This window comes from Microbacterium sp. Se63.02b (assembly GCF_014171575.1).
Taxonomy (GTDB): Bacteria; Actinomycetota; Actinomycetes; order Actinomycetales; family Microbacteriaceae; genus Microbacterium.
Genome location: NZ_CP050453.1, coordinates 1,244,039 through 2,158,070 on the forward strand (window position 1 = coordinate 1,244,039; position 914,032 = coordinate 2,158,070).

The following is a 914,032-nucleotide window of genomic DNA, read 5'->3' on the forward strand; positions in this document are numbered from 1 at the left end:
CGAGGTCGCGCGCATCCATGCGTCGAGCGGAACCACCGGGCGTCCGACCGTCGTCGGATACACCAAGGGCGACCTCGACCGGTGGGGCTCGCTCGTCGCGCGTTCGCTGCGAGCCAGCGGCATCCGACGTGGGATGAAGGTGCACAACGCCTACGGCTACGGACTGTTCACCGGCGGGCTCGGAGCCCATGCGGGGATCGAAGCCCTCGGCGCCACCGTGATCCCCATGTCGGGCGGGCAGACCGCGAGGCAGGTGCAGCTCATCCGCGACTTCGCGCCGGAGGCGATCCTGTGCACCCCGAGCTATCTGCTCACGATCGCGGATGCGATGGCCGCACAGGGGATCGATCCGCGCTCCACCTCGCTGAAGGTGGCCGTGCTCGGCGCCGAGCCCTGGTCGAACGAGATGCGGTACGAGCTCGAGAAGCGCCTCGGCATCGATGCTCTCGACATCTACGGCCTCAGCGAGGTGATGGGACCCGGAGTGGGCAACGAATGCCTCGAGACCAAGGACGGTCCGCATCTGTGGGAAGACCACTTCCTCCCGGAGGTCATCGACTCGGAGACCCGAGCGGCGCTGCCGGACGGCGAACTCGGGGAGCTCGTGTTCACGTCGCTCACCAAAGAGGCGTTCCCCGTCATCCGCTACCGCACCCGCGACCTCACCCGCCTTCTGCCCGGCACCGCGCGGCCGGGGATGCGGCGCATGGAGAAGATCACCGGCCGCAACGACGACATGATCATCCTGCGTGGCGTGAATCTCTTCCCGACCCAGATCGAAGAGCTCGTCCTCGGCATCGAGCAGCTGACCCCGCACTTCGTCCTCGAACTGTCCAAGGACGGGCGGATGGACGCGATGACCGTGCGCATCGAGCGTCATCCCGACCTGTCGGTCGAGACCTGTGCGAGTGCCGCCGAGGTGCTGGCGCAGCGGATCAAGGTGTTCATCGGGACCACGGTCGCCGTCCGTCTGGAAGAACCCGGCGCACTCCCGCGCAGCGAGGGGAAGTACCAGCGCGTCTACGATCTGCGGTGATCGCGGGCGGAGACCCCGGAGGTCTCACGGCCGTGGTTCCCTGGGCCGGCATGATCGCGTGCGAGACTGGGTGGTGATGACGCAGACGACGCGACGAGGCCGCCCGGGGTATGACCAGCAGGGCATCCTCGCCGTCGCCGTCGCCGCGTTCAACGAGCACGGGTACGACGCCACGTCGATCGGGATGCTGGCCGAGCGGCTCGGGCTCTCAAATCGGCCATCTATCATCACTTCGGCTCGAAGGACGAGATGCTCGACCTCGCCCTCGATGCCGCACTGAGCGGACTCGAGGCCGTGGTGGAGGATCCGCTTCCGGACGCGGACTCCGCGCCGGGGACCGACGCCGTGATGCGCCTGGAGCACGTGCTGCGTGGTGCGGTCCACGTGCTGGTCGACCAGCTCCCGGCGGTGACCCTGCTCCTGCGCGTTCGCGGCAACACCGATGTGGAGCGCCGCGCGCTCACCCGACGCCGCGCGTTCGACCGCAGGATCACCGCGCTGGTGACCGAGGCCCAGGCCGAGGGCTCGCTGCGCGCCGACATCGATGCCAGCGTCGTCGCACGTCTGTCTTTCGGCATGATCAACTCGATCGTCGAGTGGTATCGCCCCGGCGGTCGCGAGGGTGCCGATCGTCTCGCAGACGACGTCGTCGCGATCGCGCTGGACGGCCTGCGTCGTCGCGAGGACGCCTCGACGGACTGACCGACGCCCTCGTCGACGCGTCTATGCCGCCGACTGCTCCTTCGCGACCAGCGTCAGCACGTCGTAGGTGGCCACGATCTCATCCCTCTGGTTCTTCAGCACCGCGTCCCAGCGCACCTCGCCGTACTCGTCGGTCTCGCGCGGGGTGATCTGCTTCGCGGTGAGCTCGACGCGGATCTCGTCTCCGGGGACACGGGCGTCACGAATCGCAGGTTCTCCAGGCCGGAGTTCGCGAGCACGGGGCCGGGCGCCGGGTCGACGAAGAGGCCGGCCGCCCACGACACGAGCAGGTATCCGTGCGCGACACGGCCGGGGAAGAACGGGTTGGCGGCCGCCGAGGCCTCGTCCATGTGGGCGTAGAAGGTATCGCCCGTGAACGCCGCGAACGTCTCGATGTCTTCGAGCGCGACCGTGCGCGAACCGCTCGCGACCTGATCGCCGATGTGCAGCTCGGCCAGCGACTTGCGGAACGGATGCACGCCGTCGGTCTCCGCGAACGGACGCGCCTCTGCGCCCTGATGCCACACGCCGGTCAGAGCCGTCATCATCGCGGGAGAGCCCTGGACGGCGGTGCGCTGCATGTGGTGCAGCACCGCACGGATCCTCCGAGCTCCTCGCCTCCACCCGCGCGACCCGGCCCCCGTGCACGAGGTTCGGGAGGGGAGAGCCGTGGCCCGTCGAGCTTCGCGCGTCGTCGCGGTCGAGGAAGAGCACACGCCCGTTGTACGCAGCCATCCCGGTGGTGAGCGCGACGGCGACCTCGGGGTCGTGCGTCGCCACGCTCGTGACCAGCGATCCACCGCCGCGAGCCACCAGGGCGCTCGCCTCATCGAGCGTGCGATAGCCGACGATGCTCGAGACCGGACCGAACGCCTCGATCTCGTTGACGGCCGGGCTCTCGGGGTCGGCGAAGCGCAGCAGCATCGGTGAGAGGAACGCGCCGTCGGGTGCGGGACCTTCGCCGCCGTCACGGTGGCGCACTTCGGGCGCCTCGGTCGACCCGATCACGAGTTCGCCGCCGCCGTCCTGCAGTCGCGCGACCTGGCGCAGCACCTCGTCGCGCTGCGCGGTCGAGGCCAGCGGTCCCATGGTCACGCCCTCCGCCCTCGGGTCGCCGAGCACGACACGCTCCGAGAGGCGTGCCTGTACCGCGGCGATCACGTCGTCGACCACGGAAGTCGGCACGATCGCGCGTCGGATCGCCGTGCACTTCTGCCCGGCCTTGGATGTCATCTCGGCGACGAGCTGCTTCACATAGGCGTCGAACTCCGGTGTGCCGGCGATCGCGTCGGTTCCCAGGATCGACGCGTTGATGGAGTCGGTCTCGCTCGTGAAGCGCACGCCGCCGGTCTGCACGGCGTCATGCGACCGCAGGCGCTCCGCCGTCGACGCCGAGCCCGTGAAAGCCACCAGGTCGCCCAGCTGCAGTTCCTCGAAGAGCCCGGGGACGCTGCCGGACACGAGCTGCAGCGAGCCGTCGGGCAGCAGTCCTGACTCGACCATGATGCGCACCATCGCCTCGGCGAGGTACCCGGTCGGGGTCGCGGGCTTCACGACGGTGGGCACGCCGGCGAGGAACGCGGGGGCGAACTTCTCCAGCGAGCCCCACACGGGGAAGTTGAAGGCGTTGATCTGCACCGCGGCACCGGGCAGGCGCGTGTAGATGTGGCGGCCGAGGAACGACCCGTCCCTGGAGAGGTTCTCGACGGCGCCGTCGACGTACACCTTCGCGTTCGGCAGCTCGCGTCGACCCTTGCTCGAGTATGCGAACAGGACGCCGGTGCCGCCGTCGATGTCGACCCAGGAGTCCTGCGTCGTGGCGCCCGTGCGGCTCGACATGTCGTAGAGCTCCGCCTTGCGCTCCGTGAGGGCCAGAGCAAGCTGCTTCAACCGCACGGCGCGCTGATGGAAGGTGAGCTCGCCGAGCGAGGCCTGTCCGGCCTGCCGCGCGTGGGCGAGAACCGCGCCGAGGTCGATGCCCTCGGTCGACACGCGTGCGACCACCTCGCCGGTCGACGCGTCGCGCACCTCGGTCACGTCGGCATCGGCGTCGGGCCTCCACCACGCGTCCTGCACGTAGCTGGGCAGGATCTCGGTCATGTGTTTCCCTTCATGAGGCGTCCCATTCGTAGAAGCCGCGGCCCGTCTTCCGCCCGAGGTGGCCCTCGGCGACGAGACGACGCAGCAGGGCCGGGGGTCGAAGCGCTCGCCGAGGTGCGCTGCGAGGTACTCGGCGATGCCGAGGCGCACATCGAGCCCCACGATGTCTGTGAGGCGGAGCGGCCCCACCGGGTGCTTGTAGCCCAGCGTCATGGCGGTGTCGATGTCTTCGGCCGAGGCGATGCCCTCCTCGAGCATGCGGATCGCCTCGAGGCCGAGCGCGACCCCGAGCCGCGACGACGCGAAGCCGGGAGCATCCGCCACCACGATGGGCGTCTTGCCGAGCGCCTGCACCCACCCGCGCACCGACTCGACGACCGGGGAGCGGTCGCCGCCCCGCGCACGATCTCGACGAGGGTGGACGCCGGCACGGGGTTGAAGAAGTGCATCCCCACGAAGCGCGACGGCCGCTCCAGCACCGCGGCGAGCTCATCGATCGAGATGGACGAGGTGTTCGAGGCGAGAACCGCGTCCGGTCCGAGCTGCGCCTCGACGCGGGTGAGCGCCTCGGTCTTGAGCGCGATGTCCTCGGGGACCGCCTCGACCACGAGATCGCATCGTGCGAGCAGCGCCATATCCGTGCCGGTGTCGAAGCGGGCGAGGTAGGCGTCGATCGGCTCGCCCGCCGTGCCGCGGAGGATAGAGGCGTCGAGGGACTCCCGTACCCGCGCGGCGGCGGTATCGGCGGAATCCGCGTCGCGCTCGACGACGCTGACGCGGGATCCTGCCAACAGGAACGCATGGGCGATGCCGGTTCCCATGCGCCCGCCGCCGAGTACCCCGACGCGTGCGGGGCCGGGGGGACTGCTCGCGGTCATCGGTCTCTCCGCTCCAGGAAATCGGTCATCCGCCGGAACTTCTCCGGGCTCTCGAAGAGCACGGCCTGTGCCTCGAGGTCGGCGGCGGTGGTGGTCGCGCGGGGCGCGGAAGACGCTCTTGGTGGCGATGGTCGCGGCGGGATCGTTGCGGGCGATCCGGGCGGCGATGGCCTCGGCCGCGGCGAGGAGGTCGCCGCTGTCGTGGATCGCCGAGACGAGGCCGATGCGCAGGGCCTCCTCGGCCCGCACCGTGCGTCCGGTGAGGAGCAGCTCGATCGCCCTGGCATCGCCGACGATCTCCTTCAGACGCCAGCTCGCACCGGCGGCGGCGATGATCCCGAGGCCCGTCTCCGGGTTGCCGATCGCGAGCGTGGGTGTCGCGATGCGGATGTCTGCGGCGTAGGCGAGTTCGGCGCCGCCGCCGAGCGCATAGCCGTCGACCGCGGCGATCACGGGCATCGGCAGCTCGGAGAGTCGCACGAAGGCGTTCGTGTTGATGCCGCGCAGCGCATCGGGCGCTCGTCGTTCGCGGAGTTCGGCGATGTCGGCCCCGGCGGCGAACACCCCGTCCGCACCGGCGAGGACCAGCGTCTTCGGGGCTTCCTCGAGTTCGGCGCAGAGGATGTGGAGCGCGTCGATGGTCGCCTGATCGATCGCGTTGCGTCTGTGCGGGCGGTTGAGCGTGGCGATCACATGGTGAGTGTGCCGCTCGACGAGCAGGGGAGCATCGGCATCCGGTTGCGTGTGCATCACACCCGCTCCAGGATCATGGCTGCACCCTGGCCGACGCCGACGCACATCGTGGCGAGTCCGTGACGGGAGCCCTCGCGCTCCATGCGACCGAGCAGAGTGATGAGGAGTCGGGATCCGGACGAACCGAGCGGATGTCCGAGCGCGATCGCCCCGCCGTCGGCGTTGACACGCTCCTCGTCGAGGCCGAGCCGCCGGATGCACGCGATCGACTGCGTGGCGAAGGCCTCGTTGAGCTCGACCGAACCCAGATCGTCGACCGAGAGTCCGGAGCGGCGGAGGGCCTTCTGCGTGGCGGGGACGGGGCCGAGGCCCATGACCTCCGGCGCGAGACCCACGCTGGTGCCGACGACGATGCGGGCGCGGGGCACGAGGCCGTGGCGCTCGACCGCGGCGGCGCTCGCCACCACGATCGCCGACGCGCCGTCGTTGAGCGCGCTCGAGTTGCCGGCCGTCACGACCCGACCACCGGCCACCACGGGTCGCAGACGCGCGAGCGCCTCGGGCGTCGTCGCGGGTCGCGGACCCTCGTCGACCCGCACCTCGTCGGCGCCGACCTGGACGCCGACGATCTCGGCGTCGAAGCGTCCGGCTGCGATCGCCGCGGCCGCGCGCTGTTGCGACCGGAGCGCGAAGGCATCGGCCTCCTCGCGGGTGATCCCGTCGATCCTGGCGACCTCTTCCGCCGTCTCCGGCATCGAGAAGGTCGCCTTGTCGCGGGCGACGAGACGGGGATTCGGGAAGCGCCATCCGATCGACGTGTCGAACGCCGCGCCGGGCTTGGCCCAGGCCTTCTCGGGTTTGGCCTGCACCCAGGGCGCACGGGTCATGGACTCGACGCCCCCGGCGACGATGAGGTCGGCATCGCCGGCGCGGATCGCCTGCGCCGCCATGGCAACGGCCGACATCCCGGAGGCGCACAGCCGGTTCACCGTGATGCCGGGCACGCTGTCGGGGAGCCCGGCGAGCAGCACGGCCATCCTGGCGACGTTGCGGTTGTCTTCGCCTGCCTGGTTGGCCGCACCGAGGATCACCTCGTCGATCTCGACGTCTCCGGCATCGATGCCCGCCCGCCGCACGGCCTCGGCGACGACGACCGCCGCGAGGTCGTCGGGACGGATGGACGCGAGGGCGCCTCCGTAGCGCCCGACCGGGGTGCGCGCTCCTCCGACGAGGTATGCCTCGGTCATGCGGATCTCCTGACTGCGTCGTCTCGGTGGGGGCCCGTCCGGCGTCCGTCCGGTCCCGATTTACTGACCGATCGTATAGTAATCATCCCATGGTCGCGCACGGCGCTGCGATGCGGCACCCGCGTCATACCTTGACGAAGGCGCGCAGCGGATGCTCGATGAGCGCGGTCACGCGCCGCAGGAATCCCGCCGCGTACCCGCCGTCGCACACCCGGTGGTCGAACGCGAGCGACAACTGGGCGATGCGCCGGGGACGATCGCGCCGTCGACGACCCACGGCCGCTCGATGATCCGGCCGATGCCGAGGATCGCGACGTCGGGATGATTGATGATCGCGGCCGACCCGTCGACACCCAGACCGCCGTAGTTGTTCAGGGTGAACGTCGATCCCCGCAGACGCTCCGGTGGCATCGTGCCCGCCCTGGCGGTCGCGGCGACCTCGCGCAGCGCGGCATCGAGCTGCTCGATGGTCAAGGTGTGTGCGTCGGGGATGACGGGAACCAGCAACCCGCGCTCGGTGTCGGCGGCGATGCCCAGGTTCACCCCGTCGAAGGAGATCAGCTCCTCGGCTGTCTCGCTGAGGCGAGAGGCGAGGACGGGGTATTCGGCGAGGGCGAGCAGAACGAACCGCGCGAGGAGAGCCGTCACGGACGGGGCCTTTCCTCCTCCGGGGCCATCTGCGCGCGCAGCTCCCAGAACGCCGTGGCATCGACGTCGACCCAGACCGTCGCCTCCGGGATCTCGGAGCGGCTGCGGAGAGCTTCGCGCTCACGGCACGCCGCAGCGGCGACAGGCGTTCGCGGGAGGTCACCGTGAGGCCGTCGACGTTCTCCCTCGAGCCGGTCGCCGCGTCGGTGTCGGTGTGCACGCCTGCGGGGCCGTCGACCCGCTGGTGCGCGGCGACGCCGTCGACCGCGTTCTCGACCGCGGCGCGCAGCACGTCGGCGCGCGTGATCGCTCCATCGGCGCCGGTCGCACTGATCGAGTGGACGTCGAGGCCCAGATCCCGAGCGAGGCGCCGCACGAGCGGAGAGCGCACGGCGATCGGGCGGCGATCGGGAGTCACGGCCGGAGCGGCTTCCGCGGGCGTGACAGCCGCGGGTGCGGGTGCAGCTGCCGCAGCGGTCGCGCGTGCGGGCGGGCGGCGACGCCCCTTCGTCGTGCGTGCGGTGGTGCCGTAACCGATCAGCACGTTGCCGGAGCCCGCGCGTTCCTCCTGGCGGTAGGCCTCGTGCTCGGTGCCGTCGGGCGTCCCGGCATCGGTGCTCGCGGCGTCCGGATCCGGCATGACCGCAGCGGCTTCGTCGTCTGGGCCGTCAGAGGCGTCGGGGTCGGCGACTTCGAGCACGGGTGCTCCGACGTCGATCGTGTCGCCGGCTGTGCCATGCAGAGCGGTGACGACGCCGGCGAAGGGCGATGGCAGCTCCACGACGCTCTTCGCGGTCTCGACCTCGGCGATGGGCTGGTCGGTGGTGATCGTGTCGCCGACGGCGACGAGCCACTGCACGAGACCTGCCTCGGTCAGTCCCTCGCCGAGGTCGGGGAGCCGGAACACCTGCGTGCGGGTGCGTGGTTTCAGGGGCGTGCTCATGCGTCCTCATCCCAGTGCAGCGTGTCGATCGCGTCGAGCACACGGTCGACGTCGGGCAGGTACCAGTGCTCGAACTTCGGAGGGGCGTAGGGCGTGTCGAACCCGGTGACCCTGCGCACGGGGGCCGCGAGGTATTCGAAGCACCGCTCGAACACGCGCGCCTGGATCTCGGAGGCGACGCTCACATAGCCCGGTGCTTCGGCGACCACCACGGCGCGACCGGTCGACTTCACCGCCGCCGTCACGGTCGCGTCGTCGAACGGCGAGAGCGAGCGGACATCGACGACCTGGACGCTGCGCCCTCCGCGGCGGCGACCTCAGCGACCTCGAGAGCGAGGGGTACCGAGGCGCCGTACGCGAGGAGAGTCACGTCGGTGCCCGCCCGGGCGACGCGTGCGGTGCCGAGTTCGGCGGTGATCGACGTGTCGACCTCGCCCTTCATCCAATACAGCTTCTTCGGTTCGAGGAAGATCACGGGGTCGGGGGAGGCGATCGCGGCACGCAGCAGGGAGTACGCATCCTGCGGGGTGGACGGGCTGACCACCGTCAGGCCAGGGGTGTGCGCGTAGTACGCCTCGGAGGAGTCGCAGTGGTGCTCGACTCCGCCGATGCCGCCGCCGAAGGGGATGCGGATCACCAGCGGCATCCGCATGCCCCCGCGGGTCCGGTTGCCGAGTTTGGCGACGTGGCTGACGACCTGCTCGAAGGCGGGCAGGGCGAAAGCGTCGAACTGCATCTCGATCACGGGTCGCATGCCGTTCATGGCCATGCCGACGGCGGTGCCGACGATGCCGGACTCCGCGAGAGGGGTGTCGAAGCAGCGTTCCTCGCCGAAGCGCGCCGTGAGGCCGTCGGTGATGCGGAAGACTCCACCGAGCGCCCCGACGTCCTCGCCGAAGACGATCACATCCGGGTCCGACTCGATCGCGTCCGCGAGCGCCGTGTTCAGCGCTCCGGCCATGGTCATCGTCGTCACTGTGCCGGCATGGTCCACGGCGCCGCCGTCGGTGGTGGCGTCGTGCGTGGTGCCGGCGGCGTTCTGTGCGATGGTCATCGGTGTCCTCCGTTCGGAGCCGTCGCCGCGTCGTCGAGTCGCGACCGCTCGATCTCCTCGCGCAGCAGGTGCCACTGCTCCTCGAGCTGGGGTGAGCGGTGCGTCGTCACGAATCGGAACAGGTCTTCGGGGTCGAGGTCGGCATCGGTGTTGAGCGCGGTGCGCATCGCGGCGGCGATCTCCTCCGCGCCGTTCGCGAAGCGCTCTTCGGCGTCGGCGTCGAGAGCTCCCGTCGAGGAGAGATGCGCTCGCAGGCGGCGCAGCGGATCGCGCGCGATCCACGCCTGCACCTCCTCGCGCTCGCGGTAACGCGTGTCGTCGTCGGCATTCGTGTGCGCCTGCATCCGGTACGTGTGCGCCTCGACGAGAGACGGGCCGCCGCCGGTGCGGGCGCGCTCGACCGCTCCGCCGAGGACCGCGAGCACGGCGGCCACATCGTTGCCGTCGACGCGCTCGCCCGGCATCCTGTAACCGATCGCCTTGTGGGCGAGGGACGGAGCGGCGCTCTGGCGGGACAGCGGCACGGAGATCGCGAACTCGTTGTTCTGCACGAAGAACACGACGGGGACGTGGAAGACGGCGGCGAAGTTCAACGCTTCGTGGAAGTCGCCTTCGCTGGTGGCGCCGTCGCCGCAGAGGGCGAGCACGACGGTGTCTTCGCCGCGGCGCTTCGCGGCGTGCGCGAAACCGACCGCGTGGAGCAGCTGGGTGGCGAGCGGGGTCGCCTGCGGAGCGACCCGGTGCGCACGGACGTCGTACCCCGAGTGCCAGTCGCCCTTGAGGAGCACCATCGCGTCTGCGGGCTCGACTCCGCGGGCGATCACGGCGACCGAGTCGCGGTAGGTCGGGAACAGCCAGTCGCCAGCGCCCAGGACCATCGCAGCCCCGACCTGGCATGCTTCCTGCCCGTGCGACGAGGGGTACACGGCCAGTCGGCCCTGGCGGACGAGAGCGCCGGCCTGATCGTTGATCCGCCTGCCCTCGACGAGACCGCGATAGGCGGCCAGGAGGGTGTCGGCGTCGGGAAGCGCGTATCGGTCATCCGCGACCGTCGCCCCGTTCTCGTCGATCAGTCGCACCGCGGTGTCTCGCGGAAGCATGTCGGTGTGCAGCATGCGTTCGTCCTCCTTGCCGAACTCGATGGGGAAAGCATGCCCCGAGGCGCGACAGTCATCCAAGATCAATTGCCGAATCGTGGATGAAAGGGCGAGGATTGAGGCATTCTTGATCGAAGTGTCAGTAATTCTTCCCGAGCAGAGAGGTCGACATGGTCGCCATCGATGAGACGGATCGTGCGATTCTCGAGGAGCTGCGTCGCGACGCCCGTTCGTCGATGACGGCGATCGCCGATGCCGTGCACATCTCGAGGGCCGGTGCACACGCGCGCATCAAGCGCCTCACCGAGGCCGGCGTGATCACGGGCTACACGGTCAGGACCGATCCCGTGCTGCTCGGACACCACGCGAGCGCACACGTCACCCTCGCCATCGAGCAGGCGACGTGGCAGGAGGTGAGCGCACGACTGCGGGCGATCCCCGAGATCGAGCACATGGCGCTCGTCGGCGGCGACTTCGACGTGATCCTGCTGGTGCGCGCCAACGACGCGCGAGATCTGCGGCGCATCGTGCTGGAGGACATCCAGGCGATCCCGTCGATCCGCTCGACGCGGACCACCCTGATCTTCGAGGACTACGCGAAGGGCTGAACGTGTCGCAGGCATACCAGGGCCGCCTAGAGGGGGCATGTTGTGTTGCGAGGTGCGGGAGGCGATCCGCCGCGGCATTTACGGGTGTTCCCTTCGTAAAGGGCCGGGTCTTCGGCGTCCTCGATGAGGTGGCCGTAGGTGTCTGCTCGGCTGTGGGTAGGGACAGGCTGAAGGGGGCGACCGACGTTCGCGCATATCCGGATGCGGGATCGCCGAGGGCTGTGGAGATGGTGATTCCTCCCGGCCTGCGGAGGCCAGCTTGGCCCATTCGCGCATTCCGAAATTATGCCTCGACCTGTGTTTTTCAGCCCACGAATGTCGGATGTCCCGAGTTGACTCGGAGTATGAAAAAACCACGGATGTGCTCAGTCGGGTCGTCGCCGACCTGGAGGCGATGCTGCGCTCCGAAGCGATCGCGGAGCCTAATGACGATGTGAAGATGGCGGTCCCGCGAAAGGCGGGCGCCGTCCGCCGACGGCTGGATGCGGTGATCGTCGAGACGGTCGCGTCGGTGGATGCCCGTCCGGCGAGGGGGGGGGGGGAGAGAGATCGGGCGTTCTGCGTGCGATTCGGATGCCGGAGGATGAACGAGTTGCTGCAGCGGATGCTGCGGACGAACGCGGCCGGGGCGTCACGGGTGGTGAAGGCCGAGAAGGCTGTGCGGCGAGACGACGCGCTGATGACCAGCGCCCGGTTTCCGGCGCGATGGCCCGCCCTGCGCACGGCTCTGGTGGACGGTGCGGTAGGCATCGGAGGATTGCTCGCAGCGGTGGACCTCTCGAACAGGGCGGTCCCCGCATAGGAACTGCGGATCGACTTTAAGCCGATGTGGAGTTAGCGGCGTATGCGCGCGGACTGTCGTTCGGGGAATAGCCACCGGACCGGGACCTCGAGCGGGGTGTGTATACCGCGGGTGCGGCGGACCGTGATGCGGCAGCGACGTCGGAGGGCCTGCGGATCCTCGCCTAGGCGGTCGTGCGATACCTCGCCCCGGATGGGCGGAACCGTCGGAGGACATCGCGATGCGTGCCAGAGGAGTCGTGATCGGCCGGGCGAGGGACGGCGTGATTCCGATCCGCGGTCGACTTCTGCCGCCGTCCTGGGGATCGCCGCCCGACACGATGACGCGCCGCGCCTCGGCGGTGCCGCCCCGACCCTGGTCGTCTCGGTGACGGCCGACGACTACGCTTACGGCCGCGGATAGGCACGTCGAGGGGATCGATGCTCTCGTCTCGACCCGCACCGGGGTGCACACCGCATGCGCCTGCGGCGTGCAGTGGGTACTGTTCGACCGGGTGGGGCGGATCGTCGACATCAGCACGAGCGAGCGCATCTTCACGGTGCTCCAACGCCGGGCGATCGCCGTCCGCCACCGGGAGTGCCTCACCCCGGGACGCTACGTTCCCGCGGCGTGGTGCGAGATCCACCACGTCGCCGAGCACGCTCGCGGTGGCCCCACCCGCACCGACAACAGGGGAAGTTATTGATACACCCTCAGGTCGCCGGGGATGAATCGGGCGGATGCGATACATTCAGCGGATGGTCACTACCGGCAACCGACTTTCCACGAATACGCCCTACATTCGCGATCTGAACGCGAAGATTCGGGCTGGAGAGATGAAGGTCCCCAAGTTCCAGCGCCCTTTCGTTTGGACTGAGGACCAAGCCCTCGCCCTCCTGGACAGCCTGCGCCGCAATTATCCAATCGGGAGTCTTTTGCTGTGGCGGACGCCTGACAGGCTGAAGACCGAACGCGACCTTGGTCTCTTTCAACTGCCTTCAGTTGATGACCTGAGCCCTACTGAGTACGTGCTCGACGGGCAGCAGCGTGTGACAGTGCTATATTCAGTTTTCGGTGCGGAAGATGCCGATCCTGGGTTTAAGGCTGCATTCGACTTGCGGTCGCAAGAGTTCGTTGTGTTGTCCGAGACTGAAACGGCGGCGCACCAGTTCCCTCTCCGTTGGCTGTACCAGACCACGCCGCTGCTGAACTTCAGAACTCGCATTCAGGATCTGGCTGACGCCTCAGAGCTCCAAACGCGATTCGATGCGCTCGTTAACGTCCTTACTGGCTACCAGATCCCGGTTGTAACCCTTCGCGATCTCAGCCTGGAAGAAGTGGGTCCGATATTCGAGCGGATCAACAGCTCGGGAACTCCACTCTCGATCTTCGACTTGATGGTTGCTGCTACATGGTCAGACGGATTCGACCTGAACGATAAAGTTGACGAGATCACGGTGGCCCTGCAGCCCAAGAACTACGGCGATATCCGCGGAAACACTGTCCTCAAGTGCCTGGCGGCTGTTCAATACGACTCGGTCAGCCGGGAACGCGTAATTGGACTTCGGAAGCTGAGCCCCGATCCAAAGCAGATCAACAAGCTTGTCCAGAAGACCACCAAAGCGATACTGCGTGCGGTCGATCAGCTGTTGACAGAGTTCCGTATCTACAGCCTGGACTTCTTGCCGTACGAAGCTCACTTGCTGATCCTGACACATGTGTTTGCGAAGCACCGCACTCTCAACGCGAACCAGATGAAGCGACTCCGCCAGTGGTTCTGGAGAACTTCATTCTCTGAGCGATATAGGGGTACGAATGATGCCTTCGTAACAAAGGACCTCAGTGTTGTCGAGCAATTTGTCGCCCGAGGAGTCGGCGCGGTGGCGTCTGACTTCGGAAACCCTCCATCTGGGACAGAGCTACGGAACGCCGTATTCAGAAAGAACAACTCGCGGTCTCGCGCGTTCACGCTGGCGCTGGCGAAGCAGCATCCGAAGAACCTCACAAATGCGAGTCCGATCGATACAGCGGACGCCCTATCCGTATATAACAAGAAGCAGTTCCATCATATTTTCCCGGAGGCCTTCTTGCGGAAGCTCGACCCCAAGATCGAGCGAAGTCGACTGCTCAACTTTGCGATGCTGTCGGCGTCGGAAAACAACCTGGTGTCTGACGCGGACCCATCGGTCTACCTGCCGAAGTTGATCGCAGACCTCGGGAACGAGGCCGACGCGGTGTTCGCCAGCAACTTGATCCCGCTGCCTGGCGATTACGACTATGCGAACGCCAAGCTTGAGACGTTTATCGCAGCGAGGCTTCCAATATTCGAGGCTCGACTCGTCCAGCTCTGCGACGGCGCGGCGTAGTCGCGCCGCTTTACTTTAATATGCAACATAACTCGCTGGCACTTTGGGGGATTGATGCCGAATCAGAGAGACTGAGTGATCGCTGTTGACTGATAAGTGTCGACCAGTAGTCGTTCAGCAGGCCATGCCATCTAGTCGTTGCCCGAGTGGTGAAAACTAAGTGCTATCGATTCTTTGGATGAGGTCGAGGAATCCGCTTCGAAGATCGTCGGCGGCGACTTCGACGTGATCCTGCTGGTGCGCGCCAACGACGCGCGGGATCTGCGGCGCATCGTGCTGGAGGACATCCAGGCGATCCCGTCGATCCGCTCGACGCGGACCACCCTGATCTTCGAGGACTACGCGAAGGGCTGACCGGGTCGCAGCGCCCGCAGGCCGGGGCATCCTTCGCACTCGGACATCTGCGGCGCGCTCCGCGACAAGTGCGGCGGCGATCGGGGTCCGAGAATGAGAGGACGACCAGCTTCTGCACCGTCGCTGGCCCGCGCCACGCTCGAAGGAGAGTCCCTGATGTCCGATTCCGCCGCTTCTGCAGCCGCCGCGCTGCTCGACCGCATCCAGGCCCCGGAAGGCGCAGGCCGGGACATTCCGGATGCGGCGACACGCGAGGTCATCGGCCGTGCGCCCGTGGCCGCTGTCGAGGACCTCGACGACGCGATCGCCCGGGCGAAGGCCGCACAGCCGGCCTGGGAAGCGCTCGGTCACGAGAAGCGGAGCGCGGTGCTCCTCGCCGCCGCCGACGCCATCGACGCGAACGCCGAAGGCCTCGCGTATCTGCTCTCGCGCGAGCAGGGGAAGCCGCTGAACGGTCCGAACGCCCGCTTCGAGCTCGGGGCCTGCTCCGCGTGGCTGCGCACCAACGCCACGACCGTGCTCGAGCCGCAGGTGCTGGTCGACGACGAGACGCTGCATGCGGAGCTCGTGTACAAGGCGGCGGGCGTCGTCGGGGCGATCGGTCCGTGGAACTGGCCCCTCATGATCAGCATCTGGCAGATCGGGCCCTCGCTGCGCATGGGCAACACCGTCGTCGCGAAGCCGAGCGAATACACCCCGCTGAGCGTGCTCGCGATGATCGCCGTGATGAACGAGGTCCTGCCCCCCGACGTCCTGATCGGCGTCTCCGGCGACCGTGAGGTCGGCGCTCGACTCGCGTCGCACCCCGACATCGACAAGATCATGTTCACGGGTTCCACAGCGACGGGGCGCCGCATCATCGAGAGCTCGGCCGGCAATCTCGCCCGGCTGACGCTCGAGCTCGGCGGCAACGACGCCGGGATCGTGCTTCCGGGCACCGATCCCTCCGTGATCGCGGAAGACCTCTTCTGGGGCGCGTTCATCAACACCGGCCAGACCTGTGCGGCGATGAAGCGGCTGTACGTGCACGACTCCGTGTACGACGAGGTCGTCGATGCGCTGGCGGCGATCGCCGCGTCGGTCCCGATGGGCAACGGCCTCGACGAGAACAACGTCCTGGGACCGCTGCAGAACCGCGCCCAGTTCGACATCGTCAGCCGCCTTGTCGACGACGCGAAGGCTCGTGGTGCACGCGTCGTCACGGGTGGCGAGTCGGCGCCCGAACTCGGGGAGCTCTTCTACCGTCCGACCATCGTCGCCGACATCGACAACGACGCGGCGCTGGTCCAGGAGGAGCAGTTCGGCCCCGCGCTGCCGGTGATCCGTTACAGCGACGTCGACGAGGCCTTCGACTGGGCCAACGGGTTGGATGTCGGCCTCGGCGCCTCGGTCTGGTCGAGCGACCCCGAGGCGGCACGTGACGCCGCCGGGCGGATGCAGTCGGGAACCGTATATGGATCAACTCGCACGGCGGACTGCACCCGATGGTGCCGTTCGGCGGGGTGAAGAGTTCGGGCTACGGGCTGGAGTTCGGCGTCGAGGGCCTCAAGTCCGTCGCCGTCTCGCAGGTCGTCTCCGGCCCCGGCCGGAAGGGCTGACCCGTGCGCTCTGCCATCGTCGTCGGAGCAGGAACCTCGGGAGCGATCGTCGCGCGACGGCTGGCCGACGCCGGGGTCGCGGTGACCCTCATCGAAGCAGGCGGTCACGACACGAACCCCGCGATCCATGACCCCTCCCGCGCCGGCGAGCTCTGGCACTCCGCGGAGGACTGGGACTACTTCACCGTTCCGCAGAAGCACGCAGGCGACCGTCGTCTGCACCTGCCCCGAGGGAAGGTCACCGGCGGGTCGCACGCGCTGAACGCCATGATCTGGGTGCGCGGTGCGGCGTCCGACTACGACGCCTGGGCGCGCGACGGGGCGCCGGGCTGGGGCTGGGCCGATGTCGAGCCCGTGTACGACGCGATCGAGAACGATCTGCTCCCGGTGACCGACGACTACGCGCTCTCGCCCATCCAGGCGTCCATCATCGATGCCGCCGTGCAGGAGGGCCTGCCGCACAACCCGAACTACAACGGGGGCACCCTCGACGGAGTCTCGCAGGAGCAGGTGACCATGCGCGACGGCCGACGGGTCAACACCTGGACCGCGTATGCGAAGCCGGTCGCGGAGGCGCTGACGATCGTCACCGCACGCGAGGTGCACTCGGTCATCGTCCGCGACGGTGCGGCGGTCGGTGTGCGGTTGGGGGAGGGCGCGGCGGAGGAGGTCTTCGCCGACGAGGTGATCCTCTCGGCCGGTGCCATCGGTTCGCCCGTGATCCTCCTCCGTTCCGGTATCGGCCCCGCAGCCGACCTCGACGCCCTCGGGATCCCGGTGGTGCACGATTCCCCCCCCGGGGTCGGGCAGAACCTCCACGACCACCTCCTGTCTCCGGTGATCTTCGCCACGCGGCGCCCGGTCGGACCCCCGCAGCCGGGAGTCTCGGTGACGCAGACGCACCTCTTCTGGCGCAGTCGCGACGACCTCTCCGAGCCCGACACGCAGCCGATCCATTTCTCCGTGCCGATGTGGGGCGAATTGGAACCGCGCGGCGACGACGGGTTCACGCTCATGGCCGGTCTCGTCACACCGCGCAGCCGGGGTGCGCTCCGACTCACCGGGCCGGGGCTCGCCGACCTTCCCGCCATCGACCTGGCAGCTCTCGAAGACGACCGCGACGTGGCTTCGCTCGCCGCGTCGGTGCGGCAGTGCCGGCGGATCGGTGCGCGTCCTGCCCTCGCCGAGGAATGGGGCGCCGTCGAGGTCTATCCCGGCCCTGAGGTGTCGGATGCCGGGGTCGAGGACTGGGTCCGCCGCACGGCCATCACCTACCACCACCAGGTCGGCACCTGCCGGATGGGGACGGACGCCGCGGCCGTGGTCGATCCCGAGCTGCGCGTCAACGGGGTGAAGAACCTCCGTGTGATCGACGCATCGATCATGCCGACCGTGCCCACCGGCAACACCAACGCGCCGGCCGCGATGATCGGCGAACGCGGCGCACGGTTCGTGCTCGACAGCTGAGGCGCGGACGAGATGCGGTCAGCGGTGCGGCGAGGGGGCAGGGCGACGGAGCGTCGACAGCAGGGCGTCCAGTGCGTCGTCGAGTCGCCCGTCGCCGGCCGAGTCCGGCATCAGCACCGAGATCATCTGCCAGCCGGCGTTGCGGGACGCGATCTCGTTGACCGCGGTGTCGATCTGGATGTGATCGGCGAGTTCGCCGTCATCCCGCGCCTCGATCAGGCACTGCCGGAACAGATCCCGCCAGTGCAGGTTGTTGACGCGGTGGATCCTGGTGACCTCGTCGTCTTGGGAGGCGTGGTCCCAGAACGCGATCACGACCTTGGCGTAGAGGGGGCCGTTCGGGCTGTAGGGGAGGATCTCCCGGCAGATCCGCTCCAGGGCCTCCAAGCCGCGCACTCCTTCGATGCGGGCATGGATGCGATCGTTGGCCAGCGTGTACAGGCGAAGGAAGGCTGCCGTGAGGACGCTCCGCTTGTCGGGGAAATACCGGGCGATCGCGCCGTGTGCATAGCCCGCCTCCGTGGCGATCTCGCGCATGGTGAGGTTGTCGAACCCCACCCGGATGATCACCTGCGTCGCCGCATCGGCGATGTGGGTGCGGCGCTCGTCATGGTCGACGATCTTCGGCATCGGGTCCCTCCCTCGCAGTCACGACTCTCGTCTCCACGATTGTCCATTTGCTGTTTTTAGTCACCAACCGGTGACTAATGTAACGCGATCGTAATCAATGCTGCATTAGGCACGAGTACGATCTTTAAAATCACCAGCCGGTGACTATCTCGAAGAGGAGTTCTCATGAACGTCAAAAGACTCGCACGTCGGGCAACCGGGGTCGTCGTGACGGCGGGCGTGCTCGCGCTCGCGGCCTGCACCGCGGCTCCCGGTTCGTCCTCGACCGGTGACGCCGGCGAGATGACGACGCTCAAGGTCGCGACGATCGGGCTCATCTCCGACGGCGCTCTGCTGGTGGGACAGGAGCAGGGCTTCTTCGAAGACGAGGGGATCGTCCTCGAGACGTCGGTGGTCGCGAACCCGCCCGCGGGCCTCGCCGCAGCGCAGAGCGGCCAGGTCGACGTCGCCTACGCCCCGAGCATCCCCCTGCTCAACGCGCTCTCGAGCGGGGTTCCCCTCACCGTCATCGCACCGGCCGACGGCTACGTCGACGGCGCCGCCGAAGCCGAGGACCCCGCCGCGGTCGACGACACCGGGCTCTATGCATCCGCCGCCAGCGGCATCACCTCGGTCGCCGACCTGGAGGGCGCCACCATCGCCATCCCCGCCCGCAAGGCGCAGCTGGAGGTCGTCATCTCCGACGCCCTCGACCGCGAGGGGATCGACCCCGGTTCGGTCGAGTGGGTCGTGCTCGACTTCACCTCGGCCGTGGCCGCGCTCACGAGCGGAACAGTCGACGCGGCCGGTCTGGTCAGCCCGTTCACGGGCGAGGCGGATGCCGCAGGCGCCGTGTTCGTCTCAGCGCCGTCTGTCGACTTCTTCGAGGAGGGTGCGGTCGGCCTCTGGACCGCCGGAGACGGCACGATCAGCGCGAAGGGCGACGCGATCGCGGCCTTCCAGCGCGCCGTCGCCAAGAGCAACGCCTACGCCAACGAGCACCCGGAAGAGGCCATCCAGGCCGGGATCGACGCCACGGGATCGACCCTCGGCGTCGACGACGTGAAGCTGCCGTTCTGGCCGGCGGAGGTCGCCCCCGTGGATCTCGAGCGCGTCGATGACAAGCTCGTCGCCCTCGGGTTCCTCCCCACACCCGTCGACCTCGAGGGCGTCGTCCTCGCCGCCGAGTGATCGCCATGACACGGTCCACGCTCCTTCCGCCGCTCATCGGCGCCGCCGGTGTCGTATCAGCGCTGGCGCTGTGGGAGTGGTCGGCCACCACCGGGCCGCTCGCCGCATCGCCGTTGCCCGCGGCCACCGCAGCGCTCGGCGAGGCCGTGAACCTGCTCGGCACCGCGACCACCTGGACCGCGATCGGCGACACCCTCACGATGGCGGTGATCGGACTCGTGCTCGCGGTCGTGATCGGGGTCGCGCTCGGCGTCGCGATCGGGACCTCACCGCTCGCGATGCATGCGACCCGCGTGCCCCTGGAGTTCCTCAAGCCCATCCCGCCGATCGTCATCCTGCCCATCGTGGTGCTCGTGATGGGGCCGACGCAGGGCATGGGGATCTTCCTCGTGTTCTTCGGGTGCTTCATCGCGATCGCCGTGCAGGCCTCGGCCGGAGTGTTCGACACCGACCCCGTCGCACGGGCGACGGGTCGCTCCTACGGAATGGGGCGCACCGAGATCCTCGGACGCATCGTGCTGCCCAGCGCCCTGCCCTACATCGGCACCGCCATCCGCGTCGCCGCACCCACCTCGCTCGTCGTCGCGGTGGTCGCCGGACTCCTCGGTGGCGGACCGGGGCTCGGTCAGAGCCTCCTGCTGTCGCAGATCTCGGGCAACCAGGCCCAGCTCTTCGCGTACGTCCTCATCCTCGGCACGCTCGGGCTGCTCGTCCAAGGACTCAGCCAGTGGGGCGAGCGCCGACTGCTGCACTGGCATCCGCAATACCGGAAGCAGGTGGTCTGATGACCCTCACCTCCTCGATCCAGACCCGTACGCGCCTCGCCCGCAGGGGAGGCAGGGTGCGCCCCTCGCGGTGTGCTCGTCGGCGCCGAGATCGCGGTGCCCGCGCTGCTGCTCGCGCTGTGGTGGTACGCCTCCGCGGCCTCCACGAACGCCTTCTTCCCGCCGCTCCAGGTCATCCTGCAGCGGCTGTGGCAGCTGCTGCAGACCCCCGCGTTCCTGCTCGACATCGCGTCCTCGGTGGGAAACCTCGTCGTGTCCTTCCTCCTGGCGACCGTGATCGGCGTGCTGCTGGGGCTGGTGCTAGGCCTCATCCGTCCGCTGAGCTGGTTCGTCGAGCCGACCGTGCACTTCTTCCGTGCGATCCCTCCCGTCGCGCTCGTGCCGATCTTCGTGTCGCTGATCGGCTTCGGCACCGAGACGCGCATCCTCTCGATCACCCTCGCCGCCGTCTTCCCGATCCTGATCTCGACCATCGACGGGGTGCGCGCGGGCGAGCCGACCCTCGAGATGGTGAGTCGCGTCTACCGGCTGAACGGGCCCGAACGGCTGTTCTCGGTGATGCTGCCCGCCGCGAGTCCACGCATCCTCTCCGGGATGCAGGTCAGCCTGATCACCGCGTTCGTCGTGATGATCGCGAGCGAGATGCTCGGCTCCTCCACCGGCCTCGGAGCGGCGACCCTGCTCGCCCAGCAGTCCTTCGCGATCCCCGACATGTGGGCGGGCATCCTCGTCCTCGGGATCATCGGCTACGCGGCCACCGCCGTGTTCACCCTCGTCCGGCGCCGTGTGCTGCGCTGGTACATCGCCTCCCAGCAACAGGAGAAGAACGCATGACCACCATCACCGGACACGCCCCCGTGCGCTTGAGCGTGCAGGGGCTCGCGAAGTCGTACCAGACGAAGGCGGGACTCATCCCCGTGATCGCCGACCTCACGTTCGACGTGCACGTCGGAGAGGTCTGCTGCATCGTCGGCCCCTCCGGCATCGGCAAGACCACGCTGTTGAAGTGCCTCACCGGCCTGCAGAGCACGACCGCCGGCACCGCGGCGATCGACGGCGCCGTGATCGACGGACCACCCGAGGAGATGGCACTGGTCTTCCAGGAGTACACGCGTTCGCTGATGCCGTGGCTCACGGTCGAGAAGAACGTGCGACTGCCCCTCAAGCACCTGCACCTGCCCGCAGCCGAGCGCGAGGAGCGGATCACCGCTGCGCTCGTCGCGGTCGGCCTCTCCGGAGCGGAGTCGAAGTTCCCGTGGCAGCTCTCCGGAGGCATGCAGCAGCGCGTCGCGATCGCACGCGCCATCGCCTACCGGCCGGAGGTGCTGGTGATGGACGAACCCTTCGCCTCGGTCGACGCGCAGACCCGCTTCGAGCTCGAAGACCTGTGCCTGCGCATCCGCGAGCAGTTCGGGATGACGATCGTGATCGTGACGCACGACATCGACGAGGCCGTGTATCTCTCCGACCGCGTCGTGGTGCTGGGGGAGCGCCCGGCGAAGGTCACCGAGATCATCGAGATCGACTTCGGCGCACCGCGCGACCAGCTCACCACCAGGGCATTGCCCGTGTTCGCCGAGCTGCGCACCCGCATCTTCGAGCTGATCAGGAAGGCCGGCTGATGTCGGGGTCGACCGGCGCCCGCGGCTACGAGCGGTTCGAGGGGGTGGCGGGGGAGTTCACCTCGGAGTCCGAGCCGTGGTGGCCCGAGCCGCGACGCGCGCGTTCCGGGGCGCCCAACGTGATCGTGATGCTCATCGACGACCTGGGGTTCAGCGATCTCGGTCCGTTCGGCAGCGAGATCGACACACCGCACATCGACGGCCTCGCGGACGACGGCTGGGTGTTCACCAACTACCGCACCGCGCCCATGTGCTCCCCGGCCAGGGCGGCGCTGCTCACGGGCCTCAACCCGCACCGGGCGGGCTTCGGCTTCGTCGCGCACATCGATCCCGGCTACCCCGGGTTCAGCTGCGAGCTCCCCGAGGCGGCGCCCACCCTCGCCGAGTCGCTGCGGGCAGGGGGCTATGCGACCTTCATGGTCGGCAAGTGGCACCTCACCCTGGAGTCGCGGCTGCACGACGGCGCCGACCGCAGCACCTGGCCCCTGCAGCGCGGATTCGACAGGTACTTCGGCAGCATGGACGGCTTCACCTCGCTGCACCACCCGCATCGGCTCGTGCAGGACAACTCCGTCGTCGACGTGCGCGAGTACCCGGACGGGTTCTTCCTGACGGACGAGCTCACCGATCGCGCGATCGGCATGATCGACGACCTCCGCGTGAACGAGCCGGACAAGCCGTTCTTCCTCTACTACGCCCACACGTCGGTGCACGGCCCGATCCAGGCGAAGGACGTCGACATCGAGAAGTACCGCGGCCGCTACGAGGCGGGGTGGAACCGGATGCGGGAGGAGCGCTTCGCCCGACAGCAGGAGCGTGGCATCGTCCCGCCCCACGCGGAGCTGCCAGCCGAGGCGCTCGCCGACGGTGACGCCATCCCCGCCTGGGACGACCTCCCCGAGGAGGATCGACGCCTGTTCGCGCGACACATGGAGGTCTACGCGGCCGCCGTGGACGAGATCGACCAGAGCGTCGGGCGCCTGCTCGAGCGCCTCGACCGCAGCGGGGAGCGCGACAACACGATCGTGATCATCGCGAGCGACAACGGCGGCACGGCCGAGGGCGGCCCGACCGGGACGCGCAGCTACTTCGCGCAGTTCGGCAGTCACGGCGGCATGCCGGCCGGCTGGGTCACGGACGTGCCCCGCGACGTGGACGACATCGGCGGCCCGCGACTGTTCGGCCAGTATCCGACCGGCTGGGCGCGGGTCTCGAACACGCCGTTCCGCTCCTTCAAGGCCACGACCTACGAGGGAGGGGTGCATGCGCCCCTGGTCATCTCCTGGCCGGACGCCCCGATGCCCGGCGGGCTGCGGGAGCAGTTCGTGTTCGTGTCCGACCTCGCGCCCACCGTGCTGGAGCTGTGCGGGGTGCCCGCGCTCGAGGAACGGCACGGACGGTCGGCGCTCGACATGGACGGCGGCAGCATCGTCGAGGTGCTGGCCGACGCCGCAGCGGACGGCCGCGAAGCGCAGTACTTCGAATGCGTGGGCCGGCGCGCGCTCGTGGACGGCCCGTGGAAGGCGCTCTCGACCGTGCCGCCGACGCGGGACGACGGCCCGGAAGGCGGGGTGTGGGAGCTGTACAACCTCGCCGCGGACCCGACCGAGACGGTGGACCTCGCACATGCGCACCCGGAGGTGGTCACCGCGCTGGCCGCCCGCTGGCACGAGGAGGCCTGGCGGAACACCGTGTTCCCCCTCGACGATCAGGGAGCGCTGTTCCGCCTGCGCCCCGACACCGAGGAGCCGCTGTCCGCTCCGGTCGACCTCGTCCCGTTCCGACCGCCGCTGGAGAGGTTCCGCTCTGCCAAGCTCACCGTGCTGCGCTCCTTCGCGATCGAGGTCGACATCGAGACCGCTGCGGACTCCGCGGGTGTGATCGTCGCGCACGGCGACCAGGGCGGGGGCTATCTGCTCGCGATCGACCACGGCGCGCCGCTGCTCGTCTACAACGCCTACGGGCGGATGCACCGCGCCCGCGGCGAGGCGCTGACGGTCGGCGCGCATCGCATCGTGGTCAGCGTGGACGAGCTGCCCGATCTGCGGTGGAACCTGACCGTCGACGTCGACGGCGTCCAGGGCGCCCGGATCGACGGCGTGCCGATGCTGATCGGGATGTCGCCGTTCACCGGCATCAGCGTCGGCTACGACTTCGGCGGTCCCGTCGACTGGGAGCTGCACGCCCAGCACCGCTCGTATCCGTTCCGGGGCGGCGAGCTGCGGCGCGTCCGCTACCTCCCCGGCGCGCGCTCACCGCACGATGCGACCGTGCTGCGGGAGGTGGGTCGAGCGGTGCTGGCCGTCGCCGACTGACCGGCGCCGACCGAGCGCGGCCGACGCCGGCGTCCTCGGGGGCGCCGTCGTCGGCCGTTGCGGCGCGTGCCCGCCTCGTCATCGGGACAGCTGCGTCACCGCGACGAGCAGCAGGGCGACGGCTCCGAAGCCCGTTCCGAACACCGTGAGCACGAGCAGCAGCGCACCGCCGGGCAGCACGCCGGACACCCGGCTCGTCAACACCGCTGTCGTGCGCCGCTGCCGTCGCCGTGCCACGATCCAGAGCAGGCAGGCCGTGCCGACGCCGATCACCCCGGGGACGACGCCCCAGGCAGCGAGCCCGTCCGGCAGCAAGAGCGGGAAGACCCGCAGCGACAACAGGGAGCCGATCGCGATCGCGAGCGCCGTGCGTCGCCAGGCCAGTTCGGTGCGCTCCGGCTGCAGCCCTGGGTCGTACAGCCGATCGGGTTCTGCCGCGCGCCGCATCATGCCCTTTGCCCGGTCAGCGCCACAGCACGCCGGCGAGGACGAGCAGCCCGACGGTCACCACGACGAGTGCCAGCACCACCGCGGAGAAGGCGCCGGGAAGAGGACGCGAGCGGCGGAGGGCACGCTCCGCACGCATCCACTCCCACCAGGCCAGCGGTGCCACCACCGTGCCGGTGACCATGAGCAGCAGAGAGGCCGCGAGTCGGAACCCGGGATGCAGATCGAGGCCGAGGACCTCGAGCGCGACGCCGCCCGCGATCAGCGCGAGGGCCGTGCGTGTCCAGGCCAGGAACGTCCGTTCGTTCGCGAGCGAGAATCGGGGGTCCGGCTCCTCGCCGATGCCGTAGACGGAGGCGGGGAAGCGGCTCATCGCCTCATCGTATCGGCGGGAGCGCCGCATCCGGGATCAGTTCCCGTGCACGCGGCGACCCGCGAACCAGGTCGACACGACCGGAGTGCGCACGATGTCCTCCGCGGGTCCGGCGATCGCATCGCGCGCGAGCACGACGAAGTCGGCGGACTTGCCTGGCGTGAGCGAACCGGTCTCCGTGCCGAGCCCCATCGCTGTCGCGGCGTTGATCGTGAAGACCTCGAGCGCCTCCTCGGCCGTGATCGCCTGCGCGGGCCAGAGCGTGCCCGATGCCCTGCCGAGCGGGTCGGCCCTGGTGACGAGACCCTGGAGCCCCTCGAGGGTGTTCGGCGAGTCGCTCACGGGCCAGTCCGAGCCCCGGCGACGAGCGCCCCCGCATCCAGCAGCGCGCGGTTCGGCTGGGAGTGCTCCGCGCGTTCGCCCAGCACCTCGGCCAGAGCCTGCGGGATAACGCCCGGATACCAGATGAAGGGGAGATGTCGGCCGCGACGTCGAGTGCCGCCAACCGCGGGATGTCGGACTCGGCGAGGAACTGCCCGTGGGCGATCTGCACCGGCGTGGTGACACCGTCGGACCGCAACCGCTCGGCGGCGTCGAGGACCAGACGGGCGGAGCCGTCTCCCGTGCAGTGCACCTTCGCACCGAGACCGCGGTCGGCGACCGCGCGCAACCAGCCCGTGAGCTCGTCCAGGGTCATGGTCGTCTCGCCGTGGAAATGCGAACCGTGCACGGGATCCGCGGGGTAGGGCTCCAGGAACGAGGCCGTGCGCGCCGGCGGCACTCCATCGAGGAAGATCTTCACGAAGTCGGGGCGGTGATGGTCCGTGCGGAACTCCTCGCCGCGATCGAGCAGCGGGGCGCCGATCGGGTCGAAGCCGAAGATCTCGTCGTTGATCAGCAGCGAGGAGACGACCCAGGCGTTCAGCTCGTCGGCATGGTCGAGGTCGGCGAGGGCTGCGAGGATGTCGACCGAGACCCCCGCGTCCTGGAACGCGGTGACGCCGTAGGAGTTGAGGATCTCGATGCCCCGCCGCGATGCGGCCGCGTGCTGGGCGGGGGTGAGACCTCCCGTGCGGTCATATGCCTCCTGTACCGGGATGCCCGCGGCCTCCAGCAGGACGCCCGAGGGGGTCCCGTCGTCCGGGTCGAGCAGTGTCACCCCGGAAGCGGGGATGCTCTCCGCCGTGATGCCCGCGAGCTCGAGAGCCCGCGTGTTCGCCCAGCGGTTGTGCCGAGAGTCCTCCATCAGCATCACCGGACGCCCGCCGGCCGCCTCGTCGAGAAGACGGCGACTCGCGGTGTTCGCGAGCGCCGGCAGCAGCGTGGTCGCGACTGCTCCGCCGACGATCCAGGCGTCTTCGGGGAGCCCCGCGGCGTGTTCGCGCACGCGGTCGAGGACCCCTCCAACGGCAACGACGGTGCCAGCGACAGCTCGAACAGGTCGGTGCGTCCCGCGAGCGCGTGGTGGTTGTGCACGTCGACGAAGCCCGGATACACCGCCGCGTCGCCGACCTCGAGCAGCTGCGTCCTGCGGCCGCGGTACGACTCCATGTCGGACCGTGATCCCACGGCGAGGATCCGGCCGTCGCGGACGGCGAACGCCTCGACGACGGGGTTCGCGCGGTCGGCCGTCCGGATCACGGAGCCGCTCACGATGAGGTCGGCGACGTCGGTCATGTCAGGCCTCTCCGAACGATGCGGGCTCGAGCTCGGGCGTGTGCACCGTGGTGGAGAGCAGGCGGCCGTGCGCCCCGAAGGTGAAGTGCGTCGGCACCTCGCCGCTCTCGTCGAGGCCGAACAGCACGCCGTGCGAGCGGATCGCGTTCACGTCACGGTGGTCGGCGATCGTCACGGAGGCGCAGGGGATGACCTTCTCGCGCCACGCGAACACGTAGATGCCGGGACGGATCTCCCACACGCTGTTCTCGTCGGTGTCGGCCAGGCCGCGCTCGGGGCCCGCGAGACACTGCCACGAGTACCACCGCGACGACAGGTACACGTGCTCGTACGCGTGCTCCTCGCTGTACACCCATTCGACGCGGCGTCCGATGAGGGTCGTGGTCGGGGCGGCCTCGGTGCCCGTGACCTCGGCGCCCTCGATCGTGCCGGGCCCGAAGTGGTGCTGCACCCGCGTGCGGCCCTGCTCCGGCGCCGGAAGGATCTCCGACAGCACGGCCAGTGAGCGGCCGTGACGAAGGTCGAGGATCAGCGAGACGGCCTCGTTCGGCAGGTACCGGTGGTGGAACTGCACGAAGAACAGGTCGGCGTCGACCTCGAACGCCTCGTAGTCGTCGGTGTCCGACGCCGCGGCGGTGTCGTCGTCGGCTCCCGGTCGGTAGTCCCAGGTGACGGTGGTGTCGGCGAAGCGGTGCACGATGCGGGTGCCTCGGCCGTCGACGACCGTGATCTCGCGGCCGCTCAGCGCGGTGCTGTGCGGGGCCTTGTTGGCGTCGAAGCCGGGGGCGAGGCCCTCCAGCGGCAACCAGGTCGAGGTGTCGGCGGGGTTGAGCGTCGTCATGTCTTTCCTTCGGTCGGAGTGGGTGCGGGGTGCGGGGGAACGGCTCAGCGGTCGCTGAACCGCTCCAGGTCGGTGGCGAGGCCCTCGTACACGGCGGGCTTCGAACGCTGGAGATAGGCGCCGTACACGAGCCCGCCGATCAGGGCGAGCACGAGCAGCAGAGGCATCAGACGGATCGCGAGTTCCTGCGACCCGGCCACGATGTCGAAGTTCACGACAGCGAGGATCGAGATCGCGGCGATGCCGAGGAAGCCGATGCCAGGGGCGATGAACGTGCTCCACCACCGCGGGTCGTTCCTCCTGCGGAAGTACACCACGATCGAGATCGCGGCCAGTCCCTGCAGGATCAGCACGCTGAGCGTGCCGAAGCCGAGCATGGCGGGCACGAGGGTCACGATGGGGTCGGCGCCGGCGATCGCGAAGATGATCGCGACGATCGCGGCGAAGCCCGCCTGGACGACGCCCGCCAGCTGTGGTGCGCCGTTCGCGCGGGTGCGGGCGAGAGCCTGCGGGAGGATCCTCGCCCGACCCAGGGGTAGAGGTAGCGCGTCGCCGAGTTGTGGAACGCGAGCATCGCGGCGAACAGGCTCACCAGGAGCAGCACCATCATCACGGTCGTCAGGGGTCCGCCCAGGTACTGCTGCGAGAGCGAGAAGATCAGATCGCCCGTCGGCAGGTGCTCGAGCGCGGTGGCCTGCGCCTGCGCCACCCCGGTCGCGCTCACCACGGCCCAGGTCGTCACACCGAGGATGACGCCGATCGCGATGATCGAGGTGTAGGTGGCGCGCGGGATCGTGCGCAGCGGCTGCTTGGCCTCCTCGCTGAACAGCGCGGTCGCCTCGAAACCGAGGAACCCGGTGGCCGCGAGCAGCAGACCGATCGGCAGCGAGCCGGAGAACACGGCCTCGGGGCTGAACGCCGCGACGTCGTACCCGGTCTGCACGAGCACGGAGACGTCGAACACGACCAGCATCAGCACCTCGAGCAGGAGGCACACGCCGAGGATCTTCGAGCTGAAGTCGACCCCGACCCTGGCCAGGATGAAGCACACGACGATCGACAGCAGCCCCCACACGAGCCAGTGCACGTCGAGTCCGGTGAGGTCGCGGATGATCGTCTGCATGAAGAAGCCGCTCGTGCCGATCGTGCCGACCACGAAGAAGTTGTAGCCGAGTGTGGCGATGAGTCCGGCGACGAGTCCACCCGTGCGGCCGAGCCCCTTCACGACGAACGCGTAGAAGCCGCCCGCATTCACGAGCTGCTTCGACATCTGCGCGTAGCCGACCGCGAACAGCAGCAGGATCGCCGCGACCAGGAAGAACGACATCGGGGTGCCGCCGCCGTTGCCCAGGGCGATCGCGAGCGAGGCCACGACCACGATGCCCGTCAACGGCGCGACCGCGGCGAGGACCAGGAAGACGATGCCGGCGACGCCGAGAGCGCCGGGGCGGAGGGAGGTGTGGTGCTGCGTCGTCGTGGACGCAGAAGTCTGTTCTGCCACGTCGGCTCCTTTGCTGGGTGACGGCCGTGCGGACACGGCATCGACGACGAGGGGAATCGCCGATAGAGCGAGTCTGCTCGCGCGGCCTCGGCCGTGCTTGACCCTGAGCGAAGGACGATGGTGTCACCGTGCACACCCCGACGGGCGGCGTCGCCTCGGTGTCACCCGGGGGAGCAGGATGACCGTGAGACGCCGCCGTCCCCTGCCGCACCACCGCGTGCCGGACGGCGCGGGGAGGATGCGATGGACCTGCAGCTGCACGGCACGGCAGCCCTGATCACGGGCGCCGGAAGCGGCATCGGTCGTGCGACGGCGGTCGCGCTCGCCGCGGAGGGTGTTCGCGTCGCCCTGCTGGACAGGGATCGCGCCGCGGTGGAAGTCACCGCCGCCGCCGTGCGGGCGAGCGAGACCGCGACGGGGGACGCGGTCGTCGTTGTCGCCGATGTGACGGACGAGGATCAGGTGCGCACGGCGGTCGAGGATGCCGTCGAGATGCTCGGCCGCCTCGATGCCGTGGTGTGCTGCGCGGGGGGTCTCGGGGCCCGTCGGAGCGTCGATCGAGGAGATCGACCTCGCCGCGTGGAACGCGGTGCTCGCGGTCAACGTCACGGGTCCCTTCCTGGTGCTGAAGCACGCGCTGCCGGCGCTGCGGGCGGCCGGTGCCGCATCCGTGGTGCTGCTCGCGAGCGACTCGGCCTTCGTCGCCTCACCCGGGATGGTGCCGTACTGCACGTCCAAGGCCGCCCTGGTCCAGTTCGGCCGCGCCCTCGCAGTCGACCTCGCCGACACGGGGATCCGTGTGAACGCGGTCGCTCCCTCGATCGTCGACACCCCGATGAGTCGGGGGACCTCGGGGCGGAGGCGTTCGACGCGCCGCCGTTCCCGGTGCAGACGGCGGAGGAGGTCGCCGCCCACGTGACCTACCTGGTGTCGCCGCGGACGAGGGCGGTCAACGGTGCCAGCCTCCTCAGCGATTTCGGTTACACCGCCCGTTCCGGGTTCCCCGCCTAGCGCGGTCGAGCCGGGCCGACCGCCCCCGTGTCGAGCACCAGGGTGCCGCACGCAGAACACCGCATACAGAACACAACACCGAGGAGCACACATGGGAATCGTGGTCGGATCGACGGTCTCCGGACGCGTCGTCGTCATCACAGGAGGCGGCACGGGCATCGGCGCCGCCATCGCGGAGAGATATGCAGCCGAGGGGGCGCACGTCGTCGTCGTCGGGCGTCGTCCTGAGCCGTTGCACGAGGTCGAGCGCGCAGTCGGCGCGGTGCCGATCATCGCCGATGCGGCAGACACGGCATCGGCGAAGGCCGCGGTGGCCGAGGTGCTGGCGCGGTTCGGGCGCATCGACGTGCTGGTGGCGAACGCCGGAGGACACGGGTTCTCCCCGGTCGGCGAGACCGACGACGAGAGCTGGGACGCCGCGATCCGCGCCAACCTCACGACGGCGTTCACGATGGCGCGCGAGGCGCTTCCCGCCCTGATCGAGGCCAAGGGGCAGATCGTGATCGTGTCGTCGCTGGCCGGTCTCTTCGCGGGCCCATCGGTGGCCGGATACACGGTCGGCAAGCATGCCCTGGTCGGACTCACCCGCACCCTCGCCCGCGACTACGGCCGACACGGCGTGCGCGTGAACGCGATCTGCCCCGGCTGGGTGCAGACGCCGATGGCCGACGAGGAGATGGACGAGTTCGCCGCGCACGCCGGACTCGCCTCCCGGGAGGAGGGCTACGCCAAGGTCACGGCCGACGTTCCGCTGCGGCGCCCTGCGCGTCCCGCCGAGATCGCCTCAGTCGTGCGGTTCCTCGGCTCCGGCGAGTCGTCGTACATCACGGGGGCCGTGATCGTGGCGGATGGCGGATCGCACGTCGTCGACGTTCCGACGATCGCGTTCGACCACGCCGGGATGTAGCCGGACGGGGACGTCAGGCGCGGACCCCGCTGCGGCGCGGTAGCGGAGGCCGTCCACCAGCAGACCGACCAGGGTCTGGCTCTGCTCCTCCGATCCGGCGGAGTGGCAGAGGTTCGCCGCGGCATACAGGAGCTGTCTCGCGTCGACGTCGGGGCGGATCGTCCCGGCGTCGGCGGCGGCGTCGAGGAGACGTTCGAGGGCTCCGCCGAGTTCGGCGGTGAAGTACGACGGGAGCGCCTCGAACGCGGGGTCTCCGGAGTGCAGGGCAGCAGCGAGGCCGCGTTTCGTGGCGATGAACTGCGTGAAGCGCTGCAGCCACAGGGCGAGCGCTTCGTCAGGAGCGTGCGCTGCGGCGAGTTCGTCGGCAGCCACTGCGGTGGCATCGACGGCGTGTCGGAAGACGGCGACCACGAGGTCCGAACGCGTCGGGAACCGCCGATACAGGGTGCCGACTCCGACACCCGCGCGCTCGGCGATCAGTCTCGCGGGCGCGTCGACCCCCTCCGTCGCGAAGACCTCGCGCGCGGCGTCGGTGAGAGCGTCAGCATTGCGGCGGGCGTCGGCGCGCATGGATCCTCCAGGGGTTGCATAAACGGAACGTCGTTCCGTATGCTTCCGGAAAGGCGTTCCACTTCGGTCAACGATAGAGCACCGGACAGCAGCACGCCATCGACGGAAGGAACAGGACATGCAGTACCGCACCCTCGGCAGGACAGGCATCCAGGTCAGCCCCTTCGCCCTCGGCGCCATGATGCTCGGCACCGACGGCAGCATCGGAAACGGCGACGAGCGGGATTCCATCCGCATCGTGCACCGTGCCATCGACGCGGGCATCAACATCATCGACACGGCTGATCGCTACTCGCAGGGCGGCTCCGAGGAGCTCATCGGCAAGGCGCTCGCCGGCCGCCGTGACGACGTCGTCCTCGCCACGAAGTTCAACGGGCCGATGGGCGATGACCCCAACAGCCGCGGCAACTCGCGCCGGTGGATCATGCGCGCCGTCGAGGGCTCGCTCCGTCGGCTGGGAACCGACCACATCGATCTGTACCAGGCGCACCGTCCGGACGACACCGTCGACCTCGAGGAGACGCTCTCCGCGCTCACCGATCTCGTTCGCAGCGGCAAGGTGCGTGCGATCGGCAGCTCGGACTTCCCTGCATCGATGCAGGTCGAGGCGCAGTGGACCTCGGAGCGTCGGGGACTCGAGCGGTTCCGCACGGAGCAGCCGACGTACTCGATCCTGAACCGTGGCATCGAACGGGAGGTCCTGCCTGTCGCACAGCGCTACGGCATGGGCACCCTCGTGTGGAGCCCTCTCGCCGGCGGCATGCTGACCGGACGATTCCGGAGGGGACAGCAGAGCGACCTCGCACGCGCGACCATGTTCCGGCACAACCAGGACGAGCGGCGGATCGACGCCGTGGAGCAGGTCGTCGCCCTCTCCGAGGAGACCGGCATCCGGATGACCCATCTCGCGATGGCGTTCGCGATCGCGCACCCCGGCGTCACGAGTGCGCTCATCGGCCCGCGGTCGATGGAGCAGCTGGACGACCTGCTCGCCGGTGTCGACGTCGCGCTCACGGATGAGGTGCTCGACCGCATCGACGCGATCGTCGCGCCGGGCACCGACGTCGGGCGCCTCGACCAGCAGTACAACCCGCCCGCCGTGCTCGAGACCGCTCTGCGACGGCGACCTGTGGCGCACCGCTCCGCCGCATAGTCGACGTGACGGGCGCGGTCGCGGGGCGGGTCAGCCGATCCGGAGCTCGAAGCCGCCGTCCGCTGCGACGATCGACACGTGCGTGAGGTCGTCGACGTGCGCGGTCGGGGCGTGGGCGGCGGCGTGCGGTCCGACGCCGATCACGCGCATGCCCGCGGCGTGGGCGGCCTGGATCCCGGCTCCGGAGTCCTCGAACACCACGCAGTCCTCGGGGTCGATGCCGAGGGTGCGCGCGGCGAGGAGGAAGCCCTCCGGGTCCGGTTTCGAGGCCGAGACATCCTCGGCCGTCACGGCGAGGGCGGGCACGGTCAGTCCGGCCTGCCGCATCCGCGCCGTCATGAGGGCGACGTTGGCCGAGGTCACCACGGCGTGGGGAAAGGGCTCCAGGGCGTCGAGCAGACCGTCGGCGCCCGCGATCATGACGACGCCGTCCACGTCCCCGGCCTCGGTCGCGAGCATGAGGTCGTTCTCGCGGAGGTTGATGGCATGGTCGCGCTCGGGGAGCATGATCGCCATGCTCTGGTGGCCCTGACGGCCGTGCACGACGCTGAGCACCGTCTCGGGCGCGATCCCGTGCGGCTCCGCCCAGGCCAACCACAGTCGCTCCACCACCGCGGTCGAGTCGACGAGGGTGCCGTCCATATCGAGGAGGGCGGCGCGGGCGTGGATGGTCTGGGTCACCCCTTCAGGCTAGCCGCACCCGCCGCTGCGGGAGCGGATCGCGTGTGCGAGCTGAGCGAGACGTGGCGGGCGGCGGGATGAGGTGCGTAGTCAGCCGCCGAGGTAGGCGCGGTGCAGGAGCGCGGGGTCGGCCTGCAGCGCCTCGGCCGTGCCCTGGAACGACACGCGACCGCCGGCGACGACCACAGCCTCCGCGGCGAGTCCCAGCGCGAGCTGTGTGAACTGCTCGACCAGCAGCACCCCCACTCCGGACTCGGCGATCGACTTCACGATCGGCATCAGCCGCATGAACACCACCGGGGCGAGCCCCAGCGACATCTCGTCGATCAGCAGGATCCGCGGCTTCGCGGCGAACGCCCGCGCGAGCACCACCATCTGCTGCTCGCCGCCGGAGAGCAGGGCGGTCGGCGCGTCGATGCGTTTCTCGAGCTCGGGGAACTGCGCCAGCACGGCGTCCTGCTCCGCGGAGGTGCGCGCGGTGAGGGAGATGTTCTCCCGCACGGTCAGCGAGGGGAAGACCGCGCGCCCCTGCTCGATGTGCACGATGCCGCGGCGGGCCCGTGCGACGCGGGACAGCTTGTCGATCGGCTCCCCGTCGAGGGTGATGGTTCCCGCCGAATGGGGGTCACGCCGGACACCGATTCGATCAGGCTGGTCTTGCCTGCCCCGTTCGGGCCGACGAGCGCCAGCACCTCTCCGCCGGCGACCCGCAGGGAGACGTCCGAGATCACCGGACCTGCGCCGCGCCGTACGGTCACGGCGTCGAGGACGAGTTCGCTCATGTCAGCAGCTCCGTCTCTCCCATGTACGCCTTGACGACGTCGGGGTTCGCGAGGACCTCGGCCTGGGGCCCGGTGGCCAGCACCCGACCGAAGTCGAGCACGGTCAGGGTCGGGCACACGGAGCGGACGAGATCGAGGTCGTGTTCGATGATGATGAGCGCGACGCCGTAGCGCGCCGGCAGCTCGCGCAGCCGGGCGGCGAGGGCGAGGTGCTCCTCGTGCGAGAGTCCGGCTGCGGGTTCGTCGAGGATCAGCAGGCGAGGACGTGCCGCGACGTTGGCGGCCACCTCGACCAGACGGCGCGTCCCGACATCGACGCTCGACAGTCGCGCCCGGGCGGGCGGGCAGCCGAAGAACGCCAGCACCTCCTCGATGTCCGCGGTGGCGAGGCGACGCCGTGCCACGAAGCGCACGTACGCACCCACGGTGAGGGCCGGGGGACGCGATCCTGTTGGAACGTGCGACGCAGTCCGAGTCGGGCGCGCCGCGTCGGGGAGAGGCCGGCGAGGTCGTGGTCGCCCAAGAGCACCCTGCCGCCGTGCTGGGGAAGGAATCCGCTGATCGCATCGACGAAGGTCGACTTGCCGGCGCCGTTCGGGCCGATGAGTCCCATGATCGAAGCGGCCGGCACCGAGAACGACACGTCGTCCAGCGCCTTGAGGGCTCCGAACTGCACCGTGAGCCCCTCGACGGTGAGCACGGGAGCGCCGTCGAGGGCGGCCTCGTCCACGGTCGCCGTCGTCGTGGTGGTGATCGCTGCGGCATCCGTCCCGGCGTCGGGTGGCAGTGCGGAGAGCGCGGCGTTCGCGGTCCGTCGGTCGGCGCGGCGGTAGATGAGGTTGCGGATGCCCTGGCCGAGGTTGGTGCCGCTGGTGAGCGCCTGCACGCCGAGCACGCCGAACACGACGAAGCCCCAGTCCTGCGGGACGCCCCAGCGCTTGAGGAGTTCGGGTACCAGGACCCAGAGCAGGCCGCCGAAGATCGCCATGTCGATCAGGTGCGCCCCCGACATGATCGCCAGCACGTAGAGCGCGAGCGATTGCAGCGGGTGTGAAGCTCGACGCGAACGGCAGCTGCACCTGGCCCGCGAGCAGGCCGCCCGAGATGCCTCCGAGCGCCGCAGACACCGCGAAGGCGGTGAGCTTGGCCGTCTGCACGCTCTGCCCCGCCGCGGCCGTTCCGCGCTCGGAGAATGCCACGGCTTTCCAGCTCGAGCCCCAGCGGCCGCGCTGCAGGAAGAACACCCCGAGCGCGCAGACCGCGAGGACGACGATGGAGAGGAAGAAGAACTGCCGGTCGTTCGAGAACATCTCCGGTCGCTCGATCGCGGTGCCGTCGGCCGAGCCGGGGAACTGGATCTGCACGAGGGTCACATCGGCGGCCGCCGCGAACCCCAGCGTGACGACGGCGAGGTTCACGCCGCGCAGACGCAGCGCGGGGAGTCCGACGAGGATGCCGACCAGGCCGGCGGCGACCCCGCCGAGGACGAGCCACACGAGGAACCCGCCCGGGGCCTGCATGACGTTCAGCAGCGAGACGATCCACGCGCCGACGGCGGCGAAGGTGAGTTGGCACAGCGCGATCATCCCGGCGGAACCGGTGACGATGCCCAGCCCGAGGATCGCGATCGCCGCGGTGACCGCGCTGATCGCGAGGAACACGAAGTACCCCGGAAGGGCGGCACTGAGGATCGCGCCGACGCCGATGCCGACGACGGCCACCGCGAACGGCCAGGTGATCCGGAACCAGGGACGGTCAGCGAGCGGCATCCCACACCTCCTTGCGCTGCGTCCAGAGCAGCAGGACGACGATGAACAGGAACGGGAGGAAGTTGCGCACGAGCGCCACCTCGTCGATCTGCGCGACGAGACCGCCGAGCACGCCCAGCACGATCCCGCCGACGACGGCGAGGTCGAGCCGGCGGAAGCCGCCGAGCAGCGCGGCCGCGGCGGCGGGCACGATCAGCATCGACAGGCTCGTCGCGTCGTTCGACTGCGACGGCGCCACGATGATGATCGCGATCGCGCTGATCACCCCCGTGACGAACCAGACCGCGATCGAGAGCGGGCGCGAGCGGATGCCGAGGAGCTCGGCGGTGGTCGGGCGCTCCGAGCGCCCGCAGCTGTGTGCCGACCCTGGTGCGTCGCAGCACGATCCGCACGGCGATCGCGGTGACGATCGCCATGGCGACCGTCGCGACGGTGACCTGGCTGATCACGACGCCGCCGATCGAGAAGGCGGGGCCCGCGATGATCGGCGTGAAGGGCTGCGGTTTGTTGCCGAACAGGATGAACGACATCGAGATGAGCAGCAACAGCGGCCCGACGGTCATCGCGGACCGGGTGGTGGTGGACGCCTCGGAGAGCCAAGTCGCGGCGATGAAGCCGATCGCCGCGGCGAGGAGCCCTGCCACCAGCACGCCGAGCACGGATCCGAGCCAGATCGGCAGGCCGAGCTCGCGGACGAACCACACGGCGGTGAACGCGCCGAACATCCCGGTCGCGGCCTGTGCGAAGTTCACCACCCTGACGAGCCGGGACATCAGAGTCAGGCAGACTCCGAGAACGGCGTAGAGACCGCCGGCGGCGAGGCCGGCGATGGCGCCTTGCAGCATGAGGCGTCCTTTCGGTTCCGAGGGGAGGGGCCTGCCGCCGGTAATGCGCCCGGCGGCAGGCGGTCAGGGGGTCATTCGCCGATGCGGAGCCAGTCGTCGGCGACCTTCTCCCAGGCGTTCGTGCCGGATTCGAGGATGATCGGCCAGCCGGCGGTGTTCTGCGTGCCGAACGCGTAGGGCGTCCCCACCATCGGGTTCTCGATCGGGTCCATGCTCTTCAACGCCTCGGAGACCGACTCGCGGGTGATGTCGCCGTCGATGCCCTCGAGCACCTCGATGAAGTACTTCGCGGCGAGATAGCCGCCCTGGCTGAACGAGGTGAGCGGGATGTCGTTGGCTTCCATCAGCTCGCGCCAGTCGGCGTTGATCTCATCGTCGTCCGTGAACGGGTAGAACTCGGCGGGCACGTAGATGCCGGCGCCCGCGTTGTCGATCGCGTCGGCGAAGTTCTCGCTGTAGACGCTCGTCAGGTACAGCCAGGTCACGTCGTCCCAGCCCTGGGCGTTCGCGGCCTTCACCTGTCCGATCGCATCGGGCTCGACCGGGTTGATCGCCAGTGCCTTGCAGCCCTGGTCGCGGGCCTTGACGATGTACGGCGTGTAGTCGGAGGCGCCGTACGGGACGGTGTCGTCGACGTACTTCGGCTCCTTGCCGGTGTTCTCGGTCCACTTGTCGATCGCAGCCTGATAGGTCGGCCGGGTGGAGCCGGCGATCTCCAGGAGGATGCAGATGTCGTCGAGGCCCAGCACCTCGGAGCCGTACTGCAGCGTGAGGGTCATGTCGTTGAACGGCCCGACGTTCGCCGGCGAGATGTTGTCGCTGGCGAAGCACCCGGTGTCCACTCCGATGCCCGGCAGGGAGAGGATCCCCTCCTGCTCGTAGTACTTGGCGTTGATCTCGCACTCGATGAGGCTCGCGGAGCCGACGAGCGCGACCGCACCGTCGCTGCCCACGAGCTCCCTGGCCGACGCGGTGGCCGTTGCCGGGTCGCCCTTGTCGTCGAGCATCTTGTAGTCGATCGTGCGTCCGTCGAGTCCGCCGTCTTCGTTGAAGGCGTCGAACACCGCGGCGGCGGCCTGCGACGCCTCGGGGAACGTCGCGGGGCCGCTGATGGTGTTGACGGAGCCGACCACGATCGGGGCGCCTTCGCCTCCGCCGGATCCGCCGTCTCCACCGGCGCAGCCGGCCAGGGCGAGGGCTGCCACGGCGATGAGCGCCGCAGTGCCGGATACTCGCTTGTTCATGTGATTCCTGCCTCTCGTTTTCGGGTCGTACCTGGGTGGTGCCGTGGTGCGGTGGTGCTGTGCGTGTGCGGCTGCAGGCCGCGTTCAGGGCCGCAGGGCGCGGTTGACGAGCTCGGTGTCGGTGAACTGCTCGAACGCGACGACCTCGCCGTTTGCGACCCGCCACACGTGGGCGACGCGGGCGGCGAAGAAGCGTCCGGTCTGCGTGTAGGTGCCGGAGTAGGTGCCGATCCCCACGATCACGTCGCCGCCGTCGACGACCTCGTCGATCGCGACGGTGTAGTCGTCCCATTCCTCCTGGATGCGACCGAACACGTTCTCGGCGACGGCGTCTGGGCCGATGTACGTCCCCGCGTAGGGGAACCCCGCCGCCTCGGTCCAGCGGATGTCGGCGGCGAACGGCGCCAGCATGCCGTCGAGGTCGCCGCGATCGTTGGCGGCGTAGTGCTCGCGGATCAGGTCTGCGTTGCTCATGCGGTTCTCCTTCGGGGCCGTGCGGAGCGGAGGTCAGACGGGTTGGGCGTCGGGGTAGGCGACCGAGCCCAGGGGATAGATGTGGCCGCCGCCGCGGGAGTGCTCCGCCTCGCCGTCCCCGTTGAGCCCGAGGAAGATCCCCGTCGTCATCAGCGGGTAGCCCAGGTCGTGCAGCCACACGCTGGCGACCGCGATGCGGAACTCACGGAAGCAGAAAAGGTACAGGCCGTCGGCGAACTTCCACACGGTCGACAGGTCCATGTCGCCGTGACCGCGCTGCACGCCCTCCAGGCACTGCCACGCGTAGCGCCGGCTCGAGATGTACACGTGCTCGTACAGGTGGTGCGGGCTGTACCGGTAGACGTTGCGCTTGCCGATGAGGTCGCGGCTCGGTCCGGGGACCTCGCCCGTCGCAGGGCCGGCGTCGGTCGTCGCCGCCCAGAAGTCCTGCCCGACCTGCGGAGTGCCTTCCACGGCCTCTGCGGCGATGCGCGAGCGGACCACCGTGGCACGGTTCGTCGTCGTGGAGAACACCACCGTGACGGCTTCGCGAGGGCGGCTGTGCATCGGGATGTTGACGAAGACGACGTCGTCGCGCACCCGCACCGCGTCATACGGGTCGGTGCCGGAGGCGCCGAGTCCGTCCCAGGCGACCGTGTCGTCGGAGAAGCGCAGGGCCAGCGATGTGCCGTCGTCCAGCGCGAGCGTGAGGGCCGTTCCGGTGAGCGCGCTGTTCGGCAGACGGAACGTGTCGATGCCGGCGGCGAACTCGTCGTACGTGCGCCACTGGTCGAGTGCCGGGTCGGTGGAGATGTCGGTCATGGGGGTCCTGACGTCGCACGCGGCGGAGCATCGATGCTCCGGGCACCGCGTCGTCGCGGTGCGCTTGCCTCATGCTCGGTCCGGGCCCGTCATCCGCTCAAGGCCGCGGCGGCCATCGCGCGCCGAGAGTCAACCGGCGTGCCCTCCCGGGCAGGGTCGACGGCCGGCGTGACGTGTGCGGCGACGTCAGTGCCCTGCGCGGTACTCGCTGGGGAGACGCCGAAGGTCGACTTGAACGCGCGGCTGAAGTGCGCGGCGTCGACGAACCCCAGCGGGCCGCGATCGCGGCGACCGGACGGTCGGCGAGCATGGGGTCGAGCAGGTCGCGGCGGCACTGCTCCAGGCGTCGGGTGCGGATCCAGGTCGAGACCGTGACGCCCTGCTCCTGGAACAGCCCGTGCAGGTGGCGGGTCGAGATGTAGTGAGCTGCGGCGATCGTGGCGGGGCCGAGGTCCGTCGAGGCGAGGTTGCGGTCGATGTACGAGCGGATGCGCTGCACCAGAGCCCGATGCGGGTCGGCCGACACCTCGTCGAGGCCGAGCTCACGGGTGAAGACCGTCGTGACGAGGTCGAGGGCGCTGTGTGCGAGTCGCGCTCCGGTGGTTCCGGCGAGCTGGTCGAGATTGCCCGCGAGCTGCGTCAGATACGGCACCACCATGCTGCCGAGGCCCTCATGACCGGAGATGCGCACGGCGGTCAGCTGTCCGACCATGTCGGCGGGAAGGCTGATGAGGTGCTTGGGGAACATCACGACCATGGTGCGGAAGTCCTGGTCGAACACGAGGGAGTAGGGGCGATCGGTGTCGTACACGGCGAGGTCGCCCGCCTGCAGCACGGCTTCGCGGTCGTCCTGGATCAACAGGCCGGTACCGGCGAGCATCAGGCTGACCTTGAAGTAGGAGCGGTCGGAGCGCGCGATCAGCTCCGGGGTGCGCTCGACGACGTGCGAGGTGGCGCGCAGATCGTTCACGTGCACCTCGTCGACCGAGGCGCCGCGGATCACGCCGCGGAAGTGATCGGGGCCGGCGGTCGTCACCTGCAACGGGACGAAGGACTCGGAGACGGCGGCGCGGAAGTCGCTGATGTTGCGCGCGACAAGAGTGGACACCGATTCGGCGGCGGGTGCACCGTTCATGACTGATCACCTCGGGATGGTGGAACGACGACGTTGTATACGATCCGTTCCGCGATGGTATCACCGGCATCCGGTCGACGGGACGACTTCTATGATGTGGACCGTGACGGATGGATCGCTCAAGACGCTCGCCGGTCGGGTGCGGCAGGTGCTGAGGCAGGTGCGCGGACCGGCGACCGATGCCGCCGTGTTCGAGGCGACGGCCCTGATCGTGGGCAGCGGCTTCCTCCTCGCGGGTTTCCTGATCGCGCTGCCGGTGTTCTGGGGGCGCGAGCTGGCGATCAGCGGCGCCGGGTCGATCGGCCTCTTCGCGGCATACGGCGGGGCCGTCGCCGCCGTGATCGCGTTCACGTTCGGACGCCTGGCCGTGCGGCCCGAGAAGGGGGATCCCGGTGCCGCTCGCGACGGGTTCAGCGTCCCCGGCGATCGACTGCGCTGGTACGACCTCGCGGCCATCGCCTTCGCGCACGCGGCCATCGCGTTCCTGGGGTGGCTCGGTGTCGCGGAGCTGCTGGAGCGCAGCTTCACGGATGCGCCGGTGTTCCCTTTCCCCGGTGCGGTGCTGGTCGCTGTGGCGTTCGCCTTGACCGGCTACGTGTCGTTCCTGAGCGCCGTCGCCCTCACCCCCATGGTGCTGTCACTGGTGCTGGCGGTGTTCCTGGTGGTCGGCGCCTTCGCCAGCATGCTCGCCTCGAGCGACGTGCACTGGTGGCGTGACAACCTCTCCGCCCTCGGCATGAGCAGCAACAGCGCCTCGGTCGCGTTCAACACGACGCTGATCATCGCCGGAATCATGGTGACCACGATCTCGCGGTACGCGACGGCGGGACTGCCTGCGGAGGACCCCCTCGACCGCCGAGGACGATTCGTGGTGCGCGGCGGGCTGATCCTGCTCGGGATCCTCCTCGCGTGCGTCGGGCTCTTCCCGGTCGACGAGTTCTTCCTCGTGCACAACACGGTGGCGACCGGCATGTGCGTCGTGTTCGCGGTGATCGTGATCGGTCTGCCGTGGTTCCTGCGGAGCATCCCGCGTGTGTTCGTCGGCCTCGGCTGGGCGTACGTGCTGGTGATCATCCTGCTCGCGGCGTTCTTCGCCGTCGGGTACTACAACCTCACGGCCGTCGAGCTCATCGCTGCCGTGCTCATCTTCAGCTGGATCATCGTGTTCCTGCGCACAGCCGGGTCGATCGGGGCGCACGCCGACGCGTGAGCGGGGCGCGCCCGCCTCAGTCCCGGAGCGCGTTGGTCGCCTGGCGGGTGCGCTGCAGGGCGTCGACCGTCTCGGCGAACCGCCGCTTCGCGACGCCGATGAACAGGCAGTCCACGAGGGCGAGCTGTGCGATGCGGCTGACCATGGCGCCGGCGCGGAACGCCGATTCGCGCACTTCGGTGAACAGGGCGTGGTCGGCGACGCGGGCGAGGGGAGTCCTTCGCCGAGGTCACGGCGACGGTGGCGGAGCCGTTGGCCCGCGCGGTCTCGAGGAAGCGCACCGTCTCGATCGTCGAACCCGCATGCGAGAAGCCGATCGCGACGGTCGGCGCGGACTGCAGCACGCTCGCTGCGACCGCTTCGTGCGAGTCGGAGAGCACGTGGGCGTTGCGGCCGACGCGCAGGAGCTTGTGGGCCAGGTCCTCGGCGACGAACTGGCTCGCGCCGATGCCGTAGAGGAGGATCCGGTCGGCGCCGTCGATCGCGTCGATGGCCGCTTCGAGCACGTCGAAGTCGAGTCGGGCGACGGTCTCCTCGATCGCGAGCAGCTCCAGCGCGGCGAGCTTCGACACCGCTTCCTGGAGCGAGTCCTCGTCGGAGATCTCCGACCCGTAGGCCCCGCGGGCGGAGAACTGTGCGGCCTCTTTGCCGAGCTCGGTCGCCAGTGCCATGCGCAGCGGGGCGTAGCCGCTGAACCCGATCGCCCGGCAGAACCGCACGACGGAGGCGACCGAGGTGTGGCATTCCTCTGCGAGCTCGTTGATCGTCTTGTCGATCACGATCGAGGGGTTCTCGCGCACCACGGCGGCGATGCGCGCGAGCGACGGCGGCAGGGTCGATGCGGCGGCTTCGATCGTCGATTGGATGCTCAATCGGTCCTCCGGGGATAGGGGATTCTCAGTATGTCGTGACGGCGGTCGTGACAAGAATGGTAAATTCTTTTCAGTGAGTCTACTTCGCATGTAGTCTCTTTTCGTTGCATCTTGACCGAGTCCCTGAGGAGAGCCGATGAGCGCGCAGTCGACCGCATCCGTCGATCTCGGCAAGTCGCGGTGCCGTGTCGTCATCCACGACGCTACGCGCATCGAGCGCTCCGGCGGGGGAGCGCCGGGCCTTGCTGCGGCAGGCGGTGTCGCCGCTGCGGTGGACGCCATCGTGTCGCTGCTCGACGATGCGAAGGGTCTCGACCTCATCGGGGTCGGCGCCGCCGGCGCCTGGCTCGCACCGGATGCCGCGCAGGATCTGGCGCGTCGTCTGGCCGCGGCCACCGGGGCTCGTATCGCCGTGGCCTCCGATGTCGTCACCGCGCACGCCGGCGCTCTGCACGGCGGTTCCGGAGTGCTGCTCATCGCCGGCACTGGGGCCGCGGCGCTCGGCATCGACGACGACGGAGCCCGGCTCGTCGACGGCTGGGGCCCGGAACTCGGCGATTTCGGCAGCGGGTCGTGGCTCGGTCGTGAGGCGCTGCGCGCACTGCTGCGCGCCGATGACGGTCTCGCGCCCCGCACCGCCCTCGCCGACGCGCTCGCCGCCCCCGTGGGCACGGCGTCCGACGTGCAGGCCTGGCTCGCGCAGAGCGGCCCCTCCCTCGGCGACTCGCGACGCTCGCCCCGCTCGTCCTCGACGCCGCGGAAGCCGGAGACCCGATCGCGGACGCGATCGTCGCCGAGGGCGTCCGCCTGCTCACGGCGACAGCCGTCGCCGCCTCGACCCTGACCGCCGATGTGGTGGTCCATGGAGGGCTCGCAGACCACGTCTGGTTCCGCGGCGTTCTCCACTCCTCCCTGAGCGCCGCCGGCCGCCGCGTCGTGCCGGCGTCGGGCGACGCCCTCGACGGCGCGCTGCTGCTCGCGCGACGCCTCGATCTCCCTCACGAAAGGTTCGTGCACCGTGCCGAATGACGACTCCCGACTCGCCGCCCTCCTCTCCGTGCTCGAGAACCTCGATACGGAGGCGTCGACGACGGAACGCGGCGACCTGGACCTGCTCGGCACCGATGAGCTCGTGCGCAGGATGAACGCCGAGGATCGCCGGGTGCCCGAAGCCGTCGCGGAGCGCATCCCCGAGATCGCCGCTGCCGTCGACGGCATCACCGAGCGGTTCCGCCGCGGCGGGAGGCTCATCTACATCGGCGCCGGCACGGCGGGGCGCATCGGCGTGCTCGACGCGAGCGAATGCCCGCCCACGTTCGGGACCGACCCCTCGATGGTGGTGGGCCTGATCGCCGGTGGCGAGACCGCCATCCGCGCGGCGGTCGAGAACGCCGAAGACGATGCGGAGGCGGCGGGCGTCTCGCTGCGGGACCTCGAGCTGTCGGCCCTGGACACGGTGGTCGGCATCTCCGCGTCGGGGCGCACCCCTACGTCGTCGGCGGGTTGAACCACGCCAGAGCCGTCGGAGCCCTCACCGTCGCGATCGCGTCGAACGCCTCCTCCGAGATCGGGGCGGTCGCCGAGATCGCGATCGAGGTCGTCACCGGACCCGAGTTCATCTCCGGATCGACGCGCCTGAAGTCCGGGACCGCTCAGAAGCTCGTCGTGAACATGCTCACGACGCTGTCGATGATCAAGCTCGGCAAGACCTATCGCGGCGTCATGGTCGACCTGCTCGCCACGAACGAGAAGCTGCACGCCCGGTCGATCCGCACCGTGTCGCAGCTCGCCGGCGTGGGGATCGACGAAGCCTCCGCGGCGCTGAAGGGCGCGGAGGGCTCGGTCAAGCTCGCGTTGCTGATGCTGGCGACCGATGCCTCGCCGCAGACCGCGGCATCCGCGCTCGACGGCGCCGACGGCATCCTGCGCGACGCGATCTCCGCGCTCGCCTGATCCGCCGCCGGGCCGACCCGGCTCAGTGTCCGCAGGTGCAGGCGCCTCCGCCGCAGCATCCCTCCGTGGCGGCGCCGTGAGCCTGGGACGACTCCGGCACGTCCATCGCCGGGTTCTGGTCGAGGAACCCGTTCGGCTTGAACCAGAATCCCGCGTAGTCGACGGGCATGATGGGCCAGTCCTCCGGCCGCGGGAAGTGCGTCAGCCCGAACGTGTGCCACAGCACGATGTCCTCGCCGTCGATCGACCGGTCGCCCGCCGTGTACTCCGGCAGTCCAGCGCCGCCCTGATGCGCGTTGGGATAGCGGCCGGCGGGCCAGACCTGCCCCGGTTCGTGACGTGTGGCCCACAGGTGCTTCGTGGCGAAGGCGGCGCGCGCGGCGACCGACGACTGCGGGTCGGCCATCAGCAGGGCGGTCGGCTCCGGGATCAGATGGTAGGCGGTGGGGCGCCCGACGCGATTGGTGCGCGACGCGCTCTGCACCTCCCACACGCGGGCGACCGAGGAGTCCGCCTCGCGCTGTGCTTCGTGCTCGGTACGCAGCGGCGTCTCGGACCACGTGAACGCGTTCCCGAACGGATTCTCCGGGCCCATGGGAACGCGCTGCGCGTCGATCTCGAGGAGCCTGTTGTCCTCACCGTCGATCGCGACATCGAGGCGAGCGCAGAACAGATGCTGGTGCACGGGTGCGAAGACCCCGGGGGCGAGTTCGGTCGCGTGCTTCTGCCGCACGCCCGGTTCGCCCGCCGCCGCGAAGACGATGCCGGTGGCCTTCGCGGTGACCTCGATCGAGCCGTCGAGCGAGAAGTTCCAGTAGAACCCGTAGTCGTAGTTGCCGATCGTCGAGAAGTACGACACCACGAAGCGGCGCGAGCGGCGCACGTCGGCGCGTCCGGCGAGGTCGGTGTGCTTCCAGAGGATGCCGTAGTCCTCCTCGTGCATGCAGACCACGTTGGGGATGCGCACCGGGTGGCCGTGATCGTCGGCGACGTATCCGTCGAGGTAGCGGATCACGCCGAGGCAGTCGCAGCCGAGCTCGAGGTGGTTCGCGTTCTTGCCGAGCAGGTACTCTCCGGCGTCGAAGTAGCTGATCCAGAAGCGGCCGGGGGCCGTGTCGCCGTACGGCACGACCATCTCGGGCACGCTGGCTCTGCTGAGCACCGAGCGGCCCTGGAAGCTCACATCGTGGAGCACGAGGCCTTCGCGCGCGTTGAAGTCGACGCGCATCGACCAGCCCTCCCACTCCACCAGGGAGCCGGACACCGTGAAGCTCGTGCCCTCGGGCTGCGTGATCTCGATGGGCTTGAGCGACGTGCGGGCGGCGCCCTGCGTCTCGGGGTAGTAGTTGCCGTGACCGGCGGGGACCGGGACGTCGCCGTGGTCCTCGACGCGGATCACGCTGTTCGACGTGAGGTCGATGTGCACGATGAGACCCTCGACCGGATGCGCCCAGGGGGAGTCCTGCTCGTCGTACTTGAGGAAGGTCAGCGAGCGGATGACGCGGCGACCCACCTCATCGGCGCGACCGGTGTATCCCGGCGCGAGAGGGCCGCAGAACGCGAGCGCCATGTGCTCCTCCAACCCGCGGCGTCGCATGGCCGCCTGCCATTCGGGAGAAGCCTTGGCGATGATCTCGGCGCGCTCGTACTCCTCGAACAGGTACTGCGGCTGACCGTACGGCGGGGCGTCGTTCGGCACGCGCTCGGTGCGCAGGACCTCGCCGCGCGTGATCGACACGACGGCCTCGGTCGCGACGCCCGTCGCGACGTCGAGCAGGGTGATGTCGACGCGGCGGTCGATGGGGACCCCGGCCGCCAGGCCGCGAGCTCCTCCTTGGTCGGCTCGTCGGGGAGCAGCATGGGCACGCGCGTGGTCTCGGTCATGAGGCCGGCCGTCTCGAGCACCGCCCTCGCCGCGGCGATCTCGGCGCCGGTCAAGGGGTCGTGCGGGTGCGGGGCGGCGATCTTCTCGATCGACACGGGCTGCGGGGCGTGGTGGGACATCGTCGACCTCACTATTTTCGAGCGACTGCTCAATAAACGGGTTGGCACGATGATACGACGGCGCGCCCGACGACCACAACCATCGATCGGGGGCGGGGTGCGTGGGTGCGGGCGCGGCTCAGGCGAGCCAGGGGAGAGGATGCCGTCGAGCACGGCGAGATGGGCCGCGGCGGGCTGCGGCTCGGTGACCTCGACGATCTGCTGCCCGTAGGTGATCGAGCGCAGCAGCGCCATCACGGACTCGGTGGGGGTGTCCTGGCGCAGCTCGCCGTCGTCGACGGCCTCGTCCAGGGCGAGGCGGATGCTGTGCTGCCAGGTCGCGAGCGTCGGCGCCCCGGCGTCCGGGGTGGGCGCGAGTGCGGCAAGGCGCCCCCAGAAGCCGACGACCACGTGCGCCTCGGTGCGGGTGTGCTCGTCGATCGGGAGCACCTCGCGCATCAGGGCCTGCAGCCGCGCCAGCCCGCGCAGTCCGGCCGTCGCGTCCGAGATGCGGGCGTCGGTGCGGCGGGTGACCTCGGCGGCCGCGGCGCGCGACCTCGTCGAAGCCGTCGAAGTAGTGCCATAGCGACCCGGTCGCGACGCCGAGCTCCGCGGCGACCGCGCGCGAGGAGACGCTCTCGTGTCCGTCGCGCGCGGCGACGGCGAGCAGCGCCTCGGCGATCTGCCGGCGGCGCTCATCGTGATCGACGATGCGGGGCACGTGCCCATCTTGTCGCATCGAGACCGGGTCTAGCGATATTGAGCGAGTGATCAATATACTGCCCGAGTGGAGCACCTCCTTCCCGCAGCACCGTGGCTGATGGCCGCCGCGGCGACCGTCTCGGCGGTCGCCTGCCTCGCCGCGTGGCGCGCAGTGCCCTGGCAGGGGCGGCAGACCGCGCTCGTGATGGCGGCGGCGATGCTGATCCTCGCCGCGACGGACGGCGAACCGCTGATCGGACTCGTGCTCGGCGTCGTGCTGCTGCTCTCCGCCATGGTCGGCACGATGGGAGTCCGCGGAACCGCGGCTGCCGCCACGTGCTGCCACCGCGCCCTGGTCTCGCTGGTGATGGCGATCTGCGCCTTCGAGGGCGCATCGGCTGCGGTCGCGGTGTCGCCGGCGACGGCGGTCGTGAGCGCAGGCCACGGCGGGCACGGCATGTCCGGTGTGCTGTCGGTGCTCGTGCTGATCGGCGTCGTCGGCGTGGTGCTGTGGACCGTGGTCGGCGAGTGGGTCATCACCCCCGTGCACCACGGCCGCACGGCACGACTGCTCACGACCGAGTCGTGGGCCATGGCCGCGGGGGTCGCTGTCATGTGCCTCGGGTTCTGACCCACGCGCTGCACCTCTCGTCCGCTAGCGTGGCCGGATGCCCCTCGCCCTGATCACCGGCGCCGCCCGCGCGAACAGCATCGCCGCCGGCATCGTCCCTCGACTCCGGGCCGCCGGCTGGACGGTCGTCACCAGCGACATCCACGACGCCGACCACCCCGCCGACCTCGCGACCCCCGAGGGGCCAGAGGCGCTCGTCGCGGAGGTGAACGCCGTGCACGGACCGATCACCGCGCTCATCCTCAGCCATGCCCACGACGTCGAGTCCGGCATCCTCGACACGACGGCCGAGAGCTTCGACCGGCACGTCGCCGTGAACGCGCGCGCGAGCCTGCTGCTGATCGCGGCGTTCGCCCGCCAGGTGGACGACGACGGGGAGTGATCCTCGCCCTCACGAGCGACCACGTCACGGGCAACCTCCCCTACGGGGCGTCGAAGGGGCGCTCGACCGGCTCGTGATCTCCGCCGCGCGAGAGCTCGGTCCGCGCGGGATCTCGGCGAACGTGCTCAACCCCGGACCGATCGACACCGGATGGATGGACGCCGACACGCGGGAGTCGCTCGCGGCGATGACACCCCTGGGTCGTCTGGGTCGCCCCGCCGACGTGGCCGCGGTCGTGGAGTTCCTCGTCTCGACCGAAGGCCGGTGGATCTCCGGCCAGCTGCTCCAGTCGGACGGGGCGTTCTCGGCGCGCTACTGAGACGCCGCAGCGCGGCGCACGAACGCCCATGCCGCGACGGCGGCGACCGCCGAGGCCACCGTCATCGTGACGGCCATCGTCACCGCGTTCGTGCCGCCGAGGCCCGCGGCGAGAGGGGCGAGCACGGGGCCGAACAGGAACGTCGCCATGCCGAGCAGCGCCGAGGCGGTGCCGGCGCGACTGCCGTGGTGCGCGAGCGCCAGTGTCTGACCGTTGGGGCCGCCGAGACCCGAGCACAGCATGAAGCCGACGAGAGCCGCGATCACCCCTTGCACCCCGGTGCCCGTCAACGCGAGCACGAGGAACACCGTCGTGGCGAGCAGCGTGGCCGTGATCCCGCCGAGATACACGCGCAGCGTTCCCAGCGCCGCACCACGAGTCGGCTGGTCTGGCTGCCGACGATGCTCGCCAGCGCTCCGGCCGCGAACGCGATGCTGAAGGCCTGCGGGGTGAGACCGAACTGCTCCTGCAGCACGAACGACGACATCGACAGATAGGTGAAGAACGCGACGCCGCCGCCCGCCGCGGCGCACAGCACCGCCACGAAGAGCCGATCGCGGACGACCGCGCCGGCGTGCGCCCCGTGTGCGGAGCCCTCCGCCGTGTCGTGCCGCCGGAGGGAGGGTCTCCGGCAGGGCGAACACCACGACGAGGAGGAGGACGACCCCGACCGCGCCGAGCACCCCGAAGATGCCGCGCCAGTCCATGATGCGGGCGAGCTGACCTCCGACGACGGGCGCGATGATCGGCGCCGTGCCGGAGACGAGGAACAACAGTGACAGCATGCGCGACAGCTCGACGCCCTCGAACTGGTCCCTGGCGATGGCGAGGCAGATCACGATGCCCGCCGAGCCCGCGAGTCCCTGCAGGAAGCGCGCGACCAGCAGCAGCTCGATGTTCGGCGCGACCGCGCACACGACGGAGAGCACGGTGAACGCCACGACACCGACCAGCAGCGGCAGGCGTCGACCGAGCCGGTCGCTGAGCGGCCCCGCGACGAGCTGCCCGAGCCCCAGCCCGATCATGCACGCCGACATCGTGACCTGAGCCAGAGCCTCGGTGGTGCCGAGAGACGCGGCGAGCTGCGGCAGCTGCGGCAGGTAGAGGTCCATGGACAGGGGTCCGAAGGCCTCCAGCATCCCGAGCACCAGCATGGCCCGCAGCGTGCTCATGCGCGGACGGCCCTGTTCCGCCGACCCCGGGAGAGTCATCCGTCCAGGCGCAGGGTGCGCCGCAGCCAGCTCTCGCGCGCGGCGACGGCGGCCCGCGACACCTCGGCCTCCGGCGAGAATCCCGCGAACCCGTGGTATCCGCCCGCCCACACGTGCAGCTCGGCCTGTCCGCCGGTCGCCCAGATGCGCAGGGCGTACTCGACCGCCTCGTCGCGGAACGTCTCGGCGGCGCCCACCTCGATGAACGCCGGGGCGAGCCCAGACAGATCCTCGGCACGGGCGGGAGCCGTGGAGGGAGACACCCGGTCGCTGAACCGGTCGTCGCCGGCGATGGCGTCCCACGCGGTGTCGTTGTTGTTGCGGTCCCACGCGCCGAACCCGTCGTACTGCCGGCTGGAGGGGTGTCGTTGCGGTCGTCGAGCATCGGGCACCCGAGCAGCTGGCCGGCCAGGCGCGGCCCATTCCGGTCGCGCGACAGAAGGGCGACCGCCGCGGAGAGACCTCCGCCCGCGCTCATCCCCGAGGCGATGATGCGGTCGGGGTCGATGCCGAGGTCGTCGGCGTGGGCGGCCATCCACTCCAGGGCGGCATAGCAGTCCTCGGCCTGCGCCGGGCCCGGGTGCTCGGGCGCGAGGCGGTATTCGACCGCGACTCCGACCACCCCGTGACGCTCGGCGAGGTCGATGAGTTCCGCCGTGCCGAAGAACCGTGTTCCCAGGACCATGCCGCCGCCGTGGATCGACAGCACGGCGGGTGCCGGCGCGGAAGCCGGGCGCATCGGCCGCACGATCGTGATCTCGATGTCGGGCGCGCCTGCCGGACCAGGGATCACACGGTCCTCCCACGTGATCGCCCGCCCCTCCGCCTGCACGGCCATGGGCGGGATGATCGTGGCGAAGTGGGTGCGGTTCGCGAGGATCGTGTCGGCGCGCAGCGGGATGATCTCGACCATCCGCACGAAGGCGTCGAGTCCGGCGACCAGCTCGGGGTCGTACGGGACGGGCAGCGGCACGGTCATCGGGCCGCCCGCCAGATCCGCCGCAGCCACGAGGCACGAGCGGCCAGAGCGGCGCGGGAGATCTCGGCTTCGGGCATGTACATGTCGAAGCCGTGTGCGCCGCCGCCCCAGACATGCAGCTCGGCCTGTCCGCCGGTCGCCCAGATGCGCAGGGCGTATTCGGTGTCCTCATCGCGGAAGGCCTCGGCCTCGCCGACCTCGATGTACGCCGGAGGGAGTCCGGAGAGGTCGGCTGCGCGACTCGGTGCGGCGTAGGCCGGGGCCTCGTCGCTGAACGCGAGGTCGTCGCCGAGCACGCACGACCAGGCCAGCAGGTTCAGCTCGCGCTGCCACGTGCCGATGCCGTCGTACTGACGACTCGCGACCGTGGTGTTGGTGTTGTCGATCATGGGGCACAGCAAGCAGTTGTCCGGCCATGACGGGGCCCTGCCGATCGCGGGCGAGGAGTGCGACCGCGGCGGTGAGGCCCTCCTCCGGCGCTGCCGCCCCCGACGACGATGCGCTCGGGGTCGATGCCGAGCTCCGCGGCGTGTGCGTGCACCCAGACGAAGGCCGCGTAGCAGTCCTCGACGCCCGCGGGATAGGGATCCTCCGGGGCGAGGCGGTACTCCACGTTCACCGCGACGACCCCGTGTTCGGCCACGATGTCGACGACACGGCCGGTCTCCCACGAGCGGTGGCCGACGATCATGCCGCCGCCGTGGATGTTCACGAACGCGGGAAGCGTCCGGCCGCTCGATCCTGTGGGGCGGAACACCGTGATCTCGATGTCGGGCGCTCCGGCGGGACCGGGGATGACACGGTCCTCCCCATCGATGGCGCGGCCCGCGATGACCGTGTCGTTGTCGGGGAACATCCGGTCCGCGCCCTCCCGCGGCAGGGTCTCGCGGGTGAGCGGCGGCTGCGGGTTCGCGGCGAGCTCATCGAGCACGGCCTGCACCTCGGGGTCGAAGGGCACGGGGGCGACGGTCGGGTGTCCGGCGGCGATGGCGGTCATGGTTCTCCTTGCGGGCGTGGCGGGCGACGGGGGTCAGGGGCCTTCGGGGTCGACGACCCCGCGGTCGGCCCAGAACGGCTCGACGAGGCGGCGCAGTTCCTCGACCCCGAGGCGGTCGACCAGGGCGAGGGCGTCGAGGTTGGCGCGCAGCTGCTCGATGCTCGAGGCGCCGAACAGCGTCGTGGTGAGCGCGGGGTGGGTGAGCGTGAACGCGATGCCGAGCTGCGCCGGGGACACGCCCAGCGACGACGCGACCTCCGCGAAAGCCGGCACGTCGGCGATGATCCGCTCCCGGATGTCGCCGGGGTCGCGGCCGATCTGCCGGTCGCTGTTCACCTTCCCAGCCAGCACGCCGCCCTCGAGGCAGTCGGAGGCCTGCAGGGTCAGCCCCTGGTCCCACAGTCGTGCGAAGGGCTCGCCGTCGGGGATCGAGCGCCGCGCGACGCTGTACTTCAGCTGCGCGATCTGCGGCCCCGCGACGCCCTCGGCCGCGGCGATGTCGATCAGGGTCTGGATGCTCGACGCCGACCAGTTGTTCACACCCCAGGCGCGGATCAGGCCGGCGTCCTGGAGCCGGGCGAGGTCGAGGACGAGCTCGCGCAGGTCGAGGTCGTCGCGGCGCAGGTCGCCCAGGATCACGAGGTCGGCGTGCTCGACGCCGACGCGCATCAGGGCGTTCTCGAGCTGCGGGCGGAACCCGTCGTCGCCGAAGGCCTCGAGCCACAGCTTCGACGACAGCAACCACTCGTCGCGGCGGAGGCCTGCCGCGCGCACCATGGCCGAGAAGATCACGTCGGTGAACACGGGAGGGGCGCCCGGCGCGGAGTAGACACCGACGTCGAAGAGGTTCACGCCGCGGTCGGTGGCCTCGCGCAGCATGGCGACCGCGTCGGCGAAGTCCATCCGGTCGTAGGTGTGCCAGGAGCCGAGTGAGAACAGCCCGGCGTCGATGCCGCTGCGGCCGATCTCGCGGCGGGGCAGGAGGGGAGCGGTCATGGTCGTCCTCACCGTCTCGGGTCGATGACGGCCTTGACCTCATCGAGGTGGTGCATGTGGGCGATCTTCGTCGAGGCGTCGGCGAGGCCGACCGGGGTGCTGAAGAGCTCGTCCCACGGGAAGCGGTCGGCGAAGGCGGTGAAGAAGTCGATCGCGCGGGAGTAGTCCGAGATGTCGCCGTTGAGCGAGCCGACCACGGTGAGCTCCTTCCCCATGATGGTGCTGAGGGGGAAGCCGTCGCCGGCGGGGCCCGTGGAGCCCACGATCGCGATGGTCCCGCGCTGTGCCGCCATCGATCGCGTCAGGACCGACACCCGGGGCGCCGGCGAAGTCGAACACGTGGTCGGCGCCGCGACCGCCGGTGAGCGCCATGACCTGGTCGACCACCGGTCCGTCGCGGAAGTCGACGACGGCGTCGGCGCCGAAACGTCCGGCGAGTGCGAGGCGGGATGCGGGTGCGCCGACCGTGATCACCTGGCCGGCGCCGGAGATCTTCGCGACGGCGGTGGCGAAGATCCCGAGGGCGCCGGCACCCTGCACGACCACGCTCGACCCGGTCCGGAGGCGTCCGGCGCGTTCGAACGCCCGCAGCACCGTCTTGGCCGCGCAGCCCGCCATCGAGGCCCAGGTGTCCTTCACGGATGCCGGGAGCAGCAGCTTGGCCGCTCCCGGGGTGACGTAGGCGTACTCCGAGAGGCCGGCGGTGGCGAACGGGGGCACGTCGGCGCGTTGCAGGAAGCCGTACCCGCGGCGTGTGCACGCGACGGGTTCGCGCAGCACCACGCACCCGTGACACTCGCCGCACGTCGACTCGGACCAGCCGATGCGGTCGCCGGGCGCGAGCGGGCGACCGAGGGCGTCTCTGGTGTCCGGCCCGGTGGCGACGATCTCGCCGACCATCTCGTGACCGAGCACCATCGGGAGCATGCCGGGGAACGTCATCCGCCCCTCCCAGATCTCGATGTCGGTGCCGCACAGCGTGGTGCAGGCGATGCGCACGAGGGCCGCGCCCGGTTCGATCTCGGAAGGGAGCGGGAGGTCCTGCAGGGTGAGGGGCTCGCCGTGCGCGGTGAGCACGGCGGCGCGAGTCGTGCGCGGCAGGTCGGCGATGCGCGGCAGGTCGGTGGTGGGGACGGACATGGTTCTCCAGACGGCGGTGTTCAGACCAGGAGCTGTCCGCCGTCGACGGCGACGGAGACTCCGGTGATGTGGCTGGCGGCGTCGCTCGCGAGGAAGACGACGAGGGGAGCGACCTGCTCGACGGCGGCGATCGTGCCGAGCGGGATGCGCGACTCCCAGGCCGCGCGCGCAGCGGGTTCGATGCGAAGTCGGCGGTCAGCGGGGTGAGCACGGGGCCGGGGGCGACGGCGTTGACTCGTACACCGGAGGGCGCGAGCTCGATCGCGGCCGTGCGGGTCAGAGCATCGACAGCGGCTTTCGTGGCCTCGTAGTGGCCGAGCCCGGGGTGGGCTGTCTGGCGCCGATCGACGAGATGTTCACGATCGCGCCGCGCCCCGCCTCGGCGAACAGGGCGCCGAACGTGCGCAGCATCAGGAAGGTGCCGCGCACGTTCACATGGAGGGCCGTGTCGAACACGTCGACCGGGACCTCCTGCAGCGTGCCGCCGCCCGCGACGACGCCCGCGTTGTTGACGAGCACGTCGATGCCGCCGTCTGCTGCGAGCAGCTCCGCAGCGGCGAGGACCGACGACTCGTCGGCGATGTCGAGGGCGAGGGCCGTCGCGCCGATCTCGGCGGCGACCCTGGCGGCGGCATCCGCATCCACGTCGCCGATGAAGACGACGTCGCCGCTCTCGCGGAAGGCGGCGGCGATTCCGCGGCCGAGTCCGGATGCGCCTCCGGTGACGAGGATGCGGCGGGGAGATGCGGTCATGTTCGTCCTCACTGACGGCTGGTCTGACGGAGTGTCTCCGTTATATTCTACAAACATAGAAAAACACAACCCCGTGCGAAGAGATGGCGAAGGAGCCTTCATGCCCGAATCGACATATCCCCGGAAGTCCCTCCGCGCCGGTGGGAGTCCTGTGCCGCCGCTCGCCCTCGGGTCGTGGAACACCTGGGACCGGATGGGGCCGGACGAGGCCGTCGCCCTGATCCGTCGAGCGGTCGACCTCGACGCCGGGTTCTTCGACGTGGCTTACTACAACATGGGTCCGCATGCCGAGAACTCGAAGACCGACATCCTCTTCGGCCAGGCGCTGCGGGCGAGCGGTGTCGACCGGGCCGACATCGTGCTGTGCGGCAAGCTCTGGCTGTGGGACTGGCCGAACCAGGGGTTCCGCGCGCAACTCGTCGAGTCGCTGCAGCGCGCAGGGCTCGACCGCTTCGACACGCTCGTCGTGGGGGACTATCTCGACGCCCCCGACATGCCGCGACTCGTCACGGAGGTGAACGACCTGATCGCCGAGGGCTCGTCGACTCCTGGGGCATCAACAACTGGCGGATCGAGCACACGCGGCAGGCCATCGCCGAAGCAGAGGCGCAGCGCGTCGCCGGGCCGGTGTTCGCGCAGCTGAAGTACGGCATCGCCCGTCGATCGATGGCCGAGGGCGACGCCTACGGTCCGTTGTTCGCCGACGGGACGCTCACGCTCCAGGCGTCGGACGTGTTCGAGGGCGGCATCCTCGCCACCGGGCGGGTGCCCGAGCGCAAGATCGGCGCCGACGTGGGGGCATCCGCGAGCAGATCGCCGCGGTGTTCCCCACTGTCGCGCGCATCGCGGGGAGTTCGGGGTGACACCGGCCGCGCTCGGCATCGCCTTCTGCCTCACCAACCCCGCGACGGCGAACGTGCTGTTCGGCGCCTCTCGACTCTCGCAGCTGGAGCAGAACCACGCGGCTCTCGCCCTCGCCCGCGATCACGGAGCCGAGGTGCGCGATGCGCTCGCCGCATGCCGGGTCGATCGGGAGGTGCGCGCCGACGGCGTCTGGTGAGGAGCGCGGGCCGAGACCCGATCCTGCGCATCGGTTCGACGTGCGCGACTAGTGCGCGCCGCCGAACTCGATCATCGCCACGCCGGCCGCGATGAGCGCGACGCCGATCGCCATCATGAGGGAGAAGTGGTCCTTGAAGATCACGCGGCCCAGGACCGCAGTCAGCGCGACGCCCGCGGCTGCCCAGATGCCGTAGGCGACACCCACCGGCATCCCCAGCGCGAGAATCGTGCCGAGCAGCGTGAAGGCCGCGAGGTATCCGACGACGATCACGGGGATCCAGCGTTTGCGCCGGAGTCCTTCGGACGCGCGCAGGCTCAGGGTCGCGGTGACCTCGCTGCCGATCGCGAGGGCCAGCAGCAGCCAGATCATGACGCGGCCTCCGTCGACTCGCGCGCATGCGACCCGAGCTCGACCAGCAGCACGCCGACCACGATGACGCCGACGCCGATCAGCTGCACGGGGCCGAGGACCTCGCCGAACAGCATGGTGCCGAACACCGCCGTGAGCACGACGCCGACCGCCGACCAGATCCCGTAGGCCACGCCGACGGCCATGCCGCGGTCGAGCACGACCGACAGCAGCCACAGCGAGCCCGTGTAGCCGACCGCGACGACGATCAACCACAGCGGATGCGTGAACCCCTCGGCCGCGCGCAACGAGAGCGTCGCCGTGACCTCCAGCGCGATCGCGATCAAGAGGGGCGGCCAGGCGGAGGGGCGCGGGTGGTCGGTCATCACGGGCCTTTCGTGGAGGGGTCCGAGGAGGGAGAACGTGGAGCGGAGGTGGGGGATTCCCTCATCGGCGAGTGGGTGTGCGGGCGAGTGGGCGAGGAGGGCGTGTTGGCGTGTGGGCGAGGTGGGCGTGTGGGCGAGGAGGTGAGTGGGCGTGTGGGCGTGTAGGCGTGTGGGCGAGGAAGGCGGGCATGTGCGAGGCGGGCGTTCGATCGTCTCTGTTGCCGGTGAACGGGCCGTGTCGTCGAGGTTGGACAGTCCGTTTCGGTTCGAGGTTCGAGGCATGGCGGCATGCCGGAATGACTCGAACAGATCTTCGAAAGTGTGCGGGATTCCCGGTAGAATCGAGTCATGTCGAAGTTGGCCGCGTTGCATGAGGCGATGTCCCGCCTCGATGAGGCGTGGGCAGACGCCGATGCGTCCGGCGAGCTGTCCCGGCAGCAGCTGATCGCCGTGAGCGCATCCATCGGGGTGTTGCAGAGGCGGCTGGATGCGGTGCACATCGAGGTGGCCGCGTGTATCTCTCGCGAGTCCCGTCCGGAGCTGGGCGCCGAGAGCCTCGCGAAGCAGCAGGGGTTCCGCAATCCGGCGACGATGATCGCGGCGACGGTCGGCGTGTCACGCGGTGATGCGACTCGGCTCGTGAAGGTGGGAGAAGCGGTCGCACCGCGGGCCGATCTCCTCGGTGCGCCCCTCCCGGCGAGGTATCCGGCCGTGCGGGAGGCGCTCGGCGCCGGCATGCTGAGCGCGCAGGTGGCGGCCTTGATCGTCGCTCTTCTGGACCGGTGTCGGGTGGCGGCCGGGGCGGTGCGTGTCGCCGAGGCGGAGCGGCTGCTGGTCGAGGAGGCAATCGGACTCGCGCTCGACGACGTGCGGAAGCTGATCGTGCGGGCGGAGGCATGGTTGGACCCGGACGGGGTGGAGCCGCGCCTCGAGGAGCAGCGCTCCCGTCGATCATTGACCGTCCACGAGCGCGACGGGATGGTGCATCTGAACGCGGTCCTCGACGTCGAGACCGCGGCTCCCGTGGTGACCGCGATCCGCGGGTACGTGACCGCCGCGTTCGCTGCGCGGAAGGATGCTGCCGCGCCCGATTCGTGCGATGCCGACCGTCGCACGGTGCCGATGATCCAGGCCGACGCGCTCGCCGTGTTCGCCGCGCACGTGCTCGGATGTGAAGCCAAGGTGCCGCTGGCGGGTGCGACCGTCGTGGTGCGGATGAGCCTCGAAGACCTCGAGTCCGGGTCGGGGTCGGCAGCCCTCGACGGTCTGGACCATCCGGTCAGTATCGGCGCTGCGCGGCGGATGGCCGCGGGTGGGGGAGTCATCCCGTGCGTGCTCGGCGCTGCGAGCGAAGTGCTCGACTGGGGGCGTGAGAAGCGCCTGTTCACGCGGTCGCAGCGGTTGGCGTTGGTGGAGCGGGATGGTGGGTGCGCGATGTGCGGGTTGCCGCCGGAGATGACGAAGGCGCATCACATCCGGTGGTGGAAGCGCGACCGCGGGCCGACCGACCTGTCGAACGGGGTGCTGCTGTGCGAGACGTGTCACCACCGCATCCATGACAACGGATGGGAGATCCGGGTCGACGGCGGTGGCGGGTGCGGGAGGGTGTGGTTCGTGCCGCCCGCTGCGGTCGACTCTGCGCGCGTCCCGCGCCTGGGCGGCAGAGCGCGCTTCGACATCGCCGCGTGAGTGCGCCGCGTGGCTGCGCTGCGCTGTGTGAGTGCGCCGCTTGAGCGCGTCGGCTGAGCGCTGACGTCCGCTGGCGCCGCTATGCCTGCGCGCTCGGACAAGCCCGGTGCACCCCGAGGCATGAGTCGGCGCCTCGCGGACGAGAAACGCTCTTGCGCTCTTTTTCCACGCATGTAGACTAACCACCACGACACATCGAAGTGACGTCGATCCGGCCTCCGGTCAAGCGGCACGTCGAACCTTCTTCACCACCCCCTGCACCCGAGAGAAGGAACCATGAAACGAATGCCCCTCGCGCTCGCCGCGGCCGTCGCCGCGACGCTCGCGCTCACCAGCTGCAGCGGCGGCGCCACACCCTCGCCGTCCGACGGCAGCGGTGTCGAGAGCCCCGACGCCCTCAACATCGGCAACTTCCTCGACGTCACGTCGTGGGACCCGTCGCTGGCCGACATCGGCTTCGACGGGCCGTACCTGTCGGCCGTGTACGACGCGTTGATCGCCCTCGACGAAGACGGCGATCCGATCCCGTCGCTCGCCACCGAGTGGACCGTCGCCGACGACGACCTCAGCATCGACCTCGACATCCGCACCGACGCCGTGTTCAGCGACGGCACCCCGGTCGATGTCGACGCCGTGATCGCGAGCCTCGAATACCTCAAGGCCGGCGCCCGCTCGGGTGAGGCCTACGTCAACGTCTCCGCCTTCGACAAGGTCGACGACGACACGGTCCGCATCGTCCTCACGCAGCGCGACGACACGATCCTCTACTTCATGGGCCTCGGCCGCAGCTACGTCGCCTCCCCGGCCGCCATCGAAGCCGGCACACTCGGGAGTGAGCCGATCGGCTCCGGACCCTACGTCCTCGACAGCACGACGAGCGTCGCCGGCGCCGAGTACCACTTCACCAAGGCAGCCGACCACTGGGACGCCGAGGCCTATCCGTTCTCCGAACTGGCGATCTTCCCGATCACCGACGCCACCGCGCGCCACAACGCCATGTTGAGCGGTCAGATCAACGTGCAGTACGGCGATGTCGCCAACCTGGAGCAGGCGAAGCAGCAGGGCTGGAACACGGCCGAGCGCGTGTCCGGCTGGGCGGGCCTGGTCATCACCGACCACACCGGCGTCAAGAGCGAGCCGCTCGGCAAGCTCGAGGTGCGCCAGGCGCTGAACTACGCCTTCGACGGAGCGGCCATCCTCGCCGCCGTCGGCAGCGGAGCCGGCGTCGCGACCAACCAGGTGTTCCCCGACGGCGGGCCGATCAACGACCCGGCGCTCAACGAGACCTACGCCTACAACATGGACAAGGCCAAGCAACTGCTGGCCGACGCCGGATACCCCGACGGGTTCGCCATCTCGATGCCCATGTCGCCCATCTTCGAGATGTGGAAGCCCTCGGCCGAGCAGGCGCTCACCGAGCTCGGCGTGAAGGTCACCTGGGACAACATGCAGATGCCCGACTACCAGCTGAACGCACCGAACTACCCCATGTTCATCTCGTTCCTCGCGATGGACGGCAACGACGTCGCCACGGTCGCCCGCCAGGTGACCAGCGTGCAGTGGTTCAACCCGGAGCCCGACTACGCGAAGAACGAGGTCATCGCCCCTCTCGTCGAGAAGGTCCAGACCGAGCGCGGCGACGCCCAGACCGCGGCCGTCAAGGAGCTCAACGAGGCCCTCGTCGACCAGGCATGGTGGTCGGTCTGGTACCAGGCGAACAACATCTACTACACGGCACCCGGCATCCAGCTGCAGCCGGTGGTGGGCATGATGTTCCCGACGCTCCGCTACATCACCCAGGGCTGACGCCCCCGCCGGGGCGGCCGCGACGACGGCCGCCCCGGCACTTCCTTCCCCCTCCGACCCCGCCACCTCCCGAGAGGCTCCCATGCTCCTGTTCACGGCGAAGCGGGTGCTGTCCGGCATCCTCCTGCTCGTCGCGGTCTCGATCGGCACGTTCTTCCTCGCCCACCTGGCGATCAGCGATCCGACGGCCTCGCTCCTCGGCACCACGGCGAGCCCTGCGCAGCAGGCCGCGCTCGCCGAGAAGATCGGCATCGACCGCCCGCTCCTCGTACAGTTCTGGGACTGGCTCTCGCATGCGGCACTGCTCGACTTCGGCGTCTCCTGGCGCAACTTCCAGCCCGTGAGCGCACAGCTCGCGATCAAGGTCCCCGTGACCCTCTCGGTCGTGACATTCGCCACGCTCATCACCGCGGTCATCGGCGTCGCATTCGGGATGATCACCGGTCTCCGCCCCGGCACCTGGTTCGACCGGATCATCAAGGGCATCTCGGTCGTGCTCTTCGCCCTTCCCGGCTTCTGGGTCAGCCTCGTGCTCGTGATGTGGCTCGCCGTGCAGCTGAAATGGTTCCCCGCGGTCGGCTACGTGCCGCCCACCCAGTCGGTCGAGGGCTGGCTGCGCTCGATCACCCTGCCCGCCATATCGCTCGCCCTCGGCGGCATCGTCGCGGTCTCCGAGCAGCTGCGCAACGCCGTCATCGCGCAGAGCCGCCAGGACTGGGTGCGCACGCTCCGCAGCCGCGGACTCTCCGCGACCAGGGTGAACCTGCACATCCTCCGCAACGCCTCACCCGCGGCCCTGACCGTGATCGCCCTCATGTTCGTCGGGCTGCTCTCGGGCGCCATCGTGGTCGAGCAGATCTTCAGCCTTCCCGGCCTCGGGCAACTCACCAACCAGTCGTCGCAGAACGGCGACATCCCGATGCTCCTCGGCATCACCGTCATCTCCATCGTGTTCGTCGTCCTGATCAACCTCCTGCTCGACCTCGTGCTCGGCTGGATCAACCCGAAGGTGCGCGTCGCATGACCACGACAGACATCCGCGTCGCCTTCGACAAGGCCGCCCAGAAGCGCCGCTCCGGCCTGTTCCGACGCTTCCTGCGCCACCCCGGCGGCTACATCCCGCTGGCGATCTTCGTCCTCATCGTCCTGGTCGGCGTCCTCGCCCCGCTCCTCGCACGATGGACCCGAACTTCGTCGACCTCGCCGCGGCCAAGGCGCCCCCAGGGCCAGAGCACCTCCTCGGCGGCGACTCCACGGGGCGCGACATCCTCAGCCGACTCATCTACGGCACGCGCACGACCCTGTGGGGCGCGCTCATCACGATCGTCACCGCGCTCGTCATCGGTGTTCCGGCGGGTGTCGCCGCCGGCTACTTCGGCGGGGTCTTCGACCGCGTCGCCACCTGGGTCAGCGACGCGCTGCAGTCCATCCCCGGCATGATCATCCTGCTCGTCGTCGCTGCGGGCAGCCGCAACAACTTCGAGCTGCTGATGGCCACGGTGGGCGTGTTCATGGTGCCGGGGTACTTCCGCATCGCGCGGTCGCAGACCCTCGCCGTCCGCAGCGAGCCGTACATCGATGCGGCCCGCGTCTCGGGTCTCTCCGACGGGCGCATCATCTTCCGTCACGTGATCAAGGCGGTGTACCCGCCGGTCATCATTCAGACCGCGCTCACCGCCGGCATGGCGATGGGCATGCAGGCCGGGCTCCAGTTCCTCGGCATCGGCGACTCCAACGTCCCCAGCTGGGGCGCCATGATGCTCGAGGGCTTCCGCCTCATGCTCACCTACCCGCTCATGCTGCTGTGGCCCTCGGCCGCACTGGGGCTCACGATCGCGGTGCTCGCCATCATGGGGTCCACACTCGCCGAGCTCGTGCAGGTACGGACGCCTCGGGCGTCCCGTCGGAAGGCGGCGCAGGTCGCCGCGGCGGCGACCACCGCACCGACCGGCACCGCGCAGCACGCGGCCGAGGCCTCCGCCCTCCGAGTGGAGAACCTCCGCGTCGTGCACGCCACCCCGAACGGCGAGACCGAGGTGGTGCACGGCGTCACCCTCGATGTGGCCCCCGGCGAAGTCGTCGGCATCGTGGGGAGTCGGGATCGGGGAAGTCGCAGACGGTCTTCTCGGTGCTCGACCTGCTGCCCTCAACGGGCCGGGCGATCGCCGACGCCATCTGGGTGGGCGGCACCGACGTCACGAAGGCGACGCCGAAGCAGCGCCATGCCCTGCTCGGACGCGCGATCGGCTACGTGCCGCAGGAGCCGATGAGCAACCTCGACCCCTCGTACACGATCGGCCACCAGCTGATCGAGCCGCTACGTCACACGCAGGGTCTCAGCGCTGCGGCGGCGAAGGAGCGGGCTCGCGCGATGCTCATCCGCGTCGGCCTCACCGATCCCGACCGGGTGATGCGCAGCTACCCGCACCAGGTGTCCGGCGGCATGGCGCAGCGGGTACTGATCGCGGGTGCGATCGCAGGCAAGCCCTCGCTGCTCGTCGCCGATGAGCCCACCACGGCGCTCGACGTCACGGTGCAGGCCGAGGTGCTCGAACTCCTCCGCGAGCTGCAGGCCGAGTACGGCATGGCGCTGCTGATCGTGACCCACAACTTCGGCGTCGTCGCCGACATCTGCGACCGCGTGATCGTGATGCGCGGCGGCGACGTCGTCGAGTCGGGACCGGTCGACGACCTGTTCGCCGCCCCCGCCGAGGACTACACGCGCGAACTGATCGCCGCCTCCCTCGACGATGTCGAGAGCCGCGTCGAACTGGACCGCGCGAGAATCGAGGTGACCGCATGAGCGCCCTGCTCTCCGTCGAAGACCTGGTCGTGGAATACGGCCGTGGCCGCCACGCCTTCCGCGCGCTGCACGGGGTCTCCCTCGACATCGCCCCGGCGAATGCCTCGGCCTGGTGGGCGAGTCCGGATCCGGCAAGTCGACACTCGGCAAGGCGATCCTCGGCCTCGCGCCCGTGACCGCGGGGAGCATCCGCTTCGACGGTCAGGAGATCAGCCGACTCGGCGGTCGCGCCCGCAGAGCGCTCGCCGACGACGTGCAGGTCGTGTTCCAAGACCCGTACGGTTCGCTGAACCCCGCCATGACGATCGGCGACATCCTCGCCGAGCCGCTGTTGACCACGGGGATCGGCGCGAAGGCGGCGGAGGCGAAGGTGCGCGAGATGCTCGATCGCGTGCGCCTTCCGAGCACCGCGATGGACCGCTACCCGAGCGAGTTCTCGGGCGGTCAGCGCCAACGCGTCGCGATCGCGCGCGCACTCGTCCGGGGACCGCGACTCGTCGTGTGCGACGAGCCGGTCAGCGCCCTCGACCTCACGACGCAGGCGACGATCCTCGACCTGTTCATCGAGCTCCAGCGCGACACCGGGGTGGCATACCTGTTCGTCTCGCACGACCTCGGCGTCGTCCGGCGCGTCTGCCACCGGGTGGCCGTGATGTACCGCGGCGAGCTCGTGGAGGTCGGCGAGGGGAGCAGGTCACCCGTGCCCCCGGCATCCTTACTCCGAGCGGCTGCGTCTGGCCTCGCCCGTCGCCGACCCGATCGCGCAACGCGAGCGACGTGCGCAGTGGCTCGCTCTGCGGGAGGTGCGCGATGCGGCGGTACGGTAGCTCCAGGCCGGATCGCTCCCCGCATCGCAATCGGCCGGAAGGACCCCATGCCGAAGATCATCGATCACGACCAGCGTCGACGGGATATCGTCGAGGTGGCCAAGAGCATCATCCTCAAGGGCGGCTTCGAGGCCGCGACCATGCGGAGCATCGCGGCGGAGGCCGGCTTCGCGAACGGCGCCCTGAAGCACTATTTCCCGGGCAAGGAGAGCATCGTCGCGGCGACCTTCGAGACCGTGCTGCACGAGCACGACACCTGGTTGCAGGAGTCGATGTCGGAGGGTGCGACCCCCGAGCGGATGCTGCGGCAGGTGCTCGAGGGGACTCTGCCCAGCGGTGTGGAAGAGATCGCCAGCGGACGCGTGCTGCTCGCGCTGTGGGAGTACGCGATGTCGAACGACTCGCTCACGGAGCTGTATCGCACGCACCTCGGACGCTGGCGCGACATGCTCGTCGAGCGGATGGAAGCGGCTCGCGATGCCGGCGTCATCCGGGATCAGGACTATGCGTCCCTCGCGAACGAGTTCATCTCCGTCGCAGTCGGTGCGACCGTGATCAACCTCATGTACCCCGACGGCGAGCGGATCGCCGACTACGAGAACTACATCGACCAGTTCCTGGCACGCCTGCGCTGAGCACGGTGCGCCGGATCCGAGAGGACGGCGCCTCATGACCACACCCCTGTTCGTCGAGCGGCACCCGGGCACCGGGCGGCCTGTCGCGTTCCTGCACGGCCTCGCCTCGCGCGGTTCGCAGGACTGGCCCGAGAGCGAGTGGGCGGGTGTCTTCGGCGACCGCCCCCGCGTCGTGGTCGACCTTCCCGCGCACGGTGCGAGTCCGTCGCTCGGCACCGCGCCCACATCGACGGTGCTCGACGCACTCGCGACGGCGGTGGGTCCCGACGAGATCGACCTCGTCGGCTACTCCCTCGGAGCGCGACTCGCGTGGGATCTGGCGCGGCATCCGCGGGTGTCGGTGCGGCGTCTCGTGCTCGGCGGCCTCAGCGCGGGGGGAGCCGTTCGCGCTCGTCGACCTCGCCGCCGCGCGCGCGCGAGCGTGTCGGGCGGCGCTGCACCGGCCGATCCGCTCACCGGCATGATCGTGCACCTGGCATCGCAGGAGGGCAACCGGCCGGCGGAGCTCGTCGACCTGGTCGAGGGGCTGGCCTCCGAGCCGTTCGTCGCCGGGTCGGACGGGCCGGCGCAGCCGACGCTGCTGCTCGGCGGCATGGACGACGCGATGGCGGCAGGGATCGACGATCTCGCCCGGCTGCTCCCCGATGCGCACACGCAGCGTGTTCCCGGTGACCACGTCGCTGCGGTGCACACGGCCGAGTTCCGTGCCGCGACGCGCGCCTTCCTGTCGGACTGAGCGCGTCTCGTTCAGTCGGCCCCTCCCTGCCCTTTAATTCCCACAGTTGTAGATAAATAACGAAAGGCCATCACCATGACCGACACCCCCACCGCCGACGCCGCGCGGATCCTCGACATCGCCACGGGCTACATGGCGTCGAAGCAGCTCTTCCATGCCAGCCGCATCGGCCTGTTCGCCGCTGTCGCCGACGGTTCGGACACGGTCTCGGCGATCGCCGTCGCGTGCGGAGTGAGCGAGCGCATCGCCCGTCTGCTCGCCGACGCCATGGCGGCCAAGGGGCTCCTGCTCCGTGCCGACGGCCGCTACGCCGTCGCCCCGGATGCCGCCGCCTACCTCACGGGCGACGACGCGGCGATCGACCTCGCCCCCTTCCTCACCTTCCTCGACGAGATCAGCTACCCGCACTGGCTCCAGTTCGCACACACCGTCGACACGACGCAGCCCGGCGACCTCCAGATGGACGACGCCCGGTGGGCGACGTTCATGGCCGGCGTCATGACGTACAACCGGCTGCACGCTCAGGAGTTCGGGCGTCACCTCGACCTTTCCGGCGCCACCAGGGCGCTCGACTTCGGTGGGCTCTCCGCCGACTTCGCGCTGTCGGTCATGGCGCAGAACCCGGCGCTGCACACGACCTTCGTCTACGCGCCCGGCTTCGAGGACGGCATCGTCGAGGCGGTCGCGGCGGCGGGGCTCGCAGACCGCACGGCCGTGGAGGTCGCGGACACGGCGACCGCGACGCCGCAGGGGAGTACGACGCCGTGTTCGCGAACCACGTGATCCACCGGTTCTCGGCGGAGGAGAACGCGCAGATCTTCCGCAATCTGCGGGCGGCCGCGGCTCCGGACGCGACCCTGACCGTGCTCGACTTCTTCCTCGACGACGACGCAGAGCAGCGGGGGATCGACGCGCTGCACGCGGGGGAGTACCTCGTGATCGACGGGACGGTCGTGTATCCCGAGTCCGAGGTTCGGGGCTGGCTGACCGATGCCGGCTGGGTGGTGCGCGACAAGGTCGCCCTGCCCGGCAGCCCGCGGGTGCTGGTCGCGACCGCGGTGTGAGACCTGCCCCGACGTCGGGAGCCCGGCGTCGGGGCCGCAGACTGGTCCGAGGGGATCAGAGGCGGGCGGCATGCGTGAACATGCCGCCCGCCGTTTTCGTGCGTGCGTGCGTCGGTCCGGGTCGCCGGGCCGCGGCGCCGCCGGACGCCCGGCTCAGTCGCGGGAGAAGACCGTGCGGCCGTCGACGATGGTCCTGTCGACCCCGAGCGACGAGAACGCGCGTCCCGGCGTCAGGGGATCCTCGTCGAGGACCGTGAGATCGGCGACCTTGCCGAGGGCGAGCGATCCCTTCCAGGCCGACGCGCCGTCCTGACGGGCGGCATCCACGGTCATCGTGCGCAACAGCCGTCGCCGTGTCTCGGCGTCGTCCACGACCCCGGCGTCGGTGAGCAGGGCGAGCGCGGCGTCGAGGCCGCGTCGCCAGTCGGGGCTCGCGATCGGGGCGTCGCTCGTCACGGTCGTCAGCGTCCCCGACGTGAGCATCTCGGCCAGGGGCCACGCGGTGGCGAGGCGGGCCTCACCGAGCTGCACGGCGGCCCACGAGTGGGTGTGCGCCGCGATGAGGGGCTGCACGGCGAAACCGGCATCCACCTCGCGCATGCGTGCGATCTGCTCGGGCGTGGCCAGGTCGCCGTGCACCACGTAGTGCGGCCGGCGGGGGCGGGGGCGTCGCGGAGGTGCTCCAGGACGGCGAGGAACTCCGCGATCGACCGGTCGCCCGTCGCGTGGACGGCGATCTGCATGCCACGGGTGGCGGCGAGCTCCACCATCCGCTGGAACGCGGACAGGGGATCGGCGCCACCGCGGGTGAGGAGGGCGCCCGTTGTGCCGTCGGCGTAGGGTTCCTCGACCCACGCGGTCGCCAGGGGTGGAATGCCGTCGGCGAAGATCTTCACGCCGGGGATCGCGAGCCACCGTCGGTCGGTCGCCGGGGAGGGGTGAGGATGCCCCGCTCGAAGTCGTCGAGTGTGCTCTCGCCGTCGATCGTCCCGAACAGTCGCAGGAGGGTGACGCGCGAGGTCTGCGCGCCCTCGCGGTGCAGCTCGCAGTATGTGTCGAGCATGTCGGTGCCGAAGCAGCCCGTCTCGCCGGCGTCCTCGCCGGGACCGATGCCGGGTTCGGTGTAGCTCGTGATGCCGAGTTCGGCGAGCAGGCGCCAGGCCCGGCGCAGGGCGGATCGCCGTTCGCCCGCAGTCGTCACGAGGGGGCCCGACGGCTGGTCCTCGGGCGCGGTGTCGGAGAAGAAGAGGTGCGGCCAGCGGGCTCCGAGCCACGCGCCGTGCAGGTGGGCGTCGTTGATGCCGGGGATCGCGGTGCGCCCGTCGAGCTCGACGACCTCGCAGGCGTCGAGCGCTTCGGCGTCGGCGTCGTGCGCGACGATCACTCCGTCGCGCACGGCGAGAGCGGTGGTGGTGCGGCCCGCGGGATCGAGGGTGTGGATGCGACCGCCGCGGATGATCAGGTCGGCGTCGTCGCCGGGAAGTGTCTCGCTCATTATTCCACCAGTGTAGACGGAAAATGCCGGGTGCCGCGAGCGGAGCGCCGCCGATTCGGCGCGCGGTTCTCAGGCTTGTACGCTGGACGCATCCCCGATTCACCCGGCAACTCGCGCGCCGGCGATCTCGGCGCGCGCTCACACATGCAAGGACGCAGATGAACGCTTCCGCGGCACACCGCGAAGGATGGACAGAGCGCGAAGAGCTGGCGGAGCGGATGATCCCGCTCATCGGCGCGCTCCGCCGCGAGCACGACGTGGTCACCTCGCTCCACGGCCACCGCCTGCTCGGGCTCTCGGCGACGGGCCTCGTCGAGGTACACGAGCGGGTCGCCCAGCTCGGCCACGAACGGCTGCCGATCGAAGACACCCTGGCGGTGCTCGAGGCGATCAGCGCCCTCGCCCCCGGTGCGTCCTCCCTCGACGTCGCGCGGCTGGTCGCCGAGCACGCCGAGAGCGACCAGCCCCTCGAGGCGTACCTCGCCGAGGTGCTCGCGCCGGCGATGGGCGCCGTCGCCGCCGAGCCGACCGACGTCGTGCTCTACGGCTTCGGGCGTATCGGCCGTCTGCTCGCGCGCATCCTGATCGCGCACACCGGCGGCGGCAGCGGGCTCCGACTGCGCGCGATCGTCGTCCGCCGCGGCGCGGAGAACGACCTCGTCAAGCGGGCGTCCCTGCTGCTGCGCGACTCCGTGCACGGCCGATTCGCCGGCTCCGTCACGGTCGACGAAGACGCCGAGCAGATCATCGCGAACGGCACGCGCATCCAGGTCATCTACTCCGACGACCCCGCGACCATCGACTACACCGCCCACGGCATCCACGACGCGATCGTCGTGGACAACACCGGGCGCTGGCGCGACGAGGCCGGCCTCTCGCAGCACCTGCGCTCGCAGGGCGTCGCCCGGGTGCTGCTCACCGCGCCGGGCAAGGGCCCCCTCAAGAACATCGTGCACGGCATCAACGACGACACCATCGTCGACTCCGACCGCATCCTGTCGGCCGCCTCGTGCACCACGAACGCCATCACGCCGGTGCTCGCGGCGATCGACGAGGCGTACGGCGTCGTCAAGGGGCACGTCGAGACGGTGCACTCGTTCACGAACGACCAGAACCTGATCGACAACTTCCACAAGGGCGACCGGCGCGGGCGCTCTGCCGTGCTCAACATGGTCATCACCGAGACCGGCGCGGCGAAGGCCGTGGCGAAAGCCCTCCCGCAGCTCGAGGGCAAGCTCACGGGGAGCTCGATCCGTGTACCCACCCCCGACGTGTCGCTCGCGGTGCTGCACCTGACGATCGAGCGCCCAGCGACCACGGAGCAGGTCAACGACTATCTGCGCCGCGTCTCGCTGCACTCGAAGCTGCGCCAGCAGATCGACTACGTCGAGAGCCCCGACGTCGTCTCCACCGACTTCGTCGGCTCGCACCGTGCCGGCATCGTCGACGGGCTCGCCACGATCGCCGACGAGGACACCCTGATCCTGTACGTCTGGTATGACAACGAGTTCGGCTACTCGTGCCAGGTCATCCGGGTGCTCGAGGTCATGGCCGGTTCGCACCCGATCGTGCTCCCGGAGCGCCGCGAGGTCACCCTGCAGGGCTGACCGCCCTGCGCCGCGTCGGAGGCGCCCGGCATGATGGGGTCATGAAGACCGCGACCCTTCGCGCCGAGCGCCTCCGATCGCACCGTCTGACCGCGCCGACGCGCACCGTGACGGATGCCGCGCACCACATGCTCGCCGTGCAGAGCCAGGACTTCACGGCCGGACGGTGGGCGCTCGCCGTGCGCACCCGCGGCGATGTGCGGCTGCGCGACGTGGATCGGGCGTTCGACCGCGGCGACCTCGTACGGGCATGGACCATGCGTGGCACGCTGCACACCGTGCCGGCTCGTGACCTCGGCTGGATGCTGGAGGTCACGGCGGGGCGGCAGCGGCAGCAGGCGGCCTCTCGGCATCGCGACCTCGGCATCGACGACGACATGATCGCCGCGGCCGTGCGTGCGTTGACCCCGCAGCTGCGAGACGGCGGGCGCACGCGGGCCGAGGTGTTCGAGATCCTGCAGAGCGTCGGCATCGACCCTACGGGGCAGCGCGGCATCCATCTGCTGTTCACCCTGACGATCGACGGCCTCATCTGCCAGGGACCCGTGGTCGCGAGGGCCGGCATCACCAGGGAGCAGCGCTTCGTGCTGGTCGACGAGCACATCCGGGAGCACGCGCGGCCGGACGACCCTCTCGCCGAGCTCTTCGTGCGCTACATCGACGGGCACGGACCCGCCGGCGTCGCCGACTTCGCATGGTGGTCGGGTCTCACTCTCGGGCAGTCCCGCGAGGCCGTGGTGCACGCCGCCGCCCGTGTGACCGAGGTCGAAGACGGGCTGTTCGTCGCGCGCGCACATCCGCGTCGTCCGGCCGGTGCGTCGAGTGTGCTCGCCCTCGGCGCGTTCGACGAGTACTACATCTCGTACGCCGACCGCACGGCTGTCGCGGCGCCCGAGCACCTGTCCGCCATCGGCCCCGGCAAGAACGGCATGGTGCGCGCCACGCTCGTCGAGGACGGTCGCGTGATCGGCTGCTGGACGCACGCGACGGCCGCCAGAGACACCCCGCCCGAGCTGTTCGACACCCCGGCGGACGCGGCGGCGGTCGAGGCCGCCCTCACCCGGTTCTCGGTGTTCCTCGGGAGTGACGCCGTCCGAGGAACACCGTGCTCTCAGCTTCTCGCGAGCGCGGGGGCGACTTCCGGCGAGGCGGCGACGAAGGCGGCGATCTCCGGCGCGAGCGCGATCAGGATGTCGTTGGCCTCGGTCTCGGCGACCGTGGCGCGCAGTCCCTCTCCGGCGAACGGGCGCACGAGCAGGCCGTGACGCTCCAGCAGTTCGGCGACGGCCGTTGTCGCCTCGCCGAGCGGCAGCCAGACGAAGTTGCCCTTGCTCTCCGGAAGCGGGAAGCCGGCTGCGGCGAAGGCGGCGATCACGCGCTCGCGCTCCGCGACGAGCGACGCGACGCGCGCACCGAGTTCCTCTTCGGCCGCGAGCGAGGCCACGGCGGCGGTCTGTGCGAGGTTCGTGACGCCGAACGGGATGGCGACCTTGCGCAGCGCGATGCCCAGCGGTGCCGGTGCGATCGCGTAGCCGACGCGCATCCCGGCGAGTCCGTACGCCTTCGAGAACGTGTGCGCGACGGCGACGTTGGCGTGGCGGCGGAAATGCTCGATCCCGACCGGGGAGTCCGTGCGGTCGTTGAACTGCACGTACGCCTCGTCGATCACGACGACGATGTCGGAGGGCACGCTAGCGAGGAATCGGTCGAGCTCGGCTTCGCCGATGGTCGTCCCCGTCGGGTTGTTCGGGTTGCAGACGAGGATGAGGCGGGTGCGCTCGGTGATGGCTGCGAGCATGCCGTCGAGGTCGTGCCGGTGATCGGCGGTGAGGGGCACGGGAACAGGCACGGCGCCGGCCGCCCTGACCAGCATCGGATACGCCTCGAAGGAGCGCCAGGCGAAGAGCACCTCGTCGCCCTCGCCGGCGGTCGCGCGGATGAGCTGCGAGACGACCTCGACCGAGCCGCTGCCGAGCACGATGTTGACGGGGTCGACCCCGAACCGCTCGCACAGCACGGAGGTGAGGGCGGTCGCCGCGGTCTCGGGGTAGCGGTTGATGTGGGCGAGCTGGTCGGCGATCGCCGCCGTCACGGAGGGGAGCGGAGGATAGGGGTTCTCGTTCGAGGAGATCTTGTGCACCGCGTCTGCCGTCTCGGACTGCGGTGCAGCCTTTCCCGGCTTGTAGCCCGGGATCGCGTCCAGGTCTCCGCGCAGTCTCAGCTCCGACATCCGATCGCCCTTCTCTCGTGCCCGCTCCGGCCGTGTCCGTTTGACAGGCCCAGGGCGGACTTCATACTATCGTAATTGAATATAACGAATGTTGTCAATTGATCTCCCGGTCGGGACGACGGAAGGAGCGGAGCGACGGTGCCCCACACAGCGGTCGAAACCCCGGAGCAGCGCTTCACCCTGCGCGTGCGCGCCATGCGCCAGGAGGCGCGTGACGTGCTGTCCCTCGAGCTCGATGCCCCCGACGGCGCCGAGCTGCCGGCGTGGGAACCGGGCGCGCACATCGATCTCCGGTTCGCGAACGGCGTCGAACGCCAGTACTCCCTGTGCTCCGATCCCGACGACCGCACGATGTGGCGGGTCGCGGTCCTCGCCGAGAGCCCCAGCCGTGGTGGTTCGCGCCACGTGCACCAGAGCCTGCGCGTCGGCGACCTCGTCACCGTCTCGGCACCCATCAACCACTTCGCGCTCGCACCGGACGCGGAGTACGTCTTCATCGCCGGCGGCATCGGCATCACACCGATCCTGCCGATGCTGGCCGACGCCACCAGGCGTGGCGTCCCGTGGCGACTCGCCTACCTCGGCTCGGCGGGGGAGCGCATGGCGTTCCTCTCGGCGCCGCAGCTCGCCGGCGGGGAGACCCTGCTCGTGCGCGGCGACACCGACGACCGCCTCGATCTGGCGGCATGGATCGGCGCCCCTGCGGCCGACACCGGCGTGTACGCCTGCGGCCCCGAGCGGATGCTCGACGCGCTCGAACAGCTCAGCGCGGACTGGCCGCGTGGCGTGCTGCACGTCGAGAGGTTCCAGGCCAAGACCTTCGGTGAATCGCAGGGGGCCGACTCCTTCGAGGTCGTCGCCCGCCGCTCCGACCTCGTGGTGACGGTCGACCGGGGCTGCAGCATCCTCGAGATGCTCGAGAACGCCGGCATCGGCGTGCCCAGCTCGTGCCTCGAGGGCGTGTGCGGCACCTGCGAGACCGCCGTCATCGATGGCGCCCCCGAGCACCGGGACTCGGTCCTCACCCCTGACGAGCGGGAGAGCAACGAGACGATGATGATCTGCGTCTCCCGCTCTCTCGGCGACCGGCTCGTCCTCGACATCTGACCAACGAACGGAGCGACCAATGGACACCGGAACCGCATACGGGCTGCGCCTCGGGCAGCCACTCGACGAACTCGCGCAGGTCGGGCCAGGCACGCCCTACGGCGAGGTGCTGCGTCGCTACTGGCACCCGGTCGCGAAGGTCGAGGATGCGACGACGCGCCCGATCTCGCTGCGGGTGCTGGGGGAGGAACTCGTGCTGTTCCGCACCAGGAAGGGCAAGGCGGGTCTCCTGCATCCGCGTTGCATCCACCGCGGCGCCTCGCTGTTCTACGGCGGTGTCGAAGATGAGGGCATCCGCTGCTGCTATCACGGCTGGGTGTTCGACACCGAGGGTCACTGCCTGGAGCAGCCGTGCGAACCCGAACTCGGGCTGCACCGCGACCGTGTGCGGCAGCCGTGGTATCCCGTCGAAGAGCAGTACGGCCTGATCTGGGCCTACATGGGACCGCCGGAGAAGAAGCCGGTCCTTCCGCGCTACGACACGCTCGAGGAGCTCGGCGACGGCGAGCAGCTCATCGTGAACGACCAGGGAGTGGGCGGCGGCGGCCCTGCCGAGCTCGACTTCAACTGGCTGCAGCACTGGGAGAACGTCATGGATCCGTTCCACGTGCCGATCCTGCACGCGCGCTTCAGCGGCAACCAGTTCACACCCGAGATGGCGCTGATCCCCGAGGTCAGCTACGAGTACACGCCGCTGGGGGTGCGGAGCATCCAGATGCGCGAACTGGGCGACGGGCGCCAGCTGCGCCGCGTCACCGAGGTCATCTTCCCGAACCTGCGCGTGGTCGCCAGCCCCAAGCTCGCCTCCGGCCAGACGAACATGATCGGCTGGGTCGTGCCGATGGACGACACGCACTTCCGCATCTTCACGGTCGCGCGCGACAGCGACCCCGACTTCCTCGCGAAGCTCCGCTCCACGCACGAGGGCAAGCCGTGGAAGGAGCTCACCGACCTGGAGCACCAGCGGCTTCCCGGCGACTACGAGGCCCAGAAGTCGCAGGGCGCCATCTCGCTGCATTCCGAGGACCACCTCACCACGACCGACCAGGGCATCGCGATGATCCGCCGCATGATGGCCAAGCAGCATCGTGCCGTCGCCGGGGGCGGCGATCCGGTTGGCGTGTTCTTCGACGACTCGGAGCGCCTGGTGCGCATCGAGGGCGGCAACTACTTCGAGGGAGCCCCCGACGCGCCGCTGCTCGCCGACGCGGTGGACGACTGACATGGCCAAGTACACGGCGCGACCGCCGCGGGGCGACCGGCCGGTGCTCGTCCTCGGCATCAGCGACGTGGTGGTGATCGAGGGCGAGCCGACCGTGCCCGTCACGATGCACCACCTGTCGGCGTGGGGGCGCTGGGTGCGCGACGTCGCGATCCCGGACGCCGCGGCGCAGCGCCTGCACGACCTCGCCGCGCATTTCGACATCGTGTGGGCATCGGAGTGGGGGCACAACGCCCACACCGCGTTCCGCGAGCCGCTCGAGCTGCCGGAGGAGCCGTGGCCGTTCCTTCCGGTGCAGTTCGACAAGCTCGCCCACATCCGCCGGTACGCCGACGGTCTGCCGTGGGTCTGGGTCGACGACCCGCTCGTCGACCTGAGCGGCGAGCCCCCGGAGTGCGAGGACGGCATCGTGGTGCGGGTCGACCCCGCTGCCGGCATCCTCAGCCTGGATGTCGATGATCTGCTGACGAGGACGCGGGAGCTCGTCGAGCGCCGCACGAAGGAGGAGGACGCATGACGGATGCCGTCGCGATCGTGGGAGGACGGGTCGTCACGGGACTCGGCGAGGAGTTCGATGGCGGCGCGGTGCTGCTGATCGACGGCCTCATCGAGGCCGTCGGCGCGGACGTCGTCGTGCCAGCGGGCGCGCGCGTGATCGACGCCGCGGGATGCTGGGTGCTGCCGGGGCTCATCGACCCGCACAGCCACATCGGTGCCCACGAGGAGGCCAACGGACCCGCCGGCTTCGACGGCAGCGAGGTCTCGTCGCCCGTCACCGCGGGAGTGCGCGCTCTCGATGCGATCAACATCGAGGACATCGCCTTCCGCGACGCGCTCGCCGGCGGCATCACGGCCGTCGTGGTCAAACCCGGATCGGGCAACCCGATCGGCGGACAGAGCGTGGCCATCAAGACCGCCGGCGGCCGCTCGGTCGATGAGCAGGTGATCCGCGCGGCCCTCGGCATGAAGTCGGCGCTCGGCGAGAACCCCAAGCAGGCGTACGGGGAGCGCAAGCAGCTGCCGTCGACCCGTCTCGGCATCGCGCTCGTCATCCGGCAGGCGCTCATGGACGCGCGGGACTACGGCGCGCGGCGGGACAAGGCCAGGGCCGAAGGGCGCCGTTCGCCGTGAACCTCGGCATGCAGGCGCTCACCGAGGCGCTCGACGGCACCCTGACCTGGGAGCAGCACGCGCACCGCCACGACGACATCGCCACCTCGTTGCGCATCGCGGAGGAGTTCGGTCTGCGCCTCGTGCTCAACCACGGCACCGAGGCGCACAAGCTCGCCGACGTCCTCGCCGCCCGCGACATCCCGGTCATCTACGGTCCGATCCTCTCGACCAGGTCGAAGGTCGAGGTGCGGGAGGCCGACCCCGCGAACCTCGCCGCGCTCGCCGCCGCCGGCGTGCGCGTCGCGCTCACGACCGACCATCCCGTCGTGCCGATCGGCCTGCTCGCGATGCAGGCGGCCGTCGCCGTGCGGGCGGGACTGCCGAGGCAGACCGCGCTCGCCGCGATGACCTCGACCGCAGCGTCCATCGCCGGCATCGACGACAGGGTCGGCGCGCTGGAGCCGGGGAGGGACGGCGATGTGGTTCTGTGGAGCGGAGACCCCCTCGACGTCGCCTCGACCGTCCGGGAGGTCCTCATCGACGGCCGCACCGTGTACGTGTCGGGCGGGGCATCGCAGAAGGAGAAGGCATGACGCTGCGTGATGACGCCGCCCGGTTGCTGCCGGAGCTGGTGACACTGCGGCGGGAGCTGCACCGCATCCCCGAGCCGGGCTTCGACCTGCCGCAGACCCAGCGCGCCGTGCTCGACGCACTGGAGGGTCTCGGACTGGAGATCACCTCCGGCACCGACCTGAGCTCGGTCACCGCGGTCCTTCGCGGGGCCGTCGACGGTCCCTCCGTGCTGCTGCGCGGCGACATGGATGCGCTCGCGATCGTCGAGGAGACCGGTCTCGACTATGCCGCGACCAACGGGGCGATGCACGCGTGCGGACACGACCTGCACGTCGCAGGGCTCGTGGGTGCCGCGCGGTTGCTCGCCGCGCGCCGCGACCGCATCGCGGGGTCCGTGGTGTTCATGTTCCAGCCCGGCGAGGAGGCAGGGGGCGGGGCTCCGCTCATGATCCGCGACGGTGTGCTCGAGGCCTCGGGGCGCAGGGTCGAGGCCGCGTACGGCATCCATGTCGGCCCGGGGGAGCGCGGACGGTTCCAGCTCAAGCCGGGCACGATCATGGCCGGTGCGAACGTGTTGAAGGTTCGCGTGCACGGGCGAGGCGGGCACGGCTCCCGTCCGCAGCAGGCCGTGGATCCGGTGCCCGTGGTGGCAGAGCTCGTGCTCGCCCTGCAGGCATGGGTGACGCGCCGCGTCGATGTGTTCGACCCCGTGGTGCTGTCCGTCACGACGCTCTACGCGGGCGAGATCACGAACGTGATCCCCGAGGAGGCCGGGTTCGCGGCGACCCTGCGAACCCTGTCCGAGGCCTCGATCGCCCAGGCGCAGGCAGAGCTGCCTCCGCTCATCGAGAGGATCGCCGCGGCGCACGGCTGCACGGTCGACGTCGAGGTCATCGTCGGCTACCCCGTCACGGTCAACACGGCGCCGGAGACGGCCGCGGCGACGGAGGTGCTGCGCACCACGTTCGGCGACGACCGCGTGGAAGAGCTCGACGTCCCCTGGATGGCATCCGAGGACTTCTCATTCGTGCTCAGGGAGGTACCGGGCACGTTCCTCTTCCTGTGCGCGACCCCGCCGCACGTCGACCCCGACGACATCCCGATGAACCACTCGCCGCATGCGCAGTTCGACGACGCCGTGCTGGGCGACCAGGCGGCCGCACTCGCCGCGCTGGCCTGGCGGCACGTGGGGGTCGGGGACGCGTAGTCCCGCTGCGGCGCCCGTCGGACGGCGCCGCGGCGTCCGCGTCAGCGGCCGAGGGTGCGGTGGTCGAGCACGGCCTTGCGGCCCACCTCCGGGTCGCCGGAGCGGATCGCGGCGATGAGGGCCTCGTGGATGCGCAGACGCTCGTCCGTGTCCTGGCGGAATCCGGGCACGGCCAGGGCGTCCTCGCTCGCGGCGCCGGCCGTCTCGCCCTCGATGTAGTCGACGAGGTTGAGGTAGAACGTGCGCAGCACGGCGTTGGGCGAGATCTCGGCGATCCTTCGGTGGAGTCGCCAGTTGCCGTGCAGACCCTCGATCGGGTCGTGCCAGTGCTCCGTGAGCTCCGCCATCACGGCGTCGAGGTCGGCGATGTCGGCATCCGTGCGGTTGTGCACCGCGTCCTGCATGACCGCCTCGTCGAGCGCATCCAGCACCTTGATGACGTCGTTCACGGGCGCCCCCGTCTGCCGCAGACGCAGCACGCTGTGCGCCAGGCGGATCAGCGGCGACTGGTCGGCGACGAAGATGCCACCGCCGGGTCCAGGGCGCAGATCGACGGAGCCGCGGGCGCGCAGCACGCGCAGTGCTTCGCCCAGCGTCGCCGGCGCCACGCCGAACTGCTCGCACAGCTCCTGCCGCGTACCGATCCGGTGTCCCGGCTCGAGTCCTTCGGACTTGATCATCGCCTCGACCTCGGTGACCACGCGGTCGGCGACGGACTGCGCGGGGGCGACGCGCTGGAAGGTGCGCGCTTCATCCTGGGTGGTTGCCACGGGGGTCCTTCGGTTGGAGGGGGCGGGGCGGATCTCTCACATCCTAAGGAGCGAGCGGCGAGCAGGGGCGGTGTCCCCGGGCGATTCTCCCATTTGCCATAATTGAATGTATCTAATACAGTCAATCACGCAATGCCGCTCACGAGAGGAAACAGATGACCGACCACACCGGTGGCGATCTGCTCGCAGACTCCCTCATCAACCAGGGAGTCTCACGGATCTTCGGTATTCCGGGCGTTCAGCTCGATGCCGCCGCAGACGCCCTCCACGCCCGCGCCGACAAGGTCGACTTCCTCTGCGCCCGCAACGAGCAGGCCACGACCTACATGGCCGACGGCTACGCACGGAGCACCGGAGACGTCGGTGTCGCGATGGTCGTGCCAGGACCGGGAGTCCTCAACGCCCTCTCCGGCGTCGCCACCGGATACTCCGCGAACTCGCCCATGCTCCTCATCGCCGGGCAGATCGACTCGCAGGCCATCGGCCGTGGTCTCGGCGCCCTGCACGAGATCCCCGACCAGACCGGCATCCTGCAGCGGCTCACGAAGTGGACGGGCACCGCCCGGTCCGCCGATGAGATCCCCGGCCTCGTCCACGAGGCCTTCACCCAGCTGCGCACCGGGCGACCGCGCCCCGTCGCGATCGAGGTGCCGCCGGACGTGCTGGCTGCCACGTCGCGCGCCGCGGCCGCCGAGCGCGTCGCCGCCGCGCCCCTGACGCCCGACGAGCAGCAGATCCGCGCGGCCGCCGCGCGCCTCGTCGCCGCGAAGCGCCCGATGATCGTCGTCGGCGGCGGAGTGCTCGCGGCGAACGCGTCGGTCGCGCTCCAGGCGCTCGCCGAGGCGCTGGAGGCCCCGGTGCTGATGACCGAGAACGGCCGCGGTGCGATCGACGCCAGGCACCGCCTCGCCTTCGACGCCCTCGCGCTCCGGGCCTTCCGCGAAGACGCCGACCTGGTGCTCGCGGTCGGCACGCGCTTCGTCTCGACGTTCGGCACGCAGGTCGACACGAACGGCGCCCCCGTCATCCTCGTCAACGCCGAGGCGGCCGACCTCGAAGGACCGAGGGCCGCGGTGCAGACCCTGCACGCGGACGCCCGCCTCGCCCTGGCTGCGCTCGCGGCGGAGGTCGGGTCGCCGGCGCGCGAATCGCGCGAGAGCGAGTTCGCTCGGGTGCGCACGTGGATCGCCGAGCAGTTCGCCGACATCGCCCCCAGCGCGAGTACCTCGCCGCCATCCGCGGAGCGCTCCCCGAAGACGGCGTCTTCGTCAGCGAGTTCACCCAGGTCGGCTACGCGGCCAGTGCGTCGTACCCCGCATACCAGCCGCGTACCTACATCGGGCCCGGCTACCAGGGCACCCTCGGGTACGGCTTCGCCACCGCGCTCGGCGTCAAGGCGGCCGACCCCTCGCGGGCGGTGGTCTCGGTGAACGGCGACGGCGGGTTCTCGTGGACGCTTCAGGAGCTGTCCACGGCCAAGCGGTACGGTCTCGGGCTCGTGACGATCGTCTTCCACGACGGCTTCTACGGCAACGTGCGCCGCATCCAGAAGAACCGCTACGGCGCGCGGTACTTCGCGAGCGATCTCACCAACCCCGACTACGGCAAGCTCGCCGACGCGTTCGGGATCCGCTCCGCGCGGGCGTACACCCCGCAGGAGCTGGCCGGGGTGCTCGCGGATGCCGTGCCGGCCAACGAGCCGATCCTGATCGACGTCCCGGTGGGGGAGTTCCCCTCGCCGTGGCACCTCATCCACGAGGGTGTGCCGCGTCCGGCGCCTCTCGCACCCGACGCGCACCTGGTGCAGAGGGCCGGGGTCTGACATGGTCATCGGGCACGACATCGCCGGCATCAGGGAGGACGCCGCAGGGCAGGCCTCCATCGATGTCGTCAGCCCGGCCGACGGCACCGTGATCGGCGCCGTCGTCGCAGGAGGTCCCGCCGACGTCGATCGGGCGGTGGCCGCGGCCGCGGAGGCGTTCGGCAGCTGGTCCACGACGCCGATGTCGCAGCGCATCGCTCACGTCCAGGCGCTCGCCGAGGGGTTGGCGCGCCACCGGGAGCTGCTCGCTGAGACGTTGAGCGCCGAGATGGGCTCGCCGATCGCGTTCGCGCGTTCCGCCCAGGTGGGGGTGGCGATCGCCGATCTCTCCTCCTGATCGAGGCCGCCCGCGCTCATGTCGAGCGTGCGGCGGTCTCGAACTCCCTCGTCGTGTCGGAGCCGGTGGGCGTGGTCGCTGCGATCACCCCGTGGAACTTCCCGCTGCACCAGATCATGCTCAAGGTCGGCGCGGCCGTCCTCGCCGGATGCACCGTGGTGCTCAAGCCGAGCGAGGCCGCGCCGCTCAACGCCGCGATCGTCGGCGACATCCTCCGCGAGATCGGACTCCCGGCCGGCGTCGTCAACATCGTGCACGGCGACGGCGCCGGTGTCGGCGCACCGCTGGTGGCGCACCCCGGCGTCGACATGGTGACCTTCACCGGTTCGCGGCAGGTGGGCGAGCATGTGGCGCGCGCGGCCGCCGCGACCATCAAGAAGGTCGCCCTCGAGCTCGGCGGCAAGTCCGCGGCGATCGTCCTCGACGACGCGCCCCTCGAGGAGTCGGTGCGCGGTGTGCTGGCCTCGTGCTTCGCGAATGCCGGGCAGACCTGCGCCGCGCAGACCAGGGTTCTGGTGCCGGCGGGTATGCAGGAGGCGTGGCAGCGGGCCGTCGTCGAGGTCGCGGCCGGCTGGGCGCCCGGTGACCCGCGCGTCGAGGTCACCGCGACGGGTCCCCTCGCCTCGGAGCTGCAGCGCGAGCGCGTGCGCGCGCACATCGCCACCGCGATCGACGAGGGCGCGCGCGTGCTCACCGGCGGCCTCGATATCGTCGAACCGACGGCCGGTGGCGCGTACGTGCAGCCCACGATCTTCACCGATGTGACGCCCGACATGCGGATCTTCCACGAGGAGGTCTTCGGTCCGGTGCTCACGATCACTCCCTACGCCACGGTCGATGAGGCTGTCGACCTGGCGAACGACAGCGTGTACGGACTGTCGGGCGGTGTGTGGTCGAGCGATCCTCGACGCGCGCTCGGCATCGCGCTGCGCATGCGGACGGGGACCGTCGGCATCAACGGCGCCGGGCTCGATGTGGGTGCTCCCTTCGGGGGGTACAAGCAGTCGGGTGTCGGCCGGGAGTGCGGGGTGCACGGGTTCGAGGAGTTCCTCGAGCTCAAGTCGGTGATGGGCGCCGCCGCCCTCGTCGACGACCATTCGTGACCGGTAACAATCTCGAAACACCGCCGACACGAGGCAATAAAGAGCAATTCATAACATTCAATTAGGTGGAACCCGCCCGAGGGTTCCGTGAAGAGAGGACACCCATGAGACGCAGCATCGTAGCCGCGGTCGTCGGCGTGACGGCACTCGCCCTGACCGGCTGCGCCGGCGGGGGAGACGGAGGAGGCGAAGGCACGGTCGAGAAGGCCACCATCGCCATCGCCGCGGATCCCGGTTCGCTCAACCCGATCACGAACGCCACCCAGGCAGGGCAGGAGGTCTCGGCGTACCTGTACGAGACGCTCATGTCCTTCGCCCACGGCAAGGACGCCGAGGGGCTGCTCGCCGAGAGCTGGACCGAGTCGACGACCGAGGTCTCGTTCGTTCTGAAGGACGGCATCGTCTGCACGGACGGCTCCGATCTCACGGCGTCCGACGTGAAGGCCTCGTTCGACTACGCCGCCGATCCTGAGACGGCCTCACCGTACGCGGGCGTCTACTTCCCCGGCGAGGGCCTGACGGTCGAGGCCGACGACGCCTCGCGCACCGTGACGTTCACCAGCGCGCAGCCGCAGAGCTTCCTGCTCAGCAACATCGGCCAGATGCCTGTCGTGTGCGCGGCCGGCGTCGACGACCCCGCGTCGCTCGACGCCACCCCGTCGGCACGGGCATCTACACGCTCGAGGACTCCTCGCCCGGTCAGACCTACACGCTCGCCCTGCGCGACGACTACACCTGGGGTCCCGGCGACGTGACCAGCGAGACGGAAGGCCTGCCGAAGACGGTCGAGCTCGAAGTCGTCGACACCGAGCCGACCCGCGCCAACATGCTCCTGTCGTCCGAGATCAACGTCGCCGAGGTCGGCGGCACCGATCGCGACCGGCTCGAGAGCGGCGACCTGTTCACGATCGACGTGCCGGCGCGACCCGGTCTGATGTTCTTCAACCAGGCAGAGGGGCGTCCCACCAACGACCTGCTCGTGCGGGAGGGCATCGCCGGCGGAATCGACCGCGATGAGGTCGCCTCGGTCTCCACGGGTGGCCGCGGCGAACTGATGACCTCGCTCGTCTCCTCGTTCACCGCGGTGTGCGTCGGGGCCGATGCCACGACCTCGCTCATCGGCTTCGACGCCGATGCCGCGGCCGCATCGCTCGACGAGGCCGGCTGGACGGTCGGCGCCGACGGCGTGCGCGAGAAGGACGGTGCGAAGCTCGCCCTGAGCTTCGTCTATCCCTCCACCGAGGCGCAGTCGGTCGTCGCCGGCATCGAGCTCATCCAGCAGCAGCTGGCCGAGATCGGCGTCGAGGTCACGCCCAGCCCGTCGTCGTCGTACACCGACGTCATCTTCCAGGGCGGCGACTGGGACCTCATCTGGGCCCCGATCTCCACCACGCTGCCCTCGACCTGGGCCGGCATCCTCGCCGGGGACTTCCCCCCGAACGGCGGCAACTGGACGTACAACACGAACCAGGAGTTCTTCGACCTCACGGCCGAGGCGCAGCAGCTTGCCGGCGAAGAGAGCTGCGACGCCTGGACGGCGGCACAGGCCTCGGCGATCGGTAACCTCGAGGTGATGCCGTTCGCGGAGTCCACCAGCACCCTGTACGGCGCCGGCGTGGAGTTCGAGGTCACCACCAACGGACTGCTCATCCCGACGAGCCTCCGAGGCTAGGAGCCGCATGCTGGACCACGCGTCCGCCAGAACGGATACCGTGGCGGTGTTTCTCCGGAAGCGCCGCCACGGCAACCCCTGGCTGAGATTCCTCCTGCGCCGCACCCTGCGGATGCTGGTGGCGATGTTCGTGATCATCGCGGTCGCGTTCTTCGTCCTCCGCGCATCCGGCGGCGACCCCGTCCGCGCCGCACTCGGCGCGACGGCCGACGAGGCCGTGGTCCAGGCGCGGCGCGATCAGCTCGGTCTCAACGACCCTCTGATCGTGCAGTTCTGGAACTATCTCACCGGCATCCTCCACGGGGATCTGGGTTCGTCCCTGATCACCGGCCGGTCGGTGTCCGAGCTCGTGCAGAACCGGCTGCCGGCGACGCTGGAGCTCGCCGGCATCTCCTTCCTGATCGTGCTGCTCGTGGCGATCCCGGTCGGCCTCGGGGTCGCGATCCTCACGCAGGGCAGCAGACGCCGGGGCGTCGAGGTGTCGTTCACAGGGATCACCGGCCTCATCGCCGCGATCCCCGAGTATCTCCTCGGCGTCGCGCTCGTCGTGGTCTTCGCGGTGGGACTGCACTGGTTCCCCGTCGCCGGACGCTCGGGCCCCGCCTCGTACGTGCTGCCGGTGCTGGCGATGACGGTCGCCTCGTGGGCGTCGCTGTCGCGCATCGCCCGCGTCGAGGCGCTGAACACGCTCTCCGACGACTACGTGCGCACGGCCCGCTCCAAGCGCATCCCCGCATCGTGGGTCTACTTCCGTCACGCGCTGCCGAACATGCTCACCGCGACTCTCACGATCGGCGGCACCCTGCTGTCGACCATGGTGGCGTCGAGCGTGCTCGTGGAGAAGGTGTTCAACTGGCCCGGCCTCGGCTCGGCCTTCGTCGACGCCATCGCCACGAAGGACTACGGCATCGTGCAGGGCCTGGCGCTCGTGTACGCCGCGATCATCCTCGTCATCACGCTCGCCGTCGACATCGTGCTGTCGCTCCTCGACCGGCGAACCACCCTCCTGGAGACGACCTGATGCGCTCGATCCTCACCTTCCTGCGCAACCCCCTCGGCGCGATCAGCGCCGTGATGGTGCTCGTGCTCGTGTTCCTGGCGCTGTTCGCCCCGGAGATCTGGGGTCCGCAGGCGACGCAGACCGACACATCCGCACTCCTGCAGGGGCCGAGCGACGCGCACCCGCTCGGCACCGACGGACTGGGCAGGGACCTGCTGCTGCGCACCCTCGTCGCGACACGACTGTCGCTCGGCATGGCACTGATCGCCACCGTGATCGGACTCGTGTTCGGTCTGCTGCTCGGCGCCCTGCCCTCCGTGCTCGGACCCCGCGTGCAGCGGCTGTTCAGCTCGATCATCAGCACCTGGCTGGCCTTTCCCGTGCTGCTGGTCGCGATGCTGACCGTGATCCTCCTCGGGCCGAGCTCGACGTCGGCGGTGATCGCTCTCGGCCTCACGATGGTGCCCTCGTTCGCCCGCCTCGCGCAGACCCTGTCGTCGCGCGTCGGCGGCTCCGAATATCTCGCGGCGGCGCGGATGATGGGCGTCTCGCGCGGGCGGCAGTTCACCCGCTACGTGCTCCCGAACATCGCGGAGCCCATCATCGTCAACGTCACGCTCTCGATCGGAGGAGGGCTCCTCGCGCTGTCGAGCCTGAGCTTCCTCGGTGTCGGCGTGCAGCCGCCGGACTACGACTGGGGGCGGATGCTGAGCGAGGCGTTCGATCAGGCGTACACGAACCCGACCGCGGTCGTGGGCCCAGGTGTCGCCGTGGTCTTCGCGGGCGTCGCCTTCGGGACGCTCGGCGAGTCGCTCGCCGCCCACCTGCGCAGCCACGGCAGAGGGAGCGTGCTGTCGCGCCGCAAGCTCGGACCGGCGCCGCGTGTGCCGCAGCGCGAGAGCGTGCCGGACGAGGGTGCGCTGCTCGTCGTCGACGGACTCTCGGTGTCGTTCCCCTCGCCGTCCGGATGGGTGCGCCCGGTGCAGGACGTGACCTTCTCGGTGGCGCCGGGGAGATCGTCGGCGTGGTCGGCGAATCCGGCAGCGGCAAGTCGGTCGCGCTGATGGCGATCGCCCAGCTCTCCGCCGCGGGTGCCGCCGTGACCGCGCAGCGACTGCGCTTCGACGGCGACGATCTGCTCGACCTCCCGCCCGCCGTGATGAAGAAGCGGCTCGGCACCAAGATCGGCGTCGTCTTCCAGGACTCGCTCACGGCCCTCAACCCTGCACTGCGCGTGGGCACGCAACTCGCCGAGATCCCGCGCTTCCACGCGAAGAGCGGGCGGGCGGCCGCGCAGGCTGCGGCGGTCGCCGCGTTGGACGATGTCGCGATCGACGAGCCGCAGCGGCGGGCGCGACAGTTCCCGCACGAGTACTCGGGCGGGATGCGGCAGCGTGCGCTCATCGCGATGTCGCAGATCGGCAAGCCACGCCTCATCATCGCCGACGAGCCGACCACGGCGCTCGACGTCACGGTGCAGCAGCGCGTGCTCGCGCTGCTGCGTCGGGAGTGCGAGGAGACCGGTGCGGCGGCGATCGTGGTGTCGCACGACATCGCGGTCCTCGCCGAACTCTGCCAGCGGATCCTCGTGATGTACGCGGGGCGCATCGTGGAGGACGTGGATGTGCGCCTGCTCGCGACGCCGGAGAAGCTCGCGCACCCCTACACGCGGGCGCTCGCGGAGTCGCTGCCCGACCTCGACACCGACCGCGTCCAGCCGCTCGCGACCATTCCGGGCGAGCCGCCCGACCTGTCGCTGCCGCTCGTCGGCTGCGGTTTCGCCCCGCGATGCCCGTTCGCGACGGCGCAGTGCCGCGCGGTGACGCCGGAGCCGGTGGCGCACGGCCACGGCGGACGCGTCGCCTGCTGGCATCCCCAGGACGGGGTGCCGATCGAGGGCATCCTCGGAGAGCCGGTCGTCCTGACGGGCACCCAGAACACGCAGGAGGTGCGCTGATGGCCGCACTCGTCGTCGAAGATCTGGTCGTGACCTTCGGGCACGGCGACTCCTCGTTCAACGCCGTGGACGGCGTCTCGCTCACGGTGCCGCACGGCAGCATCGTCGGCCTGGTGGGGGAGTCCGGGTCGGGGAAGTCGACGATCGCGCGGGTGATCGCCGGTCTCCAGCCGGCGACGGCCGGCCGGCTGCTGCTCGACGGCGAAGAGCTGCGTCCGGCGACCGGTCGACAGCGCCTCACACGCGCCCGCGACGTGCAGATGATCTTCCAGGATCCGTACTCCTCGCTCAATCCGCGCATGACCATCGGCGCCACGCTCGACGAGGCCCTCTCCCTCCACGGCACCGGGAACGCCAAGGAGCGCGCGGCCGGTGTGAAGGAGTTGCTGCGCCTGGTGCGGCTCAAGCCGGGCACGGCCGACCAGTACCCCTCGCAGCTGTCCGGCGGCATGCGGCAGCGCGTCGCTATCGCACGGTGCCTCGCCGTGAAGCCCCGGCTCATCATCGCCGACGAGATCACCTCCGCCCTCGACGCCTCCGTGCAGGGTGCGGTGCTCAACCTGGTGCGCGAGCTGCAGCGTGAGCTCGAGCTGTCGGTGCTCTTCATCACCCACAACCTCGCCGCGGTGCGCTACATCGCCGACACGACGGCCGTGATGCGCAAGGGCAGGATCGTGGAGCACGGCGACGCCGACGAGATCGTGTCGAACCCCCAGCACACCTACACGCAGTCCCTCGTGGCCGCCATCCCGCGCATCCAGAACGCGGGGACCGACCACCTCCTGCACGCGATCGGATCCTGAATGCCCCTGCTCGACGACGCCCGCGACCTGCTCCCCGGACTCGTGGCCCTCCGCCGCGCGATCCACGCCGACCCCGAGCTCGGGCTCGAGCTGCCCCGCACGCAGCGCCGGGTGCTCGACGCCCTGGAGCCGCTCGGCGTCGAGGTCACGCTCGGGAACGGCCTGAGCTCGATCGCCGCCGTGATCCGCGGGGCCCACCCCGGTCCCACCGTGCTGCTGCGCGCCGACATGGACGCGCTTCCGCTCACCGAAGACACCGGGCTCGACTATGCCGCGTCCGGCGAACGCATGCATGCGTGCGGGCACGACCTGCACGTGGCCGGTCTCGTCGGAGCGGCGCAGCTGCTCGCGGCCCGGCGTCAGGAGCTGCATGGCGACGTGCTGCTGATGTTCCAGCCGGGTGAGGAGCTCGGCGACGGGGCGTCGCGGATGCTCGGGGAGGGCCTGCTCGACGTGACCGGTTCCCGTCCGGTCGCCGCCTTCGGCATCCACGTGGTGCCGGGCGAGTTCGGGGTGTTCTCGACGAGGGCTGGTGCTCTGATGGCGGGAGCGATCGAGGTGGAGGTCACGATCACCGGATCGGGCGGGCACGCCTCGGCACCGCACCTCACACGCGACCCGGTGCCGGTGGCGGCCGAGCTCGTCACGGCACTGCAGTCGTTCGTCACGCGGCGCTTCGACGTGTTCGACCCGGTGGTGCTGAGCGTCACACAGCTGCACGCCGGTGGGCCTGCACGCAACATCATCTCCGACACCGCGTCGCTCGTCGCCTCTGTGCGCGTGCTGTCGCACGAGAACAGCGCCCGCGTCCAGGCGGAGATCCCCGCCCTGGTGCAGGAGCTGGCTGCGGCGCACGGCTGCACCGCGACGGTCGACGTGACGCTGCTGTGCGCCCCCACCGTGAACGATGTGCAGGCGGTCGAGCACGTGCGCACCACCCTGCAGGGACTGTTCGGCGAGGAGCGGGTGTGGGAGACCGCGCACCCGGTCATGGGGTCGGAGGACTTCTCGTTCGTATTGGAACAGGTCCCCGGTGCGTTCCTGTTCCTGCGCGCGACCCCGGAGGACGTCGACCTCGAGACGGCCGCACCGAACCATTCGCCGACGGTCGTGTTCGACGACGCGGTGCTCGCCGATCAGGCGGCCGCGCTCGCCGCGTTCGCCCTCGGTCGGCTCACGGCCTGAACGGGGCGGGCATGCGCCGTGCCGCGGTCGCCGCAGTCGCCGCGATGCTCACCGCGTGAGGAATGCCCGCAGGTCGCCGTTCAGTCGCGCCGCCACGTCGGGGTCGCTGTACATCATGTGACCGGCCCGATACCAGTGCGATTCGGTGCGCTCGCGGGGCAGCCCGAAGTGCCGCAGCAGATGGTCGGCGGCCCCCACAGTGGTCAGTGCGTCGTACACCCCGGTGCCGATGAAGAGTCGCGCATGCGGGTTCTGCTTCATCCATCGCGACAGCCGCGCGGGGTAGGGGTAGGTGTGGAACGGCGACGGTCGGCCGTAGGTGGGGAACGCGGCGCCGCCCTGCTCCTGCCAGTCCCAGTGGCGGCCGGCCTCCGTGTCGACGACCCGGTACGGACGTGCGGAGTCGTCGCCGAACACGTCGTGCCGCAGGCGCGACAGCCCGGTGACGTAGCGCGGGGAGAGCGCGGTGTCGGCGGGATCGTGGTCGAGCTCCCCGAAGCGGCGGTCGGCGGCGGGGGCGCGGTATCGACTGTCCGTCACGCCCAGCACCTGGCCCGCGAGCAGCCGTTCGCGGAAGTCGGTCTTGCTGATCCACAGTCGGTCGCGCACGAGCTCCTCGGCCGGGATGCCGATCATCGCGGACAGCCGTTCGGCGACGGCATCCCGGTCGGCCGCGGGCAGCTCATCGCCCTGCAGCATGGCCGCGGCCAGATCGCCGCGCGCGAAGTCGAGGGCGTCCTCGGTGGCGTCCTCGACCGTCGCATGCCGGCGCGATCCGATGCCGTGGTACCAGGCGGTGGCGGCCTTGTAAGGCAGGTTGGCGAGGGCGCCGACGATGCTGCCGGGGCGATCCTGCGTCTCCTGGATGTTCACGGCTTGACCGAGCAGGGCGATCCCGGCCAGCGGTGCGGTGTCCATGCCGTGCGGGTTCGTCGCCAGGAACGCCGCGCGCAGCGTGCCGTAGCTCTCGCCGAGGAAGTACGTCGGCGCGTCCCAGCGGCCGTGCCGGTCGCGCCAGTCGCCGATCGCGGCCGCGATCGCGTCGGCGTCGCCCTCCACGGTGCGCAAGAGCGCGTGGTCGGCGTCGTCTGCGAAGGTGCCGAAGCCCGTGCCCGGTGCGTCGAGGAACACCAGGTCGGCGACGTCGAGGATGCTCGACGGGCTCTCCTCGATGCCGTACGGCGGCTGACCGGCGTCGTCCGGGTCCACGGGGATGCGCGCCCGCCACGGCCCGATTCCGCTCAGGTGCAGGTAGATCGACGAGACACCGGGCCCGCCGTTGGTGAGGAACACGACCGGCCGGCCGGGGGCATTCACCGTGTAGCTGAACGCCGACAGCGTGCCCTGGCGCGTGCCGTCGGAGCGCCGCAGCGGCAGCTCCTCCACCCGTGCGACGTACTCCAGCTCGCCGAGCCGGCCCGTCGTCTCGCGCGCGCTCATCAGCGCGCTGTGGCGTCGCGGTAGAACGCGTCGAGGTCGCTCTTCATCTTCTGCACCGCGTCCTCGTCGACGAATGTCATGTGTCCGGATTCGTAGAACGTGAAGCGGATGTTCTCTCGCAGCGACGGCGCGAGGTACAGGTGCGCCACGTCGATCTCGGGTCCGAAGAACGGCGTCGCGAGGTCGTAGTAGCCGCCCATCACGAACACCCGGAGGTTCGGGTTGCGCCGAACGGCGGCGGAGAGGTCGAGCGACACATCCGGCACGAGCTGGGGTGCGTCGACGCCCGGCGCCTTGTGCTTCCAGTCCCACGCGCGGGAGATGGGCATGTTGTGCAGGTGCCGGTAGTGCAGGTCGCTCGTGAAGCCGATGTCCTCGACGAGATGCGCACGGTAGGTCGACAGGTGTGCGCTGTTGACCCCGGCGGTCGCCGCGTCGTCCGTCGCGGGGTCGTGCGAGCCGCCGCCGACCACGTACTGGTGTTCGGCCGTGAACCGGGTGTCGAAGCGGCCGATCACACGTCCTTCGTCGGCCAGCAGCGCGTAGCGGAAGGGCTCCATGCCGATGCGGAAGTGGTTCTTCTTCAGGAGCGCGGCGTCGAGGCCGATCAGGGCGCTCATCCGTTCGGCGACCTCGTCCTCGACCTCGGGCGAGATCAGGTCGCCCTGCAGCAGCGCCGCCGCGAACGGTCCCTGGGCGAAGGCCCTCGCCTCCTCCAGGAACGGCTCGAGCTCCTCGTGGGCCGTGCGCGCCCTGCCGTGGTACCAGGCCGTGGCGGCGAACGAGGGGAGCAGGTTGATGTACTCGCGGGGGCCGCCGAGGTTGCTCTCTCCCCAGTTGAGCACGGTCGACAGCAGCACGACGCCGTTGAAGTCGAGGCCCTGGTTCTGCAGACGGTGCACGAGGGACGCGGCGCGCGTGGTGCCGTAGGACTCGCCGAACAGGAAGCGCGGGGCGTTCCACCGGTCGGTGATCGTCAGCCAGCGGGTGATCGCTCGGGCGAACGCGTCGACGTCCTGGTCGACGCCCCACACGTCGGACGCTGTCGCATCGCCGCTCAGTCGGGAGTATCCGGTGCCGGGTGCGTCGATGAACACGAGGTCGGACTCGGTGAGCAGCGTGTGCGGGTTGTCGCCCGTGACGTAGGGCGCGGGCGGGGTCGCCCGCGGCGTGTTGGTGGGCGTGCGTCGCGGACCGAAGCCGCCGATGTTGAGCCAGAGACTCGCCGAACCGGGCCCGCCGTTGAAGAGGAAGGTGACGGGCCGCACGGGCGCCCCCTCCTCTCGATCCGCGACGTACGAGGTGTAGAACACGCTGGCGAGCGGCCGGTGCTCGTCGTCGCGCACGATCACCGTGCCGGCGCCCGCGGCGTAGTCGATCGAGCGTCCTCCTGCGGTGATGCGGTGGCGGCGCGAGGTGAACGTCTCGATGTCGGCGTCTGCGGCGGCGGGGGTCTGCTCGGTCACGGGGCTCCCTCGGGATCAATGAGTGAATTGAATATATCTTAATCACTCACTGGCGTGACGTCCGAGGAAGTTGTAGACCTCGTTGTCGTCCACGCCGGGGAACGCCCCGCGCGGCAGCGGCGAGAACATGTGGGTGTGCACGCGCGCGCTCGGCCAGGCCTTCCCGTTCCAGCGTTCCGTCAGCTCGGTGGAGGGGCGACGGCAGCAGGATTCGTCGGGGCAGGTCGACACGGCGCGATCGTTCGTCTCGCGTCCACGCCACCAGCGCGCGTCGTCGAACGGCACTCCGACGGTGACCGAGAACTCGCCGTCGGTCGAGGAGCCGGTCTGCGTCGAGCACCAGAACGTGCCGGAGGGCGTATCGGTGTACTGGTGGTGCTCGACCGTGCGGTTCTGCTGCGTGAACGCCGCGCGGGCCTGGAACTTGCGGCACACGCGCTGCCCCTCGACGGCGCCCGTGACGTCCATCGGCAGCGGCAGGTCGTCGTTCTCGTACACGCGGGTGATCGCGCCGGTGGAGTCGACGCGCAGGAAGTGCAGCGACATGCCGAGGTGCTGCGTGAGCAGATTGGTCATCCGCATGCCCGCGGCTTCGTGCGTGACCCCGAATCCGTCGCGGAAGTCCTCGACCGCGAGGTTGCGGTCCTTCTTCGCCTGCTGCAGGAAGGCGACGGCCGCGGTCTCCGGCATGAGGCAGCACGCGGCGAAGTAGTTGATCTCCAGGCGCTGCTGCAGGAAGTCGGCGTAGTCGGTGGGCGGGGTGTGTCCGAGCAGCCGGTGCGCCATGGCCTGCAACGCCATGGATCGCAGTCCGTGTCCGCCGGGGATCGATGCGGGCGGCAGGTAGATGCGTCCGTTCTCGAGGTCGGTCACCGACCGGGTGGAGTGGGGGAGGTCGTTGACGTAGATCAGCTCGAAGCCGAGCTTCTCGGCCATGATGCTCACGGTGCGGTGCGTGAGTGCGCCCTGCGTGTGGCCCGCTGCCTTGAGCTGCTTCTCGGCGAGCCGCTCGATGTCGGGGAGGTAGTTGTTCTGGGCGCGCATGCGCAGTCGCAGCTCGGTGTTGGCGCGTCGCGCCTCCTCTGGCGTCGCGATGGCTTCGCGCTCGCGGCGCTCCAGCTCGTGGTGCAGGCCGAGGATCGATTCGATCGTCTCGTCGCTCATGCCCTTCGTGACGCGCACGGGCGCGATGCCGAGCTGCCGGAACAGCGGACTCTCCTGCGCCCGCTCGAGGGCGATCTCGAGTGCGGCACGTCGATTCGGGGTTCGCCCGAGATGAGGTCGGTCACCTCGGTCTTCGTGGCCTGGGCGATCGCCTGCAGGAGCGACAGCTTGGGCTCGCGCTTGCCGTTCTCGATGAGGCTCAGCTGCGAACCGGCGACGCCGACGAGGGCGCCGAGCTCGTCGAGCGTGTACCCGTTGTCCAGCCGGTGGTGCCGGATGCGATGACCGAGAGTCGTGAGGTGGATGCCGGAGGACGCCATTGTTTGAGTCTAGCGAAAGAATCGTGATTCTTATCGCCCGGATTGGCGAAAACTTCCCCAGGAGTGCGAAGAAGATGGATGCAACGCCCCACACATCTAAGGAGCAGTCATGGCCATGGCCGAAGTCTTCACGCCCCGCACGTCTCCCGTCTCCGCGACGCGCACGTTCGGCACGGCGCCGACGTATGACACTCCCGCGATGGCGGAGCTGGCCGCGTGGGTCGAGGAGATCCGCGAGCTCACCCAGCCCGACGCCGTGCACTGGGTCGACGGCTCGCGCGCCGAGAACGACTGGCTGCTGCGCGGACTCGTCGACGAGGGCAAGCTCATCAAACTGAACCCCGAATGGCGTCCCGGTTCCTTCCTGGCTCGCTCGCACCCCAGCGACGTCGCCCGCACCGAGGGTCGCACGTTCATCGCCTCGGAGCGCGAGGAAGACGCCGGCCCCACGAACAACTGGGCCGCTCCCGCCGAGATGCACGCGAAGATGGACGAGATCTTCGAGGGCTCGATGCGCGGTCGCACCATGTACGTCGTGCCCTTCTCCATGGGTCGCGTCGGCGGTCCCCTCTCGCACATCGGCGTGCAGATCACCGACAGCGCATACGCGGTGGCCTCGATCGGCATCATGACGCGCGTCGGCGACGAGGTCACTCGTCAGATCGCCGAGGGTGCGCCCTGGGTCAAGACCGTGCATTCGGTCGGTGCGCCGCTCGCCGCCGGTGAGCCCGACGTCGAGTGGCCATGCAACGACGACAAGTACATCGTGCACTTCCCGGAGACGCTCGAGGTCTACTCCTACGGCTCGGGCTACGGCGGCAACGCGATCCTCGCGAAGAAGTGCTTCGCGTTGCGCATCGCCTCCGTGATCGCCCGCGACGAGGGCTGGCTCGCCGAGCACATGCTCCTCATCCGCGTGATCGACCCGCAGGGCAAGGCCTACCACGTGGCCGCCGCGTTCCCCTCGGCGTGCGGCAAGACGAACCTCGCGATGCTGCGCCCGACGATCCCCGGCTGGAAGGTCGAGACCCTCGGTGACGACATCGCCTGGATCCGACCGGGGAGGACGGTCGCCTCTGGGCCATCAACCCCGAGGCCGGCTTCTTCGGCGTCGCGCCGGGCACCGGCGAGTCGACCAACGTCACCGCGGTCGAGACCCTGTGGGGCAACACCATCTTCACGAACGTCGCGCTCCGACCCGACGGCGACGTCTGGTGGGAAGGCCTGACCGACGAGGCGCCCGCGAACCTGATCGACTGGGAGGGCAACGAGTGGACGCCCGACTCCGGTCGCCCGGCCGCACACCCCAACTCGCGCTTCACGGTGTCGGCGGCACAGTGCCCGCAGATCTCCGAGGACTGGGAAGAGGCCGTGCCGCTCGACGTCATCCTCTTCGGCGGACGCCGCGCCAGCAACGTGCCGCTCGTGGTCGAGGCGACCGACTGGACGCACGGCGTCTTCCTGGGCTCGAACATCTCGTCCGAGCGCACCGCCGCGGCCGAGGGCACCGTGGGCGAGCTGCGCCGCGACCCGTTCGCGATGCTCCCGTTCTGCGGCTACAACATGGCGGACTACTTCGGGCACTGGCTCTCGGTGGGCCGGGGGCTCCGCTTCGACCGCGCGCCGCGCATCTTCCAGGTGAACTGGTTCCGCCGCGGTGCGGACGGCCGCTTCCTGTGGCCCGGCTTCGGCGACAACTCGCGCGTCGTGGACTGGATCATCCGTCGCGTCGCCGGCGACGTGCCCGCGGTCGACAGCCCGATCGGACGCCTGCCGCGCGTGGACGACCTCAACCTCGACGGACTCGATCTCCCCGCCGCCGACCTCGACGAGCTGTTCTCGGTCGACGCGGAGGCCTGGAAGACCGAGGCCGACCTGACCGAGGAGTTCTACGACACGTTCGGCGACAAGGTCCCCGCGGCGCTGCGCGCCGAGCTGGCTTCGCTGCGCTACCGCCTCGCGAAGGCGTAGCCCACAGACCGGTGCCGGTTCGGGGGAGCCGGCACCTTGGGGCCCCACGCCCCGCAGATCCGCGAAGGCGGGACATCCGAGACGAACCCATGGCTGAGTGGTCTCAGACGTCCCGCCTTCGTGTTGTCGGGAACACCCGCGTCGCGACGATAGGGTCGTGACATCCGCGCGTCTGCGGATTCGTGCGGGGGGAATGCGATGCGGCGAGGTCTGATCGGTGGAGCGGTGCTCGCCGTCCTGTGGTTCGTGTGCGGATGGGTCCCGTACTTCCTGTCGGCGGCAGGCGGGAGCCTGGCGACGCTGGCGCAGCTGATCCCGTCACCGATGGGCAGAGGCGTCTTCGGCAGTCCGCTCCTGTGGGCCGTCATCGTGCAGCTGCTCATGGCGACGGTGCTCGTCACGGGTTTCGCCGTGCTCTCCACGAGGCTCTCCGCAGGTCGCGCGTCGTTCGCCGGTGGCTGGCTCGCGGCGGTCCTGAGCGCCTTCGCCATCGGAGCCGCCCTCGATCTGGGCAGCTTCTTCACGTGGGTGGGCAGTTTCGGGATCGGAGGAGCCGTCGGCACCATGGGCGCCGCATCCGAGTCGACCTGGTGGGCCGTGGTCGTTGGGTGGCTCCCGGCTCTCGTGAGCATGCGGCGGCGTCCGATGCCCGACACCGAACCGGTGCCCCCTCGCGCGTCTCGCGCGACCGGGTCGCTCGTCGTGTCGCTGGTGGCGGTGCTCGCGCTGATCCTGCTCCCCATCGCGGCCGAAGCCGGCGCCGCCGCCACGCAGGAGCGACTGCGCGAGGAACAGGCCACAGCGCAGGGGAGGCCGATCCGAGCGGCGCAGCGGCCCCTGACCCGTCCGCAGCGGGAGAACCGGTCCCGACGGCGGCACCCGCGGAAGGCTCGGCCGCGGAGGGGGCGCACCGCCGAGAGCACGACGATCCTCGCTCCCGCGCCCGACGGCGCGACGGGCCATAGGGGACAGTCGCTGTCGCTCGTGAACGTCTCGGACGAGACGTGCGTCATCGAGGGGTATCCCGACGTCGCGTACGGCGACCAGAACGGGCACCTCCTCGACGTGTCGGTCGAACACGGCCGCTCATTCATGGCGGAGGATCCGGGGGCCGCGCCGATCACCCTCCAGCCCGGGGAGTCGGCCTCGGCGGTGCTCGGATGGGACGCGAACTCGGAGCAGGGGCAGCTCGCCGCCCGCAGCCTGTGGATCGCCGTGGCCCCAGGGCAGGAGAGACTCTCCTGGGAGATGCCGCTCGACATCATCCAGGGCGCGACCGTTCATGTCACGGCATGGCAGGCCGCAGCGCCCCCGGAAGGCTGACTCCTCAGGCGAGCAGCTGGTGCCTGGCGAGATCGCGGTACAGGGGCGTCGACTCCACGAGTTCGGCGTGCGTGCCCTGACCGACCACGGCGCCGTCCTGCAGCACCACGATCAGGTCGCTGTCCACGACGGTCGAGAGGCGGTGCGCGATGACGACGAGCGTCCGGTCGGTGGACACCGCGTCGATGGCCTCGCGCATGCGCTGCTCGTTCACCCCGTCGAGTGACGACGTCGACTCGTCGAGCAGCAGGATGGGGGCATCCGTGAGCAGGGCGCGCGCGATCGCGAGACGCTGACGCTCGCCGCCCGACAGCATCACGCCGTCTTCTCCGACGGGTGCGTCGACGCCGAGGGGGTTGCGCTCGAGCACGTCCGCGAGGTTCACCGCGCGCAGCACGCGCTCGCAGTCCGCGTCGGAGGCGTCGGGGGATGCGAGCTGGAGGTTCTCCGCCAGCGTGCCGGCGAGAGTGGGGGCATCCTGCTCGACGTACCCGAAGTGGGCGCGGAGCTCGTCACGAGGGTAGGTGCGCGCGTCGTGGCCGGCGACGCGGATCGACCCTCCGGTCGGGTCGTAGAAGCGCTCGATGAGCGAGAGGATCGTGCTCTTGCCCGCACCGCTCGGACCGACCAGGGCGACGCGGGCGCCCCTCGGAACGGCGAAGGAGACCCCGCGCAGCACCTCATGGTCCTCGACGGCAGGGGCGGCATCCTCCGCGGACTCCAGGTGGGCGTCGGCGAGCAGGGTCCTGGCCTCCTTCGCCGCAGCCTGGCGGGCGGCCACGACGTTGGCGGGGTAGTGGAAGCGCACGTCGCGGAACTCGATAGCCGGTGCATCCGGAGCGGGTTCCTCCCGAGGGACGGTGGCGGCGATGGCGGCGTCGTCCTGCGACTCGGTCGGCAGGTCGAGCACCTCCTGGATGCGGCCGAGGGCGCCGAGCGCCTGATTCACGGAGGTGATCGCGCCGAAGGTCGTCGCGAGGGGCATCACGAGCAGGAACAGGAACATGATGAACGAGATCAGCGAGGCGATGGTGATCGCCCCTGCGGCGACCCGGAACCCGCCGACACCCAGGACCACGAGCAGTGACAGCTGCAGCGCGATACCCGAGACGGGCACGACGAGGGAGGAGATCTTGGCGATGCGCACGCCGATGCCGTAGGTCTCCGACGCGAGGTCCGTCACCGCGGCGGCCTCTCGCTCTGTCGCCCCGGAGGCGCGGATGGTGCGGATCGAGCCGATCGCGCGCTCCACGCCGGACGCCAGCTCGCCGACCTTCATCTGCTGCGCCGTCGACGCGGTGCGGATGCGTCCGCTGAGCAGTACGACCACGGTGACCGAGATGCCGATCACGACCACGATGAGCAGCAGCAGCACGGGGTCGATCACCAGCATCGCGATGAGCGCACCGAGGAAGAGCACGGCGCTGCCGACGGCATCCGCGAGGCCTTGGGTGAGCACGGCGTACAGCAGCGTCGTGTCGGTGCCGACGCGCGAGACGAGGTCACCGGTGCGGCGGGCATCGAACTCCGAGGTGGGAAGGTGCAGGATCCGTGCGATGAGCTTGCGACGGCTCGAGTACACGACCGCGGTCCCGGTGCGCTGCAGCAGATAGTGCTGGAAGCCGGAGATGACCGACGACACGATCACGAAGCCGACCAGGAGCCACACCAGGATGCCGATCCCGGTGTCGGACTGCACGGCTTCGATCACCTGACCGACGAGCAGCGGCTGCACGAGCGAGGTCGCGGCGCCGACGACGCTGAGCACGGCGACCACGATGAGGGTGCGCTTGTGCTCGAACAGGAAGGGGAGGAGCTGGCGGAAGGTGGCGCGGGGCCTTCGGGCTGTGCGCCACGGCCGCGGCGGCGTGCGGTCGCGGAACCGGACATGGGTGACCTCGATCTGGAGATGGTACTTCGACCGTACTTCGTGCGCGCTCGAATCCTATGGGCGGGCTGTATGCGGTTCAGGAACGGCCGAATCGGCGATGCGCCGCCTGCTTGCTCACGCCCAGTGCGCTCGCGATCGCCTGCCACGAGTATCCGAGGTTGCGGGCGCGGCGCACGTTCGCCTCCTCGGCGCGGGCGATCTCTTTGCGGGTCTCGGCGAGCCGGTGCAGGGTGGCGAGCGGCTCGCCCCCGTCATCCTGACTCCTCAGTGTCGGCAGTGTCATCGGAACCTCCTGCGTCAATACTCATTGACGCACGGCCGCTTTGTCAACACGCATTGACCCCTCCCGTGCCCTCGTGCCCTCGTGCTCTCGTGCTCTCGTGCCCTCGTGCTCTCGTGCCCCGTGCCCCGTGCCCCGTGCTCCCGTGCCCCGTGCTCCGGTCCTCGCTTCGGAGGAGATCCGCGCTTCGGAGGGTGCTTGAGCGCATTCGGCCCTCCCTTGCGCAGATCTCCTCCGTTGCGCAGATCTCCTCCGTTGCGCAGATCTCCTCCGTTGCGCAGATCTCCTCCGGTGCGCAGATCTCCTCCGATGTGAAGGCATCCGAGGGCCAGCGCTCCCCCTGCACATCCTGGTGTGCCCACGAGTTCTCCGCCGCCGCCGCCGCAGCCTCGCCGGCGCCCGCATGCGCGCCCCGCCGCGCTGACACGGTGAGGGGATGCGGAGACGACTTCCGACACCGGAGCACGTGGGGTCATGACCGTACGCTCACTCATCGAGGCCGGAATAACGCGGGATGCCGTCATGAGGGGAATCGCGCGTGGGGAGCTGATCCGCGTGCGACGCGGATGGGTGAGCACACCGGAAGCGGATCCGATGCTCGTCGCGGCGGCGAGGGCGGGAGTGATGGTGAGCTGCATCACCCAGGCACAGCGGCTCGGCCTCTGGGTGATCGACGACGGTCGCACTCACGTGGCTGCGCGTCCTCATGCCGGCAGGGTGCACGTACAGGCGCACGTCCACTGGGAACGACCGGTCGTCCCACGAGAGCCCGCACTCCTCGAAGACCCGATCGAGAACGTCCTGGGGATCGTCGCGCGATGTCAGCCGAGAGACGCGGCCCTCGCGGTGTGGAACTCCGCCCTCCGCGCGGGCCTCGTCGACCTGCAGCTGCTGCGCAGTCTCCCTCTTCCCCTACGGGCGCGGGAGCTTCTCGACGAGGCGACGCCCTTCGCGGATTCCGGCTTGGAGAGCATCGTGGTTCCTCGTCTGCGGTGGCTCCAGCTGCCGCTCCGTCGTCAGGTCTGGATCCTCGGCCATCGGGTCGATCTGCTCATCGGCGACCGCCTCGTGCTGCAGATCGACGGCGGACACCACGTCGGCCCGCAGCGCTCGGAGGACATCGACCACGACGCGCGGCTGATGCTCCGCGGCTATCACGTCATCCGGGTGGGGTACGAGCAGGTGATGAACCACTGGCCCCAGGTGCAGGAGCTCATCATGCGGGCGGTGGCGCAAGGGCTGCACCGCGCTTCGTGACGTCCATGCCGCACCGCCCGTGGCGTGCTCCCGTGCGTGACCTCGTGGCGTCGCGCATGCGGATGGCCCCCGCAGTTCGGAGGGGATCCGCGCAGGGGAGGGTGGATACGAGGGAACTGTCCTCCCGAGTGCGGATACCCTCCGAACTGCGCTCCGAACTGCGCTCCGAACTGCGCTCCGAACTGCGCTCCGAACTGCGAGCCGCGCCACATGCCGCCACATGGCCGCGGGCGAACCACACGCCGCGGGCGCGGCCCGCGGCGGCCTAGAGTTCGACGGCTGCCGCGAGGCCGAGGTCGTCCTCGTAGTCGTGATCCTTCGTCTCGGGGGTGAAGACCAGCGCGATGAAGGTCAGCACGCCCATCGCCGACAGGTACAGGCCCACCAGCCACGGCGCGCCGCCCGCTGCTTCCCACAGCTTCAACGCGATCAGGGGAGCCACCGCCGCACCGAGGATCGACGACACGTTGTACGCGATGGCCGAACCGGTGTAACGGACGTTCGTCGGGAACAGTTCGGGCAGCAGCGCCCCCATGGGCCCGAAGGTCGCTCCCATCAGCATGAAGCCGAACACCAGGAACGCCTGCACCAGTGCACCCGTGAACTTCGGGTCGACGGCCGGCAGCAGGAAGGTGTTGAACGAGAGGCCGAAGACGACGATCAGCCCGGTGACCCAGAGCAGGAGCTTGCGTCGGCCGATGGCGTCGGCGATCGGGCCGGAGAGCAGCGTGAAGAGGCCGAAGAACACGACGCCGATGATCTGCATCAGGACGAAGTCCGTGTAGCCGAAGCCGAGACCGGGGTAGAACTGTGCGGCGAAGGCGTCGGGGTCGAAGGCCTTGCCCGTCGCTTCCGCGGCAGCCCTGGCCGCAGCGGACGCGGTCTCGAGATCCGCGGCTTTGGTGCCGTAGGTGAGCGTGAAGTTCGTCATCAGGTAGAACAGCACGTACGTCGCGAGCATGATGAAGGTGCCGAGGATCAGCTGCTTCCAGTGGTGGCGGAAGACCGTCGCGAGGGGCAGCTTGCGGATCGTGCCCTTGGTCTCGGCCTTCTTGAAGGTCTCGGACTCCACGAGCTTGAGCCGGACCCACAGGCCGATGATGACCATGACGGCGGAGAACAGGAACGGGATGCGCCATCCCCAGGCGAGGAACGCCTCGGACTTCAGGATCGGGCTCTCGGGGTGCGGCAGCAGCCAGTTGATCGCGAGGAACAGTCCGTTCGCGATGATGAAGCCGAGCGGCGCACCGAGCTGCGGGAAGGAGCCGTACCAGGCGCGCTTGCCCTTGGGGGCGTTCTCTGTGGCCACCAGGGCCGCACCCGACCATTCGCCACCCAGCGCGAAGCCCTGTGCGAGCCGCAGCAGCAGCAGGAGCAGCGGTGCCACCCAGTTGATCTGCTGGAACGTGGGAAGCAGGCCGATCAGGAATGTGGCGATGCCCATCGTGAGCAGCGAGGCGACAAGCGTGGCCTTGCGGCCGAACTTGTCGCCGAAGTGCCCGAACACGACGGCGCCGATCGGTCGCGCGACCATCGCGGCGCCGAACACCGCGAAGGAGGAGAGGAGCGAGGCGGTGTCATTGTCGCTGGGGAAGAACAGCGTCGGGAACACGAGCACGGCCGCCGTCGCGTAGACGTAGAAGTCGTAGAACTCGATCGTCGTGCCGACGAGGCTCGCAGTGATGACGCGCGAACGGGGGTTCGCTGGCGCAGTGGCAGTACTCATCTCTCATCTCCGTTCAGCCCTGGTATACCAAGGCACCCGGGTGAGTTTACGCCTTCCTGAGTGTTTGCTGTGCGCAGCCACCGACTCCGCCCGCGCGTAGAGTCGGGTGCGACCGGGAGGGGACGTGCGATGACGACACGGATGCTGCTGTTGGCCGACACTCACGTTCCTGCGCGGGCGCGACGGCTTCCCGACGCGGTGCTGCGCGCCGTGGACGAGGCGGATCTGGTCGTGCACGCCGGGGACTGGATCGACGAGGCGACGCTCGACCTGCTCGAGGCGCGCTCACGGCGGCTGTGCGCCGTCTACGGCAACAACGACGGGGAGGGCCTCCGCGCACGACTGTCGGAGGTCGCGATGCTGCGGGTCGAAGACGTCGAGATGGCGGTGATCCACGAGACCGGTCAGGCCTCAGGACGCGAGACGCGCATGGACGCGAGGTTCCCCGACACCGATCTGCTCGTGTTCGGGCACTCGCACATCCCGTGGGACTCGGTCTCACCAGCGGGGATGCGCCTGGTGAACCCCGGGTCGCCGACCGATCGGCGCCGGCAGCCGGTGTGCACCATGATGACGGTCCTGATCGACGGCGACCGCGTGGATGCGGCGCTCGTTCCGGTGCTGTGATGGTGCGAGGAGAGCTCGCCGCAGAGGATGCCCCCGTCTTCCGGGCTCCGATGCGCTCGCGAGACGACGGGGTCGCCGCGGGGGCAGCGGTCGAACGGGCGCTCACGCTCGGCGTGTGCGGAGTGGGCGGTCGCCTGGAGCGCGTTCCCTCATCGATCAGGGAGGCCCTCGCCGCGGTGGATGCGCGTCACGGCGAACGCCTGGCCCGACGGCTCGAGAGGTTCGCCGCCGCACCGGATGGCGCATTCGTGTGGACGCGTGACGCCGAGGGGCTGCTGTGGCTCGGTCGCCTGGCCGGCGCATGGCGTTACGATCCCTCGGCGGCCGCGCAGGCGGTCGATCTCGTCCATGTGCGCCCGTGTGCGTGGGGCGAGGCGCCGATCGACGCGTCGGAGGTTCCTGCCGCGGTGCGCGCGACCTTCGCCCGCGGCGGCCGAAACTGGCAGCGCGTCCACGACTCGGAGGTCTCCACCCGGTCAGCCGCGCTCTGGAAGGAGTGCGCCGGCGGTTAGCGCGCCACCGTCATCCGGCGCAGGCGACCGGCGGCGACGGGCTCAGCGCCAGATCGCGGCGATGCCCGCGTTGACTGCGGTGAGGATGCCGACCAGCCAGAACATCGCGGGCGGGATCGTGCCGGTCTTGCGCTGGCGTCCCGCTCCGATGCCGAGCAGGGCACCGATCACGAGCAGGATCACGAGCTTCGTGCCGATCTTGGCGTAGTTCATCTCCACGCCTTCGGGCAGACCCCACGGTGCAGCCAGAGCGAGACCGGCGATCGCGGCGATCGTCATGCCGATGCTCATCAGCCGGGTGAACTCCCGCTTGCCCCCGAAGGCCTGCACGGCCCACGCGCCGAAGAGCACGGCGAAGCCGATCAGGTGGACGAACAGCACGATGTGGCGGAGGGTCTCCATGCCCTCACCGTACGAGGATCGAGCAGCTCTGCGCTAGCAAGGGCAGGCTGACCTCAACCGCGCAGCTGCCTGATCACGAGCGCCGTGCGAAGCGCCGCGTCCGCGGCTTCGGCTCCCTTGTCCTCCTTGGACCCCTCGAGCCCGGCGCGGTCGAGTCCCTGCTGCTCGTCGTCGAGGGTGAGCAGGCCGAAACCGACCGGCCTGCCTGCGTCGAGCGAGACGCGGGTCAGCCCGTCCGTCGCCGCGGCGGACACGTACTCGAAGTGCGGGGTGCCGCCGCGGATGATCACGCCGAGGGCGACGACGGCGTCGGCTCCGCCGGCGAAGGCGGCCTGCGCGGCGACAGCGAGTTCGAACGATCCCGGCACACGCACGAGCCGATGCGTGGCCTGTGCCGCGTCCAGGACGCGTTCTGCGCCGGCGATGAGCCCGTTCGAGATCGTCTCGTGCCAGGTGCCGGCGATGATCACGACGTTCAGCCCGCGTCCGTCGATGTCGCCCGTCTGGGGTGCTCCTGCGCCGCTCATCTCTCGTCCTTTCCGTGGGCGAGCGCCTGTGCGAGCTCCGCTTCGCCGATGATGTGACCCATCCGGTCACGCTTGGTCTCCAGGTACTGGTGGTTGTTGGGCCCCACACCGACGATCAGCGGCACCTGCTCGATGACGTCGAGGCCGAGTTCGCGGAGCTGCTGCACCTTGTCGGTGTTGTTGGTCAGCAGCCGCACGCTCGACACGCCAAGGTCGGCGAGGATCCCCGCCGCGGCGGCGTAGTCGCGGGCGTCCGCAGGGAGGCCGAGTGCGAGGTTGGCGTCGACCGTGTCGAGGCCCTCCTCCTGCAGGCTGTAGGCGCGGAGCTTGTTGATGAGCCCGATCCCTCGCCCTTCGTGTCCGCGCATGTAGATGACCACGCCGCCCTCCTGCTCGATCGCGTCGAGGGCCGAGTCCAGCTGCGGGCCGCACTCGCACTTCAGCGAGCCGAATGCCTCGCCCGTCAGGCATTCGGAGTGCACGCGCACGAGCGCGGTCTCGCCGAGCTCACCCGAGACCACGGCGATGTGATCGGTGCCCGTGACGCGGTCCTTGTAGGCGAGGAAGCGGAACACCCCGTGCGTCGTCGGCACGGTGGCATCGGCGCGCAGGCTCACTCGACGCCCGCGGTGTGCGGTCGGTGTCGCGTCTTCGGGGTCGATCTCGTTCAGGTGAGCGATCAACTGCTCGATCGTGATCACCGGAACGCCATCGCGGGCTCCCAGCTCCTGCAGACCGGGAAGACGCATCATGCTGCCGTCCTCGGCCACGACCTCCGCGATCGCGCCGACCGGGCGCAGGCCGGCCAGCTTCATGAGTTCGACGGCCGCCTCGGTATGACCGCTGCGCTCGCGTACACCGCCGTCGACCGCACGCAGGGGCAGCACATGCCCAGGGCGGATGATGCTGGTCGCGGTCGATTCCGCGTTCGCCAGCACGTTGAGCGTGTGCGCGCGGTCGCCGGCGCTGATGCCGGTGGTGACGCCCTCAGCGGCATCGACGCTCACGGTGTACGCGGTCGAACGGGCATCCTCGCTCGCGGCCACCATGGGCGGCAGGTTCAGATGGTCGGCGAGGTCGGCCGGCATGGGAGCGCAGATGAAACCCGAAGACCAGCGCACCGTCCAGGCCACCCACTCGGGGGTCGCCAATTCGGCCGAGAGCACGACGTCGCCCTCGTTCTCGCGGTTCTCGTCGTCGGCGACGAGCACGGGGCGCCCGGCGCGCAGTGCGTCGAGGGCCTCGGGGATGGTGGAAAGGCTCATCGCGAGCCTCCTTCCGGTGCGGTGCGGAACGCGAGCAGACGCTCGACGTGCCGCGCGAGGATGTCGGTCTCCAGGTTCACGCGATCTCCGACGGCGCGGATGCCGAGGGTCGTCGCGGCGAGCGTCTCCGGGATCAGCGAGATCTCGAACCAGGGGAGGGGTCTGCGGGCGCGCTGACGGCGCTCACGGTCAGCGAGGTGCCGTCGACCGAGATCGAGCCCTTGTCGACGACGAGCGGGGCGAGGTCGCCGGGCAGACTGATGCGCAGCACGCTCCACTGCGCGCCGGGGCGCACCTCGAGCACCTCGCCGACGCCGTCGACGTGGCCCTGGACGATGTGCCCGCCCAGTCGCGCCCCGACCGGCATCGCCTTCTCGATGTTCACACGGGTGCCGACCGTTGCGGAGCCGATCGCGGCGACGTCGAGAGTCTGCTTCATCACATCGGCGTCGAACGTGTCAGCGGTCGAGTCGACCACCGTGAGGCACACGCCGGAGACCGCGATGGATTCGCCGTGCACGGCATCCGCCGCCGCACGCGGTGCGCGCACGGTCAGGCGCCAGCCGTCGCCCGCGGGCGCGATGGCGGTGATCTCGCCCATCTCCTCGATGATTCCGGTGAACATCAGGCGGCTCCTTCGTCCGTGGGGGTGTCGTGGGGTTGTGCGGGCCGCGCGATCGCCAGCAGGTCGGGTCCGAGGGGGACCCACTCCTCGATCGTCAGGCGACGTGCGTCGGTGATGGATGCCACCCCGATGTCGGTGAGCGCCAGGCGGTCGCCGCCGAGGAGCACCGGAGCGAGGTACGCGAGCACACGGTCGGCGAGTCCCGCTTCGATGAAGGCGCTCGCGAGGGTCGGGCCGCCTTCGACGAAGAGGCTCTGGATGCCGCGGGCGTGCAGGTCGGCCATGACGGCGTGCAGGTCGTGCGTGTCGAAGAACAGCGGGGAGTGCGGGTGCCGGCGCACCGCGGCGTCGGTCGGAGCCGGACGTGAACCGATGACCACGGGGATCGGCTGGTGCTGGTGCAGCGCGTCGCCGTCGCGGGCGGTGAGAGCCGGGTCGTCGGCGAGCACGGTGCCGGTTCCGACGGCGATCGCGTCGGCCTCTGCCCGGCGGCGGTGCACGTCTGCGCGGGCGGCTGGTCCGGTGATCCACTGACTCGAACCGTCGGCCGCCGCGGCGCGGCCGTCGAGGCTCTGCGCCCACTTGACCGTCACCTGCGGGCGTCCGAGTCGCTGCGCTGTGAGCCAGCCGTCGATCAGAGCGTGCGCGGCGGATGCCTGCTCACCGGCCTCCACCTCGACGCCCGCGGCGCGAAGACGCTCGGCGCCCCCGCCCGAAGCGGCCCCCGGATCGTCGAGGGCGTACACGACGCGGGCGATGCCTGCTTCGATCAGCGCGACGGCGCACGGTCCGGTGCGCCCGGTGTGGTTGCACGGCTCAAGGGTCACGACCGCCGTGGCTCCTCGTGCGTCGCCGGGAGCGAGCTTCGACAGGGCGTCGACCTCGGCGTGTGGGGTGCCGGCGCCGTGGTGCCAGCCCTCGGCGAGCACCGTGCCGTCGGGGGAGAGGAGGACCGCGCCGACCTGCGGGTTCGCCCCGCGTGGTCCTCGGACGGCGAGCTGGAGCGCGCGATCCATCGCGTCACGCTCTGCCGCGTTCACTGCCATCCGTCGTCCTCCTCTGAGGCTCCGGAGCGGACAGGGGTGGCGGAACGGACGCATGCATGCGCCTCGTGCTGCCTCCCTTCCGGACTAGCGAGGTCTCCCTCGCATCACCGTCGGTCCCGGAATTCCACCGGATCGGCATCCCGATCTCTCGAGACGCTCGCGGACTGTCACCGCCGGTTCGGATTCTCACCGACCCCGGAGCACGTGTTGCTCTGAGTGTACTCAACGCGTCCGTGCACATTTCATTCCGCGACGGTGACGATCGTCACTTCAGCAGACGCGAGAGCCGCCGATCGGCGAGCACCTTGCCGCCCGTCTGGCAGGTGGGGCAGTACTCGAGAGAGCGATCGGCGAAGAACACGCTGCGGATCGTGTCTCCGCACACGGGACAGGTCTCGCCGCGGCGCGCGTGCACCTGCATCCCTCGGCGCTTGGCATCTTTGAGATCGGCGGGGGGCTTGCCCGACGCCTCGGCGACCGCTTCGGTCAGGGTCTCGCGCATGGCCTCGAAGAGGCGATCGACCTCGGCGTCGTCGAGCTTCCCGGCGATCGCGTACGGCGACATCCGCGCCGCGTGCAGGATCTCGTCGGAGTAGGCGTTGCCGATCCCGGCGATGACCCCCTGGTCGCGCAGCAGGCCCTTGATCTGCATCCGCCGATCGTCCAGCAGGGCGGAGAAGGCGTCGCGGGTGAAGGCGGGGTCGAGCGGGTCGGGGCCGAGCCGTGCGATTCCCGGAACCTCCTGCGGATCCCGCACCACGTACACGGCCAGCGACTTCTTGGTGCCGGCCTCCGTGAGGTCGAACCCGCTGTCGTCGTCGAGTGCGATGCGCAGTGCTATCGGCGACTTGCCTGGTTTGATCAGGGTCGTCGGCAGATTCTCGTACCAGCGCAGCCATCCGGCTTTCGCGAGGTGGAACACGAGGTGCAGATCGTCGCCGCAGGAGAGGACCACGAACTTGCCGAGACGCGCGGATGCGGTGATCGTGGCGCCCTGCAGCGCGCTGATCGGCGGATCGTAGGTCTTGAGCGCGGCGATGGCCGCGACGCTCGCGCGGGTGATCGTGCGCCCGACGGCGCGCTCGGCGAGGAAGGCGGTCAGCCCCTGGACTTCCGGCATCTCCGGCATGCCCTCATCCTGTCATCGGCGTCGGACACTGTCACGCGGTGCCCGCACACCGATCGACCGGACCTCGTCAGAGCACGGGCCAGTCGACCGGCGTGCGGTCGTCGTCGGGCAGCAGCCCCGCGATCCAGCCGTCATCCCGGCCGCGCGGACTCGTGAGGGCCTGACGCTGCAGACCCTCGTAGCAGAAGCCGAGGGCACGGGCGGCCCGCGCGGAGGGGACGTTCCCCGCCACGGCCTGCCAGCGGATGCGGACGAGGCCGAACTCGGCGAAGCCCCAGTCGATGACCGCCCTGGCCGCCTCCCCGAGGTAGCCCTTGCCTCGAGCGCTCGGCGTGATCCAGAAGCCGAGTTCGGCGTCGGGACCGGTGAAGTGCTCGCCCACGTTGTGCAGGCCGATCATGCCGACCAGTTCGTCGTCCGCGCGAATGCCCCACACGGTCTCGGAGCCTTCCGCCCACTGATGAGCGACCAGGCGCACGAACGTCTCGGCGTCTCCGCGGCCGTACGGCCTCGGCACCGTCGTCCAGCGCTGGATCTCCGGATCCTGGCACGCATCCGTGATCGCGTCGACGTCGGCTGCCGTCGGCGCGCGCAGCACGAGTCGTCCGGTGGTGAGGGTGACGGAATCCATCAGATCAGCCTAAAGGCGCGCGGCCGGAGTGTCGGTGGGCGCGACTAGTCTTGTCCGGTGACTGTTCCGGGGATTCTGCGCGCCTTGGAAGAGGCGTCTCTGTACCGTGACGCCCTCCAGTGGGCGCACACCGACGCCGACCTGGGCCTGGTCGACGGCCTCGATGCGCCGGCCCTCGCCGGTCTCCTCGAGAAGAGGGCGAACGGCGGCCATCCTGCGGCGCTCCTCGCCGTCGTCCCCACGGGGCGCCGGGCCGAGAGCCTCGCCGTGGCGATGGAGTCGTACCTGCCCGAGGCCGAGGTCCTCACCTTCCCCGCGTGGGAGACGCTGCCGCACGAGCGGCTCAGCCCGAGCCCCGACACGGTGGGGCACCGTCTGCAGACGCTGCGCCGGATCGCCGAGTGGTCGGGCGAGCATCCGCTCGTGGTGGTCGCCTCCGTGCGGGCCGCGCTGCAGCCGATCGCGGGCAACCTCGGCGAGATCGCGCCGCTCGAACTCGCCGCGGGCAGCCGGGGCCATGAGCTCGACCGGGTCGTCGAACAGCTGGTAGAGCGCGCGTACTCCCGTGTCGACATGGTCTCGCGCCGCGGTGAGTTCGCGGTGCGCGGCGGCATCCTCGACGTCTTCCCCGCGGTATCGGAGCATCCGTTCCGCGTCGAGTTCTTCGGCGACGAGATCGACCAGATCCGCGCGTTCTCCGTCGCCGATCAGCGGTCGCTTCCCGGCGATGTCCCCGGTGTCGATCTCCTCCGAGCCGCGAGCTGCTCCTCACACCGGACGTCCGCGAGCGTGCGCGTGCGCTCGTCGGCGGTTTCCCGGCCATCGCCGGCATGCTCGAGAAGATGGCCGAGGGCATCCCGGTCGAGGGTATGGAGTCGCTGCTGCCCGCCGTGGCAGGACCGCTGAAGTCGCTCGCCGAGTACCTGCCGGCGGGGAGCGCGACGGCCGTGGTCGATCCCGATCGCTCCACCGCCAGGGCGATCACGCTCGGCGACACCAACCGGGAGTTCCTCGATGCCGCGTGGAGCGCAGCCACGTCGGGTGCCTCGGCTCCCATCGACCTGGGCGCCGGCGACTTCCTGACCATCGACGCGCTCCGCGACGTCGTGCGCGAGCGCGGCGGCGTGTGGTGGCGGGTGAGCCCGTTCGGCATCAGCCTCGGCGACGGCGACGCAGCCTCGGATGAAGACGCCGCGAACGCCGCCGCGTCGGTGATCCCGTCTTTCCACGGCAACGTCGACGGGGCGATCTCCTTCGTCGAGGCCAAGACGACCGCCGGATGGCGGGTCGTCGTGATCGCCGCCGGCCACGGGCTCGTCGACCGGGCGCGCGACGTGCTCTCCGACCGCGGCCTCGCGGCCCGCGTGGTCGATGCGGTGACCGATGCGCCGGACGCCGGGGTCGTCACCCTCGTCACCGGCTCGGTCGAGGCCGGCTTCCAGGTGCCGGAGGCGAAGCTCGCGGTCCTCACCGACAACGAGTTCTACGGGCGGACGATCGGCGGCGATCAGCGCGTCGTCAAGAAGCTGGCGTCGCGACGCAAGAACGTCGTCGACCCGCTGCAGCTCAAGCAGGGCGACTTCGTCGTGCACGCGACCCACGGCATCGGGCGATTCGTGGAGATGACGCAGCGCGAGGTGTCGACGGGCGGCCGGAACGCCACGAAGTCGGTGCGCGACTACCTGGTGCTCGAGTACGCACCCTCCAAGCGCGGGTACCCGGGCGACAAGCTGTTCGTGCCGACGGATCAGCTCGATTCCCTGTCGAAGTACGTCGGAGGGGAAGCGCCGACACTGTCGAAGATGGGCGGCAGCGATTGGGCGCAGGCCAAGGGCAAGGCCCGCAAGGCCGTCCGCGACATCGCCGTCGAACTCGTCAAGCTGTACTCGGCGCGGATGAGTGCGAAGGGGCACGCGTTCGGTCCCGACACCCCGTGGCAGCGCGAGTTGGAAGAGGCGTTCCCGTTCGCCGAGACGCACGATCAGCTGCAGACGATCGACGAGATCAAGGCGGATATGGAGCGTCCCATCCCGATGGACCGCCTCCTCTCCGGTGACGTCGGCTTCGGCAAGACCGAGGTCGCCGTCCGTGCGGCGTTCAAGGCGATCCAAGACGGCAAGCAGGTCGCGATGCTGGTGCCGACGACGCTGCTCGTCAAACAGCACCTCGAGACGTTCACGGAGCGTTTCGCGGGATTCCCCGTGAAGGTGCGCCCCCTCTCGCGCTTCCAGACCGACAAGGAGGCGCGCCTCACGCTGCAGGGACTCCTCGACGGCACGGTCGACATGGTGATCGGAACCCACCGCATCCTCACGGATCAGGTCCTCTTCAAAGACCTGGGACTCATGATCATCGACGAGGAGCAGCGGTTCGGCGTCGAGCACAAGGACGCGCTCAAGAAGATGAAGACCAATGTCGACATCCTCGCCATGAGCGCCACCCCGATCCCGCGCACGCTCGAGATGGCGGTGACCGGCATCCGCGAGATGTCGACCCTCGCGACGCCGCCCGAGGACCGGCATCCGATCCTCTCGTTCGTCGGACCCCGCAGCGACAAGCAGATCGCCGCCGCGATCCGCCGGGAGATCCTCCGAGAGGGGCAGGTCTTCTTCGTGCACAACCGGGTGCAGTCGATCCAGCGTGTCGCCGCGCAGCTCGCCGAACTGGTGCCGGAGGCGCGCATCGCCGTGGCGCACGGGCAGATGGGCGAGCACTCCCTCGAGCAGGTCGTCGATGATTTCTGGGAGCGCAAGTTCGACGTCCTCGTCTCGACGACGATCATCGAGACCGGCCTCGACATCTCGAACGCCAACACGATCATCATCGACCGCGCCGACAAGTACGGCCTGAGTCAGCTGCACCAGCTCCGAGGCCGGGTCGGCCGTGGCCGCGAGCGTGCCTACGCGTATTTCCTGTACGACGAGATGAAGCCCCTGTCGGAGACGGCCGCCGACCGTCTGCAGACGATCGCGGTGAACAACGAGCTCGGATCGGGCATGCAGGTGGCGCTCAAGGACCTCGAGCTGCGTGGTGCGGGGAACATGCTCGGCGCGGAGCAGGCAGGGCACATCGCGGGCGTGGGCTTCGACCTGTACCTGCGCATGATCGGTGAGGCCGTGGCGACGTTCCGCGGAGAGGAGGTCGAGACCGGTCAGGAGCTGCGGCTCGAACTCCCGCTCGACGCTCGCATCCCGGAGGACTACATCGACAGCGAGCGGTTGCGTCTCGAGGCGTATCAGAAGCTGTCGGCCGCTTCCGCGGCGACCGCCAAGGACGGGGCGATCGACCTGGTCGTCGACGAGCTCGTCGACCGTTACGGCGCACCGCCGGCGGAGGTCGAGGGCTGCTCGCGATCGCGCGGCTGCGACGGCGCGCCGCACGGGCGGGCCTCACCGACGTGGTCGCCATGGGGTCGAACCTCCGCATCGCCCCGGCGCATCTCGAGGACTCGATCAAGGTGCGGCTGCAGCGGCTCTACCCGAAGGCGAAGCTCGTCTCCGGGGGCGAGGCGCTCGTCGTGCCGATGCCGACCGTCGCCTCAGCCGTCGGCGTGGGGGTCGAGCCGCTCCCTGACGCCGAGCTGCTGGAGTGGGTCGCGCAGCTGTTCACCGCGATCTTCCCCGAACCCGTCAAGGTCGAGTAGCGCACCGCGGCAGCGGCGGGACTAGTCTGGCCGCATGTTGTACGAGCACCTCGGGGCTCGCCCCCGCATCCATGACACCGCCGTCATCGCCCCCACCGCCGTCATCTCCGGCGACGTGGAGGTGGGGCCGGGGTGCCAGGTGCTGCACGGTGCCGTGATCACGGCCGAGGGCGGCCCGATCACTCTCGGGGCGCATGTGATCGTGATGGAGAACGCGCTGATCCGTGCGACCGCCGCGAATGCCGTGCACATCGGCGCTCACACCCTGGTCGGGACCCTCGCGAGCATCGCCGGGGCGACCGTGGGCGAGGAGGTGTTCTTCGCGTCCGGTGCCCGCGTCTTCAACGGAGCTCTGGTGGGCGACCGCTGCGAGGTGCGCGTCAACGCGATCGTGCATCGCCGCGCCGTGCTGCCGGAGGGCACCGTCGTGCCGATCGGATGGGTCGCGGTCGGCGACCCCGTGCAGCTGCTCTCACCCGACCGCGACGACGAGATCGCGGCCGCACAACCGGAACTCGATTTCCCCGGGCACGTGTTCGGCGTCGACCGCGACACACCCGACCTGATGGTGCAGCTCACCGAGCGCTATGGCAGCTCCCTCGCCCGTCACGCCCACGATCGCCCGCTCCCCGACCGCCCCGCCCGCTGAGACCTCTCGCCGTCCCTTCCCGCGAGGGGTCGAGACACGCTCTGTCCTCGTGCGGACGCGCGGCGTGTCATGCCCCTCACGCGAGGAGCGCGCGCGAGCGATGGCGAGTCCGGGTCAGATGACGCCCTGGGCGAGCATCGCGGCGGCGACGCGCTCGAAGCCGGCGATGTTGGCGCCGGCGACGTAGTCTCCGCCGACGCCGTGACGCTCTGCCGCATCGAAGGCGGCGTCGTGGATGTCGGCCATGATCTCGCGCAGCTTGTTCTCGCTGTCGGCGAAGGTCCAGCGCTGGCGGGAGGCGTTCTGGCTCATCTCCAGCGCGGAGGTCGCGACGCCGCCGGCGTTGGCGGCCTTGCCGGGGGCGAACAGCACGCCGGCCTTCTGGAAGGCCTCGACGGCCTCGGGCACGCAGGGCATGTTCGCGCCCTCCGACACGGCACGGACACCGTTCGCGATCAACGCCTCGGCGTCGGCGAGGGCGACCTCGTTCTGCGTCGCCGACGGCACGGCGATGTCGACCGGGACCTCCCAGACGCTGCCGCCTTCGACGAAGCGGGCGCCCGGACGGCGGTTCGCGTACTCGACGATGCGGGCGCGCTCGACCTCCTTGAGCTGGCGGAGCAGATCCACGTCGATGCCGGCGTCGTCGACGACGTAGCCGGAGGAGTCGGATGCCGTCACCGCGGTCGCACCGAGCTGGGTGGCCTTCTGGATCGCGTAGATCGCCACGTTGCCCGAGCCGGAGATGCCGACGCGCTTGCCGGTGAGGGAGTCGTTGTGCACTGCGAGCATCTCCTGCGCGAAGAACACCGCACCGTACCCGGTGGCCTCTGTGCGCACCTCCGCACCGCCCCAACCGGTGCCCTTGCCGGTGAACATGCCCGACTCGTGACGGTTGGTGACCTTGCGGTACTGGCCGAAGAGGTAGCCGATCTCGCGGCCGCCGACGCCGATGTCGCCCGCGGGGACGTCGGTGTGCTCGCCGAGGTGGCGGTAGAGCTCGTTCATGAACGACTGGCAGAAGCGCATGACCTCGGCGTCGGACTTGCCGTGCGGATCGAAGTCGGAGCCGCCCTTGCCGCCGCCGATGCCCTGACCGGTCAGTGCGTTCTTGAAGATCTGCTCGAAGCCGAGGAACTTGATGATCGACAGGTTCACCGAGGGGTGGAACCGCAGCCCGCCCTTGTAGGGTCCGAGCACGGAGGAGAACTGGATGCGGTAGCCGCGGTTGACCTGCAGCTTTCCGGAGTCGTCGATCCACGGCACCCGGAAGAGGATCTGGCGCTCGGGCTCGACGAGGCGTTCGAGGATGCCGCCGTCGACGTACTCTGGCCGCTGCTCCAGGACGGGCGCGATGGAGTGCAGCACCTCGTGGACGGCCTGGTGGAACTCCGGCTCGTACGGGCTGCGGGTCAGCACCGTGTCGAAGACGGGCTGCACGGAGGCGGCGAGCGGGTGGAAGTCAGCAGTCGTAGCGGTCACGCGGGAGTGGCTTTCTGGTGGGGGATGGTGGTGCAGGCGATCGTGTCGCGTGAGGCTTCGCCGGAGTCGGCGCGAGATTTCACTCTAGCGGCGGCCGAATGCGGGTCACGCACGCGGCCGCACGGTATGCCGGTCATCCGGTGTTCTGGAGCCCCGCCGCGACGCCGCTGACCGAGAGCAGGAGCAGCCGCTGCTGCTCGCCGTCGGCGCCCGAACCCGTCGGTCCGTCTGTCGCGGAGCGCAGCGCCCGGAGCGCACGGAGCTGCAGGAGCGACAGCGCGTCGACATAGGGGCTTCGCAACTGCACGGCGCGCTGGAGGACGGGCTTGTTCTCCAACAGGCCCTCGCCGCCGGTGAGGCGGATCACCCAGCGCCGCGTGACCGCGAGCTCGTCCAGCACGAGCTGAGCCAGATCGTCGCGGTCGCCGAGAGCCAGGTACTGGCGGGCGATGCGCTCGTCGGTCTTGGCGAGGCTCATGGCCACGTTGTCGATCATGGTGCGCAGCAGCGGCCACTCGCGATACGCCTCGGTGAGAAGCTCCGCGTCGCCGACGGCGTCGAGCGCTGTACCGAGCCCGAACCATCCGGCGAGGTTGATCCGCGCCTGCGTCCACGCGAACACCCAGGGGATCGCGCGCAGATCTTCGAGCGACTCCACTGAGAGCCCGCGGCGGGCCGGACGCGAGCCGAGCGCGAGCAGCCCGATCTCCTCCAGCGGCGTCACGGTGGCGAACCAGGGCGCGAACCCCTCCGCCTTGACCAGCGAGAAGAAGCGCTCGCGGGAGGCGGCGTCCATGATCGAGGCGACCTCGGCGTAGCGCTCGGCCGCGCGGCTGGTGCGTGCCTCCTCGGTGGGCGACGACGCGAGCAGGGTCGCCGCGGCGACCTGATCGATGTGCCGCATCGCGATCGCGGGCTCGCCGTAACGGGCGAAGATGACCTCACCCTGCTCGGTGAGCTTGAAGCGGCCGTCGACCGAGTGCGGCGGCTGCGCGAGGATCGCGGAGTTCGCGGGGCCGCCACCGCGGCCGAGAGCACCGCCCCGACCGTGGAAGAGGGTCAGTTCGATGCGGGACTCCTGCGCCCAGCGTGCGATCTTCTCCTGCGCCTCGTACAGGGCCAGGTTCGCCGCGACAGGGCCGACGTCCTTCGACGAGTCCGAGTAGCCGAGCATGACCTCGAGGCGGTTGCCGGTCGCGGCCATGCGCTCGCGGAACTCCGGGAACGTCACCGCCTCCGCGAGGATGCCGGGAGCGGCCTGCAGGTCGGCGAAGGTCTCGAACAGCGGGACCACGTCGAGCACGGGCGCATCGTCGCCGAGCGCATAGCGGGCCAGGCGATGGACGTTGGCGAGATCGGATGCGGCCTGGGTGAACGACACCACGTACCGCCCGGCCGCGCGTGAACCACGGTCGCGCTGGATCTCCGCGATCGCGCGGAACACCTCCAGCACCTCCTCGGTCTGCGCGCTGATGGCCTCGCCCGCGTCGAGCTCGGCCAGTGCCTTCGCATGCACCTGCGAGTGCTGACGCACCTCGAGCTCGGTGAGGTGGAAGCCGTACGTCTCGACCTGCCAGATCAGATGCTGCACGCCGCCGAACGCGTGACGCGTGGCTCCGGCATCCGCGAGCGACGACTGCACGGCACGCAGATCGGCGAGCAGCTCTTCCGGGCGTGTGTATCCCCGTTCGGCGTCACCGCGTCGAGTGGCGGCGACCCGACGCGCCAGCACGAGGAGCACGCGGCGATGCGGCTCGTCGGGGGAGCGGGTGGCGAGGTCCGCTGCCAGGTCGGACTCGGTGGCGGCGAACCGCTCCCACAGGGAGACGACCGCGGCACTGGGCGGTGTGTCGTCGGCGGCGAGCGTCAGCGTACGGCCGATGCGGTCGATGGCACGTTCGAGACCTCGCAGCACATGGTCGGCCGCGATCTGCGACGCCTCCCTGGTCACGGACGCCGTGACGAACGGGTTGCCGTCCCGGTCGCCGCCCACCCAGGAGCCGATGCGGACGAACGCGGGGACGATCGGGGCACTGGCGCCCGAGTCCTCGCCACGCAGGGCATCGTCGATGCGGCGGTACACGTGCGGCACCGTCGTGAAGAGCGTCTCGTCGAACACTCCCATCACGGTGCGCACCTCGTCGGTCGGGGAGGGCTTCTGCGACCGCAGCGGCGCCGTGCGCCAGAGCGTGTCGATCTCCTCCAGCATCCGTCGGCGCGCGCGGTGCTCCTCGGCACCGCCGGTGCTCGCCGCGTCGTGCTGGGTCAGGAGTTCGGAGAGACGGCGGATGCTGGACGAGACCGCGCGGCGCCGGGCCTCGGTCGGATGCGCGGTGAACACGGGGTGGAAGCGCAGACCGTCCAGGCGACGGCGCGCCTCTTCCGGGCCGACCTCGGTGCGCAGACGCGCGTAGGCGGTGGCGACCGTGTCCGCGGCGTCCTCCCGCCCCGGCTGTCCCGCTCGCTCGCGGAGCACGCGCACGCGCTGATGCTCCTCGGCGAGGTTCACCAGGTGGAAGTAGCAGGTGAAGGCGCGAGCGACCTCGTCGGCCCGAGCGACCGTGAACGATTCGGCGATCGCCGCTGCGCGCTCGAACGCGTCGGACGTCTCGTCCTCGTAGGCCTGGATGGTCGCGAGGCGCAGGCGCTCGACATCGTCGAAGAGGTCTTCGCCGCCGGCCTCGCGCAGCACCTGGCCGAGCAGCTGGCCGAGCATGCGGACGTCGGTGCGCATGGCATCGGGGATGCCCTGGCCTGCTTCGAAGCGGCCGATCACACGGATCGCCTCGGTGTTCGTCGGCTCGGAAAAAGAATGTGCGGGGGTCACTCCTCGAGAGTATCCCGCGTCGCGGGGGAGTCCTGCACGCATGACGCACGAGGGCGTCCCGCGCGGATCGATGGCGACCGCGGCGACGAGTCCCGACCTACGATGGAAGGGATGCGCATCTCAGCGAACCCTCCGCGGGCAGCAGTTCCCCGCTGTCCTCCTCCTCGTCGCCGCAGGGCTCGGTCTCCTGTTCGCGAACCTGCCGACGCACGACGGCCTCGCGGCGTTCCTCGACTTCCACATCGCGGTACCCGGCACCGATCTCGACCTGTCGATCGCGCACTGGGTGTCGGACGGGCTCCTCGCGGTCTTCTTCCTCGTCGTCGCCATCGAGCTGCGCCACGAGCTGACCCACGGTGAACTCGACTCGCCGCGCAAGGCCGTGCAGCCCGCGATCGCTGCGAGCGGGGGCGTGCTCGTGCCGATCGCGGTGTACCTGCTGATCGCCGGCGGCGACCCGTCGACGGCCTCCGGGTGGCCGATCCCCACAGCCACCGACATCGCCTTCGCCCTCGGCGTGCTGGCGATGTTCGGCCGGGGCCTGCCCTCGCGTGTCCGGGTGTTCCTGCTCGCCCTCGCCATCCTCGACGACATCATCGGCATCATCTTCATCGCGGTCCTCTTCGCCGGCGACGTGCAGTGGTTGCAGCTCGGTCTCGCCATCGTCGGCGTCGCGGCGTTCTGGGCGCTCAGCCGCCTCCTGCACGCGAAGGGGCACCGCTGATCGCGGTCGCGATGGCCGTGGTCGGTGTCGTCACCTGGGGTCTGGTCGCCTCGTCGGGTATCCACGCCACGATCGCCGGGGTGATGCTGGGGCTCGTGATGTCCCCGGTGCCGGCCGGACGCACCCGTCATGCGCTCGAACCCACCGTGAACGGCGCGATCCTGCCGATCTTCGCCTTCGTCGCGGCTTTCGTCGTGATCCCCGCGCTCTCGCCCACGCAGTTGTCGCCCGCGTTCTGGGCCATCGTCGTCGCGCTTCCGGTGGGCAAGATCATCGGCATCTCGCTGTTCGGCTGGCTCGCGATGCGGATCCGTCCGAAAGGTGCGGAGCCCGCCCTGCCGTTCGCCGACATCCTCGCGGCCGGCACGCTCGGCGGCATCGGCTTCACGGTGTCCCTGCTGCTGGCGAACCTGGCCTTCGCGAGCGACGGCGGGATCCGCGACCAGGCGATCCTCGGCGTCCTGGTCGGCTCGTTGATCGCGCTCGTCCTCTCCGCTTTCGTCGTGTCGCTGCGGGCGCGCTGGTACCGTCGGGTGGCATCCGCCTCCTCGTGAGCGCGTGACCCGGATCCCGATCACCGAGGAGGACGCGTGAGCTCGCAGCCCGAGAATCGTGCGGATGCGGATGATCCGCTCCGCATCGCCGCCGACACCATGCACGCGGTCCGAGAGCGCTGCGTCTGGTCGCAGCGGATCACGCACCGCGACCTCGTGCCGTATCTGATCGAGGAGTCGCACGAGGTGATCGACGCCGTCGAGGCCGGCACCCGCGACGACCTTCGCGAGGAACTCGGCGATCTGCTCTGGCAGGTGCTGTTCCATGCGGCGATCGCGGCGCAGGACCCGGACGACCCGTTCGACATCGACGATGTGGCCCGCACGCTGACCGAGAAGATGGTGCGTCGGCATCCGCACGTCTTCGCCGGCGAGGTCGCCGAGACCCCGGAGCAGGTGCTGGTGCACTGGAACGCGGCGAAGGCAGCCGAGAAGCGGACCCGCAGCAGCGTCCTCGACGGCGTGCCGCGGGGATGCCCGCCCTCGCGCTCGCACAGAAGCTCGCCGGGCGCGCGGCGGGAGCCGGTGTGGCGGTGGCTCCGGTTCCGTCGTCGGCGGCGCCGGAGTCCGAGGCCGAGCTGGGAGAGGCGCTGCTGGCTCTGGTCTCGACCGCGCGGGCTCGGGGCTGGGATGCGGAGCGTGCTCTGCGCGAGCGGCTGCGCGTGCTGGAAGACGACGTGCGCGCCGCCGAAGCCGCATCCTGACGCTCGGCGCGACGGCACCGGCCGACCTGGGAAGATGGACGGGTGGCTACTGTGAACCCGCCGCGCGGCATGCGCGACATCCTCCCCCGCCGACAAGGCTCGCCGTGAGCGCGTGCTCTCCGTCATCCGTGAGCGCTACCTCGCGCACGGCTTCGACGAGATCGAGACGCCTGTCGTCGAGGAGTACAGCCGCCTGCACGCCGGCATCGGCGGCGACAACGAGAAGCTGTCGTACAACATCCTGCGCCGGGGCCTCGACGCCGATGCGATCCGTGCCGCCGCCGACGATCCCGCCGCGCTCTCCGATCTCGGGCTGCGCTACGACCTGACGGTGCCGCTCGCGCGTTTCTACGCCAGCAACCGGGCCCAGCTCCCCGCCGTCTTCCGCTCGATCCAGATCGGACCGGTCTGGCGCGCGGAGCGGCCGCAGAAGGGACGCTACCGGCAGTTCGTGCAGTGCGACATCGACATCATGGGCGACGACTCCGCGCGGGCCGAAGCGGAGCTGATGGTCGCCTCGCTCGACGCCGTCGACGCGCTGGGTCTCGAGGGTGCGACGGTGCGCATCAACGACCGGCGGGTGCTCGACTGGATGCTCGACAGCTTCGGATTCAGCGAGGCCGAGCGCCCCGGCGTTCTCATCACGATCGACAAGCTCGACAAGATCGGGCCCGAGGGGGTCGCCGCCGAGCTCCGCGAGCGCAGTGCCTCGACCGCGGCCGCCGATGCGTTCGACGCCTTCCTCCGACGTCCCCAGACCATGGAGTACCACCCGTTCGGCGAGCGGCAGATCCGCAAGGCGCTGCCCGACGGTGCGCCCGCCGAACTCGTCGAGCACCTCGTGGGCATCGGCGAGGCCGTCGCGGCAGGCCGAGGCCAGAGCGACATCCCCCTCGTCTTCGACCCGTTCCTCGTGCGGGGCATGGGCTACTACACGGGCACCATCTTCGAGCTGGCGCACCCCTCGGTCGGATACTCGCTCGGGGGCGGCGGACGCTACGACGGCATGATCGGCCGCTTCCTCGGGCAGCAGGTCCCGGCTGTCGGCTTCTCCCTCGGCTTCGAGCGTCTGGTCGACCTGATCGCCGAGGAGGCCGACGCGGGTGCGCGGGCGGTCGTGCTCATCCACGATGCCGATGTGCCGGTCGCGGAGCTCGTCCGGCACAAGGCCACGCTCATCGCGGGCGGTGCCAGGGTGCGGCTCGAGCGACGCACCAAGAACGTCAAGGCGCTGCTCGAGCGGTCGGCCGCCGACGGCTACACGGCGTTCGCGACCGTCTCCGCCGGAACAGGCGACCTCGAGGTCAAGCCGCTCTCCTGACCCGGCCGGACCGGGCATCTTCCGGACACCCGTCGGGAGGATGCGCGGTTGTCGGGGGACTCGTCGCCGTTCCGTCCGACATGTGTGCGCGCTCCCGACGTGTGCGCGCTCCCGGCGGGGCACCCCGCGAACGCGACCTCGGGCGGGCGTTCACGTCGCGTTCACGGTGGCGGGGTGGAATCGGGGCGTGAGTCGTATCCGCATCCCGGTCGTCGTGGCGCTCGCCGCCGCAGCGGTGCTCGGCGGCATCCGTCTCGTCCTCGTGCAGCAGGCGGCCCTCGCCCGCCGGCGGATCGGGAAGCCGCTGGGGGAGAGTCCCTGGATGCCGATCGTGTCTGGCGGCGCGCCCTCGACGGCGAGCCGCTCGAGCTGCTGCTGCTCGGGGATTCGATAGCCGCGGGCCTCGGCGCCGAACACCGCAAGGAGACACTCGGGGGCCGTCTGGCCAAGGCGGCAGGACGCCGGATGCATCGGCCGGTACGACTGCGCACGGCGGCCGTCGTCGGCGCGGAGTCGCCCGATCTGCCGGGACAGCTCGACACCCTCCCCGGGGAGTACCGCCCGCACGTGGCCGTGATCGTCGTCGGGGGCAACGACGTGACGCATCGGCTGCCGGTGGCACTGTCGGCACAGCATCTGCACGAGACGATCCGGAGGCTCCGAGCGATGGGGGCAGAGGTCGTCGTGGGGACGTGCCCGGACCTCGGTGCGCTGCGTGCGGTGCCGCAGCCGCTCCGTCGGATCGCGTCCAGCCTGTCCCGCCGTCTCTCCGAGATCCAGGACGAGACGGCGCGACGGGCCGACGCCGAGCCGGTCGACCTGCGCCGCGCGGTCGGGCCGATGTTCTTCGACGAGCCGGAGGCCATGTTCAGTCTCGACCGCTTCCACCCGAGCGCGCTGGGCTACCGCCGCACGGCCGAAGCGCTGCTGCCCGCCGTGTGCCGGGCGGCCGAGAGGTCTCTCAGCTCGAGCCGTCTGCCGGTGCCGCGCTGAACGACGCCGCCCACTCCGTCACCCGGCGGCTGCTCTCCTCCTCGGAGATGTCCTCGACGCGGGTCATGACCGACCAGCGCACCCCGAACGGATCACGGATGCTCGCGAAGCGGTCACCCGAGACGAAGGGGGCCGGTGCCTCGCGCACGGTGGCTCCTGCCGCGACGGCCCTCTCCACGACGGCATCGACATCGGAGACGTACAGGCCCATCGAGTAGCAGTCGTCCTCTCCTCCGGGTGCGCGGACGAGGTGGTAATCGGGGTTCGGCTCTCCGAGCTGGAGCAGCCCGAGTCCGAAGTCGAGGTCGGCGTGCGCGACGACGCCGCCGAACTCGGTCACGTCGATGACTCGGGCGCCGAAGACGTCGCGGTAGAAATCGATCGCCTGCTTCGCGTCCGCGATGGCGAGGAAGGGCGTGAGCGAGGTGGCTCCGTTCGGACGGCCGTCGGTCGTGTAACGCCCGTTCGCGCCGGTCGTGGAGGTGGGGTCGTCGTGCTGTCGTCGGTCATGTCGCCACGCTAGGTCGCACGGCATGGCGGCGACTTGAAGATCCGCGACAACCTTCCGATGTCGGTGCGGGCGCCTACGCTGGGCGCATGGTGGACCCCACACGCGGCGTGCTCTATCCGGCGCGGCTTCCGGAGTTCCATCGGCTGCCCGCGCCGGTCGAGGTCGCGGAACTCGTCGCGTGGTTCTGGATCCCGGAGTGGGACATCGATCCTGGCCGCTCCTCGCGGCAGGAGATCGTCGCGTATCCGGCCCTCAACCTCGTCGTCGACGCCGAGACGGTGACCCTGTCGGGAGCGACCACCCGTGCGTCCCACCGCGATCTGCGAGGGAAGGGGTGGGCCGTCGGCGCACTGCTGCGCCCCGCCGCGGTCGCCGCGCTGAGCGACGATCCTTCCTCCCTGGTCGACGGCGAGCGCGTGCTCGTCACCGCCGGGGTGTCCGGCCTGCGAGACGCCGTCGCCGGGGCCATGGCGACCGGTGACGGGCGCCGTGAGCGTGCGGTCGCCGCCTTCGCCCGCTGGCTGGTGGAGCGGGCGGGGCAGGTGGATGCGCCGGCGCGACAGGCGAACGCGCTCATGGAGGTCTTGATGGGAGACGACGCGGCCCTGACTCCGGAGGAGGCCGCGACGCGGCTGGCCGTCTCGGTGCGGACCCTGCAGCGGATGACGCACCGCCATGTCGGTCTCTCGCCGGCCGCGATGATCCGGCGTCGGCGTCTGCAGGAGGCGGCGCAGCGGGTGCGCGACGAGCCGGGGATCGATCTCGCCTCGATCGCCGCCGAACTCGGATATGCCGATCACGCGCATCTCACGCGTGACTTCCGCACGGTGCTCGGCATCGCGCCTCGCGTGTATCGCGCGGAGTCGAACCGCTGACCTCAGGCGTGGGTGAGCCGGAGTCGCAGCATCCGATAGCCCACGCCGAGCAGGACGACGCCGGCGCCGATGCTGGAGGCGAGGATCGGAAGGGTGCTCACCAGCACGAGGCACCCGAGCGCTCCGAGCACCTGGAGAGCGCGGGGGTAGCGGCGCGCAGGCCCTGTCTGCCGGAAAGCTGCCGCGTTCGCGATCAGGTAGTACAGCAGCACGCCGAACGACGAGAATCCGATCGCCCCTCGCAGATCGGCGAGGAGGACGATCGCGATCACGATGACGGCGATCATGATCTCGGCGCGCTGCGGCACGTGGTGGCGCTCGTCGATCGTGGCGAGGAACCTCGGGACGTCGCTCTCCCGTGCCATGGCGAGAGTCGTCCGACCGATCCCGGTCAGCAGGGCCAGCAGCGCGCCCAGCGAGGCGGCGGCGGCGGCCACGCGGACGACCGGAGCCCATGCCGAGGCATCTGCCGCGTCGAGCAGGTCGACCAGCGGCGCTGTCGAGCCGATCGCGTCCCCGCCGAGGACCAGGATGACCGCGATGCCGACGAGCGTGTAGACGACGACCGCGCCAGCGAGGGCGAGGCCGATCGCGCGCGGAATGGTCTTCGCGGGGTCGACCACCTCCTCGCCCATGGTCGCGATGCGCGCGTACCCGGCGAAGGCGAAGAACAGCAGGCCGGCCCCCTGCAGCACACCGTATGCCGTGGCATCGGGCAGCGGCGTCGGTGTCGATGCAGACGCCGCGCCGAACCCGAATCCGACGGCGATCGCGAGGCCGAGCAGCGAGCAGACGACCAGGATGCGGGTGAGCAGCGCCGTGCGAGTGACACCGAAGCAGTTCACCGTGGCGAGCGCGGCGACGGCTGCCACGGCGACCGGCACCTGCCACCCGGCGGGGGCCGCATAGGCGGCGAAGGTCATGGCCATCGCGGCGCAGCTGGCGATCTTGCCGATCACGAAGCTCCACCCGGCCACGAACCCCCACCACGGTCCGATCTCGGCGCGGGCGTATGCGTACGTCCCCCGGCGACGGGATGCACGGCGGCGAGCTGCGCCGATGCGGCGGCGTTGCAGTACGCGACGACGGCGGCGATCGCGAGGGCGATGAGGATGCCGCTTCCGGCGACACCGACCGCCGGTGCCCATACGGCGAACACGCCGGCGCCGATCATGGAGCCGAGACCGATGGCGACGGCATCCCCGAGTGTCAGTCGTCGCGCGAGAGGCATTCCGTCATCGTGGCACGCGGCGGTGAACGGCGGGTGACGCGAGGGCTCGCTCCCCGAGACCGTCCCTTGTGCCGGCAGAGCGAGGAGCGCCGGGGTCGAGCCGCCCACGTGCAGGATCTGATCGCTGGGGATCAGTCGCGAATGGTCCCTGACCGGATCGTCCGTCCCGGAATTGCGCAGATGCAGAGGATGCGCACCGGAGGACACCTGCACGCGCATGCGCGACCCGGCGGCGAAGCGGTGGGCGAGCGGGGCGAGTTCGAGCGTCACCCGACCAGCGTCGTGGGAGCGTGTGTCGTCGGCGTCGTTTCCGGCCGCTTCCGGGGAGAGCCGTCGATATCCGTCGGTGAGTGCCCGCGAGACGCCTCGAGAATCGACTTCGCACAGCCGCACGAACAGGTCCGCCCGGGGGTTCGTCGATGCGAAGGACAGTGTGATCTCCGGTGCTCCGATGACCACGAGGTCGTCCGGGAGGGGGGCGCCGGTGAAGACGAGCACGTCCCGGCGGCGTTCGCGGGCGCGCTGTCTGCGACGTCCTGCAGAGAACGGATTGAGGGTTCTACCGCCGGCATCCGGTGTCGGATCCGCGGGGTCATAGCGATAGGTGGCGGCGGCGGCGGGGCTTTCGGCGCCGCTGAGGTCGAGTCTGCCGTCTGCCGTGAGCGCGGCGGTGACCGTGGCGTGCGGCGGGGGCCAGCTGTTCAGCTCCTGCCACCCGCCTCCGCCGGTCACCTCGAGGTGCACGCCTTCCGTGCGAGCGTCCGGTGTGAACGACCGCAGCGCCTCGCGGACGCCGATCACGGTGATCTCCGGTGCTCCGTGGACCCAGTCGCCGATGATCAGGCGCACCGGGCGTCCGGCATCGCGGAGTGCGGCATGATCGGCGAGCTGACCGACCAGGAACAGGTCCTGCCACCCGGCGACCAGGGTGACGGGCGGGACGGTGTCGATGTCCTGCGCGAAGTGCATCGGGTTCCACCAGGGGTCGCCCTGGTCGCTGTGCTCGACCCAGTCGCGGAAGAACTGCGGGTCGGCGCCGCGCGCCACCCGCACTGCGTCCGCGGGTGGTATCGCGAGCGCGCCGCGTCGAAACCCGCGGCGGGCACGCAGCAGCGCCCGGGCCTTCGCCGGCAGGGACCGTTCCTGCATGTCGAGGACGTAGGCCCACGTGAGCGGAGTGTCGATCGAGAATCCGCCGCCCGGGTACAGGATCGCGTCGTCGAAGCAGCGTGCCGAGATCGCGATGCCCATCGCGTCGGGGCGGTCGGCGCCGTCGCAGTATGCCCACTGGGTCACGCCGAAGTAGCTGCCGCCCCAGGAGTGCACGCGCCCGGCCGCCCACGACTGTGCGCGCAGCCACCGCATCGTCGCCTGTCCGTCGTCGACCTCGTCGTGGAGCGGATCGAAGCTCCCGCCCGACCCGAACGTCCCGCGACAGCTCTGCACCACCACGTGGTGTCCGCGTTCTGCGAGGAACAGGGCGACCCCGGCGATGCCGTCTCGCCCATAGGGGTGCGGATCAGCACCGTGTGCTCGCCGGCACCCTCGGCATGCCAGTGGTCGGTGAGAAGCGAGGTGCCGTCGTCCGCGGCGACCGGGATGTCGGGTGTCCTGATGACGCTCCGGTGCGTCGGCTCAGGCATGTCCGCGGCTCGGGTCAGGCGCCGGTACTCGCGGCGGGCCGCGCCGCTGAGGCGGGGAGCATCGGTCATCGCACACCTTTCACTCTGGTGACCGCGAATGCGGCGATCACCGCCATCGCGACGGCGCCGACGTAGAGCGCCCCGAAGTTCTCACCTGTCGGTGAGCCTATGCGCGTCGCGAAGAATCCGAAGGCGGGCACGAGGATGCCGGGCAGCAGATAGGCGAGGGCCACGATCCCGAGGTCCTTGCCCGCGTCTTCGACGGAGGGGAGGCACTCCGTCATCAAGGCGACATCAGCCGCGATGTAGGCGCCCTGTCCGGCCCCGACGACAGCGATCCCGACGAGGAAGAACGCGATGTCGCCGAACGAGATCGCCAGGACCAGTCCGCCCGCGCTCGCGAGAGCGCCGATGATGACACTCGGTTTGCGACGCCCCGTCCGATCAGAGATCACGCCGAAGACGAAAGCCATTACGAGGTTCATCAGGGTGAACGCCGCCGTCGCCTGCGTCTGCACCGCGGCGATCGCCGTCGGGTCGTCGATGCCGAAGCGTCCGGAGATCGTGAGGTAGAGGTAGCTCGTGACCGACACGATCGATGCCGTCATGAAGAAGCGGCATACCCACGCCCAGGCGAAGTCGGGGTAGCGGCGCGGGCTCAGCCAGAAGGTCGCCAGCACGCCGCTCCAGTCCATCGGTTCGGCGGGCCCCAGCCGACGGATGTCCTTCAGCGTGAAGAACAACGTGATCGCCAGGAGGACGGAGAGGGCCCCGGGGATCAGGAACATGCCGATCTGGCCCGCCGGGGCGACGATGCCCGCGAGGGAGACACCTCCCAGGATTCCGATCGCGGTGGCGGCGCCGGTGACGGCCGACATGATGGCACGGATGCTTCGACGGATCTGGTCGGCGAACAGCGTGTGGACGGTCATCGACACCGCTCCCCAGCCCACGAGGACGAGGATCGTGCCGACACCGAGCAGGAGGAGCGAGGGGGCGGTGGCCTGTACCGCGTATCCCGCGAGGGCGATCAGCGATCCGGAGAGGATCCAGGGGCGGCGGATGCCGAGCCGCGACATCGAGCGGTCGCTGAGGCGCCCGAAGATGGGTGTCGTGACGAGGATGGCGGCGCCGCCGAATGTCAGGATGATGCTGAGGTTGCCTGTCGCCTGACCAGGGTCCCACTCCTTGAGCAGCTGGGGGACCGCCACGCTGGCGACGCCTTGGGCGATGCCGGATCCGAGCCATCCCAGGACGAAGCAGATCCAGAACCATCGGCTCTGGCGTCGGCCGGGAATCGCGTCCGCAGTGGGCGGCGGCGTGGGGTCCGCGGGGAAGACAGGGTCGACTGCGTGGGTGGACATCATCGTCTCCTGGTCTCGGTCGGGGTGGGGCTGGTCATGCGCGAACTCCGACGATGCTCGTCGGGTTCGGCGCTCGCGCGGCGCGTCCGGTAGGCGTCGGCGAGCTCGGCGACGAAGACGTCACGCCACCGCCGCGCACTATCCCAGCGGGCGGTGAGACCGGGGGGACGCGTGATCGTGGCCGCGACCGATGCGCAGCACGACGGGGACGCCCGCTCGCCGCAGGGTGTCGGCGTAGGCGGTGGCGCCGTCCCTGAGGGGATCGAACTCGGCGGCGAGGATGAGTGCGGGAGCGAGCCCTCGGTGTTCGGGGGCGTCCAACGGCGACGCCTCGGCGAGCGGAGCCCCGGCGCGATAGGTGTCGGCGAGCCGTTCGACGCTCTCCTTCTCCGCGGGAAGCAGAAGGCGACCCATCGACGCGCCGACGATCCGCAGTGCCGCCGGCAGCACCTCGAGGGTCTGATGATGCAGCGGTGCGCCGATGTCGCGCTGGCGCAGCGCCGTCGTCGCGGCGATCGTCGCCCCGGCGGAATTGCCGCCGATGCCGAGTCGCTCCGCATCGACCCCGAGACCGTCGGCGCGCTCGCGCAGGTCGGCCAGCGCCGCGACGGCGTCGTCGACCGGAGCCGGGAACGGGTGCTCGGGCGCGAGCCGGTACTCGAGCGCGATGATCTGGACACCGGAGCGCAGTGCGCGGTCTGCGCAGAGGCGGTCGTTGAGGAGCTCGTCGATCGTGCCGCCCGTCCAGCCGCCGCCGTGCAGCCAGACGATCGTGGGAAGCGCGCCGATCACGGATGCGGGGCGGAAACGACGGGCTCGCAGCGGACCCCCTCCGCCGGCGATCGTGAGGTCGTCGATCTCCACGCCCGCGGGGACCGGTTCGGTGAACTCGACGGCGAGGAGATCGCTCAGCTCGCGCTGCGCCCGACGGCGCGCACCCATCTCGGGGAGTCCAGGTCGGGGAGAGTCGCGGAGTGTTCGCGGATGCGCTGGATCCACTCCTGGATCTCCGGACTCATCGGCGGTCGGCCCTGGTCATGGTCGCTCATGCCCTGGAACCTTCGTGCAGGGTGCGCAGTTCGGAGACGACGATGCGGTGCGCGGCGTCCGCGGCGGGCACGAACCCGGTCGAGCCCAGAGATCCGTGGGTCTGACCGATGAAGCGCATCGCGGTCACCGGTACACCCGCGGCGGAGAGCGCCCGCGCATAGGCCTCCCCGTCGCCGCGCAGGGGGTCGAGCTCGGAGGTGAGGATCACTGCGGGCGGGAGACCCTCGTGCGATGCGGCCAGCAGCGGCGAGGCGTACGGTCGGCGGGCGGTCGCGGAGTCGTCGCCGAGGTACTGCCGCACCAGCGTGCGGCCGGCGGCGCGCACGATGACCCCGGGCATCCTCGCGTCGATGCCGCTCATGTCCGCGTGTCCCATCGTGAGATCGAGGGCGGGGTTCTCCAGCAGCTGCAGTGCGATCGGGTGGGCGGAGCGATCCCTGTTCATGAGCGTCACGGCGGCGGCGAGGTCGCCCCCGAGGACGCTCCGCCCACGGCGATCCGGTTGCGCGAGGCTCCGAGCTGCTCCGCATGGGCGCGAGTCCATTCGAACGCCGACCAGCACTGCTCCGGCTGAGTGGGGAATCTCCGCTCCGGCGCGTGCGCATAGTCGGCCGCGACGATCACGATGCCCGCATCCCGTGCTCTGCTCCGGAGGCGGGCATCCCAGGAGACCCAGTCGATCCCGGCGATCGTGAATCCGCCGCCGTAGAAGTACACCAGCACGGGCAGGCCGCTCCCCGACGGTGTGCGCTCCGCACCGGGCCAGTACACCCGGACGCGCGCACATCGGGGTGCCCGTCGACCGCGACGATGTGCTCCTCGGACGCCGTGGGCAGAGGCGTGATCCCGAGTGCCGCGCTGACGGCGTCGTCGTTCCTCGCGGCGACCCGACGTCGCCCCGCCGGGTCACCGGGTTCCTCGTCGAGCAGCGGAGCGACCCGCTCCTCCCACGCCGCCACCGCGTTGTCGAGCGCGGGGCGCCGGAATCGGGTTCGTGCTGTCGGCATCGCATCTCCTTCGATGTGTTCCTCGCCGGCGGGTACCCCGCCTCCGACTTCCGCCCTAGTCTTGGCAATCGAAGAACTTCGATGAAGAAGGAAGTCAGAGCATGCGCGCACGACCGGGACGGGTCACCATCTACGACGTCGCTCAGCGGGCGGGAGTGAGCATCTCCACCGTGTCGCTGGCGGTGAGTGCTCCGCATCGGGTGCGACCGGAGACCCGCGAGCGCATCGTCGCCGCGGCCACAGCGCTCGGGTATCGCATGACGCAGGGGCGGCGCGTGGGAGCGGCCCGTGTCGCGGTCGCCGCCCCGTTCACCACGTATCCGTCGTATCTGCGCCGCCTGTCCGGAATGCTCCGTCGGGCCAGGGATGCCGCGGTCGACATCATCCCGTACGACCTCGATTCGGCCGCGGCGGCGGATGAGCCGCTGCTCGACGTGCTGCCGACGCGCACGGATGTCACCGGTCTCGTGGTGATGGGTGTTCCGCTCGGCGGAGCTGCGCGGCGGGCGAGCAGAGCGGCACGCATCCCGGTCGTCTACGTCGACGTCGTGCCGACGCGTTCCGACGTCGGTGGCCCCGTCGTCCTCGTCGACGACCGCGACGGCGGGGCTCAGATCGGCCGCCACCTCGTCGGGCTGGGGCATCGCCGTGTCCTCTTCGTACACGAGCCGCAGCGCTCGCCGGCGTACGTGTCGGCGGGGATGCTCAGGGTCGAGGGGCTGACGCAGCACCTGGCCATGACCGATCTGGCGGTCGCCGATCCGTCCGCGGTCGACGGGCGGGTGATCGCCGCGGCCAGGGCGGCCGGAGCGACGGCGATCGTTGCGAACCACGACCAGTTCGCCGTCGCGGTGCTGGCAGCACTGCGCGCCGACCACGGAACCGCCCCGCTCGCCGTGGTCGGCTACGACGACGGCGAGGTCGCAGCAGCACTCGATCTCACGACCGTCAGGCAGCCGTTCGAGGAGAGCGGACGCGCGGCACTCGAGCTCGTTCTCGGCCTGGTGTCGGGAGCGACGACCGCGCACGGGACGATGCGGCTCGCCCCTGCTCTGGTCGCGAGGGCGTCCACGCTCGCGCCCGTGGTCAGCTCCGGGCTGCGGTGACCCGCTTCTTCTCGCGGATGTACACCTCGCGACGCACCTTCGCGACCACGTCGCCCTCGCGGTCGGTGATGACCGTCTCGAACCACTCCAGCACCTTCGCTCCGCCGCGCGCGCGCTCGCGGATCTCGTCCGCCTTCTCCTTCGACACCTCGAACTCCGCCGTCAGCACGCCGCGCCCCGGCTTGAGGAACTCGATCTCGCCGCGGGTGTCCCACACGACGTGATCTCGCCCGAGCTGATGCATCACGAGCATGAAGAAGTACGGGTCGGTCATGGCCGACATCGATCCGCCGAACGCGGTCTTGACGTAGTTGCGGGTGAACACGTTGACGTGCAGTTCGACCGCGGCGTGTGTCCAGTCCTCACTGAAGCGGCGCACCCGGATGCCGCTGAAGAGGTTGGGAATCCACAGGCTCATGCCGATCGCGAGACGACGGGGAGTGATGCGCATGAGGTCAGTGTGGACGATCGGGCCGAGGGAGACGAAGACGTGTGGAGGGTTGCCACAGTTGTTCTAGTTCATATAGAATAAGTAGCGATTCCCTGAGAGGAGGATCGGATGCTCATCCGCGTCGACCCCGACAGCCCGCGCGCACTCTTCGACCAAGTCGCGGCGTCCGTCCGCTCCGATATCCTCGCCGGCATCCTCGCGCCGGGCGATCGACTGCCGGCCGCGCGCGACGTCGCGGAAGCGCTGGACATCAACCAGCACACGGTGCTCCACGCCTATCAGCGACTGCGCGACGAGGGCCTCGTGGACCTGCGCAGAGGCAGGGGAGCAGTCATCGCCGCGACCGCCGCACCCCTCGCTGAACTCGCGCACGAGATCGATCTCCTGGTGCGACGTGCGGCAGCCCTCGGCGTCTCCGCAGACACGCTCGCCGGCATCGTTCACGCGCACCGCGATGTGTCCGCACCCCGACCCGCCCCCATGAAGCCCGAGAGCCGCGAGGAGGACTCGCCATGACTACGCACGACCTCACCCGAACCCCGCCTCGGCTCCTGCGACGCGCACGTCTGACCTTCCTGATCGTGGCGGTCGTCGTCCCGGTCGTGATCACCGCGGTCGCGCTCCTGGTGCTGATCTCGTGGCTGCCGGGACTGCCGGAGCAGGTCGCGACGCACTGGGGCGTGAACGGGGCCGACGGCTTCGGCCCGCCGTCGACCTATGTCTGGCTCCTGATCGGCGTCGGACTCGTGCTGCCGCTGCTGATGGCCGTCACCACTCGCGTCGGTCGGCGCCCACTGGGGCGGCGCGGCCCGACTGATGGGTGCGCTTGCGGCCGGGATGGCCGTCTTCGCGGCGGTCATGTGCCTCGGATCCCTCGCCATGCAGCGCGACCTGACAGACCCCTCTGACGTGCCGGGCATCGGCGGGATCATGGCGCTCTGCTTCGCGGCGCTGGTCGTGGTGAGCGCCGTCGCGTGGATCGTCCAACCGCGCGTCCGCGCAGAACAGGGGCGCACCCTCGAGCCCCGGCACAGCGTCGCGGTCGCGCAGGGCGAGCGCGTCGTCTGGGTGGGGACCACATCCATGCCCCGCGGACCACTGGTCTTCCTCGTCCTCGTGCAGCTGGGCCTCGTGGCGCTCGCCGCCTTCATGTTGATCGCCGGGGTCGAGGGGGCCTGGATCGTCGTCCTGGTCGTGATCTTCGTGGCTTTCGCGCTCCTGGCGACCTCGTCGTTCCGTGTGCGCGTCACCCCGGAGGGCTTCGCGGCGCGGTCGCTGCTGGGATGGCCGCGGATCCGCATCCCGCTCGCCGAGGTCGAATCCGCCCGTGCGGTCGAGATCTCGCCGTTCGGGGAGTTCGGCGGTTGGGGTTGGCGCATCTCGGTCGACGGCAGGAACGGGATCGTCATGCGACGCGGGTCCGCGATCGAGGTGTCGCGTCGTGACCGTCGGCCGTTTATCGCCACGATCGACGGCGCGGAGGAGGCGGCCGCGCTGCTGCAGGCCTATGTGGACGGCACGAGAACCCCGGGCACGAAGCCCGACCAGACGAGAGAGGCGAAGCAGTGAACGACTCGACCCCCAGACCAGACGCGTGCCGTGGCCCGCGGTGATCGTCTTCGTGATCGTGGCCTGCGCCCTGGCGTGGGTCGTGGCTCTGCCGCTGTGGCTCGGTGACGGTCTCGCCGAGCCGGCCGCCGTCGTGCTGCTGCCGGTCATCATGTTCACCCCGGCGGTCGCGGTGCTCGTCGTCACCTTCCTGATGAGGGTTCCCGCCCGCGGGGAGCGCGCACGGTTCCTCGGAGTGTGGCCGCTGCGCCCGGCCAAGCGCGTCATCTGGCTGATGGTGGCGGGCTGGCTCGTGCCGCCGGTGATCGTCGTCGCGAGCGTGCTCGTCGCCGCCGGCCTCGGCTTCGTGCAGCTGGACTTCGCGTTCTCCGCGTTCGCGGCCGAGATCGAGAAGGCCCTCCCCGCCGGTGCGCCGCTGCCTCCGATGGGCCTGCTCGTGTTCGCGCAGTTCGCGATGATCCCTCTCGGGGCGTTGTTCAACAGCGTCTTCGCCTTCGGTGAGGAGATCGGCTGGCGCGGATGGCTGGTGCCGGCGCTCCGACCGCTCGGCACCTGGCCGGCCCTGATCCTGAGCGGCGTCATCTGGGGGTTCTGGCACAGCCCGATCATCCTGCTCGGGTACAACTTCGGTCGCACCGACATCTCGGGAGTGCTGTTCATGATCGGCGGATGCGTGGCGTGGGGCATCCTGCTCGGTTGGCTGCGCCTGCGGTCGGCGTCAGTGTGGCCCGCCGTGCTGGCGCATGGAGCGCTCAACGCCGCTGCCGGCCTCGTCGTGGTCGTCGCGGCCACGCAACCCGACATGGCGCTGGCCGGGCCTCTCGGCGTCGCGGCATGGATCGTGATCGCCGTGGTCACGCTCGTCCTGGTGCTGACCGGACAGTTCCGCACGCAGCCCGAGCTCGCCGACGCGCAGGGGCGTCTGCTCTCGCCGCCGCGGTCTTGACGGGCCGGGGCGGCGGGGGTTGGCTGAGGTCATGGATTCCTCTCCTGCAGCCTGGTCCCTGACCGACTCGTTCCTCGCCGACACGCTCGTCGGTCCTGATGCCCCACTCGAGGCGGCGCTCGCCGCACAGCGTGCTGCCGGTCTGCCCGCGATCGAAGTCGCGCCCGTGGCGGGAAAGCTCCTCAACCTGCTGGTGCGCATCAGCGGCGCGCGCCGCGTGCTCGAGATCGGCACGCTCGGCGGCTACTCCACGATCTGGCTCGCGCGTGCTGTCGGTCCGGAAGGGCGGGTGGTGACGGTCGAGGCAGAGTCCGACAATGCGATGCTCGCGCGCGCGAGCATCGATGCCGCGGGTGTGGGCGACCGCGTGGACATCCGGATCGGGCGCGGCGCGGAGGTGCTGCCCACACTCGTCGGCGGCTTCGATCTGGTGTTCATCGACGCCGACAAGGAATCCAACACCATCTACCTCGACTGGGCGGCGAAGCTCGGCCACCCCGGCACCGTGATCGTGCTGGACAACATCGGGCGCGACGGTGAGATCGTCCGTGACGACACCGCCGACTCCAAGGTGATCGGCACGCGGGAGGGACTCCGGATGCTGGGGGAGGACCCGCGGTTCGACGCCACGGCGTTGCAGACCGTGGGTGCGAAGGGGTGGGACGGCTTCGCGATAGCTGTCGTCGTCTGACCGACGTCGTCCCGTCCGGCGCCTCTCTGAAGCCGTCGGACGGCGGGCTAGACTGGGCGCGGATCGACGACGCTCCACACCACGTTTTCCCCCTGAGCAAGGAGCACATCAGTGGCACTGATCGAGGCTGTAGGCGCACGCGAGATTCTCGACTCGCGCGGTAACCCGACCGTCGAGGTGGAGGTCCTCCTCGACGACGGCATCGTGCAGCGGGCCGCCGTCCCGTCCGGGGCATCCACCGGCGCGTTCGAGGCGTACGAGCTCCGCGACGGCGACAAGAGCCGCTACGGAGGAAAGGGTGTGCTCAAGGCCGTCGAGGCCATCATCGACGAGCTGGGCCCGGCGATCGAGGGCGTCGAGGCGAGCGAGCAGCGCATCGTCGACGAGATCCTGATCGAGGTCGACGGCACCGACAACAAGAAGCGCGTCGGCGCCAACGCCATCCTCGGCGTCAGCCTCGCGGTCGCCAAGGCCGCCGCCGACTCGGCCGACCTGCCGCTGTTCCGCTACCTGGGCGGCCCGAACGCGCACGTGCTGCCCGTTCCGCTGTTCAACGTCATCAACGGCGGCGAGCACGCCGACAACGGCATCGACATGCAGGAGTTCTTCCTGGCTCCGATCGGCGCCGAGACGTACTCCGAGGCCCTGCGCTGGGGCGTCGAGACCTACCACGTGCTGCGTGCCGAGCTGAAGGCCGCCGGCTACGCGACCGGTCTCGGCGACGAGGGCGGCTTCGCCCCCGACCTGCCCAGCAACCGCGAGGGTCTGGACTTCCTGGTGAAGGCGATCGAGAAGGCCGGCTTCACGCCGGGCACCGACATCGCCCTCGGCCTCGACGTCGCGGCGACCGAGTTCTTCACGGACGGCGTGTACCGCCTCGACAACAAGGACTGGGACGCCGCCGCGCTCACCGAGTACTACGTCGGCCTGGTCAACGACTTCCCGATCGTCACGATCGAAGACGCGCTCGCCGAGGACGACTGGGACAACTGGAAGCACCTCACCGACGCTCTGGGCTCCAAGGTCCAGCTGGTCGGCGACGACCTGTTCGTCACCAACCCGCAGCGCCTCGCCGACGGGATCGAGCGCGGCGTCGCCAACTCGCTGCTCGTGAAGGTCAACCAGATCGGCACGCTCACCGAGACGTTCGACGCGGTCAGCCTCGCGCAGCGCTCCGGCTACACGGCGATGCTCTCGCACCGCTCGGGCGAGACCGAGGACACCACGATCGCCGACCTGGTGGTCGCCACGAACGCGGGTCAGATCAAGGCGGGTGCGCCTGCGCGCAGCGAGCGCGTCGCGAAGTACAATCAGCTTCTGCGCATCGAGGAGGAGCTGGGTGATGCCGCGGTCTTCGCGGGTCGTTCGGCGTTCCCGCGCTACCGGGCCTGAGCGCCGCTGAGACACACGATGAACCGCCGGCGCGGATGCGGGAAACCCCGCCGCGCAGCGGTCTGACGAAGGAGGAGCCGTGGCACGACGACCGGCTCCTCCTTCGCCGTCTCCGGCGCCGAAGGGGCAGCGGCCCGTGGGGTCGACGACCCCGAAGGCGTCTTCGACGACCAGATCTGCCGCGAAGCCGTCCCGCGCGCGTGGCGGCGCGAGTGCCAGGGTCGATGTACGGGAATGGACAGCGGGCATCCGCCTGTCCGCGTTCTCCGTGATCATGCTCTCCCTGGTGGTCCTCGGCGCCTGGGTGCTGGTCCCGACGCTCGGCACCTTCATCGATCAGCGACAGAAGATCGCGGCGCTCGAGGCCTCGGTGCAGGTGAGCGAAGCGGAGATCGCGGCGCTCGTCTCCGAACGAGAGCGCTGGAACGACCCGGCGTACATCACGACCCAGGCCCGCGAGCGTCTCTACTACGTCAAACCCGGCGAGGTCGTCTACCTGATCGACAACGACCTCGATCCCTCGGCTCTGCCGCGCGAGCAGGAGCCCGTCAGCGACACACTCGAGGAGAAGCCCTCCGACTGGATGCCGCAGCTGCTGAAGACCCTCGTCTCGACGGGGCTGAGCGGCACGGCTGCCGTCGCTCCCTGACGACCGGCTCGGAGCATCCTCCCGGGCGGCTCCCCTACGCTGGAGGGGTGACCACGCCGCCGTTCCCCGCCCCCACGCCCGCCGAGCTCGCTGTCGTATCGGCCCAGCTCGGTCGTCCCGCTCGCGGCGTCGTCGGCATCGCGGCCCGGTGCACCTGCGGCAACCCGACAGTGGTCGCGACGACTCCGCGCCTTCCGGACGGCACGCCGTTCCCGACGTTCTATTACCTGACGCATCCTGCGGCCACGGCTGCGATGTCGACTCTGGAAGCCACGCAGGTGATGCCGGAGCTCGCGGCGCTCCTCACCGACGACGAGGACGTGGCTGCGGCCTACCTCGCCGCCCATGAGGCGTATCTCGCCGACCGGGCGCAGTTCGGTGACGTCTCCGAGATCGACGGCATCTCGGCAGGAGGCATGCCCACGCGCGTGAAGTGCCTGCATGCGCTGGCAGGACATGCGCTCGCCGCGGGGCCCGGCGTGAACCCGATCGGCGACGCTGCCCTGGCGCGGTCGTCCTGGTCGCCGATGGTCTGCCGGTGCGAAGACCCCGGTGCGGCGACGCGTGATGAGTCGGCGCCCTCGGCATGACCGCGCGTCGGACGCTGCGCAGCGCTGCCGCCATGGTGGTGGTGGCAGCGTCCGTCGCGCTCCTCGGCGCGTCGGCGACGCCGCCGCCGATCCCGGATGATCCGGCGGATCCGACGCGCGCGGCGGAGTACTGGCTCGACGGCGCGAGGATCCGGGAGGCGTGGCAGACCACGCGCGGAGAAGGCGTCACGATCGCGGTGATCGACACGGGTATCGGCAAGGTGCCCGGGGTGTTCGGCGATGCGGTGGTCGGCGGCACCGATGTGTCCGGAGCCGGCACACCGGACGGCCGCACGCCGCTCGGCGCGATCGACGGGAACCACGGATCGTGGGTGGCCTCGCTCGCCGCAGGCCGTGGCGCAGCGGACGGCACCGGCATGATCGGGGTGGCTCCGGAGGCCGATCTGCTGTCGATCTCGGTCGGATTCGGCGCCGCCGCAGCCGTACCCTTCACGGAGCAGGTCGCCAAGGGCATGCGCTGGGCCGTCGACAACGGCGCCGACATCATCAATCTCTCGTTCACGACGAACACGCTCGACTGGGACGAGAGCTGGGACGACGCGTTCCTCTATGCGTTCGAGCACGACGTCGTGGTGGTGGTCGCGGCGGGGAACCGCGGGAGCGGCACGAACATCATCGGCGCGCCCGCGACGATCCCCGGGGTGCTCACGGTGGGCGGCGTCGACCAGACGGGCACCGCGAGCGTCGAGGCGTCCACCCAGGGCATCACGATCGGGATCTCGGCACCCAGCGAGGGACTGCTCGGCGTCTCCGCCGACGGCGAGGTCGCGAGATGGCGCGGCACCAGCGGAGCTGCTCCGATCGTCGCGGGCGTCGCGGCTCTGATCCGCTCCGCCCACCCCGACATCAAGGCGATCGACGTCATCAACCGCATCATCAAGACGGCGATCCCGGTGCCGGACGCGATCAAGCCCCAGGACCCGCTCTACGGGTACGGACTCGTCGACGCGGCAGCCGCGATCTCCGCCGACGTCGCACCCGTGAGCGTCAACCCGATGGGGGACCTGGCCGAGTGGATCCGATTCTTCCGTCGAGCGGATGCGGAGCCCGAGCCGGAGCCGGTGCCCACGACGACGCCGGTCGCCGTGCCGCCTCTTCCGGCGGCCGACGCGCCGAGCGAGCCCGGTTCCCCGTTGCTTCCCAGCGCGGATTCACTGCGCTACGGTACCCTGCCGCTCATCGCGCTCACTCTGCCTGGTATCCTGATAGCGCTTGGCGTCACCGCAGCTGCCCGGCGCATCCGATCGGCGCGCGTTCCCGTACGCCAAATTCCCGACTCCGAGGAGTAGTTCTTCTGTGCCTCAGAACAGCACTGTGCCCAAGATCCTGATCGTCGGCGGAGGGTACGCAGGTTTCTACACCGCGTGGAAGCTCGAGAAGCACCTGCGCAAGGGCGAGGCCGACGTCACCATGGTCGACCCGCTGCCCTACATGACGTACCAGCCGTTCCTCCCCGAGGTCGCCGCCGGTTCCATCGAGGCCAGGCACTCGGTGGTCGCGCACCGCCGTCACCTCAAGCGCACCAACGTCATCACCGCCAAGGTGACGAACATCAACCATGCGCAGAAGGTCGCCACGATCACACCCCCGGTGGGTGACTCGTATGAGTTCGCGTACGACCAGATCGTCGTCACCGCCGGCGCCGTCTCCCGCACCTTCCCCATCCCGGGCATCGCCGACAACGCGATCGGGCTGAAGACGATCGAGGAGGCCGTCGCGATCCGCGACAAGGTCATGTCGAACTTCGACAAGGCGGCGTCGCTGCCTGCCGGCCCCGAGCGCGACCGTCTGCTCTCCGTCGTCGTCGTCGGCGGCGGATTCGCGGGTATCGAGGTGTTCGCCGAGTTGCGCTCGCTCGCCTCCTCCCTCGTCGGCAAGTACCCGCAGCTGAGCTTCGAGGACACGCACTTCCACCTCATCGAGGCGATGGGCCGCATCATGCCCGAGGTGTCGCTGAAGACCAGCGAGTGGGTCCTCAAGGACCTGGCGAAGCGCGGCGCCAACGTGCACCTCGACACCCAGGTCACGGGTGCCATCGACGGCAACGTCGAGCTCTCCACCGGCGAGGTCATCCCGACCGACGTCATCGTCTGGACGGCCGGGGTCATGGCCAACCCGACCGTCGTGCGCGGCGGTGACCTCCCCGTCGAGGAGCGCGGCCGCATCCAGACCCGTGCAGACCTCCGCGTCGGCACCCCGAGGAGTTCGTCGAAGGCGCCTGGGCGGCCGGTGACGTCTCGGCTGTCCCCGACCTCTCGGGTGGTGGCGTCGGCGGCTTCTGCGTGCCGAACGCCCAGCACGCCGTTCGTCAGGCGAAACTCCTCGCGAAGAACCTCGTGGCCGTCCTCCGTGGCGAGAACCCCAAGGAGTACTTCCACAAGAACCTCGGCGCCGTCGCGGGTCTCGGCCTGTACAACGGCGTCTTCCAGTCCGGCAAGATCGCCCTCAAGGGCTTCGTCGCCTGGGTCGCGCACCGCGGCTACCACGGTCTCGCGATGCCGACGTGGGAGCGCAAGTTCCGCGTCATCTGGGGCTGGTGGAACAACCTGTGGCTCGGTCGCGACCTGGTGAACCTCGAGACGGTGCAGAACCCGCGCTACGTCTTCGAGGAGTTCGCCGCTCGTCCCCGTCCGGCCGCGCCGGCGACGCCCGCTGCGGATGCTGCTCCGGCCACGAAGGCAGAGCCTGTCGCGAAGAAGCCTGCGGCGAAGGCTGCGCCTGCGGCTGCGGCCGAGGACGTCGCGAAGAAGCCCGTCGCGAAGAAGCCTGCGGCGAAGAAGGCTTCCGCCTCGAAGGCCGCTGAGCCCGCGGAGGCTGCTGCCAAGTAGTCGTCCACGACGCACCTCGAGATCGGCCCCGGAGCGCACTGCGCCCGGGGCCGATCGTCGTTCCGGCGGCGCGTCTCCGAGGCGACGCACAGGTGGGATCGGTAACGTCACCGGTGCAAGGGGAGTATTCCCGTCTGCAGCGTCGTCGTCATTACGAGCATGAGAACGTGCTCCGGCCCGCTGGCCCGCGAGGGTGGAAGAGACCTGGCACCCGCACTGCGGGTCGCCGAGAAACCCCTGCCGTCGTCCTGGCGCCATGGATCCCGGTGGCTCGCCCCACGAAAGGGACACCATGGGAAAGCTCTCCCGCCTGATGGGCATCGCCTCCGACGCACTCGAGAAGAGCTCCGGGCGCGGCTCGCACTCGTCGGACGGAGCCCGGTCGACGGACTGGAGCGGGATGCTCCGCGGCGCCGTCGATGCCGTCCGTGGGCAGGGCGAGCCGTCCGATCGGCGACCTCCGGCGTCAAGCGACCCGTATGCGCCACCCGCCGCACCGGGGGAGCGGTCGCGCTCCACGTACACGGCAGCGCCTGTCGCCGACGGGTATGCGCCTCCGGCACCAGGGACGTCACGGAACGCGCAGACCGCGACCGACGTCGACCGGGCGGCGATCGCCCGCTACGACTACCTGCTTCGGACGGCGGATCCGCAGCGCGTCGAGCAGATCCACCGCGAGGCGTTCGCGCGCCTGACTCCGGAACAGCGCGCGCTCGTCGAAGCCCGCATGCGGCAGGAGTTCGAGCCGGGCGAGCGTCCGCGGTCCTCGTCGCCGGATGACCTGGCCCGTGCCGCCGGGCGCGCAGAGGCCATGAAGCCCGGCCGGATGCGTGGTCTGCTGTCGCGGGCACGGGGCGCAGGTGCCGGGGGTGCTGCGGTCGCCGCCGGTGGCGCGGCCGTCGGAATGCTCGGAGTCGTGGCCGGGGAGCAGTCCTCAGCAGCGTCGCAGGACCTCTGCTGGAGCAGGCGGCGAACATCGGCGTCGACTTCGGCGCGCTGGCGGAGGGCGTCGACGTCGAGTCGTTGGCCGCCGGCATCGATGTCGAGTCGCTCGCGGGCGGGGCCGGGGATCTGATGGGATCAGCCGGGAAGCGGTGTCGGGAATCGGCGATGCGGCGAGCGGGTGGGGTGAGCGGCTCGGCGACCTCGGGATACCCGGGCTCGGCGACATCTTCGGGCGCTGATCGATGAGCCTCGCCAGCACCGCCGACCACGGGTTCACGGGCCTCACCGGCTTCGCCGCCGACGTCCTGACCGCCCTCGGCGATGTCGGGGTCGGCGTCCTCGTGTTCCTCGAGGTTCTGATCCCACCCATCCCGAGCGAGGTCGTCCTGCCGTTCGCGGGGTACCTGAGCCAGAGCGGAGATCTGCACCTCGGCTGGCTGATCTTCTGGAGCACCCTTGCCTCCTGGCTCGGGGCCCTGCTGCTCTACGGCCTCGGAGCGGCGATCGGTATGAAGAGGGCGGTGCGGCTGCTGGCCGCGACACGACTGGTGAGTCGGTCCGACTTGGAGCGGGGGTCCGACTGGTTCGTCCGCAGCGGCGGCTGGACGGTGCTCGTCGGGCGCATGGTGCCAGGGGTGCGCAGCCTCATCTCGATCCCGGCCGGCGCATCCCGCATGAACCTGATCACCTTCAGCGTGTATACGGTCATCGGCAGCGGTGCGTGGAACACGCTGCTCATCGGCGTCGGGGCGGCTCTGGGCACACAGCACGAACAGCTGGAGCACTACCTCGGCTATCTCGACTACGTCGTGTACACGGCGATCGCCGTCGCACTCGTGGTCCTGGTCGTGCGACGCGTGCGGGAGGCGGCGGGCGCGAAGAAGGCTCTCACCGAGCAGGAGGACTGAGGGACCGGGGCGACTTGGCGCCGTGTCTCGCCGCCTCCACCGGGTGCCCCCGCTGGGACTCGAACCCAGACTGAAGCGATTTTAAGTCGCCTGCCTCTGCCATTGGGCTACGGGGGCCGCGCCGCCAGCCTATCGCCGCGCTGCAGGTGCGACCCGGTGCCGCGGGACGTGATCCGGAATACGAGGAGGCCTTAGGGTGGGGGAGTGCTCGACCTCATCGATGAACTGAGCCCCGTCCACGGTGCGTCCTCTGTTGCTCCCGAGTGGGAGGACCCGGCTCGCTACTGGCCGCGCCTCTCGGCCGCCACCGGGCACCTGCCTGCGCCCGTCGCGGTGATCGACCGCGACGCCCTCCGTTACAACGCCATGGACCTCCTGGTCCGTGCAGGCGGTCTCCCCATCCGCGTGGCATCGAAGTCGGTGCGTGTCCGTGCCGTGCTCGATGCGGTGCTGAAGCTCCCGGGATTCCGCGGGATCCTCGCGTTCACGCTCGAAGAGGCACTCTGGCTCGCAGAGACGCACGACGACATCGTGATCGGGTACCCGACCGTGGACCGGGCGAGCCTCGAGCGGTTGTTCGCCGACGAACAGGCGGCGCAGCGCATCACCCTGATGGTCGACGACCTCGTGCACCTCGACCTGATCGACAGCGTCGCCGGTCCGTCGGCACGCCCCGAGATCCGTGTCGCGATCGACGTGGACGCCTCGTGGCGCTCGTCCCTCCTCGGGCACATCGGCGTGCGTCGATCAGCGCTCTTCAGCCCGGGGAGGTCGCGGCCTTCGCCAGGAAGGTCGTCGCGCGACCGGGATTCCGCCTCGTCGGTCTGCAGATGTACGACGCGCAGATCGCGGGGCAGGGCGACGATGCCGGCGCGGACGCCCCGCTGATCCGCATGGTGCAGGCGCGATCGCGGAACGAGTTGCGCGATCGGCGGGCGCACATCGTCGGGGCGGTCACCGCGATCGCGCCGATGGAGTTCCTCAACGGCGGCGGCACGGGGTCGCTCGAGTTCACGGGCAGCGACGAGTCGCTCACCGAGGCGAGCGCCGGCAGCGGTCTTCTGGGCGGGCACCTCTTCGACGGATACCGTTCGTTCCGCCCGGCTCCGGCCTCCGCTTTCGCCTTCGATGTCGTGCGACGCCCGGCGGTCGACATCGCCACGGTGCTCGGTGGAGGGTGGATCGCGTCCGGCCCCCGGTCGCTTCCCGTCAGCCCCTGCCGGTCTGGCCCGCGGGGCTGCGGACGCTCCCGCGCGAAGCGGCGGGCGAGGTGCAGACCCCGCTGCAGGGTCCCGCGGCCACGTCGCTCGGCGTGGGGATCGTGTCTGGTTCCGACACGCCAAGAGCGGCGAGCCCGCGGAGCGGATCGACCGGTATCACCTGGTATCGGGGGAGCAGGTCATCGACGAACTCCCGACGTATCGCGGCGAGGGAAAGGCGTTCCTGTGACGAGAATCGGCGGCTCCTGGCAGAACTGGGGCCGATCCGCCTCGGTTCGTCCGGTGCGTGTGGAGCGTCCGCGGAGTCCCGAGGGGGTGCAGCGGGCCGTGATCGCAGCGGTCAAGCACGGCCTCACCGTGAAGGCCGTCGGCGCGGGGCACAGCTTCACGGGAATCGCGGTCGCGCCCGGGGTCCTGCTCGAGCTCGACGACCTGCAGGGCCTCGTCTCGGCGGATGCCGCCACAGGGCGTGTGACACTGCTCGCCGGTACGCGGCTGCATCGCATCCCGGGGCTGCTGGCGCCCTACGGACTCGCGATGGAGAACCTCGGCGACATCGACCGGCAGTCCATCTCCGGCGCGATCTCGACCGGTACCCACGGCACCGGGGCGGCGTTCGGCGGCCTGGCGACCCAGGTGGTCGGGGTGACGATGGTCACGGCCGCCGGGGAGTTCCTCCGCATCGACGACGAACACGAGAGCGGGCTGCTTCCGGCAGTGGCTCTCGGACTCGGCGCACTCGGCATCATCGTCGAGGTGACTCTGCAGTGCGTACCCGCCTTCGTGATGCACGCGATCGACGAACCGGCGCCGTTGGACGACGTGCTCGAGACGCTCGACGAGCGCGTCGCCGGAGCCGACCATTTCGAGTTCTACTGGTTCCCGCACACCGACGTCGCTCTGACGAAGCGTCAGACGCGTCTGCCGGAGTCGACCGTGCGTCGGCCGCTTCCGGTCATCGGGCGCTGGATCGATGAGACGTTGCTGTCCAACGGCGTGTACCGCGCGGTGTGCGCTGCCGGGCAGGTCGCTCCGGCGATCACACCGCCCTTCAGCCGTCTCGCGGTGAAGCTCACCGGGGATCGCGAGTACACCGAGCGTTCGCACCGCGTGCTCATCCAGAGCAGGACGGTGCGCTTCCGTGAGATGGAGTATGCGCTCCCGGTCGAGAACGTCGTGCCCGCCTTCCAGGCGGTCCGCGCCCTCATCGCCCGCCGCGGATGGCGGATCGAGTTCCCGATCGAGGTGCGTTTCGCGGCCGAAGACGACCGTTGGTTGTCGACCGCCTACGGGCGCGCGAGCGCGTACATCGCCGTGCACCGCTATTGGCGCGCGGACCCGACCGAGTACTTCGGCGCCGTGGAGGAGATCATGCTCGAGTTCGGCGGACGCCCGCACTGGGGCAAACTCCACACGCTGACGGAGGAGACGCTGCGCGATCGCTATCCGCGGTTCGGGGACTTCGTCGCATTGCGCGACCGCCTCGATCCCGACCGGCGATTCGCGAACCGCTATCTCGAGCGGGTCCTCGGCTCGTGATCCGAGAGGGCACGATACCCGTCGCGCGCGCCCAGTCCACGTGCAGGGTGCGCGTCTAGGATGAGAGAAACACGAGGAAGGGTGGGCCTCTGATGGAATGGCTCGTGCCGGTACTGATCGTTGTCGGAGTGATCCTGCTCGCCGGCATCTATCTGTGGGCCACGTACAACTCGCTGGTGCAGCTGAAGGTGCGCGTCGACGAGGCGTGGAGCGGCATCACCGTGCAGCTCAAGCGACGGGCCGACCTCATCCCGAACCTCATCGAGACGGTCAAGGGCTACGCCTCCCATGAGAAGGCCGTGTTCGAGAACGTGACCCGTGCACGGGCCGAGACGCTGTCGGCAGGCGGTCCGGGGGAGGCGGGCATCGCGGAAGGGCACCTCCAGCAGGCCCTGCGCAGTCTTTTCGCGGTCGCCGAGGCGTACCCGCAGCTTCAGGCGAGCACGAACTTCCTCCAGGTGCAGCAGGCTCTGGTCGACACGGAAGACAAGATCCAGGCCGCGCGCCGGTTCTACAACGGTGGTGTGCGCGAGCTCAACACAAAGATCAAGGTCTTTCCGAACAACCTCTTCGCCAAGGGCCTCGGCTTCACTGAGCGCGAGTTCTTCGAGGTCGCCGACAGCAGCGCGATCTCCGAGCCTCCGCGGGTGCAGTTCTGACGCGACGCGCTCTCACCACGAGGTGAGGACCAGGTCGTCATCCGTGAAGGACACGTCTCCGCGCACGCTCCACGACGTCGTCCGATACGTCGTGCTTCGTTCCGCGTCGTCCTGACCGGTCCCGCTCACCGTGGCGACCAGCACACCCCCGACCGCATCGAAGCCGTCGTCTGACAGTGTGAGCACGGGTAGCTGCTCCACGCGATAACGGATCTCGGAGACCGACCGGAACTCCGTCCCCCAGGGGATCCGTATGCCGCAGCCCTCCGGCATCGTCTCGGCCGGCTCCGTGCAGGCGGCGAGCTGTGCGTCGAGCGTCTTCTGCGCCGCCGTCGTGGCCTCGAGACGCAGCGTGCTCTCGACGTCGACCTCCGCGGATCCGCCGGGCAGCGCGACCACCGTCCCCCGTCCATCGAGCAGTCGTGATGGTGCAGCCGCGACCTCATAGGCCGCGGGCAGGAGAAGCGTTTCTTCGCCCACCGGAACCGTCTGGTCGCCGATGGTCACGAACGAGCCGATCCTCGCCGTGGCCGTCACGGCGCCCATTCCGGAGGCGTCCACAATCCAACGTCCGCTCGCGGGCACGAGGGTCAGCGCGGCGGCGTGCTCGTCTCCACCCAGTCGGAACGTGATCTCGGCGGTCACGCGCTGTCCGGGCGCGCCGTCGGCCTCGCTGACCGACGTCACCGCGGCATCCTCGATGTGAGCGCTCGCGTGAGCGAACGCATCGAGCGCCGTCGGGGATGCGTCGACGCCCGTGTCCTCCACGGCGGAGGGATCCCCTGATTCGAGAGCGTGCAGATAGCCCAGGGCGGCTTCCTGCGGCGTCGGTGAGCGCGTGGCCGCGAACCAGATCCCCGCACCGGCCGCGATCGCCGCGACACCCGCCGCAGCCCCGATCAGCGCCCACCGACGTCGACTCATGGGGCGGTCTCCCGCGCGTGCAGGTGTCGGTGCACGGAGGTGGTGGCGTGTGCCGTCAGAGCCGCATGCAGCGCCGCCGTCGCATCGCCCCAGCCGGAGACCGACACATGTTCGAGGCCCTGCCATGCCGCAGCGAGGGCGAGCTCGCTCGCGATGGCCTCGGCGTCGCCGGGACGCGCCTGCGGCTCCCACCATGCGGACTGCACCTGCAACGTCGCGGTCGCGCGGTCGGCCTTGAGATCGACGCGTGCCGCGATCCTGTCTCCCACCAGCACCGGGAGCGAGTAATAGCCGTACTTGCGCTTCTCGGCGGGCACGTAGATCTCGATGCGATAGTCGAGGTCGAACACCCGGAGTGCGCGGTCGCGGAACCAGACCACCGGATCGAACGGGGTCAGGACGGCGGCCGTCCCGACCCTCCGGGGAAGGACCGCTTCGTGGTGCCGCCAGGCGGCGAGCGGACGGCCGCCACGCTCCCAGCCACGCACGTGCACGGGGTGGAGCTCGCCTGCATCGACGAGATCGGCGATCGACCGGGCGACCGCCGCTCTGTCGCGGATCCGGTAGTAGTCGGCCAGGTCGGCTTGCGTTGCGACGCCGCTCGAGCGGGCCGCGCGGCGGGTCAACTCCCGGATCGCATCCGCGCGGGAGATCTCCTTCGAGCGGATGCCCTCGGGGATGACCTGCTCGGCGAGCGCATACGTCCGTTCGAAACCCTTGCGTCCGCTGACGGCGACATCGCCGGTCCGCCAGAGGTGCTCGAGTGCGAGCTTGACCTCGTCCCAGTCCCACCAGGTTCCGCGCTCTCGGGGACATCGACGCGGAGGTCAGCCGGCCGCAGCGGACCCCGGGCGCGCAGTTCGTCCTGCACCCACTGCACCGTCCGAGCGTTGGTGCTCATCCACGAGTCCGCGTCGGTCCACTTCCGCCGGAAGTCGTCCATGCGGAACCGCCACAGCGGCCAGTCGGCGACCGGGATGAACGTCGCTTCGTGAGCGAGGTACTCGACGTAGTGCGTGGTGCGGGAGAGGAAGACCCGGTCGAGGAGCGCCGGCTCGTACGCGCCCAACCGCGAGAAGAGCGGCAGGTAGTGCGAACGGGCGAACACGTTGACGGAATCGATCTGGAGCACCCCGAGGCGGTCCATCACCCGGTGGACGTGACGTGCGGTGACAGTCGAGGGGCGGGCGCGCGTGAAACCCTGAGCGGCCAGCGCGATGCGGCGCGCCTGAGTCGAGCTGAGGGTGTCGGTCACGTCGCCAGGGTATCTCCGGCCGCCGACATCGTCATGTTCGATGAAGGATGCGTCGAACGGCATACGGCTTGACCGTAGACTTGGGCGATGAGCGAGGACCAGCGACCCCGGCTGCGAGATCTCTTCCGTCCGCGCCCGGTCTCCACCGACCGCACCGTGACGACCGAGGCCGACGAGGCAGTGCCTCTGCCGCTGCGGATAACGGCGGGCTATGCCTGGCGCCTGCTCCTGATAGCGGCGGCGATCGGCGTCTTCATCTGGCTGGTCATGCTGCTGAAGCTCCTGGTCATCCCGCTGATGGTCGGCATCCTGATCACCGCCCTCCTGTGGCCCGCGTTCTCCTGGATGCTGCGGCGCGGGTTCCCGCGTTGGCTGGCGATCGCGATCTCCTGATCGGCACGGCGGCGATCGTCACCGGGCTGATGTGGCTCGTGGTCTGGCAGGTGCGCGCGCAGCTGCCCGATGTCCAGGCGCGCTCGACCGAGGCCTTCGACCAGTTCCAGGTGTGGTTGCACGAGGGGCCGCTGAGCCTCTCCGACACGCAGATCGCCGATTACGTGCAACAGGGGCTCGACTTCCTCACCGAGCAGACGCAGGCGCTCTGGACCGGCGCTCTGGCCATCGGGACGACCGTCGGCCACGTCGCCACCGGCGCGCTGCTGTCGCTGTTCATCCTCATCTGCCTCCTGGCCGACGGCGCCGGCATCTGGCGCTGGACCGTCAAGATCTTCCCGCGCAAGGCGCGGCCGGCTGTCGACGGCGCCGCCCGCAACGGGTGGACCACGATCGTGAACTACGCGCGGACACAGCTCTTCGTCGCGACCATCGACGCGATCGGCATCGGGCTCGGGGCCTTCCTCCTGCAGGTGCCCCTCGCGCTCCCGGTCGCCGTCTTGGTCTTCCTCGGCTCCTTCATCCCGATCGTGGGTGCCGTGGTCACCGGAGCCGTGGCGGTGTTCCTCGCGCTCGTCTACAACGGTCCCTGGATCGCCCTGTGGATGCTCGTCGTCGTGCTGGCGGTCCAGCAGATCGAGGGGCACATCCTGCAGCCGATCATGATGGGCTCCGCCGTCAAGGTCCATCCTCTCGCCGTCGTCCTCGTGGTCGCCGGTGGAGCGATGATCGCCGGCATCCCCGGCGCCCTCTTCGCCGTTCCGTTGGCGGCCTTCGTCAACGTCGCGGCCGTGACCATCAGCTCGGGGTCGTGGCGCACGGGCGCCGGTCCGAGCGGCGACCTTATCTGGAGCACAGTTCCGCGCGAGCGGAGACGGAGGAATCGATGAGCGCAGTCCCCAGCCTGACCGAGTTCGAGCACGCTGCTCAGAGTCTGGCTGAGGTGATCTCGCACACGCCGACGCTGCCGTCGCGAGCCCTCTCCGACATCCACGGCGGACCCGTCGTGTTGAAGATGGAGAACCTTCAGCGCACAGGCTCCTTCAAGATCCGCGGCGCGGCCTACCGGCTCTCGCGTCTGAGCGCCGAGGAGCGGTCGCGGGGTGTGGTCGCGGCGTCGGCAGGAAACCACGCTCAGGGAGTCGCCCTCGCGGCACAGGCGCTCGGCATCCCCGCCACGATCTTCATGCCGCTCGGCGTCCCGGTCCCCAAGCTCCCTCGCCACCCGCGGGTACGGGGCCGAGGTGGTGCTGGAGGGGAGACGGTCGCGACCTCGCTCCGTCTCGCCGCCGAGTTCGCCGACCGCACGGGCGCGGTGCTGATCCACCCGTTCGACCACCGCGATGTCGTGATCGGTCAGGGAACCCTCGGACTCGAACTGCTGGAGGACGCCCCCGACGTCGACACGGTGGTGTTGGGTATCGGCGGTGGCGGGCTCATCGCCGGTGTCGCCGCAGCGGTCAAGGCGCGAGCCGCCGAACTCGGGCGCACGGTCCGGATCATCGGAGTCCAGGCCGAGAACGCCGCGGCGGTGCCTCCGTCGCTGGCGGCCGGTGAGCCTGTCGACATCGTCACGCGTCCGACGATCGCCGACGGCATCCTGGTCGCGCGCCCCGGCGACATCCCGTTCGACATCATCAAGGATCTCGTCGACGAGGTCGTCACGGTCTCCGACGACGATCTGGCGCGCGCGATCCTCATCCTGCTGGAGCAGGCGAAGGTCGTGGTGGAGCCGGCGGGCGCGGCAGGGGTCGCGGCGATCCTCGCCGGCAAGGTGTCGGGGCCGGGGACCACGATGGCCGTCCTGTCGGGCGGGAACATCGATCCGCTGCTGCTGCAGCGCGTGGTCTCGCACGGCCTCGCGGCCTCGGGCAGATATCTCACCATCCGGATCCCGCTGCCCGACCGCCCCGGGCAGCTCGCCCGCGTCTCCGAACTCATCGCCGAGGCCGGCGCGAACGTGATCGAGGCCATGCACACGCGGCACGGCCACGGGCTCCAGATCAGTGACGTCATCCTCGAACTCAGCGTCGAGACACGTGGTCCCGAGCACTCCGAGCACACGCTCGACACGCTGCGTCGGGCCGGTTTCGAGCCCATCCTCGTCCCGGACTGAATCTCAGCGCCGCACGTGAAAGCGCCCCCTCGTCCGCGCGGATGAGGGGGCGCTTTCGCATGCGTCTCAGCCCGTGTAGGTCTCGACCTTCACGATCTCGACGCTGATGTCGCGTCCGTTCGGCGCCTCGTACGACGACTTCTCGCCGACCTTCAGGCCGAGGATCGCCTGGCCGAGCGGGCTGGCCTCGCTGTAGACGTCGAGGTCGCTGCCGACGGCGATCTCGCGGCTGCCGAGGAGGAAGACCTCTTCTCCGCCCGCGACGACGGCGGTGACGACCGTGCCGGGCTCGACGATCCCACGGCTCGCGGGAGCTTCACCGACCTTGGCGGTCTTCAGCAGACCCTCGAGCGTGCGGATGCGGGCTTCCTGCTTGCCCTGCTCGTCCTTCGCGGCGTGGTACCCGCCGTTCTCCTTGAGGTCGCCTTCTTCGCGGGCCGCCTCGATGCGCTTGGCGATCTCGTCGCGGCCGACGGTCGACAGGTGCTCCAGCTCGGCGACGAGCCGGTCATACGCTTCCTGCGTGAGGAAGGGAACCTGAGCATCGGTGGACATGACGAAGCTCCTTCTTTCCGGATCCCTCCGACGTGCTGCGGGGGATATGCCAAGACGCCCCGGCACGGTGCCGGGGCGTCGTCTGTCTGGCACGAGTCTAGGCGACCCAGCAGGCGTTCACCAAACCTGTCGTCGCCTCCGACACGGTCGGGATGGTCACGGAACGTGCCTGCGAGTGGCTGTCTCCGGCCTCGATCTCGACGATCTTCCAGCCGACGACGCCGAACTCCTCATCGAGCGCCTCGAGGGCGCAGACGACGGCCTTGCCCTGCACGCCGGTGACCTGGAAGCTCACATCGACGGAGTGCTCGTCGACGAGCGTGAAGCCCAGGTCGTCGGCATCGACGGAGCTCATCGACTGGGCGACGGTCATCCAGCCGAACGCGCCGACCAGGAGCAGGGCCACGGCGCCGCCGATGATCCAGGGCGTCCGCCGCCGTCGGGTTCGGCCATAGCGTTCATCGAGCTCTTGCGCGGTCGTCACAGGGGGGGGTCTTCCGGTCGTTAGGCTGGTGGTTACCAGGTTATGCGACCTGAGTACGAAAGGCCGATTCATGCTCTCTCTGACCGAGACTCCGATGCCGACGCCCAGCATGACGGTGGATCCGGTTTCCGTCACTCCGGGGTTCGTCGGCTTCGCCGCGATCGTCCTGGTCGTGATCGCGGTGATCCTGCTGATCTGGGACATGAACCGACGCATCCGCCGGGTCCGTTATCGCGACGAGGTCCGCGAGGAGCTCGACGCGGAGGAAGCGGCCCGCGCCGCAGGCGAGTCCGAGGCCGGGACAGGCGCGACGGACGATCCTCGAGGGGCGACGCCGGACGACGGAGACGAAGAACCGCCCGCTCGCTGAGTTCCTCGCGCACCGGGACATCGTCGGTCGAGGAGCGCCCTCTACGGGGCGCCGAGCGATGGTGAGAGCGGAGCAAGGGCGATCAGCAGGCACGCCGTCCAGTGGCACAGGAAGGCGAGAACCGTGCACACGTGGAAGATCTCGTGGAAACCGAAATGCCCCGGCCAGGGATTCGGCTTCTTGAGCGCGTAGACGATCGCGCCGCCGGTGTAGAGGAGTCCGCCGACGATCACCAGCACCATCATCGCGACATTGGCGTCGAGCAGATCCACGATGTACATCACCGCAGCCCACCCGAGCAGCAGATACAGCGCGACGTAGAGCCAACGTGGCGCGTTGATCCAGAACACGCGGAACAGGATTCCGACCAGTGTGCCGCCCCACACCAGGCTCAGCAGCAGCACGCCCTTCGCGGGCGGCAGTGCCAGGACCGCGAGGGGTGTATAGGTGCCGGCGATCAGCAGCAGGATGTTGGCGTGATCGATCCGCTTCAGCAGCACCTTCATCTTGGGTGACCAGTCGATGCGGTGGTAGAGCGCCGAATTGCCGAACAGCAGCATGGAGGTGAGCATGAACACCGCTGCGGCCCATTTCGCCGCCGCACCCTCGGCGACGACGATCAGGATGATGCCCGCGACGACGGCGACGGGGAAGGTGGCGGCGTGGATCCAGCCGCGCCAGGTGGGTTTGATCTCGACCGCGGCGTCCACGGCCGCGGCGTCGAGCAGCGGCAGCTCGGGGATTTCGGGACCGGGGGACTCGGGTGTGCTCACGTGCTCACTCTAAGCGGATGCGCATTCCTCGCCGAGCACATATACCCAGCATCCGCACACCGTGACAAAAGTCTCGGCACGGTAGCGTAGGGAGGTGATATCACGCGAGAACCCGGTGCGAGGGCCGCTGTATCGGCTCTACACCAGTCGCCTGCGTCGCCACCTCGATCCGGCCTCGGTGCCGCACCACGTCGCGATGATGATCGACGGAAACCGACGATGGGCTCGTCAGCTCGGGTTCGCCACCCCGGCAGACGGGCATCGCGCCGGCGCGGCGAAGATGCGCGAATTCCTCGGATGGTGCGACGAACTGGGCGTACGCGTCGTCTCGCTGTATCTGCTGTCCAGCGACAACCTGCGAAAGCGCGATTCGGCGGAACTCGCCGATCTGATCGAGATCATCGCGGAACTCGCCGAAGCGCTGTCGCAGGAGGGAAACTGGCGGGTGAAACATGTGGGGCGCTCCGACATCCTGCCGCCTGAACTCGCACGGGTCCTCGCAGACGCCGAGGAACGCACGAAAGACCACAGCGGGCTGCATGTGAACCTCGCGGTCGGCTATGGCGGACGCAACGAGATCGTCGACGCCGTGCGGAGCATCATCACCAAGCACGAAGCATCCGGCGGGACCATGGAGGACCTCGCAGCCCACCTCACGCCCGAGATGATCGGCGAGCACCTGTACACGGGAGGGCAGCCGGATCCCGACCTCGTGATCCGGACGAGCGGAGAGCAGCGTCTCAGCGACTTCCTGCTGTGGCAGAGCGCGCACAGCGAGTTCTACTTCGTCGAGGCTCTGGGGCCCGATCTGCGGCAGGTCGACTTCCTCCGCGCGATACGCGACTACACGGATCGCGACCGTCGCTTCGGACGCTGAGCGGCGCACGGGGGCCACGTCAGCGTGCCACAATGACGAAATGAGCACGTTTCAGGACTATGTCGACACGTTCGACAACGAGCCCGGCTACCTGAATTGGGCGGCCTTCGGCCCATTGTCACCCTCCGTGCGCGCGGAGGTGTTCGCCGACGCCGACCTGCTCGGAAGCGGACGACCCTCGTCGCTGTCCCTTGTCGCGGAGCGGGTCGGGCAAGCACAGCAGATCATCGCCGAGCTGCTCGGCGGGGAAGCTGACGACGTCACCGTGCAGCCGTCTTCCACCCAGGGTCTCATGCATGCTCTGTACGGTCTCACCGGAACCGTCATCGCCAGCACGGCGGAATTCCCCAGCGTGAGTCTGACCGTCGAGCGGGCCGCGACAGCGACCGACCATGCGGTGAGACCCCGCTGGATCACCCCGGACGACGGGCATGTGACCGCCGACGCCGTCGTCGACGCGCTCGACGATGAGGTGGTCGCGATCGCCGTGAGCCATGTCGACTTCCGCACCGGGTACCGTGCCGATCTCGCCGCACTGCGCGATGCCATCGGTCCGGACCGGCTGTTGATCGTCGACGCCGTGCAGTCTTTCGGCGTGATCGACGTCGACTACACGCCGGCGGACGTGGTGGTCGGCCACGGATACAAGTGGCTGCGCGCCGGTCGGGGGAGCGCTTTCGCCTGGTTCGCGCCACGCGCCAGAGAGCGGATCAGTCCTCTGCTCTCGGGGATCACGGGGACGACCGCCTCCGGCCTCTTCGTCGACGAGCTTCCCGCACCCGCGGCGTCCGCGCGCGCGTACACGGTCAGCCAGCCCGACACCCTCGCGGCTGGACGCCTCGCGATCGGGGCGCGCGACGTGCGCGATGCGGGAATCGCAGCGATCGAGGATCGCCTCGCCGACAAGGTCGACGCCGTGATCGAGATCGCCGACCGTCACGGCATCGCCGTCCGTTCACCGCGCGAACGCTCGCAGCGAGCCGGCATCGTCGCGCTCGCCCCGGAGGAACCGGCACGCCTGGCCGCAGCGCTCGCCAACGCCGGGTTGGTGGTCACGGCGCGCGGTGCGTCTGTGCGCATCGCTCCGCACGCGGGGACGGACACCGAGACCTTGCAGCTCCTGGACGACACCCTGCACGCGTTCGGCAACGAGACGTTCATCAGCGCGTAACGAATCGCTGGCGTGTCTTGATCGGGTTAAGTCCCCGGGCGGTCGTACGTTCTAGGCATCGGGCAAGGCGCCCGACCGAGTCGACCTTGAGGCCTCCGACTCGTGACCCCCTGGTCGACTCGTTCGAATAGCCGGGATTCCCCCGGGTCGGGAGTGGGTCGTGACCACACGTACAGCGCAGCAGGCCGCCAGCACCGCGCAGCAGTCCACCCGTAAGACGTCGAGGCGCGCATCGTCCGCCGATCCAGACCAGGATCTGCGCACGTATGTCCTCGACACCTCGGTGCTGCTGAGCGATCCGCAGGCGTTCTTCCGGTTCGCCGAGCACTCGGTGGTCATCCCCGTCGTCGTGATCACGGAGCTCGAGGGCAAACGCCACGATCCGGAGATCGGCTACTTCGCGAGGCAGGCGCTCCGCCATCTCGACGACCTGCGCATCGAGCACGGACGTCTGGACTTCCCCGTCGAGGTGGGAGAGGGCGGCACCCTCCGTGTCGAGCTCGCGAACACCGACTCCTCGGTGCTCCCCGCCGGCATCCGGCTCAGCGACAACGACACGCGCATCCTCTCGGTCGCCATGCACCTCGCGCAGGACGGCCAGGACGTCACGATCGTGTCGAAAGACCTTCCCATGCGCGTCAAGGCCGCATCTCTCGGTCTTCGCGCCGAGGAGTACCTCGCAGAGCAGGCCGTGGACTCGGGGTGGACCGGGATATCCACCCTCGACCTCTCCGGCGACGACATCAGCGACCTGTACGAGAGCGAGGTGGGGATCAGCGAGCAGGCGCGGGGCCTGCCCGTGAACACGGGCCTGATCATCCACTCCGAGCGGGGATCCGCGCTCGGCCGGGTCACCGGCGACGGCGAGTATCGGCTGGTTCGAGGCGACCGCGACATCTTCGGGATGCACGGACGCTCCGCGGAACAGCGCATCGCGATCGACCTGCTGCTCGACCAGGAGGTCGGCATCGTCTCCCTCGGCGGTCGCGCCGGAACCGGCAAGTCGGCGCTGGCCCTGTGCGCCGGACTCGAGGCCGTGCTGGAGCGTCAGCAGCAGAAGAAGATCATCGTGTTCCGCCCGCTGTTCGCCGTGGGAGGCCAGGAGCTCGGGTATCTTCCCGGCGACCAGGGCGAGAAGATGGGGCCGTGGGGCCAGGCGGTATACGACACCCTGGGATCGGTCGTGTCCGGCAACGTGATCGAAGAGGTCATCGAGCGGGGACTGCTCGAGGTGCTTCCGCTCACGCACATCCGCGGCCGGTCCCTGCACGACGCGTTCGTGATCGTCGATGAGGCGCAGTCGCTCGAGCGCAACGTGCTGCTCACGGTGTTGAGCCGCATGGGACAGAACTCGCGGGTGATCCTCACGCACGACGTCGGGCAGCGCGACAACCTCCGCGTCGGACGCCACGACGGCATCGCGAGCGTGATCGAGACGCTGAAGGGACACGACCTGTTCGGCCACGTGACCTTGATGCGCTCCGAGCGTTCGGCGATCGCGGCCCTCGTCACCGAGCTCCTGGAGGGTGGAGAGCTCAGCTGACGACGGATGGCAGCGGATGCCCCGGGGGTCTGACCTCGCGGCATCCGCTGTTTCCTGTGTGCGACCCGATCACGAAGACGACGGACGCCGCGGGGAACGAGTCCGCGCGGCGTCCGGTCGTGCTCCGGGGTCAGCCCGGGTGGGTCATGGACAGCAGGTCGAGCTTCTCGTCGAGCTGTTCGAGGGTGAGGTCGCCGCGCTCGACGTAGCCGAGGTCGATCACGGCGTCGCGCACCGTGATGCCCTTCGCGACGGCGTGCTTGGCGATCTTCGCCGCGGCCTCGTACCCGATGAGCTTGTTCAGCGGCGTCACGATCGACGGGCTCATGCCGGCGAACGCCGCGGCCCGCTCGACGTTGGCCTGCAGACCGTCGATCGTCTTGTCGGCGAGCACGCGCGAGGCGTTGGAGAGCAGGCGGATCGATTCGAGCACCGCGGTGCCCATCACCGGGATCGCGACGTTGAGCTCGAAGGAACCGGATGCTCCTGCCCAGGCGACCGTCGCGTCGTTGCCGATCACGCGGGCGCACACCATGAGCACCGCCTCGGGGACGACCGGATTGACCTTGCCCGGCATGATCGAGGAGCCGGGCTGCAGGTCGGGGATGTGCAGCTCGCCGAGGCCCGTGTTGGGGCCGGAGCCCATCCAACGGAGGTCGTTGTTGATCTTGGTCAGCGACACCGCGATGGTGCGCAGCGCGCCGGACGCCTCGACCAGACCGTCGCGGTTGGCCTGCGCCTCGAAGTGGTCCTTCGCCTCGGTGATGGGCAGCTCGGTCTCGGCCGCGAGCAGCGCGATGACCTTCTGCGGGAAGCCGAGCGGCGTGTTGATCCCGGTGCCGGTGGCGGTGCCGCCCAGCGGAACCTCGGCGACGCGGGGGAGGGCCGACTGCACGCGCTCGATGCCCAGGCGGATCTGACGGGCGTAACCGCCGAACTCCTGGCCGAGCGTGACCGGGGTCGCGTCCATCAGGTGGGTGCGACCGGACTTGACGGCGTCCTTCCAGAGCTCCGCCTTCGCCTCGAGGGCGACCGCGAGATGGTCCAGAGCGGGGATGAGCGTGTCGATGAGCGCCTGGGTGACTGCGATGTGCACGGAGGTGGGGAACACGTCGTTCGACGACTGCGAGGCATTCACGTGATCGTTGGGATGCACGGTCGCGCCGAGGATGCGCGTCGCGAGCGTCGCCAGCACCTCGTTCATGTTCATGTTCGAGGAGGTGCCGGAACCGGTCTGATAGGTGTCGACCGGGAACTCGCCGTCGTGCGCCCCGGAAGCCACCTGGTCGGCGGCCTGCGCGATGGCGTCGGCGATGGCGGCGTCGAGTGTGCCGAGCTCCTTGTTCGCGAGTGCGGCGGCCTTCTTGATGCGAGCGAGCGCAGCGATCTGTGTCGACTCGAGGCCCTTGCCCGAGATCGGGAAGTTCTCCACGGCGCGCTGCGTCTGCGCCCCGTAGAGCGCGTTCACGGGGACCCGCACCTCGCCCATGGTGTCGTGCTCGATGCGGTAGCGCAGCGAGTCGTCGCCGCTGCGCTGGTCGGTGTCGGTCATTCCGAACCCTCCTTGGTTACGTCGGTTCCCTCGTTGTTGACGCCGTCGGCGTCGATTCCGACCGTGATCACGGGCACGGCAGCACCCTCGGCCAGACGGTAGTTCGCTCCGACGATGCCGAGGCGACCCTCGGCGACGGCGTTGCTGATGATCTCGGACGACTGCAGCAGGTCGCGAACGGTGTTGCGCAGATGCTCGATGCCGACCAGCTCCGCGTCGATGTCGGCGACGGTCGTGCCGCCGTTCTCGGCCAGCACCTTGCGCGCGGCAGGGACGATCGGCGCGATCAGCTTCCAGATGTGCGGCGGGAGAGGGGCAGCGTCGATCGCCGTGCCGTCGATGGCGGCGCGGACCGCACCGCAGGAGTCGTGAGCGAGCACGACGATCAGCGGCACCTCCAGGACGGCGACCGCGTACTCCAGGCTCGCGACGATCGACTCGCCCATGACCTGACCCGCGTTGCGGACGACGAACAGATCGCCGAGTCCGAGGTCGAAGATGATCTCGGCGGCGAGGCGCGAGTCGGCGCACCCGAAGAGCGTGGCCACCGGATGCTGGGCGGCGGTGAGGTCCTTGCGTCTGGCGACGTTCTGGTTCGGGTGCTGCGGCTCGTCCGCGACGAAGCGGCGGTTCCCGTCCTGCATCTGCTGCCAGGCCGCGGAGGGGGTCAGGGGATGGGTCATGAGGCCTCCGAGATGGCACGGATCTGCGGGATGAGGGACTCGGCGAGCTCGGCCGTGGAGTCGGCGGAGCGGGAGCCGTAGAGCAGGACGTAGTCGTCGCCCGCCTGAGTGCCGATGGCGTAGGAGACGTTCGCGTTCGAGTCGGCGTTGCTCGGCTCGAAGACGTCCCAATCGAGTCCGCCGATGCGCACGGTGTCGGTGGGGGCGATGCCGTTCAGGCGCTGCGGTGCCCAGGACACGTCGGCGTCGAACGCCTGGGCGACCTTGATGAAGCCGCGTTCGTCCTGAGCGGCGGGCGCGAGGGTGACCTCCCAGACCACCGTGGCGCCGCTGAGCAGCTTCGCGGAGTTCGCGCGCCAGAAGTCACCCAGCTCGGGGACGAGGACGGGGCCGTCCATCGTGGATTCGACGCCTTCGGCGATGCCGGCCACGTCGATCGGTTCGGCTTCGACCGGTTCCCCACGCGGCACGGCGAAGATGATGACGGCGACCACGGCGACGGTGACCAGCAGGGCGGCGATGAGGTTCCGGAAGGTCTGACTCGAGCGGTACGCCTTGCTGGACGCAGCCTTGCGCGCGGCGGTCTCATCCGGCGTCTCGGGGCGACCGAGTTCGGCGACGATGGGCGCCCCGGTGGTCTGCTTGCTCATGACTGTCCGCCTGGCGTCTCGGTGTCGGATGCCGCGGCTCTGGCGGCATCGAGTCGGCGCTTCGCCCCGAGGAGCCACTCCTCGCATCGTGCGGCCAGTGCTTCGCCCCGCTCCCAGAGCGCGAGCGAATGCTCGAGGGTGGGGGAGCCCTGTTCGAGCTCGGCGACGACCTTGACGAGTTCGTCTCGGGCTGCCTCGAACGACAGCGTGTCCACGGGGGTGTCGTTCAGGGCGCTCACTCCTCCATCTTACGTCGTGCGTCGTGGCGGTCCTGCTCAGGTGGACTCGGGGATCTCGCCTTCGGAACGGACCGCCACCGAGCCGCGATCGACGGTGATGGTGAGGGCACTGCCGGCAGGGGCGTCCGCGGCGTCGCGGAGGATCACGCCCCCTCGAGATGGGCGATCGCGTACCCGCGGGCGAGCGTCGCGGCAGGCGAGAGGGCGCGCAACGACGCGCGCAATTCGCTCGTGCGGCGACCGGCCGCGTCGAGCTGCCTGGTCACGGCATCCCGTCCGCGCGAGAGCTGCAGCCACAGCTCCTGAGCGCGACCGTCGATGAGGGGATCGGGTGAGCGCAGGACCGGACGCGAGCGCAGTTGTTCGAGCTGCGCGATGTCGTGCGTCAGGCGCTGGGTGAGGCGCGTCGTCGCGCGGGAGCGCAGTTGCGCGATGAGTGCGCGCTGTTCTCCCACATCGGGCACGACGCGCTTCGCCGCATCGGTCGGTGTCGAGGCTCGCAGGTCGGCGACGTCGTCGAGCAGGGGTGATCGTTCTCGTGTCCGATCGCGCTGACGATGGGGGTGGAGGCCCGCGGCCACCGCCCGCACGAGACGTTCGTCGCTGAACCCGAGGAGTGTCTGCGGGTCGCCGCCGCCCCTGGCGATGATGATGACGTCGACATCAGGGTCCGCATCGAGCTTGGCGAGGGCCGCGAGAGTGTCGGGTACGCACCGATCGCCCTGCACGGCCGCGTACTCGGTCCGGAAGCGGACCTGCGGCCACCGCAGCTCGGCGTTGCGGTGCACGTCTTTCTCGGCGTCCGACCGCTCGCCGGTGATGAGTCCGATGACGTGCGGGAGGAACGGGAGACGTGACTTGCGGGCCGGGTTGAAGAGTCCCTCCTGGCGCAGCTGCACCCGGAGTCTCTCGAGACGCTCGAGCTGATCGCCGAGCCCCACGTGCTTCATGGCGGAGACGGCGAAGCTGAAGTCACCGGCCTTGACGAAGTAGTCGGCTTTGACGGCGACGACGACATGGTCGCCGATGCCGATGTCGGACGGGATGCGCCCGCGCACGCTCGACCACACGCGGATCGAGATCTGCGCGTCGGAGCGGGTGTCTTTCAGCCGCGCGAACACGTTGCCGGCGCGCACGTTCCATGACGTGATCTCGCCCTCGACCCAGACGGTGTTCCAACGCGCGATGAAGTCGCGGATGGTCGCGTTGAGCCGGGTGACCGAGGTCGGGGCGTCGGCGGTGGAGTCGCGCGGGGCGACCGAATCGGCCGGCGGCGTCTCGCCGTGTCCCGTCGTCGCTTCGAAGACTGTCATCCGCTCCCGTTCCTGCCGGAGTCTCCCCGGCCTCGCACAGCCGTGCGGCGGTAGAATTCAGGGGTGACTTCGACTGCTGTTCATCTCCCCATCCCGCGGCTCCCACGTGTACGTGCGGCGGCCGGACGGCTTCAGGATAACCCGGTGGTCGGACGCAAGCGGGTTCTGCTCGCCGCACCGCGCGGCTACTGCGCCGGTGTCGACCGCGCTGTCGTCGCCGTCGAGAAGGCGCTCGAGCGCTACGGAGCGCCCGTGTACGTGCGCAAGCAGATCGTGCACAACATCCACGTGGTGACCGAGCTCGAGGCGAAGGGGGCGATCTTCGTCGAGGAGGTCGACGAGGTGCCGGAGGGTGCGCATGTCGTTTTCAGTGCACACGGTGTCTCGCCCGCCGTCGTGAACGCGGCGTCCGACCGCGGACTGCATGCGATCGACGCCACATGCCCGCTGGTGACCAAGGTTCATCGCGAAGCCGTGCGTTTCGCGCGGGACGACTTCGAGATCCTGCTCATCGGCCATGACGGGCATGAGGAGGTCGAAGGCACCGCAGGCGAGGCCCCCGACCATGTGACGGTCGTGAACTCTCCGGCCGAGGCCGACACGGTGGTCGTGAAGGACCCCAGCAAGGTCGTGTGGCTCTCGCAGACCACCCTCTCCGTCGACGAGACGATGGAGACGGTCAACCGCCTGCGCACGCGCTTCCCCGACCTGCACAACCCGCCGTCCGACGACATCTGCTACGCCACGCAGAACCGTCAGGTCGCGATCAAGAAGGTCGCAGCCGGCGCCGACCTCGTGATCGTCGTCGGCTCGTCGAACTCCTCCAACAGCGTGCGCCTGGTCGAGGTCGCTCTCGAGTACGGCGCGAAGGCCGCATACCGCGTCGACTACGCGGAGGAGATCCAGCAGGCGTGGCTCGACGGTGTCGAGACCATCGGCATCACCAGCGGGGCGTCGGTGCCGGAGGTCCTCGTGCGCGAAGTGCTCGATGCGATCGGCGACGCCGGGTACCGCGACGTCGAAGAGGTGAAGACGGCGGAAGAGGACCTCATGTTCTCGCTCCCGAAGGAACTTCGTCATGACGCCTCCGGCCAGCGCGACGATCGTGCACTCGGCGGTCGTGCCACTGGAGGAGGCGCGTAGCGTTGAGCGCCGCGGAAGCGGAGCCGACCCTCATCGGGTCGGTGCAGCGCGCGCTGCGGCTGGTCGACATCGTCGCCAATTCGCCTCGTCCGCTTCCGGCCAAGATGCTGGCGGCGATCACGGGGCTCACGCCGGGCACGACGTACAACCTCGTGCGCACCCTCATCCACGAGGGGTATCTGAGTGCCGAACCGGACGGGCTGGTGCTCGGCTCCCGGTTCCCCTCGTTCCAGACCCAGTTGGACTCGCGGGGAGTGTTCCTGGCGCGTGTGCGCTCGGCTCTGCGCGACGTCACGGAGGATCTCGGCGCGACCGCGTATCTCTCCCGCTTCGACGACGGCGAGATGCACCTGGTGGACATCGTCGACGCGGTCCGCAACCCCCGGGTCGAACTGTGGGTCGGTCTGCAGTCCAGCGCCCATGCGACGGCCCTGGGAAAGCAGATCCTCGCGGATCTACCGGACGATCAGCGCCTCGACTACCTCTCCCGGCACCGTCTGGAGGAGCTCACACCGCGCACCATCAGCGATCGCAGGACCCTGTTGACGCAGCTCGAGCATTCGCCGGGGTGGGCCGTCGATCACGAGGAGTACGTCGTCGGTGCGACGTGCGTCGCGGTCCCCGTGATCGCCCCGGGGGTCACGGCTTCGCTCGCGATCTCATTGCCTGCCGATCTCGCGGTCGTCGACCGTCGCCTCGTGTCGACGCTGCAGCGTGCAGCGCAGCGGCTCTCGCTGCAATTGGGCGCCGACTCCTTCGATGCCGGCTCCGACGGCGCGGAGTTCACTATCTGAAGATACGGCCCTGGTGCTCGGGCATGCGTTTTCCTATGATCAGGAGAGTAGCGGCATACATGAACGCTACTGATCACCCCCAGGCGTCCCCAGCGCCGGTGGTCAATCTGGATGAGAAGCGTCCCCAGCGCTTCACGTCCGCGGCCCCGAGGAGTCCCCACTTCTCCGGGGCCGCTATCGTTTTCCGCACGCTTCTCACCTGATCGCCGCTGTGAGCCACCCTGAGCCGGTGCGATTAGCATGGCGGGATGACCGATCAGCGGCCCCAGTACGGTGAACTCGCGACTCCCGAGGAACAGCGACGGGCCGCGAGCCTGCCGCCGCTCGAGGAGGTCGCCGTCGCGCCGGCAGCGCCTCCTGTCGCCCCAGCCGTCATCACAGCGCAGGATGCGACGGCCTCATCTGCGCGTCCGCACCCGGTCGACCGTCTCGTGACGCTCGCGTTGCTCGCCTACGGCCTGGTGAACATCGTCATCACCGGTCTGTCGTATCTGGACCTGCCGACGGTGCTGAACCAGACGATGACGATCCTGGGCATCGAGGGGGAGTTCACGAACTTCGCACAGGGAAGGGTCTGGGGACCGTCGCCGCGGTGGTGCTCGCGGTCGGCTGGTCGATCACCGCTGCGCTGTCGATCCGGCGGCTGCGCCGCGGTCGCATCACGTGGTGGCTGCCGATCGTCGGCGCGTTCGCGACCATGATCATCGTGACGATCTGCATCTCCGTGCCGATGATGGGCGATCCGGCGTTCATCGCCTACATCGAACAGATGACCACGCGCTGATCTGAGGCGAGGCCGCCGGTCGGTGCGGACCCTCGGAGAACGTAGAAGGGGCCCGGCAGGCAGCCGAACCCCTTCTGGTGTGTCCTGTCGGTCAGCTCTTCGACTGGCCGTAGGAGCCGAGCTGACGGGTCGACTCGACGACGCGGGCGGCCATCGCGGTCTCGGCGATCTTGCCCCAGGCGCGCGGGTCGTACTGCTTCTTGTTGCCGACCTCGCCGTCGACCTTCAGCACGCCGTCGTAGTTCTTGAACATGTAGTCGGCGATCGCACGCGTGTAGGCGTACTGCGTGTCGGTGTCGATGTTCATCTTGATCACGCCGTTCGCGACCGCGAGGGCGATCTCCTCGTCGGTCGAGCCGGAGCCGCCGTGGAAGACGAGGTCGAGCGGCTTCGGGCCCGTGTTGTACTTCGCGGCGACCTCCGCCTGGATCTCGCCGAGGAGCTCCGGGCGGAGCTTCACACCGCCGGGCTTGTACACGCCGTGCACGTTGCCGAAGGTGAGCGCGGCGATGTAGCGGCCCTGCTCTCCGAGACCGAGGGCCTGCACGGCCTGGTCGACATCGGCGAACGTCGTGTAGAGCGCTTCGTTCGAGCCCTCGTGCTGGACGCCGTCCTCCTCGCCGCCGACGACGCCGATCTCGACCTCGAGGATGGCGTTGATGTTCTTCATGCGGGGGAGCAGATCCTTGGCGATCTCGATGTTCTCCGCGAGGGGAACGGCCGAGCCGTCCCACATGTGAGACTGGAAGATCGGGTTGCGACCGGCCTTGACCTCTTCCTCGGAAGCGGCGATCAGCGGCTCGACGAAGCCGGCGAGGGCGTCCTTCGGGCAGTGGTCGGTGTGCAGCGCGACGGTGATCGGGTAGTTCTTGGCGACCTCGGTCGCGAAGCGTGCGAACGCGAGCGCACCCGTGGCGCGTGCCTTGACGGTGTGACCGGCGAAGTAGTCCGCGCCACCCGTGGTGACCTGGATGATGCCGTCGGAGCCGGCCTCGGTGAGGCCCTGCAGGACGGAGTTGATCGTCTGCGAACTCGAGACGTTGAAAGCGGGATACGCGAAGCCGCCGGCCTTCGCGCGGTCGAGCATTTCGGCGTACTGATCCGGGGTGGCGACGGGCATGAGAACTCCTGCGATAGGGAAGCCGGGACAGGAGCCACTCTATCGGGGCGCGCGCGGTGATACCGCGGGATGGACGACGTCGACGCGCTGGTGCTTCTGCGTTGGTGTTAAGAATCGCGATTCCTTCGTCTTGCCGAGGCCGAAAACGGGATGGTTCGCGCGCGCCGATCGGTAGGCTGACCGCATGGTGAGTCTGACTGCTGATCTGAGCCCGCTTCGTCCCGACCGCAACCTCGCGATGGAGTTGGTGCGGTCGACAGAGGCGGCGGCGATCCGTGCGGTCCCCTTCATCGGGCGCGGTGCGAAGGAAGCTGCGGATGGCGCGGCCGTTGACGCGATGCGTGCGTTCCTCGGCACGGTCGACTTCCAGGGACGCGTCGTGATCGGCGAGGGCGAGAAGGACAACGCCCCGATGCTCTTCAACGGCGAGATCGTCGGCACGGGGCGCGGACCCCTGTGCGATATCGCGGTCGACCCGATCGACGGCACCTCCCTCACCGCTGCCGGTCGACAGAACGCTCTCTCGGTGATCGCGGTCTCGGACCGCGGCACCATGCTCGACGCCTCGAGTGTCTTCTACATGGACAAGCTCGTGACGGGCCCTGCCGGTGTCGGCGTCGTCGACATCCGCCTTCCCATCGGCGAGAACATCCGCAAGCTCGCGGGTGCTCTCGACAAGCCGGTCGATGAGATCGTCGTGTCCGTGTTGAACAGGCCGCGTCACGAGCAGCTGATCCAGGAGATCCGCGACGCGGGCGCCGGCACCCGACTCATGAGCGACGGCGACGTCGCCGGCGGGATCAACGCCGCACGTCACGATGCGCGCACCGACATGTGCGTCGGCGTCGGCGGCAGTCCCGAGGGTATCGTCACGGCCTGCGCCATCAAGGCGCTCGGCGGACACATCCAGGGACGCCTCTGGCCGCGTGACGACGATGAGCGTCAGCGTGGCATCGACGCCGGGCTCGACATGGACAAGGTCTATGAGGCCGACGATCTCGTGCAGGGGAACAACACGATCTTCGTCGCGACCGGCGTGACCGACGGTCAGCTCGTCGCGGGTGTCCGCCGTGAGCGCGGCTACGTGTACACCGAGAGCGTCGTCCTCCGCGGAGCTTCAGGCACCCTGCGTCGCATCGCATCGGAGCACCTCGTCTCGAAGTGGCTCTGAGCACTCCGGCGCGTTCTGCATCGCGCTGATCGCAGCGGTGCGGTGTGCCATCGTTATCGAGCCGGTACCCGCGCGGAGTGGCGTGATCCACGCTTTCCGGAGCATCGTGTCACAATTGTCACTGGGTTTGTCGCCGTCGACGGAGCCGTCAGGCACCGCAGGCACAGGAGGGCGAACGGATGACAACGCAGCACACGAGCGGCTCGAAGGCCGCCGCGACGAAGATCATCACGACGAACACGGGACGTATTCTCCGGGTGAGCGCCGACACCGAGGCCGGCGCAGCGAGCACTCCGCCGGTGACGACTCCGCCTGCCGCGATCGCTGACCCGGCACGTCGTGCAGACGTGCTGTTCCGCGTCCGCCGCGACGAGGGCCACGAGATCAGCGCCTGGTGGATGATCGGAGCGTTCCTCGCCACCAGCGGTCTGGTGATCCTGTTGCTCAGCGGCGTGCCCGGAATCGCCTGATCATCGGGCTCTAGACCTCGTCGAGGCGCCTGCGCACCTCGCCCACGTCTGCGCGTACCGGTTCCGGGGTCGTGACGGCCGCTTCGTCGATCGTGTCTTCGTGTGGCCGCTCATCGCCGATCAGCTCGGGCGCGGTGAATCGCCGTCCGGTTCCCGCTGTGGCAGGCGACGCACTCGACAGTGCCGAGGCATCGATGCCGGGGAACTGCCGGGCGGTCACGAGCACCCGCGTCTCCAACGAACCGGCGAACCGGTTGTAGCTGTCGACCGTGCGCTCCAGTGCACGCCGCAGATCGTCGGCGTGGCCGGCGAGGGTGCCCAGCCGGTCGTACAGCTGCGTGCCGAGGGCGAGCAGCGTGCGGGCTTCGGTCGACACCTCCTGCTGCGTCCAGGTGAAGGCGACCGTCTTCAGCACGGCCCACAGATTCACGGGTGAAGCGAGGGCGACGCGCTTGCTGAACGCGTAGTCGAGAAGTGTCGGGTCTTCGTCGATCGCGGCGGCGAGCAGCGATTCACTCGGCAGGAAGCAGATCACGAACTCGGGGCTCGCCTCCAGTCCCGCCCAATACGCCTTCTTCCCCAACGCGTCGACGTGCGCTCGGACCGCTTTGACGTGCTTCTGCAGGAGGGTGCGTCGCTGCGGCTCGTGCGAATCGGCCGCGGGGAGTGCAGATGCCTCGAGATAGGCGTCGAGCGGGACCTTCGCGTCGACCGCGATCGAGCTGCCGCCCGCGAGGCGCACGACCATGTCGGGGCGCCCCTGGCCGCGATCCGACGAGATCGTCGACTGCAGGTCGAAGTCGACGTGTCGGGTCAGACCGGCAGCCTCGACCACGCGCCGCAGCTGCGTCTCGCCCCACACGCCGCGGGTCGCTGTCGAGCGCAGCGCCCCCGCGAGCGACTCCGTGGTCGCGCGAAGCGCCTCGTCCGATTCCTGGGCACGCCGCAGCTGTTCTTCGAGGGTGCCGAACTGCGCATGCCGCTCGCGCTCGATCGCGGTGACCTTGCTCTGCATCTCCTGCAGGCTCTCCCGCACGGGAGCGAGGGCCGTCAGCACCGCGTTCTGCTGCTGTACTCGTTGCGCTTCGGCGCGCTGCTCGTTGCGTGCGTGCTCGACCGCATCGCGATAGAGGTCGTACTGACGGTCGCGGTCGTCGCGCGCCGCCGCCAACTCGGCCTCGCTGCGAGCGAGCTCTGCTGCACCGCGCCCCGCGCGCAGGAACCACCCCAGGGCGACGCCCGACGCGAGCGCGACGAGTGCGAGAACGAGAACGAGTGCATCCATGTGTTCATGATGCGACCGGCGTCCGACATTCGGAGGTCGGCGCGCTGCGAGGGGCGGGGCGTCAGGCGACCGCGCGTTCCAAGGCGGGTGCGACCGCGGCCGGCGCGACCGGGGCGGTCACGCGCAGGCTCAGAGCGTCGGCGAGGGCGAACACGTCGGCGGCTCCGGCTCTGGACGCCGCGTCGATCACGATCTGTGCGCAGGCGCGCGCGTCGGCCAGAGCATCGTGGTGGGAGAACTCGGCGAATCCGGCCGCGGCCGCGGCGCTGGGCAGACGGTAGGAGTCGAGTTCGTAGGTCTTGCGGGCGACCTGGAGGCTGCACAGCGAGCGATACGGCGGGCATATCTGTCCCGTGGCCTCGGAGGCGCGGCGCAGGACGTTGAGGTCGAAGCCGGCGTTGTGGGCGACGAGGACGTCGGCTCCTGCGAAGGCACAGAGACGGTCGAACTGCTCGACCCACGTGGCGGCCGTCGACACATCCTCCGGCTGGATCCCGTGGATGCGCACGTTCCACTCCTGGAACTCGTCGTGTCCGGGCGGAGGCTGGATAAGCCATCCGGTCATCGCGACGACCTCGCCGCCGCGCACCCGGACGAGTCCCACAGAACAAGCGGAGGCGGGGCTGGAGTTCGCGGTCTCGAAGTCGATCGCAGTGAAGTCCAGTGGCACGTCTCCACTCTCCCTCCGTCGTCCGCGAGCGGGCGGCAGACTCGCCGTAGGCTGGCGGCATGGCTGAAGACATGGCGACGTCGTTCGGCGCGCAGGCGGGAGACTACGAGGTCGGCAGACCCGAGTATCCGTTCGACGCGGTGGCATGGATGCTGGAGCGGATGCCGCCCGACTCGCGCCGTATCGCCGATGTCGGAGCAGGGACGGGCAAGCTCACGCGAGTCCTCGCCGCGGCGCCGGAAGCCGAGGTCGTCGCTATCGACCCGGATCCGCAGATGCTCGCGATGCACCGCTCCACTGTGCCCGGCGTGCCGACGTTCACCGGGACGGCGGAATCGCTCCCGCTTCCCGCTGCGAGCCTCGACGCCGTCGTGCTCGGACAGGCCTGGCACTGGGTCGAGCCGGTCGCCGGCTCCCGTGAGGTGGGTCGCGTGGTGCGCAGCGGGGGAGTGCTGGGGTTGATCTGGAACATCAGGGACGACCGCATCGAGTGGGTGCGTCGCCTGACCGAGATCATGCACGGCAGCAACGCCGAGATCATGCTCGCGGATGGCGGCCCCGAGGTCGCTGCCCCGTTCGGCGCGCTCGAGGAACGCTCGTGGGAGTGGGCGCGCCCCATCACCAGGGAGCACCTCCACCGCATGGCCTCATCGCGCAGCTACGTGATCACGGCATCCGACGCGGAGAAGGCGCGGATCCGGCGGGAGATGGATGAGCTGTTCGACGAGATCGGCCTGGACGACGACAGTACGGTCGACCTGCCCTACATGACTCGGGCGTTCCGCGCCGTGCGCGACTGACGCGGGCCGCGGGACGCACAGCGTTCCGCAGGGCCGCGCAGCTCCGGCCAGGTAGACTCGTGCCCCGTGGCTCTCACTATCGGCATCGTCGGCCTGCCCAACGTCGGCAAGTCCACCCTCTTCAACGCTCTCACCAAGAACGACGTGCTCGCGGCGAACTATCCGTTCGCGACGATCGAGCCCAACGTCGGCGTGGTGAACCTCCCCGACCCGCGGCTCGAGAAGCTGGCCGAGATCTTCGGCAGTGAGCGGATCCTCCCCGCAGCGGTGTCGTTCGTCGACATCGCCGGCATCGTGCGCGGCGCCAGCGAGGGCGAGGGGCTCGGCAACAAGTTCCTCGCGAACATCCGCGAGGCCGACGCCATCGCGCAGGTCGTGCGGGGCTTCGCCGACGACGACGTGGTCCACGTGGACGGTGCGGTCAATCCCGCATCCGACATGGAGACGATCAACGCGGAGCTCATGCTCGCCGACCTGGAGACCGTCGACAAGGCGATCGCCCGGTACGAGAAGGAAGTGCGCGGGAAGAAGATCGAGCCTGTCGTGCTCGAGACCGCGAACGCGGCGAAGGATGCTCTGGAGCGCGGCGTGCTGCTCTCGGTTGCGGGCATCGATCTGACACCCATCCGCGAGCTCGGACTCCTGACGGCCAAGCCCGTGATCTTCGTGTTCAACGTCGATGAGGCCGTGCTGACCGACGACTCCCGCAAGGCGGAGTTGGCCGCGCTCGTCGCGCCGGCGAAGGCCATCTTCCTCGACGCGAAGATCGAGTCGGAGCTCATCGACCTCGACCCCGAGGATGCGGCGGAGCTCCTCGCATCGACCGGGCAGGACGAGTCGGGTCTCGACCAGCTCGCGCGTATCGGCTTCGACACACTCGGTCTGCAGACATACCTCACCGCCGGGCCGAAGGAAGCGCGTGCGTGGACGATCCCCCAAGGGGCCAAGGCTCCCCAGGCGGCGGGTGTGATCCACACCGACTTCGAGAAGGGCTTCATCAAGGCCGAGATCGTCTCGTTCGACGACCTCGTCGCGACGGGATCCGTCGTCGAGGCCCGCGCCAAGGGCAAGGCCCGTCTCGAGGGCAAGGACTACATCATGCAGGACGGCGACGTGGTGGAGTTCCGCTTCAACAACTGAGGTCTGGACGACATGATCCGAGTGGCGCGCGGACAACATGATCCGAGGGCGGACGCCTGAGATTAGTTCCGACGCAAGATATTGGCGATGTCCAGCTCCGGCAACTTGGCCATCGACCGCCGTGCCCACTCGGGGTCAACCATGGCTTGCGCGTACGTGATCTGCAGTTGGGCTTCTTTCATTGTGTAATGGAGCAACTCCGTCCAGTAGACAATTTCTACGTGCCGCCTCGAGCTCATGACGGCCCTGAGGAAGGCCGTGGCGCTCTGATTCAAGCTATCCATGCACTCGTACGCCGGCATGTAGAAGCCCACAGGTCTTGGGCCATGGAGGAAGACACCCGAGGAGTCCGCGACTGCTGACTTCACCGATCCACTGTGCGAGGCGTGGACGTGGTGACTGGCGTTCGAAAAGCGGGAGCTTGCATCGTCGTTTCCGTACGCTCTGCTTATGTCTGCGTAGGTCACGCGACGGTCGTCGAAGGCGGGCGATGCCCAGCCGTATGGTTTGGACATTGAGACGCCATGCTGCCGGATCACGCGCTGATACTGCCTGTCTATTGTTTGAGAAGCCTCGTCAGAAAGGCCCCGAATATGACCGTCCTCCTTGCGGCGCCACATCTCCACATGGTGACTTGCCTCGAATCGTCGTGCAATCTCCGTGCTGCTTCGTTCGATGAACGTCGCGATCACACCGAGCTCCACGACGGTCCGCATGCGGGCTTCGGCTCCGTCGGGAAATCCGCGTTCGAGCAGTGCGAAGGTTTCGTTAGTTGCGGTCATGGCCCGTTGGAGCAGTCCTGCCAAAGCCTCCGCCTTCCGACGCGGGCGTCCCTGCTGAAGCCAGCGAGTGCCGGCGGATGCCAGCACATGACCGCAGATCGACAGATAGGCCGCGACGAAGTCTATTGACTCGTCTAGAAGCCCAGCTACCGAGTCGCTCACCAGGTCTGGGATTGCGCGAGCCGCCGAGCCAAGCTCCGCGAGGTCCTCTGGAAGGTGCCAGTCGAGATTCTCAAGGAAGTCGCGCGCCTTCTCGCGTGGGTCAGCGTTCGGAGTTCGACGTCTGTAGGACGTGACACTCCCTGTTACTCTCTGCGAGAGTTTTCTCAAGAGTTCTCTCTCGAGTTCGGCCAGGTCCATTACCTGATCTGCTTTGGCTGACCGTCCGGCGCCTGGAGATGTGCTCATGCCTGAAGTATGCCGGTCCCATACGTGTGTGTTCGTGGTCGACGAGGCTCCCGCTCGGGGCCGCAACTTCGAAGTTCGTGTTCTGCGAATCGAACAGGATTAGAGCACCAGAGGTTGTTTCACTATGTCGTGGAGTCCCGCTTCAACAACTAGTCGCTCGAAAGCGGATGTGCGTCGGCGCGGGCGCTGAGTCGCCGACGGATCTCATCGAGCATCCGATCGGTCTCGGCTCGCTGGAGGGCCACTGTGGTCGCTGTCGAGGGATCGACCGGCTCGAACGTGTCGACGAGATCCTCGACGTGCTCGGCCGTGATGCGGTAGACCTTCAACCCGCCGCCCTGGTCACGCGCCATGCCGCTCGGCCAGACATCGACCTGTGCGCCCGCGACGCCGATCCGCCAACCATAGGGTTCGAGCTGCTCACGGACGATGCAGAGCGCCTCGAAGGCGTCGTCGGCGACGGCCTCAGCCGTGCCGAACGCCCGACCGGAGATCGTCACGGCCCAGCGGTGGTCGTCGGTCAGTCGCCACGCGACCGTGGCCTCGTGGACCAGGCCGTCCCGAGAGGCGCGGATCGACTGGGGGCTCGCCAGACGTCGTGCCATGGTGCGGGCTGTCCTCTCATGGGTGGGTGATGAGATGGGTGTCATTCTTGCAGTCCGCCCTGCGGAAGTGGGCGACGTCGTCCATCAGGATCGCAGCGCTGACATACTGGCCCCGTGGAAGATGCTCACGTTCCTCGCCGCGGGTACCGGGAGATCCTTCCCGCGCTCGCGATCCTGCTCGTCACCTGGCTGCTCCTGTGGATGGCTCAGGGAATCCCCACGCTGTGCGCCCTGGCGAACCCGTGCCCTGCCCCCGATGTCCGAGTCGCTCCAGCTCTCCTGTTCGGAGGCCTGATGCTGATCCCCGCCGTCGTCCTGATCGCCTTCCCCGCCATCGGGCGCCCGACCGCTGCCGGTGTGCGTGTCGTCGCCTACGTGCTTCTGGTCGGTCTCGCGGTCGTCGGTCTCGGGGCCGTGCTGTTCTCGGGCGGATTCAGCATCGGGACGTTCTGATGCCCTGCGGCTGAGAGGATTGACGGATGACCGCAACTCTCGTGGCCCAAGGGCTGGCCGGCGGGTACGGCCACCGCACACTGTTCGACTCTCTCGACCTGACGGTCACGGCCGGCGACGTCGTCGGCCTCGTCGGTGCGAACGGCGCGGGGAAGTCGACGCTGCTGAGACTGCTGGCCGGCGTCGACGAGCCACAGGCAGGCACGGTCAGGCTCGCTCCCGCTGACGCGTTCGTCGGCTGGCTGCCTCAGGAGCACGAGCGCATCGCCGGCGAAAGCGTCGTCGACTACATCGCGCGCCGCACCGGCTGCGCGGCAGCGACCAGAGACATGGACTCCGCAGCCGCCGCTCTCGGCGACCCTTCGCTCGCGGCCCCGGGCACGGATCCGGCCGACACCTATTCGGCCGCGCTCGAGCGGTGGCTGGCCAGCGGTGCCGCCGACCTCGACGAACGGCTCCCCGTCGTGCTGGCCGATCTCGGACTCGACCTCGGTGAAGATCCTGCTGCGGCCATGATGACCTCGCTGTCCGGCGGACAGGCGGCACGCGTCGGCCTCGCGGCGCTGCTGCTCTCGCGGTTCGACATCGCGCTGCTGGATGAGCCCACCAACGACCTCGACCTCGACGGCATTGAGCGGCTCGAGGCCTTCGTCCGCGGGCTCCGGGGCGGCGTTGTCGTCGTGAGCCATGATCGGGAGTTCCTCGCGCGGTGCGTGACCAGGGTGCTGGAGCTCGACCTCGCCCAGGGCAGCAACCGCGTGTTCGGAGGGGGCTACGACGCCTACCTGGAGGAACGGGCCACGGTTCGCCGGCATCAGCGCGAGAAGTACGAGGAGTTCGCCGACAAGAAGGCCGACCTCGTGGCGCGAGCGCGCACGCAGCGCGAATGGTCGAGCCAGGGTGTGCGCAACGCCATGAGGAAGTCGCCGGACAACGACAAGATCAAGCGCAAGGCATCTGCCGAGTCCAGCGAGAAGCAGGCGCAGAAGGTACGTCAGATGGAGAGCAGGATCGCGCGGCTCGACGAGGTGGAGGAGCCGCGCAAGGAGTGGCAGCTCGAGTTCACGATCGGCTCTGCGCCGCGGTCCAGCTCGGTCGTCTCGACCCTGAGGTCGGCGGTCTTCCGTCAGGGCTCGTTCCAGCTCGGGCCCGTGTCGCTCCAGGTGAACGCGGGGGAGCGGATCGGCATCACCGGCCCGAACGGCGCCGGCAAGTCGACGCTGCTTCGAGGGTTGCTGGGTCGGCAGGATCCCAGTGAGGGGACGGCGAGCCTCGGCGCCAGCGTGCAGATCGGCGAGATCGATCAGGCCAGGGCGCTGCTTGCGGGTTCGCAGCCGCTCGCGGTGACCTTCGAGGATCTCGTGCCGGAGATGGCCTCGGCCGAGATCCGCACCCTCCTCGCGAAGTTCGGGCTCAAGGCCGATCACGTGACCCGCGCCGTCGACGAGCTCTCGCCGGGCGAGCGCACGAGGGCAGGACTGGCGCTGCTCCAGGCGCGCGGCATCAACCTCCTCGTGCTCGACGAGCCGACCAACCACCTCGACCTGCCCGCGATCGAACAGCTCGAGCAGGCCCTCGAATCCTACGAGGGCACCCTGCTGCTCGTGACGCACGACCGGCGGATGCTCGCGACCGTGAAGACCGACCGACACTGGCGCGTCGAGGCGGGGCAGGTCGCAGAGCTCTGACCACGCGTCCGTGCAGGTGACACCGGGGTCGAGCGGCCGGCCTGCGCGCGGGATACGCTGGAACATGGCGGTTCGCGCCGCGGTCGGTCGCTGACGCCCGCCGTGAACGTCCGCCTGCGTACCTGACACCGACGGCACGAGGAGATTGACGCCGATGACCGAGACCCAGATCTTCGAGCCCGACGGCCGCGCGATCCCCTTCGTCGACGAGGGTGACGGGCCCGTGAAGCTCGTGCTGATCCAGGAGCGCGATGTGGCAGCCGATGTCCTCGGTGTCGTGGCGCACTACCTCGCCGAAGAGGCCGGTTTCCACGTCGTGCGGATCGGCCACCGTGCCGACGGCGCCGACGCGTCGATCGATGAACGCGTCGAAGATGCGCTCGCGGTGATCGACCACGTCGGCCTCGGCGACACCTGGATCGGCGGCCACGGCTTCGGGGGCACGATCGCACGGGCATTCGCTGTCGCCCACACCGACCGCGTGAACGGTCTGGCGCTGCTCGGCGTCGAAGACGACGACACCCCTCTCGCCCCCGTGATGCCAGTCCTGATCATCCAGGGCACCGAAGACGCGGACACCCCGTTCGTCAACGGCGAGCGTCTGCAGGCGACGGCCCCGGAGCGGGCGAGCGTGAAGAGCATCGACGGGGGAGCGCACCTGTTCCCGATGACGCACCCGATCGAGACGGCGGTCGTGATCGAGGAGTACCTCGACTGGGACTGAGCTGCTAGCGGCCCTGCCGCTTCTTGTACGGCTTCGGTTGTCCCTTCACCGCCGGCGCGCGGCCCTTGCCCTTCGATGCCTTCGCCTTGCCACCGCGAGGGGCAGGAGCGCTCTTCACGGGTTCGGGAGCTGTGGCGACCTCGGCCCTCGCCTCCTCGAGGAAGAGTTCGCCGACGTGGGTCAGACGCGTCTGACCGTCTCTGTGCACGAGCGGATGCCCCACCTCCGCCTCGAGCTTGTCGATCGAGGTGTACAACGACGCCAGGGGGATGCCGAGCTTCTCCGCCGCCCGAGGAAAATGCCGTTCGTCGGCGAGGACGACGAAACGGCGGAGCAGAGAGATCTTCACGGTGACCCTTCGACGGTGTGCCCTGGAGTGTAGGCACGCTCCAGGTTACGCGGTGCGCTGTCGGCTCAGAGGTCGCTGAAGTCGTTGGACGGGACGAGGATGCGCGTCACCGTATCGCCCTCGAGGACGAACAGCGTGAAGAGGATGCCGACGGACCCGGGGTGCGTCAGCGACTGTGTGCCCGGCACCTCTTGCCCTCCCAGGCCGAGGTCGGTCGCCGTCGCCGCATCCTGGTCGTCGGTCAGCGCCCAGGCGCCGGTGTCGACGAGCTCCGCCCTGGTCGAGCCGACGCGGAGACCCTCAGCCGTGCTCACCGGAATTCCGCTGATGTCCGCGGCAGTGATGGTGAGGGAGGCGGGACTATCGCGCTTGCTGTCCGCGAGAACCGAGAGACCATCCCAGTCGAAGCGCTGCAGAGTCGACGGCTCTCCGGGGAAGATCTCGACGGTCTCCGGTTCGGGAAGCTCTCCGGTCGACTTCTCGAGGAGCGCGAGGAGCGCCGTGGGGTCGTCGTAGTCGGCGCTGCTCGTGCCGGACGCATCGGTGGCGGTGATCCCGTCGAGCGACACCACCATCTGCGGGTCGACCTCAGGCGTCGGAGCGGGCGAGGACGACGTGGTCATCGGGGTCGGCTCTGCTGTCGGGGTCGGAGCTGCGGGCGCGGCCGGAGCGCAACCCAGGAGAAGGAGCGCCGAGGTGGCAAGCACCAGCGTCGGTGTGAGAGGACGTCGCATGGTCAGATGCTAGGGGCCCTGTCGCGGCATCCGAGACGCGACGCGACGTCGTCCCTGAATCGTGATGTGCAGACGCGACGGATGCCGCGGCCGAAGCGGCCGCGGCATCCGGAATCCTTCGGTCAGGCGACCTGCGGCAGGACCGCGAAGGACACGGACCCTTCGTCGTCCACACCCGCGTCGAGGATCTTGTCGTCGAGCGCGGCGACGGCCGACTCGTCGAGGAAGAGACGGGTGCCGGAGATCTCGACGACCTGGTCCTGGGGCTCCGGATCCGCGGTGACGAGCACGGCGAGGCGCGCACCGCCCTCCGCGTCCTGAGGTGCGGTCGAGTGGATGCGCAGGCCGGCGTCCGGCGCATCGGTCTGACGACTCACGAGGGTCGTCACGATGGCGGAGGCGTTGTCGGTGAGGGTGAGCACGAGACTCTCCTTCCGGTTGGGGCATGCCGCGGTCGCGACATGTCCGGGCTACGATGCCCGACACCGGCGACCCGCTCAACCCCCTTGCGCGGATTCGGAGGAGGCTCTTACCCTGCTCGCAGCTTCTTGCGGAGAAACACCTGCGCGGTGCCGTCGCCATCCGGGACGCGCTCGTGCTCCTCGTACCCGCATCTCTCGTACAGACGGATGTTCGCCTCGCTCAGGCTCCCCGTGAACAGCTCGGCGATCCCTGCACTGGAGGACCTCTCCGCGCTCTCCAGCAGCATGCGCCCGACGCCCTCGCCCTGGACGTCCGGGGCGATCGCGATCCGTCCGATGAGGAGCATGTCCTCCTTCTCGACGAACCTGATCGCGCCCACCAGGCGCCCGTCGATCCGCGCCGCCAAACCCGACTCCGAGCGGAGTTCCGCTTCGAGTTCGGCGAGTGTCTGTGTCAACGGCGGCATGTCCACGCTTCCGTAGATCTTCGCCTCCGAGACGAAGGCCGCGCGCTGAACGGTCAGCACTTCGCCGGCGTCGGCCTCGCTGAGGGGGGAGATCACGATCTCCGAGGAGTCTCTGCTCTGGTCGTCCGTCACTTCTGCGCCTTTCTGATCCTGTGCCACATTCGGGGCTGGCGCGTGCGGTGTCAACCCCCTCGATCCGTCGGAGGGCGCGGGCTAGCGTCGTGCGCAGGAGGACACACCATGGCTGAGAGCAAGACCACCAAGAAGAGCGGCAGCGCGTCGAAGGGCGCGGTCAAGACGACCAGGCAGCAGAACGCGGAGAAGGGCTTCACCGCCTCTTCCACTCTCGCGAGCAACCTGCAGTCGGTCCTCGTCGACCTGCTGGATCTCGCGATCCAGGGCAAGCAGGCGCACTGGAACGTCGTCGGCCGCAACTTCCGCGACACGCACCGTCAGCTCGACGAGATCATCGACGACGCTCGAGCGTTCAGCGACACGATCGCGGAACGCATGCGGGCGCTGCACGCCGTGCCCGACGGTCGCAGCGCGACGATCGCGAAGACGAGCTCTCTTCCGGAGTTCCCCGCCGGCGAGGTGTCGACCACGGAGACCATCGACCTGGTCACGGCGCGTCTGGAGGCGGCTGTGGCGACCGTGCGAGACGTGCACGACGCCGTCGACGAGGAAGACCCGACCTCGGCGGATCTCCTGCACGCCATCATCGAGCGGCTCGAGCAGTTCGCCTGGATGGTGAGCGCCGAGAACCGGAGCCCCGCCGGACGCTGAGCGTTCTCATCCGCGGGGGCGTGATCCGCCCCCGCGGGAGAGAGGCCTCCCCCGCATCACGCGGGGCAGCGCCACCCACAGCGACACCACGAGGATCAGTGCCGCGATGAGCGCGATGATCCCCGCGATGCGGCCGACCGTGAAGTCGACGATCAGAGTGGTCACGCCGATGGTCAGAGCACCGATCACCACGAGGTCGATCCTGACGATCCGGGCCGCGATGCGCACGAGATCGGGCTTGCGACGGTGTCCGAACAGCGCACGGTGCATCCCGACGGGTGCGAGAGCGAGGATGGTGGCCACGGCCGCCAGGGCGACCAGCACGACGTACACGTCGCGCTGGAGGGCGTCCATGTCGGTGAACCGCGGTTGGAAGGCGACGGCCAGGAGGAAGCCCGTGAGGATCTGGGTTCCGGTCTGCATGACCCGCAGCTCCTGCAGGAGCTCGTCCCAGTTCCGGTCCGCCCGTTCGTTAGCCGTCTCGTCGCGACCGTCGACGCGGTCGTCCATGTCGCGTTCTTCGCGCGGTCCTTCCGAAGTCATGAACACAGTGTCGTGCCGTTTCTCGGACGATGTCCAGACTCTTGCGACGACGGATCGAAAGGAGCTACCCCATGACGCTTCCACCGCTCAGGGAATGGTGGTCCGAGCTGTCGGATGACGCACGCGAGGACGTGCTCGACAGTGATTCACCCCACCTCGGCGAGGCCGTGCGGGAGGAGATCCGGGTCATCACGGGCGCGGTCGTCGGGATGGTCGAGTCCCTCACCGAAGACGACCTCGCATACGCGCGATCGCATGCGGGGGAGTCGGGCTGATCGCTCGTCGGTCGCGACGGACTCAGGCTCCCTCTGGCGGCGTCGCTGCAGAGGTCTCCTCGCGCAGGCGCGGCTCGGTGCGGCGCTCGGGGCGTACCCCGGCCTTGTCGGCATAGAAGGCGCGGATGCGGTCCATATCCGCCGCGACATCACCCGTCAGATCGAGGGTGGGGCCGAGACCGCTCGTCATCGTCGTCCGGTCGACGAACCCCAGAGTCACCGGCATGCCCGTCTCGCGCGCGATCCGGTAGAAGCCCGACTTCCAGTACTCGTTGCCGCCACGGGTTCCGTCCGGCGTGACGACCAGCCCGAAGACCGTACCCGCATGCACCTGTCCGACGACGTCTTTCACCACGCGAGCGGGATCCGCGCGATCCACCGGGATTCCGCCGAGCCTGCGCATGATCGGACCTCGCCATCCGTGGAAGAGACTCTTCTTGCCGAGCCAATGCACGTCGATGTCGAGCCGCCAGGCGATGGCGAGCATCAAGACGAAGTCCCAGTTCGACGTGTGCGGGGCGCCGACCAGCACGGTGGGTCGCGTCGGTGCCGCCTCACTCGCGAGCGTCCATCTGCTGAACGCCCAGAACACGCGGGCGAGGGTTCGTTTGAGCATGGATCAACCGTAGAGGAGAACGGCTGTCGATCCGCTGGCGGCCGGTGCGGCGCCACCGCCTCTCCGCAGGCGTACGATCGAGGGATGAAGAAGACGCAGCAGGACTCCGTGCAGCAGGATGCGCCCTCCGGGCTGCAGCCGCTGCCCGATGCTCTGAACCTGCTCGAAGGCGACGCCGCAGGCTACTGCAGCAACGGCGTCTGCCACTTCCCCGCCCCGAAGGCCGAGTAAGCGGCAGACGCCGTCTTCTGCGAGCTCTGCGCGGTCAGTGACCTCCGTGGAAGCCTTCGCCGGCGTCGTCGGCGGGCTTACGGACGAACGGGCTCAGCGCCACCGCTGCAAGCGAGATGATCGCCGCGATCAGGAACGCCATGCGCGCCCCCGGGGCGCCGGCGACGGCCTGCGACAGTCCTTCGTCTTCGCCCGCGTGCAGGATCGCCGAGTAGGTGACCGTGAGCAGGGCCACACCGGCTGCCCCGCCGACCTGCTGCAGCGTGTTCAGCACGGCGGAACCGTGTGAGTACAACGAGCGCTGCAGCGAACCGAGCGATGCGGAGAACAGGGGAGTGAACGACATCGCGAGTCCGACCGACATGGCCGCCTGCACGATGATCAGCACCCACCAGACCGTGTGCTCGCCGACCGTCGAGTAGAAGAACAGCGCGGCCGACACCAGGATCGTGCCGGGGATCAGCAGCGGGCGTGTGCCGCGAGCGTCGTACAGCCGCCCCATCACCGGACCGAGCAGACCCATCAACACGGAGCCGGGGAGAAGGATCAGACCCGACTCCAGCGGATTGAGCCCCGCGACGTTCTGGAGGTACTGCGGGAGCAGCGTCAGCGTGCCGAACATCGACAGCGCCAGGATGGTCATGATGACCACCGAGAACGTGAAGTTGATCGAGCGGAACACACGCAGGTCGAGCAGGGCGTCGTCGACGCGCTGCAGGGCGAGCTGACGCCAGACGAACAGCGCGAGGGAGATGGCGCCGACGACCAGAGCGATGATGCCGGTGGTCTCGCCCGACCCTCCCTCGCCGCCGAACTGGCTGAGGCCGAACACGATGCCGCCGAAGCCGAGCGCTGCGAGAGGGATGGAGAGGACGTCGAGGGGAGCGACGCGCGTCTCGCCGAGGTTCGTCATCCACTTCACGCCCATGAACAGGGAGATGAGCGCGATGGGGAGGATGATCGCGAACAACGCCCGCCAGTTGAGCGTCTCGAGCACCGCGCCGGCGATGGTCGGGCCGAGGGCAGGGGCCAGCGAGATGACGAGGCCGACGCGGCCCATCATGCGTCCGCGGGACTGCGGCGGGACGACGTTCATGATCGTGGTCATCAGCAGCGGCATCATGATGCCGGTACCGGCGGCCTGGATCACGCGGCCGACCAGCAGCACACCGAAGCCGGGCGCGACGAGGGCGACGAGAGTACCCAGCGAGAACGCGATCATCGCGGCGATGAAGACCTGTCGCGTCGTGAAGCGCTGCAGGATGAACCCGGTGGTGGGGATCACGACGGCCATGGTGAGCATGAACGCGCTGGTCAGCCACTGCCCGAGCTCCGGCGGGATGCCGAGGTCGGCGTTCAGATGCGGGATCGCGATCCCCATCGTGGTCTCGTTGAGGATGGCGACGAAGGCGGCGACGAGCAGCAGCCAGATCACGCGCATGTCCTTGCGGGGGATCTCGCCCCCTGCCGGTGCGGGGGTCGTCGAGAGCGAGCCGGTATCGACGGCAGACATGGGCGGCCTCCTGGGCGAAGATGAAACGGAAGTATCGCGAGAGTTCGCAAGAGTCCTTCAGCGTAACGGCGACCGACGACATTTCATTCCGAACTCACAGAAATCCGCTGAGGGCGGATGCGCACCGCCTCGATGTCGCCGAGGCTGAGTACGCTGGCGCCATGAGCATGGGCGGTGGACAACGGGGCGGTGGCTTCCGCGGGGTCGATGAAGACGCGCAGCGGAAGCTGAACGCAGAGGCACCGCGCATCAGCGGTCTCGGCGCACGCGTGGTCTCCCTGTTCCGTCCGTACCGTTGGCGCATCCTGTTCACGGGCATCCTCGTGGTCGCGGGAGCCGCGATCGCCGTCATCCCGCCGCTGATCGTGCAGCGCATCTTCGACGATGCGCTGTTCCCCGTCGCGGGGGGAGGTCCGCACCTGGAACTGCTGGCGTGGCTCGTGGGCGCGATGATCGGCCTCTTCCTGCTCTCCGCGGTCCTCGGCGTCGCGCAGACCTGGCTGACGTCGACGGTCGGCAACAGCGTCACCGGCGATCTCCGCGTGAAGCTGTTCGAGCACCTTCAGGCGATGGAGCTCGGATTCTTCACCCGCACGAAGACGGGCGTCATCCAGTCGCGGCTGCAGAACGACGTCGGCGGGGTGTCCGGCGTGCTCACCAATACCGTCACCAGCATCCTCGGCAACGTCGTGACCGTCGTCGCCTCGCTCGTCGCGATGATCCTGATCGACTGGCGGCTCACGCTCATCGCGGTCGTCATGATGCCGTTCCTGATCTTCGTGCAGCGCAAGGTCGGTCAGGTGCGCGCACGGATCGCCGGCGAGACGCAGGAGTCGCTGTCGGAGCTCACCTCCATCACGCAGGAGACGCTGAGCGTGTCGGGGATGCTGCTGTCCAAGGCGTTCAACCGTCAGCGCACGGAGTCGGAGCGCTACCAGGCCGAGAACCGCAACCAGGTGGTGCTCCAGGTGCGCAGGGCGATGAGCGGGCAAGGGTTCTTCGCCGTCGTCCAGGTGCTCATGGCCAGCGTCCCCGCAGTGATCTACCTGGTGTCGGGCTATCTGATCGCCGGGGGGAGCGGGGCCATCACGGCGGGAACCGTGGTCGCGTTCACCACCGTGCAGGCGCGCCTGTTGATGCCGCTCATGGGGCTGATGCGCGTCTCGCTCGATCTGCAGACCTCGTCCGCGCTCTTCGCCCGCATCTTCGAGTACCTCGACCTGGTTCCCGAGATCGAAGACGCGGCCGACGCGATCTCCGTCGACGAGGCGCCGGGCCCCCGGGGGCGCATCGAGTTCGCCGACGTCGTCTTCCGCTACTCCGACGCGTCGCCCGACGCGCGGCCGACACTCGACGGTGTCTCGTTCATCGCGGAGCCTGGCACGCACGTCGCCTTCGTGGGTCCCTCCGGTGCGGGGAAGACCACCATCCTCTACCTCGCCCCACGGCTCTACGAGGCGAAGGGCGGGGCCGTGCTGTTCGCGGGCGCCGACGTGCGGACGCTCACCCAGGAGTCGATCATCGACCACGTGGGGATCGTCTCGCAGGAGACCTATCTTTTCCACGCGACGATCCGCGACAACCTGCGGTACGCCAAGCCCGACGCGACCGAGGACGAGCTCATCGCGGCGTGCACGGCCGCCAACATCCACCACATCATCGCCGGGTTCGAGCACGGATACGACACCGTGGTCGGTGAACGCGGCTATCGCCTCTCCGGGGGCGAGAAGCAGCGCATCGCGATCGCCAGGGTCCTGCTCAAGGACCCACCCGTCCTGCTGCTCGACGAGGCGACGTCGGCGCTCGACACCGTGTCGGAGCGGGTCGTGCAGGAGGCGCTCGACGAAGCGGCGAAGGGGCGCACGACACTGTCCATCGCACACCGGCTCTCCACGGTCATGGGCGCCGACGTGATCCACGTGCTCGAGGCCGGACGCATCGTCGAGTCGGGCACACACGCCGAACTCCTGGCGCACGGGGGCTGTATGCGGAACTCGCGGCCGAACAGGTCGCGGCCTCGCGGGTGCTCGACACCGAGGCCTCCGTCGAGCAGGCGCTGGTCGGAGACGGTCGTGCAGCGTTCACCGACCGGCGGGCGGACAGGGCCCCTGTCGACTCCGCCGGCGCCGACGCCGTCGCCGCGATCACCGCCGCCGTGCCGCTGCTCGCCGAGCCGCGCCCGGACGAGAGGATCTACCCGCCGGAGCCGTGAGCGCCGTCCGGCGCGCTCAATGCACCGACAGCCCGCCATCGACGAAGAGCGAGTGCCCGGTGACGTAGGCCGAACCGGCGCCGGCGAGGAACACCGCAGCGCCGGCGAAGTCCTCCGGGAGGCCGTTGCGCCCGATCATGGTGCGTGCCGCGAGCTCGGCGATCTTCTCCGGGTCCTGCTGGAGGCGGGCGTTCAGCGGGGTGAGCACGAATCCGGGCACCAGGGTGTTGCTCGTCACGCCCGTGCCGCCCCACGCCTCGGCCTCGGAACGCATGAGCGATTCCACCGCGCCCTTGGAAGCGCCGTACACGCCGCTGCCGACGAACGCGCGGTGCGCCTGCTGCGAACTGATGTGGATCAGCCTGCCGTACCCGCGCTCGGCCATCCCGGGCGCATAGCGCTGCCCGAGCAGGAAAGGTGCGAGGGCGTTCACCGTCATCGTCGCGTCCCAGTCGTCTTCGGTGATCTCCGCGAACGGTGGACGGATGTTGATGCCCGCCGAGTTCACCAGGATGTCCGGCTCGCCGAAGGTCACGGCGGCGGCTTCGGCGAGGGCGCGGATCCCTGCTCTGCTGCCGAGATCGCCCACGACGCCGGCGACACGGCAGCCGTGCGCGCGGAGTTCGTCGACGGTCTCCTCGATGCGGGCCTCGCCGCGGGCGACCACGACCGTCGCGGCCCCGGCACGTGCGAGCGCGGTGGCGATCCCCCTGCCGATGCCGGAGCTGCCGCCGGTCACGACCGCGGTGCGTCCTTCGAGCGAGAAGAGAGAAGCGAGGTAATCGTTCATGGGAGATCCAGGTGTGTCGGGGCGGTAGGGGTCACCACGCCAGCGCGGCGGCGATGTCGGGGTCGGGCGAGGCGTCGGCGAATTCGGGGAGGGCGTGGAGCTCGCGGATGAAGGCGTCGACCTCCGCGGCATACGACGGATCGGCGTGCGTGTCCGCGATCTCGCGCAGCGGGGCGATGTCCATCGCCAGGATCAGTTCGAGGCGGGCGATGACCGCGTCGCGCGCCCCGTCTTCCTGGAGCACGCGGATGCCCCCTCGCAGCGCCGCGAGGTAGTCGCGCAGCACCGTCAGCTGTGCCTTGCTCTGCGTGATCGAGGTCCCGTCGGCGCGGAGCCGCCAGTGCACGACGACGTCCGGGATCACATCGAAGGCGCGCGCCCGCGTGTACATCGACTGCGCGATCACCTGGTCTTCGTACGCGACGCCCTCGGGGAAACGGAGATCCTGCCAGAAGTCGGTGCGGCTCACCTTCGACCACGCGACGATGTTCGACACCGCGTGCGGGTGTGCGGCGAGCGTGGTGCCCAGACGCTCCGGCGAGGTCGCAGCCGCCACCCACGGCTGCACACGTCCGGCGACGTAGGCATCGCCTCGAGGTCGTGAGCGCACATAGGCGGCGGCGACGAAATCGCTTCCTGTCCGTTCGAGGGTGCCCGTCATCCGCGCGAGCGCGTCGGGGAGCAGCACATCGTCGCCGTCGAGGAACCCGAGGTACGGGGTGTCGACGTGCTCGATGCCCACGTTGCGGGCGGCGCCGAGTCCCCGCGAAGCCTCGTGGTGGATCATCCGGAACCGTCCGTCGGCAGCGGCCGCATCCGCGAAGACGGCCCCCGTGTCGTCGGTCGAGCCGTCGTCGATGAGGATCGCCCGCCAGCGCTGCTCGGTCTGCGCGCGGAGGGAGTCGAGAGCGGCAGGGGCGAAGGCGGCGATATCGCGACCGGGGACGATCAGCGTCACGATCGGGGAGGGGCGGTCACCAGCCGAGTCTATGGCCGTGCATCATCCTCGGGCCGCGCGCACAGACTCCGCGACGAGGGCAGCGAGACGCTCAGGGGCGTCGGTGGGCAGCGCCTCCCGCCCGAAGCTGAAACGGACGGCGGTCTGTGCGACCTCCGCCGGCACGCCACAGGCGAGGAGCACATGCGAGGGGTCGTCGCTGCCGGCGGCGCAGGCCGAACCGCTCGACGAGATGACTCCGCGGCGCTCGAGTTCGAGCAGGACCGACTCGCCACTCGTCCCGGCGAAGGTGAAACTCGCCGTCGCCGGGAGACGGTGATCGCGGTCCCCGGTCAGCGCGGCATCGGGGACGCCATCGAGCACCAGCGTGATGAACCGCGCCGTGGTCGAACCCACGAGCGACGACACCGTCTCGCGTTCCCGGTCTGCAAGCTCCAGGGCGGTCGCGAGCGCCACGGCCCCCGCGACGTTCTCGGTACCGGAGCGTCGCCCCCGTTCCTGACCTCCGCCGTGCAGCACCGGTTCCACGGGCACACGCCCACGCACCGCCAGCGCTCCGATGCCCTTGGGTGCGCCGAGCTTGTGCCCGGCGATCGACACGGCATCCGCGCCGAGGGCGTTCAACGCGAGCCAGCCGGCGGACTGCACGGCATCCAGGTGCAGCGGCACCCGAGCCGCACGGGTGACGGCTGCCAGCGCTGCCGCATCCTGCACCGTGCCGATCTCGTTGTTGGCATGACCGATCGAGACCAGAGCGGTGTCTTCTCTGATCGCGGCGGACAGCGCGTCCGGTGCGATCCGGCCGCGCGGATCCACGGGCAGGGTCGTCACCTCGACGGCGTGGAAGCGGCGCAGGTACTCGGCGGACTCGAGGATCGACTCGTGTTCGATGGGCGAGATCACGAGGTGTCGTCGGCCGCTGTCCAGTGCGGCGAGCACGATGCCCTTGACGGCGAGGTTGTTCGCCTCGGTGCCGCCCGCCGTGAACACGATGTCGCCCGCCCGCATCCCCAGCACGCGAGCGACCCGTGCGCGCGCGTCGTCGAGCGCGCTCGCTGCCGCTTCACCCGCCGTGTGATGGCTAGACGGGTTTCCGAACACTCCGGTGAGGGAGGGCTGCATCGCCTCGAGCACCTCCGGGCGGACCGGGGATGTCGCGGCATGGTCGAGGTAGAGCACGGTGCTCAGTCGATCCGGAGGTCGAGGCCCAGATCGAGGGCGCGCGCGGAGTGGGTGAGCGCCCCGACCGAGATGACGTCGACGCCGGTGCGGGCGATCTCGCCGACGGTCTCGAGAGTCACCCCGCCTGACGCCTCGACCGTGGCACGAGCGTCGATCAGCGCGACGCCCTCCCGCAGTTCGGAGGGGGAGAAGTTGTCGAGCAGGACGGTGTGTGCGCCGCCCTCGAGGACGGCCGGGATCTGGTCGAGCCTGTCCACCTCGACCACGACGTGCGTGGTGTGCGGCAGCCGCGACAGCGCATCGCGCAGGGCCGTCGCGAGGTCGAGTCCCGACCGTGTGAGGACGGCCAGGTGGTTGTCCTTCGCCATCACGGCATCCGAGAGCGAGTGACGGTGGTTGCGTCCGCCGCCGGACTCGACCGCATGCCGCTCGAACGCCCGCAGTCCCGGCGTCGTCTTGCGGGTGTCGGCGATGCGGGCGCCGGTGCCCTCGACCGCGGCGACATAGGCCGCGGTGAGCGTCGCGATCCCGCTCATCCGCTGGGTGAAGTTCAGGGCCACGCGCTCCGCCGTGAGGATGCTGCGTGCCGAACCGGCGACCGAGGCGAGGACGTCGCCCGGCGCGAACTCGTCTCCGTCCCCGACGTGCATGTCCACGGTGAGCTGCGGGTCGGTCAGGGTGAACGCGGCGGCGAAGACCTGGCCGCCGCTGAAGACGCCCGCTTCTCGCGCGACGAGGTCGGCGGTGGCCGTCGCCTCGACAGGGATCAGGGTGGTGCTGGTGAGGTCGCCCCACGGGGCATCTTCGTCCAGGGCGGCTTCGACGGCGCGGTTCAGGGTTGCGCGGGTGAGCATCAGACGGTCTCCAAGATCGAGGGGAGGGTGCCGGTGGACGCGAGATCCGTTTCGGCGGCGGCATCGACGCGATGGTGGGCACCCACCGAGGCCGTGCGGGCCAGGGCGGCCGAGGCGGTCGCTCGCGCGAGGAGCAGCAGATTCGCGTCCTCGTGCTCGGCGGTCGTGATCGGAGCGGGGGTGGCGGCCGCCCACCCCTGCAGGGTGCGGAGGGCGCGCGCGAGTCCGTCGCCGGTGCGCAGCAGTCCGACCTCGGCCCACATCAGCTCCTGCAGCGCGCTGCGGTCGAAGGCGGAACGCGCGTCGCCGACGTCCTCCGGTGCGCGATCGGCCGGAGCGGGCGTCTCGCGGAGGATCGCCCGCCAGGGCTGGTCCAGGCGGACGCGGCGCGCGCGCCGAAGACAGCACCTTCCAACAGCGAGTTCGAGGCGAGCCGGTTCGCGCCGTGCACCCCGGTGCGTGCCACCTCGCCGACCGCGAAGAGCCCAGGGATGGTCGTGCGGGCGTCGAGGTCGGTGACGATGCCTCCCATCAGGTAGTGCGCAGCGGGAGTCACGGGGATCGGATCACGCGACCAGTCGAATCCCCGCTCCCGCGTCACCCTGTCGATGGTCGGGAACCGGGTGGCGAGTCGTTCGGCCCCCAGCATCGTGGCGTCGAGTCGCACCGGTGCGCCCTGTGACGCCGCCTGCCTCGCTATCGCGCGGGACACGACGTCGCGCGGAGCGAGTTCGCCGTCGGGGTGGCTGTCGAACGCGAATCGACGACCGGTGTGGTCGAGGAGCGTCGCTCCCTCGCCGCGCACCGCCTCCGAGATCAGGAACGCCGGACCGGTCGCCAGGATCGTCGGGTGGAACTGGACGAACTCCAGATCCGCGACAGCCGCTCCGGCCCGGAGAGCGGCCGCGATGCCGTCTCCGGTGGTGCCGGCGGGGTTCGTCGTGTGCGCGTACAGGTGGCCGGCGCCACCGGTGGCGAGGATCACGGCGTCGGCGGGGAGTGCGGTATGGGCCGTGCCGATCAGCAGGCGGACGCCACGCGCGGTGCCGTCCGTCAGGACGAGATCCGTCAGCAGGGCGCGCTCCACGATGGCGATGGACGTGCCCCGGACTGCGGCGACGAGGGCCGCCGCGATCGCCGCCCCTGTGGCGTCCCCTCCGGCGTGGACGATACGTGCGTGGCTGTGCGCGGCCTCCCGCCCGAGCTGCAGCCTGCCGGACGGCGTCCGGTCGAATGCGACGCCGCGGGCGATCAGCTCGGCGATCCTGGACGCCCCGTCTTCGACCAGGACGCGCACGGCCTCAGGGTCGGAGAGACCCGCGCCGGCCTCGATCGTGTCGTCGGCGTGCTGCTGCATCGAATCCTCGGGGCCGTATACCCCGGCGACGCCGCCCTGGGCGAGACCCGTGCATCCGTCTCCGAGCCGCCCCTTGGTGACGATGGTCACGGCGTGTCCGCGCTCGTGGGCGTGGAGCGCCGCGGTGAGCCCGGCGATGCCGGAGCCCACGACGACGACCTTCATCGCACGCCGGCGGGCACCGGCGGCTTCGCCGCGAGCATCCGCTCCAGAGCGACCCGCGCCGGGTCGGCGACGTCGCCGGTCACCGTGATCCGGTTCGGGGTGCGGCCGGCGACCAGCTCCTCGAGCACCCAGGCGAGGTAGCCGGGATGGATCCGATACATCGTCGAGCACGGGCACACCACCGGGTCCAGACAGAAGATCTCGTGTTGCGGGTACTGTGCCGCGAGCCGGCGCACGAGGTTGATCTCGGTGCCGATCGCGAAGGTCGTCGGTTCGGCAGCCTCATCGATCGCGCGACGGATGTACTCGGTGGAGCCGGATTCATCGGCGGCGTCGACGACCTCCATCGGGCACTCCGGGTGCACGATCACCCGGACGCCGGGGTGCTCGGCGCGTGCCTGATCGATCTGATCGACGGTGAAGCGCCGATGCACCGAGCAGAAGCCGTGCCAGAGGATCACGCGGGAGTCGACGAGATCGGTGGCCGTCGAACCGCCGAGCGCTCGCCGCGGGTTCCACATCGGCATCTGCTCGAGCGGCACGCCCATCGCCTTGGCGGTGTTGCGCCCGAGGTGCTGGTCGGGGAAGAACAGCACGCGCCGTCCGCGCTGGAACGCCCACTCCAGCACGGTCTGCGCGTTGGACGAGGTGCACACGATCCCGCCGTGTCGCCCGACGAAGCCCTTGATCGCTGCCGAGGAGTTCATGTAGGTCACGGGGATCACGGGGACGCGCCCCTCTTCGTCGGGGGCGTCGAGGTCGCCGAAGACGTCCTCGAGCTGTTCCCAGCAGTCCTCGACCTGATCGATGTCGGCCATGTCGGCCATCGAGCACCCGGCCGCGAGATTCGGCAGGATCACCGCCTGCTCCGGCTTCGACAGCAGGTCGGCCGTCTCGGCCATGAAGTGCACTCCGCAGAAGACGATGGCCTCGGCGTCCGCTCTGCCCTTGGCTGCCGTAGCGAGTTGGAAGGAGTCGCCCACGTAGTCCGCGTGCTGCACGACCTCCTCGCGCTGGTAGAAGTGCCCGAGGATCACGACCCGGTCTCCGAGGGTGGCTTTCGCCGCACGGATGCGTCGGTCGAGGTCCTCTTCCGACGCCTCGCGGTACTCGACGGGGAGCTCGCCCTGTCGGGGGCGCCGGTGGGGATGACGTCGCCCATCGACGAGCCGGGGCCGTAGCCGGGGCGGCTGTCGAAGTCCCAGGGCCCGGCGGCGAGGTCGGTGGCGCAGGTGGCGTCGGTCGAGGCCCCGGTGACGATCGCCTGGATCGCGTGATCCACGGAGGGGTCCAGCGGCGGGACGGCGGGAGCGGGTACGAAAGTGATGCTCATCGGGTGCTCGTTTCTTCGGGGCCGAGGGGGCCGCGATCGGCCAGCTCGACATCGGTGTTGTCGCGGTACAGACGTGCAGGACGGTGGCTTCCGGTGCGGAACCGCTCGGTGGGGAGCAGGTTGCCCGCCGCCTCGACCTGGCGTCGGAAGTTCGCGGGGTCAAGGTTCCGTCCGAGGATGGCCTCGTAGGCCTCTCGGAGTTCGGCGAGTGTGAACTCCGCGGGGAGGAACCCTTGCGCGACGCGGCTGTAGCCGACCTTGTTGCGCAGTCGCCAGAGGGCGTAGTCGACGATCTTCGAGTGATCGAACGCGAGGTGCGGCAGCTGGTCGACGTCGAACCACTGCACATTCTCCGGTGCTCTTCCGGTCGCGCGGTGTGCGGCGATCTGCGCGGTCACGTCGTCCTGACGGAGAAGAGCCCAGTACACGATCGAGACGACCCGGGTGGGGGAGCGGTCCACGGCGCCGAAGGCGTAGAGCTGCTCGAGGTAGCTGGGGGCGAGTCCGGTCGTCTCGGCGAGCGTGCGTGCGGCCGCGTCGACGGGTGATTCGGCAGGCGTCAGCCAACCTCCGGGGAGTGCCCACTGCTGAGCGAAGGGTTCGCGGGTGCGCAGCACGAGGGGGAGTGCGAGCACCGCGCCGCCGTCATCGGTACGCCGCAGCGTGAGGATGACCGTCGAGACGGCGACCCTGATGTCACTGCTTCGAGTCATAGACACCTTAACCTCCGTTCTCGATCTTAGTGTCATTCGGACCCTTAGGGGTTCCTTGTGACGCATTTCGGCGTCGAGTCCGAAACGTTATCTCCGGGGCGCGGGAACGCTTGTCTCCCCGTGGAGGGGTTTGTTAGGTTACTGTCCTAACAAACCCCTTCGGGAGTGGCCAGCGGTCGCCTCGCAGGGCCCACGAACCCCGCTTCCGGGGTTCTGCTCCATCCGGAGCGATCCCTCCTGCAGTGCAGCACCGAGAGGAAACAAGAGAAAATGATCCGAAACGGAAGGCGCAAGATTGCGCTCACCGCGATTGCCGGAGCATCCGTCCTCGCCCTGGGCCTCACCGCCTGTGGTGGCGGAAGCGACAGCGGCGACGCCGACGGCGATCGGGCCCTGCGTGTCTGGGCCGGCAGCCAGACGCCGATCGCCGCGAACTACAACCCGTTCGCCCCGACCGTGCTCCACGGCGCGCTCGGGCCGATCTACGAACCGCTGTTCTTCTACAACAAGACGGCGGACTCCGAGCCGGTCGGCCTCATCGGCGACTCGTTCGAGTACAACGAAGACGGCACGGTGATCACGGTCACCATCAAGCCCGACCTCAAGTGGAGCGACGGCGAGCCTCTCACCGCGAAAGACGTCGCCTTCTCCTTCAACTACGAGGCCAACAACCCCGAGGGCAACGGCCTGGTCTCGGCGGAGGCCACCGACGACACGACCGTGGTGCTCACCTACGCCTCGGCGCAGTACACCACCGAGTTCCAGCGCATGGGCTCGAGCTACATCCTCCCCGAGCACATCTGGAAGGACGTGAAGGACTTCGCCGACTTCACGAACGAGGAGCCCGTCGGCTCCGGCCCCTACGTCGTCGACAAGACCACGAGCGAGTCGTACACCCTCGTCGCGAACGAGAACTACCGCGACGCGGATGAGCTCGGCGTCAAGAAGGTGCAGTACATCGCGGTCGACAACAACCAGACCGCTCAGGACCTGCTCGCCGCCGGCAAGCTCGACTGGACCGGCATGTTCATCCCGAACCCGGACGACGTGACCGGCAACGGCAAGATCGAGTGGATCAACACACCGCAGGACCCGACGGTGCTGTACACCTGCTCCAACGCCGAGCTCGGCTGCACCGGACCGCAGACCGACGTCGCCGTCCGTCAGGCGGTCAACGTCGCGATCGACCGCGCGACGATCAAGGACAAGGCGTTCGTCGGACTCACCGGTGACATCTCGCCCGCCTTCACGCTGCTCCCTCGCGATGAGAAGTGGCTCGCCGACCCCGCGAACGAGGTCAGCCCCCAGGAGGCCGACGCCGCCGAGGCGGGAGCGATCCTCGAAGCCGCCGGCTACACGAAGGGCTCCAGCGGCATCTATGAGAAGGACGGTGTCCCGCTCGAGATCACGCTCACCTCGGTCGACGGCTGGACCGACTACAACGACGCAGCGAAGCTGATCGCCGAGCAGGCGGAGGCCGCCGGCATCAAGATCACGGCGTCGACCGTGCAGTGGCAGGAGTTCTCCGACTCGCGTCAGGGCGGCGAGTTCCAGCTGATCGTCGGCGGCGTGATCGGCACATCCGTCGCGGACCCGTTCCAGATCTACCGTGACTGGTTCGGCGGAACGGCCGTCGAGTCGACCAGCCCGGTGGGCACCGAGGTGCCGGCAGGCCGCTGGAACTTCAGCCGCTACAGCAACCCGACGGTCGACGCGGCCATCCAGTCGGCCATCAGCACGAACGACGAGGCGACGAAGAAGGAGCTCTACGCGACGATCCAGACCGAGATCGCGCGCGACCTGCCGTACATCCCGCTCGTCATCAACGCCACGCAGACCTTCTACAACACGAAGGACTACACGGGCTGGCCGACCGAGGAGGACCTGTACGCCTTCCCGCCGTCCTGGGGTGCGATCGCGGCAGGTTACGTCCTGACGCAGTTGCAGCCGGTCAAGTAGCGAGAGGAGCCGGGGAAGAGGGAAGTCAGGAAACAGTGACATGAAGTTCTATGCACGAAGAATCGGGTTCTACGCGTTCACGCTCTGGGCCGCGATCTCCATCAACTTCCTTCTTCCCCGGCTCATGCCGGGGAACCCGGCGGATATCATGATCGCCAAGATGCAGCGGGCCGGCGGCGACGTCTCCGAGACCACGATCCGCAACATCAAGCTCCTGCTGGGGGGAGACGACTCCTCCCTCTGGGACCAGTACCTGGCGTACTGGGGCCGGATGTTCCAGGGCGACCTCGGCGTTTCCGTCACGAAGTTCCCCACCCCGGTGGCCGAGCTCATCGCAGGGGCGCTGCCGTGGACGCTCGTCCTCGTCGGCACCGCCACCGTCATCTCGTTCGTCCTCGGCGTCGTCCTCGGCGCCTGGGCCGGATGGAAGCGCGGCACCTGGGTCGATCACCTGATCCCCGCGACCACCGTCCTGCAGTCGATCCCGTACTTCTGGATGGCTCTGATCCTCGTGGCCGTGTTCGCGGTCGGTCTGGGGTGGTTCCCCATCTTCGGGGGCTACGACGTGTTCGACTTCCCGGACGGCCCCGAGCCGACCTGGGCGTTCTTCTCCGATGCCGTCGCGCATTCGCTCCTCCCCGCGATCACGATCGTGATCAGCTCGGTCGGCGGCTGGATGTTCGGGATGCGCAACATGATGGTCTCCACGCTGGCCGAGGACTACGTGCTCACGGCCGAGGCCAAGGGCCTGCGACCGCGGCGCATCATGACCACGTACGCCGCCCGCAACGCCGCGATCCCCTCGATCGCCGGCTTCTCCATCACGCTCGGCTTCGTCGTCGCCGGCTCCATCGTCATGGAGCAGGTGTTCACCTATCCCGGCGTCGGCAAGCTGATGTTCCAGGCCGTCACCAACAACGACTACGCACTCATGCAGGGGCTGTTCCTCGTGATCACGATCACGGTGCTGGTCGCCAACTTCTTCATGGACCTCGTCTATGGCTTCATCGACCCGAGGGCGCGCCAGAATGTCTGACACGAAGAATCCGCTCCTGACCCAGGAGCCTCCGACCACCGCCCCCGCGAGCACGATCTCGCTGGCCACGCAGCGGCTGGACCGCAAGCGCCGCCGCATCCTCCCGAGCACCTCCCCGAAGTTCATCGTCGGCGCGATCCTGGTCCTCGCCATCGTGCTCTTCGCGATCGTCGCGCCGTTCTTCACGCAGAACCCGCGCAGCACCGACAACCCCGCCCTCGCCGCCCCGTCGGTGGAGCACTGGCTCGGCACGACCAAACTCGGCAACGACGTGCTCGCCCAGCTCGCGGTCGGCGCGCAGGGCTCGCTCCTGATCGGCGTCACCGCCGGCGGCATCGCCATCGTGCTGTCGCTCCTGTTCGGTGTCCTCGCGGGATACCTGGGCGGCTGGCGCGAAGACATCCTGGCGTTGCTCACGAACGTGATGATCGTGATCCCCGGTCTTCCGCTCGTGATGGTCATCGCCTCGTTCGTCCCGCAGCGCAGCTGGCAGCTCGTCGCGTTCGTGCTCGGTATCACTTCCTGGGCCGGCGCCGCGTACGTGCTGCGCCTGCAGACCCGGTCGCTGCGCACCCGCGATTACGTGTACGCCTCGAAGGTCGCCGGCGAGAAGTCGCTGCGGGTGATCCTCGTCGAGATCATGCCCAACCTGCTTCCGCTGCTGACGGCGCAGTTCCTGTTCGCGATCATCTTCGCGATCCTCGGAGAGGCAGGACTCTCGTATCTGGGCCTCGGTCCGAACTCGTCGATCACGTGGGGTTCGATCCTCAACGACGCACAGTCGGGGCAGGCTCTCGGACGCGGTGCGTGGTGGTGGTTCGTCCCACCGGGCATCATGATCGCGATCCTCGGAGCCGGGCTCGCACTCATCAACTTCGCGATCGACGAGGTCATCAACCCGAAGCTGCGCAATGCGCCCGATGCGGCCCGTCGTGTGCGCAAGGCCGCCAAGACCAAGGGGGTCACCGCATGAGCGAGCCGGTGCTGACGGCCAGGAACGTGTCGATCGAATACGAGGTGGACCCGCCGGTGAAAGCCGTGCGGAACGTGTCGTTGACGCTGCACCGCGGCGAGATCCTCGGGCTCGCGGGGAGTCCGGCTGCGGCAAGACGACGCTCGCGTACGGGATGAACCGCCTGCTCAAGGCCCCGGCGCTGATGACCGAGGGCGAGATCGTCTTCCACGACCGCGACGGGCACGACGTCGACATCGTCGGCCTCGACGGCGAAGGGCTCCGTGCCTTCCGTTGGGACAAGATCTCGATGGTGTTCCAGGGGGCGATGAACTCCCTCAACCCGGTGATCAGCGTCAAGGCGCAGATCTTCGACATCTTCGACACGCATCGTCCGGGGATGAGCAGGAAGGCGAAGACGGCGCGCGCCGAGGAGCTGCTCTCGCTCGTGGGCGTCGATCCGAACCGGCTCACGAGCTTCCCGCACGAGCTGTCCGGCGGTATGCGTCAGCGCATGATGATCGCGATGGCCCTGGCGCTCGATCCGCAGGTGATGATCATGGACGAGCCGACCACCGCGCTCGATGTCGTCGTCCAGCGGGGCATCATCCGCGAGATCATGCGGTTGCGGGAGAAGCTCGGCTTCGCGGTGATCTTCATCACCCACGACCTGCCCATGCTGATCGAGATCAGCGACCGGATCGCGGTCATGCTGCAGGGGCGGATCGTGGAGGAGGGGACGGCGGAGGAGATCTACCGCACCCCGCAGCACGAGTACACGAAGCGGCTGTTGTCGAGTTTCCCGTCGCTGACGGGTGAGCGGGGCGACTTCGTTCGCACCGGAGTGAGCCAGGAGGGCGTCCGATGAGCGTTGCCATGCCGACCGCGACCCTGGAGGCGCGGAATCTGGTCAAGGACTTCTCCCTGCGCTCCGGGTTCCGCACGAGCATCCTGCACGCGGTGAAGGATGTGTCGTTCACGATCGAGGCCGGGAAGACCGTCGCGCTGGTGGGCGAATCGGGGTCGGGGAAGTCCACGATCGCACGCATGCTGATGAAGCTGGAGACGCCGACGGGAGGGGAGATCCTGCTCGACGGCAAGCCGTCGGGGACGCGGGGGCACGCACTGGAGCGGTACCGGTCGGACGTGCAGATGGTGTTCCAGGACCCGTTCGCGTCCTTGAACCCGTTCCACACGATCGTGCATCACCTGGAGCGTCCGATCCGCCTCCACCAGCCGGAGCTCTCCCGAGCACAGGTCAGGGAACGCGCCGTCGAACTGCTCGAGCGTGTACGGCTGACCCCGGCGAGAGCTTCGCGGAACGCCGCCCGCACGAGCTGTCGGGAGGGCAGCGGCAGCGTGTGGCGATCGCACGTGCGCTCGCTCCCGGCGCCCGGTTCATCGTGGCCGACGAGCCGGTGTCCATGCTCGACGTGTCCATCCGCCTCGGCGTGCTGAACCTGCTGGCCGATCTGCAGCGTGAGGAGAACCTCGGCGTGCTGTACATCACGCACGACCTGGCGACGGCCCGGCACTTCTCCGACGAGATCATGGTGCTGTACAAGGGCGACGTCGTCGAGCGGGGGCCGGCCGACGAGGTCATCCTCAACCCGCAGCACGAGTACACCAAGACGCTTCTCGGCGCCGCGCCGGAGCCGGAGAACCTCGGCCGCCTCCGCGACGAGGTCCGCGCCGAGCTCGCCCTCGACGTCTGACCTCGGGTCCCGCGTCGGTCGCGCGTCGAAGAGTATGTCGAGGCGGACGCGGATACGAGGGAGCGACCGGCTAGACTGAGCGCACAACTGAAGACAGGCCGAATGACCCCCGCGGGAGAGCCCCGGCGAACGCAGCCGGGCACCGAAGGAGCAAGCCTCCCCGCCAATCTCTCAGGTATGCGTACCGCGCGGTTCCGGCCACTCTGAAAAGCGATCCCGAGCGAAGCGACGGATCCGCCGACGGTGAAAGCCCCGCATCTGTGCACGGGCGAAACTCTCAGGCCCATGACAGAGGGGGAGTTCCGAGGTATGGCGATGCCGTCATGCCGCCCGCATGCACCCGGGAGAACTCCATGTCCGATCCTCGTTACACCCCGCTCCGAGAACGCCACGAGTCCCTCGGCGCATCGTTCACAGACTTCGGCGGCTGGCAGATGCCGGTCCGGTACACCTCCGACCTCGCCGAGCACCACGCCGTGCGCCGGAGCGCCGGGATCTTCGACATCTCGCACATGGCCGAGTTCACGGTCCGCGGCGGTGCGGCCGGCGAGTTCCTCGACTACGCGCTCGCGGGGCGCCTGTCGGCGCTGCCCGTCGGCAAGGCGAAGTACTCGCTCCTGCTCGCCGAGTCCGGCGGGATCATCGACGACGTCATCGTCTACCGCCTCGCCGACGACGACTTCCTCATCATCTCCAACGCCGGCAACAGGGAGGCCGTGTCGGCAGCGCTCACCGCCCGCGCCGAAGGTGCCGATGTCGTGGTCGAGGACGTGTCGGACGCCTACGCCCTCATCGCCGTGCAGGGGCCGCAGGCCGAGGCGGTCCTCGCAGCGACCGACGAGATCACCGACGTGAGCACGCCGTGGTCGGAGCAGAAGTACTACGCCTGGGCGTCCGCGCGATTCGCGGGCGAGCCGCTCCTGCTCGCCCGCACGGGCTACACGGGGGAGGACGGCTTCGAGCTCCTCGTCCCCGCCGCGCGCGCCGAGGCGTTGTGGGACGCCCTCCTCGCCGCGGGAGAGCCGCGCGGGCTGGTCCCGGCGGGCCTCGCCGCCCGCGACACTCTGCGCCTCGAGGCCGGAATGCCGCTGTACGGACACGAGCTCACCCTCGAGACCGTACCGGCCCAGGCCGGACTCGGACGCGTCGTGGTGACCGCGAAGGAGCGGTTCGTCGGCAAGGATGCGATCGAACCGGCACCCGATGCGCCGGTGCTGGTCGGACTCGTCGCCGAGGGCAAGCGTGCCGGGCGAGCCGGATACGCCGTGGTCGATGCCGGTGGTGCGACGCTCGGAGAGATCACCAGCGGTGCGCTCAGTCCGACGCTCGGCCATCCGATCGCGATGGCCTATGTGCATCCGTCTTCCGCTGCGGACGGAACCGCAGTATTCCTTGATGTGCGGGGGACCAGCATCCCCGCGACCGTGACCGCCCTGCCTTTCTACCGGAGGACCAAATGACCGACCTCAACGCACTCCACTACACCGATGAGCACGAGTGGATCGCCGCGGACGGCGGCACCGTGACCATCGGCATCACCGACTACGCCGCGGAGAAGCTGGGCGACGTCGTGTTCGTCGAACTGCCCGCCGTCGGTACCGAGGTCACCGCAGGATCGGTGGTCGGCGAGATCGAGTCGACCAAGTCGGTGGGCGAGCTGTACGCTCCGGTGTCCGGCACGGTCGTCGAGATCAACGACGCGGTCGTGGACGACCCGTCTCTGGTGAACTCCGCCCCGTTCGAGGGCGGCTGGCTCCTCAAGGTCGAGGTCGCCGACGGCGCACTCGACGGACTGCTCGACCGCGACGCCTACGTCGCTCTCACGGAGGGCTGATCTCCCCGTGGTAGCTTTCGCCGATCGTCATATCGGACCTACAGACGCCGCGCAGCGCACGATGCTCGACGCGCTCGGCATCGACACCTCGGGAACGGATGAGGCGCTGACCCCGGTCGAAGAGCTCATGCGCCAGGCCGTGCCCGCGTCGATCTACACGGGCCCGTCGGATGCCACGTCGCTGATTCCGGTGGCGGCGAGTGAGACCGAGGCTCTCGCCGAGCTGCGCAGCCTCGCGTCGCGCAACACCGTGAACCGCCCGATGATCGGTATCGGCTACTACGGAACCATCACGCCGCAGGTGATCCAGCGCAACGTGCTGGAGAACCCGTCCTGGTACACCGCGTACACCCCGTACCAGCCGGAGATCTCGCAGGGGCGCCTGGAGGCGCTCATCAACTTCCAGACCATGGTCGCCGAGCTCGCGGGGCTCACCACGGCCAATGCGTCGATGCTCGACGAGTCGACGGCGGTGGTCGAGGCCATGCTGCTCGCTCGGCGCGCCTCGAAGTCCTCCTCGAACGTGTTCGCGGTCGACGCCGATGCGCTCCCGCAGACCGCGGCGATGCTGGCCACGCGCGCGCAGGCGCTCGGGATCGAGCTCGTCACAGTCGACTTCTCGGCGGGCGAGGAGCTGCCGGAGAGCCTGTTCGGCGTCTTCGTGCAGTATCCCGGTGCATCCGGTCGGGTCTGGGACCCGTCGGCGGTGTTCGACGCCGCGCATCTCGCCGGTGGTCTCGCGGTCGCGGCGGCCGACCTGCTCGCCCTCACGCTGATCGCCTCACCGGGTTCGCTCGGCGCCGACGTCGCCGTGGGCACGACCCAGCGCTTCGGCGTGCCGATGGGCTTCGGCGGTCCGCATGCCGGCTACATGGCGGTGCGTTCCGGGCTCGAGCGTCAGCTCCCCGGGCGCCTCGTGGGTGTCTCGGTCGATGCCGGCGGCAAGCCGGCGTATCGGCTGTCGCTGCAGACACGCGAGCAGCACATCCGGCGTGAGAAGGCGACATCGAACATCTGCACCGCCCAGGTGCTGCTCGCCGTGATGGCGTCGATGTACGCCGTGTATCACGGACCTGACGGGCTGCGGGCGATCGCCTCCGCAGCGGCGACCAAGGCGGCCCTCCTGCGCGACTGGCTGACCGAGGCCGGTGCCGAGGTGGTGCACGAGTCCTTCTTCGACACGCTCACGGTGCGGGTTCCCGGTCGGGCGGCCGAGCATGCCGCGCAGGCCCGTGACGGCTACGGCATCCTGCTCAGGGTGGCCGACGCCGACACGATCGGCATCTCGGTCGACGAGACCACGACGGTGGCGGAGCTGCACCAGGTGTCGATGGTCTTCGGCGGCGCGCAGGAGCGCGTTTTCGGGTTCTCCGACGGTGCGGACGCCCTGCCTGCGGAGCTGCGCCGGCAGGATGAGTTCCTCACGCACCCGGTGTTCCACGCGCATCGGAGCGAGACCGCAATGATGCGGTACCTAAAGAGCCTCTCCGATCGGGACTACGCCCTCGACCGCGGCATGATCCCGCTGGGTTCGTGCACCATGAAGCTCAACGCCGCCACCGAGATGGCCGCCATCACGTGGCCGGAGTTCGCCGGCATCCACCCGTTCGCCCCGGCGGCCGATGTGCAGGGATACCTCGAGCTCATCGACCAGCTCGAGGGCTGGCTCGCCGAGGTGACCGGGTACGACGCCGTCTCCCTGCAGCCGAACGCGGGTTCGCAGGGGGAGCTGGCAGGGCTTCTCGCGATCCGGGGCTACCATCACGCGAACGGCGACCAGCACCGCACGGTGTGCCTGATCCCGTCGTCGGCGCATGGCACGAACGCCGCATCCGCTGTCCTGGCAGGCATGAAGGTCGTCGTCGTGGCGACCGACGAGCTCGGCAACGTCGACCTCGACGACCTGCGCGCCAAGATCGCGCTGCATGCCGATGACCTGTCGGCCCTCATGATCACGTACCCCTCGACGCATGGCGTCTACGAGGAGCAGGTCGTCGAGATCACGAGCGCTGTCCATGACGCGGGAGGGCAGGTCTACGTCGACGGCGCCAACTTGAACGCGCTGCTCGGCTACGCGCGTTTCGGCGACCTCGGCGGCGACGTCTCGCACCTGAACCTCCACAAGACGTTCGCCATCCCGCACGGTGGCGGCGGCCCCGGCATCGGTCCGGTGGCGGCGAAGGCCCACCTCGCACCGTTCCTGCCGTCGCACCCGCTGGCGCAGCGCGCGGAGCATTTCGGCGGCTTCACGTTCGACGGCGGGGTCATCTCGGCAGCGCCGTACGGTTCCGCGGGAATCCTGCCCATCTCGTGGGCGTACGTGCGCATGATGGGGGCTGACGGACTGCGTCGTGCCACGGCAGCAGCCGTCCTCTCCGCGAACTACATCGCCGAACGCCTCGGCTCGCATTTCCCCGTGCTGTACACGGGCGAGAACGCGCGTGTCGCGCACGAGTGCATCCTCGATCTCCGCCCGCTCAAGGAAGCAACCGGGATCACCGTCGACGACGTCGCCAAGCGCCTGATCGACTACGGGTTCCATGCGCCGACGATGTCGTTCCCGGTCGCGGGCACCCTCATGGTGGAGCCGACGGAGTCGGAGGATCTCGACGAGATCGAGCGGTTCATCGAGGCCATGATCATGATCAAGGCTGAGGCGGATGCCGTGGCGGCCGGGCGCTGGCCCGCCGACGACAACCCGCTCGTGCATGCTCCCCACACGGCGGTCTCGCTGATCGCGGGGGAGTGGAATCACGCCTACACGCGGGAGGACGCCGCATATCCGGTTCGTGCACTCGTCGCGGGCAAGTATTGGCCTCCGGTACGCCGCATCGATCAGGCGTATGGCGACCGCAACCTCGTGTGCGCATGCCCTCCCATTGAGGCATTCGCCTGAGTTCGTGCTCGTCTGAGCAGACGGCGCCGCGCTTCCGTGCAGGAGGCGCGGCGCCGCGCGTATTTCCGCCTGTTTCGGGGAAATTACGGATGGTCACCACTCAGTAACAGTTCGTTAGCTGAGGACGGCGGCGGCGATACCCCGGGTTACGCTCAGGTATCCCTGCGTGCTCGATGGTGAGCGTGCAGACTCAGCACTGTCCACAGGAGGACGAAAAGTGAAAAGAAACAGGACTGCCCTCGCGGGTATCGGTCTGCTCTCCGTCGGCGCTATCGCCCTGGCGGGGTGCGCATCCGGCGACGACAACGGCAGCGGTGAAGGCGGCGGCGAGGCTTCGACCGGCATCGTCACGGTGCAGAGCAACGAGCCCCAGAACCCGCTCCTGCCCGCAGTGACTAACGAGGTCGGCGGCGGACTCGTTCTGCAGAACATCTTCGCCGGTCTCGTCTACTACGAAGCCGATGGTGCTCTCGCCAACGACCTCGCCGAGTCGATCGAGTCGGACGACAACCAGACCTGGACGATCAAGATCAAGGAGGGTGAGGAGTTCAGCGACGGCACCCCCGTGACCGCGGAGTCCTTCACCGAGGCGTGGCAGTACGCCGCGTCCGACCCCGCCTTCGAGAACCAGTGGTGGTTCGCGAACTTCTCCGGCTACAGCGCCGACGCCGTGAAGGAAGACTCCCTCGCGCTCGATGTCGTCGACGACACGACCTTCACGGTCGAGCTCGCCGCCCCGCAGTCGGACTTCCCGACCACGCTCGGCTACCAGGTGTTCGCGCCGCTGCCCGAGTCGTTCTTCGACGACCCCGAGGCGTTCGGTCAGGCACCGGTCGGCAACGGCCCGTACGTGCTCGACAAGTGGGAGCACGACTCCGTGATCTCGCTGCTTCCGAACGAGAGCTACGACGGTCCGCGCAAGGCGATGAACGGCGGGGTCGACCTCGTCAGCTACGCCACCGCCGAGGCCGCGTACACCGATCTGCTCTCGGACAACCTCGACGTGCTCAACCCCGGCGTGCCGCCGACGGCTCTGGCCACGTACAAGGACGACCTGGGCGACCGTGCCGTCGACCAGCCGGCCGCGATCTGGGAGGGTCTGACCATCCCCTCGCGTCTCGCGCACTTCGGCAACGACGAAGAGGGCAACCTGCGTCGTCAGGCCATCTCCTACGCGATCGACCGCGACGAGGTCACCGATGTGATCTTCGAGGGCACCCGTACTCCGGCCGTCGACTACACCTCCCCGGTCATCGCGGGCTGGAACGATGAGATCGCCGGCTCCGAGGTCACGCACGCCGACGCCACCAAGGCGAAGGACCTGTGGGCTCAGGCCGACGCCATCTCGCCGTGGAGCGGCACGTTCACGATCGCGTACAACGCCGATGGTGGACACCAGGCGTGGGTCGACGCCGTGTCGAACCAGATCAAGAACACGCTCGGCATCGACGCTGCGGGTCAGTCGTTCCCTGACCTCGCGACGCTCCGCGAGGAGATCAAGAACCGTTCGCTGAACGCCGCGACGCGTTCGGGCTGGCAGTTCGACTACCCGGGTGCGTACAACATCCTGGGTGCGCTGTTCATCACCGGCGCCGGCTCCAACGACGGCGACTACTCGAACCCCGAGTACGACAAGCTCGTCCAGGAGGGCGCGACGGCACCGTCGGTCGAAGAGGGCAACAAGCTCTTCGAGCAGGCGCAGGAGGTCCTATTTAAGGACCTGCCCGTGCTGCCCCTCTGGTACCGCTCGACGAATGCCGGGTTCTCGACGCTGGTTGACAACGTCGAGTACGGCTGGGATAGCTGGCCGATCATCTTCGAGATCACCAAGGCCGGCGAGTAACACTCCCGCTCTGATCTGAACCCGCCGTGCGGGGCGATGCGCAAAGCGTCGCCCCGCACGGCGCGGTTCGGTTCACGCTATGACTGCTTACATCATTCGTCGCCTGCTCCAGGCGATACCCGTCTTCCTCGGGGCGACCTTCCTGATCTTCTCGATGGTCTTCCTGCTTCCGGGCGACCCGATCCTCGCTCTGTTCGGCGACAAGACGCCGACCGACGCGCAGTACGCCGCCTTGCAGGCGCAGTACCACCTGGACCAGCCGTTCTTCACGCGCTACCTGATCTACCTCGGCGACCTGTTCCGCGGTGACCTGGGAACGACCTTCCGCGGTCAGAGCGTCAACGAGATCCTCGCCGCGAAGTTCCCGGTGACGCTCCGCCTCGCGCTGCTGGCGATCGTCATCCAGCTCCTCTTCGGGGTCGTCGTCGGCCTCATCTCGGGCCTGCGCAAGAACAGCCTGTTCGACCACGCCTCGATGCTGCTGAGCCTCGTGCTGATCTCGATCCCGGTGTTCGTGCTCGCGTTCATCGCGCAGTACTTCCTCGCGATCGAGTTGCATCTGTTCCGGCCGACCGTCGGCAGAGGCGCGCCATGGGCCGACCTGATATTGCCGGCGATCGTCCTGGCCGCTCTCAACTTCGCCTACGTCGTCCGCCTCACCCGCAACTCGGTCATCGAGACGCGTCAGCAGGACTTCGTGCGGATGGCCTTCGGCAAGGGGCTCCCCACGCGGCGCGTCATCCCGGTGCACGTGCTGCGCAACTCGCTCATCCCCGTGACGACGAACCTCGCTGCCGACTTCGGCATCCTGATCGTCGGCGCCACCGTCACCGAGGGCGTGTTCAACGTGCCGGGCATCGGAAACGAGCTGTTCAAGGCCATCAACCAGCACGACGGGCCGGAGATCGTCTCGATCGTGACCGTGCTCGTCGTGATCTACGTCCTGGTCAACCTGTTCATCGACCTGCTCTACGGTGTGCTCGACCCGAGGATCCGCTATGTCCGATAACCGTCCCACCCGCCGTATGGCGCACTACGTGGCCGAGGCCGACGAGGGCGGCCTCGGCGCCGTCGACGCCGTCCGCGTCAGCGAGCGCAAGAGCAACCTGTGGCTCGACGCCTGGCGCGACCTCCGTGGTCGCTGGATGTTCTGGACCGCCGGCGTCTTCGTCGTGATCCTGGTCATCATCGCGTCGTTCCCCGACCTGTTCGCTCCGGTCGACCCGTTCCAGTGCGATTTGAAATTCTCGAACGACCCGCCATCCGCAGGACATCCGTTCGGTTACACCTTCCAGGGCTGCGACGTGTATTCGCGCGTCGTCCACGGCGCCGGCACCTCGCTGTCGGTCGGCATCCTGGTGACCATCATCATCGCCGCCATGGGAATCGTGATCGGCGCGTTCGCCGGCTTCTTCGGAGGCTGGATCGACTCGCTGCTCATGCGCATCGGCGACATGTTCTTCGCGATCCCCTACGTGCTGGCCGCTGTCGTCATCATGTCGATGTTCCTGGACAACCGGAACATCCTCGTGGTCTCGCTCGCGATCGGCTTCTTCGGGTGGCCCGCCGTGGCGCGCATCCTCCGCGCCGAGATCCTGCGGGTGCGCTCCGCCGACTACGTGATGGCATCCGAGGCGCTCGGGGTCTCCCGGGTGCGCACGATGTTCTCGCACGTCATGCCCAACTCGATCGCTCCGGTGATCGTGCTCAGCACGGTCGGTCTGGCCGCAGCCATCACGGCCGAGGCCACGCTGTCCTTCCTGGGAGTCGGCCTGCCGCCGGAGTTCATCTCCTGGGGCAACGACATCGCCATGGCGCAGCAGCGTCTGCGTACCGATCCGATGCCGCTGATCTATCCGTCGATCGCCCTCTCGCTCACCGTGCTGTCGTTCATCATGCTCGGCGAGACGGTGCGTGACGCGCTCGACCCGAAGGCGAGGGCACTGCGATGACCGCCGACCACAACACCGACGTCCCTCTGCTCTCGATCGAGAACCTGGAGGTCGCGTTCAAGACGCAGGACGGCTTCGTGCCGGCCGTGCGCGGCGTGAGCTTCGACATCTATCCGGGCGAGACCATGGCGATCGTGGGCGAGTCCGGTTCGGGCAAGTCGACCACTGCGCACGCGATCATCAACCTGCTGCCCGGCAGTGGCAAGGTCACGGGTGGCGCCGTCAAGTTCGAAGGGCGCGACCTCACGAAGCTCGGGCGCTCCGAGATCGAGCACGTGCGGGGCAACCTCATCGGCCTGGTTCCCCAGGACCCGATGAACAGCCTCAACCCGGTGCACCGCATCGGGTTCCAGGTCGAGGAGACGATCCTCGCGAACGGGCAGGCCGATGGCCGCAAGGCCGCGCGCAAGCGTGCGATCCAGGTGTTGCAGGAGGCAGGGCTCGCCGACGCCGATCGGCGTCTGCGTCAGTTCCCGCACGAGTTCTCGGGCGGCATGCGCCAGCGCGTCCTCATCGGCATCGGGCTCTCCTCCGATCCGAAGCTGCTGATCGCCGACGAGCCCACCAGTGCGCTCGACGTCACGGTGCAGAAGCGCATCCTCGATCACCTCGACACCCTCACGAAGGAGCGCAACACCGCGGTCCTGTTCATCACACACGACCTCGGCCTCGCTGCCGAGCGTGCCGAGAACCTCGTCGTGATGCACCGTGGTCGCATCGTGGAGTCGGGCCCCGCTCTGGAGATCCTGCAGAATCCGCAGCACCCGTACACGCAGCGCCTGGTCGCCGCGGCGCCGAGCCTGGCGTCGAAGCGCATCCAGACCGCCGTGTCCGGTGATGTGGATCCTCTCGCCGAGGTGCTCACGGAGGCCACGGGCACGGTCGATCTCGCATCGCTCGCGCACACCGAGGTGGTGCCGGCCGAACCGGTCATCGAGTTCCGCGACGTCACGAAGGTCTACAAGATCCGGGGGAGCGGCTTCCGCTCCACCGACTTCACGGCCGTCGACAAGATGTCGTTCCAGGTGCCGAAGGGCTCCACGATGGCGATCGTCGGCGAGTCGGGGTCCGGCAAGTCCACGGCTGCCAAGATGCTGTTGCGCCTGGAGACCAAGACGTCGGGCTCGATCCTGGTGAACGGGCGCGACACCGACACGCTCTCGCGGCCCGAACTCCAGGCCCTCCGTCGCCAGATGCAGCCGGTGTTCCAGGACCCCTACGGATCCTTGGACCCGCTGCACAACATCGGCAACACCGTGGCGGAGCCGCTGCGCGTGCACGGTGTGGGCGACAGCGCGTCGCGGCGCAAGCGCGTGCTCGAGGTGCTCGATCAGGTGGCGCTCCCTTCGAGCGTCGCCGACCGGTATCCGAACGAGTTGTCCGGCGGTCAGCGACAGCGCGTCGCGATCGCCAGGGCGCTGGCCCTCAAGCCGGAGATCGTGGTGCTGGACGAGGCCGTGTCGGCGCTGGACGTCCTGGTGCAGGCACAGGTGCTGAACCTGCTCGCCGAGCTCCAGTCCGAGCTGGACCTGACCTATCTGTTCATCACCCACGACCTCGCTGTCGTGCGCGTGATCGCAGACCGGGTCTGCGTCATGGAGCAGGGCCGCGTCGTCGAGCACGGCACCGTGGATGACATCTTCGCGAACCCGCAGCAGGAGTACACCGAGCGTCTGCTCCAGGCGATCCCCGGTGCGGCTATCACGCTCGGCGGCCACTGACCGTGAGTGGGAGCGAGCAGTCGGAGGGTGTGCGGACATTCCGCGCACCCTCCGGTCCCGCCGCGGTGGTCATCGGATCGCTGCTTGCCGTGTTCCTGCTCGGCGATGCCGTCCTGCGGGCAGGCTGGGGGCAGATGCTGCTGCTGGCGCCGTGGGTCCTCCTCGTGCTGTGGATCGTGTACGTGAACTCCTATGCATCGTCGGTGCGCATCGACGATGAGGGCGTCGCGGTGCAGAACCTGCTCCGCCGCATCGAGTTCGGCTGGCGGCGGGTGCGCGATGTGGAGCTGCGCTGGCAGCTGGTGTTCTCTCTCGACGACGGCAGCGATGTGTCGTGCTACGGCGGTCCCGCGAAGGCGGGTTCGTTTCGGATGCCGACGCGCGGCGACAGCGAGGAGCGGGTGCCGGCGGGGCTCCGTGCGCTGGCCGAGATCGAACAGCGCCGTGACGCGGCCTCGCTCGCCGCGGATGCGCCGATCCGTCGGAGCTGGGACCGCCCGGCGTTGGTCGCGCTCGCGGTGATCGTCGTGTGGGCGATCCTCGCGATCCTCATCGCGAACGCCGGCTGACCGGCCCCCGCTCAGCCGGACCGACTGCCGCTCAACCAGGGAGGCCGAACAGGTCGGGCCACATCGACGCAGCCCAGGGGTAGCCGACGAACGCTGCGGCGTCGATCAGGAAGTGGGCGACCAGGAACGGCATCAGCCGTCCGCTGCGCTGGTAGAGCCAGCCGAACAGCAGACCCATCGCGAGGTTCCCGATGAACGCGGGGTACCCCTGGTAGAGGTGATAGCTCGCACGCAGGACCGCGGTGCCGACGATGATCCACCAAGGTCCCCAGCCGAGCTGTCTGAGCCGGGTGAAGAGGTAGCCGAGGAGGACGACCTCTTCCTGCAGGGCGGCGCGCGCCGCGGACAGCAGCAGCACGGGCACAGTCCACCAGTAGGCGTCGATCCCCGCGGGGTCGATCGCCACCGTGAGACCGAGTGCGCGTCCGGCGAAGTAGAGCCCGAGCCCGGGGATGCCGATCGCGAGCACGAGGACGACGCCTCGTCCGACATCCGCGCCGGTCTTCGTGCCGTCGAGGCCGAGACGGCCCAGGTGCGGTCGTCGGGACTGCCAGAGCAGGAAGCACACCAACAGCACAGGGATGAGCGAGAATCCGATCGCGAGCACCTGATAGACGAGGTCGAAGGCCTCCCTGTCGCTGCGGGAGGGGTTGAGCTTCGCGACCTGATCGGCGATCGGTATCTCGTCGGTGAGACGGTAGACGAACTGCACGACCGCGTACACCGCCGACTGGCCGAGGCCCAGGGCCAGGACGATCGAGATCTCCCACCACAGTCGCGTACGGGACGGAGCGGGGGAGAGGTCGGGGAGGTCCCACGGAGCCTGCGGTCGGGTCACGATCTCGATGCTACGACCTGCTTTTCAGGAACACGCCCTGAGCTTGCGTTATCCTGAAACGTCGGCTTCCCGGCGAAACCCCACATCTTTTAGGACACCTGCATGGCGCACGCCCTTCGCTCTGACCTCCGCAACGTCGCAATCGTCGCCCACGTCGACCACGGCAAGACGACCCTCGTCGACGCCATGCTGCGTCAGACGGGCTCCTTCGGTGAACACGCCCACGTCGATGAGCGCGCCATGGACTCGAACGACCTGGAACGTGAGAAGGGCATCACGATCCTCGCCAAGAACACGGCGATCACCTACAAGGGCAAGCACGCCCAGGGCAAGGAGATCACGATCAACGTGATCGACACCCCGGGTCACGCCGACTTCGGCGGAGAGGTCGAGCGCGGCCTGTCCATGGTCGACGGCGTCGTGCTGCTTGTCGACGCGAGCGAGGGACCGCTGCCGCAGACCCGCTTCGTGCTGCGCAAGGCGCTCGAGGCCAAGCTCCCCGTCATCCTCCTGGTCAACAAGACCGACCGCCCCGACGCCCGCATCGCGGAGGTCGAGGAAGAGGCGCACGACCTGCTGCTCGGTCTCGCCTCCGACCTGGTCGACGATGTGCCCGACCTCGACGTCGACGCCCTGCTCGACGTGCCGGTGGTGTACGCGTCCGGTCGTGCCGGCGCCGCATCGCAGAACCGCCCCGCCGACGGATCGCTGCCGGACAACGACGACCTCGAGCCGCTGTTCGAGGCGATCCTCGAGCACGTCCCCGCTCCGGAGTACGACGACGAGCACCCGCTGCAGGCCTGGGTCACGAACCTCGACTCCAGCCCGTTCCTCGGCCGCCTCGCGCTGCTCCGCGTCTTCAACGGCACGCTGAAGAAGGGCCAGACCGTGGCCTGGGTCCGCGCAGACGGCACGCACCAGAACGCGCGCATCACCGAGCTCCTGAAGACCCGCGCGCTCGAGCGCTACCCGGCCGAGTCCGCCGGCCCCGGTGACATCGTCGCCATCGCCGGCTTCGAGAACATCACGATCGGTGAGACGATCGCCGACCCTGAAGACGTGCGTCCGCTGCCGGCCATCACGGTCGACGACCCCGCCATCTCGATGACGATCGGCACCAACACCTCGCCGCTCATGGGCAAGGTCAAGGGGCACAAGCTCACCGCCCGGATGGTCAAGGACCGTCTCGACAAGGAGCTCATCGGAAACGTGTCGCTCAAGGTCGTCGACATCGGACGGCCCGACGCGTGGGAGGTGCAGGGGCGTGGAGAGCTCGCCCTCGCCATCCTCGTCGAGAACATGCGCCGTGAGGGCTTCGAGCTCACCGTCGGCAAGCCGCAGGTGGTCACGAAGAAGATCGACGGCAAGACCTACGAGCCGTTCGAGCACCTCACGATCGACACTCCGGAGGAGCACCTCGGCGCGATCACGCAGCTCCTCGCGAACCGCAAGGGGCGCATGGAGAACATGACCAACCACGGCACCGGCTGGGTGCGCATGGAGTTCATCGTGCCCTCGCGCGGCCTGATCGGCTTCCGCAGCGAGTTCCTCACCACGACCCGCGGCACCGGCATCGCGAACGCGATCTCGCACGGCTACGAGCCCTGGGCGGGTTCGATCACCACGCGTCAGAACGGCTCGATCGTCGCCGACCGCCAGGGTGTCGTCACCCCGTTCGCGATGATCGCCCTGCAGGAGCGCATGTCGTTCTTCGTGCAGCCCACGCAGGAGGTCTACGAGGGCATGGTCATCGGCGAGAACTCCCGCGCCGACGACATGGACGTGAACATCACCAAGGAGAAGAAGCTCACCAACATGCGTGCGGCGAGCTCCGACACCTTCGAGTCGATGACACCGCCCCGCGTGCTGACGCTCGAGGAGAGCCTCGAGTTCGCGCGCGACGACGAATGCGTCGAGGTCACACCCGAGGTCGTCCGCATCCGCAAGGTCAACCTCGACGCGAACACCCGCGCACGGGAGACCGCGCGTCTGAAGCGTCAGGACGCGAACGCCTGAGACATCGCCGGACACAGCTCCGTGGAAGAGGGTCTCGCACCGCCGAAAGGCCGTGCGAGGCCCTCTTCTCATGTAAATCCCAGGTGAGGGCTAGTTTTCGCTCAGGTTGATCATGCAGACTCGGTCACTTGCGCCCGGGACGATCACCCGATGAGTCTCCTGAATGGGCGTGCGACCATCCGAAAGTCGACCACCCGAAAGTCGAACCCATGCTTCAGAAGACCCGTGCGCTTCGGCGCGCCTCCGCCGCGGCATCCGCTCGCGCAGCCGTCACCGCCCGACGCCCGATGACCATCCTCGGCGTGACCGCCGCGACACTCGTGGGCATCACGCTCAGCGTGGGGCTCGCGTCCACGCCCGCCGCCGGCGCCGTGAACGCCGCCGCGTCGGCAGCCGTCCCTCGCACCGTCGTCGGTGCGGAGCCCCTGGCTCAGATCGGCGAGGAGGCCAGGGTCACCCTGGTCGAGGCGAAGAGCGCCGTGCTGGCCGCCGAGGATCTCGGCGACGCGGTCGTCGCCTCGGGGCTCGACGTCGGCGGCTCGACGACCGTCGACACGGCCGCACTCGAGCAGGACATCGAGAAGCTCGCCGAGCGCGAGGTGATGCCGGTGCTGCTGATGGACATCCTCGCCGATGAGACGGCGTCCGAGACGGCTCGGGTGGTCTCCGGTACCGAAGCTCTCCAGCAGGCGCTCACCGCGGCTCAGGAGAAGAAGGCCGCGGAGGAGGCGGCACGGATCGCCGCCGAGAAGGCAGCCGCCGCCGAGAAGGCCGCAGCCGACCTGGCCGCCGCGAACACCGTCGAGGGTGCGAAGGCGACCGCGCGACAGCTGATGTCGAGCCAGTACGGGTGGGGAGCCGATCAGTTCTCGTGCCTGGAGTCGTTGTGGACCAAGGAGTCGGGCTGGAACTACCAGGCGTACAACGCCGACGGAGGAGCCACCGGCATCCCCCAGGCGCTCCCCGGCAGCAAGATGGCCGCCGCGGGGGCGGACTGGCAGACGAGCGCCGCGACCCAGGTCGCCTGGGGGCTCGGCTATATCTCGAGCGCGTACGGCAGCCCCTGCAGCGCCTGGTCGCATTCGCAGGCCATGAACTGGTACTGATCCGAAATACTCCTGTGCGGAGAGGCCGGCTGCCGCTACGGTGGCACTGACGCCTGGGGACGTCGCGGACCCCAGGAGGACACATGCTCGACCCCGTCGCATGGCAAGGCGTCGCGCAGGAGGTGTCGACCGGCGCGCTCCCGGGCTGGGACCGGGTCGAGGAGATCGTGCGCGAGGCGCATCTGCGGTACTCCTCGGAGCACGGCGGCCGTGTCGCTGACTACATCCCGGTCCTCGCGGAGGCCGACCCCGAGCTGTTCGGCCTCGCCGTCATCGAGGTCGCAGGCGGGTTGCACGACGCCGGCGATGCGATGCACGCCTTCTCGATCCAGTCGATCTCGAAGATGTTCGTCTACGCGCTGGCTATCCAGGAGCACGGGCATGAGCGGGTGCGCGAGATCGTCGGCGTGAACAACACGGGCCTGGCATTCAACTCGGTCGTCGCGTTGGAGCTCAACGACGGGCATCCGATGAATCCCATGGTCAATGCGGGCGCCATCGCGACGACCGGGCTGATACCGGGGGCGACGCCGGACGAGCAGTGGGTGCGCATCAGGGATGGACTCTCCGCCTTCGCGGGGCGGCCGCTCGCCCTCGACGATGTCGTCTACTCGTCGGAGGCGGCGACGAACGACCGCAACCGGGCGTTCGGACGTCTCCTTCGCAGTTACGGTCGGCTGGACGGCGACCCGGACGCGGTGGTCGACGTGTACACGCGCCAGTGCGCGCTCAGCGTCACCGCGCACGACCTCGCGGTCATGGGGGCGACGTTGGCGGACGGCGGCGTGAATCCCGTCACGGGGGAGCGGGTGGTCTCGGAGGAGGTCTGCCGGGACACCCTCGCCGTGGTCGCATCGACCGGGCTCTACGAGCGCTCAGGCGACTGGCTGTTCGAGATCGGTCTCCCCGCGAAGTCCGGGGTCGCCGGAGGCATCGTCGCGATCGCTCCCGGCAAGGGGGCCGTCGCGGGGTTCTCGCCGCGTCTCGACGAAGCGGGCAACTCGGTGAGGTCGCAGATGGCGATCGGCTACCTCTCGCGGGCGCTCGGGCTCAACCTCTTCGCATCCGTCCCCGCTCGTGACACGACCGGGGTCCTCTCTGCACCCCTGGAGGAGAAATGACGACCACAGAACAGACCCCGACGAAGACCTCCTGGCTGCCCATGGTCAGCCTGTTCCTCGCGCAGGTGCTGATGTCGTTCAACGTCGCTGCGCTGCCGATCTCCCTCGGCGGCATGGTGGGCGAGTTCGGCGTGCCGCCGACGGTCGCCAGCACCACCATCGTCATGTACGGGCTCGCGGTCGCGGCGCTCGTCATGACGGGAGCGAAGCTCGGACAGCGCATCGGATGGGTGCTCATCTTCCGCGTGGTCATCGCGCTGTTCGCCGGCTCGGCGGTCATGATGCTCGTCGCGCCCACGATCGCCTGGGCCATCGCCGGTCAGGCTGTCGCCGGGGCGGCGGCCGCCATCATCGTGCCGTCGATCGTGGCGCTCATCGCGGAGAACTACCGAGGACCGCAGCAGGCGACGGCGATCGGCGCGATCGGGTCCGCCCGCGCGATCTCCGGCGTCAGCGCCTTCCTCATCGGAGGCACCCTCGGGACGCTCGTGGGATGGCGCCCCATGTTCTTCATCGTGCTCGGGATCGCGGTGCTGGTCTTCGCATTGAGCTTCACGCTGCGCGGAGACAGGGGGACGCCTCGATCCGCATCGACCTGGTCGCCTCGCTGCTCATCGGCGCCGCGATCGTGCTGCTGACGTTGGGCTTCAACAACCTGAACGGCTGGGGCGCGCTCGCGGCGACGGAGGCCGCGCCGTTCAGCATCCTCGGCCTGTCGCCTGCGCCCGTGTTCATCATCGTCGGTGTGGTGCTGGGGCAGGGGTTCTTCCTGTGGACCAGGAAGCGGATGGCCGAGGGCAAGGTCCCGCTGATCGATCTGAGCGTCCTCGGCTCCGGTCGGGAACGTGCGGCGGTGTACGCGATGTTCATCGTGGTCGCGTTGGAGGCGTGCGTCAACTTCACCATCCCGCTGTACATCCAGATCGTGCAGGGGCGCACGCCGTTCGACACCTCCATCGCCATGATGCCGTTCAACCTCACCGTCTTCATCACGGCGACGCTCGTGGTGCGCTTCTACCGGCGCTTTCCGCCGCGCACGATCGGGGTGTTCGGGTTCATCCTGACCACTGCGGCGCTCGTCTGGCTGTCGTTCGTCGTGAACAACAACTGGGAGACGATCCCGACGATCGCGGGACTCATCGTGTTCGGCATCGGACAGGGCGCCCTCGTCACCCTGGTGTTCAACGTCCTCGTCACGGCTGCCCCCGCAGAACTGGCAGGGGATGTCGGTTCGTTGCGCGGGACGACCCAGAACCTCGCGTCGGCGGTGGGCACCGCGTTGGCCGGAGCCCTGCTCGTGTCGCTGCTGGCGCTGAGCGTGGGCAGGGCCGTCGTCGAGCATCCTGAGCTGCCGCCGTCGCTCGTGGCGCAGGTCGACATGGACAATCTGAACTTCATCAGCAACGACGATCTGCGGGTGGCTCTGGAATCGACGGACGCGACTCCTGCCCAGGTGGATGCGGCTGTCGCGGTGAACGAGGAGTCCCGTCTGGGCACTCTCAAGCTCGGGCTGCTGATCCTCGCCGGCATCAGCGCACTCGCGATCCTCCCCGCGTCGCGGCTGCCGCAGTACCGTCCGCACGAGATCCCCGACCCCTCGCCTGCGGGCGGGCCGGAGTGACGCTCAGCGCAGTTCGGAGATGAGCACGGCGCTGGTGCCCGGCACCGTCGCCTCGAAGATGTGCGGCGCGTCGCCGGCGTACGTGAGGTAGTCGCCGGGGTTCAGCAGCACGGGATCGCCGACGGGGCCGATCTGCGCCTGGCCCGCGATGAGGATCACGTGTTCGATGGTGCCGGCATGGTGGGGGTCGGAGCGACGCGGGTCGCCCGGCTCGGCCTGGATCAGGTAGACGTCTCGTCGCGCGCCGGGAGGACTTGCCGACAGCAGTGTCGCGCTGTAGGCCGCGGCGGAGGAGGGGACACCCGCGAGGTCGTCGGCGCGGATCAGCGTGGGAGCGTTCGCCTGCTGGTCGACCAGCACGGCGAACGGCACCCCGAGTGCCACCCCGAGGGCCCAGAGCGTCTCGACGCTGGGGTTGCCGGCGCCGCTTTCGAGCTGTGACACCGTCGCCTTCGACACACCTGCCCGTCGGGCGAGCTCGGAGACCGAGAGGCTCACAGCCTCCCGTTCACGGCGCAGCGTGCGGGCGATGCGTGTGCGGAGATCCTCCATACGTTCATCATGTCAAACGTTCGTTCGCTTGACTATCCACGCGGGACTGTTCAGAATGATAGTCATGTGTTCACTGAAGCGAACAAAGGAGTTGGGGCGGCAGGATGACCGCTGAGCGCGAGGTCTGGCGCGAGGCGCTCGGCGTCGTGCTCGCGACCAGTGCGTACGGCATCTCCTTCGGCGCGCTGGCAGTGGCATCCGGACTCGACGTGTGGCAGACGTGCGTCCTCAGCCTGCTGATGTTCACCGGGGATCGCAGTTCGCCTTCGTCGGAGTGTTCACGGCCGGCGGCCTCGCCGCGCTGCCCTCGGCGATCGCGTCGGCCGCTCTCCTCGGCGTGCGCAACGTCGCATACGGGATGCGGATGTCACCGATCGTGGCGGGCGGACCGGTCCGCAAGGCGGCAGCCGCGCACTTCACGATCGACGAGTCGACAGCGGTCGCGATCTCGCAGAGCCAGCCCCGGCTGCGGCAGCTGGGATTCTGGATCACCGGCATCGGCATCTTCGTCGGGTGGAACATCACGACTCTCGTCGGAGCCCTCGTCGGCGACGTGCTCGGCGATCCGAAGACCTGGGGGTTGGATGCGGCCGCCGCCGCCGCGTTCCTCGCGCTGCTCTGGCCGCGGCTCAAGCAACGGCAGGCGGTGGCCGTCGGCGCCGCGGCAGCCGTCGTCGCCGCGGCCTTCACGCCGCTGCTCATGCCAGGGCTCCCGGTGCTCGTCGCCGCGGTCGTCGCGATCGCGGTCGGCTGGTTCAACTGGCTCGGTCGGGCGTCGCCGCCGCGGACGGAGCAGGCGGACACCCCATCGGGAGGAGAAGCATGAGCCTCTGGAGCGCGATCCTGCTCGCCGCACTGATCTGCTTGGCGCTCAAGGCCGCCGGTTACCTCGTTCCGCCCAAAGTGCTCGAGGCACCGCGCACGGCGCGGATCTCCGACCTGTTGACAGTGGCCCTCCTCGCCGCGCTCGTCGCCGTGCAGACGCTCGGCGACGGTCAGGCGATCACGGTGGATGCCCGGGTGCCCGCTCTCCTCGTCGCCGGAGGGCTCCTCTGGCTCCGGCAGTCGTTTCTCGTGGTGGTGGTCGCGGCGGCGCTGGTCGCGGCGGTCCTGCGTCTTCTGGGCCTCGGGCAGGTTGACGACTCCTCCGCGGCCCCGCAGCCGTCGCCGGTAGGATCGACGGGTGCGCGTGAGCTGGGTGTCGAGAGTCCTGTCCTGGGTGGCGGCGGCCGTGGTGGGCGGCGTCTACGGCATCGCCGGCACGATCGCGCACAGCGTGGCGTGGGGGCCGATCCCCGTCGGCCTGATCGTCGCCGCGATCGCGTGCGCGTCGATCCTCATCGCGGTGCGCGCACTCACGCACGACAGGGGAGCAGCGGTGGCTGCGGGTCTCGGCATGATCGGGATGCTGGTGCTGATCTCGGGTGTCGGCCCCGGGGCTCCGTCGTCGTGCCCGACTCGCTCAGCGGACAGGTCTGGACCTATCTCGTCGCCGGGATCGTGCTGCTCGTGATCGCGTGGCCGTCGTTCTCACGGCCTCCCGTGCGCACCGAGGCGCCCGCCGCGCAGGAACCCGAGCCGCACGAGTCGTAGACTGGAGCGGTGACGTATGTGATCGCCCTCCCGTGCGTCGATGTCAAGGATCGCGCCTGCATCGACGAGTGCCCCGTTGACTGCATCTACGAGGGGGAACGCTCGCTGTACATCCACCCCGACGAATGCGTAGACTGCGGCGCCTGCGAACCCGTGTGCCCCGTCGAGGCGATCTACTACGAAGACGACCTGCCCGACGAGTGGCAGGACTACTACAAGGCCAACGTCGAGTTCTTCGACGAGATCGGCTCGCCCGGCGGAGCCGCCAAGGTCGGCGTCTACGCGTTCGACCACCCGATCATCGCCGCGCTCCCGCCCCAGGGCGAGTAGGCGCGTCCTGTGAGCGTCCGCGACCTCGCCGACTACCCGTGGGATGCCGTCGTCCCGTTCCGCGAGCGCGCAGCGCAGCATCCCGACGGCCTCGTCGACCTGTCCGTCGGTTCGCCGGTGGACCCGACGCCGGAGATCATCCGGCAGGCCCTCGCCGACGCGACCGACGCGCACGCCTACCCTCAGACCGTCGGGACGCCGAGTCTTCGCGAGGCGATCGTCGACTGGTACGCGCGGCGCAGGGGGTGCTCGACCTCACGGTCGACAACGTGCTGCCCACGATCGGCTCCAAGGAACTCGTCGCGCTGCTGCCGACGCTGCTCGGACTCGGCGACGGCGATATCGTCGTGCACCCGAGCGTGGCGTACCCGACCTACGAGGTCGGCGCCCGCGTCGTGGGAGCGACCACGTTCCCGTCCGACGATCCGGCGGAGTGGCCGGAGGGCACGGCGCTGATCTGGATCAACACCCCGGGAACCCGGACGGGCGCACCTGGACGGTCGAGGAACTCGCCGCAGCTGTGCGCCGCGCCCGTGAGCTCGGCGCCGTGCTCGCCAGCGATGAGTGTTACGCGGAGCTGGGCTGGGACGGCCCCTGGGCGACCGAGCCGATCCCCTCCATCCTCGACCCGCGGGTCACCGGGGCAGCCGCGCGAACCTGCTCAGCGTCTACTCCCTGAGCAAGCAGTCGAACCTCGCGGGGTATCGCGCCGCGTTCGTCGCGGGCTGCGCCCGCATCGCCGGTGACCTCCTCACGGCTCGCAAACATCTCGGGCTCATGCCGCCCGCACCGGTGCAGCACGCCATGGCCGTCGCGCTCGGAGACGACGACCACGTCGCCGTGCAGAAGGAGCTCTACCGCGCGCGGCGTGACGCGCTGCGTCCCGCACTGGAATCCGCCGGCTTCCGCATCGACGGATCGGAAGCGGGGCTGTACCTCTGGGCGACCGAAGGCCGCGACGCCTGGGAGTCGATGGGTCGGCTCGCCGATCTCGGCATCCTCGCCGGGCCGGGACCTTTCTACGGGGCGAGTTCCGCCCAGCACGTGCGCCTGGCTCTCACGGCCCCGACGGATCGGGTCATCGAGGCTGCGCGCCGACTCGCGAGCGCGTCTCTGTAGGTTCTCACCTCACACCCGGCATCTGTTTGGCGGATGTCACAGTAGGCCTGTGTGCCTACTAGGCTGTAAAGGCGATTCGGTCGTGACCCGACCTGGTGCACAGCGCCGTGAGATCGCCAGTTCCGACTTGATCACGATCTTGTCCGATGTCGCCGCGACGAGCGGGGCCCGGACACCAGGAGGAGGTCCGCGTGAGCGCTGCGGCAGACCAGACGGCGAAGCTGACGATCGGCGACACGACCGCCGAATTCCCGCTACTGCGCGGCACGGCCGGGCACGACAGCATCGACTTCTCGACGTTGACGCGGCAGACGGGGTACACCGGCCTCGACTACGGGTTCGTGAACACCGCCTCCACCAAGTCGGAGATCACGTTCATCGACGGCGACAAGGGCATCCTGCGCTATCGCGGATATCCGATCGAGCAGCTGGCGGGTTCCACGAGCTACCTCGAAGTCGCCTGGCTCCTGATCTACGGCGAACTGCCGTCGGCCTCCGAGCTCGCCGAGTTCGACGAGAAGATCCGCCGCCACACGCTGCTGCACGAAGACCTCAAGCGGTTCTTCTCGGCGTTGCCGCACACGGCGCACCCCATGTCGGTGCTGTCGTCCGCTGTCGCGGCGCTCTCGACCTACTACGAGGGCCAGACCGACCCGCACAACCCCGAGCACGTCGAGCTCAACATGGTGCGCATGCTCGCCAAGCTGCCTGTGATCGCGGCCTACGCGCACAAGAAGAGCGTCGGCCAGGCCTTCCTCTACCCCGACAACTCGCTGAGCTTCGTGGACAACTTCCTGAAGCTCAACTTCGGCGTGCACAGCGAGGAGTACGAGGTCAACCCGGTGATGTCGAAGGCTCTCGAGCTGCTGCTGATCCTCCACGAGGACCACGAGCAGAACGCCTCGACCTCGACCGTCCGCCTGGTGGGTTCGACCGGAGCGAACCAGTTCGCGTCGATCTCGGCCGGCATCCAGGCCCTCTCCGGCCCGTTGCACGGTGGCGCGAACGAGGCCGTGCTCACCATGCTCGGTCAGATCCGCGACTCCGGCCAGAGCGTCTCGCGCTTCGTCGAGCGGGTGAAGAACAAGGAAGAGGGCGTGAAGCTGATGGGCTTCGGGCACCGGGTCTACAAGAACTACGACCCGCGCGCCAAGCTCGTCAAGGATGCCGCCGACGAGGTGCTCTCCTCGCTCGGCGTGACCGATCCGCTCCTCGACCTCGCGAAGGAGCTCGAGGAGCTCGCGCTCGCAGACGACTATTTCCGCGAGCGTCGCCTGTACCCGAACGTCGACTTCTACACGGGCGTCATCTACAAGGCGATGGGCTTCCCGACCCGCATGTTCACCGTGCTGTTCGCGATCGGCCGTCTGCCCGGCTGGCTCGCACAGTGGCGCGAACTGCAGCTCGACCCGCAGACCAAGATCGGTCGCCCTCAGCAGCTCTACACGGGATCGCCCGAGCGGTCGTTCCCCGCTCGCTGAGCGCAGAACCGAAAGCGCCCCCTCCGCCGAAGTGGAGGGGGCGCTTTCGATGTGGTGGGGTCAGCGACCCTGTGAGCCGCGGCCGCCGCCCTGACGGGACTGGCCGCCCTGGCGGGACTGGCCGCTCTGCGTGGAGTAGCTGCCGCCCTGACCTGCGCCGTTGGAGCGGGGACGGCGACGACGACGCGACGGCGGGTTGGCCGCACCGTTCTTCTCGCCACCGGCAGGACGCTGCTTCGACGACTGCCGCTGCTGCTGCTGCGGCGCCTGCACGGGGGCCGGGCGCACGTGCGGTGCGCGCTCCGGCACCAGAGCCGTGATCGTCGCCGAGGTCACGTCCTCCAGGGGAGCGGTGATCGCGGCCTTGCGGAGAAGGTCCTTGACGTCGCGGCGCTGCTCGGGCAGCACGACGGTCACGACCGTACCGGCGGCACCGGCGCGCGCCGTGCGTCCGGAGCGGTGCAGGTACGCCTTGTGCTCGACGGGCGGATCGACGTGGACGACGAGGTCGACGTTGTCGACGTGCACACCGCGAGCGGCGACATCCGTCGCGACCAGCACGCGCACGCCGCCGTCTTCCGGGGCAGCGGAGAAGGCGCCGAGGTTGCGCTCACGAGCGTTCTGCGACAGGTTGCCGTGCAGGTCGACGGCGGGGATGCCGGCGGCGGTCAGCTGCTTCGCGAGCTTCTTGGCCTGGTGCTTGGTGCGGGTGAAGAGGATGCGACGACCGGTTCCCGACGCGAGGTCGCGCACGAGGGCGGTCTTGTTGTCGGTGGAGTCGACGACCAGCACTCGGTGCGTCATCTCGCCGACGGGCACGCTCTCCTCGTCGACCTCGTGGCTGACGGCGTTCGAGAGGAAGCGGCGGGCGAGGGTGTCGATGCCGCGGTCGAGTGTGGCGCTGAACAGCAGGCGCTGGCCACCGGCCGGAGTGGCCGTGAGGATGCGCGTGACACCGGGGAGGAAGCCGAGGTCGGCCATGTGATCGGCCTCGTCGAGCACGGTGACCTCGATCGCGCTGAGACGCACGACCTGCTGCTTCATGAGGTCTTCGAGACGACCGGGGCAGGCCACGACGATGTCGACGCCGCCGCGCAGCGCCTGCTCCTGCGGACGCTGGCTGACACCGCCGAAGACGGTCGTGACGCGCAGGCCGGCGGCTTCGGCGAGGGAGCGATGGTCGCGGCGATCTGCGTCGCGAGCTCACGGGTCGGCGCGAGGACGAGCCCGCGCGGGAGGCCGGCGCGGCGCTGACCGCCGGAGGCGGCGAGACGTGCCACGAGGGGGAGGGCGAAGGCGATGGTCTTGCCGCTGCCGGTGCGGCCGCGACCGAGGAGGTCACGACCGGCGAGGGAGTCGGGAAGGGTGTCGCGCTGGATGGCGAACGCCTCGGTCTTGCCGGAGGCGGCGAGAACAGCGGCGAGCTCGGCGGGAACGCCGAGTTCAAGGAAAGTAGACATGCAGAAACTCCGTCAGCGCACGAATGAACGGCGCGAGATAAGGGGTGAGGTGGGCGACGGCGCAGGAGGTGCGCATCGGTTCGCCGTTCGAAAGGCCAGCTCATGCTGGTTATGGGAGCAGTTCCGCTCGCTTCGGTCCTCGGAGACCCCGTGACGACGACGATATTGCGAGACCGGCGGTCTGTGCAACGACAACAGTCTACCAGTGCGGACGGGTCGGAGCCTGCATGCGCCCATGCAGCGCGAGTCGACCGATCCGCCGCGAGGGTGTCGACGACTCCCTCACCTGCTCCGCTCAGGCGTGCAGAGCCTCGTTCAGCGTCACTCCGACGCCGGCCCGGCGCACGGCCTCGACGGCACCGCTGAGGGAGTTGCGGCGGAACAGCAGCCCATCCTGGCCGGAGAGCTCAGCGCCCTTCACCGTCCGCCGTCCGCCGTCCGCTGTCACAGGGCCGTCGACCAGCACGATCTTCGTCCCCGCCGTCACGTAGAGGCCCGCTTCGACGACGCAGTCGTCGCCCAGGGAGATGCCGATACCCGCGTTCGCGCCCAGCAGGGTGCGCGCGCCGATCGAGACACGGTGGGTGCCCCCGCCGGAGAGCGTGCCCATGATCGAGGAACCACCGCCGATGTCGCTGCCGTCGCCGACGACCACCCCTGCGAGATGCGACCTTCGACCATGGAGGCCCCCAGCGTCCCGGCGTTGAAGTTCACGAAACCTTCGTGCATCACCGTCGTCCCGGGGGAGAGGTGGGCCCCGAGGCGCACACGGGAGGCATCCGCGATCCGGACACCGCTCGGCTGCACGTAGTCGGTCAGCCGGGGGAACTTGTCGAGTCCCTGCACCTGGATGCCGGCGCGCTGGAGGTGTGCGCGCAGACGCGCCGCGTCCGCAGGGAGCACAGGGCCCGCATTCGTCCAGGCGACGTTCGGCAGGTGTCCGAAGATGCCGTCGAGGTTGAGGTCGTTGGGGCGCACCACGAGGTGCGAGAGCGCATGAAGGCGGAGATACGCGTCGGCTGTCGAGGTCGGGGCGGCGTCGAGGTCGATCTCGAGCTGAACGAGCTCGACGCTGACGTTGCGGCGGTCATCACGTCCGACGAGGGGTTCCAGTGCGGCGACGGCGGCGTCGTCGGCGGCCGCGCGGCCGGTGCGCACCTCCGGATACCAGGCGTCGAGAACCGTGCCGTCTCCGGCGATCGTGGTCAGTCCGATACCCCATACCGTGCGCGCGTCGCTCATCCCTCAACGCTAGCGCGCTCCGCTCCGTGCGACGTCACTCATGACGAGGTAAGTAGGCTTGACGCATGGTGCTCGATCTGACCGCGTCCTCCGTCGACCTCACCCGTGCGATCTGCGACATCCCGAGCGTCTCCGGCGAGGAGAAGACGCTGGCCGACGCGATCGAGCAGGCGGTCGCCCCCCTCGCGCATCTCGAGGTGATCCGGCACGGCAACACGATCGTCGCCCGCACGAACCTCGGACGCGCACAGCGTGTCGCCATCGCCGGACATATCGACACCGTGCCGATCAACGAGAACCTGCCGACGCGAGACGTCGAGATCGAGGGCGTCCCCCACCTCTGGGGACGCGGCACCGTCGACATGAAGGCCGGCACCGCGGTGCAGCTCAAGCTCGCGGCGGAGCTCGTCGACCCGGCCGTCGACATCACCTGGATGTGGTACGACAACGAGGAGGTCGAAGCCACCAAGAACGGGCTCGGACTCCTCGCAGCCGTCCGGCCCGACCTGTTCCAGGCGGACTTCGCCATCCTCGGGGAGCCCTCCAACGGCGAAGTCGAAGGCGGATGCAACGGCACGATGCGAGCCATCGTGCGCACGACAGGGGTGCGCGCGCACAGCGCCCGCGCGTGGATCGGGGAGAACGCCATCCATCGCGCCGCGCCGATCCTGACCCGTCTCGCGGAGTACCGGGCCAGGGAGGTGCTCGTCGAAGGGTTGCTGTATCGCGAGAGCCTGAGCGCGGTGCGCATCGCGGGTGGCGTCGCCGGCAATGTCATCCCCGACGCCTGCGAGGTCGAGGTCAACTATCGCTTCGCTCCGAGCAAGTCCGCTGCCGACGCGGAAGCGCACCTGCGCGGGGTGCTGGCGGGCTTCGACGTCGAGATCACGGATGCCGCAGAAGGTGCCCGCCCCGGACTCGATGCGGAGATCGCGAAGCAGTTCGTCGCCGCCGTCGGCGCGGAGCCGCGTCCGAAGTACGGCTGGACCGATGTCGCCCGGTTCTCCGCGCTCGGCATCCCCGCAGTGAACTACGGCCCCGGTGACCCGCATCTCGCTCACCACGACGAGGAGCGGGTGCCGCTCGCGCAGATCGACGCCGTGGAGCGGGGCCTGCGCGCATGGCTCACCTCGCACTGAGCGCAGCCCGCCGCTGGGCGCAGTCACCCCTGGCTCTGCGCATCGCCGTCGTGTACCTCGCGGCGCGCGTCGTGACGACGCTGTTCCTCGTGCTCGCCGCATCGCTGTCGACCTCGTTCTCGCGGTTCGGGGCAGACCCGGGACTCGCGGACTTCGTGCTCGGCTGGGACGCGCAGTGGTACTGGCTCGTCGCCGAGAACGGGTACCCGAGCGAGCTCCCGCTGACCGATTCCGGCGAGGTCGCCGAGAACGCCTGGGCCTTCATGCCGGTGTTCGCATACGCCGCGAAGGCCGTCGGGTTCGTGTTCGGCTCGTGGGGAGCGGGTGCGCTCCTGATCTCGCTCGTGGCCGGGTACTTCGCCTGCCTCGCCCTGCACCGGCTGCTGCGGGATCGCGTCGGCGCTTCCGCGGCGCTGTGGGCGGTGGTCTTCTTCGCGGCGGGACCCCTCGGGGCGATGTTCCAGGTCGGCTACGCGGAGACCCTGTTCCTGCTGCTGCTGTTCCTCGCGCTCGATGCGACGACCAGACGCCACTACGCCCGGTTGTACCTCTTCATTCCGGTGATGGCATTCACGCGCCCCGGCATCCTGGCGTTCGCGCTCTTCCTCGGGCTGCACGGGATCACCCGCTGGATCCGCCGCAGGGAGGATCCGCTGTCCGGCCGTGAGATCGCACACATCATCGCGCTGGGTGCGCTGGCGACGACGGCCGGTTTCGCCTGGCAGGTCATCGCGGGCGTCGTGACCGGCGATCCCGGCGCCTACCTCGCGACCGAACTCGCCTGGCGTCGACACTGGATCGTCGGCGGCGTCGACGGGTTCGTGCCGTTCGAGGGCTGGGTGCAGGCCTCGCAGTTCTGGTTCGGACTCTGGGGTCTGCCCTCATGGTGGGGGCCGATCGCGCTCGCGCTCTCGGTCGTCGCTGCCGGAGCGGCACTCCTGTACTCGCCGCAGGTGCGGGCTCTCGGAAGCGATCTGCGCCTCTGGAGCGCCAGCTACCTGCTGTACCTGCTGGCCGTGTTCTTCCCGCAGTCGAGCACGTTCCGGCTGCTGCTGCCTCTCAGCCCGCTCTGGGGCGCCGTCGCGGTACCTCGATCACGTGCGTGGAGGATCGGGGTCCTGGCGCTCTGTCTCCTCGGCCAGTGGTTCTGGATCTCTCACGTGTATGCGCACGGGAGCACGTTCTGGCAGGTGCCGTGACACCGTTCTGCGACCCCAATGTTGCTCGGTGACCTCCAGGTCCCGATGACACCCGATAAACTCGTTCCATACCACCGGAGGAAAGGGAGCCACGATGGCAGCGATGAAGCCGAGGACCGGAGACGGACCTATGGAGGCCGTGAAAGAAGGACGACTCATCATCGTGCGCGTTCCACTCGAAGGCGGCGGCCGTCTGGTCGTCTCCGTGAACGACGCCGAGGCCAAGGAACTCCACGACGTGCTCGCCGCCGTCGTGGCGCCGGCCTGATCGACCAGGGGTCCGCATCCGCGGATCCGAAAGGGCGGGGGATCCTCGGATCCCCCGCCCTTCGTCGATTCCCGGAACCCGGGGGCGCTCGGGTCAGTCCCGATCGGCCAGACGGATCAGTTGAAGGAGTCCCTCGCCGGCAGGCGACACGGTCGCGAGCACCGCAGACGACTCCTGCGTCTCCTGCACGAGCGACCGGTATGCGGACGTGACCTCGTCGCGTTGCACCGGGTCGGCGACGCGTCCTCCGGCGAGGATGCGCGGGACGAGGACCATTCCGCCCGCGCGGGCGAGACGCAGCCCGTGCTCGACGTACTCGATGATGTGCTCGGGGTCGGCGTCCACCAGCACGATGTCGTACGACGCCTCGTTCATGCGCGGGAGCACGTCCATGGCGCGACCCGTGATGAAGCGCACGCGTGTGGACGGCACCTTCGCATCGGAGAACGCCTGACGTGCGGCGGCGAGATGCTCCGGTTCGTTGTCGATCGACGTCAGAACGGCCTGCGGGGCGCCTCGCATCAGCCAGAGCCCTGAGACGCCGGCGCCGGTGCCGATCTCGACGACGGATCGAGCGCCCGTGGCTGCGGCGAGCACCGCGATCTGCGAGCCGACCACCGCGCTGACGGGTGCTGCTCCCAGTTCGACCGCGTGCGCTCTGGCGCGGGCGATCGAGTCCGGTTCCACGATGGATTCGCGAAGGAAACGCGCGTTCGCGTCGTGCTCGCTCATGGCCTGTTCTCCCTGCCTGCCCTGATGATTCCTCCCAGCGTATTCGCTCGGCGCGCGCGGGGAACGCAGGCGCGGCGGTAGCCTGTAGAGATGACGTTCGGGCTCACCTTCGAGAAGCTGCTGCTGATCGGCCTCATCGCGGTCCTCATCATCGGCCCTGAGCGTCTCCCGCGGGCCGCGGAGAGCTTCTCCCGCATGGTCCGCAAGGCCGGCGAGTACCTCCGCGACACCAAGAGCCGGATGCGTCAGGAGATGGGCCCGGAGATCGACGACGTCGATTGGCGCAAGCTCGACCCTCGTCAGTACGACCCGCGCCGGATCATCCGCGATGCGCTGTTCGAGGAACCGCAGACGCCGACACCGACGCAGGCGCGCCAGACCATCGCGGAGCCGGTCGCTCCCCGCGCGATTCCTCAGGAGTTCAGCGCGACCAATCGTCCGCCGTTCGACCCCGAAGCCACGTGAGGGGAGCGCGGCTCGCGCATCGCGATGCCGTGGCGTTCGGATTCTCCGCCTTCTGCGGATGCGTCGGCGCGCTGATCTGGGTGCTGTGGGTGCTGCCGGTGGCCGCATCCGTCGGCGATGCGCACCCCGAGCCCCTCGGGTCGGCCGTCTCGGTCGACCTCGATGCCGGTGAACGCGTCGGCATCTGGGGCAGCGGGATCTCCGCGATGCTGGGTACGATGCAGTGCACGGCGACGGGACCCGATGCCGCGGAGGCGCCGCAGTACGGCGGACCGTCCCTGTCGTGGGACGACACGCTCTGGTGGATGACGCCGAAGCCCGGCTTCGAGCAGAGCACGCAGTTCACCTCCGCTGAGGCGGGTACGTACACGGTGATCTGCGATGATTCCCTCGACACGTACGACGGCGAATTCCTGGTCGCCGGTGACGCCTTCGGGCGCGGCTCCATCGGCCTCGGACGCACCGGCGGGAGCGACTTCGCCGTCGGCACGCTGCTCGCTTTCGGCGCCGTCTTCTGCCCGCTGATCGTCGTGCTGCTCCCCGCAGTCATCCTCATCCGGCGACTGGTCACGCGTGCCAGGGTGTCGCGCACGCAGGGAGGCGATCCGGGCGCGGCCGCTGTTCGCTGACCGCTGCCTAGGAGATCCGGGAGCGCAGCGCGGCGATGTCTTCGTCCGTGAGCAGAGCACGGGGATCGCCGTGGCCACGGAGGCCCCGCGTACCTTGAGCAGCACGGCATCCTTGCCCACCCGCATGTTCTGGAACGTGGCATACGCGATGTCCGAGCGGCGGTCTCCGCTGCCCAGCTTCAGCGCGTCGTCGTCCACCGTGACCCACACGACCGTCTCGACGGGCATGGCGGTGCGGACGGCACGTCGCGCGGTGGCTACCGACATCACGACCGCGTAGGCGGCGAGGCCGAGGACGATCGTCGGCATCCAGCCCGCACCGAATGGCGGCTCCTGTCCGGGAGCGCGCGGCGTGCTCTGATTCAGGATGCTGAGCGTCAACGCGCCGGCGAGGGCGACCCACATGACGATGGCGACGGGGCGGGTGAGCGAGTAGATCGCCGCGTCGCGCGCCATCCGACGCAGCAGGCTCTCGTCGACCGTCAGGGAACGGGGAGGCATCGTCTCATCCTTCCACGCGCGCTCAGCCGATCGACATCGGCAGCGAGCGGCCGGAGAGGCCACGACCCTGCCGGGCGAGGGAGCGGGCGAGATCGCGGATCGTCGTGGCCGCCGCGTCGGATGTCTCGGCCGCGACGATCGGGATCCCGGCATCGCCGCCTTCACGGAGCGCGGGACTCAGCGGGATGGATGCGAGCAACGGCACCGGGGCTCCCGGTTCGGAGAGCGCGTCGGCGACGGCGGCACCTCCACCGGAGCCGAACAGATCGATCACCGTGCCGTCGGGGAGCGTGTACGCCCCATGTTCTCGATGACCCCGATCACACGTTGACCCGTCTGCCGGGCGACGAGACCGCTGCGGATCGCGACCTCGGCGGCCGCCGTCTGCGGCGTGGTGACCACGAGCACCTCCGCGTGCGGCAGCAGCTGGCCGATCGAGATCGCGATGTCACCCGTGCCGGGCGGCATGTCGATGAGGAGGACGTCGAGGTCGCCGAAGAAGACATCGGTGAGGAACTGCTGCACGGTGCGGTGGAGCATCGGTCCGCGCCATGCCACGACCGACTCGCCGTCGCGCAGGAACATCCCGATCGAGATCGTCTTGACGCCGTGCGCGACCGGCGACAGCATCAGGTCGTCGATGCGCGTCGGCTGCGTACCGGCCGGGATTCCCAGCAGACCGGGGATCGAGAACCCGTGCACGTCGGCATCCACGAGACCGACGGCGAGACCCTGATCGGCCAGGGCGACGGCCAGGTTTGCGGTGACGGTCGACTTGCCGACGCCGCCCTTGCCGCTCGAGACGAGGATCACCCGCGTGAGCGAGTCGGGGCCGAAGGGCATCTGCCGAGGCGGCCTGCCGTCGCGGAGCTTCTCGGTGAGCGCCTTGCGTTCGGCCGGGGTCATCACACCCACCTCGACATCGACGGCGGCGATACCGGGGACGGACGCCGCCGCCTGCCGCACATCCGACTCGATGCGCGCCGCAGCGGGGCAGCCGACGATCGTGAGGACGATGCCGACGTGGGCTCTGTCGCCGTCGACGGAGATCTCCCGCACCATGTCGAGGTCGCCGATGGGGCGCCGCAGCTCGGGATCCGTCACGGCGGAGACGGCTGCACGGACGCGGTCGGACTCCGTCACGAGTCCGCGTCCGGCCGAGGAGTGTCCGACGTCTCCTCGAGTTCCGCGAGAAGGGCCTTCAACTCCTGCCGCAGCACGTCGCGGGTGACGATCTGCGAATTGCGCTCCTCGAGCGACATCCGCAGAGCGACGATCTCGCGAGCGAGGTACTCGGTGTCGGCCAGGTTGCGCTCTGCGCGCTGGCGGTCCTGCTCGATCTGCACGCGGTCGCGGTCGTCCTGCCGGTTCTGCGCGAGCAGGATCAACGGTGCGGCATAGGACGCCTGCAGAGACAGCATGAGCGTCAACGCCGTGAACCCGAGGGCGGCGTCGTCGAAGCGCACGCTCTCCGGCATGAGCGTGTTCCACACGATCCAGACCACGCAGAACAGGCTGAGGATGAGCAGGAAAGCAGGTGTGCCCATCGCCCGAGCGACCCACTCCGTGAACCTGCCGAACCGGTCTCGTGAGGTCGTGCGAGGACGGGTGGTGCTGCGGCCCGGTGCATCGAGACGGGGAGAGCGAGCCATCAGCGTGTCTCTTTCGCCGTCGACGGAGCGTCATCGCTGTCGTGGGATCGCCAGTCGTCGGGGAGCAGGTAGTCGAGCACATCGTCGATGCTGATGGCCCCGACGAGGCGGTGCGCCGCGTCGATCACGGGCAGCGAGACGAGGTCGTAGCTGGCCAGCATTCGCGCGACCTCGGCGGCGGATGCCGTCACCGGCACGGGTTCCAGGCTGTCGTCGAGGATGGCCCCGAGACGCTCGTGCGGCGGATAGCGCAGCATCCGCTGGAAGTGTACCAGCCCGAGCAGGCGTCCGGTCGGGGTCTCGAACGGGGAAGGGTCACGAAGACCGCGGCGGCCAGCGCGGGATGCAGCTCGTGCCGCCGGATCAGTGCCAGAGCCTCGGCGACCGTGGCGTCGGCGGACAGGATGATCGGCTCTGGAGTCATCAGACCGCCCGCGGTGTCGGGCCCGTAGCGCAGCAGCATCCTGACGTCTTCGGCCTCCTCCGGCTCCATGAGCTCCAGAAGCTGCTCCAGACGGTCCGGTGCCAGCTGAGCGAGCAGGTCGGCCGCGTCGTCGGGCTCCATCTGATCGAGGATGTCGGCGGCGCGCTCATCTCCCAGACGATCGAGGATGTGCACCTGCTCGTCTTCCGGCATCTCTTCGAGGGCATCGGCGAGGCGGTCGTCCGAGAGCTCTTCGGCGACCTCGATCATGCGCTGCTGGGGGAGATCGAGGAGCGTGTTGGCGAGGTCGGCCGCGTGCAGCTCCGAGTAGGACGCGATGAGCTGCTCGGCCGACTGGGACTCGCCGGGCGCACGCTCCTCGGCGACCTCGCTCCAGGCCGCGAAGGTCGTGGGGCCCTTCGCGAACGGCGAGGCGCTGGTCTTCGGACGGCGGAGGAAGAGCTGGCTGATCGCCCACTCGCCGAGGCGGTTCGGCTCGATCGCGATGTCTTCGATGACGGCGGTTCCGCTGCCGTCGGCGAAGCTGACCCGCCGTCCCAGCATCTCTGCGAGCACACGCACCTCACCGGCGCGGGGAGAGAAGCGCCGCACGTTGATCAGCCCCGTCGTGATGACCTGTCCGGAGCGGATCGAGGTGACCCGGCCGATCGAGAGGAACACATGTCGTCGCCCGGGGATCTCGACGACGAGGCCGATCACACGGGGCGCCGCGGTACTTCGATACACGACGACGACATCCCGGACCTTGCCGAGCCGGTCGCCGACGGGGTCGAAGACGGCGCACCCGGCCAGGCGCGCGGCGAAAACCCGTTGTGTGCTCACTTCTCCAGAGTAGTCGGCGGCTTCGTCCTGCGGCGGATGGCCGCGCTTCGGGCCGTCCATCGGCACGCGTGGAAGAATAGCCGGATGAGCATGCTGAACCGCCCCGCGAGCGGCACGGAGACTGGCGAGATCGTCGCCTCGATGCGCGACTACGAGAGCGCGCAGAAGACGGTGTCGAAGCTGATCGCGGGGGAGGTGCCTGCACGGGACATCGCGATCGTCGGGCAGAGCGTGCGGACGGTCGAGCGGGTCACCGGCAAGTTGGGCTATGCGGCGGCCGCGCGCTCCGGTGCGATCAACGGCGTCCTGATCGGCCTGTTCCTCTCGGCGATCCTCGTGCTCGGCAATCCCGAGGTGCCGATCCAGCTCTTCGTCGGCTTCGTCTTCATCGGCGTCGCCGTCGGCATGATCCTCAGCCTCGTGACGTACGCGATCGTCCGACGCCGGCGCGATTTCGCGAGCGTCACGCAGTTCGCGGCCGACCACTATGAGGTCACCGTGCTGGCAGCCTCGCTCGCCAAGGCGCGTCAGGTGCTGGGGGCAGCCAGGGTCGCCCCCGTGCGTCCGCCGGTGAACCTCGACGAGCCGCCCAAGTACGGCGAGCGGATCGCTCCGGGCGCCACGGCGCCTGCTCCGGCACCGGAGGAGCCCGTGATCCCGCCGCGCCCAGCGGACCCGGTGGCCGAGCCCGTCGCCGAGCCGGGTACGGAGCCGACGCCGGAAGCGGGCGATGCCGCAGAGTCGACCGACTCGATTCCACCCCGGCGCGCCTGGCGTCGAGGGCGGCAGGGCATGACGGTGACGCTGTCCCCGCGCGTGCGATGACCGACATCCGCGTCGAGCTCCCCACCGGGACCACGACGGTCTCGGCGGACTGGAGTCCCGGGGACGGCCGCGCGATCGTCGCTGTGGCCCACGGTGCAGGAACCGGCAAGGACCACCCGTTCCTCACCGGCTTCACGGATGCGCTCGGCGAGCGCGGTTTCTCGACGCTGCGGTTCAACTTCCCGTACGTGGAGCAGGGCCGGAGGATGCCGGGGCCCGCCGCACATGCGATCGCGACCTGGAACGCGGTCGTGGCTTTCGCCCGCGCGCACGATGCGGAGGCACCCGTGTGGGCGGCCGGCAAGTCCTACGGCGGACGTATGGCCTCGATGGCGGTGGCCGACGGCCTCGAGGTCGACGGCCTGGTCTACCTCGGCTATCCGCTGCATCCACCGGGTCGCCCGGAGAAGCCCCGTGTGGAGCATCTGCCCGCGATCGACGTGCCCCAGCTCTTCGTGGAGGGGACGAACGATCCCTTCATCCAACCGATCCCGCAGTTCCAGGAAGCTGTCGCTTCGTGTCGAGATGCCCGCGTGGAGTGGATCGAGGGGGCAGGTCACACCTTCGAGGTGAAGGGGCGCAAGCGTCCCGCCGCAGAGATCGGGGCATCGCTCGCGCCGGTCGTCGCCGCGTTCATCGGCCTCTAGACGAGCGAGGACAGCTCAGGGTCGGCCAGGATCCTCCGGAGTGTCGAAAGCCCGAGCGCGCTCATCTCCGGGTTCGACTCCTCGTAGTACCAGCCGAGCCCGATCGCCTGCTGGAAGGCCCACGCAGCGCCGCGCCGCCATTCGATCTCCCCGGCGCCGACCTCGTCGCGCAGCACCTGCCGCGCCGGCGCGTCGAAGACGTGCCATGCCGCGACGAGGTCGAGCGCCCGGTCGGCGGGGCCGAATCCGCCGCCGTCGAGGACCCCGAGAGACGCGTCTCGCCGCCGCGTTCGTCGACGAGCAGGTTGAACGGCGTCAGGTCGCGATGGCTCATGACGTCCGGCCCCGATACGGGGAGCTCGCGGAGCGTCGACCACAGCGCCGTCGCGCGCCCAACGTCGATCAGGTGACGACTGCGCACCAGACACTGCGTCACCCACTCATCGTGGTCGGCGAGGTCGCCGCCGCGTCCGTGACCGTCGAAGACCCGGCCGCCGGGGTCGACTGACCGCAGCGCCAGGATCAGGATGGCCAGGTCGTGCGCCAAGGAGACGGACGTCGCATGGGCGCCGGAGTGCGCGGTGTCGCCGGGGACCCAGGTCTGCACAGACCAGGCGGACGGGTACGCATCGCTTCCGCCCCCGGCCCCGTGCGGCAGGGGGCCGGGAACGGCGACGACGCCGCGAAGGCCGTCAGCGCCCGCCCTCGGCCTCCACCTCCGCGCGTGTGGCTGGGAGGAGAGGAAAACGCGCCACGAGGTCGTCTCCGAGACGGATGATCGTGTTGACTGTGCCGGTGGTGTGCACCCGGCGAAGTTCCCGATCAGCGAGGTCGGGGAACGTTGCGCCGATCAGGCTCCTGGCGAGCGCGTCGTCGACCGCGAGCTCGGAGTCGTGCATCCGCGGCCGTCAACCCTGCAGTCGTGCGATCCACGCCTCGACCTCGTCGGCCGTGCGCGGGATGTCCGCCGACAGGTTCACGGGACCGTCCTCGGTCATCAGGATGTCGTCCTCGATGCGGACGCCGATGCCGCGGAGCTCTGCGGGCACCGTGAGGTCGTCGATCTGGAAGTAGAGACCGGGCTCGATCGTGAACACCATGCCGGGCGTCAGGATGCCGTCGTAGTACATCTCCCGCCGGGCCTGCGCGCAGTCGTGCACGTCGATGCCGAGGTGGTGCGAGGTGCCGTGCACCATGTACCGACGGTGCTGGCCGCCCTTGTCGGCATCGATCGCCTCGTCGGCCGACACGGGGAGCAGGCCCCACTCGGCGGTGCGCTGGGCGATGACCTTCATGGCGGCGCCGTGCACGTCGCGGAAACGCACTCCCACCTGGGCGGCGGCGAATGCGGCGTCCGCGGCCTCGCGCACCGTCTCGTACACCCGACGCTGCACCTCCGTGAACGTGCCGGAGACCGGCAGGGTGCGGGTGATGTCGGCGGTGTACAGGCTGTCGGCCTCGACGCCGGCGTCTACGAGGATCAGGTCGCCGGGAACCACCGTGCCGTCGTTGCGGGTCCAGTGCAGATAGCACGCGTGCGGACCGGACGCGGCGATCGTGTCATATCCCTCGCCGTTGCCGTCTTCGCGGGCGCGACGGTGGAAGACGCCCTCCACGACCCGCTCGCCGCGCGCGTGAGCCACGGCGGAGGGCAGCTCGCGGATGATGTCGTCGAAGCCCTTCGCCGTGATCTCCACGGCACGCCGCATCTCGGCGATCTCGAACTCGTCCTTGATGAGGCGCAGCTCCGAGACGAAGCGGGTGAGGGCTTCGTCCTCGTCGAGCACGAGCTCGCCGTCGACGGGCTCGAGCTCGTGCAGGTGCGCCGTCGCGATGTCGAGGTCGGCCGCGACGCCGGCGAGGGACGGACGCGGTCCGATCCAGAACTCGCCGATCGTCGCATCGGCGTAGAACTCGGTGGTCGTGCGGTCGGCGCGCTCGCGGAAGTACAGGGTGACGTCGTGCCCGTCGTCGGTGGGGGCGAACACGAGGACGGAGTCCGGTTCGGCGTCGGACGCCCACCCGGTCAGATGCGCGAAGGCGGAGTGCGCACGGAACACGTAGTCGGTGTCGTTGCTGCGCTGCTTGAGCGCGCCGGCCGGGAGCACCAGTCGTCGCCCGGGGAACGCCGCAGAGACCGCGGCACGGCGCACGGCCGCGTACGCCGCCTGTGCGCGCGGGGCAGGGAGCGTCTCAGGGCGCTCGGCCCAGCCGGTGGAGATCGTGTCGAGGAAGCCCTGGGGGAACGGCTGCTTGCGGTTCGTGGTGCTGTTCTCGGCGGACGCTTCGACGGGGGTTTCTGCGATCGTGTCGCGCTCTCCGGTGCTCATCCCTCCAGTCTGTCATCTGCAGGGCGGCAGGGGGACATCAGCCCGCGGGCTCCAGCTGTACGACGAGGGCGCGATGGTCGCTGCCGCCGGCGTCGTCGAGAACGACCGAACCGGTCGGCGTCCAGTTCTGGGAGGCCATCACGTGGTCGATCGGTGCGCCGGCGAGGGCGGGGAGCGAGCTCGGCCAGGTGCCGGCGAGACCGCTGCCCGTGCGAGAGGCGACGTCGCGGCAATAGCCCATGTCGCCGCCTTCCACCCCAGAGAAGCCATGTGATCGATCGTCGCGTTGAAGTCGCCGGCGAGGATGAAGTCGCCGGCGGGGCACTGGTCGGCGATCCATTGCAGGTCGCTCTGCCACTGCCGCATCTCCTCCATGCGAGGGGCGACGGCATGCACGGCGACGATGGTGGGGCCGGAGCCGTCGACAGGCATCAGGACCACGCTCGGCACGGAACCCGTGTTGCTCGAGCCGTCCTTCGACGACTCGATCACGGAGTACTCACCCAGGTCGGGGGCGACCAGCACGGTGGTCTGCCAGGACTGGGGCCCGTCCGGGATGTCGGGGCGGAACTGCACGTGGTGCACCCACATCGGGTGCCCCTGTTCCCGCAGCATGATGGCGATGCGCTCGCCGACGGCCTCGGTCGTCTCGGGGAGAGCGACGATGTCGGCACCCTGATCGAGGATCTGCCGGGCGATCTCCTCCGCGGCGACGGCCTCGCCCGCCGTGTTCCAGGTGAGCACGCGGACGCTGCTCTCGGTCTTCGCGGGGAGGTCGGCAGCGCCGAACCCGCGGGTGACGCCGATCAGACCCGTCGCTCCGGCGCCGAGGAGGGCGACGATCAGCACCGAGGCGGCGAATCCGCGCAGCGGGCGGGCGAACAGCAGGAGCAGGGCGAGCACCGCCACCACCAGGAAGCCGCCGAGGACCAGCCCCTGTGCCGAGACGAGCTGAGCGAACGGGTAGGTCTGCTCGAGGCGGAAGAACTGCGGCCACACCACGACCGCCGTCGCGATCGCGAGCAGCACGGTGAAGAGGATCCCCAGTAGTCGAAACATCCCTTCCAGCCTAGGAGCGCACCCTGTGAAGTCCCTGCCTCGACATCCCGTTTCCGAGCGCCTGCGCGTCTCGGCCGTGCGGCTCTCGGTACGCTCGGAGGATGGCCACTCCGTCCTCCGGGTTCGCCGGTCCCGCCGACCTGCACCTGCACTCCAACCACTCCGACGGCACGGAGTCGCCGGCCGAGGTGATGCGACAGGCGCACGCACACGGGATCCGGACGGCCGCCCTCACCGACCACGACCGTTCGACGGGATGGGGAGAGGCCGCCGAGACCGCCGCAGGACTCGGGATGACCTTCATCCCCGGCATGGAGCTGTCGGCGAAGCACGAGTGGCGCAGCGTGCACGTCCTGGGCTATCTGTTCGACCCCGACGACGAGGCCCTGCGCGCCGAGACCGACCGGATCCGCGGCGACCGCATCGGCCGCGCCGAGCGCATCGTGCGCAGCATCGGCCGCGACTACGACCTGCACTGGGACGATGTCGTCGCGCAGACGACCATGGATGCCACGGTGGGGAGGCCGCACATCGCCGACGCGCTCGTCGCGCGGGGTATCGTGCGGGACCGGACAGAGGCGTTCGACGGCATCCTGCACCCCCGCGAGGGGTACTACGAGCCGCACTACGCGCCGGACCCGCTGACCGCCGTCCGTTTGATCACCGAGGCCGGGGGCGTGGCGATCATCGCGCATCCCGTCACCACCGGCCGCGATCGGATGATGCCAGTGCCGTTCATCGAGCGCCTGATCGCTGCGGGACTCGGCGGATTCGAGATCGACCACCGGGAGAACACGGCAGCGGGCAAGCGGGTGCTGCGCGAGCTCGCCGCGAAGCACGACCTCATCGTCACCGGCTCGAGCGACTACCACGGCAGCGGGAAGCCGAACCGCCCCGGCGAGAACACCACGTCCGACGAGATGGTCGCCCGGCTCATAGCACGCGCGACGGGCACAGCCCCGCGGTTTCCCTGATCCTCGGCACTCTGTCGGCCATCTCCCGGCGACCTGTCGACCGGGACCGCTAGGTTTCCTGGCATGCAGCGAGCGACCTCTCTGGAGCGCCGCGTCGACGGGATCGCTCACCGCCTTCTCCGCGACGCCCCGGCGGACGGCATCCGCGCCGGCCTGATCGAATTCACGGTCTTCGTCCTCAAGCAGGCATGGGCGTGCATCTTCGGCGCGGCGCTGCTGGTCGTGATCGTCGCAGCCCGGCTGTGGTACCCCGACGACGCGGCCCTCGCGCGCAATGACGCGCTGACGATCGCGGCCGTCCTCATCCAGATCGCGATGCTCGTCTTCCGGCTGGAGAGCGGCCGCGAGCTGTGGGTCATCGTGCTCTTCCACATCACCGGCACCGTGATGGAACTCTTCAAGACCGATGTCGGCTCGTGGGCGTATGCCGCAGACGGGTTCCTCCGCATCGGCGGGGTTCCCCTGTTCAGCGGCTTCATGTATGCGGCCGTCGGCTCGTACATGGTGCGCGTCTACCGCCTGTTCGACCTCGGCTTCACCCGGTACCCCCGCCGCTGGATCACGGCCGTCCTCGCGGCGGCGATCTACGTCAACTTCTTCGCGCATCACTGGTGGTGGGATGCACGCTGGGTGCTGCTGGCCGGTGTCGTCGTGCTGTGGCTGCCGACCGTGATGCACGCACGCATCTGGCGTCGGACGATCAGGCTCCCGCTGCTCGTGGTGTTCGCCGGCGTGGCCCTGTTCATCTACCTCGCGGAGAACATCGGAACGTGGGCGGGTGCATGGGCATATCCCGATCAGGCCGAGGGATGGCAGCCCGTGTCCCTGAGCAAGCTGAGCTCGTGGTTCCTGCTGATGATCATCTCGGTCGTGCTGGTCGCCTGGGTGTATCCGCCGCAGGTGCCTGCGGCGCTGCTCCGGGAGGACGAGGCGAGGGCTCGACTCTGACGCGTCGCCGACCTCGGCGTGACGCGGACGACGAAGGGCGCGTGCCGCGGATGACCCTCCGCTGCACGCGCCCTTCGTGAGGCGATCGTGTCTCAGGCCCCCGTGACGGGTGCGGCGCCCGCGCCGGAGCCGCCGCGACGACGGCGGCGGCGGCGCGCCGGAGCCGGCTTGCCGTCGTGGTGCTCCTTGCCTGCACCGTCGTGGGTGCCTGCCCCTCGGCGCCGCGGGGCGCGGGGGAGGACTCTCCCTCGCCGGAAGACGTCTCGGCGGCGCCCTCGACGAAGGTCGAGCCGACCGGGGTGGTGCTGTTGCGGCGACGACGCCGGCGACGCGTGCCGCCCTCGTCGGTACCTTCGGCGGCTGCGTCGGCAGCGCGCTCCGGACGGCGGGTGCGCTCCGTCTTCACCGACTCCGTCTTCGGAGCGGAGACGAGGCGGCCCTTCGTTCCGGCGGGGATGTCGAGGTCTTCGTAGAGGTGCGGGCTCGACGAGTACGTCTCGATGGGCTCCGGCTGGCCGAACTCGAGGGCGCGGTTGATGAGGGCCCACTTGTGCAGGTCCTCCCAGTCGACGAAGGTGACCGCGATGCCCGTCTTGCCCGCGCGTCCTGTGCGGCCGGCGCGGTGCAGGTACGTCTTGTCCTCATCGGGGATGGTGTGGTTGATCACGTGGGTGACGTCGTCGACGTCGATGCCTCGGGCGGCCACGTCGGTCGCGACGAGCACGTCCTTCTTGCCGGCCTTGAACGCGGCCATCGAGCGCTCGCGCTGGTCTTGGCCCATGTCGCCGTGCACGCCGCCGACGTTGAAGCCGCGATCGCTCAACTCGTCGACGAGGCGCTGCGCCGCACGCTTGGTGCGGGTGAAGATCACGGTCTTGCCCCGGCCTTCGGCCTGCAGGATGCGGGCGATGACCTCGTCCTTGTCCATGGAGTGCGCACGGTAGACGAGGTGCTTGATGTTGGCCTGCGTGAGGCCCTCGTCGGGGTCGTTCGCGCGGATGTGGATCGGGTTCGTCATGAAACGACGGGCCAGCGCCACGATCGGGCCGGGCATCGTCGCCGAGAATAGCTGGGTGTGCCTGACCGCCGGGACCTTCTGGAAGATCTTCTCGATGTCGGCGAGGAAGCCGAGGTCGAGCATCTTGTCCGCTTCGTCGAGCACGACCTCGGTCGCGTTCGAGAGGTCGAGCAGCCGCTGTCCGGCGAGGTCGATCAGACGCCCGGGAGTTCCGACGACGATCTGCGCGCCGGCCTTGAGCTGATCGATCTGACCCTCGTAGGCCTTGCCGCCGTAGATGGCGACGACGCTCGTCGAGCGGTTGCTGGTGAGCAGATCGATGTCTTCGTACACCTGGACCGCGAGCTCGCGGGTCGGCACCACGATGAGCGCCTTGACACCGTGCTCCGGGTCCTTTCCGAGCCGCTGGACGACGGGGATGCCGAAGCCGAAGGTCTTTCCCGTTCCGGTCTTCGCCTGGCCGATGATGTCCTGGCCGGGAAGACCGAGGGGGATCGTCTGCTCCTGGATGGGGAACGCGTCGACGATGCCCTTCGCGGCGAGTGCGTCGACGATGTCCTGATCGATGCCGAGATCGGCGAAAGTTGTCACTTTATTCAGATTGCCTGTCCGGCGACCCTGCGGGATCGCCACGTAAACGGAGCCACGCCGTCTCTTGTGCCACAGGCGCGGGGCCCCGCTCCGACGGCGGGGACACGCCCAGCCTACCCGAGGGGTGGTGCGGACCAGGAAGGAGGCGACGGCGCGGGTATTGTGAACGTCGTGGTGGACTCGGGAGGAAGACCTCGTGGTTAAGTGGTTCTGGCAGCGCGAAGACGCGCCCCGACGTACCCTCGCTCTGCGCAGCCGAGGGGAGCAGAGCGACGCGACGCGCATCGACTTCGCCGAGCTCGCCCCCGAGCTCGACCGTTTCCTCGGTCAGGCCGCGTATCTGCAGCTCGGCTACTTCGAGACCCTCACCCGGCTGATCCGCGCGACACCCGAACTGTCGGAGAAGGAGTCCCTGTCCCGTGCGGCCGGTGCGGCGTTGACCAAGCACCGCGGCATCGTCGACCTCATCGCCGAGCGCGGCGACGACCCGACGCAGGTGATGCTCCCGTTCCGGGAGAACCTCGACGCGTTCCGACGCAAGACGATCGGCGCGCGACCGCGCGAGACGCTGCTGGCGGTCTACATCACCGCCGGCATGCTCGACGACTTCTACCTCGCACTCGCTTCGAGCTACGGCGAGATCGGGCGGCGGGCAGCCGAGGTCCTCCGCGAGGACGACGCGCGCCATGAGATCGTCGCGATCATCCAGGAGACGATCGAGAGCGACGAGGAGTGGCGCTCGCTCCTGTCGATGTGGGCGCGGCGTCTCGTCGGCGACACGATCCTCGTCTGCCGTTCGGCGCTGCGGCCGGAACTGCTCGAAGTGTCGGATGACCGCATCGAGCCGGTCTACACCGAGCTCATGGGTGCACACGCACGCCGTATGGATGCGATGGGGCTCGCCTCCTGAGCGGACGACGCCGACGTCAGATGCCGAGCGCGGCGCGGGCCGCCGCATCGGACCGGCGGCGCAGACGAGTGGTCGCCCATGTCGCCAGCGCCGCGATCGCGACAGCGCCCAGAACGCTCGCGAGCCACAGCCAGATGCTGTCTTCGCCGACGCCCGCCCACTGCAGACCCGTGTAGAGGAGCGCCGACGCGGCCGTCGCGATGGCCGGGGCGAGCGCCACTCCGCGCAGCTCTCGGTCGGCGATCATGAAGTGCACCGCGATCCCGAGCGCGCACGCTCCGATGAGTGCGAGGAGGATGTACATCGTCGGATCAGGCGACGAAGCCGACGCGGCGGGACTCCTCGGTTCCCAGCTCGATGTAGGCGAGATTCGCGGTCGGCACGATGTAGGAGTTGCCCTTGACGTCGGCGAAGCTCACGTGCGTGGCGTTCTGCTCCAGCGCGGTCGAGACCTGCGTGCGGACCTCGTCCGCGCTCGAGGCGGTGTCGAAGCTGAGTTCGCGGCCGGTGTTGATGATGCCGATGCGGATTTCCACGCGTGCTCCTTGAAGTTCGGGGACTGGGGCAACTCTACCCCGCACGCCGCGGCGGGGATCGGCCGCAGGGGCGGTTTCGCCGTGAGCGCACAGGCGCGCGCAGGGCCGCCGGGTCCCTGCGACGGGCGCGACCGCACTACGATGTCGGCTCGTCCGGATAGCGTGGACAGCATGACATCGGATGCCGCGCAGCGAGCCGTGATCGCCGCACAGCCCTCCGCATCCGGCGTGATCATCGGAGCGCCGGGGACGGGCAAGACGCGCACGCTGGTCGACCGCATCGTCCACCTGCTCGACGAGCAGGGCATGCGCCCGGAGCAGGTGCTCGCGCTCACCCCGAGTCGCCAGGCTGCGACGGCGCTGCGCGATCGGGTCGGCGTGCGGATCGGCCAGGCGACACCGGGACCCCTCGCGCGGTCGCTCGGGTCCTTCGCCTTCCAGCTGGTGCGCGGAGCGACGGTGCAGGAAGGAGCGGAGCCGCCTGCTCTGCTCACCGGCGCGGACCAGGACCGGATCATCGCGGAACTCCTCGCCGGCGACGCCGAAGACGGTCGCATCGCCTGGCCCGAGGCGCTCAGCCCGTCGGTGCGCGCATCGAAGGGCTTCCGTTCCGAGCTCCGCGCCTTCCTCGCCGAGTGCACCGAGAGCGGCATCCACCCCGAAGAGCTCCGCGAGTCCGGCGACGACGTGTGGGTGGCGGCGGCCGAGTTCCTCGTCGAGTATCGGGCGGTGCTCGACGCCTCACGCGCGGCGCACCGCGATGCCGCCGACCTCTTGGCCGAGGCGAGCACGGTCCTCCAGCGGGCGCAGCCCTCGACATTGGGTCCGCTCGCGCCCCTGCAGGTCGTGCTGATCGACGACGCGCAGGAGCTCACACGCGGCGGGGTCGCCATGGTCCGTGCGCTGCGCGGCCGCGGGATCGCCGTCCTGGCGTTCGGCGATCCCGACATCTCGTCCGGGTCCTTCCGCGGCGCCAGCCCGGAGCTCTTCGCCCAGCTCGTCGGTGCCCTGGGCGAGGTGCACGTGCTCGACGGCGCGCACCGGCAGCGGCCGGCGCTGACCGCGCTCACACGTACAGTGACCCAGGCGATCGGCGTCTCCGGGCGGGTCGAGCATCGCCGTGCTCCCGCGGCCGTTGGCGCCGAAGAGATCGAGTCCACCGTGTCGACGTTCATCGCGCCGTCGCCGTATGAAGAGTTCGACCGCATCGCGGGAGTCATGCGGCACTGGCATCTCTCCGAAGGGGTCCGTTGGGATCGGATGGCGGTCATCGCCCACGACACCCGACAGGTCACGACACTGGAGACGGAGCTGGCTGCGCGCGAGATACCCACACGTGCCGCGGGAGTCCAGCGCCCTCTGGGCAGCGAGGGGATCGTGCGAGACATCGTCGGGATCGTGCGGCTGGCGCTGACGCCGATCGAGGAGCGCACTTCGGAGGCACTCGAGGAGGCGTTGCGGACGCCTTTCGGCGGGATGGACGCGATCGGTCTCCGGCGACTCCGCGGGCGGCTCCGGCACATCGAGCTCGAACAGGGTGGGTCGACGCCGGCACGCGAACTGCTGCGCCAGGCGATGGCGAACCCGGCCCATCTGACGCTCATCGACGCGCCGGAGTCGCGCACGGCCGAGCGTTTCGCGGAGACCATCGCGGCCACCTCCAGGGCTGCGCTCGAGGGAGAGACCATCCACGACCTGCTCTGGCGGGTATGGGATCAGGCGCGCGCCGTCGACGGGCGGCGGCTGCAGGTCGCGTGGCGCGAGATCTCTCAGCTGCCCACCGGAGCGGAGACCGCGCGATCGCTCGACGCCCTGGTCTCGCTCTTCGATGCGGCGAAGCGCTTCGTCGAGCGCACGCCCCACGAGAACGCGGAGAGGTTCGTGCGTGACATCCTCGACAGCGAGGTGCCGGAGGACTCGCTGTCCACTCCCGACCGGCCGGGGAAGGTGACGTTGCTGACTCCGGCCACGGCCCTGGGCACCGAGTTCGATGCGGTCGTCGTCGCCGGCGTGCAGGACGGCGTCTGGCCGAACGTCCGACTGCGAGGCGGGCTGCTGCAGACCTGGCGCCTGGCCGACACGATCCAGGCGGCACGCACCGGCACGAGCGTCGAGCCCCCGGCGTCCTCGACCGACGACGTGCGGCATTGCACGACGAACTGCGGCTCTTCGTCCGAGCGGTGTCGAGGGCGCGGGATCGGCTCTTCATCACCGCGGTCGATGACGACGATCTGACGCCGAGTCCGTTCTTCGGCTTCCTGCCTGCTCCGGAGCCTCCGGGACGCCACGCTTCCGCCGAGCATCCGCTCACACTGCGCGGACTCGTGGCCAGACATCGCCGCACGCTCACCTCGGCGCACGCGGAGTCGACGCGAGCGGACGCCGCAGAGCAACTGGCCGTCCTCGCGCGCGAGGGCGTGCCCGGTGCGGCTCCCGCCGAGTGGTACGGGGTGGTGCCGGCGTCGACCGACGCTCCGCTGCGCGACCTCGCCGTCGCGGGTGCACGGGTCTCGCCGTCGAAGATGGAGTCGTACGAGGAGTGCGGCCTCAACTGGGTCGTGTCGGCGCTCGGTGGCGATACCGTGATGCCGCCGACGGCCGGCATCGGCACGATCGTGCACGAGGCGATGGAGCGCGTCCCCGACGGTGACCTGGAGCGGATGCGCGCGATCGTCGCGGAGCACTGGCCGGAGCTCGACTTCGAGACCGAGTGGATCGGCCGTAAAGAGAGACGCCGCGCAGACGTGCTCGTCGATCGACTGCACACCTACATCGGGGACGTGCGCCGAGAGGGCGGCCGCGTGATCGGCAGCGAGTCGGAGTTCCGGTTCGCCGTCGACGTCGCCGGAGAGACGGCAGGCGGAGACGTTCCCACAGTGCGTCCGGTGGGAGAGGATCGCGCGAACCAGGCGGTCATCCACGGCTACATCGACCGGGTCGAGGCATATCCGCCCGGTGCCGGAGAGCACGCCCATGCACGCGGCCGCGGTTGGGAGCGGATGTCCGGCGGCCCGGAAGGTTCCACCGTCGTGGTCGACCTCAAGACGGGGAAGAACGACCCGGAGTCCGACTCCGGGGTGCTCGAACACGCGCAGCTCTCCGCCTACCAGATCGCCGTCCAGCAGGGGCTGATCGAGGGCGCATCGCCCGCGTCGCTCGCGGGTGCGCGACTGGTCGTCGTCTCCAAGACCCTCGCCAAGAGCGACTACCGCATCGCGCACCAGCACACGCTGGACGACGAATCCCGCTCCGCGTTCCTGCGGCGGGTCTCCGACGCCGCCCGCGGTATGTCGGCGTCGAGCTTCACCGCCCAGGTCGAGTCGCATTGCGCGGATACACAGCGCCGTGTGCACCCGTGCCGCATCCACACGGTGCCGGCGGTCAGCTCGTGACGGCGTGGACGACGGGAGAGGGGATATCCGCCACCGACATCGCCGCGGCTCTGGGGCAGCCTTCGCCGACCCCGGCGCAGCAGCGCGTGATCGAGGCCCCGCCGGCGCCGGCGCTGGTCGTCGCGGGAGCAGGGAGCGGCAAGACCGAGACGATGTCTGGGCGAGTGGTGTGGCTGGTCGCGAACGGGCACGTGCGGCGGGACGAGATCCTCGGCCTCACATTCACCCGCAAAGCGGCGGGCGAGCTCGCGGAACGGATCGGGCATCGGCTCGCGGTCATCGACGAGTACGGGCGCCGCGGTCTTCTCCCGCACCTTGCGGAGATCGTGGCATCGGGCGCGTTGCGCCGTGTCGACGAGGCCGCGCAGGGCAGGCAGCGCGAACTCGTCCGCGCGCACGTGCTCGACGAACTGGCGGCGCATCACGGCACGGGCTGGACTCCCGCGACGCCTCGGGCGGCGGAAGACCTGATGATCCGACCGCGCGTCTCCACGTACAACGCCTTCGCCGACGGCATCGTCCGCGAGCACGCTGCGAGGATCGGGCGCGATCCCGACGTGGCGATGCTCAGCCAGGCCGCGTCGTGGATGCTCGCGCGGGAGGTCGTGCTCCGCAGCGACATCCCCGAGCTGGAGAACATCGAGTTCGCGCTCGGCACCGTCATCGACGCGGTGCAGCGGCTCGCCGGAGAAGCGCTGGACCATCGCGTGGACCTCGATCTCGCCGAGCGCATCGCCAGGGAGCAGGCCGTCGCGTTCGAGCCCTATCGGGGCAATGCCGACGTCGACAAGGCCGCGGTGAATCTGCTGAGCCTGTCGACGCTCACGCGCCTCGTCCGCGACTACATCTCCGAGAAGGAGCGCCGCGGCGTGCTCGACTTCGCGGATCAGGTCGGGGGAGCCTACGACATCGTCGAGTCCGCGCCCGATGTGCGGGCCGAACTGCGCGAGCAGCACCGCGTCGTGCTGCTCGACGAATACCAGGACACCTCGGTGATCCAGACGCGCTTCCTGGCGGAGCTGTTCCGCGATTCGGCGGTGATGGCCGTCGGCGACCCGCACCAGTCCATCTACGGCTGGCGAGGTGCGAGCGCCGACAACCTCTACGCGTTCTCGGGGACGTTCTCGAGCACGGGCACGGCACAGACGTACAGTCTCATGACGAGCTGGCGCAACGATCGGGGCATCCTCGGGATCGCGAACCGTGTGCTCGAACCACTGCAGCGCCCCGGCCTGGATGTCCCGCCGCTCGAACCGCGTCCAGGAGCAGGGGAGGGCAGCGTGAGCGTCGCGTATCCGCTCACGGTCGACGAAGAGGCGGCAGCGGCGGCCGAGTGGTTCGCCGCACGCAGAGCCGAGCACGATGCGCGCGGGTCCGGGCCAGGATCGCGCCCCCACACGGGTGCGATCCTGTTCCGGTCGAAGCGTCACATGCAGACCTTCGCGGCGGCGCTCGCGGCACGGGGCATACCGCACCGCATCCTCGGCCTCGGCGGGCTGCTCGCGACGCCGGAGGTGGTCGACGTCGTCTCGACGCTGAGAGTCGTGCACGATCCGACGGCGGGGTCCGCGCTGATCCGTCTCCTCACGGGGCCGCGGTTCGGTGTCGGCGTCGCCGACATGGCGGCTCTCTACGATCTCGGTCGTACGCTCTCCGAGCGTGACACGGCGATGGCGCCGCTGCCGGAGGAGGTGCGCGCACGGTTGCGATCCTCGCGTGGTGCCGATGAAGCGGTGTCGATCGTCGATGCGGTCGACGTGGTGCGAGCGGTGCGCGACGACTATCGACTGCTCGAGGCGATCACGCCCGAGGGTCGCGCGCGGATCCGGGCGGCGGGGGAGATGCTGGAGCGGCTGCGGCGGGCCTCCTCGCAGCCGATCCCCGAACTGATCCGGCTGATCGAGCTCGAGCTGCGCCTCGACATCGAACTCGCCGCGAACGAGACCAGGGGCCCTGCACGCATCGCGGCAACGCAGCTGCGTGCCTTCGCCGACGAGGTGCGCGCATTCCTCGCCGCCGACGACCGGGGAGCATCGGCAGTCTGCTCGCCTGGCTCGACAAGGCGGAGAGCACGGACGAGCTGATGCCGCGTCCGGAACCTCCGGAGGCCGGCGTCGTGCAGCTGCTCACGATCCACGGATCCAAGGGACTGGAGTGGGACGCGGTCGCTGTGGTCCGGCTGGTCGTCGACGAGCTTCCCAGCCGCGTGTCCAACACCTCGGGCTGGTTCGGGTTCGGCGTCGTGCCGTTCGAGCTGCGCGGCGACAGCGGTGCGCTCCCGCGCTTCGAGTGGGACCCCCTCGAGGCCGTGGGCGGTGAGACCGACCCCGGCAAGCGGCAGAAGCTCGCCCAGGCGTCCTTGTCCGGCGGCGCGACGAAGGCGAACCCTCAGGGTGGTGCGCTCAAACGCTTCAAAGACGCCTATCGCGCCTACCAGCAGCAGGAGGAGCGGCGTCTCGCCTATGTCGCCGTCACGCGTGCACGGACCGACCTCCTGCTCAGCGGTGCGCACTGGGCAGGGCAGAAGGCCCCTCGCACCCCGAGTCCCTTCCTCGCGGAGGCGATCGAGGTGCGGGGGCTCGATCCGATCGAGTCCGTGGATCCCGAAGACAACCCGTACGACGGCCCCGGTGCGACACTCCGGTGGCCGCTCGACCCGCTGGGGGCACGGAGGGAGGCCGTGACCGCGGCGGCGTCCACGGTGGAGGCCGCTGTGCGAGCGGGTGCCGCGGAGCCGACGATCGAGCTGTCACGGCTGCTCGCCGAACGCGCCGCCCGGCAGCGCGGCACCGACGCCGAGGCGCCGACGCGTGTGCCGGCATCGCGGTTCAAGGACTACGTGACCGACTTCGCCGGGACGTTGTCGTCGATCGTCCGACCGATGCCGGAACGCCCGTATCGGCAGACGCGCCTCGGCACGCTGTTCCATGCCTGGGTGGAGCAGCGTTCCGAACTCGTGGGCGTCGGGAGCCGCATCGACGAGGCGCTGTGGGAGGTCGATGAAGACGTGTCGCCGGATCCGGCCCCGCGGGCCGACGCTCCGGGGACATCGGCCGATGCCGCAGATCTCGCGGTCCTGCAGGCGACGTTCGAGCGCAGCGAGTGGGGCGGACTGAAACCGATCGCGGTCGAGATCGAGATCGACTTCGCGCTCCGCGCCGACGCCGACAAGACCGACGACGAGGGGCGGGCGCACATCGTGATCTGCAAGCTCGACGCCGTCTACCGGCGCGCCGACCGCATCGAGATCGTCGACTGGAAGACGGGGCGGGCTCCGCGCACCGAGAAGGAACGGGATGAGCGGATGCTGCAACTCGCCCTGTACCGGCTCGCCTACCACCGTCGCTTCGGTGTGCCGCTCGACGAGATCGACGTGGCGTTGTACTACGTGGCGGACGACCTGATCATCCGCGGCGACCGCGTCTACTCGGAGGAGGAGCTCTTCCAGCGCTGGAGTGCTGCACGCGCGGCACGCTGAGCTTCGTCCGAGTCGTCGTCGTCGGGTGCGGCTGCGGTGGCGGGCGGTGCGAGCGGATGGGAGTCCTCGCGCGCGCCGGCGACGCCGCTGGTCCCCGCGAACAGGCTCGCGACGCCGGAGAGGTCCTCGGTCGGGATGTCGAGCATCGCGGCGCGGCGCTCCTCCTCGTCGGTGCGTCGACCGGATGAGACGCCGGGCAGCATGTCTGGCGTGGATTCGGGTCCTCCGTCGGAATCCGTGTCGGAGCGGGCGTCCGACTCGTCCGCCGATTCCGACCACAGCTCCTCGGGGTTGTAGGCGTCGGTGTGCATCGACGTGTCGACGTCGGCGACCGCGGTCTTCGGCACACGATCGAGAGCGTCGAGGGCGGAGTCGACGCCGACGTTCCTGGCGTGGATCACGCTGAGGTCGTCGGCGCGCAGTCCATCAGCGAGCGCTGTGAGAAGCGCGGCCGCATCGTCGACGATGTCCGCTCGACGCATCGAGTCCCCATGCACGAGCCAGCGTGCGAACTCCAGCTCGGCGAGCAGACGCGCACGCACCTCCAGTCCGCTGTCGGTCGCCCGATCGATCGATCGGGCGTAGGCACGATGCACGTCGTCCGCGGCGTCCGGCGCCGCAGACAACCAGGAGAGATCGACCGCGGGGTCTCCGACGGAGAGTCCATGCCACCCGACCAGGCCGATGACCTCCGGGCCGCGCTCGGGGTCGTCGTCGAAGAGGAAGGACGTGGCCTGCACGCCGCCCAGGACGACGGTCGATTCGAACCGCCACAGGTCGTCGTCGGCGACGGCTTCGCGCCAGCGGACGGTGAGACGGGCGGGCACGCGTCCTGTGGCCGCAGCGGTGTCGACGAGGCGCTCCAGGTCGGCGCGACTCTCCTCGGCGCTACGCGTCGCGAGTCCCGCGCTGCGCACGACGGAGGTGGGCAGTTCATGGACGGCCGCGATCGACGCGCCCATCGACTCGGCGGCGCCACGCCCCGGCGGCACCATGGCCGCCTCGATCTGGAACCCGGGCAGCAGCTCGGTGACGAGCGCGCTCGCGTCACCGATGCGCGTCTCGCCGATGTATGCGGGGGCGCGGAACGGGAGCATGGCACGCGCTCCGTCCGTCAGTGCGCGCAGGGCGAGAGCCTCGGCGGCGAGTTCGCGCCCGGCGTCGTCGTCATCGGCGACGCGGATCGCGAGCTCGCGTCCATCGGCGAGCGAAGCGACCGCGGAGTCGAACCGTCCGTCGCCGTCTGCGCTCAGGCTGCGGGCGCCCGTGACCTCCGCCCCGGGCAGTGCAGCGGTCACGGCCGCGGCTAGAGTGAAAGGAGAGCGTCCCATGCCCCCAGGGTAGGTCGGCTCAGGGGCGGTCCCGCCTCCGCCACGCCCGTGAGAGAGGGAGTCGATGACCATTCAGCGCCCGTCGTTCGACCGTGCAGCCGAACTCCGTGAGGAACCGGGCGTCCTGGACCGTCTTCGCGGCGACGCCGCCACGCGGGTCGTCGTCGTCCGTGAGGGGCGTCTGCGGGTCGTGGATTCCGCGCTCCTGCGCGTTCCGGCCTCCGCGGTCGGCGATGCGACGTGGGCCCTGCTCGGACGCGACGCCGACGGCTCCGCTCTGCCCTCGCCGCCGCCCCGCCGGAGACCGACGCGCTCGACTCCGCGCCGGATGAGGTCTGGCTCGGGCTGCGCGATCTCGGAGGACGGATCGACGAACAGGAGTCCGAGGTGCTCGTCGGCGCCGTCGCGCTCGCGGGCTGGCTCCGTGATGCGCCGTTCTGCCCCACGTGCGGTGGCGGCACCGAACTGCGGCAGGCCGGGTGGTCGCGACGGTGCCTCGTGTGCGCCCGTGAGCACTTCCCCGCACCGACCCGGCGGTGATCGTGGCGGTCGAGAGTCGCGACGGCGAACGTCTGCTGCTCGGCGCGAACGCGAACTGGGGCGGACGCATGTACTCGTGCTTCGCCGGTTTCACCGAGGCGGGGAGTCGCTCGAGTCGACGGTGCACCGCGAGATCGAGGAGGAATCCGGCGTGCGGCTGTCGTCGCTGCGCTACATCTCCTCGCAGGCCTGGCCGTTCCCTCGTTCGCTCATGGTCGGCTTCCGTGCCGTGGTCGACGACGAGGATGCGGCGCTCGCCGACGGGGAGGAGATCATCGACGTGCGGTGGTTCACTCGGGCAGAGATCGCGTCCGCGCTCGAAGGGCGCGGACCGGTCGGGCTTCCCGGCCCCGCGTCGATCGCCCGCGCCCTGATCGTCGACTGGTACGAGGGCCGCACGTGAGCGCACTCGATGCCCTCGATGAGCGGCAGCGGGCAGCAGCATCCGTCCTCCGGGGACCGGTCGCCGTGCTCGCCGGCGCCGGCACGGGGAAGACCCGCGTCATCACGCACCGCATCGCGCACGGCGTCGACACCGGTGCCTATTCGCCGTCGAGGGTGATGGCCGTCACCTTCACGGCCAAGGCCGCCGGCGAGCTGCGCGGACGGCTGCGCGCCCTCGGTGGAGAGGGCGTCGCCGCCCGCACGTTCCACGCGACCGCGCTCGCGCAGCTGAACTTCTTCTGGCCGACGCTGGCCGGCTCTCCCGCCCCGTCGATCATCGACAACAAGGTGCGGATGCTGGGGCAGGCCGCCGATGCGATGCGACTGCGTCCCCGCACGGCGACACTCCGAGACATCGCCTCCGAGATCGAGTGGCGCAAGGTGTCCATGCTCTCGATCGATCAGTACGCCGCGCTCGGGCGTCCGATCAGCGGCGTCGATGCGGGGCAGCTCGTCGAACTCATGCGCGGGTACGAGGCGCTCAAGGACGACCGGCGTCAACTCGACTTCGAGGACGTGCTCCTCGCCTGTGCGGGCATGCTCGAGGCGGAGCCCCGCGTCGCGGCATCCGTCCACGAGCAGTACCGTCACTTCACGGTCGACGAGTTCCAGGACGTCTCTCCGCTGCAGAACCGGCTGCTGGAGCTCTGGCTGGGCGATCGGCACGACATCTGCGTCGTGGGCGACGCGAGTCAGACGATCTACTCCTTCGCGGGTGCGCAGCAGCGGTTCCTGCTCGAGTTCGAACGCCGCCATCCCGACGCGACGGTCGTGCGACTGGAGACGAACTACCGGTCGCAGCCGCCGATCCTCACGGTCGCGAACGCGTTGATGCACGGCCGCCCCGGTGCACTCGAGCTCGTTCCGGCGCGAGAGCAGTTCTCGGCCGATGCTCCGACCGTCACCGCGTACGACACCGAGGGGAGGAGGCGGCCGGCATCGCGGCGGGGATCTCCGCGCGCCTCCGGACGGCGCGTCACCGTCGGAGATCGCGGTGCTCTATCGCGCGCATGCGCAGTCCGCCGTGCTCCAGCAGGCGCTCGCCGCGGAGGGGATCGCGACGTCGGTCCTGGGCGGGACCAGGTTCTTCGCGATGCCGGAGGTGCGCCAGGCGATCCTGGCGCTCCGGGCGGCAGCCGTGGCCCCCACCGAGCACGGGTTCCTGCCCGGTGTCCAGCGTGTGCTGCGCGAGCTCGGCCTGACGGAGGAGCCTCCTGTGGCCGGCGGCGCTCAGCGTGACGGATGGGAGGCGCGACGCGCGATTCTGCGGCTGGCCGAGGAGGCCGGACCGGACGCCGACCTCCGCAGCTTCAGCGATGCGCTCATGGCGCGGGCGAAGGATCAGCATGAACCGACCATGCGGACGGTGACGCTCTCGACCCTGCATGCTGCGAAGGGCCTGGAGTGGCCGCATGTGTACCTGGCGGGCTGGGCCGAGGGGTCGCTGCCCATCTCGTACGCGACGAGCTTCGAGTCCATCGACGAGGAGCGGCGTCTGGCGTACGTGGGCGTCACGCGGGCCGCGCGAACGTTGTCGTTGTCGTGGTCGAGGTCGGCTGGTCGCGGGGAGCGGGCACCGTCGAGGTTCCTCGCCGAGATGGGGACCACGGCTCGCGGCACCGGCATTCTTCGTGAAACGACACCGAACGCCACTCGCGCGAGCCATCGGCGCTGACCCGCACGAGTCGACCGGTGTCCTCGTGCTCGGCGAGGAGCTGGGCGGCGAGTCGGCCGGCTTCGGCGACCTGGACGGCGCGGAGAGGTCCGGGGTCGCGGTCGATCATCTGCGTGTGCAGCAACGGCCACGCCGGGTCGAGGGCGGTTGAGTGGGCGTCACGGCAGGCGAGGCAGGCGGATGCTCCGGGGATCACCAGCGGCCCGACGATCACGCGTCCCGGTTCGAACGCCACCGGGAGGTGAGGCGTGTCGTCTCGCAGGAAGCGTGCGAACTGCAGCGCGGCTGCGGCTCCCCGGACCAGGACGACCGCCACCGCGTCGGCTGTGCTGTGGTCGACCAGCGGGACCCCTCGTCGGCGAGAGCCTCCCGCATGCGGTACTCGCTGCGGCCGTCGGCGAGTCCGATGCTCTCGATCCACGCCGGGCGCGGTGTGGGCGGGTCGTCGAGGAGCAGCGGGGCGATGCGGGCGAGAAGCGCCCGAGCCGCGTCCCGTGGTGCGCCGGTGGCGTGCGCGATCACGTCGAACGACGCGCGGCGGAAGCCGGAGCGCAGGCGGCTGAGCAGGAGCTCGACCCACGGATCGTCCGCGTCGAAGCGCATGTCGCCGTCGTCGCCGAGCTGGAGTGTGCGCTCGTCGCGCCAGAGGAGCGGCGCGGTCGGAGTCAGGCGGGTGAGGATCGGGGGAGTGAGCGGCATCCCTCCGATTCTGGAGCTGTTCCCGGTCGACCGGGACGACGACTTCGCATCCGTGGACAACTTCGGCTCGCCCCGCGTTAGGGGGAGGAGAAGTCGGCTCCCGGATCCCCTCGTGACGGAGCGCGCAGGTCAGACCGGTCGGTCGCCTTCGGGAGTGTCGTCGCCCTCGAGAGCGTCGTCGTGGTTCTCCGCCTCGGACGCGGCGTCCGTTTCCTCCGCAGAGAAGTCGTCACCGTCCAGCAGCCGCGCGAGCGCTTCGTCGAACTCGTCGGCGACCGGACGTTCTCCGCGCTCGGCGGCCTGCAGCCGCGCGACGAGGGCGCTCGGGTCGTCGATGTCCTCGGCGGTGGGCATGAGGTCGGGGTAGTCCCAGAGGGAGTCGCGGGCGCCGATGCCGACGGCCTCTGTCACCGCGTGCCACATCGCGGATGCCTCGCGCATCCGTCGGGGGCGCAGCTTCAGGCCCACCAGTGCTCCGAGCGCATCCTCTGCCGGTCCGCCGACGGCGCGTCGACGACGGGCTGCTTCGGCGATGCGGGCTCCGTCCGGCAGACGCGAGGTGGCCTGCGCTGTGACCACGTCCACCCACCCGTCGATCGTCGCGATGAGGTTCTCGAGCCGGGTGAGGGCCTCGCGCTGAGCCTCGCTCTGCACCGGAAGGAGCGCCCCGCCCTCGATGGCCGCGCGCAGCTCCTCCGGGTCGGAGGGGTCGAGGCGGCTGGCGACGTCTTCGAGTGCATCGACATCCACAGTGACACCACGGGCGAAGTCCGTGATCTGCGCCATCACGTGCAGGTGCAGCCACTTCGCGTGCCGGTAGAGACGGGCATACGCCAGCTCCCGGGTGGCGAGGTAGAGCGCGATCTGATCCTCGGGGATCTCGAGTCCTTCTCCGAACGCCATGAGGTTCTGCGGAATGACGGCAGCCGTGCCTGCGGGCAGCACGGGGATGCCGACGTCGCCGCCGGAGACGACCTCGAGCGAGAGGTTGCCGAGCACCTGTCCGAACTGCGCCGCGAACACCGAGCCGCCGAGCCCGCGCATGAGTCGGCCTGCGCCCTGCACGACGCCCCGCATCTCTTCGGGGACCTGGGTGTCGAGCGCGGAGGTCAGGGCGTCGGCGATGCTCGTCGACACCGGGTCGGCGATCTCCTTCCACACCGGCAGGGTCTTCTCGACCCACTCGCCACGCGTCATCGCCGTCGGGTTCTCCGAGAGCTCGGAGATCGTGGTCGCCTCGCCGAGCCACAGGTTCGCGAGGGCGAAGGAATCCGCGAGCGAGGTGCGCGACCCGTCGGTGATCCCCTGGCCGTCGCGATTGGCGATGAACAGCGCCTGTCGCAGCGCGTTCTCCCACGGGTCGCCGCCGAACGCGCCCTGGAGCTGCGACATGATCGTCTGCATCATGGCGGGGTCGAGCGTGAAGCCGTCCATCCCCTCGAAGGCGCCCTGGAGCGCCGCGGGGTCGATGTCGCCACCGCCTTGATTCGCGAGCATCCTTCGCAGGAACTCCTGGAAATCCTCGGGTGTCGGGTCGTTGTCTGCCATGTCGATCGCCCTCTCAGCACTTCGCTTGCCGTGGCATCTACGCTAGTCACAGGTTTCTGCGCGCGACCCCGATGCGGGCAGATCGGTGTACGCCGCTCGCGAACGACGGAGGAATGCTGTGGATCGAACGCGGTCTGGAAAGCTCGGACTCGGTGTCTGGGCGCTGATCGTCGCGCTCATCGCTCTGGTCGTGCTGACCTTCCTGCCGTCGCCGTACGTGATCCAGAGGCCGGGGCCGGTGTACGACACGCTCGGCACCGCGACCGACAAGGAGGGCGACGAGGTTCCCCTCATCAAGGTCGAGGGCGCCGAGACCTTCGAGACGGCAGGGACCCTCGACCTCACCACCGTGCAGGTCATCGGCAACCGCGAGCGCACGCCGAGCTGGTTCGAGCTGGCGCTCGCCTGGATGGACTCCTCGCGGGCGGTGGTCCCGCTGGATTCCGTCTTCCCCGAGGGCGTCACGACCGAGCAGCGCGATGAGCGCAATGCCACTCTGATGGTGGATTCGCAGCACGAGGCCACGGCGGCCGCTCTGAACGAGCTCGGCTACGACACCGGCGCCCAGGTCGTCGTCGTGGATGCCGTGGCCGACTCGCCCGCTGACGGCACCCTCTCGAGGCCGACGATGTGATCACCGCGATCGGCGGCACCCATCTCACGTCCGCCACGCAGCTGCGGGAGGCGATCCAGGATGCGGGTGGGGACCCGGTGGAACTCACCGTGCTGCGCGACGGGGACGAGCAGCAGGTCGAGGTGACGCCGGAGGAGCACACCGAGGCCGGGAACACGACGTGGCTCATCGGGGTCACCCTGCGCACCGACTACGACTTCGAGGTCGACGTCACGATCCAGCTGGACAATGTCGGCGGACCCAGCGCCGGGATGATGTTCGCACTGGGCATCATCGACACGCTGACCGAAGGCGAACTCAACGGCGGCGAGAACGTCGCAGGAACAGGCACGATCGATGCCGCGGGCACGGTCGGTCCGATCGGCGGGATCCGGCAGAAGCTCTACGGTGCACGGGACGCGGGGGCGGAGTTCTTCCTCGCCCCTGAGGCCAACTGCGACGAGGTCGTCGGGCACATCCCGGACGGATTGCAGGTGATCCGCACCGCGACGCTGGACGAGTCGCTCGCCGCGCTCGAGGTCATCGCGGACGGCGGGGATGTGGCGGCGCTGCCGAGCTGCGAGCGCACCGGTTCCTGACCCGCGGGGCGTCGCCGTGACCTCGCCGTGATCGGGATGACAGCCTGCGCACAGTGAGCGGTGCCTAGGATGGGAGGGTGACCTCGACCTCAGCTCCGAATCCGGCCACGCCTCGAACCTCCCGACGCATCCTCGGCATCTCCCTGGTGATCATCGCCGCGTTGATCGCGGTGTTCTTCGTGTTCGCCTCCCTCTACACCGAGTTCCTCTGGTTCGACCAGGTGGGCTTCACCGGTGTCCTCACCACGCAGTGGATAGCCACGGCGGTGATGTTCGTGGTCGGCTTCCTCGGTATGGCCGTGCCGCTGTTCGTGGTGATCCAGCTCGCCTACCGGCTGCGTCCGGTGTACGTGCGCCTCAGCTCGCAGCTCGACCGGTACCAGGAGGTCATCGAGCCCCTGCGTCGACTGGCCATGTGGGGCATGCCGATCTTCTTCGGCCTGTTCGCCGGCTTCGCCGCGGCCGGGCAGTGGAAGACCGTCTGGCTCTGGGCCAACGGCGTCGCCACCTCCGACGTCGACCCGCAGTTCGGAATCGACACCGGCTTCTACATGTTCGCGATGCCGTTCTACTCGATCCTGCTCGCGTTCGTGTCCGCGGTGCTGCTGCTCTCGCTCCTGGTCACCGCTCTGGTGTCGTACCTGTACGGCTCCGTGCGCATCGGTCAGGGTGAGCTGCGCATCTCGAAGCCGGCGCGCATCCAGCTCGCGGTCATCGCCGGGCTCTACCTGCTCGTCCAGGCGGCGAGCCTGTGGCTCGACCAGTACAAGACCCTCGTCCAGCCCGATGACCGCATCACCGGTGCGGCGTACACGGGCGTGAATGCGACGATCCCCGGTCTTGCGATCCTCGCGATCATCGCGGCCGTCGTCGCGATCCTGTTCTTCGTCACCGCGGTCATCGGCCGCTGGCGCTTCCCGCTCGCGGCTACCGCGCTCCTGATCGTCGCCGCGCTGGTGGTCGGCGTCGGGTACCCGTGGGTCGTCACCACCTTCCAGGTGAAGCCGAACCAGAACGCCTATCAGGCCGAGTTCTACCAGCGGAACATCGACGGGACCAAGGAGGCGTACGGGGTCGCGAACCTCGAGACGACGCCGTTCGAGGCCGAGACCGACGCCGAGGCCGGCCAGCTGCGTGCCGACGCCGAGACGACGGCGTCCACCCGCATCATGGACCCGAAGGTCATCCCGCCGACGGTGCGCCAGCTCGAGCAGTACCGCGGGTACTACCAGTTCCAGAAGACGATGGACGTCGACCGCTACGAGATCGACGGCGAGATGCAGGACACCGTGGTGTCCGTGCGCGACCTCGACATGTCGGGGCTCGGCGACGGCGACAACTGGAACAACCGGGTCGCGGTCTACACGCACGGCTACGGCCTCGTCGCCGCTGCGGGCAACCAGCGCACGACCGACGGCGAGCCCGTCTTCCTCGAGCGCGGCATCCCCTCGTCCGGGTTCCTGACGGATCGGGAGAACTTCGAGCCCCGCGTCTACTTCGGCGAGAACTCGCCCGAGTACTCCATCGTCGGCGCCCCCGAGGGGTCGGAGCCCGCGGAGATCGACTATCCGCGCGGCAAGGACGGCTCCAGCGAGACCAAGACCACGTTCTCCGGGAACGGCGGTCCGAAGATCGGCGACACGTTCACGAAGCTCCTCTACGCGCTGAAGTTCCAGTCGGAGCAGATCCTGTTCTCGAACCTCGTGAACGACGACTCGCAGATCCTCTACGACCGCGATCCGAAGACGCGTGTCCAGAAGGTCGCGCCGTACCTCGAACTCGACAGCGACCCGTATCCGAGCGTGGTCGACGGCCGCATCGTCTGGATCGTCGACGGCTACACGACCAGCCAGACGTACCCGTACTCGACGAGCGTGAGCCTGTCCGACGCGATCGCCGACTCGAACGTGCCGTCGCCGACTCTCGCCATCGACGACATCAACTACATCCGCAACTCGGTCAAGGCGACGGTCGACGCCTACGACGGTTCCGTCACCCTCTACGCGTGGGACGACGAGGACCCGGTGCTCAAGACGTGGCAGAAGATCTACCCGTCGACCCTGAAGCCGGTCAGCGAGATGTCGGGCGAGCTCATGAGCCACGTGCGCTACCCGACCGACCTGTTCAAGGTGCAGCGCGACATCCTCGGCGTCTACCACGTCGACAAGGCCGGTTCGTTCGCTCAGCAGGACAACCGCTGGCAGACGCCGAACGACCCGCGCAGTGACGCGATGCTGCAGCCGCCGTACTACCTCACGATGCAGATGCCCGGCCAGGAGTCGCCGCGGTTCTCGATGTTCTCGACCTTCATCCCGAACTCGCAGGGTGCCGGCGGGAGCCGTGACGTGCTCATGGGCTACCTCGCGGTCGATTCGGATGCCGGATCGGAGAAGGGCGTGAAGGCGGAGGGCTACGGTCAGCTGCGCATGCTCGAGATCGACACCGACACCACTGTTCCGGGTCCCGGCCAGGTGCAGAACACCTACAACTCGGATACCTCGGTGGTCCCGCAGCTGAACCTGCTGCAACAGGGTGAGTCCGAGGTGATCTACGGCAACCTGCTGACGCTGCCCGTGGGTGGCGGTCTGCTCTACGTGCAGCCCGTGTACGTGCAGTCTTCCGAAGGTACGCAGCTGCCGCGCCTGCAGAAGGTGCTCGTCGCGTTCGGCGACCGGGTCGCCTTCGAGAACACTCTCACCGAGGCACTCGACACTCTCTTCGGCGGCGACTCCGGGGCGACGGGCGGCGACAACACGGTCGAACCGAGCGATCCGGAGACGGAGAACCCGGAGACCGGTGAGACGCCGACAGAGCCGACGCAGCCGACGGACGCGCAGGCCACTGCCCTGGCGTCGGCGCAGCAGGCGCTGATCGACCGCGAGACCGCCTTGAAGTCGGGCGACCTCACCAAGTTCGCGGAGGCCGATGAGCGCCTCACCGCGGCTGTCGAGAAGCTACTGGAGCTGGAGTCCGCTGCGGGGCAGTGATCGCTTCCTCACGGTGAAAGGGCGTCCCTCACGGGGCGCCCTTTCGTCGTCAGGAACGCGGCACCGCCGGGCGCTGTGCGCGTGTCATCGGCGTCGGACCCAAAAGGTGAAGGCCCTGAGATCGTGATGATCTCAGGGCCTTCATTTGTTGCGGGGACAGGATTTGAACCTGCGACCTCCGGGTTATGAGCCCGGCGAGCTACCGAACTGCTCCACCCCGCGGCACAAGAAGTAACTTATCACGGAATCGGGAGGCGGGCGAATCGAGGCCCCGCCCGCGTGCGGCCCGGGCGCGTCGTCGATGCGAGAGGATGAAGACATGTCTGAGACCGCCGCCGTCCCCGTCGCCGTCTGCCAGTTCGCGCCGACGGCATCCCGCGCCGACAACCGCGAACGCATCGCGGAGCTGACGGCGGATGCCGCTGCACGAGGAGCGAAGCTGGTGGTCTTCCCGGAGTACGCGAGCTACTTCGTCGACCCGATGGATGAGAGCCTCTCCGCCAACGCGGAAGAGCTCGACGGCGAGTTCGTCGCGACTCTCACCGCCCTCGCGGCCGAGTACGCGCTGGTCATCGTGGCCGGACTGGCAGAGCGGGCCGAGGGGCATCGGGTGCGGAACACCGTCGTCGCGGTGCGCGGAGACGGCATCCTCGCGGTCTACCGCAAGCAGCACCTCTACGACGCATTCGGGCAGACCGAGTCCGACTGGATCGAGCCCGGCGCTGTGGGGGAGGCCGCGACCTTCGAGCTCGGCGGTCTGCGCTTCGGGCTGATGACCTGTTACGACCTGCGGTTCCCCGAGGTCGCACGCACCCTCGTCGACGCGGAATCGGATGTGCTCGTCGTCCCCGCCGAGTGGGTCAGGGGACCGCTCAAGGAACACCACTGGACGACGCTGCTCGCCGCTCGGGCGATCGAGAACACGGTGTACGTCGTGGCGGCGGACCACCCGGCACCGATCGGCGTCGGACACTCGCAGATCGTCGATCCGGAGGGTGTCGTGCTGGCGGGCGTGGGTACGGCACCGGGAATCGCTGTGGCGGTCGTCGAACGCTCCTCTCTCGCACGGGTGCGAGAGAGGAATCCGTCGCTGCGCGTGCGACGGTACTCGGTCGCTCCCCGCTGACGAGAACGCCGACCGGTCTCCGCCGAGATCAGACGGTGAGCGCAGCGAGTCGCGCGGCGGCCGTCTCGAGCACGTCGACGCGCTTGCACGCCGCGAACCTGACCAGACCGGAGAACTCGCTCCGTCGCTCTTCTGAGACGAAAGCGGTCAGCGGGATCGCCACGACGCCGGCACGCTCCGGAAGAGTGCGGCAGAACGCTGCCGCGTCTTCGCCGCCGAGCGCCGTCGCATCCGCCACCGTGAAGTAGCCGCCCTGCGGGGTATGCACCGTGAAGCCGGCGGCCCGCAGACCGTCGCCGAGGATCTCGTGCTTTCGAGCGAGCACGGCAGCCGCGTCGGAGAAGTAGGAATCGTCCATCCGCAGCCCGACGGCGACGGCGGGTTGGAAGGCCGACCCGTTCACGTAGGTGAGGTACTGCTTGACCGTGAGCACCGCCGTGATGAGGGCGGCAGGGCCGTGCACCCAGCCGATCTTCCAGCCCGTCGTCGAGAACGTCTTGCCGGCGGAGGAGATGGTCAGGGTGCGCTCGGCGGCTCCGGGGAGCGTGGCGATGGGCGTGTGGGCCGCATGGAACGTCAGATGCTCGTACACCTCATCGGTGACGATGACGGCGTCATGGCGCGTCGCCAGCCGGACGACCTCCTCGAGCACCTCGCGACCGAACACGGCACCCGTGGGATTGTGCGGGTCGTTGACGAGGATGAGGCGCGTGCGGTCGGTGACCGTGGCTGCGAGCTCGTCGAGATCGGGCTGGAAGTCCGGGGCGCGGAGCGGGACCGTGCGGAGTCTGGCGCCGGCGAGAGCGACGGCGGCGGCGTAGGAGTCGTAGTACGGCTCGAAGACCACGACCTCGTCGTCGGGGCCGTCGATGAGCGCGAGCAACGTCGCGGTGAGCGCCTCGGTCGCGCCGGCGGTGACGATGACCTCGCTGCCCGGATCGACCTCCAAGCCGTAGAACCTGTGCTGATGTGCGGATATCGCAGCGAGCAGATCGGGGAAGCCCCGCCCGGGCGGGTACTGATTCACGCCGTCGGCGATGGCGTGACGGGCGGCCTCGAGCACCACGGCCGGACCGTCTTCATCGGGGAAACCCTGACCGAGATTGATCGCTCCGGTTCGGGCCGCGGCGGCGGACATCTCTGCGAAGATGGTGGGCGCGACGGTTCCGTCCGCAGCGAGCAGACCGGCTCCGGCGGCTGTGCGACGCCATGCGCCGGGGATGACACTCATGAAGAACAGGCTAAGGCCATAGCTGAAACTCATCCTCGACATAAGGAACGCACAGATACACGCGTCATTCTGAAATGGTCGTTGAAGGAGCACACACCATGAACGAAGACAACACCCAGGACCACTCGGTACCCGCGTCGAACGACGCCGTACCGTCCACCGAGGCCGCAGAGGTCGCCGCCCAGCCGGCGACGGACGCCGCCGCCGACCCCACAGCTCCGGCCGCCGCAGCGCCCGCGGCTCCTGCGCAGGGACACGAGGTTCCGTCGACGTTCACGTCGCACACCCCGCCGGCTCCGGTGATCGAGTCCGTCCCTCGCGGATACGACGCGTCGGCGGCACCCACAGCGGCCACGGCATCGGGGGCGGCTTTCGGCATCCCGACGGCCGCCTCGTACACGCAGCCGACACAGCCGTTCGGCACGGAGCCCGCCGCGGGCGACGGCACGAAGACGAAAGACGCGAAGCCGCGGGGCGGGGCGAAGTTCGCCGCGTTCATCGTGGCCGCGGCGCTCGTCGGCGGCGTCGCCGGTTTCGGCGGCGGGGCACTGCTCAACGGGATCCAGGATCGCCCGTCCTCCGGCACGGCGACAGGACCGCAGACGGTCACGGTCAACAACCCGGGCTCGGTCAACGAGACCACCGCCGTGGCGACCTCGGCGCTGCCGTCGGTGGTCACGATCGAGGTCGCGGGATCCAGCGAAGCCGGCAGCGGGTCCGGTGTGATCATCAGCGACGACGGATACGTGCTCACCAACACGCACGTGGTGACGCTCGGAGGTGCGGTCGCCGATCCGACCATCCGCGTGACCACGTCGGACGGGCGCCTCTACGAGGCCACCGTGGTCGGCACCGACCCCATCTACGATCTCGCCGTCATCAAGCTGAAGGATGCGAAGGGGCTCACGCCCATGAAGTTCGCGGACTCGTCCAAGCTCAACGTCGGCGACACCACGGTCGCCCTCGGCGCGCCGTTGGGGCTCGCGAACTCGGTCACGACCGGCATCGTCAGCGCCCTCAACCGAAGCATCCAGATCGCATCGTCGGCCCTGCCCGACTCGTCTTCGGAAGATGCTCCGCAGGAGCAGGCGCCGGAGGAGGGGCAGCAGGGACCGTTCCAGTTCGACATTCCGGGAAGCTCGGGTCAGCAGGCCACCGACTCCATCTCGATCGCCGTGATCCAGACGGACGCCGCGATCAACCACGGCAATTCGGGTGGCGCCCTGGTGGACAGCAAGGGCGAGCTGATCGGCATCAACGTGGCGATCGCGAGCTCGGGCAGCTCCGAGGAGTCCGGCTCGATCGGCATCGGCTTCGCGATCCCGTCGAACATCGCCAAGCGCGTGTCCGAGGAGATCATCGCCGATGGCCAGGCCACGCACGGCCTCCTCGGCGCATCGGTGCAGGACGCATCCAGTATCGAGGGCGCGACCGTGGCCGGCGCATACATCGCCAAGGCGAGCGCCGGTGGCGCGGCCGCAGACGCGGGCATCGAGGAGGGCGACATCGTCACCTCGTTCAACGGGGTGCCGATCACCAGCGCGACCGACCTCACCGCTCAGGTACGGGCAGCGGCCGCCGGCAGCAAGGCGGAGCTCACATACGTCCGTGGCGGCAAGGAGTACGACGTCGAGGTGACGCTCGGCGAACTCGCCGGCTGACCCGCGACTCTCAGAGAAGGACGCCACCTCCGCGATAGGCTCGCGGGGTGGCGTCCTTCTCTTTCGGCACCGGCAATGCGGCCAAGCTGCTCCGGATCCCGTTGTATGCCGTCGGACGCATCGGTACGCTCCTCGTCCCGCGCGGGCGACGATGGGTCTTCGGCTGCGGCGCGGGGATCGGCGACGGCGCGCTCGCTCTGCAGCGGCACGCCTCGGCACTCGGACACGACACCCTGTGGCTCACGGCCTCCGAACGAGAAGACGGTGATGCGACCGCTCTCGGCATCCCTTTCGTGCGCAAGAGCGGCGTGCGCGGGTGGTGGGCGACGGCCAGAGCAGGCGTGATCGTCGTCACGCACGGCCTCGGCGACGTCAATCGCTATGCCGATGGCGGTGCGTTCGTGGTGCAGCTCTGGCACGGTATCCCGTTGAAGCGCATCGGGCTGGACTCGCCGGCGACGACGCAGGTCCCCGATATCCCCGGCGCACGCGTGCTGCGTGGAATCGTCGCCGTCCTGTACCGGGCCGCTGCGCAGCGGATCCGTGTGCTCCCCGCCGCCTCGCACCGGGCACGTGGGCGGCTGGAGTCGGCGTTCGGTCTCGGCGACGACCGTGTGGTGGTGACGGGCGAACCTCGCGTCGACGTCCTCTCGGCACGTACCGACGCGGAACGTCGCACGCACGCGTCCGACGTCCTGCGGGACGCGGTCGGCGAGATCGACGAGGCCGCCCGCACGATCCTGTACGCGCCGACCTGGCGGGACGGGGCCCCGGATCCCGCGGTGCCGACGGCGGCGGAGTGGATCCTGATCCTCCGCCTGCTCGAGGAGCAGAACGCGATCCTGCTGGTGCGCTCCCACCCCCTGGGAGCCGGCGGCTACGCACCCCCGCTGCCCAGCAGACGAGTGCGGCCGCTGGGCGCCGCCGTCCTCTCCGATGTGACGCCGGCACTCGCCGCGGTGGACGTCCTGATCACCGACTACTCATCGCTCGCGTACGACGTGGGGCTGCTGGGCATGCCGGTCCTGTTCCTCGCACCGGACGCGCGAGAGTACGCGCGCACGCGCGGTTTCTACGGGCGGTTCGAAGATGTCGCTGGTACCGATGCGGCCGCCGATTGGGCAGCAGTGCTCGCACAGCTCGAGCCACTGCTCTCCGACCGCCACGCGTATGAAGGAGCGTCCCGCAGATCCGCTACGCTCAGCGCGACGATGCACGCGCATCGGGACGGACGCAACACGGATCGCGTGTACCAGGCGATCCGCGCTCGGGGATCCCCGCGCCGAAGGGAGCAGCATGACAACGGCCCGCATCGATGACGCAGCGGAGGCGCTGGTCATCGCAGGGACCGGCCAGCGACCTGCTGATGCCGCATTGATCGGCCCGCGTGCGCGTGTCGAAGCCCGCATCAGCGGAGGCGGCAAGACGTGGAAGGCGACGTTCCCGCTCCAGGCGTCGCGCTGGGGCGGACCCTCGCTTCCGCTGCCGGCGGGGAGTACGAACTGCGGATCGCGGATGCCGACATCGAGGGGATCCGCATCGACCCCGTGGTGCTCACCGGGGTGCGCATCGCCGTCCACGGCGGCAGCGTCCGCATCGCGCCTCCGATCGACCCGGTGTACGAGACCGCAGAAGGACGCTCGACCCTGGAGGAGAGGTACGTCGCGCAGGCGGGCGGAACCGAGAACGCGGTGTTCTTCGAGAGCTTCTACGGACGCAGCGTGGGGTGCAACCCCCGTGCGATCGACCGTGAGCTCGCGGTCAGAGCACCCGACGTGCGCCGCTACTGGAGCGTCGTCGACCTGTCGGTCGAGGTGCCGGAGGGTGCCATCGCCGTCGTCGAGGGCACCCCGCAGTGGTGGCATGCCAGGGGAGCGGCGCGCCTTCTCGTGGTCAACGACTGGCTCCGTCGTCGCTTCGCCCGCAAGCCGGGACAGAAGGTCTTGCAGACCTGGCACGGCACCCCGCTCAAGAGGCTCGCCCTGCACCGCCCGGGGTTCGATCCTCGGCGGATGGCCGCGGTCGTGAAGGAGTCTCGGCGCTGGGATGTCCTCCTCGCTCAGAACACATACTCCGAGCGCATTCTTCGGAAGGCATACGCCTTCTTCGGGCGGCCGATCTGGGTGGAGGGCTACCCGAGGAACGACGTGCTCGCCACCGAGGACCGCACAGCGGTCCGCACCGCCCTGGGCATCCGCGCCGATGAGCGGGTGCTGCTGTATGCGCCGACCTGGCGGGACGACCGGTCGGAGATGGTCGACTTCGTCGATCCCGAGCTTCTGGCGCAGCAGGCCGACGCCGTCGTCCTCGTGCGCGGACACTCCCGGACCCTCGAGCAGGGACGAGATCGCTCCGGCGCGCGCGTCATCGACGTGACCGGGTACCCCGAGACCGCCAGGCTCCTGCTCGCGGCCGATGCTCTGATCACCGACTACTCCTCGGTGATGTTCGACTTCAGCGTCACGGGCAAGCCGATGTACTTCCTCGTACCGGACCTCGATCACTACCGCGGGCAGCTGCGTGGCTTCTACTTCGATCTCGCCGAACGCGCGCCGGGACCTCTGGTCCGAACGCAGGAGGAGCTCGCGGCGGCTCTGGCGGACACGGATCACGATGCGGCGTTCGCCGGACGGTACGCGGCCTGGCGCCGGCAGTTCAACACTCGCGACGACGGCCATGCCGCGGCGCGCGTCGTCGATCGGATCCTCGACCTGGGTTTCGTCACGCCCTGACGGCACGAAACGTCAGGTCAGGGGAGCGGCGTGTTGCGTGTGCCCAGCCGCGAGGCGTCGACGGTGTCCCGCGCGCCGCGGAGCACTCCGCCGAGGAATCCGAGACCCCAGGAGAGATGCATCGTCGGGAGCACCAGCAGGGTCCATGATCGCTGTCGCACACCGCCGCCTCCTGGCGCGAGGGCGACCCCGAGCACCAGCAGCAGGTAGAGCGCCAGCGGCACGCCGACCACGAGCGACGCGATCATCGAGGCCACGCCGCTGACGACGCCCGTGAGCTGGAGCACGGCGAGAACGACAGCGAGCGCGACCACAAGGACGAGGGCGGGCGGGGCGAAGTAGCGGATCCCGTTCCGACGGCCGTATCGGCGCACCAGCTCGCCGCGCCACGCTCCGGTCGCACGGAACTGCCGTGCCAGTCGCAGCCAGCTCTCGCGCGGCCAGTAGGTGACCGACAGTTCGGGGTCGAACCACACGCGGTGCCCAGCCTGGCGGATGCGGAGGTTGAGCTCCCAGTCTTCACCGCGCCGGATCGACTCGTCGAAGAGGCCGACCTCTTCGAGAACCTCTCGGCGCATCACACCGAGGTACGCCGATTCGGCCTCACCCTCCTGCGAGCCCCCATGGTAGGCGCCTCCGCCGAGTCCGACGGGGGAGTTGTACAGCCGGGCGACGACTTCTGGAACGGCGTGCGACCCTCGGCGTGCATGACGCCCCCGACGTTGGCCGAGGCGGTGCGTTCGAGAGTCCGGAGTGCGCGTGCGGCATAGCCGGGGAGAGTTCGGAGTGGGCATCGACGCGGACGATCGTGTCGTAGCGGCTCGCACGGATCGCCGCGTTCAGTCCTACCGGGATGTGCGCGGCCGGATTGTCGACGAGGCGGATCCTCTTCTCCGTCGAGGCGAGTCGTCGCGCGAGTTCCGTCGTGCCGTCGGTGGACGGACCGAGCGCGAGGACGAGCTCGGTGGGCACGTCGACGTCCTGAGCGAGCACGGATTCGATCGCGTGCTGGAGGTAGGCGCGTTCGTTGAGCACCGGCATCACGAAAGAGACCCCGGGCAGGGGCGCTGCGGTTTCATCGGCTGGCACATGACGATCATGTCACGGCGGCTCTCCCGGTTCCTGACCAGGCGCGGCGGATCGTTCCACAGCCGCAGGAGGGCGGCGCGACGACGAACTATTCTGGAGGGATGGGTGCACTGTCTGACGCGAAGAAGGCGTACCGTCTGCTGAAGCGGGCGCTCGCCTCCCGCACCGCCGTGCAGCGCGTACGACGGCGGCTCTCCGAGCGGGAGCCGTACCCGACCGACCACTTCAAGGTCGCGGTGTACTTCGCCGACGGCGCCGTGAACATGTACCAGATGCGGCAGTGGTACCGCCCGCTCGCCGACCTCGCGACACGCTGGCCCGTCGTGGTGCTCTCACGGCAGGCGACCGGCACCGAGAAGCTGCTCGACGAGGCATCGCCGCCCGTCGCGTTCGTACCGAAGATCCGCGACCTCGAGCGGTTCATCGCCACCCAGGACATCCGCGTCGTCCTGTACGTCAACCAGAACACCCGGAACTTCCAGATGTTCCGTTACGGGCGACGGTGGCACGTGTTCATCAATCACGGCGAGTCCGACAAGATGTACATGACGACGAACCAGTACAAGGCGTATGACTACGCCCTCGTGGCCGGACAGGCGGCGCGCGACCGTCTCTCGCGCACGCTGTGGGACTACGACGTCGACCGGCGCACGATCGAGATCGGACGTCCGCAGGCGGACCACTATTCGGGAACGCTGCCCTACGCTCCGGATGACCGCACCGTGGTGCTCTATGCGCCCACCTGGGAGGGCGACCGGCCCAGCGCCCACTACGGGTCCATCGCCACCCATGGGGAGACACTCGTCACCCGTCTCCTGGCCACGGGTGCTCATCGCGTGATCTACCGCCCGCATCCGCGCAGCGGGGTCATCGACGAGGCGTACGGCGCCGCCCACAGGAGGATCCTCGCGGCGATCAGCGCCGCGAACGCCGCGGACCCGAGCGCGCAGCACATCTACGACCACGGGCCCGAGCTCGGCTGGCAGCTCACCGCCGCCGACGTCGCGGTCGTCGACATCTCGGCCATGGTCTACGACCGGCTGGCCGCGGGGAAGCCCCTGATGATCACCAGGCCGACAGACGAACGTGCCTCGATCGACACGAACGGTTACCTGGCGGACTGCGAGTGGTTGACCGCGGATGCGGCGGCCGACATCGTCGCCGAGGTCGAGCGCGTGCGCGGAGACGAAGCGGCGATCGCACGGTTGCGGATGTGGGTGCAGCACTACTTCGGCGACACGACACAGGGCGTCGCGACCGAGAAGTTCCACGCGGCGATCGACGAGCTCATGCAGGAGTGGGAGAAATGGCAGGCGCATGAGGTCGGCGCGATCCGCGAAGACGAGGACGACGATGACGAGGAAGCCGATGATGAAGAGGTGTGAGCGTGCCGTTCCCGCTGGCGAGTGAGGTCGCGCCCCGCGTGGAGTCCGTCGCTCGGACCGGCTCGACGAACGCCGACCTGCGCGCACACGCCGCCGACGCCATCGGCTGGCCGCACCTCTCGACCCTGGTGACACGCGATCAGACTGCGGGACGCGGGCGTCTCGACCGCACGTGGGTGGCCCCGGAGGGTTCGGCGATCGCCGTCTCCGTCCTGCTCCGCGAACTCCCCGACGAGCCGGCGGCCCGCGGATGGCTCCCGCTCGCAGCGGGTGTCGCGATGTGCGACGCCATCGCCGCCCAGCTCCCGGAGCACGAGGTGGCGGTGAAATGGCCGAACGACGTCCTCGTCGACGGACGCAAGATCTGCGGCATCCTCGCCGAGGCGACCGCGGATGCGGTGATCATCGGGGCCGGTGTGAACACGGCGATGACCTCTGCGCAGCTCCCGGTGCCGACAGCGACGTCGTTCGGCGCTCTCGGGGTCGCCGCCGACGACGACCGGCTGCTGGCCGCCTACCTGCGGCTGCTCGACGCTCTGGTGTCCGAGCTCAACGCGACAGGGGGCGCACTGCAGAGCGGGCTGCACTCTGCGGCGACCGCGCGGTGCGCGACGCTCGGGCAGGCCGTCCGCGTGTCGATGCCCGGCGGGCACGTGGTGGAGGGCACAGCCGCGGCACTCGACGCCGACGGGCGCCTGGTGGTCACCGCAGGGGGAGCAGCACGCGATCTCTGCGGGCGATGTGGTGCACGTGCGTCCGGCGGGAAGCTGACACGCCGCTCCACAGACGGCGATGTCGCAGATCACAGGCACAATGGTGGGGTGACCCAGCCCGTGACTCTCGGTGGGCGGCCTCTGATGCCGCCGCCCGGCACACCTCCGAGGAGCTCTTGATCGCGCGCTTCCGCAGTCACGCCCGGCGGCTGTTCTGGTCGGCACTCGTGCTCATCGCGACATTCGGCGCGACGGCGTACTTCTACGGCAACCTGCCTGCGGGGTTCGAGGACTGGATGCTGCTCGCTGCGGCGGGCGTGCTGGTCGTCGTCGCCGTCGTGGTGCCCTTCATCGTCTGGTATTCGCGGAGCACCACCGTGACGACGAGGCGCGTCATCGCGCACAACGGCATCGGAGCGCGCCGACGCCGCGAGATGTCTCATGCCAGGGGATACACGATCGCCGTGCGTCGCGGCCCGTTGCAGCGCATGTGGGGCTCCGGCACGATCACGCTCTCGAACGGCGTGGACGCCCCACTGCGGCTCGCCAACGTCCCGAACGTGACCCTGGTGCACGAGACTCTCGCCGACCAGATCGAGGTCGGGCAGATCCTTGCGCACCGCGACGCGCAGGCCATCGGAGACGACCCCGCCGAGCGGTGAGCGCCGTTCGTCCGACGCCGCTGCGTACCTGCGGTCGTCCGGAGTGTGTCACATCCGTCCGCAGCGGTGCGGGAGAATGGGTGCAGACGAAGGGAGACGGCACATGGCGTTGCGTGTTGGCGTGATCGGCGGAGGACAACTGGCCCGGATGATGATCGCCCCGGCGGTCGAACTCGGACTCGAACTGCGGGTGCTCGCAGAAGACGAGGGGATGTCCGCGGGCTTGGCGGCCACAGCGGTCGGTGACTACCGCGACCTCGAGGCGGTGCGCGCGTTCGCCGCCGACGTCGATGTCGTCACCTTCGATCATGAGCACGTGCCGCAGTCCGTGCTGCGCGCGCTCGTGGCCGACGGAGTCGTCGTGCATCCCGGACCGGATGCGCTCCAGTTCGCGCAGGACAAGCTGGTGATGCGTGCACGCCTCGCCGAACTCGGGGTCCCGCAGCCCGAATGGGCGGCGGTGCGCAGTGTCGCCGAGCTGCAGGAGTTCCTCGACGCGCACGCGGGAGCGGGTGTCGTGAAGACCCCGCGTGGGGGATACGACGGCAAGGGCGTCCGCGTGGTCCGTGCGGCGGAGGAGGCGCAGGATTGGCTCGATGCGCTCGCCGACGACGACGCGCTCCTCGTGGAGGAACTCGTGCCCTTCGTGCGGGAACTCGCCCAGCAGGTGGCGCGTCGCCCCCACGGAGAGATGGTCGCGTACCCGGTCGTCGAGACCGTGCAGCGCGACGGTGTCTGCGCGGGAGGTCATCGCGCCCGCACCGGCCGCAGGAGAACGTCTCGTGCAGGTCGCGGACGAGATCGGCCGCACGATCGCCGAAGGCCTCGGCGTCACGGGCATGCTCGCCGTCGAGCTCTTCGAGACCGTGGATGAGCGCATCCTCGTCAACGAGCTGGCGATGCGCCCGCACAACAGCGGGCACTGGAGCCAGGACGGCGCCGTCACGGGGCAGTTCGAACAGCATCTGCGCGCCGTCGCCGACCTCCCGTTGGGCAGCCCAGAGCCTCGCGCGGCGTGGTCGGTGATGGTGAACATCCTCGGCGGCCCCGCTGAGGGCACGCTCGAGGAGCGATTCAGCGCTGCCATGGCGGAGCACCCGCAGGCGAAGATCCACACGTACGGGAAGGCGCCGCGTCCGGGCCGTAAGGTCGGCCATGTGAACGTGGCGGAGGACGACCTCGACGACGCCGTGTACGTCGCGCGCGCCGCCGCCGCGCATTTCGCATGATCCGTGAGGTCGTCGCTGCGTCGATCGTGGGGAGACATGCGCCTCAAGACGCGTGCCGTTCGGGGTTTCTCACAGCGGCAGACCGTAGCCTGATCTGGTGACCGAGCCACTGCATTCCTCCGCCGCTCCTCTGGTCGGCGTCGTCATGGGATCCGATTCCGATTGGCGTGTCATGAGCGATGCGTCCCAGGCGCTCACGGACTTCGGGATCCCGCATGAGGTCGAAGTCGTCTCGGCGCATCGCACGCCGGACAAGCTCATGTCCTACGCGCGGGAAGCGCGGTCTCGCGGCATCCGCGTCATCATCGCCGGCGCCGGGGGAGCAGCGCACCTTCCCGGCATGCTCGCCTCGATGACTCCGCTGCCCGTCGTCGGGGTGCCGGTCCCGCTCGCCTATCTCGACGGCATGGACTCCCTGTTGTCGATCGTCCAGATGCCCGCGGGGATCCCGGTGGCGACCGTGTCGATCGCGGGCGCTCGTAATGCGGGACTCCTGGCCGCGCGGATCCTGGGTACGGCGGACGAGGACCTCGCCGACCGGGTGGAGGCGTATGCGCTCGATCTCGAGGCCCAGGTCGAAGAGAAGAATGATCGGCTGAAGGGTTCGCTGTGACCCTTGCGCCTCCGCGCGCACCACAGCGCCCGCTGATCGAGACTCGGCCGTTGCGGTACCCGGACGTCGCCGACGGCGGGACGATGGTGAAGCGCGGCTGGTGGCTCGTCGCGCTGAACCTCCTGCTGCCCGGCTCCGCGCAGGTGCTCGCTGGCAACCGTCGACTCGGCCGTTTCGGTCTCGGTGCGACGGTGACCGCATGGGTGCTCGTGATCGTGGCCGCAGGACTGGCCTTCTTCGCGCGGCCGGTGCTGCTGTGGATCACGATCGGGGGCGGGTTCTTCTCCGCCGCGATCCTCACCGTCGTGCAGGTGGTCCTCGTCGGCTACATCGTGCTCTGGATCGTGCTGACGTTCGATGCCCTCCGTCTGGTCCGGCTCGTCAAGGTCCCTGGCGCATCCCGCCTCGCGATCCCCGTGGTCGCTCTGGTGCTGCTCGGCCTCGTGGGCGGCGGGACCGCCTATGCGGCCACCGCCGTTGGGTCGGTGCGGAGCACGATCGGCGCGATCTTCGGGCAGAGCGGCCCGAGCGTCGAACCCAGCGACGGCTACTACAACATCCTGCTGCTCGGAGCGGACAGCGGCGACGGGCGAGACTCCATGCGCTTCGACAGCATCTCGGTCGTCTCCGTCAACGCCGACACCGGGGCGGTGACCATCACGGGTATCCCGCGAGAGCTTCCGAACGCGCCCTTCAGCGACGGCAGCCCCATGCAGGAGCTCTACCCGAACGGTTTCGAGGGGCACCAGTCGTCGTCGTGCGGATGGAACGGCTGGATGAACCATGTCCGCAACGCCGCGGAGGTATGCCGGGAGGACGGCGGAGCGGGACTCTATCCCGACGCCGAGGCGAACGGCTCCGAGCCGGGCATCGAAGCCACGAAGGATGCGGCGGAGGGGGTTCTCGGCATCGAGATCCCGTACTACGTGTTCGTCGACATGCACGGCTTCGCGGAACTGGTGGATGCTCTCGGTGGAGTCGAGATCGACGTCACGGAGCGCCTTCCGAAGGGCGGGCCGCCGGAGGGATGGACCGGTACCGACGTCAACGAGTGGGCGATCGGCTGGATCGAGCCCGGCAAGCAGCGGATGAACGGCGACACCGCGCAGTGGTACGCCCGCTCGCGGTACACGACCAGCGACTGGGACCGCATGAAGCGGCAGCGCGAGCTGCAGGAGGCGATCCTCGCCCAGTTCACTCCGCAGACGGTGCTGACGCGGTTCAACGAGGTGGCGGCAGCCGGCACGGCGTTGATCAGCACGGACCTTCCCTCGGACAAGCTGCCCGAGTTCTTCGATCTGATGCTCAAGGCGAAGGAGCAGCAGGTGATCACGATCGAGCTCACACCGGATTTCGGCGTGGATGAGCATCAGCCCGACTACGACTTCATCCACACCATGATCCAGCAGTCGTTGCATCCGCCGACGGAGTCCCCGACTCCTACGCCGTGACGACCGGGGGCGTCGTCCTCGCCACCCGGCCGCACTCTTCCCGGGCGCGCCAGAGCCCACGACCGTCACCTTCGGGTGATGACGAGTCGTGGGCTGCCGGTGAAGTCCACCGGATGCACCAGACGACGGTGATCGGAGGGGGAGGGATCACCGTCGTCCAGTCGACCACCGCACGAGGCGGCAGCCGGACCTAGGCGCGCTTGCGGCGAGATACTCCGACGGCGACGAGGGCACCACCGGCGACGAGCGCCGCAGCGCCGCCACCGAGGACCCACGGCGACACGCTTCCGCCCGTGAGCGCCAGTTCGAACCCGTCTCCGGTGAGGGGCAGCTCGGCTCCTGCAGGAGCGACGCCGGGGTCGTGGTCGCAGGAGGAAGCGGCATCGTGGCCATGCGACACCGCCACCGTCGCGGTGTAGGAGCGCGAGCCTCCGAAGGCGACGGCGTAAGAGCCCTCACCGTCGGACGGCGGGCGGAACGTGAGCGTCATGCTCCCGTCGGTCGCGGCCGTGTTTCCGGAGACGGCGGCGTTGCCGGCGTTCAGGCCGGAGACCGAGACGTTCACGTTCTCGGACGGCAGGAAGTACCCGGATCCGAACACGATGGTCGAGACCTCGCAGGTGTCGATGATCGGGTCGCTGACCTTGACGCCGGGAGGCGACGGGTACGAGTCGGACGACGCGGTCGGAACAGACGTCGGCGCCGCGGTTGCGACGGCAGGCGCGACGAGTACGAGCGCGCCAGCGGTAAGGCTGATGGCAGCCAGTTTCTTCAGCATGATCTCTCCCCAGAATTTCACGCGGAATCGCCTCCGGATACACCCCTGCATCCGACTGCGTGAAGCCTCCCTGCCCCCACGGCAGGATTGCAGACTCCAATATATTCCCCAGTGAGTCGACAGTACCCTATCGGACGTCGAATGTCACGAAGCGCAGGTGAGGGTTTCTCTGGGCGTGTCCGGCGCCTCGATCAGGGGGGTGTGCAGCACCTCGGTGAGCCGCTCTCCGGCGCCCGTTCCCTGGAACTCGACCGTCACGGTGGTCGACTCGCCGGGAGCGAGCGACACCTCGTGTTGGATCACGGAACGATCCTCGAGCACGGCCGTCTGCACTCCGGGCTCCTTCCCGTCCTGGTCGACGTGCGACGGCGTGGCGCCGGCGGGACCGTAGATCGCGATCAGCGTGCGTGTCGAGCCTGCGGGCACGCCGTAGAAGCCGTCGGCGGTGACGTAGGCCGGCAGCGAGGTGGCCGCATCGGCGGGAGCGGTGTTCGTCCACGTCACGCGGACCTGCGTGGTGGGGAGCCCTGACACGTGCCGATCGCTGTCGCGATGGTCGCGCGCGTGTAGAAGTCCATCTTCCCGCCGGTGCTGTCGTTCATCAGCACGCCCACGTACGTGCCGTCGGGTCCGTCCTTCGGGATGGTGCCGCCCAGCGCGGAGGACGCGAGCAGCGATTCCTCTTCGTCATGGGCGCTCCAGATGCGGATCCGCCCCTCGGCGGCGGAGTCGGCCAGCGCGCCGAGGAGCGCCTTCGGGTTCCCGCCCGACAGTGCGGCGTTGAACAGCGCGCCCGCCGCCTGCGCGAAGATCTCGTCCTGGACCGCGGGGTCGGGAACCGCGGCGTAGATCTCGGACAGGAGGATGTCGGTCACGTTCTCGGGCGTCGCGGTGAAAGGGCCGAACGTCAGGTCTCCCGTGACGGCCATGAGGTGCTTCGCGACGACCGCATCCACCGCGATGACGCCGTCGACGGTGCCGCCGAAGCGTCCCGTCCAGCGTGCGGCGATCGTCTCGCCGGCCTCGGCAAAGTCCGGGATGCTGGTGATGTTCTGCAGGTACCTCCCCGGGCGGTCCTCGAACAGCGCGATCGTGGATTCGCTCAGCGGCAGTGATGTGTCCAGCGGTGGGAAGTCGCGCGTCGACGCCTGCGTCTGGAGAGAGATCCTGCCGTTCTCGGCATGCAGGAGAGCGATGGAGCCGACGATGCCTCCCGAGGAACGCAGCTCCGCATTGTTCTGCATCGCCAGCACGTAGTTCCGTGGCCCTTCGCCCCCGAGCATCGTCGGCAGCAGCACCGCAGCGCCGTGCAGAGAACCGACGGCGGTCGCCGCTTGCGTGACGGCAGTGCGCAGTTGTCCGATCGCCTCGGCGAGCGGCGGGAGTGTGGCATCCGCGTCGATCCGCCTGGCTTGCACCTGGGCGGCGCTGAGCGCGGTGCTGGCGGTCCCGAGCGGCTGCTCGATCGCCGCGAAAGGTGCGAGATCGATCGCACCTCCGCTGAACCCGAGGCTTGCGAGGTCGAGGCCGCTCGCCACGTCGAGAAGGGGCGCGAGGGCATCGGTCGACACGTCATCGGCGATGTCGGCGATCTCGCTCACGGCGCGGAAGTTCGGCCCGAGCAGCGGCACCACCCCGAACGCCTGCCACACGAAGTCCGAGGTGAGGTCATCGGCGGATGCCGCGTTGCGGGCGATGCTCCGAGCGATCGGCTCTGCTCCGTCGAGGTCGCCGCTCGCGATCGACTCCTTGAGCTGCGTGGCGCCCTTCGCGACCTGCTGGAGGTCGTTCACCGCGCCGATGCCGCGCACCGTCACCCAGCCGATCGCGATGACGAGGAGCGCCAACAGTACGCCGACGGTCCACCCGATCCATCGGCGCCGGACGGGAAGTCGACCATCGCTCACCCGAGCATTCAAGCATGAACCCCTGAGCCGGTGGGGGGTCGAATCTGTGGGAACGCTGACATTCACGCGGCGCGGGCGTCGTGCTCCACGGGGGAACGGCGCGGCGAGGATAGCCTGATCCCATGGGTGCTCGGCTGCGTGTGGTTCTTGATCAGCTGGTGCATGTCGTCGATGCCGATCAGGCCGCCGCATCCCTCGATCTCACGCTCGGACTCGTGGCGACGTCGCCTTCCGGATGCACGGTGGACGCGATCGTGACGGCGGGCGCCGAGGTGCCGATCGGCGGTGTGAGCGACGTGCGCACCCTCGCCCTCGCGCGTCGGGAGCTGGCGACATCGTGGCAGCTCGGAATCGCGCCGGGAGTGGGTGGAGGGCTGATCCATTCACCGACGCTCATGGCGCCGCTCGTGCGTCACGACCGCGTGCACGACAACGACCAGACCACGGTCACGCTGTGGGATCTGCGGGCGTGGGACGCACCCGAGACGCTCTCAAAGGCCAGGTCGCGTGGCAGCGGGGCATGCTCCGTCGTGCTGTGAAGCATGCCGACGCGGTGGTCGTGCCGTCGCACGCGGTCGCGGAACGGCTCTCCGAACTCGCGCGACTCGGCGATCGGGTCCGCGTCATCGCCGGTGCGCCTCCCCAGGGCTACGCCGCGCCACCTGACGCCGCTGAGCGCCGCGCCGCGGCGTCGCTCCCGGAACGGTACGTGGTGGTCGGCGGATCCCCGGCGACGCTGGCAGAGGGGTTCCGAGGAGCGATGGCGGCGGGTGTCGATGCCGTCGTGCTCGACGCCCCCGAGGGCGCGGAACCCCACTATGCGGAGATCGCATCCGCAGCCGGGCTGCCGGAGCGGCGTGCGCACATCCGGGGCGCATCGGGTGCGCAAGAGCGCGCGGCGGTTCTGGCGGGGGCCGCGGCCTACGTCGCCACCAGTGCGACAGCAGGATGGCCGTGGCGGGCGGTCGAAGCCATGGCGCTCGGACTCCCGGTGGTGGCCGTCGACAGCGGTTCGCATCGTGACGTCATCGCAGACGGAGGAATGCTGGTGCCGGCGGCGGAACTCGCTGAGGCCGTCGCGGACGCCACGGCGGGCGGCGCGGAGCGGCTGCGCGTGCTCGCAGCCGACCGGTCGCGGGCCTTCTCCTGGGCGAGTTCGGCGGAGCGCCTCTGGGGGCTGCACGCCGACCTCTGATCTGCTGGGAGCTACCTGCGCATACGCGCGACACGCGGGAATGTTGCGACGTAACCGGGGCAACAGTGGCATCATCCTGCAACTTCCGTCACACTGGTCACATGTCTCGACGTGCCCCACGCTCGCGAAACACCATGAGGACCTCCCGACTCCTCACCTGTTTCCTCGCTGTCTCTGCCCTGGTTCTCGGCACGGTCGTCCCCGCCGCCGCCGCGCAAGCCTCCGTCTCCGCGCCCGTCGCCCGCATGGCGGGCGCCTCCACCGATCCCGCCGCGACGGGGATCGCGAAGAGCACTCTCGTCGGCTTCACTCCGGGCAACATCATCAGCGACGCCGTGTTCACCAACAAGAACACGATGACCGAGGCGCAGATCCAGACCTTCTTCAACAGCAAGGTGTCGAAGTGCCAGGGCGGCCGCGACGAGAACAACGAGGCGATCGTCTGCCTCAAGGACTTTCGGATGAACACGGTCACCCGCCCGGCGGATCAGTACTGCACGGGGTACACGGGGGCAGCGAACGAGTCAGCGGCGCGCATCATCTACCGTGTCTCGCAAGCCTGCAACATCAACCCGCAGGTGCTCATCGTGATGCTCCAGAAGGAGCAGGGCCTCGTCACCCACATCTGGCCCAGCGCCTGGCGCTACAGGATCGCCCTGGGGCAGGGGTGCCCCGACACCGCGCCGTGCGATCCGAACTACATCGGCTTCTTCCACCAGATCTACGGCGCTGCGCGTCAGATGCAGATCTACATGGAAGGGAAGTGGTTCCAGTGGTATGCGCCGGGGAAGACCTGGAACATCCTCTACAACCCGAACGCCTCCTGCGGCTCCGCACCGGTCCGCGTCGCGAACAAGGCGACGTCGGCGCTGTACTACTACACGCCCTACCAGCCCAACGCTGCGGCGCTCCGGGCGGGCTACGGCACGGGAGACGGCTGCTCGGCATACGGCAACCGGAACTTCTACAACTACTTCACGGACTGGTTCGGCTCCACGCAGGGCACACCGGCGACCGCGCCTCCGGTGATCTCGGCGGCCAACACCTCGAGCTACGTCGTCGGGGCGGATGCCGCGGGGACGGTGTGGGCGTATCCGTTCGCGAAGAAGGCCTGGGGCACCCGCGTGCAGATGGCGACGGGACTCGGCACCGTCAAGGCGTTCTTCGGGGTCGGCGACCTCACCGGCGACGGCAATCGCGACTTCCTCTCCGTCGACGCGAGCGGTCAGCCGTCCGCACTCTACGGCGACGGGACGACGAAGCTGAGCGCGCCGACACGACTGGGCGGCAACTGGTCGGGCACGGTCCTCGTGGTGCCCGCGGGAGACTTCAACGGCGACGGACTTCCCGACGTCTTCACGACGGACGCATCCGGAGCGCTCTATCTGCGTGCGGGCGATGGCAGGGGCGGGTTCGGTGCGGCCAAGCTCATCGGAAGCGGCTGGAGCTCCATGAGCATGCTCGTCGGAGGACTCGACATGAACGGCGACGGTCGTTCCGACCTGATCGCGCGCGACTCCACCGGTCGACTGCTCCTCTATCAGGGCGACGGTCGCGGCGGTTGGGGGCCACGCTCGCAGATCGGCAGCGGCTGGTCGGGGATGACCTCCGTCTTCAGCCCCGGTGACTTCACCGGCAACGGGACGCCCGATCTCCTCGCGCACACGGCAGACGGCGTGCTGATGGCCTATGAAGGACGCTCCACCTCGTTCGTCGCCGGCGTGGGAACGGTGGGTTCCGGATGGCAGAACCTGTCGGTCAAGTCGTCGGCCGGACCTGCGGTGACGAGACCGCGCGCGCTGCCCGCCGGATTCGGCGACGTGGACGGCGCCGGAGGCAACGACGTCGTGGCACTCACGAACAAGGGCGAGCTCCGGTTGTACGGCGGTTCCGGCACCGGCACCTGGCGTTCCTCCAGCGTTCTCGCGACGGGATGGGGCGCCACGGACAGGATCGTCTCGCTCGGCGATTTCTCCGGCGACGGCCGTGCCGATCTCGGGCGCATCGACGGCGACGGGATCTTCTCGCTCCTGCCGGCCACGGGCAGCGGATTCGGAAAGGCCGTGCGCATCGGCCACGGGTGGGGATCCTTCGTCCACATCGTCGGCGGCGTGGACTTCGACGGCGACCGCAAAGTGGATGTGATCGCGGTCAACGCGGATGGGACGATGATGCTGTATCGCGGCAACGGCAGCGGCGGCTTCCAGGGCGACGGCGTGCAGATCGGGAAGGGCTGGGGCGTGGTGGACCTGTTGATCAACGCCGGCGACTTCACCGGGGACGGCCGAAGCGACCTGCTGGCACGCACGTCGGACGGCGCCCTCCGCCTCTACCCGACGACCGGCGCCGGCGGGTTCGGCGCGATGGTCCAGATCGGCAAGGGCTGGGGCGGGATGAAGCAGCTCGTCGGCCCCGGGGACTTCAACGGCGACGGTTCGACGGATGTCCTCGCCATCCGCCAGGACGGTGCGATGTTCTTCTATGCCGGCAACGGCAAGGGCGGATGGGGTGCGAGCGCTCAGATCGGGTCGGGCTGGCAGAGCATCTCGAGTCTCGGTTGAGCTCGGCCGCGCGGTCGAACCTGAGGGGGCGGTCGCAGGCGCTATGGGATACTGAGACGGCGACGGGATGCCGTCGTGTCGTCGATTGAGTGGGCCTGTGACTGATACCCGAGATCTTTTCGCTGCCGTCCCGCGTTCCGCGTTCGACACCCCTGGTGAGAGCCGCGGGCTGATCGATGTGGTGCGCTGGCGCTATCTTTTGCACCTCCTGGTCCGCACGGGCGTCACCACCCGCTACCGCAACTCCGTGCTCGGGTGGACCTGGTCCTATGTCCGTCCCGCCGCCCAGTTCCTGGTCTTCTGGGTGGTCCTCGGGCTGTTCATGAACCTCGACAGGGGGATCCCGAACTACGCGATCTACCTGTTCTCCGGCATCGTCGTGATCAACCTCTTCTCCGAGGCCTTCAAGAACGCCACGACGTCGATCGTCGGCAACGCGCCCCTCGTGCGAAAGGTCTTCCTCCCGCGTCAGCTGTTCGCCGTCTCGGCCGTCATCGTCGCCTTCGTGCACTTTCTTCCTCAGGTCGCTCTGCTGCTCATCGTCTGCCTCCTCCTCGGCTGGGTCGCGCACATCTCGATCCTCTCGGTCCTCGCCATCCTCGCCGGGATGATCATCGTCATGACGTTCGCGTTGGGGCTCGGACTGTTCTTCGGAGCGATCAACGTCCGCTTCCGCGACGCCGAGAACATCGTCGAACTCCTGCTCCTCCTCGCGACCTGGGCATCCCCGGTGCTGTACGCCTGGACACAGGTGCAGGACGCGGTCGTCGACAAGCTCGGCTGGCCGCAATGGGTGGTCGAGGTGTACATGCTCAACCCCATCACCCAGGGGGTCGAGCTCTTCCACTACGCGTTCTGGCGGCCGGTGACCGACACCGCCTTCGCGCTCCCGCCCGGGCTCGCCTGGAACACCCTGTGGACCTTCCTCATCGCGGTGGGCACCCTGCTCATCGGTCAACTCGTCTTCCGCCGTCTCGAAGGAAGGTTCGCACAGGACCTATGAGTGCTCCCACCACGCTCCGCCCCAGCATCGTCATCGACGGTGTCAAGAAGCGGTTCACGCTCAACCACGCGTTCTCCCTCAAAGACACCGTCGTGGCGTGGATCAAGCGACGCAAGCTCACGAGCGAGTTCGAGGCGCTGAAGGGCGTCGACCTGGTCATCGGGGAGGGGGAGTCCGTCGCTGTGCTCGGGCTCAACGGCTCCGGCAAGTCGACCCTGCTCAAGCTCGTGTCCGGCGTGATGGAGCCCGACGAGGGGCAGGTGCTCACGCGCGGTCGGGTCGCCGGTCTCATCGAAGTGGGAGCGGGCTTCCACCCGGAGCTCTCCGGACGTGAGAACGTGTTCCTCAACGCCGCGATCCTGGGGATGAAGAAGCACGAGATCGAAGCCCGCTACGACGAGATCGTGGCGTTCAGCGAGATCGAGCAGTTCATCGATCAGGAGGTCAAGCACTACTCGTCCGGGATGTTCATGCGGCTCGCGTTCTCGGTCGCGATCCACGTCGAACTGGATGTCCTCCTCGTCGACGAGATCCTGTCGGTCGGTGATGCACCCTTCCGTGAGAAGTGCCGTCTGAAGTTCGAAGAGCTCATCGCGTCCGGCAAGACCCTCGTCGTGGTCAGCCACGACATGGAGATGGTGCGCGAACTCTGCACGCGCGGAATCGTGATCAACAAGGGCGAAGTCATCTACGACGGCGAGGTCGAAGGAGCGATCGCTCTGGTGGATGCGTGATGCTGGACTGGCTCGCGCAGACGCCGACGCTCCTGGTGGCGGTGGCGATCGTCTTCCTTCCAGGGCTGCTCGCGCTCTGGGGTGTGGGGGTGCGTGGACTCGGACTGCTCGCCGCTGCTCCGATCTTCAGCGTGGCGGCGACGGGCGTCGTCGCCCTGGCTCTCGGCATGCTCGGCGTCGGATGGTCGGCCTGGAGCTGGGCGGCGGCCATGCTGCTCCTGGCGGGTGCGTCGTTCATCGTCGGACGGATCCTGGGTGGACGTCTCGCACCGCTCCGCGCGGACAGCGGACGGTGGATACTGCCGGTCTTCCTCGTCGTCGGCGTCGTGCTCGGCGTCTGGCGACTGGCGACGTACATCACCGACCCCGCCGGGATCTCGCAGACGAACGACGCCGTCTTCCACATGAACGCGGTGCGGTTCATCCTGGAGACCTCGGATGCGTCGTCCCTGCACGTGAACGGCGTGATCGGCGGCAGCTCGTTCTATCCGGCGGCGTGGCACGCCCTCGTCTCGCTCATCGTGCTGATCAGCGGAGCGAGCATCCCGGTCGCGGCGAACATGCTCACGCTCGTGATCGGCGCTCTCCTCTGGCCCCTCGGCATCGCCTGGCTCACGCGCGCGATCACCGGTTCGCCGCTGATCGCGGGGATGTCGGCGGTGCTGTCCGGCGCGCTCCAGACGTTCCCGCTGCTGATGTTCCAGTGGGGGGTCCTGTTCCCGAACGCGCTCTCGACCGCCCTGCTGCCCGCCGCCGTGGCGTTGATGATCTCGCTGCCGACGTGGCGTGACGGTGGTGGTCGTATCAAGACCACGGTGCGCGCGATGCTCCTCGCGGTCGTCACGGCGTGTGCTCGCCCTCGCCCAGCCGGCGGCCCTGCTGCCGTGGATCGCGCTGGTGCTGGTGTGGCTGACCGCGCGACTGCTGCAGGCCGCGAACGGGTGGTCGTCCCTCCGGCGCTGGAGCGTCATCGTCGGCATGTGGATCGTGTTCGCGGCGTTCTGGGTCGTACTCTCGCGGAGCACCAGCGGTTCGCACTGGCCGCCCTTCCGGGGCAAGCTCGAGGTGTTCCTCGACGTGCTGCTCAACGGTCACCTGCGCATACCTTTCGCGGTCGGGGTGAGCGTGCTCATGATCTGGGGGCTCGTCGTCGCCTGGCGGTCTCGGCGCCTGCGCTGGCTGGTGTTCGGGTGGGCGGGCATCTCGGCCCTTTACCTGCTCGTCGCGGCGATCGGCGCGCCCCTGGTGCGCATCGACATCCTCGGTGCGTGGTACGCGGACCCCTATCGGATCGCCGCGCTCGCACCCCTCGTAGTGATCCCCCTGGCCGCCGTGGGCATGCACGACCTCGTCGTCCGGGTGGGGAGTGTGATCCGTCGTCGAACCGGGGATGCCTCCCGTGCGTTCGGGGGCGACACTCTCGCTGTGAGCGCGCTCGCGGCGACGGTGGTCTTCATGGTCGTCCTGATCCTGGTCCGTCCTGTCGCGATGCCGGCCGTGATCGAGGGCACCTTCGACAGGGAATCGCGCTATCTCGCCGTATCCGACAGCTATCTCTCGCCCGACGAGCGCACGCTGCTCGAGTCCCTGGACGGCATCGTCGGGACGGACGAGCGGGTGATCGCGAATCCCTCGACCGGAGCTGGCTTCGGCTACATGCTCAGCGGCGTTGACGTGTATCCGCGGACCTGGTCGGCTCCGCGCACCGAGACCTGGACGGTGCTCGCCGAGGGTCTGCGGAACGCCGCATCCGACCCGGCCGTGTGCGAGGCGCTTCATGAGTACGGGGATCCGCAGTATGTCCTCGACTTCGGGCCAGGGGAGAACACACCGGGTCGCTTCGAGATGCCGGGCATGACCGACTTCGCGAGCGAGCCGGGATTCGAGCGCGTCGCCGAGGTCGGCGAGGTCTCCCTCTGGCGGATCACAGCGTGCGCGCGGTGAGCACGGCCCCACCGTCTGTAGGATCGCAGACGATGCGTCCGTCAGCTACCTCCGTTCTCGTCGTCATCCCGGCGCTGAACGAAGAGGATTCCGTGGGAGAGGTCGTCGGGGCGGTCGTGGCTGCTCTCCCCTCTGCACGGTGTCTCGTCATCGATGACGGATCCTCGGATGCCACCGCGGCCCGAGCCAGGCAGGCGGGAGCGCAGGTGCTGTCGCTGCCGTACAACCTCGGTGTCGGCGGGGCGATGCGCGCCGGGTTCCGATACGCCCGCGCCAACGGACACGGCGTCGTGGTGCAGGTCGATGCGGATGGTCAGCACGACCCCGCGGCGATCCCTGCCCTCATCGACGCACTGGGCGACGCCGATCTGGTCATCGGCGCACGATTCGCCGGCGTGGGGGACTACGGGGTGCGAGGGCCTCGCCGCTGGGCGATGCGAGTGCTCGCGGCCGTGATGAGTCGCGTGGCGGGGACACGACTGACCGACGTCACGAGCGGTTTCAAGGCCGCGGGACCGCGCGCCGTGCTGCTGTTCGCCGACAATTTCCCCGCCGAATACCTCGGCGACACGATCGAAGCCCTCGTGATCGGCGCGCGTGCCGGTCTGAAGATCAGACAGCTGCCGGTCGTCATGCGACAGCGGCAGGGCGGCGAGCCGTCGCACCGCCCGTGGAAGGCTGCGGTCTATCTCCTCCGGGCATGTGCGGCCTTCCTGCTCGCCATGATGCGTCCGCGCGCGCGGATGGAGGACATCGCATGAACCCCGTCACGTACGCCTTCGGCATCGTCGCGGCGGTGCTGGCCCTGATCGCGATCGTCGAACTCATGCGAAGGGGCACTCTTCGCGAGCGGCATGCCGTGTGGTGGTTCGTCGGCGGCCTGCTCGCCCTCGTCATCGCCGTGTTCCCGCAGACGCTCACCTGGGCGGCCAGAGCCCTCGGGATCGCGCTGCCGGTGAACCTCGTCTTCTTCATCGCGATCGCCCTGCTGTTCCTCGTCAGCCTCCAGTACGGTGCCGAGCTCACGCGCACGGAGGAGAAGATGCGCACCCTCGCCGAGAAGTCCGCCTTCCATGAGGCGCGGATCGAAGCCCTCGAGGCGAAGGCCGCCGAACATGAACGGGGCGCGCGCCCGGACGAGGAGGACGAGCAGTGAGCGGGCGCTCCCGCATCCTCATCGCGTCACGGTTGTTCCCGCCCGAGGTGAGTGCCGGTGCGTTCCGACTCGGCGCGCTCGCCCGCTCGCTGCACGAACGCGGAGACGGGGTGGTCGTCCTCACGACGCGTCCGCCGCGACATGCGCCGCAGACGGCGGATGCACCGGGTGTGGTCGTTCGTCGGTGGCCTGTTCTGCGCGACAGCGGAGGCAACGTCCGCGGCTACATCCAGTACCTCAGCTACGACGCGCCGCTCTTCTTCCGCCTGCTCTTCTCGTCGTTCGACGTCGCGGTCGCCGAATCGCCGCCCACCACGGGTCTCGTGGTGACCGCGGTCGCGGCGCTGCGACGCAAGCCGGTCGTGTACTACGCCGCCGACGTCTGGACCGACGGCGTGATCTCGATGGGTGCTCCCGCCCCGGTGATCGCCGTGATGCGCTGGATGGAGAGGATCGTCCTCCGTCGCGCCCAGGCGATCGTCTCCGTCTCCGACGAGGTCACCGAGCGGCTCGTCGCGCTCGACGCGGATCGGACCAGGATAGAGACGGTCGGCAACGGGATCGACACGTCGATCTTCACCCCGGATGCCGTTCTTCCGACGGGGGTCGACCCGTACTTCGTGTACACCGGGACCATGTCGGAGTGGCAGCGCCCTGACCTCTTCATCCGCGCCCTCGCTCTGATCACGGAGGAGGAGCCCGCAGCGCGGATCCGCTTCTTCGGTCAGGGGGCGGTGGAAGCCGACCTCCGTGCTCTGGCGGAGGAGATCGTCCCAGGGCGGGTCGAGTTCGGGGGAGTGGTGAGCCCGCAGGAATCGGCCTCGTGGATCCGCGGTGCGACGGCGGCGCTGGTGAGCATCGTCCCGGGAATCGGCTACGACTTCGCTCGCCCCACCAAGACGTACGCCGCCGCTGCCGTCGGAACGCCCGTTCTCTTCGCGGGCCCGGAAACCGGTGCGCGTCTCGTGCGGGACGCCGATCTCGGAACGTCGGTGGACTTCGACCCGGAGTCGGTCGCCACCGCGATGCGAGAGCTGCTGGCCGAGGAGCGCTCGGGGCGCGCAGCGGAGCAGCGCACCGCGCGGGCCGCCTGGGCGCGTGCCAACGTCTCGCTCACCGCCGTCGCGGAGCGGGTCGCCGCAGTCACCTCGCAGGTTCGTGAACGGCGGACGACTAAGATCGGACCTGCGCGTCCCGCGCGTTCTGGACCCGATGAAAGGCCTTTTGCGTGACCGAAACCGGAAGTGTGCGGATCGTGGAGTCCGCGGATGTCTCGCCCGATGCGCGCATCGGTGACGGCTCGTCGATCTGGCACCTCGCCCAGGTCCGCGAGGAGGCCGTGCTGGGCGAGAACTGCATCGTCGGGCGTGGTGCGTACATCGGGACCGGCGTGGTGATGGGCGACAACTGCAAGGTCCAGAACTATGCGCTCGTCTACGAACCGGCCCGCCTGGCCGACGGTGTCTTCATCGGACCGGCCGTCGTGCTGACCAATGACACGTACCCGAGGGCCATCAACGCGGACGGCACCATCAAGAGCGCCCACGACTGGGAGCCGGTCGGCGTGACCATCGAGACCGGCGCCGCTATCGGCGCGCGTGCCACCTGCGTCGCGCCGGTGACCATCGGAGCCTGGGCGACCGTCGCAGCAGGCGCCGTGGTCGTGAAGGACGTCCCCGCATACGCCCTGGTGGCCGGGGTTCCGGCCCGCCGCATCGGCTGGGTGGGGAGTCCGGCGTGCCGCTCACGGCAGGCGAGCGCGATGGCATCTGGATATGCCCTTCGACCGGTGCTCGATTCGTCGAGTCCGACGGAACATTGATCAAGGAGACCGTGTGACCGAGTTCATCCCCCCCGCAAAGCCCATCATCGGAGACGACGAGCGTGCCGCCGTCGATCGAGTCCTGCGCAGCGGGATGGTCGCCCAGGGACCCGAGGTCGCGGCGTTCGAGCAGGAGTTCTCGGACCACTTCGTCCCCGGTCGTCCCTCCGTCGCGGTGAACTCGGGCACGGCAGGGCTCCACCTCGGTCTGCTCGCCGCGGGCGTGGGCGCCGGCGACGAGGTCATCGTGCCGTCCTTCACCTTCGCCGCGACCGGGAACTCGGTCGCGCTCACGGGCGGCACCCCGGTGTTCGTCGACATCGAGCCGGAGACCTTCACGCTCGACCCCGAGGCCGTCGCCGCCGCGATCACACCGCGGACGAAGGGCATCCTGCCGGTGCACCTCTACGGTCACCCCGCACGCATGCGTGAGCTCGAGGCCCTCGCCGCCGAGCGCGGCGTCGCCCTCTACGAGGATGCCGCCCAGGCGCACGGCGCCTCCCTCGACGGACGGCCGGTGGGCTCGTTCGGCGAGTTCGCGATGTTCAGCCTGTACCCGACCAAGAACATGACCAGCGGCGAGGGCGGCATGGTCACGACCGCGACGGATGAGGTCGCGCGTCGCGTGAAGCTGCTGCGCAACCAGGGCATGGAGCGCCAGTACGAGAACGAGATCATCGGCTTCAACGCGCGGATGACCGACATCCACGCCGCGATCGGCCGTGTGCAGCTGACCAAGGTCGACGCGTGGACGCGCACCCGTCAGGCGAACGCCGCGTTCCTCGATGCGAACCTGCGGGGTGTCGTGATCCCGCCCGTCGCCGAGGGCGCGGTGCACGTGTACCACCAGTACACCGTGCGCGTGCCGGAGGATCGCGATGGCTTCGTCGCCGCGCTGAAGTCCGAGCACAACGTGGGAGCAGGGGTCTATTACCCGATCCCGAATCACCGCCTGCCGTCGCTGGCACCGTACGCCCCGGGGCTGGACCTGCCCGAGACGGAGCGCGCGGCGCGCGAGGTCGTCTCGCTGCCCGTCCACCCCTCGCTGACGTCGTCCGACCTCGAGCGCATCGTCGCCGCGGTCGAGGCCGTCGCCGGAGCGGGCGCCTGATGGCGTTGCGCGCCGGCCTGCTCGGCGTCGGGATGATGGGCCGTCACCACGCCCGCGTCCTGCGGGAACTCGACGGGGTCGAGCTCGTCGCCATCGCCGATCCCGGTGGGGATCCGCACGGCGTGGCAGGCGACCTCGAGATCCTTCCCGACATCGATGCCCTGATCTCGGCGGGCATCGATATCGCGGTGGTCGCGGTGCCGACGCGCTTCCACGAGGATGCCGCCCTCAAACTGGCTGCCGCGGGGTGCACACTCTCGTCGAGAAGCCCATCGCCCACAGCGTCGAGGCCGGGCAGCGCATGGTCGACGCGTTCGCCTCCGCCGGGCTCGTCGGAGCGGTCGGTCACATCGAGCGCTTCAACCCTGCGGTCCAGGAACTGCGACGCCGGATCGAGGCGGGCGAGCTCGGGGCGGTCTACCAGGTCGTCACCCGTCGGCAGGGGCCGTTCCCCTCGCGTATCGCCGACGTCGGCGTGGCGAAGGACCTCGCCTCGCACGACGTCGACCTCACCGCGTGGGTCGTGCAGAGCGACTACGACCGTGTGTTCGCGCAGACGGCGTTCAAGAGCGGTCGCGAGCACGAAGACATGATCACGATCACCGGACGGACGGCGTCCGGCGTCATCGTGAACAACATCGTCAACTGGCTGAGCCCGATGAAGGAACGACTGACGGTCGTCACGGGGGAGAAGGGCGCATTCGTCGCAGACACCTCGACCGGCGACCTCACGTTCTACGCCAACGGCACGATCCCCCTCGAATGGGAATCCGTGTCCTCCTTCCGCGGGGTCTCCGAAGGAGACGTCACGCGCTACGCGTTCGCCAAGCGCGAGCCGCTGCGCGTCGAGCATGAGGCTTTCCGCGATGCCGTGCTCGGGCAGCAGACCGACGTCGTGACCATGGAGCAGGGACTGCGCACGCTCGTGGTCGTCGAAGCAGCGCTCGAGTCTTCGCGGACCGGGAACGCCCTTCCTCTTCTGGACACCTGACGCGAGGAGCGGGATGAGCGCACTGGCGGGGCTCAAGAGAGCCGTGACGGAGGCGATTCCCGACCCCGTGGCCGAGCGCATCCTCCCCTGGAAGCGCGCGGCGTTCCGCGAAGCGGGTGTCATCGGGGTGGCCCCCGCCGAGACAAGGCTGCTGATCGCTCCGGTGAACTCCGCGGGTCAGGGTTTCGCCTGGGCCCGCGCGGCCGAGCGGCTTCCCGATGTGAGTGCGGCGAACTTCATGTACCGCGGTGCGGACGATGTCTTCGCCTACCCTGCCGACCACTCGGTCTCGACGGCGTATTTCGTCCAGAACCGGCGATGGCAGGCCGCGCAGCGTCGGGCGATCGCCCGGGGGTTCACCCATGTGCTCGTCGAATCCGGTCGGCAGGTGCTGGGCGGCAGCTCGACGCCCGACGACGAGATCGCCTGGCTCCGCCGACGGGGCATCCAGGTCGCGCTCCTCTGGCACGGCAGCGATATCCGTCTGCCGGACCAGCACGCGCGGACTGATGCCGACTCCCCGTTCCGCGAAGGGCGCTATCCCGAGCAACCGCGGCTCCAGGCCATCACCGAGGCGAATCATCGTCTGCTGCGGACCCTCGAGCTCCCGGCCTTCGTCTCCACACCCGACCTGCTCACGGACGTGCCGGAGGCGACCTGGCTTCCCGTCGTCGTCGATGCGGCGAGGTGGGCCGACGCGGCTCCGTCAGCGCCCCTCGTGCGCGATCGTCCCGTGGTCGTGCACGCCCCGAGTCGCGCAGGGTTGAAGGGGACGGCACTGATCACTCCGACCATGCGCCGTCTGCACGACGAAGGCGCCATCGAGTACCGCGAGATCACCGGCGTCCCCGCGTCGCGCATGCCGGAGGTGTACGGAGAAGCGGACATCGTGCTCGATCAGTTCTCCCTCGGCATCTACGGCGTCGCCGCGTGCGAGGCTCTGGCGAGCGGACGCGTCGTGGTCAGCCACGTGTCCGAGGTCGTGCGAAAGAGGGTGCGGGCGCGCACGTCGCGAGATCTCCCGGTGCTCGAGGCTCGGGCGGCAGACCTCGAACGGGTGCTGCGGGACATCCTCGCCGACCGGGACCGGGCGAAGGGGATCGCCGCAGCCGGACCCGAGTTCGTGCGGGCCGTTCATTCCGGACGCCGATCCGCCGATGCGCTCGCCGGGTTCCTGGGTGAACGTGAAGGCGCGGCAGGGTCCCACATGGAAGACTGGACCGATGCCCGCTGATCGATACCCTGAGGACTCCGCGTCATGAAGCTCGTTGCGAAGACCTACCGGGAGCTTGTGACCTATCTCCCCGCAGATGCGCGTTCCTACCTGCTGCGCTACGTCGTGGTCTCCTGTCTGCTCACCATCCTCGACATCGGCGCGATCATGCTCCTCGCCCTGAGCCTGACCCCGATGATCGCGCGAACGACCATCACTCTCCCCGTCATCGGCGAGATCGGGGAAGACGACTACGTCTGGCTGATCGGCTCCGTGGCGGTGCTCATCCTCGTGAAGTCCGCGCTGGCCCTGCTGCAGCAGTGGTTCGCGACCCGTCGATTCGCCTCCTTCGAACTCGAGATCGGCCGGCAGCTCTTCGACAGCTACATCAAGGCGCCGTGGACCTATCGTCTCGGTCGGAACACCGCGCAGATCGTCCGCATCGCCGACGTCGGCATCGCCAACACCATCAGCGGCTTCCTCCTGCCGATCGTGCAGCTGCCGTCGATCATCGTGAGCTTCGTGCTGATCCTGGCGGTGATCGTGGTCGCCCAGCCGCTCACAGCGCTCATCACCGTCGTCTACCTCGGCGGCATCATGGCGCTGCTCTACTGGGTGGTCTCCGGACGGTCGGTGCAGGCCGGGCGCGTCTCGCGCGACTACTCCTTCAAGGTCGCGACGCTGATGACCGAGATGATGCAGGCTCTCAAGGAGATCACGCTGCGGAACAAGACCGGTGAGGTCGCCGGCATCGTGCAGTACAACCGCTCCTTCAGCACCCGGGCTCGTGCGAACATGAACTTCCTCGGTTCCGTCCCCGGGTTCGTCCTCAACTCCGCGCTGGTCGGAGGCTTCGTGCTCGTCGGCGGCATCGGCTACGCGCTGGGGGGCATGCAGGAGGCGCTGGCGTCGGTGGCGCTGTTCGCCGTGGCGGGGTTCCGCCTCGTCCCCTCACTGACCGGATTCCAGTCGATCGTGACGACCACCACGGCGAACGTGCCGCACGTGCAGGCCGTGATCTTCGACATCAAGGTGTCGGAGAAGTACATCTCGGTGGCGGAGCGCCTCGGACAGGAGCCGATCGAGGGGGAGCCGCGCGTGCTCACCCTGACCGACGTGTCGTTCGGATACCCGAAGCACGAGGACACGCCGGCGGTGCACGACATCGACCTGCGCATCCCGATCGGCAGCTCGCTCGCCTTGGTGGGTTCGTCCGGCGCGGGCAAGTCGACTCTGGTGGACATCCTGCTCGGTCTCCTCGTCCCGCAGAAGGGCTCGATCCGCCTGGACGACCAGGACCTCAACGACGTCCTCGCCGCCTGGCGCTCCCGCGTGGGATATGTGCCCCAGGACGTCTCGCTCTTCGACGGCACCGTGGCCCAGAACGTCGCCCTGGACTGGGACGACAAGGACATCGACTTCGACCGGGTGCGTGCTTCCCTCGAACGCGCGCAGCTCTGGGAGACGATCGAGGCGCGGGACGGCGGCATGCACGGCCGGATCGGTGAGCGCGGTCTCTCTCTGTCCGGAGGGCAGCGTCAGCGTCTCGGCATCGCCAGGGCGCTGTACAGCGACCCGCTGATCCTCGTCCTCGACGAGGCGACGAGTGCGCTCGACACCAAGACGGAGTCGAAGGTCACGGAGGCCATCCGCAGCCTCAAGGGGGAAGTCACCATCGTCTCGGTCGCGCACCGGCTCTCGACGATCCGCGACAGCGATCTCGTCTGCTTCATGCAGGACGGCACGATCGCCGACCAGGGCACGTTCGACGAACTCGTCGCCCGGGTGCCGAACTTCGCCGAGCAGGCTCAGCTGGCTGGCCTGACGTGACGAGGCCCTTCGTCGACGTCGTGATCGCCTGCCACGACGAACGGCGACCGATCGAGCGGGCCGTCGCCTCGCTCATTCACGACGATGACGTGCGCGACGTCGTACGCGTCACGGTCGTCGCTCACGGGCTGGACGCGGGCATCCTCGAACGGCGCCTCGCGGGGATCGACGGCGACATCCGTGTGCTGCCTTTCCAGGACGGCATCCGCAGCGCGGCCGGACCGTTCAACCACGGCCTCGCGGCTGTCGACGCGGAGTACAGCGGTGTGATGGGCTCGGACGACTTCCTCGAACCCGGCACGATGTCGCAGTGGGTCCGATATGTGCGCGCGGAACGGCCGGACGCCGCGATCGCGCAGATCCGGCTGCAGGGCCAAGGCCTGATGCCGAACCCGCTCGTGCGACTCGGACGCCACCGGCGACTCGACGCCGCTCGCGACCGACTCTTCTACCGCACCGCACCGCTCGGGCTGTTCCGCACTGCCCGGGTGCGCGAGTTGGGGCTGCGCATGCTCGAAGGCGTCCGCGTCGGCGAGGACTTCGAGTTCGGCATCCGGCTCTGGGCGCAGGGTGGACGGATCGACCTCCTCCGTGGTGCCGGCACGTACGTGATCGGCGAGGACGCCGCGGAGCGGACGACTCTCGGCGCGATGACCGTCACCGAGCGGCTCGCCCCGATCGTGCGGCTCTTCGAGGACGGGGTCTTCGCCGATCTCTCCGCTCGCGCCCGCACCGCCCTCGCCGTCAAACTCATCAGGGTGACGATCGTCGGCAATGCGCAGGCCCTCGCAGAAGAGCTCGACGACGACGATGTCGCGGCCTTCTCGACCTTGCTCCATCGGCTCCTCGATGTCGCGCCGCGGGCACTGCTGCCGTTCAACCGCCAGGACCGCCGGATTCTCGACGGGCTGCTGGCCGAGCCTCGCGCTGCCCGGCTGCGGTCCGATGTGGCGTCGTCGCGCGGCGCAGGGCGGCGCGACCGGTGGCTCACTCCCGACCTGGTGCACAGCTTCGCGCGCGAATCCACCCTGCGCCGATACGTCCTCTACTTCTGCAAGCGCGAGCGAAGGAGAACCCGATGACCGCCCGCCCGACCATGCTCATCATGTCGTTCTCGCCTCTGACCGGCGACGCCAGGGTGCTGAAGCAGATCGCACGGTTCACCCGCGACTTCGACGTGACGACTCTGGGATACGGTGACGCTCCGGAGGGAGTGGTCGACCACCTCTCCATGCCGAAGGAGGTCCGCTACAACGACCTCGACGGCAAGCTCATCACCCTCAAGCGCTATCGGACGGCGTACTGGCGGCTGTCCGCGGTGCGCTGGTCGCGGGCGGCGCTGAAGGGGCGACGGTTCGACGTGATCATCGCGAACGACGTCGAGGCCGTCCCCGTCGCGGTCAAGATGCGTCCGCGGTTCGGTGTCCTCGCGGACCTGCACGAGTACTCGCCGCGGCTGCATGACGACAACGAGCTCTGGTTCCAGCGCATCACGCCGTGGTTCGAGTGGGTGGTGCGCACCTACGTGACGAAGGCAGCGGCCTGGACGACGGTGAGCGAAGGACTCGCTGCGGAGTACGAGCGGAACTTCGGCTTCCACGCCGAGCTCGTCAGCAACGCGACCCCGTATCACGAGCTGCGCCCCGGCGCGGTCTCGGCCCCGATCCGACTGGTCCACAGCGGGGCCGGCCTCACCAATCGTCAGCTCCACCTGATGGCGGAGGCGGTGGCGACGGCGCAGGCCGACGTCACGCTGGACTTCTACCTCACCGCGAACCACCCCGCCTATCTCGAGGAGCTCAAGGAGTACGCGGCGACGACCGACCGGGTCCGCGTCCTCGATCCCGTGCCGTACTCGGAGCTGGTGACGACCCTGAACTCCTACGACGTGGGGGTCTTCCTCCTCCCGCCGCTGACCTTCAACTACCGGCACGCCCTGCCGAACAAGCTCTTCGACTTCGTGCAGGCGCGACTCGGGATCATCGTCGGACCCTCGCCGGAGATGGCCGGGTACGTCGAGCGGTACGGCTTGGGGTCGGTGGCCTCCGACTTCACGGTCGATGCGCTGCGCGAGAGGATCGAGCAGCTGACGCCGGAGGCCGTCGCGGCGTACAAACAGCACGCCCATGACAGTGCGCACGAGCTCGAGGGCGAACGGCAGGTCCAGAAGTGGGATCGCATCATCCACGGCCTCGTCGCGAAGGGCCGCCGATGACCGCCCCGAAGCTCCTGATCATCTCGTTCTCGACGATCAGGGCCGACGCGCGGCTGCTGAAGCAGATCACTCGTCTGCGCCGCGACTACGAGGTGCACACGGTCGGGTACGGCGAGACCCCGGACGGTGTGAGCGGCCACATCCGCATCCCCGACGAGCACCCGATCTGGCGCTACGACCGGGCGTCCGTGCTGTTGCGCCGATACCGCCACGCGTACTGGTCGAACCCCGCGATCGCCGCCGCCGTGACGGCGCTGCGCGACACGGACTGGGACCTCGTGCTCGCGAACGACGTGGATGCCGTGGGACTCGCGCTCGCTCAGCGATCCGTGCACGGGGTGCATGCCGATCTGCACGAGTACGCGCCCCGTCAGAAGGAAGACGTCTGGAAGTGGCGACTGTTCGTCGCTCCCTTCGTCCGGTGGATGTGCCGGACGTTCGTGATACGCGCCGACTCCGTCACCACGGTCGGCCAGGGAATCGCGGAGGAGTACGAGCGACGCTACGGGATCAGGGCCACGGTGGTGACCAATGCGGCCCCCTATGCGGAACTCACCCCGCACCCTGTCGCGTCGCCGATCCGCCTCGTGCACTCGGGTGCCGCCCTCCGCGATCGCAACATCGTGGCGATCATGGAAGCGGTCGAGGCGGCGTCCGCTGACGTCCGGCTCGCCCTCTACCTCACGCCGAACGACCCGGGATTCCTGGAGGAGGTCCGTGCGAGGGCGGCGGCGTCGGAGCGCGTCGAGCTCCACGACCCCGTGCCGTACGCCGAGCTCGGCGAGACCCTCAACGCCCACGATGTCGGCGTCCATCTCCTCCCGCCGGTCAACTTCAACAACACGTGGGCGCTGCCGAACAAGTTCTTCGACTACGTGCAGGCGCGACTCGGCGTGATCATCGGGCCCTCGCCCGAGATGACCCGCGTCCTGAAGGAACGAGGCTTCGGTGCCGTGGCGGACGGCTTCGACGCGGCCGCGCTCACGCGCCTCATCGACGAACTCGACGCCGAGCGGGTGCGGGAGTGGAAGCAGGCGTCCGACGCCTCAGCCAGGGAACTCTCCGGTGAAGAGCAGGCCGAGCGCTGGGCCGAGGCCCTCGCCGCTCTGATGGCGGCGCCGCCTCGTCAGGAGCGCGGATGAGCAGGCTGCTCCTCTTCACGAACGACTATCCCTATCGCACCGGCGACGTGGTGTTCGTGGAGAAGGAGATCGAGGCGCTCGCCGCGCGATTCGACGACGTCATCGTGTTCTGTCATGCACGCGACACGAGTGCCGGCATGGTCGACCTCCCCGAGGGGGTCCGTTTCGGAGGCAACCTCTTCGTGCCTGCACCGGAGGACGCGCCCCGGAGACTGCTCGAGTTCGCCCCGCTCCTCCTGCTCCTGCAGGCGACGTGGCGAGAGCTGTGGAGCGGCCGCCTCCTGCGGAACGCGCGCCTCTTCGCCATGGGGGCGAAGGTCGGGATGACGCAGGCGCACCGATCCGCGGTGCGCGAGGCCGTCGCGGGCGACCGTGACACCGTCGCCTACGCTTTCTGGGCCATGGGCGGGGGCTCGTCCTGCCCTGGCTTCGGGGTGTCGGCCCGCGTGGTGCGGGTCCATCGGTATGACCTCTACGAGGAGCGGGCCATCGGCGGCTACCTGCCTTTCCGTCCCTTCTTCTTCGCGCGCACCGATCGGGTCCTGGCGATCTCCGACGACGCTGTGCGCTACCTGGAGGGTCGCTACTCCGAGGTCCGGGGAAGGTCCGGTTGAGCAGGCTCGGCGCCTACGGCCCCCGCAGGCCCCGAGCGTCGACTGCACGGCGCACCGACCATCGTGTCGTGCTCGGCGGTGAGCGAGGTGAAGCGGGTCGATCGCATCGCCGAGGCCGTCCGCGAGCTGCATGCCGTCGACCCGTCGCGGCCGGTGCGTTGGGTTCATTTCGGCGACGGACCGCTCATGCCACAGCTGCGTGAGCACGTCGGCGCGTTCCCGGAGGGGATCGAGGTGGATCTGCGCGGACAGGTGCCGAACTCGGAGATCGCGGCGTTCTACGAGTCCGGCGAGGTGGATCTCTTCGTCAATCTCTCGGCATCCGAGGGCGTCCCGGTCAGCATCATGGAGGCCATCGCCTACGACGTGCCGGTCGTCGCCACGGCCGTCGGGGGGACTCCGGAGATCGTGGGCTCCGCGTTGCGCACCGGTGAGCTGGTCGAGGCCGAAGCGTCCAGCGGAACGGTCGCGGCGACACTGGCCTCGGTGCTCGACGCAGCGCCGGGCACATACGCCCCTCGCGAGAGATGGGAATCGGAGTACGACGCCGAGCGTACCGGCGCGCGCGCCGCAGAGCTGGTGAGCTCTCTCGCGAGCGGACCACGTCGTGAGCATGAGCGACCCTGATAGCTTCGTACCGTGAAGGTTCTGGTCGTGACACCCTGGCTTCCCACCGCAGGGCGACCGGACATCGGCGTCTTCATCCGGCGCGACATCGAGATGCTGCGCGCGGATCACGACGTGGAGGTCATCCACCTCTCCGCGGACGGGCAAGAGGCCACCGTGGACTTCCCGGTCACGACCGTGCGCATGTCGACGGCGGACCCCCGCAGCATCCGGCGCGCCGGGGGTGTCATCGCCGAGCGCGCCGGAGATGCCGATCTCGTGCACTCCATGGCCGCGTCGGCGCTCCTCCCGTTCCTCGGCCGACGGATCGGGCGCCCGTGGGTGCACACGGAGCACTGGTCCGCCCTCCTCGCGCCCTCCACGGCGCCGGTGTCGGCTCGCGTCTCGCTGCCGCTCGTGCGTATGCTGCTCCGCCGTCCGGATGTCGTGATCGCCGTTGGTCACGATCTGGCGACCGCCATCGGCAAGACGCGGCGGGGGCGGACGCGCATCATCCCCAACGCGGTGCCGCGCCCGGTCGAAGTCCATGCACGGCCGGACGGCGGTGTGCTGACTCTGGTCGGCGTCGGAGGCCTGATCGCGCGCAAGGGACCTGACATCGCGGTGCGGACCGTCGCCGAGCTCCGCGGCCGGGGCGAGGATGCCCGACTCCTCTGGGCCGGCGACGGTCCGATGCGCGAATCCGTCGCTTCGCTCGCGAAGGAGCTCGGCGTGCGCGACCATGTGGAACTCCGCGGGCGGGTCTCGCCGGACGAGGTGGAGGGCCTCCTGGCCGAGGCAGACGTCTTCATCCTCCCCACGCGCATGGAGACCTTCGGGGTGGCGATCGCCGAGGCGCTCGTCGCGGGACGGCCGGTCGTCGTGTCGGCGTCCGGAGAGCAGGCCTCGTTCGTCTCGGGCCCGATGGCGTGCTGGTCGAAGGATGGTCGGCCTCCGACTACGCCGATGCCGTGCAGCGCGTCCAGGAGCTCAACCGCGACCGCTCCGCGGCGGAGATCGCGTCGGCGGCGTCGGCCCTGTTCGATCCCGAGGAGCGGCGCAACGCCACGCGTGCGGCGTATCTCGCGGCCGCCGAGACGGAGGCAGACCCGCTTCCCCAGGACGTCGACGTCGTCATCGCCGCCCACGACCCCCGCAGGGACGTCGGCCGCGCGATCTCGTCCGTCCTGACTTCCCGTAGCGTGCGTGCCGTCCACGTGGTGTGCCACAACGTGGACGAGGCCGCGATCCGCCGGGCCGCGGGCGCGGCGGCGGAAGACGTCCGCGTGCGGTTCCTGGAACTGCGCGACGGGGTGCGCAGTCCCGCCGGGCCCTTCAACCACGGACTGGACGCCGCGGAGGGCCTCTACGTCGCGGTGATGGGTTCGGACGACGAGGTGACGGCGGGGGCGATCGACGCCTGGCGTCGGACCGCGCAGCAGGACGCGTCCGACATGGTGGTGGCGCCGCTGCGTCATGCGGGCGGCCACCGCGTGCCCACGCCGCCGACGCTTCGACGCCGCGACCTTCGCGGTCGCCGCGATCGCCTCGCCTATCGAACCGCGCCGCTCGGCCTGATCGCAGTGCCGCGTTTCGGCGGGCTGAGATTCACCCCGGGGGTCGCGACGGGGAGGACCTGGACTTCGGCGCCCGGCTCTGGTTCTCCGGCGCTCGCATCAGTCGACACGCCGGGCCGGACGACTACCTGATCCACGATGGGGAGGAGCGCGTCACCTTCACGGCGCGCCCGTTGCGCGAGGAACTCGAGGCGGTCGGACTGCTCCTCGCCGCGCCGTTCGCACGAGCGCTCTCCCGCCGTGATCGCGAGGCCCTCGCGGTCAAGCTCTGGCGGGTGACGGTCTTCGGCGCCGTGCACTATCGCGCAGGGGACTGGGGATCCGACGATCGCGAGGCGCTGCGGGAGATCGTGCGGGCGCTGCGATCGTTCTCGCCCTCAGCGGCGGGGGTTCTCTCGCTCGCGGATCGCGCACTGATCGCCGGCGCAGCGGACCCGACCGTCTCCGATGAGGCCCTGGACGACCTGTCCCGACGCCGCCGGCGCTTCGTCTCGATCAAGGCATTGCTTCCCGCGCGTCTGCCGCGTGTGCTCGCTCGGGAGGCTCCGCTGCGATTCAGTGCCGCGACCTGGTGGGCGGGACGGCGATGACTGCTGCCCTCCGTCTTCCGTAGACTTGCCTGTTGTGAAGATCGTCAGCGTCGTCGGCGCCCGTCCCCAGTTCGTGAAGCTCGCGCCCATCCACAAGGCGTTCGTGGCCGCAGGAGTGGACCATGTGATCGTGCATACGGGTCAGCACTATGACCCGATGCTGTCGGATGTCTTCTTCGAGGACCTCGGCATCGGAGCCCCCCACGTCCACCTCGGCGTGGGAAGCGGGTCTCATGGTGTCCAGACCGGGGCGATGCTGGCGGCTCTGGACGCGGTGTTCGACGAGCACCGTCCGGACTGGGTGCTCGTGTACGGAGACACCAACTCCACCGTCGCGGCCGCGCTCAGCGCGGTGAAGATGCACATTCGCGTCGCCCACCTCGAAGCAGGGCTCCGTAGCTTCAACCGGCGCATGCCGGAGGAGCACAACAGGGTGATGACCGATCATGCGGCCGACCTCCTGCTCGCACCGACGCAGGTCGCCGTCGATCACCTCGCGGCGGAAGGGCTCGCCGAACGCACCGTGCTCGTCGGCGACGTGATGACGGATGTCCTCTTCACGGTTCGCGACGAGGTCGCCTCGCGTCCTTCTCCGCTGGTCGAAGAGCTCGGCCTCCCTGTCGGTGGACACTACATCGCCACCATTCACCGTGCCGAGAACACCGATGACCCGGCACGACTCGCCGAGGTGGTGGCCGGGCTGGGGAGTCTGGATCGTCCGGTCGTCCTCCTCGCACACCCCCGGGTGGTCGCCAAGGCGCAAGAGCACGGCATCGACCTCGCGAGCGGATCGCTCATCGTCCACGCGCCGCTGGCCTACCCCGAACTCGTCGCTGCCATGCTGTCCAGTGCCGGAGTGGTGACCGACTCCGGAGGCCTGCAGAAGGAGGCGTTCCTGCTGGGAGTGCCGTGCACGACGGTGCGGACAGAGACGGAGTGGGTCGAGACGGTCGAGCTCGGGTGGAACGTCCTCGCACAGGACGCTGCGGAGATCGCGCGCGGTGTCGCCCGTGAGCGCCCGCAGCCCACCGATGCGGCACCCTACGGCGACGGTCGTGCAGCAGAACGTGTCGTGCAGGTGCTCCAGGACCGGACGTGACGTCCGAACCCGCGCAGGAAAGCTCGCCCGGCGCTCCTGGGCGAGCGAGGTCCGCCGCGTCCGGGCGTCAGTGGGCGCTTGACGCCCTGCGCATCGGCTCGGTGGTCGGGGTCGTGGCGATCCATGTCTTCGCGGGGATGGTGGCGAATCCCGACGTCCGTGGCACGGCGGGCTGGTGGGGCGCCGTCGTCGCCGACATCGGCTTCGTGTGGGTCGTCCCCGTGTTCGTCATGATCTCCGGTGCCCTCGTGCTGGCCCCGCGGCAGCATGCCGGCGGTCCGGCACTGTTCTACCGGAAGCGGCTTCCGCGGCTCCTCACCGCGCTGGTCTTCTGGTCGCTCCTCTACTTCGTGCTCATCCGCACGCTGTTCTCGCAGATCGCGCCGACCCGTCTCGATCTCGCGCGCTTCGTGTTGGACGGCCAGCCCTACACGCATCTGTACTTCCTGTGGCTCATCGTGGGCCTGTACGTCGTGGCGCCCGTCCTGGCGTCGTTCCTTCAGGGCGGCGGACAGCGTCGAGCCGTCATCTTCGCCGCAGTGACGCTCGGTGCGACCGTCGTCACGGGGGTCTCCTCGAGCGTCCTGACGGCGATGGGGGATGCGGCCCCGTTGACACTGCTCGCGCTGACGCAGTGGCTGCCCTACGCGGGCTACTTCCTGGCGGGGTGGGCGTTGCGTGCGGTCCGTGTGTCGGGCTGGCGCTTCGTCGTGGTGCTGGGACTCACCGTCCTCGCGATCGTCGCCTCGATCGTCCAGTACGGACTGCGTCCCTCCCTGCCGCTGGTCGACGCGGTGCTTCCCCTGAGCTACTTCGGGCCCGTGGTGGCCGCCGCATCGCTCGGCGTCTTCATCTGCGTCAACAGCGCGCTGGGGCGGTGGAACCCCGGACCGGGCGCCCAGCGTATGGTGCGCGAGCTGTCCGACTGCGCCTTCGGCGTCTTCCTCGTGCATTTCGCGATCATGCTCCTGGTGCGTGCACTCCCGCCCTTCGAGTCCGCAGCGGGGTCGCTGCTGCTGTCGGTGCTCGAGTGGCTCGTCGTCGTCTGCTCCTCGTTCCTGGTCGTCTTCCTGATGCGGCGGGTCCCGGGTCTGCGACGCGTCGTCTGACGCGCCCGTAGACTGGGGATCATGCGTATCGCCGTCGTAGCCCTCGGAAAGATCGGGCTCCCTCTCGCCGTCCAGTTCGCCTCTTCCGGTCACGATGTGGTCGGCGTCGACGTCAATCAGAGGGCCGTCGACCTGATCAACGCCGCGAAGGAGCCGTTCCCCGGCGAGGCCGAGCTGCAGGAGCGTCTCGAGGAGCTGATCCCCGCCGGTCGACTGCGTGCCACGACCGATTACGCCGAGGCGATCCCCGGGGCCGACGCCGTCGTGCTCGTCGCGCCCGTGTTCGTGGACGATGAGACCTGGGAACCCGACTTCAAGTACATGGATGCAGCCACCCGCTCGCTCGCGGAGCATCTGACGCCGGGCACCCTGGTCTCCTACGAGACCACCCTTCCGGTCGGAACCACGCGGAACCGCTGGAAGCCGATGCTCGAGGAGGGATCGGGCCTCACCGAGGGGACCGACTTCTTCCTCGCCTACTCTCCGGAGCGCGTGCTCACGGGCCGTGTCTTCGCCGACCTGCGCAAGTACCCGAAACTCATCGGCGCCCTCTCCGACGAGGGCAATCGTCGCGCCCGCGAGTTCTACGAGGCCGTGTTGCAGTTCGACGAGCGCCCCGATCTGGCTCAGCCGAACGGCGTCTGGGACCTCGGCAGCACCGAGGCCTCTGAGATGGCGAAGCTGGCCGAGACGACCTACCGCGACGTGAACATCGGGCTGGCCAATCAGTTCGGGCTCTTCGCCGCTTCCCACGGCATCGACGTCTACAAGGTGATCGAGGCCTGCAACTCGCAGCCCTACAGCCACATCCACCGCCCCGGCATCGCTGTCGGCGGTCACTGCATCCCGGTCTACCCGCGGCTGTACCTGTCGACCGACCCCGATGCCGACATCGTGCGCGTCGCACGTCAGCTCAACGCCTCGATGCCGGAGCGCCTCGTCGCGCAGGCCGAGGGCATCCTCGGCGACCTGAGCGGCCAGCGCGCCGTCGTCCTCGGCGCGGCCTACCGCGGCGGCGTGAAGGAGACGGCGTTCTCCGGGGTGTTCCCGACGGTGAAGGCTCTGAAGGATCGTGGGGCCGAGGTCGTGGTGCACGACCCGCTGTACAGCGACGACGAGCTGCGCGGCCTCGGATTCGAGCCCTACGCCATCGGGGCGAGGTCGACCTGGCCGTCCTGCAGACCGACCACGCCGACTACAAGGAGCTGACGCCTGCGCAGCTGCCCGGCATCAAGCTGATCGTCGACGGCCGCGCGGCTACCGATCCGGCTCTGTGGGCCGGGACGCCGCGCATCGTCGTCGGTACCGCGGGCTGACACCGCACCTCCGCACCGGAAGCGGCATCGTCGCCACCCCTGGGGAGATGCCTCAGCCCAGGGCGGCGGCGATCTGAGTGGCGACGTGGTCGCTGATCACGCTCGGCCCTCCGAGGATCACGACACGCTGCGGGTCGAGCCTTCGGAGTTCTGCGAGCACGGCTGCGGGGGCGTCCTGCGCCGGGGTGAGCAGAACGGGGCCGCCGAGACTGCCTCCGGCCGCCGCTCCGGCGAGGGCATCGGCGAAGTTCTCGCCGCTGGCGACGTACACGATCGGCACGCGTGCGCCGGTGGCGAACGTCCCCTGAGACACGGAAACGGCCGTGTCGTACCGGGTCTGGCCGCCTCGGCGCTCGGTCGTCGCATCGTCGACACCGGTGGCGAGGCGCGCGCTCTCCAGCACGGCGTCGCTGAGGGAACCGGTGCCCCCGAGCGCGATCACGGTGGACGGGGCGAGGCGCCGCAGTGCGTCCGCGGTCTGGGCGGGCAGGGCGTCGGGCGCGGTGAGGAGGACCGGCGAATGCAGGAATCCTGCCGCCGCCGCTCCCGAGAGCGCGTCCGGATAGTCGGCGCCGCTCGCGAGGAAGACCGTGTCAGGGAACTCGAGGGTCCACCAGGGCAGCATGGCGGCCGCGGTGGCGTATCTGTCCGCACCGCCGAAGCGGAACGACCCCTCGGCCGTGAGCGGTTCGAGCTGACGCAGCACCGTGTCGCTCACAGCGCCGGTTCCGCCGGTCACGAAGACCGAATCGAGCTCGAGGGCGTCGACTTCCTGCGCCGTCACCGCAGGCAGGTACCCCGGCTTCGTGAGGAGGACAGGGCCGTCCATGAGTCCGGCGGTGGCAGCGGCGGAGAGGGCGTCGGGGAAGTCCACGCCGCTCGCGACGAAGGCAGTGATCACTCCGCCGCGCGAGAACGCGTCGGCTGACACCGCTGCCGCCGTCTCGTAGCGGTCGGTGCCGAAGATCCGCTCGACCGAGGTCTGTGCGGCCGTGGTCGCGGACGCGGCGGGGTGAGCAGCGAGAGGCGTGGCGACGGCGAGGGCGAGCGTCAGAACGACGGTGAAGGAGCGGCGTCGTGATCGGGGAGACAAGGGAAACCCTTTCGGTACGGGCCGAGAACACCAGAACGGTCGCGGCACGAGGGCGCCGCGACCGTTCCGAGTCGGTCAGTCGAGCGCGTTCGCGATGCGGTCCTGACGGTGTCGCTCACGACCGCGGGACCCCGAGCACGACCACGCGGACCGGGTCCAGTCGTTCGATCTCGGCGATGGTCGCGTCGCTGATCGCGTTCGGCTCTGTCAGCAGCACGGGTCCACCGAGGGCGCCGGCCGCCGCAGCTCCCGCGAGCGCATCGGCGAAGTTCTGCCCGCTGGCGATGTACACCACGGGCACCCGCGGCGCGGTGAAGGTGCGACGGGAGATGTCGACCGCGGTGTCGTAGCGGCTGTCGCCCGACAGGCGCTGGATCGACGCGACGAATCCGCCGGCTGCCCGCTGCGCCTGGTCGACGACGGCCTGGCTGACGGCGCCGGTACCACCGAGGATGACGAGTCTCGTCGGTCGGAGGTAGTTCAGGTACGCCGCCGTCTCCGGCGGGAGTGAGCCCTGCTTCGTGAGCAGTACCGGAGCGCCCTCGTACCCCGCCGCGGCAGCACCGGCCAGGGCGTCAGGGAAGTTCATCCCGTTGGCGAGGTACACGGTACCGGTCGACTCCCACAGCGTGGAGATGAGGCCGGCGGTCTCGTATCGCGACGCGCCCGCAGCGCGGTCGGAGCCCATGGTCGCGTACGGCGAGAGCTTGTTGAACACGGAATCCCCGACGACGGCCTTTCCTCCGGCGGCGAAGAGGTACTCCGGCTTCAGCGCGGCGACCTCGTCCACGGTTCCGACGCTCACGCTGGTCGGTCGCGTGAGGAGCACAGGCCCACCGAAGGTGCCGGCGGCCGCGGCCGCGGCCAGAGCATCGGGGAAGTTCAGACCGTTCGCGATGAACGTGACCGGCACCCCTCGTAGGGGAAGGCGCTCTCGGAGACGCGCACGGCGGTCTCGAAGCGGTCGGCGCCGAACTGCCGCTCCACCCACGTATGCGTCGTGGTGAAGGACTGCACCGCGGAGAAGGCACCGGTGCCGACGGCGTTCACCGCAGCGACGCGGAACCCGTAGGTGGTGTCGGGGGCGAGGTTGAAGAGGGTTGCGCCGAGCACGGGGGTGTCAGACACGAACTCCTCGATGACGGAGCCGCCGATGAGGAGCTGCAGGTGGTACCCGATGATCGTCGAACCGTTGTCCGCGGGCGCGGCCCAGGCGGCGTGAGCGTCAGTGGAGGTCACATCGCCGATGGTCACACCCGTGACGGTGCCGGGCGCTTCTGCAGCGGCCAGCGCCTTCGGTTCCGCCGAGCGGTTGCTCGAGACCGGCGCCTCGTCCAGCCGGAAGTGCGTTTCAGGCGGCGTCGAGGAGTCGGTCTGATCGAGCTGCGGAAGCTCCTGGTCTCCGGCGGCCGCTGCGGCGAGTGGAGTCGACAGCGCGAGGGCGAGAACGGTCGCGGCAACGACGGCGCGACGGTGCGAACGTGTTTTCAAGGAGTCATCGTTTCTCTTCGAGGCGCCGGAGAGCCCGGGGCCGTTGCGTGATCCTATCGTGCCGCGAGCCGGGCGCCAGGGCGATCGGAGACGACGTCGTCACAGCTTCGAGCGGCGGTAGCCGGCGCTCTTCGCGGCGGCTTCCGTGCGGAAGCACTCTTCGGGGTTCGTAGCCGCGTAGTAACGTCCGCCTGGCATGTGATAGATGTTCTCCTTGTCCCCGATGTTCCCCTTGATCGGCGCCCAGCTCGGGCAGTTCCAGCTGTCGATCGGGGTCGTGCGCGCAGGATAGAAGACGGTCGAGGTCCGTCCGGAGAGCACCGTCGCCGACACGTAGCCGGGGTTGGAGCCGGTGATCCGCACGGAGATCTGCTTGCCCGCATGCGCTGCATTCAGCGGGAGTCGTGCCCCCGTCGCCCCCGTCAGGGGGCTCCCGTTCGCAAGCCACTGGTACTGGAAGGTCGTCCCCGCCGTCCACGTCCCGACGTTCGCCGTGAGCGAGCCGGTCACCTGGGCGGTGCCGGAGATCGTCGGAGTTCCCGCCGTGAGGCAGCCCATGTTCGCGGCGGCCTGAGCGCCGACCACGGCGACCCCTCCGAGCACCACCGTGCTGGGGGCGCCGAGTCGCTGCAGCGACAGGTGCGCGGATTCGGGCACGCAGGCGGCGTTCGTGACGTAGACCGGGCTCTTGGTGCGTCCTGCCAGCGCGGCACCGGCCAGCGCGTCAGGGAAGTTCTGTCCCGTCGCGAGGAAGGCCGCGGGGGCCGAGCCGGCGGAGAAGAAGGAATCGTTGATGAGTGCCGCGGTGTCGAACCTGCCGGCGCCGCCCAGCCGCTGGACGTCGTACGCGTTCGCGAGCTCCGCCTCGATGCCGGGGAGACCGCACCCGCCCCTCCGACGATGGTCACCGCGGAGACGCCGAGAGCGTCGAGCAGGTCTCGAGTGTCGGTCGGCAGCGAGGCGGCTGCGCCGTCCACGAGGATGACCGGTGCTGACGTGGCACCTGCGGCGCCGGTGGCGGCGAGGGCGTCGGGGAACGTCCTTCCTGTCGCGATGAAGGCGTGGGTGGCTCCTGGGAAGACCCGGCGGACCAGCGCATTTCCCGTCTCATATCGGGAGGCGCCCCCGAGTCGCTCCACCGGCGCGATCGCCGTGAGCGCGCGTTCGACGCCAGCGCCGACCGCACCTTCGGAACCGGCGATGAAGATGGTCGAGGGGCTCAGCCGCGTGATCTCCGTACGCACGGCGGCAGGCAATGCCGTGCCCGGCGTGAGCAGCAGCGGTGCGCCGAGGCGTGCCGCGGCCGCGGCCGCGGACAGGGCGTCAGGGAAGTTCGCGCCGGTGGCGACGAAGACCGCATCCGTGCCCGCAGCGTACTTCTTCGACACGGCGATCGCGGTGTCGTAGCGGTCGTTGCCCGCAAGACGTGAGACCCCGGCGGGGAAGGAGATGTCGGCTGCGGTGCCGGTCTCCGACGGTCGCGTGACGTCGGCGGACGCGCTCATCCCGGTCGCGGTGAGCAGAGAGGCAGCGAAGACGACCGCGGCGAGAGCAGCGGGTACCGCACGTCGGGACATGGGAACTCCATCTTGTGGTGAACTGGCTGCGGCGTTCCCGCATGCCGCTCAGCGTAGCGGTCGAGTGCGCGCGCGTGGACAAACTGGGGAGAGCGGGAGGGGACGCCGCCGCGGGACGGGCTCCCAGCCACGCGCCGATACCATGGGTGGCATGGATCTTCTCGTCGTCGGGTCGGGCTTCTTCGGCCTCACCATCGCTGAGCGTGCCGCCGAAGCGGGCCGCAAGGTAACTGTCATCGACCGCCGCCACCACATCGGCGGCAACGCCTACAGCGAGGCCGAGCCCGAGACGGGGATCGAGGTGCACCGCTACGGTGCGCATCTCTTCCACACCTCCAACGCGACCGTGTGGGAGTACGTGAACCGCTTCACGTCGTTCACGAACTACGTCCACCGGGTCTACACGACGCACAAGGGCACGGTGTTCCCGATGCCGGTGAACCTCGGGACGATCAACCAGTTCTTCCAGTCGGCGTACACGCCCGATCAGGCGCGCGCGCTGGTCAAGGAGCAGGCGGGCGAGTTCGACGCCAAGACAGCTGCGAACTTCGAGGAGAAGGGCATCGCGCTCGTCGGACGTCCCCTCTTCGAGGCCTTCTTCCGTGACTACACCGCGAAGCAGTGGCAGACCGATCCGCAGAAGCTGTCCGGAGACATCATCAGCCGCCTCCCGGTGCGCTACACGTACGACAACCGCTACTTCAACGACACCTGGGAGGGCCTTCCCACAGACGGCTACACCGCGTGGCTGGAGCGGATGGCCGACCACCCGAACATCGACGTGAAGTTGAACGTCGACTACTTCGACGACGCGCAGCCGCTCAGCAAGAAGGCGACCGTCGGGCAGGTCCCCGTCGTGTACACCGGCCCGGTCGACCGCTACTTCGACTACGCCGAGGGCGCGCTGAGCTGGCGCACGCTCGACTTCGAGCAGGAGGTGCTGAACGTGGGCGACTTCCAGGGCACGAGCGTCATGAACTACCCCGACATGGACGTGCCGTACACCCGCATCCACGAGTTCAAGCACTTCCACCCGGAGCGCAAGGACGTCTACGAGTCGGACAAGACCGTGATCATGCGGGAGTTCTCGCGCTTCGCGGAACGGGAGGACGAGCCGTACTACCCGGTGAACACCCCGACCGACCGCGAGGGGCTGCTGGCCTACCGCGAGCTGGCCAAGGGCGAGCAAGACGTGCACTTCGGCGGCCGCCTCGGAACGTACCAGTACCTCGACATGCACATGGCCATCGGCTCGGCGCTGTCGCTCTGGAACAACACTCTCTCCTAGACTCGACATCGTGAGTCACGCTGCTGTCGGGGCGCCCGGGACGCCCCGGCGCTATCTGCATTCGCTGTGGCTGCTGTCCGCCCGCGACCTGAAGGTCCGGTACGCGACGAGCTCCCTCGGCTACCTGTGGTCGATCCTCGATCCGCTCGTGATGAGCGCGATCTACTGGTTCGTCTTCACGCAGATCTTCCACCGGAGCGTCGGTGAGGACCCGTACATCGTGTTCCTCATCGTCGCGCTGCTGCCGTGGGTCTGGTTCAACACCTCGGTGTCGGACTTCACACGGGCGTTCAAGAAGGACTCCCGCCTGGTCAGGTCCACCGCCATCCCCCGCTCCATCTGGGTGAACCGCATCGTCTTGAGCAAGGGCATCGAGTTCCTGTTCTCCATGCCCGTGCTCGTCCTCTTCGCGGTCTTCAGCGGGGCGCACGTCTCCTGGATGCTGCTCTGGTTCCCGGTGGCGATCCTCATGCAGACCGTCCTTCTCGTCGGACTCGGCCTCCTCGTGGCGCCGCTGTGCGCCCTGTACGCCGATCTCGAACGCACGACGGCGCTCATCCTGCGGGCGCTCTTCTACGCTTCGCCCGTGATCTACAGCTTCCGCGACCTCCCCGCGCCCTTCGACATCATCGGGGCGTTCAACCCGCTCGCGGGCATCTTCACGCTGTACCGGGTCGGCTTCTTCCCCGACCTGTGGGAGCCGATGCCGGTTCTCATCAGCGCGGTGATGTGCGTGGGCATCCTCGCGCTCGGGATGTGGACGTTCGGCCGTCTCGAGCGCCCCGTGCTGAAGGAGCTGTGATGGCACCGGCGATCGAAGTCCAGGGGCTCGGCGTTCATTTCCGACGGAACAGGCGAGGACGCCGCAGTTTCAAGGACCTGTTCGCCGGAGCCTCGCGCAGGTCGCGCCCCGGCGAGTTCTGGGCGCTTCGCGACGTCTCCTTCACCGTGCAGCCCGGGGAGTCCATCGGGGTGGTCGGGCGCAACGGGCAGGGCAAGTCCACGCTGCTCCGGCTCGTCGCGAAGGTGCTGCTCCCGGATGAGGGCACCGTCTCGGTGAACGGGGGAGTCGCCCCCCTGATCGAGATCACCGGCGGATTCGTCGGCGACCTCACCGTGCGCGAGAACGTCCGTCTGACCGCGGGCCTGCACGGGATGTCGCGCGACGAGGTCTCTCGGCGCTACGACGACATCATCGCCTTCGCGGAACTCGCCGGGTTCGAGGAGACTCCGTACAAGCACCTCTCCAACGGGATGAAGGTGAGGCTCGCGTTCTCGGTCGTGTCGCAGCTCGACGAGCCGATCCTGCTCGTCGACGAGGTGCTCGCCGTCGGCGACAAGGCGTTCCGCGACAAGTGCTACAAGCGCATCGACGAGCTGCTCGCCGAAGGGCGCACGCTCTTCTTCGTCAGTCACAACGAGCGCGACCTGCGACGTTTCTGCACCAGGGGGCTCTACCTCGACAAGGGAGCGCTGGCGCTCGACGCCCCGATCGCCGAGGTGCTCGACCGCTACAACGCCGACTACGCGGTGTAACGAGCGCGATCCCGACGGACCACGACCGCCTCCGGCTCAGAGTCCGACCACTGTCCTCAGCTGCTGGACGGACGCCCTGGCCGCATCCACGGCCGCGGAGACGCCCGACTGGTTCGAGATCGCCGTGCGCAGCTGCGTGAGGCGCTCGCTGTACGCCGACACCCCGTCGTGCCAGGCCGCATCGATCGATGACGGCGGCCGGGCATCCGAAAGCCCCTGCGCGTCCAGTTGGAGCGTGTCGACGACGGAGAGGGCGTCCTGCCCGCTCGACCCGGCGATGATGTCGAGGCCGCGAGGAGCGGCGCCCAGCGGGCCGCTCACGCGCTCGCGGAAGACCTCGAGGCTGGGGTCTGCGACGGGCGGTGGGGTCACCATCGGGGTCTGCGTCGGCTCCGGTACGGCGGAGGGCGTCGGAGAAGCGGTCGGGGTCGCCGTCGGGGTGGGCGATGCGGAAGCGGAGGGCGAAGGGGAGGCGGACTCCGACGGCGGCGTGTTCTCGCCGCGCGGCACCAGGAAGAAGAGGAGGGCTCCGACGATCGCGAGCGCCGCGACGACGAGCCCCACGATGAGCCAGACTCGTCCCGTCCTCTTCGGCTGCGGGGGCAGGGGAGCCCAGCGCAGCTCCGGCGCCTGTTCGTCCATGCTTCACGCCTCCAGAGGGGGCATGGGCTGCCAGGTGCGGTCGCGGCCCGCCTTACCCCCGTCGCGGATGCCGCGGAAGAGGTTGCTCGTACCGCGCACGGTCCGCTCGACGAAGACGAGGCGGATGAGCTCCTTGAAGAAGGTCGCCGCGGTGCCGAGGCCGAACAGCACGGGGTTGTAGACCCCGTGGACACGGTAATACTGCTTGATGAAGCCGCGGTTGCGCATGATGTAGTAGCGGTAGGCGTTGCTCGACGCGTTCATGTGGCGGATGCCCATGTCCCACTGCTTGATCTCACGGGTGCGACGCAGCACGAATTCGTCGACGATCACCGCGGTGGTCAGACGCGAGGCCAGCCACCCGTACATCTGGTCATCCCAGTAGATGAAGAACCGGGGGTCGGGCAATCCGATCTGCTGCACGATCGAGCGGTGGATGAACATGCCCTCGAAGCATCCGCTGTTCATCTCCTTGTATCCGGTCTCGTCGAAGCCCGACGGGGCGAACGGGATCGGGATGCCCATGCGCTCGGCGATGCGGTACTGCCAGTAGAACTCGCTGCCGTCGTAGTCGAAGCGGCGTCCCTGGATGCTCTTGAACCGGCTGCTCCAGGCGCCCATCTTCGCGAGACCCTCGGTGAGGACCTCGACGTCGTCGTCCATCATCCAGATCCACTCGGAGCCGAGTTCGTACGCGGTGCGCATGCCCTCGCTGAAGCCGCCGGAGCCGCCGGTGTTGGTGTCCAGTCGTCGGTACACGATCTCGGTGCCGATGTCGTCGCGGAACGACTCGACCACGTCGGTCGTGTCGTCGGACGAGGCGTTGTCGATGATCACGACGCGCCCCGGTTTGGGGTCCATCGCGGTGATGCTGGTCAGCAGGCCCGAGAGAAGGTGGGAGCGGTTGAAGGTGACGACGACGATCGTCGCGGACTTCGGGTCGAATGCAGCGGGAGCCGCGGTCATGCCTTCTCCTCGAAGATCTTCTGCCAGGACTGGGGGGAGACGAGATCGGGGAGCGCCTGCCGATACTGCTTCTGCAGCTCGGGCCAGCGGCGGCGCAGTTCGGCGTGCAGCCGCAGCGTCTCTCGCAGCATCCGGCGGTACTTCGCGCGGTCACGCGTGTAGATGTTCTTGCCTGACCCGTCGGCGGCGCTCACGAGGGCGCTGTCGAAGGCGGGGACGCGCCACCAGTGCGCATCCTCCTTGCCGAACTCCACCTCGGGCTGGGCGACGTTGGCAGGATTCGGACGGTGCAGGAAGTGCGACGCGAGCGTGGCGAGGGTGAACCAGCGCAGCCGGAGGCCCTTCGGGTTGTCCAGATCGTTCTTGTCCAGCTGCTTGTACACCTGACGCCCGCGCCGCGAGTGCAGCACCGTCGACGGGTCGCGATGCACGACGGTCTCCGGGAAGTCCGCGGCGAGGGCGCGCGCTGCGGGCATCGCGGTGGCGAGGTCTCGGCGCAGGTGCTCCGGACCGGAGAGCACATCCTTCAGCGCCCTGGCGCGAAGGGCAGCCGGGTAATACTGCATCATCATGAGGTGCTTGAGGTCGACGCGTCGGCTGTGCACGATGAGGCGACCCCCACGGGGGGCGTTGGAATGCAGCAAGCCCGCGACGATGCGGTTGCGCGCGTGGAAATACGCCTGCCAGTCGATCGTGTCGTCCTTGTTGACCCAGGCGACGTGCCAGAGCGCGACTCCCGGCATCGACACGGTCGGGAAACCCGCTTCTCCGGCGCGCAGGCAGAACTCGGCGTCGTCCCACTTGATGAAGGCCGGAAGCGACAGACCGACCTTCCGGACGGCGTCGAGCGGGATCAGGCACATCCACCAGCCGTTGTAGTCGGCATCCATGCGCATGTGCAGGAGAGTGGACTGACGGAGGTTCGAGACGCCGAAGTCGTGCGGCATCTTCTCCTGATAGAGGTTGCGCCACATGAAGGGGCCCTCGTCGACGACCTCGGCCCAGCCGTGCAGCTTGGGGCGATCGAGCAGGTCGAACATGTGCCCGCCGACGAGCAGCGGACTGGTCGCGTACTGACCGAACACGATCGAACGGCGCAGCGATTCGGGTTCGAGCCGCACGTCGTCGTCGAGGAGCTGGACGAAGTCGCTCTCCGGACGCTGCAGCGCCTCATGCATGGCACGGGCGAATCCGCCGGAGCCGCCAAGGTTGTCCTGCCGGATCACCTGCAGAGTCTCCCCGAGACTCGCGGCGACGTCGTCGTAGCCGTCCTGGTCGGCGACGAGCCGGTTGCCCTGGTCGACCAGGAAGATCCGGTCGACGAACTCCAGTGCGTCGGGGGATGCGGCCAGCGCGCGCAGCGTCTCGACGCAGTAGTCGGGCTTGTTGTAGGTCGTGATGCCGAGCGAGGCCTTGCCGGTCCGCGCGGGCTCCTGCTCTGTGGTCCATACGGCGCCCTCGAGCACGGCCGGCTTCTCGTCGGCGACGATGTCGAACCAGATCCACCCGCCGTCGCTGTACTGCGTGAGCTCGAGGTCGAAGGACGTCGATGACTCGCCGGTCACCTCGCGGGTGGCGACGCGCTGGCGGACGCCCGACCCGTTGGAGCGGTAGACCAGGATGGTGGCGGGTCCTGTGGTCCGCACGGTGAGCCGCACGTCGCGCACGCTCGTCCAGTGCTGCCAGTAGGAGGCGGGGAACGCGTTGAAGTAGGTCCCGAGCGAGACGCGACGCCCTGCCACGATGCGTGCGCGGTGGCGTCCGAGGATGTTTCCGAGGTGCGCACGATTGGACACGCGCACGGGCTCGTTCTCGATCACCGACCACGTCTCCGGGTCGGCGTAGAGGGGGAGCAGATCGGGGTCGCGATCAAGTGGGAAGACGACGTTCTGAAGGACGTGAGCCACTGGGAGGTTCTCCGATGTTGATGCCACAGGCCGCCGTCGGAGGACGGCGCGGGATTCGACGAGCAGTGAGTAGCCTACCGTCGATGACCTCTGGATCTGCGGAGAGCCTCCCGCCGGGCGACGAGACGCACTGGCTAGACTGACCGCGATGAAGGTACTGATCACCGGCGGTGCCGGCTACATTGGCGCGACTGTCGCGACGGCATGCATCGAGGCAGGGATCGAGGTCGTGATCCTCGACGATCTCTCCACCGGGCTCAAGGCCTTCGGCGAGGGGCGCGATCTCTACATCGGCGACATCGCCGACCGTGCCGTGCTCGACACGCTGCTGGCCGATCACCCCGACATCGACGCGGTCATCCATTGCGCCGCGCGGATCGTTGTCCCGGAATCCGTCGCGGACCCGCTCGGGTATTACGACGCGAACGTCGGCAAGACGATCACGCTCCTGCAGGGGCTGCGCGACGCGGGGATCCCCCGGATCGTGTTCAGCTCCTCGGCGGCGGTGTATGCGGGCGAGTCCGGCGAAGGCGTGGACGAACACGGCAGCCTCGCGCCGGCGAGCCCGTACGCGGCGACCAAGGCCATGATCGAGCAGATCCTCGACGACTCCGCGAGAGCGGGGGACTTCCGTGCCATCGCGCTGCGCTACTTCAATCCGATCGGAGCGGACCCGCGGCTGCGCACCGGGTTGCAGAACCCGACCCCCTCGCACGCCCTGGGCCGGATCATGCAGGCACGCGCGTCCGGGGAGCCGTTCACGATCACCGGCACCGACTGGGCGACGCGGGACGGGACGGGGCTTCGGGACTACATCCACGTCTGGGATCTGGCTCTCGCGCATGTCGCGGCAGTGCAGAGGTTCGACCAGGTCGCAACCCCTGACGCGCCCTCTCAGGTGATCAACCTCGGCACAGGAGCCGGGGTGACGGTTCGCGAACTCATCAGCGCCTTCGAGCGCGTCACCGGAGAGCCGCTCCCCGTGGTCGAGGCCGCCCGCCGCCCGGGTGACCAGGCGGGCGCGTACGCGATCGTCGACCGCGCGGCCGATGTGCTCGCCTGGCGTGCGGAACGCTCGGTGGACGACGGCGTGCGCGACGCGATCGCGTGGGCGGAGAAGCTGCGCTCGCTGGGCTGACGCCTCCCCGAGCGCGCGCCACTACTGCTGTGGGCGGAGTGTCGGGATCGCCCCGGTGTGCGCGGCATCGATGTTCTCGCGCCACGACCGCGACTGCCCGGCGCGCAGCGCGCAGAGAACCAGCATGAACCACCCCGCACCGACCAGGGTGAAGCTCTCGAACATCGAGTCGACGGCGAGGGTGACGAGCATGATCGGTGTCCAGGCGTAGACGACGGACCGCCGAGCGCTCGCCACCAGCCACGACCGGATCAGGGCCACTCCACCGAGCAGCAGGAACAGCACCAGCCCTGCCCAGCCGAGCTGGAGGAGCACGTCGAAGAACGCGTTCAACGCGCTCTGGTGGTGGTCGTCGAGCTGGAAGTTGATGAACGTGAACGGGTATTCGCCGCGGGCCCAATCGCCGAACCATCCCCACCCCTGGATCGGCTTCAGGGCGACGAAGTCGAGGATCGTGTTCCACAGCGACGCCCGGATCGAGAAGTCGGACCCGGCGTCGAGCAGCGCGATGATCTGGTGGCGGAACGCGAAGGCGATCACGAGAGCGAGCGCGACCAGGGCTCCGAGCATCCACTGGACGACGTTGCGCCGGTGCGGCGCGGTGTGCCGCACGATCGTGAGGGCGAGCGTGACGATGCCGACGGCGACGGCGAGCACGAGCACGGTGGGGGAGGCGGAGAGGAATGCCAGCGCCCCGGCGAGCCCGATCGAGACGACGGCGAGCGGCGGATCCACGGACTGCGTGCGCCACTCGATCACGAACGTGATGAGCGCGATGACTGCGATGAATCCCATCATGTTACGGCTGCCGAACAGGCCCTGGATCGGACCGCCCTCCGCCAGATCGCCCTGGATGGAGAGGAACGTGAAGGGGACGTCGAGCAGGATGCCCGAGAGGATCTCGAGTCCGAGCGAGGCGCCGAGGAGGACGCGCAGCGTGTCGCCGATCGCACGTACGGTCTGCAGCGTGTCACGGATATGGCCGATCGTGATCGCCAGGAAGGCGAATCCGAACAGGGACATCCACCCGAAGAACGTGTCGGAGCGATCCGTCGTCCACACCAGGCTCACCAGCGCCCAGCCGAGGAAGGCGAAGAGAGACGAGGGAGCGATCCTCAGCGGAGAGAGCTCTTCGCGACGGACCCAGAGGATCGCGGCGCCCAGGACGCACAGCACGGTGATGACGGCGGCCAGTGTGACGCCCGAGGCCATCCGCTCGATCGCGAAGGAGCCGAAGACCGCGGTCAGAGCGGCGAGGGTGAAGGCCCGCGCGAACTCCGCCGAGCCGAGGAGGCGCACGAGAGGACGCGCCGACGTCACGGCACCCGCCGTTGCCGCGTGCCGCGTTCGAACACGAGGTCCCGCTCTCCGACGCCCACGAGCGGCACGGACTTGAGCTTGAACGACAGCAGGACCACGAGCATCCACCCCCACAGCATGATCGGGGTCGATTCGGAGAACCCCTGCACGAGCAGCACCACCGTGAAGAGGCTGGGGAGCAGGGTCAGCGGCGAGAAGGGGCGCCCGGCATCGAGGTCCCATCGCGGGCGGTCGACGGCGAAGAACCAGGACCGCCAGAGCATGCTCAGGTAGGCGACGCCCATCAGGACCACCCCGACGACGCCGAGTTGGAACAGCACGTCGAGCCACATGTTGTGGGCGTGGAAGACCGTGATGTCGTGGTCGGTGATCCAGCGGTCGAACGCAGGATCGGTCGGGATCCACGGGCTGGAGAAGCCGTTGCCGAAGATCGGGTGATCTCTCACACGCTCGAGGACCTTGGCCCAGATCAGGTCGGATCTGCCGGTCAGGTCGGAGCTGCGCCCCACGAGACCGAGCAGCTGGTCACGCAGCAGCCACGCGGCGGCCGCCGCCACGGAGGTGCCGCCGATCGCGATCACGTAGATGCGGGTTCGCGCACCGGGAGTGCGCGCCCGTCGCATCAGCAGTGCGACCACGAGGACCACGAGCGACGCTGCGGCGCACGCGAGCGCGGTGACCGAGGACGTGCGGAACAGGAAGTATGCCGCGAGAAGCATCCACAGTGCGAGTGTGGTGCGCCAGCGAGCGCGAGCGGCGAACAGCACACCGAAGGTGATGATCGCGAACAGGGAGATGATCGCCAGCAGGTTCGCATTGCCCACGATGCCCTGGATGCGTCCACCGTCGAACAGGTTGTCGCGCACCCAGTACCACTGCGGGTCGATCTCGCCGTCCGGCAGCGTCACGAAGTTCGGCAGCAGCGGTCCGTGCAGCACGAGGGAGACCCACAGTTCGATCGCCAGCGAGAGGCCGAGGATCCACTTGAAGGCGGAGGACAGCGCCCGCACGATCTCGTGCCACGTGAGCACGTGCGCGATGAACAGGCCGTTCACGGTGACCGCCGCGAGCAGGACCCAGGTGATGAGGGTCGGCCCGCGCCACTGGGACCAGGCGACCGACAGGAGGGCGAAGGCGACATAGCCGACAGCCGTCCACGGAAGGCGTCGCCAGCGGAACGCCTGCGGTCTGTTGCGAGTGAGCATCGGGACGCCGATGCCGATCGTCGCGAGGGTGAACACGACGAGGACGACGGCGGCCCCCTCGATGCCGAGGAGGTTGTACACGGCGCTGTGCGCGAACGTCGCGATGAGGACGAGGATCACGTAACCGCGCAGCAGGAGATGCCCCGTCGACTCGCGCTCCGGCGCCGAGGGCGGGGCTGTCACCGGGTGCTTGGTGTACTGGGCCATCGCGTTCAGGCTACCGCGCCGCGCTCCCGGCATCCCTGAACGCCGCAGCGCGGCTCTACGCTGGGGGACATGCTGCTGAGCCTGACGAATGAGCCCCGCGACTACGCCTGGGGCTCCGCCTCCCTCCTGGCCTCCCTCGAAGGGCGTGCGCCCACCGGTGCACCCGAAGCCGAGGTGTGGTTCGGAGACCATCCGGGTGACCCCGCCGATGTGGTGGGAGGCGGCACGCTCGACCAGGTCACCGGTGGCTCCCTCCCGTACCTTTTTGAAGCTGCTCGCCGCGGCGCGGCCGCTCGATCCAGGTGCACCCGACGATCGCACAGGCACGGGCGGGGTGGGAGCGCGAACTCGGGCTCCCCGCGGACGACCCGCAGCGCAACTATCGCGATGACAACCACAAGCCGGAGCTCATCGTCGCCCTCAGCGAGAGGTTCGAGTCTCTGAGCGGTCTGCGGCCGATCGACCGCACCGTCGCCCTGCTCGGCCTCCTCGGCAGCGGCGAGGAGTCGCCCAGCTGCGTGCGCGTCTCGAATCCGCCGGCGACCCGCTGCGCGACGCGATCGGATGGCTTCTCGGCGGTGAGGCGCAGCGCGAGGTCGACCAGATCATCGAGGCCGTCGTCGCGGCCGCCGAGCGCGACGACGCGGGGGAGTGGAGTGCGAACCTCCGCGCGATCGCGGATGTGGCGAAGACCTATCCGCGCGATCCCGGGGTCGTCGTCGCCCTGCTCATGAACCATGTCGTGCTGCGTCGCGGCGATGGTCTCTTCCTGCGTGCCGGTCTGCTGCACGCGTACCTCTCCGGGCTCGGCGTCGAGATCATGGCCGCGAGCGACAACGTCCTGCGCGGCGGCCTCACCCCGAAGCGCATCGACGTGCCGGAGCTCCTCGCCATCCTCGACACGTCTCCCGGTGAGGTGCCGGTGCTGCGGCCTGCGGCAGGGGAGGTCGTCACCGAGTACCCCGTTCCGGTGCCGGACTTCGCGTTGACGCGCATCACGCTCGACGGCGATCCGGTGGTGATCGAGGTCGCCGGACCGACGATGGTCCTCGCCACCGCAGGCTCCGTCGTCGTCACGTCGGCGACGGGGAGGAGTTGGCGCTCGCGGTCGGGACGACGGGCTTCGCGAGCGCGGACGAATCCGCTCTCACTCTCTCGGGTGTCGGCGAGGCCTTCGTCGCGAGCCCTGGGCGCTGAGCGGGCGCTCCGCGTGGTGTCGCGACACGCCGACGATTCGCCGTGAACCTTCAAGACTCGCTTGAGGGTTTACGATCCGCGACTTGACCGCAGCGAATGACACGGGTGTAATTAGTCATGCGCACGGCCCGCCAGGGGGGCGGATTGAAGGGTTGGAGGTCGAGATGACGGGTTACCGTTCGGAAGTGCCGGAGAACTGGTTCGTCGACCCGGTCAACCTCGGAGTTCCCGGTGTGCGTCGTGCAGACGCCACCGATGATGACAACGCTCTCGCCTGGCAGAGCGATGCGCTCTGCTCGCAGACCGACCCCGAGGCCTTCTTCCCCGAGAAGGGCGGCTCGACCCGCGATGCCAAGCGCATCTGCACCACGTGCGACGTGCGCAGCGAATGCCTCGAGTACGCGCTCAACAACGACGAGCGGTTCGGCATCTGGGGCGGACTCTCCGAGCGCGAGCGTCGTAAGCTCAAGCGCCGCGCGAGCTGACGCTCCCGTCGGGTTTCTGTAGGGATCCGGCCGACGTGACGTCGCGCGGTGAACGCGCTCGCGCCGAGGGCCTCCGTGCGACCCGGATCCCGCGGCTTCGCGGGCGCGCCGCGTCCACTGCTCCGGCCCCACGCGGAGCGCGCATAGGCTGACGACGTCATGCCAGCCCGTGTTCACGCCATCATCGTCGCGCGCCCCGGATCCTCTTCCCGCGCGCAGCTCCTCCGCACTCTCGAAGCACTGCGCTCCCAGACCGCCCCCGTCGATGCGGTGACTCTCGTGATGTGCGGCGATGCCTCGTCTGCGCGGGAGAGCGAAGCCGTCGCCGCGACCGTCGAGGGCATCATCGAGGCGCGCGCCACGACGTCCTTCGCCGAGGCGGTCGAACTCGCGCGACCCCGGGTGTCCGAAGGGTCCGCGATCTGGTTGCTGGCCCAGGACACGGCGCCCCATCCTCGCGCCCTCGAGCGACTTCGCGGCATGTTGGAGCGCTCGCCCTCCGCGGCTGTCATCGCGCCCAAGCTGGTCGCGACAGACAACGACAGGGAGATCGTGTCGCTCGGGGTCAGCATGACCGCGCTGGGTCGCTCGGTCGAGCTCGCCGCGGGAGAACTCGACCAGGGACAGCACGATCGGATGGACGACGCGCTCGGATCCGACATCCGCGGCATCCTCATCCGTGGTGAGGTCCGAGACGCGCTGCGCCCCGATCCGGCGCTCGCGGGAGCCGACGAGGGGCTCGACCTCGGCGTGCGCGCGCGCCTGGGGGGAGGCCGCGTCGTCCTCGCGCCGAGTGCGAGGATCTCCGTGGCGCCCGATGGCCCCGCCGCCTTGCCCTCGGGCAGATTCCGTCGCGCCTACGTCACCCGGCTCGCGCAACTGCACCGTCGTCTGGCCTATGCGCCGGCGGTCGCTGTGCCTTTCCACTGGCTGAGTCTGCTTCCTCTCGCTCTCTGGCGCTCCGCCGCCGACCTCATCGGCAAGCGGCCGGAAGCCGTCCTGCCGGAATGGGGCGCGGCGCTGACCGCGATGCTCCGGATCGGGGCGATCACGCGGTCGCGGTCTCGTATCCGTGCGTTCCGCTCGTCCAGCTGGGCGAGCATCGCACCATTGCGCGTGACCTCCTCGGATCTGCGGCGACGCCTCGACGACGGTCATGGGAGCGAGGGCGGCGCCGTGAGCGAGCTCCGCTTCTTCTCCGGGGTGGTGCATGGGTCGTGCTCGCGGCTCTCGTGGTCAGCATCGCCTCTTTCACGACGCTGCTGGCCTGGCCTGCGCTCGGCGGCGGGGGACTGCTGCCGCTGCGGCAGACCGTCGCAGCGCTGTGGAGCGACGCGGCGTGGGGGTGCGTGGAACCGCGGTCGACCTCATCGGTCCCGCCGATCCGTTCGCCGCTGTCGTCGCGGTGCTCGGCACCCTGTGGCCGGGCGCTCCGTCGTTCGCGATGGTTCTGCTGTGGGTCCTCGCCCTTCCTCTCGCCGTGCTCGGCGGGTGGTTCGCCGCGACCAGGGTGACCGACCGATCGGGGCTGCGGATCTTCGCCGGTGTCGCGTGGGCCCTCGCGCCCACATTCCTGACGGCGCTGGTCGACGGACGCCCGACGGCTGTCCTGGTCCATCTGCTGTTGCCATGGCTGTTCCACAGCGCGGTGGTGGCGCACCGTTCCTGGGGTGCGGCCGGGAGCGCCTCGCTCCTGCTCGCCGCCGTCAGCGCGTGCGCACCGTCCTTGGTGCCCGCTCTCGTGCTGCTCTGGGTGGTGGCGATGGGCATCGTGCTCGGTACCGCACAGTTCCGCGGGGCGGCACGGCTGTTGTGGGTGCCCGTGCCGACGGCCGCCCTCTTCGCTCCTCTCGTGTTCTGGCAGCTCGCGCACGGGACGCCTCTGGCGCTGCTCGGTGATCCAGGGTCGATCTGGGTCGGGCCGCAGGCTGCAGCGGACACGGCAGGTCGTCTGGCGCTCGCCACGGGCTTCCCGACCACGGATCTCGCCGGCTGGATGTCGCTGCTTCCCGCCCCGATCGCCGCCTGGGCACCGCTGCTGTGCGCGCCGATCGCCCTCCTCGCCCTCGGCGCGGCGGTCGCCCCGCGATGGCGCGCCGGGATCACGCTCCTCGTCGTCGCGCTCGCAGGTCTCGCGACCGCTTTCCTCGCCGTCGGGATCACCGTGAGCTTCGCCCAGGGCATCGGAGTGGCGATCTGGCCCGGTGCCGGACTCAGCCTGGCCTGGGCGGGGCTGGTGGGGGCCGCGCTCGTCACGCTGGACACGGCGATCACGCTTCCCCGGCTGCGCGCCCTCGCGACGGTCGTCGCTGCCGTCGCCCTCGGGATCTGCGCGGTTCCCGCACTCACCGCGTTCCACACCGAGCGCTCCGTCCTCGCGAACGGACCGGAGTCGACCCTTCCCGCTTACGTCGCGGCCCAGGCCGCCGGCGACCGTGACATCGCCACGCTCGTGCTGACCCCGCAGAACGACGGCGGTCTCGCGGTCGAGGCCGTCTGGGGCGCGAGCGAGACGCTCGGGTCGCAGTCGACCATGATCTCGACGGCGGTCGAGCCGCAGGGCGCCGACATCTCGACTCTGGCGGTCGACCTCCTGTCGGCCCGCGACTTCGATGCGCCGGGCGAACTCGCCGCGGCCGGGATCAGCTACGTGCTGGTGGCGCAGATCCCCGGCGGCGAAGCGGACAAGGCCCGCACCCTCCGCACCGCGGCGATCGCATCGATCGATCAGCGTCCTGGACTCGTTCATGCGGGAACGACCGATCGCGGCGTCCTGTGGCGGCTCGAGGCCGACGTCGACGTCGCCGGTCCGGCGAGCCTCACGAATGCGCAGCAGGGCACCGCTCGTCTCGTGATCACCATCCAGCTGATGGCGGTGCTGGCAGCATTGCTGCTGTCCATTCCGACGCGTGCCTCGCGGCGCGCGGCGCGGGCCCGATCACGCATCGTCGGCCGGGCCCCCGACGAGCCCCTCGTCCTGCCACGGCATGCGGAGGACAGGGCGACGCTCGACGAGGAGGCCCCTGTGGGTGCTGTCGACGATCCGCAGGACGAGGCGGCTCTGAACGACGAGGCGCTCGCACCGATCGCCGAACCTGTCGATGAGGAGCCGTCCGACCCGGAGGAGTCGTCACCGCCATCGGACGATGTCGACGAACCGAAGCCGACCACCGTGGAGGATGACCGATGAGCGGCTCTCGCGCATTCCGCGTCGCGGCGACCGGGGCTCGCGTCGTGACGGGACTCGTCGTGATCGCCGCGTGCGTCGTCGGCGTCACGGCCGCGGTGCATGCACCGTGGCCGATCATCGGCCACGACCCGGCTCAGGTCGAGGTGACCCCGCTCCCTGGCGACAACATCGTGGTGTGCAACGGTGACATGCGTGCGCTCGGACGTGACGCGGCAGATCCTTTGAGCATGGTCTCGGCCGGGCGGCCGGGCATCACCATCGGGGGAACCTCGGGAGATCCGTCCTCCGAACAGCTGGCGGTGCCGGATCTGCCCGGTGCCGGAGAGGTGAGCGTGTTCACCGGGGCGGTGGAGGGGCGTTCCGCGCCGTTGATCGCCGCGTCCGAGTCGGCGACGCTCGCGGCCGATGACCTCGCCGGGTACGCCGCGGCGGCATGCGGCACGCCGCGGCTCGACTCGTGGCTCGTGGGTGGCAGCACGGACACCGGCACCGAGGACATCGTGATCCTGACCAATGCCGCAGAGGTTCCGTCGACCGTGACGCTGACGGTGTACGGCGAGACCCGCGGAACGCGCACCGTCGTGGTTCCCGCACGGACCCAGGCTGCGCTTCCGCTGACCTCCGTCGCCGCGGGCACCGCCGCCCCGGTCGTCCGCGTCGAGGCCGCCGGTGCTCCGGTGCGCGCCGTGCTCCAGTCGTCGCTCGTGCAGGTCCTCGACCCGGCCGGGATCGACCTGCAGGATGCGGTGCCCGGTCCACAGCAGCGGCTCGTGCTCTCCGGGGTGCAGGTGTTCGCCGCGAACGGGGACGACGCGGAGATGGCTGTCCTGCGAGTGCTGTCCCCTGGGGCCGACGCCCGCGTGCAGGTCAGGGTCACACCCGAAGGTTCATCGAGCGCCGTCGACGAGTTCACCGTTCCGCTCGAGCCCGACATGCCGGCCCAGGTGTCGCTCAGCGGCCTCGAACCCGGGGCGTACACAGTCGATGTCGTGGCCGATGCGCCGGTCGTGGCGGCTCTGCGCCAGCAGGACGGGTTCGGTCAAGGGTCCGATTTCGCATGGATCACACCGGCTCAGGAGATCGACGACGACGTCCTCTTCGCGGTGCCAGCGGGTCCCTCACCCCGGGTCCAGGTGGTCAACGCATCGGACCAGGACGCGACGGTGACGCTCGAGGCCCTGGACAGCGGACAGCCGGAGGAGGTCACTGTGGCGGCGGGGCAGAGCGTGGGGCTCGAGGTCAGTGCCCGTGAGACGTATCTGCTGCGCGCCACGGGGCCGGTCCACGCCGCCGTGACCCTCACCGGTCCTGGTGCGCTCGCGGTGCTGCCCCTGCAGGCGAACGCGGGTGTCGAGAAGGCGATCGCCGTCTACCCCTGAGCGTGCTCCGGCTTCCGCGTGGACAGCGGACGGTGGTCAATGCTCGTGACCGAGATCCCACGGCTCGCGGCCGACGTACTCGGCCGCCGCGCGGAACACGGCGCTCTCGATCGCCATCCGGCGGTGCGCGGCGTCGTCGTGCCCCGGGGAGCAACCGTTCGATCGGAAGGCGGAAGAGCACGATGCGCCCGCGTTCCCGATCGAGATACCAGCGCGGGACTTCTTCGGTCGCGTCGAAACCGGGGATCGCGCCGATCTCGAAGCGGACGTCCTGCAGCTCCGGCCACGTTCCACGGAGGAACTCGACGGCCGTGCTCACGGTCAGGTCGAAACGATCGATGCGTCCGTCCAGCGGCGCGAGCGGAGCCGGACGACCTCGCTCCGGCCGAGCCGTCCATGGCGTCCGTGTCGTGCACCGCGCCGTGGGGCGGCGGAGGCATGGGCGGCGCGACGACGGGGCATGACGAAAGTCTAGGCGGTGCCCGCGTGCGCGGCGCGGCATCCCGATCGGGGGACTCCAGGGACGTACTCTGACGGAGATGGACGGACGACTGTGCTCGAAGGTCGGCTGCGCGCGAGAAGCCGTGGCCACCCTCACCTACGACTATGGGGACCAGATGGCGGCGCTCGGTCCGCTGGGCGCCGCGAACGATCCCCAGGCCCATGACCTGTGCTCACCGCATGCCGACCGACTCTCGGTGCCGGCCGGGTGGCTCGTCGTGCGCCACGAAGCCCTTCGCGCCTGAGCATCACGCGTCGGACACACACGCGAGTCCGGCTGCGGCGTGATGGAAGAATGGGGAGATGCCTGAGCTCGAGTACCGCGTCGCCGATCTGTCCCTCGCCGAATCCGGCCGCCATCAGCTGCGGCTCGCCGAGAACGAGATGCCGGGACTCATGGCACTGCGCGAGGAGTTCGGGGCGACCCAGCCCCTGAAGGGTGCCAGGATCGCGGGATCCCTGCACATGACCGTGCAGACCGCCGTGCTGATCGAGACCCTCGTCGCGCTCGGAGCCGAGGTTCGCTGGGCGAGCTGCAACATCTTCTCGACCCAGGACGAAGCAGCCGCTGCGGTCGTGGTCGGCCCTCGAGGGACGGTCGACGCCCCGGCGGGCGTGCCCGTCTTCGCGTGGAAGGGCGAGACGCTCGAAGAGTACTGGGCATGCACCGAGCGGATCTTCGACTGGTCGGCATCGGGCGTCGACGGCCCCAACCTGATCCTCGACGACGGCGGCGATGCGACCCTGCTCGTGCACAAGGGCGTCGAGTTCGAGAAGGCCGGAGTCGTCCCCGACACCGCCGAGGCGGACTCGCACGAGTACGGGATCATCCTCGACGTCCTCCGCCGCTCGCTCACCTCGTCCTCCGACCGCTGGTCGAAGCTCGCCGAGGGTCTGATCGGCGTGACCGAGGAGACGACCACCGGCGTGCACCGGCTGTACGAGCTCGCCGCAGCAGGCGAACTGCTGTTCCCGGCGATCAACGTCAACGACTCGGTCACCAAGAGCAAGTTCGACAACAAGTACGGCATCCGGCACTCGCTTCCCGACGGGCTCAACCGCGCGACGGATGTGCTCATCGGCGGCAAGGTCGCTTTCGTCTGCGGCTACGGCGACGTGGGCAAGGGTGCGGCCGAAGCCCTGCGGGGTCAAGGCGCGCGTGATCGTGAGCGAGGTCGACCCGATCTGCGCCCTCCAGGCGGCGATGGATGGGTTCCAGGTGGCGCGCCTGATCGACGTCGCGGGCGCGGTCGACATCGTGGTCACCGGAACGGGCAACCGTGACGTCGTCACGACCGAGCACCTCCAGGCGCTGAAGCACCTCGCGATCGTCGCCAACGTCGGCCACTTCGACAACGAGATCGACATGGCGGGCCTCGAGGCGCTGGAGGGCGTCGAGAAGGTCGAGATCAAGCCGCAGGTCCACGAATGGCGGATGCCGACCGGACGCAGCGTCCTGGTGCTCAGCGAGGGTCGACTGATGAACCTCGGCAACGCGACAGGACACCCGTCCTTCGTCATGAGCGCGTCATTCACGAACCAGGTGCTGGCGCAGCTCGAGCTCTACACGAACATCGAGGCCTACCCGACGGGGGTGTACGTTCTGCCCAAGGCGCTCGACGAGAAGGTCGCGCGCCTGCACCTCGATGCGCTGGGCGTGCAGCTGACCACGCTCACCGACGCGCAGGCGGCGTACATCGGCGTTCCGGTGGAGGGCCCCTACAAGCTCGAGCACTACCGCTACTGACCCGAATCCGGTGCGGTCCGACGGATGATCAGACGCCGATCCGACGGCCCGTGAGCCTCTCGGTCCGACGGTCGGCGTTCTCCAGCGCGTCGCTCGCGCTCTCTGCGCAGCACCGTGATGCCCATGAGCACCTGCTCGGGCGGAACGGGCGGGACCGGTGAGACGAACGGGGTCGCCTCGGTCAGCAGCTCGAGGGCGACGCGCGCGGGGCATCGGGGAGCATGCGTGGTGCGCTCACCAGGAACTGCGAGATGCGACGAGCGAGTCGATCCGGCATCCGCGCGACGTCGGCGATCTGAGCCCATCCCGCCAGCGCAGGTGGGAGCACCGGCACGTGCGAGGGGAGAGCGGGCGTGCGGACGCGCTGGCTATAGGTGCCGGCGACGAGATCGCCCAGACGCTGCGATCGCGCGTTGAACGCCCCGGTGAGCACCGCGAGACCGCCGAAGGTCATGTAGATCTCCAGCACCCCGAGGAGGGCCCGGATGAACGCGTGTCGGAATCCTGCGGCACCTCCGTCGACGCGGACGATGCGGCCGCCGACGGCGAGCTTCCCCAGGCTGCGGCCCTTCAGCGCCACCTCCATCGTGATCGGCAGCACCACGAAGCTCACGACGAGCGCTGCGACCGTCGCGATGCGGTCGGTGGCCTCATCCAGCACACCGGCATCGAGGAGCCAGATGCGGAGGAAGAGCCACAGGATGAACACCGCGTAGCCGACGATCATGTCGATCGCGGCGCCGAGCGCTCGCAGCAGGAAGCCGACCGGTTGCACGTCGATCGCGACGGCTTCGCCGGAGAGCACCTCGTCGGAGACGTCGATCGGGACGGACATGAGTACAGTAAATCAGGTGGATGCCGATGCGCTGACCGATGCACGCCGCACCGAATGGGAGCGGCTCGAGGAGCTCAGCCGTGCGCGCCTCGACGGTGCAGGAGTCGACGAGCTGATCGTGCGTTATCGCGCAGCCTCGGCCGACCTCGCGGAGCTGAAGACGTCGGTGGGCGACACCCCGCAGGGGGCGTATCTCTCGACGATCCTGGTCCGCGCCAGACTGCGCCTGACCGGAGCTTCCGACAGCATCCTGACCCAGACCGCGCGATTCTTCCGGCTGCAGCTGCCCGCCGCTCTCTATCGCCTGCGGTGGACGACCCTGGTCATCGCGGTCGCCTTCGTCGCGATCGCCGTCGGTACCGCAGCCTGGATCGCGGGCGACCCGGCACTCGTGGCGACCCTCGGCCCGCCCGACGCGCTCGAGCAGTACGCGGACGAGAGCTTCACGGGGTATTACACCGAGAACCCCGCTGCGACGTTCATGGGCATGGTCTGGACCAACAATGCGTGGATCGCGATGCAGTGCGTGCTCTTCGGCGTCACCGGCATCTGGCCGGTGTACATGCTCGTGCAGAACGCCATGGGGATCGGCACCGCCGGCGCGGTGATGGCGGCGCATGACAAGGCGGACGTCATGGTGCTGTACATCCTCCCCCACGGCATGTTGGAGATGACCTGCATCTTCGTCGCCGCGGCTGCGGGACTGCACGTGTTCTGGGCCTGGGTGGCTCCCGGCCGCCGTTCGCGTGGTGAGGCCCTCGCAGAACAGGGAAGGGCGCTCGCCACCGTCGCGATCGGGTTGGTGTTCGCTCTGCTCCTCGCGGGCCTCGTGGAGGGTTTCGTCACGGGCTGGGCCCTGCCGTGGCCGGTGAAGATCGGGATCGGTGCCGGAGCGCTCGCGGTGTTCCTCATCTACATGCTCGTCGTCGGAGGCAGGGCGCACCGGCAGGGCGAGACCGGCGACCTGGTCGAGTACGAGGCGGGCACCCCGCGCCTCGTCGCGGGGTGAGCCTCTTCCTCCACCGCACCTGCGCCCGGTGGCCCCGCGCAGATGTCGGCGCGGGGCGACCGCGATCAGAGCCGTCCTGCGGCCTTGAGCTCGAGGTAGCGGTCGGCGATGCGCGGCGGGAGGTCGTCCGGGTCGGCGGATATCGCCTCGCCTCCGGCGCGCAGGATCGCTTCGGCGACGTTCTCCGCATCGCGCAGAGTCCGCTCGGCGGCTGCGGCGAGATACACGTCTTCGCGGGAGTCGCGTCGGCGGGCGATGGAGGCGATCCCGCCGTCCGTCACAGATCCGACCAGCACCGTGGTCGCGCGGGAGGCGTCGGGGGAACGCTCCGAGGAAACCTCTGGCCGACTCGGCCGCGTCCTGCGCCGTGAGCACGACGATCAGCGAAGGCCGCGTCGTCAGGGTGCGCACCGACGCGAACGCGCCGTGCCAATCCGTGTCCACCAGGCGGGCGTGCACGGGCGCCATCGCATCGCTCATCGCCGGAAGGAGCGCCGCACCGTCGACGCCGGTCACTCGACCGCGCACCACGCGGTCGTACATCAGCAGGTGCACGTGGTCTCCGGCACGGGAGGCGAGTGCGGCGAGCAGGAGAGCGGCCTCGAGCGACGCATCGACGCGGGTCCCGTCACCGACACGTGCAGCCGCGGTGCGCCCGGTGTCGATGATGATCACCACGTGCCGGTCGCGTTCCGGCCGCCACGTCCGCAGCATCGTCGTCCCCGCGCGCGCCGTGGCCCGCCAGTCGATCGAGCGCACGTCGTCGCCGCGCACGTACTCGCGGAGCGAGTCGAACTCGGTCCCCTGGCCGCGCACCTGGATGCTGGTGTTGCCGTCGAGCTCCCGCAGCCGGGCGAGACGCGACGGCAGGTGCTTGCGGGAGGAGAATGCGGGAAGCACCCGGATCGCTCCGCGGACGGAGTGCGTGGCCTGACGACCGGCGATGCCGAGAGGTCCACGCGAGCGGATCATCACGAACTCGCTGACCAGTTCGCCGCGGCGGCGGGGAGAAGCGGTATCTCCACGCGGCCGCGTTCGCCCGACGGCACGTGCAGTTGCTGTCGCTCGGTGGGCGCACCCGCCGTCGGCTGCCAGGCGTCCCTGAGCACCGCATGGAGCACCCTGGTCCCGTGGTTGTGGACGGCGACGCTCACGGGGACCCGCTCGCCCAGGCGCGCGCTTCGGCACCCGGCGGCTCACGGTCACAGAGCGAGGGCTGGCGGCGAGCACGAGGTCGATCGCGACGAGCACAGCGCACAGGCCGATCCACGCTCCCAGCACGGGGTACGCCGGATACCCCGCGAGTCCGGCGAGGACGAGCGGGACGATTCCGACGGCGAGAGCGACGGCGAGGCGGCCGGTGACGAACACCTAGATCGGAACCCTCGTCTGCTGGACCACGGACGTCAGCACGGCATCGGCGGAGACGCCTTCCATCTGGGCGTCCGGCCGCAACTGGAGGCGATGGCGCCACACGGGAACCAGCATGGTCTGCACATGGTCCGGAGTGACAGCCGACGAGGCGTTGAGCCAGGCCCAGGCTTTCGCCGCCGCGAGGAGCCCGGTCGAGGCACGGGGACTTGCCCCGAGCTCGACCGATGGCGACTGCCGCGTCGCCCTGGCCAGGTCGACGACGTACCCGAGCACGTCGTCGGTCACCTCGACGGCCGCGGAGGCCTGCTGCGCTGCGCGGATCTCCTCCGCCGACACCACGGCCTCGACACCGGTGAGCTCGCGGGGGAGAAGCCCTCGGCGTGTCGGCGGAGCACGGCCACCTCCGCATCGCGCTCGGGCATGCCGACCACGAGCTTCATCAGGAAGCGGTCGAGTTGCGCCTCGGGGAGCGAGTACGTGCCCTCGTGCTCGATCGGGTTCTGCGTCGCGGCGACGAGGAACGGATCCGGCAGGGCGCGACTGACGCCGTCCGCCGACACCTGACGCTCCTCCATCGCCTCGAGCAGTGCTGCTTGCGTCTTCGGCGGCGTCCGGTTGATCTCATCCGCGAGCAGGATGTGCGTGAACACCGGCCCCGCCCGGAAGTCGAACTCGCCGGTGCGGGCGTCGTACACGAGCGAGCCGGTGACGTCCCCCGGCATCAGGTCGGGCGTGAACTGGACGCGCTTGGTGTCGAGTCCGAGAGCGCGCGCGAACGAGCGGACCACCAACGTCTTGGCCACCCCCCGGCACACCCTCCAGGAGCACATGTCCGCGGGCGAGGAGAGACACGAGGAGACCGGTGACGGTTCCGGCCTGACCGACCACCGCCTTGTCGACCTCGGTGCGCACGCGATGCATGGCCTGACGGAGCGCGGCGTCGTCGGCGGTCTGATTCTCGGAGATCACGGGGTTCCCTCGGCTTCTCTGGAATGGATGGACGGGTGTGCGGTACGGATCATTCGTCGCCCCTGGTGGTCCGGGCGCTCGCTTCCACGGCCGCCTCGAGCTCGTCGAGTCGTCGCGCCAGGTCGATCAGCGCGGCATCGTCGGTGGGGAGCGGGCCGGTGAGAAGCGCCTGCAGCGTGCCACGAGGGATCCGGAGCCGGTCTGACGCGGCATCGGCGACCTCATCGGCACCGGAGTGGAGGGCGAGCCCGAGCCGGCGAGCCATGCGTCGTCGCGCGCCGTCCCGGAGCGCGTCCGCGGCATGCGCCGCGTCGGCGGCCTTGGCCGTGAGGCGTGCGCGTCCGTGCATCGTCTCCGGATGCGCGGACGGTCACTGGCAGCGTCTCGGCGACCAGCGGACCGAAGCGCTGGCCGCGCCAGACGGCGGTGGCGATTCCGGCCAGCATCAGCAGGAGGATGGCGGGGGTGACCCAGGGCGGCGTGAGGCTCCCGAGCGTGTCGATGGACTCGCCCTCGATGTCGGAGTCGGCATAGCTCGGCACGTACCAGACGACGCGATCGGTCTGGCCGAGCAGCGCGAGGGCGAGGGCGGCGTTCCCGTCTTCGGCGAGAGGCGTTGCCGAACAGTCTCGTGCCCTCCACGACGACACGGCGGGTGCCGGAACGGTCGTCGACGAGCACGGCCGAGCCTTCGTCGTCGCCGAAGCAGGCCTTCACCTCGGGCTCCGCGGAGAACAGCCGGTCGGCGCGGATCGTCCCGACCTTCGCGAACTCGGGCACGCTGCAGTCGGCGGCGACGGCCGGGAGCGTTCCAGGAGCGCTTTCGCCGATCCCCAGTGCGCTCAGCAGGTGAGTGCTCGTCGACAGGAAGACCACACGGTCGGCGGGCTCCATCAGCTCTTCGAGGGCCTCATCGGTCAGCGTGTACGGATTCGCCATCACGAGTGTGGTGTCGTCGTCGATAGCGTCGCGCGCGTCGGCCCGGGAGCGGTGCACCTCGACCTCGACGCCCTGATCCCGCAGGATCTCCGCGAGGGCGAGGGCGCCGGCGTCGTCGCGACCCTCGGGGTCGAGGGCGCCTCGTCCGCCGGGAGGGCTCGCGGCGACGCGGAGGGCGACGAACGAGACGACGAGCACGAGGATCACCACGATCGTCCAGCCGAGGATGGTCTTCGCCCGGCGGGGCCTGCGCTCCGCGGTCGAAGGAGCGGACGTGCTCTGGGCGCTCTCCGTCGTCGTCACGCCGGGACCGCCTCGGGCCGACGGGCGCGGAGCCGGTCGTCGGTGTCCGCGAGATCGCGGTAGCTCTCCGCGGTGGCCGGATGTCCGAGATAGCGGACGTCGTCGAACAGGACGGCCGCCCGCCGCATCGCGTCCGCCTCATCGGCGAAGACGGTGCTCGCTTCGCGCGCGATCGCCTGCGCGGTCGCTCCGGGCGCCGGGTCGATCAGGTCGCGTTCGAGCAGGCCGCGAGCGAGCGCACGATAGCGGAGGATCGTCGCCAGGTCCCAGTCGCCGTCGCGGGCACTGCGATCGGCGTCGGAGCGGAGCTGGGCGGCCGTGCGGTCGTCGCTCTCACCGAGAAGGTCGGTGCGTGCGCGGCGGACCGCTCGCGAGCTCCGGGGCCTGCCCCAGATGAGCAGAGCGGCGATCAGTGCCGCCGCGATGATGGCGCTCACGACGATGAGCGCCCATGGGCCCACGTTGGCGCCGTTCTCCGAACTGAAGAGATCGGCGAGGAACCGGCCGATGTCACGGGCCACGAGGTCGAACCAGGTCGGTGTGGCGTCGGCGTACTTGGGGTTGGCGAGTTCGTCCTGCGCCCAGCGTCGTGCCTCGTCCCCGTCAGGGACGATCAGGTCGTCGAACCGCAGGATCATGCCGGGTCGTCGCCGCCGGGAGCGGCCCAGGCGCTTTCCGCCGCCGTCGGACCGGGCGCGGTGTCCGACGATGCTGCTGTCGGCGCGGGCGGGGAGGCGGAGGGAACGCCGCGGGCGACGTGCCCTGCGGTGCGGCGGCATGGGGGCTGGGGTGCGAAGGGCTGCCCCGGCCACGGCTGCGTCGGGTGACTCTGCGGGGGGTATCCCTGCGCCACCGGAGGCTGCATCGCGTAGGCGCTCTGGGCGTACCCCTGGGTCATCATCACGTGCTCGGGCACCTGCCGGGGCGGGGGCGCCGAGGACACCGCTCGTGTCGGGTCGACGCGGAACGGATCGCCGAGCTGCTCCTCGGTCCAGCCGAGGTCGCGGCGCTCCACGAAGGCGATGAGCGTCTGATCCAGCCCCTCGTAACGCATCCGGCAGTCCAGGTAGACGAGCGCCGACCCGGTGCTCTGCACCACCAGCGCGATCGCCTGGATCACCAGGAGCAGGATCTGCGGCGCGAGCAGCGTGAGGACGAACCCGATCGCGGCAGTCGGCTCCTCCGCGCCGGTCGGGGCGACGACGGAGCCGAGGAGGCTGCTGAGCAGGGTCACGGGCAAGCTCACGACCTGCATGGCGAGGCCCATGATGAGACTGATGAGGAAGGTCACTCCGAAGGCGACCCAGAAGCGCCCGCGGGTGAGGCGCCACGAGCGGACGAACGCCTCGCGGAAGCGGGCCCGCTCGAGCACGAGGATCGAGGGCACCAGCAGCAGCTTGGTCGTCAGCCACACGCTCAGCGGCACCGCTGCCAATGCGATGAGGATCACGACGAGCACGACGACCCCGATGAGTTCGACGCTGCCGCCCAGACCGCCGGCGACGAACGCGGCGATCACGGCCGCGACGATCGCGAAGATGCCGAAGAGCGCCACGACCGACAGGGAGGCGAAGCCGGCCAGGCGCCAGAACGACGGTGCCATCCTCCGCCACAGCATCCGCAGGGTGGCCTTCACGCCGACCGCCGCGTAGCCGATCTCTGCCGCGACGACGCCCTGCATCATGGCGGTGAATGCGATCGAGGCGAGTCCGACGGCGACCCCGGCGATGATGTTGATCCCGATGGTCCCGGCGAGCACCGCCTCGAAGTCGGGGGATGACGGGGAGACCGTCTCCAGGCGCGAGAACGTCGTGAACAGCACGACCCCCATGACGCCGGCCGTGGCGATGACGACGACCAGCTGGATGGCGACGGCGAAGCCGAAGAGCACCTTCGGGTTATGGCGGAGCGCCGCGAAGGCCTTTCCCAGCAGCATCCCGAACGTCAGCGGATGAAGAGGGATGATCCCCTTCTTCGGGGCGGGCGTCCACGTCTGGCCACTCACAGGCACTCCCTCCATCGTGCGCTCCCATCGTGTCATATCCCGCGCGTGGTGCGCAGACCTGGGGTCGGCGGGACTCGGTGCCATAAGGTAACTGTTATGACCTCACGCATTCTCGTGGTCGACGACGACACAGCGCTCGCCGAGATGATCGGGATCGTGCTGCGCACCGAGGGTTTCGAGCCGGTATTCTGCGCTGACGGTGCGCGAGCTGTCGATGAATGGCGCGCGCAGCGACCGGACCTGGTTCTGCTCGACCTCATGCTGCCCGGGATGGACGGCATCGAGATCTGCACGCGCATCCGCGCCGAATCGGGTGTCCCCATCATCATGCTCACGGCCCGCAGCGACACCGCCGATGTGGTGCGCGGGCTGGAGGTGGGGGCAGATGACTACATGGTCAAGCCCTTCAACCCGAAAGAGCTCGTCGCGCGCATCCGCACCCGTCTCCGTCCTGCCCCGCAGACGACCAGCGAGCAGTTGCGGGTCGGCGATCTCACGGTCGACGTCGATGCGCACGAGGTGCGGCGTGGCACGGCGCCGATCGCGCTCACGCCGCTGGAGTTCCAGCTCCTGGTGGCACTCGCGTCGAAGCCGCAACAGGTGTTCTCCCGCGAGATGCTGCTCGAGCAGGTGTGGGGCTATCACTACAAGGCCGACACCAGGCTGGTGAACGTGCACGTGCAGCGCCTCCGTGCCAAGGTCGAGCTCGACCCGGACAACCCGAAGATCGTGATGACGGTGCGTGGCGTGGGCTATCGGGCCGGGAGCGTCGGCTAGGAGCACGATGGCCGCGACGACTGCGACCACCTCCACGGTCGCTGTCCTGCGCGACTGGCGGAGCTGGCCGACCATGCTCGGCATGCTGTGGCGGCGTTCGCTCCGCTTCCGGACGCTGTCGATCACACTGCTGGCGACCTCGCTGGCGATCTTCATCACGTGCGTGACGATGGCGCTCGTGATCCAGAACGACCTCTTCATCTCGCGCAAGAACGTCGCGCTGGAAGATGCCCGGCGGGCCGTCGACCAGGCCCAACGCATCCTCGACGTCGCGGAGGTCGGCGATGACCCTGCGGCGCTCTCGACGCTCTGGGACAGCATCCGAGACACGCTCGCCCGCACCTCGAGCACCGACCAGCTGGCCGGATACAAGATCGACACCGGAGCGGACGGCGTTCGTCTGAACGGCTTCGAGGCGGGGTTGAACGAGGATCTGCTCAGTCCAGAGCTGCAGCGGCGGGTGGTCGAGCTCGACGATCGCCAGGCCTGGCAGTCCGTGGCCCTGCCGGTGGCGGACGGCGGGGTGGTGCCGGGGATCGTCGTGGGCCAGCAGCTGCAGGTGCCGGAGGCCGGGGCCTTCGAGATCTACTTCGCCTACGATCTCGCCGATGCCGATCAGACGCTCGTGTTCGTGCAGCGCACGCTCTGGATCGCCGGCATCGGGCTGGTGGCGATCGTCGCCGCCATCTCCTGGATCGTGCTGCGCGCGGTCTCGACGCCGATCGTCCAGGCGGCCGAGACGAGTGCACGGCTCGCTGCGGGAGATCTCGGCGTGCGGCTCGAGGTGCACGGAGAGGACGAGCTGGCGATCCTCGGGCGCTCGTTCAACGCGATGGCCGACAGCATCGAGGCGCAGATCAAGGAGCTCGGCGAGCTCTCGATGGTGCAACAGCGCTTCGTCTCCGACGTCTCGCACGAACTTCGCACACCGTTGACGACGATCCGGCTCGCCGCGGACATGCTCAACGATCAGCGTGAGGAGTTCGACCCGACGACCGCGCGTACTGCGGAACTGCTGCATGCCCAGGTGCAGCGATTCGAGACGCTGCTCTCCGACCTGCTCGAGATCAGTCGCTACGATGCGGGATCGGTGCAGCTCGAGCTCGAGGCCACGAGCCTCGCCCACCTGGCGGAGGACATCATCGAACAGATGGTCCCGCTCGCGGAGGGACGCGGGAGCGAACTGCGGCTCGTCGCCCCCGGCGGCTACTCTCCGGTCGATATGGATCCGCGGCGCGTCCGTCGAGTCCTGCGCAACCTGATCGGCAACGCCATCGAGCACGGCGAGGGCCGCCCCATCGTGATCACGGTCGACAGCAATCAGCATGCGGTGGCCGCTGGAGTCCGGGACTTCGGGCTCGGCATGGAGCCGGGCGACGCCGAACGCGTGTTCGACCGGTTCTGGCGTGCGGATCCCTCCCGGCAGCGCACGATCGGTGGAACCGGTCTCGGGCTGTCCATCGCGCTCGGGGACGCCACCCTGCACGGCGGAACGCTCGCGGTGTGGTCGGAGCTCGGTGTCGGCACGAACTTCGTGCTCACGATTCCCCGTCACGAAGGCGTCCTGGACGGACCGAGTCCGATTCCCGTGGAGCCACAGGAGCCCCTCGCCGAACTCGGCGACGCGACGCAGCCCATCTCACTGGCCGAGAGCCGTCCCGACCTGTTCGATGAGAGGGACCGGTCATGAGGCGGGCGACGTCGAAGAAGGTGCTGCGCGCGGCCGGTCTCGCGCTCGCCGCGCTCCTGCTCCCTGCCTGCGCCGGTCTGCCGACGACCGGCGGCGTGTCGGTCGGCCTCGAACTCGGCGAGTCGACGCAGGACCTGGACTTCCTCCCGGTGGCATCGGGTCCCATCGAGGGAGCCGGTCCCGAGGAGATCGTCGAGGGTTTCCTCGAGGCGGGGATCACGACCTCCGACAACTGGGCGACGGCCCGCGAGTTCCTGGCGCCGGAGTTGCAGCGCACCTGGCGGCCCGCGGCGGGGGTGTCGATCGATCTCGGTACGGACACGCGCACCATCTCCTCCACCGTTCCCGTCGAACAGGTGGAGGACGCCGACTCGGCGGAGGTGCAGGTGCTGCTCGATCTGGTGGCGAGCGTCGACGAATCAGGGGCGTACTCCGACGCGCTCGGTGCGTCCACCATGCCGTTCGCACTCGAGCGGATGGACGACGGTGAGTGGCGCATCACGGAGGCACTCGACGGGATCGTGATCGACGCCCCGCGGTTCGCCACCGTCTTCCAGGGGTATCCGCTGCAGTACTTCGATCTCGCCTGGTCGCGACTCGTGCCCGACATGAGGTGGTACCCGCGGCGGTTGAGCCCCGCGACCACCGTGACCCAGGCGCTGATCGGCGGAGCCCCAGCGAATGGCTCGAGCCCGCGGTGCAGAACGCCTTCCCCGCTGATGTCCAACTCGCGCAGGATGCGGTTCCCGTCGTCGGGCAGGTCGCCGAGGTCGCCCTCACCCGGCCGGCGGCTGATCTCGACGAGACGACCCTCTCCCGCATGCGCACCCAGCTGCAGGCGACGCTCAAGGCCGCGGGGGTCGCCGTCACCCGCGTGCAGTTCACGGTCGACGGGCGCTCCCTCGATGCCGGGGTCGCCGACGTCGTCGAGCCCACAGCGGAGATCGGCAGTCTGGTGCTGCAGGACGGCGTCTTCGGCCGGCTCGTGGGCGATGAGATCGTGCCGGTCGCCGACATCAGTGCGCAGATCGCCGCCATCGAAGAACCGGTCGTCTCGATCGACGTCGCCGCAGACGACTCCCGCGCCGCTGTCCAATTGGGCGACGGTCACGTCTACGCGGTTCACGACGACAGTCGCGACGAGGTGGATGCCCGCCCCGGCCTCATCGAGCCGTCGCTCGATCCGTGGGGGTACACCTGGTCCGTTCCCGAAGGACAGCCCTCTGCTGTGCAGGTCTCGGGGAGCGACCCGGATGTCGCACCGCAGGCCGTGGCGAACGCATGGCCGACGGCCTCCGCGATCTCCGATATGCGGGTGTCGGCAGATGGGGCACGAGTGGCCGCGGTCGTGGCGGTCGGCAAGCAGCGTTGGGTCGTCGTCGCGGCCGTGATCCGCGATTCGGCGGGGGTCCCGATCGAGCTCGGAGACGCCAAGCAGGTCACCCAGCTGACCGAACCGGCGACCAGCCTCGTCTGGTTGGGGCCGGATCGTCTCGGGATCCTCACCGGTCCGACCGGCCCGCGGCTCCTCACCCAGATGGTGGGCGGACCCGGGTCGGCAGAGGCGGCACCGAGCGATGCGATCTCGGTGGCCGGTGCGCGCACGTCGGCGGGTGTCCGGATCCTGGGTGCGAGCGGGCAGCTGTTCGCCCACGCCGGGTCCGCCTGGCGGGAGGTCGCTTCCGGGATCTCCGTCCTCGGCACACGCGCGGGGGAGTGACTCCTCCTCCACGATGGAGGCGCTCGCGCCGAGTTCTCTCGACGATGCGATCCGGGTGTCATGGCGCGCTTCTCGCCCGCAGAATCGGGAGATGCGATCAGACTCCCGGATGCTCCGCCTCGGCGCGGAGGTCGCGGCGTTCCTTTCGGCGGCCACGTGCGCCGGATGCGATGTGCCGGGGAGCACCTTGTGCGCCCGCTGCCGGCAGGAGCTGGCACCGCGACCGCATCAGGGGTGACCACCGGCGGGCTGCCGGTCCAGGCGGCACTCGCTTTCGAGGGAGTCGCCGCGCGCTGCATCCGTCGGCTCAAGGGCGAGGGCGCCACGGTCCTCGCGCGTCCGCTGGGATCTGCTCTCGCGACCGTGCTCGCTCCCTGTGTCACCCCGCGACCTGGGTCGTGCCGGTGCCCACGGCGCGCGCGGCCTTCCGTCGGCGCGGCTACCGGGTCCCCGAGCTGCTGATCCGTCGGGCGGGCCTCCTCCCCCAGCAGCGAGTGCTCTCCGTCGTCACCAGGAGCGTCGATCAGCGAGGGCTGGGGGCCCGCGCCCGGGCGATGAACGTGCACCACACGATGCGTGCGCGGCGGCGCGGTGACGGCGCCGAGGCCGTGATCGTGGATGACGTCGTCACCACCGGAGCGACGTTCGACGAAGCATTCCGGGCCCTCGATGTCGCCGGCTTCCGCGTCATCGCGGCGGTCGCGCTCGCCGCCACGCCGCGTCGATCCGGATTCTGAGGAACCTCATCGAGAACGCACCGGCGACACAGGGGCAGGACCCCGTGACATCCGTCGGCGGGCGGACTACGGTGGGGGGACACAAGGCGACCACGGTCCGCCCTTGGCCGGGAGGACCGGGACAAGGAGGCAGCAATGGAAACAAGCATCGTTGGCGTCGGAGTGGGTATCACCGATCGCTTCCGAACCGTTGTCGAAGAGAAGATCGCCAAGGTCCAGATGCTCGCGTCTCGCGCGCAACGACTGGACGTGAAAGTCACCCATCGGGTGTATCGCAATGGCCGCATCCCCGATGAGACCGTCGAATTGACGCTGGTCGGAAAGGGACCCGTCGTCCGCGCGGAAGCGACCGATGGCGACAAATTCGTGGCTCTCGATCTCGCCGTCGACAAGATGTCCGAGCAACTGCGTCGCGCGAAGGAGAAGCGAGTCGATGGTCGACAGCACCCCCGCGGCGCCCACTTCGAGAAGGGCAGCGGCGCACTGGAGGGCATCGATGTCCAGCCCGCATCCGCCGACGTGCTCCATGCGGTCGCGACGGGCAGCGTCCCCGTGCAGCAGTCCGAGGAGGAGGCCTATTCTCCTGTCGTGATCCGCACCAAGAGCTTCGACGCCGAATGGATGACCGTCGAGGAGGCGGTCGACCGGATGGAGCTGGTCGGTCACGACTTCTTCCTCTTCGTCGACGTCCGCACCGATCACCCGAGCGTCGTCTACCGCCGCAAGGGGTGGGACTACGGTGTGATCGCTCTGAGCACGCAGGCCCCGCCGTCGGCGGCCCTCGCGTCCTGAGCCGCATCGCAGAACGGCCCGGTCCCTCGGAGGGACCGGGCCGTTCCGGCGTCCGTGCGGCGGAAGCCGTCAGTCGAAGATGCCGTCGAGGAGGCTGCCGATCACGAGGCCGCCCAGGATGCCGGAAGCGAGGTCGCCGCCACCACCACCGCGTCGCGGTCCTCCGCCCCAACCGCCGCCGCCCCAGTCCTGGTCCGGCGGACGGGACGAATCGATGTCACGCTGCGCGAGCTGCAGGGCCTCCGACGCGAGATGAGCGACTCGCCGGGCCTGTACCAGGGCGGCTTCCCGCGTCTCTTCCGCGGGGAGGAGATCGGAGAGGTCGACACGCAGCCGCTCGGCTTCGGCGAGTCGAGTGCGGGCGTCGGCGCCGATCCATCCGCGATGCCCCGCGATGAGGCCGCGCGCCACGCCGAGCTGCCGGTCGGCGTCATCGATCGCGTGCTGCACCTGCGCGACGCTCGGGAGCGGATTCTCGGCGCGATGACGCGCCTTCGCGATCGCGTCGTCCAGAGCGGAGTTGGCCTCGCGCAGCTGGGAGAGCTCGGCGAAGGGGTCGTTGGGCTGCCCGGACGGCGTCAACGCGGCCAGCGCCGCCTGGAGCGCGGCGACCGCGTCGGCCACGGCGGGGACCGCTGGTGCGGTGCGAGCCGCGATGAGGTCGCCCCGCGAGTCCGCGACGACTTCTGCGAGGGTGGACTCCGCCCGCAGCGCTTCGATCTCGAAGTCCTCGACCGCGTCGAGCAGGGCCGAGGCACGCCGGGTCGCCTCGGTCGCGGTCTCGAGTGCGACGTTCGCTTCCTCGTTCTGCTTCGCCGCCCGGCGGCGCTCCGGAGACATCGGCGCTGTGGGTCGCGAAGCGGATGAGCTGCTCCGCCTCGGCAGCGCTCGCGGTGATCTGGTGCATCGCAGAATCGGAGTAGCGGGCGGAGAGACGTGCGACGGTCTCGTTGGTCTGCGGGATGCGGGTGCTCAGGGCGGCAGCCTCGGCGCGCACCTGCGCGATGATCTCCGGCGCTCGTCGCACCTTCGCCACGGACTCCGCGAGCACGGAGGTCTTCTCGTCGAGGAGATCCTGGGCCCAATCGCACAGCTGCAGGATGCGCGCATTCCGTGTGCGCAGCTCCTCAGGAGTGTCGGGGATCTCGTCGTGGTTCAGCTGGTGCAGTTGGAATGCCTCGCGCAGGTGAGTGCGCACGGCGATCAGCGCCTTGCGCAGATCAGCGGTCAGCGACTCGCCGAGCTCGGCCTCCGCGAACGCGAGCTCATCCGAGGTCGTGCGGATCCGCTCGTCCGCCCCGACCAGGGCCTGCTCGGCGCGACGCGCCAGATCGGCGTCCTGTGCGGCGAGTTCTTCCTGTTCGCGTTTGCGTCTGCCCCAAAATCCAGCCATGAACCGATCCTAGTTTCCCGTGTGCGGGAGCTGGCTGAGCATCCGCTTCAGGTGGGCGGTGTTCGCTCAGGGCACGTCACGCGATCGCTGTCCGTCGTGTCAACTCGGCCTTCCTCGGGGGGACGAGCCAGCTGACCGTCGCGATCGCGAGAGGCAGGGCGACGGCCAGCAGAGCGAGCACCAGCCAGGGGATGTCGGAGATGAGCAGAACGTCGCGCGATTGGATGGCGAATCCGATCGGCGGGAGAACTCCGGCCGCAGCCCCCGCGATCGTGCCGAACCCGGCGATGATGAGCCCTTGCCAGAACCCGATCCGGCGACGGAGCGAGTCCGTCCCACCGACGGCGGAGAGAGTCGCGTCGTCGGGCCGGCGTTCGAATCGAGCGAGACTCAGCGCGACACCGCTTGCTCCGAGGACGAGCACACCCACGGCCGCCAGGATCGGGATCATCCACAGGGAGTCATCCGGTGGACCGTCTTCGAAGTACGGGGCGAGGACCCACGCATCCGCGGTGGACGCGTCGGCCTGCTCCTGCACGCGGTCCCGCACCTCCACCGGTACGGGGCCGTCGAACGACGCGATCACCAGGAACGGGCGAATCTCCATGTCGAGTTCCGTCGCGGTCTCCGGGGCGATCGCCACCGCGATTCCCTGGTGGGGGAGGTCGAGTTCGATGGCGTCGACCTTCTTCTCCCAGATCGGTTCGCTGCGCGGGGGCCCTTCTTCCCACCGGGTCCAGATGTTGTCGGGCATCTCTCCTTCGTAGGCTTCCCTGCCGGTCCACGCGCCGACGTCGATCGTGCCGTCGGTGACGTAGTCCGGGTCTGTGACGATGGCGGCGCCGCTTCGGTAGGCGGCGCGCTGGGCAGACGTCATCGTGATCCCGAGCGCGTCCTCGACCTCGTCCGCGGCGATCACGGCGATCGGATTCGCCCGGTTCTGCCCGCCGGAGAACGAGTCCTGCTCGACCGGGTCGAGAAGATGGCGCTCCGGCATCACGGCGATGACTCTGGTCGCATCAGCGGGGACATCGCCGGCGCTGGCGTACGACCAGATCTCCGGCTGGTGGGAGACGACAGCGATACCAGAAGCCCCCACGGCGTCCGCGAGCTCGATGCCCGCCTTCTCGGCCTCGGCCGCCGCCGGGTCATCGAGGGGAGCGCCCGTCCCGGTCTCGTGAATGCTGATCGCGAGGGTGCCGACCGGTGCCTGGTACATCCAATCACGGGCCGTCCACGCGTTCTGCATGGAGGTCTGACCGATGGCGAAGACGGCGATGAACACGGTCGCGGCGATCGCGGCGAAGGCGGGAACTGTCCTAGACGAGTTCGCAGCGGCGTCGCGCGCGGCGATGCGGGCCGCGAGGCTGAGCCGGGACAGCGCCTTGGCGGTGACCCACAGCAGCCAGCGTCCCGAGAGGAGGATGCCGATCTGCACGAGGACGGGCCCGATCACGATCCCGAACGGCGGGATGGTCCGCAGGGGGAGTCCCACGGGAGATCGGTGACGACGATCGCCAGGACAGCGAAAGCGCTGCCGATCGTGAGAGCGACGCCGACCAGCAGCAGGATCGATCCCCAGATGGGTCTCGACGCACGGGGCGACTGCGGGCGACGTGCGCCGCGGAGGGCGCTGAGAGTGTCGGAGCGCGCCACCGTCCGCGCCGGGAAAGCCGCAGAGATGGTGCCGACGAGCACCGAGAACGCGAGGATTCCGGCCAGGATCAGCCAGGGGACGTGAAAGCCCCAGAACTGCGTCGCCGTGCCGTCGGCGAGCACCGCCATCGTGATGGAGGCGGCGCCGACGCCGAGGGCGAGTCCGATGACCCCGAGACGAGTCCGAGCGCGGTTCCCTGGAGCAGGATGACGCGGCGGAGGTCGGAAGCTGACGCACCGACGCTCGCGGCGACGGCGAGGATCGCTGCTGGCGACGCGCGGCGACGGCGAAGGCGGCGCCCGCGAGCATCACGACGACGTAGGCCGCGAAGAGCCCTCCGGCGATGAGCACGATGAGCATCGTCCACAATGCGCCGTCGTCGGCTCCGGACCACCCGCGCCTCGAGTCGTCGGCGATGTCGGGTGGGTCCAGGATCACCGATCGGGCGTACGCGACGACTCCGTCTTCGTTCAGCTTCTCGACGTCCGACCAGCTGAGCGTCAGATCGGGGAGGTACCAGCGGGCGTCGCCCTCGAGCCCCGCGCTCGCCGGGAGGAACAGCGCGGAGGTCGCATCGGAGAGCACGGCGGAGTCGAGCGTTCCGACGACGGTGTAGGTCCGGTCGCTGTCGGTGAGGACCACCTCGCCGCCGATCGCGACTCCGAGTCGCTCGAGCGTGGCGGGGGTCGCCATGATCTCGCGTCCGGTGCGCGGGGTGGTCCCGTCGACGAGTTCGAAGCGTCCGTGGAAACGCTCATCCCACACCTCACCGCCCCACGCCGGGATCCTCGTCACGCCGTCCGGTGTCTCCACGCGCACGTCGGTCTCGACCACGCGGATGGCCTCGGTGCCGGACGGGAGCAGGGCGGTCGGGTCGGCGATCGGTGTCACCTCCGGGGCGGTGCTCGTGTTCTCGGGATATCCGAACCAGGTGGGATCGGTCGGCGACTGCCAGAAACCGCTCCCCGGTGCGCCTGCCACCGAGATCCACGCCTCCGTCTGCCCCAGCTCCGCGGTCACGCGCTCCTGAGCCGTGCCGACCATGCTCGCCCCGATGACCGCATAGGCCGTCATGGCCGCGATCGGGAGCATGACGAGGACGCCGATGAGCGCGCTGGACAGGAGAGTGCGACGCAGTTGCCGGCGCGCCAGCCGGGCGGCGACGCGCCAGCGGATCCCTGTCCCCGGACGCGGCCCACCGGCGGGGAGACGTCGGGACGTCCGTGTCTCCGGCCGCTCGACGGTCGAGGTCATCGGCCCGTTCCGCTCAGGAGCACCTCGGCATCATCGCGTCGGGTCTCGTCGACGATCCTGCCGTCGCGGAGGAACACGATCCGGTCGGCGAACGCCGCATGCCGCGCCTCGTGGGTGACGAGGATGCCCGCTGCTCCCGCATCCACGCGCCCACGGAGCATCCGGAGCACGAGCTCGCCGGTGACGGAGTCGAGTGCGCCGGTCGGTTCGTCCGCGAGGATGAGCCGTCGGCCGCCGACGACTGCGCGGGCGATGGCGACGCGCTGCTGCTGACCTCCCGAGAGGTCGTCCGGGTAGGAGTCGAGCTTGTCGGCCAGCCCGACGGACTCGAGGGCGTCCTTGCCGGCGCGGCGCGCGACCCGCCTGCGGAAGCCGTCGAGTTCCAACGGGAGAGTCACGTTCTCGATCGCGGTGAGCGTGGGGATCAGGTTGAAGTCCTGGAAGACGAACCCGAGCGATCTCCGGCGCAGGCGGGCGACATCCGCAGCACTCTGTTCACTGAGGAACGCGCCTTCGATCACGACCTCGCCCGTTGTGGGCCTGGCGAGACCGCCCGCGATCGCGAGCAGCGTCGACTTGCCGGAGCCGGAAGCACCCATGACGGCGACGAGCTCACCGCGTCGAACTTCCAGATCCACGCCCGAGTGCGGAGACCGCCGTCGCGCCGTGACCGTACTGCTGAGTCACGCCGACGAGGCTCAGGACCGTCTCGTCGCTCACGGCGTGGGCTCGGCATCCGCGAGTGCGGCTCCGGCCTTGGCCGGACGACCTCGTTTGGGGCGCTCGGTGGCGAGTTCGAGCGTCATCGCGTGGCGGGGATGCAGCGCGAGCCGCTGTTCCGTGTGGTCGAGCCAGCGCACCTCGGCCTCCGCGGCGAAGATCATCGAGTCGACGACCAGCGCCCAGGAGAGTTCTTCGGGCCCGTCCGCATCGCCACCCGCGTACTTGGCGCGCTGCAGAGCCTGCAGTTGACGGAGCGACGCGGTGCGCTGTGCCTGGATGACCGCCGTGACGTCGACGCCGGGCAGTGTCGCGGCGACCGCGAGCTTGATCGCCAGCTCGTCTCGGGTCGCCTGCGTCCGCACCACGGGGGAGGAGAGCCATTGCGCGACTTCGGCCGAACCGCTCTCCGTGATCTGCCAGTAGATATGGCCCTGGTCGTCTGCATCGCCGCGCTGCACGAGCCCGTCGCGTTCGAGCCGCTCGAGCGTGTTGTAGATCTGTCCGACGTTGAGGGGCCAGGTGGAGCCGGTGCGCCGGTCGAACTCGTGCCGCAGCTGATAGCCGTAGCAGGGTCCCTGATCGAGGATGGCGAGAAGGCTCTGGCGTACCGACATGGGTGATCTCCTGGTGGGTCGTCCGGAATGCAATACCGAGTATATGCATACTCGGTATTCGCGCATCGCGCCACGCGGATGACGCACCGGTCGCTCCTTGCAGGCGACGTGCAGGTCACAGCCCGGTAACATGGCAAAGCATGCCTCGCGTCGGGTTCACCGGCTGCCGGCGATTTACCCACTGACAGGGAGATGACATCCGTGGCCAATCCTCTTGAGAAGCTGCTGCGTGCTGGCGAGGGGCGGGTCATCCGCCGTCTGAATCAGGTCGTCAAGGCAGTGGGGGCGCTGGAAGAGGACATCTCCAAGCTCACCGACGACGAGCTGCGCAACGAGACCACCGAGCTGCGCGCCCGCTTCGAGAAGGGCGAGACGCTCGACCAGCTGATGCCCGAGGCGTTCGCTGCGGTGCGTGAGGCTGCCAAGCGCACGCTCGGCATGCGCGCGTACGACGTGCAGGTCATGGGTGGCGCCGCCCTCCACCTCGGCAACATCGCCGAGATGAAGACCGGTGAGGGCAAGACCCTCGTCGCCACGCTGCCCGCTTATCTGAACGCGATCGCGGGCAAGGGCGTGCACGTCATCACGGTCAACGACTTCCTCGCGAGCTACCAGGCGGAGCTGATGGGCCGCGTGTTCCGCGCCCTGGGCATGACCACGGGCATCATCGTCTCGGGCCAGACCCCCGCGGTCCGTCGCGAGCAGTACGCGGCCGACATCACCTACGGCACGAACAACGAGTTCGGCTTCGACTACCTGCGCGACAACATGGCGTGGCGCAAGGAGGACCTCGTCCAGCGCGAGCACTTCTTCGCGATCGTCGACGAGGTCGACTCGATCCTCATCGACGAGGCGCGCACCCCGCTCATCATCTCCGGCCCGTCCTCGGGCGAGGCCAACCGCTGGTTCGCCGAGTTCGCGAAGATCGCCCGCACCCTCGAGGTCGGCGAGGACTACGAGGTCGACGAGAAGAAGCGCACGGTCGGTGTGCTCGAGCCCGGTATCGAGAAGGTCGAGGACTACCTCGGCATCGACAACCTCTACGAGTCCGCGAACACCCCGCTCATCTCGTTCCTCAACAACTCGATCAAGGCGCTCGCCCTCTTCAAGAAGGACACCGACTACGTCGTGATGAACGACGAGGTCATGATCGTCGACGAGCACACCGGTCGCATCCTCGTCGGTCGCCGCTACAACGAGGGCATCCACCAGGCGATCGAGGCCAAGGAGGGGGTGCCGGTCAAAGCCGAGAACCAGACCCTCGCGACGGTCACGCTCCAGAACTACTTCCGCCTCTACGACAAGCTCGCCGGCATGACCGGTACCGCCGAGACCGAGGCGGCCGAGTTCATGTCGACCTACAAGCTCGGTGTCATCCCCATCCCGACCAACAAGCCGATGATCCGCAAGGATCAGGCCGACCTCGTCTACAAGAACGAGACGGCGAAGTTCGCACAGGTCGTGGAGGACATCGCGGAACGTCACGCGGGGGGTCAGCCGGTGCTGGTCGGAACCGTGAGCGTCGAGAAGAGCGAGTACCTCTCGCGTCTGCTCGCGAAGAAGGGCGTCAAGCACGAGGTCCTCAACGCGAAGAACCATGCGCGTGAGGCCGAGATCGTCGCCCGCGCGGGCCGCCTCGGCGCCGTCACCGTCGCCACGAACATGGCCGGTCGCGGTACCGACATCATGCTCGGCGGGAACGCCGAGTTCCTCGCGGTTCAGGAGCTCAAGGGCAAGGGACTCGACCCCGTCGAGACGCCCGAGGAGTACGAGGTCGCCTGGGACGAGACGTACGAGGCCATGAAGGCCGTCGTCGCCGAGGAGGCCGAGAAGGTCATCGAGGCCGGCGGGCTCTATGTGCTCGGAACAGAGCGGCATGAGTCTCGTCGCATCGACAACCAGCTCCGCGGACGTTCCGGCCGACAGGGAGACCCCGGGGAGAGCCGCTTCTACCTGAGCCTCACCGATGACCTGATGCGGCTGTTCCAGTCGGGCGCAGCCGAGGCGATCCTCTCCCGGACGAACTTCCCCGATGACGTGCCGATCGAATCGGGACTCGTGTCGCGGGCCATCCGCAGCGCGCAATCGCAGGTCGAAGCGCGCAACGCCGAGATGCGCAAGAACGTGCTCAAGTACGACGACGTCCTGAACCGCCAGCGTGAGGCGATCTACGCCGACCGTCGGCAGATCCTGCAGGGCGATGACATCGCCGACCGCGTGCAGCACTTCATCGAAGACGCCATCAGCAGCGTGGTCCGCGACCACACCGGCGAGGGGCACAACGAGAGCTGGGACTTCGACGCGCTCTGGACCGAGCTCAAGACCCTCTACCCGGTCGGCGTCACGATCGACGAGGTCGTCTCCGAGGCTGCGGGCCGCAAGGGCGGCATCACCGCCGACGGGCTCACTCGCGAACTCCTCTCCGACGCCAAGATCGCGTACGATACCCGCGAGGCGTCCCTCGGCGAGGCGGCGACGCGTGAACTCGAGCGACGCGTGGTGCTGCAGGTCCTCGACCGCCGCTGGCGCGACCACCTCTACGAGATGGACTATCTGAAGGACGGCATCGGCCTGCGGGCGATGGCGCAGCGCGACCCGCTGATCGAGTATCAGCGTGAAGGCTACGCGATGTTCCAGTCGATGATGGGGCAGATCAAGGAGGAGTCGGTCGGCTACCTCTACAACCTCGAGGTCGAGGTGCGTCGCGCCGGCGACTCGGAGACCGCCGAGGTCGAGGCCAAGGGGCTCTCCACGGGCGGCGGCGAGCAGCGTCTCGAGTACTCCGCCGCGAATGATGCGGGCGAGGTCGAGGTGCGAAACGACCGCGGGCAGGTGCAGCAGGCGGCGACCGATCGGGTACGCCAGGCTGCGGCGCGCACTCCGGCCCCGCAGCCCGATGCCGAGGAGGCTCCGCGCGGAGCGTTCGGTCAGCGTACGGAGGCGGAACCGCCGGCCGCAGGCAACCGGGAACAGCGACGCGCCCAGGGCAAGAAGAAGAAGTAGTGCTCGACGGAAGGAGGGCCAGTCCGAGAGGATTGGCCCTCCTTTCGTCGCTGTAGGCTTGGTCGATGACACCAACGCGCAACTTCGATCAGTCGTCGAAGCTCAAGAACGTCCTGTACGAGATCCGCGGAAACGCCCTCGTCGAGGCGGCGCGTCTGGAGGCCGAGGGTCACAAGATCCTCAAGCTGAACACCGGGAACCCGGCGATCTTCGGTTTCGATGCACCCCACCAGATCGTGCACGACATGCTCGCCGCACTGCCGACGGCGCACGGCTACAGCGAGAGCAAGGGCATCATCTCCGCTCGCAGGGCCGTCGTGAGCCGCTACGAGCAGATCGAGGGCTTCCCTCGTTTCGACCCGGACGACGTGTACCTCGGCAACGGGGTCTCCGAGTTGATCACCATGACCATGCAGGCTCTGCTCGACGAAGGCGACGAGGTCCTGATCCCGGCGCCCGACTACCCGTTGTGGACGGCGATGACGAGTCTCGCCGGCGGTACCCCTGTGCACTACCTGTGCGATGAGGACGACGAGTGGCAGCCCGACCTGGAAGACATCCGGTCGAAGATCACGCCGAAGACCAAGGCGCTCGTGATCATCAACCCGAACAACCCGACGGGAGTGGTGTATTCACGGCCGATCCTGGAGGGCCTGGTGCAGATCGCCCGAGAGCATCAGCTGCTGCTGCTCTCGGACGAGATCTACGACCGCATCCTCTTCGACGGCGCCGTGCACATCCCGACCGCGACTCTCGCGCCCGACCTGCTGTGCCTGACCTTCAACGGGCTGTCGAAGACCTACCGTGTCGCCGGCTATCGCTCGGGGTGGATGGTCATCACGGGTCCGCAGGACCATGCCAAGGGATTCCTCGAGGGGATCACACTGCTGGCTTCGACGCGTCTCTGCCCCAATGTGCCGGCTCAGCATGCGGTGCAGGCGGCGCTCTCGGGGGTGCAGTCGATCGATGCGCTGATCGCGCCGACCGGACGTCTGCACGAGCAGCGCGACATCGCCTGGGAAGGACTCGAGTCCATCCCGGGGGTCTCCTGCGTCAAGCCTCAGGGCGCGCTGTATGCGTTTCCGCGCCTGGACCCGAACGTGCACGAGATCAGGGACGATGCCAAGCTCGTCTACGATCTTCTCGTGTCGGAGCACATCCTCCTGGTGCAGGGCACCGGCTTCAACTGGGCGACGCCGGATCACCTCCGCCTCGTCACGCTTCCCGAGCCCCGAGTGCTGAGCGAAGCCGTCGAGCGACTCGGGAACTTCCTGGCGAGCTATCGACAGTGACGCCCTCCGCGCCCCGAGGCGAGAGCGTCGCAGCCAGCCGTCGCACGCCGGCCACGAAGCTCGATCGGGGGCGACATCGGTCACCGGTCGCGCGTGCAGCAGCGCCGCGTCTGCCGCTCGTCGATCGAACGGCAGGAAGGTCACCTCTGTGATCCCCGCGAAACGCTCGAGAGTGCGTCTCACCTGCCCGCGCGCGTCGATGCCGAGGGGCCCGGGTCGGACCTGATTGACGACCACGGTGACCGGAGCGGGTGCCGTGAGGCGTCGCACCTCCGCATGATCCCGCAGGAAGCGGCTGATGCCCAGGGGATCGGCGGCCGCAACCGCCACGATGTGGTCCGCTTCCCGGAGCGCTGCGGATGTGGCATCGTGACGCCGAGGCCCGATGAGGTCGTACGTCACCTCCTCGTCGGCATCGAATGCACCGGAGACGTCGACGACCGTCTCCTCGACCCACTGCCGGCACGCGTTCAACGTCGCGCGTACGCGGGCTGAGGTCAGCTCGGGCCAGCGGTTGGGCCGATTGATTCCGGGGAGCACCTGGACGTCGTCGCCTCCGCTGCCGATCCGCATCGACAGGCGGGTGAGCTCGGCGTCGTCGAGCACGCCCCGCTCGGCGCGCCGGCAGGCAGCGGCGATGCCGGGGGCGTCATCGCTGAGGCCGAGGAGCAGGGCGAGCGACGGGGCCACCGTATCGGCATCGATCAGAGCCGCGCTGCGACCGGTGCGCGCGAGTTCGAGGGCGAGATCGATCGCCACGGTGGAGCGACCAGGAGCGCCCTGGGGTCCCCACACGGCGACGACGCGATGCGGATGCGGAGGGCGCAGCGCGGGGGCTGCGGGCGCATCCGCTCGCAGCGCAGCGGCGATCTCCCAGCCCGTGGCCTCGGACGAGAGCGCGGCTGACAGCCCCAGCCGACCGAGGAGGCGACTGTCCGTACCGCCGAGGACGAGGATGCGCACGCCCGCGCGGTCGCACCTCGAGACGAGTTCGGCTGTGAGCAGGGTGCGCGCGGGGGAGACGATGAGTGCCTCGGCATCGGAGGGGAGTTCGGGGAGGGGAGCGGCAGGTGCGAGCGTCGCCACCACGGTGATGCCCTCGAGCTCCAGCTCTGCCGCCAACCGGTTCGCACGCGGCGCGGGGATCGCCACGACGACCCGCGTCACGAGCCGCCCCCACCGGAAGCACGGAGAGGGCTGATCCTCCGTTGACGGCGGCGAGCACGTCGGCGGCATCAGACCGTTCGATGACGAGTTCGAGCGACGTGCCGGTGTCGGCCAGCACGCCTTCCGGCTCGCGCACGTCGCGCACGACGACACCCGCGACCAGGACGCGGGGGACGTCGTAGGATCGTCCGTCGTCGATGGGCGGGGCACTCCAGACATCGACGACGGTTCCGGCCCGCACCTCGTCGGGGAGTCCGGTGCTGGACGCGATGACGATCGTGGTGGTGCGACTGCTCTCCGCATCCGTCAGCGCGGCGTGCGGAACCAGTTCGCCCTTCATGAGCGTACGTGCGGCGATCTGACCCGGCTGCAGGTCATCGGCGCCTGCATAGTCGTCGGTCGATGGCCCGAGATCCACGTCGACCACCTGGAAGTCATCGGAGCTCAAGGCATCGCCCTGCACGATCGTATGGCCGGCACGCAGCACCGGCTCCGCGTCGTCCGCTCCGGTGACGATGAGCCACACCGCGGTGATGGAGACGGCCACCAGGGCGATGCCGACGAGGAATCGCACGTCGCCCCAGAACGCGCGCCGTGGACGAGAGTGGGAGACCATGGCCATATGGTCACAGATATCGTGACGGGTCGACCGCGGTTATCCACAGCCGGGCCTCGGCCGTTCCCCCGGAATGCTGGTCGTGGAGAATGGGGTCATGGCAGCCCCCTCCTCGCATGCACCGCGATTCCTGGCTCCCTCGCAGGTCGCCGAGCTGTTGAGCATCGAGGTCGGCGAGGTGATCGAACTCCTGCACGAGGGCAGGCTTCGTGGGGCACAGCTGGGCTCGCCGCCGCGGTGGCGAGTCGAGGAGTCGAGCCTCGCCGGGTATCTGGCGGAGGAGTCCGAGACCTCCGCCGGATGGCCCTGTGGCGGCAGTCGGCGGCGGCCAGCTTCCCGGAGGTCTGGGGCACGTCATCCGCTCACGGGAATTGATCCCCTGAGGTCCTTATCGCGACCACCGACGCGAAGGGGATGATCCGGAACCCGTGCACGGCCTCCGCGCGGCGCGCCTGCCCCGGATCATGGACGGCCAGATCGAGGTGATCCGCCGCCGCGCGGTCGATGGTGCCGTGTGCGTCGTGCCCGGTGCGGGTGCTGATGTGGACGGAGACGCGGCGCCTGGCGAGATCGCGGAGGACGAATCCGAGCGTCATCCGCTCTCGGAGCGAGTGCTCTGCAGGAACGAGGGCGTCGAGGCTCGCAAGGAGAGCACCGTGGTCCACCGTGATCCCCGCGATCGCTTCGAGGGGGAGGAGAAGAGCGGATGCCGTCGCGCGTCCGCCTTCGACAGTCGTGCCTCGTGATGCGACGGCGATCCACTCCGCTCCCAGCGTCTGCATCGTCACAGCCAGACGCTGTCCGTCCACGAGGTCGACCGTGGCATCGGTGCCGGTCCGGCAGAGGGACCTCAGGCGCGCACGAAGGTCGAGCCGGGCGATGCGGAGCCTCTCGGACTCGGCGTCGAGCACCGCGCGCTCCGCCTCCCAGTCCGATTCCAGCTGACCTTCGAGGTCTTCGAACAGGCGGTCCCAGTGCACTCGCCCGAGCGTAGGGGAGCGGGAGATCCGATGTACGAGTTATCCACATACTTACGCCGCCGACACACGCGGTCGAGCGATGCGGTGCTGTACTGACGGCCTCGCAGACCGCCCCGATCGAAGGTTCGACATGACGCCACATGAGTACTTCGCACCCCAGCCGACGTCGACCAGTGACCTCCCGGATCCCGCGCCGTTGCTCCGCAGCCTCACGCAGGGGGTCCTCGAAGTGCTCGCCGGTGTGCGGGAGGTCGATCAGCTCGCCCGCTGGTTCAGCGAAGAGGCGTACCGCAGCCTGGTCACGAGGGCGAACCTGTCGGCCAGGGCCCGCAGTGCGCGGGGTGTCGCGCCCGCGCGCCCGACCTTCCAGATCGTGTCCCTCCGCGTTGCGGAGCCTCGTGATGGCGTGATCGAAGCCGTGGTGGTGGTGGCGGGGCCGGGCCGGACGCGTGCGGTCGCCGTACGTCTGGACGGCTTCGACCGACGCTGGCGCGCCACATCCCTGGCGATTCTCTGACACAGGTCACCGTAGGCTGGTGAGGTGTCAACCCTCAGCGATCTCGCCCATGCCCAGGGCCTCCTCACCGACAACGACGTCGAGTGGCTCCACCGACTAGCCGGCGACGGGCAGCTCCTCGCCGACCTCGCGTCAGCCGACATCGTCATCTGGATCCAGACCGACGACGGGTCGTTCATCGCGGTCGCCCACGCGCGGCCCAGTGGTGCCGCGACGCTCTTCTACCGCGACATCGTCGGCGAACGGGTGAGACCGCAGTGGCGCACCCAGGTGCAGGGCGCCTTCGACTCGGCGGAGATCGTCGATTCGTCGTCGCCCGACTGGTTCGAGGAGACGCCGACGAGGGTTCGGGCCGTGCCGATCGTGATCGAACGGCGCGCCGCCGACTCTGCGGCCACCGTGATCGGAGTGGTCACCAGGCACACGAACCTGGGGGAGCTGCGGACCCCATCGCGTCAGCAGATCACGTTCGACGAATGCGCGAACGATCTCTTCCGGATGATCGCGGACGGCAGCTTCCCCGATCTCGCCGCTCCGACGTCACCGCGACGGGGGCGCCGCGCGCCTCCGACGGGCTCATCCGCATCGACGTCGACGGCATCAGCACCTTCGCGAGCCCCAACGCCCTCTCGGCGTTCAACCGGATGGGGTTCGACGACGAGCTCGAGGGCGAGTCTCTGGCCGAGGTCACCACCCGCCTCGTCCCGCCGTCGCGGCAGGTCGACGAGTCCCTGCCCGTCGTGGTCACCGGTCGCGCGCCCTGGCGCACCGACATCGAGGCACGCGGTGTCACGGTGTCGCTGCGAGCGATCCCGCTGAAGGATCATGGGACCCGCATCGGTGCGATCGTGCTGTGCCGCGACGTGTCGGAGCTGCGCCACCAGGAGCAGGAACTCATCACCAAGGACGCGACGATCCGCGAGATCCATCACCGGGTGAAGAACAACCTCCAGACCGTGGCCTCGCTCCTTCGGATCCAGGCGCGTCGTACCCACTCCGACGAGGCTCGGGACGCACTGACGCAGGCCATGAGGCGCGTCGACGCGATCGCCGTCGTGCACGACACGCTGGCCCAGGGCCTCACGCAGAAGGTCGACTTCGACGAGGTCTTCCACCGGGTCCTCAAGCTTGTGGCCGAGGTGGCATCCGCGCCCAATACGCGTGCCCGCACACAGTCGACCGGTCGGTTCGGGGTGCTTCCGAGCGAGTACGCGACACCGCTCGCCCTCGCACTGACAGAGGTCGTGACGAATGCGGTGGAGCATGGCCTCGCGGGTCAGGAGGGCGTCGTCACGATCGACGCGAAACGCACCGAGGAGAATCTCCGCGTGACCGTGAGAGACACCGGACACGGTCTGCCTGAGGGGCGGATCGGGCAGGGGCTGGGGACGCAGATCATCAGGACGCTCATCCAGGGTGAACTCGGCGGCACCATCGAGTGGCACGGCAGCGACGGCGAAGGGACCGAGGTCGTGATCGACATCCCGCTGCGCTGGCTGGAGCGCTGAGGCGCGACGCCCCGCATGCGAAAAAGCGGCCTGAGACGTGCTCTCAGGCCGCTTGCCGAAAGGTCAGGAGGCGCGGCGGGCGCGGGCGGCGCGGCGCTTCAGAGCGCGACGCTCGTCTTCGGAGAGGCCGCCCCACACGCCGGAGTCCTGGCTGGTCTCCAGGGCGTACTGCAGGCAGATCTCGGTGACCGTGCAGGTGGCGCAGACGGTCTTCGCCTTCTCGATCTGATCGACGGCCGGGCCGGTGTTCCCCACGGGGAAGAAAAGCTCGGGGTCGACAGTCAGGCAGGCGGCCTTATCGCGCCAGTCCATGGGGGCTCCTCGGTGTGGATATCGTGAGATTTCGCGATGCGACTTCTCGGATTCGGGTAGCAGTTCGGGTTCGGCTACCCTGTTGAGATGCGGACGGAATGCCCGCGAATTGTGATGCGAGCGTGAACGCTCGCCCCACGCCGCTGTGGGAGCACATGACTTTGTCTATTCTGTTACATGAATACCCTGAAATCAAGGGTTTTCTTCTCTTTCGATCCCTGGGAGTACCCCGTGCGCGCACCTGGAATCGCCCTCGCGGCCGCGGCGGTCCTCTCTCTCGAAGCGGTGGCGCTCCTCGTCTTCGCGATCATCGAGCTCGCCGGTCTCGGGGCCGGTGACGCCGCATCGCTGCCGACTGCGCTGGCACTCATCGTGCTCACGCTGATCGCCGCCGCCGCCCTCGCAGCGTTCGCCGTCGGAACGCGCGCAGGCAAGTCGTGGGCGCGTTCCGGAGGAGTGGTGTTCCAGGTGCTCGCCGTGGCGCTCGCCCTGGCGTCGCTCACCGTGCAGCCCGTCTCCTGGACGTTCACGCTCGGCGTCGGGCTCCCCGGCCTCCTCGGATTCGCACTGCTGATCTCGAGTGCACGTCGCGAAGGGCCGCAGCGCACCGCGGAGTGACGTCCGTCCGGCACCGGGACACCTGTCGGGAGTTCGCACGGGTGCAGGGCGGGAAAGTGGTCTCCGCCCCGACATCCGTGACTTCTCCCGACGGGTGAAGGCGTTCGGGAGGGTCGGTGCGTGCGGGGGATCCGGTGTGTGCGCGGAGGGGAGGGGTCAGGCGTCGATGCCGAGCTGCTTGCGCAGCCGCGCCACGTGTCCGGTCGCCTTGACGTTGTAGAGGGCGATGTCGATGGTTCCGTCTTCGTCGAGGACGAAGGTCGAGCGGATGACGCCCTCGACGACCTTGCCGTAGTTCATCTTCTCGCCCCAGGCGCCGTAGGCGGAGTGGACCGAGTGATCGGGGTCGCTGAGGAGGGGGAACGTGAGAGCGTCGCGCTCACGGAACTTCGCCAGCGTCGCGGGCTCGTCGCGGGAGATCCCGATGACGCGGTAGCCGGCGCCCTGGAGCGACGAGATGCTGTCGCGGAAGTCGCACGCCTCGGTCGTGCATCCGGGCGTCATGGCGGCGGGGTAGAAGTACAGCACGGTCTTCTGCCCGCGCAGATCCGTGAGACGGACCGTCGTGCCGTCCTGATCGAGGAGGGAGAAGTCGGGGGCGGCGGTTCCGGGTTCCAGGCGCTGAGTCACCCCCTCAGCCTATCGGCCGGGCGCCTGCTCAGCCTTGTCGGCGAACGTCTGCAGCAGACGCTGCAGGGAGTCGAGGCGGGCGCGGCCGGTCTCGCCGAGCTCGCCCCGCTCCGCAGCTTCGATGAGGGCGCAGTCGGGAGCGTCCGCCAGATGAGTGCACCCGCGGGGGCAATCCTGTGCGATCACGGCGAGCTCGGTGAACGCCGCGAGGATGTTGTCGGGGTTCACATGGCCGAGGCCGAACGACCGCACGCCCGGGGTGTCGATCACCCACCCCGTGCCGTGCGTCCCCTCGTAGCGCAGCGACACCGTCGACGACGAGGTGTGGCGGCCGCGTCCGGTGACCTGGTTCACGTGCCCCGTCGCGCGACCAGCCGTCGGGACGAGCGCGTTGACGAGCGTCGACTTGCCCACGCCGGAGTGCCCGACGAACACGGTCGAGTGACCGACGAGAGCCTCACCGATCTCGTCGATCGGCATCTCATCCTGCGCACTCGTGAACACCCGCAGATCGAGGCCGTCGAAGTGGGTGAGGAACTCCGAGGGATCGGCGATGTCGGTCTTGGTCACGACGAGCAGAGGTCGGATCCCGGCATCCAGCGCTGCGACCAGGTACCGGTCGACCAGGCGCGCGTGGCTCGGGGTCGGCGGCAGCGACGACGACGAGCATCTGGTCGGCGTTCGCGACGATCACCCGCTCCACCTGATCGGTGTCGTCGGCGCTCCGCCGCAGGAGAGAAGTGCGATCCACGATGCCGACGATGCGGGCGAGCGTGCCCTCGTCTCCCGAGGTGTCGCCGACCACACGCGCCTGATCGCCGGTCACGATCGGCATCCGCCGCAACTCGCGCGCCCTCGTGGTCGTGATCATGCGCTCGTCGGGAGTGTCCTCGCCGAGGAGCACGGAGTAGCGGCCGCGATCCACGCCGAGCACCCGTCCGATCTCGGCGTCGTCGTGCGCAGGGCGGCGCTTGGTCCGAGGGCGGTTGGCCTTCGGGTTCGGTCGTGTCCGGATACTGCTCTCGTCGTAGTCCTCGAAGTCGTCGTCGAGGTCGTCGTTGTCGTCGAGCCAGCTCACCGTCAGCCTCGCAGCATCCGCTCCCAGAGCATCGTGAACTCCGGGAGGGTCTTGGCGGTCGTGCCGATGTCGTCGATCTCCACTCCGGGGACGCGTAGCCCGACGAGCGCTCCGGTCGTTGCCATGCGGTGGTCGTGGTGTGCGGCCCAGGTGCCGCCGTGCAGCGGGCGGGGGATGATGCGGAGTCCGTCCGGCAGTTCTTCCGCCTCGCCGCCGAGCGCCCGGAGATTGCCGATGAGCGCCGCGATCCGGTCGGTCTCGTGAAGCCGGATGTGGCCGATCCCACGGATCGTCGTCGGCGAGTCGGCGAAGGCGGCGAGCCCGACCAGCGTCGGTGTGAGCTCGCTCGCCGCCGACAGATCGAGGTCGAGGCCGCGGATGCCTGAGCCGGCGCGCACGGTGAGGGTGCCGCCGTGTCGGCTGACGTGCGCTCCCGCTGCTTGGAGGATGTCCGGGAGCAACGCCCCGGGCTGGGTGGAGTGCGCCGGCCACCCGGTGACGGCGACCGAGCCTCCGGTGACGAGCGCTGCCGCGAGGAACGGCGCCGCGTTCGAGAGATCCGGTTCGATCGCGATCTCCTTGGCCCGCGGGACGCCGGCCTCGACGAGCCATTCGCCGACGGCAGGACGTTCGATCCGGATGCCGCGGCGGCTCAGGGCCTCGATCGTCATGTCGATGTGCGGAAGGCTCGGGAGGTGTTCGCCGGTGTGCACCAGATGGAGGCCGACATCGAAGCGGGGAGCGGCGAGGAGGAGACCGGAGACGAACTGACTCGACGCCGAGGCGTCGATCTCCACGCGACCACCACGGATGCGACCATGTCCGCGGATCGTGAAGGGGAGCGCCCACGTGCCCTCGTCGTCGATGTCGACACCGAGGTCGCGGAGAGCGCTGATGAGGCCGCCCATCGGCCGGTGCAGCGCCGTCTCGTGCGCGGTGAGGTGCACGTCGTGCTCGGCGAGGCCCGCCAGGGGAGCGATGAAACGCATCACCGTGCCCGCCTGTCCGCAGTCGACCGTCGTGCCGCCGTGGAGCTTTGCTGGCGTGACGACGAGATCGGGGCCGAATTCGTGGCGGGCGTCGACCTCCTCGATGCCGACGCCGAGCGCCCGGAGCGCATCGACCATACGGGCGGAGTCGTCGGAGTGCAGCGGAGCGATCAGTCTGCCGGGGCCGTCTGCGATCGCGGCGATCATCAACTCGCGGTTCGTCAGCGACTTCGAGCCGGGGATCGTGAGCTCGGCGTGCACGGGCACGTCGGTGGTGGGCGCAGGATAGGCGCCCTGCACGCGGGAGGGGGAATACCTGTTGGCGCTCATCGGTTCTCACCTTAGTAAACGCGGGAAGGTTCGTCGTCAGACACGGGGCTTCCGTCACGAAGGAGAGAGAATGCCGGCGACGCTCGAGCGCGAGGTGATCGACCTCAGCGGCCTAGACTGGCCGGTGATGGATGACACCGCAACCGCAGACACCGTCGGCGACCCTCGGCGCGAGTTCGAGGAGCAGGCGATCCCCTTCATGGATCAGCTCTACGCCGCCGCGATGCGCATGACGCGCAACCCCGCCGACGCCGCCGACCTCGTTCAGGAGACGTTCGTGAAGGCGTACGGCTCCTGGTCGACGTTCTCGCAGGGCACGAACCTCAAGGCGTGGTTGTACCGCATCCTCACGAACACCTACATCAACATCTACCGCAAGCGGCAGCGCGAGCCCTTCCAGGGCACGATCGACGAGCTCGAGGACTGGCAGTTGGGCGGTGCCGAGTCGACGACCGCCTCGCACAGCCGCTCGGCAGAGGCCGAGGCGATCGACCGGATGCCGGCATCGGTCGTCAAGGACGCGCTGCAGGCTGTTCCCGAGGATTTCCGACTGGCCGTGTACCTCGCCGATGTCGAGGGATTCGCGTACCAGGAGATCGCCGACATCATGAAGACCCCCATCGGCACCGTGATGAGCCGTCTGCACCGTGGCAGACGGATGCTGCGGGAGCTGTTGGCAGAGTACGCCGCCGAGCGGGGCATCGCCGCGGCTGACACGAGGAGCAAGAAATGAGCGACTGCGGCTGCGACAAAGCTCGCCAGGATCTGGAGGAGTACCTCCGCAACGAGGTGTGCAACACCGAGCACACCGAGATCCGCGAGCATCTCGAGAACTGCCCGTCCTGTCGGGACGAGGCGCTCGTCGCGAAGACCCTGACCGAGGTCGTCGCACGTGCCTGCAAGGAGACGGCTCCAGAGGAGCTGCGCGACCAGGTGTTCGCGCGTCTGCGCGCTGTGCAGGCCGTCCAGCACTGACCTCGCGTCGGAGGGCGACCGTAGGCTGTTCTCATGGCCCTCATCGATGCACGCGGGATTCCCGCTGACCAGACCTCTGTCGAGCGGCTCGCGCGCGAAGACCTCGACTATCGCGTCGTCGACCCCGACGACCCCGCCCAGGCGGTGCCTTTCCAGCGGGCGATGTCCCGCGGATTCCTCGGCGCCGAGCCGACCTCCGCCACTCTCGAGGAGGGCCTGCCGACGGTGCGCTCCCATCGCAACATCGGCGTGTACGAGCGGGGCACGGCGCGGGGGACCCTCCCGGTCGCGACGATCGACTCGTGGGTGACGCCGCTGACGCTGCCCGGCGGCGACATCGGCATGTGGGCGATCAGCGGGGTCACCGTCTCCGGCACCCATCGGCGCCGCGGTATCGCTCGCTCGCTCCTCGAGGGCGAACTCCGGGCCGCTGCGCAGGCGGGTGTCGCGCTTGCGGGACTCACGGTGACCGAGGCGACGATCTACGGACGCTACGGCTTCGGCGCTGCCGTTCCCGTCTCTCACCTCACGGTCGACACACGCCGCGCCGGATGGGCGGCCACGCCGTCGCGAGGCCGTTTCGAATACGTCGACCGCGAGCAGCTCGCCGCCGACCTCGGCGCTGTGCACGAGCGCGCGCGGAGAGGGCGCCCGGGTCAGGTGCCCGGATGGAGCGCCAGATGGGCGGGGATCGCGGGCCTGGCCAGCGCAGACACGGACCGCGACCGGGTGCGTGGCGTGCATTTTCTCGATCAGGACGACGTCCTTCGCGGCGTGCTGGCGTACACCCTCGAGGAGATGGGGGGGGACGTTCCGGTTCCGGCTTCGCGTGCGCATGCTCGTGGGCGAGACCCCGGCGGCCGTCGCCGCGCTCTGGCGGTACGCCCTCCAGCATGATCTGGTCGACGAGGTCACGGCAGACCTGCGGCCGCTCGACGACCCGCTGCCCTGGCTGGTGGCCGACTCTCGTGGAGTGACCCAGGTGCTGCACGACCACGGGTGGCTGCGCATCCTCGATCTGCCGGCCGCACTGACGGCACGACGCTATTCGGCGCCGCTGGACACGGTGCTGCGTGTCGAGGACTCCCTCGGATTCGCGGACGGCGACTGGCGGCTGCGCGTCGACGAATCCGGCGTCGCGGAGGTCGAGGTCGCGACCGAAGGCCGCGACGCCGACATCGCGCTCGATGTCTCGGCGCTGTCCTCGCTGTACGCGGGCGGAGTCCGAGCGGCATCGCTGCACGGTGCCGGGCGGATCTCGGGTGACGCGGCGGCTGTCGAGGCTCTCGACCGGGCGCTGATCGCCTTCCCTGCGCCCTCCCTGGACATCTGGTACTGATTCCCCTCGCCTCGAGCGACACCGTCGCCGCAAGAACGTCTGGCATGAGAATAAACTAGAAACCTCTTTACTGGAAAGAACCTTTACTATAACCTCGCCTCAGAGCGGATGCCCTTCCGCCCTGCTCGACTTCCGCAACGAAGCTCTTGAGACGAGGTTCCCATGCACGACAACCGCTGGAGGAAGACCCTTCCTCTCGTCGCCGGCGCTGCAGCGCTCGCCCTGGCATTGGCCGGCTGCACGCCCGGAGGCAGCTCATCCGGTGGTGATCGACCGCTCCGCATGTGGTCAGGATCGATGACTCCGATCACGAACAACTTCAATCCGTTCGCGGTCGACACGGCGACGCACATGACCTTCGGGGCCATCTACGAGCCGTTGTTCTTCTTCAACCAGCTCTCGGATGAGGGCCCCGTCGGGATGCTCGGCGACTCGTACGCGTTCAACGACGACGGGACGGTGCTGACGATCACGATCAAGCCCGACCTGAAGTGGAGCGACGGTGAGGACCTCACGGCTGAGGACGTTGCGTTCAGCCTCGGCTACGGCTCGAACCTCGATCCCGACATGGTCTCCGCGGACGCGACCGACGACACCACCGTCGTCGTCACTTACTCCTCCGCCAAGTTCACGGCCACTTCGCTGATCCTCGGCTCCACCTGGATCATCCCGAAGCACATCTGGTCCGAGATCGACGACTACATGACGGAGACCAACCCGAAGCCCATCGGCTCCGGACCGTACACGCTCAAGTCGTTCACCGACGCCGCGTACACGCTCGAGGCGAACCCGCTCTTCCGCGACGGGGCTCCCGCGATCACGGAGGTGCAGGACATCGGCATCGACTCGAACCAGTCGTCGGAGGACCTGCTGAAGACGGGCAAGCTCGACTGGGTCGGCCAGTTCATCGCCAACCCGGACGGGGTGACCTCGAACGGACGCATCAGCACGATGAACCAGCAGCAGGATCCGACCGTGATCATGACCTGCGCTGACGCGTCGATGGGATGCACGGGGGCGCAGACCGACCCGGCCGTGCGCCAGGCGCTGAACGTCGCTATCGACCGGGGTGCCATCAGCAGCAAGGCGTTCGCGGGGCTCTCCGGCGAGGCGTCGCCGAGCTTCGCGCTGCTCCCGCGCGACGAGAAGTGGTTGAGCGACCCCTCTCTCGCCGTCAGCCCGCAGGAACCGGATGCCGCGGCCGCGGAGGGGATCCTCGAGGCGGCCGGCTACACCAAGGGCGACGACGGCTTCTACGGCACGGACGGCACGGCCATCGAGCTCGACCTCTTCTCGCCCGACGGGTGGACCGACTACAACGACGCAGCGAAGCTCATCAGTGCGCAGGCGGCGAAGGCCGGCATCCGCGTGAACGCGCGGACTGTCTCCGAGGCCGAGTACTGGACGCCGATCTCGACCGGCGAGTTCCAGCTCGCCCTCTATGGCATCACGCAGTCGCTCGTGGCGGATCCGTTCTCCAACTACGACCAGTACTTCACGACGATCGCGAGTGCGAAGGTCGGGGAGGAGCCGGCCAAGGGGCAGAACTACTCGCGCTACACGAACCCCGCCGTCGACGCGGCGGTGAAGCAGGCCGGGGCGACGCAGGATGAGGCGATCAAGAAGGACGCCTACGCGACGGTGCAGACCGAGATCGCCCGGGACCTGCCGTACATCCCCGTGGTGCTCAACGCGTCGCAGTCGTTCTTCAACACGGCGGACTTCACCGGATGGCCGACCGAAGACGACCTGTACGCAGCACCGCTGCCGTACCTGTCGACGGCGTCGGCTGTGATCTTGACCCATCTCCGTCCCGCCAAGAAGTAGGACAGCACCCATGGATCGATCCGTCGAGAGGAGAGGCTCGTGAAGTTCTGGATGCGCCGCGTCGCGTTCTACATCATCACGCTGTGGGCCGCGATCTCCCTCAACTTCCTGTTGCCGCGGTTGCTCCCCGGCGACCCTGCCGCGATCATGCTGGGCAAGCTCCGGCGTGCGAACGGGGGCAGGCCGCTTTCCGAGGAGACGATCAAGGCGATCACCTCGATTCTCGGCGCAGAGAAGGGATCGACCCTGTGGGATCAGTACCTCGCCTACTGGGGCCGGCTGCTGCACGGTGATCTCGGGGTCTCATCGACCCGATACCCGGCGCCGGTAGGCGAGCTCATCGCGGCGGCGCTGCCGTGGACGGTGACTCTCGTCGGAGCAGCCACCATCATCTCGTTCGTCCTCGGCATCATCGCCGGCGCGTGGGTGGGGTGGTTCCGGGGGACGTGGGTCGATCAGCTCGTGCCGATCACCACGTTCCTGCAGTCGATCCCGTACTTCTGGCTGGCCCTCGTGCTGGTCGCGGTGTTCTCGGTGCAGCTCGGGCTGCTGCCCATCATCGGGGGGTACGACGTGTTCGAGTTCCCCGCGGGTCCGGAGTGGACGCCGGCCTTCTTCGCCAGTGCGTTCGTGCATGCCCTGCTGCCTGCGGCCACGATCGTCATCTCCTCGGTCGGCGGCTGGCTGCTGGGGATGCGGAACATGATGGTGCAGACCATGGCGGAGGACTACGTGCTCACTGCCGAGGCCAAGGGGCTGCGGCCCTCCCGCATCCGCACGGCGTATGCGGCGCGGAACGCCTCGATCCCGAGCCTCGCGGGCTTCGGTATCGCCCTCGGCTTCGTGGTCGCCGGTTCCATCGTGACCGAGCAGGTGTTCAGCTATCCCGGTCTCGGCAAGCTGATGATCCAGTCCGTGCAAGGGCTCGACTATGCCCTGATGCAGGGAGTATTCCTCGTCATCACCCTCACGGTGCTGGCAGCGAACTTCCTCATCGACCTCCTCTATGGCTTCATCGACCCGAGAGTGCGACGTGATGGCTGACCTGATCGTTTCCCCGTCCGAGTCCACGCACGCCGTCGCCGTCGCGCGGACGGCACGGCTGCGCGACGGATTTCCCCGGATCTCCGGCAAGCTCCTCGTCGGAGTGATCCTCCTCGGTGTGATCGTGCTCTTCGGGCTGATCGGACCGCTGCTCCTCGGCGATCCGCGTGACGCGAGCTTCGACCCGCTGCTGCCGCCGAGCCCCGAGCATCCGCTCGGCACCACCAAGCTCGGTTTCGACGTGCTCGCCCAGGTGGCGACCGGCACACAGGGGTCGCTCTTCGTCGGCGCGGTCGCGGGCGTCGTCGCGCTGTTCCTCGCCCTGGTGTTCGGTGTGCTCGCCGGCTACTTCGGCGGAGCCCTCGATGAGACGCTGATGCTCGCCACGAACATCATGCTCGTGATCCCCGGGCTGCCGCTGGTCATGGTGATCGCCGCGTACGTGCAGCACACCGAGGGGCTCGGCGACCTCGCGCGCAGTTCGCTGCTCGTGGCCCTGGTGCTCGGCATCACCGGCTGGGCGGGTTCCGCCGTGGTGCTTCGCGGCACCGCCAGATCGCTGCGCACCCGAGACTACGTCGCGGCGTCGGTCGTCGCGGGCGAGCGTCCGCTGCGGGTCATCTTCGTCGAGATCCTCCCGAACCTCGTTCCGCTGCTCGCGGCCCAACTCATCTTCGGGGTGATCTTCGCGGTGCTCGGTGAGGCAGGGCTCTCGTATCTGGGCCTCGGTCCGACCGGATCCATCACCCTCGGCACGGTGCTGAACGATGCGCAGACGGGGCAGGCCGTGGGAAGTGGCGCCTGGTGGTGGTTCGTGCCGCCCGGCCTGATCATCGCGCTCATCGGGACCGCTTTGTCGCTCATCAACTTTGCGATCGACGAGATCGTGAATCCGAAGCTGCGTCTGGTGCCGGTGGCCGCGCGACGGCAGCGTCTGGCGCGTCGTGCCGGCCATGGTGTCGGGGGAGAGGGAGCGGTCGCGTGACCGAGAGAGCGGCGGTGTTGACGGCGCGGAATGTGTCGATCGAATACGAGGTGGACCCGCCGGTGAAAGCCGTGCGGAACGTGTCGTTGACGCTGCACCGCGGGGAGATCCTGGGGCTCGCGGGGGAGTCGGGGTGTGGGAAGACGACTCTGGCGTATGGGATGAATCGGTTGTTGAAGGCTCCGGCGCTGATGACGGGTGGGGAGATCGTCTTCCATGACCGGGATGGTCATGACGTCGACATCGTCGGCCTCGACGGCGAAGGGCTCCGGGCGTTCCGTTGGGACAAGATCTCGATGGTGTTCCAGGGGGCGATGAATTCCCTCAACCCGGTGATCAGCGTCAAGGCGCAGATCTTCGACATCTTCGACACGCATCGTCCGGGGATGAGCAGGAAGGCGAAGACGGCGCGCGCCGAGGAGCTGCTCTCGCTCGTGGGCGTCGATCCGAACCGGCTCACGAGCTTCCCGCACGAGCTGTCCGGCGGTATGCGTCAGCGCATGATGATCGCGATGGCCCTGGCGCTCGATCCGCAGGTGATGATCATGGACGAGCCGACCACCGCGCTCGATGTCGTCGTCCAGCGGGGCATCATCCGCGAGATCATGCGGTTGCGGGAGAAGCTCGGCTTCGCGGTGATCTTCATCACCCACGACCTGCCCATGCTCATCGAGATCAGCGACCGGATCGCGGTCATGCTGCAGGGGCGGATCGTGGAGGAGGGGACGGCGGAAGAGATCTACCGCACCCCGCAGCACGAGTACACGAAGCGGCTGTTGTCGAGTTTCCCGTCGCTGACGGGTGAGCGGGGCGACTTCGTTCGCACCGGAGTGAGCCAGGAGGGCGTCCGATGAGCGTTGCCATGCCGACCGCGACCCTGGAGGCGCGGAATCTGGTCAAGGACTTCTCCCTGCGCTCCGGGTTCCGCACGAGCATCCTGCACGCGGTGAAGGATGTGTCATTCACGATCGAGGCCGGGAAGACCGTCGCGCTGGTGGGCGAATCGGGGTCGGGGAAGTCCACGATCGCACGCATGCTGATGAAGCTGGAGACGCCGACGGGAGGGGAGATCCTGCTCGACGGCAAGCCGTCGGGGACGCGGGGGCACGCACTGGAGCGGTATCGGTCGGACGTGCAGATGGTGTTCCAGGACCCGTTCGCGTCCTTGAACCCGTTCCACACGATCGTGCATCACCTGGAGCGTCCGATCCGCCTCCACCAGCCGGAGCTCTCCCGAGCACAGGTCAGGGAACGCGCCGTCGAACTGCTCGAGCGTGTACGGCTGACCCCGGCGAGAGCTTCGCGGAACGCCGCCCGCACGAGCTGTCGGGAGGGCAGCGGCAGCGTGTGGCGATCGCACGTGCGCTCGCTCCCGGCGCCCGGTTCATCGTCGCGGACGAGCCCGTGTCCATGCTCGACGTGTCCATCCGCCTCGGCGTGCTGAACCTGCTCGCGGACCTGCAGCGTGAGGAGAACCTCGGCGTCCTCTACATCACGCACGACCTGGCCACGGCCCGCCACTTCTCCGATGAGATCATGGTGCTCTACAAGGGCGACGTCGTGGAACGCGGACCCGCGGACGAGGTCATCCTCAACCCGCAGCACGAATACACCAAGACACTCCTCGGAGCCGCACCCGAACCCGACAACCTCGGCCGCCTCCGCGACGAAGTCCGCACCGAACTCGGCGTGGCCTGAAAAGGCTGCTCGGAAGGAAGAGTCAATGTCACAGATCGACCCGGGAACCTCGGCCTGGCTGCGTACCAGGAACGACCGCGAGGCGCTGCGGCTGATCCTCGAGCACGGCCCGCTCACGCGTTCGCGCCTGGGCGAGCTGTCCGGGATGTCGAAACCGACGGCGACCCAGATGATCGCGCGACTCGAGCGTGCGGATCTGGTGCTGCCGGTCGGCGAGATCGCCGGGAGCCGCGGGCCGAGTGCGGTCAGTTGGGGCGTGCGGACTGACCGGGTCGCCGGTGTGGCCGTGAACATGCTCGACGACAGCATCCAGGCGGTGCTGGTCGACGCGGCGGGGACCGAGTACCCCATCGTCGAGCTTCCGGTCCGTGACGAGGAGCGCTCGCCCGAGCGGGACATCGCCCGTGCCATCGACGCCGCCTGTGACGCCGCCGGCTCCGACCGCACCACGATCGAGGCGGTGACCGTCGGCGTGCAGGCCGCCGTCAGCAGCGGGCAGGACACGCTGTCGCTGACCGACTCCCTTCCCGGGTGGCCGGCGTTCGGTGCCAGAGCCCGGATCGAGGCCGAGCTCGGCGTCTCCGTCACTCTGGAGAACGATGTGAACCTCGCCACGATGGCGGAGCGCGCCGTCGGTGTGGCGCAGGAGGTCGATAGCTTCGCCTTCCTCTGGGTGGGCGTCGGCCTCGGTGTCGGCGTCGACCTGGGCGGCACGATCCATCGCGGTGCGCACGGGAGCGCGGGTGAGATCGGGTACCTGACGGTGTCGGCCGGAACCGGGAAGCCCGGAGCCGTGACCACCGACCTGCTGGGCTCGCAGGTGATCCTCGACCTCCTCGCCGATCACGGCACGAACTCACGCGGCATCCGTGCCCTCGCCGAGGACGACGCAGCCCTGCGCACCGTCGCTGAGCGCATCGCCCTCACGATCGAACCGGTGCTCGTGGTGCTCGACCCCGCCATGATCGTGCTGGGCGGACCCACGGGCCTTGCTGGCGGGCGCCGCCTGGCGGAGCTGGTCGCGGAGCGGCCGCGGCCGACGAGAGACCCGTTCCGGCGGTGCGTGTCAGCGGCACGGGCGAGAGCGCCGTGCTCGTGGGCGCGCGTCGACTGCTCGTCGAACAGATCCGCACCCTTCTCGAAGAACGCATCCCCACAGACTGACGCCCATCGGCGGGCGGACGACCATCAGGAACAAGGAGACCAGATGAAACTGGCCATCGTCGGCGGAGGATCGACGTACACCCCGGAGCTCGTCGACGGATTCATCCGCCTGCAGCGTGAACTGCCCATCGAGGAGCTGGTGCTGGTCGACTCGGATCCGACCCGTCTGGAGCTCGTCGGAGCCGTGTCCCGACGCATGCTGGCCAAGGCAGGACACGCCGCCAGGCTTCTCACGACCGATGACCTGGTCGCGGGTGTGAGCGAAGCGGATGCGGTTCTCATCCAGCTGCGCGTCGGTGGACAGGACGCCAGGGAGCAGGACGAGAGCTGGCCGCACGAGGTCGACTGCATCGGCCAGGAGACGACGGGACCGGGCGGCCTCGCGAAGGCTCTGCGGACCGTGCCGGTCGTGCTCCGCATCGCCGACGTCGTGCGCCGGCACGCCAAGCCCGATGCATGGATCGTGGACTTCACGAACCCCGTCGGCATCGTCACCCGCGCGCTTCTGCAGGCGGGGCATCGCGCGGTCGGACTGTGCAACGTCGCGATCGGCTTCCAGCGGCGCTTCGCCGAAGAGGCAGGAGTGGAGCCCGATCGGGTGGCCCTCGCCCATGTGGGGCTCAATCACCTCACCTGGGAGCGCGGCGTCTTCATCGACGGCGTCGACCGGCTGCCCGAGGCGCTCGAGACCCGCGTCGGCGAGCTGGCGGACACGGTGGAGCTCGCTCCGGCGCTGCTCGCTCAACTCGGAGTGATCCCCTCGTACTACCTGCGCTACTACTACGCACACGACGAGGTGCTGCATGAACAGCGCCACAACGACACCAGGGCTGCCGAGGTGCGCGCGATCGAGAACGACCTCCTCGGCCTCTACGCCGACCCCCGCGTCGACACCAAGCCGGAGATCCTCGGGAAGCGTGGTGGCGCGTTCTACTCCGAAGCGGCCATCGAGCTGCTGATCGCGATCCGCGGTGGCACGGATCAGCCGCGAGTGGTCAACCTGCGCAACGACGGTGTGCTGCCGTTCCTCCCCGACGACCACGTGATCGAGGTCCCCGCGCGCCACATCGACGGGCGGTTCGTGGCCGAGCCGGTCGCCGCCCTCCCGGACGACATCAGCGGCCTGATCGGTGCGGTCGCGGGATATGAGCGCCTCGCGCTCGACGCCGCGATCGGCGGTGGGCGTGATCGGGTGCTTCGTGCGATGCGTGCGCACCCGCTGGTGCTGCAGCACGAACGTGCGGAGAAATTGACCGACCTGCTTCTGGCTGCCAATTCGCGGTTCCTGGAGTGGGCGTGAGCGCCACGGATCGACCGGCGCTGGTCCTCGCCGTCGACGGCGGCGGCTCCAAGACGGATGTCGTGCTCCTCGACATCACCGGCCGTGTCCTGGCGTGGGAGCGTGGACCCGGATCGAGCCCGCAGATCGATGGGCTGGACCAGTCGGTGCGGGTGATCGACGACCTCGTGCGCCGTGCCCTCGGAGACAACCAGCCGGGTGAGCTCATCGAGGTGGGGCTGTATCTCTCCGGGCTCGATCTCGCGGAGGAGATCGCGGCCTTCCGCGACGCGATCTCCTCGCTGCCCTGGGCGGAAGGCGCCGTCATCGAGAACGATCTGCACGCGCTCCTTCGTGCCGGCACCGACGCGGAGGACGCGATCGCCGTGATCTGTGGAACCGGCATGAATGCGATCGGGGTCCGCGCTGACGGCGCACAGGTGCGCTTTCCCGCACTGGGACCCCTGTCCGGCGACTGGGGCGGTGGTTCCGAGCTCGGCGACGCCGTCGTCTGGCACGCCGCCCGCGCCGAAGACGGTCGCGGACCGGAGACCGCGCTCGTCCCACTGCTCCTGCGTGCCGTCGAGGCGACGACGGTGGCGGCGTTCATCGAAGACGTTCACCTCGGTCGGCGGGAAGAGCAGGGGTTCGCCACCCTCAGCCCGATGCTGTTCGAGGCCGCGACGGCAGGCGACGCAGTGGCTCGGGGCATCGTGCAGAGGCAGGCGGATGAAGTGGTGGCTTTCGTGCGCGCCTGTGTGAACCGGCTCGGGCTCCGCGAAGTCGAGGTGCCCGTGGTGTTCGGCGGGGGCGTCGCCCGAGGCAGGAACCCCCTTCTGCTCGACACCATCCGGGCCGGGCTGGCGGAACACGCGCCGGCGGCCCGCCTGCAGATCGTCGATGCCCCGCCGGTGCTGGGCGCAGCCCTGCTCGTCTTGGGCGCGGCCGGGGCGGCTGCTCCGGCGCTGGAGCGTGCCAGGAGCCACCTGGGCTCCGACCTGCGCCTGGCGCGGGTGCCGCTCGTCACGGGCTGAGCCACGCCGCAGGCCGGCCGTGAAGACGAGAAGGGCGCCCCGACCGAGTCGAGGCGCCCTTCGTCGTCGATCGCGATCAGCCGGGTGTGACGGCCGAGCGGATCAGTGCGGCCTGCTCGGCTGCGTGGACCTTCGAGGATCCGGTCGCGGGCGACGCGGAGGCCGGACGCGAGACGGGACGGAACGACCGGTCGCCGGGGACGTCGGCGAAGGCCAGGGCCAGGAACGGCCAGGCGCCCTGGTTCTCCGGCTCTTCCTGCACCCACACCAGCTCGGCGTTCGGGTACGAGTCGGTGATGGCCTTGAGGGAGTCGATCGGCGTCGGGTACAGCTGCTCGAGCCGGACGAGGGCGACCTCGGGGTTCGGGTTCTTCTCGAGCTCGGCGCGCAGATCCCAATGCACCTTTCCGGAGTGCACGAGGACGCGCTTGACGGCATTGCGGTCGAGCCCGCGGTCGTCATCGATGACCGGCTCGAAGCGACCCTGGGTGAAGGCCTCCACGGGGCTCGTGGCGCCGCGCAGACGCAGCATCGCCTTCGGGGTGAAGACGATGAGCGGCTTGCGCGGACGGGCGTAGGCCTGGCGTCGCAGCAGATGGAAGTACGACGCGGGAGTCGACGGGCGCGACACGATCATGTTGTCCTGCGCGCACAGCTGCAGGAAGCGCTCGATGCGAGCCGACGAGTGGTCAGGTCCCTGGCCCTCGTAGCCGTGGGGGAGGAGCAGCGTCACACTCGACTGCTGCCCCCACTTCTGCTCGGCCGCCGAGATGTACTCGTCGATGACAGACTGCGCACCGTTGACGAAGTCACCGAACTGCGCCTCCCAGAGCACGAGGGCTTCAGGCGCCTCCACGGAGTAGCCGTACTCGAACCCGAGCGCGGCGTACTCGCTGAGCAGCGAATCGTAGATGAAGAACCGGCCCTGCGCGTCGGACAGGTTCGACAGCGGCAGCCATTCCTGACCGTTCGCCCTGTCGTGCAAAGCGGCGTGGCGCTGCACGAACGTGCCACGGCGGGCGTCCTGTCCGGCGAGACGGACGGGGTGCCTTCGACCAGCAGCGAGCCGAACGCGAGCAGCTCGCCGAAGCCCCAGTCGATGCTGCCGTTTCGGCTCATGTCGAGGCGCTTCTCGAGCAGCTGCTGGATCTTCGGGTGCACCGTGAAGCCCTCTGGCTTGTTCACGAAGGCGTCGCCGATCAGCTGGATGACCTCGCTCGGCACTCCGGTGACCTCGGGGGCGCCGACCTGGTCCTCGACGGGAGGCAGCTCCGGTGCGATCGGCGTCGCGCCCGTCTCGGCCGCGTGCGTCTCGGCGAACGCGATCTCGAGGCGGTTCTGGAAGTCGGCCTTGGCCTCGTCGTACTCCTGCTCGGTGATGTCACCGCGGCCGACGAGCGACTCCGTGTACAGACGGCGGACGGAGCGCTTCGCCTGGATCAGGTCGGTCATCAGCGGCTGCGTCATCGAGGGGTCGTCGCCCTCGTTGTGTCCGCGTCGGCGGTAGCAGACGAGATCGATCACGACGTCACGGTGGAAGCGCTCGCGGTACTCGAACGCCAACTGGGCGACGTGGATCACGGCCTCGGGGTCGTCGCCGTTCACGTGGAACACCGGCGCCTGGATGGTCTTGGCGACATCCGTCGAGTAGATCGACGTGCGTCCGTCGTTCGGGGTGGTGGTGAAGCCGACCTGGTTGTTCACGACGACGTGGATCGTGCCACCCGTGCGGTAGCCGCGCAGCTGCGACATCTGGAGCGTCTCGACCACGACGCCCTGCCCGGCGAACGCGGCGTCTCCGTGCACGAGGATCGGCAGCCAGGCGAAGGTGCCGATCGGCTTGCGGTCCTGCTTGGCGCGGACGATGCCCTCGAGCACGCCGTCGACCGTCTCCAGGTGAGACGGGTTCGCCGCGAGGTACACCGGCAGCTCGGACTCGTCGTCGGCGACGAAGGTGCCCTCGGTGCCGAGATGGTACTTCACGTCACCGGAGCCGCGCTGGTTGCCGGGTGTCTGGGTGCCTTCGAACTCGCGGAAAACCTGGCCGTAGGTCTTGCCCGCGATGTTGGTGAGCACGTTGAGGCGGCCGCGGTGCGCCATGCCGATCGCGGCGCCTTCGAGCCCTGCGGTCGCCGCGCCCTGGAGGATCTCGTCGAGGAGTGGGATCAGCGATTCGCCGCCCTCGAGCGAGAAGCGCTTCTGCCCGACGAACTTCGTCTGCAGGAAGGTCTCGAACGCCTCGGCCTCGTTGAGCTTGCGGAGGACGCGGAGCTGCTCGTCGTGGCCGGGCTTCTGGTACTTGACCTCGACCTTCTCCTGGAACCACCGGCGCTGCTCGGGGTCCTGGATGTGCATGTACTCGATGCCGAGCGTGCGGCAGTACGAGTCGCGGAGCACGCCGAGGATGTCACGGAGCTTCGCGACGCGGCGACCACCGAAACCGCCGGTGACGAACTCGCGGTCGAGGTCCCAGAAGGTGAGGCCGTGGCTCTCGATCTCGAGGTCGGGGTGCGAGCGCTGCACGTACTCGAGCGGGTCGATGTCGGCCATCAGATGACCACGCACGCGGAACGAGTTGATGAGCTCCTGGACCCTGGACTGCTTGTCGACACGCTCGGCGAGGTCGACCGCGATGTCCGGGTTCCACCGGATCGGTGCGTAGGGGATGCGCAGCGCGGCGAAGATGTCGTCGTAGAACCCGCGCTGCCCGACGAGCAGCTCGTGCACCTTCTTGAGGAACTCGCCGGAGCCTGCACCCTGGATGACGCGGTGGTCGTAGGTGCTGGTGAGCGTGATCGTCTTGCCGATCGCGAGCTCGTTGAGCGTCTTCTCGCTCGCACCCTGGAACTCGGCCGGGTACTCGAGCGCGCCGGCGCCGATGATGCAGCCCTGGCCCTTCATGAGCCGGGGGACGGAGTGGACGGTGCCGATACCGCCGGGGTTCGTGAGGGACACGGTCGTGCCCTGGAAGTCCGCAGCCGTCAGCTTGTTGCCGCGGGCACGCGTGACCAGATCCTCGTACGCGGTGAGGTACTCGGTGAAGGTCATGGTGTCGGCACGCTTGATGCTGGGCACCATGAGCGCGCGCGTGCCGTCGGGCTTGGGCAGATCGATCGCGATGCCCAGGTTGACGTGGGCCGGCGCGACGACGGAGGGCTTGCCGTCGACCTCGGCGTAGAACACGTTCTGGCTGCGGAACTCGTCGAGCGTGCGGATCAGCGCCCAGCCGATGAGGTGCGTGAAGCTGATCTTGCCGCCGCGCGTGCGCGCCATGTGGTTGTTGATGACGATGCGGTTGTCGATCATCAGCTTCGCGGGCACGGTGCGCACGCTGGTGGCGGTCGGGACGGTCAGCGACTCGTCCATGTTCGCGGCGAGGGTCTTCGGAAGTCCGCGCAGCGGCGTGACCTTGTCCTCCTCGACGGGCTCGACCGCTTCCTTCGTCTCGGGCTTCGGCGCGGGCTTCGGGGCCTGAGCGGGGATCGGGGCGGTGGCGGCCGGCTTGGCGGTCGTGCGGGCCACCGGCTGCGAGCCGATGACCGGTATGGGTGCGGTGACCGGATGCGCGGTCTGATCGTTCGCCGCGGCGGGTGCGCCCGCGCCGGGACCCCCGGTCTCGGAGTGGTACTTCTCGAGAATCGGCCACCACTCCTTGTCGACCGAGTCGCGGTTCACCTTGAACTGCTCGTAGAGCTCTTCGACGAGCCAGGAATTGGCTCCGAACCCCCCGTCGCCACCGACGCCGGTCACCTGGTTCGACACGCTCTATCGCCCTCTTTCATCGCTGAAGCTGTCCTGTGGGGGCGCACGACGCAGGATGCGTTCGGGCCCGCACACTCTCGACCAACAAGCCTAACCTGTTTCGCTCGGGGAATCGTCGAAGCCGTGCGCCCATACCGGCGTGTTCTGAGTACCGTGGAGACATGGAGTTCTCAGGAGCGCAACCGACCGTCGATCTGACCTACTCGGACGTGTTCCTCGTGCCGCGCCGATCCGCCGTCACCAGTCGCCTCCAGGTCGACCTCGCGCCGCTCGACGGCACCCCGGCCACCCTGCCGATCGTCGCGTCGAACATGAACTCGGTCACGGGTCCCCGCATCGCGGCCGTCCTCGCGCGCCGCGGGGCGCTCGGCGTTCTCCCGCAGGACCTGCCGCTGCAGGACCTCGACTCCGCGATCCGCGAGGTGAAGGCCCAGCCCGTGCTGTGGGACACGCCGATCGTCCTCCCGCCGGAGGCCTCGGTCGCCGACGCGCTCCGGCTGCTCCCCGCCACCCCTGGGCACGGGATCGTGGTCGCGCAGGGTTCCGCCCCGTTCGAGGTGGCACGCATCGTCGGAGTGCTCCCGGCGACACGCCTCGCGACCGCGCTGCCCGATGCGCAGCTCGGCGACCTCGTGCACCGTGGCACGCCGTCCATCGACGCGGATGACATCGGATCGGAGCGGCACGCGTTCGACGTCATCACGGACGCCGACGTCGAGATGGTCACGGTCGTGCACCACGGTCACCTCGTCGGCACGCTCAGCGCGCGCAGTGCGCTCCGTTCGACGCTCTACACCCCCGCGGTCGATGCGGACGGCCGTCTCGCCGTCGCGGCCGCTGTCGGCATCAACGGCGACGTCGCCGCGAAGGCCCGTGCACTGGCCGCGGCGGGTGTCGACGTACTGGTCGTCGACACGGCCCACGGCCACCAGGAGGGCATGCTCACGGCGCTGCGCGCCGTCGCCGCCCTCGATCTCGGGCTGCCCATCGTCGCGGGCAACATCGTCACGGCCGACGGCGTGGCCGACCTGGTCGACGCGGGTGCATCGATCCTCAAGGTCGGCGTCGGGCCCGGGGCGATGTGCACGACCCGGATGATGACGGCCGTCGGACGCCCACAGTTCTCTGCCGTGCTCGAGACCGCGCAGGCCGCACGGGAACTCGGAGCCCACGTCTGGGCCGACGGTGGCGTGCGGTATCCCCGCGACGTGGCTCTCGCCCTCGCGGCCGGCGCGGCATCGGTCATGGTCGGGTCATGGTTCGCCGGCACCATCGAAGCGCCGGGGGAGCTGCAGCGTGACGCCGAGGGGCGTCTGTTCAAGGAGTCGTGGGGCATGGCGTCGACCAAGGCGGTGCAGGCGCGGTTCGGACGCCTCGACGCGTACGAGCGGGCTCGCAAGGAGCTGTTCGCCGAGGGCATCTCCTCGTCCAAGATCTACCTGGACCCCCTGCGCCCCGGTGTCGAGGACCTCCTCGACATGATCACCTCGGGCGTCCGGTCCTCGTTCACCTATGCCGGGGCCTCATCGGTGCCGGAGTTCCACGACCGCGCGCTGGTCGGACTCCAGTCGGCCGCGGGGTACGAGGAGGGGAAGGCGCTGCCGGTCAGTTGGTGATCGGGCGAGCGCGCGCACAGCCGTCTTCTGTACAATCGTCCGCATAATGGACGACCCTCCCAGTTGCAGAACATCGCCCCACTGTCCGCCTCTCTCACCGGAGAGGAACCTCTGATGGACTACATCATGTTGGGCGTGGGGCTCCTGCTCACGGTCGGCACCGGCCTCTTCGTCGCGAGCGAGTTCGCGCTGGTCAACCTCGACCGCGCCGATCTGGAGGCGCGGCAGGCACGAGGCGAATCCCGGCTCTCGCTCACGATCAGCGCGCTCAAGCACACATCGACGCATCTTTCCGCGGCGCAGCTCGGCATCACCCTGACGACGCTCCTCACCGGTTACACGATGGAGCCCGCGCTGTCGAACCTGCTCCGACCGACGCTCATCGCCTGGAGCATTCCCGAGGCCGCCGTCGCGCCGATCGCGACCATCGTCGCGATGCTCGTCGCCACCGTGCTGTCGATGATCCTCGGAGAGCTCGTCCCGAAGAACTTCGCGCTCGCGCTGCCGCTGGCCACCGCCAAGCTCGTCGTCCCGTTCCAGACTGCCTTCACCACGATCTTCAAGCCGGCCGTCGTGGTGCTCAACGGCAGCGCAAACGGCGTGCTGCGCAGCATGGGGATCGAGCCGAAGGAGGAGCTCTCCGGCGCCCGCAGCGCTGAGGAGCTCGTCGCTCGTCCGACGCTCCGCCAGCGCCGGCCTGCTCGAAGCTGACACCGCGACGCTGCTCGACCGCACTCTCACCTTCTCCCGGCTCACGGCCGCCGACGTCATGACGGCCCGCCCGAGCATGCACGCGATCGCCGCGAGCGACTCGGTCGACGACGTCATCCAGCTCGCCCGCCGCACCGGCCACAGCCGCTTTCCCGTGTACGACGACGACCTGGACGACATCACGGGCGTCGTGCATCTGAAGGCGGCGATCTCGGTGCCCCGCGACCGTCGGGCGGAAGTGCCGGTCGGTGCGCTCTCGACCGAGCCCCTGCGTGTGCCCGAGACCGTGCACGTCGACGGCCTGATCGCCGAGTTGCGTGCGCGCGGATATCAGCTCGCCGTCGTCGTCGACGAGTACGGCGGCACGGCGGGACTCGTGACGCTGGAAGATCTCGTGGAGGAGCTCGTCGGCGAGGTCGCCGACGAGCACGACCGCACCAGGGCCGGCGTCATCCGCAACCGCGAGGGCATCACGTTCCCCGGCGAGCTCCGACCTGATGAGGTGCGCCGACGCGCGGGCGTCGAGGTGCCGGAGGGCGAGGTGTACGACACCGTCGGCGGCTACGTCATGAGCGTGCTCGAGCGTGTGCCGTCCGTCGGCGACGAGGTGCCCCTCGACAGCGGCACCCTGCAGGTCGTGCGCATGGACGGCCGGCGCGTCGATCGTGTCCGTTACGTGCCGAGACCGGTCGACGCCGACGAGGAGGCCACCCGATGAACGATTGGGGAGGACTCGCCTGGCTCGTCGTGCTTCTCGTCGCGAACGCGTTCTTCGTCGGTGGCGAGTTCGCCGTCATCTCCGCGCGACGGTCGCAGATCGAGCCGCGCGCGGAGCAGGGGTCGCGCGCTGCCAAGACCGCGCTGTATGCGATGGAGCACGCGACGCTCATGCTCGCGACATCGCAGCTCGGCATCACGATCTGCTCGCTGCTGATCCTGAACGTGTCGGAACCGGCCATCCACCACCTGCTGGCCGTGCCGCTGCACGCGCTCGGATGGCCGGACGGCGCGGTGGATGCGGTGTCGTTCACGATCGCCCTGCTGATCGTGTCGTTCCTGCACGTGGTGTTCGGCGAGATGGTGCCGAAGAACCTGGCGTTCTCGGTGCCCGACCGTGCCGTGCTGCTCCTCGCCCCGCCGCTGGTGTGGGTGTCGAAGGTGTTCATGCCGGTGATCTGGGTGCTCAACGCGGCGGCGAACGGCGTGCTGCGTCTCTTCCGCGTCGAGCCGAAGAACGAGGCCGCATCGACCTTCACGCTCGACGAGGTGGCGACCATCGTCAGCCAGTCGCGGCGCGAGGGCGTGCTGATGGATGCGGCGGGCACCGTCACGGCAGCCGTCGAGTTCACGGACAAGAAGGCGCGTGACGTCGCTGTGCCCCTGAGCGACCTGGTGACGCTTCCGCAATCGACCACCCCGGAAGACATCGAGAAGGCCGTCGCCCGTTACGGATTCTCCCGCTATGTGATCGTCGACGACGCCGAGGTGCCGATCGGCTACGTGCACCTGAAGGACATCCTTCGCGCCTCCGAGGGACCCGACGCGGAGACCAAGATGGTCGAACCCCTCCCGGCGAAGCGCATTCATCACATGGTGCCCGTGCAGGAGGACACCGATCTGGAGGACGCGCTCGCGGTCATGCGCCGCGCCGGACGGCACCTGGCCAAGGTGCGCAACGCCAGGGGCGACACCACCGCGGTGCTGTTCCTGGAGGACATCCTCGAGGAGCTGGTCGGAGAGGTGCAGGACGCGACCCGGCGGTTCCGCGGGCGCTGATCCGATGATGATGGCCGCCGACCCGGACGGGTTCGGCGGCCATCGTCATGATCGGGTGCGTCAGCGCCAGCGTGCGCGTTCGTACTGCGGGGGCCAGGAGACCTCTGCGCCCAGCTCGTGCGCCGCGCGCAGGGCGAAATGCGGGTCGCGCAGCCACTCCCTGCCAGCGAAGATCGCGTCGGCCGCACCATCGGCGAGCACCTGCTCCGCCTGTGCGGCCGCAGTGATGAGTCCGACGGCCGAGACCGGGATGCGTCCGCCCCGGCGCACGGTCTCGGCGAGCGGCACCTGGTAGCCGGGGAAGACGTCGATCCGCTGATGCGCCACGAGGCCGCCGCTGGACACGTCGATCAGGTCCGCGCCGTGTGCTGCCGCCCAGTCCCCGACGACGGTCGCCTCCTCGGCCGTGAACCCGCCGTCCGCATGGTCGGTCGCAGAGATACGGACGAAGAGCGGGACGCCGTCACCCGTGACCTCGCGGACGGCGTCCACGACGCGCAGCAGCAGCCGCGCGCGATTCTCGAGCGAGCCGCCGTACTCGCCGTCGCGGAGGTTCGACAGCGGCGACAGGAACTGGTGCAGGAGGTACCCGTGTGCTCCGTGGATCTCCAGGACGTCGAAGCCGGCATCGACGGCGCGGCGTGCGGCGGCGAAGGCGTCGACCACGCGGTCGATTCCCTCGAGATCGAGAGCCACGGGAGCGGCGAACCCGTCGAACGCGATCGCGGAGGGAGCCGTCGTCGTCCACCCGCCGTCTGCGGAGGGCACCGACCCGCGCGCATCCGCCCACGGCCACCACGTCGAGGCCTTCCTCCCGGCATGGGCGAGCTGGATGCCGGCGGTCGCGCCGCGGTCATGGATCGCCGTCACGATCGGTGTCCAGGCATCCCGCTGCTCGTCGTTCCAGAGTCCGGCATCGCGCGGGGAGATCCGTCCTTCCGGGACGACCGCCGTCGCCTCCGCGACGATCAGCCCCGCCCCGCCGGAGGCGAACTGAGACAGGTGCGTGTGGTGCCACTCCTGCACGAGGCCGTCGACGGCGCTGTACATGCACATCGGGGAGACCCAGAGACGGTTGCGGAATGTGACGGAGCGCAGGTGCAAGGGGGAGAAGAGAAGACTCACGGTTCGACGCTACCGTCGCGCACGCGCACCGAGGGCCGTCGCACTAACGTGGAGCCATGGTCGAGGTGCGCGAGTGGTCACGCAGCGATACGGCGCGGTACTTCCGTCCGCCGACGCCGGAGGACGACAAGTATGCGCGCGGCGTGGTGGCCGTGCGCACCGGATCGCCCGCCTATCCGGGTGCCGCGGTGCTCGGCGTCGAAGCCGCCTGGCGCGCAGGTGCCGGTTTCGTGCGGTTCGTCGGCGACGAGCGCGTGGCGGACCGGGTGCTCTCGCGCCGGCCGGAGACGGTCGTCGGCGCCGATGCCGGCCACTCGCGCGTCGACGCCTGGGTCATCGGCTCGGGCACCGACCCCGCCCAACGCACCAACGACGAGAGCATCGCACTCCGGGAGATCCTCGCGGGCGCGGCTCCCGTCGTCATCGACGCCGGGGCCCTGGATCTCGCACCAGGGGCCCGTGCTCCGTTCCTCGTGACCCCGCACGCGCGGGAGTTCTCGCGTTTGCAGGAGCGGTTGCGCGTGCAGACGGATGGCGACGATCGGACCGAGGCAGCGCACCAGGTCGCGGTGAAGATCGGCGGAACCGTGCTGCTCAAGGGGGCGCGCACGCTGATCGCCGCTCCTGACGCCGAGGTGATCGCGGTCGAGGCGGGGACGGGCTGGCTGGCCACCGCCGGAACCGGAGACGTGCTCGCCGGAGTCCTCGGTGCGGTGACCGCCGCGAATCCGGGTGCGCCGTTCGCCGACGTCGCGGCCGCGGGGGCATGGCTCCACGGTCACGCCGCGCGCATCGCCGCCGACGTGATCGACGGCGGTCCCGGGCATCCGATCGTGGCGATGGACGTCGCCGAAGCCCTTCCGCTCGCGATCAGGGACGTCTGGGAGTGAACCGCCGCCTCAGGTCGGGAGTGCTCGCGCTGTGGTCGGCGTTCGTGTTCGCGCACGTGCTGACGGCAGCACTGGGATGGGTGTATCCGAGCCAGCCGATGGGTGACGTGGTGCTGGTGTACGAACCCTGGGCGTCGTCGGCCCTCGGCGGAGGCGCGATCGTCGGTGTCACCGAGACGTGGGTGTATCCGCAGCTCGCCCTCGTGCCCATGCTCCTGGCTGCGGGACTCGCCGCGCCGTTGGTGCCGCTCCTCGGAGCCTCGAGCGCCTACCTGGTGGGCTGGGCGGTGCTGGTCGTGGTGCTCGACGTGATCGCTTTCGTCGTGCTGGTCGGCAGGTCTCCGTCTCGCGCTCGGCGCGCAGCCGGCTGGTTCTGGTGCGCCGCTCTGCTGTTCCTCGGACCCATCGCGCTGTATCGGATCGACGCGATCACCGTACCGATCGCCGTGATCGCCGGGCTGTGGCTCGTCTCCCGGCCGACGATCGCCGCCGCGTTGCTGACGATCGGGGCCTGGATCAAGATCTGGCCCGGCGCGCTCGTCGTCGCCGCGCTGGTCGCGGCGCGTGCGAGGCTCCGGATGCTGTTCGGCGCGGTGGTCGTCACGGCAGCGGTCGCCGTCGTGCTGCTGCTGCTCGGCGCGGACACCGAGATCCTCGGTTTCCTCACCGAGCAGACAGGACGAGGTCTACAGATCGAGGCCGTCGCGGCGACGCCCTTCCTCTGGCTGGCGGTCGCGGGGGCTGCGCGCATCGAGTACAGCTTCGAGATCCTGACCTTCCAGATCACGGCACCGGGTGTCGATGCGGTCGCTGCGGCCCTGACACCCGTCATGGCGATCGCCGTCGTTGCGGTCACCGGGATCGGCGCGGTGAAGGCGGTCCGCGGTGCCGCGTTCGCCCGACTGTTCCCTCCGCTTGCCCTGACGCTGGTGGTCACCCTGATCGTCACGAACAAGGTCGGGTCGCCCCAGTTCCAGACTTGGTTGCTCGCACCGGTGATCCTGTGGATCGTCCTCGATCGATCCAGGGCACGCGTGCCGGCGGTCATCGTGCTCGCGCTGTGCCTGTTCACCTGTCTGGTGTATCCGCTCGGCTACGACGCCCTGCTGCGCGCGGACGTTCTCGCGGTTGCCGTGTTGACCATGCGCAACCTCCTCCTACTCGTCCTGCTCATCCTCGGCATCCGCGCACTCGTGCGGGTACCCGCCATCCGTCCCTCGAAACCTCAGGAGTGATTCCATGCTGATCGCCTTCTCCGTCGCCCCCAGCGGCGTCCCCGCCGAGGGGACCGAGCGCACTGACGCCTCCGTGCACGACGCCGTCGCCGCCGCCGTGCGTGTGGTGCGCGAGTCGGGACTGCCGCACCGCACCACGAGCATGTTCACCGAGATCGAGGGCCCGGACTGGGACACGGTCATGGACGTGGTCAAGCGCGCCACCGAGGCGGTCATGCCATTCGGCTCGCGCGTCTCGCTCGTGCTCAAGGCCGACATCCGCCCCGGCTACTCGGGCGAGCTGGACGCCAAGATCGAACGTCTCGAGGCGGCGATCGAGGACTCAGGCGACCGCTAAGCTGTACCGGTGAATCCCTCGACTGAATCGAGGGGTGCGGCGAAGTGGGCGCTCCTCTCTCTCGCCATCGGCAGTTTCGGCATCGGCATGACCGAGTTCGTGGTCATGGGGCTGCTGCCGAACATCGCCGCAGACCTGCTGCCTGCGCTCTGGGCGACCAGCCAGGAAGAAGCGCTGAGTCAGGCCGGATGGCTCATCTCGCTGTATGCGCTCGGCGTCGTGGTGGGTGCTCCGACCATCGCCGGCTTCGTAGCGCGCTATCCGCGGCATCGCGTGATGATCGTGCTCGCCCTGTCGCTCGCCCTGTTCAATGCGCTCACGGTCGTGCTCCCGAGCTTCGAGCTGGTCGCCGCATCACGGTTCCTCGCAGGCCTTCCGCACGGTGCCTATTTCGGGATCGGTGCGCTCGTCGCCGCCGACGTCATGGGGCCGGGCAAACGAGCGAAGGGCGTCGCGTTCATCCTCACCGGTCTGACGGTCGCGAACGTCGTCGGTGTGCCGTTGGGGACGTTCCTCGGGCAGCAGTGGGGGTGGCGGGCGGCCTTCGCGGTCGTCGCGCTGGTGTTCGCGTTGGCGACGCTGTTCATCGCGCTGTTCGTGCCCGAGCATCCTGGAGATCCCGGTCGAACGATGCGCCAGGAGCTGCGCGTGTTCCGCATCCCTCAGGTGTGGTTCACGCTCGGGGTCGGCGCGATCGGCTTCGGCGGATTCTTCGCGGTCTACAGCTACATCGCGCCGCTCGTGACCGAGGTCGCCGGATCCCCGGAGTGGGCGGTGCCGATCGTCCTCGTCCTGATGGGCCTCGGGATGACGGCCGGAAACCTCGTCGGGGGGCATCTCGCCGACATCGACCTGCGACGCACTCTGCTCCTCGGCCTCGCGGCGATGGGCGTCGTGTTCGTGCTGCTCGCGCTGCTGGCGTTCTGGATCGTGACCCTCGGCCTGCTGGTGCTCGTCGTCGGCTTCGTCTCGTCGATCCTGAGCCCGACGATCCAGACACGGCTCATGGACGTCGCAGGGGACAACCAGTCGATCGCGGCGGCGATGAACCACTCGGCGTTGAACATCGGCAACAGCCTCGGCGCTTTCCTCGGGGGTGTGGTCATCGCGGCAGGGTGGGGTTTCACGGCGCCCGCATGGACCGGGGCGGCACTCGCGGTGGCCGGACTGCTCATCGCTCTGCTCTCCTATCGGGTCGAAAGGCGCCGTCCAGCGGTCCCGCAGCTCGTCGCGTCGTAGCGGTCGCGTGATAGCCGTCGCGTCGTAGCCGGTGCGTCATAGAGTGACGGGGTGAGCACAGCCGATCGTCCCCTGCCTCTCGCCGGCACCGCCGTACTCGTGCGTGCGGTGGACGAGGGCTTCGAGGTGCTCGTCATGCGCCGTCCCGAACGAGGATCCTTCGCCGGCGCGTGGGTCTTCCCCGGCGGCAAGGTCGACCAGGCGGACCGGCATCCGGGCGACGGCGAGGTCGAACAGGCACGCCGCGCCGCGGTCCGCGAGACCTTCGAGGAGGTCGGCCTTCACGTCGACGACCTCGTCATGTTCTCCGAGTGGCAGCCGCCCCTCGAGGCGCCGACCCGGATCCGCACCTGGTTCTTCCTCGCGGAGGCACCCGATGCCGAGGTCTCGCCGTCCGCCGACGAAGTGGCCGAGGTCGCCTGGGTCCGTCCGCAGGAGGCGCTGGCCCGGCACGGAGCAGGGGAGTGGACGCTGTATCCGCCGACCTGGATGACCCTGCACCAGCTCTCGGCGTTCACCGATGCGCGGTCCGTCCTGTCTTCCGGTGGGGCTGCGCAGCTGTTCCAGACACGGGTGCTCGGCTCGGAGACAGGACAGGTCTTCGCCTGGGAGCAGGGACGACTCGAAGCCGGCACCCTGCCGTGGCGGTTCATCGCCGGCTGAGCCGCGACTCGTGCATCGGGCTCAGCTGTCGAGCAGGCGCCGCAGGTTCGCGCCGACCGCGTCCGTCTCGATGAGGAACCCGTCGTGGCCGAAGTCGCTGGCGAGCACCACGGCCTCCCCGCCGATCACGTCCGGGATGCTGCGGGCGATGCGCTGCTGCCCGTCCACCGGGAACAGACGGTCGCTGTCGATGCCGAGGACCAGGGTGGTCGCCGTGACCGCACGCAGCGCCTCTTCGACGCCGCCCCGCCCTCGTCCGACGTCGTGCGAGTTCATGGCTTCGACGAGGGTGATGTAGCTGTTGGCGTCGAAGCGACGTGTGAACTTGTTGCCGTGGAAGTCGAGGTAGGACTCCACTGCGAAGCGTCCTCCATGACCGAGCGGGGAGACATCCGACTGCCAGGACCGTTGGAACCGCTGGTTGAGCTCGATCGGGCTGCGGTAGTTCAGCAGCGCCATGCGCCGTGCCAGAGCGAGTCCCCGGTGCGGGCCCTCGCCGTCGCCGAGGTCGTAGTACTCGCCGCCTTGGAAGCGCGGATCCATGCGGATGGTCTCGAGCTGCACGGTGTTCAGAGCGATCTGGTCTGCTGTCGTGACCGGCGGTGAGGAGAGCACCGCGAGACGTCGCACGCGTTCGGGGTGGGCGACCGCCCACTCCAGGGCGTGCATTCCGCCCATGGAACCGCCGATGACGGCCGCCCAGCTGTCGATGCCGAGCGCGTCGGCGAGCCGCACCTGCGCCGCCACCTGATCGCGGATGGTCAGGTACGGGAAGCGGGAGGCCCATTCGTAGCCGTCGGGGGCGACGCTGGCCGGCCCCGTCGACCCCTGGCAGCCGCCGAGCATGTTCGGGGCGATGACGAACCAACGGTCGGTGTCGAGCGGAGCACCGGGACCGGTGATGTCCTCCCACCAGCCGACGGTGGGGTGGCCGGCGCCCGCGGCACCACGCACGTGACTGTCCCCGGTGAGGGCATGGAGCACGAGGACCGCGTTGTCGCGGGCGGCGTTGAGCTCGCCCCAGGATTCGTAGGCGATGCGGATGCCGGGCAGCTCGGCGCGGCTCTCCGTGGAGAACGGCCCGAACGCGGCGAAGCGTCGGCCGCCGACGGGGTCGCCGTCGCGCCATGCGCCCGTCGCCGGGGGCGGGCACGGAGCAGCCGCACGTCGGCCTCCGTCACGGGCGCCGACGGCACCGTGTCCTCGGAGGTCGTCTGCCAGTCCATGCATCCATTCTCGCGTGGCCGGATGCCCGACGGCGGCAGGTTACGACCCGGGTTTCGGGTCTGCTCCGCACGGGCGCAGAGGGAACCCGCACATGACGATGCCCCGGGCCGTGCGGTCCGGGGCATCGTCGAGGCGGTGCGGGTCAGGCGCGAGCGGCCTCCGACACGGCGCGGGCCGCGGCGAGAGCCTGGTCGAGGTCGGCCTTGAGGTCGTCGATGTTCTCGATGCCGACCGACAGGCGCACGAGGCCCGGCGTGACTCCGGCCGTGAGCTGCTGCTCCGGCGTCAGCTGCGCGTGCGTGGTCGAGGCGGGGTGGATGACGAGCGAGCGCACGTCGCCGATGTTCGCGAGGTGGCTGAACAGGGACAGGCTGTTCACGAACTCGCGGCCGGCTTCGACGCCGCCCTTCAGCTCGAACGACAGCACCGCGCCGACGCCCTTCGGCGCGTACTCGTTGGCCTTGGCGTACCAGGGGGAGGAGGGCAGGCCGGAGTAGTTGACCGTCGCGACGTCGTCGCGGCCGTCGAGCCACTCGGCGATCTCCTGGGCGTTCTGCACGTGGCGCTCGATGCGCAGCGAGAGCGTCTCGACACCCTGGATGAGGTTCCACGCGCTCTGCGGGGCGATGGCCGAACCGAGGTCGCGCAGCAGCTGCACGCGGGCCTTGATGATGTAGGCGAGCGGGTCGCCGACCGCGGCGGTGTAGCTCGCGCCGTGGTACGAGGGGTCGGGAACCGTGAGGCCGGGGAACCGGTCGACGTTCTTCGACCACTCGAACTTCCCGCCGTCGATGATGACGCCGCCGATCGTGGTGCCGTGGCCGCCGAGGAACTTCGTGACCGAGTGCACGACGATGTCGGCGCCGAACTCGAACGGACGGATCAGGTACGGGGTCGCGATCGTGTTGTCGACGATGAGCGGGACGCCGCTGTCGTGCGCGATGTCGGCGACCGTGCGGATGTCGAGGATGTTGATCTGCGGGTTGCCGATCGTCTCGGCGAAGAACAGCTTGGTGTTCGGGCGGACGGCGCGGCGCCACTCCTCCGGGTCGTCCTGGTTCTCGACGAACGTGACCTCGATGCCGAGCTTCGCGAGCGTGTACTTGAAGAGGTTGTATGTCCCGCCGTAGATGGAGCTCGAGGCGACGAAGTGGTCGCCGGCCTGTGCGATGTTCAGGATCGCGAAGGTCGAGGCCGCCTGGCCGCTGGCGAGCACGAGGGCGCCGGTGCCGCCTTCCAGCGCGGCGAGACGCTGCTCCAGCACGTCCTGCGTGGGGTTCTGGATGCGCGTGTAGATGTTGCCGAACTCCGCGAGGGCGAAGAGGTTCGCCGCGTGGTCGGCGCTGTCGAACACGTACGACGTGGTCTGGTAGATCGGCGTCGCGCGGGCCTTCGTGACGGGATCGGGGGCAGCACCGGAGTGGATCTGCTTGGTCTCGAAGCGCCAGGACTCGGGTGCGGACATGATGTTCCCCCAGGAGGTCGGAAGGTCGGATGGCGGATGCCGTTGAAGCGAGAGTACGGAACTCCGCTCGTTGTCAACAACACCCGGGAAATGTGACGTAACACGGCTGAGGCCCGGAATCACGCGGTTTGCGGCGGATGGAGCGACAGGATCGACGCGCGACCGACATCCGGAGTGCGGGTATCGGGTCGCGAAGGATTTCTGTACTGTGTGGCTCAAGTGCTCACGACCGCGCACGTCGGAGCGAGGAGGGAACGTCAGATGACTGCCGAGTCGGAACCGACCAGTGTCCTCAGCGGGCGTGAGGCGTCGAGACCGGGCGTCGCGCGGCGGACGGTGCTCATCGGAGCCGCGTGGTCGCTCCCTGTCGTCGCCGTCGCCGTCGCGACCCCGGCAGCGGCGGCTTCGACCGCCGCGCTTGGCCGTTTCGTGATCGAGACCATGCAGGGCGGCACGTGGGTGAACCCCGACTACTACGGTGCATCGCTGCAACTCCGCAACGATGACACGCAGGCCGCGTCGCTCCCGGTCGCCGACATCACCAGCGGCACGGTCACGGTCACGTTCGCACTGGCCGACGCCGGAACGCTCGCTCCCGTCGTGATCGCCAACGCCGGCGGCTCGAGCCCCACCGTCCCCGCACTCCCGAACACGGATCCGACCTGGACCGCCGCCGGCGTCTCGGACAATGGCGACGGCACCGTGACGTACACGCTCGCCTACGCCGGAAGCCTCCCGGGGCAGGGGTGACGCACGTGACGTTCGGCATCCTCGGCCCGACGCCGCTGCACTCCGGGGTGTCGGTCACCGTGACGTCGACCGGCAGCCCCACCGACGGGTTCGTGCACACGCGCACCGCCACCCTGTTCTGAGAGATTCGCGCGAAGGCGCGGTGTCTGTCCGCGCAGGGCCGCGAACATCGTACGGTGGAGGCATGGTGAACAGACGTGCAGTGGTGACAGGTGCGAGCTCGGGCATCGGGGAGGCGACGGTGCGCGCGCTCCGTGCGCGTGGATGGGACGTCGTCGGCGTGGCGCGACGCGAGGACCGGCTGTCCGCGCTCGCCGCAGCCACCGGGGCTTCCGCCATCGCGTGTGATCTGACCGACTCCGCCGCCGTCGACGCTCTCGTCGAGCAGCTCGCCGCGTCGGGGCCTGTCCACGCTCTCGTGCAGGTGGCCGGTGGAGCGCGCGGCACCGACCGCATCGAGGACGCCGCGGTCGAGGACTGGCAGTGGATGTTCGAGGCGAACGTGCTCGCGACTCAGCGGCTCGTGGCGGGGCTGCTGCCGCTGCTGCGCAAGGCCGCGTCGGCCGACGGTCACGCCGACACGATCTTCGTCACCTCGACGGCCGCGCAGTCGGCGTACGCAGGAGGCGCCGGGTACAACGCGGCGAAGGCTGCAGAGGCGATGCTCGTGCGGGTGCTGCGTCAGGAGCTGAACGGCGAGCCCATCCGCGTCGTCGAGGTCGCGCCCGGCATGGTCCACACCGAGGAGTTCACCCTGAACCGTCTCGGTGGGGACTCCGTGGCCGCCGAGGCCGTGTACGCCGGGGTCGAGGCACCTCTCGTCGCCGACGATGTCGCCGACGTGATCGCCTACGCCCTCGAGTCGCCCGGGCACGTGAACCTCGACCTGATCACGATGCGACCCGTCGCCCAGTCGGCCCAGCATCTGCTCGCGCGCGGCCCCCTGCGTGTGCGATCCATCGACTGACGATGGCGCGATCACTCGCCGAGCTCGCGGCGGATGGCCGGATCGATCCGGGCTGGACGCAGGCGCTCACTCCTGTGCAGGACGTGATCTCCGCACTCGGTGACCGGCTCCGTGCCGAGCAGCAGGCGGGGCACGGCTACCTGCCCGCCGGGGAGAACGTGCTCAGGGCGTTCCAGCGGCCGCTGTCCGACGTGCGGGTGCTGATCACGGGCCAGGACCCGTATCCCACGCCGGGGCATCCGATCGGTCTGTCGTTCGCTGTCGACCGCGACGTGCGCCCGCTGCCCCGCAGCCTCGCGAACATCTACAAGGAACGCGAGAGCGACCTCGGGATCCCGCCAGCGCCGCATGGCGACCTGACGGCGTGGAGCGACCAGGGCGTGCTGCTGCTGAACCGCGTGCTCACCGTCCGTCCAGGGGCTGCGGCCTCGCATCGCGGTTGGGGCTGGGAGAAGGTGACCGAGCTCGCGATCCGCGCGTTGGTCGCGCGTGATCAGCCGCTCGTCGCCGTGCTGTGGGGGCGGGACGCGGCGAATCTGCAGCCGATGCTCGGGTCGACGCCCGTCATCGCCTCGGCGCATCCGTCTCCGCTCTCGGCGAGTCGGGGCTTCTTCGGCTCCCGCCCGTTCTCCCGCGCGAACACCCTCCTCGAAGAGCAGGGTGCCGCGCCGGTCGACTGGAGGGTGGAAGGCGAAGCCCCTCCGTCTCTAAGCTGAGCGCATGCAGTTCGAACCGGGGGACCGTCGTCGCGTCCTCCCGCGCCATCTGCGCCCTGATGTCGCGCCGGAGGTGTTCTCCTACACGATCCGCGCCGCTCGGCCCGCCGACCTTCCTCATGTGCGGGAGATCTACAACCACTTCGTCAGCAACTCGGCGGTCACGCTCGACGAGCGGCGCAGCAGCATCCCGTACTGGCGCGAGAAATATGCGCTGCTCACCCGGCTGCAACTGCCGTTCCTCGTCGCGGTCTCACCGGCCGGCGTGGTGATCGGATATGCGCTCGCACAGCCATGGGCGGGCAAGAACGCCTACAAGTACACGGTGGAGGACTCGATCTACCTCGGGCCCGGCGCAGGCGGCAAGGGCCTCGGCGCGGTGCTGCTGCAGGCGCTCATCGACGCGTGCGAGCAGATCGGACTCCGAGAGATGGTCGCGGTGATCAGCGACCGCGGAGCCGAGGCGTCGATCCGCCTGCACGAGAAGCTCGGCTTCGTCGAGGCGGGACGGATGGGGCGGGTCGGGCACAAGTTCGGCCGCGACCTCGGCACCGTCTACATGCGACGTGCGCTCACACCCACAGGGAGACGACGGGGCTCGCTCTTCGGCGCCCGACGCTGACACCCGCCGAGAGCCTCAGCGATCCGGGATGACGGGGATCGCGGCGAGCAGCGTCTTCGTGTAGTCCTGGGTCGGGTGCAGGAGCACGTCCTGCGTCGGGCCGCGCTCGACGATGTGCCCGTCCTTCATCACGACGACCGTGTCGCACAGGTTCTGGACCACCCCGATGTCGTGCGACACGAGCAGGAGCGTGAGGTCGGTCGTCTTCCGCAGCTCGATCAGCAGTTCGAGGATCTGCGCGCGCACCGTCACGTCGAGGGCCGACAGCGGCTCGTCGCCGACGAGGATGCGTGGTCGATGCACGATCGCGCGGGCCAGGGCGATCCGCTGCCGCTGACCGCCAGAGAACTCATGCGGATAGCGGTCGCCCGCGTCGGACTCGAGCCCGACCTGCGCCAGGACCTCGCGCACCCGCGCACGATGGTCTCCGTCGATGCCCAGCGCCCACAGCGGTTCCCGGACGATCTGCCCTGCGGTCATCCGAGGGTCGAGCGAGGCATACGGGTCTTGGAAGACCAGTCCGGTCTCGCGGCGCAGCCAGTGCAGCGACTTCGCCGAGGCGGTCGCGTCCACGGGGCGACCGTCGATCGACACCGTGCCCGCCGTCGGCCGATCCAGGCCCAGCAGCAGCCGGACCAGGGTCGACTTCCCGATCCCGACTCGCCGATGATGCCGACAGACGAGCCCTCCACGACGTCGAGGTCGGTCGGGGCCAGCGCGGTCTGCGTGCGCGTGCGTTCGAACGTCGCGCGCTTCGGGACGAAGAAGTCCCGACGCAGACCCCTGGCTTCGATCAGGCTCATGCGACACCGCCGTCCGGCCGCCACAACGTCGCCGTCGCATCGCGGAGAAGACCCTGCGTGATCGGAGACGCGGGCGTCGAGAGGAGCGTGTAGACGGGGGCGGCCTCCACCACACGGCCGTGTTCCAGCACGACACCTTCTGTCGCGACCTGTGCCAGCACCGCGAGATCGTGCGTGATGAAGACGAGCGACATGCCCTCGTCGGCGACGAGGGAGAGCAGCAGCGACAGGATCTCGGCCTGGATCGTGACGTCGAGGGCCGTCGTCGGCTCATCCGCGATCAACAGCTTGGGTCGGCAGGCGAGCGCCATCGCGATCGCGACGCGTTGCCGCTGGCCGCCGGAGAGCTGGTGCGGATACCTGTCGACGATGGTCTCCGGATCGGGCAGTCGCACGCGCGCGGCCTCCCGGATCGCGCGCTCTCTGCCCTCTCTGCGGCCCAGACCTTCGTGGATGCGGATCGACTCCGCGATCTGCCTGCCGACGGTGCGGATGGGATTCAGTGCGGTGCGCGGTTCCTGGAACACGATGCCGATGTCGTCGCCGCGCAGCTTCGCCAGTTCGCTGTCGGGCATTCCGATGAGTTCGATGCCGTTCCAGCGGATGCTGCCGCTCGCGGTCGCCCCGTCGGGGAGCAGACCCAGCACGGCGAGGGCGGTCAGCGACTTGCCCGATCCGGACTCGCCGATCAGGCCCAGTCGCGCGCCGTCCGGAACCTCGAAGGAGATGCCGTCCACGACGCGGCGCCCGTCGATCTCGATCACCAGATCCTGCACGGAGAGACTCATGCGACCACCCCGGAGTGTGGATCTCGGCGGCGCGGTGCCGCAGGGTGGGGTCGGTCGCTTCACGCAGCCCGTCGCCGAGGAGGTTGAGGGCGAGCACCGTGATCGTGATGGCGAGTCCTGGCCAGATCACAGACAGCGGATGCACGCCGATGTAACGCTGCAGATCGGCGAGGAGCAGACCCCAGCTCGGTTCGACCACCGATGCGCCGAAACCGAGGTACGACAGGCCGGCTTCGGCGAGGACGGCCACGGCCATCGACCACGACAGCTGCACGATGAACACCGGCGCGACGTTGGGCAGCAGGTGCCGCACGAGGCTCTGCGACGGGGTGAGCCCCGCCGCGCGGGCGGCCAGCACGAAGTCGCTCTGCTGCACGCGACGCAGTTCGGGCCTGGTGACGCGGGCGATGTTCACGCCGAACCCGATGCCCACCGCCCAGATCACGACCCAGAGCGAACCGCCCCACACCGAGGAGATCATCATCGCGATCAGCAGGACGGGGAAGGCGATCAGGATGTCGACGAGCACCGCGACGGTCTCCCGCATCCATCGTGCGGTCAGGGCGCCGAGAGCCGCCAGCGCGATGCCGACGAGTGTGGCGACGATCCCGGCGCCGACGCTCACGAAGACGGTCGTCCTGGCGCCGGCCATCAGCAGGCTCAGGATGTCGCGGCCGGTGTCATCGGTGCCGAGAAGGTGCGGCCAGCTCGGCGGCAGCCAGCGGTCGCCGATGTCCGAGGACTGAGGGTCGAACGGGGTCCAGAACAGCGCCACGACGGCGGTGAGTGCGATCACGGCGACCACGATGACGCCGAAGCGACCTGTCGAGGTGCCCCAGAGCCTGCCGAGCCAGCGCGGCATCATGCGGCCTCCCGTTGACGGGGGTCGATCGCACGGTGCAGGAGATCGACCAGGAAACCCACGATCAGCACGAAACCGGTCAGCACGAGGAGCTCGCTCTGCACCTTGATGAGATCGCGGGTTCCGACGTCGGCCACCAGCATGCGGCCGATACCGGGGAGGGTGAACAGCTGCTCGATCACGACCGACCCCACGATGATGCCGGCGACCTGGAGCCCGAGCACCGTCACGATCGACAGTCCGACCGCGGGGATCCCGTGCTGGATCAGCGCACGCGTGCGGGTGAGTCCCTTCGCGGCGGCGGTGCGGACGAAGTCCTGCCCGGCCGCCTGGAGGGTCGCACTGCGGACGAAGCGCATGAGCATCGCCCCTCCACGATGCCGATCGTCAGCGCCGGCAGCAGCAGGGACTCGATGGCCTGCCAGGGTGTGGACCAGCCGGTGCGGGGAAGCCCTGCGGCGGGAACCAGCCCAGCCACACGGAGAACACGACGATGAGCATCATGCCCGCCCACACGACGGGCACCGCGGCCAGCGCCTGAGCACCGACACTGAGCGCTGTGCCGCCGCGACGACCGCGGAGGAGTGCGGCGAGGATGCCGAACGGGACGGCGATCAGCACGGCGATGAGCAGCGACATGATGCCGAGGGGCACGGTGACCTGGGCCTTGAGGAGCAACTCCTCGCTCACGGAGGCGCCCGAGAGGAGCGAGGTTCCGAGGTCGCCTCGGAAGATGCCGCCGATCCAGTCGGTGTACTGCGCGAACAGCGGGCGGTTCAGGCCGAGCGACTCGCGGAGAGCGTCGACCTCGGCCGGAGAGGCCTGGGTGCCGGCGATCAACTGGGCGACGTCACCGGGGAACACGCGAAGGGTGAGGAAGATGAGCACGCTCGACACGAGGAGCCCTGCGATGAGCAGGGCTCCTCGGACGAGCGTGTAGCGGATCACGGAGGTGTCGTCGCCGATTACTTCTCGGCGGAGACGGTGACTCCGGCGAGGTTGATGCGCGAGTTGATCGAGTCCTCAGGGAAGCCGGCGACGATCGGGCTCACCGCGGTGATGGTCTCGCCGTTGTACAGCCAGTCCGCCGCGTGGTCCTCAGACACGATGCGCGCGGCCTGCGCGAGGAGCTCGGCGGACTTGTCCGGGTCGACCTCCGCGAGCGCCTGCGCGTACAGTTCCTGCACCTCGGCGTTGTCGTAGCCGAAGTAGTAGTCGGGGTTGGCGAAGTTGCCGAAGTCGCGCGGCTCGACGTGCAGCACGAAGCTGAGATCGTAGTCGTGGTTGGTGTACACGTCTTCCAGCCAGGTCGGGAACTCGACCGAGTTCACCTCGAGGGAGACGCCGACCTTCTTGAAGTCGGAGATCAGTACCTTCGGCACGGTCGTTCCGTAGAACGAGGGGATCGTGAGCGTGAGGTCGAGGTTCTCCTGGCCCGCTTCGGCGAGCAGCTCCTTCGCCTTGTCGGGGTCGTAGGAGATCACATCCGACAGGTCTTCGTAGCCGGGGTCGAGTTCCGGGATCGGTCCGTACAGGGTCGTCCCGGCTCCGACCGCTTCGATGAGGGCCTCGTGGTCGATGGCCAGCCGCAGCGCCTCGCGCACGCGGACGTCGTCCAGCGGTGCCTTCTTGTTGTTGAAGGCGAGCGTCGCCTTGTCGGTCGTGCGGCCCTTCGTGAGTGCGAAGTCGCCGGAATCCTCGAGCTGCGGCGCGAGGTTGGGGTCGACTGCGGTGAGCACGTCGACGTCGCCCGCGAGTGCGGCGTTGACGCCGGCCGTGAAGTCGGGGATGTACTGGAACTCGACCTGGGCGACGCCTGCTTTCTCGCCCCAGTAGTCGTCGTTGCGCGCGAAGGTGATGGTGCTGCCCTTGTTCCACCGGGTCAGCGTGAAGGGCCCGGTGCCGTTCTCCGCCGACTTGAGGTCGGTCGTGTCGCCGGTCTTGAAGACCAGCCCGGCGGGCCCCGTCAACGCGAACAGGAAGTTCTGGTTCGGAGCGGCGAGGACGATCTGGACCGTTGTCGCATCCGGCGCGGTGATCGATGCGACGGAGGCGAAATCGGCGTTGCCCTGCACCGTCGCGTCCGTGCGGACCGTCTCGTATGAGGAGACGACGTCGGCCGACGTGAGCGCCGTCCCGTCGTGGAACGCGACACCGTCGTTCAGGGTGAACGTGTACGTCAGGCCGTCGTCGGACACCGTGTAGTCGGAGGCGAGGCGGCCCTCGATCTCGTTCTCCTGAGTGCGGCTGACCAGACCCTCGTAGATGTTGTCGATCAGGATCTGCTCGAGGGCGGCGCCGCTGGTGTGGCGGATGTCGAGGTTGGTCGGCTCCAGGACCAGGCCGACGTGCAGGGTCGCATCGGGGTCGGGCGCTCCCGTGGTCGTCGACGGCTGCGGCGCGGAAGAGCCTGCGCAGGCGCTGAGCACCACCGCGGTGGCTGCGAGCGCGGATATCAGCGCGAGACGTCGGGTGCGTCGGAACATGGGGTGTTTCCTCTCGGTGCGGCAGATGCTGTGTGCCGTTGGATCGAGCCTAGAGTTGCGTGGCGGGGTGCGGGTCGGGTGTGGAACGAATCGTCATATTCCGCGCGCGGCGGACGCGGAGCCGATGAGCGAGGCCAAGGGGACGGGCGCCGTCTCCTGGACGTTGTGCGTCGCCTCCAGGGTGATGAGGCGCGCGGAGGGGACACGGCGCTGCAACTCGGCGGCATCCGATTCGCTCACGAATCCGCGCGCCGCGCGGACCAGCGTGAGCGGGGCCTCGACACCGGCCAGGTCGTCCCACCCGGTCTCATGCAGCGCCGACGGTGTCGCGGAGGGTCCGGGGTCGTGGGCGGCGAGGGACTGCGCGGCGAGATGTGCGAAGTGATGCTTCCATTCGATGCGTCCGTCGGGGCGCACGCGCGTGTTGAGGAAGACGCCGCGTTCGGTCTCGGGGCGGCTGCCGCCGAAACCGAGCGACATCGCCTTGTCGACGAGCTCATCGCGAGTCGCGAAGTCGGTGGGGCCCTCGTAGAACGCGCGGAGGGCGGCAGGACCCGCGGTCACATCGATTCCCGGAGTGATGTCGACGATCACGAGCTCCGACACCAGGTCGGGGCGTGACGCGGCGAGCGCCGCACCGGTGAGGCCGCCGAGCGATTGTCCGACGACTAGCTGCGGCGGAAGCGACCAGGCTTCGAGGGCTTCGGCCACGTCACGCGCGAGGGTTCGCGGTGTGTAGTCCTGGTCGTCGCGCCACGAGGAATCTCCGTGACCGGCGAGGTCGATCGCGAGCAGCGGCTGTCCCAGAGCGAGGGCCGTGGTGTCCCAGGTGTGTGCGTTCAGGCCCGCGCCGTGCAGCAGCGTCACGTGCGGAGTGTCCGTGCCGAAACGGAGAGCGCTCAGAGTGCGTCCGTCGGCGAGGGGGAGCGTCAGGCGCTCCACCGGGGGGAGGGGGACGCCGAGTGCGTCGGCCTGTGCGGGAAGATAGCTGAACTCGCTGTTGTCGATCGCCACGTCCACATTCTGCGCCCTTGCGACATCGCGAGAGAAATGCGAGAGCAGAGTGCCCATCATTGATGCGTAACATATGCGCTTTATGCGTGCTGTTCACCGTCATGTCTTGTCTTTCTGCATTCCGCGTCATCGCGCCAGGTGGGCCCGTGCGGACGGACGGCGAATATCATGGAGGCATGAGCGAGACGCGTGTGCACCTGTCCAAGACCGAGCCTGCCGCCTATCAGGCACTCGATGCGTTCTCCAAGACGGTCGGACAGATCTGCGCCGCGAACGGCATCGACGATCGCCTCAAGGAGATCGTCATGATCCATTGCTCCCAGCTCAACGGATGCGCCTATTGCGCGCGGATCCACGTCGATCGCGCCGTCGCGGCCGGCATCGACACCGACACGCTCACCCAGATCCCGACCTGGCGTGAAAGCGGCGTGTTCAGCGAGCGGGAGCGCGCGGCGCTCGAACTCGCCGAGGCGTTCACGTTCATCTCCGAGGACGGTGTCTCGGATGAGGTCTACGACCTGGTCGGCAGCGTGTTCACAGAGAAGGAGTACGCGGCTCTGAGCTGGGCCTGCGTCTCGATCAATGCGTTCAACCGTGTCGTGATCGCCGGACGCTACCCCGTCCCGGCACGCGCACCGAAGGCCGAGGTATGACCATCCTCGATGTCGAGGGCGTGACGAACGTCCGCGATGTCGGCGGCATCCCCACGGCGGGCGGACGCATCCGTTCCGGTGTCCTGCTGCGGTCGGGTCAGCTGTCCGGCGCGACGACGAGCGGAGCGGCGATGCTGCGTGCGAACGTCGCGCACATCGTCGACCTCCGCGACGGCGAGGAGGTCGCGGCGGAGCCGACCGAGATCGAGGGCCCCGACACCACGCACCTTCCGCTGTTCCTCGGGTCGGTCCGCTCTTTCTTCGAGGCGGACACGAGTCTCGATGAGCTGTATCTGCACCTGCTCGAGGAGAGCGGAGATCGCATCGTCGACGCGATCCGGATCATCGCGGCGGGGGAGCGGACCCTGGTGCACTGCACGGTGGGCAAGGACCGCACGGGCGTCACGGTGGCGCTCGCCCTCTCTGCGGTGGGTGCCGAGAGGGAAGCGGTGATCGCCGACTACGCGCTCACCGAATCGCAGCTCCCCGCGCAGCGGTCGCAGCGCATCGCCGAGTATCTGCGCACCCAGCATCCGGAAGCGGTGCACGCGGTGGCTCTCGCGACGCAATCGCCCGCGCCGGTCATGCGTCATCTGCTCGAAGAGGTCGATGAGCGATGGGGATCCGCCGCGGGGTACCTGCGCGCCAACGGGATGACCGAGGAGGAACTCGCAGCGCTGAGGGCCGTCCTCGTCGAGCCGAGTGAAGGCGGCGCCCCCCACGAACACTCCTCGCAGGAGCAAGGTTAGGCAAGCCTTCTCTTGGTGTACGATGGAGGCATCATGAACACCTCCCTCGAGACCCGCAGCACGCGAGCCGAACGCCGCGCGGCCCGTCAGCGGGCGCACCACCTGGTGACGGCAGACGAGCAGTCGCTCGCCGAACTCGAGGTGTTCCTGACGACGCTGCCGCTCTGCGCATCCGGGCGCATCTTCATCGAGGTGCCCGAAGTCGCCGATATCGGAGTGATCCAGGCGCCTGGCCGCATGACCGTCACCTGGCTCGCCCGCGAGCAGCGTTCCGGAACTCCGGGAAGCGGTCGTTCCTGCGCACCAGGGCAGGCCCTGGCCCGCGCGACCTGCGCCTGGGCCGACGAGATGATGTGCGACGACGAGATCGAGACGCATGTCACCCTGCTCGGCGGCTACCTCGGCACCGCCGACATCGTCGAGCACCTCACGAGCTCGCTGGAGATCTCCCCGGCGCTCATCCAGGCCCCCGAGCGCTTCGGCCTGCTGCCCGCCCCGCACTGAGTCGCACCGCCGATCGCGGTCAGCGCGTGCGCCGCACGTAGTTCCCGTCTTCCAGACCCGCTTCGATCTCGAATCTGTTGCGCAGCGGATCACGCCCCGCGAACAGATACAGGACGGGCATCAGGAAACCGTAGCGGAGCCACTGCGCCTTGTGCACGGCCTCGTGGCGGAGCACGGCATCGCTCGGACGCTCATCTCCGGTCAGGAAGCAGCCACCGACGCACACCCCGCCGCGATTGAAGGTCCACGCGGGCATGCCGCGGAAGATCCAGAGTCCTGCACGGCGCTCCACGGGACCGGTGCTCCACAGCGAGCCCCACAACCACCCCACGGCGGTGCCCCACGCGTAGCCGAGGCGGCTGATCGGCGACCGCAGCAGGAATGACGGGATGCGAAGGTCGGCCCGCCGTCCGCGGGCGAGTGCCTCGTCGGCAGCAGGGCGCCAGTCCGAGCGCGGGGTCACGCCACGGCCCCGACCAGGCGCAGCAGGGCACCCAGGTCATCGACGGCATCGGCGGGCGACCGGGGGCGAAGCCCGCGATCGTCGCGCCCGCCAGCGGGATCTCCGCACGGAGGACCCGGATCGCCGTGGCGAGTGCTGCCGGAGAGAGGCCGAAGGGCACCGCGGAGGAGACCCCGGAGAAGTCCGGCGGATCGAGCACGTCCACATCGATGTGGACCCACGCACGCGCGGCGCCGGTCCCGCGCACGGCTTCGAGCAGCGCATCGGGTCGGTCCAGGTCGGCGACCGAGAGGTTCGTCAGCGGGTCGAGCTGCGGGACCTCCGCGTCGTCGAGATTGCGTACCCCGACCGTGACGACGCGCTCGGCGGGGATCGCGGGGAGAGCGCGAGCTGCTCCTCGCCATCGCCGAGCAGCGCGCGCAAGGCCATGCCGGAGAAGGCGCCGGACGGCGAGGTCTCGGGCGTGTGCATGTCGGCGTGGGCGTCGCACCAGACGACCGCGAGATCGCCCGTGCCCCCAGGGAGGGCGTCGAGAGCCGCCACCGTCACGCTGCAGTCGCCGCCGATGACGACGGTGTCGGCGTCGATATGACCGTGGACGAGTTCGCGCGTGCGCAGCAGAGCGCTGAGGCGACGGACGCCGGTGCCGAGGGATTCTCCGGCCTCGACCGGCACCTCCAGCACCGTCGTCGCCGCACGGGGAAGGTCACCGGCGATCGCGGAGGCGCCGTCGATGAGGAGCATCGCGCGCGGCGCAGGAGACCCCTGCCACTGCGGGACGACGAGGAATCGCACCATGGGTGCCTCCGGGAAGAAGAGCGCGGATGCCCCGAGCGAGCAGCCCGGGGCATCCGCTGATCGTGTCAGTTGCCTTCGATGGCCTGACGGGGAGCGCTGCCGCCGGCCTTGAGCTCGGCGAGACGGGCCTCGACCTCGGTGAGCTCGCCGAGGTCTTCCAGGCTCTCGAACTGCGCGTCGAGGCTGGACGCTGCCAGCTCGATCTTGCCCTGCGCGATGGCCTCCTGGCGGCGGACCTTGTCTTCGAACCGGCCCAGCTCGCTGGTGGGGTCGAGCACGTTGATCGACCCCACCGCGTCCTGCACCTTCGTCTGCGCCTCGGCGACCTTGGCGCGGGCGAGGAGCTCGCTGCGCTTGTTCTTGAGTTCGACGAGCTTGTCCTTCATGCCGTTCAGGCCGCTCTTGAGCTTGTCGACGATCTCGGTCTGCGCCGCGATCTGCGGCTCGGCACCGGTGGCCTCGCGCTCGGCGCTGATCTGGCGCTGGAGGGCGATCTTGGCGAGGTTGTCGAACTTGTCGGCATCCGTGGCGTCGCCGCTGGCGCGCATCTCGTCGGCCTTGCGGCTGGCGGCGAGCGCCTTGTTGCCCCACTCGGTCGCGGCCTGGACGTCTTCTTCGTGATCGCGCTCGAGGAGGCGCAGGTTGCCGATGGTCTCGGCGATCGCGGACTCCGCGTCGGCGATGCTGTTCGTGTAATCGCGAACCAGCTGGTCGATCATCTTCTGCGGGTCTTCCGCAGAGTCCAGCAGAGAGTTGATGTTCGCGCGGACGAGGGTCGAGATACGTCCGAAGATGGACTGCTTGGTCATGCGTGGTTCCTTTCAGAGGGCGTCTTCGAGAGCTTGTCGTATGTGTCTGTGTAGGGGATCAGAAGCGTCTACCTCCGGATCGACCGCTGCGGCCGCCTCCGCCGCGGGAACCGCCGCCGCCGAAGCCGGAGCTGCGGAGTCCGCCGCCCCCTGACGAGCGCCAGCCGCTGCTGCCGCTCCGCCGCGACGACCCGCCGCCACCGCCGGCGAGCAAGCCGCCGATGATGCCGCCGAGGATGTCGCCGCCGATTCCCGAGCCGCCCGACGACGAACCCGAGCCGCCGAAGAGGCCGCCCCACCCGTCGTCGTCGCTGCTCGGACGGTAGGACTGCACGTCGGACTGCGCGGCCGACGTCGCCTGCCCGGCAAGGGCCAGGGCGCGGTTCGCCTCGGACAGTGCGGCCTCCGGATCGGTGGCGCGCAGGTTCGCGGCCTGGGCGAGGCTCGCCTCGGCACTCGCGAGCCGGGTGCGAGCGGTGGACCCGACCGTGCCGCGGCGGGTCTCGATGAACTCGCGGGCCGCGCGGATCTCGGAGTTGGCCTGGGCGAGGGTCTGCTCGAGCATCTGCTGCACACGACGCGAGCGCTCGACGCCCTCGCGGCCGCGGGCGATGGCGGCGTCGATCTGGGTGTTCGCAGCCGTGAGGGCCTCGAACGCGCTGCGGGTTGCGGGGAGTACCTGCGAGATCCGCCTGTGCGAGTTGGAGCTGGCGGGCCGTCGCCGACGCCGCGGCGGCGATCGTGCCATCGGCATCCGGGAGCTGCTGCGCGGCGGCGAGGTCTCCCTGCAGCTCGGTGACGAGTGCCTGCGCTTGAGTCTCGATCCCGGCGAGTTCGCTGCCGAGGGTGGTGACGGCCTGCGCGAGTTGAGCGGCCTGCGCGACGGACTGCTCTGCGGTGCGGATCGCGAAGGCCGCTTCGCCGGATCGACCGGCGGCGATCGCCTGAGTCGCGGCGGCGATGGAGCGATCGGCCAGAGCCGCCCGCTCCTGTGCCTGCGCCGGGTTGTCCGCGATCGTGCCGAGCGCGTCAGGAGCGTAGGTCGCCGACAGCGTCGCCAGTGCGGGCGCGGCGGCCGCGAGCACGGGATCGAGCGCCGCGCGTTCGCCTCGTACGCGTTCGAGCTCCTGAGGCGCGTTCTGCTCGAGCTTGCGGAGCGCGTCGAAAGCCTCGGTGTTGTCGTCCAGCACGTCGTCGATCTCTGCCGCGATCTGGATGATCCGGATATGCCACGCGCGTCGGTCGTGGATAGTGTCCTCGATCTCGTCGTCCAGCTTCTGCTGGAGATCGAACGCCTCGGCGATCTTCGCCTTCGCCGCCTCGACGACACGGGTGAACTCCTCGGTGGCGCCTTCTCCGAACTGGGCGACCGCGAAGCCGAGCTCCTCCTTGCTGGAGGTGATCGCGTCGTCGGCCTGTACGAGGGCGAGCCCCGCCTGCGTCTCGACCTGCTGATCGGTGAGCGTGGAGAAGGGATCGGCGGGATCGGGCTTCTCCGGCATGGCGCCACGCCTGCGGACCTCGGCGTTGCGGCGCGACCGCCGCACCAGCGCGATGATGAGCCAGAGGAGCAAGCCGACGGCGATGATCGCGACGACGATCAGGACCGTGCGGATCGCCCCTGCGCCGCCGTCGCCCTGGATCTCGTCGGCGGCGAGGGTGATGGCGCCTACCCAGTCGCCGTCGGCGGCGAGGGGGACCATCTTCTCTTCGATGTCGTCGAGCTGGCCGAAGCTCAGCGGACCGTCGGCAGGAGCGGAGATGTAGTAGTTGCGGCCGTCGACGGCGATCGCGAGCAGGTACTGGTCGGTGCCGAGGTTGTTCGCCTCCGCTACCGTGTCGGCCCACTCGACGTTGTCGCTCGGGTTCGTGAAGTCGTCGACGAGCACCACGAAGAGGTCGGCCGTGGAGTTGTCGGTCAGCTCCTGGAGGCGCGCCTCGACCGTCGCCTCCTCATCGGCGCTGAGCACGTCGGCCTGATCGGTGACGAACCCGGCGTCGAGCGTCACCGGGTCGGTGGCGGAGGCGGCGGATGCGGAGAGCGTCCCCATCGCGGCGGCCAGTGCGAGTGCGGCCAGCGCGAGCCACCGTTTCGTCATCGTGTTCCCTCCGACCGGCAGCCGAGCCCCATGTCACGAGTCTATGCACAGACCACGACACGCGACAGCTCCGGGCCCCTGATCACCGTTCGCCGTCAGCGGAGGCACATACGCTGGAAGGCATGGACGACATGTACGGTTCGGATGTGCTGGCACCCGGCTGGCGCGACCGCGGTGCGAAGCAGGTGGCGCAGGTCGCCGCAGAAGCCGATCTGGTCGTGGAGGTCGCCGACGACGGGTTCTGTGGTGCGGTCACCCGGGTGCACGGCGGCACCGTGGAGCTGGAGGATCGCCTCGGCCGCCGACGGCTGTTCCCGCTCGGGGGCGGTTTCCTCATCGACGGCGCTCCGGTCCGACTCGTGGTCCCCGCGGCGAAGGAACAGGGACCACGGCGGACGGCATCGGGCTCGTTCGTCGTCTCCGACCAGCGCGCACGGGTGGCCCTCCCCAGTCGCATCCTCGTCGAGGGCAAGCACGACGCCGAGCTCGTCGAGAAGGTCTGGGGTGCCGATCTGCGCGTCGAGGGAGTCGTCGTCGAGTTCCTGCAGGGCATCGACCTGCTCGACGAGCTGCTGGCGGCCGAGCCCCCCAGCGCGACGCGTCGTTACGGCGTCCTGGTGGATCACCTCGTGCCGGGGTCGAAGGAGACACGGATCGCGCAGGCCATCGCACGCGGCCCGCACGGGAGGCACCTCCGCATCGTCGGGCACCCGTTCGTCGATGTCTGGCAGTGCGTGACCCCGCGCGCGCTCGGCATCGAGAAGTGGCCCGAGATCCCGCGCGGCACCGACTGGAAGACCGGGATCTGCCGGGCGTTCGGCTGGCCCCACGAGACCCAGGGCGACACCGGGCGCGCCTGGCAGCACATCCTGTCGAAGGTCACCACGTACCGCGACCTCGAGCCGGCGCTGCTCGGCCGGGTGGAAGAGCTCATCGACTTCGTGACCGCGCCGGCGACCTGAGTCCGCCGCGTCAGGGAGCGAGGACCGACGACGGCGGCGGCTACCCTGGAATCATGCCCGAACCCCGTACCTTCCGTGACGAACCGGTGTCGTTCGTGCGCCGCAGCGGCCGGATGTCCGACGCTCAGGAACGCGCCTTCGCCGAACTCGGGCCGCACTATCTGCTCGACGTCCCCCGCGACGTCGCGTGGACGTCGGTGCACCCCGAAGCGCGCCTCGACCCTGTGACCGAGTACGGCCGGGAAGCCGACCTGTACGTCGAGATCGGCTCGGGGCAGGGCCACGCGATCGTGGCGGCCGCATCCTCCCGACCCGATGACGACTTCCTCGCGGTCGAGGTGTTCCGCGCGGGTCTGGCCAGGACGATGCTCGACGCCGACCGCGAGGGAGCCCGCAACCTGCGCGTCGTCGAGGCGAATGCGCCGGAAGTGCTTTCGTCGTACCTGCCCGAGGCTGCCGCACGCGAGGTCTGGATCTTCTTCCCCGACCCCTGGCACAAGAAGAAGCACACCAAGCGGCGCCTGGTCCGTGCCGGGTTCGGCGACACCGCGGCGCGGGCTCTGCGCGACGGCGGGTTGCTGCGACTCGCGACCGACTGGGAGGACTATGCGCTCCAGATGCGCGAGGTGCTCGACGCCGAACCGCTGTTCGAGCGCGCCTTCGAGGGGAGTGGGCAGAACGCTTCGACGGCCGCGTGATGACGGCCTTCGAACGAAAGGGCATCGCCAAGGGGCGAGACATCCGCGACCTGGTCTATCGGCGCCGGGCGCGCCCGTGACCGAGGTGCGGCGCGCCACGACGACGAGGCTGCGCATCCTGCCCGCACTGCTCGTGTGCGCCGCGGCCCCGGCGTTCTTCGTGCTCGAGATCCCGTGGCTGGGGTGGGCGCTGCTGGCGCTCGGCATCGGTGCCTCGTGGCTGCTCGAGCGCGGCCGCCACGCCGAGGATCAGGTCGTGAGCATGGGAGCGCGTCGGGATACCGCGAAGGTGCTCGGCGTGCATCGCCCGCCCTCGCTCACCCGCGACCTGTCCCTGATCGCCGTCGGTCTGCTGATCGTCAGCATCATCCCGCTCGCCGCCGAGCTCGACAACCTCGCGATGCTGCGGTTCACGCTGGCTCTGGGCGGGGCGGTCGCGGTGCCGTATGCGATCTCCCGGTTCGTCTACCGCGACCGTGCCATCGGCTTCCCGTGGCGGACGCATCGGCGCTGGGGTCGGCTGCAGTGGGGCTGGCTCGTGGCCGTGCTCGTGTTGGGCTGGCTGATCCTGCCGTTCTACTTCATCACCAGCGGGGTCTACCAGAACTGGCCGGTGGTCGACACGCCGGACCTCATCGCGCGCCTCTTCGTCGGCGTCGGCGCCGTCGGCATCTGGGACGAACTCTTCTTCATCTGCACGGTGTTCGCCCTCCTGCGCCGTCACTTTCCCGACCTGCTCGCGAACCTGCTGCAGGCGATCGTGTTCGTGTCGTTCCTGTGGGAGCTGGGCTACCGCGAGTGGGGACCGTTGCTGACGATCCCGTTCGCGCTCCTCCAGGGCTACATCTTCCTCCGTACGCACTCGCTCGCCTACGTCGTCACCGTGCACCTGCTGTTCGACGCCGTGGTGTTCGCCGTGCTCGTGCACGCACACAACCCCGGCCTCCTGCCGATCTTCCTCGTCTGAGGGGCGGCGAGAGCTCAGGTTGCCGAGCGGTCGTGGGGACGAGAGAATCAGGCCATGCTCATCGTCGGACTCGTCCTCGCCGCAGCCGCCGCTGCGTTCCACGTCTTCATCTTCGCGCTCGAGTCGCTGAGGTGGACCGAACCGGAGACGAGGAAGATCTTCGGTGTCGCGAGCGAGGCGGACGCCGTCACGATGAAGCAGCTCGCCTTCAACCAGGGCTTCTACAACCTCTTCCTGGCGCTGACGACGCTGCTCGGCATCGGCCTGGTGATCGTGGGCGCGCAGACGGTCGGGCTGACCCTGGTGTTCGCCGGCACCGCCATGATGCTCGCCGCCGCGCTCGTGCTGGTGCTCTCGGACCGGACGAAGGTGCGTGCGGCCGCCATGCAGGGGACGCTCCCGCTGCTCGCGGTCGTCGTGACGGCCATCGGGGTGGCCGCCGGCTGAGAGCCGTCCCATTCCCGGGGTGACAGCCGCGCCGGTACCCGTCACACTCGATGCATGGCCGACTGGGTGCTGCACGTGGACATGGATCAGTTCATCGCCGCCGTCGAGGTGCTCCGAAGGCCGGAGCTCGCAGGGCGGCCGGTGATCGTCGGCGGCCGTGGCGACCCCACCGAGCGCGCCGTCGTGTCCACCGCATCGTACGAGGCCCGCGCATTCGGCATCGGCTCTGGCATGCCGCTCAAGATCGCCGCCAGGAAGGCCCCCGAGGACGCGGTGTTCCTCCCCGTCGACCATGAGGCGTACGGGATCGCCTCCGGGGAGGTCATGGCAGCGCTGCGTGCCCTGCCCGACGTCGTGGTCGAGATCGTCGGTTGGGACGAGTGCTTCCTCGGCGTCTCCACCGACGATCCGGAAGGGGTCGCGCGCGCCGCGCAGGCCGCTGTCCTCGAGGCGACGGAACTGCACTGCTCGGTCGGCATCGGCGACAACAAGGTGCGCGCCAAGATCGCGACCGAGTTCGGCAAGCCCGGCGGGATCTTCCGGCTCACCGCGGAGAACTGGTTCGAGGTGATGGGCGCCAAGTCGACCCGTGATCTGTGGGGCATCGGCTCGAAGGTGCAGAAGCGTCTGGCCGCGCACGGGATCGCCACGGTTCGTGACCTCGCCGATGCGGACGAGCAGACTCTCATCGCGGAGTTCGGACCGCGCATGGGTGTCTGGTATCACGGACTCGGATCCGGCCTGGGGCCGAGCGTCGTGGACGACACCCCCTGGGTCGCCCGCAGCCACAGCCGTGAGACGACGTACCAGGAGAACCTCACCACACCCGAACAGGTCGAGTCCGCGGTCCGGGAGCTCGCCGTGCAGGCGTTCGACGACTGCGCGGCGGAGGGCCGACCCGTCGTCCGTGCGCACCTCAAGGTCCGCTACGCGCCCTTCGAGACCAAGACGTCCGGCCGGAAGCTGCCGGCCCCCACCGGCGACCGGGACGAGTTCGTCGCCGCGGCGCTCGCACTCGCGGCCGCCCTCGACGTCGACCGGGAGGTGCGTCTGCTCGGCGTGCGTGCGGAGATGACGATGCCCGACGCGGCGGACGACGTCGAGCGGACACCCGTGCGCGGGAGGATCTGAGCGATCGGGCGGCCCACGGCAGGTGAGCTCGACCGGCCGGGCTCACCCGCGGATCACCGCGGCCACGGCACTCACCTCGATGAGCGCCCCCGGTACTCCCAGACCCGCCACGAGCGCCGCCGTGACCAGGGAGGTGCGCCGTCGCGTGCGAGTCTCGCACCGACGGCGCCGTACGCGGCGCGAAGGTCGGCATCCTGGTGGATCAGGACGGTCCAGCTGATGACGTCGTCGAGTCCTGCGCCAGCGGATTCCAGCGCTATGCGCGCGTTCTCCACGGCGCGGAGCGACTGCTCTCCGGCATCCGTGGAGACGACGGCACCGGTGGCGTCGACCCCGTTCTGGCCGCCGACATAGATCGTCGTCGCTCCGGGCGGCACGACGGCGACGTGACTGAACGCAGGGCTGACGACGAGCCCCTCCGGCTGAGTGAGTGTGATCTCCATGTGCACACTCTGCTCCGGAGGACGGACAACGGTAACCCCGATGTCGCGGGGATCAGAACCGCAGCAGGACCTTGCCCACGCGTCCGGGGCATTGCTCGCCTGCACGGCGGCACGGATGTCGGCGGCGTCGAAGGTCGCAGCGACCGGAAGGGTCAGCGTGCCGTCGCCGATCCGCTGGAACAGTTCGCCGAAGAGCTCGCTGCGGACGGCGGGCTCGAGCTGCGGGATGACCTTGCTGCCCCAGAATCCCTTCACCGTCGCCTGTTTGAAGATGACGTCGGAGGAGGCGATCTCCATCGTGGGGAGTCCATGGCGCCGAAGGCCACGAGCGTGCCGCCCTCCGCGAGCAGGGAGAGCACGTCTCCGGCGGAGGAGCCGCCGACGGAGTCCACGCCCGCCACGATCGGTGCTCCGCCGGTGAGCGCGGCGACCTGCTCGCGCCAGTCGTCCTGATCCGTGGCGACGACATCACCGATGCCCTGTGTGCGGAGTTCGTCGACCCCCGCGGTCCGTCGGACGAGGCCGAGGACCCGGACACCGCGTGCGGCGCCCAGTTGGGCGAGCATGCGCCCGACCGCCCCGTTCGCCGCGTTCTGCACGATCCACTCGCCCGGCTGCACGTCGAGGAAGCGCAGCAGGGTGATCGTGCTGAACGGCATCGACACGAGCTGGGCCGCGCTCTCGTCCGGGAGGGAATCGGGAACGTGGATCAGGCCGGCGGCGTCGGCGAGGAAGTACTCCGCCCACGCGCCGAACGTGCCTCCGGTCGCCACGCGCTGACCGACGGCGAGGTGCTCGACCCCGTCGCCGAGAGCGTCGACGATGCCGAGCGCCTCGGTGCCGGACGCGGCGGGCAGTTCCGGGGTGAAGCCGTACGTTCCGCGGACCGTCCACAGGTCATGGTTGTGGATCGGGGAGAGCAGCGTCCGAAGACGCACCTGGCCGGCGCCCGGCACGGGCAGCGGACGCTCCTCGACGTGGAGGACCAGCTCGGGATCACCGAACGTCGGATGGATGAGTGCGCGCATGGGGTTTCCGTTCTTTCGTGAGAGTTCAGGGGTGTCGGCGGCGCGGGCGGACGAGGCGATGCCGGCGCTCACGCGCTGGAGCCGTTGCGTGATGTCGTGCAGCTCGGAGATGAGAGCGCGGCGATGCTCGTCATCGTCAAGGCCGGCGGCCTCGGCGACGACGGCGTGGATCGGAGCGACCTCGGCTCGCAGCTCCTGGCCTCTGGGCGTGAGTCGCACGGCGACCACCCGCTCGTCCGCGGCGCTGCGCGTCCGTGACAGGAGCCCTGCCTGTTCGAGGCGACGGACGAGGGGCGACAGCGTGCCGGAGTCGAGGCGCATCACCTCGCCGAGCGAGCCGATCGTCTGCTCTCCGTCGAGCCACAGTGCCGCGAGCACGAGGTATTGCGGGTACGTCAGGCCCCAGGGAGCGAGGAGCGCGCGGTACGCCTGGGTGGTGGCCCGAGTGGCGGAATAGAGGGAGAAGCACACCATCTCGTCGGTCATGGCCATGAAAGAAGCATCGCACACAAGTGAGTTGTGCACAACCCAAAGCGCGGATGGCACGACCCACCCGCGCGGGGTGAGCGATCGCATGCTCCGGCGCACGCTCGCTGTACGCTCGGGGCCATCGAGCACCCTGGAGGCAGGTGAGCACTGTGAGACGACCACCGTGGCTGTTCAGCACGCTCGGGGGATACCAGCGTCGATGGATCGTGCGCGACCTGGTCGCGGGACTGTCGGCCGGCGCCGTGGTGATCCCGCAGGCGATGGCCTACGCGACGATCGCGAACCTGCCGGTGCAGGTCGGGTTGTACACGTGCATCGTGCCCATGATCGTCTACGCGTTCCTCGGCGGGAGCAGGGCGATGAGCGTCTCGACGACGTCGACGATCGCGACGCTGACGGCCACGACCCTGGTGTCGGCGGGAGTGGCTGCCGGAGCCGACGATGCGATGGGTTCCCTGATGATGCTGACCCTGCTGGTCGGGGTGGTGCTGCTGCTCGCGCGGCTGTGCCGACTCGGCTCGCTCGTCGAGAACATCAGCGGCGCCACGGTGCTCGGCCTCAAGATCGGCGTCGGGGCGACCGTCGCGGTCGGACAGCTGCCGAAGCTGCTGGGGAGAGCTTCGACTTCTCCGGCCATGGTTTCTTCCGTTCGCTCCTCGCCGTCGGTCAGGCGCTGGACAGCCTGAACGGGCCGACGGTCGCGCTGTCGGTCGGATCGATCGCGGTGCTGGTGATCCTCAAGAAGGTGGCGCCGCGGATCCCCGGCACTCTCGTCGTCGTGGTCGGGGGCATCCTCCTCGTGTGGCTCGTCGGCATCGACGACCTCGGTGTGAACCTCATCGCCCCCGTCCCCGGCGGACTGCCGCTTCCCGGGGTGCCCGACTTCGCCCAGGCGACGGCACTGGTGCCGGGCGCGCTCGCGATCGCGGTCATGGCCTTCCTGGAATCTGCGGCCGTGGCGCGGAGCCTGCGCACCGCATCCGAGCCTCAGGTCGACAGCGACCAGGAGCTGTTCGCCACCGGCGCCGCTAACGGCGTCGGCGCCTTCTTCGGCGCGATGCCCGCAGCGGGGGCTTCTCGCAGAGCGCGGTCAACCAGAGCGCGGGTGCGCGATCCCAACTCGCCACCGTCGCCACCGTCGTCCTCGCGATCCTCGTCGCGCTGTTCCTGGGCCCCGTCCTGAGTCTGATGCCGGAGGCGACCCTCGCCGCGATGGTGTTCGTCGCGGTCGCCGGGCTCATCAACATCCCCGAGCTCGTCCGTTGGGCACGCATCAGCCGGGTCGACTTCTGGATCGCGCTCTCCGTCGCGATCATCGGACTCACGGCGGGGCTGCTCCCCGCCGTGGCGATCGGGGTCGTCGTCACGCTCATCCTGGTGCTGCGAGAGCTGAACGTGCCCAAGGCACGAGTGGTGGGGCAGGCGCGCGGCGTGCTCGGGGTCGAGCTCGACCGCGGTCTGTACACCGCCAACGCGCAGGCCAACGAACGCAGGATCCTCGAGATCGTCGGGGGAGCGCAAGAGCCGATCCGCGCGCTCGTGCTCGGGCTCGAGCAGCAGGAGGTCATGACGATCACGGTGCTCGACGCACTCGCGGAGCTCGACAGGGAACTCGCCACGCAGGAGGTGACTCTGCACCTCGCCGGGCTTCCTGCCGCAGCGGTCGCGGTCGCCGAACGCACCCCGTGGTTCACCTCGCTCCGGTCTGCGGGCCGCGTGCATGGATCCGTGCGCGACGGGATGGACGCCGCTGCCGCCGCACCGACGGATGCCTCCGATGGCGCCGTTCACCCTGGTGAAGTCGACGAGGCCCGCTGACGGCCGACCGGGAGATGCCTAGGCTGGCCCCGAACACGGTAGGCGGAGACCGCCGTCGTGATCGGGGAACGGGGGACTCGCATGCTCGACACACGGAAGACCGCGCCGGCGGGGCGGCCGAGGTGGATGACCACGGCGGCGTGACCTGGCAGTGGTCGCGGTTCGGCCTCGGCCTGATCTTCGCCCTCCCTGCGATGATCGTCGCTCCGTTCAGCGTCACGGCCGGGCTCGCGCTCGCGGCCGGGTGCTGCCGGCGGCGGCGTTCCGACTCCCGCCGCGACGTCGCGGGCGCGCGGTCATCCCTCTCGTCGGCGTGCTCTGCGCCGCCGGTGTGCTCCTCGGATCGCTGCTGGCGACGGTTCCCGTCGTCGCCGTCGTCGCGGTGTTCGCGTCGGCGGTGATCGCGGCCGTCACCGCGGCTCGGGGGCGCGTGGCGCAGCTGGTGCTGATCCTCGCGCTGCCGATGGTGGGCATCGGACTGAGTTTTCCCTGGTCTGCCGTCTCCATCGGACTCGCCGCCAGCATGCTCGCGGGGTCGGCATACGCGTGGGTGGTGTCGCTCGCGTGGCCGGAGCGCGACGAACCGCCGCCCGCGGCAGCACCGGTCCCTCGGGGGCGGGCGATGCTCGTCTACGGGATCCTTCTCGGTGCGGCCGCCGCGATCGCGGCCGCGATCGGATTCCTCCTCGGACTCGAGCACGTCGGCTGGGCCACGGCGGCAGTGCTGCTCGTGATGCGACCCGTGCGCGGGCAGCTCATCGCGCGCAGCATCGGTCGTGCGGCGTCGGTTCTCGTCGGCGCCTTCGCGGCTGCCGCCTTCGCTGTCGTCCGACCGGACGACCTCATGATCGGGATCGCCGCGGGTGTCGTGGTCGGCGCCTTGTGTGCGAGTCAGGAGAGCCGTTGGTACGTCGCCCCGGGGTTCACGACCTTCATCGCCCTGACGCTGATTCTGGTGACGTCGTCGGCACCCCCGGCCGAGCGGTTCCTCGAGCGGGCGCTGGAGACGCTTCTCGGCGTCGGGCTCGCACTGGTCTTCGGCGCCGCGGTCCCATCGCTCCTGTCGTTCGTCGCCCGTCGACACGGAGTGCGCTCGGTGTGACTCGTTCCTGCGCGCAAGGCGCTTGAGGCTGTGCGCGCGCGATGCCATACTGCGGAATATCGGTTGACCTGGCGTCGACGGACGAACCGGGGGGTTCCATGGCGGAAGGTGGCGACGACGACGACGTGCAGCGGACGCTCGTCCCTGCGGTCGTCGATGACGACCTGCCCCGCATCCGGTTGCTCGATCGCCTCACCACCGCGATGGACCAACCGTGGACGCTGACCCTCGTCACGGCGCCGGCGGGTGCAGGGAAGACTCGCCTGCTCGCTCAGTGGACCCAGACGATCGGCGTGCACGCGGACATGGAGGTCGTGTGGGTCACCGTCGAGAAGGACGACCTCGACCTCACCTCGCTGCGCGCCGCACTCGAGCGCGTCGACGACCCGCGGCTCCGGGAGAGCCTCTCGAGGGTTCCGTCCGACACCTCGACGGCCGCAGCGCGGTCGCTCGCGCGAGCCCTGCGAGGTGCCGCCGGTCGGGTGGTGATCGTGATCGACGACGTGCATGTCATCGAGTCGCCGGACTTGGCCGACTCCCTCTCGGCATTCGTGCATGCGGTACCGGGCAACGCCCACGTGGTGCTGTCGGGCCGCGGCACACGTCTGATCCCGGTGGCGCGGCGCCGCATCGCCGGAATCGCGCTCGAACTCGACAACGGCGACCTCGCCTTCACCCCCGCCGAGGTGCGCACGCTGTTCCGAGCACACGGGTATCGGCTCTCGCAGGGGGAGATCAGCGCGATCCTGCAGCGTACCGAGGGGTGGGCGGCCGGACTCCGGCTCATGCTGCTCGCGCGAGCGGAGCACCGCGCGGACGAACGCCCGCTCCGTGGGGACGCTCCCGCCCTGGTCGACTACTTCCTCGAGGAGGTCTTCGCCGATCTCGATGAGGAACTGCGCGACTTCCTCATCGTGACATCGGTGCCTGACGCGTTCACCCTGGAGCTCGCCACCGTGCTCTCGGACGGGGCCCCTGCCGCGGCGCTGGTCGAACGGCTGACCCACCTCCACGTGCTGATGAGCCGCCACGGAGATGAACCGGTCTGGTACCACTACCACCCGCTGTTGCGGGAGTTCCTCGCCGGTCGCCTCGCCGATCGAGGGCATACGGTCGTCGAACGTCTCGAGAAAGAGGCCGCAGGGTGGTTCGCGGAGCAGCAGGAGCACCTGCCCGCACTGCGCCATGCGACCCTGAGCTCCGATCCCGTGTGCATCTCCGTCATCCTGCGTCGATGCGGAATGCAGCTGATCCTCACCGGGCACGCGGAGCGCGTGATCGAGGCGATCGCGACGATGCCGCCGCCACTGCGCTCCGACCCCGCCGTGCAGATGCTCGTCGCCGCGGCCGAGCTCGCCCGCGGCGACGCGTCCGCCGCGGCCGCCGTGCTCGCCGAGTCGCACGATCGGACCGACTCGCCGGTGCAGCGCCGCTGGGAGGCGGGGCTGGACCTGCACACCGCCCTGCGCCGCGGGGGCATCGTCGCGGCGCTCGACAGGCTGGGAGCCGCTTTCGATGCGGTCACCGGTGAATCCCAGGTCGACACCTACGCGTTCCTCCAGGCGGCCATGGGGGAGCTGTACGTCGGCCATCTCGACCGCGCGGAACGCTATGCCCACTTCGCGGGGGATCGGGCTCGCATGGTCGGCGCGATCGCCGCGGAGCTGCAGGCATCCGCGATCCGGAACACCAGTGCGCTCTTCCGCGGGAGGATGCGCGACGTCCTCGACTCCGGTGCGCAGCTGGACGCCCGCTGGCGCGAGCTCGGGAGTCCCGAGGACGCGTTCTACGAGGTGACCAGGGTGTGGCGGTCCTGGGTTCCCTACGAGCGGCTGCAGACGGTCGATGCCGACCGCACGCTGCGCGAAGCGACGGCGATCATCGACTCCGGTTCCGAACCGGCGATCGCCCGGGGCCTCCGCGGGCTGGTCGTCCTGCTCACGCACGACGTGGCGGACGATCCGCGTGCCGCGGCGATCGCCCTCCTCGACAACCTCGCGCCGCGCGATGACATGCCGCTTCCGCTGCACTGGTACGCGATGGTGAGCACGTTCGCGGTGCACGCCTTCGACCGCCTCGACGAACCCACCCTGCGGGACCAGTTCATCGCCGACGCCGAACACGCTCTCGGTGCGACCGGCGACGTCGTCGTGCTCGGGCGATCGCGGCGCTGCACGATCATCGCCATGCGTCGGCACGCGCGACTCTCGCCCCCGTCCTCGACGGCTCGTCGCGGTGCCTGCTGCCCGCCTCGATGGTCGACGCCTGGTTGGTCGAGGCCGCACTCGACGTGCATGGCGGCGATCCGGTCAGAGCGCAGGAATCGCTCGCCACGGCGTTGTCGCTCGCCGAGCCAGAGGAGCACGTCCGGCGCTTCGCCCACGCCGATCCTGCGGTGCTGCGACTGCTCGGTGCGCGAGCCACATCGGGAACGAGAACGCACTTCGCCGACACGGTCAGGGATCGGCTCGCCTCGGCCGGGGCGCTCGTGGACGAGGAACTCACTCAGCGCGAACGGATCGTGCTCCGAGCGCTGACGCGCAACTCGACCCTGCGTCAGATCGCCCAGCAGGAGTTCATCTCTCCGAACACCGTGAAGACCCACGTGCGCAACATCTACCGCAAGCTGGGCGTCTCCGACCGCGACGGCGTCACGGCGGCCGCGCACGCCCTCGGGATCGAGTGACGCGCCCGGCCGCCGATCCTTCGCGTCAGTCGCGGGCCATGGCCGCCGCGAGGTGGGCTTCCAGGTCGAGGTACGCGTCGTCCGCGATGTCGAAGACGACCTTGGTGATCTCGCCGCCGGCGAAGTCGAACCCGTAGCCGTACAGGGACGACACCGGATCCGCGCTGTCCCGTCCGATCGTCAGACCCTCGCCGCAGAGCGAGAAGTGCCCGAGCACCGTGCGGATCTGCTTCTCGCCGACGACCTGGTCGTCGATGTACAGCTTCACCGGCCCGACACCCTCGCGGTGCTCTCCCATGCTCTCCTTCGTGAACTCGACCCCGATGATGTGCTTCCCGGTCGTCGGCGCGGGGGCGGAGACCCGGTCCTCCGGCGGGATGCCGAGGAAGTTGTACACGTAGTGGACCTGTCCGTCCTTGACCACGAGTGCATGGCCGCCGAAGCGGGACCCGTGCGCGAAGATCACTCCCTGCGTGTCCGAGGTGAACTCGACCTCGGCGGCGATCTTGTACGAGACGCCGTGCGTGTTCGCGGCGGACCGCTCCGGCACCTCGCTCGTGCCGGGGTAGTACACGAACCGCCCGGACGGGGGAGCCGGCTGGTGGAACTCCATCGCGACGAACGTCTCGAAGTCCTTCGGATTCCCGATGATCTGCAGATCGTTGAGAGGAAGCACGTCGTTGACCTTCGCCTCCTCCATCCACAGGGCCTTGAGCTCCTCGACCTTCTCCGGCTGCTCCGCCGCGAGGTTCGTGGACTCCGCCCGGTCGACGTCGGTGTGGTAGAGCTCCCACTCGTCGTCGTCGAAGTTCCCCTTGCCGCTGATCGGACCGTGCACCGTCACCGCCTTCCACCCGTCGTGCCAGATGCCGCGCTGACCGAACATCTCGTAGTACTGGGTCTTCTTCGCGGTCGGCGCATCGGGGGCGGCATCGAACGAGTACGCCATCGAGATGCCGGACAGCGGGGTCTGCTCGACGCCGTTGTACACGTCGGGGAACGCCACCCCGCACGCCTCGAGGATCGTGGGGACGATGTCGGTCGAGTGGTGGTACTGGTGCCGAACCTCGCCGCGCGCGCGGATCCCCGCAGGCCAGTGGATGACGAGCGGATCGCACACCCCGCCCTGGTACGTGTAGCGCTTGAACATCTTGTACGGGGTCGAGAACGCCGCAGCCCACCCCGTCGGGTAGTGGTTGTACGTGTCGGGGGAGCCGAGCTTGTCGACCAGGCGCAGGTTCTCCGCCTCGTCGTCCGGGTACCCGCCGAAGATCTTGCCCTCGTTGACCGATCCGTTCGGGCTGCCCTCACCCGATGCCCCGTTGTCGGCGCAGTAGATGATCAGCGTGTTGTCGAGCTGACCTGACTCCTCCAGATAGTCCACGATGCGTCCGACCTGCGAGTCGGTGTACTCGCTGAATCCGGCGTACACCTCGGCCATCCGGCTGAACATCCCCTTCTCCTCGTCGGTCAGGGAGTCCCATGGGCGCACCTCGTCGGACGGAGAGAACGTGCCGTCCGGCATGGGGTTGAGCGCCGTGAGCGGAGTGTCGTCGGGGAGGATGCTCTTCTCGATCATGCGGGCGAGCACCCACTCGCGGTAGGCCTCGTAGCCGTCGTCGAACATGCCCTTGTACTTGTCGATGTACTCCTGCGGCGCGTGGTGCGGTGCGTGGTTCGCGCCGGGACAGAACCACAGGTACCACGGCTTGTCCGGTTCGGTCTGCTTGACGTCGCGGATCATCGTCAACGCCTGGTCGGCCAGATCCCGCGAGAGGTGGTAGCCCTGTTCGGGAAGGTACGGCTGATCGATGTAGTGGTTGTCCTCGGCGAGCGACGGGTACCAGTTGTTCGTCTCGCCGCCGATGAAGCCGTAGAAGCGGTCGTAACCCTGCGCCAGCGGCCAGTGCTTCTTGGACGCGCCGGCCGTCCACTCGTCGATCGGCACATTGTGGTTCTTGCCCACCCAGAACGTCGACCAGCCGGCGTCGCGCAGCACGTGCGCCATCGTGGCGTTCGATTCGGGGATGTGGGAGTTGTACCCGGGGAAGCCCGTCGACGACTCCGAGATCGTCGCGAATCCGTTCAGGTGATGATTGCGACCGGTCAGGAAGGTCGACCGCGTCGGCGAGCACAGTGCCGTCGTGTGCCACTGCGAGTAGGTGAGGCCGTTCTGCGCGAGGCGATCCATGGTCGGCATGTTGATGCGACCCCCGTATGGCGACCACGCGGCCATGCCCGTGTCGTCGTACAGGACCACGAGGACGTTGGGCGCCCCCTGCGGAGGTCGCGTGGGGAGGAAGGCGTCCCAATCGGCGACGGAGTCGCGCACGTCGAGGTTGATCTTGCCCTGGAAGTCGCGAGCCATCATCGTCTCCTTCAGATCGTGGGTCATCCATCGCCCCGTGGATTTTCACGGTACTGGGACGCGCCTCTCCCAGCACCCGTGCGGGGACGCGTTCATCCGGGTGATCTCTGCGCGCTCCTCGTCGTCCGGTCGCCATGCGGCGCGCATCGGTTCACAGCAGGGCGGCGATCGCCTTCTCGAGCTGGAGCGCTCCGATCACGAGGAGCAGCGCCGCGTTGAGAACGTGGGAGTTGCCGGCGATCCAGGTGCGCACACGGTCGAGCGCCGGCTGCGCGTCAGCGCCGCGGATGATGACGTAGAGGACGGGTGCGGCGACGGGCAGGGTGCCGACGACGACGAACACGATCGCCACCACGGTTCCCGCGGTGCCGCCGACCTCCGACTGGGAGATGTCGGCGCCGCGAGGATCGCGCACGACGCATCCACCGGGTTCAGTACGAACAGCCCCACCCCCGAGGAGGAACGTGCGGCCGGGACGGAAGGACTCCACCGAGTGCAGCCAGCCGGGCAGTTGCGGAGACGCAGCGACGACGTCGCGGGGCGAGGAGGCCGCAGCCATCTGCTCCACGTGGGCATGGCCCTTGCGATACACCCACACCGCCGCGCAGACCAGGAACGCGCCGATGAGCAGGCGCACGACCGGAACCCACAGCGGCGGCTCGTTCCGCTCGCGGATGGCGAGCTGCGGGAACAGCCACAGGAAGAACGCGAGGAGGCCGCCGAGCCCGAGCCAGCCCAGGAGATAGCGATCCCGTTCGTGCGCGGCCGGAGAGCAGCACCGCGACGAGCGCCATGATCGCGAGGGGACTGAGGACAACGCCGAGAGCGACCGGGACGAGGTCGAGGATCAGTTCGCCCATCGCCGGATCCTCCGTCTGCTCGAAGCGCTCGCGGCCTAGAAGCTGCCGATGCCCTTGCCGATCATCGAGACCCCGATGACCAGCAGGAGGACGGCCATGATCACGGCGTTCTCCTGCGCCAACCACCCGCGCAGGGCATCCAGAGGGCCGCGCAGGCGGTTCGATGCGACCAGATATCCGAGCACCGGCACGAGGACGGTCGACGCGGCGATGAGCGTGTAGAGGAGGACGACCACGACCGTCGAGCCCGTCGAGAGCGCTCCGCCGCCGATGTCCGTACCCGCGCCGGCGGCCATGATGAGGTTCTTCGGGTTGACGGCGGAGAGCAGGAAACCGAGGCCGAAGGCCACCGGAAAGGTGATGGTGTCGATCGCCTTCATCCACTTCGGGAGTGCGGCATCTTCGCCCGCCTTCGGCCGCTTGCGCCATTGCCCGAACGCGAGGAGGAACAGGAGCACTCCGAGCACGAGCTGAACGACACCCCGGATCGGTCGGGAGGCGTCGGGATCCTCCTCCGGCAGCACCGACGACAGCAGCGTGAAGACCGTCACGGCCACCACGATCCCGATGACCCAGCCGAGCAGGAAGCCGACGCTGGTCACGCGTGCTTTCGGCGAGAGCAGCATGAGGATCGCGGCGATGACGGGTATCGGACTGATCGCGACCCCGAGCGCGAGCGGAAGGATGTCTCCTATGACGGCGCCCATCAGCGGCCCTTCTCCTGTGGCGACCGCGCCGTCGTCGACGGCGCGAGCCGTGCGATCGCTTCGCGGTTGGTGGCATAGACCGTCTCGGACGTGAGCAGCCCGAGGGCGGTGAGGCGCTGGAGCGTGTTCGGCCTGACCCGACTGAAGGACAGTGACACCGCATGGTTCGCGAGCCACTCCCTGAGGGAGACGAAGGACTCCGCGCCGGTGACATCCACGTCGGTCACCGCCTCCATGTCGATCACGAGATCGCGGACCTCGTCTTCCCCGGCCGACCGGACGGCCTCCTTGACGGCGCTCGAGAACACGGCGCCGTTGGCGAAGAACAGCGGTGCGGCGAGGCGGATGACGATCACGCCGGGTGCGGTCACGGTTCCGGCGGGAGCGTCTTCGAGCAGCGACTCGCCGGGGTCGCCGCTGGATTCGAGGACGTCGATGGCGGGGTTCGACGCCCGCTTGGCGAGGTTGATGAGTGCGAGCACGAACGCGACCAGGATCCCGGGGATCGATCCGATGAAGAGCGTCACGAGGAAACAGGTTGCCCCGATGAGGAACTCGAAACGATCCTTGCGCCACAGGTCCACGAAGTCGCGGATGCCGAGGAGCGGGATGATCGCGACCCCGACGATCGCTCCGATCGCGGGAGAGGGGATATCGGCCAGCAGCGCCGTGCCGAACAGGAGCAGCAGGAGGGTGCCCGCGGCGAGGATCAGGGCGGGGAACTGCGTTCGCGAGCCCGCCTGATCCATGGCCGCGGTGCGCGAGGTCGAGGGCCGACCGCGAAGCTGCCCGTGCGCCGGCGGCGATGTTCGAGACACCGAACGCGAAGAGGTCGCGGTTGGCGTGGAACGGGTACCCGTGCTTCTCGGAGTACGACCGCGAGACCAGGAGGCCCTCGGCCGTGGTGACGAGGGTCAAGGCGATGGCAGAGGGCACCAGAGCCAGCCAGAGGGACCAGTCGATCATCGGCCAGGTGAGCACCGGAGGACCGGCCGGGACCTCGCCGAGGACATCGACGCCGCGCTGGTCGAGACCGGTGAGGACCACGACGAGCGTCGTCGCGATCAGGACGATCAGTGCCCAGGGCACCGATCGCAGGAACGCGCGTCCGAGCAGCAGCACCGCGACGGAGCAGACCGAGATCAGGACGGCCCACCCGTTCAGCGTCGTGATCCCCCCGACGAGGTCGGCCACCTTGCCGGTGAACTCCTTGCCGGAGTCGATCGTGACGCCGAGCATCTTCGCTACCTGGCTGACCATGATGTCGAGCGCCAGTCCTCCGACGAACCCGACGAGGATCGGCTTCGACAGGAAGTTCGCCAGGAACCCGAGCTTGAACACGGCGAGCAGCACGAACATGCCGCCGCAGATGATCGCCTGGGCGAGAGCGAGTGTGGCGTAGTCGGCGCTGCCGGCCGCGGCGAGGCCGCCGATCGAGGAGGCGACGAGCGCGGCTGCGGCGGCGTCGGGTGAGGCGACCAGCTGCCGGGAGGAGACGACGAGGGCGTAGACGATGGGGTGGGGACGATCAGCGCGTAGAGGCCGGCGGTGGGCGGAGACCCGCGATCTGCGCGTATCCGATGTTCAGCGGGATCGCGATCGCGAGCAGCGGCTGACGCCCGCGGTCAGCTCGGTGACGAAGTTCCGCCGGGTCAGACCCGCGAGTGGTCGTTGCACAGCGCCTCCCTTCGCCGGCGCTCAGGCGAGCGCGTCCGGGTCAACGATCCCACCGCGACGGACGCGGCGACCATGTCTGGCCGCGAACCTCCCCTGGTGATTTACGCGCCGGTGCGGCGCCGTCGACGACCACGAGCTGTGGGCGCGGGCGTCGGTTCAGGGGGTGGTGGCACGGCGGTGCGGTCTCCCGAGAGCCAGCGCACCCACGTCTGATCGGCATCGCCTTCCAGGACGAGTGCGCGCGCGAGGAGAGTGAGGGGGATGGAGAGGATTGCTCCGAGCGGTCCGATGATGAACGTCCAGAAGATGACGGAGAAGAAGCTCAGGGTCAGGCTGAGGTCGACCGCGTCGCTGACGAACTTCGGCTGCACGAGCACCTGCAGCACCACGTTCACGACGCAGTACACGGCGACGACGCCGAGCATGAGGGGCCAGCCCCCCACCACGAAGGCGAGGATCGCTGGGGGCACGAGTCCGAGGACGAAGCCGATGTTGGGGATGAAGTTCGTGACGAACGCGAGGATCGCCCAGACCACGGGAGCCGGCACGCCCATCCACCACAGGGCGAGGCCGTCGATGATCGCGACGATCGCACCGAACGTGGCGTTCACGATGTAGTAGCGGCGGATGCCCGCGTTCAGATGCGCGATGCGGGCGATCACGACGCCCTTCGTGGCCCCGAACAGCGCGGGCGCCTGACGATACCGCGCGGCGTCCACCGCCATGAAGATGATGTACGCGCACACGAAGAACAGCGCGGTGGCGACGCTGAGGACCGTGCCGCCGACACTGCGCGCGATACCCAACAGGGTCGTGGGGTCGAGCACGGAGGCCGCGGCATCCGAGGCCTCCTCGTCGAGGCCGAGCGACTGCAGCCAGGCGACGACCTGGTCGGCGGTGTCCGCGAGGCCGCCCTCGGAGACGGATCGCCGATCAGGCGGGCGAACTGCGTGCCGGCGAGCCAGAGCAGCGCTCCCATCGCCAAGAGGATCAGATAGGCGACCACGATCACGCTCGTCGTGCTCGCCCACGTCGGCCACCCGCGTCGATCGAGGGGACGGCGCAGCGGTTCGCAGATCACCACGATGACGATCGCGAGCGCGACCGGTCCGACCAGGTCGCGTGCGAAGACACGCCGGCCAGCGTCACGACGGCGGCCGCGAGCACGAGCAGCACGCGCAGGCTGGGGGAGAGCATGCGGTCTGGCACCCTGGGGTGCCGGCGAGGTGGTCACGCGGCCAGCGTAGCCGTCAGGACGCCGGTTCCCGTCGCCCCGCGGGGTTCAAACGAGCGCGGCTCAGAACGACTCCGGTGCGACGAGCGGCGGCGGGCCCTCGCGTTGCACGACGACCGCCGTGAGTTCTGCGGCCTCCAGCGCGTCGGCGACGGCACGCACCGCGGCCGAGACGATGGCGGCGCCGTGCAGGGGTGGTGCCAGACCTGGAGAGCGAGCATCCAGCGGTCGGGCGAGATCAGAGACGACGCGCACGACCGGGTGTTCGCGGGCGTGCACACCGTCGACGGCGCTCGCCGCGGTCGTGATCACCTGGATCACCTCGTCGAGGTCGGCGCCGTCCGACCGGACGATCCCTGACGTCCACGGCACTGCGACGCGCCCGTGCCGGGAATCGTTCACGAGCACCCCGCTGAGCAGCGCGGCGTTGGGCACGTGCACCGTGCGGCCGTCGACGGTGGTGAGGACCACGGATCGACCGTTGAGCTCCTGCACGGTGCCGCGGATCACGCCGTCGGGCCCGTCGACCGCGATCTCCTCGCCGATCTTCACCGACTGGCGGGACTGGATCAGCACTCCCGCAGCGAAGTTGTCCGCGACGCCGCGCAGCACCAGGATCACGATCACGACGGCGACGGCCGTCATCGCGAGCAGCGGTTGCACGTTCGCGCCGAGGAACGCGAGACCGACCCCGATCCCGACCAGGAGCAGGGCGTACTGCGTGAGTCGGGCTGCCAGCTGAGACACCGTGTCGGAGATCCCGGGAGTGCGCTTGGCGAGTGAGAGCACACCCTTGCGCGCGAAGCGCGACAACAGCCATCCGACGAGCACCGACAGCAGCGCCAGCTGATCTGCCAGGCGGAGAGCCCGTCGGGGAAGAGGTCGCTGAGGCTCACGGTCGCGTGCCGCTCGGTGTCTTCCGCCGGGGTGTGCGCCTCATGCGTCCAGGATGCGCCCGTGCCGCATGCGCCGGAGGGGCGCTCACCACGGTGAGCGCCGAACGACGCTCACCGACGGGACCTGCACGATAGCGGCATGGAAGACAAGCCCGCTCCGCCACGACCGCACCTACGGGGTGCTCGAGATCAGCACCGTGCTCCTCCTCTCGATCACGGCTGTGATCACCGCGTGGTGCGGCTTCGAGGCGTCGAAGTGGGGCGGCGAGATGTCGATCGCCTTCCAGCCAGGCATCCAGCGCGCGGGTGCAGGCGGCGTCGGCGCAGTCGACAGCGCAGGCGGCGCGCCAATACGATCTGACGATCTACACGCAGTGGGTGCTCGCGGATCGCGAGGGACCGGACGACCTGGTGGAGTTCATCGAACAGCGCTTCACACCGGAGTTCGCCGTCGCCTTCGATGCCTGGGATGCGGAAGGGCGGGTGTCGGACGGGCCGTTCGCGATGGAGGAGTACGTGCCGGCCGGCGAGGCGGAAGCGGCAGAGCTGGGTGCTCGTGCAGACGAGAAGTTCGACGAAGCCCTGCGGAACAACCAGCGCGGTGACGACTATTCGCTGCTGACCGTGCTCTTCGCGCTCGTGCTGTTCTTCGCTGCGCTCTCCCAGAACCAGCGCGCGCGCTGGCGGCGGACCGTCTTCGTGACGCTCAGCGGGGTGCTCGCGATCGTCGGGGTCATCGTCCTGACGACCTACCCGATCAAGATCTGACACCGTCACCACCTCGCCCGGTACGGATGACCCGGGGTCGCCCGCTTCGTGGACGCGACGGACACTGGACGCATGTCGTCGACGCCGGCCGATCCCGATCTCCTCTCGGCTGCACGCGCCCACGGTGCGACACGGGAGCGAGCGCGTGAGGCGATCGGCCTCCAGATCTCGATCTTCGCGTTCGTCCTCGCCGCGCTCGTGGCCTCCCGTCTTCCGGATGCAGCCCGCGCCGATCTCGGGACCGGACTCACTCGGACAGTTCGCCGCGCTGACGTCCGCGATCACGGCGATCGTCGTCTTCGTGCTGGGCCGCATCATCGCAGCCGACCCCGCGCGTGGCCGGAAGTTCGGCGCCCTCGACATCATCGACGTCGCGGCCTTCGCGTTCGCTCATGCCATGATCGCGCTGCTCGGGTGGACCCTGGCGGCGACGATCATCGAGGCGGGGCTCATCGGAGCCGTCGTGGTTCCCGGTGCCCGTGCTCCTGCTGGCGGGGGCGGCCGCCGGCCTGACGGCGTACGTGACCTACTATTCGGCGACGCATCTGGATCTGCAGCTTCTGGCGACCGTGCTCGCCCTGTTCCTCGTGCTCGGGGTCCTCGCGAGCATGCTCACGGCGAGCGATCCGCAGTGGTGGAAGGAGAATCTCAGCGCCCTGGGCATGACGGACGATCTGTCGGCGCGCGCCTTCAACCTGACGTTGATCGTCGCCGGCATCCTCGTGACGACGCTCGCCCGGTACGCGACCCGGGATCTGCCCACCACGCATCCGCGCGGGGTCGCCTCGGTCCGCGCGTGCCTCGTCATCGTCGGCATCTTCCTCGGACTCGTCGGCGTGTTCCCCGTGGATCAGCACTTCGCCCTCCACACCGGGGTGGCGTCCGGCATGGTCGTCGCCTACACGATCCTCGTGGTGGCGATCCGCTGGTGGGTGCCGGGGGTCTCGCGGACCTTTCTCGTGCTCGGGTACGTGTTCGTCCTGGTGATCCTCGTGCTGTCGGTGTTCTTCGCGGTCGGCTACTACACCCTCACCGCCGTCGAGCTGGTGGCGGGGACGGTCGTCTTCACGTGGATCATCCTCTTCATCCGCACGGCGGACGCCCTCGAACGAGACGCCGCAGAGGGAGTGGCGCAGGGAAAGATCACCCGGGGGAGGCCCTTGAAGGGGGCTGGACGGCGCCACTAGCTTTGGTGCCATGTCGCCCCCCGTACGTTCGACGATGCCGGGACCGACGGTTCGGTTCCGGCCGCCGGCTCCCCAGCCCGGTGCGATCCGCCGCGAGCGCGTCAGCACCGCGATCGCCGAGGCGGCGGCGCGGGAATCCGCTGACCGTGGTCAGCGCCCCCAGCGGATTCGGCAAGACGACGGCCGTGGCCGACTGGGCAGCGTCGCTGGAACAGGTCGCCTGGCTCGGGCTCGGCTCCTCCGATGCCGATCCTCCGCCTGGCGCAGGGCGTCGTGAACTCGCTCCTGGTCGGGGCGGAACGCGCGGGACGACCGCTCGCGCTTGGCCGCGACCTGGACGATCCCCATCACGCCTACGCCGAGATCTGCCGGGTCCTCGAACACCTCGACACCCGCATCCACCTCATCGTCGACGACGCGCAACGGGCAGGGGAGGACTGGCGAAGCGGTCTCCTCGGCATGCTGGCCGAGCAGGCGCCGGACGGTCTGCGGGTCGTGCTCGTGGGGACGACCCTGCTGGAGGGTCACGCTGTCGCGGCATCGGCTCATGCATCCGGAGTCGTTCGTGAGCGCGGACACCCTCAGCTTCACGGCGGCGGAGGTGCAGCTCCTGCACGGTGCGAAGGCGAGCGCTCTCGATCCGGGGACGATCTTCGAAGAGACGCGAGGGTGGCCGATCGCCGTGCGGCTGATGATGATCGGCGGCGCCAGGGCCGACTCCGGTGCGCAGAGTGCGTCGAGCTTCCTGGGTACGTACGTGCGCGAGCACGTTCTCGGTGTGCTGCCGCCTGACGTCGCGGACTTCGTGCTCGAGGCGAGTGTGTGCGGCGAACTGACACCCGAGCTGGCGGCGGCGGTGACGGAACGGCCGGACGCAGCCGAACTTCTCGAGAGCTGCGTGCGCCTGGGCTTGTTCCTCGACCGGTTCGAGGAACCCGACGGCGTCGTCTACCGCTGGCATGCGTCGTTCGCCAGACAGTGCGCGGAGATCCTCCGACACGATGCGGCTCGTGCCGCCGCCTGTCATCGTCGGGCGGCGGGGGCACTCAGGCGACGGACCCCATCGCGTCGATCACGCACTCGCTCCGCGCCGACGACCCTCTGGCCCGCAGGGAGTCTCTGCTGCGCCACTGGCTCGGAAGCTCGTCGTCGGGGCGAGCGCCGCAGAGGTCGAACGCGCCTCGACCGACATGCTGCGTCGCACGCCGGACGATGCGCAGGTGCTCCTCGTCCGCGCCTGCGCGAGCGATGTGCTGGGCGACCATCGGGTGGCCCGCGAGTTGTTCCGGCGGGCGGAGGCGATGATCGCCGGAGCCGGCGACGGCAGGGAACCCGCGGTCCTGCAGATCGCACGCCTGTTCATCGCCGACGAGCGCGCGGCGGTGGCCGATGCGAGCGCGAAGGTGCGGCAGATGCTGCTGGACGCGGACTCGACAGAGCTCGGCGACCGGGCAGCCCTCAACTATCTCCTCGGATGGACCGAGATCCGACATCGGGGGCAACCCGCCATCCCCCTCGAGTACTTCTCGGCCGCGGCACGAGGCGCAGAGCTCGGGGACCGGGAGCTGGCGAAACGCTCACTGGGTCATCTCGCTTTCGGCCAGACGTGGGCGGGGCGCTTCTCCGACGCCCGATCGGCGCTCGCCTCGGTCGAGGGCGCCGAGCACGTGAGCCTGCCCTGGAGCACATACGCGGGCGGAAGCGCGGCGGCCGCGGCGGGTAAGCGTCGCGTACTGGGCGGGCGAGTCGGACGAGGCGATCCGGGCGTTCGGGACCGTGATCGCGAACGGGGAGCTCGGACAGGTCGTTCCACGAGCATCGCGCGCATGATGATCGCGTATGCATCGGCCGAGACGGGGGACGTCGCGGCCTGTCGCTGAGCGGCGATCGGCATCCAGGACATCCCGCTGAAGTGGTCCACGGCATCTCTGGCCGGCGTTCCGGGAGTCGTCGGTCGCTCTGCTCGAGGAGGCGGTCGGACGCCAGGATCGCGCGATGCGGATCGCCAGGAAGTACATCCAGTGCCCGGACCTGCCGGTCGTCAACGTCGCCCTCGCCGGCCTGCTCCGTCGCGCCGGGAGTACTCTGGCGCCCTCGAGATGCTGAGAGCGCTGCGTGCGTTCGGCGGGTGTCGTACGTGAAATCCGCGACGCTGATCACCGCGGCGGTGCTGCGTCGTCATGCGGGGCACCGCGAGGAGGCGCACGAACTGTGCGAAGGCCGCGGTCGCGGTCGCCTGCGGCGAGAACATCCGACTGCCGTTCGGCCCGAGGGAGACCGCGGTGCGCAAGCTCCTCGGCGAGCACGTGCACTACGGCACCCAGTTCGAGGACTTCATCGGCCGGTGCCTGGCGAACGATGCGGCGGGTTCGCTCGTGGATGCCCTGTCCGATCGGGAGCGTGAGGTCTTCCAGCAGTTGCAGACGGCACGCACCCTGCACGAGATCGCCGGCGAGCTCTCCGTGTCGATCAACACGGTGAAGACCCACCAGAGGGCGATCTACCGCAAGCTCGGAGTGTCCTCTCGGCGTGAGGCCGTGCGGACGACCGTCTGAATCTCCCTCATCCGGGTCGCGACTGTCGAAGCGCGGCAGCGAGGACCGTGTTCGCGATCTCTGCCGGGATCGGCTGGACGGCGAGGATACGGTCCTCTCGATGGTCGACGTCCTGCGCGAACCGTTCGCTCCAGGTCGGTTCGACGAGCATGAGGGCGGCGAGCGTTCCGACCGGCAGCTGTGACGCGAAGTACCGCACGTCGTCCTCGCACACCAGTCCGGGGGTGTCCAGCCCGAGGCCCGCGAGCGTGAACTCGTCGCCGTCGATCTCGATCAGGTGGTAGCCGTCTTCGAGACGCCGCATCATCACGAAGTCCAGCAGGCGGATGGTGCCGCCCTCCACCTGGCGCAGCAGTGCTTCGAGGATCCGCGGGCTGAGGCGGTCGTCTTCCAGGCGCACGACGACGAATTCGACGTCGCCGAGCGCCTGCAGGGTCACACCGACCGCCTCAACCATGCTGTCAGCTCAGAGCGCGAGCCTTGATGGCGGCGAACTCGTCGGGCGTGATCGTCCCCGCCGCGAGGAGCTTCGACGCCTTGTCGATCTCATCGCTGGGACTGGATCCCGCAACGCTCCGGATGTACGAATCGGCGGCGTGCTGCTGCTCGCGATACACCGAAGCGCTGCGCTCGCCCATGCCCCGGCCGCGCGCGATCAGGTACACGAGCGCCGTCAGGAACGGGACGAAGATGAGGAAGATGATCCACACGGCCTTCCACCAGCCGTTGAGGCTGTGGTCCCGGAACAGGTCGGCGACGATGTTGAAGAGCACCATCAGGTAGGAGATGAACACGAAGACCCAGAAGAACCACCAGATGATGTCCCAGAAGCTTTCCCAAATGGACACGTCGGACCCCTTTCGTTGAGTTACTGCGTATCGCGATGGTGGCAGCGTCCGCGCCGCCGGGGGGAGGACCGCTCACCCCTAGCGGGCGACCCCGTTCGGCACCGGCGGCCACGGCGGTCACCAGGAACGGGTGAGGGCCACGGTCCGCGCGGGTCGCCCGCGCGTAGCGTGCACTGTGGATGACAGCCAGACCATGCGCGGCGACGCGCCCGACGACCGCAGCCGCCGATCCCGGCTGCGGCAGGTTCTGCCTGCACAGCCGTGCTCTCCGGCTTCTCCGTCGCGGTCGGGGTGCTCCTGGCGATCGCCCTCGCCACGACGATCGCCGGCATCTCCACCGTGCTGATCTCGATCTTCCTCGGCATGTTCCTCGCCCTGGGGCTCGACCCTGCGGTGCGGGCCCTGGAGCGGCGCGAACGACGCGGGCGGCGGGCGTGGCGATCGTGGCGATCATCTTCCTCGGGGTCGTGGCCGTGATCCTCCTGGTGCTGGTCCCGGCGACGGTACGCCAGATCACCGCTGCCATCGAAGCGGCGCCGGAGACCATCGCGGCGATGGAGGCGAGCACGTGGTACCGCACGCTGGAGGCGAACCTCGGCGTCGACCTCTCGGTGGCGATCTCGGAAGGCCTCCGCTCGCTCACCACCCTTTCGTCGTTCCTCGCGATCTCCGGGGGCGTCCTCAAGGCAGGGTTCGGCGTCATCGGCGCCGTGTCGAGTTTCGTCATGGTCGTGGTGCTCACGCTGTACTTCGTCGCGTCGCTCACGAGCGTCAAGGCGGCGGTCGCGAACCTGGTGCCGCAGTATCGGCGTGCGCGGTTCACCGCGTTGCTGGAGGAGATCACGCAGTCGGTCGGGGGAGTGGTGGCCGGTGGCGTCACCCTGTCGGCGATCAATGCTCTGGTCGTGCTCCTGATCCAGCTCGCGGTCGGCTCCTCCATCCCCGCGGTGATGGCGATCGTCGCGTTCTTCATCACCCTGGTCCCGATGATCGGCTCACTCGTCTTCCTCCTCATCGGCGGCGTCGCGACGCTGTTCGTCAGCCCGACGGCGGCGCTCGTCTTCGTCGTCGCCTACCTCGTGTACATCCAGATCGAGGCATACGTGGTGACGCCGCGGATCATGGGCAGAGCCGCGTCGGTGCCCGGCGTGCTCGTGATCATCGGGGCGATGATCGGCGCCACGCTGCTCGGTCTGCTCGGCGCACTCGTCGCGATCCCGTTGACCGCGTCGATCCTGATCGTGGTCCGCAAGGTGTGGATCCCGCGACAGAACAGTCGGACCATGCCGCCGGACGACGGCGTGCTCACCCCGTTGGGGTGAGCACGGCATCGCCTCGAGGGCGGCGGTGCGAGCATGAGCGGACGGCCCCGCTCCTCGCCACCGTGAGAAAGGACGATTCATGAACGACTTCCGATTCGGCCCCGCCGAGTTCTACCTCGTGGGCTTCGAGGGCGAGCGTCCGGACCCTGCCACGTTCCGCGCGCTCACCGACCTCGTCGACAGCGGAGTGGTCCGCCTCCTCGACTTCGTGGTGCTGTCGAAGTCGGCGAGCGGCGACGTCGAGATCGTCGAGCTGGACGCGGACGGCGCGTCGCTGGGCCTCGACGACTTCGCGCCGATCGCGGCAGGCCTCGCCGGCGAGGAAGACGTCGAAGCGCTCGCCGAGGCCCTCGCCCCCGGCCAGTCGGCTGCGGTCGTGGTCCTCGAACTCGCCTTCGCCCGCACCCTGGCACAGAGCCTCGCGGCCGCGGGCGGTCAGGTGCTCCGCAGCGAGCGGGTCCCCGCGCCGGTCGTGAACGCCATGATGGACATCCTCGATCAGGAAGGTGAATGACATGCCATTGAGAAGATTCGGTCGCCCCCGGACTGATCGGCCTCGCCGCCAGGACGGCCGTGGTCGCCGGAACGGCTTCGGCTGTGGGCGGCGCCATGTCATCACGGAGCCAGCAACAACGCGCACAGGGGCAGTACGAGCAGCAACAGTACGAGCCGCACAGCAACAGGCCCAGATCGACGCCGCCGCGCAGAACGCCGCCGCACAGTACGCCGCGCCCCCGGCGCAGGCCCCGCAGTCGGCGGCGCCGACGACATGATCGCGAAACTGCAGCAGCTGGCGTCGCTGAAGGACTCGGGCGTGCTGTCCGAGGAGGAGTTCGCGGCGGCGAAGCAGAAGCTCCTCAGCTGAGGAGCCGTCCGTCTGCGCCGACCAGAGCCGCCCGCCCCGAGGAGACGACGAATGAGTGAACTGGATGACCTGCGCGCCCGCGTCCTCCTCCTCGAGCAGGAGAACCAGACGCTCAAGGCCCCGCGTCGCCGCCCGATGGCACGGAGCATCGTCGCAGCGATCGTGCTCGCACTGGCGGTGTTGATGGCGCCGATCGCCGCGATGGGCACCTGGGCCCGCCTCCAGCTCGTGGACTCCGATCGCTTCGTCGCGACCTTCGCCCCCTTGGCGGACGACCCCGATGTCCAGGACTTCGTCTCCGCCCAGGTCAGCACCGCGATCCACGAGCAGATCGACCTCGATGCCGTCGTCGGCGAGGTCTTCGACTGACTCCGCGAACTCGACCTCCCCCCGCGTGCCGCATCGGCTCTCACTCTGCTCGAGGCGCCGGCGGCCAGTGGCCTGACGTCGCTCGTCGACGGTGTCGTCCACGACGTCGTCGCTTCCGAGCAGTTCGCCGACATCTGGGCGCAGACTCTCCGATTCACGCACGAGCGTGCCGTGGCGATCATGCAGAACAGTCCGGACACCGCGGTGCAGCTCGCGGACGACGGCGTCTTGTCGATCGACCTCGGTCTGGTCGTCGAACGGGTCAAGGCGGAGCTGACCACGCGCGGCGTGGGTTTCGCCGACCTGATCCCCGTGATCGACCGTTCGATCCCCATCGCCCAGGCAGACGCCCTCGTCCTGGTGCGCACGATCTATCAGATCGCCGTCGCCGCGGGATTCTGGTTGCCGTGGGTCGTCCTCGGACTCGTGGTCGCCGGGGTCCTCCTCGCCCGCAACCGTCCCCGTGCCCTCTTCTGGACCAGTGCCGCCTTCGCCGCGGCATTCCTCCTCCTCTCCGCAGGGATGGGGATCGGCAGGACGTTCTTCATCGGTGCGGTGAGTCCGTCGATCATGACGTCGGCGGCCGCTGAGGCGTTGTTCGACGAAGTGACCGCGCTGCTCGGTTCGACGATCGCTGCACTGGCCATGGTCGGGTTGCTCGTCGCGATCTGGGCGTGGTTCGCCGGGTCGAGCCGCAGTGCCGTGGCCATCCGTGGCGTGCTCGGCAGCGGCTTCTCTGCCATCCGCGGCACCTGGGAGGGACGCGGGCTGTCGACGGGGCGTCTCGGTCTCGCCGTCGACCGCTTCCACGGACCGATCCACTGATCGCCGGGATGGCGCTCGCCCTTCTCGTCCTCGTCATGACCCGCCCCGTCTCCTTCGGCACGGTGCTCGGCGTCAGCGCCGGCCTCCTCGTCTTCGCCATCCTGGTGGAACTGCTCCGACGGCCGGGGCCTGTCGAGATGGAGCAGACGCGCACCGATTCCCCGGACGACGCCGTGCAGGACGAGGGTGAGGCGGACGGCGCCGCTGCGGCGTCGTCGGCCGCGCCGGCGCTCTGACGGTCTCGCCCGATCGATCACCCCCTGAGGGTGAGCGGGCTGCCTGCCCGCTCGGCGGGACGCCGATACTCGGCAGGAGGACGATGTTGTGCAACCCGGGACCGGAGGAGAGATGATGTCGGAATTCAATGCGGACTTCGCGGGGGAGATCGAGCTCGACGTGCGTGACTCCACGCCGGACTGGTCGCCGTACGAACTCCCGGTCGCCCCGGACGGGGCTCCCAACGTGCTGATCGTCCTCTACGACGACACGGGACTCGCGTCCTGGTCGCCCTACGGCGGTCGCATCAACATGCCGACGATGGATCGGCTGGCGCAATCGGGTCTCACCTACACGCAGTGGCACACGACGGCGCTGTGCTCGCCGACGAGGTCGACCATGCTGACCGGACGGAACCACCATGTCAACCGCGCCGGGGTCATCATGGAGGGCACGAACGGCTTCCCCGGATTCGCCGGACGACTTCCGGCTGAGTGCGCGACGATCGGACAGATCCTGCAGGGGAACGGCTATTCGACGTTCTGGGTGGGCAAGGACCACAACGTCCCCGAGGAGGACAACGCCCCGGGCGGAAACCGCTCGATGTGGCCGCTCCAGCTCGGTTTCGACCGGTTCTACGGCTTCCTCGGCGGCGAGACCAACAACTGGTATCCCGACCTCGTCGAGGACAACCACTTCATCGAGGCGCCGGCGACCCCGGAGGAGGGGTACCACCTCTCGAAGGACCTCGCCGATCAGGCCCTGGGCATGATCCGCAACCAGCAGGCGTCCAACCCGTCCAAGCCCTGGTACATGTGGTTCTGTCCTGGCGCCAACCACGCTCCGCACCACGCACCGCAGGAGTACATCGACAAGTACAAGGGTGCGTTCGACGACGGCTACGACGCCTATCGGGACTGGGTGCTCGCCCGCATGATCGAGAAGGGCGTCCTCCCGGAAGGCACGGCGATGACCCCGATCAACCCGCTGCCGGAGGATGCCGCGAACCCCGCGGACCACGTGCGCCCCTGGGACCAGCTCTCCGACGATGAGAAGAAGCTGTTCGCACGATTCGCCGAGGTGTTCGCCGGGTTCTCCGAGTACACCGACGCGCAGGTCGGACGCATCGTCGACTATCTGGAGGAGAGCGGTCAGCTCGACAACACGCTCATCTTCTACTGCGCCGACAACGGCGCCTCGGGTGAAGGGTCGCCCGACGGTTCCGTCAACGAGAACAAGTTCTTCAACGGCTACCCCGACGATCTCGCCGAGAACCTGACGATGATCGATCGCCTCGGATCGCCCGACACCTACAACCACTACCCGACGGGGTGGGCCGCCGCGTTCTCCACGCCGTTCCAGATGTTCAAGCGTTACTCGCAGTACGCGGGCGGAACGTGCGACCCGATGGTCATCCACTGGCCGAAGGGGATCACCGCCCGAGGGGAGTTCCGGCACCAGTACCACCACTCCGTCGACGTGGTCGCCACGGTGCTCGATGTGATCGGCATCGAGATGCCGGACTCGTTCCGCGGTGTCGCCCAGCATCCGCTCGACGGGGTGTCGATGAAGTACAGCTTCGACGCGGAACCGGACGGGCCGACCGAGAAGAAGGTCCAGTACTACTCGATGCTGGGCACGCGCGGCATCTGGAAGGACGGATGGAAGGCGGCAGCCGTGCATGCACCCCTCACCGGCAAGGGGAACTTCGACCAGGACGTCTGGGAGCTCTACCACGTGGCGGAGGACCGTTCGGAGTCGAACGATCTGGCGGAGAGTCAGCCCGAGAAGCTCCAGGAGCTGATCGCCGCATGGTTCGACGAGGCGGAGAAGAACTTCGTGCTCCCGCTCGACGACCGGTCCGCTCGGGAGCTGCTCACGGTCGAGCGTCCACAGGCGGAACCGCCGCGGGATCGCTACGTGTACTACCCGGGCACCGACGCCGTGCCCGAGAGCGTGGCGGTGAATCTGCGAGGACGCTCGTACAAGATCGTGGCCGATGTGGTCCTGGATGAGGGCGCGCAGGGTGTCCTCTTCGCGCACGGCTCGAGGTTCGGCGGCCACACCCTGTTCCTCAAGGACAACCGCCTCACGTACGTCTACAACTTCCTCGGCATCCCTCCGGAGCAGTCGTTCACGTCGGAGGAGCTCACCCCGGGACCGCACACGGTCGGTGTCGACTTCGTCCGCGAGGGCGCCGGCGAGCACGGGGAGTCGGTCGGCACGGCCACGCTGTACGTCGACGATCGCGCGGTCGCCTCCGGGCCGATGCGCGCGCAGGTCGGCAAGTTCACGCTGTGCGGCGACGGCCTGTGCGTGGGATGGGACAGCGCCGACCCGGTGAGCCGGCAGTACGCCAACCCGTTCCCGTTCACCGGCGGGAAGCTGCTCGGCGTCGGCATCGACGTCAGCGCCGAACGCTACCGCGACCTCGAGCTCGAAGCCGCGGCGATGCTGTCGCGCGAATGACCGTGTCCGGACGAACTGCAGAAGGAGCCGACGTGCCTGAGCCGACGATCCATCCCGAGTTCCCCGTGAGTCTCGACAGGAACCACCTCCCCGAACCGGAATGGACGTACGCGGATGCCACGATCGGCATGCACGCCACCGAGTCGGTACCCGACTTCCCGCTGCCCAAGACGGCGCGTCCTGGGGCCCCGAACATCCTGCTCGTCCTCCTCGACGATGTCGGCTTCGGCTGGCCGAGTGTGAACGGCGGTCTGGTGCGGATGCCGACGGCGGAGCGGCTCGCGGGACGAGGGCTGTTCTACAACCAGTTCCACACGACCGCGCTCTGCTCGCCGACGCGCGCCGCGCTGTTGACAGGTCGGAACCACCATACGGTGGCCACCGGGGTCATCCAGGAGATGGCGACGGGCTATCCGGGCTACAGCGGCATCATCCCGAAGGCGACGGCGACGTTCGCTGAGCTTCTGAAGCATGCGGGGTACACGTCTGCGTGGTTCGGGAAGAACCACAACGTCCCGGACAACCAGACGAGTCCGGCCGGGCCGTTCGAGAACTGGCCGACGAGTCAGGGTTTCGATCACTTCTACGGTTTCATCGCGGGGGAGACCGACCAGTTCTACCCCTCCCTGTACGATGGGACGACCGCCGTCGAGCCCCCTGCGCGCCCGGAAGACGGGTATCACTTGACCACGGACCTCGCCGAGAAGTGCATCGGCTGGGTGGGCACGCAGAAGGGCATCGCACCCGATCGCCCTTTCCTCGCCTATCTCTCCCTGGGTGCCGCTCATGCTCCGCATCAGCCACCGCTCGACTGGCGCGGTCGCAATGCGGGTCGCTTCGACATGGGGTGGGACGAGTATCGCGAGGTGGTGCATCGCAACCAGCTCCAAGCCGGGATCATCCCCGCAGGGACTGCGCTCACCGAGCGCCCCGATCAGATCCCGTCCTGGGACAGCCAGCCGGAGGAGCACCGCCGATTGTTCGCTCGTCAGGCGGAGAACTTCGCCGACTTCCTGGAACATGCCGACCACGAGGTGGGACGGGTCGTCGACGCGATCGACGCGCTGGGAGAGCTCGACAACACGATCGTGATCTACATCCTCGGGGACAACGGTTCGAGCGGTGAGGGATCCTTGATCGGGACCCCGAACGAGATCATGAGCCTCAACGGGCGTCAGCCGTCGATCGACGAGGCGATCGGTTTCATCGACAACTGGGGGCTTCCCGGCACGTCGCCGCACTACGCCGTCGGCTGGGCGCATGCGGGTGACACGCCGTTTCAATGGACGAAGCAGGTCGCCTCGCACTTCGGCGGCACCAGGAACAGCATGATCGTCTCGTGGCCGGATCGGATCACCGACACCGGCACGCTCCGCTCGCAGTTCCACCACGTCATCGACGTCGCTCCGACTCTTCTCGAGATCGTCGGCATCGCTCAGCCGACCGTGGTGAACGGGGTCATCCAGAAGCCCATCGAGGGGACGAGTTTCGCCTACACGTTCGCGGCGGAGAGCGCCGAGCGGCCCAGCCGTCACGAGAAGCAGTACTTCGAGATGCTCGGCAACCGCGCGATGTACGCCGATGGGTGGATCGCCTCCTGTCGACATGGCCGGCTTCCGTGGGAGACCTCGGGGTCGTACAGCTGGGACGACGATGTGTGGGAGCTGTACGACATCACGCACGATTTCAGCCAGGCGGAAGACCTTGCCGCGCGTGAACCGGAGCGACTGCGCGCGCTGCAGGACATGTTCATGGCAGAGGCGGCCCGGTACGACGTCCTTCCGCTCGATGATCGATTCGCCGAGCGCCTCGACGTGACGCTGCGCCCGAGTTTCTTCGCGGGGCGGGACCGCGTCACCTTCCGTGAGGGGATGACCCGACTGCCCGAGGGAAGCGGGCCGAAGCTCGTCAGCGTCCCGCTCACTCTCACGGCGGACGTCGATGTCGCCGATCAGGGCGCCGAGGGAGTGATCTTCGCGGTCGGCGGCGACGCCGCGGGCTGGTCCGTGTTCGGGTGGGAGGGGAAGGTGCGGTTCCACTACAACTTCTTCGGTATCCGCCGGTACGACATCGTCTCGCCGGAGGCCGTCGGCCCCGGCGCCCACACCGTCACCGTCACGATCACCCCGCAGGAGCCTCGGCCAGGGGCACCCGCCGACGTGCAGATGGCGGTCGACGGACAGGTCGTCGGCGATCTCCTGCTGCCCGAGCAGATCCCGATGCGATGCGGTACGGAATCGATGGATGTCGGGATGGACTGCGTCTCGCCGGTGTGCGACGACTATGCGAGCAGGGGGCTCTTCCCCTTCACCGGTAGGATCCGATCCGTCACGTTCGACCTCCCGTCCGTGCAGGCACCGAGCGGGCACGAGCGGCTGAAACTCGCGACGCAGATGGACTGACCGAGGCCGACTACGAGGTCCCGGCGTCCGCGACGGAGCCGGGGAACACCGTGTCCCAGTCGTCCCGCACGCTGACGACCGTGTAGCCGCTGTCCGACGCCGCAGCGAGAGCCTTCTCGGCGCCGGCGTCGTATGGCGTGTCGCCGCGGTCGGGGTCGTCATGGTGGATCAGCATCGCGAACCCTGACCGCGGTCCTCGACGGGCGAAGTCCAGCATCGCGGTGTCGCCGTTGGAATTGCCGCCGGCGAACAGGGGACGCCGACCGATGCGCGTCCAGATCCGGACCGGCTTCTCCGGGCCGTCGTCGAAGAAGGCGAGAGACGACGAGTAGCGCACGGTCGCGTCAGAGTCGTCCCAGGTGAGTCCGAAGGCGGATCCGACCACACGTTCCGGGGGGATGCCGTAGTTCGACAGTGTCATCGGTCGCATGAAGTCGCGCTCGCCGCCGGAGACGATGTAGCAGGTGAAGCCGTGGTGCTCCAGGTAGCGGAGAAGCTCGACCATCGGCGCGTACACGGCCTCGGAGTACGGCCGTCTCAGGACCGGATGCTGCGCCGTGCGGTAGAAGTCCTCGACCGAGCGGGCGTAGTCCTCCACGCTCATGCCGTCCGTGAGTCCGACGAGCGCCTGGATGATGGTCGTGAGGTCGGAGTCGTCGCCCGCGTAGTGCTTGTCGATGGCGGTGCTCAGCCACCCGAAGTCACCGCTCACGGCAGCGCGATACGGCTGTCGCTCGGCCAGTTCCGGGCGGAGTTCGGCCGCCGCCCGCCACTGCTCCACCACGTAGTGCAGCTGCGTGGGCATCGGCTTCTCCGACCACAGGGTGCCGTCGTTGTCGAACACGGCGATCCGCTCCTCGACGGGGACGGCATCCGGTCCCTCGGTGACGGCGGCCACGAAGGCCTCGATGTCACGGCGGGTCCGGGTGTCGCGCCATGAGCGCAGGGAGGGGTGGTCGGTCATGTCGGATCCTCGCGTCTCGTTCGATGGTCGGCGGCCTCTTCATGCTGACATCGGGCGTCGCGTGGCACGCGCAGGCGTCACCCCCGGGGGATGAGGGGGACCGGGAATGAGCCGGAATCGTGGTGTGCGGAATACCCTCGGTGGGTATAGGGTTGTGTCGAGGGAGTACCCCATGGGGGTATCCGGATCCGAGGAGAGGAACGTCATGAGCACGAGCGAATACCAGGTCACCGGGATGAGCTGCGGCCACTGCGAGGTCGCCATCCGCGGCGAAGTCGGCCAGATCCCCGGCATCGACGCGATCGAGGTCAGCGCGCAGACGGGCAGGCTCGTCGTGACCAGCGCAGAACCCGTCGACGATGCGGCGATCCTCGCGGCGGTCGACGAAGCGGGGTACCAGGCGGTGCGAGCCTGATGAACACGGCCGGCCGTCTCGGCGTCTACGGTGCGGGACTCGCGGTGGTGTTCGGCGCCGCGTTCGTCGTGGCGGGTGCCATCGTCCCCGCCGACGCCGTGGCGTCATGGACGGAGCGTGGCCCCGACGGACACGCGGCAGACGAGTCCGCGGAGCACGCGGGCGCAGAAGAGCAGGAGGAGACCGAAGTGAGCGGAGTCACGATCGCCGCATCCGGATACGCCATCGGACCGGTCAGCGCGCCGGAGAAGGTCGATGCGGAGGGCGAGCTGTCCTTCGACATCCGCGACGCCACCGGCGCGCCGGTCACCCGATACGAGACGGCGCACGGCAGACAGCTCCACCTCATCGTCGTGCGCAGCGACGGCAGCCGCTACCGGCACGTGCACCCCGCGCTCGACCCGCAGACGGGCACCTGGTCGCTGCCGTGGACATGGGACGCCGCCGGCACGTACCGCGTCTACGCGGACTTCACCGCCGACGGCGGAAGCGGCGTGACGCTCTCCCGCACCGTCGACGTCTCGGGTGCCGTCGTGCCCGACGCCCCGAGGGCGACGCAGACCTCGGCGAACGTCGCCGGATTCGATGTGACGATCAGCGGTGAGCTGGTCGCCGGCACCGGAAGCGAGCTCACCGTCGAGGTCGCTCGCGACGGCGCCCCGGTCACGACTCTCGAACCCTACCTGGGCGCTTTCGGCCATCTGGTGGCCCTGCGCGAGGGCGACCTCGCCTACCTCCACGTCCACGCGCACGGGGACGAGCCGGAACCCGGCGACCTGGCAGGCCCCGAGGTGGTCTTCACCGCACAGACCCCGACCCCGGCCGCTACCTGCTGTACCTGGACTTCCAGGTGGACGGCGCTGTGCACACGGCCGAGTTCGTCCTGGACGCCGCACCGGGAGACGCCGCCGCAGACGACTCCGGCGACGACCACGGCGGACACTGACCCACCGGCACCGCGCGTCATGCGCCATCCGGCGCGAACGGCACAGAACGAGGAGACATCATGACGGACACACGGTCCGCGGCCCCCGCGGCAGGCACGAGCATGGAGCTGGACATCGGCGGCATGACCTGCGCGTCGTGCGCGATGCGCATCGAGAAGAAGCTCAACAGGCTCGACGGCGTCACGGCGACCGTGAACTACGCGACGGAGAAGGCCAAGGTGAGCGCACCCGAGGGCTTCGACCCCGCACTGCTCATCGCCGAGGTCGAGAAGACCGGGTACACCGCCGCCCTCCCCGCACCCGAGAAGACCGGGGGTCAGGATGGCCCCGACGACGCGTCCGACCCGGAGCTGACAGGTCTGAAGCACCGGCTCGTCGCCTCGATCGTGCTCACCGTCCCGGTCGTAGCGATGGCGATGATCCCCGCGCTGCAGTTCACCTCCTGGCAATGGCTCTCGCTCGCGCTCGCCGCCCCGGTCATCATGTGGGCGGCGTGGCCGTTCCACACGGCGGCGTGGACGAACCTCCGACACGGTGCCGCGACCATGGACACCCTCATCTCGATGGGCACGCTCGCCGCCCTGCTGTGGTCGCTGTACGCGCTGTTCTTCGGCACCGCGGGGGCTCCCGGCATGACGCACCCCTTCGAGCTGACCGTGGCTCCGAGCGACGGCGCCGCCAACATCTACCTCGAGGTCGGCGCCGGGGTGACCACGTTCATCCTCGCCGGACGATACTTCGAGAAACGGTCCAAGCGTCAGGCCGGAGCGGCGCTGCGGGCCCTGCTGGAACTCGGAGCGAAAGACGTGGCCGTGGTCCGCGACGGGGTCGAGGTGCGGATCCCCACTGCGGAGCTCGCAGCAGGAGACGAGTTCGTCGTCCGCCCCGGGAGAAGATCGCCACGGACGGGGTCGTCGTCTCCGGGACCTCGGCGGTCGACGCGTCGATGCTCACGGGCGAGTCGGTTCCGGTCGAGGTCGGCGAGGGAGACACTGTCACCGGGGCGACTGTCAACGCCGGGGGACGGCTGGTCGTGCGGGCCACGCGCGTGGGATCCGACACCCAGCTCGCGCAGATGGCCAGACTCGTCGAAGACGCCCAGACAGGCAAGGCCGAAGTGCAGCGGCTGGCGGACCGCGTCTCGGGGATCTTCGTCCCCATCGTGATCGCCATCGCCGTCGCAACCCTCGGGGCCTGGCTCGGCGCAGGGTTCCCCGCCTCAGCCGCCTTCACCGCCGCTGTCGCGGTGCTGATCATCGCCTGCCCCTGCGCCCTCGGACTCGCCACCCCGACCGCCCTGCTCGTGGGAACGGGACGCGGCGCCCAGATGGGCATCCTCATCAAGGGGCCGGAGATCCTCGAGTCCACCCGCAAGGTCGACACGGTCGTGCTGGACAAGACCGGCACCGTCACGTCGGGTCGGATGACGCTCACCGCCGTGCACACGGCAGAGGGAGTCGACCGGGGCGAGCTGCTCAGGCTCGCCGGAGCCGTGGAAGACGCCTCGGAGCACCCCATCGCGCAGGCCGTCGCGGCGGCAGCGACGCGGGAGGCCGGAACACTGCCCCTCGTCGAGGGCTTCGCCGCCATCGAGGGTCGCGGTGTGCAGGGCGTCGTCGACGGACGTGCGGTCCTGGTCGGTCGGGACTCGCTGCTCGCCGAGTGGTCGCAGCACCTGCCCGCCGCGCTCGCGGCCGCGAAGTCCGAGGCCGAGCGTCGGGGGACGGCGATCGCCGTCGGCTGGGACGGCGAGGCCCGCGGTGTGCTCGTGGTGGCCGACACGGTGAAGCCCACCAGCGCTCAGGCCATCGCGCAGCTGAAGAGCCTGGGACTCGCACCCATCCTGCTGACGGGGGACAACCGCGCCGTCGCGGAGCAGATCGCCGCCGAGGTCGGCATCGCGGAGGTCATCGCCGAGGTGCTGCCGAAGGAGAAGGTCGACGTCGTCACCAGGCTCCAGAGCGAGGGCAGGGTCGTCGCGATGATCGGCGACGGCGTGAACGACGCCGCCGCCCTCGCGCAGGCCGACCTCGGACTCGCGATGGGCACCGGTACCGACGTCGCGATCGAGGCCAGCGACATCACGCTCGTCCGCGGCGATCTGCGCAGCGCGGCCGATGCGATCCGGCTCTCCCGCAAGACCCTCGGCGCGATCAAGGGCAATCTGTTCTGGGCGTTCGCGTACAACGTCGCCGCGATCCCGCTGGCGGCTCTCGGACTGCTCAACCCCATGCTCGCCGGTGCGGCGATGGCGTTCTCGAGCGTCTTCGTGGTCGGCAACAGCCTCCGCCTGCGTTCCTTCCGGAGCCAGGCGGCGGATCCCTCCCCGGCGGCGGCCACGGCGTCGCGCGAGCGCACACCGCAGACCGTCTCCGCGGAAACCATCTGAGAACGAACGAGGAGAACGACATGTCCGATTCCCCCGCAGCCTCGTGCTGCAGCATCGACACCCGCCGTGCCGTCGCACCGGCAGGACGCAAGGATCTGCTCGCGCCACCGGCCGCCGGCATGGCAGAGTGCCCGGTGATGGTCGGCAGTCCCGTCGTCATCGCCGACGCGGAAGCCGCAGGACTCTTCCGCGACTGGGAGGGCACGCGCTACTACTTCTGCTGCGCAGGGTGCGGACCGGCGTTCGACGCCGATCCCGCGAAGTACACCGCAGCAGCCTGATCGTTTCCCCGCTCGGCGTCGACCACGTGCCGGCCCCGACCACCGTCTTCCCGAAGAGGAGAGGTTCATGAGCACCCCGCATCCCGAACCCGCGCACGATACCCACCACGGACACCCGTACGACGCCGAGCACAGCGCGGATTCCGGACACGGCACCCCCGCCGACCACGCGGGTCACGGCCACCACGGCGGGCACGGCGGTCACGCCGATCACGGCGACCACGTCGCCCAATTCCGGCGTCTGTTCTGGATCATGCTCGTGCTCGCCGTGCCGACCGTCGCGCTGTCCGGCATGTTCGCGATGATCCTCGGCTACCCGCTCCCCGATGTCCCCGGCCTCCGCTGGGTGTCGCCGATCCTCGGCACCGTCATGTACGTGTGGGGAGGGAAGCCCTTCCTCGTCGGCGCGGTGAGCGAGATCCGCGGGCGCAAGCCCGGGATGATGCTGCTGATCGGTCTCGCCATCACGGTCGCCTTCCTCGCATCGTGGGGGGCGAGCCTCGGCATCCTGCATCACGAGCTCGACTTCTGGTGGGAGCTGGCGCTGCTGATCGTGATCATGCTGCTCGGGCACTGGATCGAGATGCGCTCGCTCGCGCAGACGACCTCGGCACTCGATTCTCTCGCGGCGCTCCTCCCCGATGAGGCCGAGCGCGTGGAAGGCGGGCAGGTGGTCGTCGTCGCGCCCGCCGACCTCGCCGTCGGCGACGTCGTCGTCGTGCGCCCCGGGGGAGCATCCCCGCGGACGGCCGGATCGTCGACGGTCGCGCCTCGATGGACGAGTCGATGGTGACGGGGAGTCGCGCACGGTCGCCCGCGGCGTCGGCGACCCCGTCACCGCCGGTACCGTCGCGACGGACTCCGGACTGCGCGTCGAGATCACCGCGACCGGTGACGACACCACGCTCGCCGGAATCCAGCGGCTCGTCACGGAGGCGCAGAACTCGTCGTCGCGAGCGCAGCGCCTCGCCGACACGGCTGCCGGATGGCTGTTCTGGTTCGCGCTCGGATCCGCCGCGATCACCGCGATCGTCTGGACGCTCGTCGGCCTGCCCGACGACGCCGTCATCCGCACCATCACGGTGCTCGTGATCGCCTGCCCGCATGCGCTCGGCCTCGCCATCCCGCTCGTCGTCTCCATCGCGACGGAGCGGGCCGCGCGGGGCGGGGTGCTCGTCAAGGACCGCCTGGCGCTGGAGAGCATGCGCACCGTCGACACGGTGCTGTTCGACAAGACCGGCACCCTCACCAGGGGAGAGCCGGTCGTGTCGGAGGTGTCGGTCGTCGAGGGGCGCGACGCGGACGCGGTGCTCGCCCTCGCCGCCGCCGCCGAGGCGGACAGTGAGCATCCTCTGGCGAAGGCGATCGTGCGCGCGGCTGCCGATCGGGGACTCCCCGTGCCGGAGAGCCGCGACTTCACCTCGTCCCCTGCCGTGGGTGTCACAGCGGAGGTCGAGAGCACGACGGTCCGGGTCGGTGGCCCGCACCTGCTGTCCGAGGAGGGCCGCGAGGAGCTCGCTGTCGCCGAAGCCTGGCGCGCGGATGGCGCCATCATCCTGCACGTCGTCCAAGACGGTCAGGTGATCGGTGCGCTCAAGCTCGCCGACGAGGTGCGTCCCGAGTCGCGGGAGGCGGTCGACGCGCTGCACGCCCTGGGGGTCCAGGTCGTCATGATCACGGGAGACGCCGAAGCCGTCGCGCACACCGTCGCCGCGGATCTCGGCATCGACAGGGTGTTCGCGGGGGTGCGGCCGGAGGACAAGGCCGCGAAGGTGCAGGAGCTGCAGCGCGAGGGGCGCAGGGTCGCGATGGTCGGCGACGGCGTGAACGACGCCCCCGCTCTGGCGCAGGCCGACGTGGGTCTGGCCATCGGCGCGGGTACCGACGTGGCGATCGCGTCGGCCGGGGTCATCCTCGCCGGCGACGATCCGCGCTCGGTGCTCTCGGTGATCGAGCTCTCGAGGGCTGCGTACCGGAAGATGAGGCAGAACCTGTGGTGGGCTGCCGGCTACAACCTGCTGTCCGTGCCGCTCGCCGCGGGAGTGCTCGCGCCGATCGGGTTCGTGCTGCCGATGTCGGTGGGGGCGATCCTCATGTCGTTGTCGACCATCGTCGTCGCGCTCAACGCCCAGCTGCTGCGTCGGTTGGACCTGCGGCCGGAGGTGACGACACGCGCGATCCTCGACCGCTGAGGTCGCGCGTGTCGCGCGGCTTGTGAGGGGTCAGATCACTTCGCTCCGCCGAGCTCGTGGATGAGCTCCGCCTCCTCCTCGGCCGAGAGCGACGTCTGCACGACCGTGCCCTCGTAGGGGGCGAGCGCCGCGGCGAACTTGTCCTGCGTGATCTTGGTCGCATACACGACGACCGCCGACTTGCCGGCCGAGACGGTGCTCTTCACCCGGTCGCGGAACTCCGCGTCGATTCCGGTCTTGTCCAGTCCGGCGAACAGCGCGCCGAAGAGGCCGCCGAACAGGAGACCGGCGACGGGGATGAAGAACAGCAGACCGATCAGCATTCCGAAGAGTGCGCCCCCGACCGCACCGACACCGACGTTGGCGGCGGCCCCGGGATACTCGACCTTCGTCTTGCCGTTCTGATCGACCTTGACGAGCGCGAGACCCGCCAGCTCGACGACCAGATCGTTCTGCAGCGACTGGATCTGCTCGTACGCGCCTTCCGCCTGCGTCTCGGAATCGTAGGAGATGACGATCAGTTCGGCCATGAGCTCTTCCCTTCTCTGGGCTGAGACGAGCCGCCGCAGCCGTCGTGGACGGAAGCGCCGCGCCTCCGTCGAGTCAGGCTGCCCACGCCTGTGTCCTGATCCGGCGGGAAGGGCGGGAAATCACCCGGGGAGGTTGCCTCAGGCGCGGCGGCTCACTGCACCCGGCGGAAGAGATCGGCCTCGAAGCGGTAGGCGTCGCCGCGGTAGCGGTTGACGCCGAGCAGCACGGGGGTGCCGTCGCTCGTGTAGGCGATCTCTTCGCCTACGAGGATCGCCGCGCCGACGGTGGTGCCGAGCAGTCGTGCGAGGTCGGCGTCGGCGGTGGAGGCCGTGACGCTGTAGGCGCTGCGGTGGATCGCGATCCCGCACACGTCGCGCAGCGCGTCGTAGAGCGACGCATCCGTCAGGTCGACGTCGACGAGCGCGGCCGTGCGCTGCTGCGGGAGCACCACGGTGTCGAAGCACACCGGGTTCCCGTCGAGGCCGCGAAGGCGACTGATCTTCAACACAGGAGACGTCGGTGCGATGCGGAGGCTCGTCGCCTCGTCGATGGTCGCGGGACGTGTCTCCTGGCTGAGGATGACGGCGGTCGGCCGCAGGCCTCGTGCGCGGGCCATCTCGCTGAAGGACTGCAGGGTGCTCGGCGGTTCGCCGACGACCTGCGCGGGCGTGAACCAGCCCCGCTGCGCCGAACGGTTCACCTTTCCCTCTGCCTCCAACGCACCGAGCGCTGCGCGCAGAGTGGAACGGCTCACGCCCACCTGCAGAGCCAGATCGCGTTCGCCGGGGAGTCTCGCACCGGCCGCGAAGACGCCGAGCTCGATGTCGTGCACGAGCTTGTCGTAGGCCAGGGAGGCGGCAGGAGTCAGAACCACAGGCAGAAACATACCACAGCGGCTATCTGGATCAAGATTTGCGCACATTGGTATTTCACTGGTGCAACTGGTTCGTTAGTGTTAGCGTTCCGATTGACCCGGAGCGTTCTCGATTCCGGTTCCCGACGGCATGTACCCGACCACCACGATGGAGTGAACGATGTTCTCGAAGAAGACGCGCACCGCGGGAGCGGTGTCCGCAGGGATCGCGGCGGTGCTCGCCCTTTCCGCATGTGCACCGGGCGGAGGGGGAGCCGAGAGCAGCGGTCCCACCGACGTCTCCAAAGATGTCGCCGGTGCGGGGGATGTCACCCTCAAACTGTCGGACTTCTGGGGCTCGGCGGAGGAGGAGTGGATCACGACCCTCATCGACGAGTTCGAGGACGAGTACCCGAACGTCACGATCGAGCGCACGCGGGAGGACTGGGGCCAGTTGACCGGCACCCTGAACCTCCAGCTGCAGGACGCGGGCGGTCCCGACATCGCCTCCGCGAACAACGGTTGGTCCTCCCTGGGCACCCTGGCCAAGGGTGGGCTCGTGCTGAACCTCGACGCCTATGCAGACCTGTACGGGTGGGCAGACGCGGTCCCGACGACGATCGCCCGCCAGAACCAGTTCACGAAGGACTTCACGACGATCGGCGAGGGGTCCTGGTTCGCGACGCCGCTCGCCCGGGCTTCGCTCATCGGCATCTACTACAACGCCGACATGCTCGACGCGCTCGGCATCCCCGTCCCGACCACCCTCGACGAGCTCGAATCCGCCGCGGCCGCGGTCAAGGCGGCGGGGAGGTCCCGTTCAGCTACAGCGGTCTCGACGGCAACACCGCGCCGCTGCTGGGCCTTCAGGCCATGTACGGCACGGCCGACGAGATCAACGACTTCGTATACGGCGATGCCGAGGTTGACGCGGAGACGACCGGCTTCACGAAGGCGGCCACGACGCTGCAGGAGTGGAACACCGAGGGCTGGCTGATGCCGGACTTCCAGGGCCTCGACTATCAGACGTCCCTGGCCAACTACCTCGACGGCGACAGCGTCTTCCGTTTCGAGTACACGGGCGCGCTGGGGCTCACCGGCGATCAGCTCGACCAGTTCGGCTACATCCAGCTCCCGCAGGCCGACGGCGACGCCACGGTGGGCGTCGGTGCGGCGCCGGGCGCGATGGTCATCTCCGCCAAGTGCGAGCATCCGGACGTGGCTGCGGCCTTCCTCGACTTCCTGATGTCGGAGAAGGCAAGCCAGACGGCGACGGACCTCGGTCTGGTCCCGATGCTGAACGAGGTCGAGACCCCGGACGTGCTGAGCCAGAGCGGTGAGGCCGCAGCGACCGCGACGCTCGACGCCGACGACGGCTACGTGCCCTACTTCGACTGGGCGAGCCCGACGATGCTCGACATCCTGACGCAGAACACCCAGCTGCTGCTCGCCGGGAAGACGACCCCGAGGACTTCACCACGGCCGTCGACGACGACCGCAGTGCGTTCCTCGCCGAGTCCGCCGGATCCTGACACACATGTCGACTCCGAATCCGGGTGTCGCCGTCGCCGCGAGAGCGGTCGGCGACGACACCCCGGCGACCGAGGCGATCGTGACCGCGGGGAGGCGTCGCCGTGGCGCCTCCCGCGCGCAGCGTCGCTCTCGGAGGGTCGGGCTGCTGTTCGCGCTCCCGGGTCTGCTGATCTACGCCGGCGTCGTGCTGTGGCCGATGATCCAATCGATCCAGTACTCGTTCTACAAGTGGGACGGCGTCACCGCCTCGGTGTGGGTCGGCGTGCAGAACTACATCAACTTCTTCACCGATCCGGTTCTGCGCTCGACTCTCGGCAACGTCCTCGTGCTGCTGATCTTCTTCGCTCTGCTCCCCATCGTCCTCGGCCTGCTGTCGGCGGCGCTCATCACCCGCTCGCGGCAGCCCGGCATGGCGGTCTACCGGTGGATCTTCTTCCTCCCGCAGGTCATGACGAGCGTCGTGATCGCCCTCCTGTTCAAGCGCATGTACGCGCCGGAGGGGCCGATCAACGAAGCGCTCAGGGCCCTGGGCCTCGATGCTCTGACGAAGAACTGGCTCGGCGACTTCACCTGGGCACTGCCCGCCGTCGGCCTGATCGGCACCTGGGTGACGTTCGGGTTCTGCATGGTCCTGTTCATCTCGGGTGCGGCCGCCATCTCTCCCGACCTGTACGAGGCCGCGCGGATGGACGGCGCAGGCCCGTTCCGCGAGTTCTTCTCGGTGACGCTCCCCGGTCTCCGCGGGCAGATCGCCGTGGCGCTCACTCTCACGATCACGGCCGCGCTGCGTGCCTTCGACCTGATCTGGATCACCACGCGCGGAGGACCGGGCACCTCGACCCAGACACCCGCCGTCGCGTTGTACAAGGCGGCCTTCGTCAACCCCGACGTGGGGCAGGCTGCGGCGATCGGCGTCGTGATGGCCGCGCTCTGCCTCGTGATCGCCCTCGTCATCACCCGCGTGTCGGAGAAGGAGTAGCAGTGTCCTCTCGCTCGGAGAAGTTCTGGAACTACCTGATCCTGACCGCCATGGCGCTCATCGTGCTGTGGCCGGTCGGCACGTTCCTCGCGGCCTCACTCAGCCCGGATCGTGCGGGACGGCCCTCGGTCGATCTGCAGTGGGGGAACTTCGCCACCGCATGGAACGACGCGGATTTCGCCCGCTCGATGTCGGTGTCGCTCATCATCACGGCGGTCGTGGTGATCGTCGGGGTCCTCCTCGCTCTGTTCGGCGGGTACGCGTTCGGCGTCCTCGGGGTGGTCGGCGAGAAGGTGCTGTTCCCGGTCATCCTGCTGGGGATGATGGTGTCGCTCGAGGTCATCATCGTGCCGCTGTACTACCAGTTCCGCACCATGGGCCTGACGAACAACCTGCTCGGGGTGATCCTGATCCACCTCGGCATGGGGGTGCCGTTCGGGGTGTTCTGGATGCGTGCGGCGTTCCGCGCCCTGCCGAAGGCGGTCTTCGAGTCCGCAGAGCTCGACGGCGCGGGGCCGCTGCGCATGCTGTGGTCGATCGCGGTGCCCAATCTCATGCCCGCGGTGTACACCCTGATCCTCCTGAGCTTCATGTGGACCTGGAACGACTACTTCCTCTCCCTGGTCTTCCTGCACGGCGACAACCAGACGGCCACGGTCGCGCTGGGTGTGTTCCAGGGCAAGTACGTCACGCAGATCAATCTCATGGCGGCGGGCGGACTGATCGTGGCCGCGCCGGTCCTGATCCTCTATGTGATCTTCCAGCGCAAGTTCATCTCGGGGATGCTCGCGGGCTCCGTCAAGGAATGACCCCCGTCATCCCCCTCCTTCGAATCGAAAGCAAGGAATCGTGCAACTCACCCCTCATGTCCTCGAGACCGCCGATCAGGTCGGCGAGACGGTCGCGAACCTGGTCATCGACCGGATGGCGCTCCGCAGTGATGGTCCGTTCCTGCTCGGGTGCCCGAGCGGGCGCACGGCCGTCCCGGTCTATGCCGCGCTCGCTCGGCGTGCGGCCGACGGCGCCGACCTCTCGGCCCTGGTCATCGTGATGATGGACGACTACGTCCAGCGAGGAGAGGACGGCGGCTTCTCGGTCGTGGATCCGGATGCGTCGTACTCCTGCCTGGGCTTCGCTCGTCGTGACATCCTCGCCCGCTCGCGCGCGCCGTGGAGAAGGCAGGCACGACGGCGCCGACGGAGATCTGGACGGCCGACCCCGCGCATCCGGAAGAGTACGACCGCCGGATCGCCGACGCCGGCGGTATCGACGTCTTCCTGCTCGCCTCGGGAGACAGCGACGGTCACGTCGCCTTCAACCAGCCGGGAACACCGCGCGATGCCAGAACCCATCTGGTCGACCTCGGGGAGGCGACGCGTCGCGACAATATGGGCACGTTCCCGGAGTTCACCCGGTTGGACATGGTGCCGCGCAAGGGGGTGACCGTCGGCGTCGACACGATAGCGAGCCTGTCGGCAGAGGTCGTGATGATCCTGACGGGAGTCAACAAGCGCGAAGCCTACGCGCGCATCACCGCCGCCGATGCCTACGACCCCGACTGGCCGGCGACCATCATCACCGAGTGCCGAGAGCCCGTCCTCTTCGCCGACCGCGGCGCGGCCGTCGTCCACGCATGAACGCCGCCGTCGGCGTCGACATCGGCGGCACCAAGACCCGACTCGCCCTCCTGCGGTGCGACTCGGACGACGTCGTGCGTGACGAAGTGGTCGCCTCGTCGTCGTGGCGCGGATCGTTGGGCGACCCGGCAGCCGATGCCAGGGGACTGAGCGATCTGCTCGTGGGCGTGCTCGGAGAGGGCGTGCGCGCGGTGCCTCTGGCGGTCGGCGCACACGGGTGCGACAGCACCGCGCAGTGCCGCACCCTCGAGCGGGAACTCGGCCGGCTGTGGCGCGGCCCCGTGCGGGTCGTGAACGATTCCGAACTCATGGCGCCCGCGATGGACGCAGGGCGCGCCATCGGCCTGGTCGTCGGTACGGGATCGATCGCGACGGCCCGCACCGACCAAGGTGAGCTGATCACCGCCGGGGGCTGGGGATGGCTCATCGGCGACGAGGGCAGTGCGCCCGGCGTGGTGCGCGACGCGGTCAGGGCCGTGCTCGCCGAACGAGACAGGGGAGCCGCCGCCGATCCGCTCGGGGCAGCGCTGCTCGCCGCGTTCGACGCCGTCGACGGACCTGAACTCGCCCTCGCCCTGACCGACACCGCTTCGGCGGAATCCTGGGGTGCGCACGCGCCCGTCGTGTTCGCCGCGGCCGACGAAGGGTCGGCTCTCGCGACGGCGGTGATCGACGCCGCCGGGGAAGCACTCGCCGTTCTGGTCGGTCGGCTCCTGGATCGCGGCGTCGCCGCCTCGACCGTCGTGGCCGGAGGCTCGGTCATCGAGAAGCAGCCGCGGATGCGAGCCGCCGTGCACGACGACCTCTCCCGCACGAGACCCGGCATCACTCTCCTGGTCCTCGACCGTCCACCCGTGTGGGGAGCATTGGCGCTCGCACGCACCCTCGCCCTCGAATCCACCCCCATCCGAATCGGAGAACCTCACTCATGAAAGTCACATTGATCGGCGCAGGAAGCCGCGAATTCGCCGGGAAGATGGTCAGAGACCTCCTCCTGAGCGCACCGATCGCCGAGAAGGGTCTCGACATCGTCCTGATGGACATCGCGCCCGCGCCCCTCGCCGAGATGGAGGCCTACACCCGGCATCTGATCGAGCGCCTCGGGCACGCAGCGACCGTGGCGTCCACGACGGATCTCGACGAGTCGGTGACGGGGACCGACTTCGTGATCACCGCGATCGAGGTGAACCGGTACCACTACTGGTCGCAGGACTTCACCGTCCCGCGCGCACATGGCTTCCGTCAGGTCTACGGGGAGAACGGCGGCCCCGGAGGTCTGTTCCATGCGCTTCGCCAGTTCGGTCCGCTGCTGGAGATCGCGCGGGCGATCGAGCGGAACGCCCCGGACGCTCTCTTCCTCAACTTCTCGAATCCCGAACACAAGGTGTGCGAGGCGATCAGCCGCCTGACGTCGGTCAAGGTGGTCGGACTGTGCCACGGGTACTTCTACGGCGTCCGCCAGATCTCGGCGCTGCTCGACATGCCGAGCGAGGACCTGGAACTCCCGGCCGCGGGGATCAACCACTTCACCTGGTTCCAGGCGATGCGCGACCGTCGGACGGGAGAGGACCTCTATCCGAAGCTCCGCGAGCGTGAGAGCACAGCGAACTGGGTGTCCGACTGGCACGAGATCGGACTGTCCCGGATCCTGTTCCGTCGGTTCGGGCTGTGGCCGTCGCCCAGCGCCAACCACATCGGCGAGTACATCTCCTGGGCCGAGGACTACGTGCCGGCGCAGTTGCAGTACTTCCATGACCCCGCCGAGGGTTCGCCGTGGCGGCCGGGAGCGCCGACGCCGGAGTGGTACTACGAGATCCGTTTCGCCGACACCGACCGTCCGTTCCATGCGCCGCGCCCCGACGCCTCCCTCGAAGGGTCGCTCGAGGACAGTCCGGTCGTGTCGTCCGAAGAGCTCGCGATCCCGATCATCGAGTGGGTGGCGTGCGGTGTGGAGCGCGCACTGCCCGCCGTGAACATCCCGAACCGCGGCGCGATCCCCGGGTTGCCGGACGAGATGGTGGTCGAGGTGCCGGCACGTGTCGTCGACGGCGAACTGGTCGCGGTGCAGATGGACGAGCTCCCCGAGGGCATCTTGGCGATGATCCGGCTGCAGGGCTCGATCCACAAGCTGCTCGTCGAGGCGTATGCGGAGGAGTCGAAGGCGAAGCTGCTCCAGGCGATCCTGCTCGATCCGGTCGTCGACTCCCACAACCGGGCCGTCGCCATGCTCGACGAGTTCCTCGAGCTGCAGGCCGACGTCCTGCCCCCGCTGCGCTGATGTCGTCTGCTGAGCGTCCAGACGACGGGCCGTCGATGACCCCGCCCCTGTATGACGTGGAGGCTGTGGTCTCCGCGCTCACCCTCGAGGAGAAGGCGTCGCTCCTGTCGGGCCTCGACGACTGGTTCACCCAGCCGCTCGACCGCCAGGGGCTGCCCGCGCGGGTCCCCTCGATCGAAGTCGGAGACGGTCCGCACGGGTTGCGCAAGGAGACCGGCGTCGACATGGTGTGGGTGCCGGCGACCGGCTTCCCGACGGCGTCGGCGATGGGGGCATCGTGGGACCGCGCGCTGGTCGCCCGGGTCGCCGCGGCCATCGGCGAGGAGGCGAGGGCCGAAGGCGTGCAGGTCGTGCTCGGTCCCGGGGTCAACATGAAGCGCTCTCCGCTGTGCGGTCGCAACTTCGAGTACTTCTCGGAGGATCCGCTGCACAGCGGCGAACTCGGCGCCGCCTATGTGAACGGGCTGCAGTCGACAGGCGTCGGCGCGTCGCTCAAGCACTTCGCTGCGAACAATCAGGAGATCGAGCGCACGCGCATCTCGGTGGTCGCCGACGACCGCACGCTGCGCGAGACCTATCTGTCGGCTTTCGAGCGCGTGGTGCGTCAGGCCGATCCGTGGACGGTCATGTGCTCCTACAACCGCATCGGCGGCGTGCACGCTTCGCAGAACCGCTGGTTGCTCACCGAGGTGCTGCGTGAGGACTGGGGATACGACGGAGCGGTGGTGTCCGACTGGAACGCCGTGCACGATCGTGTCGCCGCGCTCGTCGCAGGGCTCGATCTGGAAATGCCGGGCACTCAGGGGCGGACCGACGCCGAGATCGTCACCGCCGTGCGCGCGGGCGTGCTCGACGAAGCGGTCGTCGACGACGCTGCACGGCGCGTGCTGGAGCTCGTGGCGCGCGCGTACCCGAGGGATGCCTCCGCGACCGGTGCGGTCATGGACCTGGGGCACGCGCCGGGCGCGCGTCTGAGTGCGGCGCAACTCGGACTGCTGCGTGCCGACGAGCACCATGCGCTCGCGCGCGAGGCTGCTGCCGGATGCGTCACCCTGCTGCGCAACGAGGTCCGGTCGGGCAGCGGCCGGCCGGTGCTTCCGCTCGACGAGACCGCGGAGGGACGCATCGCCGTGATCGGCGCGTTCGCCCACCACGCGCGCATCCAGGGAGGCGGGTCGTCCGGCGTCGATCCCACGCGCGTCGACGTCCCCCTGGAGCAGCTGCGGGCGATCGCCGGCGCACGCATCGACTTCGCGGAGGGCTATGCGTACCTCACGAAGAACGCCTATCAGGATGACAATCTCGGCATCCTCGCCGTGCACGGCATCACGGTGGAGGAGCAGCGACCGCGCGTGGCGCGCAGGTCGGCCGCCCTCGCCAAGGAGCTCCAGCTCGCCGAGGCCGTGCGACATCAGGCGAAGGGGCCGCTGTCCGACCGGGCGCTGGCGCTGATCGATGAGGCCGTCGCGACGGCCGAGACCGCGGGCACGATCGTGGTGTTCGCCGGTCTGCCGCTGTCGTTCGAACAGGAGGCCAACGATCGCGATTCGCTCGCCCTCCCCGCGGAGCAGGACGAACTGATCTCACGCCTCGCCGATCTCCGTGATCGCACGGGTGCGGCTCTGATCGTGGTGCTCGCGAACGGCTCGCCCGTCACGATGGCGCCGTGGCACGACAGGGTGGACGGCATCGTGGAGACCTGGCTCGGTGGTCAGGGCACGGGCGCGGCTGTCGCCGATGTGCTGTTCGGGCGGCTGTCGCCCTCGGGGAAGACCGCCGAGACGTTCCCGCTGGCGGTGGAGGACACTCCCGGTTTCCCGAACTGGATCGGCGAGCGCGGCACGGTGCTGTACGGCGAAGGCGTCTACATCGGCTACCGGTGGTACGACGCGCTGCGGAGGCCTGTGCTGTATCCCTTCGGATACGGGCTGTCGTACACGTCGTTCGCGTACTCGGCACTGGAGGTCGATGTGATCGACGCCGAAGCCGCTCGGGTGCGGGTGACCTGCGAGATCACGAACACGGGTGACGTCGCGGGCGCGGAGGTCGTGCAGCTCTACGTGGGAGACCCCGACGCCGAGGTCTCGCGTCCGGTGCGTGAACTGCGCGGTTTCGAGAAGGTGTTCCTCGACGCGGGGGAGAGCGTCCGGGTCGAGTTCCCGCTCGGCAACCGCGACTTCGCCTACTGGGACTCCGCGGCGCGACGCGACGACGGTCGATTCGGTGTCTGGCGTCGTGAAGGCGGGGAGTTCCGCATCGATGTGGGCTCCTCCTCCCAGGACATCCTGCTCTCGGAGTCGATCGTCCTCCCGGACGACCCCACCATCCCGCCCCTCGTGCACGACGCCGACCTCCTCGACTCCGAAGAGTCCCGATTCGTGGGAGGTCACGCCGGCTGAACCGACGGTGATGACGTGGTGCCGAGCCGCTTCACCTTTCCGCGTAACGATTCGGCTCCACCGTGTCGGCGGTTCCCGCGGCTCTGGGAGACTGAGCGCGCTGCCGTCTACGGAGACGACTGCCAAGGGGAGAGCGACCAGTGTTCATGACTACTTCTGCGCGCCGGTTCCCGGCGATACTCGCACTCGCGGCCGCCGCAACGATCGCGACGGGATGTACGGCATCAGCGCCGGAGGTTGTCGAAGAGACGGCGCCGGTCGTGACGCTCGGTCCCACACCGACTCCGACGCGTACTCCGAGCATCATCGAGTGGGTCGAATTCCCCGCATACGATGACGAGCCCTCGGTGAGCGAACGCGGGAACGTCGTCAAACAACCCGGCGAGGTGGCGGGTCTCGCCGACGCGAACGGCGAAGACCTGTTGCGATTCATGGTGCAGGCCATCTCGATCGAGCCGGAGTGCGAGGGCGGCGACGCCGCGCCCGTTCCGGAGAACGGGTATTTCGTCCGTGTCGACCTCCAAGGCGAGGCTCTGCCCGGGCTCACGCAGGCGTACCAGGAGGGCGGCGTGCCTCCCGTGTTGTCGTTCAGCGACTGGAGTGCGATCGACTCCAGCGGGGTGAATGTGAATACCGATCCGGTCACCGAGTCCGGCATCGCCTGTCTGACCCGCCCCGAGATGATCTACTACACGGATATCAACCCGGGGGAGCGTGGCGTCGGAAGCGTCGTCCTCGATGTCCCGACGGAGCATGGGACGCTGATCCTGCGTCTCGGGGGACAAGACGGCTGGGAGTACACGTACTGACATGGTCGAGCGGGGTGCACGACGGCGATACCGGCGGGAGTGGCGGAGGCTGGCGCTCGCCGCGCCGCTCTTCGCGTTCATCGTCGGTCTCCTGCTGCAGACGCTGACCTCAGGTATCGCGTACTCGGTCCTGCAATGGACGGTCATCGGAATGATCGTGGCAGGGTCGGCGGTGCTGCTCGTCTGGCAGGCGCTGAAGGTCCGTTCGCGCCGGAGGAGGCTCCGCGACAGGTGAAGGGCGAGCACCGACGAGAAAAGCCGCCTGAAACCAGGCGCCATCGACGACCTCGCCCGGGTGGTCGCGCCGGCGCTCCAAGACGTGCTCGCACCGCGGTTCTCCTGAACCTCGTCGCCATCTGCGGGATACTCCGAACAGAGTGAGAGGACAGGACATGACACAGTCGACGAGCGACGGCACGAACCGTCCCCGTGGCGGAGTGTTCCGTCGCCGCACGCCCAACGCGGCGACACCCACCGAGGGAACGAGTCGACGGACCCGCTACGTCGATGATGGCCACCTCCTCCGCGCGCCGCGCGACACCACCGTGGACGGCGCTCAGGCATTCACCGACGAGGACGATCGGCGTACAGCGCTGCTGCTGTATCCGAAGCCGACGCTGGAGGACGTCGCCGAACTCGCGAGCAGCTGGCACCTCCATCCTCTACTCGTGGAGGATCTCCTCCATGCCGGGCAGCGCCCGAAGCTCGAACGCTACGACGACACGCTGTTCCTCGTCGTGAGGTCCGCGTGGTACGTCGACGCGAGAGAGGACGTCGACTTCGCCGAGTTCCACATCCTCGTGCGCCCGCAGGCCGTGGCCGTGTTCTGTCAGGACGGGAGGTGGATAGACGGCCTCGACGCCGATGACGCCTCCGGGGCGACCGACCGCGGCGACCACACCCTCCTCGACGACGAGCAACTGCTCCACCACGGCCCCGAAGCCATCGTGTACCGCCTGCTCGACGCCATCGTCGACGGCTATATGCCCGTGCTCCGTGGTCTCGCCATCGACCGGGAGCAGATCGAACGTCAGGTGTTCAGCGGCGACGCCAGTGTCACCGAACGTATCTATCGTCTGAGTCAGGAGGTCATCGACCTCCAACAGGCGACCTCGGGTCTCGCCGAGGTGCTCGCCGCGCTGCGGAAGGGGTTCCGCCGCTATGACATCCCCGAGCCGCTGCAGTCGTACCTCCAGGATGTCGCCGACCACCTCAGCCGCGCCGAGACACAGGTCAGCGACCTCCGCGAATCTCTCTCGCAGATCCTCACGGTCAACGGCACCCTCGTCGCCCAGCGCCAGAACGAGGACATGAAGAAGATCTCCGGCTGGGCCGCGATCCTCTTCGCCCCCACACTCATCGGCGCGATCTACGGCATGAACTTCGACAACATGCCCGAACTCCACTGGGCCTTCGGCTATCCGCTCGCCGTCGGTGGGATGGTCGCGTTCGCGCTCGTCCTGTACGTCATCTTCAAGCGACAGAAGTGGATGTGAAGCGTTCACCTTCAGACAACTGCTCTCGGGCGTTCGTGAGTCTCCGCGGCAGAGGGGCGAATAGGTGGGAGTGTCACGCTGAGTGTGCACCTGGGGCCTTCCTTTCGCATCCGAGCGTCTGAGCGAGTGCCGTGCGAGAATCAGCGGAGCGCGTCCTCGCGGATGTCTGCGAGCGCGTTCATGAATCCTTCTGAGCATCCGCTGGATCCGGCGAGTCGGTCGACCGCGACGTCGTCGAGCGGCTTCCCGACGACCTCTGCGGGGAGGGCATCAGCGAAGCGCTGTTGATAGCCCAGGGAGACCTCGTCCTCTGCGGGTGTGGTGATGTCGACGTCGGTAACGATGCCGTTCTCGATGGTGAGAGTCACGTCGTGATGGGACGGCAGAGAGCCGTACCAGCCGCGTGCGGTGTATTCGCCATCGCGGTACGTGTCAGGGGTCATGTCGTCCTCCTCGACAGTCGGCACCGCGGATGGGGCGGCTGAGCTGTGGGGCCGCGAGTCAGCCGGGGTCGCGCACGCAGCGAGCGACACCGCCGATGCCACGATTCCTGCGGCAGCAGCGACCCCACGCCCGGCGGTCGCGGATCGTTGTGGGGAAGCGTTGGTGCGGGACATTCTTCGACGCTATGCCGTTACCTCGCTGCGTGGGGTGCCCTGTTGTTACCTGGATAGCTGGCCACTGGTGCGTCACTGTGAAGTCGAGGGAGCCTGTCGGTGACCTCTAAGGAAAGGACGTTGCAATGACAGAACTGACACCCGCTCAGAGCGCGGTGGGGGATGTCGCGCCTCAGCTCGCCTCCCTCACCGATGATGTGCTGTTCGGACAGGTGTGGTCTAGGCACGAGGCGTTGAGCCGTCGTGACCGCAGCCTGGTGACGGTGGCGAGTCTGGTCACCTCGAGCAGTTTCGAGCAGTTGGAGAGCCACCTGCGATTGGCCAAGGAGAACGGTGTGCGGGAAGACGAGGTGGTCGAGGTGATTACCCATCTGGCCTTCTACGCCGGGTGGCCGAAGGCGATGTCCGCCATCAAGGTCGCGAAGCGCGTCTTCGCCGAGAAGGAAGAAGAGATCCACCCATGAGCACAACTGACACCGCCCGTGTCGCCCTGGTGACGGGAGCATCCTCCGGAATCGGAGAGGCCACGGCGCGCGCGTTCCACGCCGCGGGCTTCAAAGTCGCACTGCTTGCCCGCAGAACTGAACGCATCGAGACCATCGCTGCAGAGCTGGGTGAAGGCGCGGTCGCGGTTGCCGCCGACGTCACAGACCGCGACGCCCTCGTCGCAGCAGCAACCCGTGTGAAGCAAAGCCTGGGACGCGTCGACATCCTCGTCAACAACGCTGGCATCATGCTCCTCGGCCCATTCTCGTCTGAACAGCGGGAGGACTACCGGCGCATGGTCGACGTGAACCTCCTCGGCGCCATCACCGCGACCGAGGTGTTCCTCGACCAGCTCGTCGACGGTGGCGGCGACATCGTGAACATCTCCTCGGTTGCCGGGCGTACGGCCCGGGCTGGCAACGGCGTGTATGCCGCGACGAAGTGGGCCATCAACGGATGGTCGGAGTCTCTCCGCCAGGAGCTTCTTCCTGACGTACGCGTGACGCTCATCGAGCCGGGCGTCGTGGCGACCGAGCTTCCGACCCACATCACGCACGAGGCGACGAACACGGCCGTCAACGAGATGTACGCGCAGGCGACGGTGACGGCGGAGGACGTCGCTGAGATCATCACGTTCACCGTGCAGCGCCCCAAGCACCTCGCTATCAACGAGATCCTGCTCCGGCCCGCCTCGCAGGTCTGACCAGTGACAGAACGGGCGGGCATCCATCCCGGATGCCCGCCCGTTCCGTGCGTGAGCCACAGTTCAGCGGGCCCGCCGAGAACCGGGGATGACGAGCGCGACCGCGGATAGCAGTGCGAGGCCGAGGAGCGCGGCACCGGTCGCGATGCCTGCGGGCGCCTCCGCGGCGACATCTTCGACGGGCGTCATCGTGGAGGCGACGGCGACCATGATGCTCACCCCTAGGGCGCCACCCAGCTGGTGAGCGACGTTCGCGGCGCCGGAGGCTGCCCCTGCGTCACGGGCTTCGATGCCGGCGACTCCTGCGGCCGTCAGCGGCGCGAACCCCAGTCCCTGACCGGCTCCCAGCAGGAGCATCGGCAGAGCCACCGCCGTCCAATAGGAGCTATCCGGGCCGATGAAGCTCAGCCACAGCATGCCGGCGAGCGTGACGGCCAGACCTACAGTGACGAGCGCGGTGTTCCCGAATCGTCTGGTGAGGCGAGGTACGAGCAAGGACAGGACGAACTGGACGACCGTCATGGGCAGGAACGCGATGCCTGCCTGCAGCGGGCTGAAGCCGAGGACGGTCTGCATGTATTGGCTGATGAAGAAGAAATAGCCGAAGATCGCACCGGCGAACGCCATTCGCGAGATGAAGGCTCCGCCCCGCACACCGCTGGTGAGGATCCGCATCGGCAGGATCGGCTGCGGCGCCCGCAGCTCGACGAGCACGAAGAGGACCAGGAGCGCGACCCCAACGGCGAGGAAGGTCAAGGCGGTGGCATCGTCCCAACCTGCGTCGGCAGTGCGGGTAACGCCGAACACGAGAGCAGCCATCCCGACCGTGGACAACAGCGCTCCGAGGACGTCGAAACGTCCGCTCAGGCGGGAGGTCTCCCGGATGTACACGATGGTGGCGATGGCGAGGGCGATACCGATGGGAACGTTGATGAGGAACCCGACCCTCCACGAGGTGAGGTCCGAGAGTACACCTCCGACGACGAGTCCGAGGCTCGCACCGATCCCCGCTGTCGACCCGTACGCGGCGATGGCCCTTGTGCGTTCGGGGCCCGCAGGGAATGCGCGGTGAGCAGGGCGAGCGAGGTCGGGGCGAGGATCGCGGAACCGACACCCTGGAGCGCGCGGGACGCAATCATCCACTCCGAGGTCGGGGCGACGCCGATGAGGAGCGATGCGACGGCGAAAATCGCCAGGCCGATGAGGAACGTTCGACGGCGGCCGACGATGTCACCGGCACGGGCGGCAAGGAGGAGCAGGCCACCGAAGACCAGAGCGTACGCGTTCTGCACCCACGAGAGTCCGCTGGTCGTGAATGACAGGTCCTCGCGGATGCGGGTCAGCCCCGTGAAGATGATGGAGTTGTCCAGCACAATCATGAAATAGCTCACCAGCACGATGGCGAGCACGGCTCCAGGGCGAGCCATTCGTGCGACGGTCGAGGTCGAGGGAGATGCCATGTCACCCATCAGAGCTCTCTACCGGTCGCGGTGGGAGTGACTACTTATCCGTGTAACGACAGTCACTCCCAGGGGGTGGTGGATCGTCGTAACGTCGATGCCATGACGAACACTCACCTCACCCTGAACAACGGCGTCGAGATGCCCGCACTGGGCTTCGGCGTCTTCCAGACTCCTCCTGACGAGACGGTCGAGGCTGTCGCTTCCGCACTCTCCACGGGCTACCGTCTCATCGACACTGCCGCCGCTTACGCCAACGAGCGCGGCGTCGGCGACGCAATCCAGGCGTCTGACCTCTCTCGCGACGATGTGTTTATCGAGTCGAAGGTCTGGATTAGCGACTACGGCTACGACGAGACGCTGCACGCGTTCGAAAAGAGCGCTCGCAAGCTCCAGGTCGACGTCATCGACCTCTTCATCCTCCACCAGGCTCTCCCCGGCGAGTTCGACAAGACCATCGCCGCTTACAAGGCGCTGGAGACCCTTCTCGCGGACGGCAAGGTCCGCGCCATCGGCGTGAGCAACTTCATGGTCGACCACCTCACCACACTGCTCGACCAGACCGAGATCGTGCCGGCCGTGAACCAGATCGAGGTGCACCCGTACTTCCAGCAGCGCGACCTGCAGGCGTTCGGGAAGGAGCACGGCATCTTGACACAGGCCTGGTCGCCCATCGGAGGCATCACGTCCTACCGCGGAGACGACTCGAAGAGCACCTTCAACGACCCGGTCATCATCGCCATCGCCGATGCACACGGCAAGTCGGCCGCACAGGTCATGCTCCGCTGGCACATCCAGAACGGCGTCCAGGCCATCCCCAAGTCCGTGAAGCCCGCTCGTATCGCGGAGAACTTCGACGTGTTCGACTTCGAACTCACCGACGACGAGATCGCTCGCATCGACGCTCTCGACACCGGCGTCCGCGGCGGCCCCGAGCCTGAGGCCATCACCCTCGAGGCGTTCGGCCGGGACATTCCGGAGAACTGACATGACCGCAACCGCCACGGTTCTCGTCGTGGGAGCTCGCCGAGAACTCGCCTTCGTGTGGGAAGACCTGAGCGGCCTCGGACATCTATCCCCACACGACCAGGAGGCATAGCGTGGCAGGCATGACGCTACGATCCGAGGTGAGCGAGTTCCTCGCCACGCGACGAGCACGTCTCACCCCGGAGCAAGCCGGCATCATCGGCGGAGGCCGGCGACGTGTCACCGGCCTGCGCCGCGAAGAGGTGGCCATGCTCGCCGGGATGAGCGTCGACTACTACGCGAGGATGGAACGCGGAAACCTGTCGGGCGTCTCACCGGAAGTGCTCGAGGCGCTCGGCCGGGCGCTCCACCTCGACGACGCCGAGCTCGCACACCTCCATGACCTCGCACGGAACGCCGCACCGAGCGGGGCGGCACGCAAACGCCCTCGGCCCGCAACCCCCGTGATCCGGCCCTCGCTCCAGCGTCTCCTCGACAGCATCAATGCGCCCGCCTACATCTCGAACGCACGCAAAGACTTCCTCGCCGAGAACGCCATCGGCCACGCCGTCTTCTCGCCGATCCTGGACGATGCCTCCAGCCAGCGCAACAACGCCCGCTTCACGTTCTTCAACCCCGCGGCGCAGAACTTCTACAGCGATTGGGAAGCCGGGGCGAACAGCATCATCGCGTCGCTGCGCATCGAAGCAGGACGCAATCCGCACGACAAGGAACTCACCGACCTCATCGGAGAACTCGTCACCCGCAGTGATGTCTTCCGCACTCGCTGGGCTGCGCACGACGTGCGCTTCCACCGCACCGGAAGCAAACGGATCCATCACCCCGACGTCGGCGACCTCGAGTTCGATTACGAAGCACTCGAGCTGCCCGCAGACGCGGGGCTCGTGATGTTCACAATGACCCCGACCGCAGACACGCCGACGGAAGAGCGTCTCCGCTTGCTGGGCAGCCTTTCAGCCATGCAGAGCACCCCTGCCGAGTAGTCCTGTCACGACCGGGCTTCGACGAGAAAAGCCGCCTGAACCAGGCGGCCTTTCTCGTGGTGAAGGGTCTGACTGACGTGTTCACGAACCGTCAGCGTAGAAAAACCCGATGTGCCCCCGACAGGAGTCGAACCTGCGACCTACGGTACCGGAAACCGGCGCTCTATCCACTGAGCTACGGAGGCGTACCGGTCGACAATATCACTCGTCGGGGGTGGTCTCCGACCCGCCTGCCTCGGTGACGGGTGCGACGCGCATCTCGTCGAGGGCTGCGGCGAGGCGCTCGGCCAGATACCGGTGGCCCTCGGTCGAAGGGTGCTTGCGTCCGACCTCGACGTCGATCACGGAGAGATAGTTCTCTTCGGTGATCCAGTCCTGGGCGATGGGGGAGATGTACCACCAGCCCCGTGCGCCGGCGAGTTCGCCGAGGTCGGTGTCGATGCGCGCCGTCGTCGCGCCCACCGGCAACTCGTGCGGGGCCGGACCGAGAACGACGATCGCGGCGTCGGGGTAGATCGCGGCGAGGGCGTCCCAGGCGGCGGTGACGGCTTCCCGGTAGCCCGCGGCGCCCTGCGCGCGGTCGTTGATGGAGCCCTGGATGATCACGAGGTCCGGGGAGAGCGAGGGGTCGAGGGCGGCGATGCGCTGTCCGAAGGTCGGTCCGTCGATTCCCGGCTTGAGGTACCCGCTCCCGCGCACGCCGTTCACGATCGTCTCGCCGCCGATCAGGTCAGCCAAGACGTAGGCATAGCCGAGGGTCGGCTCGGACGCAGCGGAGCCGTACGTCCAGGAGTCGCCGAACACCAGCACGGTGGGGTGCTCCGGAAGGGTGAGCGCCGCGGGAGCGATCGCTTCCGCAGCCGCGGTCACGCCGTCTGCGGCAGCCCCGACGGGTGCCGCGGAGGGGAGCGGAGTCCACGGCCGCCACATGCCGAGAACGCCCGCCGTGACGGCGACGAGCAGGGCGATGGCGACCCCTGCGGTGCGCAGTCGACGGTCGGGGGCGGAGGCCTTCATGGCTTGAGAGTAGATCACGGCGCGTCGATCGCGAATTCCGCGCGCCTCATGCCGTCGGATCCGGCTGTCCAGCCCCGTAAACTGGGGAGGCTATGAACCCCGAAACCCTCGCCGCCGCCGTCCTCGCCGTCCTCGCACCGATCGCCGAGGAACGACGTCCTGGCGTGCCCCTCGGCCTCGCCGCATCCGACGTCGTGCTGGAGCGCCCGCGCAACCGCGAGCACGGCGACTGGTCGTCGAACATCGCGATGCGCCTGGCGAAGCCGCTCGGCACGAACCCGCGAGAACTGGCGCAGCAGATCGCCGACGGCCTCTCGCAGGTCGACGGCATCGCCACGGCTGAGGTCGCAGGTCCCGGGTTCCTCAACATCCGTCTGGATGCCGCGGCCGCAGGCGCGCTGGCGAAGGTCATCGTCGATGCGGGCGAGGCGTACGGGACCAACGACTCCCAGGCCGGTCAGAGCATCAACATCGAATTCGTGAGCGCGAACCCGACCGGACCCCTGCACATCGGGCACACCCGGTGGGCGGCGCTCGGCGACGCGATCGCCCGCGTGCTCACCGCCTCCGGAGCGACGGTCGCGAGGGAGTACTACATCAACGACGCCGGCGTGCAGATGGAGCGCTTCGCGAACTCCGTCCTCGCCGCGGCCAAGGGCGAGCCCACGCCGGAGGGCGGCTACGCCGGCAGCTACATCGGCGACCTGGCCGCACGCGTGCTCGGCGCGCGCCCCGACCTGCTCGATCTGCCCGCCGAGGAGCAGGTCGTCGTCACGCGCGAGCTCGCCTACGGGTACCAGCTCGAGGAGCAGAGGCAGTCGCTGTCGAAGTTCAACGTCGACTTCGACGTCTGGTTCTCCGAGCGCACCCTGCATGCGAAGAACGCGCAGGGGGTGAGCCTCGTCGACCAGGCCGTCGACCGCCTTCGCGAGCAGGGCCACGTGTTCGACGACGAGGGCGCCGTCTGGGTGCGCACCACCGACTTCGGCGACGACAAGGACCGCGTGATCCGCCGGTCCAACGGCGAGTACACGTACTTCGCCGCGGATGCCGCGTACTACCTCAACAAGGGCGACCGTGGATTCGAGCACAAGCTGTATCTGCTCGGCGCAGACCACCACGGCTATGTGCACCGTCTCAAGGCGATCGCCGGCGCTGCGGGTGAAGACCCGGAGAAGAACGTCGAGGTCCTGATCGGTCAGCTCGTGTCGATCGGCGGCGCGCGCCTGAGCAAGCGCGCGGGGAACATCATCGAGATGGACGACCTGCGGGAATGGCTGGGCACCGATGCGCTGCGGTACTCGCTGGAGCGTTCCCCCGCCGACTCGCCGCTGGCCCTCGATCCCGAGCTGCTGCAGAAGCGCACGAACGACAACCCGGTCTTCTACGTGCAGTACGCGCATGCCCGCACGCACAACGTGGCGCGCAACGCCGCCGACTCCGGCGTCGATCGCACCGAGTTCGTCCCCGAGACGCTCACGCACGAGACCGAAGGCGCCCTGCTCGGTGCGCTGCAGGAGTTCCCGCGCATCGTGGCCTTCGCCGCGGAGGTGCGCGAGCCTCACCGCGTCGCCCGCTACCTCGAGGAGCTCGCGGGCCTCTACCACCGCTGGTACGACAACTGCCGCGTGATCCCTCAGGGCGATGACCCGATCGAGAGCGTGCACCGCACGCGTCTCTGGCTCAACGACGCGACCGGTCAGGTGCTGCGCAACGGGCTCGACCTGCTCGGTGTGAGCGCGCCGGAGCGCATGTAGTGCACGACGCCGTCTCCGGGCGTGCGGCAGGATGGCAGGCATGAGCGACGACAACCACACCCTGCCGTATCCGGACGCCTCGGCCGAGCATCCGACGCTCGTGATCCCCGGCTCCACGTCCGCTGCGGCCACGGACGCTGCGCCCCGGACGCGCCGTCGCTGGCCATGGGTGGTGCTGATCGTGGTCGTCGTGCTGGCACTGCTCGTCGTCGCGGCGGAGTTCATCGCGCGCGCCGTCCTGCCGGGCATCGTGCGGTCGATCGTGGTCGAGCAGCTCGACCTCCCCGCCGACCAGCAGTTGGATGTCGAGACCGAAGGCCTTCTGCTTCCGCAGCTCATCGGGGGCAGCCTGGACACGCTCCACCTCTCGACGGATTCCGTGACGCTGGAGGGGATCACCGGTGCGGCCGACGTCACGGCGACGGGCGTGCCGTTGCGCGGCGGCGATCTGGGCGGCGCGTCCGGCACGATCCGCATCGATCAGGAGGAGTTCACCTCGCTGCTCTCCGGCACCGATCTGCCGATCGAGTCGGTGGAGTTCGCCGCGCCGAACGCGACGGTCGGCGGGTCCATCGACGTGTTCGGATCGGCCGTTCCGCTGTCGCTGACCCTCACTCCCGGTGCTGTCGACGGTGACCTCGAGCTCACCCGGTCGCGGCCAGCATCGGCGGGCTCGACATCGACCTCGACCAGCTCGGCTCGAATCTCGGTTCGCTCGGCGCGCGGCTCACCGAACCGCAGCGGGTGTGCATCGCCGATCAGCTTCCCGCAGGGCTCACCTTGACCGGACTCGAGATCGTCGAGGGGCCGCCGTGATCGACATCGACGTCGACGGCGCGATCGTCACAGACGCCTCCCTTCAGGAGAAGGGCGTCTGCCCGAGCTGACGCCGTGCGAATCCCGGTCAGCGGGGGTCCGGGTGCGCGTCGAGGGCCGGCCCGAGATGAGCGGCGAGCCAGGAGGGACGTTGCAGCGGAATCCCGTGGCCGCACCCGTCGACGACCTCGAGCGCGCTGTGCGGCAGGTCTCGGTGCAGCGCTGCCGCTGAGCGCTTCATGAGGCCCTTCTCCTCGGCTCCGACGAGGATGGACGCCGCACCGGGAAAAGCCCGCCATCGCGGGGGAGGGGTGAACCGGAGATTCTCTTCGACCGTGCGCAGAAGCGTCTCCCGCGAGATGCCGGCCGAGGTCTGCACGTACTCCGCGACGAGCTCGTCGGGAACGAACAGCTGTCGCGCCTGCAGCCTCGCGAACCATTCCCGCCTCGCGAGGCCCGCCGTCGCCCCGAGGAGAGCGAGAGGGGTCGAGTCGCCCGCATCGGCACGGCCTGCGCGCTCACGATGACGGCATGGTCGACCAGCCGCGGATGCGCGGAGGCGAGATGCACGGCCAACTGGGCTCCAAGCGAGAAGCCGACGACCATGGCGGGTCGCGCTTCGTCTTCGAGGAGTCCGGCGAGCGCGGCGGTGGTCTGCGCATGCGACACGTACGGCTCGTCTGCGCTGCGTCCGTGACCCGGGAGGTCCGGGATGAGGATGCGGTGCTCGTCGCCGAGGTGCGCGCGAAGGGGCTCCCACATCCACCCCGCGACACCTCCGCCATGGAGGAGGAGCACACGTCGGCCGTCGGTCGGCCCGTAGCGGGCGATGTGCATCGTCAGCTCCTCTCGAAGGTCTCGGCCATGCGCCCGATCGTGTCGATGGCGCGTTCGAGGTGTGCGGGATCCACGGGCCCGAGCAGGCGCGCGGCCGACAGCAGTCCGATCGAGGCACTGGACAACGCAAGGGCGAGGGCATCGACATCCACGTCGGCCACGATCTCCCCGCGGTTCTGCAGATCATGGAGCCACGCGACGACTCGTCGCTGCCGATCCCGGTAGCGGCCGTCCTCGACCGCGGCGACATGGTCGCCGAGCACTCCGCGATCGTCGAGGAACGCCGCGGTCATGAGGGCATCTTCGCTGAGCGCCCGTGCAGACGCTCGATACGCGGAACTGAGGCGGGGTGGTCGCCCAGCTCGTCGCGCACCCGGGCGTTCATGCGCGCGGTGCCGCGCTGCAGGAGGGCGTCGAGGATGCCGCGTTTGCCGTCGAACTCGAGGTACACGGCGCCCTTGCCGATGCCCGCGTGCTCGGCGACGGCGGCGATGCTCATGCGGTCGAAGCCGTGTGCGAGCACCAGCTCCTCTGCCGCATCCAGGATGCGGTCTCGCCTATTCGGTACGCGGGGTCGGGGCATGATCGCCACTCCTCAGATGATCGAGCATCGCCGGGATGACGAGGTCGGGCCGGTCCCGCTGCACCCAGTGCCCGGCGCCGGGGACCTCGAGGATCGTGCCGGAGGGCAGCAGCTCGGCTGCGGTCTCGACGCGTGCGATCGGGACGCCGGTGTCACGGTCGCCGTGCACGAGCAGCACCGGTGTCTCGATCGACGACAGCCTGTCGGTGTAGACGGTGCGCAGACGGTTCCAGAGCACCTGATCGCGCTGCCATTCGCCGAAGACCTCCAGACCAGTGCCCGAGGCTGCTTCCGTGATCACGGCCTGCACGAGCGCGGGTGTCCGTGCCTGCGGGTTCCTGACGAGGTCTCGAAGCGCGCGCTCCATCGCGGCATCGTCGCGTGCGTACGAGCGTGTCAGCGCACCCAGCAGCCCCGACCGGAGCAGCAGGAACGACGACAGGTGGGTCGCCGGACCCAGGAAACCGTCCGCGAGGCGCGGCATCAGGCCGTAGCAGCCGAGGAGGATCGCAGCCCGCGCCCGCCCGGGCTGGTCGAGCAGGTGGCCGACGGTCATCCCACCTCCGAGCGAGAGTCCGGCGATCGCGTAGTCGGTGAGGTCCAGAGCGTCCACGAGCTCCGCGACGTGCCGGACGAGCTTCTCCTGGGTCAGCGCCCAGTGCGCGCGGGGACTCTGCCCGAAGCCGGGGTGGTCGGGCGCCACCGCGCGGTGTCCCGCGGCAGCGAGTGCAGGGCCGACCTCGCCCCACGAGAGCTCTGCGCTGTCGGCGCCGCCTCCGTGCAGCAGCAGCACCGGGACGCCGGTCTGTTCGGCCGGGAGCCACTCCAGGACGGACACGGTGGCATGCGGGAGGTCGATGCGCGAGCGCCGGGGTTCCATGACGGACATCCTCTCGTTGTGACCAGCATAGCCTGACTGGTCACAACAAGGACCCGGGTCAGGGTGCGTGCTCGTCCGCTGCGGCGCGCTGTGCGGCACGCAGCTCCGCCGTGGCGATACCGACCTCGGCCTCGGCGCGCTGCAGGCGCCGCTGAGCGAAGGTGGTGGCCGCGAAGCGCGCGTGCACCCGATCGGCCCTCTCCTCCTCGGCGGTCACGATGTACGCGCACGCGAACAGCATCACCTGTGCGGAGAAGTTCAACCAGATCAGCAGCGCGAGCAGCGACGCGAACGACGCGAGGAGCGGGTTGCTCGTGGCGCCGCCGACGAACAGCCCGGACAACTCCTGCAGGACGAGGAGCCCGAACGCGCCGAGCAGGGCGCCGGGCCACAGTGAGCGTGCGGGCGGACGCACTCCGGAGAGCAGCAGGAACACCCCGATGATGAGGGCCGCATCGAGGGCGAACACGATGAGCAGGGAGAGGGCGCGAACCGTCCAGGCGACCGCGGGGAGTCCGCAGGGAGTCCGAGGGCGTCCGCGATCCACGCCACGCCGAGCTGCCCGACGAACGTGAGCGCCGCCGAGACGACGAACGCGAGTCCGATCCCCAGCGCCAGCGCGAGGTTGCGCAGGATCACCCAGATCCACAGGATGTCGTCCTGCACGGTGCCCGCGATAACCCGGACGGCGGTGCGGAGGGGAGCCGATGGCGCCGAGTGCGGCGCCGACGAGGGCGACCAGCGAGATGATGCCGGCGATCGACAGGGATGCGGGGGCGCGGAGGTCTGCGGGGTCGATCGCACCGTCCTTGCCGATGAGCCCAGGGACGGCGGACTGCACCGCTTCGACGATCGCGCGCCAGGCATCGGGGTTGCCCGCCAGCCACAGTGCGGCGAGCGAGAAGCCGAGCAGGACGCCGGCGAACACGCTGAAGAGTGCGCGGTAGGTCACGCTGTCGGCGAGTGCGGGACCGCGTTTCTCGGAGTAGAGCAGCGCGGCCCGCACTGGTCGCCTGGCGAGGGCCCAGGCGATGACCGGCGTCGTGATGCGCGCGATGAGGCCGGGCTTCGCCCGTGCGTCCGTTCGGGGGCTGTCGTCTCGTGTCTCGGTGTTCGCCACGCCCCCACCCTAGGAGCAGGGGAGGAGGCCATGCAGGGGCTTGACGCGGCGCGTCACCATGGCCAGGGCGATCGAGTCGGTGCCCTAGAATCGGGGTCAACCTCGATGTGCGCCCCCCGCCCGAGGTCCTTCCCACGATTGGTGACAAGTGCTTCTCCCTGCCGATTCGCTCGCTCCGGAATGGCTCGTCGTCCCCGAGGACGCGAACGATCTCGCCGACGGCGTGTGGCCGGCATCCGCGGTGCGCGACGACGACGGCGCCGTCGAGATCGCCGGTGTCAGCGCGACCTCTCTGGCTCGTACGTACGGCACCCCGTTGCTCGTGCTCGACGAGGAGGAGGTGCGCGGTCGAGCCCGTCGCTTCCGGGACGCGTTCGATCGGGCGGCGGCCGAGAACGGCACCACGGCGCAGGTGTACTACGCGGGCAAGGCGTTCCTGTGCACCACGATCGCGCGGTGGATGGTCGACGAGGGGCTGCGGGTCGACGTCTGCACCGGGGAGAGCTCGCCGTCGCCCTCGCCGCCGGCGTGGCGCCCGCATCGCTCGGGTTCCACGGCAACAACAAGTCGGTCGCCGAGCTCGAGCGTGCCGTCGAGGTCGGTGTCGGGACCGTCATCGTCGACAGTGCGATCGAGATCGAGCGCCTCGCGGCGATCACCGCCCGCACCGGGGCGACCCAGCGCGTGCTCGTGCGCGTGGTGAGCGGAGTCCATGCCGAGACGCACGACTTCCTCGCGACAGCCCACGAGGACCAGAAGTTCGGGTTCCCTCTCGGGAGGCCGAGACGGCGGTCGCACGCATCCGCGAGATCCCCGGCCTCGTGTTCGCCGGATTGCACTGCCACATCGGTTCGCAGATCTTCGGCGTCGCGGGATTCCGTGAGTCGGCCTCGCGCGTCCTCGACCTCCACGCCGCGCTGCTCGCGCACGGCCCGGTCCCGCAGCTCAACCTCGGCGGCGGCTTCGGCATCGCCTACACGCGCGTCGACGACCCGACACCGATCGAGGACCTCGCCGGCGCCATCGTCAGCGCCGTGGCGGAGGGATGCGCCGCTCGGGGATCCCGGTCCCCGCCCTGTCGTTCGAGCCCGGCCGGGCCATCGTCGGCACGGCAGGAGTCACGATCTACGAGGTCGGCACGACGAAGGACGTGACCGTGGAGTCGGGGTCCGTCCGCCGGTACGTCAGCGTCGACGGCGGCATGAGCGACAACGCACGACCCGCGCTCTACGGCGCCGAGTACTCGGCACGCCTCGCATCGCGCGTCGGCACGGGTGAGCCGCGGCTCAGCCGCGTTGTCGGCAAGCACTGCGAGTCCGGCGACATCGTCGTCGACCACGAGTACCTGCCGGACGATCTCGTGCCAGGCGATCTTCTGGCGGTCCCTGCGACCGGCGCGTACTGCGCTCCGCTGGCCAGCAACTACAACCATGTTCCGCGTCCGCCCGTCGTAGCCGTCAGAGACGGTCGCTCGACGATCATCGTCCGCGGCGAGACGATCGACGATGTGCTGGCCCGTGACGCGGGCATCGACGGGGCCGACGCCCCGAGGGAGAACCAATGACCCACCTCCGAAGGAGCAACCATGACTGACTACCGACGACTTCGCGTGGCACTGCTGGGCGCGGGAGCGGTCGGCTCGCAGGTCGCGGCGCTCCTGCTGCGCCACGGCGCCGAGCTCGCTGACCGCGCGGGGGCCGAGCTGGAGCTCGCCGGCATCGCCGTGCGCGACGTGGATGCGCCGCGCGATGTCGACCTGCCCAAGGAGCTGTTCACCACCGACGCCGAATCTCTGATTCTGGGCGCCGACATCGTGATCGAGCTCATCGGGGGCATCGAGCCCGCGCGCACCAGCATCCTGCAGGCGATCGGCTCCGGTGCCGACGTCGTCACGGCCAACAAGGCCCTCCTCGCAACGCACGGCCCCGAGCTCTTCGAGGCCGCAGACCGCGTCGGAGCGTCCGTCTACTACGAGGCCGCGGCCGCCGGAGCGATCCCGATCATCCGTCCGCTGCGCGATTCGCTCGCCGGCGACCGCGTGGTGCGCATCATGGGCATCGTGAACGGCACCACCAACTACATCCTCGACCGGATGGACACGGAGGGAGCGGACTTCGCCGACGTGCTGGCCGACGCGCAGCGCCTGGGCTATGCCGAAGCCGATCCGACCGCCGACGTCGAGGGGTACGACGCCGCACAGAAGGCCGCGATTCTCGCGAGCCTCGCCTTCCACACGGCCGTGCCGCTGGATGCCGTGTACCGCGAGGGCATCACCTCGATCACAGCCTCGATGATCGAGGAGGCGCGCAGCGGGCTTCGTGATCAAGCTCCTGGCCGTGTGCGAGCGCATCGAGGCGAACGGTGCCGAGTCGATCTCGGTGCGCGTCTACCCCGCGCTCGTGCCGAACTCGCACCCCTCGCATCCGTGCACGGCGCCAACAACGCGGTGTTCGTCGAGGCCGAGGCCGCCGGGTCCCTGATGTTCTACGGCGCGGGCGCCGGTGGCGTGCAGACCGCATCCGCCGTGCTCGGCGACGTCGTCTCGGCTGCTCGGCGCCACATCGCGGGAGGCGTCGGCGTCGGTGAATCCACGAGGGCGAACCTGCCGGTCGTCCCGATCGGACACGTGACCACGCGCTACCAGATCACCCTCGAGGTCTCCGATGCACCGGGCGTGCTCGCCACCGTGGCCGGGATCCTCAGCGACGGCGGCGTGTCGGTCGCCACTGTGGTGCAGACCGTCGAGGGGGAGGACGAGCCGACGGCGCGCCTGATCATCGGCACGCACCGAGCGACCGAGCAAGCCCTCAGCGCGACCGTCGATGCTCTCGCCGACAGTGATGTCGTCGCCCGCGTGGTCTCGGTGCTCCGGTGGAAGGCGAGTGACGATGGCCGCAGCCCTCGAGCCCACCGCGGGCGACACGGTCGAGGGGCGTACCGTCGAGGTCCGCGTGCCCGCGACGAGCGCGAACCTCGGCCCCGGCTTCGACACGTTGGGCCTGGCCCTCAGCATCTACGACACCCTCCAGGTCACGGCGCTCCCGGCGGGGGAGCTGCAGATCGAGGTGTCGGGTTCCGGTGCCGCTGAGATCCCGCGCGACGCGTCGAACCTCATCGTCCGCACGATCGCCTACGTGTTCGCCGACGCGCAGCGCCCGATGCCCGGACTCCGCATCGTCGCCGAGAACGGGGTCCCGCACGGTCGCGGGCTCGGTTCGTCCGGTGCCGCCGTGGCCGCCGGAGTGCTCGCCGCGAAGGGGCTGCTCGAGGGCGATGTCGAGATCGGCGACACCGACCTCCTCCGCCTGGCGACCGAGATCGAAGGGCACCCCGACAACGTGGCGCCCGCCTTGTTCGGCGGGTTGACGATCGCATGGATGTCGGAGCGCGGACCGCAGCACAAGAAGCTCCTCGTCCACCGCGGAGTCTCGCCGCTGGTGCTGGTCCCCGCCTATACGATGTCGACGTCGCAGGCACGCTCGCTCCAGCCGCCGCAGGTCTCGACCGCCGATGCCGTGTTCAACGTCTCCCGCTCCGCACTGCTGATCGCGGCGCTGATGCAGAGCCCCGAACTTCTTCTGGATGCGACCGCCGACAGGCTGCACCAGGACTACCGGGCGGGGGCCATGCCCGAGACGCAGCGGCTCGTGCAGGCGTTGCGAGCCGCGGGATTCGCCGCCGTCGTCTCCGGCGCCGGGCCGAGCGTGCTCGTGCTGGCGGACGGCCCTGGCAGTCGTCAGGACGCGGTCGAGTTGGCCGACCGGGTCACCGACACCCCGTGGGAAGCGCTCCTGCTCGCAGTCGACGTCCGTGGTGGTACAGTGGGGAATCGAGCGGAGGGCTCCACGTAACGACGTGAATCTGGCCCCATTGCAACTCTTGCAAGACCCGCACGCAAAACCCTTGAGGCACAAGTGCCGAGGCTGGCTGGCGCCGAGCGTCAGCCCGTGCGATCGTGCGCAGCACCCGTTGTGCGCGTTCAACGCTCATTCCCCATGACATATAAGGGAGTACTCGTGGAGAACCTCTCCGAGACCCAGAACGACCAGTCGGCTCCGGCCGCCGAAGCGCCTGCGGCCACTGCCGAGGCGAAGACCGACCGCGCCGCGCCGCGCGCAAGCGCGCGCCGCGCCGCGCGAGCACCGCGACAGCTGCGGCGAAGGCGGAGAAGGCCGAGGCCGCCAAGGCCGCAGCGCCGGAGGCCGACAAGACCGAGCCGAAGACCGACGCCGCGCCGAAGACCGAGTCGGCCCCTGCCGCTGCGGCCGACACTGCGGAGGCAGCGCCCAAGGCGAAGGCACCGCGGCGTAGCCGGGCGAAGAAGGCCGATGCCGAGGCCCCGGCCGCAGAATCCGCGCCCGCCGAGGCACCCGCCGTCGACGCTGCTCCGGTGGAGGCAACTGCGGAGCCCGCGCCCAAGTCGACCGGCCGTGGCCGCCGTGGAGCCCAGAAGCCTGCCGCCGAGGCAGAGGCGACGACCGCGGCAGCACCCGCTGCCGATGCCGCATCGGAGTCGGCGCCTGCCGAGTCCGCCCAGAACAACGACGGTGGATCCGACTCCTCCGACGGTGGCGAGGAGCAGGGCGGCCGTGGCCGCAACCGCAACCGCAGCCGCAACCGTGGACGCGGCCAGAACGGTGCGACGCAGGAGCAGCAGCAGGCTCAGCCCGCCGCCGACGACGACCAGGCCGGCGGCAACAGCCGCAACCGCCAGCGCAACAAGCGCCGCAACGGCGCCCCGACCGACGAGTTCGACACCGAGATCGGCGAGGACGACGTCCTGATCCCGATCGCCGGCATCCTCGACGTGCTCGACAACTACGCCTTCGTCCGCACCACCGGGTACCTCGCCGGTCCCAGCGACGTCTACGTCTCGCTCGGCCAGGTGAAGAAGTACAACCTCCGCAAGGGCGACGCGGTCGTCGGCTCGATCAAGCAGCCGCGCGAGGGCGAGCAGCAGGGTCGGCAGAAGTACAACGCGCTGGTGAAGGTCGACTCGATCAACGGCCTGTCCGTCGATGACGCCGCCACGCGTGTGGAGTTCGGCAAGCTCACCCCGCTGTACCCGCAGGAGCGTCTGCGCCTGGAGACGGCTCCCGAGAAGCTGACCCAGCGCATCATCGACCTGGTCGCCCCGGTCGGCAAGGGACAGCGCGGCCTGATCGTCGCGCCGCCCAAGGCCGGCAAGACCATCGTCCTGCAGCAGATCGCGAACGCGATCGCACAGAACAACCCCGAGGTCCACCTCATGGTCGTGCTCGTCGACGAGCGCCCCGAAGAGGTCACCGACATGGAGCGCTCCGTCAAGGGCGAGGTCATCGCCTCGACGTTCGACCGTCCGGCCGAAGACCACACCACGGTCGCCGAGCTGGCCATCGAGCGCGCGAAGCGTCTCGTGGAGCTCGGCCGCGACGTCGTCGTCCTCCTCGACTCGATCACCCGCCTCGGCCGCGCCTACAACCTGGCGGCTCCGGCCTCCGGCCGCGTGCTCACCGGTGGCGTCGACGCGTCGGCGCTGTACCCGCCGAAGCGCTTCTTCGGAGCGGCACGCAACATCGAGAACGGCGGATCCCTGACGATCCTCGCCACCGCGCTCGTCGAGACCGGGTCCAAGATGGACGAGGTCATCTTCGAGGAGTTCAAGGGCACCGGCAACAGCGAACTCCGTCTGTCCCGCGCCCTCGCCGACAAGCGGATCTTCCCGGCGGTCGACGTGAACGCGTCGAGCACCCGTCGCGAAGAGATGCTGCTCTCGGCCGACGAGGTCAAGATCACGTGGAAGCTGCGTCGTGCCCTCGCCGGCCTCGACCAGCAGCAGGCTCTCGAGGTCGTGCTCGGCAAGCTGAAGGAGACCAACTCGAACGTCGAGTTCCTCGTGCAGATGCAGAAGTCGATCCCCACGCTCCCCTCCGGCGCGCACGGGCACGACAACAACATCCGCTGAGCGGCTGAGCCGTGTTCGAGTCCGTCCAGACTCTGATCGACGAGCATCGCCGGGTGCAGGAGGAGCTCTCCGACCCGGCGGTGCACGCCGACGCCGCCCGAGCGAAGCGCGTCAACCGGCGCTACGCCGAGCTCTCGCGCATCGTCTCGGCGTATGAGGCCTGGGTCGCTGCGACCGACGATCTCGAGACCGCGCGCGAGTTCGCGCGCGAGGACGAGTCGATCGCGGCGGAGATCCCTGCGATGGAGGAGGAGTTGCAGGCCTCCCAGGAGCGTCTGCGGCGGCTGTTGATCCCGCGCGATCCGGACGATGCTCGCGACGTGATCATGGAGATCAAGGCGGGGGAGGGCGGTGCGGAGTCCGCGCTGTTCGCCGCCGATCTGCTGCGCATGTACATCCAGTACGCGGCGTCCAAGGGCTGGAAGACCGAGCTGCTCGAGCGCAACGAGTCCGACCTCGGCGGCTACAAGGACGTGCAGGTCGCGATCAAGGGCTCTTCGTCCGATCCTGCGCAGGGCGTCTGGGCACATCTGAAGTACGAAGGCGGAGTGCACCGCGTGCAGCGCGTCCCTGCCACGGAGTCGCAGGGCCGCATCCACACGTCGACCACCGGGGTGCTCGTCTTCCCCGAGGTCGACGAGCCCGAGGAGATCCAGATCGATCAGAACGATCTCAAGATCGACGTCTTCCGTTCGTCCGGTCCGGGTGGGCAGTCCGTCAACACGACCGACTCCGCGGTTCGCATCACCCACGTGCCGACCGGCATCGTCGTCTCGATGCAGAACGAGAAGTCGCAGCTGCAGAACCGCGAGGCCGGAATGCGTGTGCTGCGTGCGCGGCTGCTCGCGCGGCAGCAGGAGGAGCTGGACGCCGCCGCATCCGACGCCCGCCGTTCGCAGATCCGCGGCATGGATCGCTCGGAGCGCATCCGCACGTACAACTTCCCGGAGAACCGGATCGCCGACCACCGCACCGGGTTCAAGGCGTACAACCTCGATCAGGTGATGGACGGTGCGCTCGATCCGCTGATCGAGAGCGCGATCACCGCGGATGAGGAAGCTCGGCTCGCCGCGGTCGGTTCCGAATCCTGACGCGCGGAACGCCGTCCGAGCGCTAGGCTCTGGCCGTGATCACATTCCTGTTCCGCGGCCTCATGTACGTCGTGTCGGCGGGCCTCGGCCTGATCGCCGCCGATCTCCTTCTCGATGGCTTCGTGATCGAGTGGGACAAGTGGTGGGGCTTCGTCATCTGCATCCTGATCTTCGCGGTCCTGCAGAGCGTGCTCTCGCCCTGGGTGGGCAAGATCGCCGATCGCTACGCCCCGGTGCTGATGGGCGGCATCGGCATCGTCTCGACGCTCATCTCGCTCATCATCGTGGTGCTGTTGCCCATCGGAGGGCTCCGCATCACCGACCTCACCGGGTGGCTCCTCGGAGCGGTCATCGTGTGGTTGATCACCGCACTGGGAAGTGTGCTGCTGCCGTTGATCTTCCTGCGCAAGAAGGTCGACGCGGTCAAGACCGCGCGTCGCTAGCCTCCGTCGCCGCCGGCGGGTGACTCTTGCCACTCACCTCTCACAGAAGGAGCAGATCATGGCTCGAGTGATCGTCCATGCCACGGTGACCCTCGACGGGTTCCTCGCGGATGAGGATGGCGGGGTCGAGTGGATGTTCGGCCGCCCATCCGCACCGGAAGACGATCTCGTCGTCGAGAAGACCATGGAGCACATCGGCGCCATCGTCGGGGGAGCGAACAGGACCAGGACCATCGAGGACGGCGAGATCCCCTACGGCGGCATGCTGAAGGTGCCGGTGTACCTCATGACCCACACCGCGCACGAGCCGATCGAGCGAGACGGCATCGTCTACACGTTCGTGGTCGACGACATCGCGAAGGCGGTCGAGACGGCCATGCAGGCCGCGGGCGACAAGTGGGTCAGTCTGCTCGGCGGGAGCATCTCGCGACAGTGCCTCCAGCTCGGACTCGTCGACGAACTGCACCTCGACGTCGCGCCGGTTCTGCTGGGTGGGGGGATCTCGCTGTTCGCCGGGCTCGGGCGACGCATCGAGCTGGAGCGCCTCGAGACATCGGCCTTCGCGAGCGAAACCCATCTGCGCTACCGCGTCCTCCGCTGAGCGTGCCGATCGGCGTCGCGGCGCCGGAAGCACGTGCCCTCCTGCGGTCCACTCCGCGTCGGTCAGATCGCGTAGTAGTCCGGCGCGGTGAGCAGCGCTCTGGTGTCGTCGCCGACGGTGCGGTGACGAGGCTTGGCGGGCACGCCGACCAGGACGCTGTCTTCCGGGGCGTCGCGGGTGACGACGGCGTTGGCGCCGACCACCGAGCGTGCGCCGATCGTCACGGGGCCGAGGATCTTCGCCCCGGCGCCGACCATGACTCCGTCGGCGAGCGTCGGGTGCCGCTTGCCAGAGGTCCTGGTGCGTCCTCCGAGGGTGACGCCGTGATACAGCATCACGTCGTCGCCCACCTCGCTCGTCTCCCCGATCACCACACCCATGCCGTGGTCGATGAAGAAGCGACGCCCGATCCGCGCACCCGGATGGATCTCGATGCCGGTCAGCCATCGGGTGACCTGCGAGCCCCGCCCGTGCGAGCAGCCGCAGGCGGCGACGCCAGAGTGCGTGCGCGACGCGGTGCGCCCAGATCGCGTGGAGACCCGGGTACAGCAGAGCGACCTCGATGCCGCTGCGCGCGGCCGGGTCCCGGAGGCGAGCCGCCGCGATGTCTTCGCGCATTCGCCCGATCATGCCCATCGGACGGCTCAGTCTTCGCGGAGATCCTCGAACAGCGCGGTGGAGAGGTAGCGCTCACCGGTGTCCGGGATCACGACGACGATCGTCTTGCCGGCGTTCTCCGGGCGGGCGGCGACCTTGAGCGCTGCGGCCACCGCCGCGCCGGACGACATGCCGACGAGCAGACCCTCCTTGGCCGCGAGGTCGCGGGCGACCCGCAACGACTCATCGAACTCGGCGGTGAGGATCTCGTCGAGCACCGCACGGTCGAGCACGTCAGGGACGAAGTTCGGGCCGATGCCCTGGATCTTGTGCGGGCCGGGGTGTCCCTCGGTGAGCACGGGGAGTCCTTCGGCTCGACGGCGATGACCTGAACCCCGGGCTTCGCGGCCTTGAGGGCCTGGCCCGTCCCGGTCACGGTGCCGCCGGTTCCGACACCGGCGACGAGGATGTCGACGGCGCCGTCGGTGTCGCGGAGGATCTCCTGAGCCGTCGTCTCACGGTGGATCTGGGGGTTCGCAGCGTTCTCGAACTGACGGATCCAGATCGCGCCCGGGGTCTCGGCGACGATGCGCTTGGTCTCCTCGATCGCACCGCTCATGCCCTTCGTCGGGTCGGTGAGCACGATCTCGGCGCCGAACGCCTTGAGCAGCACGCGCCGCTCCTTCGACATCGACGCCGGCATCGTCAAGATGACCCGGTAGCCACGCGCCGCGCCGACCATCGCGAGAGCGATGCCCGTGTTCCCGCTGGTCGACTCGACGATCGTCCCGCCGGGGGTGAGGTCGCCCGAGGCCTCGGCCGCGTTGATCATGGCGATGCCGATGCGATCCTTCACGCTGGAGGCGGGGTTGTAGTACTCAAGCTTGGCGAGCACCGTCGCACCAAGGCCTTCGGTCACGCGGTTCAGACGCACGAGCGGCGTGTTGCCGAAAGCGGTCGTGATGTCGGAGTGGATGCCGGGCATGGGGAGCCTTCCTGTGCGGGTTCGCTGCCGCACCAGCCTAGGGGAGGAGGCTATGCGCGAGGGCAATGTGACGGGCTCGCGCACTCTACGCTGGAACCCATGCCCGACACCTCTCTCGGCTCGGTCGTCCGCGCCGCAGCTCAGCGCCTCGCCGATGCCGGCGTCCCGGATCCCGCGGTCGACGCCGAACTGCTCGCCGGTCATGCCCTCGGACTCCGACGCGGTGAGGTGCAGGCGGCGATCATCCGCCGAGACGAGGTCGACGACGAGGCTGCGGCTGCTCTCGACGCACTGGTGATGCGCCGCGCAGCGCGCGAGCCCCTGCAGCACATCACGGGCACAGCGCCCTTCCGTCACCTCGAACTGGCGGTCGGTCCCGGTGTCTTCGTGCCGCGCCCGGAGACCGAGACCGTCGTGCAGTACGCGATCGATGCGCTGCTCGCGTCGGCGGAGCCTTCGCCGATCGGTGTCGATCTCGGCACCGGGAGCGGGGCGATCGCTCTCGCGATGGCGACCGAGGTGCCGCACGCCCGTGTCTTCGCCGCAGAGCTCTCCACGGATGCGCATGCGTGGGCCAGCCGCAACGTGGCGGGCGTCGACAATCTGACCCTCGTCCTGTCCGACCTGGCGGAGGCGTTCCCCGAACTCGACGGCACCGCATCCGTCGTCATCTCCAATCCGCCGTATGTTCCTGACGCCGCGATCCCGCGTGATCCGGAGGTGCGTCTCTTCGATCCCGACATGGCGCTGTACGGGGGAGAGGACGGACTCGACATCGTCCGCGTACTCAGCACCCGAGCGCTGCGCCTGCTGCATCCCGGTGGCCTTCTGGTGATCGAGCACGGCGAACTCCAGGGCGAATCGATCAGGGAGATCCTGACCGCCGACGGCTGGCGAGGAGCCGCCACGCATCGCGATCTCACGCTGCGGGACCGTGCCACCACGGCACTCAGGCCCTGATCAGCAGGCTCCGAGCATCCTCCGTATCCGCGCCGCATAGAATCGAACCGTCATGTCAACCATCTTCGACTGCCGCGACGACTCGCAGCTGCTCGCCGGCATGCGCCATGCGCGCCAGGCGATCGGCCGTGGCGACCTCATCGTGATGCCCACAGACACCGTGTACGGCGTCGCCGCCGACGCCTTCTCCCCGGCAGCCGTCCAGCGGCTCCTCGATGCGAAAGGACGGGGGCGCGATCAGCCACCGCCCGTCCTCATCGGCTCGAAGGAGACGCTCGCCGCCCTGGCGGAGTCCGTCCCGGAACCCGTCGAGCGCCTCATCGAGGCCTTCTGGCCTGGCGGGCTGACGATCGTGCTCCCGGCCCAGCCCTCCCTGGTGTGGGATCTGGGGGAGACGCTGGGAACGGTCGCCGTGCGGATGCCGGAGGGACGCGTCGCCCTGGAGCTGCTGGCCGAGACCGGGCCTCTGGCCGTGTCCAGCGCGAACCTCACCGGCCGACCGGCTGCGATCTCCGCACTGGATGCGGAGAAGATGCTGGGTGACAGCGTCTCCGTGTATCTCGCAGACGGCCTCAGCAAGGACGGCATCGCCTCCACGATCGTCGATGCGACGTCTCTGGTCCGCCGTGGTTCCGATTCCGAGACAGGCGGCGTCCGCATCCTCCGCGACGGCGCGGTCTCGCGTGAGCAGCTCCAGGAGGTGCTCGGCGATCTGCTCGAGCCCGAGGAGCAAGGGGAGCACGAGCACGCCGAGCAGGCGCACGTGGAGGAGCAGCAGGACGCGGATTCGTGAAGCAGTACCTCGCCACGATCATCATCACGGCAGCGATCACGTTCGCGCTGACCTGGGCGGTCTGGCGACTGAGTCTGCGGTTCAAGCTGTACCCGGGTATCCGTGAGCGCGACGTGCACACGACGCCGACGCCGCGTCTCGGCGGCGTCGCCATCTTCCTCGGTATCGCCGCAGCCTTCGGGTTCTCGGCCATCAACCCCTTCTTCCAGAGCATCTGGATACCGCCGCAGACGATGTGGTCGATCCTCGGAGCCTCCCTGCTGATCGCGATCATCGGGGTCGTCGACGACCTCTGGGACATCGACTGGATGATCAAGCTGGGTGCGCAGTTCCTGGCCGCGGGTGTCATCACCGTCGGGGGAGGGCTGCAGATCCTCTCGCTGCCCTTCGGCGATCTGATCGTGGTCTCGAGCTGGCTGAGCATCACGATCACGATGTTCGCGATCGTGATCGTGATGAACGCGGTGAACTTCATCGACGGACTCGACGGTCTCGTGGCCGGCGTCTGCCTGATCTCGAACGGCGTGTTCTTCGCGTACTCCTACATCTTCACGCGCGACTCCGGCGCCTCCAGCTACTTCAACCTGTCGACGTTCCTCGCCGCCGCGCTGATCGGGGCCTGCCTGGGCTTCCTGCCGCTGAACTGGAGCCCGGCGAAGCTCTTCATGGGCGACTCCGGAGCCCTCGTGGTGGGTCTGCTCATGGCGACGTCGGCGATCGCGATCACCGGGCAGATGGACCCCTCGGCCCTCGACCCCGAGCGGCTCGGACGCTCGCAGCTGGTCGGTGCGTTCCTGCCCATCCTGCTGCCGCTGCTGGTGGTGCTCCTTCCCCTGCTCGACTTCGGGCTCGCCGTGCTGCGACGCATGAGCGCCGGCCGTTCGCCGTTCTCGCCCGATCGCAAGCACCTGCATCACCGGATGCTCGATCTCGGACACCGTGACCGCGACGCGGTCCTGATCTTCTATGCATGGACGGCGGTCATCTCGCTGGCCGTCCTGCTGATGTACGTCGGCGCGCGGGAGGACTGGCCCGGTCAGTACCTGCCCGGCGTCGGCTTCGGCATCGTGGGCATCGCCGCCTGCCTCGTCGTGACCCTGAGCCCCACCCGCCGCAGGAAGCGTGCAGCGGCCGCCGAACCCGACCAGACCCCCGTGGAGCCCCGATGAGCCCGAGCCCTGTTTCCAGCACCCCGATCCTGCGACGGACCCTGATCTGGTCGGCTGTGGCGACCGGGGTTCTCGCCGTCGTCGCGGCCGGCATCGGCTACATCGTCGCTCAGGGCGAGGGTCTGGTCAGCGGCCTGCTCGGCGTCCTGTTGGCGGCGCTCTTCCTCGCGATCACCGGCATCAGCATCCTGATCGCCAACCGCTGGTACGGCGATCCGATCTACGTGCAGCTCTTCTTCGCCATCGTCCTCGGCGGCTGGCTGCTCAAGCTCGGGCTCTTCGTCGTCGCGATGATCCTGCTCGCCGGGCAGCCGTGGCTGCATCCGATGGTGTTCTTCCTCTCCATCGTGGCCGGCGTGCTGATGTCGCTGGCGATCGACGTCATCGTCCTCACCCGTATGCGCCTGCCCCACGTCAGCGACACGAGCCTGCCGACCGAGGTCCCCGAGGACCGTGCACCGGGCCGTGCGAACGAGATCGGCGACGGACCGGAGCCGGCCGAGGGCGGCCCGCGGTCTTAGGGCACCCTCAGATTCTGATACTGTTGAAACGTGCCCGCCGCTCGCCCGCGAGCGCTTGCGCTGTGTAGCACACCGACCATCGTCGCCCCGGTTTAGACCGGTGCCCCGAAGCTGGAGCCCGCGCTGTTTAATCTTGCTGCGACCCTGACCCCCCGACTTGCCTCCGACGGCGAGTTCCACGGCCCTTCGATTGACGATTTCTTCCCGGAGATCCTCTTCAACGTCGGCCCGATCCCCGTGAACCGGATCCATCTGGTCCAGTTGCTCGCGGTGATCGCCGTGGTCCTGATCCTCTGGCTCGGCACGCGTCGGATGAAGGTCGTCCCCGGACGATTCCAGAGCCTGGTCGAGATGGGGCTCGGCTTCGTCCGCACCAACGTCGCCCACGACATGCTGGGTCGCAAGGACGGCGATCGCTTCCTGCCGATCCTCACGACGATCTTCTTCATGGTGCTGTTCATGAACATCACCGGGATCATCCCCTTCCTGAACATGCCGGGAACGGCGATCGTGGCGGTGCCGCTCACCCTCGCGGTGGTCAGCTACGTGACCTTCATCTACGCCGGCATCAAGCGACACGGATTCAAGTTCTTCAAGAACTCGCTCTTCCCGCAGGGTGTGCCGGTGGCCGCCATGCCGATCGTCGCGATCATCGAGCTCATCTCGACCTTCATCCTCCGCCCCGTCACTCTGACGCTGCGTCTTCTCATGAACCTCGTCGTGGGGCACATGATCCTGGTCCTCGCGTTCTCCGCGACCCAGTTCTTCTTCTTCACCGCAGGCGGCGGCTGGGCCGCGCTCGGTGTCGGAACCCTCGCCTTCGGCGGCGCCTTCACTCTCTTCGAGATTCTGGTCGCCGTCCTCCAGGCATACGTCTTCACCGTCCTCACCGCGGTCTACATCCAGCTCGCGGTCGCAGAAGAGCACTGAGCGGGCAGGCATCAGCCTTCCCACCCAACGAAAGGAAAAACCCGTGGACGCTACTACGGTTCTCGCTGAAATCAACGGTCACATCGGAGCGGTCGGCTACGGCCTCGCAGCCATCGGCCCGGCCATCGGCGTCGGCATCGTCGTCGGCAAGACCATCGAGGGCGTCGCCCGTCAGCCCGAGCTGGCCGGCCGTCTCCAGGTCCTCATGTGGATCGGTATCGCCTTCACCGAGGCGCTCGCGTTCGTCGGCATCGCCGTCGCATTCATCCCGTTCCCCGCGTAATTCTCACCGACTTCAGAAGGAGACAGGATGCTGAACGCTCTTGTCACGAACCTCGCAGCTGAGGGGGAGCCGAACAACCCCCTCATCCCTGCGTGGTACGACATCATCTGGTCGGGCGTGTGGTTCATCGTCATCCTGATCGTCGTCTGGAAGGTCGCCCTTCCCCGGCTGACGAAGATGCTCGACGAGCGCTCCGCCGCCATCGAGGGCAACATCGCGAAGGCCGACGAGGCCCAGAAGCAGGCCGAGGCGGCTCTCGAGGAGTACACGCGTCAGCTCGCTGAGGCGCGCACCGAGGCCGGCGAGATCCGCGAAGCCGCCCGTGAGGACGGCAAGAAGATCGTCGCCGAGGCGAAGGACACCGCGACCGCCGAGGCTGCTCGCATCACCGCCACCGCGCACACGCAGATCGAGGCGGAGCGTCAGACCGCTCTCGTCTCGCTGCGCAGCGAGGTCGGATCGCTCGCTCTCGACCTCGCCGGTGGCGTCGTCGGCGAGACGCTCTCCGACGATGCTCGTGCGACGGCTGTCGTCGATCGCTTCCTCGCCGACCTCGAGGCATCCGAGAAGGCGGCTCAGTAATGGGCAGCGCGACCACTCAGGCACTCGCGGCATCCATCCAGACGCTTGCCGCAGCGAAGGACGTCACTCTCGACACCGCGCGGGAGCTGCTCGCTGCCGCACGTGCCGTGAGCGAGTCGTCTCAGCTGAGCGGCGCGCTTGCTGATCCCTCCGCACCCGCCGCGGCACGGCAGAACGTCGTCGCCGCGGTGTTCGGCGGGTTCTCCACGGGTACTCAGGATGTTCTGAAGACCGCCGTGGCGGAACGCTGGTCGAACGCCGGCGAGCTGGTGGACGGTATCGAGGAGCTCGCGATCCGCGCTGCCGCGATCGCCGATCCGGATGCGGACATCGAGGGAGAGCTCTTCGGGTTCTCCCGCGTGATCGCAGCCAATCCCGAGCTCGAGCTCGCGCTGGGCAGCCGCCTCGGCGGAGAAGACGCCAAGGGTGCGCTCGTCGAGCGCCTCCTGGCCGAAGGCTCCACGAGCGCTGCGGCATCGCTGATCATCACGTCGCTCGTGCGCCAGCCGCGCGAACGTCGTGTGCGGCGCCTGCTGAACCGGGCGATGAGCATCGTCTCCAGCCAGCGCGGTCGCGTGGTGGCCACGGTGCACACCGCCGCTGCACTGAGCGATGCGCAGCGAGCACGTCTCAGCGATTCGCTCTCGCGTCGCTACGACGGTCAGGTGTCTCTCAACGTCGTCATCGACCCTGCCGTGGTCGGAGGTCTGCGTGTGCAGATCGCCGATGACGTCATCGACGGCAGCATCTCCGCACGACTCGCAGACCTTCGCCAGAAGCTCGCGGGCTAACACGACTTCGCGCGGGGAACCGCGCACCCAGATACAAAGGGAAGACAATGGCAGAACTATCGATCAGCCCCGACGTCATCCGTGACGCGCTGAAGGACTTCGCCGCAGCATACGAGCCCTCCGGGGCTGGGGCGACCGAGGTCGGCACCGTCATCGACGCCGCAGACGGCATCGCGCACGTCGAGGGACTGCCCGGCGTCATGGCGAACGAGCTCGTGATCTTCGCGGACGGCACCAAGGGGCTCGCGCAGAGCCTGAACGAGCACGAGATCGGCGTCGTCGTCCTCGGCGACTTCACCGGTGTCGAAGCAGGTCAGGAAGTCACCCGCACGGGCGAGGTCCTCTCGGTTCCGGTCGGCGACGGCTACCTCGGCCGCGTGGTCGACCCGCTCGGCAACCCGATCGACGGCCTCGGCGCGATCGCCACCGAGGGCGTCCGTGCCCTCGAGCTGCAGGCCCCCGGCGTCATGCAGCGCAAGTCGGTGCACGAGCCGATGCAGACCGGCATCAAGGCCATCGACGCGATGATCCCGGTCGGTCGCGGCCAGCGTCAGCTCATCATCGGCGACCGCCAGACCGGTAAGACGGCGATCGCGATCGACACGATCATCAACCAGAAGGCGAACTGGGAGTCCGGCGACGTCAACAAGCAGGTCCGCTGCATCTACGTCGCCATCGGCCAGAAGGGCTCGACCATCGCTTCGGTGAAGGGCGCGCTCGAAGAGGCCGGCGCCCTGGAGTACACCACGATCGTGGCTGCTCCGGCGTCCGACCCCGCCGGCTTCAAGTACCTGGCTCCCTACACGGGTTCCGCCATCGGTCAGCACTGGATGTACGGCGGCAAGCACGTCCTCATCATCTTCGATGACCTGTCGAAGCAGGCCGAGGCCTACCGTGCCGTCTCCCTGCTCCTGCGTCGCCCGCCGGGCCGCGAGGCATATCCCGGTGACGTCTTCTACCTGCACTCGCGTCTGCTCGAGCGTTGCGCGAAGCTGTCCGACGAGCTCGGCGCCGGTTCCATGACGGGTCTCCCGATCATCGAGACCAAGGCCAACGACGTCTCGGCCTACATCCCGACCAACGTGATCTCGATCACCGACGGCCAGATCTTCCTCCAGTCCGACCTCTTCAACGCCAACCAGCGTCCGGCGGTCGACGTGGGTATCTCGGTCTCGCGAGTCGGTGGTGACGCGCAGGTCAAGTCCATCAAGAAGGTCTCCGGAACGTTGAAGCTGGAGCTCGCGCAGTACCGCTCGCTCGAGGCGTTCGCGATGTTCGCATCCGACCTCGACGCGGCCTCGCGTCGTCAGCTCTCCCGCGGTGCGCGTCTGACCGAGCTGCTCAAGCAGCCGCAGTACTCGCCGTACCCCGTCGAGGAGCAGGTCGTCTCGATCTGGGCCGGCACGAACGGCAAGCTCGACACCATCGAGGTCGAAGACGTCCTGCGCTTCGAGCGCGAGCTCCTGGACTACCTGCGTCGCAACACCTCGGTTCTCGACACGCTGCGCGACACCAACGTCCTCGACGACGCCACTGTCGCAGAGCTCGAGAAGCAGACGGATGCCTTCGTCCTGGAGTTCCAGGGCGGCAAGGGCCACGCCATCGGCGCCCCTGGTCACGAGGAGCACGCTGCAGCCGAGGCTGAAGACGTCAACCAGGAGAAGATCGTCAAGGGTCGTCGCGCGTAACCGCGTGAGGTACTGACATATGGGCGCTCAACTCAGGGTCTACAAGCAGAAGATCTCTTCTGCTCAGACGACCAAGAAGATCACGAAGGCGATGGAACTCATCGCGGCTTCGCGCATCCAGAAGGCGATGGCACGCGTCAAGGCGTCCACCCCCTTCGCGCGTGCCGTGACGAGAGCCGTGTCCGCCGTCGCGACGCACTCGAACGTGGATCACCCGCTGACCCGCGAGTCCGAGAACATCACCCGCTCCGCGGTCGTGATCTTCTCCTCGGACCGCGGCCTCGCCGGAGCCTTCAACTCGCAGATCCTCCGTGAGGGTCTCGAGGTGGCTGAGCTCCTGCGTGAGCAGGGCAAGGAGCCGGTCTTCTACCTCATCGGCCGCAAGGCCGTCGGATACTTCCAGTTCCGACGCCTCGCTGCCGCTGCGGAGTGGACCGGAGACACCGACACCCCGTCGTTCCACACCGCCGAGGAGATCTCCGCGACGCTGCTCGATGCTTTCTCCCGCGGGGGCGAGGGCGGCGGCGTCGACGAGATCCACCTCGTGTACAACCGTTTCGTCAGCATGATGACGCAGTCGCCCGAGTCGGTGCGTCTGCTCCCGCTGGAGATCACGGAAGCCGATGAGTCGGAAGCCGGTAATACCGTCTACCCGCTGTACGAGTTCGAGCCGGACGCCGAGACCGTTCTCGACGCGATCCTGCCGGTGTACATCCAGAGCCGCGTCTTCAACGCCCTCCTGCAGTCCTCTGCCGCCAAGCAGGCGGCGACGCAGAAGGCGATGAAGTCGGCCAGCGACAACGCCGACAAGCTCATCACCGACTACACCCGCCTGCGCAACAACGCGCGTCAGGCGGAGATCACGCAGCAGATCGCCGAGATCGTCGGCGGCGCCGACGCTCTCTCGAGCAAATAGACCATCAGGAAAGAGACGAAAATGACCCTCACCGCTCCGGCTGACCAGCCGGCGACCGCGGTCGTCGGGCGCGTCGCACGCGTCAACGGTCCGGTTGTCGACATCGAGTTCCCGCACGACTCGATCCCCGACATCTACAACGCTCTCAAGACGTCGATCACGGTCGACGAAGAGACCACCGAGATCACGCTCGAGGTCGCTCAGCACCTCGGCGACGACCTCGTCCGCGCCATCGCCCTGAACCCGACCGACGGCATCGTCCGCGGCCAGGAGGTCCGCGACACCGGTGAGGCCATCTCGGTCCCCGTCGGCGACGTGACCAAGGGCAAGGTGTTCAACGTCATCGGCGAGGTGCTCAACCTCGAGCCCGGCGAGACGATCGAGGTCACCGAGCGCTGGCCCATCCACCGCAAGGCGCCGAACTTCGACCAGCTCGAGTCCAAGACTCAGATGTTCGAGACCGGCATCAAGTCGATCGACCTCCTCACCCCGTACGTGCTGGGTGGAAAGATCGGTCTGTTCGGTGGCGCCGGTGTCGGCAAGACCGTCCTCATCCAGGAGATGATCCAGCGCGTCGCGCAGGACCACGGTGGTGTGTCGGTGTTCGCCGGTGTCGGTGAGCGCACCCGTGAGGGCAACGACCTCATCCACGAGATGGAGGAGGCGGGCGTCTTCGACAAGACCGCGCTCGTGTTCGGCCAGATGGACGAGCCGCCGGGAACGCGTCTGCGCGTCGCCCTCTCGGCTCTGACGATGGCGGAGTACTTCCGTGACGTGCAGAAGCAGGACGTGCTGCTCTTCATCGACAACATCTTCCGCTTCACGCAGGCCGGTTCCGAGGTCTCCACGCTGCTGGGCCGCATGCCCTCCGCCGTGGGCTACCAGCCGAACCTCGCCGACGAGATGGGTGTGCTCCAGGAGCGCATCACGTCGACGCGTGGTCACTCGATCACGTCGCTGCAGGCGATCTACGTGCCGGCCGATGACTACACCGACCCGGCCCCGGCGACCACCTTCGCCCACCTCGACGCGACGACCGAGCTCTCCCGTGAGATCGCCTCGAAGGGTCTGTACCCGGCCATCGACCCGCTGACCTCGACGTCGCGCATCATGGACCCCCGCTACTTGGGCGAGGACCACTACCGCGTCGCGACGACGGTCAAGCAGATCCTCCAGAAGAACAAGGAACTGCAGGAGATCATCGCGATCCTCGGTGTCGACGAGCTCTCCGAAGAGGACAAGATCGTCGTGTCGCGTGCACGTCGCATCCAGCAGTTCCTCTCGCAGAACACCTACATGGCGAAGAAGTTCACCGGTGTCGAGGGCTCGACCGTTCCGCTGAAGGAGACCATCGAGTCGTTCGATGCGATCACCCGGGGTGACTTCGACCACGTCGCCGAGCAGGCCTTCTTCAACGTCGGTGGCATCTCCGACGTCGAAGAGCAGTGGGCGAAGATCCAGAAGGAGAACGGCTGACCATGGCATTGCATGTCAGCCTCGTCTCCGCGGATGCGGAGGTCTGGACGGGAGAGGCGAGCCTCGTGGTCGCCAAGACCGTCGAGGGTGAGATCGGCTTCATGACCGGCCACGAGCCGGTCCTGGCCATCCTCGCCGAAGGCCAGGTCCGGATCACGCAGTCCGATGGCACCAAGGTGCTGGCCAACGCTCAGGACGGGTTCCTCTCCATGGAGGGTGACACCCTGACGATCGTCGCCGGCAACGCGGCTCTCATCGCCTAGCGACAACCGTTTCGACACGTCCGCCTCGGTACCCGTTCGGGTCCCGGGGCGGACGCGTCTGCATCCACAGAGGTTTCATGAAGATCCTGCTCCCTCCGTCGGAGACCAAGCGCGAGGGCGGTGACGGTCCGCCGCTCGATCTCGATGCCCTCGCACTGCCGGCGCTCGGATCGCACCGGTCTGCTGTCCTCGACGCGCTGGTCGATCTCGCGGCTGACGAGTCCGCCGCCAGACGCGTCCTCAAGTTGAGCGACCGACAGACCGGCGATATCGCCCACAACAGGAGACTGCGGACGTCGCCGACGATGCCGGCCGTAGACCGCTACACGGGGGTCCTGTTCGATGCGCTCGACGCGCGGACGCTCCCGGCTGCGTCTCGTCGCTGGTTGGCGACGCACGTCTGGATCCACAGCGCCCCGTTGGGACCGGTCGGGGCTCTCGATCCGCTCCCCGCATATCGGCTGGCGGCAGGCACCTCGCTCCCCGGTCTTCCTGCGCTCAGACGCCACTGGAGCGCCGCGACCACTTCCGCCCTCGCCGACGCCGCACCGTCATTCGTTCTCGACCTGCGCAGCGAGGCCTACGTCGCCCTCGGCCCGGTTCCCGCGACCGTTCCATCCGTGTACGTGCGGGTGGTGACCGAACAGGGGAGGGCGCTGAACCACTTCAACAAGAAGTCCAAGGGGCTCCTCGTCCGTGCTTTGGCCCAGGACAAGCCACGTACGGGTACTCTCCGAGGCTTCCGGTCGTGGGCGCAGGCGCACGGGATCGTGTTCCGTGACGGCGAACACTCCGGCGTCGTGGAGCTCGTCGTCACCGAATAGCGCCCGGTTCGGCGCGCCTCATGTCGCCCGCGCGGCTCATTGCCGGGGGTATTGCACACCGATATGGTGGTGTCGCGGCGTGAATCGCGTCCGTTCATTCAGATCCGGAGGGGATCATGGACTCCTACTACGACTCGGGATACCTTGCCGCGATAGCCGGCATCGTCATCTTCAGCATCATCATCGGGCTCGCGGGATACGTCCTGGGGTCGCTCTTCTACATGAAGATCTTCCAGAAGGCCGGTGTGCAGGGTGCCTGGCGCGCCTGGGTGCCGGTGTACAACGTGATGATCTTCTTCAAGCTGGGTGATCTGAGCCCCTGGCTCGTGCTCTACGGCATCGCCGGCACTGCCCTGCTGGGCTGGATCGGAGTCGGCTACGTCTTCTCGGTCGCACTCGCCGTCCTCTCCGCCATCGCGGCGTGGCGAGTCGGGCTCAAGCTCCAGAAGGATGCGGTCTGGGTCATCCTCTACGTCTTCCTGAGCATCGTCTGGCTCGGCATCAACGCCTTCGACAAGTCCCGCTGGAACCCGAACATCCAGCCGGCCTCCTGGGCGGGCAACGGATTCCTCGGTGACCGCACGGTGTGGGACGGCATCCCCGCTCAGCCTTCGGCCGCTGCGCCGCAGGCGGGGTACGGCGCTCCTCAGGGCTACGCTCCTCCGGCGCCGCAGGGCTACGCACCACCGGCACAGCCCGGCTATGCTCCGCCCGCGCAGCCTGGCTACGCACCGCCCGCAGGCCCCGCGGCCCCCGCGACCGGCGCCCCGGTTCCCCCGGTTCCGCCGACCACCCCGCCGGCACCTCCGGCCACGCCGCCCGCGCCTCCGACGGCGCCTCCGGCTGCACCGCCGACCACGCCTCCCGCGCCTCCGGCACCGCCGAGCGACCCGACGCAGCCGCCGGCCTGACCATCTGAGACAGGGCTCCCGACCTCGGTCGGGAGCCCTGTGGCGTTCCCGGGTGGTCCTCGATCCGGAGCGGCCGCTAACGTGGAAGCCATGGTCTTGTCGCAGCGCCGCGTCGGCGCGTCCGGTCTTCTCGTCTCGTCCACAGGCCTCGGCTGCAACAACTTCGGACGCGCGGGAACCGCGACCGAGTCCCTCGCCGGAACGCGCGAGGTGATCGACGCCGCCCTCGCCAACGGGATCACCTTCTTCGACACCGCCGACATGTACGGAGCGGTCGCCGGTGCCAGCGAGGCGTTGATGGGGGAAGCGCTGGAGGGACGGCGCGACAGCGTCGTGCTGGCGACGAAGTTCGGGCAGGAGCGTGACATGGGGTACGCGTTCCCGGCGGCCCGCGGGTCGCGTCGATATGTCCGTCGCGCCGTCGAGGAGTCGCTGCGGCGACTGCGCACCGACTGGATCGACCTGTATCAGCTGCACCTGCCCGACCCCGAGACGCCGATCACCGAGACGACGGACGCGCTCGACGAGCTCGTGCGCGAAGGCAAGATCCGCTACTACGGCCACTCGAACTTCACCGGGTGGCAGGTGGCGGAAGCCGAGCTCACCACGCGCGCACGTTCGACCGGTCGTTTCGTGTCTGCGCAGAATCACTACTCCCTCCTTTCACGGGCCGCGGAGCGTGAGGTGCTTCCTGCGGTGGAACGCTTCCACTTGGGCTTCTTCCCCTACTTTCCGTTGCACAACGGGCTGCTCACGGGGAAGTTCACCCGCGATGGAGGTCCGTCGTCGAGCCGGATCATGTCCGAGCGCCGCCACCTGTGGGAGAGGGCGCCCTGGGATGCGCTCGACGCGTTCCGAGATTTCTGCGACGACCGAGGCATCACCATGGTGCAGGCGGCGTTTGGCTGGCTTCTCGCGCGGCCCGCGGTGTCGAGCGTCATCGCCGGTGCCACGTCTGTGGCGCAGGTGGAGGCGAATGCCGCCGCGGGGGATGCGTGGCGTCCGGATGCCGCCGACCTCGAGATCATCGACGGACTTTTCCCGCTGCCCGCCGATCCGGCGGCCTGAGTGTGATCATGGGACAGGGGAGTTCTACTACGATGTGTGAGTATCCTGCGGACGCCCGACCCGTCGCAGGTCCATCGGAGGCAGCACGTGGCTGAGACGAAGACGCATCGCGTCACGGTTGCGCAGCGCCCTCTGCTGCTGTCCTGGGCGGGGGTCACCGACCTGGGTCGGCGACGCGAGACGAATCAGGACGCCTTTCTCGCAGAGTTCCCGCTGTTCATCGTCGCCGACGGCATGGGTGGTCACGCGGGCGGCGAGATCGCGAGTCGCAGCACGGTCGAGCGGCTGCAGGCCGTCGTATCCTCGGGCGAGGTGAGCGGCCCGTCGATCGAGAAGGCTCTCGAGCTGGCCGTAGGAGACATCGCGGATCACCCGGAGACGACCGACGAGGGCACGGGGACGACACTCACCGGTGTCTACTTCCACACCGAGGGCGAAGACGCGCAGTGGGTGGCGCTGAACATCGGCGATTCGCGGGTCTACCTGCTCCGGGATGAGCGCCTCGTGCAGGTGACGACCGATCATTCGGTGGTCCAGGAACTGATCACGGCGGGCAAGCTCAGCCCCGAGGAGGCCGAAGGGCATCCGTACAGCAACGTGATCACCCGCGCGGTCGGCGCGAGCGAGTTGACCGCGCCCGACTACGTCACGATCGACGTGCGACCGGGCGACCGGTTCGTCATCTGCTCCGACGGGCTCACGAAGGAGCTCACCGACTACGGCATCCAGCACTTCCTCCGGGAGAACAGCGATCCGAGCGACGGTGTGGATGCGATGTTGGCTGCGGCGCTCGAGAACGGGGGCCGCGACAACGTGACTCTCATCATCGTCCAGGTCTCGGACGAAGACGACTCATCCTCCCCAGACGAAGACACCGCGAAATAGCGGTTCGGCGCTGTGGACAGCGCCGGATCACCGCACGCGTTGCGATCCACTGGATGGATGGAATCCCTTCCCATCGTGCTCCCGACGGCCCCTGCCCCGTCGCGCCGTGCTCCTCTGCCGATCCTCGCGCCGGTCGTTCCTGTGCTCGGCGGAGTCGTGCTGTGGCTGGTGACCGGCTCGGCGTTCGCGCTCTGCTTCGCGGCTCTGGGGCCCCTGATGATGGGGGCCTCGCTGCTGGATGCGGCTCGTGCCCGGCGTCGCGAGCGCCGCGACGGCGATGCGCGGGCCGAGCGGGAGTGGGCGTTCGCCGAGGCCGAGTTGAGGCGTCGGCACGGTGACGAGCGGACGGCGCTGCGGCTTCGGCACCCTGACGCGGCTGCGTGTCTCGCGCAACCGCCGCTGCGAAGCGCGGAGCCGCCCGCATCGGCGACGCCTGTGGTCGTCGGCGCCGGAAGCATCTCGAGCAGCGTCCGCTGCAGCGGTGGCGATGATCGACGAGGGAGAGAATTCCGAGAGCGATGCTCCGTCCTCGATGCGGCTCCGGTCGTGGTGCCGCTCGGCGGTGGAATCTGCCTGCGGGGAGCGCAACCGCTGATCGCCGCCGCTGCACGAGCACTGGTCATCCAGCTCGGTATGCGCTTCAGCCCGGCGCAGCTGTCGTTGCGGGGACGGGCCTCGATGCGTGCGGCGTGGGGCGGCGCCGCATGCGGCGCGCGGAGGTCGAGGCAGGTTCGTCCTCGCGATCGACTCGAGCGAGATGGCGCGCACGGAGGCGGATGCCGTGATCTGGCTCGCGCCCGCTGACGCGGAGGTTCCGGAGGGCGTCACAACGGTGATCGACATCATCGAACCGTGCAGGGCGCGTCTGCGCACGCTGCACGACGCGACCGAGATCGCCGTCGAGTGTCTCTCCTTCGCGCAGACGGGAGCGATCGTGGAAGACCTCGCCGTGTCGGAGGATGCCGCCGATGTCCTCCCCGACGCCGTGTCGCTGGACGAGCTGGAGCAGCCGGACCCGAGGAGCGGCTTGAGCGCGGCGATCGGACGAAGCGCACGTGGGCAGGTCGTGCTCGACATCGTGGAGGACGGACCGCACGCGATCGTGACGGGCACGACCGGCACAGGTAAGAGCGAACTGCTGGTCAGCTGGGTCACGGCCATCGCCGCACGCAATGGACCAGACAGGGTCGTCTTCGTCCTGGCCGACTTCAAGGGCGGCACGACATTCGAGCCGCTGCGCGGTCTGAGGCAGGTCGCCGCCGTCATCACCGATCTCGACGAGGAAGGCGCACGGCGCGGGGTCTCCAGCCTCACCGCAGAGCTGCGACGTCGTGAGAGCGTCCTCACCGCGGCCGGCGCGCGAGACGTGGGCGAAGTCGACATGCCTCGACTGGTGATCGTCGTCGATGAGTTCGCCGCGCTGCTCTCGGAACACCCCGACCTGGGAGCGGTGTTCACCGATGTCGCGGCTCGGGGCCGTGCGCTCGGCATGCATCTGATCCTCGGCACCCAGCGGGCAGCGGGCGTCGTGCGGGATGCGCTGGCTGCCAACTGCCCCCTCCGCATCAGCCTTCGTGTCGGCGATCCCAGCGACAGTCGCCTCATGATCGGATCGGAGGCGGCTTCCGCGCTCCCCGGCGGCGCGGACTCGCGCGGACTGGCGCTCGTGCGGCGACCGGTCGACACCGAGCCCGTCGCGATGCGTGTGGCATTGACGGGTGCTGCCGACCTTCGCACTGCGGAACAGCGTTGGGCGACGGAGGCGCCCCCGCGCAGTCCCTGGCTCGCTGCCCTTCCCGCGTGCGTGCCCCTCACCGACCTGGTCGTCTCCGACGCAGCCGGGGCGGAGACCCTTGTGCTCGGGCGTTCCGACGACCCCGCGCATCAGGCCCAGCCTGCCGTGACCCTGCGCTGCGGGGAAGAGAGGGGAGTGCTGTTCCTCGGTATGCCGGGGTCTGGGCGTACGGCGGCTCTGCGTGCTCTGGCAGCGCAACGCGCGGATGCGAGATGGGTGCCGAGAGACCCGGAAGAGGCATGGGACCTCACCGTCGGGTGGGCGACCGGGAGCCGACGCGCTCCGTCGTTGGTGCTCTCAGACGACATGGATGCGCTCATCTCCCGGCTGCCGCCAGAGTACGCACAGCAGTTCGCACAGTACTGGGAAATGCTCCTGCGGAACGGGGAAGGAACGACGTTCGCGGTGACGGCGGCCAGGGCGTCAGGGACTCTGGGAAGGGTGCTCGACCTGATTCCGCAGCGGGCGCTGCTGAGGATGCCGACGCGCGTCGACCATCTCGCCGCCGGCGGAGACGCCTCGTCCTTCGTGCATGATCGCGTGCCGGGGCGCGCGAGAATCGGTGATCGCGAGGTGCAAGTGGCCTGGGTGCCCGAGGATCCCGACGGCTCTGACGGCCCCGACAGCCGCGACGAAGAGGCGACCGCGGCGGCGTGGACCCCGTCCTACGCGGTGACGGGCGTCGTCACTGCCGGCGCTCGATCCGTCGCGGCTCGGTTGCGCAAGGCGCATCCGTCCTTCGAGGTGATCGTCGCGGGGACGGAAGCCGTCGAACCGGAGCGCCCCTGCCTCGTCGTGGGAGACGGGGAGACCTGGCAGCGCAACTGGTCTTCCTGGCAGCGCATCCGCGCAGACGGCGAGATCGTGATCCGCGCGGAACAATCCGTAGACCTCCGGCAGCTTGCCGGTGTACGCGAACTTCCGCCCTATGCGCGTCCCCATGCAGGTCGAGCCTGGGCGATCGTCGGCGCGGGTTCGCCCCGACGGGTCATCATCCCGGAGCTGATGCCCCGATGATCGAGACCGAGGGGCGGAAGACGTCGAGGGGACGGTGGCGTCAGATCCCGGTCGCCGGTCGGATGACGCCGACTTCGGCACCTCCGCCGCTGATTGTGAGAGGGAGCGCTTCGCGGAGAGCCGACACATCGGAGTCGCTCAACCCGCCCGCGCGTGCGAGGAGAGTGGCGGCGACGATCGTGGATGCGCGGGTGGCGCCGTCGAGCATCTTCAACGCCACGGTCGTTCCGTTCGGAGCGACCATCACCATGACGCCCTCGGCGCCGTGCTTGGCGAAGACTCCGAGCTTCTCGATGGCGACGGTGTCGGGGCGGCCGGGCCCCTCGATGGTCCACGGGTGCTCGCGCACGGCACGCACCAGGGAACCCGCGACGCGATGGAGTGCGAACGGCGAACGGTCAGACGCCGTGCCGACGCGGTGCAGTGCACGTGCCAGGCCGGTGAGAGTCATCGCGAACACCGGGGCGCCGCAGCCGTCTATCGCGGTGTGCGCGACCTTCTCTCCGTGAGCCGCTCGACGACCTCGCGGATGTGGGCCTGAAGCGGATGCGCGGGGTCGAGGTATCCATCGGTCGGCCACCCGGTCGCGACGCACGCCCGCAGCATTGCGGCGTGCTTCCCCGAGCAGTTCATCCGTACGCGACTCGGCTCTCCGTGCTCGCGGACGAGATCATCGCGTGTCGAGGAGTCGCTCGGCCACGACGCAGGACACCCGAGGGCGTCCTCGGTCAGCCCGCCCTCCGTCAGGATGTCCCGCACGACGGCGGCATGCCGGTCGGTGCCGACGTGGCTCGCCGTGGAGATCGCGAGCTGCTCGCCTTCGAGGACCGCGCCGGCCGTGATGCACGCGATCGCCTGGAGGGGCTTGAGGCTCGAGCGCGGCAGGATCAGAGCGTCGGTGTTGCCGTGGCGGGCCACGATCTCTCCCTCGGACGAGAGGACCACGGCAGCACCGGCGTGACGGGATTCGATGAAACCGCTCCGCTCGACGACGGCGAGTTCCACGGAATCCTGAACGGTGAGAGTCTCCAGCACCCGTCAACTCTAGCGTCGGGCGTCCGATGGCTCACCTCGGGCCCGTCGCCCCTGGCAGACTGTCGTCATGGCAGAGTCGACCCCCCGCGCCCTCGGCGAACATCACTATGCGCTCACCTCCGTGTGGACCGGCAACACGGGTGCCGGCACGAGCGGCTACCGCGACTACCGTCGCGACGTGACGATCGAGGTAGCAGGCAAGCCCGAGCTCCTGGCCTCGGCAGACAAGCCGTTCCGCGGAGATCCGTCGCGGTGGAATCCCGAGGACCTCCTGCTCGCCTCGCTCTCGGAGTGCCACCTGCTGTCCTATCTGCACGCGTGCGTCACCGCGGGCGTCGTCGTGGTGTCGTACCGTGACCACGCGAGCGGCATGATGCGCGAAGACGGCAAGGGCGGAGGGGCCTTCGTCGAGGTGATGCTGCGGCCCGAGGTGGTCGTCGCGGAGGCATCGATGATCGAGGCGGCAGAGCGCGCCCACGCGACGGCGAACGAGTGGTGCTTCATCGCGAACTCGATGAACTTCCCGGTGCACCACCAGGCGACGGTCAGCGCAGTCGGCTGAGTCCCGCGTCGGGTCAGCGACGTTCGTGGGGAGCGCCTGCTTGATCTTCTCGATCGTGCCCTGTGCCGGCGCCTCGTTGTAGGTGCCCGCGAGCTCCTGCCCGGACAGCCCGTGGATCGCGGCCATGATCTCATCGGTGGCGAGGCGGCGCGCGCGCCCGCTCGTCGCCGGTCCGTGCGGCGACAGGTCGAGGGCTCTCCGAAGCGGACCGTGATGCGCTCCTTGAGCGTGGGAACCTTGGCGCCCACCGGCATCACCGTGTCCGTGCCGATCAGCCCCACGGGGACGACGGGAGCGCCGGTCTGCAGCGCGAGGAACGCCACCCCGGTGCGGCCCTTGTACAGTCGCCCGTCCGTGGACCGCGTGCCCTCCGGATACAAGGCGACCGCGAGACCTTCGTCGAGCAGTTGGCGCTGCAGGTCGAGGGCATCCAATGCCGCCTGGCCCGCTCCGCGGCGAACCGGGATCGCACCGATCGACTCGAAGAACGTCTTGCTCATCCACCCCTTGAAGCCGGTGCCTTCGAAGTACGACGACTTGGCGAGGAAGTGAACCGGACGAGGCGCCGCGACCGGGATCGCGATCGAGTCGATGAAGGACAGGTGGTTGCTCGCGAAGATGACGGGTCCGGTCAGCGGGACGTTGTCCCGGCCCTCGATCCGCGGACGGTACACGGTCCTCGCGAGGGGAGTGATGAGGCTCCGCCCCAGGGTGTACGCGAGTCCGGCATGACGGGGCTTCGCAGTCCCGGTCGACGAGGATGCCTCTTCTGACGAGGGTTCGGGCTCGACGGACGGCGCAGAGGTCATCAGAGCAGGCTACTCCCGGATCCATGCCCTCGTGGGAATGAAGATTCGCGCCGCGCCTCCCAGCGAGGGCAAAGGGGTATGGGGGAGGATGGAGTGTCCCGCCCGCGATCCCGAGGTCTCACTGTGCGCAAGCGTCCGCTCATCGTCCTGTCCACCGTCGCCGCGGCGACCTTCCTGCTGGCGGGCTGCGCCGGAAGCTCCGCGCCGTCGAGTTCCGGCACGCCGAGCCCGTCCGCATCGAGTGCCTGCGCTCTGGACGCGCAGCCCGGTGCGACCTCTGATGCGGTGAAGGTCGAGGGTGAAGGGGCGGACACCAAGGTGACCGTCCCGGCCGATGCCGCATTCGCGGGCGTCGAGCGCACGGTGGTGTCGGAGGGCGATGGCGAAGAGGTCTACGTCAACGACCTGGTCTCGGTCGAGTACCAGATCGTCGACGCGACCACCAACGAGGTCGTCGACTCCTCAGCGCGGGGTGAGGACGGTCTCCTCCCCGTCCTCCTCGACACCAACCAGTCGTCCCTTTTCGTCGCGGCGCTCGAGTGCGAGCCCGTCGGCTCGCGAATCGTGCTGTCACTCCCCGGCAGTGCGTTGGGCGAGGGGCAGAACAACGTCGTCGTCTACGCCCAGGCCGTGGAGCACCTGCCCGAGGTGGCGACCGGTACCCCCGTCGACCCCACGCCGGGCATGCCGACCGTCGAACTCGACGACAAGGGTGCGCCGACAGTCACGATCCCCGACGGAGATGCGCCGGCCGAGACGAAGGTCGCCGTCCTCAAGCAGGGTGACGGGCCGACCGTCGGATCCGGCGACCTCGTCGTCGTGCAGTACCTCGGTGTCAAGTGGTCAGACGGCACGGAGTTCGACTCCAGCTGGAGCCGCGACGCCGCGCCCGCGCAGTTCCAGACCACGGGTGTCGTCGCGGGCTTCCAGAAGGCTCTGGAGGGGCAGAAGGTCGGCTCGCAGGTGGTCGTCGTGATGCCGCCGTCCGACGGCTACGGAGCGAGCGAAGGCCACGAACTCCAGAAGGAGAGCCTCGTGTTCGTGGTCGACATCCTGGCGACCACCGCCGTCCAGCAGTAAGAGGGCCGGGCCGGGCCGTGTCCTAGGCTGGCGTTATGCGTCGCGTCATCGTCCTCGGCTCCACCGGCTCCATCGGCACCCAGGCGCTGGACGTGATCCGCGCCAATCCTCGAAGGTTCGAACTTGTCGGCCTGGCCGCCGGCTCCAACGCCGCGATGCTGGCGGAGCAGGCGGCGCAGTTCCACGTCGAAGACACCGCGCTCGGCGCCGAAGAGGCCGAGCAGCTGGTCCGCGATGTGGACGCAGACGTGGTGCTCAACGCGATCACCGGCTCGATCGGTCTCGGCTCGACGCTCGCGGCGTTGAAGGCCGGGCGGACGCTGGCGCTCGCGAACAAGGAGTCGCTGATCGTCGGCGGTGACCTCGTGTTGGCCGCTGCGGCTCCCGATCAGATCGTTCCGGTCGACTCCGAGCACTCCGCTCTCGCGCAGGCTCTGCGTGCCGGCACCCACGCCGAGGTGCGACGCCTCGTCGTGACGGCGTCGGGTGGTCCCTTCCGCGGACGCAGCCGGGCGGACCTCGTCGACGTCACTCCCGCGGAGGCACTCGCGCACCCGACCTGGGACATGGGGCGCATGGTCACCACCAACTCCGCGACCCTGGTCAACAAGGGTCTCGAGGTCATCGAGGCGCACCTGCTCTTCGACGTGCCGTATGACGACATCGAGGTCGTCGTGCATCCCCAGTCGATCGTGCACTCCATGGTCGAGTTCATCGACGGGTCGACCATCGCCCAGGCATCGCCACCCGATATGAGGCTGCCGATCTCCTTGGGCCTGGACTGGCCGCATCGCGTCGGCGGGGTCGGACGGCCACTCGACTGGACCAGCGCGACCTCCTGGACCTTCGAGCCCCTCGACGGTGAGGCGTTCCCCTCCGTCGCACTCGCGAAAGCCGTCGGGCGTGCCGGGGCACCTTCCCCGCGGTCTACAACGCAGCCAACGAGCAGGCGGTCGACGCCTTCCACGAGGGCGATTGCCCTTCCTCGGCATCGTCGACACGATCGCTCGGGTGGTCGACGCCCACGAGGCGCCGGATGCACTGACGGTCGAGACGCTCGCCGCCGCCGAAGCCTGGGCGCGCACGACGGCCGATCGGATGATCGCGGCGCGTTGATCCACGCGCCGGGCGTGTGACGCGGCGACCACCGAGCGGTCAGTCCAGCACCGAGTGGTCAGTCCTCGTCGGGGTAGGGGACGGGCCACTGCGAGTCGGGGACAGGCCAGCCGGCGGCGCGCAGCGCTCTGCGCGCGAGCTCTCGCGCCGAGTACGGCGTGCGCATACCGCGGATGTCGCGGTAGTCCTGATGCCCCGGGCCAGCCCAGAGGATCGCGTCGCCGTCGCCGACCAGGCCGACGGCCGTGACGATGGCGTTCTCTGGAGGCGATGCCTCGTGGATCTCCGCATCCGGTCGTGCCTTGCGCGCGCCCTCGACGAGCGTCGCACGGATCGAAGCCGGGTCTTCGAAGCGCGGGTGGTGGTCGGTGACGACGAGGATGTCGCTTCCCTCCACCGCGGTGCGTGCCATGTCGAAGCGCTTGCTCGCGTCACGGTCGCCGTCCGCGCCGAACAGCATGAGCACCTTGCCCGGGGTGACGCGGCGGACGGCGGCGAGCGTCTTCTCGAACGCGTCGGGCGAGTGGCCGAAGTCGACGAAGACCGCCGGTCCCCGCTCGCCGGATACGAGCTGCGTGCGGCCGGGCAGGTAGGCGCGGATGCCGCCGTCACGGGTGAGCGCATCGACGATCCGCGTCCACTCGTAGCCGCCCTCGAGCAGCATCACGATCGCGAGTGCCGCGTTGGCGGCCATGTGAGGCCGATCACCGGCACCGTCGTCGTGAGCGATCCCTCCGGGCCGGTCATGGTGAAGGTCGTCCCGGCGGCGCGCTCGTCGTCGATCACGACGACCCAGTCGGCGGCGGAGGCCGATTCGGGGTCTGCTGCGATCGACGGCGTACCGACGGTAACGACGGGCACCTCGGCGCGATCGACGACGATCGCTCCGGATGGGGAGTCGAGGCAGATGACGCCGCGCTTCGCACGATCGGGGCGGAACAGCGGCAGCTTCGCCTCGAAGTACTCTTCCATGTCGGCGTAGTCGTCGAGGTGGTCGTGGCTCAGATTGGTGAAGCCCGCGACGTCGAAGCGGATCCCGTCGACCCGGTGGCGTGACAGCGCCTGCGCGCTGACCTCGACCGCGACGGCCTCGACCTCGCGCTCGCGCATCAGAGCCAGCAGCGCATGCATTTCTGAGGCCTCGGGCGTCGTCAGACGGGAGACGATGACCTCTCCGGCGATGTGCCGTTCGGCGGTGGACGAGAGCCCGGAGACGACGCCGATCTGGTCGAGGATCCCCGCAAGGAGATGGGAGACGCTGGTCTTGCCGTTGGTGCCCGTGGTCGCGAGCAGCAGGGGAGCGGGTCGTCTGCTCCGGTGCCGTACACCCAGGCGCTCAGGTCGCCGAGCACGCCGCGCGGATCATCGACCACGATGATCGGGAGTCCCGTGGGTTCCGCGATCAGCGCCCCCGGCTCATCGGTGATGACAGCGACGGCGCCCTTCTCCGCGGCTGTTCCGGCGAAGTCCGCGCCGTGGCGGTTGACGCCCTGGATCGCGACGAACGCTTCTCCTGGTCGGAGATCCGCCGTGGCGAGGGTGATCCCGGAGAGCGAGACCCCTTCGATGTCGCCGCGCACGGCGCGGGCGAAGCGGGAGGCGAGTTCGGACAGCTGACGCCGGGGCGGGTTCGCGGGGCGGAGCACGGGAGGCAGGCTCGGTTGTTGTTCAATCGACATGTCGCCTCCATGATCTCACGACGGCCTGCGGAACCTCTCTGCGGCACGACCCCTCGCGCGCCATCGTGCGACGCGCGAGGAGTCGCGAAGCCGTCAGGCGCGGCGTCGGTAGGCGAGCACCGCGACGACGAGTCCGGCGATCCCGGCCGCGAGTCCACCTGCGCCGAGGGCGACGGCCAGCGGATCGGCAGCGCCCGACGCGGCCGACGTCGCCTCGCCGGACTGCGCATCGTCGTGCTGGCCATGCGCGCCGGAGGCGTCCGCTGAGACGGACACGACCGGGGCGGGCGCGTCAAGGCTGTGCGGATCCTCGCCGTCCTCGGCCAGCTGGGTCCACTCGGTGGATCCTTCGACGCACTCCTGGACGACGGGGAAGGCGAGCGACTCCGGTGTGTTCTCATCCACCCCCACAGACATGCTCACCGCTCCGCGGAGCCCATTGGGAACCGGGGTGAGAGCGGTGTAGGTGACGGCGCTGACGAGGCCGTCATCGCCGCGCTCGACCTGGATGTTCCAATCGCCGTCCATGGTGGGAGCGACGGATGCGAGCCCGTCCGGCATCGTGATGCGCAGGGCGGTGGTGGGCGAGTCCTCGCAGCCGTGCGAGAACGAGAAGGTGAGAACGCCGTGATCTCCGACAGCGAGTTCGTCGGGGCTGACCCCGACGTGCGCTGAAGCCATCGACGGGAGGGCGACGGCGAGGATCGCGCCACCGAGGACCCCGGCGACGGAGAGGGCGGTGCGACGGGTACGGGTGTTACGGGACATGAGAAGACTCCAGTTGCTCGTTGTGCGGGCGCGCCGCGATGGCGCGTTCACGCGAAAAGGGACACCGCCAGGAAGGGGCGGCGGGCTGCGGTGCGACGGATCGAGGATCAGTCGCTGACGAGCGCAGGAGGGCCTCGACGCCGTACAGTCGCCGAGACTGCGGTGTCGAGAGGCCGGAGGAGCACCGAGCGCAGGCGCGGGGGCCGCGGGTGCTCCGCCGGAGCGGCGGCGACGGCACGACGGAACACCGCCTCGACCCAGCGGGCGACGGCACGGACGGTCGTCTCGCCGCGCCACACGAGGAGGACGGTCAATGCCGCGGCGACAGCATGAGCGAGCAGCATCGTCGCACCGGGCGCTGAGGCGGCCTCGGTCGATCCGAGTGCCGTGAGATCGATGACGTGCGTGTGACCGACGGTGGTGCGGGTCGAGGCGCCCGTCGGCGACCCGAGCCCCTGGAACAGGACGTGGAAGACGGTCTGCGACAGCACGACCGCGACCGCGACGCGGACCCGTGACCGGCGCAGACCCACCAGCACGGCGGAGAGCGGGGTGAGGAGTGTCGCGACGGCGAGGATCAACAGCGGGTGCGGAGCAGCACCCCCACCGAGCGTGTGCGATACCGCCGCGAGCAGTGTCGCGACCGTGGAGACGACGGCAGCGCGCACGAGTCGCAGTTGCCGGGCATTCACGCTGACAGCCTAGCCGCGCCGACAGCGCCGGGCAGATTCCTAGCTGGGGGCAGTAGCGTTGGCACGTGGAATTCCTGCTCTATCTGGGCGGCATCCTCTTCATGCTGATCGGCCTCGGGCTCTCGATCGGTCTGCACGAGGTCGGCCATCTCGTCCCCGCGAAGCTCTTCGGCGTGCGCGTCGGCCAGTACATGATCGGGTTCGGGCCCCGCCTGTGGTCGAAGCGCATCGGTGAGACCGAGTACGGGTTCAAGATGCTTCCGCTCGGGGGCTTCATCTCGATGTCCGGGATGTACCCGCCGTCGAAGAACTCCGGTGCGGCGACGGGCGTGTTCCGCTCCCTGATCCAGGACGCCCGCTCCGCCAACGACGAGACCATCGCCGAGGGCGCGGAGGACCGTGTCTTCTACCGCCTCCCCGTGTGGAAGCGCGTCATCGTGATGCTCGGCGGACCGCTGATGAACCTCTTCCTCGCGGTCCTCGTGTTCACCGTGCTCCTCTCCGGAATCGGCTTGCAGCAGGGCACGACCACGATCTCCGCGGTGAGCGAGTGCGTGCTGCCGTCCTCGTCCACGGCGACGGAGTGCGCGGCAGACGACCCGGAGTCCCCGGCCGCCGAGGCCGGAGTGCAGCCGGGAGATGTGCTCGTCGCCGTCGACGGACGCCCGGTGTCGACCTTCGCCGACGCGACCGCGATCATCCAGGCCTCACCCGGGGAGTCGCTCGACGTCGTGGTGCGACGCGACGGCAGCGAGGAGTCCTGACCCTGACGCCGATCGCCGCGGAGCGGACGATCACCGACGCCAGCGGCGCGCCGGTGCTGGATGAGGCCGGCGCTCCCGTGGTGAAGGAGGTCGGCTATGCGGGCATGTTCTCCCAGATGGGGTATGTGCAGCAGCCGCTTGCCGCCGGGCCCGAGATGGCAGCGGAGAACGTCGGCCGGGTCGCCTCCTGATCGTCACTCTGCCGGTACGGCTCTGGGACATCGGCGTCTCGCTGGTGACCGGGGGCGAGCGCGACCCCAACGGGCCGCTCAGCGTGGTCGGGGTGGGTCGTCTGGCTGGTGAGGTCGCGGCGACCGATGCGCCCATCCTCAACCGGTTCGCGATCCTGTTGGGACTGCTGGGCTCGTTGAACATCGCCCTCTTCGTGTTCAACCTGATCCCGCTGCTGCCGCTCGACGGCGGTCACGTCGTGGTGGCGCTGTGGGACGGCGTCAAGCGGGCATGGGCCAAGCTCTTCCGACGTCCGCCGCCGGCGCCCGTCGACGCCACGAAGCTCGTGCCGCTGACCGTCGTCGTCGCGGTGCTCCTGATCGCGATGGGCGCGTTGCTCCTGATCGCCGACGTGTTCAACCCGGTGGATCTGCTGGGCTGAACGTCCGATGGGCCCTCACCCGAGTGCGTGGGCGACCAGACGCTCGAGCGTCTTTATGCCGTCGCGCGACAGGATCGACTCGAGGTGTCCCTGCACGGACGCGAAGTGCGGACCGCGCAGGGCGTAGACGTCGCCGGACGTCGGGTCCGCAGAGACCTCCACCGACCCGGTCGCGGTCGTGCCGGGCGTGACCCGGGCGGTGAAGGTGTTGTAGAAGCCGATCGAGGCGTCCTCGCCGAACACCGGCACGGACTTCTGCAGGCCCTGGTGCGGGGCGTCGAGAGGTGTCAGCGCGATGTCGAACCCGTCGGCGAGGATCTGGTGACTGAGGCAGACCGCGATCAGAGGGCTTCCTGCCGCGAGTCGGTCGGCCACCACCTCGCGCATACGAGCGATCCGCGGGTTGTCCGTGTCTCGCGGATCCCCGGGGCCCGGCCCTGCGACGACGATGTCGGCCTTCTCCAGATCCGCGTCCTCCACCTGGTTCCACGGGGCGATCGTGACGGCGAGACCGAGGTGACGGAGCTGGTGGGCGAGCATCGTGGTGAACCGATCCTCGGCGTCGACGACCACGGCGGTGCGCCCGGCGAATGGACCCGTGAAGTCTTCGCCCTGCGGGTTGAGCCAGAACTCCGCCAGGCGCGCGTTACGAGAAGACAGCAGCGCGGCGACCGTCGGATCGTCGGCGAGAACCTGCTGCTGCGTCGGTGCATCGGCGTCGCTGCGGGCCTCCGCCGCCCGGTCCCGGTCGATGGCGCCGATCGCGCCCAGCACGCCGGCGGCCTTGCCGTGAGTCTCCGACACCTCGCCCTGCGGGTCGGAGTGCCGCACGAGAGTCGCGCCGACGGGGACGCTGAGGGCGCCGTCTCGCAGGTACACGGTGCGGATGAGAATCGGTGCGTCCAGGTCGTGACCGCCGTCCGCGTTCGGGGTGAACAGCGCGGCGACGCCCGAGTAATACCCGCGCGGCTTCTCCTCGTGGCGTCGGATCACGGCGCACGCGTTCTGCATCGGGGAGCCGGTGACGGTCGGGGCGAACATCGTCTCCCGCAGGATGTCGCGCGGATCGAGGACGCTGCGACCGCGGAGCATGTACTCGGTGTGTGTGAGTCGGGACATCTCTTTGAGGTGGGGGCCGGTGATGCGCCCACCGTCGGAGCACACGGCGCTCATCATCTTGAGCTCCTCGTCCACGACCATGAACAGCTCCTCGGTCTCCTTGGCGGAGGCGAGGAACTCGACGAGAGTCTCCTTGGTGGCGCCGCCGGCAGGATGACGGAACGTGCCGGAGATCGGGTTCATCGTGACGACGCCCTCGCGGGCGACGACGTGCGCCTCGGGGCTCGCGCCGACAGCGATGTGCCCTGGAGTGAAGACCGCGAACGTCCAATAGGCGCCACGCTCGTGCAGGAGAAGCGCGCGGAACCAGGTGAGTGCGGCCGTGCGGTCGTCGACATCGATGTTCGCGGTGAAATCGCGTCGGATGACGAAGTTCGCCCCCTCACCCCGACCGATCTCCTCGGCGATGACCTTCTCGACGATCGTCGCGTAGTCCGCGTCCGCGATGTCGAAACCGTCGTCGTGCAGCGGAACCGGGGTATCGGGCAGCGCCGTGAGGAGCTCGCCGGTCGGCAGATGGAGATGTTCGTCGACGATCACGCAGCGCAACGGAGCGCCGTCGTCCTGCGCCACGAACCCGCGCTCGCGCACCTGGCGATAGGGGACCATGGCGAAGACCTCGCGCGGTGTGCCGTCGATCGTCAGCGGGATGTCGGCGAGCAGGTCGACGTCGACGACGTCGCCGCTGAGCAGCTCCACGGTGTCCGCGCCGTGGCGCGCGATCAGCACGAAGGATGCTGCCGGGTCCGCGCTGAGCTCGGCGAGTCGTGAGAGGGTCATGGCTGTCTCCTGTGCAAGGCTCCGGCTCGGCGCAACGAAAAGACCGCCCCGGAGGCGGTCTGGATTCGTGGGAACGCGAACACACCGCCTAGGAGGCGGGCCACCAGGTGAAGTTCGCGAGCATGGGCCGAAACTACCACACCGGCGGTGCGCGCCCCTGGTGCATGACATGGCGCGGTCGTCCAGCCCGCATGCATCCTGGCGGCGTAGGCTGGGAGCGTGCCAGCAGTGAACCTCGGAATGCCGAAGATCCCCGAAGTCCTCGCCCCGCGCCGCAAGTCCCGGCAGATCAAGGTGGGCAAGGTGCTCGTGGGCGGCGACGCTCCCGTCAGCGTCCAGTCGATGACGACCACGAAGACGACCGACATCAACGGGACGCTGCAGCAGATCGCCGAGCTCACCGCGTCGGGTTGCGAGATCGTGCGCGTCGCGGTTCCGCACCAGGACGACGCCGACGCGCTCAAGATCATCGCGATGAAGAGTCAGATCCCCGTCATCGCCGACATCCACTTCCAGCCGCGCTACATCTATACGGCGATCGACGCCGGATGCGGAGCCGTCCGCGTGAACCCCGGCAACATCCGGGAGTTCGACGGCAACGTCGGCAAGATCGCAGAGGCCGCCAAGGCCGCCGGCGTCTCGCTGCGCATCGGCGTGAACGCGGGATCGCTGGATCGCCGGATCCTCACCAAGTACGGCAAGGCCACGGCGGAGGCTCTGGTCGAGAGTGCTGTCTGGGAGGCGTCGCTGTTCGAGGAGCACGACTTCCACGACTTCAAGATCTCGGTCAAGCACAACGACCCCATCGTGATGGTCAAGGCGTACCGGCAGCTGGCCGAGCGGGGCGACTGGCCCCTCCACCTCGGCGTGACCGAGGCGGGTCCGGCATTCCAGGGCACGATCAAGAGCGCGACGGCGTTCGGCATCCTGCTCGGCGAGGGCATCGGCGACACCATCCGCGTCTCCCTGTCGGCACCGCCGGCAGAAGAGGTCAAGGTGGGGCACCAGATCCTGCAGTCGCTCAACCTGCGCGAGCGCAAGCTCGAGATCGTCTCGTGCCCGTCGTGCGGTCGCGCCCAGGTCGACGTCTACACCCTCGCGGAAGACGTCACAGAGGGGCTCAAGGACATGACCGTCCCGCTGCGCGTCGCCGTCATGGGCTGCGTCGTGAACGGCCCGGGTGAGGCCCGCGAGGCCGACCTCGGAGTGGCGTCCGGCAACGGCAAGGGGCAGATCTTCGTCAAGGGCGAGGTCATCAAGACGGTGCCCGAGGCCGACATCGTCGCGACGCTGATCGAAGAAGCCAACCGGATCGCCGCAGAGATGGGTCCTGGCGCCCCTCTCGGCACCGCCCAGGTCGTCACGGTCTGAAACCCGCGTCACGAGACGGCAGCGCCGTCGCACCGAGGAGAGCCATGTCGACACCCACCATCGTGACCTTCCCGGGGAGCCGTCACGGGCTCCGGCGCCGTCACGCGCGTCGAGCGCGGCCAGGATGGAGTCGTGGTGATCGTCGACACCACACCTTTCCACCCCGTGGACCACACGTGGCCCGATCAGCCCGGTGACCGCGGCTCTCTCACCGTCGGCGGCGATTCTGCGTCGATCGTCGAAGCGGTCATGGTCGCGGCTTCCGAGGAGGGGCCTTCGCCGTCGGAAGCGACATCCCGGTCAAGCGCGGCGCCGAAGGCTGGACCTGGCTGGTCGGACACCGGATCGAGGGGGAACCGCCGGCCGCGCTCGTCGAGGGAGCGCCCGTGAGCATGTCGGTCGATGTCGCGCATCGCGATGGTCTCAGCCGCGGCCATACCGCCTGCCACCTCGCCTCCCTCGCCCTCGATCTGGCCCTCGCAGATCTGTGGCGCAAGGATCCCGGACAGGACGCGATCGGGAACCCCGACTTCGAAGGTCGTGCGAATCAGTCCAGCCGCATCCGCGAAGACGGCGCGGTCGATGAGTATCGCCTCGGCAAGAGCCTCCGTCGCGCGGGTTTCGACACCGAGACCTTCGCCGCCACCCTGGCCGAACGTGAGGAGCGGATCAACGCGCAGCTCGCCGCATGGATCGCGACGGGTGCCTCCAGCCGGATCGAGACGGAGGGTCCGACGATCGTGGACAGGCGACGCTGGCACTGCGAGCTCCCCGAGGCAGAAGCGGTGATCCTGTGCGGTGGCACCCACGTGACGTCGCTCGCCGATTTCTCCTCGATCTCGGTGTCGCTCGATCTGAGCGACCCGCAGCTGCTCGTGATGACGACGACGGCCTCGGCCGCGGTCTGATCGCCGGCCCCGACCGTCACCAGATGGCGCGGAGCACGCGCTGCGCATCCGCCAGCGTGAGTCCTTCCGCCTTCGCGGCGGCGGACAGGGCGCGGGCCACGTCGGCGATGCCTCCGGCGACGGGCTGCACGGTGTCGCTCACCCTCGTGCCGGAGCCGATCCGCGACGTCACGAGACCGTCATCCTCGAGGATGCGATACGCCTTGGCGACGGTCCCCGGTGCGATGCCGAGGTCCGATGCGAGTTGGCGGACCGAGGGAAGCCGATCCCCGGCCAGCAGGTGTCCGGTCGTGATCAGGCCGCGGAGCTGCCCGTGCACCTGTTCCGCCGGGGACTCACCGCTGTCCCGGGTGATCGTGATGATCATGAGGTGTGCACCGGGACCTGCCGTCGTGTGCGGATCGCGACGCCGGTGAGTGCCGCGAGCATCCACAGCGCCAGCCCGGCGACCGTCGCGGCGGTTCCCGCGATGAAGAGCACCGGTTGCATGGCGGCGAAAGGGGTGCCGAGGGAGATCATGCCTAGTTCGTTCCCCGACACCGACAGCATGATCGAGGCGGTGCCGCGGAGGGAGTTGAACACGACGGCGAGGTGGAGGAGGACGGCTCCGGACGCCAGGCGCGTGATGTTGTCTGCGCGGGTGCGGCGGATGGCCGTGTCGTGGGCGACGTCTTCGCCCCATGCCGGTCGCGGGAGCCGGATCCATGCCACGGCGGTGACGACGAGGACGGTGACGAGCAGGGCCAGGGACGGAAGGGAGTGGTACCAGCCGTAGATACCCGACGACGCGGAGGTGCCAGACGTGCCGAGGGTGATCGTGAACCGGGTGTGGTGACCGAGCTCGTCGGTCTCGGATGCGGCGCCGGCGGCCAGGGTGAGCGCGAGCGCGATGGCGGCGAGCGATCCCAGCAGGATCGGCTGGCGCGGACGGACGAACGTCCCGATCGTGCGGGGCGCGAGCCGGGCGGATGTGCTCGTCCGTGCGGGTCGCGCCGCGAACGAGAGCACGACGACGCCGAAGATCCCGAGGACCAGGGGGAGCGCGGCCAGGAAGCCGAGGTCGGTCCAGAGCGGGGACCCCCGCCGAAAGCTGTCGCGCGAGGAGCCAGCACCACCAGGATGGGGAGAGCTCCCGCGATCACGGCGGCGACGGCGTCCAGCCCCATCATCCGCGGCGTGTGTCGGAGAAGCGTCCATCGGAGGGCGAGGGCGATGCCCAGGGCGAGAAGGATCGGCCCCCAGAGAAGGAGCATGAACAGGGCCAAGGTCGCCTCCATAGTGTGTCACCGTATCGACACATTATGTATCAATGAGGTGACACACTTCAAGGCGAACCCGGACGGCCGCCTCAGAGGGCGAGCTCGACGTCCCCCTTGGCGATGTCGGTGCTCACCACGCGGAGGCGCACGAGGTCACCGGGCTTGGCGTCATCAGGCACCGGGGCGGTGGCGGTGACCGGCGGTACGGCGATCTGGACCTCGGCGCGCTCGCCCCGCAGCTCGATCACGGTCGCCTCGATGATCGTCCCGACGAGCGGGGTGAGGACCGCGGCCTCGACGCAGGCGACCGTGGCGGTGTTCAGTCGTGACGCACGTTGCCCGGACTCCTGCATGAGTGCCGGGAGGTCGGCGAGGAGTCGCGCGCCCACTCCGGCACCGGATCGCCGTTCGACACCGCGAGGCAGATGGCGAGGGTCCATCGATCGACCAGGCGGCGCAGAGGTGCGGTCGCATGCGCGTACGGGGCTGCGATGGCCGCCTGCAGCGCATCCGTCGGCGTCTCGCCGTCGAACACCGGTAGCCGGCACCGCGGAAGAGCGATGCGGCGGCCTCGAGGACGGGAAGGGTGAGCGGGTCGCTGCGGTCGAGGTCGCGAAGATATTCGCCGTACGTGCCCCTCGTCCAGGGGCGCCCCAGAGCCGTGGTCTGCAGTCGGAACGTGTCGAACGCCGCGTCGTCCGGCTCGGGCATGGTGCGGAGGATGCCGACCCCGGCCTCGAGCATCAGCGACGCCGCGGCCATCCCGGTCATGAGCGAGAGCTGGGCGTTCCACTCCTCGACCGGGAGGGGACTGCGACGTTCGATCGCGTAGGTGCCCTCCTCGGTGCGCACGACCTCCTCGTCGGGCAGATTGAGGCTCGCACCTCCGCGCAGCCGCTCCTGTTCGAGTCGGAGGGCGCCGATCACGGGCAGGAGAGCCGCGGGGCCGTCCGCGCCCCGATCGAGGGACTCCTGTGTGGTCGCGTAGTCGAGCTGTTCCCGTGAGCGGATGAGCGCGCGTTCGAGGCGGAAGTCCGTGACGGCGCCCGCGGAGTCGAGCGCCAGCGTCCAGACCAGCGCCGGGCGGTCGACGCCGGGCAGCAGCGAGGCGCGGTCCTCGCTCAACACGGGGGATGCAGCGGAATCCGGCCGTCCGCGGCATACAGCGTCTGTCCCCGGCGCCGGGCTTCCGCATCGACGGCGCCGCCGGGCCGGACGAATCCGGGGACGTCGGCGATCGCATAGCGGACCGAGTATCCGGAGCCGTCGCGCGCGAGATGGAAGGCCTGGTCGAGGTCGCGCGAACCCGCGGGGTCCAGGGTCGCGAAAGGAAGGTGGGTGAGATCGAGTTCGGGAGTCGTCGGCGATGTCGCTTCGGCCTCGGCGAGCACGTCTTCGGGGAACGACGACGGGGCGTCCAGCGACTCCCGCAGAGAGGCGAGCGCGGATGCGAGTTCGGTCTGTGCGGCGGACGGGGCGACATGCGATCGGCGCTGGGGCATGGCTCCACACTATGGCGAGGAGCCGGCTGAGGAGCAGGGAACCGGCCCCCGCCCGGCCAGACCGCGTTAGCGTGGAGCCATGACCACTGCTGCGAAGGCCCAGACCCTTGTCGGACTCTATGACGCTCCGGAGATCCTCCGCGTCGTGAACGTGTGGGACGTCGTCTCGGCACGCGCGGTCGCCGCCCTCCCGGAGACGAAGGCCCTCGCCACCGCCGGCCACGGCATCGCCGCGTCGTTCGGCTACGACGACGGCGCGACCCCTCGCGAGGTCATGATCGACATGGTCGGGCGCATCGCCGCGGCAGTCGAGGTCCCCGTCTCCGCCGACCTCGACGACGGCTACGGGGACGCGGGGAGACCACCCGGCTCGCGATCGGCGCCGGCGTGGTCGGCGCCAACGTCGAGGACCGCCTCAAGCCGCTCGACGAATCCGTCGCCGTGGTCGACGCGATCGTCAAGGCGGCGGAGGCCGAGGGCGTGCCTTTCGCCCTCAATGCGCGCACCGACGCGTTCGTCCGAGCAGGGCACCGACCGGTGCAGGAGAGCATCGCCGACGCCATCCAGCGCGGACGCGCGTTCCTCGACGCCGGAGCGACCGCCGTCTTCGTGCCGGGCATCCTCGACATGAACGTCACCCGCCAACTCGTCGAGGGCATCGGGGAGCGCAAGGTCAGCGTGATCGGTCTTCCCGGAGCTCTCGCTGCGTCCGAGTACGAGAAGCTCGGCGTCACGCGCATCTCCTACGGCCCTCTTCCCCAGCGGGTCGCCCTGACCGCGCTGCAGGAGTTCGCGGCCGACCTGTACGCGGGCGGCGTCGTCCCGGCGAACCTGCCGGCCCTCAACTGACCGCGAAAGAAGAGTGACCACGGCTCACTAGACTTGCTGCGTGGTCACTCGTCTTTCGAACTTCTTCCTCCGCACGCTCCGCGAAGACCCTGCAGGCGCAGAGGTCGCCAGCCACCGGCTGCTGATCCGGGCCGGCTACATCCGCCCACAGGCCGCCGGCATCTTCGCGTGGCTGCTGCCATTGGGCCTGCGCGTGAAGGCGAAGATCGAGGCGGTCGTCCGCGAGGAGATGGCCGCAGCCGGTGCGCAGGAGGTGCACTTCCCCGCGCTCATGCCGCGCGAGGCGTACGAGGCGACCGGGCGCTGGGAGGAGTACGGCGACCTGCTCTTCCGTCTGCAGGACCGCAAGGGCGGCGACTACCTGCTCGCCCCCACCCACGAAGAAGCATTCACGCTCCTGGTGAAAGACCTCTACTCGTCGTACAAGGATCTGCCGCTCACGATCTTCCAGATCCAGGACAAGTACCGCGACGAGGCCCGCCCGCGCGCCGGGCTGCTCCGCGGCCGGGAGTTCACGATGAAGGACGCGTACTCCTTCGACGCGTCCGACGAGGGGCTCGACGTCAGCTACCAGGCGCAGCGCGACGCGTATGAGCGCATCTTCCAGCGTCTCGGCCTCGAGTACGTCATCGTCCAGGCGGATGCCGGCGCGATGGGAGGGTCGCGGAGCGAGGAGTTCCTGCACCCGACCCCGGTCGGCGAAGACACCTTCGTACGCAGCGCCGGAGGCTATGCCGCGAACGTCGAGGCCTTCACGACCGCTGTTCCAGAGGCGATCGCATACGACCCCGACGCGACCCCTGTGATCTTCGACTCGCCCGACACCCCGACCATCGAGACCCTGGTCGCCCACAGCAACCGTGTGCTGGACGGCGAGTACACGGCGGCCGACACGCTCAAGAACGTCGTTCTGGCGCTCACCCACCTCGATGGGACGCGCGAACTCGTCGTCGTGGGCATTCCCGGCGACCGCGAGGTCGATGAGAAGCGCGCAGAGGTGGCGTTCGCGCCCGCCGAGGTCGAGACCGCCACCGCGGACGACTTCGAGAACAACCCGCTGCTCGTGAAGGGCTACATCGGACCCTGGTCGCCCACAGGCGCCGTGCTGGGCGAGGAGTCGGCCACCGGTATCCGCTACCTGGTCGACCCGCGTGTGAGCGAGGGGACGAGCTGGATCACGGGTGCGAACATCGACCAGAAGCACGCGCACTCCGTCGTCGCCGGGCGCGACTTCGCCGCCGACGGGATCGTGGAGATCGCGAACGTCCGCGCGGGCGATCCCGCCCCCGACGGCTCGGGTCCCGTCGAACTCGCCCGCGGTATGGAGATCGGACACGTCTTCCAGCTCGGCCGCAAGTACGCCGAGGCGCTCGGGCTGAAGGTCCTGAACGAGAACGGCAAGCTCGTCACGGTCACGATGGGCTCCTACGGCATCGGCGTCACGCGCATCCTGGCGATCATCGCCGAGCTGAACAACGACGACAAGGGCCTCATCTGGCCGGCGTCCGTCGCGCCGTTCGATGTGCAGGTCGTCGCGGCTGGCCGTGATCAGGTCGCGTTCGACGTGGCGGAGCACCTCTCCGCGCAGCTCGAGGCCACGGGAATCGACGTGCTGTACGACGATCGCCCGAAGGTCTCGCCCGGCGTGAAGTTCGGCGACGCGGAACTGGTCGGCGTGCCGAAGATCGTGATCGTCGGGCGCGGTGCGGCCGATGGGCAGGTCGAACTGTGGGACCGCGTCAGCGGAGATCGCGACGCGGTCTCGGTCGACGAGGTCGTCGCGCGCCTCACCGCCGCGGTCTGAACCTCACGGCCGCGTCGTCAGCAGACGATGTGGCCGTGGTTCATGATGTCGTCGTCCGGGGTGTCGCGGGTGACGAGGGATCTGAGCGCTCCGGCGGCCATGGCGATCCTGCCCTTCGACGGTTCCCAGAACTCCGTCACGGTCGGCGTCACCTTGAGCAGTGCGATGCCCGGTGTGTCGAGGCCGTCGGCGAACCAGATGTCGAGCGACGGAGTGTAGAGCTCCTCCATCTTCGCCCTGTCGTGCACGACTTCGGCGGTGCCGGCGACCGACACGTAGCGCATCCCCTTGCTGTCGCAGTAGGACAGGCCCACGTCATGGTGGCGTCGAGCCTCCTCGACCTTCTCGGTGTCTTCCGCGGTGAAGAACCAGATGTCGCCGGCGTCGTCCATCTGCCGGGTCGACATCGGTCGACTGACGAGGTGGCCGTCGTCGTCGATCGTGGTGAGCATCGTGAAGTCGATGTCCTCCACGAGCTCGGCGACGCGGGCGAGGGCTTCGGGTCCTGTGATCTCCGTCATGATGCAACTGTGCCGCGAGAGGTGCGGGCACGGCACGGGCGTTGACAGCGGCCCGGGAACATGATCGGCGCACGGCGCCGTCCTGGACGATCGCTCGGGGCGGCTCAGGGCTCGAGCGGGCAGTCCAGCGCCGTGCTGGCGTAGGACAGGATGTTGGCGCGGTACGTCTCGGCCCCCAGTTCGAGGCCGATCAGGGGGTAGAGATCGTAGGCGTCCTCGAGCGCCACGATGTTCCGCGCGATGACGCCGATGTCGGCGCGGGGTCGGAAGGCGGCGAGGGCGGTGCCGATCTCGATGGTCGATCGGTAGAGGGCGACCTGACGCTCGACGATCGAACGGTGCAGGGGGCGGTACTGGGGTTGCTCGCGCAGAAGCGGGATGCTCTCGTATGCCATGCGCAGGTGGTCGCTGATCTCGTCCGGGACTCCGGCCACGATGAGCGCCACGAGTCGCTTCGCGGGGTCCGGCTCCCGTTCGGCCAGGGAGCGTCGGCGGTCGTACATCTCCTCGAGCACACCCTCGACGGTCGCGTACATCAGTTCGTCGAAGCTCGAGAAGTAGTACAGCACGCTTCCCGCGCTGACCGATGCCTCGGCCGCGACCGCTCGTACGTTCGTTCCGAGGATGCCGCTGCGCCCGGCGACGCGTCGGGTCGCGGAGATCAGCTCTGCTCGCCTGGTCGCATGCTTGCGCTGCTCGGCCACGTATCCTCCTCGTGCCTGGCGCTACTCGTCGTCGGGAACGAGCGTGGTGAGTTCAGCATAGTGCTGGGGTCGACGCTTCTTCAGGACGAGGCCGACGATGATGCCGGCGAGGAACAGGACGGGCGTGGGGGCGAGGAGGGCGAGGTTGATCGGACCCGTGAGGCCGGTGACGAGGTCGAAGTTCATGGCGATCAGGGCGAACCCGACCATCAGTCCGATCGCTCCGAGTGCGGGGGCGACCAGGACCCGCCAGATGCTGTGCCCGCGTCGTCCTCTGAGGAAGAACCCGACGACGGCGATCGCGGCCACCGCCTGCGCGAAGACGAGGCCGGCGACACCGATCGAGTACACCGGGAGCGCGAAGCCGAGGAACGGGTCCGCTCCGCTGACGATCGTCAGCACGATGGCCGCGAGCGACACGACGGAGATCACGAGGCTGGCATGGTGCGGCGCCTGCGAGGTCGGCTGCGTCTGAGCGAGCCAGCCGGGCAGCAGGCGTTCTCGGCCCAGCGAGAAGAGGTACCGCGAGCTGGCGTTATGGAACGCCAGGAGGCAGGCGAAGAAGCTCGTGACGATGAGCACGCGCATGGTCACCGAGGCCCACTCGCCGAGGTATGCGTCGCCGGCATGGAACACCATGTCCTGGAAGTCGTCCTGCATCGCCAGCTTCAGCACGCCCTCCACTCCGAAGGCGACGGTCAGCACCCAGAAGGTGAATGCGTAGAAGATGCCGAGGAAGGCGATCGAGATGTAGGTCGCCATCGGCACTGTGCGCGCAGGATCCTTCGCCTCCTCGGTGTAGATCGCGGTGCTCTCGAAGCCGAGATAGGCGCCGAAGCCGAACACGAAGAGCGCACCGCTCCCGGCCGCGAAGAACACGTTCTCGGGGGCGAACGAGGCGAAGGAGACGGGTTCCGGCCCGCCCTTGGCGAGGACGGCGACGGCGAGGATGAGCAGGATGGCGACCTCTGCCGTGAGCAGGACGCCCAGGACCTTCGCTCCGACGTCGATCTTGTGGTAGCCGAGGACCCCGACGACGACGAGTGCCAGCAGGGCGTACACCGTCCACGGGAGATCGATGCCGAACAGCGCGGAGAATGTCATCTCGCCGAAGAAGCCGACGAACCCGTAGAAGCAGATGCACAGCGCCGTGTAGGAGAAGATCGTGACGAAGACGATGCCGATGCCGATCGGCTTCCCGAGACCTCGAGCCCCGTAGACGTAGAACGCGCCGGTGTTCCGCACGTACCGCGACATCGCCGTGAAGCCGACGGCGAAGAGCATCAGCACGACACCGCTCGCGAGCATCGCGCCCGGACCTCCGATCCCGGCGAGGCGGAAGTCGGTGGCCGCTGCGCTCGCGACGACCGTGAGGGGCGCTGCCGCCGAGACGACGAAGAAGACGATCGCCCAGACGCCGAGACGTCGCTGCGCGAGCGTGGTCGTGGTCGTTCGGACGGCGGGAGGATTCGACTGAGACATCTGCGGCTCCGGAATCTGCGTGGTCGGGTGGCGCGGCACGGGGTCGGATGACCGCCTGAACATGGAGTCAAAAGGTTGTCTCTTCTTAAGTCAAGTAAAAACGTGAATTGTGACCTAGTATCTGAACAACTGTTCAAGTGAGATCGGAATGCGGATGGGTGCATCGCTGTCGTCGGAATCGTCGAGCGAATCGGTGAGGGGGCGAGATCTCGGGATCCCGTTCGAGGGGCGCACCGGCCCCGGAGGAGCGATCACCGACGTCCCGGGCGTCGCGGTGGGCTACCGGACTCTGATCGAGGGCGAAGGGCGCGGGGCTGCGCGCACCGGAGTGACGGCGATTCTTCCTCGTGGGCGGGGCGGCGTCGGTGTGCCGTGCGCGGCCGCCGTCCACTCCTTCAACGGAAACGGCGAGCTCACCGGTCGCTCCTGGATCGATGAATCCGGATCCCTCGCGATGCCGATCGGCATCACGAGCTCGCATGCGGTCGGGGCGGTGCACGCAGGCATCGAGGCCTGGGTGGCCGAGATCGCGCCGGACGTCGCCGCGCAGTGGATGCTCCCCGTGGTCGGGGAGACCTGGGACGGCTACCTCAACGACATCAACGGCGGACACGTCACGCCCCGGGATGCATGGGCTGCGCTCGAATCCGCCTCCTCCGATGCTCCGGCTGAGGGCAACGTCGGCGGCGGTACCGGCATGAACTGCTACGGCTTCAAGGGCGGCACGGGGACCTCGTCCAGGGTCGTGTCGTACGGCGACGAGGAGTACACGGTCGGCGTGCTCATCCAGGCGAACTTCGGATCGCGCGAGGAGTTGCACCTCGCGGGCATGAGCCTCGGAGCGTGCTCGACCGTCCCGAATCCGATGGGGGAGGACGACTGGTTCGCTCGGGACCGAGGACAGCGCGCGCCGGGTGGCGCCGGTTCGGCGATCGTGATCATCGCCACGGACGCCCCGTTCCTTCCCGGGCAGTGCGCCGCGCTGGCCCGTCGCGGGCGCTCGGTCTCGGACGCAGCGGAACGGCGGGAAGCCACTTCTCGGGCGACATCGTGCTGGCCTTCTCCACCGCGAACGAGGGCGCGCTGACCTCCGCCTTCCCCGACGGGACCGACGCGGAGTACGAGACCATGCGCCTGATTCCCTGGGGGCGGATCGATCCGTTCCTCACGGCCGCCGTCCAGGCCGTGGACGAGGCTGTGTGGAACGCTCTCGTCGCGGCACGGGACATGACGGGGCGAGACGGCCACAGGAGTCCCGCGCTCCCGCACGACGAGATCCGTGCGGCGGTCGCCCGGACGCGAGTCGCTCGTCCCGACGGTGTGGCACAGGGTCGCGGTCGCCCCGGATCATGACACCCTGGTGTCATGATCGACGAACCTCTTCCCGAAGCCCTCAGCTCTGAGATCAACGCCGTCCTGGACGATGCGGGAGTGCACACCGACAGACGGCTGGTCATGCGCATGCTGCGCACGGCGATCCTGTTGGGCGAGGATGGTGCCGATCGCCTCGACCTGAAGATCGCCTCGGCGGCCCTGGCCGAGATGCGCGACGCGTTCCGGCTGTTCGCGCCTTTCAGGGGAGTCCCGAAAGTGACGGTCTTCGGGTCGGCTCGCACCAGGCAGGACGACCCCTTGTACCTCACTGCCCGCGATGTCGCCACAGCACTGGCCGGCGACGGATGGATGGTCGTCACGGGTGCAGGACCCGGGATCATGCAGGCGGCCTCCGAGGGAGCCGGGCCCGCGCTTTCGCTCGGCGTGTCGATCCGGCTGCCGTTCGAGGAGAAGCCGAACGGCTTCGTCACGGGTCAGGATCACGTCGTCGCGATGAAGTACTTCTTCACCCGCAAACTGATGCTCATCAAGGAGTCCCTCGGGTTCATCTGCCTTCCGGGCGGGTTCGGCACGCTCGACGAGATGTTCGAACTGCTCACGCTGCAACAGACGGGCAAGGCGGAGCCGACGCCGATCGTTCTGCTGGACCAACCGGGCGGCACGTTCTGGCAGGGGCTTCGCAGCTTCATCGACGACCACCTCGCGCCCACCGGCGTGATCTCGGAGGGCGACTTCGATCGCGTCGTGATCACCGATTCGGTCGAGGCCGCCCGTGCCGAGATCACCGGGTTCTGGCACAACTACGACTCGCTGCGGTGGGTCGGCGACGCGCTGGTGCTGCGGCTGAAGGCCGAGCCGACGGACGCCGAGATCGAGGAGCTCAACGAGCAGTTCGCCTCGATGCTCTCGTCGGGGCGGATAGAACGGACGGCCCCGCGGCAGCCGGAGGTCGCGGACGACGACAACCTCGACCTCCCCGGCTGATCCTGCACCTGGATCAGCGGCAGGTGGGGAATCTGTTCCGGCTGATCGGAGCCGTCAACGCGCTTCCGTCCGCTCCCGCGCGGTGATCCGATCGGCGAAGTCCGCGAGGTCGATGGCACGGCCGAGGATGCGCTCAGCGGCCCGGTGACCGGAGGCGAAGGCGGCACCGACCGTGGCCGGCTCATCGCCCCAGGTGGCCTCACCGGCGAAGTGCAGGACGCCGTCGACGGGGCCGGCCAGGGCGTCGTGGTCGTGATGCGACGAACCCGTGGCCAGATAGGAGTACGAGCCGTTCGAGAACCGGTCATCGCCCCAGCGGGTGACCCAGTGTGCGAGCGGCTCGCCGACGGCACGTCCGTAGAGGAGGCGCAGGGCGCCGAGCGCGTCGGCGACGATCTCCGCATCGGCGTGCTGCTGCATCCGGCGACCGAACGGGCCGGCGGCGAAGGTGAGCAGCGTCGGGACGCCGCTGACGGCGGAGACGTCATACCAGGAGTGCCAGTGCTCGCCGGCTTCGCCCAGCGCGCGGACCACATACGCCTCGTCGTTCCAGAAGCGTTCGGGGAACTGGACGAACACCTTGTTGAACACACCCATCGCGAGCCGCGAGATGGGGCCGGAGACCGCATCGGGGAGCGCCGGTTCGAACGCGATCGCGCCTGCCTTGAGGATGCCGAGCGGCACGGTCACGATCGCCTGATCCGCGTGGTATTCGGTCCCGTTCGCGTGGACGACGACCCCGTCGGAGGAACGACTCACCCGCGTCACGGCGTGCTCGAGACGCACGTCGAGGCCGGCGCCGATCCGTCTCGGCAGCTCGTCGTATCCGCGGGGGAAGATCACCTCGTCGCCCTCGATCGCGTCCTCGTCGAGACCGTGCGCGTCGAGGTCGCCGATCCACGCGCCGCACTGCTCCTCGACCCGGTGGCGGAAGAACTCTCGGATCTCGTCGATGCGCTCGGGAGGCAGGCCCGACCGGTCGAGGGCGCGCTCGGTGACATCCAGGTAGGTGTCGCCGGGGGAGGAGGAGCTGATCTCCTCCAGGAGGAGGCGGTCGGCCATGTCGACGTCTTCGATCCACTCGGCGGTGGCCGCGGAGCCCATGCGCCGACCGTCCCCGTCGAAGTACTCCATCGGGCGTCCGCCGACCTGGAAGCTGCCGACCGTGTACTCGATCGTGGGAACGCCGAGTGCCTGGACGAGGTCCCACAGAGGAGAGTCCTCGATCCCGTGGATCCACGAGGCGCCGAGGTCGACCGGGTACCCGGCGCTGCGGTCGGTGTGCATTCGTCCGCCGATGCGGTCGCGACCCTCGAGGACGACGACCTTCTGCCCCGCGTCGACGAGCATCCGGGCGCTCGTGAGCCCCGACATCCCTGCGCCGATCACGATGGTGTCGAATGTGCTCACGTGCTCCTCCTCGAACGATCCCGCTTCCCACACCGCCGCGGCCGCGCCGGAGTCGGTCGGCACAGGGTATCGTGGTACGGATGTCGCGCGTGCGAACAGGCGCGACGAGAGCTGAATAGAGAGGCCGTCATGGACATCGAACTGAGTCTTCTGCGAGGGATCGAGAAGGAGAAGGCGATCCCCTTCGATGAGCTCGTCGCGATCATCGAGCAGGCGATCCTGACCGCGTACTCCAAGCACGTCTCCGAAGACGGCGCGACTCCCGAAGGCGTCCGCGTCGACCTGGACCGCAAGACCGGGCACGTCGCCGTGCTCCAGGTCGTCCGGGATGAGGAGGGCGCCGTGATCGGCGAGGAGGACGCCACTCCCGACGACTTCGGTCGCATCGCCGCCTTCGCCGCGAAGCAGGTCATCAGCCAACGTCTGCGTGACATCGCCGACGATGTGGTGCTCGGCGACTTCAAGGACAAAGAGGGCGACATCGTCGCCGGAGTCATCCAGCAGGGCCCCAACCCGCGCATGATCCACGTCGATCTCGGCGCGGTCGAGGCGATCCTGCCGCCGGAGGAGCAGGTGCCGGGCGAGGAGTACACCCACGGCTCGCGTCTCCGCGTCTATGTGACGAGCGTCGCCAAGGGGCTCAAGGGCCCGCAGATCACGGTCTCGCGCACCCACCCCGGACTCGTCCGCAAGCTCTTCGCCCTCGAGGTGCCCGAGATCGCGGCCGGTCTGGTCGAGATCGTCGCCCTGGCCCGAGAGGCCGGGCACCGCACGAAGATCGCGGTGAAGGCGAACGACCCGTCGATCAATGCGAAGGGCGCCTGCATCGGTGAGCTCGGCCGTCGCGTCAGGGCCGTCACCGAGGAGCTCGCGGGGGAGAAGATCGACATCGTCGACTACGACCAGGACCTCCCGGTGTTCGTCGCCCATGCTCTGTCTCCTGCGAAGGTCACGAGCTCGTTCGTGCTCGACGCCTCCACCAAGGCCGTCCGTGCGCTCGTCCCCGACTACCAGCTGTCGCTCGCGATCGGCAAGGAGGGTCAGAACGCGCGTCTGGCTGCCAAGCTCACGGGTGCCAAGATCGACATCCAGCCGGACAGCATCCTCGACTGAAAGACTCCGGCCTTCCGGATCGCGCGTTGCGCGGACGGGTCGGGGTGAAACGCAGGTGTAAGATGGAACCCGTACGAACGTGCGTCGGTTGTCGCACGCGTGCTCCCCGCTCCACTCTGCTCAGGGTGGTGTCCCAGAACGACATTCTCATCGTCGATGAGCGTGCAGTCCTGCCGGGGCGCGGCGCGTGGGTGCATCCGACACAGGAATGCATGGAGGCCGCTCTGCGGCGACGGGCATTCGGACGAGCACTGCGTGTGACCACTCAGCTGGACACACGGAACTTCGAACAGCACCCACCAAGAAACAAAGGCTGAACAGCTATGGAAACAAAGTGAACGGCTCGAAATGAGACCCGTCCGCGACTAGTGGTCTGCCCTGTCTGGGTAGACCGACTCAGACAGGAGAATTGTGGCTGGTAAACCACGCGTACACGAGATCGCCGCCGAACTCGGCGTCGACAGCAAGATCGCACTTGCGAAGCTCAAGGAACTCGGCGAATTCGTCAAGAGTCCCTCTTCGACCATCGAACCGCCGGTTGCGCGCAAGCTGCGCGCGGCGATCGAGGCCGATCCCTCGCTGAAGGGCACCGCCGACGCTGCTCCCGCGGCCAAGCCGTCCGCGGCGAAGCCTGCTGCGAAGCCGGGCGCCTCTCCGGCACCCACCCGGGCCCCAAGCCCGGTCCGAAGCCCGCCCCGGAGGCTCCTGCCCCCGCGGCTCCGGCACCTGCCGCAGCGGCTCCCGCCCCGGCGGCTCCCGCTCCCGCTCCCGCGCCCGCGGCCTCCGAAGCGTCGAAGTCCGACGCATCGAAGCCCGCTGACGGCGCGCCGACGCCTGGCGCTCCGCGCCCCGGCAACAACCCGTTCTCGTCCGCGCAGGGCATGGGCCAGCGCCCGGCCGGTCCGCGTCCGGGCAACAACCCGTTCGCCTCCGCGCAGGGCATGGGCCAGCGCCCGACGCCGGGAAACATCCCGCGTCCGCAGGCCCCGCGCCCCGGTGCACCCGCCCGGGCGCTCCGCGACCCGGTTCGCCTCGTCCCGGTGCCCCTCGTGGCGGCCAGGGCGGTCGTCCCGGCGCTCCGTTCCAGCAGCGCCCAGGCGGCCCCGGCCGTCCCGGCGGTGCCGGTGGACCCGGCGGCGCCGGCGGTCCCGGAGCCCGTCCTGGTGGCGGCGGCGGTTTCGCCGGTCGTCCCGGTGGCGGTGGCGGTCGTGGCCGTGGTCCCGGCGGTGGTACCGCAGGTGCCTTCGGCAAGGGCGGCGGCAAGAGCAAGCAGCGCAAGTCGCGGCGGGCGAAGCGGCAAGAGTTCGAGATGCGGAGTGCTCCGGTCGTCGGTGGCGTCAACGTCACCCGCGGCAACGGAGAGATCATCCGCATGCGTCGCGGCGCATCGATCGCGGACTTCGCCGACAAGATCGAGACGCTGACCGGTTACACGGTCCAGCCCGGAACCCTCGTGACGATCCTCTTCAACCTCGGCGAGATGGCCACGGCCACCGAGTCGCTGGACGAGGCGACGTTCGAGGTGCTGGGCGAGGAGCTCGGCTACAAGATCCAGATGGTCTCGCCCGAGGACGAGGACAAGGAGCTCCTCGAGGGCTTCGGTCTCGACCTCGAGGCCGAGCTGGAGGCGGAGAGCGAGGACGACCTCGAGATCCGTCCCCCGGTCGTCACCGTCATGGGTCACGTCGACCACGGTAAGACGCGACTGCTCGACGCGATCCGTCAGACCAACGTCATCGAGGGTGAGGCCGGTGGCATCACCCAGCACATCGGTGCGTACCAGGTCTGGACCGAGCACGAGGGCATCGAGCGCGCCATCACCTTCATCGACACCCCGGGTCACGAGGCGTTCACCGCCATGCGTGCCCGTGGTGCGCAGGTCACCGACCTCGCGATCCTCGTGGTCGCAGCCGACGACGGCATCATGCCGCAGACGGTCGAGGCGCTGAACCACGCGCAGGCGGCGAACGTGCCGATCGTGGTCGCGGTGAACAAGGTCGACAAGCCCGACGCCAACCCCTCGAAGGTGCGTCAGCAGCTGACCGAGTACGGTCTGGTGGCCGAGGAGTTCGGTGGCGACGTCATGTTCGTCGACGTGTCCGCCCGTGCCAACACCGGTATCCAGGAGCTCCTGGACGCCGTGCTGCTCACGGCTGACGCCGGTCTCGACCTGACCGCCAACCCGAACAAGGCCGCTCGCGGTGTCGCCATCGAGGCGAAGCTCGACAAGGGTCGCGGTTCGGTCGCCACGGTGCTCATCCAGTCCGGAACGCTTCGGATCGGTGATGCGATCGTCGCGGGCACGGCCTACGGCCGAGTGCGTGCGATGGCGGACGAGAACGGCGAGCAGGTCCTCGAGGCCTACCCGTCGCGTCCGGTCCAGGTGCAGGGTCTGAACTCCGTGCCGCGCGCCGGCGACGTCTTCATCGTCACCGAGGAAGACCGCATGGCCCGTCAGATCGCTGAGAAGCGTGAAGCGGTCGAGCGCAACGCCCAGCTGGCCAAGGCCCGCAAGCGCATCTCGCTCGAGGACTTCACCCGTGCTCTCGAAGAGGGCAAGGTCGAGTCGCTCAACCTCATCATCAAGGGTGACGTCTCCGGTGCCGTCGAGGCGCTCGAGGAGTCGCTCCTCAAGATCGAGGTCGACGACTCGGTGCAGCTGCGCATCATCCACCGCGGTGTCGGTGCGATCACCGAGTCCGACGTGAACCTGGCGACGATCGACAACGCGATCATCGTGGGCTTCAACGTCCGCCCCGACACGAAGGCGCGCGAGCGCGCCGCTCGTGAAGGTGTCGACATCCGCTTCTACTCCGTCATCTACAACGCGATCGACGAGATCGAGAGCTCGCTCAAGGGCATGCTCAAGCCGGAGTACGAAGAGGTCCAGTCGGGTGTCGCCGAGATCCGCGAGGTGTTCCGCTCCTCGAAGTTCGGCAACATCGCCGGTGTCATCGTGCGGTCGGGAACGATCACGCGAAACGCCAAGGCTCGTGTCATCCGCGACGGCGTCGTGCTCGCCGATGGTCTCGCCATCGAGTCGCTGCGTCGCTTCAAGGATGACGTCACCGAGGTTCGTACGGACTACGAGGCCGGTATCGGTCTCGGCAAGTACAACGACATCCAGATCGGTGACGAGATCGAGACCACCGAGATGGTCGAGAAGCCTCGCGGCTGATCAATTCGAAACACCTTCGGGCGTCCTTCGGTCCCGCTCCTCGGAGCGCGGGACGAAGGACGCCCTGAGGGTTCCTGGACAGGGAGAGAACAATGGCAGGCGAACGACAGGCGCGTCTCGCGGATCGGATCCGCGTGATCCTCGCCGAACGGCTGGAGAAGGGGCTGCGTGACCCGCGCCTCGGCTTCGTCACGATCACCGACGTCCGCGTGAGCGGTGACCTCCAGCACGCATCCGTGTTCTACACCGTGCTGGGCACGGAGGAGGAGCGGATCTCCAGCGGCGCCGCTCTCACATCGGCGACCGGAATGCTGCGCAGCGAGGTCGGACGGCAGCTGAGCACGAGGCTCGTGCCGACACTCGAGTTCATCCCGGACGCGCTTCCGGAGAATGCGGACCACATCGGTGCGCTGCTCCGTGAGGCTCAGCAACGCGATGCCGATGTCGCGAAGCTCGCATCGTCGGCCTCCCATGCGGGGGACGCCGATCCGTACCGCACCGACGACGACGCGGAGTAGGCGCGGTTTGATACGCTCGGCCTCGCGGGTCAGGTACCCGCGAGGCTCAAGGGGATCGGTATAGAGGGAACCAGCACGACGGGGACCTCTTTCGTCGCGCCCGCCGTCGTCGGACTGCTGCTCGACGATCTGCACGACCGGGGCCTCGGATGCGCACCGCACGTGCTCGGGCGTCTGACCGTCGATCTCGGCTCGGATGTCGAGACGATCAGACAGGTCGTCGAACGACTGTCGGCGGATCAGCGCCACGGGCTGCGTCCGCTGCCGGGTCCGCTCCCGTCCGTGCCCGCCATCGCGAGCGCGTTCGAGGGACTGGAACTCGACAGCCGGGATCGTGAGCTGCTGCTCGGCGTCGCCGTCGCACTCGACGACAGCCTCGCTCCGTTGCTGGATCTCGACGGACGTTCGCCCCTCGAGATCACCTCCGGCCCGATCGGCGAGCATCTCCTCGTGCACGCCGGGCATGTCAGATTCGTCGATCCGCGGCTGTCGGTCTGGATCAGGGCGACGTCGTCCGCCGCGACCGCGACCCGGGTGCATGAGCGGCTCAGCGCGATCCTCCGCCGGCGGGGCGACCACGTCGGTGCGGATTGGCATCACGCGCGTGGATCTCTCGAACGCGACCCCGCGACGGCGCCTCAGCTCATCAGGATCGCCCGCCGTCTCATCGGAGCGGGGCTCCCGGAGCGTGCGTTCCTGCTCGCTCGAGAGGCCGCGGCGCACGCGGTCGAAGGCCACCGCGATGAGGCCGTTCTCGTCGCGGGTTCCTCGGCGGTGGCGGCCGGGTACGCGGCAGAAGGCGCCGCATGGCTGGCGCGCCTCTTCCCCGGAGGTACGGCGAGCTGTCGGCGGAGAGGGCTCGGCGGCCTGTTCGTGGCGCACGCGCTCATGACGGGAACGGTGCCCGACGTCGACCCTCGCGCTCTTCGTCCGCTCGGGGATGTCGACGACTGGGGGCAGTGGACGAGAGCCGCGGCCCTCGCGGCGCTGATGTGCGCGGAGAGGCAGGATCGCCGCGGAATGCGCGTCTGGCTCGACGAGGTCAGGCAGGGCGCCGCCCGCATCGGCGTCGAACGCGACCTCGGAGACCAGGTCGTGGCGCTGAGCTGGCTGATCGCCGGGGAGCGCGACGTCGACGGGCCGAGGGGTTCGCGCTCGGTGAGCGGCGCGATACTCGATGCGTTGCGCGCCGCGATGGGCGGTGACCTCGACCGGGGCTGCGCCTGCTGGCGCGAGATGATCCCGCGATTCTCTCGGTCGACGATCCGCTCGTCCCCGAGCACGAGCGCACCCCGCTGGTGCAGGCGTACCGTGTCGTGGTCGAGGTGCTTCTGCTCGCGTGGCGCGGTGATATCGGTGCGGCGCGGGACAGGCTGTTCGAGGCCGCGCTCGTCCTTCCCGTCGCGATGCCCTTCGCAGGGTTGGGGGTGGTGCTCGCCCGCCGCCTCGATCTCATCGTCCTCGGCGAACTCGGCCCCCTACCCCGCGCGCTCACCGACGCGCTGCCACCGGGCGTGCGGATCGACCTTCTCATCGATCGAGGGCTCCGGGAGTACCTCGCCGGCTCGTTCGATGACGCGGTGGCGAGCGTCCGCCTCTGGGCCGATCTCGGAGGAGTGAGGCCCGCGATGACGGTCCCGGGTCTCGAAGAACTCGCGGTGGGTGCGGGGATCCGTGAGGACACGGTCGTCACGATGGCGCCGCCCGACATCGTCCGCGCCCAGAGCCTGCGCGCTCGGCTGGCTCGCGCAGGAGAAGGGCGGTGGCGGTCGGAGTGCGACGAGGTCCGTGAGGCCGCACGGACGCTCAGCTCGCCGTTCGCGCGTGCGCGGGTGGAGGGCATGCTCGGGACCCAGTTCGCTATCCGGGACGATCACGTGTCGGCGCGGATCCATCTTCTTCACGCGGAGCGGCTGTTCGAGCTCTCGGGAGCGACGGCATGGGCGCGGGCGATCCGTCGACGCCTCGACAGACTGGACCGGCGAGAGGGCAGCACGGCTCCGGCGATCGATGCGCTCTCGGCCTGCCGTGCCGCGTGGTCGTCACAGCTCACGGCGCGTGAGCTCGAGGTCGCGATGCACGCGATCCGCGGGGCGGCGAACCGTGACATCGCGGAGGCTTTGAGGGTGTCGGTCCGTACCGTCGAGGTGCACCTCGGCCGCGTGTTCACCAAGCTGGAGGTGCGCAGCCGGGTCGAACTCACCGTGTTGGCTCACCGAGCAGAGCAGCACCTCTGACGCGTCGTCAGCGGGGAGGAAGAGCGTGGCCCCGTCGGCCTCCGCGAGCCCGTCGGCGATCAGCGAGTCGATCGCGCGATCACGCTGCCGCTGGTCGGGCCAATCGGGCAGGACGGACGGCAACGGAGCCCCTTCCGGCGCGACGTCTCTGAGCAGTCGGAGGACGGCGCCGCGGGCCTGGCGGTCCGACCCTTCGTAGGTGGCCTGGCGCCGGCGTCCGTCTCCGGTGTCGGGACGCCCGGCCCCCAGCCAGGCGCACTCGTGCGCGAGCGGGCACACGTCGCACCGTGGCGCTCGGGAGGTGCACACCGTGGCGCCCAGCTCCATGGCCGCTGCGTTGAACTCTGCGGCCTCCTCGACCGTGTCGGGCAGCAGCGACGCCATCAGCTCGAGGTCTCTGCGGGAAGGAGGTGCGGGCTGGGCTCGACCCTCGATCGCCCTGGCGAGCACGCGACGCGTGTTGGTGTCGACGACGGGGTGGCGATCACCGTACGCGAACACGGCGACGGCCCTGGCCGTGTAGTCGCCGATACCCGACAGCGCGAGCAGCGACTCGATGTCACGGGGGACCGCACCGCTGTGTCGGGCGGTGATCTCGACGGCCGCTCGATGCAGCCACAGCGCTCGTCGGGGATAGCCCAGGTTCGCCCACTGCTGCACGACATCCGCCGTCGACGCCGCGGCCATGGTGGTCGGCGTAGGCCAGCGCTCGAGCCATGCCTCCAGGTGCGGGATGACCCTCGTCACCGGCGTCTGCTGCAGCATGAACTCGCTGACCAGCACACCCCAGGCCCCGAACTCCTCGTGGAACTGTGGCCGGCGCCACGGCAGATCACGAGCGGTCGCCCGGTACCACGTCGACAGGCGCGACGCGATGTCGGCAGGGGCCTGCGGTACGGGCATCCCTTCAGCCTATGCGAGCGCGGGCGGGATCCCTGGTCGGAGGCGTCGGTGCGCCGGGAGTGCGCGGGTGCCGTCGGTAGGCTGGGAGGATGGTCTCGCCCGGCATCCTCCTCGTCGACAAGCCCTCCGGGCTCACCAGCCACGACGTCGTCGCCCGCACGCGCCGTGCTTTCGGTACGCGCAAAGTCGGTCACGCTGGCACCCTCGACCCGATGGCGACCGGTCTGCTGGTGATCGGGATCGAGGGCGCGACCCGTCTGCTGACCTATGTCGTCGGCGCGGACAAGACCTACCTGGCGACGATCCGCCTCGGCGAGACCACCGCGACGGATGACGCCGAAGGGGAGACGATCGCGACCGCGGCGCCGGAGGCCTGGGATGCCGTCACGGATCCGGCTGTGCGGGCAGGCATCGCTGCGCTCACCGGGGCGATCTCACAGGTTCCCAGTGCCGTCTCCGCCATCAAGGTCGACGGACGTCGTGCGTACGACCGTGTGCGCGCGGGCGAAGAGGTCGTCCTCGCCGCACGCGACGTCGTCGTCTCCCGGTTCGAGCTGATCGAGGCGAGGCGAGGTGACGGCTCCCTCGACCTCGATGTGGTGGTCGACTGCTCTTCCGGAACCTACATCCGCTCACTCGCCCGTGATCTGGGAGCTGCTCTGGGCGTCGGCGGGCACCTGACCGCGCTGCGGCGCACCAGGGTCGGTCCTTTCGACGTGACCGACGCCGTCGCCCTCGAAGGCCTCGACGACGCCGACACGCTGACTCCGGCGGAGGCCGCAGGTCGCCTGCTGCCGGTGCTGGACATGTCGAGCGATGACGCGCGCGACCTGCGTCAGGGGAAGCGCCTCGCCGGGCAGGCGGGACGACTGACAGCTGCGCTCGCTGCGGCCGTCGATGAAGACGGGGTGCTCATCGGTATCGTCGAGAAGCGCGGCGCAGACCTGAAGAGCGCCATGAACATGCCGGAGGGCGAGCGATGATCCTGTGGTTCACTGTCGTGCAGATCGTGGTGGCCGTGGCTGCCGGGGTCTTCTGCCTCGTGGCGGGACTCATGGGTCGTCGACCGAGCGACTTCACCGTCGGAGCCCTCGCGCTCGTCGAGGTGCTGCTGATCGTCCAGGTGGTCGTGGCGATCGTCGCGCCCCTCGCGGGCAACCCGCCGACGGGTGACCTGCTCGAGTACTGGGTCTACCTCGTCTCGGCCGCGCTGCTTCCTGCGGGCGCGGTGCTGTGGGCCCTGATGGAGCGCAGCAGATGGAGCACCGTCATCCTCGGTGTCGCTGCCCTGGCCATCGCCATCATGCTGTGGCGCATGCAGGTCATCTGGGCGATCCAGGTGGCGTGACGTGCGGCGTCGGGGCGGAGTCCCGGTGTCCCGCGCGGCTCTAGGATGGAATGCGCTATGAGCACCACCGCCCCCACCACTCGGATGACCGGAATCGGTCGCGTCCTCGTGATCGTCTACGCCGTCATGGCGCTGGCCGCCACGGGGCGCAGCTTCGTGCAGATCGTCCGCCGGTTCGACGAGGCGCCCCTCGCGTATTCGCTGTCCGCACTCGCCGCCGTCGTCTACATCCTCGCCACTCTCGCACTCGTGCTCGCCCGTCGTCGCGGCTGGTACACGGTCGCCTGGGTCGCCATCGTCTTCGAACTCACGGGCGTCCTCGTGGTCGGGCTTCTGAGCATCCTGATGCCGGCGCTGTTCCAGCACGAGACCGTGTGGTCGCTGTTCGGGCGCGGGTATCTGTTCATCCCGTTGGTGCTCCCGGTATTCGGGATCTGGTGGTTGCGCACGCACCGCCCGGTCGACGCCGCGCGACCGCTCGAGGTCGGCGCATGATCGTCTTCCGGAGTCCCGAGGAGGTTCCTGCCGGCTTCGGACCGAGCGCGGTCGCGATCGGCAAGTTCGACGGCGTCCACGCGGGGCATCGGGCGGTCATCGCACGGCTGAACGAGGCGGCCGCAGCCACCGGCAGCCGGTCGGTCGCCGTCACTTTCGACCGCAACCCCCTCGCGATCCTGCGCCCGGACCGGTGCCCAGAGAACGTGGTCACCGTCGACCGCAAGCTCGAGCTGCTCGGCGAGCTGGGCATCGACGCGACGCTCCTGCTGACCTTCGACGAACAGCTCGCGGCGCGCAGTGCCCATGATTTCGTCGTCGACATCCTGGTGGGCGCACTCGAAGTCTCGACGGTGCTGGTCGGCGAGGACTTCCGCTTCGGGAACAAGGGGGCGGGCACCCCGGAACTCCTCCGCGAACTCGGGCCGCGCTACGGCTTCGCGGTCGAGGTCGTCGACGACGTGTATCTGCCCGGATCCGAGCGTCGTGTGTCGTCGAGCTGGATCCGTGAACTCCTGATGGAGGGCGATGTCGCCGCCGCCGCGAAGGTGCTCGGCCGCTACCCCGACGTCCGGGGCGAGGTCGTCCACGGTCTCAAACGTGGCCGCGAACTCGGTTTCCCGACCGCCAACCTCTCGACGATCGTCGATGCGTTCGTTCCGGCAGACGGCGTGTATGCGGGGTGGCTGGTGGATCACGACACCGGGATCCGGCATCCGTCCGCGATCTCCGTCGGCACGAATCCCACGTTCGACGATGTCCTGGTCCGCCAGGTCGAGGCGCATGTGCTGGGGGAGACCGGCCTCGATCTCTACGGTCATGACGTCACGGTCGAGTTCGTCGAGCGCCTTCGCGGCATGGTGGCCTTCGAAGGCATCGAGAAGCTGATGGACCAGATGGCAACCGACGTGACGGATGCCGCTCGGGCTCTCGGACTGCACACCTGATCGTCGCTCCGGTTCGACGTGTCGGCGTGGGTGATCCCCGTGGCTCGGCTGTGATGGCATAGAATAGGTCTCGGCTCCCGCCGATCCTCGCGCTTCTCGCGTGCCTCGTCGGGAAGAAGATCCACTGTTCGTACGGTCCTGGCTCACGCCACACGCGGACAACGAGAACGGCCCGCGACTTCCTGGGGAAGTCGGAGCCTTCACGCTCAGGAGGAGCATGCCGACCACGGCAACCGCCGCCACGCGGCGAAAGAAGACGTCCCGTCGCGACGACGAGGCACCCCTCATCCCGATCCTCGCGCGCAAGGTGCGCGAGATCGAGGCGAAGTCGCAGCGGGGGAAGCTGGGCCCGACGAATCGGGTGAAGTTCCAGGTGATCGCCTTCCTGGTGCGAGAGGAGCGCGCCAGGGTGAAGGCGGACGCCGAGATCGGCGACCCCGCGCGCGCCGAGCTGCTGAAGCGGCTCGACGGCGTGGCGACGATCCTCGCCAAGACGGCCGCACGCGACACCTCGCTCATCCAGTTGCTGGAAGCCGACCAGGCGACGTCGCCGGTCGCCAAGCGTATGCGCCGTGACTGGCTGCTCGAGTCCGGCGCGGAGCTGGCCCCGGAGGAGCTGATCATCGCCGACGCCGCACCCGTGCAGATCTCGGTCGTGCCGGCGGCGATCGCCGAACGCCAGGTCACGCCGCCGTCCGTCGAGGCTCGTCAGCTGGCGAACCCGTTCCTCGCACCGGATCTGACACCCCCGCTCGACCGCGACTCCCCGTCGGCGTCTCGACGGCTGGGAGCTCATGGGCCCCCTGTACAAGGCTTTCGAGACCGGGGCCGGTGGCTCCGCCGCGTCGATGGAGCTCCCTCCGGCGCCAGAGTTCGATCACCTCTCGCCCAAGGGGCTCGAGATCATGGTGCACCAGTCCCGGTTCCTCGAGGCCGTGAAGGCCGGGCACCGCAGTTTCCTGCTGGCGGATGAGCCAGGGCTCGGCAAGACCGCGCAGTCGGTCCTCGCCGCATCCGTCGCCGGCGCCTACCCGCTGCTCGTCGTCGTGCCCAACGTCGTGAAGATGAACTGGGCGCGCGAGGTCGAGCGGTGGACACCGCAGCGTCGCGCCACGGTGATCCAGGGCGACGGCACCGACATCGACGCGTTCGCCGACGTGTTCATCGTGAACTACGAGATCCTCGACCGACACATGTCGTGGCTGGCCTCGATCGGTCTGCGCGGCATGGTCGTCGACGAGGCGCATTTCATCAAGAACCTGTCGTCGCAGCGGTCGCAGAACGTGCTGTCGCTGGCCACTCAGGTTCGTGAACGCACGCCCGGTCACGATCCGCTCATGCTCGCCCTCACCGGTACGCCGCTGATCAACGACGTCGAGGACTTCGACGCGATCTGGCGCTTCCTCGGCTGGACGACGGGCGAGAAGCCGGGTCCCGAGCTCATGGAGAAGCTCGACGCCACCGGCTTCACCCCGGCCGACAAGGCGTTCTACCCCGAGGCGCGAGATGCCGTCATCTCGATGGGCATCGTGCGACGCAAGAAGAAGGACGTCGCGGCCGACCTGCCCGACAAGCTGATCGCCGACCTGCCGGTGCAGCTCGACGACGAGTTCGGGCGCAGCATCCGTCAGGCCGAACGCGAGCTGGGTGAGCGGCTCGCCGCCCGCTACCGCCGCATCATCGAGGCGCGAGGCGACCGAGGGCTGGCGCCGGGCGAGATCGACGACGACATCGTGCGTCTCGTCGCGCAGAACGAGCTCGAGGAGTCGAAGGCGGCAGGCACAGGCGGAGACAACGTCTTCACCATGGTCCGCCGGATCGGTCAGGCCAAGGCGCAGCTCGCTGCGGACTACGCCGCTCAGCTGCAGCGCTCGGTCGGCAAGGTGGTCTTCTTCGCGAAGCACATCGACGTCATGGATCAGGCCGAGGCGCACTTCGCCGCCGCGGGGATCCGTGCGGTGTCGATCCGCGGAGACCAGACGTCCACCGCGCGTCAGCAGGCGATCGACGACTTCAACGGAGACCCCTCGGTCGGGATCGCGGTCTGTTCGCTCACCGCGGCCGGCGTGGGACTCAATCTGCAGGCGGCGTCGAACGTCGTGCTCGCCGAGCTGTCGTGGACGGCCGCCGAGCAGACGCAGGCGATCGACCGCGTGCACCGCATCGGTCAGGATGAGCCCGTCACCGCGTGGCGGATCATCGCCGCCCACACGATCGACACGAAGATCGCGGAGCTCATCGACCAGAAGCAGGGCCTTGCGGCGCGGGCACTCGACGGTGAGGCCGTCGAGGAGTCGGCCGGCGAGCCCGTGCAGCTCGCGGCACTCATGCACCTGCTGCGCCAGGCGCTCGGCGGAGCGTGATCGTCAAGAACTGCGGTTCTTAACGCACGATTCACGCGTCTCGCACGCCGCATCGGGAAGTTCGTCGATATCGGCGGAACCGCGTGTCAAGATCGGCGTTTTTCGTCGACCCCGAATAGCGCCCGAGCACACCGGGGCGCTAGTGTCGATCGAAGGCAGCGCGGCCTCTTTCCCCCATCTCCCGAACGTCTGAAGGCACCAGCATGAAGATCGGCATCCTGACGAGCGGCGGCGACTGCCCCGGCCTCAACGCGGTCATCCGCGGCATCGTGCTCAAGGGCACCACCACGTACGACCTGGAGTTCGTCGGCATCCGCGACGGATGGCGTGGCCTCGTCGACGGCGACTTCATGCCGCTCACGCGGCACGAGGTGAAGGGGCTCTCCAAGGTCGGAGGCACGATCCTCGGCACCAGCCGCACGAACCCCTACGAGGGCGAGCGCGGGGGAGCCGAGAACATCGCCAAGACCCTCTACGGACACAAGATCGACGGCATCATCGCGATCGGCGGGGAGGGCACCCTTGCCGCCGCCGACCGGCTCGCGAAGGACGGCATCAAGGTCATCGGCGTGCCGAAGACGATCGACAACGATCTCCAGGCCACCGACTACTCCTTCGGCTTCGACACCGCGGTGAACATCGCGACGGATGCCATGGACCGTCTGCGGACCACGGGCGACTCGCACCAGCGCTGCATGGTCGCGGAGGTCATGGGGCGCCACGTCGGATGGATCGCCCTGCACGCGGGCATGGCCGCAGGCGCGCACGTCATCTGCATCCCCGAGGTTCCGATGTCGATCGACGACATCACCGAGCTCGTGACCAGCGCCCACGACCGTGGCAGGGCACCGCTCGTCGTCGTCTCCGAGGGGTTCAAGCTCCTCGGCATGGACGAGGCATACAGCGACAAGGGGCTCGACGCCTTCAACCGTCCTCGCCTCGGCGGCATCGGAGACCAGCTCGCGCCCGAGATCGAGCGCATCACGGGCATAGAGACCCGCGCCACGATCCTCGGACACATCCAGCGCGGTGGATCCCCGTCGGCATTCGATCGGGTGCTGGCGACGCGGCTCGGCCTCCACGCCGCCGACGCGATCGTCGACGAGGCATGGGGACAGATGGTGGCGATGCAGGGTACGGACATCGTCCGTGTGCCCTTCGCCGATGCGCTGGGCGAACTCAACACGGTGCCCCGCTACCGCTACGACGAGGCGGCGGCACTCTTCGGCTGATCGCCTGAACTCGCTCGACAGCGCTGCGCTTGGGCGGATCAGGGTCGTCCCAGCATCCTGAGATCAGGCAATCGCGCCGAATCAGGCGACAGCTGACTGCATCGGCCTGATTCTGAGCTTCTGCCTGATCTTGAACTGTTCGCCGCACCGCGTGGTCCGAGAAACCGGCCGTCCGCAGAGCGGACGAGTGTGCGGCACCGTCGTGCTGACGCACCCATTCATCTGCAGAGATCGTCACGGCCCCACCCTGGCCGACGCTCGGCATGCCGCGGGGCGGTCGAGCCGCGGTAAGGGGACAAGTGCGACGGCTCGGCAGTTGTGGAGGAGTCGACGCATCCGCTCTGCTGCAATCGGAACAGGCGATAGCGCCGCATCAGGCAGGAAGTGAAGGAATTAGCCTGATTCGGCGTGATCGCCTGAACTCGCGTGATGTCTGAGGCCGCTGCAGGGTCGAGCGCGGCCGCTGCGCTCAGTCCTCGGCCAGGCCGAGCGTGTCGAGCAGCCACGCGAGTTCGAACGCCCGCTCCTTCCAGGAGTTGTAGCGCCCGCTGACCCCGCCGTGCCCCGCGACCATCTCGCACTTGAGCAGCACATCGGAGGCCCCGGCCTCGCGCAGTCGTGCCACCCATTTCGCAGGCTCGACGTACAGCACCCGGGTGTCGTTGAGCGAGGTCACCGCGAGTATGCGCGGATACTTCACGCCTTCGCGGACGTTCTCGTACGGGGTGTAGGACTTCATGTACTCGTACACGTCCGGGTCGTGAAGAGGATCGCCCCACTCGTCCCACTCGATCACCGTGAGCGGAAGCGACGGGTCGAGGATCGTGGTGAGGGCATCCACGAACGGGACTCCGGCGAGGATGCCGGCGAAGAGCTCGGGCGCGAGATTGGCGATCGCGCCCATCAGCAGACCTCCCGCGCTGCCTCCCTCCGCCACAAGCTGACTCGGCGCGGTGACACCGGTGGTGACGAGGTGCTCGGCGCAGGCGACGAAGTCCGTGAAGGTGTTGCGCTTGTTCAGCAGCTTCCCGTCTTCATACCACTGGCGACCCATCTCTCCGCCGCCGCGGACGTGCGCGACCGCGAAGACGACCCCGCGGTCGAGCTCGGAGAGACGAGCGACGGAGAATCCCGGGTCGATGGAGTGCTCGTAGGAGCCGTAACCGTACAGGTGCACAGGTCGGGTCCCGGCCCCCGGCTCCCCGAATGCGCGCTTCCACACGAGGGAGATCGGCACGCGCACCCCGTCGGACGCCGTCGCCCAGTCGCGTCGCTGACCGTACTCGGCGGGATCGTAGCCGCCCAGCACGGTGACCTGCTTCCGAAGGATGAGTGTCCGGTCTGCCAGATCGAGGTCGTACACCGTGCCCGGGGTCACGAACGACGTGTACCCGAGGCGGAGGAACGGCGAGTGCCACTCCGGGTTCCCGCTCACGCCGGCGGAATAGAGAGGCTCGTCGAACGGGATCTCGTCGACGGCGTCCGTCGCGTAGTCGAGGAGTCCGACGCGCTCGAGGCCTTCGCTGCGGTACTCCACGGTCGCGAAGTCGCGGAACGCATCCATGCCGAGCAGACGCCGTCCCGGTTCGTGCGCGATGACCACGTGCTTCTCGCCCCGAGGGTCGGACGCCGCCACGGAGACGAGTTCGAAGTCGAGAGCGTCATCGTTGTGGAGGATGAAGAGGCGGTCCTCCCCGTCCACCACGGCGTGGTCGATCGAATACTCGACGCCCTCGCGGCGGGGCCAGACCAGTCGCGGCTCGGCGGTGAGTTCGCCGGTCAGATCGACGAGGTACTCCTCGCTCGTGATGCTGGACCCGACGCCGATCACGAGGTACCGGCGGCTGCGGGTGATCCCGGCGCCCAGCCAGAACTTCTCGTCGGGTTCGTGGAAGAGGCGGACGTCGTCGGCGACCGGTGTTCCGAGACGATGCAGCCACAGCGTGTCGGGGCGCCACGCCTCGTCGCGTGTCGTGTACAGCACGCCCGTGCCGTCCGGTGTGAAGAACGCGCCGCCGGTGTTCGGGATCTCGTCCTCGAGCGTCTCGCCCGTGGTGAGGTCGCGCACGTGCACGGTATAGAGCTCGTCGCCCTCGAAGTCGGTCGACCACAGCAGCTTCGTCGCATCGTCCGAGGTGTCGAAGGCGCCGAGAGAGAAGAACTCGTGGCCATCGGACTCGACGTTCCCGTCGAGCAGGACGACTTCGCCGGGTACCGGGACCCCGGGCACGAGCGACGGGGGAGTCCAGTCGTCTTCGGCGGCGGCCGCCCGGCAATGGATGCCGTACTGGGCGCCCTCCTCCGTGCGGCTGTAGTACCACCAGCCGCCGCGGCGGGTGGGCACCGAGAGGTCGGTCTCCTGGACCCGTGCCTTGATCTCCTCGAACAGCCGACTGCGGAGATCGGCCAGATGCGCGGTCGCGGCATCCGTATGCGCGTTCTCGGCTTCGAGGTGCGCGATGACCTCTTCGGAGTCCTTGGCCCTCATCCATTCGTACGGGTCGTCGAACGTGTCGCCGTGGTGCGTGCGGAGGGTGGAGCGGCGTGCGGCCAGGGGAGCGTCAGTCACCGTCCCACGCTATCCCAGGTCGAGTTGACCGGCACGGGGGAGGGTGGGAGGATTTACCGGGGCCGGTTAACGGAAGTCAAACCCACGGTGAACTCTTCGTTCGTCACGTCGATCCCGTCGACAACTCCTTCTTCCTCAACGACCGAAAGCGAACGGTGGAAACCGCAGCCCTCATCGTCGTGCTCGTCATCGCGCTGGCACTCTTCTTCGACTTCACCAACGGCTTCCACGACACCGCGAATGCCATGGCGACGCCGATCGCCACGGGTGCGCTGAAGCCCAAGACCGCCGTCCTCCTCGCCGCCGTCCTCAACCTCGTCGGCGCGTTCCTGTCGACGGAGGTCTCGAAGACCATCTCCGGCGGCATCATCCGCGAGGACGCGATCATCTCCGCGGGGGCGGATCTCTTCCTCTCCCTGATCTTCGCAGGCCTGATCGGCGCCATCACCTGGAACATGCTCACCTGGCTCCTGGGGCTTCCCTCGAGCTCCTCGCACGCGCTCTTCGGCGGTCTGATTGGGGCGACGCTGGTCGGCGCAGGCCTCGGCGGCATCGACTTCGGCATGGTGCTCTCGAAGATCGTGCTCCCTGCCCTCATCGCGCCCGTGACCGCGGGTCTCATCGCCTTCGCGGCGACGAAGATCGCCTACTCCGTCACCCGCCGTTACGACGGCAAGCCGGACGGACGCGACGGCTTCCGCTGGGGGCAGATCTTCACCTCGTCCCTCGTCGCCCTCGCGCACGGTACGAACGACGCGCAGAAGACCATGGGCGTGATCACCCTGGCGATGATCACGATCGGCTGGCAGTCGGGTGCGCATCATGAGCCCGAGCTGTGGGTCATCATCGCGTGTGCCTTCACGATCGCACTCGGCACGTACCTCGGCGGCTGGCGCATCATCCGCACCCTCGGAAAGGGGCTGACCGACGTCAAGCCCGCCCAGGGGTTCGCGGCTGAGAGCTCGACTGCGGCGACCATCCTCGCCTCGAGTGCCCTGGGCTTCGCGCTGTCGACCACCCAGGTGGCATCCGGATCGGTGATCGGCTCGGGTCTCGGACGCCGAGGATCGACCGTCCGCTGGCGGACCGCCGGCCGGATCGGCATCGGCTGGTTGCTGACACTCCCGGCTGCAGGCGGGGTCGGGGCGCTGGCCGCGCTTCTGGTCGTGTGGCTCGGCAACTGGGGTGTGGCGATCGACGCGGTTCTGGCACTCGTGATCATCCTCGGCCTGTTCATGCGCTCTCGGCGGAACGCGGTCACCCCGGCGAACGCGATGAGCGATGTCGCCGAATCGGGAATGGCGATCGACCTTCCCGACACCCCCTCCTCCGACACGCCGCCAGCAGCGCATCGAGCAGGCCAAGGCCGAGGCGAAGGCGCGAGCGGCGGCTCGGGAAGAGGCGAAGGCCCAGACGAAGCGTGAGGCGGCCGCCAAGGCGAAGAAGAAGGCTCAGGACAAGGCGAGCGCGAAGGCATCCAAGTCGGGGGCGTCCTCGACGACCGGGGTGTCATCGAAGAATCCTGATGCGCCTCGGAGCGGGGAGTCGGAATGAACGTCGTCATCGACTGGGTCGCCTTCCTCCAGGTGTTCCTCGCGGCTCTCATCGGAGCGGCCGCGATCGTGACCTTCTACGCGCTCGGTCTCCGACTGCTCGTGCGCAGCGGCCGTGCACCCGTGGTGAGCCCTGCGGAGTTCACGGATGCGATCACCGTGATCACCGAGAAGGAGCTCCGGCGCGCGGAGAAGCAGGCGGCGAAGGCGGCGCGGAAGAGTCCGCTCACCGAAGGGCAGAAGCTCGTCGCCCTCTTCGGCGCCTACGCGTGCTTCGCCCTCTGCGCTGCGGCCGTCGTCGCGGGGATCCTGCTCCTCGTCATCGGCCACTGATCGCACAGCGGCGGTCTTCCTCAGCCCAGCAGACCGGCGACGAGGTCGTCGATGATGTCGTCTGTCTCCGTGTCGGGGTCGATCGGCGTCGTGAGGCGATCGAGGAGGAGCCCGTCGATCGCATAGTGGAAGAGTGCGATCTCGCGGCGTCCGCCCGGCAGACCGGCTGTGGCGTTGAAGGCGACGTCGCCGTCGAACCCAGCGCGTTGCCAGGCTCCGAGGACGGCGGCGACCTCCGGTCTGCGGCTGCTCTCGAGGCGCAGCTCGAACAGCGCCAGAGTGACCTCGCGATCCTCGGTCAGGCGGCGGACGATGTCGCGGACGTAGTCGGCGAACAGTGCGGCGTCCGGCACCCCGCTCGATCTCCGTCGGAGGTCATCCGGCGTCGGGGCGAGTCGTTCTCCGATGCGCTCGACGAGTCCGGCGACGAGCGCGTCCCGACTGCGGAAGTAGTTCGACGTGGTTCCCGTCGGGATGCCGGCTGCCACATCGACCGCGCGATGCGTCAATCCGCGGGAGCCCTCCCGTGCCAGCACCGCGAGTCCGGCATCGGCGATCGCCTGGCGCCTGCCCTCGTTCTTCGCCATGAGGCGATCCTAGCCCGAGCACTACACCCGCTGTGGTCGCCGGGCAATAGGGTGATCCCATGTCCGCAGGAACCGCCAGTGCACACGTCTTCGGCCGTCACGAACCCGCATCGCATGTCCTGATCCATGTCAGCGATCCCCACTTCCTCGCCGGAGGGGCTCATCTGGGCGGCCGGTACGACGTGGAGGAGAACTTCGCCCGCACGCTGCACGCGATCCGTGCCGTGCATCCGCATCCCTCGGCGATCGTGATCACCGGAGACCTCGCCGATCTGGGCGAGCCCGACGCGTATCGACGTCTGCGCGCCGCCGTCGAGCCCGTCGCTCGCGAACTCGGCGCGCCGGTGGCCTGGGTCGCAGGGAACCACGACGAGCGTCCTGCCCTGCGCGCGGGCCTGCTCGATCTCGAGCCGACGGAGGACCCGGTGACGGGGGTCTGGGATCTCGACGGGTTGCGACTCATCGCCCTCGACAGCAGCGTTCCCGGCTGGCATCACGGCGATATCGACCGCGACCAGCTGTCCTGGCTCGCGGAGCAGCTCACCGAACCCGCCCCGCACGGCACGGTGCTCGCTCTGCACCACCCGCCGATCCCGAGCCACCTCCCGCTGTTCGACATCCTGGAACTGCGTCACCAGGAGGAGCTCGCTGACGTGATCCGCGGCACGGATGTCAGGGGCATCCTCGCGGGGCACCTGCACTACTCCTCGCAGGGGACCTTCGCCGGGGTGCCGGTGAGCGTGGCGTCCGCGACCTGTTACACGATGAACGTGGCCCGCCCTCCCGCCGAGGTGAACGGCATGGACGCGGCGCAGGCGTTCCACCTCGTCCACGTGTACCCCGATACGATCACGCACACCGTCGTCCCCGTGACAGAGGCGGCGACGGGCGACTACTTCTCCGAGGAGTGGCTGGAGCACATGGCGAGCCTCACACCGGAGGGGCGACTCGAGGCGTTCTCCCGCAAACCCGGTCGATGACCGGCGTAGACTGAAGGCATCCCCCACCCTTCTCACCCGCCACGACCCACGAGGATGTGACATGGCTTCTGCCGCGCCTACCCTGACCCGCACCGAGACCGATTCGCTCGGGAGCATGGAGATTCCCGTCGACGCGTACTGGGGGATCCACACCGCCCGTGCCGACGCGAACTTCCCGATCACGAAGCGGCCCATCTCGGTCTATCCGGACCTGGTGGTCGGGCTCGCGATGGTGAAGCAGGCGAGCGCGCGGGCGAACCGCGAGATCGGCGTGCTCGATCCCGAACGAGCCGACCTCATCGACCGTGCGGCACAGCGCGTGATCGACGGCGAGTTCCACGAGCAGTTCGCCGTCGGCGTCATCCAGGGCGGTGCCGGCACCTCGACCAACATGAACGCGAACGAGGTCATCACCAACATCGCGCTCGAGCTGGCCGGCCGTGAGAAGGGCGACTACGCGTTCCTGTCGCCGATCGACCACACCAATCGCAGCCAGTCCACGAACGACGTGTACCCGACGGCCGTCAAGATCGGCCTCTCACTGACCCTGCGCTCCCTGCTCGAGGAGCTCGACCTGCTGCGTCTGTCCTTCCTCGGCAAGTCGCGCGAGTTCCACGACGTGCTCAAGGTCGGTCGCACCCAGCTGCAGGACGCCGTGCCGATGACGCTCGGTCAGGAGTTCAACGGCTTCGCCACGACCCTCGGCTACGACCACACGCGCCTCACCGAGAACGCCTCGCTGATGTTCGAGATCAACATGGGCGCCACCGCCATCGGCACCGGCATCACGACCCACCCCGGTTACGCCCCCGCCGTGCTCAAGCACCTGCGGGAGATCACCGCGCTCGATCTGCGCACGGCGGGCGACCTCGTCGAGGCCACGAGCGACACCGGTTCCTTCATGTCTTTCTCGTCGACGCTCAAGCGCAACGCGATGAAGCTGTCCAAGATCTGCAACGACCTCCGACTGCTCTCGTCGGGACCGCAGGCCGGGCTCGGCGAGATCAACCTCCCCGCGATGCAGGCGGGATCGAGCATCATGCCGGGCAAGGTCAACCCGGTCATCCCCGAGGTCGTGAACCAGGTCGCGTTCGCCGTCGCCGGAGCGGACATGACCGTGACGATGGCGGCCGAGGCAGGCCAGCTGCAGCTGAACGCCTTCGAGCCGGTCATCGCGCACTCGATCTTCCAGTCGATCACCTGGATGCGTCAGGCCATGTGGACGCTGCGCGTCAACTGCGTCGACGGCATCACCGCGAACCGCGACCGCCTCGGTGCGATGGTGGGCGCTTCGGTCGGTGTCATCACCGCTCTCACCCCGTTCATCGGCTACGCCGCCGCCGCCGCACTGGCGAAGACCGCACTGCTGACCAACCGGAGCGTGGCCGACCTGGTCGTCGAGGCCGGGCTCATGTCCCGCGACGAGGTCGTCAAGCAGTTGTCGCCCGCTCGCCTGTCCGGACTCGAGACCATCACGGCGGCGATCCCGGTGATCGCGCCGGAAGACCTGATCGAGATCTGAGCCACCTCATGCAGTGAAGGGACGGACGCCACGGCGTCCGTCCCCTCACTGCATGCCGGACGACCTCAGTCGGTGATCCGACAGTGCGTGGTGAGCTCGCCGATGCCGTCGATTCCGACGGTGACGGTCGAGTGGTCGCGCAAGAAGATCTGCGGATCGCGGGAGTACCCAGCGCCACCAGGGCTCCCGGTCGAGATCAGGGTGCCCGGCAGCAGGGTGAGCGACTGAGAGAGGTGGGCGATCAGCTTCGCGACCGAACGCACCATCTGGTCGGTGCTCGCGTCCTGGACGGTGTGGCCGTCGACGACGGCCCAGATGTGCAGATCCTGCGGGTCGGCGACTTCGTCCGCCGTCACCGCGAAGGGGCCCGTGGGGGTGAATCCGTCGAAGGACTTGCACCGCGACCACTGCGCCTCCGAGAACTGGATGTTCCTGGCGGTGATGTCGTTCACCACGGTGTAGCCCCAGACGTGCGAGAGCGCATCGGCCTCGCCGACGTCCTTCGCGGGGGTGCCGATGAGCACGCCGAGCTCCGCCTCGTAGTCGACCGCTTCGCTCAGAGACCGTGGCCAGGACGTGGTCTGCTCGTGACCGGTGAGGGAGTTCGGCCACAGCGTGAACACGGTCGGGGCGGCATCGGTCTTCAGGCCGAGCTCGCTCGAGTGCGCGGCGTAGTTCAGGCCGACGGCGAGGACCGCCGGTGGTGCGAGCACTGCGGATGAGAACTCCCAGTCGCCCAGCGGGTGGCGCGGTGCGGTGCTCTGCGCGAGAGCGGCACGCAACTGCTCGAGCAGGGCGTCCCCTCCCTCGATCAGCCGTTGCAGGGTGGCAGGGGCGTCGGTCAGGAGGTCAGAGACGAAGATGGCGTCCGAGTCCTGCACCACGGCGAGCATCGCGCGAGGGGAGTCAGGACGGCGCAGATGAGCGAACCGCATGGTTCTACGGTACCCGGTGGCGGGCTGCGGGCGCGTGGAGGACTCAGCCATACCGGCGCGTGCTCTCTTGTGCCCCTAGGCTTTGCCTATGAGTTTCGGAGGACCGCCCCCGCCGCAGCAGCCATCCCCGTTCACGCCGCCTCCGCGCCAGGGAGTGCAGCCGGGCTATGCCTCCCCGCTGGCTCAGCCGACACCGTACACGCCGCCTGCCCCGGTCGCGCCCGCACCGGCCGAGTCGCTGCCCGCGTTGCCCATGCCGACGCGCAAGGGGCGGACGATCTCGCTGTGGCTGTTCAGCTTCCTCGGCTTCCTGCTTCTCGCGCTGATCGGGTACTTCGGCTGGGCTCTCGGCGTCACGGCATCGGTGGTCGGGCTGATCCTGGCCCTCATCCCGTTGACGGTGGTGTTCCTCGGCGTGCGGATGATCGATCGCTGGGAGCCGGAGCCGAAACGGCTCGTGCTCTTCGCGGTCGCCTGGGGCGCGGTCGCGGCCGTGGGGCTCACACTCCTCGTCGACATCGGTCTGAAGATCCTGATCGGACCCACTCCTGATGCCTTCTCCGCCGTGGTGCAGGCGCCCATCGTCGAGGAGTTCTGGAAGGGCCTCGGCATCTTCCTGATCTTCCTGCTCGCCCGTCGGGCATTCGACGGCCCGGTCGACGGTGTCGTGTACGGCGCGCTCGTGGGCGCAGGGTTCGCGTTCACCGAGAACATCCAGTACTTCGCGCTCAGCCTCATCGAGGGCGGGGGAGAGCAGCTCACCGTGACGTTCGCCGTACGCGCCATCCTCTCGCCCTTCGCGCACGCCATGTTCACCGCCGTCACCGGTTTCGCGATCGGTCTCGTCGCGCGCAGGCACGGGTCAGCGGGTTCCGCGTTCGGGGCGGGACTCGTCGGCATGATCGGTGCTGTCCTGCTCCACGCGCTGTGGAACGGGTCAGCCACCTTCGCCGACTTCTTCGGCCTGTACTTCACCCTTCAGGTGCCGCTGTTCATCGGGTTCATCCTGGGCATCGTGGCTCTTCGCCGGGAAGAAGCCCGTCTGACCCGCGCCCGCCTCGCCGAGTATGCGAGCGCGGGGTGGTTCACGCCCGAGGAGGTCACGATGCTGGCGACGCCGAGTGGGCGCAAAGCAGGCCTCACCTGGGCGCGTGGCCTCCGCGGCGACCGGCGTCCCCTCATGCGGGAGTTCATCAAGGACGCGACCGCCCTGGCCGCGGTCCGCCAACGAGCGATCACCGGACGAGACCCGCTCGCCGTCGAGGACGAGCGCGCCCCTCCTGATCCGCACGCGCGCGGCACGGGCGGCATTGCTGGCCTACTAGGTGCGCCCACGGGATGCGCGGGGGAGAGAGGGAGGCATGAGCACTTTCGTCTTGATCCACGGCGGGGGAGATGTCGGCTGGTCCTGGCATCTCGTGGCCGCGGAACTCGAAGCGCGCGGGCACGAGGTGTTCGCTCCGGACCTTCTCGCCGATGACGACTCGCTGACTCTCGAGGACTATACGGATGCCGTCGTCGCGGCCGTCGGTGCCCGACAGGACACGGTCGTGGTCGGGCATTCGTTCGGGGCGTTCACCGCTCCTCTCGTCGCCGAGCGGCTGTCATCCCGACTCCTGGTGCTGGCCGCAGGCATGATCCCGCTGCCCGGCGAGCCGCCCGAGCGATGGTGGGCGGACTCCGGCTACCTCGCTGCGGCGGAGGAGCAGGCCGCCCGTGACGGCGGGCTGACCGGCAACGACGACCCCTACGTGAGCTTCTATCAGGATGTTCCGCGCTGGCTGGTCGACGAGGCGCTTCGACGAGAGCGCGCACACCCTTCGCGGGCGGCGATGCAGACGCCGTGGCCTCTCGAGAGATGGCCCGACATGCCCACGAGATTCGTCGTGTTCGCGGACGATCGGTTCTTCCCTCCGAGCTTTCTCCGGCGACTCGCGCTGGAGCGTCTCGGAGTCATCGCCGACGAGGTCCCCGGGGGTCATTGCGCCATGCTGAGCAGGCCGAGGGAGATCGCGGAACTGCTGGTCGGCTACCTCGATTGAGTCCGGGCGCGCCTCGCGGACAAGACTCAGCGCCCGGTGCTGCGGCGATGCCTGCGAGTCTCCCGGGCGCTGAGTTGATCTGTAAACAGGGTGCACCCGGCCCTCGCGGGTGTCAAGAGGTTCTTGTCCTCGCTGCTTCTCGGGGTGTTCGCTGTGAGCAGGTGCGATCGCGTTGACCGGGTCAGTCGCGCTCGGGTTTGATGGAGGCATGACTGATCGCACAAAGCCTGAGTTCGATGCCCCCAGCACCCCCGCGCCCGCGGAGCTCGTCATCCGCGACATCATCGAGGGAGACGGCGCCGAGGCGAAGCCCGGCGACACCGTGACCGTCCACTATGCCGGCGTCGAGTTCGACTCCGGCGAGGAGTTCGACTCGTCCTGGGGTCGGGGCGAGACCATCCAGTTCCCGCTTCGCGGTCTGATCCAGGGGTGGCAGGACGGCATTCCCGGCATGAAGGTCGGTGGTCGTCGCGAGCTGATCATCCCCCCGCACCTCGCATACGGACCCGTCGGCGGAGGTCACTTCCTCTCCGGGAAGACGCTGATCTTCATCATCGATCTCGTCGCGGTGGGCTGACCACTCGGGCTCGCGCGGGGCGCTCCTCTTCAATGGAAGAGGAGCGCCCCGTTCTGTGTCGCGAAACTCTTCTCCATTCAGGGGAATACATGCGGGTGAATGTAAGTTGTCACAGGAGTCGCGGTGAACGCGGCCCTTGTCCGAAGCCGCAACAGCGGCCGATGTCTCCAGAGGAGAAACCATGACCAGCATCGACATCCCCGGCTACCGACCCGGCACCTGGGTGCTCGACCCCGCTCACAGCGAGGTCACCTTCAGCGTCCGTCACATGATGATCTCCAAGGTGCGCGGCACGTTCGGGGTCAAGAACGCCACGCTGATCGCACCCGAGAACCCGCTCGAGGCCAAGGTCGAGGCGTCTGTCGACGTCACCTCGGTCGACACCAAGGACGACGGCCGCGATGCGCACCTCCGCTCGGCCGACTTCTTCGACACCGAGAACTTCCCGACCATGGAGTTCGTCTCCACGGGCGCCCGCGTCAAGGGCGACGACCTGTTCGTCGACGGCGACCTCACGATCCGCGGCATCACCAAGCCGGTCAGCTTCGAGCTCGACTTCGGCGGCTTCGGCACCGACCCGTACGGCAACTACAAGGCCGGCGCCTCCGCCAAGACCGTGATCAACCGCGAGGACTTCGGTCTCACCTGGAACGCGGCACTCGAGACGGGTGGAGTGCTCGTCGGCAAGGACGTGACGATCACCCTCGACCTGCAGGGCGCGCTGCAGCAGGACTGATCTCGATCCGGCAGTCTCCCGAACCCCGGGCCCGTCAGGGCTCGGGGTTCTCTGCGTCGTAGTCGTGGAACCGGCGGTTGCGGCGGGAGAGCATCGCGACGAGGGCGATCACGAGCACGCCGCCCAGCAACGGCGGGAACCAGAGCGTGGTGAGCGTGGCCAGCGTGCCGGCGTACAGAGCCCCCACGCGGGGCCCGCCGGCGACGACGACCACGAACAGGCCCTGCAGGCGCCCGCGCATGGCATCGGGCACCGCGGCCTGCATCATGGTGTTGCGATAGATCGAGCTGACGTTGTCGGAGGCACCGGAGAGGGCGAGCGCCACGCAGGCCGCGACGATCAGGCCGACATTCGGTGCGTCTTCGCCGACGGGGGCGGAGAAGGCTCCGACGAGCAGGACGACCCCGAACAGCAGGATCGATGCGCCGTAGGCCTCGACGGCGCGCGCGATGCCCCGACCGTGCCAGCGGTACTGGACGACGCGACCGGAGAACAGGCTCGACGCGAACGTGCCGACGGCCACGGCGGCCGTGAGGATGCCTGTGGTGACGGCACCCCCGCCGAGGAGCACGGTGCCGAGGGCGGGGAACAGCACAAGGGGCTGCCCGAAGGTCATCGCGATGATGTCGATGATGTACTGCATCCGGATGTTGCCGGCCCTGCGGAGGAATCGCCATCCGTCGACGAGCGACTCGAGCCCAGGGCGGACGGTCTCGCCCTCTGGGCGCAGGGTCGGAAGCGTCCACAAGCCGAGGAACATCGACAGCATCAGCACGACGTCGATCGTGTAGGTCCAGCCATAGCCGGTCAGCGCCACGAGGACGCCGGCCAGGGCGGGGCCCGCCATCACGGTGAGTCCGAATGCGACGCCGTTGAGGGCGGACGCGGCGGCCAGCTGCGCGCGCGGGATCAGGCGTGGCACGATCGCGGTGCGCGTCGCCATCCCGACGGAGTTCGCCGCCGAGTTGATCATGCTCAGTGCGTACAGCCACCAGATGGTCTCGGTACCCGTCCAGGTCAGCGCCGCGAGCAGTGCGGTGGATGCGAAGGTGATGGTGGCGGCGATCAGCGCCACCCGGCGACGGTCGAATGCATCCGCGAGCATCCCGCCGTACAAGCCCGCCAGGATCATCGGGACGAGCCCCGCCACCGCGATCATCGATACCGCGAAGGTGCTCTGCGTGAGCACGAACACGTGCAGCATCACCGTGACGATCGTGAGCTGGCCGCCGATGCCCGCGAGGGTCGAGCCGATCCACATCCGCGCGAACGCAGGGCTGGTCTTCAGGGGAGTGAGGTCGATCAGGTGACCGCGTCGGGCGCTCACTCGTCGATCTTCTTCTGCACCTCTCGAGCCTAGTTGAGGCGGAACCGGGGGGCGTCCGGCTGCGGTGCGCGGGAGGAGCCGCCGGCTGGTAGACTCTTCAGGTTGCCGTTCGATCGGCCGCGGATAAAGAGAGCCCACGCATCAGGCGTCGGGCGCCGCGCAACAAGCAGAGAGGGGATCGAATCTATGGCACTGGAAGCAGACGTCAAGAAGGCGATCATCGAAGAGTACGCGACGCACCCCGGTGACACCGGATCCCCCGAGGTGCAGGTCGCGATGCTGACGCAGCGCATCAAGGACCTCACCGAGCACCTCAAGGAGCACAAGCACGACCACCACTCGCGTCGTGGGCTGTTCCTGCTCGTCGGTCAGCGCCGCCGTCTCCTCGGCTACCTCCAGGACATCGACATCGAGCGTTACCGCTCGCTGATCGAGCGTCTCGGACTTCGTCGCTGAGGCACCGCGACCCTGCGTTCAATCGCGCAGAACATTCTTGAGAAGGCCGCCCCACGGTGTGGGGCGGCCTTCGTCATGCCTGGGCCTCGTGCGGGGGTACCGCGGAGCGTCAGGCGGGAGAGGCCACCAGGTCGGCATGGTGGATCGCCGCGACGTCGGGGTGCGCGCGCAGGCGTGACTTGAGTGCGTTCTCGCCGTACAGCGCGTGGATCGGGTTGCTCGGATCCTTCGTGACGCCCTTCGCCTCCGCGGCGAGTTCGGCGGGAAGCTCGATCAACGGGAGCCGCTTGTCGAGCGCGGGGTTGAAGAAGAACGGGATCGAGATGCGGTCGTCGGGGGCCTGGGGCGACACGACGCGATGGTTCGTGGCCTTGAGGTACCCGCCCGTCGCATACTCCAGCAGCTCGCCGATGTTCACGACGAAGGCGCCGGGCACCGGGGAGCGTCGACCCAGGTGCCGTCGCGCTCGACCTGGAGGCCGCCCTTGCCCGGCTCGACCCAGAGCAGGGTCAGGACGCCGGAGTCCTTGTGCGCTCCCACGCCCTGCTGGGGCTCCGGCTCGTGCGTGCCCGGGTATCGGACGATCTTGATCAGCGTCGAGGGCTCGCCGAAGTGCTCGTCGAAGTACGTCTCCTCCGCGCCGAGGGTCTGCGCCCACTCACGCAGGAGCCTGCGCGCGACCTCCGACAGCGTCTCGTGCCACTCGGCGACGACCTCCTGCAGCTCGGGCTGCGCCGACGGCCAGAGGTTGGGGCCGATGAGGCGATTGAACGCAGGGCCGCCGTCGACGGGTTCGCGCTCGGGCCCGATGTCGATCTGCTCGCGCCAATCGACCTGCCCCTGCGTCCGCTCTCCGCCGATGCGGGTGTATCCGCGGAAGTGCGGGCTGTGCACGTTCTCGATCGCCAGCTTGTCCGCTTCGGGAAGGGCGAAGAAGTCGAGTGCTGCGCGGTGCAGGCGGGCTTCGAGCTCGGGGGAGATGCCGGTGCCGGTGAGGTAGAAGAACCCGACGTCGTGCGTTGCGGCCCTGAGATCGTCGCGGAATCGCGCCGCGGCCTCCGGGCCTTCGTCGAGCTGGGACAGGTCGAGGATGGGAAGCGAGAGTTCAGCCATGGACCGAGGGTATGTCGGCTCTCTCGGTGCGAGCTCGACTGTTGCGTCGCATTACCGTCGCGCACATCGAGCACCGCACCCCCGGTTCCGACGCGGGCGGCGCGGGTGCTAGAGTCTCGTGAGTAAGGGCTGCCTTACCTCAGTAATCATCCGGGAGTCAGGCTCCGTGCTCGCCACTTTTCTCATCGGCCTCCGCGAGGGGCTTGAAGCCGCACTCGTCGTCGGCATCCTCGTCGCCTACCTCCGCCGCCTCGGGCGCACGGATGCTCTCCCACGGATGTGGGCGGGTGTCGGACTCGCGATCGCCCTCGCTCTCGGCATCGGCGCTGTCCTCACGTTCGGCGCGTACGAGCTCACCTTCACCGCGCAGGAGCTGATCGGCGGCACGCTGTCGCTCCTCGCCGTCGGCATGGTGACCTGGATGATCTTCTGGATGCAGCGCGCCGGACGCACGATGAAGGCGTCCCTCGAGGGCGGCATCGATCGCGCGCTCACCGTCGGAGGGCTCTGGGCTCTCATCGCGATCGGCTTCGTCTCGGTCGCTCGAGAGGGCATCGAGACGACGTTGCTGCTGTGGTCGATGGTGCAGGCGTTCGGCGACGCGCCGGCGGCGCTGCTCGGGGCCCTCCTCGGCCTCGCGACCGCCGTGCTCATCGGCTGGCTGATCTCCCGTGGCGCGGTCAAGCTCGACCTGCGTCGCTTCTTCGCGTGGACCGGCGGCTTCCTGGTGATCGTCGCCGCCGGAGTCCTCGCCTACGCCTTCATGGACCTGCAGGAGGCGGGCGCTCTTCCCGGTCCGTTCACCGCGGCGGCGCCGATCGACGCGGCGTCCGGCGGGGTGCTCGTCGGGTGGGGCGCATTCCCGTTCGGGTGGGCCTTCGACGCGTCGTCCGTGATCGCGCCGGGGGCACCCTCGCAACGGTGCTGCAGGCGACGATCGGCTTCATGCCGAAGATGACCTGGCTGCAGGTCATCGCGTGGGGTGTACGTCGTCGTCGTCGGCTCGCTGTACATCCGGGGCCTCCGCGTGAAGCGCCCATCCGCACCGCACGCCGCCACGGCCCCGAAGACCGATCCTTCCCCTCTCACCACAAGGAGCAGCATGACCATCTCGCATCGTGTCCTGGGCGCACTGGCCGCGGCTGGCGCCGCAGCGCTCGTCCTGAGCGGCTGTGTCGCGAAGAGCGACGGTGCGGCAGGCGCCGCGTTCGACGTCTCCTCGACGGACGGCGAATGCGCTGTCTCGGCGGACACGGCGAAGAGCGGCACGCTCACCTTCGCCGTGAAGAACGACACCGACCAGGTCTCGGAGTTCTACCTCCTGGCCGAAGACGGACTGCGCATCGTGGGAGAGGTCGAGAACATCGCGCCTGCCGCATCCCGCACACTCACGGTCGTCGCGCAGCCCGGCGACTACTTCACCCTGTGCAAGCCCGGCATGATCGGCGACGGGGTCGGCAAGGCCGCGTTCACCGTGACCGGCGATCGCGTCGCCGTCGACGGCCCCGACTCGGAGCAGAAGCAGAAGGCCGTCGACCTCTACGCGGCATTCGTGAAGGACCAGGTCGGCCAGCTCGTCCCGGCGGTCGAGGATCTCGCCTCGGCCTACGAGGCCGGCGACGACGAGGCGGCACGCGAACTCTTCCCCGGACGCGGGCGTTCTACGAGCGCATCGAGCCGGTCGCGGAGGCGCTGGGCGACCTCGACCCGCGCATCGACTACCGCGAGGTCGACGCCGTCGCCGAGGGGCTGGACTGGACGGGTTTCCACCGCATCGAGAAGGACCTGTGGGTGCCGGCGCAGGATGCGCTGAACGCCGACGGCGAGACGCCGGCGTGGCAGGACTGGACACCGTCGACCCCGCAGGAGCGGGCCGACTACGGCGACCTGCTCCTCGCGGACGTCCAGGAACTCTACGACTACGTCCACTCGGACGACTTCACCACGGCGCTCGAAGACCAGGGCATCGGCGGCATCTCGAACGGCGCCATCGCCCTGCTCGACGAGGTGGCCACCGGCAAGATCTCCGGCGAGGAGGATTGGTGGTCCGGGACCGACCTGTACGACTTCGCGGCGAACGTCGAGGGCTCGAAGATGGCCTTCTCGCTCGTCGAGGACTTCGCCGTCGCACAGGGCGACGCGGGCGCCGCGCTCGTCGATGAGATCGAGGCGGGGTACGCCGCTCTCGAGAACTCGCTCGCCGCACACGGCTCGCTGACCGACGGCTTCGTCGGGTACGCGGAACTGACCGAGGAGAACAAGCGCGAGTTCACCGATCTGATCAACGCGCTGGCCGAGCCGCTCTCGCAGCTCACCGGCACGGTCCTGGACTGATCGATGTCGAGCGCGATCGGACGGGTACCATCACGGACGTGAACGAACCGGAAGCGGAGGCCTCTCGCGACGACGCGCCGACGGAGGCGGTGTCTGCTCCTGGCGGTCTGAGCAGGCGCGGACTGCTCGGCCTCGCCATCGGCGGCGGCGTCGCAGGACTCGCGGTCGGCGCGGGGGCCGGCCTCGCCGGAGGAGTGGCGCTGGGCCGCGCGCGTGCCGCGGATGACGCCCACTCCGCGTACGAGTTCTTCGGCGCGCATCAGGCCGGAATCACCACGCCGGTCCAAGACCATCTGCACTTCGCGAGCTTCGACATGATGCCGCGCAGCGACCGCGACGACCTCATCGGTCTGCTGCAGGACTGGTCGTACGCGGCGTCTCGGATGACGCAGGGGCTCGAGGTCAGTGCGAGCGGCGCCGTCGGGGGTCCCCCCCGAGGCTCCGCCGGAAGACACGGGGAGGCACTGGGCCTTCCTGCGGCGGGGCTCACGATCACGTTCGGCTTCGGACCGAGTCTGTTCGAGAACGAGGAGGGGGATCGCTACGGCATCGCCGCGCAGCGCCCGGGCGGCCTGAAGCGTCTCCCCGCCTTCCTCGGCGACGACCTCGACCCGCAGACCTCGCACGGAGACCTGTGCATCCAGGCGTGCGCAGACGACCCGCAGGTCGCCGTCCATGCGATCCGCAACCTCAGTCGTATCGCCTTCGGACGGGCGCGACTGCGCTGGTCGCAGCTGGGCTTCGGCAAGACATCGCGCACCACCGCGACGCAGGCGACGCCACGGAACCTGTTCGGGTTCAAAGACGGCACGGCCAACATCCTGGCCGACGACGACGCAGCGCTCGACGATCACGTCTGGGTCGGCGCCGAGGACGAACCCGCATGGCTGGCCGGCGGCTCGTACCTCGTGGCGCGCAAGATCGCGATGCTCATCGAGACCTGGGACCGGGTTCGCCTCTCCGAGCAGGACTCGATCATCGGGCGGGACAAAGGGGTGGGAGCGCCTCTCTCCGGAGGTGACGAATTCACCGCCCCCGACTTCAGGGGCCACGCGATCGACGCGAACAGCCACGTGAGCCTTGCGCACCCGGAGCACAACGACGGGATCCGGATCCTCCGGCGCGGGTACAACTACGTCGACGGCAACAACGCGCTCGGACGCCTCGACGCCGGACTCTTCTTCCTCTCTTACCAGCGCGACCCCGCGCAGTTCATCTCGCTGCAGCGTCGGCTGTCGACCGATCTCATGAACGAGTACATCCGTCACGTCGGTTCGGGGATCTGGGCGGTACCGGCCGGTGCGGCTCCCGGCTCGTACGTCGGGGCAGACCTGTTCGCCTGAGCGCGTTCAGGCTTCGCGCCGTGCGTCCTCGAGGATGCCGACGACCGATGCCGCCATCGCATCGGCTCCGAAGTGGTCGTGCGCGGTGAGGGTCACGACCGCATCGTCGAGGAAGATCAGCAGCTGTCCATGGGCGCCGTGCAATCGCCAGGCGCGACCGGGGCCACCCCACCCCGCGAGGGCATAGCGATCGTAGCCGGGCGTCTCGCCCGCGACGACCGGGTTCTCGTGCATCGCGTCGATCCCGCGCGCAGACACCAGCTGTCGGCCCTCCCACATCCCACGGTCGCGGATCAGGAGCCCGAGGCGCGCCATCTCGGTCGTGCGGAGGGGCCCCCGCCGGCCTCGATGCGGCCGTTCGGGCTGCGCGCCCAGACGACGTCCGTGATACCGAGCGGAGTGAGCAGTCGCGCGTCGAGGTAGTCGCCCACGTCTCCGACTCTGGTTTCGAGCGCCGCCATCGCGGTGTAGGTGCTGGCGTTCGAGTACTGGAAGGCACGGCCCCGCGACGGGCGGCGGAGGAACTCTCGGGCGAGGTCCGGCCAGTCCGTCATCATCGTCTCCGACCAGGGGAGATCGATACCGCTCGACATGGTCAGCAGGTGGCGCAGCGTCACCTCGTCCACTCCGTCGCCCAGCTCGAAGTCGGGGAGCAGAGCGCCCAGCCTCTCGTCGAGGTCGATCAGTCCGGCGTCGGCAGCGATCGCTGCGGCGAGGACGCAGGCCCCCTTGGCGACGGAGTGCACGTCCTCGCGCACGTCGGGCGCCCAGCGATGCTCGGCAGCATGGGCCCCGACCCGCACGTGGAGGCCATGGGCCTGGAAGCGGGCGGCATCCGCGGCTTCGACGATCCGGTCGCGCACGGCGTGTGCCCGGCTCCCGCTCGTCACGGCGTCGGGCGAGGGCGCCGTGACCCGGTCGGATCGTTGCGTCGCCCCTCTCGTGTCGCGAGCTCGGGGTCGTTGAAGAGCCAGCGCGGTCGCGGCTCGACGAGAGGCCGGAAGAGCCGGCGCACCGGTTTCGTGGCGAGGAGCAGGGCGACGACCACCGAGAGGGCCGTGACCAGCGGCAACCACAGCCACGTCGGCTCGAGGTCGCGCAGGATGCCTGTCTCGCGGAACGGATACAGCACGAACGAGTGCAGGAGGTAGACGTACATCGTGTACTGGCCGAAGCGCGTCCACCAGTACGAGCCGCGGGGGATGAGCACGAAGAATGCGGCGCACAGGACGACGGCGAGCAGCATCAGCGCGATCCGGATGCCGCCGGCCCACCATTGCTCTCCCACCAGGTCCGAATAGGAGTCCTCATAGAAGAGCCAGTGCCGCAGGTCGACCGCCTGCCACAGCGGGAGCCAGTTCCATGCCGCCCATCCGGTCACCGCGATGACGCCGACAGCCGCGGCGCGGATCCACCAGGGACGCAGGTCCAGCAGGCGGAGTCGATCGACGATGTCGCGGTCGCGAAGCCACCAGCCGAGAGCGAAGAACGGCAGGAGGCCGAGGGTGCGCGAGAGCGAGAATGTGCTGTCGACGTTGGGGAGGTAGCCGGAGCCGATGGAGATCACCACGGTCCACAACAACGGCCATCGCAGGAGGGCGAGGTACGGCAGCACGAGTCGGAAGATCCCGAGCGCGAGCAGGAACCAGAGCGTCCAGCTGGGCTGCGTGATGTTGGGGTTCGCCTGGCCCTCCACCAGCCACTTGGTGAGAGTCCACAGCAGCTCGAAGATCACGTACGGCACCAGGATGTCGGTGATGACCCTCGCCATCTGCGTCTTTGTCGGAGAACCGGACTTGGAGAAGTACCCGGAGATGATCGCGAACGCCGGCATGTGGAACGCGTACAACGCCAGATAGAAGGCGAAGGCGATGTCGGAGTCGTAGATGAGCCGTTGGATCGCGTGGCCGAGGACGACGAGCACGATGCAGACGTATCGTGCGTTGTCCCAGAACGGCACGCGTCGACGCTTGCGTGGGATCGCTCCTGTGGTGGGCCCTGAGATGTCCGCCCCGGTACTGCTCATCGTTCGAGGCTACAGCCCGGGAATAAAGTTGCTCTGAGCGCGTTGACACAGATACATTCAAATGAATAGAAACGGATGCGAAGCATCCGGTTCGGAGACACGGAGCAATCATGAGCGAGCAGTCAGGCGCGCAGGCGATGCAGTTCGGCATCATGTCGGTCAGCGACATCACCCGCGATCCCACCACGGGGATCACCCCCAGCGAGCAGGAACGCATCAAGGCGACCACGGCCATCGCCGTGCACGCCGAAGAGGTCGGACTCGACGTCTTCGCGATCGGCGAGCACCACAATCCGCCGTTCTGGTCCTCCAGCCCCACCACCTTCCTCGCGGCTCTCGCTGCGCAGACCGAGCGCCTCATCGTCTCCACCTCGACGACGCTCATCACGACGAACGACCCCGTGCGCATCGCCGAGGAGTACGCGATGCTGCAGCACGTGTCCGACGGGCGCATGGACCTCATGCTCGGCCGTGGCAACACCGGACCGGTCTACCCGTGGTTCGGGCAGGACATCCGCCAGGGCCTCCCGCTCGCGATCGAGAACTACGCACTGCTGCACAAGCTGTGGCGTGAAGACGTCGTGGACTGGGAGGGCAAGTTCCGCACCCCGCTGCAGGGCTTCACCTCGACGCCCCGACCGCTCGACGGCATCGCGCCGTTCGTGTGGCACGGCTCCATCCGCACCCCGGAGATCGCCGAGCAGGCCGCCTACTACGGCGACGGGTTCTTCGCGAACAACATCTTCTGGCCCAAGGAGCACTACCAGCGTCTGATCGAGCTGTACCGCCAGCGGTTCGAGCACTACGGGCACGGCACCAGGGAGCAGGCGATCGTCGGACTCGGCGGTCAGGTCTTCATGGCCGCGAGGTCGCAGGACGCCGTGAACCAGTTCCGTCCGTACTTCGACAACGCCCCGGTCTACGGTCACGGCCCGAGCATGGAGGACTTCACGGAGATGACCCCGCTGACGGTCGGTTCGCCGCAGCAGGTCATCGATCGCTACGCGGGCATGCGCGAGCACTACGGCGACTACCAGCGCCAACTGTTCCTCATCGACCACGCCGGCCTGCCGCTGAAGACGGTGCTCGAGCAGCTCGACATCCTCGGCTCCGAGGTCGTCCCGGTGCTGCGCAAGGAGCTGGCGAAGGATCGACCGGCCGCTGTGCCGGACGCGCCGACCCACGCCGCGCGAGTCCGCGCCGAGTTCGGCGACGGCCCCACCCGTCAGGCGCGTCCCGGCGCCAACCGCGGCGACAACCTGACCGGCGACTCGCCCTACCAGGACACGCCCGCACCGGCGGGCGCAGCATTCGGACTCGGCCGGAAGGAGGCCTGAGATGACCACTCGGAGGATCGCCGTCGTCGCGGCCGGGCTGTCGAACCCCTCGTCCACCAGGATGCTCGCCGACCGGCTGGCCGTCGCCACCGTCCACGCCCTCGCCGAGCGCGACATCGAGGCGAGCGTCGATGTGATCGAGCTGCGGGACTACGCGCACGACATCACGAACAACATGCTCACCGGGTTCGCCCCGCCGGCGCTGGAGACCGCCATCAACACGGTCGTCTCGGCCGATGCGCTCATCGCAGTGACGCCGATCTTCTCGACGAGCTACTCCGGACTGTTCAAGTCGTTCATCGACGTCCTCGACCCCGATGCTCTCACCGGCAAGCCGGTGCTGATCGGCGCGAACGCCGGCACCGCGCGGCACTCGCTCGCGATCGACTACGCCATCCGGCCGCTCTTCGCCTACCTGCACGCCGAGGCGGTGTCGACGGGCGTGTTCGCCGCGTCGAGCGACTGGGGCGGCTCAGGTGACGACGTGGCTCCGCTCGGCAAACGTGTCGAGAAGGGCGCGAACGAGCTCGCGGAGGCCATCGCTCGTCGGGACGCCGCCACGGTGGCGGACCCGTACGACCCCGCCACATACCTCGGCGAAGGACGCTCCTTCGGCCACATGCTGGGCGGCCTCGCCGGCGAGTGATGCTGCGAGCGGTGAGATGACCTCATCCTCGGCGACGGCGTGGACGTCGCGAGGGAGAGGGGACGCGGGAGTCCAGGTGAACGGGCTCCCGCATCCGCGCGGTCAACCGCTCTTGCGTCGGAACTCGCGCCGGGTCTGCGGGGCGTTCGCACTGTGGACGGCGGAATCGCCGTCGAGGTGTGCCTCGCCCTGCCGGTGGTGCGCGTTCTTCTTCTCGAGCGCTTCCTTGAACTTGCGCTTCATCTCCTCAGCGGAGGTGGCGCCTTCTTCGGTGCTCATGCCCCGAGCCTAGAGCACCGGGTGCGGTCTCTCACCCTCTCCTGCGTCGACTGACGAGGTCGATCAGCAGACCGAGACCGATCGCGAGGACCACCGAGACGGGCACCGCGACGAGCGGACCTCCGGGGACGACGGCAGCGACGGCGGCGCCGACCGCCGCCTGGTATCCCGCCCATCCCGTCGCAGCGAGGGCGACCAGAGCGAGGTAGCGGGGCGGATGGATGCGGGACGCTCCGGCCACCAGATTGATCGCGAGTCGCGCGAACGGTACGAACCGGGCGGTGAAGAGGACGGTGGCCGTACCGGTGTCGAGTCGACGCCGCGCCCACGCGAGAGCCTGCTGCACGCGCGCTGCTCGCATCCACCGCCAGCGTTCGGTGCCGACCAGCCGCCCGAGCACGTAGCAGCAGACATCGCCGAGGGTCGCGGCCGCGGCCGCGCACACGACGACGGCCCAGAGCGGCGGAGTACCCGTGGTCGCGGCAAGCGCTCCGAGGGCGGTCACCGCGATCTCTCCCGGCACGACGACGAAGAACGCATCTCCGACGACGAGCAGGCACATGAGCGCCAGACTCCACGGGCCCGCGAGCGATTCGGTGAGCAGGTCGGCAGCCACGTCGTCCACTGTGCCTTCCGGCGGTGAACGGGAACCAAAGGCCGGATAGCCGGTGACCCGCCGTCCAGCATCCGGTGAACATCTGGTGCTGACAGCCGTTTGCGACCGGAGCAGGCCGGGATCGCCGTCATCCTGGGGCTGTGAGAGTAGCGATCGTCACGGAGTCCTTCCTTCCGCACATGAACGGCGTCACCGGCTCGGTGCTGCAGATCCTTCGGCATCTCGAGCACGCGGGTCACGACGCACACGTCATCGCGCCCGCTGCCGACGGGATTCCCGCCCACGTCCACGGCGCGCTCATCGAGGCGATTCCGAGCCTTCCGCTGCCGGGCTATCGCAACGTCAGGGTCGGGACGTCTGGCGCACCGCATCGCCTCGTCGCTCCAGCGGTTCCGACCGGACGTCGTGCATCTCGCCTCGCCTTTCGCGCTCGGCTGGCGTGGCGTACTTGCTGCGGAGCGCCTCGGCATCCCCAGCGCCGCCGCCTACCAGACGGACGTCGCCGCGTACACGGAGCGGTACCGGATCGCCGCCACGACCGGTATCGCTCAGTCGCACATCTCGCGATTGCACCGCCGAGCGACGTTGACCCTCGCTCCATCCGCCGACTCCGCTCAGCAGCTCGCCGAACTGGGGTGGGATCGTGTGCGGCGCTGGGGGAGAGGGGTCGATGCCGAACGCTTCCAGCCCGCACGCCGTGACGCGGCGCTCCGCGCCTCCTGGGGGCAGAGGTCGTGATCGGCTACGTGGGGCGTCTCGCTCCCGAGAAGCAGGTCGAGGATCTCGCCGTGCTGCGCGACATCCCCGGGACGCGAATCGTGATCGTCGGGGACGGACCCAGCAGGACACGGCTGGAGAGCCTGCTCCCCGAGGCGGTGTTCCTCGGACACCTCGACGGTCTGGCGCTCGCGTCCGCGATGGCGTCGTTCGACCTGTTCGTGCATCCGGGTGAGAGCGAGACCTTCGGTCAGACCCTCCAGGAGGCACACGCGAGCGGTGTTCCCGTGATCGCGACCGGTCGCGGAGGCCCCCTCGACCTCGTGCGGATGGGCATCGACGGCTGGTTGTATCGACCGGGGGATCACGCGGACCTTCGGATGCGTGTGGCCGACCTCGCAGGGGACGCCCGAAAGCGACAGGCATTCGGCGCAGCAGGCCACGCCGCCGTGCAGAGCCGCAGCTGGGCGAGCGTCTGCGACCAGCTCCTCGCGCACTACGACGAGGCGCGGACGCTGCACCGGGCCGACAGGGGCGCACGCGCGCGCCGCACGGTCCGGCCCGAGGCGCCTGTGGCGGTGGCACCCCGTCGTTGGCGGCGGTTCGTCGCGCTCGGAGATTCGCTCACGGAAGGACTGTGCGATCCGGCTCCCGACGGTGCTCTGCGCGGCTGGGCGGATCGGCTCGCACTGCTCCTCGCGGCGCAGGGCGGCCTCCACTACGCCAACCTCGCGATCCGGTCGAAGCGGGTGCGTGACGTCCCGGCATGCAGACGGAGCGGGCGGTGGAGCTGCGCCCGACCTCGTCTCGATCCTGATCGGCGCCAACGACCTCGTGAAGCACCACGTGGACGTCCCCGCCCTCGCTCTGGAACTCGAAGGTGCGGTCGTGCGGCTCAGGAGGCCGGCGCCGACGTGCTCCTGGTCACGCCGTTCCTGCCGGGGCGGCGTGCGGCGGTCATCTACACCCGGAGGTTCGCCGCATTCGCCACGGCGTTGGCGGGAATCGCCGCGCGCACCGGCGCCATGCTCATCGACACCGACCTGTATCCGTCTCTCGCGGAGCGGCCCAATTGGGGGGAGGATCTCGTGCATCTGAGCAGTCGCGGGCATCGCTTCCTCGCGTATCGGGCGGGAGAGATGCTCGGTGTGCCCGATGCCGATGCGCTCGGACTACTCGACGCAGCGCTGCACGAGCATGAACCCATCGGCGTCGGGGTGTGGTGGCGTCGTCATGCCCTGCCCTGGGTGTGGCGCCGGCTGCATGGGCGTGCCGCGGGCGACGGCAGGGCGTCGAAGCACCAGGACTACGTCTACCTCGGTAGGACACCGGCCGGTCGCGGCGTGACGGTGGGCTGATCGCAGGACAGCGACCGTCGCGGGCGATGCGGGTTACCGGCGACCCAGGCCGTGGTACTGCCAGCCCGCCGCACGCCAGGCGGTGGCGTCGAGGCAGTTGCGGCCGTCCACGACGACGCGGCCGCGCACCAGAGCACCCGCGTGCTCCGGCGAGAGGTCCCGGCGGTACTCATCCCATTCGGTCACGATGACGACCGCGTCGGCGTCGCGGAGAGCGTCATCCCGATCTCGCGCGTATCCGAGCTGCGGGTGCGCGGCTGACGCGTTGTCGATCGCGGCCGGGTCGGTGACGACGACATCCGCTCCCAGACCTCGCAGACGTACGGCCACGTCGAGAGCGGGGGAATCGCGGATGTCGTCGCTGAACGGTTTGAACGCGGCTCCGAGCACGGCGATCCGCCGCCCGAACACGAGCCCCCGAGCGCGTCGACCACGAGTCGGACGGCGCGTTCCCGTCGTCGCAGATTGATCGCGTCGACTTCACGGAGGAACCCGACCGCTTCGCCGCGGCCGAGTTCGTCGGCGCGTGCGGCGAAGGCGCGGATGTCTTTCGGGAGGCAGCCTCCGCCGAAGCCGATGCCCGCCCCGAGGTAGCGTCGCCCGATCCGGGTGTCGTATCCGAGAGCGTCCGCGAGGAGAGCGACGTCCGCGCCGGAGGCTTCGGCGATCTCCGCCATCGCGTTGATGAAAGAGATCTTCGTCGCGAGGAAGGCGTTGGCGGCCCCCTTCACGAGCTCGGCGGTGGCGAGGTCCGTCACGAGGAACGGGGCGCCGGCGTCGATGGCCTGAGCGTACGCATCGCGCAGCACGGCGACGGCCCGCTCGCCGTCAGCGTCCTGTTCCGCCCCCACGACGAGACGGTCGGGCGCGAGCGTGTCATGCACAGCCCAGCCCTCGCGCAGGAACTCCGGGTTCCAGACCAGCGTCGCTCCTGTGTCGATCACACGCGCGGCGAGCCGTGCCGCGGTGCCGACCGGGACGGTGGATTTGCCTGCGACGACATCGCCGGGCCTCAGGTGAGGGCGCAGGCCGTCGACGGCTGCCTCGACGAATCGGAGGTCGGCGGCGTGTCCACCCGACACCTGAGGAGTGCCGACTGCCAGGAAGTGCACATCCGCTCCCTCGGCGTCCGCCATCCGACTGCTGAACCTCAGCCGCCCCGAACCGAGCCCCCTCGGCCAGGAGTTCCGGCAGTCGGGGTTCGAAGAACGGCGCAGCGCCCGACGCCAGGGCGGCGATCTTCTGCTCGTCCACGTCGATGCCGACGACGTCGTGCCCGATCGAGGCCATCGCGGCGGCGTGCACGGCACCGAGGTACCCGCAGCCGATCACTGACATGCGCATGGACTCAGCAGAACCGATCACTCCCACCTGACGGCATCCGTCGGGTGAACGTCGTATGTCCGACGCATGTCCGGTCCACGATGCACGGCGCCACGAGGGAATCGCGGTCGGCGCTGGTAGGGTGGATGCGGTCGGCGTGTGCCGACCGCACAATTTCATATCGACTCATGGAGCGATCGGCGGAGAAGCTGGTCCCCTGTGGTGGGTTCCTCGGCACACGTCGGGTGGCTTTCTACTGGTGGCCAGCGCAGGCGAGATTCGCGGGAGTGCCCGCGCGCCCGAACCCTTCCGTTCCGCTCCTTTGAACACGCTCGCGCGTCATACGGACTCGCGAGTCTAAACAAAGAAGGAGAGACCTCTTGGAAGGTCCTGAAATCACCGCCACCGAGGCCGTTCTCGACAACGGCCGCTTCGGCACCCGCACCATCCGCTTCGAGACCGGCCGCCTCGCGCAGCAGGCTCAGGGCGCAGTCGCCGCGTATCTCGACGGCGAGACCATGCTCCTCTCGGCCACCAGCGCGGGCAAGCACCCGCGTGAGGGCTTCGACTTCTTCCCGCTGACGGTCGATGTCGAGGAGCGCTCCTACGCCGCCGGCAAGATCCCCGGCTCGTTCTTCCGTCGTGAGGGTCGTCCCTCCACCGAGGCGATCCTCGTCTGCCGTCTGATCGACCGTCCGCTGCGTCCGTCGTTCGTCGACGGCCTGCGCAACGAGGTCCAGATCGTCATCACCGTCCTCTCGATCGCACCGGGCGAGTTCTACGACGCTCTCGCGATCAACGCCGCTTCGGCGTCGACCCAGATCTCGGGTCTGCCGTTCTCGGGCCCGGTCGCCGGTGCGCGCCTCGCGTTCATCCCCGGTCATGGCGAGCACGCGGACCAGTGGGTCGCGTTCCCGACGGCCGAGCAGGTCGCAGATGCCGTGTTCGACCTGATCGTCGCCGGTCGCGTCGTCACCAAGGCCGATGGCACGGAAGACGTCGCCATCATGATGGTCGAGGCCGAGGCGACCGAGGGCAGCTGGAACCTCATCAAGGCTGGCGCCACCAAGCCGAACGAGGAGATCGTGGCCCAGGGTCTCGAGGCCTCGAAGCCGTTCATCGCTCAGCTGGTCAAGGCTCAGGCCGAGCTCGCCGCGACCGCGTCGAAGGAGCCGGGCGTCTACCCCGTCTTCCCGGCATACAGCGACGAGGTCTACAGCTTCGTGTCCGAGCGCGCGTTCGCCGAGCTCAGCGACGTCTACCAGATCGCCGACAAGGTCGAGCGTCAGACCGCTGACGACGCGATCAAGGACCGCGTCAAGGCCGAGCTCATCGAGGCCACCGAGGCGGGCTCGCTCCCGGCTGCGGCCCCGCTCGAGTTCTCCGCCGCGTACAAGTCCGTGACGAAGAAGATCGTCCGCGGCCGCATCCTCACCGAGGGTGCGCGCATCGACGGCCGCGGCCTGGCGGACATCCGTCCGCTGGACGCCGAGGTGCAGGTCATCCCGCGCGTGCACGGCTCCGCGATCTTCCAGCGCGGCGAGACCCAGATCCTGGGCATCACCACGCTGAACATGCTCAAGATGGAGCAGCAGATCGACTCGCTGTCGCCCACGACGAGCAAGCGCTACATGCACCACTACAACTTCCCGCCCTACTCGACCGGCGAGACCGGCCGTGTCGGTTCGCCGAAGCGTCGCGAGATCGGGCACGGCTTCCTCGCCGAGCGCGCCCTCGTGCCGGTGCTGCCGAGCCGCGAGGAGTTCCCGTACGCGATCCGTCAGGTCTCCGAGGCGCTCAGCTCCAACGGGTCCACCTCGATGGGCTCCGTCTGTGCGTCGACCCTCTCGTTGCTGAACGCCGGTGTGCCGCTGCGCGCACCCGTCGCCGGCATCGCGATGGGCCTCGTCTCGGACGAGGTCGACGGTGAGACCCGCTACGCGGCACTCACCGACATCCTCGGTGCGGAAGATGCTCTCGGCGACATGGACTTCAAGGTCGCGGGCACGAGCGAGTTCGTCACGGCGATCCAGCTCGACACCAAGCTCGACGGCATCCCGTCGTCGGTGCTCGCAGGTGCGCTGACCCAGGCACGTGAGGCTCGTCTGACGATCCTCAACGTCCTCAACGCCGCGATCGACGCTCCGGACGAGATGGCGCCGACCGCGCCGCGCGTCATCAGCGTGCAGATCCCGGTCGACAAGATCGGCGAGCTGATCGGCCCGAAGGGCAAGACGATCAACGCGATCCAGGACGAGACCGGTGCGCAGATCTCCATCGAGGAGGACGGCACCGTCTACATCGGCGCGACCGACGGCCCCTCGGCCGAGGCCGCCCGCGCCCAGGTCAATGCGATCGCCAACCCGACCAACCCGGAGGTCGGCGAGCAGTTCCTCGGCACCGTCGTGAAGATCGCGACCTTCGGCGCGTTCATCTCGCTGCTTCCGGGCAAGGACGGTCTGCTGCACGTCACCGAGGTGCGCAAGCTCGCCGGTGGCAAGCGTGTCGAGAACGTCGACGACGTCCTGTCGGTCGGTCAGAAGATCCTCGTGAAGATCACGAAGATCGACGACCGCGGCAAGCTGTCGCTCGAGCCCGTGATCGACGAGGCGCCCGCCGCCGAGTCCGCACCGGCGGAGGACACTGCCGCCGAGTAGTCTCGACGCTCGCACCGGAGCCCGGGTCCGTCCGTCTCGGACGGGCCCGGGCTTCGCCGTTCCGGTGTGATCAAATCGTTATCGGACGTTTCCGCGCCGTTCCCTGGATTGGTCAAGTCGTTCGGGGAAGTCGCTTACCCTCGAAGTACGCACCGGGGGGTGCAGGTCCAGCAGGTACGCAGGTCGGCACGCACCGATCGACGCGGGGGTGAGAGAGAATGCGGTTGTTCAGCGTAGGCGCGGGAGCGGACGCGGAGCGCGCCCCGCAGGGATCCGCCGAGCATCCGTCCGCGCCGATCCCCATCGTCGGACCCGGGATAGGAGAGACGATCCGCGTCCCTCTGGGAGAGACCGGATTCGAGACCTTTCCCCTGATGCTCGGTGCGGCCGAATTCGGCTGGAACGTCGACCTCGAGACGAGCCACGGCATCCTCGATCGCTATGTGGAGTTCGGCGGCAATGCCATTCACACCGCGGACGGTTTCTCCGGTGGTCGCAGCGAGCACATCATCGGACAGTGGCTGCGGTCTCGCGGACGACGCGACCGGGCGGTGCTGAGCGTCCGTATCGGCGCGCACGCCGACAACCCGGGGCTCGGCTCCGTGAACCTCGTGCGCGCGGTGGAGGGCTCGCTCACCAGACTCGGTGTCGAGCGCATCGACGTGCTGTACCTCGATGCCACCCTCGATGCGACGACGAACCTGGAAGACACGCTCGCGACAGTGGAGTGGTTGGCAGATGCCGGCAAGGTCGGGGCCGTCGGCGCCTACGGGCTCGCGCCGGAGCGACTCGTCGAGGCGCGGATCCTCGCCTCAGCGGGCTACCCGCGCATCCAGGTGATCGATGCGCCGTACAACCTCATCCGGCGTCAGCCGTTCGAGGGCGATCTGCGCCTGGTCGCCGGTGCGCAGAACCTCGCGGTGACCCCGTCGCATGCGCTCGAGCACGGATTCCTCTCCGGTCGGCATCGCAACAAGGCGCTCACATCGCGGGGTGTCCGCGGCGAGCAGCTCCGAGGGCACCTCAACCGGCGTGGGATCAAGATCCTGCGCGCGCTGGACCAGGTCGCGGAGGAACTCGCGGTTCCCGTCGCGGCCGTGTCGATCGCCTGGCTGCTGGCGCAGCGCACGATCGCCGCGCCGATCGTGAACGCCTTCGCCACCGATCATGTCGACGAGCTCATGCAGGGCGCGGGGGTGTCGCTGTCGCGCAGCCACCTCGCCGAGCTCACCCGGGCCGGTAACTGAGCTTCCCTCCGCCCGTGACATAGGGTGGGAAGGAGGCCCGGCGAATGCTGGCGATGAAGCGAGCGAGTTGTGACGCACTACATATATCTGGTCAGACACGGTGAACATCAAGATGCGGAGCACGGTCTCGCCGATGGACCCCTCTCTCCCCGAGGACAGCGGCAGGCCGAGCTGATCGCCGATCGGCTGTCCGGGCTTCCCCTCGATGCTGTCTGGCATTCGCCGCTGCTGCGGGCGAACGAGACGGCCAGGGCGATCGCCGCTCGTCTTCCCTCGGTGGACCCTGAGCCCACCGCGTTGCTGTTCGACTGCGTGCCGACCGGCATGACGGAAGATACTCCCGCGGTGTTCGAGCCGTTCTTCGGATCCGTCACCGAGGCGGAGATCGAGGCGGGGCGGGCGCAGATGTCGGACGCGGTCAACGAGTTCCTCGTCCGCAAGACCGGGGATGTGCATGAGGTGCTCATCACACACAACTTCGTGATCTCGTGGTTCGTCCGCGAGGTGCTCGCGGCTCCGGAGTGGCGATGGATGACGTTGAACCAGTCGCATTGCGGCCTCACGGTCATCGCGCAGAAGCAGGGGCGACCGTGGACTCTCCTCACCCATAACGACACCGGTCACCTCCCCGTGGAGTTGCGCACCGGCATCCCCGACGCGCTCCTGGTCTGAGGCGGTACTCGAAGCGGTGCGCGCGGACAGCGCTGTGCTGCGGTCCGTGCGCGTGACGTGCCGTGCCCGAGCGGGCACGGCTCTCAGGGAAACCGCAGCGCAGCCCGCGCGCCCCGGCCGGACCCCGCCGACGTCGAAATAGACTGGATGCATGACCACGCAGGTAGCCCTCGTCGGCGGAACCGGGAAGCTCGGCACGATCATCGGCGCGGTGATCGATGAGCTCGACGGCTTCGAGGTGAGTCGCGTGCTGACCTCGTCCAGCGATCTCTCCGAGCTCGACGGGGTGGACCTGGTGGTCGACGCGTCGACGCCGCAGGTGAGCATCGAGGTCGTGCGTGCTGCCGTCGAGCGCGGTATCAACGTCCTGGTCGCGACCTCGGGATGGTCGGCTGAGCGGATCGCGCTCGTGCGCCCTCTCGTCGAGGCCGCGGGCACCGGTGCGGTCTTCATCCCCAACTTCTCGTTGGGCTCGGTGCTCGGCTCGGCATTGGCTGCTGCGGCGGCCCCGTTCTTCGGGTCGGCGGAGATCATCGAGGCGCACCGCGAGACCAAGATCGACTCTCCGAGCGGAACCGCCGTGCGGACGGCAGAGCTGATCGCCGCCGCTCGGGCGGAGAACGGGCCCGTCAGCGCGCCGCACGCGGACCAACGCGCGCGTGGACAGCAGGTCGGCAGCGTCCCGATCCACTCGCTGCGGCGGCCAGGCGTGGTCGCGAAGCAGGAGGTCATCCTGTCCGGTCCCGGCGAGTCGCTCACCTTCACCCACGACACCACCGACTCTGCGCTGGCGTACGCACCCGGAATCCGGCTCGCCGTGCCCTTCGCCCTCAACGCGACCGGCGTGGTCGTGGGCCTCGAGCACATGATCGACATCGGCATCCGGTCGTGATGTCGCGCATCGGCGTCGGCCTGATGGCCGCGGCGCTGCTCGTCTACCTCGCTGTCGCCATCTGGCTCGCGGTGATGTTCATCTCCGTCGGCACCCCCGTGTCGATCGGGATGGGGATCACGCTCCTCGTGCTGGCGCCGATCGGAGCATGGGCGCTCGTCAGGGAGATGATGTTCGGCTTCGGAGCTGACCGGCTCGGACGCCTTCTCGATGCCGAAGGCGGCATGCCCCCGGTCGAGACGGAACTCACGCCGAGTGGGCGGATCGCTCGCGCCGACGCGGATCCGCTCATCGCTCGGTACGCGGCGGAAGCCGAGTCGGCCGACGACGACTGGCGCGCGCGCTACCGGCTGGGCGTCGTCCAGGATGCTGCCGGCCGCCGGAAGGACGCCAGGGCCAGCATTCGTGAGGCGATCCGTCTCGCTCGTCGCTGACCCTGACGGGCGGCTCAGGCGAGTGTCGCCTCGAGGGTGATCTCGATGCCTGCGAGCGCCTGAGAGACCGGGCAACCGGTCTTGGCGCCGTTCGCGATCTCCTGGAACGCCTCGGGCGTCAGGTTCGGAACGCTCGCGTTGACATTGAGGTGGCTTCCGGTGATGCCGACTCCGGGCTTGAACGTGACCGATGCGGTCGTGTTGACGCGCTCCGGCGGAGTGCCGTTCTCTGCGAGGGCGTGCGAGAGCGCCATGCTGAAGCAGGACGCGTGGGCTGCCGCGATGAGTTCCTCCGGCGTGGTGGTGGTGTCGCTGCCCTCGCTACGCGCCTTCCAATTGAGGGGGAAGGTGCCGAGATGCGACGACGAGAACGCCACGGTGCCCGACCCTTCCATGAGCGATCCGGTCCACGTGCTGGCGGCTTCGCTGGTGACGGGCATGATTCCTCCGGTTCTCGCGCTGCGGGGCTGCGGCGTCGACTCGTGGTCAGCCTATCGAGCGCTCCGACGCGGGGGAACAGCGGTCAGGACGCTGCAGCTTCGCGTCCGACGACCCCGACACGCTGCAGCAGGAGGTACAGCTGGCAGCCGAGGCAGAAAGCGAAGGCCGCATTGAGGAAGGCCGCGATGAAGGCCGCAGCCGTCGCGATCGGGAGTGCCCAGGGAACGCCGAGAGCATGCAGCACGAGTCCGATCGTGACGACGAAGAGTCCGACCCCTTGCGAGAACCGAGGCGGTCGTGGATCCTCCAGCTCGGACGGCGGAGCGAGCCGGGGCGCACCGCAGTGCGGAACAGGGCGCTCCACGGGGCGGTGCGGGGCGATACGACACCCCACAGGAAGAGCAGCGCGATGATCACCGTGAGCAGGAACCCGGGGTCGAGGACACGTTCGGCGAACCCCGCAGAGGGGAGGGCCCAGGTCCTCCCGGCGACGAATGCGAAGTCCGAGGAGGGAGTGATCGCGAACCAGCTTCCGGGGACCTGCGCGGTCGAGATCCCGATCAGCCCGAGGAAGGTCGCCAGGAGCAGGAGGACGGCCGTGACGGTGGCGGCGAAGCGTGGGCCTCGGGGGTCGATGCCTGCGGGCGTGCTCATTTGTGCTCCAGACTTTCGGGCTCAGACGGTGGCCAGGGCGTCGGCGAGGGCATGGCGGTGCGGCACGCCGTGGAAGCGCGCGCGGACGGCGCCTGAGCTGTCGATGACGAACGTCGTCGGTGTCTGCAACACCTTGTAGCGGGCGGAGAGATCAGGACGATGCGTCAGATCGATCTCCACGTGACGGAGTCCTTCGTGGTCGGAGGCGTAACCGTCGAGCAGCCGGCGTACCTGCGGGCACCGCGCGCACATCTCGGTGCTGAACTGCACGAGGGTGGCCCTGTCGCCGAACTCCGCTGTGGCGGCATCCGCCGGATCGAAGTGGAGCGCGCCGCCATCGCGCCGTCGTCCGTCGCGCCGGCGCAGCACGATACCGATGGTCGTCGCGAGCACGAGGAGTGCTGCGGCGAGCCCCAGGGCGAGCGTGGGCGACATAGAGCGAGAATATGCCGTGCGAAGAAGGCTGCGGGCCGATGTTTCACACCATGACGGACGTGCCGGGAGCCAGAGCGGCTCCGCCCGAGACGCGGATGGTCGCGGTATCGTGGCTGTCATGAGCGAAGCCGTCCCGACGCCGTATGAAGACCTGCTCCGCGATGTCCTGGAGACCGGCACGCATAAGTCCGATCGCACGGGTACCGGCACCACGAGCGTCTTCGGTCGGCAGATCCGCTTCGACCTTTCGAAGGGCTTCCCCCTCATCACCACGAAGCGTGTGCATTTCAAGTCGATCGCCTACGAGCTGCTCTGGTTCCTGCGGGGCGACTCGAACGTCGGGTGGTTGCGCGAGAACGGCGTCACGATCTGGGACGAATGGGCTGACGAATCCGGCGACCTCGGTCCGGTCTACGGGGTCCAGTGGCGGTCCTGGCCGAAGCCCGACGGCGGGAGCATCGATCAACTGTCCGAGGTGATCGAGCAGATCCGACGCTCTCCGGACTCGCGGCGATTGATCGTCTCGGCGTGGAACCCGGCGGAGATCCCCGACATGGCTCTCGCGCCCTGCCACGCGTTGTTCCAGTTCTACGTCGCCGACGGCAAGCTCTCCTGCCAGCTGTACCAGCGCAGCGCCGACATGTTCCTCGGTGTCCCGTTCAACATCGCCTCCTACGCGCTGCTCACGAAGATGATCGCGCAGCAGGTCGGACTCGAACCGGGTGACTTCGTGTGGACCGGCGGAGACTGCCACATCTACGACAACCACGTGGAGCAGGTGCGTGAGCAGCTCAGCCGCGACCCGTACGACTACCCGACGCTGAGTTTCGCCAGGAAGCCGGACTCGATCTTCGATTACCGCTACGACGACTTCGTCGTGTCGGACTATCAGCATCACGCCCCGATCCGCGCAGCGGTGGCCGTATGACGTGGGTCGGGCTGATCTGGGCGGAGGCGCGCGGCGGCGTGATCGGCGCCGAGGGCGGAATGCCCTGGCACGTCCCCGAGGACCTCGCGCATTTCAAGGAAGTGACCCTCGGAGCGCCGGTGGTGATGGGCCGCAAGACCTGGGATTCGCTTCCTGAGCGCTTCCGCCCGCTCGCCGGTCGAGACAACATCGTGGTCACCCGGCAACAGGACTGGTCCGAGAAGGGTGCGCGTCGGGCAGCGACGGTCGCCGAAGCCGTGCGCGGACTCGACAGGGTCTGGGTCATCGGCGGAGCGGAGATCTTCCGACAGGTGATCGGCGACGCCGATCGGCTCGAGGTCACCGAGCTCGACCTTCAGGTCGCCGGAGACACCTACGCGCCGCCGAAGACCGGCTGGCGCCTCGTCGACGAGGGGGAGTGGCACACATCTCGCTCCGACATCCGCTATCGCTTCCTCGGATACGAGCGCTGATGCCCACTGCGCTGATCACCGGGGCCAGTGCCGGATTGGGCGCCGAGTTCGCTCGTCAACTCGCGCGACGTCGCGCCGATCTCATCCTCGTCGCCCGCTCTGCGGGTCCGCTGGAGGAGCTCGCCGCCGAGTTGCGTCGTGAATACGGTGTCGCCGTCGAGGTCCTCCCTGCGGATCTCGCGGAGGTCGGCGATGTCGAGAAGGTCGCCGCGCGGCTCCGTGATGTCTCGGATCCCGTCGATCTGCTCGTCAACAATGCCGGCTTCGGGTTGCCGCTGCAGTTCGCAGACAACGACCTCGAAGATGAGGTGAGGCACCTCCGCGTGCACGTCGAAGCCTCCATGCGTCTCATGCACGCCGCGCTCCAGTCCATGCGAGGGCGAGGCGGGCGCATCATCAACGTGGCTTCGGTGGCCGGCTTCATCTCGCGATCGACCTACTCGGCCTGCAAAGCCTGGCTGATCGGCTTCAGCCGGTGGGCGAACGCCGAGTACAGCAGTGACAGGGTCTCGGTGACCGCACTGTGCCCGGGTTTCACACACACGACGTTCCACGAGCGCATGGGGCTGGCTGTGGGGCAGGAAGGCGTGCCGAGCATCATGTGGTTGGACGCGCACGACGTCGTGCGCACCGGGCTGCGCGATGCCGCCCGTGGTAAGGCGGTGTCGGTGCCGTCGGTGCGCTACAAGGTGATCGTTGCTGTGGCCCGCTTCTTGCCGAGCTCGCTCACCTCGCGCGTGGCAAGGCGAGGTCGCGTCTGAGACGCAGGTCTCAATGGAACCTGCCGAGCGCGATGCCCGCCATCGCGACCGCGGCGATGGTCTCGCCGTCGGTGACGTCACCCGCCGCGATCATCCTGAGCACCTGTTCGAAGGGTACCCAGGAGACCGCCTGGATACCCTCTTCGGCTTGAGTCGCGGCGGCGTCCTCGGAGGCGGCGAGTGCCCGGACGCCGCGTGCGAGGAACACATGCTCACGCGCCTCGGCGATCCCGTTCAATGCGTACATGGAGCCGAGCGACGTCCAGTCGTCCGCCTCGTACCCGGTCTCCTCGCGCAGTTCCCGCTTCGCCGCCGCGAGCGGGTCTTCGCCGTCGCTGCCCCCAGCCGGGATCTCCGTGCTGACGCCCACCGTGTATCTGTCGATCGTGACCAGGCACATACGGTCTTGGTCATCCACCGCGACGATGAACACGGCTGGATGCCAGGTGGCGACGACGCCATAGATGCCATCGGCGCCGTTCGGACCCGAGACGGCGTCCTCACGCACCCGGATCCAGGCGTTCTCGTACTTCGACTCGGTACGGTGCGTGACCCATCCCATCCCCCGAGCGTATGCCGAGCCGCGCCGGCACTCGGCACGGAGGACGCATCGTCGACGTGACCGGACGAGTCACCGCGTCCGCATGAGCGGTATCCGACCAGATACGCTGGGAACATGACGCACTCGGGCAACCCTTTCGGACAGGTCCTCGTCGCGCTCGTCACTCCGATGACGGCCGACGGCGAAGTCGACTGGCCCGCCGTCGAGAAGCACATCGATGACGTGATCACCGCAGGCGCGGACGGCATCGTCGTGACGGGAACGACCGGCGAGACGTCGACACTGACGGACCCCGAGAAGCTCAAGCTCGTCGAGGTCGGCAAGTCCGTCGCTGCGGGCCGTGCCAAGATCATCACCGGCGGCGGCTCCAACGAGACGGCGCATGCGATCGAGCTGTACAAGGCCAGTGAGAAGGCCGGCGCTGACGGCATCATGATCGTCACGCCCTATTACAACAAGCCGACGCAGGCGGGTATCCTCACGCATTTCCGCCTGGTCGCGGACGCGACGGACCTCCCGGTGATCCTCTACGATATTCCCGGCCGCACGGGGGTGCCGATCAAGTACGAGACGATCCTCCGGCTCGCGAAGCACCCGAACATCCTCGCGGTGAAGGACGCCAAGGGCGACTTCTCGGAGGTCAGCCGCGTACTCAACCAGACCGATCTGATGTACTTCTCGGGCGACGACGCGAATGTGCTGCCGCACCTCGCGATCGGAGCCGCAGGCCTCATCGGCGTCACCGCGAACGTGGCTGCTGCGCCGTACCGCACGATCATCGACGCGGTCAACGCGGGCGACCTCACCACGGCCACCGCGGAGCACAAGCGCCTCGAGCCCCTGGTGCGCGCGGTGATGACGCACGTGCCGGGAACCGTGGCAGCGAAGTACATCCTGCACGGGCTCGGACGCATCTCGAGTCCGCGTGTGCGCCTTCCCCTCGTCGGCCCGGAGGAGTGGGAGGCCGCGCTCATCGAGGATGAGCTCGATCTCGTCAAAGACGTCCCCGGTGCCGATTTCTCGAACTTCCGACCCGACCGCAATGCGGCTGCGGGTGGTGCCCTGCCGAAGGTGCACGGCACGACGCGCTGAGACGCGTCACCATGAACGAACGGACGCGCGGAGTGTCCGACTGAGGAGACAGCATGTCCATTCCCCTGGTAGCACCGGCCGCTCTCGACGAAGGGACGCTGCGGGTCATCCCGATCGGCGGTCTCGGCGAGATCGGTCGGAACATGACGATGTTCGAGTACGGCGGCAAGATCCTGATCGTCGACTGCGGCGTCCTCTTCCCGGAGGAGCATCAGCCGGGCGTGGACCTGATCCTCCCCGATTTCGAACCGATCCGCGACCGACTCGACGACATCGTCGGGGTGGTGCTCACGCACGGACACGAAGATCACATCGGTGCCGTCCCGTACCTGTTGCGCCTGAAGAGCGATATCCCTTTGATCGGCTCCGGCCTCACGCTCGCGCTGGTCGAGGCGAAGCTCAAGGAGCACCGCATCAAGGCCTTCACGCTGACGGTCAGAGAGGGCCAGGAGGAGCGGGTCGGACCGTTCGACCTGGAGTTCGTCGCGGTCAACCACTCGATCCCCGACGCACTGGCCGTCGCGATCCGCACCCCTGCGGGCATGGTTCTCGCGACGGGCGACTTCAAGATGGATCAGCTGCCTCTGGACGGACGGATCACCGATCTGCGGGCATTCTCACGGCTCGGTGAAGAGGGCGTCGACCTCTTCCTGGTCGACTCGACCAACGCCGACGTCCCCGGCTTCACCCCGACCGAGCGCTCGATCGGCCCCGTGCTCGATCAGGTGATCGGCAAGGCGCCCCGCCGCGTCATCGTCGCGAGCTTCTCCAGCCACGTGCACCGCGTGCAGCAGGTGATCGATGCGGCCGCCGCACATGGTCGTCGCGTCGCTTTCCTCGGTCGGAGCATGGTCCGCAACATGACGATCGCGGAGCAGCTGGGCTACCTGAAGGTGCCCGACGGCGTCCTCATCGACTTCAAGAAGGCGCGCGACCTGCCCGACGAGCAGATCGTCTACATGTCGACCGGTTCTCAGGGAGAGCCGATGGCTGTCCTCAGCCGTATGGCGAACATGGACCACGCGATCGAGGTCAGCGAAGGGGACACCGTGATCCTCGCTTCGAGCCTGATCCCCGGCAACGAGAACGCCGTGTATCGCGTCATCGACGGACTCACCAAGCTCGGCGCGAACGTGGTGCACAAGGCCAACGCTCGCGTGCATGTCTCCGGCCACGCGGCGGCGGGTGAACTGCTCTACTGCTACAACATCCTGAAGCCGAAGAACGTCTTGCCGGTGCACGGCGAGTACCGGCACCTGATCGCGAACGCCAAGCTCGCGCAGGACACGGGCATCCCGGAGGACAACACGTTGATGGCCTCGAACGGTACCGTGATCGACCTCAAGGACGGCGTCGCGCGGGTCACGGGTCAGCTCGACCTCGGGTTCGTGTACGTGGATGGATCGACGGTCGGCGAGATCACCGACGCGGACCTCAAGGACCGACGGATCCTGGGGGAGGAGGGGTTCATCTCCGTGATCGTGGTCGTCGACGCGGCCACCGGTCGTATCATCTCCGGCCCCGAGATCCACGCGCGCGGCGTGGCGGAGGACGACGCGGTGTTCGACGATGTCACGCCCAAGATCGTGGCGGCGCTCAAGGAGGCATCCGGGAACGGCGTCCGAGACACCCATGCCCTGTCGCAGATCGTGCGACGGACGATCGGCCGGTGGGTGAACCAGCGTCTGCGTCGTCGTCCGATGATCGTCCCGCTTGTGATCGAGGCGTAGCAGCAGACACGACCGAGGGCTCTCGGTGAGACCATCCGGTCTCGCCGAGAGCCCTCGATCGTCATGTGGCGAGGGAGGCTGCGGTCAGTAGCCGGTGGACGATCCGCCCGTCGATCCGCCGGTCGACCCACCGCCGAAGCCGCAGAAGCAGTTGAAGAGCGCCTGGATGAAGTAGAAACAGCAGAACATCTTTCCTCCTGATATGTAACATGTTACGTGGACGAGGCCAACTATACCCAAGTGCGACTGCCTTCGGTACTCACGGCTGCCCGACATGGAGACGTAACACCCGGGTCCTAGGCTCTCGTCATGGACAGGGGATTCGCCCTTCGCAGGGCGGCGCAGACCGATGCGGGGTTCCTCGGCGACATGCTCGTGGAGGCGGCGAACTGGCGTGCCGGCGGAGTGCGTCCACGACATGAAGTGCTGATGTCTCCGGAACATCGGAGATATCTCGCGGGGTGGAAGCGAGCGGCGGATGACGGTCTCGTGGCGACGGAGACCGACGGCCTTCCGGTCGGCGCGGCGTGGTATCGGATGCTCCCGCAGAACGCGCCAGGACTCGGGTTCGTCGGCGTCGCGGTACCCGAGCTGATCATCGGCGTGCATCCGCTCTGGCGGGCACGCGGAGTCGGTCGTTCGCTCTTGCGCGGCCTCATTCAGCTCGCCGCATCGCAGGGGCACGCGCGGATCAGTCTGAGCGTCGAGCGCGACAACTTCGCCCGCAACTTGTATCGTGCCGAGGGATTCGCCGTGGTGGCGGAAGGCGCAAGGCGCGACACCATGGCGCGTCGCACGGCCTGATCGACCGCGTCGGATCCGCGGAAAGCCGCGTCATTGCGCGGGGATGTCGGGTGTTGGCCGTAACGTGAGAGCATGGCCAGGAGTACCACGAAGACAGAGCGCGCGTCGACCAGCGCACCGTCGCGCCCCAAGCGGCAGACGTCTCCCAAGGCCCAGCCCGCTCCGAAGAAGTACATCGACGAGCCCGACAAGCCCCCCGTCGCGGTCCGGGCGTGGATCGGACTGGCGCACGGCGTCGGAGGCCTCTTCCGTGCCTTCGGACCCGAGACCCTCGAGAAGGACGACCGCCGCGACGGTTTCCCCTTCCTGCTGGTACTGCTCGCCGCGCTCGGGGCCGTGAACGAGTGGTTCTTCATCGGCAATGAGGTCGCCGCGAACATCAGCGCCTACTCCGTCGGCCTCTTCGTCGGTCGCGTCGCCTTCATCATGCCGGTGCTTCTTCTGCTCCTGGCGGGGTGGCTGTTCCGCCATCCCTCCTCCGTGCACGACAACGGGCGCATCGGAATCGGCTTCGGTCTGTTCGTCCTCGCGCTGTCGGGCATCTTCCACGTCGCCGGCCCCCGTCCCCATCCGAACCAGGGCATGCCCGCCCTCAGCGAGGCCGGAGGTCTGCTGGGGTGGCTGGTCGGTCAGCCGTTGACGTATCTGACGGACATCCCCGCGTACATCATCCTGTCCCTCCTCGCAGCGCTCAGCATCCTGATCCTGACGAAGACTCCGCCGAACCGCATCGGCTCTCGACTCGGTGACCTGTACGCATGGATGTTCGACGCGGAGCGTCCCGCCAAGCCCTCGGCAGACGCAGCGGCGATCGACGACGCCGACAAGGTCGACGACCCCGACGTGCTGCCCTGGTGGCGCCGGAACAAGACCGGCCGCGAAGAGGATCCCGACGAGGGCACACTCGGCTCCGACGACATCACCGCGCTGCTCAGCACCTCCGAGCCGACGCCCGCCTACGACCAGGCGGTCGTGGTCGAGAATCCCTATGACGCCGCGACCGAGGTGCTGTCCGACGTCCGCTCGGTCGCCGACTCGCTCGCCGAGCAGCAGACCACCGCGCTCCTCGATGACGCCTCCGATACCGGTGAGGTGCCGGATCTCCCTGGCCTCGACGGGTTCGGCACCGAAGGTCCCGGCGACCGGGGCCCGCAGGCGCCGGTGGCTCCGTACATCCTTCCGTCTCCCGGGCTCCTGGTCGAAGGTCCGCCCCCAGTCCTGCGGTCCGAAGCCACAGACAAGGTGATCGAGCAGATCACCAGCGTGCTCACGCAGTTCAAGGTGGACGCGAAGGTGACCGGTTTCTCCCGCGGTCCGACGGTCACGCAGTACGAGGTCGAGGTCGGACACGGCGTCAAGGTCGAGAAGATCCTGCAGCTGAGCAACAACTTCGCCTACGCCGTGGCGTCGAACGACGTCCGCATCCTCTCGCCGATCCCCGGAAAGAGCGCGATCGGCATCGAGATCCCGAATGCCGACAAGGAGATGGTCGCCCTCGGCGACGTGCTCCGCTCGCCCGCCGCGCAGAAGAGCACCCACCCGATGACCATCGGCGTCGGCAAGGACGTCGGCGGCAACATCGTCATCGCGAACCTGGCGAAGATGCCCCACCTCCTCGTCGCGGGATCCACCGGTTCCGGTAAGTCCAGTTTCGTGAACTCGATGATCACGAGCCTGCTGATGCGGGCGCGGCCGGCCGATGTACGCATGGTCCTGATCGACCCGAAGCGGGTCGAGCTGACGAGCTACGCGGGCGTTCCGCATCTGATCACGCCCATCATCACGAACCCGAAGAAGGCCGCCGAGGCGCTGCAGTGGGTCGTGAAAGAGATGGACATGCGGTACGACGACCTCGCATCGTTCGGGTTCCGCCATATCGACGACTTCAATCGCGCGGTGCGTGCCGGCGAAGTCGAGGTCCCCGTCGGCAGTGAGCGGGTGCTCAAGCCGTACCCCTATCTCCTGGTCGTGGTCGATGAGCTCGCCGACCTCATGATGGTCGCCCCGCGCGATGTCGAGGACTCGATCGTCCGCATCACCCAGCTCGCGCGCGCGTCCGGGATCCACCTGGTCCTCGCGACGCAGCGACCCAGCGTCGACGTCGTCACCGGTCTCATCAAGGCCAACGTCCCGTCGCGACTCGCGTTCGCTGTCACCAGCGTCACCGACAGCCGCGTCATCCTCGACAGCCCGGGCGCCGACAAGCTCATCGGTCAGGGTGATGCGTTGTTCTCGCCGATGGGGTCCTCCAAGCCGTTCCGGTTGCAGGGCGCGTGGGTCGATGAGAAGGAGATCGACGCGGTCGTCAAGCACGTCACGCGTCAGGCTCGTCCCGACTATCGTCCCGACGTGCAGGAGGCCCTGGAGCCGACCAAGAAGAAGGAAGTCGACGAGGACATCGGAGACGACCTGGAGCTGCTGCTCGCGGCCGCTGAACTCATCGTCTCGTCGCAGTTCGGCTCGACGTCTATGCTTCAGCGCAAGCTGCGTGTCGGATTCGCGAAGGCGGGTCGGCTGATGGACCTCCTGGAGTCCCGCGAGATCGTTGGACCCTCCGAGGGGTCGAAGGCCCGAGACGTTCTCGCGACAGCGGAACAGCTGCCGCAGGTGATGGCGAAGCTGCGTGGCGAGGATGTCCCGGCGGCTCCGTCCGGTGCCGCATCGCCAGCAGCCCCTCCCGCCCCGCCGCTGCCTGCTGCGCACGATCCGATCGCTGCGCAGTACGAGGGGCTCCCCGAGGTGGAAGCCGAGGGCGATGAAGATGCCTGGGGCCTGACGGGACGCGACTGATGACCATTCCTCGGCAGCTGCCCAACGCCATCACGGTCGCGCGCATCCCGCTCGCAGTCATCTTCTTCGTGCTGCTGCTGCTCGGCGGAACGTATGGTGATCTCGCACCCGCACTGCGCTGGACCGCAGCGATCCTCTTCATCGTCGGGATATCCACCGACTGGGTCGACGGATACCTGGCGCGCAAGTACGACATCGTCAGCGACTTCGGCAAGCTCTGGGATCCGATAGCCGACAAGATGCTCACGGGTGCGGGGTTCATCGGTCTGGCCATCCTCGGCGAAGTCTCCTGGTGGATCGTCGCGATCATCCTGGTGCGCGAGTGGGGGATCACCGTCCATCGCCTGATGGTCGCCAGTGAGCATGTGGTGGCCGCCGCCTGGATGGGCAAGATCAAGACGGCCTTCCAGGGTGTCGCCCTCGGCTGGGCGCTGCTTCCACTCCACGTCCTGATGGGACTCGAGGCCTGGACGCTGGTCACGTTGGTCCTGATGATCATCGTGCTGGTGCTCACAGTGGCCAGCGGTGTCGATTACATCGTCGCGCAGGTGCGCGGATCCCGACAGAAGCGGGCATGAGCGCATCCGTCGCCGTCTCCGTGTTGTCGGCGTTGCGCGAGCGCGGATGGACCATGGGCGTCGCCGAGTCGCTCACCGGGGGTGCGTTGTGCGCCGAGATCGTCTCGGTCCCCGGCGCATCGTCTGTGCTGCTCGGCGGAGTCGTGGCATACGCGACGGAGGTCAAGGCCACAGTGCTCGGTGTCGAGGGTGAACTCCTGGCGACGTACGGACCGGTGCACCCCCAGGTGGCCGAGCAGATGGCCGGCGGCGTGCGTCGCGTCGTCCGAGTGGGGGGAAGGGTCGCCGACGTCGGCGTTTCCACCACCGGGATCGCGGGTCCCGATTCGCCTGACGGGCAGCCGGTGGGGACCGTGCACATCGGCGTCGTGACGCCGACCGCCTCGCGGACGAAGGCGTTCCTCTTCCACGGCGATCGTGAAGAGATACGCGCGAAGGCGGTAGAGGCTGCGCTCGTCGAGGTGCTCGAGACCCTTGCGGAATAGTGTCGGTGTCGCTGGGGTTATCTCAGGTGTGCTCACATTCAAACCACAGAGTGCAGGGGTAGATTCTGTGCATGCCAGGCGTACTAGACTGGCTGTCTCATCGGGGGAGACCTCGATCGATCACTTGGGGAGGAGGTTCCGATGATTCTTGTACGACAAGAAATCGGCGATGTGCTGAGGGACTTCCGCCTGCAGAAGGGGCGCACGCTCCGGCAGGTCGCAAGCAAGGCTTCGGTTGCGCTCGGCTACCTCAGTGAGGTCGAGCGAGGTCAGAAAGAGGCGTCGAGCGAGATCCTCGCGTCGGTTGCCGATGCGCTCGATGTGCCCATCTCCACGATCATGCGCGAGGTCGGCGACCGCATCTCCGTCCTCGAGGGCATCCAGGTGTTCCCTGACGTCGTTCCCGACGACCTCGTCGCTTCGGTCGAGCCGCAGCTTTCACTGCACTGACCTCCCACAGGGGAACCGATGCGTCGTAGCGAGTTCCTTCGCGCCGTGGATACCGAGTTCCAGGCGCGAGCCACTTCGCTCGTGAACGACCTCGGGCTGACGGCTCTCCGAGGCCGGACCGCAGTGGAGGCTCTCGCTGACGGAACCCCACCCCGGGAGATCTGGCTCGCTCTCTGCGCCGAGATGGATGTCCCCGCGGACCGCCGCTACGGCGTAGGCCGTCAGGAGCCGCGCAAGCGCTGAGTCCGACTCGCCCTGTGTCCGCAACATACGGGACATGGTGTGCCAATTCCGGCGTGTCGTCGAAGATGTGTTCGAAACGAGCGTAGTCTTCTGCACAAGTGGTTCAGAGAAGCCGATCTGCACATCCGGTGGGATCGCCGAGTCGTTGTCGGTGGCCCCTCCTACGGTGGAGAACAAGCCGAAGAGCCATACGCCTTGTCGGAGAGTTTCTCCCAGCCGGGAGCGCCGCGACAGCCTACAGGCGGCACCACGCGCGCAGAAGGAGCACATCATGCCATCACCCGCCGACCGCGAGAAGTCCCTCGAGACCGCCCTCGCCCAGATCGACCGCCAGTTCGGAAAGGGCTCGGTCATGCGGCTGGGCAGCGATGAGCGCGCCCCCGTGGCCGTCATCCCCACCGGCTCCATCGCCCTCGATGTCGCCCTCGGCGTCGGAGGGCTCCCGCGTGGCCGAATCGTCGAGATCTACGGGCCTGAGTCCTCAGGTAAGACGACCCTGACCCTGCATGCGATCGCGAATGCGCAGCGCGCCGGTGGCATCGCAGCCTTCATCGATGCCGAGCACGCGCTCGACCCCGACTACGCGGCGAAGCTCGGCGTCGACATCGACGCACTTCTCGTGTCGCAGCCCGACACAGGTGAGCAGGCCCTCGAGATCGCCGACATGCTCGTCCGGTCCGGTGCGATCGACCTCATCGTGATCGACTCCGTCGCGGCGCTCGTGCCGCGAGCCGAGATCGAGGGCGAGATGGGTGACTCGCACGTCGGTCTGCAGGCCCGACTCATGTCGCAGGCACTGCGAAAGCTGACCGGTGGTCTGAACCAGACCAACACCACGATGATCTTCATCAACCAGCTCCGCGAGAAGATCGGCGTGTTCTTCGGCTCGCCCGAAACCACCGCGGGTGGCAAGGCGCTCAAGTTCTACGCTTCCGTCCGCATGGACATCCGTCGTATCGAGACGCTCAAGGATGGAACCGACGCCGTCGGAAACCGCACCAGGGTGAAGGTCGTCAAGAACAAGATGGCTCCGCCTTTCAAGCAGGCCGAGTTCGACATCCTCTACGGGGTCGGAATCTCGCGCGAGGGCAGCCTGATCGACTTCGGTGTCGAACACGCCATCGTGAAGAAGTCGGGCTCGTGGTACACCTACGACGGCGATCAGCTGGGTCAGGGCAAGGAGAACGCACGCACGTTCCTGCTCAACAACCCAGACATCGCACTGGCTATCGAAACGCAGATCAAGCAGAAGCTCGGCATCGGTGCCCAGGTCGCGGCGCCCGCGGCCGCCGACGAGCTCGCAGAGCGTCGTCCGGCCTGATGAACGACGCTCGTGGGGGCGATCCCGAGCGGATCGCCCCCATCATCCCGCTCTTCGGCGGCGGTCAGGGGAAGACGGCGCACAAGCCCGAGCGCCCTCACGCCGATGAAGAGCCTGCTGTGGACGTCACGCGGCCTCAGGTCGGTGACGCCGGGCTCTGGCGTTCGACGTGGGACTCCCCGTCCATCGGAGGGCCGCGATCCGGTGCGCTCGATGGGGGCAGCCCCAGCGACCGTCATCCTGCGCGCGGAGCGTCCCGCAGGCCCGGATCCGATTCGCCGCACACGACGGCGACCGAGGCTCCCCGTCTTCGGGCGCTGAGCGGACAAAATTCGGCGCCTGCCGATGGGGGTGCGGAGTCTGTCGACGAGGCCCGCGTCGCGGCGGAGGAGTCTCTCGTGCGCAAGTTGCGCGCCCGTTCGCTGTCCGTCTCCGAGGCCCGGCAGGTGTTGCGCGGTTTCGAACTCGAATCGGGAATCGTCGACGACGTCATCGACGATTTCTGTCGTCGAGGCTACCTCGACGACGAGGCCCTCGCCGGTGTCCTGGTGGTGTCGGGGGTGGAACGGAAGGGGCAGGGGAGAGTGGCCCTTTCCCGCGCGCTCGCCCAACGTGGCATCCCTCGGGATGTGATCGACGGGGCGCTCGACGAGCTGCCGGACGACGACGACGAGCGAGCGCTCGATTTCGCCCGTGGAAAAGCGCGCTCGCTGAGCCGACTCGACCACGACACCGCGCTTCGGCGTCTGGTGGGGCAGTTGTCGCGGCGCGGGTACAACGGTTCTGTGGCGATGAAGGCGGCGAAGGCGGCGCTGCGGGAGGCGACGTTCGGTGGGTCGACCTCCGGCGTCCGGTTCGTCGATTCCGACTGAGAACGTCGCAGCTGTGCTCGGAAGCGGCTCGTACAATGGTTCAATCATGACTATTCCGCGCAGCGAACCGACGATCATCAGCGCCTCGTCGGCGGCCGTCGACGTCGACGGGCGACAGCGATCGTATGAAGTGCGCACCTTCGGGTGCCAGATGAACGTGCACGACTCCGAGCGACTCTCCGGGTCGCTGGAGAGCGCCGGCTACGTGCGAGCCCTCGACGGCACCGAAGCCGACGTGGTGATCATCAACACCTGTGCGGTGCGTGACAACGCGGCGGGCAAGCTCTACGGCACGCTCGGGCACCTCGCTTCCGTGAAGCGCCGCAAGGAGGGCATGCAGATCGCCGTCGGCGGCTGTCTCGCTCAGATGGACAAGCAGGCCGTGCTCGACAAGGCTCCGTGGGTCGATGTCGTCTTCGGCACGCACAACATGGGCTCACTTCCTGGTCTGTTGGAGCGCGCGCGGCACAACGGCGACGCGGAGCTCGAGATCCTCGAGTCGCTCGAGGTGTTCCCTTCGACGCTGCCGACGAAGCGCGACTCCGCCCACAGCGGATGGGTGTCGATCTCCGTCGGGTGCAACAACACCTGCACGTTCTGCATCGTGCCGAGCCTGCGCGGCAAGGAGAAGGACCGTCGTCCCGGTGACATCCTGAACGAGATCCGCCTGCTCGTGGACGATGGTGCGATCGAGGTCACGCTCCTCGGACAGAACGTGAACTCCTACGGGGTCGAGTTCGGGGACCGTCAGGCCTTCGGTAAACTGTTGCGTGCGGCCGGCGAGATCGACGGGCTGGAGCGCATCCGCTTCACCAGCCCGCACCCGGCAGCCTTCACCGACGATGTGATCGACGCCATGGCCGAGACGCCGAGCGTGATGCCGCAGCTGCACATGCCGTTGCAGTCAGGCAGCGACCGCATCCTCAAGGCGATGCGACGCTCCTACCGCAGCGAGCGGTTCCTCGGCATCCTGGATCGGGTTCGCGCCCGCATCCCGAATGCCGCGATCACCACCGACATCATCGTCGGGTTCCCCGGCGAGACGGAGGAGGACTTCGAGGACACGATGCGGGTCGTCGAGCAGGCTCGCTTCTCTGCTGCCTTCACGTTCCAGTACTCCATCCGCGAGGGGACACCCGCCGCGACGATGGAAGACCAGGTGCCGAAAGAGGTCGTCCAGGAGCGCTACAACCGCCTGATCGCCCTGCAGGAGCGGATCTCCCTGGAGGAGAACCAGAAGCAGGTCGGCCGCGAGATCGAGGTGCTCGTCTCGACCGGCGAGGGCAAGAAGGACGCCGAGACCCACCGGCTGACGGGCCGCGCCGAAGACAATCGCCTCGTGCACTTCCAGGTGCCAACGGGGTCCGATCTCCCGCGGCCCGGCGACGTCGTCACGGTGACCGTCACGCACGGCGCACCGTTCCACCTTCTTGCCGACGACCCCACCGGGGCTCCGTTGCGGATTCGTCGCACGCGCGGGGGAGACGCCTGGGATCGTTCGCAGGCGGAGTCCTGTGCCGTACCGACCCCCGCCGCCGACGGCGGTCCACGTGCGGTGTCTCTCGGGCTTCCGACCCTCCGCGTCGGCGTGTGACCGAACCTCGCCTCTGGGCGATCGTCGGGGCGACGGGCACGGGAAGAGCGACCTCGCGCTCGACCTCGCCGAGGCGCTGCGTGCGCGGGGCAACCCGGCCGAGATCGTGAACGCCGACGCGATGCAGCTGTATCGCGGCATGGACATCGGCACGGCCAAGCTGCCCGTCGCCGAGCGTCGCGACATACCGCACCACCTGTTCGACGTCCGCGAGGTCCACGAAGACGCGGCGGTCGCCTGGTACCAACCAGCGGCGCGGGCCGCTATCCAGAGGATCCACGACAACGGCGGAGACGCCATCCTCGTCGGCGGCTCCGGTCTCTACGTCTCGAGCGTCGTGTACGAGTTCCACTTCCCGCCCAGAGACGCCGAGATCCGGGCCCGGCTCGAGCAGGAGATCGAGACCGAGGGGCTGGCCGGCCTGCTGGAGCGTCTGCACAGGCTGGACCCCGAGGCCGCCGCGAAGGTGGACCCGCGCAACAGCCGACGGGTCATCCGCGCCCTGGAGATCCTCGAGCAGGGGAGCAACACCCATGGCGCAGCACTGCCCGCGCAGCCGGTGCCGTGGCATCCGCATACCCGAATCGTGGGGCTGCATGTCGACCGGGCCGCTCTCGTGACCAGACTCGACGCCCGTGTCGAGCAGATGTGGGAGGCGGGTCTCGTCGACGAGGTCGCAGACCTCCGCGCGCACGGTCTCGAAAAGGGCACCACGGCTCCTCGGGCCATCGGGTACGCGCAGGCACTGGGACAGCTCGATGGCGCGCTCACGACGGCCGAGGCCATCGCTCAGACGCAGGCGCTGACCCGTCGCTACGCCCGACGGCAGGTGTCGTGGTTCAAGAGGTATCCGGAGCTGGAGTGGTGGGACGCGCCAGGGAACGCGGAAGCGCTTCTGGATTCCCCACCTGTGGCCCCGGGCGACGTCTGACCTGGTGTCGGCGGCTGGTGCCATGGTGGACACATGAGCACTCATTTCTTCACGGCCTCCAGCCTCGACGGTTTCATCGCGACCGACGAGCACTCCCTCGACTGGCTGCTCACACAAGACGTCGATCCCGACGGGCCCATGGGCTACAACGCGTTCGAGAAGAACATCGGCGCGCTGGCGATGGGGGCGTCGACGTACGAATGGGTGATGCGGCACGAAGAGGGACGATGGGGATACAGCCAGCCCACCTGGGTTTTCACTCACCGTGACCTCGAGCTTCCTCAGGGCTCCGATGTGCGTCTGACGCAGGACGCCGTGCACGCGGTGCATGCCGAGATGCTCGAGGCCGCCGGAGACCGGGACATCTGGATCGTGGGAGGGGGAGATCTCGCCGGACAGTTCGCCGACGCCGGACTTCTGGATGAAGTCTGGGTGCAGTATGCGCCGGTCACATTGGGATCCGGGGCGCCGCTGCTGCCGCGGCGGCTCGATCTGGAGCTGCTCGAGGTGGCACGGAACCGCAACTTCCTGTGCGGCCGCTACGCCGTCGTCTCTCACCCCTAGTCGCGCTCTCTAGACTGGACGCATGGTCGCATTCACCAAGGGTCACGGCACGGGCAACGACTTCATCATCATCGCCGACCCTGACGGAGTGTCCGATCTCTCTGTGGAGCAGGTCGCGGTGCTCTGCGATCGCCACTTCGGGATCGGCGCAGACGGCATCCTCCGCGTGGTGCGCTCTTCGGCGATCGCCGACGGTGCCGCCGCGTTGGCGGAAGAGCCCGCGGCCGAGTGGTTCATGGATTACCGGAACGCCGATGGCTCGATCGCGGAGATGTGCGGTAACGGGATCCGTGTCTTCGCGCACTACCTGGTGCGCGCAGGGCTCGCGACCATCGAGCCGGGGTCGACGCTCCCCATCGGCACTCGGGCAGGCGTGCGCGACGTGACGCGGAGCGCGACCGGCTACCAGGTCGATCTCGGACGGTGGAAGCTCTCCGGCGATGACCCGCTCGTGCGGGTCGACGGACTCTCGGTCACGCGCCCTGGCCTGGGGATCGACGTGGGCAACCCGCACGTCGTGGTGGCGCTCGCGTCCGAATTCGAGCTCGCGTCGCTGGAGCTGCACCGTGCGCCGGAACTCGACCCTTCGCTGCCGGCGGGCGCCAACGTCGAGTTCGTCGTGCCCGGTGAGCCCCTGGTGCGCGACGCCGTCGGGCATGTGCGCATGCGTGTCTTCGAGCGGGAGTGGGCGAGACGCTCAGCTGCGGCACCGGCGTTGCTGCGACGGCCCTCGCCGTCCGCTACTGGGCGGGCGAAAGCGCCCCTAACAACTGGCAGGTCGAGGTGCCGGGCGGAACCCTCGGAGTGCGCATGTTCCCCGCCGAAGACGGTGAGCACGTCGCGCTGTCCGGGCCGGCCCAACTCGTCTTCAGCGGTGAGATCGACCTGCTCTGAGGCGGCGAGCTCCGTGGGCGAGGCCGGTGTATCGGCCGCGTTCAGAGACCTGAGAGAGCGATCGGCTCCGTGGGCGGTGTCCCGTGCTTTCGGACCTTGAGGATCCGGTAGCCCTTGCCTGTCGCCGTGCGGAAGACGCTGTATCCGGGCTGGAACGTGGATCCGATCCAGCGTTGCAGCGAATCGGCGCCGAGGTTCCGCTGCACGACCAGCCAGGCGTCACTGCGCTCATCGAGTCGGGGGATCCACCTCTCCAAGAGTCCGTGCAGCTCGTTCTTGCCGACGCGGATGGGCGGGTTGGAGCGGATCGTGCGGAACGAGATGTGTTCGGGAACATCGTCGGGAAGTGACGCGTTGATATTGGTGAGCCCGAGAGCCGCCGCGTTGCGACGGACGAGATCGAGGGCTCGCTCGTTCACATCGACGGCCCATACCGTCGCATGTGGTGCAGCGAGGGCCATCGAGAGACTGACCGGTCCCCAGCCGCTGCCGAGGTCGAGAAGATCGCCGCCCGGGGGCACCGGGGGCATGTTGGTGAGGAGCACTGCAGTGCCGGCGTCCAGACGATCCGGGCTGAAGACGCCACCAGCGGTGGTGACTTCGAGCTCACGACCCGCGAGCGTGACGCGGATCCTACGCAGATTCTCGGGGCTTGCCGGGGCCGCAGTGAAGTAGTGATCGGACCCCATACGGCGAGCGTACCGGACTGCGCGGGCTAAGGTTAAGGCTCGCTATGAAACCCAGAGACAAGGAACGGATGACGGAGACCACAACCCCCTCCACCGACGACCACACGGTCGATCGCGTGCTCGCCAACGCAGAGAAGCGTTCAGACGTCCACGTGTTCGGCGCAGCCCAGGCGCTGCAAGACGAATCCACCGCTTCCCACGGCGACACGGACGGTGTGCAGTGGGATCTCGAGGACCGCCACGCTCTTCGCCGTGTGGGCGGACTCTCGACGGAACTCGAAGACGTCACAGAGGTCGAGTACCGGCAGCTGCGTCTCGAGAACGTCGTCCTCGTGGGTGTGTATCCCCAGGGCGCTCAGGAAGACGCGGAGAACTCCCTGCGTGAACTCGCCGCACTGGCGGAGACTGCGGGAGCTGTTGTGCTTGACGGCGTTCTTCAGCGCCGGCCGCATCCCGATGCCGCGACGTATCTCGGCCGCGGAAAGGCGCAGGAACTCAAGGACATCGTTGCCGCGGTGGGCGCCGATACCGTCATCGCCGACACCGAACTCGCCCCCAGTCAGCGTCGCGCGCTCGAAGACGTCGTCAAGGTCAAGGTCATCGACCGCACCACCGTGATCCTCGATATCTTCAGCCAGCACGCGAAGAGCCGCGAGGGCAAGGCTCAGGTCGAACTCGCCCAGCTCGAGTATCTGCTGCCACGACTGCGCGGCTGGGGTGACTCGATGAGCCGCCAGGCCGGTGGCCAGGTCGGCGCTGGTGGTGCGGGTATGGGATCGCGCGGTCCCGGTGAGACCAAGATCGAACTCGACCGTCGGCGGATCCGCACGAAGATGGCGCTGCTCCGGCGACAGATCCGCGAATTCGGTCCGGCACGCGAGGCGAAACGTGCAGAGCGCAAGCGCAACACGATCCCTTCCGTGGCGATCGCGGGATACACGAACGCCGGCAAGTCGAGTCTTCTCAACGCCCTCACCAGCGCCGGCGTCCTGGTCGAGAACGCGCTGTTCGCGACGCTGGATGCGACCGTGCGGCGTTCCGAGACCGAGGACGGCCGCGTCTACACGCTGACCGACACCGTGGGCTTCGTGCGCAACCTCCCTCACCAGCTCGTCGAAGCGTTCCGCTCGACGTTGGAAGAGGTCGGTGAGGCCGATGTCGTCCTCCATGTGGTGGATGGATCACACCCCGACCCGGCGGGCCAGCTGCAGACGGTCCGTGATGTCCTCGGCGACGTCGGCGTGCGTGACCTCCCGGAGATCGTGGTCTTCAACAAGGCCGATCTGATCGACGACGACGAGCGGTTGGTTCTGCGTGGCCTTCAGCCGCACGCCCACTTCGTGTCATCCCGATCGGGCGAGGGCATCGCCGAACTCCGCGCCGTCATCGAGGAGGCGCTTCCTAAACCCGCCGTCGAGGTGCACGCGGTGATCCCGTACGACCGAGGCGACCTTGTCGCCGCGATCCACGAGACGGGAATGCTGCTCTCCGTAGATCACCGGGAAGCGGGCACCGCTGTGCACGCACGCGTGTCCGAGCGTCTTGCTGCCGAGCTGGCGCCGTTCGTGACGCCGGCCTGACCCCTCAACGCGCGAGGAAGCGTGCCTCGACTGTCGCGGAGAGGACGATCTCCTGTGGCTCGTACTCCATCGCCGGAGCGGCATCGGCCGCGAATGCGACTCCGCCACGAGCCTTCATCAGAGGCGCCCCCTGCGGCGGCTGACCCGTCGAGATCAACCCGACATCGGCGATCTCGACGGGAACGATGTCTTTCAGTCCGATAGCGCCGGCATACGCCCTCGCACGAATGGCAGCAACGCGGACAGCCTCGGCCGCGACCTCCTGCTCGACGCGCGTACGAGTGGCCGCAGTGAGGTGCCAGTCGACCCAGCCCACCTCGACTCCGTCCGATGCGGAGACATCCGTCACCCAGAGCGAGAGTTCGGACGCCTCCGCGAAAGTCGCCGTGAAGTCGACACTCGCGTGATAGACCGGCGCGAGGCGTTTGCCCTCGCTGTTCCACGGCCGTTCCGCCCGCACGCCGAGTTGCGTGCTGCTCCATTCGATGACCACGCCGCCTGCCGCACGCTCGGCGATGCTGCTGCGGATCGGTTCGGCGAGCTGCATCACACTCGAGACGACGTCCTGGCGCTCGGCGCCTTCGGTCCGCAGGCTCACGCGGACGGTGGCGCGTTCGGGGGCGACGCGAGCTTCGTGTTCTCCTCGGACGGTGATGGTGACTTCGCTCATGGGGCGACTCTACGCTCGCCGGAGGGCTCGCGCGGAATGGCGCGGCGGCGTCGAACGTTGTAGTCTGTGATGCTCGGGTGTTTCTCGCTCGAGCTGGTAATTCCACAGTGTGACAGCGGCTCCTTCGAGAGAAGGACCACGGGGCTGATCGGTTTCGACAGCGCCTGTGAATCCACGAGAAGCGGGCCGAGGATGCAGAGTTATCTCGTAAACGCTCTCTGCAAAAAAATAGTTGCCGAAACCAAGCGCAACGACTTCGCCCTCGCTGCATAAGCGAGCCCGATAGTCCGTCAGGCCGTATGTGATTCCGATACGGATCCTGGCGTCATCTAGGAATCTTGCTGCGTGACGGCGTCTGGACGTCACGTGGGACTCTTCCCAGGCTGGGCTTGTCGACTTAGGTGTCTGTGACAAAGGTCGGAGCCGAGCAGAACGTCTTCACAGACTGCGCCCGGAGAAGGCGTGGAGACTCAGCGTTGGACGGGGGTTCGATTCCCCCCAGCTCCACCCAGCCGTTGTCACTCAACAAGAGGCCCACCTCCCTAGTGCTCACTGGGGAGGTGGGCCTTTCTTGCGTTGTGGATGACTCATCTGGCGGGGTTGACCTCGCCACACCGTCGACCTTGACCGCAGCCCGATTCACGTGCACGTGCCGGCGCAGCAGGTCTGTGACGGGACGGCGCGCCTTGGACGAGGGCTTCTTCGGAGGTCTCGTGCCTGCCGAGGGAGAGGTTCAGGGAATGACCGCGGGAGCGACCATGGTGCGGACCGCCCCAGGTACTCCCGTTTCGACACCCACCCCGAGGTCATACACCACAGAGAGATTCTTCACCGCGTCGGCCGTCGAGAAGAGCAATCCGGAGTTCGCCTGCGAAGGCCACGTGATCGGAAGAACGGTGGGGCTGCCGGCGGGATGCTCAGCCAGCGGAGTTGTGATCGCGACGGCGATCAGCGGTGCGGACCATGTGGACGACTCGTGAACGATGCCAGACTGAACGGATGAGCACACTGCATGCCGGAGGGAGAACATCATGACTGCTGTGAGTATCCGGCCCTCCATCGGACCTGCGGACTATCCGGCACTCGTTGCGATCTGGCGCCGCGCCGTGGATGCGACACACCGCTTCCTCACGGATGCTCACCGCGACGAGATCGAAAGCCACCTGCAGTCCGACTACTTCCTTGCGGTCACCATCTCGGTCGCAGATCTCGACGCCCGACCGGTGGGATTCTCCGGAGTTCTGGACGGAAATCTGGAGATGCTCTTCGTGGACGCCGCACAGCGCGGCAGCGGCATCGGCACCGCCCTTCTGCACCATGCGATCGCGGAGCACGGTGTCACCAAGGTGGATGTGAACGAGCAGAACGATTCAGCGGTCGGCTTCTACCTCCACCGCGGATTCGAAGTCGTCAGCCGCAGCGAGACCGACGAAGCCGGCCGGCCCTATCCGCTGCTCCACATGAAGCTCGGCGAGCGTTTCTGACCCCAGCCCACCCCTCGCCCCTCTGTGGCGGGTTTGCGCACGGGCATCGTCCTGTCCGCTGACCCGAAGGGCTCAGACGTCCTGGACGTAGGGCGTGGCGAGCACCGCGTCGGCGAACCCCGGTGCGGAGAACCGGATCGTGATGATGCCGTCCCAGAAGGCGCTGCCGCCGTTCGGGGTCTCCGCCCCGAACATGAAGGCGCTGGTCGTGTCGCCGTCATAACTCGATACCGTGGGCACCGCCGCGGTGCCCGCGGCGACGATGGTGCCGAACACGAACGTGCGGTGAAGCTGATCGTCTGGTGCTCCCTGCCGAAGCGTCCATCCGATGATGCCCGCGTCTCCGCCGGGGATGTTGCCTTTGTAGAGGTACAGACCTTCGGCGCCCGCGTTCGCGCCCGTGCCCTGCCAGGTGATGGTCGCCGTCACGTCCACGGGGGAGGAAGGGACGGGAGACAGCGAGAGCTGCCCGCTCAACGCGAATTCGGAGCTCCACTGCGGACCGGTGAAGGTCAGCACGACACCGCTGGCGTCGAGAGCACCTCCGCTGGCGGCGTGGGCCGGAGCAGCCACCGCGAGGGCGATCACCGGAACGGACCAGACGGCTGCGCCGATGAGGGTGCGGCGAGAGATCGGAGAACGCTCGGCGAGCGCACGGTCTTCAGACAATGGGGATCCTTCAGTGGACGGGGCGCCAGCGTGGGCCTCGGGGCGAACAGAGAGTAGCAGAGCGGGGGTCTCGAGTGCCGTCAGCCTGCCCACTCGACGAGGATCAGCCCCTGTCGCGTGTCAGCGAACTTCACCCAACCGTCGCCGAACAGATACGTCATCCCGTACCCGTCGTCGTCGAGGCCCATCGCGTATTGCGGGTCTTCGGTGAAGTACACCCCATCCGTGCCGTCCTCACGCTTCCAGCCCTCGGCGAGAAGGCCCGCTTGAGCGTCCGCGGCATCCTCCGCGCTCAGCGCCGACCACCCATAGAGCTGACCATGGTCGGAGGCGACGCTGTAGTCGGCCCAGAAGCACAACATGCCATCGGTGAGTTCGACGCCGCCGACGACGAACTCCTTGGGCTGCGATGTCCACCCCTCGTCGGTGAGGGCGGCGACCGTTCCCTCGGAGATCATGGATTCGCAGGTGAGTTCCGCTGCGGGCGTCTCGGGGGCGCTCGACACCACAGGATCGGGTGTCGGCGCGGGCGTGCGGACTATCGCGTCGGGCGTCGAGGTGGCGGATGGATCCGCGGGCGCCCCGCACCCTGTGAGCGCGACGATGATCAGCAGGACGCCCGCAGCGGCGGATGTGATGCGGGAGATCATCGCGGGCCTCGTGGTTCGGATCAGTCGTTCATGAGCTGCAGGAAGTCGTCGTGGAGACGGCCGTTGGTTGCCAGCGTCGATCGCGCCGAGATCGTCTCAGCCCCGTCTGCTGCGGTCATCCTGCCGCCGGCCTCCCGGACGATCGGCACGGCGGCGGCGATGTCGTACTCCTTCACATCGAACTCCGCGACCATCTCGAGTCGACCTTCGGCGAGGAGCATGTACGAATACACATCTCCATACGCGCGATCGCGCCAGACGCGCCCGGCGACCCTCAGCAGGGTCTCGATCCGGCCGGCATCCGACCACTGCGCGATGCTCTGGAAACTCACGCTCGCGTCGTCGAGCGACGACACCGCCGAGGCCTGGATCCGACGGGGTTCTGCTCCCACGGTGGTCCATGCCCCTGCGCCCGTGGCCGCCCACCAGCGACGCCCCAGCGCGGGCATGCTGACGACGCCGACCTGGGGCACGCCGTCGACAGCCAGAGCGATCATCGTTCCCCACAGGGGGACTCCGCGCAGGAAGTTGGCCGTCCCGTCGATCGGATCGACGATCCACTGCCGGTGTGTGCTTCCCTGCGCGCCGAACTCCTCGCCGAAGATCCCGTCATCGGGCCGTTCGGCCTCGAGAATGCGGCGGATCGCCCGTTCGGTCGCGAGATCCGCGTCGGTGACGTGGGAGTTGTCGGCCTTGGTCGATATCTCGAGGTCGGCCGCGTCGAACCGGGGGAGCGACTGTGCGTCGGCGGCATCCGCGAGGCGGAGCGCGAGATCGAGATCGTGGCGCAGGTCATCGGTGAAGGGGGAGGGGGTCACCCTCTCAGAATAGTCGTCGCCTTCACGGCGCCGGAGAGCCGAAAGGCCATGATCCGACGTCAGCAGTGGCGGGGCGCGCCCGGGGTCGCCTCGATTTCGCATGGGGCCGCGCGGCTGGTAATGTAATTCCTCGGTCGGGGTTATCCCGGGCCACGCACCTCTAGCTCAATCGGCAGAGCAACTGACTCTTAATCAGTGGGTTCTCGGTTCAAGTCCGAGGGGGTGCACGGATCAGCCTCGGAAACTCTCGCCAGTCTCCGGGGCTTTTCTGCTGTCCACCCGAGGCCTCCCCGCGAGTGGTTCAGGCCAGGCCCTCCAGAAGGTCCGTGACGCGGCGCTTGATGTCGTCGCGGATGGGGCGCACGGCGCTGAGGTCCAGGCCCGCCGGGTCGTCCAGCTCCCAGTCCTCGTAACGCGTGCCGGGGAAGATCGGGCAGGCGTCGCCGCACCCCATCGTGATGACGACGTCGGAGACCCGCACGTCGTCGGTCGTGAGGATCTGCGGGGTGTTCTCGGTGATGTCGATGCCCTCCTCGGCCATTGCCGCTATCGCGACCGGGTTGATCCGGTCGGCGGGCTCACTGCCGGCAGAGAGGACGCGCACGCGCTCTCCTGCCAGCTCCCGGAGGTACGCCGCGGCCATCTGCGAACGGCCGGCGTTGTGGACGCAGACGAACAGCACGGTGGGTGTCTCGCGCATCTCGGTCTCCTTCTGATCGAGGCGTGTGCAGTCGTCCCTGGTGCACTCAGGGACGACCGGTGATGTCAGCAGCAGCCCGGCGGGCAGCACTCCTGGTCGAGTTCGGGCGGGCAGCCCAGCTCGATGCAGAGGGTGTTGGTATCCATCATGCTCACCTCCTTTCATCGATGTCTATCGATGCATGAGCAAGTGTGCGATGAAACATAGACGACTGTCAATATTCATGAGAGTCTATGTTTCATGCCCGTCGGTGAACTGCTCCCTGTCCGCGACCTTCAAGCGTGCTGCGCTCCGTTGACGCGGGAACCGATAGCGCAGGACACCGCGGAGTCCCTGGCGCGCACGCTGCGAGCTCTGGCGGACCCCGCGAGACTGCGGCTGATCTCGATGGTCGCGGCGCACGAGGGCGGTGAGGCGTGCGTCTGCGACCTCACGGAACCCCTGGGGCTTTCGCAGCCCACGGTGTCGCATCACCTCCGCGTCCTCGCCGAGGCGGGATTCCTCACGCGGTCGAAGCGTGGCACCTGGGCTTACTACCGGCTCGTGCCCGGTTCTCTCGACGGCATCGCCGGACTCCTGACCACGGTGTAGACCTCACGAGGGCCCGTCGCTGTCCCGGGGGACTGCGGGTCCTCCGCCCGCATCCAGAGATCCGCGAGGTCACGCGACCGTGATGACCGTCCCGCCGGTCAGCCGCTGCAGCTGTGCGAAGGTCACCGGCATGACGGTGTGCGGGTGCCCGGCGGCCGCCCACAACGTGCCGTGATCCTGAAGCGCGTCATCGAGGTAGGTGCGCAACGGGGCCGGGTGTCCGACGGGGGCGACGCCGCCGATCGCCTGCCCCGTGGCGGCGCGGACGACGGACGCCGGGGCCATCGACACCTCTGCGGCACCGATGCTCGTAGCGAGGACGGCGAGATCCGCGCGGTGCCCTCCGCTGGTCATCACGAGCACGGGCTCGCCGTCGGCGAGGAACACGAGACTGTTCGCGATCGCCGCGACGTCGCACCCGACGGCGGCCGCTGCCTCGACGGCTGTGCGCGCCGAGTCGGGCAGGACGCGGATGGCGACCTCGATCCCGGCTTCGGACAGGTGCCGGCGCACGACTCTGCTGCGTTCGGGGAGGAGTGCGTCGTCGCTCATCGCCCCCACGATACCCACAGCGGACAGCGGACAGCGGACAGCGGACAGCGAAGACCGGACCGGACCGCGATGATCCGGTCCGGTCCCGATGGAAGTCAGGCCGCGTCGCCGATGAGGATGGCCGCAGCATCCTCGGTGGTCGGATCCGCGGGAGCGTCGTCGATATGTGCGAGCACGCGCCGCCCGAGGAAGATCGTCAGCGCGGCGAGCAGCACGGAAGCCGCGGCGAACAGGTAGGGCACCGTCGCATTGAACGCATGCCACAGCAGTGCGGCGATGGGAGGAGCCATCGCGCCACCCAGGAAGCGCACTGCGGAATAGGCAGAGGACGCGACCGAGCGCGGAAGGTCGGTCGCCTCCATGACCGCCTCCGTGAGCACAGTGTTCATCACGCCGAGGAGCAGGCCGCCGATGACGATGCACGTCACGAGTGCCGCGGGGCTGCTCACGACGAGTCCAGCTGCGATGAGGTCGACGGCGAGGAGGGGCAGCACGACGAGGATGATGCGCGTGCGCGCCATCCGGCGCATCAGGACCGGTGCCACCCAGACACTCGTGACCGCCAGCGCCACACCCCAGCCGAAGAACGTGAATCCGATGCCCATCGCACCGAAGCCGAGGGGGAACGGCGAGAAGGCGAGGAGGACGAAGAAACCGATGTTGTAGAACAGCGCCGTCACGGCGAGGATCGCGAGGGCCGGTCGACGAAGGGCGACGAACGGTGCCGAGAAGGGGACGGGCGTGCGCTTCTCGCCCGGGCCGCGGAGGAGGACGAGCACGGCGACGAAGGCGATCGCCATCAGAGCGACGACGCCGAAGAACGGTCCGCGCCAGCTCTGCTCGCCGAGAAGACCACCCAGCAGCGGACCGACGGCGATGCCGAGGCCGAGCGCCGCTTCATACAGGATGATCGCCGCGCTGCTCCCGCCGGATGCCGCCCCGACGATGGTCGCGAGCGCGGTGGAGATGAAGAGGGCGTTACCGAGTCCCCAGCCGGCGCGGAAACCGATCACCGCGTCCACGCTGCCGCTCAGTGCGCAGAGCAGCGCGAAGACGACGATCAGCCCGAGACCGATGAGCAGCGTGGCCTTCGCACCGATCCGACTCGAGATCCAGCTGGTCACGAGCATGGCCAGCCCCGTCACGAGGAGGTAGCTGGTGAACAGCAGCTCCGTCTCGACAGGCGACGCCTGAAGAGACTCCGCGATGGCAGGGAGGATCGGGTCGACGAGACCGATTCCCATGAAGGCGACGACGCAGGCGAAGGCTACCGCCCATACCTGCGCTGGCTGCTTCCACACCGAGGGGGTGACGGGGGTGTTCACCGGGGTTCTCCTGTTCGATCAGTGGTGTGCGCGGCGAGGATCTCCGCAGCGCGGGTGAGGGTCGACCAGTCGTCATCTGTGAGCGCGGCGAACCTCGGGGCGAGTGTCTCGCGGAACTCCGTGCGCCACTCCGCGAGCGCCGAAGCGCCTCCCGGTGTGATGTCGACGACTGTCGCTCGTGAATCGTCGGGGTCGGGGGAGCGGAGCACGAGTCCTTCGCGCTCCAGACCGCCCAGCAGACGTGTCATGCCGGGCTGTGTGGTGCGCGCAGCCATGGCGAGTTCGCCCACTCTGCGCGACCCTGCCTGCTCCAGCAGGCTCAGCACGCGCCACTGGGCGGCTGGAGCCTCGTTCCCGGCGTCCTGAGCCGCGATGCGGCCCAGTGCATACCCAGAGAGAACCAGGGATGAGATGACCTCCGAGCGATTCATACCACCGAGTATATACCCAGTGGTATGTATATCTCCCTATCGTCGGGAACCGGCGATCCGGGCCGAGAGCTGATGCGCATGGGCGAGCAGGGTGCGTCCGAGGTCTGCCATGCGATCGGGCCCGAACCGGAACTCGACTCCGGTCAGGCTCAGCGCCCACTCCGGGCGCCCGGAACGATCGAACACCGCGGCCCCGATTCCCCAGCTGCCCTCCACGATCAAGCCGGGGTTGACGGCGTATCCGCGCTCCTTGGTCTCGGCGAGGCGCGTGCGCAGAGCGGATCGACGGTGGGAGCGTCCCCACCGGTCCTCGAGCTCAGGGTGTCTCTCCAGATAGCTGTCCACATCGTGGTCGGGAAGGAACGACAGGATCGCCAGACCGGCGCTGGCGACGCCCAGGGGGAATCTGACGCCTTCGCTCAGGACGAAGGAGCGGATCGGGAAGGACCCTTCCTCCCGGAGAAGGCACACGGTCTCGTCTGCGCGGCGCACCGAGAAGAATGCGCTCTCCTCGGTTTTGACGGCGAGCGAGCGCACCACATCGCGCGCGAGAGATGTCACGTCATATCGTGCGGCGGCCACAGAGCCCATGAGGAAGAGTTCCGGGCCGGGCATCCACCTCGTGCTCTCGTCCTCCCGGTCGACGAGCCCTTCGAGCTTCAAGGCGCTCAGGAGGCGGTGGGCCGTCGAGCGTGACAAGTCGGCCGCACGGGCGAGCTCCTGCAACGTCGCTCCGTCGGCGCCGGCGGCAGTCACGAGGCGGAGGAGTCGCGCCGCGCGGGCGATCGCCTGTGCGCCGGGCACGGAGCGTGAGGGTGAGTCCATATCGTGGACACTACGTTCGGATCTGCCCACATCGCAAGATCCGACGGGTGCAGGTGGTCACGGAGGGCGGATGCTGGGAGAAGACACGATTCCGAAGGAGCAGACGTGATCGACAAGCAATGGGGCTCTCCCGCCGAAGCCGTCTCCGACATCCCGGACGGCTCTTCCCTGGCGGTCGGCGGGTTCGGGCTCTCCGGCAACCCGATCGCGCTGATCGAGGCGCTGCTCGCGCAGGGGACCAAGGACCTCAGCGTGGTGAGCAACAACTGCGGCGTCGACGACTGGGGTCTGGGCGTTCTGCTCGCCGCGCAGCGCATCCGCAAGATGACGTCGTCGTACGTGGGGGAGAACAAGGAGTTCGAGAGGCAGTTCCTGAGTGGCGAACTCGAGCTGGAGCTCACACCACAGGGCACCCTTGCGGAGAAGCTCCGAGCAGGAGGCTCCGGCATCGCCGCGTTCTACACGCAGACGGGAGTGGGGACCCAGGTCGCCGAGGGTGGACTGCCGCGCCGATACAACCCTGACGGCAGCGTCGCGGTCGCGTCCCCGGTGAAGGACGTGCGGACCTTCGATGTCGACGGCACTCCGCGCGACTTCGTCCTCGAAGAGGCCATCACGACCGACTTCTCGCTCGTGCACGCGGCACGCGGAGACCGGCACGGCAATCTCGTGTTCAACAAATCCGCCCGGAACTTCAATCCGCTCGCGGCCATGGCCGGACGCATCTGCATCGCGCAGGTGGAGCAGCTCGTCGAGCCGGGAGAACTCGATCCCGACGCGGTCCACCTGCCCGGTGTCTTCGTGCATCGCATCGTCGAGGTCGGGAGCGACATCCCGAAGCGCATCGAACGGCGCACCGTCGCCACGGAAGGAGCCTGAGATGGCGCTCACCAGAGACCAGATGGCCGCGCGGGCGGCGGCGGAGCTGCGTGACGGCTCCTACGTCAACCTCGGCATCGGTCTGCCGACGCTCGTGCCCAACCACGTGCCGAGCGATGTGACGGTCGTGCTCCAATCGGAGAACGGAATCCTCGGCGTCGGCCCGTACCCGCGGGAGGACGCCGTCGACCCGGACCTCATCAACGCGGGCAAAGAGACGGTCACCACCCTGCCCGGTGCCGCGTTCTTCGACTCGGCGACGAGCTTCGGCATGATCCGCGGCGGCAAGATCGATGCCGCGATCCTCGGCGCCATGCAGGTGTCAGCGACGGGCGACCTCGCGAACTGGATGATCCCCGGGAAGATGGTCAAGGGACCGGGCGGCGCCATGGACCTCGTGCACGGCGCCGGTCGGGTCATCGTGCTCATGGAGCATGTCGCGAAGGACGGCACCGCGAAGATCGTGGACGAGTGCTCCCTGCCGTTGACCGGTCGGGGAGTGGTCGACCGTATCATCACCGACCTCGCCGTGATCGACGTCACGGCCGCAGGACTCGTGCTCGTCGAGACCGCGCCGGGAGTCACCGTGGAAGACGTCATCACCGCCACGCAGCCACCGCTCACCCTCGCCCCCGCTCTCCACAACGGAAGGACCCAGGAATCATGACAGAGAACGATGTCGTCGTCGTCGCCGCGGCGCGCACCCCGCAGGGACGGCTGAAGGGGCAGCTCGCCGCGTTCACGGCCCCGCAGCTCGGGGCGCTCGCGATCCGCGGAGCTCTCGAGCAGGCTGCCGTCGATCCGGCGGCGGTGGACGCCGTCATCGTCGGGCAAGTGCTCGCCGCCGGCTCGGGACAGAACGCGGCGCGTCAGGCGGCGATCGGCGCCGGTATCGGCTGGGACGTGCCTGCGCACTCCGTGAACAAGGTCTGCCTCTCGGGCCTCACGGCGATCATCGACGCGGCACGGATGATCCGCACGGGCGATGCCGAGGTGGTCGTCGCTGCGGGCATGGAGTCGATGACCCGCGCCCCGCACATGCTGATGGGATCCCGCGACGGTTGGGCCTACGGCAGCGTGGAAGTCCTCGACCATATGGCGTATGACGGACTCACGGACGCCTACGACAGGGAGAGCATGGGCGCCTCCACCGAGCGGCACAACGCGCGGTATGAGCTCACGCGCGAGGCGCAGGATCGGGTCGCGGCGCTGTCGCACCAGCGCGCGGACGCGGCTCAGGAAGCCGGCGTGTTCGACGCGGAGATCATCCCCGTCGAGGTGCCGCAGCGGCGCGGTGAGCCCGTGCGGGTGACGACGGACGAGGGCGTCCGCCCCGACACGACCGAAGAGACCCTCGCCAGGCTCCGAGCGGCATTCGCCGAGGGAGGATCGATCACGGCGGGAAACTCCTCTCAGATCTCCGACGGCGCCTCCGCCGTGGTCGTGACGACCCGGCGCACGGCCGAGAGCAGGAACTGGCCGGTCCTCGCGACGATCGGGGCGAGCGGACAGACCGCCGGACCCGACAACTCCTGCAGGCGCAGCCGGCGCGGGCGATCGAGCGCGTGCGAGAAGCAGGGGATCGCTCCGTCGAAGCTCGACGTCGTGGAGATCAACGAGGCCTTCGGTGCCGTCGTGGCGCGGTCACAGGTCGAACTCGGCCTCGACGAGGGAATCGTGAACGTGCACGGCGGGGGCATCGCGATCGGGCATCCGATCGGCGCATCCGGCAATCGCCTCGTCGTGCACGCCGTCCACGAACTCGTGCGCCGAGGAGGCGGGACAGCGGCCGTCGGGCTGTGCGGTGGCGGCGGTCAGGGCGAGGCGCTGATCCTCACGCGGTGAGTCCTGCGCCGAGGGCGCCCGGTGTCAGCGCCGAGCGTCCTTGGCGTGGTCCTGAGTGTCGGCGAGCGCCTTCTGCGAGCGGAACTGGAGCCGCTGGGCCTTCTTCGCCTTCTTGACGGACTGCGGGGAGTCGGCATCGACGAGCACGCCGCGTCGTTCGCGGTTCATGTCGACCACCGCACCCACGGCCAGTGCCATCGTGATGCCCCAGCTCAGCCAGGACAGCAGGGCACGCCAGGTGATGGGCTGTTCGCGGCTGCCTCGCAACAGCGAGATCCCTGCTGAGATCGCAGCGATGAGTCCGGTGCTGAAGAGGTAGCGCATTCCCCAACGCTACCTTCCCGTACCCCAGCTCGCACCGAGCCTTGACAAGCCCGCGGTGATCCTGGCAGGGGCGTACGTCGTGAACGACAGACGGAGTGTCCGCGGATCCGGGGTTCCGGAGTAGAACGAGAGGCCGGGGACGTAGGCGACGTCGTTGCTCAAGGCACCCGAGAGCGACTCTGCGGCATCGAACCCCTCCGGCAGTCGCGCCCAGACGAACATGCCGCCGTCCGGTCGGTTCCAAGCGCTCCCGGGGGGCAGCGCGTCGGGGAGGGCATCGAGCATCGCATCGCGTCGAGCCGCGTACGCCTCCCGGATGCGTGCGAGCGCGGAATCGCTGCGGCCGGAGGCGAGGTAGTGCGCTGCAGCCGCCTGGTCGACGGTCGAGGTGTGGAGATCCGCGGCCTGCTTGGCGATCGTGATCGAGGGGCGGATGTCCGGAGTCGCCCTGACCCAGCCGATGCGCAGGCCGGGGGCGATCACCTTCGAGAAGCTCCCGAGACTGATGACGTGCTCCGGCGCGTACTCGGCGAGCGACGGTAACGGATCGCCCGAGTAACGCAGCTCGCGATAGGGCTCGTCTTCGACGATGCGGAACCCCCGGCGTCGAGCGATGTCCGCGATCCCGCTGCGGGCGGCGACATCGTGCGTCCGGCCGGTGGGGTTCTGGAACGTGGGCACGGAGTAGAAGAACCGCGGCCGGTGCTCGGCGGCGAGCTGCTCCAGGGCATCGAGATCGAGTTCGTCGTCCACATAGGGAACACCGATCACCCGAGCACCCGCCAGCGCGAAGGTCTGCAGCGCTGCGAGGTAACAAGGCTCTTCCACCAGCACGGTGTCGCCCGGATCTATCAGCGCCGTCGAGATGAGTCCGAGACCCTGCTGCGAGCCGGTCGTGACGATCAGGTCGGAGGCCTCGGTGGGAAGCCCGCCGGCGGTGTAGCGCCTTGCGATCTCGTCCCGCAGGCGCGGGTCTCCCTCCGAAGTGGAGTACTGGAGCGCGCCGGGGGCTTTCAGCGCCGCATCGAACGCGCTCCGGATCCCTTCGAGGTCGAACAGCTCGGGTGCGGGAGTCCTCCGGCGAACGAGATGACCTCGGGACGCTGCGTCAGGGCCAGCAGATCCCGCACCGGAGAGGTCTTCGCGCTCCCCACGCGCTGCGACCGCGCGGGGAGATCGAGCGTCGGGACGGCGGCCTGCGGCTCTGGGGGCACGGGGATCCTCCTCGGAACGAGCGGGTGCGGGGTGACGCCAGACTAGACCCGTCGCGCACCGATCGTCTCAGTGCCGGCTCTCGGAGCGTCCGCTATCCTGGGACCGTCGCGGCTCGCCCGCGGCCGCACACCGTGTATCTACCGGCCGTCGGCACTCCGACGGACAGCGGCGGCACCCGATATCGCGTCGTCGACGCGCGAGAGCCATGACACACGCAACAGCATCCCCGCGCACCCTGGAGCCGAGCCTGCTCCGCCTCGCCGGTCTTCCCTACTTCCTCATCGCCTTCATCGCGCGGCTTCCGTTCGCCATGATGGTGGTCGGCGTCCTCACGGTGGTGGTCTCGGCGCGGGGCTCCCTCTCGCTCGGCGGACTCACCTCGGCCGCAGTGGGACTGGGAACCGCATGCTTCGGTCCTCTCCTCGGCGCCGCCGCGGACCGCTTCGGCCAGCGTGTAGTGCTCGTGGTGCTCGCTCTCGCGAACGGTGCGATGCTCCTGCTGTTCACCGCCGTCGTCTACGGCGCGGCGGCGGACGGCTTCGTGCTCTTGGCGGCGGTGGGCATCGGCGCGACAGCTCCGCAGGTGGCTCCGCTCTCGCGGTCGCGCCTGGTCACGATCATCGGTGAGCGGATGCCCGAGTCCCGACGCGACAAGACCGTCTCGGGCACGATGGCCTACGAGTCGGCCGCCGACGAGACCGTGTTCGTGTTCGGGCCGTTCCTGGTCGGCATCCTCGCGTCCGCGATCGCGCCGTGGGCACCTCTCGTGGGCGCCGCCGTGCTCACCGTGGTGTTCGTCGGGGCTTTCGCATTGCACCCCAGCGGCCGCCACGTCTCGCAGGATCGGGATGCGCACGGCCGTGCGCCGTCGGCCGTCTCCGAACTGTTCCGTCCCGCGGTGCTGATCGTCGTCCTCGGGATCCTCGGGGTGGGGATCTTCTTCGGCACGATGCTCACCTCGCTCACGTCGTTCATGGCCGATCGAGGTGCGCCGGAACAGGCCGGTCTCCTCTACGGGGTCATGGGCGTCGGCTCGGCGCTTCTCGCCCTGGGCGTCGCGTGGCTGCCTGCCCGGTTCTCGATGCGCGCTCGGTGGCTCGTCTTCGCCGGCATCCTGCTGGCGGGCACGCTGCTGCTCGGCTTCGTCGACTCTCCCGCCACCATGATGGTGGCGCTCGCGATCATGGGGATCGGCATCGGCCCGACGCTGGTGACCCAGTACAGCTTCGGGGCCGCGCGCAGCCCGCGCGGTCGTTCGGCGACCGTGATGACGATGCTCGGCTCGGGAGTCGTAGTGGGGCAGTCGATCGGTGCGGCGGTCGCGGGGGAGATCGCGGAGAACCTCGGCACAGCTGCGGCGCTCGTCCTGCCGATGGTCGCGGCTCTCATCGCCTTCGCCGCCGGTGTGGCGAACTGGTTCCTCAGCGCAGAGCATCCCGCCCGCCGGCCTGTCAAGGGCTGAGGCCGTCGGCGGCACGATCGCGCCATCCTCGATAGGTTGGAGTCAACCGCTGGCGTGAGGAGCCCCACTTGACCGCTGCAGATTTCGTCGTCGTCGCTAACCGGCTGCCCGTCGACCGGGTGGAGGGACCTGACGGCGAGGAGATCTGGCGCACGTCCCCCGGAGGGCTGGTGGCCGCACTCGAGCCGATGATGCGCACCGCGAACGGCGCCTGGGTGGGCTGGCCGGGGCAGGCCGACGTCGAACTCGCACCGTTCGAAGCCGACGGGATCGACCTCGTTCCGGTCGCGCTGAGCGCCCAGGAGGTGGCCGAGTACTACGAAGGATTCGCGAACGACACGATCTGGCCGCTGTATCACGATGTGATCGCTCCGCCGCAGTACCACCGCGAGTGGTGGGAGGCGTATGTCACGGTGAATCGCCGGTTCGCCGAGGCGGCGGCCGCTGTCGTGGCCGAGGAGGGCACCGTCTGGGTGCATGACTACCAGCTGCAACTCGTGCCGCAGATGGTCCGCGAACTCCGCCCCGACGTGACGATCGGGTACTTCCACCACATCCCGTTCCCCGCACATGGGCTCTACGCGCAGCTGCCCTGGCGCGACCAGGTGCTGCGTGGCCTCCTCGGAGCCGACGTCATCGGCTTCCAGCGGGCGCAGGACGCGACGTACTTCCTCACCGCGGTCCGCCGCCGACTCCGCTACGAGGTCAAAGGACCGAACATCGCCGTCCCGGAGGGCGACGGTGTGCGCACCGCGCTGGCACGCGCGTTCCCGATCTCCATCGACACCACGCCCTACCTCGAGCTCGCCGCGCGCGAGGACGTGCGAGCACGCGCCGCCGAGATCCGCGCGAGCCTCGGCAACCCGAAGCGCATCCTGCTCGGAGTCGACCGTCTCGACTACACCAAGGGGATCCGCCACCGGATCAAGGCATACGGCGAACTGCTCGCGGAAGGCCGGCTCAAGGTCGAGGATGTGACTCTCGTCCAGGTCGCGAGTCCCAGCCGAGAGCGGGTCGACGCCTATGTGCACCTGCGGGACGAGATCGAACTCGCCGTGAGCAGGATCAACGGCGACACCGACACGATGGGCCACTCCGCGATCCGCTACCTCCACCAGGGCTATCCGCGTGAGGAGATGGTCGCGCTCTACCTCGCCGCGGATGTGATGCTGGTGACGGCTCTCCGTGACGGGATGAACCTCGTCGCCAAGGAATACGTCGCTACCCGCGTCGACGACCGCGGCGTGCTCGTGCTGAGCGAGTTCACCGGGGCCGCGGACGAGCTGCGCCAGGCCGTGCGCGTCAACCCGCACGACATCGAGGGCCTCAAGGATGCGATCATGACGGCCGTGGAGATGCCCCCGGCGGAGCAGGGACGTCGCATGCGTTCTCTGCGCAGGCGTGTCCTGGACAACGACGTCGACGCCTGGTCGTCGTCGTTCCTCGCCGCCCTCGCCGAAGTACGGGCCCGCTGACATCCCTCGACCCCGTGATACTGGGTTCACCCCCTGTGATTGGAGACGCCGTGACGCGCCCTTGGACCCCGGAACCGCTGACGCCGATCTCGCAGCGCTGGCCGCGACCCCGCGCCTGGTGGTCGCGCTCGACTTCGACGGGACCGCATCCCCGCTCGTCCCCGAGCCGATGGCGGCGCGGGCGCTGCCAGAGGTCACCGCCCAGGTCGAACGGCTCGCCGCGCTGCCCGATACCGTGGTCGCCTACGTGTCTGGGCGGAGCATGCACGACCTCCGTGTGATCACCGAGCACACCGACGACTCGGCGATCGCCCTGGCGGGTTCGCACGGTGTCCAGTACTGGTTCCCCGGTGAGGGTGACACCGACGCGGGAGGTCAGGCCGAGGAGGACGGCACGCGCGAAGAGCTCTGGGCCGCCGCGAAGCCGATCATCGACCGCTACGAGGGCGCGGAGTTCGAACCCAAGACCTTCGGCATGGGTGTGCACACGCGTCGGGCGGACCCCGAGACCGAGGAGCGCGTGTTCGCGGAGATCGACGCACTGGTGCGCGAGCGGTTCCCGCACTGGCGTCGACGTGCAGGACACCGTGTGCTCGAGTTCTCCTCGCGCGCCGAGGGCAAGGACGCGGCGATGAGCGCCCTCCGGCAGCGGTTCGACGCCACCGGCATCCTGTTCGCCGGCGACGACGTCACCGACGAGGATGCGATGCGCGTGCTCGGCGCAGGCGACCTCGGCGTCAGGGTCGGCCCGGGGAGAGCGCCGCGACACTCCGTGTGGAGACTCCACAACAGATCGCCGCGCTTCTGGAGGCGCTCGCGGACGAACGCACCTCCGCACAGCAATAGACTTCCGTCATGTCCTCGCATGATCCCTCCAGCAGCGCGCCCATCGACATCAAGCCCCGCAGCCGCGTCGTCACCGACGGCATCGAGGCCACGACCTCCCGCGGCATGCTCCGTGCCGTCGGGATGGGTGACGCCGACTGGGACAAACCGCAGATCGGCATCGCGTCCAGCTGGAACGAGATCACACCCTGCAACCTGAGCCTCGATCGACTCGCGCAGGGCGCCAAGGAAGGCGTGCACTCCGGCGGTGGCTACCCGCTGCAGTTCGGGACGATCTCGGTGTCGGACGGCATCTCCATGGGCCACGAGGGGATGCACTTCTCACTCGTCTCCCGTGAGGTCATCGCCGACTCCGTCGAGACCGTCATGATGGCCGAGCGCCTCGACGGCTCTGTGCTGCTCGCCGGTTGCGACAAGTCGATCCCCGGGATGCTCATGGCGAGTGCGCGGCTCGACCTGTCGAGCGTGTTCCTGTACGCCGGCTCGATCGCCCCCGGCTGGGTCAAGCTCTCGGACGGCACCGAGAAGGACGTCACGATCATCGACTCGTTCGAGGCGGTCGGCGCGTGCCGTGCCGGTCTCATGAGCGAGGAAGACCTCAAGCGCATCGAATGTGCGATCGCCCCGGGCGAAGGCGCCTGCGGCGGCATGTACACCGCGAACACCATGGCCTCGGTCGCGGAAGCCCTCGGGCTGAGCCTCCCGGGGTCGGCCGCTCCGCCCGCCGCAGACCGCCGCCGCGACTACTACGCCCACCGTTCGGGCGAGGCCGTCGTGAACCTCCTGCGCCAGGGCATCACGACCCGCGACATCCTCACCAAGGAGGCGTTCGAGAACGCGATCGCGCTGGCGATGGCTCTCGGCGGCTCGACGAATGTGGTGCTGCACCTGCTCGCGATCGCCCGTGAGGCCGACGTCGAGCTGAGCCTGCACGACTTCAACCGCATCGGCGACAAGGTGCCGCACGTCGCCGATATGAAGCCGTTCGGCAAGTACGTCATGAACGACGTCGACCGCCACGGGGGCATCCCCGTGATCATGAAGGCGATGCTCGACGAGGGCCTGCTGCACGGCGATGCGCTGACCGTCACCGGCAAGACGCTCGCCGAGAACCTCGCAGGTCTCGACCCGCAGCCGATCGACGGCGAGGTCATCCACACGTTCGACAACCCCATCCACGCGACCGGTGGCCTCACGATCCTGCACGGATCGCTGGCCCCTGAGGGCGCCGTGGTCAAGACCGCCGGGTTCGATGCGGCCGTCTTCGAAGGACCCGCGCGCGTGTTCGAGCGTGAGCGCGCCGCGATGGATGCCGTCGCCGAGGGTGAGATCGAGCCGGGCACGGTCATCGTGATCCGCTACGAGGGTCCCAAGGGCGGGCCCGGCATGCGGGAGATGCTCGCGATCACCGCCGCCATCAAGGGCGCGGGGCTCGGAAAAGATGTACTACTCTTGACTGACGGACGATTCTCAGGCGGCACAACCGGCCTGTGCATCGGCCACATAGCACCCGAAGCGGTGGACGCAGGTCCAATCGCCTTCGTGCGCGATGGTGATCTGATACGGGTCGATATCGCAGCTCGCTCTCTCGATCTACTCGTCGATGAGGCAGAGCTCGCCTCCCGCCGCTCTGGCTGGGAGCCGCTTCCCCCGCGCTATACCCGAGGCGTTCTTGCCAAGTACTCGCGCCTCGTGCGGTCCGCCGCCGAGGGAGCGACCACCGGCTGACCCGGACGCTCCGGCATCCGGCGTCCTCCACAGATCACCAGAAGGAAAGTCATGACTGCTGACTCCGCCCCGGCCGTGCCGAGGCCGCCCGCCCGTCAATCGTCTGCGCCGGAGATCACCGGCGCCGAGGCCGTCGTCCGTTCCCTCGAGCTGCTCGGCGTCACCGACGTGTTCGGGCTTCCCGGGGGAGCGATCCTCCCCGTCTACGACCCGCTGATGGACGCCTCCGAGCTGCGCCACATCCTTGTGCGCCACGAGCAGGGCGCAGGACACGCGGCCGAGGGCTACGCATCGGCGTCCGGCAAGGTCGGCGTGTGCATCGCGACCTCGGGACCGGGGGCGACCAACCTCGTCACCGCGATCGCCGACGCCTACATGGACTCGGTGCCGATGCTGGCCATCACCGGCCAGGTGTTCTCGACGCTGATGGGGACGGATGCATTCCAGGAGGCGGACATCGTGGGTATCACGATGCCGATCACCAAGCACTCGTTCCTGGTGAAGGACGCCGCCGACATCCCCGGCGCCATCGCCGCAGCCTACGAGATCGCGGGCACCGGTCGACCCGGACCCGTGCTCGTGGACATCACGAAGGACGCGCAGCAGGCGACGGCGCCGTTCGTGTGGCCGCCCAAGATCGACCTGCCAGGCTACCGTCCGGTGACCAAGGCGCACGGCAAGCAGATCCAGGCAGCCGCGACTCTGCTCGCCGAGGCCAAGAAGCCGGTGCTGTACGTCGGCGGCGGTGTGATCCGCGGCAAGGCGTCGGCAGAGCTGCTCGAGCTGGCCGAGTCGACCGGTGCTCCCGTGGTCACCACGCTCATGGCGCGCGGTGCCTTCCCCGACTCGCACCCGCAGCACCTCGGCATGCCGGGCATGCACGGCACGGTTCCTGCGGTGCTGGCCCTCCAGGAGGCCGATCTCCTGGTGTCGCTCGGCGCCCGCTTCGACGACCGCGTGACGGGCAAGGCGGCGCTCTTCGCGCCCAACGCAAAGGTCGTGCACGTCGACATCGACCCGGCCGAGATCTCCAAGATCCGCACCGCCGATGTCCCGATCGTGGGTGACGTCCGTGATGTGCTGACCGACCTCGATGCCGCGTTCCGCGGTGCGACGGCCAGCACGACGCCGGACATCGAGGAGTGGTGGTCGTACCTCGATGGGCTGCGCACCGAGTTCCCGCTGGGATTCGCACCGACCACCGACGGTCTCCTCGCCCCGCAGTACGTGATCCAGCGGATCGGCGAGCTCACCGGCCCCGAGGGCATCTTCGCCTCGGGCGTCGGACAGCACCAGATGTGGGCCGCGCAGTTCATCAAGTACGAGCGTCCGAACGCCTGGCTGAACTCGGGCGGTGCGGGCACGATGGGATACTCCGTGCCCGCGGCGATGGGGGCGAAGGTCGCCGAGCCGGAGCGTCCGGTCTGGGCGATCGACGGAGACGGCTGCTTCCAGATGACGAATCAGGAACTCGCGACCTGCACGATCAACAACATCCCGATCAAGGTCGCGATCATCAACAACTCTTCTCTGGGCATGGTCCGCCAGTGGCAGACGCTGTTCTACGACGGACGTCACTCGAACACCGACCTCAACACCGGGCACGGCACGATCCGCATCCCCGACTTCGTGAAGCTCGCGGAGGCGTACGGCTGCCTCGCGATCCGCGTGGAGAAGGAGGAGGAGGTGGATGCCGCCATCCAGCTCGCTCTCGAGACGAACGACCGCCCCGTGGTGATCGACTTCGTGGTGAGCGCCGACTCCATGGTGTGGCCGATGGTGCCGCAGGGTGTCAGCAACAGCTACGTCCAGTACGCCCGTGACCACGCGCCCGCATTCGACGAGGAGGACTGAGCCATGTCGACCCACGTCCTGAGCCTGCTGGTGGAGAACACCCCCGGTCTTCTCACCCGTGTCGCCGGGCTCTTCGCCCGCCGCGGCTTCAACATCGACTCCCTCGCCGTCGGCGTGACCGAGGTGCCGGGAATCTCGCGGATCACCGTCGTCGTCGACGTCGACGAACTCCCGCTCGAGCAGGTCACGAAGCAGCTCAACAAGCTGATCAACGTGATCAAGATCGTCGAGCTCGATTTCTCGACCTCCGTCCAGCGCGAGCACATGCTCGTGAAGGTGCGGACCGACAACGCCACACGGTCGAACGTGATCGAGGTCGTGAACCTCTTCCGCGCGTCGGTTGTGGACTACGCCGCCGACGCCCTGGTGATCGAGGTCACCGGCGACAAGGGCAAGGTCGACGCGATGCTCCGTGCACTCGAACCATTCGGGATCAAGGAGATCGCGCAGTCCGGCCTCCTCGCCATCGGCCGCGGCGGCAAGAGCATCACCGAGCGCGTCCTGCGCGGCTGAACCGAGAAACTCACCGGGTACCGCGCTGCCGTGGGCCCCGATACGACACGAATCGCAACGAACAAGGAGAAACACAAAGTGAGCACCGAGATCTTCTACGACGCCGACGCCGACCTGTCCCTGATCCAGGGCAAGAAGGTCGCGATCGTCGGCTACGGCTCGCAGGGCCACGCCCACGCGCAGAACCTGCGCGACTCGGGCGTCGAGGTCGCCATCGCGCTCAAGGAGGGCTCCAAGTCCGCAGCCAAGGCGGAGGAGGCCGGATTCCCGGTCAAGACCGTCGCCGAGGCCACCGAGTGGGCCGACGTGATCATGATCCTCGCGCCGGACCAGCACCAGCGCATCATCTACAGCGAGTCCATCGCGCCGAACCTGACGGCGGGCAAGACCCTCGCCTTCGCGCACGGCTTCAACATCCGCTTCGGCTACATCGATGCTCCCGAGGGCGTCGACGTGATCCTGGTCGCCCCGAAGGCGCCTGGACACACGGTCCGTCGCGAGTTCGTCGCCGGTCGCGGTATCCCGGACATCATCGCCGTCGAGTGCGACGCATCGGGTCACGCCTGGGACCTGGCGCTCTCGTACGCGAAGGCCATCGGCGGCACCCGCGCCGGCGTCATCAAGACGACCTTCACCGAAGAGACCGAGACCGACCTGTTCGGCGAGCAGGCCGTGCTCTGCGGTGGTGTGAGCCACCTCGTCCAGGCCGGGTTCGAGACGCTCACCGAGGCGGGCTACCAGCCGCAGATCGCCTACTTCGAGGTGCTGCACGAGCTCAAGCTCATCGTCGACCTGATGTGGGAGGGCGGCATCGCCAAGCAGCGCTGGTCGATCTCCGACACGGCCGAGTTCGGCGACTACGTCTCGGGCCCGCGCGTGATCGACGAGCGCGTCAAGGAGAGCATGCAGGGCGTGCTGGCCGACATCCAGTCGGGTGCCTTCGCGAAGCGCTTCATCGACGACCAGGACAACGGCGCCGAGGAGTTCCTGGCGCTGCGCGCCAAGGAGGAGCAGCACCCCATCGAGGTGACCGGCAAGGAGCTGCGATCGCTCTTCGCGTGGAAGCAGCAGGACGAGGACTACGTCGACGGCAGCGCCGCGCGCTGATCCTCTCATCGACGAAAGAACGGGCGTCCCTTCCGGGGCGCCCGTTCTCTCGTTCTCGACCCGTCAGGGTCGGGTGAGCTCCTCGAGGATCTCGATGACGTGACGGTACGGGCGGCCGGTCGCCCGCGTCATCCCGATCTCGCACGTGCGGTTCGCGGAGACGAAGGCATCGAAGCCGCCCCGCTCACCATCCGCGGCGGCGATCTCCGCGGACTCCTGCGCCGTCGCACTGGCGGTGAGCTCCGGATGCAGCATGCCGCGGTCCCCGGCGAAGGCGCAGCAGCCCCAACCCTCCGGGATGAACACTTCTTCCGCGACCGCCTCGGCAATGGCTGTCAGCGCCCCCGTCGCCCCGAGTGCGGTCGTCGAGCACGTCGGATGCACGGCCACCGTCGAGAGCTTCGTCGACACAGACAACCGCGGGAGCACCTCCCGGGCGACGAACGTCGTCGCATCCTCGATACGGAGTCCCTGGTACTTCGGGTTCTCCGCGACGGACTGGGCGAGCATCACGTCGAGGCCCTCCGTGCAGGAGGCGGCGTCACACACCACGGGCAGTTCGCCGTGACGGCTCGCCTCCCACAGGGAGTCGAGCACACGCGCAGACATCTGTCGGTAGCCGTCGAGGTGACCCTTCGACTTCCAGGGGGTGCCGCAGCACAGGCCTCCGTTCTCTTCGGGGACCGCGACCGGGATCCCTGCGCGATCGAGCAGGTCGCGCAGCGCATCGCGTGATCCGTGCCCCGCGCCCTCGGCGCCGAACATCGTGCCGATGCACGCGCCGAAGAAGACGACCTCGGCATCATCGGGCCCTCCCTGCCCGCGGGGGCCTCGTGCCACCGCGGGGGAGTCCGCCATCGTAGAGCGGTACGGTGTCGGCGCCGAGCACGGCCCGGCCGAGGTGTGTCACTCCGCGCACCAGCGGCGCCGGGAGCGCATCGGCGACGGTGAGCGCGACCCCACCTGCGCGCGTCACGGTGCCCCAGTGCTTCGCCGCCGTGCCCCAGAGTGCGCCCTCGACGGCGTTCGACTGCTCGGCGCGCAGACGGCGGACGAGGTCTCCGGTGTTGATGTCGACAGGGCACGCCACGCCGCACATGCCGTCGACGGCACAGGTCTGCACGCCGTCGTAGTCGTAGTCCTTCTGCAGGTCGCGCAGCAGATCGGTGTCGCCCTGCTCCTCGGCCCACGCCATGTCGCGGCGGATCACGATGCGCTGCCGTGGCGTGAGGGTGATGTTCTTGCTGGGACAGGTGGGCTCGCAGTACCCGCACTCGACGCAGCGGTCGACTTCCTTCTCGACGGTGGGCACGCGCTTGAGGTCGTGCAGGTACGAGTCCGGATCGTCCGAGAGGACCACGCCGGGGTTGAGGATGCCCTCGGGGTCGAGCAGGCGCTTGATCTCCCACATCATGTCGGTGAGGTCGTCGCCGTATTGCCTGCGCACGAACGGCGCCATGATCCGTCCCGTCCCGTGCTCCGCCTTGAGTGAACCCTGCTGGGAGAGCACCAGCTCGACCAGATCGTCGGTGAAGCGGCGGTATCGTGCCACGCCGTCCGCATCGTCGAAGCGCTCGTTGAGCAGGAAGTGCACGTTCCCGTCCTTGGCGTGGCCGAAGATGACCGAGCCCTCGTAGCCGTGCTCGGCGAACAGCTCGATCAGGCGCTCGCACGTGGCGAGGAGCCGGGGGACGGGCACCACGATGTCCTCGAGCAGCGCGGTCGTCCCCGAGGGGCGTGCGCCGGCGACCGCGGTGTAGAGGCCCTTGCGCACATGCCAGAGACCGGCGCGCTCGGCGGCATCCGTCGTGAGGCGCGGAGCCACGGCGAGCGGCAGTGCGTCGAAGTGCACCTGCGCCGCCGCGCTCGAGGCCGCCAGCGCGTCGGCGTCGGAAGCGTGGACCTCGACCAGCAGTGCGGCGTGCCCCTGGACCTCGATCTCCGCGATCGCCGCCGGCACATCGCTCAGTCCCTGTGCGACCCGCAGGGACGCGGCATCCATGAGCTCGATCGTGGCGAGGCCGAGGCGGGTCAGGTCGGGGAGTGCGGTCATCGCGGCTGACAGCGTCTCGAACACGAGCAGGCCGGTCGCGATCGCCGGCCGCACCTCGATCGTGCGGAAGCGGGCCTCTGCGACGAACCCGAGGGTGCCCTCGGAGCCGATCATCAGGTGCTCGAGGATGCGCACCGGGTCGTCGAAGTCGAGCAACGCGTTCAGCCCGTAGCCCATGGTGTTCTTCATCGAGAACTGCTGACGGAGGAACGCGACATGATCAGCCGAGTCGAGGAGGCGGGTGCGCAGCGCGAGGAGACCGTCGGCGATCGCCGGCTCGGCGGCACGCAGCACGTCGTTCGCATCCGACCGTCCCGTGTCGAGGATCGTGCCGCTCGGGAGCACGATCGTCATCGAGTCGATGGTCTGGTACGAGTTCTCGGTGATGCCGCATGCCATGCCGCTGGAGTTGTTGGCCACGACGCCGCCGATGGTGCAGGCGATCTCGCTTGCCGGGTCAGGACCGAGCTTGCGGCGATGGCGGGCGAGTCGGGTGTTGACCTGCCGCACCGTCGCGCCGGGTCCGACCCGGACGAAGGAGCCGTCCTCCTCCACCGCGATGTCTCGGAAGTGGCTGCGTGTGTCGACGAGGATGTCACCGCTGACGCTCTGCCCGGAGAGGCTGGTGCCACCGGAGCGGAAGGTGAGCGTGCGACCGGCACTGCGCACCGCGCCGAAGGCTCGCGCGACCCCCTCGGCATCGACGGGGGACAGCACCGCGTCCGGAATCAGCAGGTAGTGCGAGGCATCATGTGCGCGGGCGAACCGGTCGATGGACCGGGAGTGCACTTCCGTGGTCGGCCCCAGCAGGGCGGGGTCCAGCGGTTCGGCGAGTGTGGTCGGCACGGTGCTCCTCTGCTCCGTCGAGATTGTCTGACAAGTGTACCGAGAGGTGGAGGTTTCGATAGGCTGTCCCGATGATCACGACCAGCGAACCGACGCTCGGGATCGTCGGCGTCGTGGATGCCGTGACCGCCCAGCTGCGGGCGCGCATCCTGAGCGGAGAGATCCGCTCGGGATCACCGCTCACCGAGGCCGCGGTGTCGCACACGTTCGGGGTGGCGCGGCCCAGCGCGAAAGCGGCGATCGAGCAGCTCGTCGCGAGCGGGCTCCTCGTGCGGACCGCTCACCGGAGCGCGCGCGTCGTGGGGATCGATGCCGACACCGTGCGCGACGTCTACCGGACGAGGACGCGCCTCGAGAGCGCAGCCCTGCGGGATCTCGCCCGCACCAGGAACGTCCCCGACCTCGCGAGCGCGGCCAATGCCGAGATCCTGGCGATGCCGCCGGGGCCGGATCCCGCGACCGTCGACCCCGATCTGCGATTCCATACCGCTCTCATCGACGGGCTCCACAGCGAACGGACAAGTCGCATGTACCGCAGCGTCCTCGACGAGGTGCGGCTGTGCATGGCTCAGGTGCAGGGGAGACGACTGCTCGACGCTGCGGAGATCGCCGCCCAGCACGCCGACATCCTCGATGCGGTCGCGTCAGGCGAAGGACAGCGGGCGGCGGCTCTTCTCGAAGCGCACCTCTCGTCGGCGGAGGAACGCCTCGTGGAAGCGCTCGACGCGGACTAGCCTCACTCGGCCGGGGCCTCCTCGACCACGATGGGCGCTTCGGTGGAGTCGGCCCACTCGGGTGCAGGCAGGACCGTGTCGACCTGGCCCGCCTGGATCTGCCGCAGTGCCTCGGCGATCTCTTCGTCGTTCTCAGGTACCGGAAGGTCGCACGCGCGCAGTTCCGAGGCGAACTGCAACGTCAGGCGGATCTTGCCCGCTTCGACGGCTTGAGCGGTCGTCCCGGTGCGGATCTCGCTTCCGGTCTGGATCGCGGAGACCTCGTCGCACACGTGATAGACCTTTCCTCCGTCGACCCAGACGACCTCGTCCTTGCCCAGGAGCTGGATGACCGCGGACTGGTCGGCGGTGTACTGCTCGACGGATGCCGGGGCGAAGTCGATGCCGAGCACGACGGCGAGGCCCGCGAGGACGACGCCCACGATGCCCGCGGTCGTCTTCTGTCCCTTGTCCATGTCCTTGTTGAGGAAGATGAGGATGACAAGCGGAAGGAACGCGACGATCGCGATGATCGCGCCGAGCTGGTTCTGGACGAAGAACCGTGCCTTGTCCGACCGGCGTGCGGGGTCGAGACGGGTGGCCTTCTTCCACAGCACCGAGCCGGTGATCGACAGCGCGGCGATCACGACGAGCAGCACGAGGAGGGCGATGAACGCCCACTGCGGGAACTGCGCGGTGACGCCGGTCTCCTCGAGGAGGCCCGTGTCGGGGTCGCGGACGAGCTTCCCGTCTTCGCCGACGTACACCCGCTGCCGCAGGAGCCAGAAGATACCGACGGCCTCGCCGATGATCGCGAGCGCCCAGAGGATCCCGGCGATCAAGCGGAAGCGCGTCGCCTTCGCCTTGGCCTCTGGGGTGGGTACCCACCCTGCGGGCGGCTCCGTGGTCGCGCCGCCCTGCGTGGGCTGATCGACGCCGGCGTCCGTCTTGTCGCTCTCGGCCACGGTGTTCCCTTTCCCTCCGATGCCCGCCGATCCGGCTCAGGGCAACCCTGAGCCTAGTGGACGGGGTGTCCTACGCTGGGGACATGACCTCCGATTCCGACGACGCCCTCAACTGGGAGGGCGACGAGACTCCGACACCGAAGGATCCCGCCCTTCCGCACGGCTGGAACGCCGTGGGGAAGGGGAGCGAAGATGTCGGAACGATCGAGGATGACGGCACGGTCACCCCCGTCGGCTCGGACGAACCGGCAGGGTTGAGCACCCCGATGCTGTTGATCCTCGGAGTGGTCGGCGGCGTGTACCTCCTCTACACGATCGGCTGGATCGTCGGAGGGCTGCGGCTCAAGCCGTTGGCATCCTTCCTCGTCACCGACGCGATGTTCCTGCCCTGGTTCGTCCTGGCGATCGCCGCTCCTGCGCTCTGGTTCCTCGCCAGTTGGGTGCTCACGCGCGCGAGGCCCGCGTGGATCCGGGTCGCCGTGCTTCTCGCCGGTGTCGTCCTGCTGGTTCCGTGGCCCTTCGTCACGGTGGGGGTGATCGGATCATGAGCGCGCCTCAGGCCACTCAGCCCGTCGCGGCGGGCTCGCCCCGGTGGCTCGTCGGACTCGTCATCGGGCTGGCTGGCCTGTTCTACGCGTACGCCGTGTGGAACGCCGTCGCGCACCTCATCACGATGGCGCAGACCGGCCTCACCGGCGCCGGGTGGGCCACGCTGCTGTTCGGCGTCGCGTTCCCCGCCATCGTGTTCGCCTTCGCCTACGTGATCGGCCGCCGGCGCAGGGTGGGCGAGCTCGCACTGGTGTTCCTCGCGGGTCTCGGCGTCGTCGCGGTGTTCTGGATGAGCCTGATCGCGCTGAGCCTGACGATGCCGAGCGCCTGAGTCTCACACGGTCACACGTCACGGAGAGCACCGAGCGCTCGGGTAGAGTTGACGCGATCGCGCCCCCATGGTGTGCGGCGCATCGGCCCCTCCCGCCTGCCGCGCTGCCCCGAAGGATCCACTGTGCCGAAGCCTGTCGTGCTCATCGCCGAAGTACTCTCTCCCGCCACGATCGAGGCCCTCGGCCCCGACTTCGACGTCCGCAACGTCGACGGCACCGACCGTGAGGCGCTGTTCACGGCTCTCGCAGACGCCGATGCCGTGCTGGTCCGCTCGGCGACCCGCATCGACGAGGAGGCGCTGAGTCACGCCCCGAAGCTGAAGGTCGTCGCTCGCGCGGGCGTCGGTCTCGACAACGTCGACATCAAGGCGGCCACGGCCGCCGGCGTCATGGTGGTCAATGCGCCGACGTCGAACATCGTCTCGGCCGCGGAGCTCACGGTCGGTCACATCCTCAGCCTCGCGCGCCGCATCCCCGCCGCGCACGCGTCGCTGTCGGCCGGTGCGTGGAAGCGCAGCTCCTTCACCGGTGCCGAGCTCTTCGAGAAGACCGTGGGCATCGTCGGCCTCGGCCGCATCGGCGCGCTGGTCGCCGCCCGCCTCGCCGCGTTCGACATGCGTGTGGTGGCCTACGACCCCTACGTGACATCCGCGCGTGCGCAGCAGCTCGGCGTGCAGCTGCTCTCCCTCGACGAGCTCGTCGCGGAGTCCGACTTCCTCACGATCCACATGCCGAAGACGCCGGAGACCACCGGGATGATCGGCGCCGAGCAGTTCAAGGCCATGAAGCCGACCGCGTTCGTCGTCAACGTCGCCCGTGGCGGACTGATCGACGAGGAGGCCCTCCACGCGGCGCTCGTCGCTGGCGAGATCGCCGGCGCCGGGCTCGACGTGTTCACGTCCGAGCCCCCGCGGAAGGCGGCACGGCCCGTCCGCTCCTCGAGCTGCCCAACGTCGTCGTCACGCCGCACCTCGGCGCGAGCACCGAAGAGGCGCAGGAGAAGGCCGGTGTCTCGGTCGCGCGTTCCGTGCGTCTGGCCCTCGGGGGCGACCTCGTGCCCGACGCGGTCAACGTCGCGGGCGGTGTGATCGACCCCTACGTGCGTCCCGGCATCTCCCTCGTCGAGAAGCTCGGTCAGATCTTCGCCGCTCTCGCGACGTCGCCGCTCACCAGCCTCGACGTCGAGGTGCATGGCGAGCTCAACGACTACGACGTGAGCGTGCTCAAGCTGGCGGCGCTCAAGGGCGTCTTCACGAACATCGTGAGCGAGACGGTCTCGTACGTGAACGCTCCGCTGCTGGCCGAGCAGCGTGGCATCGCGGTGCGTCTGCTCAAGGACGACGTGAGCGACGAGTATCGCAATGTGATCACCCTCACCGGTGCGCTGTCCGACGGCACGCAGCTCTCGGTCTCCGGCACCCTGACGGGTCCGAAGCAGGCAGAGAAGCTGGTGGGCATCAACGACCACACGCTCGAGCTGCCGATCGAGAAGCACCACGTCGTGATGCTCTACACCGACCGGCCGGGCATCGTGGCCGTCTACGGGCAGAAGTTCGGCGAGGCGGGCATCAACATCGCCGGGATGCAGATCGCCCGACAGGCGGCCGGCGCACAGGCGCTCAGTGTTCTCACGCTCGACTCGCCCGTGTCCGATGAGCTGCTCGACGACGTCCGCGACGCGATCGACGCCGACCTGTTCCGTCAGATCGAGATCACCGAGGTCTGACCGACTGCGACGCGAAGGAGGGCGGGAGCGCGATGCTCCCGCCCTCCTTCGTGTCAGTGGGTCAGTCTGTCGCCTTCAGCACCAGGGCGATCAGATCGGCGAGCTCGTGGCTGCGAGGGACGAGGCGTTCCGGCCCGTGCACGTCGAGCGAGTTGTTGAAGTACAGGCCGTCGCTGACCAGCATCACCAGGTCGAGACTGGCGTTGTCGCGCACGTGGGGTCGGATCGTCTCCGCCCAGCGGCGTCTCGTGTCGCGCAGCATGTCGGCGGCGGGGATGGAGCCGCCCTGGGCGAGCCTCGTGGCCGCGATGAGCACGCGGTCGAGGGCGTCGTCCTCCATCACCGAGGTTCGCACGTAGTACGACACGGGTCCCTCCTCGGCGGCTGCCATGCGCTCCAGGTCGAGTGTCGTGAGCCGGTCGAGGCGCTCCACCAGCCCGGCCTCGAGTTCTTCCTTCGACCCGAAGTGGTAGAGCAGACCACCCTTCGACACACCGGCGGCCTTGGCTGTCGCGTCGAGCGTCGCGGCCCGCTCGCCATCGGCGATGAGGATCGCTTCGAAGGCGTCGAGCACCTTCTCGCGGGCGAGGGGAGGTCGGGGCATCGTGGATCCTCTGCACAGGGGGAGTGACGGGAACTCTGTTACTATACCATCCGGACGGTTCACTAACCGTGCCATCACGATCCTGAGAGGTGTTCCATGACCCGTACTGCGTCGATTCCGACGACAGAGACGGATGCTCCCCGCGTCGGGGCGCGCGGCTGGGCGGCGCTCATCGTCCTCATGCTGCCGGTGCTGCTGGTATCGGTGGACAACACGGTGCTGAGCTTCGCGCTCCCCGAGATCTCCATCGCACTCGCTCCCAGTGGAGCCGAGCAGCTGTGGATCATCGACGTGTATCCCCTGGTGCTCGCCGGGCTCCTCGTGACCATGGGGACCCTGGGGGACCGCTTCGGCAGGCGCAAGCTCCTGTTGATCGGCGCGACGGGCTTCGCGGCGGTGTCTGCTCTCGCCGCGTTCGCTCCCACGGCCGGGCTGCTCATCGCCGCCCGTGCGCTTCTGGGGTTCTTCGGCGCCATGCTGATGCCCTCGACCCTCTCGTTGCTGCGTTCGATCTTCCAGAACCGGGACCAGCGACGCATGGCGATCGCCGTGTGGGCGTCGGCATTCTCGGCCGGTTCCGCGCTCGGACCGATCGTGGGCGGGTTCCTTCTCGAGCATTTCGCGTGGGGCTCCGTCTTCCTCATCGCCGTCCCCGTGCTCATCCCGCTGCTCGTGGCAGCGCCGCTCCTCGTTCCGGAGAGCCGCGACCCGAACCCGGGCCGTATCGACCTGGTCAGCATCGTGCTGTCGATGGCGACGATGATCCCGGTGGTCTACGCGATCAAGTCGCTCGCCGTCGACGGGCCGAGCCTCACGGCCGGTGCGTGGGCGCTGCTCGGCTTCGCGATGGGGTACCTGTTCGTGCGTCGTCAACTGCGCGCCGACACGCCCATGCTCGACATGGCGCTGTTCCGCCGCGGTTCGTTCTCCGGGGCGATCCTGGTGAACCTGCTCAGCGTCGTCGCCCTGGTCGGCTTCCTCTACTTCGTGTCGCAGCATCTGCAGCTCGTGCTGGGTCTGTCGCCCATGACGGCGGGCCTCGCACTGGTGCCGGGAATGCTCGCGATGATCGTCGCAGGACTCTCGGTCGTCCCGGTGTCGCGACGGATCCCGCCGCACATCGTGATCCCCGTTGCGCTCGCGTTCTCCGTGGCCGGGTACCTCATCGTGGCGTTCACGACCCATGAGCACGGCGTGCTCCCACTCGTCGTGGCGTTCGTGGTGTTGGGCATCGGCATCGGTGCGGCGGAGACCATCTCCAACGAACTGATCCTGTCGAGCGCCCCCGCCGCCAAGGCGGGCGCAGCGAGCGCCGTCTCGGAGACCGCCTATGAGCTCGGTGCTGTGCTGGGTACAGCGGTGCTGGGCGGCATCATCACGGCGTTCTACCGCGGGGCGCTCGTGCTCCCGGAGGGCCTTCCTGCGGACGTCGCGCATGCGGCGGGGAGACCCTGGCCGGTGCGTACACCGCCGCTGAGGCGCTCCCGGGCCAGCTCGGGACGGCGCTGTGGGATGCCGCGGCCGCGGCGTTCGGCTCGGGGGTGATGGTGACGTCCCTGATCGGCGCCGGCCTCGTGGTCGTCGCCGCCGTGATCGCGGCCGTCACACTGCGCAAGGCACCCTCGCACTGACCAGTACGCTGGAAGGACCGGTCCGCTCGCCTCACGGCGGGTCAGGGCCGGTCCATCCCGTGCAGTGCGCAAGGAGTGTCATGTCGCGTGTCGTGAAGCTGGCCGTCATCCCCGGAGACGGCATCGGTCCCGAGGTCGTCGCCGAGGCGGAGAAGGTGCTCGACGCGGTCACGGCCGACAGCCAGGTGGTCTTCGACAAGACCCGGTTCTCCCTCGGAGCAGCGCGTTTCCTCGACACGGGAGACACCCTCACGGACGATGACCTCGCGGCGATCTCGGCGCACGACGCGATCCTCCTCGGCGCGGTCGGCGGCACCCCGGGAGACCCGCGTCTGAAGGACGCGAACATCGAGCGCGGGCTGCTGCTGAAGCTCCGTTTCACCCTCGATCACTACGTGAACCTCCGCCCGTCGAAGCTCTTCGTCGGTGCTCCTGGCCCGCTCGCCGAACCGGGCGCGATCGACTTCGTGGTGGTCCGCGAGGGGACAGAGGGGCCGTACGTCGGCAACGGCGGTGCGATCCGCACGGGGACGCCGCACGAGGTCGCGAACGAGACCTCGGTGAACACCGCCTTCGGTGTCGAGCGCGTCGTGCGCTACGCCTTCGACCTCGCCGAGCGCCGTCGCAAGAAGCTCACGCTCGTGCACAAGACCAACGTGCTCGTGCACGCCGGCGCGATCTGGCAGCGCATCGTGAACGAAGTGGCCGCCGAGCACCCCGACGTCGCCGTCGACTACCTGCATGTCGACGCAGCCACGATCTTCCTGGTCACCGATCCCGCGCGTTTCGACGTGATCGTGACCGACAATCTCTTCGGTGACATCCTCACCGATCTCGCCGGCGCCGTCACGGGCGGCATCGGCCTCGCCGCCTCAGGGAACATCAACCCCGATGGCGTCTTCCCGTCGATGTTCGAGCCCGTGCACGGCTCGGCGCCGGACATCGCGGGCCAGCAGAAGGCCGACCCGACCGCCGCGATCCTCTCGATCGCGCTGCTGCTCGACCACCTCGGCCTTCCTGCCGAGTCGGCGTGTGAGCGCCGCGGTCGAGGCGGACATCGCCGCCCGCAGGGGTGCCCGCACCACTGCGGAGATCGGTTCCGCGATCACTGCCCGTCTCTGAACGGCGGGCGTAGGCTGACAGGGCGCGAGGATGCGCCCACCCACGAGGAATGGATGACGATATGACGACGATCGACGCCGAGACGAGCGTGGCTCCCCTGGAGTTCGCCGTGACGAAGAACCTCAATGCGGCTTCCCCGGCCCGCATCGCCGAGGTGCTGGAGAACCCGGGCTTCGGTGTGGTGTTCACCGACCACATGGTCGACATCTGCTGGTCCGCCAACGGCGGGTGGCACCGTCCGCGCGTGCAGCCCTATGGGCCGATCCCGCTCGACCCCGCGGCATCCGTCCTGCATTACGCTCAGGAGATCTTCGAGGGCATCAAGGCCTACCGTCATGCCGACGGCTCGATCCACACGTTCCGGCCCGACCGCAACGCCGCACGCCTGCAGGCGAGCGCGCGACGCCTCGCTCTGCCGGAGCTTCCCACCGAGTACTTCATCCAGTCGCTGCGTGAACTCATCGCGGTCGACGGCCGCTGGGTCCCGTCCGGTGCTGACCAGAGCCTGTACCTGCGGCCGTTCATGTTCGCCAAGGAGGCCTTCCTCGGCGTGCGGGCGGCGCAGAAGGTCGCGTACTACGTGATCGCGAGCCCCGCCGGCGCGTACTTCACCGGCGGTGTGAAGCCGGTCCGGATCTGGCTCTCCGAGGACTACGCCCGTGCGGGCCGCGGCGGCACCGGCAAGGCGAAGACGGGCGGCAACTACGCCTCCAGCCTCCTGCCGCAGGCCGAGGCCAGTGCCAAGGGCTGCGACCAGGTCGTCTTCCTCAACGAGAACCGCGACGTCGAGGAGCTCGGCGGCATGAACGTCGTGTTCGTCTTCAAGGACGGCCGTGTCGTGACGCCGGAGTCCGACAGCATCCTCGAAGGGATCACACGCGACTCGCTGCTGCAGCTCGCCGAGGACCGCGGCTACACGGTCGAGAAGCGCCCGATCTCGATCGACGAGTGGCGTGAGGGCGTCGCCTCGGGCGACATCGTCGAGGTGTTCGCGTGCGGCACGGCCGCGGTCGTGACCCCGATCGGCGCACTCGTCGGCGAGGGCTTCGACGAGCCGCAGCCGCTGGGCGAGCTCGCCCTGTCGCTGCGCGAGGAACTCACCGACATCCAGTACGGCCGCCGCGAGGACAAGCACGGCTGGCTCCTGCGCCTCGACGCCTGAGCATTCCGCTTCTCGGCGTCACGTCGAGACCGTCTTCCGCAGGAGACCCCGAGCAGGACCCTCTGCTCGGGGTCTTCTGCGCTCGCTAGGCTGGATTCCATGAAGATCGCCCGGTTCAGCCACGACGAAGCCATCATGTACGGGATCATCGACGAGCGGGAGCTCGTGGTGCTCGCCGGTGATCCGATGTTCGCGGGATACGAGACCACCGGTGCACGGGTGCCCCTCGCGGACGCCGCACTTCTCGCGCCGGTGATCCCTCGCTCCAAAGTGGTGTGTGTCGGCAAGAATTATCACGATCACGCGGCCGAGATGGGGGGAGTGGCTCCGGAGGAACCCCTGCTGTTCCTCAAGCCGAACACCGCCGTGATCGGCCCCGGCGACACGATCGTGCGCCCGATCCTCTCCGAGCGCACCGAGTACGAGGGCGAGCTCGTGGTCGTGATCGGGAAGATCGCGAAGAACGTGAAGGCGGAGAACGCGCTCGACTACGTGCTGGGGTACACGATCGGGAACGACGTCACCGCACGCGACCTGCAGCGCAAGGACGGTCAGTGGTCGCGAGCGAAGGGTTTCGATACCTTCTGCCCGCTCGGGCCCGTGATCGAGACCGACTTCGATCCGTCGACGGCGACCATCGAGACGCGGGTCAACGGCGAGGTGCGCCAGCATGCACCGCTGACCGACATGATCCACTCGGTGGCGTCGATCATCGAGTATGCCTCCGCGGTGTTCACGCTGCTGCCCGGCGACGTCATCATGACGGGCACCCCGGCAGGTGTCGGCACGTTCGAGGCGGGCGACATCATCGAGGTCGAGATCTCCGGACTGGGGATCCTGCGCAACACCGCGCGCGACGCCGCACCCGTGTCATGACCGACGTCGCCCTGACCGCCGCGCAGCAGACAGCGGTCCAGCGGCGCACGGTCCTGGTGCTTTCGCTGGGGCAGGTGCTGGGCGGCATCGCGTTCGGAGCCACGGTCTCACTCGGTGCGCTTCTGGCGGCCGACATCTCGGGGAACGAGGCGCTCTCAGGCCTGGCGACGGCTTCCGTCACGCTCGGGGCCGCAGCCTGCGCCATCCGCTCGCTCGACTCGCTGCGCGCGTCGGACGTCGTCGTGCTCTCACGCTGGGCAACCTCTTCGCGCTGGTCGGCATCGCCGTCGTCATCCTCGCGGCTTCGCTGCGGGTCTTCCCCCTCCTCCTCGCCGGCATCCTGATGATCGGGCGGGCAACGCCGGCAACCTCCAGTCACGGTTCGCGGCCACGGATCTCGCCGCCCCGCAGCATCGCGGGCGCGATCTCTCGATCGTCGTGTGGTCGACCACCATCGGAGGCGTCGCGGGACCGCTGCTGCTCGGGCCGGGCGAGGTCGTCGGACAGGCCGTCGGGATGCCGCCGCAGACCGGCTCGTATCTGTTCTCGTTCGTCGCCCAGTGCGCAGCGCTCGTGCTCTACATCGTCGCGCTGCGTCCGGACCCGCTTCTGGCGGCGCAGCGGCTGGCGAAGGCCACCGCCGCTGCCGTGGGAACCCCGGTCGTCGACCGCCCGCGGGTCGCGCGTTACGCGATCTTCGCCATCGCCGGCTCTCACGTGGTGATGGCGTCGGTCATGGCGATGACGCCCGTTCACCTGTCGCACATGGCGCACGGTTCTGACGGGATGGCGGCGACCCCGGCCGATGTCTCCGCTCTGGTGGGGATCACGATCGCGCTCCACGTCGGCGGCATGTATGCGCTGTCGCCCCTGTTCGGAGTGCTCGCGGACCGCTGGGGTCGGCTCAAGGTCGTCCTGCTCGGACAGGTGCTGCTCGCCGGCGCGCTCGCCTTCGCGGTCTTCACCGGCACGGAGGCGTGGGGCGTCATGGTCGCCCTCATCCTGCTCGGCCTCGGGTGGAGCGCGGCGACGGTGGCCGGTGCCGCGCTGCTCACCGAGGCATCGGCACCCGAGTTGCGCACGCGCAGGCAGGGGCGCAGCGACTCCCTGATGAGCCTGTCCGCTGCGGCGGGATCGGTCCTGGCCGGCGTGGTGCTGTCGAACTTCCAGTACTCGGGGCTCGGTGTCGCGGCGTTCATCCTGGTGATCGCGATCGTGGTGCTGTCTCCGCTGGCGCGCTCCGGAACGCGATGAAGGACTGGGTCGGTGTCGGCGAGGCCTACTCCGCGTCGTACGCCGCGCTGTGCGCCGGGACCCTTCCCGCGCTACGCGACGCTCTGGGCGACGCACGAGGGCGAAGCCTGGTCGATGTCGGTGCGGGGACGGGACTCTCGCCGCTGCCTGGGCGAGCGAAGGGTGGAGCGTGACAGCGTGCGAACCGGAGCCGAGCATGCGCGCGGCCTCGCATCGGCGGCATCCCGAGATCGGGGTGGTCGCCGGAGGGCTGCCGGAGCTCCCGTTCGCGGACGCATCGTTCGATGTCGCCGCCGCCAACTTCGTGCTGAACCACGTCGCGTCTCCTCGCTCGTCTGCCGCGGAACTACGGCGCGTCAGTCGCGGAGCGGTCGTCGCGACGACCTGGACGCTGTCGCCCTCGTGGCTCTGGGCCGAGATCACGCAACGGTCAGGCATCCCGCCTTTCGCGGGTGAGCGGCTCCCTGCCGACGAGGACTTCGAGCGGACGGCGGACGGGTTCGAGAGGATGCTGCGACAAGCCGGTCTGCAGCGTCTCGCCGTGAGCGAGGTCGAGTGGGTCTGGCCCGCTCGGCCGGAGGCCCTCTGGCGCTCCGTCGAAGGAGGTGTGGCCGGCGCCGGTGCTCTGTATGCCGGACTCGATGAAAGGGGACGTCAGCGCTTCCGTGCCGCGTTCGAGGCCGTGGTCGATGAACGCAGCGTGGGCGGGGTGCTGCTGCTCGAACATCGCGCTGCCGTCGCCGTGAGTGCTGCTCTCTGAAGACCGCCGCTCTTCGCAGGGCGCGGCGCGGCCGTCCCCGTAGAATCGAAGGGCTATGGCTACCCCTCACCCCCTCACCACGACTGCCGTTGGTGCCGATGTCCGCGTCCGCTTCTGTCCTTCGCCGACCGGGCTGCCGCATGTCGGCATGGTCCGCACGGCCCTCTACAACTGGGCCTATGCCCGCCACAACGGCGGGAAGATGGTGTTCCGCATCGAAGACACCGATGCCGCCCGCGACAGCGAAGAGAGCTTCCGCCAGCTGATCGACGCGCTCACCTGGCTCAAGATCGACTGGGACGAGGGCGTCGAGGTCGGCGGGCCCCACGCGCCGTACCGCCAGTCGGAGCGTCATGACATCTACCGCGGCGTGATCGACAAGCTCATCGCCACCGGCGCGCTGTATGAGAGCTACTCGACCGCCGAGGAGATCGACGCCCGCAACGAGGCTGCGGGTCGCGCCAAGCAGCTCGGCTACGACAACTTCGACCGCGACCTCACCGACGAGCAGAAGGCGGCCTTCCGTGCCGAGGGCCGTCAGCCCGCGCTCCGCCTGCGCGTGCCGGACGAAGACCTCACATACGTCGACCTCATCCGGGGCGAGGTCACCTTCCCGGCCGGCTCGTTCCCCGACTTCGTGGTGGTGCGCCCGAACGGTGTGCCGTTGTACACCTTCGTGAACCCGGTCGACGATGCGCTCATGGGCATCACACATGTGCTCCGCGGCGAAGATCTGATGCCGTCGACCGCTCGTCAGCTCTCGCTGTACGCGGCGCTCATCGAGGCGGGTGTCACGACGTTCGTCCCGCGTTTCGCGCACATGCCGCTGGTGCTCGGTGAGATCGGCAACAAGAAGCTCTCCAAGCGCGACCCGCAGGCCGACCTGTTCCTGCACCGCGATCGCGGCTTCATCCCCGAGGGTCTCCTGAACTATCTCGCCCTGCTCGGCTGGTCGATCGGCCCCGACCGTGACGTGTTCTCGCTCGAGGAGTTCACCGCCGCGTTCGACATCGTGAATGTGAACCCGAACCCGGCGCGCTTCGACCAGAAGAAGGCCGAGTCGATCAACGGCGACCACATCCGGATGCTGGGGGAGAAGGACTTCGCCGAGCGCACCATCCCGTACCTCGCGGCGGCGGGGCTCTTCGATGAGCCCACGCACGAGCAGCTCGTGATGGCCTTCCGTGTCGCGCCCCTCGTGCAGGAGCGCGTGCAGCTCCTCGGCGAGGTGCCGGGGATGGTCGGCTTCCTGTTCGCCGACGAGGTCTCATACGCCGAGGATGCGCTGAAGGGTCTGCCGGCGAATGGCGCCGAGGTGCTGGACGCCTGCGTCCGCGCGCTCGAGCCGCTGGCGGAGTTCACCCCGACAAGATCCAGGAGGCGCTGGCTGCCGAGCTGGTCGAGAAGCTCGAGCTGAAGCCGCGGGTCGCCTACGGTCCGCCGCGTGTCGCGATCACCGGGCGTCGGGTCTCGCCGCCGCTGTTCGAGTCGATGGAGCTGCTCGGTAAGGACGAATCGCTGCGTCGCCTACGTGCTCTTTCCGCGTTCCTCGCGGACTGAGGCGCGACGCGCCCGGGCGGCGGCGCACGCCGGCGGTTTTGGTGATCCGCCGCCGCTCGGGTAGGCTTGATTCTCGGTGCGAGGCCCTGGTTTCGCCCTTGGGGTATGGTGTAATTGGCAACACGACGGTTTCTGGTTCCGTTATTCTTGGTTCGAGTCCAGGTACCCCAGCATAAAGAAAACCCCCGCTCAGGCGGGGGTTTCTTTGTTTTTCCCGCGCTCTGTGGATGGTCGGCGGGTTCGGCGGCCGTCGCCTAGGGCGCGAACTCGACGCTCACGTCGTTGCGAGGGTTGGCGAGGACGAAACTGAAGCTGCTGTCCGAGAATTTCTGCGCGATCTTGAGATAAGGAGCGCTCACCGCGAGTCCCTCGAAGCGATGGATGAGTCGACCGGACTCCAGTCGTGACACGAGCGTCCACCCGGTGACCGGAGTGTAGGTCACGTTATCTGTGCTGGTCAGGAGGGTGTAGCTCGACGCGTCCAGCCTGCTCGACGCATCCTCGTCTCTGAGTTCGATCGCCGTGGTCACCTCGCCCACCGGCGGAAGCAGCTTCAGGCCCAGGCTGCGGTTCCGGTAGTCGAAGGCCATGCGGGCAGGCGCGCACGCGTCGTCCCAGTTCGCGATGTGGCGGTCGGTCGGAGCGATGTCGAGTTCGGTGTATCCGAACTCGAAGCCGTTCGTTCCGCCGGCCGTCCCCGACAGGGTGAGCGTGTCCCCGTGCTGGACTCCGGCCTGGGCAAGTGTCGACGCCGGCGGGAGCACGTTTCCGCTCGCGTCCTTCAGGACGAGCGAGTCCGTCGGGAGGCACACGAGCTGCTGGGCGTGTGCCGCGATCACCTGGGCCACCGTCCTGGTCGCCGGGTGCGCTGCACGCACGTTCGACATGGGCAGGAACCAGTCGTCGCGGTCTTCCCGTTGAACGACGATCGTGGGATTCGACGTCGCGGCAGCCGCGGCTGCGGTCGCCTGAGCTCGGCACTCGTTCGGGTCGTCCGTGTCCTCGAGGATGTTCGCGACGAGGCGGAACGGCGCAGTCCCGGTCTGAAGCTGGAACACCGTGAGGATGCGTCCGTCCGCGAGGTGAAGATAGTCGGGTTCGGCGGACTGCGACGTCGTGCCGCCGGTGTTGGGATCCTTGAGCCGGACAGGCGACGCGAATGTCGTCCCCTCATCGAAAGAGACGCTCACGGTGGCGATGCTCCCGGGGCCGCGGTAGCCGAGGACGAGTTTCGACGCGCTGCCGTCGAGGTGCGCTGTGCACGGAGAGCTTGTCGCAGAGAGCGTCGACCCCACCATGGTGCTCGTCACCGCGCGACTCCAGGACTGCCCCCCGTCGACAGACCGAGACATGTAGAAGCGGCCCACGGCTCCGCCCACCGCTGTCTCGAACCTCACGAAGGCTTGCAGTGTGCCGTCGGGGAGCAGCTCGATCGTGCTCTCGTTCGCTCCGCCAGGAAACAGCGACCCCCATGCGTCGTAAGGCGGTGAATGCGGATCCTTGAGCACCTGACGGTAGTCGGGCCAGGTCTCGCCGCCGTCGTGGGAGATCAACACACCCGCCTCGTATCGGTCGGGATCCGTCGCCCAGTCGGGTGTGAGTTCGCGGATGCCCCAGACGCTCTGCACGAGTGTGCCGTCCTGCAACTCGAGGATCCGCCCTCCGCCTCCCCACAGTTCGCGGAAGGGGACGGGCAGGGTGATCGGATCGTCGGTGCCGTCCCAGGTCACGCCGTTGTCGGATGACCGGGCGACGAAGAGCGCTGCCTCACGGTCGGTGTAGGTCACGTTGTTGACGGAGTCGTTGTAGGGGAGCAGGATCGTGCCGTCGTCCAGGGTGGTCATGCCGCGCTGCAGATGGATGCTCCCGCCCGGAAAGAGCGTCGGTTCGGCAAGGACCTCGGATGCGCTCCAGGTCGCGCCTTCATCTGTCGACCGGATCAAACGGAGCTGTCCGCCTGGCTGGGCATCTGTCGTGGTGTTGAATCCGACGAGAACGTCGCCGTTCGGAGCTTGGGTGATCGCGGGTCGATAGGCGGGGAGGACTCCGCCGCCGAGTTCTGGAAACGTCGACGGTGAGGTCACGTTCCAGGCGTCGCTCACCACCAGACCCGGGTCGGAGGCGGCGGTCGCCGGACCCGCGGACACGAGGAGTCCCGCACCGAGGGCGAGGACGGTGGCCAGGGTGAGCGTCGTGCGGCGGGACTGCTTCATTGCGGGCTCCTCACGGGGTGGTCGTCGAACACTCGTCCACCTAGACGTTTCGACTAGTGAAACTAGCAGTTCTATTGAATGAATAGAGGACACCATGACTCCTTCGCGATGTCAAGGGGCGCAGACATCGAGACATTTCACCGGTCGCCCCGACCTGCGCCGTCCGATACCGGCCGAGCCGAGGAGTCTCCGCCTGCTGTGTGCGGGATAGCACGCGAGGGTACCTGCACGCCACTCCCTTTCGCGGGCCTCCGAGTATCGGCATCGTCGATCTCACGCAGATGAAGGAGGCTGGACGATGGCGAGACTGGTTCGGGTGGTTCCGGGGGAGGACCCCGGATTCCGGCGTGTGCGTTCCGGATCCGGCTTCCGCTACGTCGACCCCGTCGGTGAGTCCGCGCCGGAAGCAGACCGGGAGAGGATCAAAGATCTGGTCATCCCGCCGGCGTGGCACGACGTATGGATCGCCGCGGACCCCCTCGCGCACATCCAAGCCGTGGGCATCGACGGCGCAGGGCGCAAGCAGTATCTGTATCACCCGTTGTGGCGGGTCTCGCGTGACCGGCGGAAGTTCGTGCGCGCTCTCGATCTCGCCGCGGCACTCCCGAGCGCCAGAGCCCAGGTGACGAGGGCGCTGCGCGAGGAGGGGCAGTCCAGGGAGCGCGCGCTGGCGATCGCCTTCCGTCTGCTCGACGATGCGGCGCTCCGGATCGGTTCGGAGCGTTACCTCGCGCGGCACGGCAGCCGAGGGCTGACGACGCTCCGGCGCGGCGACGTGCGGGTGGACGGCCGTGACGTGGCTATGTCCTTCCCCGCCAAGAGCGGCCGGACCGCGTCGATCGAGATCACTGACGAGTCCCTGGCCGACGCCCTCACGGACTTCGCGGTCGGCGCCTCGAACGCCTTCCTGCTGGCATATCGGAAGGGGCGCCGGCGCGTGAAGATCACCCCCGCCGAAGTGAACACCTATCTGAAGGATGTGCTGGGCGCGACCTTCTCCGCCAAGGACTTCCGCACCCTGCACGGCACGATCATCGCGGCGGACGCCCTCGCCCGGATCGGGCCGCTGGATCGGCGCGGACAGCGGGCGCGGGCAGAGCGGCTCGCCGTCCAGGCGGCTGCGACAGCACTCGGCAACACGACGGCGGTCGCCCGCAACAGCTACATCGACCCCCGGGTCTTCCGCCAGTACGTCCGTGGTCGCACTCTCGACCTCGACGTGACGCCGGAGACGGCGATCCGTCGGCTGCTCGGCGGGCCGGAGACATCCCGCAAGGTGAGCCGTCGAGGGACATCCAGACGACGGCGATGAGACCGCACAGGCGGTCGGCCGCATGCCAGGATGCCAGGATGGAAGCATGGACACCGCCAACCTCACCCGCGAGGAGACCGCAGCGCGATCCGCAGCCGTCACCCTGCACCGCGTCCGCGTAGAGCTCGATCTGACGGGAGCGCCGGAACGGGCTCGCACGGGATTCCCGACCGCGACCACGCTCGAGTTCGACGCCACCACCGACACGACGTGGCTCGACTTCATCGGCGAAGACGTGCTCCGTGTCACGGTGAACGGCGTCGACCAGGAGGTCGTCCACGACGGAGCGCGGATCACGGTGGCAGGCCTCGAGGCGACGAACGTCGTGCGCATCGAGGCCGTCGGGGCGTACAGCCGCTCGGGCGAGGGGATGCACCGCTTCCACGATCCCGTCGACGACCACACCTACCTGTACACGCAGTACGAACCCGCCGACTCCCGGCGGGTCATGGCGTGCTTCGAGCAGCCCGACATGAAGGCCGAATACACCTTCGTGGTCGATGCGCCGTCCGGGTGGGAAGTGCTCTCCAATCAGTCTCCTGCCCACACCGACCTCGGCGTGGGGGTGCAACGCGTCGAGTTCGCGCCGACATCGCCGATCTCGAGCTACATCACGGCGGTCGCCGCGGGGCCCTACACGCGGGTGGAAGGCGCCTGGAGCCGTGACGAGCAGTCGATCGCCCTCGGCGTGTTCGTGCGGCGGTCGCTCGCCCCGCACCTGGAGGCCGACGAGATCCTCGAGGTCACGCGGCAAGGGCTCGACTTCTTCACCGACGCCTTCGCCTACCCCTACCCGTGGGGCAAGTACGATCAGCTCTTCGTGCCCGAGTACAACCTCGGCGCGATGGAGAACCCTGGCCTGGTGACCTTCACCGAGTCGTACCTCTCGCGGGGCGCGGCGACCGACGCGCAGCGCGCAGCGCGTGCCAACACGATCCTGCACGAGATGGCTCACATGTGGTTCGGCGATCTCGTGACGATGACGTGGTGGGACGACCTGTGGCTCAAGGAGTCGTTTGCCGATTACATGGGTGCGCACGCATCGGCCGTCGCGACGCGATACGACGATGCCTGGGTGAAGTTCGCCGCGAGTCGGAAGGCGTGGGCCTACCAGCAGGACCAACTGCCCACGACGCATCCGATCGTCGCGGACATCACCGACCTCGAGGCCGCGAAACTCAACTTCGACGGCATCACGTACGCCAAGGGCGCCGCCGTGCTGAAGCAGCTCGTCGCGTTCGTCGGTGACGACGCGTTCTTCGAAGGCGCACGTCGGTACTTCGCCGCCAACGCGTTCGGGAACACGACGCTCTCCGATTTCCTGGTGCAGTTGAGCGCCGTGTCCGGTAGGGACATGAGCGACTGGTCGGCGGCGTGGCTGCAGACGACAGGTGTGTCCACCCTGTGGATCGAGACCGAAGACGACGGACGGAGCTTCTTAGTGCAGACCGATCCGCGTCCGCACCGGCTGCGCATCGGAACCTACGTGCGGGTCGACGGGCGCATCGTGCGCACCGAGCAGCAGGAGCTGGACGTGATCGGCGAACGGACCGAGGTGACGATCCCCGAGGGCGACCTCGTGCTCCTCAACGATGACGACCTCACGTATGCGAAGGCACGACTGGACGACACGTCGCTGCGCACCGTGGAGGACTCTCTCTCGTCGATCGAGGACCCCCTGGCGAGAGCCCTGGTGTGGTCGTCGCTGTGGAACGCGACGCGCGACGCCGAGTTCGACCCCGCACGCTATCTCGCCATCGTGCGCGCACATGCGAGCGCGGAGTCGAACATCGGACTCTTGACGGGAGTGCTCGCGAACGCGGCGTACGCGATCCGTCACTTCCTCGTCTCCACGCGCCGGCAGGAGGAGCAGCACACGTGGACGGACACGACATGGCGTTCCCTCTGGGCTGCGGAAGCGGGCAGCGATGCGCAGCTCTCCTGGGCCAGGGCGCTCGCGACGGCCTCGGCCTTCGACGATGTGCACCACGAGGGCGTGCGCGCGCTGCTGGACGGCGATGTGCCCGAGGGCCTCGTCGTCGATCCCGATCTGCGATGGCAGCTCCTCACGGCGCTCGTGATCACCGGGCATGCCGACCTCGCGGACGTCGCGGCAGAGCAGGAGCGTGATGACACGGGTACCGGGCGCACCGCGGCACGACGAGCGCGGGCCGCGCGCCCTGACGCCACCGTGCGACGCGATGCCTGGAACGCGGCGTGGGACGACCTCACCCTGAGCAACGACCACCTGGACGCCGAGATCGCCGGTTTCCGAGCGGGTGGGCGCCGCGACCTGATCGCGGACTTCGACGCGGAGTACTTCGACCGCATCGGGGACGTCTGGAGTCGACGCAGCATCGAGATCGCGAAGAGGCTCGTCCTGGGGTTCTTCCCGGCGAGCGACACGCTGCAGCCGGTAGACGAGTGGCTCGCAGCGAACCCCGCGGCCCCGGCAGCGCTTCGGCGACTCGTGATCGAGCAGCGCGACCACCTGGCGCGCGACATCCGCGTGCGCACAGCGGGGGAGAGCCCCGAAGCGGTCTAGCGGGCGGTCACCTGCATCCCCATCACTGTGCGGATGATCCACGGGTGCGCCCGGTCGTCGTCGATGTGCGTCATGCCGAGGTTCTCGGCGACCCTGCGCGAGGCGTCGTTGGCCGGGTGGATGATCGCGGTCAGCAGAGTCGGCGCGAATTCTCGTGTGACGAGTTCGACGCAGGCGCGGGCCGCCTCGGTGGCGTAGCCCTGACGCTGCATCGCCCGGCGGACGTGGTACCCCACTTCGAGCACGGGCTCGTCGTTGACCGACTGCCAGGTCAGTCCGCAGTCGCCGACGAAGTCGCCGTCGTGCGTCTCGATGATCCAGAGCCCGTGCCCGTGCTCCCGATAGCGCTGCTGCATGCGGGCGATCCACTCCGCGCTCTCGTCGCGGGTCTTCGGTGCGGGAAAGAACGCCATGACCTCGGGATCGCCGAGCATGTCGGCCATCGCGTCCAGATCGTTCTCCGTCATCTCCCGGAAGACGAGCCGTGCGGTCGGTCCGGGGAGGAGGCGACGAGGTGCGTTCACAGGTCGAGGGATTCGCCGGGTTCGAGCACGAAGAACTCGCCGCCACCCTGTTCGGTCGCCCACTGGAGGCGTTGGCGATGCATGTTCTTCCCGATCACCGACAGCGTCATGTCATGGGTGCCGAAAGCGCGGCGTGGTGCAACGGCGAGGACATAGTCCATCGCCTCGCCGATCTTCAGCCACGGGGCACCGAGGGGCGCCGCGAGAGTCCCGACATCGACACCCTCTGGGACCGCATAGGAGTCGCCGGGGTAGTAGAGCTCGTCGTTCACGAGCACGCCGACGTTCTCGACGACCGGGAGCGAGGAGTGGATGACCTCGTGCGTCCCGCCGAAGAACCTCAGGGTGAATCCGCCGACCTCGAGGGTCTCGCCGGGCGACACCACCGTGATGTCGTACCCGTCCGCGGCGCGCGCCACTCCCGATGGTGCGAAGATCGGCGTGCCTGGCGCGGCACGCAAGAGGCGATCGAAGTGGTCCGACGTCCAGTGATCGGGGTGTTCGTGGGTGATCACGATCCCCGCCAGGTCGTCCAGATCGATCAGGGGGGCCGTGAACGAGCCAGGATCGATGACGAGGGTCTTCCCGTTGGAGTCGAGGCGGAGGGCGGCATGTTCGAACTTGGTGACGCGCATGGGAAGAGTCAACTCCTTCCGCTGCCGCACGGCAAACAGAACGGTGCGCCACGCCCGGGATCCTGGTCTGGGCGGCGTCGATTTGGCGCAGCCAGAATCGCCATGGCATACTTGAACGGTTGTCGCGCGACGGAAACGTCTCGCCAGACGGCCCCATCGTATAGCGGCCTAGTACGCTGCCCTCTCACGGCGGTAACGCGGGTTCGAATCCCGCTGGGGTCACACGACATTGAGAAAGCCTCCGGTTCCCCGGAGGCTTTCTCTGTTTCCGGTACCGGTCAGCTCCCGGACCGCAGCGACATGCTCCGGAAGGTCGTGTTGCGCAACGGCAGGATCATGAGCGCCATCATCGCCCCGCCGAACAGGGCGAACGGCACCCAGAGCGCAGTGACCGACGCGAGCGCGCCGAAGCCGGCCATGGCCAGCGGCATCAGACAGTCGTCGCCGAGGCGGGTGAGTGAACCCATCCGTCCCAGGTAGGCGGTGTCGACGGTGGCGGAGAACGTCGCGCTCAGCAGCACGGATGCGTAGCCTGCGGTCGCCCCGATCGCGAATGCCGCCGCAGCGACCGTCCACGCGGGTCCGAAACCCGACGCCACGATGCCTGCGCCCTGAACGACCAGCGCCCAGAAGCCGGCGCGCGCCTCATGCAGGGGCCGCCACCTCGCGACCGAGACGGCACCGATCGCTGCGCCGAGTCCGAGCAGCGCTTCGAACAGACCGACCGCTTGCGCGCCCCACCCCTCGGCGTGCGCCCTCAGCGCGAGTCCGATCCCGACAGCGGGCCCGACGGCGAGGTTCAGGCCCGACAGTGCGATCACGAGTGTCCGGGTCGTCGGATTGGCGGCGAGGTGCGCGAATCCCCGACCGATGCCCCGCAGCGCGGACTCCTTCTCGGCGCGCGCGAGCCGGAATCTCGGGCGGAGCCAGATGGCGATGAAGGCGACGACGACGGTGAAGGTGAGCGCGTTCGCCGAGGCGCTTCCTGCCAGGCCCGCGTGGGCGACGATGACCCCGCCGATCGCTGCGCCGCACATCGTGCCGAGGCGGGAGGCGGTCTGGGCTGCGGCACCGTACGAGGCGAGATCCGCCGCCCGCACGAGCTGCCTGGCGATCGTCCCGGCCGAGGGCTCGTAGAACGCGTCGCACACCCCGAAGGCGACCGCTGCGCACAGCAGCAGTGCGACGGTGGGTGGCGCCGCGAGCACCCACGCCGTGACCGCGATCAGCACGCCGACGCGGAGCACGTTGAAGACCATCATGACCCGGCGGGCATCAGCGCGATCCGCGAGCACACCCCCGAAGAGCAGGATCACTGCACGCGGCACGGTCCCTGCGGCGACGATGAGGCCAGCGACGGCAGGGGAGGCGACCTGGATCGCGGTCCAGGTGAGCGCGATCGTCCAGATGGAGTCTCCGGCGTCCGAGAGCGCCTTGACGCCGATCCACGCATGCACCATCCGGTCGCGGGCGAACGGCGGCGGCGCGATCATCTCGACCGGGGCGTCGACCGAGGACATCACGGCTCCGTCGGGAAGGCGTGCGCGAAGACGAAGACGGGTGTCCGTGGCGTGCCGTCTCTGAGGTCGATGTCCTCCTGCCATTCGCGGATCGTGCCGAGGATCCGCGCCGACAGGTCTCGCAGCTCGTCCGGAGACGCCCAGGCTGTGGTCTCGGTGTTGGATCCGTCGTACTGCGCGTAGGCCGGATCGTTGCGGCGACGGTGCCAGCGTTGCAGTCGATCGATCTGCATCCGGATTCCCTGGCGCTGTGCCTCTCTCGCGAGCAGGGCGTCGGCAGGAGCATCGGCGTAGTCGTCGGTCGACCACGTGAGACCGCGGCGGGCGATGGTCCACCAGCTCGTGCGCTTGTCTCCCGACGGGTCGACGGCACGATCCACCAGACCGGCTCGCTCCAGCATCCGCAGATGATGGCTGATGCTGCCGACCTGGCTCTCGAGCGCACGCGCGATCGCCGTCACCTGGGATGTGTCGTAGAGCAGGAGGTAGTCATAGATGCGGCGGCGCAGCGGATGGTGCACGGCCGTGATCACAGAGATTTCTTCCACGGGAGACGACGCTATTCCCGGTGTCTCAAACTCACAAGGGTTCTTGTATACCCCGGAAATTCAACGAGAACGTGGGCGTATCGTCGCCTGCGACTCGTGCACCGGGCGGATCAGCCCTGGTCTGCGCTGGTGTCCTCAGCGGAGGCGCGTGCATTCCCGGCGTTCCGACGCGCGCGACGGAACAGCCACACGATCAGCACGACCACGGCGGCGATCGCAAGCCACGGGAGGATGAAGCCGAGGGCGATCACGAGCGCGTTCAACGACGCCACGAGACCGTTCCAGCCGGCGAGCAGACCGTCGGTGAAGCCTGCGGGGTCAGCGGTGGTCGCGGTGGCTTCGCGCGTCAACTGCACCTGCAACGACGACATGGCGACCTGATCCTGCAGCGACTCGAGCTGTTGTTCATAGGACTCGAGTTGCGCTTGCCGATCAGTCAGCGCGACCTCCGCTTCGATCAGCTCCGACACGCTTCCCGACTGCGCCATCAGCTCCGTCAAGCGCTCGACGGACGCCCGAGTAGAGTCGACGCGTGCCTGCAGGTCGATCGAGATCGCTGTCACATCTTGCTTCGACGTCGATGAGGACAGGACATCGCCCGTGTCGCGGAGCGCGGCGACCACCTCCGGAAGATCGGCGGACGGCACGCGGATGCTGATCCAGCCGTACGAGGAATCGGCCGGAGCCGGATTCGAGGTGCCGTCCACGGCGACCGACTTCCCGATCTCGGTGCTCTCGACATAGCCGCCGTGCTCTTCGGCGAGTGCGCCGATCGCGGAGGCGGCGTCGGGGATGCTCTTGACCTGCACAGTCGCCTGCGCCGTCGCGATGATCTCTCGATCGGCGTCGACGCTGCCGGCGATCGCCGAGTCCGACACGCTCCCGGGGAGGACCTCGGGAGCGGACTCGGCCGTCCCGCCGGACGACGAATCCATGCTGACGCCGCCCGGCATGCTCATCCCGTCGGCCGTGACGGATCCGCCGCCGCCGACAGCGCCGAGGATCGGGGGAGTCACGAGCACACCGATCACGAAGGCTGCAGCGATGCCCCCAGCGGTCAACCATCGCCGACGACGGGTGCGTGCACGCAGCGCTTCCGGTCGGATTCGGGGGCGCTCGGCGGCGATCTCCGCGAAGACCGCTGATTCGATGCGGGCGATCTTCTCCTCCGAGAGCTCCGGCAGGCTGTCGTCATCGATCTGGTCGTTCATGCGTCTCTCACTTCGTTCACGGCGCCGCGCAGCTGCGTGCGCACTCGGGAGAGACGGTTGCGAACGACGGCATGCGTGACTCCGAGCCGATCCGCCGCGGCCTGGTACGCGTACCCCTCGGTGGCGCAGAGGCGGAAGATCTCGCGATCCAGGTCGCTCAGAGTGCCCACCTCGGCGGCGATCCGTGCGGCGAGCGCGGACGTGATCACCTGCTCCTCCACGCTGATCGTGTCGGGGAGCGCCGTCTCGTCCACCGCCTCGGCGGTGTGTGCGTGATCACGGCGTCGCTGTCGAAGCCGATTCGCGGCCTGGAAGCGGCAGATCGTCGCCAGCCAGGGCAGGATCGACTCTCCGCGGAGCTCGAGGGCGGGGAGCTTGCGCCAGGCGACGACGAACGTCTCCTGCGTCACATCTTCCGCGTCCGGCGCCGACCCGAGTATTCCCTGTGCGATCCAGTACACGGGCCGCACGTGCGCGCGGTACAGCTCGCGAAAGGCGCTCTCGTCGCCGACCGCAGCCTGGGCGGCCCATCTCTGATCACTCGTCTGCGCGGGCATCCTGAATCCGTTCGGTGTCTCTCAAACGGGAAGTGTCGCTCGATGCCCCATCGTCTCAGATTCCGTGCGTCGGGCTCTGCGCGGCCTCGTGCGCCGCCTTCGCCGTGCTCTGCGACATCTTGTCGATCCAGGCGAGGGCGAGAGCGGACAGGATGAAGACGCAGTGGATGACGACCTGCCAGAGGACGCCGATCGGCGTGTACTTCTCCCCGTCCGTGCTGATGCCGCCCTCGCCCATTCCGCCGACCTCGATGAAGGTCTTGAGCAGGTGGATCGAGGAGATGCCGATGATCGCCATCGCGAGCTTGACCTTGAGCACATTGGCGTTCACGTGGGAGAGCCACTCCGGCTGATCCGGATGCCCTTCGGTGTCGATGCGCGACACGAAGGTCTCGTAGCCGCCGATGATCACCATGATCAGCAGGTTCGCGATCATGACGACGTCGATCAGTCCCAGCACGGTCAGCATGATCGTGGCTTCGTCGATGTGCGTGATATCGCCGAACACGTCTTCGGCGATCAGGTGCCACAACTCCACCATGAACACGACGACGTAGACCACCTGGGCGACGATGAGGCCGAGGTAGAGCGGGGCCTGCAGCCAACGGCTGACGAAGATGAGGGAGCCGATGGAACGGGCCCAGGGATTGCGGGGGGCTGCCTCGAGCGGTGCGATGCCGTGCTCGGGGTCGTGGAGGGAGGGGGTCGAAGTCACGCCGACCATTTCACCACGGCGCTACTGCTCGGTGCCACGGCTCCGGTAGCATTGCCCGGGCGAGAGGGAGTATCCCGGATACGCGCGTAACGTCATCACGAGCACCGTCATCGTTGCTCCGGGCGCGCGACGCACACCAGTGCGGGGGAGAGACTTTCGACTCATTCCCGACCCCTCCGCGAAAGGTGCAGTGCGCCCTTGGAAATCCCCGTCTGGTTCGAGATCACCTCGATGGTCGTCCTCACGATCATCCTGATCGCCGACCTGCTCCTGATCCGGCTTCGCCCGCACATCCCCTCGACGAAAGAATCCACGCTCTGGGTCGTGTTCTACGTGGGGCTCGCGCTGCTGTTCGCGGTGCTGCTGGGGAATGTCGGGGGGTGGCAGAACGCGGGCGACTTCATCACGGGGTGGGCGCTCGAATACAGTCTCTCGATCGACAACCTGTTCGTCTTCGTGCTGATCATGGCCCAGTTCGCGGTGCCGCGGCGCCTGCAGCAGCAGGTCCTCATGGTCGGCATCATCATCGCGCTCATCCTGCGCGGCCTCTTCATCCTCGCGGGCGTCGCGATCGTCGAGAACTTCTCGCCGATCTTCTACATCTTCGGGGCGTTCCTCATCTACACGGCCATCCGTCAGGCGATGCCGGACGGCGACCACGAGGGGGAGGTGCAGCGCGAGAACTTCATCGTGCGCCTGCTGCGTCGCCGGGTCGACATCAGCGAGACGTACGACGGATCCAAGATCCGCACCACGGTCGACGGCAAGCGCATGTGGACGCCCATGGTCATCGTCTTCATCACGATCGGCGTGACCGACCTGATCTTCGCGATCGACTCGATCCCCGCGATCTTCGAGATCACCACGAACGGCTTCCTGGTCTTCTCGGCCAACATCTTCGCCCTCATGGGTCTGCGGCAGCTGTACTTCCTCCTCGGAGACCTGCTCGACCGTCTGCGTTACCTGCACTACGGCATCGCCGTCATCCTCGGTTTCATCGGCATCAAGCTGATCCTGCACGCCCTGCACGTGAACGAGCTGCCGTTCATCAACGGCGGCCACCACGTCGAATGGGTGCCCGACATCAGCAACATGGTCTCGCTCGGCGTGATCCTGGCGTCGATGACGATCGCCACGGTCGCGAGCCTGATCGCGTCGTCGCGTGAGAAGCGGGCGAAGAAGAACGCCGTCGTCAGCGAATAGTCGCGCGGGGACCTGCGGGCGGGTCAGAACGCGCGCAGGTTCGCCTGCAGACCACCGTCTGCGTAGTGCCGCCGCAGGATCCCGCGGCGGCGCAGGATCGGCACGAGTTCGTCGAGGGTGCGGTGCAGGGTGACCGGGTGGAAGTCGCCCCACAGCAGCACTCCGTCGTTGCCCCATTCGCCCAGCTCTTCGATCAGATCGGCGAACTCGTCCGCGGTGCCGACGAACCCGGTGCGGTCGGAGATCCGGCCGGCACGTGCCAGCGCGGTGAGGTGGGCACGCAGCGGAGCCTGGTCGTCGCGGTCGCCGACCAGGCGTTGGATGCTCCCTCGCGAGACGTGCGCTCCGAAGATCGAGAGGTCGAGGGGCTTGTCCAGGTCGAGCAGGGTCAGATCGGTCTCGAGGTCGCTGGACTGCTTCCGGGCGATCTGCACGAGTGCTGTGTCATCGGGATGCGCCGACGCGGCGACGATGCGGTCGGCTTCCTCACTCGACGAGGTGATGACGGGCTGGATCGCGAAGAGGATCTTGACGTCTTCCGGGCGGCGCCCCTTCGCGATCGCCGCGTCGTGCACCTTGGCGCGGTAGTCGCGCACGGACCTCTCGTGCAACGGGGCGAGTGCGAGCTGGACGTCGGAGTTCGCGCCCGCGAAGCCCAGTCCGCGACCCGAACCCCCAGGGAGACGATCGCCGGGTCGCCGTCCGTGAACGGCACCGCGTTCAGCGGGCCGTCGAAGGAGAAGTACTCGCCGCGGTGCTCGACGGCCCGCAACCGGGTGCCGTCGGCGAACACGTCGGTCTCCCGATCGGCGATGAGGGCTCCGTCGTCCCAGCTGCGCCAGAGCGCGCGGATGCCGGCGAGCCATTCCTCCGCACGGTCGTATGCCTCGTCGTGCCCGAGCTGAGGTGCGTCGGAGAAGTGGCGGGCGCTCCCCGTGTCCGTCACGACGTTCAGCCCGAGGCGATGTCCGCTGAGTGCTGAAGCGCCGCGAACTGACGAGCGGCCGTGTAGGGGAGGTACGCGGCCGGGTTCACCGTCGGAACGACGCCCAGGTGCTGCGTCGCCTGGAACAGGTACGGGGCGAGCAGGAGCGGATCGTGCTTCGGTCCGCCGAACGCATGTCGCACGCGCAGGTCGATCGTGGACGGCGACCCCAGCGACGGCGCGTCCTCGATGATCACGAGATCGAAACCGGCCTGCTCGAGTGTGCGCGCAGCGTCCTGGTACACGTCGGGGCGGGTCCAGTCGTAGTCCCAGTCGAGGGACGGATAGCCCCAGCCCTGCGGTCCGAAGCCGCGCGCGAGGAACCATCCGAAGTGCTGGGGCCGGCTCATGCCACCGTCTCCCGCACGGCCTGGAGCACCTGGGCGAGGTCGGAGATGAGGTCGTCGACGTCTTCGATGCCGATCGACAGTCGCAGCGTCCCCGGGCGCACGCCGAGCACCGCGCGCTCCTCCTCCGTGCGCTGGGCATGACTGGTCGTCCCCGGATGCAGCACCAGGGAGCGCACGTCCCCGATGTGGGTCATGTGGGTGAACACCCGGACGTTCTCGACCAGGTGCCGTGCGGCAGGCAGACCGCCGCGGAGGGTGAAGGTGAAGATGGAGCCGTAGCCGCCGTCGAGGTATCGCGTACCGGTCCGGTGGTCGGGGTGCGAGGGCAGGCCGACGTAGTCGACGCTCTCGACGGCCGCGTGCTCTTCCAGCCACCGGGCGATCCGGAGGGCGTTCCGGGACTGCCGCTCGACACGCAGTCCGAGGGTCTCGACCCCCTGGCCGATCAGGAAGGCGTTGAGCGGCGAAGGAGAGGCGCCGAATCGCGGGGCCACCGATTCGCGGGCGTACCCGATCCGTGCACGCCCTCCGTGGCGCGCGAACACGCTCGGGGTATCGCCCCGGCCCGGCAGTACGAGGTGGGGCGCGTTGTGGCCGGCGTGGTCGGCATCGAAGCGTCCGTCGTCGACGATCACTCCGCCGAGCACGGACCCGTGTCCGGCGAGGAACTTCGACGCGGAGTGGACGACGATCGCTGCGCCGTGTTCGAGCGGACGCAGCAGCGCCGGTGTGGCGAGGGTGTTGTCGACGATCAGCGGGATGGCGTACTCGTCGGCGATGTCGCTGATGGCCCGAACGTCGAGCACATCGTTGCGTGCGTTGGCGAGGGACTCGGCGAACAGTGCCCTGGTATTCGGGCGGATCGCCGCACGCCAAGCCTCCGGGTCTGCGATGTCGTCGACGAAACTGGTCTCGATGTCGAGACGGGCGAGGTTGTCGAGGAAGAGTCCGCGCGTGCCTTCGTAGATGTGCGTGGACGACACGATGTGATCGCCGGCGCCCGCGACCGTGAGCAGGGCGGTGGCGACCGCGGCCTGTCCGCTCGCGACCAGCACGGCGTCGGCGCCCGACTCGAGAGAGGCGAGCTGGCGTTCCACGGCGCGGACGGTGGGGTTCCCCGTGCGGGTGTAGCCGAACCCGGTTCCGGTGCTGAAGTGATCGGCGGCGTGATCGAAGTCGTCGAACTCGAAGCCCGCCGTCAGGTAGATCGGCGTCGCACGAGATGACGCCGTCTCGCGACTGCGCGCCGCGTGGACCGCACGGGTGGCGAAGCGGGCGGTGTCGACGGTCATGCGGTGCCTCTCGGTCGTTCGGTGCTCAACAGAGTGTCATGTCGGGTCGGAGCACGTCCGCGCGGTGGTAATCTGACGTCATGCGGACCGTGCTCCTTCTTCTTAGCGGCCGCGGCGAGACCTCGATCTAGAGCCCCTCCTCGTCGCGGAGTCCATCGTGGGCCGAACCGCCAGCCACAGGAGACACGCAATGACCACCCCCGCACATGGTGCCGATTCCGCACGCCGCAGGACGCTCGCCGAGAAGGTCTGGGACGACCACCTCGTCGTCAAGGGCGAGAACGGCGAACCCGACCTCATCTACATCGACCTGCACCTCGTGCACGAGGTCACCAGCCCGCAGGCCTTCGACGGTCTGCGCAGCGAGGGCGGCCGCTGCGCCGCCTCGATCTGACGATCGCGACGGAAGACCACAACACCCCGACGTGGGAGATCGACAAGCCGATCGCGGACCTGACCAGCCGCACGCAGATCGAGACCCTCCGCCGCAACGCCGCCGAGTTCGGGGTGCGCCTGCACTCGCTGGGCGACGCGGAGCAGGGCATCGTGCACGTCGTCGGACCCCAGCTCGGACTGACCATGCCCGGCATCACGGTCGTGTGCGGCGATTCGCACACCTCCACCCACGGTGCGTTCGGTGCGATGGCGTTCGGCATCGGCACGAGCGAGGTCGAGCACGTCATGGCCACCCAGACGCTGCCGCTCAAGCCCTTCAAGACGATGGCGATCAACGTCGAGGGCACGCTGCGGCCCGGCGTCACGGCGAAGGACATCATCCTCGCCGTGATCGCGAAGATCGGCACCGGAGGCGGCCAGGGCTACGTGCTCGAGTACCGCGGCAGTGCCATCCGCGCGCTCTCGATGGAGGGCCGCATGACGATCTGCAACATGTCGATCGAGGCGGGAGCCCGTGCCGGCATGGTCGCGCCCGACGAGACGACGTTCGCGTACCTCGAGGGCCGTCCGCACGCGCCGAGGGGTCAGGACTGGGACGATGCGGTCGCCTACTGGCGCACGCTGCCGACCGACGACGGCGCCACGTTCGACGCCGAGGTCTTCATCGACGCCGACGAGCTGGAGCCGTTCGTCACCTGGGGCACGAACCCCGGTCAGGGCACCTCGCTGTCGTCCGCGGTGCCGAACCCGGCCGAGATCGCCGACCCGAACGAGCGCGCCGCCGCCGAGCGTGCACTGGAGTACATGGACCTCACGCCGGGCACGCCTCTCAAGGAGGTGCCGGTCGATGCCGTGTTCATGGGCTCGTGCACGAACAGCCGCATCGAGGACCTCCGTGCGTTCGCGTCGATCATCCAGGGCAAGAAGAAGGCCGATGGCGTTCGCGTCATGGTCGTCCCGGGCTCGGCGAGGGTTCGGCTGGAGGCCGAGGCGGAGGGGTTGGACCAGGTCATCAAGGACTTCGGTGCGGAGTGGCGGTTCGCCGGCTGCTCGATGTGTCTGGGGATGAACCCCGACCAGCTCGCCCCGGGGGGAGCGCTGCGCCTCGACGTCGAACCGCAACTTCGAGGGCCGTCAGGGCAAGGGCGGTCGCACGCACCTCGTCTCGCCGCTCGTCGCCGCGGCGACCGCGATCCGTGGCACGCTGTCCAGCCCGAGCGACCTGACGGAAGGGTTCTGAATCATGGAGAAGTTCACCACGCACACCGGTATCGCCGCACCGCTGAAGCGCTCGAACGTCGACACCGACCAGATCATCCCCGCTGTCTTCCTGAAGCGCGTCACCAAGACAGGTTTCGAGGATGCGCTGTTCCACGGTTGGCGGCAGGACCCCGAGTTCGTCCTCAATCAGGCACCTTTCCAGGGTGCCTCCGTGCTTCTCGCCGGGCCTGATTTCGGCACGGGATCGAGCCGTGAACACGCCGTCTGGGCGCTCCGGGACTTCGGCTTCAAGGTCGTTCTCAGCCCTCGCTTCGCGGACATCTTCCGAGGCAACTCCGGCAAGCAGGGTCTGCTCGCCGCGACGATCTCGGAAGAGGATCTCGAGCGGTTCTGGGCCGAGATCGACAAGAGTCCCGGCGTTCAGATGACGGTCGACCTCGAGGCGCGCAGCGCGTCGATCGGCGACATCCAGGCCGAGATCGGGATCGACGATTACACTAGATGGCGGCTCCTCGAAGGGCTCGATGACATCGGGCTCACGCTGCGCAACGAAGACAAGATCGCGCAGTTCGAGGCCCGTCGCGAGTCGTGGCGGCCCCGAACCCTTCCCGTCCAGTAGACGGTGGGGGCGGGGGAGCCCAGGGGCAACCCGCCCCCGAAATCCGTGAACGAAGTGAGGCTCCGAATGACGACACCTGTGCGCGACGCTCTCCCGGACGGAGTCCCTGCACTCACCGGAGACGTCCTCGCCATTCGAGGCGGGCGTCCGCTTCGCGGTCGCGTCGACGTCAAGGGTGCGAAGAACCTGGCGACCAAGGCCATGGTCGCCTCGCTCCTGGGCGAGACCGTGAGCACCCTGCGCGATGTGCCGGCGATCAGCGATGTCGCCGTCGTGCGCTCGTTGCTCGAGGTGCACGGAGTGCGCGTCAGCGAGGGCGATGAGCCCGGTTCGCTCGTGTTCGACCCGAGCGATGTCGAGTCCGCGCATTTCGAGGAGATCGACGCGCATGCCGGGGCCTCCCGCATCCCGATCCTCTTCTGCGGACCGCTGCTGCATCGCCTCGGCCAGGCGTTCATCCCCGACCTCGGTGGATGCCGCATCGGCGACCGCCCCATCGACTTCCACCTCGACGCGCTGCGCAAGTTCGGGGCCATCGTCGAGAAGCTCCCGAGCGGCATCCGTCTCTCGACGGGAGGCAACCGTCTGCACGGTGCGAACATCCACCTGCCGTACCCGAGCGTCGGTGCGACCGAGCAGGTGCTGCTCACGGCTGTCCGCGCCGAGGGCGTCACGGAGCTGCGCAACGCCGCCATCGAGCCGGAGATCATGGACCTGATCGCCGTGCTGCAGAAGATGGGCGCCATCATCTCGTACGAGCCCAACCGGGTCATCGTGATCGAGGGTGTCGAGAAGCTGCGCGGCTACGACCACCGCTCGATCTTCGACCGCAACGAGGCAGCGTCCTGGGCATCCGCCGCACTCGCGACGGATGGCGAGATCTTCGTCGGCGGCGCCAAGCAGCAGGAGATGCTGACGTTCCTCAACGTCTTCCGCAAGGCCGGCGGCTGGTTCGACATCCAGGAAGACGGCATCCTGTTCCGTCGCGACGGTGAGATCAAGCCCGTCGTGATCGAGACCGACGTGCATCCGGGGTTCATGACCGACTGGCAGCAGCCGCTCGTCGTCGCCCTGACGCAGGCGCACGGCCGCTCCGTCGTGCACGAGACCGTGTACGAGAACCGGATGGGCTTCACGGAGGCTCTCGTCAAGATGGGCGCCGACATCGTCGTTCACCCTCGGGGACTGCAGGATGGCCCCCGGCGCGTTCCGCGTCGTGACCTCGAGCAGGCCGCGGTGATCACCGGCCCGACACCGCTGCACGGCGCCGACATCGTGGTGCCCGACCTCCGTGGCGGATACAGCCACATCATCGCGGCGCTGACCGCCACCGGCGAGTCGAAGGTGTCGGGCGTCGACATCCTCAGCCGCGGCTACGAGAAGTTCCTCGCCAAGCTCGACGCGCTCGGCGCCGACTTCGACGTCATCCGGTGACCCGGGTGGCGAGGCGGTCTGCGGAGACGACGCGGCCGAGCGTGTTCTGGCCGCTCGCGGCTCTGGTGATCCCGCCGGTCGCGTTGATCGCGAAGATCCGGGTGCGCGGCGCGGAGAAGCTCCCTCAGGAGGGTGCTTTCATCCTCGCGCCGAACCACTACTCGGAGTTCGATCCTCTCGTCGTGGCGGTGGCGGTCTGGCGGATCGGCCGTGCCCCCCGATTCATGGCAAAGGAGAGCCTGTTCAAGGTTCCCGTCCTCGGATGGTTCCTTCACCGCACCGGCATGATCCCGGTGGCCCGCACCTCGTCGGCCGCCTCCGCACGCCAGACGATGGTGCAGTCGCAGGAGCTTGTGGAGCACGGACGCGGCGTGATCGTGTACCCCGAGGGCACGCTCACGCGTGATCCTGACCTGTGGCCGATGCGCGGCAAGTCCGGAGCGGTCCGCCTGGCCCTGGCCGACGGCATCCCGCTGATCCCGATGGCGCAGTGGGGCACGCAGGCCATCATGGGTCGCTACCAGAAGGGACTCAGCCTGTGGCCGCTGCGCAAACCCGTCCAGGTGCTCGTGGGCGACCCCGTGGACGTCTCGGACCTGCGCGGGCGCGCCGGAGAGCCCGCGGCGCTCACTGAGGCGACCAGTCGTCTCATGAACGCGATCACCGCGCTTCTCGAGGAACTGCGTGACGAGAAGGCTCCCGCCGAACGGTGGAACCCCGCGAGCCATGGCCAGAAGGAGACCGGACGCCTTGACTCCTAAGAGAACCGTTCCCGCCGGACCGCGGGTCACGGTCATCGGCGCGGGGAGCTGGGGGACGACCTTCGGCAAGATCCTCGCCGACGGCGGCGCGCAGGTGACGATGTGGGCTCGTCGTGCCGAACTGGCGCAGGAGATCAATGAGGCCAAGCGCAACTCGCGCTACCTGCCGGGGATCAACCTGCCGCGGACCATGGCCGCAACCCATGAGCTCGCCACCTCGCTCGACGGCGTCGACCAGGTGTACCTCTCCGTGCCGAGCCAATCGCTGCGCGAGAATCTGAAGGCGTTGCGACCGCTGCTCGCCGACAGCGACGCGAAGATCATCAGCCTCATGAAGGGCGTCGAGCGCGGCACCGGATTGCGCATGAGTCAGGTGATCCAGCAGGAACTGCGGTGTGACCCCGATCGCATCGCTGTGGCATCCGGGCCGAACCTCGCGCTGGAGATCGCTCGCGAGCAGCCGACCGCCGCCGTGATCTCCTCGCGCAGCCAGGAGACCGCCGAGATCGTCGCGAGAGCGGCCCGCAACGGCTACTTCCGCACGTTCGTGAACACCGACGTGATCGGCACCGAGTTCGGCGGCGTGCTCAAGAACCTGATCGCCGTCGCGATCGGCATCGTCGACGGCGTCGGTTACGGAGAGAACACGAAAGCGTCGATCATCACGCGCGGACTCGTCGAGATGACGGACTTCGCCGTGGCGAACGGCGCACACCCTGAGACCCTGCAGGGTCTCGCCGGCCTCGGCGACCTGATCGCGACCTGCCAGTCGCCCCTGAGCCGCAACAACACGGCCGGACGCCTGCTGGGCCAGGGATACAGCTTCCAGGATGTCGTGAAGCAGATGCAGCAGACTGCGGAGGGCCTGGCGTCCGTCGCACCGATCCTGCAGCTCGCGCGCGAGGCCGAGGTCGACATGCCCATCGTCGAGCAGGTCAAGATGGTGCTCGACGGCAAGATGGATCCGCGCGACATCGCACCCCACCTGACGACGGACGACGACACCCCGCAGGGTGAGAGGACCAACCATGGACAAGCAGACGGTGGTGGTGCTCTTCGGCGGGCGCTCCAGCGAGCATTCGATCAGTTCCGCAACGGCGGGGGGCGTGCTGGGAGCGATTGATCGCGACCGCTACGCCGTGATCCCCGTGGGGATCACCCGTGAGGGCGCTTTCGTCCTGGAAGACGACGATCCTGCGAAGTTCCCGCTCGACGCCGCCCACCTGCCCGAGGTCGTCGACAACGGCACGCGCGTGCGGTGGCCGGAGCCGGGCGGCGACCGTACCCTCCGTGTCGTGCACCCCGATGGAAGGACCGAGGGTCTCGGCACGGTCGACGTCGTGCTGCCTCTGCTGCACGGCCTGCACGGTGAGGACGGAGCGATCCAGGGCTTCTTCGAGGTGATCGACATGCCGTACGCGGGCTGCGGCATCCTCGACTCGGCGGTCTCGCTCGACAAGCACTTCACGAAGGTCGCCCTCACTGCGGCGGGCATCTCGGTGTCTCCGGGGATCATGGTGCGTCGCGCGGAGTGGCACGCCGACTCCGAGGCCATCCGCGCGCGCGTGGAGAACCTCGGCCCCGTGGTGTTCGTGAAGCCGGCGAGTGCGGGTTCGAGCGTCGGCGTCTCTCGGGTCGACCACGGCGAGGGGCTGGATGCGGCGTTCGAGATCGCCTTCGCGGAGGACGAGAAGGTCTTGGTCGAGTCCCGCGTCGAGGGCCGCGAGATCGAGGTCGGAGTTCTCGCCGGACGCGATGGCGAGCGCGCGCGGGCCTCTCTGCCAGGCGAGGTCGTACTGACAACGCGTGATTTCTACGACTTCGAGGGCAAGTACCTGGGTGGTGACGGCGTCGAAATCGTCTGCCCGGCCGATGTCGACGATGAGCTCATCGGCGCGCTGCGCGACACGGCTGTCCGCGTGTTCGAAGCCGTCGACGGAAAGGGGCTCGCGCGGGTCGATTTCTTCGTCACCCCTGCGGGCGACCTCGTCGTCAACGAGCTGAACACGATGCCCGGCTTCACCCCCATTTCGATGTTCCCTAAGTGCTGGGTCGCCTCCGGTCTGAGCTACGGCGATCTCATCACCGAGCTCATCGAAACCGGTCTCAGCCGCTGATCGGGGTCCCCGCGGGTCAGCTCGCGGGGAACTCCACGCGGTCCGTGCACTTCGCCGTCGCGGGCGCGAGGCCGGACTGGATGCTGGTGGAGAGCGAGTCCACGATCGACTGGAAGTCGATCTGCTCGCCGCGTCGGATGTTCACCTCGACCGCGGGGTCGCGGCCGTAGGTGACGAGCCGCTGACGTTCCTTCTCCTGTTCGAGCACGAGCCAGTCGACGCCGCCCAGGGTGGTGCACACGAGGGCGGACGGAGCCGGCGGCTCGACTCCGCAGCGCAGCGCGATGGTGGTGGGCTCACCCCACGCGCCGGTGGCCTGGGCATCCGTCCACACGCGGTCAAAGCCCGCCACGTTGTCCGGGAGCAAGACGGAGACGGAGGCGCAGGCGGGGTTGTCCGCATCGTCGGCGGGCTCGAGGTGCACGGTCGTCGAGCATCCGGCGAGGGCTGCGGAGAGGATCACCGCGCCTGCGAGGGCAGCGAGGCGACGGGAACGAGGCATGCTTCCAGGCTACCTTTGACAGCATGCTCTCCCGACCCGACGACGATGATCCGCGCCTGGGCGATGTATCCGAGGGGCGGATCCTCCAGGCGATCCTGAGTCGCACCTCGCGGGCGGCGCACGCCCTCATCGGTCCCGGAGACGATGCGGCCGTGCTCGCGACGCCGTCGGGGTCGGTGGTGGCGACGACGGACACGCTGGTGCACGGCCCGGACTTCCGGCTCGCGTGGTCCACCGGCTACGACCTCGGATGGAAGGCCGCAGCCGTGAACCTCGCAGACGTCGCTGCCATGGGCGCGCGTCCGACGGCGCTGCTGGTGGCACTCGCCGTGCCGCGCGATCTCCGACTCTCCTTCGTGGAGCGGCTCGCCGACGGCTTCCGGGAGGCCTGTGACGCTCTGGCGCCTGGGTGCGGGTCATCGGCGGTGATCTCACCGTGTCCGATGTGCTGACGATCGCGGTCACGGCGCTCGGCGACCTCGAGGGGCGTGCTCCGGTCACCCGGTCGGGTGCGCGTCCGGGCGATGTCGTGGCGGTCGCGGGTGAGCTCGGTCTCGCGGCGCACGGGCTCGCGGTCCTGTTCGGGCGGTTCCGCGACGGTGACGTTCCGGTCCCCGTCGATGTCACGACATTGGCACCGGGGAGAGTGCGGCGCTGTCCGCACAGCTGCGGCCCTCTCCTCCGATCGGTCTCGGCGCGGTGGCTGCGATGGCCGGAGCGACCGCGATGATGGATATCTCTGACGGGCTCGCGCTCGATGCGCGGCGGATGGCGGCGGCATCCGAAGTCACGATCGCCCTCGACGGAGCGGTTCTGGGGGCCACGCCCGATCGTGCCCTGGCCGGCGGCGAGGATCATGCTCTGCTCGCGACGTTCGCTGAGGACGCGCTGCCGCCGGGGTTCCGCATGATCGGACGCGTGCGGCCTCGGGAGGAACACGACCTGCTCTGCGACGGCCGGCCGGTGGACGTCAGCGGCTGGGATCCCTACCGGGACTGGGACGCGGTCGGCGGCTGATCCTCGGCGGGTCGATCCGTTCGGCCGTCTTCGGCGGGCTCGGCCCACCATAGGGCGGTGTCGCCGTAGGTCTTCTCCCGGAACTGCTCCAGTCCCGCCGAGGCGAAGTCGGGGACTGTCGACCGTCGAGCTCGTTCGACGACGACGACGCCGTCCGCGGAGAGAAGCGGGGCGAGCGCGACGAGATCCGCGGTCATCGCCGCGTCGTCGAGATCGTAGGGCGGGTCGGTGAAGACGAGGTCGAACGGCCCCGATGCTCTCAGCAGGAAGGCGTGGACCGCGGTCTCGTGCACGCGCCCGGCCGGCAGGGCTCCGGCCTTCGCGACGACCGCGGCATTGCGTCGGACGACGGCTGCGGCCTGGCGCCCTCGCTCGACCAAGTCGACGCTCTTCGCCCCGCGGCTCAGGGCCTCGAGCCCGAGTGCCCCCGACCCGGCGTACAGGTCGAGCACTCTGGCTCCGGCGATCGCGCTCAGCGACTCGAGTGCGCCGAAGAGCGATTCGCGCACGCGGTCGCTCGTCGGTCGGGTGCCGGCACCGGGGACCTCGAGTCGTGCGCCCCGTGCGGCTCCTGCGATGATCCTCGTCACCCGTTCACGATACGACAGGACGGATGTCCGAGGTGTCGGTCCCTGTCCCTAGACTCGGAACATGTCGCTCACGCTCGATTCCTCGTTGGAGGACGCGCTCGGTGCGGCGTCCGCGAAGACGCTCGGGCGGGCATTCGGCATGCAGAGCGTCGGCGATCTGCTCTCCCATTACCCTCGCCGTTACGCCGATCCGGGCGAGCTCACGCCGATCAGGGATCTGCCGTTGGGTGAGACGGTGACCATCGTCGCCGAGGTGCTGTCGTCGAGCTTCCGTCGGATGCGCAACCGACCGGGTGCGATGGTCGACGTCGTGATCGGCGACGGCATCGGGCGCATGTCCCTGACCTTCTTCGCAAAGAACGTCGGCGCGGCGGAGTGGCGCTCGAAAGATCTGACGGTGGGCCGTCGCGGGGTGTTCTCCGGCAAGGTCGGCGAGTTCAACGGCGTCACGCAGTTCGCTCATCCGGAGTACGAGCTCTTCGACGACGAAGACGCGGCGCGGCGCAGTGCGGATGCGCGTGCGGCGGTGCCGATCCCGATCTACCCGGCCACGTCGACCATCCAGACCTGGCAGATCGCTCGGCTCATCGGACGAGTGCTCGACGACCTCGTCGAGGTTCCCGATCCATTGACGGGCGAGATCAGAGAACGGGACGAGCTGCTCACGGCGGGAGCGGCGCTCGAGTTGATCCACCGACCTCGCACCCGCAACGACATCGACCCTGCAGTGCGGACGTTGCGTATGCACGAGGCACTCACGCTGCAGACGGCTCTGCTCCAACAGCGTGATGCGGTTCGCGCGCTCTCCGCGACCTCGCGCCCTGCCGGGGCCGGTGGGCTCCTCGAGCGTTTCGACGCGGCGATGCCGTACACGCTCACGCCCGACCAGGAGACGGTGGGCGGCCAGATCGCCGAGGACCTCATCGGCGCGTGGCCGATGAACCGCCTGGTCCAGGGAGAAGTCGGGTCGGGCAAGACGCTCGTCGCGCTGCGCGCGATGCTGCAGGTCGCCGAGAGCGGCGGTCAGTCGGCGTTGATCGCTCCCACCGAGGTGCTGGCGGGGCAGCATCTGCGTTCGATCGCGAAGATGCTCGGCCCCGAGTTGGCGCCCCTGCTCATGCCGACGTTGCTCACGGGGCAGATGCCTGCTGCCGAGCGGCGCAAGGCTGCGCTGCGGGTCGCATCCGGTCAGGCGCTCATCGTCGTCGGCACCCACGCGCTGCTGGGGGAGAAGACGACGTTCGCAGACCTCGGCCTGGTCGTCGTCGACGAGCAGCATCGGTTCGGTGTCGAGCAACGTGAGGCGCTGCGGGCGAAGGGCTCCAGTCCGCATGCGCTGGTGCTCACGGCGACGCCGATCCCACGGACGGTGGCGATGACCGTGTTCGGCGATCTCGACACCTCGGTCATCCGTACGATGCCGGCCGGCCGCGCGGGGATCGAGTCCTTCGTCGCACCTCTTGCGGAACACCCGGGATGGTTCAACCGTGTCTGGGAGCGTGCGGCCGAAGAGATCGCGAAGGGGCGGCAGGTCTTCGCGGTGTGCGCCGCCATCGACACGACGAAGAAGACGGCGGAGGCGGGGGAGCAGGCCGCGCTCGCGCCCGAGGGGGGGCAATGGCCCCCGCTGGGGGTGGTGCAGCTCGACGAGGCATTGGCGACGCATCCCACTCTGGGAGGTGTCCGCCGCGCGGTGCTGCATGGGCGCATGCCGTCAGAGGAGAAGGACGCCGTCATGCAGGCTTTCGCGCGCGGCGACATCGACCTCCTTCTGGCGACGACGGTGATCGAAGTCGGCGTCGATGTCCCGAACGCCTCCACGATGATCGTGCTGGATGCGGATCGCTTCGGGGTCTCGCAGCTGCATCAGCTCCGCGGCAGAGTGGGGCGTGGCGGTGTCCCCGGTCTCTGCCTGCTCGTCACGGAGGCGGAGTCGGGTTCGCTCGCCCGCGACCGTGTCGACGCCGTCGCCGCGACACTCGACGGATTCGCCCTCGCCGAGGTCGACCTCGAACTGCGGGGAGAGGGCGATGTCCTGGGCGCTGCGCAAGCGGGCGTCCGCTCATCGTTGAAGCTCCTCCGGGTCGTGAAAGACGCGGGACTCATCACGCGGGCCCGCGAGATCGCCGAGACGATCCTGGCGCGCGACCCCGCGCTCGACGAGCACGCGGGCCTGCGTGAGGCCATCGCCCGCAGGGTGAGCGACGACGATCGGGCAGCTCTGGCGAAGAACTGACCCGTTCCTCGTGTGCCCTAGGCTGGTCGCATGAGCAGCAGGATCGCCGTCGTCCCGGGTTCCTTCGATCCGCCCACCCTGGGTCACCTCGATGTGATCCGCCGTGCGGCGGCCCTGTACGACGAGCTGCACGTGCTGGTCGTGCACAACCCGGGCAAAGAGGCCATGCTGCCGATCGCGCAGCGGTTGTCGCTCCTGGAGCGGTCGATCGCCGACGACGGCATGGCAGGGGAGATCGTGATCGGTTCCTGGAGCATGGGTCTGCTGGTCGACTACGCGCGCGATGTGGGTGCTGGCGTGCTCGTGAAAGGCATCCGGTCGCAGATCGATGTCGCCTACGAATCCCCGATGGCGATCGTCAACCGGCACCTCGCCGGCATCGAGACGGTGTTCCTCCTGCCCGATCCTTCGCACGCCATGGTCTCGAGCTCGCTCGTTCGCCAGGTCGCGTCCCTCGGCGGTGATGTGACGCCCTTCGTCCCGCCTGCCGTCGCGGACTTCCTCGACACCGGTGGTCGCGGTATCTGAGCCGGTTCCCTGAGTGTGCGGTCAGAGCGACCGTGGGTGCCGGCCGGTAGCATGGAACGGTGCGCTCTCGAATGAACGGTCCTTTCGTGCTCCCCGTCCGTGACATCGTCCGCCGACCGGGGGAGATGCGCGAACACGAGTTCTCCGTCGCCCTCAAAGAATCCTGGGGCGAGGGCATCGTCACGTTCGAAGCCGGTTCCGACATGGACCTGGATGTCCGTCTGGAGTCCGTCCACGAAGGCATCCTGGTGTCGGGAACAGCCGATGCGGAGTACGTCGGCGTGTGCGGCAGATGCCTGATCGACATCGCTCGGCCCGTCGAAGTCGAGTTCCAGGAGCTTTTCGCGTATCCTGGTGAGGAAGAAACTGACTTCGAGGTTCAAGACGACCACGTGGATCTTGAAACTCTGGTCAGGGATGCGGCTGTACTGGCCCTTCCTTTTCAGCCGGTGTGTCAGCCGGATTGCCCGGGTCTCGACCCGAAAACGGGTGAACGGCTGACCGTGAGCACCGGAACGGAGCAAGCCGCTCCCATCGATCCTCGGTGGAGTGCGCTCCAGAACATCACAGACCAAGACGGCACGGAAGAATCTCGTGCCGCCGAGAAAGAAGAGAGCTAGTCATGGCTGGTAACCCCCCGAAGCGCAAGGTTTCCCGTTCGAACACCCGCTCGCGCCGCGCGCAGTGGAAGGCGGCTCCGGTCGCCCTCGTGAAGACCATCGAGAACGGTCAGGTCGTCTACAGCCGCCCTCACCAGGCGAAGGTCGTCACCGACTCCCAGGGCACCGAGCTCTTCCTCGAGTACAAGGGCCGCAAGGTCGCCGACGTCTGAGTCGCGTACTGTGACGGAGGTCCCCGGGGGGACGAGACCTCTCCCAGAGAAGCTCCGCGTCGACATCGACGCGGAGCTTCTGGAGTTGGCTCTGACTCACCGGTCCTACGCGTACGAGCACGGCGGCATCCCGCACAACGAGCGCCTCGAGTTCCTCGGCGACTCCGTGCTCGGACAGGCCGTCACCGTGATGCTCTTCACGACGCATCCCGACCTCGACGAGGGGGAACTGGCGAAACGGCGCGCGAGTGTCGTGTCGACGGTCGCCCTCGCCGAGGTGGCCAGGGGTATCGATCTCGGCAGCCACCTGCTGCTCGGACGCGGTGAGGAGCAGACCGGCGGCCGTGACAAGGATTCGATCCTCGCCGACACGATGGAAGCCGTGATCGGCGCCACGTACCTCTCCGCCGGACCCGACGCGGCGACCGACCTCGTACTGCGATTGACGAAGCCCCTGCTCGCGGACCCGGAGCGCTACGGCGCGGCGATGGATCCGAAGACGAGCTTGCAGGAACTCGCTGCGCGAGTCGGCTCCACACCGCCCGAGTATTCCGTGGAGGCGAGCGGTCCCGACCACGACCGCCGGTTCACGGCGACCGTGGTGGTCGGAGATGTGCGCATGACGGGCACGGGCAGCAGCAAGAAGACCGCGGAGATGGCGGCGGCACTCAGCGCCTGGCGCACTCTCAGCGACCGTGCCTGAGCTCCCCGAGGTCGAGGTCGTCCGGGCCGGTCTGGCGCCGGCTGTCGTCGGATCGACGATCACGGCGGTCAGCGTGTTCGACGAGCGCGCGCTCACACGCCACGCCGCGGGGGCGGCGGACTTCGTCTCCCGGCTGGAAGGCCGTTCCTTCGCGGCGGCATCCCGTCGCGGGAAGTTCCTCTGGCTTCCGCTCGACGACGCGGAGTCGGCCCTGATCGCGCACCTCGGGATGAGCGGCCAGATGCTTCTGCGGGCCCCGGGCGCGGAGGCGGAGCGGCACGAGCGCGTGCGTATCGGGATCGAACATCCCAGCCACGGCGAACTCGCCGTCGTCTTCGCAGACCAGCGGACGTTCGGCTCTCTCGCGGTCGACGCCCTGGTCGAGGACGGGGACTCCCTCGTGCCGAGCCAGGTGCGTCATATCGCGCGGGATCCGTTGGACGACGCCTTCGACGATCGTGCCTTCCTGGCCTCTCTGTCGCGCCGCCGGAGTGCGATCAAGAGGGTGCTCCTCGACCAGGGCCTCGTGAGCGGGATCGGGAACATCTACGCCGACGAGTCGCTGTGGGCGGCGCGCATCCATCCGGAGACCTCCGCCGACAAGCTCTCGACCGTCTCTGCGAGCAGAGTGCTCGCAGAGGTCCGACTCGTTCTCACCAAGGCGCTGGCGGAGGGCGGCACCAGCTTCGACGCCCAGTATGTCAACGTCAACGGGCAGGCCGGCTACTTCGCGCACTCCCTGAACGCCTACGGTCGTGGCGGACAGCCGTGCCCGCGCTGCGGAACGCCGATCACGCGTGTCGCCTTCATGAACCGGTCGTCGCACTTCTGCCCGAGGTGCCAGCGGCGGCGCTGACCGTCGCACACCCTGCCACGCAGACCTGGCTCGCGACGGCGGACGAGTCCGCGGCCCTCCTGTGGGTCATGCCGTCCGGAACGCCCCATGCAGCAGCGGTCGCGTCGCCCAGGTGCTCGCCCACACCACGCCGACGCCGATCGCGACGATCAGGGCGATCGTGATCAGCGACGCGGGCGCCGTGATCAGCGCGAGTCCGACCAAGGGGAAGACCAGCACCGCGGCGACGAGCGCCGAACCGATCGCCGTGACCAGCAGAGGCGACATGATGGCGCGTCGACGGGCGTGGTCGACGGTTTCCAGCGGCATGCCCAGATGATGGAGGCTGCGGTGCAGTTCGCGCTGGTCGAGCACATCGGACGCCTGGTTGACCCCGACAGAGGCCGCCACCATGAGGAACGAGCCGATGAGGGTGATGATGAGGCCGGTGCGGATGTCTTGCGCGAGCGCGAAATCGGTCGACGATGCCTCAGGCCCCGTCATCACGTTCATCAGTGCGACGCCCGTCCCCGCGAACACGGCCATGAAGCTCGCCATGGCGATGCCGCCGACCTGACGCCAAGCCGCCTTGGGAGAGTCGAGGCCGATGCGGGCGGCGAGCAGGCGGTCCGGGCGCTCGGCACGCCGGAGCTGCCGTGACGCCGAGACCTTCAGCACCCACGGGCCGACCAGGTTGAGGACGGCCAGCACCGCACCGAACAGTGCGGCGACCACGACGATGGTGGTCACGAGGCCGCCGATCGAGGGGAACACCTTGATCAGGACGAAGGCGATGGCGACCGCTCCTGCGGCGAAGACCGCTCTGAGCCAATGCACCTTCGTGACGTCCGTGCGGGTGCGGACCCCCAGCGGAGAGATCACGACGCGACGCAGACCGACGACGGCACTCGTGGCGGACACCATGAGGACGCCGACGAACACCAGAGCGATCTGCAGCGGAGGCAGGAGGACGGCGGTGAATCCGAGGGGCTCGCCGCGGAACGGGATCAGGCCGATGAGGGGACTCATCGCGATGTGGGCGATCACCCCGACGAGTGCTCCGGCGGCGGCGACGAAGACGGACTCCGTCACGGTGGCGACGGTCACACCCGCGGGCGAGACGCCGAGCAGGCGGAGCGTCGAGAGGCGTTCGTCCCGACGTCGGGCAGACAACCGGGCTGCCGCTCCGCCGAGCGACATCAACGGGACCACCAGGAGGACGAGCGCGATGGCCGCGAGGGCCTGGTAGAGGGGGCATACTCGTCCGTCCAGCCCCAGAAGGACTGCGCTCCGCCGATGACGGTGAGCACCAGAGCCGTCACCACGCCGAATGCGACGACGGGCAGGGCGAGCACGCTGTTCTGACCGGGTGCCGGCCGGAGGAGCAGGGCCAGGACGTTGCGGTTCACGCGCTCACCGCCGCGGAGACGATGCGGCCGTCGCGCACCGCGATCGTGCGGGTGCAGCGACCAGCCACCTCAGGATCGTGGGTGACCACGACCAGCGTGCGTCCTTGACCAGTGGTCGACCACAGGAGGGCATCCATCACCTCGGCGGACGTCTGCGAATCGAGGGCGCCCGTGGGCTCGTCGGCGAAGACGAGCTCAGCTCCCGTAGCCTGTGCGCGTGCGATCGCGACGCGCTGTGCCTGGCCGCCGGACAGTTCCCCCATGCGACGGTCCTCCATGCCGCTGAGGCCGAGCGACGCCAGCCAGGATGCCGCGTGACCCATCGCGTCACGACGCGGGACCCCGTTGATCATCGAGGCGAGGGCGACATTCTCCACCGCGGTCAGCTCCGGGATGAGCAGACCCTGCTGGAAGACGAACCCGAATCGCTCTCGACGAAGCCGGGACCGCGCGGACTCGCCGAGCGCGGTGACCTCGATGGGTGCGCCTACGCCCGGACGGAACACGACGCTCCCCGCATCGGGCGAGGTGATTCCCGCGAGCACGTGCAGCAGTGTCGTCTTGCCGGATCCGGATGCGCCCATGATCGCCATCGAGTCCCCGCGGTGGATCGCGAGATCGACACCGGCGAGCGCACGGGTCGAGCCGAAGTTCTTGGTGAGGGCGTGGGCTTCGATCACGGGAATGTTCATGTTCCCAGCCTCGTCATCCCGCCTCGCCATGTCGTCGCTCCGGCGGATGACGATGCGGACCCGACATCATCCGCAGGAATGAGATCGGGTCCGCGCCTCCATCAGAGCTTCTTCTGCCATGCCCCGGCGTACGAGACAGGGACGAAGCCGACAGCCTCGTTGATGCTCAACATCGGGCGGTTCTCCTCGGCGTTGAATGTGGAGACCACGGTCGATCGTGGCATCAGCTCACGCCACCGGAGCAGATTCGCGCTCTTCACGATCATGCCCAGGCGGTGGCCGCGATGGTCTTTGCGCACCAGCGTGCCGAACTGATGCGTCACACCTGTGCGATCCGCAGCGATGAGCAGCTCGTTGTACGCGACCAGCTCGCCTGTCGGCACATGCTCCACGGCGACGACGGACACAGCCTGACCGGCGCCGAGGAGCCGCGCCTCTCGACGCACGACACGGTCGGCGTCCCAGCTCTCCTCAGCGAAGTCCATGTCTCCGCTCGGCGCGTCCGTCGACAGTCGTGCGAGCACGGCAGCGAAACCGTCTCGCCGTTCCGGCGGCGTCGGCATGTCCCACGTGACGACGCGGTACTCCGCACCCGCGAATGCGGTCGCCTCGGAAAGGGCGGCGCGGAGCGGAGCACTGTCTCCGCGCAGGTCGTACTCGCTGTTGCGCTCGACCTGCTCGAGGCTGAAGCCCGCAGCCTCGGCCAGATCGGAGAGGGGTGTCGCCGGAATGCGGCCCCAGCCTGTGCGGGGGACGAGCATCCGCTCCGACTCCTCGGGACGGTGCAGACTCCACAGTTGCAGGGTGCGGCGTCCTCGTGCGCCCGCTTCCGCCTCGGCACGCGCGAGAAGCGCTTCTTCGATGCCGCGCCCCCAGTTCTTCTCCGGGACGAGCATGTCGATCTCGGCGGCATGGGCTTCGGGTTCGAGCGCCAGGGAGAGCGTGATCATTCCGACGATCTCCGCGTCGATGCGCGCGACGAAGCCGAGGTCGAGCGAGTCGGTCTGATCCTGCCAGTCCGGCAGCATCTGCGCCGCATCCGGGGCGAGGTCGGGGAGGCCCACCTGCTCGTCGCAGACGCGGCGATTGAGTTCTCCGAACGCGAGGAACTCCGCGGCGTCCGGCGCGTGCAACGAGGCCGGAACGATGAGCGGCGTGATCGTCGGCGTGGTGTTCGTCTTCATGTCGGTTCCTTCGTTTCGCAGCGTGGGGCGGGGTGATCCCCGCACCCGCCAGGGGCGGGTGCGGGGAACTGTGCGGCGGTCATGACCGGCCTGCCGTCAGCGCATGCCGCGCTGCATGTCGTACGTGAGCATCGCGTACGACTCAGCAGCGGAGCGGTGACGCTGTTCGCCGAGGAGCAGGAGGTCGGCCGGATCGATGTACAGGCCGCGGCGCTGCCGCCGCGGACGCTGTGCCCTCTGGAACAGCCAGAGAGCGATCCGGAGGGAGAGACGGTCTGCGAACGACAGACGCCGCAACTCGTCGGGGCGAGGGATCTGGAGGACCTCACGGTCCTCGATATCGGGCGGGTGGGAGACGCTGCGGTGCAACGTGGTGTTCACGGTCGGTCCTTCGAGTGGTGGTGGAAAGGGGTGCGGAAGCACCGTGCATCGACGGCGGAGCGGTCGGGAACGGCGCGAGAAGAAGCTGCTCATGTCGAACCACGGGACGTGGTCTGCGAATGGCGGCGGAGACCTGAGATCCGGGATGCGGATCAGAGGGTGGGCGCGGAGGAACGGGGCCGGGAGGCCCACTACGGGCCTGGAATCTCGGTGCGTTGCTACGAGAGCGCGCTGGAGCGGACGCCGGCGGTTACCGAGAACGCGAAGCGCGGCGCGAAAGGCGCGGGCCCGGCGAGGCCAGTGGCCTGTGCGTTGAGCTGAGTGATCATCATCGGTAACCTCCTTTCGTGTGGCGATCCGGAGGCAACCGTAGCGAACCCGTTTGGACGACGTCAAGCACATTCCGCTCCCACGGCGTGTCGCGAGTCGCTGCGCGTTCGGTCCCTCCCCGCGCGGGATGACGGCTGTCGGCCGGGATTCCGATAGCGTAGCGGCGTGATTCTCCCCGGACGAGCGGTGCCCGCATGCATCTGAAGAGCCTGACGCTCAAAGGGTTCAAGTCGTTCGCGCAGCCGACGAGTTTCGTGTTCGAGCCCGGCGTCACCTGCATCGTCGGACCGAACGGATCCGGCAAGTCGAACGTCGTCGACGCCCTCGCCTGGGTCATGGGCGAGCAGGGAGCGAAGACGCTTCGTGGCGGCAAGATGGAGGATGTCATCTTCGCCGGAACATCCACGCGGGGTCCGCTGGGTCGTGCCGAGGTGCAGCTCACGATCGACAACGCCGACGGCGCGCTGCCGATCGAATTCGCGGAGGTGACGATCAGTCGCACGCTCTTCCGCAACGGGTCGAGCGAGTACGCGATCAACGGCGAGGGCTGCCGTCTGCTCGATGTGCAGGAGTTGCTCAGCGACTCCGGTCTCGGTCGCGAGATGCACGTGATCGTCGGTCAAGGACGACTCGACACCGTGCTGCAGGCGTCCCCGGAAGACCGGCGCGGCTTCATCGAGGAGGCCGCGGGAATCCTCAAGCATCGCCGGCGCAAGGAGAAGACCCTCCGCAAGCTCGACGCGATGGAGACGAATCTCACACGTCTCAGCGACCTGGCGGGGGAGATCCGGCGTCAGCTGAAGCCCCTCGGACGCCAGGCCGAGATCGCGCGTGAGGCCCAGACGATCGCGGCTGTCGTGCGTGATGCGAAGGCGCGCATCTTTGCCGACGACGTCGTCGCGCTCCGCACCGCACTCGCGGACCACACGCGAACCGAGCACGAACGCCATACCGAGCGACTTGTACTGTCCGATCAGGCGGAGACCGTCCGAGCGAGCATCGCGAGGCTCGAACAGGACCAGAACTCGGTCGCGGTCGACCAGGCACGCGGAGTGGCCTTCGGACTGGAGCAGGTTCAGGAGCGGATGCGAGGGCTCTACACCCTGGCGAATCAGCGTCTTGCGCTGCTCGGCTCGGAGGATGAAGATGCCGCGGTCACCGCCGTCACGGTGACGCAGAGCACGATCGACGAGGCGAAGGATGAGATCGACGTGATCTCGGCGGGGCTCGGCGATGCGCAGGATGCGGCGGCGGCGGCGAGTCGCGAGGTGGTGCACGCCCGTGCCGAACTCGACACTCTCGACGTCGACATCGCGGAGCAGAGTGCGCTGGTGTCGGAGTATGACATGCGGCTCTCGGCGCTGCGCGGCACTGCCGATGCCGCTGCTTCGGCTCTTGCCGCCGTCCGCGGAGCGGTGCTTCGCCAGGAGAACGCACTCGAAGCCGCGGATGCGCGCCGTCGCGAAGCTGCTGATGCCCTTGAAGCGATCGACGACGCCGAGGCGCCCGAGGGCACGGCGGTCGAGCATGCCGCGGCCTATGAGAGCGCGCAGCGCGCCGCGACGGCGGCGGAAGCCGAGCGAGAGACGCTGCGCGAGCGGTTGCACGCGGCGGAGCGCGAGGTGGACTCCCTGACGGCGAAGGCCGCGGCGTTGAGCAGCGCGCTGTCGTTGTCCGGCGGCGCGGCCGAGATCGTCGAGGCCGGTGGGAAGGGCGTGCGGGGCCTCGTGGGCGACGCCGTGCAGGTGCGTGCCGGGTACGAAGCGGCCATCGCCGCTGTCCTCGGGCCGCTTGCGGAGGGCGTCCTCATCGACACGGTGGACGATGCCTTCGCGCAGGCCTTCGAAGCGGCCGCTCACCGCAGGGGAGTGGTCGACTTCGTCGTGGCCGACGCCCGGCGGCCCGAATCCGTCACAACATCGGTACCGGGCGTCATCCCCGCGGTCGACACCGTGACGGCCCCCGACGGCGTGCTCGGCGTGCTGTCGCATGTGCTCATCGCGGACGATCTCGATGCGGCACGTGCCGCCCGCGCGGCCTTGATGCGGCGGGTGACACGGCGACGACGATCGTCACGGTGGGCGGCGATGTGGTCACCGCGCAGACCCTGCGCACGGGGTCGGGCGGTGAGCGTTCACGCCTCGAACTCGCGGCCGAGCGGGACGCGGCGACCGAGCGCCTCGCCGAGATCCAGATCGTGGTGGACTCGTTGCGCGAAGCCCGGGAGGATGCGAACGAAGCGGTCGAGACGACGCGGCGTCAGGCGAAGGACGCACTGCGTGCTCTCCGTGAGCACGACGCCGCTCTCGCGACCCACGCGGAGCAGGTGAACCGGGTCACGGTCCGTCACGAGGCTGCCGTCGCGGAATGCGAGCGGCTCGAGACCGGACTCACGCAAGCCCAGGCCGCTGTGGCGGAGGCGGAGGCGAAAGCGGAGGGTGCCAAGGCCGCGCTGGACGACGCGGTCGCGGCGCCTCGACCGGTTCTCGATGCGTCCGCGCGCGACGGCTTGCTGGAGGCGCTGGAGCTCGCACGTGAGGGTGAGGTACGAGCACGACTGGAGGTCGAGACGCTGCGCGAGCGTGTCCGCGCTGCGCAGGCGCGCGTCGTGAGCCTGGAGCGCCAGAGGGAACACGAACGCGACGCGGCGGCGGAGGCGGCCCGACGTGCGGTGATCCGTCGAGCACAGCGGGAAGCGGCATCGGGCGTCACAGAAGAGCTTCCCCGAATCCTCGACTCGCTCGACCGATCGGTCACCGAAGCGCGCGTCGTCCTCGCCGAGGCCGAGGCGGCACGGTCCGCCCAGAACGAGGAGCTCGTCGCGCTCCGCGCCCAGGAGACGTCCCTGCGCGAGCGTCTGGCCGGCCTGACGGAGAGCGTGCATGGACTCGAACTGCAGATCCACGAGAAGAAGCTGCATCTGAGCAGCCTGCTGGAGCGAGTCTCGTCCGAGCTTTCGCTGGACGAAGATATTCTTGTCGCGGAATATGGCCCCGATCAGCTGGTTCCGCGTGATCCGGGTATCGAGCCCGCGGACGGCGAGCTGCTCGACGACACCGCCATCCCGTTCGATCGACGCATCCAGCAGCGCCGACTCGCCGAAGCGGAGCGCAAGCTCGCTCAGCTCGGGCGAGTGAACCCGCTGGCCCTCGAGGAGTTCGCCGCGCTCGAGCAGCGCCACGCGTTCCTCACCGAACAGCTCGCGGATCTCACACAGACCCGCCAAGACCTCCTGACGATCATCGCCGACCTCGACGAGCGGATGCAGACCATCTTCGCGAGCGCCTTCGAAGACACGAAGGAGGCCTTCGGTCAGGTCTTCCCTCTGCTGTTCCCCGGGGGCACGGGGAGCATCTCGCTCACCGATCCCGAGAACATGCTCACGACCGGCATCGAGGTGTCGGTGCGTCCGGTCGGGAAGAAGATCGAGCGGCTCTCGCTCCTCTCCGGTGGCGAACGTTCGCTCGCGGCGGTCGCGCTGCTCGTCGCGATCTTCAAGGCGCGCCCGAGCCCGTTCTACATCCTCGACGAGGTCGAGGCGGCACTCGACGACGCGAACCTCGGCCGACTGCTCACGGTCTTCGAGCAGCTCCGGGAGAGCTCGCAGCTGCTGATCATCACGCATCAGAAGCGCACGATGGAGATCGCCGATGCCCTCTACGGCGTCTCCATGCGGCAGGACGGCGTGTCCGCGGTCGTGGGTCAGCGGGTGGGTGACCGGGCCGCATCGGCGGTGTGATCTCGGTCGGCGCGCGGGCGGACGATCGTCCGTGCTACCCGTAGGCTGGAGGGATGGCGGAGAAGTCCTGGTCTCTTGGTCGCGCATTGCGCGGCATGTTCGTCAAGCCCACGATCGATGAGACGACATGGGAGGACCTCGAGACCGCGCTCATCACGGCGGACTTCGGCCCTGACATCAGCGAGCGCGTCGTCGACGAGCTCCGCGCGAAGGTCGATCGCTACCGCACAACGGACCCGAAAGATCTGCAGCGCATGCTGCGGGAGACGCTCGAAGAGCACTTCGCCAAGTTCGACACGACCCTGAAGCTCACCGAGCGGCCCGCCGTGGTCCTGGTGGTGGGCGTCAACGGCGTCGGCAAGACCACGACCATCGGCAAGTTCACGAAATTCCTGCGCGGCTATCAGCGCAGCGTCGTGGTGGGAGCCGCCGACACGTTCCGCGCCGCAGCAGTCGATCAGCTCGCCACCTGGGCGCAGCGCGGGGGAGCAGCGATCGTCCGCCCGCAACAGGAGGGGCAGGATCCCGCATCCGTCGCCTTCCAGACGGTCGAGTACGCGAAGCGCGAAGGCATCGAGATCGCGATCATCGACACCGCGGGGCGCCTGCACACCAAGGGCGGTCTCATGGACGAGCTCTCCAAGGTGCGGCGCGTGATCGAGAAGCAGGCGCCGATCAGCGAGGTGCTCCTGGTCCTCGACGCCACGACGGGCCAGAACGGCGTGATGCAGGCCGAGGCGTTCCTGGAGCACGCTGGAGTGACGGGGCTGGTCCTCACGAAGCTCGACGGCTCGGCGAAAGGCGGGTTCGTGCTGGCCGTCCAGGAACGCACGGGCATCCCCGTCAAGCTGCTCGGCCAGGGCGAGGGTATCGACGATCTCACCGGATTCACGCCTCATGTGTTCGTCCAGTCGCTGGTCGGTTGAGGACAGGACTACCGCCGTGAGCACCGGGCTGGTTTCATAGCGTTATGGCGATCGAACACGACTACTTCGGACTCCTGTCCTCGGGCCCCGACGGCTCGATCTTCTGGTCGGAGACCGTCGAGCTCGGCGACCAGAGCGTCACCGTCGATCTGACCGCCCCGGACCAGGATGATGTGTCCGCGGACGCCCTCGACATCGCCGCCGGGCTCATCGCCGGATTGGAGAACGTCGACGGAACAGCCCGTCGAGGAATGCTCGCCGAGGTCGACGACCGCACCAGCGAAGTCACCGAGTACATCCTGCAACAGCAGGAAGCGTACGGCGACGATCTCGCTGATGTGCTCGTGGACGTGTCAGGCGATGCGGCCGTCGACATCATCCGGTCGCTCCGGCTCATGAGCATGACGATCCTGGCGGACGAGCACGGCGGGTCCGAGCCGTTCGCCGTCCTCGAGTACGCGCTCGACGACAGCTCGACCGACGATGTGCTCCTGGTCAACCTCGGCTCCGACGGCACCGTTCAGTCGGTGATGAGCGCCGACTGACTCGAGCCCGATCAGACCGCCTGCGCGAAGCCGAGGTCTGCGCTCTCGGCGATGTGGGCGAGATGGTCGGGGATCACTCGTCCCTTCGAGACCATGGACTGCGCCCAGAGGCGTCCAGCACGGTACGAGGAACGGACCAGGGGTCCGGCGAGGACTCCGAGGAAGCCGATGCGCTCCGCTTCCTCCTTGAACTCCACGAACTCCGCGGGCTTCACCCATCGGGAGACCGGATGGTGACGCGGGGTGGGACGCAGGTACTGCGTGATGGTGATGATGTCGCACCCGGCGTCGTGCAGGTCGTTCAGCGCCTGGACGACCTCCTCCGGCTCCTCGCCCATGCCGAGGATGAGGTTCGACTTGGTGATCAGCCCCGCGTTCCGTGCCTGAGTCAGCACGTCCAAGGACCGCTCGTACCGGAATGCGGGACGAATGCGCTTGAAGATCCGGGGGACGGTCTCGACGTTGTGCGCGAACACCTCGGGGCGCGCATCGAAGATCTGCCCGAGGAAACCCGGATCCGCGTTGTGCTCGTTCGCCAGCAGCTCGACGCCCGTGTTCGGGTTGAGTTCGTGGATCTTCCGCACGGTCTCGGCGTTGAGCCACGCTCCCGTGTCGGGCAGGTCGTCTCTGGCCACGCTCGTCACGGTCGCGTAGCGGAGGTTCATTCGCGCGACGCTCTCGGCGACGCGGCGAGGCTCGTCGGTGTCGTAGGCGTCGGGCTTGCCGGTGTCGATCTGGCAGAAGTCGCAGCGTCGCGTGCACTGCGAGCCGCCGATGAGGAACGTGGCCTCCCTGTCCTCCCAGCACTCGTAGATGTTCGGGCAGCCGGCTTCCTGGCACACCGTGTGGAGGTCTTCGCTCTTCACGAGCGAATGCAGCGCGGTGTACTCGGGGCCCATCTTCGCCTTGGTCTTGATCCACTCCGGCTTGCGCTCGATCGGGGTCTCGGCGTTGCGGATCTCGAGCCGGAGCAGCTTGCGGCCTTCGGGTGCGGCGGTCATGCGTGTGCTCCTGACAGTTCGGGGGTGGCGTATTCGGCGAGGAAGGCGTCTTTCACGGCGTCGACGACATCGAGGGGCGCGATCGCGGTCCCCGATGCCTCGCTCACGGTCGTCACGCCGGCGTCGGTGATGCCACAGGGGATGATGCCGCGGAATCCGGCCAACGAGTTGTCGCAGTTGATCGCGAATCCGTGCATCGTCACGCCCTGCTGCACCCGCACGCCGATCGCCGCCACCTTGTCCTCGGACAGAGGCCGGCGTACCCAGACGCCGCTCCGTCCGTCGACCTGGTACCCCTCGACACCGAAGGGGCGCAGCACATCGATCAGGAGCCGTTCCAGTCGACGCACGTGCGCGACGACGTCGATCGGTTCGACCAGCCGGACGATCGGGTATCCCACGAGCTGACCCGGTCCGTGCCAGGTGATCTTGCCGCCGCGGTCGACGTCGATCACCGGTGTGCCGTCCTGCGGGCGTTCCTGTGGTTCGGTCCGTTTGCCCGCGGTGTACACCGCTTCGTGTTCGAGCAGGATGAGAGTGTCCGCCCTCGTTCTCTGGACCACCTCGGAGTGGATGCGGCGCTGGAGATCCCACCCGTCGAGGTAGGGGACGGGCGTCGGTGCGAATCCGGGGGTGAGGATCTCGAGCGTCACGGTGCCACCTTCGTCGTGTAAATGGACTGAGGTCAACAATACCCCTCCTGTCGGCCATGGGCATGTGCGACCCTTGCCTCCGGGTAACGTGTGGGCATGAGTTCCACCGGTCGGGCCGGACGCCCGAAGGCGTCATCGCGGGAGACGCTCGCCGAAGCGGCGTGCGAACTCTTCCTCGAGCGCGGGTACGACGCCACCTCTGTCGCCGACATCACGCAGCGTGCCGGCGTGAGCAGGTCGAGCTTCTTCAACTACTTCTCGTCGAAGAGCGACGTGCTCTGGTCGGGCGTCGACGAGCGGATCGGCCTCGCCACCCGCTCTCTCGAACTCCTCGGACGGACGGCGACGGGCGCGGCGGTCCGCGACATCCTGTTGCTCGTCGTACGCGATTTCGCCCCTGATCCCCTCGCGCTGGCGCTGCGCAATGCCGCAGCGATGGGGTTGGAGGACGAACTGGTCCGCGACACGGGACTGCGCCTCGCGCGCCTCTCCCAGGCCCCTGCGGGCATCGAGATCATCCGCGCTGACATCCTCGGAGCAGCCCACGCCGCGGCCGTGTTGTCGGCACTTCGGGTCTGGGCAGAGCAGGGCGCAGGTCTCGGTACACCGGAGGTCGTCTTGAAGGACGCACTCGGGGCGATTCACGATCTGCCCTGGTCCGACTGAACCGTCGCGGACGAATCGCGGCATGCCGGACAGGTCATGAGTGAACCCACCCCCGAGGAGGAACTCATGATCCAGGATCCGTTGGACGACCGGCTGGACGCATCGCGACCGCCATCCATGGCGATCGACGCCGCACAAGTGCGCACGATGATGAACGACGCGCGAACGATCGTGTTCCCGCGTCGAACGCCGCGCAGGGCAGCGGTGCTCAGCGGCGCGGTGGCGCTCCTGCTGCTCGGCGGGGCGGGCGTGGCGACCGCATCGTCGGACTGGCTCTGGGGTGCGGGCTTGGAGAACCCCGATCGCAGCTACACCTACACGTCACCCACGTGGGGTCAGTGCGAGATCCGCTACAGCGGCTGGAACACGCACAATCCGCTGATCCAGGCCGAGGTCGATCGGATCATCGACGACTGGTTCGCCACCGTCGACGTCGAGGCAGCAGCGGAACCGTATGTCGCGACGTACCTCGCACAGATCGAGGCGGACCAGCGTGCGCAGCACGAGGACGCGGACCCGAGACGCCCCGATCTGAATGCGTGGCTGGCTCATGATCAAGCACTCGCGATGGCACTCGGCGACGAACTGAAGGCTCACGGGATCGACAGCGGTCGCGGCGATCTGGAAGGGACGGAGTCGCACAGCCAACTTCATTGCGAGGGGGAGGACTGGGGCGGCGAAGGTGGTACTCCGTGACGCGGCACCCTGCGGACGAGGCGCTTATCGCTGCGTTCGAGGCGAACGCGGCAGACCTGCTCGCGTATCTCTCGCGTCGAGTGGGCCCGGACGACGCGGCGGACCTCCTCGGCGAGACGATGGTCGTCGCGTGGCGACGCGTGCGCCGACTGCCGGACGAGCCGGAGCGCGCACGGATGTGGCTGTTCGGCGTCGCGCGAGGCACACTGCTCAACCATGCTCGCGGAGAACGCCGGCGCTGGGCGCTGGCCGATCGCCTGCGTTCTCACGCCGACGACGTGCTCTCTTCGGCGCCGGCGGACGCGGGCGCGGATGTCAGGGACGCGATCGCGCGCCTCGACCCCGACCTCGCCGAACTCGTCCGCCTCGTGCACTGGGACGGCTTCTCGTTGACCGACGCGGCGGAGCTTCTGAGCGTGCCGGCATCCACGGCGCGGGGTCGCTACCAGCGGGCGAAGGCCGAGCTCCGTGCCGCGCTGAGCATGGAGGCTCCGCTCGCGTAGAATCGACAGCACCATGGCTACCTTTGGCACGCTCTCCGATCGGCTGACCGACACCTTCCGCAACCTGCGCACGAAGGGAAAGCTCACCGCGGCCGACGTCGACGGCACCGTGCGCGAGATCCGCCGCGCGCTGCTCGACGCCGACGTCGCGCTCGTCGTCGTCAAGGAGTTCACCGCCAAGGTGCGCGAGCGGGCGCTCGGCGACGAGGTCAACAAGGCGCTGAACCCGGCGCAGCAGGTCGTGCAGATCGTCAACGAGGAACTCGTGCAGATCCTCGGCGGAGAGCAGCGTCGTCTGCAGTTCGCGAAGACCGCCCCGACCGTCATCATGCTCGCCGGCCTTCAGGGCTCGGGTAAGACCACCTTCGCCGGCAAGCTGGCGAGGCAGCTCGAGGGGAGGGTCACACGCCGCTCCTCGTCGCCGCCGACCTCCAGCGTCCGAACGCCGTCAACCAGCTGCAGGTCGTCGCCGAGCAGGCCGGGGCGACGGTGTTCGCTCCGGAGCCTGGCAACGGCGTCGGGGACCCCGTCAAGGTGTCTCGCGACGGAGTCGAGTATGCCCGTCGCCAACAGCACGACGTGGTGATCATCGACACCGCAGGCCGCCTGGGTGTGGATGCCGAGCTCATGAAGCAGGCCGCAGACATCCGCAAGGCGGTGAACCCCGACGAGGTGCTGTTCGTCATCGACGCGATGATCGGACAGGATGCCGTGAACACGGCGAAGGCCTTCCAGGAGGGGGTCGACTTCACGGGTGTGGTGCTCTCGAAGCTCGACGGCGATGCCCGCGGCGGTGCGGCGCTGTCCGTGGCCTCCGTCACAGGGCGCCCGATCATCTTCGCCTCGACGGGTGAGCGTCTCGAGGATCTCGAGCCGTTCCACCCCGACCGCATGGCGAGTCGCATCCTCGACCTCGGTGACATCCTGACCCTCATCGAGCAGGCTCAGCAGGCCTTCGATGAGGAAGAGGCCATGAAGATGGCCGAGAAGCTCGCCACGGAGGCGTTCACGCTCGAAGACTTCCTCGACCAGCTTCAGCAGATGAAGAAGATGGGCTCGATGAAGAAGATGCTCGGGATGCTCCCGGGCATGGGGCAGATGAAGCAGCAGCTCGACGACTTCGACGAGCGTGAGATCGATCGCACCGAGGCCATCATCCGGTCGATGACGCCGGGGGAGCGGCGCAACCCGAAGGTGCTCAACGGATCGCGGCGCCTTCGTATCGCCCGCGGCTCCGGCATGACCGTGACCGACGTCAATCAGCTCGTGCAGCGTTTCGAGCAGGCCGCGAAGATGATGAAGACGGTCGCGCGCGGAGGAACGCCGAACATCCCTGGTATGGGACCGGTGCCCGGAATGGGGCGTCCCGGCGCATCGTCCAAGCGGGGCAAGAAGGGGAAGTCCTCGGGCGGCTCCCGTTCGGGTAACCCGGCAAAGCGCGCAGCCGAGAACGCCGGCGTCGCGGCGACCTCCACTCCGACCGGCTCGGGATTCGGTCTCGGGGGCGGCGGTGCTCAGGCTCCCAGTGAAGCGGACCTCGCAGAGATCCAGAAGCTCTTCGGCAAGGGCTGAGCGCTCCTCACGGCAGTGCTGATGTCGTCGCCGTCACCGGCGCGCGACCCTCTCCGTGGCGCGCCAGGGGTGGACGGGCGATGAGCTGACCGGCGGTCAGCGCACCGATCGCGAGGACGATCCCGATCGCCTGGATCACGGTGAACCTCTCTCCGGCGACCAGGACTCCCAGAGTGGTGGCCACGAGCGGGGAGAGCAGCGCGAGCAGGCCGGGCGCGATCACCGGAAGCTGCTGGATGCCCCGGAACCAGAGCGTGTAGGCGATGATTCCGCCGACGGTGCCGAGCCACAGATAGCCGAGCGCGGCGCCCGCATCGATCGCGGACGGCACGCCTTCGAGCGTCAAGGTCAGGGGGAGCAGCAGGAGCCCGCCGGCGCTCAGCTGCCACCCCGCGTAGGTGACGGGCCCGACATCACTGGGTCGGCCCCAGCGCTTGGTGAGGATCATGCCCACTCCTGTCGCGGTGACCCCGCAGAGGGCGGCGAGCACGCCCCAGAGGTCGAGGTGTGCCGACGGCCCCACGACGACGAGTGCGACCCCACCGGCGCCGACGACGGCCGCCGCCGCGGCGAGGGGCCGGATCCGTTCGCGCAGGACGAGCGCTCCGAGGACCAGGACGATGAGCGGTTGCACCCCCGCGACCGCGGCCGCCACACCGCCGGGAAGTCGTTCGGCAGCCAGGAAGAGCAGGGGAAGAACGCGCCGATGTTGAGCGCCCCGAGCGCGAAGGATTTCGCCCACCAGGTGCCGCGCGGTAGCCGACGTGTGAGGAGGACCGCGACCAGACCGGCCGGCAGCGACCGGAGGAGGCTGGCGAAGAGGGGATGCCCCGGAGGGAGAAGTTCGGTGGTGACGAGATAGGTGGTGCCCCAGGCGAGAGGAGCGAGGGCGGTGGTCAGCACCAGAAGCGGACGGTTCATGGTCTCAGCATGGGCGCGCTCGAAGTATGAGTCCAACGCATGGTTGTCATCTCATTCATGACGCGTCATCATGAATTGATGGACCTGCAACAGCTCCGCTACGTCGTCGAGGTGGCCGAGACCGGGAGCTTCACTCGGGCGGCAGCACGATGCTTCGTCACCCAGTCGGCATTGAGCCATCAGATCGCGGCTCTCGAACGCGAGTTGGGTCAGCGTCTGTTCGTGCGCTCGAGTCGAAGCGTTCGTCTGAGCGAGGCGGGGACGGCATTCGCGGAGCACGCGCGCGCGGCGCTTCGCGCGGCGGAGCGGGCGAAAGAGGCCTCGGCCGCAGCAGAGGGCCTCGTGATGGGCACGCTGCGGATGGGGGTCATCCCGACGGTGACGGCCATCGACATTCCCGCTGTGCTCGCGGCCTTCCGCGCGGCCCATCCACACGCCCGGGTCGAACTGCAGGCAGGGAACAGCGATGTTCTGGCTGCTGCGCTCCGTCATGGCGATCTCGACGTCGCGCTGCTCGGTCTCCGCGAGGGCGTGGAACCTTCCGGAGTGGCGTGGCGCGCATTGGCTCGCACCCCGCTCGTGGCGGTGCTCCCACGGGACCACCCACTGGCGGAACGGGGCACCGTCGACCTCGTGGACCTCGCGGGGCTGTCGTTCGCAGACTTTCCCGCCGCCACCTCCGGTCGGGCCCAGAGCGATGCCGCCTTCGCCTCGGCGGGTCTGACGAGGGATGTGGCTTTCGAGGCGGACTCCGCGATGCTGATCCTCGGGTTGGTCGCCGCCGGGTTGGCGGTGACGTTGCTGGCTCCGGGAACAGTCGCGCGCTCCGGAGTCGACGTGGCGACCGCGGACGTTCGCGACGGGCCCGTGCGCGTGGAGTACCTCGCGTGGGATGCCGCAGCGCCCCGGAGTGTCGCGAGGGCGTTCCTTCCGTTCGCTGATGCTGTCGGGTCAGAGAATGCGGAAGCGGGTCCCGAGACGAACTCCGGACCCGCTTCCGAGTGACCTCAGATCACTTGACGTCGTCGTCGACCCAGTCCATCGACTTGGTGACGGCCTTACGCCACAGGCGCAGCTGACGGTCGCGTTCGGCCTCGTCCATCGACGGCTCCCAGCGCTTGTCCTCCTGCCAGTTGGCGGAGAGGTCGTCGAGCCCGTTCCAGAACCCGACGGCGAGCCCGGCGGCGTAGGCGGCTCCGAGTGCGGTGGTCTCGGCGACGACCGGTCGCACCACTGGCACGCCCAGCACATCCGCCTGGAACTGCATGAGCGCATCGTTGGCGACCATACCGCCGTCGACCTTGAGCTCGGTGAGATCCACCCCGGCATCCGCGTTCACCGCATCCAGCACATCACGTGTCTGGAACGCGACGGCCTCCAAGGCTGCGCGCGCGATGTGGTTCTTGTTCGCATAACGCGTGAGACCCACGATGGCTCCGCGGGCGTCCGGGCGCCAGTACGGTGCGAACAGGCCGGAGAACGCGGGAACGATGTACACGCCGCCGTTGTCTTCGACCTGCTCGGCCAGCTTCTCGACCTCGGGGGCCGAGGAGATGATGCCGAGCTGATCACGCAGCCACTGGATGAGCGATCCGGTGACGGCGATCGATCCCTCCAGGGCGTAGTGCGTCGGACCGTCGCCGAGCTTGTAGCCGACGGTGGTGAGCAGCCCGTTCTTCGAGTGCACGACCTCTTCACCGGTGTTGAAGATCAGGAAGCAGCCCGTGCCGTAGGTGTTCTTGCTCTCTCCGGTCTGGAAGGCGGCCTGGCCGAACGTGGCAGCCTGCTGGTCGCCCAGGATGCCGGCGATCGGCGTCTCACGGAGGAGAGACGAGCTCTCGGCCGTGCCGTAGACCTCCGAAGAGGAACGGATCTCGGGCATCATCGAACGCGGGACGCCGAATGCCTCGAGGATGTCGTCGCGCCATTCGAGCGTCTCGAGGTCCATGAACATGGTCCGAGAGGCGTTCGTGACGTCGGTCGCATGCACGCCGCCGTCGGCCCCACCCGTCAGGTTCCACAGCACCCAGCAGTCGGTCGTGCCGAAGAGCAGGTCTCCCGCCTCCGCCTTCTCGCGCGCGCCCTCGACGTTCTCGAGGATCCACGCGATCTTGGTCCCCGAGAAGTAGGTCGCCAGCGGCAGCCCGACGATCGGCTTGAAGCGCTCGACCCCGCCATCGGCCGCGAGACGGTCCACGATCTCCTGCGTGCGCGTGTCCTGCCACACGATCGCGTTGTAGACGGGCTTGCCCGTCTTCTTGTCCCAGACGACGGCGGTCTCACGCTGGTTCGTGATGCCGACGGCGGCGATGTCGTGCCGGGTCAGGTCGGCACGGCCGAGAGCGAGGCCGATGACCTCTTGGACGTTCCGCCAGATCTCCGCCGCGTCATGCTCGACCCAGCCGGCCTTCGGAAGGATCTGCTCGTGCTCCTTCTGACCGGTCGCGACGATGCTGCCCTTCTTGTCGAAGATGATCGCGCGACTCGACGTCGTTCCCTGGTCGATCGCGATGATGTAGTCAGCCACTTGTGCTCTCCTTTGATTCCAGTGTGGACGGGATGTGCGTCAGCCGGCGAGGCCGAGCAGTACGGGTGCGGCGAGTGCAGCGATCACTCCACCGATGAGCGGGCCGACGACGGGAACCCACGAGTAGGACCAGTCGCTCGCGCCCTTGCCCTTGATCGGCAGGATCGCATGCGCGATGCGCGGTCCGAGGTCACGGGCGGGGTTGATGGCGTACCCGGTCGGTCCACCGAGGGACGCGCCGATGGCCACCACGAGGAGGGCAACCGGGAGCGCGGTGAGCGGTCCGAGGCCCCCAGGCGTGCCGACCTCGATGTCGCCGTAGTCGGCGAAGGCGAAGATGACGAACACGAGGACGAACGTTCCGATGATCTCCGTGACGAGGTTCCAGCCGTAGGAGCGGATGGCCGGGCCGGTCGAGAAGACGCCGAGCTTGTTCGCCGCCTCCGGCTCTTCATCGAAGTGCTGCTTGTAGGCCAGCCACACCACGATGGCGCCGAGGACGGCTCCCACGAGCTCTGCGGCGGTGGCCGTCAGGAACATCACGAAACTGATCTTGCCGGCGACCAGGAGGCCGATGCCGACAGCGGGGTTGAGGATGGCGCCGGAGTAGGCGGAGACGAGCACACCGGCGAAGACCGCCAGACCCCATCCCCAGTTGACCATCAGGAAGCCGCCGCCGAAGCCCTTGTTCTTCGCGAGAGCGACGTTGGCGACGACACCACATCCGAGCAGGACGAGCATCGCGGTGCCCACCAGTTCGGAGAGGAAGTAGAGACCGAGATTCACATCAGCCATGTCTTCTTTGACCTTTCTTGTGTGTCGGGGCCCCTCTGCCCCGACACGTTATGGGGGTGCGCCGCAAGGAGGGCGGCAGTCCGAGACCCCGTCAGCCGCGCGTGCGGGACGGGATATCGAGTCCGTGTCGTTCGTTCAACAGCTGCCGGGTCTGCTCGAGCTCCGCGTCGTGGCGAGACCTGTCCCAGCCGAGGAGCGGGGCGACCGCGTCAGCGATCTCGTCGAGGACCTCGGCGTCGGCGCCGCCGGTGAAGGCGATGCTGGTGCGACGGAGGACGATGTCCTCGAGCCGGGTCACCATCTCGTTGTGAACCATCCACTCGAGTTCCCTGGTCGACAGGTCGCCGTTGGCGAGGGGGGCATCCGCGCCCTGCTCCACGTACTCCCACACCTGCGCGGCGCGGGTGCCGTACCGCGCGAGCAACTGGTCGGCACGCTCTCCGGCGCCGGAGAGGTTCTCCTGGATCCAGATGCGTCGGGCCTTCTCCGTCCGGGGGAAGTCGCGGCCTCCTCCGATCGCGCGGCCGACGGTCGAGACGGTCCTCGTGCGGTCGATCAGTCCGAGCACGATGTCCGACAGGGACTCGCCGAGCGCGCGGAACGTCGTCCACTTGCCGCCGACAAGGCTCACCAGCGGCACGGCGCCCTTCTCGTCGACCTCGATGCGATAGTCGCGCGACACGAATCCGGGTGCGGTGTCCTCGTGACGCGGCAACGGCCGGATCCCCGAGAACTTGTACACGATCTGGTCGCGCGCGACGTCGATGGTCGGGAACACATGGTGGATCAGGTCGAAGAAGTAGTCGACCTCCTCCTCGGTGCACACCGGGACCTCGCGGGGATCGGCGTCGATGTCGGTCGTGCCGACGAGGACGCGACCCTTGAGGGGATAGATCAGGACGATCCGACCGTCGGAGTGCTCGAAGAAGATCTCTCGACCGCGCGTCGCCTCGAGCAGCTCAGGGTGGTCGAGCACGATGTGGGATCCCTTGGTGCCGCCCATGAAGCGGGTGTCGGCGCCCAACGCGTCGTTCGTCAGGTCGGTCCAGGGGCCGGAGGCGTTCACGACCACGGCGGCGCGCAGCGAGAACTCGGTGCCGCTCTCGCGATCGCGCAGGACGATCTCGTCACCCTCACGGGCGATCGCCTCGACGTAGTTGAGTGCCTGCGCTCCGGGATGCGCGCCACGGCCGTCCTGAAGGACATCGAGGGCGAGCCGCTCGGGGTCGTGCATCGATGCGTCGTAGTAGGTCGCCGTGTACTTGATCTTCGGGTCGAGTGAGGGAAGCTCGGCGAGCGACTTCTTGCGACCGAGGAAGCGGTGCCGCGGGACCGTCCCGCCGTCACGCGAGAACGTGTCGTAGATCGTCAAGCCGACCTTGATGAGGAATGCGCCGCGCTCCTGCGGCTTGCCGCTCTTGTGCGTGAGGAATCGCAGGGGAGCGGACAGGATCCCCGAGAAGGTCGAGTAGATCGGGATCGTCGTCTGCAGCGGCTTGACGTAGTGCGGGGCGATCTTGAGAAGGCCGTTGCGCTCCTCGACGGATTCGCGGACGAGTCGGAACTCGCCGTTCTCCAGATAGCGGATTCCGCCATGGATCATGTGGCTCGACGCGGACGATGCCCCGGAGGCGAAGTCGCCTCGTTCGACGAGCACGACGTCGACGCCCTGGAGCGCCAGATCGCGGAATGTGGAGATGCCGTTGATCCCGCCGCCGATGACGAGGACGCTCGTGCGTCCGGATTCGCGGACGGCGCGAACCTCTGCGCGCTCCGCTGACGAGTGTGTCGAATCGATCATCGTCGACCCTCTCTTCCTTGCTTGCCCACCAGCATCGACCTGTGTGGCATCCCGCGCAAGCCCATTGCACATATGTGCAAGGATCGAGGTCGAGGAGGAAGTCATGGCCGGTGCAGGCGCGGAATCTCGCGACAGCAAGCTGATCGCGGCGCTCACCGCCGCCCAGCTCTACTACATGCAGGACAAGACCATGGAGGTCATCGCGAAGGAGCTCGGGACCTCGCGGTCCTCCGTATCCCGGCTGCTGAGCTTCGCCAGGGAGAGCGGCCTGGTCGACATCCGCATCAATTCTCCGCTCGAGCGGCTCGGGATGCTGGAGCAGCGCATCCGCGACCGCCATCGTGTCGCGGCACACGTCGTACCCATGCCGGAGATCCTCAGCGAAGTCGAAAGACTCGAACGCGTCGCGCTCACGGCGGGTCGTCTGCTGTCGCAGTTCGTCGACTCGAACATGGTGATCGGCGTCGCCTGGGGGTCGACGATCAGTGCGGTCAGTCGGGGCCTCACTCAGAAGGAGACGCACAACACGACTTTCGTGCAGCTCAATGGAGCAGGGAACACGCAGACGACCGGGGTGGAGTACTCCAGCGACATCCTCCAGCGCTTCGGCCGTGCCTTCGGCGCGCAGGTGCAGCAGTTCCCCGTCCCCGCGTTCTTCGACGACCCGGCGACACGCGAAGCGATGTGGCGCGAACGGAGCACCCGCCGCGTGCTGGATCTGCAGGCGAAGATGGACGTCGCCGTGTTCAGCCTCGGTTCGCCGGCCGCTGAGGTGCCGAGCCGCGTCTACGTCGGCGGCTACCTCGGACGCGACGACTATCGCAGCCTCCGCGAGGACCACGCGATCGGCGACGTCGCCACCGTGTTCTTCCGGTCGGACGGCTCCTGGCGCGACATCCGTGTCAATGCGCGTGCCACGGGCCCGGGGCTCGACCGACTCCGACGTGTCCCTCGCCGGGTGTGCATCGTGTCAGGCATCCCGAAGCTCGTGAGTCTTCGCGCGGCGTTGTCGGCCGGCCTCATCACGGACGTGGTGCTCGACGAGGGGCTCGCCAGGCGTCTGATCGAGGATTGAGGGGGATGCCCGCTCGCGCTACGTCCCGTCGGTGGACGATTCGGGTCCCGAACGGAACTCGCGGATGAGGTGCTGCACCACCGCCGTCAGATCGCCCGCTGTCGCATTGGCGATGACGAGCTGCCTCTCGTAACTGGCGCCGTGCTCGAGCGTCTCGGCGTTGCCGCCGAACTCGCGGACGCAGCCGAGTTCGACGGCGACGGGAGCGAGTTCCTCGAGGGCCTCCGAGAGATGGTCGCGCACCGGGCGCTGGGTTCCCTCGGCATCGACGATGACCCGCGCGTCGAGTCCGTAGCGTGCCGCGCGCCACTTGTTCTCGCGGTGGAACCAGGCGGGGAGTTGGGGGAGTCGCCTGCCCTCGTCGAGCATGCGGGAGAAGTGCTCGACGAGCACCTGGACCAGTGCTGCGACGGAGGCGAGTTCGGGCAACGTCGAGAGCCCATCGCACGCGCGGACCTCGATGGTTCCCCAGCGTGGCGCCGGTCGGATGTCCCATCGCACCTCGGTGGCGTCCGCCATCACCCCGGTGCGGACCATGTCGTCGAGGTACGACTCGTACTCGGACCAGTCGCGCAGCGGCCAGGGGAGACCCGCGGTGGGGAGCTGCTGGAACACGAGCGCACGGTTCGACGCGTACCCCGTGCGCTCTCCCGCCCAGAACGGGCTCGACGCGGAGAGGGCTTGCAGGTGGGGAAGGAAGGCGGACAGTGCATTGATGATCGGGAAGACCTTGCGGTGATCCTCGACGCCGATATGCACGTGGATTCCCCAGATCATCATGTTCCTGCCCCACCACTGGGTGCGTTCGATCAGGGTGTGATAGCGGGACTTGTCGGTGACCTGCTGGTCGTACCACTGTGCGAACGGGTGGCTACCCGCCGAGAGCAACTCGATGCCGGCCGGATCGGTCGCCGATCGCACGGCGGTGATCGCGTTCGCGATGTCGTCGACGGCGTGCGCGACCGAGTCGCCGATGCCGCTCGTCACCTCGATCGTGTTCGTCAGCAGCTCGCCCGTGACGGTGTGTCGCTCGTCCTCGCTCTCGGCTTCCAGCGCGGCGAGCAGTTCCGGGGCGCGTCCGACGAGGTCACCGCTCACGGGATCCGCGAGCATGATCTCCCATTCGAGACCGACGGTGGAGCGGGCGGAAGAGGCGAACTCGAGCTTCACCCGCACAGTCTGACACGCGTGCGGCGCGACACGACAACGTCGTTGCCTCACGTTTCGCGCCCGAGGCTCGCATCTGGCAGAATAGAGGGTCGGACGGCTGCTCGACCCTCTATCCAGCTTTCGTCCACACTCATTTGAGCTTCCGCCGGGTGTGCACCCCACTCTCCAGGCGATCAGTTCGTTTCCTTCCACACAATTCAGGAGAATCGTGGCTGTCAAGATTCGTCTCAAGCGCCTGGGCAAGATCCGCGCGCCTTACTACCGCATCGTCGTCGCCGACTCGAAGACCAAGCGCGACGGTCGCGTGATCGAGGAGATCGGCAAGTACCACCCCACCGAGGAGCCTTCGTTCATCGAGGTCGACTCCGAGCGTGCACAGTACTGGCTCTCCGTCGGCGCGCAGCCGACCGAGCAGGTCGCCGCCATCCTCAAGATCACGGGCGACTGGGGCAAGTTCAAGGGCGACAAGGACGCGAAGTCCACGCTCAAGGTCGCCGAGCCGAAGGTCCCCTTCGAGATCGACGCCTCCAAGAAGTCCGTCGTCAAGCCCAAGGTCGAGAAGAAGGTGGAGGCTCCCGCTGAGGAGGCTCCCGCCGCGGCCGACGCGGAGGCCGCTGAGGCTCCCGCAGCAGACGCAGAGTAATCCGTCGTGCTCGCCGCCGCGCTCGAACACATCGTCAAGGGGATCGTCGATCACCCGGAAGATGTGCGTATCAACGAATCCACTTCGCCGCGAGGCGACCTCCTCGAGGTGCGCGTGCACCCCGATGACCGTGGACGCGTGATCGGGCGCGGCGGCCGCACCGCGAAGGCCCTTCGCACCCTCATCAGCGCTCTCGCTGACGGGCGTCGGGTCCGCGTCGATGTCGCGGACGACTGACGTGGTGCCGAAGGACCGCAACCAGGGCAAGAACCAGCTGCGCGTCGGTCGCCTCGTGAAGGCGCACGGACTCAAGGGCGGACTCAAGCTCGAGCTCTACACCGACAACCCCGAGGGGCGTTTCGTCCCGGGTGCCGGCTTCACGTTGCAGGTGCCAGAGGCATCGCCGTGGCACGGCAAGGATGTCACCGTTCGCGAGTACCGCGTGATGAACGGCAACCCCGTGGTGTTCTTCCAAGATGTCGACGACCGCGACGCCGCAGAGAGCCTCGTCCGAGCGATCCTCTGGATCGACCAGGATGTCGACGAGGTCGAAGACGATGCGTGGTTCGACCACCAGCTGGTCGGGCTCGACGTCGTCCGCGACGACCTCGTCATCGGTCGGGTCGTGCGCGTCGAGCATTTCCCCGCGCAAGATCTCCTCATCGTGAAGAGCGGCGATCATGAGGTCATGGTCCCCTTCGTCTCGGCGATCGTCCCCACGGTGGATGTCGCTGAAGGACGGCTGATCGTGACGCCGCCTCCAGGGCTCTTCGAAGATCTCGCGGACGCCGCCGACGCCGGACCGCAGGCGACTCCGGATGCTGAAGCGTCCGAGTGACCGCTGATACGGTTCCCCCGTGCGCATCGACGTCCTCTCCATCTTCCCGTCCTACTTCGACGGCCTGACTCTCTCCCTCCTGGGGAAGGCGCAGGACGCGGGAATCCTCGACCTCCGCGTGCGCGACCTTCGGGACTGGGCTTTCGACCGCCACCGCACCGTGGACGACACGCCTTACGGCGGCGGCGCAGGCATGGTCATGAAGCCCGAACCGTGGGGGCTCGCCCTCGATGAGATCGCGGGTGATGTCGCTGCAGGCGAGGCCGCGCCGCCGACCATCATCTTCCCGTCCCCGGCCGGCGAGGTCTTCACGCAGAAGACGGCGCGCGACCTTGCGACGCGTGAGCACCTGATCTTCGGGTGCGGTCGCTACGAAGGCATCGACGAACGCGTCTTCGAATACGCTTCGCAGCTCGGCGAAGTACGTCTGATCAGCCTCGGGGACTACGTTCTCAACGGAGGAGAGGTCGCCACGATGGCGATGATCGAAGCGATCGGGCGTCTCATCCCCGGGGTCGTCGGCAATCCCGAGAGCCTCGTCGAGGAATCGCACGAGGATGGTCTGCTGGAGTATCCCTCCTACACGAAGCCCGCGTCGTGGCGGGAACGTACGGTTCCTGATGTGCTGCTGAGCGGCAACCACGCGGCGATCGCCGCCTGGCGGCGGGACCAGCAGTTCGAACGCACACGTCGTCGTCGCCCCGACCTCCTGCCGAGCGACGACACGCCGCAGCCCTGACCGGGCGCGCAGCACTCTCCGCCGCCCTCCGGATCAGAGCATCCGCTCGGAGGTCCGGTCGATCTCGAAGACCACCCCGTGCGGGTGTCGCAGCGCCAGCGCGTTCGTCGCGTCCAGTCCCCGCAGTTCGGCCCTCAGCATGCGACCGATCATCTCGTGGCTCACGAGCAGGGGGACGCCCGTCGATGCCCATCCGCAACTGCTGAGTGCTTTTCGGGCACGGGCGCGTGCCTGTGCGTAGCTCTCGCCCCCGGGGAAGGCCCACCCATAGCGGTTGGCGGCGCGTTCCTCCCTGGCTGTGGGATAGGCCTCGTCGATCTCCTCCCAGGTCATGCCGGCGAGTTCGCCGTGATCGACCTCCGCAAGCTCCGGGACCTCGATCAGGTCGGCACCGATACGGTCGGCGATGATGATGGCGGTCTGCCAGGCCCTGCCGAGGGGACTCGAGCACACGCTGACGACACCGACATCGGCGAGGCGCTCCGCCAGCGCACGGGCCTGCTCGATACCCTCTGCGGTCAGCGGCGAGTCCAGTTGCCCCTGCAGTCGTCGCTCCAGATTCCAGGTCGTCTGGCCATGGCGAGCCAGAAGCAGTCGCTCCGGCACGTGACGGTCCTGCGGAATCATGGACTCAATATGGCACACCCGGCGCCGTCGGTCGCGGGACTGCTCGTCGGACCGCTGATAGCGTCGAGACATGCCTGATGACGTCCTGGCCAGATCCTTCGAACTGATCGGGGGCGACTATGACCGCTATCGGCCCGGATTCCCTGAGGCCGCCGCGTCGGCGATCATCCCCGAGCGTGTGACTGCGGTGCTCGACCTGGGAGCGGGGACGGGGAAGTTCACCGAGATGCTCGCGCGGAGGGCGGAGCGCATCGTCGCGGTCGAACCGTCCGAGCGCATGATCCAGGTGCTCCGGTCGAAGCTCCCCGAGGTCGAGTCGTGGCTCGGCACGGCGGAGCACATCCCGCTGGCGGACGCATCGATGCAGGTCGTGACGGTCGCGCAGGCGTTCCACTGGTTCGATCGCGACGTCGCCTGCACGGAGATCAAGAGAGTCCTGGTCGACGGCGGCACGCTCGGACTCGTGTGGAATCACGCGGATCCCACGTGCGCGTGGGACCGGGCGTGCCACCGCATCGCGCATCCCGCCGTGACCGAGACCGACGCCACCACCGACAGCGCCGACAGTGCCCTCCCCGGCTTCCTGTTCACCCGGCACGAAGAGGTGCGTTGGGTGGAGCGCCTCACGCGCGAGCACTACCTTCGCCGCTGGTCGACCGTGAGCACCTTTCTGACCGCCGACGACGAGACCGCCGCCCGGATGTCGAGTGCCATCGAGGCGGTCTTGGATGACGCCGTCGACACCCGAGGTCGGGACGAGTTCGACCTTCCGCACGTGACTGACGTCTACATCTATCGGAGCGATTGAGACCCGCCCCGACCTCGGCGACGGGACTCGTCAGTCGACCCCGAGGAACGACCGGTCGGTCAGGATGATCGGTCCCTCTTCGGTGATCGCGATGGTGTGCTCGGAATGCGCGCCCCGGGAGCCGTCGGCACTGCGCAACGTCCAGCCGTCGGGGTCGGTGACCAGCTCATCGGTGGTCGCGAGGAACCAGGGCTCGAGCGCGAGTACGAGTCCCGCGCGGAGCGGGAAGCCCCGCCCCGGTCGCCCATCGTTCGCCACATGCGGGTCCCCGTGCATCGTGCGTCCGACACCGTGCCCGCCGAAGTCCGTGTTGATCGAGTAGCCCTCGCCGTGCGCCACCGCGGCGATCGCTGCAGAGATATCCCCGATGCGGTTGCCGACCGTCGAGGTCTCGATCGCGGCGACGAGAGCTCGCTCTGTCGTGTCGATGAGACGGAGGTCCTCGTCCCGCGGAGTGCCGACGACGAAGGAGACGGCGGAGTCGGCCACCCATCCGTCCACCGCGACCGCGAAGTCGAGGGTCACGAGGTCGCCGTCGCGAAGCGTGTAGTCGTGGGGGAGACCGTGCAGCACGGCATCGTTCACCGACGTGCAGATGACCTTGCCGAACGGGCTGGCGCCGAAGGACGGGTGGTAGTCGATGTAGCAGGACTCGGCACCCGCCTTGCGGATCATGTCGTGTGCGCGCCGATCGATCGAGAGGAGATTCGTCCCGACCTTCGTGTCGTCTCGGAGCGTCGCGAGCGTCTCCGCGACGAAACGTCCGGCAGCGCGCATCTCGTCGATCTCGGCAGGGGTGCGCAATTCGATCATCGGGTGTCCTCTCGTCTCTCCCATTCTCCCTGATCTCGAGGGCAGGGTTCCGCGGCCCGCTCTCAGCGAACACCGCACCTCGGGCGGAACAGACGACGTACGATCTGAGCATGTGGTTGCGACAGGCCTTCTTCCGCTGGCTCCTCCCGGCAGCCTTCCTGCTGCCGCTGTGGCTGCTGATCGGCTGGGGGGTGTTCCAAGGCGGCTGGTCGATCCTCTGGGTGCTCCTGATCGCGATGCCCTCCGTCTTCCTCGGGCAGCTGCTGCTCACCCTGCTCACCCGTTCCCGCCCCTCGGTGCGAATCGAGCGCGCCGTGTCCTGGTGGGATGTCGCGGGCTTCACCGTCTGGAACGGCCTCACCATCGCGGTCGGGTTCTTCATCGACGGGGCGTTCCCGTGGCTGCTCACCGGAGCCATCGTCGCGGGCATCGGTCTCATCTGGTTGCAACTGTGGCAGCTGTGGAACGAGGCGAAGGGCAGCGGAACGAGGCTGCGCGAGACGATCTCATGGTCGACGATCCCCGCAGCCGACGAGCAGGCCCCGCCGACGCGCGCGCACGAGGTCATCGTCGTCCGCGAGACGGACATCCGCGACTGAGGCCGCGGTTTTGGCCGCGCAGAGCATCCGTGGCAGAATGGGTGTTTGTGCCGTGACCGGTTCTGCCTCAGGGGAGCCCGCGGACGCATCAGCGCCGTACGGCACACCCCCTTTCTTGTTCCTTCCGAAATCATGCATCCGACCTGAGGCGAGTGCAGAGAGAGACGATCATGCAGATCCTCGATGCCGTTGACGCGGCTTCCCTCCGTTCCGACATCCCCGACTTCGGTCCCGGCGACACCGTCAAGGTGCACGTCAACATCACCGAGGGCAGCCGCTCCCGTATCCAGGTCTTCCAGGGTGTGGTCATCGGCCGTCAGGGCGACAGCGTCCGCGAGACCTTCACGGTCCGCAAGATCAGCTTCCAGGTCGGCGTCGAGCGTACCTTCCCGGTGCACTCCCCGGTGATCGACCACATCGAGGTCGTCACCCGCGGTGACGTGCGTCGCGCGAAGCTCTACTACCTCCGCCAGCTCCGTGGCAAGAAGGCGAAGATCAAGGAGAAGCGCGACCGCTGAGTCGCAGCTGCTCCACAGCACCCCGGGACACGATGTCCCGGGGTGCTGTGTTCTCTCCCCGGTGTGCGACCCTTGATACGGTCGCGCCAGAGCGGTGTACGACTCGAGAAGGAACCTGATGACTGAATCGCCGACCGCGCGCACTTCCAGACGACGACGCGGGTTCCTGATCTTCCTCCGAGACGTCCTGGTGATCATCGTGATCGCCGCGCTGGTGTCCTTCGTGGTGAAGACCTTCGTCGTCCGCTCGTTCTACATCCCGTCGGCGTCCATGGAGCGCACTCTGTTGGTGAAGGACCGCATCCTCGTCGACGAGCTCACCCCACGATGGACCGCGTACGAGCGCGGCGACGTCGTCGTGTTCAAGGACCCGGGTGGATGGCTCGATGTGCAGCCGCAGACGCCGCCACAGCCTCCGCTGGTGCAGGCCGTCGACTGGGTGCTGAACTTCGTCGGCATCTCCGCGACCGATTCACAGGACCACCTCGTCAAGCGCGTGATCGGCCTTCCCGGCGATCACGTCGTATGCTGCAATGCGCTCGGCCAGATCACCATCAACGGCGCGCCGATAGACGAACTCAGCTACTTGAACCTCCCTGAGGGCGACACTGCCGCGTCGAACGAGCCGTTCGACGTGGTCGTCCCTGAGGACTCGGTGTGGCTGCTCGGCGACAACCGTGACCGATCGCGTGATTCCCGCGCGCATCAGGAGCTGCCCAGCGGCGGATTCGTACCGATGGAGAACATCGTCGGCAAGGCCTTCCTGACGACGTGGCCGTTGAACCGGCTGGGACCCATCGACGGGCACCATGACATCTTCAACGGAGTTCCGGACGCGGAATGACCGTCATCACGCCGAAGCTGACCCTGGAGCGCAGGCTCCTGGGGGAGTGCGAGCTGATCATCTCGCTCGACGAGGTCGGCAGGGGGGCGCTTGCCGGTCCTGTCGCCGTCGGCGCGGCCATGATGGACGCTGCAGGTGCGCGTCGACGGGTACCGGAAGGGCTTCGCGACTCCAAGCTCGTGACGGAGAAGCGTCGGCCGCAGGTCGCGGCTCGTGCCGCGGCGTGGGTGCAGGCGTCCGCAGTCGGCTGGGCGAGTGCGCAGGAGGTCGACGAGGTCGGCATAATGCGAGCGCTCGGCCTCGCGGCGTCACGAGCCGTGCAGGCGATCGCCGATCAGGGCGCGGCCCTGGGCGATGCCCTCGTCCTGCTCGACGGCAACCACGACTACGTGTCGAGAGTGCACCCCGAGCCCTTGCGCGTCCGTCCGGTGATCAAGGCCGACCGCGACTGCGCGTCGGTCTCCGCGGCGTCGGTCATCGCGAAGGTCGCGCGCGACACCTACATGGCGGAACTCCACGAGAGCCATCCCGCGTATCAGTGGAATCGGAACAAGGGGTACGCGAGCCCCGAGCACCGCGACGCGATTCGCCACAACGGTCTGTCGCCGTTCCATCGGGCGTCCTGGGCCATCGCCGACGCTCCCACCCTGTTCTGAAGAGCCGGGGGAGCCGCCGATGCCGCACCGCACCGCGCGCGACTCTAGGATGGACACATCATGGATGAGGAAGCCTTCGACGATTACGACCGCGAACTCGAGCTGGCCCTGTTCCGGGAGTATCGGGACGTGGTCTCCCAGTTCCAGTACGTCGTCGAGACCGAGCGCCGGTTCTACCTGGCGAACGAGGTCAATGTCGTCCGTCGCGACACCGAGCACGACTTCTACTTCGAGATCTCGATGAGCGACGTGTGGGTGTGGGATATCTATCGTGCCGATCGCTTCGTGAAAGCCGTCCGGGTGTTGACGTTCAAGGACGTCAACGTCGAGGAGCTGCAGCGGCGCGAATTCGAACTGCCGCAGGAGCTCTCCCTCGACGGAGAGTGATCTACGGCTGTGGAGCGCGTCCACGGCCGCCCTCCACATCTGTTCGATTCCCGCGGTTCTCCCCAGGAGGCGCGCGAGCGACTGAGGACCTCGCGATCTCGTCGTCGCGCCGCATGATGCTGAGGGCATGGCAGAGAAGGATGAACTCGGCAGGGCAGGCGAAGCCCGAGCGGCACAGCACCTGACAGACAGCGGATACCGCGTGCTCGTCAGAAACTGGCGGTGTGCGCAGGGCGAGCTCGACATCATCGCCGCTCGCGGCGGGCATCTCGCCGTGGTGGAGGTGAAGACTCGTCGGTCGATGGCCTTCGGGCATCCGTTCGAGGCGGTCGACCATCGAAAGCGTCGTCGCCTGTGGAAACTCGCGCAGGCCTGGATCGCCGAGAATCCAGACGCCGTTCGTGGTCTCGTCGTGCGCATCGACGTGATCGGCATCATCGGTACGGATCCGGCGACCGGTACGCTCGAGCATCTCGAGGACATCGCGTGAGCACGGCGCGGACCTGGGCGGTCGCTCTCGCCGGTGTCGACGGGCACCTCGTGGAGGTAGAAGCTGATCTGTCGAATCAGACCCCGGAGTTCAGGATCATCGGGCTGCCGGACAAATCGCTCGGAGAGGCCGTCCAGCGGGTCCACAACGCGTGCAAGAACACGGGCCTCGACCTGCCGCGGCGCAGGCTCACGGTGAACCTGTCGCCCGCGAGCCTGCCCAAGCACGGAGCGGGATTCGACCTGGCGATCGCGGTGGCCTCGCTCGCAGCCGGCGGTTCGCTCGCGGCGCGTTCCATCGCGGCGACGGTGCACATCGGCGAGCTCGGCCTCGATGGTCGAGTCCGGCCGGTTCCCGGCGTGCTCCCCGCGGTGTTCGCGGCCGCTCGTGCGGGCTTCGACGCGGTGATCGTTCCACGAGGGAACGAGGCGGAGGCGAGGCTGGTGACAGGCATCGAGGTGCGCGGTGCCGCATCTCTCGCCGAGGTCGCCGTATGGCACGGGGCCGACGTGGAGGTGCCTGACGTCGCGACCGTCCACCCGCCCGCTGTGGCGATGCGAGAAGGAGCCGATCTGGACCTGTCCGAGATCGTCGGGCAGGAAGAGGCCGTCGACGCACTCATCGTCGCTGCCGCTGGCGGCCACCACCTTCTCTTGAGCGGACCCCCTGGAGCGGGCAAGACGATGCTCGCTCGAAGGCTGCCAGGGATCATGCCGCCGCTCGATGAGCAGGACGCGCTCGAGGTCGCCTCGGTCAAGTCTCTCAGCGGTGAGCACGTGGCCACGCTCGATCGAGTGCCACCGCTCGAGGCGCCGCATCACAGTGCATCCGTCGCTGCGCTGGTCGGCGGCGGCTCCCGTGCGGCACGACCCGGGGCTATCGCACGAGCCCACTGCGGTGTGCTGTTCCTCGACGAAGCGGCGGAGTTCTCACGTGTCGCGCTGGACGCATTGCGTCAGCCGCTCGAGGCCGGTGTGATCGAGGTCAATCGCGCGGGCTTCACGGCGCATTTCCCCGCGCGCTTCCAACTGCTTCTCGCGATGAACCCCTGCCCGTGCGGCAACCACGGCGTCAGGGGCGCCGAGTGCACGTGCCCACCGATGTCGATCCGTCGGTACTCCGGCCGTCTCTCCGGTCCCCTCCGAGACCGCATCGACATCGGCCTGCAGGTGAATCGCGTCGCCGCGTCACGGGCGGCGGGAGTCGGACGCACGACGACATCGAAGGCGAGATCGCAGGTGGTCACCGCTCGTGCACGCGCCGCACAGCGGTGGAAGAGCACACCCTGGCGGCGCAATGCCGAGGTTCCGGGGAACATGGCTCCGCCAGGGGGAGCTGCGACTCTCCGCGGCGACACGCTTCCCGCTGGATCGCGCTCTCGAACGCGGAGCGCTCACTCTCCGCGGCTACGACCGTGTGCTTAGGGTGGCATGGACGATGGCCGACCTGGCGGGACTCGACAGGCCGGGGATCGACGAGGTCGGTCTCGCGCTGCACCTGCGGGGAGGGCTCCTCCGATGATGGACGAAGCGCTCCGAGACCCGGACACTGTGGCCGCACTACATCGCATCCACCCGGGTGATGACGTCGCCGAATGTCTCGCGAGGGCGGCGTGGACGGTGATCGCCGAGCCGGGAGACGCCGCTGCCGGTGCTCTGATCGAGGCGCTGGGACCGGAGGACGCGTTGGCGGTTGCATTGGGGGCGGGCCTCCAGTCATCGGAATGGAGCGCCACCGGGCGGGCCTCCCGCGTCCTTGCGGAGGGGCGTGCCCGGTGGCGGCCTCGGGCGCGAGGCGACGCCCTGCGACAGGCGATCCGCGGCGCCGACGAGGTCGGAGCGCGTCTGCTGACACCGGGCGATGAGCATTGGCCTGCGTCCCTGGATGATCTCGGACCTCACACGCCGATCGCACTATGGGTGCGTGGTGACGCGTCTGCCCTCTCCTGCGCACCGCGTGTGTCCGTGGTCGGTGCCCGCGCCGCCACCGGGTACGGGGAGCAAGTCGCAGCGGAGCTCGCGGGAGATCTCGCATCCGCCGGCGTTGTGATCGTGTCGGGAGGCGCCTATGGCATCGACGGGGCCGCGCATCGCGCGGCGCTCGGCGTTCAGGGCACGACCGTGGCGTTCCTCGCCGGCGGGGTCGACCGGGCCTATCCGATCGGCCACCGAAGGCTTTTTTGCAGCAGATCACCCGCGATGGCGCGGTGGTCAGCGAGCCGCCGTGCGGAACCGCGCCGACGAAGTGGCGCTTCCTCGCACGCAATCGCTTGATCGCTGCGCTCGGGCAGGCGACGGTCGTCGTGGAGGCCGGGTGGCGCAGCGGTTCGCTGAACACCGCAGGGCACGCTGCGTCGCTCGGCCGCCCGCTCGGTGCCGTTCCCGGACCGGTGACCTCCGCGTCCTCGGCCGGATGTCACCGGCTGTTCCGTGAGTACGACGCGCAATGCGTGACGTCCGCCCGTGAGGTGAGAGAGCTGTGGGCGCCGGTCGGGGTCGAGACCTCCGACACAGCCGATGCGGCGAGACACCCGGACCGCGCGCGGGTACTCGATGCGATGGGCGCCAGGTCGAGGGTCTCTGTCGAGGAGATAGCCCGTCGGTCTGGCATGTCACCCGATCGTGTGCGCTCGCTCCTGGGTCTGCTGCATCTCGAGGGAGATGTCGCGCTCGATGAGGTGGGCTGGCATCGGGCCCGGTCGGCCTCGGGGTCATGATGCCGGGTATCCGCCTCTGCTCCGGTGAGGCCGCGGCGGAGTGCATCGGTCATGGGATCGCCCGCACCGCAGACCCGTGGAGGAGAGAGCTCACGCGGCGGGCCACCCGCTCGTGATCGCGCGGACTGCGAGACGCAGGGTCTCGGTCTCGGAGTCGACGCGCACCGTCTCCGAGGGCAGTGCGCGTTCGGTCGCGATGCCGGACGTCACCGTAGCCAGGAACCGGGCTCGTGCCTCGATGCGACCCGCGGGGATCGCGCCTTCGTCGACCAGGGCGGTGAGCCACTGCTCGATCCGGTGGCGCCCCATGCGTTCCAGAGCGAGGTACGTCGCGGCCTCGTCTTCGGACGGGGACGTGGCCACATACGCCTCGTAGAGGGCGCCCCACTGCTGCCGGGCCCGGTCGCCCACTCCGACTTGGGCGAGGAGCAGTTGCAGGCACGCGAGGAGGCGCTCTTCCGGCGTCAGGGAGTGATCATTTATCGGATCGTCGGGAATCTTCAGGTCGTACATCGCGGCGACCACCGTCTCGACGAGTGCGCGCTGCGTCGGGAAGAAGTGGCGCAACGAGCCTGTGCTCACCTGGGCGCGGGCGGCTACCGCCCGCACGCTCAGGCGCGCGGTGGGATTCTCTCCGAGCATCGTCGCTGCGGCGACGAGGATCTTCGATCGCGTTCCCGGTTCCTTCGATTCGACATCCATGTCCGTCCTTCGTATGACGTGCCTATTACAGTGTGCTAGCTTAGGTCGCTCGTGGCTATCACGCTGTACTAGTTTAGGGGACGACGACTTGGGCATCATGAACTGGCGCAATCGCCGCGTCCGCGCCGGGTCCGGCGAACCGTTGCGGCGGTACCGCTGGTGGCAGATGTTCAGCCGGTCCGTCCGCTCGATCACGCTGACGGAGGAAGACGGCGGGACGTCGATCTACACCGTCGAGGTCCGCCACGCGGGCGACATGACGGACGGCGAGGTTCGCGCGCGCCTCTACGTCGATGGCTCGCTGCAGTCGTACGCGAAGATGCCCACCCGCTTCTCGGTGCCGGGCGGCCACATCGAGGTGGCGATCACAGGTTTCGGACTCAAGCGATGCCACTTCGTGCCAAGGGACGGCGTGGAACAGCAGCTTGCGCCCGATCCGCGGTCGGCCGAAGGTCGCCGCGCCCGGCTGCATCGGCGGCACCCCGGTGCGAGTCGCCTGATCAGCCTTCTCTCCATTGCGTTCGTCATCATCGGACTGTGCGTGGAGGTGCCCCAGATCATCGAAGCCCTCTCACAGATCCCGCCGGTCGCCGAATCGATCGGCACCTTCATCTCTCCCATTCGCCTTCCCCTCCACATCAATCTGATGATCGGGCTGGCAGCGGTCGTCGGCAGTACGGAGCGAGCCCTGCGGATGCGATCGAGCTGGATCGATGAACTCGCCAGCTGAAGATCCCACGGAAGCACCCGACAGGCACAACAGCCTCGAGAACAGCTCCCGAACCCGTGGTGGACCCGGAAGGTCGGCTCAGCCCTCACCCGACCGCACACCCCTTGCGACCGCTGATGCCGTCGCGACCGAGATGTAGGGTCACGAGCCGCGACCAGCGCATCACCCATCCGGAGAGTCACCCTGCCCCGGGGTCACGACCCCACTCCGGCGAGGCTGCGGGGGTCCGAATCGGTCACGGGGCAAGCTGGAGGCATGGATCTCGCGGTCGCTGCCGAGGCGTTCGTCGATCACCTCGAGAGGGTGCGTCGGCTCTCTCCGGCGACCGCGAAGGCGTATCGGTCGGACCTGCGCGACCTGCACGCCGCGGCGAACGGCATGCTTCTCGAAGAGATCGACCTCGAGACTCTCAGAGACTGGCTGTGGCGTGCGACGCAACGGGGGGATGCGAGATCGACACTCGCGCGGCGATCCGCGGCCGCGCGGTCCTTCTTCCGGTGGGCGCAGGAACAAGGGCTGATCGCGCACGACCCGAGTCTGCGGCTCATCGCCCCGAAGAAGGGGCACACCCTGCCGACGATCGCCTCCCGTGACGCCATGACGACTCTGCTCGACGCGCACCGGGCCGCGGCAGAAGCCGGCGATCCGATCGCTCTGCGGGATCATGCGATCCTCGAGGTGCTCTACGGCTCTGGCGTGCGTGTGTCGGAACTCTGCGGCCTCGACATCGACGACCTCGACCTGGACCGGGGAACCGCCCGCGTGCTGGGCAAGGGCGGGAAGGAGCGCATCGTCCCCTTCGGCGTCCCCGCACGCGATGCGCTGAATGCCTATCTGAGTCGCGGGAGGCCAGCCCTCGTGGCGCGGTCGAAGAGCTTCACACCCGCCGTGATCCTGGGAAGCCGCGGGGCGCGAATCGGCCCGCGCACGGTGTATCAGCTCGTCGCGCGTGTCCTCGCGCCGATCGTCGGCGCCGAGACGATCGGGCCCCATGCGCTCAGACACACCGCGGCAACGCACCTCCTCGACGGCGGTGCGGATCTGAGAGCGGTGCAGGAGATCCTCGGTCACGCGAGTCTCGGGACCACGCAGATCTACACCCATGTGTCCGCAGAGCGTCTGACGGCCACGTACCGGCTGGCTCACCCGCGCGCGTGATCCGCACCCATCGGCCGCGGGTCAGGTGCAGCAGGGGAGCAACACCGCGCGGGGAACACCGCCGAAGAGCAGCATCGGATTGATGTACGCGTCGTCGCGCCTCACCCCGACGTGGAGGGAACCCGGCGAGGTATGCCCGCCCACGTCGACGGTCCCGATGTCCTGGCCGGCAGCGACAGAGTCGCCGGGCTCGAGCGACGATCCCAGTGGTTCGTACGTCGACACGAGTCCGTCAGCGTGGGCGATGGTCAGGAGAGGCCGATCCACCACGGTGCCGCGGAACGCCACGACTCCGTCGGCAGGTGCGCGAACCTCCGCCCCGATCGAGGTGCCCAGATCGATGCCACGGTGGCCTGCACCGTATTCGCTCGCCGGGGCGCGATAGGGCTGCGTGACGACATGCGCCCCTGCCACCGGCCACCTCCACTGCGGGAGGCTCCCGGACGCGACCGACGCGGCGGGTGCATGGGTGGGGGAGGTGAGGCACAGCACGACGGCGATTGCGCATGCGGACAGCGCTCGAACGAGAGAAGGCACGAGGCCATCCTCTGGCGCCGAGGGAGCGACCGATCCGTCGACGCCAGCCCGAGAACGGGGCGGAGGGAGAAGACCCACGTGCCACGGGCAGTGCAGGGGGAGTGAAGCCGCGCCATCCTGTATGCTGGGGGAGCACCTCGATATCGGGGTGACTACGCGTGCCCACAGCGATTCATTCGCGGCATCCACATCCACAGGTCCTTCTCTCCGAGGAGGCGGGTGTGCGCCGGGCACCAGGAAGTCCGATCATCCGATCGGCTTGACAACCTCAAGGGCGCAGAATCGCGCCAGAACCAGGAGACGACCATGGCTGTGGTCACCATCCGCCAGCTGCTCGACAGCGGCGTGCACTTCGGACACCAGACCCGTCGGTGGAACCCGAAGGTCAAGCGCTTCATCCTCACGGAGCGCAGCGGCATCCACATCATCGACCTCCAGCAGTCGCTCGGCTACATCGACAAGGCCTACGACTTCGTCAAGGAGACCGTCGCACACGGCGGCACGATCCTCTTCGTCGGCACCAAGAAGCAGGCGCAGGAGATCCTCGCCGAGCAGGCCACCCGCGTCGGCCAGCCCTTCGTGAACCAGCGCTGGCTCGGTGGACTCCTCACCAACTTCCAGACGATCTCCAAGCGTCTCGCACGCATGAAGGAGCTCGAGGAGCTCGACTACGAGACCCCGGCGAACAGCGGCTTCACGAAGAAGGAGCTGCTTCTCAAGAAGCGCGAGCTCGACAAGCTGCACAAGTCCCTCGGTGGTATCCGCAACCTCACGAAGACGCCGTCGGCCATCTGGGTCGTCGACGCCAAGCGCGAGCACCTCGCGATCGACGAGGCCAAGAAGCTCGGCATCCCGGTGATCGGCATCCTCGACACCAACGCGGATCCGGACGACTTCCAGTACCCGATCCCCGGCAACGACGACGCGATCCGCTCCGTGTCGCTGCTCACGCGTATCATCGCCGACGCTGCGGCCGAGGGCCTTCAGCAGAAGCACAACCCGGAGTCGGGCGACGCAGAGCCGCTGGCCGAGTGGGAGAAGGAACTGCTCGAGACCCCGGTCGAGGAGTCCGCCGACGCCGCCGAGATCGTGACCGCCGACGACGCGGCTGCTGTCGTCGAGACGCCTGCTGCCGACGAGACCGCTGCCGATGAGGCCGGTGCCGAGGCGCACGACGAGGCGATCGCCGCCGCTTCCGGTGAGGAGACCGCCGAGGTCGCCGCTGCCGAGGCTGCAGACGCCAAGTAATCCCTCGTACACACATACATAACGAAGCAAGGAGCCACCACACATGGCCAACTTCACCATCGCTGACCTCAAGGCGCTGCGTGAGCAGCTCGGCACGGGAATGGTCGACACCAAGAAGGCGCTCGAGGAGGCCGACGGAGACGTCGCGAAGGCCACCGAGATCCTGCGTCTCAAGGGTGCGAAGGGCAACGCGAAGCGCGCTGACCGCTCCACCAGCGAGGGACTGATCGTCGCTCGCGAGCAGGACGGCGCCGTGACGCTCATCGAACTCGCCTGCGAGACCGACTTCGTCGCGAAGAACGAGCGCTTCATCGCGCTGGCCGACAAGGTCGCCGACGCCGCCGCAGCGGTCAAGGCCGACTCGGTCGACGCCGCCCTCGCCGCATCCGCCGGTGACAAGAGCGTCGAGCAGGTCATCTCGGAAGAGGCCGCCATCATCGGCGAGAAGGTCGAGCTGCGCCGCGTGCGCACGATCACCGGCGACAAGGTCGAGGTCTACCTGCACCGCACCAGCAAGGACCTGCCGCCGCAGATCGGCGTCGTCGTCGCCTACTCGGGTGACGACGCCGAGACCGCGCGCAGCATCGCGCAGCACATCTCGTTCGCGAACCCGTCCTACCTGTCCCGCGAGGATGTCCCGTCCGACGCCGTCGAGAAGGAGCGCGAGATCGTCACCGAGATCTCCCGCAACGAGGGCAAGCCGGAAGCGGCTCTCCCGAAGATCGTCGAAGGTCGCGTTTCCGCGTTCATCAAGCAGGTCGCCCTGCTCGAGCAGGACTACGCCAAGGACAACAAGCTCTCTGTCGCCCAGGTCGCGAAGGACGCCGGTATCACCGTGACGGACTTCGCGCGCTTCAAGGTCGGCGCGTAGCAACGTCGAAGGGGTTCGGATCGCCAAGATCCGAACCCCTTCTTCATGCCCACGAGGCACTATCTTGAATCGGGACGAGAGGACACCCACCCATGACTGAACGCACCGGACGCCGCCGCGTCCTTCTCAAACTCTCCGGCGAGGCCTTCGGGGCCGGACAGCTGGGTGTGAGCCCTGACGTGGTCTCTCAGATCGCCCGCGACATCGCCGCGGCCGTCGACCGCGTCGAGGTCGCGATCGTCGTCGGCGGGGGCAATTTCTTCCGCGGCGCGGAGCTCAGCCAGCGTGGCATGGATCGCGGACGTGCCGACTACATGGGCATGCTCGGCACCGTCATGAACGCCCTCGCTCTGCAGGACTTCCTCGAGCAGGCCGGGGCAGCGACGCGCGTGCAGTCGGCGATCTCGATGACCCAGGTCGCAGAGCCCTACATCCCGCGTCGCGCCGAGCGTCACCTGGAGAAGGGCCGCGTCGTGATCTTCGGCGCGGGCGCCGGTCTGCCCTACTTCTCCACCGACACCGTGGCAGCGCAACGTGCGCTCGAGATCGGCGCAGACGAGGTCCTCGTCGCCAAGAACGGCGTCGACGCGATCTACACCGCCGACCCGAACAAGCACGCCGACGCGGAGCGCATCGAACGCGTCACCTACCGTGACGCCCTGCAGCGTGGCCTCAAGGTCGTCGACTCCACAGCCTTCAGCCTCTGCATGGACAACAGCATGGACATGCGGGTGTTCGGCATGGAGCCCGCAGGCAACGTCACCCGTGCGCTGCTCGGCGAGCCGATCGGCACCCTCGTCACCGCCTGAGCGTGTGACACGGCGGAGACGGCTTCGCCCGATAGAATTTGCAGAACACCCCGACGATAGGAGTCACCGTGATCGCGGACGTCCTCGCTGAAACCACCACTCGTATGAACAGGGCGGTCGAAGCTGCCAAGGAGGACTTCTCCACGGTGCGCACCGGTCGTGCGAACCCGCAGATGTTCCAGAAGGTGCTCGTCGACTACTACGGCACCCCCACGCCGATCGCTCAGCTCGCTTCGCTGGCCAATCAGGAGGCTCGTACCCTCATCATCACGCCGTACGACAAGTCGGCGCTGAAGGCGATCGAGCAGGCCATCCGCGACATGCCGAACCTCGGGGTCAACCCGACGAACGACGGTAATCTCGTCCGTGTCACGATGCCGGAGCTGACCGCGGAGCGGCGCAAGGAGTACGTGAAGCTCGTCAAGACGAAGGCCGAAGACGCGAAGGTGCACGTCCGCGGAATCCGTCGCAAGGCGAAGGACGAGTTGGACGCTCTCAAGAGCGAACTCGGCGAGGACGAGATCGCGCGCGGCGAGAAGGAGCTGGACGGCCTGACGCGTCAGCACGTCGACCTCATCGACGACGCGCTGAAGCGCAAAGAGGCCGAACTCCTCGAGGTGTAGTCAGGATGACTGACGAAAAGCGAGAAGCCGACGACGGCAGGCCGGTGACGCGCCGTGAGGCGCGTGACGACACGCTGCCCGACGGCGTCCCGCTCGCGGACGAGGCGTTCCCGTCATTCGACGCGGAAGCGATCCCGCCGCGTCCGCCTCTTCCCTCGTCTGCCGGCGCCCCGGCGCTGGCCGCCGGACCGCTCGACACCGCCGACCACAACGCGATCCGCGAGCAGTGGCGTGCGGCGAGGGACGAGCTGGGCACCCACGTCTCGCATGCCCGCGACCAGATCGACCAGGCCAACGAGCGGATCAAGGAGCGCACGGGACGAGACCTCGTTCTCGCGATCCTCATCGGTCTCGCCTTCGGGGCGGCACTGCTCGGGTCGCTGCTGTTCATCAAGGCGCTCTTCGTGCCGTTCGCCCTCGCCGCCGCGTTGCTCGGTGTATACGAGCTGTCTCGGGCGCTGCGGGCGTCCGGGCGACGGGTCGATGTCGTTCCACAACTCATAGCTGCGGCCTTCCTCGTGCTCTCCGCGTACTTCGCGGAACCATGGCTCTCCTGGGTGATGCTGTTCGTCGCGGTCGCCTTCGTCATCGTGTGGCGCCTCATCGCTCAGATGGTCGCCAAGGACGGTCGTACGTACGGCGACGTGCTCGGCGATGCCGTCATCAGCGGCTTCGTGCAGGTCTACGTGCCGTTCCTCGCCGGAGTCGCCCTCATCCTCCTCGAGCAGGAGGGCGGTCAATGGTGGGTGCTCAGCTTCATCGCCATCGCCGTCGCGGCTGACACGGGTGCCTATGCGGCGGGACTCGCCTTCGGCAGGCATCCGATGGCTCCGAAGATCAGTCCCAAGAAGACGTGGGAGGGATTCGGTGGCGCCGTGGTCGCCTCGCTCATCGCGGGCGTGCTCCTGGCGATCTTCCTCCTCGAGCTCCCCTGGTGGGCGGGGCTGATCTTCGGCGTGTCCATCCTGCTGTCGGCGACGCTCGGCGACCTCGGCGAGTCGATGCTCAAGCGCGATCTCGGCATCAAGGACATGAGCTCCTGGTTGCCGGGGCACGGCGGCCTGCTCGATCGGCTCGACAGCATCCTTCCCTCCACGATCCCGGCGCTCTGCCTCTACTTCCTCCTCTCTCCCTGGGTGGTGCTGTGATGACCGATGATCGACTCGTGGAGCCCGCGACGCAGACGCCGCCGGCGTTCGCGCTGACGTCGGGGCGTGAGCGCGGATACCACCGGGCGGCAGTGGACACGTTCCTCGCCTCCGCGCGGAGAGCTTTCGAAGCCGGGAACGAAGAACTCGGCGCTGAGGATGTGCGCACGGCCTCGTTCCCGCTCGTCAAGGGAGGCTACGTCGTCGCGGACGTGGATGCCGCTCTCGGGCGGGTGGAAGACGCCTTCGCAGCACGGGAGCGCGAGCGTGTGGTGCGCACTCAGGGAGCCGGTGCCTGGGTCGAGCAGGCGCGAGCGGACGCGCAGGTCATCCTCGATCATCTGGCTCGACCGCAGCGGCATCGTTTCGCTCGAACCGGCGTCCTCACCTTCGGCTACCGCATGGATGAAGTCGATCATGTGTCGACACGGATCGTGCGCTACCTCCGCGACGGCGATGCTCTGAGTGCCGAACAGCTCCGCTCGGCAGCTTTCAGAATGCAACGCGGTGGGTACCGCGAGGAGCAGGTCGACGCGCTCTTGGACGCCACGATCGAGGTCATTCTCGCTGTGCGTTGAGCTTCCTGATGGTCGATCCAGCTGTCTTTGCGTAGACTGTCCCTCATCGTGAACTCCCGAAACGACATGAATCTCGAAAGAAGCGTCTCTTCGCCGGTGCCCGCAGCGAAGGTGAGTTCGGCGCGCTCCGATGCCCGGCGGTGGTCACGCCGCCGCGGAGTCGTCAGTGTGTTCAGCGCCCTCGCCGTCGTCGGATTCGCCGGCGCGCTCGTCGCACCGACGGGAGTGGCACTCGCGGAGCCCGTGCAGGCGGATGCTCCCGATTCCGCGTATTCGCTGGCCCTCGCAGACACGCAGAACCTCACGGTCACCGTGAGCGGAGCGGCCATCACCCCGGTCGAGCGCGGCACCTTCGAGGTGTACGTCAAGCCGAAGCCCAAGCCGAAGCCCGCGCCGACGGTGGCGTCGACCTCCAAGGGCGGCTCCTCCGGCGGTTCCTCGCTGCCCCCGTACTCCGGTGGGGGAGCACCCGCGGAGTGGATGGCCGCGGCGGGTATCGCTCAGAGCGACTGGCAGTACGTCGACTACATCGTGTCGCGAGAGAGCGGGTGGAACCCGAACGCGACGAACTCGTCGTCCGGTGCCTGCGGCCTCGTGCAGGCGTTGCCGTGCAGCAAGGTGCCAGGCAACGGGTACAACCCCGTCGACAACCTGCGGTGGGCCACGGGATACGCCACGGGACGGTACGGCAGCTGGGCCGGCGCGTACAACTTCTGGACCAACAACCACTGGTGGTGAGCAGGCGCGATGCCACGCTCCCGCAGACGCCCTCCGGCGCGCCCTGACACCGACGACTCGTTGGACCGACTGCTCGCCGGATGGAAGCGATCCGAGACCCGACGCGGCAGTGAGTGGACGGTGCAGCCCGTCTCCGCCGCGCAGGCGCAGAAGGACTACCTGTGTCCGGGGTGCGGGCGACAGATCGAGGCAGGCACGGCTCACCTCGTGGCGTGGCGGGCTGACGGCGTCTTGGGCGATGCGGCGGACCTCGCCGCTCGGCGGCACTGGCACACACACTGCTGGAGGATGGCATGAGCATGGAGATCCGAGGACCCCTGGAACTCCCGGCGGTGCGTGAGGACATCGAACTGGTCACCGCGGATGGTCTCACCCTGGTCGGTGGACTCGCTCTGCCGGAGGGCGCGACGCCCGAGGCGACTCTGGTGACCCTGCATCCGCTCCCGACAGCGGGCGGGTTCATGGACTCGCACATCATCCGCAAGGCGGCGGCTCGGCTGCCTGCGCTCGCTGATCTGGCGGTCCTGCGGTTCAACACCCGGGGAACGACGTCCCCTCGCGGCACGAGCGACGGAGCGTTCGACGGCGGCGCTGCGGAGAGGCTCGATGTCGCCGCGGCGATGGACTTCGTGCAGGAGCGTTCCCTTCCGCGCCCCTGGCTGCTCGGATGGTCGTTCGGCACGGAGCTCGCTCTGAAATACGGCAGGGAGCACGCCATCGAGGGCATCATCCTGCTCTCCCCGCCGTTGCACCGGGCCACCGATGCGGAGGTCGCGGCATGGGCCGATAGCGAAGTGCCGGTCGTCGTGCTCGTCCCGGAACTGGACGACTATCTGCGTCCGGCGGAGGCCCGTGAGCGATTCGCATCCATTCCGCATGCGCAGCTGATCGCGGTGGAAGGGGGCAAGCATCTGTGGGTGGGGGAGTCGCAGACGCGGCGGGTTCTCACCGAGATCGTCGCGGCGGTCAACCCCTCAGCGCTGCCCCTGGCCACGCACTGGCCGCCGGTCGATTGAGCAGTTCCCGGTTCACAACTCGTTCATGCGCGGGATGAGCACCTGCCGGTAGAGGATCAGGATGCTCGCTGCCACCGGGATCGCGATGAGCGCACCCAGGAGTCCGAGCAGACTTCCCCCGGCGAGAGCTGCGACGACGACGACGGCGCCGGGCACGGCCACGGCCCGGCTCATGATGCGCGGGGAGATCACATACGCCTCGATCTGCATGTAGATCAGGTAGTAGATGGCTGCGGCGATCGCGATGCCGGGAGAACCCAGACCCGGGATCAGGCACACCAGGACGATGATCGTCGAACCGGTGAGGGTGCCGACGAGCGGGATCAGCGAGAAGAAGAACGCGATGATCGCCAGGACCGCCGGGAACGGGGCATCGATGATCGTGAGGTAGATCGCGCTGAGCACGCCGTTGATCACGCCCTGGGTGACCTGGCCCATGACGTAGTAGCCCACGGAATCGGTGATCTGCTCCGACAGGTCGATGAAGCGATCGCGTTTCGACGCCGGTGCCAGCTGGTACACGGCCCGCTTGAGCGACGGGGTGGAAGCCGTCAGGTAGATCGTCAGGATGAGGACGATGAAGGCGCCGAACAGTCCGCTGAGAACGGCGCCGCTGGCGACGAGGACTCCCTGGCCGATGGAACCACCGATCTCGGCGAGGTTCGTCGTCAGCCAGTCCGTCACGTAGGTGAACACGTCGTCGACCAGCAGGTTCGGGAAGGTGTCCTGCATCCACTCCTTGAGATCGGGGATCAGGTTCCCCCGGGAGACGATCGCCGAGATCTGCGCGATCAGCTGCGAGATCTGGTCGACGAGCACCGGGAGGATGATCAGCACGATCCCGCCGAACACCGCGAGGACCGCGAGGATCGTGACCAGCACGGCCAGCCAGCGGGGGAGTCTGCGACGTTCGAGGAAGGAGACGAGTGGGTCGAGTCCCAGACTCAGGAACAGCGCGGTGCCGACGTAGAGCAGGACGCTCGACAACGTCTGCACACTGCTGATGAGGAGGATGCCCAATCCCACGCCGAGAGTCGCCACCAGGGCAGTGCGGAAGGGATTGTGGATCTTCATCTGTCGACTCCTCGAAACGGATTCAGCAAGGGTATCGAGGTGCTCCTCCGCGAGGTCGGCGACGTGCCGATCCTGCCCGCACTGCATCTGCTCGTGGGCAACACACAGGTGATTTCGCTAGTCTGAAATGTCGAGTGTTGCGTCGCGGGTGGATGTCCGTGATGCGTGAGGAGACTATTCGTGCGTTTCGTATGGGCCGTGGTGGCCTTCGTGCTGGCTGCGGTGCTCATCGGGGCCGGGATCGCCCAGCGCACCCTGTTCATCGGGCCCGATTCGCAGCAGACGCAAGTCGCGATCGATGAACCGGCGCCTTTCGTCCTGCTTGACGGCGACGTGCTCAGGACGAACCCCGGCGCACAGACGCTCATCGTTCGCGGCCAAGGCGATGTCTTCGGCAGCTACGGCCGCACCGCAGACATGCAGGCATGGCTCGCCGACTCCGACTACAACCACGTCACCGTCGACGACGACGGAGAGTTCGTCGTCGAGCACGTCACTGCGCAGGAGTCCTCGGATCAGGCCGATGGCGGTGATGGCGAAGCGCCGACGGACGAGACCGCCGGACGCGATCCTCGAGGCTCGGATCTGTGGCTGGACTCCTTCGACAAGGAGAACCGCCTCGTCGCCGACAACATGCAGCTCCCCGAGGGGACCAGCATGCTGATCGCCTATGACGGAACCCAGGACGCACCCGACGACATCGTCGTGTCCTGGCCGCTGGACAACACCACTCCGTGGGCGGGTCCGCTCATGGTCGCCGGTGGGCTCGTTCTCCTCGTCGGCCTCATCCTGTACGTCCTCGCGATCCGCCATCAGCGCCGCGGACGTGGTCCCCGCCGCAAGGGCCCCGGCCCGCTTCCGGTGACCGAACCGATCGACGTCGCCGTGCTCCCGCCGGAAGAGCGGGCGGCGATCGAGGCGCCCGAGGAGAAGCCCGATTCCCCGGCTCCTGCCGAGCGAGACGAGGTGCGCGACACCGAGATCGAGGACGCGGAGATCGTGGACGACACCAAGGGATCCGATTCGAAGAACGCCATGCGTGCGGTTCGGCCTGCTCGCCGCCGCAGACTGCTCGTGATTCCCGCGCTCGGCCTCACGGCGCTCCTCGCCGCGGGATGCTCCGCTGAATCCTGGCCGCAGCTGGGCGACGTCTCGGCGTCTCCTTCACCCAGTCCCACGGTGATCGCTCCCGAGAACCAGAAGCCGCCTGCTGTCACGGAGGCGCAGGCCAAGCGCATCCTCCAGACGGTCTCCGACACTCTGGTCGAAGCCGATACCGCTCGCGACGCCGACCTTGCGGCGACGCGTCTGGACGGCCCGGCTCTCGCGGCGCGGACCACCGAGTATGCACTGCGCACCAAGCTGCCGGACACGGCTCCTCCCGCAGCGATTCCGACCGACGACTTCGAGGTGGTGCTGCCCGAAGCGACCGATCGCTGGCCGCGCACGGTGCTCATGCTCTCGAAGAGCACGGGCGACGACACGGTTCCTCCCGTGCTGCTCATGATGACCCAGGCTGACCCGTGGGCGAACTACAAGGTCAGCAACATGGCCGAGATGTCGGCGGATGCCGTGTTCCCCGATGTCGCCGCCACCTGGCTCGGAACGTCGCTCGTGCCCTCCGATTCCGCCTTCCTGACAGTCCCCCCGGCAGAGCTCGCTCCCGCTTTCGCCGACGTCGTCGATGCGGGGGAGTCGAGCGAGTTCTACGGGCTGTTCGACGACCTCTCGCTCAACCTCGCTCAGTCCATCAAGGACAGCCGCCAGGCCGTCGTGCAGGGTCTGGCGGACAAGGGCGCATCCAAGACCTCGAAAGCCGCATTCGACATGGCTCCGACGACGGCCGAGCCGATCTCCATGACGACCCTGGACAGCGGCGCGATCGTGGCGATCTCGATGACCGACACCGAGACGGTGACGCCCACGGCTTCGGATGTGGTCATCCGGTTCGGTGACAACGCACAGGCCAAGGCTCTGACGGGTGCGACCGAGTCGGCGAAGGGCGTCGAGACGACCTACGAATTCCAGCTCTTCTTCTCCGTCCCCGCACAGGGATCGACGGAGCAGATCAGGCTCCTGGCTGTGCACCAGGACCTCCTCTCGGTGAAGGTGATCAAATGAGTGAAATCTCTCCGTCCGCGCTGCGCGGCGCGGTCGACCTGTCAAGCCTGCGCAATCGTCCTGCGTCGTCGGCCGAGGGATCCCCGGCACCGAATGTCGTGGACGTCGTGGTGGATGCGACCGATGAGACGTTCGGTCAGATACTCGAGCTCTCCCGCACCGTTCCGGTCGTGGTGGACCTGTGGGCCGAGTGGTGCGGGCCGTGCAAGCAGCTCAGCCCCATCATCGAGAAGGTGACGCGCGAGCTCCAGGGGCGCGTCCTGCTCGCCAAGGTCGACGTCGACGCGAACCCGCAGCTCGCGCAGAGCTTCCGCGCGCAGTCGATCCCGATGGTCGTGGCGCTGATCGCTGGCCAGCCCGTCCCGATGTTCACCGGTGCGGTGCCGGAGCAGCAGGTGCGCGACGTGTTCGCCCAGCTGCTGCAGGTCGCTGCGCAGAACGGTGTCACGGGTTCGCTGTCGGTCGCGGAGCAAGGAGAGGCTCCGGCCGCTCCCGCCGAGCCGGAACTGCCGCCGTTGCATGCCGAGGCGTTCGCGGCGATCGAGACCGGCGATTACGCGGCCGCGATCCGCGCATACGAGAAGGCGCTCGCAGAGAACCCGCGCGACGAGGATGCTCGCGCCGGGCTCGGTCAGGTGCGTCTGCTCGACCGCGTGCAGGGACTCGACCTCCAGGCGGCGCGCGATGCGGCAGCTGCGGCGCCCCTCGATGTGCAGGCGCAGTTCGACGTGGCCGACCTCGATCTCTCGGGTGGACATGTCGAAGACGCCTTCGCCCGTCTGCTCGACCTGTTCGCGCAGCTGCCGTCTGAGGAGCGCACGCCCGTGCGAGAGCGGCTGATCGAGCTGTTCGGCCTGGTGGGCGCCGCCGATCCGCGCGTGGTGTCCGCCCGCAACCGATTGTCGTCGCTGCTGTTCTAGAACGCGTCGGGCGGCAGAGCAGAGGGTCGTCAGCCGTGATTCACGGTCGGCACGTGCGGGTCGGACTGGTGGCGCAGCCACAGAGTCGTCAGCGCGGGCAGCGTGATGGTGGCTGTCGGACTCCCGCCGTCTGCGGATCCGGCGTACACCATGCCCAGGTTGCCGGACCCGCGGCCCCCGTACTCGGCGGCGTCGGTGTTGAGCACCTCCTGCCAGACGCCCTCACGCGGGAGCTCGAGCGGGTGTGCCGTCAGCTCCGTGCCTGCGAAGTTGCTGACGACGACGAGTCGACCTCCGTGCGCGTCACGTCGCTCGAAGGCGATCACGGACGGATCCCAGGTCGGTGCGCCGAGCCGACGGAATGACGAAGCCTCGTTGTCGCGCTCCCACAGTGGCGCCTGGGCGCGATAGGTGCGGTTCAACGCGCCGACGAAGTCCTGAAGCTGTGCGTGCGACGGCTGGTCGAGGAGCCACCAGTCCAGTTGGCGCGCCTCCGACCACTCGGCGAGCTGCCCGAACTCCTGCCCCATGAACAGGAGCTTCTTTCCCGGGTGACCCCACATGTAGGCCAGGTACGCACGCGTGTTCGCGAGCTTGTGCCAGTGATCGCCTGGCATCTTCGCGAGAAGGCTTCCCTTTCCGTGCACGACCTCGTCGTGGCTGATGGGAAGCAGGTAGTTCTCGCCGAACGCGTAGACGAACGAGAAGGTCATCTCTCCCTCGTGATGCGAACGGTACATCGGGTCGCGCGCGATGTACTGGAGCGAGTCGTTCATCCAGCCCATGTTCCACTTGAACCCGAAGCCCAGACCGGCGTGATCGGTGGGTGCAGTGACGCCGGGGAAGCTCGTCGACTCTTCCGCGATCATCATGATCCCCGGATGCAGTCGGTACGCGGTCGCGTTGACCTCCTGCAGGAAGCGGATCGCTTCGAGGTTCTCGCGGCCGCCGTGGATGTTCGGCTCCCACTCGCCGGCGGCCCTGGAGTAATCGAGGTACAGCATCGAGGCGACGGCGTCGACGCGCAACCCGTCCACATGGAACTCCTCGAGCCAGTAGAGGGCGTTGGCGACGAGGAAGCCGCGGACCTCCGGTCGCCCGTAGTCGAAGATGAGCGTTCCCCAGTCCTGATGTTCCCCTCGGCGGGGATCCGGATGCTCGTACAGCGCCTGGCCGTCGAAGCGCGCCAGCGCGAAGGCATCCTTGGGGAAGTGTCCCGGCACCCAGTCCATGATCACGCCGATGCCGGCCTGGTGGAGGCGGTCGATCAGGTAGCGCAGATCATCGGGGGAGCCGAATCGGCTCGTCGGAGCGTAGTACCCGCTGACCTGGTAGCCCCAGGAACCGCCGAACGGGTGCTCGGCGAGGGGCATGAACTCCACGTGGGTGAACCCTGAATCCGTCACGTGCTGGATCAGCGGCGCTGCGAGCTCGCGGTACCCGAGTCCCTCGCGCCATGAGCCGACGTGGACCTCGTAGACCGACAAGGGCTGCGCGACGGCGTGGGTCGCCGCGCGGCGGGTCATCCACGCCCCGTCCGACCACGCATACGACGATGCGGTCACGACGGATGCCGTGTTCGGCGGAACCTCGGCGGCGAGAGCCATGGGGTCGGCCTTCAGGATCCACGCTCCGTCCCGCGTGCGGATCTGGTACTTGAACCGCGTGCCGATCGGGAGGTCGGGGATGAACAACTCCCAGACGCCGCTCACCCCCATGGAGCGCATCGCGTGCGCCTCGCCGCTCCAGTCGTCATGGTCGCCGACGACGCGGACGGCGGTGGCGTCGGGCGCCCAGACCGCGAACGAGGTGCCCTGCTCGCCGTCGAGCGTCCGCGGGTGTGCTCCCAGCGCCTCCCAGAGCCGCTCGTGTCGTCCTTCCGCGATCAGGTGCAGGTCCAGGTCGCCCAGAGTGGGGCGATGACGATAGGGGTCGCCCGAGAGGGTCTCCTCGTGGTCGGCGTACTTCGTCGCGACCCGGTACGGCAGCGGGGACCGACATGCTGCGCCTCCCAGATCCCGTGCGCGACGTGCGCGAGTTCGAGCCTGCTGCCGTCGCCGAACACCGCGGCCACCTGCGCGGCGAGTGGGCGTCGCACGCGGATCACCGTCACCGTGCGATCGGCGGCGTCCTTGCGGGCGTGTGCACCGAGCACGGAGTGCGGGTCATGGTGGGTCGCCGCGGCGATCGCCTCCCACTCGGTGGATGCCGCGACGTCTTCCGCGTAACTCATGATCGCTCCCTCACCTTCAGGATGTGCACCGGCTCGGCGAAGGCGTCGAGCCGCACGTAGTTGTGGTCGCTCCAGGTCCACACCGCCCCGGTGAGGAGATCTTCCACCTCGAACCGATCGCCGAGCGGCACACCCCATCGCGTGGTGTCGAGGTGGACGGTCGTCTCGCGCACCGAGTGCGGATCGACGTTGGCGACCACGATGATGGTGTCTGCACGACCGGTCCCGGTGAAGGGCGCGTCGAGGTGCTTGCTGTAGACGAGCACGGCGTCGTCGTCGCTCCAGTGCGTCGAGAAGGTGCGGAGCTGCCGCAGCGCCGGGTGGTCTCGCCTGATTTCGTTGAGACGGCGGAGCAACGGCGCGAGGGACTCGCCTCGCGCCTCTGCGCCGTTCCAGTCCCGGAACTTGTACTCGTACTTCTCGTTGTCGATGTTCTCTTCGGAGCCGGGACGCGCCACGTTCTCGAACAGCTCATATCCCGCATACACGCCGTACACCGGACCGGCCGTGGCCGCGATGCAGGCGCGGATACGATACGCGGCCCTTCCGCCGAACTGCAGGTACTCGGTCAGGATGTCGTGCGTGTTCACGAAGAGGTTCGGACGCATGTAGTCGGCTGTCTCGTGCGACACGGAGGTGAGGAATTCTTCGAGCTCTGTCTTGGTGTTGCGCCAGGTGAAGTAGCTGTAGCTCTGCTGGAAGCCCACGGCGGCGAGTGCGCGCATCACGGCTGGTCGGGTGAATGCCTCGGCGAGGAATATCACGTCGGGATCGACCGCGTTCACTTCTGCGATGAGCCATTCCCAGAACTGCAGAGGCTTGGTGTGCGGATTGTCGACGCGGAAGATCTTCACCCCCTGACCGACCCAGTGCTGCACGATCCGCAACATCTCTGCGGCGATCCCCTCCGGATCGTTGTCGAAGTTCAGGGGGTAGATGTCCTGGTACTTCTTCGGGGGGTTCTCCGCGAAAGCGATCGTGCCGTCGGGGAGCGTCGTGAACCATTCGGGATGTGCGCTGACCCACGGGTGGTCCGGGGATGCCTGGAGCGCGAGATCCAGGGCGACCTCGAGCCCCTCCTTCTGTGCTGCGCGGACGAACGCGCGGAAGTCTGCCGGCGTGCCCAGGTCGGGGTGTATCGCATCGTGGCCGCCCGCTGCGGATCCGATCGCGTAAGGGGAGCCGGGGTCGCCGGGCTCAGCGACCAGAGTGTTGTTGCGCCCCTTGCGATGGGTGGTGCCGATCGGGTGGACGGGCACCAGGTAGACGACGTCGAACCCCATCGCTGCGACCTCGGGGAGGCGCTTCATAGCCGTGCGGAAGGTCCCGCTTTTCACGGTGCCGTCTTTCAGGCGACGGGCGCCTTCCGACCGCGGGAAGAACTCGTACCAGGCGCCGGTTCCCGCCGCGAGGCGATCCACGTTCACCGTCTGATCGGAGGAGGCGGAGCGCAGGCTCGTCACAGGACGTTCGCGGAAGATCTGCACGAGTCGCGCATCCGTCGAGACGGCGAGCGTCGTGTCGGCCTTGCCGCTGCGCAGCGCCAGAGCGACGTCGCCCAAGTGCTTCCGTTGCGCGGCGGGACGGTCCTTCTCGGTGGCCGCCCGAGCGAGCAGATCGGCCCCGAGGGCCGCCATGACGGGCACGTCGACCGCCGCTCTCACCTTGAGCTCGGCGGCGTGCGCCCAGGTCGCGAAGTCATCAGAGAAGGCCTCGAACCGGAACCGCCACGCGCCCTGCTCGTCGAGAGCGATGTCCGTCGACCAGGTGTCGGTGCCGTCGTCACGCGGCGAGAGTCGATGAAGAGTCTCTTCGCCGGACGGCGACGTGAGCCGGACGTGTACACCGATGATGTCGTGGCCCTCTCGAAACGAGGTCACGCTGAACGGGACGACTTCGCCGACGAAGGCCTTGGGCGTGAACCCGCCTGGCACAGCGGGCGATGGCTGCAGCAGGGGTATGCGCGTCGTCCGGAGTACGCCGGGCGTATCGGCGTCATCCGCGGCGCGCGGCGGGATCTGAGAGGGACTCCGGAGAGTCATGGACCGAGTTCCAGCACGTGCAGGCACATCCCGAATGTACCGCGCGGAGGAGGTCACGGGTAGCGCGCGGCGCGGTGCGTCGGCGCGGGTCTCACTCGACGCGGAAGAGCCTCATCGAGGTACCGGACACCGGGAGGACATCACCAGGTGCGAAGACCTCCTCCTCATCGGTCGGGCGCTCCAGAGCACTCGACCACAACGACACGAAGCGCGTCGCATCCTCGATCTCGTCGGGCAGACGCACGTCGATCGGAGACTCGGTGCCGTGCACGATGAGCAGGATACGGTTGTACGCCTCGGTGTCCGGAGTGGATGCGGCGACGTACTGCAGCGTGCGGTTGCCGGGGTCCGCCCACTGTCCCTGTTCCATCGTCTCGCCGTTCTGGTCGTACCAGTCCATGACGGAGGCGTTGGGGATGTGCTCGCCGAGGCGTGCGTAGCGGCTGGGTCGGAGCGCCGGGTTGTCCTGCCGGAGCCGGATGAGGCGGGAGACGTGAGCGCGGAGGTCTTCCTGCCACGGTTCGAACTCCCAGGCGAGCCACGTCAGCGCGGAGTCCTGCGCGTAGGCGTTGTTGTTGCCACGTTGCGTGCGTCCGACCTCGTCTCCTGCCGTCAGCATCGGGATGCCTGCCGAGAGCAGGAGAGTGCCGAGGAGGTTCCGCATGGCCTTTCGCCGCGCTGCCAGGATCGTCGGATCGTCGGTCGGCCCCTCGATGCCGTGGTTGAAGGCGCGGTTCATGTCGGCGCCGTCGCGGTTCTGCTCTCCGTTCGCCTCGTTGTGCTTCACGTCGTACGACACCAGGTCGTGCAGGGTGAAACCGTCGTGAGCCGTGACGAAGTTCACGCTGGCGAGCGGGCCCCGATCCTCGCTGAACGTGTTGGAGGATCCGGCGAGGCGGGTGGCGAACCCGCCGATGCCCACGGGCGCCGATGCGCGTCGTGCGTAGTCGATGTCGCTCAGCCAGAAGTTGCGCACCCGGTCGCGGTAGCGATCGTTCCACTCGTGCCAGCCCGCCGGGAAGTTCCCGGTCTGCCAACCGCCGAGGCCGACGTCCCACGGTTCGGCGATGAGTTTGGTCTCGGCGAGGATCGGATCCGCCGCGATGGCAGCGAGGAGCGGGTGGTCGGGCGTGTACGTGTGAGTGTCGTCCCGCGCGATCGCCGTGGCGAGATCGAACCGGAAGCCGTCGATCTGCATCTCCTGTGCCCAGTAGCGGAGCGAGTCCAGCACCAGTCGCGCCCCGGCATCGGTCGCGGTGTTGAGGGTGTTCCCGCAGCCCGTGGTGTCGACGTAGACGCCGGACTCGTCCTGGCGGTAGTAGTTCGCGTTGTCGATGCCCCGCAGGCTCGAGCGGGGGCCGCCGATGCCCTCCTCAGAGGTGTGGTTGTACACCACATCGAGGATCACTTCGAGTCCGGCCTCGTGCAACAGGCGCACCATGCCCTTGAACTCGGCGAGCACGGCCTCCGGACCTTCCTTGCGGGCATCCTCCGTGGCATAGGCGGTGTGCGGAGTGAAGAAGTTGAGGGTGTTGTACCCCCAGTAGTTGGTCAGCCCACGCTCGAGAAGGCGGGGCTCCGGGACGAAGGCATGCACGGGGAGAAGCTCGATCGATGTGATCCCGAGCGAGCGGAAATGCGCGATCATCGCGGGATGGGCGAGACCGGCGTATGTGCCGTGCAGCGCCGGGGGAACGTCGGGGTGCCGCTTGGTGAGGCCCTTGAGATGTCCTTCATAGATGACAGTGCGGTCGAGGGGCACGCGTGGCTTCCTTGACTCTCCCCAGTCGAAGCCGTCCACGATGACGACGGATCGCCATTCCTCGTAGCCGTCACCCTGGGCGAGGCCGCGGGAGTAAGGGTCCAGGAGCAGCGTCTCGGGGTTGAAGGTGTTGCCGGGTCCGTGCGGACCACCCACGCGGACGGCGTAGCGGACCCCGGGCTGGAGCAGCGCCGTGGTGACTTCCCAGACGCCGCCAGCCAGGCGTTCGAGAGGCACTTCGTCCGTCGCCCAATCGAGGTCGGTGGCATCGAAGACCACCAGCTCCACGGACGAGGCGTTCTGCGACCAGACGCGCAGCGTTCCGACGCCGTCGTGCAGACGGACGCCGAGGTTGTCGAGGGCTGAGCCGCCGGGCGCGGCGAGGTCTCGGGACACGGGCATGAGTACACACTAGGCGCGATGTGTTGCCGTCTCATGACAGCCGGTACCGGGTTCCCGACGTGCGACCCCCCACGCCGCCGTTTCGCGAGAGAATCGAAGGATGCGGCACTATCTCGATCACGCAGCGACCACGCCGCTGCGCCCGGAAGCGCGCGATGCCTGGCTGCATGCGTCCGAGACCGTCGGCAACGCCTCATCGACGCACGCCGCGGGACAGGACGCCCGGCGCCTGCTGGAGGAGTCGCGCGAGCGCGCCGCAGCCGTGCTGGATGCCGAGCCGATCGAGATCGTGTTCACGTCGGGGGCACGGAGTCGATCAACCTCGCGCTGCAGGGCTTGTGGCACGCGCGCGCGAACGGCACATCGGCGATCGTGCTGCCGGATGCCGAGCATCACGCGACGATGGACACTGCGGCGGGTCTCGTCGATGACGGCGCGGAGTTGCGGCGGGTCCCGGTGACGGAGCAGGCGCGGATCGACCCGGCGCAGTTCGAGGGGCAGCTCGCGGGGCGGCCCTCGCCACCGCACTCGTCGCGAACAACGAAGCGGGCACGATCAACGAAGCCGCGTCGCTCGCTCGGGCCGCCGCCGGGGCCGATGTCCCGCTCCACCTCGATGCGGTCGCCGCTCTCGGACATCTTCCGCTGTCGTTCCGTGCTCTGCGGGGAGAGGCGGGCCCGGGCGTCGGACTCGTCGCGATGAGTCTCGCCGGGCACAAGATCGGCGCACCCGTCGGCGTCGGGGCGCTGGTGACCGCACGGACGGCGCGCCTGACGGCACTGCTGCGCGGCGGTGCACAACAGCGAGGGCTGCGTGCCGGGACGCAGGATGTCCCCGGTGCCGCGGCCTTCGCCACCGCGCTCGAGCTCGCCGAGGTCGAGCGCGAGGAGGAGGGGCGTCGACTGCGCACCCTGCGTGACCGACTCGTGAGCGGCATCCGGACCGCTGTGCCGGACGTCGTGCTCCTGGGCGACCAGACCGACCGCCTCCCGGGGAACGCGCACCTGCTCTTCCCCGGCGCGGTGGGGAGAGCCTGCTGTTCCTGCTCGATGTCGCGGGTGTGGCCGCGTCGACGGGGTCGGCCTGCCAGGCCGGCGTCGCCGAACCCTCGCATGTGGTCATGGCGATGGGACGAAGCGAACGGGACGCGCGCAGCGTGCTCCGGTTCTCGCTCGGCCGGACCTCGACCGACGCCGACGTCGATGCTGTGCTCGCCGTGATCGCGGACACCTACGCCCGCGCATCCGGCGCCGGCACAGGCGCACGCTCGTAGACTGGTGTCATGCGGATCCTTGCGGCCATGAGCGGTGGTGTCGATTCCGCCGTCGCGGCTGCCAGGGCCGTGGAGGCGGGGCACGACGTCGTCGGCGTGCATCTCGCGCTCTCCCGGGCCGGCGGAACCCTGCGCACGGGAAGCCGCGGATGCTGCACGATCGAAGACGCGCTCGACGCCCGTCGCGCCGCCGACATGCTCGGCATCCCGTTCTACGTGTGGGACTTCTCTGAGAGGTTCCGCGACGACGTGATCGCGGACTTCATCTCGGAGTACCAGGCCGGTCGCACCCCGAACCCGTGCATGCGCTGCAACGAGAAGATCAAGTTCGCCGCGCTGCTCGAGCGGGCGATCGAACTCGGGTTCGACGCGGTGTGCACCGGACACTACGCGACTCTCATCGACGGGCCCGACGGCCTCGAGCTGCACCGCGCCTCTGACAATGCCAAGGATCAGTCCTATGTCCTGGGAGTGTTGACGGCAGAGCAGCTCGCACACACCTACTTCCCGCTGGGGACCACTCCTTCGAAGGCCCTCGTGCGCGCTGAGGCCGAAGCGCGCGGCCTCAGCGTCGCCCAGAAGCCGGACAGCCACGACATCTGCTTCATCCCCGATGGTGATACGCGCGGCTGGCTCGCCGAGAAGGTGGGAACGGCCACGGGCGAGATCGTGGATCGCACGGGTGAGGTCGTCGGTGCGCACGAGGGCGCACACGCGTTCACGGTCGGTCAGCGGCGCGGTCTCAAGCTGGGCATTCCCGCGGCCGACGGCAAACCGCGGTTCGTCCTCGAGGTGCGCCCCGTCTCGAACACCGTCGTCGTCGGCCCCAAGGAGGCGCTCGCGATCGCCGAGATCGCAGGGGAGCGGTTCAGCTGGGCTGGAGCGGCGCCGAGAGAGTCGTCCTTCGAATGTCACGTGCAGATCCGCGCTCATGCGGAACCGGTGGCCGCGCGGGCTGTGGTGTCGGACTCGGGTGTCCGGGTCACTCCGGACGTGCCGCTCGACGGCGTTGCGCCCGGGCAGACCGCGGTCCTCTACATCGGCACGCGTGTGCTCGGACAGTTCACGATCGACACGACGGTGTCGGCTGTGCCCGTCGGCGCGTAGATCCTCTGCAGTGTCCGTACCCGCTCGTAGACTGACGGAGTGCCGGAGAACATCTCGCTGGAAGACGCCCGAATCGAAGCCGACGAGCTGACCACTCGCATCCTCGATGCGAAAGAGGCCTACTACGGCCACGACACCTCGATCGTCGACGACTTCACCTACGACGGGTGGATGCACCGCCTGGAGGAGCTCGAGCGTCTGCACCCCGAGCTTCAGGGGCAGGACTCGCCGACGCAGATGGTCGGAGCGGCAGAGGCAACGGGCCTCGCGACGATCGAGCATGCCGAGCGCATGCTCAGTCTCGACAACGTCTTCTCGGTCGATGAACTGCGGGAGTGGGCGGCGAAGACGAAGGCGTCTGCGGGGCGAGAGGTCGCCTGGCTCACGGAGCTGAAGATCGACGGGCTCGCGATCAACCTCCGCTACGAGAACGGGGTCCTGACCTCAGCCGCGACCCGTGGTGACGGTCGCGTCGGCGAGATCGTCACCGAGAACGCGCTGCGCCTCCCGGAGATCCCTCAACGTCTGAGAGGAGAAGGCCACCCCGAGATCGTCGAGGTGCGCGGCGAGGTGTTCATCCCCGTCGCCGCATTCGAGCGGCTCAACGCGGCGCAGGCGGCCTTCCGCGACCGCGCGTACGCCGATGCGCTCGAGCGGTGGGAGTCACGCGGTGGCGCGAAGAAGCCGTTCGACGAGGAGAAGGCGCGCACGGCGGCCGCTCGCCGATTCCCTGCGTTCGCGAACCCTCGCAATGCGGCGAGCGGTGGCCTTCGTCAGCAGATCGACAAGAAGAACGGCCTCGAGCTCGAGGCCGGGTTGCTGCGCATCGAGTCGCTCGCGCTCTATGTGCACGGCGTCGGGGCATGGGCCGATCCTCCTGTCGCTGCGCAGAGCGAGGTGTACGACCTGCTTGCGGAGTGGGGCCTGCCCACGAGTCCGCACAGCAAGGTGTGCCGCACGATCGACGAGGTGGTGGAGTTCGTCGAGTACTTCGGCGAACACCGTCACGACATCGAACATGAGCTCGACGGCATCGTCGTCAAGGTCGATGAACTCGAGCTGCACGACGAACTCGGGGCGACCAGCCGTGCGCCCCGCTGGGCGATCGCTTTCAAGTATCCGCCCGAGGAGGTGCAGACCACGCTGCTCGACATCGTGGTCTCGGTCGGGCGCACCGGTCGCGCGACACCGTTCGCCGTGATGGCGCCCGCACACGTCGCGGGGTCCGTCGTCCGCCAGGCCACCCTGCACAACAAGGACGTCGTCAAGGCGAAGGGGTTCTGATCGGCGATACCGTCGTCCTCCGCAAGGCAGGCGACGTGATACCGGAGGTGCTCGGTCCGGTGGTGGACAAGCGCGACGGCAGCGAGCGGGAGTTCGTCATGCCAGCCGAGTGCCCCGAGTGCGGAACGCCCCTCCGGGCGATGAAGGAGGGCGACATCGACCTGCGGTGCCCGAACGCCCGGTCCTGTCCTGCGCAGGTCCGCGGACGTGTCGAGCACATCGGCTCCAGGGGCGCCCTCGATGTCGAGGCGCTCGGCGAGGTGTCCGCAGCCGCGCTGACGCAGCCGACGTCTCCTGCGGTGCCTCCGCTCGAGACGGAGGCGGGACTCTTCGCGCTCACGCTCGACGAGCTCGTACCCATCGAGCTGTTCGTCCGCGACGCCGAGACCGGGCTGCCCAAAGAAGACGAAGACGGGCTCGTGAAGACGCGTGCCCCGTTCCGTCGGAATCCCACGGCGGCCGAGAAGAAGGCGGGTCTCGAGGGGCCTCAGCCGTCGTCGCAGGCGCTCACGCTGCTCGCCGAGTTGGAGAAGGCGAAGACCAAGGATCTGTGGCGTCTGCTCGTGTCCCTGAACATCCGTCACGTGGGCCCGGTCGCCGCGCGGGCTCTCGCCCAGTGGTTCGGCTCGCTCGACGCGATCCGGACCGCATCGCGAGAGGAACTCGCCGCGGTCGAGGGAGGGGCGGCATCATCGCCGACTCGCTGCTCGCCTGGTTCGAGGTCGATTGGCATCAGGACATCGTGCAGCGGTGGGCCGACGCGGGCGTGCAATGGACGACGCCCGGCCACCCCGGCCCCGGTGCCGCCGTCGCCGCCGGAGGTGTGCTCGAGGGACTCACCGTCGTCGCGACCGGTTCCCTCGACGGGTACACGCGCGACGGCGCGCAGGAGGCCATCATCAACGCCGGCGGGAAAGCCGCGTCCAGCGTGTCGAAGAAGACCGACTACGTCGCAGCGGGTCCGGGGGCAGGTTCGAAGCTCGCGAAGGCCGAGGAGCTCGGGCTCCGCATCCTCGACGCCGCACAGTTCCACATCCTGGTGACGCAGGGGCCCGACGCGCTCCCGCCCGTGACCGACGGGGTGTGATCGTCACCCAGGGCTGGCCGAGCGCGCGCCTCGACTCGCGCGGAGCGGAGAACCCCGCCCGCGCGAGAGCGTCAGTTCTTGTGGCGCGGCTTGCGGAACGGCTTCTCGTCGCGGCTGTCGCGGGCCGGGCGGTCGTCGCGGTCGCGTCGTTCGAATCGGTCGCCGGAGTCGCGACCGTCCCGCGGACCGCTCCGGCGGGCACCGCCGGGTCCCCGGTCGGGCTTGATCTCGATCAGGCGTCCGGAGATGCGCGTGTCCCGGAGCTTCTCGAGCACGGAGCGATCCATGTTCGCAGGAAGCTCCACGATGGAGAAATCGGGTCGGATGTTGATCGCTCCGAAGTCGTCACGACCGAGTCCGCCCTCGTTGGCGAGTGCGCCGACGATCTGACGGGGCTCGACGCGGTGACGGCGGCCGACCTCGATGCGGTAGGCCGCGTAGTCGCCGCGTCCGCGGCGCTCCGTGCGCGGCTCGCGGGAGTCTCTGGCGGCGCGTTCCCGCGGCGGTCGGTTGTCGGCCTCGACCGCCTTCGACAGGGGGTCGTCGGCCGGGTCGAGAAGCAACGGCTTGTCGCCCTGCGCGACGACGGCGAGCGCAGCAGCCACGTCGCTTTCGGGGACGTCGTGATGACGGACGTAGTGAGCGACGATGTCGCGGAAGGCTTCGATGCGGGTGGTCTCCGACAGTGCGGTGGTGATCGCGTCGTCGAAGCGGTTCAGACGCGTGGTGTTCACGTCCTCGGTGCTGGGCAACTGCATCTGGGTCGGCTGCTGACGCGTGGCCTTCTCGATGTGCTTGAGCAGGTAGCGCTCGCGCGGGGTGATGAAGCTGATGGCATCCCCGGAGCGTCCGGCGCGTCCGGTGCGGCCGATGCGGTGCACGTACGACTCGGTGTCGGTCGGGATGTCGAAGTTGACAACGTGGCTGATGCGCTCGACGTCGAGGCCGCGGGCCGCCACGTCGGTCGCGACGAGGATGTCGAGCTTGCCGTCCTTGAGCTGGTTGACGCTGCGTTCGCGCTGCACCTGGGGGACGTCGCCGTTGATGGCAGCGGCAGAGTAGCCGCGTGCTCGCAGCTTCTCGGCAAGCGTCTCGGTCTCGTTCTTGGTGCGGACGAACACGATCATGCCGTCGAAGTTCTCGACCTCGAGGATTCGGGTGAGCGCATCGACCTTCTGCGCGTACGACACCACGAGGTAACGCTGCGTGATGTTCGTGCCGGTCGCGGTCTTCGACTTGATGCTGATCTCTTCCGGGTCGCGCAGGTACTTCTGCGCGAGGCGGCGGATCTGCGGCGGCATCGTGGCGGAGAACAGCGCGACCTGCTTCTCCTCGGGCGTCTGCGCGAGGATCTGCTCCACATCTTCCGCGAAGCCCATCTTCAGCATCTCGTCGGCTTCGTCGAGCACGAGGTACTGCAGCTGCGACAGGTCGAGCGTGCCCTTGGCGAGGTGGTCCATGATGCGGCCGGGTGTTCCCACGATCACATGCACCCCGCGGCGCAGGGCCGACAGCTGCACGCCGTAACCCTGCCCGCCGTAGACGGGCAGGACGTGCACGCCCTTCATCTTCGAGGCGTAGGACTCGAAGGCCTCGCACACCTGGAGCGCGAGCTCGCGGGTGGGGGCGAGGACGAGGGCCTGTGGCGTCTTCTGCGAGACGTCGAGGCGCTCGAGCACGGGGAGTGCGAACGCCGCGGTCTTGCCGGTTCCGGTCTGGGCCATGCCGACGACATCGCGGCCGGCGAGAAGCGTGGGGATGGTGGCCGCCTGGATGGGCGACGGGGTCTCGTAGCCGAGGTCCTTGATGGCTTTGAGGACAGGCCCGGTGATGCCGAGCTCCTCGAATCCGGGGGTCGCGGGGGAGTCCTCGGGGGCGTCGGTCAGCACTGCATCTTCAGGGGTCACTTCCCAAGGGTAGCGCGCGGCGGCGATCGATGCCTGTGAGGGCGACCTCAGGCCCCGGTCGTCAGGGAGACCAGCTTCTCCTTCACCTGGCGTCGGAGCACCTTGCCGATCAACGATGTGGGGAGTTCGTCGACGATGAACACGCGTCGCGGCACCTTGTAGGGCGTCAGGATGCCGCGGGCGAATTCGCGGATCGCTTCCACGTCGACGTCGGTCCCGGCATCGACCACGATCGCGGCGACGACCTCTTCGCCCGAGTGCTCGTTGGGGAGGCCGACGACCGCCGCGTCCACGACCTGCGGATGCTGACGCAGCACGTTCTCGACCTCGGTGGGAGCGACGTTGAAGCCGCCGGTGATGATGAGCTCCTTGATGCGATCGACGATCCGCACGAAGCCGGCTTCATCGATCGTGACGATGTCCCCGGTGCGGTACCAGCCGTCGATGAAGACCGCCTCGGTCTCTTCGGGCTTCCCGTAGTAGCCGGAGAAGACCTGCGGGCCTCGGACGACGAGTTCGCCGGCTGATCCCGCCGGCACGTCCTCGCTCGGGTTCTCCGGGTCGACGACCCGGCACTCGGTGCCTGGCAGGGGGAGCCCGACGGTGCCCGGTACACGGTTGTCGGCGACCGGGTTCGCCATGAGGACGGGCGAGCACTCGCTCAGCCCGTAGCCCTCGACGAGGAAGCCGTGCGTCGCCTCTTCGAACGGGACCACCAGTTCGTGCGGCAGCGCCATGGCGCCGGAGATCGCGACCTCGATGCCGTCGAGCGACACCCCCTTCGTCTTCGCCGCCGTGAGGAGACGATCGGCGATGGGGGGCACGAGCGGAAGGAACGTGGCGGGGTGCTTCTTCACCACGTCGAGCACGAGATCGGGGTCGAACTTGGGGAAGAGCACGAGTCGCGCTCCCATCGACATCGCGAACGTGAGGCAGAGCGTGAGCCCGTAGGCGTGGAACATCGGCAGGACGGCGTACACGACGCATCCCTTACCGCGTTGGATCGAGGGCACCCAGGCTTGCGCCTGAGCGGCGTTCGCGAGCAGGTTGCGATGCGTGAGCGCTGCACCCTTCGGTGTGCCGGTCGTGCCGGAGGTGTACTGGATGATCGCGAGGTCATCGGTCTGCGGTCGCGGATGCGTCGCGGGCAGCGGGGCGGTCGAGAGCAGGGAGTCCCAGGCGATCGTTCCGCGTACCTTCTGGGTCAGCGCCGCACGGGACTCCCGCGCCTTCGCGACGGGAAGTCGAAGCGCGAGGCGGGTGAGGAACGGCATGGCACGCGTCACGTCGACGGAGATCAGGTTCGTCACGGCCAGGTCGGCCGGGAACTCCTGCACGGTCGATACGACCTTGTTCCACACGATCGCATGCTTCGCGCCGTGATCCTCGAACTGCTTGCGCAGCTCGCGAGGCGTGTAGAGGGGGTTGTGCTCGACGACGACGGCGCCGAGGCGGAGCACGGCGTAGAAGGCGACGATGTGCTGTGGGCAGTTCGGCAGGACGATCGCGACGGGGTCGCCTGCACGGACGCCGAGGTCGCGCAGACCCGCCGCAGCGTGGTCGATCGCGGCCTGCAGCTCGGCGTAGGTCGTCTCGCGTCCGAAGAACTGGAGCGCCGGCGCATCGGGGTAGTCGCGTGCGGAGGCGGCGACGATGTCGACCAGCGACCCCTCGACGGGAGGAAGGTCGTCCGGGACTCCGGCGGCGTAGCTGGCGATCCAAGGGCGAGGAGGGTGGAACGTGCTCACCCGCCCAGCATAGGACGCTTGTGACGAGGGCTCGGGAGTTGGAGGCACGCCAACTAGACTGGGGGAGTGTCTGAAATCACCCCTGATCTTGTGCGCCATCTCGGCGTGCTCGCGCGCATCCAGCTGAACGACGACGAGGTGACGCGGCTCACGGGCCAGCTCGACGCCATCGTCGACAACATCGCGAAGGTGTCGGAGGTCGCCACTGCCGACGTCGCAGCGACGAGTCATCCGATCCCGCTGAGCAACGTGTTCCGGCCCGACGTGGTGGGCCAGACGCTCACGCACGAGCAGGTGCTCCAGAACGCCCCGGATGCCGCCGACGGCCGTTTCCGTGTGACCGCGATCCTGGGAGAAGAGCAGTGAGCGACATCATCCGGCTGAACGCGTCCGACCTGGCGGCGAAGCTCGCTGCGGGCGAAGTGTCGAGCGTCGAGGCCACGCAGGCGCACCTCGATCGCATCGCCGCCGTCGACGGTGACGTCCACGCGTTCCTCCACGTCAACGAGGGCGCGATCGAGGCCGCTGCCGCGATCGACGCCCGCCGCGCCGCCGGTGAGGCCCTCGGTCCGCTCGCCGGTGTGCCGCTCGCGATCAAAGACGTCCTCGTCACGACAGACCAGCCGACCACGAGCGGCTCGCGCATCCTCGACGGCTACCGCTCGCCGTACGACGCCACCGTCGTCGCGCGGTCGCGTGCCGCCGGCATGATCCCGCTCGGCAAGACCAACATGGACGAGTTCGCCATGGGGTCGTCGACCGAGCACTCCGCCTACGGTCCCACGCACAACCCGTGGGATCTCGATCGCATCCCCGGCGGTTCCGGCGGCGGCTCTGCTGCCGCCGTCGCGGCGTTCGAGGCTCCGCTCGCGCTGGGCTCCGACACGGGCGGCTCCATCCGTCAGCCCGCGCACGTCACCGGAACCGTCGGTGTCAAGCCCACCTACGGCGGTGTGAGCCGCTACGGCGCGATAGCTCTCGCCTCCAGCCTCGACCAGGTGGGCCCTGTCTCCCGGACCGTCCTGGATTCCGGACTGCTGCATGATGCGATCGCCGGGCACGACCCGAAGGACTCCACGTCGCTCACCGACGCTTGGCCGTCCTTCGCAGAAGCTGCTCGTGAGGGAGCGCGCGGAGACGTGCTCAAGGGACTCAAGGTCGGCGTGATCCGGGAGCTCCCGGACAGCGGGTTCCAGCCCGGTGTGGCGGCATCCTTCCGCAGTGCCCTCGCGCTCATGGAGGCGCAGGGAGCCGAGATCGTCGAGATCGGCGCACCGCACTTCGAGTACGGAGTGGCCGCGTACTACCTGATCCTGCCTGCGGAGGCATCGAGCAACCTCGCCAAGTTCGACTCCGTGCGATTCGGCCTCCGGGTCACACCTGAGGGGAACCCCACGGTCGAGGACGTCATGTCCGCCACGCGCGACGCCGGCTTCGGCGACGAGGTCAAGCGCCGCATCATCCTCGGCACGTACGCCCTCTCCGCGGGTTACTACGACGCCTACTACGGCAGCGCCCAGAAGGTCCGCACGCTCATCCAGCAGGACTTCGCGAACGCCTTCGCCGAGGTCGACGTGATCGCGACGCCCTCGGCGCCGACCACGGCTTTCAAGCTCGGCGAGAAGATCGACGACCCGCTGCAGATGTACCTCAACGACATCACCACGATCCCTGTGAACCTGGCCGGCGTGCCGGGCATCTCGATTCCCAGTGGTCTCGCCGAGGAGGACGGGCTGCCTGTCGGCATCCAATTCATCGCTCCGGCACGCGAGGACGCGCGTCTCTACAAGGTCGGCGCCGCGCTCGAGACGCTGCTCGTCGACTCGTGGGGTGCGCCGCTGCTCACCCGCGCACCGCAGCTCGCAGGAGGGAACCGCTGATGGCCGCCGCCAAGCTCATGGACTTCGACAAGGCGCTCGAGCTGTTCGAGCCGGTCCTCGGATTCGAGGTGCACGTCGAGCTCAACACCAACACGAAGATGTTCTCCGACGCGCCGAACCCGGCCAACGAGGCGTATCACGCGGCCGAGCCGAACACCCTCATCGCTCCGGTCGACCTCGGTCTGCCCGGCTCGCTGCCCGTCGTGAACGAGACCGCGATCCGCTCGTCGATCAGTCTGGGTCTCGCGCTCGGCTGCTCGATCGCGGAGTCGAGTCGTTTCGCCCGCAAGAACTACTTCTACCCCGACCTCGGCAAGAACTACCAGATCTCGCAGTACGACGAACCGATCGCGTATGAGGGATCGGTCGAGGTGGAACTGGAAGACGGCACGCTCATCACGATCCCGATCGAGCGCGCGCACATGGAGGAGGACGCCGGCAAGCTGACCCACATGGGCGGAGCGACCGGGCGCATCCAGGGCGCCGAATACTCGCTCGTCGACTACAACCGTGCGGGCGTCCCGCTGGTCGAGATCGTGACGAAGACGATCTTCGGCACCGAGCACCGTGCTCCGGAGGTCGCGAAGGCGTATGTCCAGGCGATCCGCGACATCGTGCGCGGCCTCGGCATCTCCGAAGCGCGTCTGGAACGCGGCAACCTGCGCTGCGACGCGAACGTCTCGCTGCGCCCCCGTGGCCAGGAGAAGCTCGGAACCCGGACCGAGACGAAGAACGTCAACTCCATGCGATCGGTCGAGCGCGCCGTGCGGTACGAGATCCAGCGTCAGGCGCAGATCCTCGCAGACGGCGGAACGATCACGCAGGAGACGCGACACTGGCACGAAGACACGGGGACCACCTCTCCCGGACGCCCGAAGTCCGACGCCGACGACTACCGGTACTTCCCCGAGCCGGACCTGCTGCCGGTCGAGCCGCCTGCCGATCTGGTCGCCGAGCTGCGCGCGGCCCTCCCTGAGCAGCCCGTCGCTCGTCGGCGCCGTCTCATGACCGAATGGGGCTTCACCGACCTGGAGTTCCAGGACGTGCGCAACGGCGGACTGCTCGAGGCGGTCGAAGCCACCATCGTCGCCGGCGCGACCCCGGCCACAGCGCGCAAGTGGTGGACCGGAGAGATCAGTCGTCTGGCCAACGCCCAGGAGAAGGAAGCGACCGAACTCATCAGCCCCGAGAACGTCGCGGCCTTGCAGACGCTCGTCGATGCGGGAACGCTGACCGACAAGCTCGCCCGCCAGGTCCTCGAAGGTGTGATCGCCGGTGAGGGGACTCCGCAGGAGGTCGTGGACGCACGTGGTCTGGCCGTGGTCTCGGACGACGGTGCCCTGATCGCAGCGATCGATGATGCACTCGCGGCTCAGCCCGATGTGATGGCCAAGATCAAGGACGGCAAGGTACAGGCGGCCGGTGCCGTCATCGGCGCGGTCATGAAGGCGATGAAGGGGCAGGCGGATGCCGCCCGCGTCCGTGAGCTCATTCTCGAGCGCGCGGCCCAGTAGCGCGTCACCCCGGGCCTCATGTCCGAGGTCCGGGGGAGAATGGTCCGATGGGACACGGTGACGGACGAGGGCGCGTCGTCTCGTTCGCCGACGCCGATGACACCGGTACTCGCATCCTGCACGTCGACATGGATGCGTTCTATGCGGCCGTCGAGGTTCTCGACGATCCGACGCTTCGCGGGCTTCCCCTGATCATCGGTGCGCCCGACGGCAGGTCGGTCGTCTCCAGTGCGTCGTACGAAGCGCGGCGTTACGGTGTGCGCGCAGCGATGCCCGTCTCGCAGGCGCTGAGGCTGTGTCCCTCCGCTCGTGTCGTCCCTCCGCACTTCCACCGCTACCAGCAGGTGTCGCGGCAGGTGATGGCGATCTTCGAGTCGTTCACGCCGTTGGTCGAGCCGTTGTCTGTCGACGAGGCGTTCCTCGACGTGCAGGGTGTGCGGCGGCTGTGGGGGAGTCCGGCTCGTATCGCGGAGCTGATCCGCGAAAGGGTGCGCGACGAGGTCGGGATCACGTGCAGTGTCGGCGTCGCGGCGACGAAGCACGTGGCGAAGATGGCCTCGACGATCGCGAAGCCCGACGGGATGCTCGTCGTCGCGGGGAGCGCGACCCTCGACTTCCTGGCGCCTCGACCGGTCCGCGCCATGTGGGGAGTGGGGCCGAAGGCGGCGGAGGCTCTGGAGGCCCGCGGCATCCGCACGGTGCAAGACGTTCGCGATGCCCCGCGTGACATGGTCGATCGTGCCGTGGGCCCGGCGCTCGGCGCACGTCTCGTGCAGCTCGCGCGGGGAGAAGACGCACGCGCCGTCGACACGCAGCGGGTGGAGAAGAGCATCGGACATGAAGAGACCTTCGATCAGGACATCGTCGACCGCTCTTTCCTCCGCGCCGAGCTCCTCCGACTCGCTGATCGCGTCGCCGCGCGCCTGCGGCGGGCGGACTGGGAGACGTCGACGGTCGCCATCAAGATCCGTTTCGATGACTTCCGCACGCTCAGTCGGTCGCAGACGCTGAGCGAACCGACGGCGGTCGGTCAGCGCATCGGCGAGGCAGCTCGTTCCCTGTTCGACCAGATCGACAGGCGTGATCCGGTGCGCCTGGTCGGCGTCCGCGCCGAGAATCTACGTCCGGCAGGAGGGGGCGGGATGGGACTCTGGGACGACGACGCGGACTGGCGCCGGGTCGAGGGAGCGGTCGATGAGGCCGTTGCACGATTCGGTACAGCGACGATCAGTCGCGCGCGGCACATCGGTCGCGGAGACGGTCGAGGTGCTGTGCAGCATCCGAAGGCGCACGGCCTGGATTGATCCCCCGGGGGCTGCGTTCCTCGACTACCGTGGGGGTATGCCGAACATTGCACTGGAACTCGGGAAGCAGGCCGCGGCCTTCGGCGTGAAGAGCGCATACGGAGAGCCTCAAGACGTCGACGGAGTGAGCGTGACGCCGGTCGCGTTCACCTACTCCGGATTCGGCGGCGGGAGCGCCGAGGGTGGAGAGGGTGGAGGAGGCGGCGGGATCTCGGTCCCGGTGGGTGTATATGTCCGGCGAGAAGAAGGCTTGCGCTTCGAACCCAACATCGTCACGCTGCTCGTGGTGGCTGTGCCGTTCGTCTGGGTCGCCGGCCGAGCTCTCTCCCGCATCATCCGTGCCCTCAAGAAGTGACGACCCGGTCGCGACGGCGCTCGAGCATGCCGCCGCGCTGATCGAGCAGGACGTTCGTGCCGTTGCTGCGGCGAATCCTGTCGTCCTGATCGATGGGGGCAGCGGCGCCGGCAAATCCTCTCTCGCTGCGCGGCTCGTGCGCCGGTGGCCCGTCCTCGGGAACGTGCAGCTGATCGCGCTCGACTCGCTCTATCCCGGTTGGGACGGGCTCGACGACGGCGCGGAGCGCGCACTCCAGTGGATCCTGCGTCCGCACGGTCGGGGATACCTCGGAACGTGGCGGCGGTGGGACTGGGCGGCGCAGGAGGAGGCGGAGAGCCACGCCGTCGATCCTGCTCTCGGCGTGATCGTCGAGGGCAGCGGCATCCTGCGCCCGTCGACGGCAGGCCTCGCGGATGTCAGGGTGTGGGTGGAGTCGGGGGAGGAATCTCGCAAGGCCCGCGCTCTCGCACGCGACGGCGATACCTACCGCCCGCACTGGGACAGATGGGCGGCTCAGGAACGACGTCACATCGAGCGCGACGATCCGCGGTCGCTGGCGACGAGGATCGTCGAAGTTCCCTAGAGGTCGTGGCCGTCGAGATCATCTGCGTCGTCAGCCGCCTGGATGATCATCTCGAGGCGGTACCCCACCCATTCATAGACGTCATGAGGCCCGGATCCTCCGGCGTGGTCGTCGTCCGCGATCCCGAGCCGCGTGGCGATCACCAGACGAATGGCCGTGAGCGTCCGAAGCCAGGCGTCGATGCTTGCGGAGGGGACGAGAACCTCGCGTATGCTCATCGCCTCTTCCTCCGTGAGCTGGTCAGCACCGGACGCGAACTCATCGAGTGCGACGCGTGCGTGGCGCGCGTCGGCGAGACGGCGCTCGAGGAGATCATCGCGTGTCGAGTCCGCGAACTGGGCTGCCGCCTCGGAGTCCTCCGGATACGGGCTCGGGGTCAGTCGTCCGATGGCAGGATCGTCGGTGTCGCGAGACCCGTCGACCAGCTCGATGAAGTCGTCGATCAAGCGTGCGAGGTGGATCTCCTCGATCAACGTCATGCTCATGACCAGAGTCCCGCCTTTCACTGCGCCGCCTTACGCACAGTCGCCCAGAGACCGAAGTCGTGCATCGCCTGAGCATGCACCTCCATGGTCTCTCTCGGTCCGGAGGCGACGATCGCATGTCCCTCGTGATGGACGGCGAGCATCAGCGCGGTCGCGCGATCGAGGGAGTAGCCGAAGTAGGTGCGGAAGACCCGGACGACATAGCTCATGAGGTTGACGGGGTCGTTCCACACCACGACCTGCCACGGCTCCAGCGGTGCCGCGCTGAGGTCTGTGTCTTCGGAGAGCGCTGGCACGGCCGTCGGCGCCATCATGCCCACCCCATCTCGTGCAACTGCTCGTCGTCGATACCGTAGAAATGGGCGATCTCATGGACCAGGGTCGTGTGGATCTCGTCCCTGAGCTCCTGCTCGGTCTCGCACTGCGCCAAGTGCGGTTCGCGATAGACGACGATCCGGTCGGGGAGTTCTCCCATCCCGTACTGCGTCCGTTCCGTGAGCGCCAGGCCGTCGTACAGTCCGAGCAGATCCAGGCTGCCGTCCTCCGGGCGATCCTCGACGACGAACACGACGTTCTCCAACCCTTCGACCATGTCATCGGGCAGTCGATCGAGTTCGTCGATCACGATCTCCTCGAAGGCGGCGGTATCGATCTCCATCTCTTCCAGCCTAGAGCCGGACACTCGACATCGTCACCGTTCAGTGCAGAAGAACGAGGATGCCCGCAACGGCGATGAACAGAATGCCGAAGACGGTGTTCAGCATCCGCTGACCGCGCGGGGAGCGGGTGAGCCGTCGGAAGGGACGGGCCGCAGCGGCGAAGAATCCCCACATCACGATCACGTCCACGACGATCACCGTGGCGATCAGCGTGAGGTACTGGGGGATCGGCGGCTGATCCAGGCGGATGAACTGCGGGATGAACGCGAGGAAGAAGACGATCGCCTTCGGGTTCAACAGGTTGACCCAGAACCCTCTGCGGATCATCGACCAGTGGCTCTCCCTGGAGTCGATGGGAACGTCGCCGTCGTCCACGTCGGCGACGGGACGTGTGAGGATGAGGCGGATGCCGAGGAACACGACGTAGGCGGCGCCGGCGTAACGGATCGCATTGAAGAGGAATTCGGAGCGGGACACGAGAAGCCCGACACCGGCAGCGACGATCGCCACGTGCACCACGAGGGCGATCTGTTGTCCGATGATGCCCCAGATGGAGCGCCGCCATCCCTGGTTCAGGGCATTGGACATCGTGTTGATCGCACCCGCGCCAGGGGTGAAGCTGATCACGACGCTCGCGGTCAGCAGTGAGAACCAGACCGCAAGTGACACCTTGTAAGTCTAGGGGTGCGGCGGGGTCGATCCATTTGTCGTGCCGGATGCGGAGAAGGCCCGAATCTCGCGATTCGGGCCTTCTCTGAGAGGGTGAGTAACGGGACTCGAACCCGCGACATCCGGCACCACAAGCCAGCGCTCTACCAGCTGAGCTATACCCACCATGTGCCTGCCGGAGCAGGCAACCATACGAGTCTATTACATGTTCGGAGTGAACTCGGACACCGTGCGCGCGGCGATCTCACGTGCGTCGTCGCTCGAGGGGCCGGGCTCCTCGACGAACACGGCTTCGCGGTAGTAGCGGAGTTCGCGGATCGACTCGAGGATGTCGGCGAGAGCGCGGTGCCCGCCGTCTTTGAGCGGCGCTTGGAAGAACACTCGCGGGTACCAGCGTCGGGACAACTCCTTGATGCTGGAGACGTCCACGTTCCGGTAATGGAGCCACTGGTCGATCTTCGGCATGTACTTGGCGAGGAACATGCGGTCCGTGCCGATCGTGTTGCCTGCCAAGGGCGCCTTGCGCTCCATGGGCACGAAACGACGGATGTAGGCGAGCGTCTCGGCTTCGGCCTCTTCGAGTGAGACTCCGTGCGGGATCTCCGTGATCAACCCCGACGTCTCGTGCATTTTGGTGACGAAGTCGTTCATGTTCGCGAGCGCGGTGTCATTGGGTCGGATGACCACTTGGAAACCGGGATCGACGGGGCGGAGTTCGAAGTCTGTGATGACGACGGCGATCTCGACGAGCTCGTCGACTGCCAGATCGAGCCCCGTCATCTCGCAGTCGATCCAGACGAGACGATCATTGTCGGACGCAGATACCATCTCGCCATACTATCGACGGCTCCGACATAGACCGTCGGGAGTGCGTCCCGTGCTCCGGTAGGTCTCGGCCGCTGCGACGCGCGCGACGCGAGAGACCCCCACCTGGCCGTCGGGGCCGGGCAGGGGTCGGACGCGTGTGCGCGGAGTACGAGTCTCGGAAGCTGCCTAGGGCACGCGCGCTCCCGAGGTCTTCTCGCTGAGGAACTCGGCCGACAATGTCGTGTTGACGTACGTGGGCGTGAGAGCCCCGCCCGCGCTCGGGTAGAGCCACACGACGGGGAGCTGGGCGATGTTCGCTGCGCCGTTGAGGATCCCCGCGTGGGTGTATTCGACCGTGCCGGAAGTCCCCTCTGCCGGCAGCGGTCCGACGCGAACCCAGCCGTTCAGATTCCGCTCCTCGATGCGGTAGCTCGTCGGGGTGGTCACCCCGCTGCCCGGGCCCCACTGGATCGTGACGCTCACGACGCCTGAGGTGTACTTTCCTGCATCTGCCACATCGCCCGTGTCGGGGTCGAGAACGTTGAACCCCACGTTCTGGGCGACGTTGATCTGCACCCGGTTCGGCTGCGAGACCGTCCACGTTCCCACGGACGTCGACCCCTGCCACTCGGACAGGCCCCCGCCCGGCGCTGCCTGTGGCGGGATGGGCCCGCTCGCGGCGGCAAGCGGCGTCGCGACAGCCAGAGCGACGACGGGCACGGACCATGCGGCCCCCTTGACGATCGTCCTCCTGCTCACGCCAGATTGCTGCGCATTCTTGTCTACCACCGGTTCACGTTCCTCTCGTTCCAGACGACCCAGACGTCGTCCATGAGAAAGGAGTCGGAGGGGCAGGAGAAGTGACGCGAGAGCCATTCCCGTCGAGGTAGTCGGCACAAGAGCACTGCGGCGGCACAAGAACACTGCGGCGGCACAAGAGCGCGGTGGCGTGGACGCAGAATCCCCTCGATGGCGCTAGCGCGGCGAGGGGATTCCAAGTGACCAGCGCGTTCTCGCGTGGACTGTCCCCTCGGCGCGACTCGAACGCGCAACCGACGGATTAGAAGGCCGTTGCTCTATCCATTGAGCTACGAGGGGGCGGCATCTAGGGTACCCGCCTCCCCGACGTCTCCGGAACCCGGAGCGGAACGAGACGCACTGCGCGCGCCCTCGCGCCGCAGAACCGCGACGGCGTCAGCAGTAGCGGAGTGCTGCCACCGCATCGTCGGCGTTCCAGAACTCGCCGATGACGCGGAAGTGACTCGTCGCGAGATGCAGACGCTCTGCGCGGTATCGGAGCCCCAGAGGGTGGGCGACGATGCGCAGGTGCCCCAGCACGTGCTCCCTCCGATCCTGCACTCTCCACAGGTGGTCAGCCGCACGGACGAGGTGCTCGCCGGCGGACGCGAGGCGAGGCGTGGCGTAGGGCACCTCGGGGAGAGACGTGATCAGGCTGTCGGACATCGGAACTCCTTTCCTGGTTCGAACGTATGACCGACCACCGACATTGAAGCGCTCTCCTCGACATGCGCGCTGACCTGCCTTTTCTGCACTGTTCGGCGATCCCGCGAACTGTCCACGGAACGCGGGAAACAGGTGCCGCAGTCGCTCTCGTGTGCTGCAGGCTGGGGCGACCCGGACGACTGCTGCTCCGGTCACCGAAAGGACAAGACATGATCGACACCCTCACCATCGTGGGAAGAGTCGCCACGGACCCGACGCAGGCGCAGACGGCGGGAGGCGTGCCCGTCACGAACTTCCGTGTCGCGAGCACGCACCGACGATTCGATCTCGCGACTCAGGAATGGTCGGACTCGGGGACCAACTGGTTCTCGGTGGCCGCGTTCCGGCAGTTGGGCGAGAATGCGAAGGCTTCTCTGCGCACGGGAGACAGCGTGATCGTCACCGGGCGGCTGAAGATCCGCGACTGGGAGAGCAACGGCAGACACGGCACCAGCGTCGACATCGAGGCCGACGCCATCGGGCATGATCTGCGGTGGGGTACGACGGCCTATCGACCGCGGCCGCGATCGACCAGCAGCGAGCCGGATGCCGCACGGAGCTCCGCGGCGACGGTCGCGGTTCAGGAGACCGCGGACGACACGCAGAGGCCCGAGGGCGAGGAACCGGATACCACGCCGCTCGCCCTGTCGTGGGAGCATCCGACGCCGATCACGGAATCGCGGTGAGGTGCCGGGGAATCCACCCGCCACGAGCACATGCGACAGCGCCTCCCTGCATCCGAGCCACAGCGCCGACGTAGACTCGGCTCGTGCTTCGTCGATCGGTCTCCTCGCCGGCGCGTACGGTCGGTGTCTTCGCCGCCTCGGTCGCCGCCCTCGTTCTGCTGTCCGGCTGCACGTCGGCGGAGCCGTCGGTCTCGGCCTCGCCGACGTCCGCGGTGTCGCCCAGCCCAGCACCTTCGGCGCCCGCGGGACCGGTGCTGGTGCCCGACGGCACCGCGGAAGAGAACCTCCCGTTGTTCACCGCGATCGCCGAGGGGGTCTGGGCGACCGATCAGCGAGGGTCGGGGCGCGCCTACATCGATGCGCTGATCGGTGCGGGTTTCGACCGCGGTGCTATGCAGGTGACGCAAGACCGGTCGACGGTCGGGAATCCCGCCGAGAGCCTGCAGTTCTCGGTGCGATGGGGAGAGACCGAGTGTCTGGTCGGACAGGTGGGTCCCTCCACAGGTCAGGTGGTCACGACGGTCTTGCCGCAGCTTGCGGAAGGGCGCTGCCTCGTCGGCACCACGCGCCCGATCGACTGGTGACATGACGCGAGGCCGGTAGGCTGGAGTGTCGATCTTCGACGCCAACAGAAGGAGCGGTTTTCGGTGGCTGAGTACATCTACTCGATGGTGCGTGCGCGCAAGGCAGTGGGCGAGAAGCTCATCCTCGACGACGTCACCATGGCGTTCCTCCCCGGAGCCAAGATCGGCATGGTCGGTCCGAACGGCGCGGGCAAGTCGACGATCCTCAAGATCATGGCCGGGCTGGACACTCCCTCCAACGGTGAGGCGAAGCTGTCGCCCGGGTTCACCGTCGGCATCCTGATGCAGGAGCCTGAGCTCGACGAGACCAAGACCGTCCTCGAGAACATCCAGGATGGGATCGCGATCAAGGCGAAGGTCGACCGTTTCAACGAGATCTCCGCGCTCATGGCCGACCCCGAGGCGGACTTCGACGCCCTGCTCGCCGAAATGGGTTCGCTGCAGGAAGAGATCGACGCGGCCGACGGCTGGGATCTCGACTCGCAGCTCGAGCAGGCGATGGATGCGCTCCGCACACCTCCCGGAGATGCAGCGATCGCCCCTCTCTCCGGCGGTGAGAAGCGTCGCGTCGCTCTGGCGAAGCTGCTCCTGCAGAAGCCTGACCTGCTGCTCCTCGACGAGCCCACCAACCACCTCGACGCCGAGAGCGTTCTCTGGCTCGAGCAGCATCTGCAGGCATACAAGGGTGCCGTCATCGCGATCACCCACGACCGGTACTTCCTCGACCACGTCGCCGAGTGGATCGCCGAAGTCGACCGTGGTCGCCTCATCGGCTATGAGGGCAACTACTCCACCTATCTGGAGAAGAAGGGCGAGCGCCTCGAGATCCAGGGTAAGAAAGACGCGAAGCTCGCCAAGCGCCTCAAAGAGGAGCTCGAGTGGGTCCGCTCCAGCGCCAAGGGCCGTCAGACGAAGTCGAAGGCCCGTCTGGCCCGGTACGAGGAGATGGCGTCTGAGGCGGAACGCACCAGGAAGCTCGACTTCGAAGAGATCCAGATCCCCGCGGGTCCGCGTCTCGGCAGCGTCGTGATCGAGGCCAAGAACCTGAAGAAGGGCTTCGACGGCCGCTCCCTCATCGACGGACTGAGCTTCAGCCTGCCGCCGAACGGCATCGTCGGCGTCATCGGTCCGAACGGTGTGGGCAAGACCACGCTCTTCAAGACCATCGTGGGTCTGGAGCCGCTCGACGGCGGCGACCTGAAGATCGGTGAGACGGTCAAGATCAGCTACGTCGATCAGTCCCGCTCGAACATCGATCCCAACAAGACGCTGTGGGAGGTCGTGTCCGACGGACTCGACTACATCACGGTCGGCAAGACCGAGATCCCGTCGCGTGCCTACGTGTCGAAGTTCGGCTTCAAGGGACCTGACCAGCAGAAGAAGGCCGGCGTCCTGTCCGGTGGTGAGCGCAACCGCCTCAACCTCGCCCTGACGCTGAAAGAGGGCGGCAACCTGCTGCTTCTCGACGAGCCGACCAACGACCTCGACGTCGAGACGCTGAGCTCGCTCGAGAACGCGCTGCTCGAGTTCCCCGGTTGCGCCGTGGTCATCACGCACGACCGGTGGTTCCTCGACCGCATCGCGACGCACATCCTCGCCTACGAAGGCACCGACGAGAAGCCCGATCAGTGGTACTGGTTCGAGGGCAACTTCGAAGCGTACGAGGAGAACAAGATCGAGCGCCTCGGCCCGGACGCCGCGAAGCCGCATCGGTCCACGCACCGCAAGCTGACGCGCGACTGAGGCTGAGGTGTCGAGTTCGCCCGGGTCGCGCCTGCACATCCCGATCCACCTCCGCTGGGGTGACCTGGATGCGTTCAATCACGTGAACAACACCTCGATGTTGAAACTCCTCGAAGAGGCGCGTGTCAGGGCATTCTGGCGTGCGGGCCCCGGCGAAGCGGCGCCATCGACCGCCGTTCTCGACTCCGGCATCGACGAAGGCATCCTCACGCTGATCGCCCGCCAGGAGATCGAGTATCTCGCTCCGGTGCCCTATCAGCGGCGCCCGCTCGAAGTGCAGATGTGGTTCGGCAAGCTCGGCGGCTCGAGTGTCGAAGTCTGCTACGAGGTCCACAACGACCCCACGGCAGAGCCACGACAGCTCTACGCCCGGTCGACGGCGGTCATCGTTCTCGTCGACGCGCAGACCGGTCGGCCGACCCGCCTCACGCAGGAGATGCGCGACGCCTGGGAGCCTTTCGTCGGTCCGTCGATCGAGTACACGCACCGGTGAGTCGGCCGTCTCTCGGAGGCGGCGTGCGGGTCAGGGCTGTTCGTCGGGCACGCGGATCATGATCTCCTGCGCCACGCTCGCGATCAGAGCGCCGTCGCGCGCGTAGATCCGCCCCGTCGCGAGTCCGCGACCGCCGCGCGCATTCGGAGACTCCTGCACGTAGAGCAGCCAGTCGTCCACTCGTGCCGGTCGATGCCACCACATCGCGTGATCGAGGCTGGCGACCTTCAGGCCGGGCAGCGCCCAGTACACGCCGTGCGCGCGAAGGATCGATTCCTGGATGGTCATGTCGCTGAGATAGGCGAGAGCGGCGCGATGCAGCCGCTGGTCGTCGGGGAGAGGCGCACGCAGGCGCATCCACACCGCCTGCCGGGCGACGCGGTCATCTCCGCTCGGGCCGTACAGGGGAGACTCGACGTGACGGATGTCCGCGGCGCGTTCGGCCAGCATCCGGGTGGTCGCCTCTGCGAGACCTCGCACGCGCTCCTCGTCCGGAGCGAGCTCTTCAGGATCGGGGATGCCCTGCGGCATCGGTTCCGCGTGCTCGACGCCGGGGTCGCCGTCCTGGAACGATGCGATCATCGAGAAGATCGGTACACCGTTCTGATACGCCTGCGTCCGCCGCGTCGAGAACGAACGTCCGTCGTGGATGCGGTCGACGGCGATCGTGATGCCGTGACTCGCGTCGCCGGGACGCAGGAAGTAGCCGTGCATCGAGTGCACCGCTCGGTCCTCCGGAAGGGTGCGCTCGGCGGCGAGCAGGGTCTGGGCGAGCACCTGGCCGCCGTAGATGCGACCGCTCGGCATCGGGTGCGAGGCCCCTGTGAAGATGTCCTCTGTCGTCCTGGCCTGTGTCGCATCGAGATCGAGGACCTCGAGCAGTCGCTCGACGGTACGGGTGGCGTGATCTGTCGCGCTCATGAGTTCCTCCCCGCGACCGCACATGCCGCTCCATTGGTAGTTTAGAACGCGTGCCGCATCACCTCCTCCTCGCCGACCCGGATACCGCGAAGGACGTCCTCACGTTCGTCGGGCGGGCGACGAGAATCACCGACGAAGGCGTGCGGTTGCAGGCGGCGAGTGGAGTGCTCGCGCTGACGACCGCAGCCCTCGCGCCGCACGGACTGTTCGATCAGACGCCGACGGTTCTCGCGATGCGCATCGTGCACGCCGATCCGGAGCTTCAGTGCGACATCGTCGTGGATCGGCTGTCGACGACCGAAGAAGCAGACGAGCTGGTCCTTCCCGATACGGGACTATCACCGGCATGGGCGGGGATCGCGCCGCCCCGGGGCGGGTGGACGTCGGAGGGGACTCTGGCCGCGTCGGTCATCGCGCAGCGCGCACAGTGGGGGATCTCCGCCGTGGCACGCGGTGCCGGAGTCGGATCGGGGGAGGAGGCGGTTCGCGCGCTTCGTGCCGCGGTGTGGGGGGAGCCGGATCCCGATCTCGGCGGGTTGCCGCGCGGTATCGCCTTCGCAGCGGATGCGATGGGGTTCATCTCCGGCGAGGAGCAGGTTCCGGTGACGCGGTCCGGACGCTGGACGCGGTTGGCGTTCCGTCGCGGTCACGTGCTGGCCCGCGGCCCCGTCGCGTCAGGGTTGACCGGCGTCCGCGACACCGGCACTTCGGACTGACCGCCGCCGCGCGGCCTCGACATCGCAGGGTCGACGTCTCTCGTGGTAGACGGGACCTTCTCCGCTCTGCCACCGGTGAGCCGCCGGGCGCGGCACGAGCGACAGGTCAGCTCGCGCCTGCGGCTGCTCGTCCCGCAGTGCGTCCGGAGAACAGGCACCCTCCGAGGAAGGTGCCTTCCAGTGCGCGGTAACCGTGCACCCCGCCGCCGCCGAATCCGCTCGCCTCACCCGCGGCGTAGAGACCGGGGATCGGGTCTCCCTGCGCATCGAGAGCGCGTCCGTCGAGATCGGTGTTGATGCCGCCGAGGGACTTCCGAGTCAGCACGTGCAGCTTGACGGCGACGAGCGGGCCCGCTGACGGGTCCTGCAGCCGGTGCGGCACCGCCGTCCGGATCAGCTTGTCGCCGCGGTACTCGCGCATGGAACGCAGCATGCCGATCTGCGCATCCTTGGTGAAGCTGTTGTCGATCTCCCTGTCGCGGGCGAGGACCTCGCGGCGGACGTTGTCGATATCCAGGAGTTCACCGCCCTGATGCCGCTGCATCTGCTCCAGGAGAGATTCGAGGTCGTTCTCCACGATGAAGTCCTCGCCTTCGTCGAGAAACGACTGCACAGGCCCGGTCGGACCCTTCGCCAGCCGCGACCTGAGGAGGAGGCCGACGTCCTTGCCGGTGAGGTCTGGATTCTGCTCACTGCCGGAAAGGGCGAACTCCTTCTCGACGATCTGCCTCGACGTGACGAACCAGGAGTGATCGTGGCCTGTCCTCCGCAGATGCTCGAGCGTGCCGAGCGTATCGAATCCGGGGAACAGCGGGACCGGGAGGCGTACGCCTGTGGCATCGAGCCAGAGCGAAGAAGGTCCGGGGAGGATGCGGATGCCATGGGACGGCCACACCGGGTCCCAGTTCGTGATGCCTTCGACGTAGTGCCACATCCGATCGCCGTTGATCAGGCGCGCGCCCGCGGCCTCGCTCACCGCATGCATGGAGCCGTCCACGTATGCGGGAACGCCGGTGAGCATGTGCGTCGGTGCCGTGCCGAGGCGTGCCGGCCACGCAGCACGTACGAGGTCGTGGTTGCCGCCGATCCCGCCGGAGGACACGACGGTGGACCGTGCCGTGATCTCGAACTCGCCGATGGAGTCGCGCGAGGAGACGACTCCCCGCTTCGCGCCGCTGTTCGCGAGGATGCGACCCTGCGCGCCCACGACCGCGCCGTCGGTCACGATGAGCGCTGTCACCCGATGCCGAGGGAGTACCGTCAGTCGACCTTCGCGTTCGCCCTGCTCCACTGCCGCGGCGAAGGGCGCGATGATACCGGGTCCGGTGCCCCAGGTGATGTGGAACCGCGGGACGGAGTTGCCGGGGCCGATCGCACCGTAGCCGCCGCGTTCCGCCCAGCCGACAACCGGGAAGAACCCGACGCCGCGTTCGCGAAGCCAGGAGCGCTTCTCGCCTGCGGCGAACTGCAGATACGCCTCCGCCCAGCGCCGAGGCCACTCATCTTCAGGACGGTCGAAACCGGCGTTGCCGAACCAGTCCTGTGTCGCGAGTTCCAGGGAGTCCTTGATCCCGAACCGTCGCTGTTCGGGGGAGTCGATGAGGAACAGGCCCCCGAACGACCACCAGGCCTGACCACCGAGGTTCGTCCGCGGCTCCTGATCGAGCAGGATCACGCGCTTTCCCGCATCGAGCGCCTCAGCGGCGGCGACCAGTCCCGCGAGCCCCCACCCGATCACCAGGACATCTGTGGACAGGGGCTGTGTCGTCATGGCTTCTCCGTTGATTCCTGACGTGATCGGGTCTCGATCGTCGGTCGCCCCCCGGGCGCGGCGCCGATCCCGGATGGCTCGAATGTGTTCACCATGGCATAGGCGGCGCGCTCCAGGTAGTCCCACAGCGTCGATTCGTGCAGGGGCGACAACTGCGCTTCGTCCACAGCCGTGCGCATATGACGAAGCCAACGATCACGCGCATCCGTGTCGATGTGGAAGGGCATGTGCCGCATTCGCAGTCGAGGGTGGCCGCGCGTGTCACCGTAGGTGGTCGGGCCTCCCCAGTACTGCTCGAGGAACATCCGAAGCCGGTCTTCAGCAGGTCCGAGGTCGTCCTCGGGATACATGGGCTTCATCACGGGGTCGAGTGCGACCTCTCGGTAGAACACCGACACGATCTTCCGGAAGGTGTCGTGCCCTCCGACCTCGTCATAGAACGTCACTTCTGCGGGCTCCCGTCGTCTGTCGGCTTCTTGCGACGCCAAATGCCGCGGTCGGGGATGACCGGTACCCCGGTGACCGCGTTGGGTCTTGTCCGCGGCGGATTCGCGCCTCGGACCCGGCGTGCTCCATCGAGGCCCGTCGGCACCACGTCGGACATGCGCGGAACGCCGATATCCTTCTCCAGGAGCGCAGCCCGGAGGCGGCGGCGGAGCTCCTGCGCGACGTCATCCTTCGCGTTCGCGCGCGCCTTGATCACGATGCGTACGACCAGGGCGTCGCCGTCGACCGACTCGAGTCCCCACAGCTCCGGCTTCTCGATGATGCGGGTGCGCCACTTCGGGTCCTTCGCGAGTCCCTGTGCGGTCTCGAGCATGATGTGCTCGACCTGGTCGAGATCGGAGTCGGCGGGGACGCCGATGTCGATGATCGATCGCGCCCACCCCTGCGACATGTTGCCGATGCGGGTGACCTCGCCGTTGCGGACGTACCAGAGGGTGCCGTTGACGTCGCGGACCTGCGTGATGCGGACGCTGACGTATTCGACGACACCGCTCGCAAGACCGAGATCGACCACGTCGCCGATGCCGATCTGGTCCTCTGCGACCAGGAACATGCCGTTGAGCACGTCCTTGACGATGTTCTGCGCGCCGAAACCGAGTCCGGCGCCGACGGCCGCCGTCAGCAGGGTCAGTGAGCCGAGGAGGCTCGAGTCGAGAGCGTTGACGATGAGCACGATCGCGATCACGACGAGCATCACGTTGACGATGTTCTGCAGGATCGTGCCGAGCGTGCGAGTCCGCTGCACCAGACGCATGTCGGCGAGCGGCGAGCGCTCGAGGGCCTGCGTGTCGTCGACCGAGGCCTTGTTCTTCGCGCTGTCGACGATACGGTGCACGACGCGGCGGATGACCAGGCGCAGGATGAGACCGATCACGACGCAACTGATGATGATCAGAGCGACGGCGAGAGCCTTCATCCCGACTTTGCCGAGCACGTCGAGCAGGCCGACCAGCCAGTCGGGGAGGGGGGTCTCCGTCGGCGGTTCAGTGACATCGAAGGGAAGGATCATCACCCACGATCCTATCGATCGGGCCTCTGCGTCGGCTGGACGGTGTCAGCGCCCGAGCGGAGGCCATCCGCCCCGGGATCGCGCCGCGTCGTGGTGCGACACGCCTGCGACAGGACGGATGGTCTCCGTGACGGATGCCTCGGGCGCTCAGTCCTCGGCGTCGCGCGCCTGGGCAGCGAGGGCCCGCTCGACGTCTGCCAGGTTCTCCAGGACGAGGCGTCGGAGTGCGGGCGGGGCGTCCTGGTTGGCAGCGAGCCAGGAGCGCGTGGCGTCACGGAGGGCGACGTCTGCGAGCGCAGTGGGGAACAGGCCGACGACGAGGTACTGCGCGATCTGGTAGCTGCGCGACTCCCACACGGGCAGGAGCATGTCGAAGTACTTCGGGACGAACTCGCCGAGGACGGACGCGCCCGCCGGGTGCACGAAGCCGAGCGCCGCAGAGCGCACGATCGTGTTCGGTGCGTCGTCGCGCTCGATGAGCGAGTCCCAGGCGGCGTTCTTCGACGCGGAGTCGGGCAGGGCGGCGCGAGCCTGCGCGGCGAACTCGGCGCCCTTGGCGGTGTTGTCGGCGGCCAGAGCATTGTCGATCGTGGCGGCGTCGGTCGCACCGATCGTGGCAAGGCCGACGAGCAGCTGCCAGTTCAGATCGGCGTCGATCTCGAGCCCGGGGAGCGTCTCCTCGCCCGACCGCAGACGCCCGATGATGCCGGCGTGCTCAGGCGTCACAAGGGCGTTCGCGAATGCGGTGACGAACTGCAGCTGGCTGTCGCTGCCGGCTTCGGCCGACTCGGCGAGCGCCCAGAGGCCGTCGGCGATCTTGAGTCGCGCGGCCTCGCGCTGGTGAGGGGCCACATACAGGGTCGCCGCGGTGCGCAGCTGCGCCAGCGTGGTGCGCACCGTGGTGGACTCGGACTCGCTGCCGATGTTCCCGAGGACGAGGTCGATGTACGCGGAGGCGCCGGTCTCGGCGTCGCGCGTCTGGTCCCATGCGGCGCCCCACACCAGGGAACGCGCCAGCGGGTCGTGGATGTCCGCCACGTGGGCGATCGCGGTGGCGAGCGACCTCTCGTCGAGGCGGATCTTCGTGTATGCGAGGTCGTTGTCGTTGAGGAGGACGAGGTCGGGGCGTGCGATCCCGTGCAGTTCGGGGACCTCGGTGCGATCGCCGTCGACGTCCACCTCGAGGTAGTGCGTACGCGTGAGCAAGCCGTCGGCCAAGGTGTAGAAGCCGATGCCGAGGCGATGCGGACGGATCGTGGGGTAGTCGGCGGGGGCGGTCTGCGTGATGGCGAAGCGAGAGATCGCGCCGTCGTTGTCCTCTGCGATGACCGGTTCGAGCGTGTTGACGCCCGCGGTCTCGAGCCATTTCTTCGACCAGGTGCTCAGCTCGCGACCGCTTGTCGCCTCGAGCTCCGCGAGAAGGTCGCTCAGCTCGGTGTTGCCCCAGGAGTGCTTCTGGAAGTACTGCGAGACACCCGCGAAGAACGCCTCGATGCCGACCCAGGCGGCGAGCTGTTTCAGGACGGAACCGCCCTTGGCGTAGGTGATGCCGTCGAAGTTGACCTGCACGTCTTCGAGGTCGTTGATCTCGGCGACGATCGGGTGCGTCGAGGGGAGCTGGTCCTGACGGTAGGCCCAGGTCTTCTCCATGGCGTTGAAGGTCGTCCACGCCTCGGTCCACTCCGTGGCCTCTGCGGTGGCGATGGTCGATGCCCACTCGGCGAACGACTCGTTGAGCCAGAGGTCGTTCCACCACTTCATGGTGACGAGGTCGCCGAACCACATGTGGGCCAGCTCGTGCAGGATCGTGACGACGCGACGCTCCTTGACGGCGTCGGTCACCTTGCTGCGGAAGACATAGGTCTCTGTGAACGTCACCGCGCCGGCGTTCTCCATGGCACCCGCATTGAACTCGGGCACGAAGAGCTGGTCGTACTTCGCGAACGGGTACGGGACGCCGAACTTCGACTCGAAGTAGGCGAAGCCCTCGCGGGTCTTGTCGAAGATGTAGTCGGCGTCGAGGTGCTGCCACAGGCTCTTGCGGCCGTAGACGCCGAGCGGGATCACGCGACCCGAAGCGCTCGTCAACTCCGAGAACGTCGACTCGTACGGTCCTGCGACGAGGGCCGTGATGTACGAGGAGATGCGCGGCGTCGGCTCGAAGCCCCAGGTCGCCGTGACGTCGTCGTCATGCACGATGGGCTCGGGAGTGGGGGAGTTGGAGACGACCTTCCACGCGGCAGGCGCCGTCACCGTGAACTGGAACGTCGCCTTCAGGTCGGGCTGCTCGAAGACCGCGAACACGCGTCGGGAGTCCGGCACCTCGAACTGCGAGTACAGGTAGACCTCACCGTCGACAGGATCGACGAAGCGGTGCAGGCCCTCACCGGTGTTCGTGTAGAGGCAGTCGGCGTCGACCACCAGGACGTTCTCCGCCTGGAGCCCCGTGAGCGCGATGCGCGAGTCGGCGAAGACCTCGTTCGGGTCGAGCTGCTCGCCGTTGAGCGAGATCTCCCGGACGTCGCGGGCGATGAGGTCGATGAAGGTGAAGCTCTCCGGCGTCGCCGTGAAGCGCACGACGCTGCGGGAGCCGAAGATCTCGGCGCCCTTGGTCAGGTCGAGGGCGACTTCGTAGGACTGCGTGTCGATGACGCTGCGGCGCTCCTGCGCTTCGACACGGGTGAGGTTCTCTCCAGGCACAGCTGTACTCCCAGGGGTGAGGGGACGTCACCGCGGCTGGGCGCAGTTGGCGCCGACGGCAACCATGACAGCCTACGCCAGAGCGAAGGATCCGCTCACGTTCCGATTCCGCTACCGGGATGCAGGAGACGCGGACATCGGCTCGCCGTGGAGGTGGGAAGATGAGAGGGTGACTGCGATCGAGCCGAATGTCGTTCCCTTTGCTTCGCCCGCCGCCGCGGACGGCGCACCCTTCGTGCCGACTCCGGTCGACTACGACGCCATCCTGCTGGCGAGCTTCGGCGGGCCCGAGGGGCAGGAAGACGTGATCCCGTTCCTGCGGAACGTCACACGAGGTCGTGGCATCCCGGACGAGCGGCTGGAGGAGGTGGCACATCACTACCGGCACTTCGGCGGCGTGAGTCCGATCAACGGCCAGAACCGGGTGCTGAAGGAAGCGCTCGAGAATGCACTCGTCGAGCGCGGCATCGACCTGCCGGTGTACTGGGGCAACCGCAACTGGGGTCCCTACCTCGAGGATGTCGTCCCCGAGGCTGCGGCGAACGGCCACACGACCTTGCTCGCATTCGCGACCAGCGCGTACAGCTCCTTCTCCAGTTGCCGCCAGTACCGCGAGGACTTCGCACGCGTGCTGACCGAGACGGGCCTCGGAGAGAGCGTGACGATCGACAAGATCCGCCCCTTCTACGACCACCCCGGGTTCGTCGAGGCCTTCGAGGCCGGCGTGCGCGAGTCCGTGCAGGGTTATCTCGATCAGGGCATCGCGGCGATCGAGATCCAGGTCCTCTTCTCCACGCACAGCATCCCCACTGCCGACGCCGAGCGCTCGGGCGCCCGCGACATCGACTGGGGAGGGGAGGGCGGCGCCTACGCCGCGCAGCACCTCGCCGTCGCGGCATGGACCATGGACCAGGTGCGCGCCGCTCTTCCCGCAGCAGCGGATGTGCCGTGGGAGCTGGTCTACCAGTCGCGTTCCGGCCCCCCTTCGCAGCCGTGGCTGGAGCCGGATGTGTGCGACGTCATCGGGGAACTGCCCGCCCGCGGCCGCAAGGCCGTCATCGTGGTTCCGGTGGGATTCATGAGCGACCACATGGAGGTTCTCTGGGATCTCGACACGGAGGCGGCCGAGGCCGCGGAAGAGGCGGACCTCGCGTTCACCCGCACACCGACGCCGGGTGTGCGACCGGCATTCGTCTCGGGCATCGTCGATCTGATCGAAGAGCGCCTTCGGGGCCGTCCGAACGAGGAGCGAGCGCACGTCACGTCGTTGCCCGGGGGATTCGACGTCTGCCGTCCGGGGTGCTGCGAGAACGTCCGCGTCGGGTTCAAGCCCGCCGCAGCCGGCGTCGCGCCCTGAGGCGCAGCCGGTGATCCGCGACTTCTAGGATGGGAGCCATGCGCATCCACATCGCCACCGATCATGCCGGTCTCGACTTCTCGACGAAGCTGCAGGACCATCTGCGCGGGGCAGGACACGACGTCGTCGACCACGGCCCGATCGAGTACGACGCGGTGGACGACTACCCGGCGTTCTGCATCCGCGCCGCGCAGGCAGTGGTCGCCGACCAGAGCGCAGGAGTGGAGGCGCTGGGCGTCGTCTTCGGCGGTTCCGGCAACGGCGAGCAGATCGCGGCGAACAAGGTCGAAGGTATCAGGGCCGCGCTCGTCTGGAACCTCTCGACCGCCGAGCTCGCACGTGAGCACAATGATGCGAACGTGATCTCGATCGGTGCGCGCCAGCACACCTACGAGGACGTGACCGCCTTCATCGATCGATTCATCGCGACGCCGTTCTCGGGCGACGAGCGCCACATCCGCCGCATCGGCCAGATCGCGGACTTCGAGCGCGACGGCTCCCTGCTTCCGGACCCGCGGGCCTGACATGCCCGAGGGTCACTCCGTACACCGGATCGCGCGGCAGTTCGATCGCAACTTCGTCGGCAAGACCCTGAGTGCGTCGAGTCCGCAAGGCCGCTTCGCTGAAGGGGCGGCTCTTCTCGACGGACGGGCCGCTGTGAGTGTGCAGGCCGTCGGAAAGCAGATGTTCCTCGAGACGGAGGGCGACCTCTGGCTGCGAGTGCACCTCGGGCTCTACGGCGCGTGGGACTTCGCGGGAGAGATCCTCGTCGACCCGACGATCGCCTCGGCCAACGGCCGCATGGGGCAGACGAATCAACGCGGCACCGTGCTCGACGAGCCGATCCTCGATGACGCAGGAGAGAACTCACTCGCGTCGATCGGCGCCCCCCGGCGCACCCGCGTGCACGTGCGGATGTCCGAGCAGACGAAGGGCTTGGCTGACGAAGGTGCGGAATGGCCGCCGCCGGTCGTCGGACAGGTCCGTCTTCGCCTGATGACCGACATCACCGCCGCCGACCTCCGGGGTCCGACCGCGTGCGTCCTCCAGACGCCGGACGAGATGCTGGCCACGATCGCGAAGCTCGGACCGGACCCGCTGGTGGGCGACCCGGTCGAGAACGAGGAGAGATTCGTCCGAGCTGTGCGCAAGAAGTCGACGGTGATCGCGCTGCTGCTGATGGATCAATCCGTCGTGAGCGGCATCGGCAACGTGTACCGCGCCGAGATGCTGTATCGGCAGCGCCTGAACCCGCACACCCCTGGCCGGGACGTCCCGGAGGATGTCGTGCGCGCGCTTTGGCACGACTGGGTGCGGCTGCTCGCCGTGGGTGTCGAGACCGGGCAGATGATGACCATGGACGGGTTGACCGGCGAGGACTATCGGGCGGCGATGGCGAACCGTGACGACCGGCACTGGGTGTATCACCGCGCCGGTCTGCCGTGTCGTGTATGCGGCACCGAGATCGCTCTCGAGGAGATCGGGGCACGCAAGCTGTACTGGTGCCCGCGCTGCCAGGCCTGACGCCGGTTCATCGGACACGCGCGACGATCGGCGCGTCATATTCCGGTCCCTGTGAATATGGTGACAGCGTTTGCGCCCCCACAGACAGGAGCCGATATGGATCTCACTGCCCTCCAGACCATCCTCGAGAACGTCAGCGGGTTCATCTGGGGCCCGTTCTTCCTCATCCCGCTGCTTCTCGGCACGGGGCTCTACCTCACGATCCGACTCGGGGGACTGCAGTTCGTGCGTCTCGGCTCGGCGCTGCGTCTCGGACTCCTCACACGCAAGGATCCGGGCGCAGATGGCGACATCTCCCAGTTCCAAGCGCTCACCACGGCGCTTGCTGCCACCGTGGGCACCGGGAACATCGTCGGTGTCGCGACGGCGATCGGCATCGGCGGTCCCGGCGCACTCTTCTGGATGTGGATCACCGGACTCCTGGGAATGGCGTCGAAGTACTCGGAGGCCTTCCTCGGGGTGCGGTTCCGCAAGACAGATGACGCGGGCGAGAAGTCCGGCGGCCCCCAGTACTACCTCGAGCGTGGGATCCGCGGACCGTTCGGCAAGGTCTTGGCGCTCTCCTTCGCCGTGTTCGCGGTGATCGCCTGTTTCGGCATCGGGAACATGACGCAGGGGAATTCGATCGCCCAGAATCTCGAGGCGAGCTTCGATGTGCCGACCTGGGTGACGGGCATCGTCCTCACCGCCTTCGCGATGGTGGTGCTGGTCGGTGGGATCAAGTCCATCGGCCGCGTCACAGCCGGTCTCGTGCCGATCATGATCATCTTCTACGTGCTCGGGGCGCTCTACATCCTGATCGCGAACGTCGGTGCACTTCCCGCTGCCTTCGCGCAGATCTTCTCGGAGGCGTTCACCGGGACGAGCGCGGTCGGCGGATTCGCCGGCTCGGCCATCATCGTCGCCGTGCAGTTCGGCGTCGCCCGAGGCATCTTCTCCAACGAGTCGGGAATGGGGTCCGCTGCGATCGCTGCTGCCGCAGCGAAGACGAGCCATCCGGTCCGGCAGGGACTGGTGTCGATGACGCAGACGTTCATCGACACCATCATCGTGGTCACCTGCACGGGTCTCGTCATCATCTCGACCGGCACCTGGAAGGAGATCGATCCGGAGACGGGGGAGCAGCTCAGCCCGGCCCTGATGACCGGCGCTGCGTTCTCCCACGGGCTTCCGGGCGACTGGGGGCACATCATCGTGACGGTGGGGCTGGTGATGTTCGCGGGGTCGACCATCCTGGGATGGTCGTATTACGGTGAGCGGAACATCGAGCGCCTCATCGGACGACGCGCCGTGATGCCTTTCCGGATCCTGTTCTCCCTCGTGGTCTTCATCGGCTGCACCGTGCAGCTCGGCGTGGTCTGGGCATTCTCGGACGCGATGAACGGGCTGATGGCTCTTCCCAACCTGATCGGCCTGCTGGTCCTCTCCGGACTCGTCGCCAGGGAGACGAAGAAGTACCTGGACAACGACCCGAAGCTGCGGGCGGATCGCGATCAGATCGAGTCGTTCATGGCGGGCACGCCAGGGTGGGAGGAGTGGAAGACGCAGGCGGTACCGGTAGTCCCACGCCGCCGGGGCTGAGACGCGGGGCCAGTCCGCATCTCGGCTCTAGGCTGTTCGTATGCGACAGAACCCCAGCTTCACGCTGGCCGATGTGACCGAGATGCGCCGAGTGGTCGAGGGGAATCCCTGGGCGACCATCACGAGCGCGGGCGATGACGGTCTGGTCGCGTCGCACTACGTGGTGCTCCTGGACGAGTCGCGCGACGACCTGACGGTCGTCGGCCATGTCGGGCGCCCGGATGACCTCATCCATGGCCTGGGAGAACGCGAGCTGCTCGTCGTCTTCCAGGGGCCACACGGTTACGTGTCGCCTGGTTGGTACGGCGACGTGCCTGCGGTGCCGACGTGGAACTACACCGCCGTGCACCTGAGCGGAGTGCCCGAGATCTTGACCGAGGAGGAGAACCTCGCCGTGCTCGACCAGCTGGTGGCCCGATTCGAATCGCGGATGCCGGATCCACGGATGATGTGGGAGCGGCCGAATGACACCGCGTTCGTCCAGCGACTCGCCGCCGGGACCGTGGGCTTCCGGCTGACCCCGACACGAGTCGTCGCCAAGCGGAAGCTCAGCCAGAACAAATCCGCGGAGACGATCGAGACCGTGATCGCCGCGCTCTCCGCGCCGGGTCCGTACGCGAATGCGGATCTGGCGGCGGAGATGCGCCGTGCACAGGACGCGCGGCGGGGCGTGCAGCAGTGATCGACCGCGGAGCGCTCATCGGCACCGTCCGCGCTGTCAGGATCGCCGGGCCGGGGCGTGAGTTCCTGATCGATGACGAGCCGGTCGACGTGCACATCGTCGACGGTCGCATCGCCGACATCGCGCCGACCGGAGCTCTCGCTGCCCACGGCGAGGTGCTCGAAGCCGACGGGCGTGGGTTGTCCCGGGGCTCTGGGACAACCATGTCCACACGGTGCAGTGGGCGCTGACATCGGAGCGCGCACCCTCGGGCATGTCGAATCCGCGGCGGAGGCCGCGCGCGATGATGCGGGGTCGATCCGCTCCCGGACGGACGTCGCGTTGGCACCGGATTCCGAGACGCCATGTGGGCGGACCGACCCTCGCTCGCCCTGCTGGATGCGGCCACGGGATTGGTCCCGACCTATCTCATCAATGCCGACGTGCACAGCGTCTGGCTCAACAGCGCAGCGCTCGCGCGTGAGGGTTTCCGCGGTGACGACGGGATCCTGCGCGAAACCGAGGCGTTCGAGATCTCGCGTCGCCTGAACGCTGTCGACGCTGCTCATGGCGACCGGGCGATGGCTCGCGCCGGCGAGCAGGTGCTGCACGGGGCGTCACCGGCCTCGTCGATTTCGACATGGCGTGGAGCGCTGAGGCGTGGCCGCGGCGAATCGAGGGCGGCTTCGCATCCCATCGGGTCGAATTCGCCGTGTACCCGTTCGACCTCGATCGGGCCATCGCCGCGGAGCTGCGCACCGGCGAGGTGCGGGAGTCACCCGACACGCCGGAGGCCGGACACGGGCTCGTGCACGTCGGACCCTTGAAGGTCATCACAGACGGTTCACTCGGCACGCGGACCGCGGCGTGCTCTCATGCCTATCCCGGTGATCCGGAGAACTTCGGCATGTTGACCGTGCCCTCCGACGAACTCGTGGCGTTGTTGACCCGCGCGACCGGGGCGGGTCTGTCCGTCGCTGTGCACGCGATCGGCGATCGGGCAGTGACATCGGCACTCGACGCTTTCACGAGCACCGGTGCGGTCGGTTCGATCGAGCACGTGCAGCTCGTTCGGCACACCGATCTCGCGCGGTTCGCACGTCTGGGCATCGTCGCCAGCGTCCAGCCGCAGCACGCCGTCGACGACCGCGACCTCGTGGACCGTCATTGGCGTGAGCAGACGGCGATCGGCTACCCGCTCGCCTCGTTGCGGGATGCCGGTGCGGAGCTTCGCTTCGGGATCGGACGCCCCGGTGTCCGAGCTCGATCCGTGGCACGCGATCTCGGCAGCCGTGTCGCGGACGGACGACGATCGCGCTCCGTGGCATCCGGAGGAGCGCATCACCGTCGACGAGGCGCTCGCGGCGAGCGTACGGACAGCCCTCCGCCCCGGTGCACCGGCAGACCTGGCGCTGTGCGGTGTGGACCCCCGCACCGCGAACGGCGCGGAGCTCCGGACCATGCCGGTGAGAGCGACTCTGCTGGGAGGGCGAGTCACCCACTCGAGCTAGCGGTCGCCGACAGGCGAAGGGCCGGTTCTCCTCGACGGAGAACCGGCCCTTCTTATGAAGCTGTTCAGGCGGCGATGTGCGACACCAGGAACCAGCGGTCCTTCTCGAGGCCACGCTGGATCTCGATCGCGACGTCCTGGCTGGTCAGGTCCACCTCGTCCAGGCCTTCGACGGCCGCCTTGACATCGGTCAGGATCGCGTCGATGTCGGCGATGACGGCGCGGATCAGCTCGTCGGACTGCGTGAAGCCCGCGGGCACGGTGGTCGCGCCGGACTTCTCGGCGACGGCACTCACACGCGCGTCGATCGGCAGGCCGAGCGCGACGATCCGCTCTGCCGCGGTGTCGGCGAAATCCCCGGCGTGGGCGACGATCGTGTCGAGAAGCTCGTGGACCCCGACGAAATTGGCGCCGCGCACGTGCCAGTGCGCCTGCTTGCCGTTGATGGTCAACGCCTGCAGGCCGAGGACGACAGGGGAGAGGAACTGGGCCGCCCCTGCAGCCACGGTCGGGTCGATGGCGGTGGTGGAAACGGTCTGTGCCTTGCTCATCTTGTGCTCCTCCGGAACGAATTCTCGTATCTGATGAAGACAACGCTACTCAGCCTGAGACATTCCGCAAGCAAGCTGAGGCTCGGCTCACTTCCGCGTGATTCCGCGGAAGTGAGGGTAGTCTCGCCTCATGAGCATCGCCTCCGGAGCCTCGGTCCTCGCCTTGCCGAACCGCGTGCCGTCCATCGACGACACGGCGTTCGTCGCCGACGGTGCACGCATCGTCGGCGACGTGTTGTTGGGGGCCGACAGCAGCGTCTGGTACAACGCGGTGCTCAGGGGAGACTCCGCGGGGATCGTCATCGGTCCCGGCGCGAACGTCCAGGACAACGTCTCGGTGCATGTGGATTCCGGGCACCCCGTCATGGTCGGCGCGAACGTGTCGATCGGACACAATGCGGTGGTGCACGGGTGCACGATCGGCGAAGGCTCTCTCATCGGCATGGGAGCGGTTGTCCTCAGCGGAGCCGTGATCGGTGCCGGCTGCCTGATCGCCGCAGGCGCGGTGGTGCTCGGCGGCTCCGAGATCCCCGCCGGCTCGCTGGTCGCCGGTGTGCCGGCGAAGGTCCGCCGCGCCCTCAGCGACGACGAACGTGCGGGACTGATCGGGAACGCCGATGCCTATCTCGGACACGTCGGGACTCACGACGCTGCGACACGGCTCTGACCACCCCTGGCGCTAGGCTTGAGCGCGTACGGGGCGGTGGCCAAGCTGGTTAAGGCAGTGGGCTCATAACCCAACGATCGCGGGTTCAAGTCCCGCCCGCCCTACTTCGCAGCCCGCGCATTTCCGCTCGAACGGCACAACTCACTCCGTAGAGGGAGAGAGGGAGGCCCGGGCGATCGCGGCCGGGAGCAGATCGTCGAACAGCGTGACGAGGCAGGCGCGGACGGCGACAGCATCCCTGTCGTTAAGAGAGCGACGCAGTTCGGAGGCGAAGCTCTCGACCGAAGTCCAATCGATGGCGCTTCGCGCGTGCTGACCGAAACGTCGGATCTGGGGGCTGAGCAGATCGATGACCGTGACGCGTGCACTGTTGCCTTCGATCCGAGCGAACCCCGTCGCGATCGTGCGCAGTGCGCTCCCGAACGTCTCGACGTTCGCGGCCCCGGCGGAGACGGCGAGGTCGTCAGACAGGTCGATCAGGTAGGCGATGTCGTCATCTTCGACGAGTGGCATCACATGACGCACGGAGCCGATCCAGATGTCGCCGAAGAGATCGACCGCATTCCGGACACGGTCCACCTCGATCGGAGCAACCCGCGTGTACCGGTTGCGTTGCATCTGCACCAACCCGATGTCGGCAAGCCGATCCAGCGCGTGACGTATCGGAGTCTTCGACGTTCCCAAGCGCTCAGCGAGTTCGTAATCCCTCAGGAGCTGCCCCGGGACGAGCTCTCCGCTGACGATCGCGTTCTGTAGTCGAGCGTAGACCTCATCGCTGATGGACCGTCGCTCCAGTGGTCCGCCGGAAAGCAACATCGCCACCACCCCGTTTCTGGGTTCGTCCTGGTGAGAACGGTACCGGAACTTCGTGAGCCCGTGGGGTCACTCTCTCGAGGGCCCGGTGGTCGGAGCCGAAGCGATTGCTGACGTGCATGCCGCACACGAGTTCCAGGGCGTCAGGTCTCGTCTCAGCCGATGCCGCGGCGGCCGGTCCCGCACGCTGCCTGAGCTCACGGGCGCATTCCCCCTGCCCGGCGCCGCCTGTCAAGCCCCTCGCGGGCGGATCGGAGTCGCGCCATCCTCCGATGAGGCGGCACCGTGTCGCGGAACGGGAGGAATCATGAGCATCGGCAGTGGAATCGCACTCTTCGTGATCGGAGCGATCCTGGTCTTCGCGGTCAACGTGGACGTGCCCTGGGTGAACCTCGACATGGTCGGTTACATCCTGATGGGGGCGGGAGTCGTGATCTTCCTCATCGGGATCGTGCTCCTTGCACGTCGTCGTCGGACCGAGACGGTCTCACGGACGTATGTCGACCCCGCGACCGGGGAGCCGACCACACGTCGCTCGGTCAGCTCCAGTGGTGACGAGACCGTGTGAATTCAGCTGACGGCCTGCACGCGCGACGCCTGCAGGCCGTCAGTCCGCTGCGCCCGCTTCGAGGTGCTCCTCGACCAGAGTGATGCCTCCGGTGGAGCTCGCCGAGTGGGCGAGTTCTTCGATCCACCTTCTGCTCAGTTCGGGGGACTCCGGCTCCTGGAACACGAATCGCAGAGGAATCGAGGGGTGCAGCCACAAGGTGGAGCGTCCGGGAGTCTCGCCGTCGGGGTGCCGCCACGAGAGGGTGAAGCTCTCGTTGCGACGAAGCTTGGTCGCGATCACGACCTTGAGGTGTGCGAGTGCGCGGTCCTCGATCTGGATGGGCGTCTGAGCGTCGCCGTAGTAGAGGCTCCCCATCAGCGAGCGCGCGATTCTGCGGCGAAGAAGGCGTCGACCATGGTGCTCCTCGATGAAGTGCTCGAAGGACCGAGAAGGCGGTCCGGGATACTCGAACTCTAGCCAAAGAAGTCTCAGGAGCCTGCCGTCGAGCAACGACTCGCCGTCGGACGCGAACAGAGGTCTTCGCGCGCTGTCACGATGCGCGCAGCGTGGGTGGCGCGCCGAAGGCCTCTCGGTACGCGGAAGTGAAGCGTGACGAGTTGCTGAAGCCCCATCGTCGTGCCACCTCGGCGACGCTGCGGCCGTTGCCGGCGCGGAGGTCTCGGTGCGCTCCGTCCAGCCGCGCACGACGCAGGGCGTCGGCCGGCGTGATGTCGAGGGCGCGACGGAACGCATACTGCAGGCCGCGCGTCGAGATGAATGATGCCGCGGCGACGTCGTCGATCGTGATGGCGCGATGCGCGTTCTCGTCGATGTAGGACAGGGCACGGCGCACGGACGCTGGTGCGCCCGAGCGCTGCGCCGGCCGCTGGAGCGCGTGGGTGAACGTGGTGGGAAACCCCGTGAGCATCATCATCATGGCGTGCCGCTCGAGTTCCGCGACCACGAGCGGGTTCGCGGAGACCGTTCCTGCGGCATCGACGAGATACGAGAAGGCGGCCTCCCAGCGGCGCGCATCGTCCGCCGAGTGCGGCGCAAGCCCGTTCACCCGCAGTTCCGCCTTGTCGTCGCCCGTCAGCTGACGGGCCCTGATCTCGGCGGCGCGACGATCGATGACGAACGCGCGCACGTCAGCGGTGCGCTCCCATTTGGCCTCGACCCGCGTCCCGTCGGAGATCCACGGGACACGCGGATCCAAGTTCTGGCGCGAGGACCAGACGTGTGCGTCCGCCGCGTCGACGCGGCACACGAGCAGCTGGTCATGCGGTTCGGCGAGGCATTGCACCTGGGCGGCGAGGCGATAGTTCACCAGTGCCACGTTGTCGAGTTCCTCGGACCTCCAGTCGAATCGGAAGCGGCGAGGGTCTGCGTTCTGCAGCGATGCCGACGGAACGAACTGCTGCCATGTGGACTCCACCTGGTCGACGTCGGTGGACGTGAACTGCATGCGCTGCTCCTTGTGTTCTCGCATCGACACCATCTCTTCGCGAGGCTACCTCACCACGTCCGAATCGCGGGTGCGCGTGGCAGCACTCCACGGATGGCGGCTGGAACCCACGCTACGGTCGCCCTCGGACATTCCGACACGGCGCACGGCGGCTCGTAGACTGGCAGCATGACCGTGCCTTCCCCCTACGAGGACCGTCTTCGTCGACTCCCTGTGCAGCGCCGAGAGATCGAGCTGCGAGGCGCGACGACGGCGTACTGGGTGTACGGACCAGAGGATGCAGAGACGACGGTGATCGCGTCGCACGGCTTCCGCGGTGAGCACCACGGGCTCGAACCCGTCCTGGCCTACCTTCCCGAAGTCCGTGTGATCGCCGCCGACCTTCCCGGTTTCGGAGAGTCGGATCCGCTGCCTGGTCGGCGGCACGACCTCGACGAGTACGCCGGTTGGCTCACCGACTTCGCGACGGCTGTGGCGCCGGGCGCCGTCATCCTCGGACACTCCTTCGGGTCGATCGTCACCGCTGCTGCCGTCGCGGGAGGCCTGCAGACGCCTCGACTCATCCTGTTGAATCCGATCGGAGCTCCCGCTCTCGAAGGCCCCAAGGGGCTCATGACGCGCCTCGCCGTGCTCTATTACGCGCTCGGCGCCCGCCTTCCGGAGAGGCTCGGAACGGCTCTGCTCCGCAACCGCCTCATCGTCCGGGTGATGAGCGTGACGATGGCCAAGACGAAGGATCCCGAGCTTCGTCGTTTCATCCACGACCAGCACGACACGTACTTCTCCCGGTTCTCCGATCGGGACGTGCTTCGCGATGCCTTCGTCGCGAGCGTGTCCAACGACGTACGGAAGTTCGCGCCGGACATCCACGTGCCGACGCTGCTCGTGGCCGCTGAGCGCGACGACATCACTCCCATCGAGGCGGAACGCACCCTGGCGGCGTTGTTCCCTGACTCGCGCTTGGTCGAGATCGCCCACGTCGGGCATCTCATCCACTACGAGACGCCTGCCGAAGCGGCGGGCGCGATCCGGCAGTTCCTCAGGATTCCCGTCGCGCGAGGCCGATGAGGCCGGCGACCCGGAACGGGATGACCTCGCCCATCGCGAGGGAGGTCTCCGTACGCTCGACTCCCTCGATCGAGAGGATGCGGGCGTCCGTGTCGAAGAGGTGGCGTGCATCGCGACAGGCCACTCGAGCGAGCAGATCGATGGAACCGCTGAGCCCGTGCGCCTGCACGACCTCGGGGATGCGGGCGAGTTCATTGATGATGCGGGGCAACTCGGTCTGACGGACACCGATGCTCACGAACGCCTGAAGGGGGAAGCCGAGGACGTCGGGGGAGAACGACCGCTCGTAGGAGAGGAAGATCCCGCTCTGCTCGAGTCGGGCCATCCGCGCCTGGATCGTGTTCCGCGACAGTCCCAGGTTCTCGGCGAGCGCGACGATGGTGGTCCTCGGATCGTCCGCCAGCGCGGCGAGAAGCTCGAGATCGATGCGGTCCAGTCCTGGCATAGTGCCAAACCTTAGCAGCATGCCATCGCCACAAATTGAGCAACATGCTCAAGGCCTCTGAGAATGCTTGAGCGAGGTGTTGAGCGGACGTACTCTCAGAGCATGCCGGTGATGACGCCGGCACCACCGCGCGGAGCCTCACGAGGGCCGCCGAGGAGGAGGACGACGATGTCACCGCAGATCACCCCCATCGCAGACACCGCCCAGGACCTGGAGCTGTCCGAGCGCATGCTCGCTCCGGATGGCAGCCGCATCTCCAACCCTCGGCTCGACCCTTTCGTGGCCGACGTGGATGCCGCCCAGCTGCGCTCCCTGCTGCGCGACATGGTGATCCTCCGTCGCATCGACGCCGAGGGCGTCGCGCTCCAGCGCCAGGGACAGCTCGGCCTCTGGGCGCCCTGCCAGGGCCAGGAGGCCACGCAGATCGGCACCGCCCGCGCGATCGCGCAGCGCGATTACGTCTTCCCCAGCTACCGCGAGACCGGAGTGATCTACGCGCGCGGTGCCGAGCCGGGCGACTACGTCCGCATGTGGCGCGGTGAGGAGGGTGCGGCCTACGACCCGGCCGCGCTGGGCGTCGCGCCGTTGCAGATCATCATCGGGGCGCAGACGCTCCATGCGGTGGGCTACGCGCTCGGCATCCAGCACGATGGTGCCGACGAGGTCGCGGTGACCTACTTCGGTGACGGAGCGACGAGTCAGGGCGACGTCAACGAAGCGATGATCTTCGCCGCCTCGTACCAGGCTCCCGTGGTCTTCGTGTGTCAGAACAACCACTGGGCGATCTCCGAGCCGGTGACCGTGCAGTCGCAGTACCCGATCGCCGGACGCGCACCGGGCTTCGGCATCCCCAGTGTCAGGGTCGACGGCAACGACGTCCTCGCCTGCATGGCCGCGATGCGCTGGGCACTGGAGCACGCGCGATCGGGGAAGGGACCCGCGTACATCGAGGCCGTCACCTATCGCATGGGGCCCCACACGACGGCGGATGACCCGACGCGCTACCGTGACGAGGCCGAGCTCGACTCCTGGCGTCGACGCGACCCGATCGTGCGCCTGGAAGCGCACCTGCGCGCAACCGGCGAACTCACGGAAGAGCATCTCGCAGAGACGCAGTCCGCCGCGGACGCCGTGGCGAAGGAGATGCGCGCCGCATGTCTCGGGATGGTCACGCGCCCGCCGCTCGCTGTGTTCGACGGGGTCTACGCGGAGTCCCACACCGGTCTCGAGCGCCAGCGTGGCGAGTACGCCGCGTACCTCGCGAGCTTCGAGAGCGAGGCCTGATCATGACCGAGATGACGCTCGGGAAGGCACTCGGTGCGGGGCTTCGCCAGGCGATGCGCGACGATGACAGGGTCGTCCTGCTCGGCGAGGACATCGGCAAGCTCGGCGGGGTGTTCCGCATCACCGACGGGCTCCTCGACGAGTTCGGTGCAGCGCGCGTGATCGACACGCCCCTCGCCGAGTCCGGGATCGTCGGCACCGCGGTGGGCCTCGCGTTCCGCGGCTACCGTCCCGTGGTCGAGATCCAGTTCGACGGGTTCGTGTATCCGGCTTTCGATCAGATCGTCGCCCAGGTCGCGAAGCTGCACTACCGTACGCAGGGACGCGTGAAGATGCCGATCACCATCCGGATCCCGTGGGCGGGCGGCATCGGGGCCGCCGAGCACCACTCGGAATCGCCCGAGGCCTACTTCGTGCACACCGCAGGTCTGCGTGTGATCGCGGTCTCGAACCCGGAGGATGCGTATCGCAGCCTGCGGCAGGCGATCGCATCAGACGATCCGGTGATCTTCTTCGAGCCGAAGAGGCTCTACCACCACAAGGGCGATGTCGACCTGGACGCCCCTCTTGCGGATGCGCCACCGATGGGGCTGGCGCGGGTGGTCCGCAACGGCACCGACGCCACACTCATCACCTACGGCGCGATGGTAGCCACCGCGCTGCAGGCTGCCGAGGCCGCGGAGGACGAGGGGTGTCCCTGGAGGTGATCGATCTCCGATCGCTCTCGCCCGTCGACTACGACTCGGTCGCCGCGTCGGTGCGCAAGACCGGGCGTGTCGTGGTCGCTCACGAGGCATCCCGTGAGGCGGGCGTCGCTGCGGAGGTGATCGCGAGCATCACCGAGCGCTGCTTCGAGTATCTCGAGTCCGCTCCACTGCGGGTCACGGGTCACGACATCCCGTACCCGCCGGCAAAGCTCGAGAAGTATCACCTTCCTGACCTGGACCGACTGCTCGACGCGGTCGATCGCGTGCTGGACCGGCCGAACAGCCTGACGGGAGCGGGAGCATGATCGCGGAGTTCCGTCTTCCCGACCTCGGGGAGGGGCTGACCGAGGCCGAGGTCGTGAGCTGGTTGGTTTCCCCCGGCGATTCCGTCGCCCTCAACCAGACCCTCGCGGAAGTCGAGACGGCCAAGGCCATCGTTGAACTGCCTTCGCCCTATGAAGGGACGGTCTCGACGCTGCACGCTGAAGCCGGCCAGACCGTCGCCGTCGGCGCTCCGCTGATCGCGTTCGAGGTGGTCGGCGAGGAGGGGGAAGGTCCTTCGCCCGTGTCGGTCGGTGGAGAGAAGGCACAGCCGAACCTCGTGGGATACGGTGCCGCGCCTTCGACCGCGGGGAAGCCCGCTCGGCGCGCGCGTCGAATCCGGGGGCACCAGGCCGGAGGGGATACCGCGGTTCTCGAAGCGGCACCGCACGACGCCGTGTCGTCTGCCGCCGCCGACGTCGTGATGGAGCGCCCCCGGTCCACCCGCCGGTGCGTGCGCACGCGAAGCGGCTCGGCATCGACCTGGTGCTCGTCGCTGCCGAGGTGGGCGACCGGCTCATCACGCGCGGTGATGTGGACGCGTATGCGGAACGCGTCGGAAGCGGAGGTGTCGTGGCGCGTCCGACGCTCGAATCGGCCACTCCGGGGAGGACTGCCGGGTCGAGCTCGGTGCCGTCGAGCCCTGCCGCGCTCGTCGAAGGAGAACGGGAGACACGCATCCCGATCCGAGGTGTCCGCAAGCACACGGCGGCGGCGATGGTGCAGAGCGCTTTCACCGCTCCGCACGTCACGGTCTTCCACACCGTCGATGTGACGGCGACGATGGACCTGCTGGCGAACCTGCGCGAGGACCGTGCACTCGCGGAGCACCGGATCGGTCCGCTCGCAGTGGTGGCGAAGGCCGTGTGTCTCGCCCTCGGCCGGACCCCGGGTCTCAACTCGCGCTGGGATGAGGCGGCGAGTGAGATCGTCCAGCACAACTACGTGGACCTCGGCATCGCGGCGGCCACCGAGCGCGGGCTCATCGTGCCGATGATCCGAGACGCGGACCGGTTGAGCCTCGTCGGTCTGGCGGACGCCGTGAGGTCGCTGGCGGAGGTCGCGCGTTCCGGCAGGACCTCGCCGGCGGAGCTCGCGGGCGGGACGTTCTCGATCTCCAACATCGGCGTGTTCGGGGTCGACGCCGGTACTCCCATCCTCCCGCCGGGGCAGTCCGGCATCCTCGCCGTCGGGGCCGTGCGCCGGCAGCCCTGGGAGCACCGCGGCGAGATCGCCCTGCGGCAGCTGATGACCCTGAGCCTCTCGTTCGATCACCGGCTGGTCGACGGGGCGGAAGGCGCACGGTTCCTGAAGGACGTCGCTGATGTCCTGGAGGAACCCGGTCGCGCGATGCTCCTCAGATAGTCGCCCGCAACGCCGCATCCGCCATCGCGGTCAACACGGCCGCGGTGGCGGCGCGCCGTCTCGATGCAGAGCGAGTGCTGTGCGGCGTCGAGTTGATCAACCCGAAGCAGGCCTGGACGCGCAGACGCAGCTCTTCCTGATCCAGGCTCTCGGGCATCGGATGCAGGGGCGCCAGCGTGTCCATCCAGAGGTCGATGTAGGTGCGCTGCAGTCGGCGAACCTCCGCGCGATCCGTGTCGGAGAGGAAGGCGACGTCGCGGTCCTGCACCTGGATGACCTCGGCGTTCCCCAGGGCGAACTCGACGTGGAAGCCGATCAGCGCGCGCATCCGCTCCTCGGGGGCGTCGGCGGCCGCCGCGACGCGACGACCTCCGCTGACCAGGTCTTCACTGACTTTGATGAGCACGGCGCCGAGCAGCGCCTGCTTTCCCGCGAAGTGACGGTATACGGCGGGTCCGGAGACGCCCACCGCGGTGCCGATGTCTTCCAGGCTCACCCCGCTGTATCCACGCGCGGCGAAGAGCCGCGCGGCGGCGTGCAGGATCGCATCGGACCGTTCGGCTTTGGCGCGGTCTCGGGCGGTGACCGGGCTTGTCATCTCAGTTAATCCTCGCTAACCTGAATCAACGGGTTAGTGAACACTAACCGAGAATGCCTGTACCGCGCCAGGGCTTCGCCCGCGCGAACGTGAGTCAAGGAGGACGTCACGATGGCCGCAACTCAGGAGACTCTCGCGAAGGAACTGCGAGAGCGCCTCGCGACGGCTGCACTCGGGGGGCCGGAGCCTTCTCGCGAACGCCATGTCGCGCGGGGGAAGCTGCTCCCACGAGACAGGGTCGCCAGGGTTCTCGACGAGGGGAGCCCGTTCCTCGAGGTGGCGCCTCTCGCCGCCGACGGACTCTACGGGGGAGAGGCTCCCGGGGCGGGAGTCATCGCCGGCATCGGCCTGGTCCACGGACGACACGTCATGGTCGTCTGCAACGACGCGACGGTGAAGGGCGGCACGTATTACCCGCTCACGGTGAAGAAGCACCTGCGCGCGCAGGAGATCGCTCTGGAGAACCGGCTGCCGTGTCTGTACCTCGTCGACTCGGGCGGTGCGTTCCTGCCCAAGCAGGACGAGGTGTTCCCGGACCGGGAGCACTTCGGACGCATCTTCTTCAATCAGGCGCGGATGTCGGCCGAGGGCATCCCGCAGCTCGCAGCCGTGCTCGGGTCGTGCACCGCCGGCGGGGCCTACGTTCCCGCGATGAGCGACGAGACTGTGATCGTCCGCGGTCAGGGGACGATCTTCCTCGGCGGACCGCCGCTCGTGAAAGCCGCGATCGGTGAGATCGTGACCGCGGAAGAGCTCGGCGGGGGAGAACGGCACGCGCGGCGGAGCGGGGTCGTCGACCACCTGGCGGAGGACGATGAGCACGCGCTCGAGATCCTCCGCGACATCGTCGCCACCCTGCCTCCTCCCGCGTCTCCCGCCTGGGAAGTGCTGAGCAGCCGTGCACCGTCCGACCTCTCGTCCCTGTACGACGCGGTGCCGGTCGACGTGAACGCCGCGTACGACGTGCACGAGGTCATCTCACGCCTTGTCGACGCTGACTCGTTCCTCGAGTTCAAGCCCGAGTACGGCACGACCCTGGTCACCGGCTTCGCACGTCTGCACGGGCATCCCCTCGGCATCGTCGCGAACAACGGAGTCCTGTTCAGCGAGTCCGCGCTCAAGGGCGCGCACTTCATCGAGCTGTGCGATCAGCGGGGCATCCCTCTGCTGTTCCTGCAGAACATCACGGGATTCATGGTCGGCTCGGAGGCGGAGGCCGGGGGAATCGCGAAGGACGGAGCGAAGATGGTCACCGCCGTCGCCAGCACCAGGGTGCCGAAACTGACCGTCATCATCGGCGGCTCGTTCGGCGCAGGCAACTACTCCATGTGCGGGCGCGCATATTCGCCGCGCTTCTTGTGGACCTGGCCGGCGAGTCGCATATCGGTGATGGGAGGTGCACAGGCCGCTTCCGTGCTCGCAACCGTCAAGGAGGATCAGCTCTCCTCCAGAGGGCAGTCCTGGAGCGCCGAAGCTCGCGCTGAGTTCGAAGCTCCGATCCGCGAGCAGTACGAGAGCCAGGGCGAGCCCTACTACGCGACCGCCCGGCTCTGGGACGACGGGATCGTCGATCCCGCCCAGACCCGTGATCTTCTGGGACTCGCCCTCGACGTCGTCTCCCGCAGCCCTCTTCCCGAACCGCGGTTCGGCCTCTTCCGGATGTGATGGCCATGTCTTCGAGCACCATCTCGTTTCGCACCGTCCTCGTTGCCAATCGTGGGGAGATCGCGCGCCGGGTCATCAGGACCTTGCGGGCGCTCGGTATCCGCAGCGTCGCGGTGTACAGCGACGCGGACGCGCGCGCCCCATGTCCGCGAAGCCGACACCGCGGTGCGGATCGGTCCGGCGCCGGCCGCCGAGTCCTACCTCGACATCGATGCGGTGATCGCTGCGGCACGCTCCACAGGGGCGGACGCCATCCATCCCGGGTACGGCTTCCTCTCAGAGAGCGTCGGACTCGCGCAGGCGTGCGCCGAGAGCGGGATCGTGTTCATCGGACCGTCCGTGGAGGCCCTTCAGGTGATGGGCGACAAGGCGCGTGCGAGAGATCACGTGCTCCGGTACGGCGTCCCGGTCGTACCGGGGTTCGACGCCAAGGGACTGTCCGACACCGAGATCGCGGAGGAGGCGGACGGCGTCGGCTATCCGCTCCTGGTCAAGCCGAGCGCCGGCGGAGGCGGTAAAGGTATGGAGGTGGTCGCGGATGCGTCCGGTCTCGCCGGAGCCCTCGCGTCGGCCCGTCGCATCGCCGCTGCTGCCTTCGGAGACGACTCGCTCATCCTCGAACGCCTGATCAGACGACCGCGACACATCGAAGTCCAGGTCTTCGGAGACGTGGAGGGCACGGTGATCGCCCTCGGGGAGCGCGAATGCACGCTGCAGCGGCGTCACCAGAAGGTCATCGAGGAGGCGCCGTCGGCGGGAATTCCCGCGCAGACGCGGGAACGGCTGCTGTCGTCGGCCGTGCTCGCCGCGGAGAGCGTCCGCTATGTCGGTGCCGGCACGGTCGAGTTCCTGATCGACGCGGATGCTCCCGAGGAGGTGTTCTTCATCGAGATGAACACACGTCTTCAGGTGGAGCACCCCGTCACCGAAGAGGTCACGGGGCTGGATCTGGTCGCGCTGCAGCTCCGCGTCGCCGATGGGCTTCCCCTGGATGTCGCACCCCGCCTTCGCGGCCACGCGGTCGAGGCGCGGGTATACGCCGAATCTCCGGAGCGCGGATTCCTCCCGTCCACGGGGAGGGTGCTCCTGTTCGATCCGCCGCCCGGAGTCCGCGTCGATGCGGCGATCGAGAGCGGCAGCGAGGTGACCGGGTTCTACGACCCGATGATCGCGAAGATCATCGCCTTCGCGGACGACCGCGCGACGGCGTTGGCACGGCTCGATGAGGCGCTCGCGCGAACGGTCGTACTGGGCGTCGAGACGAACATCGCCTTCCTGCGGACGCTCTGTCAGGATTCCCGGGTCATCCGCGGCGACCTCGATACAGGCCTGATCGAGTCGTTGCTTCCCTGGCGGTTCAGCGGCCGTCGTCCGCACAGCTCGCCGCGGCGCGAGACGCCGCGTCGGCGAGCGCAGAGCCGGCACGCGCCGGTGGGCTGTGGCGGGACCTTCCCGGGTGGCGCCTCGGCGCCGACGCCGCGGCCCGCGCGCCCTTCGCGGCGCTCACCGACGACGACGAGATCGTCGAGCTCGACGACTTCTCGACCACGCGGTCGCTCTCGTCGGTGCACTCCGCTCGTGACGGCGACGGGGCGGTATGGGTCGCCGAGGACGGTCGTACCGTGCGGCTGCGCCCCTGGACAGGAAGCAGCGGATGCGGCTCCGCCTCTCTGCGCGTGACGCGGGATCTGCGACCACGGAACCGGAGGGGCGGGCGCCGATGCCGGGCAGCGTGGTCGCCGTGCACGTGGCGGACGGGGATTCCGTGTCTGCGGGGGAGCCGCTCGTCTCGATCGAGGCGATGAAGATGGAGCACCCGGTGCTCGCCCCGCACGACGGGGTCGTGAGACTGCTGGTCGCGGTGGGCGATCAGGTGCGGCGTGACCAACCGGTCGCCCGCGTGACCACGGAGGAGGATTGACGATGGAAGACCTGTCAGAGGAGCAGCGCGACCTCGCGGCGATGGTGCGCGAGTTCGCGGACACCGTCGTGGTACCGCAGGCGTACGAGGCCGACCGCACCCACACGCTGTCTATGGATGTCGTGTCGCAGATGGGCGACCTCGGGCTGTTCGGTCTGCCGTTCCCAGAGGAGTACGGCGGTCAGGGCGGGGACTACATGGCGCTCGGCATCGCGATCGAGGCACTCGGCCGGGTCGACCAGTCGATCGCGATCACGCTCGAAGCAGGGGTGAGTCTCGGCGCGATGCCGATCTACCGCTTCGGCACCGAAGACCAGCGGCAGGAGCTCCTTCCCGACCTGCTCGCGGGGCGGGCGCTGGCGGGATTCGGACTGACCGAGCCCGAGGCGGGCAGCGACGCGGGCGCGACCAGGACGACCGCGCGGCTCGACGGCGACGAGTGGGTGATCGACGGCTCGAAGCAGTTCATCACGAACTCGGGAACGCCCATCACCCGTTTCGTCACGGTCACCGCCGTGACCGGGAACGACGACGGTCGCAAGGAGATTTCGACCATCATCGTCCCGAACGGCACTCCCGGCTTCACGGTCGAGGCTCCCTACGACAAGGTGGGGTGGAACGCGTCGGACACCCACCCGCTCACCTTCGACGGCGCGCGGGTGCCCGCATCGAATCTGCTGGGCGCGCGCGGGACCGGGTTCCGCAACTTCCTCAGCATCCTCGACGAAGGTCGCATCGCGATCGCTGCGCTGTCGACCGGCGCTGCGGAAGGATGCCTGGAGGCGGCAGTTGAGTACGCGAAGAGCCGGACGATCTTCGGGGCGGCACTCAGCACGAGGCAGAACGCCCAGTTCACGCTGGCGCGCATGCGAGCGCGCGTGCACACCGCCCGACTCGCGTGGCACCATGCCGCGCGCTTGCGGGACGCGGGCCGTTCCTTTGCGGAGGCCGCAGCCATCGCGAAGCTCGTCGGCGGGGAAGCGGCCATGGACAATGCGCGGGATGCGACCCAGATCTTCGGGGGCAACGGTTTCATGAACGAGTTCCCCGTTGCGCGGCACTTCCGTGATTCGAAGATCCTCGAGATCGGCGAAGGCACGACCGAGGTGCAGCTCCTCGTCATCGCGCGTGGGCTCGGACTCGCCGGGTAGCGTGGGCCCCATGACCACGCATGACATCCTTCAGCGGGGGTTGTACTACGAGGAGTTCGTCGTCGACGCCCGGTATCTGCATCGGCCAGGACGCACAGCAACCGAGGCGGACAATGTGCTGTTCACGACGCTCACCATGAACACGCAGGCGCTGCACCTCGATGCGGCGTTCGCAGATGCGCAGGCGCCCTTTCACGCGCGGCTCATGAATTCGATGTGGACGCTGTCCACGATGGTGGGGGCGTCGGTCGCGCAATTGACTCAGGGGACCCTGGTCGCGCAGCTCGGGTTCGGCGAGATCACCTTCCCGCACCCGCTGTTCGCTGGGGACACTTTGTACACCGAAAGCGTCGTGGCGGACAAGCGCCTGTCGTCGTCGCGGCCCGGACAGGGGATCGTGACGATCGCACACACGGGCCGCAATCAGGACGATACGGTCGTCGCAACCGCTGTGCGGTCGGTTCTCGTGCACTGTCTCCCGGAAGGATCGCCCGCATGACGTTCAGCCTCGGACCCGCGCTCCTGTTCTGTCCGGCTGACCGGCCGGAGCGTTTCGGCAAGGCGCTCGAGCGCGCGGACGCGATCATCCTCGATCTCGAAGATGCCGTCCTCCCTGACGCGAAAGCCACCGCCCGGGAGAACATCGTTCGTGCGGATCTCGACCCCGAGCGTGTCATCGTGCGCGTCAACGCTCCGTCCAGCGACGCGTTCGCTGCTGATCTCGATGCGCTCGCGCGCACGGCCTTCCGCACGGTGATGGTCGCGAAGACCGAGAGCGCGCGCTCTCTCTCGGTCTTCGACGAAGGCTACACACTGATCGCGCTGTGCGAGACCGCCCGAGGGGTCCACGCAGCCGACAGCATCGCTGCCCATCCGCTGGTCTCGGCGATGATGTGGGGCGCCGAGGACCTCGTCGCGTCCCTCGGCGGAACCTCGTCGCGAACCACCGACGGCGGCTACCGCGACATCGCGCGTTACGCCAGGTCACGCGTTCTGCTCGAGGCCGGTGCGCACGGGAAGGCGGCGATCGACGCGGTGCACATCGACATCGCGGACGTCGACGGACTTCGGGGGGAGGCCGCGGATGCCGCCGCCTCCGGATTCCACGCCACGGCGTGCATCCATCCCGATCAGGTCGCGGTGATCCGAGCCGCATACCGCCCCGACGCAGAGACGGTCGCCTGGGCGACTGACGTGCTCGAGGCGGCCGGTCACGAGCGCGGCGTCTTCCAATTCCGGGGGCGCATGATCGACGAACCCGTCCTCCGCCACGCACGATCCGTGGTCGCGCGAAGAACCTGACGGCATCAGCTCCAGCGTCCGCGCTCGTCTATCCACGTGTGCCACGGGGAGACACGTTCGACGTGCAGAACCGCATCGAACGATCGCCTGATGTCGGCCGGTTCCAGCTCCGGTCCGTTGTGCGTTCCGTGGACCCGGTCGAGGATTGCCGAAGCCGCGGGGGATGCTCTTCGCAGATCCACGAGGAAGGCACCGAGTCCGGATCCCGCGAGATGCGCGTCGAGGCTCTCCGGACGGAGGGTGCCGAGCTCCTGGAGGAACGGCGTCGAGTGCCCGGGAAGGTCATCGGGCGATGGGCTGTGCAACCAGACCTCCCCCTCGCCGAACGTGGTGCCGATCACGGTGTAGTCGTCGCCCAGACGGGCATGCAGGTGCGTGCCGACCGTAGCCAGGGGCTGCGTCACGAAGGGCGGCGCCAGGTAGGACGTCTTGCGCACGTGTCCGTTCGCGCCGAAAACGAGAATCCGCTTCTCCCTCTCCAGGATCCACTGCACGGTATCGGCCATGGTGAGGTCGCGGATGTTCGCCGCAGGCCAGGTGCGGGTCGCCCCGTCGAGCATGGCGGAAAGGAACGCATCCGCACCCCGTGCGGTCTCCGCCACACGGATCATGTGATCGACGGTGTCTGCCTCGGCGCCGTCGGCGAGGTAGTCGGTGCGGCGCGCTCGTAGCCGCTCGACGAGGGCGGCGATTCCCGCCGTGATGGCGTGACGCCGTGGTGCGTCGAGAGCCAGATAGCTGTGGATCGCGGGGGCGGCGCGCGCGAGCCCTGAACGGTCGGAGGGGAGGAAGTCGTGCGCCGCGATGAGCGTGCGGCGCAGGTGTTCGGCGTACGCGGGATCCATGCCGTCGAGGGCGTCGGCGACGGTGGTGAGCGCCGGCAGGGGAGAGGCGGCCGAATCAGGGATGTCCATGCCGTAGAAGTGCAGCGGAGCGACCGCAGTGGCGTTGTGTTCGCGCATCCAGACGACGAGGTCGAGCGCCTCCTGGCATTTGCCGAAGTGATACGTGATCCCCTCTGTGAGGGCGCGTCGGAGCGACCCCGTCCCGGACGACACCCATCGGTCAACGAGGGCGCCTTCCGGGAACCCGCTCTCGATGACCATCGCTGAGAACCCCGCGTTCTCGACGAGGAATCGGAACAGGCGCCGACGCCATGCCGGAAACTCGTGTGTGCGGTGCATGGATTCGCCGAGGGCGACCACACGGCTGTCGCCGATGATGTCGAGCACCGGCGCCAGAGCGGTGTCGGAGACATCCTCGGGGTCTTCGCCGGCGAGGGGATGAGCGTCGAGTCGAAGCCACTCCGTCAACGCGTCGCCGTTCATGGCATCGACGATATGCCGTCGTGGCTCGATTCTCGGCAGGGTTCGCCGTCAGCAGAGCGGGCTGGTGCGCCGGCCGGAGGTGTCAGCCGACGGGTGACTCCTCGAGCAGCCGCAGATAGCCCGGGGTCGCCACGAAGCGATGAACCGATCCGTTGCGCAGCACGTCGCCCTCTCGAGGGAGCGTGCCCCCGGAGACATGGTCGATGACTGCGCGGATAACGCCTCCGTGCGCGACCACGAGGACGGATTCCGCTCGGGGGCCGACCGCCGACGTGCCTGCCGGGCGATCGCATGCAGCGCGGCGATCGCGCGCTCTCCGACCTGCTGCAGGGTCTCCGCGCCGGCGACCTCGGCGTGCCAGTCGCCGTACGCGCCGATGTAGTCCTCGACGAGCATGCCTTCACCTTCGCCGAACTCTCGTTCGCGGATGTCCGGGACCACACCGGCGACCTCGAGGCCCAACCGGTCGGCGATGATCTCCGCGGTCTCTCGCGCGCGCAGCAGCGGACTCGTGTACACGGCGTGATGGGTGCTCGTGGCGAGCTGCTCCGCAGCCCGTGCAGCGTCTTCGCGACCGGTCGCGTTCAGCGGGATGTCGGTGGACCCCTGGATGCGGCGAGCGAGGTTCCAGTCGGTCTGACCGTGGCGGACGAGAGTGAGATGTGTCACGTGAGCAGTTCCTGAAGGGCGGGGAGCACATGGCTGGTGCCTGCGGCGATGGTGACATCCGCCCAGGCATCCGCGCGCGTCGGCTCGTGGTTGACGATGATCAGTGGGATGTTGCGGCGACGTGCGCGCTCGACCAGACGCACGCCGGAGTTCACCACGAGCGATGAGCCCGCGACGATGAGCGCCGAGCTGGAGCGGAGCAGTGACTCGGCCGCACGGAACCGATCCTGAGGGACGTATTCGCCGAAGAAGACGACGTCGGGCTTCAGCATCCCGCCGCACACGGTGCACACGGGGACCACGAAGCCATCCGTGGTCTCGGGGAGGACATCGCCGTCCGGAGCGAGGGCCACGTTCTCGGGAACGGTGATCCAGGGATTGAGCTCCTCGATCTGCACCGCCACATCACGGCGGTCGAAGACCTGTCCGCACTGGAGACACAGCACCCGACGCATCGTGCCGTGCACCTCGATCACGTGAGAGCTGCCGGCGCGGAGATGCAAGCCGTCGACGTTCTGGGTGATGACTCCCGATACTCGTCCCGTCGCTTCGAGCTCGGCGAGGGCGATGTGACCGGCGTTCGGAGCCGCCTGAGCGAATGCCCGCCACCCGAGATGTCCACCGACCCAGTAGCGTCTGCGAGCCGCCTCGTCGCCCAGGTATGTCTGGATGGTCATCGGATCGCTGCGCGTGCGTGCACCTGCTCCGCGATAGGCGGGAATGCCGGAGTCCGTCGAGATCCCGGCGCCGGTCAGCAGGGCGATGCGCTTCTCTCGCAGCAGCTCGGCGGCATGGGCGATGGTGCCCGACAGCTCAGCAGTGTTCGACACGCTCACAGGACCTCCTCGAGCGAGTCTACGGCGTGGCGGCGAGGCCGGCCTTCATCGCCGTCATGCGCGGTCGCGGCACCGTCGAGCCGGTGGCAGAGTGGATGCCGTGCACCTGCAGACTGTGACCGATGCCGCGGACCGACGCCTCGACGACTATCGCGGACTCACCGACGTCGCGCTGCGATCGCTCGGAGACCCTGGACGCGGACTCTACATCGCCGAGTCGACCAAGGTCATCGCCCGCGCTGTCGCGGCAGGCCATCTGCCGCGCTCGGTTCTGGTTCAGGAGCGTCGCGTGGACGAGATCGGCGCCATCGTCGGTGAGCTCGACGTGCCCGTGTACGTCGTCCCCGACGAGGTGGCGGAGGCGGTGACGGGCTTCGCGGTTCACCGCGGGACGATTGCATCGATGCATCGGCCGGAGCTCCCGAGCGTGCGCGACGTCATCGAGGGAGCATCGGTCGTCCTGATCCTCGAGAACATCGGCGACCACACGAACGTCGGAGCGGCGTTCCGTGCGGCGGCGGGACTCGGTGCGGATGCCGTCCTGGTCGCGCCTCGGGGAGCGGATCCGCTGTATCGACGGAGCGTTCGCGTGAGCATGGGAACCGTCTTCCAGGTGCCGTGGACCCGCATCGTCGACTGGGAGGCCGCGATCGCTGACCTGCACGATGCCGGGTTCGACATCGCCGCACTCGCGTTGAGCGATGACGCCGTGACGCTCGACGCCTACGTCGCCGACCGTCCGGATCGCGTCGCGCTCGTCATGGGCTCAGAGGGTGACGGCCTCTCCCGCACGGCCATCGACAGCGCGGACACGGTCGTCACCATCCCGATGTTCGGTGGCGTCGATTCGTTGAACGTCGCGTCAGCCGCGGCCGTCGCGCTCTGGGCTGTGCGGCGCTGACGCTCTCAGTCCCTGCCCGGCAGGATGATCGGCGAGGGGTCTGGGCGCTTCGCCATCACGTTGTCACCAGACGACTGGTGGCGCAGTCGGCGCAGAACCCACGGCACCAGGTGCTCGCGCGCCCAGCCGAGGTCCTCCGACCGTGCTTCTCTCCAGGTGCGCAGGGGGAGCGGTTCCGGCTGCATCGCTTCGAGGTCGTTCGGAACGTTCAAGGCACGGAGCACCATCCGGGCGACTTCATGGTGACCGAGCGCGTTGTAATGGAGTCGGTCGTCGTCGAAGAACCTCATGTCCTGCACGACCTTGAGCGCCCACTGGTCCGCGACGATGCAGTCGTGGCGCTCTGCGATGGCGCGGACGTTCTCGTTGTAGATGGCGACCTTGCCTCGGAATGCACGGAACACGGGTGTGAAACCGGTGTCGATTCCGGTGAAGAGCAGAACGGCGGCCCCTGTCGATGACAGCCGCGCCACGGCGTCTTCGAGTTGGCTCGCGATCGCATCGGGGTCGGTCCCCGGTCGGATCACGTCGTTTCCACCCGCGCAGATCGACACGAGGTCCGGTCGCAGGGCGACGGCAGGCTCGATCTGGTCTGCGACGATCTGCGCGATCAGCTTGCCCCTGACGGCGAGGTTGGCGTAGGCGAAATCGTCGACCTGAGAGGCGAGGACTTCCGCAACACGATCGGCCCAGCCCCTGTGGTTCCCCGGGTTGGCGGGATCGGGGTCGCCGATGCCCTCGGTGAACGAGTCGCCGACCGCGACGAATCGGCGCCACGGGTGTGCGCTCTCGTTCGGTACGTACGGGGTCCGAGTCGAATCCTGGTCGGTCATCCAGCTCTCCTTCGCGAACGTGCGCGCACGGCGGTGGCCGCGACGCAGTGACAGAGCCTACCCGCAGCGGCGCACACGAGGGAGGGGCGCGCGGGGGAGTCGTGGCGGGTGAGCCGGTGTCGCCGGCACCGATTATCGTTGACTCGATGCTCTCTCCGTCCTTTCCTCAACGTGCCCCCTGGGGAACCGCGAGCAAGTTGCGTGCCTGGCAGCAGGAGGCGCTGGAACAGTACTTCCGCGACGATCAGCGGGACTTCCTCGTCGCCGCGACGCCCGGTGCAGGCAAGACGACGTTCGCGCTGACCCTCGCCGTCGAGCTGATGCGCATCGGCGAGGTCAATCGCATCATCGTGGTGGCGCCGACCGAACACCTCAAGACCCAGTGGGCCGACGCCGCTGCGCGAGTGCACATCCGCCTCGATCCTCGTTTCCGCAACAGCGATTGGGCTCCGGCACGGCACTATCACGGAGCAGTCGTCACCTACGCGCAGGTCGCGGCGAAGTCCTCGGTGCACCGGCATCTCACCGAGGATGCGCAGACCCTCGTGATCCTCGACGAGGTGCACCACGGCGGAGACGCGCTGAGCTGGGGCGACGCCATCCGCGACGCCTATGGGCCCGCGAAGCGGCGTCTGCTGTTGTCGGGCACCCCGTTCCGCAGTGACACCGCGCCGATCCCGTTCGTCGAGTACCACCCCGACGAGTCGGGTGCGCGCATCTCGCGCACCGACTACAACTACGGATACGGGCGGGCACTGGCCGACGGCGTCGTGCGTCCCGTGCTGTTCCACATGTACGCAGGCAAGATGCGCTGGCGCACGACGACGGGTGATGAGCTCGAGACTCATCTGGGTCAAGACAACACCAAGGACGTCACGTCTCAGGCGTGGCGGACGGCACTCGATCCCGAGGGCGACTGGATGCCCGCCGTGCTGTCGGCGGCCGATCGTCGCCTGACCGAGATCCGTCACCACGTCCCGGACGCCGGCGGCCTCGTGCTCGCCACCGATCAGACGGTCGCTCGCGCCTATGCCAAGATCCTCCACAGCATCACTCGCCAGCAGCCGACGGTCGTGTTGTCCGACGACGCGACGGCCTCGGAGCGCATCGAGAAGTTCAGCGCGAGCGATGCCCGGTGGATGGTGGCCGTCCGCATGGTGTCAGAGGGCGTCGACGTGCCACGGCTCGCTGTCGGGGTGTACGCCACATCGTCGTCCACCCCTCTGTTCTTCGCGCAGGCCATCGGCCGATTCGTGCGGGCACGACGGCGCGGAGAAGCAGCCAGTGTGTTCCTGCCGCAGGTGCCGGTTCTCATGGGTCTCGCGAACGAGATGGACAAGCAGCGCGACCACGCTCTCGACCGGCAGTCGAAGGAAGACGACGGGCTCGACGACTCGTTGCTGGAGAGCGCGAACCGCGAGGAGGAGACCTCCGACGCGCTGACGCAGGAGTTCAGTTATCAGGCGCTCTCGTCCGTCGCGCATTTCGATCGCGTCGTGTTCGAAGGTCAGGAGTTCGGACAGCTGGCGGAGCCGGGCACCCCCGAGGAGGAGGAGTTCATCGGCTTCCCCGGCCTGCTCGAGCCCGAGCACGTGCACGAGCTTCTCATGCAACGTCAGAGTCGCCAATCCCGCCTGCGCGAGGCGAGGGAGGCTTCGGCGGGACCGACGGAGTCGACCACCTTGCCGCCGCCGCTGCACCGCACGCTCAAGGAGCAGCGCCAGCTGTTGAACAGCCTCGTGGGGCTCTATGCACGACAGCGCGGCGAGCCCCACGGAGCGGTGCACGCCGAGCTGCGACGCATCTGTGGAGGACCCGCGGTGGCTCAGGCGACCGTGACGCAGTTGCAGTCGCGCATCGAGGTCCTGCGCAAGCGCGTCCGCTCCTGAGCGCGGGAACCTACGCCGCACGGGCGCCTTTTCGATGTCCCGCTTCGGATTCCCGAAATGCTGTCAATCCGCGTCGGAGCAGGGCTCACGTCGTCGTCCGCGGATAGCGTGGAACGGTTGCCCGCGCATCGGGCACCATCATCTCCGGGAGGACCCATGACAGCGCCCGCTGCCGCCCCCACGCCCGCCGATCGCCGCCGCTGGGCCCGCTACCTTGTCGAGGAGCGCGCCGAGGGTGCGGTGTACCAGAACCTCGCCATGCGCCGAGAGGGAGAGGAACGCCAGATCCTGCTCAGCCTCGCCGATGCCGAGCGCCGACACGAGCAGCACTGGCTCGACCTCCTCGGCACGGAACCCGCACGGCTTCCCGGGCGGGGATCCGCTCGCGCATGCTGGCGTGGATGGCGGGTCGGTTCGGTTCGATCTTCGTTCTCGCGCTCGCCCAGAGCGCAGAGGCGCGCTCCCCATACGACGCGGAACAGTACGCGACGCCGGCGATGCGGGCTGACGAGAAGGTCCACCACGAGGTCGTGCGCGGCCTCGCCGCGCGGGGACGGAGACGGCTCTCCGGATCATTCCGCGCGGCGGTGTTCGGCGCCAATGACGGGCTCGTCAGCAACCTCGCGCTGGTCCTCGGGATCGGTGCCACCGGGGTCAGTTCCGGGTTCGTCCTGTTCAGCGGCATCGCAGGACTCCTCGCGGGTGCGCTCTCCATGGGGCCGGCGAGTTCGTCTCGGTGCGGTCCCAACGGGAGCTGCTCGCCGCAACCGAGGCGAATGAGGATGCGGCGGCCGCGGCCGGGGATCTCGACATCGATGAGAACGAACTCGCGCTCGTCTACCGAGCGCGCGGGATGGCGCAGGAGGAGTCCCTTGCCCGCGCTCGGCGGATCGTGACCGCGGCCCGCGCCGGGGTCCGGCGCGCAGCGACGGGGCCCGTCGACATCCAGGGCGGCGACGACCATGAGATCGTCGGCAGCGACTGGACGGCGGCGATCTCGAGCTTCCTGCTGTTCGCGTCCGGGGCGATCATCCCCGTTCTGCCCTGGATCTTCGGCCTTCAGGGGCGACGGCGATCATCGTCGCGCTCGTGCTCGTCGGCGTCGCCCTCCTGAGCACGGGCGCGATGGTGGGCGTCCTCTCGGGCGGTCCGCCACTGCGCCGTGCTCTCCGGCAACTCGCGATCGGATTCGGCGCCGCCGCCATCACCTACGCCCTCGGGTTGCTCTTCGGCGTCGGCGCAGTGTGATGCCGTCGGGGTCGGTCCTCGCGGAGGACCGACCCCGACGGACACGACAGAGAAGGCCCCGGATCCTCAGATCCGGGGCCTTCTCATTACCTGTGCGCGGAGGGGGACTTGAACCCCCACGCCCTTACGGGCACTACGACCTCAACGTAGCGCGTCTACCATTCCGCCACCCGCGCAGGTGTTGGATGATCGTTGCCGACCGAAGAATGACATTACCACGTCCTCAGCAGCCTCTCGAACCGAGCCATACGCCCGGGCGTGGCGTCCGGTTTCGATAGCCTGGGGCACATGATCGATCCCCTGCTGCCGGAGGTCGCGCGCATCGCGAGCGACCTCATCCGATTCGACACCTCCAACTTCGGCGGCGGGAACGCCAAGGGGGAGCGCGAGGCGGCGGAGTACGTCGGTGCCTACCTGGAAGGACTCGGTCTCGTGGTCGAGTACTTCGAGCCGATCCCGCGCCGCACCAACGTGATGGCACGCGTGACCGGCCGTGATCGTGACAAGCCGGCGCTCGTCGTGCATGGACACCTCGACGTCGTGCCCGCCATGGCGGAGGATTGGAGCGTCGATCCATTCGCCGGCACCGTGGCCGATGGGATGCTCTGGGGGCGTGGCGCCGTCGACATGAAGAACATGAACGCGATGATCCTCACTGCCGTGGCGGAGATCCTCCGCGCGGGGGAGCAGCCGGAGAGAGACCTGATCCTGGCGTTCTTCGCCGATGAGGAGAACGGCGGTGTCGAGGGATCGGCGCTCGTCGTCCAGCAGCGTCCGGAGTGGTTCGCCGGCGCCACAGCCGCGATCAGCGAGGTCGGCGGATACTCGATCACGGTCGACGACAGACGCGCGTACCTGCTCCAGGTGGGAGAGAAGGCGCTGATCTGGATCCGACTGGTCGCGCGGGGGCGCGCCGGACATGGGAGCCGTCTGCACGAGGACAACGCGGTGACGCGACTGGCTGAGGCCGTCGCGGCGATCGGGCGGACCCGCTGGCCCCTCCGGCTCACGCCCACCACCGAGGCTCTCCTCGAGGGACTCCGCACGCTCAGCGGCCGCAGCACCGATGATCCTGACGCTCTCGCGTCCGCTGCCGGCCCCGCGGAGGCGTTCCTGCGCTCCTCGTTCCGCACCACGACGAACCCGACGGCTCTGACTGCGGGGTACAAGCACAACGTGATCCCGGAGCGCGCCGAGGCGCTCATCGACGTCCGGGTGATTCCCGGCACCGAAGACGAGGTGCTCGCGGAGCTGCAGAGCGTCGTCGGGCACGACATCGAGATCCAGACCGTGGTCCGCGACATCGGCATGGAGACGCCCTTCGAGGGCGAGCTCGTCGAGGCCATGGTCGCGAGCATCGGTCGCCACGACCCGGGTGTCCCCGTGATCCCGTACCTTCTCGGGGCGGGAACCGACAACAAGGCGCTGGCCGCGCTGGGGATCACCGGCTACGGGTTCGCGCCGCTGCGTCTCCCGGCCGACCTCGACTTCACAGGCATGTTCCACGGAGTCGATGAGCGAGTACCCGTAGAATCGCTTGTCTTCGGCCAGCGTGTGCTGGCCGATCTGCTGCGCACGTACTGAGCGCGACCGCTCCGCGCTGCCACGACACCGAAGGCCTCTCCATGCACCTGCTCGAAGCACTGATCCTGGGCATCGTCCAGGGACTCACCGAGTTCCTCCCGATCTCGTCCAGCGCGCATCTGCGCATCCTCGGCACCTTCCTCCCCTCGGGAGAAGACCCGGGAGCGGCCTTCACGGCGATCACGCAGATCGGCACCGAGGCCGCCGTTGTGGTGTTCTTCTGGCGCGACATCGTGCGCATCATCACGCAGTGGTTCCGTTCGCTGGTCGGAAAGACGCCGCGCACCGACCCGGATGCTCGGATGGGGTGGATGATCATCATCGGCAGCATCCCGATCGTCGTGCTCGGGCTGCTGTTCCAGGACCAGATCGAGACGGTGTTCCGCTCGATGTGGATCGTGGCGATCATGCTGATCGTGTTCGGCATCCTGCTCGGGGTCGCGGACTATGTCGGGGCGAAGCGTCGCAAGCTCGACGACCTGACGTACCCCCACGGCATCGCTTTCGGTTTCGCGCAGGCGCTCGCGCTGATCCCGGGTGTCTCCCGATCGGGCGGGACCATCACGATGGGGCTGTTCCTCGGCTACGAGCGCGCCGCTGCCGCCCGTTACGCTTTCCTGCTCGCGATCCCCGCTGTGTTCGGCAGCGGCTTCTATCAGGTGTTCAAGAGCTGGGACGAGCCGTCGTTCTTCTCATTCGGCGACACCCTCGCGGCGACGGGCATCGCCTTCGTCGTGGCGCTCGGGGTCATCGCGTTCTTCATGAACTGGATCTCGAAGCGGAGTTTCCTGCCGTTCGTGATCTACCGGATCCTGCTCGGCACGGTGCTGCTGGTTCTGCTCGGAACCGGAGTGATCGCAGCATGAGGTCTCCTCAGCGCTTGCGGTCGCCTGGACCGTCGTCGCGTCGGCGGAGATAACGCTCGAACGCCTGAGCGATGGCGTCGCCCGAGGCTTCGGGGGAGTCCCAGGTGTCGCGCGTCCGTTCCAGCTGACGGATGTACTCCGCCATGTCTTCGTCTTCCGACGCTGCGGCGTCGATCGAGGCCTCCCACGCCGCGGCCTCGGTGCGGAGGGCGTGGCGGTCGACGTCGACTCCGGTGAGTTCCTCGAGACGGTCGAGGAGCGCGAGCGTCACTTTCGGGGAGGGCGTCGCCGAGGCGACGTAATGCGGCACGCTCGCCCACAGACTCGCCGTGGGGATTCCCGCGTTCTCGGCGAAGTGCTCGAAGACGGTGAGGATCCCGACCGGTCCCTCGTAGAGCGAACGCTCAAGGCCGTGGGCTTCACGAACCTGCTCGTTCTGGCTGGACGCGAAGATCGAGATCGGGCGGGTGTGGGGGACATCGGAGAGCATGGCCCCGAGGGTGACGAACCCGGTGATGTCGTCGCGGAGCGCGACATCGATGAATTCAGAGGCGAACGCCTGCCAGGTGCGCGCAGGCTCGGCACCGGTCAGCAACCAGAACTCCGGCCCGGGCCCCGGATCGCGTGGGCGCCAGAGTCCGGCCTCCGGCCATTTCAGCTGACGTCGGCCTTCGGCATCCATACGGGTCGAGGGCCGCGTGTACTGGTAGTCGAAATACAGCTCGGGATCGACCGAGTGCACGAGGTCGTAGTCCGATGCGGCACGGAGTGCCTCGACGGCACCGCTGGCCGCTTCCCCTGCATCGTTCCAGCCGTCGAAGGCGGCGATGACGATGCGCGGACCGAGAACATCCATCGAGGGCTCCCTTCGAGATCGCGGACGTGATCCTTCCAGGCTAGTCCGCGACGGCGGGATGCGGGCGGTGCCCCGGCTAGCATGGGTTCAGTGAGCAGAAAGCCCAGCGCAGTCCTGTGGGACATGGACGGAACCCTCGTCGACACCGAGCCGTATTGGATGGCCGCCGAAACGGCGCTCGTCGAGTCTTTCGGCGGAACCTGGAGTCACGAGGATGCGCTGCAGCTCGTGGGCAGCGGTCTGCTCGACAGTGCCGTCATCCTGCAGAAGGCGGGCGTCACGATGGACGCCGTGGCGATCGTGTCGCATCTGACGGATGCCGTGCAGGACTCGCTGCGCACGCAGGGGGTGCCGTTCCGGCCGGGAGCACGAGAGCTGCTGCGCGATCTGCGCGACGCGGGCATACCGACAGGCCTCGTGACGATGTCCCTGCGCCGCATGGCGCTGAGCGTGGTCGACCTGATCGAGTTCGAGGCGTTCGACATCGTGGTGGCGGGTGACGACGTCGACAACCCCAAGCCCCACCCTGAGCCGTACCTCCAAGGTGCCGCGCTCCTCGACATCGACATCACGGAGGCGATCGTGATCGAGGACTCGCCGACCGGCGTCCGTGCCGGGCTGGCCTCCGGGGCGCTCACCCTCGCGGTGCCGCACATCCTGCCGCTGGACCACCTGGGAGCGCACGAGCTCTGGACCACCCTCGCCGGGAGAGGCGCTGAAGATCTCACCGATCTCTTCGACCGAGTGACCACCCCGACAGGAGCCGATCGATGAATGATTCCGCGCAGCGCCCGCGGGGCCCCTTCCGGGCGGGGGACCGTGTGCAGCTCACCGGTCCGAAGGGGAGACTGCACACCGTCACTCTGCGCGAGGACGGCGAACTCCACACGCACCAGGGGGTCCTTCGCCACCGCGACCTGATCGGACTCCCGGATGGTTCCGTCGTCGCCAACAGCTCGGGTCACGAGTACCTGGCACTACGTCCGCTGCTGCGGGACTTCGCGATGTCGATGCCCCGCGGCGCGGCGATCGTGTATCCGAAGGACGCGGCTCAGATCGTGATGCAGGCCGATATCTTCCCCGGAGCCGTCGTCGTCGAAGCCGGAGTCGGATCGGGTGCACTCTCGCTCGCGCTCCTGCGTGCCGTGGGGTCGGCGGGGTCGCTGATCTCGTTCGAGCGACGCGAGGAGTTCGCCGACGTCGCACGCGGCAACGTCGAGACCTTCTTCGGTGAGCAGCCGGACACATGGCGCGTGGTCGTCGGCGACCAGGTCGCCGCACTCCCGGAGGAGGTCGACGCCGGCTCGGTCGATCGCGTCGTGCTCGACATGCTCGCCCCGTGGGAGTGCATCGACGTCGTCGCGGAGGCGCTCACGCCGGGGGGCGTCGTCCTCTGCTACGTGGCGACCGCCACCCAGCTCTCCCGAGTCGCCGAGTACATCCGAGGCACCGGCCTCTTCACCGACCCCGACGCCTCGGAGACCATGGTCCGCGGCTGGCATGTGGAAGGACTCGCGGTACGACCCGACCACCGCATGGTCGCCCACACCGGCTTCCTGCTCACCGCGAGGCGGCTCGCACCTGGTGCGGTCGCGCCGTCGGTGAAACGCCGTGCCTCCAAGAGCAGCTATGGCGACGAGGACGTGGAGGCGTGGACTCCCGGGGCTGTCGGTGATCGCGAGATCAGCGACAAGAACCTGCGCAAGCGGGCGCGGGAGGCGGAGAGAGCCGCGGAGGGGGCGCCTGGCAGCCGCTGCGCGCGATTCCGGGCACACGACGGAATAGACTGGAGCGCGTGCGTAAAACGTCCGCCGTTCTGGCCTCTCTCAGCCTTGCCGTTGTCGCTCTGACCGGGTGCGCTGCCGCAGCGCCCGACAGCAGCGCGACCTGCGATCGCGGTGTCGGTTCGACCGAGATCCGCGATGCCGTCACGATCGACGGTGAAGTCGGGACCACCCCGGATGTCAGCGTCTTCAGCCCACTTCATCTGAAGAGATCGGCTTTCGCCGACGCCACGGTCGGCGATGGGCGGACGATCGTGGACGACAACCAGGCGATCGTCGCCGAGATCTCGATCTTCAGCGGGGAGACGGGCAAGCAGGTGTTCGCGACGTCGTACGACGAGTCCAAGGGTCAGGTCTCCACGGCCGGCTATTGGGCCACGCAGTCGCCGGGGCTCGCGACGGTCTTCGATTGCGCGACCGCGGGCTCCCGGATCGTCGCCGGCCTGACGCCGGACGACTTCGGCGCGAACAATCTCGAAGGTTTCGGACTGTCAGCGGACGACAACGTCGTGTTCGTGATCGACGTGGTGGATGTGTTCCTCTCGCGTGCGGAGGGTGCTCCCCAGTTCAATGATGCGAAGGGCATGCCCACCGTCGTGCGGGCCCCCGACGGCACGCCCGGCGTCATCATCCCCGACAGTGCCGCCCCGGAGGAGCAGGTCGTGCAGACGCTCATCAAGGGTGAGGGCGAAGAGGTCGCGACCGGGCAGGTCCCGCTGTTGAACGTCATGGCGGTCGGCTGGGACGACAAGAAGGTCGTGACGAGCACGTGGGGTCAGGGCCCGACGGGTGACCTGTCGTCCGCTCCGAGCGTCGCCGAGGCGATCATCGGCAAGACGGTCGGCTCTCAGATCCTGGTCGTGACGCCCGCAGGCGACTCCGGTCCCGCCGTCGCCTATGTTGTCGACATCTTGGGCGCGGTCACGGCGCCGACGCAGTGATGGCCACCCGGATCCCCGCGGAGGAGCGCCTGACGAATCTCGTCGTGGCGCTGATGGCCACGGAGATCGGGCTCACGAAGCAGCAGATCCTCGACAACGTCTCCGGGTACCGCCAGCGCGCGGACGCCGGAACGCGGTCCGACGCACTCGAGAAGATGTTTGAGCGCGACAAGGACGAGCTGCGGACTCTCGGGGTGCCGATCGAGACCATCGGGGATGCGGCCGATCCGAACGATCTGCGTGAAGCCCGTTATCGTATTCCTCAGGCGGAATACGATCTTCCGAGCGACATCGAATTCTCTCCGGCCGAGCTGGCAGTGCTGCGGCTCGCCGGCAGCGTCTGGAGCGCGGAGTCGGTCTCCGGGGACGCGCAATCCGGCGTCCGCAAGATCCGTGCTCTCGGCATCGACGGTGACGAACCGATCATCGGCTTCGCGCCCCGTATCACTGCTCGCGACGCCGCCTTCGCCCCGCTGCAGGACGCCATCGAACGATGCAGAGTGGTCACGTTCGAGTATCTGAAGCCGGGAGAGGACGCCCCTCGACGTCGGAGGATCCGCCCGCTGGCACTGCTCGACTACGAAGCGCGCTGGCACGTGTTCGGCGTGGACGTGGATGTCGACGAGGACCGCACCTTCCTGCTCAGTCGCATCGTCGGCGACGTCAAGGTGACCTCGACGCCCTTCGACTCCGCGCTCAGGGACGGGGCGGGGGAGAGGGCCCTCGCGGGTCTCGAGCGGGTCGCTGCCGAGAACTCCGCGCTGCTGGAGGTCACCCCGGGCACCGAGGCCGCGCTCCGCCTCGGCAGGCGGGCGACGTCGGCGGCGCAGGGGATCCGCGTCGCGTTCGTCGATCTGCACATCCTCGCCGACGAGCTCGCGTCCTACGGTCCCGAGGTCCGCGTCGTGGAACCCGAAGCTCTGCGTGAGGCCGTGATCGCCCGTCTGCGGGTCGTCGTCGACACCCACACCGATCGGGAGGGCACACGATGAACGCGAAGTCGAAGCCACTTCTCGCGGCGGATCGCGTGCGGCTCTACCTCACCCTCGTGCCGTATCTCCTCGAACACGGTCAGGTGTCGCTCGCCGAGGCTGCGGAGGAGTTCGGAGTCACCCCGCAGGAGATGCGGGGAATGGTCGAGAAGCTCACGGTCATCGGTCTCCCGGGCGAGGCGGGGTACTGGCAGCAGCCCCAGGAGATGTTCGACATCAACTGGGACCTCCTCGACCTCGAAGACGTGATCGAGATCACCAACGACGTCGCGCTCCGCCGCGTTCCCCGGTTCACGGCGCGAGAGGCCGCCGCCTTGCTCGCCGGTCTGCAGATGGTCGCCGCGGTGCCGGCGGTCTCGGACTCCGGCCTCGTCGCCGGGCTGATCTCGAAGCTGTCCCGTGGCGCAGCAGATGCCCCCGCCGATGTGGTCGTGGCGCCCAGCGCCGTCGATGAGGTCCGGGAGGCGGTCGCGCGAGGGCTGCATGAGGGCGTCGCGATCTCCTTCACCTACCAGGCGCCCGATGCCGCTCCGACGACCCGCACCGTCGATCCGATGCAGATCCTCATCACGAACGGCCAGTGGTATCTGCAGGGGTGGTGCCACATGCGGCAGGCCATGCGGACATTTCACCTCGACAGGGTCAGCGAACCCACGTTGACCGACATCCCCATCACGCACGGCGGTGATCAGGTGCCCGAGGCGTTCGCCGGTCTGAGCGATGAGCGCGAGGTCACGGTGCGCGTCGCCGAGCGTCTTGCTCCGCTGCTGAACGGCTTCGTTCCGACCGAGACGATCGAGGTCGTCGGCGGCGCCGTCACGACCAAGCTCCATCTTGCGGATCCGCGCGGCATCAAGCGGCTTGCCGGCCGTTTCGGCGGCGCGATGGAGGTCCTCGATCCGGGCATCGCCCGGTGCGCGACGAGGGAGTGGGCCGCTTCGGGACTCGCGCTCTATCACCGCCCCGATGCAGAGAATTGATCTGTAGACTGAACCGAACGCTCACCGACGACGGGAATCCTGACATGTTCGCTGGAATGCAAGGCTGGCACCTCCTCATCGTGCTCGCCGTGATCCTCCTTCTGTTCGGTGCCGCCAAGCTGCCGGCACTGGCGAAGAGCATGGGCCAGTCCGCCCGCGTCTTCAAGGGCGAGATGAAGGCGATGAAGGATGAGGACGCGTCTCGCGCCGACTCGACCGCCGTGGATCCCACGTCGGCCAAGGACTCGGGCGCAGACCCTGAGACTCCGCCTCGCGCCTGACCGGCCGTGGCAGCCCTCGAACCGACCGTGATGCCGAAGGCGGAGCGGGATCGGCGGATGTCGCTCGGCGCGCATCTCGTCGAATTGCGCAAGCGCCTGATGTATGCGGCGCTGGCGTTGGTCGTCGGCATGGTCGTCGCGTTCATCGTGGCGGATCCGGTGATCCACTTCATCACCGAGCCGATCCGCATCATCACCGAGAAGCGCGGCGATGACTTCAGTGCGTTGAATTTCGGCACCGTCACGGCGGCCTTCGACATGCGCATGCGCATCGCGTTCTCGATCGGCCTTTTCATCTCGGCACCGATCTGGCTCTGGCAGATCTGGGCGTTCATCATGCCGGGTCTCACCCGCAAGGAGATCCGGTACACGATCGGCTTCGTGGTCGCCGCAGTCCCGCTCTTCTTCGCCGGCTGCTACCTGGGCGTGATGATCATGCCTCACGTCATCGAACTCATGTGGAGCTTCACGCCAGACGGGGCGACCAACTTCTACTATGCGCAGGAGTACTACGACTTCGTCTTCAAGCTGATGATCGTCATCGGCGTCTCCTTCGTGCTCCCCGTGTTCCTGGTCGCACTGAACCTCGCCGGAGTCATGTCGGGACGCGCGATCCTCAAAGGCTGGCGCATCGCGATCATCATCGCGACGGTGTTCGCGGCGCTCGCGACCCCTGCGGCCGACGTCGTCAGCATGTTGATGCTCGCAGGGATCCTGATCGTGCTCTTCTTCGCAGCGGCGGGACTCTCGCTGCTGTTCGACCGACGCAAGCGCAAGCGCGACGAGGCGACCGGGCTACTGCCGGATCCGGTATGAGCTCGCCCTCCGACAGGTACGCGCAGGCGCAGCAGTCAGCGGAGCATCCGGAGTCGACGGCCTTCGCGGCGTTGCAGAAGTTCCAACTCGATCCCTTCCAGATCGCGGGATGCCACGCCTTGGAGAACGGGCGCAGCGTGCTCGTGGCCGCACCGACGGGCGCCGGCAAGACGATCGTCGGTGAGTTCGCCATCCATCTCGCGATGCAGACGCCGAACGACAAGGCGTTCTACACGACTCCGATGAAGGCGCTCTCGAACCAGAAATTCCGCGAACTGGTCGATGTCTACGGTGCCGATCAGGTGGGGTTGCTCACCGGCGACACGAACATCAACGGCAACGCGCGCATCGTGGTGATGACCACCGAGGTGCTGCGCAACATGATCTACGCCGACTCCACGGCACTCCGCGACCTGCGGTTCGTGGTCATGGACGAGGTCCACTACCTCGCCGACCGGTTCCGAGGGGCTGTGTGGGAAGAGGTCATAATCCACCTTCCCCCGCGGGTGCGACTCGTCTCGTTGAGCGCCACGGTCTCGAACGCAGAGGAGTTCGGCGACTGGCTCGACACGGTACGCGGCGACACCGAGGTCATCGTCTCGGAGATCAGGCCCGTGCCGCTCGAGCAGCACGTCCTCGTGCGGGACGACCTCCTGCCTCTCTTCGACGACCGCGCCGGGCTCGCGACCGCGCAGGTCAATCAGGAACTGATGCGCATCCGGTCGTCGACCGGCTCGAACTACGACGGCAACCGTCAGACGCAGTCGTACCGCAGCGCCAGGCACGCGGGGCGTCAGGCTCAGCGACCGTCGCGCGGCGGTCGGCGACCGGTCCGCGCAGCCAACGCCCGTCGCATCGAGCGGATGGACCGACCGGAGGTCGTGCACCTGCTCGAACGAGCGAACCTGCTTCCGGCGATCTTCTTCATCTTCAGTCGTGTGGGCTGCGATGCGGCGGTGCAGCAGGTGCGGCGTGCGGGACTCCGATTGACGTCGGCGGAGGAGCGCGCGGAGATCCGCGCGATCGTCGAGGAGCGCACCAGGACGCTCCAGGATGAGGACCTGGACGTCCTCGGATACTGGGAGTGGCTGGACAACCTCGAGCGCGGTGTCGCCTCGCACCATGCCGGCCTGCTTCCCGCTTTCAAAGAGGTCGTCGAGGAGCTCTATCAGCGCAAGCTCGTGAAGGTGGTCTTCGCCACCGAGACGCTGGCCCTCGGCATCAACATGCCGGCACGCACCGTCGTCCTCGAGAAGATGGAGAAGTTCAACGGCGAAGCGCGGGTCGCCATCACGTCGGGGGAGTACACCCAGCTCACCGGACGAGCGGGGCGGCGGGGGATCGACGTCGAGGGGCACGCGGTCGTGCAGTGGTCCGAGGGGATGGACCCGCAGGCCGTGGCCGCACTCGCGTCACGTCGCACGTATCCGCTGAACTCGAGCTTCCGGCCGACCTACAACATGGCCGTGAACCTGATCGACATGTTCGGCAAAGCCAGAGCACGGCAGATCCTCGAATCGTCATTCGCGCAGTTCCAGGCCGATCGCGCCGTCGTCGGGCTGGCGCGACAGGTTCGCGAGGCGGAAGAGTCCCTCGCCGGCTACCAGAGCGCGATGGCGTGCGAGCGCGGGGATTTCCCCGAGTACGCGGCCATCCGTCGCGAGCTGAGCGACCTCGAGAAGAAGAACCGCCAGGACAGCAGCGCCCCCAGGGCCTCGCGGGACAAGCGGATGAAGCGTATCCAGACTCTGCGCACGCAGATGCAGCGTCACCCGTGTCATCGCTGCCCCGATCGCGAGGCGCATGCCCGGTGGGCCGAGAGGTACTGGAAGCTCAAGCGTCAGACCGATCGGACACGGCGCCAGATCGAGACCCGCACCGGAACGGTGGCTCGGGTCTTCGACCGCGTCGTGGAGGTGCTCGAGAGTCTGCAATACCTCACCGAGCACGACGGAGAGACCATCTTGACGGATGCCGGACGCACGATGCGGCGAATCTACGGCGAACGAGATCTCCTCGTGGCGGAATCACTTCGACAGGGACTCTGGGCCGGCCTCGATGCCCCGTCGCTCGCAGCGATGGCGTGCTGCCTGGTGTACGAACCTCGACGTGACGAGGCGAACTCGGGGGAGCGAGGCCTTCCTCGAGGGGCGTTCCGTTCCGCCTATGAGAAGACCACGACGCTCTGGGCCGAGCTCGACGACCTCGAGCAGGATCATCATCTCCCCGGCAGCGAACCACTCGCGGCGGGTCTTGCCGGTGCCATGCACAGCTGGGCGCGTGGCGGGATGCTCGATCGGGTACTGATCGATGCCGACATGGCGGCAGGCGACTTCGTGCGCTGGGCGAAGCAGACGATCGATCTGCTCGATCAGCTCTCGATCGTCGCGGAAGACGCGGCACTCGCCCGCACCGCCCGCAGCGCGCTCGACGGTGTCCGGCGCGGCATCGTGGCGTACTCGTCGATGTGAGAAGGATGACGATGCCGGACTCCCGAGCGCCGCAGCGCGCCATCCTGCCGTTGTGGGCTGCGGTCCTGAGCGCCGCCCTCTCCGCCGTGACGATGGACTTCGCCTACCCGGACGCGGCCGTCTGGGTACTGGCGTTTCCGGCGACGGCGCTCCTGCTGATCGCTCTGATCGGACGACGTCTCGGGGGAGCGGTACTGGTCGGACTCGTGTACGGCATCGTGTTCTTCGCGCTTCTGGTCTCCTGGACCTCCCGTTACCTCGGCCCGATCCCGTGGGCGGCGCTCAGTGTCGTGGAGGGCACCCTCACGGCGCTCGGCCTCATTCCGATCGCGCTGGCCTACCGCTGGCTGCCCCGCGCTTTCCCCGGCACCGCGGGACGCCTTCTGGGGCTTCCCGCGACTGTGGCGGCCCTCTGGGTGGGGCGAGAGCTGTTCGTCGGCTCCTGGCCCTACGGAGGCTTCCCCTGGGCCCGTATCGGGATGAGCCAGGCCCAGAGTCCGCTCGCGCCGATCTCGTCGTGGCTGGGAGTGAGTGGTCTCAGCTTCCTCATGGTGCTGTTCGTCGCGATGGCGGTCGAGGTTGTGCGTCTGCGGGCGTGGCGTCGGCCGCTGCTGCTGGTGACTCCCGCCGTGCTCGTGGCGGTTCTGCTGCTCACCCCGTTGTACCCCACGGCCTCTGCAGGATCCATGCGTATCGCGGCGGTGCAGGGGAACGGGCCGACCGGGTATTTCGACGAACGCGAGCCGTTCGCTGTGGTCGACGCCCAGACCGAGGCGACGGTTCCGCTGTACGGGGACGATGTGGATCTCCTGGTCTGGCCCGAGGGATCACTCGACAGCGACCCGTTTCAGGACGACTCGATGGGTCGGCGCCTGACTCTGGTATCGAACCGAATCGGCGCGCCCGTGCTCGCCAACGCGGCGACCGGCCGGGACGGGCTGTACTTCAACACGTCGATGCTGTGGCAGGACGACGGCACAGCGGATCAGCTGCACGACAAGAGGCACCCGGTGCCGTTCGGAGAGTACGTCCCGGATCGCGCCTTCTTCAACGCCCTGGCGCCCGACCTGATCGGTCTCATCCAGCGTGAATACACGCCGGGCTCCAACCCGCCGACCGTTGAAGTCGATGGTGTCCCCATCGGACTGGCGATCTGCTTCGACGTCATCTACGACGATGTGATCTGGGAAGGTCTCCGTGACGGCGCGGAAGTGCTGGTGTTCCAGACGAACAACGCCGACTTCCGCGGGACGGACGAGAACCTGCAGCAGCTGGCCTTCGCACGGATGCGCGCGATCGAGACCGGACGCAGCGTCGTGAACGTCTCGACCGTCGGCACCAGCCAGGTGATCCGCGCGAACGGCACCACGGTGACGAGCCTCGACGCAGGCGAGGCCGGGGCGATGCTCGAGGATGTCGAGCTCCGCTCCGGCCTCACGGCTGGTGTGGTTCTGGGGCCCTGGGTCCAACAGCTGTTGCTGTGGGGTGGGCTGGGCGCGTTGGTCGTCGGGTGGTGGCGCGCCCGGAGGGGCTAAGCCCCGATCTTCTCGCGGGTGGGGTCTTCTCCTGCGCCTCGGCGGGCGCGGATGAAAGCGAGTCGCTCTTCGAGAAGCTCTTCGAGTTCCGCGCGCGTGCGACGCTCCATGAGCATGTCCCAGTGCGTGCGTGCTGCCTTCTCATCGCTCGCTTCGAGCGTGACGGCCTGGCCGTCGACGTTCAGGCGTGCTTCTGCGCCGCAGGCGCGGCACTCCCAGGTCTGGGGCGGTTCGGCGTCCGCCGCGAACATCAGGTTCGTGACGTGGCCGCAGGTGTCACAGGTGTAGGTGGTCTCACGGCGCTCCATGAAAACGACGCCCTCTTCGCTCTGTAGGCTCTGGGCGCCGAGTCGGATGCCGCGCAGGCTGCGATCTGCCATTTTGTGGTCCTCTCGTCGCTGTCAGGTATAACGCTCCAGCCTGTGCGCTTCATCCACGCGGGCGGCTTCTCGGCGGAATTCACAGCGGAATCCCAGCGCCGGAGGTTATGGGGCGCGTCGGCGTCAGAGGGCGGCGAAGGCGCGCACGGCGACGTCCGCACGATCGGTGACGATCCCGTCCACACCCGATCCCACGAGTCGGCGCATGTCGTCGGGATCATTCACCGTCCAGACGTGGATCTCGACCCCGAACCGGTGTGCGGCCCGCACGAGGGCAGGCGTGAGCACTCTGATGCCCGAGTGGCGTTCAGGGATCTGCAGCGCGTCGATCTCGCGGAGGACTCCCGCGGGGGAGAGGTGCAGAGCAGAGTACGCCCGTAATGCTGCGATCGTGCGACTGCCACCGGAGGTCGCCGGCCGGAGCGAGGCGCCCGCTCTTCGCACGGCATCGAGGGTCGCGCGGCGGTTGGTGTCGGCGAAACTGGTGACGAGGACGCGGTGGGTGTGCTCGGCGAGTACCGGACCGAGGGGCTCGGCGGCGGCCGGGGTCTTCACATCGATGTTGAATCTGACCTCAGGGAACGACGCGAGAGCCTCCTCGACTGTGAGCAGACCTCCGTGATCCGCGAAAGTCGCTCGGAGCTCCCGCGTGCCGACCTCGCGAACGGCGCGGGCGTCGCCGGTCAGCCGATGGAGCGTAGCGTCGTGGAACAGCACGACATTACCGTCCGCGGTCACCTGACAGTCGGTCTCGATGAACTCGGCGCCCGCGGCGTGCGCGGCCCCGAACGCGGCCGCCGAGTTCTCCCAGACACCGGAGTCCTCGCCCCCGTGGTGATCAGACCGCGGTGGGCGAGGACTCGGGGGTGCCGTGCCTTGGAGAAGTACGGGTGCGTCACGCGCCCGGCAGCGTGTTCGTCGGGCCCTGGCCCGGCTTGGGCGTGAAGGCGCTGCCGATGCCCTTGAGAGCCTCCGTCAGCTCGCTCGGGATGATCCACAGCTTGTTGGACTGCCCCTCGCTGATCTTCGGCAGCATCTGAAGGTACTGGTACGCGAGGAGCTTGTCGTCCGGTTCGCCCTGGTGGATGGCGCTGAAGACGTTCTGGATCGCCTCTGCCTCACCCTGCGCGCGAAGAACGGCGGCCTGCTTATCTCCCTCTGCGCGGAGGATCTCCGCCTGACGGGCACCCTCCGCTTCGAGGATCGCGGACTGCTTGGTTCCCTCGGCCGTGAGGATCGCGGCGCGACGATCACGTTCTGCGCGCATCTGCTTCTCCATCGAATCCTGGATGGAGATGGGCGGGTCGATGGCCTTGAGCTCTACTCGGCCGACGCGGATTCCCCACTTGCCGGTCGCCTCATCGAGCACCACGCGGAGCTGCCCGTTGATGTTGTCCCGGCTCGTCAGCGCTTCTTCGAGGTTGAGCCCACCCACGACGTTTCGCAGCGTGGTGGTGGTGAGCTGTTCCACGGCACCGAGGTAGTTCGCGATCTCATACGTCGCGGCGCGAGCATCGGTGACCTGGAAATACACCACGGTGTCGATCGACACGACGAGGTTGTCCTCGGTGATGACGGGCTGCGGAGGGAACGATACGACCTGCTCGCGCATGTCGATCAGCGGCCGGAGACGGTCGATGAACGGCACCAGCAGGTTCAGACCGGGGGTGAGCGTCTTGTGGTAACGACCGAGACGCTCGACCACGCCGGCGGTGGCCTGCGGGATGATCCGGATCGCACGCGCGACGGTGACCACCACGAAGATGAGCACCGCGATCGCGAGGATCCATCCGATCGCAGCGGGGATGAACGAGGCGTCGTCCATGGGTGGTACTCCTAGTCGTTGACGGGACGGACGATGGCGGTCGCGCCGTTGATCACGCTCACGGCGATCGGCGCGCCTGCAGGGATGGGGACGGGGGTCGAGCTGCGCGCGGTCCAGGTGTCGCCGTTGGCGAGCTTCGCCTGCCCCGAGATCTGCGTGATCTCGCTCAAGGCGATCCCTCTCAGGTCGAGGAGGGCATCGACATTGGACTTCGTGGGGTCCTCGCCGCGATGGAGCCGCCTGATGAGAGGCGGGCGGAGGAAGAGGATGAACAGGGCGGCCGCAGCCGCGGCGATGATCACCTGCACCCACACCGGCACGCCGAGGAGATCGGTCACGAGCCCGACGACGCTGCCGAAGCTGAGCATGAGGAACGTGAAGTCGAGCGAGAGCATCTCGATGACGAGGAAGACGGCGATCAGGACCAGCCAGCCGATCCAAGCCCATTGGTCGATGAACGTGACGAATGTCGCGAAGTTGTCCATGCGGCCTCCTTTGTGGTCAACGTATCACGCACGAGGGTGCTGATCGCGGTGCCGCAACGTGCGGTTGGTAGTGTGAGGGGGCCGTGCGATCACGGCTTTTTCACGCATCATGAGGAGTCACCGTGACCGACGTTCTTCCCGCAGGATCCCTCGACGGCAAGGTCGCCCTTGTCACCGGTTCATCGCGGGGCATCGGCGCCGACACCGTCCGCTACCTCGCTGAGGCCGGTGCCGACGTCGTGATCAACTACCGGAACAAGGCGCCTCGGGCGGAGAAGCTCGCCGCGCAGCTGCGCGAGCTCGGTCGGCGCGCGCTGGTGGTCGGCGCAGACCTCACCGATCCCGCTTCCGTGGCGGAGATGTTCGACGCGATCCGTGCGGAGTACGGGCGCCTCGACGTCCTGGTGCTGAATGCGTCGGGCGGGATGGAATCGGGCATGGCCGAGGACTACGCCCTCACGCTGAATCGCGATGCACAGCTCAACGTCCTCGACGCCGCGACACCGCTGCTCGGTGACGGTGCTCGCGTCGTGTTCGTGACGAGCCACCAGGCGCACTTCATCCGCACGACGCCGACGATGCCCGAGTACGAGCCCGTCGCTCTCTCGAAGCGCGCAGGGGAGGACGCCTTGCGCGAGCTCATCCCCGGGCTGGCGGAGAAGGGGATCGGATTCACCGTCGTCTCCGGCGACATGATCGAAGGAACGATCACAGCCACTCTGCTCGAGCGGGCGAATCCCGGTGCTATCGCCGAACGTCGCGAGTCCGCGGGAAAGCTCTACAACGTCTCCGAGTTCGCGGCAGAGGTCGCCAAGGCCACAGTCGAGCCGGTGCCCTCCGACAACACCCGTCTCGTCGGAGACGTGAGCGCATTCGCCGCTGAGTAGGCCCCGTGACAAAGGGGATCGGCCCCGTCCCGCACGATGCGGAACGGGGCCGATCCCTTCGTCGAGGCTGCGGTCAGCTCGCGGCGCCGCCCTGGACGGCCGAGACGTACTCCTTCTCATCCTTGCCGATCGTGATCGCACGGACGATCTGGATGATCCCGAGCACCACCAGCGAGATACCCAGCAGCAGCCAGAACGCGAATCCGGCGATGATCGGCGAGAACAGCACGATGATGCCCGCGATGATGCTGAGGATCGCGTAGAGCACCGTCCACACGCGCGAGCCGTCGCTGCCGAGGAGCGTCAGGGCGACCACGCCGTCGACGATCCAGCTCACGCCGATGAAGATCACGACGACGAATGCGAGCGTCGCCGCGGCGACGTTGAGATTGAAGAAGGCTATGACGCCGGCGACGACATAGAGGAGCCCGAGGACGATGTGACCGACACGGGCCCACCCGCCCTTGGCGCTGGAGAAGATGCCGAGACCGATGTAGACGAGACCGGCGATCACCAGGTAGGACGCGAAGATCGCCGTCACGATGACGGCGGATTTCACCGGCCACACGAGGAGGACGATGCCGGCGAGGAGGGCCAGCACGCCCGCGACGGCGAGCGTGACGCGGATCGACTTGAACAGGGACTTGGCTTCGTTGAGTGGTTCAGACATGGTTGGGGACCCCTTTCTGAAAAGATCCTGTGAGGATGCCCCCTCAGGGTAGCGCCCTCGTGGGCCGGGATGGGGAGGAGACTTCGCCCGCGTTTCTCCAAGTCATGTGCGGACACGTGACGACATGGCAGGATCGACTCGTGACAGTCCCGGACGACTCCCGCCTGCGCGAACTCGCGATCATGCGCAGGGTCAGGGACCGCATCGACCGCGAGTACGCCAAGCCGCTCGACGTGGAGGCGTTGGCGCGCGGCGTGCACATGTCGGCCGGCCACCTGAGCCGGCGCTTCCGCGACGCGTACGGTGAGTCGCCTTACTCGTATCTGATGACGCGGAGGATCGAGCGCGCGATGGCTCTGCTGCGACGAGGGGACCTCTCTGTGACGGAAGTCTGCTTCGAAGTCGGCTGCTCCTCGCTCGGAACCTTCAGCACGAGATTCTCGGAACTGGTCGGTGTCGCACCCAGCGTGTACCGTGAACGCGCCGCGAATGTCGAGGGGATCCCGGCGTTCCAGGCCAAACAGGTCACCAGACCGATCAGGAATCGAGAAGCGCCGCGCACCGACGCGCACCTAACGTGAACACCATGAAGATCAGCATCCATTACGCCTTCCTGCCGCACACCGACGCCGACGCTGCCCTCGCCTTCTACCGGGACACCCTCGGCTTCGAGGTGCGCAACGATGTGGGCTACGACGGTCTCCGCTGGCTCACGGTGGGCCCAGAAGGGCAACCGGAGACATCGATCGTCCTGCATCCGCCGGCGACGGACCCCGGCATCACCGACGTCGAGCGCCAGACGATCCTCGAGCTGATCGCCAAGGGCAGCTACGGGGCGCTCACGCTGGCGAGCGACGACGTCGACGAACTCTTCGATCGCCTCGTCGAGGGCGGGGCAGACGTCGTCCAAGAGCCGATGGACCAACCGTACGGGGTGCGTGACTGCGCCTTCCGAGACCCCGCGGGCAATCTGCTCCGTATCAACCAGGCCTGAGCCTCACCCGAGACATCGAAGGACGCCATGACCGTCGACGCGCACCCCGCTGACACCCACGACATGATCCGCGTGCAGGGCGCGCGCGAGAACAATCTGAAGGACGTCAGCGTCGACATACCGAAACGGCGGCTGACGGTGTTCACGGGAGTGTCCGGCTCGGGGAAGAGCTCGCTCGTCTTCGACACGATCGCGGCCGAGTCCCGGCGGATGATCGACGAGACGTACAGCGCTTTCGTGCAGGGCTTCATGCCGTCTGTACCCCGGCCGGATGTCGATGTCCTCGAGGGGCTCACCACCGCGATCATCGTCGACCAGGAGCGGCTGGGCGCCAACCCTCGATCGACCGTCGGCACCGTCACCGATGCCAACGCGATGCTGCGCATCCTGTTCAGCAAGCTCGGACAGCCCTACATCGGCGGCCCGACGGCGTTCTCGTTCAACATCCCCACGCAGCGGGCGAGCGGTGTCATGACCGGCCACGGCGGCGAGAAGAAGATCGTGAAGGACGCGATCTACCTCGGTGGCATGTGCCCGCGCTGCGAGGGGAGGGGAGCGGTCTCGGACCTCGACCTCGCTCAGATCGTCGACGAGTCGAAGTCGCTCGACGAGGGTGCCATCATGGTTCCCGGCTACACCGCTGACGGCTGGATGGTGAAGGGGTTCTCGCAGTCGGGGTTCTACCCGGGGGACAAGCCGATCGCCGAGTTCACGGAGAAGCAGCGCCACCTGTTCCTGTACGGCGAGGTGACCAAGGTGAAGATCTCGGGGATCAACATGACCTATGAGGGTCTGATCCCGAAGATCACCAAGTCGATGCTGTCGAAGGATCTCGACGCGCTGCAGCCGCACATCCGCGCCTTCGTCGAGCGGGTGGCGACCTTCGCGGTGTGCCCCGAGTGCGACGGGACGCGCCTGACCGAGGGGGCGCGCTCTTCCAAGATCGACGCAGTGAGCATCGCCGATGCATGCCGGATGCAGGTCACCGACCTCGCCGACTGGGTCCGCGGACTCGATCTCCCAGGAGCAGGGCCGCTCCTGCAGGCGCTCAGTGCGAACCTGGATGCGTTCGTGACGCTCGGCCTCGGCTATCTGAGCCTGGAGCGCCCGTCGGGAACCCTATCGGGGGGAGAGGCTCAGCGGATCAAGATGCTGCGCCATCTCGGATCGTCCCTGACTGACGTGACCTACGTGTTCGACGAACCGACGATCGGACTGCACCCGCACGACATCCAGCGGATGAACGGCCTGCTGCTGCAGCTGCGGGACAAGGGCAACACCGTCCTGGTGGTCGAGCACAAGCCGGAGACCATCGCGATCGGAGACCACGTCATCGATCTCGGCCCCGGGGCGGGGAGCGGCGGCGGAGAGATCTGCTTCGAAGGGTCCGTCGATGGCCTCAAGGCCAGCGGCACGAAGACAGGTGATCACCTCGACGACCGTGCGCAACTCAAGGACGATGTGCGCGCGGGCACGGGACGGATCGAGGTGCGAGGGGCCTCAGCGAACAACCTGCAGGACGTCGACGTCGACATTCCGACCGGTGTCCTGACCGTGGTGACCGGGGTGGCAGGATCAGGCAAGAGCTCCCTCATCCACGGGTCGGTGTCGAAGCGCGAGGGCGTCGTGGCGATCGACCAGGCAGCGATCAAGGGCTCCCGTCGAAGCAATCCCGCGACGTACACGGGCCTCCTCGAGCCGATCCGGAAGGCGTTCGCGAAGGCCAACGGGGTGAAGCCGGCCCTGTTCAGCGCGAACTCGGAGGGCGCATGTCCCTCCTGCAAGGGCGCTGGTGTGATCATCACCGAGCTCGGCTTCATGGACACGATCGAGACGCCGTGCGAGGACTGCGGTGGTAAGCGCTTCCAAGCCGGAGTGCTCGAGTACAAGCTGGCAGGCAAGGACATCACGCAGGTGCTCGATCTGCCGGTGTCCGAGGCGCGGGTGTTCTTCGGAGACGGTGAGGCCAAACTCCCTGCGGCTGCGGCGATCCTCGGGCGGATGGAGGACGTGGGGCTCGGGTATCTGTCGCTCGGACAGCCGCTCTCGACTCTCTCCGGGGGCGAGCGCCAACGTATAAAGCTCGCCATCCAGATGGGGGAGAAGGGGGATGTCTACGTGCTCGATGAACCGACCACCGGGCTCCACCTCGCCGACGTGGACAAGATCCTCGGTCTGCTGGATCGTCTCGTCGACTCCGGGAAGACCGTGATCGTGATCGAGCATCACCAGGCGGTCATGGCGCACGCCGATTGGATCATCGACATCGGTCCCGGGGCCGGCCACGACGGTGGAAGGGTGGTCTTCGAAGGTGTACCGGCGGATTTGGTATCCCAAAAATCGACATTGACGGGGGAGCACCTCGCAGCCTACGTCGGCGCGTAGGAGCGCAGACAGCGGGGTGCGGTGAGGGTGGGCGCACGGCGCCGGGATCCGTCAGTCGCCGTGCAGATCGACGGGGAACAACACCGTGCGTGCGATCACGCGATCCCGCTCGCCTGATCGATCCCGGCGACGCGGATCGGACAGATACGCATCCAGCGCCGCCTGATTCGGAAAACTGTACGTCTGGACCTCGTCCGGCCGATCGTCGGCTGCGCTGGGGTCCTGGATCGTCACGACGCGATGCAAGACGGTCGCACCGTGGTCAGCGAGCAACGCCAGGACGCTGTCTTCATACGCCGTCAAGTCAGTCGCGTGTCCTGGTCGCGCCCACAGAAGGCAGCACAGCGTGATGGAGGAGGAACCGTCTGTCATGCTCTGATTGTGGCACCGGCCACGGAACCAGCGCGGTTCCGGGATATCCGATAATGCACATTATGTCAGTATGAATCGTGAAGGACACTCTCCCACCGGGCGCAGCGGCGTTCGCCGAGGCACCTGCACCTCCCACTCCGGTTCCCCGGAGCGACTCAGGCCTCGACGGCGATGGATCGCCCGTTCCCATCGGCTCCGGTAGGACGAAGGTTCACGCCTGGATGGTTCACTTCGATGACGCACCCGTGGTCCCTCAGGGCGAAGGTCGGCGCCAGGAACGCCTGTCGCACCGCGGGCTTTCAGAGATCGCGAGAGTACGTGACCATCGGTTCTCCTCCTAGCGGGTGCGGGATCGGAGTGGACACCGCGCGAAACCCCTCCCGTACGTAGAGCCGAACGGCCGGATTCCCCGTGCGTACAGCCAACTCGACGCGCTGATACCCGCCCTCCCTCGCTGCGGAGAAGGCGTCATGCAGCAGGATGCGTCCGATCCCGCGCCCCGCGGCACTCGGTCGCACGGCCAGCCGCTCCAACACTGCCGTCTGCCCGGTTTTCCCCTTCGTGGTCGAGACGGCGAAACCATCGAGCGGCTCCCCCGCGATCGCGAACCTGAGCAGCGGCGTCTTGAAGAGCGCCCTCGTGCGTTCGGCGACGGGAGCAGCGTCCACCTGACCGTCGCGGTGGCGCAGAGCCTCGACCCAGAGATCGACGCAGGGCCCGACGTCTGCCGCGACCCCTGCGCGGACGGTGTGCGTCATCGTGGTCCTCCGTTCGCCCATCGCTGACAGCGGTGAGTCTGGACTCCTCCGCACCATCAGAAGGTTGCGTCCATACGCCGAGGGTGGGCGCTCCTCCCCCGACTCCTCGAATCCGAGCTTCTCGAGCACCCTTCGAGATGCGAGGTTCCATTCCCAGACTCCGGCCCACACCCGCGGGTGTCCGAGCTCGTCGGTCCATCTCAGCACGGCCTCGGCAGCTTCCGTGGCGAGGCCGTTGTTGTGCACGGCCCGCAGGAACTCGAATGCCAGCTCGGGCTCATCGCCCACAACCGCACCGCCGAAGACGAGTCCGCAGTATCCGATCGCCTCGCCGGTCGACGCGCATTGCGCAGTCTGGAGCCACGACTCCTCCCCCGCCGCGGCGATGTGCGCGGCGATCTCCTGCACATCGGGATGTCCCTCGTCGTCGAGCCTCCGATGGGAAGGCACCCGTTCGTCGCGCTCGGTCCACATTCGGTGGAAGACCGGCGCATCGGCCACCGTCTGACGACGCAGGGTCAGTCGACGCGTCTGCAATTGCGGCATCGCCGGGGTGAGAGTCACTCTCGTATTGTCGCAGTGACGCCGTGCAACGTTTCGCCCTCTGCCGGGAATGTACTGGCAGAGGAACGAACGGAGTGACCATGAACGAACGCGAGCTCGACGAGCTGTTGGCGGACTCGATCGCCCCTCTTGCGCCCTCAGTGGGTTCAGGGGCGACGGCGCTGGCGTCTGTGACGAAGCCCGACCGCTTACGTCGCGGGCATATGCCACGGCCGCGCTGGCTGATGCCGGTGATCGTCGCCGGTACCGTGGCCCTGACAGGCGCTGCCAGCATCACCACCGCTCAGCTCGCCGTCTGGCCCTGGGTGAGTCTCCCCGACGGGTTCGAGCGCAGTATTCGGATCCCCATCGAGTACACGACCGATGAAGGGCATGTCGAGGTCTGCGGCGGCTACGTCGAGTTGCGGAACACGGGCGCGGGCGATCTCGCCGCACTCGATGCCGCGATCCGGGCGCGCGACTGGGTCGGATTCGGTCAGGACCTCTACGATCGCGGCTCGGTCGTCGCTGATGACCCCGACAGCGAACTCCGAGTGGGCAACGAGCTGTATCCCGAACTCGTGGAGATGACGAGAGAGGCGATACCGGGCGTTCTGACTCTCGGCGAGAGCGGCGACACCGTCGCGATCGGTGCCATGGGTCTCAGCTGCCGGGTGGATACGCCGTGAGCGCGCGCGCTGATGAGAAGCGACGGCGCGTCGAGCGGGCGGTCACGATGCACTCCCCCGCGTTGCTTGCCTACTTCGTGCGACGCGTCGAACCTCCTGACATGGCCGCCGACCTTCTCGCCGACACCCTGCTCACCCTGTGGAGGCGTGCAAACGCCCTCCCTGCGCGCGACGAGGAGATCCGTCCCTGGATGTTCGGCATCGCACGGAACATCCTTCTTCACCACCGGCGCAGTGCCGCGCGCCGACATGCTCTCGCGGAACGTCTTCGTCGTCAGTTGTGCACCGAGCCCCGTCCCGGCTTCGCGGATGCTCCCACGTTCGACGAACTCCACGACGCGCTCCGTGCGCTCGGCGAGACGGATCGCGACATCATCACCCTTCTGCACTGGGACGGCCTGTCGCTCGAGGAGATCGCGGGTGTCCTCCGTCTGAAGTCAGCCACGGTGCGCAGCCGGTATCACCGCGCGCGTGAGAGGTTGCGGCACCAACTCGCAGATGCGTACGCCGGGGACAGGCGCTGAGTCAGCTCACGGACCAGACCCCGAGCTCGTTCCCGCTCGGGTCGGAGAAATGCAGACGACGCCCGCCCGGGAATGCGTATGGCTCCTGAAGGATCGCGCCGCCGGCCGCGGTGATCGCGTCCCTGGTGGTGTCGAGGTCGTCCGAATAGAGAAGGACGAGTGGTCCGCCCGTGGGTCTCGGCTCCTCGGCACGCATGAGGCCACCGACCTCGCTGCCGTCGCTGCGCGGCGAGAGGATCCCTGCATAACCTGGGCCGTAGTCCTTGAACGCCCACCCGAACGCGTCGGCGAAGAAGCGCTTCGCGGCGTCGAGATCTGCGACGACGAGTTCGACATAGTCGAGTGAATGGTGAAGCGGTGTGCTGGTCATGGCGTCACCGTAATCCCCGCCACCGACATCGTGCTCGGGCAGGGCAACGTCTTTCGCAGGAGTAGCGTTGAGACGTGCCGCAGGTCTCCCGCTCCCCCGCCTCGATTCCGGGATGGCGCGCATGGGTGATCTGGTCGGTCGGCGTCGCGGCATACGTGCTCGCGATCACCAACCGGACCTCGCTCGGTGCCGTCGGCGTGGAAGCGGCCGACCGGTTCCACGCCGACGCGTCCACGCTGGCGCTGTTCGCCGTGGTGCAGCTCGCCGTCTATGGCGGCATGCAGATCCCGGTCGGAGTGCTCCTCGACCGTTTCGGCTCCCGTCCGATCATGACCATCGGCATGCTGCTCATGGCCGCTGGGCAGTTGACGATGGCCCTCTCCCCCGGCATCGGGATCGCGATCTTCGCTCGTGTGCTCCTCGGCGCCGGGGATGCGGCGATCTTCCCCGCCGTGCTGCGTCTCGTCGCGACCTGGTTCCCCGCGCAGCGCGGGCCGCTCATGGTGCAGTTCACCGGCATCATCGGCCAGGGCGGGCAGTTGATCGCGCTCGTTCCGCTCGCGGCACTCCTGCACGCGACATCGTGGACCATCACGTTCGGGAGCATCGCCGGGCTCGGCGTCCTGTTCACCATCCTCGTCGCGCTGGTCATCCGCAATCACCCGGCCGAACGCGGCGCCGATCTCACCGTGAACACGGACACCGGTGTCGTCCGCGTCGTCACCTCGGCGATCGACACGGGTGTGGGCATCCGCGCAGCGTGGGCGCACCCGGGCACACGTCTGGCGTTCTGGTCGCACTTCACCACGCCATTCGCCGGAACCGCATTCGTGCTGCTGTGGGGGATGCCCTTCCTCACTGCGGCAGAGGGGCTCGACACCGCCCATGCCGCGGGCATCATCTCCGTATATGTCGTTGCCGGCATGCTTCTGGGGCCGGTCATCGGCGACCTTTCTCGGAGGCTGCCGAACTACCGCTCCCTCGCACTGGTCCTCCCCGCCGTCGGAGTGCAGATGACGGCCTGGATCGTCGTGGTCGCGTTCCCCACCCCCGCGCCGATCTGGCTGCTGTACGTCCTCGCGATCGCGCTCGCGACCGGTGGTCCTGCCTCGATGATCGCGTTCGATCACGCCAGAACCCACAATCCCAGCCACCGATTGAGCACCGCGACCGGCGTGACGAATGCCGGCGGCTTCATCGCGGCCCTCATCGCCATCTTCCTGATCGGACTCGCCCTCGACCTGCAGGGCGCCGGCACTCCAGAGACCTACACGCTCGACGCGTTCCGGGTCGCTTTCCTCATGCCGATCCCGCTCTGGATCGTCGGGACGTTCTTCATCCTTGTCGAACGCAAGCGCACCCGCATCCGCATGGGCCTGGACCCCGAGCGTCGACGCTGAGGGCCGAGCCCGCGCAGCGCGCTGTCAGCGGAGCAGGTGCTGCAGCGTCTCGACGATCAGTTCGACGCTCACCCGCTCTGGGACCTCGGCATCCCCGGCCTCGAACTCAGCCAGTTCCACCCCACGGACCGAGCCCTGCGGCACGGCGGCGAAGATCGCAGCGATGTCGTGCGGGAGGAGTCCGCCACCCACGCGATAGGCCGCGGGGATGTAGCCGGGCTCGAGCACGTCCCAGTCGACATGGATCCAGACCGGACGCCCGGCGATGAGCTCGAGGACGCGTTCCGGGGTGCTGTCCTCCGGCGCGAGGACCGTGACGCCCGCACCAACCAGCAACTCGGCCTCCGCGGTCTCGATGTCGCGACCGCCGACGACGACCACCTTGGTCGGGTCGAGCCCCGCACCGTGCCCGCTGTCCCAGAGTCCACAGGCGGCGGCGAGAACCATGCCGCCGAGGTAGCCCGATTCCGTGGTCGCCGGCGTGTTGAAGTCGCCATGGGCATCGATCCACAGCACGACGGCATCGGGGTGCTGCTCCGCGACGGTCGGCAGCGTGCCCAGACTCGCCGCGCAGGTGTTCGTGATCATCAGGGGCGTCGCGCCTGCGCGGATCGCCTCACGCACCGCGCGGCGGAGACCGGTCAACGTCTCCTGTGCCTCCGGGAGCGCGGTCGACCAGTCATCGACTCTGCTGGGCTCCGGGCTGCCGATGACCTCGGGTTCCAGACCGAGCAGCGAGGAGACCGCGTCACCGACTCGACGCGCACCGACGAGAGCACCGTCGGTACGGTCGGCGACGCGGCCTTGAGAGATGATGAGCGAGTACGAATCGGACATCTCTCCAGCCTGGCATTCGAGGGCCACCTCGTCCAAAACGCGGCTGGTCAGCGACGGCGCGGCGTCCACCCGGAGGGCAGCGGACCCTCCTGCACGGCGCGCTCCCGATCGGCGCGCGCCGACCAGCCCTGCGCCTCGCCCGGGGTGTCGAAGGCTCCACGGGCGAGCCGGATCCCGACGTCTTCATGGTGCATGCGGGGCGCTCCCCGCGACGAACCGACGCCCGGACGCTCCACGCGTCATCGGCGAACCCCCTCCGCGGAACACGCGGTAGTCGTCGTAGCGAGCGGGATCCAGGAGGTCCCAGCACCACTCCCAGACGTTGCCGAGCGTATCGAAGAGTCCGTGGAGGTTCGGCAGTTTGCCGCCGATGTCCTGAGGGGACGACACTCCGTCCGCTCCCGTCCAGGCCGCATCCGCGAGGGGCGCGTAGTGCGGGCCTGTCGAGCCTGCGCGACACGCGAACTCCCACTCCGCTTCGGTGGGGAGGCGATAGCCCTCGGCTGTCGTGTCCCAGCTCACTTCCTCGCCGTCGAACCGGTAGACCGGATCGAGCCCCTCCCACTCCGACAGGGCATTGCTCAGATGCACGGCACGCAGCCAGCTGAGGTCGGCAGCCGGGCGACGCGGATGACGAGCCGGCACGCCGAGAACCTCTGCGAGCTGTTCTTCGGTGACCGGGTACACGCCGATCTCGAACGACTCCAGGATCACGTCGCGCTGCTCGCCCCGGCGCGCATCACGGAGTGTGATCGTCCCTGCCGGGATGCGTGCGAGCTCGAAGTCGGTCATACGGACCCGGTGGTGTCGCTCATGAGGGCACTCGGTCTACCCAGGTGGGGTACTTCGCCGACCGGCCATCGCCTGACGACGTCCGCGTCACACGACGTCGCACCCACGGCCCGACGAACTCGCGGTAGTACGCGAGTCCTGAGGGTCCTCCGTCGAGACGATCACTCGGCGCCCACCATGTCTCTGGGGGCTCGAAACCGAGGGCGTGCAGCACACGCGCCGCCACACGGTGATGGCCCGCCGCGTTCATGTGCAGGCGGTCATCCGCCCAGTACGCCCCTCGGGACAGCTCGTGGTCGGGCCAGTTGAGAGCGCGAACGACGTCAGGACGGTCCTCGATCCGGCGCAGCACGGCGTCAGAGAGGAGGTCGCCCCTGCGCTGCACGAGGTTTCCCATCGGGAGCTGACCGCTCGGGTTGGCGCCGGAGAGGAGGATCATGGTCACGCCCTCTTCGTCGCAGCGTCGCAGAACGCGGCTGAAGGCGTCGGCGATGTGCTCGACATCGGTGCGCGGTCGGAGCATGTCGTTGCCGCCGCCGTTGAAGGAGAGATGCGTGGGGCGTAGCGCGAGTGCGGGTTCGAGTTGCTCCTCGACGATGGGCCAGGCGAGCTTGCCGCGGATCGCGAGGTTCGCGTACTGGATTCCGTGCCCGGCCGCATCGGCCCAGCCTTGAGCCGCGATGTCGGCCCAGCCGCGCTCCTGTCCATTCGGGAGGACGTCACCGACTCCCTCGGTGAACGAATCGCCGATCGCCACGAAGCGTACATCTGCCATCGTCCCAGCCTATTGCTGCTGGTGGCGGGGAGATCGTCTCAGAAGCGTGCACACGAGGCTGCGGTTCAGCGATCGTCGAGCGCGACGCCGCCGCGGTCGACCAGGCCCCACGCCGCGGCCGCCGCGCCGACGAAGCAGAGCCCGAACACGGCGAAGAGGAGGGGCGCTCCGCCGGCGACCAGCATGACGGGGACGGAGAGGGGCGCGATGATCGAGGCGATCCTGCCCACGCCGGCCGCCCATCCCGCCCCTGTCCCGCGCAACGATGTGGGATAGATCTCCGGTGTCACGGCATAGAGCGCGCCCCAGGCGCCGAGGTTGAAGAACGACAGCGCCATTCCTGCCGCGATGATCGCCCCTTCGGTGTCGGCGGTACCGAAGAACACCGCCGACACGGCAGACCCGACCAGGAAGAGGGAGAGCGTCAGCCGCCTTCCCCACACTTCGATCAGCCACGCCGCGACAGCATAGCCCGGCAACTGCGCGAGAGTGATGATGAGTGTGTATCCGAACGACGTGACCAGATCGAAGCCGGCGTCGACGAGGATGCTGGGGATCCAGATGAACGCCCCGTAGTACGCGAAGTTCACCCCGAGCCACACCACCCACAGGCACAGCGTCCGCACCCGGAACTCCGGATTCCACAGCGTGGCCAGGCGCGCTCTGGTCGTGGCGGCGATGGTCCGCGACGCGGGTTCCTTCCGGATCGCGGGGCCGGACACAGCGCCCGCATCCGCTTCGAAGGCCGACACGATGCGGTCGGCTTCGGCGATACGTCCCCGAGAGGCGAGCCATCGCGGCGACTCCGGCATACCCCACCGCACGAACATCGCATAGACGGCAGGGATCGCCCCGAGCGCGAAGGCCCAACGCCAGCCGTCGTCGGACGCCGGGATGACGAGGAATCCGATCACCGCAGCCGCTGTCCACCCGAGCGCCCAGAAGGCCTCGAGGATCACGATCAACCGCCCGCGGATGCGCGAAGGAGCGAACTCGCTGACATACGTCGACGCGACCGGGAGCTCCGCACCCAGCCCCAGACCGACGAAGAACCTCAGCAGCAGGAGCATGGCGAGGCCCCCGACGAGGGCGCTCGCACCGGTCGCGATGCCGTATACGAGCAAGGTGATCGCGAACACCTGCCGGCGCCCGAAGCGGTCAGCGAGGAGTCCGCCGAGGGTGGCTCCGATCGCCATGCCGAGGAACCCGACGGACGCGATCCAGCCGGCTTCCCCCTTGGTCAGACCCCATTGCTGCGTCAGCGCCGCGAGGATGAACGAGATGAGCCCGACGTCCATCGCATCCAGCGCCCAGCCGAGCCCAGAACCGGTGAGCAGACGGAGGTGTCGACGCGTGAAAGGCAGGACGTCCAGGCGCTCGGCGAGCGAAGATCGACTCGGCAGGGCGGTGTTGGCCATGCTCTTCATCGTAGAGCCGTGCCGATACCGCCCTGCGTCGGATGACGCGTCAGGCCCGGTCGGCGAGGATCTTCCGAACGCGCGGGATGACCTCCGTGCCGTACAGCTCGATGCTGCGCATCATCGACTCGTGCGACAGGGTTCCGGTGGCGTACTTCAGATCGAAGCGCCCCAGCCCGAGCGTCGTGATCGTATCGGCGATCTTCGTCGCGACCCGCTCCGGAGAGCCCGCGTAGATGGCGCCCTCCGGTCCCACGTCGTTCTGGAACCGCGCCCGACTGTACGCGGGCCAGCCGCGTTCCCGCCCGATCGTGTTGTTCATCGCCTCGAAGCCCGAGTACGCGGCTTCCCACGCCTCGTCGTCCGTCGCGGCGATGTGCCCCGGCGAGTGCACGGAGACCGGATGCGAGGTCGTTCCGAAGGACGAGACCGAACGGTGATAGAGGTCGACGAACGGCTTGAACCGATGAGCCGGCCCGCCGATGATCGCGAGCATCAATCCGAGACCATGACGAGCCACGCGCACGACGGACTCAGGGCTCCCGCCGACACCGACCCACGTGCGCAGTCCCTTCTCGGTCTTGGGGAAGACGTTCGCGTTCTCGAGAGGCGCGCGCATCGTGCCGGACCACGTGACGGGTTCTTCCTTGAGCAACTCGACGAAGAGCTCGAGCTTCTGCTCGAAGAGCGCATCGTAGTCGCGGAGGTCGTAGCCGAACAACGGGAACGACTCGATGAAGGAGCCGCGACCGAGCACGACCTCCGCCCGTCCGTTCGAGAGCGCATCGAGCGTCGAGAAGCGCTCGAACACGCGCACCGGATCGTCCGACGACAAGACGGTCACCGCGGTTCCGAGCCGGATGTGCTCGGTTCGCGCCGCGATCGCCGCGAGCACCATCTCCGGAGCGGAGACAGCGAACTCGGTGCGGTGGTGCTCCCCCACGCCGAAGAAGTCCACGCCGACGGTGTCGGCCAGTTCCGCCTGTGCCACGATGTTGCGGATGGTCTGAGCTCCGGTGAGAAGCTCCCCGTCCGCATCGCGGGTGATGTCGCCGAAGGTGTCCAGCCCGAACTCGATGCTCATGTCATCCCTTTCCTATTCAGGTGAATGAACACCGGGGGTACGCCGCGCATTCCCCTCAGCGTGGGAGCAACGCGGTGCGGAGGGTGTCGAGCCCCACGCCGCCCATGTCCAGCGCGCGCGTGTGGAACGCCTTGAACGAGAACGCCTCGCCCTCGGCGGCACGCACCCCATCGCGCACCTGCTCCCAGATGCGCTGACCGACCTTGTACGACGGCGCCTGACCGGGCCAGCCGAGGTAGCGGTTGACCTCGAACTGGACGAACTGATCCGACATGTTGACATTGCGGCGCATGAACTCGAGCGCGTACTCGGCATCCCACACGCCGGTGCCATCGAGGCGGGGCTTGCCGAGGTGCACACCGATGTCGAGCACCACTCTGGCGGCGCGCATCCGCTGACCGTCGAGCATGCCGAGGCGGTCAGCCGAATCATCGAGGTACCCGAGCTGCTCCATCAGACGCTCGGCGTAGAGCGCCCAGCCCTCGGCGTGACCCGACGTGCCGGCGAGCAGTCGACGCCAGGAGTTGAGCTCGGCCCGGTTGTACACGGCCTGAGCGATCTGCAGGTGGTGTCCCGGTACGCCCTCGTGATAGACGGTCGTCAACTCCCGCCATGTATCGAACTCCGTCACGCCCTCTGGGACCGACCACCACATCCGGCCGGGGCGTGAGAAATCGTCGGTCGGACCCGTGTAGTAGATCCCGCCCTCCTGAGTCGGGGCGATCATGCACTCGATGGTGCGGATCGCCTCCGGAATGTCGAAATGCGAGGCGGCGAGTTCGGCCACTGCCCGATCGCTGGTCTCCTGCATCCATTTCTGGAGCGCGTCGGTGCCGACGAGCTTGCGCGAAGGATCGGCCTCCAGGTGGGCGACCGCTTCTTCCACAGACGCGCCAGGTAGGATCTCGTTCGCGATCGCGGTCTGCTCCGCCACCATGCGATCGAGCTCCTCGCGCCCCCATTCGTAGGTCTCGTCGAGGTCGATCGTCGCCCCCAGGAATCGGCGGGAGTTCAAGGCGTAGAGCTCGCGCCCCACCGCATCGACCTCGCCGGCGACGGGAGCCAGCTCCTCAGCGAGGAACCGACGCAGTTCGTCGTAGGCGACCCGTGCGGCCGCGGAATTGTCTGCCAGTGTCCGGGCGAGGGACGCGGGAAGCTGACCCTCGTCGGGGTCGGCGTGCGCGACGAAAGCCGCGAAGAAACCGTCGTCCGCGGTGTAGCGGTCGATCTGGAGCGCGACCTCTGTGACCTGACGGCGGGCAGGAGTGATGCCCTCGGCGATGCCGGTGCGGAGCGTCTCGACGTACCCCCGAAGCGCCGCGGGAACGGCCGCGAGGCGCGTGGCGATCACGTCCCAGTCGTCGACGGTCGCTGTCGGCATGAGGTCGAACGCGGAGCGGACATCCTGCGGTGCCGAAGCGATCACGTTGAGGTCGCGCAGATGCCACTTCGCGTCGTGGAACTCCAGATCCAGACGGAGCTCAGAGCTCAGATCGGTCTTCGTGACCTCGTCGATGGCGTCGGTCGGTTCGAGCGCCGACAGTTTGTCGAGAGTCGCTCGGGTCGCCGCTGCGATCTCGTCGTGACCGGCGGGGCTGAGGTCGCCGAACCGATCGTTGACCTCGTCGCGACCGATGTAGGTGCCGAGCGTGGGCGCCAGAACCGCGATCGTGTCGACCCATTCATCGGCGACGGCGTCGATGGCGGAGGGAGTGCGGGGAGCTGAAGTCATACCCTTCAGCCTAATCCCCGACCCCTCGCCGCACCGGTGCCTAGTGCGCGGCCTCGTTCCAGTCGCGTCCGCGCCCGACCTGCACGTCGAGCGGCACCGACAGTTCGGCGGCATCACCCATCCGGGCCCGGACGATGCGCTCGGTGGCATCCCACTCCCCCGGGGCGACTTCGACCACGAGTTCGTCGTGGATCTGGAGCAGAACCCGAGAAGCGAGACCCTCCGTGTGCAGGTCGTCATGGATGTGCAGCAGCGCGATCTTCATGATGTCGGCCGCACTGCCTTGGATCGGGGCGTTGAGAGCGGCACGTTCGGCGTTCTCGCGCAGCACGCGGTTGGGACTCGCGAGGTCGGGGAACGGCCGACGGCGGCCGAAGATGGTCTCGGTGTACCCGACCTCCTTGGCCTTCATGACAGACGCGCGGAGGTAGTCGCGGACGGCACCGAACCTCGCGAAGTACTCCACCATCAGCTGTTTGGCCTCGGACTGCTCGATGCGCAGCTGCTTCGACAGCCCGAATGCCGACAGCCCGTAGACCAGGCCGTACGACATCGCCTTGACCTTGGTGCGCATCGCGGGTGTGACCTCGCTCGGGTCGACGCCGAACACGCGCGCGCCGACGAAGCGATGCAGGTCTTCGCCGCTGTTGAACGCCTCGATCAGCCCTTCGTCACCCGAGAGGTGCGCCATGATGCGCATCTCGATCTGCGAGTAGTCGGCCGTGAGAAGAGCTTCGTACCCCTCGCCGACCTCGAAGGCACTTCGGATGCGGCGGGACTCCTCGGTGCGCACCGGGATGTTCTGCAGGTTCGGATCGGTGCTGGACAGCCGCCCTGTCTGGCTCCCGGTCTGGACATAGGTCGTGTGCACCCGGTGATCGGCTCCGATGGCCGTGTCGAGCGACTCGATGATCTGACGGAGCTTAGTCGCTTCGCGGTGCTGCAGCAGCAGGCTCAGGAACGGATGGGGATGGCTTTCCTGCAGGTCCGCGAGCACGGCGGCGTCCGTCGAATAGCCGGTCTTCGTCTTTCGGGTCTTCGGCAGCTGGAGGTCTTCGAACAGCACCTCCTGCAGCTGCTTGGGAGAGCCGAGGTTGAACTCGCGTCCGACGACCGAGAACGCCTCCTGCGCGAGCCCCTCGGCGCGCGTGGCGAGCTCACCCGAGAACGTCGAGAGCACCTCGTGGGATACCGCCACGCCGGCGACCTCCATGTCGGCGAGGGTGAGCAGCGTCGGCAGCTCGATGTCGACCAGTACCGTGGCGACTGATTCAGGGAGATCCTCCCGCAGAGCGTCCGCGACCCGGAGGGCGAACCACGCCTCCTGTGAGGGCGTCGCGCCCTCGGTCTCGGGAACGAGCTGCGTCGGGTCGGCTTCCGGCAGCTTCTCGCCCAGATAGCGCTCGACCAGGTCGGCGAGCGTCTTGTCGGGGAAGCTCGGGCGCAGCAGCCATCCGGCGAGGCTCGTGTCATAAGCGAGGCCACGGAGGCGGATGCCCTGACGGATCAGCGCCTTCACCTGCGGCTTCGCGTCATGCAGCACCTTCGGCGCGTCGGACTCGAGCCATCCGCGAAGTGCATCGGCCGCAGCATCCGGCCAGGCGGACTCGCGCACCTCGCTCGCCGTCGCGGCACCGATGCGCACTGGCACACCCCCTGCGTCGCGAGTCGGATCGCGACGTCGCCGTCCTGCGCGGCCGCCCAGGTCGCGAGGTCTGTCTCCGAGACCTCGACGGGGGTGGGCAGCACGACGACGGACGCGGGGTCGTCCGCCACCTCGCCTGCTCCGACGGCTTCGAAGACTCGGGGCAGCAGAGTGCGGAACTCGAGGCGGGCGAAGATGTCGCGCACCGCCTGTGCGTCGATGGGCGTGACGACGAGGTCGGCGGGTCCCACCGGCAGCTCGACGTCGGTGAGCAGGCGGTTGAGCTTGCGATTGCGCCGCACGTCGTCGATGTGGTCGCGGAGGTTGCCGCCGACGACGCCCTTGATCTCGTCGGCGCGCGCGATCAGCTCATCGAGGGAGCCGAACTGCGTCAGCCACTTGACCGCGGTCTTCTCGCCCACCTTCGGCACACCGGGGAGGTTGTCGCTGGTCTCGCCTACGAGAGCCGCGATGTCGGGGTACTGCTCGGGCCGGACGCCGTAGCGCTCCTGCACCGTGGCCGGGTCGTAGCGCTTGAGCTGGGAGACGCCCTGCACCGACGGATAGAGCAGGGTGACGTCGTCGTTCACGAGTTGGATGGTGTCGCGGTCGCCGGAGACGACGAGCACCTCGAAGCCCTGCTCGGCACCCTGAGACGCCAGCGTCGCGAGGATGTCGTCGGCCTCGATCCCCTCTTTCGTCAGCACCGGTATCGACATGGCGGCGAGGCAGTCCTGCAGAAGAGGGATCTGTCCCTTGAACTCCTGCGGCGACTCCGAGCGGGTGGCCTTGTACTCCGGGTACTCGTCTGTGCGGAACGAGTGACGCGAGGTGTCGAAGGCGATGGCCAGGTGCGTCGGCTGCTCGGCCTTGATGAGGTTCACCAGCATCGACAGGAAACCGTAGATGCCGTTCGTGTGCTGGTTGTCCTTGGTCGTGAAGTTCTCGACCGGGAGGGCGAAGAAGGCACGGTAGGCGAGCGAGTGGCCGTCGACGACCATGAGGGTAGGCTTTGCGGAGTCCGTCACCCTGTCAGCCTAACGAGGACGACAGACACCCGCTGAGGAGGATCATGAGCGACGTCGCGACGAGCGAAGGGCTCGAGTGGGCCACGGCCCGCGGAATGGGCGCTCTCGCCGAGAAGATGGGCATGGAGTTCGTCGAGTTCAGCGTTGATCGCTGCGTGGCGACGATGCCTGTCGAGGGCAACACCCAGCCCGTGGGCCTCATGCACGGCGGAGCGTACGTGGTGCTCGGCGAGTCGCTCGGGTCGATGGCAGCCAATCTGCATGCGGGCGCAGGTCGACTCGCGGTCGGCGTCGACATCAACGCGACGCACACCCGATCGGCGACGTCGGGAGTCGTCACCGGCGTGTGCACCCCTGTCCACCTCGGGCGGAGCATCACGGTGCACGAGATCGTGGTGACGGACGATCAGGGACGTCGGTGCTCGACGATCCGGATCACGAACATGATCAAGGACCTTCCCTCGGGGAGCTGAGCGGCACCTCGAGCAGCCGCTGGAACAGCAGGTGGTCCTGCCACTCCCCCGCGATCAGCAGGTACTTCGGCGCGAGTCCGATGCGCTCGAAGCCGTTGCCGAGCAGCACGCGCTGGGAGCCGAGGTTGTGCAGCAGCGTCGCGGCCTGAAGGCGATGCAGGCGCAGCTCATCCCGCGCATATCCCGCGATCTCTCCTACCGCCCGACTCGCCAGTCCTCGGCGTAGGCGTGACGCATCGATCCAGTAGCCGAGATCCGCGCTCCAGAAGGCACCGCGCACGATGTTGTTGAGGTTCATCCGCCCGCGGATCTCGCCGTCATCCGACTCGATCACGAAGCGGACGCTGCGGCCGGCGGCTGCGTCCTCCACGCACTGCTGCGCGTGCTGCTCCTGCGAGGCGACGGCGAAGAACGCCTCGGAGCGGATCGGCTCCCACGGCGCGAGATGCTCCCGGTTCGCGAGATACGCCCGCGAGAGAGCAGCACCGTCACCGAGGCGGACCGGCCGAAGGATGTGCTCGGCGTCGAGCCGGAGGACCCCGGCCGCCACCATTACTTCTTCGGCGCGAGCTGCTCGATGATCGCCTTGGCGACGTCCTGCATCGTCAGGCGACGGTCCATGGACGCCTTCTGGATCCAGCGGAACGCCTCGGGCTCGCTCAGACCCATCTTCTCGTTGAGCAGCCCCTTGGCCCGGTCGACGAGTTTACGGGTCTCGAAGCGCTCGACCATGTCGGCGACCTCGGCCTCGAGCGTGATGATCTGCTCATGACGAGCCAGCGCGATCTCGATCGCGGGAAGGAGGTCGTTCGGCGTGAACGGCTTCACGACATATGCCAGGGCGCCCGCCTCGCTCGCGCGCTCGACGAGCTCCTTCTGGCTGAACGCCGTCAGGAGGACCACGGGTGCGATGTTGCCCTTGTGCAGCTTCTCCGCGGCGCTGATGCCGTCGAGCTGAGGCATCTTGACGTCCATGATGACGAGGTCGGGCCGCAGCTCGGTCGCGAGCGCCACCGCCGTCTCTCCGTCACCAGCCTCGCCGACGACATCGAAGCCGTTGTCGCGGAGGATCTCGACGATGTCGAGACGGATCAACGACTCGTCTTCGGCGACGACGACGCGTCGGGGTGCGGATGACGTGGGCTGTTCGGCCTGCTCTTCGTGCTCTGTCACATGACCATCCTAGTGGAGTGCCCCTGTCAGGGAGCCGTAGGGCGTCGGCGGCGGCGAACGCACCCCGCCCCCTGCGCTAAAGTCGTAGACGCGACACACGAGCCGGCGTGGCGGAATGGCAGACGCGGAGCACTCAAAATGCTTTGTCCGAAAGGGCGTGTGGGTTCGAGTCCCACCGCCGGCACACAGATATCGACGACCCGAGATCACTCCGCGAGCACAGCGAGTTCGGCCAGGACGCGGGGGTGCGCGAGGATCCGGAAGTGCCCGCCTGTCTCGAGTCGCACGTTCTTCGCACCGGCCAGCTCGCTGCCCTCCGGGATGTGGGGATCGAACGCCGCGTAGATCGACACGATCCGCTCATTGACCGTGAGCTGTCGGGCCATGCCCACGATCGAGGGATCCTCTGGCGAGAACGCGCGCAGGGTGCGCGACAGCATCAGCCGCGCGTAACGCGAGCCGCCGAACGGTGTCGCGATCGCGAGCATCGAACGAACCCGCTCCCCCGCATGCCCGGTCATGACGAGCTTGCCTGCCAGCCCGCCCTTGCTGTGCGCGACGAGGATCACGTCGGTGAGGTCGTGACGCTCGACGAACTCCGCGACGGCCGCGGCGATGTCGGCCACAGGACGCTCGTTCCGACGCAGCGTGTCGACGATGTGGACGGCGTGCCCCCTCGCATGCATCTGCTCCACGAGGGGCTGCATGAACTTCCACGTCTCGTACACTCCGGGGAGCACGACGATGTTCGCTCGGCTCCCTGATCCGAAAGTCGCGGGATCGGTGCGGTCGAACGTCGCTCGCAGCTGCCAGTAGCCCGCGTATACGTAGTCGGCGATCCACCAAGCGGCCTTCCTCAGCATGCCGATGACACACGCCCTGTCGCACAGCTTCGGCTCATGAGAGTAAAACTACCGGGCCGCACGACAGTGGGGGCGAGACCGAAGTCCCGCCCCCACTGGATGCCGTGTGTCAGACGCCGGCCTTGTAGATCGGTGCTGCACCGCGGATCGCGTCGCCGACCTTGTGCACGCGAAGGTCGTTCGTCGATCCGATGATCCCGGGAGGGGAACCCGAGATCACGACGACCTTGTCCCCTTCCTCGGCCAGTCCGTTGCCGAGCAGATACTCGTCGACCTGGTGATACATCAGGTCGGTGTGCTGCACCATGTCGACGAGCGTCGAGCGGATGCCCCAGGTGAGCGCCATACGACGACGGATACCCGGCTCCGGGGTGAACGCGATCATCGGGATGCGCGACCGCAGACGCGACAGGCGACGCGCGGAGTCGCCCGACTGCGTGAAGACGCAGAGGAACTTCGCATCGACGAACTCGGCGACCTCGAGCGCGGCGAGGGTGATCGCACCGCCCTGGGTGCGGGGCTTGGTCGTGAGCGGCGCGATGCGCTCCAGCCCGTGCTCCTCGGTCGATTCGATGATGCGGGCCATGGTCTCGACGACCACGACCGGGTAGTCGCCCACGCTCGTCTCGCCGGACAGCATCACGGCGTCCGCGCCGTCGAGCACGGCGTTCGCGACGTCCGAGGTCTCGGCGCGCGTCGGGACGGGGCTGTTGATCATCGACTCGAGCATCTGCGTCGCGACGATGACGGGCTTCGCGTTGCGACGGGCGAGTTCGACGGCGCGCTTCTGCACGATGGGCACGGCCTCGAGCGGCAGCTCGACACCGAGGTCTCCACGGGCGACCATGATGGCGTCGAAGGCATCCACGATCTCCTCGAGCGCGTCGACCGCCTGCGGCTTCTCGACCTTGGCGATGACGGGGACCTTGACGCCTTCTTCGGCCATGATCTCGTGCACGCGGGTCACATCGGCCGCGTTCCGCACGAAGGACAGCGCGATCAGGTCGGCTCCGATACGGAGCCCCCAGCGCAGGTCGTCCTCGTCCTTCTCGCTCAGAGCAGGCACGTTCACCGCGACACCCGGGAGGTTGATGCCCTTGTTGTTGGACACGGCGCCCGCGACGATCACCTTGGTGGTGACGGTGACGCCGTCGGTCTCGACGACCTCGACGCGGACCTTGCCGTCGTCGATGAGCAGGAAGTCGCCCGGCTTCACATCGTTGGGGAGGCCCTTGAATGTGGTGCCGGAGATCTCCTTGTTCCCGACGATGTCCTCGGTGGTGATCTTGAAGAGGTCGCCCTTGGCGAGCTCGTACGGTCCGCCCTCGAACTTGCCGAGGCGGATCTTCGGGCCCTGCAGGTCGACGAGGATCGCGACGGCACGGCCGGCATCCTCGGCCGCACGACGCACGTTGGCGTAGTTGTTCTCGTGCACGGAGTAGTCACCGTGGCTGAGGTTCAGGCGTGCGACGTCCACCCCCGCATCGATCAGTGCACGCACCGTCTCATAGGTGGAGGTGGCGGGGCCCAGGGTGGCGACGATTTTCGCGCGTCTCAAAGATTGCTCCAGGGTAGAAGTGGGGGATGTAGATCAGGCGACGGTGCCGGCCTCAGCCTACGCGGGCTGGAGTCCGATCGCGACATCGCTCGGGCGCACGGGCTCGGGGAGCACGGTCGTTCCCATCAGGTACCGGTCGACGTTCGCCGCGGCAGCGCGACCCTCGGCGATGGCCCACACGATGAGCGACTGCCCGCGGCCGGCGTCACCGGCGACGAACACACCGGGGACGGTGGACTCGTACGAGGAATCGCGGCGGAACGCTCCGCGGTCGCTCACCTGCGGAAGGGTCTCCTCGGTGTACCCGTCCTGCTCCGGTCCGGTGAAGCCCATCGCGATGAGGATCAGATCGGCGGGGATCTCGCGCTCGGTGCCGCTCTTGGGAACACGACGTCCGTCGACGTACTCGGTCTCGGCGACCCGCAGCGCGCGGACCTCGCCGACCTCGTTGCCGAGGAACTCGACCGTGGATGCGAGGAAGACCCTCTCGCCACCCTCTTCGTGCGCGGAGGACACCTCGAAGATCGTCGGCATCATCGGCCACGGCTGGTGGTCGGGGCGGGTGTCGCCGGGCTGCTTGCCGATCGCGAGGTTCGTGACGCTGAGCGCCCCCTGGCGGTGCGCGGTGCCGATGCAGTCCGCACCGGTGTCGCCGCCGCCGATCACGATGACGTGCTTGCCTTCGGCGCTGATCTGGTCGGTGACCTTGTCGCCGGCGACCGCGTGGTTGGACTCGACCAGGTACTCCATCGCGAAGTGCACGCCGTCGAGGTCGCGGCCGGGGATCGCCAGGTCGCGCGGAACCGTCGACCCGGTGGCGATCACGACGGCGTCGTAACGGGCGCGCAGGTCGGGCCAGGAGATGTCCTTGCCGATCTCCACACCGGCGCGGAACCGGGTGCCCTCCTCCTGCATCTGGCGAAGGCGCGACTCGAGCTGCGTCTTCTCCATCTTGAAGTCGGGGATGCCGTAGCGGAGCAGGCCGCCGATCCGGTCGTCGCGCTCGAACACCGCGACGGTGTGCCCTGCGCGGGTGAGCTGCTGGGCGGCCGCGAGACCCGCAGGCCCCGACCCGACGACGGCGACGGTCTTCCCGGTCAGACGCTCCGGTGGCTCCGGCTCGACCCAGCCCTTCGCGAACGCCTCGTCGATGATCGAGACCTCGACCTGCTTGATCGTGACCGCAGGCTGGTTGATGCCCAGCACGCACGAGCTCTCGCACGGTGCGGGGCAGAGACGACCGGTGAACTCCGGGAAGTTGTTCGTGGCGTGCAGCCGCTCGATGGCGGCGCGCCCCTCTCCCCGCCAGGTGAGATCGTTCCACTCCGGGATCAGGTTGCCCAGGGGGCAGCCCTGATGGCAGAACGGCACACCGCAGTCCATGCAGCGGCCGGCCTGGCGACGCAGGACCGCCTTGTCGCCGGGCTCATAGACCTCTTTCCAGTCCATGATGCGCACCGGCACCGGACGTCGTGCGGGAAGTTCCCGCTCGGTCACCTTCAGAAAGCCTTTGGGATCAGCCACCGGTCACCTCCAGGATGCGGTTCCACACGATGTCGCCGTCGGGGTCGATCCCCTCGGCCAGCGCCTCCTCGCGCATGCTCCGCACGGCGGCGAAGTCTCGAGGAAGCACCTTCACGAACTCCGACGCACTCTCCTCGAAGCTCTCCAGGAGAGCAGAGGCTCGCGGCGATGCCGTGCGCTCGACGTGCGCGACGAGCAGGCTGCGCAGCACCTCGAGGTCTGCACGGTCGAGGGGCTCGAGACGGAGCTCGCCGCTGCCCAGCGACTGCGCGTTCACCTTGCCGGCGTCGAGAGCGTGGACATACGCCACTCCCCCGGACATCCCCGCACCGAAGTTGCGTCCTGTCGAGCCGAGGATCACCGCCAGGCCTCCGGTCATGTACTCGAGAGCGTGGTCGCCCACACCCTCAACGACCGCCGTGGCGCCCGAGTTGCGTACGAGGAAGCGCTCGCCAACGACGCCGGAGATGAACATCGTGCCCGATGTCGCACCGTAACCGATCACGTTGCCGGCGATGACGTTCTCGTGCGGAGCGATCGACGAGCCGCGAGGCGGTCGGATCGTGATGTCGCCGCCCGAAAGCCCCTTGCCGACGTAGTCGTTCGCGTCGCCCTCGAGACGAAGGACGATGCCCGGCGGCAGGAAGGCGCCGAGAGACTGTCCTGCGGTTCCATGGAGCGTGACGTCGATCGTCCCCTCCGGAAGACCGGTGGCGCCGTGCCGGGAGGTCACCTGGTGGCCGAGCATCGTGCCGACGGCGCGCTCGGTGTTCGCGATCGGGAGTTCCACGACCACGGGTTCCGCATTGAGCAGAGCATTCTTGGCGATATCGATCAGTCGGACGTCGAAATGCTTGTCGAGTTCGTGGTCCTGGGCGCGTGCGTTGCGACGGGCTTCGCCGGCGGGGAAGGCAGGACCCTCGAGGACCGGGCTGAGGTCGAGGCCCTCGGCCTTCCAATGCTCGACCGCGGCGTCGACCTCGATGAGGTCGGCCCGTCCGATGATCTCGTCGAGGGAACGGTAGCCGAGCTCGGACAGCAGTTCGCGGACCTCCTCGGCGATGAACTCCATGAAGTTCACGACGAACTCCGGCTTGCCGGTGAAACGGTCGCGCAGCACCGGGTTCTGGGTGGCGACGCCGACCGGGCACGTGTCGAGATGACACACCCGCATCATGATGCACCCGCTGACCACGAGCGGAGCGGTGGCGAAGCCGAACTCCTCCGCGCCGAGCAGCGCGCCGATGATGACATCACGACCTGTCTTCAGCTGGCCGTCGACCTGCACCACGACGCGGTCGCGCATGCCGTTGAGCATGAGCGTCTGCTGGGTCTCGGCGAGGCCGAGTTCCCAGGGCGTGCCGGCGTGCTTGAGCGAGTTGAGCGGACTCGCGCCTGTGCCGCCGTCGTGACCGGACACCAGGATCACATCGCTCAGCGCCTTCGCCACACCGGCGGAGACCGCACCGATACCGGACTGGCTGACCAGCTTGGTGTGGATGCGCGCCTCGGGGTTCGCACGCTTCAGGTCGAAGATGAGCTGCTTGAGGTCCTCGATCGAGTAGATGTCGTGGTGCGGCGGAGGCGAGATGAGGCCGACGCCCGCGGTGGCATGCCGGGTACGGGCGACCCACGGGTAGACCTTGGTCGGAGGCAGCTGCCCTCCCTCGCCCGGCTTGGCGCCCTGGGCGAGCTTGATCTGGATGTCGTCCGCCTCGGTGAGGTACAGGCTCGTCACCCCGAATCGTCCCGAGGCCACCTGCTTGATGGCGCTCCGACGCTCGGGGTCGACAAGCCGGTCGGGGTCTTCGCCGCCCTCACCCGTGTTCGACTTGGCGCCGATGCTGTTCATCGCGACGGCGAGGGTCTCGTGCGCCTCGCGGGAGATCGAGCCGTAGCTCATCGCCCCGGTCGAGAAACGCTTGACGATCGACGACACCGGCTCGACCTCGTCCAGGGGGACGGGCTTGCGGGTGCCGGTGCGCAGCTGGAAGAGACCACGAAGGGTCTTCAGCTCGGCGGCCTGCTCGTCGACGAGTGCGGTGTACTCACGGAAGATGTCGTAGCGCCGCGTCCTGGTGGAGTGCTGCAGCTTGAACACCGTCTCCGGGTTGAACAGGTGCGGCGAGCCGTCACGGCGCCACTGGTATTCGCCACCGGTCCACAGACGCTCGTGCGCACGGGCGGCGGCATCCTCGGGATAGGCGTAGTCGTGACGTGCCTGGTTCTCGGCGAAGATCTCCTCGATCCCGATGCCGCCGAGCTTCGACTCCGTACGGGTGAAGTACGCGTCGATGAACTCCTGGCTGAGACCGATCGCCTCGAACACCTGGGCGCCCGCGTATGACGACACCGTGGAGATGCCCATCTTCGACATGATCTTGAGCACGCCCTTGCCGAGCGCGTAGATCAGGTTCTCGACGGCCTTCTCGGGAGTGATGCCGGTGATGAACCCGGTGCGGACGAGGTGTTCGACCGTCTCCATCGCCAGGTACGGGTTGACGGCGGAGGCGCCATAGCCGATGAGAGTCGCGACGTGATGAACCTCGCGCACGTCGCCCGCCTCGACGATGAGCCCGACCTTCATCCGGTTCTCACGACGGATGAGGTGGTGGTGGATCGCCGAGACCATGAGCAGCGACGGGATCGGCGTCAGGTCCTTGTTCGAGTCACGGTCGGACAGGATGATGAACTCGGCGCCGTTCTCGATGGCGTCATCCACCTCCGCGCACATCTCCGTGAGACGGTCCTGGAGCGTCTGAGGACCTGCGTCGAAGTGGTAGAGGCCGCGGATCGTCGCGCTCCATCGTCCGGGCATGGCCTTGTCGATGTGGCGGATCTTGGCGAGCTCGTCGTTGTCGATGACGGGGAAGTCGAGCGAGACGGTGCGAGTGTGCTCGGGGCCCCACGACAGCAGGTTGCTCTCCGGTCCGAGCCCCAGCTTGAGGCTCGTGACGACTTCTTCACGGATCGAGTCGAGCGGCGGGTTCGTGACCTGGGCGAACTGCTGCGTGAAGTAATCGAACAGCAGACGCGGACGCTTGCTGAGCACCGCGATCGGGGTGTCTGACCCCATGGCGCCGAGTGGCTCGACTCCGGTCTGACCCATCGGAGTGAGGAGGATGCGGACCTCTTCCTCCGTGTAGCCGAAGGTGCGCTGGCGTCGGGTGATCGATGCCGGCGGGTGCACGATGTGCTCGCGCTCCGGAAGCTCCGCGAGACGCACGGCACCGGCATCCAGCCACTCCTGCCACGGGTGCATCGTGGAGAGGTCGCGCTTGATCTCGCTGTCCTCGACGATGCGACGCTGCGAGGTGTCGACGAGGAACATCTTGCCCGGCTGCAGACGTCCGCGGCGCTTGATGCGCTCCGGCTCGAAGTGCAGCACCCCGGTCTCGGAGCCGATCACGACCAGACCGTCGGTGGTCTCCGTCCAGCGTCCAGGGCGCAGTCCGTTGCGGTCGAGGGTCGCACCCACCAGGGTTCCGTCGGTGAAGATCAGCGCAGCGGGTCCGTCCCACGGCTCCATCTGGTTCGAGTGGTACTCGTAGAACGAGCGCAGCTCCGGCGTGATGTCGGACTGCTTCTCGTAGGCCTCCGGCACCATCATCATGATGGCGTGGGGCAGGCTCCGCCCGGTCAGGGTCAGCAGCTCGAGGACCTCGTCGAACGAGGCGGAGTCGCTGGCGCCGTCGGTGCAGATCGGCAGCAGGGGCGCGATGTCGCCGAGCAGTTCGGATTCGAGCTGCGACTGGCGCGCGCGCATCCAGTTGCGGTTGCCGCCGACGGTGTTGATCTCGCCGTTGTGTGCGAGCATGCGCAGCGGCTGCGCCAGAGGCCAGGACGGGAACGTGTTCGTCGAGTAGCGGGAGTGCACGACCGCGAGCTCGGAGGCGAAGCGCTCGTCCTGCAGGTCGGGGTAGAACGGCTCCAGCTGGAGCGTCGTGACCATGCCCTTGTAGCCGAGGGTTCGGGCGGACAGGGAGACGAAGTAGGCGCCGAGCTCATGTCCTGCGCGCTTGCGCAGGCGGTAGGCGACGCGATCGAGAGCGATGCCCGTGAGCGGTGCGTCGGCGTGGGTCGCCCCACCGGCGCTCACGAACAGCTGCTCGAACGCGGGACGCGCCTCGTCGGCGAGCTTGCCGAGGTTCTCGTTGGCTGTGGGGACCTCGCGCCAGCCGAGGACGCGAAGTCCCTCGGAACGGGCGATCTTCTCGATCCCGGCCTTCTGCTGGCGACGCTCGCTCGAATCGCGAGGCAGGAACGCCAGTCCTGCGGCGTACTCCCCGACGGGCGGCAGTTCGAAGCCGGTCACAGCGCGGAGGAATGCATCGGGCATCTGCGTCAGGATGCCGGCGCCGTCCCCGGTGCCCGCGTCGGAGCCGATGGCCCCGCGGTGCTCCAGGTTGCGCAGGGCCTCGAGGGCCAACGCGATGATGTCGTGCCCGGCTTCGCCGCGCAGGGTCGCGACCATGGCGAGGCCGCAGGCGTCCTTCTCGAACGCCGGGTTGTACATTCCCTGCTTCGGGGGGTAGGCGCCGGACGCGCCGTAGGGTGGCTGGAAGTACACCAGTTACCGTCCTCAGATCTTCAGTGAAACCCGGGGACGACGTCGGCCCGCTCGTTCAGTGCAATGGTTCTCCCGCCACGAGGTGGCGTTGTTTATCGGGAGCCGTCCTCGCTCGTGGGAGCGGTGCTTGTGGCAGTGGCTCCTGCGGTGACTTCCTCGGTCGGAGGCTCGCTCACGTCCACGAAGTCAGAGGGATTGTTCTGCGATTGTACATCAGCGCCGGCGTCGGTCTTCTCGCGACCGGGCTGGTACGGCGAGGGCTCGAGACCGGGGTGACGGCGTGTCTGCACGATGAGGATGACGAGACCGACGACGACGCCGAGGATGGCCGCCCACACGTTGCTGCGCAGACCCAGGATGATCTCGCTCGGGTCGATGCGGATCGACTCCCAGACGATGCGTCCTGCGCTGTACCAGATGAGGTAGATCGCGAACAGGCGGCCCCACTGGAAGAAGAGCTTCCGCCCGAGCCACAGCAGCACCAGCACACCCAGCCCGTTCCAGATCACTTCATAGAGGAACGTCGGGTGGAAGAGCGTCCCTTCCGGGAGACCGGGCGGGAAGGCGGAGTTCGTCGACTCGATCTCGAGTCCCCAGGGCAGGTCGGTGGGGAGACCGAAGAGCTCGTGGTTGAACCAGTTCCCGAAGCGCCCCATGGCCTGAGCGAGCAGGAGACCGGGTGCCAGGGCATCCGCGAACGTCCAGAACCGGATCCCGGTCCAGCGGCAACCGAGGTAGGCGCCGATGGCGCCTCCGATGAGCGCGCCGAAGATCGCGATGCCGCCCTCCCAGATGGCCCACACCGAGCCGGGCTCGAACGGGTTCCAGGTGTTCTTCCCCTCACCGAAGTAGAAGTTCGGGTGCGTGAGCACGTGGAAGATGCGGGCGCCGATGATGGCCAGCGGCACGGCCAGGATCGAGATGTCGATCACGACCCACGGCTCGGCTCCGCGCTTCGTGAGCCGACGGTTGGTCAGCAGCGTGGCGGCGATGATGCCGGCGATGATGCACAGCGCGTAGAAGTGGATCCGTACCGGCCCGAGGTCGAAGTAGGACACCAGGGGGCTCGGGATGCTGGCGAGCACGCTCGTGAAGGTGCTGGGGAACGCGAGGGACATGAGTGCGATTCTAGTTCTCGGTCTCGGGGCGTGCCGACGCGGTACCGGCAGCCAGGTTTCGGGTGACCTCGGCGAGGGCGGGTACGCCGCCGTCACGGAGGGCGCGGACGAGTGCGGTGCCGACGATCGCGCCATCCGCGTATTCGGAGACTCCGGCGATCTGCTCGGCGGTCGAGATGCCGATACCGACGCAGGCGCGAACGGCGCCGTGCGCGCAGCCGACCGACGAGGGTACGCGCAGCACGGTCGAGTTCCGCCCGCTCTCCGGTGATCCCCATCGTCGAGACGGTGTAGACGAAGCCCGTCGACGACTTCACGACCAGGTCGAGGCGCTCGTCGGACGACGTCGGCGCCGCGAGGAACACCCGGTCGAGGCCCGTCCGCTCGCTGGCGGCGATCCACTCCCCCGCGGCCTCCGGCGTGATGTCGGGTGTGATGAGCCCGGCGCCCCCCGCGGCGAGCAGGTCGTCGGCATAGCGGTCGACCCCGTACTGCATCACCGGGTTCCAATACGTCATGACGAGCACGGGAACGTCCGTCGCGGCCGTGATCGCACGGATCGCGGTGAACAGATCGGCCATCCGGAATCCCGCGGCGAGAGCCTTGGTCGTCGCCTCCTGGATGATCGCGCCGTCCATCACCGGATCACTGTACGGCGGGCCCAGTTCGATGATGTCGACGCCGTTCTCGGCGAGGGCGATGGCTGCCCGGATGCTGGTGTCGAGGTCGGGGAACCCCACAGGGAGGTAGCCGACGAACGCGCTGCGGCCGGCGTCGTGCGCCTTCTGGATCGCCTGTTCGACGCGGCTCATAGCTGCGGTTCCCCCTTCGATGCCGCTTCTTCGTCGTCGCTCTCCGCCGAGACGTCGTGCTCCAGAGCGGCCTCGTCGTACAGCTGGAAGTAGCGGGCGGCGGTGTCCATGTCCTTGTCGCCGCGCCCGGAGAGGCAGACGGCGATCAGACCTTCGGGGCCGAGCTCGCGTCCTATCCGCAGCGCGCCGGCGAGGGCATGAGCCGACTCGATGGCCGGGATGATCCCCTCGGTGCGGCTGAGCAGGCGCAGAGCCTGCATGGCCTCGTCATCGGTGGCGGGGATGTACTCGGCGCGCCCGATGTCTGCGAGCCAGGAATGCTCCGGGCCGACGCCGGGATAGTCGAGGCCTGCCGAGATCGAATGCGATTCGACCGTCTGCCCGTCTTCGTCCTGCAGCACGTAGGTCTTCGCGCCGTGCAGCACGCCGGGACGGCCGCGTTCGATCGATGCCGCATGCTTCTCGGTGTCGACCCCGTCTCCCGCGGCCTCCACGCCATAGAGTTTGACGTCGTCGTCGTCGAGGAACGCATCGAACATGCCGATCGCATTGGACCCGCCGCCGACGCACGCGACGACCGCGTCGGGGAGCCGACCGGCCTCGTCGAGCAGCTGGGCGCGTGCCTCTTCGCCGATGATCTTCTGAAAATCACGGACCATCGCCGGGAACGGGTGAGGTCCCGCGGCGGTGCCGAAGATGTAGTTGGTCGTCTCGACCGAGGCCACCCAATCGCGATAGGCGTCGTTGATGGCGTCCTTGAGCGTGCGCGAGCCCGAGGTCACCGGAATCACCTCGGCGCCCAGCAGGCGCATGCGGGCGACGTTGAGGGCCTGCCGCTCGGTGTCGACCTCGCCCATGTAGATCGTGCATTCCAGGCCGAACAATGCGGCCGCCGTCGCGGTCGCGACGCCGTGCTGCCCCGCACCCGTCTCGGCGATCACCCGGGTCTTCCCCAGGCGCTTGGTGAGCAGAGCCTGCCCCAGCACGTTGTTGATCTTGTGGGACCCGGTGTGGTTCAGGTCTTCGCGCTTGAGGAAGATGCGCGCGCCGCCGGCATGCTCGGCGAACCGCGGCACCTCGGTGATCGGAGACGGTCGACCGGCGTAGGAGTGCAGCAGCTGAGCGAGTTCGGTCCGGAACTCCGGGTCGTCGATCGCGGCCTCGTACGCCACGGTCAGCTCGTCGATCGCGGCGATCAGCGACTCGGGCATGAAGCGCCCGCCGAACTCGCCGAAGAAGGGGCCGTGCTGCGCACGCAGACTCATCATGCCTCCAGGAAACGCTTGAGGGTGGCGACCGGGTCTCCGGTCACGAGCGCCTCGCCGATGAGGACGACATCGGCGCCGGCGGAACGGTAGTGCACGACATCGGCCGGGGTCAGCACCGCGGACTCCGCGATCTTCACCGCGGAGTCGGGGATCCGTTCCACGAGCCGCCCGAAAAGGTCGCGGTCGAGCTCCAAGGTCTTCAGATCCCGCGCGTTCACACCGATGAGCGGCGCACCGAGGTCGATCGCCGCCTCGAGCTCCTCCCCGGAATGCGTCTCGACGAGCGGTGTCATGCCGAGGTCCGTGATGAACGCGAAGAGGTCACGGAGCACAGCGGGTTCGAGTCCGGCGACGATCAGCAGCACGAGGTCGGCGCCGGCGGCCCGCGCTTCGAGCACCTGGTAGCGCGTGGCGATGAAGTCCTTGCGCAACACGGGAAGGGAGACCTTCGCCGTGACGGCCTCGAGATCGGCGAGACTGCCGCCGAAGCGGCGTTCCTCGGTGAGCACGCTGATCGCCGACGCGCCACCGGTCTCGTAGAGGGACGCCTGGAGTGCCGGGTCGGGGATCTCTGCGAGGGCACCGCGCGACGGACTCGCGCGCTTGACCTCCGCGATGATCTTGACGCGATCGGCGGGGGCGAGATACGACAGCGCATCCTTGGCTGCCGGACGCTCCAGCGCCGCGCGTTCGACGACGGCGAGCGGGCGCGACAGAGCACGACGCTCTGCGTCAGCGACAGCGCCGGCCGTCAGGTCGGCGAGGACCATTAGTGCGCCTTCGGAGCGTACTTCGGACCCTTCACGCCGTAGCCGGCCTTGGCCAGCGCCCAACCCACGATCGCACCGATCGGGATGAGGGCGACCGACGCCCACACGAGTGCGGGCTGCTCGAAGCAGAACGCGACGGTGCCGGCGGTGACGCCGACCAGCATGATCACGACAGCGGTCCAGGCGGCAGGCGAGTGTCCGTGGCCGGGATCGGCGATCGGGTTGGTCATGTTCTCCTCCGGGGGACGGCGTGCAGTTCGAGTTCAGTCTATCGGGGTCAGCGCGTCGGATCGGTTCCGCGCGACAGCTCGTCCCAGGAATCGACGGCGTCGACGGGACCGTCATGGGCGACATCCACGGGATCCGTGCGGTAGCGGCGTCCTCCGGCCTTCCATCCTCGCCACGTCGTCAGGACGACGAGCGACGCGGCGAGCAGGATCGCCCACCCGACGAGTGCGATGTACGGCCACGTGGAAGGGACGATGCTCGCCACGACCTCATGCACCGCGCGGCCTCCCGCGAGACCGGTGACCTCGGTCACTGTCGCCGCGATGGCATCGAACGGTTCCGCCAGCAGCAGCTGGAGCGTCGACCAGCCGAGGAAGACGGCAGTCGCCGCGGCGAGCACACCGAACACGAGGCGCACGGCCTTGCCCGCGATCGCCAACGCGGCGCCGAGGGCGAGGACTGCAAGGCTGAGGGGGCGAGCAGGACGAGGGCCGACGCGCCGGGCACCAGGATGTCCTCGCCGGCATCGATGCGTTCGACGGTCAACCACGTCTGCGTCGAGGAGATGATCCCGATCGCCCCGGCGAGAAGGAACCCGGAGACCGAGAGGGAGCGGCCGCGCTGCGCGAAGGTCACGTCCGGTCCGTCCCTGCCACGGCCTCGAGGTCGGTCGTGTCGAAGCACGTCCTGGTACCGGTGTGGCACGCCGGACCGGTCTGCGCCACGAGGAGCAGGATCGCATCGCCGTCGCAGTCGAGGCGCGCCTCGTGCACCACCTGGATGTGGCCCGAGGTGTCGCCCTTGCGCCAGTACTCCTGGCGGGACCGCGACCAGTAGGTCGCCCGTCCAGAGGTCAGCGTGCGCCGAAGAGCCTCGGCGTCCACCCAGGCGAGCATCAGTACCTCATGCGTGTCCCACTGCTGCACGATCACCGGCGCGAGACCGTCCGCGTTGAAGGCCACCTGTGCGATGCGCTCATCCACGGACGTCATCTGACCACCACTCCTTCTTCTCGCAGCGCGTCTTTGACGTCGCCGACCGTGAGAGCGCCGGTGTGGAACACGCTCGCCGCGAGGACGGCATCCGCGCCCGCTTTGATGGCCGGGGCGAAGTCCTCCACCCGGCCAGCGCCACCGGAGGCGATTACGGGAACGGACGCGACCTCGCGCATGAGGCGTACGAGCTCGAGGTCGAACCCGTCCCTGGTGCCGTCGGCATCGATCGAGTTCACCAGCAACTCACCCGCACCCCGCTCGACGGCCTCTCGGGCCCACGCGAGGGCATCGAGCGTCGTCTGCGTTCGACCGCCGTGCGTCGTGACGACGAATCCGGAAGGCGTCGCGTCGGCGCGCTTCACGTCGAGCGACAGCACGAGCACCTGGGCTCCGAAGCGGTCTGCGATCTCGCCGATGAGCTCAGGACGCGCTATCGCCGCAGAGTTCACGCCGACTTTGTCGGCCCCGACCGAGAGGAGGCGCGCGACGTCGTCGACGCTGCGCACTCCCCCACCCACCGTCAGCGGCACGAAGACCTGCTCCGCCGTGCGCTGGACGACGTCGTACGTCGTAGCTCTGGCGTCGACCGTCGCGGTCACATCGAGGAACGTGATCTCGTCGGCGCCCTGCGCCGCGTAGTGCCTGGCGAGTTCGACAGGGTCTCCCATGTCACGCAGGTTCTCGAAGTTCACTCCCTTGACGACGCGACCCTCGGCCACGTCCAGACACGGGATGACACGACTGGCGAGCGTCATCAGAGCCTCGCGTTGTGAATCGCCGTGACCAGGATGGCACGAGCGCCGAGCGCATACAGCGCATCCATGACCGGGTTCACGCGCGACCGGGCCACCATGACGCGGACCGCGACCCACTCCGGGTCGCGCAGCGGAGACACGGTCGGCGATTCCACGCCGCCCGCGATCTTCACCGCGTCGTCGAGGAGAGCGACCGGGAGGTCGTAGTCGATCATCACGTAACGTCGAGCGACCATGACCCCGCGCAGACGGCGCAGCAGCGTCTCGGCTCCCGCGGCGTCGGCGGGCCCCGCGATGAGCACGGCCTCCGACTCCAGGATCACCGGCCCGAACACCTCCAGCCCCGCCTGGCGGAGAGTCGTTCCCGTCTCCACGACATCCGCGACGGCATCGGCGACCCCGAGCTGGACCGCAGATTCGACCGCGCCGTCGAGGGGTACGAGGTCCACGGCGATGCCCCGTTGATCGAGGAACGCGTCGACGAGCCCCGGGTACGAGGTCGCGATGCGGAGTCCGTCCAACTCCTGCACGTCGCTGTACCGGCCGGTGGGGGCCGCGAACCGGAAGGTCGACCCGGCGAAGCCGAGCGCCTCGATCTCCCTGGCACCCGGCATCCGGGCGTCGAGAAGCAGATCGCGACCGGTGATCCCGACGTCGATCGCACCCGAACCGACATAGGTCGCGATGTCCTTGGGGCGGAGGAAGAAGAACTCGACGTCGTTCTCGGCGTCGACCACATGAAGGGTCTTCGGGTCGCGGCGGCCGGCATAGCCCGCCTCGGCGAGCATGTCGGCGGCGGTCTCGGAGAGCGAGCCCTTGTTGGGAACAGCGATGCGCAGCATGGATGGCTTTCAGTTCGAGGAGATCGGAACGGAGCGCATCACAGATGTCGGTAGACGTCCTGCAGAGTGAGGCCCTTCGCGAGCATCATCACCTGGAGGTGGTAGAGCAGCTGCGAGATCTCCTCCGCGGCCGCCTCATCGGATTCGTACTCCGCGGCCATCCACACCTCGGCCGCCTCTTCGACGATCTTCTTGCCGATGGTGTGCACACCGGCGTCGAGCTCGGCGACCGTCCCCGATCCTTCAGGACGGGACTCGGCCTTGACACGGAGCTCGGCGAACAGCTCGTCGAAAGTCTTCACAGTTCCAGGCTAGCGGCTCGAGCGAGGTCTCTGAGCCGGGAGACGGCTGCCTCGACATCATCGGCGCCGTACACCGCGGATCCCGCGACGAAGGTGTCGGCTCCTGCCTCCGCGGCCATCGCGATGGTGCGGGCCGAGATCCCCCCGTCGACCTGCAGCCAGACCTGCGAACCTCGGCGTCTGGCTTCTTCGGCGAGAGCGCGCAGCTTGGGCATAGTCTCAGGCATGAAGCCCTGTCCGCCGAAGCCCGGCTCGACCGTCATCACGAGGATCTGGTCGAACTCGTCGAGGACCTGGTAGAGGCCCTCCACCGGAGTCGCGGGCTTGACCGCGACCCCCGCCCTCGCGCCGATGTCACGGAGCCGTCTGGCGAGCGAGACCGGGTCGGCGGCCGCTTCGAGATGGAAGGTGACGCTCGCCGCACCGATCTCGGCGTAGTCGGGGGCCCACCGTTCGGGCTCCGTGATCATCAGATGCACGTCGAGCGGCACCGGGCTGGTGGCCTGGATCCGCTCGACCATCTGCGTGCCGAAGGTGAGATTCGGGACGAAGTGGTTGTCCATCACGTCGACGTGCACGAAGTCCGCCGTCGCGATGCGGGAGAGCTCCGCCTGCATGTTCACGAAATCGGCGGCGAGGATGCTGGGGTTGATGCGCGGGGCGCGGGGCAGTTCCACGGTCCTAGTCTTCCTTACCTGAGGTGCCGGCGGCTGTGGGGCGCGTCAGGAGCGCGAGGAACATCGCGTCGGTGCCGTGCCGGTGGGGCCACAGCTGCGCGCTCCCTGTTCCTGGGCGACCGTCCGCAGCGAGGTCGATCGGAGAGCGGGCGACTTCCGCGACAGCTGCGCGTGCATCGAGCTCGACGATGTCGGACCGGGTGCGCAGCACCTCCTGCACGACCCCGTGGTCTCCGCGAGATGCGGGGAGCACGTGACATAGGCGACGATGCCGCCGGGCGCGAGCGCATCCAGCGCTGCCGAGAGCAGCTCCACCTGCAGCGGCACCAGTTCCGCGACGTCGGCGGGCGTCTTCCGCCAGCGGGCCTCCGGACGGCGCCGCAGGGCACCGAGCCCCGTGCACGGGGCGTCGACCAGGATGCGGTCGAACGCCCCGGCCGAGACGCGGCGAGAGCTCGTCCGTCCTGCTCGTGCACCACCACATCTCCCGGTACGGCGCGCAGCGCCTTGCGAACGAGTCGCGCACGGACGGGAACGATCTCGTTCGCCTCGAGGACCACATCGTTCTCGCGAGCGATCGCGGCCAACAGGGCGGTCTTGCCCCGGGGCCGGCGCAGAGATCCAGCCAGCGCTCGCCTGACGTGATCCGACGTGCACCCGCCAGCGCGAGCGCGACGAGCTGCGAACCCTCGTCCTGCACACGGATCGTGCCACCGGATGCCTCGACCGGACCGCGGGGGTCTCCACCAGGTGACGCGAAGGCGGTCGGTGCGTACGGGAGACGCGGCTCCCCGGCTCGGCGAGCCCGGGGAGTGCGACGAGGGTGACGTCCGGCGACGCGTTGTCTGCTTCGAGCAGCGCGTCGAGCTCGTCGACGCGCCCCTCGGCTGCCAGTGCTCGGCGGAGAGCCCTGATCACCCATACCGGGTGCGCGGATCGCAGCGCGAGACGTTCGTCGTCGGACCGTGCCTGCTCCTCGATGCGCTCCTGCCAGACCGCGCCCGATTCCCGGGTGATCCGCCGCAGTACGGCGTTCGCGAAGCTCGCGGCGCCACGGCCGGAGACGGTGGCCACGAGGTTCACGGACTCGTTCACCGCGGCGTGCGGCGCCACCCGCGTCGCGAGCAGCTGATGCACGGCGAGGCGCAGGGCGTCGAGCACCGCCGGATCGATGCTGTCGGTCGAACGGTCGGCGGCCGCCGCGATGATCGCGTCGTAGGTGCCCAGCCGCCGCAGGGTCCCGTAGGTGAGTTCGGTCGCGAGCGCAGCGTCCTGAGCATTCAGGCGCGCTTCGGCGATCGCAGGCGGGAGCACGAGGTTGGCATATGCGTCGGTGACCGCCACGGCGCGAAGGACATCGAAGGCGACGCGACGTGCGGGCTGCACCGTCCGGGTCGGACCGCGCTGCTCGCTGCGACGCCGCTCGCCCGAACCCCTCCCGTCCATCCGTCGACCCTGCGACTGCGGGGACCGCCGGTACCGTTCCGCGTCGCTCATGACCCAGCCCTCAGCTCTTCGCCGCCACGTTGGCCCCGCCACCAGTCGACGGCGTTCATCGCGCCGCGCCCCGCCGGTTGCACGCGGTGACCGCGAGCGGCCCTGATGCGGTGCCGATCTGCAGCTCGGACTTCGTCCCGCGGAGGTGGCCGGGAGCCAACGGCTCCGCGTCTGCGGCCGGCGCCGCTTCGAGGACCTTGAGCGAAAGTCCCCCGACGGTCGTATGCGCACCGGGCTCGGGCGTCACCCCACGGAAACGCGCGAACACGGCGTCGAGGGGCTGCGTCCAGTCGAGAAGCCCATCCACATGCGTGAGCTTGGCGGCGAAGCTCGGCTCCCCGCTCTGCGGGACCGCGACCGCCGTGCCGGATGCGATGGCGTCGACGATGTCTGCCGTGAGGTCGGCACCGTCGACCGCGAGCAGCTCGAGAGCCTCACCCGCCGTCGCGGTCGTCGGAACGTCGACGGAGCGCATGGCGAACACGTCACCGGCGTCGAGTTCCGCGACCAGCTGGAAGACACTCGCGCCGAGCTCCCGGTCTCCGGCGATCAGTGCACGCTGCACCGGGGCGGCGCCCCGCCACGCGGGCAGCAGCGAGAAGTGGAGGTTGATCCAGCCGAAGGCCGGCGCCGACAGCAGCGGTTCGCGGACCAGTCCGCCGTACGCGACGATCACACAATTCGGGCTCCAGCGCGGAGATCTGCGCGGTCGCCGCCTCGTCGAGCCGAGCCGTCTTGATGAGCGGAAGACCGAGGTCGACGGCCGCCTGAGCCACGGGTGACGGGGTCAGGACGCGCTTGCGGCCGAGAGGCGCATCCGGCCGAGTGACGACGGCCGCGATCTCGTGCGAGGTCGCGAGACGGCGGAGGGTGGGCACGGCGGCAGCGGGTGTGCCGGCGAAGACGAGGCGCATGAAAGGTTCTCCGGAAAGGGTCAGAGCTCTGGATCGAGGATATCGAGACGAACCGAGAGCGTGCTCTTGGTCGTGCGACCGCGGCCGCGGCGACCGCTCACGGCCTCGGCGACGACGGCCGCGCGCAGTGCGGTGGCCACGCGGGCGCCGGAAGCGTAGTCGAAGCGGACGAGCGCCCGCACGCGGGGAGGCACCTCATCGGACTCGACAGGGACAGGACCGAGTACCGCGTCGGAGGGCAGAGCGAGCTCGGTGAGCATCCCGAGAGCACGCCCGACGGCGGCGACGGAACCCTGCACGAGGGCGACACGCGTCGTCGGCGGCATGTGCAGAGGTGCCCGGCTCTCCAACTCGGCGCGCGCGTGAGCGGCCTGGTTCCACGTGGCGAGGGCCTTCGCGGCCGCGCCGTTCACGCCGACGAGGTGGATGGGCGCCCCGGGCGCGGCGAGAGCGGCCGCATTGGACCACCAGCGCAGACACGACTCGGCCACCCGCAGGTCGGGTGCCTGGAGCATGCGCGGCCCGTCGAGGAGCACGACAGCGCGATAGCCGCCGTCGGCGATCGGTTCGGCCCCGCGGGTCGCGACCACGAGTGCGGGCCTGTCGCCGACACGTTCGACGGGGTGTGCGCTGTCCGCCACGATCACTCGCACTCCGGGGAACGCGCGACCGAGTTCGTCGGCCGTCCGCTCGCTCCCCGATGAGGCCAGCCGCACCTTCGTGGACGAGCATGCGGGACACGCCCACGCGCTCGCGCCCCGACCGCACCAGCCGCACACCGGCACCGCGCCGCGATGCCGTGCCCCCAGCGGTCCTCCGCAATGGGCGCAGCGCGCCGGAGCCCGGCATTGCGCGCACACGAGCGATGGGAGAAGCCGGGACGCGAGACCTGCACCAGGACCGGTCCCTCCGCCGCGGCATCACGCGCCGCGAGGAACGCGGACGACGGCATGCGCTGGGCGGTCGGCTGCTCCATCTCCTGCGGCGTGCTCAGCACGACCCGCGGCAGGACCCGCCGTGCCGCCCTGACGTCCTGAAGCCAACCGAGCACGACCAGACGCTCCACGTCCGTCGTCCTGGTATGACCCGCGAACAGCAGCGCCGACCCTTCCAGCTCCTGGCGCAGCAGAGCCGCATCGCGGGCATTGACGTACGGCGACAGCGGTTCCCCGAGCAGCGGATCGCCGTCGTCCCAGATCGCGACGAGTCCGGCGACGACGGGCGCGTAGACCGCGGAACGGTTGCCGACGACGATGCACGGCGCATCCTCGAGGGTCCGCAGGAACGCCCGGTACCGATCCGGGTTCGTCTGACGGGAGTCGTGCCGCACGACCGCCTCGGAGGGGACGAGCGCATCCAGCGCGGCCAGGAGCCGATCGAGGTCTCGGTGGTCGGGGACCACGAGGATCGACGACTTCCCGGCCGCGAGCATCCGCGCCGCCGACGCCGCGAGCAGCCGTGCCCATGCCTGTACTCCGTCGTCGAGCCGCGGCACCGCCTCCACCGCTGCACGCCCGGCCTCGTCGAGCACATCGGCGAGACCGTCGTAGACCGCGATGATCTGTTCCGCCTGGGCGAGCGCCTCGGCCGTGGGCCGGACGACCGGCGAGTCGGCCGTCCATGCCTTCTCGACGCGCACCTGCCGCTTCGGGATCACGAGCCGGAGGACGTCGGACGCGGACCCGGCCGCACGATCGGCGACCCGTCGAGCGAGCGTGTGCAGGCGCTCCGGCAGCACGGGCACGGCCGACACGACGGTCTCCACCTCCGACAACGGACGTTCCGCGTCGTCTTCCGTGTCGACATCGATGACGTAGCCGTCGATCACCCGACCCGCGGTGCGCAGCGGCACTCGCACCCGCACACCTCGCGGAACATCACCCAGAGCCGCCGGGAGAGCGTAGTCGAAGAGACGATCGAGCTGAGGCAGGGGTGAATCGAGGAGCACGCGCGCGATGCGCCGGCTCTCCGGGGGCATCAGGACCGCAGTCCCATCAGAGGCCGGCAGCGCGACGCAGCTCTTCAGCGCGATCGGTGCGCTCCCAGGTGAAGTCGGGGAGTTCGCGACCGAAGTGCCCGTACGCCGCGGTCTGGGCGTAGATGGGGCGCAGGAGGTCGAGCTGTTCGATGATCGCCTGAGGACGGAGGTCGAACACCTCGTCGATCGCGCGCGTGATGGCCTCGTCCGAGACCTTCCCGGTGCCGAAGGTCTCGACGTACAGACCGACCGGACGGGCGACGCCGATCGCGTAGGCGACCTGCACCTCGAGACGATCGGCCAGACCCGCGGCGACCGCGTTCTTCGCCACCCATCGCGTGGCATAGGCGCCGGAGCGGTCGACCTTGGAGGGATCCTTGCCGCTGAAGGCGCCGCCGCCGTGCCGTGCGGCTCCGCCGTACGTGTCGATGATGATCTTGCGTCCGGTGAGCCCCGCGTCGCCCTTCGGGCCTCCGGTGACGAAGGGACCGGCCGGGTTGATGTAGAACGTCACATCGTCGAGGTCGAGGCCCGTCGTCGCCAGCACGGGGTCGATCACGTGACGACGCACCTGCGCCTGCAGGTCTTCCTGCGAGATGTCGGGGTGGTGCTGGGTGGAGAGCACGACGGCATCGACGGTCTTCGGTGTGAAACCGTCGTACCCGAGCGTCACCTGCGTCTTGCCGTCGGGCCGCAGGAACGGGAGTTCTCCGCTGCGACGCACCTCCGTGAGACGCTCCGCCAGGCGATGGGCCGTCCAGGCGGCCATCGGCATCAGCTGCGGGGTCTCGTTGGTCGCGAACCCGAACATGATGCCCTGGTCTCCGGCGCCGAGGCCGTCGAGCGGATCGACGGACGAGCCGTCGCGGTGCTCCTGAGCGCTGTCGACACCGTGCGCGATGTCGGTCGACTGCTCCCCCACCGAGACGCTGACGCCGCAGGAGTCGCCGTCGAAGCCGGTCTCGCTCGACGTGTAGCCGATGCCGTTCACGACCTGCCGGACGATCGTGGGGATGTCGACGTACGCCTCGGTGCGGATCTCACCGGCGACATGGACGAGGCCCGTCGTGACGAGGGTCTCGACGGCGACGCGCGAGCCGCGGTCTTTCGCGATGAGCCCGTCGAGGATGCTGTCCGAGATCTGGTCGCAGATCTTGTCCGGGTGCCCTTCGGTGACGGACTCGGACGTGAACAGACGCAGGGCGCTCATCGATACTCCAGAACGGGACGGACAGGGAGAGGGTGTGAACCCATTCTGGACTGCGCCTCCGACAGCACGGGAGGCGCAGTCTCGAATATCACTCCGCGTGACGGAGGCGGAGCTTGTCCTCGTTGATCTCGTGCAGCGCGATGGTGAGCGGCTTGTCCTCGACCGACGAGTCGACGAGCGGGCCCACGTTGTCGAAGAGGTTGCCCTCGTGCAGGTCGGAGTAGTAGTCGTTGATCTGACGAGCGCGCTTGGCGGCGTAGATCACGAGTTCGTACTTCGAGTCGACGCGGTCGAGCAGGTTGTCGATGGGGGGATCGATGATGCCGTTGTTGTGTCCGGCCATGGTGAGACCTCCTGATCAGGCGACGGGATCGTCGCGAAGACGGTGCGAAAGGCGCGCGAAGACGCTCAGCGCGCAGAGCTTGAAGACAATTCTACGACCTCGCGAGCCGCCGTGGCGACGTCCTCGTTCACGATGAGGTGGTCGAACTCGTTCTGAGCGGCGAGTTCGACCTTCGCGGTGCGCAGTCGACGGGCTCGCTCCTCGGCCTCCTCAGTACCGCGACCGACCAGGCGATGCACCAGTTCGTCCCAGCTCGGCGGCAGCAGGAAGATCAGTGTCGCGGCGGGCTCCGCTGCCCGCACCTGGCGTGCCCCCTGCAGATCGATCTCGAGCAGGACGGTCTTGCCGTCGGCCAGCGCTGCGTCGATCGGGGCCCTCGGCGTGCCGTAGCGCGAGCGGTTGTGCACCACGGCGTACTCGAGCAGCTCATCATCGGCGATCAGTCGGTCGAACTCCGCGTCGTCGACGAAGTAGTAATGCACGCCGTCGACCTCCCCAGGGCGCGGCGGTCGTGTCGTCGCCGAGACCGAGAGGTGGATCTCCGGATTGTGCTCACGGATGTGCGCGGCCACGGTGCCCTTGCCCACGGCGGTGGGGCCGGCGAGAACCAGCAGTCTGCTCCTGGCGCCGCGCGGGGACGGTACGGGGAACCGCGTGTCGAGCCACTCCTCGAGAACACGACGTTGACGCGCGCCGAGACCGCCGAGCCTCTTGACCGGCGAGATGTGGAGCTCCTCCAGCACACGGTCGCGCTTGCCCGCGCCGATGGCCGGGAGCGCGAGCAGGAAGTCGGTGATCCGCATCGACCCTTCGACCGAATCGGCATCCGCGGTGGCGCGATGCAGCACGGTCTGGGGTGTCACGACCCGCATCGTCAGATCACGTTTGACCGACGCCCTGGCACGGCGACGTTCGACAGCACGGCGCGCGGCCGCGGCTCTGTCGACCTCCGGCACTGTCCGTTGCGCGTCAGACACCTGCCACCTCGAGGTACTCGGCAGCACGAGCGGCGACGACGTCCGCCAAGTCGTCGGGACCGGCGGAGAGGATGCTGCGGCTCTCGCTCGCGATCACCGCATCGGCCATGGGCCCGAAGCGGGGCCGGAGATCGGCCGGAGCGGCGCCCTGAGCACCGAAGCCTGGCGCGAGGATCGGGGCTGCGGGCGCGAAGGAGGAGATACCGGCCTCGCCCCACACCACCGTCGCGCCGATGACGAAGCCGAAGGAGCTCCCCACTCCCCTGTGCGACTCGTCTCGGCGTTCCGGGCCGAGACCTCGGTGATGATCGACGCCGACACAGTCGTGCCCGCGCGGTCCGTCGAGCGCTGAAGGTGCTGCGCTTCGGGGTTGCTGGTCGCGGCGAGCACGAAGAGGCCCTTGCCGTGCTGCGCCGCGAGAGCGAAGGCACCGTCCAAGGCGCCCACCCGAGGAACGGATTCACCGTGAGCGCGTCAGCCTCCAAGGAGGACCCTGGCGTGAGCCACGCGCGGGCATAGTCGTCCATCGTCGAACCGATGTCGCCGCGTTTGGCATCGGCGATCACCAGCAACCCGGCAGCTCGGGCGGCAGCCAGGACGTCTTCGAGCGCTGCGATGCCCTGCGACCCGAACCTCTCGAAGAACGACACCTGAGGTTTCACGATCGCCACGCGCCCCGCCGCCGCCTCGACGGTGCGCAGCCCGAACTCCCGGACGCCCTGCGCATCGTCGGTCAACCCCCACGCCGCGAGGAGCGCGGCATGCGGGTCGATGCCGACGCACAGCGGTCCCCGCGCGCGCAGCGCGGAACGGACCCGCTCGCCGAAGCTCTCGCTCACAGTGCCGCCTTCCGCTCCAGGGCGTACTCCTGGAGACTCTTGACCTGGAAGCCCTCGTGTGCCGCATCCATGCCGCTCACGGCAGCGCCGAGCACCGCCATCGTCGTGAACAGCGCCTTGTCGGCCGCCACTGCTGCGGCGCGGATCTCGTACCCGTCCGCACGGGCAGCCCCACCCGACGGGGTGTTCACGACGATGTCGATCTCTCCCTCGTTGATGAGGTCGACGATGTTCTTCGCCCCGGACTCCTGCGTCTCGCTGTACTTCTCGACGACCGTGACGGCGATGCCGTTGCGCGCGAGGATCTCGGCAGTGCCCTCGGTCGCGACGATCGTGAAGCCCAGCTGCTGCAGCCGGTGCGCGGGGAGGATGACGGCGCGCTTGTCGGAGTCGGCGACCGAGATGAACACCGTCCCCGAGGTCGGCATGCCGCCGTACGCCGCTGCCTGGCTCTTCGCGAACGCGGTCGGGAAGTCGCGGTCGATGCCCATGACCTCGCCGGTCGAGCGCATCTCCGGGCCGAGGACGGAGTCGACGGTCTTGCCGTCGGCCGTGCGGAACCGCTTGAACGGGAGCACGGCCTCCTTGACCGAGACCGGTGCGTCCATCGGCACGCGCGAGCCGTCCTGCTCCGGAAGCATGCCCTCGGCGCGAAGCTCGGCGATCGTGGAACCGGTCATCACGCGGCTCGCTGCCTTCGCCATCGGGATACCGAGGGCCTTCGACACGAACGGTACGGTGCGGCTCGCCCGGGGTTGGCCTCGATCACGTACAGCACACCGGCACTGATCGCGAACTGCACGTTCAGCAGCCCGCGCACGCCGACGCCCTTCGCGATGGCCAGGGTGGCCTCGCGCACACGGTCGACGTCGGTGCGGCCGAGCGAGATCGGCGGCAGGGTGCAGCTGGAGTCGCCGGAGTGGATGCCGGCCTCCTCGAGGTGCTCCATGACACCGCCGATGAACAGATCGGTCCCGTCGTAGAGCGCATCCACGTCGAGTTCGATCGCGTCGTCCAGGAAGCGGTCCACCAGAAGGGGCTTGCCTTCCTCGATGATGACCTCGCCCGCTGTGCGCACGAAGTAGTCGCGCAGCGACGCGGTGTCGTACACGATCTCCATGCCGCGGCCACCGAGGACGAAGCTCGGACGCACGAGGACCGGGTAGCCGATCTCCTCGGCGATGCGCACGGCCCCCTCGACGTCGATCGCGGTGCCGTTGCGCGGTGCGACCAGGCCGGCCTCATCGAGCAGGCGTGAGAACAGTTCGCGCTCCTCGGCCAGGTCGATCGCTTCGGGGCTGGTGCCGAGCACCTTGTATCCGGCCGCCTCGATGCCCTTGGCGAGTCCGAGCGGGGTCTGGCCGCCGAGCTGGCACACGACACCGAGGATCGTGCCGCTCGCCGCCTCCGCGTCGAGGACCTCGAGCACGTCTTCGAGCGTCAGCGGCTCGAAGTACAGGCGGTCGGAGGTGTCGTAGTCGGTCGACACGGTCTCCGGGTTGCAGTTGACCATCACGGTCTCGAACCCGGCGTCCGACAGCGCGAACGAGGCGTGCACACACGAGTAGTCGAACTCGACGCCCTGACCGATGCGGTTCGGACCGGAGCCGATGATCACGACCTTGGTCCGCTCGGACGGCGCGACCTCGGTCTCGAAGTCGTAGCTCGAGTAGTGGTACGGCGTGAGAGCCGGGAACTCCCCCGCGCAGGTGTCGACCGTCTTGTACACCGGGCGGATGCCGAGGCCATGCCGGACGCCGCGCACCTCTGCCTCGGTCGTGCCTCGCAGTTCGGCCAGCTGTGCGTCTGAGAAGCCGTGCTCCTTGGCGTAGCGGAGCGTCGCGGAGTCGAGCTCGGGGGCTGTCCGGACGATCTCGGCGACCTCGTTGATCAGCACGATCTGGTCGAGGAACCACGGGTCGATCGCCGTCGCCTCGAACGCCTGCTCGACCGTGGCTCCCTTGCGCAGCGCCTGCTGCAGAGTCACGATGCGGCCGTCGGTGGGGATCTTCGAGATCTCGAGGAGCTCCTCCACCGAGCGGTCCTCGGCGCCCCAGTGGAAGCTCGATCCGCGCTTCTCCAGCGAGCGGAGCGCCTTCTGCAGCGCGGTCGCGTAGTTGCGGCCGATCGCCATGGCCTCGCCCACCGACTTCATGGTGGTGGTCAGTGTGGCGTCGGCGGCGGGGAACTTCTCGAAGGCGAAACGCGGGACCTTGACGACCACGTAGTCGAGCGTCGGCTCGAAACTCGCCGGCGTCACGCCCGTGATGTCGTTCGGGATCTCGTCGAGACGGTAGCCGAGGGCCAACTTGGCCGCGAGCTTCGCGATCGGGAATCCCGTGGCCTTCGAGGCGAGGGCGCTGGAGCGCGAGACACGCGGGTTCATCTCGATCACGATGATGCGACCGTTGGACGGATCCACCGCGAACTGGATGTTGCAGCCACCGGTGTCGACGCCGACGGCACGGATGATGTCGATGCCGATGTCGCGCATCTTCTGGTACTCGCGGTCCGTGAGGGTCAGCGCAGGGGCGACCGTGATCGAGTCGCCGGTGTGCACGCCGACCGGGTCGACGTTCTCGATGGAGCAGACGACCACCGTGTTGTCGGCCGTGTCGCGCATGAGCTCGAGCTCGTACTCCTTCCACCCGAGGATCGACTCCTCCAGGAGCACCTCGGTGGTGGGCGAGTCGCGCAGTCCGGCGCCGGCGATACGCCGCAGGTCGCTCTCGTCGTAGGCGAAGCCGGAGCCGAGGCCGCCCATCGTGAAGCTCGGACGCACCACCAGCGGGTATCCGAGCTCATCGGCGGCCGCCAGGACCTCGTCCATCGTGTGGGCGATGCGGGAGTCCGCCACGTCCGCACCGGCGTCGAGCACCAGCTGCTTGAAGATCTGGCGATCCTCACCCTTGTTGATCGCCTCGAAGTTCGCGCCGATGAGCTCGACGTCATACTTCTCGAGGATGCCGTGGTTGTGCAGCTCGATCGCGGCGTTCAGAGCGGTCTGACCGCCGAGGGTCGGCAGGATCGCGTCGGGGCGCTCCTTGGCGATGATCGTCTCGATGACCTGCCAGGTGATCGGCTCGATGTATGTCGCATCGGCGAAGTCGGGGTCGGTCATGATGGTCGCCGGGTTGGAGTTGACCAGGATGACCCTGACGCCCTCCTCGCGCAGCACGCGGCACGCCTGGGTACCGGAGTAGTCGAACTCGCAGGCCTGACCGATGACGATCGGACCGGAGCCGATGACGAGGACGGAGTTGATGTCGTCGCGCTTGGGCATTACTTGGAATCCTTCTGGCTTGCGATGACCAGGTCGCGGAACCTGTCGAAGAGGTAGTTGGCGTCGTGCGGGCCCGCCGCCGCCTCGGGGTGGTACTGGACCGAGAACGCCGGGATGTCGAGAGCTCGCAGGCCCTCGACCACGTTGTCGTTGAGGCCGACGTGGCTGACCTCGACCTTGCCGTAGCCGTGCGGGCTGTCGAACGACCCCTCGAGCGGGGCCTCGACCGCGAAGCCGTGGTTGTGCGCGGTGATCTCCACCTTGCCGGTCTGCTTGTCGAGAACGGGCTGGTTGATGCCGCGGTGTCCGAAGGGCAACTTGTACGTGCCGAGACCCAACGCGCGTCCGAGCAGTTGATTCCCGAAGCAGATGCCGAAGAACGGCAGTCCCTCGTCGAGGACCGAGCGCAGCAGTTCGACGTGGTCACCCGATGCCGCGGGGTCTCCGGGGCCGTTCGAGTAGAACACCGCGACCGGGTCGACCGCCCGGATCTCATCGATCGTGACGCTCTGCGGGAGGACGTGCACCTCGAAGCCACGGGCGGCGAGGTTGTCGATCGTCGCCTGCTTCACCCCGAGGTCGAGCACGGCGAGGTTTCCGATCCGCTCCCCCATCGCGGTCGTGACCGTCGCGACATCGACCGAGACCTCTGCCGACAGATTCTGACCGGCCATCTCCGGCGCCTCGCGGACGATACGCAGCTGCTCATCGGCGTCGAGCGCCGCGTCGGGGCCGGAGAAGATCCCGCCCCGCATGGAGCCTGCCGAACGGATGTGACGGGTGATCGCCCGCGTGTCGATGCCGCTGATGCCGACGATGCCGTCCTCGACGAGCACCTCGTCGAGGGATGCGTTCGCGCGCCAGTTGGAGACCACTCGCGAAGGGTCGCGGACGATGTAACCGGCGACCCAGATGCGGCGGGATTCGGCGTCTTCATCGTTCATCCCGGTGTTGCCGATGTGCGGCGCCGTCTGCAGGACGATCTGTCCCGCGTACGAGGGATCGGTGATGGTCTCCTGGTATCCGGACATGCCGGTGGCGAAGACGACCTCGCCCAGGGTGCGACCGCGGGCGCCATAGGCGTGTCCTGCGTGGCGGGTGCCGTCTTCGAGGACGAGCACGGCGGGATCCGGCAGCCGGGCCGCGAGGGCGTGTCCGGAGGAGGGGGAGAGTGTCATGACGTTGCTCCTGTGTCGGGGGCGGCGGGGACGAGCCGCCGCATGTCGGAGATGAGATTCCTGGGGTCACCGGTGGTGAGGCGCAGATAGCTGTCGACGACGGTGTCGTCGTCGACGCTCCAGGCGATGCGCACGAGGCCACCGGACTCGACGACGCGGTCGATGGTGACCGTGGCGCGGTCGACCGCTTTGAGCCTGTCCTTCGAGAGGAAGACCGTCGGCGCGCCGTCGAGGCAGAGCGCGAAGCCGCGATCCGTGAGCGCGAGCTCCCCGCGGGCCCGGTACGCGAGAGGCGAGACCGCCAGGCGTTCGAGAGGCTGATCATGTCGTGTCGTCGACACGTACAGCACCTCATCGCGGCGGGACACCTCCGCGTGCTCCGGGACCCCGAGCGGGGCCGTGAACACGGAGTCGCGGCGGATTCGTCGTCGCCAGGCGACGAACATCGCCAGCAGCACCAGCAGAGCGACCGCGATCGTGATCGCGACGGCGAGGTCCCGAGCACTCATGCGCGAAGCTCCTCGACGACGCTGCCGCCGTCCACCGTGATGATGCCGCCGTGGATCGTGTACTCCACGCGTCCGGGAAGTGCACGGCCGAGATAGGGCGAGTTCACGCTGCGACCGTGCAGGTCCGCCTCGGTGAACACCCCGTCGACCGAGGCGTCGTACAGGGAGATCTGCGCGGGCTGTCCGACCTCGAGCGGTGTGCCGTGCCCGGCGAGCTGTCCGATCCGTGCCGGCGTGGCGCTCATCACTCGCGCGACGTCCGTCCACTCCAGCAGACCGGTCTGCACCATCGACTGATGGACCACCCGCAGTGCGCTCTCGAGGCCGACCATGCCGTTCGCTGCCGCCTGCCATTCACAGGCCTTGTGCTCACTGGGGTGCGGCGCGTGATCGGTCGCGACGATGTCGATCGTGCCGTCGGCGAGACCCTCGCGCACCGCGAGAACGTCTTCCTCACGACGCAGAGGCGGATTCACCTTGTAACGCGCGTCGTACCCGCGGACGAGTTCGTCGGTCAGCAGGAGGTGGTGCGGGGTGACCTCGGCCGTGACGTCGATGCCGCGCTTCTTGGCCCAGCGGATGATGTCCACCGATCCGGCGGTCGAGAGGTGGCAGACGTGCAGCCGGGATCCGACGTGCTCGGCGAGCAGCACGTCACGGGCGATGATCGACTCCTCGGCGACCGCAGGCCATCCGGTCAGACCGAGCTCGGCGGAGACCGTGCCCTCGTTCATCTGCGCGCCCTCGGTGAGTCGAGGGTCCTGAGCGTGCTGGGCGATGACACCGCCGAAGGACTTCACGTACTCCAGGGCGCGACGCATGATGAGCGGGTCGAACACGCAGAAGCCGTCGTCGCTGAAGACGCGCACCCTCGCGCGCGAGGAGGCCATGGCTCCGAGTTCCGCGAGACGTTCGCCCTTCTGGCCGACCGTCACCGCGCCGATCGGCTGCACGGTGGCGTACCCGGCGGCTTCACCGAGGGCCAGCTCCTGCTCGACCACCCCGGCGGTGTCGGCGACGGGCGAGGTGTTCGGCATCGCGAACACGGCCGTGAAGCCCCCGGCCGCCGCGGCCCTGGTGCCGGTGAGGATCGTCTCGGACGCCTCATAGCCGGGTTCACGCAGGTGGGTGTGCAGATCGACGAGTCCCGGCAGCGCGACGAGTCCGTCGGCGTCGATGACACGGGCGCCCGAGCGGGTGAGCCCGGTGCCCATCTCGGTGATCAGACCGTCCTCGATGATGATGTCGGCGCTCTCGGCACCGAGCAGCTGTGCACCGGTGATGACGAGGGTCTCGCTCACAGGTCTCCCCCTCGTTCGTCGTCTCGTTCTCCTGCCAGCAGCAGGTACAGCACCGCCATGCGGACGGACACCCCGTTCGTGACCTGTTCCAGCACCGTCGAGCGCGGGGAATCGGCAGCTTCCGAAGAGATCTCCAGTCCCCGATTCATGGGCCCGGGGTGCATGACAATGCTACCTGCCGGCAGAGCGGCCACGCGCCGCGCGTCCAGCCCCCAACGTCGGGAATACTCCCGCTCAGTCGGGAAATACGCGGCGCTCATCCGTTCGAGTTGGATGCGCAGCATCATCACCGCGTTCGGGTCTTCCGCCAGAGCCTGATCGAGGTCGTAGACCACGCGGACGGGCCAGAGCGACACGTTCTGCGGAACCAGGGTGGGCGGCGCGACGAGAGTGACCTCGGCGCCGAGCGTCGTGAGCAGCCAGACGTTGGACCGGGCGACCCTCGAGTGCAGGACGTCGCCCACGATCACGACCCGCATCCCGGACAGGTCGCGACCGCGGCTGTCCACGCCGAAACGACGCTTGCGGATCGTGAAAGCGTCGAGCAGAGCCTGCGTCGGGTGCTCGTGAGTGCCGTCGCCGGCGTTGACGACGCCGGCCGAGATCCAGCCGCTCGTCGCGAGCGTCTGCGGAGCGCCGGACCCGGGATGCCGGACCACGACCGCGTCGGCGCCGATCGCCTCGAGCGTCTGCGCGGTGTCTTTCAGGCTCTCGCCCTTCGAGACGCTGGAACCCTTCGCGGCGAAGTTGATCACGTCGGCGGAGAGCCGTTTCGCGGCCGCCTCGAACGAGATGCGCGTGCGGGTGGAGTCCTCGAAGAAGAGGTTGACGACGGTCTTGCCACGCAGGGTCGGCAGCTTCTTGACCTCGCGCGACTGGGTGTCGGACATGTCCTCGGCCACGTCGAGGATGCGCAGGGCCGTCGCTCTGTCGAGGGTGCGGGTGTCAAGGAGGTGTCTCATTCGCCGATCGTCACCTCTTCGGCGCCGTCGTTCTCGAACAGGCGCACGTTGACCCGCTCAGTGCGGGCGGAAGGGATGTTCTTGCCCACGAAGTCGGGCCTGATCGGGAGCTCGCGGTGCCCGCGGTCGACGAGGATCGCGAGACGCACGACCGAGGGGCGGCCGATCGACTGGATCGCGTCGAGGGCGGCGCGGATGCTGCGGCCGGAGAACAGCACATCATCGACGAGCACGACGGTCCTGCCGTCGATGCCCCCGACGGGGATCTCCGTGGGCTGCGGAGAACGAGTCGGGTGCTTGGCGAGGTCATCGCGAAACAGCGTGACATCGAGCGCCCCGACCGGGACGGACTGCTGCGCGATCTCGCTGATCAGCAGACCGAGGCGGTGGGCGAGAGCGACGCCGCGGGTCGGGATGCCCAGCAGCACCAGGTTCTCGGCTCCTCGATTGGACTCGAGGATCTCATGCGCGATACGGGTCAGCGCTCGTGAAATGTCGGCTTCGTGCAGCACAGTGCGCATGCTCATCGGCCGCTCCCTTCTCCGCCTCACAGGACGGTGTTAAAGGTTGCTTGTGATGTCAGTCTATCGGAGCGTTCACGCACCGACGACAGCGACGCCGCGTGCGCGAGCGACGTCGGCCAGACGACGGTCGAAGGTGGCGAGCGTGGCGCCGAAGGCTTCTGCTGTCGCCAGGACGGCGCAATCCGGCAGATTCAGTGAGGAAGTCGCGCGAAGACGCGCGATGTGCACGGGCTCGTCGACGGGTTCCTCTCGTCGCATCAGCCCGAGGGAATCGATCTTGGCGAGGTCGGTCAGCTCGGTCCCGTGGCGTGCGGGGTGGACCAGAGCTTCCGCCAGCGTCAACGGATGGATCACCAGATCCTCCTCCGTATCGAGGATCCCGAACGCGGCATCCTGGTGGACGTCATCGATGGACAGATGCGCGATGAGCACTCCGGCATCGACGACGATCACTCCGGCCAGTCCTTCCGAAGGTCGTCCAGATAGCCGGGCGGGTAGGCGACCGTGCCTCTCGTCGCTTCCAGCGCAGCGCGTCGCGCCGCCCGCTTAGCTGAGCGCCTCCCCGCGATGGTCTCGGCGCCCAGACTCGCGAGTCTGGCGACCAGTTCGGACTTCGGGATGCCGGGCCACTCCTGCGCCGCGAGTTCCAACGCGTCCCGAAGCTGCGCGGTCTGCGTAACCTGTATGCGGGTCAATGCGGTGGGCATGTCAGCAGAGTACCACCGGCGCGCCGAGGTGGTACAGGTCAGCTGGCTTCCTGCAGCACCGGGTCGGTGACGTCGTCGATCTTGGAGGAGCGGATCGGGTGTCCGGCGGTCGACAGGCAGCGACCGGTCTTCAGATCCCACTTCCAGTCGTGCATGCTGCACGTCAGGATGCCGTCGTCATCGACCTTGCCGGTCTTCGTGAGGTCGGCACGCAGGTGCGGGCAGCGGCGCTGCACCACCCAGTCGCCGATCTCGGCGTCCTCGGTCTGATCGGTCTGCTCCTGGTACCAGTTCTCGACGTACTCGATGCGGTCGACCGAGAGGCACTTGAGGAACGTCGTGAGGAACTCGTTGAACTTGCCGCTGCGTCCCACCGAGAACTGCATGGAGAGGAAGATCGAGTTCGACCAGTCGATCTCGTGGTCGCGGATGTTGGTCGAGACGAGGTCTGCCGGAATGGTGTACCAGTAGACGCACTCCTCGCCTGCGTACTCCCGGACCTTCGCCCGCGGGAAGTCGACGACCATGTCGAGGTCGCCGATGCGGAAGCGGACATGCCCTCCGACGCCGAGACGGATCGTGCGCGATTTCTTCAGGAGCGGCTCCCACCACTCCTTGATCGCCGCGAGCATCTCGGCGGGCGGGATGATCTCCGCGCGAGTCGCCTCCTCGTCACGGATCTCCTGCTGGCGGCTGGCGCGCTGCTCCTCGAGGTACTCCCACTTGTCGTCGAAGATGTGGGCGATCTCGGCCTCGGTGTACAGCGTCTGCTCTGTGCTGACGACGCCGCCTTCGACCGTGACGACCGTGCCGGGGATGAAGAGCTGGCCGTCGTACTGCGGCGCGAGCTCCTTCATATGCGCGAGGAACTGCTTCTGATCGGTGAAGATCGACTCGCCGTTCTTGCCCACCCCGTTGTACTGGAACAGTTCGTCGCGCAGGAACATGGGCGGACCGGCCATCGGGAAGACGTGCGGGGCGTCCACCTTCTCGATGTAGTACATGGCCCGCTTGTTCTGCGCCTCGCGCTTGAGGCGGGCGAAGTTCTGCTTGGCGTCGAGCGGCAGGTCGTAGACCATGGGCCACCAGATGGCACCGGAGACCTGGGTGAAGTAGGCGTCGGGCGTGCCGAAGTCGAGCAGTTTCTCGAGGTCGAGCGGGTGCGAGTCGTTCTGGTTCAGGATGGACCCGGTGCCGTCGTCCACGCTCAGCGAGGAGTCGCCGATGGGGCCGTCGCTGGGTGCGCGCAGCGGTGTGATCATCATCTTCAGCTCACCGCGCTGGATCACCTGGCCGGCCGGAGCGTAGGTGATGTTCGTGTAGCCGAGGGCACGGATGTCCTGCTCCAGGTCGTCGGTCGGGTACTCCGGAAGCAGCACCTCGATGTCCTTGCGGATGTAACGTTCGAGGAGCTTCGGGTCGAAGTGGTCGCGGTGGCGGTGCGAGATCCAGAGGAAGTCGGCTTCGCGCCCGAGACGCTCCCAGTCGAGACCCCTGTTGTCGGGGAACGGGAACCACGATCCGTAGAACGACGGCCCGAGGACGGGGTCGCAGATGATGTTCCCGCCCGACGTCTCGATGAACATCCCGGCGTGGCCGAGTCCCGTGATCCGCATTGCATTCCTCCCGAAAGTGAACGGTTCGATTGTACCGAGGGCTCCCTGTGCGCCCCGTCGACCGGGCCGGGAGTAATCCGGTCAGCCCCCGAAGAGTCCACGGATGTCGTCGGCGGAGAGGGATTGCGAGAACAGCGCCTCGTCATCCAGCACGGCTGTGAAGAGGCGAGCCTTGCGGCGTTGCAGGTCGAGCACCTTCTCCTCGATCGTCCCGGTCGCGATCATCCGATACACGAACACCTGGCTGCCCTGTCCGATGCGGTGTGTACGGTCGATCGCCTGTGCTTCCGCCGCCGGGTTCCACCACGGATCGAGGAGGAAGACGTAGTCCGCCTCGGTCAGTGTGAGTCCGAATCCGCCGGCCTTCAAGCTGATCAGGAACACCGGCTGCTCCCCCGCGGTGAACCCGTCGACAACCTTCTGTCGGCGGCGGGTCGAGCCGTCCAGATGGGCGTAGGGGATGCCGGCGGCGTCCAGGCGCGCGGCCGCCAGGTCCAGAAACGACGTGAACTGGCTGAACACGAGCGCCCGATGCCCCTCGGCCTGCAACTCGACCACGCGCTCGAGCAGCACGTCGAGCTTGCGCGAACCGATCTTCGCGTCCTCGGGGTCGATGAGTCCGGGGGCGAGGCTGAGCATGCGCATCAGAGTGAGAGAGCGGAACACGATGAACCGGTTGCGGTCCAGGTCTTCGAGCAGGCCGAGCACCTTCTGCCGCTCACGCTGCAGCACCGTCTCATAGAGTGCCCGGTGGGACGAGCTCAGTTCGACCTCGAGGATCTGCTCCTGTTTGGCCGGAAGCTCCGGAGCGACATGTTCCTTGGTACGTCGTAGAAGCAGAGGGCGGATGCGTCTGCGCAGCTGCTCGAGGCGGCGTCGACGGTATGGCCCCCCTTCCTCGTTCTCGGGTACCTTTCCCTGCTCGATCGGCTGGATGTACTGCTCGCGGAACTTCCGCGCCGATGCGAAGAGTCCCGGCGCCGTGAGCTTGAGCAGCGCCCACAGTTCGCTGAGGCTGTTCTCCATCGGGGTCCCGGTGACCGCGAAGGTCACATCGGCCTGGAACGAGGAGACCGCACGGTGCAACTTGGTCGCCGGGTTCTTCACGAACTGCGCCTCATCGAGGATCAGACCCGCCCACCCCACAGTTGCGTACGCGACCTCGTCGAGGCGCGCGACCGCATAGGTCGTGATGACGACATCGACGTCGGCGAGGGCGCTGTCCAGGCGCGGCCCCTGCGTACTGGGGCGCAGCAGCACGCGAAGCGTCGGCGCGAATCGTGCGGCCTCATCCCGCCAGGTGGCCAGCACCGACGTCGGCACCACGACGAGGAACGGGCGCTTCTCCCCCGCCTCTCGGGCGTGCACCATGAGGGCGAGAAGCTGGAGCGTCTTGCCGAGACCCATGTCGTCCGCGAGGATGCCGCCCAACCGATGGCTCCACAGGAACGCGAGCCAGTTCAGTCCGTCCTGCTGATACGGGCGGAGCCCGGCGGTGATTCCGCTCGGCGCCGGGACAGCGGGCACGGAGGTCGCACTCCGCAGGCTCTCCGCGGTCGCGCGCCAGCTCACGGCGGGCAGTGCCTCGTCGGCGAGGTCTTCGAACTCCTCCCAGAGATCGGTCTGATAGCGGCTGATCCGCGGACCCGTCTCCCACTCGTCGAGATCACCCGACTCGTCGATCAGCTCCCGCAGCCGATCGAGTGCCCGATGGTTCAGTGAGAAATAGCTGCCGTCCACCAGGAGCAGCTTCTTCCTCCCCTTGCTGAGAGCCGTGAACAGAGGCTCGAACGGGATCGTGCGCCCGTCGATCTTCACCAGGACACCGAGATCGAACCAGTCGGGATCGGTGCTCTCGACGGTTGAGACCGTGATCTCCGGTTCGCCCGTGAGCTCATGGTAGGTCTTGCGCCGTCCGGAGACGGCGACCTCGACGCCCGCGGCTTCCAACGCAGGGACCACACGCGTCATGAACTCGGCGGCCTCGATGTCGTGGAAGGAGCCCGCTGCGGCGAGCGGCTCTCCCCGGTGCTCCGTCCAGACGGACTGGAGCGCATCGCGCACTGTCTGCTCTGCGGGGAGATCTCGCACCGCATGCCCGCTCGAGGTGAAGGGCACCCGCCCGAAACCGCGGTAGTCCCACTCGAACGCGTACCTGACGGTGTCGCCGCGGAGGAAGGAGAGACCCAGCACGGCTTTCGGCGGGGGCAGCACCGGCAGCTCGACGCGGCCGACGGGGCGCACCTCGATACGCCGTGCCAGCAGAGGGTAGGCATCGCGAAAGAACGCCGCCTCGTCCTGCGCGGGCACGTCCACGCCGCCGCGGCCGCCCAGCAGGGCACGGACCGGTTCGCTCATCGGCAGCTCGGCGAGAGCCACGCGGAGCTGCGTGCCGAGCACGGCGACCTCGTAGACACCGCTGTGCCCGATCGCCCGGACGGTGACGGGGTCCACGTCGCGGCCGCCGAAGGCGATCGTGGGGCGCACCACGAGACCGCCATCGTCGTCCCGGCCAACGGTCGCCCTGATCGTGGCGTCCTCGGCGAGCTCGACGGTGGTGTTCTTCTGCGCGGCCACCAGCGGGATGCCGATGTCCGCCCCGGTCCGCAGATGCCCCCACAGGAGGCCGGATTCGATCAGGTCGGCGACCAGCCAGTCGCCCGCTGTGCCGGAGAGGAGTGTGTCACGGGCGATGCTGAGCAGATCGGCGAACCATCGGGAGCGATCACGTCCGTACTGCGTCGGAGAGCGTCGCACCGCATCCCAGGTCGCTGTGCCCTGCACCCACGCGCCAGACGCCAGGCTCTTCTCGAGCGGGCGGATCCCCAACAGGATCTCGCCCGTGCCTTTCGCGACGTCGCGCGCGGTCGCCGTGCGTGGAGGACGCGATGCCCAGGGATTCGCACCGCTGCCGTCGCGCACCCGGAGTTCGATGCCGAGCGCGAGCGACGTCTGCGCCTCATCGCGTCGCCCCCGAGGATCGACCGCCAGTCGCCGGCCGAAGTTCCTTCGGAGCGGGAGGGATCGAGCGGGAGAGCCATGCACCCATCCTCTCCGACACCGCCGACACTGCCGTGCGTCGGAAAGATCAGGCGGCGCGGGCCACCCGCGCGAGGACGCCGTGCACGAACGCGCCGGAGTCGTCGGTCGAGAACTCCTTGGCCAGCTCCACGGCCTCATCGATCGCGACGGCCGTCGGCACCTCGTCGTTGTAGAGGATCTCCCAGACGGCGATGCGGAGCAGGGCGCGGTCGACCGCAGGCATCCGCTCGAGCTTCCAATCGCGGCTGTGCGTGGTGATCTGCTCGTCGATGTCGTCGCGCGAGTCGATGATGCCGTCGACGATCTCGCGGGCATACAGCCACGAAGCCTCGCGGGCGGGCTCGCTCGCCGCGCGCTTCGCCTCGGCGGCCAGAGTCACCGCGAGGTCATCCCCGCGCACGTCAGCCGAGAACAGGATGTCGAGAGCGCGCTTGCGCGCCTTCGTCCGGGCGCTCACGCCTTACTTCTCGCGGCCGAGGTAGTCGCCCGTGCGGGTGTCGACCTTGACCTTGGTACCGGCCTCGACGAACAGCGGCACCTGGATCTCGTAGCCGGTCTCGAGCGTCGCGGGCTTGGTGCCGGCCGACGAGCGGTCGCCCTGCAGGCCCGGCTCGGTGTAGGTGATCTCCAGGACAACCGAGGCCGGGAGGTCGATGTACAGCGGGTTGCCGTTGTTGAGGGCGATCGTGACGTTCTGGTTCTCGAGAAGGAAGTTCTTCGCATCGCCGACCGTGGCAGCGCCGACCGTGATCTGGTCGAAGTCGGTCTGGTCCATGAAGACGTAGCCATCACCGTCGGTGTACAGGTACGTGTAGTCGCGGCGGTCGACGTTCTCGATCTCGATCTTCGCGCCGGCGTTGTAGGTGCGGTCGACGACCTTGCCCGACACGACGTTCTTCAGCTTGGTGCGCACGAACGCACCGCCCTTGCCGGGCTTGACGTGCTGGAACTCGATGACGCTCCAGAGCTGCCCGTCGATGCTGAGGACGACGCCGTTCTTGATGTCTGCGGTAGATGCCATGCGCTGCGAGTTCCGTTCGTGTGTCTGCGGGGTCGGGCGGAGCCGACAGTCGATTCTACGGGATCAGCGGCTCGGCCCCGCACGTCCGGGCGCGACACCCGCGTTCCCGAGCGACCGACGACGCCGCGAACGTTCGAAGGACCACCCCGGATGTGGTCCCGAGATTGCGGGACCCCGAGGCGAAGCGCGTCGAATGCGGCAGCCACACGAGAACATAGTGCGGCGACGCATCGCATGAACACCCCGTTGACGTGCGGCTCTTCGACGCTCACCCTGGGCGCAGAGGAGGTGCACTCATGTCGGGAAGGGCCGCACGCAGGCGCAGGACGGATCAGGGTTCCGGCCTGGATCCCACGCTGGTGACCAGTCAGCCGGCGCTTCGTTCGTCCTCGGGCGCCATCTGGATCATCGTGGGATCGCTGTTCGCCGCGCTCAGCCTGGTGCCGTTGATCGCGATCGTCACGAACGGCGGTCCGGCCGGGTCGGTCGCCCTCGTGACGGCGACCCTGGTGGTGTGCAGTCTCGTCGCGATGGTGGTGCTGCGGTCGACCCTCCGCGACGGACCGCCGCGGCTTCGCGCCATGGCGGGGTGCTTCCTCGCGATGGCGCTGATCGCCCTCCTCGGGATGGTGATCTGCGTGATGATCGTGTGGATCCCCCTGACGGGATGATCGGTGCCTCGTCAGAGCTGCGCGATCAGATCCCGCACCGCATCGCGGTACCCGTCGACGCCTCGCCCGATGACCCGCACCGCTGCGACATCGTGCAGGTACGAGTGGTGACGGAACTCCTCACGCGCGTAGACATCCGAGATGTGCACCTCGGCGAACGGGAGCGACACCCCGGTGAGCGCGTCGCGGAGCACGACCGAGGTGTGGGTGAGGCCGCCCGGGTTGATCACGATCGCCTCGCACTCGCCGCGCGCCGCGTGGATCGCATCGATCAGCACGCCCTCATGGTTGCTCTGCACCGCGCGCACCTCGAAGCCGAACTCCGCTGCCGCGTCGGCGGTGATGCGCTCGACGTCCGCGAGGGTCGACGTGCCGTAGACCTCCGGCTCCCGCGTGCCCAGCAGGTTCAGGTTCGGCCCGTTGACCAGCAGGATGCGACGTGTCACGCTCCGACCTCCTGATACGCGGCGAAGAGCAGCGACTCATCGGGCGCCTGCAGCACGGTCGGCTTCGCGATGTCGTCGAGCAGGATGAACCGCAGCATCCCCCGCGGCTCTTCTTGTCGCGCTGCATCGTCGCCAGCAGCTGCGGCCACGCGCCGGCCCGGTACGAGGTCGGAAGGCCCAGCGACTCGAGAATGGTGCGGTGTCGTTCCGCGGCGGCATCCGACAGTCGGCCGGCGAGACGCGACAGCTCGGCGGCGTACAGCATGCCCACCGAGATCGCGGCACCGTGTCGCCAGCGGTACCGCTCCGCGTGCTCGATCGCGTGGCCGAGCGTGTGTCCGTAGTTGAGGATCTCGCGCAGCCCCGCCTCACGGAAATCGTCCGAGACGACCTTCGCCTTCATGTCGATGGCGAGCTCCACCGCGCGACGGAACTCCTCGGTGGTGGTGTCGACAGCGCGCGTCGGATCGGCTTCCACGATGTCGAGGATCTCGGGCGCCCAGATGAACCCCGCCTTGACGACCTCCGCGAAGCCCGCTGTCGCCTCGTTCGGGCTGAGGCTCGCGAGCTCGTCGAGGTCGCCGATCACGGCGCTCGGCGCCCAGAAGGCACCGACCAAGTTCTTGCCCTCGGCCGTGTTCACACCCGTCTTGCCGCCGACCGCGGCATCGACGAGGCCGAGCACCGTGGTCGGCACCTGGACCAGCTGCACGCCGCGAAGCCAGGTCGCGGCGACGAACCCGGCGAGGTCGGTCACCGCTCCCCCGCCGTAACCGACCACGGCATCGCTGCGCGTGAAGTCCGCCTGCCCCATCACCTGCCAGCAGAACGCCGCGACCTCGATGCGCTTCCCCTGCTCCGCGTCAGGGATCTCGGCGAGCAGCACCTCGCGCGGGCCGTCTGCCGTGTCGGCGAGCAGCCGATCGCGGAGCTCGGCCGCGCGTGCGGCGAGCGTCGGCGGGTGCACGACCAGGATCTTGCGCACTCCTGGCGCGAGGGCCGCCGATACCCGGTCGAGGACTCCCCGTCCGATCGTGATGCCGTAGGCGTCGTTCCCGGTGACGCTGATGGTCGTCGTGCTCATCGCTGCTCTCTCCTCCATGCCACGATCTCGTCCGCGATCTTCTGCATCGGACGACGCGAGGTGTCGAAGGTCGTCGAGGCGACCTCGGCGTACCACCCCCGACGGTCCTCGAAGATCTTCTTCCACCGCTCCACCGGATCCTCTTCCCCGGCCAGCAGGGGGCGGTTGCTGCCCCGCAGCCGGTCGGCCACCGCCTCAGGGCTGACCGTGAGGAACACGACCGGATGATCCTTCAACAGATCACGGGTTCCGGATTGGGTGACTGCTCCCCCGCCCAACGAGATCACACCGCCGTCGGAGAGCGCCTCGGCCACGGCCGCCCGCTCGAGGTCGCGGAAGTAGGCCTCCCCTGCTCGGCGAAGATGCCGGGGATGGGACCGTGCTCGGCGACGATGCGCTTGTCGGTGTCGATGAAGGCGACGCCGAGCCGACGCGCGACGCGGCGACCGACGCTGGTCTTGCCGGCGGCCATCGGGCCGACCAGCACCAGCGTCAGCGGATCAGCCGCGCTCGTCATGCGCGATGAGCGCCGCCTCGGACGCCGGTGTCGTACGCAGCTCCGCCGGGATGCCGTCGAGGTATCCCTCGAGGTTGCGTCGCGTCTCGCGGATGCTGTCGCCCCCGAACTTCTCGAGCACGGCGTTCGCGAGTTCGACCGCCACCATGGCCTCGGCGACCACACCGGCAGCGGGAACGGCGCACACGTCGGAGCGCTGATGGTGGGCGGTCGCGTCGTCGCCCGTCGCGATGTCGATCGTGCGCAGCGCGTGCGGGACGGTGGCGATCGGCTTCATCCCCGCGCGGACGCGCAGCACGGTCCCCGTCGACATGCCCCCCCGGGTGCCGCCCGCCCGATCCGAGCCTCGAGTGATGCCGTCGGCGGTCGCGAACAGCTCATCATGCGCGGCCGATCCACGGCGTCGCGTGGTCTCGAAGCCGTCGCCCACCTCGACGCCCTTGATGGCTTGGATGCTCATGAGCGCCTGCGCGAGCCGCGCATCGAGACGACGGTCCCAGTGCACGTGCGACCCGAGTCCCGGCGGCAGGCCGTAGGCGAGCACCTCGACGATGCCGCCGAGCGTGTCGCCGTCCTTCTTGGCGTCATCGACCTCGGCTACCATCAGAGCGGACGTCGCGGGGTCGAAGCACCGCAGCGGGTCGGCGTCGAGGGCCTCGACGTCGTCCGGCGTCGGCAGCGGAGAGCCCGCGGGCACCTGGACCGGGCCGATCGACAGCGTGTGGCTCACAAGGCGGATGCCCAGCTCGTCGAGGAACGACCGGGCGATCGCTCCGAGGGCGACGCGCGGCCGTCTCCCGAGCGCTCGCGCGCTCGAGGATCGGACGCGCCTCGTCGAAGTCGTACTTCTGCATACCGACGAGGTCGGCATGCCCCGGGCGAGGACGCGTGAGCGGGGCGCTGCGCCCGCGTGACTTGTCGGTCAGGTCGACGGGCTCGGGGTTCATGACCTCGATCCACTTCGGCCACTCGGTGTTGCCGATGCGCAGCGCGATCGGGCTGCCCAGGCTCTTGCCGTGACGGACGCCGCCGGAGACGGTGAGCTCGTCCTGCTCGAACTTCATGCGCGAGCCGCGGCCGTAACCGAGCTTGCGTCGTGCGAGGTCGGCCTGGATGGCCTCGGACGAGACCGGGACGCCGGAGGGCAGACCCTCCATGACGGCGATGAGTTCTGGGCCGTGCGATTCGCCGGCCGTGAGCACGCGGAGCATTGCTCCAGTCTCCCACGGGTTCGGGTGCCCGCTGCGCCGCGTTTCGTCCTCGGTGCAGGTCAGAGTGCGGCGCGCATGGCGGAGACAACCGCCTGCTCGCCGGGGAGCGCGATCGTGGGGTCGCCGTGGCGGAAGATGCGGATCTGACGTACAGCCTGATGCAGGAGCATCCCGAGTCCGGATACGACGGTGCCATCGCCCCACCGCGACGCGAGCGCCGAGGGCCACGGCGCGTAGGCCGCGTCGAACAGCACGCCGCCGGTCTCTGCCAGCGCGGAGGCGGAATCGATGGGGAGCTCCGTGCCGCTGGGCAACGTGGCGATCGTCAGCTCGACGGCCGCCGGTACGTCGTCGAGCGAGCTGGTGTCCACGACGACGCCGGAACGGGCACCGAGGGCCCGCAGTCCGGCGGCACGCTCCGGCCGCCGAGCTCGCACCTCGACATGGGTCGCGCCCATCTCGGCCGCCGCGACGAGCGCAGACGCCGCCGTCGCTCCCGCACCGAGGATGCGCACGGATCCGACCCGGGTGATTCCCGCTTCGCCCAGCGCATCGACGATGCCGCCGACGTCGGTGTTGAAGCCGACGGGAGCGTCGCCGAGGAGCAGCGTATTGACCGCCCCGCTGAGTTCCGCGTGGCGATCCTTCGTTGCGGCGACTCGGAACGCCTCCTCCTTCAACGGCATCGTGAGCGAGAGGCCACGCCACGTCGCGTCGAGTGCGCCCACCGTGGAGCGGAACGCCTCGGCAGACACCTGCCGCCGACCGTACTCCCAGTCCAGTCCGAGCACGCGATAGGCGGCCGCGTGCAGATCCGGGGACTTGGAGTGCGCTATCGGGTCGCCCCAGACGGCGAGTCGGTTCCCGGTCAGCCTGCCGCGCATCCGCCGTTGTCCGGGTTGTCTCGGCACCACGCACGCCACTTCTCGACGCCGGCGAGATGCTCCTCGTAGGTCTCGGAGAACTGCGTCTCACCCGTGGCCAGGTTGACCGTCACGAAATACAGCCACGGTCCGTCCGCCGGGTGCATCGCGGCATCGATCGCCGCATCGCTCGAACTCGCGATCGGAGTAGCCGGAAGGCCCGTGTGGTAGTACGTGTTCCACTCGTTGGGATCTTCCAATGCCTCGGCCGAGCTGGACACGACACCCTGGTGCAAGGTGCCGTAGCCGTACTGCGCCGTCGAGTCCATCTGCAGCTTCATGTCGATGTCGAGGCGATTCTGGATCACCCGCGAGACCTTCGCGAAGTCATCCGTCCGGCCCTCACGCTGGATGATCGAGGCGATCGTCAGCACGCGCTGCGCGTCCCCCTCCGGCACGCCGGCCTTCGTGAGCGACTCGCGCGTCCGGTCCACCATGCGCTGGATCACCTGGGTCGCGGTGACGTCGGGATCGAACTCATACTTCGCCGGGAACAGCCAGCCTTCGAGGCTCGGCGCGTCGACGCCGTACACGGAAGGGTCCTTGACCGCGGCCTCGAAGTCGGCGAGGGGGATGCCGAGCGTGTCGGCCATCGTGGGCAGCGACGAGACGATCGTCGCCCCCTCCGACATCAGCACCGTGTTCGCCATCTTGTTTCCGTCGTCCTGCAGAGCCGCGAGAGCGGCCTCGGCCGTCATCTTCTGCTGAAGCCGGTACACGCCGGGGTAGAAGGTCACGGCGACGTTCTCGTCGACGAGGTAGTCGTAGAACACGTCCTCGGTCTTCGTGACGCCCGCTTCGTAGAGCGCGCTCGACACCGGAGAGCCCGTGTCGCCGCTCTTGATCGTGACGAAGGCCTCACCGGTCGCCAACCCCGGCTCCCAGTCCTTCGGCTCGCCCCACCCCATCGCGTCGGCGATCTTGTCGCCGTACGTGTTCGCCACCCACACCCCGGCGGCCGCGATGCCGCCGAGGATCGCAAGGACGATGATCAGGGCGATCAGACATCCCTTGCGGCGCTTCTTCTTCGGCGTCGTGTCGACGTGGTCGTCGTGCGGGGCGAAGAGGTCGTCCAATCCACCGCCGATGACCGGCTCGGGAGCGTCGGACACGGTGGGGGCCGACGCCTCGGACGGGATCCGGGGAACGGCACGGGTGGGAGTGTCCGCAGCGTCGGCGGACGCACGGACCGGGATCGGCGACGGGCCTCCGGCATTCGAAGGGATGGCGCCGTCGGCGGAGGCCCGCACCGGTACCGGGGACGGCTCGGGGGCCGATCCTGGCGCACCCGCTGCTGCTTCGCGGGCGGCGCGGCGCGATCCTGGCGCAGGCGCGCTGTTGTCGACGGTCGGGATCTGTCGAGTCGGCTCCGGGAGGTTCTCGAACAGGTCGCCCAAGCGCGATTCGGGGTCGTGCCGGGGGGTAGCGCTGTCACGTTCGGACATCGTCAGGCGGGCTCCTCGTCGGACGGGATCATGGCACCGGCCGGGTTTCCGGTGCTCTTCTCCATGTCGATCGCCTGCTGCAGAAGCACCACGGCGGCGACCTGATCCACAATGCTACGAGACTTCTTCTGAGATCTCCCGGAACTGCGCAACGCCGCGTGCGCCGTCACCGTGCTCAGCCGCTCGTCGACCAGCCGGACGGGAACCCCGCTGCGCCGGTGCAGAGCCGCAGCGAAGTCCCGCGCGTCGATGGTCGAGAGAGTGTCGGCGCCCTGCATGTTGACCGGCAATCCGACCACGAACTCCAGCAGGTCATACTCGCCCGCGATCTGCAGGATGCGGTCGATCGACGCCTCGTCGCGCGGCACGGTCTCCACCGGAACCGCGAGCATCCCGTCGGGATCGCAGCGTGCGACTCCGACCCGCGCCCTGCCGACATCGATGCCGAGCCGCACCCCGCGGCGGAAGCCGCTCACGCGAGGCGCAGCTCCTGCGCGATGGCGTCCAACGCAGCCGGCAGAGCCGCTGCGTCGGAGCCGCCGCCCTGAGCGACGTCATCGCGACCGCCTCCCCCGCCGCCGAGCACGCCTGCGGCACGCTTCGCCAGCGCACCGGCCTTCGCTCCGGAGGCCCGCGCAGCATCGTTGGTCGCCACGACCACGACCGGGCGGCCACCGACGACGGCGCCGAGCGCGACGACCGCTGCATCGGATCCGAGGCGATCGCGGACACCGTTCACGAGATCGCGCACGTCGTCTGCCGACGCCACCTCGCCCAGGCTCTGCGACGCCAGACGGAACGGACCGACTCGCGTCGCAGCCTCGACGATGGCAGGGACCTGTCCCGCGCGCTCCTTCGCCTCGAACTGCGCGATGCGCTTCTCTGCCGCCTTCAGGCTCGCGGTGAGGTCGGCGATCCGCTCCGGCAGCTGCTCGCGCGGGGTCTTCAGCGAACTGGTGAGCTGCGACACGATCGCGCGCTCGGCGGCGAGTTCGCGGAACGCATCCGCGCCGACGAGAGCCTCGATACGGCGGTTCGAGGCTCCGACGGACGACTCTCCGACCAGGCTCACCAGACCGATCTCCGCGCTCGTGCTCACGTGGGTTCCGGCGCAGAGTTCACGCGACCACGGGCCGCCGATGTCGACCATGCGCACGACATCGCCGTACTTCTCGCCGAACAGCGCCATGGCTCCGGCTTCCTTCGCCTCGTCGAGCGACACGATGCGCGTGGTCACTTCGAGGGCATCCTGGACCGCACGGTTGGTGATGTCCTCGATCTCACTGCGGGTGTCGACGGACAGCGCCTGCGACCAGGAGAAGTCGAAGCGCATGTAGCCGGCACGGTTCAGGGAGCCCGCTTGCGTCGCGGTCGGGCCGAGCGTGTCGCGCAGAGCCGCGTGCACCAGGTGCGTCGCGGAATGGGCCTGGCGTGCGGCCCGGCGATTGGCCGCATCCACGATCGTCGTCGCGACGTCGTCGATCGCCACGCTTCCGCGCGCGACCTCGACCGTGTGACTGATCAATCCGGGCACTGGCTTCTGCACGTCGAGCACCTCGAGCTCGTAGCCGGGTCCGACGATGGTGCCCTTGTCGGCGACCTGCCCGCCGGACTCCGCGTAGAGCGTGGTCTCGGTGAGCACGACCTCGGCGATCTGCCCCTCGGATGCGCTGCGGACCGGAACACCGTCGACGAGGAGTCCGATCACACGAGACTCGACCTCGAGCGCGGTGTAGCCGTCGAAGCCGGTCTCGCCCTGCGCGCGCAGGTCACGGTAGACCGACACGTCGGCGAGCTGACGCTTGCGGTTGCGGGCGTCGTCCTTGGCGCGCTGCCGCTGCTCCTGCATGAGCGAGTCGAAGGCCGCGCGGTCGACGTCGAGGCCGGCCTCCTCTGCGACCTCGAGGGTGAGGTCGATCGGGAAGCCGTAGGTGTCGTGCAGCAGGAAGGCCTCAGGTCCGCTAAGGGTCTTGCCGCCGCGGTTCTTCGTCTCGTCGAGTGCCAGGTCGAGGATGGTCGACCCGGAGGCGAGCGTGCGGCGGAAGGTCTCCTCCTCCGCGAACGCCGACGCGGACAGCACCGACCAGTCCTTCTCGAGAACCGGGTACGCCGACTTCATGGCGTCACGCGACGAGGCGAACAGCTCGGGGAACACCGGCTCGTCGACGCCGAGAAGACGCATCGCGCGAACAGTGCGACGCATCAGGCGCCGGAGGATGTATCCGCGTCCCTCGTTGGAGGGGCGTACGCCGTCGGAGAGCAGCATGAGCGAGGAGCGCACATGGTCGGCGACCACGCGGAAGCGGACATCGTCTTCATGCACCGCTCCATAGCGGCGACCGGAGAGCTCGATGGCGCGGTCCAGCACCGGACGCACCTGGTCGGATTCGTACATGTTGTCGACGCCCTGCTTGAGGAACGCGACGCGCTCGAGGCCCATGCCGGTGTCGATGTTCTTCATCGGCAGCTCGCCGACGATGTCGAACTCGGTCTTGCTGCGGATGTTCTCGATGAAGTCCTGCATGAACACGAGGTTCCAGATCTCCAGGAACCGGGAGTCGTCGACCGCGGGACCGCCGTCCTTGCCGTACGCAGGACCCCGGTCGAAGAAGATCTCGGAGTCGGGGCCGCCTGGGCCGGGCTGCCCGGTGTTCCAGTAGTTGTCCGCACGCCCGAGACGCTGGATGCGCTCGGGCTTCAAGCCGATGATGTCGCGCCAGATCGCCTCGGCCTCGTCGTCGGTCTCATAGACGGTGACCCAGAGGTCCTTCTCGTCGAAGCCGAGACCGCCGTCGGACTCGGAGCTCGTCAACAGCTCCCAGGCGTAGCGGATCGCGCCTTCTTTGAAGTAGTCGCCGAACGACCAGTTGCCGAGCATCTGGAAGAACGTGCCGTGACGCGCGGTGCGACCGACCTCTTCGATGTCGTTGGTGCGGATGCACTTCTGCACATCGGCGATGCGCGGATGCGGGGCGGGGACGACACCCGTGAGATACGGGATCATCGGCACCATCCCGGCGACCGTGAACAGCAGCGACGGGTCATCGCTGACGAGAGAGGCCGAGGGGACGATGAGGTGGTCGTTCTTCTCGAAGAAGTCGAGGTAACGCTGCGCGATCTCCGCAGTTTTCATAGGGGTGCCGGGTGTCCTTGCGTGAAGATGCCGCGCCGGAGCGCTGCGGTGGTTCAGTTGTCGCCCGGCTCCGTGAGCCGTGCCTCCTGCTCGCGGTAGGCATCGCCGAGGATCGCGGTGAACCCGTTGATCCTGGCATCGACCTCGGCGAGGATGTCGTGGCCGCGAGGGTCCTTGTTCATGAAGTGAGCCGCGACGAAGCCGCCGATCACGCCGATCAGGAACCACAGCACGTTCTTCATGTCGCCATCCTTGCCTTTACCCGCGAGGGCGCGGTGCCTCCATCGTATGCGGAAACGACAGGAGGCGTCGGGAATCCCCGACGCCTCCTGCCTGTGTTCTCTGTCGCTGGATCAGCGAGCCGCGTAGTACTCGACGACGAGCTGCACTTCGCAGGTCACGGGGACCTCAGCGCGCTTCGGACGACGAACCAGACGCGACTGGAGCTTGTCGAGCTCGACCTCGAGGTAGCCGGGAACCGGGGGCAGGACCTCGGCGTGACCGCCGGCTGCTGCCACCTGGAAGGGCTCGGTGCCCTCGCTCTTGGCCTTGACGTGGATGAGCTGACCCGGCTTCACGCGGAACGACGGGCGGTCGACGAGCTGGCCGTCGACGAGGATGTGACGGTGCACGACGAGCTGGCGAGCCTGCGCGGTGGTGCGGGCGAAGCCCGAACGCAGCACGAGCGCGTCGAGACGCATCTCGAGCAGCTCGACCAGGTTCTCACCGGTCAGACCGTCGTGACGACGGGCCTCGTTGAACGTGTTGCGCATCTGCTTCTCGCGGATGCCGTACTGCTCGCGCAGACGCTGCTTCTCACGCAGACGGACGGCGTAGTCGCTGTCTGCCTTGCGCTTGGTGCGGCCGTGCTCGCCCGGAGCGTAGGGACGCTTCTCGAGGTAGCGGGCGGCCTTCGGGGTGAGAGCGACGCCGAGGGCGCGGCTGAGACGCACCTTGCGGCGGTCCTGGGACTTCGTGGTCACGAAGTTATCCTTCCGATGACGTGGTCGCGTCTTTCACGACTCACGGACGTATCGTCCGCGTTCTGCCTTGGAGCGCACGCCGGGGCGCCAGCAAGGTGTGGTGTGAACGAGGAGATGCCCGAAAACTCGGTTTCGAGCCGCTCAAGTCTAACAGATCGTGATTCCCGCGCCGATCGCGCCCTCAGCGGTCGCCGAGGATCCGGCGGATGCGTTCGAGCCGTGAGCCGATGTCGCGCTCGGCGCCGAGGTTCTTGGGTTCGTAGTAGTGCTTGCCGTCGAGCTCGTCCGGCAGGTACTGCTGCGGGACGATGCCGTACTCGCTGTCGTGCGAGTACCGATAACCGCGACCGTGTCCCAGCCGCTTCGCGCCGGGGTAGTGCGCATCGCGCAGGTGCAACGGGACGCGCCCGAAGCCGCCGGCGCGGATGTCCGCGATCGCGGCATCGATGCCGACGTACGCGGCGTTGGACTTCGCCGTGGTCGCGAGGTAGACCGTAGCCTCGGCGAGCGGGATGCGCCCCTCGGGCATGCCGATGAACGCGACCGCGTCGGCGGCGGCGACCGCGATGCCGAGGGCCTGGGGGTCGGCGAGCCCCACGTCTTCGGAGGCGGAGATCACGAGACGCCTCGCGATGAAGCGCGGGTCTTCTCCTGCCTCGATCATGCGCGCGAGGTAGTGCAGCGCCGCATCGGGGTCGGAGCCCCTGATCGACTTGATGAACGCGCTGATCACGTCGTAGTGCTCATCGCCCTGCCGGTCGTAGCGCAGCAGCGCTTTGTCGACCGCCTGCGCGACGTCGTCGGCCGAGACCTCCGGTACGACTCCCCGCCCTCGGCCGTCGCATCGCCCTCGTCTTCTCCGGCGTCGCGTTCGGCCGAGGTCGCATGAGAGAGCGCGACCGCCGCTCCGGCCTCGAGCCCGGTGAGCGCGCGCCTCGCGTCACCGGAGGCGAGGCGGACCAGCGACGCCCGCGCTTCGTCGCTCAGCACGACGGCGCCGTTGAGTCCGCGCGCATCCGAGACGGCGCGGTCGACGAGCACACCGATGTCGTCGTCGGTGAGCGGCTGGAGCGTCAGCAGCAGTGAGCGCGACAGCAACGGCGAGATCACCGAGAACGAGGGGTTCTCCGTGGTCGCGGCGATGAGGATGACCCAGCCGTTCTCGACGCCGGGAAGCAGAGCGTCTTGCTGCGCCTTCGTGAAGCGGTGGATCTCGTCGAGGAAGAGGATCGTCGTCTGCCCGTACAGATCACGCTGCGTGATCGCCTCCTGCATCACCTCTCGCACGTCCTTGACCCCCGCGGTGATCGCCGAGAGCTCGACGAACCGGCGCCCCGACGAGCGGGCGATCGCCTGAGCGAGGGTGGTCTTCCCCGTGCCGGGCGGACCCCAGAGGATGATCGACACCGCACCGGGCGAATTCGCCTCCGGATCGGCGAGGGCGACGATGGGAGAACCTGCGCGCAGAAGGTGGCGCTGCCCCGCGACCTCGTCGAGCGAGACCGGACGCATGCGCACGGCGAGAGGCGTCTGCCCGGAGAGCAGCGCGGCAGGGGACGTCATCCCTCCAGGCTACCGGCGGCTGCCGACACTTCGGGCAACGCACCGACGTCCCGGTAGGCTCTCTCCCGACGTCGCGCACCGGCGTCGGGATGGGAGATCCAGGGCATGGCCGCACGCGGTTCGAAGAACGCACAGGCGCGCACCTCGGCGGAGCGCGCGCGACTGCACACCGCCCGCACGCAATGGCATGAGGGGCAGATCCGACGTCGCGTCCGCGACAACACGATCGCCGCGATCGCCGGCGGCCTCATCGTGGTCGCTGCGATCGGCAGCCAGGTCGTGCACGCTCAGGTGACCGCACCCGAGCCGACCCCGACGCCGACCGTGGAACCGGAGCCCACTCCCTCAGTCGACCCTTCCGCGACGCCGACCGAGACACCGCTCCCCGACAGCACGGAGACTCCGGCCGGATAGCCGAGCGTCCTGGCGGCTCTAGCCCCGCACGGGAAGCACGTAGGACGCGGGGTCCTCTTCCAGACGGGCGCCGACGAGTGTGCGAAGTGCGCCGTACGCCGACGCGTCTCCCACCAGGATCCCGCCCAGCAGGGTGTGCGCATCTTCGGCGAGCACCAGCTTCCGGTAGACGCCCGCGACGGGATCGGCGTAGAGCACGTCCACGGCATCCGGTGTCCGTGTCAACGCATCACCGAAGCTCGCGACCTCGACCCCTGCCACGGTCGCCGCCGCCGATTCGTCCGATCCGATGAACGACCGCGTACCGCCGAGCAGTCGTTCGGCTGCGACCTCCGCCATGTCGTAGGCCGCACCGGTACGACCCGCGCGACGACCCTCGAAAAAACAGGCGACGTCGCCGATCGCGAGCACGGCGGCGTCCGAGGTACGGCATCCTTCGTCGATCACGACGCCCCCGCGCGGGTGGACCTCGATGTCGGCATTGCGGGCGAGCTCGTCACGCGCCCGCATCCCGACCGTGAACACCACGACGTCCACCCTCTGGAACGATCCGTCCTGGAACTCGATCGCCGTGACGGCTCCGGACTCGTCCGGGTCGATCCTGGTCACCCTGGTGGCCGTGCGGACGGCGATGCCCCGCGCCTGGAGATGCCGCTTGACGATGCTTCCCGCTGTGACGTCGAGCTGCGCATCCATCAGTCGCTCCGCATACTGGACGACGGTCGCGGCGATCCCCATCGTCTGCAACGCCCCCGCCGCCTCGAGCCCGAGAGGACCACCGCCGACGACCACGCCGCGGAGAGAGCGTCCCAGTTCGTCGCTGCGGGTCCGCACGAACCGTCGCAGATCTTTCGCGTCGTCGATCGTCCGGTAGGCGAAGCACCCAGGCAGCGCCGCCCCTCGACCGCGACCCTGGCGGAGTACGCCCCCGTCGCCAGAACCAGCATGTCGTACCTGTACACGCGACGGGATCGCGTACGCACCGTCTTCGCACGACGGTCGATGCGCAGCACACGGTCGTCCAGGATCACGGAGACCCGGTCGTCCTCGAATGCCGGACACGGCAACCGGAGGTCGCCTGCCGCGGCGCCGAGGAACAGCTCACGCAACCGGGTGCGGTCGTACGGCGGGCGATTCTCATCCCCGATCACCGTGACACGCACCGGCGCCGACTCTGACGCCACGAGCCGCGCGACGAACCGTTGCGCGGCCATCCCCGCTCCGACGACGACGATCTCGAGGGGTGACGGTCGGGTCGACATCAGGGCAGCTCCTTTCACCGGCGGTCATGCCGTCGCCCCTGACGCTATGCGCGTCGTGTTTCCCGAATGTCACGGAATGTGTTTCCTGCGGGTGAACGATCTGCGACGCTCCTGGACGAGGGTGCTCGGTCATCGGACGAGACGATCCGACGGCTTCCGGTCGGGCGTACTAGGCTGAGCCTCGTCCTTTCCGCCTCCCGCGGCCTGACCGCGCAAGGAGAATCACGTGTCTGCCAACGAGCCCTCGAAGCCGACTCCCCCCGTCCCCGCACCGCCGGCCGTGCCGATGCCGCGAAAGGCGCCGAGTCCGGCTGCCGTCGCGTCCGTCGCTCCGGTCCCGGCCGCGTCATCGACATCCGCCGAATGGGGCCGCGTCTCCGACGACGGCACCGTGGAGGTCCGCGAAGGCGAGACCTGGCGTGTCGTCGGCCAGTACCCGGATGGCACCCCGAAGAAGCGCTCGCTTACTTCGTGCGCAAGTTCGACGACATCGCCTTCAAGGTGCGCGCCCTGGAACAGCGTCAGCAGTCCGGCGGCGCCTCTGCGAGCGATCTTGCGAAGCAGGCAGGGCACCTCATCGACGAGGCGACCGACGCCGCCGCCGTCGGAGACCTGGCGGGCCTCCGCGAGCGTCTGAACGCACTCACCGCCTCGCTCTCCGAAGCGACGGAGCAGGAGGCGCAGCAGGCGAAGGAACTCGTCGACAAGGCGATCGCCGACCGCACCGCTCTCGTCGAACAGGCCGAAGCCATCGCGGCGCGCGACCTCAGCAAGGTGCAGTGGAAGCAGGTCACGGCCGAGCTCGGCGAGCTGTTCGACGCCTGGCAGGCCCAGCAGCAGGGCGGCCCCCGGCTCTCCAAGGGGATCTCGCAGCAGCTCTGGAAACGGTTCCGCGACGCGCGGGCTGTCGTGGACAAGCAGCGGCGCGCGTTCTACTCCGAGCTCGACGACGCGCACAAGAGTGCCCGGGATGCGAAGACACGACTCGTCGAGCGCGCCGAAGCTCTGGCTCCTCGCGGAACGGACGGCATCCCCGCCTACCGCACCCTTCTCGACGAGTGGAAGGCTGCCGGACGCGCTGGTCGGAAGGCGGACGACGCCCTCTGGGCACGGTTCAAGGCCGCGGGCGATGCCCTCTACGCGGCACGGGCAGAACAGGCCGCTGCCGAGGAGGCCGACTCCGCTCCGAAGATCGAGGCACGCCAGGCGCTTCTCGAGGAGGCGAAGGCTGTCGCCGACGAATCCGACATCAAGCGTGCTCGCGCGCTTCTGACGCGGATCCAGCGTCAGTGGGACGAGATCGGCCGCATCTTCCCTCGGGAGAAGGAGCGGGCCCTCGACGACAAGCTCCGGGCGATCGAACAGGCGCTGAAGGGCCGCGAAGACGTCGACTGGAAGCGGAACAACCCCGAGACCAAGGCACGCGCGAACGACATGAGCTCGCAGCTTCTCGAGGCGATCGAGAAGCTCGAGGCCGAGGTCGCCGCGGCCGAGAAGGCCGGAGACAAGAAGGCCGCGAAGGCCGCCGCTGACGCGCTCGAAGCCCGTCGCGCCTGGCTGAGTGCCCTCGGCGGCTGATCACTTCTCCACAGGTCTCCGCGACCATCGAGCACGCGGGGTGCGCTGCGCCAGACTGGCGTGGTGCACCCCGCGTTCCTCTATCTGCCCGGCGAGCGATTGAGCCAGAGCGAACTCAGCGCCGCGCGCATCGACGGCCACGTGGTCGAGATGGGCGACGCATACGTCCCCGCCGACCTGGTGGAGGCACCGGACGTCCGAGCGAGCAGCATCGCCGCACTGATCCGTCCCGGCACCGCGGCGTCGCACCAGACGGCGGCATGGGTCCACGGTGCAGGTGATGCCCCACCAGCGGTGCATCACGTCAAGCGCAGCATCGACCGCAGGATACGCCTCGGCACCAGCTCTCGACTCGTCTTCCACGACACGGTGCTCCCCGCGGCAGACATCGCCACGGTCGGCGGCATCGCGGTGTCCCGACCCGTACGGACGATGCTCGACCTCGCCACGACGCTGCATCGAGATCCTCGGGTCCTGGTGTGGATGCACCGCCTTGCGATCGTCTTCCCCGATGTCGCGGATGCCGCAGCGGACGCGCTCCACGAGTTGAGGCGCGTGCCGGGAAGTCGAGCCGGGCTGTCGGCGTTGCGGCGGGTCTCGGTCAGGAGGAGGTGACGCGGTAGACGTCGTACACGGCGTCGATTCTCCGCACCGCGTTGAGCACACGGTCCAGATGCACGGCATCGCCCATCTCGAACACGAACCGGCTCAACGCCAATCGCTCATCGGTCGTCGAGACCGTCGCCGAGAGGATGTTGACGTGGTGTTCGCTGAGTACACGCGTGACATCCGAGAGCAGGCCGGAGCGGTCCAGCGCTTCGACCTGGATCTGCACACGGAACACGCTCTTCGTGGTCGGCGCCCACGAGACGTCGACAAAGCGGTCCTGCTCCGAGCTGAGGGCCTTCACGTTGACGCAGTCCGCCCGATGGACGGAGACACCGCTGCCGCGCGTCACGAACCCGACGATCTGATCACCGGGAACAGGAGTGCAGCACTTCGCGAGCTTGACGAGGATGTCGTTGGCACCGCGCACCAGCACACCCGAATCCCCGGAACGGGGCTCGCGGGTCTGCACGCTGCCGGGAAGGTCGATCGCCCCCGTCGTGGGATCGTTCGCCGCCACGAGTGCGGTGACCTTCTCCAACACCGACTGGGTCGAGACATGTCCTTCGCCGACGGCGGCGTAGAGCGCCGAGACGTCTTCGTAGTGCAGGCCCCTGGCCACCTCGGCGAACGAGTCCTGGCTCATCAGGCGCTGCAGCGGCAGGTTCTGGCGACGCATCGCGCGGGCGATCGCCTCCTTGCCCTGCTCGATCGCCTCCTCCCGCCGTTCCTTCGTGAACCATCCGCGGATCTTGTTGCGGGCGCGCGTGCTGGCGACGAAACCGAGCCAGTCCTGGCTGGGACCGGCGTCCGGGTTCTTCGAGGTGAACACCTCGACCACGTCACCGCTCTTGAGTTCCGACTCGAGCGGCACGAGGCGGCCGTTCACCTTGGCCCCCATCGTGCGGTGGCCGATCTCGGTGTGCACGGCGTAGGCGAAGTCCACCGGCGTGGCGCCGGAGGGGAGGCCGATCACCCGACCCTTCGGAGTGAAGACGTAGACCTCTTTCGCGCCGATCTCGAAACGGAGGGAGTCGAGGAACTCACCGGGGTCGGCGGTCTCCGCCTGCCAGTCGGAGATGTGCGCGAGCCACGCCATGTCGGTGTCGGAGGCACGCACCTCCGTCTTGCCCCCGCCGTTCATGCGCTCCTTGTACATCCAGTGCGCTGCGACGCCGTACTCGGCCTGGTGGTGCATCTCGTGCGTGCGGATCTGGATCTCGACCGTGCGCCCGGCGGGGCCGATCACCGTGGTGTGCAGCGACTGGTAGAGGTTGAACTTCGGCGTGGCGATGTAGTCCTTGAAACGACCAGGCAGCGGCGTCCACCGTGCATGGATGGCACCCAGCACGGCGTAGCAGTCGCGCACGGAGGCGACGAGCACCCGGATGCCGATCAGGTCGTAGATGTCGTCGAACTCGCGGCCGCGGATGACCATCTTCTGGTAGACCGAGTAGAGCTGCTTCGGGCGGCCGACCACCTTGCCGCGGATGCGGAGATCGCGCAGGTCTTCGTCGATCTCCTCGACCACCTGGTTCAGGTACTTCTCGCGCTGGGGAGTGCGCTGCGCGATGAGGCTGTGGATCTCGTTGTAGATCTTCGGATGGAGCACCGCGAAGGAGAGGTCCTCGAGCTCCGACTTGATCGCCTGGATTCCGAGGCGATTCGCCAGTGGGGCGTAGATCTCGAGGGTCTCCTTGGCCTTCTTCGACGCCTTCTCAGGCGGGACGAAGCCCCATGTCCTCGCGTTGTGCAGCCTGTCGGCGAGCTTGATGAGCAGCACCCGGATGTCTTTCGACATCGCGACGATCATCTTGCGCACGGTCTCGGCCTGAGCGCTCTCGCCGTACTTGACCTTGTCGAGCTTGGTCACGCCGTCGACGAGCATCGCGACCTCGTCGCCGAACTCCGCCGTGAGATCGGTGAGGGCGTACCCCGTGTCTTCGACCGTGTCGTGCAACAGCGCCGCGGCGATCGCCCGTGGACCGAGACCGAGCTCCGCGAGGATCTGAGCGACCGCGAGCGGGTGCGTGATGTACGGCTCGCCGCTCTGGCGCTTCTGGCCCTCGTGCTTCTCTTTCGCGACCGCGTACGCGCGCTCGATCACGGAGAAGTCGCCCTTGGGGTGGTTGACGCGGACCGTGCGGATCAGGTTGTCGAGGTCGTTGATCCTCGACGCGCGGGAGAAGATGCGGGGAACCAGTCGTCGCAGACTCGAACCCTGCGATGACGTCTGCGGTTCCGCCATCAACTCACCTCCCGATCAGTTCATCCTACGCGTGTGGAGCAGGGCTCGGCCCCGCCCTGGGCGTCGTTCAGGCGTCGACGGACGCGCGACTGCGAGCCTCGCGGATGCGCGCGTCCCGCTCCTTCAGCTGTGGCTCGTTCTCGCGGAACAGCGAGTACAGCGGAGCCGCGACGAACAGCGTGGAGTAGGTAGCCACCAGGATGCCGACGAAGATCGAGAGCGAGATATCGGTGAGCGACTCCGCCCCGAGCCAGAAGGCGCCGATGAAGAGCACCGCACCGACCGGAAGAGCCGCGACGACCGACGTGTTGATGGAACGCACGAGCGTCTGGTTGACCGCGAGGTTCACGGATTCGCCGAAGAGGCGCGCGGATTTCTCCCCGTCCTCCGTCGTGTTCTCTCGGATCTTGTCGAACACCACGGTGGTGTCGTACAGCGAGTACGCGAGGATGGTCAGGAAGCCGATCACCGCCGCGGGCGAGATCTCGAAGCCGGCCAGCGCGTAGACGCCGACGGTGATCACCAGGACGTCGAGGAGTCCGATGATCGCGGCGGCCGACATCTTCCACGTGCGGAAGTAGATCGCGAGGATGAGGAACGTGAGGGCCAGGAAGATCGCGAGGCCCCACAGCGACTGCTTGGTGACGTTCTCGCCCCAGGCCGGTCCGATGAAGGACGATGTGACGTCACCCGGCTCGACGCCATAGGCATCGGCGAGTGCGTCTGCGACCTGCTGCGTCTCGGCCGCACTCATCTGATCCGTCTGGACGCGGATGTCCGTGTCGTTGACGACGACGACCTTGGTGGCGGCGCCGGGGACGACGGACTGCACGGCTTCGGTCGCCGTGTCCTGGTCGACGCTGTCCGGCGCCTGCACGGTGAACTGCGACCCGCCGGTGAACTCGATGGAGAACTGCACGGGGCGGAACAGGGGCACGAGAGCGGACCCGACGACCAGGACGATCGCGATGATGAACCACAGACGGCGCCTGCCCACGAACGGGAAGGAGGTCTTCCCCGAGTACAGGTTGTTGCCGAATTCATTCATGGAAGGCATCAGGCGTCTCCCTCGCTTCCGGCATTGTTCGGTTTGTCGCCCGCGAGCGCTTCGGCGCGCTTGCGTTCCGCGATGGTCTGCCTGCGGTCGGCCTCACCGCGGGATCGTGCGTTCCGCGCTCCGCGCCCTGCGGAGGCCGTGGCCACCTCACGGAACTGAGAGCGGCTGCGGTAGACGGCGCCGAGCGCTTCGGGATCGAGTCCGGAGAGCTTGTGCCCCCCGCCGAAGAACCGGGTGCGCGCGAGCAGCTGCATCACCGGGTGCGTGAAGATCACGAAGATGAAGACGTCGATGAGCGTCGTGAGACCGAGCGTGAACGCGAAGCCCTTCACCGTGGCGTCGGCGAGGATGTACAGCACCAGCGCCGCGAGGATGTTGATGGACTTCGAGATGTAGATGGTCCGCTTCGCGCGGCCCCAGCCGTCTTCCACGGCCGCGGTGATCGACTTGCCGTCGCGGAGTTCGTCTCGTATTCGTTCGAAGTAGACGATGAACGAGTCCGCGGTGAACCCGATCGAAACGATCAGACCCGCGACACCGGCGAGCGAGAGGCGGAAGCCGATACGCCACGCCAGGATGCAGATGATGATGTACGTCAGCACGGCCATCACGGCGATCGACGCGATGATCACCGAGCCCAGCGCGCGGTACACGATGAGGGAGTAGATCGCGACCAGCGCGAGACCGATGAGTCCGGCGATCAAGCCGATCTGGAGCTGCTGGGTCCCGAGCGTGGCGGAGATGGTGTCGGAGCTCTGCACGGTGAAGCTGAGCGGCAGAGCACCGAACTTCAACTGGTCGGCAAGGGTGGTCGCCGTCTCCTGCGTGAAGCTCCCCGAGATGCTGGGGCGGCCGTCCAGGATCACGCCGTTCATACGCGGTGCGCTGATCACGTCGCCGTCGAGAACGAACGCGAACTGGTCGCGGGGCGACAGGCCGTCGATGCGGTTCTGGTTCAGGCGTGTGCTGACCTTGCCGAAGGCGTCTCCGCCCTCGCCGTTCATGGTCAGCTGCACGATCCAGGCGCCGGACTTCTGGTCACGACCGGCGGAGGCATCGGTGATCGCGGTGCCGTCGAGCTCCGTGGGCCCGAGCAGGAACTTCTGCGCGTCGTCCGGCGAACAGGCGACGACCGGCTGATCCTTCGGCTCGCGCGACGGGTCGTTGTCGGGGTTCGCACAGTCGTAGGCCTGAAACTCCGCCGCGAGCTTCTCCGTCACCCAGGACAGGTCGCTCGCGTCGGTCGGCTCGGCCGTCGGCGTGGCGTTGAGAGTCGGATCCGGAGTCGGGAACGGAGTGGAGTTCCCGTCCTCGCCCACGAACTCGGTGCCGGCGGCGTCCGTGTAGAGAACCGGCCGCAGTTCGAGCTGTGCGCTGGCCTGGATGCGCTCACGCGTCTGCGCGTCCGCCTCGCCGGGGATCTGGACGACGATGTTCTGTCCGCCCTCGGTCGTGATGTCGGCTTCCGCCACACCCGACGCATCCACGCGCTGGCGGATGATCGCCGCGGCCTGGTCGAGCTGCTCCTGCGTAGGAGCCGTTCCGTCCTCCGTCTCGGCGCTCAGGACGATCTGCGTGCCACCCTGGAGGTCGAGCGCGAGCTCGGGGGTCCAGGAGCTCGCCGGCGCGCCCTCGCTGTCGGTGAAGACGAATACGCCGAGGGAGTTGATGCCGAAGAGCACGCCCGTCACGAGGAGCAGGCCGAGAAGGACCCGCCAGGCGTGACGGACGGGAGAGGATGAAGCCACGTGTGTTCAGCTTTCTGGAAGGACGGAGATCCGAAGAGGCCGCGTCGGCCGCGAGGTCACTTGTCGTCGGCGTCGCGCTCGAGCCGGGCGCGCGTCTCCTCCGGGGTCTCGACGGCCGGAGCGACCGACTCGTCGAGCGCGGGCTCGTCGGTGGCGTCGACCGGCGCCTCGACGACCGCGTCCTTGGGCTCGACGACGCGCAGGATGGCCTGGCTGTGCACGTCGATGATCGTGCCCGGAGCGATCTCGACCAGGGCAGGCGTGTCGAGGTCCTCGGGGTCGTAGGAGACGATCGTCCCGTAGATGCCGCCCTGGAGGAGCACCTTGGCGCCGGGCACCGTCTTGGTCGCCTTCTCCTCCTGCTCAGCCTTCATCTGCTTCGTGCGCTTGCGCGTGTTGAAGATCATGAAGACGAGGAGGACGGCGAGAAGTCCGAAGAGCAGGAATTCCATGGGCATGAGGTAGCGCCTTTCTCAGGTGCACGCTCCAGCCTTTGGGCGCGCGAAGATAACCGGGAAGTCTTCAGCGATTATAGGTCATCCAACTTAAGCATCCCGTCCGGATGCGGAATACCGAGATGGGCGTACGCCTCGGGCATCGCCACACGCCCACGCGGAGTGCGCCCGAGGAAGCCGATGCGCACGAGATACGGTTCCACCACGCTTTCCACGGTCTCCGCCTCTTCGCCGACGGCGACAGCGAGCGTGCTCAAGCCCACGGGGCCGCCCCGGAATCGACGGACGAGCGCATCCAGGACCGCACGGTCCAGCCGATCGAGACCGATGGCGTCGACGTCGTACAGCTCGAGTGCCGCACGGACGTCGTGGATGTCCGCTGCTCCCCCGCCGTGCACCAGCGCGTAGTCACGCACCCGGCGGAGCAGACGGTTGGCGATCCGGGGTGTCCCCGTGAGCGTCGCGCGATCTCGGAGAGCGAGTCGGTCGGCAGATCGACACCGAGCACGGCGGCGGAACGGGCGATGACCTGCTCGAGTTCCGACTCCTCGTAGAACTCGAGGTGTCCGGTGAAGCCGAACCGGTCGCGAAGGGGGTTCGGCAGCAGGCCGGAGCGCGTCGTCGCACCCACCAGGGTGAAGGGCGAGAGTTCGAGCGGGATGCTCGTGGCGCCCGCACCCTTGCCGACCATGATGTCGATCCGGTAATCCTCCATCGCCAGATAGAGCATCTCCTCGGCGGAGCGGGCCATGCGATGGATCTCGTCGATGAAGAGGACCTCACCGGGCACAAGGCTCGACAACAGCGCGGCGAGGTCGCCCGCATGCTGGATCGCGGGCCCGCTCGACAGCCGCAGCGGCCGCTCGCTCTCGTGGGCCACGATCATCGCGAGAGTCGTCTTCCCGAGCCCCGGAGGACCGGCGAGCAGGATGTGGTCGGCGGGCCGGCTCTGGATGCGCGCAGCATCCAACAGCAGCTGCAGTTGGCCGCGCACCTTCTGCTGACCGACGAAGTCACCGAGGCTCGTCGGCCGCAGCGCGCCCTCGATCGCGAGCTCGGTCTCGTCGGAGGGCTCGGTGGCGTCGAGCGGATCAGACACGTGCCTGACCCCCTGTGCCGGTCCGAGCAGGGCGAGAGTGCGTCGGAGGAGCGATGCCACCGAGGCACGCTCGGACTCCGTCGCATCGGCAGCGGTCTGGACGGCGGCCTCGGTGGCCACCTTCTCCGACCAGCCCAGACCGATCAGGGCCGCCGCCACCTGGGTCACGACGTCCGTCCCGCCCGAAGCGGCGGGTTTCGGAGCGGCGGCGAGGGCCTGCACCTTTCCCGCGAGCTGCACGACGATGAGCTTGGCGGTCTTCGGCCCGATGCCGGACACTCGTCGGAACGGAGCGTCGTCCTCCGCCGTCACGGCTTCGGCGATCTGCTCCGCGGTGAGGTGTGAGAGCACGCCGAGAGCAGACTTGGGCCCCACTCCGGTGACGCTGATCAGCAGACCGAAGATCTCCAGTTCACCCCGATCGGCGAAGCCGAACAGCGAGAGAGCGTCTTCGCGGACGATGAGGCTCGTGTGAAGGAGCATCTTCTCCCCCACGGCCGCCGTGTGCGCGACATCGGCAGGGACCGCGACGGAGAATCCGACTCCACCCACATCGATGACGACCTGATCGGCTGTCGCATGCAGGACGACACCGTGCAGTGAGGAGATCATCGTGCCAGCCTACGGCGTCGCTCGTAGATATGTTCGAGCGACACGCTTCTCGGCATCCGCCCACGCGCGCTGCGCGGGAGTCAGCCCCCTGCCCCGCCGCTGCCGGCCCTCCGCGACGCCACGCGTGACACAGAGCGATGGCGAGAGCATCGGCGGCGTCTGCCGGCTGCGGCAGGGCGTCGAGCCGCAGGATCCGCGCGATCATCGTCTGCACCTGTCGCTTGTCGGCCGCGCCGTAGCCGGTCACCGCCGCCTTCACCTCGCTCGGCGTATGGGTGGCCGCGGGGAGCCCCGACTCGGCGGCGACCAGCAGCGCGACACCACTCGCCTGCGCGGTGCCCATCACCGTATGGGTGTTCTGCTGGGCGAACACCCGTTCCACCGCGACGGCATCGGGGCGGTGTTCGGCGATCACGGCGCGTATGCCAGCCGCCACGATGGCGAGACGATCGCCGGGCTCGGCATCCGGCGACGAGCGGATCACTCCGACGTGCACCAGGGTGCCGCGACGCGAGCGATCGACATCGACCACGCCGACCCCGCACCGCGTGAGGCCCGGGTCGATGCCGAGCACGCGCAGAGAGGAGGTCATCCCCTCAGGCTAGGCCGCAGCGCCGACAGGGGCCGTCCGGCGCGCCTACGCGTCGTCGTTCTCCAACTCCGCCTGCACCTCTGCGGTGAGGTCGAAGTTGGTGAACACGTTCTGCACGTCCTCGCTGTCTTCGAGCGCGTCGATGAGCCGGAAGATCTTACGTGCGGTGTCGGCGTCGATCTCGACCTTGAGGTTGGGGACGAACTCGACGTCCGCCGACTCGTAGTCGATGCCTGCTTCCTGCAGCGCCGTGCGGACGGCGACCAGGTCGGTCGCCTCTGTGACGATCTCGAAGCCCTCGGCGTGCGGCTCGATCTCCTCGGCGCCGGCCTCGAGCGCCGCCATCATGACGTCGTCTTCGGTCGTGCCCTCGGAGCCGACGACGATGACGCCCTTACGACTGAAGTTGTAGGCGACGCTGCCGGGGTCGGCAAGAGTGCCGCCGTTGCGGCTGAGAGCGGTACGCACCTCGGCGGCCGCACGGTTCTTGTTGTCGGTCAGACACTCGATCATGAGGGCGACCCCGTTGGGTCCGTAGCCCTCGTACATGATCGAGAGGTACTCGACGGCCTCACCGCCGATGCCCGCACCGCGCTTGACCGCGCGGTCGATGTTGTCCTTGGGGACCGAGGTCTTCTTCGCCTTCTGCACCGCATCGAACAGAGTCGGGTTGCCCGCGAGATCAGGCCCGCCGAGCTTGGCCGCGACCTCGATGTTCTTGATGAGCTTGGCCCAGGACTTCGCGCGCCTGGAGTCGATGATGGCTTTCTTGTGCTTCGTGGTCGCCCACTTGGAATGCCCGGACATAAGTCTCCGCTCGTCGTATCCGCCCCGGAGCGTGCCCAGGGCGTCGTCCATTCTATCGAATCGCCGCAGCCGCCCGAATGGCGCCGTATGAGGGCGCTCATCCCCTGGTGTCCCGACGCGTGCAGGTGTAGTCCTGAGACATGACCGGCAACTCTCCTGACGACAGAGCGCACGCACTCGAGACGGCCCATCATGCGGCCCTGCGATTCCTCGACTCCGTCGACGAGCGCCCGGTCTGGCCTCGAGCCTCTCTCGATGACATGCTCGCCGCATTCGGCGGGCCGCTCGCCGAAACGGGGATCGACCCTGCCGAGGTGATCGAGGAGATCGCGGAGAACGCCGATCCCGGACTGGTCGCCATCCCCGGCGGGCGGTTCTTCGGTTTCGTCATCGGCGGGACATACCCTGCCGCACTCGCCGCCGACTGGCTCGTCTCCGCGTGGGACCAGAACTCCGGATCATCCATGCTGGCCCCCGCGACGGTCGCCATGGAGCGCATCGCAGGGCAGTGGATGCTCGACCTCTTCGGCCTCCCTCCGACGGCCAGCGTCGGATTCGTCACGGGCGGCCAGCTCGCGAACTTCACCTGCCTCGCCGCCGCCCGGCAGGCCGTGCTCTCCCGCGCCGGATGGGACCTCGCGGAGAGCGGGATGCGCGACGCACCCCGAATGCGCTTCGTCGTGGGCTCCGACCGTCATGGATCGATCGACCGCGCGGCGCGATTCCTCGGCATCGGACGCTCTGAGCTGATCGTGGTCCCGTCCGACGACCAGGGGCGGATGCGCGCCGACGCACTCGAGCCCGCACTCGCCGACGGAGAGGGTCCGCTCATCGTGTGCCTGCAGGCGGGCGAGGTGCACACAGGGGCGTTCGACGAGTTCGACGTTCTCACCGCGATCGCGCACGCCCATGGCGCCTGGGTGCACATCGACGGGGCATTCGGGCTCTGGGCGGCGGCAGCACCCTCCTTGAGCCATCATCTGACCGAAGGGATCGCCGCCGCCGACTCCTGGGCCACCGACGCGCACAAGACGCTGAACGTCCCGTACGACTGCGGCATGGCGATCGTGCGCGACCCCGCAGACTCGATCGCCGCGTTCCGCACCGGCGGCGACTACCTGATCTACTCGGGTCTCGACCCGTGGGACGTCACCCCCGAGCTGTCACGGCGGGCTCGGGGTGTGCCTGCGTGGGCGGCTCTCCGCAGCCTCGGCAGGTCCGGCGTCGCGGCGCTGATGGATCGCCTCCATGCGAACGCGCTCCGGATGGCCGCCGGTCTCGAGACGATCGACGGAGTCGAGGTCCGCAACGAGGTCGGGTACACCCAGGTCATGTTCTCCCTCGACTCCGACGAAGGCACCCGTGCCCTCGGCGCGGCGATCCTGGACGAGGGGACCGCCGCCGTGACGGGTGCCGAGTGGCGCGGTCGTGCGGCATTGCGATGCTCGATGTCGTCATGGGCGACGACCGCCGAAGACGTCGACCGCACGGTGCACGCCATCCGGGGCCTCGTGGCGTCCGCACCGCGCAGAGCGTGATCTCGCCGGTCGGCCCGCTCGCGGAGTGCTGCTAGCGTCGAGGAACCCGTGCCCCGGGGCCGCGACGCTGCGAGCGAAGGGAACGACACCATGAACGCAGGCGCCGACCGACTCCGACCTGAGTGGTCCGCACTCCCCCTCCTCCTCCGCGCCCGCATCGTGGACGCCATCGGAGGGCGCTTCGTCAGAGATGCTCCCGCCCAGAACGGATTCAGCGCGGGTTACGCAGGGGTGGTCACCACGACCAGGGGCACGGCATTCGTCAAGGCCTGTGCGCACGACGGCCACCAGGACTCCCTCGCCTATCTCCGTGCGGAGATGCGAGTACTCGCCGTGCTGCCCTCGGAGATCGCTCCCACCGTGCTGGGCGACGTCGATGAACCGGTCGGCGCTGCACTCCTGCTCGCCGCCATCGACGGCCGTCACCCGGGGACCCCTGGGTGGTCGATGACCTTCATGCCATCGCGGAGCGCCTTCGGGTTCTCGCCTCGACCCCCGCGCCCGTCGGGATGCCCGATGCCACCGACAGCATGATCCCCGGCTTCACGCGCTGGCGCGACATCGCCGACGACGAACACCTGGCGCACGGCCTTCCCGACGGGCTGAAGGAGCGGATCGCCGAGCTGCTGCGGATCGAGCGCGGTCTCGGCGACGCCGTGAGCGGGCGGGTGATCGTCCACGGCGACGTGCGCGCAGACAACATCCTCGTGCAGGACGGGCGAGCACATCTCCTGGATTGGCCGCATGCGCTCAGGGGCGCCCCGTGGGTGGACCTCCCCTGCCTGCTGCCCAGCATCGAGGCGGCCGGGGTCCCTCGTGCGAGGACGCGTGGCGCGTCTTCGAAGAGCACGGGGCCCCGCCCGCCCCGGAGATGATCGCGATCATCTCCGGATTCGCGTCGTTCCTCTGGTACGCGCAGGCGCAGCCGGACATTCCTCAGCTCCCCGGGCTCCGGGCGTTTCAGCGCGCACAGGCGCTCCCCGCGCTGCGCTGGCTCGACGTCCTGCTGACACAGACTCAGGAACGTGCGGAGTCGAGGTAGGTCAGCACCGCCCGCACCCGGCGGTTCTCCTCGACCGGTCCGAGGCCGAGCTTGGTGAAGACGTTGCCGATGTGCTTGCTCACCGCGGCGTCCGTCAGGGTGAGCGTCGCCGCGATCTGGGTGTTCGACTGACCGTCTGCCATGAGCGCGAGCACTTCACGTTCTCGCACCGTGAGGGTGTCGAGCGGCCCCGGCCGCGAGGAGCCGAGAAGATGCCGCACCACCTCAGGGTCGATGACCGTCCCCCTGCGGCGACGCTCTCGAGCGCGGTGGCGAAGTCGCGCACCCGGTTCACCCGGTCCTTGAGCAGGTACCCGATCGCACCTTCCGGGAGTGTGAGCAGTTCGCGGGCGTAGGTGTCGGCGATGTACTGCGAGAGCACCATGATCGGCTGATGCGGGTGAAGGGCGCGGATACGGAGTGCGGCACGGAGCCCGTCGTCGCTGTTCCCCGGCGGCATGCGTACGTCGGTGATCACGAGGTCGGGCAGGTCTCCGGCGTCCGCCGCGCGGCCGAGCGCCTCGAGCAGTCCAGGCGCCGACTGCGCGGTCGCCGTGACGGTATGGCCGAGCCGCTCGAGCAGTGCGGTCAGCGCTTCGCGCAAGAGCGCGGAGTCCTCAGCGAGCAGCAATCGCATTCGGCACCGTTCCGTCCGTGAGCAGGGGCAGCATCATGTGAAGGGTCGTCGGTCCTCCGGCGGGACTCACCACCGCGAACCGCCCGCCGAGTGTCTCTGCGCGCTCGCGAAGGCCTCGTAGTCCGGTGCCGCCGTTCGCATCCGCACCTCCGTGCCCGTCGTCCGTGACGACCATCGACAGCAGACCGTGCTCCACACGCCCCTGCACGGTGACCCTCGTCGCGACGCTGTGCTTGGCGGCGTTGCTGATCGCCTCGGTCACCAGATAGTAGGCGGCGGTCTCGACCGCGACGGGAAGCCTGCCGACGTCGACCTCGAGACGCAACGCCACCGGGGCACGGTCGGCGAGCTCGTCGAGTGCGGCACGAAGCCCATGGTCCATGAGGACGACGGGATGGATGCCGCGCACCGTGTCCCGAAGCGTCCCCATCGCCTGCTCCGCCTGGCTCTGCGCGGCCTCGAGGGCCTCGCGAGCGGGCAGTGTGTCTGCACCTCGCGCTTCGAGGTCGTCGAGCTCGAGGCTCACCAGGCCGAGCCGCGCGGCGAGCGTGACGAGTTCCTGTTGCACACCGTCGTGCAGATCGCGCTCGATGCGCCGCCGTTCGGTCTCGAACGCCTCGACGAGCGTCACGCGCGACTGGATCAGACGTTCCATGTTGCGGACGAGCTCGTGCTGCCGCGGGCTGCAGAGCCCGCGCAGGAGCGACGCCTGCCCGGCGGCGAGCACGGCGTTGACGTAGGCGATCGCGCAGACGGCGATCAGCCCGATCGGGACGACCGGCCACCAGGTGTCGGGAGCGACGAGCACCCATGCGTCGCCGAAGAGGTTGATGCGCGTGGGGCCGCGGGCACCGGAGACGGCGATGTAGACCAGGAGCACCGCCCCGAGACCTTCGAAGAACAAGACAGCCAGCACGACCCAGCCGATGAGCAGGTCGACGAGCACAGCCGCCGCCTCGCGCCACGTCGCGCCTTCACTCATCCGCACCGCCAGCCAGATGTGTCGCTGCTCCCGGGCCAGCGGCACGTGCCCCGACGCCTGGGCGGGAAAGCCGAGCCAGCGGGTGCGACGACGCTCGATCGCGCCGATGACGATTCCCCACAGCGGCACCAGCAGCACCGACACGATCAGGACGGGCAGGAGCAGCACCCCGATCAGGGCACTGGCCACGAGGTAGAGGAGCACGCGCCACGGCCAGCGTCCGACCAGGAAACGCCACGGCGCACGCATCATCGCATGCCATACGGTCTCGTCCCCCATGCCTCCACCCTAGGGAGCGGACGCTTCTGCGGCGCTCATCTCCCACGAAGAGTAGACCCAGCTCTACCAGGATCCTCGTCCCCACTCCCTCGCGCGGATCGCGGGGATCCCCTGGAATGAGCAGGTGACCGAGCCACTGATCCATGCCGCGAACCTGCACAAGACCTTCCCCGGCGCCGGAAGGAGGCAGCCACGGGTGCCCGTGCTGCGCGGCATCTCCCTGGACGTTCATCCCGGCGAGATGATCGGCATCGTCGGACCCAGCGGATCCGGCAAATCCACCCTGCTCTCGTGCCTGTCCGGTCTCGAGTCCTACGATTCCGGTACCATCCACGTCGCCGGTCAGGACCTCGCGGCGCTGCGTCGCGGCGCATCGGCTGCCCTGCGCCGTCGCCACATCGGCTTCGTGTTCCAGTCTTTCAACCTGATCCCGTCGCTGAGCGCACGGGAGAACGTCGCCCTGCCCGCTCGGCTCGCCCGACGCAAGGTGCAGCGCGCGGACGTCGACCGCGCCCTGAGCGATGTCGGATTGGCGGACAGAGGCGGCCATCGACCAGGACAGCTCTCCGGAGGACAGCAGCAGCGGGTCGCCATCGCGCGCGTGCTCGCCCTCCGTCCGGACATCGTCTTCGCCGACGAGCCCACCGGGTCGCTCGACACCGCCACGGGCGCAGACGTGCTCCGACTCCTGCGCGCCTCGTCCGGGCACGGGCGTTCGGTCGTGATGGTGACGCATGACCTCGAGGCCGCCGCGCTCGCCGATCGCGTTCTCGTGCTCCGCGACGGGACCATCCATGACGAGCTGCGACACCCGACACCGGAACAGGTCTTCGAATCCGTGAGCAGGGCAGGGGCCGGCGCATGATCCGCCTCGTCGTGAGCGATCTGGTCCGGCAGTCACGAGTGTGGCTCGGTGTCCTCTTCGTCATCATCGCCACCGGGTTCGTCGGGGCGATCACGGCGGCCCTCCTGGAGACCGGGAGCGTCCACGGGGGCGCCGTGCAGGAGGGACTCTCGAGCACCGCGTCCGCCGTCATCATGTTCACCGTCATCACGGCTCTCGTCGTGCTCGGATCTGCAGCGAACCTCACGATCTCACTCCAGCTCCGCACCTACGTGCTGTGGCAGCTCGTGGGGGTGAGACCGGCTCTCGTCGGCGTCGTCGTCCTCGCCCAGCTCGGCATCGTCGGACTCGTCGGCGCGTTCGTCGGATGCCTCCTCGCCCTCCCCGTCTTCCCGTCGCTGTTCGTCTGGGTGTTCCGTGAGTGGCCGGACATGCAGGGGATCAGCGTGCATCTCGGCGGCGTGAGCATCCTCATCGTCACCGTCGCCATCGGCGTCGTCGTGCTCCTCGGCGGACTCCGCAGCGCGCGGCGCGCAGCCCGCACACCGCCGATCGAAGCGCTGCGTGATGCGGAGCCGCCGCGCATGCGCATGGGCTGGCTCCGGATCGTTCTCACCGTCGCGACGGTGGGCGCAGTGGTCGCTCTCGTGTTGAATCTCGACGGCGGCGCATCGATGTCGACGTTCTCCGGGCAAGCTGTGCTGCTGACACCGCTGATCGCTGCTGTCTTCGCGGCCGCGGGACCTCTCCTGTTCCCGCTCGTCCTGCGCGCATGGACCGCGGCGATACCCGCGCGTGCGTCTGCCACATGGCTGCTGGCCAGGAACTCGGCGCGCTATCGACTCAGCCGCTCCAACGCTGCGATCGGTCCCCTCATGGTGGCGATCGCCCTCGCCGGGGTCTCTACACGACCGCGCAGACGACGGCCGCAGCGCAGGCCGCGCGCACCGGAAGCGATGCCGGGTTCTCCCTCGCCCCCGAGGGGTCGTGATCCTGCTCGGCGGCCCGCTGCTCCTGTCCGGTGTCGCCGCGGCCGCCACGGTCTTCATGTCGAGTCATGCCCGAGGACGCGAGTTCGCGCTGATCCAGGCGGTCGGCTCCACGCCGCCGACCATCCTCCTCGTCGCCGTCTGGGAGGCCGTGGCCTACGCCGTGACAGCGGTCATCCTGGGCGCCGCGGCCACCGGCATCGGCGGGTTCCTCATCGCCGATGCGCTCGACCTGCCCGGCGCCGCCGTCTCGTTCCCCGCCATGGGCCTGATCTCCGGCGGCGGACTGCTCCTGCTTCTCGCCGCCACCGTGTTCCCCACTGCCGCGGCGCTTCGCACCGAGGTGCCGCGCGCGCTCGCGGTCGAGTGATGCCACCGGAGCGGCTCGCCGGGAACGGCGCGGCAGACCGAGGGCCTACCCCTCCCGTGCCGCCCGGAACACCCGGGCACTGTCGAGGAAGCGCTCATGGAAGCGGGTCTCGCCGTCGACTTCGGGGTGGAAGCTCGTGCCGAGGAGGGCCCCCTGCTCGACGGCGACGACGGTTCCGTCCGCCAGCGAGGCGAGGACGTGCACGCCTGCACCGACACGGTCGACGACGGGGCACGGATGAACGTCGCATGCACGGTCGGCGCGCCCAGGGCGGGGACGTCCAGCTCCGTCTCGAACGACTCGTTCTGACGCCCGAAGGCATTGCGGCGCACGTCGATGTCCATCCCGCCGAAGGACTCCTGTCCGTCGATGCCGTCCAGCACGGCGTCGGCGAGCAGGATCATCCCCGCACATGTCCCGTAGACGGGCAGGCCGGCGCCGATCGCGTCGCGGATGGGGCGCTGCATCCCGAAGACGCGGGAGAGCTTGTCGATCACGCTCGACTCGCCGCCGGGGATCACGAGCCCGTCGAGCGTCGACAGCTCCTCGGGGCGGCGCACCAGGGCGACATCGGCGCCGAGTCCGGACAGCAGGGCGGCGTGTTCGCGCACGTCGCCCTGCAGCGCGAGCACTCCGACGCGAGGACTACCAGCCACGCTCGGCGAGCCGGTGCGGAGCGGGGAGGTCGGAGACGTTGATGCCGACCATCGCCTCGCCGAGTCCGCGTGAGACCTCGGCGATGACCTTTGCGTCGTCGTAGAACGTGGTCGCCTTGACGATCGCCTTCGCGCGCTCGGCAGGGTTCCCCGACTTGAAGATGCCCGAACCGACGAACACGCCATCGGCGCCGAGCTGCATCATCATCGCCGCATCCGCGGGAGTGGCGACACCGCCCGCCACGAACAGCACGACGGGGAGCTTCCCGGTCTCCGCGATCTCTGCCACGAGCTCGTACGGCGCCCGCAGCTCCTTGGCCGCGACGAAGAGCTCGTCCTTGGGGAGAGCGGTGAGAGCCGCGATCTCACCGCGGATCTTGCGGATGTGCTTCATCGCCTCCGACACGTCGCCGGTGCCGGCCTCTCCCTTCGACCGGATCATCGCTGCGCCTTCGTTGATGCGCCGGAGAGCCTCGCCGAGGTTGGTGGCTCCGCACACGAACGGCACCGTGAAACCGTACTTGTCGATGTGGTTCACGTAGTCCGCTGGGGAGAGCACCTCGGACTCGTCGATGTAGTCGACGCCGAGCTCCTGCAGCACCTGCGCCTCGACGAAGTGCCCGATACGCGCCTTCGCCATCACGGGAATCGACACCGCGTCGATGATGCTGTCGATCATGTCGGGGTCGCTCATCCGCGAGACCCCTCCCTGCGCGCGGATGTCGGCGGGGACACGCTCGAGCGCCATCACGGCGACGGCGCCGGCGTCTTCGGCGATCTTCGCCTGCTCCGCGGTGACGACGTCCATGATGACGCCACCCTTGAGCATCTCGGCGAGGCCGCGCTTGACGCGCGAGGATCCGGTGGTGGTCTCGGTCATGTGGAGCTCCTATCGGGATGATCCGAAAACAGGTTTGATCTAGGTCAAACATAACACTGTCGGCGACGACCTAGAATCGTCGAGGAGGACCATGAGCGACCAGATCAGCGGAACCTCGGCGTCGGATATCGCCGACAGCGTGCGTGCGCTGCACGACCGCGGCATCCTTCGCGCAGGGAGCGTTCTGCCTCCGGTGCGGGAACTCGCCGCCACGCTCGGCGTGAACCGCAACACCGCGGTCGCGGCGTACCGGCAGCTCGCCCAAGCGGGGCTCGTGGTCTCCCGCGGACGCGCGGGAACGGTCATCGCCGGCCTCGGATCCGTCGCCCAGGAAGGGTACGCGCCCGATACGGTGCTGCGGGACATCGGCACCGGCAACCCCGATCCACGTCTGATCCCCGATCCGGCGCCTGCGCTCATGACGATCGCCTCCCGCCCTGTCCTCTACGGCGAACCCGTGATCGATCGAGGGCTCGAGGAGTGGGCGCGGGAGTGGATGTCGGTCGACCTGGACGACGACGACTTCCGCATCACGGTCACCAGTGGCGCGGTCGATGCGGTGGAGCGCCTTCTCGCACAGGCGCTGATGCGCGACGACGCGGTCGCGCTCGAAGACCCGTGCTTCCTCGCGAGCATCCACACCGTCCGCCTGGGCGGGTACCGCGCAGTCCCTGTTCCGGTCGATGCCGAGGGGATGACGGTGGAGGGACTGCGGGCGGCGCTGGACGCCGGTGTCCGCGCGATCATCTGCACGCCCCGCGCGCAGAATCCCACAGGGGCGAGCCTCACGCCCGCCCGTGCGGCGCAGCTCCGCGCGCTCCTGGTCGATCACCCCTACGTGCTCATCATCGAGGACGACCATTTCTCGGTGCTGTCACAGCGACCCTACGAGTCGCTCATCGGCCCCGAACACCGGCGGTACGCGCTCGTGCGCTCGGTGTCGAAGTTCCTCGGACCCGACATGTGCCTTGCGATCGCCGCGACGGATGCGGAGACCGCCGGCCGGCTGGCGATGCGCCTCAGCCCCGGCACCACGTGGGTGAGCCATCTGCTGCAGCGGCTCGCCCTCACCCAGCTGACCGACGACTCCGTCATGGCGCAGGTCGCCGCGGCAGCGAGCCACTACGCCGCGCGGAACACCGCCTTCGCAGAACGGCTGCGGACGGCAGGCATCGACGCCACGGTCTCCGACGGCCTGAGCCTCTGGGTCCGGCTCCCGCAACCGGCACGCATCGTCGCCGAGCGGCTGATGCGGCGCGGATGGCTCGCCAGGACCGGAGACGACTTCGCGCTGGACGAGTGCGGAACCCTCGCACCACCTGCGCCTCACCGTGCACGATCTGTCCGACGACGATGCCGGGACCCTGGTCGCCGACCTCGTCGCCGCCGGACGATGACCACCTGCCGCGGACGCCTGTCCGCCTGAACGAAAGAGTCGGAGAATGAAGATCCTCTCCATCCAGTCCGCCGTCGCCCACGGCCACGTCGGCAACTCGGCTGCCGTCTTCCCGCTGCAGCGCATCGGTGTGGAAGTGCTCCCGGTCTACACCGTGAACTTCTCCAATCACACCGGCTACGGCGCCTGGCGAGGACCGATGATCGCTCCCGACGATGTGCGCGAGGTCATCACCGGCATCGAGGAGCGCGGCGTCTTCGGCGAGATCGATGCCGTGCTCAGCGGCTATCAGGGCGGCGAGGGCATCGGCGACGTGATCATCGATGCCGTCGCCAGGGTGAAGACCGCCAATCCGAACGCCGTCTACGCCTGCGACCCGGTGATGGGCAATGCCAAGTCCGGCTGTTTCGTGGCCCCGGCGATTCCGGTCCTGCTGCGCGAACGCGTCGTCCCCGTCGCCGACATCATCACGCCGAACCAGTTCGAGCTCGGCTTCCTCACAGACACAGAGCCCGACACGCTGGAGAGCACCCTCGCGTCGGTCGATCTGGCTCACGCGATGGGTCCGCGCACCGTGCTCGTGACCAGCGTCGAACGCCCTGACCGCGAAGAGGGCACCATCGAGATGCTGGCTGCCGACGACACGGGCGCCTGGCTCGTACAGACTCCGCACCTGCCGATGAAGGCGAACGGGTCGGGCGATGTCACCGCCGCGCTGTTCACCGCGCACTACGTCGAGACCGGGAGCGCGAAGATCGCCCTCGAGCGCACCGCATCGAGTGTGTACGACCTGCTCGCGGCGACCCTGGAGTCCGGGCGCGGGAGCTGCAGCTCGTCGAGGCGCAGGAGTTCTACGCCCACCCGCGGATGCAGTTCACGGCCCGCCAGGTGCGCTGAATCACGCCGTCGCCGCGTCCGCCGGAGGCCAGGCCGCGGCGACGGCGTCGCGCACCTCGCCGAGGAGCTGCGGGAGCGCCTTCGTCTTGGCGATGATCGGGAAGAAGTTGGCGTCGGACGCCCACCGCGGAACCACGTGCTGGTGCAGGTGGGCGTCGACACCGGCACCGGCCACCGCGCCCTGGTTCATGCCGAGGTTGAAGCCGTCGCAGTGCGACACCTCCCGAAGCACTCGCATCGCCGTCTGCGTCAGCGCGCCGATCTCGGCGACCTCCTCGGCAGTCGCCTGGTCGTAAGTGGCGATGTGGCGGTACGGGCACACGAGCAGGTGCCCCGAGTTGTACGGGAAGAGGTTCAACAGCACATAGGCGGTCTTCCCCCGCGCCACGACGAGCCGCTCGGAGTCCGGGTACTTCGGCGCCTCACAGAAGGGGCACTCCTCGCGCAGCGGCTCGGGTCCGGCCTGGATGTACGCCATCCGATGCGGGGTCCACAGCCGCTGGAACTGGTCCGGCACGCCGGCGAGGCGCCCGGCATCCTCCAGCGGCTGCTCCCCGTCGGTCACGCCAGATCCCCCGCTGTCTGCACGAGTCCATGGCTGTCGATGACAGCACGGATGCGGGCGACGGCATCCGCGATCGGCACGCCGTTCTCCTGCGAGCCGTCGCGATAACGGAACGAGACGGTGCCCGCGTCGCGGTCCTTCTCCCCCGCGATGAGCAGCAGCGGCACCTTGCCGGTCGTGTGGGTGCGGATCTTCTTCTGCATCCGGTCGTCCGAGGTGTCGAGTTCGGCTCGCACGCCCTGCGAGCGGAGGGTGTCGATCACGTCGCCGAGGTAGTCGGCGAAGTCGTCGGCGACCGGGATGCCCACGACCTGAACGGGAGACAACCACACCGGGAAGTCGCCGGCGTAGTGCTCGAGCAAGATCGCGAAGAACCGCTCGATCGAGCCGAACAGGGCGCGGTGGATCATGATCGGGCGCTTCTTCTGCCCGTCCTTGTCCATGAACTCGAGGTCGAAGCGCTCGGGCAGGTTCGGGTCGACCTGCACGGTCGAGAGCTGCCAGGTGCGTCCGATCGCGTCGCGCGTCTTGAGGTCGATCTTCGGGCCGTAGAACGCGGCCTCGCCGGGCACCTCGGTCAGCTTGAGCCCGGAGGCCACGGCGACGCGGCGCAGCGCGTCGGTCGACGACTCCCAGAACTCGTCGGAGCCGATCCACTTCGACTTCTCGTCGTCCTTCATCGACAGCTCGAGCTCGAAGTCGGTCAGACCGAAGTCGCGCAGCATCGAGAGGATGAACTCGAGGACCTTGGCGACCTCCGCCTCGAGCTGGTCGGGTGTGACGAAGAGGTGCGAGTCGTCCTGAGTGAAGCCGCGCACGCGGGTGAGGCCGTGCAACGCACCGGAGAGCTCGTTGCGATAGACGGTGCCGTTCTCGGCGAACCGCAGCGGCAGGTCCCGGTAGCTGCGCGCACGCTCCTTGTAGATGAGGATGTGCATCGGGCAGTTCATCGGCTTCAGGTAGTAGTCCTGGCCCTGCTTGGTGATGTTTCCCTCGTCGTCGCGCTCCTCGTCCATCACGATCGGCGGGAACATCCCGTCCTTGTAGGTGACGAGGTGGTTCGAGGTGAGGAACAGGTCTTCCTTCGAGATGTGCGGCGTGTACACGTAGGTGTACCCGCCCTCGATGTGGCGCGTGCGGGCGTGCTGTTCCATCTCGCCGCGGATCACGCCGCCGCGCGGGTGCCAGACCGAGAGACCGGAACCGATCTCCTCGGGGAACGAGAACAGGTCGAGCTCCTTGCCCAGGCGCCGGTGGTCGCGCTTTGCGGCCTCCTCGAGGCGGTGCTGGTACTCGCGGAGCTCCTCCTTGGTCGGCCAGGCCGTGCCGTAGATGCGCTGCAGCTGCGGGTTCTTCTCGCTCCCGCGCCAGTATGCTGCGGCGATGCGGGTGAGGTCCCAGCCGTTGCCGATCATGCGCGTGTTGGGCAGGTGAGGTCCGCGGCAGAGGTCCTTCCAGACGACCTCGCCGTCGCGGGTGGTGTTGTCGTAGATCGTCAGCTCGCCCTCGCCGACCTCGACCGAGGCGCCCTCGGCGGCTTCCTTCCCGCCCTTGAGTCCGATGAGCTCGAGCTTGAACGGCTCGTCCGCGAGCTCGGCGCGCGCCTCATCGTCGGTCACGACACGGCGCACGAAGCGCTGCCCCTCCCGGACGATGCGCTGCATCTCCTTCGAGATGGCCTTGATGTCTTCGGGGGTGAACGGGGTGTCGACGCCGAAGTCGTAGTAGAAGCCGTCGGTGATGGGAGGTCCGATGCCGAGGTTCGCCTGGGGGTTGATGCGCTGCACCGCCTGGGCGAGCACGTGGGCCGCAGAATGACGCAGGATGTTCAGCCCGTCGGCGCTGTCGATCGTGACCGCCTCGACCTCGTCGGTGTCCGTGACGGTCGTGGCGAGATCCTTGAGATCGCCGTTGACGCGCATCGCGACGACGTTTCGGTCAGTGAACAGGGCGAAGCCGTCATTCGGCCGGGCGTTTTCAGGCACAGAAACTCTCCATCTGGTCGGTACCCAGGTTACTCGCATGAGCACCGTGTCCTGACCGCTGCCGAGGTCGCAGATGCGGCGGGCGCGCGACGGGATCGCCCTGTAGCGTGAGCGGATGAGCAGAGCAGTCGCGCGCTGGATCCTCGCCATCGCGCTCGGGGGCATCGGGGTGGCCCATTTCCTGAGCACACGAGGATTCCGGGTGGTGGTGCCCGACTGGGCATCGAGGCTGACACGTCTGGACAAGGATGCGATCGTGGTCGCCTCCGGTGCCGCAGAGGTCGCGCTCGCCGCAGGACTCCTCGCTCTGCCTCGCGAGCGCCGCCGGATCGGATGGGCGACAGCGGCCTTCTTCGTCGCGGTGTTCCCGGGAAACGTCCACCAATGGCGCACGCGGCGCTCCACCCCGGGCTCGACACCGACGGTCGGCGACTCGGGCGGCTCTTCCTGCAGCCGGTCCTCGTCGCGTGGGCGCTGTGGGCGACGTCCGATTCCGGAGCACGCATCAGGCCGACCCGTCGTTAGACCGTGCTCTTGCCTCGATCTCTTTAGCAGCTTCTCGGCGCGGGTTCGACCCCCGACGGCGGATGATGCCCCCTCGACGAGAATGGGGCGATGTCCTCGCCTTCCCTCGTCTGGTTCCGCGACGATCTGCGCCTCGCAGACAACCCCGCCCTGCGCGCCGCCATCGATCGCGACGAGCCGATCGTCGCGGTGTTCCTCCTCGACGAGGAATCGCCCGGGTTCCGGCGTCTCGGCGGCGCGGCGCGGTGGTGGCTGCATCACTCGCTGGCCTCGCTCGCCGAGCGGCTCGTCGAGCGCGGCGGCACTCTCGTCCTCCGACGCGGCCCGGCAGGCCGCGTGATCCCCGAGTTGGCGGCGCAGGTCGGTGCCGGGGCGGTGTTCTGGAACCGCCGCTACGGCGGCCCGGAGCGCGAGGTCGACGCCGCGCTCAAGGCGACGTTGCGTGCACGAGGAGTCGAGGTCGCCTCCTTCGCCGGATCCCTCCTGCACGAACCGTGGACCGTCACGACAGGCAGCGGCACGCACTACTCGGTGTTCACGCCGTTCTGGCGCGCCTGCCAGTCGCTTCCCGCACCGCGCGCCCCGCTTCCCGAACCCCGGGAGATCCGAGGAGTCGCCGCTCCACCGAAGTCCGACGCGCTCGACGCATGGGAGCTCCTCCCGACCGCTCCCGACTGGGCCTCGGGATTGCGCGAGACATGGGAACCGGGCGAACCCGCGGCCAGACGACGCCTGCAGCAGTTCCTCGAGAGCGACCTGCCCTCTTACGACCGCGCGCGGGATGAGCCGGCGGCGGGCGCGACCTCGATGCTGTCTCCGCGGCTGCGCTGGGGTGAGGTGAGTCCGCACACCGTGTGGCACGAAGCGGTCGAGGTGGATGGAGCCGGCGGTTTCCTGTCGGAGCTGGGATGGCGCGAGTTCGCCTGGCATACCCTCTACCACTCCCCCGACCTGGCGACGAAGAACCTCCGTCCGGAATTCGACGCCTTCCCGTGGCCGCCTCTCGACCCCGCACACCTCGACGCATGGCAGCACGGAGAGACGGGTGTTCCACTCGTCGACGCCGGGATGCGCGAACTCTGGCACACGGGTTATATGCACAACCGCGTCCGCATGGTCGTGGCGTCGTTCCTCGTGAAGAATCTGCTCGTCGACTGGCACCTCGGCGAAGAGTGGTTCTGGGACACGCTGGTCGACGCCGACGAAGCCAACAACCCGTTCAACTGGCAGTGGGTCGCCGGGTCAGGAGCCGACGCCGCGCCGTACTTCCGCGTGTTCAACCCTGAGCTGCAGGCGAAGAAGTTCGACCCGCAGCACCTCTACATCTCGCGTTGGGCCGCAGACGCGCCGACGGAGCCGATCGTCGACCTGGGCGAGACGCGCAAGGCGGCCCTCGCGGCGTACGAGGCCGTCAGACGCGCCCCCCGCGAACCTTCCTGAGGCATGCCTCGGCGCTGATTCGAATCATGCCGCGGCTGGGTCGAGTCAGGCAGCGATGATCTCCGGAACCTTCCAGGAGGCGAGTTCATCGAGACGCGGACGGTAGAGCCGGATCAGGAGGTTCCATCCCTCGGGGAGGGGAATGGCATTGAGGGCACCGTCGCGGTCATCTCCGAGGCGCACCGTGGTCGATCCGTCGTCATTCCTCGCGGCGAACACGGAGTTGACGTTCGTGGTGCCGGTCGGTCCTGGTTCGAAGTAGCCAGCGGCGTTGTACACGCTCACCGACCAGAACGCGTCGGCGGGCACGTCGCGGAAGGTCATGCTGTAACGCCCGACGGGGAGCTTCGGGTCGATGTTGATGTACGACGCTTCCGCATCAGGAAGGCCACCCCAACCGAGCGCCGTGCCGACAAGATGACGCACCGGGTCGACGTGTTCCTTCGCCCCGAAACATCTCGCCAGACCGCCCATCGTCTTCCCCAGGACCAGCAGGGCTTCACGAACCTGGATGTAGCTTTCGTGGTCGTACTCGGGATGTGAGAATGCCTGGACACCGCTCGCGGAGAGAATGATCTGATCCTGGATCCGATTTACCGCTTCGAGGTCGGTCGGACGTGCCGGATCGAAGAGGATCCGTGCTGCGGCGATCACGTGCGGGGTGTCGAAATCCTCCATCGTGAGGGAGTAGGTACCGGCCCGGTGGAAGACGCGATTGATGTAGTGGTCCTGGTTGATGATCATGACGGAGAGATACCGATCTCCGACCTCCGGCAGGGTGAGGGTGACAGGCCCCGCGCTGAGATCGATGATGGCGACGGAATAGAGCGTGTCGCGATTCTGCCGAATCACCGGCTGCTGGTCCAGAGGAGGGAGCGCGCGGTCATGATGGAAAACGCCCACTCCGCCGATGATCGGCAGCATCCGCTCGATCATCGTGTCGGTTTCGACCCGCGTGAAATTGTCGACATCGACGATCTGTGCACTCATCAGGGACTCCTCGCTGCTCTGTTGGCACACCCTATCGGGTGACGGTCGCCGGGAGTCGGATCACCGAGAGGGCGGATGACCCAGCGAGCGCCGAGAGCAGTGCGTCTCAGTCGTCGGCAGCGAGCCGCGAAGGTCTCTGCTGGCTTGGTGGAGGCCCCGACGATACGGGAAGTGGGGACCGGTGAGCACCATCGCGGACGGACTCCCCCAAGCACGAAAAAACCCCCGGAGAACCGGGGGTTTGTCTGTGCGCGATACTGGGATCGAAACAGTATGAGCGACACTGGGCGAAGCCGCGCCATCTCGCGGTTCCTCCGCGCTATAGTGCGGATCGGGCCGAGCCGTGTTAAGGTCACTGGGACGCACGAAGACGCACAGGCACGCAGTAGATATTGCCCGTTGTTGCCCAGGGAGGACCGCATGGCCGGCACAAGACGAAAGAGGCGCGAATCGTTCGGCGCCATCAGGCAGCGCTCTTCTGGCCGCTATCAGGCGTCTTACGTTGGCCCGGACGGTCGACGTCACAATGCACCGCAAACATTCGACGGAATCACTGACGCACGCGGGTGGCTAGCCGTTCAGCAGGCACGGATACTCGATGGCACCTGGTCCGAGTTCGAAACGGTGCGCGCAGAACAGGCAGGAAAGGGCCGCGGCGCCACATTCGCCGAGTATGGCGAAGATTGGGTTGCCACCCGCACCAATCGGAACGGTGAACACCTGCGCCCACGGACAGCAGCCGAGTACCGCCGGCTCCTTGCAGGCGCCCTATCCCCCTTCGCAGGTTCACGCCTCTCCGCGATCACCCCCGACCAGGTGCGCGCCTGGTACTCCTCGCTCATCGCGTCCGGAACGAAGACTCAGGCCGCGCGAGCGTACGAGCTGCTCAAGGCGATCCTCACCACCGCGGTTGCCGATGGCCGCATCAAGACGAACCCGTGTCAAATACGCGGCGCTGCGTCTGCGTCGACGGGGAAGAAAGTCGAGCCGCCTACGGCCTCCGAACTGCAAACCATCGTGGACGCGATCACACCAAAGTTCCGTGCCGCTGTTATCCTCGCCGCATGGGCTGGCCTGCGCTACGGCGAACTCACGGAGCTTAGGCGGCGTGACATCGAGGCCCTCGACACAGAAGAGGGACCCGGCTCGATCGTCGTCAACGTGTCGCGTGCAGTTGCCCACGTCTCCGGCCAAGGGTTCGTGATTGGGCGCACTAAATCGGAAGCTGGCGTGCGGACCATCGTCCTTCCACCACACGTCAACGAGATCGTCGAGTCCCACTTGGATGAACACGTTGGACGGTCTGCCGACAGCCTCCTGTTCCCATCCGCGGACGGCAGCGGACACCTCGCTCAGTCAGCCTTCTACAAACACTGGGACCCTGCTCGCAGAACAGCGGGAAGAGGAGACATGCCCTGGCATGCGCTGCGGCACTACGGCGCAACCAGGGCCGCACTTGCGGGCGCCACTCTCAAAGAGCTCCAGGCGCGGCTAGGGCACTCGACGGTGGCCGCCGCGATGCGCTACCAGCACACCGCAGGCAGGGATGAAGAGCTCGCGAGGCGCATGAGCGAACTCGCGTAAGTCGTGGCGGCGCCCGTCGCCATATGAAGAGCCCCCGTCGAGTTGCAGCTCGGCGAGGGCTAGGTCAAACAACTGGGAGTCGAAATGACCAACTCAAGTATCCCATCCGCAAGTACGGACGACCACCAGCAATGCACCGAGCACTCGTGGTGCGAGCTGGATCACCGCGACCCCGAGGTCGACGGCGTTCACGAGAAACGGGTCGACATAGAGGTCGGCGACGTCGAGGAACGATTTACGCTCGAGGTAAGGAACGGAGAACCTCGCCTCGACTTCGAGATCAGCCAGGGCTCAATCTGGCTCGAGCCCGGCGAGCCCACAAACACGTTGCGCAACCTGGCCGCAGTCCTTACGAAAGCTGCGGACCTGTATGACCAGTTCGCCGACGAACTTACGCCAACACTTCGGCGCCACCCAGACGTTACAAGTGCTCTCGCGGATCGAGATGTTTGATGGCCGTGCATGAGCGGTTCTACGCTCTCGAACGAGACGGGCTGTCGGCTCGAGCAATCGCAGAGATCTGCGGAGTATCCAGCCGAACAGTCGTCCGGTGGCGGCACTCAACAGGCAAGACCCACTGTCCACCGGCCTCTCCCCTGCCGCAACAGAAGCTGGCGACAGCGCTGCGGCTCCTGGAAGACGGGGCCTCTATCAGCGAGGCTGCACGATCCGTAGGCTGCTCCAACAAGACGCTCTCGAGACGTTGGCCGCATTATGCGTGGAACCAGACGCAGGCTGGACAGTTCGCGGCCATGGTCCGCCGCGTCGGGCGCGGGTGGCGAGAGGACATAGCTGATGCCTGCTAAGAGACCCCGTTCCCGCGTTGACGATCACATCGTTGCCATCATCCGGGAGGCGATGCGAGAGAAGCACATGCTTCAGAAAGACCTCGCCTCCGCCGCCGGGATGTCTCAAGCGCAAGTGAGCGTTCGGTTGAAACCAATGGGGCCATCCATCCCGATCGACCAAGTGGTCCGCATGTGCGGCGCACTCGGCTTAGACGTCCCCTCGGTCTTCAGGGAAGCGGAAGAACGCGCCAAATCCTGTCCGACGACAGGCGTGGTCGAACCTGATGAGGACGAGCAGACACGAGCGGTGGGACGAAGGATCGCCGCGTCTCTCTGGGTTGGAGCCGACGACCCGGACTTCATCGTGCTCGCCATTGACCAGAACATGTTCCGAGACGACAACCGATTCTGGACCCCTGTCCGCAAACAGCTAGCGCTCATGTGGGCTCTCCATGACCTCGCGTACACGATCGGACGCCGCTACCCGATCCGAGACCCGTTCATTCTCAAGCCGGTGTTGGAGTCCGACAAGATCATTCCGTGACCGGTCCATACACAGGTTCCATTTATACACAAGCGGAAAACTTGTGTATAACGTGTGGATAACTCACAGCGGCGCCAACTTCGGCCTCAATGAAAATGCGCGGAATTACGGGGATACAGCGACAATAAGTGCCTTGGAAGCAGGTAGACGCCGATATTCGCTTTGGACCTAGCACCAGCGAAGGTCACGGTGACCCGCTCTAATAGTTATGCGGCCTCGTGCCGTGCAGTACACGGAAGAGCTTCGCGGTACAAGCGCGCCCGCTCAACAGGTCAGAGCGTTGAGCGGGCGCTACCACGGAGACGCGCTTAGGTGTCGGAGTGGGTGGCAACAGGCTACCTGCCCCGGTTAGAACATGGAATCGAGGTAGGAATGTCGCACACCGAGTGGAGAAGCATCGCTGAGGTAGCAGGCGATATGGGGGTCAGTACCGACACCGTACGGCGCCGCATCACGGACGGGACAATCCGGGCCGTGAAGTTCGGCCCTCGACTCATCCGAATTGATATGGCTAGCGTTGAAAGGTGGACCCGCCCACTGACCCGGGACGTGGCGTGACCCTCGGTCCTGTTGAACGGCTCATCCGCTACTCATACGCCGGACATGCGGTCGCAGTGCCCCCCGCAAAGATGACAAAGATCATCCGCAAAGCGCTCCGGTCGATCGGGTTCGTCCGAACGGTCCAACTCATCGACGCGCTAAGGCGGGGAGCGATCAGTCATCAGCAGTTGCACGTGCTGACGCACACGGGTATCCCGGACCCGACGGGCGAGCTCGCGGCGCAACGGGTGGACTTCATGCGGACATTGCGGTGAGCGCCCTAATCGCGACACCGGACACACATTCTGGCAGCACTCCACCGACACGACACAGCAGAACCGACGCCCCTCATCCCGGCCGATGAGGGGCGTTGTCTGCTCCAACTGAACATCACCCCGCGAAAGGGGCTCACATGAGACGCAACACAAAGGAGACCGCGTTCCAGAGACGCATGAGGGAGTTCCACGAAGCGCGCGAGCGGATCGCGTCGAGTCGGCAGCGGGCGAAAGGGGATGACGCGTGGCAAAGACAGACGGGTTCGTCCGACTCCCCAATTGGTTGATCGATGACGCGGACCTCTCCGCGCACGAACTGATCGTGTACATCGTTCTTCTCAGGTTCCGGAACCAAAAGACCGGAAAGTGCTACCCGGGGATGTCGACGATCGCAGACTGTGCGCGCATCTCTCGCCGATCGGTCATGCGGGCCATCGAAGGCCTCGAGCAGCGCCAGATGGTCAAAGTCGAGCGTAGAAGCACGATCAAGGACAACAAGCCGAACATCTACACCGTCGCGCTCGCGAACGAAGCACCTGACCGGATCTGGGAGACGAGCGCCAGAGGACGAAGAATCCCAAAGCGAGTCACTAGTGACTCCGAGTCACTGATTGAAGCCGCAATCGATCAACCCGGTGACTCCGAGTCACCGGCCAGTGACAAAGCAGGCCCTACACCAGTGACTCGGAGTCACCCAAACAAGACCTACAAGAACCAGATCCATGAACAAGCTGTAACACCCGCCTTCGAGGAAGTCGGGTCAGACAGATTCACATTCAGCGATGCACAGCATGACGAAGCAACCGAGAAGCAGGTGGCGTACCTGAAAGACCTTGCCATCCACCTCAACTACGCGACAGGAGGAGGCATCCCTAACGACCTGCAACTACAACGGTGGCGCAACCTCACCCGCGATGAAGCAGACCAGAGAATCCGCGGATACCTCAAAGAGCTCGGCCGACCCGACGACATGTACTACCCGCAAGCCGGCGACCCAGAGTTCTTCGCGCTCACGGACGCAGGTAAAGCCTTCGCGGAATCAGCAGGCCAACCCGACTCAGTGTTCGAGTACGGATTCGGGATGAAGGAGAACAGCGCATGAATCGACCAGTGAGCATCATGCCCGCTACGTGCGTCACTTGCTGGCCGTGGGTCAGGTGGTTCCGCACCGGATCAGGCGCACGGGTCAGGCAGGAACAACACGAACCGCACTGCACCGTCTACCCGAAGATCCAACGGTCAAGCCACTGAAAGGAGGAGCACGCTACGCCCCGAAAAGAGACCGGAACCGATCGTAGGCGTCGGGGTCCATCGCGAGCTTTGCAAGCGCCTGCTGGTTCTTCAAGTTCTCCACCTGCAACGCGTTCGGCTCCTGCGTACGAGAACTGATCAGATGGGCCACGAGCTCGGTCAACGGCTCACCAATCGCGCGCCGGAAGTTGAAGCCGAGCAGCTGGAGAATGTTGACCGTTTCGACAGACAACAACGGTTTCAGACCATTGATGCTCGCCCGGAAGCTCGCTCCCTCTGCGCCGCCCATCGAGTCAGCGAACTCTTCGAGAAGCGGCACCACAGTGTTTGCGATGTACTGCACGTCGCCGCTGTTGAGCCGCTGAGCCACGAGTTCCGACTGATAAGCCTGCGCGATACGAGTGATCTCGTTCTTGTCAGAAACGAGCTCCGAGACGAGCTGCTCAAGGCCCGCGATCGTGTCGTCCTTCTTCCCCGACGCGAGCAAGCCACGCACGCGATCCGTCACCAGCGATGCGCCATTACGGGCCGCAGCCTCAGCCAGTCGCGAACCCAACTCAATGATCTGCGGATCGATGTCCATGAAAGGAGTAAACCATGACCATTCGAACCGCAGTCCTCTGCGACACATGCGACAACGTCTACGTCCCAGACGGACGACAACCACACGGAGGACTCAGCAGGCAAGCACACGCCGCCGGCTGGACCTCCATCAATACCAACGGGCACTGGACCAACACCTGCCCCGACCACACCAACTAAAGGAGAACCACATGGCCCTCACCACACTCGAGAACCGGATCGACGCCATCCGCGAGCGCGCAAAACCCATCAAGGACACCTTGGACACCGCTCTCGACAAGGTGCGCAACGACGGGCGACTGACGCCACAGGCCAAGCGCCAGGAGATCGCACAGCACTACCTCGCAGCCAAGCAGAAGCTGGAGGTTCTACTGAGCGAGGAACGCACGACCACCGCAAAGAAGCGCGACGAAGTGGAGCGCAACCTGTTCGGTCAGCGGGATATCGGCCCCGCGGGAGTCGTCGCCTACCGCGATGCTCAAGACCGAGCACTTCGTCTCGGACCTGACGACGAAGACCACGCTCTCGCCCTGCTCATCAGCGCCCGCATCAGCCGCGACGACACACTCGCCACCGCCGTCCTATCCCGGGCCCTCCACTTCGAGTGGGTCGGAGTGATCGGGACCTACACCGACAACTACCCCCACCAGCGGGAACCCCTCGAAGACCTCACCAACATCGATCGCTGGACGAAACAGCAGGAGGAGAACGGGTTCGACGGGTACGGCGCCATTTACTCCGTCACACCTCCCCGAGAAATCGGCGGCAACCTCAATGACGCCGGAATCCAAAAGATCGCAACCGGCGAACTGGCCTAACCAACACGAGGAGACACCATGACCACAATGAACTTCCGCGACGGAAGCAACGTCACCATCCGATCCACCGACAGTGAGAACCTCGTCGAGGTAGCCACCCGCATCAAGACCCTCCGAGAGTCGAACACCGCCGCGAGCACCGCACACAGCAGAGCGATTCAAGCGATCAACAACGATCCCAGCCTCAGCGACCAGGGCAAGAAGGAACGCATCGACGCACTCGAAAGCACCCGAGCCACCGAACGCAAAGCCGGTATCGCAACCGAGAAGCAGATCATCACCACAAAGATCTCCGAGCTCGAGCGACGCCTCGACGGGTACGTGGGCTACACGAGCGAGAACATCATGGCATTCCGTGATGCGCAGGACAGGGCCGAGAACATCGACGATCCTGACAAGGCGGCAACCGTCATGGCACGCGCCATCCGCACCAACGACAGGACGCTCGCTCACGCGCTCTATCGGCGCGCAGTCGAGAACCGGTGGAACGACGCAAGCCAAGCCTTCGCCGCCGACAACCCTGCTGTGGCACAGCTCGTCCATGACGTCCAGAAGCTGCACGAGCTTCACGACGCCAGCTTCAACCGAGCTGTCGCATACATGTAAGCAGCAACACGATGAGGGCTCTGCGCACACGCGTGGAGCCCTCTCGCCTACCCAGGGGGAGGGCACCCCAAACCCCACGACCAGCGGGTCTCTGGGGCTTGCCGTCCTCCCTCCCCGACATTTTTTTCCTCAGAACGGGCCTGTCCCGAAGAACGGAACTCACACCATGACGAAGATCCAGAAGCACACAATCGACCTGCGATCCCCTCGCACGGAAGCGCTCGAAGCCGCAGAAGCCGAACTCGAGAACCTCACCGCGCAGACCGACACTCTCAGGGCCTCCGCACTCGCCGGCAACCTCGGCGCCGAAACGCTCGCAGCACATACCGACCGCCTCAACCTCGCCACGATGCGGGTAGACGCCGCCCGTCACGCCGCCGAAGCCGAACTCAACAACCTCGCCGACCGGAACAGCATCGCCGACGCGATCGCTGAACTACTCGACGACCCGGCTCTCGCGACCACGCCCATCGAAGACGCCATCAGCAAGCTCCGACAGGCACTCGCAGACATCACCACCGCCAACGAAACCCGCAACAGCGCTATCACCGGCTGGGTCACCCGACTGCGGCAACTCGGCGTCCCGGATACCGGCCTCACCGTTAACGGCGACGAGATCCACATCTCGTCGGCAGGCCCAACCGGAACAACCATCACGATCGGCGGTGGCCGCGTCTCCACGATCGGCTCCGTCGCTGGCCACATCCGCCACACAACACAGAAGCACAGCGACAGCGCTCATATGGCCATCGACCCAGCCAACCTTCCGAGCTCCGACACCCGTGGTCGTGCACTCGGAAGCACCACCGCCGTCCGCCTGCTCAAGAACCTCGGCGGCAACAAGGCAGGCACCGTACTGACCACCCGCACCCACTCCCTAGGAGTCCTCGCGAAGTTCGTTCACGACGGTCACGCCGAACTCATCGACGGACAGATCCCCGACGAGTCCAAGCACACCCTCAAGCGCTTCCCTGTCGACACGCGTCCGCAAGAACAGCCCGAGCGCGTCACACCCACGAACGTCAACGACGCGACTCGGGTCGAAGACGCAGTACGAAAGGCGTTCACGAACTGAACCAACACCGCAAGGGGTGCGGGGGACTCCCTCAGCACCCCAAAAGGTCGCCGGGAATAGCCGCTCCCGTTATGCGTGCGCACTGAGCCCGTTTTTTTATACGGCGCCCACCAATTCCGGTGGGCGCCGTCCTTCGTTTGAAAGGATCACCATGAGCAAGATCAAGGAGCTCATCGAGAAGCAGAAGCAGTTCACTGAGGAGCTTGTCGCTGAGTCGAAGGCGTACTACGAGGCGATCGAGCCGGTCGAGGTCGAGACCGTCTTCGGGGAAACCCCGGCGACGTTCCGGGTACCGTTCGTACACCCGCACGAATTCAACGAACTGACAGAGCGCTTCCCTCCCGGGCGCAGCCCCATAGATGCGTCGCTGTGGTTCTCGCTGGACAAGGTCGCGATGAACTACCCCGGAATGACGTTGGTCGTCGGCGACGAGGTCGATGACCTGTATCGAGTGCGCGACAAGGAGGCCGTCTACATCTGGCCTGAGATCTACAAGGAGATGCCACCGGAGGACGCTCAGAACTTTCGGATGGCGGTGTGGGCTCTGCATATTTGGGAGCCAAAGCAGCGCCGCGAGGCGAAGAAGGAACGGGACGGCGACCCGGCAGAAGAGGTCGGGGATCTGCCTCTCGAGGAGCTTGTCGATTTCATCGCAGAAGGAGGTGACCCGAATGCCTGATCGGATCGTGAAGGTACGCCTATCGGCGGTCGTGTCGGATTACGAGAAGTCGATGCGTGATGCTGCGAATGCGACGGCGACGGTGGGGACCGAGGCGGAGAAGCTGGCTCAGAAGAAGCAAGCCTTCCAGCAGCTCGGGAGTACTGGACTTGTGATGGGAACTCTGCTGACGGCAGGTCTGACGTTGGCTGCGAAGGCGTCTGCGGACTTCGATGCGCAGATGTCCAATGTTCAAGCGTCGACACACGAGAGCGCCGCGAACATGGATCTTCTTCGTCAGGCGGCGTTGGATGCGGGTGAAGCTACCGTGTTCTCCGCGACGGAGTCAGCGCAGGCTATTGAGGAGATGGCGAAGGCGGGCGTCTCGACCGCAGACATTCTTGGTGGGGGTCTGACGGGCGCTTTGGATCTGGCTGCTGCCGGTGGTCTGGACGTAGCGACTGCGGCCGGGATTGCGGCTACGGCTCTCAAGCAGTTCAATCTCAACGGTTCCGAGATGTCGCATGTTGCTGATCTTCTGGCGGCGGGCGCCGGTAAGGCGATGGGCGATGTCACCGACCTGTCCCAGGCGCTGAACCAGTCGGCCCTTGTGGCGAAGCAGACGGGTCTCTCGATCGAGGAGACGACTGCGGGCCTGTCGGCGTTCGCGGCGCAGGGTCTGTTGGGATCGGATGCGGGGACGAGCTTCAAGAGCATGTTGCAGTCCCTCAACCCGACATCGGCTCAGGCCGCCGAACTGATGGAACGCTACAACCTCCAGGCGTACGACGCACAGGGCAACTTCGTGGGCCTCGCCGAGTACGCCGGGAAGCTCAAGGCGGGCCTGTCCGGTCTGAGCACCGAGCAGCAGAACGCCACCCTCAAGACGATCTTCGGAGCCGACGCGGTGCGCGCGGCGACCGTGCTGTACCAGCAAGGGTCTGAGGGCATCACCGAGTGGACACAGGCCGTCGATGACCAGGGCTACGCGGCCTCCACAGCCGCCATGCGGCTCGACAACCTCAAGGGTGACGTGGAAGCCCTAGGAGGGGCATTCGAGACCGCCCTGATCGATACAGGCTCCACGGCGAACGACACCCTCCGCACGATGGTCCAGGCACTCACCGGCCTCATCGGCATGTACAACGATCTCCCCGCCCCCGTGCAAGGAACCGTGATGGCTCTCGGCGGTGCAGCCGCAGCGGTCGCCCTGACAGGTGGCGCCGCGTTCCTCGCCATCCCGAAGTGGCTGGAGTTCAAAGCCACCGTGGAAGCGTCCACCTGGACGATGAAGGGGATCGGGTTCGCCGCGGGCGGCGCGGCCCTCGCCCTCGGTGGCCTGTTCATGATCGTGGGCGAGCTCGCGGCGAAGCACCAGCAGGCGCAGCAGCGGGCACAGCAGTACGCCGATGCGATCGAGGACGGCACGAACAAGCTCACCGAAGCCGCCCGCGCCACCGCGATCGACGAACTCCAGAAGGGCGGGGAACTGCTCACGTTCAACTGGCAGTCCGCCTACGACGCCGCCGAGAAGCTCGGTGTGGGTGCGGATGTCGTCACCGACGCGGCCCTCAAGAATGCCGACGCGATCGACCAGCTCAGCACGTACTACGCGGCGCTCAGTGGCGACCAGGAGGCGTTCAACAAGATCCAGGGCGACACGGGTATGAACGCTTACGAGACGCGTCTTGCACTTGAGGCGATGATCGGTGGCATCCAGGAGCAGAACGCCGCGATCGACGACGGACTCAGGCTGAAAGGGCAGGAGGAGAAGGCGAACTCGGCAGCCACGGCACAGTCACAGAGCGCTGCGGGTGCGTACATCGAGCAGGCTGACGCCATTCAGGATTTGAACTCGCAGCTCACGAGCTTGATCGACAGGATCAACGCGGCGAACGGTGTTGCTGTCGATGCGATCACGGCGAACGCCAATTACTTGTCGGCCATGGACGGACTTAAAGGTCAGGCGGAGAAGTTGGGGTTGTCTCTGGACGAGTCTACGGTTTCGGGGTCAGCGAACGCTGCCGCAATGGGTGAGATCGCGGAGAAGGCCCGGGCGGCTGCTGAGGCGCAGCTACAGCAGGACGTGACCACGATGAGCGCTGATGAGTCCGCGAAGAAATACGCGGCTACGCTCGCATCTCAGCGTCAGGCATTCATCGACTCGGCCGTGAGTGCTGGCTACAACGCTAACCAGGTGAAGGCGCTCGCTGACCGGATCTTCCAGATGCCGACTGAGAAAGAGTTTCACGCGCTCGTCGAGACCGCGACGGCACAGTCACAGATCGACAGGTTCGTGACGCTGAACAATGGCCGGCGGGTGAAGGTGTTCGTTGATGCTCAGGGCGGTCAATCGTTCAGGGTGGGCAGCACCACAGTCGCCCCTGGCATGTCGACGGGTGGTCCGGTGCGCGGGCCGGGGCCGAAGGGCAAAGACTCAGAGCTCCGAATGCTCGCGCCCGGTGAACACGTGCTCACTGCGGACGAAGTTGACGCCGCTGGAGGGCACAGCGCGATCGGCGAGTGGCGAGCACTGCTGACAGGCGCTCGAAGTGATTATGCACTCACTGCCGATAGCCCGGAACACGTGATGGAGATACCGTCAGCAATGATCGGACGCTGGGAAGGAGGAAGGTCATGAGCCTTCTGATCTGGGAGCACCACGAGAACTACGTGCAAATGCTGTCTGACACATTGGTCACGGCCGGGGACGGCGTGACGCCCGTTTGCTATCAGTCGAAGGTGTCGGCGCTCCCTGGATTGAACCTGGCGATGGCGACGATGGGCACGGCTGAGATCGGCCTACACCTCTACCGGACCCTGATGCAAGTTGATGCTGGGGAAGATATTGAGGCGGTGAATGGCGTTGCGCCGGAGCTGTTGCGGCACATCAGGGACGGCCTTGAGGAGCAGCGCCCCGACGACGGGATCTCTACGATCACTCTGTTCGGCTTCCCTAATGGCTCAGAGCATGTAAGCGTCTACTCGTACACATCGCGGGATGGTGCAGAGTTCGAGTCAAAGCGGGAGGAACTCGGGAAGGTTTCCGTGAAGCCTGGACCGCAGGAGTTCACGCTTGACTATCCCGAGACGTACGAGGCCAAGATCGACCTCGCGTGCCGCATCCGTGAGGAGCAGGAAAGGTTCAGGGAGGAAGGCAAAGCCTTCGTGCGTATCGGCGGCGAGCTGCAAGCCACCCACGTGTCCAACGGGCGTGTGGACCAAGCTGTCTGGCACAGGTTTCCGGACTACGACCAGAGTCTGCCATCCGTTCGAATGTGACACTCTGGCCCGTCCTGGCCTCAACTGGGGCGGGCCGTCTCCAACGATCTCTGGCTTTCGACATGTGGCATTCGCCAATGGGGTAGAACTTCAGCAGGTATCATCGAGGGATCCCGACATGGAGGTTACTCATGGCACTATCCGGTGGTCCGCTCGAGCGTCGATCGATGAGTGACGAGGCCTACGCCCGACTCCGTGATGCCATCATCAGTGGCGAGTTGCCTCCCGGTGAGCCGCTTCGGGACTTTGAGATCGCGGAGACGTTCGGGACGTCGAAGACGCCTATCCGCCATGCCCTTGACCGCCTGGGGGAACAGGGCCTCGTGGAGATTCAGCGCAACCGCTACTCCCGTGTCGCTGCGATTGATCCTCATCAGGTGGCGAACGCGCTCGACGTTCTCGGTGACACTTGGGGTGGGGCGGCGCGCAGAGTCGGCAGCACCCTTGAGAAGGCCGATGCGAGCGCACTCAATCGGTTGGTGAAGGGACTTTCCTCGGCGGTGAGCCGCCACGACTTGGGTGCGTTCGCCACCGGGTTGTTCTCGATCGCCTCCGAGTACGCGCGGATCGAGGGCAACCCGGCTCGGCAGGCGGCCATTGAACAGCTCGCCGCTCAGGTCTCCCGGTACTGGCTTGCCTCGGCCCACGCCTTCGACTGGACCGCAGGGAAAGACCTCGCGAACGGCATCGCCCAGGCGCTCAAGACCGGCGATCAGAGCACCGGCGTCAACGCCATCGTCACGTTCATTGACACGGTCCGAGCGGAAGGCGCCGCGGCCTAGGCATCCCCCTGCAGAGTCACGGCGTTTCCCCACACCCAGCACCGGAATACTTGGTCTTCGGCGCGGAACTCGATACCTGCGGCGAGCGGCGTGGAGCGTACGAGCTTCGCGTCAACCCGCACCGCCTCGGGACCGAACCTCACCCACGCCCGCACACGCTTCTGCAACGCGTGAGGGTAGATCGTCAACGGTTGCCCACGAACGTCCATCTCCCGGTCAGTGAGCGACTGCAACGGGCCGTGTTTCGCGGCTTCCAGGACTGACCGTGCTTGCGACTGCATGTCACGGTACGCGGACAGTGTTGCTCCTGGATTTCCCGCACCGGCACCCTTCTTCCCCGGCCTGGGGTCAAGGGTAGCAAGTATCGAACATCTGTTCTATTCTCTTAACCCATGGACACGCCAACGATCGAACACGTCGCAACTCTATGGATGGTCAAGGACATCCCCACGAGGATGGTCTACGCGGGTCGCCGATGGCGCGTCACCGACACCCCCACCCGGCTGCGACACTCGAGCTGGACCCTCCCCCTCGACGAACCCCACCACGGGCTCTACGGGTGGCGATTCCAAGGAACCGACGAGGCGGGAATCTCGTTCGTTTTCGACGTCTACAAGGGTGAAGACGGATGGCACGTCCACCGCACCTACGACTGACTTGGATCCAGGTGTGCCCAGTGCCATATTGGCCTTGTGTCCATATTGCGGTGGTCGACGACGATCCTCACTGGCTTGGCGGGTATCGTCACCGCCTTCCTTACGTTTGCTGTGGCGCTCACGCCTGCAATAGATGCCAGCAGCCTTCGTGTTGGGCTGTTGGTGACTGGCATCGCCACCGCGGTCTTCGGCGTGCTAACGAAAATTCTTGACCTGGTCGTGGTGCATAGTCGCAAAGAAGACATCAAGGCACTTCGAGCACAGTTCTACGAAGTCTTCGATGGCCCGATGAATCGGATGATCGCGCAGGTGCAGCGAATGGCGCTTCGCGCTCCGGCCAAGCGCCAGGAATCACTGCACGCCCTCCGCCTTAACGTCGTCATCTCAACGGCGCAGCTAGTCGCTTCCAAGACGGCCCGGGCCACCTACTTCATGTTGGAGGACCGCACCGCGCTAGTGGGCCGCCGCGCCATGCGGGGGACGGAATACAACTACTCTGACAACCGCCGCGACAACGCGACAACCGAGTTCGTCGAAGCCGATGATCCGCAAAGTGAGATCTGGCAGGCTCTCGACGGCCACGGACCTGTCATCTATCCGAACCTCACCGTCTCTGCGCCGGCCGGTTGGGACGCGAACGCTCACGTCTACAAGGGATTTCTCACGTTTCGAATCGAGATGGGCGACGCGGGCGTCGGCGTCCTGACCGTAAACTCACTCAATCCGAATGAATTTGAACCCGCCGACGTAGCCATCGTCGGCGCGCTTGCCGCCGTGCTCAGCATGGCCGAGGCGGCAGCTCATGGTTACAGGCCTGCACCCACCAGGAAGCGATGAAATCAGCCGAATGTCGGATTCCGGACGTACACTCGATGTGAAGGGAGCAACATGATTGACATCTCGCAGACGCAGGACGTTGAGGTGGTCCTCGACGAGGAGTACTTCGCAGCTGTCAAACGTGAAGCTCTGGCCAAGGCGCTCCGCGATGAGCGCGTCCCCTCATCCCAGCGCATCCGCCGAACGCGCCTCCTGCTCGAAAAGTTCCAGGCCGCAGCTTCCTAGTCAAGGAAGAGTGTCCACTACGTACCCGAACTTGAACTCGCGGTAGCTTGCCTTAGGTACTAGCCGCCGCCCTTGCTTCCTCCGGCGTAGGTAATCAGAGATCAGAGCCGCATCTTCTGAGCGCATCCCTGCGTTCTCGGCTCGTGCTCGAAGTCGCTCAGGCGTGACGACAAGCCAGCGGTTTGGCTCGTTCATCAGGTCGGCCTTCAGCTTCTCCTGCTCGTTCCACTTGAGACGGTTGTTGTACCCCCGGGCTTTCCTCGCCAGATACTCAATGATCTCGTCCACGCCGTTGGGAAGCGGCTCAGATCGCCAGAGGTTGAGGGCGATCTCGAACGAGTCCCCCGGGACACCAAGTGTCACGGCGATGTAGTCACGCGCCATCACCGGAATCTCCTCCTCGGTCAGCGCCTGCGTCACACCCTCGAGCTCGGGGATGCGCACGAACCAGAACTTGCCGTCGCGCTCCGCAGTGACTTCGTACGTCTTCACGATCACTCTCTTCTGTAGTCGATGCTGAGCGAGCAAGCGTGCCGCCATGAACGTTCCCAATTCACTTTGGCACCGGGATCGGCGTGAAGCCAGCCTGGGGCGAACCAATCTGCAGCTTCACGAGGGACTCCCTCTCCCGGAAGGCGTTCCAAGTGCGGAAGAGGTAGAAGAGCGCCTGGCCCGGCACGATGCGCCGGGAGGCGCCAGCCTGAAGGTCGTTGGACACCCGGCGCGCGAGTGTTAGGAATGGGTCACCAGGGCCGTTCTGGATGCCGTCACGGATCCGATTGAAGAACTCTGCCGTGTCATCGACGTCGAGCTTTGAGAACTCAAGGAATGCCACTCCGAGCGCGCTAACGGGCAGTCGAAGATACCGATACATGCCGCGGGCGTGACGGGCCGCGAACTCGATGTCGGGGATCGCCAGCACGGCGTCCGCAAGCTCGGACTTGGTGATGCCGGTACTTCCTCCAAGATTGGAAGCCGCGTGCTTTACATCACCAGCCTGGTACGCCGAGTACAGGCGTGCGATCGCACCCACGTCCTTCGCGTCCGCCCGGTCGGCGAGACCCGTGATTACGAGCATGTCGCCTGCGTTGCGTGCTGACCCGGAATCCAGGACGACGAGCGCATCCTCGCTGATCCCTCGCACGACGAGCACCCAGGCACCCTTACCGGCTGCGACGATCGCCTGGCATCGGTTCTGGCCGTCGACGAGCTGTCCTGCTGTATCAAACTTGATCGCTTCGCCGGTGACGACCCAGCGGTCACTCTGGATGTCGCGCACGTAACCGTTGATGCGGCTCTTGCGCACGTTGCGGTTGTTGTCGATGTTCAGCGCGAGCCAACTCACTGCGAGTTCCGGTGTCACGAACACGTACTCAGCCGTTTCACCGCCAGGTCCTTGCGCGACGGTCGATGGTTGGTTCTTCATGGCCTGCCCCTGTCTGGGCGGAGCATCAGAAGGTCTCCGCCGTCGAGACACAGTTGTAACCAAGAAAGTTTCGGGCCGCACTATTGCCGGATCGTGTTGCCCAGATGTTGCCCACGCCCACCCGGGCACGAAAAAACCCCCGGAGAACCGGGGGTTTGTCTGTGCGCGATACTGGGATCGAACCAGTGACCTCTTCCGTGTCAGGGAAGCGCGCTACCGCTGCGCCAATCGCGCCCGTTGGGGCTATTCAGTTTTCCCGTGAGGTGGCGACGGGATTCGAACCCGTGTAAACGGCTTTGCAGGCCGGTGCCTAGCCGCTCGGCCACGCCACCGTGTGGATTGACCCCACGTGCCGCGGATCTTCGACAGAAGACCTGCTGCACTCGAGCGGATGACGAGACTCGAACTCGCGACCCCAACCTTGGCAAGGTTGTGCGCTACCAACTGCGCTACATCCGCATTTCATTCCCGGTTGTCCCGGGCACTCATGAAACATTAGCCGAAGATCTGCCCTTCGCCAAACCGGCAGCGATTCTCGCGCGTGTCTCTCAGACTGGTCAACAGGGCGCCACGGCGTCGGGTAGTATCGGGTGACGTACCCCACGGGTATGGGCGATTGGCGCAGTTGGTAGCGCGCTTCCTTCACACGGAAGAGGTCATCGGTTCGAGTCCGGTATCGCCCACCACGACTACTCCCCCGGCACGGAAACGGCCCCGGATCACCCGCCCGCAGTCATACCGCGGTACGACGCGGAGGGCGGCGATCGGCACCGTGGAATGTCGATCACCCCTCGTGCACCGCCGTAGCCTCGAAGGCAGACGACAGCAGGGAGCAGGAGGACCGATGATGGAGATCGCAGGCGCCGGCGTCATGGTGTTGTTCGGGGCAGCCCTGCTCTGGTGGGCCCGCGCGAGCCGTCGCGGCACCTTCCCGCGGCAGCGGATACTCGGGTACCGGACGTCGCGCACACTCCGCGACGGCGACGCCTGGGTCTCCGCTCATCGGGCGATGGCGCCCCTGCTCTTCGTCGCCGGAGGCGGGTCGTCCTGGCCGCACTCGCCGCCGCGACCGCGGTCCTGGTCGGGCACGCGGATGTCGGTCGAGTACTGCTCGGCGGCGCAGTCGTGTGGGGGCTGGTCTTAGTTATCGGGTCCGCACTTCCGGCCGCCTCGGCAGCCCGGTCCACCCGGGACACGTCGGGGTCGTAGTCACCTCAGGCGATGCGCCCGCCTCCCGGCCGCGCGACCCGGAGCCAGCGGTAGCCGTACGCCGGCACCTCCAAGACCACCTCGCCATCTGCGTCCGGAGCCGAGCGCTCGGACTCGAGCAGACCGACGAGTTCGGTCCCCTCCGGTTCGCTCTCGAGCCGGAACCTCACGGTCGCCGGCACCTCAGCGAAGTTGTGCACCGCGATGAGCCTGCCGACATCCGCCGTGAGCGAGTGCACGAGCACGGCATCGGCAGCCTGCTCTATCACCGCGAACTCCCCCCAGCCGAGCTCGGGTGAGACCCGATAGCGCGCGGCGAGCTCGCGGATGAAATGCAGCATCGACCCTCGATCGTCGAGCTGGTCCGCGACGTTGACATGCTCCGGCGCGTATCCGTCAGCGGGAGGGCGCGACGCCAGGCGCGACGGCGCCGCATCCGAGAACCCTCCGTTGCGCCCGGGCGACCACTGCATCGGGGTCCGCACCGCCTCCCTGCCCTCCACCTCGGTGTTCTCCCCCATCGCGATCTCCTCGCCGTAGAAGAGCACGGGGGTTCCGGGCAGGGTGAAGAGCAGGCTGTACGCCATCCGGATGCGTCGCGGGTCGCCTTCGAGCATCGGGGGAAGACGACGAGTGATACCGCGACCGAAAACGCGTTGCCTCTCATCGGGTGCGAGCGCCTCGAAGACCTCCTGCCGTTCCGCATCATCCAGCTTGTCGAGCGTCAGTTCGTCGTGGTTGCGCAGGAAGTTCGCCCACTGTACCTCGGGCCCAAGCGCGGGCCGCGCGGTCAGCGCCTCGATCAATGCAGCAGGCTGCCTCCGCACGAGCGACAGGTACAACGCCTGCATCGCCACGAAGTCGAACTGCATGGTGAGTTCGTCGCCGTCGGATCCCCCGAAGTAGTCGATCTGCTCGCGATACGGGAGATTCACCTCGCCCAGCAGCACGGCCTCACTGGACCGCCTCTGGAGGAACCGTCGGATGTCGCGCAGCAGCTCATGCGGATCGGGGATGTCCGCTCCGCGTGGGACCTCGAGGAGGAAAGGCACCGCGTCGACGCGGAATCCGGACACTCCCAGTTGCAGCCAGAACCCGATCACCTTCGCGATCTCGTCGCGCACGGCCGGGTTGGCGATGTTGAGGTCGGGCTGGTGCTCATAGAAGCTGTGCTGGTACCACTGCCCTGACGCCTCGTCCTTCGTCCAGATGCCGTCGGCCTGCCCGGGGAACACCGCGTTCTTCTGCCCCTTCGGCGGGGCGTCGTCCCGCCAGACGTAGTAGTCGCGATAGGGCGAAGACACGCTGCGCTTCGCCGCGAGGAACCACGGGTGCCGATCCGAGGTGTGATTGATCACGAGGTCGACGATCACCCGCATGCCGCGATCCCGTGCCGTGCGGATCACCTCGACGAAGTCGCCGTGATCGCCCAGTCGCGGATCCACACCATAGAAGTCGCTCACGTCATAGCCGTCGTCGCGGTCGGGGGTCGGGTAGAACGGCATCAGCCAGAGGCACGTCACCCCCAGCTGCGCGAGGTAGTCGATCCGCTGCGCCAGGCCGCGGAGGTCGCCCACCCCATCGCCGTCCGTGTCGAGGAACGTCTCCACATCGAGGCAGTACACGACCGCGGTCTTCCACCAGAGGTCGCTCGTGTCCGTGATCTTCACAGTCGTCCCTTCAACGCGGGGATGAGGTCGGAGTGCGCGAAGCGGAGGAAGCCCGCCTGCTCCTGCCCGACGTGATGCAGGTAGAGGCGGTCGAATCCGACCGCCACCAGCTCGGCGATCCGATCGACCAGGGACGACGCGTCGTGATCGATCAGGACGGCGCCTCGGAGAGCGGTCTCATCCACCGCCCCGACCGCCTCGTCGAACTCCTCCGGCTGCTCGATGTTCCACGTCAGGGGCGGGGCGAGCACGCCGTTGCGCCACTGCTCACGTGCGAGCGCGAACGCCTCCGCATCGGTGGACGCCCAGCTGAGGTGCAGCTGAAGAGAACAGGGACCGGTGCCGCCGGCGGAGCGGTATGCCTCGACGACGCGTCGCAGCACCGAGGGCGGCTGGGCGACCGTGACGAGCCCATCGGCCCACGACGCCGACCATGCCGCGGTCTCGGCGCTCACTGCGGTCGCGAACAGGGGCGGCGGCTGCGCCGGGAGGCTCCAGAGTCTCGCCCGATGCGCGCGGACGTGGCCGTCATGGCTGACCTCTTCGCCTCGGAGCAGACGACGGATGATGCCGACGCTCTCTCCCAGGCGTTCATTGCGCACCGACTTCGCGGGCCACCCGTCACCCGTCACATGTTCGTTCATGGCTTCTCCGCTGCCGAGCGCGGCCCAGAACCGCCCGGGGAACATCTCCTCGAGCGTCGCGAACGCCTGGGCGACCACGACGGGGTGGTAGCGCTGTCCCGGCGCGTTGACCATGCCGATCGGGAATGCCGTGCGCGCCAGAGCGGCAGCGATCCAACTCAAGGCGAAACCCGACTCGCCCTGTTCCGGCAGCCAGGGCGAGAGGTGATCGGAGCACATCGCACCGTCGAAGCCCGCGTCCTCCGCCGCCACGACCGCCTCCAGCAGTGCACTCGGCGGAATCTGCTCGTGCGAGGCGTGGAATCCGATGAAGACCATGCGCCGAGTCTGCCGACCGCCGCCCGGTTCTCCGTGGTGGTTGACAGGAGCCGTCGAGGAGTGGCAGCGGGTGGAGTCAGCCGAGGGTCAGGCGGAGCACCCGGTCGTCCCCTGGTCGCGGGTCACCGCGCCCATCCGTGTTGTTCGTGAGCATCCACACGACTCCGTCGGGGGCCACCACCACGTCACGCAGCCGCCCGTACACGCCCGTCACATGCTCGTGGGAAGCAGCCAGATCGTCCAACGGAGTCTCACGAATCCTCTCGCCCCGCAGGTTCGCGATGAAGAGGCGCCCGTCCGTGATCGCGATGCCGCTCGGGCTGGCGTCGGACGGCGACCACTGCTGGACAGGATCGATGAAGCCCGGCCGATCGGCGATGCCCTCCACGTCGGGCCACCCGTAGTCGCTGCCTGCCTCGATCACGTTCAGCTCGTCCCAGGTGTCCTGACCGAACTCGCTCGCGTACATCGTCCCGTCGTCGTCCCATGCGAGTCCCTGCGGGTTGCGGTGCCCGTAGCTGTAGACGGGCGATCCCTCGAAAGGATTGTCGGCGGGGATCGATCCCGTCGGCGCGATGCGGAGGATCTTCCCCGCGAGCGACTCCAGATCCTGCGCACTCCGACGGTCTCCGGCATCCCCCGTCGTCACGTAGAGCATTCTGTCGGGACCGAATGCGATCCGTCCGCCGTTGTGGTTCGTCCCTGCGGGGATGCCGGACAGGATCGTCTCGGACTTGCCGAGTTCGAGCGCCCCGGCGGCTCCGCTCACGACGAAACGCTGGACACGGTTGCCGGCCGCCGTCGTGGAGTAGGCGTACAGCCTGTCGTCGCGCACGGCGATCCCCAACAGCCCTCCTTCTCCACGCGTCTCCACGCCGGCGATCTCCCCGACCTCGCGAATCGTGCCGTCTGCGGTGAGTTCCACGATCCGCGCGCTGTCGCGTTCGCTGATCAATGCGGTGCCGTCGTGGAAGGCGATGGACCATGGCGCCGCCAGGCCGTCCGCGATCGTGACCTCCTGCAGCGAACGCGACTCACCGGCGGTCGTCGACGGAGCGGGCGACGGCAGCGGCACGGGGTCGGGAAGAGCGCACGCGGCGAGGAGGCCGGCGACGGCAGACACCGTGAGGAACGCGGCCCATCCGCGGCGACCCGTCATCGTCATCCTGGCTCCGTCCCTGGCGCTGACGTGGTCCACGCCCGCTTCGACCCTAGGCTCGCGGCACGCTGCGCGGAAGGTGTCTCGACGCAGCATTCTTCCGTCGGTGTCCGAGGTCGGTCGTAGGGTGCGACCGTGGCCATGCAACGCACCCTTCCCGGTCCGTGTCCGCTGTGCGCGAGCACGACGGGCACGCATATCGACGACGCGTGGTACTGCGCCCTGTGCGGGTGGCGCTACGGCGACGCGCCCGACCCCGAACTCCCTCTCCCGCGCGTCGACGTGGTCTACTACATCCGTTTCGACCGTCGGGTGAAGATCGGCACGAGCCGCCGTCCGCGTCAGCGACTCTCGAGCATCCGCCACGACGAAGTGCTGGCCTTCGAGCAGGGCGGGCGGGCGCTCGAGCAGCAGCGGCATCGGGAGTTCGCGGCGCTCCGGGAGGGCGGCGAATGGTTCACGTACTCGAGTGAGGTCCGCACGCACGTCGCCGAGTTGCGCCGAGCGGGCGATCCCTGGCAGCTGTACGCCCGATGGTTCAGCTCCGCGTTGCGCGGCTGACCACGTATGACGATGCCGGGTGACGGCTCGGAGAAGTCCCGTCACCCGGCATCGCGTCTCGCGGAGATCAGGCGGTGGCTGCGCGCCCCCGCGTCGTCGCCGGCTGCGGCTGCGAGAACAGCACGACGACGATCACGGCAGCGCCGACGACGACGTGCGGCAACCACACGTTCAGCGCCTCGTCAGCGAAGCCGAACAACCACGGGGACAGCGCCAGGAAGAGGCTCGCGACGATGTCGAACACGAGGTGCACGGGCATCGGGATGAACCCGAACGGGCCCCACTCGTACTTCGTGAAGAGGCTGTAGACGATCAACCCGACGCCGAGCACGATCGGGATGACGACGGCGGCACCGCCGACGTTGGCGAAGCCGAAGAGCCAGGGTGCGGCGATCAGCGCGATGCCGACGATGTAGTCGAGGACTCCGTGGACCTTGGTGGGGATGAAGCGCATGATTCCTCCTTGTGTGGCGTCGCTCAGCGCGACTCACCACTGGTTCGGCGCACGCGCCGGATCGGATTGCCCCCCCCCGGTTTCCGAATATGACGGCGGCGCGATCTCGGAGGTCCGCGGAATCGATAGATTCGAGAGCAGGTGCTGCCCGTGCACCTCACCCGAACCCCTGGAGCAACAAAATGACCTCTCGTCGCCGCGCCCTCGTGGGCGCCGCTCTCGTCCTCACCAGCGCGCTCCTGGTCACCGCCTGCAGCTCGTCCGGTTCGGGCGACGCGGCGACCGAGAAGGCGGAGGACGCTCCCAAGATCACCTTCCTCTACTCCCCCTACGCCGACTACGCCCCCTTCTTCCTCGCAGAGGAGAAGGGGTACTTCGAGGACGCAGGGCTCGACGTCGAGCTCGTGGCCAAGGGCGGCAGCTCCGGCGAGACCTACCAGCAGGTGAGCACCGGCAACATCACCGCGGGTGGTGCGACCTGGGGGGCAGGCCTCTTCAACGCCACGAAGTCGGGAGCCTCGATCTCCGTGATCGCCAGCGTCTCGCGTATCCCGGAGTCGGGGGCGAACCCCTCACCGCTGATCGCGTCGGACGCCTCGGACGTGAAGGATGCCGCAGACCTCGAGGGCAAGAAGATCGGCATCCCCGGCGACGGTGGATTCGGCATCTACTCCGTCGCGCTCGCGCTCGAGTCCGCCGGCCTGAGCGTCGACGATGTGGAGCTCGTCAACCTGAGCCCCGGCGACATCCCCGCCGCTCTCGCGAACGGCTCCGTGGACGCGAGCTGGTCGATCGAGCCGATCTCCTCCGCCGTCATCGCGCAGGGCATCGCCCACGAAGTGCTCCCCATCGACTACCAGGCGGGCGTGGAGCTGGGGGCCATGGTGTTCAACACCGAGTACGTCGAGAAGCACCCGGCTGCCGTCACCGCCTTCACCGCCGCCTACCTCCAGGCCGTCAAGGAACTCGAAGACGGAGGCTGGAGCGATCCCGCGACGCAGGAGATCATCGCCGAGTACACCGACCTGCCGGTCGAGACGCTGACATCCATCGCGCTCACGACGCAGGACCCGAGCGGCGCCATCGACTGGACCGATGTCGCCCGGCAGGAGCAGTTCTTCCGCGACCGCGATGCTCTCGAGTTCGACGGGGACTCCGGGATCAAGGACATCTACCGCGATGACATCCTGAAGGACGCGATCGCGCTGCAGGAGAGCGGCGACCTGGCCTCCTCGAAGAAATGAGCGGCCTCCGCGTCCAGGGCCTCTGGAAGGCCTATGCGAACGCCGACCGCAAGGACGACCTCCTCGTCGCCCTGCAGGACATCGACCTGGAGATCGCCGACAACGAGTTCGTCTGCGTGCTCGGGCCGTCGGGATGCGGCAAGAGCACCCTGCTGCGTCTCGCGGCGGGGCTCGAGAAGCCGAGCCTCGGCACGATCGAGACCTCCAGCCGGCCATCGGTGGTGTTCCAGGAGCACGGAGTGTTTCCCTGGCTGACCGTCGCGCAGAACATCGGCTATCCGTTGAAGCTCCGTGGCCTCTCCCGGGCGCAGCGGAAGGACCGGGTGGACCAGCTGCTCGACCTCGTGGGGCTGTCCGACTTCGGCGGGTTCTACCCCGCGCAGATCTCCGGCGGCATGCGACAGCGCACCTCTGTAGCGCGCGCCCTCGCCGACGACGGCGACCTGCTCCTGATGGACGAGCCGTTCGGTGCCCTCGACGAGCAGACCCGCGTCACGCTGCAGCAGGAGCTGCTGCAGATCTGGGAGCGCACGTCGAAATCGGTCATGTTCATCACCCACAGCGTCGACGAAGCTCTCATGCTCGCCGACCGTGTCGTCGTCATGTCGCATCGACCAGGACGCATCATCGACGACATCCTCGTCCCGTTCGGTCGGCCGCGTGACATCGCGGGCCTGCGTCGCGATCCCCGATACGGCGAGATCACGGCTCGACTGTGGTCGCTGCTCGAGAACGCGACGGAACAGGAGCTGGCGTCATGACGACGATCGCCGACCCGCAGATCGAAGCACAGCTCAAGGAAGCCGTGCGCGCCGAGCGGGGATCCGTGTGGGTGCGTCGGCTCGGCCCCTACACCCCTGTGCTCATCCTGGTCGTGTGGGAGATCGCGAGCCGCACCGGGATCCTCGATGCGCGGTTCTTCCCGGCGCCGACCTCGATCATCGAGACGTTCTTCGAGCTCCTGGTCTCCGGCGTCCTGTTGGAGAACATCGGAATCACACTGTCCCGCATCGCGATCGGCTTCGTGCTGGGCGCGATCCCCGGCATCGTCCTCGGGATCCTCCTCGGGTCCGTGCGCACGCTGAGACTTCTGCTCGATCCGATCTTCTCCGCGCTGCTGCCGGTGCCGAAGGTCGCCATCTTCCCGTTGCTGCTGCTGATCTTCGGCCTCGGCGAGACGAGCAAGTACGTCATCGTCGCGATCGGCGTGTTCTTCTACCTGCTCTTCAACACGCTCGGCGGCGTCATGCAGACGCCGCCGCTGCTGAACGACGTGGCCAATGCCAATGGTGCGACGCGACTGCAGCGCTGGATGACCGTGTCGTTCCCGTATGCGCTTCCTTCGATCTTCACCGGCATCAAGCTCGCCACCGGCGGCGCCTTCGTCATCATCGCCGCATCCGAGTTCGTCGGTGCGAACAGCGGTCTCGGCTACATGATCTGGAGCTCGTGGGGCACGTTCGCCGTATCGAAGATGTACGTCGGCATCGTGACGATCTCGGTACTCGGCTACGCCGCCACCGCGCTGTGGGCGCTCCTGGAGCGTCGCGTCGTCCCGTGGGTGAAGTACTGAGCGGGGTGCTATGAACATCGAGGCTGAGAAGGCACTCGCGGCGCTCCGCGACCTGCTCCGGAGCGCCGTCGCGGAGGCCGAGCCGGACGACGTCGCCCTGGCGGCGCTCTGGGTGCTTCAGGCGGAGATGCTCGACCTGCCGGAGTTCGGCATCCGGATGCTGCGGCGCGACCTCGACCGGCTCGCCGACCTCGGCCGTCCCGGTGTGACGCCGAGCGATGACGGTGCGGCGATCGGTTCCGTCGATGCGACCGGAGTGCCCGGCGTGGTCGCCCTGGCCACCGGTGTGCGGCGTGCTCGTCGGAGCGTCGAGGCGCACGGGCTGGCGATCGTCGGGATCCGCGGTGCCGGAGCGCTCGGGATCCTCGGGCTTGCCGCGCGGTCGCTCGCCGCCGACGGAACGGTCGCGCTCCTCGCCGCACAGTCGCCGGCGTCGGTCGCGCCGTGGGGCGCGCACGCGGCCGCGATCGGCACGAATCCCCTCGCTCTGGGGGTCCCGCGTGACGATGCCTCACCTCTCGTGATCGACTATGCGACGTCGGCGCTGACACTCGCCGCAGTCCGGGAGGCACGTGCCTCCGGAGTCCTGCTTCCCGAGGGAGGAGCCGTCGATGCGGACGGCGCATCCACGATCGACCCCGCTGCCGTCGCGGCGCTGCTCCCCGCGGGGCTCGTGGGCTCCTTGACCGGTCTCGTGGTCGAGCTTCTCGCGGGCGTCGCGGTGGGCGGGCGGGTCACCGACCCTGGACTGCCGTCGAGCCGCGGAGCGCTCCTCATCGCGTTCGACCCGGCTCGCGCGGGTGGCACGGATGCCGCGGCTGCCGCATCCGCGCTCGATCGCGATTGGCGCGCAGCAGGCGGTCACCTGCCCGCGCGTTTCGACATCCTGGCGACCGGGGCCGCACACCTGCCGACGTCGGTCGACCTCGACGGCGACGACGTGGCCTGGCTCCGCGACACGGCTTCGGGGACCACACGGGCATGAGCGGTTCCTCCCCCACGTTCGCCCTCACCGTGACTCCGCAGATCGGCCCACTGTGGGAGCGTCGATCGCTCCGGCTCACCGGCGCCGTCCCCGGATCACTGGCCACCGTGCGTGCTGTCACCGCCAGAGATGGCGGCGACTGGGCGGCGCAGGCGACGTTCCTCGCCGACCGTCATGGGGTGGTCGACCTCGCGACCCAGGCTCCGGTGTCCGGCGACTACCGGGTCGCGGACTCGATGGGTCTGTTCTGGTCGCAGCGCCGGGAACCGGGCACGACCGGATCCGCAGAGCCGACCGATGTCGATCGGCCGATCTCGACCGTCTTCACGGCGTGGACAGAGCCTGCAACGGGGCACCTGGACGCTCCGGGCGATGGCGCTCCCGCAGCGGAGGTCACGGTGGGCGTCACGCAGTGGGTCCGCAGCGAAGACGTCGAGCGCACCGGAGTCCGCACGGACGGTCTCGTGGGAACACTGTTCCGCCCTCGTCGCGTCGGCCCGCTCCCCACCGTGATCGTGCTCAACGGCTCCGGAGGAGGGATCAACGAGGCCCGCGCGGCGCAATACGCCTCCAGGGGTGTGCAGGCACTTGCCCTGGGGTACTTCCGCGCCCCGGGTCTTCCCGAGCACATCTCCCGCACGCCGCTGGAGTACTTCGAACGCGCGCTGCGATACGCGGCACGCACCCTGTCCCCGAAAGGCGGGTTGCCGCTCGTGAGCGGTCAGTCCCGCGGCGGTGAGCTGTCGCTCCTGCTGGCCGCCACCTATCCCGAGCTCATCCTCGGGATCGCGCCGTTCGTTCCCGGTGCCTTCGTCTTCGGCGCTCAGGGGCAGCCGATCCCGCCGAGGGGTGGGACGGGCCGACGTGGACGCGAGGTGGTGAACCGCTCGACCACCTCTGGCACGACAACAGCGGCGTGACCTGGCAGCCCTGGAACGATGCGCCCGCGCCCACGCGGCATCGTGACGTATACGTCGACGGCCTCCATGACCGCGAACTCGCCCGGGCTTCGCGCATCCCGATCGAGAGGTTCTCCGGACCCGTCGCGTGCGTGTCGGGGCTGGACGATCGCGCATGGCCGTCGAACATGGCCTCGCGCATCGTGCTCGACACCTTGAGCGTCACGGACACGGCGCCGAGCGTCTGCACCTCGACTACGAGGAGGCCGGGCACGGCATCGCGCTCCCCCACCTCCCCAGCACCGACATCGAGCGGGTGCACCCCGTCTCCGGCGTCCACTACTCCAACGGCGGTACTCCCCGCGGCAACGCCGTCGCGAGCGAGCACTCGTTCGAGCAGATCTGCGCATTCATCCACCGCACCGCCGACGCGGCCGCCGCCGCCGACGCGATCGACATCGACCACGAAGGACGGTAGCCATGCCCGCGAAGGAGCATCTGGAAGGTCAGTGGCGGGAGTGGCGGCACGCCCGCGTCTCGGAGCTCACGCGCCCGTACGGCTGGACGGCTCTGGTCGCCCAGCACTGGCTGCGCGACGGGGAGTCGGGTCTCGTCCTCGACGGTCTCCCCGGCACCTGGGGCGTGGAAGACGGACGTGTCCTGTACACACCGCCATCCGAGGGGCCGAACCTCGTCGTCGACGGCGAGTACCCCACCGCGCCCGTCGAGATCATCCCCGGGCGCAATCAGACCTACGGGCACGGCCGCAGCGTGCCCGTCTACTTCGGCGTGAGCGAAGTGGAGACCATCCCCGTACGACCGACGACGGCGACCGCATCTTCGCCGTGCGTGTGCGCGACCCGCGGGAGTCGGCCCGAAAGGACTTCTCCGGCCTCGCGGCCTACGACTACGACCCTGCCTGGCGCATCCCGGCGCGCTTCACCCCGGCGGTGCGTGAAGACGTGGAGCAGGTCACGGTCGAGACGGGCGTCCGCGAGACCACAGCGCGCATCGGCACCCTCTCCTTCGAGTACGGCGGCCGCGGGTACGAACTCGCGCTGATCGGGAAAGACGCCTCGTACGGCGTGCAGCCCGTCGCGCACATCCGCGACCTGACCAGCGGGAAGACGACGTACGGTGCCGGGCGCGTCGTCGAGCTGCAGTTCGCCGACGAGCACGGTGAGCAGATCGACCACATCGACTTCAACTACCTGACCGCGCTCCCCTGCGCGTTCACCAACTTCGTCACGTGTCCGCTTCCGCCGAGCCAGAATCACCTGGACTTCGAAGTGCAGGCAGGCGAGAAGAAGCCGGCCGTCGACATCGATCGAGTGCTCACGTTCCACAGCGCCTGATCGGACGCCATCCGTGCGCTCACACGGCGGCGGTCCACCCGTACAGCCGGGTGAGCGCGGCGCTCACCCGGTCGTAGCGCGTGCGATCGAGCACGGCGGCCTCACGCCGCAGGCCCCGTTCGTGGACGCTGTACAGCTGCTCGATGTCGACCCAGGACTCGCGTCCCTGCGAGTCCCACGCGCCGCTGCCGATCGAGAGGTAGTCGCGATCGCCGTCGTGCGGCTTGCTCGTCATCCGCACGGCGTACACACGGTCCGCCGACTCCCGGCCGATCACGAGCACAGGGCGATCCTTGCCACGTCCGTCGTTCTCCTCGTACGGCACCCAGGTCCAGACGACTTCGCCCGCATCCGGGGCGCCGTCGCGTTGCGGAGAATACGCGACCCGCAGGTCGCCGATCCGGTGCGGGTCGATGCGGACCGTCTCGGTCCCCCGGGCACGACCCTGGTCCGTCGCGCCTTCCGCAGCCGTCGATCGCTCGCCAGAGGTCCGCAGACGCGCATCCGGGCGCCTCGGAGGTGATGTCCGAGACGCCCGGTTCGATCCCACCGCCTTGAGCAGGATCTCTGCGAGTGCTGTCAGGATGCCGTTGGTCTTGCCCACACGGTCACCCTAACCGCTGATCACGCGTCCGCGAGTGCGTAGCCCTCCTCGCCGTGGACGACCTGGTCCACGCCGGCGATCTCGTCCTCGTTCGTGATGCGGAAGCCGATCGTCTTCTGGATCGCGAAGCCGATGATGAACGCCACCACGAAGGAGTAGATCAGCACGCCCAGCGCCGCGATGACCTGGACCGCGAGCTGACGGGCGTCGCCGCCGACGAACAGGCCGGTGCCCGTGGCGAAGAACCCGAGGTAGAGGGTTCCGATGAGACCGCCGACGAGGTGGATGCCGACCACGTCGAGCGAGTCGTCGAACCCGAGACGGAACTTCAGTTCGACGGCCAGCGCGCAGACGATACCGGCGACGGCACCGAGCAGCAGCGACCACCCGGGGGTGAGGTTGGCGCATGCCGGGGTGATGGCGACGAGACCCGCGACCGCACCGGAGGCGGCGCCGACGGAGGTCGCCTTGCCGTCCTTGATGCGTTCGATCAGGATCCAGCCGAGGATGGCGGCCGCCGTCGCACCGAGGGTGTTCAGGCCGATGAGTCCGACGCCGCCCATGTCCTCGGCGAGCCATTCCGCACCGGCGTTGAAGCCGAACCATCCGAACCACAGCAGCGCGGCGCCGAGCAGCGTGAGCGGGACGTTGTGCGGCTTGAGGATGCCCTTCTGGAAGCCGATGCGCTTGCCGAGGACGAGGGCGAGGGCGAGGGCCGCAGCGCCCGCGTTGATGTGCACCGCCGTTCCACCGGCGTAGTCGATGACGCCGATCCCGCTGTCCTCACCGAAGAGCGTGGTGCCGAGGTTCATGATCCAGCCTCCGCCCCAGACCCAGGCGGCGACCGGGAAGTAGCCGACGGTGGCGAAGATGCCGGCGAAGATCAGCCAGCTGCCGAACTTCGCACGGTCCGCGATCGCGCCGGAGATCAGCGCGACCGTGATGATCGCGAAGGTCGCGCCGTAGGCGACGCCGAGGAGCGCCACGTTGGATCCCTCACCGGAGGCCAGGCTCGAGAGACCGAAGTCCGCGAACGGGTTGCCGGCGAAGGCGGTCGGGCTGTCGACGGCGCTCATCGAGAAGCCGAAGAGAATCCACAGCACGGCGACGAGTCCGATGGAGCCGAAGCTCATCATCATCATGCTGACGACGCTCTTGGCCTTGACGAGACCGCCGTAGAAGAAGGCGACGCCGGGCGTCATGAGCAGGACCAGCGCCGTGGCGGTGATCGCCCACGAGATGTTGCCGGGAGCATCCATAGGAAAACCTCACATCCGAAGTAATTGAAGCTTCAGTGTGACGACGCGCCGTTTCGCGGATGCGTGGGGTTTGTTTCCGCAGGGTTACAGCGGGGCCCCGGGTGTGAACATCGCGTTACGCGGGCCTGCGGGCTTACGCAGAATGTGTCAGGGCGTTGAGACGCGACACCGCGCGAAGGTACTTCTTGCGGTATCCACCCGCCAGCATCTCCTCGGAGAAGACGGAGTCGAGGCCCAGGCCCGTCGCGATGATCGGGATCTGCGCGTCGTACACCCTGTCGACGAAGGCGACCAGACGCAGGGCCTCCGACTGGTCGGTGAGCTGATGCACATCGCGGAGGCCGACCCGATCGAGGCCTTCGATGAGGCGGATGTACCGCGAGGGGTGAACCTGCGCGAGATGACGGATGAGGTCGTCGAACCGGTCGTCTGACACGATGCTCTCGGCGCCGGCCTTCGCCGAGACCTCAGCGTAGGTGTCGTCGTCGAGCACGAGCGCATGACCGTCGAGTGCGCGCTGGCGGAAGTCGACCCCGTCGATGCGGAGCGTCTGGAAGCTGTCCGACATGGCGTGGATCTCCCGGAGGAAGTCCTGGGCGGCGAAGCGGCCCTCGCCGAGCGCGTTCGGCGGGGTGTTCGACGTCGCTGCGAGTCGCGTGCCCGTGGGGACGAGCTCGCCGATGAGTCTGGTCATCACCATCGTGTCGCCCGGATCATCCAACTCGAACTCGTCGATGCAGAGCAGATCCGCGCCCTTGAGCAGATCGACGGTGTTCTTGTAGCCGAGCGCGCCCACCAGGGCCGTGTACTCGATGAACGAGCCGAAGTACTTCCGACGTGCAGGCATCGCATGGTAGATCGAGGCCAGCAGATGCGTCTTGCCGACACCGAAGCCGCCGTCGAGGTATACACCGGGCTTGAGCTCCGGCTCTTTCTTGGCTCGGCGGAAGAAGCCGCCGCGCTTGACGGGGGCACCGCGTCCGGCGAACCGCATCAGCGTCTGCTTCGCCTCTTCCTGGGAGGGATACGCGGGGTCGACCCGGTAGCTGTCGAAGGTCGCGGAGTCGAACTGCGGCGGGGGCACCAGGCTCGCCAGCATCTCAGGTCCGCTGACGGTCGGCTGACGCTCGGTGAGGTGCACGATTCCCGTGCGGCTGGTCGGGTCGGTCATCACGGTCCTGGATCAGGTGCCTGCCTGTGTCGAAGTCTTACGAATCGGGCGCAGGCGGCTCAGCGGGGATCTATCGTCGAAGGGGACGGATCAACACTACGCCGTCCGCACCCGCCCGTTCGCCCGCGCAATGCTTGGAGATCCCATGGCCGTCGAGTTCGATTCCTCCTCCCCGAAGTTCGCCGAGTATGCCGAGCCCGGCCGCCTCGTCACCACCGAGTGGCTCGCGGAACGGCTGGGGACGCCGGGGCTCGTGGTCGTGGAGTCCGACGAGGACGTGCTCCTCTACGAGACCGGACACATCCCCGGCGCGGTCAAGGTCGACTGGCACACCGAGCTCAACGACCCGGTGGTGCGCGACTACGTCGATGGGGAGGGCTTCGCCGCGCTGCTCAGCCGCAAGGGCATCGCCCGCGACGACACGGTGGTGATCTACGGCGACAAGAACAACTGGTGGGCGGCGTACGCGCTGTGGGTGTTCTCGCTCTTCGGTCACGAGGATGTCCGCCTCCTCGACGGCGGCCGCGACCGATGGATCGCCGAGGGTCGTGAGCTGACCCGCGAGCCCGCGAACCGTCCCGCGACGGAGTACCCCATCGTCGAGCGCGACGACTCCGTGATCCGCGCATACAAGGAGGACGTGCTCGCGCACATCGGCAGCCCCTTGATCGACGTCCGTTCCCCCGAGGAGTACAGCGGTGAGCGCACGACAGCGCCTGCCTACCCCGAGGAGGGCACACTTCGCGCCGGACACATCCCCACGGCGCAGAGCGTGCCGTGGGCGAAGGCCGTCGCCGAGGACGGCGGATTCCGCAGCCGTGCCGAACTCGACGCGATCTACCGCGACGGCGCCGGACTCCGCGACGGCGATGACGTCGTCGCGTACTGCCGTATCGGTGAGCGCTCGAGCCACACGTGGTTCGTTCTCAAGCACCTCCTCGGCTTCGGGAACGTGCGCAACTACGACGGCTCGTGGACCGAGTGGGGCAGCGCCGTCCGTGTTCCGATCGTCACGGGGACCGAGCCGGGATCCCTCTGATCGTGGGAGAATGTCAGGGATGAGCGCGAGCGAAGTTCCTGAGGCACTGGCCGAGATCCGCGACGGCTTCCTGGAGACTCCGGAGTCCGATCGGCTCCTGCTGCTGCTCGAGTACTCCGACGAGCTCCCCGACGTGTCGGAGGAGGTCGCCGCCCACCCCGAGATGTACGAGCGGGTCGCGGAGTGCCAGTCCCCCGTCTACATCCACGTCGAGGTGCACGACGACATCGTCACGATGCACGCCACGGCTCCCCCGGAGGCTCCGACCACGCGTGGTTTCGCGAGCATCCTGGTGCAGGGTCTCACCGGACTCACCGCCGACGAGGTACTGGCGATCCCGAACGACTACCCTCAGTCGATCGGGCTCACCAAGGCGGTCTCGCTGCTGCGGATCGGCGGGATGACGGGCATGCTCATGCGTGCGAAGAACCAGGTCGTCCAGAAGCGCTGAGCCCCTGCGCGTCGAGCCACTCGGTGATCGCCGTGCTCCAGCCGATCTCGTCGTAGTTCCAGAGCTTGGTGTGCCGTGCCACGGTGAACCTCGGCATGGTGACCAGATCCGGACGCGCCTCCTGCAGCGCATGCGAGGAGTCCGCAGGCACGAATCCATCGTCGTCGCTGTGGAGGATCAGGATCGGAGCAGAGAGCTCGTCCGCGCGCGCGACCATGTCGAGGCGATCGAAGCGTATCGGCTCGTCGGCGCCGCTGAGACGCGCTGTCAACGGTGATTGCAGAGCACCCATGGCGAGTGTCGGAAGAGGTGCGCGCACTCCGGCCATTCGTGCCTGGAACCGCAGCACCGTGCGCCAGTCGACGACCGGCGACTCCAGGATGATCCCCGCGATACGGTCGCGATGCCCCGAGGTCACGGCCGCCTGCAGAGAGACAGCGCCGCCCATCGACCAGCCCATCAGGATCACCCGCTCGGCACCGTGGCGGAGGGCATAGGCGATCGCGGAGTCCACGTCCCGCCACTCCGAGGCGCCGAGAGCGTATGCTCCGGCCCTGGTGCGGGGGGCCTCACCGTCGTTGCGGTAGGAGACGACGAGTGTGGGCAGTCCCGCGGCGTGCAGGACGGGGACGGCACGCAGGCACTCTGCGCGCGTGGCGCCTCGACCGTGAACCTGGATCACCCAGGTGGACGATGATCCGGGGAAGAACCAGGCGGGGCAGGGTCCGGCGGGGGAACCGATGAGAAGGTTCTCCCAGGGCAGATGGAGTTCGCTCGGCGATGAGTAGTAGTAGCCGCTGAAAGCGGCGGCGCGGTCCACGCGGGCGCCCGGCTTGATCTGCGTCAGGAGTTTGCGGCGGACGCTCGCGCCGTCGGCGCTCAGGACCGCGCCGACCTTGACGTACCCGTATGTGCCTGTCGTGAAGAGCCCGTACCGACCCGGCAGCTCGGTGTCGAGGGTGCGCTGCAGTTCGATCGTCTGCGCGCCCGTGTCGACCGCGAGGATCTGGGTGTCCATGGCACGCCTGATGGGTGTGACCACCCGACGGGCGACGGCGAACACGAGAAAGGCCGCTGCGGCGCCGATCGCGAGCACGGCGGGGACAAGGAGCGTAACGGCGTGCCTGAGACTCTTCATCGCTTCCTGACTCTAGCCTGTTGCCGTGACCGCACACCCCGAAGCCGGGACGCCATTCGACAGCGCTGTGACCGACCTGCGCGAGACCGTGTTCCGTGACGACATCACGGTCCGCGAGATCGCCACGCCGCAGGGCCTCGCGCCGTTCGCCCATGCACTGGCCGCCGACGTGCGCCCTGAGGGAGACGGGGAGTCGGTGTACGGCACCGGACGGTTCGTCCTTCTCCACGACCCGGAAGCGCCCGGCGCCTGGGGCGGCCCCTGGCGCATCGTCGTCTTCGCGCAGGCACCACTCGAGACGGAGATCGGCACCGACCCTCTCCTCGCGGATGTGACGTGGTCCTGGCTCGTGGACGCCCTCGACTCCCGCGGAGCGATCTATCACTCCGCATCCGGCACATCCACGAAGACCCTGTCGAAGGGTTTCGGAGGTCTCGCGGTCGAAGGCGACGGCGCCCAGATAGAATTGCGTGCGTCCTGGACACCGGAGGGCCCGATCCGACCGCACGTCGAAGCATGGGCCGAGCTGGTCGGAATGCTGGCGGGACTTCCGCCCGGCTCCGAGGGCATCGCCGTGATCGGCGCGCGAAAGGCTGTACGTGACTGAATACTCCGTGATCTCGGATGCCGAGGAGTTCCGCGCCGCCTGCGCCGTGCTCGCCGCAGGCACCGGCCCCGTCGCCGTCGACGTGGAGCGCGCGTCCGGTTTCCGGTACTCGCAGCGCGCCTACCTGGTGCAGGTCTTCCGCCGCGACGCCGGCGTGTTCCTCTTCGACCCGCCGGCGATCGGCGACTTCGCCCCGCTGCAGGCGGCGATCGGCGAGACCGAGTGGGTGCTGCACGCAGCGAGCCAGGATCTCCCTCGCTCCGGGAACTCCACCTCGAGCCCACCGTGATCTTCGACACCGAGCTGGCGTCGCGTCTGCTGGGCCACGAGCGCGTCGGGCTGGCGGCCGTCGTCGAGGACGCGCTCGGCATCACTCTGAAGAAGGAGCACTCGGCGGCGGATTGGTCGACTCGACCGCTGCCCGATTCGTGGCTCGAGTATGCCGCGCTCGACGTGCTGCATCTCGTCGACGTCCGCGACGTCCTCGTCCTCGAACTGGAGGAACAGGACAAGACGGCGATCGCCGCCGAGGAGTTCGCCGCGACGCTGGCCCGTGCGCCGAAGCCGCCGCGGGAGGACCCGTGGCGGCGCCTCAGCGGCCTGCACCAGGTGCGCGGATCCCGCAACCTCGCGGTCGCCCGAGCGCTCTGGGAAGCCAGGGAGATGTACGCGCAGCAGCAGGACGTCTCCCCGGTCGACTCGTGCCGGATCGCTCCCTCGTCGCCGCCGTCATGGCGAACCCGCCGTCGAAACAGGCCCTCGCAGGAGTCAAGGAGTTCCAGGGGCGCGCGAGCCGCACCCAGCTGGACCGCTGGTGGCAGGCCATCGTCGACGGCCGCGCGGCCGAAGACCTCCCGCGCGAACGCGTCCCGAGCGACACTCTTCCGCCGCCGCGCGCCTGGGCGGATCGGAACCCCGAGGCCGACGCGCGCCTCAAGGCCGCCAGGCCCGTCGTGGAGGCCGTCGCCGAGGAGCTCGGGATGCCGACCGAGAACCTCCTCACACCGGAGTACCTGCGCCGCGTTGCCTGGGAGCTTCCGGGCGAGACGGCAGAAGACATCGCCCGAGCGCTGACGGCACTCGGCGCTCGTCCGTGGCAGGTTGCACGTACTGCACAGAAGATCGCGGACGCCTTTGTAGAGGCCGCGCAATCGCCCGACACCACCCCCGCACCGGCTTCGTAGGTTCGATCCAACCGATTCCTCCCCGTTTCTCGGGCTTCATAGACTGAGGTCACGCACTAACTTGGAGGCAGAGTGGCCGAGATCTCGGACGTCTTCTTCGTCGATGGAGTACGCACCCCCTTCGGGCGCGCCGGCGAAAAGGGCATGTACTGGAACACCCGCGCGGATGACCTCGCGGTCAAGGCGACCATCGGCCTGATGGAGCGCAACGCCGCCGTCCCGGCGGACCGCATCGACGATGTCGCCATCGCGGCGACGAGCCAGACCGGAGACCAGGGGCTGACCCTCGGCCGTTCGGTGGCGATCCTCGCCGGACTCCCGCAGACCGTGCCGGGACTCGCGGTCGAGCGCATGTGCGCCGGGGCGATGACCAGCGTCACCACCATGGGCGCATCGATCGGCGTCGGCATGTACGACTTCGCCCTGGCCGGTGGCGTCGAGCACATGGGGCACCACCCGATCGGCGGCAACGCCGACCCCAACCCGCGTTTCGTCGCGGAGAAGATGGTCGATCCTGGCGCCCTCAACATGGGAGTCACGGCCGAGAGGATCTTCGACCGCTTCCCGCATCTGACCAAGGAGCGCTCCGACCGCTTCGGCATGCTCAGCCAGCACAAGGTGCAGGCGGCGTATGACGCCGGCAAGATCCAGCCAGACCTGGTTCCGGTCGCCACCAAGGGCGTCGACGGCGCCTGGGGCCTCGCGACCGAGGACGAGGGCCGCCGTCCGCAGACGACGATGGAGGACCTCGCCGCCCTCAAGACGCCGTTCCGTCCGCATGGCCGCGTCACGGCAGGTACCTCGTCTCCGCTCACGGATGGCGCGACCATGTCGCTGCTCGCCGGCGGCGGTGCGGTGAAGGAGTTCGGACTCGCGCCGAAGATGCGCATGGTGTCGTTTGCCTTCGCCGGCGTGCAGCCCGAGATCATGGGCATCGGGCCGATCCCCTCGACCGAGAAGGCTCTGAAGAAGGCGGGTCTCACGATCGCCGACATCGGGCTGTTCGAGCTCAACGAGGCATTCGCCATCCAGGTGATCTCCCTGCTCGACCACTTCGGCATCGCCGACGACGACCCCCGCGTCAACCAGTGGGGCGGCGCGATCGCGCTCGGACACCCGCTGGCGGCATCCGGTGTCCGTCTGATGATCCAGCTCGCGGCGCAGTTCGCCGAGCGCCCCGATGTCCGTTACGGCCTGACCGCCATGTGCGTCGGGCTCGGGCAGGGCGGTTCGGTCATCTGGGAGAACCCGCACTACGACGGCAGGAAGAAGAAGTGAGCGCCCCCGTGACGAACTACGACGACATCGACTTCTCCCCCATCCAGGCCCTCACCGACGGCGAGGTCATCACGCACTCCCCCGTGCGCGACATCCGCCTCGCTTCCGGCAAGGTCCTCGCGCTCATCACGCTCGACAACGGTCGCGATCACACCCGCCCGAACACACTCGGTCCTGCGACGCTCACGCAGCTCGGAGAGACCCTCGACGGGCTCAAGGCACGCGCGGCCGCCGGCGAGATCCAGGCGGTCGGCATCACCGGCAAGCAGTACATCATGGCCGCCGGCGCGGATCTCTCGGACATCAGCAAGGTCGGCTCCCGCGACAACGCGCGCCTCATCGCTCAGCTCGGCCACAAGGTGCTCGGCAAGCTCGGCGACCTCGGCGTGCCGTCGTTCGCCTTCGTGAACGGCCTCGCGCTGGGCGGCGGTCTGGAGATCGCACTGAACTCCAGCTACCGCACGGTGGATGCGTCCGCCGCTGCGATCGCCCTGCCCGAGGTCTTCCTCGGCATCATCCCCGGCTGGGGCGGCGCGTACCTGCTGCCGAACCTCATCGGCATCGAGAACGCCCTCGAGGTCGTCATCTCGAATCCGCTCAAGCAGAACCGGATGCTGAAGCCGCAGCAGGCGTTCGACTTCGGCATCTTCGACGCGATCTTCCCCGCCGCGAACTACCTCGAGAACTCGCTGGCGTGGGCCGACGCGGTGCTCGGCGGCAAAAAGGTCGAGCGCAGGAACGAGCCCGGCAAGATCGAGCGCCTCACCAAATGGCCGATCGCCATCAAGATGGCTCGGGGCATGCTGGAGTCGAAGATCGGGACCGTCCCGAAGTCGCCGTACGCGGCACTCGACCTCCTTGACAAGGCGAAGAGCGGCACGAAGGCGGAGGGCTTTGCCCGCGAGGACGAGGCGCTGGCCGAACTCGTGACTGGCGACCAGTTCGCCGCGTCCATGTACGCGTTCGACCTGGTGCAGAAGCGCGCCAAGCGGCCCGTCGGCGCTCCCGACAAAGCCCTGGCGAAGAAGGTCACCAAGGTCGGCATCATCGGCGCCGGACTCATGGCCAGCCAGTTCGCGCTGCTGTTCGTGCGCAAGCTCCAGGTGCCCGTGCTCATCACCGACCTGGATCAGGCGCGCGTCGACAAGGGCGTCGCGTACATCCACGACGAGATCGGCAAGCTCGAGGCGAAGGGTCGGCTGGACTCCGACTCCGCCAACAAGCTGCGCGCGCTCGTGACGGGCACCACCGACAAGAGCCTCTACGCGGACTGCGACTTCGTGATCGAGGCCGTGTTCGAAGAGGTCGGCGTCAAGCAGCAGGTGTTCGGCGAGATCGAGAAGATCATCGCCGAGGATGCGATCCTCGCCACGAACACCTCGTCGCTGTCGGTCGAGGAGATCGGGTCGAAGCTCGCCCACCCCGAGCGACTGGTCGGCTTCCACTTCTTCAACCCGGTGGCGGTGATGCCGCTGATCGAGGTCGTGAAGACGCCCGCCACCGACGACGCCGCGCTCTCGACGGCCTTCGTCATCGCGAAGGGTCTGGGCAAGAACGCGGTCCTCACCGCCGACGCGCCCGGTTTCGTCGTGAACCGTCTGCTCGCCAAGGTCATGGGCGAGGCCGCCCGCGCCGTCTACGAGGGCACGCCGATCGCCGACGTCGAGAAGGCCTTCGGTCCGCTCGGCCTGCCGATGGGTCCGTTCCAGCTGATCGACCTGGTGGGTTGGAAGGTCGCCGCCCACGTGCAGGACACGATGGTGCGCGCCTTCCCCGACCGGTTCTACGCCAACGAGAACTTCCACGCGCTCGCCGAGCTCGATCAGGTCGTGGAGAAGGACAAGGGTGGACGAGTCGTCGGCTGGAGCAAGCAGGCCGAGAAGGTGCTGAAGCCCGCCGTCGGCAAGACCCCGGCGCCGGCGGCGACCATCCTCCAGCGTGTGCAGGACGGGCTGGCTCAGGAGATCAAGCTGATGCTGGACGAGGGGGTCGTCCCTGAGGTCGAGGACATCGATCTGTGCCTGATCCTCGGGGCCGGCTGGCCGTTCATCGACGGCGGTGCGTCGCCCTACCTCGATCGCGAGGGGCATCCGAGCGCGCGTTCGGCGGGATCCTTCCACACCCCGCAGATCCGAGGTGTCGAGAGCCGCTGAGTCGCACGCTCTTCATGACGAAGCGCCCCGCCGTTCGCGGTGGGGCGCTTCGTCGAAGAGCGAACGCGCGTGCAGGCGCTCAGTTCGGTGAGTGCGGCGGCCTCCCGTCGGTCTCACCGTGACGGGGCCAGTACGCCAGGGCCCGTTCGGCGAGAGCGGTGATCGTGAGCGAGGGGTTCACGCCGGGGTTGGCCGAGACGGCCGAGCCGTCGAGGACGTGCAGACCGGGGTGCCCCCACACGGTGGTACATGTCGATGACGCCCGCCTCGGGTGTCGCAGAGATCACCGCTCCCCCGAGGAAGTGGGCGGTCAGCGGGATGCCGAACACCCGGGCCACGATCCTCGTGCTTCCGCCGACACGCCGCCCTCTTCCTGCATCCGCGCCGCGATCGCCGCTGCGGCCGCGTGGGCCTGCGGCAGGTGACTCGGATTCGGCTCACCATGCCCCTGCTCGCTCGTCATGACGAGTCGCCCGAGACGTGGACGCAGCGACAGCGTCAGGGAGTTGTCGGCGGTCTGCATCACGAGCGCGATGATGCCCCGCTCGCCCACCTGCGCAGGTTCGCCAACCGGAACTGTCGCAGCGGCGCACGGATCACCTGACGGGCAAGGCTCCCACTCGTGCGCCGAGCGAGCGCTCGCCGGTCACCAGCACGGTCGCGAGCGCTCCCATCAGATTCGACCCGGGTCCATAGCGTACGTTCTCGACGTGCGTACGGTCGTCCACGTGGAACGACGTGGTGATCGCCACACCCCTCGCCAACTCGAGGGAATCCGGCACCCTCGTGGCGACCGCGCCGTCGAGCGCCTCCGAGTTCGTCCGGGTGAGGCGTCCGACGGCATCGGATATCCTCGGCAGCGCGCCGGACGCCTTCATCCGATGCAACAGTTGCTGAGTGCCCCAGGTGCCCGCGGCGAGCACCACCTGCTCCGCGGTCACCGTTCTCCGCGTGCGCCGGAGCCGAGAACCACTGCGCCGGGTCGTGACTGCGAAGCCCCCGGCCGGGAGCTCGCGGATGTCGATGACCGTGCGCATCGGCTCGATCACCGCACCGCGTCGCTCCGCGAGCGCGAGGTAGTTCTTCATCAGGGTGTTCTTCGCTCCGACGCGGCATCCGACCATGCAGTTGCCGCAGAGCGTGCACCCGGTGCGCTCAGGTCCCTCGCCGTCGAAATAAGGATCGGCGACGCGCTCCCCGGTCGCCCGAACCACACGCCGACCGGCGCATGGCGGAACGTGGAACCCACCCCGAGGTCCTCCGCCGCACCGGCCATGATCCGCTCGACGGGGCCGGTATGCGGATAGCGCTCCACGACCCCCAGCATCCGCTTCGCCGTGCGATAGTGCGGCGACAGCTCGGACTCCCAGTCGGCGATGTCACGCCATTGCGGGTCCTGGAAGAACGCGACTCCCGGCTGATACAGCGTGTTCGCGTAGTTGAGCGAGCCTCCTCCGACGCCGGCGCCCGCGAGGATCATCACGTGGGGCAGGCGATGGATGCGCTGGATCCCGAAGCAGCCGAGCGCGGGAGCCCACAGGTAACGCCGCAGGTTCCAGCTGGTCTTCGCGAAGTCCTCGTCCTCGAAGCGACGTCCCGCTTCGTAGACCCTGACCCGGTAGCCCTTCTCTCGGAGCCGCAACGCCGCGACGGACCCGCCGAACCCCGACCCCACGATCACGACGTCTTCGTCGAACCCGGTCATCGCCCTCCC

The 914,032-nt window shown here is 68.5% G+C and carries 798 protein-coding genes, 15 tRNA genes, 1 other RNA gene, 145 pseudogenes and 1 riboswitch (2 of these 960 cut by a window edge); of the genes and pseudogenes, 550 read left to right on the top strand and 409 right to left on the bottom strand.

Annotated elements, in window-relative coordinates:
• Together paaK and G4G29_RS06205 are read left to right on the top strand one after the other, a co-directional pair.
• Positions 1 to 1,036 carry the 3' portion of a phenylacetate--CoA ligase PaaK gene (paaK, locus tag G4G29_RS06200; RefSeq protein WP_183152767.1) on the top strand. It extends 305 nt beyond the left edge of the window, so 1,036 of the gene's 1,341 nt are visible here — the last part of the coding sequence; its start codon lies beyond the left edge, outside the window; it ends in the stop codon at positions 1,034 to 1,036.
• A 76-nt stretch (positions 1,037 to 1,112) separates the two neighbouring features.
• Positions 1,113 to 1,738 (top strand): annotated as a pseudogene (locus G4G29_RS06205) (TetR/AcrR family transcriptional regulator).
• A gap of 21 nt (positions 1,739 to 1,759) precedes the next feature.
• On the opposite strand, the pseudogene paaZ reads toward G4G29_RS06205, so the two are convergent.
• From paaZ to G4G29_RS06240, 9 genes and pseudogenes are all read right to left on the bottom strand, one after another.
• Positions 1,760 to 3,838: pseudogene (paaZ, locus tag G4G29_RS06210) on the bottom strand (phenylacetic acid degradation bifunctional protein PaaZ).
• A 10-nt stretch (positions 3,839 to 3,848) separates the two neighbouring features.
• Positions 3,849 to 4,716: pseudogene (locus tag G4G29_RS06215) on the bottom strand (3-hydroxyacyl-CoA dehydrogenase family protein).
• Positions 4,713 to 5,466 (bottom strand): annotated as a pseudogene (locus tag G4G29_RS06220) (enoyl-CoA hydratase/isomerase family protein). The pseudogenes G4G29_RS06215 and G4G29_RS06220 overlap by 4 nt, the downstream one beginning before the upstream one ends.
• A complete protein-coding gene (locus G4G29_RS06225; RefSeq protein ID WP_183152192.1) occupies positions 5,466 to 6,656 on the bottom strand; it encodes an acetyl-CoA C-acyltransferase in 1,191 nt (396 codons plus the stop codon). Before G4G29_RS06225 ends, G4G29_RS06220 begins: the two are co-directional and overlap by 1 nt.
• Before the next feature lie 124 nt (positions 6,657 to 6,780).
• Positions 6,781 to 6,933, bottom strand: a complete 153-nt coding sequence (locus G4G29_RS23865; RefSeq protein ID WP_309491632.1) for a 2-oxo acid dehydrogenase subunit E2 — start codon at positions 6,931 to 6,933, stop codon at positions 6,781 to 6,783.
• Between the two features lie 29 nt (positions 6,934 to 6,962).
• Positions 6,963 to 7,304 (bottom strand): annotated as a pseudogene (locus G4G29_RS23870) (2-oxo acid dehydrogenase subunit E2); the annotation flags it as partial.
• Between the two features lie 298 nt (positions 7,305 to 7,602).
• Positions 7,603 to 8,247 (bottom strand): annotated as a pseudogene (locus G4G29_RS23875) (biotin/lipoyl-containing protein); the annotation flags it as partial.
• Positions 8,244 to 9,214: pseudogene (locus G4G29_RS06235) on the bottom strand (alpha-ketoacid dehydrogenase subunit beta). The pseudogenes G4G29_RS06235 and G4G29_RS23875, both read right to left, overlap by 4 nt.
• A gap of 83 nt (positions 9,215 to 9,297) precedes the next feature.
• On the bottom strand, positions 9,298 to 10,416 hold the full coding sequence (locus G4G29_RS06240) for a thiamine pyrophosphate-dependent enzyme (protein WP_183152193.1): 1,119 nt from the start codon (positions 10,414 to 10,416) through the stop codon (positions 9,298 to 9,300).
• Between the two features lie 152 nt (positions 10,417 to 10,568).
• On the opposite strand from G4G29_RS06240, the gene G4G29_RS06245 reads away from it, so the two are divergent.
• The 7 genes and pseudogenes from G4G29_RS06245 to G4G29_RS06275 all read left to right on the top strand — a co-directional run bounded on the left by G4G29_RS06245 (position 10,569) and on the right by G4G29_RS06275 (position 17,572).
• Positions 10,569 to 11,006: an Lrp/AsnC family transcriptional regulator gene (locus G4G29_RS06245; RefSeq protein WP_183152194.1), complete on the top strand. Its 438-nt coding sequence runs from the start codon at positions 10,569 to 10,571 to the stop codon at positions 11,004 to 11,006.
• A gap of 322 nt (positions 11,007 to 11,328) precedes the next feature.
• Positions 11,329 to 11,808, top strand: a complete 480-nt coding sequence (locus G4G29_RS06250) for a hypothetical protein (RefSeq protein WP_210274246.1) — start codon at positions 11,329 to 11,331, stop codon at positions 11,806 to 11,808.
• 469 nt (positions 11,809 to 12,277) lie between these two features.
• Positions 12,278 to 12,493 carry an HNH endonuclease gene (locus G4G29_RS06255; protein WP_183152196.1) on the top strand — a complete coding sequence of 72 codons (216 nt, stop codon included), beginning with the start codon at positions 12,278 to 12,280 and terminating at the stop codon, positions 12,491 to 12,493.
• Positions 12,494 to 12,545: 52 nt separating this feature from the next.
• Positions 12,546 to 14,153, top strand: a complete 1,608-nt coding sequence (locus G4G29_RS06260; protein ID WP_210274247.1) for a DUF262 domain-containing protein — start codon at positions 12,546 to 12,548, stop codon at positions 14,151 to 14,153.
• 174 nt (positions 14,154 to 14,327) lie between these two features.
• A complete protein-coding gene (locus tag G4G29_RS06265; protein WP_244632452.1) occupies positions 14,328 to 14,507 on the top strand; it encodes an Lrp/AsnC ligand binding domain-containing protein in 180 nt (59 codons plus the stop codon).
• 156 nt (positions 14,508 to 14,663) lie between these two features.
• Positions 14,664 to 16,105, top strand: a pseudogene (locus tag G4G29_RS06270) (aldehyde dehydrogenase family protein).
• Positions 16,106 to 16,108: 3 nt separating this feature from the next.
• Positions 16,109 to 17,572, top strand: a complete 1,464-nt coding sequence (locus tag G4G29_RS06275; RefSeq protein ID WP_183152198.1) for a GMC family oxidoreductase — start codon at positions 16,109 to 16,111, stop codon at positions 17,570 to 17,572.
• Positions 17,573 to 17,590: 18 nt separating this feature from the next.
• Here the strand turns inward: G4G29_RS06275 and G4G29_RS06280 are convergent, their stop codons facing one another.
• Complete coding sequence (locus tag G4G29_RS06280) at positions 17,591 to 18,202, bottom strand: TetR/AcrR family transcriptional regulator (RefSeq protein WP_183152199.1); 612 nt, start codon at positions 18,200 to 18,202, stop codon at positions 17,591 to 17,593.
• Between the two features lie 165 nt (positions 18,203 to 18,367).
• On the opposite strand from G4G29_RS06280, the gene G4G29_RS06285 reads away from it, so the two are divergent.
• The 5 genes from G4G29_RS06285 (at position 18,368) to G4G29_RS06305 (ending at position 24,094) form a co-directional block, all read left to right on the top strand.
• Positions 18,368 to 19,372, top strand: a complete 1,005-nt coding sequence (locus G4G29_RS06285) for an ABC transporter substrate-binding protein (protein WP_183152200.1) — start codon at positions 18,368 to 18,370, stop codon at positions 19,370 to 19,372.
• 5 nt (positions 19,373 to 19,377) lie between these two features.
• Complete coding sequence (locus G4G29_RS06290) at positions 19,378 to 20,157, top strand: ABC transporter permease subunit (protein ID WP_183152201.1); 780 nt, start codon at positions 19,378 to 19,380, stop codon at positions 20,155 to 20,157.
• Positions 20,158 to 20,229: 72 nt separating this feature from the next.
• The gene (locus G4G29_RS06295) at positions 20,230 to 20,991 is read left to right on the top strand and encodes an ABC transporter permease (RefSeq protein WP_244632453.1); all 762 of its coding nucleotides are present in this window, start codon (positions 20,230 to 20,232) and stop codon (positions 20,989 to 20,991) included.
• The gene (locus tag G4G29_RS06300) at positions 20,988 to 21,779 is read left to right on the top strand and encodes an ABC transporter ATP-binding protein (protein WP_183152202.1); all 792 of its coding nucleotides are present in this window, start codon (positions 20,988 to 20,990) and stop codon (positions 21,777 to 21,779) included. Before G4G29_RS06295 ends, G4G29_RS06300 begins: the two co-directional genes overlap by 4 nt.
• Positions 21,779 to 24,094: an arylsulfatase gene (locus G4G29_RS06305; RefSeq protein WP_183152203.1), complete on the top strand. Its 2,316-nt coding sequence runs from the start codon at positions 21,779 to 21,781 to the stop codon at positions 24,092 to 24,094. Before G4G29_RS06300 ends, G4G29_RS06305 begins: the two co-directional genes overlap by 1 nt.
• 78 nt (positions 24,095 to 24,172) lie before the next feature.
• On the opposite strand, the gene G4G29_RS06310 is transcribed toward G4G29_RS06305, so the two are convergent.
• The 7 genes and pseudogenes from G4G29_RS06310 to G4G29_RS06330 all read right to left on the bottom strand — a co-directional run bounded on the left by G4G29_RS06310 (position 24,173) and on the right by G4G29_RS06330 (position 28,933).
• On the bottom strand, positions 24,173 to 24,544 hold the full coding sequence (locus G4G29_RS06310; RefSeq protein WP_244632454.1) for a DUF202 domain-containing protein: 372 nt from the start codon (positions 24,542 to 24,544) through the stop codon (positions 24,173 to 24,175).
• A gap of 13 nt (positions 24,545 to 24,557) precedes the next feature.
• Complete coding sequence (locus tag G4G29_RS06315; RefSeq protein ID WP_183152204.1) at positions 24,558 to 24,914, bottom strand: DUF202 domain-containing protein; 357 nt, start codon at positions 24,912 to 24,914, stop codon at positions 24,558 to 24,560.
• 36 nt (positions 24,915 to 24,950) lie between these two features.
• Positions 24,951 to 25,481, bottom strand: coding sequence for an amidohydrolase family protein (locus G4G29_RS23880; protein ID WP_345941195.1), 531 nt, complete (start codon positions 25,479 to 25,481; stop codon positions 24,951 to 24,953).
• Positions 25,432 to 26,301 (bottom strand): annotated as a pseudogene (locus tag G4G29_RS23330) (amidohydrolase family protein); the annotation flags it as partial. The gene G4G29_RS23880 and the pseudogene G4G29_RS23330, both read right to left, overlap by 50 nt.
• 291 nt (positions 26,302 to 26,592) lie before the next feature.
• Complete coding sequence (locus tag G4G29_RS06325) at positions 26,593 to 27,432, bottom strand: molybdenum cofactor biosynthesis F family protein (protein WP_183152205.1); 840 nt, start codon at positions 27,430 to 27,432, stop codon at positions 26,593 to 26,595.
• Positions 27,433 to 27,476: 44 nt separating this feature from the next.
• A complete protein-coding gene (locus tag G4G29_RS21490; RefSeq protein ID WP_244632455.1) occupies positions 27,477 to 27,827 on the bottom strand; it encodes a hypothetical protein in 351 nt (116 codons plus the stop codon).
• Positions 27,824 to 28,933: an APC family permease gene (locus G4G29_RS06330; protein WP_244632456.1), complete on the bottom strand. Its 1,110-nt coding sequence runs from the start codon at positions 28,931 to 28,933 to the stop codon at positions 27,824 to 27,826. The genes G4G29_RS21490 and G4G29_RS06330 overlap by 4 nt, the downstream gene beginning before the upstream one ends.
• A gap of 243 nt (positions 28,934 to 29,176) precedes the next feature.
• On the opposite strand from G4G29_RS06330, the pseudogene G4G29_RS23335 reads away from it, so the two are divergent.
• The 3 genes and pseudogenes from G4G29_RS23335 to G4G29_RS06340 form a co-directional block, all read left to right on the top strand.
• Positions 29,177 to 29,428, top strand: a pseudogene (locus tag G4G29_RS23335) (SDR family NAD(P)-dependent oxidoreductase); the annotation flags it as partial.
• 94 nt (positions 29,429 to 29,522) lie between these two features.
• On the top strand, positions 29,523 to 29,852 hold the full coding sequence (locus G4G29_RS23340) for an SDR family oxidoreductase (RefSeq protein WP_274601217.1): 330 nt from the start codon (positions 29,523 to 29,525) through the stop codon (positions 29,850 to 29,852).
• A gap of 183 nt (positions 29,853 to 30,035) precedes the next feature.
• Positions 30,036 to 30,851, top strand: a complete 816-nt coding sequence (locus G4G29_RS06340; RefSeq protein WP_183152206.1) for an SDR family oxidoreductase — start codon at positions 30,036 to 30,038, stop codon at positions 30,849 to 30,851.
• A 54-nt stretch (positions 30,852 to 30,905) separates the two neighbouring features.
• On the opposite strand, the pseudogene G4G29_RS23885 reads toward G4G29_RS06340, so the two are convergent.
• Positions 30,906 to 31,658, bottom strand: a pseudogene (locus tag G4G29_RS23885) (TetR family transcriptional regulator); the annotation flags it as partial.
• Between G4G29_RS23885 and G4G29_RS06350 the strand changes: the two are divergent.
• Positions 31,540 to 32,574 (top strand): aldo/keto reductase, encoded by a 1,035-nt coding sequence (locus tag G4G29_RS06350; RefSeq protein WP_183152207.1) that lies wholly within the window; start codon positions 31,540 to 31,542, stop codon positions 32,572 to 32,574. The pseudogene G4G29_RS23885 and the gene G4G29_RS06350 overlap by 119 nt on opposite strands.
• Positions 32,575 to 32,604: 30 nt before the next feature.
• Here G4G29_RS06350 and G4G29_RS06355 read toward each other — a convergent pair whose 3' ends face one another.
• The 11 genes and pseudogenes from G4G29_RS06355 to G4G29_RS06390 all read right to left on the bottom strand — a co-directional run.
• Complete coding sequence (locus G4G29_RS06355; protein WP_183152208.1) at positions 32,605 to 33,255, bottom strand: HAD-IA family hydrolase; 651 nt, start codon at positions 33,253 to 33,255, stop codon at positions 32,605 to 32,607.
• A gap of 90 nt (positions 33,256 to 33,345) precedes the next feature.
• A pseudogene (locus G4G29_RS06360) lies at positions 33,346 to 34,037 on the bottom strand (ATP-binding cassette domain-containing protein).
• Positions 34,034 to 34,402 carry a hypothetical protein gene (locus G4G29_RS23890; RefSeq protein WP_345941196.1) on the bottom strand — a complete coding sequence of 123 codons (369 nt, stop codon included), beginning with the start codon at positions 34,400 to 34,402 and terminating at the stop codon, positions 34,034 to 34,036. The pseudogene G4G29_RS06360 and the gene G4G29_RS23890 overlap by 4 nt, the downstream one beginning before the upstream one ends.
• The gene (locus tag G4G29_RS23895) at positions 34,288 to 35,049 is read right to left on the bottom strand and encodes an ATP-binding cassette domain-containing protein (RefSeq protein WP_345941197.1); all 762 of its coding nucleotides are present in this window, start codon (positions 35,047 to 35,049) and stop codon (positions 34,288 to 34,290) included. The genes G4G29_RS23890 and G4G29_RS23895 overlap by 115 nt, the downstream gene beginning before the upstream one ends.
• Before the next feature lie 34 nt (positions 35,050 to 35,083).
• Positions 35,084 to 35,806 (bottom strand): annotated as a pseudogene (locus G4G29_RS21505) (branched-chain amino acid ABC transporter permease); the annotation flags it as partial.
• Positions 35,793 to 36,116 (bottom strand): hypothetical protein, encoded by a 324-nt coding sequence (locus tag G4G29_RS23350; protein ID WP_345941198.1) that lies wholly within the window; start codon positions 36,114 to 36,116, stop codon positions 35,793 to 35,795. The pseudogene G4G29_RS21505 and the gene G4G29_RS23350, both read right to left, overlap by 14 nt.
• Before the next feature lie 88 nt (positions 36,117 to 36,204).
• Positions 36,205 to 36,651, bottom strand: a pseudogene (locus G4G29_RS23355) (branched-chain amino acid ABC transporter permease); the annotation flags it as partial.
• 71 nt (positions 36,652 to 36,722) lie between these two features.
• A complete protein-coding gene (locus tag G4G29_RS06375) occupies positions 36,723 to 37,895 on the bottom strand; it encodes an ABC transporter substrate-binding protein (protein ID WP_183152209.1) in 1,173 nt (390 codons plus the stop codon).
• A gap of 84 nt (positions 37,896 to 37,979) precedes the next feature.
• The gene (locus G4G29_RS06380) at positions 37,980 to 38,369 is read right to left on the bottom strand and encodes a nuclear transport factor 2 family protein (protein WP_183152210.1); all 390 of its coding nucleotides are present in this window, start codon (positions 38,367 to 38,369) and stop codon (positions 37,980 to 37,982) included.
• A gap of 33 nt (positions 38,370 to 38,402) precedes the next feature.
• Positions 38,403 to 39,191, bottom strand: a complete 789-nt coding sequence (locus tag G4G29_RS06385; RefSeq protein ID WP_183152211.1) for a MoaF C-terminal domain-containing protein — start codon at positions 39,189 to 39,191, stop codon at positions 38,403 to 38,405.
• A 206-nt stretch (positions 39,192 to 39,397) separates the two neighbouring features.
• Positions 39,398 to 40,326 (bottom strand): annotated as a pseudogene (locus G4G29_RS06390) (helix-turn-helix domain-containing protein); the annotation flags it as partial.
• 103 nt (positions 40,327 to 40,429) lie between these two features.
• Between G4G29_RS06390 and G4G29_RS06395 the strand changes: the two are divergent.
• Positions 40,430 to 41,536, top strand: coding sequence for a DUF998 domain-containing protein (locus G4G29_RS06395; protein ID WP_244632457.1), 1,107 nt, complete (start codon positions 40,430 to 40,432; stop codon positions 41,534 to 41,536).
• Here the strand turns inward: G4G29_RS06395 and G4G29_RS06400 are convergent.
• Positions 41,431 to 42,408, bottom strand: a complete 978-nt coding sequence (locus G4G29_RS06400; RefSeq protein ID WP_244632458.1) for a MurR/RpiR family transcriptional regulator — start codon at positions 42,406 to 42,408, stop codon at positions 41,431 to 41,433. The genes G4G29_RS06395 and G4G29_RS06400 overlap by 106 nt on opposite strands.
• A 136-nt stretch (positions 42,409 to 42,544) precedes the next feature.
• Between G4G29_RS06400 and G4G29_RS06405 the strand changes: the two genes are divergently transcribed.
• Positions 42,545 to 43,252 carry a BadF/BadG/BcrA/BcrD ATPase family protein gene (locus tag G4G29_RS06405; RefSeq protein WP_183152213.1) on the top strand — a complete coding sequence of 236 codons (708 nt, stop codon included), beginning with the start codon at positions 42,545 to 42,547 and terminating at the stop codon, positions 43,250 to 43,252.
• A 213-nt stretch (positions 43,253 to 43,465) separates the two neighbouring features.
• Positions 43,466 to 44,361, top strand: a pseudogene (gene murQ / locus G4G29_RS06410) (N-acetylmuramic acid 6-phosphate etherase).
• A gap of 22 nt (positions 44,362 to 44,383) precedes the next feature.
• Here murQ and G4G29_RS06415 read toward each other — a convergent pair.
• A complete protein-coding gene (locus tag G4G29_RS06415) occupies positions 44,384 to 46,444 on the bottom strand; it encodes a primary-amine oxidase (RefSeq protein ID WP_244632459.1) in 2,061 nt (686 codons plus the stop codon).
• A gap of 687 nt (positions 46,445 to 47,131) precedes the next feature.
• Between G4G29_RS06415 and G4G29_RS06425 the strand changes: the two genes are divergently transcribed.
• A complete protein-coding gene (locus G4G29_RS06425) occupies positions 47,132 to 47,677 on the top strand; it encodes a hypothetical protein (RefSeq protein WP_183152214.1) in 546 nt (181 codons plus the stop codon).
• A 37-nt stretch (positions 47,678 to 47,714) separates the two neighbouring features.
• Positions 47,715 to 48,378 (top strand): annotated as a pseudogene (locus G4G29_RS06430) (SDR family oxidoreductase).
• Here the strand turns inward: G4G29_RS06430 and G4G29_RS06435 are convergent.
• From G4G29_RS06435 to G4G29_RS06460, 8 genes and pseudogenes are all read right to left on the bottom strand, one after another.
• Positions 48,372 to 49,550, bottom strand: a complete 1,179-nt coding sequence (locus G4G29_RS06435) for an MFS transporter (protein WP_244632460.1) — start codon at positions 49,548 to 49,550, stop codon at positions 48,372 to 48,374. The pseudogene G4G29_RS06430 and the gene G4G29_RS06435 overlap by 7 nt on opposite strands.
• A gap of 35 nt (positions 49,551 to 49,585) precedes the next feature.
• Positions 49,586 to 50,568, bottom strand: a pseudogene (locus tag G4G29_RS06440) (alpha/beta hydrolase).
• Positions 50,565 to 50,957 (bottom strand): alpha/beta hydrolase fold domain-containing protein, encoded by a 393-nt coding sequence (locus tag G4G29_RS21510; protein ID WP_244632461.1) that lies wholly within the window; start codon positions 50,955 to 50,957, stop codon positions 50,565 to 50,567. Before G4G29_RS21510 ends, G4G29_RS06440 begins: the two are co-directional and overlap by 4 nt.
• On the bottom strand, positions 50,954 to 51,565 hold the full coding sequence (locus G4G29_RS21515; protein ID WP_244632462.1) for an alpha/beta hydrolase: 612 nt from the start codon (positions 51,563 to 51,565) through the stop codon (positions 50,954 to 50,956). Before G4G29_RS21515 ends, G4G29_RS21510 begins: the two co-directional genes overlap by 4 nt.
• A gap of 33 nt (positions 51,566 to 51,598) precedes the next feature.
• On the bottom strand, positions 51,599 to 52,561 hold the full coding sequence (locus G4G29_RS06450; RefSeq protein ID WP_183152215.1) for an aldo/keto reductase: 963 nt from the start codon (positions 52,559 to 52,561) through the stop codon (positions 51,599 to 51,601).
• 39 nt (positions 52,562 to 52,600) lie between these two features.
• On the bottom strand, positions 52,601 to 53,701 hold the full coding sequence (locus tag G4G29_RS06455; protein WP_244632463.1) for an alcohol dehydrogenase catalytic domain-containing protein: 1,101 nt from the start codon (positions 53,699 to 53,701) through the stop codon (positions 52,601 to 52,603).
• Between the two features lie 20 nt (positions 53,702 to 53,721).
• Positions 53,722 to 53,883: an SDR family oxidoreductase gene (locus tag G4G29_RS21520; RefSeq protein WP_345941199.1), complete on the bottom strand. Its 162-nt coding sequence runs from the start codon at positions 53,881 to 53,883 to the stop codon at positions 53,722 to 53,724.
• Positions 53,884 to 53,977: 94 nt separating this feature from the next.
• Positions 53,978 to 54,454, bottom strand: a complete 477-nt coding sequence (locus tag G4G29_RS06460) for an SDR family oxidoreductase (protein WP_244632464.1) — start codon at positions 54,452 to 54,454, stop codon at positions 53,978 to 53,980.
• Positions 54,455 to 54,554: 100 nt separating this feature from the next.
• Between G4G29_RS06460 and G4G29_RS21530 the strand changes: the two genes are divergently transcribed.
• Positions 54,555 to 55,097, top strand: coding sequence for an aldo/keto reductase (locus G4G29_RS21530; RefSeq protein ID WP_244632465.1), 543 nt, complete (start codon positions 54,555 to 54,557; stop codon positions 55,095 to 55,097).
• A gap of 216 nt (positions 55,098 to 55,313) precedes the next feature.
• Positions 55,314 to 55,514, top strand: a complete 201-nt coding sequence (locus G4G29_RS21535; RefSeq protein ID WP_244632466.1) for a hypothetical protein — start codon at positions 55,314 to 55,316, stop codon at positions 55,512 to 55,514.
• A gap of 48 nt (positions 55,515 to 55,562) precedes the next feature.
• On the opposite strand, the gene G4G29_RS06470 is transcribed toward G4G29_RS21535, so the two are convergent.
• Entirely contained in the window at positions 55,563 to 55,886 is a 324-nt protein-coding gene (locus G4G29_RS06470) for an SMR family transporter (RefSeq protein ID WP_183152216.1), read from the bottom strand.
• Positions 55,883 to 56,251: a multidrug efflux SMR transporter gene (locus G4G29_RS06475; protein ID WP_183152217.1), complete on the bottom strand. Its 369-nt coding sequence runs from the start codon at positions 56,249 to 56,251 to the stop codon at positions 55,883 to 55,885. The genes G4G29_RS06470 and G4G29_RS06475 overlap by 4 nt, the downstream gene beginning before the upstream one ends.
• Positions 56,252 to 56,599: 348 nt before the next feature.
• On the opposite strand from G4G29_RS06475, the gene G4G29_RS06480 reads away from it, so the two are divergent.
• The 11 genes and pseudogenes from G4G29_RS06480 (at position 56,600) to G4G29_RS21555 (ending at position 65,811) form a co-directional block, all read left to right on the top strand.
• Positions 56,600 to 57,940, top strand: coding sequence for an HNH endonuclease signature motif containing protein (locus G4G29_RS06480; RefSeq protein WP_183152218.1), 1,341 nt, complete (start codon positions 56,600 to 56,602; stop codon positions 57,938 to 57,940).
• A 276-nt stretch (positions 57,941 to 58,216) separates the two neighbouring features.
• On the top strand, positions 58,217 to 59,746 hold the full coding sequence (locus G4G29_RS06485) for an ABC transporter substrate-binding protein (RefSeq protein ID WP_244632467.1): 1,530 nt from the start codon (positions 58,217 to 58,219) through the stop codon (positions 59,744 to 59,746).
• Positions 59,747 to 59,828: 82 nt separating this feature from the next.
• Positions 59,829 to 60,770 carry an ABC transporter permease gene (locus G4G29_RS06490; RefSeq protein WP_183152219.1) on the top strand — a complete coding sequence of 314 codons (942 nt, stop codon included), beginning with the start codon at positions 59,829 to 59,831 and terminating at the stop codon, positions 60,768 to 60,770.
• Positions 60,767 to 61,186: a hypothetical protein gene (locus G4G29_RS21540; protein WP_244632468.1), complete on the top strand. Its 420-nt coding sequence runs from the start codon at positions 60,767 to 60,769 to the stop codon at positions 61,184 to 61,186. Before G4G29_RS06490 ends, G4G29_RS21540 begins: the two co-directional genes overlap by 4 nt.
• A pseudogene (locus G4G29_RS21545) lies at positions 61,087 to 61,566 on the top strand (ABC transporter permease); the annotation flags it as partial. The gene G4G29_RS21540 and the pseudogene G4G29_RS21545, both read left to right, overlap by 100 nt.
• 308 nt (positions 61,567 to 61,874) lie before the next feature.
• Entirely contained in the window at positions 61,875 to 62,549 is a 675-nt protein-coding gene (locus tag G4G29_RS21550) for an ABC transporter ATP-binding protein (protein WP_244632469.1), read from the top strand.
• A pseudogene (locus tag G4G29_RS06500) lies at positions 62,546 to 63,376 on the top strand (dipeptide/oligopeptide/nickel ABC transporter ATP-binding protein). Before G4G29_RS21550 ends, G4G29_RS06500 begins: the two are co-directional and overlap by 4 nt.
• A 98-nt stretch (positions 63,377 to 63,474) precedes the next feature.
• A pseudogene (locus G4G29_RS06505) lies at positions 63,475 to 64,011 on the top strand (TetR/AcrR family transcriptional regulator); the annotation flags it as partial.
• Between the two features lie 34 nt (positions 64,012 to 64,045).
• Entirely contained in the window at positions 64,046 to 64,747 is a 702-nt protein-coding gene (locus G4G29_RS06510; protein ID WP_183152221.1) for an alpha/beta hydrolase family protein, read from the top strand.
• A 75-nt stretch (positions 64,748 to 64,822) separates the two neighbouring features.
• Positions 64,823 to 65,530 carry a methyltransferase dimerization domain-containing protein gene (locus G4G29_RS06515; RefSeq protein WP_244632470.1) on the top strand — a complete coding sequence of 236 codons (708 nt, stop codon included), beginning with the start codon at positions 64,823 to 64,825 and terminating at the stop codon, positions 65,528 to 65,530.
• On the top strand, positions 65,512 to 65,811 hold the full coding sequence (locus tag G4G29_RS21555; RefSeq protein WP_244632471.1) for a hypothetical protein: 300 nt from the start codon (positions 65,512 to 65,514) through the stop codon (positions 65,809 to 65,811). Before G4G29_RS06515 ends, G4G29_RS21555 begins: the two co-directional genes overlap by 19 nt.
• A 153-nt stretch (positions 65,812 to 65,964) precedes the next feature.
• On the opposite strand, the gene G4G29_RS21560 is transcribed toward G4G29_RS21555, so the two are convergent.
• From G4G29_RS21560 to G4G29_RS21570, 3 genes and pseudogenes are all read right to left on the bottom strand, one after another.
• Entirely contained in the window at positions 65,965 to 66,453 is a 489-nt protein-coding gene (locus G4G29_RS21560) for an amidohydrolase family protein (RefSeq protein WP_244632472.1), read from the bottom strand.
• A 65-nt stretch (positions 66,454 to 66,518) separates the two neighbouring features.
• Positions 66,519 to 66,707, bottom strand: a pseudogene (locus tag G4G29_RS21565) (amidohydrolase family protein); the annotation flags it as partial.
• On the bottom strand, positions 66,704 to 67,306 hold the full coding sequence (locus G4G29_RS21570) for a hypothetical protein (protein ID WP_244632473.1): 603 nt from the start codon (positions 67,304 to 67,306) through the stop codon (positions 66,704 to 66,706). The pseudogene G4G29_RS21565 and the gene G4G29_RS21570, both read right to left, overlap by 4 nt.
• A gap of 158 nt (positions 67,307 to 67,464) precedes the next feature.
• Between G4G29_RS21570 and G4G29_RS06525 the strand changes: the two genes are divergently transcribed.
• Both G4G29_RS06525 and G4G29_RS06530 read left to right on the top strand, forming a co-directional pair.
• Positions 67,465 to 68,913 (top strand): glyceraldehyde-3-phosphate dehydrogenase, encoded by a 1,449-nt coding sequence (locus G4G29_RS06525; protein ID WP_183152222.1) that lies wholly within the window; start codon positions 67,465 to 67,467, stop codon positions 68,911 to 68,913.
• Positions 68,914 to 69,041: 128 nt separating this feature from the next.
• Positions 69,042 to 69,971: pseudogene (locus tag G4G29_RS06530) on the top strand (winged helix DNA-binding domain-containing protein); the annotation flags it as partial.
• 53 nt (positions 69,972 to 70,024) lie between these two features.
• Here the strand turns inward: G4G29_RS06530 and G4G29_RS21575 are convergent.
• Entirely contained in the window at positions 70,025 to 71,143 is a 1,119-nt protein-coding gene (locus G4G29_RS21575; protein ID WP_220174058.1) for a histidinol-phosphate transaminase, read from the bottom strand.
• Between the two features lie 138 nt (positions 71,144 to 71,281).
• Between G4G29_RS21575 and G4G29_RS06535 the strand changes: the two genes are divergently transcribed.
• From G4G29_RS06535 to G4G29_RS06555, 6 genes are read left to right on the top strand one after another with little or no spacing between them, the layout of a single operon-like run.
• A complete protein-coding gene (locus G4G29_RS06535) occupies positions 71,282 to 72,250 on the top strand; it encodes a PDR/VanB family oxidoreductase (protein ID WP_244632474.1) in 969 nt (322 codons plus the stop codon).
• A gap of 19 nt (positions 72,251 to 72,269) precedes the next feature.
• A complete protein-coding gene (locus G4G29_RS06540; protein WP_183152224.1) occupies positions 72,270 to 73,472 on the top strand; it encodes an aromatic ring-hydroxylating dioxygenase subunit alpha in 1,203 nt (400 codons plus the stop codon).
• 1 nt (position 73,473) lies between these two features.
• Positions 73,474 to 73,989 (top strand): hypothetical protein, encoded by a 516-nt coding sequence (locus tag G4G29_RS06545; protein ID WP_183152225.1) that lies wholly within the window; start codon positions 73,474 to 73,476, stop codon positions 73,987 to 73,989.
• Positions 73,986 to 74,603: a hypothetical protein gene (locus G4G29_RS23900; RefSeq protein WP_345941161.1), complete on the top strand. Its 618-nt coding sequence runs from the start codon at positions 73,986 to 73,988 to the stop codon at positions 74,601 to 74,603. The genes G4G29_RS06545 and G4G29_RS23900 overlap by 4 nt, the downstream gene beginning before the upstream one ends.
• Positions 74,600 to 75,178 (top strand): amidohydrolase family protein, encoded by a 579-nt coding sequence (locus G4G29_RS23905; RefSeq protein ID WP_345941162.1) that lies wholly within the window; start codon positions 74,600 to 74,602, stop codon positions 75,176 to 75,178. Before G4G29_RS23900 ends, G4G29_RS23905 begins: the two co-directional genes overlap by 4 nt.
• Positions 75,175 to 76,365, top strand: coding sequence for a M20 family metallopeptidase (locus tag G4G29_RS06555; protein ID WP_183152226.1), 1,191 nt, complete (start codon positions 75,175 to 75,177; stop codon positions 76,363 to 76,365). Before G4G29_RS23905 ends, G4G29_RS06555 begins: the two co-directional genes overlap by 4 nt.
• 41 nt (positions 76,366 to 76,406) lie before the next feature.
• Here the strand turns inward: G4G29_RS06555 and G4G29_RS06560 are convergent, their stop codons facing one another.
• The gene (locus G4G29_RS06560) at positions 76,407 to 77,135 is read right to left on the bottom strand and encodes an FCD domain-containing protein (RefSeq protein ID WP_183152227.1); all 729 of its coding nucleotides are present in this window, start codon (positions 77,133 to 77,135) and stop codon (positions 76,407 to 76,409) included.
• A 155-nt stretch (positions 77,136 to 77,290) separates the two neighbouring features.
• Between G4G29_RS06560 and G4G29_RS06565 the strand changes: the two genes are divergently transcribed.
• The 11 genes from G4G29_RS06565 to G4G29_RS06600 all read left to right on the top strand — a co-directional run bounded on the left by G4G29_RS06565 (position 77,291) and on the right by G4G29_RS06600 (position 87,014).
• Complete coding sequence (locus G4G29_RS06565) at positions 77,291 to 78,565, top strand: thiamine pyrophosphate-binding protein (protein WP_183152228.1); 1,275 nt, start codon at positions 77,291 to 77,293, stop codon at positions 78,563 to 78,565.
• Positions 78,472 to 78,957, top strand: a complete 486-nt coding sequence (locus G4G29_RS06570; RefSeq protein WP_244632657.1) for a thiamine pyrophosphate-dependent enzyme — start codon at positions 78,472 to 78,474, stop codon at positions 78,955 to 78,957. The genes G4G29_RS06565 and G4G29_RS06570 overlap by 94 nt, the downstream gene beginning before the upstream one ends.
• Position 78,958: 1 nt before the next feature.
• Complete coding sequence (locus G4G29_RS23360; protein ID WP_202045589.1) at positions 78,959 to 79,294, top strand: aldehyde dehydrogenase family protein; 336 nt, start codon at positions 78,959 to 78,961, stop codon at positions 79,292 to 79,294.
• A 71-nt stretch (positions 79,295 to 79,365) separates the two neighbouring features.
• Positions 79,366 to 80,397 (top strand): aldehyde dehydrogenase family protein, encoded by a 1,032-nt coding sequence (locus G4G29_RS06575; RefSeq protein ID WP_210274248.1) that lies wholly within the window; start codon positions 79,366 to 79,368, stop codon positions 80,395 to 80,397.
• 104 nt (positions 80,398 to 80,501) lie between these two features.
• A complete protein-coding gene (locus G4G29_RS23365; RefSeq protein ID WP_274601220.1) occupies positions 80,502 to 81,152 on the top strand; it encodes an ABC transporter substrate-binding protein in 651 nt (216 codons plus the stop codon).
• Complete coding sequence (locus G4G29_RS06580) at positions 81,068 to 82,069, top strand: ABC transporter substrate-binding protein (protein WP_274601265.1); 1,002 nt, start codon at positions 81,068 to 81,070, stop codon at positions 82,067 to 82,069. The genes G4G29_RS23365 and G4G29_RS06580 overlap by 85 nt, the downstream gene beginning before the upstream one ends.
• A gap of 7 nt (positions 82,070 to 82,076) precedes the next feature.
• Positions 82,077 to 83,090 carry an ABC transporter permease gene (locus G4G29_RS06585; protein ID WP_183152230.1) on the top strand — a complete coding sequence of 338 codons (1,014 nt, stop codon included), beginning with the start codon at positions 82,077 to 82,079 and terminating at the stop codon, positions 83,088 to 83,090.
• Positions 83,090 to 84,133: an ABC transporter permease gene (locus G4G29_RS20585; protein WP_202045600.1), complete on the top strand. Its 1,044-nt coding sequence runs from the start codon at positions 83,090 to 83,092 to the stop codon at positions 84,131 to 84,133. The genes G4G29_RS06585 and G4G29_RS20585 overlap by 1 nt, the downstream gene beginning before the upstream one ends.
• Positions 84,094 to 85,026 carry an ABC transporter ATP-binding protein gene (locus tag G4G29_RS20590; RefSeq protein ID WP_202045602.1) on the top strand — a complete coding sequence of 311 codons (933 nt, stop codon included), beginning with the start codon at positions 84,094 to 84,096 and terminating at the stop codon, positions 85,024 to 85,026. The genes G4G29_RS20585 and G4G29_RS20590 overlap by 40 nt, the downstream gene beginning before the upstream one ends.
• Positions 85,026 to 85,829, top strand: coding sequence for an ATP-binding cassette domain-containing protein (locus G4G29_RS06595; RefSeq protein WP_183152231.1), 804 nt, complete (start codon positions 85,026 to 85,028; stop codon positions 85,827 to 85,829). The genes G4G29_RS20590 and G4G29_RS06595 overlap by 1 nt, the downstream gene beginning before the upstream one ends.
• The gene (locus G4G29_RS06600) at positions 85,830 to 87,014 is read left to right on the top strand and encodes a M20 family metallopeptidase (RefSeq protein WP_183152232.1); all 1,185 of its coding nucleotides are present in this window, start codon (positions 85,830 to 85,832) and stop codon (positions 87,012 to 87,014) included.
• Positions 87,015 to 87,062: 48 nt separating this feature from the next.
• Here the strand turns inward: G4G29_RS06600 and G4G29_RS06605 are convergent, their stop codons facing one another.
• The 3 genes and pseudogenes from G4G29_RS06605 to G4G29_RS06615 all read right to left on the bottom strand — a co-directional run bounded on the left by G4G29_RS06605 (position 87,063) and on the right by G4G29_RS06615 (position 91,404).
• The gene (locus G4G29_RS06605) at positions 87,063 to 88,454 is read right to left on the bottom strand and encodes a hypothetical protein (protein WP_183152233.1); all 1,392 of its coding nucleotides are present in this window, start codon (positions 88,452 to 88,454) and stop codon (positions 87,063 to 87,065) included.
• Positions 88,454 to 89,920 carry a peptidase S10 gene (locus tag G4G29_RS06610; RefSeq protein ID WP_183152234.1) on the bottom strand — a complete coding sequence of 489 codons (1,467 nt, stop codon included), beginning with the start codon at positions 89,918 to 89,920 and terminating at the stop codon, positions 88,454 to 88,456. Before G4G29_RS06610 ends, G4G29_RS06605 begins: the two co-directional genes overlap by 1 nt.
• Positions 89,921 to 89,962: 42 nt before the next feature.
• Positions 89,963 to 91,404 (bottom strand): annotated as a pseudogene (locus G4G29_RS06615) (helix-turn-helix domain-containing protein).
• A gap of 109 nt (positions 91,405 to 91,513) precedes the next feature.
• Here G4G29_RS06615 and G4G29_RS06620 point away from each other — a divergent pair.
• Both G4G29_RS06620 and G4G29_RS06625 read left to right on the top strand, forming a co-directional pair.
• Positions 91,514 to 93,375, top strand: a pseudogene (locus G4G29_RS06620) (phosphoenolpyruvate carboxykinase (GTP)).
• A 198-nt stretch (positions 93,376 to 93,573) separates the two neighbouring features.
• Positions 93,574 to 94,698, top strand: a complete 1,125-nt coding sequence (locus G4G29_RS06625) for a DUF4232 domain-containing protein (protein ID WP_183152235.1) — start codon at positions 93,574 to 93,576, stop codon at positions 94,696 to 94,698.
• A gap of 4 nt (positions 94,699 to 94,702) precedes the next feature.
• Here G4G29_RS06625 and G4G29_RS06630 read toward each other — a convergent pair whose 3' ends face one another.
• Together G4G29_RS06630 and G4G29_RS06635 are read right to left on the bottom strand one after the other, a co-directional pair.
• Positions 94,703 to 96,475, bottom strand: coding sequence for an ABC transporter ATP-binding protein (locus tag G4G29_RS06630; protein WP_244632475.1), 1,773 nt, complete (start codon positions 96,473 to 96,475; stop codon positions 94,703 to 94,705).
• Positions 96,476 to 96,665: 190 nt separating this feature from the next.
• Complete coding sequence (locus G4G29_RS06635; protein ID WP_183152236.1) at positions 96,666 to 96,872, bottom strand: AsnC family protein; 207 nt, start codon at positions 96,870 to 96,872, stop codon at positions 96,666 to 96,668.
• A 519-nt stretch (positions 96,873 to 97,391) separates the two neighbouring features.
• On the opposite strand from G4G29_RS06635, the gene G4G29_RS06640 reads away from it, so the two are divergent.
• Complete coding sequence (locus G4G29_RS06640; protein ID WP_183152237.1) at positions 97,392 to 98,126, top strand: DUF559 domain-containing protein; 735 nt, start codon at positions 97,392 to 97,394, stop codon at positions 98,124 to 98,126.
• A gap of 265 nt (positions 98,127 to 98,391) precedes the next feature.
• Here the strand turns inward: G4G29_RS06640 and G4G29_RS06645 are convergent, their stop codons facing one another.
• Complete coding sequence (locus tag G4G29_RS06645; protein ID WP_183152238.1) at positions 98,392 to 99,852, bottom strand: MFS transporter; 1,461 nt, start codon at positions 99,850 to 99,852, stop codon at positions 98,392 to 98,394.
• Between the two features lie 129 nt (positions 99,853 to 99,981).
• Here G4G29_RS06645 and G4G29_RS06650 point away from each other — a divergent pair, with 129 nt between their 5' ends.
• Positions 99,982 to 100,479 (top strand): YfcE family phosphodiesterase, encoded by a 498-nt coding sequence (locus G4G29_RS06650; protein ID WP_183152239.1) that lies wholly within the window; start codon positions 99,982 to 99,984, stop codon positions 100,477 to 100,479.
• On the top strand, positions 100,479 to 100,991 hold the full coding sequence (locus G4G29_RS06655; protein ID WP_183152240.1) for a GAF domain-containing protein: 513 nt from the start codon (positions 100,479 to 100,481) through the stop codon (positions 100,989 to 100,991). Before G4G29_RS06650 ends, G4G29_RS06655 begins: the two co-directional genes overlap by 1 nt.
• Positions 100,992 to 101,033: 42 nt before the next feature.
• Here G4G29_RS06655 and G4G29_RS06660 read toward each other — a convergent pair whose 3' ends face one another.
• The 7 genes and pseudogenes from G4G29_RS06660 to G4G29_RS06690 form a co-directional block, all read right to left on the bottom strand.
• Positions 101,034 to 101,393 (bottom strand): Fe-S protein, encoded by a 360-nt coding sequence (locus tag G4G29_RS06660; protein WP_183152241.1) that lies wholly within the window; start codon positions 101,391 to 101,393, stop codon positions 101,034 to 101,036.
• Between the two features lie 53 nt (positions 101,394 to 101,446).
• The gene (ribH, locus tag G4G29_RS06665; RefSeq protein ID WP_183152242.1) at positions 101,447 to 101,920 is read right to left on the bottom strand and encodes a 6,7-dimethyl-8-ribityllumazine synthase; all 474 of its coding nucleotides are present in this window, start codon (positions 101,918 to 101,920) and stop codon (positions 101,447 to 101,449) included.
• Positions 101,917 to 103,185: a GTP cyclohydrolase II gene (ribA, locus tag G4G29_RS06670; RefSeq protein ID WP_183152243.1), complete on the bottom strand. Its 1,269-nt coding sequence runs from the start codon at positions 103,183 to 103,185 to the stop codon at positions 101,917 to 101,919. Before ribA ends, ribH begins: the two co-directional genes overlap by 4 nt.
• Positions 103,182 to 103,810, bottom strand: a pseudogene (locus tag G4G29_RS06675) (riboflavin synthase). Before G4G29_RS06675 ends, ribA begins: the two are co-directional and overlap by 4 nt.
• Complete coding sequence (gene ribD, locus G4G29_RS06680; protein WP_183152244.1) at positions 103,810 to 104,856, bottom strand: bifunctional diaminohydroxyphosphoribosylaminopyrimidine deaminase/5-amino-6-(5-phosphoribosylamino)uracil reductase RibD; 1,047 nt, start codon at positions 104,854 to 104,856, stop codon at positions 103,810 to 103,812. Before ribD ends, G4G29_RS06675 begins: the two are co-directional and overlap by 1 nt.
• Before the next feature lie 265 nt (positions 104,857 to 105,121).
• On the bottom strand, positions 105,122 to 105,985 hold the full coding sequence (locus tag G4G29_RS06685; protein WP_183152245.1) for an Fpg/Nei family DNA glycosylase: 864 nt from the start codon (positions 105,983 to 105,985) through the stop codon (positions 105,122 to 105,124).
• Between the two features lie 67 nt (positions 105,986 to 106,052).
• Complete coding sequence (locus G4G29_RS06690; protein ID WP_183152246.1) at positions 106,053 to 106,616, bottom strand: GNAT family N-acetyltransferase; 564 nt, start codon at positions 106,614 to 106,616, stop codon at positions 106,053 to 106,055.
• Between the two features lie 57 nt (positions 106,617 to 106,673).
• Between G4G29_RS06690 and mfd the strand changes: the two are divergent.
• Positions 106,674 to 110,259: pseudogene (gene mfd, locus G4G29_RS06695) on the top strand (transcription-repair coupling factor).
• Between the two features lie 34 nt (positions 110,260 to 110,293).
• Positions 110,294 to 110,908, top strand: a complete 615-nt coding sequence (locus G4G29_RS06700) for a gamma carbonic anhydrase family protein (RefSeq protein WP_183152247.1) — start codon at positions 110,294 to 110,296, stop codon at positions 110,906 to 110,908.
• Positions 110,909 to 111,022: 114 nt separating this feature from the next.
• Here G4G29_RS06700 and gdhA read toward each other — a convergent pair whose 3' ends face one another.
• Together gdhA and G4G29_RS06710 are read right to left on the bottom strand one after the other, a co-directional pair.
• Positions 111,023 to 112,390: an NADP-specific glutamate dehydrogenase gene (gene gdhA, locus G4G29_RS06705; RefSeq protein ID WP_183152248.1), complete on the bottom strand. Its 1,368-nt coding sequence runs from the start codon at positions 112,388 to 112,390 to the stop codon at positions 111,023 to 111,025.
• A gap of 133 nt (positions 112,391 to 112,523) precedes the next feature.
• A complete protein-coding gene (locus tag G4G29_RS06710; RefSeq protein ID WP_183152249.1) occupies positions 112,524 to 115,217 on the bottom strand; it encodes a phosphoenolpyruvate carboxylase in 2,694 nt (897 codons plus the stop codon).
• 40 nt (positions 115,218 to 115,257) lie between these two features.
• Between G4G29_RS06710 and G4G29_RS23370 the strand changes: the two genes are divergently transcribed.
• From G4G29_RS23370 to G4G29_RS06730, 6 genes and pseudogenes are all read left to right on the top strand, one after another.
• A complete protein-coding gene (locus tag G4G29_RS23370; RefSeq protein ID WP_274601222.1) occupies positions 115,258 to 115,941 on the top strand; it encodes a Na+/H+ antiporter NhaA in 684 nt (227 codons plus the stop codon).
• Between the two features lie 11 nt (positions 115,942 to 115,952).
• Positions 115,953 to 116,495, top strand: a complete 543-nt coding sequence (locus G4G29_RS23375) for a Na+/H+ antiporter NhaA (RefSeq protein ID WP_274601223.1) — start codon at positions 115,953 to 115,955, stop codon at positions 116,493 to 116,495.
• Positions 116,496 to 116,594: 99 nt separating this feature from the next.
• Positions 116,595 to 117,199, top strand: a pseudogene (locus G4G29_RS06720) (MazG nucleotide pyrophosphohydrolase domain-containing protein).
• 69 nt (positions 117,200 to 117,268) lie between these two features.
• Positions 117,269 to 118,520 (top strand): annotated as a pseudogene (gene hisS / locus G4G29_RS06725) (histidine--tRNA ligase).
• A 187-nt stretch (positions 118,521 to 118,707) separates the two neighbouring features.
• The gene (locus G4G29_RS21580; protein ID WP_244632672.1) at positions 118,708 to 118,914 is read left to right on the top strand and encodes a hypothetical protein; all 207 of its coding nucleotides are present in this window, start codon (positions 118,708 to 118,710) and stop codon (positions 118,912 to 118,914) included.
• Positions 118,911 to 119,513: an SGNH/GDSL hydrolase family protein gene (locus tag G4G29_RS06730; RefSeq protein WP_244632658.1), complete on the top strand. Its 603-nt coding sequence runs from the start codon at positions 118,911 to 118,913 to the stop codon at positions 119,511 to 119,513. The genes G4G29_RS21580 and G4G29_RS06730 overlap by 4 nt, the downstream gene beginning before the upstream one ends.
• Here G4G29_RS06730 and G4G29_RS06735 read toward each other — a convergent pair.
• Positions 119,482 to 120,048: a VOC family protein gene (locus G4G29_RS06735; RefSeq protein WP_183152250.1), complete on the bottom strand. Its 567-nt coding sequence runs from the start codon at positions 120,046 to 120,048 to the stop codon at positions 119,482 to 119,484. The two genes, G4G29_RS06730 and G4G29_RS06735, sit on opposite strands and share 32 nt — an antisense overlap.
• A 62-nt stretch (positions 120,049 to 120,110) precedes the next feature.
• Between G4G29_RS06735 and G4G29_RS06740 the strand changes: the two genes are divergently transcribed.
• Positions 120,111 to 120,899 (top strand): helix-turn-helix domain-containing protein, encoded by a 789-nt coding sequence (locus tag G4G29_RS06740; RefSeq protein ID WP_183152251.1) that lies wholly within the window; start codon positions 120,111 to 120,113, stop codon positions 120,897 to 120,899.
• A 2-nt stretch (positions 120,900 to 120,901) separates the two neighbouring features.
• On the opposite strand, the pseudogene G4G29_RS06745 reads toward G4G29_RS06740, so the two are convergent.
• From G4G29_RS06745 to G4G29_RS21595, 7 genes and pseudogenes are all read right to left on the bottom strand, one after another.
• Positions 120,902 to 122,130 (bottom strand): annotated as a pseudogene (locus tag G4G29_RS06745) (APC family permease).
• 81 nt (positions 122,131 to 122,211) lie between these two features.
• Positions 122,212 to 123,687: pseudogene (locus G4G29_RS21585) on the bottom strand (CocE/NonD family hydrolase); the annotation flags it as partial.
• Between the two features lie 151 nt (positions 123,688 to 123,838).
• Entirely contained in the window at positions 123,839 to 125,137 is a 1,299-nt protein-coding gene (locus G4G29_RS06755) for an MFS transporter (RefSeq protein WP_183152252.1), read from the bottom strand.
• A gap of 138 nt (positions 125,138 to 125,275) precedes the next feature.
• Positions 125,276 to 126,079 (bottom strand): alpha/beta hydrolase fold domain-containing protein, encoded by an 804-nt coding sequence (locus tag G4G29_RS06760; RefSeq protein ID WP_183152253.1) that lies wholly within the window; start codon positions 126,077 to 126,079, stop codon positions 125,276 to 125,278.
• Positions 126,046 to 126,186, bottom strand: a complete 141-nt coding sequence (locus G4G29_RS06765; protein WP_183152254.1) for a hypothetical protein — start codon at positions 126,184 to 126,186, stop codon at positions 126,046 to 126,048. The genes G4G29_RS06760 and G4G29_RS06765 overlap by 34 nt, the downstream gene beginning before the upstream one ends.
• Complete coding sequence (locus G4G29_RS21590; RefSeq protein ID WP_244632476.1) at positions 126,183 to 126,632, bottom strand: alpha/beta hydrolase fold domain-containing protein; 450 nt, start codon at positions 126,630 to 126,632, stop codon at positions 126,183 to 126,185. The genes G4G29_RS06765 and G4G29_RS21590 overlap by 4 nt, the downstream gene beginning before the upstream one ends.
• 5 nt (positions 126,633 to 126,637) lie before the next feature.
• On the bottom strand, positions 126,638 to 126,958 hold the full coding sequence (locus tag G4G29_RS21595) for an alpha/beta hydrolase fold domain-containing protein (protein ID WP_244632477.1): 321 nt from the start codon (positions 126,956 to 126,958) through the stop codon (positions 126,638 to 126,640).
• Between the two features lie 337 nt (positions 126,959 to 127,295).
• Here G4G29_RS21595 and G4G29_RS06775 point away from each other — a divergent pair, with 337 nt between their 5' ends.
• Positions 127,296 to 128,300 (top strand): LacI family DNA-binding transcriptional regulator, encoded by a 1,005-nt coding sequence (locus G4G29_RS06775; RefSeq protein ID WP_183152255.1) that lies wholly within the window; start codon positions 127,296 to 127,298, stop codon positions 128,298 to 128,300.
• On the opposite strand, the gene G4G29_RS06780 is transcribed toward G4G29_RS06775, so the two are convergent.
• Positions 128,281 to 128,751: a DUF4442 domain-containing protein gene (locus G4G29_RS06780; protein WP_183152256.1), complete on the bottom strand. Its 471-nt coding sequence runs from the start codon at positions 128,749 to 128,751 to the stop codon at positions 128,281 to 128,283. The two genes, G4G29_RS06775 and G4G29_RS06780, sit on opposite strands and share 20 nt — an antisense overlap.
• Positions 128,752 to 128,859: 108 nt before the next feature.
• Here G4G29_RS06780 and G4G29_RS06785 point away from each other — a divergent pair, with 108 nt between their 5' ends.
• From G4G29_RS06785 to G4G29_RS06835, 12 genes and pseudogenes are all read left to right on the top strand, one after another.
• Positions 128,860 to 129,267 carry a GntR family transcriptional regulator gene (locus tag G4G29_RS06785; protein WP_183152257.1) on the top strand — a complete coding sequence of 136 codons (408 nt, stop codon included), beginning with the start codon at positions 128,860 to 128,862 and terminating at the stop codon, positions 129,265 to 129,267.
• Complete coding sequence (locus G4G29_RS21600; RefSeq protein WP_244632478.1) at positions 129,264 to 129,659, top strand: DUF1648 domain-containing protein; 396 nt, start codon at positions 129,264 to 129,266, stop codon at positions 129,657 to 129,659. The genes G4G29_RS06785 and G4G29_RS21600 overlap by 4 nt, the downstream gene beginning before the upstream one ends.
• The gene (locus tag G4G29_RS06790; protein ID WP_244632479.1) at positions 129,631 to 130,320 is read left to right on the top strand and encodes a hypothetical protein; all 690 of its coding nucleotides are present in this window, start codon (positions 129,631 to 129,633) and stop codon (positions 130,318 to 130,320) included. Before G4G29_RS21600 ends, G4G29_RS06790 begins: the two co-directional genes overlap by 29 nt.
• 25 nt (positions 130,321 to 130,345) lie before the next feature.
• Positions 130,346 to 131,266 (top strand): type II CAAX endopeptidase family protein, encoded by a 921-nt coding sequence (locus G4G29_RS06795; protein ID WP_244632480.1) that lies wholly within the window; start codon positions 130,346 to 130,348, stop codon positions 131,264 to 131,266.
• 31 nt (positions 131,267 to 131,297) lie between these two features.
• Positions 131,298 to 131,957, top strand: a complete 660-nt coding sequence (locus tag G4G29_RS06800) for an O-methyltransferase (protein WP_183152259.1) — start codon at positions 131,298 to 131,300, stop codon at positions 131,955 to 131,957.
• Between the two features lie 111 nt (positions 131,958 to 132,068).
• Complete coding sequence (eno, locus tag G4G29_RS06805; protein ID WP_183152260.1) at positions 132,069 to 133,349, top strand: phosphopyruvate hydratase; 1,281 nt, start codon at positions 132,069 to 132,071, stop codon at positions 133,347 to 133,349.
• A 79-nt stretch (positions 133,350 to 133,428) separates the two neighbouring features.
• Positions 133,429 to 133,998 (top strand): septum formation initiator family protein, encoded by a 570-nt coding sequence (locus tag G4G29_RS06810; RefSeq protein ID WP_244632481.1) that lies wholly within the window; start codon positions 133,429 to 133,431, stop codon positions 133,996 to 133,998.
• Positions 133,999 to 134,045: 47 nt separating this feature from the next.
• Positions 134,046 to 134,588: a DUF501 domain-containing protein gene (locus G4G29_RS06815; RefSeq protein WP_183152261.1), complete on the top strand. Its 543-nt coding sequence runs from the start codon at positions 134,046 to 134,048 to the stop codon at positions 134,586 to 134,588.
• Complete coding sequence (locus G4G29_RS06820; protein WP_183152262.1) at positions 134,585 to 135,898, top strand: S8 family serine peptidase; 1,314 nt, start codon at positions 134,585 to 134,587, stop codon at positions 135,896 to 135,898. The genes G4G29_RS06815 and G4G29_RS06820 overlap by 4 nt, the downstream gene beginning before the upstream one ends.
• 25 nt (positions 135,899 to 135,923) lie before the next feature.
• A pseudogene (locus G4G29_RS06825) lies at positions 135,924 to 137,437 on the top strand (FAD-dependent oxidoreductase).
• Between the two features lie 292 nt (positions 137,438 to 137,729).
• Entirely contained in the window at positions 137,730 to 138,512 is a 783-nt protein-coding gene (locus G4G29_RS06830) for a cation-transporting ATPase (protein ID WP_244632482.1), read from the top strand.
• Between the two features lie 112 nt (positions 138,513 to 138,624).
• Positions 138,625 to 139,290, top strand: coding sequence for a DedA family protein (locus tag G4G29_RS06835; protein ID WP_183152263.1), 666 nt, complete (start codon positions 138,625 to 138,627; stop codon positions 139,288 to 139,290).
• A gap of 44 nt (positions 139,291 to 139,334) precedes the next feature.
• Here the strand turns inward: G4G29_RS06835 and G4G29_RS06840 are convergent.
• Positions 139,335 to 139,407 (bottom strand) — tRNA-Leu (locus tag G4G29_RS06840).
• An 87-nt stretch (positions 139,408 to 139,494) separates the two neighbouring features.
• On the opposite strand from G4G29_RS06840, the pseudogene G4G29_RS06845 reads away from it, so the two are divergent.
• From G4G29_RS06845 to G4G29_RS06855, 3 genes and pseudogenes are all read left to right on the top strand, one after another.
• Positions 139,495 to 140,739: pseudogene (locus G4G29_RS06845) on the top strand (alanine racemase).
• Positions 140,736 to 142,049 (top strand): D-arabinono-1,4-lactone oxidase, encoded by a 1,314-nt coding sequence (locus tag G4G29_RS06850; protein WP_183152264.1) that lies wholly within the window; start codon positions 140,736 to 140,738, stop codon positions 142,047 to 142,049. The pseudogene G4G29_RS06845 and the gene G4G29_RS06850 overlap by 4 nt, the downstream one beginning before the upstream one ends.
• A 92-nt stretch (positions 142,050 to 142,141) precedes the next feature.
• The gene (locus tag G4G29_RS06855; protein ID WP_029262976.1) at positions 142,142 to 142,708 is read left to right on the top strand and encodes a LemA family protein; all 567 of its coding nucleotides are present in this window, start codon (positions 142,142 to 142,144) and stop codon (positions 142,706 to 142,708) included.
• Between the two features lie 12 nt (positions 142,709 to 142,720).
• Here the strand turns inward: G4G29_RS06855 and G4G29_RS06860 are convergent, their stop codons facing one another.
• From G4G29_RS06860 to G4G29_RS23910, 3 genes and pseudogenes are all read right to left on the bottom strand, one after another.
• Entirely contained in the window at positions 142,721 to 143,632 is a 912-nt protein-coding gene (locus G4G29_RS06860; RefSeq protein ID WP_183152265.1) for a hypothetical protein, read from the bottom strand.
• Positions 143,629 to 144,381: pseudogene (locus G4G29_RS21605) on the bottom strand (crosslink repair DNA glycosylase YcaQ family protein); the annotation flags it as partial. The pseudogene G4G29_RS21605 and the gene G4G29_RS06860, both read right to left, overlap by 4 nt.
• A 101-nt stretch (positions 144,382 to 144,482) precedes the next feature.
• Positions 144,483 to 144,950 (bottom strand): annotated as a pseudogene (locus tag G4G29_RS23910) (crosslink repair DNA glycosylase YcaQ family protein); the annotation flags it as partial.
• Between the two features lie 24 nt (positions 144,951 to 144,974).
• On the opposite strand from G4G29_RS23910, the pseudogene G4G29_RS06870 reads away from it, so the two are divergent.
• Positions 144,975 to 146,170: pseudogene (locus tag G4G29_RS06870) on the top strand (AI-2E family transporter).
• The gene (gene ilvA / locus G4G29_RS06875; RefSeq protein WP_244632483.1) at positions 146,167 to 147,396 is read left to right on the top strand and encodes a threonine ammonia-lyase; all 1,230 of its coding nucleotides are present in this window, start codon (positions 146,167 to 146,169) and stop codon (positions 147,394 to 147,396) included. The pseudogene G4G29_RS06870 and the gene ilvA overlap by 4 nt, the downstream one beginning before the upstream one ends.
• A gap of 66 nt (positions 147,397 to 147,462) precedes the next feature.
• On the opposite strand, the gene greA is transcribed toward ilvA, so the two are convergent.
• Positions 147,463 to 147,951: a transcription elongation factor GreA gene (gene greA / locus G4G29_RS06880; protein ID WP_183152266.1), complete on the bottom strand. Its 489-nt coding sequence runs from the start codon at positions 147,949 to 147,951 to the stop codon at positions 147,463 to 147,465.
• A 97-nt stretch (positions 147,952 to 148,048) separates the two neighbouring features.
• Complete coding sequence (locus tag G4G29_RS06885) at positions 148,049 to 148,435, bottom strand: DUF4307 domain-containing protein (RefSeq protein WP_183152267.1); 387 nt, start codon at positions 148,433 to 148,435, stop codon at positions 148,049 to 148,051.
• A gap of 70 nt (positions 148,436 to 148,505) precedes the next feature.
• Between G4G29_RS06885 and G4G29_RS06890 the strand changes: the two genes are divergently transcribed.
• Entirely contained in the window at positions 148,506 to 148,805 is a 300-nt protein-coding gene (locus G4G29_RS06890) for a hypothetical protein (protein ID WP_183152268.1), read from the top strand.
• 41 nt (positions 148,806 to 148,846) lie between these two features.
• Here G4G29_RS06890 and G4G29_RS06895 read toward each other — a convergent pair whose 3' ends face one another.
• Positions 148,847 to 149,548 carry a hemolysin III family protein gene (locus G4G29_RS06895; RefSeq protein ID WP_183152773.1) on the bottom strand — a complete coding sequence of 234 codons (702 nt, stop codon included), beginning with the start codon at positions 149,546 to 149,548 and terminating at the stop codon, positions 148,847 to 148,849.
• Between the two features lie 127 nt (positions 149,549 to 149,675).
• Here G4G29_RS06895 and G4G29_RS06900 point away from each other — a divergent pair, with 127 nt between their 5' ends.
• From G4G29_RS06900 to G4G29_RS06910, 3 genes are all read left to right on the top strand, one after another.
• Positions 149,676 to 150,455 carry an isoprenyl transferase gene (locus G4G29_RS06900; RefSeq protein WP_183152774.1) on the top strand — a complete coding sequence of 260 codons (780 nt, stop codon included), beginning with the start codon at positions 149,676 to 149,678 and terminating at the stop codon, positions 150,453 to 150,455.
• Between the two features lie 40 nt (positions 150,456 to 150,495).
• On the top strand, positions 150,496 to 151,626 hold the full coding sequence (locus tag G4G29_RS06905; RefSeq protein ID WP_183152269.1) for an aminotransferase class V-fold PLP-dependent enzyme: 1,131 nt from the start codon (positions 150,496 to 150,498) through the stop codon (positions 151,624 to 151,626).
• A 256-nt stretch (positions 151,627 to 151,882) separates the two neighbouring features.
• Complete coding sequence (locus tag G4G29_RS06910; protein WP_244632659.1) at positions 151,883 to 153,169, top strand: PhoH family protein; 1,287 nt, start codon at positions 151,883 to 151,885, stop codon at positions 153,167 to 153,169.
• Positions 153,170 to 153,299: 130 nt separating this feature from the next.
• Here G4G29_RS06910 and G4G29_RS06915 read toward each other — a convergent pair whose 3' ends face one another.
• From G4G29_RS06915 to xseA, 5 genes are all read right to left on the bottom strand, one after another.
• The gene (locus G4G29_RS06915; RefSeq protein ID WP_183152271.1) at positions 153,300 to 154,721 is read right to left on the bottom strand and encodes a class II fumarate hydratase; all 1,422 of its coding nucleotides are present in this window, start codon (positions 154,719 to 154,721) and stop codon (positions 153,300 to 153,302) included.
• The gene (locus tag G4G29_RS06920) at positions 154,718 to 155,404 is read right to left on the bottom strand and encodes a carbonic anhydrase (RefSeq protein WP_183152272.1); all 687 of its coding nucleotides are present in this window, start codon (positions 155,402 to 155,404) and stop codon (positions 154,718 to 154,720) included. The genes G4G29_RS06915 and G4G29_RS06920 overlap by 4 nt, the downstream gene beginning before the upstream one ends.
• The gene (locus G4G29_RS06925; protein WP_183152273.1) at positions 155,401 to 156,054 is read right to left on the bottom strand and encodes a DUF4245 family protein; all 654 of its coding nucleotides are present in this window, start codon (positions 156,052 to 156,054) and stop codon (positions 155,401 to 155,403) included. The genes G4G29_RS06920 and G4G29_RS06925 overlap by 4 nt, the downstream gene beginning before the upstream one ends.
• On the bottom strand, positions 156,051 to 156,293 hold the full coding sequence (locus G4G29_RS06930; protein WP_183152274.1) for an exodeoxyribonuclease VII small subunit: 243 nt from the start codon (positions 156,291 to 156,293) through the stop codon (positions 156,051 to 156,053). Before G4G29_RS06930 ends, G4G29_RS06925 begins: the two co-directional genes overlap by 4 nt.
• Before the next feature lie 143 nt (positions 156,294 to 156,436).
• Complete coding sequence (gene xseA, locus G4G29_RS06935; protein ID WP_244632484.1) at positions 156,437 to 157,606, bottom strand: exodeoxyribonuclease VII large subunit; 1,170 nt, start codon at positions 157,604 to 157,606, stop codon at positions 156,437 to 156,439.
• Positions 157,607 to 157,669: 63 nt separating this feature from the next.
• Here xseA and G4G29_RS06940 point away from each other — a divergent pair, with 63 nt between their 5' ends.
• The 3 genes from G4G29_RS06940 (at position 157,670) to G4G29_RS06950 (ending at position 160,244) form a co-directional block, all read left to right on the top strand.
• Positions 157,670 to 158,749, top strand: coding sequence for a 4-hydroxy-3-methylbut-2-enyl diphosphate reductase (locus G4G29_RS06940; protein WP_183152275.1), 1,080 nt, complete (start codon positions 157,670 to 157,672; stop codon positions 158,747 to 158,749).
• Positions 158,750 to 158,751: 2 nt separating this feature from the next.
• Entirely contained in the window at positions 158,752 to 159,543 is a 792-nt protein-coding gene (locus G4G29_RS06945) for an IclR family transcriptional regulator (RefSeq protein ID WP_183152276.1), read from the top strand.
• Positions 159,544 to 159,791: 248 nt separating this feature from the next.
• Complete coding sequence (locus G4G29_RS06950; RefSeq protein ID WP_244632485.1) at positions 159,792 to 160,244, top strand: DUF6264 family protein; 453 nt, start codon at positions 159,792 to 159,794, stop codon at positions 160,242 to 160,244.
• 174 nt (positions 160,245 to 160,418) lie between these two features.
• Here G4G29_RS06950 and fbaA read toward each other — a convergent pair whose 3' ends face one another.
• Positions 160,419 to 161,447 carry a class II fructose-bisphosphate aldolase gene (fbaA, locus tag G4G29_RS06955; RefSeq protein ID WP_183152277.1) on the bottom strand — a complete coding sequence of 343 codons (1,029 nt, stop codon included), beginning with the start codon at positions 161,445 to 161,447 and terminating at the stop codon, positions 160,419 to 160,421.
• A 184-nt stretch (positions 161,448 to 161,631) separates the two neighbouring features.
• On the opposite strand from fbaA, the gene glpX reads away from it, so the two are divergent.
• Together glpX and G4G29_RS06965 are read left to right on the top strand one after the other, a co-directional pair.
• Positions 161,632 to 162,618 carry a class II fructose-bisphosphatase gene (glpX, locus tag G4G29_RS06960; RefSeq protein ID WP_183152278.1) on the top strand — a complete coding sequence of 329 codons (987 nt, stop codon included), beginning with the start codon at positions 161,632 to 161,634 and terminating at the stop codon, positions 162,616 to 162,618.
• A 179-nt stretch (positions 162,619 to 162,797) separates the two neighbouring features.
• Positions 162,798 to 163,088 (top strand): hypothetical protein, encoded by a 291-nt coding sequence (locus G4G29_RS06965; protein WP_183152279.1) that lies wholly within the window; start codon positions 162,798 to 162,800, stop codon positions 163,086 to 163,088.
• A 10-nt stretch (positions 163,089 to 163,098) separates the two neighbouring features.
• Here the strand turns inward: G4G29_RS06965 and G4G29_RS06970 are convergent, their stop codons facing one another.
• Positions 163,099 to 164,373 (bottom strand): DNA recombination protein RmuC, encoded by a 1,275-nt coding sequence (locus G4G29_RS06970; RefSeq protein WP_183152280.1) that lies wholly within the window; start codon positions 164,371 to 164,373, stop codon positions 163,099 to 163,101.
• 61 nt (positions 164,374 to 164,434) lie between these two features.
• Complete coding sequence (locus tag G4G29_RS06975) at positions 164,435 to 165,043, bottom strand: 3'-5' exonuclease (protein WP_183152281.1); 609 nt, start codon at positions 165,041 to 165,043, stop codon at positions 164,435 to 164,437.
• A gap of 59 nt (positions 165,044 to 165,102) precedes the next feature.
• Between G4G29_RS06975 and G4G29_RS06980 the strand changes: the two genes are divergently transcribed.
• Complete coding sequence (locus G4G29_RS06980) at positions 165,103 to 165,843, top strand: class I SAM-dependent methyltransferase (protein ID WP_183152282.1); 741 nt, start codon at positions 165,103 to 165,105, stop codon at positions 165,841 to 165,843.
• A 66-nt stretch (positions 165,844 to 165,909) separates the two neighbouring features.
• Positions 165,910 to 166,983 (top strand): redox-regulated ATPase YchF, encoded by a 1,074-nt coding sequence (ychF, locus tag G4G29_RS06985; protein WP_183152283.1) that lies wholly within the window; start codon positions 165,910 to 165,912, stop codon positions 166,981 to 166,983.
• Positions 166,984 to 167,045: 62 nt separating this feature from the next.
• On the opposite strand, the gene G4G29_RS06990 is transcribed toward ychF, so the two are convergent.
• Entirely contained in the window at positions 167,046 to 168,125 is a 1,080-nt protein-coding gene (locus G4G29_RS06990; RefSeq protein WP_210274249.1) for a DUF5677 domain-containing protein, read from the bottom strand.
• A 197-nt stretch (positions 168,126 to 168,322) separates the two neighbouring features.
• The gene (locus tag G4G29_RS06995; protein ID WP_244632486.1) at positions 168,323 to 168,778 is read right to left on the bottom strand and encodes a hypothetical protein; all 456 of its coding nucleotides are present in this window, start codon (positions 168,776 to 168,778) and stop codon (positions 168,323 to 168,325) included.
• Positions 168,779 to 168,892: 114 nt separating this feature from the next.
• Between G4G29_RS06995 and G4G29_RS07000 the strand changes: the two genes are divergently transcribed.
• From G4G29_RS07000 to G4G29_RS07010, 3 genes are all read left to right on the top strand, one after another.
• Entirely contained in the window at positions 168,893 to 169,231 is a 339-nt protein-coding gene (locus tag G4G29_RS07000) for a hypothetical protein (protein ID WP_183152285.1), read from the top strand.
• Positions 169,232 to 169,257: 26 nt separating this feature from the next.
• Entirely contained in the window at positions 169,258 to 170,919 is a 1,662-nt protein-coding gene (locus G4G29_RS07005; RefSeq protein ID WP_183152286.1) for an ABC-F family ATP-binding cassette domain-containing protein, read from the top strand.
• A 154-nt stretch (positions 170,920 to 171,073) separates the two neighbouring features.
• Complete coding sequence (locus tag G4G29_RS07010; protein ID WP_183152287.1) at positions 171,074 to 171,643, top strand: alpha/beta hydrolase; 570 nt, start codon at positions 171,074 to 171,076, stop codon at positions 171,641 to 171,643.
• Positions 171,644 to 171,647: 4 nt separating this feature from the next.
• Here the strand turns inward: G4G29_RS07010 and G4G29_RS07015 are convergent, their stop codons facing one another.
• The 4 genes from G4G29_RS07015 to G4G29_RS07030 all read right to left on the bottom strand — a co-directional run bounded on the left by G4G29_RS07015 (position 171,648) and on the right by G4G29_RS07030 (position 173,747).
• Positions 171,648 to 171,992: a LysR family transcriptional regulator gene (locus G4G29_RS07015; protein WP_183152288.1), complete on the bottom strand. Its 345-nt coding sequence runs from the start codon at positions 171,990 to 171,992 to the stop codon at positions 171,648 to 171,650.
• Positions 171,993 to 172,057: 65 nt separating this feature from the next.
• Positions 172,058 to 172,615, bottom strand: coding sequence for a hypothetical protein (locus tag G4G29_RS07020; protein ID WP_210274250.1), 558 nt, complete (start codon positions 172,613 to 172,615; stop codon positions 172,058 to 172,060).
• A 233-nt stretch (positions 172,616 to 172,848) separates the two neighbouring features.
• On the bottom strand, positions 172,849 to 173,148 hold the full coding sequence (locus tag G4G29_RS07025) for a Fe-S cluster assembly protein HesB (protein WP_183152290.1): 300 nt from the start codon (positions 173,146 to 173,148) through the stop codon (positions 172,849 to 172,851).
• Positions 173,149 to 173,255: 107 nt separating this feature from the next.
• A complete protein-coding gene (locus G4G29_RS07030) occupies positions 173,256 to 173,747 on the bottom strand; it encodes a GNAT family N-acetyltransferase (RefSeq protein ID WP_183152291.1) in 492 nt (163 codons plus the stop codon).
• A 108-nt stretch (positions 173,748 to 173,855) separates the two neighbouring features.
• Here G4G29_RS07030 and G4G29_RS07035 point away from each other — a divergent pair, with 108 nt between their 5' ends.
• Positions 173,856 to 174,401 (top strand): DNA starvation/stationary phase protection protein, encoded by a 546-nt coding sequence (locus tag G4G29_RS07035; protein WP_183152292.1) that lies wholly within the window; start codon positions 173,856 to 173,858, stop codon positions 174,399 to 174,401.
• Between the two features lie 6 nt (positions 174,402 to 174,407).
• Here the strand turns inward: G4G29_RS07035 and G4G29_RS07040 are convergent, their stop codons facing one another.
• On the bottom strand, positions 174,408 to 174,944 hold the full coding sequence (locus G4G29_RS07040) for a DUF6328 family protein (RefSeq protein ID WP_183152293.1): 537 nt from the start codon (positions 174,942 to 174,944) through the stop codon (positions 174,408 to 174,410).
• 71 nt (positions 174,945 to 175,015) lie between these two features.
• Here G4G29_RS07040 and G4G29_RS07045 point away from each other — a divergent pair, with 71 nt between their 5' ends.
• Positions 175,016 to 175,219, top strand: a complete 204-nt coding sequence (locus G4G29_RS07045) for a hypothetical protein (protein WP_183152294.1) — start codon at positions 175,016 to 175,018, stop codon at positions 175,217 to 175,219.
• Positions 175,220 to 175,241: 22 nt separating this feature from the next.
• Here G4G29_RS07045 and G4G29_RS07050 read toward each other — a convergent pair whose 3' ends face one another.
• Positions 175,242 to 175,835: a 1-acyl-sn-glycerol-3-phosphate acyltransferase gene (locus tag G4G29_RS07050; protein WP_183152295.1), complete on the bottom strand. Its 594-nt coding sequence runs from the start codon at positions 175,833 to 175,835 to the stop codon at positions 175,242 to 175,244.
• An 84-nt stretch (positions 175,836 to 175,919) separates the two neighbouring features.
• Here G4G29_RS07050 and G4G29_RS07055 point away from each other — a divergent pair, with 84 nt between their 5' ends.
• On the top strand, positions 175,920 to 176,066 hold the full coding sequence (locus tag G4G29_RS07055; RefSeq protein WP_183152296.1) for a hypothetical protein: 147 nt from the start codon (positions 175,920 to 175,922) through the stop codon (positions 176,064 to 176,066).
• Positions 176,067 to 176,100: 34 nt separating this feature from the next.
• Here the strand turns inward: G4G29_RS07055 and G4G29_RS07060 are convergent, their stop codons facing one another.
• Positions 176,101 to 177,579 carry an MDR family MFS transporter gene (locus tag G4G29_RS07060; RefSeq protein ID WP_183152297.1) on the bottom strand — a complete coding sequence of 493 codons (1,479 nt, stop codon included), beginning with the start codon at positions 177,577 to 177,579 and terminating at the stop codon, positions 176,101 to 176,103.
• 167 nt (positions 177,580 to 177,746) lie between these two features.
• Between G4G29_RS07060 and G4G29_RS07065 the strand changes: the two are divergent.
• A pseudogene (locus tag G4G29_RS07065) lies at positions 177,747 to 179,791 on the top strand (ABC transporter ATP-binding protein).
• Positions 179,792 to 179,807: 16 nt separating this feature from the next.
• On the opposite strand, the gene G4G29_RS07070 reads toward G4G29_RS07065, so the two are convergent.
• The 8 genes and pseudogenes from G4G29_RS07070 to G4G29_RS07100 all read right to left on the bottom strand — a co-directional run bounded on the left by G4G29_RS07070 (position 179,808) and on the right by G4G29_RS07100 (position 187,143).
• A complete protein-coding gene (locus tag G4G29_RS07070; protein WP_345941163.1) occupies positions 179,808 to 180,713 on the bottom strand; it encodes an SDR family oxidoreductase in 906 nt (301 codons plus the stop codon).
• The gene (locus tag G4G29_RS07075) at positions 180,613 to 181,539 is read right to left on the bottom strand and encodes a glycosyltransferase family 2 protein (RefSeq protein ID WP_244632487.1); all 927 of its coding nucleotides are present in this window, start codon (positions 181,537 to 181,539) and stop codon (positions 180,613 to 180,615) included. Before G4G29_RS07075 ends, G4G29_RS07070 begins: the two co-directional genes overlap by 101 nt.
• A 42-nt stretch (positions 181,540 to 181,581) precedes the next feature.
• Positions 181,582 to 182,718: a cysteine desulfurase family protein gene (locus G4G29_RS07080; protein ID WP_183152299.1), complete on the bottom strand. Its 1,137-nt coding sequence runs from the start codon at positions 182,716 to 182,718 to the stop codon at positions 181,582 to 181,584.
• 5 nt (positions 182,719 to 182,723) lie between these two features.
• The gene (gene nadC, locus G4G29_RS07085) at positions 182,724 to 183,575 is read right to left on the bottom strand and encodes a carboxylating nicotinate-nucleotide diphosphorylase (protein ID WP_183152300.1); all 852 of its coding nucleotides are present in this window, start codon (positions 183,573 to 183,575) and stop codon (positions 182,724 to 182,726) included.
• On the bottom strand, positions 183,575 to 183,838 hold the full coding sequence (locus G4G29_RS21615; protein WP_244632488.1) for a hypothetical protein: 264 nt from the start codon (positions 183,836 to 183,838) through the stop codon (positions 183,575 to 183,577). Before G4G29_RS21615 ends, nadC begins: the two co-directional genes overlap by 1 nt.
• Positions 183,838 to 185,097, bottom strand: coding sequence for an L-aspartate oxidase (nadB, locus tag G4G29_RS07090; protein ID WP_244632489.1), 1,260 nt, complete (start codon positions 185,095 to 185,097; stop codon positions 183,838 to 183,840). The genes G4G29_RS21615 and nadB overlap by 1 nt, the downstream gene beginning before the upstream one ends.
• A pseudogene (nadA, locus tag G4G29_RS07095) lies at positions 185,094 to 186,430 on the bottom strand (quinolinate synthase NadA). Before nadA ends, nadB begins: the two are co-directional and overlap by 4 nt.
• A complete protein-coding gene (locus G4G29_RS07100) occupies positions 186,427 to 187,143 on the bottom strand; it encodes an NUDIX domain-containing protein (protein WP_183152301.1) in 717 nt (238 codons plus the stop codon). The pseudogene nadA and the gene G4G29_RS07100 overlap by 4 nt, the downstream one beginning before the upstream one ends.
• 270 nt (positions 187,144 to 187,413) lie before the next feature.
• Between G4G29_RS07100 and G4G29_RS07105 the strand changes: the two genes are divergently transcribed.
• The 13 genes and pseudogenes from G4G29_RS07105 to G4G29_RS07165 all read left to right on the top strand — a co-directional run bounded on the left by G4G29_RS07105 (position 187,414) and on the right by G4G29_RS07165 (position 203,620).
• The gene (locus tag G4G29_RS07105) at positions 187,414 to 189,102 is read left to right on the top strand and encodes an ABC transporter substrate-binding protein (protein WP_183152302.1); all 1,689 of its coding nucleotides are present in this window, start codon (positions 187,414 to 187,416) and stop codon (positions 189,100 to 189,102) included.
• 40 nt (positions 189,103 to 189,142) lie between these two features.
• On the top strand, positions 189,143 to 190,138 hold the full coding sequence (locus tag G4G29_RS07110) for an ABC transporter permease (protein WP_183152303.1): 996 nt from the start codon (positions 189,143 to 189,145) through the stop codon (positions 190,136 to 190,138).
• Complete coding sequence (locus G4G29_RS07115) at positions 190,131 to 191,111, top strand: ABC transporter permease (protein ID WP_183152304.1); 981 nt, start codon at positions 190,131 to 190,133, stop codon at positions 191,109 to 191,111. Before G4G29_RS07110 ends, G4G29_RS07115 begins: the two co-directional genes overlap by 8 nt.
• Positions 191,108 to 191,958, top strand: a pseudogene (locus G4G29_RS07120) (ABC transporter ATP-binding protein). Before G4G29_RS07115 ends, G4G29_RS07120 begins: the two are co-directional and overlap by 4 nt.
• An 8-nt stretch (positions 191,959 to 191,966) precedes the next feature.
• A pseudogene (locus G4G29_RS07125) lies at positions 191,967 to 192,805 on the top strand (ATP-binding cassette domain-containing protein).
• 102 nt (positions 192,806 to 192,907) lie between these two features.
• Positions 192,908 to 193,002: riboswitch (glycine riboswitch) on the top strand.
• A 156-nt stretch (positions 193,003 to 193,158) separates the two neighbouring features.
• On the top strand, positions 193,159 to 194,265 hold the full coding sequence (gene gcvT / locus G4G29_RS07130) for a glycine cleavage system aminomethyltransferase GcvT (protein WP_183152305.1): 1,107 nt from the start codon (positions 193,159 to 193,161) through the stop codon (positions 194,263 to 194,265).
• Positions 194,262 to 194,639, top strand: a complete 378-nt coding sequence (gene gcvH / locus G4G29_RS07135) for a glycine cleavage system protein GcvH (RefSeq protein WP_183152306.1) — start codon at positions 194,262 to 194,264, stop codon at positions 194,637 to 194,639. Before gcvT ends, gcvH begins: the two co-directional genes overlap by 4 nt.
• A gap of 7 nt (positions 194,640 to 194,646) precedes the next feature.
• Complete coding sequence (gene gcvP, locus G4G29_RS07140; protein ID WP_183152307.1) at positions 194,647 to 197,535, top strand: aminomethyl-transferring glycine dehydrogenase; 2,889 nt, start codon at positions 194,647 to 194,649, stop codon at positions 197,533 to 197,535.
• Positions 197,536 to 197,752: 217 nt separating this feature from the next.
• Positions 197,753 to 199,378 (top strand): ABC transporter substrate-binding protein, encoded by a 1,626-nt coding sequence (locus G4G29_RS07145; RefSeq protein WP_183152308.1) that lies wholly within the window; start codon positions 197,753 to 197,755, stop codon positions 199,376 to 199,378.
• Between the two features lie 79 nt (positions 199,379 to 199,457).
• Entirely contained in the window at positions 199,458 to 200,387 is a 930-nt protein-coding gene (locus tag G4G29_RS07150; protein WP_183152309.1) for an ABC transporter permease, read from the top strand.
• Positions 200,377 to 201,330 (top strand): ABC transporter permease, encoded by a 954-nt coding sequence (locus G4G29_RS07155; protein ID WP_183152310.1) that lies wholly within the window; start codon positions 200,377 to 200,379, stop codon positions 201,328 to 201,330. Before G4G29_RS07150 ends, G4G29_RS07155 begins: the two co-directional genes overlap by 11 nt.
• The gene (locus tag G4G29_RS07160; protein WP_183152311.1) at positions 201,327 to 203,051 is read left to right on the top strand and encodes an ABC transporter ATP-binding protein; all 1,725 of its coding nucleotides are present in this window, start codon (positions 201,327 to 201,329) and stop codon (positions 203,049 to 203,051) included. Before G4G29_RS07155 ends, G4G29_RS07160 begins: the two co-directional genes overlap by 4 nt.
• Before the next feature lie 29 nt (positions 203,052 to 203,080).
• Positions 203,081 to 203,620, top strand: coding sequence for a PH domain-containing protein (locus G4G29_RS07165; protein ID WP_244632491.1), 540 nt, complete (start codon positions 203,081 to 203,083; stop codon positions 203,618 to 203,620).
• 31 nt (positions 203,621 to 203,651) lie between these two features.
• On the opposite strand, the gene G4G29_RS07170 is transcribed toward G4G29_RS07165, so the two are convergent.
• A complete protein-coding gene (locus tag G4G29_RS07170; protein ID WP_183152313.1) occupies positions 203,652 to 204,458 on the bottom strand; it encodes a type II CAAX endopeptidase family protein in 807 nt (268 codons plus the stop codon).
• A 102-nt stretch (positions 204,459 to 204,560) separates the two neighbouring features.
• On the opposite strand from G4G29_RS07170, the gene typA reads away from it, so the two are divergent.
• The 5 genes from typA (at position 204,561) to G4G29_RS21625 (ending at position 210,322) form a co-directional block, all read left to right on the top strand.
• Complete coding sequence (gene typA / locus G4G29_RS07175; protein WP_183152314.1) at positions 204,561 to 206,474, top strand: translational GTPase TypA; 1,914 nt, start codon at positions 204,561 to 204,563, stop codon at positions 206,472 to 206,474.
• Positions 206,475 to 206,683: 209 nt separating this feature from the next.
• On the top strand, positions 206,684 to 207,580 hold the full coding sequence (locus G4G29_RS07180) for a phospholipase (protein WP_183152315.1): 897 nt from the start codon (positions 206,684 to 206,686) through the stop codon (positions 207,578 to 207,580).
• A gap of 83 nt (positions 207,581 to 207,663) precedes the next feature.
• Positions 207,664 to 208,701: a glutaminase A gene (gene glsA, locus G4G29_RS07185; protein WP_183152316.1), complete on the top strand. Its 1,038-nt coding sequence runs from the start codon at positions 207,664 to 207,666 to the stop codon at positions 208,699 to 208,701.
• On the top strand, positions 208,698 to 209,339 hold the full coding sequence (locus tag G4G29_RS21620) for an MFS transporter (RefSeq protein ID WP_244632492.1): 642 nt from the start codon (positions 208,698 to 208,700) through the stop codon (positions 209,337 to 209,339). The genes glsA and G4G29_RS21620 overlap by 4 nt, the downstream gene beginning before the upstream one ends.
• Positions 209,330 to 210,322 (top strand): MFS transporter, encoded by a 993-nt coding sequence (locus G4G29_RS21625; protein WP_244632493.1) that lies wholly within the window; start codon positions 209,330 to 209,332, stop codon positions 210,320 to 210,322. Before G4G29_RS21620 ends, G4G29_RS21625 begins: the two co-directional genes overlap by 10 nt.
• A gap of 3 nt (positions 210,323 to 210,325) precedes the next feature.
• Here G4G29_RS21625 and G4G29_RS07195 read toward each other — a convergent pair whose 3' ends face one another.
• Positions 210,326 to 210,874: a helix-turn-helix domain-containing protein gene (locus G4G29_RS07195; protein WP_183152317.1), complete on the bottom strand. Its 549-nt coding sequence runs from the start codon at positions 210,872 to 210,874 to the stop codon at positions 210,326 to 210,328.
• A 104-nt stretch (positions 210,875 to 210,978) separates the two neighbouring features.
• Between G4G29_RS07195 and G4G29_RS07200 the strand changes: the two are divergent.
• The 5 genes and pseudogenes from G4G29_RS07200 to G4G29_RS07225 all read left to right on the top strand — a co-directional run bounded on the left by G4G29_RS07200 (position 210,979) and on the right by G4G29_RS07225 (position 215,397).
• A pseudogene (locus G4G29_RS07200) lies at positions 210,979 to 211,700 on the top strand (AzlC family ABC transporter permease).
• Positions 211,697 to 211,999 (top strand): annotated as a pseudogene (locus G4G29_RS07205) (AzlD domain-containing protein); the annotation flags it as partial. The pseudogenes G4G29_RS07200 and G4G29_RS07205, both read left to right, overlap by 4 nt.
• A 477-nt stretch (positions 212,000 to 212,476) precedes the next feature.
• Complete coding sequence (gene fdxA / locus G4G29_RS07215) at positions 212,477 to 212,797, top strand: ferredoxin (protein WP_021199610.1); 321 nt, start codon at positions 212,477 to 212,479, stop codon at positions 212,795 to 212,797.
• A gap of 9 nt (positions 212,798 to 212,806) precedes the next feature.
• A pseudogene (dapC, locus tag G4G29_RS07220) lies at positions 212,807 to 213,916 on the top strand (succinyldiaminopimelate transaminase).
• A 191-nt stretch (positions 213,917 to 214,107) separates the two neighbouring features.
• A complete protein-coding gene (locus G4G29_RS07225; RefSeq protein WP_183152318.1) occupies positions 214,108 to 215,397 on the top strand; it encodes a citrate synthase in 1,290 nt (429 codons plus the stop codon).
• Positions 215,398 to 215,457: 60 nt separating this feature from the next.
• Here G4G29_RS07225 and G4G29_RS07230 read toward each other — a convergent pair.
• Positions 215,458 to 216,857 (bottom strand): annotated as a pseudogene (locus G4G29_RS07230) (DEAD/DEAH box helicase).
• Positions 216,858 to 217,152: 295 nt separating this feature from the next.
• A pseudogene (gene dapD, locus G4G29_RS07235) lies at positions 217,153 to 218,099 on the bottom strand (2,3,4,5-tetrahydropyridine-2,6-dicarboxylate N-succinyltransferase).
• A 65-nt stretch (positions 218,100 to 218,164) separates the two neighbouring features.
• On the opposite strand from dapD, the gene dapE reads away from it, so the two are divergent.
• The 3 genes from dapE (at position 218,165) to G4G29_RS07250 (ending at position 220,705) form a co-directional block, all read left to right on the top strand.
• The gene (gene dapE / locus G4G29_RS07240; protein WP_183152319.1) at positions 218,165 to 219,238 is read left to right on the top strand and encodes a succinyl-diaminopimelate desuccinylase; all 1,074 of its coding nucleotides are present in this window, start codon (positions 218,165 to 218,167) and stop codon (positions 219,236 to 219,238) included.
• Positions 219,220 to 220,437, top strand: coding sequence for a hypothetical protein (locus tag G4G29_RS07245; RefSeq protein WP_183152320.1), 1,218 nt, complete (start codon positions 219,220 to 219,222; stop codon positions 220,435 to 220,437). Before dapE ends, G4G29_RS07245 begins: the two co-directional genes overlap by 19 nt.
• A 94-nt stretch (positions 220,438 to 220,531) precedes the next feature.
• Positions 220,532 to 220,705: a DUF3117 domain-containing protein gene (locus G4G29_RS07250; protein WP_017203323.1), complete on the top strand. Its 174-nt coding sequence runs from the start codon at positions 220,532 to 220,534 to the stop codon at positions 220,703 to 220,705.
• Between the two features lie 93 nt (positions 220,706 to 220,798).
• On the opposite strand, the gene G4G29_RS07255 is transcribed toward G4G29_RS07250, so the two are convergent.
• Complete coding sequence (locus G4G29_RS07255; RefSeq protein WP_183152321.1) at positions 220,799 to 221,437, bottom strand: class I SAM-dependent methyltransferase; 639 nt, start codon at positions 221,435 to 221,437, stop codon at positions 220,799 to 220,801.
• A gap of 90 nt (positions 221,438 to 221,527) precedes the next feature.
• Between G4G29_RS07255 and G4G29_RS07260 the strand changes: the two genes are divergently transcribed.
• The 3 genes from G4G29_RS07260 (at position 221,528) to G4G29_RS07270 (ending at position 222,811) form a co-directional block, all read left to right on the top strand.
• On the top strand, positions 221,528 to 221,902 hold the full coding sequence (locus tag G4G29_RS07260) for a twin-arginine translocase TatA/TatE family subunit (protein WP_183152322.1): 375 nt from the start codon (positions 221,528 to 221,530) through the stop codon (positions 221,900 to 221,902).
• Positions 221,899 to 222,531, top strand: coding sequence for a hypothetical protein (locus tag G4G29_RS07265; RefSeq protein WP_210274251.1), 633 nt, complete (start codon positions 221,899 to 221,901; stop codon positions 222,529 to 222,531). Before G4G29_RS07260 ends, G4G29_RS07265 begins: the two co-directional genes overlap by 4 nt.
• 70 nt (positions 222,532 to 222,601) lie before the next feature.
• On the top strand, positions 222,602 to 222,811 hold the full coding sequence (locus G4G29_RS07270; protein ID WP_183152324.1) for a hypothetical protein: 210 nt from the start codon (positions 222,602 to 222,604) through the stop codon (positions 222,809 to 222,811).
• Between the two features lie 243 nt (positions 222,812 to 223,054).
• Here G4G29_RS07270 and G4G29_RS07275 read toward each other — a convergent pair.
• From G4G29_RS07275 to G4G29_RS07285, 3 genes and pseudogenes are all read right to left on the bottom strand, one after another.
• A pseudogene (locus tag G4G29_RS07275) lies at positions 223,055 to 224,175 on the bottom strand (Mrp/NBP35 family ATP-binding protein).
• Entirely contained in the window at positions 224,172 to 224,684 is a 513-nt protein-coding gene (locus G4G29_RS07280) for a DUF1003 domain-containing protein (protein ID WP_183152325.1), read from the bottom strand. The pseudogene G4G29_RS07275 and the gene G4G29_RS07280 overlap by 4 nt, the downstream one beginning before the upstream one ends.
• Positions 224,684 to 225,951: pseudogene (locus tag G4G29_RS07285) on the bottom strand (CBS domain-containing protein). The gene G4G29_RS07280 and the pseudogene G4G29_RS07285 overlap by 1 nt, the downstream one beginning before the upstream one ends.
• 84 nt (positions 225,952 to 226,035) lie before the next feature.
• Between G4G29_RS07285 and G4G29_RS07290 the strand changes: the two are divergent.
• Complete coding sequence (locus G4G29_RS07290) at positions 226,036 to 226,776, top strand: general stress protein (protein WP_244632494.1); 741 nt, start codon at positions 226,036 to 226,038, stop codon at positions 226,774 to 226,776.
• Positions 226,773 to 227,423 carry an alpha/beta family hydrolase gene (locus G4G29_RS07295; RefSeq protein WP_183152326.1) on the top strand — a complete coding sequence of 217 codons (651 nt, stop codon included), beginning with the start codon at positions 226,773 to 226,775 and terminating at the stop codon, positions 227,421 to 227,423. The genes G4G29_RS07290 and G4G29_RS07295 overlap by 4 nt, the downstream gene beginning before the upstream one ends.
• Here G4G29_RS07295 and G4G29_RS21630 read toward each other — a convergent pair.
• The 5 genes and pseudogenes from G4G29_RS21630 to G4G29_RS07310 all read right to left on the bottom strand — a co-directional run.
• Positions 227,420 to 227,800, bottom strand: a complete 381-nt coding sequence (locus G4G29_RS21630) for a hypothetical protein (RefSeq protein WP_244632495.1) — start codon at positions 227,798 to 227,800, stop codon at positions 227,420 to 227,422. The genes G4G29_RS07295 and G4G29_RS21630 overlap by 4 nt on opposite strands.
• Positions 227,801 to 228,115: 315 nt before the next feature.
• Complete coding sequence (locus G4G29_RS21635) at positions 228,116 to 228,322, bottom strand: hypothetical protein (protein ID WP_244632496.1); 207 nt, start codon at positions 228,320 to 228,322, stop codon at positions 228,116 to 228,118.
• Between the two features lie 9 nt (positions 228,323 to 228,331).
• Positions 228,332 to 229,753 (bottom strand): aminopeptidase P family protein, encoded by a 1,422-nt coding sequence (locus G4G29_RS07305; RefSeq protein WP_183152327.1) that lies wholly within the window; start codon positions 229,751 to 229,753, stop codon positions 228,332 to 228,334.
• A 37-nt stretch (positions 229,754 to 229,790) separates the two neighbouring features.
• Positions 229,791 to 230,093 (bottom strand): endonuclease/exonuclease/phosphatase family protein, encoded by a 303-nt coding sequence (locus G4G29_RS23915; RefSeq protein WP_345941164.1) that lies wholly within the window; start codon positions 230,091 to 230,093, stop codon positions 229,791 to 229,793.
• Positions 230,045 to 230,812 (bottom strand): annotated as a pseudogene (locus G4G29_RS07310) (endonuclease/exonuclease/phosphatase family protein); the annotation flags it as partial. The pseudogene G4G29_RS07310 and the gene G4G29_RS23915, both read right to left, overlap by 49 nt.
• 101 nt (positions 230,813 to 230,913) lie before the next feature.
• Between G4G29_RS07310 and G4G29_RS07315 the strand changes: the two are divergent.
• Both G4G29_RS07315 and G4G29_RS07320 read left to right on the top strand, forming a co-directional pair.
• On the top strand, positions 230,914 to 231,786 hold the full coding sequence (locus tag G4G29_RS07315; protein ID WP_183152328.1) for a PHP domain-containing protein: 873 nt from the start codon (positions 230,914 to 230,916) through the stop codon (positions 231,784 to 231,786).
• A 63-nt stretch (positions 231,787 to 231,849) separates the two neighbouring features.
• On the top strand, positions 231,850 to 232,734 hold the full coding sequence (locus G4G29_RS07320; RefSeq protein ID WP_183152329.1) for a DUF817 domain-containing protein: 885 nt from the start codon (positions 231,850 to 231,852) through the stop codon (positions 232,732 to 232,734).
• Here G4G29_RS07320 and G4G29_RS07325 read toward each other — a convergent pair.
• Complete coding sequence (locus tag G4G29_RS07325; RefSeq protein WP_244632497.1) at positions 232,646 to 234,343, bottom strand: DEAD/DEAH box helicase; 1,698 nt, start codon at positions 234,341 to 234,343, stop codon at positions 232,646 to 232,648. The genes G4G29_RS07320 and G4G29_RS07325 overlap by 89 nt on opposite strands.
• 196 nt (positions 234,344 to 234,539) lie before the next feature.
• On the opposite strand from G4G29_RS07325, the gene G4G29_RS07330 reads away from it, so the two are divergent.
• Positions 234,540 to 235,253 carry a ferritin-like fold-containing protein gene (locus G4G29_RS07330; protein ID WP_183152331.1) on the top strand — a complete coding sequence of 238 codons (714 nt, stop codon included), beginning with the start codon at positions 234,540 to 234,542 and terminating at the stop codon, positions 235,251 to 235,253.
• Positions 235,254 to 235,269: 16 nt separating this feature from the next.
• On the opposite strand, the gene G4G29_RS07335 is transcribed toward G4G29_RS07330, so the two are convergent.
• Both G4G29_RS07335 and G4G29_RS07340 read right to left on the bottom strand, forming a co-directional pair.
• Positions 235,270 to 235,557 carry a hypothetical protein gene (locus G4G29_RS07335; protein WP_183152332.1) on the bottom strand — a complete coding sequence of 96 codons (288 nt, stop codon included), beginning with the start codon at positions 235,555 to 235,557 and terminating at the stop codon, positions 235,270 to 235,272.
• Positions 235,558 to 235,564: 7 nt separating this feature from the next.
• The gene (locus tag G4G29_RS07340) at positions 235,565 to 235,789 is read right to left on the bottom strand and encodes a DUF3107 domain-containing protein (protein ID WP_183152333.1); all 225 of its coding nucleotides are present in this window, start codon (positions 235,787 to 235,789) and stop codon (positions 235,565 to 235,567) included.
• Positions 235,790 to 235,960: 171 nt separating this feature from the next.
• Between G4G29_RS07340 and G4G29_RS21640 the strand changes: the two genes are divergently transcribed.
• The 3 genes and pseudogenes from G4G29_RS21640 (at position 235,961) to G4G29_RS07350 (ending at position 242,659) form a co-directional block, all read left to right on the top strand.
• A complete protein-coding gene (locus G4G29_RS21640) occupies positions 235,961 to 238,024 on the top strand; it encodes an ATP-dependent helicase (protein WP_244632498.1) in 2,064 nt (687 codons plus the stop codon).
• Complete coding sequence (locus G4G29_RS21645) at positions 237,937 to 239,181, top strand: PD-(D/E)XK nuclease family protein (protein ID WP_244632499.1); 1,245 nt, start codon at positions 237,937 to 237,939, stop codon at positions 239,179 to 239,181. The genes G4G29_RS21640 and G4G29_RS21645 overlap by 88 nt, the downstream gene beginning before the upstream one ends.
• Positions 239,178 to 242,659, top strand: a pseudogene (locus tag G4G29_RS07350) (ATP-dependent DNA helicase). The gene G4G29_RS21645 and the pseudogene G4G29_RS07350 overlap by 4 nt, the downstream one beginning before the upstream one ends.
• Here G4G29_RS07350 and G4G29_RS07355 read toward each other — a convergent pair.
• Complete coding sequence (locus tag G4G29_RS07355; RefSeq protein ID WP_183152777.1) at positions 242,605 to 243,957, bottom strand: hypothetical protein; 1,353 nt, start codon at positions 243,955 to 243,957, stop codon at positions 242,605 to 242,607. The pseudogene G4G29_RS07350 and the gene G4G29_RS07355 sit on opposite strands and share 55 nt — an antisense overlap.
• A gap of 273 nt (positions 243,958 to 244,230) precedes the next feature.
• On the opposite strand from G4G29_RS07355, the gene G4G29_RS21650 reads away from it, so the two are divergent.
• The 4 genes and pseudogenes from G4G29_RS21650 to G4G29_RS23380 all read left to right on the top strand — a co-directional run bounded on the left by G4G29_RS21650 (position 244,231) and on the right by G4G29_RS23380 (position 246,800).
• The gene (locus G4G29_RS21650; RefSeq protein ID WP_244632500.1) at positions 244,231 to 244,530 is read left to right on the top strand and encodes an NADH pyrophosphatase zinc ribbon domain-containing protein; all 300 of its coding nucleotides are present in this window, start codon (positions 244,231 to 244,233) and stop codon (positions 244,528 to 244,530) included.
• Between the two features lie 76 nt (positions 244,531 to 244,606).
• Positions 244,607 to 244,933 (top strand): NAD(+) diphosphatase, encoded by a 327-nt coding sequence (locus G4G29_RS21655; RefSeq protein WP_244632501.1) that lies wholly within the window; start codon positions 244,607 to 244,609, stop codon positions 244,931 to 244,933.
• Positions 244,930 to 246,649: pseudogene (locus G4G29_RS07365) on the top strand (ATP-dependent helicase). The gene G4G29_RS21655 and the pseudogene G4G29_RS07365 overlap by 4 nt, the downstream one beginning before the upstream one ends.
• Positions 246,650 to 246,674: 25 nt before the next feature.
• Entirely contained in the window at positions 246,675 to 246,800 is a 126-nt protein-coding gene (locus G4G29_RS23380) for a hypothetical protein (RefSeq protein WP_274601224.1), read from the top strand.
• A gap of 59 nt (positions 246,801 to 246,859) precedes the next feature.
• Here G4G29_RS23380 and G4G29_RS07370 read toward each other — a convergent pair whose 3' ends face one another.
• Together G4G29_RS07370 and G4G29_RS07375 are read right to left on the bottom strand one after the other, a co-directional pair.
• Positions 246,860 to 247,348 (bottom strand): hypothetical protein, encoded by a 489-nt coding sequence (locus tag G4G29_RS07370; protein WP_183152334.1) that lies wholly within the window; start codon positions 247,346 to 247,348, stop codon positions 246,860 to 246,862.
• A 129-nt stretch (positions 247,349 to 247,477) separates the two neighbouring features.
• Positions 247,478 to 248,896, bottom strand: coding sequence for a zinc-dependent metalloprotease (locus G4G29_RS07375; RefSeq protein ID WP_183152335.1), 1,419 nt, complete (start codon positions 248,894 to 248,896; stop codon positions 247,478 to 247,480).
• Between the two features lie 118 nt (positions 248,897 to 249,014).
• Here G4G29_RS07375 and G4G29_RS07380 point away from each other — a divergent pair.
• Both G4G29_RS07380 and G4G29_RS07385 read left to right on the top strand, forming a co-directional pair.
• Positions 249,015 to 250,108, top strand: a pseudogene (locus G4G29_RS07380) (PDZ domain-containing protein).
• Positions 250,109 to 250,185: 77 nt separating this feature from the next.
• Positions 250,186 to 253,095, top strand: a complete 2,910-nt coding sequence (locus G4G29_RS07385; RefSeq protein WP_183152336.1) for a UPF0182 family protein — start codon at positions 250,186 to 250,188, stop codon at positions 253,093 to 253,095.
• A 148-nt stretch (positions 253,096 to 253,243) separates the two neighbouring features.
• Here the strand turns inward: G4G29_RS07385 and G4G29_RS07390 are convergent.
• Positions 253,244 to 253,317, bottom strand: a tRNA-Met gene (locus tag G4G29_RS07390).
• 97 nt (positions 253,318 to 253,414) lie between these two features.
• Here G4G29_RS07390 and G4G29_RS07395 point away from each other — a divergent pair.
• Complete coding sequence (locus G4G29_RS07395; protein WP_183152337.1) at positions 253,415 to 254,221, top strand: carbon-nitrogen hydrolase family protein; 807 nt, start codon at positions 253,415 to 253,417, stop codon at positions 254,219 to 254,221.
• A 28-nt stretch (positions 254,222 to 254,249) separates the two neighbouring features.
• Here G4G29_RS07395 and G4G29_RS07400 read toward each other — a convergent pair whose 3' ends face one another.
• A complete protein-coding gene (locus G4G29_RS07400; protein ID WP_183152338.1) occupies positions 254,250 to 255,452 on the bottom strand; it encodes an aminotransferase class I/II-fold pyridoxal phosphate-dependent enzyme in 1,203 nt (400 codons plus the stop codon).
• 98 nt (positions 255,453 to 255,550) lie between these two features.
• Here G4G29_RS07400 and G4G29_RS07405 point away from each other — a divergent pair, with 98 nt between their 5' ends.
• From G4G29_RS07405 to G4G29_RS07415, 3 genes are all read left to right on the top strand, one after another.
• A complete protein-coding gene (locus G4G29_RS07405) occupies positions 255,551 to 257,113 on the top strand; it encodes a trypsin-like peptidase domain-containing protein (RefSeq protein ID WP_244632502.1) in 1,563 nt (520 codons plus the stop codon).
• 47 nt (positions 257,114 to 257,160) lie between these two features.
• A complete protein-coding gene (locus G4G29_RS07410) occupies positions 257,161 to 258,432 on the top strand; it encodes a CDP-glycerol glycerophosphotransferase family protein (RefSeq protein ID WP_183152340.1) in 1,272 nt (423 codons plus the stop codon).
• Positions 258,433 to 258,540: 108 nt separating this feature from the next.
• On the top strand, positions 258,541 to 259,845 hold the full coding sequence (locus G4G29_RS07415) for a CDP-glycerol glycerophosphotransferase family protein (RefSeq protein WP_345941165.1): 1,305 nt from the start codon (positions 258,541 to 258,543) through the stop codon (positions 259,843 to 259,845).
• Between the two features lie 17 nt (positions 259,846 to 259,862).
• On the opposite strand, the pseudogene G4G29_RS07420 reads toward G4G29_RS07415, so the two are convergent.
• A pseudogene (locus tag G4G29_RS07420) lies at positions 259,863 to 260,886 on the bottom strand (glycosyltransferase).
• Between the two features lie 149 nt (positions 260,887 to 261,035).
• Between G4G29_RS07420 and G4G29_RS07425 the strand changes: the two are divergent.
• From G4G29_RS07425 to G4G29_RS07450, 6 genes and pseudogenes are all read left to right on the top strand, one after another.
• The gene (locus G4G29_RS07425; protein ID WP_183152341.1) at positions 261,036 to 262,319 is read left to right on the top strand and encodes a CDP-glycerol glycerophosphotransferase family protein; all 1,284 of its coding nucleotides are present in this window, start codon (positions 261,036 to 261,038) and stop codon (positions 262,317 to 262,319) included.
• A complete protein-coding gene (locus tag G4G29_RS07430; RefSeq protein ID WP_345941166.1) occupies positions 262,316 to 263,212 on the top strand; it encodes a biotin--[acetyl-CoA-carboxylase] ligase in 897 nt (298 codons plus the stop codon). The genes G4G29_RS07425 and G4G29_RS07430 overlap by 4 nt, the downstream gene beginning before the upstream one ends.
• Positions 263,209 to 263,694 (top strand): PH domain-containing protein, encoded by a 486-nt coding sequence (locus tag G4G29_RS07435; RefSeq protein ID WP_244632503.1) that lies wholly within the window; start codon positions 263,209 to 263,211, stop codon positions 263,692 to 263,694. The genes G4G29_RS07430 and G4G29_RS07435 overlap by 4 nt, the downstream gene beginning before the upstream one ends.
• Before the next feature lie 103 nt (positions 263,695 to 263,797).
• A pseudogene (locus G4G29_RS07440) lies at positions 263,798 to 264,923 on the top strand (5-(carboxyamino)imidazole ribonucleotide synthase).
• Positions 264,924 to 265,068: 145 nt separating this feature from the next.
• Positions 265,069 to 265,536: a 5-(carboxyamino)imidazole ribonucleotide mutase gene (gene purE / locus G4G29_RS07445; protein ID WP_183152778.1), complete on the top strand. Its 468-nt coding sequence runs from the start codon at positions 265,069 to 265,071 to the stop codon at positions 265,534 to 265,536.
• Positions 265,533 to 266,987 (top strand): LCP family protein, encoded by a 1,455-nt coding sequence (locus G4G29_RS07450; protein WP_183152342.1) that lies wholly within the window; start codon positions 265,533 to 265,535, stop codon positions 266,985 to 266,987. Before purE ends, G4G29_RS07450 begins: the two co-directional genes overlap by 4 nt.
• A 190-nt stretch (positions 266,988 to 267,177) precedes the next feature.
• On the opposite strand, the gene G4G29_RS07455 is transcribed toward G4G29_RS07450, so the two are convergent.
• From G4G29_RS07455 to G4G29_RS07460, 3 genes are all read right to left on the bottom strand, one after another.
• Positions 267,178 to 267,786, bottom strand: a complete 609-nt coding sequence (locus tag G4G29_RS07455) for a hypothetical protein (protein ID WP_244632504.1) — start codon at positions 267,784 to 267,786, stop codon at positions 267,178 to 267,180.
• A gap of 123 nt (positions 267,787 to 267,909) precedes the next feature.
• Entirely contained in the window at positions 267,910 to 268,299 is a 390-nt protein-coding gene (locus G4G29_RS21660; protein WP_244632505.1) for a hypothetical protein, read from the bottom strand.
• Complete coding sequence (locus G4G29_RS07460; protein ID WP_244632506.1) at positions 268,266 to 269,672, bottom strand: DUF4012 domain-containing protein; 1,407 nt, start codon at positions 269,670 to 269,672, stop codon at positions 268,266 to 268,268. Before G4G29_RS07460 ends, G4G29_RS21660 begins: the two co-directional genes overlap by 34 nt.
• A gap of 122 nt (positions 269,673 to 269,794) precedes the next feature.
• Here G4G29_RS07460 and G4G29_RS21665 point away from each other — a divergent pair, with 122 nt between their 5' ends.
• The 5 genes from G4G29_RS21665 to G4G29_RS07480 all read left to right on the top strand — a co-directional run bounded on the left by G4G29_RS21665 (position 269,795) and on the right by G4G29_RS07480 (position 275,165).
• Entirely contained in the window at positions 269,795 to 270,211 is a 417-nt protein-coding gene (locus G4G29_RS21665) for a hypothetical protein (RefSeq protein ID WP_244632507.1), read from the top strand.
• A complete protein-coding gene (locus tag G4G29_RS21670) occupies positions 270,193 to 270,867 on the top strand; it encodes a glycosyltransferase (protein WP_244632508.1) in 675 nt (224 codons plus the stop codon). The genes G4G29_RS21665 and G4G29_RS21670 overlap by 19 nt, the downstream gene beginning before the upstream one ends.
• 134 nt (positions 270,868 to 271,001) lie before the next feature.
• Entirely contained in the window at positions 271,002 to 273,428 is a 2,427-nt protein-coding gene (locus tag G4G29_RS07470; RefSeq protein WP_183152344.1) for a VCBS repeat-containing protein, read from the top strand.
• A 97-nt stretch (positions 273,429 to 273,525) separates the two neighbouring features.
• The gene (locus G4G29_RS07475) at positions 273,526 to 274,431 is read left to right on the top strand and encodes an ABC transporter permease (protein WP_244632509.1); all 906 of its coding nucleotides are present in this window, start codon (positions 273,526 to 273,528) and stop codon (positions 274,429 to 274,431) included.
• Positions 274,428 to 275,165, top strand: a complete 738-nt coding sequence (locus G4G29_RS07480) for an ABC transporter ATP-binding protein (RefSeq protein WP_183152346.1) — start codon at positions 274,428 to 274,430, stop codon at positions 275,163 to 275,165. Before G4G29_RS07475 ends, G4G29_RS07480 begins: the two co-directional genes overlap by 4 nt.
• 484 nt (positions 275,166 to 275,649) lie before the next feature.
• On the opposite strand, the gene G4G29_RS07485 is transcribed toward G4G29_RS07480, so the two are convergent.
• On the bottom strand, positions 275,650 to 276,009 hold the full coding sequence (locus tag G4G29_RS07485; protein ID WP_183152347.1) for a hypothetical protein: 360 nt from the start codon (positions 276,007 to 276,009) through the stop codon (positions 275,650 to 275,652).
• A gap of 5 nt (positions 276,010 to 276,014) precedes the next feature.
• Between G4G29_RS07485 and G4G29_RS07490 the strand changes: the two genes are divergently transcribed.
• The 20 genes and pseudogenes from G4G29_RS07490 (at position 276,015) to G4G29_RS07585 (ending at position 295,500) form a co-directional block, all read left to right on the top strand.
• The gene (locus G4G29_RS07490; RefSeq protein ID WP_183152348.1) at positions 276,015 to 277,109 is read left to right on the top strand and encodes a DUF6541 family protein; all 1,095 of its coding nucleotides are present in this window, start codon (positions 276,015 to 276,017) and stop codon (positions 277,107 to 277,109) included.
• 32 nt (positions 277,110 to 277,141) lie between these two features.
• The gene (locus G4G29_RS07495) at positions 277,142 to 277,870 is read left to right on the top strand and encodes a glycosyltransferase family 2 protein (RefSeq protein ID WP_183152349.1); all 729 of its coding nucleotides are present in this window, start codon (positions 277,142 to 277,144) and stop codon (positions 277,868 to 277,870) included.
• Positions 277,867 to 278,265 carry a DUF2304 domain-containing protein gene (locus tag G4G29_RS07500; protein ID WP_183152350.1) on the top strand — a complete coding sequence of 133 codons (399 nt, stop codon included), beginning with the start codon at positions 277,867 to 277,869 and terminating at the stop codon, positions 278,263 to 278,265. The genes G4G29_RS07495 and G4G29_RS07500 overlap by 4 nt, the downstream gene beginning before the upstream one ends.
• Positions 278,262 to 279,497 carry a glycosyltransferase family 4 protein gene (locus tag G4G29_RS07505; RefSeq protein ID WP_183152351.1) on the top strand — a complete coding sequence of 412 codons (1,236 nt, stop codon included), beginning with the start codon at positions 278,262 to 278,264 and terminating at the stop codon, positions 279,495 to 279,497. Before G4G29_RS07500 ends, G4G29_RS07505 begins: the two co-directional genes overlap by 4 nt.
• A pseudogene (locus G4G29_RS07510) lies at positions 279,494 to 280,104 on the top strand (DapH/DapD/GlmU-related protein). The gene G4G29_RS07505 and the pseudogene G4G29_RS07510 overlap by 4 nt, the downstream one beginning before the upstream one ends.
• Positions 280,101 to 281,198: a DegT/DnrJ/EryC1/StrS family aminotransferase gene (locus G4G29_RS07515; protein ID WP_202045604.1), complete on the top strand. Its 1,098-nt coding sequence runs from the start codon at positions 280,101 to 280,103 to the stop codon at positions 281,196 to 281,198. The pseudogene G4G29_RS07510 and the gene G4G29_RS07515 overlap by 4 nt, the downstream one beginning before the upstream one ends.
• A pseudogene (locus G4G29_RS07520) lies at positions 281,195 to 282,189 on the top strand (Gfo/Idh/MocA family oxidoreductase). The gene G4G29_RS07515 and the pseudogene G4G29_RS07520 overlap by 4 nt, the downstream one beginning before the upstream one ends.
• A gap of 13 nt (positions 282,190 to 282,202) precedes the next feature.
• On the top strand, positions 282,203 to 283,423 hold the full coding sequence (locus G4G29_RS07525; protein WP_183152353.1) for a hypothetical protein: 1,221 nt from the start codon (positions 282,203 to 282,205) through the stop codon (positions 283,421 to 283,423).
• A gap of 24 nt (positions 283,424 to 283,447) precedes the next feature.
• Positions 283,448 to 285,232 carry an ABC transporter ATP-binding protein gene (locus G4G29_RS07530; protein ID WP_183152354.1) on the top strand — a complete coding sequence of 595 codons (1,785 nt, stop codon included), beginning with the start codon at positions 283,448 to 283,450 and terminating at the stop codon, positions 285,230 to 285,232.
• Positions 285,229 to 286,314 carry a glycosyltransferase gene (locus G4G29_RS07535; protein ID WP_183152355.1) on the top strand — a complete coding sequence of 362 codons (1,086 nt, stop codon included), beginning with the start codon at positions 285,229 to 285,231 and terminating at the stop codon, positions 286,312 to 286,314. The genes G4G29_RS07530 and G4G29_RS07535 overlap by 4 nt, the downstream gene beginning before the upstream one ends.
• On the top strand, positions 286,311 to 287,447 hold the full coding sequence (locus G4G29_RS07540; RefSeq protein WP_183152356.1) for a glycosyltransferase: 1,137 nt from the start codon (positions 286,311 to 286,313) through the stop codon (positions 287,445 to 287,447). The genes G4G29_RS07535 and G4G29_RS07540 overlap by 4 nt, the downstream gene beginning before the upstream one ends.
• Positions 287,444 to 288,589: a glycosyltransferase gene (locus G4G29_RS07545; RefSeq protein WP_183152357.1), complete on the top strand. Its 1,146-nt coding sequence runs from the start codon at positions 287,444 to 287,446 to the stop codon at positions 288,587 to 288,589. Before G4G29_RS07540 ends, G4G29_RS07545 begins: the two co-directional genes overlap by 4 nt.
• Positions 288,586 to 289,203, top strand: a complete 618-nt coding sequence (locus G4G29_RS07550) for a hypothetical protein (RefSeq protein ID WP_183152358.1) — start codon at positions 288,586 to 288,588, stop codon at positions 289,201 to 289,203. The genes G4G29_RS07545 and G4G29_RS07550 overlap by 4 nt, the downstream gene beginning before the upstream one ends.
• A gap of 60 nt (positions 289,204 to 289,263) precedes the next feature.
• Positions 289,264 to 289,830, top strand: a complete 567-nt coding sequence (locus tag G4G29_RS07555) for a glycosyltransferase (protein ID WP_274601240.1) — start codon at positions 289,264 to 289,266, stop codon at positions 289,828 to 289,830.
• Positions 289,831 to 289,842: 12 nt separating this feature from the next.
• Complete coding sequence (locus tag G4G29_RS07560; protein ID WP_183152360.1) at positions 289,843 to 291,000, top strand: glycosyltransferase family 4 protein; 1,158 nt, start codon at positions 289,843 to 289,845, stop codon at positions 290,998 to 291,000.
• On the top strand, positions 290,985 to 291,518 hold the full coding sequence (locus G4G29_RS07565; RefSeq protein ID WP_244632568.1) for a glycosyltransferase: 534 nt from the start codon (positions 290,985 to 290,987) through the stop codon (positions 291,516 to 291,518). The genes G4G29_RS07560 and G4G29_RS07565 overlap by 16 nt, the downstream gene beginning before the upstream one ends.
• A gap of 41 nt (positions 291,519 to 291,559) precedes the next feature.
• The gene (locus G4G29_RS07570; protein WP_183152361.1) at positions 291,560 to 291,976 is read left to right on the top strand and encodes a hypothetical protein; all 417 of its coding nucleotides are present in this window, start codon (positions 291,560 to 291,562) and stop codon (positions 291,974 to 291,976) included.
• A gap of 34 nt (positions 291,977 to 292,010) precedes the next feature.
• Complete coding sequence (wecB, locus tag G4G29_RS07575) at positions 292,011 to 293,075, top strand: UDP-N-acetylglucosamine 2-epimerase (non-hydrolyzing) (protein WP_183152362.1); 1,065 nt, start codon at positions 292,011 to 292,013, stop codon at positions 293,073 to 293,075.
• Positions 293,072 to 294,184, top strand: a complete 1,113-nt coding sequence (locus G4G29_RS07580; RefSeq protein WP_183152363.1) for an acyltransferase family protein — start codon at positions 293,072 to 293,074, stop codon at positions 294,182 to 294,184. Before wecB ends, G4G29_RS07580 begins: the two co-directional genes overlap by 4 nt.
• 21 nt (positions 294,185 to 294,205) lie before the next feature.
• Positions 294,206 to 295,500: pseudogene (locus G4G29_RS07585) on the top strand (nucleotide sugar dehydrogenase).
• Positions 295,501 to 295,552: 52 nt separating this feature from the next.
• Here G4G29_RS07585 and G4G29_RS07590 read toward each other — a convergent pair.
• From G4G29_RS07590 to G4G29_RS07605, 4 genes are all read right to left on the bottom strand, one after another.
• Entirely contained in the window at positions 295,553 to 296,593 is a 1,041-nt protein-coding gene (locus G4G29_RS07590) for a cell wall-binding repeat-containing protein (RefSeq protein ID WP_183152364.1), read from the bottom strand.
• A 115-nt stretch (positions 296,594 to 296,708) separates the two neighbouring features.
• A complete protein-coding gene (locus G4G29_RS07595; RefSeq protein ID WP_183152365.1) occupies positions 296,709 to 297,506 on the bottom strand; it encodes a cell wall-binding repeat-containing protein in 798 nt (265 codons plus the stop codon).
• Positions 297,476 to 298,084, bottom strand: a complete 609-nt coding sequence (locus tag G4G29_RS07600; protein WP_183152366.1) for a fibronectin type III domain-containing protein — start codon at positions 298,082 to 298,084, stop codon at positions 297,476 to 297,478. The genes G4G29_RS07595 and G4G29_RS07600 overlap by 31 nt, the downstream gene beginning before the upstream one ends.
• 99 nt (positions 298,085 to 298,183) lie before the next feature.
• Positions 298,184 to 298,954, bottom strand: coding sequence for a cell wall-binding repeat-containing protein (locus tag G4G29_RS07605; RefSeq protein ID WP_309491654.1), 771 nt, complete (start codon positions 298,952 to 298,954; stop codon positions 298,184 to 298,186).
• A 330-nt stretch (positions 298,955 to 299,284) separates the two neighbouring features.
• Between G4G29_RS07605 and G4G29_RS21675 the strand changes: the two genes are divergently transcribed.
• The 4 genes from G4G29_RS21675 to G4G29_RS07625 all read left to right on the top strand — a co-directional run bounded on the left by G4G29_RS21675 (position 299,285) and on the right by G4G29_RS07625 (position 302,485).
• Positions 299,285 to 299,491 (top strand): hypothetical protein, encoded by a 207-nt coding sequence (locus tag G4G29_RS21675; RefSeq protein ID WP_244632510.1) that lies wholly within the window; start codon positions 299,285 to 299,287, stop codon positions 299,489 to 299,491.
• 321 nt (positions 299,492 to 299,812) lie between these two features.
• On the top strand, positions 299,813 to 300,949 hold the full coding sequence (gene glf, locus G4G29_RS07615) for a UDP-galactopyranose mutase (protein WP_183152369.1): 1,137 nt from the start codon (positions 299,813 to 299,815) through the stop codon (positions 300,947 to 300,949).
• Positions 300,950 to 300,959: 10 nt separating this feature from the next.
• Positions 300,960 to 301,751 (top strand): ABC transporter permease, encoded by a 792-nt coding sequence (locus tag G4G29_RS07620; protein ID WP_183152370.1) that lies wholly within the window; start codon positions 300,960 to 300,962, stop codon positions 301,749 to 301,751.
• Positions 301,751 to 302,485 carry an ABC transporter ATP-binding protein gene (locus G4G29_RS07625; protein ID WP_183152371.1) on the top strand — a complete coding sequence of 245 codons (735 nt, stop codon included), beginning with the start codon at positions 301,751 to 301,753 and terminating at the stop codon, positions 302,483 to 302,485. The genes G4G29_RS07620 and G4G29_RS07625 overlap by 1 nt, the downstream gene beginning before the upstream one ends.
• A gap of 36 nt (positions 302,486 to 302,521) precedes the next feature.
• Here G4G29_RS07625 and G4G29_RS07630 read toward each other — a convergent pair whose 3' ends face one another.
• From G4G29_RS07630 to G4G29_RS07640, 3 genes are read right to left on the bottom strand one after another with little or no spacing between them, the layout of a single operon-like run.
• Complete coding sequence (locus G4G29_RS07630; protein WP_183152372.1) at positions 302,522 to 303,127, bottom strand: hypothetical protein; 606 nt, start codon at positions 303,125 to 303,127, stop codon at positions 302,522 to 302,524.
• Positions 303,128 to 303,130: 3 nt separating this feature from the next.
• Positions 303,131 to 304,093 (bottom strand): glycosyltransferase, encoded by a 963-nt coding sequence (locus G4G29_RS07635; RefSeq protein ID WP_183152373.1) that lies wholly within the window; start codon positions 304,091 to 304,093, stop codon positions 303,131 to 303,133.
• Entirely contained in the window at positions 304,090 to 306,000 is a 1,911-nt protein-coding gene (locus tag G4G29_RS07640) for a glycosyltransferase (protein WP_183152374.1), read from the bottom strand. Before G4G29_RS07640 ends, G4G29_RS07635 begins: the two co-directional genes overlap by 4 nt.
• Positions 306,001 to 306,148: 148 nt before the next feature.
• Between G4G29_RS07640 and galE the strand changes: the two genes are divergently transcribed.
• Positions 306,149 to 307,138, top strand: coding sequence for a UDP-glucose 4-epimerase GalE (gene galE / locus G4G29_RS07645; protein WP_183152375.1), 990 nt, complete (start codon positions 306,149 to 306,151; stop codon positions 307,136 to 307,138).
• Positions 307,139 to 307,159: 21 nt separating this feature from the next.
• On the opposite strand, the gene G4G29_RS07650 is transcribed toward galE, so the two are convergent.
• Both G4G29_RS07650 and G4G29_RS07655 read right to left on the bottom strand, forming a co-directional pair.
• The gene (locus G4G29_RS07650) at positions 307,160 to 308,458 is read right to left on the bottom strand and encodes an O-antigen ligase family protein (protein ID WP_183152376.1); all 1,299 of its coding nucleotides are present in this window, start codon (positions 308,456 to 308,458) and stop codon (positions 307,160 to 307,162) included.
• Positions 308,455 to 309,870: an O-antigen ligase family protein gene (locus G4G29_RS07655; RefSeq protein WP_183152377.1), complete on the bottom strand. Its 1,416-nt coding sequence runs from the start codon at positions 309,868 to 309,870 to the stop codon at positions 308,455 to 308,457. The genes G4G29_RS07650 and G4G29_RS07655 overlap by 4 nt, the downstream gene beginning before the upstream one ends.
• 302 nt (positions 309,871 to 310,172) lie before the next feature.
• On the opposite strand from G4G29_RS07655, the gene G4G29_RS23920 reads away from it, so the two are divergent.
• The 8 genes and pseudogenes from G4G29_RS23920 to ahcY all read left to right on the top strand — a co-directional run bounded on the left by G4G29_RS23920 (position 310,173) and on the right by ahcY (position 318,369).
• Positions 310,173 to 310,604, top strand: coding sequence for a type I phosphomannose isomerase catalytic subunit (locus G4G29_RS23920; protein ID WP_345941167.1), 432 nt, complete (start codon positions 310,173 to 310,175; stop codon positions 310,602 to 310,604).
• The gene (locus G4G29_RS21685; protein WP_345941168.1) at positions 310,553 to 311,113 is read left to right on the top strand and encodes a hypothetical protein; all 561 of its coding nucleotides are present in this window, start codon (positions 310,553 to 310,555) and stop codon (positions 311,111 to 311,113) included. Before G4G29_RS23920 ends, G4G29_RS21685 begins: the two co-directional genes overlap by 52 nt.
• 118 nt (positions 311,114 to 311,231) lie before the next feature.
• On the top strand, positions 311,232 to 311,552 hold the full coding sequence (locus tag G4G29_RS07665; protein ID WP_274601226.1) for a WhiB family transcriptional regulator: 321 nt from the start codon (positions 311,232 to 311,234) through the stop codon (positions 311,550 to 311,552).
• Positions 311,553 to 311,711: 159 nt separating this feature from the next.
• Positions 311,712 to 312,386, top strand: a pseudogene (locus G4G29_RS21690) (glycosyltransferase); the annotation flags it as partial.
• A 505-nt stretch (positions 312,387 to 312,891) separates the two neighbouring features.
• Entirely contained in the window at positions 312,892 to 314,742 is a 1,851-nt protein-coding gene (locus tag G4G29_RS21695; protein ID WP_244632673.1) for a hypothetical protein, read from the top strand.
• Positions 314,739 to 316,121 carry a DUF5719 family protein gene (locus G4G29_RS07675; RefSeq protein WP_183152378.1) on the top strand — a complete coding sequence of 461 codons (1,383 nt, stop codon included), beginning with the start codon at positions 314,739 to 314,741 and terminating at the stop codon, positions 316,119 to 316,121. Before G4G29_RS21695 ends, G4G29_RS07675 begins: the two co-directional genes overlap by 4 nt.
• Positions 316,122 to 316,660: 539 nt before the next feature.
• Positions 316,661 to 316,867, top strand: coding sequence for a DUF3499 family protein (locus tag G4G29_RS07680; RefSeq protein ID WP_021199833.1), 207 nt, complete (start codon positions 316,661 to 316,663; stop codon positions 316,865 to 316,867).
• A 58-nt stretch (positions 316,868 to 316,925) separates the two neighbouring features.
• Positions 316,926 to 318,369 (top strand): annotated as a pseudogene (ahcY, locus tag G4G29_RS07685) (adenosylhomocysteinase).
• Positions 318,370 to 318,550: 181 nt separating this feature from the next.
• Here ahcY and G4G29_RS07690 read toward each other — a convergent pair.
• The gene (locus G4G29_RS07690; RefSeq protein WP_244632511.1) at positions 318,551 to 319,204 is read right to left on the bottom strand and encodes an RDD family protein; all 654 of its coding nucleotides are present in this window, start codon (positions 319,202 to 319,204) and stop codon (positions 318,551 to 318,553) included.
• A gap of 16 nt (positions 319,205 to 319,220) precedes the next feature.
• On the opposite strand from G4G29_RS07690, the gene G4G29_RS07695 reads away from it, so the two are divergent.
• A complete protein-coding gene (locus tag G4G29_RS07695; RefSeq protein ID WP_183152780.1) occupies positions 319,221 to 320,213 on the top strand; it encodes a stage II sporulation protein M in 993 nt (330 codons plus the stop codon).
• A 65-nt stretch (positions 320,214 to 320,278) separates the two neighbouring features.
• Here the strand turns inward: G4G29_RS07695 and G4G29_RS23925 are convergent, their stop codons facing one another.
• The 7 genes and pseudogenes from G4G29_RS23925 to G4G29_RS07720 form a co-directional block, all read right to left on the bottom strand.
• Entirely contained in the window at positions 320,279 to 320,494 is a 216-nt protein-coding gene (locus G4G29_RS23925) for a hypothetical protein (RefSeq protein WP_309491638.1), read from the bottom strand.
• A gap of 325 nt (positions 320,495 to 320,819) precedes the next feature.
• A pseudogene (locus G4G29_RS23930) lies at positions 320,820 to 321,185 on the bottom strand (DUF58 domain-containing protein); the annotation flags it as partial.
• On the bottom strand, positions 321,185 to 321,367 hold the full coding sequence (locus G4G29_RS23935) for a hypothetical protein (protein WP_309491641.1): 183 nt from the start codon (positions 321,365 to 321,367) through the stop codon (positions 321,185 to 321,187). The gene G4G29_RS23935 and the pseudogene G4G29_RS23930, both read right to left, overlap by 1 nt.
• Before the next feature lie 217 nt (positions 321,368 to 321,584).
• Positions 321,585 to 322,508: pseudogene (locus tag G4G29_RS07705) on the bottom strand (MoxR family ATPase).
• A gap of 174 nt (positions 322,509 to 322,682) precedes the next feature.
• Positions 322,683 to 323,798 carry a DUF4350 domain-containing protein gene (locus G4G29_RS07710; RefSeq protein ID WP_183152379.1) on the bottom strand — a complete coding sequence of 372 codons (1,116 nt, stop codon included), beginning with the start codon at positions 323,796 to 323,798 and terminating at the stop codon, positions 322,683 to 322,685.
• A complete protein-coding gene (locus G4G29_RS07715; RefSeq protein WP_183152380.1) occupies positions 323,795 to 324,436 on the bottom strand; it encodes a DUF4129 domain-containing protein in 642 nt (213 codons plus the stop codon). Before G4G29_RS07715 ends, G4G29_RS07710 begins: the two co-directional genes overlap by 4 nt.
• Positions 324,433 to 325,803, bottom strand: a complete 1,371-nt coding sequence (locus G4G29_RS07720; protein WP_183152381.1) for a hypothetical protein — start codon at positions 325,801 to 325,803, stop codon at positions 324,433 to 324,435. Before G4G29_RS07720 ends, G4G29_RS07715 begins: the two co-directional genes overlap by 4 nt.
• A gap of 96 nt (positions 325,804 to 325,899) precedes the next feature.
• On the opposite strand from G4G29_RS07720, the gene mtrA reads away from it, so the two are divergent.
• The 5 genes from mtrA to raiA all read left to right on the top strand — a co-directional run bounded on the left by mtrA (position 325,900) and on the right by raiA (position 331,519).
• Entirely contained in the window at positions 325,900 to 326,580 is a 681-nt protein-coding gene (gene mtrA / locus G4G29_RS07725; RefSeq protein ID WP_183152382.1) for an MtrAB system response regulator MtrA, read from the top strand.
• A 7-nt stretch (positions 326,581 to 326,587) separates the two neighbouring features.
• Positions 326,588 to 328,270 (top strand): MtrAB system histidine kinase MtrB, encoded by a 1,683-nt coding sequence (gene mtrB, locus G4G29_RS07730; protein ID WP_183152781.1) that lies wholly within the window; start codon positions 326,588 to 326,590, stop codon positions 328,268 to 328,270.
• Positions 328,271 to 328,967: 697 nt separating this feature from the next.
• Positions 328,968 to 329,990 carry an LpqB family beta-propeller domain-containing protein gene (locus tag G4G29_RS21700; RefSeq protein WP_244632512.1) on the top strand — a complete coding sequence of 341 codons (1,023 nt, stop codon included), beginning with the start codon at positions 328,968 to 328,970 and terminating at the stop codon, positions 329,988 to 329,990.
• Positions 329,991 to 330,394: 404 nt separating this feature from the next.
• On the top strand, positions 330,395 to 330,727 hold the full coding sequence (locus tag G4G29_RS21705; RefSeq protein ID WP_244632513.1) for a phosphoribosyltransferase family protein: 333 nt from the start codon (positions 330,395 to 330,397) through the stop codon (positions 330,725 to 330,727).
• Positions 330,728 to 330,862: 135 nt separating this feature from the next.
• Entirely contained in the window at positions 330,863 to 331,519 is a 657-nt protein-coding gene (gene raiA, locus G4G29_RS07745) for a ribosome-associated translation inhibitor RaiA (RefSeq protein WP_183152383.1), read from the top strand.
• Positions 331,520 to 331,588: 69 nt separating this feature from the next.
• On the opposite strand, the gene G4G29_RS23940 is transcribed toward raiA, so the two are convergent.
• Positions 331,589 to 332,359: a hypothetical protein gene (locus G4G29_RS23940; protein WP_345941169.1), complete on the bottom strand. Its 771-nt coding sequence runs from the start codon at positions 332,357 to 332,359 to the stop codon at positions 331,589 to 331,591.
• Between the two features lie 7 nt (positions 332,360 to 332,366).
• Here G4G29_RS23940 and G4G29_RS23945 point away from each other — a divergent pair, with 7 nt between their 5' ends.
• Positions 332,367 to 333,047 (top strand): hypothetical protein, encoded by a 681-nt coding sequence (locus tag G4G29_RS23945; protein WP_345941170.1) that lies wholly within the window; start codon positions 332,367 to 332,369, stop codon positions 333,045 to 333,047.
• Here the strand turns inward: G4G29_RS23945 and G4G29_RS07755 are convergent.
• The 3 genes and pseudogenes from G4G29_RS07755 to G4G29_RS07765 all read right to left on the bottom strand — a co-directional run bounded on the left by G4G29_RS07755 (position 332,989) and on the right by G4G29_RS07765 (position 337,160).
• Positions 332,989 to 335,823, bottom strand: a complete 2,835-nt coding sequence (locus G4G29_RS07755) for a hypothetical protein (RefSeq protein WP_183152384.1) — start codon at positions 335,821 to 335,823, stop codon at positions 332,989 to 332,991. The genes G4G29_RS23945 and G4G29_RS07755 overlap by 59 nt on opposite strands.
• Positions 335,820 to 336,543, bottom strand: a pseudogene (locus G4G29_RS07760) (ABC transporter ATP-binding protein). The gene G4G29_RS07755 and the pseudogene G4G29_RS07760 overlap by 4 nt, the downstream one beginning before the upstream one ends.
• Positions 336,540 to 337,160, bottom strand: coding sequence for a PadR family transcriptional regulator (locus G4G29_RS07765; RefSeq protein ID WP_183152385.1), 621 nt, complete (start codon positions 337,158 to 337,160; stop codon positions 336,540 to 336,542). Before G4G29_RS07765 ends, G4G29_RS07760 begins: the two are co-directional and overlap by 4 nt.
• Before the next feature lie 201 nt (positions 337,161 to 337,361).
• Between G4G29_RS07765 and secA the strand changes: the two genes are divergently transcribed.
• The 3 genes from secA (at position 337,362) to G4G29_RS21710 (ending at position 341,950) form a co-directional block, all read left to right on the top strand.
• A complete protein-coding gene (secA, locus tag G4G29_RS07770) occupies positions 337,362 to 340,163 on the top strand; it encodes a preprotein translocase subunit SecA (protein WP_183152386.1) in 2,802 nt (933 codons plus the stop codon).
• 65 nt (positions 340,164 to 340,228) lie between these two features.
• Positions 340,229 to 341,455 carry a pyridoxal phosphate-dependent aminotransferase gene (locus G4G29_RS07775; RefSeq protein ID WP_183152387.1) on the top strand — a complete coding sequence of 409 codons (1,227 nt, stop codon included), beginning with the start codon at positions 340,229 to 340,231 and terminating at the stop codon, positions 341,453 to 341,455.
• Positions 341,456 to 341,731: 276 nt separating this feature from the next.
• A complete protein-coding gene (locus G4G29_RS21710) occupies positions 341,732 to 341,950 on the top strand; it encodes a hypothetical protein (protein ID WP_244632514.1) in 219 nt (72 codons plus the stop codon).
• Positions 341,951 to 342,104: 154 nt separating this feature from the next.
• On the opposite strand, the gene G4G29_RS21715 is transcribed toward G4G29_RS21710, so the two are convergent.
• A complete protein-coding gene (locus G4G29_RS21715) occupies positions 342,105 to 343,238 on the bottom strand; it encodes an SAF domain-containing protein (RefSeq protein WP_244632515.1) in 1,134 nt (377 codons plus the stop codon).
• A 362-nt stretch (positions 343,239 to 343,600) separates the two neighbouring features.
• Positions 343,601 to 344,218, bottom strand: coding sequence for a hypothetical protein (locus tag G4G29_RS07785; protein WP_183152388.1), 618 nt, complete (start codon positions 344,216 to 344,218; stop codon positions 343,601 to 343,603).
• 130 nt (positions 344,219 to 344,348) lie between these two features.
• Here G4G29_RS07785 and G4G29_RS07790 point away from each other — a divergent pair, with 130 nt between their 5' ends.
• Positions 344,349 to 344,735 (top strand): Rv3235 family protein, encoded by a 387-nt coding sequence (locus G4G29_RS07790; RefSeq protein WP_183152389.1) that lies wholly within the window; start codon positions 344,349 to 344,351, stop codon positions 344,733 to 344,735.
• 24 nt (positions 344,736 to 344,759) lie between these two features.
• A pseudogene (locus tag G4G29_RS07795) lies at positions 344,760 to 346,243 on the top strand (histidine kinase N-terminal domain-containing protein).
• A 63-nt stretch (positions 346,244 to 346,306) separates the two neighbouring features.
• On the opposite strand, the gene G4G29_RS07800 reads toward G4G29_RS07795, so the two are convergent.
• The gene (locus G4G29_RS07800; protein ID WP_017203224.1) at positions 346,307 to 346,555 is read right to left on the bottom strand and encodes a WhiB family transcriptional regulator; all 249 of its coding nucleotides are present in this window, start codon (positions 346,553 to 346,555) and stop codon (positions 346,307 to 346,309) included.
• A gap of 231 nt (positions 346,556 to 346,786) precedes the next feature.
• Between G4G29_RS07800 and G4G29_RS07805 the strand changes: the two genes are divergently transcribed.
• A complete protein-coding gene (locus G4G29_RS07805) occupies positions 346,787 to 347,173 on the top strand; it encodes a hypothetical protein (protein ID WP_183152390.1) in 387 nt (128 codons plus the stop codon).
• A gap of 156 nt (positions 347,174 to 347,329) precedes the next feature.
• Here the strand turns inward: G4G29_RS07805 and bcp are convergent, their stop codons facing one another.
• From bcp to aroA, 3 genes and pseudogenes are all read right to left on the bottom strand, one after another.
• A complete protein-coding gene (gene bcp / locus G4G29_RS07810) occupies positions 347,330 to 347,803 on the bottom strand; it encodes a thioredoxin-dependent thiol peroxidase (RefSeq protein ID WP_183152391.1) in 474 nt (157 codons plus the stop codon).
• A gap of 9 nt (positions 347,804 to 347,812) precedes the next feature.
• A pseudogene (gene rsgA, locus G4G29_RS07815) lies at positions 347,813 to 348,881 on the bottom strand (ribosome small subunit-dependent GTPase A).
• 2 nt (positions 348,882 to 348,883) lie between these two features.
• A complete protein-coding gene (aroA, locus tag G4G29_RS07820) occupies positions 348,884 to 350,200 on the bottom strand; it encodes a 3-phosphoshikimate 1-carboxyvinyltransferase (protein ID WP_183152392.1) in 1,317 nt (438 codons plus the stop codon).
• Between the two features lie 70 nt (positions 350,201 to 350,270).
• Here aroA and G4G29_RS07825 point away from each other — a divergent pair, with 70 nt between their 5' ends.
• From G4G29_RS07825 to G4G29_RS07870, 11 genes and pseudogenes are all read left to right on the top strand, one after another.
• Complete coding sequence (locus G4G29_RS07825; protein ID WP_183152393.1) at positions 350,271 to 350,933, top strand: sigma-70 family RNA polymerase sigma factor; 663 nt, start codon at positions 350,271 to 350,273, stop codon at positions 350,931 to 350,933.
• The gene (locus tag G4G29_RS07830; RefSeq protein ID WP_183152394.1) at positions 350,930 to 351,175 is read left to right on the top strand and encodes a zf-HC2 domain-containing protein; all 246 of its coding nucleotides are present in this window, start codon (positions 350,930 to 350,932) and stop codon (positions 351,173 to 351,175) included. Before G4G29_RS07825 ends, G4G29_RS07830 begins: the two co-directional genes overlap by 4 nt.
• A 33-nt stretch (positions 351,176 to 351,208) precedes the next feature.
• Complete coding sequence (locus G4G29_RS07835; protein WP_244632516.1) at positions 351,209 to 352,072, top strand: GNAT family N-acetyltransferase; 864 nt, start codon at positions 351,209 to 351,211, stop codon at positions 352,070 to 352,072.
• Positions 352,011 to 352,514: a sterol carrier protein domain-containing protein gene (locus tag G4G29_RS21720; protein ID WP_345941171.1), complete on the top strand. Its 504-nt coding sequence runs from the start codon at positions 352,011 to 352,013 to the stop codon at positions 352,512 to 352,514. Before G4G29_RS07835 ends, G4G29_RS21720 begins: the two co-directional genes overlap by 62 nt.
• Positions 352,515 to 352,676: 162 nt before the next feature.
• Positions 352,677 to 354,341, top strand: a complete 1,665-nt coding sequence (locus tag G4G29_RS07840) for an ABC transporter substrate-binding protein (RefSeq protein WP_183152395.1) — start codon at positions 352,677 to 352,679, stop codon at positions 354,339 to 354,341.
• Between the two features lie 39 nt (positions 354,342 to 354,380).
• Positions 354,381 to 355,385 carry an ABC transporter permease gene (locus G4G29_RS07845; RefSeq protein WP_183152396.1) on the top strand — a complete coding sequence of 335 codons (1,005 nt, stop codon included), beginning with the start codon at positions 354,381 to 354,383 and terminating at the stop codon, positions 355,383 to 355,385.
• Complete coding sequence (locus G4G29_RS07850; protein WP_183152397.1) at positions 355,378 to 356,370, top strand: ABC transporter permease; 993 nt, start codon at positions 355,378 to 355,380, stop codon at positions 356,368 to 356,370. Before G4G29_RS07845 ends, G4G29_RS07850 begins: the two co-directional genes overlap by 8 nt.
• Positions 356,367 to 357,224: an ABC transporter ATP-binding protein gene (locus G4G29_RS07855; protein ID WP_244632518.1), complete on the top strand. Its 858-nt coding sequence runs from the start codon at positions 356,367 to 356,369 to the stop codon at positions 357,222 to 357,224. Before G4G29_RS07850 ends, G4G29_RS07855 begins: the two co-directional genes overlap by 4 nt.
• Before the next feature lie 8 nt (positions 357,225 to 357,232).
• Positions 357,233 to 358,068, top strand: a pseudogene (locus tag G4G29_RS07860) (ATP-binding cassette domain-containing protein).
• Between the two features lie 25 nt (positions 358,069 to 358,093).
• On the top strand, positions 358,094 to 360,532 hold the full coding sequence (locus G4G29_RS21725; RefSeq protein ID WP_183152398.1) for an ROK family protein: 2,439 nt from the start codon (positions 358,094 to 358,096) through the stop codon (positions 360,530 to 360,532).
• Positions 360,529 to 361,545 (top strand): BadF/BadG/BcrA/BcrD ATPase family protein, encoded by a 1,017-nt coding sequence (locus tag G4G29_RS07870; RefSeq protein WP_244632519.1) that lies wholly within the window; start codon positions 360,529 to 360,531, stop codon positions 361,543 to 361,545. Before G4G29_RS21725 ends, G4G29_RS07870 begins: the two co-directional genes overlap by 4 nt.
• Positions 361,546 to 361,621: 76 nt before the next feature.
• Here G4G29_RS07870 and G4G29_RS07875 read toward each other — a convergent pair.
• Positions 361,622 to 365,307, bottom strand: a pseudogene (locus G4G29_RS07875) (multifunctional oxoglutarate decarboxylase/oxoglutarate dehydrogenase thiamine pyrophosphate-binding subunit/dihydrolipoyllysine-residue succinyltransferase subunit).
• Positions 365,308 to 365,468: 161 nt separating this feature from the next.
• On the opposite strand from G4G29_RS07875, the gene G4G29_RS07880 reads away from it, so the two are divergent.
• The 3 genes and pseudogenes from G4G29_RS07880 (at position 365,469) to G4G29_RS07890 (ending at position 369,410) form a co-directional block, all read left to right on the top strand.
• Positions 365,469 to 366,923 (top strand): GuaB1 family IMP dehydrogenase-related protein, encoded by a 1,455-nt coding sequence (locus G4G29_RS07880; protein WP_183152400.1) that lies wholly within the window; start codon positions 365,469 to 365,471, stop codon positions 366,921 to 366,923.
• Positions 366,924 to 367,037: 114 nt separating this feature from the next.
• Positions 367,038 to 368,352: pseudogene (locus tag G4G29_RS07885) on the top strand (hemolysin family protein).
• Entirely contained in the window at positions 368,349 to 369,410 is a 1,062-nt protein-coding gene (locus tag G4G29_RS07890) for a hemolysin family protein (protein WP_183152401.1), read from the top strand. The pseudogene G4G29_RS07885 and the gene G4G29_RS07890 overlap by 4 nt, the downstream one beginning before the upstream one ends.
• 60 nt (positions 369,411 to 369,470) lie before the next feature.
• On the opposite strand, the gene G4G29_RS07895 is transcribed toward G4G29_RS07890, so the two are convergent.
• Positions 369,471 to 370,535, bottom strand: a complete 1,065-nt coding sequence (locus tag G4G29_RS07895; RefSeq protein ID WP_183152402.1) for an NADH:flavin oxidoreductase/NADH oxidase — start codon at positions 370,533 to 370,535, stop codon at positions 369,471 to 369,473.
• A gap of 56 nt (positions 370,536 to 370,591) precedes the next feature.
• On the opposite strand from G4G29_RS07895, the gene G4G29_RS07900 reads away from it, so the two are divergent.
• The 5 genes from G4G29_RS07900 to G4G29_RS07920 are packed head-to-tail and all read left to right on the top strand — an operon-like array spanning position 370,592 to position 374,899.
• A complete protein-coding gene (locus tag G4G29_RS07900) occupies positions 370,592 to 371,425 on the top strand; it encodes an NAD(P)H-hydrate dehydratase (RefSeq protein WP_183152403.1) in 834 nt (277 codons plus the stop codon).
• Positions 371,422 to 372,660, top strand: a complete 1,239-nt coding sequence (locus G4G29_RS07905) for a hypothetical protein (protein ID WP_244632520.1) — start codon at positions 371,422 to 371,424, stop codon at positions 372,658 to 372,660. Before G4G29_RS07900 ends, G4G29_RS07905 begins: the two co-directional genes overlap by 4 nt.
• A 4-nt stretch (positions 372,661 to 372,664) precedes the next feature.
• A complete protein-coding gene (locus G4G29_RS07910) occupies positions 372,665 to 372,997 on the top strand; it encodes a thiamine-binding protein (protein ID WP_183152404.1) in 333 nt (110 codons plus the stop codon).
• 9 nt (positions 372,998 to 373,006) lie between these two features.
• The gene (locus G4G29_RS07915) at positions 373,007 to 374,236 is read left to right on the top strand and encodes an MFS transporter (protein WP_183152405.1); all 1,230 of its coding nucleotides are present in this window, start codon (positions 373,007 to 373,009) and stop codon (positions 374,234 to 374,236) included.
• Positions 374,237 to 374,287: 51 nt separating this feature from the next.
• Positions 374,288 to 374,899 carry an NUDIX hydrolase gene (locus G4G29_RS07920; RefSeq protein WP_183152406.1) on the top strand — a complete coding sequence of 204 codons (612 nt, stop codon included), beginning with the start codon at positions 374,288 to 374,290 and terminating at the stop codon, positions 374,897 to 374,899.
• A 21-nt stretch (positions 374,900 to 374,920) separates the two neighbouring features.
• On the opposite strand, the pseudogene G4G29_RS07925 reads toward G4G29_RS07920, so the two are convergent.
• Positions 374,921 to 376,125: pseudogene (locus G4G29_RS07925) on the bottom strand (homoserine O-acetyltransferase).
• Positions 376,126 to 376,268: 143 nt separating this feature from the next.
• Complete coding sequence (locus tag G4G29_RS07930; protein ID WP_183152407.1) at positions 376,269 to 377,591, bottom strand: bifunctional o-acetylhomoserine/o-acetylserine sulfhydrylase; 1,323 nt, start codon at positions 377,589 to 377,591, stop codon at positions 376,269 to 376,271.
• A gap of 261 nt (positions 377,592 to 377,852) precedes the next feature.
• Here G4G29_RS07930 and G4G29_RS07935 point away from each other — a divergent pair, with 261 nt between their 5' ends.
• The 4 genes from G4G29_RS07935 (at position 377,853) to G4G29_RS07950 (ending at position 380,646) form a co-directional block, all read left to right on the top strand.
• On the top strand, positions 377,853 to 378,341 hold the full coding sequence (locus tag G4G29_RS07935) for a hypothetical protein (protein ID WP_183152408.1): 489 nt from the start codon (positions 377,853 to 377,855) through the stop codon (positions 378,339 to 378,341).
• A gap of 184 nt (positions 378,342 to 378,525) precedes the next feature.
• Positions 378,526 to 379,308: an SDR family oxidoreductase gene (locus G4G29_RS07940; protein WP_183152409.1), complete on the top strand. Its 783-nt coding sequence runs from the start codon at positions 378,526 to 378,528 to the stop codon at positions 379,306 to 379,308.
• A gap of 2 nt (positions 379,309 to 379,310) precedes the next feature.
• Positions 379,311 to 380,024 (top strand): uracil-DNA glycosylase, encoded by a 714-nt coding sequence (locus G4G29_RS07945; protein WP_183152410.1) that lies wholly within the window; start codon positions 379,311 to 379,313, stop codon positions 380,022 to 380,024.
• Between the two features lie 4 nt (positions 380,025 to 380,028).
• The gene (locus tag G4G29_RS07950) at positions 380,029 to 380,646 is read left to right on the top strand and encodes a GNAT family N-acetyltransferase (RefSeq protein WP_183152411.1); all 618 of its coding nucleotides are present in this window, start codon (positions 380,029 to 380,031) and stop codon (positions 380,644 to 380,646) included.
• Between the two features lie 15 nt (positions 380,647 to 380,661).
• Here the strand turns inward: G4G29_RS07950 and G4G29_RS07955 are convergent.
• The 6 genes and pseudogenes from G4G29_RS07955 to G4G29_RS07980 all read right to left on the bottom strand — a co-directional run bounded on the left by G4G29_RS07955 (position 380,662) and on the right by G4G29_RS07980 (position 386,605).
• Positions 380,662 to 381,449, bottom strand: a pseudogene (locus tag G4G29_RS07955) (ABC transporter ATP-binding protein).
• Entirely contained in the window at positions 381,446 to 382,237 is a 792-nt protein-coding gene (locus G4G29_RS07960; RefSeq protein ID WP_183152412.1) for an ABC transporter ATP-binding protein, read from the bottom strand. Before G4G29_RS07960 ends, G4G29_RS07955 begins: the two are co-directional and overlap by 4 nt.
• A gap of 40 nt (positions 382,238 to 382,277) precedes the next feature.
• A pseudogene (locus G4G29_RS07965) lies at positions 382,278 to 383,099 on the bottom strand (ABC transporter permease); the annotation flags it as partial.
• Positions 383,099 to 384,047, bottom strand: a pseudogene (locus G4G29_RS07970) (ABC transporter permease). The pseudogenes G4G29_RS07965 and G4G29_RS07970, both read right to left, overlap by 1 nt.
• A gap of 17 nt (positions 384,048 to 384,064) precedes the next feature.
• Entirely contained in the window at positions 384,065 to 385,585 is a 1,521-nt protein-coding gene (locus tag G4G29_RS07975) for an ABC transporter substrate-binding protein (RefSeq protein ID WP_183152413.1), read from the bottom strand.
• A gap of 93 nt (positions 385,586 to 385,678) precedes the next feature.
• On the bottom strand, positions 385,679 to 386,605 hold the full coding sequence (locus G4G29_RS07980) for an alpha/beta hydrolase (RefSeq protein ID WP_244632521.1): 927 nt from the start codon (positions 386,603 to 386,605) through the stop codon (positions 385,679 to 385,681).
• A 170-nt stretch (positions 386,606 to 386,775) separates the two neighbouring features.
• Here G4G29_RS07980 and G4G29_RS07985 point away from each other — a divergent pair, with 170 nt between their 5' ends.
• The 3 genes from G4G29_RS07985 to G4G29_RS07995 are packed head-to-tail and all read left to right on the top strand — an operon-like array spanning position 386,776 to position 388,505.
• A complete protein-coding gene (locus G4G29_RS07985) occupies positions 386,776 to 387,252 on the top strand; it encodes a carboxymuconolactone decarboxylase family protein (RefSeq protein ID WP_183152784.1) in 477 nt (158 codons plus the stop codon).
• A complete protein-coding gene (locus tag G4G29_RS07990) occupies positions 387,249 to 388,001 on the top strand; it encodes a tyrosine-protein phosphatase (protein WP_183152415.1) in 753 nt (250 codons plus the stop codon). Before G4G29_RS07985 ends, G4G29_RS07990 begins: the two co-directional genes overlap by 4 nt.
• Positions 388,002 to 388,034: 33 nt before the next feature.
• Positions 388,035 to 388,505: an SIP domain-containing protein gene (locus tag G4G29_RS07995; RefSeq protein ID WP_183152416.1), complete on the top strand. Its 471-nt coding sequence runs from the start codon at positions 388,035 to 388,037 to the stop codon at positions 388,503 to 388,505.
• 19 nt (positions 388,506 to 388,524) lie between these two features.
• Here the strand turns inward: G4G29_RS07995 and G4G29_RS08000 are convergent, their stop codons facing one another.
• From G4G29_RS08000 to G4G29_RS08015, 5 genes and pseudogenes are all read right to left on the bottom strand, one after another.
• On the bottom strand, positions 388,525 to 388,968 hold the full coding sequence (locus tag G4G29_RS08000; protein ID WP_183152417.1) for a Fe-S oxidoreductase: 444 nt from the start codon (positions 388,966 to 388,968) through the stop codon (positions 388,525 to 388,527).
• Between the two features lie 121 nt (positions 388,969 to 389,089).
• A pseudogene (locus tag G4G29_RS23385) lies at positions 389,090 to 389,341 on the bottom strand (arginase family protein); the annotation flags it as partial.
• On the bottom strand, positions 389,266 to 389,766 hold the full coding sequence (locus G4G29_RS23390) for an arginase family protein (protein WP_274601227.1): 501 nt from the start codon (positions 389,764 to 389,766) through the stop codon (positions 389,266 to 389,268). The pseudogene G4G29_RS23385 and the gene G4G29_RS23390, both read right to left, overlap by 76 nt.
• A gap of 65 nt (positions 389,767 to 389,831) precedes the next feature.
• Positions 389,832 to 390,575 (bottom strand): PspA/IM30 family protein, encoded by a 744-nt coding sequence (locus G4G29_RS08010; protein WP_183152418.1) that lies wholly within the window; start codon positions 390,573 to 390,575, stop codon positions 389,832 to 389,834.
• A gap of 68 nt (positions 390,576 to 390,643) precedes the next feature.
• Positions 390,644 to 392,674, bottom strand: coding sequence for a TPM domain-containing protein (locus G4G29_RS08015; RefSeq protein WP_183152419.1), 2,031 nt, complete (start codon positions 392,672 to 392,674; stop codon positions 390,644 to 390,646).
• Between the two features lie 122 nt (positions 392,675 to 392,796).
• Here G4G29_RS08015 and G4G29_RS08020 point away from each other — a divergent pair, with 122 nt between their 5' ends.
• The 5 genes and pseudogenes from G4G29_RS08020 (at position 392,797) to G4G29_RS08040 (ending at position 396,879) form a co-directional block, all read left to right on the top strand.
• Positions 392,797 to 393,636, top strand: coding sequence for a DUF3097 domain-containing protein (locus tag G4G29_RS08020; protein WP_183152420.1), 840 nt, complete (start codon positions 392,797 to 392,799; stop codon positions 393,634 to 393,636).
• A gap of 53 nt (positions 393,637 to 393,689) precedes the next feature.
• Positions 393,690 to 394,414: pseudogene (trmB, locus tag G4G29_RS08025) on the top strand (tRNA (guanosine(46)-N7)-methyltransferase TrmB).
• Positions 394,411 to 395,301, top strand: coding sequence for a CPBP family intramembrane glutamic endopeptidase (locus G4G29_RS08030; RefSeq protein ID WP_183152421.1), 891 nt, complete (start codon positions 394,411 to 394,413; stop codon positions 395,299 to 395,301). Before trmB ends, G4G29_RS08030 begins: the two are co-directional and overlap by 4 nt.
• 54 nt (positions 395,302 to 395,355) lie before the next feature.
• Positions 395,356 to 395,748, top strand: a complete 393-nt coding sequence (locus G4G29_RS08035; protein WP_183152422.1) for a DUF1304 domain-containing protein — start codon at positions 395,356 to 395,358, stop codon at positions 395,746 to 395,748.
• A gap of 54 nt (positions 395,749 to 395,802) precedes the next feature.
• Entirely contained in the window at positions 395,803 to 396,879 is a 1,077-nt protein-coding gene (locus G4G29_RS08040; RefSeq protein ID WP_183152423.1) for a DNA polymerase IV, read from the top strand.
• A gap of 71 nt (positions 396,880 to 396,950) precedes the next feature.
• On the opposite strand, the gene G4G29_RS08045 is transcribed toward G4G29_RS08040, so the two are convergent.
• From G4G29_RS08045 to G4G29_RS08055, 3 genes and pseudogenes are all read right to left on the bottom strand, one after another.
• Entirely contained in the window at positions 396,951 to 397,322 is a 372-nt protein-coding gene (locus G4G29_RS08045; protein ID WP_244632522.1) for a Rid family hydrolase, read from the bottom strand.
• A 52-nt stretch (positions 397,323 to 397,374) separates the two neighbouring features.
• Positions 397,375 to 398,350: pseudogene (locus G4G29_RS08050) on the bottom strand (zinc-binding dehydrogenase).
• Between the two features lie 210 nt (positions 398,351 to 398,560).
• A pseudogene (locus G4G29_RS08055) lies at positions 398,561 to 398,926 on the bottom strand (MarR family transcriptional regulator); the annotation flags it as partial.
• A 53-nt stretch (positions 398,927 to 398,979) separates the two neighbouring features.
• On the opposite strand from G4G29_RS08055, the gene G4G29_RS23395 reads away from it, so the two are divergent.
• The 6 genes and pseudogenes from G4G29_RS23395 (at position 398,980) to G4G29_RS08075 (ending at position 404,445) form a co-directional block, all read left to right on the top strand.
• Entirely contained in the window at positions 398,980 to 399,525 is a 546-nt protein-coding gene (locus tag G4G29_RS23395) for a SulP family inorganic anion transporter (RefSeq protein ID WP_274601228.1), read from the top strand.
• Positions 399,522 to 400,081: pseudogene (locus G4G29_RS23400) on the top strand (SulP family inorganic anion transporter); the annotation flags it as partial. The gene G4G29_RS23395 and the pseudogene G4G29_RS23400, both read left to right, overlap by 4 nt.
• Before the next feature lie 189 nt (positions 400,082 to 400,270).
• On the top strand, positions 400,271 to 400,657 hold the full coding sequence (locus G4G29_RS21735; RefSeq protein WP_244632572.1) for an STAS domain-containing protein: 387 nt from the start codon (positions 400,271 to 400,273) through the stop codon (positions 400,655 to 400,657).
• 244 nt (positions 400,658 to 400,901) lie between these two features.
• Positions 400,902 to 401,759, top strand: coding sequence for an FUSC family protein (locus G4G29_RS08065; RefSeq protein ID WP_183152424.1), 858 nt, complete (start codon positions 400,902 to 400,904; stop codon positions 401,757 to 401,759).
• Positions 401,760 to 401,857: 98 nt separating this feature from the next.
• Positions 401,858 to 404,296, top strand: coding sequence for an AAA family ATPase (locus tag G4G29_RS08070; protein WP_183152425.1), 2,439 nt, complete (start codon positions 401,858 to 401,860; stop codon positions 404,294 to 404,296).
• A complete protein-coding gene (locus tag G4G29_RS08075; protein ID WP_183152426.1) occupies positions 404,281 to 404,445 on the top strand; it encodes a LuxR C-terminal-related transcriptional regulator in 165 nt (54 codons plus the stop codon). The genes G4G29_RS08070 and G4G29_RS08075 overlap by 16 nt, the downstream gene beginning before the upstream one ends.
• A gap of 25 nt (positions 404,446 to 404,470) precedes the next feature.
• Here the strand turns inward: G4G29_RS08075 and G4G29_RS08080 are convergent, their stop codons facing one another.
• The 8 genes and pseudogenes from G4G29_RS08080 to G4G29_RS23405 all read right to left on the bottom strand — a co-directional run bounded on the left by G4G29_RS08080 (position 404,471) and on the right by G4G29_RS23405 (position 412,482).
• Positions 404,471 to 406,840: an arylsulfatase gene (locus G4G29_RS08080; RefSeq protein ID WP_309491643.1), complete on the bottom strand. Its 2,370-nt coding sequence runs from the start codon at positions 406,838 to 406,840 to the stop codon at positions 404,471 to 404,473.
• Positions 406,841 to 406,964: 124 nt separating this feature from the next.
• Positions 406,965 to 407,630, bottom strand: a complete 666-nt coding sequence (locus G4G29_RS08085; RefSeq protein ID WP_183152427.1) for a GAP family protein — start codon at positions 407,628 to 407,630, stop codon at positions 406,965 to 406,967.
• Between the two features lie 78 nt (positions 407,631 to 407,708).
• Positions 407,709 to 408,380: a GAP family protein gene (locus tag G4G29_RS08090; protein WP_183152428.1), complete on the bottom strand. Its 672-nt coding sequence runs from the start codon at positions 408,378 to 408,380 to the stop codon at positions 407,709 to 407,711.
• On the bottom strand, positions 408,380 to 409,129 hold the full coding sequence (locus tag G4G29_RS21740) for an STAS domain-containing protein (protein WP_274601229.1): 750 nt from the start codon (positions 409,127 to 409,129) through the stop codon (positions 408,380 to 408,382). Before G4G29_RS21740 ends, G4G29_RS08090 begins: the two co-directional genes overlap by 1 nt.
• Positions 409,130 to 409,232: 103 nt before the next feature.
• Positions 409,233 to 409,895 (bottom strand): annotated as a pseudogene (locus G4G29_RS21745) (SulP family inorganic anion transporter); the annotation flags it as partial.
• A 263-nt stretch (positions 409,896 to 410,158) separates the two neighbouring features.
• Positions 410,159 to 411,088 (bottom strand): AI-2E family transporter, encoded by a 930-nt coding sequence (locus G4G29_RS08100; protein ID WP_244632523.1) that lies wholly within the window; start codon positions 411,086 to 411,088, stop codon positions 410,159 to 410,161.
• Positions 411,089 to 411,354: 266 nt separating this feature from the next.
• Entirely contained in the window at positions 411,355 to 412,104 is a 750-nt protein-coding gene (locus G4G29_RS08105; RefSeq protein ID WP_183152429.1) for a mechanosensitive ion channel domain-containing protein, read from the bottom strand.
• Positions 412,105 to 412,359: 255 nt separating this feature from the next.
• Positions 412,360 to 412,482 (bottom strand): hypothetical protein, encoded by a 123-nt coding sequence (locus G4G29_RS23405; RefSeq protein ID WP_274601230.1) that lies wholly within the window; start codon positions 412,480 to 412,482, stop codon positions 412,360 to 412,362.
• Between the two features lie 11 nt (positions 412,483 to 412,493).
• On the opposite strand from G4G29_RS23405, the gene G4G29_RS08110 reads away from it, so the two are divergent.
• Positions 412,494 to 412,955: a hypothetical protein gene (locus tag G4G29_RS08110; protein WP_244632524.1), complete on the top strand. Its 462-nt coding sequence runs from the start codon at positions 412,494 to 412,496 to the stop codon at positions 412,953 to 412,955.
• A 247-nt stretch (positions 412,956 to 413,202) separates the two neighbouring features.
• Here the strand turns inward: G4G29_RS08110 and G4G29_RS08115 are convergent, their stop codons facing one another.
• A complete protein-coding gene (locus tag G4G29_RS08115; RefSeq protein ID WP_183152430.1) occupies positions 413,203 to 413,349 on the bottom strand; it encodes a hypothetical protein in 147 nt (48 codons plus the stop codon).
• 79 nt (positions 413,350 to 413,428) lie between these two features.
• Between G4G29_RS08115 and G4G29_RS08120 the strand changes: the two genes are divergently transcribed.
• On the top strand, positions 413,429 to 414,142 hold the full coding sequence (locus tag G4G29_RS08120) for a DUF998 domain-containing protein (RefSeq protein ID WP_183152431.1): 714 nt from the start codon (positions 413,429 to 413,431) through the stop codon (positions 414,140 to 414,142).
• Between the two features lie 150 nt (positions 414,143 to 414,292).
• Here the strand turns inward: G4G29_RS08120 and G4G29_RS08125 are convergent, their stop codons facing one another.
• Positions 414,293 to 414,721, bottom strand: a complete 429-nt coding sequence (locus G4G29_RS08125; protein WP_183152432.1) for a hypothetical protein — start codon at positions 414,719 to 414,721, stop codon at positions 414,293 to 414,295.
• A gap of 611 nt (positions 414,722 to 415,332) precedes the next feature.
• Between G4G29_RS08125 and G4G29_RS08130 the strand changes: the two genes are divergently transcribed.
• Together G4G29_RS08130 and G4G29_RS21750 are read left to right on the top strand one after the other, a co-directional pair.
• Positions 415,333 to 416,022: a hypothetical protein gene (locus G4G29_RS08130; protein ID WP_183152433.1), complete on the top strand. Its 690-nt coding sequence runs from the start codon at positions 415,333 to 415,335 to the stop codon at positions 416,020 to 416,022.
• Between the two features lie 300 nt (positions 416,023 to 416,322).
• Positions 416,323 to 416,697 carry a helix-turn-helix transcriptional regulator gene (locus tag G4G29_RS21750; protein WP_244632525.1) on the top strand — a complete coding sequence of 125 codons (375 nt, stop codon included), beginning with the start codon at positions 416,323 to 416,325 and terminating at the stop codon, positions 416,695 to 416,697.
• A gap of 7 nt (positions 416,698 to 416,704) precedes the next feature.
• Here the strand turns inward: G4G29_RS21750 and G4G29_RS08140 are convergent, their stop codons facing one another.
• Both G4G29_RS08140 and G4G29_RS08145 read right to left on the bottom strand, forming a co-directional pair.
• Entirely contained in the window at positions 416,705 to 417,154 is a 450-nt protein-coding gene (locus tag G4G29_RS08140) for a DUF6325 family protein (protein WP_183152434.1), read from the bottom strand.
• A 4-nt stretch (positions 417,155 to 417,158) separates the two neighbouring features.
• A complete protein-coding gene (locus G4G29_RS08145) occupies positions 417,159 to 417,545 on the bottom strand; it encodes an SHOCT domain-containing protein (protein ID WP_183152435.1) in 387 nt (128 codons plus the stop codon).
• A 261-nt stretch (positions 417,546 to 417,806) separates the two neighbouring features.
• On the opposite strand from G4G29_RS08145, the gene G4G29_RS08150 reads away from it, so the two are divergent.
• The 9 genes from G4G29_RS08150 (at position 417,807) to G4G29_RS08180 (ending at position 426,013) form a co-directional block, all read left to right on the top strand.
• Positions 417,807 to 418,022, top strand: coding sequence for a hypothetical protein (locus G4G29_RS08150; protein WP_183152436.1), 216 nt, complete (start codon positions 417,807 to 417,809; stop codon positions 418,020 to 418,022).
• Positions 417,980 to 418,867, top strand: a complete 888-nt coding sequence (locus G4G29_RS08155) for an AI-2E family transporter (protein WP_183152437.1) — start codon at positions 417,980 to 417,982, stop codon at positions 418,865 to 418,867. Before G4G29_RS08150 ends, G4G29_RS08155 begins: the two co-directional genes overlap by 43 nt.
• A 79-nt stretch (positions 418,868 to 418,946) precedes the next feature.
• Positions 418,947 to 419,381 carry a DUF6325 family protein gene (locus G4G29_RS08160; protein WP_183152438.1) on the top strand — a complete coding sequence of 145 codons (435 nt, stop codon included), beginning with the start codon at positions 418,947 to 418,949 and terminating at the stop codon, positions 419,379 to 419,381.
• A gap of 255 nt (positions 419,382 to 419,636) precedes the next feature.
• Entirely contained in the window at positions 419,637 to 419,732 is a 96-nt protein-coding gene (locus G4G29_RS23950) for an SHOCT domain-containing protein (protein ID WP_345941172.1), read from the top strand.
• 51 nt (positions 419,733 to 419,783) lie between these two features.
• Positions 419,784 to 420,101, top strand: coding sequence for a hypothetical protein (locus G4G29_RS21755; RefSeq protein ID WP_244632526.1), 318 nt, complete (start codon positions 419,784 to 419,786; stop codon positions 420,099 to 420,101).
• Positions 420,102 to 420,272: 171 nt separating this feature from the next.
• Positions 420,273 to 420,926 (top strand): hypothetical protein, encoded by a 654-nt coding sequence (locus tag G4G29_RS21760; RefSeq protein ID WP_244632527.1) that lies wholly within the window; start codon positions 420,273 to 420,275, stop codon positions 420,924 to 420,926.
• Between the two features lie 8 nt (positions 420,927 to 420,934).
• Positions 420,935 to 421,162 (top strand): hypothetical protein, encoded by a 228-nt coding sequence (locus G4G29_RS21765; RefSeq protein ID WP_244632528.1) that lies wholly within the window; start codon positions 420,935 to 420,937, stop codon positions 421,160 to 421,162.
• 115 nt (positions 421,163 to 421,277) lie between these two features.
• Entirely contained in the window at positions 421,278 to 423,611 is a 2,334-nt protein-coding gene (locus tag G4G29_RS08175) for an arylsulfatase (RefSeq protein WP_183152439.1), read from the top strand.
• Between the two features lie 32 nt (positions 423,612 to 423,643).
• Entirely contained in the window at positions 423,644 to 426,013 is a 2,370-nt protein-coding gene (locus G4G29_RS08180; RefSeq protein WP_202045618.1) for an arylsulfatase, read from the top strand.
• Positions 426,014 to 426,023: 10 nt separating this feature from the next.
• Here G4G29_RS08180 and G4G29_RS08185 read toward each other — a convergent pair whose 3' ends face one another.
• Positions 426,024 to 426,977 carry an HAD family hydrolase gene (locus tag G4G29_RS08185; protein WP_183152441.1) on the bottom strand — a complete coding sequence of 318 codons (954 nt, stop codon included), beginning with the start codon at positions 426,975 to 426,977 and terminating at the stop codon, positions 426,024 to 426,026.
• Positions 426,978 to 427,182: 205 nt separating this feature from the next.
• Between G4G29_RS08185 and G4G29_RS08190 the strand changes: the two genes are divergently transcribed.
• The 5 genes and pseudogenes from G4G29_RS08190 to G4G29_RS08210 all read left to right on the top strand — a co-directional run bounded on the left by G4G29_RS08190 (position 427,183) and on the right by G4G29_RS08210 (position 433,201).
• A complete protein-coding gene (locus G4G29_RS08190; protein ID WP_183152442.1) occupies positions 427,183 to 427,392 on the top strand; it encodes a heavy-metal-associated domain-containing protein in 210 nt (69 codons plus the stop codon).
• Positions 427,392 to 428,402: a heavy-metal-associated domain-containing protein gene (locus G4G29_RS08195; protein ID WP_244632529.1), complete on the top strand. Its 1,011-nt coding sequence runs from the start codon at positions 427,392 to 427,394 to the stop codon at positions 428,400 to 428,402. Before G4G29_RS08190 ends, G4G29_RS08195 begins: the two co-directional genes overlap by 1 nt.
• A pseudogene (locus G4G29_RS08200) lies at positions 428,399 to 430,728 on the top strand (heavy metal translocating P-type ATPase). Before G4G29_RS08195 ends, G4G29_RS08200 begins: the two are co-directional and overlap by 4 nt.
• Before the next feature lie 20 nt (positions 430,729 to 430,748).
• On the top strand, positions 430,749 to 431,009 hold the full coding sequence (locus G4G29_RS08205; RefSeq protein ID WP_183152443.1) for a YHS domain-containing protein: 261 nt from the start codon (positions 430,749 to 430,751) through the stop codon (positions 431,007 to 431,009).
• Positions 431,010 to 431,076: 67 nt separating this feature from the next.
• Positions 431,077 to 433,201, top strand: a pseudogene (locus G4G29_RS08210) (heavy metal translocating P-type ATPase).
• 35 nt (positions 433,202 to 433,236) lie between these two features.
• Here the strand turns inward: G4G29_RS08210 and G4G29_RS08215 are convergent.
• Positions 433,237 to 433,731: a DUF1269 domain-containing protein gene (locus G4G29_RS08215; protein ID WP_183152444.1), complete on the bottom strand. Its 495-nt coding sequence runs from the start codon at positions 433,729 to 433,731 to the stop codon at positions 433,237 to 433,239.
• A 152-nt stretch (positions 433,732 to 433,883) separates the two neighbouring features.
• Positions 433,884 to 434,606: a GntR family transcriptional regulator gene (locus G4G29_RS08220; protein ID WP_202045620.1), complete on the bottom strand. Its 723-nt coding sequence runs from the start codon at positions 434,604 to 434,606 to the stop codon at positions 433,884 to 433,886.
• Between the two features lie 160 nt (positions 434,607 to 434,766).
• Here G4G29_RS08220 and G4G29_RS08225 point away from each other — a divergent pair, with 160 nt between their 5' ends.
• Positions 434,767 to 435,582: an extracellular solute-binding protein gene (locus tag G4G29_RS08225; RefSeq protein WP_183152446.1), complete on the top strand. Its 816-nt coding sequence runs from the start codon at positions 434,767 to 434,769 to the stop codon at positions 435,580 to 435,582.
• Between the two features lie 388 nt (positions 435,583 to 435,970).
• Here the strand turns inward: G4G29_RS08225 and G4G29_RS08230 are convergent, their stop codons facing one another.
• Positions 435,971 to 436,120, bottom strand: a complete 150-nt coding sequence (locus tag G4G29_RS08230) for a hypothetical protein (RefSeq protein WP_183152447.1) — start codon at positions 436,118 to 436,120, stop codon at positions 435,971 to 435,973.
• 2 nt (positions 436,121 to 436,122) lie between these two features.
• Here G4G29_RS08230 and G4G29_RS08235 point away from each other — a divergent pair, with 2 nt between their 5' ends.
• The 9 genes from G4G29_RS08235 to G4G29_RS08275 all read left to right on the top strand — a co-directional run bounded on the left by G4G29_RS08235 (position 436,123) and on the right by G4G29_RS08275 (position 445,716).
• Entirely contained in the window at positions 436,123 to 437,097 is a 975-nt protein-coding gene (locus G4G29_RS08235; RefSeq protein WP_183152448.1) for a sugar ABC transporter permease, read from the top strand.
• Positions 437,098 to 437,099: 2 nt separating this feature from the next.
• Entirely contained in the window at positions 437,100 to 437,906 is an 807-nt protein-coding gene (locus G4G29_RS08240) for a carbohydrate ABC transporter permease (protein WP_183152449.1), read from the top strand.
• A 360-nt stretch (positions 437,907 to 438,266) separates the two neighbouring features.
• On the top strand, positions 438,267 to 438,734 hold the full coding sequence (locus tag G4G29_RS08245; protein ID WP_183152450.1) for a 6-phosphogluconolactonase: 468 nt from the start codon (positions 438,267 to 438,269) through the stop codon (positions 438,732 to 438,734).
• A complete protein-coding gene (locus tag G4G29_RS08250) occupies positions 438,731 to 439,666 on the top strand; it encodes a BadF/BadG/BcrA/BcrD ATPase family protein (RefSeq protein WP_183152451.1) in 936 nt (311 codons plus the stop codon). Before G4G29_RS08245 ends, G4G29_RS08250 begins: the two co-directional genes overlap by 4 nt.
• Positions 439,663 to 441,012, top strand: a complete 1,350-nt coding sequence (locus G4G29_RS08255; RefSeq protein WP_183152452.1) for an alpha-galactosidase — start codon at positions 439,663 to 439,665, stop codon at positions 441,010 to 441,012. The genes G4G29_RS08250 and G4G29_RS08255 overlap by 4 nt, the downstream gene beginning before the upstream one ends.
• Positions 441,013 to 441,047: 35 nt before the next feature.
• Positions 441,048 to 443,411 (top strand): glycoside hydrolase family 3 C-terminal domain-containing protein, encoded by a 2,364-nt coding sequence (locus G4G29_RS08260; protein WP_183152453.1) that lies wholly within the window; start codon positions 441,048 to 441,050, stop codon positions 443,409 to 443,411.
• 146 nt (positions 443,412 to 443,557) lie between these two features.
• Positions 443,558 to 444,220, top strand: coding sequence for a hypothetical protein (locus tag G4G29_RS08265; RefSeq protein WP_183152454.1), 663 nt, complete (start codon positions 443,558 to 443,560; stop codon positions 444,218 to 444,220).
• A gap of 1 nt (position 444,221) precedes the next feature.
• A complete protein-coding gene (locus tag G4G29_RS08270) occupies positions 444,222 to 444,455 on the top strand; it encodes a hypothetical protein (protein ID WP_183152455.1) in 234 nt (77 codons plus the stop codon).
• Positions 444,456 to 444,612: 157 nt separating this feature from the next.
• Positions 444,613 to 445,716, top strand: coding sequence for a magnesium and cobalt transport protein CorA (locus G4G29_RS08275; protein WP_183152456.1), 1,104 nt, complete (start codon positions 444,613 to 444,615; stop codon positions 445,714 to 445,716).
• A 140-nt stretch (positions 445,717 to 445,856) separates the two neighbouring features.
• Here the strand turns inward: G4G29_RS08275 and G4G29_RS08280 are convergent, their stop codons facing one another.
• The gene (locus G4G29_RS08280; protein ID WP_183152457.1) at positions 445,857 to 446,159 is read right to left on the bottom strand and encodes a hypothetical protein; all 303 of its coding nucleotides are present in this window, start codon (positions 446,157 to 446,159) and stop codon (positions 445,857 to 445,859) included.
• 299 nt (positions 446,160 to 446,458) lie between these two features.
• Here G4G29_RS08280 and G4G29_RS08285 point away from each other — a divergent pair, with 299 nt between their 5' ends.
• Both G4G29_RS08285 and G4G29_RS08290 read left to right on the top strand, forming a co-directional pair.
• A complete protein-coding gene (locus G4G29_RS08285) occupies positions 446,459 to 446,797 on the top strand; it encodes a carboxymuconolactone decarboxylase family protein (RefSeq protein WP_183152458.1) in 339 nt (112 codons plus the stop codon).
• Positions 446,794 to 447,522, top strand: coding sequence for an SDR family oxidoreductase (locus G4G29_RS08290; RefSeq protein ID WP_183152459.1), 729 nt, complete (start codon positions 446,794 to 446,796; stop codon positions 447,520 to 447,522). Before G4G29_RS08285 ends, G4G29_RS08290 begins: the two co-directional genes overlap by 4 nt.
• A 63-nt stretch (positions 447,523 to 447,585) precedes the next feature.
• Here G4G29_RS08290 and G4G29_RS20605 read toward each other — a convergent pair whose 3' ends face one another.
• Positions 447,586 to 448,665 carry an MFS transporter gene (locus tag G4G29_RS20605; RefSeq protein ID WP_244632530.1) on the bottom strand — a complete coding sequence of 360 codons (1,080 nt, stop codon included), beginning with the start codon at positions 448,663 to 448,665 and terminating at the stop codon, positions 447,586 to 447,588.
• Positions 448,644 to 448,991 (bottom strand): annotated as a pseudogene (locus G4G29_RS21770) (MFS transporter); the annotation flags it as partial. The pseudogene G4G29_RS21770 and the gene G4G29_RS20605, both read right to left, overlap by 22 nt.
• A gap of 93 nt (positions 448,992 to 449,084) precedes the next feature.
• Between G4G29_RS21770 and G4G29_RS08300 the strand changes: the two are divergent.
• Together G4G29_RS08300 and G4G29_RS08305 are read left to right on the top strand one after the other, a co-directional pair.
• Complete coding sequence (locus G4G29_RS08300) at positions 449,085 to 449,969, top strand: aldo/keto reductase (protein WP_183152460.1); 885 nt, start codon at positions 449,085 to 449,087, stop codon at positions 449,967 to 449,969.
• 122 nt (positions 449,970 to 450,091) lie between these two features.
• Entirely contained in the window at positions 450,092 to 450,952 is an 861-nt protein-coding gene (locus tag G4G29_RS08305) for a helix-turn-helix transcriptional regulator (protein WP_183152461.1), read from the top strand.
• 112 nt (positions 450,953 to 451,064) lie between these two features.
• On the opposite strand, the gene G4G29_RS08310 is transcribed toward G4G29_RS08305, so the two are convergent.
• Both G4G29_RS08310 and G4G29_RS08315 read right to left on the bottom strand, forming a co-directional pair.
• Positions 451,065 to 451,137: transfer RNA gene (locus G4G29_RS08310), tRNA-Arg, on the bottom strand.
• Positions 451,138 to 451,153: 16 nt separating this feature from the next.
• Positions 451,154 to 451,969 (bottom strand): SGNH/GDSL hydrolase family protein, encoded by an 816-nt coding sequence (locus G4G29_RS08315; RefSeq protein ID WP_244632531.1) that lies wholly within the window; start codon positions 451,967 to 451,969, stop codon positions 451,154 to 451,156.
• 92 nt (positions 451,970 to 452,061) lie between these two features.
• Between G4G29_RS08315 and argS the strand changes: the two genes are divergently transcribed.
• Together argS and G4G29_RS08325 are read left to right on the top strand one after the other, a co-directional pair.
• Positions 452,062 to 453,726, top strand: coding sequence for an arginine--tRNA ligase (gene argS / locus G4G29_RS08320; protein WP_183152463.1), 1,665 nt, complete (start codon positions 452,062 to 452,064; stop codon positions 453,724 to 453,726).
• 40 nt (positions 453,727 to 453,766) lie between these two features.
• A complete protein-coding gene (locus G4G29_RS08325) occupies positions 453,767 to 454,510 on the top strand; it encodes an LmeA family phospholipid-binding protein (protein WP_244632532.1) in 744 nt (247 codons plus the stop codon).
• A 120-nt stretch (positions 454,511 to 454,630) separates the two neighbouring features.
• Here G4G29_RS08325 and G4G29_RS21775 read toward each other — a convergent pair whose 3' ends face one another.
• The 6 genes and pseudogenes from G4G29_RS21775 to G4G29_RS08345 all read right to left on the bottom strand — a co-directional run bounded on the left by G4G29_RS21775 (position 454,631) and on the right by G4G29_RS08345 (position 457,962).
• Positions 454,631 to 454,921: a hypothetical protein gene (locus G4G29_RS21775; RefSeq protein WP_244632674.1), complete on the bottom strand. Its 291-nt coding sequence runs from the start codon at positions 454,919 to 454,921 to the stop codon at positions 454,631 to 454,633.
• Positions 454,922 to 455,067: 146 nt separating this feature from the next.
• Positions 455,068 to 455,379: pseudogene (locus G4G29_RS21780) on the bottom strand (alpha/beta fold hydrolase); the annotation flags it as partial.
• A gap of 2 nt (positions 455,380 to 455,381) precedes the next feature.
• On the bottom strand, positions 455,382 to 455,672 hold the full coding sequence (locus tag G4G29_RS21785; RefSeq protein WP_244632533.1) for a hypothetical protein: 291 nt from the start codon (positions 455,670 to 455,672) through the stop codon (positions 455,382 to 455,384).
• Positions 455,669 to 455,962: a helix-turn-helix domain-containing protein gene (locus G4G29_RS21790; protein WP_244632534.1), complete on the bottom strand. Its 294-nt coding sequence runs from the start codon at positions 455,960 to 455,962 to the stop codon at positions 455,669 to 455,671. Before G4G29_RS21790 ends, G4G29_RS21785 begins: the two co-directional genes overlap by 4 nt.
• On the bottom strand, positions 455,937 to 456,842 hold the full coding sequence (locus tag G4G29_RS08340) for an alpha/beta hydrolase (RefSeq protein WP_183152464.1): 906 nt from the start codon (positions 456,840 to 456,842) through the stop codon (positions 455,937 to 455,939). The genes G4G29_RS21790 and G4G29_RS08340 overlap by 26 nt, the downstream gene beginning before the upstream one ends.
• 58 nt (positions 456,843 to 456,900) lie before the next feature.
• Positions 456,901 to 457,962, bottom strand: coding sequence for a YihY/virulence factor BrkB family protein (locus G4G29_RS08345; protein ID WP_244632535.1), 1,062 nt, complete (start codon positions 457,960 to 457,962; stop codon positions 456,901 to 456,903).
• Between the two features lie 148 nt (positions 457,963 to 458,110).
• Between G4G29_RS08345 and lysA the strand changes: the two are divergent.
• From lysA to G4G29_RS08380, 7 genes and pseudogenes are all read left to right on the top strand, one after another.
• A pseudogene (gene lysA / locus G4G29_RS08350) lies at positions 458,111 to 459,526 on the top strand (diaminopimelate decarboxylase).
• 21 nt (positions 459,527 to 459,547) lie between these two features.
• A complete protein-coding gene (locus G4G29_RS08355) occupies positions 459,548 to 461,050 on the top strand; it encodes a homoserine dehydrogenase (RefSeq protein ID WP_244632536.1) in 1,503 nt (500 codons plus the stop codon).
• A complete protein-coding gene (thrB, locus tag G4G29_RS08360) occupies positions 460,956 to 461,813 on the top strand; it encodes a homoserine kinase (RefSeq protein ID WP_244632574.1) in 858 nt (285 codons plus the stop codon). The genes G4G29_RS08355 and thrB overlap by 95 nt, the downstream gene beginning before the upstream one ends.
• A gap of 539 nt (positions 461,814 to 462,352) precedes the next feature.
• On the top strand, positions 462,353 to 463,906 hold the full coding sequence (gene rho, locus G4G29_RS08365) for a transcription termination factor Rho (RefSeq protein ID WP_244632537.1): 1,554 nt from the start codon (positions 462,353 to 462,355) through the stop codon (positions 463,904 to 463,906).
• 11 nt (positions 463,907 to 463,917) lie between these two features.
• Positions 463,918 to 464,997, top strand: a complete 1,080-nt coding sequence (gene prfA / locus G4G29_RS08370) for a peptide chain release factor 1 (RefSeq protein WP_183152466.1) — start codon at positions 463,918 to 463,920, stop codon at positions 464,995 to 464,997.
• Positions 464,998 to 465,032: 35 nt separating this feature from the next.
• Positions 465,033 to 465,440 (top strand): phage holin family protein, encoded by a 408-nt coding sequence (locus tag G4G29_RS08375; RefSeq protein WP_183152467.1) that lies wholly within the window; start codon positions 465,033 to 465,035, stop codon positions 465,438 to 465,440.
• 58 nt (positions 465,441 to 465,498) lie between these two features.
• Positions 465,499 to 466,041 carry a dihydrofolate reductase family protein gene (locus G4G29_RS08380; RefSeq protein WP_183152468.1) on the top strand — a complete coding sequence of 181 codons (543 nt, stop codon included), beginning with the start codon at positions 465,499 to 465,501 and terminating at the stop codon, positions 466,039 to 466,041.
• A gap of 62 nt (positions 466,042 to 466,103) precedes the next feature.
• On the opposite strand, the pseudogene epsC reads toward G4G29_RS08380, so the two are convergent.
• Positions 466,104 to 466,677: pseudogene (gene epsC / locus G4G29_RS08385) on the bottom strand (serine O-acetyltransferase EpsC).
• 8 nt (positions 466,678 to 466,685) lie between these two features.
• Positions 466,686 to 467,623 (bottom strand): annotated as a pseudogene (gene cysK, locus G4G29_RS08390) (cysteine synthase A).
• A gap of 99 nt (positions 467,624 to 467,722) precedes the next feature.
• Here cysK and prmC point away from each other — a divergent pair.
• From prmC to G4G29_RS08480, 18 genes are all read left to right on the top strand, one after another.
• On the top strand, positions 467,723 to 468,583 hold the full coding sequence (prmC, locus tag G4G29_RS08395) for a peptide chain release factor N(5)-glutamine methyltransferase (RefSeq protein ID WP_183152469.1): 861 nt from the start codon (positions 467,723 to 467,725) through the stop codon (positions 468,581 to 468,583).
• 52 nt (positions 468,584 to 468,635) lie between these two features.
• On the top strand, positions 468,636 to 469,376 hold the full coding sequence (locus G4G29_RS08400) for an L-threonylcarbamoyladenylate synthase (protein WP_183152470.1): 741 nt from the start codon (positions 468,636 to 468,638) through the stop codon (positions 469,374 to 469,376).
• Entirely contained in the window at positions 469,373 to 470,545 is a 1,173-nt protein-coding gene (locus G4G29_RS08405) for an MraY family glycosyltransferase (protein ID WP_183152471.1), read from the top strand. The genes G4G29_RS08400 and G4G29_RS08405 overlap by 4 nt, the downstream gene beginning before the upstream one ends.
• The gene (locus G4G29_RS08410; RefSeq protein ID WP_183152472.1) at positions 470,542 to 471,066 is read left to right on the top strand and encodes a hypothetical protein; all 525 of its coding nucleotides are present in this window, start codon (positions 470,542 to 470,544) and stop codon (positions 471,064 to 471,066) included. Before G4G29_RS08405 ends, G4G29_RS08410 begins: the two co-directional genes overlap by 4 nt.
• Before the next feature lie 237 nt (positions 471,067 to 471,303).
• Positions 471,304 to 471,996: a F0F1 ATP synthase subunit A gene (gene atpB, locus G4G29_RS08415; protein WP_244632539.1), complete on the top strand. Its 693-nt coding sequence runs from the start codon at positions 471,304 to 471,306 to the stop codon at positions 471,994 to 471,996.
• 43 nt (positions 471,997 to 472,039) lie between these two features.
• Positions 472,040 to 472,279, top strand: coding sequence for an ATP synthase F0 subunit C (atpE, locus tag G4G29_RS08420; protein WP_045265023.1), 240 nt, complete (start codon positions 472,040 to 472,042; stop codon positions 472,277 to 472,279).
• 27 nt (positions 472,280 to 472,306) lie between these two features.
• Positions 472,307 to 472,861 (top strand): F0F1 ATP synthase subunit B, encoded by a 555-nt coding sequence (locus G4G29_RS08425; protein WP_183152473.1) that lies wholly within the window; start codon positions 472,307 to 472,309, stop codon positions 472,859 to 472,861.
• A complete protein-coding gene (locus G4G29_RS08430; RefSeq protein ID WP_183152474.1) occupies positions 472,861 to 473,652 on the top strand; it encodes a F0F1 ATP synthase subunit delta in 792 nt (263 codons plus the stop codon). The genes G4G29_RS08425 and G4G29_RS08430 overlap by 1 nt, the downstream gene beginning before the upstream one ends.
• 47 nt (positions 473,653 to 473,699) lie before the next feature.
• The gene (gene atpA, locus G4G29_RS08435; RefSeq protein ID WP_183152475.1) at positions 473,700 to 475,340 is read left to right on the top strand and encodes a F0F1 ATP synthase subunit alpha; all 1,641 of its coding nucleotides are present in this window, start codon (positions 473,700 to 473,702) and stop codon (positions 475,338 to 475,340) included.
• 19 nt (positions 475,341 to 475,359) lie between these two features.
• Complete coding sequence (locus G4G29_RS08440; RefSeq protein WP_183152476.1) at positions 475,360 to 476,256, top strand: F0F1 ATP synthase subunit gamma; 897 nt, start codon at positions 475,360 to 475,362, stop codon at positions 476,254 to 476,256.
• Between the two features lie 21 nt (positions 476,257 to 476,277).
• Positions 476,278 to 477,732, top strand: a complete 1,455-nt coding sequence (gene atpD / locus G4G29_RS08445; protein ID WP_183152477.1) for a F0F1 ATP synthase subunit beta — start codon at positions 476,278 to 476,280, stop codon at positions 477,730 to 477,732.
• Positions 477,733 to 477,734: 2 nt separating this feature from the next.
• Positions 477,735 to 477,995, top strand: a complete 261-nt coding sequence (locus tag G4G29_RS08450) for a F0F1 ATP synthase subunit epsilon (RefSeq protein ID WP_017830988.1) — start codon at positions 477,735 to 477,737, stop codon at positions 477,993 to 477,995.
• A 77-nt stretch (positions 477,996 to 478,072) separates the two neighbouring features.
• Complete coding sequence (locus G4G29_RS08455; protein WP_183152478.1) at positions 478,073 to 478,819, top strand: peroxide stress protein YaaA; 747 nt, start codon at positions 478,073 to 478,075, stop codon at positions 478,817 to 478,819.
• Positions 478,820 to 478,935: 116 nt separating this feature from the next.
• Positions 478,936 to 479,730, top strand: coding sequence for a large exoprotein (locus G4G29_RS08460; RefSeq protein ID WP_183152479.1), 795 nt, complete (start codon positions 478,936 to 478,938; stop codon positions 479,728 to 479,730).
• Between the two features lie 90 nt (positions 479,731 to 479,820).
• A complete protein-coding gene (locus G4G29_RS08465) occupies positions 479,821 to 480,798 on the top strand; it encodes an aldo/keto reductase (protein ID WP_183152480.1) in 978 nt (325 codons plus the stop codon).
• 87 nt (positions 480,799 to 480,885) lie between these two features.
• The gene (locus G4G29_RS08470; RefSeq protein ID WP_183152481.1) at positions 480,886 to 481,683 is read left to right on the top strand and encodes a protein phosphatase 2C domain-containing protein; all 798 of its coding nucleotides are present in this window, start codon (positions 480,886 to 480,888) and stop codon (positions 481,681 to 481,683) included.
• A gap of 57 nt (positions 481,684 to 481,740) precedes the next feature.
• Positions 481,741 to 482,487, top strand: a complete 747-nt coding sequence (locus G4G29_RS08475; protein ID WP_183152482.1) for a hypothetical protein — start codon at positions 481,741 to 481,743, stop codon at positions 482,485 to 482,487.
• A complete protein-coding gene (locus G4G29_RS08480; protein ID WP_183152483.1) occupies positions 482,441 to 484,495 on the top strand; it encodes an FtsK/SpoIIIE domain-containing protein in 2,055 nt (684 codons plus the stop codon). Before G4G29_RS08475 ends, G4G29_RS08480 begins: the two co-directional genes overlap by 47 nt.
• A gap of 40 nt (positions 484,496 to 484,535) precedes the next feature.
• On the opposite strand, the pseudogene G4G29_RS08485 reads toward G4G29_RS08480, so the two are convergent.
• Positions 484,536 to 485,530 (bottom strand): annotated as a pseudogene (locus tag G4G29_RS08485) (asparaginase).
• A gap of 67 nt (positions 485,531 to 485,597) precedes the next feature.
• Between G4G29_RS08485 and G4G29_RS08490 the strand changes: the two are divergent.
• On the top strand, positions 485,598 to 486,092 hold the full coding sequence (locus G4G29_RS08490; RefSeq protein WP_183152484.1) for an OsmC family protein: 495 nt from the start codon (positions 485,598 to 485,600) through the stop codon (positions 486,090 to 486,092).
• Between the two features lie 27 nt (positions 486,093 to 486,119).
• Here G4G29_RS08490 and G4G29_RS08495 read toward each other — a convergent pair.
• Positions 486,120 to 486,901: pseudogene (locus G4G29_RS08495) on the bottom strand (lysophospholipid acyltransferase family protein); the annotation flags it as partial.
• 93 nt (positions 486,902 to 486,994) lie between these two features.
• On the opposite strand from G4G29_RS08495, the gene G4G29_RS08500 reads away from it, so the two are divergent.
• Entirely contained in the window at positions 486,995 to 487,981 is a 987-nt protein-coding gene (locus G4G29_RS08500) for an FKBP-type peptidyl-prolyl cis-trans isomerase (RefSeq protein ID WP_244632540.1), read from the top strand.
• 35 nt (positions 487,982 to 488,016) lie between these two features.
• A pseudogene (gene dxr / locus G4G29_RS08505) lies at positions 488,017 to 489,097 on the top strand (1-deoxy-D-xylulose-5-phosphate reductoisomerase).
• Positions 489,098 to 489,155: 58 nt separating this feature from the next.
• Here the strand turns inward: dxr and G4G29_RS08510 are convergent.
• From G4G29_RS08510 to G4G29_RS08520, 3 genes and pseudogenes are all read right to left on the bottom strand, one after another.
• Positions 489,156 to 490,776, bottom strand: a pseudogene (locus G4G29_RS08510) (UDP-N-acetylmuramoyl-L-alanyl-D-glutamate--2,6-diaminopimelate ligase).
• Between the two features lie 93 nt (positions 490,777 to 490,869).
• Positions 490,870 to 491,544 (bottom strand): YcnI family protein, encoded by a 675-nt coding sequence (locus G4G29_RS08515; RefSeq protein ID WP_183152486.1) that lies wholly within the window; start codon positions 491,542 to 491,544, stop codon positions 490,870 to 490,872.
• A 107-nt stretch (positions 491,545 to 491,651) separates the two neighbouring features.
• On the bottom strand, positions 491,652 to 492,236 hold the full coding sequence (locus tag G4G29_RS08520; RefSeq protein WP_183152487.1) for a hypothetical protein: 585 nt from the start codon (positions 492,234 to 492,236) through the stop codon (positions 491,652 to 491,654).
• 65 nt (positions 492,237 to 492,301) lie between these two features.
• Here G4G29_RS08520 and G4G29_RS08525 point away from each other — a divergent pair.
• A pseudogene (locus tag G4G29_RS08525) lies at positions 492,302 to 493,613 on the top strand (site-2 protease family protein).
• A 15-nt stretch (positions 493,614 to 493,628) separates the two neighbouring features.
• On the opposite strand, the gene G4G29_RS08530 reads toward G4G29_RS08525, so the two are convergent.
• Positions 493,629 to 495,512, bottom strand: a complete 1,884-nt coding sequence (locus G4G29_RS08530) for a chorismate-binding protein (RefSeq protein WP_183152488.1) — start codon at positions 495,510 to 495,512, stop codon at positions 493,629 to 493,631.
• Positions 495,513 to 495,752: 240 nt separating this feature from the next.
• Between G4G29_RS08530 and ispG the strand changes: the two genes are divergently transcribed.
• Positions 495,753 to 496,883, top strand: a complete 1,131-nt coding sequence (gene ispG / locus G4G29_RS08535; protein ID WP_183152788.1) for a flavodoxin-dependent (E)-4-hydroxy-3-methylbut-2-enyl-diphosphate synthase — start codon at positions 495,753 to 495,755, stop codon at positions 496,881 to 496,883.
• Positions 496,884 to 497,269: 386 nt separating this feature from the next.
• A complete protein-coding gene (locus G4G29_RS21800) occupies positions 497,270 to 497,791 on the top strand; it encodes a hypothetical protein (RefSeq protein ID WP_244632541.1) in 522 nt (173 codons plus the stop codon).
• Between the two features lie 16 nt (positions 497,792 to 497,807).
• Here G4G29_RS21800 and G4G29_RS08545 read toward each other — a convergent pair whose 3' ends face one another.
• From G4G29_RS08545 to G4G29_RS08555, 3 genes and pseudogenes are all read right to left on the bottom strand, one after another.
• Positions 497,808 to 498,158 carry a GntR family transcriptional regulator gene (locus G4G29_RS08545; RefSeq protein WP_183152489.1) on the bottom strand — a complete coding sequence of 117 codons (351 nt, stop codon included), beginning with the start codon at positions 498,156 to 498,158 and terminating at the stop codon, positions 497,808 to 497,810.
• Positions 498,155 to 498,799: a hypothetical protein gene (locus tag G4G29_RS08550; RefSeq protein WP_210274252.1), complete on the bottom strand. Its 645-nt coding sequence runs from the start codon at positions 498,797 to 498,799 to the stop codon at positions 498,155 to 498,157. The genes G4G29_RS08545 and G4G29_RS08550 overlap by 4 nt, the downstream gene beginning before the upstream one ends.
• Positions 498,800 to 499,139: 340 nt before the next feature.
• Positions 499,140 to 500,552, bottom strand: a pseudogene (locus G4G29_RS08555) (RNB domain-containing ribonuclease).
• Positions 500,553 to 500,631: 79 nt separating this feature from the next.
• On the opposite strand from G4G29_RS08555, the pseudogene G4G29_RS08560 reads away from it, so the two are divergent.
• Both G4G29_RS08560 and G4G29_RS08565 read left to right on the top strand, forming a co-directional pair.
• A pseudogene (locus G4G29_RS08560) lies at positions 500,632 to 501,401 on the top strand (isocitrate lyase/phosphoenolpyruvate mutase family protein).
• Positions 501,402 to 501,441: 40 nt separating this feature from the next.
• Positions 501,442 to 503,205, top strand: coding sequence for a proline--tRNA ligase (locus tag G4G29_RS08565; RefSeq protein ID WP_183152491.1), 1,764 nt, complete (start codon positions 501,442 to 501,444; stop codon positions 503,203 to 503,205).
• 17 nt (positions 503,206 to 503,222) lie between these two features.
• Here the strand turns inward: G4G29_RS08565 and G4G29_RS08570 are convergent, their stop codons facing one another.
• From G4G29_RS08570 to G4G29_RS08580, 3 genes are all read right to left on the bottom strand, one after another.
• Positions 503,223 to 503,726: a pyridoxamine 5'-phosphate oxidase family protein gene (locus G4G29_RS08570; RefSeq protein WP_183152492.1), complete on the bottom strand. Its 504-nt coding sequence runs from the start codon at positions 503,724 to 503,726 to the stop codon at positions 503,223 to 503,225.
• A 104-nt stretch (positions 503,727 to 503,830) separates the two neighbouring features.
• Positions 503,831 to 504,430 carry a TetR family transcriptional regulator gene (locus G4G29_RS08575; RefSeq protein WP_183152493.1) on the bottom strand — a complete coding sequence of 200 codons (600 nt, stop codon included), beginning with the start codon at positions 504,428 to 504,430 and terminating at the stop codon, positions 503,831 to 503,833.
• A gap of 21 nt (positions 504,431 to 504,451) precedes the next feature.
• Positions 504,452 to 505,912, bottom strand: a complete 1,461-nt coding sequence (locus G4G29_RS08580; RefSeq protein WP_183152494.1) for an APC family permease — start codon at positions 505,910 to 505,912, stop codon at positions 504,452 to 504,454.
• Positions 505,913 to 506,066: 154 nt separating this feature from the next.
• Here G4G29_RS08580 and G4G29_RS08585 point away from each other — a divergent pair.
• Positions 506,067 to 507,265 (top strand): annotated as a pseudogene (locus G4G29_RS08585) (P1 family peptidase).
• Positions 507,266 to 507,277: 12 nt separating this feature from the next.
• Positions 507,278 to 508,317: pseudogene (locus G4G29_RS08590) on the top strand (TIGR00730 family Rossman fold protein).
• Here the strand turns inward: G4G29_RS08590 and G4G29_RS08595 are convergent.
• Positions 508,286 to 509,641, bottom strand: a complete 1,356-nt coding sequence (locus tag G4G29_RS08595) for an FAD-dependent oxidoreductase (RefSeq protein WP_183152495.1) — start codon at positions 509,639 to 509,641, stop codon at positions 508,286 to 508,288. The pseudogene G4G29_RS08590 and the gene G4G29_RS08595 overlap by 32 nt on opposite strands.
• Before the next feature lie 129 nt (positions 509,642 to 509,770).
• Here G4G29_RS08595 and nusA point away from each other — a divergent pair, with 129 nt between their 5' ends.
• The 5 genes and pseudogenes from nusA (at position 509,771) to G4G29_RS08620 (ending at position 516,070) form a co-directional block, all read left to right on the top strand.
• Entirely contained in the window at positions 509,771 to 510,754 is a 984-nt protein-coding gene (gene nusA / locus G4G29_RS08600) for a transcription termination factor NusA (RefSeq protein ID WP_183152496.1), read from the top strand.
• Positions 510,755 to 510,816: 62 nt separating this feature from the next.
• Positions 510,817 to 511,071 carry a YlxR family protein gene (locus G4G29_RS08605; RefSeq protein WP_183152497.1) on the top strand — a complete coding sequence of 85 codons (255 nt, stop codon included), beginning with the start codon at positions 510,817 to 510,819 and terminating at the stop codon, positions 511,069 to 511,071.
• 94 nt (positions 511,072 to 511,165) lie between these two features.
• Positions 511,166 to 513,932: pseudogene (gene infB / locus G4G29_RS08610) on the top strand (translation initiation factor IF-2).
• 92 nt (positions 513,933 to 514,024) lie between these two features.
• Positions 514,025 to 514,450, top strand: a complete 426-nt coding sequence (gene rbfA / locus G4G29_RS08615; protein WP_021199404.1) for a 30S ribosome-binding factor RbfA — start codon at positions 514,025 to 514,027, stop codon at positions 514,448 to 514,450.
• A 162-nt stretch (positions 514,451 to 514,612) separates the two neighbouring features.
• Positions 514,613 to 516,070: a hypothetical protein gene (locus G4G29_RS08620; protein WP_183152498.1), complete on the top strand. Its 1,458-nt coding sequence runs from the start codon at positions 514,613 to 514,615 to the stop codon at positions 516,068 to 516,070.
• A 650-nt stretch (positions 516,071 to 516,720) separates the two neighbouring features.
• Here the strand turns inward: G4G29_RS08620 and G4G29_RS08630 are convergent.
• Positions 516,721 to 517,590, bottom strand: a pseudogene (locus G4G29_RS08630) (A/G-specific adenine glycosylase); the annotation flags it as partial.
• Between the two features lie 89 nt (positions 517,591 to 517,679).
• Between G4G29_RS08630 and truB the strand changes: the two are divergent.
• The 6 genes and pseudogenes from truB to G4G29_RS08660 all read left to right on the top strand — a co-directional run bounded on the left by truB (position 517,680) and on the right by G4G29_RS08660 (position 523,975).
• A complete protein-coding gene (gene truB, locus G4G29_RS08635; protein ID WP_183152500.1) occupies positions 517,680 to 518,573 on the top strand; it encodes a tRNA pseudouridine(55) synthase TruB in 894 nt (297 codons plus the stop codon).
• A complete protein-coding gene (locus G4G29_RS08640) occupies positions 518,570 to 518,938 on the top strand; it encodes a hypothetical protein (RefSeq protein WP_183152501.1) in 369 nt (122 codons plus the stop codon). Before truB ends, G4G29_RS08640 begins: the two co-directional genes overlap by 4 nt.
• Positions 518,939 to 518,995: 57 nt before the next feature.
• A complete protein-coding gene (locus G4G29_RS08645) occupies positions 518,996 to 519,433 on the top strand; it encodes a hypothetical protein (RefSeq protein WP_244632542.1) in 438 nt (145 codons plus the stop codon).
• Positions 519,430 to 520,380, top strand: coding sequence for a bifunctional riboflavin kinase/FAD synthetase (locus G4G29_RS08650; protein WP_183152502.1), 951 nt, complete (start codon positions 519,430 to 519,432; stop codon positions 520,378 to 520,380). Before G4G29_RS08645 ends, G4G29_RS08650 begins: the two co-directional genes overlap by 4 nt.
• A 217-nt stretch (positions 520,381 to 520,597) precedes the next feature.
• Positions 520,598 to 522,743 (top strand): annotated as a pseudogene (locus tag G4G29_RS08655) (DEAD/DEAH box helicase).
• A 203-nt stretch (positions 522,744 to 522,946) separates the two neighbouring features.
• Positions 522,947 to 523,975, top strand: coding sequence for a 6-phosphofructokinase (locus G4G29_RS08660; protein WP_183152503.1), 1,029 nt, complete (start codon positions 522,947 to 522,949; stop codon positions 523,973 to 523,975).
• Between the two features lie 469 nt (positions 523,976 to 524,444).
• Here G4G29_RS08660 and G4G29_RS08665 read toward each other — a convergent pair whose 3' ends face one another.
• Entirely contained in the window at positions 524,445 to 526,544 is a 2,100-nt protein-coding gene (locus tag G4G29_RS08665; RefSeq protein ID WP_183152504.1) for a S9 family peptidase, read from the bottom strand.
• Positions 526,545 to 526,699: 155 nt separating this feature from the next.
• On the opposite strand from G4G29_RS08665, the pseudogene G4G29_RS08670 reads away from it, so the two are divergent.
• Together G4G29_RS08670 and G4G29_RS08675 are read left to right on the top strand one after the other, a co-directional pair.
• A pseudogene (locus G4G29_RS08670) lies at positions 526,700 to 528,098 on the top strand (inorganic phosphate transporter).
• Entirely contained in the window at positions 528,095 to 528,430 is a 336-nt protein-coding gene (locus G4G29_RS08675; RefSeq protein WP_183152505.1) for a peptidase, read from the top strand. The pseudogene G4G29_RS08670 and the gene G4G29_RS08675 overlap by 4 nt, the downstream one beginning before the upstream one ends.
• A gap of 20 nt (positions 528,431 to 528,450) precedes the next feature.
• Here the strand turns inward: G4G29_RS08675 and G4G29_RS08680 are convergent, their stop codons facing one another.
• Positions 528,451 to 529,017 carry a TetR/AcrR family transcriptional regulator gene (locus tag G4G29_RS08680; RefSeq protein ID WP_183152506.1) on the bottom strand — a complete coding sequence of 189 codons (567 nt, stop codon included), beginning with the start codon at positions 529,015 to 529,017 and terminating at the stop codon, positions 528,451 to 528,453.
• 59 nt (positions 529,018 to 529,076) lie between these two features.
• On the opposite strand from G4G29_RS08680, the gene G4G29_RS08685 reads away from it, so the two are divergent.
• Together G4G29_RS08685 and G4G29_RS08690 are read left to right on the top strand one after the other, a co-directional pair.
• Positions 529,077 to 529,997: a metallophosphoesterase gene (locus tag G4G29_RS08685; protein ID WP_183152507.1), complete on the top strand. Its 921-nt coding sequence runs from the start codon at positions 529,077 to 529,079 to the stop codon at positions 529,995 to 529,997.
• A gap of 61 nt (positions 529,998 to 530,058) precedes the next feature.
• Positions 530,059 to 531,519 carry an aspartate ammonia-lyase gene (locus tag G4G29_RS08690; protein WP_183152508.1) on the top strand — a complete coding sequence of 487 codons (1,461 nt, stop codon included), beginning with the start codon at positions 530,059 to 530,061 and terminating at the stop codon, positions 531,517 to 531,519.
• Between the two features lie 65 nt (positions 531,520 to 531,584).
• Here the strand turns inward: G4G29_RS08690 and G4G29_RS08695 are convergent, their stop codons facing one another.
• Positions 531,585 to 532,454 carry a fumarylacetoacetate hydrolase family protein gene (locus G4G29_RS08695; RefSeq protein WP_183152509.1) on the bottom strand — a complete coding sequence of 290 codons (870 nt, stop codon included), beginning with the start codon at positions 532,452 to 532,454 and terminating at the stop codon, positions 531,585 to 531,587.
• An 88-nt stretch (positions 532,455 to 532,542) separates the two neighbouring features.
• Between G4G29_RS08695 and G4G29_RS08700 the strand changes: the two genes are divergently transcribed.
• The 4 genes from G4G29_RS08700 to G4G29_RS08715 all read left to right on the top strand — a co-directional run bounded on the left by G4G29_RS08700 (position 532,543) and on the right by G4G29_RS08715 (position 535,809).
• Complete coding sequence (locus G4G29_RS08700) at positions 532,543 to 533,934, top strand: PrsW family intramembrane metalloprotease (RefSeq protein WP_244632544.1); 1,392 nt, start codon at positions 532,543 to 532,545, stop codon at positions 533,932 to 533,934.
• Positions 533,816 to 534,496 (top strand): alpha/beta hydrolase, encoded by a 681-nt coding sequence (locus tag G4G29_RS08705; RefSeq protein WP_183152510.1) that lies wholly within the window; start codon positions 533,816 to 533,818, stop codon positions 534,494 to 534,496. Before G4G29_RS08700 ends, G4G29_RS08705 begins: the two co-directional genes overlap by 119 nt.
• A 208-nt stretch (positions 534,497 to 534,704) precedes the next feature.
• A complete protein-coding gene (locus G4G29_RS08710; RefSeq protein ID WP_183152511.1) occupies positions 534,705 to 535,073 on the top strand; it encodes an FKBP-type peptidyl-prolyl cis-trans isomerase in 369 nt (122 codons plus the stop codon).
• A 181-nt stretch (positions 535,074 to 535,254) separates the two neighbouring features.
• Complete coding sequence (locus tag G4G29_RS08715; protein WP_183152512.1) at positions 535,255 to 535,809, top strand: YceI family protein; 555 nt, start codon at positions 535,255 to 535,257, stop codon at positions 535,807 to 535,809.
• A gap of 34 nt (positions 535,810 to 535,843) precedes the next feature.
• On the opposite strand, the gene G4G29_RS08720 is transcribed toward G4G29_RS08715, so the two are convergent.
• Positions 535,844 to 537,136 carry an MFS transporter gene (locus G4G29_RS08720; protein ID WP_183152513.1) on the bottom strand — a complete coding sequence of 431 codons (1,293 nt, stop codon included), beginning with the start codon at positions 537,134 to 537,136 and terminating at the stop codon, positions 535,844 to 535,846.
• 186 nt (positions 537,137 to 537,322) lie between these two features.
• On the opposite strand from G4G29_RS08720, the gene rpsO reads away from it, so the two are divergent.
• A complete protein-coding gene (rpsO, locus tag G4G29_RS08725) occupies positions 537,323 to 537,592 on the top strand; it encodes a 30S ribosomal protein S15 (RefSeq protein WP_055993247.1) in 270 nt (89 codons plus the stop codon).
• A 109-nt stretch (positions 537,593 to 537,701) separates the two neighbouring features.
• Here the strand turns inward: rpsO and G4G29_RS08730 are convergent.
• Positions 537,702 to 538,705, bottom strand: a pseudogene (locus tag G4G29_RS08730) (2-oxoglutarate and iron-dependent oxygenase domain-containing protein).
• A 166-nt stretch (positions 538,706 to 538,871) separates the two neighbouring features.
• Between G4G29_RS08730 and efeU the strand changes: the two are divergent.
• The 3 genes and pseudogenes from efeU to efeB form a co-directional block, all read left to right on the top strand.
• Positions 538,872 to 539,753, top strand: a pseudogene (efeU, locus tag G4G29_RS08735) (iron uptake transporter permease EfeU); the annotation flags it as partial.
• A gap of 54 nt (positions 539,754 to 539,807) precedes the next feature.
• Positions 539,808 to 541,039: pseudogene (efeO, locus tag G4G29_RS08740) on the top strand (iron uptake system protein EfeO).
• A gap of 38 nt (positions 541,040 to 541,077) precedes the next feature.
• On the top strand, positions 541,078 to 542,382 hold the full coding sequence (efeB, locus tag G4G29_RS08745; RefSeq protein ID WP_183152514.1) for an iron uptake transporter deferrochelatase/peroxidase subunit: 1,305 nt from the start codon (positions 541,078 to 541,080) through the stop codon (positions 542,380 to 542,382).
• A gap of 6 nt (positions 542,383 to 542,388) precedes the next feature.
• Here efeB and G4G29_RS21805 read toward each other — a convergent pair whose 3' ends face one another.
• From G4G29_RS21805 to G4G29_RS08755, 3 genes are read right to left on the bottom strand one after another with little or no spacing between them, the layout of a single operon-like run.
• On the bottom strand, positions 542,389 to 542,697 hold the full coding sequence (locus G4G29_RS21805) for a hypothetical protein (protein WP_244632546.1): 309 nt from the start codon (positions 542,695 to 542,697) through the stop codon (positions 542,389 to 542,391).
• Entirely contained in the window at positions 542,676 to 543,245 is a 570-nt protein-coding gene (locus G4G29_RS21810; protein WP_244632547.1) for a serine hydrolase, read from the bottom strand. Before G4G29_RS21810 ends, G4G29_RS21805 begins: the two co-directional genes overlap by 22 nt.
• A 23-nt stretch (positions 543,246 to 543,268) precedes the next feature.
• A complete protein-coding gene (locus G4G29_RS08755) occupies positions 543,269 to 544,408 on the bottom strand; it encodes an acyltransferase family protein (RefSeq protein WP_183152515.1) in 1,140 nt (379 codons plus the stop codon).
• Between the two features lie 110 nt (positions 544,409 to 544,518).
• Here G4G29_RS08755 and G4G29_RS08760 point away from each other — a divergent pair, with 110 nt between their 5' ends.
• Together G4G29_RS08760 and G4G29_RS08765 are read left to right on the top strand one after the other, a co-directional pair.
• Positions 544,519 to 545,745 carry an LLM class flavin-dependent oxidoreductase gene (locus tag G4G29_RS08760; protein ID WP_183152516.1) on the top strand — a complete coding sequence of 409 codons (1,227 nt, stop codon included), beginning with the start codon at positions 544,519 to 544,521 and terminating at the stop codon, positions 545,743 to 545,745.
• Between the two features lies 1 nt (position 545,746).
• Complete coding sequence (locus tag G4G29_RS08765; protein ID WP_183152517.1) at positions 545,747 to 546,391, top strand: FMN reductase; 645 nt, start codon at positions 545,747 to 545,749, stop codon at positions 546,389 to 546,391.
• 102 nt (positions 546,392 to 546,493) lie between these two features.
• Here the strand turns inward: G4G29_RS08765 and G4G29_RS08770 are convergent, their stop codons facing one another.
• Both G4G29_RS08770 and G4G29_RS08775 read right to left on the bottom strand, forming a co-directional pair.
• The gene (locus G4G29_RS08770; RefSeq protein ID WP_183152518.1) at positions 546,494 to 546,670 is read right to left on the bottom strand and encodes a DUF5302 domain-containing protein; all 177 of its coding nucleotides are present in this window, start codon (positions 546,668 to 546,670) and stop codon (positions 546,494 to 546,496) included.
• Positions 546,671 to 546,701: 31 nt separating this feature from the next.
• Positions 546,702 to 547,295: a VTT domain-containing protein gene (locus G4G29_RS08775; RefSeq protein ID WP_244632548.1), complete on the bottom strand. Its 594-nt coding sequence runs from the start codon at positions 547,293 to 547,295 to the stop codon at positions 546,702 to 546,704.
• A gap of 210 nt (positions 547,296 to 547,505) precedes the next feature.
• Between G4G29_RS08775 and G4G29_RS21815 the strand changes: the two genes are divergently transcribed.
• Complete coding sequence (locus G4G29_RS21815) at positions 547,506 to 548,024, top strand: glycosyltransferase (RefSeq protein ID WP_345941178.1); 519 nt, start codon at positions 547,506 to 547,508, stop codon at positions 548,022 to 548,024.
• Entirely contained in the window at positions 548,021 to 549,361 is a 1,341-nt protein-coding gene (locus G4G29_RS08780) for a glycosyltransferase (protein WP_244632549.1), read from the top strand. Before G4G29_RS21815 ends, G4G29_RS08780 begins: the two co-directional genes overlap by 4 nt.
• Positions 549,362 to 549,394: 33 nt before the next feature.
• Here G4G29_RS08780 and G4G29_RS08785 read toward each other — a convergent pair.
• Positions 549,395 to 550,705: pseudogene (locus tag G4G29_RS08785) on the bottom strand (UDP-glucose/GDP-mannose dehydrogenase family protein).
• Between the two features lie 359 nt (positions 550,706 to 551,064).
• On the opposite strand from G4G29_RS08785, the gene G4G29_RS08790 reads away from it, so the two are divergent.
• From G4G29_RS08790 to G4G29_RS08810, 5 genes are all read left to right on the top strand, one after another.
• Positions 551,065 to 553,341 (top strand): polyribonucleotide nucleotidyltransferase, encoded by a 2,277-nt coding sequence (locus tag G4G29_RS08790; RefSeq protein WP_183152519.1) that lies wholly within the window; start codon positions 551,065 to 551,067, stop codon positions 553,339 to 553,341.
• 218 nt (positions 553,342 to 553,559) lie between these two features.
• Positions 553,560 to 554,588 carry an aldo/keto reductase gene (locus G4G29_RS08795; protein WP_244632550.1) on the top strand — a complete coding sequence of 343 codons (1,029 nt, stop codon included), beginning with the start codon at positions 553,560 to 553,562 and terminating at the stop codon, positions 554,586 to 554,588.
• Positions 554,589 to 554,657: 69 nt separating this feature from the next.
• Positions 554,658 to 555,260, top strand: a complete 603-nt coding sequence (locus G4G29_RS08800; RefSeq protein ID WP_183152520.1) for a histidine phosphatase family protein — start codon at positions 554,658 to 554,660, stop codon at positions 555,258 to 555,260.
• Between the two features lie 151 nt (positions 555,261 to 555,411).
• A complete protein-coding gene (gene dapB, locus G4G29_RS08805; protein ID WP_183152521.1) occupies positions 555,412 to 556,152 on the top strand; it encodes a 4-hydroxy-tetrahydrodipicolinate reductase in 741 nt (246 codons plus the stop codon).
• Positions 556,152 to 556,586 carry a hypothetical protein gene (locus G4G29_RS08810; protein ID WP_183152522.1) on the top strand — a complete coding sequence of 145 codons (435 nt, stop codon included), beginning with the start codon at positions 556,152 to 556,154 and terminating at the stop codon, positions 556,584 to 556,586. The genes dapB and G4G29_RS08810 overlap by 1 nt, the downstream gene beginning before the upstream one ends.
• A gap of 14 nt (positions 556,587 to 556,600) precedes the next feature.
• Here the strand turns inward: G4G29_RS08810 and G4G29_RS08815 are convergent, their stop codons facing one another.
• The 3 genes and pseudogenes from G4G29_RS08815 to G4G29_RS08825 all read right to left on the bottom strand — a co-directional run bounded on the left by G4G29_RS08815 (position 556,601) and on the right by G4G29_RS08825 (position 558,116).
• Entirely contained in the window at positions 556,601 to 557,026 is a 426-nt protein-coding gene (locus tag G4G29_RS08815; protein WP_183152523.1) for an OsmC family peroxiredoxin, read from the bottom strand.
• Positions 557,027 to 557,109: 83 nt separating this feature from the next.
• Positions 557,110 to 557,681, bottom strand: a pseudogene (locus tag G4G29_RS08820) (DUF4395 family protein).
• Positions 557,682 to 557,702: 21 nt separating this feature from the next.
• Positions 557,703 to 558,116, bottom strand: a complete 414-nt coding sequence (locus G4G29_RS08825; protein WP_183152524.1) for a thioredoxin family protein — start codon at positions 558,114 to 558,116, stop codon at positions 557,703 to 557,705.
• Between the two features lie 118 nt (positions 558,117 to 558,234).
• Here G4G29_RS08825 and G4G29_RS08830 point away from each other — a divergent pair, with 118 nt between their 5' ends.
• The 3 genes from G4G29_RS08830 to G4G29_RS08840 are packed head-to-tail and all read left to right on the top strand — an operon-like array spanning position 558,235 to position 560,278.
• Positions 558,235 to 559,044 (top strand): thymidylate synthase, encoded by an 810-nt coding sequence (locus G4G29_RS08830; protein ID WP_183152525.1) that lies wholly within the window; start codon positions 558,235 to 558,237, stop codon positions 559,042 to 559,044.
• Positions 559,041 to 559,517, top strand: coding sequence for a dihydrofolate reductase (locus tag G4G29_RS08835; RefSeq protein ID WP_183152526.1), 477 nt, complete (start codon positions 559,041 to 559,043; stop codon positions 559,515 to 559,517). Before G4G29_RS08830 ends, G4G29_RS08835 begins: the two co-directional genes overlap by 4 nt.
• Positions 559,517 to 560,278, top strand: a complete 762-nt coding sequence (locus tag G4G29_RS08840; protein ID WP_183152527.1) for an SDR family oxidoreductase — start codon at positions 559,517 to 559,519, stop codon at positions 560,276 to 560,278. Before G4G29_RS08835 ends, G4G29_RS08840 begins: the two co-directional genes overlap by 1 nt.
• Before the next feature lie 10 nt (positions 560,279 to 560,288).
• Here G4G29_RS08840 and G4G29_RS08845 read toward each other — a convergent pair whose 3' ends face one another.
• A complete protein-coding gene (locus tag G4G29_RS08845; protein ID WP_183152528.1) occupies positions 560,289 to 560,840 on the bottom strand; it encodes an NUDIX hydrolase in 552 nt (183 codons plus the stop codon).
• Positions 560,841 to 560,954: 114 nt separating this feature from the next.
• Between G4G29_RS08845 and dapA the strand changes: the two genes are divergently transcribed.
• The 14 genes and pseudogenes from dapA (at position 560,955) to dapF (ending at position 575,188) form a co-directional block, all read left to right on the top strand.
• Entirely contained in the window at positions 560,955 to 561,932 is a 978-nt protein-coding gene (gene dapA / locus G4G29_RS08850; RefSeq protein ID WP_183152529.1) for a 4-hydroxy-tetrahydrodipicolinate synthase, read from the top strand.
• 53 nt (positions 561,933 to 561,985) lie between these two features.
• Positions 561,986 to 563,662: a ribonuclease J gene (locus G4G29_RS08855; protein WP_183152530.1), complete on the top strand. Its 1,677-nt coding sequence runs from the start codon at positions 561,986 to 561,988 to the stop codon at positions 563,660 to 563,662.
• A 309-nt stretch (positions 563,663 to 563,971) separates the two neighbouring features.
• The gene (locus tag G4G29_RS08860) at positions 563,972 to 564,466 is read left to right on the top strand and encodes a GNAT family N-acetyltransferase (RefSeq protein ID WP_183152531.1); all 495 of its coding nucleotides are present in this window, start codon (positions 563,972 to 563,974) and stop codon (positions 564,464 to 564,466) included.
• Positions 564,467 to 564,538: 72 nt separating this feature from the next.
• Positions 564,539 to 567,256, top strand: coding sequence for a DNA translocase FtsK (locus tag G4G29_RS08865; RefSeq protein ID WP_183152532.1), 2,718 nt, complete (start codon positions 564,539 to 564,541; stop codon positions 567,254 to 567,256).
• On the top strand, positions 567,256 to 567,834 hold the full coding sequence (gene pgsA, locus G4G29_RS08870; RefSeq protein WP_183152533.1) for a CDP-diacylglycerol--glycerol-3-phosphate 3-phosphatidyltransferase: 579 nt from the start codon (positions 567,256 to 567,258) through the stop codon (positions 567,832 to 567,834). The genes G4G29_RS08865 and pgsA overlap by 1 nt, the downstream gene beginning before the upstream one ends.
• Complete coding sequence (locus tag G4G29_RS08875) at positions 567,831 to 568,319, top strand: CinA family protein (protein ID WP_183152534.1); 489 nt, start codon at positions 567,831 to 567,833, stop codon at positions 568,317 to 568,319. Before pgsA ends, G4G29_RS08875 begins: the two co-directional genes overlap by 4 nt.
• A 141-nt stretch (positions 568,320 to 568,460) precedes the next feature.
• On the top strand, positions 568,461 to 568,769 hold the full coding sequence (locus G4G29_RS08880) for a helix-turn-helix transcriptional regulator (protein WP_026049981.1): 309 nt from the start codon (positions 568,461 to 568,463) through the stop codon (positions 568,767 to 568,769).
• An 18-nt stretch (positions 568,770 to 568,787) separates the two neighbouring features.
• A complete protein-coding gene (locus G4G29_RS08885; RefSeq protein WP_183152535.1) occupies positions 568,788 to 569,012 on the top strand; it encodes a DUF3046 domain-containing protein in 225 nt (74 codons plus the stop codon).
• Positions 569,013 to 569,283: 271 nt separating this feature from the next.
• The gene (recA, locus tag G4G29_RS08890) at positions 569,284 to 570,333 is read left to right on the top strand and encodes a recombinase RecA (RefSeq protein ID WP_183152792.1); all 1,050 of its coding nucleotides are present in this window, start codon (positions 569,284 to 569,286) and stop codon (positions 570,331 to 570,333) included.
• A complete protein-coding gene (locus G4G29_RS08895; RefSeq protein WP_183152536.1) occupies positions 570,333 to 571,205 on the top strand; it encodes a regulatory protein RecX in 873 nt (290 codons plus the stop codon). The genes recA and G4G29_RS08895 overlap by 1 nt, the downstream gene beginning before the upstream one ends.
• Positions 571,206 to 571,251: 46 nt before the next feature.
• Positions 571,252 to 572,799, top strand: coding sequence for a tRNA (N6-isopentenyl adenosine(37)-C2)-methylthiotransferase MiaB (gene miaB / locus G4G29_RS08900; RefSeq protein WP_183152793.1), 1,548 nt, complete (start codon positions 571,252 to 571,254; stop codon positions 572,797 to 572,799).
• Positions 572,796 to 573,730: pseudogene (gene miaA, locus G4G29_RS08905) on the top strand (tRNA (adenosine(37)-N6)-dimethylallyltransferase MiaA). The gene miaB and the pseudogene miaA overlap by 4 nt, the downstream one beginning before the upstream one ends.
• A 33-nt stretch (positions 573,731 to 573,763) precedes the next feature.
• Positions 573,764 to 574,294, top strand: a complete 531-nt coding sequence (locus tag G4G29_RS08910) for a dihydrofolate reductase family protein (RefSeq protein WP_183152537.1) — start codon at positions 573,764 to 573,766, stop codon at positions 574,292 to 574,294.
• A gap of 22 nt (positions 574,295 to 574,316) precedes the next feature.
• Positions 574,317 to 575,188 (top strand): annotated as a pseudogene (gene dapF / locus G4G29_RS08915) (diaminopimelate epimerase).
• A 41-nt stretch (positions 575,189 to 575,229) separates the two neighbouring features.
• Here the strand turns inward: dapF and G4G29_RS08920 are convergent.
• Positions 575,230 to 575,877 (bottom strand): methyltransferase, encoded by a 648-nt coding sequence (locus G4G29_RS08920; protein WP_183152538.1) that lies wholly within the window; start codon positions 575,875 to 575,877, stop codon positions 575,230 to 575,232.
• Positions 575,878 to 575,945: 68 nt separating this feature from the next.
• Between G4G29_RS08920 and hflX the strand changes: the two genes are divergently transcribed.
• On the top strand, positions 575,946 to 577,457 hold the full coding sequence (gene hflX, locus G4G29_RS08925; RefSeq protein WP_183152539.1) for a GTPase HflX: 1,512 nt from the start codon (positions 575,946 to 575,948) through the stop codon (positions 577,455 to 577,457).
• A gap of 4 nt (positions 577,458 to 577,461) precedes the next feature.
• Here hflX and G4G29_RS08930 read toward each other — a convergent pair whose 3' ends face one another.
• Complete coding sequence (locus G4G29_RS08930) at positions 577,462 to 578,127, bottom strand: SIMPL domain-containing protein (protein ID WP_183152540.1); 666 nt, start codon at positions 578,125 to 578,127, stop codon at positions 577,462 to 577,464.
• Between the two features lie 140 nt (positions 578,128 to 578,267).
• On the opposite strand from G4G29_RS08930, the gene ssrA reads away from it, so the two are divergent.
• Positions 578,268 to 578,637, top strand: a transfer-messenger RNA (tmRNA) gene (gene ssrA, locus G4G29_RS08935).
• Between the two features lie 521 nt (positions 578,638 to 579,158).
• A complete protein-coding gene (locus tag G4G29_RS08945) occupies positions 579,159 to 579,611 on the top strand; it encodes an acetyltransferase (RefSeq protein ID WP_183152542.1) in 453 nt (150 codons plus the stop codon).
• A 72-nt stretch (positions 579,612 to 579,683) separates the two neighbouring features.
• Here G4G29_RS08945 and G4G29_RS08950 read toward each other — a convergent pair whose 3' ends face one another.
• The 3 genes from G4G29_RS08950 to G4G29_RS08960 form a co-directional block, all read right to left on the bottom strand.
• On the bottom strand, positions 579,684 to 580,280 hold the full coding sequence (locus tag G4G29_RS08950) for a hypothetical protein (protein ID WP_183152543.1): 597 nt from the start codon (positions 580,278 to 580,280) through the stop codon (positions 579,684 to 579,686).
• An 80-nt stretch (positions 580,281 to 580,360) separates the two neighbouring features.
• A complete protein-coding gene (locus tag G4G29_RS08955) occupies positions 580,361 to 580,930 on the bottom strand; it encodes a hypothetical protein (protein WP_183152544.1) in 570 nt (189 codons plus the stop codon).
• Positions 580,931 to 580,950: 20 nt separating this feature from the next.
• The gene (locus tag G4G29_RS08960; protein ID WP_244632551.1) at positions 580,951 to 581,748 is read right to left on the bottom strand and encodes an inositol monophosphatase family protein; all 798 of its coding nucleotides are present in this window, start codon (positions 581,746 to 581,748) and stop codon (positions 580,951 to 580,953) included.
• A gap of 154 nt (positions 581,749 to 581,902) precedes the next feature.
• On the opposite strand from G4G29_RS08960, the gene G4G29_RS08965 reads away from it, so the two are divergent.
• Positions 581,903 to 581,975: transfer RNA gene (locus tag G4G29_RS08965), tRNA-Lys, on the top strand.
• 74 nt (positions 581,976 to 582,049) lie between these two features.
• Here G4G29_RS08965 and G4G29_RS08970 read toward each other — a convergent pair.
• Positions 582,050 to 582,448 (bottom strand): arsenate reductase ArsC, encoded by a 399-nt coding sequence (locus tag G4G29_RS08970; protein ID WP_183152546.1) that lies wholly within the window; start codon positions 582,446 to 582,448, stop codon positions 582,050 to 582,052.
• A 240-nt stretch (positions 582,449 to 582,688) separates the two neighbouring features.
• On the opposite strand from G4G29_RS08970, the gene G4G29_RS08975 reads away from it, so the two are divergent.
• Entirely contained in the window at positions 582,689 to 583,039 is a 351-nt protein-coding gene (locus G4G29_RS08975) for a metalloregulator ArsR/SmtB family transcription factor (protein WP_183152547.1), read from the top strand.
• Between the two features lie 69 nt (positions 583,040 to 583,108).
• Here the strand turns inward: G4G29_RS08975 and G4G29_RS08980 are convergent, their stop codons facing one another.
• From G4G29_RS08980 to G4G29_RS08995, 4 genes are all read right to left on the bottom strand, one after another.
• Entirely contained in the window at positions 583,109 to 583,591 is a 483-nt protein-coding gene (locus tag G4G29_RS08980; RefSeq protein ID WP_183152548.1) for a YbaK/EbsC family protein, read from the bottom strand.
• A 95-nt stretch (positions 583,592 to 583,686) separates the two neighbouring features.
• Positions 583,687 to 584,916, bottom strand: coding sequence for an MFS transporter (locus tag G4G29_RS08985; protein WP_183152549.1), 1,230 nt, complete (start codon positions 584,914 to 584,916; stop codon positions 583,687 to 583,689).
• Positions 584,913 to 585,347 carry a MarR family transcriptional regulator gene (locus G4G29_RS08990; protein ID WP_183152550.1) on the bottom strand — a complete coding sequence of 145 codons (435 nt, stop codon included), beginning with the start codon at positions 585,345 to 585,347 and terminating at the stop codon, positions 584,913 to 584,915. The genes G4G29_RS08985 and G4G29_RS08990 overlap by 4 nt, the downstream gene beginning before the upstream one ends.
• A gap of 36 nt (positions 585,348 to 585,383) precedes the next feature.
• Complete coding sequence (locus G4G29_RS08995; RefSeq protein ID WP_183152551.1) at positions 585,384 to 586,172, bottom strand: IclR family transcriptional regulator; 789 nt, start codon at positions 586,170 to 586,172, stop codon at positions 585,384 to 585,386.
• A gap of 105 nt (positions 586,173 to 586,277) precedes the next feature.
• Between G4G29_RS08995 and G4G29_RS09000 the strand changes: the two genes are divergently transcribed.
• From G4G29_RS09000 to G4G29_RS09010, 3 genes are read left to right on the top strand one after another with little or no spacing between them, the layout of a single operon-like run.
• Complete coding sequence (locus G4G29_RS09000) at positions 586,278 to 587,051, top strand: CoA transferase subunit A (protein WP_183152552.1); 774 nt, start codon at positions 586,278 to 586,280, stop codon at positions 587,049 to 587,051.
• Position 587,052: 1 nt separating this feature from the next.
• On the top strand, positions 587,053 to 587,718 hold the full coding sequence (locus G4G29_RS09005) for a CoA transferase subunit B (protein ID WP_183152553.1): 666 nt from the start codon (positions 587,053 to 587,055) through the stop codon (positions 587,716 to 587,718).
• Positions 587,715 to 588,896, top strand: a complete 1,182-nt coding sequence (locus G4G29_RS09010) for an acetyl-CoA C-acyltransferase (protein WP_183152554.1) — start codon at positions 587,715 to 587,717, stop codon at positions 588,894 to 588,896. The genes G4G29_RS09005 and G4G29_RS09010 overlap by 4 nt, the downstream gene beginning before the upstream one ends.
• A gap of 24 nt (positions 588,897 to 588,920) precedes the next feature.
• On the opposite strand, the gene G4G29_RS09015 is transcribed toward G4G29_RS09010, so the two are convergent.
• Genes G4G29_RS09015 through G4G29_RS20615 form a run of 3 tightly spaced genes read right to left on the bottom strand, consistent with a single transcriptional unit; the run spans position 588,921 to position 590,434 of the window.
• A complete protein-coding gene (locus G4G29_RS09015; RefSeq protein ID WP_183152555.1) occupies positions 588,921 to 589,220 on the bottom strand; it encodes a hypothetical protein in 300 nt (99 codons plus the stop codon).
• Positions 589,221 to 589,229: 9 nt separating this feature from the next.
• Entirely contained in the window at positions 589,230 to 590,279 is a 1,050-nt protein-coding gene (locus G4G29_RS09020) for a PLP-dependent aminotransferase family protein (protein WP_202045646.1), read from the bottom strand.
• Positions 590,234 to 590,434, bottom strand: coding sequence for a hypothetical protein (locus tag G4G29_RS20615; protein WP_202045624.1), 201 nt, complete (start codon positions 590,432 to 590,434; stop codon positions 590,234 to 590,236). Before G4G29_RS20615 ends, G4G29_RS09020 begins: the two co-directional genes overlap by 46 nt.
• A gap of 206 nt (positions 590,435 to 590,640) precedes the next feature.
• Here G4G29_RS20615 and G4G29_RS09025 point away from each other — a divergent pair, with 206 nt between their 5' ends.
• From G4G29_RS09025 to ilvC, 7 genes are all read left to right on the top strand, one after another.
• Positions 590,641 to 591,897: an MFS transporter gene (locus tag G4G29_RS09025; RefSeq protein WP_183152556.1), complete on the top strand. Its 1,257-nt coding sequence runs from the start codon at positions 590,641 to 590,643 to the stop codon at positions 591,895 to 591,897.
• Between the two features lie 68 nt (positions 591,898 to 591,965).
• Positions 591,966 to 593,372 carry a trehalose-6-phosphate synthase gene (locus tag G4G29_RS09030; protein WP_183152557.1) on the top strand — a complete coding sequence of 469 codons (1,407 nt, stop codon included), beginning with the start codon at positions 591,966 to 591,968 and terminating at the stop codon, positions 593,370 to 593,372.
• A 61-nt stretch (positions 593,373 to 593,433) separates the two neighbouring features.
• Positions 593,434 to 594,417, top strand: coding sequence for a trehalose-phosphatase (gene otsB, locus G4G29_RS09035; RefSeq protein WP_244632552.1), 984 nt, complete (start codon positions 593,434 to 593,436; stop codon positions 594,415 to 594,417).
• Positions 594,300 to 595,946: a dihydroxy-acid dehydratase gene (gene ilvD / locus G4G29_RS09040; RefSeq protein ID WP_244632577.1), complete on the top strand. Its 1,647-nt coding sequence runs from the start codon at positions 594,300 to 594,302 to the stop codon at positions 595,944 to 595,946. The genes otsB and ilvD overlap by 118 nt, the downstream gene beginning before the upstream one ends.
• A gap of 51 nt (positions 595,947 to 595,997) precedes the next feature.
• Positions 595,998 to 597,800 carry an acetolactate synthase large subunit gene (locus G4G29_RS09045; protein ID WP_183152559.1) on the top strand — a complete coding sequence of 601 codons (1,803 nt, stop codon included), beginning with the start codon at positions 595,998 to 596,000 and terminating at the stop codon, positions 597,798 to 597,800.
• 3 nt (positions 597,801 to 597,803) lie between these two features.
• Positions 597,804 to 598,313 (top strand): acetolactate synthase small subunit, encoded by a 510-nt coding sequence (gene ilvN, locus G4G29_RS09050; RefSeq protein WP_183152560.1) that lies wholly within the window; start codon positions 597,804 to 597,806, stop codon positions 598,311 to 598,313.
• Positions 598,314 to 598,391: 78 nt separating this feature from the next.
• Positions 598,392 to 599,420 carry a ketol-acid reductoisomerase gene (ilvC, locus tag G4G29_RS09055; RefSeq protein WP_183152561.1) on the top strand — a complete coding sequence of 343 codons (1,029 nt, stop codon included), beginning with the start codon at positions 598,392 to 598,394 and terminating at the stop codon, positions 599,418 to 599,420.
• 63 nt (positions 599,421 to 599,483) lie between these two features.
• Here ilvC and G4G29_RS21820 read toward each other — a convergent pair whose 3' ends face one another.
• On the bottom strand, positions 599,484 to 600,278 hold the full coding sequence (locus G4G29_RS21820) for a (Fe-S)-binding protein (protein ID WP_244632553.1): 795 nt from the start codon (positions 600,276 to 600,278) through the stop codon (positions 599,484 to 599,486).
• Entirely contained in the window at positions 600,223 to 602,319 is a 2,097-nt protein-coding gene (locus G4G29_RS09060) for an FAD-binding and (Fe-S)-binding domain-containing protein (protein ID WP_244632554.1), read from the bottom strand. The genes G4G29_RS21820 and G4G29_RS09060 overlap by 56 nt, the downstream gene beginning before the upstream one ends.
• Before the next feature lie 71 nt (positions 602,320 to 602,390).
• Between G4G29_RS09060 and G4G29_RS09065 the strand changes: the two genes are divergently transcribed.
• The gene (locus G4G29_RS09065) at positions 602,391 to 603,053 is read left to right on the top strand and encodes a GntR family transcriptional regulator (RefSeq protein WP_183152562.1); all 663 of its coding nucleotides are present in this window, start codon (positions 602,391 to 602,393) and stop codon (positions 603,051 to 603,053) included.
• A 2-nt stretch (positions 603,054 to 603,055) separates the two neighbouring features.
• Here G4G29_RS09065 and G4G29_RS09070 read toward each other — a convergent pair whose 3' ends face one another.
• Positions 603,056 to 603,997, bottom strand: coding sequence for a hypothetical protein (locus G4G29_RS09070; RefSeq protein ID WP_183152563.1), 942 nt, complete (start codon positions 603,995 to 603,997; stop codon positions 603,056 to 603,058).
• Between the two features lie 83 nt (positions 603,998 to 604,080).
• On the opposite strand from G4G29_RS09070, the gene G4G29_RS09075 reads away from it, so the two are divergent.
• From G4G29_RS09075 to serA, 3 genes and pseudogenes are all read left to right on the top strand, one after another.
• Positions 604,081 to 604,545 (top strand): hypothetical protein, encoded by a 465-nt coding sequence (locus tag G4G29_RS09075; RefSeq protein WP_183152564.1) that lies wholly within the window; start codon positions 604,081 to 604,083, stop codon positions 604,543 to 604,545.
• Positions 604,542 to 604,877, top strand: coding sequence for a hypothetical protein (locus G4G29_RS09080; RefSeq protein ID WP_183152565.1), 336 nt, complete (start codon positions 604,542 to 604,544; stop codon positions 604,875 to 604,877). Before G4G29_RS09075 ends, G4G29_RS09080 begins: the two co-directional genes overlap by 4 nt.
• 123 nt (positions 604,878 to 605,000) lie before the next feature.
• Positions 605,001 to 606,604: pseudogene (gene serA, locus G4G29_RS09085) on the top strand (phosphoglycerate dehydrogenase).
• Between the two features lie 61 nt (positions 606,605 to 606,665).
• Here the strand turns inward: serA and G4G29_RS09090 are convergent.
• Positions 606,666 to 607,208, bottom strand: coding sequence for a TetR/AcrR family transcriptional regulator (locus G4G29_RS09090; RefSeq protein WP_183152566.1), 543 nt, complete (start codon positions 607,206 to 607,208; stop codon positions 606,666 to 606,668).
• A gap of 96 nt (positions 607,209 to 607,304) precedes the next feature.
• Here G4G29_RS09090 and G4G29_RS09095 point away from each other — a divergent pair.
• The 9 genes and pseudogenes from G4G29_RS09095 to G4G29_RS09130 all read left to right on the top strand — a co-directional run bounded on the left by G4G29_RS09095 (position 607,305) and on the right by G4G29_RS09130 (position 615,744).
• Positions 607,305 to 608,839, top strand: a pseudogene (locus G4G29_RS09095) (MFS transporter).
• Between the two features lie 80 nt (positions 608,840 to 608,919).
• Positions 608,920 to 609,961: pseudogene (locus tag G4G29_RS09100) on the top strand (3-isopropylmalate dehydrogenase).
• Between the two features lie 61 nt (positions 609,962 to 610,022).
• Positions 610,023 to 611,123 carry a branched-chain amino acid aminotransferase gene (locus tag G4G29_RS09105; protein WP_183152567.1) on the top strand — a complete coding sequence of 367 codons (1,101 nt, stop codon included), beginning with the start codon at positions 610,023 to 610,025 and terminating at the stop codon, positions 611,121 to 611,123.
• A gap of 99 nt (positions 611,124 to 611,222) precedes the next feature.
• Entirely contained in the window at positions 611,223 to 611,999 is a 777-nt protein-coding gene (locus tag G4G29_RS09110) for a fumarylacetoacetate hydrolase family protein (RefSeq protein WP_183152568.1), read from the top strand.
• Positions 611,996 to 613,253: pseudogene (locus G4G29_RS09115) on the top strand (MFS transporter). The gene G4G29_RS09110 and the pseudogene G4G29_RS09115 overlap by 4 nt, the downstream one beginning before the upstream one ends.
• Positions 613,250 to 613,426: a hypothetical protein gene (locus G4G29_RS21825; RefSeq protein ID WP_244632555.1), complete on the top strand. Its 177-nt coding sequence runs from the start codon at positions 613,250 to 613,252 to the stop codon at positions 613,424 to 613,426. Before G4G29_RS09115 ends, G4G29_RS21825 begins: the two are co-directional and overlap by 4 nt.
• Complete coding sequence (locus tag G4G29_RS09120; RefSeq protein WP_244632556.1) at positions 613,423 to 614,013, top strand: methyltransferase domain-containing protein; 591 nt, start codon at positions 613,423 to 613,425, stop codon at positions 614,011 to 614,013. The genes G4G29_RS21825 and G4G29_RS09120 overlap by 4 nt, the downstream gene beginning before the upstream one ends.
• A gap of 55 nt (positions 614,014 to 614,068) precedes the next feature.
• Positions 614,069 to 615,573, top strand: a pseudogene (gene gltX / locus G4G29_RS09125) (glutamate--tRNA ligase).
• Positions 615,574 to 615,672: 99 nt separating this feature from the next.
• Positions 615,673 to 615,744, top strand: a tRNA-Gln gene (locus tag G4G29_RS09130).
• Between the two features lie 83 nt (positions 615,745 to 615,827).
• Here G4G29_RS09130 and G4G29_RS09135 read toward each other — a convergent pair.
• Positions 615,828 to 617,786 (bottom strand): exo-alpha-sialidase, encoded by a 1,959-nt coding sequence (locus G4G29_RS09135; protein WP_183152569.1) that lies wholly within the window; start codon positions 617,784 to 617,786, stop codon positions 615,828 to 615,830.
• 298 nt (positions 617,787 to 618,084) lie between these two features.
• Between G4G29_RS09135 and G4G29_RS09140 the strand changes: the two genes are divergently transcribed.
• The gene (locus tag G4G29_RS09140; protein WP_183152570.1) at positions 618,085 to 619,098 is read left to right on the top strand and encodes a DNA topoisomerase IB; all 1,014 of its coding nucleotides are present in this window, start codon (positions 618,085 to 618,087) and stop codon (positions 619,096 to 619,098) included.
• A 46-nt stretch (positions 619,099 to 619,144) separates the two neighbouring features.
• Positions 619,145 to 621,643 carry an aminopeptidase N gene (gene pepN / locus G4G29_RS09145; protein ID WP_183152571.1) on the top strand — a complete coding sequence of 833 codons (2,499 nt, stop codon included), beginning with the start codon at positions 619,145 to 619,147 and terminating at the stop codon, positions 621,641 to 621,643.
• Here the strand turns inward: pepN (G4G29_RS09145) and G4G29_RS09150 are convergent.
• Together G4G29_RS09150 and G4G29_RS09155 are read right to left on the bottom strand one after the other, a co-directional pair.
• Positions 621,640 to 622,167 carry a GNAT family N-acetyltransferase gene (locus tag G4G29_RS09150; RefSeq protein WP_258567197.1) on the bottom strand — a complete coding sequence of 176 codons (528 nt, stop codon included), beginning with the start codon at positions 622,165 to 622,167 and terminating at the stop codon, positions 621,640 to 621,642. The genes pepN (G4G29_RS09145) and G4G29_RS09150 overlap by 4 nt on opposite strands.
• Positions 622,164 to 622,802 carry an MBL fold metallo-hydrolase gene (locus G4G29_RS09155; RefSeq protein WP_183152573.1) on the bottom strand — a complete coding sequence of 213 codons (639 nt, stop codon included), beginning with the start codon at positions 622,800 to 622,802 and terminating at the stop codon, positions 622,164 to 622,166. The genes G4G29_RS09150 and G4G29_RS09155 overlap by 4 nt, the downstream gene beginning before the upstream one ends.
• Positions 622,803 to 622,951: 149 nt before the next feature.
• Here G4G29_RS09155 and G4G29_RS09160 point away from each other — a divergent pair.
• Positions 622,952 to 623,024: transfer RNA gene (locus G4G29_RS09160), tRNA-Glu, on the top strand.
• Between the two features lie 56 nt (positions 623,025 to 623,080).
• Here the strand turns inward: G4G29_RS09160 and G4G29_RS09165 are convergent.
• From G4G29_RS09165 to G4G29_RS09185, 5 genes are all read right to left on the bottom strand, one after another.
• Positions 623,081 to 624,322 carry an MFS transporter gene (locus tag G4G29_RS09165; protein WP_183152574.1) on the bottom strand — a complete coding sequence of 414 codons (1,242 nt, stop codon included), beginning with the start codon at positions 624,320 to 624,322 and terminating at the stop codon, positions 623,081 to 623,083.
• Positions 624,322 to 624,870, bottom strand: coding sequence for a helix-turn-helix domain-containing protein (locus G4G29_RS09170; protein WP_183152575.1), 549 nt, complete (start codon positions 624,868 to 624,870; stop codon positions 624,322 to 624,324). The genes G4G29_RS09165 and G4G29_RS09170 overlap by 1 nt, the downstream gene beginning before the upstream one ends.
• A gap of 110 nt (positions 624,871 to 624,980) precedes the next feature.
• Positions 624,981 to 626,081, bottom strand: coding sequence for a DUF4349 domain-containing protein (locus G4G29_RS09175; RefSeq protein ID WP_183152576.1), 1,101 nt, complete (start codon positions 626,079 to 626,081; stop codon positions 624,981 to 624,983).
• Entirely contained in the window at positions 626,078 to 626,638 is a 561-nt protein-coding gene (locus G4G29_RS09180) for a sigma-70 family RNA polymerase sigma factor (RefSeq protein WP_183152577.1), read from the bottom strand. Before G4G29_RS09180 ends, G4G29_RS09175 begins: the two co-directional genes overlap by 4 nt.
• Before the next feature lie 55 nt (positions 626,639 to 626,693).
• A complete protein-coding gene (locus tag G4G29_RS09185; RefSeq protein WP_244632557.1) occupies positions 626,694 to 627,353 on the bottom strand; it encodes a TIGR00645 family protein in 660 nt (219 codons plus the stop codon).
• 198 nt (positions 627,354 to 627,551) lie between these two features.
• Here G4G29_RS09185 and G4G29_RS09190 point away from each other — a divergent pair, with 198 nt between their 5' ends.
• On the top strand, positions 627,552 to 628,556 hold the full coding sequence (locus G4G29_RS09190) for a TerC/Alx family metal homeostasis membrane protein (protein WP_183152579.1): 1,005 nt from the start codon (positions 627,552 to 627,554) through the stop codon (positions 628,554 to 628,556).
• Between the two features lie 23 nt (positions 628,557 to 628,579).
• On the opposite strand, the pseudogene G4G29_RS09195 reads toward G4G29_RS09190, so the two are convergent.
• Together G4G29_RS09195 and G4G29_RS09200 are read right to left on the bottom strand one after the other, a co-directional pair.
• A pseudogene (locus G4G29_RS09195) lies at positions 628,580 to 629,891 on the bottom strand (LLM class flavin-dependent oxidoreductase).
• The gene (locus tag G4G29_RS09200) at positions 629,888 to 631,183 is read right to left on the bottom strand and encodes a PLP-dependent transferase (RefSeq protein ID WP_183152580.1); all 1,296 of its coding nucleotides are present in this window, start codon (positions 631,181 to 631,183) and stop codon (positions 629,888 to 629,890) included. The pseudogene G4G29_RS09195 and the gene G4G29_RS09200 overlap by 4 nt, the downstream one beginning before the upstream one ends.
• Before the next feature lie 190 nt (positions 631,184 to 631,373).
• Between G4G29_RS09200 and leuC the strand changes: the two are divergent.
• The 6 genes and pseudogenes from leuC (at position 631,374) to G4G29_RS09230 (ending at position 637,731) form a co-directional block, all read left to right on the top strand.
• A pseudogene (leuC, locus tag G4G29_RS09205) lies at positions 631,374 to 632,819 on the top strand (3-isopropylmalate dehydratase large subunit).
• A 3-nt stretch (positions 632,820 to 632,822) separates the two neighbouring features.
• Positions 632,823 to 633,419, top strand: coding sequence for a 3-isopropylmalate dehydratase small subunit (gene leuD / locus G4G29_RS09210; RefSeq protein ID WP_183152581.1), 597 nt, complete (start codon positions 632,823 to 632,825; stop codon positions 633,417 to 633,419).
• A gap of 66 nt (positions 633,420 to 633,485) precedes the next feature.
• The gene (gene murA, locus G4G29_RS09215) at positions 633,486 to 634,853 is read left to right on the top strand and encodes a UDP-N-acetylglucosamine 1-carboxyvinyltransferase (RefSeq protein ID WP_183152582.1); all 1,368 of its coding nucleotides are present in this window, start codon (positions 633,486 to 633,488) and stop codon (positions 634,851 to 634,853) included.
• Complete coding sequence (locus G4G29_RS09220; RefSeq protein WP_183152583.1) at positions 634,850 to 635,614, top strand: lysophospholipid acyltransferase family protein; 765 nt, start codon at positions 634,850 to 634,852, stop codon at positions 635,612 to 635,614. Before murA ends, G4G29_RS09220 begins: the two co-directional genes overlap by 4 nt.
• A complete protein-coding gene (locus G4G29_RS09225; protein ID WP_244632558.1) occupies positions 635,604 to 636,737 on the top strand; it encodes an NAD(P)H-dependent glycerol-3-phosphate dehydrogenase in 1,134 nt (377 codons plus the stop codon). The genes G4G29_RS09220 and G4G29_RS09225 overlap by 11 nt, the downstream gene beginning before the upstream one ends.
• Positions 636,643 to 637,731 (top strand): D-alanine--D-alanine ligase family protein, encoded by a 1,089-nt coding sequence (locus tag G4G29_RS09230; protein WP_183152585.1) that lies wholly within the window; start codon positions 636,643 to 636,645, stop codon positions 637,729 to 637,731. The genes G4G29_RS09225 and G4G29_RS09230 overlap by 95 nt, the downstream gene beginning before the upstream one ends.
• A gap of 16 nt (positions 637,732 to 637,747) precedes the next feature.
• On the opposite strand, the gene G4G29_RS09235 is transcribed toward G4G29_RS09230, so the two are convergent.
• On the bottom strand, positions 637,748 to 638,233 hold the full coding sequence (locus G4G29_RS09235; protein ID WP_183152586.1) for a DUF3515 family protein: 486 nt from the start codon (positions 638,231 to 638,233) through the stop codon (positions 637,748 to 637,750).
• Positions 638,234 to 638,256: 23 nt separating this feature from the next.
• On the opposite strand from G4G29_RS09235, the gene G4G29_RS23955 reads away from it, so the two are divergent.
• Genes G4G29_RS23955 through G4G29_RS23965 form a run of 3 tightly spaced genes read left to right on the top strand, consistent with a single transcriptional unit; the run spans position 638,257 to position 639,250 of the window.
• The gene (locus G4G29_RS23955; protein WP_345941173.1) at positions 638,257 to 638,685 is read left to right on the top strand and encodes an AIR synthase related protein; all 429 of its coding nucleotides are present in this window, start codon (positions 638,257 to 638,259) and stop codon (positions 638,683 to 638,685) included.
• Positions 638,670 to 638,963 carry a hypothetical protein gene (locus tag G4G29_RS23960; RefSeq protein ID WP_345941174.1) on the top strand — a complete coding sequence of 98 codons (294 nt, stop codon included), beginning with the start codon at positions 638,670 to 638,672 and terminating at the stop codon, positions 638,961 to 638,963. The genes G4G29_RS23955 and G4G29_RS23960 overlap by 16 nt, the downstream gene beginning before the upstream one ends.
• Positions 638,960 to 639,250 (top strand): hypothetical protein, encoded by a 291-nt coding sequence (locus tag G4G29_RS23965; RefSeq protein WP_309491651.1) that lies wholly within the window; start codon positions 638,960 to 638,962, stop codon positions 639,248 to 639,250. Before G4G29_RS23960 ends, G4G29_RS23965 begins: the two co-directional genes overlap by 4 nt.
• Here the strand turns inward: G4G29_RS23965 and rsmD are convergent.
• A complete protein-coding gene (gene rsmD, locus G4G29_RS09245) occupies positions 639,220 to 639,840 on the bottom strand; it encodes a 16S rRNA (guanine(966)-N(2))-methyltransferase RsmD (RefSeq protein ID WP_183152587.1) in 621 nt (206 codons plus the stop codon). The two genes, G4G29_RS23965 and rsmD, sit on opposite strands and share 31 nt — an antisense overlap.
• Positions 639,841 to 639,901: 61 nt before the next feature.
• Here rsmD and G4G29_RS09250 point away from each other — a divergent pair, with 61 nt between their 5' ends.
• The 6 genes from G4G29_RS09250 (at position 639,902) to mutM (ending at position 644,995) form a co-directional block, all read left to right on the top strand.
• Positions 639,902 to 642,076: an ATP-dependent DNA helicase RecG gene (locus G4G29_RS09250; RefSeq protein WP_183152588.1), complete on the top strand. Its 2,175-nt coding sequence runs from the start codon at positions 639,902 to 639,904 to the stop codon at positions 642,074 to 642,076.
• Positions 642,077 to 642,106: 30 nt separating this feature from the next.
• A complete protein-coding gene (gene coaD / locus G4G29_RS09255) occupies positions 642,107 to 642,604 on the top strand; it encodes a pantetheine-phosphate adenylyltransferase (RefSeq protein WP_183152589.1) in 498 nt (165 codons plus the stop codon).
• Positions 642,605 to 642,675: 71 nt separating this feature from the next.
• Complete coding sequence (locus G4G29_RS09260) at positions 642,676 to 643,224, top strand: DUF177 domain-containing protein (RefSeq protein ID WP_183152794.1); 549 nt, start codon at positions 642,676 to 642,678, stop codon at positions 643,222 to 643,224.
• 2 nt (positions 643,225 to 643,226) lie between these two features.
• On the top strand, positions 643,227 to 643,436 hold the full coding sequence (gene rpmF, locus G4G29_RS09265) for a 50S ribosomal protein L32 (protein ID WP_017830754.1): 210 nt from the start codon (positions 643,227 to 643,229) through the stop codon (positions 643,434 to 643,436).
• Between the two features lie 10 nt (positions 643,437 to 643,446).
• Positions 643,447 to 644,139, top strand: a complete 693-nt coding sequence (gene rnc / locus G4G29_RS09270) for a ribonuclease III (protein ID WP_183152590.1) — start codon at positions 643,447 to 643,449, stop codon at positions 644,137 to 644,139.
• Positions 644,132 to 644,995 (top strand): bifunctional DNA-formamidopyrimidine glycosylase/DNA-(apurinic or apyrimidinic site) lyase, encoded by an 864-nt coding sequence (gene mutM / locus G4G29_RS09275; RefSeq protein WP_183152591.1) that lies wholly within the window; start codon positions 644,132 to 644,134, stop codon positions 644,993 to 644,995. Before rnc ends, mutM begins: the two co-directional genes overlap by 8 nt.
• 66 nt (positions 644,996 to 645,061) lie before the next feature.
• Here the strand turns inward: mutM and G4G29_RS09280 are convergent, their stop codons facing one another.
• From G4G29_RS09280 to G4G29_RS09295, 5 genes are all read right to left on the bottom strand, one after another.
• Positions 645,062 to 646,147, bottom strand: coding sequence for an FtsX-like permease family protein (locus G4G29_RS09280; protein WP_244632559.1), 1,086 nt, complete (start codon positions 646,145 to 646,147; stop codon positions 645,062 to 645,064).
• Between the two features lie 26 nt (positions 646,148 to 646,173).
• Positions 646,174 to 646,383 (bottom strand): hypothetical protein, encoded by a 210-nt coding sequence (locus tag G4G29_RS21830; RefSeq protein WP_244632560.1) that lies wholly within the window; start codon positions 646,381 to 646,383, stop codon positions 646,174 to 646,176.
• Positions 646,380 to 647,075, bottom strand: coding sequence for an ABC transporter ATP-binding protein (locus G4G29_RS09285; RefSeq protein ID WP_183152592.1), 696 nt, complete (start codon positions 647,073 to 647,075; stop codon positions 646,380 to 646,382). The genes G4G29_RS21830 and G4G29_RS09285 overlap by 4 nt, the downstream gene beginning before the upstream one ends.
• A gap of 101 nt (positions 647,076 to 647,176) precedes the next feature.
• Positions 647,177 to 648,259 carry a GNAT family N-acetyltransferase gene (locus tag G4G29_RS09290; RefSeq protein ID WP_183152593.1) on the bottom strand — a complete coding sequence of 361 codons (1,083 nt, stop codon included), beginning with the start codon at positions 648,257 to 648,259 and terminating at the stop codon, positions 647,177 to 647,179.
• Between the two features lie 96 nt (positions 648,260 to 648,355).
• On the bottom strand, positions 648,356 to 648,640 hold the full coding sequence (locus G4G29_RS09295) for a hypothetical protein (protein ID WP_183152594.1): 285 nt from the start codon (positions 648,638 to 648,640) through the stop codon (positions 648,356 to 648,358).
• A gap of 524 nt (positions 648,641 to 649,164) precedes the next feature.
• On the opposite strand from G4G29_RS09295, the pseudogene smc reads away from it, so the two are divergent.
• The 3 genes and pseudogenes from smc (at position 649,165) to G4G29_RS09310 (ending at position 654,180) form a co-directional block, all read left to right on the top strand.
• Positions 649,165 to 652,709, top strand: a pseudogene (smc, locus tag G4G29_RS09300) (chromosome segregation protein SMC).
• Between the two features lie 53 nt (positions 652,710 to 652,762).
• The gene (ftsY, locus tag G4G29_RS09305; RefSeq protein WP_183152595.1) at positions 652,763 to 653,635 is read left to right on the top strand and encodes a signal recognition particle-docking protein FtsY; all 873 of its coding nucleotides are present in this window, start codon (positions 652,763 to 652,765) and stop codon (positions 653,633 to 653,635) included.
• A gap of 44 nt (positions 653,636 to 653,679) precedes the next feature.
• Positions 653,680 to 654,180, top strand: coding sequence for a DUF2004 domain-containing protein (locus tag G4G29_RS09310; RefSeq protein ID WP_183152596.1), 501 nt, complete (start codon positions 653,680 to 653,682; stop codon positions 654,178 to 654,180).
• Between the two features lie 11 nt (positions 654,181 to 654,191).
• Here G4G29_RS09310 and lipA read toward each other — a convergent pair whose 3' ends face one another.
• Positions 654,192 to 655,181, bottom strand: coding sequence for a lipoyl synthase (gene lipA, locus G4G29_RS09315; protein ID WP_183152597.1), 990 nt, complete (start codon positions 655,179 to 655,181; stop codon positions 654,192 to 654,194).
• Positions 655,178 to 655,834, bottom strand: a complete 657-nt coding sequence (lipB, locus tag G4G29_RS09320) for a lipoyl(octanoyl) transferase LipB (protein ID WP_183152598.1) — start codon at positions 655,832 to 655,834, stop codon at positions 655,178 to 655,180. Before lipB ends, lipA begins: the two co-directional genes overlap by 4 nt.
• A 96-nt stretch (positions 655,835 to 655,930) precedes the next feature.
• Here lipB and G4G29_RS09325 point away from each other — a divergent pair, with 96 nt between their 5' ends.
• The 4 genes and pseudogenes from G4G29_RS09325 (at position 655,931) to ffh (ending at position 659,271) form a co-directional block, all read left to right on the top strand.
• The gene (locus G4G29_RS09325; RefSeq protein ID WP_183152599.1) at positions 655,931 to 656,500 is read left to right on the top strand and encodes a TetR/AcrR family transcriptional regulator; all 570 of its coding nucleotides are present in this window, start codon (positions 655,931 to 655,933) and stop codon (positions 656,498 to 656,500) included.
• A gap of 36 nt (positions 656,501 to 656,536) precedes the next feature.
• A complete protein-coding gene (locus tag G4G29_RS09330; RefSeq protein WP_183152600.1) occupies positions 656,537 to 657,196 on the top strand; it encodes a hypothetical protein in 660 nt (219 codons plus the stop codon).
• A complete protein-coding gene (locus G4G29_RS09335) occupies positions 657,193 to 657,699 on the top strand; it encodes a sigma-70 family RNA polymerase sigma factor (protein ID WP_183152601.1) in 507 nt (168 codons plus the stop codon). The genes G4G29_RS09330 and G4G29_RS09335 overlap by 4 nt, the downstream gene beginning before the upstream one ends.
• Before the next feature lie 13 nt (positions 657,700 to 657,712).
• Positions 657,713 to 659,271, top strand: a pseudogene (gene ffh, locus G4G29_RS09340) (signal recognition particle protein).
• Positions 659,272 to 659,278: 7 nt separating this feature from the next.
• Here the strand turns inward: ffh and G4G29_RS09345 are convergent.
• Positions 659,279 to 660,013: an EamA family transporter gene (locus tag G4G29_RS09345; protein WP_244632561.1), complete on the bottom strand. Its 735-nt coding sequence runs from the start codon at positions 660,011 to 660,013 to the stop codon at positions 659,279 to 659,281.
• 257 nt (positions 660,014 to 660,270) lie between these two features.
• Between G4G29_RS09345 and G4G29_RS09350 the strand changes: the two genes are divergently transcribed.
• The gene (locus G4G29_RS09350; RefSeq protein WP_183152602.1) at positions 660,271 to 661,197 is read left to right on the top strand and encodes a LysR family transcriptional regulator; all 927 of its coding nucleotides are present in this window, start codon (positions 660,271 to 660,273) and stop codon (positions 661,195 to 661,197) included.
• A 7-nt stretch (positions 661,198 to 661,204) separates the two neighbouring features.
• On the opposite strand, the gene glpK is transcribed toward G4G29_RS09350, so the two are convergent.
• From glpK to G4G29_RS09365, 3 genes are all read right to left on the bottom strand, one after another.
• The gene (gene glpK / locus G4G29_RS09355; RefSeq protein ID WP_183152603.1) at positions 661,205 to 662,719 is read right to left on the bottom strand and encodes a glycerol kinase GlpK; all 1,515 of its coding nucleotides are present in this window, start codon (positions 662,717 to 662,719) and stop codon (positions 661,205 to 661,207) included.
• Between the two features lie 39 nt (positions 662,720 to 662,758).
• Positions 662,759 to 663,514, bottom strand: coding sequence for an MIP/aquaporin family protein (locus G4G29_RS09360; RefSeq protein ID WP_183152604.1), 756 nt, complete (start codon positions 663,512 to 663,514; stop codon positions 662,759 to 662,761).
• Between the two features lie 91 nt (positions 663,515 to 663,605).
• Positions 663,606 to 665,315 (bottom strand): glycerol-3-phosphate dehydrogenase/oxidase, encoded by a 1,710-nt coding sequence (locus tag G4G29_RS09365; protein WP_183152605.1) that lies wholly within the window; start codon positions 665,313 to 665,315, stop codon positions 663,606 to 663,608.
• Between the two features lie 103 nt (positions 665,316 to 665,418).
• Here G4G29_RS09365 and G4G29_RS09370 point away from each other — a divergent pair, with 103 nt between their 5' ends.
• Positions 665,419 to 666,390: a sugar-binding domain-containing protein gene (locus tag G4G29_RS09370; RefSeq protein WP_183152606.1), complete on the top strand. Its 972-nt coding sequence runs from the start codon at positions 665,419 to 665,421 to the stop codon at positions 666,388 to 666,390.
• Positions 666,391 to 666,408: 18 nt separating this feature from the next.
• Here G4G29_RS09370 and G4G29_RS09375 read toward each other — a convergent pair whose 3' ends face one another.
• Entirely contained in the window at positions 666,409 to 667,560 is a 1,152-nt protein-coding gene (locus G4G29_RS09375; RefSeq protein ID WP_183152607.1) for a glutamate--cysteine ligase, read from the bottom strand.
• 208 nt (positions 667,561 to 667,768) lie between these two features.
• Here G4G29_RS09375 and rpsP point away from each other — a divergent pair, with 208 nt between their 5' ends.
• From rpsP to trmD, 4 genes are read left to right on the top strand one after another with little or no spacing between them, the layout of a single operon-like run.
• On the top strand, positions 667,769 to 668,203 hold the full coding sequence (gene rpsP, locus G4G29_RS09380) for a 30S ribosomal protein S16 (RefSeq protein ID WP_183152608.1): 435 nt from the start codon (positions 667,769 to 667,771) through the stop codon (positions 668,201 to 668,203).
• 6 nt (positions 668,204 to 668,209) lie between these two features.
• Positions 668,210 to 668,440, top strand: a complete 231-nt coding sequence (locus tag G4G29_RS09385; RefSeq protein WP_183152609.1) for an RNA-binding protein — start codon at positions 668,210 to 668,212, stop codon at positions 668,438 to 668,440.
• Positions 668,424 to 669,041 carry a ribosome maturation factor RimM gene (gene rimM, locus G4G29_RS09390; RefSeq protein ID WP_183152610.1) on the top strand — a complete coding sequence of 206 codons (618 nt, stop codon included), beginning with the start codon at positions 668,424 to 668,426 and terminating at the stop codon, positions 669,039 to 669,041. Before G4G29_RS09385 ends, rimM begins: the two co-directional genes overlap by 17 nt.
• A 19-nt stretch (positions 669,042 to 669,060) precedes the next feature.
• Positions 669,061 to 669,780 (top strand): tRNA (guanosine(37)-N1)-methyltransferase TrmD, encoded by a 720-nt coding sequence (trmD, locus tag G4G29_RS09395; protein WP_183152611.1) that lies wholly within the window; start codon positions 669,061 to 669,063, stop codon positions 669,778 to 669,780.
• A gap of 33 nt (positions 669,781 to 669,813) precedes the next feature.
• On the opposite strand, the gene G4G29_RS09400 is transcribed toward trmD, so the two are convergent.
• Complete coding sequence (locus G4G29_RS09400) at positions 669,814 to 670,386, bottom strand: histidine phosphatase family protein (RefSeq protein WP_183152612.1); 573 nt, start codon at positions 670,384 to 670,386, stop codon at positions 669,814 to 669,816.
• Between the two features lie 91 nt (positions 670,387 to 670,477).
• On the opposite strand from G4G29_RS09400, the gene G4G29_RS09405 reads away from it, so the two are divergent.
• Positions 670,478 to 671,215, top strand: coding sequence for a class I SAM-dependent methyltransferase (locus G4G29_RS09405; RefSeq protein ID WP_183152613.1), 738 nt, complete (start codon positions 670,478 to 670,480; stop codon positions 671,213 to 671,215).
• A 30-nt stretch (positions 671,216 to 671,245) separates the two neighbouring features.
• On the opposite strand, the gene map is transcribed toward G4G29_RS09405, so the two are convergent.
• A complete protein-coding gene (map, locus tag G4G29_RS09410; protein ID WP_183152614.1) occupies positions 671,246 to 672,028 on the bottom strand; it encodes a type I methionyl aminopeptidase in 783 nt (260 codons plus the stop codon).
• Between the two features lie 110 nt (positions 672,029 to 672,138).
• Here map and G4G29_RS09415 point away from each other — a divergent pair, with 110 nt between their 5' ends.
• The 9 genes and pseudogenes from G4G29_RS09415 (at position 672,139) to G4G29_RS23410 (ending at position 678,238) form a co-directional block, all read left to right on the top strand.
• Positions 672,139 to 672,627 carry an MFS transporter permease gene (locus G4G29_RS09415; protein WP_183152615.1) on the top strand — a complete coding sequence of 163 codons (489 nt, stop codon included), beginning with the start codon at positions 672,139 to 672,141 and terminating at the stop codon, positions 672,625 to 672,627.
• Between the two features lie 170 nt (positions 672,628 to 672,797).
• Complete coding sequence (gene rplS, locus G4G29_RS09420; RefSeq protein WP_026050001.1) at positions 672,798 to 673,145, top strand: 50S ribosomal protein L19; 348 nt, start codon at positions 672,798 to 672,800, stop codon at positions 673,143 to 673,145.
• A gap of 118 nt (positions 673,146 to 673,263) precedes the next feature.
• Positions 673,264 to 673,989: a signal peptidase I gene (lepB, locus tag G4G29_RS09425; RefSeq protein WP_183152616.1), complete on the top strand. Its 726-nt coding sequence runs from the start codon at positions 673,264 to 673,266 to the stop codon at positions 673,987 to 673,989.
• Positions 673,986 to 674,645 carry a ribonuclease HII gene (locus G4G29_RS09430; protein ID WP_183152617.1) on the top strand — a complete coding sequence of 220 codons (660 nt, stop codon included), beginning with the start codon at positions 673,986 to 673,988 and terminating at the stop codon, positions 674,643 to 674,645. Before lepB ends, G4G29_RS09430 begins: the two co-directional genes overlap by 4 nt.
• A gap of 60 nt (positions 674,646 to 674,705) precedes the next feature.
• A complete protein-coding gene (locus G4G29_RS09435; protein ID WP_017204525.1) occupies positions 674,706 to 675,032 on the top strand; it encodes a DUF2469 family protein in 327 nt (108 codons plus the stop codon).
• Positions 675,033 to 675,159: 127 nt separating this feature from the next.
• The gene (locus tag G4G29_RS09440) at positions 675,160 to 675,522 is read left to right on the top strand and encodes a YraN family protein (protein ID WP_183152618.1); all 363 of its coding nucleotides are present in this window, start codon (positions 675,160 to 675,162) and stop codon (positions 675,520 to 675,522) included.
• Positions 675,519 to 677,043: pseudogene (locus tag G4G29_RS09445) on the top strand (YifB family Mg chelatase-like AAA ATPase). Before G4G29_RS09440 ends, G4G29_RS09445 begins: the two are co-directional and overlap by 4 nt.
• Positions 677,043 to 677,795 carry a DNA-processing protein DprA gene (locus G4G29_RS09450; protein ID WP_274601241.1) on the top strand — a complete coding sequence of 251 codons (753 nt, stop codon included), beginning with the start codon at positions 677,043 to 677,045 and terminating at the stop codon, positions 677,793 to 677,795. Before G4G29_RS09445 ends, G4G29_RS09450 begins: the two are co-directional and overlap by 1 nt.
• Complete coding sequence (locus G4G29_RS23410; RefSeq protein WP_274601237.1) at positions 677,729 to 678,238, top strand: DNA-processing protein DprA; 510 nt, start codon at positions 677,729 to 677,731, stop codon at positions 678,236 to 678,238. Before G4G29_RS09450 ends, G4G29_RS23410 begins: the two co-directional genes overlap by 67 nt.
• 90 nt (positions 678,239 to 678,328) lie before the next feature.
• On the opposite strand, the gene G4G29_RS09455 is transcribed toward G4G29_RS23410, so the two are convergent.
• Positions 678,329 to 678,940: a helix-turn-helix domain-containing protein gene (locus tag G4G29_RS09455; protein ID WP_183152619.1), complete on the bottom strand. Its 612-nt coding sequence runs from the start codon at positions 678,938 to 678,940 to the stop codon at positions 678,329 to 678,331.
• A 256-nt stretch (positions 678,941 to 679,196) separates the two neighbouring features.
• On the opposite strand from G4G29_RS09455, the gene G4G29_RS09460 reads away from it, so the two are divergent.
• Positions 679,197 to 679,670 (top strand): hypothetical protein, encoded by a 474-nt coding sequence (locus tag G4G29_RS09460; protein WP_244632562.1) that lies wholly within the window; start codon positions 679,197 to 679,199, stop codon positions 679,668 to 679,670.
• 255 nt (positions 679,671 to 679,925) lie between these two features.
• A complete protein-coding gene (locus G4G29_RS09465; RefSeq protein WP_183152620.1) occupies positions 679,926 to 680,828 on the top strand; it encodes a tyrosine recombinase XerC in 903 nt (300 codons plus the stop codon).
• Between the two features lie 21 nt (positions 680,829 to 680,849).
• On the opposite strand, the gene G4G29_RS09470 is transcribed toward G4G29_RS09465, so the two are convergent.
• A complete protein-coding gene (locus G4G29_RS09470) occupies positions 680,850 to 681,365 on the bottom strand; it encodes a M23 family metallopeptidase (RefSeq protein ID WP_183152621.1) in 516 nt (171 codons plus the stop codon).
• A gap of 306 nt (positions 681,366 to 681,671) precedes the next feature.
• On the opposite strand from G4G29_RS09470, the gene rpsB reads away from it, so the two are divergent.
• The 9 genes from rpsB to G4G29_RS09510 all read left to right on the top strand — a co-directional run bounded on the left by rpsB (position 681,672) and on the right by G4G29_RS09510 (position 688,396).
• Positions 681,672 to 682,613, top strand: a complete 942-nt coding sequence (gene rpsB / locus G4G29_RS09475; RefSeq protein WP_183152622.1) for a 30S ribosomal protein S2 — start codon at positions 681,672 to 681,674, stop codon at positions 682,611 to 682,613.
• A gap of 43 nt (positions 682,614 to 682,656) precedes the next feature.
• The gene (gene tsf / locus G4G29_RS09480; RefSeq protein WP_183152623.1) at positions 682,657 to 683,484 is read left to right on the top strand and encodes a translation elongation factor Ts; all 828 of its coding nucleotides are present in this window, start codon (positions 682,657 to 682,659) and stop codon (positions 683,482 to 683,484) included.
• Positions 683,485 to 683,576: 92 nt separating this feature from the next.
• Positions 683,577 to 684,293: a UMP kinase gene (pyrH, locus tag G4G29_RS09485; protein ID WP_017830711.1), complete on the top strand. Its 717-nt coding sequence runs from the start codon at positions 683,577 to 683,579 to the stop codon at positions 684,291 to 684,293.
• A gap of 68 nt (positions 684,294 to 684,361) precedes the next feature.
• Positions 684,362 to 684,916, top strand: a complete 555-nt coding sequence (frr, locus tag G4G29_RS09490; RefSeq protein WP_029263480.1) for a ribosome recycling factor — start codon at positions 684,362 to 684,364, stop codon at positions 684,914 to 684,916.
• 5 nt (positions 684,917 to 684,921) lie between these two features.
• Positions 684,922 to 686,064 carry a phosphatidate cytidylyltransferase gene (locus G4G29_RS09495; RefSeq protein ID WP_183152624.1) on the top strand — a complete coding sequence of 381 codons (1,143 nt, stop codon included), beginning with the start codon at positions 684,922 to 684,924 and terminating at the stop codon, positions 686,062 to 686,064.
• Positions 686,064 to 686,642 (top strand): DivIVA domain-containing protein, encoded by a 579-nt coding sequence (locus G4G29_RS09500; protein ID WP_183152625.1) that lies wholly within the window; start codon positions 686,064 to 686,066, stop codon positions 686,640 to 686,642. The genes G4G29_RS09495 and G4G29_RS09500 overlap by 1 nt, the downstream gene beginning before the upstream one ends.
• A gap of 66 nt (positions 686,643 to 686,708) precedes the next feature.
• Positions 686,709 to 687,380, top strand: a complete 672-nt coding sequence (locus tag G4G29_RS09505) for a transglycosylase SLT domain-containing protein (protein ID WP_244632563.1) — start codon at positions 686,709 to 686,711, stop codon at positions 687,378 to 687,380.
• Positions 687,381 to 687,389: 9 nt separating this feature from the next.
• Entirely contained in the window at positions 687,390 to 687,677 is a 288-nt protein-coding gene (locus G4G29_RS21840) for a hypothetical protein (RefSeq protein WP_244632564.1), read from the top strand.
• 2 nt (positions 687,678 to 687,679) lie between these two features.
• On the top strand, positions 687,680 to 688,396 hold the full coding sequence (locus tag G4G29_RS09510) for an alpha/beta hydrolase (RefSeq protein WP_183152796.1): 717 nt from the start codon (positions 687,680 to 687,682) through the stop codon (positions 688,394 to 688,396).
• 12 nt (positions 688,397 to 688,408) lie between these two features.
• Here G4G29_RS09510 and G4G29_RS09515 read toward each other — a convergent pair whose 3' ends face one another.
• The gene (locus G4G29_RS09515; RefSeq protein ID WP_183152627.1) at positions 688,409 to 689,470 is read right to left on the bottom strand and encodes an AI-2E family transporter; all 1,062 of its coding nucleotides are present in this window, start codon (positions 689,468 to 689,470) and stop codon (positions 688,409 to 688,411) included.
• A gap of 180 nt (positions 689,471 to 689,650) precedes the next feature.
• Between G4G29_RS09515 and G4G29_RS09520 the strand changes: the two genes are divergently transcribed.
• Entirely contained in the window at positions 689,651 to 691,591 is a 1,941-nt protein-coding gene (locus G4G29_RS09520) for a glycosyl transferase (RefSeq protein ID WP_183152628.1), read from the top strand.
• Positions 691,588 to 692,511: a tetratricopeptide repeat protein gene (locus G4G29_RS09525; RefSeq protein ID WP_183152629.1), complete on the top strand. Its 924-nt coding sequence runs from the start codon at positions 691,588 to 691,590 to the stop codon at positions 692,509 to 692,511. The genes G4G29_RS09520 and G4G29_RS09525 overlap by 4 nt, the downstream gene beginning before the upstream one ends.
• 29 nt (positions 692,512 to 692,540) lie before the next feature.
• On the opposite strand, the pseudogene glgB reads toward G4G29_RS09525, so the two are convergent.
• The 3 genes and pseudogenes from glgB to glgX form a co-directional block, all read right to left on the bottom strand.
• A pseudogene (gene glgB, locus G4G29_RS09530) lies at positions 692,541 to 694,744 on the bottom strand (1,4-alpha-glucan branching protein GlgB).
• Positions 694,741 to 696,786 (bottom strand): alpha-1,4-glucan--maltose-1-phosphate maltosyltransferase, encoded by a 2,046-nt coding sequence (locus G4G29_RS09535; protein WP_183152630.1) that lies wholly within the window; start codon positions 696,784 to 696,786, stop codon positions 694,741 to 694,743. Before G4G29_RS09535 ends, glgB begins: the two are co-directional and overlap by 4 nt.
• A gap of 91 nt (positions 696,787 to 696,877) precedes the next feature.
• Positions 696,878 to 698,950 (bottom strand): glycogen debranching protein GlgX, encoded by a 2,073-nt coding sequence (glgX, locus tag G4G29_RS09540; protein WP_183152631.1) that lies wholly within the window; start codon positions 698,948 to 698,950, stop codon positions 696,878 to 696,880.
• A 100-nt stretch (positions 698,951 to 699,050) separates the two neighbouring features.
• On the opposite strand from glgX, the pseudogene G4G29_RS09545 reads away from it, so the two are divergent.
• The 3 genes and pseudogenes from G4G29_RS09545 to ligA all read left to right on the top strand — a co-directional run bounded on the left by G4G29_RS09545 (position 699,051) and on the right by ligA (position 703,701).
• A pseudogene (locus tag G4G29_RS09545) lies at positions 699,051 to 700,223 on the top strand (cysteine desulfurase family protein).
• Between the two features lie 9 nt (positions 700,224 to 700,232).
• Positions 700,233 to 701,330, top strand: coding sequence for a tRNA 2-thiouridine(34) synthase MnmA (gene mnmA / locus G4G29_RS09550; protein ID WP_183152632.1), 1,098 nt, complete (start codon positions 700,233 to 700,235; stop codon positions 701,328 to 701,330).
• Between the two features lie 39 nt (positions 701,331 to 701,369).
• A pseudogene (gene ligA / locus G4G29_RS09555) lies at positions 701,370 to 703,701 on the top strand (NAD-dependent DNA ligase LigA).
• A gap of 71 nt (positions 703,702 to 703,772) precedes the next feature.
• Here ligA and G4G29_RS09560 read toward each other — a convergent pair.
• A complete protein-coding gene (locus tag G4G29_RS09560; RefSeq protein WP_183152797.1) occupies positions 703,773 to 705,590 on the bottom strand; it encodes a DEAD/DEAH box helicase in 1,818 nt (605 codons plus the stop codon).
• Between the two features lie 65 nt (positions 705,591 to 705,655).
• A complete protein-coding gene (locus G4G29_RS09565) occupies positions 705,656 to 707,356 on the bottom strand; it encodes a long-chain-fatty-acid--CoA ligase (RefSeq protein ID WP_183152633.1) in 1,701 nt (566 codons plus the stop codon).
• A 66-nt stretch (positions 707,357 to 707,422) separates the two neighbouring features.
• Here G4G29_RS09565 and gatC point away from each other — a divergent pair, with 66 nt between their 5' ends.
• Genes gatC through G4G29_RS09595 form a run of 6 tightly spaced genes read left to right on the top strand, consistent with a single transcriptional unit; the run spans position 707,423 to position 712,974 of the window.
• Entirely contained in the window at positions 707,423 to 707,722 is a 300-nt protein-coding gene (gene gatC, locus G4G29_RS09570; RefSeq protein ID WP_136031845.1) for an Asp-tRNA(Asn)/Glu-tRNA(Gln) amidotransferase subunit GatC, read from the top strand.
• Positions 707,719 to 709,236, top strand: a complete 1,518-nt coding sequence (gene gatA / locus G4G29_RS09575) for an Asp-tRNA(Asn)/Glu-tRNA(Gln) amidotransferase subunit GatA (protein WP_183152634.1) — start codon at positions 707,719 to 707,721, stop codon at positions 709,234 to 709,236. The genes gatC and gatA overlap by 4 nt, the downstream gene beginning before the upstream one ends.
• Entirely contained in the window at positions 709,236 to 710,750 is a 1,515-nt protein-coding gene (gene gatB / locus G4G29_RS09580; protein WP_183152635.1) for an Asp-tRNA(Asn)/Glu-tRNA(Gln) amidotransferase subunit GatB, read from the top strand. Before gatA ends, gatB begins: the two co-directional genes overlap by 1 nt.
• Positions 710,751 to 710,797: 47 nt before the next feature.
• On the top strand, positions 710,798 to 712,054 hold the full coding sequence (dinB, locus tag G4G29_RS09585; protein WP_183152636.1) for a DNA polymerase IV: 1,257 nt from the start codon (positions 710,798 to 710,800) through the stop codon (positions 712,052 to 712,054).
• Positions 712,055 to 712,091: 37 nt separating this feature from the next.
• Positions 712,092 to 712,409 (top strand): hypothetical protein, encoded by a 318-nt coding sequence (locus G4G29_RS09590; protein WP_183152637.1) that lies wholly within the window; start codon positions 712,092 to 712,094, stop codon positions 712,407 to 712,409.
• Entirely contained in the window at positions 712,393 to 712,974 is a 582-nt protein-coding gene (locus G4G29_RS09595; protein WP_183152638.1) for a hypothetical protein, read from the top strand. The genes G4G29_RS09590 and G4G29_RS09595 overlap by 17 nt, the downstream gene beginning before the upstream one ends.
• On the opposite strand, the gene G4G29_RS09600 is transcribed toward G4G29_RS09595, so the two are convergent.
• The 9 genes from G4G29_RS09600 to G4G29_RS09640 all read right to left on the bottom strand — a co-directional run bounded on the left by G4G29_RS09600 (position 712,971) and on the right by G4G29_RS09640 (position 717,058).
• Entirely contained in the window at positions 712,971 to 713,459 is a 489-nt protein-coding gene (locus G4G29_RS09600) for a DUF2017 family protein (protein ID WP_183152639.1), read from the bottom strand. The two genes, G4G29_RS09595 and G4G29_RS09600, sit on opposite strands and share 4 nt — an antisense overlap.
• Before the next feature lie 17 nt (positions 713,460 to 713,476).
• The gene (gene clpS / locus G4G29_RS09605; protein WP_183152640.1) at positions 713,477 to 713,773 is read right to left on the bottom strand and encodes an ATP-dependent Clp protease adapter ClpS; all 297 of its coding nucleotides are present in this window, start codon (positions 713,771 to 713,773) and stop codon (positions 713,477 to 713,479) included.
• Entirely contained in the window at positions 713,770 to 714,117 is a 348-nt protein-coding gene (locus tag G4G29_RS09610; protein ID WP_183152641.1) for a metallopeptidase family protein, read from the bottom strand. Before G4G29_RS09610 ends, clpS begins: the two co-directional genes overlap by 4 nt.
• Before the next feature lie 40 nt (positions 714,118 to 714,157).
• On the bottom strand, positions 714,158 to 714,787 hold the full coding sequence (locus tag G4G29_RS09615; protein WP_183152642.1) for a LysE family transporter: 630 nt from the start codon (positions 714,785 to 714,787) through the stop codon (positions 714,158 to 714,160).
• Positions 714,788 to 714,879: 92 nt separating this feature from the next.
• A tRNA-His gene (locus tag G4G29_RS09620) sits at positions 714,880 to 714,952 on the bottom strand.
• Between the two features lie 36 nt (positions 714,953 to 714,988).
• The gene (orn, locus tag G4G29_RS09625; protein ID WP_183152643.1) at positions 714,989 to 715,615 is read right to left on the bottom strand and encodes an oligoribonuclease; all 627 of its coding nucleotides are present in this window, start codon (positions 715,613 to 715,615) and stop codon (positions 714,989 to 714,991) included.
• A gap of 165 nt (positions 715,616 to 715,780) precedes the next feature.
• Positions 715,781 to 716,353 carry a hypothetical protein gene (locus G4G29_RS09630; protein ID WP_210274257.1) on the bottom strand — a complete coding sequence of 191 codons (573 nt, stop codon included), beginning with the start codon at positions 716,351 to 716,353 and terminating at the stop codon, positions 715,781 to 715,783.
• 266 nt (positions 716,354 to 716,619) lie between these two features.
• Positions 716,620 to 716,692 (bottom strand) — tRNA-Arg (locus G4G29_RS09635).
• A gap of 96 nt (positions 716,693 to 716,788) precedes the next feature.
• Positions 716,789 to 717,058 (bottom strand): hypothetical protein, encoded by a 270-nt coding sequence (locus G4G29_RS09640; protein ID WP_183152644.1) that lies wholly within the window; start codon positions 717,056 to 717,058, stop codon positions 716,789 to 716,791.
• A gap of 209 nt (positions 717,059 to 717,267) precedes the next feature.
• Here G4G29_RS09640 and G4G29_RS09645 point away from each other — a divergent pair, with 209 nt between their 5' ends.
• The 4 genes from G4G29_RS09645 to G4G29_RS09660 all read left to right on the top strand — a co-directional run bounded on the left by G4G29_RS09645 (position 717,268) and on the right by G4G29_RS09660 (position 720,603).
• Positions 717,268 to 717,783 carry a single-stranded DNA-binding protein gene (locus G4G29_RS09645; RefSeq protein ID WP_183152645.1) on the top strand — a complete coding sequence of 172 codons (516 nt, stop codon included), beginning with the start codon at positions 717,268 to 717,270 and terminating at the stop codon, positions 717,781 to 717,783.
• Positions 717,784 to 717,866: 83 nt separating this feature from the next.
• Positions 717,867 to 718,367, top strand: a complete 501-nt coding sequence (locus G4G29_RS09650) for a hypothetical protein (protein ID WP_183152646.1) — start codon at positions 717,867 to 717,869, stop codon at positions 718,365 to 718,367.
• A gap of 63 nt (positions 718,368 to 718,430) precedes the next feature.
• Complete coding sequence (gene ettA / locus G4G29_RS09655; protein ID WP_183152647.1) at positions 718,431 to 720,110, top strand: energy-dependent translational throttle protein EttA; 1,680 nt, start codon at positions 718,431 to 718,433, stop codon at positions 720,108 to 720,110.
• A 7-nt stretch (positions 720,111 to 720,117) separates the two neighbouring features.
• Complete coding sequence (locus G4G29_RS09660) at positions 720,118 to 720,603, top strand: thioesterase family protein (protein WP_183152648.1); 486 nt, start codon at positions 720,118 to 720,120, stop codon at positions 720,601 to 720,603.
• Between the two features lie 30 nt (positions 720,604 to 720,633).
• Here the strand turns inward: G4G29_RS09660 and G4G29_RS09665 are convergent, their stop codons facing one another.
• Positions 720,634 to 721,524, bottom strand: a complete 891-nt coding sequence (locus G4G29_RS09665) for an acyl-CoA thioesterase II (RefSeq protein ID WP_183152649.1) — start codon at positions 721,522 to 721,524, stop codon at positions 720,634 to 720,636.
• Between the two features lie 50 nt (positions 721,525 to 721,574).
• On the opposite strand from G4G29_RS09665, the gene G4G29_RS09670 reads away from it, so the two are divergent.
• Positions 721,575 to 722,240 carry a hypothetical protein gene (locus G4G29_RS09670; RefSeq protein WP_183152650.1) on the top strand — a complete coding sequence of 222 codons (666 nt, stop codon included), beginning with the start codon at positions 721,575 to 721,577 and terminating at the stop codon, positions 722,238 to 722,240.
• 106 nt (positions 722,241 to 722,346) lie between these two features.
• Here the strand turns inward: G4G29_RS09670 and G4G29_RS09675 are convergent, their stop codons facing one another.
• From G4G29_RS09675 to pepN (G4G29_RS09690), 4 genes are all read right to left on the bottom strand, one after another.
• A complete protein-coding gene (locus G4G29_RS09675; protein WP_183152651.1) occupies positions 722,347 to 724,011 on the bottom strand; it encodes an FAD-binding dehydrogenase in 1,665 nt (554 codons plus the stop codon).
• Entirely contained in the window at positions 724,008 to 724,499 is a 492-nt protein-coding gene (locus G4G29_RS09680; RefSeq protein ID WP_274601238.1) for a globin, read from the bottom strand. The genes G4G29_RS09675 and G4G29_RS09680 overlap by 4 nt, the downstream gene beginning before the upstream one ends.
• On the bottom strand, positions 724,454 to 725,527 hold the full coding sequence (locus G4G29_RS09685; protein WP_183152798.1) for a mechanosensitive ion channel domain-containing protein: 1,074 nt from the start codon (positions 725,525 to 725,527) through the stop codon (positions 724,454 to 724,456). Before G4G29_RS09685 ends, G4G29_RS09680 begins: the two co-directional genes overlap by 46 nt.
• A 147-nt stretch (positions 725,528 to 725,674) precedes the next feature.
• Positions 725,675 to 728,227 carry an aminopeptidase N gene (gene pepN, locus G4G29_RS09690; RefSeq protein WP_183152653.1) on the bottom strand — a complete coding sequence of 851 codons (2,553 nt, stop codon included), beginning with the start codon at positions 728,225 to 728,227 and terminating at the stop codon, positions 725,675 to 725,677.
• Between the two features lie 169 nt (positions 728,228 to 728,396).
• Between pepN (G4G29_RS09690) and G4G29_RS09695 the strand changes: the two genes are divergently transcribed.
• The 8 genes and pseudogenes from G4G29_RS09695 (at position 728,397) to G4G29_RS23980 (ending at position 734,861) form a co-directional block, all read left to right on the top strand.
• Positions 728,397 to 729,584, top strand: a complete 1,188-nt coding sequence (locus tag G4G29_RS09695) for a ferrochelatase (protein WP_183152654.1) — start codon at positions 728,397 to 728,399, stop codon at positions 729,582 to 729,584.
• A gap of 38 nt (positions 729,585 to 729,622) precedes the next feature.
• Positions 729,623 to 730,108 (top strand): ribose-5-phosphate isomerase, encoded by a 486-nt coding sequence (locus tag G4G29_RS09700; RefSeq protein ID WP_183152655.1) that lies wholly within the window; start codon positions 729,623 to 729,625, stop codon positions 730,106 to 730,108.
• 1 nt (position 730,109) lies between these two features.
• A complete protein-coding gene (locus G4G29_RS09705; RefSeq protein WP_183152656.1) occupies positions 730,110 to 731,108 on the top strand; it encodes an Fpg/Nei family DNA glycosylase in 999 nt (332 codons plus the stop codon).
• Between the two features lie 96 nt (positions 731,109 to 731,204).
• Positions 731,205 to 732,689: a sodium:alanine symporter family protein gene (locus G4G29_RS09710; RefSeq protein WP_183152657.1), complete on the top strand. Its 1,485-nt coding sequence runs from the start codon at positions 731,205 to 731,207 to the stop codon at positions 732,687 to 732,689.
• A 40-nt stretch (positions 732,690 to 732,729) separates the two neighbouring features.
• The gene (locus G4G29_RS09715) at positions 732,730 to 733,371 is read left to right on the top strand and encodes an FMN-binding negative transcriptional regulator (protein WP_183152658.1); all 642 of its coding nucleotides are present in this window, start codon (positions 732,730 to 732,732) and stop codon (positions 733,369 to 733,371) included.
• Positions 733,368 to 733,601, top strand: a complete 234-nt coding sequence (locus G4G29_RS23970) for a hypothetical protein (RefSeq protein WP_345941175.1) — start codon at positions 733,368 to 733,370, stop codon at positions 733,599 to 733,601. The genes G4G29_RS09715 and G4G29_RS23970 overlap by 4 nt, the downstream gene beginning before the upstream one ends.
• Before the next feature lie 389 nt (positions 733,602 to 733,990).
• Positions 733,991 to 734,521, top strand: a pseudogene (locus tag G4G29_RS23975) (amidohydrolase family protein); the annotation flags it as partial.
• Positions 734,522 to 734,603: 82 nt separating this feature from the next.
• Positions 734,604 to 734,861 (top strand): hypothetical protein, encoded by a 258-nt coding sequence (locus tag G4G29_RS23980; protein WP_345941176.1) that lies wholly within the window; start codon positions 734,604 to 734,606, stop codon positions 734,859 to 734,861.
• Positions 734,862 to 734,925: 64 nt separating this feature from the next.
• On the opposite strand, the gene G4G29_RS09725 is transcribed toward G4G29_RS23980, so the two are convergent.
• On the bottom strand, positions 734,926 to 735,411 hold the full coding sequence (locus G4G29_RS09725) for a DNA starvation/stationary phase protection protein (protein WP_183152659.1): 486 nt from the start codon (positions 735,409 to 735,411) through the stop codon (positions 734,926 to 734,928).
• Between the two features lie 130 nt (positions 735,412 to 735,541).
• On the opposite strand from G4G29_RS09725, the gene G4G29_RS09730 reads away from it, so the two are divergent.
• Both G4G29_RS09730 and G4G29_RS09735 read left to right on the top strand, forming a co-directional pair.
• The gene (locus G4G29_RS09730) at positions 735,542 to 736,078 is read left to right on the top strand and encodes a gamma carbonic anhydrase family protein (protein ID WP_183152660.1); all 537 of its coding nucleotides are present in this window, start codon (positions 735,542 to 735,544) and stop codon (positions 736,076 to 736,078) included.
• A 30-nt stretch (positions 736,079 to 736,108) separates the two neighbouring features.
• A tRNA-Ile gene (locus G4G29_RS09735) sits at positions 736,109 to 736,182 on the top strand.
• A 37-nt stretch (positions 736,183 to 736,219) separates the two neighbouring features.
• Here G4G29_RS09735 and G4G29_RS21845 read toward each other — a convergent pair.
• Positions 736,220 to 736,657, bottom strand: a complete 438-nt coding sequence (locus tag G4G29_RS21845; protein WP_244632675.1) for a hypothetical protein — start codon at positions 736,655 to 736,657, stop codon at positions 736,220 to 736,222.
• A gap of 24 nt (positions 736,658 to 736,681) precedes the next feature.
• Positions 736,682 to 736,894 (bottom strand): annotated as a pseudogene (locus G4G29_RS21850) (GntR family transcriptional regulator); the annotation flags it as partial.
• Positions 736,895 to 737,198: 304 nt separating this feature from the next.
• Here G4G29_RS21850 and G4G29_RS09745 point away from each other — a divergent pair.
• The gene (locus G4G29_RS09745) at positions 737,199 to 737,459 is read left to right on the top strand and encodes a DUF6458 family protein (RefSeq protein ID WP_183152662.1); all 261 of its coding nucleotides are present in this window, start codon (positions 737,199 to 737,201) and stop codon (positions 737,457 to 737,459) included.
• Positions 737,460 to 737,498: 39 nt separating this feature from the next.
• On the opposite strand, the gene G4G29_RS09750 is transcribed toward G4G29_RS09745, so the two are convergent.
• Both G4G29_RS09750 and G4G29_RS09755 read right to left on the bottom strand, forming a co-directional pair.
• Entirely contained in the window at positions 737,499 to 737,816 is a 318-nt protein-coding gene (locus G4G29_RS09750) for a hypothetical protein (RefSeq protein WP_183152663.1), read from the bottom strand.
• Between the two features lie 175 nt (positions 737,817 to 737,991).
• A complete protein-coding gene (locus G4G29_RS09755; protein ID WP_183152664.1) occupies positions 737,992 to 738,906 on the bottom strand; it encodes an AraC family transcriptional regulator in 915 nt (304 codons plus the stop codon).
• Between the two features lie 168 nt (positions 738,907 to 739,074).
• Here G4G29_RS09755 and G4G29_RS09760 point away from each other — a divergent pair, with 168 nt between their 5' ends.
• A complete protein-coding gene (locus G4G29_RS09760) occupies positions 739,075 to 739,974 on the top strand; it encodes an alpha/beta hydrolase (protein WP_183152665.1) in 900 nt (299 codons plus the stop codon).
• On the opposite strand, the gene G4G29_RS09765 is transcribed toward G4G29_RS09760, so the two are convergent.
• On the bottom strand, positions 739,946 to 740,419 hold the full coding sequence (locus G4G29_RS09765) for an Lrp/AsnC family transcriptional regulator (protein WP_028501915.1): 474 nt from the start codon (positions 740,417 to 740,419) through the stop codon (positions 739,946 to 739,948). The two genes, G4G29_RS09760 and G4G29_RS09765, sit on opposite strands and share 29 nt — an antisense overlap.
• A gap of 168 nt (positions 740,420 to 740,587) precedes the next feature.
• Between G4G29_RS09765 and pdhA the strand changes: the two genes are divergently transcribed.
• The 3 genes and pseudogenes from pdhA (at position 740,588) to G4G29_RS09780 (ending at position 744,096) form a co-directional block, all read left to right on the top strand.
• Positions 740,588 to 741,703: a pyruvate dehydrogenase (acetyl-transferring) E1 component subunit alpha gene (pdhA, locus tag G4G29_RS09770; protein WP_183152666.1), complete on the top strand. Its 1,116-nt coding sequence runs from the start codon at positions 740,588 to 740,590 to the stop codon at positions 741,701 to 741,703.
• Positions 741,704 to 741,705: 2 nt separating this feature from the next.
• Positions 741,706 to 742,715, top strand: a pseudogene (locus G4G29_RS09775) (alpha-ketoacid dehydrogenase subunit beta).
• Positions 742,712 to 744,096: pseudogene (locus tag G4G29_RS09780) on the top strand (dihydrolipoamide acetyltransferase family protein). The pseudogenes G4G29_RS09775 and G4G29_RS09780 overlap by 4 nt, the downstream one beginning before the upstream one ends.
• Here the strand turns inward: G4G29_RS09780 and G4G29_RS09785 are convergent.
• On the bottom strand, positions 744,089 to 744,694 hold the full coding sequence (locus G4G29_RS09785; RefSeq protein ID WP_183152667.1) for a TetR/AcrR family transcriptional regulator: 606 nt from the start codon (positions 744,692 to 744,694) through the stop codon (positions 744,089 to 744,091). The pseudogene G4G29_RS09780 and the gene G4G29_RS09785 sit on opposite strands and share 8 nt — an antisense overlap.
• Before the next feature lie 111 nt (positions 744,695 to 744,805).
• Between G4G29_RS09785 and G4G29_RS09790 the strand changes: the two genes are divergently transcribed.
• The 7 genes and pseudogenes from G4G29_RS09790 (at position 744,806) to G4G29_RS09810 (ending at position 750,733) form a co-directional block, all read left to right on the top strand.
• Positions 744,806 to 746,359 (top strand): carboxyl transferase domain-containing protein, encoded by a 1,554-nt coding sequence (locus tag G4G29_RS09790; protein ID WP_183152668.1) that lies wholly within the window; start codon positions 744,806 to 744,808, stop codon positions 746,357 to 746,359.
• A 5-nt stretch (positions 746,360 to 746,364) separates the two neighbouring features.
• Positions 746,365 to 746,650: pseudogene (locus G4G29_RS21855) on the top strand (biotin carboxylase N-terminal domain-containing protein); the annotation flags it as partial.
• A 66-nt stretch (positions 746,651 to 746,716) separates the two neighbouring features.
• On the top strand, positions 746,717 to 748,039 hold the full coding sequence (locus G4G29_RS09795; RefSeq protein WP_244632579.1) for a hypothetical protein: 1,323 nt from the start codon (positions 746,717 to 746,719) through the stop codon (positions 748,037 to 748,039).
• 40 nt (positions 748,040 to 748,079) lie between these two features.
• A complete protein-coding gene (locus G4G29_RS21860) occupies positions 748,080 to 748,280 on the top strand; it encodes an acetyl-CoA carboxylase biotin carboxyl carrier protein subunit (protein WP_244632565.1) in 201 nt (66 codons plus the stop codon).
• Positions 748,281 to 748,282: 2 nt separating this feature from the next.
• Entirely contained in the window at positions 748,283 to 749,431 is a 1,149-nt protein-coding gene (locus G4G29_RS09800; protein WP_183152669.1) for an acyl-CoA dehydrogenase family protein, read from the top strand.
• A gap of 10 nt (positions 749,432 to 749,441) precedes the next feature.
• Complete coding sequence (locus tag G4G29_RS09805) at positions 749,442 to 749,930, top strand: MaoC family dehydratase (RefSeq protein WP_183152670.1); 489 nt, start codon at positions 749,442 to 749,444, stop codon at positions 749,928 to 749,930.
• Complete coding sequence (locus G4G29_RS09810) at positions 749,927 to 750,733, top strand: CoA ester lyase (RefSeq protein WP_183152671.1); 807 nt, start codon at positions 749,927 to 749,929, stop codon at positions 750,731 to 750,733. Before G4G29_RS09805 ends, G4G29_RS09810 begins: the two co-directional genes overlap by 4 nt.
• Before the next feature lie 5 nt (positions 750,734 to 750,738).
• Here G4G29_RS09810 and G4G29_RS09815 read toward each other — a convergent pair whose 3' ends face one another.
• The 3 genes from G4G29_RS09815 to G4G29_RS09825 are packed head-to-tail and all read right to left on the bottom strand — an operon-like array spanning position 750,739 to position 753,566.
• Positions 750,739 to 752,061 carry an erythromycin esterase family protein gene (locus G4G29_RS09815; RefSeq protein WP_183152672.1) on the bottom strand — a complete coding sequence of 441 codons (1,323 nt, stop codon included), beginning with the start codon at positions 752,059 to 752,061 and terminating at the stop codon, positions 750,739 to 750,741.
• A 48-nt stretch (positions 752,062 to 752,109) separates the two neighbouring features.
• Positions 752,110 to 752,730: a histidine phosphatase family protein gene (locus G4G29_RS23985; RefSeq protein ID WP_345941177.1), complete on the bottom strand. Its 621-nt coding sequence runs from the start codon at positions 752,728 to 752,730 to the stop codon at positions 752,110 to 752,112.
• Positions 752,727 to 753,566, bottom strand: coding sequence for a Sir2 family NAD-dependent protein deacetylase (locus G4G29_RS09825; protein WP_183152673.1), 840 nt, complete (start codon positions 753,564 to 753,566; stop codon positions 752,727 to 752,729). Before G4G29_RS09825 ends, G4G29_RS23985 begins: the two co-directional genes overlap by 4 nt.
• 100 nt (positions 753,567 to 753,666) lie before the next feature.
• Here G4G29_RS09825 and G4G29_RS09830 point away from each other — a divergent pair, with 100 nt between their 5' ends.
• Positions 753,667 to 754,467: an RNA methyltransferase gene (locus G4G29_RS09830; protein WP_244632566.1), complete on the top strand. Its 801-nt coding sequence runs from the start codon at positions 753,667 to 753,669 to the stop codon at positions 754,465 to 754,467.
• A gap of 5 nt (positions 754,468 to 754,472) precedes the next feature.
• On the opposite strand, the gene G4G29_RS09835 is transcribed toward G4G29_RS09830, so the two are convergent.
• Positions 754,473 to 755,300: an SGNH/GDSL hydrolase family protein gene (locus G4G29_RS09835; protein WP_183152675.1), complete on the bottom strand. Its 828-nt coding sequence runs from the start codon at positions 755,298 to 755,300 to the stop codon at positions 754,473 to 754,475.
• Positions 755,301 to 755,446: 146 nt separating this feature from the next.
• On the opposite strand from G4G29_RS09835, the gene G4G29_RS09840 reads away from it, so the two are divergent.
• Together G4G29_RS09840 and G4G29_RS09845 are read left to right on the top strand one after the other, a co-directional pair.
• Positions 755,447 to 757,189, top strand: coding sequence for a DEAD/DEAH box helicase (locus G4G29_RS09840; RefSeq protein WP_183152676.1), 1,743 nt, complete (start codon positions 755,447 to 755,449; stop codon positions 757,187 to 757,189).
• A 156-nt stretch (positions 757,190 to 757,345) separates the two neighbouring features.
• Positions 757,346 to 758,437: pseudogene (locus G4G29_RS09845) on the top strand (VIT1/CCC1 family protein).
• A gap of 93 nt (positions 758,438 to 758,530) precedes the next feature.
• On the opposite strand, the gene G4G29_RS09850 reads toward G4G29_RS09845, so the two are convergent.
• Positions 758,531 to 758,613 (bottom strand) — tRNA-Leu (locus tag G4G29_RS09850).
• Between the two features lie 112 nt (positions 758,614 to 758,725).
• On the opposite strand from G4G29_RS09850, the gene G4G29_RS09855 reads away from it, so the two are divergent.
• Both G4G29_RS09855 and G4G29_RS09860 read left to right on the top strand, forming a co-directional pair.
• A complete protein-coding gene (locus tag G4G29_RS09855) occupies positions 758,726 to 760,021 on the top strand; it encodes a M20/M25/M40 family metallo-hydrolase (RefSeq protein WP_183152677.1) in 1,296 nt (431 codons plus the stop codon).
• A gap of 41 nt (positions 760,022 to 760,062) precedes the next feature.
• Positions 760,063 to 760,887: an undecaprenyl-diphosphate phosphatase gene (locus G4G29_RS09860; protein WP_183152678.1), complete on the top strand. Its 825-nt coding sequence runs from the start codon at positions 760,063 to 760,065 to the stop codon at positions 760,885 to 760,887.
• Between the two features lie 7 nt (positions 760,888 to 760,894).
• Here the strand turns inward: G4G29_RS09860 and G4G29_RS09865 are convergent, their stop codons facing one another.
• Positions 760,895 to 761,743, bottom strand: a complete 849-nt coding sequence (locus G4G29_RS09865) for a PAC2 family protein (protein WP_183152679.1) — start codon at positions 761,741 to 761,743, stop codon at positions 760,895 to 760,897.
• 90 nt (positions 761,744 to 761,833) lie between these two features.
• On the opposite strand from G4G29_RS09865, the gene G4G29_RS09870 reads away from it, so the two are divergent.
• Genes G4G29_RS09870 through lnt form a run of 9 tightly spaced genes read left to right on the top strand, consistent with a single transcriptional unit; the run spans position 761,834 to position 771,543 of the window.
• Positions 761,834 to 762,517, top strand: a complete 684-nt coding sequence (locus G4G29_RS09870) for an HAD family phosphatase (protein WP_258567207.1) — start codon at positions 761,834 to 761,836, stop codon at positions 762,515 to 762,517.
• Complete coding sequence (locus G4G29_RS09875) at positions 762,514 to 763,593, top strand: tRNA (adenine-N1)-methyltransferase (protein WP_183152680.1); 1,080 nt, start codon at positions 762,514 to 762,516, stop codon at positions 763,591 to 763,593. The genes G4G29_RS09870 and G4G29_RS09875 overlap by 4 nt, the downstream gene beginning before the upstream one ends.
• On the top strand, positions 763,539 to 764,468 hold the full coding sequence (locus G4G29_RS09880) for a hypothetical protein (RefSeq protein WP_183152681.1): 930 nt from the start codon (positions 763,539 to 763,541) through the stop codon (positions 764,466 to 764,468). The genes G4G29_RS09875 and G4G29_RS09880 overlap by 55 nt, the downstream gene beginning before the upstream one ends.
• Positions 764,468 to 765,460 (top strand): WYL domain-containing protein, encoded by a 993-nt coding sequence (locus G4G29_RS09885; protein WP_183152682.1) that lies wholly within the window; start codon positions 764,468 to 764,470, stop codon positions 765,458 to 765,460. The genes G4G29_RS09880 and G4G29_RS09885 overlap by 1 nt, the downstream gene beginning before the upstream one ends.
• Positions 765,457 to 766,440 carry a WYL domain-containing protein gene (locus tag G4G29_RS09890; RefSeq protein WP_183152683.1) on the top strand — a complete coding sequence of 328 codons (984 nt, stop codon included), beginning with the start codon at positions 765,457 to 765,459 and terminating at the stop codon, positions 766,438 to 766,440. Before G4G29_RS09885 ends, G4G29_RS09890 begins: the two co-directional genes overlap by 4 nt.
• Before the next feature lie 44 nt (positions 766,441 to 766,484).
• Positions 766,485 to 766,721 (top strand): twin-arginine translocase TatA/TatE family subunit, encoded by a 237-nt coding sequence (tatA, locus tag G4G29_RS09895; protein WP_183152684.1) that lies wholly within the window; start codon positions 766,485 to 766,487, stop codon positions 766,719 to 766,721.
• Between the two features lie 57 nt (positions 766,722 to 766,778).
• Positions 766,779 to 767,537 (top strand): twin-arginine translocase subunit TatC, encoded by a 759-nt coding sequence (gene tatC / locus G4G29_RS09900; RefSeq protein WP_183152800.1) that lies wholly within the window; start codon positions 766,779 to 766,781, stop codon positions 767,535 to 767,537.
• Entirely contained in the window at positions 767,534 to 770,008 is a 2,475-nt protein-coding gene (locus tag G4G29_RS09905; RefSeq protein ID WP_183152685.1) for a DEAD/DEAH box helicase, read from the top strand. Before tatC ends, G4G29_RS09905 begins: the two co-directional genes overlap by 4 nt.
• Positions 770,009 to 770,019: 11 nt before the next feature.
• Positions 770,020 to 771,543, top strand: coding sequence for an apolipoprotein N-acyltransferase (gene lnt / locus G4G29_RS09910; RefSeq protein ID WP_183152686.1), 1,524 nt, complete (start codon positions 770,020 to 770,022; stop codon positions 771,541 to 771,543).
• On the opposite strand, the gene G4G29_RS09915 is transcribed toward lnt, so the two are convergent.
• The 4 genes and pseudogenes from G4G29_RS09915 to G4G29_RS09930 all read right to left on the bottom strand — a co-directional run bounded on the left by G4G29_RS09915 (position 771,540) and on the right by G4G29_RS09930 (position 774,233).
• On the bottom strand, positions 771,540 to 771,923 hold the full coding sequence (locus G4G29_RS09915) for an RNA polymerase-binding protein RbpA (protein ID WP_029263398.1): 384 nt from the start codon (positions 771,921 to 771,923) through the stop codon (positions 771,540 to 771,542). The two genes, lnt and G4G29_RS09915, sit on opposite strands and share 4 nt — an antisense overlap.
• A 123-nt stretch (positions 771,924 to 772,046) precedes the next feature.
• Positions 772,047 to 772,700: pseudogene (locus G4G29_RS09920) on the bottom strand (glycerophosphodiester phosphodiesterase family protein); the annotation flags it as partial.
• A gap of 118 nt (positions 772,701 to 772,818) precedes the next feature.
• The gene (locus tag G4G29_RS09925) at positions 772,819 to 773,748 is read right to left on the bottom strand and encodes an SPFH domain-containing protein (protein ID WP_183152687.1); all 930 of its coding nucleotides are present in this window, start codon (positions 773,746 to 773,748) and stop codon (positions 772,819 to 772,821) included.
• An 11-nt stretch (positions 773,749 to 773,759) separates the two neighbouring features.
• Positions 773,760 to 774,233, bottom strand: coding sequence for an NfeD family protein (locus tag G4G29_RS09930; protein WP_183152688.1), 474 nt, complete (start codon positions 774,231 to 774,233; stop codon positions 773,760 to 773,762).
• A gap of 122 nt (positions 774,234 to 774,355) precedes the next feature.
• Here G4G29_RS09930 and G4G29_RS09935 point away from each other — a divergent pair, with 122 nt between their 5' ends.
• Entirely contained in the window at positions 774,356 to 775,120 is a 765-nt protein-coding gene (locus G4G29_RS09935; protein WP_183152689.1) for an SDR family oxidoreductase, read from the top strand.
• A 73-nt stretch (positions 775,121 to 775,193) separates the two neighbouring features.
• On the opposite strand, the gene G4G29_RS09940 is transcribed toward G4G29_RS09935, so the two are convergent.
• Positions 775,194 to 775,790, bottom strand: coding sequence for a DUF308 domain-containing protein (locus tag G4G29_RS09940; protein ID WP_183152690.1), 597 nt, complete (start codon positions 775,788 to 775,790; stop codon positions 775,194 to 775,196).
• Between the two features lie 104 nt (positions 775,791 to 775,894).
• On the opposite strand from G4G29_RS09940, the gene G4G29_RS09945 reads away from it, so the two are divergent.
• The 3 genes from G4G29_RS09945 to G4G29_RS09955 are packed head-to-tail and all read left to right on the top strand — an operon-like array spanning position 775,895 to position 779,169.
• The gene (locus G4G29_RS09945; RefSeq protein WP_183152691.1) at positions 775,895 to 776,371 is read left to right on the top strand and encodes a helix-turn-helix transcriptional regulator; all 477 of its coding nucleotides are present in this window, start codon (positions 775,895 to 775,897) and stop codon (positions 776,369 to 776,371) included.
• 5 nt (positions 776,372 to 776,376) lie between these two features.
• Positions 776,377 to 776,784, top strand: a complete 408-nt coding sequence (locus G4G29_RS09950) for a VOC family protein (protein ID WP_183152692.1) — start codon at positions 776,377 to 776,379, stop codon at positions 776,782 to 776,784.
• A 27-nt stretch (positions 776,785 to 776,811) separates the two neighbouring features.
• Positions 776,812 to 779,169 (top strand): excinuclease ABC subunit UvrA, encoded by a 2,358-nt coding sequence (locus G4G29_RS09955; RefSeq protein ID WP_183152693.1) that lies wholly within the window; start codon positions 776,812 to 776,814, stop codon positions 779,167 to 779,169.
• Positions 779,170 to 779,220: 51 nt separating this feature from the next.
• Here G4G29_RS09955 and G4G29_RS09960 read toward each other — a convergent pair whose 3' ends face one another.
• Complete coding sequence (locus G4G29_RS09960) at positions 779,221 to 779,541, bottom strand: hypothetical protein (RefSeq protein WP_183152694.1); 321 nt, start codon at positions 779,539 to 779,541, stop codon at positions 779,221 to 779,223.
• Between the two features lie 299 nt (positions 779,542 to 779,840).
• The gene (locus tag G4G29_RS09965) at positions 779,841 to 780,863 is read right to left on the bottom strand and encodes a GNAT family N-acetyltransferase (RefSeq protein ID WP_183152695.1); all 1,023 of its coding nucleotides are present in this window, start codon (positions 780,861 to 780,863) and stop codon (positions 779,841 to 779,843) included.
• An 80-nt stretch (positions 780,864 to 780,943) separates the two neighbouring features.
• Between G4G29_RS09965 and G4G29_RS09970 the strand changes: the two genes are divergently transcribed.
• Together G4G29_RS09970 and G4G29_RS09975 are read left to right on the top strand one after the other, a co-directional pair.
• A complete protein-coding gene (locus tag G4G29_RS09970) occupies positions 780,944 to 781,531 on the top strand; it encodes a hypothetical protein (RefSeq protein ID WP_183152696.1) in 588 nt (195 codons plus the stop codon).
• Positions 781,528 to 782,055, top strand: a complete 528-nt coding sequence (locus G4G29_RS09975) for a sigma-70 family RNA polymerase sigma factor (protein ID WP_202045627.1) — start codon at positions 781,528 to 781,530, stop codon at positions 782,053 to 782,055. Before G4G29_RS09970 ends, G4G29_RS09975 begins: the two co-directional genes overlap by 4 nt.
• Before the next feature lies 1 nt (position 782,056).
• Here the strand turns inward: G4G29_RS09975 and G4G29_RS09980 are convergent, their stop codons facing one another.
• Positions 782,057 to 782,425: a VOC family protein gene (locus G4G29_RS09980; protein ID WP_183152697.1), complete on the bottom strand. Its 369-nt coding sequence runs from the start codon at positions 782,423 to 782,425 to the stop codon at positions 782,057 to 782,059.
• Between the two features lie 74 nt (positions 782,426 to 782,499).
• On the opposite strand from G4G29_RS09980, the gene G4G29_RS09985 reads away from it, so the two are divergent.
• Complete coding sequence (locus tag G4G29_RS09985) at positions 782,500 to 783,825, top strand: MFS transporter (protein WP_183152698.1); 1,326 nt, start codon at positions 782,500 to 782,502, stop codon at positions 783,823 to 783,825.
• A 24-nt stretch (positions 783,826 to 783,849) separates the two neighbouring features.
• On the opposite strand, the gene G4G29_RS09990 is transcribed toward G4G29_RS09985, so the two are convergent.
• From G4G29_RS09990 to polA, 7 genes and pseudogenes are all read right to left on the bottom strand, one after another.
• Complete coding sequence (locus G4G29_RS09990; RefSeq protein ID WP_183152699.1) at positions 783,850 to 784,662, bottom strand: arginase family protein; 813 nt, start codon at positions 784,660 to 784,662, stop codon at positions 783,850 to 783,852.
• 47 nt (positions 784,663 to 784,709) lie between these two features.
• Positions 784,710 to 785,454: pseudogene (locus G4G29_RS09995) on the bottom strand (formylglycine-generating enzyme family protein).
• A 19-nt stretch (positions 785,455 to 785,473) separates the two neighbouring features.
• A complete protein-coding gene (locus G4G29_RS10000; protein ID WP_183152700.1) occupies positions 785,474 to 786,229 on the bottom strand; it encodes an SGNH/GDSL hydrolase family protein in 756 nt (251 codons plus the stop codon).
• 65 nt (positions 786,230 to 786,294) lie between these two features.
• Positions 786,295 to 787,647 carry an MFS transporter gene (locus G4G29_RS10005; RefSeq protein WP_183152701.1) on the bottom strand — a complete coding sequence of 451 codons (1,353 nt, stop codon included), beginning with the start codon at positions 787,645 to 787,647 and terminating at the stop codon, positions 786,295 to 786,297.
• A 49-nt stretch (positions 787,648 to 787,696) separates the two neighbouring features.
• The gene (locus G4G29_RS10010) at positions 787,697 to 788,731 is read right to left on the bottom strand and encodes an LLM class flavin-dependent oxidoreductase (RefSeq protein WP_183152702.1); all 1,035 of its coding nucleotides are present in this window, start codon (positions 788,729 to 788,731) and stop codon (positions 787,697 to 787,699) included.
• A gap of 55 nt (positions 788,732 to 788,786) precedes the next feature.
• A complete protein-coding gene (locus tag G4G29_RS10015) occupies positions 788,787 to 790,463 on the bottom strand; it encodes a DUF885 domain-containing protein (RefSeq protein ID WP_183152703.1) in 1,677 nt (558 codons plus the stop codon).
• Between the two features lie 40 nt (positions 790,464 to 790,503).
• Positions 790,504 to 793,136, bottom strand: a pseudogene (gene polA / locus G4G29_RS10020) (DNA polymerase I).
• Positions 793,137 to 793,180: 44 nt separating this feature from the next.
• Here polA and G4G29_RS10025 point away from each other — a divergent pair.
• Positions 793,181 to 793,609, top strand: coding sequence for a hotdog fold thioesterase (locus tag G4G29_RS10025; protein WP_183152704.1), 429 nt, complete (start codon positions 793,181 to 793,183; stop codon positions 793,607 to 793,609).
• Here the strand turns inward: G4G29_RS10025 and G4G29_RS10030 are convergent.
• On the bottom strand, positions 793,584 to 794,159 hold the full coding sequence (locus tag G4G29_RS10030) for a GNAT family N-acetyltransferase (RefSeq protein ID WP_244632567.1): 576 nt from the start codon (positions 794,157 to 794,159) through the stop codon (positions 793,584 to 793,586). The genes G4G29_RS10025 and G4G29_RS10030 overlap by 26 nt on opposite strands.
• 2 nt (positions 794,160 to 794,161) lie before the next feature.
• Positions 794,162 to 794,782 (bottom strand): response regulator, encoded by a 621-nt coding sequence (locus G4G29_RS10035; RefSeq protein WP_017202127.1) that lies wholly within the window; start codon positions 794,780 to 794,782, stop codon positions 794,162 to 794,164.
• Between the two features lie 101 nt (positions 794,783 to 794,883).
• Here G4G29_RS10035 and G4G29_RS10040 point away from each other — a divergent pair.
• A tRNA-Leu gene (locus G4G29_RS10040) sits at positions 794,884 to 794,966 on the top strand.
• Positions 794,967 to 794,988: 22 nt separating this feature from the next.
• Here the strand turns inward: G4G29_RS10040 and G4G29_RS10045 are convergent.
• The 34 genes and pseudogenes from G4G29_RS10045 to efp form a co-directional block, all read right to left on the bottom strand.
• Positions 794,989 to 795,645 carry an alpha/beta fold hydrolase gene (locus tag G4G29_RS10045; RefSeq protein ID WP_183152706.1) on the bottom strand — a complete coding sequence of 219 codons (657 nt, stop codon included), beginning with the start codon at positions 795,643 to 795,645 and terminating at the stop codon, positions 794,989 to 794,991.
• 109 nt (positions 795,646 to 795,754) lie between these two features.
• Complete coding sequence (gene pyk / locus G4G29_RS10050; RefSeq protein WP_183152707.1) at positions 795,755 to 797,203, bottom strand: pyruvate kinase; 1,449 nt, start codon at positions 797,201 to 797,203, stop codon at positions 795,755 to 795,757.
• A gap of 57 nt (positions 797,204 to 797,260) precedes the next feature.
• Positions 797,261 to 798,727: a glutamate synthase subunit beta gene (locus tag G4G29_RS10055; protein WP_183150035.1), complete on the bottom strand. Its 1,467-nt coding sequence runs from the start codon at positions 798,725 to 798,727 to the stop codon at positions 797,261 to 797,263.
• Positions 798,720 to 803,243 (bottom strand): glutamate synthase large subunit, encoded by a 4,524-nt coding sequence (gltB, locus tag G4G29_RS10060; RefSeq protein ID WP_183152802.1) that lies wholly within the window; start codon positions 803,241 to 803,243, stop codon positions 798,720 to 798,722. The genes G4G29_RS10055 and gltB overlap by 8 nt, the downstream gene beginning before the upstream one ends.
• Positions 803,244 to 803,389: 146 nt before the next feature.
• Positions 803,390 to 804,415, bottom strand: a complete 1,026-nt coding sequence (gene lgt, locus G4G29_RS10065; protein ID WP_183150036.1) for a prolipoprotein diacylglyceryl transferase — start codon at positions 804,413 to 804,415, stop codon at positions 803,390 to 803,392.
• A 10-nt stretch (positions 804,416 to 804,425) separates the two neighbouring features.
• Positions 804,426 to 805,227, bottom strand: a pseudogene (gene trpA, locus G4G29_RS10070) (tryptophan synthase subunit alpha).
• Entirely contained in the window at positions 805,224 to 806,492 is a 1,269-nt protein-coding gene (gene trpB / locus G4G29_RS10075; RefSeq protein ID WP_183152803.1) for a tryptophan synthase subunit beta, read from the bottom strand. The pseudogene trpA and the gene trpB overlap by 4 nt, the downstream one beginning before the upstream one ends.
• Complete coding sequence (gene trpC / locus G4G29_RS10080) at positions 806,492 to 807,265, bottom strand: indole-3-glycerol phosphate synthase TrpC (RefSeq protein ID WP_183150037.1); 774 nt, start codon at positions 807,263 to 807,265, stop codon at positions 806,492 to 806,494. Before trpC ends, trpB begins: the two co-directional genes overlap by 1 nt.
• On the bottom strand, positions 807,265 to 807,495 hold the full coding sequence (locus G4G29_RS10085) for an HGxxPAAW family protein (protein WP_183150038.1): 231 nt from the start codon (positions 807,493 to 807,495) through the stop codon (positions 807,265 to 807,267). The genes trpC and G4G29_RS10085 overlap by 1 nt, the downstream gene beginning before the upstream one ends.
• A gap of 47 nt (positions 807,496 to 807,542) precedes the next feature.
• Positions 807,543 to 807,932 carry a Trp biosynthesis-associated membrane protein gene (locus tag G4G29_RS10090; protein WP_244631862.1) on the bottom strand — a complete coding sequence of 130 codons (390 nt, stop codon included), beginning with the start codon at positions 807,930 to 807,932 and terminating at the stop codon, positions 807,543 to 807,545.
• Positions 807,933 to 808,125: 193 nt separating this feature from the next.
• Positions 808,126 to 808,485 (bottom strand): phosphoribosyl-AMP cyclohydrolase, encoded by a 360-nt coding sequence (gene hisI, locus G4G29_RS10095; RefSeq protein ID WP_183150039.1) that lies wholly within the window; start codon positions 808,483 to 808,485, stop codon positions 808,126 to 808,128.
• Positions 808,482 to 809,243 (bottom strand): imidazole glycerol phosphate synthase subunit HisF, encoded by a 762-nt coding sequence (gene hisF, locus G4G29_RS10100; RefSeq protein WP_183150040.1) that lies wholly within the window; start codon positions 809,241 to 809,243, stop codon positions 808,482 to 808,484. The genes hisI and hisF overlap by 4 nt, the downstream gene beginning before the upstream one ends.
• Positions 809,243 to 810,085: an ATP phosphoribosyltransferase gene (gene hisG, locus G4G29_RS10105; RefSeq protein WP_183150041.1), complete on the bottom strand. Its 843-nt coding sequence runs from the start codon at positions 810,083 to 810,085 to the stop codon at positions 809,243 to 809,245. Before hisG ends, hisF begins: the two co-directional genes overlap by 1 nt.
• A 38-nt stretch (positions 810,086 to 810,123) precedes the next feature.
• Positions 810,124 to 810,387 carry a phosphoribosyl-ATP diphosphatase gene (locus G4G29_RS10110; RefSeq protein WP_183150042.1) on the bottom strand — a complete coding sequence of 88 codons (264 nt, stop codon included), beginning with the start codon at positions 810,385 to 810,387 and terminating at the stop codon, positions 810,124 to 810,126.
• Complete coding sequence (gene rpe / locus G4G29_RS10115; RefSeq protein ID WP_183150043.1) at positions 810,384 to 811,064, bottom strand: ribulose-phosphate 3-epimerase; 681 nt, start codon at positions 811,062 to 811,064, stop codon at positions 810,384 to 810,386. Before rpe ends, G4G29_RS10110 begins: the two co-directional genes overlap by 4 nt.
• A 4-nt stretch (positions 811,065 to 811,068) precedes the next feature.
• Positions 811,069 to 812,561: pseudogene (locus tag G4G29_RS10120) on the bottom strand (transcription antitermination factor NusB).
• Positions 812,558 to 813,475: pseudogene (locus tag G4G29_RS10125) on the bottom strand (methionyl-tRNA formyltransferase). The pseudogenes G4G29_RS10120 and G4G29_RS10125 overlap by 4 nt, the downstream one beginning before the upstream one ends.
• Positions 813,476 to 813,495: 20 nt before the next feature.
• Positions 813,496 to 815,453, bottom strand: a pseudogene (locus G4G29_RS10130) (primosomal protein N').
• 16 nt (positions 815,454 to 815,469) lie between these two features.
• On the bottom strand, positions 815,470 to 816,663 hold the full coding sequence (gene metK, locus G4G29_RS10135; protein ID WP_183150044.1) for a methionine adenosyltransferase: 1,194 nt from the start codon (positions 816,661 to 816,663) through the stop codon (positions 815,470 to 815,472).
• A gap of 88 nt (positions 816,664 to 816,751) precedes the next feature.
• The gene (gene rpoZ, locus G4G29_RS10140; RefSeq protein ID WP_017204385.1) at positions 816,752 to 817,006 is read right to left on the bottom strand and encodes a DNA-directed RNA polymerase subunit omega; all 255 of its coding nucleotides are present in this window, start codon (positions 817,004 to 817,006) and stop codon (positions 816,752 to 816,754) included.
• Positions 817,007 to 817,071: 65 nt separating this feature from the next.
• Positions 817,072 to 817,983, bottom strand: a complete 912-nt coding sequence (gmk, locus tag G4G29_RS10145; RefSeq protein WP_183150045.1) for a guanylate kinase — start codon at positions 817,981 to 817,983, stop codon at positions 817,072 to 817,074.
• A pseudogene (pyrF, locus tag G4G29_RS10150) lies at positions 817,976 to 818,822 on the bottom strand (orotidine-5'-phosphate decarboxylase). Before pyrF ends, gmk begins: the two are co-directional and overlap by 8 nt.
• Positions 818,819 to 822,105, bottom strand: a pseudogene (gene carB / locus G4G29_RS10155) (carbamoyl-phosphate synthase large subunit). Before carB ends, pyrF begins: the two co-directional pseudogenes overlap by 4 nt.
• Entirely contained in the window at positions 822,105 to 823,283 is a 1,179-nt protein-coding gene (gene carA, locus G4G29_RS10160; RefSeq protein WP_183150046.1) for a glutamine-hydrolyzing carbamoyl-phosphate synthase small subunit, read from the bottom strand. Before carA ends, carB begins: the two are co-directional and overlap by 1 nt.
• On the bottom strand, positions 823,280 to 823,792 hold the full coding sequence (locus tag G4G29_RS10165) for a hypothetical protein (RefSeq protein WP_183150047.1): 513 nt from the start codon (positions 823,790 to 823,792) through the stop codon (positions 823,280 to 823,282). Before G4G29_RS10165 ends, carA begins: the two co-directional genes overlap by 4 nt.
• Positions 823,789 to 825,093: a dihydroorotase gene (locus G4G29_RS10170; protein ID WP_183150048.1), complete on the bottom strand. Its 1,305-nt coding sequence runs from the start codon at positions 825,091 to 825,093 to the stop codon at positions 823,789 to 823,791. The genes G4G29_RS10165 and G4G29_RS10170 overlap by 4 nt, the downstream gene beginning before the upstream one ends.
• Positions 825,090 to 826,055 carry an aspartate carbamoyltransferase catalytic subunit gene (locus G4G29_RS10175; RefSeq protein ID WP_183150049.1) on the bottom strand — a complete coding sequence of 322 codons (966 nt, stop codon included), beginning with the start codon at positions 826,053 to 826,055 and terminating at the stop codon, positions 825,090 to 825,092. The genes G4G29_RS10170 and G4G29_RS10175 overlap by 4 nt, the downstream gene beginning before the upstream one ends.
• Positions 826,052 to 826,582 carry a bifunctional pyr operon transcriptional regulator/uracil phosphoribosyltransferase PyrR gene (gene pyrR, locus G4G29_RS10180; protein WP_183150050.1) on the bottom strand — a complete coding sequence of 177 codons (531 nt, stop codon included), beginning with the start codon at positions 826,580 to 826,582 and terminating at the stop codon, positions 826,052 to 826,054. The genes G4G29_RS10175 and pyrR overlap by 4 nt, the downstream gene beginning before the upstream one ends.
• Positions 826,583 to 826,651: 69 nt before the next feature.
• Positions 826,652 to 827,032, bottom strand: a complete 381-nt coding sequence (locus G4G29_RS10185; RefSeq protein WP_183150051.1) for a PIN domain-containing protein — start codon at positions 827,030 to 827,032, stop codon at positions 826,652 to 826,654.
• Entirely contained in the window at positions 827,029 to 827,286 is a 258-nt protein-coding gene (locus tag G4G29_RS10190; protein WP_183150052.1) for a hypothetical protein, read from the bottom strand. The genes G4G29_RS10185 and G4G29_RS10190 overlap by 4 nt, the downstream gene beginning before the upstream one ends.
• Positions 827,287 to 827,324: 38 nt before the next feature.
• Positions 827,325 to 828,902: a Rieske 2Fe-2S domain-containing protein gene (locus G4G29_RS10195; protein ID WP_183150053.1), complete on the bottom strand. Its 1,578-nt coding sequence runs from the start codon at positions 828,900 to 828,902 to the stop codon at positions 827,325 to 827,327.
• 81 nt (positions 828,903 to 828,983) lie between these two features.
• Positions 828,984 to 831,947, bottom strand: coding sequence for a DEAD/DEAH box helicase (locus G4G29_RS10200; protein WP_244631864.1), 2,964 nt, complete (start codon positions 831,945 to 831,947; stop codon positions 828,984 to 828,986).
• Between the two features lie 43 nt (positions 831,948 to 831,990).
• Positions 831,991 to 832,401 (bottom strand): transcription antitermination factor NusB, encoded by a 411-nt coding sequence (gene nusB, locus G4G29_RS10205; RefSeq protein WP_183150054.1) that lies wholly within the window; start codon positions 832,399 to 832,401, stop codon positions 831,991 to 831,993.
• A gap of 3 nt (positions 832,402 to 832,404) precedes the next feature.
• A complete protein-coding gene (efp, locus tag G4G29_RS10210) occupies positions 832,405 to 832,965 on the bottom strand; it encodes an elongation factor P (protein WP_183150055.1) in 561 nt (186 codons plus the stop codon).
• 359 nt (positions 832,966 to 833,324) lie between these two features.
• Between efp and G4G29_RS10215 the strand changes: the two genes are divergently transcribed.
• Positions 833,325 to 833,636: a hypothetical protein gene (locus G4G29_RS10215; RefSeq protein ID WP_210274167.1), complete on the top strand. Its 312-nt coding sequence runs from the start codon at positions 833,325 to 833,327 to the stop codon at positions 833,634 to 833,636.
• Between the two features lie 11 nt (positions 833,637 to 833,647).
• Here G4G29_RS10215 and aroQ read toward each other — a convergent pair whose 3' ends face one another.
• From aroQ to G4G29_RS10270, 12 genes and pseudogenes are all read right to left on the bottom strand, one after another.
• Positions 833,648 to 834,082 carry a type II 3-dehydroquinate dehydratase gene (gene aroQ / locus G4G29_RS10220; RefSeq protein WP_183150057.1) on the bottom strand — a complete coding sequence of 145 codons (435 nt, stop codon included), beginning with the start codon at positions 834,080 to 834,082 and terminating at the stop codon, positions 833,648 to 833,650.
• Positions 834,079 to 835,166 (bottom strand): annotated as a pseudogene (aroB, locus tag G4G29_RS10225) (3-dehydroquinate synthase). The gene aroQ and the pseudogene aroB overlap by 4 nt, the downstream one beginning before the upstream one ends.
• A pseudogene (locus G4G29_RS21875) lies at positions 835,163 to 835,492 on the bottom strand (shikimate kinase); the annotation flags it as partial. The pseudogenes aroB and G4G29_RS21875, both read right to left, overlap by 4 nt.
• Positions 835,450 to 835,683, bottom strand: a complete 234-nt coding sequence (locus tag G4G29_RS21880; RefSeq protein WP_309491564.1) for a shikimate kinase — start codon at positions 835,681 to 835,683, stop codon at positions 835,450 to 835,452. The pseudogene G4G29_RS21875 and the gene G4G29_RS21880, both read right to left, overlap by 43 nt.
• A pseudogene (gene aroC / locus G4G29_RS10235) lies at positions 835,667 to 836,894 on the bottom strand (chorismate synthase). The gene G4G29_RS21880 and the pseudogene aroC overlap by 17 nt, the downstream one beginning before the upstream one ends.
• Positions 836,895 to 836,953: 59 nt before the next feature.
• Positions 836,954 to 837,778 (bottom strand): shikimate dehydrogenase, encoded by an 825-nt coding sequence (locus G4G29_RS10240; RefSeq protein ID WP_183150058.1) that lies wholly within the window; start codon positions 837,776 to 837,778, stop codon positions 836,954 to 836,956.
• Positions 837,763 to 838,929, bottom strand: a complete 1,167-nt coding sequence (mltG, locus tag G4G29_RS10245) for an endolytic transglycosylase MltG (RefSeq protein ID WP_244631866.1) — start codon at positions 838,927 to 838,929, stop codon at positions 837,763 to 837,765. The genes G4G29_RS10240 and mltG overlap by 16 nt, the downstream gene beginning before the upstream one ends.
• A gap of 335 nt (positions 838,930 to 839,264) precedes the next feature.
• Positions 839,265 to 839,738: a Holliday junction resolvase RuvX gene (gene ruvX, locus G4G29_RS10250; RefSeq protein ID WP_183150060.1), complete on the bottom strand. Its 474-nt coding sequence runs from the start codon at positions 839,736 to 839,738 to the stop codon at positions 839,265 to 839,267.
• Positions 839,735 to 842,395 (bottom strand): alanine--tRNA ligase, encoded by a 2,661-nt coding sequence (gene alaS, locus G4G29_RS10255; RefSeq protein ID WP_183150061.1) that lies wholly within the window; start codon positions 842,393 to 842,395, stop codon positions 839,735 to 839,737. The genes ruvX and alaS overlap by 4 nt, the downstream gene beginning before the upstream one ends.
• 53 nt (positions 842,396 to 842,448) lie before the next feature.
• Positions 842,449 to 842,637: a hypothetical protein gene (locus G4G29_RS10260; RefSeq protein WP_017202147.1), complete on the bottom strand. Its 189-nt coding sequence runs from the start codon at positions 842,635 to 842,637 to the stop codon at positions 842,449 to 842,451.
• Between the two features lie 111 nt (positions 842,638 to 842,748).
• Positions 842,749 to 843,378, bottom strand: a complete 630-nt coding sequence (rpsD, locus tag G4G29_RS10265; RefSeq protein WP_183150062.1) for a 30S ribosomal protein S4 — start codon at positions 843,376 to 843,378, stop codon at positions 842,749 to 842,751.
• Positions 843,379 to 843,559: 181 nt separating this feature from the next.
• Positions 843,560 to 844,941 (bottom strand): annotated as a pseudogene (locus G4G29_RS10270) (replication-associated recombination protein A).
• A gap of 105 nt (positions 844,942 to 845,046) precedes the next feature.
• Between G4G29_RS10270 and G4G29_RS10275 the strand changes: the two are divergent.
• Positions 845,047 to 845,355: a hypothetical protein gene (locus G4G29_RS10275; protein ID WP_183150063.1), complete on the top strand. Its 309-nt coding sequence runs from the start codon at positions 845,047 to 845,049 to the stop codon at positions 845,353 to 845,355.
• Between the two features lie 18 nt (positions 845,356 to 845,373).
• On the opposite strand, the gene G4G29_RS21885 is transcribed toward G4G29_RS10275, so the two are convergent.
• Positions 845,374 to 846,189: an FAD-dependent oxidoreductase gene (locus G4G29_RS21885; protein ID WP_274601153.1), complete on the bottom strand. Its 816-nt coding sequence runs from the start codon at positions 846,187 to 846,189 to the stop codon at positions 845,374 to 845,376.
• 71 nt (positions 846,190 to 846,260) lie between these two features.
• Positions 846,261 to 846,617: pseudogene (locus tag G4G29_RS23415) on the bottom strand (FAD-dependent oxidoreductase); the annotation flags it as partial.
• A gap of 471 nt (positions 846,618 to 847,088) precedes the next feature.
• Here G4G29_RS23415 and G4G29_RS10290 point away from each other — a divergent pair.
• Together G4G29_RS10290 and G4G29_RS10295 are read left to right on the top strand one after the other, a co-directional pair.
• Entirely contained in the window at positions 847,089 to 848,195 is a 1,107-nt protein-coding gene (locus tag G4G29_RS10290) for a DUF349 domain-containing protein (protein ID WP_244631868.1), read from the top strand.
• 63 nt (positions 848,196 to 848,258) lie between these two features.
• Positions 848,259 to 848,810: a type IV toxin-antitoxin system AbiEi family antitoxin gene (locus G4G29_RS10295; protein WP_183150065.1), complete on the top strand. Its 552-nt coding sequence runs from the start codon at positions 848,259 to 848,261 to the stop codon at positions 848,808 to 848,810.
• On the opposite strand, the gene G4G29_RS10300 is transcribed toward G4G29_RS10295, so the two are convergent.
• The 8 genes and pseudogenes from G4G29_RS10300 to G4G29_RS10335 all read right to left on the bottom strand — a co-directional run bounded on the left by G4G29_RS10300 (position 848,797) and on the right by G4G29_RS10335 (position 857,419).
• Positions 848,797 to 851,049, bottom strand: coding sequence for a bifunctional (p)ppGpp synthetase/guanosine-3',5'-bis(diphosphate) 3'-pyrophosphohydrolase (locus G4G29_RS10300; protein ID WP_183150066.1), 2,253 nt, complete (start codon positions 851,047 to 851,049; stop codon positions 848,797 to 848,799). The two genes, G4G29_RS10295 and G4G29_RS10300, sit on opposite strands and share 14 nt — an antisense overlap.
• 67 nt (positions 851,050 to 851,116) lie before the next feature.
• Positions 851,117 to 852,106: a protein translocase subunit SecF gene (gene secF / locus G4G29_RS10305; RefSeq protein ID WP_183150067.1), complete on the bottom strand. Its 990-nt coding sequence runs from the start codon at positions 852,104 to 852,106 to the stop codon at positions 851,117 to 851,119.
• Positions 852,106 to 853,854 (bottom strand): protein translocase subunit SecD, encoded by a 1,749-nt coding sequence (gene secD / locus G4G29_RS10310; RefSeq protein WP_183150068.1) that lies wholly within the window; start codon positions 853,852 to 853,854, stop codon positions 852,106 to 852,108. Before secD ends, secF begins: the two co-directional genes overlap by 1 nt.
• Before the next feature lie 56 nt (positions 853,855 to 853,910).
• Positions 853,911 to 854,306: a preprotein translocase subunit YajC gene (locus G4G29_RS10315; RefSeq protein ID WP_183152804.1), complete on the bottom strand. Its 396-nt coding sequence runs from the start codon at positions 854,304 to 854,306 to the stop codon at positions 853,911 to 853,913.
• 77 nt (positions 854,307 to 854,383) lie between these two features.
• Positions 854,384 to 855,408: pseudogene (gene ruvB, locus G4G29_RS10320) on the bottom strand (Holliday junction branch migration DNA helicase RuvB).
• 45 nt (positions 855,409 to 855,453) lie between these two features.
• Positions 855,454 to 856,020, bottom strand: a pseudogene (gene ruvA / locus G4G29_RS10325) (Holliday junction branch migration protein RuvA); the annotation flags it as partial.
• Positions 856,021 to 856,029: 9 nt separating this feature from the next.
• Positions 856,030 to 856,600 (bottom strand): annotated as a pseudogene (ruvC, locus tag G4G29_RS10330) (crossover junction endodeoxyribonuclease RuvC).
• Between the two features lie 57 nt (positions 856,601 to 856,657).
• Positions 856,658 to 857,419 (bottom strand): YebC/PmpR family DNA-binding transcriptional regulator, encoded by a 762-nt coding sequence (locus G4G29_RS10335; RefSeq protein WP_183150069.1) that lies wholly within the window; start codon positions 857,417 to 857,419, stop codon positions 856,658 to 856,660.
• Between the two features lie 140 nt (positions 857,420 to 857,559).
• Between G4G29_RS10335 and G4G29_RS10340 the strand changes: the two genes are divergently transcribed.
• From G4G29_RS10340 to G4G29_RS21895, 3 genes are all read left to right on the top strand, one after another.
• Entirely contained in the window at positions 857,560 to 858,957 is a 1,398-nt protein-coding gene (locus G4G29_RS10340) for an aminotransferase class V-fold PLP-dependent enzyme (protein WP_183150070.1), read from the top strand.
• 90 nt (positions 858,958 to 859,047) lie between these two features.
• The gene (locus G4G29_RS21890; protein ID WP_244631870.1) at positions 859,048 to 859,491 is read left to right on the top strand and encodes a hypothetical protein; all 444 of its coding nucleotides are present in this window, start codon (positions 859,048 to 859,050) and stop codon (positions 859,489 to 859,491) included.
• Complete coding sequence (locus tag G4G29_RS21895; RefSeq protein WP_244631872.1) at positions 859,467 to 859,832, top strand: phosphotransferase; 366 nt, start codon at positions 859,467 to 859,469, stop codon at positions 859,830 to 859,832. The genes G4G29_RS21890 and G4G29_RS21895 overlap by 25 nt, the downstream gene beginning before the upstream one ends.
• A 142-nt stretch (positions 859,833 to 859,974) precedes the next feature.
• Here G4G29_RS21895 and G4G29_RS10350 read toward each other — a convergent pair.
• A pseudogene (locus G4G29_RS10350) lies at positions 859,975 to 860,636 on the bottom strand (response regulator transcription factor).
• Positions 860,617 to 861,897: a histidine kinase gene (locus G4G29_RS10355; protein WP_183150071.1), complete on the bottom strand. Its 1,281-nt coding sequence runs from the start codon at positions 861,895 to 861,897 to the stop codon at positions 860,617 to 860,619. Before G4G29_RS10355 ends, G4G29_RS10350 begins: the two are co-directional and overlap by 20 nt.
• A 124-nt stretch (positions 861,898 to 862,021) precedes the next feature.
• On the opposite strand from G4G29_RS10355, the gene G4G29_RS10360 reads away from it, so the two are divergent.
• Complete coding sequence (locus G4G29_RS10360; RefSeq protein ID WP_183150072.1) at positions 862,022 to 862,762, top strand: ABC transporter ATP-binding protein; 741 nt, start codon at positions 862,022 to 862,024, stop codon at positions 862,760 to 862,762.
• Between the two features lie 230 nt (positions 862,763 to 862,992).
• Here the strand turns inward: G4G29_RS10360 and G4G29_RS10365 are convergent, their stop codons facing one another.
• Positions 862,993 to 863,193 (bottom strand): hypothetical protein, encoded by a 201-nt coding sequence (locus tag G4G29_RS10365; RefSeq protein WP_183150073.1) that lies wholly within the window; start codon positions 863,191 to 863,193, stop codon positions 862,993 to 862,995.
• Between the two features lie 535 nt (positions 863,194 to 863,728).
• Here G4G29_RS10365 and G4G29_RS10370 point away from each other — a divergent pair.
• Positions 863,729 to 864,100: an FtsX-like permease family protein gene (locus G4G29_RS10370; protein ID WP_183150074.1), complete on the top strand. Its 372-nt coding sequence runs from the start codon at positions 863,729 to 863,731 to the stop codon at positions 864,098 to 864,100.
• Between the two features lie 45 nt (positions 864,101 to 864,145).
• On the opposite strand, the pseudogene pdxT reads toward G4G29_RS10370, so the two are convergent.
• Positions 864,146 to 864,756, bottom strand: a pseudogene (pdxT, locus tag G4G29_RS10375) (pyridoxal 5'-phosphate synthase glutaminase subunit PdxT).
• Positions 864,746 to 865,636: a pyridoxal 5'-phosphate synthase lyase subunit PdxS gene (gene pdxS, locus G4G29_RS10380; protein WP_183150075.1), complete on the bottom strand. Its 891-nt coding sequence runs from the start codon at positions 865,634 to 865,636 to the stop codon at positions 864,746 to 864,748. The pseudogene pdxT and the gene pdxS overlap by 11 nt, the downstream one beginning before the upstream one ends.
• A gap of 91 nt (positions 865,637 to 865,727) precedes the next feature.
• Between pdxS and G4G29_RS10385 the strand changes: the two are divergent.
• A pseudogene (locus tag G4G29_RS10385) lies at positions 865,728 to 867,033 on the top strand (aminotransferase class I/II-fold pyridoxal phosphate-dependent enzyme).
• 45 nt (positions 867,034 to 867,078) lie between these two features.
• Positions 867,079 to 867,929, top strand: a pseudogene (gene pdxY, locus G4G29_RS10390) (pyridoxal kinase PdxY).
• Between the two features lies 1 nt (position 867,930).
• Here the strand turns inward: pdxY and G4G29_RS10395 are convergent.
• Positions 867,931 to 868,494, bottom strand: a complete 564-nt coding sequence (locus G4G29_RS10395) for an HIT domain-containing protein (protein WP_183150076.1) — start codon at positions 868,492 to 868,494, stop codon at positions 867,931 to 867,933.
• Entirely contained in the window at positions 868,491 to 870,416 is a 1,926-nt protein-coding gene (gene thrS / locus G4G29_RS10400; protein WP_244632583.1) for a threonine--tRNA ligase, read from the bottom strand. Before thrS ends, G4G29_RS10395 begins: the two co-directional genes overlap by 4 nt.
• Positions 870,417 to 870,594: 178 nt before the next feature.
• Here thrS and G4G29_RS21900 point away from each other — a divergent pair.
• Together G4G29_RS21900 and G4G29_RS10405 are read left to right on the top strand one after the other, a co-directional pair.
• Positions 870,595 to 871,004: pseudogene (locus tag G4G29_RS21900) on the top strand (hypothetical protein).
• Between the two features lie 90 nt (positions 871,005 to 871,094).
• Positions 871,095 to 872,444: a deoxyribodipyrimidine photo-lyase gene (locus tag G4G29_RS10405; RefSeq protein ID WP_183150077.1), complete on the top strand. Its 1,350-nt coding sequence runs from the start codon at positions 871,095 to 871,097 to the stop codon at positions 872,442 to 872,444.
• Between the two features lie 45 nt (positions 872,445 to 872,489).
• On the opposite strand, the gene G4G29_RS10410 is transcribed toward G4G29_RS10405, so the two are convergent.
• Complete coding sequence (locus G4G29_RS10410; RefSeq protein WP_183150078.1) at positions 872,490 to 873,434, bottom strand: DUF1254 domain-containing protein; 945 nt, start codon at positions 873,432 to 873,434, stop codon at positions 872,490 to 872,492.
• A 420-nt stretch (positions 873,435 to 873,854) separates the two neighbouring features.
• On the opposite strand from G4G29_RS10410, the gene G4G29_RS10415 reads away from it, so the two are divergent.
• From G4G29_RS10415 to G4G29_RS10440, 5 genes are all read left to right on the top strand, one after another.
• Positions 873,855 to 875,018 carry a site-specific integrase gene (locus G4G29_RS10415; protein WP_183150079.1) on the top strand — a complete coding sequence of 388 codons (1,164 nt, stop codon included), beginning with the start codon at positions 873,855 to 873,857 and terminating at the stop codon, positions 875,016 to 875,018.
• An 84-nt stretch (positions 875,019 to 875,102) separates the two neighbouring features.
• Positions 875,103 to 875,471, top strand: coding sequence for a hypothetical protein (locus G4G29_RS10420; protein ID WP_183150080.1), 369 nt, complete (start codon positions 875,103 to 875,105; stop codon positions 875,469 to 875,471).
• 342 nt (positions 875,472 to 875,813) lie between these two features.
• Positions 875,814 to 876,350, top strand: a complete 537-nt coding sequence (locus G4G29_RS10430) for a helix-turn-helix transcriptional regulator (protein ID WP_210274168.1) — start codon at positions 875,814 to 875,816, stop codon at positions 876,348 to 876,350.
• A gap of 372 nt (positions 876,351 to 876,722) precedes the next feature.
• Positions 876,723 to 876,908: an excisionase family DNA-binding protein gene (locus tag G4G29_RS10435; protein ID WP_183150083.1), complete on the top strand. Its 186-nt coding sequence runs from the start codon at positions 876,723 to 876,725 to the stop codon at positions 876,906 to 876,908.
• Positions 876,909 to 877,409: 501 nt separating this feature from the next.
• A complete protein-coding gene (locus G4G29_RS10440) occupies positions 877,410 to 878,267 on the top strand; it encodes a helix-turn-helix domain-containing protein (protein ID WP_183150084.1) in 858 nt (285 codons plus the stop codon).
• A 162-nt stretch (positions 878,268 to 878,429) separates the two neighbouring features.
• Here G4G29_RS10440 and G4G29_RS10445 read toward each other — a convergent pair whose 3' ends face one another.
• A complete protein-coding gene (locus G4G29_RS10445) occupies positions 878,430 to 878,999 on the bottom strand; it encodes a hypothetical protein (RefSeq protein ID WP_183150085.1) in 570 nt (189 codons plus the stop codon).
• 190 nt (positions 879,000 to 879,189) lie between these two features.
• On the opposite strand from G4G29_RS10445, the gene G4G29_RS10450 reads away from it, so the two are divergent.
• From G4G29_RS10450 to G4G29_RS10495, 10 genes are all read left to right on the top strand, one after another.
• Positions 879,190 to 879,816: a hypothetical protein gene (locus G4G29_RS10450; protein ID WP_183150086.1), complete on the top strand. Its 627-nt coding sequence runs from the start codon at positions 879,190 to 879,192 to the stop codon at positions 879,814 to 879,816.
• 18 nt (positions 879,817 to 879,834) lie between these two features.
• A complete protein-coding gene (locus tag G4G29_RS10455) occupies positions 879,835 to 880,422 on the top strand; it encodes a hypothetical protein (protein ID WP_183150087.1) in 588 nt (195 codons plus the stop codon).
• Positions 880,423 to 880,588: 166 nt separating this feature from the next.
• Positions 880,589 to 881,497 carry a hypothetical protein gene (locus G4G29_RS10460; protein WP_183150088.1) on the top strand — a complete coding sequence of 303 codons (909 nt, stop codon included), beginning with the start codon at positions 880,589 to 880,591 and terminating at the stop codon, positions 881,495 to 881,497.
• A gap of 151 nt (positions 881,498 to 881,648) precedes the next feature.
• Positions 881,649 to 882,176 (top strand): hypothetical protein, encoded by a 528-nt coding sequence (locus tag G4G29_RS10465; protein ID WP_183150089.1) that lies wholly within the window; start codon positions 881,649 to 881,651, stop codon positions 882,174 to 882,176.
• Positions 882,169 to 884,796 carry a phage tail tape measure protein gene (locus G4G29_RS10470; protein ID WP_183150090.1) on the top strand — a complete coding sequence of 876 codons (2,628 nt, stop codon included), beginning with the start codon at positions 882,169 to 882,171 and terminating at the stop codon, positions 884,794 to 884,796. The genes G4G29_RS10465 and G4G29_RS10470 overlap by 8 nt, the downstream gene beginning before the upstream one ends.
• Positions 884,793 to 885,437, top strand: a complete 645-nt coding sequence (locus G4G29_RS10475; RefSeq protein WP_183150091.1) for a hypothetical protein — start codon at positions 884,793 to 884,795, stop codon at positions 885,435 to 885,437. The genes G4G29_RS10470 and G4G29_RS10475 overlap by 4 nt, the downstream gene beginning before the upstream one ends.
• A gap of 167 nt (positions 885,438 to 885,604) precedes the next feature.
• Positions 885,605 to 886,219, top strand: a complete 615-nt coding sequence (locus G4G29_RS10480) for a GntR family transcriptional regulator (protein WP_183150092.1) — start codon at positions 885,605 to 885,607, stop codon at positions 886,217 to 886,219.
• A 431-nt stretch (positions 886,220 to 886,650) separates the two neighbouring features.
• The gene (locus tag G4G29_RS10485) at positions 886,651 to 886,875 is read left to right on the top strand and encodes a hypothetical protein (protein ID WP_244631873.1); all 225 of its coding nucleotides are present in this window, start codon (positions 886,651 to 886,653) and stop codon (positions 886,873 to 886,875) included.
• Between the two features lie 75 nt (positions 886,876 to 886,950).
• Positions 886,951 to 887,712, top strand: a complete 762-nt coding sequence (locus G4G29_RS10490; RefSeq protein WP_183150094.1) for a hypothetical protein — start codon at positions 886,951 to 886,953, stop codon at positions 887,710 to 887,712.
• Between the two features lie 51 nt (positions 887,713 to 887,763).
• Positions 887,764 to 887,937: a hypothetical protein gene (locus G4G29_RS10495; protein ID WP_183150095.1), complete on the top strand. Its 174-nt coding sequence runs from the start codon at positions 887,764 to 887,766 to the stop codon at positions 887,935 to 887,937.
• Here the strand turns inward: G4G29_RS10495 and G4G29_RS10500 are convergent, their stop codons facing one another.
• From G4G29_RS10500 to G4G29_RS10520, 5 genes are all read right to left on the bottom strand, one after another.
• Positions 887,938 to 888,429, bottom strand: coding sequence for a hypothetical protein (locus G4G29_RS10500; protein ID WP_183150096.1), 492 nt, complete (start codon positions 888,427 to 888,429; stop codon positions 887,938 to 887,940). It abuts the gene before it with no gap.
• Between the two features lie 61 nt (positions 888,430 to 888,490).
• Positions 888,491 to 889,363 carry a hypothetical protein gene (locus G4G29_RS10505; RefSeq protein ID WP_183150097.1) on the bottom strand — a complete coding sequence of 291 codons (873 nt, stop codon included), beginning with the start codon at positions 889,361 to 889,363 and terminating at the stop codon, positions 888,491 to 888,493.
• A gap of 162 nt (positions 889,364 to 889,525) precedes the next feature.
• A tRNA-Val gene (locus G4G29_RS10510) sits at positions 889,526 to 889,597 on the bottom strand.
• Positions 889,598 to 889,624: 27 nt separating this feature from the next.
• A tRNA-Cys gene (locus G4G29_RS10515) sits at positions 889,625 to 889,695 on the bottom strand.
• A gap of 54 nt (positions 889,696 to 889,749) precedes the next feature.
• Positions 889,750 to 889,822: transfer RNA gene (locus G4G29_RS10520), tRNA-Gly, on the bottom strand.
• 151 nt (positions 889,823 to 889,973) lie between these two features.
• Here G4G29_RS10520 and G4G29_RS10525 point away from each other — a divergent pair.
• A tRNA-Val gene (locus G4G29_RS10525) sits at positions 889,974 to 890,049 on the top strand.
• A gap of 158 nt (positions 890,050 to 890,207) precedes the next feature.
• On the top strand, positions 890,208 to 890,507 hold the full coding sequence (locus G4G29_RS10530; protein WP_210274169.1) for an SdpI family protein: 300 nt from the start codon (positions 890,208 to 890,210) through the stop codon (positions 890,505 to 890,507).
• Positions 890,508 to 890,577: 70 nt separating this feature from the next.
• On the opposite strand, the gene G4G29_RS10535 is transcribed toward G4G29_RS10530, so the two are convergent.
• The 3 genes from G4G29_RS10535 to G4G29_RS10545 form a co-directional block, all read right to left on the bottom strand.
• Entirely contained in the window at positions 890,578 to 892,242 is a 1,665-nt protein-coding gene (locus tag G4G29_RS10535) for an alpha-amylase family protein (protein WP_183150099.1), read from the bottom strand.
• Entirely contained in the window at positions 892,239 to 893,204 is a 966-nt protein-coding gene (locus tag G4G29_RS10540) for a TIGR03885 family FMN-dependent LLM class oxidoreductase (RefSeq protein ID WP_183150100.1), read from the bottom strand. The genes G4G29_RS10535 and G4G29_RS10540 overlap by 4 nt, the downstream gene beginning before the upstream one ends.
• 76 nt (positions 893,205 to 893,280) lie before the next feature.
• On the bottom strand, positions 893,281 to 894,363 hold the full coding sequence (locus G4G29_RS10545) for a PQQ-dependent sugar dehydrogenase (protein WP_183152806.1): 1,083 nt from the start codon (positions 894,361 to 894,363) through the stop codon (positions 893,281 to 893,283).
• 141 nt (positions 894,364 to 894,504) lie between these two features.
• On the opposite strand from G4G29_RS10545, the gene G4G29_RS10550 reads away from it, so the two are divergent.
• Entirely contained in the window at positions 894,505 to 894,924 is a 420-nt protein-coding gene (locus G4G29_RS10550) for a GIY-YIG nuclease family protein (RefSeq protein ID WP_183152807.1), read from the top strand.
• Positions 894,925 to 894,991: 67 nt separating this feature from the next.
• On the opposite strand, the gene G4G29_RS10555 is transcribed toward G4G29_RS10550, so the two are convergent.
• On the bottom strand, positions 894,992 to 895,378 hold the full coding sequence (locus tag G4G29_RS10555; protein ID WP_183150101.1) for an SPW repeat protein: 387 nt from the start codon (positions 895,376 to 895,378) through the stop codon (positions 894,992 to 894,994).
• Positions 895,379 to 895,560: 182 nt separating this feature from the next.
• Here G4G29_RS10555 and G4G29_RS10560 point away from each other — a divergent pair, with 182 nt between their 5' ends.
• From G4G29_RS10560 to G4G29_RS21905, 7 genes are all read left to right on the top strand, one after another.
• Positions 895,561 to 896,622 carry an ABC transporter substrate-binding protein gene (locus tag G4G29_RS10560; RefSeq protein ID WP_183150102.1) on the top strand — a complete coding sequence of 354 codons (1,062 nt, stop codon included), beginning with the start codon at positions 895,561 to 895,563 and terminating at the stop codon, positions 896,620 to 896,622.
• The gene (locus G4G29_RS10565) at positions 896,619 to 897,383 is read left to right on the top strand and encodes an ABC transporter ATP-binding protein (RefSeq protein WP_183150103.1); all 765 of its coding nucleotides are present in this window, start codon (positions 896,619 to 896,621) and stop codon (positions 897,381 to 897,383) included. Before G4G29_RS10560 ends, G4G29_RS10565 begins: the two co-directional genes overlap by 4 nt.
• Positions 897,380 to 898,195: an ABC transporter permease gene (locus tag G4G29_RS10570; RefSeq protein ID WP_183150104.1), complete on the top strand. Its 816-nt coding sequence runs from the start codon at positions 897,380 to 897,382 to the stop codon at positions 898,193 to 898,195. The genes G4G29_RS10565 and G4G29_RS10570 overlap by 4 nt, the downstream gene beginning before the upstream one ends.
• Positions 898,196 to 898,205: 10 nt before the next feature.
• A complete protein-coding gene (locus G4G29_RS10575) occupies positions 898,206 to 899,180 on the top strand; it encodes an Ldh family oxidoreductase (protein ID WP_183150105.1) in 975 nt (324 codons plus the stop codon).
• Positions 899,177 to 900,100, top strand: a complete 924-nt coding sequence (locus tag G4G29_RS10580) for an acyl-CoA thioesterase/BAAT N-terminal domain-containing protein (RefSeq protein WP_202045223.1) — start codon at positions 899,177 to 899,179, stop codon at positions 900,098 to 900,100. The genes G4G29_RS10575 and G4G29_RS10580 overlap by 4 nt, the downstream gene beginning before the upstream one ends.
• Positions 900,101 to 900,254: 154 nt before the next feature.
• Complete coding sequence (locus tag G4G29_RS20625) at positions 900,255 to 900,557, top strand: acyl-CoA thioester hydrolase/BAAT C-terminal domain-containing protein (RefSeq protein WP_202045225.1); 303 nt, start codon at positions 900,255 to 900,257, stop codon at positions 900,555 to 900,557.
• A 367-nt stretch (positions 900,558 to 900,924) separates the two neighbouring features.
• The gene (locus G4G29_RS21905) at positions 900,925 to 901,434 is read left to right on the top strand and encodes a DUF1684 domain-containing protein (RefSeq protein ID WP_220173395.1); all 510 of its coding nucleotides are present in this window, start codon (positions 900,925 to 900,927) and stop codon (positions 901,432 to 901,434) included.
• 19 nt (positions 901,435 to 901,453) lie between these two features.
• Here G4G29_RS21905 and G4G29_RS10590 read toward each other — a convergent pair whose 3' ends face one another.
• The 3 genes from G4G29_RS10590 to zapE form a co-directional block, all read right to left on the bottom strand.
• Complete coding sequence (locus tag G4G29_RS10590; protein ID WP_183150106.1) at positions 901,454 to 902,038, bottom strand: type II toxin-antitoxin system PemK/MazF family toxin; 585 nt, start codon at positions 902,036 to 902,038, stop codon at positions 901,454 to 901,456.
• A 20-nt stretch (positions 902,039 to 902,058) separates the two neighbouring features.
• Positions 902,059 to 903,297, bottom strand: a complete 1,239-nt coding sequence (locus G4G29_RS10595; RefSeq protein WP_183150107.1) for an ammonium transporter — start codon at positions 903,295 to 903,297, stop codon at positions 902,059 to 902,061.
• Between the two features lie 133 nt (positions 903,298 to 903,430).
• Positions 903,431 to 904,468 carry a cell division protein ZapE gene (gene zapE / locus G4G29_RS10600; protein ID WP_183150108.1) on the bottom strand — a complete coding sequence of 346 codons (1,038 nt, stop codon included), beginning with the start codon at positions 904,466 to 904,468 and terminating at the stop codon, positions 903,431 to 903,433.
• 145 nt (positions 904,469 to 904,613) lie between these two features.
• Between zapE and G4G29_RS10605 the strand changes: the two genes are divergently transcribed.
• The gene (locus tag G4G29_RS10605) at positions 904,614 to 905,507 is read left to right on the top strand and encodes a sulfurtransferase (protein WP_183150109.1); all 894 of its coding nucleotides are present in this window, start codon (positions 904,614 to 904,616) and stop codon (positions 905,505 to 905,507) included.
• Between the two features lie 19 nt (positions 905,508 to 905,526).
• Positions 905,527 to 905,958 carry a SufE family protein gene (locus G4G29_RS10610; RefSeq protein WP_183150110.1) on the top strand — a complete coding sequence of 144 codons (432 nt, stop codon included), beginning with the start codon at positions 905,527 to 905,529 and terminating at the stop codon, positions 905,956 to 905,958.
• On the opposite strand, the gene G4G29_RS10615 is transcribed toward G4G29_RS10610, so the two are convergent.
• The gene (locus G4G29_RS10615; RefSeq protein ID WP_183150111.1) at positions 905,921 to 907,096 is read right to left on the bottom strand and encodes an alpha/beta fold hydrolase; all 1,176 of its coding nucleotides are present in this window, start codon (positions 907,094 to 907,096) and stop codon (positions 905,921 to 905,923) included. The two genes, G4G29_RS10610 and G4G29_RS10615, sit on opposite strands and share 38 nt — an antisense overlap.
• A gap of 25 nt (positions 907,097 to 907,121) precedes the next feature.
• Between G4G29_RS10615 and G4G29_RS10620 the strand changes: the two genes are divergently transcribed.
• From G4G29_RS10620 to G4G29_RS10635, 4 genes and pseudogenes are all read left to right on the top strand, one after another.
• Positions 907,122 to 907,703, top strand: a complete 582-nt coding sequence (locus G4G29_RS10620) for a DUF3000 domain-containing protein (RefSeq protein WP_183150112.1) — start codon at positions 907,122 to 907,124, stop codon at positions 907,701 to 907,703.
• Positions 907,696 to 908,887, top strand: a pseudogene (locus G4G29_RS10625) (HRDC domain-containing protein). The gene G4G29_RS10620 and the pseudogene G4G29_RS10625 overlap by 8 nt, the downstream one beginning before the upstream one ends.
• Before the next feature lie 72 nt (positions 908,888 to 908,959).
• Entirely contained in the window at positions 908,960 to 910,165 is a 1,206-nt protein-coding gene (locus tag G4G29_RS10630) for a thiolase family protein (protein ID WP_183150113.1), read from the top strand.
• 8 nt (positions 910,166 to 910,173) lie between these two features.
• Positions 910,174 to 912,318, top strand: coding sequence for a 3-hydroxyacyl-CoA dehydrogenase NAD-binding domain-containing protein (locus G4G29_RS10635; RefSeq protein ID WP_183152808.1), 2,145 nt, complete (start codon positions 910,174 to 910,176; stop codon positions 912,316 to 912,318).
• A 79-nt stretch (positions 912,319 to 912,397) separates the two neighbouring features.
• On the opposite strand, the gene G4G29_RS21910 is transcribed toward G4G29_RS10635, so the two are convergent.
• The 5 genes from G4G29_RS21910 to G4G29_RS21930 all read right to left on the bottom strand — a co-directional run.
• On the bottom strand, positions 912,398 to 912,559 hold the full coding sequence (locus G4G29_RS21910; protein ID WP_244631875.1) for a GMC oxidoreductase: 162 nt from the start codon (positions 912,557 to 912,559) through the stop codon (positions 912,398 to 912,400).
• A gap of 69 nt (positions 912,560 to 912,628) precedes the next feature.
• Positions 912,629 to 912,871: a hypothetical protein gene (locus G4G29_RS21915; protein ID WP_244631877.1), complete on the bottom strand. Its 243-nt coding sequence runs from the start codon at positions 912,869 to 912,871 to the stop codon at positions 912,629 to 912,631.
• Positions 912,872 to 912,914: 43 nt separating this feature from the next.
• Complete coding sequence (locus G4G29_RS21920) at positions 912,915 to 913,442, bottom strand: hypothetical protein (protein WP_244631879.1); 528 nt, start codon at positions 913,440 to 913,442, stop codon at positions 912,915 to 912,917.
• Complete coding sequence (locus G4G29_RS21925; RefSeq protein WP_244631881.1) at positions 913,406 to 914,023, bottom strand: NAD(P)-binding protein; 618 nt, start codon at positions 914,021 to 914,023, stop codon at positions 913,406 to 913,408. The genes G4G29_RS21920 and G4G29_RS21925 overlap by 37 nt, the downstream gene beginning before the upstream one ends.
• Positions 914,020 to 914,032 carry the 3' portion of a hypothetical protein gene (locus G4G29_RS21930; RefSeq protein ID WP_244631883.1) on the bottom strand. The gene runs 266 nt beyond the window's last position, so only the last 13 of its 279 coding nucleotides appear in the window; its start codon lies off the right edge, out of view; its stop codon occupies positions 914,020 to 914,022. The genes G4G29_RS21925 and G4G29_RS21930 overlap by 4 nt, the downstream gene beginning before the upstream one ends.

Coding starts and splice junctions, on each gene's coding strand:
- G4G29_RS06540 (WP_183152224.1), top strand. CDS start 72,270: ATGGACACCGGAACCGCATACGGGCTGCGCCTCGGGCAGCCACTCGAC.
- G4G29_RS10595 (WP_183150107.1), bottom strand. CDS start 903,297: ATGGATGCTCCCGGCAACATCTCGTGGGCGATCACCGCCACGGCGCTG.
- G4G29_RS07500 (WP_183152350.1), top strand. CDS start 277,867: ATGAACCCCGTCACGTACGCCTTCGGCATCGTCGCGGCGGTGCTGGCC.
- G4G29_RS06785 (WP_183152257.1), top strand. CDS start 128,860: ATGCTCATCCGCGTCGACCCCGACAGCCCGCGCGCACTCTTCGACCAA.
- G4G29_RS09260 (WP_183152794.1), top strand. CDS start 642,676: ATGAACGGTCCTTTCGTGCTCCCCGTCCGTGACATCGTCCGCCGACCG.
- G4G29_RS06450 (WP_183152215.1), bottom strand. CDS start 52,561: ATGACCGCTCCCCTCCTGCCCCGCCGCGAGATCGGCCGCAGCGGCATC.
- G4G29_RS10505 (WP_183150097.1), bottom strand. CDS start 889,363: ATGAAGAACCAACCATCGACCGTCGCGCAAGGACCTGGCGGTGAAACG.
- G4G29_RS06780 (WP_183152256.1), bottom strand. CDS start 128,751: ATGCGCATCACTCCCCGTCGTCTCGCGATCGGCATGAGCCTGTGGATT.
- G4G29_RS08880 (WP_026049981.1), top strand. CDS start 568,461: ATGATTCTTGTACGACAAGAAATCGGCGATGTGCTGAGGGACTTCCGC.
- G4G29_RS09505 (WP_244632563.1), top strand. CDS start 686,709: ATGAATCTCGAAAGAAGCGTCTCTTCGCCGGTGCCCGCAGCGAAGGTG.
- G4G29_RS10605 (WP_183150109.1), top strand. CDS start 904,614: ATGGCCGTCGAGTTCGATTCCTCCTCCCCGAAGTTCGCCGAGTATGCC.
- G4G29_RS09745 (WP_183152662.1), top strand. CDS start 737,199: ATGAGCATCGGCAGTGGAATCGCACTCTTCGTGATCGGAGCGATCCTG.
- G4G29_RS08430 (WP_183152474.1), top strand. CDS start 472,861: ATGGGCAGCGCGACCACTCAGGCACTCGCGGCATCCATCCAGACGCTT.
- G4G29_RS09945 (WP_183152691.1), top strand. CDS start 775,895: ATGTGCGGACACGTGACGACATGGCAGGATCGACTCGTGACAGTCCCG.
- alaS (WP_183150061.1), bottom strand. CDS start 842,395: ATGAAAACTGCGGAGATCGCGCAGCGTTACCTCGACTTCTTCGAGAAG.
- G4G29_RS23915 (WP_345941164.1), bottom strand. CDS start 230,093: ATGGATCGCCGACCAGTGCCCCGCCGGCGACTTCATCCTCGCCGGCGA.
- dapE (WP_183152319.1), top strand. CDS start 218,165: ATGGTGCTCGATCTGACCGCGTCCTCCGTCGACCTCACCCGTGCGATC.
- G4G29_RS06245 (WP_183152194.1), top strand. CDS start 10,569: ATGGTCGCCATCGATGAGACGGATCGTGCGATTCTCGAGGAGCTGCGT.
- G4G29_RS06485 (WP_244632467.1), top strand. CDS start 58,217: ATGAAACGAATGCCCCTCGCGCTCGCCGCGGCCGTCGCCGCGACGCTC.
- G4G29_RS07305 (WP_183152327.1), bottom strand. CDS start 229,753: ATGAGCACCGGAGAGCGCGACACGATCGCAGAAACCCCCGTCGAAGCG.
- G4G29_RS06585 (WP_183152230.1), top strand. CDS start 82,077: ATGCTGGACCACGCGTCCGCCAGAACGGATACCGTGGCGGTGTTTCTC.
- G4G29_RS09785 (WP_183152667.1), bottom strand. CDS start 744,694: ATGACAAGCCCGGTCACCGCCCGAGACCGCGCCAAAGCCGAACGGTCC.
- G4G29_RS09890 (WP_183152683.1), top strand. CDS start 765,457: ATGAACGCGAAGTCGAAGCCACTTCTCGCGGCGGATCGCGTGCGGCTC.
- G4G29_RS08690 (WP_183152508.1), top strand. CDS start 530,059: ATGGCTTCTGCCGCGCCTACCCTGACCCGCACCGAGACCGATTCGCTC.
- G4G29_RS08945 (WP_183152542.1), top strand. CDS start 579,159: ATGACTGCTGTGAGTATCCGGCCCTCCATCGGACCTGCGGACTATCCG.
- G4G29_RS08910 (WP_183152537.1), top strand. CDS start 573,764: ATGAGCACTCATTTCTTCACGGCCTCCAGCCTCGACGGTTTCATCGCG.
- G4G29_RS08760 (WP_183152516.1), top strand. CDS start 544,519: ATGAGCGAGCAGTCAGGCGCGCAGGCGATGCAGTTCGGCATCATGTCG.
- mtrB (WP_183152781.1), top strand. CDS start 326,588: ATGGCCGCGACGACTGCGACCACCTCCACGGTCGCTGTCCTGCGCGAC.
- G4G29_RS21785 (WP_244632533.1), bottom strand. CDS start 455,672: ATGACCGCGGCGTTCCTCGACGATCGCGGAGTGCTCGGCGACCATGTC.
- tatC (WP_183152800.1), top strand. CDS start 766,779: ATGTCGCTCGGCGCGCATCTCGTCGAATTGCGCAAGCGCCTGATGTAT.
- G4G29_RS06740 (WP_183152251.1), top strand. CDS start 120,111: ATGGTGGACCCCACACGCGGCGTGCTCTATCCGGCGCGGCTTCCGGAG.
- G4G29_RS08035 (WP_183152422.1), top strand. CDS start 395,356: ATGCTCATCGTCGGACTCGTCCTCGCCGCAGCCGCCGCTGCGTTCCAC.
- G4G29_RS21860 (WP_244632565.1), top strand. CDS start 748,080: ATGCCGGGCAGCGTGGTCGCCGTGCACGTGGCGGACGGGGATTCCGTG.
- trpB (WP_183152803.1), bottom strand. CDS start 806,492: ATGAGTCTGCGTGCGCAGCACGGCCCCTTCTTCGGCGAGTTCGGCGGG.
- G4G29_RS09405 (WP_183152613.1), top strand. CDS start 670,478: ATGCCTGATGACGTCCTGGCCAGATCCTTCGAACTGATCGGGGGCGAC.
- G4G29_RS10300 (WP_183150066.1), bottom strand. CDS start 851,049: ATGGCGGAACCGCAGACGTCATCGCAGGGTTCGAGTCTGCGACGACTG.
- G4G29_RS07655 (WP_183152377.1), bottom strand. CDS start 309,870: ATGGCCCAGTACACCAAGCACCCGGTGACAGCCCCGCCCTCGGCGCCG.
- G4G29_RS08010 (WP_183152418.1), bottom strand. CDS start 390,575: ATGACCAAGCAGTCCATCTTCGGACGTATCTCGACCCTCGTCCGCGCG.
- ilvN (WP_183152560.1), top strand. CDS start 597,804: ATGTCGACCCACGTCCTGAGCCTGCTGGTGGAGAACACCCCCGGTCTT.
- G4G29_RS09705 (WP_183152656.1), top strand. CDS start 730,110: ATGCCCGAGGGTCACTCCGTACACCGGATCGCGCGGCAGTTCGATCGC.
- G4G29_RS06735 (WP_183152250.1), bottom strand. CDS start 120,048: ATGCCGTGCGACCTAGCGTGGCGACATGACCGACGACAGCACGACGAC.
- G4G29_RS06325 (WP_183152205.1), bottom strand. CDS start 27,432: ATGACGACGCTCAACCCCGCCGACACCTCGACCTGGTTGCCGCTGGAG.
- G4G29_RS09980 (WP_183152697.1), bottom strand. CDS start 782,425: ATGACCAGCACACCGCTTCACCATTCACTCGACTATGTCGAACTCGTC.
- G4G29_RS07425 (WP_183152341.1), top strand. CDS start 261,036: ATGGGTGCACTGTCTGACGCGAAGAAGGCGTACCGTCTGCTGAAGCGG.
- G4G29_RS09840 (WP_183152676.1), top strand. CDS start 755,447: ATGCTCTCTCCGTCCTTTCCTCAACGTGCCCCCTGGGGAACCGCGAGC.
- G4G29_RS09155 (WP_183152573.1), bottom strand. CDS start 622,802: ATGCGCGTCACCAAGTTCGAACATGCCGCCCTCCGCCTCGACTCCAAC.
- G4G29_RS21675 (WP_244632510.1), top strand. CDS start 299,285: ATGAAGATGGTCGAGGGGCTCAGCCGCGTGATCTCCGTACGCACGGCG.
- recA (WP_183152792.1), top strand. CDS start 569,284: ATGCCATCACCCGCCGACCGCGAGAAGTCCCTCGAGACCGCCCTCGCC.
- G4G29_RS07950 (WP_183152411.1), top strand. CDS start 380,029: ATGCAGTTCGAACCGGGGGACCGTCGTCGCGTCCTCCCGCGCCATCTG.
- G4G29_RS09430 (WP_183152617.1), top strand. CDS start 673,986: ATGACCGTCATCACGCCGAAGCTGACCCTGGAGCGCAGGCTCCTGGGG.
- G4G29_RS08845 (WP_183152528.1), bottom strand. CDS start 560,840: ATGGGATGGGTCACGCACCGTACCGAGTCGAAGTACGAGAACGCCTGG.
- G4G29_RS09700 (WP_183152655.1), top strand. CDS start 729,623: ATGCGCATCCACATCGCCACCGATCATGCCGGTCTCGACTTCTCGACG.
- G4G29_RS07960 (WP_183152412.1), bottom strand. CDS start 382,237: ATGAGTCTCTCCGTGCAGGATCTGGTGATCGAGATCGACGGGCGCCGC.
- G4G29_RS21790 (WP_244632534.1), bottom strand. CDS start 455,962: ATGCCCCGACCCCGCGTACCGAATAGGCGAGACCGCATCCTGGATGCG.
- G4G29_RS07830 (WP_183152394.1), top strand. CDS start 350,930: ATGAGCGACTGCGGCTGCGACAAAGCTCGCCAGGATCTGGAGGAGTAC.
- G4G29_RS10315 (WP_183152804.1), bottom strand. CDS start 854,306: ATGGAATTCCTGCTCTTCGGACTTCTCGCCGTCCTCCTCGTCTTCATG.
- G4G29_RS08020 (WP_183152420.1), top strand. CDS start 392,797: ATGGACGACATGTACGGTTCGGATGTGCTGGCACCCGGCTGGCGCGAC.
- G4G29_RS10260 (WP_017202147.1), bottom strand. CDS start 842,637: ATGAAGAACGTGCTGTGGTTCCTGATCGGCGTGATCGGCGGCTTCGTC.
- G4G29_RS06225 (WP_183152192.1), bottom strand. CDS start 6,656: ATGACCGAGGCATACCTCGTCGGAGGAGCGCGCACCCCGGTCGGGCGC.
- G4G29_RS08675 (WP_183152505.1), top strand. CDS start 528,095: ATGAACGTCGTCATCGACTGGGTCGCCTTCCTCCAGGTGTTCCTCGCG.
- G4G29_RS07395 (WP_183152337.1), top strand. CDS start 253,415: ATGTCTGAGACCGCCGCCGTCCCCGTCGCCGTCTGCCAGTTCGCGCCG.
- G4G29_RS07105 (WP_183152302.1), top strand. CDS start 187,414: ATGATCCGAAACGGAAGGCGCAAGATTGCGCTCACCGCGATTGCCGGA.
- G4G29_RS21620 (WP_244632492.1), top strand. CDS start 208,698: ATGACGACCACAGAACAGACCCCGACGAAGACCTCCTGGCTGCCCATG.
- G4G29_RS09015 (WP_183152555.1), bottom strand. CDS start 589,220: ATGCGCTACCTCTTCAGCACCGGACTCATCGCTGCGATCTCAGCAGGG.
- G4G29_RS09925 (WP_183152687.1), bottom strand. CDS start 773,748: ATGGACGACGCCTCGTTCATCCCCGCTGCGATCGGATGGATCCTCGCG.
- G4G29_RS09525 (WP_183152629.1), top strand. CDS start 691,588: ATGAGTGAAATCTCTCCGTCCGCGCTGCGCGGCGCGGTCGACCTGTCA.
- G4G29_RS21880 (WP_309491564.1), bottom strand. CDS start 835,683: ATGACGAGCGCGGCTGATCCGCTGACGCTGGTGCTGGTCGGCCCGATG.
- typA (WP_183152314.1), top strand. CDS start 204,561: ATGGCGCACGCCCTTCGCTCTGACCTCCGCAACGTCGCAATCGTCGCC.
- G4G29_RS06685 (WP_183152245.1), bottom strand. CDS start 105,985: ATGCCGGAGATGCCGGAAGTCCAGGGGCTGACCGCCTTCCTCGCCGAG.
- metK (WP_183150044.1), bottom strand. CDS start 816,663: ATGAGCGCCCTGCGTCTGTTCACGTCCGAGTCCGTCACCGAAGGGCAC.
- G4G29_RS10580 (WP_202045223.1), top strand. CDS start 899,177: ATGAGCGGTTCCTCCCCCACGTTCGCCCTCACCGTGACTCCGCAGATC.
- G4G29_RS09080 (WP_183152565.1), top strand. CDS start 604,542: ATGAGCGCGCCTCAGGCCACTCAGCCCGTCGCGGCGGGCTCGCCCCGG.
- pgsA (WP_183152533.1), top strand. CDS start 567,256: ATGACCATTCCTCGGCAGCTGCCCAACGCCATCACGGTCGCGCGCATC.
- glsA (WP_183152316.1), top strand. CDS start 207,664: ATGCTCGACCCCGTCGCATGGCAAGGCGTCGCGCAGGAGGTGTCGACC.
- G4G29_RS08970 (WP_183152546.1), bottom strand. CDS start 582,448: ATGCGCGAGACACCCACCGTGCTGTTCGTCTGCGTCCACAACGCCGGC.
- G4G29_RS21725 (WP_183152398.1), top strand. CDS start 358,094: ATGTCACAGATCGACCCGGGAACCTCGGCCTGGCTGCGTACCAGGAAC.
- G4G29_RS10010 (WP_183152702.1), bottom strand. CDS start 788,731: ATGAGCATCGAGTTCGGGCTGGACACCTTCGGCGACATCACCCGCGAT.
- G4G29_RS06480 (WP_183152218.1), top strand. CDS start 56,600: ATGTCGAAGTTGGCCGCGTTGCATGAGGCGATGTCCCGCCTCGATGAG.
- G4G29_RS09310 (WP_183152596.1), top strand. CDS start 653,680: ATGGCGATCGAACACGACTACTTCGGACTCCTGTCCTCGGGCCCCGAC.
- G4G29_RS08225 (WP_183152446.1), top strand. CDS start 434,767: ATGTTCTCGAAGAAGACGCGCACCGCGGGAGCGGTGTCCGCAGGGATC.
- G4G29_RS07910 (WP_183152404.1), top strand. CDS start 372,665: ATGCTGATCGCCTTCTCCGTCGCCCCCAGCGGCGTCCCCGCCGAGGGG.
- G4G29_RS08955 (WP_183152544.1), bottom strand. CDS start 580,930: ATGATCTCCCGCATCACATCCGCCGCTGCGGGCGTCCTGCTGATCATC.
- gcvH (WP_183152306.1), top strand. CDS start 194,262: ATGACCGACCTCAACGCACTCCACTACACCGATGAGCACGAGTGGATC.
- G4G29_RS08410 (WP_183152472.1), top strand. CDS start 470,542: ATGAGCCCGAGCCCTGTTTCCAGCACCCCGATCCTGCGACGGACCCTG.
- gcvT (WP_183152305.1), top strand. CDS start 193,159: ATGTCCGATCCTCGTTACACCCCGCTCCGAGAACGCCACGAGTCCCTC.
- efp (WP_183150055.1), bottom strand. CDS start 832,965: ATGGCATCTACCGCAGACATCAAGAACGGCGTCGTCCTCAGCATCGAC.
- G4G29_RS08490 (WP_183152484.1), top strand. CDS start 485,598: ATGGCAGAGTCGACCCCCCGCGCCCTCGGCGAACATCACTATGCGCTC.
- G4G29_RS10485 (WP_244631873.1), top strand. CDS start 886,651: ATGGTCAAGGACATCCCCACGAGGATGGTCTACGCGGGTCGCCGATGG.
- G4G29_RS21710 (WP_244632514.1), top strand. CDS start 341,732: ATGATCCCGCAGGAAGCGGCTGATGCCCAGGGGATCGGCGGCCGCAAC.
- G4G29_RS06640 (WP_183152237.1), top strand. CDS start 97,392: ATGAGGGGAATCGCGCGTGGGGAGCTGATCCGCGTGCGACGCGGATGG.
- ribH (WP_183152242.1), bottom strand. CDS start 101,920: ATGAGCGGCGCAGGAGCACCCCAGACGGGCGACATCGACGGACGCGGG.
- G4G29_RS06915 (WP_183152271.1), bottom strand. CDS start 154,721: ATGACCGACACCGACCAGCGCAGCGGCGACGACTCGCTGCGCTACCGC.
- G4G29_RS09750 (WP_183152663.1), bottom strand. CDS start 737,816: ATGGGGAGCCTCTACTACGGCGACGCTCAGACGCCCATCCAGATCGAG.
- G4G29_RS08840 (WP_183152527.1), top strand. CDS start 559,517: ATGCCCACTGCGCTGATCACCGGGGCCAGTGCCGGATTGGGCGCCGAG.
- G4G29_RS10430 (WP_210274168.1), top strand. CDS start 875,814: ATGCCTGCTAAGAGACCCCGTTCCCGCGTTGACGATCACATCGTTGCC.
- G4G29_RS08040 (WP_183152423.1), top strand. CDS start 395,803: ATGGCCGACTGGGTGCTGCACGTGGACATGGATCAGTTCATCGCCGCC.
- G4G29_RS09915 (WP_029263398.1), bottom strand. CDS start 771,923: ATGGCAGATCGCAGCCTGCGCGGCATCCGACTCGGCGCCCAGAGCCTA.
- G4G29_RS10495 (WP_183150095.1), top strand. CDS start 887,764: ATGATTGACATCTCGCAGACGCAGGACGTTGAGGTGGTCCTCGACGAG.
- G4G29_RS06965 (WP_183152279.1), top strand. CDS start 162,798: ATGACAACGCAGCACACGAGCGGCTCGAAGGCCGCCGCGACGAAGATC.
- G4G29_RS07160 (WP_183152311.1), top strand. CDS start 201,327: ATGACCGCCGACCACAACACCGACGTCCCTCTGCTCTCGATCGAGAAC.
- G4G29_RS08175 (WP_183152439.1), top strand. CDS start 421,278: ATGTCGGAATTCAATGCGGACTTCGCGGGGGAGATCGAGCTCGACGTG.
- G4G29_RS09905 (WP_183152685.1), top strand. CDS start 767,534: ATGAGCTCGCCCTCCGACAGGTACGCGCAGGCGCAGCAGTCAGCGGAG.
- G4G29_RS08380 (WP_183152468.1), top strand. CDS start 465,499: ATGGCTCGAGTGATCGTCCATGCCACGGTGACCCTCGACGGGTTCCTC.
- fbaA (WP_183152277.1), bottom strand. CDS start 161,447: ATGCCCGTCGCCACCCCGGATCAGTACGCCGAAATGCTCGACCGCGCG.
- G4G29_RS07680 (WP_021199833.1), top strand. CDS start 316,661: ATGGACGGACGACTGTGCTCGAAGGTCGGCTGCGCGCGAGAAGCCGTG.
- G4G29_RS06920 (WP_183152272.1), bottom strand. CDS start 155,404: ATGACCCATCCCCTGACCCCCTCCGCGGCCTGGCAGCAGATGCAGGAC.
- glpX (WP_183152278.1), top strand. CDS start 161,632: ATGGTGAGTCTGACTGCTGATCTGAGCCCGCTTCGTCCCGACCGCAAC.
- raiA (WP_183152383.1), top strand. CDS start 330,863: ATGGAAACAAGCATCGTTGGCGTCGGAGTGGGTATCACCGATCGCTTC.
- G4G29_RS09950 (WP_183152692.1), top strand. CDS start 776,377: ATGAAGATCAGCATCCATTACGCCTTCCTGCCGCACACCGACGCCGAC.
- G4G29_RS10085 (WP_183150038.1), bottom strand. CDS start 807,495: ATGACCAACCCGATCGCCGATCCCGGCCACGGACACTCGCCTGCCGCC.
- G4G29_RS06510 (WP_183152221.1), top strand. CDS start 64,046: ATGACCACACCCCTGTTCGTCGAGCGGCACCCGGGCACCGGGCGGCCT.
- G4G29_RS07295 (WP_183152326.1), top strand. CDS start 226,773: ATGACCGACATCCGCGTCGAGCTCCCCACCGGGACCACGACGGTCTCG.
- G4G29_RS08835 (WP_183152526.1), top strand. CDS start 559,041: ATGACGTGGGTCGGGCTGATCTGGGCGGAGGCGCGCGGCGGCGTGATC.
- G4G29_RS07825 (WP_183152393.1), top strand. CDS start 350,271: ATGCCGGCGACGCTCGAGCGCGAGGTGATCGACCTCAGCGGCCTAGAC.
- mnmA (WP_183152632.1), top strand. CDS start 700,233: ATGCGGATCCTTGCGGCCATGAGCGGTGGTGTCGATTCCGCCGTCGCG.
- G4G29_RS07370 (WP_183152334.1), bottom strand. CDS start 247,348: ATGCCGCTCACTCCCCCGATCCTCACCCGCCTGACTCCGACCGCGCCG.
- G4G29_RS09440 (WP_183152618.1), top strand. CDS start 675,160: ATGGCAGAGAAGGATGAACTCGGCAGGGCAGGCGAAGCCCGAGCGGCA.
- G4G29_RS10575 (WP_183150105.1), top strand. CDS start 898,206: ATGAACATCGAGGCTGAGAAGGCACTCGCGGCGCTCCGCGACCTGCTC.
- dinB (WP_183152636.1), top strand. CDS start 710,798: ATGGGACACGGTGACGGACGAGGGCGCGTCGTCTCGTTCGCCGACGCC.
- G4G29_RS09970 (WP_183152696.1), top strand. CDS start 780,944: ATGAACGAACGCGAGCTCGACGAGCTGTTGGCGGACTCGATCGCCCCT.
- G4G29_RS10480 (WP_183150092.1), top strand. CDS start 885,605: ATGAGTGACGAGGCCTACGCCCGACTCCGTGATGCCATCATCAGTGGC.
- hflX (WP_183152539.1), top strand. CDS start 575,946: ATGACGGAGACCACAACCCCCTCCACCGACGACCACACGGTCGATCGC.
- G4G29_RS07930 (WP_183152407.1), bottom strand. CDS start 377,591: ATGTCCGCACCCGAGTCCTGGCGCTTCGAGACCAAGCAGATCCACTCC.
- G4G29_RS06860 (WP_183152265.1), bottom strand. CDS start 143,632: ATGAGTCGACGTCGGTGGGCGCTGATCGGGGCTGCGGCGGGTGTCGCG.
- G4G29_RS10365 (WP_183150073.1), bottom strand. CDS start 863,193: ATGCACGCTGATCCCCTGCATGTCCGGCCACTCACGGAACACCCAGAC.
- G4G29_RS07715 (WP_183152380.1), bottom strand. CDS start 324,436: ATGATCCTGCGGTTCGACGACCTGATCGTCCCTGACGGGGACGAGGCA.
- nusA (WP_183152496.1), top strand. CDS start 509,771: ATGGACATCGAACTGAGTCTTCTGCGAGGGATCGAGAAGGAGAAGGCG.
- G4G29_RS09450 (WP_274601241.1), top strand. CDS start 677,043: ATGGACGAAGCGCTCCGAGACCCGGACACTGTGGCCGCACTACATCGC.
- G4G29_RS21925 (WP_244631881.1), bottom strand. CDS start 914,023: ATGACCGGGTTCGACGAAGACGTCGTGATCGTGGGGTCGGGGTTCGGC.
- G4G29_RS09105 (WP_183152567.1), top strand. CDS start 610,023: ATGACGACGATCGACGCCGAGACGAGCGTGGCTCCCCTGGAGTTCGCC.
- ispG (WP_183152788.1), top strand. CDS start 495,753: ATGCCGAAGATCCCCGAAGTCCTCGCCCCGCGCCGCAAGTCCCGGCAG.
- G4G29_RS09495 (WP_183152624.1), top strand. CDS start 684,922: ATGACTGACGAAAAGCGAGAAGCCGACGACGGCAGGCCGGTGACGCGC.
- G4G29_RS07050 (WP_183152295.1), bottom strand. CDS start 175,835: ATGCTCAAACGAACCCTCGCCCGCGTGTTCTGGGCGTTCAGCAGATGG.
- G4G29_RS21765 (WP_244632528.1), top strand. CDS start 420,935: ATGGCGCTCGCCCTTCTCGTCCTCGTCATGACCCGCCCCGTCTCCTTC.
- G4G29_RS06375 (WP_183152209.1), bottom strand. CDS start 37,895: ATGAACAAGCGAGTATCCGGCACTGCGGCGCTCATCGCCGTGGCAGCC.
- G4G29_RS08530 (WP_183152488.1), bottom strand. CDS start 495,512: ATGACCCTCTCACGACTCGCCGAGCTCAGCGCGGACCCGGCAGCATCC.
- G4G29_RS09960 (WP_183152694.1), bottom strand. CDS start 779,541: ATGACAGACGGTTCCTCCTCCATCACGCTGTGCTGCCTTCTGTGGGCG.
- G4G29_RS06655 (WP_183152240.1), top strand. CDS start 100,479: ATGGTGCGAGGAGAGCTCGCCGCAGAGGATGCCCCCGTCTTCCGGGCT.
- G4G29_RS09725 (WP_183152659.1), bottom strand. CDS start 735,411: ATGAGCAAGGCACAGACCGTTTCCACCACCGCCATCGACCCGACCGTG.
- G4G29_RS08355 (WP_244632536.1), top strand. CDS start 459,548: ATGACTGACTACCGACGACTTCGCGTGGCACTGCTGGGCGCGGGAGCG.
- G4G29_RS09730 (WP_183152660.1), top strand. CDS start 735,542: ATGAGCATCGCCTCCGGAGCCTCGGTCCTCGCCTTGCCGAACCGCGTG.
- G4G29_RS07005 (WP_183152286.1), top strand. CDS start 169,258: ATGACCGCAACTCTCGTGGCCCAAGGGCTGGCCGGCGGGTACGGCCAC.
- G4G29_RS10025 (WP_183152704.1), top strand. CDS start 793,181: ATGAGCGACGTCGCGACGAGCGAAGGGCTCGAGTGGGCCACGGCCCGC.
- G4G29_RS06340 (WP_183152206.1), top strand. CDS start 30,036: ATGGGAATCGTGGTCGGATCGACGGTCTCCGGACGCGTCGTCGTCATC.
- G4G29_RS07775 (WP_183152387.1), top strand. CDS start 340,229: ATGACACCAACGCGCAACTTCGATCAGTCGTCGAAGCTCAAGAACGTC.
- G4G29_RS08765 (WP_183152517.1), top strand. CDS start 545,747: ATGACCACTCGGAGGATCGCCGTCGTCGCGGCCGGGCTGTCGAACCCC.
- G4G29_RS09135 (WP_183152569.1), bottom strand. CDS start 617,786: ATGAAGCAGTCCCGCCGCACGACGCTCACCCTGGCCACCGTCCTCGCC.
- G4G29_RS10005 (WP_183152701.1), bottom strand. CDS start 787,647: ATGGCCAACACCGCCCTGCCGAGTCGATCTTCGCTCGCCGAGCGCCTG.
- G4G29_RS09370 (WP_183152606.1), top strand. CDS start 665,419: ATGGCCGGTGCAGGCGCGGAATCTCGCGACAGCAAGCTGATCGCGGCG.
- G4G29_RS09765 (WP_028501915.1), bottom strand. CDS start 740,419: ATGCCAGGACTGGACCGCATCGATCTCGAGCTTCTCGCCGCGCTGGCG.
- G4G29_RS07850 (WP_183152397.1), top strand. CDS start 355,378: ATGGCTGACCTGATCGTTTCCCCGTCCGAGTCCACGCACGCCGTCGCC.
- ftsY (WP_183152595.1), top strand. CDS start 652,763: ATGGCGGAGAAGTCCTGGTCTCTTGGTCGCGCATTGCGCGGCATGTTC.
- G4G29_RS06455 (WP_244632463.1), bottom strand. CDS start 53,701: ATGTCCGTCCCCACCACCGACCTGCCGCGCATCGCCGACCTGCCGCGC.
- G4G29_RS08315 (WP_244632531.1), bottom strand. CDS start 451,969: ATGAAGGCCTCCGCCCCCGACCGTCGACTGCGCACCGCAGGGGTCGCC.
- coaD (WP_183152589.1), top strand. CDS start 642,107: ATGAGCAGCAGGATCGCCGTCGTCCCGGGTTCCTTCGATCCGCCCACC.
- hisG (WP_183150041.1), bottom strand. CDS start 810,085: ATGCTGCGCATCGCTGTTCCCAACAAGGGCTCGCTCTCCGAGACCGCC.
- glgX (WP_183152631.1), bottom strand. CDS start 698,950: ATGCCCGTGTCCCGAGACCTCGCCGCGCCCGGCGGCTCAGCCCTCGAC.
- greA (WP_183152266.1), bottom strand. CDS start 147,951: ATGTCCACCGATGCTCAGGTTCCCTTCCTCACGCAGGAAGCGTATGAC.
- G4G29_RS07975 (WP_183152413.1), bottom strand. CDS start 385,585: ATGTTCCGACGCACCCGACGTCTCGCGCTGATATCCGCGCTCGCAGCC.
- G4G29_RS08340 (WP_183152464.1), bottom strand. CDS start 456,842: ATGGAACCCCGGCGCTCGCGCATCGACCTCCCGCATGCCACCGTGTCC.
- G4G29_RS07625 (WP_183152371.1), top strand. CDS start 301,751: ATGGCACCGGCGATCGAAGTCCAGGGGCTCGGCGTTCATTTCCGACGG.
- G4G29_RS10530 (WP_210274169.1), top strand. CDS start 890,208: ATGATGGAGATCGCAGGCGCCGGCGTCATGGTGTTGTTCGGGGCAGCC.
- G4G29_RS08425 (WP_183152473.1), top strand. CDS start 472,307: ATGCTGAACGCTCTTGTCACGAACCTCGCAGCTGAGGGGGAGCCGAAC.
- G4G29_RS06835 (WP_183152263.1), top strand. CDS start 138,625: ATGAGCCTCGCCAGCACCGCCGACCACGGGTTCACGGGCCTCACCGGC.
- G4G29_RS08855 (WP_183152530.1), top strand. CDS start 561,986: ATGTCCATTCCCCTGGTAGCACCGGCCGCTCTCGACGAAGGGACGCTG.
- G4G29_RS09715 (WP_183152658.1), top strand. CDS start 732,730: ATGCGACAGAACCCCAGCTTCACGCTGGCCGATGTGACCGAGATGCGC.
- G4G29_RS08285 (WP_183152458.1), top strand. CDS start 446,459: ATGACAGAACTGACACCCGCTCAGAGCGCGGTGGGGGATGTCGCGCCT.
- G4G29_RS09590 (WP_183152637.1), top strand. CDS start 712,092: ATGCCGAACATTGCACTGGAACTCGGGAAGCAGGCCGCGGCCTTCGGC.
- G4G29_RS09760 (WP_183152665.1), top strand. CDS start 739,075: ATGACCGTGCCTTCCCCCTACGAGGACCGTCTTCGTCGACTCCCTGTG.
- G4G29_RS21895 (WP_244631872.1), top strand. CDS start 859,467: ATGCCCGATGCCACCGACAGCATGATCCCCGGCTTCACGCGCTGGCGC.
- G4G29_RS10445 (WP_183150085.1), bottom strand. CDS start 878,999: ATGGACATCGATCCGCAGATCATTGAGTTGGGTTCGCGACTGGCTGAG.
- G4G29_RS06970 (WP_183152280.1), bottom strand. CDS start 164,373: ATGGATGCACTCGTTCTCGTTCTCGCACTCGTCGCGCTCGCGTCGGGC.
- G4G29_RS08810 (WP_183152522.1), top strand. CDS start 556,152: ATGTCGCGCATCGGCGTCGGCCTGATGGCCGCGGCGCTGCTCGTCTAC.
- G4G29_RS10405 (WP_183150077.1), top strand. CDS start 871,095: ATGTCCTCGCCTTCCCTCGTCTGGTTCCGCGACGATCTGCGCCTCGCA.
- G4G29_RS06820 (WP_183152262.1), top strand. CDS start 134,585: ATGACCGCGCGTCGGACGCTGCGCAGCGCTGCCGCCATGGTGGTGGTG.
- trpC (WP_183150037.1), bottom strand. CDS start 807,265: ATGGTCCTCGCCGACCTGACGGCCGGCGCTGTCGCTGACGCAGAGCGT.
- rplS (WP_026050001.1), top strand. CDS start 672,798: ATGCAGATCCTCGATGCCGTTGACGCGGCTTCCCTCCGTTCCGACATC.
- G4G29_RS07195 (WP_183152317.1), bottom strand. CDS start 210,874: ATGGAGGATCTCCGCACACGCATCGCCCGCACGCTGCGCCGTGAACGG.
- G4G29_RS10165 (WP_183150047.1), bottom strand. CDS start 823,792: ATGAGTGCTCGGGACCTCGCCGTCGCGATCACGATCGCGGTCGCTCTG.
- G4G29_RS07400 (WP_183152338.1), bottom strand. CDS start 255,452: ATGAGTGTCATCCCCGGCGCATGGCGTCGCACAGCCGCCGGAGCCGGT.
- G4G29_RS07755 (WP_183152384.1), bottom strand. CDS start 335,823: ATGACCTCGACCGTCGAGCGGCCGGAGACACGGACGTCCCGACGTCTC.
- G4G29_RS07675 (WP_183152378.1), top strand. CDS start 314,739: ATGAGCGGCTCTCGCGCATTCCGCGTCGCGGCGACCGGGGCTCGCGTC.
- G4G29_RS06555 (WP_183152226.1), top strand. CDS start 75,175: ATGACGCTGCGTGATGACGCCGCCCGGTTGCTGCCGGAGCTGGTGACA.
- G4G29_RS08160 (WP_183152438.1), top strand. CDS start 418,947: ATGAACGACTTCCGATTCGGCCCCGCCGAGTTCTACCTCGTGGGCTTC.
- G4G29_RS21840 (WP_244632564.1), top strand. CDS start 687,390: ATGCCACGCTCCCGCAGACGCCCTCCGGCGCGCCCTGACACCGACGAC.
- G4G29_RS06635 (WP_183152236.1), bottom strand. CDS start 96,872: ATGACACTGCCGACACTGAGGAGTCAGGATGACGGGGGCGAGCCGCTC.
- G4G29_RS09665 (WP_183152649.1), bottom strand. CDS start 721,524: ATGAGCGCGACAGATCACGCCACCCGTACCGTCGAGCGACTGCTCGAG.
- G4G29_RS09455 (WP_183152619.1), bottom strand. CDS start 678,940: ATGGATGTCGAATCGAAGGAACCGGGAACGCGATCGAAGATCCTCGTC.
- G4G29_RS09175 (WP_183152576.1), bottom strand. CDS start 626,081: ATGAACGACCAGATCGATGACGACAGCCTGCCGGAGCTCTCGGAGGAG.
- G4G29_RS08930 (WP_183152540.1), bottom strand. CDS start 578,127: ATGAGCGAAGTCACCATCACCGTCCGAGGAGAACACGAAGCTCGCGTC.
- purE (WP_183152778.1), top strand. CDS start 265,069: ATGGGATCCGATTCCGATTGGCGTGTCATGAGCGATGCGTCCCAGGCG.
- G4G29_RS07690 (WP_244632511.1), bottom strand. CDS start 319,204: ATGTCCGTCCCGATCGACGTCTCCGACGAGGTGCTCTCCGGCGAAGCC.
- rpmF (WP_017830754.1), top strand. CDS start 643,227: ATGGCTGGTAACCCCCCGAAGCGCAAGGTTTCCCGTTCGAACACCCGC.
- miaB (WP_183152793.1), top strand. CDS start 571,252: ATGACTATTCCGCGCAGCGAACCGACGATCATCAGCGCCTCGTCGGCG.
- G4G29_RS06855 (WP_029262976.1), top strand. CDS start 142,142: ATGGAATGGCTCGTGCCGGTACTGATCGTTGTCGGAGTGATCCTGCTC.
- G4G29_RS08250 (WP_183152451.1), top strand. CDS start 438,731: ATGAACGCCGCCGTCGGCGTCGACATCGGCGGCACCAAGACCCGACTC.
- G4G29_RS10340 (WP_183150070.1), top strand. CDS start 857,560: ATGACCGGCAACTCTCCTGACGACAGAGCGCACGCACTCGAGACGGCC.
- G4G29_RS09250 (WP_183152588.1), top strand. CDS start 639,902: ATGTCGCTCACGCTCGATTCCTCGTTGGAGGACGCGCTCGGTGCGGCG.
- G4G29_RS06405 (WP_183152213.1), top strand. CDS start 42,545: ATGAGCGCGCAGTCGACCGCATCCGTCGATCTCGGCAAGTCGCGGTGC.
- G4G29_RS07990 (WP_183152415.1), top strand. CDS start 387,249: ATGACCATCCTCGATGTCGAGGGCGTGACGAACGTCCGCGATGTCGGC.
- G4G29_RS10045 (WP_183152706.1), bottom strand. CDS start 795,645: ATGCTGAGGAAGGCCGCTTGGTGGATCGCCGACTACGTATACGCGGGC.
- rpoZ (WP_017204385.1), bottom strand. CDS start 817,006: ATGGCCGGACACAACAACGGCATCATCGATCCCCCCATCGACAACCTG.
- murA (WP_183152582.1), top strand. CDS start 633,486: ATGACGACACCTGTGCGCGACGCTCTCCCGGACGGAGTCCCTGCACTC.
- G4G29_RS09165 (WP_183152574.1), bottom strand. CDS start 624,322: ATGTCCTCGGTCGACGCCCCGGTCGAGATGATCGCGCCGCCGCCGTTC.
- ilvA (WP_244632483.1), top strand. CDS start 146,167: ATGAGCGCAGTCCCCAGCCTGACCGAGTTCGAGCACGCTGCTCAGAGT.
- G4G29_RS08875 (WP_183152534.1), top strand. CDS start 567,831: ATGAGCGCATCCGTCGCCGTCTCCGTGTTGTCGGCGTTGCGCGAGCGC.
- G4G29_RS06925 (WP_183152273.1), bottom strand. CDS start 156,054: ATGAGCAAGCAGACCACCGGGGCGCCCATCGTCGCCGAACTCGGTCGC.
- G4G29_RS08440 (WP_183152476.1), top strand. CDS start 475,360: ATGGGCGCTCAACTCAGGGTCTACAAGCAGAAGATCTCTTCTGCTCAG.
- G4G29_RS07020 (WP_210274250.1), bottom strand. CDS start 172,615: ATGACCACGTCGTCCTCGCCCGCTCCGACGCCTGAGGTCGACCCGCAG.
- G4G29_RS08770 (WP_183152518.1), bottom strand. CDS start 546,670: ATGAGCACCGAAGAAGGCGCCACCTCCGCTGAGGAGATGAAGCGCAAG.
- G4G29_RS09600 (WP_183152639.1), bottom strand. CDS start 713,459: ATGAGCATGACGTTGATCGAGGAGATCCACCTCGCACGCTTGATCGAC.
- G4G29_RS09800 (WP_183152669.1), top strand. CDS start 748,283: ATGGAAGACCTGTCAGAGGAGCAGCGCGACCTCGCGGCGATGGTGCGC.
- gltB (WP_183152802.1), bottom strand. CDS start 803,243: ATGTACAACCCGGCGTTCGAGAAGGACGCCTGCGGCCTCGCCATGGTC.
- G4G29_RS20625 (WP_202045225.1), top strand. CDS start 900,255: ATGGCCGTCGAACATGGCCTCGCGCATCGTGCTCGACACCTTGAGCGT.
- G4G29_RS07945 (WP_183152410.1), top strand. CDS start 379,311: ATGGCGCGATCACTCGCCGAGCTCGCGGCGGATGGCCGGATCGATCCG.
- G4G29_RS09465 (WP_183152620.1), top strand. CDS start 679,926: ATGGATCTCGCGGTCGCTGCCGAGGCGTTCGTCGATCACCTCGAGAGG.
- clpS (WP_183152640.1), bottom strand. CDS start 713,773: ATGATGGCGCCGACGGCCGTGCCAGCGCTCTCCGAAGACACAGACCTC.
- G4G29_RS09710 (WP_183152657.1), top strand. CDS start 731,205: ATGGATCTCACTGCCCTCCAGACCATCCTCGAGAACGTCAGCGGGTTC.
- G4G29_RS21635 (WP_244632496.1), bottom strand. CDS start 228,322: ATGCACGACTCCGAGCTCGCGGTCGACGACGCGCTCGCCAGGAGCCTG.
- G4G29_RS08685 (WP_183152507.1), top strand. CDS start 529,077: ATGTCCGCAGGAACCGCCAGTGCACACGTCTTCGGCCGTCACGAACCC.
- G4G29_RS21740 (WP_274601229.1), bottom strand. CDS start 409,129: ATGGATCAGGCGGGCTCGCGAACGCAGTTCCCCGCCCTGATCCTCGCC.
- G4G29_RS21670 (WP_244632508.1), top strand. CDS start 270,193: ATGCTCCGTCGTGCTGTGAAGCATGCCGACGCGGTGGTCGTGCCGTCG.
- G4G29_RS07540 (WP_183152356.1), top strand. CDS start 286,311: ATGACCGCCCGCCCGACCATGCTCATCATGTCGTTCTCGCCTCTGACC.
- G4G29_RS08980 (WP_183152548.1), bottom strand. CDS start 583,591: ATGAGCGACGACGCACTCCTCCCCGAACGCAGCAGAGTCGTGCGCCGG.
- G4G29_RS08215 (WP_183152444.1), bottom strand. CDS start 433,731: ATGGCCGAACTGATCGTCATCTCCTACGATTCCGAGACGCAGGCGGAA.
- G4G29_RS08680 (WP_183152506.1), bottom strand. CDS start 529,017: ATGGCGAAGAACGAGGGCAGGCGCCAGGCGATCGCCGATGCCGGACTC.
- G4G29_RS06250 (WP_210274246.1), top strand. CDS start 11,329: ATGTCCCGAGTTGACTCGGAGTATGAAAAAACCACGGATGTGCTCAGT.
- G4G29_RS08795 (WP_244632550.1), top strand. CDS start 553,560: ATGCGGTTGTTCAGCGTAGGCGCGGGAGCGGACGCGGAGCGCGCCCCG.
- G4G29_RS06905 (WP_183152269.1), top strand. CDS start 150,496: ATGAGCACGTTTCAGGACTATGTCGACACGTTCGACAACGAGCCCGGC.
- G4G29_RS07985 (WP_183152784.1), top strand. CDS start 386,776: ATGAGCGAGACGCGTGTGCACCTGTCCAAGACCGAGCCTGCCGCCTAT.
- G4G29_RS10420 (WP_183150080.1), top strand. CDS start 875,103: ATGACCAACTCAAGTATCCCATCCGCAAGTACGGACGACCACCAGCAA.
- G4G29_RS06280 (WP_183152199.1), bottom strand. CDS start 18,202: ATGCCGAAGATCGTCGACCATGACGAGCGCCGCACCCACATCGCCGAT.
- rpsO (WP_055993247.1), top strand. CDS start 537,323: ATGGCACTGGAAGCAGACGTCAAGAAGGCGATCATCGAAGAGTACGCG.
- G4G29_RS23955 (WP_345941173.1), top strand. CDS start 638,257: ATGCTCTCCCGACCCGACGACGATGATCCGCGCCTGGGCGATGTATCC.
- G4G29_RS09460 (WP_244632562.1), top strand. CDS start 679,197: ATGACGGACGGCGAGGTTCGCGCGCGCCTCTACGTCGATGGCTCGCTG.
- G4G29_RS08605 (WP_183152497.1), top strand. CDS start 510,817: ATGGAACCCGTACGAACGTGCGTCGGTTGTCGCACGCGTGCTCCCCGC.
- G4G29_RS10450 (WP_183150086.1), top strand. CDS start 879,190: ATGGCCCTCACCACACTCGAGAACCGGATCGACGCCATCCGCGAGCGC.
- G4G29_RS06760 (WP_183152253.1), bottom strand. CDS start 126,079: ATGGGTGCGCGCCGTCGGGCGCAGCGCGAGCTGAGCGATCTCCTCGCC.
- G4G29_RS09005 (WP_183152553.1), top strand. CDS start 587,053: ATGGCGCTCACCAGAGACCAGATGGCCGCGCGGGCGGCGGCGGAGCTG.
- G4G29_RS10565 (WP_183150103.1), top strand. CDS start 896,619: ATGAGCGGCCTCCGCGTCCAGGGCCTCTGGAAGGCCTATGCGAACGCC.
- G4G29_RS10560 (WP_183150102.1), top strand. CDS start 895,561: ATGACCTCTCGTCGCCGCGCCCTCGTGGGCGCCGCTCTCGTCCTCACC.
- lipA (WP_183152597.1), bottom strand. CDS start 655,181: ATGACCGCCGCACCCGAAGGCCGCAAGCTGCTCCGGCTCGAGATCCGC.
- argS (WP_183152463.1), top strand. CDS start 452,062: ATGAACCCCGAAACCCTCGCCGCCGCCGTCCTCGCCGTCCTCGCACCG.
- G4G29_RS23365 (WP_274601220.1), top strand. CDS start 80,502: ATGAGACGCAGCATCGTAGCCGCGGTCGTCGGCGTGACGGCACTCGCC.
- G4G29_RS09835 (WP_183152675.1), bottom strand. CDS start 755,300: ATGACCGACCAGGATTCGACTCGGACCCCGTACGTACCGAACGAGAGC.
- glf (WP_183152369.1), top strand. CDS start 299,813: ATGGATCTTCTCGTCGTCGGGTCGGGCTTCTTCGGCCTCACCATCGCT.
- G4G29_RS08815 (WP_183152523.1), bottom strand. CDS start 557,026: ATGCCCGTCACCAGCGAAGCCGCCAGCACGTGGACCGGATCGCTCATG.
- atpA (WP_183152475.1), top strand. CDS start 473,700: ATGGCAGAACTATCGATCAGCCCCGACGTCATCCGTGACGCGCTGAAG.
- G4G29_RS08270 (WP_183152455.1), top strand. CDS start 444,222: ATGGTCGAGCGGGGTGCACGACGGCGATACCGGCGGGAGTGGCGGAGG.
- G4G29_RS08570 (WP_183152492.1), bottom strand. CDS start 503,726: ATGACGGAGATCACAGGACCCGAAGCCCTCGCCCGCGTCGCCGAGCTC.
- G4G29_RS10550 (WP_183152807.1), top strand. CDS start 894,505: ATGCAACGCACCCTTCCCGGTCCGTGTCCGCTGTGCGCGAGCACGACG.
- G4G29_RS07060 (WP_183152297.1), bottom strand. CDS start 177,579: ATGTCTGCCGTCGATACCGGCTCGCTCTCGACGACCCCCGCACCGGCA.
- G4G29_RS23940 (WP_345941169.1), bottom strand. CDS start 332,359: ATGTCTCCGGAGCGCCGCCGGGCGGCGAAGCAGAACGAGGAAGCGAAC.
- G4G29_RS09365 (WP_183152605.1), bottom strand. CDS start 665,315: ATGATCGATTCGACACACTCGTCAGCGGAGCGCGCAGAGGTTCGCGCC.
- G4G29_RS09810 (WP_183152671.1), top strand. CDS start 749,927: ATGACGTTCAGCCTCGGACCCGCGCTCCTGTTCTGTCCGGCTGACCGG.
- G4G29_RS08660 (WP_183152503.1), top strand. CDS start 522,947: ATGAAGATCGGCATCCTGACGAGCGGCGGCGACTGCCCCGGCCTCAAC.
- G4G29_RS08640 (WP_183152501.1), top strand. CDS start 518,570: ATGATCCTGTGGTTCACTGTCGTGCAGATCGTGGTGGCCGTGGCTGCC.
- G4G29_RS07010 (WP_183152287.1), top strand. CDS start 171,074: ATGACCGAGACCCAGATCTTCGAGCCCGACGGCCGCGCGATCCCCTTC.
- G4G29_RS06645 (WP_183152238.1), bottom strand. CDS start 99,852: ATGAGTACTGCCACTGCGCCAGCGAACCCCCGTTCGCGCGTCATCACT.
- pyrR (WP_183150050.1), bottom strand. CDS start 826,582: ATGAGCATGCGCACTGTGCTGCACGAAGCCGACATTTCACGAGCGCTG.
- ribA (WP_183152243.1), bottom strand. CDS start 103,185: ATGAGCCTTTCCACCATCCCCGAGGCCCTCGACGCACTGCGCGCCGGG.
- G4G29_RS10275 (WP_183150063.1), top strand. CDS start 845,047: ATGGCCGCACGCGGTTCGAAGAACGCACAGGCGCGCACCTCGGCGGAG.
- G4G29_RS09815 (WP_183152672.1), bottom strand. CDS start 752,061: ATGAACGGCGACGCGTTGACGGAGTGGCTTCGACTCGACGCTCATCCC.
- G4G29_RS10460 (WP_183150088.1), top strand. CDS start 880,589: ATGACGAAGATCCAGAAGCACACAATCGACCTGCGATCCCCTCGCACG.
- G4G29_RS06660 (WP_183152241.1), bottom strand. CDS start 101,393: ATGGAGACCCTCCGCCACATCGTGCTGTTCGTCCACCTGATCGGCTTC.
- G4G29_RS07320 (WP_183152329.1), top strand. CDS start 231,850: ATGCAGCGAGCGACCTCTCTGGAGCGCCGCGTCGACGGGATCGCTCAC.
- G4G29_RS08715 (WP_183152512.1), top strand. CDS start 535,255: ATGACCAGCATCGACATCCCCGGCTACCGACCCGGCACCTGGGTGCTC.
- G4G29_RS08480 (WP_183152483.1), top strand. CDS start 482,441: ATGGCGCGCACGGAGGCGGATGCCGTGATCTGGCTCGCGCCCGCTGAC.
- dapA (WP_183152529.1), top strand. CDS start 560,955: ATGACGCACTCGGGCAACCCTTTCGGACAGGTCCTCGTCGCGCTCGTC.
- G4G29_RS08300 (WP_183152460.1), top strand. CDS start 449,085: ATGACGAACACTCACCTCACCCTGAACAACGGCGTCGAGATGCCCGCA.
- G4G29_RS09865 (WP_183152679.1), bottom strand. CDS start 761,743: ATGGATGTTCTCGGTCCGCGCATCGTCATCGCCGCCTTCGACGGCTGG.
- G4G29_RS07245 (WP_183152320.1), top strand. CDS start 219,220: ATGGCTCACCTCGCACTGAGCGCAGCCCGCCGCTGGGCGCAGTCACCC.
- G4G29_RS07530 (WP_183152354.1), top strand. CDS start 283,448: ATGAAGCTCGTTGCGAAGACCTACCGGGAGCTTGTGACCTATCTCCCC.
- mtrA (WP_183152382.1), top strand. CDS start 325,900: ATGACCTCACGCATTCTCGTGGTCGACGACGACACAGCGCTCGCCGAG.
- lepB (WP_183152616.1), top strand. CDS start 673,264: ATGACTGAATCGCCGACCGCGCGCACTTCCAGACGACGACGCGGGTTC.
- G4G29_RS06350 (WP_183152207.1), top strand. CDS start 31,540: ATGCAGTACCGCACCCTCGGCAGGACAGGCATCCAGGTCAGCCCCTTC.
- G4G29_RS21920 (WP_244631879.1), bottom strand. CDS start 913,442: ATGGTCGGATGCCGCGTCGGAGCGAAGAACACCCTGATGAAGAACTAC.
- G4G29_RS23405 (WP_274601230.1), bottom strand. CDS start 412,482: ATGCCTGGCTGGAAGGCGATCGACATCTCGCCGCCCCACTTCGACGCC.
- G4G29_RS10455 (WP_183150087.1), top strand. CDS start 879,835: ATGACCACAATGAACTTCCGCGACGGAAGCAACGTCACCATCCGATCC.
- G4G29_RS08015 (WP_183152419.1), bottom strand. CDS start 392,674: ATGACGAAACGGTGGCTCGCGCTGGCCGCACTCGCACTGGCCGCCGCG.
- G4G29_RS07550 (WP_183152358.1), top strand. CDS start 288,586: ATGAGCAGGCTGCTCCTCTTCACGAACGACTATCCCTATCGCACCGGC.
- G4G29_RS10475 (WP_183150091.1), top strand. CDS start 884,793: ATGAGCCTTCTGATCTGGGAGCACCACGAGAACTACGTGCAAATGCTG.
- G4G29_RS08195 (WP_244632529.1), top strand. CDS start 427,392: ATGAACACGGCCGGCCGTCTCGGCGTCTACGGTGCGGGACTCGCGGTG.
- G4G29_RS08260 (WP_183152453.1), top strand. CDS start 441,048: ATGACCCCGCCCCTGTATGACGTGGAGGCTGTGGTCTCCGCGCTCACC.
- G4G29_RS10545 (WP_183152806.1), bottom strand. CDS start 894,363: ATGACGGGTCGCCGCGGATGGGCCGCGTTCCTCACGGTGTCTGCCGTC.
- G4G29_RS09140 (WP_183152570.1), top strand. CDS start 618,085: ATGGCGAGACTGGTTCGGGTGGTTCCGGGGGAGGACCCCGGATTCCGG.
- G4G29_RS09065 (WP_183152562.1), top strand. CDS start 602,391: ATGATCACGACCAGCGAACCGACGCTCGGGATCGTCGGCGTCGTGGAT.
- G4G29_RS06525 (WP_183152222.1), top strand. CDS start 67,465: ATGAACGCTTCCGCGGCACACCGCGAAGGATGGACAGAGCGCGAAGAG.
- G4G29_RS09010 (WP_183152554.1), top strand. CDS start 587,715: ATGACAGAGAACGATGTCGTCGTCGTCGCCGCGGCGCGCACCCCGCAG.
- G4G29_RS08705 (WP_183152510.1), top strand. CDS start 533,816: ATGAGCACTTTCGTCTTGATCCACGGCGGGGGAGATGTCGGCTGGTCC.
- G4G29_RS06595 (WP_183152231.1), top strand. CDS start 85,026: ATGGCCGCACTCGTCGTCGAAGATCTGGTCGTGACCTTCGGGCACGGC.
- leuD (WP_183152581.1), top strand. CDS start 632,823: ATGGAGAAGTTCACCACGCACACCGGTATCGCCGCACCGCTGAAGCGC.
- G4G29_RS08140 (WP_183152434.1), bottom strand. CDS start 417,154: ATGGTTGAGGCGGTCGGTGTGACCCTGCAGGCGCTCGGCGACGTCGAA.
- G4G29_RS08515 (WP_183152486.1), bottom strand. CDS start 491,544: ATGTCCCGTAACACCCGTACCCGTCGCACCGCCCTCTCCGTCGCCGGG.
- pyrH (WP_017830711.1), top strand. CDS start 683,577: ATGACTGAACGCACCGGACGCCGCCGCGTCCTTCTCAAACTCTCCGGC.
- G4G29_RS21540 (WP_244632468.1), top strand. CDS start 60,767: ATGACCACGACAGACATCCGCGTCGCCTTCGACAAGGCCGCCCAGAAG.
- G4G29_RS07405 (WP_244632502.1), top strand. CDS start 255,551: ATGAACGAAGACAACACCCAGGACCACTCGGTACCCGCGTCGAACGAC.
- G4G29_RS09045 (WP_183152559.1), top strand. CDS start 595,998: ATGACTGCTGACTCCGCCCCGGCCGTGCCGAGGCCGCCCGCCCGTCAA.
- G4G29_RS21890 (WP_244631870.1), top strand. CDS start 859,048: ATGAACGCAGGCGCCGACCGACTCCGACCTGAGTGGTCCGCACTCCCC.
- G4G29_RS07935 (WP_183152408.1), top strand. CDS start 377,853: ATGACTGCCGAGTCGGAACCGACCAGTGTCCTCAGCGGGCGTGAGGCG.
- G4G29_RS08400 (WP_183152470.1), top strand. CDS start 468,636: ATGTCAACCATCTTCGACTGCCGCGACGACTCGCAGCTGCTCGCCGGC.
- G4G29_RS07335 (WP_183152332.1), bottom strand. CDS start 235,557: ATGTACATCCTCCTCGCACTCATCGGAGCGTGCGCGCTCGGGATCGCG.
- G4G29_RS09535 (WP_183152630.1), bottom strand. CDS start 696,786: ATGACTCTCCGGAGTCCCTCTCAGATCCCGCCGCGCGCCGCGGATGAC.
- secF (WP_183150067.1), bottom strand. CDS start 852,106: ATGCCTTCCATGAATGAATTCGGCAACAACCTGTACTCGGGGAAGACC.
- G4G29_RS23965 (WP_309491651.1), top strand. CDS start 638,960: ATGATGGATATCTCTGACGGGCTCGCGCTCGATGCGCGGCGGATGGCG.
- G4G29_RS08290 (WP_183152459.1), top strand. CDS start 446,794: ATGAGCACAACTGACACCGCCCGTGTCGCCCTGGTGACGGGAGCATCC.
- G4G29_RS07995 (WP_183152416.1), top strand. CDS start 388,035: ATGAACACCTCCCTCGAGACCCGCAGCACGCGAGCCGAACGCCGCGCG.
- aroA (WP_183152392.1), bottom strand. CDS start 350,200: ATGAGCGCCAACAGGTATTCCCCCTCCCGCGTGCAGGGCGCCTATCCT.
- G4G29_RS08580 (WP_183152494.1), bottom strand. CDS start 505,912: ATGTCTCAGTCGAATCCTCCCGCCGTCCGAACGACCACGACCACGCTC.
- G4G29_RS07545 (WP_183152357.1), top strand. CDS start 287,444: ATGACCGCCCCGAAGCTCCTGATCATCTCGTTCTCGACGATCAGGGCC.
- G4G29_RS07835 (WP_244632516.1), top strand. CDS start 351,209: ATGGCCCTCATCGATGCACGCGGGATTCCCGCTGACCAGACCTCTGTC.
- G4G29_RS07880 (WP_183152400.1), top strand. CDS start 365,469: ATGGAGTTCTCAGGAGCGCAACCGACCGTCGATCTGACCTACTCGGAC.
- G4G29_RS06300 (WP_183152202.1), top strand. CDS start 20,988: ATGACCACCATCACCGGACACGCCCCCGTGCGCTTGAGCGTGCAGGGG.
- G4G29_RS23360 (WP_202045589.1), top strand. CDS start 78,959: ATGGTCATCGGGCACGACATCGCCGGCATCAGGGAGGACGCCGCAGGG.
- atpD (WP_183152477.1), top strand. CDS start 476,278: ATGACCCTCACCGCTCCGGCTGACCAGCCGGCGACCGCGGTCGTCGGG.
- map (WP_183152614.1), bottom strand. CDS start 672,028: ATGATCGAATTGCGCACCCCTGCCGAGATCGACGAGATGCGCGCTGCC.
- G4G29_RS09075 (WP_183152564.1), top strand. CDS start 604,081: ATGACCTCCGATTCCGACGACGCCCTCAACTGGGAGGGCGACGAGACT.
- G4G29_RS21530 (WP_244632465.1), top strand. CDS start 54,555: ATGCCCGAATCGACATATCCCCGGAAGTCCCTCCGCGCCGGTGGGAGT.
- G4G29_RS10335 (WP_183150069.1), bottom strand. CDS start 857,419: ATGTCCGGGCATTCCAAGTGGGCGACCACGAAGCACAAGAAAGCCATC.
- G4G29_RS09795 (WP_244632579.1), top strand. CDS start 746,717: ATGGGCGACAAGGCGCGTGCGAGAGATCACGTGCTCCGGTACGGCGTC.
- G4G29_RS06800 (WP_183152259.1), top strand. CDS start 131,298: ATGGATTCCTCTCCTGCAGCCTGGTCCCTGACCGACTCGTTCCTCGCC.
- rpsB (WP_183152622.1), top strand. CDS start 681,672: ATGGCTGTGGTCACCATCCGCCAGCTGCTCGACAGCGGCGTGCACTTC.
- G4G29_RS06980 (WP_183152282.1), top strand. CDS start 165,103: ATGGCTGAAGACATGGCGACGTCGTTCGGCGCGCAGGCGGGAGACTAC.
- G4G29_RS07290 (WP_244632494.1), top strand. CDS start 226,036: ATGAGCATGCTGAACCGCCCCGCGAGCGGCACGGAGACTGGCGAGATC.
- G4G29_RS10355 (WP_183150071.1), bottom strand. CDS start 861,897: ATGGGGGACGAGACCGTATGGCATGCGATGATGCGTGCGCCGTGGCGT.
- nadB (WP_244632489.1), bottom strand. CDS start 185,097: ATGAAGGTCGTCGTCGTGGGCTCCGGCATCGCCGGGCTCACCGCGGCG.
- G4G29_RS06460 (WP_244632464.1), bottom strand. CDS start 54,454: ATGACCGCATCTCCCCGCCGCATCCTCGTCACCGGAGGCGCATCCGGA.
- G4G29_RS08080 (WP_309491643.1), bottom strand. CDS start 406,840: ATGACCCACGATCTGAAGGAGACGATGATGGCTCGCGACTTCCAGGGC.
- G4G29_RS21640 (WP_244632498.1), top strand. CDS start 235,961: ATGACATCGGATGCCGCGCAGCGAGCCGTGATCGCCGCACAGCCCTCC.
- G4G29_RS07635 (WP_183152373.1), bottom strand. CDS start 304,093: ATGACCGCGGCTCCCGCTGCATTCGACCCGAAGTCCGCGACGATCGTC.
- G4G29_RS09285 (WP_183152592.1), bottom strand. CDS start 647,075: ATGAACATTCCCGTGATCGAAGCCCACGCCCTCACCAAGAACTTCGGC.
- hisF (WP_183150040.1), bottom strand. CDS start 809,243: ATGACGCTCGCCAGTCGTGTCATCCCGTGTCTGGACGTGGCCGAGGGT.
- G4G29_RS21755 (WP_244632526.1), top strand. CDS start 419,784: ATGAGTGAACTGGATGACCTGCGCGCCCGCGTCCTCCTCCTCGAGCAG.
- G4G29_RS06515 (WP_244632470.1), top strand. CDS start 64,823: ATGACCGACACCCCCACCGCCGACGCCGCGCGGATCCTCGACATCGCC.
- G4G29_RS10555 (WP_183150101.1), bottom strand. CDS start 895,378: ATGCGCTTCATCCCCACCAAGGTCCACGGAGTCCTCGACTACATCGTC.
- G4G29_RS10540 (WP_183150100.1), bottom strand. CDS start 893,204: ATGGTCTTCATCGGATTCCACGCCTCGCACGAGCAGATTCCGCCGAGT.
- G4G29_RS09235 (WP_183152586.1), bottom strand. CDS start 638,233: ATGCCTCGTTCCCGTCGCCTCGCTGCCCTCGCAGGCGCGGTGATCCTC.
- G4G29_RS09855 (WP_183152677.1), top strand. CDS start 758,726: ATGATCGATCCCCTGCTGCCGGAGGTCGCGCGCATCGCGAGCGACCTC.
- G4G29_RS06830 (WP_244632482.1), top strand. CDS start 137,730: ATGGGAAAGCTCTCCCGCCTGATGGGCATCGCCTCCGACGCACTCGAG.
- pdhA (WP_183152666.1), top strand. CDS start 740,588: ATGTCACCGCAGATCACCCCCATCGCAGACACCGCCCAGGACCTGGAG.
- G4G29_RS06260 (WP_210274247.1), top strand. CDS start 12,546: ATGGTCACTACCGGCAACCGACTTTCCACGAATACGCCCTACATTCGC.
- G4G29_RS21665 (WP_244632507.1), top strand. CDS start 269,795: ATGGGTGCTCGGCTGCGTGTGGTTCTTGATCAGCTGGTGCATGTCGTC.
- G4G29_RS23375 (WP_274601223.1), top strand. CDS start 115,953: ATGGCCGTGGTCGGTGTCGTCACCTGGGGTCTGGTCGCCTCGTCGGGT.
- G4G29_RS10015 (WP_183152703.1), bottom strand. CDS start 790,463: ATGACTTCAGCTCCCCGCACTCCCTCCGCCATCGACGCCGTCGCCGAT.
- G4G29_RS23950 (WP_345941172.1), top strand. CDS start 419,637: ATGATCGCGAAACTGCAGCAGCTGGCGTCGCTGAAGGACTCGGGCGTG.
- G4G29_RS08475 (WP_183152482.1), top strand. CDS start 481,741: ATGGAATCCCTTCCCATCGTGCTCCCGACGGCCCCTGCCCCGTCGCGC.
- G4G29_RS08990 (WP_183152550.1), bottom strand. CDS start 585,347: ATGAATCGCTCGGAGGTCATCTCATCCCTGGTTCTCTCTGGGTATGCA.
- G4G29_RS08090 (WP_183152428.1), bottom strand. CDS start 408,380: ATGGGCGCCGTCATAGGAGACATCCTTCCGCTCGCGCTCGGGGTCGCG.
- G4G29_RS09110 (WP_183152568.1), top strand. CDS start 611,223: ATGAAGATCGCCCGGTTCAGCCACGACGAAGCCATCATGTACGGGATC.
- orn (WP_183152643.1), bottom strand. CDS start 715,615: ATGGTATCTGCGTCCGACAATGATCGTCTCGTCTGGATCGACTGCGAG.
- G4G29_RS21515 (WP_244632462.1), bottom strand. CDS start 51,565: ATGACCGCCATCGCCGCCGGACACCCGACCGTCGCCCCCGTGCCCTTC.
- G4G29_RS08650 (WP_183152502.1), top strand. CDS start 519,430: ATGATCGTCTTCCGGAGTCCCGAGGAGGTTCCTGCCGGCTTCGGACCG.
- G4G29_RS10615 (WP_183150111.1), bottom strand. CDS start 907,096: ATGAAGAGTCTCAGGCACGCCGTTACGCTCCTTGTCCCCGCCGTGCTC.
- G4G29_RS08545 (WP_183152489.1), bottom strand. CDS start 498,158: ATGATCATCACGATCACCCGGGACAGCGGTGAGTCCCCGGCGGAACAG.
- G4G29_RS08130 (WP_183152433.1), top strand. CDS start 415,333: ATGCTGCGTCGCACGCCGGACGATGCGCAGGTGCTCCTCGTCCGCGCC.
- G4G29_RS10240 (WP_183150058.1), bottom strand. CDS start 837,778: ATGCGCGGCAGGCTGACCGGGAACCGACTCGCCGTCTGGGGCGACCCG.
- G4G29_RS09875 (WP_183152680.1), top strand. CDS start 762,514: ATGAATGATTCCGCGCAGCGCCCGCGGGGCCCCTTCCGGGCGGGGGAC.
- G4G29_RS08710 (WP_183152511.1), top strand. CDS start 534,705: ATGACTGATCGCACAAAGCCTGAGTTCGATGCCCCCAGCACCCCCGCG.
- G4G29_RS09955 (WP_183152693.1), top strand. CDS start 776,812: ATGACCGTCGACGCGCACCCCGCTGACACCCACGACATGATCCGCGTG.
- G4G29_RS07315 (WP_183152328.1), top strand. CDS start 230,914: ATGGCCACTCCGTCCTCCGGGTTCGCCGGTCCCGCCGACCTGCACCTG.
- G4G29_RS21820 (WP_244632553.1), bottom strand. CDS start 600,278: ATGGCGGACTCCCCCGCGGTGGCACGAGGCCCCCGCGGGCAGGGAGGG.
- G4G29_RS06650 (WP_183152239.1), top strand. CDS start 99,982: ATGACGACACGGATGCTGCTGTTGGCCGACACTCACGTTCCTGCGCGG.
- carA (WP_183150046.1), bottom strand. CDS start 823,283: ATGACACTCTCCCCCTCCTCCGGACACGCCCTCGCGGCCCGGCTGCCG.
- G4G29_RS23895 (WP_345941197.1), bottom strand. CDS start 35,049: ATGTCGGGGGCGCACCTGATCGACATGGCGATCTTCGGCGGCCTGCTC.
- G4G29_RS23900 (WP_345941161.1), top strand. CDS start 73,986: ATGACGGATGCCGTCGCGATCGTGGGAGGACGGGTCGTCACGGGACTC.
- G4G29_RS08695 (WP_183152509.1), bottom strand. CDS start 532,454: ATGCGGTTCGCTCATCTGCGCCGTCCTGACTCCCCTCGCGCGATGCTC.
- G4G29_RS08830 (WP_183152525.1), top strand. CDS start 558,235: ATGAGCGAAGCCGTCCCGACGCCGTATGAAGACCTGCTCCGCGATGTC.
- G4G29_RS07765 (WP_183152385.1), bottom strand. CDS start 337,160: ATGTCGGTACGCCAGAGCCTTCTCGCCATCCTCGATCAGGGACCCTGC.
- tatA (WP_183152684.1), top strand. CDS start 766,485: ATGTTCGCTGGAATGCAAGGCTGGCACCTCCTCATCGTGCTCGCCGTG.
- rimM (WP_183152610.1), top strand. CDS start 668,424: ATGTCGCGGACGACTGACGTGGTGCCGAAGGACCGCAACCAGGGCAAG.
- G4G29_RS06890 (WP_183152268.1), top strand. CDS start 148,506: ATGCTCTCTCTGACCGAGACTCCGATGCCGACGCCCAGCATGACGGTG.
- G4G29_RS09200 (WP_183152580.1), bottom strand. CDS start 631,183: ATGACCGTCGACACCGCCCGCTTCGCCACCCGTGCGGTCCACGCGGCG.
- gatB (WP_183152635.1), top strand. CDS start 709,236: ATGGCCGCCGCCAAGCTCATGGACTTCGACAAGGCGCTCGAGCTGTTC.
- G4G29_RS06240 (WP_183152193.1), bottom strand. CDS start 10,416: ATGCTGCACACCGACATGCTTCCGCGAGACACCGCGGTGCGACTGATC.
- G4G29_RS07940 (WP_183152409.1), top strand. CDS start 378,526: ATGGTGAACAGACGTGCAGTGGTGACAGGTGCGAGCTCGGGCATCGGG.
- G4G29_RS07800 (WP_017203224.1), bottom strand. CDS start 346,555: ATGGACTGGCGCGATAAGGCCGCCTGCCTGACTGTCGACCCCGAGCTT.
- G4G29_RS09330 (WP_183152600.1), top strand. CDS start 656,537: ATGAGTGAACCCACCCCCGAGGAGGAACTCATGATCCAGGATCCGTTG.
- G4G29_RS08465 (WP_183152480.1), top strand. CDS start 479,821: ATGGTCTTGTCGCAGCGCCGCGTCGGCGCGTCCGGTCTTCTCGTCTCG.
- G4G29_RS08205 (WP_183152443.1), top strand. CDS start 430,749: ATGTCCGATTCCCCCGCAGCCTCGTGCTGCAGCATCGACACCCGCCGT.
- G4G29_RS07495 (WP_183152349.1), top strand. CDS start 277,142: ATGCGTCCGTCAGCTACCTCCGTTCTCGTCGTCATCCCGGCGCTGAAC.
- G4G29_RS09415 (WP_183152615.1), top strand. CDS start 672,139: ATGTGGTTGCGACAGGCCTTCTTCCGCTGGCTCCTCCCGGCAGCCTTC.
- rbfA (WP_021199404.1), top strand. CDS start 514,025: ATGGCAGGCGAACGACAGGCGCGTCTCGCGGATCGGATCCGCGTGATC.
- G4G29_RS10465 (WP_183150089.1), top strand. CDS start 881,649: ATGAGCAAGATCAAGGAGCTCATCGAGAAGCAGAAGCAGTTCACTGAG.
- G4G29_RS09640 (WP_183152644.1), bottom strand. CDS start 717,058: ATGTCCGACAGCCTGATCACGTCTCTCCCCGAGGTGCCCTACGCCACG.
- G4G29_RS08070 (WP_183152425.1), top strand. CDS start 401,858: ATGGCGGAAGGTGGCGACGACGACGACGTGCAGCGGACGCTCGTCCCT.
- G4G29_RS10410 (WP_183150078.1), bottom strand. CDS start 873,434: ATGAGTGCACAGATCGTCGATGTCGACAATTTCACGCGGGTCGAAACC.
- G4G29_RS07150 (WP_183152309.1), top strand. CDS start 199,458: ATGACTGCTTACATCATTCGTCGCCTGCTCCAGGCGATACCCGTCTTC.
- G4G29_RS08825 (WP_183152524.1), bottom strand. CDS start 558,116: ATGTCGCCCACGCTCGCCCTGGGGCTCGCCGCAGCACTCCTCGTGCTC.
- G4G29_RS07115 (WP_183152304.1), top strand. CDS start 190,131: ATGTCTGACACGAAGAATCCGCTCCTGACCCAGGAGCCTCCGACCACC.
- G4G29_RS06565 (WP_183152228.1), top strand. CDS start 77,291: ATGACCGACCACACCGGTGGCGATCTGCTCGCAGACTCCCTCATCAAC.
- G4G29_RS09325 (WP_183152599.1), top strand. CDS start 655,931: ATGAGTTCCACCGGTCGGGCCGGACGCCCGAAGGCGTCATCGCGGGAG.
- galE (WP_183152375.1), top strand. CDS start 306,149: ATGAAGGTACTGATCACCGGCGGTGCCGGCTACATTGGCGCGACTGTC.
- G4G29_RS23370 (WP_274601222.1), top strand. CDS start 115,258: ATGACGCACGAGGGCGTCCCGCGCGGATCGATGGCGACCGCGGCGACG.
- G4G29_RS06775 (WP_183152255.1), top strand. CDS start 127,296: ATGCGCGCACGACCGGGACGGGTCACCATCTACGACGTCGCTCAGCGG.
- G4G29_RS06380 (WP_183152210.1), bottom strand. CDS start 38,369: ATGAGCAACGCAGACCTGATCCGCGAGCACTACGCCGCCAACGATCGC.
- G4G29_RS10435 (WP_183150083.1), top strand. CDS start 876,723: ATGTCGCACACCGAGTGGAGAAGCATCGCTGAGGTAGCAGGCGATATG.
- G4G29_RS09675 (WP_183152651.1), bottom strand. CDS start 724,011: ATGACGACACAGCCCCTGTCCACAGATGTCCTGGTGATCGGGTGGGGG.
- G4G29_RS23390 (WP_274601227.1), bottom strand. CDS start 389,766: ATGGTGCGATTCCTCGTCGTCCCGCAGTGGCAGGGGTCTCCTGCGCCG.
- lgt (WP_183150036.1), bottom strand. CDS start 804,415: ATGTCCCTCGCGTTCCCCAGCACCTTCACGAGCGTGCTCGCCAGCATC.
- lnt (WP_183152686.1), top strand. CDS start 770,020: ATGCCGGACTCCCGAGCGCCGCAGCGCGCCATCCTGCCGTTGTGGGCT.
- G4G29_RS21750 (WP_244632525.1), top strand. CDS start 416,323: ATGCGGGGCACCGCGAGGAGGCGCACGAACTGTGCGAAGGCCGCGGTC.
- G4G29_RS06435 (WP_244632460.1), bottom strand. CDS start 49,550: ATGAGCACGCTGCGGGCCATGCTGGTGCTCGGGATGCTGGAGGCCTTC.
- G4G29_RS09755 (WP_183152664.1), bottom strand. CDS start 738,906: ATGCAGTTCACGTCCACCGACGTCGACCAGGTGGAGTCCACATGGCAG.
- zapE (WP_183150108.1), bottom strand. CDS start 904,468: ATGACCGACCCGACCAGCCGCACGGGAATCGTGCACCTCACCGAGCGT.
- G4G29_RS09500 (WP_183152625.1), top strand. CDS start 686,064: ATGACCGATGATCGACTCGTGGAGCCCGCGACGCAGACGCCGCCGGCG.
- G4G29_RS21600 (WP_244632478.1), top strand. CDS start 129,264: ATGACTACGCACGACCTCACCCGAACCCCGCCTCGGCTCCTGCGACGC.
- G4G29_RS06690 (WP_183152246.1), bottom strand. CDS start 106,616: ATGGATTCCGTCACCCTCACCACCGGACGACTCGTGCTGCGCGCGCCG.
- G4G29_RS06990 (WP_210274249.1), bottom strand. CDS start 168,125: ATGGACCTGGCCGAACTCGAGAGAGAACTCTTGAGAAAACTCTCGCAG.
- G4G29_RS08920 (WP_183152538.1), bottom strand. CDS start 575,877: ATGGGGTCCGATCACTACTTCACTGCGGCCCCGGCAAGCCCCGAGAAT.
- G4G29_RS21825 (WP_244632555.1), top strand. CDS start 613,250: ATGAAGGACTGGGTCGGTGTCGGCGAGGCCTACTCCGCGTCGTACGCC.
- G4G29_RS08645 (WP_244632542.1), top strand. CDS start 518,996: ATGAGCACCACCGCCCCCACCACTCGGATGACCGGAATCGGTCGCGTC.
- G4G29_RS21715 (WP_244632515.1), bottom strand. CDS start 343,238: ATGGTCTCCCACTCTCGTCCACGGCGCGCGTTCTGGGGCGACGTGCGA.
- G4G29_RS08455 (WP_183152478.1), top strand. CDS start 478,073: ATGAAGATCCTGCTCCCTCCGTCGGAGACCAAGCGCGAGGGCGGTGAC.
- G4G29_RS08280 (WP_183152457.1), bottom strand. CDS start 446,159: ATGACCCCTGACACGTACCGCGATGGCGAATACACCGCACGCGGCTGG.
- G4G29_RS08190 (WP_183152442.1), top strand. CDS start 427,183: ATGAGCACGAGCGAATACCAGGTCACCGGGATGAGCTGCGGCCACTGC.
- G4G29_RS07035 (WP_183152292.1), top strand. CDS start 173,856: ATGGCTGAGAGCAAGACCACCAAGAAGAGCGGCAGCGCGTCGAAGGGC.
- G4G29_RS09790 (WP_183152668.1), top strand. CDS start 744,806: ATGGCCGCAACTCAGGAGACTCTCGCGAAGGAACTGCGAGAGCGCCTC.
- G4G29_RS09990 (WP_183152699.1), bottom strand. CDS start 784,662: ATGTCCGATTCGTACTCGCTCATCATCTCTCAAGGCCGCGTCGCCGAC.
- G4G29_RS07480 (WP_183152346.1), top strand. CDS start 274,428: ATGAGTGCTCCCACCACGCTCCGCCCCAGCATCGTCATCGACGGTGTC.
- G4G29_RS08460 (WP_183152479.1), top strand. CDS start 478,936: ATGGACTCCTACTACGACTCGGGATACCTTGCCGCGATAGCCGGCATC.
- G4G29_RS06700 (WP_183152247.1), top strand. CDS start 110,294: ATGTTGTACGAGCACCTCGGGGCTCGCCCCCGCATCCATGACACCGCC.
- G4G29_RS07470 (WP_183152344.1), top strand. CDS start 271,002: ATGAGGACCTCCCGACTCCTCACCTGTTTCCTCGCTGTCTCTGCCCTG.
- G4G29_RS09230 (WP_183152585.1), top strand. CDS start 636,643: ATGGACAAGCAGACGGTGGTGGTGCTCTTCGGCGGGCGCTCCAGCGAG.
- G4G29_RS21510 (WP_244632461.1), bottom strand. CDS start 50,957: ATGATCGACAACACCAACACCACGGTCGCGAGTCGTCAGTACGACGGC.
- hisI (WP_183150039.1), bottom strand. CDS start 808,485: ATGACGTCCGTGGATGAGCGCATCGCACAGGTGGCCTTCAACGCGGAC.
- G4G29_RS06285 (WP_183152200.1), top strand. CDS start 18,368: ATGAACGTCAAAAGACTCGCACGTCGGGCAACCGGGGTCGTCGTGACG.
- G4G29_RS06475 (WP_183152217.1), bottom strand. CDS start 56,251: ATGACCGACCACCCGCGCCCCTCCGCCTGGCCGCCCCTCTTGATCGCG.
- G4G29_RS06605 (WP_183152233.1), bottom strand. CDS start 88,454: ATGAGCGCGCGCGAGACGACGGGCCGGCTCGGCGAGCTGGAGTACGTC.
- G4G29_RS07900 (WP_183152403.1), top strand. CDS start 370,592: ATGGTCGAGGTGCGCGAGTGGTCACGCAGCGATACGGCGCGGTACTTC.
- G4G29_RS09610 (WP_183152641.1), bottom strand. CDS start 714,117: ATGGAGATCGATACCGCCGCCTTCGAGGAGATCGTGATCGACGAACTC.
- G4G29_RS07255 (WP_183152321.1), bottom strand. CDS start 221,437: ATGAGCGAGCACGACGCGAACGCGCGTTTCCTTCGCGAATCCATCGTG.
- G4G29_RS06600 (WP_183152232.1), top strand. CDS start 85,830: ATGCCCCTGCTCGACGACGCCCGCGACCTGCTCCCCGGACTCGTGGCC.
- G4G29_RS09930 (WP_183152688.1), bottom strand. CDS start 774,233: ATGGACAACTTCGCGACATTCGTCACGTTCATCGACCAATGGGCTTGG.
- G4G29_RS07110 (WP_183152303.1), top strand. CDS start 189,143: ATGAAGTTCTATGCACGAAGAATCGGGTTCTACGCGTTCACGCTCTGG.
- G4G29_RS07525 (WP_183152353.1), top strand. CDS start 282,203: ATGAGCGCACTGGCGGGGCTCAAGAGAGCCGTGACGGAGGCGATTCCC.
- G4G29_RS09685 (WP_183152798.1), bottom strand. CDS start 725,527: ATGATCCTTCCCTTCGATGTCACTGAACCGCCGACGGAGACCCCCCTC.
- G4G29_RS06315 (WP_183152204.1), bottom strand. CDS start 24,914: ATGAGCCGCTTCCCCGCCTCCGTCTACGGCATCGGCGAGGAGCCGGAC.
- G4G29_RS21720 (WP_345941171.1), top strand. CDS start 352,011: ATGCTCGTGGGCGAGACCCCGGCGGCCGTCGCCGCGCTCTGGCGGTAC.
- G4G29_RS09025 (WP_183152556.1), top strand. CDS start 590,641: ATGACACACGCAACAGCATCCCCGCGCACCCTGGAGCCGAGCCTGCTC.
- G4G29_RS06950 (WP_244632485.1), top strand. CDS start 159,792: ATGACCGATCAGCGGCCCCAGTACGGTGAACTCGCGACTCCCGAGGAA.
- G4G29_RS07250 (WP_017203323.1), top strand. CDS start 220,532: ATGGCAGCGATGAAGCCGAGGACCGGAGACGGACCTATGGAGGCCGTG.
- G4G29_RS07890 (WP_183152401.1), top strand. CDS start 368,349: ATGAACGATTGGGGAGGACTCGCCTGGCTCGTCGTGCTTCTCGTCGCG.
- G4G29_RS07155 (WP_183152310.1), top strand. CDS start 200,377: ATGTCCGATAACCGTCCCACCCGCCGTATGGCGCACTACGTGGCCGAG.
- G4G29_RS07055 (WP_183152296.1), top strand. CDS start 175,920: ATGAAGAAGACGCAGCAGGACTCCGTGCAGCAGGATGCGCCCTCCGGG.
- G4G29_RS06385 (WP_183152211.1), bottom strand. CDS start 39,191: ATGACCGACATCTCCACCGACCCGGCACTCGACCAGTGGCGCACGTAC.
- G4G29_RS21805 (WP_244632546.1), bottom strand. CDS start 542,697: ATGGCGCGCCTCGGGCTCCTGATCCGCGACCGTGGGATGTGGGAGGGC.
- G4G29_RS07280 (WP_183152325.1), bottom strand. CDS start 224,684: ATGGCTCGCTCTCCCCGTCTCGATGCACCGGGCCGCAGCACCACCCGT.
- xseA (WP_244632484.1), bottom strand. CDS start 157,606: ATGACAGTCTTCGAAGCGACGACGGGACACGGCGAGACGCCGCCGGCC.
- G4G29_RS10610 (WP_183150110.1), top strand. CDS start 905,527: ATGAGCGCGAGCGAAGTTCCTGAGGCACTGGCCGAGATCCGCGACGGC.
- G4G29_RS06790 (WP_244632479.1), top strand. CDS start 129,631: ATGCAGCGCGACCTGACAGACCCCTCTGACGTGCCGGGCATCGGCGGG.
- G4G29_RS21570 (WP_244632473.1), bottom strand. CDS start 67,306: ATGAGCGAGACACTTCCCGGCGACGACGCCGACCTGATCATCCGCGGC.
- G4G29_RS08865 (WP_183152532.1), top strand. CDS start 564,539: ATGGCCAGGAGTACCACGAAGACAGAGCGCGCGTCGACCAGCGCACCG.
- G4G29_RS10470 (WP_183150090.1), top strand. CDS start 882,169: ATGCCTGATCGGATCGTGAAGGTACGCCTATCGGCGGTCGTGTCGGAT.
- G4G29_RS08185 (WP_183152441.1), bottom strand. CDS start 426,977: ATGACCGACCACCCCTCCCTGCGCTCATGGCGCGACACCCGGACCCGC.
- G4G29_RS09435 (WP_017204525.1), top strand. CDS start 674,706: ATGGATGAGGAAGCCTTCGACGATTACGACCGCGAACTCGAGCTGGCC.
- tsf (WP_183152623.1), top strand. CDS start 682,657: ATGGCCAACTTCACCATCGCTGACCTCAAGGCGCTGCGTGAGCAGCTC.
- G4G29_RS07040 (WP_183152293.1), bottom strand. CDS start 174,944: ATGACTTCGGAAGGACCGCGCGAAGAACGCGACATGGACGACCGCGTC.
- G4G29_RS06470 (WP_183152216.1), bottom strand. CDS start 55,886: ATGATCTGGCTGCTGCTGGCCCTCGCGATCGGCAGCGAGGTCACCGCG.
- G4G29_RS09350 (WP_183152602.1), top strand. CDS start 660,271: ATGGACCTGCAACAGCTCCGCTACGTCGTCGAGGTGGCCGAGACCGGG.
- G4G29_RS06310 (WP_244632454.1), bottom strand. CDS start 24,544: ATGATGCGGCGCGCGGCAGAACCCGATCGGCTGTACGACCCAGGGCTG.
- G4G29_RS21575 (WP_220174058.1), bottom strand. CDS start 71,143: ATGTCGGAGCTGAGACTGCGCGGAGACCTGGACGCGATCCCGGGCTAC.
- G4G29_RS09805 (WP_183152670.1), top strand. CDS start 749,442: ATGACCACGCATGACATCCTTCAGCGGGGGTTGTACTACGAGGAGTTC.
- G4G29_RS10190 (WP_183150052.1), bottom strand. CDS start 827,286: ATGCCCACCGCATTGACCCGCATACAGGTTACGCAGACCGCGCAGCTT.
- G4G29_RS08305 (WP_183152461.1), top strand. CDS start 450,092: ATGACGCTACGATCCGAGGTGAGCGAGTTCCTCGCCACGCGACGAGCA.
- G4G29_RS08700 (WP_244632544.1), top strand. CDS start 532,543: ATGAGTTTCGGAGGACCGCCCCCGCCGCAGCAGCCATCCCCGTTCACG.
- G4G29_RS08265 (WP_183152454.1), top strand. CDS start 443,558: ATGACTACTTCTGCGCGCCGGTTCCCGGCGATACTCGCACTCGCGGCC.
- G4G29_RS08885 (WP_183152535.1), top strand. CDS start 568,788: ATGCGTCGTAGCGAGTTCCTTCGCGCCGTGGATACCGAGTTCCAGGCG.
- G4G29_RS06995 (WP_244632486.1), bottom strand. CDS start 168,778: ATGGCACGACGTCTGGCGAGCCCCCAGTCGATCCGCGCCTCTCGGGAC.
- G4G29_RS07045 (WP_183152294.1), top strand. CDS start 175,016: ATGACGCTTCCACCGCTCAGGGAATGGTGGTCCGAGCTGTCGGATGAC.
- G4G29_RS21615 (WP_244632488.1), bottom strand. CDS start 183,838: ATGTGGGCCGAGGTCGGACTGCTGCGCACCGGCGACGGACTCGCGCGC.
- G4G29_RS20585 (WP_202045600.1), top strand. CDS start 83,090: ATGCGCTCGATCCTCACCTTCCTGCGCAACCCCCTCGGCGCGATCAGC.
- G4G29_RS06545 (WP_183152225.1), top strand. CDS start 73,474: ATGGCCAAGTACACGGCGCGACCGCCGCGGGGCGACCGGCCGGTGCTC.
- G4G29_RS06290 (WP_183152201.1), top strand. CDS start 19,378: ATGACACGGTCCACGCTCCTTCCGCCGCTCATCGGCGCCGCCGGTGTC.
- G4G29_RS08235 (WP_183152448.1), top strand. CDS start 436,123: ATGTCGACTCCGAATCCGGGTGTCGCCGTCGCCGCGAGAGCGGTCGGC.
- G4G29_RS08995 (WP_183152551.1), bottom strand. CDS start 586,172: ATGGACTCACCCTCACGCTCCGTGCCCGGCGCACAGGCGATCGCCCGC.
- G4G29_RS08115 (WP_183152430.1), bottom strand. CDS start 413,349: ATGAGCGAACGCGAAGGCCGCGACGTCGATGATGTCGAGGGCGCCGAA.
- G4G29_RS09090 (WP_183152566.1), bottom strand. CDS start 607,208: ATGCCCCGACCTCCCCTCGCCCGCGAGAAGGTGCTCGACGCCTTCGAA.
- G4G29_RS06625 (WP_183152235.1), top strand. CDS start 93,574: ATGCGGCGAGGTCTGATCGGTGGAGCGGTGCTCGCCGTCCTGTGGTTC.
- G4G29_RS08450 (WP_017830988.1), top strand. CDS start 477,735: ATGGCATTGCATGTCAGCCTCGTCTCCGCGGATGCGGAGGTCTGGACG.
- G4G29_RS07260 (WP_183152322.1), top strand. CDS start 221,528: ATGACGTTCGGGCTCACCTTCGAGAAGCTGCTGCTGATCGGCCTCATC.
- G4G29_RS08255 (WP_183152452.1), top strand. CDS start 439,663: ATGAAAGTCACATTGATCGGCGCAGGAAGCCGCGAATTCGCCGGGAAG.
- G4G29_RS09290 (WP_183152593.1), bottom strand. CDS start 648,259: ATGAAGACGAACACCACGCCGACGATCACGCCGCTCATCGTTCCGGCC.
- thrS (WP_244632583.1), bottom strand. CDS start 870,416: ATGCGCGTCAACGGCGATCTCAAGGATCTCGCCACGACCGTCACGGAC.
- G4G29_RS06305 (WP_183152203.1), top strand. CDS start 21,779: ATGTCGGGGTCGACCGGCGCCCGCGGCTACGAGCGGTTCGAGGGGGTG.
- G4G29_RS07665 (WP_274601226.1), top strand. CDS start 311,232: ATGACGGGTTACCGTTCGGAAGTGCCGGAGAACTGGTTCGTCGACCCG.
- G4G29_RS10570 (WP_183150104.1), top strand. CDS start 897,380: ATGACGACGATCGCCGACCCGCAGATCGAAGCACAGCTCAAGGAAGCC.
- G4G29_RS06765 (WP_183152254.1), bottom strand. CDS start 126,186: ATGAGCGACCATGACCAGGGCCGACCGCCGATGAGTCCGGAGATCCAG.
- G4G29_RS07840 (WP_183152395.1), top strand. CDS start 352,677: ATGCACGACAACCGCTGGAGGAAGACCCTTCCTCTCGTCGCCGGCGCT.
- G4G29_RS09940 (WP_183152690.1), bottom strand. CDS start 775,790: ATGTCTGAACCACTCAACGAAGCCAAGTCCCTGTTCAAGTCGATCCGC.
- G4G29_RS10415 (WP_183150079.1), top strand. CDS start 873,855: ATGGCCGGCACAAGACGAAAGAGGCGCGAATCGTTCGGCGCCATCAGG.
- G4G29_RS09360 (WP_183152604.1), bottom strand. CDS start 663,514: ATGGCTGATGTGAATCTCGGTCTCTACTTCCTCTCCGAACTGGTGGGC.
- G4G29_RS09860 (WP_183152678.1), top strand. CDS start 760,063: ATGCACCTGCTCGAAGCACTGATCCTGGGCATCGTCCAGGGACTCACC.
- G4G29_RS10195 (WP_183150053.1), bottom strand. CDS start 828,902: ATGCGGATCACGGGACTCGGCCACGCCGGGATGTTCATCGAGACGTCG.
- G4G29_RS07375 (WP_183152335.1), bottom strand. CDS start 248,896: ATGGCAGACAACGACCCGACACCCGAGGATTTCCAGGAGTTCCTGCGA.
- pdxS (WP_183150075.1), bottom strand. CDS start 865,636: ATGACCGAGACCACCACCGGATCCTCGCGCGTCAAGCGCGGCCTCGCC.
- G4G29_RS08275 (WP_183152456.1), top strand. CDS start 444,613: ATGACACAGTCGACGAGCGACGGCACGAACCGTCCCCGTGGCGGAGTG.
- G4G29_RS07180 (WP_183152315.1), top strand. CDS start 206,684: ATGCTTCAGAAGACCCGTGCGCTTCGGCGCGCCTCCGCCGCGGCATCC.
- prmC (WP_183152469.1), top strand. CDS start 467,723: ATGCCCGACACCTCTCTCGGCTCGGTCGTCCGCGCCGCAGCTCAGCGC.
- dapB (WP_183152521.1), top strand. CDS start 555,412: ATGACCACGCAGGTAGCCCTCGTCGGCGGAACCGGGAAGCTCGGCACG.
- ribD (WP_183152244.1), bottom strand. CDS start 104,856: ATGGCAGTGAACGCGGCAGAGCGTGACGCGATGGATCGCGCGCTCCAG.
- G4G29_RS21590 (WP_244632476.1), bottom strand. CDS start 126,632: ATGAACAGGGATCGCTCCGCCCACCCGATCGCACTGCAGCTGCTGGAG.
- nadC (WP_183152300.1), bottom strand. CDS start 183,575: ATGCTCACCCGCGCAACCCTGAACCGCGCCGTCGAAGCCGCCCTGGAC.
- G4G29_RS07070 (WP_345941163.1), bottom strand. CDS start 180,713: ATGCCGCGGAGGTCGACGCCTTCATCCGCGAGCTCCACGCCCTCCCCG.
- G4G29_RS09885 (WP_183152682.1), top strand. CDS start 764,468: ATGGCCACCCGGATCCCCGCGGAGGAGCGCCTGACGAATCTCGTCGTG.
- G4G29_RS09180 (WP_183152577.1), bottom strand. CDS start 626,638: ATGCCCGCGCAGACGAGTGATCAGAGATGGGCCGCCCAGGCTGCGGTC.
- G4G29_RS09645 (WP_183152645.1), top strand. CDS start 717,268: ATGATCGACACCCTCACCATCGTGGGAAGAGTCGCCACGGACCCGACG.
- pepN (WP_183152571.1), top strand. CDS start 619,145: ATGGACACCGCCAACCTCACCCGCGAGGAGACCGCAGCGCGATCCGCA.
- G4G29_RS09515 (WP_183152627.1), bottom strand. CDS start 689,470: ATGAAGATCCACAATCCCTTCCGCACTGCCCTGGTGGCGACTCTCGGC.
- G4G29_RS08045 (WP_244632522.1), bottom strand. CDS start 397,322: ATGGAGATCACACTCACTCAGCCGGAGGGGCTCGTCGTCAGCCCTGCG.
- G4G29_RS08895 (WP_183152536.1), top strand. CDS start 570,333: ATGAACGACGCTCGTGGGGGCGATCCCGAGCGGATCGCCCCCATCATC.
- G4G29_RS06755 (WP_183152252.1), bottom strand. CDS start 125,137: ATGTCCACCCACGCAGTCGACCCTGTCTTCCCCGCGGACCCCACGCCG.
- G4G29_RS10175 (WP_183150049.1), bottom strand. CDS start 826,055: ATGAGACACCTCCTTGACACCCGCACCCTCGACAGAGCGACGGCCCTG.
- G4G29_RS08975 (WP_183152547.1), top strand. CDS start 582,689: ATGCCCGTCGGTGAACTGCTCCCTGTCCGCGACCTTCAAGCGTGCTGC.
- G4G29_RS08755 (WP_183152515.1), bottom strand. CDS start 544,408: ATGAGCAGTACCGGGGCGGACATCTCAGGGCCCACCACAGGAGCGATC.
- G4G29_RS09510 (WP_183152796.1), top strand. CDS start 687,680: ATGGAGATCCGAGGACCCCTGGAACTCCCGGCGGTGCGTGAGGACATC.
- truB (WP_183152500.1), top strand. CDS start 517,680: ATGGTCTCGCCCGGCATCCTCCTCGTCGACAAGCCCTCCGGGCTCACC.
- G4G29_RS10000 (WP_183152700.1), bottom strand. CDS start 786,229: ATGGCAGATGTACGCTTCGTGGCGATCGGCGATTCGTTCACCGAGGGA.
- G4G29_RS07100 (WP_183152301.1), bottom strand. CDS start 187,143: ATGACTCGAAGCAGTGACATCAGGGTCGCCGTCTCGACGGTCATCCTC.
- G4G29_RS06490 (WP_183152219.1), top strand. CDS start 59,829: ATGCTCCTGTTCACGGCGAAGCGGGTGCTGTCCGGCATCCTCCTGCTC.
- G4G29_RS08325 (WP_244632532.1), top strand. CDS start 453,767: ATGAGCGACGACAACCACACCCTGCCGTATCCGGACGCCTCGGCCGAG.
- G4G29_RS08860 (WP_183152531.1), top strand. CDS start 563,972: ATGGACAGGGGATTCGCCCTTCGCAGGGCGGCGCAGACCGATGCGGGG.
- G4G29_RS07790 (WP_183152389.1), top strand. CDS start 344,349: ATGACGCCACATGAGTACTTCGCACCCCAGCCGACGTCGACCAGTGAC.
- G4G29_RS07630 (WP_183152372.1), bottom strand. CDS start 303,127: ATGGACGAACAGGCGCCGGAGCTGCGCTGGGCTCCCCTGCCCCCGCAG.